Here is a 907911-nt window from a genome sequence, read left to right as displayed (position 1 = left end):
CCGCCGGTGGCGGAGACGGCGGTGAACACGTCCCCTTCCCGGGTGACAGCCGTCAGGGCCGGAGAAGATGCGACCAGGGCGGCCGCAGCGTCGATGCCGGTGACGACGGCGGTCCGGGACAGCAGGTGCCGGACCAGGGCAACGTGCTCCGCAGGTCCGTCCACGAGATCAGCCGCCCATTGCGCCCCGTCGGGCAGTGCCAGGTCCTCCGCGCCTTCCGCCTGGAGTGCCGCAGCCGTGGCAAGGAGCAGCGACGCCCGCCCGGCGTCGTCGTCCTTGAGCCGCTTCAGCACGGCTCCTGCCGCGTCCCTGTCCCGGACGAGCACGGCTTCGGACGCCTCCCCCAGGGCAGCGGCGATGGCCGGCTCGAACCCGGCCTGGATCGTGATCCCGGCGGCGAGGCTTTCCTGGACTCCGGGAAGCCCGGACTGCAGCACGTGCCTGGCGCCGTCCTTGCGGTCAAGGCCCAGCTTCAGGGCGTCGAGGCGCGCGGCGAGGGCGTCGCGCTTGCGCATGCCTTCGTTGACGGCGGCTTTGAGGTCTGCGATCTCCTGGAGGACGGCGTCCAGGACATCGCTGGCGGCTTCGTAATCGGCGTCGAGGGATTCCTCCCCCTCCTCCACACCGGCCACCTGGTTCTCCAGCGCCGTGAACTCCGCCTGGGCGCGGGCCCGTCGTTCCGTTCCGGCCGCGAGGGATTCGCGCAGCCGTCCCAGTTCCGCCTGCGCGGACTCCACCCGGGACCTGGCCGCCGCAACCTGGCCGGCAAGCCGCGCCAGGCCCTCCCGCCGGTCGGCAGCGGCGCGGAGCTGCGCGGTCAGCCGCTGGTCCTCGGCATGGGCGGCCCGCTCCGCTTCCGCCTTCGCGGCACTGGCCATGTCAAGGGCGCCCCGCCTGTCCTGGATGTCCTGTTCGAGTTCGGACAGCTCCTGCCGGACCCTTGCCGCCTGGCGCTCCAGCTGTTCCGGGTCCCGGCCGGACGTCGGCGCAGCCTCGTCGGAGCCGAGCAGGCGGCTCCGTTCGCCGGCCAACGAGCCCAGCGACCGCAGCCGTTCACGCGCGGTGGAGAGCCGGTACCAGGTGTCCCGGGCGGCATTGAGCCGTGGCGTGGCCTCGGCTGCCAGCTGCTCCAGCGCCGCCTGCTGCCTGCGCCCCGCGTCGAGTTCCTGCTCGACGGCGGTCCGGCGCGCCTTGAGTTCGGCCTCGTCCGCCACATCCTGCGCCAGGGCCTGCTGCAGCTGGACCAGGTCATCGGCCAGCAGGCGGGCGCGGGCATCCCGGACGTCGAACTGGACCCGCTGGGCGCGGCGGGCAACCTCCGCCTGCTTCCCCAGGGGGGTGAGCTGCCGGCGGATCTCCCCGGTGAGGTCGGTCAGGCGCTGCAGGTTGGCCTGCATGGCCTCCAGCTTCCGGACGGTGCGTTCCTTGCGCCGCCGGTGCTTGAGGATTCCCGCCGCCTCCTCGATGAAGCCGCGGCGGTCCTCGGGAGTGGCGTGCAGGACGCGGTCCAGCTGGCCCTGGCCCACGATGACGTGCATTTCCCGGCCCAGCCCCGAGTCCGAAAGCAGTTCCTGGATGTCCAGCAGCCGGCAACCGGCGCCGTTAATGGCATATTCGGAGCCGCCCGTCCGGAACAGTGTCCGGGAAATGGTCACTTCGCTGTACTCGATGGGGAGTGCGCCGTCAGTGTTGTCGATGGTCAGCGAGACGTGGGCGCGGCCCAGCGGCGGCCGCCCGGACGTCCCGGCAAAGATGACGTCCTCCATCTTGCCGCCGCGCAGCGTCTTGGCCCCCTGTTCGCCCATGACCCAGGCCAGGGCGTCCACCACGTTGGACTTGCCGGATCCATTGGGACCCACGACGGCGGTGACGCCGGGTTCGAAGTCGAAGGTGGTGGCAGACGCAAACGACTTGAACCCCCGGACGGTGAGGCTTTTGAGGTGCAAGGCTTTTCTGGTCTCCTGGAGCGGGTAGGGCACTTTGCTGGAACCGGCTCACTACAATCTACTGCGCAGGACCGGCAATTCCCCGCAGCAGCACCCGGGAACCGGCCGGGGCACGAGGAGTGGATATGCATGATCCGGCGGTACAAAGGCATAGTTAAGCTCTTGAGCCTGCATAGATGTGGGTACAGTCACCGCAGGAATGCGGGACGAAAACGAAGAGGGGCTTGAATTGGCAGGTAATGCAACCTTCCGCCACAGCAACACCGCGCTGCTTTCGGTCAGCAGCGTCGAAGCGCCCAGGATTGTGAGCTCCACGGACTTTGACCGCCGGCTGGCATCGACCCTGCAGCGCCTGAAGTTTCCGCCGCGGCTCCTGGAGCGGGTGGCGGGAATCACGCACCGGCGCTGGTGGGCTGCCGGAACATCGTTCGACGATGCTGCCGTGGAAGCCGGCGCCAAAGCCCTGGCCGAGGCCGGCATCGAAGCGTCCGACGTAGGCCTGCTGATCAACACGTCGGTGACACGGCGCAACCTGGAGCCCTCCGTGGCGGTCAAGATCCACCACAGCCTCAGCCTGCCGTCGTCGGCCATGAACTTTGACCTTGCCAACGCCTGCCTGGGATTCGTCAACGCCCTGACCCTGGCTGCCAACATGATCGACTCCGGCCAGATCAGGTACGCCGTCATTGTCAACGGCGAGGACGCCCAGCTGACCCAGGAAGCAACCCTGGCCCGCCTGCAGCGGCCCGAAACAACGCGGGATGACTTCAACCGGGAGTTCGCGACGCTGACCCTGGGATCAGGCGCTGCCGCGGCAGTCCTGGGCCCTGCCGACGAGCACCCGGGCGCGCACCGCGTAGTGGGCGGGGTGATGCGTGCCGGCACCGAGCACCACGAGTTGTGCGTGGGCGGCATCGACGGGATGAACACCGACACGAAAGGGCTGCTCGACGGCGGCCTGCAGCTGGTAGTCGACGCATGGCAGGAAGCCCAGCCCGAATGGGACTGGGCCGCCATGGACCGCTATGTCACCCACCAGGTCAGCAACGCCTACACCCACGCGATCATCGATGCCATCGACCTGGACCCGGACAAGGTGCCCATCACATTCCCGCACTGGGGCAACGTTGGGCCGGCCTCGCTGCCCATGACGCTTGCCGCCGAGGCGCAGTCGCTGGGAAGCGGCGACCGGGTCTTGTGCATGGGCGTCGGCTCCGGACTGAACACCGCAATGCTGGAAATCGTTTGGTGATCGCGGCCTGGCCGGGCGTCAACGCCGAGTGGTCCCGCGAGATCGATGTCCCCTCCACGTCAAGCGTTGACGCACCCGGGACGGTGCGGCGCTGGCACCTCCTGGACAACGGGGCCGAACTGTCCCGCCGCGGCCTGGCTCCGCTGGGAACGCTGCTGTGCGTGCACGGCAACCCCACATGGTCCTATCTGTGGCGGAGCCTGCTGGCTGCCGGGTCCGACCCTGAGCATCCGTGGCGCGTGGTGGCCGTGGACCAGTTGGACATGGGGTTTTCCGAACGGACGGGTACCTTCCGGCGCCTGGCGGACCGGATCAACGACCTGGGCGACCTGACCGAGGCCCTGTCCCTGGCCGGCCCGGTGGTCACCGTGGGCCACGACTGGGGCGGGGTGGCCAGCCTCGGCTGGGCGCTTGCCCATAGCGACCAACTGGCCGGCGTGGTCCTGACCAACACCGCCGTGCACCAGCCTGCCGGCTCCCCCCTTCCGCCGGCACTGCGCCTTGCCCTGCACCCGGCAGTGCACCGGTGGGGAACCACCACCTCCGACGCTTTCCTGCGGGTGACGCATTCGCTGGCACGCCCACCGCTGCCCGCTGACGTGCGGAGTGCCTTCATGGCCCCGTACCGCGGCGCCGCACGCCGCGCAGGGGTGGGCAACTTCGTCGCTGACATACCCGTCGACGGCTCGCACCCGAGCTTCGCTGCCCTCAACGGCGTGGCGGAAGGCCTGCGCCGCCTTAATGTGCCGGCCCTGATGCTCTGGGGCCCGCGCGATCCGATCTTCTCCGACCGCTACCTGAAGGACCTGCTCGCCCGCCTTCCGCATGCCGACGTGCACCGCTACGAGGGCGCGGGACACCTGGTGGCAGAGGACCGGGACATTGCCACTCCCGTCTTCGACTGGCTGGCCGGCCGCGTCACGCAGGGCGGGGACAGTCCTGCTGATAATGGCTCCATGCGAGCCGGCGATGGCTTCACGCCCCTGTGGGGTCTCCTGGGGGAGCTCGCCGCCGGACCATCCGCTGGGGCGGGGGCCGTCGTCGAAATGGCCCCGGACGGCACGGAGGCACGTTCGCTCACCTGGCGGCAGCTTGAGGAAAACGTGGGGCGCGTTGCCGCGGGGCTGCAGGGGGAGGGTGTCGGGCCCGGCACCAGGGTAAGCCTGATGGTTCCCCCCGGCGTGGACCTGACCGTCGCACTGTATGCCTGCCTTCGGCTGGGCGCCGTGGTGGTCGTGGCCGACGCCGGCCTGGGCACCAGGGGGCTGAGCCGGGCGGTCAAGGGAGCGACGCCCGATGTCCTGATCGGGATCGACAAGGCCCTTGCCGCTGCCCGGGTACTGGGCTGGGCGGCCCGGCGTATCAGCGTAAGGGACCTGCCGGCCGTGCAGCGCCGGGTGCTCGGCGTGGAGACCTCGCTCGCCGCCCTGGCCAGGACCAGCCCGGGGCAAGGCGGTGCCGCTCCCGCCTTCAGCCCGGCGGCGGACTCCCCCGCCGCCGTGCTTTTCACGTCCGGCTCCACCGGGCCCGCCAAGGGCGTCCAATACACCCACGGGCAGCTTGCCGCCATGCGGGACACGGTTGCCGGAACCTTCGGGATCGAGCCCGGCGACAAGCTGGTGGCCGGCTTCGCACCCTTCGCGCTGCTGGGACCTGCGCTGGGAACCGTGTCCGTGACGCCGGCCATGGATGTCACCGCCCCCCGCACCCTGACCGCGCACGCCCTCGCTGCTGCTGCAGCGGCCATTGACGCCACGGTGGTCTTCGCCTCCCCCGCGGCCCTGCGCAACGTCGTTGCGACCCAGGCCGGGCTCACCCAGGAGGGCGCTGCGGCGCTCAAGCGGGTCCACCTGCTGCTCTCCGCCGGCGCTCCCGTTCCCGAACCGCTCCTGGACGAGGTGCAGCGCCTGCTGCCGGCCGCCTCGCTGCATACCCCCTACGGCATGACCGAGGCCCTCCCCGTCACCGATATCAGCCTTGAACAGATCAAGGCCGCCGCGGCCGCCGCGGGTTCCGGGACGATGACGGGGGCCGGAAACGGCGTCTGCGTTGGCCGTCCGGTCCAGGGCGCCCGCATAGCCCTGATCCCGCTGGCGGCGGACGGTACCGCCCCGGCGACAGAACCGGTGACGGAAGCGGGTGTCACCGGGGAAATCCTGGTCAGCGCGCCGCACGTCAAGGGCGGCTATGACCGGCTTTGGCTGACTGACCAATTGAGCGCGGGCCCGGCCGGCTGGCACCGCACCGGCGATGTGGGCCATTTCGACGCCGACGGCCGCCTCTGGGTGGAGGGGCGCCTGGCACACATCATCACGGCGCCCGGCGCAGTGGTCACGCCGGTAGGGGCCGAACAGGCCATCGAAAGCCTGGACTGCGTCAGCATGGCAGCGGTTGTCGGGGTGGGGCCGGCCGGCACCCAGGCCATTGCCGCCGTCGTCGAAACCATGCCGCCGGCGCGTAAGGCGGGGCCGGCCGCCGCTGGACTCGCGGCACAGGTACGCCGTGCCGCACGTGCCGCAGGCGTCTCCGTGGCTGCAGTCCTGGTTGTCCCTGCGCAGCCCACCGACATCCGCCACAACGCGAAGATCGACAGGTCGCGGTTGGCGCGCTGGGCATCATCCGTCCTGGCCGGCGGCCGCCCGGGGAAGCCATGAGGGTACTGGTTACGGGTGCGAGCGGCCTGCTGGGGCGGCAGGTGGCGGGCCAGCTGGTACGCAAGGGCCACGAGGTCACTACCTTCCAGCGGCGTCCCTCGGGGGTCGACGGCGCGGCGGACCGGTGCGGTTCCCTCACCGATGATGCAGCAGTCGCGGAGGCAGTCCGGGGCGCGGACGCAGTCATCCACCTTGCCGCGAAAGTCTCCTTCACTGGCCGCGCCGAAGAGTTTGACCAAGTGAATGTAGAGGGAACGCGGCGCCTGCTCCTGGCGGCGCGCGATGCCGGGGTCCGGGACGTGGTCTTCGTTTCTTCGCCTTCGGTGGCCAACTCGGGCGCCGCCATTGCAGGTCTTGGCGCGGAGCCGGCCGACCCGGTGCATGCCCACGGCGACTATTCGCGCACCAAGGCGCAGGCTGAACTGCTGGCCCTGGCCGCCGACGCCCCGGACTTCCGGGTTGCCGCCGTGCGGCCGCACGTCGTCTGGGGGCCGGGCGACACCCAACTGGTGGAACGGGTCCTGACCCGGGCCGCCCGGAAGCGGCTGCCGCTGCTGGATGCGGGCGCCGCGCTGATCGACACCACCTACGTGGACAACGCGGCGGCAGCGATCGTTGCTGCCCTGGACCGCATCAGCTACATCCACGGCAGGGCCCTGGTGGTGACCAACGGCGAGCCCCGGCCGGTGGGCGAACTCATCGCCGGCATCTGCGCTGCCGGCGGCGTCGCTGCGCCGTCATGGTCAGTGCCGGGGAAGCTTGCCCGGATCGCGGGATCGGCAGTGGAAAGGGCTTGGCTCCGGCTCGGCAAACAGGACGAGCCCCCGATGACCAGGTTCCTTGCCGAACAGCTGTCCACCGCCCATTGGTTCGACCAGCGGGAGACCCATGAGCTTCTTGCCTGGACGCCGGCTGTCTCGATTGACGATGGCCTGGTACGGCTCGCGGAGTACTACGGGTCCCGCTGACACCCAGCCAGGTGGATGGTGGGACTACCAGCGGCCGTTGCGGGGCCGCGGCTGGCACACCGGGCAGGTATGGGAGGAACGGTTCATGAACTGGTCCCGGCGGATGGTGGAACTGATCCCCGCTGCGGCGCACCGCCTGCACGGCTCACCCTGGCGGCCGTAGGCGTTCAGGGACCGGTCAAAGTAGCCTGAAGCGCCGTTGACGTTGACGTACAGGGAGTCGAAGCTGGTCCCGCCGGCGGCCAGGGCATCGAGCATGACCTCGCGGGCACTGTCCAGGACGTGTTGGGCCTCGTTCCTGCGAAGGGTGTCGGTGGGCCTGGCAAAGTGCAGGCGGGCACGCCAGAGGGCTTCGTCAGCGTAGATGTTGCCAATGCCGGACACCAGCCCCTGGTCCAGCAACGCCCGTTTCAGGCCCGTCTTGCGCTTGCGCAGGCGCTGGTAGAAGAGGTCGAACGAAAAGGCAGGGTCCAGGGGGTCCCGCGCAATATGGGCGGCTTCCGCGGCGATGAGCGGAAGGGGGGACTCGGCGAGGCCGCCGGGGCCGCCGTCGTCGGTGGGTACCAAGGCGGTGACGAAGAGGCCCCCGAAGATCCGCTGGTCAACGAACCGCAACTGGGCCGGCATGCCGTCGCGGGGACTGAGGCGAAGCCTGACCTTGAGGTGCTTTTCGTCGGGGACGTCCGGATCCTGCATCAAGAGCTGGCCGCTCATCCCCAGGTGAGCCATCAGTGCAACGTCCGGCAGCGGTGCGGTTTCAGGGTTTTCCGGTGCAGCGGGCCCGTCCGTCAGCGGCATCCACAGGAATTTGCCGCGGCGCACGACGTCGGTGACGGTTGCGCCCTGGAGGTTGCCGATAAAATCCCCCGCGCCCAGGGCATGGCGGCGGATGGAGCGGGCATCAAGGACGTCAACAGCGCTGATGGTCCTGCCACGGACCCAGTTCACCAGGCCGCGGCGCACCACTTCGACCTCGGGCAGTTCAGGCACGGGACGCTACTTGGCGGTGACGGAACCAGCCGAAGTGCCGGCGGCATTCCGGGTTTCGGCGCCGGACAGCACCCGCCAGGCGTCCGCGGCCGCTTCCTGCTCCGCTTCCTTCTTGGAATGCCCGGAACCCTTGCCGTAGGCGTTTCCGCCGATGTTCAAAACAGCGGTGAAGGTGCGGGCGTGATCCGGGCCGGTCCCGTCCACCGCGTAGTGGATGCTGCCAAGCTGCCGGCTGGCCGCGAGTTCCTGGATGCTGGTCTTCCAGTCGGTGCCGGCGCCCAGGACAGCGGCGTCCTTCAGCAACGGTCCGATCAGCCGCATGACGAGTTGGCGCGCGGTCTCGATGTCGTTGGAGACATAGGTGGCCCCGATCAGGGCCTCCATGGTGTCCGCGAGGATGGACGCCTTGTTTTTCCCTTGGGTGAGCTTCTCGCCCTGGCCCAGGTAGATGTACTCGCCGATGCCCAGGCTACGGCCGATGCCGGCCAGGGCCCGGGTACTGACGACGGCGGACCGGCGCTTGGCGAGTTCGCCTTCGGGCAGGTCCGGGTTGTCCCGGTACAGGGCGTCGGTCACGGAGAACCCCAGGATGGAGTCGCCCAGGAATTCGAGCCGCTCGTTGGTGGGGATGCCGCCGTTCTCGTATGCGTACGAGCGGTGGGTAAGCGCAAGACGAAGCGTCCCGGCGTCAATAATGACACCGAGACGCTTCAGAAGCTCTTCAGTTGAAGACATCAGTCAGCCTGTTGGGGCCGATTAGACGTCAGCGACCTTGCGGCCCTTGTACTCAAGGAACAGCGCAGTGCCAGCAGAGTCGGTAACGACCTTTGCCTGGTGCGGCAGGCTGTAGGTGACCTGGCCGTTCTCAACGGTCTTCACCAGGTGGGGGGCGGTCGCCTTCCACTGCGAGCGGCGGGCGCGGGTATTCGAGCGAGACATTTTCCGCTTGGGAACAGCCACGGCTAACTCATTTCTCTCTAGACAAACACGTACAAATCAATTTTGCCGGTCAGGCTTAGCCATATCAGCTAGGGCAGCCCAGCGAGGATCCAGGACCTCGTGGTGGTGCCCCGGCTCGTCTTCCAGGCGAACTCCGCATTCGGAGCAAAGGCCCTGGCAGTCTTCCCGGCACACCGGCTGGAACGGCAGATTGGTGACAACCGCGTCCCGCAACACCGGTTCAAGATCGATTACATCGTGCTCGACTCGACGTTGCTCTTCATCTTCTTCTCCGTCCGAGAGCTCAGTGCCCTCGTAGAAGAAAAGTTCTTGCACATTGACCTCAAGGTCATACGCAAGGGGATCCAGGCATCGGCCGCACTCGCCGGTTACTTCGGCGAGGACAGTTCCTGATACCAGAATTCCTTCGTGTACGGCCTCCAGCCTCAGGTCGAGCTCGACATCCGAGCCTTCCTGAACACCAATGAGCGCCACACCAAGATCACCCGGTGCGGGTACATGTTCCGTCAGTGTCCGCATGCTTCCCGGGCTGCGCCCGAGGTCCTTGACGTCGAACGCCAGGGGCGAACCAGCATCTCTGTTAATGAGAACTCCTGTTGAACATATGACCGACGTACCATCTTAGCCTGAAGAGCCATGGTGACTCAAACCGGCAGCGGGCAGCGCCGAAGTACCGATCCAGCCTACCGCCTCGGCTGCTGATCCGGCGAAGGCTCGCCGGCAACGATGCGCCGGTGCACTGACCGGGGAACGTAGTCCGAGACGCTTCCGCCCAGGGACGCCACCTCCTTGATCAGGGTGGAGGACAAATGCAGGTAGCTGGCCTCGGCCGGGAGGAAGACTGTTTCCACGCCGCTCAACTGCCGGTTCATGGTGGCCATGGGGAGCTCGTAGTCAAAGTCCGACGACGACCGGAGCCCTTTGACGATGGCGGACACCCCCCGGTGGCGGCAGTATTCCGCGAGGAGTCCCGCGCCGACAGGCTCCACCACGATGCCCTTGAGCGAAGCCAACGTCTCGCGCGCCATGTCCAGCCGCTCCTCCAGGGTGAACATGTACTTCTTCGCATAGTTGGTGGAAATGGCCACAATGACCTCATCAAACAGGCCGGCAGCCCGGGCAATGACTTCGAGATGGCCGTTGTGGATGGGGTCGAAGGATCCGGGGCACACAGCGCGTCTCATGCTCCGAACCTACCGCATGGAAAGCCCGGGATACCATGACTGGATGCATCCAGCACGGGAACTTTCCACACCCCTGGCACCTGCTCCCTGGCAGCGCACCGCGCTCGGGGCAAACCTCCTGGCCGCGGACGGCGGACTGGGAGTGACCATCTTCGAAGAGATGACAACCCTGGCCGTCAGGACGGGCGCCATCAACCTGGGACAAGGCTTCCCCGATGAGGACGGGCCGGTTGAAATCAGGGAGGCGGCCCGGGCGGCCATAGCGTCCGGCGCCAACCAGTACGCGCCGGGCAAGGGCCTCCCCGAACTCCGCGAGGCGGTAGCCGCGCACCAGGAGCGCTTCTACGGCCTGGCTCCGGATCCGGCAACGGAAGTCATCATCACCACCGGGGCCACTGAAGGCATTGCCGCTGCCCTGCTGGCTTTTGCAGGACCGGGCGATGAGGTCCTGACGTTCGAGCCGTTCTACGACTCCTACGGTGCGGTCATCGGGCTTTCCGGGGCCACCCACACCACCGTTCCCCTGGCTGCCCCGGACTTCATGCCGGACGTGGCGGCATTGGAGGCGGCCTTCAGCGAGCGGACCAAGGTGGTGCTGCTGAACAACCCGCACAATCCCACCGGCGCTGTGTTTCCACCCGCGGTCCTGCAGCGGGTGGTGGACCTTGCAGGCCGGTACGGCAGCATCATCATCACCGATGAAGTGTATGAGCACCTCACCTTCGGCGTGGGCCACACGCCGGTGGCCACCCTTCCGGGCGCTGCCGGGCGGACCATCACCATCTCCTCTGCCGGCAAGACTTTTTCCCTCACCGGCTGGAAGATCGGCTGGCTCAGCGGGCCGGAGGAACTGGTGGCCGCCGTCCGCACGGTAAAGCAGTTCCTGACCTACAGTTCGGGTACGCCGTTCCAGGCAGCGATCGCAAAGGGTTTGGCCCTCCCCGATGATTTCTATACGGGCATCGCTTCTGCCTTGGAGCAGAAACGGGACATTCTCAGCGCCGGGCTCCGGGCCGCCGGCTTGGACGTCTTCACCCCGCAGGGCACCTACTTCGTCAACGTGGACACCGCACCGCTGGGCATCACCGATGCCCTGGACCTCGCCCGGCGGCTGCCGGTACTGGTGGGGGTCGCAGCCATTCCCGTTCCGGTCTTCTGCCATCCGGAAGGCGCCGAGCGGACGCGCAGCCTGCTCCGCTTTGCCTTCTGCAAGAAGACCAATGTCCTGGAGGAGGCCGCCGCGCGGTTGGCAACCCTGCGCGGCAGGCTCTGATGCCCACCCGCGGGGCCGCCAGCCGTTTCCTGCGCACCACCGGCCAGCATGCCACCATCGAGCCTGATGCCTTTACCGACGGCGGCTACGTGCTCAGCATCGGCGGAGCCGAACAGTCGCACGTCAACCTTGACCGGCCGGAAGACATCTTCTACGAATACCTGCGCCGGATCGGACACCTCGTGGATCTTGCTGCGCCGCCCGGACAACCAATCACGGCGCTCCACCTGGGAGCGGGCGCGTTGACGCTGGCGCGGTACATCCAGGCGACCCGTCCGGGCTCAGTGCAGTATGCAGTTGAGCTGGAGCGCGAACTGCTGGACTTCGTCCTGCGGCACCTTCCCATGCCCGAAGGAACAAACCTGACCACCATCATCGGCGACGCCCGCGAAGCGCTCGGTGCGCTGGACCCGGGCCTGGCGTTCGACGTCGTGATCCTGGACATCTTCTCCGGACCGGAGGCGCCGGCCCACATCGCCACGGACGGTTTCTACCGTGAAGCCAGGGACCGATTAAGCCCGGGCGGGCTCCTGATCGTCAATGTCGGGGACGAACCGGCGCTCACGCTTGTCAGGAGCCAGGTGGCCGCCATGCGCGCTGCCATGGCCGATGTTGCGGCGTTCGGGGAAGCCGGAATGTTCGACGGACGGTATCCGGGAAACGTCATCCTGGCAGGAACGCAGGACCCCTGGCCGGACTTGTGGACAACAGAGCTGGCCGCCCGCGGCCCCCACCCTGCCCGGGTCCTGTCCGGAGTGGACCTGGACCCCTTCTCGGCTTAGGCCCAAGGCCCTATCCCTCTGCCACGTCCGGCAGGTCGTCAGCGGAAATGGCATCGGGCACCGACGGCTCCGCGAACCACAGCCTGGTTTCCCCGTATTTCTTTTCGGCGAAACGCGTCATCCCTTCCGGCCACCCTGGTTCCGGGGAGCGTGAGGAGCGTTCCACCACCACCACGGCTCCGGACCCCAAATGGCCGGCGAGCTTCTGCAGCACGGCGGCGAGCGTGCCGTCCTCCAGCGGATACGGCGGGTCCAGGAACACGACGTCCCAGGCGGCCGCCGCCGCAGCGCGGTCAAGGAACGGCTCCACCTTGGAACGGTGAACCGTCACGGTCTTAGTGCCCAGCACCCCGTTGATGAGGTCCGCGTTGCGCTGGCACACGGCACTGGCTTTGGCGTCCGACTCGACGAGGTCCACCGACCGTGCACCCCGGCTGCCGCTTTCCACCCCCAGGGCACCGGAACCGGCGTAGAGATCCAGTACCCGGGCGCCGGCAAGCACGTCAAAGGCGTCCAGGCGGGAAAACAGCGCTTCCTTGACCCGGTCCGTCGTGGGCCTGGTCAACGATCCCGGGACCGCCGCCAGCGGCGTGCCGCCGGCCGCGCCGGCGATGATGCGCGTCACCGCACCCACCGCAGTTCGGCCGCGCCGGCCACGTCGTTGCTAACCGCGTTCAAGGAACGCCTCCTTCTCGGGGTTGAGATACTTCTCGATGGCCCCGGCGAGCTCGGGGTGGCCGGACAGCAGCGGGTCCCCGCCAACGATTGCCTGTGCGTCGTCCCTGGCCCGGGCTATCACGTCTTCATGTTCAAGGACCCGGAGCAGCTTCAGCGTGGACCGGCCGCCGGACTGGGAAGCACCAAGGATATCGCCCTCGCGCCGCAGCTTGAGGTCCTCCTGCGAGAGGACGAACCCGTCCGTCGTGGCAGCGACCGCGTCCAGCCGCCGCCTGCTGGGGTGGCCGGGTTCAAGGGCGGTTACCAACAGGCACGTTCCTGGCAGGCCGCCGCGGCCCACGCGGCCGCGAAGCTGGTGGAGCTGGGAGATTCCGAACCTGTCAGCGTCCAGGATGACCATCAGCGTGGCGTTGTGCACGTCGACCCCCACTTCGATCACGGTGGTGGAGACGAGCAGCTTGATGCGGTTGGCGGTGAACCCGGCCATGGTCTCCGTCTTCAAGTCGGGGTCCTGGCGTCCGTGCAGGGGAGCCAGCGGCACCCCTGCCAGCGAGGGCTCGCCCTGGAGATGGTCCACGACGGCGGTGACGGACGCGAGCTCCCGCGTCTCCTCTGTGTCCATGCCGGAAGGTGCGGCCTCGCCGGGGCTGAAGTCGCCGTCGTCGTCCGTTCCGATCTTGGGACAGACCACGTACACCTGGTGGCCGGCGTCGATCTCTTCCCGGGCACGTGCCCAGATCCGTGCCACCCAGCCGGGATTTTCCGCAAGGCCCACGAGGTGGGTGGTGATCGGTGCCCGGCCCTTGGGCAGTTCGTCGAGGGTGGAGGTCTCAAGGTCGCCAAACACGGTCATCGCTACCGTGCGGGGAATGGGCGTGGCGGTCATGACGAGCAGGTGCGGCGGTTTGCGGGCTTTGGCCCGCAGGGCATCGCGCTGTTCCACGCCAAAGCGGTGCTGTTCGTCCACCACGATCAAGCCGAGGTCATAGAAGGAGACGTTGTCGCTGAGCAGTGCGTGGGTGCCGATGATGATTCCTGCGGTCCCGGAGGCGGCGTCGAGCATTGCCTGCTTCCGTGCCGCCGTAGGCATGGACCCGGTGAGCAGCGTGACCTGGACGGAAGGCCCGTCGCCGGCGGCCAGGCCGCCCAGGAGTCCGTCGCTGGAAAGCGGACCGAGGGTTCGCCGGATGGAGTCGAAGTGCTGGGCGGCGAGTACTTCGGTGGGGGCAAGGAGCGCGGCCTGGCCGCCTGCGTCCACCACCTGGAGCATGGCACGCAACGCCACGACGGTTTTCCCGGAACCCACTTCACCCTGCAACAGCCGGTTCATGGGCGTGTCCTGCGCCAGTTCCGCGGCCAGGGTCTTGCCGACGGAGGCCTGGCCGGCCGTGAGCGTGAACGGCAGCGCGTGGTCGAATGCGGCCAGGATTCCGTCATTGACAGGACGCCGGGCGGTGGCTTCCTCCGCGGCAAGCTGGGCCCGGCGCCGAGCCAGCGCTGACTGCAGCACCAGTGCTTCCTGGTAACGGAAACGGTCGCGGGCACGCTTCCAGTCGCCGGCGGTTTCGGGAACGTGGATGAGGCGGTAGGCGTCTGCGACGGGCAGGAAGCCTTCCCTCGCGGCGACCTCCGGGGGAACCGGGTCCGGCAGCGAACCAAGGTCGGAAGTTTCGAGCAGCGTGGCGATCACCTTCTGGATCTTCCAGCTGGGCAGTTTGGCCGTGGCCGGATAGACCGGTATTGGCATGGCGGCAAGTTTCCCAGGGTCTTTTCCGGCGTCGCTGAACGGATCTTCGTCCAGGAGCTGGAAGTCGGGGTTGGTAAGGCCCAGCTTTCCCTTGAAACTGGTGACCCGGCCCGAAAACAAGGCACGGCGGCCCTGCAGGAGCTCGTTCTTCGCCTTGAACCCGTTGAAGAAGCTGATTTTCAGGGTGCCCGGAACCTTGCCGGTGTAATCCCGCCCGCCAACCAGCCGCAGGCCCTGCTTCCCGTCGTCGTCTGAGACGATGACGTCGGTGATGGTCCCGCGCCGCGCCTGCATCTGCCGGGTGCTGCTGGAGAGGACCCTGGCTATCAGGGTCACGTCCTCATCGAGCGGAAGCTCTGCGATGGGGGTCAACTCCCCGCGGCTCATGTAGCGGCGGGGGTAATAGTTCAGGAGGCCCTCTACGGTGGTGATGCCGAGGTGTTTCTCAATGACCGCCGCTGAGCGCTTCCCGATCCGCCGCTCCAGGGCAAGTTCCAGTTCAGCGCTCATGCCCGCCGGTGTTCACCGCGTCCGCACCCGGGTCCCGCGGCAGGGCCAGTTCGCTAATGCTGATCTGGGAAGGTTCGCCCAGGGACCGGATAATCCCCACCGCCGGGGCGGCGTCCGGCACGTGCACGTGCACCCGCCACCGGTAGTTGCCATCGGCGTCCGGCCCGTTGCCCACCTGGCTCATGATCACTGACTCGCCGATTTCGTCGAGACGCTGCCGCAGGGTGGCGGCATTCAATGGCGACAGGCTGATGGTGCACATGACTTCCACGCCGTCGTCGGCAGGCAAGGACGTATGGATGTGGGGATCAGAAACATCGTAGCCGTGGAGGCCATCGAGAAGCTCCCCCTGCAGCTCCTCCCCCATGACGGCGGAGCGGAGGCAGTCAAGGATCAGCAGCATTCCCACGCCGCCTGCATCCACCACGTGGGCAGACTGGAGCGCATCGAGCTGTTCTTCGGTGTGGATCACGGCGGCCAACGCCCCCTCCACCGCCGAGTCAAGGGCAAGGCCCAGGGCATGGTTGCTGTCGTCACCGTCCTGGCCGGCGTCCACGGCGGCGGCCGCACGTGCCGCCGCTTCCATGACGGAAAGCATGGTCCCGGGAACGGGATCGCTGAGGGCAGACCACGCCCGGATCTGCGCACGGTTCAGGGCCGCCGAGAGCAGGGTGGACGTCAACCGGGTATGGCCGGCCAGCGGCTCAGCTGCCGCACAGAGGAACACCGAGAACAAGGTCCCGGAATTTCCCCGCGCCTCCTCCATGGCAGCCTGGCCGGCCATCGAGAGGACTTCCCCGACGTCCACCGGGGCAGGCTGGCCAGGGTCCAGCACCAGCGAACGCGCCGCAGCGCGGACCGTGAGGTAGAGGTTTGTGCCGGTATCACCGTCAGCCACCGGAAAGATATTGATGGCGTTGAGCCGGTCGCTGTGGTTTCCCAGCGCAGTTTCAGCCTTGCCCAGCCACCTCTTCATGGCCAGCGCGTTGGCGGCAACCTTAGTGTGCAAAGTGATCCCATCCCCCGGTGTCCGCGGCCCGGCCAGCTATCAGGACACCCGGGCCTTCGTCGGTGCCGAGTGCATGTATCGAGCCTATCGCAGTGAATCCGGGTGGCAGCTGAACATCGGCAGGGAATGTGGCCAGCAGCCCGTGGTCCTCACCCCCGCCGAGCACCCATGGCGCCGCATCCGCTCCCAGCCGCGCCGCAGCGGGTCCCAGGAGTTCCGCCAACCGGGCCAGGCGTGCCGGGTCGAGGGCAACGGCGACACCGCTCGCGGCGGCGAGCCGCTTTCCGTCGCGCAGGAGTCCGTCCGATACATCCAGCATGGCTGTGGCCCCTGCCTCCCGGGCTGCAGGGCCTGCTTCCAACGGCGGCCGCGGGCGGCACTGCAGGTCGACGAAGGCATGCTCCGCGGGCGTCAGGGTATCCACCCCGATTCCCGACTCGAGGAGGGCAAGGCCTGCTGCCGCATGGCCCACCGTTCCCGCGAGCGCCAGGATGTCCCCCGGCCGGGCACCGGAACGGAGCACCGGCCGGGCGCCGTCGAGGGTTCCAAGGACAGCGGCGGTCACGGAAATTTCCCGGCCGCGGCCGAGGTCGCCGCCCGCCACGGAACAGTGGACTGCCCCGAGTTCCCGGATTCCGGCTGCCAGTCCGTCCGCCAGGTCCTCTACCCAGGCGACCGGGGTGTTTACGGGGAGCGTGAGGCTGACCACCATCGAGGTGGCCCGGGCGCCCATGGCATTGATGTCGCTGAGGTTTTGCGCTGCTGCCTTCCAGCCGACGTCGAACCCGGTGGTGCGGTAGCCGCTGGGCCACAGGAGCCGGAAATCCTGGTCCTGGACCTGGGTGTCGATGCTGATGACGGTTCGCCCGTCCGGTGCCGCGACAATGGCGGCGTCGTCCCCCGGCCCAAGCAGCGTGCTTGCAGTGTATCCGGCCTCCGTCCTGAGGCGCGGAAAGATCCGGGCCAGCAGATCGGCTTCGGAAAGCCCGGCCACGGTGGGCTGGTGGTCTATGCGGTTACGAAGGTCTTCAGGCACGCCACTACGCTACCGCGCCCGGCCGACATTCTGTCCGGACTTGGACGGCGGCGGCGATAGGCTGGAACCATGCACCATCCCCAGTTGCCCCTGTCCGCCCGCGCCGCCAGGATGGCGGTGGTTGGTGCAATTGCCGCCCTTTCCCTGGCATCCTGCTCCGGCGCAGTGGATGTCACCGCCGCAAAGGACGCCGCCAACCCGGCGTGCGCGCCCATGATGGTGGCCCTGCCCGATGCCATTGGCGATTCGAAGCTGCGGAAGACCAACAGCCAGGCCACTGCGGCCTGGGGCGATCCTTCGCTGGTCATCCTCCGCTGCGGCGTCAACGTGCCGGGGCCGACTACCGACCGGTGCGTCACCGTCAACGGGGTTGACTGGGTGATCAAGGAAGGCGATCCGGCATGGACGCTGACCACCTATGGCAGGGAACCGGCTACGGAAATCGTGATGGATCCGGACAAGATCAGCTCCGCGACAGTGCTCGCGGACCTGGCGGCCGCTGCCGGCAAAATTCCGTCAACGCGGAACTGCGTGGGCCAGGAGGATCTGCAGAACCTGCCCAAGAGCCAGTAGGGTTCCCTGGCCGAAGCGAAGCGAGGTTAGGGTGCCGGTGGGGATCAGCGGAGGCCGGTGTTGCGGTGCAGGGCCAGGTAGATCAGTTCGTCAATGAGGTCGGCGTACCCAAGGCCTGAAGCTGCCCACATCTGGGGGTACATGCTTTTGGGCGTGAAGCCGGGCATGGTGTTGATCTCGTTGATGATCAACTCGCCGTCCGGGGTGTAGAAGAAATCCACGCGGCTGAGGCCTTCGGCACCCACGGCATCAAATGCGGCTGCGGCCAGCTCCCGCACCCGGGCGATGGCCTCCGCGGGCATGTCGGCCGGGCAGCTGAGGGATGCTGCATCGTCCTCGACGTACTTGGCATTGAAGTCATAGAACTCGTGCGTACCTCCGGCCACGGAGATTTCGCCGGGCATCGATGTCCGCGGCGCGTCAGTACCCCGGCCTTCCAGGACCGCGCACTCGATTTCGCGTCCCACGATGCCGGCTTCGATCACCAGCTTCAGGTCGTGCCGCCGGGCTTCCTCGATGGCCGCATCCAGCTCCTCGAGGGAGTCGACTTTGGAGATTCCCATGGAGGAACCAGCGCGGGCCGGTTTGACGAAGACGGGGAAGCCCAGCCGGTCCACCTGTTTCCGGACAGCTTCGGGGTCCTTGCGCCACTGCCTGTCCGTCACGGCCACGTACGGCCCGACGTGCAGCCCGGCTGCTTCGAAGACCACCTTCATGTAGTGCTTGTCCATGCCGACGGCGGACGCCAGCACTCCGGCACCGACGTACCGGGTGTCGGACAGTTCGAGGAGTCCCTGGATGGTGCCGTCCTCGCCAAAGGGGCCATGCAGCAGCGGGAAGACCACATCCACGGCCCCCAGTTCCTGCGGAACCTGGTTGGGCGAGGCCACGATCAGCTGGTGCTCCCCGCCGATCTCGGCCAACGTAACCGTTTCCGGGGACGGAACGACTTCAGGAAGCGACGAGGCCGCGAGGGACCATTCGGCGGTTTCGGCGGGGGCGAGGACCCATTGGCCGGTCTTGGCGATTCCGATGGGAATGACCTCGTACTTGTCCTTGTTGATGGCACCCAGCACGCCTGCCGCGGTGACGCAGCTTACGGCGTGCTCGCTGGACCGGCCGCCGAAGAGCACGGCAACGCGCGGTTTCCTCGTGGCTGTTTGACCCGTGGTGGGTGTGTCTTGGGACATGGTCAGTAATCGCCTTCAGGTTTCAGTTCCCGGGACAGCAGAACCGGCCCAAGTTGGTCAACGGACAGCTTGCCTGCCAGTACCGCCACGACGGCGGCAGTGATAGGCATTTCGACGCCGAGCTTGCCGGCAAGTTCATGGACGGCCTGGCCGGATTTGATGCCTTCGGCGGTCTGGGTCATCTTTCGGCCCACTTCCTCGAGCGTCAGGCCCTCGCCCAACAGCCGCCCTGCGGTGTGGTTGCGGGACAGCGCGGAGGAGCACGTTGCCACGAGGTCGCCGAGGCCGGCAAGACCGGCCATGGTCTTGGCTTCGCCGCCCAGTGCAAGGGCCAGGCGGGATGTTTCGGCCAGGCCACGGGTAATGACGGAGGCTTTGGTGTTGTCCCCCATCTGCTTTCCCTCGCAGATACCCACGGCCAGGGCAATCACGTTCTTGACGATGCCGCCGATTTCAACGCCGACGACGTCCGCCGTGGTGTAGGGCCGGAAGTATGGGGCCGTGCAGGTCCTCGCCAGCCAGCCGGCCGTCGCGGAATCAGTGCACGCCACCACTGACGCCGTGGGCTCCTCGCGGGCAATTTCCATGGCCAGGTTGGGTCCGGAGACTACCGCGATGCGTTCCTGCGGCAGGCCCAGTTCCTGGCTGATGACTTCGCTCATCCGGGCGTCAGTTCCCAGCTCCAGGCCTTTCATGAGGGAGACGACGACGGCCCCGGGGGCGATCATGTCCTTCCATTCCCGAAGCTGCGGACGGAGGGACTGGGCCGGAACGGCGACCACCACAAGCTCAGCCCCGGCCAGCACCTCACGGACCTCGGTGGAGGCGGTGATGCTTTCCGGCAGGACGATGTCCTTGAGGTAGTCGCTGTTGCGGTGGCTGGTGTTGATCTCGTCCACTACTTCGGCGCGCCTGCCCCACAGCTTGATCGCACGCGGGGTGCCCGTGGCAATGGCGGCGTCGGCAAGGACCTTCGCGAACGTAGTCCCCCATGATCCCGCACCGAGGACGGCCACTGTGCGGGCCGCTCCCGGCTTTCCGTCAGCGGTCACTGGGCTTCGGTTCCCGCGCCCGGCTGCTGCCCGCGGTCCACGAACCGGCCGTGCTTGGACTGCTGCTGCTTGGAAGGGTCCCAGCGCTCGGCCGGCGGTTGTTCTCCGCGCAGGCCGGCGAGGAGGTCCGTGATGGCGTCCATGATGAGTTCGGTGGCCTCGCCGAGTGTGGCCTTGTCCAGGGGACGGCCCTTGAAGGCGCTCAGGTCCACGGGATCGCCCACGACCACCCGGGAACGCTTCCGCGGGAACAGGTGGAACCGCTTGCCGTACCTGGGGAAGACCTCGTGCGCACCCCAGTGGGCGATGGGAACCACAGGGATGCCACCCTCGAGGGCCAGCCGTGCCGCGCCGGTATGTCCCTTCATCGGCCACAGCCCGGGGTCGCGGGTCAGCGTGCCCTCCGGGTAAATGATGATTGCGCCGCCCTCAGCCACAATTTCCTGGGCCACCTGCAGCGACCGGTTCGCTCCCGCCGTCGAACGCTCCACCGGCACCTGCTTGGTGGCGCGCAGGAGCGGGCCCAGGCCGGGAACCTTGAACAGTGTTGCCTTGGCAAGGAAGTGGGGGGCCCGTTTCTGGTTGTAGAGCATGTGCCCCACCACCAGGGGATCGATTTCGGTGCAGTGGTTGGGCGCGGCAATGAAGCCGCCTGCGGGAAGTTTTTCCGTGCCTTCCCACGTTTTGGACATCATGAGGTTCATCAGGGGCCGGACGACGCCGGCGATGAACACAAATGTGGCCCTGCTCTTGGCAGATTCCTTCACGGTCCCGCTCTACTTCGTGGTGGTGATGTCGAAATCGGCACCGAGGCCGGCAAGCTTCTCGGTGAAGCGCTCGTAGCCGCGGTTGATGATGTCGATACCGGTGACACGCGAAGTGCCCGATGCGGCCAGTGCTGCGATCAGGTGGCTGAAGCCGCCGCGGAGGTCCGGGACGTCGATGTCGGTTCCCTTGAGCTGGGTGGGGCCGGAAATGACGGCCGAGTGGAGGAAGTTCCGCTGGCCAAACCGGCAGGGAACGCTGCCCAGGCATTCCCGGTGCACCTGGATGCTGGCGCCCATGCGGATGAGCGCATCCGTGAAACCGAAGCGGTTCTCGTACACGGTTTCGTGGACGATCGATACGCCTTCGGCCTGGGTCAGGGCCACCACCAGCGGCTGCTGCCAGTCGGTCATGAAGCCCGGGTGGACGTCCGTTTCGAGGACCAGCGGGTTCAGCTTTCCGCCCTTGTGGTAGAAGCGGATGCCGTCCTCGCCGATGTCCATTCCGCCGCCCACCTTGCGGTAGGTGTTCAGGAAGGTCATCATGTCGCGCTGGGAGGCGCCCTCGACGAAGATGTCGCCGCGGGTCACCAGCGCAGCGGACGCCCAGGATGCGGACTCGTTGCGGTCCGAGAGGGCCCGGTGGTTGTACCCGCCAAGGTCGCGGACGCCCTCGATGCGGATGGTGCGGTCGGTCTGGACGCTGATGATGGCGCCCATCTTCTGGAGCACAGCGATGAGATCGATGATTTCCGGTTCGGTGGCAGCACCGGAGAGTTCGGTGATGCCCTCGGCGCGGGTGGCGCTCAGCAGGACCTGTTCCGTGGCACCCACAGACGGGTACGGGAGGGAGATCTTGGCTCCATGCAGCCCTTTGGGGGCCGAAATGTGGATGCCGCCGGGGCGCTTCTCCACGACGGCGCCGAACTGCCGCAGGACATCGAGGTGGTAGTCGATGGGCCGGTCGCCGATCTTGCAGCCGCCCAGGTCCGGGATGAAGGCCTCGCCGATCGCATGGATCAAGGGCCCGCAGAGCAGGATGGGAATGCGGGAGTCGCCGGCGTGGGCGTCGATCGCGGTGCTCGGGGCGGTCTTGGCAGCCTTGGGGTCAAGGGTCAGGTCGCCGTTGACGGGGTCTTTCTCCACCGTCACGCCATGCAGCTGCAGGAGCGAGGTGACAACCTCCACGTCCTTGATTTCCGGAACGTTCCGCAACACCGAGGGTTCGTTGCCCAGCAGCGCCGCCACCATTGCCTTGGGGACAAGGTTCTTTGCCCCACGGACGCTGACGCGGCCTGTAAGCGGGACACCGCCGCGGATTGTCAGAACACTACTCATATACCGGTTTCCTCACGATCACTAGCCCCCAAAACCTTGCAAAGGCTCCAACCAAGCATAGGAGGTCGCGTTACCGAACCGAAATAAGGGGGCACCGGCGGCGGGGCGTGGCGCGGCCTTCGCCCGCTGCGCCCCGCCGCCGGGATGGTGGCCCAGGGGCTAGGAAAGCTTCGCCGGCAGGGTCTTGGGCTTGAACGCCTGGCGGGTCGCCTCGTACGCGGTGATGTCGGCCTCGTGCTGGAGCGTCAGCCCGATGTCGTCCAGGCCTTCCAGGAGCCGCCAGCGGGTGTAGTCGTCAATGTCGAACGGTGCCACGATGTTGCCGCACACCACGGTTTTGGACTCGAGATCCACCGTGACCTGGGTGCCCGGCGCGTTCTCGAGTTCCTTCCAGATGAGCTCGATGTCGTCCTGGGCCACCTGGGCGGCGAGCAGCCCCTGCTTGCCCGAGTTGCCGCGGAAAATGTCAGCAAAGCGGGACGACAGCACGGCCTTGAAGCCGTAGTCCTTCAACGCCCAGACGGCGTGCTCGCGGGAGGACCCGGTTCCGAAGTCCGGGCCGGCCACCAGGACCGAGCCCGCGCTGTACGGCTCCTGGTTCAGGATGAAGGAGGAGTCCTTCCGCCATGCCGAGAACAGGGCGTCCTCGAAGCCGGTCCGGGTGATGCGCTTGAGGTACACCGCGGGGATGATCTGGTCGGTGTCAACGTTGCTCTGGCGCAGCGGGACGCCAATGCCGGTGTGCTTGGTGAACTTTTCCATGGTGATGTCCTAGGCTGCGTCGATGCGGATGGCTGCGGGTTCGGGAGCCGGTTCAAGGTCCGACGGCGAGCTGAGCGTGCCGCGCACAGCCGTGGCGGCGGCTACCACCGGCGAGACCAGGTGCGTGCGTCCGCCCTTGCCCTGGCGTCCCTCGAAGTTGCGGTTGGAGGTGGAGGCGCACCGCTCCCCCGGCTCCAGCTGGTCCGGGTTCATGCCCAGGCACATGGAGCAGCCGGCGAAGCGCCATTCGGCGCCGAAGTCTTTGAAGACCTTGTCCAGGCCCTCGGCCTCGGCTTCGAGCCGGACGCGGGCCGAGCCGGGCACCACCAGCATGCGGACCTGCGGGTCCTTTTCGCGGCCGCGGATGATGTCCGCTGCGGCGCGCAGGTCCTCGATCCGGGAGTTGGTGCAGGAACCGAGGAACACGGTATCTACCCGGATGTCCTTCATCGGCGTGCCGGCCTGGAGCCCCATGTACTGCAGGGCGCGCTCGGCGGCGGCCTTGGCGTTTTCGTCACCGAAGTCCCCGGGCGACGGCACGGACCCGGACAGGGATACACCCTGGCCGGGGTTGGTGCCCCACGTGACGAACGGCTCCAGCGTGTTGGCGTCCAGGTCCACCTGCACGTCGAAGGTGGCGTCGTCGTCGGTACGCAGCGTGTTCCAGTACTCGACGGCGGCGTCCCAGTCCGCGCCTTCAGGCGCGTGGGGGCGGCCCTTCATGTACTCGTAAGTGGTCTGGTCGGGTGCCACCATGCCGGCCCGGGCGCCGGCCTCGATGGACATGTTGCAGATGGTCATCCGCGCTTCCATGGAGAGCGCCCGGATGGCGGAGCCACGGTATTCCAGGACGTAGCCCTGGCCGCCGCCGGTGCCGATCTTGGCGATCACGGCGAGGATAATGTCCTTGGCGCTCACACCCGGGCGCAGCGTGCCCTCGACGTTGATGGCCATGGTCTTGAACGGCTTGAGCGACAGCGTCTGGGTGGCCATGACATGCTCCACTTCGGAGGTGCCGATGCCCATGGCCAGCGCGCCGAAGGCGCCGTGGGTGGAGGTGTGCGAGTCGCCGCAGACAACGGTCATGCCGGGCTGGGTGAGGCCCAGCTGGGGACCCACCACGTGGACGATGCCCTGCTCGGCGTCGCCGAGGCTGTGCAGCCGGACGCCGAACTCGGCGCAGTTGTTGCGCAGGGTCTGGATCTGGGTGCGGCTGGTGAGATCGGCGATGGGCTTGTCGATGTCAAGCGTGGGGGTGTTGTGGTCTTCGGTGGCGATGGTCAGGTCAGGCCGGCGCAGCGTGCGCCCGGCCAGGCGCAGGCCTTCAAAAGCCTGCGGGGACGTGACCTCGTGGACCAGATGGAGGTCGATGTACAGAAGGTCTGGCTGGGCGTTGGCTCCATCGCCGTCACCTTTGCGCACCACGTGTGCGTCCCAGACTTTCTCGGCCAATGTCTTTGCCATGGCCATCTCCCTTCACTGCTGTTTGGCTGAATGATCCAACTGAATCAGGACGGCTCCGCGCTGCGCCAGCCGAAAGATTTGCATCTCAGATATTGAGACGGCAATATCATTACATGGACAATTCTAGTGGAGTCGGTGTCATTGATAAAGCGGCCCAGGTGCTTGATGCCCTTGAGGCCGGCCCCACCACGCTGGCGCAGCTGGTAGCCGCCACCGGCCTGGCCCGGCCGACTGTCCACCGCCTCGCTTTGGCGCTGGTGCACCACCGGCTGGTCAGCCGCGACATCCAGGGCCGGTTCGTGCTCGGCAGCAGGCTGGTGGAGCTTGCCTCCGCCGCCGGGGAAGACCGCCTGATCGCCTCGGCCGGGCCCGTACTCATGCAGCTGCGCGATGCCACCGGCGAAAGCGCCCAGATCTTCCGCAGGCAGGGTGACTGGCGCGTATGCGTCGCCTCCGCCGAGCGCCCCATCGGCCTGCGCGACACCATCCCGGTGGGCACGCAGCTGTCCATGAAGGCCGGCTCTGCCGCGCAGGTCCTGCTCGCCTGGGAGGACCACGACCGACTGCTTGAGGGCCTGCAGTCGGCCCGTTTCACGCCCACCGTCCTGGCAGGAGTACGACGCCGGGGCTGGGGACAGAGCCTGGGCGAGCGTGAGCCCGGGGTTGCCTCCGTTTCGGCACCGGTGCGGGGTCCGTCCGGCCGGGTGATCGCCGCCGTCTCCATTTCCGGCCCCATTGAGCGGCTGACCCGCCAGCCCGGGCGCCTCCACGCCGAAGTAGTTTGCAATGCAGGACGCATCCTCACCGAAGCGCTCCGCAAGAACAACGACTAGGACGTTCCACTCCCCCGGCCGCCCACGCCGCTAGGCTGGGCCCATGGGCAGCTATACAGTGTTCCTCCGCGGCATCAATGTGGGTGGAATCAATATCAAGATGGCGGACCTGCGGGACGCACTCAAGACCTGCGGTTTCACGGACGCAAAGACACTGCTGGCCAGTGGAAACGTGGTGCTCAGCAGCACCCTGGACGCGGCAGCCGTCAAGCAGGAGTGCGAAAAATGTCTCCGGGCCGCTTTCGGCTATGACGCGTGGGTTGTGGTCCTGGACGCCGCGCGGGTGGCCAAACTGGTGGATGCCTGTCCCTATCCGGAAGACGATAGGTCCACCCACACCTACATCACCCTGTCCTCGGACACCGCCGTCCTCGACGACCTGGAGGCGGCCGGGTCAGCCCTTGAAAGCCAGGTCCAGCAGCGGCTGGGGCCTGAGGCGCTTGCCTGGCTTGCACCGGTGGGCGGGACCCTGGACAGCCCCTTCAGCAAGGTCAGCGCGAAAACGAAGTTCAAGGCCGCAACCACCACCCGCAACCTGCGCACCCTGGTCAGGGTCCGGGACGCCGCGGCCGCCCTCACCGCCGGCTAGGTCCTGCAGGGCGGCAACGGCCTACGGCCGCGCGGCTTTCTTCAGCGCTTTGGTAAATGCCGCAAGCCTGGCAACCTCCGCCTCCACCGGCTCCACCACCAGCTCCTGCGCCGCCGCTGCAACGGCACTGTTGAGCCGTCGCCGTGCCCTGGCAGCCCTGGCCCGGGCAGCTCCGGCCGCAATGAAACGTCCGGTGACCGCCAGGAAGATTCCCAGCACCACGCCGAAAGCAATCATCAGGGTGGGCACCGGCCATCCCTCCACCCGCGGCACCTCCGGCACCGGCAGCTGAAGGTATCCCAGCCCGGCCAGGACGCCCAGCCAGCCCAGGCCAGCCAACAGGATCAGCAGCGCCAGCCACTGCACCACGTTGAACACACCCCACCACCAGGCCTTGCGGTTGGCACCCAGGTCCGTTCCGGCAATGGCCTGGTCCAGCGCATCGGGCAGGCGCTCCCGCCCGGTCCTCGCAGCCCCCCGGATGGCTGCCCGCCACGGGCCGGGTGCTCCGGCGCTGGCCGAGTCCGCGAACTCCCTGACCGCTGCGTCGGTGCGTGCCCGCTCCGGCGCACCCGCCGGCGGCAGTGATGTCCGGTTCAGGCCGGCAGGAGCGCTGCTGCGCAGGTTGAGCCGCCGCAGCGGGTCAACCCGGAACCGGGAAAGCCAGCGGGTTACCGGCCAGCCGGTACGGCGCACAGATTCAAGGCGGTACGACTGCCCCACGGCCCGCACCACGGCAGGCACGTTGGCCGCGATGGCCAGTTCGTCTGCGAGCCGCGCCTTGGCCGTAGACCGGGTCCCTGCAGCCTCACCGTCACCGGAAGCCAGCCCCAGGTCCCCCGCAGCTTTGCTGATGTCCGCTTCCAGCCGCCGGGACTGTGCCTGCCGCTGGACGGCCACCTTCCGGATCGCAGCGCGCACCTCTCCGATTCCTGCCCCGGTCAGGGCGGATGCAGGAAGCACCCGGACCTGTCCCAGCCCTTCGCCGGCAAGGATCGCGTGCAGCGAGTCAAGCACCGGCTGCACATCATGCGCCGGCAGCCGGTCCACCTGGTTCAGGACCACAAGTGTGACGGCCCCATGGGAGGCAAGGGGTGCCAGGAACCCGTTATGGACGGCCGCGTCGGCATACTTCTGCGGATCGAGCACCCAGACCAGGACGTCAACCATGCCCACCATGCGCTGCACGATCTTGCGGTTGGCGGCGCGGGTGGAGTCGAAGTCGGGGAGGTCAAGCAGGATCAGGCCGGTCCCTTCGTCGGCGAAGCCGTCCACGGGCGCGGCGTGGTGGCGGTGCCCCACCTCGAGCCAGTCGAGGAGGGCTTCGCTGCCTGTTGCTCCCCAGACCCCTGCCAACGGTTCCGACGTGGTGGGACGGCGGGCGGCCGCCGTCGCGATCTCGGCGCCGCTCACGGCGTTGAAGAGGGACGACTTGCCGCTTCCCGTGGCCCCAAAGAAACCAACCACCGTGTGGTCGCCGGAGAGGGAGCGGCGGGAACTTGCCCGTTCCAGGACATCGAACGCCTCCTGCAGCACCTGGTCCGGCAGCACGCCCTCCCCGAGTTCGCAGGCATCCTGGAGGCCCTGGAGCCGGCCGTCCAGCCGTGAGGACCCGCGGGCCGCGCCGTGCCGGCTCACGCGCGCTCCGCCAACCGCGCCAGCTCTCCGGCCTGCGCAGCCAGTGCCTGCGCCAGGGCCGGGTTGACGGCCGGCAGCCGCTGCAGGAACTTCTGCTGCTCATCCTTCAACAGCCCCTCGCAGCGCGTGGCCAGGTCCTTCCGGGCCTGGTCCGCCATCCGCCGCACGGCGTCTTCACCGAAAACGGCTTCCAGGAGGCGCTGGCCTAGGACGGCGGTGCCACCGGCCACGCCGATCTCGAGGCCGGTCAGTCCCGCGGTCATCGAAAACATGACGATCATCAGTGCGGCGCCAAGGCCGTTGATGCCGAACGACAACCAGCGGGCCTGGGTCCGCTTGCCCTGGCCTTCGGTGCGGATCAGCTCCATCAACGCTTCCTGCCAGGCCCGGATCTCCGCGGCGGCACGGTCGGCGAACCCGGGCTCCGTGCCGGACAGGTCGTCCGGCCCCAGCAACTGCCGGCCTGCCGGGTCCGAGCGCCACCTACGGTCGGTGTCCTCGGCAGCGTTGGCTGCCTCGTCGACGATGACCGCCTGCAGGCCGGTCTCGATGGCCGCTTCCACCCGCACCGCCGGCGCGGGTTCGCCACGGAAGAACGCTCCCAGGCGGTCCCTGAACCGGCCCACATTCTGCTCAAGGGTGCGGAAAAACTCGCCGGTGCCCACGAAGTCCTGCCAGCGGGCCAGGACCTCGCCCCGCAGCAATGCTCCGTCCCGGGTTGCGTCCAGGATGCGGGCGGCTGCATCCCCGTAGGCCGCCACGGCATCGGCTTCGAGCCGGGCGGCTGCGCGTTCCTGTTCACGCACGGACCCGGCGAGGTCCGTGATCCGCTGGGCCAGTGCCCGGACCGCCCCGCTCAGGGTCCGGCGTGCCACATCGGCGCGGCCAGCCGCATCAGACGCCAGCGAGGCCAGCCACTCCCGCAACTCATCCACGGCACCGGCGGGCAGCATGCCGTGGGCATCCAGGACAGTTTCGGCGATGATGAACAGGCGGCTTCCGGCCAGGCCTTCGCGGTCCAGCAGGCGCCGGAGGTCCTGGCTCACCTCGGCTTCGGCGCCCTGCGGCACCCGGTCCAGCACCACGGCCACCGTGATGTCCCGGGAAGCGGCGTCCAGGAGGAGCGTCCAGGGGACGGCGTCGGCGTAGCGGTTGGCGGTGGTGACGAAAACCCAGAGGTCCGCGGCCGCCAACAACTGTCCCGCGAGCAGGCGGTTGCGGTCCGAGATGGAGTCGACGTCGGGCGCATCGAGGAGGGCGATGCCGGCAGGCACCGCGGGATCCGCCACCAGCAACAGCGAGTCCGCGGCTCCGGACTGTTCCCCGGGCGGGCCTGCTGGTGGCGGACCGGCCGCCAGCATTCCCCTGATGCGGCCCAGTCCCGGCAATACGCGCTGGCCTTCAAACCAGGCTGCTTCGGCGGGGTTGTGCAGCAGGATGGGCTGGCGGGTGGTGGGGCGGATGGCGCCTGCGCGGGTAACGGGATGTCCCACGAGTCCGTTCACCAGGGTGGATTTGCCCGCCCCCGTGGAGCCGCCGACGACGGCAAGCAGGGGCGCGTCCAGGCTGCGGTACCGCGGAAGGATGTAGTCGTCCAGCTGGGCCCTTGCGGCTGACGCGTCGCGGCGGGCCTGGTCGGCGTCCGGGAGGGCCAGCGGAAGCGTGACACCGTCCAGCCCGGCGCGGATTTCCTCCAGGAGCATCACCGCGGCCAGGGCGTGCGGGGGTGGTTGGGAGGGACGGCCGTGCTCGTCATGGGAGGTCACAGCAACATCATGCCAGTTGAGGCGACGGGGAGGTCGGCCGCGGCGCGTCGGCGGAACGTGATGGGAGTCTGCGCGACAGGCTCATTTGCTGGGATGCCAAAATGGCCCCGGGCTGTTGCCCGGGACCATTTCCGATGGTGACCCCAGCGGGATTCGAACCCGCGTTACCGCCGTGAGAGGGCGGCGTACTAGGCCGCTATACGATGGGGCCGTGTACTTCCGGCAGCGTTTCCGCTGCTCAAGCTCAGTGAGTATTTCACACACCTTGCCGTGGTTTCAAATCGGAAAACCGAGTGGAAACCGCCTGTTCTGCGGCTGAAATCAGCTACCAAACAAGAGCTGGGATACCAGGACTCGAACCTAGAATGACGGTACCAGAAACCGTAGTGTTGCCAATTACACCATATCCCAATAGCACTTTCGGGCCGGTTTTCAGGGCTTTTTCCCTGCTCCGTGCGCCTCAGCACGAGAAATTACTTTACCCGAGACTTTCGGCTCGCACAAATCGGGCTCCGCGGCGCGTCCGGACCATTGCGTGGACCGATAGGAATAAACCCTTGCCCACCCTCCGGTCCTATGGTTACCCTCGAGTAAGTTACTCATCGGTAACAATCTCCCTGTCCCGCATGTTGGGTCACCCACGAGGAAAACGGGAACGCCCTACCAGCCACGGTTTCGCCCCCGGGCAGCGTCGTCCGGCGGAAAGTTAGGAAGTGTCAGCGTTGACAACCCGCACAGCAACCATTGCCGCAGCAAAACCCAGACCCCGGTCACAGTCCATCGCCATCATCGCGTTGTCCCTGTTGCTCGTCCTTTTCCTTGCGTTCTACACCTACCTCACCGGCCAGATCTCCAACGGCGCGGCCCAGCTCATGGACGGCGCCGGGCAGGCCGCAGCGGGAGCGTCGCAGCTCAAGGACGGTTCCGGCCAGCTGGCCGCCGGTGCCGGCGCCGCGAATAAAGGCGCCGTCCAGGTGAAGGACGGATCGGTCAAAGTCAAGGACGGCAGCACGGCATTGAACACCGGGGCCGCAGCCCTGCAGGCGGGCGCGGGGAAGATCTTTTCCGGGGTCCGCGACCAGCTCGCACCTGGGGTGGATAAGCTGCATGCCGGGACCACGAAGCTGCAAAACGACGTCCTGAACAAACTTGTTCCGGGTGTCTACCAGGTGGATGACGGCGCCCGGAAGCTCCAGGCAGGCGCCGTGGCCCTCTCAGCGGCACTGACTCCCACAGCTTCCGGAAACGCACCGAACAACCTTGCAGACGGCGCGGGGCAGCTGGCAGCGGGAACGGGCCAGCTCGCGGGCGGCGCCGGACAGCTCGACGCCGGTGCCACCAGCTTGACCGCGGGGACCGCCGCGCTGAAGAACGGCACAGCCCAGTTGAAGGGCTACCCCGGCGCGGGCAACGACCCCACCAAGGGCGACGGACTCGCCGCGCTCAGCCAGGGCCTGGACCAGCTTGAAGCGGCCGCGAACGGTCCCCAGGGCCTGGTGCCCCTGGCGGTGATCAAGGACCAGATCGCCAAGCTGGCCGACGGCGGGCGCCGTGCCTACGCGGGAGCGGGCCAGCTTGACACGGGGGCAGCAAAACTTAACGACGGCGCCGGGCAGCTTAAGGCCGGAACCGGCAGCCTGGCCGCCGGGGCCGGCCAGATAAACGACGGCGCGGGCCGCTTGAAGGCGGGCTTCGCGACCCTGGCGGAAAAGCTCAATGCAACGGACCCGCAGAACCCGGGCGTCGTACTGGGCACGTCCATGCTGGCGGAAGGCACGGCGAAGATCAGGGTGGGAATGGATGGTGTCCCCGGCAACCCGGACAGCCCGGGCCTGATTTACGCGGCGAACAACCTGCAGGACGGCACCACCAAACTCAGCGCGGGGATCAACGGCGGCGGCGACCCGGAGAACCCGGGCCTGCTGGCCGGAACCGAGGCGCTCTCGGACGGCACCGTTGCGCTAAGCCGCGGAACAGGTCAGCTGCAGGCGGGATCAGCCCAGCTCGCTGACGGAACCGGGCAGCTGGCCGACGGCAACGGCAAGCTTGATGACGGCTCGGGCAAGCTGGCCGACGGCGCGGGGAAACTGGCCGACGGCAATTCAAGGATCGCTGCCGGCACGCAGGAGCTGCACTCCAAAGTGGCTGCTGTCTCTCCGTCGTCGTGGCTGGACAACCCTGTGGTCGCGCTGCTGCTGGTGGCACTTCTGGTGGCCTCCGCCGTGGGGGCCTACCTGCTCCTCCGCAGGCGTTCCCTGCGGCCCGCCGCAGCAACCTGACGCAGCGGCCTGACGGAGGACGCGCCGACGGGCAACGACCGCGGTCCTGGGACAGGACCGCGGTCGTTGTGTACGGAGGCTACTGCAGCAGCTGGGCCAGGGAGGCGACGACGCCGCCGTCGAAATCCTCGACGACCTCGCCCCCTCGGTTGAGCCACACGCCCACCAGGCCGGCCGCCGTCGAGCCCTCGGCATCCAGCAGCCGGTTATCGCCCACGTACAATGTCTCCGAAGCGGGCGTGCCCAGCAGCCTGACCCCCTCCAGGTACATTGCCGGGTGTGGCTTGGCCACGCCAAGCGTGTCGGTACCAACCAGGTGGACGATCCGTTCCAGTCCGGCGCCGTCCAGTTTCGCCCGCTGGTAATCGTGGACGTTGTTGCTCACTGCCCCGTAGGGGACGCCCGCGCTGTCGAGGACATCCAGCAGGGGCAAAACGTCGGGAAACGCCTTGACGTACGCGGGTTGCTTCTCCACGTAGGCGCTGAGCCACCGGTGGGATTCCTCACCGTCGGCCAGTTCCACGCCGAAGTGCCCCAGGGCCGCCCTGCCCCGGAGCAGGCGCTGTTCGTTGAACGTCAGCTCACCTGCAAGGTACCGGTCGTAGTAATGCGTGGTTTCGTGGGTGAAGATCCGGCCGAACCGCTCCCACCCGGCCTGGTCCAGGCCGGGGAGGAGGTGTTCACTGACCTCGCGCAGGGCGGTGGTCATCGAATATTCGAGGTCCACCAGGGTGTCATCAATGTCGAACAGGACGCCGCGGACAGCGCCGAAGGGCGTCTGCAGCACGCCGGTGCGTGCTTGGCTGGGAGCGGCCATCAGCCGCGGAAGGCGCGGAGCCGGCGCAGGGAGGACTCCTTGCCCAGAATCACCATGGACTCAAACAGCGGCGGCGACACGCGGCGGCCGGAAACGGCCGTGCGGACCGGGCCGAACGCGAGGCGCGGCTTGATGCCCATGTTTTCCACGAGGGCCTCCTTGAGTGCGGCCTGGATGTTCTCCGCCGTCCAGTCTGCCACCGGTTCCAGCGCGTCAAGTGCGGCATCCAGCACCTCGGAGAGGTTCGCGGGGAGGCCCTTGCGTGCGTCGTCGGCAACGTCGACGGCGTCGTCCGCCTTGAACAGGAAAGCCAGCATCTCCGGCGCTTCCCCCAGCAGCGTGATGCGCTCCTGGACCAGGGGTGCCGCTTCGGTGAGGATCTCCTCCTCGCGGTCGGTGAGGATCTCCCCCACCAGGCCGGCTTCGCGCAGGTAGTGTGCCACGCGGTCGCGGAAGTCCTTGGGTTCAAGCATCCGGACGTGGGTGCCGTTGATGGCTTCGGCCTTCTTCAGGTCAAAGCGGGCAGGATTGCCCAGGACGTCATGGATGTCGAAATGCTCAACGAGCTGCTCCACCGTGAAGATGTCCTCGTCTGCGCTGAGGGACCAGCCCAGCAGGGACAGGTAGTTCAACAGCCCCTCCGGAATGAAGCCCCGCTCGCGGTGCAGGAACAGGCTGGACTCGGGGTCGCGCTTGGAAAGCTTCTTGTTGCCCTGGCCCATGACGTACGGCAGGTGGCCGAATTCCGGCATGTACTCGGCAACGCCGATGGCGTAGAGGGCCCGGTAGAGGGCGACCTGGCGCGGCGTGGAGCTGAGCAGGTCCTCCCCGCGGAGCACGTGCGTGATGCCCATCAGTGCGTCATCCACCGGGTTCACCAGGGTGTACAGCGGTGCGCCGTTGGCCCGCACGACGGCGAAGTCGGGGACGGATCCTGCCTTGAAGGTGATGTCGCCGCGGACCAGGTCGGTGAACGTGATGTCCTCGTCCGGCATGCGCAGGCGAAGCACAGCCTGCCGGCCCTCGGCCCGGTACTGTGCCAGCTGCTCCTCGGTCAGGTGCCGGTCGAATCCGTCATAGCCCAGCTTCGGGTCCCTGCCTGCGGCACGGTGGCGTGCCTCGATCTCCTCCGGGGTGGAGAAGGACTCGTAGATGAATCCGCCCTCGTGCAGACTCTTGATGACGTCCTGGTAGATGTCGCCGCGCTGGGACTGCCGGTACGGCTCATGCGGGCCGCCCACCTCCACGCCCTCGTCCCAGTCGATGCCCAGCCACTTCAGCGCGTCGAGCAGCTGGTGGTAGCTTTCCTCGCTGTCGCGTGCCGCGTCCGTGTCCTCGATCCGGAAGACCAGCGTGCCCTTGGTGTGGCGCGCGTAGGCCCAGTTGAACAGCGCCGTCCGGATCAGTCCCACGTGCGGGGTGCCCGTCGGCGACGGGCAGAAACGGACCCGGACGGGAGTTTCGGCGGTGACGGGCGGGATGGAGGCGGCAGGTGACGAAGAAGCGATACTCATAGTGGCTTCAACTTTACCCGCCCCGCCGGGCCCGGATTTCCGCCCTCGGGCAGGGTGCTAGCGGCGGACGATCGGGTTGGACAGCCGGCCGATGCCCTCGATTTCCACCTCGAAGCGGTCGCCCTCCTTGACCAGCCCCACGCCGGCCGGCGTGCCGGTCATGATCACGTCGCCGGGCAGCAGGGTGAAGGCCTGCGACACTACGGAGACCAGTTCCCGCACGCCACGGATCATCTGGCTGGTGCTGCCGTCCTGGCGCACCTCGCCGTTGAGCCGGCCCTGGATCTGCAGGTCCTCGGTGTCCAGGTCGGTCTCGATCCAGGGACCCAGCGGGGCGGAGGTGTCGAAGCCCTTGGCGCGGGTCCACTGCAGGTCGGTTTTCTGCACGTCACGGGCAGTGAGGTCGTTGCCGCAGGTGTAGCCGAAGATGACGTCGTCCACGCGGTCTTCCGGCACATCCTTGCAGATGCGGCCGATCACCACGCACAGCTCAGCTTCGAAGGAGACTTCCTCGGAGAACTCCGGCAGCACTACGGGATCATTGGGACCAACGACTGCGGTGTTCGGCTTCAGGAACAGCAACGGCTGGGCAGGTACCTCATTGCCGAGCTCATGGGCGTGCTCCACGAAGTTCCGGCCCACGCCGATCACCTTGCTGCGCGGAATGATGGGTGCAAGCAGCCGGACGTCCTCCAGCTTGTGGCGCACGGACGTGCGCTCCACACCGTTGAAGAAGGGGTCGCCGTGGATGACAGTGATTTCCTCACTGCCTGGCTCACCTTCCACAACGCCGTACAGGGGATCGGAATCGACGACAAACCTGGCAATACGCATGGCTCCTACCCTACCGTCCCCGCAGGGCGGGCCGCCCTTCGCTTCCGCCGCCGCGCAGGTAGGAAAGCTGCGCTGCCACGGACAGTTCGGCCGCACGCCGGACGGAAGGGCCGACGTCGGCATAGACGGCGTCAGCCACCTCCCCTATGGACGCGTCCCGGCCCAGCCGGTCAAGCACGGCACGGATCTGCGCCAGCCGCTCCTCCCGGTGCGCCCGATAGCCGCGGGCCGCAGACTCCAGGGACGCCAGCACCGGGCCGTGCGCAGGAAGTACCGTGGCAGGCCCCAAGGACTCCAGCAGGTCCAGGGAGGCGAGGTAATCGCCCAGCGTCCCGTCCGGATAATCCAGCACGGTGGTCCCCCGGCCAAGGATGGTGTCCCCCGTGAGCACCGACCCGTGCTGCCCGTCCGCCGGCAGGTGGAAACAGGCGGAGTCGGAGGTGTGGCCCGGCGTGGCTGCCACCAATATCTCCAGCCCTGCCGCCCGGATAACTTCCCCGGACGCCAGGGGTTCTCCCCCGCCATGGCAGTGGTTGGCATCCATTGCGCGGACTGGTGCGCCGGTGAGCCCGTGCAGGCGCGCGGACCCCGCGGTGTGGTCCGCATGCCGGTGGGTCACCAGGATCAGTTCGACGACGCCGGCACCGGCCAGTGCCTGCAGGTGCGGTTCATCGTCGGGTCCTGGGTCAACCACCACGACGGCGGAGGCGCCTTGCGTCCCCCTCAGGACATAGGAGTTGGTGCCGTCCAAACTCATGGGGCCCGGATTGGGGGCGAGGAAGAATTGCGTAAGCGCGCTGCTCCGCTGCAGGACCGGGCCGGGATGGAAAGTCACTGACCCATCCTTGCATCAACGGCTGGTCCTCCCCAGTCCCTCACATCCCCGGCAGCGGAATAGAACGGCACGAGCTTCGGGTTGGCACCAAGGACAGCACCACGATCTCCAGCAGGAAGCCGGACGCCACCCATGAGCACAGCATCACTGACAGACCTTCTCGCCCAGGCGGACGCCGACGGCCACGACCATTCGGCCACCGAAAAGGCCACGGGGCTGCTGCACATCCATAACCACGCCACGGGCAGCATCATCTGGTTCCCCACGTGGAAGAAGTTCCGGGAAACCCGGGACTGGACCGATGCCGTCAGCAGCGTCGCCGCGGAACTGGCCGATGCCTCCGCTCCCGCGGACCAGGCCGGCTCGGCGCTGCTGGCGGCGGATCTGGAGACGCTGCTGGAAGAGGCTTCCCGGTCCAGCGATGCCAGTGTGTTCGTGCAGGAGAACCTCACCAGCCACCTGACCCGGACCTGGGCCATTGGCGACGCCGTCGCCAATGCCAACGGGAAGGACCTGTTTAACGGCGGCACCACTCCCTCCGTGTACGCCGGCTACCCCTACGACGTCTACGCCCAGGACGGCGGCGTCTTCGCCACCACGCTCTGGAACGACCTCATCGACGCCCGGCGCAACAGGGCCTTGGCGGAAGAGGCGGCCCGGAAGGCACTCAAGCCCGTGTCCCGCAAAGCCATGAAGAACGCTGCGCGGAAAGCCGCGCGCCGCTGACATCCTGCCGCCGGCAGGAACACGAAACGGCGCCTGCCGGACCAAAGTCCGGCAGGCGCCGTCGTGCGTTGAAGCTTGAAACTAGGCCAGCCGGGTGAGCCAGCCGTGGGTATCCGGCTCTGCGCCGGTCTGGATGCCCAGGAGCTTTCCGCGGATGGCCATGGTGACCTCGCCGGCCCTGGCGTCCTCGGAACCGATGAACTCGGTGGCGTCCTTCAGGACCCCGATGGGGGTGATCACCGCGGCCGTGCCGCAGGCGAAGACCTCGGTGATGTCCCCGGAGGCCACGCCGTCGCGCCATTCGTCCAGGGTGATCTTCCGCTCAGCCACCTCGCGGCCCATGTCCTTGGCCACCTGGATCACTGACATCCGGGTAACGCCTTCGAGGATGGTGCCGGTGAGGGCGGGCGTGGCCAGGGAGCCGTCCTTCATGACGAAGAACACATTCATGCCGCCCAGCTCTTCCACGGCGTTGTCGTTGGCCTGGTCCAGGAACAGCACCTGCTTGCAGCCGTTGGCCTCCGCCTCCTGCTGGGCGATCAGCGAGGCCGCGTAGTTGCCGCCGCACTTGGCGTCGCCGGTGCCGCCGCGGCCTGCACGGGCGTATTGGCGCGAGATCCAGATGGAGACGGGCTTGAGCTCGCCGCCGAAGTAGTTGCCGGCCGGCGAGGCGATCACCCGGAAGGACACTTCACGGGCGGCCCGGACCCCCAGGAAGGCCTCGGTGGCGATCATGAAGGGCCGCAGGTACAGGGCTTCGCCGTCACCGGAGGGCACCCATTCCTTGTCCACGGCAACCAGTTCACGGATGGCGCCAAGGAAGTATTCGGCCGGCAGTTCGGGCAGGGCAAGGCGGCGGGCAGACTTGTTCAGCCGCGCCGCGTTGGCCTCGGGGCGGAAGGTCCAGACGGAGCCGTCGGCGTGCCGGTAGGCCTTGAGTCCTTCGAAGATCTCCTGGCCGTAGTGGAATACGGCAGCCGAAGGGTCGAGGACGATCGGGCCGTACGGTTCGATCCGGGCATCGTGCCAGCCGCCGTTGCCGTCCGCGTCCACGCTGTAGTCGACGATGGCGGTGTGGTCGGTGAAGTAGTTGCCGAATCCCGGGTTTGCCAGGATGGCTGCACGCTCTTCGGCGGACTTCGGGTTCTCCGAGGGCCGCCGGGTGAATTCGACGCCATGGGCGGTCTGAGTCATGGTTCCTCCACGATCGGCCGCCCCGGGGTTCAGCGCTGAACGGCGAGGCGGCATTTGGTGATTCGAGTCAAGCTTACGCCCGAAGCCGGGGCCCCCGGCGTGGGCTAGAGTCCCGCGGCGATGGCGTCGCCGACGGCGCTGGTGCTGCGGGCCGTGCCATCGCGCTTTTCGACGTCCGCAACCACAGCGGCTTCGATCCGGCGTGCGGCTTCTGCGTACCCCAAGTGGTCCAGCAGGAGTGCCGCGGAGAGGATGGCGGCGGTGGGGTCGGCCTTGCCCTGGCCGGCGATGTCCGGCGCCGAACCGTGGACCGGCTCGAACATGGACGGCGCAGTCCGGTCCATGTTGATGTTGCCGGAGGCCGCCAGGCCGATGCCGCCGGTGATGGCGGCAGCGAGGTCGGTGATGATGTCGCCGAACAGGTTGTCGGTGACGATGACGTCGAAGCGGGACGGGTCCGTGACCATGAAGATGGTGGCGGCATCCACGTGGAGGTAGTCGTGGGTGACCTCAGGGAATTCCTGGGCCACGGCTTCGACGGTGCGCTTCCACAGGTGCCCTGCGAAGACCAGGACGTTGTGCTTGTGCACCAGGGTGACGTGCTTGCGTTCCCGCAGGCTGGCACGGCGGAACGCGTCGCGGACCACGCGCTCCACGCCGTGGGCGGTGTTCAAGGAAACTTCCGTGGCTACCTCATGCGGGGTGCCCGCCCGGAGCGTGCCGCCGTTGCCCACGTACGGCCCTTCGGTTCCTTCGCGGACCACGATGAAGTCGATGGTGCCGGGGTTGGCCAAGGGGCTGCCGACGGTTCCGTAGAGCCGGGAAGGCCGCAGGTTGACGTAGTGGTCCAGGCTGAACCGGAGCTTGAGGAGCAGTTCGCGCTCGATGATGCCGGACGGAATGCGGGTATCGCCGGGGGCGGCACCCACCGCGCCGAAGAGGATGGCATCGCGTGTCCTAAGGTCTGCGAGGACCCCGTCCGGCAGGGTCTCGCCCGTGGCAAGCCAGTGCTCGGCGCCGAGTTCGTAGTGGGTCGGCTGGAGCTCCACGCCCTCCGCCGCCACAGCCTTTTCCAGGACTTTGAGGGCCTCGGCGATGACTTCGGGGCCGATGCCGTCGCCGGGAATAACTGCAAGATCGATGGAGGATTTGCTCATATTTTCAGGGTAGCCAAGTCATCCATATGGTGGGCAAACCGTCCCACATTTCGGACACCTTGTCCGGAGTCGCCGGTGGAACGCAGCAGGCGGAGCGAGATCAGCCCCAGGTATGAGGCACCCGCCACCGCAACAGCATAGAGTTCCGGGGTGGAATTACGGCACAAGGTTTATCACTGGCTCCGGGTTAACACTTTTCGGGTGGACCTGGTCTTCATGCTGGCGCTCCTGCTTTTCTGCGGCCCGGTATACCTCATGGCAGACCGCCCCTGGCACTTCGTGCTGTCCAGCGCCCTGGTGGTGCCGCTGGCATGGCGGCGCACCAGGCCGGTGCCTGCAGCCGGCGCCACTTTACTGGCATCCCTGGCGTTGTGGGCAACCGGGCTGGAGCCCCTGGCGGGATTGGTGGCTGTTCCGCTGATCATCTATGCCGTTGCCGCCTATGGTCCTGTCTGGGCCAGCCGGTCGGTCCTGGTCCTGGGCTTGCTGGGCGGGGTCCTGCTGACCAGTCGAAACCTCAGCAGCACAGCCCAGACCGGCGTGCTGGGCCTCACCATCAGCGCCGTGTACACAGTCTTGATCTGGATGCTGGTCCTGTTCAGCTGGACCCTGGGGGACCTGACACGCGTCCGCCGCCAGCAACTGCAGACCCTCGCGGACCGTGCCCGCCGGCTCGAAATCGAACAACAGCAGGAACGCTCGCTGGCCGCCGCCGATGAACGCGCCCACATCGCCCGTGAAATGCACGACATCGTGGCGCATTCCCTGTCCGTAATCATCACCCAGTCCGACGGTGCACGGTACGCCGCGGCGGCCAACCCGGCCGTGGCCACGAAAACGCTGGCCACCGTCGCTGCCACGGCACGGACATCGCTGGCGGAAATGCGCCGTTTGCTGGGCGTGTTGCGGCACGGCGATGAATCCACCACCCGCCCATTGCCCGGGCTTGCGGACCTTGATGACCTGTTCCAGGGGTTCCGCGCGGCCGGACTGCCGCTGGACATCGAACAGCTGGGATCGCCGCGGCGCACCCTGCCGGCGGGCGCCGAACTCACGGCGTACCGGGTCCTCCAGGAATCCCTGACCAACGTCCTCAAACATGCAGGCCCGCTGGCCCGGGCCCGGGTTTCGGTCCGGTGGCAGCAGCGGGGGCTCCAGATCGACGTGCACGACGACGGCCGGGGCGCATCTGCCGATCCCGCGGCAAGTGCCGGGGACGACGGAGGTAACGGGCTGCGGGGCATGCGGGAGCGCATCAACCTTTACGATGGTTCCTTGGTGGCCCGCCCGGCCGCTGGCGGGGGCTTTCAGGTTTCGGCCTTCCTCCCCTACACAGAGGCTTGAGCATGACTTTGACAGTAGAACGCGACGCTGCGTCCCCGATCCGGGTGGCGCTGGTCGATGACCAGCAACTCGTGCGCTCGGGATTGGGCATGCTGATCAATTCCCAGCCGGACCTTGACGTCGTGGCCGAGGCGGGCAACGGCCTCGAAGCACTCCAAGCCCTCGGCGCGGCAGCCGCCGACGTTGTCCTGATGGATGTGCGCATGCCGGGGATGGATGGCATTGAAGCCACCCGCCAGCTCATGGAACGCGCTGCTGCCGCTCCTGCCGGGTCCGCCAGGGCTGACCTTCGCGTTGTCGTCCTGACAACGTTCGACCTGGACGAGTATGCGCTGGCTGCCATCCAGGCCGGAGCCAGCGGCTTCCTGCTCAAGGACGCTCCGCCGGAGGAACTGCTGGACGCCATCCGGACGGTGCACCGCGGCGACGCCGTCATCGCGCCCTCCACCACCCGCCGGCTCCTGGACCACGTCGCGCCGCTGCTGCGCGCCCAGGGCAACGAACGCCCCGAAGACTACGCGGCCGTCGCACGGCTCACGGCCCGCGAGCGCGAAGTGTTCACCCTCATGGCACACGGGCGTTCCAATCCTGAGATCGCGGCAGGCCTGTTCGTCTCCGAAGCGACCGTCAAAACCCACGTGGGGCATATCCTGGCCAAACTGGGGGCGCGGGACCGGGTCCAGGCTGTCGTGATCGCCTACGAGACCGGCGTGGTCACCCCTGGAGGGTAGTTCCCGCAGCACCAAGGTCAGACCTGGGTATGAGCCTGCCGCCGGCAGGACCAGACCACCGGGCGATCCCCCGGCACGGTGGCCCGCCATAGCGTGGAACCATGACAACTTCCATGCATGCCCACCCTGCTTTGAACAGGGGAAACGCCGCTTCCTCCCCCGCCGTCCAGGCGCTGTCCCTCACCAGGAACTACGGCCGCGGCGCTACCCGGGTCAGCGCCCTGCGCGAGGTCAGCGTCAACTTCGACGCAGGCCGCTTCACCGCCATCATGGGACCCTCCGGCTCAGGCAAGTCGACCCTGATGCACTGCCTCGCCGGCCTGGATACCGCCGACTCCGGCCAGATCCTGGTGGGTGGGACGGACATCACGGCCTTGAATGACAAGCAGCTCACCACGCTTCGCCGCGACCGGATCGGTTTCGTCTTCCAGGCCTTCAACCTCGTGCCCACCCTGACCGCTGAACAAAACATCACCCTGCCGCTGGCACTGGCAAGCAAGGCCACCGATGCCGCCTGGTTCGACACGGTGGTTGCCACGCTTGGCCTCAGGGACAGGCTCCGGCACCGGCCGCACGAGCTTTCCGGCGGCCAGCAGCAGCGGGTGGCCGTGGCCCGGGCCCTGCTGACCCGGCCCGACGTCGTGTTCGGGGATGAACCCACCGGCAACCTTGATTCAACGGCTGGTGGCGAGGTCCTGGCACTGCTGCGCCGCAGCAGCCGGGAAATGGGCCAGACGATCATCATGGTCACCCACGATCCGGTGGCGGCCAGCTACGCCGACCGGGTGGTCCTGATGAGTGACGGCGGCCTGGTAGGCGAGATCGCCGAGCCCACAGCCGGGTCCGTCCTCGCTGCCCTCGGCAAGCTGGGAGGCTGAGCATGCTGCGCGTTGCCCTCTCGCAATTCCAGTCCCACAGCCGCCGGTTCATTGCCGTCGGCCTGGCAGTGATGCTGTCAGTGGCCTTCCTGTCCACCACCCTGATGGTTGGGGCCAGCACCCGGGCGTCGCTGGGCGCCAGCCTCGGCGAGGCCTACAGCAAGGCAGGCCTCGTCGCGCTCCCGGACACGGGGACCTTCGATGATGCCGCCCTGGCAGCGGTCCGTGCCGTGCCTGGCGTGACGGAGGCCTACGGCCGGCTGCAGGCCTACGCGGAGTTCACCGCCGGCGGCCAGGAGGTGTCCGCCCAGGCCCGGAACCTTGCGCCTGCGGCCCTGGAAACCGCCGCCGTGACCGACGGCGTCCTTCCGGAACGTGCTGACGGCGTCGCCGTGGACGGGGCCACGGCCGCCCGCTACGGGCTGCAGGTCGGCGACCCACTGCTCCTCAGGGGGCCGGACGGCGCCGTAACGGTGGCGATGACCGTCACCGGGATCCTGCGCGGCAGCAACGACCCCTTCGCCTCTGCCCTCCCCCAGGTCCTCGCGGGGACACCGGCCGTCAGCGCACTGGCAGCGGGGACACCGGGCCCGGGAGCCGGGACGGGCGATGCCGCCGGATACGGGAGCATCCAGCTCGCCCTGGCCCCGGGTGCGGACGCCGCCGAAGCCGGCCGGAACGTACTGGCAGCCCTTGCGGTCTCCGGCACCGGCGCCCAGGTCAAAACCGCGGACGAGCAGGTTACCGCCCAGGTGGCGATGATGACCGGAGGCCAGGACGAACTGACAATCATCCTGCTGGCTTTCGCGGGCGTGGCCCTGCTGGTCTCCGGCCTGGTGGTGTCCAACACCTTCGCGGTGCTGGTGGCGCAGCGCACCAGGGAACTGGCGCTGCTCAGGTGCCTGGGCGCGGGCCGGAGCCAGGTGCGCAGCTCGGTCCTGGCCGAAGCCCTGGTGGTGGGCCTGGTGTCGTCCGCGGCGGGCGTGCTCGCCGCGGTTGGCCTGATGGCAGCCCTGATCGGCTGGGCCGGGACGCAGCCGGACATGGCCTTCGCCACCATGGCCGTCCCGCCGTCGTCCGTCATCGCGGGGCTGGCAGTGGGTACTTTGCTGACCGTGGGCGCCGCCTTGGTTCCGGCGAAGGCGGCCACGGCCGTGGCTCCGCTTGCTGCACTCCGGCCGGCTGACGATGCCGGAATCGGGAACCGGCGCGGCCGCGTGCGGCTGGTCCTGGGCCTTGGCGCCCTGGCCCTCGGCGTCCCGCTGCTGGCGTTCGGCGCCGCGGCAGTGATGCTGGTGGTGGCTTTTGCCGGCGGCGTGCTGTCGTTCGTCGGAGTCCTGCTCTGCGCCACCCTGTTCGTGCCCCAACTGGTGGGCCTCTCGGGACGGCTGGCTGCCCCTGCAGGTGTACCCGGGAAGCTGGCAGCGCTCAATGCCGTCCGCAACCCGGCCCGGACCTCCGTCACTGCTGCCGCCCTGCTGATCGGCGTCACGCTCGTGTCCCTGATGATGACCGGGGCCGCCACGGCCCGCCAGGCATTTGACGACGCCCTCGCCGGGACTTACCCCGTGGATATGGCCCTTACCGGGGATGCACTGACAGACGCTGGGCGTGATGCAGCAGCACGGGTGGACGGCGTCGCAGCTGCAGCCCTGCTGCCGGCAGCAGGCATCATGCGCGCCGGGGACATGGAAGGTCCCGTCTACGCCCTTGACGCGGCGGAGGCCGGCCAGTTGCTCCGTGACACTACGATCACCCTGGAGCCGGGCAGGATCTACCTGCCGGAAGGCTCCCCGGCCGGCTCCGTTGAGGTCAACGGCACTGCCGGAACGGTCACTTTGGAAGCCGTGGTGCTGCGGACCCGCAACATCCCGGCCCTGGTGTCCACCGACACCGCCCGCCGGTTTGGCCCGCTGCGGGGAGTTTCCTCAGCAGACACCGCAGGAACCGATGTCACCGGACCGGCGGCAAGCGCCATCTGGCTGCGCCTTGCGGACGCTCCGGCCAACGGGCCGCTGTCCGCGGACCGGATCAGGGACATCCAGTCCGCTGTTGCCGGGGCAGCAGGCGTGTCTGTCGGAGCCGTCAGTGGTGCCGCCATAGAACGCGTCACCTTCAATGAAGTCATCGACGTACTGCTCCTGGTGGTGACCGGCCTGCTGGGGGTGGCGGTGCTGATCGCGCTGATCGGGGTGGCAAACACCCTGTCGCTGTCCGTGCTCGAACGGACCAGGGAGAACTCCCTGCTCCGGGCGCTGGGCCTTACCAAAGGCCAGTTGCGGGGGATGCTTGCCCTTGAAGCGGCCCTGGTGGCCGGCGTCGCGGCGCTTCTCGGCGCTGCGCTGGGAACCCTGTACGGGTGGCTGGGCGCCAGGTCTGCCCTCGGCAGCCTGGCCGAGGTCACGCCTTCCGTCCCCTGGCTGCAACTGCTGGGCGTGCTGGCGGTGGCCGTCGTCGCCGGCCTGCTCGCGTCGGTCATTCCTGCCCGGCGGGCGGCACGGCTGTCACCCGTCCAGGGGATCGCCGCCGCCTAGCGGCCTCGGCGCCCAAGGCTCCCGGAACGGAAAAGGGGCAGGTGCCGCGGAAACCCGCGGCACCTGCCCCTCTGCGCGCGCCGAAACCTCAGGCTTCGGCAGGTTCCTCGAACTTCGGGAAGACGGGGGCGGGGGCGGGCAGTGCGGTGCCGGGCACGATGGGGGTGGCGATTGCCGCGAACTGCCTGGACCCGCCGTCGGCCTGGCCCAGCGCGTCCAGCAGCTTGGCGGATGCGCCGGGCATGACCGGCTGCGCCAGGATGGCCACGATCCGCAGGACCTCCAGCGTCACGTAGAGCACGGTGTTCATGCGCTCGACGTCGGTCTTCCGCAGCACCCAGGGCGCCTGCTCGGCGAAGTAGGCGTTGGTGTGGTGCAGCACGCCCCAGATGGCCTCCAGGGCCCGGCTGAACTCCTGCTTGTCGAAGGCGGCGCGGGCGGCGTCCAGCAGGCCGTTGGCCTGGTCAAGGATGGCCTGGTCTGCAGCCGTGAACTCCCCGGGGGTGGGTACCGCGGCGTCACAGTTCTTCGCCACCATGGACAGGGACCGCTGGGCCAGGTTGCCGAAGTTGTTCGCGAGGTCCGCGTTCATCCGGCCCACGATGGCCTCGTGGTTGTAGCTGCCGTCGGCGCCGAACGGGACCTCGCGCAGGAAGAAGAACCGCACCTGGTCCAGGCCGTAGCGGGCCACGAAGTCCGCCGGCGCCACCACGTTGCCCAGGGACTTGGACATCTTGACCCCGTTGTTGTGCAGGAAGCCGTGGATCATCACGCGCTTGGGCAGTTCCAGCCCGGCACTCATCAGGAAGGCGGGCCAGTAGATGGCGTGGAACCGGGAGATGTCCTTGCCGATGATGTGGACGTCGGCGGGCCAGTACTTCCGGAACTTCTCCGAGTCCACATCCGGGTAGCCGACGCCGGTGAGGTAGTTGGTCAGCGCATCCACCCAGACATACATGACGTGCTTGTCGTTGCCGGGCACGGGAACGCCCCAGTCGAACGTGGTGCGGCTGATGGACAGGTCCTCCAGGCCGCGCTTGACGAAGCTGATGACCTCGTTGAACCGGTACTGGGGTGCACCGAACTCCGGGTGGGATTCATACAGTGCCAGCAGCTTGTCCTGGTAGGCGGAGAGCCGGAAGAAGTAGCTCTCCTCCGCCGTCCACGTCACTTCGGTGTCCGTCTCTTTCGAGTAGCGCACGCCGTCGTCCTTCACCACCGTCTCATCCTCGGCGTAGAAGGCCTCGTCCCGGACGGAGTACCAGCCCTCGTACTTGTCGAGGTAGATGTCGCCGTTGGCTTCCATCTTCTTCCAGATGGCCTGCGAGGCCGCGTAGTGGTCTTCGTCGGTGGTGCGGATGAAGCGGTCGTAGCTGATGCCCAGGTCGGAATGCGCAGCCTTGTAGACCTCTGCGTTCCGGTCCACCAGTTCCTTGGGCGTGATGCCTTCCTTCTCCGCGGTCTGGGCAATTTTCATGCCGTGCTCGTCGGTGCCGGTCAGGAACATCACGTCATAGCCGTCCAGCCGCTTGAAGCGCGCCATGGCGTCGGTGGCAATGTACTCGTAGGCGTGCCCGATGTGCGGTACGCCGTTGGGGTAGGTGATGGCCGTGGTGATGTAGAACGGCGTTTTCTCTGGAGCAGTCACGGTGCGGACGGTTACCTTCGGTGCGGGGTGGGCGGACTAGATCAGTTCTGTCAGGGTATCGCTCAGGCGGACCAGCTCGTGGTCGTGCGAGGCCACCAGGACGGCGATGCCGTCGGAGGTGGTGTCCTTCAGGATGCTGATGATGCGGTTGGCGGAGGCACGGTCCAGGGAAGCGGTGGGCTCATCCACCACCAGGACCCGGGTGCCGAGGATCAGGGCCCGGGCAATGGCCACGCGCTGCCGCTCACCGCCGGAGAGCTGTGCGGGACGGTGCCGCATGCGGCGGCCCAGGCCCACCAGGTCCAGCAGGTCCTTGGCCATGTCGCGGCGCTGGTCCACCTCGCCGTCGGGAACGGCAGGCAGGAGGACGTTCTCCAGGGCGCTCATGCCGTCGATCAGGGCACCGCCCTGGTCGACGTAACCGATCAGGGCACGACGGCGGTCGGCGATTTCGTCGTCGCCCATGCTTTCGAGCGAATCACCTTCCCAGAACACCCGGCCCGACGTCGGCAGGGTAAGTCCCGCCCCGACGGTCAGGATGCTGGTCTTGCCGGAGCCGCTTCGGCCGGCGACGCAGTGCATCTCACCGGCGTGCAGGGTCAGGTCGAAACCTTCCACCACGCTCACGGCCTCGGCGCCGCCCTTTCCGCCGCCGTAGCGGATGGTGATGTCGCGCATCTCCAGCGGGGTGGCGTGGTCAGCCGACTTGACGATGGTGTTGGCCCGGGTCTGCAGGGGGACCTCGTTGGAGCCGCTCCTGCGGCTCCGCTGGACGTTCGTCGGGTTTGTCATTGGACCACTTTCGTTGCAATCGGTATCCAGCAAATTACAGCCACCAGCCCGGCCACGGCAGCCCAGATGGCTGCATAGGGGGCCAGCAGCAGGCCGATGCCCAGGGCGCCCAGCACGCCCAGCGGCAGGGCCACGGTTCCCACCAGTGCGTTCTCGAACAACCGCACCTGGCGGAGCATGTCCGGGTTCCAGCCCATGGCCTGGAGGATGCCCAGGTACTGGCGTTTGGCGTTGAGCTCGAACCGGCCCGTCACCAGGGTCAGGACCAGCCCCACTGCCACGCCGGACAGTGCCAGCAGGATGCTTGGGAGCGTCACGCTGGCGGCGGCCAGGCCGCTCAATGCGCTGGCACCGGCGGCGCGGGGAATGTCGATCAGGAGGGCAATCAGGCCGCCCACTGCCGCGCCGAAGACACCGACCGCGACGGCGAGCGACAAGGTGTTGAACTTGTTGGTGCTCAGCTGCCGGTTGGCGAAGGTGAGCGGCGAATCGACGGGGATGAGGCGTTCGTCGTGCTGCGGTTCCTGGTCGATCACGTCGCGGTGGCGCAGCTGCCGGGCGGCGAACAGCGCTGCAGCACAGTAGAGCACCAGGACGGCGGCGCACACCAGTGCGGTGGCCAGACTCCAGCTCAGCAGGCTCAGCACGATGCCCGCGGCGGCAAGCAGCACGGCCCCGACGCCGAATTCCTCGAGTACCCAGCTTCGGATCCGGCGCTGGGTCCAGCCCATGGCCCGCAGGGTTCCGGCCTCACTGCGGCGTTTACGGATGTAGCTCACAGTCGAGGCGCCGGTGAGGAGTGCCGCCCCGCACAGCGTCAGGAACAGGAGGGTGATGTTGGTTCCCGAAAGTGCCCCCGCCACGGCCTCCGCGGCATTCTGGCGGACCCAGGACTGCTGGACCGTGCCGAGAGCCGATTCCTTTCCGGCGCCGTCCTTGGAGTAGCCGGGAACGAAGATGCTGGTGTCCTCACGGGCGGAACCCGCCACCACGGTGGCGTCAAGGCCCATGTCCCGGATCTGCGCGGCGAGCTTCTCCACCTCAGGCTGGGCGTCCTTCCAGCTGCCCGGCGCCTCGGCGCGGACGCGGACGGCATCGATGACGGCGGCGTTCTGCTTGTAGCCGCGCGCGGCGGCGAGTCCGTAGAAGTCCGTGATGGCACCGGCGGACTGGCTGGCCAGTCCGGTGGCGCTGAGCGACGGCTTCAGCTCCGCGGCTGGAACGTCCTTGCCGGAGGCGTCCTTCGTCAGGGTAAACGGGGTGGGATCGTAGCCGCCCAGCGGCAGCTTGTTGACGTCGCCGGAGGCGGCCTCCACCGCGGCGGGGTCGAACGTACCGTAGACCATGGGCAGCGGCTGCGCAGACTGCTGCTGGCCGGTGGGCAGGTTGTCGCGGTAGGACCGCTCGTCAACCGGATTGCGCTGGGTCTGGTCGACCGGCGCGCCGTTGGACGCCTTGTCGGGAAGTCGGTTGACGGTGACCCAATCCCCGGGAACTGCCGTCTTGTCCACGGCACCGTTGGACGCGGTGTCTCCGTCTGTGTACTTGGGGGCGCCGGCGAAATTGGTGCTCCACTTGGCCGGAGTGTACAGGCCCGGGTTGAAGTTGCCGGTGGCGCCCAGCAGCGAGGAGTGGTCGGTCGAACCCGGCCAGGACAACACGAAGGGGTCCTTGGAAACAAACGGCAGGTAATCCTTGCCCAGGGATTTCGAGACGGTGCCGACGTCCTTGACGACCTTGCCGGCGTCGTCAATTTCCTCGATCTTGACGTTGTACTTCAGGTCCAGCGAGGTGCCGGAGCGCACGATCAGCGGTACCGCCTGCGAACCGGTGGTCAGCTGGCCGTTGCGCTTGGCCTGCTGGTACTGGGTCATCAGGGGCGCCCAGTACTTGAGCTTAACGCCCAGGAAGTCGGGGCCTTCCTTGAGCTGGTCCATGCTGATGCCGCTCGTGAAGAGGCCTTCCAGGTAGCGGCCCACGGCGCCGGCGTCGCGGGCATCAGCCGGCGGCGCCTTCTCCAGCGGAGCCAGGAAGTCGCCGGCGGAACCGAGGAGCGCCCGCTCGGCGGCAGGGTCCACGGCCACGACGGATTCGGTGACCTCGGGGGCCATCGGGAGTGCCACGGAGAGGTTGAAGAGGTTGTGCTCGGACCCGCCGGCGGGCGCAGGGAACTTGATGCCCGTCTCCCCTGCCGGCGCGGCGATGCGGATGCTGCTGCCGCCGGCGGCCTTCTCCTCGACGAGCTTCGCCTTGCCCAGCGTGCCCTCGGCCGTGGTCTTGAACAGGGTTTGCTCGGAGTTCCCGTCGGAGCTCACGGCGCTGGCGGTGAGGCGGTACTTCTTGGCGGCATCGGTCAGGACGGACTCCGCTGCCGGCCACTTGTCCGGGGCGGTGGCGCCGGCGGCCTGGTCCGCCGTGGCGGTGCCGGCCAGTCCGGCGTTGTAGCCCAGGTAATCCATGGCGTCGAGGCGGGGCGTCTCCAGGTTCTGGGTGACGCGCGAGACCAGGCTGATGGGGGCAGCCACGGACGTGCCGGACAGCTTCCGGATGGAGTCCAGCTGGTCGAAGCCGATGCCGCCCGCGCCGTTGGCGATTTCGGGCTGCAGCAGCGCCCCGGAGGGCGCCTTGGCCTGGACCAGGATGTCGTAGAGCCCCCTCGAGTTTTCATCGACCGTCCGGTTGAGCGCAGCCTGTGACTGGCTTTGGACGACGACCGACAAGCACATGGCTGCGATCAAGATGGCCGCGGTCAACAGCAGCACCCTGCTTCTGATGAACCTCTGGACGGCGTTCATGGAACTCCCTGAAACCTGGATTGCGTGCGCGCACTTCCGTCCCCCGGGCAGGCGTGGGCAATGACGGACGGATGTGCAAAAGGTATTGGCCGGCCTGCCGGCTACGGTCCTGAATAAGGACCCAGCCATTGTAAGCAGACCGGCCAATCATACGTGGATCCGCCGGGTCATACCCCCGCGGAGGAGCGGCTACGGCGTTTCGGCCGGTGTGTCGCGCTAGTCTTCCAGGTCCACTTCCCGGACCATCTCGGCGCCGATACCTGCCTTGATGGCGTCCAGCACCTGCTGCGGAACGGAGCTGTCGATGGTCAGCAGGGCGAGGACCTTGCCGCCCTCATCGGAGCGCGCAACCTGCATGCCGGCGATGTTGATGTTGTTCATGCCCAGGATGTGGCCGATGGTTCCGATCACGCCCGGCCGGTCGGTGTAGGCAACCACCACGAGGTGCTCGCTGATGGGGATTTCCACCTCGAACCCGTTGATGCCCACCAGCTTCTCGATCTGCTTGGGGCCGGTCAGGGTGCCCGCCACGGAGATCTGGCTGCCGTCGCTGAGGGCGCCGCGCAGGGTCAGGACGTTGCGGTACGACTCAGTGTCGGGGGTGGTGATGAGGCGGACATTGATGCCGCGCTGCTCGGCGATGACGGGTGCGTTGACGTAGGAGACCTGCTCGGTCACCACATCGGCGAAGATGCCCTTCAGCGCGGCGAGTTCAAGCACCTTGACGTCGAGCGAGGAGATTTCGCCGGCAACTTCGACGTCGAACTGGGTCAGGGAGGCGTGGGTCAGGGCGGTGAAGATGCGGCCCAGCTTCTCGATCAGCGGGATGCCCGGGCGGACGTCGGGGGCGATGACGCCGCCGGCGACGTTGACGGCGTCCGGCACGAGCTCGCCGGCGAGGGCCAGGCGGACGGACTTGGCCACGGAGACGCCGGCCTTTTCCTGTGCTTCGTCCGTGGAGGCGCCCAGGTGGGGGGTGACCACGACGTTGTCGAGCTTGAAGAACGGCAGGTCGGTGCTGGGTTCCTTGGCGAAGACGTCCACGCCGGCGCCGGCGATTTCGCCGTCCTGCAGGGCCGTGAAGAGTGCTTCTTCATCAACGAGGCCACCACGGGCGACGTTGACCACGTAGGCGGTCGACTTCATCTTCTTGAACGCGTCCGCGCCCAGCATGCCCACGGTCTCGGGAGTCTTGGGCATGTGGATGGTGATGAAGTCGGACTGTGCCAGGAGTTCGTCCAGGGTGACCAGCTGCACGCCGAGCTGCGCGGCACGGGCGGAGGTGATGTAGGGATCGTAGGCAAGGATCTTGGTGTCGAAGCCCTTGAGGCGGGCTGCCACCAGGGCGCCGATGCGGCCCAGGCCGATGATGCCGATCTTCTTTTCGAACAGTTCGATGCCGGTGTACTTGGAGCGCTTCCATTCGCCGTCCTTGAGGGCGGCGCTGGCCTGCGGGATGTGGCGGGCCAGGCTGAGGATGTGGCCCACGGTGAGTTCGGCGGCGGACACGATGTTGGACGTGGGGGCGTTGACCACCATCACGCCTGCCTGGGTTGCGGCCTTGATGTCCACATTGTCCAGGCCCACCCCGGCGCGCGCGATGACCTTCAGGTTCTTGGCCGCGGCGATCGCTTCGGCGTCCACCTGGGTGGCGGAGCGGACCAGGATGGCGTCTACGTCGCTGATCGCCGAGAGCAGCTGGGAACGGTCTGCGCCGTCGGTCTGTCGGATTTCAAAGTCCGGGCCAAGGGCCTCGACGGTGGCGGGGGAAAGTTCTTCGGCGAGCAGTACTACGGGTTTTGACACGGCTGATCCTCTGCGTTGCAGTCCTGGGGATGGAAACAAGTCTAGGCGGACGGAAAGGCCGGGCTCACATTGTTAAGTGTGAACCCGGCCTCACCATTGGGTAAAAGCGGCGCGGCAGCCTTAGCGGGCCGCGGAGCCTTCCACGTAGTCCACGTCCTGCTGCTGCCAGGAGAACAGGGAGCGCAGCTCGCGGCCAACGGCCTCGATGGGGTGCTGCTCGGCCTTGGCGCGCAGTTCCTTGAACTCGACGGCGCCGTTGTCCTGGTCCTCGATGAAGCGCTTGGCAAACGCACCGGACTGGATGTCGGCCAGGACGGCCTTCATGTTTTCCTTCACCTCGGGGGTGATGACGCGCGGGCCGGAGACGTAGTCGCCGTATTCTGCCGTGTCGGAGACGCTCCAGCGCTGCTTGGCGATGCCGCCTTCCCACATGAGGTCGACGATGAGCTTGAGCTCGTGCAGTACCTCGAAGTAGGCGATCTGCGGCTGGTAGCCGGCTTCGGTGAGGGTCTCGAAACCGTACTGGACCAGCTGGGAAACACCGCCGCACAGTACGGCCTGCTCACCGAAGAGGTCCGTTTCGGTCTCTTCGGTGAAGGTGGTCTTGATGACGCCGGCGCGGGTGCCGCCGATGGCCTTGGCGTACGACTTGGCCAGCTCCCAGGCGTTGCCGGATGCGTCCTGCTCCACGGCGATGATGTCCGGGATGCCGCGGCCGGCTTCGAACTCGCGGCGCACGGTGTGGCCCGGAGCCTTCGGGGCGATCAGGATGACGTCGACGCCCTCCGGAGCCTGGATGTAGCCGAAGCGGATGTTGAAGCCGTGGGCGAAGGCCAGGGCCTTGCCGGGGGTCAGCTTGTCCTTGATGGAGTCGTTGTAAATGGCGCGCTGGTGCTGGTCCGGTGCCAGGATCATGATGACGTCGGCCCATTCGGCGGCGTCGGCGACGTTCTTGACCGTGAAGCCGGCGTCCTCGGCCTTGGCGGTCGACTTGGAGCCGTCCTTCAGCGCGATGACGACCTCGACGCCGGAATCGCGCAGGTTGAGCGCGTGGGCGTGGCCCTGGGAACCGTAGCCAACGATGGCAACCTTGCGGCCCTGGATGATCGACAGGTCGGCGTCATCGTCGTAAAACATTTCAGTCACTTGCGTAACTCCTCTTGAGTGGTTGTAGATAGTGGTCTTGCGGTGCTGCGGTTACGGGCGCGTGGTCCCGCCTGGAGGCAATGCCTAGGCGGAGCGGAGCGCCCGGTCACTCATGGAGCGGGATCCCCGTCCAACGGCCAGGGTGCCGGACTGCACAATTTCGCGGATGCCGAAGGGCTCCAGCACTGAAAGCAGGGCTGTGAGCTTTTCGGGATGGCCGGTGGCCTCGATGACGACGGAGTCGGTGGATACGTCGACCACTGAGGCGCGGAACAGGTCTGCGGCCTGGGTTACCTGCAGGCGTGTTGCGGCATCCGCACGTACCTTGACCAGGATGTGGTCGCGCTGTACGGAAGATTCGGGGGTGAGCTCAACGATCTTGATGACGTTCACCAGCTTGTTGAGCTGCTTGGTGACCTGTTCGATCAGGTCGCCGTCGGCGTCGACCACCACCGTCATGCGGGACACGCCCGGCACTTCGGTGGGGCCAACGGCCAGGGAGTTGATGTTGAAGGCGCGCCGGGCAAAGAGGCTGGCCACGCGGGTCAGGACGCCGGGCTTGTCCTCAACCAGGACGGAAAGTGTGTGGCGGGTCATGCTCAGTCTTCCTCTTCCCATTCCGGGGTCATGTTGCGGGCAACCTGGATCTGGTCGTTGCTCACGCCGGCGGGCACCATTGGCCACACCATGGAGTTGGGGCTCACCACGAAGTCGATGACCACGGGGCGGTCGTTGATTTCGAGGGCCTTCTGGATGGTGGCATCGATGTCTTCCTCCCGTTCAACCCGGAACGACGCGCAGCCATAGGCCTCCCCCAGCTTGACGAAATCCGGGATGCGGACCGTGTCATGGCCGGTATTGAGGTCGGTGTTGGAGTAGCGGCCCTCGTAGAAGAGGGTCTGCCACTGCCGCACCATGCCCAGCGAGGAGTTGTTGATAACAGCCACCTTGATGGGGATTTTATTGATGGCGCAGGTGGCCAGCTCCTGGTTGGTCATCTGGAAGCAGCCGTCACCGTCGATGGCCCAGACCACGCGGTCCGGGTTGCCCACCTTCGCGCCCATGGCCGCCGGGACGGCGTATCCCATGGTGCCGGCGCCGCCCGAGTTCAGCCAGGCGTGCGGGCGTTCGTACTTGATGAACTGGGCGGCCCACATCTGGTGCTGGCCGACGCCTGCCACGTACACTCCGTCGGGGCCGGTCAGCTCACCGATCCGCTTAATAACCTTCTGCGGTGCGATCAATCCGTCGTCCGGTTCCGTCCAGCCCAGCGGGTAGGTTTCCTTGAGGTTGTTCAGGAAAGCCCACCAGGTGGTGAGGTCCGGGGTTCCGGAAGCCTCGAACTGGCTGCGCACGGCCTCGGTCAGTTCCGGGATGATCTCCTTGACGGACCCAACGATGGGAACGTCAGCGGTGCGGTTCTTGGAAATTTCCGCAGGATCGATGTCGGCGTGGATGACCTTGGCGTTGGGCGCGAAGGTCTTCAGCACGCCGGTAACGCGGTCATCGAAGCGCGCGCCGAGCGTGATGAGCAGGTCGGACTGCTGCAGGGCCGTAACGGCGGAAACGCTGCCGTGCATGCCGGGCATTCCGACGTGCTGCGGGTGGGAGTCCGGGAACGCGCCCTTGGCCATCAGGGTGGTCACCACCGGCGCGCCGGTGGCTTCGGCGAGGGCGAGCAGCTCGGCCGAGGCGTGCGCCTTGACCACGCCGCCGCCCACGTACAGGACAGGCTTGGTGGAGGCAGCAATGAGTTTGGCCGCTTCGCGGACCTGCTTGTTGTGGCCGCGGGTCACCGGCCGGTAGCCCGGCAGGTCGATTTTCGGGGGCCAGGAGAAAGTCATCTGGCCCACCTGGGCATCCTTGGCAACGTCCACCAGCACGGGACCGGGGCGGCCGGTGGAGGCCAGGTGGAAGGCCTCTGCCATGACGTGCGGGATGTCGTTGGGGTCTGTTACCAGGAAGGAATGCTTGGTAATGGGCATCGTGATACCCACGATGTCGGCTTCCTGGAAGGCATCGGTGCCGATCACGCCGCTGGAAACCTGGCCGGTGATGGCCACCAGGGGCACGGAGTCCATGTGGGCATCCATGATGGCGGTAACGAGGTTGGTGGCCCCGGGGCCCGAGGTGGCGATGCAGACGCCAACCCGCCCGGTGACCATGGCGTAGCCTTGCGCGGCGTGGCCGGCTCCCTGTTCGTGACGGACCAGCACGTGGTTCATGGTGGAGGCCATCAGGGGGTCGTAGGTGGGCAGGATCGCGCCACCAGGCAAACCGAAAATGTCGTCGACGCCGAGTTCTTCGAGCGAGCGGACGATTGCTTGCGAGCCGGTCATCACCGTCGGGGGTACGACGTTGTTCGGCCCAAGGACAGGAGAGGCGGCAGCAAGGTCGGCGACGACGGCGGCGTGGTCAGCCGTCCGGTCGGCGCGTTCCGGAGCCTTGGAGGCTCCAGCGGACTTGGTGGCCATCAGCGAGGGGCTGATGGGCGATCCTTTGCTCATCGGACTCTTCCTTGTGGATCTTCTCTGGTTTTGGAACTGGTTTGGAACGGTGGGAATAAAAAAACCCCTCGGCCTGGCGGCTTGGTGAGGGGTTTGCGCGTGACTGTTTCGTTACCAGGGGCTAATGTGCCACGCGCTTGGTAAGGACGACGACGATGCCGGCGGTAACGAAAGTCATGCGTTCAGTTTTCCCTCTTGGCGAGACGGGTGTCAACGAGCGACCACCCCATCTCACCATGTGGACTTCATTGTCCACGGATTGACCCTACCCCAAACTTCCGGCGCGGACGCCGTCAGCCCGGGGGCCCCTCGGGTCAACCCTTATTAAGCCCTTCCGCCTCTGGCGGGGATCTTCCCCACGGGAGACCTCAGGAACTCGAGTCAGCCGGTCCAGGCGCCCTGGCTGGCGCTGTGGACCAGCTTGGCGTACTTGGCGAGCACACCCTTGGTGTACCTGGCCGGCAGCGGCTCCCAGCCCACCTTGCGGGCCTCGAGCTCGGCCTCATCCACCAGCAGGTCAAAGGTGCGCGCGGCGATGTCCACCCGGATCCTGTCGCCGTCCTGCACGAAGGCGATGGGGCCGCCGTCGACCGCTTCCGGTGCCACGTGGCCGATGCACAGGCCGGTGGTGCCGCCGGAGAAGCGGCCGTCGGTTAGGAGCAGGACGTCCTTGCCGAGTCCCGCGCCCTTGATGGCACCGGTGATGGCGAGCATTTCGCGCATGCCGGGCCCGCCCTTGGGACCTTCGTAGCGGATGACGACGACGTCGCCGGCCTTGATCCCGCCGTTGTCGAGGGCATCCAGGGCGCCCTGCTCCCGTTCGAAAACACGGGCGGTCCCCTCGAAGACGTCGGCGTCGAAGCCTGCACTCTTGACCACGGCGCCTTCCGGGGCAATGGAGCCGTGCAGGATGGTGATGCCGCCGGTTTTATGGATCGGGTTGTCCAGGGCGCGCAGGATCTTGCCGTCAACGTCCGGCGGGTTGATCGCATCGAGGTTTTCGGCGACGGTCTTGCCCGTGACGGTGAGGCAGTCGCCGTGCAGCAGGCCGGCGTCGAGCAGGGCCTTCATGATGACGGGCACGCCGCCGATCCTGTCGACGTCGGTCATGACGTAGCGGCCGAAGGGCTTGAGGTCGCCCAGGTGCGGGATCCTGTCGCCGATGCGGTTGAAGTCGTCGAGGCTCAGTTCGACCTCGGCTTCCCGCGCGATGGCCAGCAGGTGGAGGACGGCGTTGGTGGAGCCGCCGAACGCCATGGTGACGGCGATGGCATTTTCGAAGGCCTTCCTGGTCATGATGTCCCGGGCGGTGATGCCAAGGCGCAGCAGGTTGACCACAGCCTCACCGGACTTGCGGGCAAATTCATCACGACGGCGGTCTGCCGAGGGCGGGGCGGCCGAGCCGGGCAGGGACATGCCCAGGGCCTCGCCGATGCAGGCCATGGTGTTGGCCGTATACATCCCGCCGCAGGCGCCTTCGCCGGGGCAGATGGCCTTTTCGATGCGGGTGAGGTCCTCCATGCTCATCTTGCCGGCCGCGCAGGCGCCCACCGCTTCGAAAGCGTCAATGAGGGTGACTTCCTTTTCCGAGCCGTCCTCCAGCTTGACCCAGCCGGGCATGATGGACCCGGCGTAGAGGAACACGCTTGCAAGGTCAAGCCGCGCCGCTGCCATGAGCATGCCGGGCAAGGACTTGTCGCAGCCGGCCAGCAGGACGGAGCCGTCGATCCGCTCGGCCTGCATGACGGTCTCGACGGAGTCGGCGATGACTTCGCGGGATACCAGGGAGAAGTGCATGCCCTCGTGGCCCATGGAGATCCCGTCAGACACCGATATGGTGCCGAACTGCATCGGGAAGCCGCCTCCCGCGTGGACACCCTCCTTGGCGCCCTGGGCCAACCGGTTCAGCGAGAGGTTGCAGGGGGTGATCTCGTTCCAGGAACTGGCCACGCCCACCTGCGGTTTCACGAAGTCGTCATCACCCATCCCAACGGCCCGGAACATGCCGCGGGCGGGGGCCGCATGGATGCCATCGGTGACGACGCGGCTGCGGGGCTTGATGTCCGGTTTGTTCCCGGCTGTGGTCTGGGCGTCAGTCATAGGGGAAAGTCTAGGACCCGATCGGTGGCTGGAACGACCCTCCGGCGCCCCAAGGTTCGGAAACTCCTGAAATTCCCGCCAAATAACTGGACAGGCATCCCCATCAGTGGGTTTACGGCTGCCTCATGGCGCGCGGATGCCTCCCCGTCCTGTTTCCAGCGGGTCCTCCCCCATGCCCGCGGCATCTCTGGACAGCAGTGGCCACCCCACGTAGCGTCGGGGAAAGGACACCAATCCACCTGTATCGAAGGGCCTGCCATGGACATTGTTTTCTGGATCATCCTCATCGTCGTCATCGTCGCCGTCGTGTGGTGGCTGCTCAGACGCAACAAGTTCTCCACCGCTCCAGGAGGCCCGGCAGCCGGCGCAAAGACTGACGCTCCCCGTGCCGACGGAGCCCTGGAAGGGGGCAGCGCTGCAGCCTCCGCCGCTGCTGCGGGTACCACCGGCATCCCCACAGCGGCCGGGTTCGGCAAAGCCGCAGAGCCGGCCGCACCCGTTACTGCGGAAGAACCCGCGGAATCCTCCGCCTCGGCCGCGGCCGAGGCACCGGTTTCCGCCCCAACCCAGGATGTGACATCCAGCTCTGTCGCCCCGGAGGACTCCGGCATTTCCCGGACGGGCACTTCGGCCGGCACCGGAGCGCACGTTGACCGCCGGGATGGGGACCAACCCGCAGACCAGGCTGAATGGGAAACCCAGTGGTCCGAAGCCGGCAACGCGGGCTCCCGGTCCGGATCGTCAATTTCCGGTGCACCGGCCGCTGCGCAGCACGAACCGTCGGAGCCGGGCGCCGGAACTGAAGCGGTGTCCGGACAGGCCGCGGCAGGTGCCCGGCCGGTCCACCATAACGAGTACACGGCAGCACACGCCCCCACGCTTCCCGGCGCAGAAACGGCGGCCGTGGAGGGCGTGGAAGATGCCGGGACGGCCGAAACCCTGGACCGGACCCAGTCCTCCGCGCTGGTGGAAAACGGGGCGGACCACCACCAGCAGCCTTCCGGGCCGGGACAGGACTTCGCCCAGGCACAGGGCACAGTGGCCGTCGAACCTGGCGGACACCTGGCTGCCGATGAGCCTTACGGAGAAGGATCAGCCGCACCGGGCCCCGACGGAAGTGGACCGGCGGACTACACGGTCAAGGGCGACGCTACCGCGATGGTGTACTACGAAGAAGGACATCCGGACTATGAGCAGACCCGGGCGGAAGTCTGGTTTGAATCTGCCGCGCATGCGGAGGCCGCGGGCTTCCGCGCTCCACGGCGCAAACGGCTCTGAGAGGGTGAAGGCCTGCCGCATAGCGGCGGGCCTTTCCTGTCTGTCCGCGTGCCTTGTGCTGGCCGGCTGCACGGGCGCACCGCAGCCGCCCGCTCCGGGCACGGAGTCGGCGGCCGGCATGACAACCCCGGGAGCCGCCGTCGCCAGCCCGGCTCCCCCGGCCACGCAATCAGCCGCAACAAGTCCCGTCCCTGCCGCGCCCGTGGTTCAGGAACGGTTGGAACTGCAGTTGGACACGCCCTGGGCAGCGGTGTTCCTCCCGGACGGCACCGCCGTCATTTCCGAGCGCGGGACCGCCCTCCTGAAAACTGTCCGTGATGGCCGGGCCGCAACCCTCGGGAAAGTGCCTGGCGTGGCACCCGCAGGAGAGGGAGGCCTGCTGGGGCTTGCACTGTCCCCGCAGTTCGACGCCGACCACTACCTCTACGCCTACCTGACCACGCAGGATGACAACCGGGTGGTCCGGTTCACCGTCGATGCCGGCGCGGGCGGTTCCCTGTCAATGGGGCTCCCCCAAACCGTGTTTTCCGGAATTCCAAAAGCCGGCACCCACAACGGAGGAAGGATCCGGTTCGGCCCGGACGGTTTCCTCTACGTGGGCACCGGAGACGCGCAGCGACGCGAGCAGGCCCAGGACCCCACGGCCCTTGGCGGCAAGATCCTCCGACTCCGCGCTGACGGCAGCCCTGCGCCCGGCAACCCGTTCGGAAACGCGGTATACAGCCTGGGCCACCGAAATGTGCAGGGCCTGGCGTGGGACGATACAGGCAGGCTGTGGGCCAGCGAGTTCGGCCCGGATGTGGATGATGAGCTCAACCTGATCCTTCCGGGGGCCAACTACGGCTGGCCGGAAGTCACCGGGGCACCGCACCGCGCCGGGTTCCAGGACGCGAAAGTCGTCTGGCCCTCCACGCGCGATTCCTCGCCCAGCGGGCTGGAGATAACCGGCGGAATTGCCTACCTGGGTGCGCTCCGGGGCGAACGGCTTTGGGCTGTGCCGCTCCAGGCGGAGGAAGCCGGCACTCCTGTGGCCTATTTCACAGGAGAGTACGGCAGGATCAGGGACGTCATCCGGGCACCCGGCGGGAGCCTGTGGCTGCTCACGAACGGCGAAAACCCTGATTTCGCGCTGGTTTTGCGGCCCCTGCACTGAATCAGGAACCTTCGGAACGGCCGATTTCACTTGCACCGAAAGTTCGTGTAGAGTTTCATGTCGTTGCGGAGATCAACGGGAAAGAAAAAGCCCGGGGATGGAAGCAAAAAGATGCACCTCTAGCTCAATTGGCAGAGCAATTGACTCTTAATCAATGGGTTCCGGGTTCAAGTCCCGGGGGGTGCACCACTGGGAAAACAGCCTCCGGCTTTGTGGAAACACAAGCCGGGGGCTGTTTTGTTTTCTGCCCCATTATCGGAATTATCGGGCGCGGCGCACAAAAAAGCGCGGCGCCGGCTTTCGGGAAGCCAGGCCGCGCTTTTCTTACGCGGGCTGCCGCATGAACGATTACTTGGCAGCGTTGTCCATCAGGGCGCCGGCATTGCTGGGAGTCGTGGAGAACTGGCTGGCCAGTTCCCGGACTACTGCCTTCAGCTCCTGACGCAGCAGATCAGGGTCAATAGAGGAGGATGCGAGGACGGAGCGCTCCATCTCCACGGCCTGGGCAACGGCTTCCTTGCCCTGCTCGGTCAGGGAAACCACGTGGCTCCTGCGGTCCGAGGTGCTGCGGACCCGGGCGATGTGGCCGTGGGACTCAAGCCGGCTGAGGGTCTTCCCCATGGTCTGGGCCTGCACGCGCACGTACTGGGCAAGCTGGGCCTGGGTCATGGGCCCCTGCGCGGCAAGGACCTCGATGGCGATAACACCGGCATGGGTGAGGCCGATGGCGCCCAGTTTTTCGTTCCAGGAGTGCTCAACGAGTCGCGCAGCAGTGGACAGAAGGCGCCCTGTGGGCCAGTGATCCATATCAGGCATAGCAGCAAGTATAGCCAAATGCCGATTAGCACTCGCCCCACCTGCTTACTAGGCTGTTGTGTCCCGCCCGCAACAAGGAGAAAAACAATGGCTGAAAGACTCGTTACCGGCGACAAGGCCCCCGCTTTCACCCTGCAGGATTCCACCGGCAAGGACGTCAGCCTGGCTCCCCGCCCCGGCCGCTCCACCATCGTCTACTTCTACCCCGCGGCCTCCACCCCGGGCTGCACCAAGGAAGCCTGCGATTTCCGGGACAGCCTGTCATCCCTGCAGGCCGCCGGCTACGACGTCCTTGGCATCTCCCCCGACCCGGTCGAAAAACTGGCAAAGTTCGCCGCACATGAGTCGCTGACCTTCCCACTGCTCTCCGACGCTGACCACGCCGTGGCGGAGGCCTACGGCGCCTGGGGCGAAAAGAAAAACTACGGCAAGACCTACGAAGGCCTGATCCGCTCCACCATCGTGGTGGACCCGGACGGCAACGTGGCGCTGGCCCAATACAACGTCCGGGCCACCGGCCACGTGGCCAAACTCAGGCGGGACCTCAGCCTGGACTCCTGACCCGGCCACGGCCCGCCGGAGACCCCGCCCGACGCAACGCTACAATGGACTCTGGCATCCGCCGTCGAACGCTTCGCGTTCAGCCGGCAAGCCTTGCGCGAGTGGTGAAATTGGCAGACACGCAGGATTTAGGTTCCTGTGCCTTCGGGCGTGGGGGTTCAAGTCCCCCCTTGCGCACACTGGGAATCCCCCGGCTCCGGCCGGGGGATTCCTGCGTTAAAGGACGAACGTTGGCTGCCGCCCCATTCGTGCCCCGACTAGAAAAATCCATGGATCACCCATCCGCCGCGGCCCACCCGGCGAATAGCCATTGAGACACCAGCCAAGGGCAGGTGCTTACCCCCATAGTCAGACTGCAAGCCGCGGACACGCTCCAAGGGCAGCAGGCTCAACGATCCAAGGAGTACTGAAATGCAGACCTTCAAGCGCACCACTTTCACCGTCGCAGGCGTTGCAGCGGCCGCTCTGCTCAGCCTCACCGCCTGCGGCGGCTCCGGCAGCACTTCCGGGTCGTCGGCGTCCTCGGCGCCGATGTCATCCGCCCCCAGCTCCAGCATGGCGTCCCCGTCCAGCTCCAGCATGGCTTCGCCGTCCGCAGGTTCCTCGATGGGCGCCATGAACCCGGCAGCAAACCTGGTTGGCCCCGGCTGCGCCGCCTACGCCAAGCAGGTACCCACCGGCGCAGGCTCGGTAGAGGGCATGGCGCTGGATCCGGTGGCCGTGGCAGCCTCCAACAACCCCATCCTCACCACGCTCACCGCGGCGGTGTCCGGCAAGTTGAACCCCAAGGTGAACCTGGTTGACACGCTCAACGGTGGCGAATTCACCGTCTTCGCGCCCGTGGACGACGCCTTCAAGAAGATCGACCCCGCCACCATTGAAACCCTGAAGACAGACGACGCCCTGCTGAGCAAGATCCTCACCTACCACGTGGTTCCCGGCCAGATCACCCCTGACAAGATCGCCGGTACGCACGCCACGGTAGAGGGCGGCTCCGTCACGGTCACCGGCAGCGGCGACAACCTCAAGGTGGACAACGCCAACGTGGTCTGCGGTGGCGTCAAGACCAAGAATGCCACCGTCTACCTGGTCGACTCGGTCCTCATGCCCAAGTAGGCCCCACCAGACCCCCACACAGGGCCGGGCCCGCCACTTCAACCGGCGGGCCCGGCCCTGGCGCGTCACAGGCTGGCCTGGGGCCGGCCACGGGCGCCGTCCCCTAGACTGGATTCCGGCCCGCATGCGGCGGAGCCGGCAGCATCCAGAGGTGATAAACGAGTGCCCAGCAGTACATCGCGGCGGACGGTCATCAAGGCCGGCGCCGTCCTCATGGCGCTGGGCGTTACGTCGTGCACAGGGCTGCCGTCCCCCTCCCCCACCTCCGGCACTCCCAGTTCCCCGCCGGCTGAGCCGCAGGCCACCTTCAATTTCGGCACCGCGGCGCAGCCCCTGGGGCTGGACCCGGCCCTGTCCAACGATGTGGAGTCCCAGCGGATCACCCGGCAGATCCTCGAAGGCCTGGTGGGGGTTGACCAGACTACCGGCAAGCCCACTCCGCTGCTGGCGACGGAATGGAACGAATCCAACGAGGGCCGCACCTACACCTTCAAGCTCCGCACCGGGGTCACCTTCCAGGACGGCACCCCTTTCAACGCCGACGCCGTCTGCACCAACTTCAACCGTTGGTTCGCTTTCCCTGCCGAGCTGCGGAAGCAGGCACCGGGCAGCTCCTTCAAGGGCGTATTCAAGGCACACTCCGACGAGCCCGGGCTGTCGATCTTCAAGAGCTGCACCGCGTTGGCCCCGGACACGGTCCAGATCGACCTCACGCAGCGATTCACCGCCTTCCTGCCGGCGCTGACCCTTCCGGCCTTTGCCATGGCCTCCCCGGCAGCCCTCGCCTCCGGCAAAGCGGACGTCCTGGACCAGAACCGGGGCGGCCAGGCCATGTCAGCCTTCGCCACGAACCCCGTCGGCACCGGCCCCTTCTCCCTTGCCGCCTGGGGCACCGACAACGTCACCCTGGCCAGCAACCCGGCCTACTGGGGTGACCGCGGCCAGATCGCCACCATCAACTTCCTGGCCTACAACCACCCCCAGACCCGCCTGCAGGCACTGCTGGACGGCAAGATCGATGGCTACGACGCCGTGACCGTGGGGAACTTCGACCAGCTGGTCAAGCGCGGCAAGCAAATCGTGCAGCGCGACCCGTTCTCGGTGATGTACGTGGGCTTGAACCAGGACGTCCCGATCCTCCAGAACCAGAAGATCCGGCAGGCGGTGGAGCTTGCGATCGACAAGGAGACGTTGATCCGGAAGTTCTTTATCGACAACACCGCCAAGGCCACACAGTTTGTTCCGCCCAAGATCAGCGGGTTCAACAACGACGCACCTGAACTCGGGCACGATCCTGCCAAGGCAAAGGACTACCTGAAGGAGGGCGGCTACGCCGGGGAAGAACTGAAGTTCTATTACCCCCTCAACGTCACCCGCCCGTACCTGCCCACGCCCGAAAAGGTGTACGCCGAACTCAGCCGGCAGCTCACCGCCGTCGGCTTCAACATCAGGCCCGTGCCCGTTGACTGGTCCAACGGCTACCTCCAGAAGGTCCAGTCTGCCGGCGACCATGCCCTCCACATCCTTGGCTGGAACGGGTCCTATTCGGACGCGGACAACTTCGTCGGGCCACTCTTCGGGGAGAAGAACGGCGAGTTCGGGTACCAGGATCCCCAGGTCTTCTCGAAGATCAACCGGGCACGCGGGCTTCCTGAAGGGAAGGAGCGGGATGACCTTTATCACACCATCAACACCCAGATCGCCGCGACGGTGCCGGCTGTTCCCATCGCCTTCCCCATCTCCGCACTTGCACTCTCGGACCGCGTGCTCAGCTACCCGGCGTCGCCTGTCTTAAATGAAGTTTTCACGAAGGTGCAGCTAAAGCCTTGACGGCCCGGGCCAATTTCAGTAAGAGGGCCGGGCGGGGATATTCTGTGACAGCCAGAGCCGCTGCAATCGGAGACTGATCGTGACCTTCATTTCCAAGACCCCACACGCCGACGTTGTCCTGATAGGCGGCGGCATCATGAGCGCCACGCTGGGGGCATTCCTCAAGCAGTTGGAGCCGGACTGGACCATCTCCCTGTTCGAGCGGCTGGACCAGCCCGGCCTGGAAAGCTCGGACCCCTGGAACAACGCAGGAACGGGCCACGCCGCCCTCTGCGAACTGAACTACTCGCCCGCGGCCAAAGACGGCTCGGTCAGCCCCGCCAAGGCGCTGCTCATCAACGAACAGTTCCAGCTTTCCCGCCAGTTCTGGTCCCACCTGGTGGACAACAGCCTGATTGGTTCGCCCAAGGGCTTCATCAACACCGTCCCGCACATGAGCTTCGTGATCGGCGAAGACCACACCCGCTTCCTGAAGACCCGGTACGAGGCACTGAAGCCCCACCCGTTGTTCCGGAGCATGGAGTACTCAGAGGACCACGCCCAGATCGCCAAATGGGCACCGCTGATCGTCAAGGGCCGCGACCCCCAGCAGCGCATTGCGGCCACCCGCGCGGCCGAGGGCACCGACGTCGACTTCGGCGCACTGACCCGTGAACTGACCACGTACCTTGGTAACAACGGCGTCGAAATCAACTACGGCCACGACGTTACCGGGATCTCCCGCGCGTCCGACGGCGGCTGGGACCTGGCGCTGAAGTACCCCAAGTCGGGCGAGCACGGCAAGATCCACGCCAAATTCGTCTTTGTCGGCGCCGGCGGCGGCGCCCTGCACCTGCTTCAGGCCTCCGGCATCCCCGAAAGCAAGGGCTACGGCGGGTTTCCCGTCTCCGGCCAGTTCTTCCGCTGCACGGACGAGACCATCGCCGCCCAGCACAGCGCCAAGGTCTACGGCCAGGCCTCCGTGGGTGCGCCGCCCATGTCCGTTCCGCACCTGGATACCCGCTACGTCAACGGGAAGCGCTCGCTCCTGTTCGGCCCGTATGCAGGCTTCTCCACCAACTTCCTGAAGAACGGCTCGTACCTGGACCTGCCCCTGTCCATCCGCCCCGGCAACATCATTCCGATGCTCGCCGTTGCCAAGGACAACATGGACCTCACCGCCTACCTGGTCAAGGAAGTGGTCAAGCGCCACGACCAGAAGGTGGAGGCACTGCGCGAGTACTACCCGGAGGCAAAGGGCAGCGACTGGGAACTCATCACCGCCGGCCAGCGTGTACAGATCATCAAGAAAGACCCGCAAAAGGGCGGCATCCTCCAGTTCGGCACTGAAGTGATTGCCGGCCGCGACGGCTCCATCGGTGCGCTCCTGGGCGCTTCGCCGGGGGCGTCCACCGCTGTCCCCATCATGATCGAGCTGCTCCAGAAGACGTTCCCCAAGAACTTCAAGGGCTGGCAGTCCAAGCTCAAGGACATGATGCCCGGCTATGGGGTGAAGCTGGATGAGAATCCGGACCTCGCCGCGGAACTGGAACGGGCCACGGCCAAGTCCCTCCAGCTGGAGAGCGTTTCCGCCAGCCGCTGACCCTGCCGGGGCCAGCGGCTGGCACCCCCAGGGCATGTACCAGTCACTTAGACCCCAGGAGACCACCCATGTTCCGGTTGGCGCACCTTTCCCTGGCGAACCGGGCCCTGATCGCGCTGATCACCGTCTTCGCCTCGGTGTTCGGCGTGATCACCATGTCGTCGCTGAAGCAGGAGCTCATCCCTTCGATCGAGTTCCCGCAGATCACCGTGCTCAGTTCCATGCCGGGGGCATCCCCCGAAGTGGTGGACAAACAGGTCAGCGGCCCCCTGGAAAAGGCGCTGAACGGCGTGGAGGGGCTGGAATCCACCTCCTCCACGTCGCGGACCGGCGTCAGCCAAATCACCATGGTGTTCACCTACGGATCGAACCTGGACCGGGCCCGGAACCAGATCGACCGGGCCATCTCCAACGCCAAACGGACCCTGCCCAGCGACGTCCAGCCGCAGGCCATCGCCGGCAGCATCAGCGACTTCCCCATTGTTTTCCTCGCCGTCTCGTCGGACAAACCGCTCAGTGAACTGAACGCGGACCTGCAGCGCCTCAGCGTTCCCAGGCTGCAGAAGATCGACGGCGTCCGGAGCGCCGACGTCACGGGCGGCGCCTCCCAGCACATCGAGATCCTCCCCCGCACCGACGCCATGGCAGCGGCGGGGGTAGGCGTCACCGCCATCCGCGACGCCCTGTCCAACAACGGCGCCCTGGTTCCGGCCGGAACACTCCAGGACCAGGGCAAGACCCTCTCGCTGCAGATCGGCAGCCCGGTGGATTCACTCGACGCCATCAAGGCCCTGCCGCTGGCAGGAGCAAAGAACGCAGCGACCATCGGCTCCGTTGCCGACGTCTCCCTCAAGGACGATGAGCGCACCTCCATCACCCGGACCAACGGCGCCGAGACGCTCGCCGTCTCCGTGACCAAGAAACCCGAGGGCGACACGGTAGGGATCTCGCACGCGGTCCGGGACTCGCTGAACAACCTGGAGGCAGAGCTGGGATCGAACGCAAAGTTCACGCCCGTCTTCGACCAGGCCCCGTTCATCGAAAAGTCCATCAAGGACCTCACCACCGAAGGCCTCCTGGGACTGGGATTCGCCGTCGCCATCATCCTGCTCTTCCTGATGTCGGCACGGTCCACGCTGGTCACGGCGGTGTCCATCCCGTTGTCCCTGCTGATCACCTTTATCGGGCTGTCGGGCACAGGCTACTCCCTGAACATCCTGACGCTGGGCGCGCTGACCATCGCGATCGGCCGCGTGGTGGACGACTCAATCGTGGTCATTGAGAACATCAAGCGGCACCTCAGTTACGGCGAGGAAAAGTCGACGGCGATCCTCACCGCCATCAGGGAAGTTGCCGGGGCCATCACCGCCTCGACCCTGACCACGGTGGCGGTGTTCCTGCCCATCGCCTTCGTGGGCGAACTGGCAGGCGAACTGTTCCGGCCGTTCGCCCTGACGGTCACCATGGCGCTGCTGGCATCGCTGCTGGTCTCGCTGACCATCGTCCCGGTGCTGGCCTACTGGTTCCTGCGGAATCCCAAGGGCGTTTCCGCAGGTGCAGCTCCAGGCACACCGGAGGCGCGGCGCATCGCCGACGAGGCCACGGCGAGGGCCCACGACGCCGAGCAGCGCAGCCGCCTGCAGCGCGGCTACCTGCCCATCCTCCGGTCCACCCAGAAACACCCGGTCATCACCCTGGTGGCAGCGGTCCTGGTGCTCGGTGCCACCGGTGCCATGACGCCACTGCTGGCCACCAACCTCCTGGGGAACTCCGGGCAAAACAGCCTGACCGTGCGCCAGGTGCTTCCGGCGGGGACCAGCCTGGCTGACACCAGCGCGGCGGCCATCCGCCTCGAAGGCGTGCTGCGCGGCCTCGACGGCATCAAGGACGTCCAGGTGACGTCGGGCAACGCCCAGGCCGGCTTCGCCGCACTGACCTCCACCGGCTCCTCCAACTCGACATTCACCGTGGTGACTGACGAAAAGGCCAACCAGGAAAGGCTCCAGGACACCGTGCGGACCGAGCTTGCCAAGGTGCCTGATTCCGGAAAGATCTCCGTGGGAACCCAGCAGGGCGGCTTCGGAACCTCGTCCACCGTGGACATTACGCTGAAGGCTGCCACCAGCGCGGACCTGCAGTCGGCCAGCGACACCATGGTTGCCGCCATGACTGGGGTGCCCGGCACCAGCGAGGTGGCCAGCAACCTGGCCGCCAGCAACCCGGTGGTGCAGGTCAAGGTGGACCGGGCCAAGGCCGCGGCGGCCGGCCTGAACGAGGAGCAGGTGGCCGGCGTGCTGGCCTCCACGATCAGCCCCATCCCGGCAGGCACGGTCCGGATCGACACCAACGACTTCCCCGTCCGCATTGGCCAGGGCACCAAGTTCACCAGCATCGACGCCGTCCGGAATATCCCGCTTCCGGCGGCCGGCCGGCCGGTCACGCTGGGAAGCATCGCCGCCGTCGAGCAGGTGGACGTCCCCGTCTCCATTACCGCCAGCAACGGCGAGCGTACCGCCAAGGTGTCCATCACGCCGTCGGGCTCCAACCTGGGCGCCGTGAACACCGAAGTCCAAAAGCGCCTCGCTGACGTCCAGCTTCCGCCGGGGGTCACTGCCACTATCGGTGGTGCCACCACCCAGCAGGCCGAATCCTTCCGGCAACTTGGCCTGGCCCTGCTGGCGGCCATCGCCATCGTGTATGTGATCATGGTGGCCACCTTCAAGTCCCTCGTGCAGCCGTTGATCCTGCTGGTCTCGGTTCCGTTCGCGGCTACCGGTGCCGTGGCCCTGCTGCTGCTCACCGGGGTTCCGCTGGGACTGCCGTCACTGATCGGCATGCTGATGCTGGTGGGAATCGTGGTTACCAACGCGATCGTGCTGATCGACCTGATCAACCAGTACCGGCAGCCCCGCGACGGCCGGCCCGGCATGAACGTGGCGGATGCCATCACGAACGGCGCCCGGCAGCGCCTCCGGCCCATCCTCATGACGGCACTGGCAACGGTCTTCGCCCTGACCCCCATGGCACTGGGCCTCACGGGCGGCGGCGGGTTCATTTCCCAGCCGTTGGCGGTGGTGGTGATTGGCGGCCTGGTGTCTTCCACGGCCCTGACCCTGGTCCTGGTTCCCGTGCTCTACCGGCTGGTGGAAGGCCGGCGGGAAAAGAAGGCGCTTCTGCGGGACCTGCAGGCCCGCCCTGAGGGTGGACCCGGTTCGGACATCGACGCCGAGTTCAGGGACTGGACCACCGGCCAGGTCCCCAAGGTCAGCGGGCGCCGGGCGGCCCCCGGCGGTGCCGAATAGGGCCTGCGTTCCTGCGATGCCCGCACCAACCCGTGGTGCGGGCATCGCTGCGTCCGGGCACGTGTTCCCCACGGGGGAATAATCCCCGCGGCGGGGTGTTACAGAAGGCAATAGATGCAAATGCATCTAAATTGATCTACACTGGAACCAAGCCCAACAAGTCCAGGAACGGAAAGGCACGTCATGCAGATCGGTGTTTTCAGCGTCAGCGACATCACCACGGACCCCACCACAGGCCGTACCCCCACCGAGCACGAGCGCATCAAGGCCTCGGTTGCCATCGCCAAAAAAGTCGAGGAAATCGGCATGGATGTCTACGCGATCGGCGAGCACCACAACCGGCCGTTCTTTTCCTCCTCCCCCACCACCACGCTGGCCTACATCGCGGCGCAGACCGAACGCATCATCCTCTCCACGGCCACCACGCTGATCACCACCAATGACCCGGTGAAGATCGCCGAGGACTTCGCCATGCTCCAGCACCTGGCTGACGGCCGCGTCGACCTGGTCCTGGGCCGCGGCAACACCGCGCCGGTCTACCCGTGGTTCGGCAAGAACATCCAGGACGGCGTGGAGCTGGCCATCGAGAACTACAGCCTCCTGCGCAAGCTGTGGGACGAGGACACCGTGAACTGGTCCGGCAAGTTCCGCACACCGCTGCAGAACTTCACTTCCACCCCCCGTCCGCTGGACGGCGTGGCTCCCTTCGTCTGGCACGGTTCCATCCGCACGCCGCAGATCGCCGAGGTGGCCGCGTACTTTGGTGACGGCTTCTTCGCCAACAACATCTTCTGGCCCAAGGAGCACTACCAGCAGCTGATCGGCCTCTACCGGGAGCGGTACGAGCACTACGGCCACGGCAAGGCCGACCAGGCGATTGTGGGACTCGGCGGACAGTTCTTCATGCGCAAGAACTCCCAGGATGCGGTGAAGGAATTCCGCCCCTACTTTGACAACGCCCCGGTCTACGGCCATGGCCCGTCGCTGGAGGACTTCACCTCGCAGACACCGCTGACCGTGGGCAGCCCGCAGGAAGTCATCGAGAAGACCCTGGCCTTCCGCGAGTACTTCGGTGACTACCAGCGCCAGCTGTTCCTTATTGACCACGCCGGCCTGCCGCTCAAGACCGTCCTGGAGCAGCTGGACCTGTTCGGCGAGGAAGTGCTGCCGGTCCTCCGGAAGGAGTACGCAGCGCTGAAGCCTGCGCACGTTCCGGAACCGCCCACCCACGCAGGCCGCGTGGCCGCCCTGCTGGCGTCGCAGGATGCCGGCACTTCAACCCCGGTGGCGTAATGGCTGCCGGAGGACAGGAATCGCCGGTGCGGCTGGCGGCGGAGACCTGGGAGTCACTGTTCCGGGCGCAGGTAGCCGTCATGCGGAAGCTGCAGTCCGGGCCCGCATTCCGGAAGCTTGCGGTGAACGAGTACGACGTCCTGTTCACGCTTTCCCGCTGCCCGTCCGGCTGGCTGCGGCTCAACGAGCTCAACGATAACGTCCTGTTGAGCCAGTCCAGCCTGAGCCGGCTGGTGGAGCGGCTCGAGAAGCGCGGCCTCGTGGCCCGGATGCCGGCGCCGGAGGACGGCCGCGGCGTGCTGCTCAAGCTGACGGACGAGGGCCGCGAACTCCAGAAGGAAATTGGCCGCGAGCATGTCCGGGACATCTCGGCACTGGTGGGACCGGCACTGACGGCCGCCGAGCAGAGAGAGCTCATGCGGCTTACCGACAAGCTGCGGAACTCGCTGGGGAAGCGCTAGCCCAGCTGCACCAGCCGGGCGGGGTCCTCAGCCGGAAGGTCCCCGTCCACCACTGCGGTCACGCGCAGCTGGTTCAAGACCAGGCTTCCGCCCACCGTGGAAAGGAAAGCCGTGTCCGACGAATCACGGCCGGCAGTAATGCGCAGCATCGACTCCCGCGGGGCAAGCCCCGTGGGGTCGATGACGTGCCACGCACCCTCCACATGGGCTTCCGCCACGGCGTGGAAATCCATGGGACTCAGGCCGGGGGCGTAGACAGCCGCGAGGCGGGCCGGGATGTCCTTGGACCGCAGCAGGGCGATGGCCAGGTGCGCGAAGTCCCGGCAAACGCCCCGCCTGCTCAGGAGCGTCTCCACCGCGCCATCCGTGCCACGGGAGGAGCCGCTGATGTACCGCAGCTCGCCGTTGACCCAGTCACGGACGGCATGCACCAGGTCCGCCCCGTGGACTCCGCCGAATTCCGCATAGGCCGTCGGCAGCAGCCTGTCAGACTCTGCATACCGGCTGGGGCGTACATAGCGGATGCGGTCGGCCAGGTCCGCTTCTTCGGGCACGGCGCGGCCGGCCACCGTGGCCGAATATTCCACCGTGACTTCGGTGGGTTCGGCGAATTCCATGTAGTGGAACCGGCCCCCGTGGTGGTCCGATATCTCCTTGAGGGGAACCTCCGCTCCCCCCGCCGTCACGGACAGGGATTCCGCAAAGGATGAGTAGCCGCTGTTCCTCGCCACGGCGACGGCCATGGCCACCTTGGTGTTGGCGATGGTCCTGAAGGCGAGGCGGGCGGAAACAGAGCGTTCCATGAATCTCCGGGGGTGCTGGGGGGTGGAAGGCAAGTCGGGCGCCCCGTCACCTGGTGGGCCGCGGGCAGCGCGACTAGTTTTTGACCTTCAGCGACATTAGCATCCGCTGCACGTTGGCGAAGTCAGGGCTCCCGTTGACGTACTGGGCCGCCTGGCCCAGGGTATCGAACGCCTTTGCCGGGGCCACCTTTTCATCCGGAGCAAAGGCTTTGAGGGCCACGAGGTCCCCAAACGAGTAGTCGCCCTTCCCGGCCGGCCCACGCACCACGTTGCGCAGCTCGCACGCCTTCCCGTCGGTGCCACCCACCAGGTTGGTGATGCCGTAGGAACCGAAATAGCGGTAACCCTGGATCACCCGGAAGACCATGCGGGGCGGGATGGTTCCCTCCCCGTCCTGCGCGGCGAGGTCGAAGGGCACGCTGCTGATCACGGTGTACGGGTGCTGTGCGGCGTCCGGGCAGTCAACGGACGACGACGGCAGTCCCGTCCGGAGCGAAGCCATGAAGGTCCCGTCGGGCTTCTTCACGTCAACCTTCAGTCCGCCGGGAAGGACGCCTTCCTCCGTGGCCACGGACTGGGCGATCCAGTCCACCGGGAGGTCGAAGCTGACGGTTCCTGCGGGGTCGGAGAAGGTCTTCCAAGACGTTGCAGTGGGCACCGGCTGCGGCTCGCCGGAGGCGGTCGGAGACGGTGACGTGGCCCCGGCCGGCGGGGCTGTTCCGGACGTGGCTGTTCCGGATACCGGCACCGCAGAAGGGTCCGGCTGAGCCGTCCATCCTGGGCCGGCTGCCTGCGGCCCGGAACACGCTGCCAGCAGGACCGCTGCAGCCGCGAGGGAGATACCGGAAAGAACAGACTTCAGTGGCGCACCTGTCATGACGCCAGCCTAACGGCGCCTTTCCTCTCTTTCCCGCCTGCCGTGGCGGTGTTTCCGGCACCTGACGCCGTCCCCGGCCGGACCGTCCCCCTGCCGCCGGCCGCGGTGCGGGCGCAGGCGTGTCGCCGTCGGGCATTTGCCACTCCGGGCTGGGACTAGGCTGGAGGTTATGTCGCAAGAGCAGCACGGCGCAGCCGAAGAGAACCCCGCGGACATTTCGGCCCTGGACATCGTCGATTGGCGGCTGCGGACTTTTGCGCTTTACGACAACGTCCGCCGGATCTCCGCGGATAACCCGTCCGAGGCCCACTCTTACTGGCGCCACCAGCGGGACCTGATGTTCGCCACTCATCCGGCTTCGGCGCTGACCGCAGCGGACAAGGCCCGCTTTTCCGGCCTGAAGACCGCGGACTATGACCCCATCTACCGGTTCCACGTCCCGCTCACCAAGGAAGGCGCGGGCCGGGAGCTGAGCGTGGACACCGGGACCGACGGCGTGGTGAACCTCGTGCGGCTTGGCACCTTCGACCTTCCCGAGATGGGCCAGCTGGGGGTGTGGAAAATCCACGGATACGGGGGCGGAATCTTCGTTCCGTTCCGCGATGCCACGGCGGGCCAGCCGGGCGGCAGCTACGGGGCGGGGCGCTACCTGCTGGACACGATCAAGGGCGCATTCCAAGGGGTCCAGGGGTCCGGGCCGGATGCCATGTTCGTCCTGGACTTCAACTTCGCCTACAACCCCTCCTGCGCCTATAACGAGGCATGGGCCTGTCCGCTGCCCGGGCCATCCAACCGGCTTGCAGTGGACATCCCCGTGGGCGAGCTGTATTAATGCCGGCCGTTACTGGTAATACCGCGTGAGGGAAGGCCTGTCCGCTCCCGCCGTCACGGAAACAGCGTCCCGGCAATTTCCCGCCACCAAGCACTACCGTGGTGTGCTGCGCTTTCCGGTCATCCGGCAGTTGCTGCGTTTTTCCGGCGTCGGGGTCATCTGCACCGCGGCGTCCCTGGGGCTTTACGCGCTGCTGCGCCCGTGGCTCGGCGCCCAGCTGGCCAACGCCGTGGCACTGGTCCTGACGTCGCTGCTGAACACCGCACTGAACCGCCGGCTGACGTTCAAGATCACCGGCGAACAACGCCGTTTCCGCGACCACCTCAACGGCGTCGTGGTGATTGCCGTGGCCTTGGTGATTACCGGCAGCAGCCTCGGAGTGCTGCACTGGTTCAACCCGGACGCCAGCGTGGGTGACGAACTGGTTGCCACCACGCTCTCCGGTTTCCTGGCCACCGCGGTGCGCTTCAGCATGCTGCGGCACTGGATCTTCCGCCGGGCGCGGCACCGCTAGGGCACCGGACCTGGGGACTCCGGACGGCGGGAGGGCTACCGGCCCTGGCCGGCGCCCAGGTTCCTGATGCCGGCGACAGCCGCCTGGACGGCAGCTGCGGCGGCGTCGAGGTCCTCCCGCGTGACGGCAGCGTCGAAGCTGAAGCGGACCGCCGTCTGGGCCACCTCGGCCGGAACACCCATGGCTGTGAGCACGGCCGACGGCGCGTCTGAGCCGGCGGCGCATGCCGAGCCGCTGGAGCAGACCACGCCGCGGCGTTCGAGCTCCAAAAGCACCGATTCGCCGCTGGTTCCGGGGAAGCAAAACGAGGCCACTGACGGCAGCCGTTCGGACGGGTGCCCGGTGAGGACGGCGTCCGGCACTCCTGCCAGCACGGCAGCAATGAACCGGTCCCGCAGCGCGGCAACCCTTGCCTGCTCCCCTGCCTGGCGGTCCCGGGCAAGCGTAAGGGCGGTGGCCAGCCCCACCGCGCCGGCAACGTTTTCGGTCCCGGACCGGCGGCCCCGCTCCTGGCCGCCGCCATGGATGACCGGTTCCAGGCGCGTACGGCTCCGGACAAACAGCAGGCCGCAGCCCTTGGGCGCCCCCAGCTTGTGCCCCGAGATGCTCATCGCATCCACCCCCAGCGGGCGGGTGTCGAGCGGCAGCCAGCCGGCGGCCTGGACGGCGTCGGTGTGGAAAGGGATGCCGTGGGCGCGGGCCGCGTCGGCCAGAGCGGCGATGGGCTGGATGGTGCCGACCTCGTTGTTGGCGTACATGATGCTCACCAGCGCCGTTTCCGGGCGAAGCGCCCCGGCGAGTGCTTCGGGCGTCACCCGCCCGGTTGAATCCACGGGCACCACGTCAACGGAGAAGCCGTGGAAGCGTTCCAGGTACCGGGCGGATTCCTCCACTGCCGGGTGTTCGACGGCGCTGATCACCACCCGGTCCAGCAGCGGGTTTGCGGCCTGCCGGGCCAAGGCTACGCCTTTGACGGCGAGGTTGTCCGCTTCGGTTCCGCCGGAGGTGAACACCACTTCTCCGGGCCGGCAGCCAAGGACGTCTGCTACCGTCCTCCGCGCCTGTGCCAGGGCCCCAGCCGCAGCTTCACCGAGGGTGTGGTGGCTGGAGGGGTTGCCGAAGCCACCGGTGAGGTAGGGCCACATGGCGTCCAGCACTTCACGGCGGACCGGGGTGGTGGCGGCGGCGTCAAGGAAGATCATGGCAGGGTCACCGGGCGGCCAGTTCGACGTCAAGGCCCAGATCCAGCGCGGCCACGGAGTGGGTGAGTGCGCCCACGGAGATGACGTCCACACCGGTGGCCGCAATGGCCGCGACCGTTCCGGAGTTCACGTTCCCGCTTGCCTCCACCCGGGCCCGGCCGGCGACGAGGGCCACCCCGGCCTTGAGTTCGTCGATGCTGAAGTTGTCCAGCATGATGGTGTCCACGCCGGCTGCCAGCACGGGTTCGATCTGGTCCATGCGGTCCACTTCGACTTCGAAGTGGGTGGTGTGTCCCAGCTGCGCCTTGGCGGCCAGAAGGAGGGCCGTGAGCTTGGCCGGGTCCCCGCCTGTCATCACGGCGAGGTGGTTGTCCTTGGCCAGCACGGCATCGGAGAGGCTGTACCGGTGGTTTGCACCGCCGCCGCATCGGACTGCGAACCGTTCCAGGATGCGCAGGCCGGGGGTGGTCTTGCGCGTATCCGTGATGCGGGCCCGGGTACCTTCGGCGAGCCGCACGAATTCGGCGGTCTTCGTGGCGATGGCGGACATCCGCTGGACCAGGTTCAGCGCCACGCGTTCCGCCAGCAGCACCGAGCGGGCGGTGCCGGTGACCCGCGCGAGGTGCGTGCCGGCGTCGAACGTTTCCCCATCCGCCACCAGCAGATCCACCTGCGTAGCGGGGTCCACCAGCTGCATGGCGTCGCGGAAGACGGTGGCTCCGCTCAGGACGCCCGCCACGCGGGCGTTCAGGACGGCGGTGGCGCGGGCGCCGGCGGGGATGAGCAGCTGCGAGGTGATGTCGCCGGAAGGGGCGTCCTCGGCGAAGGCCCGCTCCAGGATGTCCCTGACGGGGGCGGGCGGCAGGGTCAGGTCCAACGCGGGGCGCAGGGGCTTTGCCTGGTCGATCACGGCGGGGTCAGTCATGGAGCAGGCTCGCTTTCGGGCGGTGGGAAGACAGGTGGGCAGTTTCGACGGGTTCATCGCTGCGGTAATGCGCCCCCAGGGATTCGGTCCGGTTCAGGGCGGCGCTGACCAGCAGCTGCGCGGCCAACAGGAGGTTCCGGTCCTCGCAGGCAACAGGGTCAGCAGCGCCTTCCAGATCAGGACGGACGACGGCGGCCCACCGGTCAAGAGTGGAAGCAGCCTCAGCCAACAATTCCCCGGACCGCAGGACCCCGGCGTGCGAGGTCATGAGGCGGCGAAGAGCGTCCCGGGAGAAGGCAGTATCCAGACCCCCATCTCCACCGAAGCTGGACAGCCGACTCCCGCGGGTTATGTCCAGTCCGTCCGTCGCGCCGTCAGGCGAGCCCCAAGCAGGAGTACCTAAGAGGAAGTCTTCAACAGCGCGGCGGCCGAAGACGAGCCCCTCAAGGAGGGAATTGCTGGCCAGCCGGTTAGCCCCTTGGACACCGGTGCACGCAACCTCGCCGGCCGCGTAGAGGCCGGGGACGCTGGTGCGGGCGTTGAGGTCCGTGGTTACCCCGCCCATCCAGTAGTGCGCAGCCGGGGCAACGGGGACCAGTTCGCGGGTCCAGTCGATGCCGGCGTCGAGGGTTTTGCGGGTGAGGGTGGGAAACCTCTGGTGAAGGAAACCCTTGCCACGGGCCCGCTCAAGGCCCCGGGCGTCGAGGTAGACGTGCCCGGTGGGATCACCCAGCTTGGCCAGGTGGAGGGCGATGCTGCGGGAGACCACGTCCCGTGGCGCCAGTTCGGCATCGGGATGGTAGGCCTGCATGAAGCGGCGTCCGCCGGAGTCCAGCAGGACGGCGCCTTCGCCGCGGACGGCTTCGGAGATCAGCAGTGGTCCGTCCAGCCGGGCCGGATGTGCTGTGGCGGAGCTGACCAGGCAGGTGGGGTGGAACTGGAAGAACTCAAGGTCTGCCACTGCCGCTCCGGCGCGGACGGCGAGCGCGAGTCCGTCGGCGGTGGCAACGGCGGGGTTGGTGGTCTGGGAAAACAGTTGGCCTGCTCCCCCGGTGGCGAGCAGGACGGCATCCGCGTCCAGCTGCGCTGGCCGGCCGTCCTGGAGGTACCTGACTCCGGCCACCTGCCCGTCCCGGGCCACCAGGGCGGTGACCAGGGTGTGCGTCAGGATGGTGAGCTTTCCCGCGTCCCTGCGGGAAAGGACGGCCTGGATCAGCGCGCCGGCGACGCGGGCACCCGTGGCGTCTCCTCCTGCGTGCAGGATCCGCGGGGCACTGTGGGCTGCTTCGAGCCCAAGGGCCGGGCCGCCGGCGTCGTACGTGGCCCCAGCCGTTCCCTCCCCGGCCTGCCCCCCATCGAAGGCAACGCCGTAGCGCTGCAGGCCGGCGATGTCCCGCCGCGCCTCCGTGCACATCAGCCGGACCGCGGCCTCGTTGCAGTGCCCGGCCCCGGCACGCAGGGTGTCGGCGATGTGCGCGTCAACGGTATCTCCCGGGGCAGGTTCGGCGAGGACGGCGGAGATGCCGCCCTGCGCGTACCAGGTGTTGCTCTGGTCCAGCGCGCCTTTGGTCAGCAGCACCACGTCCGCGCCGGCATCGGTGGCAAGCAGGGCAGCGTAAAGGCCCGCGATGCCGCTTCCGACGACGGCCAGCCGGCGCGTCATTACGGCCTCGCGGCGAGCATGCGCTCGAGCGCCGTCCTGGCGTTGGCCTGCACGTTGTGGTCCACAGTGATGCGGTTGACCACGCGGCCGGCCACCAGTTCCTCCAGGACCCAGGCGAGGTAGCCGGGGTGGATGCGGTACATGGTGGAGCAGGGGCAGATCACCGGGTCCAGGCAGAAGATGGTGTGCTGCGGGTACTCGGCGGCAAGCCGGTTGACCATATTGATTTCCGTACCGATGGCGAACGTGGTGGGCCCGGTGGCGGCGGCGATGGCCTTCTTGATGAAGTCGGTGGAGCCGGCGGAATCCGCTGCATCCACCACCTCCATGGGGCATTCGGGGTGCACGATGACCTGCACGCCGGGGAAGTCGGCCCGGGCCTTTTCGATCTGCGCCACGCTGAAGCGTTTGTGGACGGAGCAGAACCCGTGCCAGAGGATCACGCGGGAGTCCAGGAGCGCCTGCTGGTCATTGCCGCCCAGGTCCTTCCGCGGGTTCCACATGGGCATCTGGTCCAGGGACACGCCCAGGGCCTTGGCCGTGTTGCGTCCCAGGTGCTGGTCGGGGAAGAACAGGACCCGCTGGCCGCGCTGGAACGCCCACTCCAGGACCGTCCTGGCATTCGAGGAGGTGCAGACGATGCCGCCGTGTTCACCGCAGAACGCCTTCAGGGCTGCGGAGGAGTTCATGTAGGTGACGGGAATGACCGGGACCCGGCCCCCGGCGTCAGGCTCGGTGCCGAAGATCTCCTCGAGCTGTTCCCAGCACTCCTCCACGGAATCCGCGTCGGCCATGTCGGCCATGGAGCATCCGGCGGCCAGGTTCGGCAGGATGACTGCCTGCTCCGGGGTGGAAAGGATGTCAGCGGTTTCGGCCATGAAGTGGACGCCGCAGAAGATGATGGCTTCCGCTTCCGGCCTGGTGAGCGCGGCGTTCGCGAGCTGGAAGGAGTCCCCGACGAAGTCTGCGTACTGGATGACCTCGTCGCGCTGGTAGAAATGCCCGAGGATGACGGCGCGGTCGCCCAGGGTTGCCTTGGCCGCCTTGATCCGTTCGCCGAGTTCGGCGTCACTGGCCAGCTTGTACTCATCGGGCAGCTGGCCCTGGCGCGGGGTGGACGCCGGGGCGGGGTCCGCGCTGGAGGCGCCCGGGCCGTAGGCGGGAACACCGGCGAGTGCCTCGGCCAGGTCGTAGTCCCACGGGCCCTTGGCCAACGCCGGGCTGCAGGTGCCGCCTTTAGCGGCGGCGCCCTTCTCGGCCTGTTCGCGCGTGATCAGCTGGATTGCCGTGTTGACGCTGCTCATGGTGTGCTCCTGTTGTCTGGGTCAAGGCCGGGCCGGCCGGTGTAGCGGTAGAGGCGTGGCGGGCGGTGCTTGCCGCCCTGGAGGTATTCCCCGGTTTCTTCGATTTCCGGAGTCGATTTGAGCTGCCGGCGGAAGTTGGCCGGGTCCAGTTGCCGGTCCAGGACGGCTTCGTAGACTTCGCGGACCTGGGCCAGCGTGAAGTACTCGCCCAGCAGGTGGTAGGCCACCGAGCCGTAGGCCAGCTTGTTCCGCAGGCGTCCCAGGGCGTAGTCCACGATTGCGTTGTGGTCGAAGGCGAGCTCGCCCAGGCGGTCGGCCCGGAACCACCTCACGTTTTCGGATTCGTCGGCGAGCGCAGCTTCCGTGGGCTGGACCAGCGCCCAGTAGACGATCGACACCACCCGCTGGGTGGGTGAGCGGTGCAGGCCGCCGAAGGCATACAGCTGTTCCAGGTAGCGGGGCGCGAGGCCGGTGGTCTCCTGCAGGTTCCTGGCCGCGGCGCTTTGGAGCGACTCGTCGTGGCGGAGGGGTCCGCCGGGCAGGGCCCACAGTCCCTTAAAGGGCTCCCGGATGCGGCGTACCAGGGGAAGCCACAACGTGGGCCGGCCTGAGGACTCGCTGGGCCGGAGTGCGAAGATCACCGTGGAAATGGCCAGCGACGGCGGCGCCGCCTGGCGCTCGGAGACGTTCGCCGAACTGTAGTACACCCGGTTCACCGCCTTCCGTCACCGTCGACCGCCCCCCGGGCGCCCTCTTCGCTTAGTTATGGTCATCTTGACCAAAACTAATTCTAAGGCCGCGCACACCCGAAATGGAAATATTTCTGCGGCCTCCGCCTTGGTGCTACGGCCGGCGCGAAAGGAAACGGTTTTGCCGGCGTTCCACCCCCTTCCTTCCTGCCGTCGTTTCCGGGCACGTTCCGGAGGCGGTAAATTCAAAAGGTCCCACGAGGACCCCGGCCCTCCAGCGGGCCGCCCCACCCACCAGCCCCCAGAAGGTGCATTGCCCCCATGACGACGAAGTCTGGCCGGACCACGTCCGCCGCCATCCCCACGAACGCCGCAGCCGGCCACAGCATGAAGCCGCGCCAGCTCACCATGATGGGGCTGGGCAGCGCCATCGGCGCGGGGCTGTTCCTGGGGTCCGGCGCCGGTGTCCAGGCAGCTGGACCTGCGGTACTCGTCTCCTATCTCGTAGCCGGAACACTGATCATCCTGGTGATGTGGGCGCTGGGCGAGATGGCCGCTGCCAACCCGGCCAGCGGCGCTTTCTCGGTATACGCCGAGCGGGCCCTGGGCCGGACGGCGGGGGCCACCATCGGATGGCTGTGGTGGCTGCAGCTGGTGGTGGTCATTGCCGCTGAGGCCCTGGGCGCCGCGGGACTGCTGTTCTCCGTCTGGCCCGTGGTGCCGGTCTGGGCGCTGACACTGCTTTTCATGGTGGTCTTTACCGGCATCAATCTGGCCGGCGTCCGGAATTTCGGTGAGTTCGAGTTCTGGTTCGCCATCCTCAAAGTGGCCGTCATCGTCCTGTTCCTGGCCGTCGGCGCCGCCCTGCTCCTGGGCCTGCTGCCCGGCGTCGACTCCCCCGGCGCGGCAAACCTCACGGGCAACTTTGCCCCGCAGGGCCTTGGTGGTGTCGCGGCAGCCCTGTTCGTGGTGATTTTCGCATTCGGCGGCACGGAAATCGTCTCGGTGGCAGCAGCTGAAACCGAGGACCCCCAACGCAGCGTCGGCAAAGCCATCCGGACCGTGGTGTGGCGCATCCTGGTGTTCTACATTGGTTCCGTTTTCGTCATTGCCGCCGTCCTGCCGGCCACGTCCAAAGGCCTCGCTTCGCCCTTCGCCGGCGTCCTGGACGCTGCCAGGATCCCCGGCGCCTCGACCGCCATCACCCTCGTGGCCGTCGTCGCACTCCTCTCGGCCCTGAACGCGAACCTCTACGGCGCGTCGCGCATGGTGTATTCGCTCTCGCAACGGGGAGAGGCGCCCCGGGTCCTCACCCGGCTCAACAGTGCCGGCGTGCCGCTGCTCGCCGTTGCCGTCTCGGTGGCGTTCGGCTTCATCGCCACCGTCCTGGAGCTCCTGTTCCCGGGACGGATCCTGCCTGCCCTCTTCCAGCTGGTGGGATCCACGTGCCTGGTGGTGTGGGGCAGCGCGCTGGTCTCCCAGCTGATCCTGCGCCGGCAGGCGGACCGCGACGGCACACCGCTTCCCCTGCGGATGAAGGGCTTCCCCGGCCTGACCATCACGGGCCTGGTCCTGCTGGGACTCATTTTCGCCGTCGGCTTCAGCGCCGAGGACAGCCGCGTCCAGCTCTTCAGCACCTTCGCCCTGATCGCCGGCATCGCGCTGGCCTGTGCCGCCGGGGCCCGTTTGGCCGGCCGTAACCGGTTGGCCAACAGGTAGAGTGGCGGGTACCTTTCAAAGGAAGACGCACCGACGCGCCGGGCCCGCCCAGGCGCCGTACCTGATTGGGGAACTGACACGATGAGCGGCAGGCACACCGGACAGCAGCAGGGGCATACCGTTGAAGGGACCGACCCGCAGCTGTACGTCGCGGTCCATGAACCCGCCTCCGACGCCGGACTGCGGCCGGTCCTGCTGCTCCACGGCTTTTCCTCATCCTCCAAGCTCAACTGGGAGGACACCGGCTGGGTGTCGGCCCTGCTTGAGGCCGGTCGCAGGATCATCACCGTCGACCTGCCGGGCCACGGCCGCAGCGGCGCGCCGGAGGACCGCGATTCGTACTCCCCCAGCAAAATCAGGGCGGACCTGCTGCAGGCAGTTTTCGACGCCGGCGCGCGCCCCCTGCATGACGGTGATCCTTCCAGCGGGCTGGACGTGGTGGGTTATTCGCTGGGCTCCCGGCTCGCCTGGGAATTCGCCGCAACCCAGCCCGAGCTGGTGCACCGACTGGTGCTTGGCGGACCCAACGATTCGGATCCGCTCGCCGCGTTCGACCTCCGGGCCGCCCAGGACTACCTGGCAGACGGAACGCCCATCAGTGACGAGTCCACTGCCCAGCTGCTCAAAATGGCCCTGCTCCTGCCGAGCAACAACATCTTCGCGCTGCTGTCACTGGTGGAGGCCATCAAGGCTGAACCGTACGACCCCGCCGAAGCAGTCCCCCATGTTCCGATGCTGCTGGTGGTCGGCGACAAGGACGAGCGGGCCCACACCCTGCCCAGGCTTGCCGAACTGGCCCGCAGCGCCGGGTCCATGGCGGAGCAACTGGTCCTGCCCGGCCGGAACCATACCAATGCCATCACCAGCCGGGCATTCAAGCAGGCCGCCATTTCGTTCCTGGCGGTCTAGGCTTCACGGACGTCCCGGGCAGCCCGGATCGATTTGGGCCCAGGGTCAGAACTGCCCCGCACGCACCAGCAGCCCGGACCTCGCGGTCCGGGCTGCTGGTGTTGTGGGTCCGCGCCCGGCCAGGACGCGGACGGGACCGTGGGATCAGTGGTGGCTGCTGACGCCGAGCGGGCGGCCCTTCGTCTCCTTGGCCAGCACCACACCGACGGCGGAAATCACGCACAGGACCATGATGTAAATGCCGATCGAGCCGGTCCATTTGGTGGACTGGAGCAGGGATTCGGCGATGGTCGCTGCGAAAGCACCACCCAGGATGGCGCCGAAGGCGTATCCGATGGAGATGCCGGAGTACCGCACTTCGGCCGGGAACATCTCTGCGTACATGGCGGACATGGGTCCGTAGGACAGGCCCAGGCCGATCGTCAGGACGAACAGGGCGACGCCGTAGAGCATGATGTCCTTGGTATCGATCAGGGCAAACATCGGGATCATCCAGGCGAAGACGATGGCGTAGCCGATCAGGAACGTCTTGACTCGGCCAATGCGGTCGGACAGCCAGCCGCCCACCAGGGTGAAGATCAGCCAGCCGAAGGACGCCAGCGTGGTGGCCAGGAGGATCTGCGGCGTGGGCATCTTCAGGGTCTTGGTGGCGTAGGAGATGAAGAACGCAATCAGCAGGTAGCCTGCCGCATTGTTTCCGATGAAGATCAGCGTGGAGTACAGGACCGGAAGCTTGTGGTTCCTGACCAGCTCACCCAGCGGTGCCTTGCTCTCCTTCTTCCGCTGGGCCATCTCCTGGAACACCGGGCTTTCGGCAACGGCGCGGCGGATGAGGTAGCCCACCACGATCAGGACGATGGACAGCAGGAACGGCACACGCCAGCCCCAGGCCGCGAAGTCTTCCTTGGACATGCCGGTGTTGAGGAAGAACAGCAGGCCGGTGGCAAGGATCATGCCCACGGGCACGCCGATCTGCGGGTAGGCGCCGAAGAGTCCGCGGCGGTTGACCGGTGCGTGCTCGACGGCCATCAGGGCAGCGCCGCCCCATTCACCACCGGCCGAGAAGCCCTGGATAACCCGCAGCAGGATCAGCAGTACCGGGGCCCATGCACCGATCTGCGCGTACGTGGGCAGCATGCCGATGAGTGCAGTGGCCGCGCCCATCATCACCAGGGTGAAGACCAGCATTGCCTTCCGCCCCAGGCGGTCGCCCAGGTGCCCGGCGATGACTGCGCCGAGGGGGCGGAACAGGAAGCTGATGCCAATGAGGGCAAAGGAAAGGATCTGCGCCAGGCCCGGGTTGGACTCGTTCAGCGGTGCCAGGAACAGCGGTGACAGCAGCGTTGCGGTCAGCTGGGCAAAGATGAAGAAGTCGTACCATTCGATGGTGGTGCCGACGAGGGTTCCGGCGAGGACCTTGCGTTCCTCACGCCGGGTGCTGGGACCGGCGAGTGTATCCACCTTGGAAGGTGTGGTCATTGAAACTCCATTGTTTATCGGGCAGCAAGGCTGCCCGTACGCCTTCAGGATTACCGACAGAACGGTCAGTTAGTTAGTAGGGTACTACGGAAATTGTGATACGGGACACGGCGTGGTCGATTTTTGCGGTGAACGGCGAACCAGCGGTTCAGTTCGATATTTGAACTGAACGTTCCATAAAGGACACAGCAAACAGGTCCGCGCATCTAGAATGGACTCCATGACTCCCACCGCAGCCGCAGCCCCGGCAGGACCGGCGGTCCAGGCTTCGCCCTCCCAGACTCTCTCGCGCGGCATTCGCGCCCTCGAGATCATGGCAGCTGCGCCCGGTCCCATGACCATCGCGGAACTGGCCGACGCCATGCGCGTCCACCGTTCAGTGGCGTACCGGATCCTGCGAACTCTTGAAGACCATTCGCTGCTGGTGCGCGACGACGCCGGGCGGGTCCAGCCCGGGCCGGGCCTGGCCGTCCTGGCACGGGGAGTCTCACGCAACCTGCAGAGCGCCGCGTTGCCGGAGCTCACCCAGCTGGCAAACTCACTGGACATGACCGCGTTCATCGCGGTTTGGGACCACCACGACTGCATCACCCTCGTCACTGTCGAGCCCAGGCACTCGGGGGCAACCGTCGCGCAGCACCCCGGTACCCGCCACCCCATCAACGCCGGCGCACCCGGCATTGCCATCCAGTCTGCCCTTTCGGAGGAGGAGTGGGACAGGCTTTCGACAGGGACGCCCTACCGTCCGGAAGCGGCGGAGGCACGGCGGAAGGGCTACTCGGCCAGCCATGACGAAGTGATCGCCGGCGTCTCGTCGCTGGCAGCACCCATCCGCGTCCCCGGAGGGCGTCCGGCCGCACTGGCGGTGGTCTATATCCGGTCCGCCCATGATCCGGAAACCGTGGGCGCAGCCATCGCGGAGAGCGCGGCCAGGATCGAGCGCCAGCTGGCGTAACGGCGTGAAATGCTCCGCGGCCACCGCGCGGAACGGGTCAGGTCCGCCGGCGAAGGACGACGGCGGTTCCCGCGCCGAGCAGCGCCAGGGCCACCGCTGCGCACAGCGGGACAAGGAATGCGCCGGCTGCCCCGTGGAGTTGGGCCAGCTGTCCCCCTACGGAGGAGCCGACGGCGGTCCCGGCAACGATGCCGCTGGCCAGGGCAGTCATCACTGTGCCAAGCCTGCCGGCCGGTGCCACCTTCCCGCCAACGGCGAAAACGGTGACCATGACCGGTCCCACCGGGAGTCCAAGGACCAGCAGGACCAGCGCCATCATGGGCAGCGACGACGGTACCAGCAGCAGGACCGCCAGTCCCGCCATCAGGACGGCACAGGACACCCATCGCAGCCCCAGGCCTGCCCGGCGCGGCCAGTAAGCAACCGACAGGGCCGCCGCCGCGGAACTGAGGCCCATGACGGCATACAGCAGGCCCGCGATTTCAGGTCCGGCAAGCCCGGCGGAGAAGGCGCTCAACGCAGCCTGGGTGGATCCAAAAAAGGTGCCCATGCAGGCCATGGCGAGGACCGGCAGGGCCACGGCGGCCGGTAGCTTCGCCGCAGGCACGTGCTTGCCGCCTGCCGGGCCCCGGCGGGCCGGCACGGACCGGTGGGTGGGATGCACAGCGAAGACGGGCACTAGGGTGATGGTCATGGCCGCCGCCAAAACCAACGGAAGCCAGGGCGACACGAAGCTGGCCAGGATTCCCACCACCGCCGGCCCAAGGACAAAAGTCACCTCATCCGCGGTGCTCTCGTAGGACAGCGCCGTGTCAAGGTCGCGGGCGGCAGCATTTGGCGGCGCCGTTGGACCTCCCGCATTGGCAGTGAGCGCCATCCACCTGACCCGGGCCAGGGGCCCCACTTGGGGGCAGGTGGCACCGGCCGCGAAGGCGGCGGCGAGGACCGGCGGCGCGAACCCGTCCAGGACCGCAGCGCTGCCGGCGGCAAAGACCAGGGCAAGCACGGCCACTGTATTGAGAACTGCCGCCAGCAAAAGGACCGGCCGCTGTCCCTTCCGGTCGGCAAGGGATCCCAGCACCGGTGCCCCCAGGGCGGAGCCGATGCCCACAGCGCCCGCAGCCGTGCCCCCGGCGGCAAAGGAGCCGCTGGCGGACGTGACCAGGGTGAGGGTGCCCACGGCCAGCATGGCCAGCGGAAGCCGGGCAAAGAGGCCCAAAGGCAGGAAACCTGCACCGGCAAGTTGCGGAAGTCGCGAAAAGCGGCCGCGCTTGGGCGCTTCCGGCGCATCGGGGGTTTCCTGGCGTGGGGAGGCCTGGACAGGGACGGTACCGGTGGGTGGCGGGGTAATGTGTGGTGTCACTTCTGGGCTCGTTCAATACGTGCGCATCGTCCCTCCTCCCGATGCGCGCAACCCGGTAACACCGACAAGTATATCGGCCCCGGTCAGGGGACGGTCAGAGAAGTGCGTCCAGGCTTTCGGAGATCCGCAGCGTGGAGCCGTTCCGGTTCTTGACTACCTGCAGCTGGGTGCTGATCCGCTGCTTCATCTCGGCGACGTGGCTGACCAGTCCCACCACCCTACCGCCGTCGCGAAGCCCTTCAAGGGCATCCATGACCTGCTCCAGGGATTGGTCGTCCAGACTGCCGAAGCCCTCGTCAACGAACAGGGTTTCGATTTCCACGCCTCCGGATTCCTGCTGGACCACGTCTGCAAGGCCCAGGGCCAGCGAGAGCGAGGCCATGAAGGACTCGCCTCCGGACAGCGTGGAGGTGTCCCGGCGGAAGCCCGTCCACTGGTCCACCACTTCCAGGCCCAGCCCCGACTTTGCTCCACGGGCGGCCTTGGCATCTGTGTGCTGGAGCAGGTACCGGCCGTCGCTCATGGCCACCAGGCGTTCGGATGCGGCCAGGGCCACCTGTTCCAGCCGCGCGGCCAGGACATAACTGTTCAGGCTCATGCGGTACGTGTTCTCGCCCCGGCCGGCTGCGGCGTCGGCCAACCCGGCAAGCATCCGGGCCCGCTCCGCCGGCTCGCGTGACGAACCGGCCAGCGCTTCATAATCCGCTGCAATGGCCTTCAACGAATCCAGGCAGCGTGCGGCCAGGCCGGCGGCCAGGTCAGCCTCCCGCGCCCGGTCCCGGGCAGCCGCAGCGTCCAGGCGCAGCGAGGCCAGCCGTTCCTCGTCCGGGATGAAGCCGGCTGCCGCTTCCTCCTGCGCGAGCATGATGTCATCTGACTCGAACAGCCCGGCCACGCGGGCAGCTTCATCCTGGGCGGCACGGATGGCGGCCTCAACGGCTGCCAGGTCAGCGGCATCAAGGAGCTGGCTGCGGACCTCGTCAGCAGTGGCAAAACCGGCACCGGGCAGTGCCTGTTCCAAGGCGTCCTGCGCTTCGGCGGCCTGCAGCCGCGCGTGATCCAGGCGCACCTGCGCTTCGACCGCTTTATCCAGGACCGCCACCGCATCCTCAAGTTCCCGCAGCCGGGTGCCCAGGCTTCGGTGGTTGCCCCGGAGGCCTGAAAGAGCAGTGTCCAGTGCGGCAACCTGTTCGGCCAGATTGGCAAGGGCCGCGGTGGCCTGGGACATCTCGGCTTCCGTTTCGGACAGTGTGGCCCGGGCCTGGCTGAGGCTGTCATCCACAACCTCCAGCCGCTGCCGCCTGTCCTGCAGCTGCTCGGCCGCCTGCTCGGCATCCACTGCCGCAGCGAGTGCATCAGCTGCACCCGAGCGTGCAGCGTCCATCGGAGTGGTGCCGCCCTGGCCGGCGAGGACAGCCACTGCTTGCCCGGCCTCGGCCAGATCAGCGGCAACCCGGGCGTTGGCAGCCTCCGCGGCCTCGTACACGCCGTGGGCCTGTTCCTCCTCCTGGGCCAGGGACGGCCCTCCGGTTCCCGCATCTGCCGGCCCGGGGTGGTCTCCACTTCCGCAGACAGGGCACGGTTCCCCGGCAACCAGCCCGGCAGCCAGTTCGGATGCGGCGTTCGCCAGCCGCTCTTCCCGCAGGTCCAGCCAGCGGCGTTTGGCCTCCAGGAGCTTCTCCCGGGAATCGTCATGGCGGCTCTTGGCGAGATCCCTGCGCTGGGCCGCTTCCCCGTACCGGCTGACCACGTCCAGCAGCTCCGCCGCAGCGGCCGCCTCCTTGCGCCGCAAAGAGACCTCCACAGCGCGCGCTTCCAGCTGGTCCAGGCCCTCCAACAGCTGTTCCCGTTCGGCCACCAGGTGCTTGGCGCGCTGGCCCAGTGTCTCCGCGGCGAGCTCCAGCCCACCCAGCCGGCCGGTTAAGCCATGGTGCCGCTTCCGCAGCTCCTTGAGCCTTTCTTCGTCAGGCAGTCGTGCCTCGACGACGGCCAGCAGCGAACGCAGGCGGCCCAGTTCCTCCACAGCCCCGGGCAAGCTGTCCGAGCCATCCCGTGGGGAACCCAAGGTCGACTGTGGACTCCCTAATGTTCCGGCGCCGAGCTGGGCCAACTCGCCGCCGTCCCCGGCGGCGAGCCGCAGCAGGGTCACGGCCGATTCGGCGGCCGCGGCGGCGCCGCGGACCTTCCCGGCAGCAGCGTCGACCGCCAGCAGCTGCCCCTGGAGAACCTCTGCCTGCCGGTGCCTCACCAGCCGGGAAGAATGCTCCTCCTGCACTGCGGCCCCGTCCTCCACGGCCTTTTTCCGGGCGGCAGTTGCGGCGAGTTTCCGGTGCCGTTCGTGGCGCGCGGCCTCCGTTTCCGCCTCTGCGCGGCGGCCCTGGTTGACCTCCTCGGCGGCCGCAGCCTGCCCCGCGAGCTCGTTCCGGCGCAGGGCGGCAGCAGCCTGCAGCCAGGCCAGGCGGCGGGGAATATCGTCTGTTGGCGGCGCTCCCTCGCCGGGAAGGTTCAGGGGGGCGGCCTCGGTTTCGGCGCGCGAGGCAAGGAGGGCGAGTTGCCCTGACAGGACCGCCACGTCCTCCCTGGCGGCAGCAGCCTGCCGGGACAGCTCCTGTTCCAGGGCTTCAAACCTCTGGGTGCCGAAAAGCTTCTGCAACAGGTCCAGCCGGTCAGCAGCCTTTGAGCGCAGGAAAGCGGCGAAATCACCCTGCGGCAGCATCACCACCCGGGTGAACTGTTCACGGTCCATGCCCAGCAGGGCCATGATCTCCGCGCCCGCTTCATCGTTGCGGGCGGACTTCTCCACCCAGTCCCCACCCACGCGCTCCCGAAGCAGTGTCTTGGCCTGCTGGACCGTGAAGCCGTTCTTCCCGCGGGCGCTCGGCTTCTCCCAGGCCGGGGAGCGCGTCACCTCGAAGCGGCGGCCCTGCGCGGAGAACTCACACGTGACGGCGGGTTCCTGCCCGGGCTCCGCATGGTCGCTGCGCAACCGCTTCCCGTCCTGCCGGGCACCGGGTACAGACCCGTAGAGCGCAAAGCAGATGGCATCCAGGACGCTGGTCTTGCCGGCCCCGGTGGGCCCGTTCAGCAGGAACAGTCCGTGCGCGCTCAGGCGGTCAAAGTCGATGTCCTCGGTCCCGGCGAAGGGCCCAAACGCGGAAATCCGCAGCTTATGGATCCTCACCGCGACACCTCCGAGAGCCTGACGTTTTCCAGCGCGGCCGCGAGCGCAGCCCTTTCGGCGGGATCGGCGTCCCGTCCCCGCACGTGGTCCAGGAACCCGCAGCAGACGGCCAGGTCATCCGGTGCGCCGGCGAGCCTGCTGCTGTAGCTTGCCTCGGCAGGGGCAGCGGCGCCCTGCGGATCGAAGGCCAGGACCAGGGTATCCGGGAACCTGGCGCGCAGCCGTTCCATGGCGCGTGCGGGACGCTGGCCATCGGTTAGGGTGACCTGGCAATAGGCGGTTTCCGCCCATGCATGGGCGGGATCCGCCAGCAGCTCCTCCAGCGGTCCGCGGAGTACGGCGAGTGGGCGCGGCGCCTCCCAGAGGACTTCCGCCACCGACGCCACGCCTTCCGGACCAACATCCACCAGCCAGGCACCCTTTTGGTGGGCGGCCTCGGAGAAGGAATAAGCCAGTGGTGATCCGGAGTACCTGACGGACTCGGACAGCTTTTGCCGGCCGTGCAGGTGGCCCAGCGCGCTGTAGCTGAAACCGTCGAAGAGGTCCAGGGGAACAGCTCCCAGTCCGCCGATGCTGAGGTCACGCTCGCTGTCCGAACTGATGCCGCCGCTGGCGAAAGTGTGCGCCAGGACCACCGAGTGGACGGTGGCGGAGGCGGCGCGCCGGGCAATGTCCGCCCGGACCAGGCCTGTTGCGGCGCGGGTGACCTCGAAGTGGCTTGCCGTGTCCACGCCCAGTTGGTCGGCCACCATCCTGGGTTCGAGCCACGGGATGCCGTACAGCGCCAAGGTGGCGTCTTTGCCTGCAGAGTCCGTTCCCAGCGGGACCAGCAGCGGCTGGTCGAGGTCCTCCACCCTGGTGCGCAGGTGCACTCCCCCGCGTTCCAGCAGGCGGGACGCGAACCCCAGGCGGATGGCGGAATCGTGGTTGCCGCTGGTGAGGACCACCTGCGCGCCTGCGGCGGTGAGCCGGACCAGTGCGTCATCGAGGAGATGCACAACGTCCACGCCGGGAAGTGCGCGGTCGTAGACGTCGCCCGCGATCAGGACGATGTCCACGCTTTCCCGCTCAACCGCCGCCACCAACTGGTCCACGAAGGAGCGCTGGGCGTCGAGCATCCCAACGCCGTGGAAGGAACGGCCCAGGTGCCAGTCCGAGGTGTGAAGTAACCGCATGATCCTAAGTTATCGGCAGCCACTGACAGTGCAGAAAACGCCGCGGCAAAAGGCGCTCAGGACCTTTTTCCGTCGAAGAACTCCTGCACCTCGCTGACGCCGCGGGCTTTCTCCTCTCGGGCAGCCCCGGCAGGGACAGGCTCAGTCACGGCAGCCGCGTCAGCATCATCATCGTCGTCGTCAGCGTCGGTGCCCTCCCCGGCAGTCTCCACGTCCACAACGGGCGCAGGGGAACCGGTCACGTCACCGATCCGGAACACCAGCCCCGCGATGGCAGCACCAGCCAGCGGCGCCACCAGGAAGACCCACAACTGCTCCACAGCCCAACCGGAACTGAAGACGGCGGAAGCAACGGCACGGGCAGGGTTGAACGGCAGGTTTCCCACCGCCTGGCCCACCTGCAGCAGTGCCGCAAAGGACAGGCCGACGGCGACGGGCGCCACCGTGCGGGCACCCCCTTCACGGCCGGCGGCTCCCAGGAAAACAGCCACGATGATGGCGGCACCCAGCAGCTCGAGGAGGACGACGGCCGCGAGGGGGGCCTGGATGATGGAGTGCTCACCGAAGCCCGCGGCAACGGTGTCGAAAGCCGTGCGGCTGTCCGGGATGCTGGGCAGTGTGCGCAGGATGCCGAACAGGGCCAGGGCGCCCACCAGGGCTCCGACGAGCTGGGCGGCAGCGTAGGCGGCGGCCGCACCGGCCCGGATCCGGCCGGCCAGAAGGTGCCCCAGGGTGATGGCCGGGTTGAAGTGACCGCCGGAGATATGCCCGAAGGCCAGCATGGCGGCGGTGACGGCGAGGCCTGCCGCCAGGGCTGAGGGGACCGGGCTGGACTGCGGAATGCTGAACAGGGGCACGCCCAGGCCGGCCACTGCCAGGAAGAGGCTTCCAAACGCCTCGGCCGCCAGGCGGGGCAGCAGGCCGGTGGGCGCGGAAACAGTGCCGCCGGGCTGCAGTGCGTCGCGGGCTGGGACAGGGGTGCTCATGGTGGGGACCTTTGCTTGTTGGGGGTCTGGGTTCGGGCTGTTTTTGTGGTTCCGGTGCTGCTGCGGGCATCCGTGCCGGCGCGGGGCAACCCGAGCAGTATCCCAGCCGCGGCTGTGCGTTTGCTGGACAGCAGCTGTCCGGGTGGGGGTAGCCCCGCGTGGAGCGCAGGACCACGTGGCCAGGACGGTAAATTTACCCCATGAGCTTTGACCACGGTATCCCCGCACCAACCCTTCCATCCCGCATCCGCGGTTCCCTGCTGGGCGGAGCCCTGGGCGACGCGCTGGGGTACGCCGTGCAATCCGATTCCATTGCCGGGATACGGGAGCGGTTCGGGGCGCGGGGCCTCACCGGGTTCGAGGACCTGGCGGGCCCCGGGCATTTCTCTGATGACACGCAGCTGACCCTGTACACGGTGGATGGGCTGGTGGAGGCGCTGGAGTGGGCCAACTCCGGCGTGGGCGCGGACGTGAACGCCTGCGTTTGGCTGGCCTACCTGCGCTGGCTTGCCGCCCAGGGTGAGGATGCAGGACCCTCCGCGCCGGCACCCCAGCCGCGCTGGATCGACGGCAATGGGGTGCTCAGGCAGCGCAGGCGTCCCGACAAGGACTGCCTCAGCGGTCTGGCCACCGGTGAGATGGGAACCGCCATGCGCCCGGTGAACCCCGACGCCAGGGGCACCGGCACGGTGATGCGTTCGGCTCCGTTCGGGCTGGTTCCACACATCACGCCCGACGCCGTCTATAAGCTAAGTGCCAACGCCGCCGCCCTGACGCACGGGCATCCTGCCGCCCGGCAGGGTTCGGGCATCTTCAGCCTCCTGATCCACCGGTTGGTGTCCGGCGAGGCCCTGCGGGACGCCGCTGCCGGTGTTACCGCGCACGCCGGCACCGTTGTGAACGTTGCCCCGGAACTGCCGGAGCGCCTTGCGGCCGCCCTGCGGCTCGCGGAGAACGGACTCGTCGGCCCCGAGGAACTGCAACGCGAGCTCGGCGAGGGCCGGACAGCGGAGGAAGCACTCGCCGTCGCGCTGTATTCCGTCATCGCCACTGCCCCGGCCGACGGGGCGGACACGCAGCCCGTTGAGCATTTCCGCAACGCCATGCTGGTGGCCGTGAACCACAGCGGCGCCAGCGACACCACGGGGGCGCTCGCGGGAAACATCCTGGGGGCCCTTTACGGGGAGGCCTGCCTGCCCGCCACCTGGCTTGAAGCCCTGGAAGCGGCGGAGGTCATCCGCCGAATGGCCGATCAGTTGGTGAAGGTTACGACCGGCGAAGGCTGATGTTGTTGCAGGCCTCGCAGACGTCCTCCGGGATCACGCCACGGCGCTGCAAAAACCCGAAGATGGTGCACCCCAGGCAGAATCCCGCGAAGGCTTCAAGCGACGCAGCTATCACCAGGATGCCCAGGAGCGTCCAGGCTGCCGGCGCCGCACCGGCGGCGAAGAGGAGCAGGGCACCGGTGGACACTGCCGCACCGATTCCCTGGGCGAAACGCTTGGGCGGCCCGGCAACCAGCTTTACCTTTCCGAGCCGGGGCGTGATCACCTTGACCGAAAGCAGTGCCAGAGGTGAAATCCGCGGGCCGAAGAGCAGCCGCAGCCAGAATCCGATGGCGATCGCTGCCAGCCCCCAGCCTGAATTTGCCACAGCGGTGGCGACGGCGAGCAGCACCACGAGCGCTGCCGTGGTGCGGGCGGCGTACTCATTGACGGGGTTGGGGAATTCGAACAGGGAGGCCATCCCGCAAGGGTAGGAGGCAGCCGCAGGAGCAGCCAAGCTTTGTTGCGCCGCATGACCGCGGGCCCCGCCGCAGGATGGGTCAGGCGCCGGCGGCTGTGGCACCGGCCCAGGCTGCCCCGGCGCCGACAGGAAGTCCCCGGGCGTCTTCTGCACCGCCCACCATCTGCAGGAACTCGCCTTCGGACAGCACTTCAATGGCCTGGCCGCGCTCGTGGAGCTCCAGGACACGCCGGGCCTTGCCCGTGAGCCTGCCCGAACGCAGGTCCGAGGCCACGAACCCGTCCCCCACCACCAGGACGGTAGTCCGCGCGGTGACCCGGCTCTCGGTCCGCGCGCCGCACCTGGCCGAGCGAAGTTTGGCGTCCGGACGATTGATGGAGAGCTGCCCGGTGAACACCACGGTCTGGGCGTACAGCGGATGCCCGGGCTCGGCGTCCAGGTTGGGCTCCGGGTTCAGTCCTTCCTCCGGCCAGCCGGACTGGAACGGCCGGACCAGGGCCGCCCCGTTGCCGGAGTTCCCTGCCAGCGCCGTGAGGCTGGCCTTTGACAGGTCGCCGGTAGCGGGGTCGAAGGCCTCCTGCCGCGGCATGGCCAGGCCCAGGGACAGGTAGAGTTCGGCGATGCTGTTGGCACCGTTGCGGGCGGCGATGTCGATGAGGATCCCGGCGCAGGCACGGGCATCTTCCGCGGCGTCGTGGTGGTTAACCAGCGGAACACCTGCTTCCTCGGCGGCAAACGGGAGGGAGTTGGACACGAGCGAGTAGCAGCGCCGGGACAGCATGACGGTGCAGACGTAGTCGTAGGCCGGGCCTGGCAGGCCGGAGACTTCCAGCGCCGAGCGGATCACGCCAAGGTCGAAGGCAGCATTGTGCGCGACGATCACGTCATCGCCGATGAACGCCCCTATTTCGGGAAACAGCTCGCCAAAGCGCGGCGAGCCGGCAACATCAGCCGGTGTGATGCCGTGGATCCTGACGTTGTGGTGGTCGAAGATGTCGTATCCCGCCGGCGGACGCATCAGCCAGGAGGCTTCCGCGACGATCCTGCCGCCTCTTACCTTCGTCAGTCCCACGGAGCACGGGGAGCCCCGGAAGCCGTTGGCCGTTTCGAAGTCGATCGCCGTAAAGTCCAAACCCACGGCCCCTACCTTACCGCCGCGGACCGCCAGCCCCGGGGAGCCCATGCCCGTCAAGTACCCTTGAAAGGTGAACTTCCCTGTGATGAATGAGCTCGCTGTGTCCATGCTGGGCGGTGCGGGACCGGTCCAGCCAAAAATGGCGTCCTTCCTGCCCGATTGGCTGAACCCCCAGGTCTTCCTGGCCGATCCTGCGCTCGCCCCTTGGGTGGTGCTGCTGGTATGCGGAATCATCTTCGCCGAAACCGGCTTGTTGGTCGGTTTCTTCCTGCCGGGCGATTCCATGCTGTTCACCGCCGGCCTGCTGGTCGCCACCGGCACCATCAAGTTCAACATCTGGCTCCTGGCCCTGCTGATCGTGGTTTCCGCCATCATCGGCAACCAGACAGGCTACCTGATCGGTTCCAAAGCGGGCCCTGCGCTCTTCAACAAGCCCGACTCCAAACTGTTCAAACGCGAGAACGTCGAGAGCGCGCACGCGTTCTTTGAGAAGCACGGCGGCAAGGCGCTTATCCTGGCCCGTTTCGTTCCCATCATCCGGACCTTTGTCCCCGTGATCGTCGGCGTGGCGCAGATGAGCAAGCGCAAGTTCTTCATCTACAACGTCGTCGGCGCGGTGCTCTGGGGCGGCGGCGTGACCCTGCTCGGGTTCCTGCTGGGCGACACGGTGCCCTGGGTCCGGGACAACCTGGACATCATCTTCATCGCCATCGTGCTGGTCTCGGTGGTGCCGATCGGCATAGAAATCCTGCGCGGCATGTCAGCGAAGCGCCAGGCGCAGGCCTACGGCACAGACACCGTTGACGAATTCATCGAGGAGCACGAACCGGAGGCGGAGCAGAAGACTCCCCGCAACATCCAGGGCGAGCGGCCGGAGTAGCGGTCCGCCAACGTCCACCACCGCCAAAAAGGTGCGCACCCACGGGGGTGCGCACCTTTTTTGGAAAGCCGCCCTGCCGCAGGCTTTTAGCCTGCCGATTCAAGTGCCGCCACGATGGACGGCAGCAGTGCCCGGAAGGCTTTGCCGCGGTGGCTGATGGCGTTCTTTTCCTCGGCGGACAGCTCGGCGCAGCTGCGGTCATGGCCCGCCGGCTGCAGGACCGGATCGTAGCCAAAGCCGCCGGCGCCCCGCGGTTCACGGAGCAGGACGCCTTCCAGCTGCCCGTACTCCACCACCTCGCGCCCGGGCCCCTCCGCGTCCGCGGGCATGGCAAGGGCGGCGGCGCACACGAACGCGGCACCGCGGTGTTCGTCGGGAACGTCGGACAGCTGGTTCAGCAGCAGTTCGAGGTTGGCGGCGTCATCACCGTGGCGTCCCGCCCAGCGGGCGGAGAAAATGCCGGGGGCCCCACCCATGACGTCCACGGCCAGGCCGGAGTCGTCGGCGATGGCAACCAGTCCGGTGGCGCCGGCCACCGCGCGCGCCTTCAGCAGGGAGTTCTCGGCGAACGTCACGCCGCTCTCGACGACGTCCGGGGCACCCGCCGCGGCGGCGTCCACCACCTGGGTATCGACGTCGAGCCCCGGGACCTGTCCGCGCAGCAGTTCCCGGAGTTCGCGCAGCTTGCCCTTGTTGTGCGTTGCCAGCACCAGCCGGGGAGCCGCACCGCTCACAGGGTCTCCGCCAGGGTCTCGCGCTGGATGGCAGCCAGCTGGGCCGTGCCCAGGAGAGCCAGGTCCAGGAGCTGGTTCAGCTCGTCCCGGTCGAACGGGGCACCCTCAGCGGTCCCCTGCACTTCAACGAACTTGCCGGAGCCGGTGACCACAACGTTCATGTCGGTCTCGGCCCGCACGTCCTCCACGTAGGGCAGGTCCAGCATGGGAACCCCGTCGATGATGCCCACGGATACCGCCGCAATCGTGTCGATGAGCGGCTGGGCGTTCTTGGCGATGAGCTTGGTGTCGCGGGCGAACCGGATGGCGTCGGCAAGAGCCACGTAGGCGCCGGTGATGGCTGCGGTCCGGGTCCCGCCGTCGGCCTGGAGGACGTCGCAGTCCAACACGATGGTGTTCTCGCCCAGGGCCTTGGTGTCGATGATGGAGCGCAGCGAACGTCCGATCAGGCGTGAAATCTCGTGCGTGCGGCCCCCGATCTTTCCCTTCACGGATTCCCGGTCCGAACGGGTGTTGGTGGCGCGCGGCAGCATGGCGTACTCGGCCGTGACCCAGCCGCGGCCCTCGCCCTTGAGCCAGCGCGGCACACCGGCGGTCAGCGATGCCGTGCAGAGCACCCTGGTGTTGCCGAATTCGATCAGCGCCGATCCCTCAGCCTGGTTGGACCATCCGCGGGTGATGCTGATGGGCCGGAGCTGGTCGGGGGCACGGCCGTCGGCGCGCACTACGGGCACTGCTGTTGCTTCAGATGTCATGCCTTTAGCTTATCGAGTGCCCGCGCGGCAGGCAGGCGCCATGGACCCAGGCGCCGGGATCCGGCGTCGCTAGATGGTGTAGTGGACGCCCGCCACTGCGACCGCCACGTCGCCGGGAAACACCGGGCGGGCTTCGGCCATCACGGTGGTCTGGGACGTCCACACCGGGATGTGGGTCAGCAGCAGGCGCCGTGCACCGGCGGCCGCTGCCGCCTCGCCGGCACGCTTGCCCGTGAGGTGGACGTCGTTGATGCCGTCGTCGCGGCCCTCTTCGAAGGCCGCCTCGCACAGGAACAGGTCCGCGTCCTTGGCAGCTTCCTCCAGTCCGGCGCAGGAGTCAGTATCACCGGAATAAGTCAGGACACGGGACACCGGAACGCCGTCCCTGCCGGGCTCCACCACTTCCACACGGAGGGCGTAGGCCTCTTCGATGGGGTGGTTCACGGCGAACGGGGTGATGGTGAACGGCCCCACGGTCACGGGTTCGCGTTCTGTCCAGTTGGTGAAATCGAACTCTTCGTGCATACCGGGATCCAGGGGCAGGCCGTAGGCGGTGGCCATCCGGTCTGCCGTGGCGGCGGGGCCCCACACGGGGATCCTGCCCCGGCCCCAGCCACCGGGCTTCCAGCGGATGGCAACATGCAGCCCGCACAGGTCCATGCAGTGGTCAGGATGCAGGTGGGTGAGGAAGATCGCGTCGATGTCCTCCAGGTCGGTGTAGCGCTGGATGGCACCCAAGGCTCCGCTGCCGAGGTCCATCACCACCTTCCAGGTCCGCTCGCCGTCGGTGGCGGTCAAGAGGTAGCACGACGCCGGGGAGCCGGGTCCGGGGAATGAGCCCGTGCATCCCACGATGGTCAGCTTCACTGGGCGGACCCTCCACCGCGGCGCGCCCCGGCGAGCCCGCCGCCCACGAAGTTTGAGATCCTGGGGCGGTTGCGTGCGCTTTGCGCGGCGGCGATCATCTCCGGAGTAATGCGCGCCAGGCTCCCCGTGGGGTACTGCGCAGCCACGTGGTCCACGTGCCGGACTGAAAGGACTTCCGGGCCCAGGAACCGGCGGGCGAGCGCCTCGAACTGCCCGGCGTCACCGGTGGCTACGAAGTGGTGCTCGGGCGGGGCCTCCGAGGTGCGCTGCAGGTTGTGGGTGGCAAGGGCACGGTAGACGTCTTTGGCGGTCTCCTCGGCGCTGGAGACCAGGGTGACGTCGGCGCCCATGACGTACGAGATGACGCCGGTCAGCAGCGGGTAGTGGGTGCAGCCCAGCACCACGGTGTCCACCCCGGCGGCCTTCAGCGGCGCGAGGTATTCTTCGGCAACGGCGAGCAGGGCCGGGCCGGTGGTGATGCCGGCTTCCACGTAGCTGACGAACTCCGGGCACGCCACGGAGGTGATGTCCAGGTCGGGCGCTGCGGCGAAGGTGTCCTCGTAGGCGCGGGACCCGATGGTCGCGGACGTGCCGATAACGCCCACCTTTCCGGTGCGGGTGGCAGCGACGGCGCGGCGGACCGCGGGCTGGATCACCTCGATGACGGGGATGCCGTACTTGGCCGTGTACCGTTCACGGGCGTCCCGCAGGACAGCGGCCGACGCCGAGTTGCAGGCGATGGTGAGCAGCTTGACTCCGGAGTCCACGAGTTCGTCCATCACGCCCAGGGCGTTCGCACGCACCTCGGCGATGGGCAAGGGCCCATACGGGCCGTGGGCTGTGTCTCCCACGTAGAGGATCGATTCGTTGGGAAGCTGGTCGATGATGGAGCGGGCCACGGTGAGTCCCCCCACACCGGAGTCGAAGACACCGATGGGCCGGGCTTCCGGGGCGGCCGCCGGCACGTCGCTTGCGGCCGCGGGCTGTGTTTCCGCCGACGGTTCCGCGCTCGAGGCTGTTGTCATGGTTATTCGAGGATAGGTGGTCCCGGAAGCGTCAGTCATCATCTTGTGTCCAGCGACTCGTGTCTCCTGTGTCACAGGAACGGCCTCCCCCTGGCCGCCATGGCTCACCGGTGGGATTCCATGGACTGCAGCATGGCCTGGACCAGGGATTCCTGCAGCCAGGTGGTGAAGTTGTATACCAGCGCCAGGTAGCTCTCCACATCCTCGGCCTGGGACCAGTCCTGCATGCGGTGGACGTGCTCGGCGTCGGCCTCGTCCCTGATGTCCAGCCGCTCCGCCAGCACAAGGCGGACGTCGTTCAGCGCCATGGACCAGTGCTTTGCCCCTTCGGGCGTCAGCACGATCTCGTCTTTGTCCAGGTCCAGGGCCGCAGCGCGCAACGCACCGATCTTTGTTTCCCGCAGTGACCGCTCGGTGAGCTGGCGGAACTCAAGGGACGCGGCGCCGTCGTCCTTCGCCACGTTGGGCAGCAGCCGCCGGACGGCACGGTCGGTGGGCTCGGCCACGTCCATGTCCAGGCCAATGAGGGCTGCCAGCGGGTCCTGCCCGGTGCGGTCCTCCGGCTGGAGCATGGAGATGACGTCATCGATGAGGCTGCGCAGCAGGTCCCGTTCGGCAGGTTCCAGGAAACCGGTGATGCCCTTGAGCCCGTATTTGAATGCCTTAGCCACGTTTCCCCTTACCCTGGCCCGGACCGCCGGACTTGCCGGACTTGCCACCGGTTCCGCCGCTGGCTTTTTCCACGGTTGCCCAGAGCCCAAACCCGTGCATGGCCACGGCGTGGCGCTCCACCTGTTCCTTGCTGCCGGAGGCAACGATGGACCGGCCCTTCTTGTGGACCTCCATCATGAGCTTGTTGGCTTTGCTTTCCGAATAGCCAAAGTAGCTTTGGAAGATGTAGCTGACGTAGCTCATCAAATTGACGGGATCGTTCCAGATCACCAGGTTCCAGGGGATGTCCGGCGCGGTCAGGGAGTCGGTGGACTCTGCTGTGCCGGTCCGGATGCCCTCCTGTGTATCAGGGCCGGGCGCAACGCTTATGGTCATCTGTCCATTCTATGTGGGGGTTGGGGCCCACGACGGCGAGGGTCCCACGGCGAAGCGAAGCGAGACGCGGGAGCCGTCGGGTGGGCCCACGACGGCGAGGGTCCCACGGCGAAGCGAAGCGAGACGCGGGAGCCGTCGGGTGGGCCCACGACGGCGAGGGTCCCACGGCGAAGCGAAGCGAGACGCGGGAGCCGTCGGGTGGGCCCACGACGGCGAGGGTCCCACGGCGAAGCGAAGCGAGACGCGGGAGCCGTCGGGTGGGCCCACGACGGCGAGGGTCCCACGGCGAAGCGAAGCGAGACGCGGGAGCCGTCGGGTGGGCCCACGACGGCGAGGGTCCCACGGCGAAGCGAAGCGAGACGCGGGAGCCGTCGGGGACTAGAGTGACTTTCGTGAGCACCTCAGCCGGCTGGGACCATCCCCGCACGTCCTTTTACACCGACCACTACGAGCTGACCATGCTGCAGGCATCCCTCCATTCCGGGGCGGCCCACCGCAGGTCCGTGTTCGAGGCGTTTGCGCGGCGCCTGCCGGACGGCAGGCGCTACGGCATCGTGGCCGGCACCGGACGCCTGCTGGAAGGCATCGCGAATTTCCGTTTCGGCGAGGCGGAACTGGAGTTCCTGGAACGCACCAACGTGGTCAACCGGGAGACCCTGGAGTACCTGGCCAACTACAGGTTTTCCGGCGATATCTGGGGCTACGCCGAGGGCGACGCGTACTTCCCCAACTCCCCCATCCTGGTGGTGGAGGCCTCGTTCGCCGAAGCCTGCATGCTGGAGACCTACCTGCTGTCAGTGCTTAACCACGACACCGCCATCGCCTCCGCCGCCTCCCGGATGGTCACCGCTGCGGGCGGCCGCCCCTGTATCGAGATGGGCTCCCGGCGCACGCATGAAGAAGCGGCCACGGCCTCAGCGCGCGCGGCGATCATTGCCGGTTTTGACAGCACCTCCAACCTGGAGGCGGGCATCCGCTATGGTGTGAAGACGGTGGGCACCGCCGCCCATTCCTTCACGCTGCTGCACGATACCGAACGGGAGGCCTTCGAGGCCCAGATTGCCTCCCTGGGCGCAGGCACGTCCCTCCTGGTGGATACCTACGACGTCGAGAAGGCCGTCCGCACGGCGGTCGAGCTGGCAGGGCCCAGCCTGGGCGGCGTCCGGCTGGACTCAGGCGACCTGGTGGCGCAAGCACAGTGGGTGCGCCGGCTCCTGGACGACCTCGGCAACGAGCACACCAAGATCGTGGTGACCTCGGACCTGGACGAATACGCCATCGCGGCCCTGCAGTCCGCTCCCGTGGACTCCTACGGCGTGGGCACGTCGCTGGTCACAGGTTCCGGCGCCCCCACCGCCAGCATGGTCTACAAGCTGGTCAGCCGCGCCGACGACGAGGGCAACTTCGTCTCCGTGGCGAAGGCGGCCAAGAACAAAGCCAGCGTGGGCGGCCGCAAATATGCCCTCCGGAAGCTGGACGAACGCGGCCGGGCCACCGCCGAGGTGGTGGGCGTGGGACACCGGCCGGAGGACGACGGCAATGACCGTCCGCTGCTGCAGCAGTTCATGAAGAACGGCGAACTGCTCCCGGGCTGGACCGGCCACGAAGGTGTACTGCGCGCACGGCAGCGGCACGCAGACACCATGGCGGAGCTGCCCCCGGTGGTCAACCGCCTGCAGCGCGGCGAGGCCGCGATTCCCACCATTTACGAGGAGCACTGATGTCCCGCGCCCTGATCATCGTGGACGTGCAGAACGATTTCTGCGAGGGCGGTTCACTCGCCGTGCCCGGCGGTGCCGCGGTTGCCGGTGCCATCAGCGAATACCTGGACGCCCACCACACCGAATTCGACCACGTGGTGGCGACCCAGGACTGGCACATCGACCCGGGCAGCCACTTTTCCGACACGCCCGACTACCGGGACAGCTGGCCCCGGCACTGCGTGGCGGGCACCCGCGGCGCCGACCTCCACCCGGACCTGGACACCGAATACGTGGACGCCTACTTCCGGAAAGGCCAGTTCGCGGCCGCCTACTCGGGCTTCGAGGGCCTGCTGGCACCGGAGGACGCAGTTCCCACCGGCGAACGCCAGGCAGGCGGCCTGCCCGGCGCCGCGGCAGCACTGGAAACTGATGAGGACGCCATTGGCCTCGACGACTGGCTGCAAAGCCACGACGTGGAGGACGTGGTGGTGGTGGGCATCGCCACCGACTACTGCGTGAAGGCCACGGCCCTGGATGCCGTCCAGGCCGGCTACGGCGTCACCGTGGTGCGGTCGCTCACCGCCGGCATCGCCGAGGACTTGGAGGACGCCGTCGCCGAAATGGAGCTCGGCGGGGCGGACATCGCTTGATTCCTGCGAGTGCGGCCGCTACTTGCGGCCCACGAACCAGTCCTGGAGCTTGCGCAGCCGCGACTTCAGCTGCTCCTCGTTGGCCTGGGCCACCGGGGGTCCGCCGCAGACAGTGCGGAGCTTGGTGTGCACCACTCCGTGCGGGGTCCCGGTCCGGGCAGACCAGGCGGCCACATTCTTGGCCAGTTCGTTGCGCAGGTCCATCAGCATCCGGTGGTCAGGGACGGCCGGAACCTGCTGGGCTGCCGGGGCCTTCCGGTTCTTCCGGTTCAGCTGCTCGTGCTGGCGCTGGCGCAGCAGCGTCCCCACCTGCTCAGCGTCGAGGAGGCCCGGGATCCCCAGGAAGTCCAGCTCGTCGTCGGACCCAACTTCACCGCCCGTGCCGAACTCGCCGCCGTCGAACAACACGCGGTCAAAGGACGCCTGGGAGTCCAGCGCCTCGAACTTGCCCTTGGTCAGGCTGTCCGAGGCCTTGTCCTCACGGTTGGCCTCGGCCATCAGCGAGTCCTCGGGGTTGAAGAGGCCGTCGCCGTCTTCCTTCTCGGGCCGGTCCAGCGCGTGGTCCCGTTCCATCTCCATGGAGTTGGCCAGCGCCATCAGCTGCGGTACGGACGGCAGGAAGACCGACGCCGTTTCGCCCCTTTTGCGGGCACGCACGAAGCGCCCCACGGCCTGGGCAAAGAACAGCGGCGTGGATGTTGAGGTGGCGTAGACACCCACGGAAAGCCGGGGCACGTCAACGCCTTCGGACACCATGCGGACCGCAACCATCCAGCGCTTGTCGCCAGCCGAAAAGTCCTCAATCTTGCTGGATGCCTTGGCGTCGTCGGAGAGGATGACGGTGGGCGATTCGCCGGTGATTCTCTTCAGCTGCCCGGCATAGGCACGCGCGTCCTCGTGGTCCGTGGCGATGACCAGGCCACCGGCATCCGGTACGGTGCGCCGGACTTCGCTGAGCCGCTTGTCCGCACCGGCCAGGACGGCGGGAATCCACTCCCCCGCCGGGTTCAACGCAGTCCGCCACGCGTGGCTGGTGATGTCTTTGGTCACGGCGGCCTCACCCAGGGAGGCCGCCATTTCCTCACCCGCGCTGGTACGCCAGCGCATCTGGCCGGAGTAGGCCATGAACATCACGGGCCGCACCACGTGGTCCCGGAGGGCGTTGCCGTAGCCATAGGTGTAGTCGGCCTTGGAGCGCCGGATGCCGTCACGGTCCTCGGCGTACTCCACGAACGGGATGGGCGAGGTGTCCGATCGGAACGGCGTACCGGTCAGGGACAGCCGGCGCACCGCGGGGTCGAACGCCTCGCGCAGGCCATCGCCCCAGGACAGTGCCTCGCCGCCGTGGTGGATTTCATCCAGGATCACCAGGGTGCGGGCGGCCTCGGTCTTGGCACGGTGCAGCAGGGGTTTGCTGGCCACCTGGGCATAGGTGACGGCGACCCCGATGAAGCCGCGGCCGTGCTGGCCGTCGGAGTTCTTGAAGTTGGGGTCGATGGCGATCCCCACCTTGGCGGCCGCATCGGCCCACTGGCGCTTCAGGTGGTCCGTGGGTGCCACGATGGTCACCCGGTTAACGGCACCTGAATCGATCAGGGTGGAGGCGATCCGCAGCGCGAACGTCGTCTTGCCTGCACCCGGGGTTGCCACGGCGAGGAAGTCGCGGGGGCTGTTCTGCAGGTAGAGGTCAAGGGCTTCCTGCTGCCAGGCACGGAGTTTCGGGGCGGTTCCCCAGGCTGCACGTTCCGGGTATGCCGGAGGCAGGGTGGGGCCGCCAAAGAGCGTCTCCGTCACTACTTGTTGTTGCCCGAGTCTCCCGGACCCTTCCCGCCGTCGTTGCCCGGCCGGAGGCCCTCGTAGACTTCCTTGCATTCCGGGCAGACCGGGAACTTCTGCGGGTCCCTGCCCGGCGTCCAGACCTTGCCGCACAGGGCGATGACGGGTTCGCCGGTCATCGCGGACTCCATGATCTTTTCCTTGCGCACATAGTGGGCAAAGCGCTCCCGGTCGCCCGGTTCCACTTCCTGGCGCAGTTCCTCGCGCTCAATGGTGGCCGTGGACGTTCCAGCCCCGGAAAGCTCGCGCATCGGGTCGTTTTCGAGAGGGTCCGTCATGCTAGTCATGGCATCCATCTTAGCCTTTCCGCCGGCCGGGCGTTCGACGGCGGCACGCCCGCGCCGGGGTCCGGAACCGGCCGTCGTCGGACTTTTTAAAGCCGGCCGGTGCCCCGCAGGACAAGCTACAGACCCTGCCAGGCCGGCTTGTTCTCATACGTATGGCGGTAGAAATCAGCGAGTTTCAGCGCCGAGGCGGCCGCTTCGTCCAGCAGGATGGTGGCGTGCGGGTGGAATTGAAGCACCGAGGCGGGACAGATGGCGGCGACCGGCCCCTCGACCAAATCGCGGACGGCCTGGGCCTTTTGCGCGCCCGTGGCGAGGAGGATCACGTGGCGCGCCGCCATGATGGTGCCCAGTCCCTGGGTGATGACGTGGTGCGGCACCCCACCCAGGTTGTCGAAGAACCTGGCGTTGTCCCGGCGTGTCTGTTCGATCAGGCTCTTGATCCGGGTCCGTGACGCGAAGGACGAGCACGGTTCGTTGAAACCGATATGGCCGTCGGTGCCAACGCCCAGCAGCTGCAGGTCAATGCCGCCGGCAGCGGCCATGGCCTCTTCGTAGGCGGCGCAGGCAGCAGGGATGTCTGCGGCAGTCCCGTCAGGCACGTGGACGTTCTCCGGAGCGATGTTCACGCGGTTGGTGAACTCCCGGCGGACCACCTCGCGGTAGGACGCCGGGTGGCCGGCGGGGAGGCCGACATATTCATCCAGCGCGAACGCCGATGCCTGGCTGAAATCCAGGCCCTGCCCGTGCCGGGCCGCCAGTTCGTCATACACCGGCAGGGGCGAGGACCCGGTGGCCAGGCCAAGGACCGCGTCCGGCTTGCGGCGGACCAGCTGTTCGACGGCGTCGGCCGCGAGCCTTCCAATCTGCCGGCTGCCGCCGAGGATCACGACTTCCATGCTGTTCCTTTCCTGGAACTGTCAGCGGTTGACGGTTACCTGTGCCAGGAGCTCGGGCCCGCGGGCGTCAAGCCACCTGCCGCCAAGCCGGACACCGGACAGGAAAAGGACCAGGCCCAGCAGGGTTCCCACCGCCAGGTTGAGCCAGCCGAACAGGGCGTTTCCCGTGACTGCCTGTGCCACCAGCAGCGCCGCCTCCGGCAGGACCAGGACCATCAGCACCAGCATTCCCACGAACTGCACGGCCAAAGTCTGCCCCACATTGCCGGGGGGCTTCTTGAACGGGCTGTCGCCCGGCAAGGGGACGGTGACCGTGTACCGGGCCGACACCACCGAGGACAGCCCCAGGCCGGTAAAGAGGATCCCCAGGCTGAACCCCAACTGGCCGGGCAGCCCCGTCCAGTTGCGGGCAAAGGCGGCATACCCCACCGAGAACACCAGCACGACGGGCAGCGCGAAAGTCATGCACGCCAGTGCCCGGCCCAACCGGTCCGCCACCCCCCGGACGCCCGTGGCCAGGTGCAGTGCGAAGGCGGTGTTGTCATAGGAGACATCTGCGGAGATGGACCAGGCCAGGATGAAGGCGGCTACCGGGGCCAGGAACGCCAGGCTGCCGTAGCTGCCGGTCTGGGCCCCCTGGAACGCCAGCACCACCGGAAGCAGCGGGATGACCACCAGGGAGCCCGAGTACCGGGGGTCCCGGAACCAGTAAGTCAGGGACCTTGCCATGACGGCGCCGGCGGGGGTGGCCGGCAGCACGCCGAACAGACCAAGCCTGCCGCCCCTCCGCTTCCCGGCGCCGGCGTAGGGCGGGGTGACAAGTGCCCGCTCGAGCAGCAGCTTCCAGCACCAGGCCAGGGCCCCGAGGACGGCCACCGACACCACCAGCTTCACTGCGGCCTCGGCGGGCCGGCCCGACGCGATGTCGCCGGCCAGCGACCAGGGCGCCCCAAGCGGCGTCCAGGACAGGGCACGGGCGAAGTCCGGCAGGAACCCCGTGGACCCGGAGATGCCGCGGCCAACCCCCGCCACGATGGGACCCAGCAGGACCAGCGGAACCATGAACGCGAGGGCGCTGATGTCCTTGAAGCGCCTGGACGCGGCCAGGCTCGCTGTTGCCGTGGTGACCACCTTGGCCAGCACAATGCACGTCATGACGCCCAGGCACGCGCCGGCGAGGGCTGCGAGCGCCGGAAGCGCGCCGCGGGACCAGGTCACCACGGTGGCCAGTGACACCACCGTGGTGGCCAGGCCGGGGATGCCAATCAGTCCGCCGAGGGCCAGTCCGGCGAGCATCTGCTTCATGGGGATGGCGAAGGTGGTAAAGCGGGCCGGGTCGAGGGTCATGTCCGTGGCCGATGCCACCACCGGAACCACTGCCCAGCCCAGGACGGCGGCTGAGCCGCCCAGGACTACCGCGGTGTGTGCGGTGACCGGCCCGGCGGTGCGCAGCAGGACCAGGGCCATGACCAGCGTCGCCACCACCCCCAGCGCATAGAGTCCGGCGATGGCCATGCCCACCAGCTGCCAGGGGCTGCGACGGAGTCCGTTCCGGAGCAGCGTGAGCTTGAGCCTTAAAAGGTGCGCAACCATTCCAGCCCTTCCGTGTGGCTGTGGCCGCCGACCAGCTGTACGAAGCGGTCCTCGAGCGAGGCGCCGGCGCGCACCTCATCCACGGTGCCTGCTGCCAGCAGCCGGCCTTTGGCCACCACCGCGACGTGGTCGCACATCCGCTGGACCAGGTCCATCACGTGGCTGGATACGATGACCGTGCCGCCGGAGTCCACGTACCGGTCCAGGATGGAACGGATGTTCGCCGCAGAGACGGGGTCGACCGCTTCGAAGGGCTCGTCCAGGACCAGGAGGCGCGGGGCGTGGATCAGGGCGGAGGCCAGGGCAATTTTCTTGGTCATGCCCGCCGAGTAGTCCACCACCAGCGTGCCCGCATCCTGGCCGAGGTCCATGGCGGCCAACAGCTCCCCCACCCTCGCTGCCACGACGGCGTTATCCATGCCGCGCAGCAGGCCGGCATACGTAATCAGCTGCTCGCCCGTCAGCCGGTCGAAGAGCCGCACGCCGTCGGGCAGGATTCCCATGAGCCGCTTGGCTTCAAGGGGGTGCTGCCAGACGTCGACGCCGTGCACCACGGCAGTGCCGAAGTCCGGCCGCAACAGGCCGGTGGCCATGGACAGCGTGGTGGTCTTGCCCGCACCGTTGGGACCCACGATGCCAAAGAACGAACCGGCCGGGACGTCCAGGCTGATGCCGTCCACCGCGATCTTGCCGCCAAACCGCTTGGCCAGCCCGCGGATGGAAAGGGCCGGTACGGGGCCGGAAGACGGCGGCTGTTCAGGGATCGGGGCAGTCATGATGCCAGCCTAGCCCGCGGACCGGCGCAGCGGGGGTGGGAGACTATCGTCATGGACATCGCGTTGGGCCTGCTGGTGATCGTTGCGGTGGTGTGTGCCGGCAGTGCGGTGGGACGGAAGCTCAATCTCCCGGTTCCCCTGCTTTTGGTCCTGGCCGGGGTGGCGGGTTCGTTCCTGCCGTTCATTCCGCCGGTTGAACTCAATCCCGAACTGGTCCTGGTTGGCCTGCTGCCTCCGCTGCTCTACGCCGCCGCGTTCCGGACCTCGCTCTTTGACTTCACGTCGAACCGGCGCTCCATCGGGCTCCTGTCCGTGGGCTACGTCATTTTCGGCACCTTGGGGGTCGGGCTGGTGGTGTGGTGGCTGTTTCCGGAAATCCCGCTGCCCGCCGCCATTGCGCTGGGCGCGGTGGTGGCTCCCCCGGACGCCGTGGCGGCCACCGCAATCGCGCGGCGGGTGGGCATGCCCCGCAGGATCGTGAACATCCTTGAGGGCGAATCGTTGGTCAATGACGCAACGGCGCTGGTGTGCCTGCGGGCTGCCGTGGCCGCGATCGCCGGCTCCGTGTCCGCGCTGGACGTGGCCGGCGGCTTCGTGCTGGCGGCCGGCGGCGGGCTCGTGGTGGGCGTTGCCGCGGCCTACATCCTGACCGAAATCCGGAAACGGATCAGCAACGTGGCCATCAACACCTCAACATCGCTGATGGCCCCCTTCGTGGCCTTCCTCCCGGCCGAGGCCATCCACGCATCCGGCGTGCTCGCCGTCGTCGTCACCGGCCTGGTGATGGGCACCAAGGCGCCGTCCATGCCCAACGGCGCCGCGCGGCAAAGCGCCCGGAGCAACTGGGACACCGTCCAGTTCCTGCTGGAGAACGCCGTGTTCCTCCTGATCGGCCTGCAGGTGCGGACCATCGTCGACAGCGTCCAGGATGACTCGCTGGGGGCCGGCCGGGTGTGGCTCGGCTGCGCGGTGATCCTGCTGGCCGTGCTGGTGCTGCGCCCGCTCTGGGTGTTTCCCTCGACCTACCTCCCCCGCCTGATTCCCGCTGTGCAGCGGAAGGACCCCGCGCCGCCCTGGCAGTTTCCTGCCATCGTGTCCTGGGCAGGCATGCGCGGGGTGGTTACCCTTGCCGCCGTCCTGACGCTGCCCGGTGACCTGGAGCACCGGAATGTGCTGGTGCTGGCCGCCATGGTGGTGGTGGGCGGCACCCTGGTGCTGCAGGGCTTTACGTTGCCGGCCCTGGTGCGCGCCCTGGGTCTGCCCGGGCCGGACAGGCGCGAGGATGCGCTCAACCAGGCTTCCCTCATGCAGCTGGCCACCGCTGCGGGAATGGAGCGGCTGGAGCAGCTCCGGCGTGACAGCGATCCGCCCGAAGTGATGGACATGCTGCGGCGGCGGACCCAGGAGCGGGGACTGGCTGCCTGGGAGCGGCTGGGCCGGCCCGCGGCCGAGGCAGCGACCCCCAGCCAGCGCTACGCCCAGTTGCGGATGGCCATGCTGGAAGCCGAACGGGACAAGGTACTGGAGCTGCGGCGCGGCGGGGACTATGCCCACGAGGTCCTCAGCGAAGTCCTTGAACGGCTGGACGTTGAGGAATCCATGCTCGACGCTTCCCTCAATGAACTGGACTCAGCCGCCGCCGGGGGCGGCGAGGGGCTGTCCCAGCCGGGCGGAGCCTGCGACCACTTGACCGCAGCCATGCCCTCACCGCGTCCCGACAACCCGGCGTGTGCAGGCTGCGAGCGGGAGGGCACAACACCGGTGCATCTGCGCATGTGCCTGGCGTGCGGACACGTCGGCTGTTGTGACTCCTCCGCGGGACGGCACGCCAGCCGCCACTTCAAGGAAACCGGCCACCCCGTCATGCGCAGCATCGAACCCGGCGAAGAATGGCGCTGGTGCTACGTCGATGACCTGCTCGGCTGACAACACGGCTTCACAGCGCCTTCCGAATGCGGATCGGCCCCTTTGCCGTGGCAGGATCCACCACGGACCCTCCCTGCGTGATGTGGACCTGGCCCGCGTCAACCAGGCGCCGCGCGGCTTCCCGGGCCGGGTCCATGAGCCGCCGCCAGTCCTTGCCGCCCACGGCCCTGGCAGCATCGGACGGGCAGATGGTGGACGTTGCCGCCCGGGCGGCCAGCAGTTCGAGGATTTTCGCCTCCAACTGCCGGTCAACCGGGGTGTGCGGGTCGTTCCCGCCAGTGTGCGCCACGCCTAGGCTCCGTCCCAGAAGATCCGGCTCAGAACGTTCGCCGCGGGATGGCCCGCTCGTACTGGGGCGGCCAGGCCAAGTCGTGCCCCAGTTCGAACGCGGCCCGGAGCCACCAGTGCGGATCGCGGAGCGCGGCCCGGGCAATGAAGACGCCGTCGGCCTGCCCGGTGGCAATGGCATGCTCCGCCTGTCCGGGGGTGGTCACCAGGCCAACCGTGCCGGTGGCGATTCCTGCCTCCCGGCGGATGGCGGCGGAGAACCCGGTCTGGTAGCCCAGGCCCGGCTTGATCTGCTGGTGGGCCACCGCCCCGCCGCTGGAGACATCCACCAGGTCCACCCCGTGCGCTGCCGCCTCGCGGGCCAGCCGGACCGACGCAGCCGGGTCCACTCCGCCCGCCGCCCAGTCGGTGGCCGAGATCCGAAGCAGCAGCGGCATGGAATCTGGAATCACGGCGCGCACGGCATCGACAACGGCCAGCATCAGCCGGTTGCGGCCGGCCTCGTCCCCGCCCCATTCATCGTCGCGCTGGTTGATCAGGGGGCTCTGGAACTGGTGCAGGAGGTACCCGTGTGCCCCGTGGATCTCCATGGTGTCAAAGCCAGCGTTAACGGCCCGCTCCGCGGCGGCAGCAAAATCGGCGATGACGCCGTGGATCTGTTCCACAGTCATGGCGGCAGGAGCCGCGTAGCCCTCGAAGGATGTGGTGGAAGGCCCCACCGTGTCCCACCCGCCATCGGAGGCGGGTACGCTGCCGTGCTTGCCGGAAAACGGCCAGTAGGTGGAGGCCTTCCGGCCGGCGTGCGCCAACTGGACACCGATTTTGGTGCCGGCGTTACCGTTGCGGTGGACGAAGGAGATGATCCGCTGCCAGGCAGCTGCCTGCTCATCGCTGTACAGGCCCGCGTCGCGGGGGCTGATCCGGCCCTCGGCGTTCACCGCCGCGGCCTCCGTGAGGATCATCGCGGCGCCGCCCACGGCGAAGCCGCCCAGATGCACCAGGTGCCAGTCGTTGGGGACCCCTGGGGCGTCGTCGGGATCACAGCTGTACTGGCACATGGGCGAAACCCAACCCCGGTGCTGCAGCTCCAGGGACCTCAGCGCCAGCGGCTGGAACAGGGCCGGCACTAGAACAGCACCCGGGCCAGCGCCTGGCGTGCCTTGGCCACGCGTTCGTCGCCGGCGCCTACTACCTCGAAGAGTTCCAGCAGCCGGACGCGTGCAGTTTCACGCTCCGGGCCGAAGTTCCGGCCGATGAAGGACACCAGCCGGTTCAGCGCATCCTCCACATGGCCGCCGGCCACGTCCAGGTCCGCCACGCCAAGCTGCGCGCCCAGGTTGTCCGGCTCCTCCGCCGCCAGGGTACGCAGCGCTTCGCTGTCCTGGGCCGAGACGGACTGCAGCCGGTCCATCAGCTCCACCTGGGCCAGCCCTGCCTTGGCTTCATGGTCGGACGGCATTTCCTTGAGCGCCTGGCGGTAGGCTTCGGCGGCGCCCGCGTAGTTGCCGGCTTCGATGGCGTCGTAGGCTGCCTGGTGCAGCGGCGGCAGCGGTGCGGGCTCCTGGTCGGCGGGTCCGCCGGCGTCGAGGCTGCCGGTGACCCCGTTGGCGGCAGCCACCTTAAGGAGTTCGTCGAAGAGGCTGCGTACCTGCTGCTCCTCCACTGCCCCCTGGAACAGCGGCACGGGCTGCCCTTTGAGGACCGCGACCGCAGTGGGGACGGCCTGCACCTGGAAGGCCTGGGCAAGCTGCGGAAAGGCTTCGATGTCGGCTGCACCCAGGACCAGGCGGCCGCCGTAGCTGGCCACGACGCGGTCCAGGGTGTCCACCATTTTTCTGGACTCCGGCGAGTAGGGCGCCCACAGGGCGAAGACCACCGGAACCTGCGCGGACAGTTCCACCAGCTGCTGGAAATTGGCTTCGGTGACGTCGACCTTGAGTTCGGGTCCGCCTGCCGGTCCGCCCTGCTGGCCGTCCTGGGCTGGGGCCGCAGGCCCGGACGGCGCGTTTCCCTGGGCAGGCGGGCCGGCAGGGGCAGCGGGACGCTTCAGAGCGGAAAGGTCGACGGCGCCGCGCAGGTTAAGCAGGTTGGCAGCGGCAGGAGGGACTGGGCGGGAAGCTGGCGAACTCATGTTTCCCACTCTAGCCACTCCGGCCGCTGCCGGGGGTACTGCAGCCGGGCGCTACTTGAAGCTGGCGCCGACCAGGCCGCGGGTGGCGGCAACGAGCTTCATCGGGTCCGTCGATCCCGCCGGGGGAACGTACACGGCCATCGATTCGGCAAAGTTCAACACCATGCCGGTAGTGGTTTCCTTGCCGCCGGCCAGGGCTGCGGCGTCGTCACCGATGCTGAGCTTGTCGCCGGCAGCCTTCGGGGTGCCTTCGAAGCCGAAGTTGATCCGGCCCAGGACCAGCGCACCGCCGTCGGACGTCCGGAAGACCACGGTGCTCTCGGGGACCACCTTGTGGGTGAAGGAGAAGTTGCCGTTTTCGCCGGCCTTGACCACCTCTGCCTGGTAGGACAGGGTGTCGGCGATGTACGGGGAGGATTCGCCCTCTGTGAGCTTGTCCTTGAACGGCGAGTCCGCGGACGTGAGCCGGTCGGCGAGGCCTGACATGGCTTCCTCACCGCTGTAGAGCAGCCCGGACTTGTCCGAGGCGGCCAGGGTTTCGGTGCCCCCGCGGCTGATGTTGGGGAAGGTGGTGCCCGGTTGAAGGGGCGTGGTTTCCATGAGCTTGTAGTTCTCACGCGGAGACTGCTGGACCAGCGTCAGGATCTGCGGCACAACATTGCCGTCGCCCTGGGTCACGGCCAGCACCGAACGCGGCCAGTCACGGCCGCTGGTGACCACCGTCGTCAGAAGCTTGGTGGAGCGGACGGGCATGCGGGGCTCATAGGATGCCACCTGGGAGCGGATCTTGTAGTTCTGGGTGCGGACTTCCAGTTCCGGGCCGGCAACCCGGTCCGTGAGCTTGGCGGCGTCCTTGGCCGCGTCACCGGCGTCGGTGGCGCTGGAGACCTGCTCGAGGATCCGGCGGAACTGGGCGTCCAGCAGGACCGGTGAGCCGGATGCTTCCTTGGCCGGCGATGAGGCACTGCCCGAGGGCTGCGGGCTGGGGCTGGCCGCCTGGGCGGCGGCGCCGGATCCGGCCAGCACGGCTGCCGCCACACCAGCGGCCACCATGGTGACCCTGGAGGAAGAGGACGACGACGGGGCCTGGCCTTGGGCCTTCCGGGCCCGGGCACGGCGGGCGAAACCGGAGTCGCCGCCTTCGCCGTCCTTCCGGCGGGCAGAAAGCAGCGCCAGGACGATTCCGCCCAGGATCAGGATGCTGCCGATGACCATCAGCGGAACAGCCCACGGGGTGGACGTGTCATTGGGGAAGGTCATGGAGATGTTGGCCGGCGCCGGTTTGGTGCCGTCGGCCGCCAAGAGGAGGCTCCAGTCGCCGTCCGCGGGCGGCGTCCAGGTGTACTCCAGCTCGCCGCTGGCGTTTTCGCTCGATACCCAAAGGTCCGAGCCCGCGGGGTTGGGGGCAGTGCCTTCGCCGTCGGCGTGCTCAACCGAGAGGGACTTCCCGTCCTCGGAAACCCCGTTAATGGTGTTATGGGCTGTCTTGCCCACCCAGGCGTCGACGTCGTCCGGCCGGCCGGAGGCCAGCAGGAAGTTCCCGTCACCTTGGATGTTGATCTTGACCGTGCCGCCGTGCAGGGTGCGCAGCTTCTGGTCGATCACTGTCAGCGGCGCCGCGGCGGCGCCGGCCGGCGCGGAAGCCGTAAACGTCTCGGAGGGAGCCCAGATGGTTCTCTGGCCGATACCGGCCAAAAGTGTCAGGAGGCCGAGCAGCACAAGTGCGGCTGCAGTCTTTAAACGCAAGGGAAACACCTATCATCAGCGGGGGTTTACCTTCAATAGTAACCTTTCTGTTATCAGGGAGCCCTTTTAGGCCTGCGTCCGCCCGGCACCGCCGGTGCCCGGGAGGCGCCTTCGGCTCGCGGTGGCAAGCCTGCTGATAGTGTTTGCGATGATCATCACACCGGTCCGCGCAGGCGGTGCCACGCACGGAACAGGCCCCCAAAACCATTGACTGACAAGACGGACCCGTCCTCGGCTGCAGCCGGAAATCCAGGGGATCCCAGGGGCCCTGTCCCTGCCGCCGTTCCTCCGCTGGGCATGGCCGCACGCCGTGGTGGCTCAGCCGCTGCAGCCCTTGGCCACGTGGTCCGCAGGCTCCGGCAGCCGCTGCCCGGCGCGCAGCCCCGGCTGCGGTTTGAAATGCCGCCGGAATATACCGGACAGGTTCCGGAGGAGGACCACGACGGCGGCGAGGAGCCGCAGTTCGGCCATCCCGGACCCCGGATGTCACCCCAGCACCCGCTGTATATGGGGTTCATGGGTACCGTGGGCGTGGGCCTGGCGCTGTTGGTCTACTGGATCGGTTCCCACACGACGCAGCTGCTGCTGTGGATCGTTGCTGCGCTGTTCATAGCACTGGGCCTGGAGCCGGTGGTGGGCTGGCTCGAAGGCCGGAAGATCCCCCGGCCTGCCGGAATCCTGGTCTCGGTGGCGGTCCTGATGGGCGCCGTCGTCGGTTTCTTCGCCACCCTCATTCCCACCATCGTGGAACAGGTCTCCGAGATTGTGCGGCAGGCGCCGGACTGGGTACGCAACTTCATGGATTCCGACCTCTTCCGCAGCCTTGACGACCAGTTCGGCGTACGCGACCGCATCACCGAGGAACTGAACAAGTTCGTCAACGACCCCGCAGCGATGGGTGGTATTTTCGGCGGGGTGCTGGGCTTCGGTTCCACCGTGGCCAACAGCCTCTTCGGGGCCCTGATCGTCCTGGTGCTGAGCCTGTACTTCCTGGCCGCCCTGCCGGCCATGAAGAAGTGGGGCTACCGCCTGGCTCCGCGCTCCCGGCGGAAGCGGGTGGCCGCCCTGTCCGAGGAGATCACCCGGTCGGTGGGAAACTACGTGATCGGCCAGGCCTGCGTTGCCCTGCTCAACGCCACCTTCGCCTTCGTGGTGATGTCCATCGTGGGCATTCCATTCGCCCTGCTCCTGGCGTTCGTGGTCGTCCTCCTGGCTTTCATCCCTCTCGTCGGCGGGATGATCGCAGGCATCGTGGTGACCCTCGTGTCCCTCACCGAGGGCTGGCAGGTGGCGGCCATCTATGCTGTCTGCTACTTCGCCTACCTGCAGTTCGAGGCCTACTTCATCTCACCGCGCATCATGCAGAAGGCCGTGGCAGTCCCCGGCGCCGTGGCGGTCATTTCCGTTATCGCCGGCGGCAGCCTGCTGGGCGTGCTCGGCGCCCTGATCGCCATCCCCACCGCGGCCGCCGTGCTGCTGCTGGTCCGCGAGATCTACATCGTCCGGCAGGACCAGCACTAGGCCCGGGACGTCATGCGCCGGCGGTTGCCGCCGGTCCGTCCCATTCGTGCGGCAGTCCTGTTCCGCCGTGGCCCGGCACCACCTGGGCCACGATGTCGTTCAGGACCCGGGACGCGTACTTCTCCCCCACCCAGAGGTGCTTGGCCCCGGCCACACCCTCCACGCGGGCCTGCGGGACCAGGCGGAAGCGTTCGGCGGCTTCGGCCGGCTGGAGGAAATCGTCATGCTCGGGGACCAGGACGGTGAGGGGCTTGCCGGACTCCGCCCAGAGCTGCAGGTGCTTGTCCGTGGCGCGGTGCAGCGGGGGCGACAGCAGTATGGCGCCTTCGATCTGGCCGGCTACCGGCTCCACGGCACCGTACATCAGGGCCAGTTCGGTCCCAAAGGACCAACCCACCAGCCAGCGGTTGGGCAGGCCCCGTTCGACGGCGAAGCGGACGGCGGCCTCCACATCGTAGCGCTCCCCCACCCCTTCCTCGAAGGTGCCGGTGCTGGTGCCGCGGGGCGAGGCGGTGCCCCTGGTGTTGAAGCGCAGCACAGCGATGCCAGCCAGCGCCGGCAGCCGGTAGGAGGCCTTGCGGTACACATGGGAATCCATGAAGCCGCCGTGGGTGGGCAGGGGGTGGAGTGTGATCAGCGTGGCCCTGACCGGGCCCGATTCCGGCAGTGCCAGCTCCCCCACGAGCGTGTGGCCATCCTCCGTCTGCAGCTCGATGTTCTCGCGCCGGGCAGGCAGGACGGTGGAGGCACGGATGGGCGCGGGCCCTTGGGTTTGGGTGAACTGGTACGACGCCGGATCAAAAGTCATGCCTGCCAGCTTAGCGACAGCGGAGCCCGTCCAGCCCCGAGCGGGTCAGCGGTAGCGGTAGCTGCGCGTCATCCAGCAGTTGGTGTGCCAGTGCCGCCGTTCCGCCAGGCCGGCAGCCGCCCCAAAGAGGTGGTCGTCCTTCCACACCACCAGGTGCGCAACACCGGGCAGGACGGCCGTGGAGCATTCCGGGCAGATGTAGGTCTTCTCGGCGTTCTTGGCGGTCATGGTCCGGACCATCCACTCGCCGTCGGGGGCGCTTTCACGCCGGGCGATGCCGGCGCGTGCGCGTTCAAGGTCCAGCTCGGGAACGTCCGCACTCCCCTTCCGCCCTGCACCGCGGCCCGAAACGGGGCCCTTGCCGGAAGCAGGACGGCGGGGACGGTTGGAACGCGGCATATATCCATTCTGCCCCAGCGGATCCCCCGCCCACGCCGCGCCGCAGGTCCCCCGCCCGCCCCACCAGGCCGTCCGCCGTCGGGCACGGCCCGCCTGGTCCACGCGATAGTCTGTACGGCGTGCGACTCGTCATAGCCCATTGCTCCGTTGATTACGTTGGCCGGCTTAAGGCCCATCTCCCCCTTGCCACCCGGCTCCTGCTGGTGAAGGCGGACGGGTCCGTGCTGGTGCATTCCGACGGCGGCTCCTACAAGCCGCTGAACTGGATGAGCCCGCCGGCGACGCTGCGCGTCTCGTCCCCCGACGAAGTGGACCTGGAACTGGGCGTGGTGGAGCAGTGGACCGTGCAGTCCGCCAAGACCGACGATCGGCTGATCATCAACATCCACGAGAAGGTCAGCGAGTCCTCCCACGACCTCGGCGTTGACCCCGGGCTGATCAAGGACGGCGTGGAAGCGGACCTGCAGCGGCTGCTGGCCGAACAGATTGAAACGCTGGGCCAGGGCTACTCCCTGATCAGGCGCGAGTACTTTACGGCGATCGGCCCCGTGGACATCCTGGCCCGGGACGCAGACGGCGCCACCGTTGCCATCGAACTCAAGCGCCGCGGCGACATCGACGGCGTGGAGCAGCTGACCCGGTACCTGGAACTGCTCAACCGCGACCCCCTGCTGGCACCTGTCCGCGGAATCTTCGCCGCGCAGCAGATCAAGCCACAGGCAAAGGTCCTTGCCAACGACCGGGGGATCGACTGCATCACCCTGGACTATGACGCCATGCGCGGGGTGGACGACAGCGAATCCAGGCTCTTCTAGGAATTCACCTTTGTTGCTTTGGGCACCTAATTGGCGCTTGTATGAAGGTATCTTCCGTGTCACCTGCTTTTTACCCAAATTTTCTCCTTTTTACCGGCCGGGCCGTTGACCTGCGGGAACGGGCATGAAATTCTTGTCTCAGTCTTTGTGTAGGTGTTTTTCATGCTCGCAAGACATGTTGCGAGCGCGAAGCTCCTGCAACGCCGGATCCTTCCCGGAAAAGGCAAACCAGGATTCTTCTCGCGGAGTGACCAAGGCCGGCACGCGGTGTGTTGGTCTTAAAAAGTTCCACAATGAGGAGAAATAAATGGCACAGGGAACCGTCAAGTGGTTCAACGCTGAAAAGGGCTTCGGCTTCATCACCCCGGACGACTCCGATGGCGATGTCTTCGTTCACTACTCCGAGATCCAGACCGGCGGCTTCAAGACCCTCGACGAGAACCAGCGCGTTCAGTTCGAAATCGGCCAGGGCGCCAAGGGTCCCCAGGCTACCGGCGTGACGCTGGTCTAGCAGCCGCCGGCCGCACATTTGCGGCCGAAAGCTTCAACAAATGATCCCCGGGAAATTTCCCGGGGATCATTTGTTTGTCTGTAAATAGGCACAGCAAATGCAAATTAATCGCTTTGGGCCATAAGGCCTTCACGGCCGTGGAGCCGCTCAGGTAACCAGCTTGCGGACCAGCCGGGCGCCCTGCGCCAGGGAAAGCCCCGGCAGGTAGGCACGGGTCAGCGCCCTCCCGATCGCCGGCAGATGGAGTGGGTCCTGGTAGTACAGGTAGAGTGCCCGGTACTCAGGCTTGAACCGGGACTTGAACGCTGCCAGGGAACGGAAGCCGTAGACCGGCTCCAGCGCGTGGCCCACCAGGTCGAGGATCCGTACCAGGTTCTGCGCGCCCTCGTCGGTGGCGGTCCCGTCCTCCGTTCCGGCATCATCCCCTGTCCCCTCTGCCTCCGGCTCCCCGGCCCGGGTGTGCTGGGCCTCCGGACGGCTGGCAAGGGGCGAGCCGGACAGCGAAATCATGTCCACCGAATCGCGCAACTCCAGGACTGCGGAGGCGATCAGGAATTCCATCACTCCCGGGAAGCCCTCGCTGCCCCGGCGCATAACGTCCAGCGTCCTGCTGACCAGCCGGCCGCCGTCGTACACCGGAAGCCAACTGGTTACCCCGTGAACCGCACCGTTGCCGTCCACGGCGAGGCAGCAGAGCACTTCCTCGTCATCGAGTTCGTCCACTCCCCCGAGGGTGAACCCCATTTCCGGCACGGACTTGCTGGCTGCCCATTCTTCCGACACTTCGTTCAGCCGCGACCGCAGTGCCGCCGGCAGCGAATGGTAGGAGCCCCACACTGCATGCACGCCCAGTTTGGTGGCACGGTTCAGCGCCGTCCTGACGTTCTGCCACTCCTTGCCCTTGAACTCCAGTTCGTTCAGCGCCAGCCGGGTCTCCTGTGCCACCGCCACGCGCGAGAAGCCCCGTTCCTTGAGTGCCGGCCACAGCGTGTCGTCGCAGGAATACAGGGCCGGGACCAGCGCCTGGCTGCGGCAGTAATCCAGGAACCCCTCCGTGACCCGCTGTTCCGCCTTGCGGTCACCAAAGGCACCGCCCAGGGTCAGGGCCACCGTCCCGTGCTGCTGGAAGGCAACGGCCCCAGCACCGTCCGGGCTGAACCAGTACGTGTTGGGCTCCCACAACGCCATCCAGGACAGGGGGCCGCCGCCCTGGTGCAGCAGTTGGCGGGCACGGTCCTTGTCCTGCCGTCCGAAGTTCAGCCCGTGGTGCCGCCCGACGAGCACCCACCAGACGGCGATCAGCGCCACCAGCCAGAACACGGGACCGGAGTAGGCAAACAGGATGGCTTCGGCGCTGTCCCGCTCCGGGAACGCCCTGCGGAAGTGCTGCGGGATGGGCACCGGGACGTATTGCCGGGCCAACTCTGCGAAGAGGCCCAGCAGCCCGCCGTCGCGGGCCAGGCCGCCGGACCAGAACCAGGCAACGGTGTAGGAGCCCGCCAGGACGAGCCACGTTCCACAGACAACGGCCCCGAGGGTGCGGCGGGCGCCCGGGCGCGTCTGCACGCGGAACTGGCGGCGGTTCAGCCACAGGACCACCGCCAGCAGCAAGGGGACAACCACCAGGGGAAGCACATGGGCAAAGGCCGAAGCCAGCGGGGTCGCATGGGTCCCCTGGAGGCGCGAGGGAACGAGGGCGAAGAGGGCAAGGTAGACGGCTGCCAGGGCCGTGACCGCCAGCTGGATGGCCAGGGCTATGCTGAGCGCCAGGCGCCGTCCCCGCCGCATGCCGTCGGCGCAGATCAGCAACAGGATCACCGGCACCACGGCCAGGGCCAGTCCGAACGGCCCGGCAAACCCTGCCCTCCCCGTCTCCAGGCATGAAGCATCAACGGTGGCCCCGCAGTTGAAGACCAGTTGGCTGAGCGTGGGCATCGGACTGAGCACCACATCCCGCAGCAGCGCCAGCGGTCCGGTGGGCGCGCGCGTGATTCCCGTCAGGATGGGGCCCACTGCGAAGACTGCGACCGTGAGGGCCAGCAGGTTCCTGGTCTCGCGGCCGGTGGACCGGTGGCGGTGGAGCCGGCCCTGGTCGCCCTGGATCCACCAGCCCGCCAGGAGGCCCAGCAGGGCACCGATAAGGCCTATCACCGTTTCGGCGTGACCGACATAGAGGACCAACAGGATCGAGATGGACAGCACTGCGGTGCGGAGCCGGCGCTGCCACAGCAGCGTGATCCGGGCACTCGCCGCCAGGCCCGCCGTCAGTACCGGAGCGTAGGGTCCGATCAGGCTGTCATCGACCATCTTGTCCAGCCAGCCGTCGCCCACGTACACCGCCAGCTGCGTCACCAGGAGGAACACAGTCACGGCAACAAACTGGCCGCCGAAGAAGAGTCCGACGGCGGCGCGGCGGCCCAGCTTGCGCTCGGCGAGTCCGAGCAGCAGGACGATCATCAGTGACGCGCTGAGGTAGGCCAGCGGATTCGTGGCAAAGAAGAGGCTGGTGAACAGGGACCACCATTTGCCGTCCCGCAGGCCGGGTCCGCTGACGGAGGCGAGCCCCAGCAGCCGCTCCGGGGGACCGTCCAGGAAGCTCCCGGTCAAGGCAGCGGCGGCCAGGAAGGCGACCACCACGCCCAGCGTGAAGGGCATGGATTTCAGCGTGCCAAACACCTGCTGGACTGCCGGCCGGCCGACGGCGGACCACATCAGCACCATCGTGCGGTCCGGTTTCCTGGTGCTCACCACTGCAGGCCCCACTGGCTGCCGAGGAACTGCAGCGCGTCAGCAAAGCGCTTGGACGATGTGTCCCAGGAGTGGCCGGTATGTTCCACCTCGTGGGCCTGCACGGTGAAGCCCGCATTCCCGGCGGCTGCGGCCAGGGTGTGGAGGTTCCCCACGAACTCCGGATCGTTCTGGCCTGCAGTGAGGTACATGCCGCTGGACTCGAAGCGTTGGTGTTTCATGATCTCCAGAGGAGTCTGCTTGATGAATTCATCGGGGTTTCCGGGAAAGGCTGCGTCGATGGTCTTCTGCCGTTCCTTGGCAATGGCGGGTTCGGCTTCACTGGAAAATGCCAGCACGTCGGCGTAGATATCCGGATGCCGCGTCCCCATCTGGACAGCGCACGTGCCGCCGAAGGAAAACCCGCCCACGGCCCAGTGGCGGTGGTTGGTGTCCACCGCGAGGGTGGAACTGATCCAGCGTGGCACGTCCTGTGACAGGTACGTGTCCGCGTTGGCGATCCGGCTGTCCATGCACATGGTGTTGGCGGACTGTGATCCATTGGGGTCCGGGATGACCACCACCGGGGCCACTCCCCCGTGTGCGGCGGCGAAGGAATCCATGTGGCCGCGGAGGGCGCCCCCCGTAAGCCAGTCGGCAGGGCCGCCCGGCTGCCCGGCCACCAGGACCAATACCGGCAGCGCCGGCCGGTTGGCGGCAAAGTAGGCCGGCGGAAAGTAGATAAAAGCATCACGGGTCGTCATCCCGGAAGCCGGGCCGGGGATGGCGGTCTTCCGCAACTCGCCGCCCGCGGGCAAGTCCCCCTCCGGCTTCCAGCCTTGAAGCGGGGCACCGTCTGGTTCGCCCGCGTGCCGCATCAAATCCTGCTCGAGCACCGGGATGCGGGCCAGTGCCGTCCCCATCAGGTCACTGACCGTCCTGTTCAGGCCAAAATAGGCGTTGATCTGGATCGCTGAGAGAAGCACCACCAGGACTGCGGCCAGGAAACCTGTTCCGTAATGCAGCCAGCTGGTCCGCGGCATTCTCAGGATGCCCAGGATGACAGCGGAAACAGCCGGCACGAACCAAAGGAGAACGGGACCGGGAATGTCCTCCGGGAAGACGGTGAGCACGTTGATCATGACCCAGTGGACTGTTGCCACCAGCACGAACGCCGCGGCTACTGCACTGAAGACACGGATTGCCCAGGCCCTGGTGCGCATGGCGGCATCTTCGGAGGCGCGCCAGGGCGGCACCAGAAGGTAGGCTGCGCCGCCAACTCCCAATACCAGGACGGTTCCATAGAGTGGACCGTCCGTAAGCCGGATGTCTGAAAACCAGTCCACGTTGGCTAGCGCCAGGTCCCCACGCCGATGACCGGGCCTGCTTCCAGCCAGGACGAAAGACCCGTATAGGCGTCGAATTTCATGGCGAAGTGCAGGTCCTGCCCCTCGTAGCGGAGTTCGACGATCACCACGTCGGGCTGGACTTTGACAGCCTCGGCTTCGGTCGGTTTCCTGCGTCCCAGCAGCTCGAGGGAACTGCGCTTGAACGTGTATTTGGGCCGGACGCTGAGGGAGATGAGCCTGAACCACTCAAGGTCATTGTCCTGATAACGACAAACCCCCATCTGCCAGCTGTTCCCAGCTACGCAAATGGAGGCGTCCACCGTGCCGAGGGCACGCCGCAGGTTGAAGCGGCGCACCCCCGAAAGGCACAGTGCAAATATCAGCAATCCGAAAACGATTGCCAGTGCGATGAACGAAATACCCGGTGCGTCCATCAAGGTCGTGCTAGCGGATCCCAGCGGTAGCCGAGCCGCCCAGCTGGGCGTTGTCAGCAACGATCACCACGCGGTTGTTGTCAACGGAGAAGAACCCGCCGTCCACATCCACCGCAATACGGTCCCCGGATACCGGCTGGATTGCCAGTTCACCTTCGGCCAGGATCGCCAGCAGGGGCGAGTGGCCGGGCAGGATTCCGATTTCACCATCGCTGGTGCGGGCCTTGACCATCTTGGCCGCTCCGGACCACACGAAGTGGTCCGCTGCGACAATCTCAACCTCAAGCTCAGCCATATTACTTGGTCTGTTCCTGGATCTTGGCCCACTGGCGCTCAACGTCATCGAGGCCGCCGACGTTGAAGAACGCCTGCTCCGCGATGTGGTCCAGCTCGCCGTCGCAGATGGCTGCGAAGCCCTCCACGGTGTCCTTGATGGAAACCGTGGAGCCCTCGACGCCGGTGAACTGCTTGGCTGTGTAGGTGTTCTGCGACAGGAACTGCTGGATGCGGCGTGCACGCGACACCACGATCTTGTCTTCTTCGGAGAGTTCGTCGACACCGAGGATGGCGATGATGTCCTGGAGTTCCTTGTTCTTCTGCAGGATCTGCTTCACGCGGACAGCCGTGTTGTAGTGGTCCTTGCCGATGTACTGGGGATCCAGGATACGGGACGTGGACGTCAGGGGGTCCACGGCCGGGTACAGGCCACGGGAGGCGATTTCACGGGAAAGTTCCGTGGTCGCATCCAGGTGCGCGAAGGTGGTGGCCGGGGCCGGGTCGGTGTAGTCATCTGCGGGAACGTAGATGGCCTGCATCGAGGTGATGGAGTGGCCCTTGGTGGAGGTGATGCGCTCCTGCAGGAGGCCCATCTCATCGGCCAGGTTGGGCTGGTAGCCCACGGCCGAAGGCATGCGGCCCAGCAGGGTGGAAACCTCGGAACCTGCCTGGGTGAACCGGAAGATGTTGTCGATGAAGAGCAGCACGTCCTGGTTCTGCACATCGCGGAAGTACTCCGCCATGGTCAGCGCGGACAGGGCCACGCGGAGGCGCGTTCCCGGCGGCTCGTCCATCTGGCCGAACACAAGGGCGGTGTCCTTGAGGACGCCTGCCTCTTCCATTTCCACCCAGAGGTCGTTGCCCTCACGGGTACGCTCGCCAACACCGGCGAACACGGAAGTACCACCGAAGTTGCGGGCAACACGGGTGATCATTTCCTGGATCAGAACGGTCTTGCCCACGCCGGCGCCGCCGAAGAGGCCGATCTTTCCACCCTTGATGTAGGGGGTCAGGAGGTCGATGACCTTGATGCCGGTCTCGAGCATCTCGGTGGAGCCTTCGAGCGAAGCGAAGCTGGGGGCCTTGCGGTGGATGGGCCAGCGTTCGCTGACGTCCAGCTCAGACTCGGCAACGTCCAGGGGCTGGCCCAGCACGTTGAAGATGTGGCCCTTGACGCCGTCGCCTACGGGAACGGAGATCGGGGCACCGGTGTCAATGACGCCGGTCCCGCGGACCAGGCCGTCGGTCGCCTGCAGCGAGATGGCACGGATAAGGTTGTCGCCGAGGTGCAGCGCAACTTCGAAGGTGATGGTCTTGGTCTCACCGTTGAGAGTGATCTCGGTGGTGAGGGCATTGTAGATCGACGGGATTGCGTCAGCCGGGAATTCGACGTCGACAACCGGGCCGATTACGCGCGCAATACGGCCGGTTGCACCGGACGTTGCGGCTACGTGTTCGGTAGCAGTGGCAGTCATCTCTCTCACTTCATTCAGTAGATGGCGTGGGTTTAAGTCTATCTGTGGTGGTGCTGGTTACGCGGAACCGAGGGGCCGGAGGCTACGACGCGAGAGCGTCGGCACCTGCAACAATCTCAGAAAGCTCCTGCGTAATTTCGGCCTGGCGGGCCGTGTTGCGCAGGCGCGTGTACTTCTTGATCAGGTCCGTTGCGTTGTCGCCTGCGGACTTCATCGCCCGCTGGCGGGCGGCAAGCTCGGACGCCGCCGCCTGCAGCATGGCTGCGAAGATACGGGATTCGATGTAACGCGGGAGCAGGGCGTCAAGGACACGCTCAGTTTCCGGCTCGAACTCGTACAGCGGCAGGAGATCCGATTCGGAAGCAGCCTGTTCTTCCACTACTTCCAGCGGAAGCAGGCGGATGACCGTCGGCTCCTGTGTAACCATGGACTTGAAGCGGGTGTAGACAACATGGATTTCGTCCACGCCGCCCTCTTCGAAGTCGGTTGCGAAGTCTGCCAGCAGCGCTTCGCCGATTTCACGGGCGGTGGCGAACTCTGGAGCGTCGGTTCCTCCGGTCCAGACCCGCGAGTACTCGCGGTTCCGGAAATCGAAGTACGCCTGGGCCTTGCGGCCCACGAGGTAGGTTTTGACTTCCTTGCCTTCGTCGTGGAGCAGCTCGAAGAGACCTTCCGCCTGCTTGAGCACACTCGCGGAGTAGGAACCTGCCAGGCCACGGTCCGAGGTGATTACCAGGACGGCGGCACGGCGGATCTGCTCCGGCTCAGTGGTCAGCGGGTGGTCGATTTCGCTTTGGCTGGCGACAGCAGAAACGGCGCGCGTGATCGCGTTCGCGTAAGGCAGTGAAGCTGCTACGCGCGCACGGGCCTTCCCGATGCGCGAGGTAGCGATCAGTTCCATCGCTTTGAAGATCTTGCGCATCGACGTGGTCGAGCTGATCTTCTGGCGGTAGACCCGGATCTGGGCTCCCATACTTATCCTTTCCTAACATTCCGTAGCCGGGTGTGCCGGACCCTGGGGCCCGGCACACCCGGCGATGCGGAACTAGCGCTTCTGCTTGACGATCTTTTCCTGGTCGACTTCGCCCTCGGAGATAGCGTCATGCTCCTCGTGGCCGGCGCCTACCAGGTGGTTGTCACCCTCGCCGAAGAAGCCCTTCTTGAAGTCCACGATGGAGGACTTGAGGGCAGCAACGGTGTCGTCGTCCAGCACGTTGGTCTGGGCCAGCGTGGTCAGGATCGAGGACTTGTGGCGCAGGTGCTCCAGGAACTCAGCCTCGAAGCGGCTGATGTCCTCGACGGGAACGTCATCCAGGTAGCCGTTGGTGCCGGCCCAGATGGAGACGACCTGGTCCTCGACCGGGAACGGTGAGTACTGGCCCTGCTTGAGCAGTTCCATCAGGCGGGCGCCACGGGTCAGCTGCTGGCGGGATGCTGCGTCCAGGTCGGATGCGAACATCGCGAACGCCTGCATGTCGCGGTACTGGGCCAAGTCCAGCTTCAAAGTACCGGAGACCTTCTTCATGGACTTGACCTGGGCGGCACCGCCAACGCGGGACACCGAGACACCCACGTCAACAGCGGGGCGCTGGTTGGCATTGAAGAGGTCCGACTGCAGGAAGATCTGGCCATCGGTGATGGAGATGACGTTGGTCGGGATGTAGGCGGACACGTCGTTCGCCTTGGTCTCGATCAGCGGCAGGCCCGTCATGGAGCCGGCACCGAGCTCGTCGGAGAGCTTGGCACAACGCTCCAGCAGGCGGGAGTGCAGGTAGAAGACGTCGCCCGGGTAGGCTTCGCGTCCCGGTGGGCGGCGGAGCAGCAGCGACACGGCGCGGTATGCCTCGGCCTGCTTGGACAGGTCATCAAACACGATCAGGACGTGCTTGCCGCCGTACATCCAGTGCTGGCCGATAGCCGAGCCTGCATACGGTGCCAGGTACTTGAAGCCTGCGGGGTCGGACGCAGGAGAGGCCACGATGGTGGTGTACTCCAGCGCGCCGTTGTCCTCGAGGGTCTGGCGGATGGCGGCGATGGTGGACGCCTTCTGGCCAATGGCAACGTAGATGCAGCGCACCTGCTTGGTGACATCGCCTGAAGCCCAGTTGGCCTTCTGGTTGATGATGGTGTCGATCGCAATGGCCGACTTGCCGGTCTGGCGGTCGCCAATGATCAGCTGGCGCTGGCCGCGGCCGATCGGGATCATCGCGTCAATGGCCTTGAGGCCGGTCTGCATCGGCTCGTGCACCGACTTGCGCTGGGTCACGCCCGGAGCCTGCAGCTCCAGCGCGCGGGTGGTCTCCGCCTTGATCTCGCCAAGGTCGTCCATGGGCTGGCCCAAGGGGTCAACTACACGGCCAAGGAAGGCGTCGCCAACCGGAACGGACAAAACCTGACCGGTCCGGTGCACTTCCTGGCCTTCTTCGATGCCCTGGAAGTCACCGAGGATAATGACACCGATCTCGCGGACGTCAAGGTTCTGGGCCAGGCCCAGCGTGCCGTCTTCGAAGCGAAGAAGCTCATTCGCCATGACCGAGGGAAGGCCCTCAACACGGGCGATGCCGTCACCTGCGGTCGTTACACGGCCAACCTCTACGCGCTCTGCGTTTCCGGGTTCGTAGGACGCCGCGAACTCGTTCAACGCATTACGGACGTCGTCGGCGTTGATGGTCAATTCGGCCATCTGCAGTCCCTGCTCTCCTGTTTGTGATCACCGCAAACGGTGACCGGGGTTTCTATCAGTTTGGTTGTGCTTGTCCGGCTAGCCGGCCAGCTGGCGTTGCAGCTCACCCAGCCGGGTAAGGACGGAAGCGTCGAGCACTTCGTCACCCACCTGGACACGGATTCCGCCAATGAGCGCGGGGTCAACGTTGATGTTGACCTTCAATTCCCGCCCGTACAGTGCATTCAGGCCTGCCTGGAGGCGTTCCAGCTGCGTCTGCGACAACGGGCGGGTTACGCTGACCGTTGCAATCCAGCGCTGCTGCCGCTTGGCCGCCAGCTCGGCGAACCGCTCCACAAGCCTGGTGGGCTTGATACCGCGGGGCTGGCTGACTGCCTGGCTGATGAGGACTTTTGCTTCCTCGCTCACACCGGGTACCAGTTTCCCGGCAAGGGCAGCCTTCGCTGCGGCACTTGCCTGCGGTTCGGACAGAGCACGTTGTACCTCGTGGCTGGAGGCAACAGCCTGGTTGAAGGAAAACAGATCGTTTTCCAGCTCTTCCAGGCCAGTGATTCCGGAGGCAGAAACGGCCGACTTGTTTTCGGCAACGGAAATGACCACCGTTGCGGCAAGAGTCTCGAGTGCATCGCCGATGTCACGCGCCGATGCCCAGCGTGAGCTGGCCAGTCCGCCCGCGATCTCAGCAGCATCAGCGGAGACTTTTCCGCTAACCAGCTGCCTCACCAGCGCCGACTTTTCGTCACCGCTGCGGGAGGGGTCAGTCAGGGCACGGCGCAAGCCAGCCGAGCTGTCCACCATTCCCAGAATTCCGAAGAGTTCCTTTGCCAGCTGCAGCGACGCCGTAGGAAGCTTGGCTTCCAAAGCGGCAAGGGCTGTTGCCAGCGATTCGCTCGATACGCCTGCCATTACTTAGCTGCACCTGCGTTCTGGGACTCCAGATCTGCCAGGAAACGGTCCACGACCCGTGCTGCGCGTGCGTCGTCGTCGAGGGACTCGCCCACGATGCGGCCGGCAAGGGTGGTGGCCAGGGTGCCAACCTCGGAGCGCAGTGACACAACGGCCGCCTGGCGCTCGGATTCGATCTGTGCGTGGGCCTGCGCGGTGATGCGGGCAGACTCTGCGGCTGCCTTTTCCTTGAGATCCGCGAGGATCTGGGCACCTTCGGCGCGGGCTTCCTCACGGATGCGGTTGGCTTCGGTGCGGGCGTCGGTCAGCTGCTGCTTGTACTCTTCGAGTGCAGCAGACGCCTCAGCCTGGGCCTTTTCAGCCTTGGCGATGCCGCCTTCGATGGCCTCGGCACGCTCTGCGAAGGTCTTCTCGAACATCGGGACAACATACTTGACCACGATGAAGAAGAGGATGGCAAAGCCCACGAAGACAACCAGCATTTCCCAGCCATTGGGAACAAGGGGGTTGACGTCGCCTTCAGCGGCGGCTGAGATGATCAGCTGATGCATATTTCACCCGTCCTTATCTACTAGGTTCTGAATGTTCGCTGAAGTTCTGAAGGGTTTACTTGAGAACGAAAGCGAAGACCAGGCCCAGGATGGCGAGTGCTTCGGTCAGGGCCAGGCCGAGGAATGCGATCGGCTGCAGGACGCGCTGGGCTTCCGGCTGGCGCGCAACGCCGTTGATGTAGGCAGCGAACACGAGACCCACACCGATACCACCGCCGATAGCCGAGAGGCCATAGCCGATGAGGTTGAGGGAGCCGTTGATGGAGCCTTCCATTTTTTTTCCTTTCAAGATGCCACTCTGTGTGGCAGGTTGTTTGGGTTGCTTCATCCCCGCAAGGGGAAGACTGTGGTGTGCGGCCGGAGCGTGCTGCCCCGGCAGCGTGCCTAGTGGCTGTCGGCGTGCAGTGCACCTTCGATGTAGATCGCGGTCAGCAGCGTGAAGACATAAGCCTGCAGGACCATGATCAGGGCTTCAAGCATGTACATGGCGATGGCACCGGCAAGGACCAGGACCGAGGTGCCCTTCAGCAGGAAGTTCTCCTGCATGATCAGGTACTCGATGCCGGAACCGGCGATCATCACGATCAGGTGGCCGGCGAGCATGGTCGCGAACAGACGGAGGCTGTGCGTGACGGGCCGGACAACGAAGTTGGAGATGATTTCGATCGGGATAACGATTGGCAGGATGTACCACGGCACGCCCGAGGGAACGGTGGCCAGCTTGAAGTAGCGGATGCCGTTCTTCTTGACGCCGATGGCGATCCAGGTGATGTACACCAGGCCGGCCAGCACGTACGCTCCACCCACGTGCGAGAACGTGGGGAGCTGGAACACCGGAATGGCGCCGTAGATGTTGTTGACCAGGATGAAGAAGAACAGGCTGAACAGCAGGGGGACGTACTTGATGAAGTCCCGGCCGCCGATGATGTCCTTGGCGATGCCGTTGCGGACGAAGCCGTAGGCGGCTTCGCCGGCGAACTGGAGCTTGCCGGGTACCAGCTGCTGCTTGCGTGCTGCGAGCACGAAGAAGACGGCGATAAAGACGACAGAGAGGAGGACCAGCAGCATCTGCTTGGAGAATCCTTCTGCGGCACCCCACGGCAGGATTGCCGGCAAATGCATTTCGTTAATACCAGGAGGAGTGAACTCTCCTGAATCTTGGGCCGGGAGCGCAAGCGCGATCAACGCGTTTCCTCTCTGCAGTGTCCATCATTGGGCGTTGGGCGGGGTCCGGCAGCCTGACAGCCTGCTGTTCCCCCTGTGAAATTATTTGGCATTATCTTCTCCGTCCTGGGACGGTGCGCTGGGAGCATGGCGCCCATCAGCATTTTTGCGGGAACTGGTGAGGCCATGCATGTGGGAAAGGTAGAAACCTCCGACGGCTCCAAGCAGAGCGCCTGCGAGCACAATCCAGCGCGTTCCCCACAGATAATCCAGTCCCCACCCTATCAAACTCCAGACGATGATTCCGCCAATGATGTAGCTGAATACAGCCATTCCAGCGTTGTAGCCGCCATCGGTGGATGCGTCGGAAGAAACCTCTGCGGAGCCGTGTGGGCCGCGCTTGCCATGTGCGGCGCGTGCGGTTTTTTTCGGATCACGCATCGGATGCTCCCTTGTCTTCTGGATCGTTGTAGATCTGGAGGCGTGCCCTGCTGAAGCCATGGATCTCCGCGGCCTGCCACAAGACGACAGCCACAACGGCGCCGATGATGAACCACCGGCCATGAAGCCACTCCGGAGCACCTATAACGAACAGGACGACGGCAAAACCGACGACCTTGATGAAGTAGGTGGCTACGAACATCCCGATTGCACCGGAGGGGTTGCGGCGTCCCACGAAGTGCCCCACCAGCAGGCTGATGCCGAAGAAGAGCATCACCAGCAGGCCACCCAGGAAACTGGACACCGCCCCGGTTGCCCCATTGAGGATGCCGGCCGGAACTGCGCAGAGCACAAGCCCTGCCGTGGCGGCAATCGAGCTGCGCTTGAGCAGGTTCAGCCAGAGCGAACGGGTGGGACCGGACGTACCAACGGGTCCATTGCCGGAGGCAGATCCGGATTCGGCGTTGGAGGTCATGCGATCCCATCGTCGGCACCACATGGCAGATCGCCAGGAGGCAGTGGGTGGAGTGGCAACTTGGGCTGCCCCTAAATTCTACACGAGATAGAAATAATTCAGAACCGCCGTTACGCCGTGGTTTCGCTACTGCCGCGGGACAGGTAGGGCCAGGCGGTCACCAGTCCCATGACCAACGTGGCAAAGATGTCCACGGCAAGCACAATGTGCCAGGGGAAGACGGCGAACGCCAGGCCGCCGAAGGAGAGCACGGCGGTCCAGAGGTACATCAGGATCACGGCAGTGCGGTGCGAATAGCCGATGTCCAGCAGTTTGTGGTGCAGGTGTCCGCGGTCTGCGGACCAGGGCGACCGGCCGCGGGCCGTCCGGCGAACGACGGCCAGTCCAAGGTCCAGCAGCGGGAGGAACAGGACAGCGAAGGGAAGCAGAATGGGAATGACGGTGGAAATACCGTTGGCGCGGTCATAGAGCCCGGAGGTAATCTGCCCCGTCGACACAACGCCGGCCGACGCCATGAGGAGCCCGATCAGCATGGCACCGGAGTCGCCCATGAAGATCTTCGAGGGAAAGAAGTTGTGCGGCAGGAAGCCCAGGCACCCGCCCACGAGGACCGCGGTTATGAGGGTTGCCAGGTCCGAATAATCCAGCAGCACCGCGTTGCGGTGGACCCAGTATGCGGTGATGAAGAAAGCCGTGCCGCCAATGATGGCAACGCCCGCGGCCAGGCCGTCCAGCCCGTCGATGAAGTTGAAGGCGTTCATGGTGGTGACGATCAGCCCGGCGGTCAGCACTATCCGCAGCGTTCCGTCCTGGAGGTAGATTGGCTCCGGCACCCACGGGACGATGGTCATCTGGACGCCCCAGATCGCCACCGTGAGGCCCGCAGCACTTTGGCCGATCAGCTTCACCCACCAGCGGATGTCCAGCAGGTCGTCAGCCACACCGACCAGGACGATCACGGCCGCCCCTGCCAGCACGCCCCACGGCGAAAAGTTGTTCCGGTAAATGTCCTTGACGAAGAAGGACTGGCTGGCAACAACCAGCGCCACCATGACGCCCAGGAAAATGGCCAGGCCGCCCAGCCTGGACACGGGCGTTGAGTGCATGTCCCGGCTGCGGATGGGCAGGTGCAGCTCGAGCCTGTGCCCCACGACGCGGGCGCCCCACGTGGCCGCGTAGGAGACGATGGCGGCGGTGAGGCCCATGAGCAGGTACATGATCATGGGATGGCTACCGCTCCGGGAGTGGTGGTGCCAGAACCGCTCAGCTGCGGCGGCAGCCGGTTGGGGGTGGGAGGGCTCACGGGCCGGGAATCTGTTCGTCGATAAATGAAACTTCTCCGTCGCCGAGCGCGCAGCAGGCATTGCGCACAGACATACGCGCAGCGCCTTACAGGGCTGTATTACAGTGGACTCTAGTCAAAGATACTAGTGCCACCGGCACCATGGCTCCGCGCCACACGGGCGCACTACCGGCGGGGAACTCCCTGGCAGCCATGCTGAAAGGACCCCCATGACCCCCCGCATTGCGGTTGCCGCCGTGACGTTCGACCGGCCCAAGGAACTGTCCGTCCTGCTGGACGCGATCAACGCCCAGAGCCGTCACGTCGACACGATCTGCCTGGTGGACAGCGGCACCACCCCGGCCGCGGATGTGGCGGCGGCCCATCCCAACGTGGACTATGTCCGCTCTGAAGCCAACCTGGGCGGCGCCGGCGGGTTCGCGCTGGCCGCCCTCAAGGCAGTGGCCAGCGGTGCCCGCTGGATCTGGATGATGGACGACGACGCCGAGCCGGTAGATCCGGAATGCCTCGCCACGCTGCTTCGAGAGGCTGAAGCACGCGACCTGGAGGCCGTGGTCCCCTTGGTCACGGCGCCCGGCCACCCGGACCGGCTGTCCTTCTTCTTCCGCCTTGACGGCAAGGTCACGCACGACCGGGCGGAGGTGGAGAAACTCGGATTCCTGCCGGACGACGGGCACTTCTTCAACGGTGCACTGATCCGCTCGGACGTCTTCTTCAAGGTGGGCCTGCCGGACATGCGGCTCTTCATCCGCGGCGATGAAGTTGATTTCACCATCCGGCTGCGGAAGGCCGGGATCCGCTTCGGCACCGTCACCACCACCGCCATCACACACCCGCACGCCTTCGGGGAAACGCAGCATGTCTACGGCGCACGCTGGCACGTGATCGTCCCGGACTCCGCCTTCAAGCGCTTCTACTACTACCGGAACCGCGGCTACCTCATCCGCCGCTACTTCAGGGTGCGCTCCTTCGTGGCCGACGTGGGCGGCTACCTGGGCTACTTCCTGCAGCACCGGGACCTACCGGGCTTCCTGGGGTGGGCGCGGTCGTTCACCACCGGGCTGCGCGGCAAGGGCTTCGCCCCGCTCGAAGAGCAAAAGTTCTAGGAAAAGCCCGCCGGCGCTGCCTCCGGGGCCCGCTTACCTGTCCAGTCCGGACTTCCTGAGCCTGCGGCCAACCAGGAGCCACAGCAGGACCCAAGGCTCTCCCAGCACGCGGTACGCGACCCGGCGCGGATGCAGGAGCAGGCGCCATGCCCATTCCAGCCCCATGCGGCCCAGCCACCGCGGGGCCAGCTTCTGGACCCCCGCAAGCTGCTCGATGGCACCGCCCACTGCGCAGTACACAGCAGGGGGCATGTCAGCGAGCCGCCGCTGCATCACTTCCTCCTGGAGCGGCATGCCCAGTCCCAGCAGGACCAGCTGCGGTTGTTCACGGTGCAGCCAGGCAACGGCTGCGTCTTCCAGGCCAGGGCCCCATCCTTCACCGGGGAATCCGGACACGCGTGCGCCGGGAACGATGTCCTGGAGCCGGCTGACTGCCCCCGCATTCGCCTCAACGCCGGCGCCGATCACGGCAATCCGTTCCAGTCCCTGAACCTGGTCCAGGGACGGCAGCCAGTCGGTGGACCCCAGCCGGTAGTCCATGACGGGCCCGTCGGCGTTGCCGGTCCTCCCCCACAGCCACAGCACCGGTGCCCCGTCCAGGAGCACCACGTCGCTTTCCTCGTAGAGCCTGCGGAAGCCGTCGTCGGACAAGGCCAGCGTGACGCTGTGCAGGTTGTGGCCCAGGACCGTGCGGGTGGCTCCCTCCGCTATGAAGCTGCCCAGTTCCGCCACCAGCTCGGGGACCCGCAACGGAGTGGCATGCACGCCCAGGACCGGGACCTGCTGGCGCTCCAGCGTCATCACGGCTGCTGGTCCCCGGCAGGGGCGGTGGATTCGGTGTCCGGCGCCGTCACGGCGGACGAGCCGGCTTCCGACGCCGGGACGTCGCCGTCCTGCGCATCGCCTGCCGGCGCGGCGCCTGCATCTCCGGCAGGAGTAGGGTCCTCCCCCAGGCCAAGGACTCCGGGGACGTGCTCGCGGAGCTGGTCAAGGCTCACTGCTCCGTCGCGCACCACGCGCAGGACGGGTCCGGTGGCGTCCACGATGGTGGACGGGACGCCGGGATCGCCCTCCAGGGGACGCGGGCCACCTTCCAGGTACACCTCCACGGAATCGGCCAGCTGCTCGCGGGCAGCGGCGGCAGTCTGGGCCGGAGCCTGGCCGGTGCGGTTGGCTGAAGACACGGCGAGGGGGCCGGTCAAGGTCAGCAGTTCGAGGGCAACGTCGTCGGCGGGCATCCGCAGTGCCACGGTCCCCTTGGTTTCGCCCAGGTCCCAGTCGAGGGACGGCTGAGCGTGCAGGATCAGTGTCAGGCCACCGGGCCAGAAGGCCTCAGCCAGCTTGCGCGCTTCCGCGGACACCTCGGTGGCCAGGCCGTCCAGCGCGTTGATGCGCGGGATCAGGACGGGCGGCGGCATGGTGCGGCTCCGCCCTTTGGATACCAGCAGCATGGTCACGGCCTGCGGCGAGAACGCGTCCGCGCCGATCCCGTACACGGTGTCCGTAGGGAGCACGACGCACTTCTTTTCGCCGATGGCGCGCTGGGCGTCCTCGAGGCCGCGGGCGCGCTCGTCTTCAATGGTGCAGTCATAAGTTGTGGTCACTGGCCCATTCTTTCATTCCGTGTGGCCTGGTCCGCGAGGAAGGCGCTGGTGGCGCGGTCCTTGCCGTTGAGGTCCAGGTGCGTCGTGATGTCCGTCCAGGCTCCGGTCCTGGCAAGCATTGCGGCAATCCAGCCGGACTGCACTTCGGCGTGTTCCATAACGAAGTAACCCCCTGGCCGCAGCAGCCTGGCAGCGGACTTTGCCGCCGCCGTCGGAAGTTCCATGCCGTCCGCTCCCCCGCCATACAAGGCCTCGGGCGGATCGTGCAGCGCTACTTCGGGTTCGTTGGGGATGGCTTCCGCCGGGATGTATGGCGGGTTGGATACTACGACGTCGACGCTTCCGTTGAGTTCCTGAAAGGCGTCGCGCAGGTCCCCCAGGACAAGGTCCACGCCGAGCGGCACCAGGTTTTTCGCGGCCCAGGCGTGCGCAAAGGGGCTGAATTCGACCGCGTGCACCTCGGCACCGGGAACCTCCGAAGCGAGCGAACCCGCAATGGCGCCTGAGCCCGTACCGAGGTCCACGATCCGGGGAGCCTGCATCCCCTTGACGTGGTCGATGGCCAACTGCACCACCGATTCTGTCTCCGGACGCGGGATGAACACGCCAGGACCCACGGCCAGCTCCAGGTAGCGGAAATGCGCCACCCCGGTGATGTGCTGGAGCGGCACCCGCCCGGCCCGTTCGGCCACCAGCTCCGAATAGCCGACGGGAGCCGGCGTGTCGCCCAGCATCAGCGCGCGGAGCCGGCCGAGGCCCACGTTCAGCAGGTGGTCGGCCAGGAGCTCGGCGTCCACCCTGGGGCTGGGCACGCCGGCGTCGCGGAGGACGGCCGTGGCTGCGCTAACGGCCTCGGCGAGGGTCTGGCCCGCGTTCATACCGGGAGGACTAGTCGCCGATGGCGTCCAGGCGTGCCTGTTCGTCCATCTCGATCGCGGACTGGATCACCGGTTCCAGGTCGCCGTTCATGACCTGGTCAAGGTTGTACGCCTTGTAGCCGGTGCGGTGGTCCGCGATCCGGTTTTCCGGGTAGTTGTAGGTGCGGATCCGCTCGGAGCGGTCCATGGTGCGGATCTGCGACTTGCGCTGGGCCGAGTTCTCGGCGTCGATCTGCTCCTGCTGGTGGGCCAGGATGCGGGCGCGGAGCACGCGCATGCCGGCCTCGCGGTTCTGGAGCTGGGACTTCTCGTTCTGCATCGCGACGACGATGCCGGTGGGAAGGTGCGTGATGCGGACGGCCGAGTCCGTGGTGTTGACGGACTGGCCGCCGGGGCCGGAGGAACGGTAGACGTCGATTTTGAGGTCATTCTGGTTGATTTCGAGCTCTTCGGGCTCGTCCACTTCGGGCAGGACCAGCACGCCGGCCGCGGAGGTGTGGATGCGGCCCTGGGACTCAGTGACGGGCACGCGCTGGACGCGGTGCACACCGCCTTCGAACTTGAGCCGGGCGTACACGCCTTCGGCGGGGTCGTTGGAGTTGCCCTTGACGGCCACCTGGACGTCCTTGTACCCGCCCAGGTCCGACTCCGTGGCGGAGATGATTTCGGTCTTCCAGCCACGGGACTCCGCATAGCGGGTGTACATGCGCAGCAGATCGCCGGCGAACAGGGCAGCCTCGTCGCCGCCTTCGCCGCCCTTGACCTCGAGGATCACGTTGCGGGCGTCGTCGGGATCGCGGGGAATCAGCAGGCGCCGCAGCTTGGCCGCGGCAGTTTCCAGGGCAGCCTCCAATTCAGGGACCTCGGCAGCGAACTCGGGATCCTCGGACGCCATTTCCTTGGCCGCGGCAAGGTCATCCCGGATGCCTTCCCACTTGTGGTAAGCCTCAACAATGCCATTGAGCTGAGCCGACCGCCGCCCCAGCTTCCGGGCAAGCCGCTGGTCAGCATAAACAGCAGGATCCCCCAGCTGCGCCTGGATGGAGTCATGCTCATCAAGCAGGCCCTGTACGGACTCAAACATTTAAAACCTCTTTCGACTTGTACAAGTCTAGTGACAAACGGGACGTGGCCGCGGCGGTGAGTCCGCGCCCACGCACGGCAGGCGACCCTGCTGAGGAGGCGTTCGGTTTTGCCGCCCCGGGAGTGGCATCGGGCCTGCCGGAGCTGGGCGGCAAACGATCGAAGATCGTGAAGCCGCCCAGCGAAGGGGCGGGGGCGGCAAAACTGAACGACGAAGGCGGGGGCGGCAAAATCCGAACGACAAAGGCGGGGCCGGCAAAATGCGTCGGCCCCGCCTCTGGTGAAGCTACTTGTCGTTATCCGACTTAGCACCAAGCGTCGTCTTCTGGACCTGCATGAGGAACTCGACGTTGCTCTGGGTTTCCCGGATCTTGTTGGTGAGCAGCTCAAGGCTCTGCTGGGTTTCGAGTCCGGAGAGGACGCGGCGCAGCTTCCACATGATCTTGACTTCTTCGGGCGAGAGCAGGTTCTCTTCGCGGCGGGTGCCGGATGCGTTGACATCCACGGCCGGGAAGATGCGCTTGTCGGCCAGCTGGCGGGACAGGCGGAGTTCCATATTGCCGGTGCCCTTGAACTCTTCGAAGATGACCTCGTCCATCTTGGAACCAGTCTCGACGAGGGCGGTGGCCAGGATGGTGAGCGATCCGCCGTTTTCGATGTTGCGGGCGGCACCGAAGAAGCGCTTGGGCGGGTAGAGGGCTGCGGAGTCCACGCCACCGGACAGGATGCGGCCGGAGGCCGGTGCTGCCAGGTTGTAGGCGCGGCCCAGGCGGGTCATGGAGTCCAGCAGGACCACCACGTCCATGCCCATTTCCACCAGGCGCTTGGCGCGTTCGATGGAGAGTTCGGCCACGGTGGTGTGGTCGTCGGCGGGACGGTCGAAGGTGGAGGCGATGACCTCACCCTTGACGGTGCGCTGCATGTCCGTGACTTCTTCTGGCCGTTCGTCGACCAGCACCATCATGAGGTGGACCTCAGGGTTGTTGGTGGTGATGGCGTTGGCGATGGACTGCAGGATGAGCGTCTTGCCGGCCTTGGGCGGGGAGACGATCAGGCCGCGCTGGCCCTTTCCGATCGGGGCCACGAGGTCGATGACGCGGGGACCGATCTTCTTGGGGTCGGTCTCGAGGCGCAGGCGCTCCGACGGGTAGAGCGGAACCAGCTTGGCGAACTCGACGCGGTCCTTGAGTTCTTCGGGCGTCTTTCCGTTGACGGACGTAACGCGCACCAGGGCGTTGAATTTCTGGCGGTTGGACTGCTGGCTGCGGTCTTCGCCTTCGCGGGGTGCACGGATGGCACCCACCACGGCGTCGCCCTTGCGCAGGTTGTACTTCTTGACCTGGGCCAGGGAGACGTAGACGTCGTTGGGGCCGGGCAGGTAGCCGGAGGTGCGGATAAACGCGTAGTTCTCGAGAACGTCGAGGATGCCGGCAACCGGCAGCAGGACGTCGTCGTCGGTAACCTCAACGTCGTCCACGTCCGGTCCCTGGTTGCGGCCGCGGCGGCGGTCGTTGCGGTCGCGGAAGCGGTCGTTGCGGGAGTTGTCCCGGTCCTGGCCGCCGGAGCGGTCGTTGCGGTCATTCCGGTCGCGGCGGTTGCGGCGGTTGCGGCGGCTTCCGCCGTCGGAGTCGTCGTTGTCCCGGTTGTCCCGGCCGCCGTCGCGCTGGCCGGCGTCGCGGCTGCCGCTGTTGTCGCGGCCGCCGTCGGAATCGCGGGTGTTGTCGCGGCCGCGTGTCCGGCCGCCATCGCGGCGTTCGGTGCGCTGCCCGGCGTCCCCTGCTTCTGCGGGGGCTTCGGTGCGCTGTTCACCTGCACGCTGCTCGCCTGCACGCTGTTCCGTTGCCGGCTGTTCTGCCGGGGTTTCCACCGGCGCTTCCTGGATGGAGGCGGCAGCGGCTTCGCTGCGGCGGCGGTTGCGGGTGCGGGGCTGGCGGCGCTCGGGGGCGCCTTCGGATGCCTCGGTGCTTTCCGCGGGGGCGGCCGACGGCGCCTCAACGGCCGCGGTGGCAGGCGCCGCAGCGGTTTCCACGGCGGGAGCTTCGGCTGCCGGGGCTACCACGCCGTCGCTGACGGCGCGGCGGCTGCGGCCGCGTCCGCGGGCACGGGTGCCTTCAGCGGCGGGAGCTTCTGCGGTGGCTGCTTCCGGAGCGGCTGCAGCCGGAGCCACGGTGCTTTCCGAAGCCTTGTCCGCTGCCTTGGCAGGGGTCTTGACGGTCAGGTTGCCTGCGCGGTGGGCGGAGATGGCCGAGACCAGGTCCCCCTTGCGCATGCGGGAGCCGCCGGAGATACCGAGCTGGCTGGCGAGGGCCTGCAGCTGGGCGAGCTTAAGGCCGGCAAGGCCGCTGCTCTTGGCGGGTGCTGCCGATGATTCGGCAGCAGAAGTTGTGTGTTCCACAGCTGGCGACAGCTCAGTGGTTTCGGTCACGAAGGATCCTTCCCCCTCGACGGCGTCCAGACTGGGAGCTGGACGCGATGATTTGATCTGGGCTGCAGTTCAGATCTGCAGCCGGATTTCAGCCTTGCCGGTTGGATTTCGGCCAGCAGGGCCGGATACTGATTCACCTTGCGCTGCGCCCACGGCGCAACGCCTGACTGACGCTTCAGGGGCAGTTGGATGCTGCAGATTCCTGCGACAGACCAAGCAGGTGGCACCGGAATACATTCACAGTGGTAGATCAAACAGCAACTGAATGCAGGAGCAGATCAGATAGGCGGAATTACCGCCGGTGCACGTCCACCTTAGCACCTTCAACGTCCACTGCGAGCTTCAGCACGCGCCAGCCGATGTCCGGCGTGTTCTCCGCCGTAAAGGCTTCGATGAAGGCCACGGCGTCCGTGCCCTGCGCTTCCCCGTTGGCCAGCACCAGGACGGTGGGCCCTGCACCGGAAACCACTGCGGCATAGCCTGCCTTGCGGAGGGCGCCGATCAGTGCCGCACTGGGCCGCATGGCCTCCGCGCGGTAGCTCTGGTGCAGGTAGTCCTCGGTGCCCGGCACCAGGAATTCCGGCTTTTGCGTGAGCGCGTGGATCAGCAGCGCTGCCCTGCCGGAATTCATGGCGGCGGCGTGGTGTCCCACAGAGGCCGGGAGCAGGGCGCGGGCAGCTTCGGTGGAGAGTTCGAAATCGGGCACCGCCACGACGGGGATCACGGATCCGGCAACTGTGGCACTGGTGCTGCTGTACTGCTCACTGTCCTGCCATGACAGCGCCAGTCCGCCGAAAATCGCGGGTGCGACGTTGTCCGGGTGGCCTTCCATCTCGCTGGTGAGCTGGAGGATCCAGTCCTTTCCGCGGCGGCTTTCGGCCGGAACCATGGCATTGGCAGCCGAGACTGCGGCCACCACGGCTGATGCGGAGGAGCCCAGCCCACGGCCGTGCGGGTTGACGTTGCGGGCCGTCACCTTCAGGCCTCCGTGCCGGTAGCCAAGCCGCTCAAACGCTGCGTCCATGGCCCTGATTACCAGGTGGCTGGCATCCCGCGGAAGGGTGTCTGCGCCCTCGCCGCTGAGCTCGAAGACGAGTTCGTCCGTGTCCAGGCTTTCCACGGTCAGGGTGTCGTGCAGCGCCAGGGCCAGTCCCAGGCTGTCGTATCCGGGGCCCAGGTTGGCCGTCGTGGCCGGGACGCGGACGGTAACGCACTGGCCCGGCTCGATCAGTTGCAGTCCAACGGCGGCCTGCGAGGTGGTGTCCAAGGCTATTTTTCTTCCAGTCCCAGCTCAGCGGCCACAGTGACAACGTCATTCGGAACCTTGACCGGTTGGACGTCGTTGCCGTCTTCGGTGCGAAGGGCCCACTGCGGGTCCTTGAGGCCATGGCCGGTGACGGTAATGACGATGGTCTTTCCGCTGGGGACCTCGCCGGCGGCGTGCTTCTTGAGCAGGCCCGCCACGCCGGCCGCGGATCCGGGCTCTACGAAGACGCCCTCCTTGGCTGACAGCCAGCGGTGGGCGTTCAGGATCTCCTCGTCGGTGACGGCTTCGATGAGCCCACCGGATTCGTCACGGGCGCCTACGGCACCATCCCAGGACGCCGGGTTTCCGATGCGGATGGCGGTGGCGATGGTGTCTGGTTCCGTGATCGGGTGGCCTGCGACAAACGGGGCGGCACCGGCGGCCTGGAAGCCCCACATTGCTGGCGTCTTGGTGGATACAGCGGGAAGCGTGCCGGCGGTATCCGATTCGAAGGGAGCGCAGTACTCCTTGTAGCCCTTCCAGTAGGCCGTGATGTTGCCGGCGTTGCCCACGGGCAGAACGTGGATGTCCGGTGCATCACCCAGGGAATCGACCACTTCGAAGGCGCCGGTCTTCTGGCCCTGGATGCGGGCGGGGTTGACCGAGTTGACCAGGAAGACGGGGTAGGACTCCCCCAGCTTGCGGGCGATGTCCAGGCAGTTGTCGAAGTTGCCGTCCACCTGCAGCAAGGTGGCACCGTGCGCGATCGCCTGGCTGAGCTTGCCCATCGAGATCTTGCCCTCGGGCACCAGGACGGCGCATTTGAGGCCGGCGGCCGTGGCGTAGGCTGCGGCGGACGCGGAGGTGTTGCCGGTGGAAGCGCAGACCACGGCCTTGGCGCCGGAGGCCACCGCGGCAGTCATGGCCATGGTCATGCCCCGGTCCTTGAAGGAGCCGGTGGGGTTCATGCCCTCCACCTTCAGGTAGACCTCGGACCCGGTGAGTTCTGAGAGCTTCTGCGCGTGAACCAGCGGGGTGCCGCCCTCGCCCAGGGTGATCACCCTGGTGGACTCCGTCACGGGCAGACGGTCAGCGTATTCGCGGATGACGCCGCGCCATTGGTGAGCCACTTAGACTCCTTCTACCCGCAGAACGGATGTAACTGAATTGATGACGTCCAGGCCCTTTACGGCCTGGACGGTGGCTGCAAGGGCAGCCTCTGATGCGCGGTGGGTGACAATCCGCAGTTCGGCCGACTCCACGTTGGATTCCGCATCCCGGTGGATGGTCTGCCGCATGATTTCGATCGAGACACCGTGCTCGGCGAACAGCTGGGCAATCCGGGCCAGCACACCGGGCTGGTCTGCAACGTCCAGGCCGATGTAGTAGCTGGTAGTGGCCGCTTCGATGGGCAGCGCCGGGACGTGGCCGGTGGTGGTTTCCGTGCGCTGGGGTCCGCCCAGGACCAGGCGGCGGGCGGCCGACACGAGATCGCCCATAACGGCAGACGCCGTGGGGGTTCCGCCGGCGCCCTGGCCGTAGAACATCAGCTCTCCGGCGTTCTCGGCTTCGATGAACACGGCGTTGAAGGCACCACGGACCGCGGCCAGCGGGTGTTCGCGCGGAAGGAGGGTGGGGTGGACACGGACGGACACGCCTTCCTTGCCGTCAACGTCGGTCAGTTTCTCCGCGATGGCCAGCAGCTTGATGACGAAGCCGGCGTCTTTCGCCGCGGCGATGTCGGCAGCGCTGACGTTTGAGATTCCCTCGCAGTGGACGTTCTCCAGGGCGAAGCGGGTGTGGAAGGAGAGCGAGGCCAGGATCGCGGCCTTGGCGGCGGCGTCGTGGCCTTCGACGTCGGCCGTGGGATCGGCTTCCGCGTAGCCAAGGCGCTGGGCCTCGGCGAGGGCGTCCGCGAACTGGGCGCCGGTGGTGTCCATCTGGTCGAGGATGAAATTGGTGGTGCCGTTGACGATGCCCAGCACGCGGGTGATCCGGTCGCCCGAGAGGCTGTCGCGGATGGGGCGCAGGATCGGGATGGCTCCGGCGACGGCGGCCTCGTAGGACAGCTGGACGCCGGCTCGGTCCGCCTCTTCGTAGAGCGTGGGGCCATCCTGCGCCAGAAGTGCCTTGTTTCCGGTCACCACGCAGGCGCCGTTCTGCAGCGCGGAGAGGATCAGCGTGCGGGCGGGCTCGATGCCGCCCATCAACTCGATGACAAGGTCGGTGTCCTTGACCAGCGTTTCGGCGTCGGTGGTGAAAAGGTCCTGCGGCAGGTCCACGTCGCGGGGGGCGTTGACGTTGCGCACGGCGATGCCGCTGAGCTGCAGGCGGGCACCGGCGCGGGCAGCGAGGGCGTCCGCGTCCTCAATGAGGATCCGCGCAACCTGGGCTCCAACGTTGCCACAGCCCAGCAGGGCTACTTTCAGCGTTCGCATTTCCGTCATTCAGGCTCCCATGTCGCGGTTCAGCAGGTCTTCTTCGGTTTCCCCGCGGACAATCAGCCGGGAAGATCCGTCGCGCACCGCGACAACGCCCGGCCGGGCCAGATAGTTGTAGTTGCTCGAGAGGGCCCAGCAGTAGGCGCCGGTTCCCGGTACAGCAAGCAGATCACCGGCTGCCACGTCCTCGGGCAGATATACATCTCTAACAACTATGTCGCCGCTCTCGCAATGTTTGCCCACCACGCGGGACAGCTGCGGGGCGGCGCCGGACGTCCGCGAGGCCAGGACGGCCGAATAATCCGCGTCGTACAGCACCGGGCGGGCGTTGTCGCTCATGCCGCCGTCCACCGAAACATACCGGCGGGGATACGTAACGTTGTTGCCCGCGTCACCGTCGCCGGAGGTGCCGGGTACGTCCACGCGGACCGTCTTCAGCGTGCCCACTTCGTACAGCGTGAAGGTGGTGCTGCCCACGATGGCGCGTCCCGGTTCGATGGAGATGCGCGGCGCGTCGATGCCCAGCTCGGCGCAGGTGGAACGCACGACGGCGGCCATCGCGTTGGCGATCTCCGCGGCGGGGCGGGGGGTGTCCACCGGCGTGTAGGCGATCCCGTAGCCGCCGCCAAGGTCCAGTTCCGGCAGGGTGATGGAGTACTTTTCCTGCATGGCGGCCAGGAAGCGCAGCAGTTTCTCGGCGGCCAGCGCAAACCCGTCCGGCTCGAAGATCTGGGAGCCGATGTGGCAGTGCAGGCCCAGCAGCTCGATGCCAGGATGCGCTGATGCGGCTGCCACCGCTTCCTCGGCAGCGGAGATCCCGGCTTGATCGGTGGTATCGGCAGCCATCGAGAGGCCGAACTTCTGGTCCTCGTGGGCGGTGGCGATGAATTCGTGCGTGTGGGCATGCACGCCGGGGGTGAGCCGCAGCATGACCTTCGCCTGCTCCCCGCGCCCCTGCGCGATCGCGCCGACCCGCACGAGCTCATCAAGGCTGTCCACCACGATCCGCCCCAGGCCCATGTCAAGCGCCCGGTGGATCTCGCCGTCGGACTTGTTGTTGCCGTGCAGGGCGACGTCCGCGCCGGGAATTCCGGCCCGGTAGGCCACGGCGAGTTCGCCGCCCGAGGCCGTGTCCAGCCGCAGCCCTTCTTCCTCCACCCAGCGCACCACCGCGGTGCAGAGGAATGACTTGCCGGCGTAGTAGACATCCACTCCCCCGCAGATATCCGCGAAGGCGTCATTGAAGGCGTCGCTGAATGCCCTGGCGCGGGCACGGAAGTCGTTCTCGCTCATCACGAAAAGCGGGGTCCCGTATTGCCGCTGCAACTCGCTGACGGGGATGCCGCCGATGCTGAGTTCACCGTCCCCGTTGCGTGCTGCGTCGCCGGCCCACATCGGTTCGTGGAGGGCATTGAGGTCATCCGGAACGGTAAGCCATTCCGGGGCAAGCGGAGATCCCTGTGCTGCTGCGTGCGTCATGGGTCCTACATCCGTTCCGGCGCGGAAACGCCCAGGAGGTCAAGGCCGTTCGCCAGTACCTGGCTGGTGGCGTCATTCAGCCAGAGCCTGGTGCGGTTGAGGTCCGTGACGGGTTCTTCACCCATGGGCGCAATGCGGCAGGCGTCGTACCAGCGGTGGTAGGCCCCGGCGATGGCCTCGAGGTGGCGCGCCACCCGGTGCGGTTCGCGCAGTTCCGCGGCCTTGGCCACGATGGACGGGTAGCTGCCCAGGTAGGAGAGCAGCTCGTTTTCCGTGGCGTGGTCCAGGAGCGAGGCGTCGAAGCTGTCCTGGCCGTCCACCTGGCGTTCGACGCCGGCAGCCACCGCGTTGCGCGCGGCGCCGCGGGAACGGGCGTGGGCGTACTGGACGTAGAACACTGGGTTCTCGTTGCTGTGCTTCTTCAGCAGCTCCGGATCGAGCGTCAACGGCGAGTCGGCGGGGAACCGGGCCAGGGAGTAGCGGACGGCATCCTTGCCCAGCCACTCAATCAGGTCCTTGAGCTCGATGATGTTGCCCGCGCGCTTGGACAGCTTGGCTCCATTTACCGAAACCAGCTGGCCAATCAGCACCTCGATGTTGACTTCTGGATCATCCCCGGCCGCGGCCGAAATGGCCTTGAGCCGGTTGATGTAGCCGTGGTGGTCGGCGCCCAGGAGGTAGATCTTTTCCGTGAAGCCGCGGTCCTTCTTGGACAGGTAGTAGGCGGCGTCCGCGGCGAAGTAGGTGGGCTCGCCGTTGGCGCGGATCATCACGCGGTCCTTGTCGTCGCCAAAGTCCGTGGTCCGCAGCCAGACCGCACCGCCGTCGTCGAACACGTGGCCCTGCTCGCGAAGGCGCGCCACGGCGCTCTCGATCGCGCCGGCGTCGTGCAGTTCCTGCTCGGAGAAGAAGACGTCGAACTCGACGCCGAACTCTGCCAGGGTGGCCTTGATGTCCTTCATCTGGGCTTCATAGGCCGCGGCCCGGATGACGGGCAGGGCCGCAACTTCGGTGAGCTCGCGGATGTCGGGGTGGGCGGTGAGCACTTCGTGGCCAAGGTCCGCGATGTACTGCCCGGGGTAGCCGCCGTCGGGCACGGGAAGGCCGTGCAGCCGGTTGTAGACGGAGGTGGCGAAGGTGTTCATCTGCGAGCCGGCGTCGTTGATGTAGTACTCCGCAGTGACGTCGGCGCCGGAGGCGCGCAACACCCGGGCAATCGAGTCACCCAGGGCTGCCCAGCGGGTGTGTCCGATGTGCAGCGGCCCGGTGGGATTGGCGGACACGAACTCCATGTTGACCGTGCGGCCGGCGAGCGCCGTATTGGTGCCGTAGCTCCGGCCGGCCTCAACGATGACCTTGGCCAGGGCACCGGCTGCCGCGGCGTCAACGGTGATGTTCAGGAAACCCGGGCCGGCGATGTCCACGGCGGAAACACCATTGATGGACTTCAGCCGGGCACTGAGGATGGCAGCGAATTCACGCGGGTTGGTCCCTGCCGGCTTGGCGAGCTGGAGGGCGATGTTGGTGGCCCAGTCGCCGTGGTCCCTGTTCTTGGGTCGCTCCACGCGCACCTCAGCAGGAATTGCTGATTCCGCAAGGGCGATTTCGCCGGCGGCGACGGCGTCCTTGAGGCAGGCGGATATGGCGAGGGAAAGTTCTTCGGGAGTCACCCCCCTAGCCTACCGGGGGCCAGTGACAGCAAAGAATTTAACGCCGGCCGAAGCCCCGGGGTGAACCTTTCGGGCAGATCCGGCGTTATGCAGAGCGTAGCCACTGCCGCACGGCATGACCTCAGAGTGAAACGAGAGCCTTCATGAGACCCTCCACCCGCAAAAGCCCGTCCATATCCGCAGGCTCCCCGGCAGCGGGCGGCGCCCTCCGCCGGACCCTCTACGCCGGAATCGCCGGCTTGTCACTGGCCGGAACCGTGGCGGGCTGTGCACCCTCGGCGGCCGAGGCCCCGCCGGCCACCAACGGCGCCCCCGGAAACTCCTCCGCCGCGCCGTCGGGCGGCTCCACCGCCCTGGCCGGCAGCGGTGGCAGCTACAAGGACGGCACCTACAGCGCGGACGGCAACTACGTTTCCCCCAACGGCACGGAGACGGTCGGCGTGCAGTTGACCCTCGCCGCGGGAAGAGTCACCGATGTGCAGATCACCCAGCACCCGTCCAACCCGAATACCCGCAAGTTCCAGGGTGAGTTCGCCGGCGGCATCGCGGCGCAGGTGGTGGGCAAGAACCTCGACGAGCTCAACGTTTCCAAGGTTGCCGGCTCCTCCCTGACCAGCGGAGGCTTCAACCAGGCCGTGGGCAAGATCAAGTCGGAGGCGCAGTAGGCGGTGTCCGGCACGGACTGGGAGGGCTTTGCGTTCCAGGGGATCGGCACCGACTGGGAGATCTCCACACCCCTGCCCTTGACGGCGGCGTTGCGGGAGAGCCTCCTGGACCACATTGAAAGGTTCGACGCCGCGTGGTCCCGGTTCAGGGCCGACTCGCTGGTGGCGGCGATGGCCCGCGCACCGGGACGCTACCGGTTTCCCGACGAGGCCGCAGCGCTCGGCCCGCTGTATTCCACCTTGTACGGTTTGACCGACGGCGCCATGACGCCGCTGATCGGCAGCAGCCTGGAACGGCTGGGGTACGATCCCGCCTACTCGCTCCGGCCGGCAGGTCCGCCACTCCCGGCGCCCCCTTGGGAGTCGGTCCTCAGCTGGTCCGGGACCAGCCTGACGGCCAGTGAGCCGGTGGTGCTGGACATCGGCGCCGCCGGCAAGGGTTTGTTGGTGGACCTGCTGGCCGCCGAACTGGAGGGCGCCGGCACCGGATCCTTCATCATTGATGCCAGCGGCGACCTGCTGGTCCGCGGCCCGGACCCCGTCAGTGTTGCCCTCGAACACCCCTACAACCCGGCACAGGCCATCGGCGTCGTGGAGCTGGACGGGCGGGCCCTGTGTGCTTCCGCGGCCAACCGGCGGGCTTGGGGCGACGGACTGCACCACGTCCTGGACGGAACCACCGGGCAGCCGGTGCGGACCGCCGTCGCCGCCTGGGCGCTGGCGGAAACAGCCATGGTCGCCGATGCCCTCGCCACCGCCCTCTTCTTCGTTCCGGGCGCCCTGCTCGCGGACACGTTCGATTTTTCCTGGCTGACAGTCTTTTCCGACGGCAGTGCGACCTACTCAGCCGAATTCGAAGGGAAGCTGTTCTCATGAGTTCCGTGGACACACCCCAAACCGGCCCGGTTCCCTCCCTCAGCGGACGAATAGGGTCAGCCGTGGGCAGGTTCACCATGTACCGGCTTATCCTCCTGGTCCTGGCCGCCCTTGCCGCCTACAGCCTGCTCCTTGACGTGCTGGGCTGGCTGACGTTCGGCATCCCCGAAATGCTGGGACACCTGGCACTGTGCCTGGGACTGACCTGGGCCACCAACCGGGCGCTTGCGGCGCTCTTCCGGGTTAATCCCCACACCGAGTCCTCCCTGATCACAGGACTGCTGCTCTACTTCCTGTTCTGGCCCTCCCTGCAGCCGATGGACCTGGCGGGGGTGGCGCTGGCGTGCGTCCTGGCGTCGGCGTCGAAATACGCATTGGCGTGGCGCGGACGGCACATCTTCAATCCTGCCGCGGCCGGCGCCTTCGCCACCGGCCTGACCGGGCTGAACGTCGCCACCTGGTGGGCGGCCACTCCGGCCATGCTCTGGCTGCTGGTGCCGGGCGTGCTGCTGGTCCTGCACCGCACGCGCAAGCTGTTGATGGCAGCCGTGTTCACAATAGTCGCAACCGCCATCATCAACGTTGAGCTGCTTCGCTCCGGCATGACCGCCGGGATGGGCCTCTGGCAGGCCCTCGCGCAGCGTCCGGTGCTCTTCTTCGTGGGTTTCATGCTGACCGAGCCCCTCACACTGCCGCCGCGGCGACGCCAGCAGCTGGTCCTTGCCGGCGTGGTGGGAGTGCTCTTCGCGCTCCCGTGGAACCTGGGTCCTGTGGCGAACTCCCCCGAGGCGGCGCTGCTTGCGGGCAACCTGCTGGCCTTCCTGTCCGGCCAGCGCGGGGCCGTGAAGCTCCGGTTTGCTGGAAACCGCCCGCTGACGCCCACCACTGCCGAGTTCTCTTTCGAGGCCGCCAGGCCGGTGCGTTTCCTCCCCGGACAATACATGGAGCTGGACCTCCCGCACGCCAGGCCGGATGGGAAAGGCCGGCGCCGCGTGTTCAGCCTGACCGGTTCCCCTGGCGGGCGCCTGGTGTCCTTTGGCGTCCGCACGGCCGGTCCGGTGTCTGCGGCAAAGGAGGCGCTCCTGGCACTGCGGCCCGGCGACCCTGTGACGGCCACGGCGGTGGGCGGCGACTTTGTCCTGCCGCGGGATCCCCGCCGGCCGGTACTGCTCATCGCCGCAGGCATCGGCATCACGCCATTCGTGTCCCAACTGTCCTCCGGCGCCTTGCGGGAGCGGGATGCCATCCTCCTGCTCCTGGCCAGGAGCGCTGACGAAGTGCCCTACACAGACGAACTCCGGTCATCCGGCCTCCCGGTGATGGTGATGCTGGCAGACGGCTCCCGGCCGCCGTCGGGCCTGGCCTCAGCTTCACCCGGGGCGCGCGGCGAGCCCGGCGCTCCCGGCCGGCTGGATGGAAAGGCGCTTGCAGCGCTTGTCCCGGACATTGCCCGCCGGGAGGTCTACGTCTCCGGCTCCCCGGCAAGCGTCGCATCCCTGCGCCGGGCAGCGCGGCGCGCAGGTGCGCGCAGGGTCAGAACCGACTCTTTCGCCGGCTACTGAGGCCTGGCCGGCAGCCGCCGCGGACAAGACCCTGCGCCTGTTTTCCCTTGCGGGCCACCTTCCTGCTAAGCTCTAGGACGTCCCGCCGGGAACGGCAGGAATCCGGAAAATTGCCCTCGTAGCTCAGGGGATAGAGCGTCTGCCTCCGGAGCAGAAGGCCGTAGGTTCGAATCCTACCGAGGGCACATGGAAACCCCCGCCGCTTCTTGAAGCGGCGGGGGTTTTTCGTTCCCCGGGGTCCCCCCGCCCTGCGCCGATCACCCCCGGAACAGGGTCAGAAATTCAGTGCCGGCTCATCAAGGGTTGCCAGGGTCAGCACGGCTTCTTCAACCGTTGCGTGGTCCTCCAGCTCCCGCTCGATCCTGCGCAGGGCCACTGCCACCTCATGCTCCGGATGGTCCCCCTCCAGGTCCACGGCCGCCACGAGGTACAGCTTGCGCGGACCAACGAATTCCAGGTGCAGGTAGGTGAGCCGGGCGATGTCGCGGTGCTCCAGCACCCGCCGCGCCATGGAACGCTCAATATCGGGCGTGACGCCCTGGCCCACCAGGAAGCGCCGGTTCCGGTCGATCAGGACCACGGCGACGACGGCGAGCAACACGCCCACGGCGATCGAACCAATGGCGTCGGGCAGCGGCGACCCGGTGACCTGGTGCAGGAACACGCCCACGAACGCTATGACAAGGCCGATCAGCGCCGCGGCATCCTCGGCAAAGACGGCGCGCAGCGTGGGATCAGAGCTGATGAGGACCTGTTCGAGGGTGTGCCGTTCCAGTTCGTGCGCCGCTTTCCGGGTTTGGCGGAACGCCTGGACGAAGGAGATCCCTTCGAAGACGAAAGCCACCGCCAGGACGATGTAGGCCACCATGAAGTCGGCGGCCGGCTCAGGGGAAACTATTTCCTGGATGCCGTGCATGATGGACACCACCGCACCTGCCGTAAAGAGGCCGAACGCGGCGAACATCGACCAGACGTAGGCTTCGCGGCCGTATCCCATGGGATGCCCCTTGTCCCGGGGCCGGGCTGACCGCCGTTCCGCGAAAAACAGGAACACCTGGTTGCCCGTGTCCGCCCAGGAGTGCGCCGCCTCCGCCGCCATCGAAGCCGAGCCGGAGAGGACGGCCGCCACCGACTTTGCCGCCGCCACCAGCACATTCGCCACGAAGGCGATGATGACCGTCAGCAGGGTGGAACTGGACTTGGTTCGCTTTTCGGATTCAGCCATGCGCCTACCGTACCCAGCGCTGGCTGCTGCAGCCCGTTGCAGGCTGCCGAATTCCTGGCGGTGGCGTCCCTCCCAATGTCGGAGCCTGCTCGTAGGCTGGGTCCACCTAGATGAGGGGGTACGCCATGCACGTTCCGTTCTGTTCAATCGTTCCGCCGTACATGTTGCGGCGGCTGGCGCAGCAGGATGCGCCGGAGTTCTCTTCCGCGGCCAGCGCCGCCAGGAAAGCACTGGTCCACGTCGATTCGTTCCAGGCGGCCCGTTCACAGGCTGTTCCGGCCCTTCCGCCCGGACTGCGGCAGGACAAGGCGGGGCCGGTCAAGCGGGCCATCTACGATGCCGGCGGCGAGGAAACCCTCCCAGGCAATCCTGTCCGCAAGGAAGGCGGAGCCGCCACGGGAGATGCCGCAACTGACGAAGCCTATGACGGGCTCGGATCCACTCACCGGCTCTATGCCGACGCCTTCGGGCGGGATTCGGTGGACGGCCGCGGACTGAAGCTGGACGCCACGGTGCACTTTGGCAAGCTGTACGACAATGCCTTTTGGAACGGCAGCCAGATGGTCTTTGGCGACGGCGACGGAGATGTCTTCGAACGGTTCACCAAGTCCCTGAGCGTCATAGGGCACGAACTGGCCCACGGCGTCACCCAGTACTCGGCCGGGCTTGCCTACCGGAACCAGGCCGGCGCCCTGAACGAATCCATGTCCGACGTCTTTGGCGCGCTCGTTGAGCAGCACGTGGAGAACCAAACGGCAGCGCAGGCCAGCTGGCTGATCGGGGAAGGGCTCTTCACGCCGAAGGTCCAGGGACAGGCGCTGCGGTCCATGAAAGCGCCGGGGACCGCATACGACGACGACGTCCTGGGCAAGGACCCGCAGCCTGACTCCATGGACTCCTACGTCCGGACCAGCGCAGACAACGGCGGCGTCCACATCAACTCAGGCATCCCCAACCGCGCCTTCTACCTGGTGGCGGACGCGCTGGGCGGCTACGCGTGGGAGGCCCCGGGCCGCATCTGGTACGAGACCCTGACCAACGGTTCCCTGCCACCGTCGGCAACCTTCAGCGTTTTCGCCCGTGCCACGGTGAGTGCCGCCACGGACCTGTTCGGTTCCGGGTCCACGGAGCATGACGCCGTAGGGGCGGCGTGGGAAACTGTAAAGGTCAAACTTTAACCGTTGCCCCGGCGCCCCCTCCATCGGCTCCGGGTCCGGATGGAAGCCCAGGGGCCAGGCCATGAAGATCAAGGTGGAACGCACGGGCGGAATCGCGGCGATCACGCGGGTATGGACGGTGGACGCCCGGACGGACAGCGACCTCAGCCAGTGGCAGCCCCTCGTCGAGGCTTGCCCGTGGGATGCGGTTCCCAGCACCCCACGGGCAGCAGCGGCGGCCTTCGCGCCGCCCCAGCCGGACCGCTTCATCTACTCCATCACCGCAGGGCAGCGCCGGGCTGCCCTCCCCGAACAAGCCCTCACCGGACCCTGGCGCATCCTGGTTGACACCGCGCGGGCCGCCGCGGAGGAAGCCGGCGGACCGCTTCCCGGTGCTGGCAGCGGCCCTGCCTGAAGGCGGCCGGCGGCCCGGAGCCGAAGGAGGCGGTTCCCCACGGCAGTAGACTGTCTGCAGCCATGACTTTTCATATCTCCTATCCCGCTGAGCTGCCGGTTTCCGAGCGCCGCGAGGACCTGATGGCCGCCATCGCCGCCAACCAGGTGACCATCATCGCCGGCGAAACCGGCTCCGGAAAGACCACCCAGATCCCCAAGATGTGCCTGGAGCTGGGGCTGGGCGAGCATGGCCTTATTGGCCACACCCAGCCGCGCCGGCTGGCAGCGCGGACGGTAGCGGAGCGCATCGCGGAGGAGCTCGGCGTCGAGATCGGCCAGGAAGTAGGCTTCCAGGTCCGTTTCACGGGCGAGGTCAGCAAGGCGACCAAGGTCAAACTCATGACCGACGGCATCCTGCTCGCCGAGATCCAGCGGGACAAGCTGCTGCGGAAATACAGCACCATCATCATTGACGAGGCCCACGAACGCAGCCTCAACATCGACTTCATCCTGGGCTACCTCAAGCGGGTCCTCCCCCAGCGGCCCGACCTGAAGGTCATCATCACCTCGGCCACCATCGATCCCGAACGGTTCGCCAAACACTTCGGCACCCCGGAAGACCCGGCCCCCATTGTTGAGGTGTCCGGCCGGACCTACCCGGTGGAAATCCGCTACCGCCCCCTCTCGCAGCCGAAAGAGGACGAAGAAGACGCCTCGGACGATGAACTTGAAGAGGACCGGGATCCGCTGGACGCCGTCTGCGATGCCGTGGACGAGCTTGCCGCCGAAGCCCCGGGTGACATCCTGGTGTTCTTCTCGGGCGAGCGCGAAATCCGGGACGCCGCAGAAGCATTGCAGGCCCGCATCCAGTCCAACCGCAGGCTGGCAAACACCGAGATCCTTCCGCTCTTTGCGCGCTTGAGCCTGCAGGAGCAGCACAAGGTGTTCCATCCCGGCAGCAAGCGCCGGATCGTGCTGGCCACCAACGTGGCGGAGACGTCCCTGACGGTTCCCGGCATCAAGTACGTCATCGATACCGGCACCGCCCGCATTTCCCGGTATTCGCACCGCACCAAGGTCCAGCGCCTGCCCATCGAGCGCGTCTCGCAGGCATCGGCCAACCAGCGTTCGGGCCGCTGCGGCCGTGTTTCCGACGGCATCGCCATCCGCCTCTACTCCGAGGAAGACTTCGAATCACGGCCCCGGTTCACCGACCCTGAGATCCTGCGGACCAACCTCGCAGCCGTCATCCTCCAGATGACGGCCATGGGCGTGGCCAGGGGTCCCAAGGACGTCGAGGACTTTCCCTTCGTCGAACCGCCGGAAACCCGCGCCATCAACGACGGCGTCAACCTCCTTCGCGAGCTTGGCGCCCTGGCACCCCCTCGAGCCCACGGCACCGGCACCAAGCCTGAATCAGCCGCCGGCCGGGGCGGAACCACGGGCGGCGGCCTGACCGCCGTCGGGCAGAAACTTGCCCAGCTCCCCGTGGATCCCCGCCTGGGCCGCATGATCGTGGAAGCGGGAAAGAGGGGCTGTGTCCGCGAAGTCATGGTGCTGGCGGCCGCGCTCACCATCCAGGACCCGCGCGAACGGCCAACCGACAAGCAACAGCTGGCTGCGGAAAAGCACAACCGCTTCCGGGACGAAAACTCGGACTTCACCGGCTACCTCAATCTCTGGAACTACCTGCAGGAGAAGCAGCAGGAGCTGTCGTCATCGGCTTTCCGCCGGTTGTGCCGGGCCGAGTTCATCAACTACCTGCGCGCGCGGGAATGGCAGGACCTCTTCACCCAGCTGCGGCAGCTGGCCCGTCCGCTGGGGATCACGCTGGACAACAAGCGCCTGGCGGATCCCGTGGGCAACCACGACGGCATCCATATCAGCCTGCTCTCCGGACTCCTGAGCCACATCGGCATCCTGGACGAGCGCAAGCGCGAATATGCCGGCGCCCGCGGCAGCCGCTTCGCGATCTTCCCCGGATCGGCGCTGTTCAGGAAGTCCCCCACGTTTGTCATGGCAGCCGAGCTGGTGGAGACCAGCCGGCTTTGGGCCAGGGTGGCCGCCAAATTCGATCCGGTATGGGCCGAACAGGTAGCCCCGGACCTGGTGAAGCGCAGCTACAGCGAACCACACTGGTCCACCAAACAGGGCGCAGTCATGGCCTATGAAAAGGTCACCCTCTATGGCGTTCCGATCATCGCCCAGCGGCGGATCAATTACGGCCGGGTGGATCCGGTGGTTGCCCGTGAATTGTTCATCAGGCACGCCCTGGTGGAAGGGGATTGGCGCACCCACCACAAGTTTTTCCACCGCAACCGGGCGCTCCTGCACGAGGTGGAGGAACTTGAGGCCCGCATGCGCCGGCGGGACCTGCTGGTGGATGATGAGACGCTGTTCGAGTTCTACGACGCCAGGATCGGCCCCGATGTTGTCTCCGAACGGCACTTCGACAAGTGGTGGAAGGACGCCCGGCGGGAGGACCCGGACCTCCTGGATTACGACAAGTCGCTGCTGCTCAGTGACGACGCCGAGGACCTGGACGAGTCCGCCTACCCCAAGACGTGGCTGCACAAGGGCTTCGAGCTTCCACTGACATACGAATTCCACCCGGTGGCACCTGGGTCCGCGCCCGACCCTTCCGACGGCGTGACGGCCGAGGTGCCCGTCCTGTTCCTGAACCAGCTCGACGACGTCCCCTTCCGCTGGCTCATCCCGGGCCAGCGGGTGGAGCTGGTAACCGCCCTGATCAAGTCGCTGCCCAAGCAGGTCCGCAAGAACTTCGTCCCGGCGCCCGATGTTGCCCGGCAGGCCGTTGCCGCGCTCGAGTCCGATTTCGATCCCGCCACGGACGAACTGGAACCTTCGCTGGAACTGGCGTTGCGGCGGATCCGCGGAGCGGTCATCCCACCCGGCTCATGGAACTGGGACGCCGTTCCCCCGCACCTGCGCGTCAGTTTCAAGGTGGTGGACAGCAAGGGCAAGGTCTTGGGCGAAGGCAAGGACCTCGTCGGCCTCCAGGAGCAGCTGGCGCCCGCCACCCGCCGTGCCATCGCCGAGTCACTTGGTGCCACCCCCGCCTCCACCGTGCGGGGCGGCGGCAGCACTGCGCAGCGCCGCAACGGCAAGGCGTCCGACGCCGGGTCGCCGGCCGGTCAGCAGGGCACCGGAATGCCGGGCGGCGCGGGTTTCGTCGAGCAGGACGGCCTGACCGAATGGACCGTCGGCACCATTGAGCGCCAGGTGAGCAGCATGGTCAAGGGCCACACGGTCACCGGATATCCGGCGCTGGTGGACCAGGGAACGTCGGTGTCCCTGCGCGTGTTCCAGACGGCCGGGGAACAGCTCGACGCCATGCGCGGCGGTGTGATCAGGTTGCTGGCCCTGCGCGTTCCGGCACCGGACCGCTATGTCCTGGAGCACCTGAGCAATACCGAGAAACTCACTTTCAGCCAGAACCCGCACGGCTCGGTGGCAGCCCTGATCGCCGACTGCGCACTGGCGGCCATCGACAAGCTCACCCCTGCTGAACTCCCCTGGGACCGCAAGGCCTTCGATGCGCTGTATGAGGTGGTGCGCGCGGAACTGATCGACACGGTCTTCTCCGTCACCGCCGTCGTCGAGCGCATCCTGGCCAGCACCCGGCGGATCGAAAAGCAGCTCAAGGGCACCACGAGCCTCGCCCTGATCAGCGCGCTCAACGACATCAGGAGCCAGCTGGAGCAGCTCGTCTATCCAGGTTTTGTGGCACGCACGGGCTACGCCCAGCTCAGCCAGCTGCCGCGGTATCTTGCAGCGATCGAGAAGCGGCTGGAGCGCCTGCCCGGGAACGTCCAGCGCGATGCCCTGAACATGGCGGTGGTGCAGCGGCTCGAGGACGACTATGACGATGCCGTGTCCGCGCTGCTGCCCGGACGACGTGCCGGACAGGAGTTAACCCAGGTGCGCTGGATGCTTGAGGAGCTCCGGGTCAGCCTCTTCGCCGTCGAGCTGGGAACTGCCTACTCCGTGTCCGAGAAGCGGATCCGGACCGTGCTCAACAAGGCCTTGGCCCCAGCCTGAGCGGCGCCCCGTGTGCCCTGCTGGGTGCCCGGCCTGCAAGGGCCGGGCACCCAGCAGAAAGCCGCCGTCAGGCCGCCGGAACGGATTCGCCGTAACCGGCCGCCCGGAGCCCTTCGCGCAGCTTCTCGGCGTTGGCGTCCAGCACGGCGGGATCCGGGTTCTGGTCCGCTGAGCCGAAGTCGAAGTCGGCCATGCTCTGCGACGGCCACACGTGTACATGCAGGTGGTTGACTTCGTAGCCCGCCACGATCAGACCGGCACGCCTGGCGCCGAAGGTATCCACCTGGACCGCACCGATCCGCCGCGCCACTTCCATGACCCGGGCCAGGGTCTCCGGCGACGCGTCGGTCCAGCGGTCCACTTCTTCGGTGGGGACCACCAGGGTGTGGCCGTCGGCAAGCGGGCCGGTGGTGAGGAACGCCGCAACGTCGTCCTCGCGCCAGACGAACCGGCCGGGAATTTCGCCCTTCAGGATCTTCGTGAACAGCGTGCTCATGCGTCTGCCTCCTCGGCTGCTGCCTGCAGCGTGCTGGTGTCCAGCACGAACCGGTACTTGACGTCCCCAGCGACCATCCGGTCGTAGGCTTCATTCAGCTGGCCGGCGGCCACCACCTCGATGTCGGCAACCACGCGGTGCTCCGCGCAGAAGTCGAGCATTTCCTGGGTTTCGGCGATCCCGCCAATCAGTGATCCCGCGTAGGCGATGCGGCGCCGGATCAGTGCACCCGGATTGACCGGCGGCATGGCGTCGGAGGGCAGCCCCAGCTGGAAGAGTGCTCCGTCCACGCGCAAGGTGCGGAAGAAGGGGTTCAGGTCGTGAGGTGCCGCGACGGTGTCGATAATGAGATCGATGGTGCGGTTCGCGGCGGCCATGGCTGCCTCGTCCCGGGACAGGACAACATCGTCCGCCCCAAGTTCCAGGGCGGCCGCAACCTTCGATTCGGAGGTGGTGAACACCACCACTTTTGCCCCCATGGCCTTTGCCAGCTTGACGGCCATGTGGCCGAGCCCACCCAGCCCCACGACGCCCACGACGTCGCCTTCTTCGACGTCGAAATGCCGCAGCGGCGAGAAAGTGGTGACACCGGCGCACAGCAGCGGCGCGACGGCGGCAGGGTCCAGCGAGTCCGGGACACGAAGGACGTAGCGGCGGTCCACGACGATGGACGACGAATAGCCGCCCTGGGTGATGGCGTCGCCGTTGCGCCGGTCCTTTGCGCCGTAGGTGCCGGTCATGCCGTTTTCGCAGTACTGCTCAAGGCCGTCCAGGCAGCTCTCACATTCCCGGCAGGAGTCCACCATGCACCCAACGCCGACGCGGTCGCCCACGGCGAAGTCGGTGACGTTCGAACCGGTCCTGCTGACCGTTCCCACGATTTCGTGGCCGGGGACCAACGGGTAAGTCTGGCCGCCCCACTCTCCACGGGTGGCGTGGACGTCCGAATGGCAGAGCCCGCAGAACTCGATGGCGATCTCCACGTCGTCCGGCTTGGGGGCGCGCCGGGCGACTGTCAGCGGCACCAACCCGCTGTCGCCGGACACGGCGCCGTAGGCGGCAGCGCGAATGCCGGCTTCGGAGCCTGCGGGTGCGGGTGGGATGGGATTGGCTAGGGGCGGTGGTACCGGACGTCCTGGTGTCATAGTGCGACGCTACCCCCGGCTCCACCGGAGTTTCCACCCGGGCCCGGGCCGGTTCCCGGTTCCGGGCCCGTGGCCACCGGCAGCTCCGGGCGGTTTGACCACTCCGAGAAGGAGCCCGGGTAGAGGGCAGCGGAGAACCCGGCCAGTTCCAGCGCGGCCACCTCGTGCGCGGCCGTGACGCCGGAGCCGCAGTAGACAGCTGCCGGCCGGCTGTCCTGGACCCCCAGCGATTCGAACCTCCTCCGCAGCTCCGCCGCCGGCAGGAACCGCCCGGAACCATCCACGTTCGCAGCGGTCGGAGCGCTGACGGCTCCGGGGATGTGGCCGGCACGGGGGTCGACGGGTTCCACCTCGCCCCGGTACCGCTCCCCCGCCCTTGCGTCGAGCAACAGGCCGCCCTGCGGCCAGGTGGCGGCAGCACCGCCGTCGATTACGGGCATCTGCCCGCTGCCCAACTCCACGTCGCCGGGGACAGGATGGACCGGTCCCGCCTCAAGCGGCAAGCCTGCGGCACGCCAGGCGCCCAGGCCGCCGTCGAGCAGGTACACCTCCGCCAGCCCGGCGTCGCGCAGCATCCACCACACCCTTGCCGCCGCCATGTTGGCGCTGTCATCGTAGGCAACCACGACGTCACTATTCCGCAGGCCCCACCGGCGGGCCGACTCCTGGAAGCGCGCGCGGGACGGCAGCGGGTGGCGCCCCCGGTCCGGAACGGCCGGATCCGCAAGCTCCGTGGCCAGGTCAACGAACACGGCGCCCGGCAGGTGCCCGGCAAGATAGTGGTCGTGGCCATGCGGGTCGCCCAGCGCCCAGCGCACGTCCAGCAGCACCGTCCGGCGCCCGGCGGCGAGCCTGGCTTCAAGGCCGGGGACGTCAATCAGCGGATTCATGGAGCTCCTTCTGCAGGATCCGGGCCACCTGCCGGCGCAGGCAACGGTCCAACTCTAAACGGGCAAATCCGGCTGCGCGGGTAGGCTGGTGCGGTGAAGATCGAGGGCGGCACCGGCACGGGCAGCGGCGGAACAGACCGGGACTGGGCGGACCGGGCCATCCGCACCATCATGGCGGAGAACAACCGTTCCGCGGACACCCATCTCTACTCGGTGGCGCTGCCGGAGCATTGGGGCATCCAGCTGTACCTCAAGGACGAGTCCACGCACCGGTCCGGCAGCCTCAAGCACCGGCTGGCCAGGTCGCTGTTCCTGTTCGGCCTGGTCAACGGCTGGATCAGGGCGGACACCACCATCGTGGAAGCCTCCAGCGGAAGCACCGCCGTTTCGGAGGCGTACTTCGCCCAGCTGCTGGGCCTCCCGTTCATCGCCGTCATGGCGCGCACCACCAGCCCGGAGAAGATCGCCCTGATCGAACAGTTCGGCGGCTCGTGTTTGCTGGTGGAAAACGCCTCTGACGTGTACTCGGCGGCCGAAGACGTGGCAGCCACTTGCAACGGGCATTACATGGACCAGTTCACCTACGCCGAGCGGGCGACCGACTGGCGCGGCAACAACAATATCGCCGAATCGATTTTCGGCCAGCTGGACCTGGAGCCGCACCCGGTGCCTGAATGGATCGTGGTAGGCGCCGGCACCGGTGGAACGAGCGCCACAATCGGCAGGTACCTGCGCTACCACAGCCATCCCACCAGGCTGCTGGTGGTCGACCCGGAAAACTCCGCTTTCTACCCCGGCTGGCTGGGGGAATCAGCCGGAAAGCCCACTGGCCTGCCGTCCCGGATCGAAGGCATCGGCCGGGCGCGGATGGAGCCAAGTTTCATTCCCACCGTCATCGACAGGATGGTCCAGGTGCCGGACGCGGCGTCGGTGGCCGCGATGCGGCACCTGCGGTCCTATGCCGGACTGCACGCCGGGCCGTCTACCGGCACCAACCTCTGGGGTGTGTGGCAGACAATTTCCGGCATGCTCTCGGAGGGCCGCCGGGGAAGCATCGTGTCGTTGATGTGCGACGGCGGCGAACGCTACGCGGGCAACTACTGGAACCAGGACTGGCTGGCTTCCCAGGGGCTGGATCCGGCGCCGCATGAAGCAGTAATCAGCCGCTTCCTGGACACCGGGGACTGGACCGGCTAGACCTCCACGGACTCGCCTGGTGCAAGGTGCCGGTACTCCGTGCCGTACTTGGCCCCGATCCGCTTGACATGCCCCTCAACGATGCCCAAACCGGTGTCGTTGAGCAGCCCGTCATGGATCTGGAACGCCCGCGGCGCACGCACGCCGATCACAAAGTCCACTACCTCGGCGGCCTTGCTCCAGGGCGCGTGCAGCGGCACCAGGAGTGTCTGGACCTGGATTCCGTCCGGGATGACGAAGGAATCCCCTGGGTGGTAGAGATTCTGGTCCACCAGGAAACCGATATTGGCCACCATGGGAATTTGCGGGTGGATCAGGGCATGCTGGCCGCCGAAGCTGCGGATCTCGAAGCCCGCCGCCTGGAAGGACTGGCCGGGTTCCACGGTGTAAATGCGGTCCGCGGCGCCTGGAGCATCCTCGCGCAGTTGCTGTGCCACGCCCGCGGGAGCGTGGAGCTCGAGGTCCGGGTTGCCGTGCAGGGCTTCCACCACGGCCTTGGTGTCCAGATGGTCGGCGTGTTCGTGGGTTACCAGGACAGCCTGCGCTCCGGGCAGCGCCTCTGCGGTTTCGGAAAAGGTGCCTGGATCGAGGACCAGGACCCCGCCCTCCTTCTCGAGCCGGACACAGGCGTGGGTGTATTTGGTCAGCTTCATGGACGCCAGCCTAGGGTTCGTACCGGAACGCTGTCCATGAAGTTCAGGCTGGTAATCTTGATGTTTGCCCCCAAGGAAGCGAGTTCGTCCATGCCGATCGGCGTCAAGGCTGATTCCGCCGCCCCGTCCCCGGCGGGAGGCGGCAAGGAACAGCGGGTTACCAAGCAGCGCAAAGCCGTCAGTGCTGCCCTGGACCGCCTGGATGACTTTGTCAGCACGCAGGAGCTCTACCGGATCCTGCAGAACCAGGGCGTGTCGGTTTCACTCGCTACTGCGTACCGGATCCTGCAGTCCCTCGCTGATGAGGGCCTCGTTGACGTGCTGCGCAACGGCGACGGCGAGGCCGTGTACCGTCGCTGTGCGGTGACCGCACACCACCACCACCTGCTCTGCAGGAACTGTGGAAAAGCTGTTGAAGTCGAAGCCCCGGCCGTAGAGACCTGGGCTGTTCGCACAGCTGCCGAGCACGGATTCACCGAAGTGGACCACACCGTGGAAATTTTCGGGCTGTGCCCGGACTGCACCGTCCTTAAGGCTGCCGGGAAGCTGTAAGCACACGCCCGTTGAGGCCACGGGCCTCGCGCACGGACCCGATGGCACGGCACACCACATAAATCAGGAACGACAACGTGGTGACATAGGGGCTGATGGGAATCCGGCCGCCCAGGGCCAGCAGGATTCCACCCACCGTGGCGGACACTGCGAAGACCACGCTGAGGACCACCGCCACCGCCGGCGAGGAGGTGACCCGGAGCGCGGCGGCCGCGGGGGTGATGAGCAGGGCGAGCACCAGCAGGGCGCCAACCACCTGGATGGACAGGGCCACACTGACGCCCAGGATGATCATGAACACGATCGCCAGGCTGCGGACGGGCACTCCACGGGCCTCGGCGAGTTCGGGATCCACGCTGGCGAAGTTCAGCGGGCGCCAGATGGCCACCAGCACGAGCATGACGACGACGGCCGTCACGGCGAGTGCCTGCAGCTGGACGGTGTCCACGGAGACGATTTGGCCGGTCAGCAGGCCGAACTTGTTCGCGGCACGGCCCTGGTACAGGGACAGGAACAGGATTCCCAGGCCCAGCCCGAACGGCATGATGACCCCGATGATCGAGTTCTTGTCCCGTGCACGGACCCCCATCAGCCCCAGCAGGAGCGCCGCCGCCACCGACCCCACCAGCGAGCCAAAGACCACGTCCGCCCCGACCAGCAGGGCGAAGGCGGCTCCGGCGAAGGAGAGCTCGGAAATGCCGTGGACGGCGAAGGCAAGATCACGCTTCATGACGAAAGTGCCTACCAGTCCACCAAGGAGCCCCAGGATGGCCCCCGCCCAGATGGAGTTCTGGACCAGGACCAGCAGTTCGCCGTAGTTGTCGAAATTGAAGATGGCCCCCAGGATGCTGTCCGCGTCCATTACGCCACCTCCCCTGCCATCGTGTCCGCCTCCGCGTGGTGGTGATGGGTGGTGGCGTCGGGGAGGCCGACCACCACGATCCGGCCATTGGCGCGGATCACCTCCACATGGCTGCCGTAGAGATCCGACAGGACTTCGGTGGTCATGACCTCGTCTGGCGCCCCGACGCGGAACCGTCCCCCGGCCAAGTAGAGGACCCGGTCCACATATTCGATGATCGGATTGATTTCGTGGGTAACGAAAACGACGGCGCTGTTGTGTTCCCGGCTTTGCTTGCTGATCAGGGCGCTGACTGCCTGCTGGTGGTGCAGGTCAAGGGACAACAGCGGCTCGTCGCAAAGCAGGACCTGGGGATCGGTGGCCAGGGCCTGCGCCACTCGAAGCCGCTGCTGCTCGCCGCCGGAAAGCTGCCCAACCGGGACGTTGGCGTAGTCGGAGGCTCCCACAAGCTCAAGGAGCTGGTCCACCTGGCGGCTGGTCCTGGCCGACGAGAGCCGGATACCCCAGCGGTGGCCGTCCACTCCGAGTGCCACCAGGTCCCGGGCCCGCATGGGCGTGTCAGGTGCAAAGGATTTCTGCTGGGGAATGTAGCCGATCAGGCTGCTGCCGCGCTCCACGGGGTGCCCGCCCAGGGCCGCTTCGCCCGAGTGCAGCTTCTGCAGGCCCAGCAGGACCTTGAGGAAGCTGGTCTTGCCGCTGCCGTTGGGGCCGAGCACCGCGAAGAACTCACCTGGCCTGATGTCGAGGTCGAGGTCCTCCCAGAGCGTGCGCTGGCCGAACTTGAGGCACGCCCCTTTGAGGCTGACGACGGATTTCACCTGTTTGTCTCCAGAACCTTGCCGATGTTGTTCACATTGTCCGTCATCCACTGCAGGTAGGTCTTGCCTTCAGGCAGTGTCTCCGTGAAGTCCACGACGGGAACTCCGGCGTTCTCGGCTGCTTTCTTCAGCGCTTCAGTCTGGGGACCTTCCGTCTGGGCGTTGTAGGCGAGCAGGCGGACTCCTTTGGATCCCACCAGGTCCGTGGCTTCCTTCAGAACGGCGGGAGGAACGTCGGTGCCCTCCTCAATGGCCGCCGTGTACTGTCCGGGCGTCGCGTTGTCCAGCCCCGCGTCCGCCAGCATGTACAGCGGTACCGGCTCGGTGACTGCCACCGTGCCCCCGCCACGGGAGGCCTTCATGGCATCGAGCCGGCCGTGCAGGGCAGACAGAGAGGACTTGAAGGAGTCCGCGTTTGCGGTGAAGGTTGCGGCAGAGCCGGGATCCAGGGCTGCCAGCTTTCCGGCGATGCCGTCTGCGAGCCGCTCCATCGCAGGAAGGCTGTACCAGACGTGCTCGTTGAGGTCACCGTGGTCGTGGCCATCGTGCGAGCCGGCCGCGTCCGTGCCGGCCGGTTGCGGTGACGGGGCAGCGTCGCCGGGATGGGCAAGGCCGGACACGTCGACGGCGGTCAGCACCGAGGCGCTGTCAAGCTTGCTGCCCTCCACCAGGGTGTGGATGAAGTCGTCGTATCCCCCACCGTTCTCAATGACAAGCCTGGCCTTGGACACCGCCAGCCGGTCCTGGGCGGTTGCCTCGTAGGAGTGCGGATCCTGGCCCGCATTGTTAATGATGGCGGTCACCTTCACCTTGTCCCCGCCGATAGTCCGGGCGATGTCACCGTAGACGTTGGTGGACGCCACCACGGCGATCCCCTGTGCCGGGTCAGCGGTTTGCGAGGGCTGGGGACTGCAGGCACTGAGCAGGAGGCCAACACCCGCGAGGGCGGCAAGGAAAGAGCTGGCAGCGGCTGGACGGCGCACGGAAAACCTCAGTTCACGCAGGAAGGGGGACAACATTGCCAGCCTATACCTAAATGCGAATGATTCCTATTTAGGTTCGGTTGCCCGGGACCGCGAGGGGGGCACCCCTTGCCGGATGGCAGGGGGCACCTCCCGGGCCTCAGTTGCCGTTCGGCTGTCCCAGGCGGCGGATGCCGGTGGCCTGCGTTGCATCGCGGATTTCGCCGACCAGTTGCTCGATCACGTCCTCAAGGAACAGGACCCCGCGCGTGGTGCCGTCCGGCCCAATCACGCGCGCAAGGTGGGAACCCGTGCGCTGCATGACGGACATGGCCTTCTCGATCTCGTCGCCCAGCGCCAGGTTTGCCAGTGACCGGACCCGGCTTTCCGCGATGGGCAGCTCGTAGGCGGACTCCGGGATGGACAGCACGTCCTTGACATGGAGGTAGCCGTACAGCATGTCCTCATCATCCAGCATGGGGAACCGGGAGAAACCCGTACGGCTCACGGCCTTCTCGAACTCCACGGGCGTGGTGGAGGCGCCCAGCATGACCAGGTTCCCGATCGGGACCATGATGTCCTCCGCGGTGTGCTCCGAGAACTCGAGCGCTCCGGTAATGAGCCCGGCGTCGTCGTCCACGAGCCCGTGGCGGGTGGATTCCTGGACGATCGACTGGACCTCCTCCAGGGTGAACGAGGACGTGACTTCGTCCTTGGGTTCGATCCGCATCAGTTTGAGGATGTGGTTGGCTGACCAGTTCAGGACCGAGATCACGGGATGCACCAGCCGTGAGACGAACAGCAGCGGCGGCGCGAGGAAGAGTGCTGCCTTGTCCGCCACGGACACCGAGATGTTCTTGGGAACCATCTCGCCAAAGGTGACGTGCAGGAAAGTCACCAGCATCAGGGCCACGGCGAAGGCTGCAACATCAGCCGCTTCCGCCGGCAGGCCCACCGTTTCGATGGGGACGGCAAGCAGGTGGTGGATGGCCGGCTCGGCCACCAGCAGGATCAGCAGCGAACAGACCGTGATGCCCAGCTGTGCACAGGCCAGCATCAGGGACACATTTTCCATGGCGCGCAGGGTGGTCTGGGCGCGCTTCGAGCCGGTATCGGCCAGGGGTTCGATCTGGCTGCGGCGCGCGGACATGATGGCGAACTCGGCCGCCACGAAGAAGGCATTGCCCAGCAGGAGGACGCCCAGCCACAGTATTCCCGCCCAGTCACTCATGGCTTGCTCCCGTTGTCGGCATCCTGCGCAGCGGGTTCGCCGGCGGGATGGAAACAGATGCGGTCGATCCTGCGGCCGTCCATCCTGGTCACGCTGAGTGTGCCGCCGTTCACCGGGACAGTGTCGCCTACTGCCCCGATCCTGCCGAGTTTGCTCATGACGTAGCCGCCCACGGTTTCATAGGCAGCTTCGTCGGGAACGCTGAGGCCTGGAATCTGTTCGGACAATTCGTCGGGACGGAGAAGCCCCGGGAAGTACCAGTCGCCGGAGGCGCTTTGCAGGAGCCCCGGGCGGACTTTGTCGTGTTCGTCCGCCACTTCGCCGACAATTTCCTCCACCAGGTCCTCCAGGGTGGCGATGCCGGCGGTGCCCCCGTACTCGTCCAGCACGACGGCAAGCTGCAGGTTTCCCTCCCGGAGCTCGGCCAGCAGCGCGTCCAGATGGATGGTTTCGGGCACGCGGAGCACCTCTGTCATGATGGCGCCCGCTTCAAGGTTTTGCCGGCGGTCCCATGGAACGGCAACCGCCTTCTTGACGTGCACCAGGCCGCGGATGTCGTCGGCCGACTCACCGATGACGGGGAACCGCGAGTAGCCGGTCCTGCGCGCAGCATCCACGATGTCGGAGACGGGCTGGTCGGCGTCGATCGTCTCCAGCCGGATCCGGGGCGTCATGACGTCCGCAGCCGTCCGGGTGGAGAAGTTCAGCGTGCGGGCAATGAAGTTCGCCGTCCCGGCATCGAGCGTTCCCATGGCAGCGGACCTGCGGACCAGCGAGGCCAGCTCTGCCGGCGTCCGTGCCCCGGAAATCTCCTCTTTGGCTTCCAGGCCGAACACGTGCAGCACCTTGTTCGAGAATCCGTTGAGCACCAGGATCGCCGGCTTGAAGATGGTGGTGAAAACAAGCTGGGGTCCGGCCAGGGCACGGCCCACGGGAAACGCGAGGGCGATGGCCATGTTTTTCGGTACCAGCTCGCCCAGGAGCATGGACAGCAGGGTTGCCAGCACCATCGCCAGGATCAGGGACACGGATTCCACCGCGACGTCGGGAAGTCCGACGGCGACCAGCGGCGCACGGAGGAGCCGGCCAACCGAGGGTTCCATGACGTAGCCGGTGAGCAAAGTGGTCAGCGTGATGCCAAGCTGGCAGCTGGACAGCTGGGTTGACAGGGACTTGAGGCAGGTGAGCAAAGGCACCGCGCCCGTATCGCCGTCGTCAATGGCGCGCTGGACGGTGGCCTGGTCCAGGGCGATGAGGGAGAACTCGACGGCCACGAAGAATCCCGTACCGGCGATCAGCAGCAGGCCTGCTGCAAGAAGGAGCCACTCCATTCAGCATCCCGCCTGGGGCGGGGAGGAAAAGAGGGTGGAAAAACTGTTTCGTCCCGGCGGAGGATGATCGGCAGATACCGACGCTTGCTCCGTGCGGGTTGCGGCAAGCTGGGCCGTGGGCTGGTGATGGGCGCGTTGTCGGGGTTTGCCGGCTCTGGGGGCGGACTGCGCGGCGCTGCTCTTCAAGCTCCGCTGACAGCGCCCAGGCCGGCACCTAGATTTACTGTCCATAAGAATTTCAGTCTACAGGAGCAGCCCCCCGGCCGGACGCCCGGGAACGGGCCGGAGGCGCGCATTCCGCCCGCCTCGGAAACCCCTCTGCCGGCGGTCCTGCGCACCCCGCCGGCCGCCATATTTGGGCCCCGGTTCGTCACTTCATGATTTGAGTCACCCTTATTGGCAGTTAACACGGAATGCTCACTAGACTTGCAAAGGTCCGGGTTCAGCGGACAGAGACTGGTTCGAACGTAGTGCTGAAGCACCGGGGGGCCAAAGAGAAATCAAACTCATGGAAGAGGCGTATTTCAAGTGCCAGAGCAGCCAAGCCACCGTCTACCAGAGGAATTTGGCGGAAACGAGTGGCTCGTTGACGAACTGTACGAGCAGTACCAGCAGGACAAGAACGCCGTGGACGCCAAGTGGTGGCCGCTGTTTGAATCCTTCGACTCGGGCAACGGTTCTTCTTCCAATGGAAATTCCACGCATGCCGCCAACCCTCCCACCCGGGAACTCCCCGTCGTAAAGCAGGCTCCCGCCGCACCGGCATCGTCGCCGGCCGCGGCACCCGCTGCGCCGGCCGCCGCCGCTGCCCCGGCGCCTGCCGCACCGGCAGCAGCCCCCGCCCCCGTCAAGAAGGCCCCCGCCACGGAAGCGCGCGACGGCGGCAAGAAGACCGAGGCCGGCACCGGCTCGCAGCCCATTCCGGCGCAGCTGCCCAAGAACGTCAAGGCGCCCACCGCGCCCGAGGAAGACGTCGTCTCCGTCCTTCGTGGACCGGCAAAGGCGATCGCCACCAACATGGTCACCAGCCTGCAGGTGCCCACCGCCACCAGCGTCCGCGCCATCCCCGCCAAGCTGCTCATCGACAACCGTGTGGTCATCAACTCCAACCTGGCCCGTGCCCGCGGCGGCAAGGTTTCCTTCACGCACCTGATCGGCTACGCCGTCATCCGCGCCCTGTCCCAGTTCCCCTCCATGAACGTGTACTACGACGAGGTGGACGGCAAGCCCGTCGCGGTCCAGCCCGCCCACGTCAACTTCGGCATCGCCATCGACATGCCCAAGCCCGACGGAACCCGGCTGCTGATGGTCCCGAACATCAAGAAGGCCGAGACCCTCAACTTCGCCGAGTTCTGGCACACCTACGAGGACCTGATCAAGCGGGCACGCAACGGCAAGCTCACCGCCGAGGACCACCAGGGCACCACGGTGTCCCTGACCAACCCGGGCGGCATCGGCACCGTTCACTCGGTACCGCGCCTTTCCAAGGGCCAGGCTGCGATTATCGGCGTCGGCGCCCTCGACTACCCCGCAGAATTCCAGGGCGCCAGCGAAAAGATCATCGCCCAGAACGCCATCAGCAAGGTCCTGACGCTCACGTCGACCTACGACCACCGCGTCATCCAGGGTGCCGGCAGCGGCGAGTTCCTCAAGCTGGTCCACCAGCTGTTGCTGGGAGCGCAGAACTTCTACGACGAGATCTTCGAAGCCCTCCGGATTCCCTACGAGCCCGTCCGCTGGAGCCCCGACCTGCAGGTGGATCCCGCCGACGAGATCAACAAGGTGGCCCGGATCCAGCAGCTGATCCACTCGTTCCGCGTGCGCGGCCACCTCATGGCGGACACCGATCCGCTGGAGTACGTCCAGCGCAAGCACCCGGACCTCGACGTCCTCACCTACGGTCTTACCCTCTGGGACCTGGACCGCGAATGGCCCACCGGCGGGTTCGGCGGCAAGCCGATGCTGAAGTTCCGCGACATCCTTGGTGTCCTGCGTGATGCCTACTGCCGCACCACTGGCATCGAGTACATGCACATCCAGGAGCCTGCCGAGCGCAAGTGGTTCCAGGACCAGCTGGAGCACGCCTACTCCAAGCCCAGCCGCGAGGAACAGCTGCGGATCGTCTCCAAGCTGAACGCAGCGGAGGCCTTTGAGACCTTCCTGCAGACCAAGTTCGTGGGCCAGAAGCGCTTCTCCCTCGAAGGCGGCGAGTCCCTGATTCCGCTGCTGGACGCCATCCTGTCCGACGCAGCCGACGACGGCCTGGACGAGGTCGCGATCGGCATGGCCCACCGCGGCCGCCTCAACGTCCTGACGAACATCGCCGGCAAGACCTACGCCCAGGTGTTCCGCGAATTCGAGGGCACCCAGGATCCGCGCTCCGTGCAGGGCTCGGGCGACGTCAAGTACCACCTGGGCACCGAAGGCACCTTCACCTCGGACAACGGCAAGGAAACCAAGGTCTACCTCGCCGCCAACCCGTCACACCTTGAAGCAGTGGACTCCGTCCTCGAAGGCATTGTCCGCGCCAAGCAGGACCGGCTGGACCAGGGCGAATCGTTCCCGGTCCTGCCCATCATGGTCCACGGCGACGCCGCCTTCGCCGGCCAGGGCGTTGTGGCTGAAACCCTCAACCTGTCCCAGCTCCGCGGCTACCGCACGGGTGGAACCATCCACATCGTGGTCAACAACCAGGTCGGCTTCACCACCGCCCCGTCGTCGTCGCGGTCCTCCACGTACTCCACGGACGTGGCCAAGATGATCCAGGCGCCGGTCTTCCACGTGAACGGCGATGACCCCGAGGCTGTTGTCCGCATCGGACAGCTGGCCTACGAATTCCGGCAGCGCTTCCACAAGGACGTTGTCATCGACATGGTGTGCTACCGCCGCCGCGGCCACAACGAGGGCGACGACCCCTCGATGACCCAGCCGCTGATGTACAACCTGATCGAAGCCAAGCGCTCCGTCCGCAAGCTGTACACCGAGTCCCTCATCGGCCGCGGCGACATCACCGAGGAAGAAGCCGAGCAGCTGCTGCGCGACTACCAGGAACGGCTGGAGCGGGTCTTTGCCGAGACGCACGCTGCGCAGACGTCTCCGATCCCGATTGTCACCGCAGACTCCGCCGCTGTGTCCGATATCGAACGGCCCAAGGCCCAGCAGTCCGATTCCAGCGTCAGCGCTCCGGCCTCAACGGCCATCAGCGCCGAGACCCTGGCCCGGATCGGCAAGGCACACGTGGAGATTCCCGACGGTTTCACGGTCCACCCGAAGCTGAAGCAGCTGCTGGATAAGCGCGAACAGATGTCCCGCGAGGGCGGCATCGACTGGGGCTTCGGCGAGATCGCGGCCTTCGGTTCGCTGATCATGGAAGGCGTCCCCGTGCGCCTCGCCGGCCAGGACTCACGGCGCGGCACCTTCGTGCAGCGCCACGCCGTCTTCCACGACCGCGCCAACGGCAAGGAATGGCTGCCCCTGGGCAACCTTTCGGACGACCAGGCCAAGCTGTGGATCTACGACTCGCTGCTGTCCGAATACGCCGCCATGGGCTTCGAATACGGCTACTCCGTGGAACGCCCCGACGCCCTGGTCCTCTGGGAGGCCCAGTTCGGTGACTTCGTCAACGGCGCCCAGACCATCATTGACGAATTCATTTCGTCCGCCGAACAGAAGTGGGGACAGCGTTCCTCGCTGGTCCTGATGCTCCCCCATGGCTATGAAGGCCAGGGCCCGGACCACTCCTCGGCAAGGATCGAGCGGTTCCTGCAGCTGTGTGCCGAGGACAACATGATCGTGGCCAACCCGACCACGGCGGCCTCGCACTTCCACCTGCTGCGCCGCCAGGCGTACAGCCGTCCGCGCAAGCCGCTGATCATCTTCACGCCCAAGCAGCTCCTGCGCCTGAAGGCAGCCGCTTCCTCCGTGGAGGACTTCACCACCGGCACGTTCCGGCCCGTCATCGGTGACCATGAGCAGCTGCCGGCCACCGCCGTCGAACGCGTGCTCCTGGTCTCCGGCCGCCTGTACTACGATCTCCTGTCCACCCGGCAGAAGACCGGTGACAAGACCACTGCGATCGTCCGCGTGGAGCAGCTTTACCCGCTGCCGCACGCCGAGATCGAAGCGGAGCTTGCCAAGTACCCCAACGCCGAGGTGGTGTGGGCCCAGGATGAGCCCGCCAACCAGGGACCCTGGCCGTTCATGGGGCTGCACCTGCCCGAAGCCCTGGACCGGCGCGTGCGCCTGGTGTCGCGGCCGGCCTCGGCCTCCACGGCAGCCGGTTCCATGAAGCGGCACGCCGCAGAGCAGGATGTCCTGCTGAAGCAGGCATTTGCCCGGAAGTAGGCAGTAAGGCTGCCCGGCCGGAGTCGAAATACCAGACTCCGGCCGGGCAGTTCTGTTTAATGGACTGACAGCGCCTCCCCGAGCCTCCGCAAGGCGGCGGCAACGATGGCAGCGGCCGTATCGAAGTAACCCGTACCGAAGTAAAGAGGAACGCGTGGAAGACAGGAAGCTGCGGATCGCAGCTGTAGGAGACGAACTGCTGGCCGGACTGGGCGATCCCCGGGCCCTTGGCTGGCTGGGCCGCGTCCTGGCCCGCACTCCCCAGGACGGCATGCTCCTGGAAAGCTACGCCCTCCCCTGCCCGCAGGAAGGTACTGAAGGTTTGGCCGCACGGTGGCTGGACGAGGCCGGGAGGCGCTTCAGCCCGCAGGCGGAGAACCGGCTGGTGATCGGCCTCTCGGGGCGCGACATCGAGTTCGGCCTCTCCACCGCGAGGAGCCGCCTGAACCTGGCCAACATCCTGGACTCGGCTTCCCAGAACCGTATCGAGGTGTTCGTTGTGGGTCCTCCCCCAACACTCGACCCCGCGCAGAACCGGCGGCTGGATGAACTGAACACGGCCTTCGCGGATGTGACCACGCGCCGCAAGCACCTCTACGTCGACACCTTCTCCCCGCTGCTTAACCACGAACAGTGGCGCCAGGACCTGGCGGCAAACGGAGGCACGCCCGGCCAGGCCGGGTATGGGCTCATGGCCTGGCTGGTGCTGCACCGCGGCTGGTTCCAGTGGCTGGGGATGGACGCCCCCCAGTAGCCTTTCGGGACCTGTTTTTGACCCTTCCGCCCGGCGGCGTTACGTTGGAGGATCAACGCGATATATCGCTTTTTTGGAGGGGACCATGCCCGGAGGGAACTGGACCGTCACAGGCCCGCAGAGCATTGACGTCGACGCCGTGACGTCGCTGAAGCTGGGCCTGGTCAGGGGCAGCTTCACCATCACCGAACACGATGACCCATCGGTCCGTCTCCAATTCTCGGAGGTCCATGGCGACCCCGTAGCGGTGTCCCTGAACGGCGGGCGGCTGGAAGTGCGGCATCAACTTCACGGCGCCCAGGGCTGGTTCAAGAACCTCATGGAGACTGTCAACCACAACAGCGACAATGCCGCGGCCGTCACTGTGGCAATTCCCCGTGGAGTGGAGGTGGAGGCCGGGACTGTGAGCGGCAAGGGCCTGGCGTCCGGCATTTCTGCCCACGTCCGGCTCAACACCGTGTCCGGCGCGGTCACGGCCGAGGACACCTCCGGAGAACTTCAGGTCAATACCGTCAGCGGCCAGGTGTCAGTCAGGAACCACCGGGGCGTCCTGACCGCCAAGAGCATCTCCGGCGAGGTCACCGCCTCCGGCCATTTCACGCACGTGCGCACCAATACCGTCAGCGGGCACCTTGACTTCAACCTGCTCGGTTACACCCAGGATTTTGGCTCCAATTCCGTGTCCGGAGACCTGACCATAACCCTGCCTGCCGACGTGGGGATTGACATCGTGGCGAAGTCCGCAGGCGGAGCGGTCATCCTGGACGGCAGCCAATGCCTCCCCACCAACGGCAAAGTGGAGACCATTGCAGGCCCTGACATGCAACTGATGCTCGTCAGGACCAATTCGCTGTCCGGCAAAACCGCCATCATCCACGCTCCCGGCCCCGTTGGCGGCGAGGGGGACGCGGAACGCTGAGGCTGGGCCGCGCACCCCACCCTGCCCGGGCAGTCTCGATGAATAAGGCCGGACGGCCCGGCCGCAGGTCATCCGAAGTTTCCCGGTTCGCGGGCCGCCGGATCATGTGGGAGACTGGAGGGCAGCTCTTTTGAGTACAACATTAAGGAGGCCAGCTATGAGCAAGCGTGCACGCAAGCGTCGTGACCGTAAGCGTGGCGGCGCGAACCACGGGAAGCGCCCCAACACCTAGGCACATGCCAGGAACTACGGTTCAAGCGAAGGACCCCGCAAGCCAGTCGGCTTCCGGGGTCCTTTGCTGTTTGCGGCCCTGGCGGGCACGGGGCGCCGGTACTACGCCTCGACGGGACGGATGGCGTGTATCCGGTCCAGGATGGCGTTCTTCAGGTTGTCCGGAGCGGACTCCTTGCAGGAACGCTTGACCATGTTGCGGATGACGCATTCGAGGTCGTACTGCTCCGTGCATTCAGGGCAGTCATCGAGGTGGTTCTTGATTTCGGTAATATCTTCGCGGGTCAGTGCCCCGTCGAGGTACTCATAGATGCGTTGCATCCGGGTATCGTCGCAGTCGCCCAATCCCTGGCAGTCGCTCATTTCCTGTTCTCCTGTGCTTTGCTTCCTGCCGCATCCGACGCATCAGCGGCCGTTTTGAATCCCCGCTCGGCGGCGTATTCCGCGAGCATGTCCCGCAACATTCGGCGGCCGCGGTGGAGCCGGGACATCACGGTGCCGATGGGCGTATTCATGATGTCTGAGATTTCCTTGTAGGCGAAGCCCTCCACGTCAGCGAAGTAAACCGCCAGCCGGAACTCCTCCGGAATGTCCTGGAGCGCCCGCTTGACGTCCGAATCCGGAAGGTGGTCCAGTGCTTCTGCCTCAGCCGAACGTAGTCCGCTCGACGTGTGCGACTCCGCCCGGGCCAGCTGCCAGTCCTCTATGGTGTCCGAATTTGACTGCAGCGGCTCGCGCTGCCGCTTGCGGTACAGGTTTATGTACGTGTTGGTCAGGATCCGGTAGAGCCACGCCTTGAGGTTGGTGCCCGGCTTGTACTGGTGGAAGGCCGAGAAAGCCTTGGTGTAGGCCTCCTGGACCAGGTCCTCCGCGTCCGACGGGTTCCGCGCCATCCGCATCGCCGCAGAGTAGAGCTGGTCCACATACTGCATGGCGTCCCGCTCAAAGCGCAGGCGGCGCTGTTCCACGGTCTCCGCGGCAACGTCCAGCGTGCTGTCCTCGGCATCCGCTGCTGCGGCCGGTGGTTCGGTTGCTGCCTGCCCGGCAGGGAGCGGCGCTGCGCCTGCCCTGCCGTTCAATTCGCCGGGGGACGCCTCATACATGGCCGCGATGGCCGGATCCAGGGTACTCATTGCCTTCAAGTCTACTGTCAGGCGCCCCGCCGGGGGCATGCCGTACTCCGACGGCTCGGCGGCAAGCTTGTCCACTTCCACCGGTCCCGCCTGCCTGGTTCCGTCCAACACCTTCCGCAAGGCCAACTCCGCTCTGTATCGGGTGATTGATCGCCAGGGCCCACGTCGCGGACCCAGTCGACATAACCCCCTCCCGCGGGCAAATATTCCCCAAAAGTGCAAGACTAGGACCGACTCCGCCGCTTGCCGCGGCTCGTCCATCCAGGAGGAAATCCATGCCCTTTGTCCGCACCCTCGCCAGGCCCATGCTCGCCTCCAGTTTCATCCTTGCCGGACTGGACAAGCTCAAGAACTCCGACGACACCGCCCAGCAGCTCTCACCGCTGCTGCGCAAGGCTGCAGCCTCGCTTCCCTTCCAGACGAACGAGAAGACCCTGGCCCGCGTCATCGGCGGTACCCAGGTGGGCGCCGGCGTCCTGTTCGGCCTTGGCAAGTTTTCCCGGCTCTCGGCCGGCCTGCTCACCGTCGTTTCCCTCCTGAACACCTTCGTGGAATGGCGGAGCGCGGACATCAGCAGCAAGGAAGGGCGCGAGAACCGCAGGAACCAGCTGCTCAAGAACGTCTCCCTGAGCGGGGGTGCCCTGCTCGCCTCCGTGGACACGGCAGGCAAGCCCGGACTGGCCTGGCGCGCCGAGCACCTTGCCGCCGACGCGCGACGGAACGCCTCGCACCTGGCCGCCGACGCCCGCAGGACCACCACCAAGAAGCTGAACAAGGCGGACAAGGCTGTACGCCGCGCCGTCGAACACGCCGCGGGAGCCTAGGCACGAATGACCGCATCAGCTGCCACCCGGGAATCCGGAACACCTGTCCAGTACTGGGCCGCGCCTTTTGCGGCCCGGCCCGTCAATGCAACCGTGACGGTGCCCGGATCGAAGTCCCTGACCAACAGGTACCTGGTCCTGGCCGCCCTGGCGGACGGACCATCGCGCCTTCGGGCTCCCCTGCACTCCAGGGACTCCGCGCTGATGATCGATGCACTGAGGCAGCTCGGCGCCACCATCAGCGAAGTGCCCGGCGACGGCGCCTTTGGTCCTGACCTGGAAGTTGTTCCGATCCCGGCGTCAGCGGCGCCATCCACCACCAGGATCGACTGCGGGCTGGCCGGCACCGTCATGCGGTTCGTCCCACCACTTGCGGCGCTCCGCAGCGGAGCCAGCGTGTTCGACGGCGACCCGCACGCCCGGAAGCGTCCCATGGGAACCATCATCGAAGCCCTCAAAGCCTTGGGCGTCGCGGTTTCCGCCGAGGACGGGAGCACGCCGTCGTCCCTTCCCTTCGTGGTGGAAGGGACCGGCGCGGTCCGGGGCGGCCACCTGGTGATCGATGCCAGCGCGTCGTCGCAGTTCGTCTCCGCCCTCCTGCTGGTGGCAGCAAGGTTCGACGACGGCCTGCACCTTGAGCACGTCGGGAAACCGGTGCCAAGCCTGGACCACATCAACATGACGGTGGCTGTCCTCCGCGGCGCCGGCGTCTCCGTGGACGATTCGGTCCCCAACCACTGGGTGGTGGCCCCGGGACCCATCCAGGCCTTCGACCAAAGAATCGAACAGGACCTCTCCAACGCTGGGCCGTTCCTGGCAGCGGCCCTGGCATCGCGGGGCACCGTCCGCATCCCCAACTGGCCCACGGAAACGCAGCAGGTGGGCGACCTCTGGCGCGGCATCCTCACCCGGATGGGAGCCACGGTCACCCTGGAGGACGGACTCCTGACCGTCACCGGGGGCCCAGAAATCAAGGGCGGCGACTTCGCCGACACCAGTGAACTGGCTCCTACGGTCGCGGCACTCTGTGCCCTTGCCACGGGGCCTTCCCGGCTCAGCGGAATCGCCCACCTTCGCGGGCACGAAACTGACCGGCTCGCCGCGCTGGTCACCGAGATCAACCGGCTCGGCGGCGACGCCGAGGAAACCAGCGACGGCCTGGTCATCCGGCCAGCGCCGTTGCACGCCGGCGTCGTCCACAGCTACGCCGACCACCGCATGGCCACTGCCGGGGCAATCCTGGGCCTCTCGGTAAGCGGCGTCCAGGTGGAGGAGATCGCCACTACCGCCAAGACCATGCCCGACTTCCCGCAGCTGTGGGCCGGCATGCTGGCCCAGGCTGCTCCCGAGGTACCGCGGCCGGAAGAGCGTGGCAGTGGCGCGGAGCACTGACTCCTGGGACGAATCCGACGTCCGGATCCGCCCCAGCAAGAAAGGTTCCCGTCCCCGCACCAAAGACCGGCCCAGCCATGACGACGCCGTTACCGGGCGGATCATTACGGTTGACCGCGGCCGGTACACGGCAGTGGTGGGCGAGGACTCGGACAACGAGCGCATCGTCATCGCAGCGCGTGCCCGTGAACTCCGCCGGTCACCTGTCGTTGCGGGAGACTTCGTCTCGCTCGTGGGGGACGTGTCAGGCGCGCCGGACACGCTGGCCCGCCTGGTGAAAATCCAGGACCGCCACACCCTCCTGCGCCGGAGCGCCGACGATACCGACCCCGTGGAGCGGGCCGTGGTGGCCAACGCGGACCAGCTGGTCATCGTCGTGGCGGCTGCCAACCCGGAACCCCGCACCGGGTTCATCGACCGCGCCCTGGTGGCTGCCTACGACGCCGGGATCGAGCCGATCCTGCTGGTCACCAAGGCCGACGTCAAGGACCCCGCCGAGCTCCTCTCCAATTACACGCACCTGGACTTCCCGGTGATCATCAGCAAGACCGCCGACGCGCAGGCTTCCGGGATCGACGCACGCTCTGACGACGGCCTCTCCGCCCGGCTGGACAGCACTGCGGTTGCGGCCCTCCGCGCCCACCTCGACGGCAGGGTCACCGTGATGCTGGGGCACTCCGGCGTGGGCAAGTCAACCATGGTGAACGCGCTGACCGGTGCCGAGCGGGCCACCGGCGGCGTCAACGCCGTAACCGGACGTGGCCGCCACACGTCGTCGTCGGCCCTGGCCCTGCGCCTGGCTGACGCGCCGGCCGGAAGCTGGATCATTGACACCCCCGGTATCCGTTCCTTCGGACTGGCCCATGTGGACCCGGACCGGATCCTGCGCTCCTTCCCGGACCTCTCTCCCGGCATCGAAAACTGTGAACGCGGGTGCAAGCACACGGCAAACGCGGTGAACTGCGGCCTCGACGACTGGGTGGCAGGCGGGCACGCAGGTCCCACCGGCCCGGCACGCCTGGCGTCGCTCCGGCGGCTGCTCGGCACGGATCCGCGCATGGAAGCACAGGAAACCAAAGAGCTCGGCAGCGTCAACTGACGCGTTCTCCCGGCAGAAGCGTCCGCAGACGGTAGTTTGTAACCATGATCCAACCCGCTTCGAGCTACAACGATGACCTGCGCCTGGCCCATGTCCTGGCCGACTCCGTGGATGACCAGACCATGAGCCGCTTCAAGGCCCTGGACCTCCACGTTGAGACCAAGCCGGACCTGACGCCCGTCACCGACGCCGACAAGGCAGCCGAGGAAGCCATCCGCGGCCAGCTCTCCCGCTCCCGGCCCCGCGATGCCGTCCTGGGCGAGGAGTTCGGCAGCACCGGGCACGGTTCACGGCGCTGGATCATCGATCCCATTGACGGGACAAAGAACTTTGTCAGGGGCGTCCCGGTCTGGGCCACCCTGATCGCCCTGGTGGACGAAGGCGAACCCGTGGTGGGCGTGGTCAGCGCCCCGGCCCTCGGCAAGCGCTGGTGGGCGGCAAAGGGCATGGGCGCCTACATGGGCAGGTCCCTGGCGGCTGCCACCCGGCTGCGCGTCTCCAACGTGTCCAGCCTCTCCGACGCCTCCCTCTCCTACTCCAGCCTGAGCGGCTGGAAGGAACGCGGCAACCTCGACGATTTCCTCGGGCTGACCGAGGACGTCTGGCGGACCCGGGCATACGGCGATTTCTGGTCGTACTGCATGGTGGCAGAGGGCTCCGTGGACATCGCCTGCGAACCGGAACTCAACCTCTACGACATGGCTGCGCTGGTGCCGATCGTGGTCGAGGCCGGGGGCCGGTTCACCTCCCTCGAGGGCGAGGACGGACCGTTCGGCGGGAACGCGCTGGCCACCAACTCGATCCTGCACTCCGAGGTCCTGCACCGCCTCAACCCTTACCTGGACGATCTGCTGTAACTGCCGCGGTTTGCCCGCTTAGGCGAATATTGCGACGCCGGACACCTCCAGAAGGAGGTGTCCGGCGTCGTTTATTCGATATTGCGTAATAAAGCCCTTAACAATTGGCCCGGCTTCCAGCCTGGCCGCCCCATGTCCTACGCTTTTATGCAGGTCACGAGTGCCAGCGCAAAACCCCGGTTTGCTGGCCGGCAACCCTCCATTCGCGGCGGGGTGCCCCGGGTGACGACCAGGCCGGTCCGGAGTGGATGCGGCAAGCGCGGATTCCGTACGCCGGAGTCCTGTACACAAGTGAGGTCTCTGTGACAACTGCCACCGTCTCCCCCAAACCCGTCACCGAATCCGCCGTTGCTGCCGAACGCCGTGCCGCCGCCGGCCGCCCGCTCGCTGCAGTCACCGGGGCCGAAATCCAAGCACCACTGATAACCGGCGGCCACGTGCGGTACGCCAACCTTGATTACGGGGCATCGGCCCCTGCACTCTCCGTGGTGTCCGCCTACCTCAACGAGATCCTGCCCTACTACGCCAGCGTCCACCGCGGGGCCGGGTACGCCTCCCAGATCAGCACCTCCGTGTACGAGAACGCACGCAGCATCGTCCGGGACTTCGTGGGCGGCCGGCCGGACGATTCGGTCATCTTCACCCGGAACACCACCGATTCGCTGAACCTCCTGGCGGGCTGCCTGCCCCGGACGGACGGACGGACCGCCGGGGACGTCCTCTACCTGGACATCGAGCACCACGCCAACCTCCTGCCGTGGCAGGGCGTCCCGCACCGCAGCATCGTTGCCGCGGACACCATCGCCGGCACCCTTGAGGCCGTCCGCGCCGAACTCGAACAGGGCGGCGTCAGCCTCCTGGCCGTCACCGGCGCCTCCAACGTCACCGGCGAGATCCTCCCCATCCGGGCCCTGGCCGCGCTGGCCCACCAGCACGGCGCCCGGATCGTGGTGGACGCGGCCCAGCTCGCGCCGCACCGCCGGGTGGACATCAGCGCGGACGACGTCGACTACCTCGCCTTTTCCGGCCACAAGCTGTACGCGCCGTTCGGCGCGGGTGTCCTGGTAGGCCGGCCTGACTGGCTGGATTCCGGCGTCCCGCACCTCGCCGGCGGCGGGGCCGTCAAGGAAGCACGGCTCGACGGCGTCAGCTGGGCCACCGGCCCGGCCCGCCACGAAGGAGGCTCACCGAACGTCCTCGGCGCCGCCACCCTGGCACGCGCCACGCAGGTCATCGCCGAACTCGACCAGGACAGGTGGCATGCGCACGAGTCCGCGATCCGGTCCTTCCTGGTGGAGGGCCTCCAGGAAATCGACGGCGTCACCGTCCACCAGATCTTCAAGGACACCAATCCGGAAACGGACACCATCGGCGTGGTCAACTTCTCCGTCGAGGGCTACGACGCAGGGCTGGTGGCCGCCTACCTTTCCGCAGAGCACGGGGTGGGCCTGCGTGACGGACGTTTCTGCGCCCATCCCCTGCTGAAGCGCCTGGGCCTGCCGTCCGGCTCCCTCCGGGCGAGTTTCGGCGTGGGCTCGCGGCTGGAGGATGCTGAACGCCTCCTTGCCGGTATCCGGGCTTTGCGCAGCAACGGACTCGGGTGGGACTACGTGGTGGACGCGGGCCGCTGGGTGCCCGCCAACGACTTCCGCACCTACCCGCACTGGGCACCCAATACCCCCGGGACGGCCGGCGCGGCCCCCTGCCTCGACGACTAGCGGGGTAACGGCGGCTGCCTGCAGGCACCGGCCATGCGGTAAATTCGAAGGACATCCGCAGGCAGCACCGGAAGGAGGCCACGCGTGGTTCGGGGTGGCCCCAGGCTTGATCACGGCCGGCGCACGGAGCTCGGGCAGAGCTTCCAGGACGGCGGCCGCCACTACCAGCGCGTCCGCCCCGGCTATCCGGCGGAATCCGCACGGTGGCTGGTGCCTGCCGGGGCCCGTGACGCCCTGGACGTCGGGGCGGGTACCGGTAAATTCACCGCCTTGCTGCTGGCCATGGGACTGGATGTCACAGCCGTCGATCCTTCTGCGGACATGCTCGCCCAGCTGAAGGCCCACTGCCCGGCCGCCACGGCTGCGGCGGGGACGGCCGAGGCCACAGGCCTTCGGGACGCGGCCTTCGACGTGGTCACCGTTGCCCAGGCGTGGCACTGGTGCGATCCCCTCGCTGCGAGCACCGAACTGGCCCGCGTCCTGCGCCCGCACGGAACCCTGGGCCTGGTCTGGAACCAGCTGGACACCTCTGTCCCCTGGGTGCACCGGCTCTCCCGGATCATGCACGCCGGCGACGTCTACCGGCCCGGCCACAAGCCCGTCGTCGGGCCCGAATTCCACGGGCTTGAGGGGCATGTGACGCACTGGCAGGACCGGGTGACCACCAGTGACCTGATGGAGCTCACCAAATCGCGCAGCTACTACCTGCGGGCCGGTGAGGCGACGCGGGCGAAGGTCCTTGCCAACCTGGACTGGTACCTGCACGAACACCTGGCCCATGCTCCGGGGCAGGAACTCGACCTCCCCTACCTGACGCTGGCCTGGCGCGCCGCTAAGGCCTGACCCGGGGCCGCCCCTGCCGGACCGGCCAAACCGGTAGGCTTGGACCTGTGAAGACCAGCGCGCCCTCCTCCTCGATCGAGGACTACGTCAAGGTCATCTATTCATTCACTGAATGGCAGGACAAGCCCATCACGTCCTCCCAGCTGGCACAGCGGCTGGGCGTGGCGAATTCCTCTGTGTCGGAGATGGTCCGCAAGCTGAAGGACCAGGGGCTGGTGGACCACAAGCCCTACAGCGCAGTCACCCTGACCGATTCCGGCCTGCGCCTGGCCCTGTCAATGGTCCGGCGCCACCGGCTCATCGAGACCTACCTCGTCCAGCGTCTTGGCTACAGCTGGGACGAGGTCCACGATGAAGCCGAACAGCTGGAGCACGCGGTCTCGGATACGTTCATCGAACGCGTCGCCGCCAAACTCGGAAACCCGGAACGGGACCCGCACGGCGATCCCATTCCCACCGCGGACGGCCAGGTGCTGATGCCCAGCGCCCATCTCCTCGCCGGGCTGGACCAGGGGCACAGCGGAAAAATCACCCGTATCAGCGATGACAATCCTGAGCTCCTGCGGTATCTCGCCGCGCAGGACATCGATCTCGACGCCGAGGTTGAGGTGCTGGGTCGGCGCCCGTTCGGTGGTGCACTGATGGTGCGCATCGCCGGCCCCGGCGGCACCCGCGACTTCGACCTTGCGGATGAGATCGCCTCGGCGTTGTGGGTCTCCACCGAAACGCCCCACCCCGGCTGCATCCTGGGAAGCTGAATCACCGGGGCACGCCGATTTGGCCGCCTCCCGTATCGTGGAACGTGATGATCAGCAGACGCGACGCAGCAATAACCCTGGATGTTCCCCTTGAGATGGCGCAGCGCCATGGCCTGCCGAAGTGGATGTCTGAGGCCGAGCTCCGCAGCATCCTGGACAATCCCCCGCCCTGGCTGGTGCAGTCACGGGCCAACCGCACCGGCAAACGGCCCGTCTGGGTGCACCTTGAGTGCGCCGTGTGCGGGTACGAGGAGGCTGCCCGGCCCAAGAAGTGGTGGCCGGACTTCACCTACGTGGTGTGCGGGCACCACGCGCCGTCCGAGGTTCCCGCCGTGCGTCCCGGGTGCGTGCGCAGCGAGTACGACGGCGTAGGGACGCGTTTCGTAGGCATCGCTGACGTGGAAGCCCCCCAGGCCAGCCCCTAGCCTTTCGTACGTGCCTGCCCATGGTGCCGGCCCGCCGTCGGCCGTTATCCAGCTCCGTTGGCCGTCATTTCCTCCGGAACCGCCGTCAGGTGGCGTTCTGCGCCATCGCGCAGCACGGCAAGGTTGAGCGGCTGGCCGATGGCATCGGCGAACAGCAGGCGCTGCAGGCTTTCGGCGTTGCTGACCGGGCGGCCCCCGGCCGTGACGATGACGTCCCCTGCCGACAGGCCTGCCTTGTCTGCAGGCGACCCGGGCAGTACCTCTACGACGCGGAGCCCTTCACGCAGCCCGGTGCGGATCACGGCGCTGGATCCGAGCTGCATCGGGGTACTCACCAGGCCCAGGTACGCGCGGCGCACCCTTCCGTCTGACAACAGCGCGGAGATGATCCTGCGGGTGGTCGCGTTGATCGGAATTGCCAGTCCCAGGCCGGCTCCGGCCACTGCGGTGTTGATGCCCACGATCCTGGCGTGAGTATCCGCCAAGGCACCGCCGGAGTTGCCGGGGTTCAGTGCCGCATCGGTCTGGATGACGTCCTCGATGACCCGCCGGTTACCGCCCGACCAGACTGGAATGGCCCTGCCCAGCCCGCTGACCACCCCCGCGGTCACCGAACCGGCCAAGCCCAGCGGGTTGCCCACGGCCACCACCAGCTGCCCGACCCGGAGGGATTCCGCCGCGCCGAACACGGCGGGCCGGATTCGCGGCCGCGAACCGTGCACCACCGCAAGGTCGGACAAGGGGTCCGCGCCAACGAGTTCCAGCTCCATCCTGCTGCCGTCGCCGAAGACCGCGAAGCCGTGCCGGGTGCCGGCCACCACGTGGGAATTGGTGAGCAGGTAGCCGTCCTCGGTGAAGAGGACGGCCGAACCTGCTCCCACCCGGGCCCGGCCATTGCGGCGCTGCGCCGTCATCTCGATTGCTGCCACGTGGGGCGTCACGGCAGCTGCCACCCGCATCACTGTCTGCGAGTACGAGTCCAGGACATCGTCATTGTCCGCTGTTGTTGGTACCTGCGCCTGGTCCATGGCGCACCTCCGGCTTTGAGTGCCGCTTCCGGCTGTTCCGTGCCCTCTGGGGCCCTTACGGGAATCAACGGTGGACGGCCTGGATCCAGTCCCGTCGCGGCTACGCCTAGGGTGAACGCCCCAGCAGTGCACACCCGCGCTCCAGGCCCTAGGATCGGTACCATGGCTGATTCCGCTGGTGGGTCTCGAACAGAAGTGCTGAATCCCGATGAATGCTGGCGGTACCTTCGGTCCTCATACATCGGCCGGCTGGCAGTCATCAATGGTGACGTTCCCGAGATTTTTCCGGTCAACTTTTCCGTTGCCGGGGAATCGCTGGTGTTCCGTACCGCGCCCGGCACCAAGCTGCGCGCCCTGCTCAGCGGCGCAGTCGCGGCACTCGAGGTGGATGGACTGAACCCTTACGCCACGGAAGTCTGGAGCGTGGTGGCTAAGGGCAAGCCGGAAGAATTCGATGGGACCCGGATGACGCTCCCCGACTCCGATGCCGACCGCGAGCCGTGGGAGCCCGGGATCAAGGACCACCTGGTAGCTTTGATCCCCACGGAGCTCACCGGACGGCGGTTCGCCGTCAGGTCCCGGACACGGTGGTGGCCGCCGGTGGACTTCTCCGCAGACTGGCTGTAGCGGTGTCCGGATTCACGCCGTGATGATCACTTTGAGGGCCTTGGTTTCGGCAGCCCGGGAAAAGGTGTCGTAGGCGTCAAGGAACTGATCGAAACCAAAATGGTGCGTGGCGAATTTCTCCGCCCTGATCTTTCTCTGGGCCACCAGCTTGAGCAGCATGGGCGTCGTGTTGGTATTCACCAGCCCCATGCTGATGCTGATGTTTTGGATCCACAGGTTTTCCAGGTGCAGCTCCACGGGTTTTCCATGCACCCCGACGTTCGCCACCGAACCACCGGGCCGTACGATGTCGGTGCACATGCCAAATGTTGCCGGCACGCCAACAGCTTCAATGGCCACATCGACTCCCTGTCCCCCTGTCAGGGCCAGGACCTGTTCCTTCCAGTCACGGCTGCCTGACAGGACCGTGTCCGTGGCGCCAAACTCCTTTGCCTTCTCCAGGCGGTTGGCGTCCAGGTCGATGGCCACCACCGTAGCGGCGCCGTACAGCCCTGCTGTGGTGATCGCCGCCAGTCCCACCGGCCCGGCACCGACCACGGCCACGGTGTCGCCGGGCTTTACCCGGCCGTACTGGACGCCGATTTCGAATCCCGTGGGGAGGATATCGGAGAGCATGACGGCCTGTTCGTCGCTGACGCCGGCAGGCAGCAGGTGCAGGGAATTTTCGGCATAGGGCACCCGGACGTACTCCGCCTGGGTACCGTCAATGAGGTGCCCGAAGATCCATCCCGTGCCTTCCTGGCCCTCGCCGCCCAGGCAGTGCGAGTAGAGTCCGGCCTTGCAGTTGGCACAGTGGCCGCAGGATTTGATGCACGAGATGATGACACGGTCGTTCACGTTCAGCCCAGTCACGGAAGGCCCGGTTTCCACGATGGTTCCCACCCCCTCGTGGCCCAGGATCCGGCCTTTTTCGACGGCGGGCACGTCACCTTTGAGGATGTGCAGGTCCGTACCGCAGATGGTGGTGGTATCGATTTTGACAATGACGTCGCCGGGTTGCTGGATCCGGGGGTCCGGAACATCCGTCCATGACTTGTTGCCGGGTCCGCCGTAGACGAGGGCTTTCATGCGTTTCTCTTTACTGTGGGGGACGGCTTTTCGAGGGTTTGCCGGCCGGGGCGCTCGGATTGCTGAGGGATGGGTTGGGAGCCGGCGGCAGCTGCTGCCAGTGGATTCACGGCCTTCAGTTTGGCCAGATGCAGGCTGCCAAGCACCAGGAAGAGCCCCGAGAGCCCAAGTGCGGGAAGGAAGGCGGCCAGGCTTGGTTCTGCACCGAAGAGGGGTTTGACCAGTTCACCCACCGCCAGGGAGAAGATGAGGGTGAAGCCGAGGACGTACAGGGCCGGGAGAAGCAGCAGACCCGTACGGTGGTTCCGGTACGTGAGGAAGGCAAGGATCAGGAATCCGGGCATGATGAAACAAAGGTCCAGGATGAAGATCGAGTAAAGGGAATCGATTTGTTCGCCACTCCGCATGAGGGGCAGGAGCATGCCGATCCACAGGGGGTAGAAGATGAGCGGCTGAAGGATGGCGCCGGCTGCTGAAGCAATCCTGGGTGCACGAGAAAGGGAGACGGATGGCGCGTCGCGGGCCATAGTGGCCCCGGCGGTGACCAAGGCCCAGAATGACAGGGCGAAGACTGCCATGTAGAACAGGTACAGGCCGTTGTAGGTCCGCTCAATGACATAGATCCCGTAGGCGTAGAAGAGGTAGCCCAGGAGTCCCAGGGCCACGATCTGGAATTTGGCCCTCTGGGGCCTTGCCGCATACGACAGGTACAGCAATCCGAGCCCGGCCGCCACTGACAGCAGGTCCTGGGAGTAGGCGCCGGGGACCAGGCCGGGGGCCACCACGCGGTTGTAGATTCCAGGGCGCCAGACCCCGGTTGCCGCAGCAGCCAGCGCCAGCAGTCCGGCGACGGCCCACAGCACGCGGTTGAGGAACAAGTGCGTCAGCATGGCCACCTCCCGCAGGAAGATCAGGGTTTCCCGGGTGTTCCCACAGCGTCCCATTGGGCCGCCCCGGGCCCCAAGGGCCATTGGTCCTGCCCTTGACGCCGGGCCTTTGTGCCCTTTCCCGATGCCGAAGAGTTGCCTACGCTGTGCCCTATGACTGACAAATCAAACGTACCCGTGCCGGAAATCCTCGACCCTGAAGAGTGCTGGGACCTCCTGGGCCAAACCGGGGTGGGACGGCTCGCCGTCATCGCCGATGGCCACCCCGACGTGTTTCCCGTCAACTTCAAGGTTGATGGTGACACGCTGGTTTTCCGCACCGGGTCAGGAACCAAGCAGCAGGCCATCCAGTCGGATGCCACGGTGGCCCTGGAAGCAGACGCCGTCAGTTCGCAGTTCGGGCTTGCGTGGAGCGTCGTCGTTAAGGGCAAGGCTGCCGAGACAACACCCACTGGACCCGACCTGGATGACATCCGGCGCGCCTTGTTCCCCTGGCAGGGCGTGGGCCAGGAGTACTTCATCCGGATTACACCGGAGTCGGTGACGGGCAGGCGCTTCACGATGAACGCCCCGCTGCTGTGGCAGGCCCCGCTGGACGAGGCAACCCGCGCCGGTCTCGAGTAGGCGGCCCGGACCGGCAGGTGCGCAGGTTCCAGGCAGGAGATCCAGTGCGTGCATGGTGGGTAGGCGAGCCCGGTCCCATGTCCACCCGCCCGCTGGTCCAGGGGATCCGTGCAGTTCCCAGGCCTGCGGCCGACGAGATACTGGTGGACGTGACCGTCTGCGGTGTGTGCCGGACCGACCTCCATCTCGCCGAAGGTGACCTCTCCCCGCGGCGCCCCCACGTGGTGCCGGGGCATGAAGCTGTCGGAGTCGTGGTCGAAACCGGAGCGGATTGTTCCCGTTTCGCGGCAGGCGACAGGGTTGGCGTGGCTTGGCTGGGTGGCGTATGTGGCAGCTGTGCTTACTGCCGCCGCGGCGACGAGAATCTGTGCAGGTCACCGGTGTTCACGGGCTGGGACAGGGACGGGGGCTATGCCGAGCAACTGGTTGTCGCGGAGGATTTCGCCTACCCGGTGCCAGCTGGCTTCACTGACGAACAGGCCGCGCCGCTGCTGTGCTCGGGGATCATCGGATACCGGGCCCTGAAGCGTGCGGCCCTGCCCGTTGGCGGGCGCCTTGGCATCTACGGTTTTGGCAGCTCCGCGCACATCACCGCCCAGCTTGCCATCAAACAGGGTGCCTCCGTGTTTGTCATGACCCGGTCTGACAGTGCCCGGTCCCTCGCCCGGGAGTTGGGAGCCGACTATGCGGGGGACGCTTATGACGAGCCGCCGGTACCCCTCGATTCCGCGATTCTTTTCGCACCGGTGGGAGAACTTGTCCCGGCTGCGCTGCGCGCCCTGGACAGGGGTGGAACCCTCGCCATCGCCGGAATCCACCTGAGCGACATCCCGGCCCTCAATTACAGCAGGGAGCTCTTCTACGAACGTCAAGTGCGGAGCGTAACAGCCAATACCCGGGCTGACGGGCATGAGTTCCTGACTCTCGCAGCCAGGCTGTCCCTGGCCCTCACCACGACGACCTACCCGTTCGACGCAGCAGACAGGGCCCTCGACGACCTGGCCGCCGACAGGATAACCGGTTCAGCGGTCCTCCGGGTCCGGGCGGAACGGTAGGCTCTGCCCAACAGGTCCCCTGCCTCATCCTGCCTCATCCAAACAGGACAGCGGCCTCCTCGTACCGTGCTTCAGGGACCACCTTCAGTTCTCCCAACGCTTCCCCCAGGTCAACATTGACTATGTCCGTACCACGCAGCGACACCATGGTGCCCCATCTGCCGGCGGCTGCCGATTCGACAGCGGCCAGCCCCAGCCTGGTGGCAAGGACCCGGTCGAAGGCCGTAGGTTCGCCGCCACGCTGAATGTGGCCCAAAACGGTGGCGCGCGTTTCGATGCCGGTCCGTATCTGCAGTTCCCCTTCGAGCAGCAGGCCGATCCCTCCCAGCCGCGGCCGCCCAAAAGTATCCAGGCCACGGGGCGCGTAGGGTGCTTGGTGACCCTCGGGAGCGAAGGCCTCGGCCACCACCACAAGGGGAGCCCGGCCTCGGTCCCGTGCTGACAGTACCCACGAACATATTTGGTCCAGGGACACCGGATGTTCAGGTATCAGGATGGCGTGCGCGCCCGACGCCATGCCGGAATGCAGTGCTATCCAGCCGGCATTCCTGCCCATGACCTCTGCGACCATGCACCGGTGGTGCGATTCGCCAGTAGTCCGGAGGCGGTCGATGGCTTCGGTGGCAGTCTGGACCGCGGAATCAAAGCCGAAGGTGTAGTCCGTGGCACCGAGGTCATTATCGATGGTCTTTGGGACACCCACCACATTGATGCCCTGCCCGCACAATTCCCGGGCAGCGGCCAGTGTCCCCTCTCCCCCAATGGCAATCAGGCCGTCCAGTTCGTGGCGCCGGACGCAGGCGCGGACACCTTCGATCCCCTTCCCCACCAACGGATTGGTCCGGGACGTGCCCAGGATGGTTCCGCCCAGGCGGGAGATACCACGGACACTCGTCCGGGGCAAAGGAAAAACGTCCTGCTCCAGGACACCCCGCCACCCGTCCCGGAACCCGATGAATTCGTAGCCATGCGCCACGTCTCCGCCCAGCACCGCTCCCCGGATGACCGCGTTGACGCCGGGGCAGTCACCGCCGCTGGTGAGGATGCCCAGCCGCTTCACGGCACCACCACCCCCGCAGCGCGGGCAGGCAGCGGGAAGTGCCGGGTCTGCCCGGCGGGGAGGAACACGTCATTGCCATGGACCCGTACCTTGATGGGGCCGGCGTCACCTGGAGCGGAGGCGATACTCATATCCCCGCCCTTGAGATGAATGCGGAGGCGGTGCCCGCGGTAGAGGACCTCAAAAGCAACGGCCCGCAACCCGGTGGGGAGGTTGGGGGCAAACAAGATGGTGTCGCCGCTGAACCGCAGCCCCGCAAAACTGCGCTGCACTACGTCGATGGTTCCAGCCATCGCGCCCAAATGGATGCCCGCGCGCGTGGTGCCATGCTGGGTATCGTCGAGGTCGGCGTCGAGCGCTTCCCGGAAGCTGTCCCACGCCCGGTCCGCGTCCAGGCCGGCCAGGACCGATGCGTGCGCAACCCGGCTCAGCGTGGAGCCGTGGGCCGTCCGGGCAAGGTAATACTCGACGGTCCGGTTGAGCTGTTCGTGCGTGAACCCGTAGCCCAAGCGCTGCAGCACGGTGACCAGCCCATCGTGTCCCAGGAGGTACGGGAGCATCAGGACATCCGCCTGCTTCGCCAGTTTGTAATGGTTGGTGGCGTCGTCTTCTGCCTCGAGGATCAGGTCCAGCCGCTCAATGTCGCCATAGGTGTCCCGGTAATGGTCCCAGTCAAGTTCCTGCAGATCCCCGTAACCAGCAAACTGGCTGATGACACCGTCGCTGTGAAAGGGCACGTACATCAAGGTCCCCAAACGCTCCCACCCGGCCGCTTCCGCATCCGTGACGCCAAGGCGGTCCATCAGCCCCGCGCGCTCGCTGCCGTGCAGGAATGAGAGGATGCCTGCTGCCTGGGAGCAAACCCAGGCGGCCATGACGTTCGTGTACGCGTTGTCATCCAGGCCCGGTTTGTCACGGTACGGGTAGCCAGTATGGTATTCATCCGGTCCCACCACGCCCCGCACGTGGTACCTGCCGCCTGTCTCGTCGTACTCCGCCAGGGAGCAGAAGAAGCGGGCAACTTCAACCACCAGCTCAGCACCCTTCTGCAGAAGCCAGATCTTGTTCCCGGTGGTCTGGAAGTACTGCCATGCGTTGAAGGCGACGGCCAGGCCGGAGTGCACCTGCAGATGCGAATAGTCCCGGACCCATCTGCCGGACCTGTCGTTGTACAGCCATTTCGGGGTTTCCTCGCTCCCGTCGCTGCCGCTTTGCCAAGGAAACTTTGCTCCCTCCTGCCCGGCCAACGATGCTGCATGCCGGGCCGCGGGCAGCCTGCGCCACCGGTAGTCGAGTACCGAGCGGGCAATATCCGGAGTTCGTGAAGTCAGCACCGGAAGGACAAACAGCTCATCCCAAAAGACGTGGCCGCGGTAGCCCTCGCCATGGAGTCCGCGTGCCGTCACGCCGGCATCCAGTTCCGCCGTGTGGTGGGTCAAGGTCTGCAGCAGGTGGAAGATATGCAGGTTAAGGACCATGCGCACGGGCAGCGGGGCGTCAATCTCCACCAGGAAAGGTCGGAGCTCACGCCGCCAGGCCTCCTCGTGGGCGGCGAGCAGCACATCGAAATCCCCGGGCGCGCGCTCAAGCACTGAACGGGCACCCGTTTCGGGCGAGGAGATGGCACGGTCGCGGGAGGTCACCACCGCCACTGACTTGGTGATCCGCGCCGTGGTACCGGTTTCAAGGGAAACCGGCAGGGTCTGGAAATGGAAGGCTCCGATCGCGCCCCCGGTAATGTGTGCGGCGGCCGGCGAGACCTGCGTCCGGTAGGCCACGGCGATGCGGATGAGGCTTTGGGTGGTTTCAACCTCAACGACGGAGGTACCGTCAGGGCGCACCTCCGGGTCCGGGCGCTGCGGGGCCGTCTTGTCGGCCAGGTGGACATCGGAGCCCTGGGCACGCTCGGGGAGGTTCGCGTTGCGGACTCCGGCGTCAATTCCGCTGCGGACCTCCACCATGCCGCTCCAGCCCAAGGCCGTGATCGCCGTCTGAAGGACCAGCAGGTGAGGCTCGGCCATGGATGCAAATCGTGTCTGCACCACCTCCAGGCGCCGCCCGTCGGCACCTTCCAGCAACAGCCTTCGCTCCAGCACCGCTTTTTTGAGGTCCAGGACCCTGCGCTCGCGGACGACGTACAGCCCGCCCGCAGACCACCATTCCTGCCCGGCCAGGCGCAGGTCAAGCGGAAGGCAGTTGGGCGCGTTGACCATGTGTTCTTCCAACAGCATCTCGTCGGCGGACTTCGCCCTGACCCGGTTGTAAATGCCGGCGAGGTACATGCCTGCGTAGCTGTACGGACCGCCCTCGGGGGCCGCTCCACGAACGCCCAGGTAGCCGTTGCCCAGGGTGGTCAGGGCCTCCCGGTGTCCTTCGTGCCCGGCGTCAAAACCTTCAAACACAAGGTGCCAGGCATTGCCGATCACCTGGCCCAGGTCCAGCTCGCCCACATCGTTGAGGACAGTGTCCGCCCCCGCGGCTTCAAGCTGGCGGCGGTTCCCGGCCCGGTCGATTCCCACCACCAGGCCAAAACCGCCGCGCCGCCCGGCCTCGACACCAGCGGCCGAATCCTCAATCACCACGGCATGTGACGGACTGACGCCAAGCCTTGCTGCGGCAGCCAGGAAGACGTCAGGGGCAGGCTTTCCCTGCAGCCCAAGCGCTGCCGCCGTCGTCCCGTCCATGACGACGGTGAAGAGATCCTGGACGCCCGCTGCTTCCAGGACCGATGCCGCGTTTCGGCTCGAGGTGACAACGGCCATGGGCACTGCAGCCTCGGTGAGCCGGCGCAGCAGCTGCAGGGTCCCGGGGTAGCTTTGGACCCCGTCCCGCCGGAGGTGTTCCAGGAACAGCTCGTTCTTCCACCGGCCCAGGCCGAATCCTGTCCAGGCACCGGCTTCATCTGTTTCGTGCCCCTTCTCAAGAAGCACTCCCCTGGCTGCCAGAAACCGCACCACTCCTTCTTCGCGCGGCATGCCGTCGATATAGGTGAGGTAGTCGGCCCTGCTGAGCGGGGCACGGTCGGTGCCCGGCGGAATCCTGGGGTCGTGCAGGATCCGGGCGAACGCGTCCTTCCACGCTGCCTGATGCACCAGTGCCGTGTTGGTGACCACCCCGTCCAGGTCGAAAATGACGGCGTCAAACGGTGGCTTGGCAGCGGCAGCGGCGGTGGGCGACGCAATCATAGGACATTGCTACCAGCAAGCAGGACTTCAGCAAAGGGCCGATGGGCCCTCCACCCGCTAAGCCGTGTCCCTGGCCGCTGTCTCCCGTACGTGGTTCCACCACGTCAGCGGTGATGTGATGACGAAGCGCCGGCCTGTGACGGAGGTGGGGACGATGCGGACGAAGTGGTCCTTCTCTCCCGCCTGCCAGGGAAACAGCGTCAGGGCGGCTCCCGCCAGGAGTTCCTGGGTGGGCTCCAGGATGACGGCCTTGCCTTTGACCAGCACGCTCCAGGCTTTTGAGTCGTCGTGGCCGTCTGCTTCAAGCGCGACGGCGAGTGGTCCCCCGGCGGCCCGCAGCTTGGTTCCTTCCCCGGTGCGGAAGACAACTGAGTGCTGGTCCACTTTGTAATTTACGGGGAAAACTTCCGGGTATCCGTCCACCAGCACAGCCAGGTGGCCAACAGACACTCCATGCAGGAGGTCCCAGCACGTGGCGGCGTCCAGGACTTCAGTAGGCAGTTGTGCCGGGTCGTTGTGCATGCCTTGACGATAAGGGCGGGGGCGGCCGACCCGCTAGAGCCCTTAGGCCCTGCCGGTATTCCCGGTGCCGGCGGCCCGGTACCCGGGCAGCCGGGCAAAGAAAAACACCCCGGTCAGGAGACCGGGGTGTTTTTCTTTGATGATCCGACCCATCCGCAAAGGATGTCCCGATTCATCTCGGGGGTGGAGATGGGGGGAATTGAACCCCCGTCCGATGTCGTGTTGTCAGGGCTTCTCCGGGCGCAGTTTGCGTCGGATTTTCTCGGCCCCAGCCATGCTGCAAACAGCTGGCTGATCCGGGCCCAGTCACCTAAAAGTCCCGTTTACTCCGATGACGGGAGTAAACAGCAGTGGCTATCTAAATGACGCCAGGATCCGGGGCGATAGCAACCTCGGGCTGACGGACTGTCTTACTGCTTAGGCAGCAAGAGCGAAGTCAGTGCGCTTAGAATTGGCACTTATTGGTTTGCAGACAGCGTTTACGAGATAAATCTGCATCCTCGGCCCGCTTCACCTGTCGCGACTAACATCGTCGAAACCGATCATCCCCGTATTTTGTTACCAAACCGGCTGGCACGCCTGCCGGACTACCCATACTAACGCATACCCGCCCGAAATAATTCCTAGCGGCGCCGGTTGCGCTCCCGCATCTCGCGCTGCGCCTCACGGTTGTCCTGCTGCTCGCGCAGGGTCTGCCGCTTGTCGTACTCCCGCTTGCCCCGGGCAACCGCGATTTCCACCTTGGCCCGGCCGTCGACGAAGTAGAGCTGAAGTGGAACGACGGTGTACCCGGCCTCCTGGACTTTGCGGGAGATCTTGATGAGTTCCTCGCGGTGCAGCAGCAGCTTGCGCCGCCGCCTGGCGGCATGGTTGGTCCAGCTTCCCTGGTTGTATTCGGGGATATGGATCGCTTCCATCCACAGTTCGTCGTTATAAAAGGTGCAGAATCCGTCCACCATGGAGGCATGCCCCTCGCGCAGGGACTTCACTTCGGTGCCCATCAGCGCGATGCCGGCCTCGTACGTGTCCAGCACGTGGTAGTCATGCCGGGCCTTGCGGTTGGTGGCCACCACCTTACGGCCACTTTCTTTCGGCACGGGAAAACTCCTCAGGTTCAGGTTGGACGGTCCGGGCCAGTGGCGCCGGAGCTATACCAGTCTACGGCAGGCGGTTACTGCCTACAGCAGCCCCATGGGGTCGACGGCTCGGCCGTTGAGCCAAGTCTCGAAGTGGGCGTGGCAGCCCGTGGAGTTACCGGTACTGCCCGAGTATGCAATGAGTTGCCCCTGCGAGACCTTTTGGCCGTTCGAGACCACGATGCTGGAGTTGTGGTAGTAGATGGTGGTGAGGGTGTTGCCCTGCACCATGCCGTGATCGATCTTGACACGCCACCCACCGCCGTCGGCGGAGTTCCATCCTGAGCTGAAGACTTCCCCGGCTGCGGCCGCGTACACGGGCGTTCCGCAGGCTGCACCGAAGTCGATGCCGGTGTGCATGTACCCGCCCGTGCCGTAGAAGTCGATGGTTCCCGGCGGAGTGGTGCGGTAACCAAAGCCGGAGGTGATGGGGATGCTGCCGTCGAAGGGGTGGCGGAGGCCAAAGGCCGACGGCGAACCGGCGGCCGGCGGGACGTAAGGCTGGGCGGGCGGGGCGGGGCGGTTCGCTGCCGCGGCTGCGGCGGCGGCAGCAGCAGCGGCCGCTGCAGCCTGACGGCGCTGCTCCGCTTCCCATGCCTCGCGGGCCTTGCGGTCTCGTTCGGCAATTTCGTTGGCCACTTGGTTTTGGTTGGCCTGGACGCCCGCCAGTTGCGCCTGGATTCCGGGCTTGGCAGCCTGGAGTTCGGCGTCGAGGCGGGTGGTGTCGGCAATCAGCTGGTCCACCTGGGCCTTTTTGGCGGCCGCCTCGTCGCGTGCCGCCTTCTCGCGTTCAAGCGCGGCGTCGGCTTTGGCCTTGAGGTCCTTGATTTCCGCTTCCACGGCCTGGAGCCGGGCTTCCGAGTTCACGTTGGTGGCGTTCTGCTGGCTCAGCTTGTCCATGGCGGCGTTCTGGCTCCGCATGGCCTGGTCCGCCAAGTCCATGGTGTCGGTGAGGCTGCCCCCGCCGTTGGAACCGAAAAAGAGCGACAGGTTGGAGGGGACTCCGCCGGACTTGTAGGCCTGGGTCGCAATCTGGCCGATCAGCTTCTTGGTATCGGCAATTTTTTGCTTGTCGGTTTCCAGCTGCTGGGTGATCTTGGCTTTGTTTTGCTGGGCCATGTCGACACGTGCAGCCAGTGCTTCCGATTCTTTGACTGCGCTGGCAACGCGGCCCTGCGCGTCAAGCAGTGCTTGCTGTGCCCCCGGTAGCTGGCCCTGGTAGATCACAAGGTCGCCGGCGGCCTTTGCGATTCGGGAATCGACAAATTCAAGCGACGCCTGGACGCGGGCAGCTTCGGCCTCGAGCGCGGCTTTCCGGTCTTCGAGGTCGTCTGCGAAAGCCACGGGGGTGGCTACGGCCATGCCTGCGGACAGGATGACGGTGAGCAGGCCGCTCACAAGTCCCCAACGGCGGGCAGCGGACCGTCCCCGGCTTCGCTGGGCGCGGGGCGCGGTTTGAGCAGTAACGTTCATTGGCATTCCTTGGTCGGTGTGCACAGCCTAAACGCGCAAATATCTGCGAAGGGTCAAGAGGGACGAAATTCCTGCCAAGGATCCGCCAAGGACCAGCAGCGCCGGCGCGAGGATGAGGGTCTGGCCTGCCGAAATGAAGGCCGTATCAGGGTATTGGCGGGACATGTAGTCACCCAGGAAGAACTGCGCTACGGCCCACAGGGTGCCCGAGGCCAGGGCTGCGCCGATGACGGCCGCGATGACGCCTTCGAGGATGAATGGCAGCTGGATGACGGTTTTGGACGCCCCCACGAGCCTCATGATGCCGGTCTCCCGGCGCCGGCTGAAGGCGGAGAGCCTGATCGTCGTGGCGATGAGCAGGATCGCGCAGACGATCATGACTCCTGCGATGCCCACTGCCACCAGGGATGCCCCATTCATCACCGAGAAAAGACGTTCCAGCAGCTGCCGCTGGTCGATGACCGTCTCCACGCCGGGCTGGGAGGAGAACGTCTCGCTGATGATTTGGTACTTCTCCGGATCCTTCATGTTGATCCGGAAGGAAGCCGGCAGCTGGTCCGGGGTCACGGAATCCACGATGGGCGAATTGGAGAACTGGTCCTTGAAGTGCTTGTAGGCCTCATCCTTGGACTCGAACTGGAAGTCGTTGATGTACTGCGCCACAGCCGGGGATTCCAGGAGTGCGTTCAGGCCCTGCTGCTGTTCAGGGGTCACGGGTCCGGACGCGCACCCGGGCGCGGTCGACCCGTCGCTGCAGAGGAAGATGGCCACCTGGACCTTGTCGTACCAGTAGCCCTTCATCTGGTTGATCTGCATTTGCAGCATGCCCGCCGCGCCCACGAACGTCAGGGACACGAAGGTCACCAGGATGACCGATACCACCATGGACAGGTTACGGCGCAGGCCGCTGCCAATCTCGGAGAGAATGAATGCGAGCCTCACCGCTGGGCCTCGCCTTCAGCGCCGTTGCCCGGCAGGCCGGCGTCGGGAGCCTCCCTGCCGCTGGCGTCCTTCAGGCGCCGGGACTGTCCGACGACGGGAATCATCGAGGTGTACAGGGCCTTGGCTTCGTCGCGGATCACCACGCCGTTCTTGAGTTCGACCACGCGCTTGCGCATCTCGTTGACGATGTCGTCGTCGTGGGTGGCCATCACCACGGTGGTTCCGTTCTGGTTGATCTTGTCCAGTACGCCCATGATTCCCATGGACGTGGTGGGATCGAGGTTTCCCGTCGGCTCGTCTGCGAGGAGGATCCCGGGGCGGTTGACCACGGCACGCGCGATGGCAACGCGCTGCTGCTCACCGCCGGACAGCTCGTGCGGCATGCGGTGTTCCTTGCCTTCGAGCCCTACTGTCTTAAGGACCTCCGGGACGGTGTCGCGGATCACGCTGCGGCTCTTGCCGATGACCTGCATGGCGAACGCGACATTGGCGAACACGTTCTTCTGGGGAAGGAGGCGGAAGTCCTGGAAGACGACGCCGATTCCGCGGCGGAGGCGCGGAACCCGCCAACTGGAAATTTTGGCGACGTTTTGGCCGGCGACGTACACGGCACCGGAGGTGGCGCGGTCTTCCTTCAACACCAGCCGGAGGAAGGTGGACTTTCCGGAGCCCGAGGCGCCGACGAGGAAGGCGAATTCGCCACGGTCGATCTCAAGGTCGATGGAATCCAGTGCCGGTCGGGCTTTCTGGTCGTAAACCTTGGTGACATTTTCGAATCGGATCATGGCCCTAAGTACCCTGCAGGGCATGGCTCATCGGTCTGATGCAGCCCAGTTCTGCAGCCGGTGCACGGGTTTTTCGTTTGGGGAAAGTAGGGCCCCGGCCCCTCGACTATACGCAGGATCGGTGCCTGCCGGGCGGGCTTTCGGGGGCGTGTCGCCGCATCGTCCCGCAGCCCGCCGGGAGGGCATCCTACTTTTCGGCGTTACGGTTATCCGTCCGCCACCGGATTCCGGCGTCGATAAAGTCGTCGATTTCACCGTCGAACACTGCCGATGTGTTGCCCACTTCGTGTTCTGTGCGCAGGTCCTTGACCATCTGGTACGGATTCAGGACATAAGAGCGCATCTGGTCACCCCAGGACGCCTTGACGTCTCCGGCCAACGCCTTCTTCTCCGCGTCCTCCTGCTCCTTCTTCAGGAGCAGGAGCCTGGACTGCAGCACGCGCATGGCAGCGGCACGGTTCTGAAGCTGGGACTTCTCATTCTGCATCGAAACCACCGTTCCGGTGGGGATGTGCGTGAGGCGGACCGCCGAGTCAGTGGTGTTGACCGACTGGCCACCCGGACCGGATGAGCGGAAGACGTCAACCCTGATCTCGTTGTCCGGGATCTCGATGGAATCGGTCTGTTCAATCAGCGGGATGACTTCAACAGCCGCGAACGAGGTCTGGCGGCGGCCCTGGTTGTCGAACGGGCTGATCCGGACCAGGCGATGGGTCCCTGCTTCAACACTGAGGGTGCCGTAAGCGTAGGGCGCCTTGACCTCAAACGTGGCCGATTTCAGCCCGGCTTCCTCGGCGTATGAGGTGTCCATGACGGTGGTGGGGTAACCGTGCCGCTCGGCCCACCGGAGGTACATGCGCATCAGCATTTCGGCGAAATCTGCCGCGTCGACACCGCCCGCTCCCGCACGGATGGACACCACGGCTTCGCGCTCGTCATATTCTCCGGACAACAACGTGACCACTTCCAGGTCCTTGAGGGCCTTCTTAATGGATTCGAGTTCGGCGGCGGCCTCCCCCATCGAGGCGGCGTCGTCCTCGTCCTGGCCCAGTTCCACCAGGACTTCGAGATCGTCGATACGCGAGGCCAGGTTGGTGAGGCGTTCCAGCTCGGACTGTCGGTGGGAGAGACGGGAGGTGATCTTCTGCGCCGCTGCGGGGTCGTCCCACAGGTCCGGCTCCCCTGCCCGCTCGCTGAGTTCGGCGATGTCTTCACGGAGTGCATCCACGTCGGAGACGCGTTCGATGGACTCGTAGGTGGCGCGGAGGGCGCGGATTTCAGCAGAAAAATCAATATTGGCCATGGTGGTTTAACCCTACGCTATCGCCGAATCCTGCCCGTTCCGGTGTCCTAACGGGTCAACCGCGAGCGCGCGGTTGACGTTGCCTCGATGGCGATCCCGTCAGGAATGAGGAAGTTCACCACTGGCGGGTGGACGGCGGCCGTGAGGACAACGACGGCGGTGGAACCGTCCGGCGTACCCGTCGCCCCGGTGACCGCAAGGCTGGAGAAACGCTGCGAAGCGGGACTTCTTGCAACGAAGTCTGCCGCCACGTTCCGGACGCGTGCCGGGTAGAGGACAGCAGAGGGGCTGCCGCCTTGCGTTGAGACTTCGCCAAGGGTGTAACTGCCGGCAGCGGCAAGCGATGCACCGTCTGCCAGGGACAGCAGGCGTTTGTGCTCCAGGTAAACGGAGGAAATGCCGATGACCACCGTCGCCACCAGGAGCGCGAGGAGCACGTAGCCGAGGATCATGACCATCAGCTGGCCATCCTGGTCCGGTTCCCGGCGGTTCATCGGTAGCGGCCCACCAGCTGGGAAGAAGAGGCCTGGACCTCCGTGGCGGACAACCCCTTTGCAAACGGCATGAAGGGCAGGGGCACACTGAGACTGACGGTCACCGTTACCGTGCTGCCCGCGGCCTGGCAGTCGGCCGGGCTGCAGAGGGTGCTCAAGGTGGCCCGGTCCCCCTGGTGGCCGAAGTCGGAGAGTGCAAGTGCCACCGCCTGCTCCGCAGCAGCCTGGGCGCTCCCGGCATCGGGTTGGGCTACATAGACCTTGGCTGCCTGGTCCGCGGCGCCCACAACGGCGAAGGATCCCCCTTGGATTTGCCCGACAGTTATTACGAAATACACCAGCGGGACCATCAGCAGGAGTGCAAGGAACGTAAATTCGACCACCGCGCTTCCCTGTTCACGGCCCAGGCCAGGCTGACGACGTTCCGCCCTCCTCACAGGTTCCGGACCCTGGATGATGTCCCGGGGCTTCTCCTGGCAAAGTGCCTCTGCAAGGCGGCTCCTGAAGCTTGGCCCCTGCGATCTCCTGAAGCTGGCCGGTTCAGGGCTGGACCGGAGCATGCCCCTTCACCTCCAGCATGTCCCTCGGTCCGATCAGGCCAATAACAGGCGTTGGGGACCGGACCGTGACCTCCAGGGTACGCATGCCTTGGAACTGTACTTCCCTGGTACTGACCTGCTCAGCGAAGCCAGGATTGAGGGCCATGCTGATGAGGCCGCGTGTCCGTTCTTCAGCATCGTTGGCGTTGCGGTCTGCGAGTGTCCCGTATCTCGCCCCGGATGCGGCGGCGTCAATGAGTGTGTTTCTGACGTGCAGGACCAGTGTCAGTTGGAGTATCGCCAGGAAGAACATCGTCAGCAGCCCACCCACCAGGACAAAGTCCACAACGGCTGAACCCTGCTCGGCTGCCCGGGCCGCACCCTGCTGCTCCTGCGGCCCTGGGGCGGACCTGCTCATGGTTCAGTTTCCTACCTTGTCCATCGCCTGGTTGAACATGGCTTCCAGTGCGGGACCCGCAAGCGCCAGAAGGGCTGCCACCAACACCGCGGACATGAGGGTGATCATTACCCACCCTGGTACGTCCCCGCGTTCAGTGCTGTCGCCAAGGCTTACCGGGGGTTCCGGGCGGGCAACAGGTCCGCCGTCGAACTGACGGGCCTGTAGCCGGTGCGGACGAAGCGTCCGAATCATCCGAAGTTGCAGCATATCCGCGAGGCCAAGAAGCAGCATCCCGAAACGGATTCCCATGGTCTTCATTTTTGCGTCCTATTCTTTTCTCGTTGAGGGGGCCAGCTGTTGCTGGGCGTGGTCGTGGGGCTTGTCCGCTTCATCAGAATCCGAGGTTGATCGCCGCGAGACCGGGGAAGACGGCAAACACCACGGTCAGGGGAAGTACTCCGAATACGAGCGGCACCATCATGGCAATCTCCTTCTTGCCTGCAGCTTCCATGAGGTCGCGCTTCGCTGAATCGCGTACATCCTGCGCTTGGGCGCGGAGCACGTCTGCGAGGGGTGTTCCCCGTTCCACTGCCACGATGATTCCGTCGACGAACCTGACCAGCGGCGCCAGGTCGGTGCGGGCGGAGAACTCCTGCAAGGCCATGACCAGGGGTTTGCCGGCCCTTGTCTCAGCTAGGATTTTCGAGAATTCCTTGGACAGTTCACCCTTGGCGCTCCTGCAGACCCGGTCCAGAGCGCCGGTCGCGCTTTCCCCTGCTCCCACCGCCAGGGCCATCAGTTCGGCCAGGCTGGGAAATTCTGCCATCATCCGAGTTTCCCGCCGGCGGACCTGGACGCCCAGCCAGTAGTCACGCAGCACAAACCCCGCTGCGGCACTGCCGATGACCACGACAGCCGCGAGGAGGGGGCTGAACCTGCCCGCTGCCGCACCAACGAGGATGACCGTCAGCGACAAAACGAAGCCGCCGGCGGCCCACAGCAACTGCTCCGCGCGGAAGTCGATGGGCGCTTTGTTGATTCCCGCCTGCGCCAGGCGCCGGGCTGTGGCGCCCGGCGAGGGGTTGAGCCTTCCGAGCGCGGAGAACCAATCCCTGATTATGGGCCGGAGGATTCGTTCAAGCGGTCCAAACGGTGTCAGGTTCTGATCGCCGGCGCGGAGAAGCCGCGATTCCAGGTTCTGTGACTTCAGCTGGGGTTCAATGCGGTCAGCCAAGGTCATGGGGCGCATCGGAGGCGACCGAAAGATCACCAGCCATAATCCGAGGCCGAGCCCCAGTCCGCACATGACAGCCGCAGGGGAAAGGAAAATCACCGGAGCACCCTTTCATCCTGCGGCAAGGCGCCGATCCTCAACATGGCTGTGTAGCAAAGCAGCGAGACCACCAGGCCTCCGACCAGCACTGCGGCCCCCATCGGCGTGTTGTAGGCCTGGATTGCTTCCGGTCTGGTGGCGAGAAGGATCATCACGATCCACGGTGCGGCGACCGCGAGCCGGGCAGCATTAATAGTCCAGGATTGGCGTGCCTCGAGCTCACTGCGGGTCCGGGCGCTTTCCCGCAGGAACTCGGCCAATGTGCCCAAGAGCTTTCCGAGGTCGGAGCCGCCTACTTCCCGGGTGAGCCGCAACGCTTCGATAATGCGGTCAGCCACGGGGTCGGCCAGCCGCTGCTTCAGCTTGTTCAGGGACCCCTCGAATTGCCCTCCGGCCCGGTAGTCGGCTCCAAATTCGCGGAAGATAGGCCGCAGCTCCTCTGGCCCCTTCTCTCCGAGCTGGATTAGGGCTTCTGGCAGGGGCAGCCCCGCCCGGATCGCGGAACGGAGGTGATCCACGACGTCGGGCCACAGTTGCCGGAGCATCGCCGTCCGCTTCCTTGCGCGCCACCGCAGGATGGTGATGGGCAGCCACATGCCGAAAAGTCCAAAGCACCCGGCGATCGGCCAGGAACGGCTGACCACGTAAAAGACAAGCGCAACGAAGATTCCCAGCCCAAGACAAGTCCCCACCAGACTGCGCACGGATACTTTATCTACCCCTGCGGCGGCCAGGAGGTCAGCCAGGCGTCCCGGTTTACGCTGCCGATTTCCGCGGTCCGGCGTTTCCCAGCAGGACCACCAGATCAGGAAGAGCCCAACCCCGGCCACAGTTCCCACCAACGCCGGGATCATCGCGGGTCCAGCAGTGCGGCGACGTCGTAACCGGCCCTCGAGAATTTCTCGGCCGAAGGCATGGCGTTGGCACGTGGCTGCAGGACGCCGTTCTCCAAGCCAAACACCAAAGACGACTCGATGACGCCGTTCTCCACCCGGCGGCCCAGCGACAGGATCTGAGTGACTTGCCGGCGGCCGTCAGCATTCCTGCTGCAGTGAACTACAAGATCTATGCACGAAGCGACTGTCGGCACAACGAACGCACTTGAGATGTTCTCCCCCGCCAAGAGCGGAAGGGTGCAGATCTTAGTGACTGCGTCATGAGCCGAATTCGCGTGAACCGTACACATTCCAGGAAGCCCGGAGTTCAGGGCGATGAGCATGTCCAGGCTCTCGGCTTCGCGAACCTCCCCCACCACCAGCCGGTCCGGACGCATCCGCAGTGCTTCCTTCACCAGGCGGCGGAGTGGAATTTCTCCCTCACCTTCGAGGTTCGGTTGACGGCACTGAAGCCCCACCACGTCCCGGAGGGGAAACTGCAGTTCGAAGATTTCCTCGACGGTGATGACACGTTCGCGGCTTCCGATGCTGGCAGCCAAACAGTTCAGCATGGTGGTTTTGCCGGCCTGGGTTGCCCCCGATACCAGGATATTCAGGCCGCTGGACACAGCCGCGCCGAGAAAGCGTGCTGCCTGCGGCGTCAGCGTCCCCAACTCCACGAGATGTTCCAGGCGGCTGGCTTTGACTACGAACTTGCGGATGTTAACTGCCCAATGGCGGCGGGTTACATCCGGGATAACCACGTGCAGCCTTGAACCGTCAGGCAGGGCCGCATCGACGAAAGGTGAGGACATGTCAAGCCTCCTGCCGGAGCTCTTGAGCATACGTTCCACGAGGTCGCGCACCTGCTGCTCCGTGAGGCTCAGCGACGTCAACTCGGACTCGCCGTTGCGCGCGACATAAATTTCGTTGGGTGCGTTGAGCCAGATTTCCTCAATCGAAGGGTCATCCAGGAGTGGTTGCAGCACACCGAAGCCTGCAACGGCGTCGAAGAGGAACCGGCGGGCTGCGTCGAGAGGGCCAATGGGCGGCAAAGGCCCCATCAGTGCCCGTTCGTCATAGTCCGTTACTGCTGCTTCAACCAAGCGCCGGACCTCACCAGCCTGCCTTAGCGGGTCCAGCCCGCGGCGACGGATGAGTTCGCGGACTTCGTCCTCGACAATTCCCAGCGCGTCCATATGTTCCCCCATACAACTGCCGCCCCCGACGGAGGCAGTGCGACTTGGGCTACAGCCTAAGGAGCTTGCCCCTGCCGCAACAAGTCATTATGCGCGCATGTGGATATCTGAGGTACCTCAAGATTGTCACCGGAACGACTCAGGATTAAATCCAGATGACCACAGGATTCACATAAGTAACACCAGAATCACTGGTTCCGTCAGTAACACGGGTGCTATGGTGAGCGCGTTATTTATCGAAATAGCACTATCAGGTGCCTTCCTGGGGGAAATCACCTGAGCAGTATCCAAAGAGGCGCTCGGGGGAGCGCCACATTGTCTCCGGAGCCCATATGAAGCGGAACCTGTCTCAGTCCCGTCACCCAGTCATGAAGTCCCTCGGGACCGCCCTGTTGGCCGTCTCGTTGCTCGCCGGACCCGGCATGGCTGATGTAGCCACCGCAGCAGAAGTCAGCCCGGCGCCGACACCTTCTGCTACCTCCACTTCAGCTCCGGGCACCGCAGCATCACCGGCTCCGACGTCGGCCCCTTCGCCGGCATCCGCGCCATTGCCTTCAACCTCGCCCCTGCCTGCAACCTCACCGGGCCCCACTCCTTCGCCACAAACCATGGCTCAGGCGATCGGTCCCGGCGGAGCGGAGATGGGCCAGCGCTCCGCGAGGGTCACGGCATCGAACAGCTCTGACCCCGCCAGGAAGCTCAGCACCGAATCGTTGTCCACCCAAGGCACATGGATGCCCTCGTTTGGCGTTCAGGGACTTGACGTCAGCGGGCACCAAACGAGCGTTGACTGGCAGCAGCAATGGAACATGGGTGCCAGATTCGCCTACGTGAAGGCTTCAGAAGGCAACTACTTCACCAATGACCTCTTCGGCTCCCAGTACCAGGGCGCGCGAAGCGTCGGAATGATCCGGGGCGCCTACCACTTCGCCATTCCCAATTGGTCCTCGGGTGCGGACCAGGCGCGCTATTTCGTAAATAACGGAGGCGGCTGGTCGGCTGACGGGTACACAATGCCGCCCGTCCTGGATTTTGAGTTCAATCCATATGCAGGCAAGACGATCAACGGTTTCTACTTCGGCAATACCTGCTACGACATGTCCGGAAGCCAATTGGCTTCCTGGGTTCGGGACTTTGGCAACACCATGCTGTCCCTTACCGGCCGGCTGCCAGTTATCTACACCAATACGAGCTGGTGGAACCAGTGCCTCGGCACGCCGACAGACTTTGGCGACTACCCGCTGTGGGTAGCCGCATACCCCGGATCCCCCAGCGATGATGCCGGCGCGGTGCCGGCAGGCTGGAGCACCTACAGCATCTGGCAGTACAGCAGCACTGGCCCACTGGCTGGTGACTCGAATGTGTGGAACGGTGACTATGCATCGCTCCAGCGGTTTGCCGGAACCGGCACGCCCTCCGTCCAGGTCCCGTCCCAGGCCACCCAGCAGATAGCGGCATATGCAAAGGCTCATCCATCGCTGGGCAGTCAAACCACCGCCATCACATGCGGCTTGACCAGCGGCGGCTGCTACCAGGGCTTCCAGGGCGGGACCGTGATGTGGTCCCCGGCGTCCGGAGCCTTCGCCGTTTCCGCGGGGCCCGTTACCGGAGCGTGGCAGGCCCTCGGTGCCGAACGCAGCGCGGCAGGCTATCCGACCAGTGACCTGATCTGTGGACTGAAAAACGGCGGATGCTTCCAGAATTTCCAGGGCGGCAGCATCATGTCGTCGCCATCCACTGGTGCCGCCTTCGTTCCATTCGGCGCGATTCGCGATGCCTGGGCCGCGCAAGGCTACGAAAATGGCCCGTGGGGCTACCCCACGAGCAACGCGACATGCGGGCTGCGGTTTGGCGGATGCTTCCAGCTATTCCAAGCCGGGTCCGCGCTTTGGAGTCCGTCCAGCGGAGCACACTTGGTCAAATCGGGACCGGTCCTCGACGCATGGGCCAAGGACGGGTTTGAGAACGGCCTCCTAGGGTTCCCGACAACAGATGTAAGCTGCAGCGCGTCCGACTGCACGCAGCTGTTCAGCGGCGGAGTCATCGGGTCGACACCCACAGCTGGTGCATGGCCCATCTATATGGGCATCGGTGACACCTGGAAGGCAGCAAGGACAAAGGGAGAACCCATCGGATTCCCGCTTGCCAAGGAAGTCTGCGGACTACGAGGCGGCGGCTGCTATCAGCTGTTCCAGGGTGGAAGCATTCTGTTCTCACCCGCCTCCGGGGCGTACGCAATGACTGGCCGCATCCTTAACTACTGGGCGCAAACCGGCTTCGAAAACGGCCAACTGGGCTACCCGACAGGTCCGGCCAGCTGCGGCGCCGTTCAGACCGAATGCTGGCAGTCCTTCGAAAAGGGCACGGTCGCCTACTCCGCGGCGACACCGATCCAGACGGTCCCGGCTGGCCCCATGGCTCAGGCGTGGACGAACCTTGGTGCGGCAGGAGGGGCCCTAGGCTACCCTGCGTCCGCCCAGATCTGCGGCCTCAAGGACGGTGGATGCTTCCAGATGTTCGCCAAGGGTGCACTCATGTACTCCCCAGCTGCAGGCGCCCAACCCAGCCTCCTGGGACCCATCCGTGACTTCTGGCAGAAGCAAGGCTTTGAAAACGGCGCCCTCGGCTACCCCGCTTCAAATGTCATCTGTGGGCTGGTCGGTGCCGGGTGCTTCCAGAACTACCTGGGCGGGACTGTGATGTGGTCCAATGCCAGCGGGGCACATGCAATGTCGTTCGGTCCGGTCCGGGATGCCTGGATCGCTTCCGGTTTTGAGAACGGAATTCTTGGATATCCCACCAGCGAACAGGTGTGCGGTCTCCGGAACGGCGGCTGCTTCCAGAACTTCGTGAACGGAACAGTCATGTACTCCCCCGCCACCGGAGCTCAGACCATGTCATCGGCCCCCATCCGGGACAAGTGGGCCACCACGGGTTTCGAGGGCGGCTCACTTGGCTACCCCACCAGCGGCGCCATCTGCGGGTTGCGCAACGGTGGTTGCTTCCAAAACTTTGAGAAGGGAACCACAATGTGGTCCGCCGCCAGCGGCGCACAAGTGATGATGCCAGGGCCCATCCAGCAGACCTGGGCAGGACAAGGCTTCGAAAACGGTGCGCTGGCCTTCCCCACAAGCGGCCAAACGTGCACCGCCGACAGGTTGTCCTGCAGCCAGAACTTCCAGGGGGGTGCCATCAGCTGGACATCGGCCGGCGGAGCGAAGGTACGCCTCAACTGACACGTTGACAAAAAGGGGCGGGACCGCTTTCGCGGTCCCGCCCCTGCTTTCTTGCTCGTGATCAGCGGCCGTGTTCCAACAGGTCGATGAGGTACGAACCATAACCGCTCTTGACAAGAGGTTCGGCCCGCTCACGCAGTTCTTCATCTGTAAGGAACCCCAGGCGCCAGGCAATTTCCTCCGGGGCCCCAATCTTGAGTCCCTGCCGGTTCTCCGTGGTCCGAACGAAGTTTGACGCGTCGTTCAGGTCATTGAAAGTTCCTGTATCCAGCCAGGCCGTGCCCCGTGGAAGAATCTCAACCTGCAGTTTGCCGCGCTCCAAGTAAGTACGGTTGACGTCGGTGATCTCAAGCTCTCCCCTCGCGGATGGCTTGAGGTTCTTCGCAATATCCACGACGTCGTTGTCGTAGAAGTAGAGTCCCGGCACCGCGTAGTGGCTCTTCGGTTCGGACGGCTTCTCTTCCAGCGAAACGGCTTTACCGTTCTCGTCAAACTCCACGACGCCATAGGCCTTCGGGTCGGCCACCCAGTAGCCGAATACTGCCCCACCATCGATATTTTCAAATCGCCGCAACTGCGTTCCCATGCCGTGCCCGTAGAAGATATTGTCGCCTAGGACAAGGGCTACGCTGTCGTCGCCGATGTGCTCAGCACCGAGAACAAATGCCTGCGCTAGGCCATCAGGTGAAGGCTGCTGCTTGTAGGTGATGGAAACACCAAACCGGGAGCCGTCACCGAGGAGTCGCTCAAACTGCTCGGCATCATGGGGAGTGGTGATAATCAGGATGTCCCGGATGCCCGCGAGGATCAACGTGGAGAGCGGGTAGTAGATCATCGGCTTGTCGTACACCGGGACCAACTGCTTACTGACGCCCAAAGTGATGGGATGGAGCCTCGAGCCGGTACCGCCGGCGAGTATTATTCCGCGCATGCACCCATCTTTCCTTTAGCTAAGTGCAGCGGCAAATCCGGTAGTCTTGGGAATTATGCAGCGACTTCTTGTTACCGGCGGCGCCGGCTTCATTGGCTCAAACTTTGTCCACTACGTTATTGAGAACACGGAAGACCATGTCACTGTTCTGGACAAGTTGACCTACGCCGGCAACCTTGCATCGCTGCAGGGCCTTCCAGCAGACCGCTTCTCGTTCGTCCAAGGCGATATTGCCGACCCCGCCCTGGTGGACGGGCTCGTTGCCGAAGCAGATGTGGTGGTCCATTACGCAGCGGAATCGCACAACGACAATTCGCTGCACGACCCCCGGCCCTTCCTCGACACCAACATCATCGGTACCTACACCCTCATCGAAGCTGCACGGAAGCACAGCAAACGCTTCCACCACATCTCCACGGACGAGGTCTACGGCGATCTCGAACTCGACGATCCCGAGCGTTTCACGGAACAGACCCCTTACAACCCGTCCAGCCCGTACTCCTCCACCAAGGCCGGGTCCGACCTCCTGGTCCGCGCGTGGGTTCGCTCATTTGGGCTTCAGGCAACCATCAGCAACTGCTCCAATAACTACGGTCCCTACCAGCACGTGGAAAAGTTCATCCCACGGCAGATCACCAACGTGATCGACGGCATCCGGCCCAAGCTCTACGGCAAGGGGGAAAACGTCCGGGACTGGATTCACGCCAATGACCACTCCTCGGCCGTCCTCGCCATCATTGCTAAAGGCCGCATCGGGGAGACCTACCTGATTGGCGCCGACGGCGAGAAGAACAACAAGGACGTCGTTGAACTGATCCTCAAGCACATGGGCCAGGCCCCGGACGCCTACGACCATGTGGTGGACCGTGCTGGTCATGATCTGCGGTATGCCATCGATTCAACAAAGCTGCGCACCGAACTCGGTTGGGAACCCCGGTTCTCAAACTTTGAGACCGGCATCGAAGACACCATCGCCTGGTATAGGGACAACGAGGACTGGTGGCGCCCCCAGAAGGCCGCCACGGAGGCCAAGTACAAGGAACAGGGCCAGTAAGGCATGTCCATCGAGTTCTCTAAAAAGCTCGCCGTCCACGAAACGCCCATTCCCGGCGTCGTTCTCTACGACCTTCCTGTCCACGGCGACAACCGCGGCTGGTTCAAGGAAAACTGGCAACGGGAAAAGATGGTTGCACTCGGCCTGCCGGACTTCCGGCCCGTACAAAACAACATCTCCTTCAACGAGAAGGCGGGTACTACCCGGGGGATCCACGCAGAGCCCTGGGACAAGTTCATCTCGGTCGCCACGGGACGGATCTTCGGAGCATGGGTGGATCTGCGCCACGGACCCTCGTTTGGTGCCGTGTTCACCGCCGTGCTCGATCCAAGCCAGGCGATCTTTATTCCACGCGGCGTCGGCAATGCTTTCCAGACTCTTGAAGATTCGACGGCTTACACGTACCTCGTCAACGACCACTGGTCCGCAGACGCGCAAGGTCAGTACACGTTCCTGAACCTGGCGGACGAAACCGTCGCCATCGAATGGCCAATCCCGCTCTCCGACGCCGAATTATCCGAAAAAGACAAGGCCCACCCCCGCCTGGCCGACGTCGTGCCGATGCCACCGAAGAAGACCTTGGTGGTCGGGGCGAACGGGCAGTTGGGCAAAGCGCTGCGGAAACAGTACGACGGCGACCCTTCCGTCGAGTTCGCATCGCGCGGTGAGTTCGACCTTGGCAACCCGGATGCTTTCCTGGCCCGCAATTGGAAGAACTATTCCACCGTTGTGAACGCGGCTGCCTACACGGCCGTCGACGCTGCGGAGACCCCCGATGGCCGGGCGGCCGCCTGGGCAACCAATGTGACCGCGATGACGCAGCTTGCGAGAATCGCCATAGAGCATGACCTCACGCTCGTACACGTTTCCTCCGACTATGTCTTCGACGGAGCCAAGGAAGTCCATGCCGAGACGGAGGCATTCACCCCGCTGGGAGTCTACGGGCAGACAAAAGCAGCCGGCGACGCTGTCGTCAGCGTGGTTCCCCGGCACTACATCGTCCGCACGAGTTGGGTTATCGGGGAAGGCAACAACTTCGTTCGCACCATGGCCTCACTCGCGTCGCGTGGAGTAGAGCCTTCTGTAGTGAACGATCAGTACGGGCGCCTCAGTTTCACCGAAGATATCGCCGCTGGCATCCGGCATCTGCTGGAAACAGCGGCACCGTATGGCACGTACAACTTGAGCAACGACGGCGAGGCGCAGTCGTGGGCCGACATTGCGGCAGACGTCTACGAGCTGGCTGGCAAAAGCAGGTCCTCAGTGACCGGCGTAAGCACCAAGGAATACTTCGAGGGGAAGGATGCTGCGCCCCGACCGCTTAACAGTGTCCTTGACCTGTCCAAAATCAAGGCTGCCGGCTTCGACGCACCCGCAGCGGGGCTGCGTCTGACCGAGTACGTCAATTCGACCATGAGCGGATTTTCAGCATGACCGAAGCACGCCACGACACTCTTGTCATCATGCCGGCTTGGAATGAGTCGGAGGCGATCGGCAACACCATTGCGGAAGTCCTTGAGTTCGGACCGGCCTGCGATGTGTTGGTGGTGGATGATGGCTCCCGGGATGATACCGCCCGGGTTGCGCGCGCCGCCGGTGCCACGGTCGTTCAGTTACCGTTCAACATGGGCGTCGGCGGCGCCATGCGCACTGGATTCAAATACGCCAAGGCGCACGGATATAAGCAAGTCATCCAGGTGGACGCGGACGGTCAACACGACCCCCGGGACATCAAAGCGGTCCTGGACGGACTGCGTGACGCCGACATCGCCATTGGTGCCCGGTTTGCAGATGCCGGAAACTACACCGTGCGCGGTCCCCGGAAGTGGGCTATGAACGTCCTGGCCTGGACGATATCCCGGCTGGCGCGGACGAAGCTTACCGACGTGACCTCTGGTTTCCGCGCAGCGAATGCTAAGGCCATCCGCCAATACCTGGACCATTATCCCGCCGAGTACCTGGGCGACACGATTGATTCACTGGTCGTGGCAATACGTTCGGGCTGCACTGTCCGGCAGGTTGGCGTTTCAATGAGGGAGCGTCAGGGCGGCACCCCGAGCCATGACCCCATCAAAGCCGCTATCTACCTCGGCCGCTCAGGAATGGCGCTCTTGTTCGCGCTGACGCGCAAGAAATCCACACCTTCCACCAACTAGGATTCCACATGTCTCTCCTCATGGGCTCCATCGTCGTCGTGGCGATTCTCTTCTTCGTCTTCGAGATGCTGCGAAGGCAAAAGCTGCGCGAGAAGTACGCCGTTCTCTGGATTGTCATCGGCATAGGCACGCTGCTGTTGGCCGCTTTTCCCGCGCTGCTCGAGCAAGCAAGTGGCTTGCTCGGAATCCAGGTACCCGCGAACCTCCTCTTCATCACCACCCTGGTCCTCCTTGTCGGTGTATGCCTTCACCTGTCCCGTGAGCAGTCGCAGGCCGAGGATGAGGTGCGCATCCTTTGCGAAGAGGTGGCCTTGTTGAAGGTGGAGCTTTCGGCACTGCAGCAAAGCGTCGGGTCACGCCCGCGACAGGACGGAACCACCGGCCCCGCTGCGTAGCAGGAGCACTTCCGCGGGACTGGCCAAGTGGACCAAACAAAAAAGGGAGCGACCCCGCGGGGCGCTCCCTTTCCTATGCAATCGGTCAGCCGAAGATGTGCTTTGCCAGCCGTGGGAGGGAGTCCACCTTGCCCATGGCCACGGACTTGACCACCAAGGATGCAGCATTCAGCCGCGAGGTGGTGTGGAAGGACGCTGCACGGGCAGCGCGGTTCCAGCCAAGTTCCTTAAACCGGGCGGCCTGCCCCTCAAAGAAGCGCCGCTCCTCATCAAAGCGGCGGCCGTCCAGGGCACGCACGGAAGAATCCGACGCCGAGTGCCTCCGGTACAGGAAGGACAGCGTGGGGTCCACCACCAGGGAACCGCCTTCTGCCGCTATGTCCAGCAGCAGGGCCAGGTCCTGAACGACGTCCAGGCCGTCGGTGAAGCCGATCCGCACGATGGTCTCCGACCGCCAGGCCAGCGACGGAAAGTAAGCCCAGTCAGCACGTACCAGGCTGGTAGCCATCTGCTCACCCTTGAGCTCGATCCGCTCGCGGGTCTTCGGGGCGTAGGCCTTTTTGACGGCATCAGCCAGGGGGATGCAGGCTATGCCCTTTTCATCAATGACCTGGACGCCCGGCTGGACGACGCTGGCATGCGGGTAGGTCTCGAACGCATCCACGACGACGTCCAGATAGTTGGGCAGCATGACATCGTCTGCGCCCATGATGACCACATACGGTGACTCGACCATGGTCAGGGCCTTGCGGTAGTTGCCGTTGGCGCCGAGGTTTTTCTCGTTCTTGAGGTACGTAACGCGAGTGTCAGTGATGGTCGAGAACCAGCGTTCCGGTTCGGGGTCCGGGTAGCCGTCATCGATCACGATGAGCCGCCAGTCCTCGTTCTCCTGGTTCATCACGCTTCGGGCTGCGAGCTTCATCTGATCGACATCGCCGTAGTAGGGCAGCATTACGTCAACGGTCATGGACCTGGGATTCCTTCCGTGGGCTCCGCTCGAAGAACTCGGCGGCTTCCCCACGATTATAGTTGACGGGCCCTTGTCGGGCCCGCCAGGCACGGCTTGCTAGACTGCTTGGGGTCCTGCCCGCCCCGCTGGCACCGCCCGGAGTGAGGAGAATTACTTTTGGAGCCCACAACCACACGGCCGCGCATCAGTGTTTGCATGGCTGCCTACAACGGCGCCCGCCACATCAGCGAGCAAATCGAGTCGATCCTTCCCGAACTCGGCCCCCACGACGAAGTCATTGTCGTCAACGACTGTTCCACGGACAACACTGCTGCCATCGTCGCCGCTGTCCCGGACCGTCGGATCCGGCTGATCAATGCCGAACATAACCATGGCTATGTTTCAACGTTTGAAAAAGCACTCGGGGAGGCACAGGGAGAGTTCGTTTTCCTGTCGGACCAGGACGATGTATGGCTCCCGGGCAGGGTGGAACGCATGATTTCGGCCTTGGACGGCAAGAGCATGGTGGTGAGCAACTGCAGGCACTTCGACGGAAAACCTGGCTCATTCCACGAAATTCGTTTACGGGCCAAGGATTCCACCCACCACCTGCGCAACCTTCTGGGCATTGTGGTCGGTTACCGCCTCCACTGGGGTTGCGCGATGGCCGTCCGGCGGAACCTTTTGGCACAGGCACTGCCGTTCCCCCACTACATGAACGAATCCCATGACCAGTGGCTTGCCACCGTGGGCAACGTCAACCGCTCCATCGTCTACATGGAAGAAGACACCATCCTGCACAGACTTCACGGCGAGAACCTGACGCCCCACGGCATCCGCTCAGCCTCAAAAATAATTCGTGCACGAATGGCTTTCCTGCGCAACGTCTACGTTGCAGTACGGCGCTCGCGTCAGGCGAGGAAGGCGTGATGGTCCAGTCTGGCCCGGAGCCGACCAGCCCCCACCCCGATGTGTGTGGAGTCGTATCTGCATATAACCCCGGTGCAGAAAATGTTGCCAACGTAAAATGGCTGTTGGGCTTCGTCTCCCACGTCGTGGTTGTCGACGACGGCTCGCGCGACGATGTATCGCAGGCCTTGGCAGAGATGGAGCAGGCAGGTGCCGTTGTGCTGCGCCTCGGAACCAATTCCGGGATCGCCAAGGCCCTGAACACGGGAATCAAGGAAGCACTCGATCGCTGGAACCCGGAGTGGATTGTCACCATGGACCAGGACTCCAGGTTCACTGGAGACTACATCCGTGCCGCTCTCGCTACTGTCGCAGCGTCCAGTGACCCGCACAGCGTAGGCATGGTGTGCGCGGAGTCGCACAATCATATTCCCCTGCCCGTATGGGGCAGCCGGGATGAGCCCCAGATCTTCGACCCCATGACCAGCGGCACACTGGTGCGGGCACGCACGTTCGATGCAGTTGGCCTCTTCGACGAAGGGTTCTTCATCGATTGCGTGGATTCTGAATTCAATGCGCGACTCCGGGAACACGGCCTCCGTGCACTGGCAGGACGGGGCTGCAATCTTGAGCACAGCCTGGGCAGTGCACGGCCGATGAAGATTCTCGGCTGGCATGCGCACATTGGGGCCAAAAAGCTGTACATCTACTACCACGCACCGTTCCGGGTCTACTACATCACCCGGAACTCGCTGACACTCGCGCGCCGGTATGCATTGAAACAGCCGGTCTGGGTCCTGCGCAGAATATACATGGAAATCCAAAGCAACGTTGTGCGCTTCGGATTTGGTCCGAACAGGCGTAAGCACGCGGTAGCCGCGGCGGCCGGCATCCGCGACGCCCTTCATCAGCGGATGGGCAAGATAGACGACGCCCTCGCGGCCCGCCTACGCTAGTCGCCGGTTCCCTCATTCCCCTGCACTGCCCGGTCAACATCGAAAGAATATTCATGACCACTAACTCAGGATCAATCTTTGTCCTCTATCACCGCGGCTTGCGTACAGGAGGGCCAGAAGCCCTCCATCAGCTGGTCGATATGCTGCGTGAGCTCGGGCAGGACGCCTATCTGGTCCCCCATCCGCACACGGCAGGCAATGACCGCGTGGAGCAGTACGACATCTACGATGCGCCGGAGGCAGCTGAAATCGTCGACACCGCCGAAAACGTGGTGGTCTATCCGGAGACCTACGTCCATGAGATGTCCCACATCAAGCAGGCCCGGCGCATGTGCTGGTGGCTCAGTATCGATAACTCGCTGACCTTCATGGCCGAGCGCATGTGGTACCGGAATACGGCTGGCCTGTTTGAAAAGGCAAAGGAAGCCGCAGTTCCTTTCGCCCGTATGTGGAAGAACGGCGTGACGCCGGCAAAATTGCGCACCGATAAGGATGTCATCCACCTCGTGCAGTCCTCTTATGCGTGGGCCTTTGTAGCCACCAGATTGGACGTGGTGCCATCCTTGGTTTCCGACTACACCCCCACCGGGGAATTCCAGGCCACGGCCACCGCCGAGCGCAACCGCCAACTGGTTACCTACAATCCCGCCAAAGGCGGACACATCATCGACGCGGTGAAGGCGGCCAGCCCACCCAGCATTGAATGGCAGCCAATTGTCGGGATGACCCGCGACGAGGTAGTTGCGACCCTGCGGCAATGCGGCGTCTATTTGGACCTGGGGCACCACCCCGGTAAAGACCGCATGCCTCGGGAGGCAACGCTTTCCGGCGCCCTGACAATCGTGGCCCGTCGCGGGTCCGGCGCCTTCTACGCTGACGTTCCCATTCCCTGGGAACACAAAATCACGCCGGGAGACACCGAGGTTGCCACCGCTGCAGCCATGCTTCCGCAGCTCATCGCCAACTTCGAGCAGGAAGTGGCAAAACAAGACAGCTACCGGGAAACCATCCTCAACGAACGTGCCCGGTTCAAGCAGGAGGTTGAAGACGTCTTCGTTAACGGCCGTTTGGGCAAGGATGCCTATGACTATGCGTAGTCGCCGCATCGCGGCGGAGACCACAGCATGATCAAAAGGATCGCCGCCTTCGCCGGATTGCCGCTGCTCGCCTCGCTTGCGTCGTTCATCCTCTTGCCCATCATCGCCAGGGTCGGTGGAGCACCAGCCTGGAATTCCCTGGCCGTGGGCCAGGCCGTCGGGGCAATCGCGGCCATTGTCATCGGTCTTGGGTGGCCATTGACAGGTCCTGCCGCCGTCGCCTCGCAAAGCGACCCCATTACGCGGCGCCGGCTCTACGCCACTAGTTTCGTCACCCGATTCTTTGTCTTCGTCTGCGCCGTTCCCCTTATGGCAGCCGCCCTCTCATTCACGGGCGTGCGAGAGCAGTTCTGGGTCGCTTTCCTAATGGCCTGTGCCCAAGCGGCCGCAGGGCTCACCCCGGCCTGGTACTGCATAGCGACAGGGCACGCCGGCAGGATTGCTAAATACGACGTTATTCCCCGCATGGTCGCAACCCTGGGCGTTATCCCGCTCTTGTTCGCGACCGGTGAGATCTTCCTCTACCCCCTGGCACTTCTGCTGCTTGGCCTGGCGGGAACCTTGTGGTTCAACAAGGATCACGCTGAACGGACAGACTTCCACGGGCTGACTCCCCGCGCAGTAATTCGGGAAATCTGGGAGCTGAGGGGCGGGGCAGGCGTGACCGTCGCGGCAGGAGCGTACGCCTCTACTCCGGTCCTCGTGGTGCAGTTTGCTGCCTCCACTTCCGGGTTGGCTGCGTTCGTATCAGCGGAGAAGCTGTACCGCATTGGTCAACTCGCGACTGCCGCGTTGGGTAACAGCCTCCAAGGCTGGGTCAACGAGTTCGGCTCGGACCACAAGGAGCGGCGAAGGTTCTCTCTCCTGGCTTTGTCAGTCCTGGGCGCAGCAGGCTGGCTGATCCTGGCCCTCCTGGGCCCGTGGGCCAGCGCCACCATTTTTGGGTCAGCTTTGGCGGCTGACTTTTGGACCTGTTTCTGGTTCGGCCTGTCGTTCCTCCTCGTCTGTATAACAACTTCTACGGGAGCCCACTGGCTGGTACCTGCCAAACAGATGCGGGTGGTTTTCTCCAGCACTATTGCAGGAGCCATCGTCGGGCTCCCGGCCATGGTCATCCTGGCGCATCTGATGGGCGGCCCAGGCGGGGCGCTGGGGTTAGCGGTGGGAGAAATTGCGGTGACCCTCATACAGCTGCGCGCCATCATCCGGTTGATGCGGGAGCCGTCACCGAAGGACAGGACTGAGGAAATACCGTCGTGAACTGGCTGACCATCCTTCCGGCGTCGGCAGCGGCAATTCTGCTCCTTTATGTTCCCGGCGCCGCCATCGCATCCTGCCTCAAGTTCCGGTTGGGCGGGATCCTTGGCATCGCCCCCCTGCTCTCAACAGCAGCCGCCGGATTTGCCGGAGTCCTCGGCGGCCTGCTCCACGTGCCCTGGAGCATCCTGCCTTATCTCCTCGTCAGCGCGGTTCTCGCCGCCGGAGCATTGGTCCTGACCCGTGGCGTCCCTTGGCGACTGACAACCCCCCACTGGCGGAAGTACTTGCCCTTCGCTGCACTTGCCCTCGCGACGTTGCCCATGACGTGGCGGTTTATCCAACTGGTGGGATCTCCGGCCCACCCGTCGCAAGTCTTCGATAACGTCTTTCACCTCAATGCCATCCGCTTCATCCTCGACAGTGGAAACGCCTCGTCACTGACTCTGGCGTCGATACAGGGCGTGCAGGGCCTTGACGCGGTCTATCCCGCGGCGTGGCATTCTTTTGCTGCCCTCCTTGTGCAGCTTGCTTCAGTGGATATTCCTACTGCTGAGAACGTTCTGAACCTGGTCATTGTCGTGCTCCTCTGGCCTGCCTCCTGTCTGTTCCTCGTCGCCAAGACCATCTCGCGCAGGCCGGCGGCCCTCATCATCGCTGCAGTGATCGCCGGCACACAAGTTGCCTTCCCCTTCCTCATGATTGTCTGGGGCCCTTTGTTCCCCTACGCCATGGCCCTCAGCATGATGCCGGTTGTGATTGTCGAACTCGCAGCGCTGGTCCGCATCGGGCGGACGCGGACGGAACCACTTCTCAGCTGGGCAGCGGCGCTGGTGTTATCGCTGGCAGGTCTCGCATTTGCCCACACGAGTTCCATCAACATCACGGTGGCCCTTGGCCTTCCGATCCTCGCCATTTTGTGGTGGCGGATCATGCCGCGCCGGGAGATGCTGCGGGTGAACCCCGCCGGAGCCTGGCTGTTCCTTGCCGGGACCGTCGGGGTCCTCGCGGTTGCCGCGGTCCTGTGGTTGAAGTTGCGCCCTGCCCCCTATGACAACTGGGGACCAACCGTGAAGCCGGGCGCCGCCGTCGGGGAAATACTCACAGCCAGCACGATGCAATCAGCCATACCGGCCGTAGTGGTTTCCATCCTGTCGGTCTACGGTCTCCTCACCACCTTCAAGGTACGGAAGTGGCGCTGGATGGCTGCGTGCTACGCCGTACTCGGAGGGCTCTATATCGTTGCGGCGTCGTTCCCGAAAGGCAGCATCCGGGACATCCTGATCGGCACCTGGTACCAGGACACCTACCGCCTCGCGGCCCTCCTGCCGCTTCATGTGACCCCGCTTGCCGTCATCGGAGGTCTGCGTCTGTGGGATTCAACCCGTTCCTCCCGCCCAGGCACGCGGACGTGGCAGGTATGGGAAGCTTCCATCGACCGGACAGGCGCGAGCGGGAAAACAGTACTGTCGACAGCAGCTGTGGTGGTTTTCGCCCTCCTGGCTTCGTTCGCAGGCCCGCTGAGCCACTACATCAACGGCGCCTCGTCCGTTTACCGCTTCGACGCACAATCGGAGCTCCTGACACCGGATGAGCTTGCTTTAATACAGCGGCTCCCGTCCCGCGTCCCTTCCGATGCAGTCATAGCTGACAATCCGTGGAACGGGAGTTCACTCGCATATGCCTACACCGGCCGCCGCGTCCTGACAACTCACCTGTTTACAACGGACGACCCTGATACGGAACTGATTAATCAAAAGCTCGGAGAGGCCGCGGACAACCCTGCCGTCTGCGCGGCCCTGCGCAATAAAAACGTGCAGTACGTCCTGGATTTTGGGGCCCGTTACCTGATCGACCTGCCAGGGTCCGAAAAATACCCGGCGTTGACCAACCTTACGCCGGGAAACGGATTAACCCTGGTGGATTCGCAAGGCCAGGACGCACGGCTATACCGGATTTCCGGTTGTGAATGAGTGTGCCCTTCACCGGCGTGGCGACGGCCGTGCCCATACTTGCAGTGCTTGACCACTAGGCTGGATAGGTGATTCCCGTTTCTCGACGAACTAAAATCGGTGCCGCTGTTGTGCTGTCCGCACTCCTGCCCCTGTCTGCATGCGCAACCATGCCTCCGGGGACAATCGAGGGTGCCCTGACCGGAATTGGGAGCAATGCAGGCCAGGGAGCTGTCAGTGCGTGGGGCCTCGCGTGGGGAAGCACGGTGAAGGGAACCTACGTCAGCTACTCCCCCGACGGGTCTGCGGCAGGGCTTAAAGCATTCCAGGACGGGCAGGCCCAGTTCGCTGTTGGTTCCGCCCCGCTCGCGGAAACCGAGGCTTCCGCAGTCCGGGGAATGTGCACATCCGAGGGTGCCATGTCCATAGCTGCCGGTGTGCTGCCCGTGGGTGTGGCCGTCAAGCTCAAGGGCGTCAACGATCTAATCCTGGATGCGAAAACCCTGGCGCAGATCCTTCAGGGGGCCGTCACGCGCTGGAATGACCCTAAAATAGCGGCACTGAATCCGGAGACCACCCTCCCCGACGTGGCTATCACCGTTCTCGTACAGGAAGGGCCCTCGGATACTGTCCGCCCGGTTAATTCCTACCTCAGAGACGCGGGAACCGACTGGAACGCGCCCGCCGAGGACCGATGGCCGGGCAGTGTAAAAGGTCAGGTCCAGTCTCCCCCCTTGGATCTCGCGAACAAGCTGGACGACACCAACGGAGGCCTGTCGATCCTTGATGGAAGCATCATCGGGAACAGGTTCATCGCTGCCCAGCTTGTTTTCGATGGCAAGCCCCGGCGGCTCCAGGCATCCTCGGTGGTCGACGCTGTGTCCACCGGTAACGTTACCGCGTCATCAACCGCAGTCACCCAGGCACTCGATGGGCGCTCGGGATATGGCCTGGCCACCGTTATCTACCTGTACATGTGCAGGGAGTATACCGACGAAAATATGGGCCGGCTGGCCCGCTCGTTCGGTGAAAGCGCACTCAGCGAAGAAGCACAAAAGAACGCGAACGCATTCGCCTTCGTCATGTCGCCAAGCAAAAGGGCGGTGAACGAAGGGCGCGCCCTCGTCAATGCAATTGGAGACGGACAGTGAGTTTATTCCTAAGAAGTGTTCGCGCGCGTTCCCTTCCCCGGCCCCTTCCCACCTTCGCTCTCCTGACTGCCATCTTCTTCCTGCTGTTTGGGCTGTGGTCCCTGGCAACACCCTTGATGGGCGTCCCCGACGAACCGGCTCACACCATCAAGGCAGCAGCCGTGGTTCGGGGGCAGGTTCTGGTTGAGGACGGCACATCATTTGGCCACGGCGTCCACGTCCGCGTTCCCAACTACATCGCCAGTCTTCATGCCCAGAGCTGCTACAAGTTCAACAGGGCACAGGCAGCCGACTGCGCAGCGCCCATCTATGTGGACGATACGTTCACGAACATCGGCGTCACGTCAGCAGGCTCCTACAACCCGATGTACTACTGGATAGTAGGGCTTCCTACCTTGTTCATGTCCGGCGCACCCGCAATCTACGGCATGCGCCTGGTCAGCGCGCTCTTGTGCGCTGTGTTCTTCGCCGCTGGGTTCACTGCCTTGACGGAGCTGAGGCGGCCAAAGTACGCCGTCCTTGTCGCAGCCCTTGCCATGACGCCCATGGTCCTGTTCCTCGGCGGAGGAATCAACCCCAACTCATTGGAGATTGCGGCCACGATGGCTGCCTTCTCAGGTTTCGTCGTCGTTCTGGACAACCGAAGGGGCACAAGGCGCGTGCTGCCCGCCCTGGCCACCGTCGCGGCCGCGACGGTGGTGCTGGCCAATGCGCGGCAAATATCGCTGGTGTGGCTGCTGTGCGCCCTCGTCGTAGGGGTTTGCTCCTTCCGTCTCCGCAGGGTCGGGACCGTCTTCAGGGACCGGCGGGTCCTCACGGCGGTAGCACTGGCCGTTCCAGGGGCCCTGCTGGGACTGCTGTGGATGTACATCGCAGCGAACGGCCCCGCCAACGTCGGCGTTGCTCCTGAGGGCATTGCCAGTCCGCACCCCGACGCCCCCCTCTACAGGGGCTTCATGATCATGCTTGACCAGACCTACGACTTCTTCCCGCAATACATTGGGACCATGGGCTGGCTGGACACGCCGGTCCCCGAGCTGGTTGCCCTTGTCTGGGGCGGCCTCATGATTGCAGGCCTGGTGGTCCCCTTCTGCGTCCGCCCGCTGCGGAACTGGACAGGTTACTGGGTGGCGCTCGCCATGCTGTACCTGGTCCCCGCGCTCCTGCAAACCGCGTTGTGGCGCGGGATGGGATTCATCTGGCAGGGCCGCTACACGCTTCCCTTGGTGGTAGTCCTGTTCATCAGTGTCGGACTTGGCCTGCGCAAGCTGCGATTCCCCGGCGGGGCTCTGGCGTTGCGCATTTCCAGGGTCTTCTTTTGGCTCATCGTCGCGTGCCACACGCTCGCCTTTGTCTATGTTCTGCGCCGCTACGTCGTCGGCATCAGCGAGATAGCCAACTGGCAGACGCTGTTTTCGTCACCGCACTGGCAGCCGCCCCTGGGCTGGCTGCCCCTTACCATCCTGTACCTGCTCGTGACAGCGGTCGGAGCCCTGCTCCTCTTCCGGTACCTCCACCCGGGGAGCCCGCTGGTGAAGGGGCCCCTGTCCCTGGACGGCGGAGCCCGGTCGAATTCAGGCCCTGAGTCAGGTATAACGGAGGAAATCACCGGTCGGGAGCCTGCACCGTCCGGTACCGCTGCTGTGGCTGAAGCGCAGATGAGCTCCGGCGAGAGCCTGCGGCCGGGAAAATAAACTGACCCGGGCCATCTCTGCGGACATGGGGACTTTACTTACGGGGCATCCGTGTGCCGCCCGTTATCAATGGATTACCCTTCAAACTGCCTGCCCGGTATCGAACGGCGGGCAGGCAGTTTTCGGGCAGCCGCACTGAGTCTTGGTCAGCCGTCCTGCAGGCCTGTCTCCTACACGGCGATTTCGCCGGACAAAATTAGGCGCGCCGGCCAGCGGGGGTGGAAGCCAGCAGCGCACCACCCGCGTTTTCTTATGAGCGCGTCTCTTCCGGTGAACGGGTCTCTTCCGGTGTACGCCGGAAAATCCAGTGCCGGTACAGGAAGTAATTCCACGCCGTCGTAAGGATGGTGGCAGCTGTCTTGCCAATGACGTAGGTCCAGCCCACGGCGTCGAACCCAGTGACGATGAGGTCGCTGACCAGGATGTTGACGATCACCAGCAGGACGTACTTCAGCGCACTGATGCTGCCGCTGTTGTTGGCGCGGAACGTGAACAGGCGCTGCAGGAGGAAATTGAAAACCAGGCTCACGATAAACGCGATTGGAGTCGCTATCCAGAGCGGGACATCGAAAATTTCGTGGAGGATGGCCAACATCCCGAGATCCAGGGCAAACGAAACGCCGCCAACAAGCAGGAACCTGACCACCGGGTGCCGGTAGAGCCCCATGACCATCCCCGGAACAGCTGGAGCAGCTTCGACGGGGGTTTCCGGTGATGAAGACGTGCCTGACGGCGGTGTTGGCATCGGTGGGTGATCCTCTCATGGTTGCGGAGTGTTCAGCCTCTGCACATCCCGCCTCCAAGTATCCTTAAAGCTATCATGCCGTATTCCACTCGCCCCTTGCCCACGCCCAAAATCAGGACTGCCGGCCCGCGCCGCCGCACGCCGTCGCCAATCCAGGTCCTCATCATTGCCTGGCTGATATTAGGCTCCCTGGGCAGTGCTTGGAGTTTCGCGTCCCCGTTGATGTCCGTCCCTGACGAACCCGCGCATGCCATTAAGGCAGCAGCAGTGGCAAGAGGCCAGGTAAATGGAAACAGCACCGGTGTCCAAGGCGAGCCCCTAACCGTCAACGTGCCCAACTATATTGCCCAGCTTGGCAAGTACAGTTGTTTTGCCCAGAACTCAAGCATCACACCTGACTGCTCGCCGCTAATTGACGATGCCGACCGAGCATGGGTTCCTGCCAAAACTTCCGCAGGGAACTATAATCCGATCTACTACGGCATAGTGGGTATTGGGAGCCGCGGGTTGAGTGGTGAACCGGCACTCTACGCGATGCGCCTTATTAGCACGTGGATGACGGCTTTCTTTCTAGCGTCGATTTTTGCCTCAGCATCAGCGCTTGGTCATTTTCATCGCCCCATCGTCGCTGCGGCTGTTGCCCTGACACCCGCTGTTCTGTTCCTTACAGGATCTATTAACCCCAATGGGTTGGAAATCGCCACCACCGGGTCCGTATTTATGGGCCTATGTGCAATCCTCGAACAGGTCGCGGGGAGCCTGCGAATATCGAGTTCACTCCTGTTCACGTCAGCGCTGTCCGGCGCACTGCTGGCGAACACGCGGCCCCTGTCACTTCTTTGGTTAGCGCTAGCTGGCTTGGCAGCCGTTCTTTGTTACGGAGGGGCCAACGGCCTGCGTGCCCTCGCCCATAAAGGCGTTCAACTGGGTGTCGGGCTCGTGGCCCTATCCAGCCTGTTTGCGTTGTGGTGGGTCCTCTCACAAAATAGTTTCGAAAGCCTACTCGCTGGCACGTCGCCCATTCCAGCCGAGGAGGCAGCAGTAACCATGCTGGATCGGTCGCTTAATTTCGTGGTCGAGTACGTAGGTGTTCTTGGCTGGCTCGACACGCAACCTCCAGCGGGCGTAACTTTCACTTGGGTGCTCGGGTTCGGGGCCCTGCTGTTTCTCGCCTACACGGCGCGCCCCGTGCGCGGCCGCTGGGTCATGGCCCTGCTCACGGTCACGGTCATCGCCGTGCCCACCGCCCTCCAAGCCAGTTCGAGTGAAAAGCTCGGCTGGATCTGGCAGGGCCGCTACGCACTCGCCATGGTCGTGACCTTGATTCTGGCGGCCGGGGTGACCACGCGGTTCCGCCAGTTCCGGATCACACCCTGGTCCAAGTCCATGATCCGTTGGGGCCTGGTCCTGGGCGTCCTCGCCCACACGTACATCTTCCTGGAGGGACTGCGGCGCTACACCATCGGTATTCAGGACCACGTCAACTGGACCGAAATGTTTGATCCCCGTTGGCAGCCGCCGCTGACCTGGCAGGGACTCGCGGTCATTTACATCGCACTTCTGGCCGCCGGTGCCGTGTGCCTGTACCGTCTGCTCACCGTGAAACGTGCAGTGTTCAGCCTGCCCCTTGCAGAGTCAGTATCCGCTGTGGACCGGGCGTGAGCCTTATCTAGAAGGCCAAACGGCTGCCGGATGTGAATCCGGCAGCCGTTTCGTTGCTTAGGTGCAGCTACCCGTTCCCGTGGAAGGTTTTCCGCCACGCCTCCATCGATACCAGGTCCGCAAGCGCTGCGCGGTATTCAGCTGCAAGCGCGTCCCAGTTCTTATAGAGCGCCGCGTGCTGAACAGCGGACTGGCCCAGCATGGCTTTCAGCTTTTTTGGGTCACGTTTGTACCAGGAGGCGGCTGTTCCCTCGGCGTTGGATACTACGACGGAATCAAACTGCGCTGTACGGAACCATCTGTTGTCGACGTGGGCAAGGTAACCCTGCGGGCGTTCAAGCGAGTCCGCGGAAGGCTGCTTGAGCAACTGCCGGGCCACTGTCGTCAGGCCCCACTTGACCATGTCCTTCTTCGCAGGCATCTGGCTCTCTCCCCGGCCCGAAAGTCCTGCCCCAAGTGAAGGGGCCGGAAAATCGTCTATGTCTTCACGCAGCTGTGCATCGGGGAAGGAGTCCCGCAGCTTGTTGATGCTGGCCAGCTTGGTGGCGAGGGACGGATGCAGATGGGAGGGGCCGGTCAGCAGGTCCGACCTCGCCGTCAGCCGGTTCTGCACCGTGAAGTACTGGAGCGAGACGAGGTGCTTTACGTCTTCTTGAAAAGATTCCCGCAACACGGAGCCGCCCTTCGGTTGGGGGCTGTGAAGGAGGGCGGTTATCAGGCGGTTCCGATTGTGGAAATATGCCTGCCAGCCAACCAGGTCGTCTTTATCAATCCATGAGATGTGCCAGAGCGCCGCGCCGGGCAAGGATACGGTCCGGTAGCCGGCGGCCCGGGCACGCAGCCCGTATTCCGAGTCGTCCCATTTGATGAACAACGGCAGCGGAAGACCAATATCGCGTATGACGGAAGTGGGTATCAGGCACATCCACCAGCCGTTGTAGTCGACGTCGACGCGCCTGTGCAGCCACGGCGTCTGCCGGAGGTTCGCCACACTGAAGTCGTGCCGCATCTGCATGTCCTGGTGCGGCTGGCTGGGTGAAAACCGCCGGGAATCAATCGTTTCGCCCATTGAATACAGCGTGCTGCGACTGTACAGGTCGAACATGTGGCCGCCGACAATGGTGGGCTTCCGGCAGCGGCCGGAGAACGCCATCATGCGCAGGATGCTTTCCGGTTCCATCACAACATCATCGTCAAGGAGCAGAACGTAGTCGCTGCCGTTTTCAACAGCTTCATACATTCCGCGGGCGAACCCTCCCGAACCACCCAGGTTCGCCTGGTCGATCACTCGAAGCTTGGGGCCGATGCTGGCTGCAACTTCAGCGAAGCCGGGTTGGTCAGCCACCTTGACGGTGCCCTGGTCAACGATCAGTACTTCCCGGGCAACCTCAAGCGCTTCCGGGTGTTCCGCCAGGGCACGGACGTTGGCGAGGCAGAAGTCCGGCTTGTTCATTGTGGTGATCTGAATTGTCGCCGTTTCAAGGGGTCGTTCTGCGGGCGCCCCCTCCCAGCGGGCCTCACCCAGGATAAGGTCGCCCCGGCTTGAGGCCAGATCGAACCAATACCACCCACCATCACCAAAGGGTTTGATGGAAAGATTGAATTCTGTTCGCGATTCGCCGTCGACCCGTGTGCCATCCACGCGTTGAATGGTGCCGCGCGCGTTTGATTTGTAGACGGTGATGGACCCGTGGCCGGACGTCTCGACCACCAGGCGAACCTCGCGCAGGTGTGTCCACCTCCGCCAGTAGCTGGCGGGAAACGCGTTGAAATACGTTCCCAGCGAGATTTGCTCCCCTGAGCGCACGCGGATGGAGAACCGGGACAGCAGGTCGTCGAAGTGCACCTCCCGCTGGCTTGATCCCACGAGTTGCAGCTTGTCCTCTGCCCTTTTGGGATTCCGGGCCGACTCATCGCTTTCCCGGAAACGTATCCCTGTTGCCGGGCCGGGGTCCGCATAGAGCGACATGGTGTCGACTCCGGATTCCGGCGGGAATATCACCCGCTGGAGTGTCGCCCAGCCCGGCGAAACGCTCATGCGTCCACGCCTCCGCTTTCCAGCTTCACGCCGCTTTCGAAGTGCGGCTTGATCTTGTTGTCGAACATGCTCAAAGCAGCTCCGATGGCCATATGCATGTCCAGGTACTTGTACGTTCCCAGCCGGCCGCCGAAGAGGACGTCCTTCTCGGCTGCCGCAAGATCGCGGTATTTGAGCAGGCGCTCCCGGTCCGCGGAGGTGTTCACGGGGTAGTAGGGTTCGTCGCCTTTTTCCGCGAACCGCGAGAACTCGCGCATGATGACCGTCTTTTCGGTCTGGTAATCGCGCTCGGGGTGAAAGTGGCGGGGTTCGATGATGCGGGTGTAGGGGACGTCGTCGTCGTTGTAGTTCACAACGGACGTGCCCTGGAAGTCACCCACCTCCAGGACTTCTTCTTCGAAGTCGATGGTTCGCCAGGACAGGTCACCCTCGGCGTAGTCGAAGTAACGGTCAACCGGACCCGTGTAGACGACGGGGATGTTGCCCACCACTTTGTCCTTGCTGTATTCGTGGGACTCGTCGAAGAAGTCGGTGTTGAGCCGCACCTCGATGTTGGGGTGCTCCGCCATCTTCTCGATCCACGCGGTGTAGCCGTTTGTGGGCAGGCCCTCGTACTTGTCGTTGAAGTACCTGTTGTCGTAGTTGTACCGGACGGGAAGCCGGGAGATGATTCCGGCCGGCAGGTCCTTGGGATCCGTCTGCCACTGCTTGCCGGTGTAGTGCTTGATGAACGCCTCGTACAGCGGCCGGCCGATCAGCTGGATGCCCTTGTCGTTCAGGTTCTGGGGGTCGGTTCCTGCCAGTTCGCCGGCCTGCTCCTGGATGAGGTCCCTGGCCTGCCCGGGCGTGAGGTTGGCCCGGAAGAACTGGTTGATGGTGGCGAGGTTGATGGGCAGGGAATAGACCTCGCCCTTGTGGACGCCGTAAACCTTGTGCACGTAGTCGGTGAAGGTGGTGAACCTGTTGACGTATTCCCACACGCGTTCGTTGGAGGTGTGGAACAGGTGGGCGCCGTACCGGTGGATCTCAATCCCGGTCTGCTCTTCCTTTTCGCTGTACGCGTTGCCGCCGATGTGGTGGCGGCGGTCGATGACGACGACCTTCAGGCCGAGCTCAGTGGCGGCCTGTTCTGCGATTGTCAGGCCAAAAAAGCCGGACCCTACGATGACGAGGTCAGCGGTCACAAAATCTCCTGGTTCGAATGCGGGCAGCGCAAAGGCGTGCATTGTCTGCCTCTCCAGCCTACCCGAGGGACTGCAGGGCCCGTCGAATCAATGGGCGCGCTGTGACCCGGCGCACAAGCTCCATCAGGCGGGGCGCAGCACTCCCCCGCTCTCGAAGTATGCGTCCCCCGTTGCCGGGCAAATCCACCGGTCATCCTCGTGTTGAAGCGGTTTGCCTGCCTTTCCCACCCATCCGATCCTGCGTGCGGGAACACCCGCCACGAGGGCAAAGTCAGGCACGTCTTTGGTGACGACGGCGCCTGCCGCCACCATCGCCCAGGCGCCAATGGTCAGGGGTGCTACACAGACGGCCCGGGCGCCGATGGCGGCTCCCCGCCTGATGGTCACACCAACTTTGTCCCAGTCATCTTCTGTCTTCAATGCCCCTTCCGGGGTCACCGCACGGGGAAAGACATCATTAGTCAGCACTACTGCCGGGCCAATGAAAACCCCGGCTTCCAAGACTGCGGGTTCGTACACCAATGCGTAATTTTGTACCTTGCAGTTCTCCCCCAGGGTCACACCCGGGCCTATGTAGGCACCGCGGCCTATAACGCAGTTCTCCCCCAGCCGCGCCGCTTCCCTGACCTGGGCAAGATGCCACACCCTGCTGCCGCGGCCTATGTGCGCCCCATCGCCGATGTCCGCGCTGTCAGCAATCGTGTTCAAAGGGACTCCTTCGCTGCTGCCGGACCGCTGGCAAGGTCCAGGGTGTAGTGATCCTAACCGGCCGGTCCCCGTCAGCGGACCACTGAAACCACACGTTTATCCACATAGGCAACGAAGCGCCTGACGGTGGCTGCGTCCTGTGGCTAGCGTGTGGGTACATGCACGAAGGATCCCAACCCATGATGCTCAACTGCACGCTGGTTGATGGCCCCGGATCAGCGCGGGGTCAGGCACCCGTGGAACTGTCCATTAGCGCCCCGGCCGGCACGGCAGGCTCCGTAATCCATGAACACTTGGTCCGGAAATTCCGTGCGGGCATCGTGGCCGTCAAGGGAGAGGACCTGCGATCCCTGGTCCTCGGAGTGGCTCCCCTTGTAGAAGCAGCGGTCCTTGTCGACGGCGGTACCTCCCTGCCCGCCGGGCGCACCCGCCAGCGGCCGGCTCCCGGCACGGCGCCTCCCCTGGTGCTTGCCGTTGACAGCGGACCAGCAGCGGGCACGGTCGTTCCTTTACGGCGCGGCAACTACAGCATCGGCAGAAGCGGAACGCGGATAGCCATCCCGGATCCGGAACTGTCGCGTGAGCACGCACGGATCGTGGTCACAGACACCGACATCCTGTTGATAGACCTGGACAGTGCCAACGGCACCTACGTCGACGGCGAAAGGATCCGGACCAGGGTCATCTCCACGGAGTCGAGCATCAGGTGCGGGCAGTCAACCCTGTCGCTGGTTATTGCAGAGCCGCCTGGCCGGGCCTTGGCTGACGCCGGATCGTCCGTAACGGAGCCCATCGTCGTCCAGGGCCGTGCAAACGCCGGCAACCGGACAGCCCTGGTCCTGGCTGCGGTCCTCCCGCTGGCAATCGGGGTGCTGCTGGCCATATTCACTGGAATGTGGATGTTCCTCGCCTTTTCCGCGGCGTCCGTAGTGTCTGTCCTGGTTCCTGCTGTTTCCGGCAGGCGGGAGAAAAGGGAGTTCTCCCATGCCATGAAGGCGGCTGTTGCGGAAGACCGGGAACGCCGACGGCGGAGCGCCCCTCCCCTGTCCCTCGTCGCATTGGCCGCACAGCCGGCTGATGGGACGTCCGGCACGGGAGCACGCGGCGTGTGGTTGCGGCTGGGCCAGGCAGACCAGGCAGCCAATGTCAGGATCGAGGGGCAAGGTGCTGGTCGGGCGGCGCCGTCGGCGGGCATGGTTCCGGTCGTCCTCGACCCTGACTGTCAGTTCACCGCAGTGATCGGTCCCCGGTCCGCGACCGACGGCGCGATGCGGTCCGTCCTGATGCAACTGGCAGGGTACCCGGGTGCAGGAGCCACGCACGTTCTGGTCCATGGGAACCCGGAAAGCCTTCCCCTCGCCGCCCGGTACCTGCCCCGGGTGACCCTGGCCGCAACGCCACACGCGGCCATCGCTGTCGTGAACAAAGGGCATCCCCGCGGCTGCGAGCGCGGTGTCCTGCTGATCCAGGAAGACACCCCGGCAGAAGCCGCTAACCTCTCGGTACGGGAGGCGGCGATCCGGCGGGGATGGCAAGTGCTTCAGTTTCAGGCCCAGGACGGGGCTTCGCCATCTTCCAACGTCGTCCTCGCCGAACGCGACTCTGTCCTGGCCCAGGATCACCGCGAGACCACCTTCGTCCCCGATCTGGTCCCGGATACTGTGTTCTCTGATTTTTGCCGGCATATGGCGGTCGTACGGAGGCAGGACAACGACCGGCCGGGCAACATTCCCGCTGTCTGCGGCCTTGGCGACGTCCTGCCATTGACGCCCGATGCCACCGCTGACCGCTGGCAGTCAAGCCTCGATAAGGATGGACTGGCCATACCGCTGGGCATCTGCGCATCAGGAACCAAGACCATTGATCTGCAGTACGACGGGCCCCACCTGTTGGTGGCGGGCACCACCGGCTCTGGGAAGTCGGAGCTGCTCCGGAGCCTCACCCTGGCACTCGCCCTGAGCTATCCGCCCGAGCGGGTCAATTTCTTCTTCATCGATTTCAAGGGCGGTTCAGGACTCGGCCCGCTCAGTGGCCTCGTCCACTGCGTGGGACTCCAGACCGACCTGGCCAGCTCCGACATGGAACGAACGCTGACCTCGTTGCGCGCCGAACTGCGCCTCCGGGAGAAGTGCCTTGCCGACGCCAACGTCCCGGACATAACCACGTACCGTTCCACCAGTGCGTCGGAGGATTTTGCCCTCCCACACCTCGTCATCGTCATCGACGAGTTCAGGATGCTGGTTGATGACCTGCCGGAGGTGCTCCGTGAATTGCTGAGGATCGCGTCAATCGGGCGCTCCCTGGGCATTCACCTGATCATGGCAACCCAGCGGCCGCAGGGGGCGCTGACAGCCGATATCCGCGCAAACGTGACCACAAGCATCGCCCTTCGCGTGCAATCCGACATGGAGTCGGTGGACATTATCAATTGCAGGAGCGCGGCCCAGATCAGCGTTGACGCTCCCGGCCGCGCCTTCCTTGTCCGTGGAACGGAGGCCGCCGAGGAGTTTCAGGGGGCTTCGCTGGCTTCGGTGGCAGCGGACCAAGGTCCGGGTTTCGTTTCTGTCCGCCGGACGACGGACTTCCTGGCCTGCCAGGTGGCCGGCCCGGCCAACGCACCGGCTCCTGTGTCTACTCCCGTGCAGGCAGTGGAACCCCTGCTGGCATTGGTGCGGAACCTCTGCACCCACGAGGGCAAGAAGGCGCCAAGGAGGCCCGTTGCCCCCGCCCTGCCGGAGGACCTGGAAGAACCTGCTCCCCGCCCGTCACCAGCCTCTGGTGTCCCCGGCCTGTGGGCCCCGGAACACGCGGACGCGGCCTCCGGTGTTTGCCTCGGCCTTATGGATACGCCGGACAAGCAACGGTTGGAACCCCTGGTGTGGGATCCCGCCCACCACGGCCACGCAGCGTTTATCGGCAGCCCCGCGTCCGGCTCGCAGGCAGCCCAGGAACTCGCCGTCCACAAGCTGCTCACCAGGCCCCAGGAAGCCCATTTCTATGTCCTGGACGCAGCGGGAAGTTTCCTCGGGCTGGCTGGCACGGGCCGGATGGGCGCCCGGGCCGGACTGGACGATCTGCGGCGGGGGGTGCGGATTCTTGAGCGGTTGGCCGGTGAGCTGGGCCGGCGGAGGAGCCATCCAGCGCAGGGACAGGTACGTGTTGTCCTGGTCGTTTCGGGCTGGGGATCCTGGGTGTCGGCTTTCCGTTCGGGGCCGCTGGCCTGGGCTGAAGATTTGGTGCATGACCTTGTCCGTGACGGTGCCAAGGCAGGAATCACGGTTCTGCTCACCGGGGAGCGGGAACTTGTCACAGCCAGATTTTTCGGCGCCGTACCCAACCGTTTCTACTTCCCTGCCGGTTCCACCGAGGAAGGCCGCGCCATGTGGCCGCGAATTCCCTCGATGCCCGCCACCGAGGGACGGGCTGTTGCCTTCGGGCCGGTCTCAGGCGGCAGCCCTGCAATCTGTCAGATTTATCGGCGACGTGCCCCGGAGTGGCCGCTCGAAAATGGCCCGGAGTATCCGGGCCACCTGGTACCTCCCATCCGGGTTGAGCCTCTCCCTGCGCTGATCACGGTCCGGGAGGTCGAAGCGATGGCTCTGGCGGCAGTGGAACAGCCGCCAACAGTTCAGATCCCAGCAGGTCAGGACCCCTCCGCCAGCGACCGCGGGACGGGTAGCACTCCGGTCCATGCGGTGCAGCGCGATAAGTTGCTGGGGGTGGCCGGAGACGAGGTTGCCGCCGCGTTTGTCCGCGTCCCGGGTAACACGGTAGTGGCCGTTCTTGGCGGCCCGGGAAGCGGTAAGAGCAACACACTGCGGGCACTGCAGGCGCTTAATCCATCCCAACCCTGGCGCGCACATCAAGGGCCACCGCACTCCCCAGAAGAGTTTTGGGCCGGCATCCTCCGACAGGCCGAAGACAGGTTATTCCCGCGGGAAACAACGTGGTTGGTCGACGACGCCGACCAACTTGCGCCGCAGGCACTAAGGGATTTGGGTCAACTGCATTCCTTGGGGCATTCCCTGGTGGTTTCTGCTGCCTACAGTCCCATGCTCCTCCAGCGCGTCCCGCTGATGATGACCGCCCGGGCTTCCGGCATCGGCCTGTTGCTCGGCCCGCGTTCCATGGCCGATGGCGACCTCTTCGGTGTCCGGTTCGATGTCGAATCCAATTCCCCACCGGGGCGGGCTGTCTTGATCTCCGGCGGCCGCGCAGTCCCGTTCCAGGTGGCGTGGGCTGGGACGGATGAGTGATTGCGTTCGTTCGTTGGCCCCGATGCCGGCTGCTATGGCAATAACGGCATGTCCGCGATCAAAGCGTTGGCGGGGCGCTGCCTGTGCGGGACGCGTGGCTGACAACCTTATTGGTGAAAAGGAGGACGATGGCAATGACGGCAGGAACCAGCATCGCCAACCCTGCCGGGACCAGGCCACTGGTTAAGGTGGGCATGCCTATGGTGAGGACGAACAACTGGGCCACCAGCGCGGCGGCCCTGGTCCACCGGTAACCGCGGTAGAGGAACACTGCCACCGCGTAAAGCCAGGCCGAGAAGCCGAGCAGGAGGCCCAGGGTAAAGACAGCTCCCCAAAAGGACAGCACCGGGCTGCCGCTGAGAAGTTCGTAGGCATACCAGCCGGCCGCCGCGAGGAGGGCCGTCGCCTCGGCACCAGCAATGGCTGCCACCGCCGTCGCAGCCCCTGGGACAGGGCCGCTCCGCCAACCAGTCCCGCCGGGGCTGCCGGGCTCGCTGGAGGGGGACGGAGTACCTGCTGGGTTTACCGGGGGTCTTGACACACTGGCACCCTACCGGACATAGTCGGACACTGGTGAGGGCCGGAGCCGCCACTGTGATGCATCGCTCAGGTTTCATGGGATATCAGGCGTTATTACCCCTTGTTTACACAGCGTTAACATGACAGGCTTGATGCAGATGACCAAGGGGGCCCAGAGGGCCCTTTTCCTTTGTAGCCACTAGTGAATAATTTCACAAAGGCACTTCCCAGAAATGGAGCTACTGATCAGCATGGATTGGCGTAACCGCGCAGCGTGCCTCGACAAGGACCCGGAACTGTTCTTCCCCGTAGGGAACACAGGACCGGCCCTGCTGCAGATCGAGGAAGCCAAAAGCGTCTGCCGCCGGTGCCCCGTTGTCGACACCTGCCTGCAGTGGGCCCTCGAATCCGGCCAGGACGCCGGCGTCTGGGGCGGCATGAGCGAAGATGAGCGCCGTGCCCTCAAGCGCCGCGCTGCCCGCGCACGCCGCGCCTCCTAGAAACCCCGCACCGGCATAACATCGTCCGGAGCAACGAAACCGACGCACAGAGGCCCCGGAACCATCCAGAAATGGATCGTCCCGGGGCCTCTGTCAGTTCCACTCCCCCGTCGCGGCCAGGGCGGGAGCCCGCCCCGCCTGCGGGCCCCTACCTGCCGGCCAGGCTCAGCCGGATCTTGACCTCGGTGCCGCCGCCCTCACGGCGCTCCCACATAATCGTGCCGCCCAGCTCACTGGTAACGAGGGTCCGGACGATCTGCAGGCCAAGGCCCTCCACGTGCGGTGTCTGCGGGAGTCCCACACCGTCGTCGGCAATGGTCACCGTCAGCTCCTCACCGTCCTCCCCTTCGGATCGGTCGGCCACGAGCCACACGGTGCCGGCTCTTCCTTCCAGGCCATGCTCCACAGCATTGGTCACGAGTTCGTTGATGACCAGGGCCAGCGGAGTAGCAAGATCGCTTGGCAGTTCCCCGAAGCTGCCGGAGCGCTCAGTCCTGACCTGCTGCGAGGGGGAAGCCACTTCAGCGGACAGCCGGAACTGGCGCCCGATCAGTTCGTCGAAATCGACGCTCTGCGTCAGCCCCTGGGACAACGTCTCGTGGACCAAGGCAATGGTGGCCACCCGGCGCATCGCCTGCTCCAGGCCTTGCTTCGCTTCGTCGCTCACCATGCGCCGGGACTGCATCCGCAGCAACGCGGCCACGGTCTGCAGATTGTTCTTGACGCGGTGGTGGATTTCGCGGATGGTCGCATCCTTGGTCACCAACTCCATCTCACGCCGGCGCAGCTCTGAGACATCGCGGCAGAGGACCAAGGCACCGAACCGCTGCTGCTCGTCGCGGAGCGGAATGGCCCGCAGGGACAGGCTCACCCCCCTGGACTCAATCTCGCTGCGCCAGGGCATTCGGCCGGTAACGACAAGCGGCAGGGTCTCGTCGACCAGCCGGCGGTCCTTGAGCAGGCCAGCGGTGACTTCAGCGAGCGAACGGCCTTCCAGGGATTCCCCGTCACCTAAGCGGCGAAAGGCTGAAACGCCGTTCGGGCTCGCGTACTGCACCACGCCGTCGGCATCCAGCCTGATCAGCCCGTCCCCCACGCGGGGGGCGCCGCGGCGGGATCCTGTGGGCGAGGCAAAGTCAGGCCATAGACCCAGCGTGCCCATCCGCAGGAGATCGTAGGCGCACTGCCGGTAGGTCAATTCCAGCCGCGACGGCATCCGTGAACTGGAGAGGTCCATATGGGTGGTCACCACGGCCAGTGTCCTGCCGTTGCGCACCATGGGCACTGCCTCGACCCGCAGGGCCATCTCGCTGTTCCAGTTTGTCTCGCTGGAACGCTCGATGGATCTGCTGTTCCAGGCCTTGTCCACAAGCGGCTGCAGGTCCGAGCGGATGCCCTCACCAACGAAGTCGCTGTGGAATGCCGTGTGTGTGGTGGAAGGACGCACATGTGCCAGGGCAATGTAGCCAAGCTCCGGATGGGGGAACCAAAGCGCAAGGTCGGCGAACGCAAGGTCCGCGACCATCTGCCAGTCCCCCACCAGGAGGTGCAGCCACTCAGCATCGCCAGGCCCGAAATCAGCGTGTTCCCTGATGGGGTCCGTAAAGATTGCCACTGCACCTCCAGTTGCGGCGCCGAAAACCTAGCGCCGGACGATTGACCTCAAGAGCCTCAATGCTACCGACAGCGAGGCCATGTCGTCCGCCTCGAGCGCGTTCACCTCGTCGAACATGCTCTTTGCCCGGCCCAACTGCTCGGCGTTTTGTGCTTCCCAGTCCTTGAGCCGCGCGTCCGGCGACTCAGCCGTGGACGTGGCGTCCAGCACCGCCGTCGTCATATCCGACACCGTCGAGTACAGGTCATCGCGCAAGGCCGCCCGCGCCAATGCCTGCCACCGGTCCTGCCGTGGGAGGCTGCTGATCCGCTCAAGGAGTGAGTCCGCATGGAACCGGTTGAACACGGTGTAGTAGACCGCCGCAATGTCCTCCACCCGGTCCTTCCGGGAGCGGGCGATCTTGGCGATGTCCAACAGCACAAAGCTCTCGAACAGCTCGGCCCAGCGCAGCGCAAGGCCTTCGGGGAGTTCCCACTCCCGGCCCTTGGCCAGCCATGCCGCCACCCGCTCGCGGTCGTCCCCACGGAGGTAGTCCAACAGCCGGGCGCGCATGGGATCCATCAGCGGCTTGAACTCTGCCACAACCTCGGCGATGGGGCGAGAGACACTTTCCTGGCTCAGGAGCCAGCGGACTGCCCGGTCCAGGAGCCGCCGAATGTCCAGGTGCACAGTGCTCCAGTGCTCCGTTGGGAAGGAGGCCGGCAGGCTGTTGAGCTCCGCCACCATGGCGTCGAGCTCGTACACCTCGCGAAGCGCCACGAATGCCTTGGCAACCGCTACCTCGCTGGCGGACGTTTCCTCCATGACCCGGAATGCGAAGGTGATGCCGCCGAGGTTGATCATGTCGTTGGCCACCACCGTGGCGATGATTTCGCGCCGCAGCGGATGCGTGTCAAGCTCGGCGTCAAAACGCTCACGGAGCTGGTGCGGGAAGTAGGAACGCAGCGTGTCCCGGAACCAGGGGTCATCGGCAAGGTCGCTGTCCCTCAGGGCCGACGCCAGCTCGATCTTTGCGTAGGCCGCCAGCACCGACAGCTCCGGCGAGGTCAGTCCCTGGCCCTGCTGGAGCCGTTCCCGCAGGGTCTCCGTGGTGGGCAAGGCCTCCAGGTCGCGCTTCAGGTCGGCGCTTTTTTCCAGCCAGTCCATGAGCCGCTCGTAGCTTGGGCTCCATTCCGCCACGCGCGTCCGGTCGTTCAGGAGCAGGATGTTCTGGTCGATGTTGTCTTCGAGGACCAGGCGTCCCACTTCATCGGTCATGGCGGCAAGGAACTCTGCGCGTTCCGCGGCCGGCAGCTTGCCGGCCGCGACCATCCGGTCAACGAAGATCTTGATGTTGACCTCGTGGTCGGAGCAGTCCACGCCGGCGGAGTTGTCGATGGCGTCGGTATTGAGGATGACACCCTGCAGGGCTGCCTCAATCCGGCCGCGCTGGGTCATTCCCAGGTTCCCGCCTTCGCCCACTACCTTGACCCGCAGGTCGCGGCCATTGACCCGGATGGCATCGTTGGCTTTGTCGCCCACGGAAGCGTTGGACTCGGACGACGCCTTGACGTAGGTCCCGATTCCGCCGTTGTAGAGCAGGTCGGCCGGCGCCAGCAGGATGGCACGCAGGAGCTCGGGCGGGCTAAGCTCTGCGGTTTCCGCCGGGATCCCCAGTGCGGCCCGGACCTGCGGCGACACGGGAATGGACTTGGCCTGGCGGGCGAAGACACAGCCGCCTTCACTGATCAGCGACTTGTCGTAGTCGTCCCAGGAGGACCTGGGGAGGTTGAACAGCCTCTGCCGCTCCGCAAACGAGGATTCCTCGTCAGGATTGGGGTCCAGGAAGATGTGGCGATGGTCAAAGGCCGCCAACAGGCGGATGTGCCGGGAGAGCAGCATCCCGTTGCCGAACACGTCGCCGGACATGTCCCCCACGCCAACGACGGTGAAGGGTTCTCTCTGGGTGTCCAGGTCCAGCTCGCTGAAGTGGCGCTTCACCGATTCCCAGGCACCGCGGGCGGTGATGCCCATGGCCTTGTGGTCGTATCCCACGGAACCTCCGGAGGCAAAAGCGTCCCCCAGCCAGAAGCCGTACTCCGCCGACAGCCCGTTGGCGATGTCCGAGAAAGTAGCCGTGCCCTTGTCTGCCGCGACCACCAGGTAGGAGTCGTCGTCGTCATGCCGGACAACGTTCGACGGCGGCACAAGCCGCTCGCCGTCACCTTCAGTCAGGAGGTTGTCAGTGAGGTCCAGCAACCCGCGGATGAATGTCTTGTAGCTTTCCACGCCTTCCGCCATCCACGCCGCCCTGTCCGTGGAAGGGTCCGGGAGCTGCTTGGCGAAGAAGCCACCCTTGGCCCCCGTGGGCACGATGACGGCGTTTTTGACAGTCTGTGCCTTGACCAGGCCCAGGACCTCGGTGCGGAAGTCCTCCCGCCGGTCGGACCAGCGGAGCCCGCCGCGGGCCACCTTGCCGAACCGAAGGTGCACACCCTCGACCCGGGGTGCGTAAACCCAGATTTCGAACATGGGCCGGGGGAACGGCAGGCCTTCGATCCGGGCCGGATCGAGCTTGAAGCTCAGGTGCGGCTTGTCCTGGTAGAAGTTGGTCCTCAGGGTTGCCTCGATGAGGTTCACGAAGGTGCGCAGCACCCGGTCAGCATCAAGGGTGGCGACCTTTTCGATGGACGCTGCCAGTTCCTGCCGCACGGACGCCTGCGTCTCAGCGCGCTCAGTCTCACCGAGGGAGGGGTCGAAGCGGGCGGCGAAGAGCGCGGTCAGCCCCCTGGTGACATCGGGGTTGGCAAGGAGCGTGTCCGCCATGAAGCCGAAGGAGCTGCTGTTGCCCATTTGGCGCATGTAGCGGGCGTAGGCCCGCAGGACCGTGATCTGCCGCCAGTGCAGGCCTTCGCGCAGCACCAGGCGGTCGAAGTTGTCCGATTCCGCGGCACCGGTGACTGCCGCGCCGAAGGAGTCGGCAAGAAGGCCGCCAGTAGTCAGCGGATCGACTCCCGCCGGGTACTTCAGGCCCAGGTCGTAGAGGAAGAAGTCCCGGTGGTCTGCTGTTTCGATTTCAAAGGGCCGCTCGTCCAGGACCTCAAGGCCAAGGTTGTGGAAGAACGGCAGGATCTGGCTCAGGCTCTTGGGCTCCAGCATGTAGAGCTTGACCCGGGCATCCTCCTCAAGTGTTGCCCCTGCACCTTCGGGAAGGTACACGTGCACACCGGGACGGTCCTGCCTCTCGCCGGTGTTCCGCTCTGCAGCGGCCCCGTACTTTTCGAACCGCGCGATGTCTTCGAGGGCATCCTCGACTTCATAGTCCACCCGGTAGCTGGCCGGGAAGGCCTCGGCCCAGGTCGCCGCCAGCTCCTTGGCCTCGGCCGCGTCGCGGCCCTCGCGCAGGACCTCAGCAATGCCTTCACTCCACGACCTGGCCGCCCGGACCAGCCGCTTCTCCAGCTCGTCGCTGTTGACGTGGCTTACATCGGCATCCTTGGGCAGCCGGATCCGGAAGAACAGCCGCGCAAGTGCCGATTCAGTCATGCGGGCTTCATAGTCGATTGAGACTGCCTGGAAGGTTTCGCGCAGTTCCTGTTCGATGCGGAGCCTGACGTTGGTGGTGTACCTGTCCCGGGGAAGGTAGACCACGGCAGACATGAACCGGCCGTAGATATCGGGCCTCAGGAACAGCCGGGTGCGGCGTCGTTCCTGCAGTTTCTGGATTCCAAAGGCGGTCGCGGCGAGATCGGGGATTTCGATCTGAAAGAGTTCGTCGCGGGGGTACGTTTCCAGGATTCCCAGGAGGTCCTTGCCGGAATGCGAGTCAGGCGGGAAACCTGCGTTCTGCAGCACCGCGTCCACCTTTTCCCTGACGATGGGAATGTCGCGGACGGAACCCGCGTAGGCGCTGGTGGCGAAGAGCCCGATGAAGCGGCGTTCACCGTTGACGTTCCCCGCGGCGTCGAAGCTCTTGATGCCAATGTAATCAAGGTAGGCGGACCGGTGAACCGTGGACCGCGAGTTGGCCTTGGTGATCACGAGGGCGCGCTTCTCCCGGGCCTTCTTGCGGCCGGTGTCGGTGAGGTGCTGGATGTGTGGCGAATCCGCGGATGCCCGGAGCAGGCCGAGGCCGCTGTCCTCGCGCAGTTCGAGGACGTCTTCGCCGTCAACGTTGAGCAGGTCGTATTCGCGGTAGCCAAGGAACGTGAAGTTCCCGTCGTCGAGCCAGCGGAGCAGGTCCTTGGCCTGCCGCAGTTCGGCAATTTGGGCGGAGTTGGCCACCCGGTCCAGGCTCTCGGCGATCTCCAGCGCTTTTTGGCGCATCCTGGGCCAGTCCTCGACGGCCGCCCGGACGTCGTTCAGGACACGGGTCAGGCCCGCGAGCAGTGCGGCCTTGGCTTCGTCGGAGATGCGGTGGATTTCGACGGCGATCCAGGACTCCATGTGCGAGGCATTTTCACCCTGCGCAATGAGGTGGGAGAGGTTCGGCATCGCTGCCGTGTCACCACTTGAAATGCCCAGGTGCGTGGGAACCCTGTTGACCTTGACCAGTTCGCCGCGTTCCCGGTTCCTGGTGGCGACAAAGAGCGGATGGACTACCAGCCTGATGGCGGCATGCTGGCGGACAAGCTCGGCGTTGACGGAGTCGACAAGGAACGGCATGTCATCGGTGACAACAAAGACAACGCTGCTGTCTTCTTCGTCGACGATCGATACCTTTGCCTGCCCGGGCTGCCGGATGGATGCCGCCCGGCGATGCTCAGCGGCGCGCGCCTCCAGGACATTCCGGGGGTAGCTTCGGGCATCTTCCTCAGCCAGGTGCTGGTAGTAGTCCCCCATGAAGCCTTCAAAGCCTTCAATGGACAGGGGCTGGTCCTCCACACTGGATCCAGACGACATCAACAACGCCTCCATTAGAGATATTCGCTGCACCCTTGCAGCTCTTATGGCGAGCCTAGTCCTTTGCCCTTCGCCGTGGTGTGGAAGAAAATACAGATGATCTCGATTTTCGCTGGTCGGGTGCACAAACGAGATCGCGGATCGCGTGTCTCAGCGCCGAGTCCGGAGAAGCTTCAAGCAGTAAGGACCCCGCCAGGAGTGCGGCGTCTGCGGCGGCGGCATCGTAGGGCAGGAAAGCCTTGAGCTCCGATGCCGGGCCGTAGCGTTCCCAGGCGTCCCGCAACTGGCGTTCGGGCGCCCTCCCCACGGAGGACGCCCGCACCTTGTTCATCACGACAGTCGGCGACGCCTGCGGCACGGCGCCCTCCAGTTCCGCCAGGGCGCGCACCATCCGGGGTACGCCTACAGGATCGGCAGCGCCAATGGCGTACACGGAGTCGGCAAGCTCCAGCGGACGCAGGGTGGCCGCATTCCGCCGCGGCGCCATGGTGTCAAAGCTAAGTTCTTCATCGGCCTCGAGGCAGAAGCCGGTGTCCACCACCACAACCTCCGCGATCTGCCGGGCCCGTTCAAGGACGAGCGCCAAGGCAGTGGCCCTCAGTTCCGTCCAACGATCGGCCCGGGTTATGCCCGTCAGCACCCGGAACGTCCCGGACGCCGTGGCAACCGTGGCGGCCACCTTCCGGAGGGCGTCCGAGTCCAGCAGGCCCTGGTCTGCAAGCCGGCACGCCTGGGCAAGTCCGGCTGACTCGTCCAGAAGTCCCAGCACCGCGGCGACGCTGGCCCCGTAGGTATCGGCGTCGACCAGCAGGACGTCCCGGCCATCGGCAGCCATCTCCCCGGCAATGTTCACGGCGACTGTGGTCCGGCCGGGCGACCCGGCAGGACCCCATACAACGATCAACTCGCCGGAGGGTTGGCCCTCCGCGTCGGCATCGGGCTGCACTGGGTCCGCCGCCAGGGCCGCCCCGGTGTCAGCGGCCGCACTCAGGTTGGCGGGCCGGGCCGCACCGGTCAGCTGGGCGACGGCGTCGGCGATGCACTCCGAAAGCTCCGCGGCCTCCACGCTTGCCAGGGTCGGGGCCACACCAATCTTCCGGAGCCGGGCTGCCTCGTCGGCATCGCCCGTCAGTGCAATGACCGCCACGCCGACAGCCCCAAGGCGGTCGACGAGGGAAGCTGTCAGGCCCTCGGACCCCTCGGCAATGACGGCAGCCCGTGCCAGTCCGCTTTGACAGGCCGCAAGAAGCTCGGGAAGTTCCGTACACCTCCGAACTACCGTAACGGGTCCGTGGAGCCTTTCGAGGCCGCCCACCAGATCCTCCTGGCGCTGGCCTACGGTCACCACCGGGATACTCATCGGACGCCGCCCGGGTTCCACACAACGGATATTTTCGCGTCATTGGCCTGCGCACCCAGCAGCGCCGGCATCTGCTTATCCTCCACCAGGACCATCAGCACCGTCGTCTTGGACGAGCCGAGGGCAGTTGAGCCAGTGGTGACCTCAGCAATTTCGGCTCCGGGAAGGATGAGCTTCGGCTCGCTGAATCCGTTCTTGGCATCAGGTTGCGCCACCCAGACGTCAACCCTGGCGCCGGCAGTTGCCTGGGACGGCAAAGTCTGCGTGATGTTGAGGGCAACGGGCTTTCGGTCCAGCCGGTCCGCACCGCCAACGCTTGCTTTGGCGACCAACTGGTCCTTTCCAATCCGCTGCACGGCGACAACATCCTTTGGCAGGCCTTCTGCTGCGGTGATGTAGTGCTGTTCCGTATCACCCAGGCGCACTTTGGCGCGGACAACGTTCTCCGGAGTCAGCCGCTCCCCCACAGCAATGCCGTCCCTGGCAGCGAAGACCTCTGTGGTGCGGTCGGCACTCCCCACCAGGAAGGTAACGCCTGCGACAGACACCAGGACCAGAAGAACGCCCACCAGCAGCCGCGGATCCTTCCAGGATGGGCGCTTCAACCGTGGTGCAGTGGCGCTTGAATCTGGAACCATACCGCTCTCCCCCTAGGTATATGGACCTGCCGGTTCTGGCCGGACTCCTCATTGTTACCGCCAGGCCCGGGGAACAAAAGTCATTTACTCAAATAGTGACCATCTGTGGAAAACAGGCACAAATGATGCCAGATGATGGCAAAATGGATCCATGCCAAGGTTCCTCACGCTCGCGGATGTCGCTGAGCAGCTCCAGATCAACTCCCCCGCCGCTTATGCCTTGGTCCGCAGCGGTGAGTTGAAGGCCATCCAGGTGGGCGGCCGGGGTTATCTTGCCCAGTCACGGGGGTCGATGCCATTTCTGCCCGGAGCTGTTGGCCGGAGGGCTTGATTCCGGTGATTGATTTCTGTGCGGTTCGTGAGGATCGTAGGGCCCGGTTGGGTAGTCTTTGGGGCGTGATGTGCTGTGGCTGAGAAGCGGTTTCTGGCGTTGGCTGATGTTTCGGAGATTCTGAATATCTCCTCAGCCCAGGCGTATGCCCTGGTCCGGTCAGGCGAATTGCCTGCGATTCAGGTTGGGGGCCGGGGGCAGTGGCGGGTTGAGTCGCGCCTTTTAGAGGAATACATTTCACGGGGTTATGAGAAGACCGCCGAGTATGTCCGTGCGCAGTCTGCTGAGGGCCGGCCCGTGCCGGACGGTGTCTAGCCCCTTTCAGGTATTCGGGCCTCGAGCTTTGTGACGGGCACTGCCTCGTTACGTTGTTTCATCATGGTCCTGTTGATGGACTGCGCGGCGCGCAGCTGGTCGTTCAGGTCTTCGACCTGGGCTTCGAGTAGTGAGATCGCTGTGCGGGCCTTATCAGTGTTCTGGCGTTCTGTGCTGAGTTGGGTTTCCAGTTCGCTGATGTAGCTGGCCATCTGTTCCGGGGTTCTTCCGGCCAGGGCTTCGGCAAGGTTGGTGTTCACTGCGCGCTTGTAGTGATCGCGTTGCTGGGTGACGGTGGCGAGTCGTTCCTGGAGCCGCAGGAGTTCGGTCACGGCGCCTTTGGGTGTCATTCCTGTCTGTTCATGGCCCTGTGCCCAGGTCGCGCGCTGCTGCGCCGCTGCGCGGGTGACCGCGGTTTTCAGTTCCGGGGTGTTATAGATCAGCCAGCGGCTGACCCCCGCTGCCCGGGCAACTGAGGAGACGGTTAGCAGCTCGGAGCCGTTGATGAGCCGGGTGATTGCTCTCCGGACGAGGGCTTGTTTGGTTTTGCTTTCCTTTTTCTTGGCACCAATTAGCGCGGCGATGGCTGCCTGCCGTTTTTCGCTCATATTCGGTTTGTGGTTCGGACGGGTGTCAGTGGCAGCATGCGGCGTTCTCCGGTGGTTTCAAGGCGTGGCGCTGCGGGAGGGATTTGGTGCAGGAGCGTGACGGCGTCATCAATGGCGGCCTTGTCCTCGGGGGTCAGCCTGGATTTTTCCTTCAGCAGCGCGGTGCGCATTCGTTTGTAGGAGTTGATCTCTTCTTTGAGTGACTGGTGGATCCATGGTTCGGCGATGTCACCGGCCGCGGCGAGGTCTGCGGTGAGGGCGACGATGTGGGCGTCGATCTGGGGTAGATGGGAGAGGTTGGCCCGGTAGTACTGGCATCCGCCGCATTTGTTGCGGACGGGGCAGGATTGTCCGGCTGCTTTGACGTTGCTGGGCTCGGTGCAGAGGCCCAGCGGGGTCGCTACGGATTCCCGGACATAGGCTGCATAGTCTTTGGGTCCGTGGAGCAGCCCGCGGCGGTCGATCGTGGTGCTGTTGACGATCTCGATGGCCTGGCGCTGTCGTTCCCTGGTGATTTTGATGTATCCGGTGGAGGTCGTGAAGCTCTTGTGGTTCATCAGCTCCTGAATGACATCCGGCGGCGTGCTGTTGTCGCTGAGCCGTTGGGCATAGGTATGGCGCCAGTTATAGAGGCCCATCCGGGACCTGGTGAGGAAGTCGGCTGGTTTCGCGGGGTCGTCCCGGACGTCGGGCAGCTTCCGGATCCGGTCGATCCAGCGCCAGTAGTTGGTGTGAAATCCAGTGGGTGTGATGTGGGTGCGTGACTGGGGGCCGTAGGGCCGTGGCGAGGGAAACAGGTAGCTGGCGGCGTCGGGGTGGATGCCCTCGACGGTGCCAAGCGCGTTCTGCCAGGTCTGGATGATGCGGGCGGTGGAGCGGTGGATGGGAAGTTCCAGCCCGTACTCGGCGGTTTTGTGGCTGTTGTAGATGATGTAGGGCTGGCCGTCGTCGGTTTCCCGGAGGGCGTCGCGGGGCAGGGAGTAGATTTCCGTGGGCCGCCGGCCGAGGTCCCGCAGCAACTGGTAGATGGTCTGCAGCATCAGGTTGTGAAGGGCCCTGGTTCGACCGACCGGATTGGCAAAAGCTTCGTCCACGGCGAGCAGTTCCAGGTTTGCATCGAGAATCCTGATGATGTGTTCCGGGATTGCCTTCCCGGGGTTCCTGGCGCGCGCCGCAGTTGGGAGGGAATCGGCCGTGATGAACATGAACTTAGGGCTGACCCGGGCCAGGCTTTCAAGGTCCCCGCCGTTGCGGAGGATCCGCTGGAAGAGCTTGAAGTAGTCATATTTCACTGAGTCCGTACGGGGTTCACCGTCGGTGTCGGTGAGGTGGCGGTAGGCGTCCACGACTGCGTTCGCGTCTGTTCGGGTCAGGAGCTCGGGCCGGGCTCCGTGGGGGCGGCGTGCCAGGGCGTCCGAGACGACTTGGATGGTGCGTATGACGTCGCGGATCTGGTCGGCGGCGAGGTCGAAGTGCCGGGAGTAGTCTTTGGCGGCCTCGCGTAACCAGTCGACGCTGATGGGGCGGAAATCGAGGGTGCCCTTGGAGCAGAGCGTGCGCGTTGTCCGGTCCTTGCGCAGGCCAATGACGGCGGCGTCCCAGACGTCTTCGGAGCGCATGTCCCGGCCGGAATGGCGGTATCTCCACCGGGCGGTGAGCAGGCCTGCGTGCCGGAGGAACCCGATGACGCTCTTGTCGGGCCGTGTCCTGCCCTGTTCGGTGTCCAGCAGCCGGTGGATGGAACGGGCACGGGTTTCCATGGCAGTGCGGACGATCCGGCGCATTGTCTCCGGCAGAATCCGGAACGCGTTGCGGTCCCGTTCCTGCAGGACGAGCAGCAGTTCGGTTCGAAGGATCGGTGGCAGATCAATGAAGGAGAACTCATGGCGGGAGCGAAAATTGAGGGGGCGTTCGACAACGGTGAAGGCGTCGAGGTCGACTCCGAGCTTGGTGAGTTTGCGGAACATGGCGTGGTGCCAGAGGCAGAGGCCGGTCGCGCGCTGGTTGGATTCTTCCCTGCAGCACATGGCTGCGCAGGGCTTGCCGCGCCGATACATGATGGTGTCGGCAGCGGCGAAGTCCTCAATGCTCAGCCGGGGCTGTCCGTTGTCGGAGCTGTGGTGCCAGCGCGAGTAATGAAGGTTGCAGAGTCCCCTGACCATGCCCATGGCCTGGCAGCTCCGCCCGGCCGAGCCGACCATGCAGCGCGGAGCGTCCGACTCCGGAGCCCGGCGCCGGACCGGGGCCGGCTCGTCGCCAGGTTCTCCGATGATGCAGGAACGACAGAGACGGCCAGTGATGGCCGCGACGCGGGGGCAACCGGGTGTCGGGCAGGGGTAGACCCCCGTCAAAGGATTCTCCGGGTCTGCAGCGAACAGCCACAGCCTGGCGTCCCATTCCCCGGGCCGCCACCGGGGTTCGAGCATTGTCTCCAGAAAGCCCAGATAGGACTCAGCCTCAGGGACCGGCGATTCCCGGCGTAGGAACTCCGCGGAGGCTGTCACGGCCGATTCTCCTTGCCGAGCAGGGTCTCTTCAATCGCGCTGCGAAGCTCTTCCTGCGCGGGGTGCAGGTAGATGGACGTGGATGCCAGGGACCTGTGACCCAGCAACGCCATGATGACATCCGGGTCGACTTTGGCCCGCGCCCAGCCCGTGGCTGCGGTATGCCGGAATTGATGAGCTCTGACTGGCAATCCCGTGCTCTTCCCAACGGTCACGAGCATGCGGTGTAGCCCCGGGTATCCCAGAGCGGCCGGGTTCTTGGCCGTCATGGACAGGAACAAGGCGTCCGGCTGATTGCCTCCCAGGGATGCGTATCTTTGGGTCATGTAGGCGGCGTGAACTTCGCAAACATCGGCAGGCACGGGGACGTTCCGCTCATACGGTGACTTGGCCCAGGCCCCGTTCGGGTTGCTGCGCCTTTCAATATGGACGTGGGGCCCGGGAATCGTGCAGCCCAGGTGGCCGGAGTCAGGCAGCATGTGCATGTCCTCCAGCCGCAGGCCTAATACTTCGCCGGCCCGCAGCCCGCAACGCAGCATCAGCAACACCAGGAGCCTGTCCCGCGGCCTCTCGACCACCTCCAGGACGCGGCCGACCTGTGACGGGGTCAGGACCACGGGCCGCCGTTTGATCTCCCGGGCCTTCACCAGCCTGGCCGGCGCCGTCTTCCACTGCCCCTCAGGACCAAGGGAAGCAACGGCGTGGCGGCGGCCCTCCACCGTCGCCCGCAGCTGGTCGGTGGCCAAGCCGTGGACCACGGCAAAGCGCAAGAACACCATCACGGCCGTCACATGAGCATTGACCGTCTTCCCCGACAACCCGTCCCCACTCTTATCACGCAACCCTTCAAGACTGGCCTTGTAGGCGGCGAGCTGGTGGAAGCGAAGCCCTTCCCACGGAGTCCCCCTTTCAGCGCACCAAGAGAGAAACCTCGCCAGCCTCAGCTGATATGCCTTTTGGGTATTGATAGCACGGCCCGAGTGCGCCAACCACAACGCGTAACCCCGGCATTCCTCGCTCAGGACGAACCGGTCATCCACCACAGCCCAAACGATCTCGTCCTTCTCGACCGTCACTTCCACCGCTTGAAAAATCCGCACAATCGGAAGCTATCGAGGACGAATCAAGGCAAACAACAGTCAACATCCAACTAGAGGATTAACTGTCACCAAACAGTCAGGATGCAAAGAGTGGAACGCCGTGCGAATGGTGGGTCGGGCGACGGTGGGGCCATCCTTATTCACCCGAGCGGGACCGGTACTGGCTTGAACCGCACCGGCCCGCCGCATTCGGGACCGTCAGGGTACACCCCGGTCGGCTCTGTTTCTATCGGCAGCACGCGCGCAACACGGACACCTGAAGAGCCCGCCGCGTCCACAAGGACAGAGGTGACGCTGACGCCCGGTATCAGGTAAGGCGCAGACTGGGGCACCAGCCACCTGCCGTCAGGGTCCCTGGTTACCGAGGCCGGAGTGCAATCCTCACCGAAACATGCCGCAACTGACGTTGGCTCGTGTGCAAACACCAACTCCACGTCGCCCGTGTAGGCGTACCCGACCGCGGGGCAGATGGTGCTGACACCCCCCGGACAAATACAACCAGGGCCAAGACAACGGACAGGACCCCAAACACGATCAGAAGTAGCCCCCGGAGCTTCATTCCGTGAGCCTAACCCGGATGCTCGGATGAACCAGAATCCCCAAAGTTTCTGACGCACGCTACCGAGTCGGGCTGCAATAAGTGGTGGCTCATTGCGTCGAGATGACCCATGACAGCCCAGGCGCAGAATGCACGTTAAGGGATCCCTTGTCGGGCACCCGCGTCGGCGATAAGCTCCTCAGTCAAAACACTAAATCCATTCGATAGCAATACTGGTTTCCAGGGTTATCGTGAATAGGTGCCTCGTATCCTGCGCTTGCCTTTGCTGCCGCTTCTACTCGTGGCGACGTCTTCTCTTACCGCCTGCTACACGCCGTCGTGTTCGGCATCGCTTGAACCGAACATCCTCACGCTTGATTTCTCGGCGGTAGGACGGCACGCTGACGACTTGGAATTCGAGGTTGACTGTCCAGGTAAGACTGAGTGCTTTGAGAAATCTGCGGGGGTCCGATTTGACGCTGTCACCCAAAACGCCGTCGAGGTGTGGCCTGGGGTCAGCAGCGTCCGCGTCGTTGTGTATGAAAAGGGCGGGGAGTCAGCAATTCTCGAGAAGACTCTAGATCCAGTCCCGTGGGATCCACCCACTAAGCCCAACAGCTGCCCGGTAGCAGGCAAGGCGGTGCTGACGCTTTAGGACGTACGAGTCATTTCGCCTCACATGTAGGCATACGCGAGGAGCGGGGATAGACGCGTTCTTCCAGTTTCACGGAGCCGCACGGAAGAGGATCCTTCACCGCACGGTTGTGGGACTCCCAGGAAAACTGGGATGTTCAATAATCTAGGTTGGGGTTACGCTTCAGCACATGAACGAGCATGCGGTTCCCAATCCTGCCGGCGGGTACTTATTTGAGTTCAAGGGAAAACGCCCCCTTCGCGAGACGGCCCGCTGGGTATCTGGCGTCGGTTTGGTTTGCACGGGAGTTGCAATCGCGATCATAGGGAACGTCATCCATTCCTACTTATCCATGCCGCTTGGGATCGCGGTAGCAGTTCTCGGTGCCATCATGCTCGTCTTGCACGCAATGACAAAGAGTCGAACGAGGGCTGTGGCTGCTGCATCCGGCCCCTCTGGCAAGCGCCATGTGGAGAATGGAAACACCAGACGGGATTCGGTTGCAGCGGAACTTGCCCTTCTAGCAGACCTCTATTCGAGGGGCGCCCTTAGCGCAGAAGAATTTTCGGCAGCCAAACGTCGCGTACTCGATAGTTAAGTGTCCAGACTTTAAGGCCGTCCGCTCGAGGATGGGCTAAAGCTAGCTGCAAGTCCCTGCTTCGAGGGAGAGCATTACGTGGTGTGGTTGGTTTTCACCTGCAACCAGGACTTCTAGCGGTACGCAAGCAGTTGTCTTGCCTCCGAGCGTGAAGCCGCCGACCCAAAACACGCGTCCGGGCTGAGCTGCAGAGGAACATCCCTGGTAGGTGACCGAGGAGTAGCCGGAGGCGGGGCCGGCCTCGGTCAGAATGCCAGCCCAAGTCCGCGCGGAGGCGCCTATCGAGACGGTTACCCTGGTGTCGGCCGGGAGCTCGGTGCCCTGTTTAAAATGCGCTATGCCGTCGGCGTCGATGTAAGGGACGGAACCATGGTTGTAGCCATCTGCCAAACCGGGGTACACCAGCGGGCCGATGATTAAATCATTGGCAGGGTTCGGCGCTGGTGCTGTCGTGCTTGCAGGTCTGGCAGCTTCGCACCCGACTGACCCGATTTCATCGGGATGAAAGGCTCCTTTGCTGCTGGGCGATAGCGTGGACTTTCCGGTCGGCGCCCCCGTGCTGCCTTCAGTCGGTGATTCGGAGCAGCCCCACAACGTCAGCGTTGTGATGATGGCCGCGCAGAGGATTGCAGTTCTAAGACCGGTTTCTTTTTTCGCATGCATGAGGCCCCCAGACTTTTGCCGGTACTCTACGCGGCGAGAGCATAGAGAAACAGGGAGGTAATGAGGAGTGCGTGTAACCGATCCATTTACGTGCGTCGATGTAGGAACAAGCAAACTACTCCCATCCCTCTTCAGGGCACGACCCAGTTGGCCGCAGTCAGACTGCAGGGGACGACCACGCATCTGGCTTGAACTCCGCCGCAAAAATGTAGACTCCCGATGTGGGCGCGACAGACGATTTGAGGCATCTGCCGAAGGGCTGGGCCTGGACGAAGCCAGCGGAACTTGTGACTGACTGGCTTGGTGATCCGTTCCTGGCCAAGTCTGACGCTGCGGTTCTTCCTCCAGGATGCAAGGACAGCACGTGGATTCTTCACAACCAATACGTCTGCCCTGAGGGTGTAGAAGTCCCCGCGTACTGGAACGACGAGGAGCAGCCGGGACCAGGATTTGGGTTCGGCTCGCACCCACCGAGTGGCTGGCAGCGGTTGACTTGGGGGGAGCTCGCTGCTTACAAAGGCGTCCCTTTGAGGGGACCATCGTTTGATGGGCATGAAGTGCCCCCGTGCTTCCGATGGGAGGCAACTTTGGGACGCGAAGAAGTCATCAAGGGAAGCCCATTAAAAGCCTCAGCGCCGACAGAAGGATCTCTTGGCCGAGGGGACCTGGAAAATCTCCTCCCCGTACTCGCAGCACATACCGCATCTACGCGCGTACAGGGAGCCTTTTCGGAATGCGATCTTGGCGCTCGACTGGGGGATGGTACTCAGCTTGCGGTCACCTTCGATCTGGGGACCATGCTGCTTGCCATGCTTGGCGCAGCCGAGAGGCAGTTCACCCCGGAGTATTGGTGGCCTGAAGACCGGTCCTGGGTTGTCTGGACCGACTGGGACCTTGAGGGCACCAAGGTATTCGGCAGCCACGACCTCGTGCAAAGCCTCCGAGATCACCCCAACATCGAAACGCTCAACTGGTTCACTGATGGAGGCCGCCCGTAAGCCGGTCGACCATCGTGCCGCGGAAGCCAGCTGACGCGTTCCGCGCGGTTGCTGGCCTGGGCAATGTACGTAAGACCCGGACGATGAAATGCACGGTGATGGGGGGATTACTGCAACCATGCTTGGTTGGCTGGTATGGGGATCGGTTATGCCCGGGTCTCTGCGAATGACTAGGACCTGACCGCCCAACGAAACGCTCTCCTTGCCCTTGGTGTTGAAGAGAACCAGATCTTCGTCAATCACGGACTGGCGGGAGCGATTCGGGTGCGCCCCTGGGCTCCGTGGAGCGGCGGCATGCCGGTCAATACGCTTGTCGTGACCAAGCTGGAGCGTTTACAAGCTACCCTTACACCCACCCAAAAAGTGTTAGGAACGAGCCGCAGGATGGCCTGAACAAACAATTCATACACATGAGAAGAGGCAAGATAACCGCGGGCAGTGGCGTGTGGAAGAAAAGATGCTGGAGCAGTACATCGAGGAACGCTATGCCGAGGCCAGCCGCATGATCCAGGAGTCACGCTCCAAGTCGGTGTAACACCGCTACACTGAACCGGCCTTGGGTGCCCTGATCATCGCCAGGGCGGTGAAAGGAATGACTGACACCTGGCCCACGCTGTGGGTCCTCCGGGCCTCCCCCGGACTGACCACTGCCAGGTCGATGTAGTCCCCGCCAACCCGGTCGATAACCCCCGTCAGCCGTCCGGCCCCACCATCGATCGTCACAGTCACTTCCGCCCGGTCGCGCGCCAGCGCCCGGAGGGAATGCGCCAGTCCCAGCGCCCGGCGGACTGCTGAACTCTCCGGCCGGACATGCCTGCCGAGACCCACGTATCGCGCTGCAGCCGCATAGGGAACCAGCACCTGATGCCGGTCTTCATCCAGGACCAGGGCATCCGCCCCGACGTGGGTCAGTTCACCCGCCGCAGACTCGCCGCACAGCAGATGGACCCCGATCCTGCAGCCGAGAACTGCCCGCAGCCTGTCTTCGAGCCGCAGGCCAACCATCTCGGCCCGTGTCCGCTCACCGACCTCGGCGTCGAGCGCCAGCCGATCGGCCTCCGCGAGCTGGCTTTCCATGTCATTGAAGAGGGCATCCCAGCGCATCCCGCCAGCGTAGGATGCGCTGCGCCGCCAGTCAACGCGCATACTTTTCATTCCAACGTCTGGACAAACCTCGTCCAAGCGGTTCAAAATGAACCAAACAACATCTAATCGCATCAAACAGATCCAAAGGCGGAAAAATGAGTCGATTGAACTCCAGGGAGTGGCAGGATGCCGCCATGGTGATGGCCCTGCTGGTGCTCGGCTTCCTGCTCAGCGTCCTGGGATCAGGGCTGTTGGAACAATGGCGGGTTTCGGCAGCCGGCGCGCAGGAAGCATCCGTTGAATTCCTCCTGGCTGCGGCCGCGGCCGCTGCCGGTATGGGCTATTGCTGTGGTGGGTATTTTCGATGGGGTGTGCTGGAACTTCCCTCCTGCTGGAGCGGCTGGGGCGGCATAGGGCCGCGGCCGCCACCCGCAAGCTCTCTCCCGCCTTCATGCGAAGGGCACTGGTCGCCGCCCTCTCGATACAGCTGTTGGCAGGGGCCGCAGCGCAGGCCGCCACCACTGGGCCGGGGCCGGAGTGGACACCAACTTACGGGCAATCCTCCGCGGCTCCTTCCACTCATGCACCGGCCAACGGCGTTCCGGCCCCGGACCAGGATGGCCAGCCCGGGATCCCTTCCCCAGCTCAACAGGTCAGCACGGAGACCCCACGGACCATTTTGGAAAACGCGTCGCCCCAATGGCAGCCAACGGCCGGGACGCCCACCACCGCACTTACCCCAGGGTGGCAGCCCGCTTCCCCTGTCGTTGAACCTGGCCTGCTCGCCGCACCCCAAAGCAGGACCACGGCGGGGCCGAAGCTGGAGGGTCCTGGAACGGATACGCAGCCGGACCAAGTTACCGTTCTCGCCGGGGACACGCTGTGGTCCATCGTGGCCGCCCAGTTGGGGCCGGGGGCATCGGATGTGGACATAGCCCTTGAGTGGCCGCGGTGGTATGCAGCGAACCGGGCCGTTATTGGTGGCAGTCCGGACGTCCTGCTTCCGGGCCAGATTCTTCAGGCGCCTGCAGGACCCTAGCGTTCACCGCCCCCGTTGCGCCCGCCACGTGTCCGGCAGGACCGGGACGTCGCACCACTATGCCTTCACGCCGTATCTGCATGGCCTGCGGAGCCATCCAACGCCAATACAGCCGCTCAAACCGTCAGCTATCTGAAGCAAGGGGAAAACAATGACCGCAGTGACACCGGTACGGGCCGTCCGGGAGATGGCCGCCAACACCGTCAACGGCGGAACGGGCTTGGCCAAACCCCCGTCGGGGACAGGCACCGCGGCGCCCGCAGGCCCGCCCCCCGGTGCGAACGCCCCGTCACTGCGGCCAATCAACGAGGCAGCTGAAGTCAAGGCCATCACCAGGGGAACGGTCCAGGCGTCCATGGAAGTCCTTGCCGGGGTCCGGCCCATTCACCAGTTGGCTCGGCGCCTTGATCCGCGGTGCCTCGCATCGCTGCAGCACCGGGCCGCACTGATCAGGAGGGAACTTACAAGGACGGGAAATCCCGCGCTGGCCCGGCTCCACCGGAATTCCACTGTCCGCTCAGTGCGGGTGTGCGAGGTGGCCGAGGGGATCTACGAGGCAAGTGCCGTGGTGGTGGATGACGTCCGGGCACGTGCCGTTGCCGTCCGGCTTGAGCGCAGCAAGCAGGTTTGGCGGGTCGTTGAACTCGTTATCGGTTGACACTCCGAAGGCAGCACGGGACAGAAACGCTGTCCGACAACCAAACAGGGCAGAAGCCCTGAGGCCCCTGCCCTGTTGACCAACGCCGTCAATGGTTTTGCGACGCTGCCGCTACTTCTTCTTTTTCTTCGCGGGGCGCTTGGCCGCGTCCTGTGCAGCTGCCTTGGCAGGATTGCCGGATCGTCCGCTTCCTGCGCGGGTTTCCACCCGGGTCTGGGTACCGCCGCTCTCGCTGGGAGCCGTGTACTGGAGCTGTGCCGGCTTTTCGGGGGCCTCGAGGCCGGCTGCATGAACCTGCGGGTCCACGTGTTCAGTGTGGCCGCCGGCGGCGTCCGGAACCACAACATCCTGTGCCGGAGTCACTTCCACCTCGAGGTTGTACAGGAATCCGACGCTTTCCTCCCGGATGGCTTCCATCATGCTTTGGAACATGGCGAAACCTTCGCGCTGGTACTCCACCAGCGGATCACGCTGCGCCATGGCGCGCAGGCCAATGCCCTCCTTGAGGTAATCCATCTCGTAGAGGTGTTCCTGCCATTTGCGGCCAATGACGGACAGGACCACACGGCGTTCGAGCTCGCGCATGCTTTCGGAGCCGATGACCTCCTCGCGGGACTGGTACACCAGCCGGGCGTCGGAAAGGATTTCCTCCTTCAGCAGTTCCACCGTGACTCTGGACTTGCCGCCGGCTTCTTCGATGATGTCTTCCGCGGTAACGCTGACAGGGTAGAGCGTTTTGAGGTTCGTCCACAGCTGGTGGAAGTCCCAGTCGTCCCCGTTCCCTTCTGCGGTAGCGGCGTCGATCAGGGCCGTGATGGTGTCCTCAATGAAGAACTGCACCTTCTCGTGGAGGTCGTCGCCCTCAAGGATGCGGCGGCGGTCGCTGTAGATGGCTTCGCGCTGGCGGTTGAGGACGTCGTCGTATTTCAGGACGTTCTTTCGCTGCTCGGCGTTCCGGCCCTCCACTTGTCCCTGGGCGGAGGCGATGGCCCGCGACACGAGCTTCGATTCCAGCGCAACGTCGTCCGGCACGGAGCTGTTCATCAGCCGTTCCGCGGCGCCGGAGTTGAAGAGCCGCATGAGGTCATCGGTCAGCGACAGGTAGAAGCGGGACTCACCGGGGTCGCCCTGGCGGCCGGAGCGGCCGCGGAGCTGGTTGTCGATGCGGCGTGATTCGTGGCGCTCGGTGCCCAGGACGTAGAGGCCCCCGAGGTCCAGGACTTCCTCGTGTTCGTCTTTGACGGACTGCTTGGCTGCTTCGAGCGCTGCGGGCCACGCGGCCTCATACTCTTCGGAGTTCTCCTCCGGATCAAGCCCGCGCTTGGCAAGTTCGGCGACGGCTGTGAATTCGGCGTTGCCGCCCAGCATGATGTCCGTACCGCGGCCTGCCATGTTGGTGGCCACGGTAACAGCGCCCTTGCGTCCCGCCTGGGCGACGATGGCAGCTTCACGGGCGTGGTTCTTGGCGTTCAGAACCTCGTGGCGGATGCCTTCCTTGGCGAGCAGCTTGGACAGGTACTCGCTCTTCTCCACGCTGGTGGTGCCCACAAGGACAGGCTGGCCTTTTTCGTGGCGTTCGGCGATATCGCGCACCACGGCGTCGAACTTTACAACTTCGTTCTTGAAGACGAGGTCCGGCTGGTCGATCCGCTGCATGTCCCTGTTGGTGGGAATGGCAACGACGCCGAGCTTGTATGTGCTCATGAACTCGGCCGCCTCAGTCTCGGCGGTACCGGTCATGCCGGAAAGCTTGCCGTACATGCGGAAGTAGTTCTGCAGCGTCACGGTGGCGAGGGTCTGGTTTTCCGCCTTGATCTCGACGCCTTCCTTGGCCTCGATCGCCTGGTGCATGCCTTCGTTGTAGCGCCGGCCCGCCAGGATGCGGCCTGTGTGCTCGTCCACGATCAGCACTTCGCCGTCCAGGATGACGTAGTCCTTGTCGCGCTTGAACAGTTCCTTGGCCTTGATGGCGTTGTTCAGGAACCCAATCAGGGGCGTGTTTGCTGACTCGTACAGGTTGGAGATGCCCAGGTAGTCTTCGACCTTCTCGATGCCGGTCTCCAGCACGCCCACCGTGCGCTTCTTTTCGTCGACCTCGTAGTCCTTGTCCGCCTGCAGCCGGAGCACGACCTTGGCGAATTCGCTGTACCAGCGGTTGGTGTCCCCCTGCGCCGGGCCGGAGATGATCAACGGCGTACGTGCCTCGTCGATGAGGATGGAGTCAACTTCGTCCACGATGGCGAAGTTGTGGCCACGCTGGACCAGCTCGGTCCGGTCCCACGCCATATTGTCGCGCAGGTAGTCGAACCCGAACTCGTTGTTGGTCCCGTAGGTGATGTCGGCTGCATACTGCTGGCGGCGGACAGCCGGATCCTGGTTGGCGAGAATAACGCCGCTCGTCAGCCCAAGGAAGCGGTAGACACGGCCCATGAGCTCGGACTGGTATTCGGCGAGGTAGTCGTTGACCGTGACCACATGGACGCCCTTGCCGGTGAGGGCGTTCAGGTAGGCGGGAGCGGTCGCCACCAGGGTCTTGCCTTCACCGGTCTTCATTTCGGCAATATTGCCAAGGTGCAGGGCGGCACCACCCATCAGCTGGACGTCGAAGTGGCGCATGCCCAAGGTACGGGACGACGCTTCGCGTACAGCGGCGAACGCTTCCGGAAGCAGGTCATCAAGCTTTTCGCCATCCTGGTGGCGTGCCCGGAGGCGGTCCGTTTCTTCCCGCAGTTCCGCGTCGGTAAAGGTCTTGAATGAGTCTTCGAGGGCGTTAATGGAATCGGCATAGTTCCGCAGCTGCCGGAGTGTTTTCTTGTCACCCGTGCGGAGAATTTTTTCGATAAGTGATGCCACGTGAAGATGCTCCCAGTCTGATGCCGCCGAATTCTGGCGTGTTCAGTCTACGGGAGAGACACGCGGCCGGTGCCCCTTTTCCCTGAGAGCGGATACTCCCTAGAGCCGCGCCAGCCCGTGGGCCACGGCGGCGGCAAGGTCCCCTGCCGGCTCCACTTCGACGTCGGGCAGGCCAAGCCATTGGGCCATGAGGGCCAGCTCAGCCGCGAGTTCGACGGCGGTGTCCGGGGGTGCGTCCGGCTCGGCGAACGCGGACCTCACCAGAAGCCGCCCGGCTGCCCGGTCCGCTTTAAGGTCCACCCGTGCCACCATCCTGTCGCGCAGCAGGAAAGGGAGCACGTAGTAGCCGTAGCGCCGTTTGGGCTCCGGGGTGTAGATCTCGATCCGGTAATGGAACCCAAAGAGTTCGAACAGGCGCCGCCGCTCGAAGACCAGGGAATCGAACGGGCTCAGCAGTGCACGCCCGGTGGCCTGCCGCGGCAGCACGGAATCCACGTGCCTGAATACCTTCCGTTCCCAGCCGGCCACGGTGACGGGCTCCAGCCTGCCGTGCTCCACCAGATGCTGAACGGCCAGCGCCGTTGCCTTGACCGGAGTCCGGAAGTAGTCGGCGAAGCAGCGGACGCTGCCGATACCGTGTGCCTGGGCTGCCGCGTCGGTCAGGCGGCGGAGTGCGGCCACGGCATCACCGTCCGATGCCGCTGCCGCCAGGTGTGGGAGGACTTTGGAGGTCAGCGTGTACCGGCGTTCGAACTGGGCGGTCCTGGAAGCGGCCGATACCAGTCCTTCTTCGAAGAGGTGCTCCAGGACGCGCTTCACGGCGTTCCAGTTCCACCCCCAGTTCTCCGCCTGTCTATCTTCGACATGCCCGATCCGTGCCGTCAGTTCCGACGCCGTCATGGGTCGGGAGCTGGCGAGAACCGCCAGGATCCTGGCCGCCACGTCGTTGCGGAGCCCTGGGTCCATGCGGGAGGCGCCTACCCATGCCCGTTTCTGCCATAGAAGGAGGTCCCGGTAGTGCTCCGGCCGGATGAAGCTTGCTTCGTGGGCCCAATACTCGAGCATCCGCCGCGGTTGGCTGCCGGACATACGTTGCAGGATGTCCCGGTCGTAGTTGCCAAGACGTGAATAGAAGGGAAGGAAGTGGCTGCGGACCAGGACGTTGACGGAATCGATCTGGACGAGCTGGAGACGGGCAAAGGTGCGGCCCACCGTCCGTGCTGTCACGGGGCCGGTGGGCCGTCCTCTGTGGAGTCCCTGCGCTGCCAGTGCGATCCGCCGTGCCTGGTCCAGGCTCAGCGATGCCGGCAATTCAGTCCTCTCTGGTGGTTGATGCCGCCTTTAAGCGTTGGCGGGGGCGTCGTCCGAGCGGTAAGCGAGGACCTTTTCCTCAACCACCGTGTCCCCCGGTTCGCACTCGTGGTCCAGGGTGATGACGCCGTAGGTCCAGCCGCGGCGGCGGTATACGACCGATGGTGTGTTGGTGGCTTTGTCGACGAAGAGATAGAAGTCGTGGCCTACAAGCTCCATGTTGTCCACGGCGTCGTCAAGCGTCATGGAGGCAGCGGGAAAGACCTTGCGACGGATCAGCACCGGCGAATTCCCGGCCGGGATGTCGTTCTCGACATCGTAGGGGGACTTTTCCTCGGCTGCCTGCGAGGATTCGCTCCAGCGGTTGGCTTCAAGGTACAGCGGCTCGTGTGCGCTGGCGGGTTCGAGGGAAGCGGTGGCTTCACGGACAGCCTTGGGGGTGTGGCGGCCATGGTGGACCTTCTTGCGGTCCTTTGCGCGCCGGAGCCGCTCAAGCAACTTGTTGTAGGCGAGGTCAAAGGCGGCAAATTTGTCTGCGGCGCTCGCTTCGGCGCGGATTACAGGGCCCCTGCCCAGGACTGTCACCTCGACGGTCAACTGGTCGCCGGTCTGCCGGGCATTGGTCTCCTTGGAGACTTTCGTATCGACCCGCTGGATCTTGTCGCCAAGCGATTCGATCTTCGCGATCTTTTCCCCGGCGTACTCGCGGAACCGGTCTGAAACGGTCAGATTTCGTCCGCTGATCATAAACTCCATGGTGCCCTCCAAATGACTTCGGTGACACGACGGCGGCACTTCCTTGGGCCCAGCTGTCTGACAGTCGAGCCCCTCTCCGAGCCGCCATCGAAAGGTACATTCTGTTCTTGGTACCCACCACCGACGTTAGTTCATAGCCACCTGTTATTCATCCTTTCCCGGTTTATTTTTTTCTAAGTCATGGCTCCTCCCGTGCGGTATGGGGACCGGAGTGGCGGGGGCGGAGGCATCGGGCGGGCGTGTCGCCGCAAGCACCACAGCGCCCCTCACCTGGGCGCCGGCGACATGCAGGGCGCGGGCGGCTTCGCCAATGGTGGCACCGGTTGTCAGCACGTCATCGATGATGATGCAGGGACGGCCCAGGACCTTTTGGCGGTTGCCCGGACGGACCCGCATGGAACCTCTGACCCGTTGCGCACGGGCTCCCCTGCCCAGGCCTTTTTGGCCGCCCATCCGGCCGGGGAGCAGAAGGCCCGGTCCAGGCTTCTTGGCCAGGACATCCGCGACGTTGAGTCCAGGCAACTGCCGTGCCGCCTCTTTCAGGAGCAGGTGGACCGGGCTAAACCCCCGGTTGAGGTACGCGGCCGTGCCGGTAGGGACCGGAACCAGCAGCACCCCGCTGCCGTCCCGGGCTGCAGCCCTGACCGCCGCGGCAAGTGCCCGGCCCAGGCTCCTGCGAAGCTGGTGCTGGCCGTGCCGCTTGAAAGAAAGCAGGCCCTGTGCCAGTTCGTCCCGGTACACACCCGCGGCAACCACCGGAAGCATGATGGTCCCGTCGACGTCCACCAACGCGGGCGCACCGCTTTCAGCCCGGAAGGGGCTCCGGGCCAGCCGGCGGATGCGGCTGGCGCAGGATGCGCAGAGAGTGCGGTCCTCCGCACCGCAGCAGACGCAGTCAACCGGCACAGCCAGGGCCAGCAGATCCGCCGCTGCGCCGGACAACCAGTCCGTGAGCCGCAGGAGGACGGCCGCGTGCTCGTCCCTGTGCAAGGCAGGGAAAGGCGGTGGCGGGTGAAGGTCCGGGTCCATCCTCCGGGTACCCTCGGGGCCCGACCCCGTTGCGCCGCCTCCGCCTGATCTGCTGTTCATTCCTGAAGCATTCATCACGTGCGCCCGGTGGTCAGGGCCCCTGCGCAGCTATGTGGACAACTCCGCCGGCGGCTGAAGGCCAGCGGCGGAACGGGTCCGGCGGGGGCCGCGAGGGGATTTGAAACCGGCCTCAGCCAGGAAAAGCGGGATCGATCGGGCCCTTGATCTGTGGCGACCAACCGTTGCCGAGCCGCTGGAAGATGCCCTCTCCGGACTGGACGTAGATGTCGTCTGCACCGTTTCCGGCGCTGATGGCAACCAGCCCGGGCCAGGGCGCCAGCTGCTGCGGCTGCCCGGAGGTGAGCGAGAGAAGTTCCGGCGTGACGTTGGCCCCGGCTGCCCCCTTCATGACGACAACAGAGGTGCCATTCACCCACACCCCCTGGTCGGGATCGCCGGCAGTGGCCAGGGTGATCGGGGGTGTCAGTTCGCGCGGGGTGCCGTCGCCGGCGCGGATCACGCCCGTCACCTGCACCTTGGATTTCCCGTTCTGTTCAGAGATGACCAGGGCGCGCACGCCGTCGCGTGAGACGCGGAATTCCTTCACCGTCCGGCCGGCAAGCCACGACGGCGCCAGGGTCACCGACGGGACGGGCGCCCCCTCGGCCACGCCGGTGGGGTGGAACGCCACGACTTCGGTGGCGCCGGAGCCTCCCGGGCCGGCCGTCCACACCCAGTCGCTGACGCTGAAAGACGGCCTGCTGAGGGTGGTTCGGGTGGTCAGGGCACGCGCAGGTTGCCCCGGGCTGATGCTGTAAAGGGTGGTGCGGCCCTCGTTGAGGAAGGCTGCGGTCTGCGACACCGGAGATTCTGCGGGATAGCGCGGGTTGAGGGCCGAGACCGGCTGCATGTCAGGCAAGGGTGAAACCCGGTTGTTCTCATAACGCACCAATTCGTTGCCGCTGACGGCGATCTGGCGCGACGGAACGGTCCTGTCCAGCACCGGAGGAAGGACCGATCCGTTGTCCTCCACGCGAACCAGGTCCTGGTTGGCGCGCAGTTCAACATTGACCACATCCGGCTGGCTGCGGAAGGTCAGGGTCAGCTGCATCTGCATGCGCAGCCGGTCCTCCGCCGAGGTTTCCGTCAGTTCCTTGGCGGTCAGGTCCACCTGCGCGGCCCCGGAGACCACCGGGACGGACTCACGGGCCAGCTTGATGCCGGAAGGGAACGCGCTGGCGACGGCGCCGCGAAGGTAGGGCGCCGGACCGGACAGCAGCGCGCTGGTCATCGCTTTGACGGTCTTGTTCTTCAGGAACCAGCGGACGTCGGGGATGGCGTAGGTAAAGGTGGGGTCGTAGAAGTAGATGGGATACGCGCCGTAGATCACTTTGAACGTTTCCTCGGCGATGGCGGTCCCGTCAGGAATTGCGGAGATGCGCCACTCGCCGTCCACCTGGGTCACGGTCACGGGAATACGTTCCACTGTGCCCGGCGGCGATTGGGTGGCGATGCCGTCAGCGTCCACCGTGTAGGAGACATCCAGCTCATAATTGAAGACGTTTTCGGTGTCCGTGGGGACGACGCGCGCCTCGCGGTAGACGAGTGCGCGTTTGTCCGGTTTCCAGGACACGGCCGATGCCTGTGTCAGGTACTGTCGTGCCACCGCGTAGTCATCCTCGTAGCCGCTGCCGGCCCGGTAGAAGTAGTCGATGATGGTCTCGGGTGACGCGCCGGGCTGCGGCGCTGCGGGCAGGAAGACGGGTGCACTGACGTTGCCTGCACTGCTTTCGCTGCTCTTTCCGACCGGCCCGGAGGTGGGAATCCGTGCGCAACCCGCCAGGAGGACCATCAGCAGCGCAAGCAGCGCAGCGGGGTACCTGGCATGGCGCACCCCGGCCCTCATGGTGTCTCCTCGGGGGACTGGACCGGGGCAGGCGCGGCCGCACCTGCCTGCAACAGCAGCATGTTCTTGTAGTCCTGTTCCGCGGGGATGGTGCCCGGCGCTCCGGGTATGGTGGCGTCCTTCGGTTCCAGTTGGAGGGGCGACTCGGTAATCACACCGTCCTGGCGCAACGGCAAGGTCAGCCGGAAGTTGGCGCCGTCGCCCTTCCTCCCCCACGCCTGCAGCCAGCCGTGGTGCAGCTTGGTGTCCTCCATGGCAATGGAGAGCCCCAACCCGCTGCCTCCCGTCGTGCGCGCGCGGGCAGGATCGGCGCGCCAGAACCTGTCGAAGACCCTGGCGGCCTGGGCCTGGTCCATCCCGATGCCGTGGTCCCTGACGGCAACGCCTACGGCGGTGTCATTCACCGCAACGGTGACGGTCACCGGCCTGCCCTCACCGTGCTCCACGGCGTTCAGGATGAGGTTGCGCAGGATGCGGTCGATCCGCCGCGCGTCCATTTCCACGATGACGGCGTCTTTGGGTGCCGTAAAGAGGATTTCCGATCCGTACTCCGCGGCCACCGGGGCGGCGCCTTCGATGACGTGGGCAATGACTTGGGTGAGGTCTTCAGGTTCAGCATCGAGGACTGCGACGCCTGCATCGAACCGGCTGATTTCGAGCAGGTCCGAAAGGAGCGACTGGAACCGTTCCACCTGGTTGTAAAGCAGCTCGGCGGACCGTTTGTTGATCGGATCGAAGTCGTCACGGGCGTCATAGAGCACTTCCGCAGCCATCCGCACCGTGGTCAGGGGCGTCCTCAGCTCGTGCGAAACGTCCGACACAAAGCGCTGCTGCATCTGCGAGAGCGTAGCCAGCTGGGTGATCTGCTCCTGCAGGCTGGCCGCCATGTGGTTGAAAGAGGCACCAAGGCGGGCCACTTCGTCCTCGCCCTTGACCACCATGCGCTCCTGCAGTTGCCCGGCGGCGAGCTTTTCGGAAACCATGGCGGCGTGGCTTACGGGGCTGACCACGTTGCGTGTAACGTACCAGGCCACGGCGCCGATCAGCAGGACCAGTACCGCACCGCCGGCCCAGAGGACGCTTTGGATCTCATTCAGTGTTTGCTGCGCGGTGTTGAGGTCGTAGATAAGGTACAGCTCGTAGACGGTGCCGTTGAAGGTGACCTTGTTGCCAACGGCGATGCCCGGCCGGTCCTCGGTCCCCACCGGGATGACGGTGGAAGCCCAGTACTGGTCCTTGCCCGACTCCTGGACAGCCTTGCGCAGGTCCGGGGGAATGACGCTGACCGTCAATTGGTCGGACGCGCGGGACTCGACCCAGCGGTTGCGGGGCTTTGTCTGGTTTGGCATCGCCTCAAAAACGTAGCGGCGTTGGATGACCGAACCCCGGCCCTCCACGGCGCTGAGGGTGTCGGAGACCAGCGTGATGACGCTGGACTGGTCGGTGACCTGGGCGCCGTCGAACGTCTCCTGCACCTGCTTGACGTTGTAGCGTGTCTCCGACTCCGCTTGCGTCAGGCGCTCCTGGAAGAGGTTGTTGGCGATCTGGTTGGACAGGTATGCCCCGACGACGGCAAACGATGTGACGGCCAGCATCAGGGTGGTGAGGACGGTTCGGAACTGCAGCGACCGCCGCCAGCGCTGCTGCAGTGCCCGGCCCAGGTACCTTAGCCCCGGAAGGAACCGGCGGACACCGGTGCCGACCAGCCGTGCCACGCGCAGCGCCACGATGAGGGCGCGGCGCTGCCAGATCCGGGCGCGAAACGCCACGTGCCGAAGGCCGTGAGCCGGTGTGCTGCCGGGCCCAGGCACGTCATGCGGTTCGCCGGCCGGGGAAGTCCCGTCCTGGGCGGCGGGGTCAGACCCCTGCTTTGTAGCCGACACCACGCACCGTCAATACAACTTCCGGGGCCTCCGGGTCCTGTTCGATCTTGGACCGCAGGCGCTGGACATGGACGTTGACCAGGCGGGTATCGGCGGCGTGGCGGTAGCCCCACACCTGCTCCAGCAGCAGCTCCCGGGTGAAGACCTGCCATGGCTTGCGGGCCAGCGCCACCAGGAGGTCGAACTCCAGCGGGGTCAGGGAAATCCGCTCGCTGCCCCTGCTGACGGTGTGGCCGGCGACGTCGATGGTGATGTCCGCGATCTTCAGCGTTTCGGGGGCCTTCTGGTCGCCGGGGCGGAGGCGGGCGCGTACGCGTGCCACCAGTTCGGCGGGCTTGAACGGTTTCGGCACGTAGTCATCGGCACCGGATTCCAGCCCGCGAACGACGTCGGAGGTATCGGACTTGGCGGTCAGCATGACGATGGGGACATCGGACTCGCCGCGAATCTGCCGGCAGACCTCGATGCCGTCCATGCCGGGAAGCATGAGGTCGAGCAGGACAAGGTCGGGCCGCGATGACCGGAAAATATCGAGGGCCTGGGCGCCGTCAGCGCAAAAGACCGGCTCGAAGCCGTCATTACGGAGGACAATTCCAATCATCTCGGCCAGCGCTTCGTCATCATCTACCACCAGAATGCGTGCCTTCATAGCTATATATTCCCTTATCGGGATGGGTTTGTCGTGTTGAGCGGCCTCCCGGCATGGCGGGACACTAGGCCGCCCGACGCCGGAACTATAGTCTTGGGGTCATGCCCAGCACGGCCGGTGCGCACTTTCCGGTGCGCGGCCCGTGGGCAGGCGGACTGGTATGGGGGAGGAAATCAGTGTCACCACATGAGCCGGGTCACGGGAACCCGCCGGAAGAACGGGGCAAGGACCGCGGCGATGGCGACGGCGGCCCCACCGGCACAGGCGCTGGCATTCCTGGGCGGACCGCCCGGGATCAGCCGTGGGCGCCTCCGGCAGGACAGCCAGGCGATCCCCAGCAGCCAGGCTGGCCGGCACCGGCGTGGAACGGACCTGGAACGTGGCAGCAGCCCACGCAGCCGCAGCAGTGGCCGCAGAACCCGCCCTACCCGAGCGGGGAAACCTCACGCCCCGGAGCGCCCTATGCCGGGCAGCCCTACAACGGAGCACCCTATGGCGGCCAGCCCTACCCGGGCTCCCCCCATAACCAGCCGCCCCACTACGCCGGCCCTTTGGGAGCCGGCCCTTACGGGCAGGCCCGCTACGTGGCCCCGCCTAAACCAGGCATCATTCCCCTGCGTCCGCTGATGTTCGGGGAAATCCTGGATGGCTCGTTCCAGTCCCTCCGGCGCAACGCCAAGGCGATGCTCGGCGCGGGCCTCCTGGCCCAGTCACTGTCCGCCATCCTCGCCGCGGTGCTCACCGGAGTGCTCGCAACATCGTCCGGGACCATTGAATCCTGGGCGAAGACGGCCAGCAGGACCGACGTAGCGTCGTTAGGGATTGGGCTGATGGTGACCTTTGCCGTGCTGTCCATCCTTTCCGTGTTCATGTCCGTGGTCCTCCAGGGCGCCATGGTGGTCCCTGTGGCCCGGTCCGTCCTGAACCGTCCCACCGGCTTCCGGCGCATGCTGTCCCTGGTGCGTCCGCGGATCGGGGCGCTGGCCGGGCTTGCGGCGGTGCTGGTGGCGGCTGCGCTGGCCGCCATGGCGCTGTTCTTCGCCCTCATCGTCCTCCTGTTCTCCAACGTCCGGGGTGCGGCGGCCCTCCTGGTCATCCCGCTGATGTTCGGTTTCGCCGCCGTGTTCCTCTGGGTGGCGATCAAGCTCATGGTGGCACCTGCCGCCGTCGTCATCGAAGAATTGGGCGCCCTTGCCGGACTTCGCCGCTCGTGGGAACTGACCCGGACAAACTGGTGGCGGATCCTGGGCATCACCCTGGTGGTGGGAATCCTGGTCGCTGTCATCACCCAGGTGGTCCTGATCCCGGCAAGCCTGCTGCCCACGGTGCTGTCCGGGGTGGTCTCGCCCCATGGCGGCAGCGGCCAGGACGCAACGCTGACCGTTGCCGTCAGCATCATCACCGCGGTGGTCGGTGCGCTGGTGGGCGCGGTGGGCTACGCGTTCCAAACGTCCGTTATGGCGCTGCTCTACATGGACCTGCGCATGCGCAAGGACGGGTTGGATATCGCGCTGCTGCGCGACATGGAGACCGGCGCCGATCCTGACGGCATCCCCGGCCGGAAGGCCGTCGCTGCGAACCCGTACCCCGGATACGGAACGGCGCCGGGAGCATGGCCCGATGGCCGTTGAACCGCCGGTGCTGCCGGGTGCCGACGAGGCACAGCGGTGGGCAGCAGAAGAATTGGCCAAACCTGAATACCTGGACGCTGCCCCGTCCTGGCTGGACAGCCTGTGGCGGAACTTCCTGGACTGGCTGCAGTCCCTGGACGGCTCCCCAGGCGAGGCGGGTCCGGTGCCCAGCCCGGTCATTGCGCTGGTCATTGCCGCGATAATTGCGGCCGCGGTCATCCTTACCCGTCCCCGGCTGAACGCCCGGGTCCGGCAGGCCAGGGACGTCTTCGAAAGGGAAACCGTCCTGACCGCCGCGGACTACCGGAACCGCGCTGAAACCGCAGCCGCAGCCGGACAGTGGGGGGACGCCGTCGTCGACCGTTTCCGCGCGATGGTCCGCAGCGCCGAGAACCGGACCATTCTTGATCCTCAGCCTGGCAGGACCGCAGATGAGGCCGCGAACGCATTGTCCGTGCCGTTCGCCGGTGAAGCCGGGCGGCTTGCCCGGGCGGCGGCTACTTTTGACGGCATCCGTTTCGGGAGCCGCGCAGCGTGCAGCGCCGACTACCAGGACATGGTGGCCCTCGATGCCGCACTGGACGCCACGAAGCCCGCCATGGGCATGGTGCCGCTGCAATGAGCGGGCCAGCGACCACCGGCGCCGGGACCGCACAGGAAACACCGCAGTCCCCCGGCGCGCCAACGGTGGGCGGAAGCCTCCGGGCCGCAAGGTTCCTGGCCTGGCTGCGGCAGCACCGTGGCATGGCCGCAGCCGCGGTCGTGGTGGCAGGTGCGCTCGCCCTGATCATCGGCACGCAACTCGCCCCCAAAGGTGACACCCTCCCCCTCTCCGTCCACAACGCAGGGCCGGAGGGAGCCAGGGCGCTGGGCGAAATCCTGGGCCGGCACGGTGTTTCGGTCCGTACCCCCACCCGGTTCGACGCGGCGCTGCAGGACCTGCATTCAAGCTCCTCCCCCACACTCCTGCTCTACGACAGGTACGGCGTCCTGGACGCACAGCAGCTGGCCGGCCTGGTGTCGGCTGCCGGCCGCGTGGTGGTGGTGACCCCCAGGCTGGAGACCCTTGCCGCCCTTGACAGCGGCATCCACCAGGCCGGCGTCGTCCCGGATGCCTCTCCGGTCCTCAACCCCGGTTGCGCCTACCCTGACGCCGAGGCAGCGGGACAGGTGACAGGCGAGGGCGGATTTGTTTACGACGGCGGCACCACCTGTTACCGCGCGGCAGGCACCGCCGGGATGCTGGCCGTCAGCGCTGACGGACGGCTGGCCGTGCTGGGCAGCACGGCTGTCCTGGGGAACGACAAACTGGACGAGCTGGGAAACGCTGCGCTGGCGGTCCGGACGCTTGGCGCCTCGCGGGACCTCGTCTGGTACCTGCCTTCGATCGAAGACGCAACCGCGGACGGCTCCGGGAAAACCCTCGACGACCTCGCACCGGGTTGGGCCCGTTTCCTTGGCCCCTGGCTGCTGGTGGTGGCGCTCGCCGCCATCGTATGGCGGGGACGCAGGCATGGTCCGCTGGTGTTCGAGCCGTTGCCGGTGGTGGTCAAGGCTGTTGAGACGGCAGAGGGACGGGCACGGCTCTACCAGGACTCGCGTGCCGTCGAGCAGGCCCGGGACAACCTGCGGGCCGGCCTGCTGGTGCGGCTCGCCCGAAAACTGCGCCTTGGCCCGGGCGCCACTGCCGAGGAAACGATTGCGGCGGCGGCCCGGCTGCTTGGCAGGGATGCCGCCGGCGTCCGCATGTTGATTAACGAACGCCCCACAACTGAAGCCCGGCTGGTGGCCTGGTCCCAGGCCATGGACAAACTGGAGAAAGAGGTCATGACCCGATGAGCGAACAGAGCAGTGGCCCGGGAATCCTGAACCCCGTGGACCCCAACGTCCCGGCGGACGACGACGGCGCCCGGCAGGCGCTGCTGGCTGTCCGGCGCGAGGTGGCAAAGGCCGTGGTGGGTCAGGACGCCACAGTAACTGGCCTCCTGATTGCCCTGCTTTCGCAGGGCCATGTGCTGCTGGAGGGCGTACCGGGTGTTGCCAAGACCCTGCTGGTCCGGGCCCTTTCCTCCGCCTTGAGCCTGGATACCAAGCGGGTGCAGTTCACTCCGGACCTGATGCCGGGCGACGTCACCGGCTCGCTGGTTTACGACTCCCGCACGTCCGACTTCAGCTTCCGGGAGGGACCGGTCTTCACCAACCTCCTGCTGGCAGACGAGATCAACAGGACACCGCCAAAGACCCAGGCTTCGCTCTTGGAAGCCATGGAGGAACGGCAAGTCTCCGTGGACGGGCTGTCCAGGCGGTTGCCGGCGCCGTTCCTGGTGGCAGCAACGCAGAATCCGGTGGAATACGAGGGCACCTATCCCCTCCCCGAAGCACAGCTGGACCGGTTCCTGCTGAAACTCACCATGCCGCTGCCCGGGCGCGGTGAGGAGATCGAGGTGATCCGACGCCATGCCGCCGGATTCGATCCCCGGGACCTGGCAGCAGCAGGCGTCCGGGCGGTGGCGGGCGCCGAAGACCTGCAAGGGGCGCGGGAAGCAGTGGCCCGGGTAGCGGTGGAGCCGGAAATCATCGGCTACATCGTGGACCTGGTGCGTGCCACCAGGGCGGCCCCCTCCTTCCAGCTTGGCGTCTCACCGCGAGGCGCCACTGCCCTGCTCAACACCTCCAGGTCCTGGGCCTGGCTCTCGGGGCGTCCGTTCGTCACCCCGGACGACGTCAAGGCGCTGGCCCTGCCATGCCTGCGGCACCGGGTGGCTTTACAGCCCGAAGCCCAGATGGACGGAGTGAGGGTGGACGACGTCCTGGGCAGCATCCTGGCATCCGTCCCCGTTCCCCGCTGATGGCCATCTCGGGGCGCTTCGTGGCAGTGGTGCTGCTGGGCCTGGTGCCGGTGCTGCTGTTCCCGGGTTGGCCGACCATTCTCACCACGACCGCCGTGCTCGCTGCCATGCTGGGTACCGACCTGCTGTTTGCCGGGTCCTCCAAGCGGGTGGCCGCGGTACGTGCGGAACCCCAGAACGTTAGCCTCGGCAACGCGGTGGAGGCGGCCCTCACGCTCCGCAACGGAGGTTCCCGCCGGCTCCGGGGCTCGTTCAGGGACGGGTGGCAACCCTCCGCCGGGGCGCAGGACCCGGTCCAGGACATCGACGTCCCGGCCGGCGAAAGCCGACGGTTCGCTGTCAGGCTCCGGCCGGGCCGGCGCGGGGACCTCAAGGCACCCCACGTGACAATAAGGTCGTATGGTCCGCTTGGCCTGGCAGCCAGACAGCGGACCATCGATTGCCCCGGCTCGGTGCGGGTACTGCCGCCCTTCCATTCGCGCCGGCACCTGCCCTCCAAGCTGCGGAAGCTGCGCGAACTCGATGGAAAGGCCGCCGTCCAGATCCGCGGAGCCGGCACCGAGTTCGATTCCCTGCGGGACTACGTCCGCGGCGATGACGTGCGGTCCATCGACTGGCGCGCCACGGCACGGCGTTCCTCCGTGGTGGTCCGCACCTGGCGCCCGGAACGGGACCGGCGGGTTGTCATGGTCCTGGATACCTCCCGCACGTCCGCGGCGAGGATCGCCGACGAAACGCGGCTGGACACCGGGATCGAGGCTGCGCTCCTCCTGGGCGTCCTGGCCGAACGGGGCGGCGACCGGGTGGACTTCCTGGCCTTTGACCGCAGGACCCGGGCGCGGACCGGTTCCGCAGGCCAGGGCAACATCCTGGGCCGGCTGGTCCAGGCCATGGCGCCCCTTGAAGCCGAGTTGATCGAGATGGACTGGCCGGCGGTGCCGGCGCAGGTCCGCGCTGTCTCCGCGCACCGGTCCCTCGTGGTGCTGCTGACCTCACTGGACAGCGGAGCGCCCGAGGAAGGGCTGCTGCCCGTGGCGGAGCGGCTGGCCAGCGGGCACACAGTGGTGGTGGCTGCCGTCCGCGACCCGCAGCTGGGCACCATGCTCCGGGAACGCAGCGACGCCACCGGCGTGTTCCGGGCGGCTGCCGCCGAGCGCGCACTCCTGCAGCGCGCCGCGGTTACCGCGGAACTGCGCCGCTACGGCGTCGAGGTGGTGGACGCGGAGCCGCATGACCTGCCGTCCCACCTCGCTGACATGTATATCCGGCTCAAGGCTGCCGGTAGATTGTGAAACCGGAGGCAGACAGCGCCGCCGCAGGCCACAGGAGGTCCACGTCATGAGCGTCCCCATTTACCGGCAAGCCCTGGGCACGGACTTCCACCGGCTGCAGCCCGAGCTTCAGGAGTACTTCTCGCTGGCCCCGGGTTCCGGACAGTACGGGCTCGGGGAAGGAACGTTCGACGTCGTTGGGTGCCGCCAGCGGTGGCTGCGCCCATTGCTGGGGCTGGCCGGCCGCGAAGAAGCCTTTTTCCCCGAATATGGTGAGAACATCCCGTTCCGGATTGAAAACCACGCCCACCAGGATCCGTTCGGCCGCTCCAGCCTCACGGCGCGCCGGGAAATCCGGTTCCCGGGGCGCACCAGGCTTTTCCAGGACACGACAAGCGTCACCAACCGGGAAGGCAGCCCCCAGCTGGTGGACTACGTGGGACGCTACCGGCGGCTGGTTACGGACCTGAACCTGAGCGTCACTGCCGAAGGCAGGCTGCGTGGCGTCTCGGAGGCGTCGAGGCTGTTCGCAGGCCCGTTCCGGGTCCCGCTTCCGGCTGCACTGGACGCCAAGGCCTACGCCGAGCAGTGGTGGGATCCGGCCGAGGGCAGTAACGGGCGGCACCGCATCCAGGTAAAGGTCATCCAGCCGCAGATCGGCCTGGTCCTGGTATACGCCGGGGCCTTCGACTACCGCCTGCGCCCTTATGCCGGCGGCAGCTCCGCCCAAAGCTTCCTCCCCCGCTACGCCCAGCCGGACCGCTGGGAGAACAGGGTCTAGCTACCCCAGCGCCTGCTGGTTCAGGCCGTCCGCCACCTGGGTGAGCCTGTTCAGGACGGCAGTTGCTTCTGCGGGTGTCCTTGCGGCCAGCCCTGCCGACGGCGTCACCCGGACTGCGGGCAGCAGTGAGGGCGGCAGTCCCAGCTGCCGCCACGGCCGCCAGACTGCCTCCACGCAATCGGCAACCCTGGGCAGCGGACCGGCGGCGGCCACCTCCAGGGCGCCGGCCCAGAATTGCTTGCCGGCCTCCACCGCTCCGGCCACCTGTTCCCATTGGCGGTTGGTCAGGGCCTTCAGCGGCAACGCGACGCCGTCGGCCCCGGACGTGAGGGCCAGCTCGATCGGGGCTTCGATTTCAGGGAACGACACCACAACTCCAGCGGCGCCTGCCCCGCGCAGGGCGTCCATCACAATGCGCCAGGACTCACGTACTTCCGATGCTGCAACTGCACGGAGGGTACGGTAACCGCTCGCCGTCGGGATTGTGCCGGCCAGCACTGCGGCGATGGCAGGTTCGTCCACCTGCACCACCAGCCGGGCGCCGGGAACGGCTGCTGCCACACGGGTGAGGTAACCGCCAACTCCGGCTGCCAGCGAGGCTGCCAGATCCCGGCGGGCGCCGTGATCCAACAGCGCGCGTTCACCGTTGTGCAGGTACAGGCCGGCAGCAAGGCTCAGCGGTCCCACCAGCTGAACCTTCAGTTCATCCGGCGACACGTCTTCGGCGCCCGCGACGTCGGCCAGGACGTTCAGGTCGGTGGACAATGCCGATGCTGCCCGGCGCATGTCCTTGCCCGGGCGGTCCACGAGCCGCCAGCCATGCGGCTGGACATCCACAGCGAGTTCTTCCAGGAGGGAGGCTGTGCGGCCCAGGGCGTCTGAACCGACACCCCGGTCCGGCAGTTCGGCCAGGAAGGGAAGGTGCGGGCTGCCAAGCTCGCCCCGGATGATGCGGGTGGCTTCGAGCGGGTCGTCACCCGGCCACGTCCCCAGGGCGGTGGCGGTGACTTCCCTGGCTGTGGTTTCTTCCTGAAGGGGCGCGGCCGGAAGCCTGCTGCCCCCTGGTCCGTGCTGTTCCCGGCTCACGCCAGCGCGGAGGTCTGCGGCCGCTGGCCTGATGAGGCCTGGTGGTCCTCTGCGATCGCCTCGTGGTGGCGGATCACCTCACCGATGATGAAGTTGAGGAACTTCTCAGCGAAGGCCGGGTCAAGGTGGGCGTCCTCGGCAAGCCGGCGCAACCGGGCGATCTGGGCGGCTTCACGTCCGGGGTCACCGGCGGGGAGCCGGTGGGCCGCTTTCAGGAAACCCACCTTTTGCGTGGCCTTGAAGCGCTCCGCGAGAAGGTAGACCAAGGTGGCATCAATGTTGTCAATGCTGGAGCGGATGGACAGCAGTTCAGCCATCACCGATTCGTCCACGTGGCCTGCAAGCGAGCTGGCGGAGGGATCAAAATCGTCGGCGCCAGGAGAGCTGGGGGTGTGCTGCGTCATTGCTCCAGTCTATGGGAGCGGAGGGAGCCGCCGCGGGTGTGAAGCGCCGGTGCCGGCCGTCTGCCGGTACCGGCGCTTCATGCTGCGGCAATCCCGGGGTCAGATGCCCAGGAGTGCCCGGTGTTCCTCGCGCCGTTTTGCCTGTTCAGCCGGGTCGGGCACGGGCAGGGAGGCGATCAGCCGCCGCGTGTAGTCATGCTGCGGGTTGCCCATGACCTGGCTGCCGATCCCCTGTTCCACGAGCTTGCCCTTGTACAGGACGCCGACCCAGGAAGACAGGATGTCGACCACTGCCAGGTCGTGGCTGATGAACAGGCAGCCAAAACCAAACTCCTCCTGGATGTCCCTGAACAGCTCCAGGACCTTCGCTTGGACCGATACGTCCAGGGCCGACGTCGGCTCATCAGCGATCAACAGCCGCGGGTTCAGGCTCAGGGCACGCGCCAGCGAGGCCCGCTGCCGCTGGCCGCCGGAGAGTTCGTGCGGGTAGCGTCCCGCGTACGACGCCGGCAACTGGACCGATTCCAGCAGCTCACCGACGCGCTTGCGCGCCTGGGCCTCGCTCGGCCTGGTGTGGATGACCATAGGTTCGGCGATGCATTCCCCAATGGTCAGTTGCGGATTAAAGGAAGCTGCCGGGTCCTGGAAGACGAAACCGATGTCCTTGCGCAGCGGCTTGAAAGTGCGCTCCCGGAGATTCAGCATCTCGTAGCCGAGCACCTTGAGGCCTCCGCCGGTGGTCCGGTTGAGCCCGGCGATCGCCCGCCCGATGGTGGTCTTGCCGGACCCCGATTCGCCCACCAGGCCGAAAACCTCACCCCTGGACAGGGTGAAGCTGACGCCGTCCACGGCCTTGAAGGCCGGCGTCCCGAGCCGCCCGGGATACTCGATCACCAGGTTGTCAGCAGTCACCAGGACTTCCTCCTCCTGGTGGCGCCGCTCGGTAAGGCCTTCCGACGCCGAGTGCCGGCCAAGGTGCGGCACCGCGGCAAGGAGGTTCCGGGTGTAGTCCTGCTTTGGTTCAGCGAACAGGGTCTTCGCCGGGGCTTCCTCGACGATGTCGCCCTGGTACATCACCACCACACGGTCCGCCAGGTCCGCCACCACGCCCATGTTGTGCGTGATCAGCACGATGGAGGTACCGTACTTGTCCCGCAAGTCCCGGAGGAGTTCGAGGATTTCCGCCTGAACGGTGACATCCAGGGCGGTGGTCGGTTCATCGGCCACAATGAGCCCTGGGTTCAAAGCCAGGGCTGCGGCGATCACCACGCGCTGCTTTTGGCCGCCGGAGAACTGGTGCGGGTAGTAGTTGACTCGGTGCTCAGGGTCGGGGATCCCGACTTTGCCCAACGCTTCGATGGCACGGGCCTTGGCTTCCTTCGCGGCTACCCGCCCCCCGCCGTTGGCATTGGCGTGGGCGCGGATGCCCTCGGCGATCTGCCAGCCCACGGTGAACACGGGGTTCAGGGCGGTGGATGGTTCCTGGAACACCATGGCCACATCCCGGCCACGGATCTGGCGCAGCCGGCCGGGGCTGAGGCTGATGACGTTGGTGCCGTTGATCAGCACCGCACCGGAGCTCACTGCCGTTTCCGGCAGCAGGCCCAGGATGGTCTTGGCGGTGACCGTCTTCCCGGAACCGGACTCCCCCACGATGGCAAGGACCTCGCCCGCTTTGACGTCGAGGCTGACATCCTTGACGGCGTACACATCGCCGCCGTCCGTTGCGAACGTGACCTTCAGGTGATCGATATCGAGGACTGTCTTCCGGTCCGGATCCTGCCGGCCGGGCACGGGATCACTGCTGATGGTCATTGTGCTCTCACTTCCAGTTCAATTGCCGCCTGCGCGGCGGAGGGACCACCGTCATCCTTGCGGCCCGACCGCTTGCGGCCGCGGAGCCGCGGATCGTTGAGGTCGTTGATGCTCTCGCCCACCAAGGTCAGCCCGAGGACTGTCCAGACGATGGCCAGGCCCGGGAACAGCCCCGTCCACCAGATGCCGGACGTGGTGTCCGCGAGCGCCTTGTTCAGGTCGAAGCCCCATTCCGCCGCCGAGCTCGGTTCGATGCCGAATCCCAGGAAGCCGAGCCCGGCCAGGGTCAGGATGGCTTCGGAGGCGTTGAGGGTGAAGATCAGCGGAAGGGTCCGGGTGGCATTGCGGTAGATGTGGCGGGTCATGATGCGGATGTTCGATGCGCCCACCACCTTGGCGGATTCGACGAAGGGTTCAGCCTTGAGCCGGATGGTCTCGGCGCGGATCACCCTGAAGTACTGCGGGATGAAAACTACCGTGATGGAGATGGCGGCAGCCATGATGCCGCCGAACAGACTGGACTCCCCGCCGCTGATCACGATGGCCATGACGATGGCAACCAGCAGTGACGGGAAGGCATAGATCGCATCCGCCACGACCACCAGTATCCGGTCAAGCCAGCCCCCGATGTAACCGCTCAACAGGCCAAGGATGACACCGGCGAAAATGGAGAGCACAACAGCCACGATGATGACCAGGAGAGCCGTTTGGGTTCCCCAGATGACCCGGGAGAGGACGTCGTATCCGCCCACCGTGGTGCCCAGGAGGTGTTTGCCTCCAGGTGCCTGCTGGGTGGGGAAACTGCCGTCGGCGTCCGACAGTTGCGCAAAGCCGTAAGGCGCCAGCAGTGGGGCGGCCAACGCGGTAATGAGGAAGATGCCGGTGAGGACCAGGCCCACCACCAGCATGAAGCGTTGCAGGCCGACGCTCTTGTTGAAGTGCGAAACAACCGGCAGCCGCCGGAAGAGGGGTGCCCGCGGGTTGGCAACGGGTTCGAGAGTTGTAGTGGCAGACATTCTCAGTACCTCACGCGGGGGTCGATCAGCGCGGCGATAATGTCCACGATGAAGTTGGTGACGGCAACGATGACGGCCAGCAGCACCACAATGCCCTGGACGGCGACAAAATCGCGCGCCGTGAGGTAATTGGCCAGCTGGAAACCGAGGCCTTTCCATTCAAAGGTCTTCTCCGTCAGCACGGCTCCGCCAAGGAGGACGGCAATCTGCAGGCCCATGACCGTGATGATCGGGATCAAAGCCGGCTTATAGGCGTGCTTGGTGACCAGCCGGAACTCGCTGACGCCGCGTGAGCGGCCAGCTTCCACGTAGTCCTTGCCGAGCGTGCCGATGACGTTGGTCCGGACCAGCCGCAGAAAGACCCCGGCCGTCAGGAATCCCAGGGCTACCGCCGGGAGGACCGCATGGGACATGACGTCACTGAAGGCGGCCATGTTGCCGCTGCGCAGGGCATCCAGCCAGTAGATCCCGGTGGGGGCCTCCAGCGCGGTCAGCGACAGCTCTGTCCTGGTGCCCGCCCGGCCGGCGACCGGAAGCCAGCCCAGCCATACGGAAAACACGAGCTTGAGCAGCATGCCAGCGAAGAAGACGGGGGTGGCGTAGAACAGGATGGCCAGGACCCGGAGGACCGCGTCCGGCAGGTGGTCACGGCGGGAGGCCGCGATCAGGCCCAGGGGGACGCCAACCAGCAGCGCGACGATGAGGGAGTTGATGGCCAGCTCAAGTGTCGCCGAGCCGTAGGTGGTGAGCATCTCGGTGACCTTGCGGTTGTCCGAGAGGGTGGTGCCGAAGTTCCCGGTGACCAGCTGGCCCAGGTACTCAAAGTACTGCGCCAGCAGGGGCCGGTCGTAGCCGGCGGCATGGATTCGTTCCTGCAGTTGCTCCGGGGGAAGCCGGCCGCCCATGGCGGCCGTGATCGGGTCACCGGTGATCCGCATGAGGAAAAACACCATGGTGACGAGGATGAGGATAGTGGGGAAGATCAGCAGGAACCGGACCAGGATGTACTGGCCCAGCCCACCGCCTGACTGCTTTTTCTTGGGTGGAAGGAGAGCGTCGGCGTCACTGGGTGGCGCGTCAATCAAAGTTGTCATCGGTACCTGGATTCGTGGTGACCGGGAGCCAGCATTCCCCTCGGTGCTGGCTGGTGACGGGCGAAAGGCGGGACGCCGTTGCGGCGTCCCGCCTTTGGGCCGTCAGAGCCCGATGGGGGTGGAGTGCTTACTTGGACAGGACGCCAAGGCGGGTCTTGAAGGACGGGTCAAGCGTCTTCTCAACACCCTTGACGTCCTTCCCTGCCACCAGCAGCTGCGAGCCCTGGAGCAGCGGCAACGTCGAGAGGTCCTTGGCAACCGCCGTCTGGACATCACCGATCAGCTTCTGACGTTCAGTCTTGTCCGGGGTGGTGAGCTGCTTCTGCACGAGGTCCGTGACAGTGGGGTTCTCGTAGTGGTTCTTCAGGAAGTTGCCCGGGATGAAGAACGGCGTGAGGTAGTTGTCAGCATCCGAGTAGTCCGGGAACCAGCCCAGCTGGTACACGGGGTAGGCGTCAGCGGTCCGGGCCTTGGAGTACGTAACCCACTCAGTGGACTGCAGGTCAACGGCGAACAGCCCCGACTTCTCCAGCTGTTCCTTGACCATGGCGTATTCGTCACCGGACGACTTGCCGTAATGGTCCGGGTTGTACTGGAGCTTGATGTTCACGGGGCCGGTGACGCCGGCATCGGACAAGGCCTTCTTGGCCTTGTCCAGGCTGGGCTTGCCGCTGCCGTCGCCGTACAGGTCCTTCATCGGCTGGCTTGCGCCAGGCAGACCATCGGGGACCACGGAGTACGCCGGGACGTAGGTGCCCTTGTAGACCTGGTCGGAGATGGCCTGGCGGTCCACGATGTCAGCCATCGCCTGGCGTACGGCGAGGGCCTTCGCAGGGTTGGCTTCGGGAGTCTTGGCTCCGAAGGGCATCGTGTCAAAGTTGAAGACGATGTAGCGCAATTCGCCGCCCGGGCCCTTGTAGACCTTGACCTTGGAATCCTTGTCCAGGTCTGCCGCGTCCGTCGCTGTCAGGCTGCGTCCGGCAACGTCGATGTTTCCGCCCTGGACATCCAGCTTGAGGTTGTTGGAGTCGGCGTAGTACTTGATGACGGCACTGTCATTGGCCGGCTTGCCCAGCAACCCGCTGTAATCCGCGTTTGCCTTGAGGCTGACAAGTTCGTTCTTCTTGTACGAATCGATGGTGTAGGGTCCCGCGAAGGGCTTGGCAGCAACGATGTCTTCGTCGCTCATCACCTTGTCGGCCGGGAAGACTTCCTCATCGATGATGGGGCCAGTGTTCGTGCCCAGGACGCTCGGGAACACCTGGTCGTTGCCCGCCTTGAGGTTGAAGACCACGGTGGTGTCATCCTTGGCGTCAACGGACTTGAGGTTGGAGAGCAGTGACGCGGGCCCGTTGGGATCGTTGATCTTCAGTACCCGGTCGTAGGAGAACTTCACGTCCGAGGCAGTCAGCGCGTGGCCGTTGGCAAACTTCAGGTTGGGCTTGAGCTTCACCGTGAATTCGGTGGGCGCCGTGAACGACGCCGACTCCGCGATGTCCGGGCTGACCTCGGCAGAACCGGGCTTGGAGTTCATCAGGAACGGGTAGACCTGGTTCATGACCAGGAAGGAGCCTGCGTCGTAGGAACCGGCGGGGTCGAGGGTGACGACCTTGTCCGTCGTTCCGAAGGTGATGGCACCGCCGCCGCTGCCGCCGCTGGCCGTCCCCCCGCCGCCGCCGCCCGATGGCCCGGTGCAGGCTGTCAGGGCCAGGGCGGAGATGCCTGCCAGCGCGATGGCGCGGTGCAGGGCCGTTGTGCTCTTGATCATCTGTGAACTTCTTTCCGATGAGTACGCGCACGCCGCGGTCACAGGTTGATGGCCCCGGACGCCGGCGTGCAGTGCTGATTCCTAGATTGAATCAGAGAGTCAGCCCTCGGGACTGCCGTTTCTGTGAGTTCGAACACAATATTTTCTTAAAAGTTACCCGGCAGGGTCCGGCAGCCCCCGGCGGAGGAGGGTACCCGGGCATGACAAAGCGCCACCCCGGGAAAGCCGGAGTGGCGCTTTAGGGGCCTGGGCTAAAGCGTTGCCCGCTGCAGCGACCGTGCGGCGTCTATTGTCGCCTGGCCCAGCACGCGGCTGCCCTGGTACAGCACTACCGTCTGGCCCGGCGCCACGCCGCGCAGCGGGGTCACCAACCGGACCACCAGCTGGGCGCCGGCTTCGCCGGACGCGGCAGGCTCCATCCTGGCGGTGGCCGGGACGGGATCCCCGTGCGCCCGGACCTGCGCGTAGCAATCGAATTCGGCCCCTGTTTCTACCTCGCCGATGGGAAGGCCGGCCCAGGAGACCTTGATGCCGCGGATCTCGTCGATGGCCAGCAGGGCCTCCGGGCCCACCACCACCTTGTTTTCCTTGGGCCGGATTTCCAGGACGAAGCGGGGCTTTCCGTCAGCTGCCGGGGTTCCGAGCTTGAGCCCGCGCCGCTGGCCGACAGTGAAGGCGTTGGCCCCGGGGTGCTCCCCGACCTTGGCGCCGGTCTCATCCACGATGTCGCCGGAGGTCATCTCGATCTTTTCGGCAAGCCAGCCGGCGGTGTCGCCGTCGGGAATGAAACAGATATCGTGGCTGTCCGGCTTGTTGGCCACGGAGAGGCCCCGCCGCTCCGCCTCTGCCCGCACCTCGGCCTTTGACGGGGTGTCTGCCAGCGGGAACATGGAGTGCTTGAGCTGTTCATGTGTCAGCACCCCAAGGACGTAGCTCTGGTCCTTGGCCCAGTCCGCGGCGCGGTGCAGTTCCCGGTTGCCGTGGGCGTCTTCGATCACCTTGGCGTAGTGGCCGGTGCAGACGGCGTCGAACCCGAGGGCAATGGCCTTCTCCAGCAGGGCCGCGAACTTAATCCGTTCATTGCAGCGCATGCAGGGGTTGGGGGTCCGGCCGGCGGCGTATTCGTCAATGAAGTCCTGGACGACGTCTTCCTTGAAGCGCTCGGAGAAGTCCCACACGTAGTAGGGAATGCCCAGCACATCGCAGGCCCGCCACGCATCCCTGGAGTCCTCGATGGTGCAGCAGCCGCGGCTGCCCGTGCGCAGGGTGCCAGGCATCCGCGAAAGGGCCAGGTGGACGCCGACGACGTCGTGCCCGGCCTCTACTGCGCGGGCGGCGGCAACAGCGGAGTCCACTCCGCCGCTCATGGCTGCTAGTACTCGCATGCTGGCTTTCTGTCGGGGGATGCTTGCTGTCCGTGGCCGTGCTGGACGCATCGGCGGCGGAAACGATCTTCGCCTATCCATTCTACGGCGGCACGCAAATCAGCTGGTGGCGGGGTGCGCATCCACGGCCATCAGGCGCGGCGAAGGGCCTGCCGCGCCTGGGTCCCCGCGGTCTGGATTGAGGATTCGTGCCCGGCCATGCCGGCCTGGCGTGCCCGTGCGTACGCGTCCGGGAGCGCTGCAAGGAGGGCGTCGACGTCGGCCTGCGTGGAGGCGTGCCCGAGGCTGAACCGCTGGGCACCGCGGGCCGTCTCCTCGTCCAGGCCCATGGCCAGCAGCACATGCGAGGGGCGGGGCACCCCGGCAGTGCAGGCCGAACCCGTGGACGATTCGATGCCGGCCAGGTCTAGGAGGAACAGCAGCGAGTCCCCTTCGCAGCCCGGGAAGGTGAAGTGCGCATTGCCCGGAAGCCGGTGGTCGCCGTCGGCCCCGCGAAGAACGGCTTCCGGGACCCGCTCGCGGACACCGTCGATCAGCCGGTCACGCAGGGCAGCGATCCGCGCCGCTTCAGCGGGCAACGAAGCTGCAACGGACTCCGCAGCGGCAGCAAAAGCGGCAATGGAAGCGGTGTCGAGCGTGCCGGAGCGGACGTCCCGCTCCTGGCCGCCGCCATGCTGCACCGGTGTCAGTTTGACGGCCCGCCCCAGCAACAGCGCGCCAACCCCCACCGGACCGCCGATCTTATGCCCGGATATCGACATGGCGTCGAGTCCCGAATCCTTGAAGTGCACCGGCACCGAGCCGAACGCCTGGACCGCATCGGAGTGAACCGGCACGCCCGCAGCGTGCGCCAGTTCCACGATGCGCCCGATCGGCTGGACGGTGCCCACCTCGTTGTTGGCCCACATGACGGTCACCAGCGCCACGGTGCCGGGATCGCGGGAGAGCTCGGCTTCGAGGATCCCGAGGTCCACCACTCCCTCGCCGTCCACGGGCAGCCACACCACGTCGGCGCCTTCGTGGCGTTCCAGCCATTCAACGGTGTCCAGCACTGCATGGTGTTCGACGGCGGAGCAGAGGATGCGCCGGCGCTTCGGGTCTTCTGCCACCCGGGACCAGTACATGCCCTTCACGGCGAGGTTGTCCGCCTCGGTGCCTCCGGATGTGAAGATGACCTCTGAGGGATGGGCCCCTGCCGCCGCGGCAATGGCCTCCCGTGCGTCCTCGACGGCACGGCGCGCCCGGCGTCCGGATCCGTGCAACGACGAAGGATTGCCGGTCCGCGCCAGCTCACGCGTCAAGGCGGCGAGCGCGGCCCCCGAAAGGGGCGTCGTGGCGGCATGGTCGAGGTAGGCGGGCATTCTCAAATTCTATCGCGGCAGGCCGGTGTTCCTCCGGCGTGGAGCGGTCAGCTGCCGCCGGTAACCCGCGCGCAGCAGTGGCCCGGCACAGGGACAACACGCTCCTCGGGAGCGCCGCAGCCCACCGCTGCGCCGCGCAGGAAAGCACCGTTCATGTCGCATACCACTGCCGCATGGGCCCGCGACAGCCGGTGGAAGGGGCAGTTGGGCAGCAGGTATCCCCCCTCCCCGTCCGGCTCTGGTTGGTAGCCCGCTTCCGCCAGGAACTCCTCCAAGCCTGCGGAACCTGCCGCCAGTTCCCGGCCTTTCCGGAATGCGACGGCGCGTAACGCCTCCCCCACCGCCAGACCTTGTGACTGGGTGTCCTCGATTGCCGCAGCCATCAGCTCCCCGGCAAGGTCGTAGTTCCGGTCCGGCACGGAGGCTCCCACCTCACTTCCAACCGGCCGGTACATCTTGGCGGGGCGTCCCGACCCCGGTCCCGTCCTGCCCGCAGGCTTGTGGAATTCCACGGCCAACAGGCCGTCCTGGACCAGCCTGTCCAGATGGAAGGAAACGGTGCTGCGCGCCAGTCCTGCGGCTTCAGCCACTTCGTCGCGCCCCACGGGACGGGCAGATGCGGCGACCAGTTCGAAAAGCTGCAGCCTCTTGGCATCCGTCAGCGATGCAACTGCCGCGACCCGGTCCGCCCAAGGAAGTCGGTACATGGTGTCTCCAATTCCAAAGTCAAGATCTCTTGATTATAGACCGTTGAGTTTCTAAAATTAACATACCTACTTTTAGAAGGAGAGCATCATGAAATCAGCATCCGCAATGAGGGCCCAGCATGCCCCATCGACAGTGCCGCCGGCTCGGCAGGCGTTCCTGCTGCTGCGAACCGTGTTCACCGTGGCACCGATCCTTTTCGGCCTGGACAAGTTCACCAACATCCTCACGCACTGGACCATGTACCTGGCACCCCAGGCCACGGCCATCGTCCCGCTGCAGCCGCAGACCTTCATGTACATCGTGGGAGTGGTGGAAGTCATCGCAGGCGTGGCAGTGGCGGTGCGCCCCAAGTACGGCTCGGTGATCGTGGCCGCGTGGTTGGCAGGGATCATCGTCAACCTGCTCCTGCTGGGAAGTTTCTACGACGTTGCCCTGCGTGATTTCGGCTTGCTGGTCGGCGCCGTGGCCCTGAACCGGCTGTCAGTGGGGGCAGCCCGGACCGCTGCGTGATTCCGGCAGCATTGCCAGGCGAGCGGACACCGCAGCCCCATGGATCCGCCGGCAGCTGAGCCCTCCAGCCGCCGGCGGTTTCCTGTTTCAGGACCTGTCGTTACTCACGGGGCCGGAGGCACCAACGGCAGGTAGCGGACGACGTCCTGGCGGGCAGCCTCCAGGGTTGCCGCGTCCGGACAGGATACGGAGAGGTAGGCCGACGAACCGGCAGTACCAAAAAGCCGTGCCAGCACCTCCGTGGAACGTCCGCCGGGAACGGCCTGCTCCAGCGCCAGTACTTCCACGTTCCGGCCTGGAGCTTCGGGCGTGCCGCCCCACTTCAAGGTTGCCGTCTTGAGGTAAGAAGGCTGGATGGCCGCATCCAGGTACTGGAACAGGGCAACGGTGGATTCCCTGTCATCTCCACGGACCAGCGGGGCCTGGCCGGTGCTGGTCCGGGTGGCAACCACGCAGCCATCGGCCTTCGCGTATTCGCTGCCGCCAGCCACGTTGTCCTTCACCATCCGCCACCCTGGTGCGCCCTTGAGGTCATCGGAAATCCCCACGGCCGTCCCGGGAGCCAGGTCGCCGCCGGCAGCGAAAGGCATGTCACGCGCTGCCACCGCGGCGGCATCATGGCCCGGAGTGATGGTTGGAGTGGCCAGGACCGGGGTACTGGCCGGCGCCGGGGTGGCCGAGGGATCCCGGACGTCCACGCTGCACCCGCCCAGAAGCAAGGCTCCCACGCAGCCAATGGCAAGAGGCACTCCCCCGCGCCGTCCCCTGCCGGCCCGCTCCGCCGTCGTCGGCATGTCCATCTCCATTCCGTTACATCCCCTCCGGCCCGTGTCCGCACCACGCAGGCACGAGTCTAGACTCCGGCCTCCCGGGAACCGGCAGGCCCGGCCTGTTCGTTGTCACCGCAGGCGCACCGTCCATGCTGGCTAGACTGGGCGGGCACTCCGCTTTCCGGCCGGGAATCGGAAAGCCGGGCACCAAGAGAAGGAAGATTGCTTGACCGAGAGCAGCAGCTCCCATTACCAGGTCCTTCGGGTGGCCGTCACCGCCACCGAGAAAGAAATCAAGGTGGCCTACCGGCGCGCGGCCAGGACGGCGCACCCGGACCACGGCGGTGATGCCGCAACCTTCCGCCGGGTAACCGCCGCCTATGAGACCCTGATCGACCCGCAGCGCAGGAAGGCCTACGACCGTTCCTATGGCGCGGGCACGGCGCGTGAGGGTGCGTTCGACGCCGGCGCCCACTTTGACGCGCCGGCCGCCGGCAGCCGGGCGTCCGCCACGGTCCGCAGGCCCGACAACGGCCGGAACACGGCAGGGGACGCGCCCGTCTACGTTCCGCCCTACGAAGGAACCGACGTTCCCCTTATCCCCCTGGCGCAGGCCCGGCAGCAAGTGCACGGGATGCCCCGAAAGCGGGGAATCTTCGGCGCGGAGGCCCGTATCCAGCGGGAAATGCGCACCGTCCAGCTGCTGACCCGGCAGGTGCTTCCGGCCATCCCTGCGGCACGGCTGATCAACGGGCTGCAGTCACCGGCGGACAACAGCCACATCGACCATGCCGTCCTTGCCGGCTACCGGCTGGCCCTGGTCAACTCGATGCTCCTGCCCAAGGGCGCCTACGCCTGGGACGGCCGGACCCTCAACCACGGTGGCCGGGCGGTGGCACCCCCGCAGCTGGCCCGGGTGGTCTGGGCCATGCAGGACATTTTTCCCGAGCTCAACGTCACTGGCTGGACGGTAGTGCACAGCCCCGACGGCAACCTCCACGAACCGGTGATCGACCACCACCGCCGCCCCGCTGGAGCGCTGGAAACCGTCCAGATCGTCAACGCGGCGGGCATGGTGCGCGGGCTGAAGGAATTCCTGGCGTCCGGGCCGGCCCCCAATACCGTGAACATCCCGGTCCTGGCCAGGCTGCTGCGCGGCATGCACTGAGGCCGGGTGGCTAGGATGGGGAGGTGTTCCGCATCCTTTTCCATGAACCAGAAATCCCCGGCAATACCGGCAACGCCATCCGTCTTGCCGCCATTACCGGCGCCGAACTTCACTTGGTGGAACCCCTGGGCTTTGACTTCTCCGACGCCAAGCTGCGCCGCGCCGGCCTCGACTACCACGACCTCGCCGTCGTCACCGTCCACAAGAGCATCGAGGACGCGTGGGAGCACCTGCAGCCCGAACGCGTCTACGCGTTTACGTCGGACGGCACCACCAGCTACACGGAGGTCGCCTACCGTCCGGGCGATGTCCTCATGTTTGGCCGCGAATCTGTGGGCCTGCCGGCGGAGCTGAAAACGGATCCGCACGTGTCCGCCACGGTCCGCCTGCCCATGCTCCCGGCCCTGCGTTCCCTGAACCTCGCCAATGCCGCATCCATTGCGGTGTACGAGGCCTGGCGCCAGCAGGGCTTCGCCGGCGCCAAAATCTAGAATTCCGTCCAGGGCCGGAGTGCCGGGCGGCCCCGGAATGAAAAACTTTCCGGCCTGCCCATCCGGCCTGTCCGCGGCGCCGAATGACTTTTGAAGACATTCGAGCGGACCAAAGGAGCGGCAGGTGACTCTACTGAAGGCAGCTTCCAGGCCCGACCACCGCATCCGGCACGGCACTGCTGAGGATATGACGCCCCGGGACTTATGCTTGGACGTAATGGAAACTCCCAACGCGCCGAACTCCGAAGGCTCCGCCGCGGTGACTGACCCACCTGCAGACCTCAGCCAGCGCCTCTCTGCCCTTCTGGCAGGCACCGCCCGCGGAGACCAGGCGGCGTTCGCCGAGTTCTACCAGCTCACGTCCCGCAGGGTCTTCGGCATGGCCCGCCGCGTCCTGATCGATCCCGAGCTCAGTGAAGACACCACGCAGGAAGTCTTCCTTCAGGTCTGGCAGAACGCAGCAAAGTTCGATCCACAGGCGGGAAGCCCCCTGTCCTGGCTGATGACCATCGCCCACCGCCGGGCCGTGGACAAGGTCCGGTCGTCGCAGTCCGCCACGGACAGGGAAGCCAGGTACGGTGCCAGCACGCAGGAAATCGACCACGACACCGTGTCCGACGAAGTGGGCAGCCGGCTGGAGGCCGAAGCCGTGGTCCGCTGCCTGGGAACGCTGACCGAAACACAGCAGGAGTCCGTGCGCCTGGCCTACTACGGCGGCCTCACCTACCGGGAAGTCGCCGAACGGCTCAATGCCGCAGTTCCCACCATTAAGTCCCGCATCCGCGATGGACTGATCCGTTTGAAGACCTGTCTGGGGGTGAGTTGAGTTGAGTGGAATGGATGAAAACCCTGATGGCCGTTCGCGGGCCTTCGGGGACACCGTGGCCATGGACCTTGCGTCCGGGCATGCAGTGGACCTCGCTGAGCTCTACGCCCTCGATGCGGTGACGGAGCAGGAACGCGAGGCCATTGACAGCTACATCGCCACCGCCCCGGAGACCGAGCGCCGGGCCTTCCTTGAGCGCGTCCGGCAGTCCCGGGAGGCACTGGTCCGCACTTTCCGTGCCGAGGAGGAACCGCCGTCGGACCTCTTCCAGCGGATCATCGCCCAGCTTCCGGCCCAATCACCGGGCCAGGACGGACTCTCCGGCGGAGACGCGCAGGCGCCGGCCGTAGGCGCGGCCCCGGCTCCGCAGCAGCGGCCACTCGACGAACTGGCGCAGGCCCGCAAGCGCCGCGAGGAACGGCGGGGCCCGTCCGGCACGCGGCGCTGGCTGATTGGCGTGGCGGCGGCAGCAGCGATTGCCTTGGGCGGTGTGGGTGTCGGCTCATACCTGGCTGACCAGAACGATCCCGTTAACCAGGTGGCAAGGGCCAACGACCTCCGCGAAGCGTCCGTAAATGTGGCAGGCGGGGGCAAGGCCACCCTGCTGATCTCAGCGTCCGAGGACGCAGCCGTGGTCAAGATGAGCGGCGTGCCCGCTCCCCCGGCCGGCAAGGTCTACCAGATGTGGCTGATCCCCAAGGACGGCTCCGCGCCGGTCTCGCAGGGGTTGATGGATGAGCAGGCCCTGTCCAAGCCTGCCGTGGTCCAGGGCATCCACTCCGCGGCATCGCTGGGCATCACCGTTGAGCCCGCGGGCGGCTCCAAGGCCCCCACCCTTCCGACGGTCGCAGCGGCTCCGCTGGGCGCATAGCACCCTTTATCAACGCACCGTGCCCCGCTCCTTTGCACCAAAGGAGCGGGGCACTTTTTGCGTGGTTCAGAATCCCGCGATGGTACCGGGTCCGTTGATTGCCACCACGTGGAACGCCTCCGCGCTGCGCCCCTCGGGGAAGCCTGCCCTCACGGCGTTCAGGCGCATGCCCCGGCGGACGGTGGCCTCCATGGCCGCCACGTCCGGATGCTGGCTGACATGGACATGGATGGCGGCCAGCTTCGCGTCCACCTGGTCGGTGACGTCGACGAAGTAGTTCTCCCGTTCCCCGGGGCCGGCGTAGAGCCAGAGCCATGGCAGCTTGTACGCTTCCAGGCCTGCTTCTGCCAGTTCAGGGTAGGCAAAGGGATTCTCGAGGGCCGGGTACACCGCGCGGGTTACCGCCTCCCCCACCGCCAGGTGGTCGGGATGGCTTTTTTGGATCCGCTCCCAGTTCCGTTCCGGGTGCATGGCAAGGACGACGTCGGGACGGATTTCGCGGATCAGCCGCACTACCCCTTTCATCACCTCGTGCGACGGTTCGAGGTACCCGTCACGCTGGTGGAGGTAGTGGATGTCGGTGACGCCCACCAGTTCCGCGGCCCGCCGCTGCTCCGCGTCGCGCATGGCGATAATGTCCGCGCGGTGGGCCGGATCAAAGCCGCCGGCGTCGCCGTCGGTCATGATGCAGTAGCTCACCTGCACGCCGGCTGCGGTCCACGCGGCGACAGTACCCGCAGCGCCGAAGTCGATGTCGTCAGGATGGGCCGCGAAACAGAGCACCCGCCCAACCCGGTGGATGTCCGGGTTGAACGGGCTCTGTGCCTGCTCGTGGGAGGCTGTCAACGATTCAGCCTTTTCGCTTCTTGATCTCGGCGGCGGCCTGCGGGAGGACATCGAACACGTCGCCGATGATCCCGAAATCGGCGATCTCGAAGACCGGGGACTCGGCGTCCTTGTTGATGGCAACGATGACCTTGGAGGTCTGCATGCCGGCCTTCTGCTGGATGGCACCGGAGATGCCTGCCGAGATGTACAGCTGCGGAGAAACCGTCTTGCCGGTCTGTCCCACCTGGGCGTCGTGGCTGATCCAGCCGGCGTCCGTGGCCGCACGCGATGCACCCACCGCAGCTCCCAAGGCATCAGCCAGTTCCTCGACGGGACCGAAGTCGCCGTCCATGCCGCGTCCGCCGGCCACCACGATGCGGGCATCGGTGAGGTCCGGGCGGCCGCTGGCCACCTTCTGCTCGCGGGCAGTGATGCGGGCGGCAGCGGCTACCGCCGGTACCTCCACGGATACCGTTTCAGGCGTGGTGGGTGCGGGGGCGGGTTCCGGTACCACGTTGTTGGCCTTGAGGGTCAGCACGGAAACGGGCGTCGTGGCCCTGCAGGCGGTGGTGTAGGAGCCGGCCAGGACGGACTTGTGTGCGGTGCCGTCCGGATCCACGGCGACGACGTCGGTGATGACGCCGGCGTTCAGGCGGATGCCCAGCCGTGCCGCAATTTCCTTGCCTTCCGGTGAGTTGTCCAGGAGCACAATGCCGGCGCCGGTGCTTTCGGCAGCGGCGGCCAGGTAGGCGGCTTTGGGCGCCACCAGGAAGTCATCCAGGTTGTCAGTTGCCGGGCGCAGGATGGCCCCCACCCCGTACTCGCCGAATGTGGCGGCGGCGGCGTCGGACAGGTCTCCGTTGAGTGCCACGGTGCTCTCGCCCAGGGAACGGGCCAGGGTCAGCAGTTCGAGGCTGCTCTTCTTGAGCGAGGCGCCGGGGTTGTCGATGAATACAAGTACATTTGCCATGTCGGTGTCCCTCTTAGAGCAGCTTCTGGGCGGCCAGGAAGTCAACCAGCTTGATGCCGGCGTCGCCCTCGTCGGTGATGATGGTGCCGGCTGTCCTCGGCGGCCGCTCTTCGGCGCTGGTGACGGTGGTCCAGGACCCTGCAAAGCCAACCTGGGCGGGGTCCACACCGATGTCTGCGAGGGAGAGCGTGGTGATGCTCTTGCGCTTGGCGGCGATGATGCCCTTGAAGTTGGGGTACCGGGGTTCGTTGATCTGGTCCGTGACGGAGACGACGGCGGGCAGCGGCGCCTCTACCGTTTCGGACGTGGTGTCTGCATCGCGGCGGGCAACCAGCCGGCCGCCGTCGACCTCGAGCGTGGAAGCGAAGGTCACCTGGGGAAGCCCCAGCCGCTCGGCCAGCTGTGCCGGCACCAGGGAGGTCTCCCCGTCGGTGGAGGCCATGCCGGTGAGGACCAGGTCCACCCCGCCCAGGTGGCGGACGGCGGCGGCGAGCGCAAGCGAGGTGGCTGCGGCATCCGAGCCGGCCAGGGCGTCGTCCGTGAGGTGCACGCCCTCGGTGGCACCCATCTGCAGGGACTTCTTGACCGCGTTGACAGCTCCGGCAGGGCCCATGCTGAGGGCGATGACCTGGTTGCCCGCCTTGCTTCCGCCCCTTGCTTCGGCGAGCTGGAGTGCGGCCTCAAGCGCGTACTCGTCAAGCTCGGAAAGAATGCTTTCGTCGCGGTCCGCGGTGTTCCCCTCCCCGTTGAGGTGGCGGTCGAACTGGGCGTCCGGTACATGTTTGACCAGGACTACGATCTTCAATGTCTCTTCCACTGTTTCTGCAGCAGCCTTCCATGCTTGTGGACAGCCAGCCGGGTGGGACGTGGCCGCGATATGCCCGGCAGGCGGGTAAACCCTAGCTAACCATATCGGCGGCGTCCCGCGCCCCCTTCCGTTAACGCCTGTGTCAGGCAATTTGCCGGGGCAGCAGAACGACGGCGGCGCCCCCTTTGGTGGGGACCCCGCCGTCGTCATCGCTTGCGTTGGTGGTGTCCTGCCTTAGCTGGCGGCCGCACCCAGCGTGACATCGAAAGTCTGCTCGCTCCCGCCGCGCTGCACGGTGATCTTCACCTTGGATCCCGCCGGCTGTTCGCGGACGGCCGCGGTCAACTGGTTGGGTTCGCCGATGGTGAGGTCGTTGAACTTGGTGATCACGTCACCCGCCTTGATGCCGGCCTTCCCGGCCGGTGAGTTGGCGTCCACGGTGGCGACGTCGGCGCCCACCGAGAACTCGGAGTTTGCGCCGGAGGATGTCTTGGGCTTGACGCTGACACCCAGCTGGCCGTGGGAGGCCTTGCCCGTGTCAATGATCTCCTGGGCCACCCGCTTGGCGTTGTTGATGGGGATGCTGAACCCGACGCCAATATTGCCGCTTTGGGACGTTGATGTGCCGGACCCTGCGGAGGCGATGGCCACGTTGACGCCAATGATCTCGCCCTTGCTGTTTACCAGGGCGCCGCCGGAGTTCCCGGGGTTGATGGCCGCATCAGTCTGGATCACGTTGATGGCGATGGATCCCTGGCCGGCGCTTTGCTGGCTCTGGCCGCCGCCCGGAGGGGCGAACTGAAAGCCCTGGTCACCGCCCTGGCTGTTGTCGCCGCCCTGCGGGGCAGCCGACGAAGCGACGCTGATGGTGCGGTTCAGGGTGGAGACGATGCCGTCCGTGACCGTACCCGTCAGGCCGAGCGGGGAACCGATGGCGATGGCCGTATCACCCACGTTGAGCTTGGAGGAGTCCCCCAGTGTGGCAGGGGTGAGGCCTGAAGTGTCATCCACCTTTATCACGGCGAGGTCGGACAGCGGGTCGGTGCCCACCAGCTTCGCGGGCAGGACCTTCCCATCGCTGGTGCGGATTTCCAGGGTGGCGTTCGCGGTCTGGCCGTCGAGGGTCACGACGTGCGTGTTGGTCAGGATGTGTCCCTGGTCGTCCAGGACGATGCCCGAACCGGTACCCCCTGAGCCGCCGCTCGTGGCGCTGATGGTGACGACGCTCGGTGAGGCCTTCACGGCAGCTGCCGTAATAGCGTTCACGTCGTCCTTGTTGTTGACGATGACCGTGCCGGGCTGGTTGCTGCTGCCCACGGTTGAGGCGCTGGAGCCAGTGTGTCCGAACAGTTCACCGGAGCCCACCGTTGCCACGCCGCCACCTACGAGGCCTGCTGCGAGGATGCTTGCCACGAGGGTTCCTACGCCAAAGCTGGCCTTCCGGCGCGGCGCATCCTGGGGGTTGGGAGCCAGGCCTACGCGGCCGTTGGGCGCACCATGGCCCGTGCCGTGCATGGGCTGGCCGTACTGGTGCTGCTGCTGGCCGTACTGTCCGGACTGGCCGTAGAAAGGCTGCCGCTGCGGGTAGACGGGCCGCGGGGCTCCCGGGAGTTCCTGGGTATGGTTGCCGTTAGCTTCCGGCCGGTCCAGCCGTTCCGTGTTGTTCTGCGGCGCGGCGCTGTCCTGGGGTGCGGCGCTGTTTGGGCCGCCCGCCTGGCCGTACCGCTGGTCACCGGCGCCGTATCCGCGGTCCGGGCCCTCGCCGGCAGCGCCAGTGCTCCCATGCTGAGTGTTGGCCGGGCGGTTTCCGGGCTGCTGCGGGACCTGCTGCTGCCAAGGGCTTCGGCTGATCCCCTGGTTGTCCTCCGGGACCGGTCCTGGGGTTTGATTCTCAGTCATGGGACTTCCTTTCATCCTCGTCTGCCATTAACTATGACCCGTCCCGCTGGAACAAGCTCGGATGTTTGCTGAAAGCTTCCTGAACGCCAAGCGGACCCGCGCACCGTTTCGCTGGCGGCATATTCGGCCGCATGGACTGGCTGTGGGGTGCACCATAGAATCAAGATGAATTGCCACAGCGACCTGCGGCTTCACACCAAGCGTGGGGGCGCTGCTGGATTCGACGACTGATTCGTCCCGAATCGGTGTCAGGCGTGCTGAAGGGTTGCACATGCGGTCAAAGTTCAAACGTATCCTCGCCGTGATCGGCCTTGCCGGGCTGCTTGCGGTCCCCGCCGGTGCTGCCTGGGCCGAAGACCCGGTAACCATTTCCCCCGGAACCAACATCGTTGACAATGCCAACGTTTTGGGCAGCCGGAAGGGTGAGGTCCAGGATGCCATCCAGAAGCTGCTGAAGGACCACAAGTACAACCTTTACGTTGTCACCGTGAAGTCGTTCGAGAACCCTTCTGATCCCACCGCCTGGAGCCAGGCCGTGGCCACCTCCAAGGGCATGGGCAAGGCGGACGTCATCCTCGCCATCGCTACCGACCAGGGCAAGTACTACTTCTCCCCCAACTCGGCCAGCGCCATCTACTCCAAGCGCAGCAACATCACCCAGAATGCGGTGGTAGCCAACCTCGCCGGCGGCAAGAAGGACTACGCCCAGGCGGCCATTGACACCGCTGCCGCTGTAGGCGATGCCGCCGGCGGCGGAAGCGGCAGTGTCTCATCGGATGGCGGTGCCGGCGCCGGCATCCTGGTGGGGGCAGGCGTGGTGGTCGCCGGTGGCGGCGCCTACCTGTTTTACCGCAACCGCCGGAAGAAGGCCGCAGGGCAGGCGGCATCCAGCGGAAGCTACGGCCCGCAGGGCGCCGAGCTGGACCCGCTGGCATCGCTCAGCGTCGAGGAATTGCGCCGCAAGAGCGGTTCCCTGCTGATCGAAGCGGATGACGCCATCAAATCCAGCGAGCAGGAACTCGGCTTCGCGCAGGCGCAGTACGGGGATTCCGCCGTCGGAAACTTCACCAAGGCCCTGGACGAAGCTAAAGCCCACATGACGGAATCCTTCAAGCTGCAGCAGCAGCTCGACGACCACATTCCGGATACGGAGGAACAGCAACGGACCTGGCTGGGCGAGATCATCCGCCGCTCCGAGGCCGCCCTCGAATCCCTCCAGGAGCAGAAGGCCGATTTCGATTCCCTGCGCGAGCTGGAGAAGAACGCGCCCCAGGCCCTGGCAGCCGTCAACGCCGGGGCCCGCGAGGCCGACGGCAGGATCTCCAGCGCCGAAAACTCCCTGCAGGAAATGCGGGCCAAGTACGCGGACAGCGCGCTGGCCCAGGTCTCGGACAACATCGTGCAGGCCAAGGAACGGCTGGCCTTCGTGCAGAACGCTTCCGAAACCGCCCAGCAGAAGCTCAGTGAGGGGGAAGGAAGCCTGGCCGCCGTGGCCGTCCGCGCGGCCGAGGAAAGCCTGCACCAAACCAACGTCCTGCTGGAAGCGATCGCGAAAGTGGCCGCCAACCTTGATAAAGCACGGAACGGAATCGAAGCGGCCGTCGTGGACACATCCCAGGACCTGGCCCAGGCAAAGGCCATTATCCAGTCCGGCGCCCATCCTGAGCTGGCTGGTCCGGTAGCCGCGGTGGAGGCCGCCCTGGCGCAGGTGAAGTCCGAAATCCAGGGCGGACGGATCGACCCCATTGCCACCCTGCAGCGGGTTGAAACCGCCCACCAATCCTTGGACCAGGCCCTTACCGGAATCCGTGACCAGCAGGAACAGGCCCGGCGTGCGCAGGCATCCCTGCAGCAGACCATCATGTCGGCACAGGCCCAGATCAGCGCCACCTCCGACTACATCACGGCCCGGCGCGGCGGCGTGGGCACCGAGGCACGCACCCGGCTGGCTGAGTCCCAGCGGAACCTCGACTACGCGCTGTCCATCTCCCGCACCGATCCGGTGACGGCGCTCACCTACGCACAGCAGGCACATGCCCTGGCAGCGCAGGCCGCGCAACTGGCGCAGGCCGATGTGGACCACTTCGACGGGTACGCCAACCAGGGCTTCGGCCGCGGCGGCATGTTCGGCGGCGGAGGCGGCGGCGGACTGGGCGGCGCCATCCTGGGCGGCATCCTGATCAACTCCATCCTCAACGGGGGCCACGGAGGCTGGGGCGGCGGCGGTGGCGGCGGCTGGGGTGACGGCGGCGGCGGCGGTGGCGGCTGGGGCGGGGACTCAGGTGGATTCGGCGGCGGCGATTTCGGCGGCGGCGACTCCGGCAGTTTCTAGAGACTTCCGCCGGACACGCCGGAAGATCCCGGCTGGCGGACAGACGCAGGACACCACTGTGCACCGGTTCCAGTGGTCAACACAGAGCAGGACGAAAGGCAAACACCATGGTTAAACAGTCCATTTTCGGCCGGATCGCGCAGCTGGCAAAGGCGAACATCAACTCCTTGCTGGACAACGCCGAAGATCCGCAGAAGATGCTGGACCAGATGGTCCGCGACTACACCAACAACATCGCGGAAGCCGAGTCGGCCGTGGCGCAGACCATCGGCAACCTCCGGATGCTTGAAGACGATTACAACGAGGACGTCAAGAACGCCCACGATTGGGGAAACAAGGCACTTGCCGCCTCGCGCAAGGCAGACGAATTCCGTGCGGCCGGCGACGTAGCCGACGCCGAGAAGTTCGACAACCTGGCCAAGGTTGCGCTGCAGCGCCAGATGGCGGCCGAAAGCGAAGCCAAGGGTGCCGAGCCCAGCATTGCCTCCCAGCGGGAAGTGGTGGACAAGCTGAAGACCGGCCTTGAGCAGATGAAGAACAAGCTCAACCAGCTGACCAGCAAGCGCAACGAGCTCGTTGCCAGGTCCAAGACTGCAGCGGCGCAGTCCCAGGTCCATGACGCCATCAAGAGCATCGACATCATGGACCCCACCAGCGAGGTTGGCCGCTTCGAGGAAAAGATCCGCCGCGAAGAAGCCAAGGTCCGCGGACAGCAGGAGCTTGCAGCCTCCAGTTTGGACGCCCAGTTCAACCAACTCGAGGACCTGGGCGAGCAGACGGAAATCGAAGCCCGGCTGGCGGCCCTCAAGGCCGGAAACTCCAAGCCGGCTCTTGGCGCCGCGAGCCCCGCATCGACCGGATCCACCGTCGACGAAGCCGACTTCGACAAACTCTGAAGTCCGGAGCAGGGCTTCGGCGGAACGACGGCAATGGCCGGGACCGGGGTCCCGGCCATTGCTGCGTCCGCTGTGTGTAGCGTGGTGCCATGACTTCTTCCGATGGCACATCCCTGGTCTGGCTGCGCGATGACCTGCGACTGGACGACAACCCTGCAATGGCAGAGGCCGCCCGCCGGGGCGCACCACTGACGGTGGCCTACATCCTGGACGAGGAATCCGACGGCGTGCGGCCCCTTGGCGGGGCTGCGCGCTGGTGGCTGCACCACTCCCTGTCCGCACTGGCCGCAGATCTTGAAAGCAAGGGATCCCGGCTGGTCCTCCGGCGTGGTCGGGCCGCCGACGTTATCAAGGACCTTGCCGTCCGGACGCAGGCCAGCCACATCTTCTGGAACCGCCGCTACGGGCAACCCGAACGCACTATCGACGCCGGGCTCAAGGACTGGGCGGCCGGGAACGGGATCGAGGCCGCCAGTTACCAGGCGAACCTCCTCTTCGAGCCCTGGACGGTGAAGACAGGGGCGGGCGGGCCCTACAAGGTCTATTCGCCCTTCTGGCGGGCGTGCCTGGCATCCCAGGACATCCGTGACCCCCACGAGGCACCGGACGGGTTACCTGGTCCTGCGCCTGCAGGGAAAGGCCTGCCGGGCAGCGAGACTCTCAGCAGCTGGGAGCTCCTGCCATCTAAACCCGATTGGAGCGCCGGACTGGCCGCCACGTGGATACCCGGCGAAAAAGGGGCCCTGGACCGGCTTGAGGACTTCCTTGACGGTCCCATCGAGGAATACGGCACAGGCCGGAACCTGCCTGGAACCGAGGGCACCAGCCGGCTGTCACCGCATCTGCGCTTCGGTGAGGTGAGCCCGTTCCGCGTGTGGCGGGAGATCCGTCGCCGGCATCCACGCAAGGTGCCCTCGGACGTAGGTACTTACCGGGCCGAACTGGGCTGGCGGGAGTTCAACTGGCACCTGCTGTACCACAACCCCGACCTGGCCACCCGCAACTTCCGGCCCGCCTTCGACAACTTCCCGTGGGCCTCCCCCAACCGTCAGGAGCTCACCGCGTGGCAGCAGGGAAACACCGGCTACCCACTGGTGGACGCCGGCATGCGGCAACTCTGGCAGACAGGCTGGATGCACAACCGGGTGAGGATGGCCGCCGCTTCATTCCTGGTCAAAAACCTCCTGACCGACTGGAGGATCGGGGAGGAATGGTTCTGGGACACCCTGGTTGACGCCGACGCTGCGAACAACCCCGCCAACTGGCAGTGGGTGGCGGGCTCGGGCGCGGACGCCTCACCGTACTACCGGATCTTCAACCCGGTGACCCAAAGCAAGAAGTTCGACGCCGACGGCCGCTACCTGCGGGCCTTCATCCCCGAACTCCGGGAACTCAAAGGCAAGGAAATCCACGAACCATGGGCAGCAGACACCGACGGCTACCCCCAACCGCTCGTGGACCTGCCGGAATCCCGGGAACGGGCCCTGGACGCCTACCAGACGATCAAGAACGCCTGACCGCGCCGGATCCGCGTCAGCGGCTGACTTTGCCCATCAGGGAGGCGATGGGCCGCAGGAAGATCGGCCGCGCCAGGAACCAGGCTGCCACCATGACCGCCACGGACGCGGCAAAGACCCAGAACCCGAACCAGCCGTCGTCGTCGCTCCCCCCGTACATGTGGTTCAGGTTCCGCAGCGCACCCGTGGCAAGCACCAGGAAGACGTGGACCACGATGAACGCCACAAAGTAGACCATCACCGGGAAATGGACCGCGCGGGCCCACTCGATCGGGTAGGCCTTGTTCAGGGCCGGCGCCTTCTTGGGCCACGCCGACGACATCCGCAGCCCGGTGATGAACGCCAGTGGCGCGGCGATGAAGACGGTGGCGAAGTACGTAAGGAGCTGCAGCGCGTTGTAGTTGATCCACCCGTCCTCGGTGGGCCAGTCCAGCGACGCGTACTGCAGCGCGGCGGACACGGCATTGGGGAAGACATCCCAGCTGGTGGGGACAATGCGCATCCACTGGCCGCTGGCGAAGAGCAGGACCGCGAACACGAGCCCATTAAGGATCCAGAGCGCATCCAGGGTCAGGTGAAACCAGAGCTCAAGGCTGATCTTGGTAGGGGCGTTCCTGGTACGGATCAGGCCCTTGTTGTTCCGGGTCCAGTGACCGCTGGGGCGCGTGGTGGTCCGCACCTGCCACCCGGTACGGATGATCAGGAGCAGGAAGAACGCGTTAAGGAAGTGCTGCCACGCCAGCCATGCCGGGAAGCCCACGGGCGCGTCATCCGGCAGCTGGGACTGGCCCGGATAGTCTGCGAGGAAGGATGCCACGGCCGGCAGCCCCACGATCAGCCTGGCGACCAGGACCACCAGGACCAGTGCCACAAGGACGGCGGGAACCATCCAGTAAAGCCGGGACCGCTTACCCGTCGCGGAGCCGGGCTTCTTGGTGGGTGTGGCCATCGAACAACATACCTCTCAGGAATGACTGGGGGCTGCCCGCAGATCGCGGACCCTTCGAAAGAGAATACTAGGAACTGGCCGCTTCCAAGGAAAAGGAAAGGCCCCGGCCGGCATAACTGCCGGCCGGGGCCTTCATAAGTTGCGGGGACAGGATTTGAACCTGTGACCTCTGGGTTATGAGCCCAGCGAGCTACCGAACTGCTCCACCCCGCGTCGCTTGATCAAGACTACCCTACTTTGGCGGCGCCTCCGACCACAGGCCCGCCATCCACGTCCGGGAAATACCACTGCAGCGGGAAAGCAAAAGGCCCGGACATTGTTTCCAATATCCGGGCCTTTCCTCAGTTGCGGGGACAGGATTTGAACCTGTGACCTCTGGGTTATGAGCCCAGCGAGCTACCGAACTGCTCCACCCCGCGTCGCAGAATCTACTTTACCGGGAGGTGAACCGCAGGCCAAATCGTGGCGGCGTGACGTCCAACACGCCGCCACGGCACCCGGTCCTGCCGGACCGGATGCCGTGGGGCCGTCGTCGTACTACTGCCCTGCCGACGGGGACGGCGACGCAGAAGGCGACCCGGAAGGCGAAGGAGCCGGGCTGGCCGCAGGAGCGGTGGCCGGAATCTTCGCCTCGGCATCCATCGCCTTCTTCAGCGCAGCCGAAACCTTCTTCTGCGCGTCGCCGTAAGCGGCGAAGTCACCCGCAGCCAGCGCCGTCTGGCCTGCCTGGATAGCGGAGTTTGCCTCGTCCAACGCCGCCTTCAACTGGGCCTTGGCATCGGCCTCCGCGGGGGTTGCAGGGGCAGACGGGCCGGCCGGTGTTTGGCCGTTGTTGGCGGAGTCTCCCGCGGCTGCTCCCGAATCACCACCGAAGAGCTGCTTGAGGGCCGCGTCGAGGGTTGGCGCGAAGCCCACCTTGTCACCGAAGGCCACCAGTACGCGCTGCAAGGTGGGGTATGACGTCTCACCGGTCGACTTGAGGTAGACCGGCTGGACGTAGAGGATGCCGCCGCCCACCGGCAAGGTGAGCAGGTTGCCGTTCAGCACGTCGGACGCACCCTGCCGCAGCAGGTTGAGTGCCTGGGAGACGGTGGGGTCGGAGTTGAACTTGTTTTGCGCCTGTCCCGGACCGGGCACCTGTGTTTCCGGCGGGATCTGGAGCAGCCGCAGCTTTCCATAGCCGTCAGCCTTCACGCCGGCCTGGTTGCCGGCATCCGAATCCGCGGCGAGGAACCCGTACAGGACGTTGCGGGCATTGCCGTTCACGATCTGCGGGATGAAGGACGACGTCAGCTGGAATGCCGGCTTTTGCTGGTCCGGCATCTGCAGCGACATGTAGAACGGCGGCTGCTTGACGTCCGTCGACACGGTGGGGTCAGCCGGCGTGCTCCAGACGTCGTTGTTCTTGTAGAAGCTGGTGGGATCCGTGACGTGGTACTGCCCCAGGAGCTCCCGCTGGACCTTGAACAGGTCCTCCGGGTAGCGGACGTGGCTCATCAGTGCGCCAGACATCTCCGAGTATGGCTTCAGCGATGAGGGGAAGACCTTCTGCCACGCCTTGAGGACCGGGTCCGTGTCGTCCCAGGCATAAAGGGTGACCGAGCCGTCGTAGGCGTCCACGGTGGCCTTGACCGAGTTGCGGATGTAGTTCACCGTGCTGTTGGGCAGGGCCACGGCGCGGCCGGAGCTCGTCTGCGAATCGGCGGTGGCATCCGACAACTGCTTCTGCTGCGAGTAGGGGAAGTACTGGCTGGTGGTGTAGCCGTCCACGATCCACTTCACACGGCCGTCCACCAGCGCCGGGTAGGCGCCGCCGTCAACCGTCAGGTACGGGGCCACCTTCTGGACCCGCTCCCGGGGGCTGCGGTCGTAGAGGATCTGCGACTCCGGGTTCACGCCATCGGAGAGCAGCAGGTCCGAAGACTGGAACTTGATGGCGTAGAGGATCTTGTTGAAGAACGAGCCGACGTTCGGGCCGCCGTTGCCCTTGAACGTGTATTGGGTCTCACCCTCCCCTTCCTTGCCGGAGGGGCGGTCCTGCTCGCGCGGCGTGGCGCCGTCGGGCGCGCCCACGATTGAATACTCAGGAGACGACTCACCGAAGTAGATCCGCGGTTCGTAGGTGGTGTCGTTGCCCAGCACGCCGGTGGAGGGAATGCCGGACTGGAGGAATTCCGGCTTGCCGTCGACGGTGAACTTGTTGCCCTTGGCCGCCACCACCCCGTAGCCGTGGGTGTACACCACGTGCTGGTTCAGCCAGCCCTGCTGGTTGGTGGCCACGTTGGCGGGGTTCAGTTCCCGCACCGCGATCACGGTGTCCTGGATCTTTCCGTCCACCTCGTAGCGGTCCACGTTCAGGGCCTTGGGGAACTGGTAGTACGGGCGGTACTGTTCCAGCTGCGCGAACGCGTCGGAAATCAGGTTCGGGTCCAGGAGCCGGATGTTGGCCGTGGTCTGCGCGTCCGGCGCGAGGGCACCAGTGGTGGCGTTGTTGGTGGCGTCGTACCGGGTTTCCTGGATGGCGTCCAGGCCGTAGGCCTTGCGGGTGTTTTCGATGTTGCGCTGGATGTACTGGCTTTCCAGTGTCTGCTCAGAAGGCCGGACCTGGAACTGCTGGATCACCCACGGGTAGACACCGCCGGCCAGGATGGAGGTGATGATCAGCATGGCGGTACCGATCACCGGCAGGCGCCAGCGGCCAATGACGGCGGCAACGATAAAGAGGATGGCTACCAGGGCGGCCGCGACGGCGAGGATGGCCTTGGTGGGGATGACGGCGTTGACATCGGTGTAAAGGGCGCCGGCCCAGCGTCCGCCGTTGCTCTGCACGGACGAATAACGGTCCAGCCAGAAGTTGACGCCCAGGAGCACCAGGAACGCGGCTCCGGTAACAGCGATGTGGATCTGGGCCGCGCGGCTGGTGAACACGCCGCGCTCCATCAGCCGGATGCTGCCGTAGAGGTAGTGGGTGAGGATGCCGGCGATGCCTGCGATCACCACGACGCTGATCAGGAACCCGGTGACGAAGCCAAGGAAAGGCAGGGTCATCAGGTAGAAGCTGATGTCCATCTTGAACTGCGGATCGGTCTGCCCGAAGCCGACCTGGTTAAAGAAGAGCAGGACTTTCTGCCACTGGCTGGCGGCTGCGCTGCCCGCAAAGAGTCCGAAGAGGACCGGCAGGCCCACCATCACGATCCTGCGGACCGGCTCCAGCTGGGCCTGGTAGCGGTTGAGGTTGTCCCGGACCTCAGAGTCCGGGGCGTAGACGGGGCGGGCGTTGTAGGCGATGCGGATGGAGAAGAACACCGCCGCGAACATGATGGCGAAGCCGGCCACGAAGGTGGCGATCTTGGCGAGGTTTTCGGTGATGAAGACCTGGATGAAGCCCAGTTGCCGGTACCAGAGGACGTCGGTCCAGACGTTGGCGAAGAAAATGAAGCCCACTACCACCAGGGCGACGACGATGAGGGTGGGCGTCAGGGCTCCCCGTCGCGATGGGGGCCTTCCTGTGGACGTGGTGCTGGCGGGACGGGACAAACTGGGTACCTCATAGCTGGTCGTCGAGACATTCGAAGCGTGCGAGCGACGTACGGTACCGGTCAAACGGCTGGTTTCGTCCGTCATCAGTGCCACGAGTGGCGGTAAAGCTTAGTTCCTGTCGAAACTGTTTGGGCCCAGTCTATGCATGGCGCAGGCGGCCTATTTGCCCGTGCACGCCGGGAGGGCGGATGTGTCCTGCCCGCTCCCGGCAAGTTCCACGGCGTGCCGGGCCTCCCCGAGGTTCTCCACGCGCACCACTTGGAGGCCGCCCGGGATGTGGCCGGCGACCTCGTCGCAGTTGCCGGCGGGCGCCAGGAAGAGGGTGGCACCGGAGGACCGCGCGCCCCGCATCTTCTGCCCGATGCCGCCAATGGGGCCCACCGTTCCGTCCGGCGATATGGTGCCGGTGCCGGCGATGTGCTTGCCGCCGGTGAGGTCGCCCGGCGTCACCGTATCGATGATCCCCAGTGAAAACATCAGGCCGGCGCTGGGGCCGCCCACCTTGTCCAGCGAGATCTGCACCTGGAACGGGAAGCTGAACAAGTACTTCAGCATGACGCCGAGAATGAAGCGGCCCTGGCCATTGTCTTTGGGCGTCACCTCAAGGGCGACAGGCTGGCCGGCGCGTTCCACCGTCACCGCGGCCGGGGCTCCCTTCCCTGCAGCCAGTTCATCCTGGATGACGGCGAGCGAGGTGATGTCCTTGCCGTTGATGGACTTGAGGATGTCCCCCTGCTGGATCTTTCCCGCGGATGCGGAGTCCTTGGACAGCCCCGCGGCCTGCAGCTGCTGGCCGAAAGGAATCTTGAGTTCGTTCAGGGCGGAGGCCACGGCGTTCTCCTGGGACGTGGCCATGGCCACGGCGCTCTGCTCCTGGGCCTCCTCCTTGGTGGTTCCCGTGGGGTAGATCAGTTCCACCGGGTAGACGGCCTTGGAGCTGTCCAGCCATGCGGAGAAGGCGTTGAGGATGCTTACGGATCCGGTGGGTCCGCCGTCGACGTACACCGTTGTCAGGTCCAGGTTCCCGGCAGCGGGATACGTTTCGTGGCCGCTGACGTTGATCACGGGATGCCCCTGGCTTTGCCCCAGCGTGTTGTAGGTAGGCCCCGGCGATTCGATGACATACGGCACTGGAAGTGTGCCCACCGCTATTCCCAGCCCCAACGCCGCCAGCCCGGCAACCATCATCGTGGACAGCCGTCTGCGGGGGCGCCCGCCGTCGTCCTCCCCGGGACTGTGGCCTGCAACCGCCGTGCCGGCGCTGGAGAACGGGGAAAGGCCTGGAACGTGGTCCTCGGAGGGGTGGCCGCCACGGGTTGTAGTCACCCACCAACAGTACGCGGTGGAGGCACGCCGGGGTGCTTTGCCTAGAGCGAACGACGGCGGCGGGCGGCAGACAGCCGACCCCCACCGGGGTACCGTGAAGGTTGATCAACAGTCACACCATCGATCGGCGGGACCATGACCTCCAACCCACTCAATCCGTCCAACGGCGACGACACCCCCAAGGATCCGTTGACCGAAATGCTGCAGAACCTGATGGGCGGCAAGGGGATGGAAAACTTCGACCCCTCCGAGCTGGCCAAGGCTGCCGGCCTGCCGGACGACCCCAACCTGCTGGCCCAGATGTTCTCCCAGGTGCAGGCCATGATGAGCGCCCCATCAGAGGGCCCCGTGAACTGGACCCTGGCCCACGACAACGCCCGTCGCGTGGCCGCCGGAACCTCCGACCCGTCGGTTTCGGCGCAGCAGTCCCGGGACGTGGACGAGGCCCTTCGCCTTGCCGAACTGTGGCTGGACCCGGTCACCGACCTGCCCGCCACCGGCCTGATCGGCAAAGCCTGGTCGCGGGCGGAATGGGTGGAGGCTACCCTGGGCACCTGGAAGCGGTTGACCGAACCCGTGGCCAACAGCATCGCCAACGCCCTCTCTTCCGCCATGACGGAGCAGATGCCGGAGGAGATGAAGTCCATGATGGGCGGCGCCTCCTCCATGCTGCAGAACATGGGCGGCGCGATCTTCGGCATGCAGCTGGGCCAGGCCATAGGTGCCCTGTCCAAGGACGTAGTGAGCTCCACCGATATCGGTGTCCCGCTCGCCGACCTCGAGATGGCGCTGCTGCCGGCAAACGTTGCGGCCTTCGGCGAGGGCCTGTCCCTGCCGGAGAACGACATCCGCCTGTTCCTGGCTGTGCGGGAAGCAGCCCACGCGCGGCTCTTCGTGCAGGTTCCCTGGCTGCGCGGACACCTGCTGGGCGCCATCGAGGCTTACGCCCGCGGCATCCACATCGACACCTCGCGCATCGAGGAACTGGCCCGTGACCTTGATCCGAGCAACCCCGAGGGCATCCAGGAAGCCCTGTCCCAGGGTGTCTTCATGCCGCAACGGACCCCCGCGCAGGAACAGGCCCTGGAGAAGCTTGAGACGGCGCTGGCCCTGGTGGAGGGCTGGGTGGACGAACTGACTGCGGCGGCCACCGAGAACGTGCTGCCATCAGCCGGTGCGCTGCGGGAGACCGTACGGCGCCGCAGGGCAACCGGCGGTCCGGCGGAGCACGCCTTCGCTTCCCTGGTGGGGCTGGAGCTGCGGCCAAGGAGGCTGCGCGATGCCGCCACCTTATGGGCCACACTGAAGGACGAACGCGGCATCGAGGGCCGCGACGCCATTTGGCACCACCCCGACCTGCTGCCCACCGCCGAGGACCTGGACGATCCCAAGGGCTTCAGCTCACGCCGCAAGCTCGCCGAAGCCAGCGACAGCGAAGTCGACGACGCCCTGCAGAAACTGCTCAGTGGCGGGTTTGACGATACCTCCGCCGAAGAGCGCGGCGCCCCGGACACCGGGGACGCCGCCAAGGACACCGGGGACGCCGGCGGTAAGGACGACGACGGCGAAACCGGCCACCCCAAAAGCTGATGGGTAGTAGCAGATGAACGCCCCGGCGGGCCAGGACCTTCCTTGCCCGCCGGGGCGTTTAAGTCCGCTCGATGGTCCGGACTTGGACTAGTCGGCGTCGCCGCTGCCTGCCGAGCCGTCCCTGCCCAGCCCCCGGGCCGTGGCGAAGGAAACACCCTCAAGGAATGCTTTGGCCCGCCGGGTTTGCGGGTATGCCTCCAGCAGCTCCCAGAACGCCGCGTTGTGGGAGGCCACCAGGAGATGGGCCAGTTCGTGCAGCAGCACGTAGTCGATAACCCACTGCGGCATGGGCCGCAGTTTGTCCGACAGCCGGATAGTCCCGTCGGCGGGCGTAGCCGAGCCCCACCGGGAGTTCTGGTTGCTGACCCAGCGCACGGATGTGGGAACTGGCCGGCCGCCGAGGTACTGTGCCGACAGCCGAGCGGCGTGGGCGGCAAGAACATCGTCACCCGCGGGGCGGCGGCGCCCCGCTGCAGCGCGCCGCTCCCCCTGCTTGTGCAGCTTCGCCAGCATGCGCTGCACCCACTCCCGTTCCTGGGCTGCGGTAAAGCGAGCAGGTATGGCGACCACCGCCGTTCCGTCCTCCCAGAAGGCAGCCACCGTCCGCGTCCGGCGGGCAGAGCGCCGCACCTCGACGGGGGCGCCGTCGGGGGTGACCTGTGGTACTGGCTGCTGCGTGCCGCTGCCCGCCGATGTGCCCCGGCTCACAGGACGGAGCTTTCGACCAGGACCCGGAGGACGTCCTCGCCGTACTTTTCCAGCTTGGAGGGGCCGACGCCGGCAAGGGCTGCCAGTTCCTCCAGCGAGGCCGGCCGGGCCTCGGCAATCGCAGTAAGGGTGGCATCGGTGAACACGACGAACGCGGGGACGTCCGCGGACTGGGCGACGTCGCGGCGCCAGTTCCGCAGCGCGTCGAAGGTCTGTTCCTCGTAGCTGGGCGGACACGCGTTGCAGCGGCCCACTTTGCGCTCGGCCCCGGTGGCGAGCATGGTGCCGCACACCCGGCATACGGCAGGCGCGGCAGCCTTCCGGCGGGGCGGGGCACCCTTCCCGCGGACACTTGAACTGGCCACCGAGTCAGGCCGCAGTCCGTCCAGGAACCGGGACGGCTTCCGGTTGGCGCGGCCGCCGGGAGTCCTTGCTGTGCTCCAGGAGAGGTAGAGGTGTTCCCGGGCGCGGGTGATGCCGACATAGAGCAGTCGCCGTTCCTCATCCACGGATTCGGGTGAATCCGCAAAGGAGATGGGCATCAGGCCTTCGCTGAGCCCCACCAGGAAGACCGCATCCCATTCCAGGCCCTTGGCTGCGTGGAGGGACGCCAGGGTAACGCCCTGGACTGTCGGCGCATGCTGGGCCAGGGAGCGTTCCTGGAGCTCGTTGACGAAGTCCGCCAGGCCGAACTGGGGGCCGCGGTTTTGGACGAGTTCGTCGGCGAGCGCCACCAGCGCCGCCAGGGATTCCCACCGCTCGCGCAAGGCCCCGCCGCTGTGCGGAGCGGAATCCGTGTAGCCCAGGGAGGAGACGATGTCCCGCACCAGCTGGCCCAGGGGTTCCGGCGCGTCGGTTTCGGAAACAGCCCGGGTGGCTGCGCGGAGCTGGAGGATGGCGTCCCGGACCTCCTTGCGGGCGAAAAAGCGTTCGCCGCCCCGGAGCTGGTAGCCGATTCCTGCCGCAGCCAGCGCCTGTTCGTAGGCCTCGGACTGGCCGTTGGTCCGGAAAAGGACCGCTACTTCGCTCGCCGGCGTCCCGGCGTCGAGCAGCGCCTTGATCTTCTGGGCCACCGTGGCGGCCTCTGCCTCGTCATCCGTGCATTCGGTGAACTGGGGCACCGGGCCGGCGGGGCGCTGCGCCACGAGCTGAAGGGGGCGGCCCAGGCGGCGTCGGCGGCGGGGCCGCCACTGCGCCGTCCGGCCAGCAGGTCGTTGGCCAGTTTCACCACCTGCGGGGTGGACCGGTAGTCCCGGACGAGCTTGACCACGTTGGCCTGCGGATAACGGGCCTTGAAGTCCAGCAGGTGCCTGGGCGATGCGCCGGTGAAGGAGTAGATGGTCTGGCTGGCATCACCCACCACGCACAATTCGTCACGGCCGCCCAACCAGAGCTCCAGGAGCCGCTGCTGGAGCGGGGAAACGTCCTGGTACTCATCCACCACGAAGTGGCGGTACTGTTCCCGGACCGTGGCAGCCACCTTCTCGTCCTCCTGCAGGATGCCCACCGTGATCAGCAGGACGTCCTCGAAGTCGATCACGTTGCGGTCCGTCTTGACGTCCTCGTACGACTGGAAAACGCGGGCCACGGCAGTGAGGTCGAATCCACCGGGCGCGCCCCTCCCCTGGGCGTTTTCGAGGTAATTGGCCGGGGTCAACATCGAGACTTTGGCCCATTCGATCTCGGAGGCAAGATCCCGGATTGAAGCCCGGTCAGTGCTGAGCCGGAGCCGCCGGGCGGCCTCGGCAAGCAGCTGGGCCTTGTGGTCCAGCAAGTTCGGCAGGGTGCCGCCGACGGCCTGCGGCCAGAAGAACTGCAGCTGCCGCAGCGCCGCGGCGTGGAAAGTGCGGGCCTGCACGTTTCCCGCACCCAGATCCCGCAGGCGGCTGCGCATCTCCGCCGCCGCCCGGGCAGTAAACGTCACCGCGAGCAGGCGCTGCGGGCTGTACACACCGGAGTGCACGCCATAGGCAATGCGGTGGGTGATGGCACGGGTCTTTCCGGTCCCCGCGCCGGCCAGCACGCACAACGGGCCGCCCAGCGTACTGGCCACCTCACGCTGTTCGGCATCGAGCCCGCCAAGGATCCGGTCCTCCAGGGAGGCTGCTCCGTCAAAATGTTCTGTAGTCACTTCTGCTGCTTTATTTCTCGACTACCGCGTGCTGGAGTCTGGTGGATGAATAACTTAGGCGCCGGCCAGGTCCTGGATCCGGCCGCCGTACCAGTGCTCAATCAGGGAGCGGGCAATGGAGAGCCTGCTGGAAATCGTGATCTCGCCACTAAGCACCGCTTCCTGGAGCTCCTCGCGGCTGAACCAGCGGGCCCTGGTGACCTCCACGCCGTCGGGCGTTGCCTGGGCGTCCTCGGTGACGGCGGTAAATCCAAGCATAAGGGAGGCCGGGAACGGCCACGACTGGGAGCCGAGGTATTGGCAGCCGGTCACCCGGACACCAACCTCTTCGTGGATCTCGCGGACTACGGCTTCCTCCAGAGACTCCCCCGGCTCCACGAACCCGGCCAGCGTGGAGTAGTTCCGGGCATCCACGGGGCCGCCGCCGCCAAGGAGCAGCCGGCCGTCCGGGCCGACGACGGTGACGATGATGGCGGGATCAGTCCGGGGATAGTGCTCAGAATTGTCCGCCGGGCACCGGCGTACCCAGCCGCCGGCTTCAACATCGGTGGGCGTTCCGCAGCGGGGACAATGCGTATGGGCTGAGTGCCAGTTGGCAATCGCGCTGGCTTCAACGAACAAGGCTGTGGAAGTGGTGGTCAGGCCCCCGGCGACTTCCCGGAAGCCTGCCCAGGACGCATCCGCGGGAATGCCGGCGGTGCCGGGCTCCGGAGGTGCAGGCAGGACAAACAGCAGCAGTTCGGTCCCGGCCGGGATGTCCGCGGCAGGCAGTGCGGATCCCAGGTACACCACCAGTTCCGGAGCTGATCCTGCCTCTTGGAGCCGGTCCAGGAGCTCCCGGGCGTTGACCAGGACCAGGTTGCTCCCACGCACCAGGCCCTGCCGCCTTGAAAGTACTGCCGCCACCGCGTCTGTCCCGGCCAGCAGGTCATCGATCATCCCGGGCCTGATGCGTGCGGCGGACCCGCGGTCCACCAGTGCCGGCCTCACCGGGAGCAGGGTGTCCACGAGGTGGTTCGCCGGCAGCGGGGCCGGCACAGCCTGGTGGACGGGTAGGACGGACTCCGTGTGGCTCATGCTTCCACCGTACTGACTGCCACCGACATTTCACATTCAGGGCTGGGCTCGTTCGTACTGCGGGTACCCCCTAATTGCAGCTATCTGGAGACTCGCCGCGGCCAGACCGCCGTCTGGGACGGCGCGCAATCTACCGTGGAACGGTGAGAAGAAAACCGATTGAACTGGCGGCGATTGCAACCGCGGCAGTCCCTGGGCTGACCCCGACAGCTGTTAGCTCCGCGCCGGATGACCCCGCGGACTTCGATTCGGCCCTGCTCCTTGATTCGGAAGGCAAGCGCTGGCGGGTCCGGTCGCCGCGGCACGCCGAAGCCAGTGCACGGCTGGAAACGGAGTTCCTGGTGCTCCGTGCCTTTGCTCCTGCCGTCCGGGCGGAACTGCCGTTCCTGATGCCCACCGTCGCCGGCAGCGTCCGGCTGGGAAGCCTTACCACGTTCGTCTACTCACACCTGTCCGGGAGCACTCGCAGCGTCGAGGAGCTGACGTCCGGACCGGCCGGGCTCGCCCGCGAAATCGGCTCGGCGCTGGCCGCGGTCCACGACCTCCCCCGGTCCCTGGTCAGCAATGCCGACCTGCCCAGCTACACTCCCAACGAGTTCCGCCAACGGCGGCTGAACGAACTGGACCAGGCAGCAACCACGGGCAAGATTCCCGCCGCACTGCTGCGCCGCTGGGAACATGCCATGGAGGACGTGTCCCTCTGGCGGTTCAACCCGTGCGTGGTCCACGGCGACCTGCACGAAGACAACCTGCTGGTCGAATCGGGACGGGTTACCGCAGTAACCGGCTGGACAGACCTTCGCATCGGCGACCCGGCAGACGACTTCGCCTGGCTGGTGGCCTCCAACGAACAGGACTTCATTGACGCTGTCCTGAAGTCCTACACCACCAGCCGCCGCGACGTGCCGGACCAGCACTTGCTGCGCCGGGCCGCACTGTCTGCCGAGTTTGCCCTGGCACAATACCTGGTCAAAGGGCTGGCGGCCGGGGACCAGGACATGGTCCGCGAGGCCGAAGACATGCTGGAGAGCCTTGCCGGCGACATCGCCGAATTCGGGGGCCAGCCGATCAGCGTCGAACCGCTCCCGGCCAAGGACACGCCCGCCGGTACCACGGTGCCCGCACCGGCGCAGCCTGGAACCGGGGCAACCGCCCCCGCACCCCAGGGCGGCAGTTCTGCTGTCAGCCCCGCCGTGACCGTCATCCCGCTACCCGCCAAACCGGCAGCAGGGGACAAGCCCGGTCCGCAGACACTGCCTGCCATGGCGGCAGAGCCCGCCGTGCACGTGACGCCCATCCCCGTGGAGCCAGCCCCGGCGGAAGTTGCCGGCGGGGAATCCCGGCCTGGCGAAACCAAGGGTCCGGACGACACGTCCACGGCTGCCATCTCGGTCATCAACGCCAACCGGGGCTGACAGGACCGGGCGGCCCGCCCGGCCGCCATCAGGGGTTCCCCTGACGGCCGGGCCGGCTCAAGGTTTGGCAAGCGCAGCGGCGACGATTCCTTCCAGCTCGGCCGCCGTCCCAAGGTCGTGCGGCCGCACCACGGCGTTGTCGGCAACGTAGAAGAATGCGGCCCGCACTTCTTCCAGCGGAACATCCTTGAGGCGTGCCCACGCGAGCCGGTAGACCGCCAGCTGTACCGACCGGATCTTCAGCTGCGCGGCGGACGGCCGGCGTCCGGTCTTCCAGTCCACCAGGTCCCAGCACCCGTCGGCATCCTGGAACACAGCGTCAACCCGGCCACGCACCACCACTTCCCCCACCCGGGTTTCCACGGGGACCTCCACGAAGGCCGGTGACCGGTCAGCCCAGGGGGAAGCCTTGAAGGTGGCCACCATCTGGTCCAGGTCGTAGGCAGCGTCGATGTGGTCGTCCGATCCCGGCGCTTCGCCGAGGTCCAGCATCCCGGCCCGGCCGAAATATTCCTCTACCCAGGCGTGGAAAGCCGTGCCCTTCCGGGCCGACATGCCGGGTTCGCGTGGTACCGGACGGCGCAGCCTGCCCAGGACCGCTTGGGGGTCGTCCCCGAGATCAACCAGCGTGGAAGCTGAAATGTGGGTGGGCAGGTGCACGTCCTGGCCGCTTGACCTCCTTGCCCTGCGCTCCAGCAGCAGCGAAGCTTCGTGGGCCCAACCTCCCGCTGCCCCCGTAAGTCCGGGCAACCGACTGCCGTCCGTCCCTGGGCTGTTCCCCTCTGCTGCACCGCCGCCCCGATCGGTCTGGGTATCACCGGTGTCCAGTATTCCGAGCACCCGCTGGGCCGCAGCTTCCATGGCTGTCCTGCGCCCGCGGGCCAACCGAAGGCGCTCTCCGGTCCGCGGGTCCACGGGTCCCTCCAGGGGATCGTAGGGCCAGCGGGCTTCTTCAGTTTCCAGCGTCAGCGGGCTCTGGAGCGGCAAAGCAGCCTCGTCGAGCGACAGCTTGTGGACGACTGCGCTCGGTGGCCCGCCATCAGCCGGCTGCGTCAGCGCTTCCAGCTCTGCGAGGAACGGAGACATTTCCGCGCGTCCGGCCCGCGATCCCACCCACGCGGCACTGGAGACCCACAGGACATGCTTGGCCCTGGTGTAGGCAACGTAAGCCAACCGGCGTTCCTCCGATTCCCCGTGGGCCTGGACGCCGGCCTTGTATTCCTTCTCGGCATCCAGCCAGCCTTTCTGGTCCGGCTGGTCGAGGTCCCACTGCGGCAGGTCTGCGCGGTCACCGCGGAGGGGCCACGGAAGCGCGGCGGACCCGCTGCTCCAGCGCGAGTCCCGGTCGCTGGGAAACGCTCCCGCGTTCATGCCCGGGACAAACACAACGTCCCACTCGAGGCCTTTGGAAGCGTGCACCGTCAGCAACTGGACGGCTTCGCGGTTTACGTCGCTGGCCGGCGCTTCCAACCCGTTCTCTTCCGCCGACGCCGCCTCAAGCCAAGACAGGAAGGCGAGGATGTCCACCCGCTGCGAGGTGCGGAGGAACCCGGCGGCCGCATCCTGGAAAGCATCGAGGTTGCGGCGCGCCTGGTGGATGCTGATTCCGGGCCGGGCCGCCACTTCGATATCCAGCAGCATGGCCCGTTCCACCTCCCCCAGAAGCGTTGTGAGGTCGTCCCCCAGGTAGCCGCGGAGTTGCCTTAACTCGAGCGACAATTTCGCCAGCCTGCTGCGGGCCTCCATGCTGAGGGTGCGGCCATTGGATGAGGTCCACCCTTCCCGTGGCAGGAAATCAAGTGCCTCCACCAGGCTGGCGGCGTCGGTCAGGTCCCCTTCGAGGACCGGTTCCTCTGCCTCGCCGCCGTTGTCCTGGACGTCGGGCTCGAACCCCTGCGGGGCCCTTCCGCGGCTCCGTGCGAGCTGGCTCGACCAGTCGCGCAGGGCCATAAGGTCGGCCGGGCCGATGCGCCACCGGGCGCCTGCGATCAGCCGCATGAGGGCATCGGAGCGGCCCGGATCGGCAAGGACGCGCAGGGTGGCTACAAGGTCCACGATCTCCGGGGTGTCCAGAAGCCCCCCGAGGCCCACGATTTCGTAGGGAATGCCCCGGGCTTCGAACTGACGCCGGACCGGCTCCATCTGGGCGCGCCTGCGGCACAGTACGGCAAGCGCCGGCGGTTCGGCCGTGCCATCGGGATTCAGCTCGAAGTCAGTCAGCCGGTACCTCAGGACGTCGTCGGCCAGCGCAGCAGCTTCTTCGACATCGCTGGCGAAACGCCCCAGCACTACTGTTCCGTCCACTGCATGGGGACTCGGCCGCAGTGGAGGAACTTCGGCAGCGGGCGTCCTGCTTCCGGCTGGCCCGTTGGAGGCCGCCGCCCGGCCCAGGGACTGCGACATGACATTGGCTGCTGCAAGGATGGACCGGCCATTACGCCAGGCCGTGGTCAGGTACGAGGTTGGCGCGGGCGCCCAGCCGCCTTCTTCCTCTTCTTCCTCCGCCGCTCCGGTGCGCATCGGGAACTCGCGGACGAAATGGAACAACTGCCCTGCCGAAGCACCACGAAACCCGTAAATGGACTGATTGGGGTCTCCGACAGCCGTCACGGCGTGGCCGCCGCCGAACAGCCGGGAAAAGAGCACCAACTGGGCGTACGACGTGTCCTGGAATTCGTCAAGGAGAACCACCTTGTACCGTTGCCGCTCCATCTGGGCCGCCAGCGGCACGTCCTGCGCCACCTTGGCGGCAAGGGCAACCAGGTCGCCGAAATCCAGTGCCCCGCGCGCCCGTTTGGCCGCGGCGTAGCGGCCCACCATGTCGGCAACGCTTGCCCTGGTCCGCAACATCCCGCCAAGGTCCAATGCTGCCTTTGGCGTGCCCTTCTTCTTGTCGGCCAGGTAGGGCAGGGATTCGAACTCGGACAGGCGGGCCATCAGCCACGCCTCCACATCTTCGGGCTCCTGGAGGTGCTCTGCGCATTCCCCGGCCAGCTGGATCACGGCTTTCACCAGGGTGGATTTAGCGGCCCGGAAGTGCTGGTATTCGCCGTCGTACGCTTCAACCACTTCGCTGGCCAGCTGCCAGGCCTGCGCACCGCCGAGCAGAACAACGTCCCGCTCCACGCCAAGCCGCAGCCCATAGTCGGACACGACGCCACTGGCAAACGAATGGTAGGTGGACACCTTGGGCTCCAGGGCGTCGCTGCTGAGCAAGCCCTCCGGAAAGACCTCATGCGCGCTGTCCTTGGCAGCAATACGCTGCAGCGCCAGGAGCTTTGACCGGATCCGGCTGGCGAGTTCGCCGGCTGCCTTGCGGGTGAACGTCACGCCCAGGACTTCCTCGGGGGTGACCCAACCGTTGGCCACCAGCCACACCACCCGGTCCGCCATGGTGGCGGTTTTACCCGAGCCGGCGCCCGCAATGACCAGCCGTGGCGCCAAGGGGGACGAAATGATGGCGGATTGCTCGGGCGTGGGGGTGTTCTTCTCGCCAAGCAGCGCGGAGAGTTCCCCGGGGCTGAAACGCACGGCCGGAGCGGCGACCGCGACGGCGGCCGGCAGCCCGCTCATTCGGTCACCTGCCGTCCACGCACGCACAGCGGGCACACCTCGGGAAGCCGGCAGCCGTGGCCGCCGTGACTGCCTTTGGCGGGGTCATGGCGCGCGATGAATTCGCTTCCGCCCATGACGGCGGCAGCCTCCTTGACCATGTCCATGGCCCAGTTCTCCTCGGGGTTGAGTGGTTCCTGCTGCTGGATGGCCGGGCTCTTCGCCCCGGTCCCAAGCTGCGCCAGCACGGCGCCGCCGGACAGTCCCTGCCCGCCTCCGGAGGCGGCGTTGAACCCGCCGGCAAGGACAGCAGCCTGGTAGGCGCCCAGCTGCGGGTGGCGGGACAGTTCGTCCTTGCCGGGCTGCCGTTTTCCGGTCTTGAGGTCAACCACCACCAGGCGGCCTTCGCCATCGATTTCCAAGCGGTCCACCTGGCCGCGGAGTACCGCTTCCCGCGGTGCAGCGTCATCCACCGCCACGGCGCCGAGGGCCACTTCAAAGTCCTGTTCGACGCCCAGCAGGCTGCGGCCCTCACCCCTCATGGAGAGCACATAGTGCGCCAACTTCCGCACCATCACTTCGGCTCGCTGGAAGTCCAGGCGCCCCTCCCAGTTGTCCTTCATACCGAGCGCCGGCCACCGCCGCACCAGTTCGGCGACGTACTCGGATCCTGCCGCGTCCGGCATGTCCTGGGCGATTCCGTGCACCAGGGTCCCCAGGCTCCGGGCGAAGTCGGTGGCAGGCTCCCCTCCGGCTGCCTGGACGAACCAGTCCAACGGCGACTTCTGCACCGTCTCGACCTTTGACGGCGATACGGACACCGTGCCCCCGGGCGGGACCACCGCGTCGGCGGAGGTCAGCGGGACCAGGCCCCACCAGCTGTCCGGGTGCGCTCCGGCAACGGCTGGCTCGGCCGCGGCGAGATGGGCCAGGACCCTCGCCGCTTCCGCAGCCTGCGGCGTCCCGCCGTCGAGCTGGGCATGCTGCCGAAGCTCGGCAACCAGGGCCCGCAGCGTCATGGGCCGTTCCACCTGGGTGAAAGCCCGGCCGCCTTCGTCCGGTCCCAGCGGTGCAACGAAATCCAGGAATGACGACGGCTGGTGGTCCTCCGACGAGACCGCGGTGCAGACCAGCAGTTCGCGTGCCCTGGACACGGCCGTGGAGAAACTGCGCAACTCGTCATAGCGGATATCCCGCAGCCGGCTAAGGGGGTCGCGCTGGAGGGCGTACTCCGGACCGTGCTCCACGGCGTCCGCATACAGGGTGCTGCCGAGCAGCTCACCACGGAGCCTCGTGTTGGGCCACACCCCTTCCTGCAGGCCCGCAATGATCACCACGGGCCATTCCCGGCCCGCCGCACTGGCCGGCGTCATTAGCTCCACTGCGTCCTCGAGCTGGGCACGGGCGGCCAGGGTATCCATGGGAAGCTCCTGGTTGAGGAGGTACTCGAGGAACTGTTCGGGGCCGGCGCCGGGCATCTGGTCCACGTAGCGTTCGGCCGTATGGAACAGCGCCATCATGGCGTCAAGGTCGCGGTCAGCCCGTGCCCCGTGCGGACCCCCCAACAAGGCCGTCCGTGTCCAGGCCGCCGAAAGCCCTGTCGAGTCCCAGAGCGCCCACAGTACCGATTCTGCGTTGGCACCCGGCATTCCAGCCGCCTCCCGCCCCGCGTGGATCATCCGCGCCGTGCGCCGTGCAGCGCGCCCTTCGATCCCCAACGCGCCCAGCGCACCCGGCTCAAGCAGGGCCTGGACCAGCAGCGCATCACTGGCCCGGCCCCCGCCGCCCAGCAATTCCTCGCGCCGCAGTGATTGCCGGAGCCTGCGCAGTTCGATGGAGGTGGCGCCTCCGATCCGTGAGGTAAGAAGGGATACCGCCGCTTCGGGTGTCAGAAGCTCCGGGTCCAGGGCGATGGCGAAGGCGTCCAGGAGCGGGCGTACGGCTACTTCGTCGCGGACCGCCGATTCCGCCACGGGTACCCGGACGGGAATCCCCTGGCCGGACAAGTAGCGCTGCAGTTCGCTGACCTGGCCGCCATTGCGCACGATGACAGCCATGTCTGCCAAATCACGGTTGTGGTTTATGTGCTGGTCCAGGATCCGCTGGGCGACGTACCGCAGCTCATGCACCGGTGTAGGAACCAGGTGCGCCTCCACGCTGCCGGGGTGGCCGGCTTGTGCGGGCTCCGTGAGACGGCGCGCCAGCTGGCCCCCGGCACGTTGGGAGATGCGGCCAGCGACGTTGAGCCAGGCCTCCGCCACCGCGGGCGACAGTCCGTGCGCATACCCCAGCGGACGCTCGATGATGGTGTTCTGCGTGGCCAGCAGCCGGGGCAGTTCAGCCACAAGATCCGGCCGGGCTCCCCTGAATCCCTGGACCACCGTGTCCGGCGACGCCGTCACGTAGCAGTCCTTGCCTGCCGCAATATCGGCCAGCAACTCAAAGATGGCGGGGTTTGCTTCCTGGATATCGTCCACCAGGACCACCTGCAGCCTTGCGCGTTCGGCAGCGAGGAATTCCGGCGCGTCCTGGAAGATCTGCCGGGCGGCTGTGATGATTCCGGCGGGGTCGAAGGCCTCAGGCATCCGCAGGTCAAGAACGTCACGGTATTCGGCGTAGAGCGCTGCCGCGGCTTTCCAGTCCGGCCGGCCGCAGGCGTCCGCCAAGTTTGCAAGGTCCTCCGCCGTGCGGCCAGATTCGATAATGCGGTCAAAGAGTTGCCGCACCTCCTGGCGGAAGCCCCTGGTGTCGAGGGCGCCGTCCAGATCGCTGGGCCACGGCAGCTCCAGGCCCGGCAGCCTGTGGCCCTCGAGGAGTTCCTTGATGATGAGGTCCTGCTCCGGGCCCGACAGCAGGCGGGGCGGCCTGGGCAGGGATATGACGCCTTCAGCCTTGGCTCGGCGGATCAGGTCGAATGCGTACGAGGCCCAGGTCCTGGCCGGCGTAGTGCTCAGGCTCCGGTCCAGCCGGGCAGTAAAACTGTCCCGGAGGAAATCGGCAGCAAGGCGGGTGGGCGCGAGGATCAGCATGCGTTCGGGGTCGACGCCGTCGCGGAAGACCCGCTGGACAGCGGCTTCAACGAGCACTGTGGTCTTTCCCGTGCCCGGTGCACCCGGGACCAGGACCGGTCCGGATCCTTGGGTAACGTCGACCGCCGCCTGCTGGTCCGGTGTAAGCCGAAGCAACCCGGCGTGCATCCGGCGTGGCGGCAGGAGCCGAAGCGCGGGAGGGGCCGGCAGGGCGCCGCCGTCGGTGTGTCCAGGAGTGGAGAACCCAGGCTCCCGGCCAGCCTCCGGCTCCTGCCAGTGCGGGTCCCAGGGTCCGGTCAAAGGGATTGTTACGGTCACAAAACCATTCCATCATCAGGTACCGACAACCGGTGGAGCCGACGCTCCAGGTCCTCTGCAACTGCATCGATATTGTCAAAATCACTGTCGGTCGGTGCCCAGCGGGCGGCGGCCAGGTCCACCCGCCACCGCCCCTCTCCGGTACGGAGGAACGACTCGTGATCGCCCACCAGTGGAGTGCCTTCTTCGAGGTAGAGGAGCAGGGCCTCGGCCTCGTGTCCGGGGGGCGCATGGCCGCTGGCCTTCAGGACCCGCCACCACGGGGCGCCGCCGCCATGATGGCTCATCACGGACCCGACCTGGCGCGGGCCGCCCGAGCCAAGAAGCTCGGCCACGTCGCCGTAGGATACGGCCGTCCCTGCCGGCACCAGCCTCACGACGGCCAGGACAGCTTGGACGTACTCATTCCGCATTGATCCAATCTAGCCGCAGTGGCGCTCCACGGAATTGTCGGTGGGCCCCCTTAGCGTTGAAGCATGAGTTCCTGGAACAGCCTCCCCCGCGCCGCCTTCGATCTGGAAACCACGGGCCGTAATTCCCGCGCAGCGAGAATCGTTACGGCCTCGATCACCGTGGTGGACCACCAGGGCGAGGTCATTAAGGAGCATGAGTGGCTGGCCGATCCGGGGGTAGAGATTCCGGCAGAGGCAAGTGACGTCCACGGGATCACCACCGAACAGGCCAGGCGTGATGGGCGTCCCGCCCATGAGGTCACACGGGAGGTCGCTGCCGTGCTGCAGGGCCTGTTCGATTCCGGGACTCCGGTCATCGCTTTCAACGCCAGCTACGACTTCACGGTCCTTGCTGCCGAGTCCGCACGGTACGGGATTCCGCAGCTGTCCCGCTTCCCGGTCCTGGATCCGTTCATCATGAACAAGCAGGTTGACCGCTACCGGAAGGGCAAGCGGACATTGACTGCATTGTGCGAGGAGTACGGTGTGGTCCTGGACAATGCACACACCTCCGCGGCCGATGCCCTGGCTACCCTCAGGGTGCTGGACGCGATGGCGGGCAAGTTCCCCAAGCTGATGATGCCGGCAAGCCAACTGCACCAGCTGCAGGTGGACTGGGCGGTGAGCCAGGCGTCCGATTTCCAGGAGTACCTCCGCAAGACGAAGCCGGCCGCCGTCATTGAAGGAGACTGGCCGGTGCTCCCTCCCCAGGACGCCACCACAGGGGGCTTCTAGGTTAACCCCCGGCGCACTCCCTTTTTGGGAGGCATGTCACAGTCACGCCGGTTAACAAACGTCGGGATATTGCAGGTGGCATCCTTCGCCCGTGGGACCTAAGCACCCTTCAGCTGCGTGCCGCTGTGCCGATGAAGCGGAATTAAATTCGGCAGCTATGATCAGAGCCTCCGCATTGTTCATTCCACTTCCAGTATTTACCCGGGTGAGACAATAAAGTTTTGCGGTCACCCCTGCCCCGGACTGCTGGACCAGCGCCGGGCAGGTGCCAGGCGCCACAGCGCTGCCTTGCGGCCCGGTCGACGTATGCCTCATATGAAAGTGACAACCTGATGAAAATCAAAGCGATGAAGTGGCTCACTACCGCTCCCGTTGCACTGGCCCTCGCGGTTTCCCTCGCAGCCTGCGGTGGCGGATCTTCCCAGCCCAGCGGCACCCCTACCGATGCCCTGAAGGGCAGCGACCAGCAGACGCTGGACAAGTACACCACTGCGGACGTGACGCCGATCGACAAGATCGACAAGACCAAGCTCGGCCTCATCACCGAGGGCACCCTGCGCGTGGGCACCCTTTCGGACGCACCGCCCAACATCTTCATCGACCCCTCCGGCAAGTTCACCGGCTACGACAACGAACTGCTGCGCGCCATTGGCGACAAGCTGGGCCTCAAGGTCGAATTCGCCTCCACCGACTTCTCCGCGCTGCTCTCCCAGGTGGCCAACAAGCAGTTCGACGTCGGGTCCTCCTCGATCTCCACCACGGACAAGCGCCGTGAGACGGTCGGCTTCACGAACGGCTATGACTTCGGCTACATGGCTGTGGTCACCAAAAACGATTCCAAGGTCAAGGGCTTCGCCGACCTCAAGGACGGCGTGCGCATCGGCGTGGTTCAGGGCACCGTTCAGGACGACTACGTCACCAACACCCTCGGCCTCGAACCGGTCCGTTTCCCGGATTACAACACTGTCTATGCCAACGTGAAGTCCGGCCAGGTCGACGCCTGGGTGGCACCCTCGCAGCAGGCCACCGGCCAGGTCAAGGACGGCGATAACACCAAGATCGCCGAAAAGGTTGTTAACACCCAGAACTTCACCGCGTACGCAGTGAACAAGGACAACAAGCCGCTGATTGACGCCCTGAACGCGGGCCTGGATGCCGTCATTGCTGACGGTACGTGGACCAAGCTCACCGCCCAGTGGTACACGGACCGGCCCACCGCCAAGGAGCAGACCCCGCAGGGCTGGAAGCCGGGCAGCAAAGCCGTCCAGGTTCCCGCGAAGTAACCCGGGCGTTCCATGGATATCCTCAAACTGCTCTCCGATACCTTCCTTGACTGGAAGGCGATCGGCGCCGTCCTGCCCAAAATGTTCGCCGTCGGGCTTCCGAATACGCTCGTTTTGGCTGTTTCGTCCGGCGTCATCGGAACAGTACTTGGCATGCTGCTTGCCCTGATGGGGATTTCCCGGAACGCCGGGGCCCGCTGGGTGGCTCGCATCTACACGGATGTGCTCCGCGGGCTGCCGCCCATCCTCACCATCCTGGTGATTGGGCTCGGATTCGGGCCGATCGTCCGGCAATGGACCGGATCCACCAGCCCGTACCCGATGGCGATTGCCGCGCTGTCCCTGATGTCGGCCGCCTACATCGGCGAGATCTTCCGCTCCGGCATCCAGAGCGTGGACAAGGGCCAGCTCGAAGCAACCCGTGCCCTGGGGTTCGGCTACGGCCCGGCCATGCGCCTGGTAGTAGTACCCCAGGGCGTCCGGCGGGTGCTTCCGGCCCTGGTCAACCAGTTCATCGCCTTGATCAAGGAGTCCTCCCTGGTCTTCATGCTCGGGCTGCTGGCCAGCGAACGCGAGATCTTCCAGATCGGCAAGGACGCGGCGTCCACCAGCGGCAACTTGTCGCCCTACGTCGCTGCGGCGGTGTTCTACCTGGCATTGACCGTTCCGCTGACCCACTTCGTGAACTGGATCGACCGGCGCCTCCGCACCGGCCGGCCCGAAAAGAAAGAACCGGACGAGGCCGCAGCCGTCGTTGGAAAGGGAGCCCAGGCATGAGCGAGTTCGCATCCGGCACACTGAGCGCCAGGAACATCCACCTTTCCTTCGGCAGCAACCACGTGCTGCGGGGCATCGACCTGCACGTTCCCCAGGGCACTACCGCGTCGGTCATCGGCCCGTCAGGTTCGGGCAAGTCCACCCTGCTGCGGGTCATGAACCGGCTGATCGAACCCGACCAGGGGGACATCCTCTTGGACGGGCGTTCTGTCCTGAAGGACAACCCGGATGAACTCCGGCGCCGGATCGGGATGGTGTTCCAGCAGTTCAACCTGTTCCCGCACAAAACGGTGGTGGAAAACGTCTCCCTGGCCCTGCGGAAACTGCGCAAGCTCTCCAAGGAGGAAGCGCAGGCCGAGGCCCTGGAGCAGTTGGACCTTGTCGGGTTGAAGCACAAGGCTGATTCCCGGCCCGCCAACCTCTCCGGCGGCCAGCAGCAGCGCGTGGCCATCGCCCGTGCGCTGGCCATGAAGCCCGAGGTGATGTTCTTCGACGAGGCCACCTCTGCCTTGGACCCCGAGCTGGTCAAGGGCGTCCTGGCCTTGATGGCGGACCTCGCCAAGGGCGGCATGACCATGGTGGTGGTGACCCACGAAATGGGCTTCTCCCGCAACGTCTCCGATGCCGTGACATTCATGGACGCCGGTGTTGTGGTGGAGTCCGGGCCGCCCGAGCAGCTGTTCACCGAGCCAAAGACCGACCGGCTCAAGGGCTTCCTCTCGGATGTCCTGTAACGCCCACGGCATAAAGAAATCCCCGGCTGCAGCCTGCAGCCGGGGATTTCTTTTTGTCTTCCGCGAGATGGCGACGGCGGGACGCGCCTGTCGCCCGCGGCGGCGCTAGCCCTGGGCGGCTGCGGCCGCCTGGGCCGCGGCAGGCAGTGCGTCGTAAATCCGGTTCATGGCGTCGTCGTCGTGCGCGGCCGACAGGAACCAGGCCTCGAAGACGGACGGCGGCAGGTAGACCCCGGAGTCCAGCATCGAGTGGAAGAACGGCGCATAGCGGAAGGCTTCCTGTGCCTGGGCGTCCGCGTAGTTGTGGACGCCGTTGGCCGAGGTGCCGAAGGCTACCGAGAAGAGGTTCCCGGCGAACTGGATGGAGTGGTCCACCCCTGCGGCGTCCAGGGCGCTGGAGAGGGCCGAGGACAGTTCCAGCGAGCGGACGTCGATGAAGGAGTAGACGTCGCGGGTCGCATGGGTCAGTGTTGCCACGCCGGCAGCCATGGCCACCGGGTTTCCGGACAGGGTTCCGGCCTGGTATACCGGGCCGGTGGGCGCGAGGTAGTCCATGACGTCGGCGCGGCCGCCGAGGGCCGCCGTCGGCATCCCGCCGCCGATGACCTTGCCAAAGGTGAGCAGGTCAGGGGTCCATGGTTCCTCGGCATCCGGTGCACCGCCGGTAAGGCCCCAGTAGCCGGAGTAGCCGGTGCGGAATCCGGTCAGGACCTCGTCGACGATGAGGAGCGCGCCGTGCTCCCGCGTGATCTGCGAAAGTCCGTGGTTGAATCCCTCGCCGGGGGTGACGACGCCCATGTTCGCCGGCGCTGCTTCGGTGATGACGGCGGCAATATTGGGGCCGTGGACAGCGAAGGCTTCCTTGACGGCCGCGAGGTCATTGTAGGGCAGCACCAGCGTCTCCGCCGCGGTCGCTTCGGTGACACCGGCGGACCCGGGCAGGGCCAGGGTTGCCAGCCCGGAGCCGGCCGCGGCCAGGAGTCCGTCGAGGTGGCCGTGGTAGCAGCCGGCGAATTTGATGATCAGGTTGCGGCCGGTGAACCCGCGGGCCAGCCGGACAGCGGTCATGGTGGCTTCGGTTCCGGTGGACACCATCCGGAGGCGTTCGACGGCAGGGACGCGCTCCTGGACGATCTCCGCCAGGTTTGCCTCGTCCGGGGTGGACGCGCCAAAGGAGAGTCCCCGGTCGACGGCGGCATGCACGGCCTCCAGCACGGCCGGATGGGCGTGTCCGAGCAGGGCAGGTCCCCATGAGCAGACCAGGTCCACGTATTCCTTGCCGTCAGCATCCGTCAGGTACGGTCCCTTGGCGGAGACCATGAAGCGCGGGGTCCCGCCCACGGAGCCAAAAGCCCGCACCGGCGAGTTGACGCCGCCCGGCATCAGCTGGCGGGCGCGGTCGAAGAGTGCCTCATTGCGAGGATTGCTGGAAGTCATGGTTCCTATTCTCTCAGTAAGCGGGAAAGCTCAAGTTAGCCGCAAGGGCCCCCTTGGCAGGGTCAGCCGGCGAGCAGCTCGGCCACGCGGGGCGCCACCGCCGTGCCCATCAGTTCGATCGAGCGCATCATGGCCGTGTGCGGCAGAGGCCCGTTGCTGTATTTGAGGTCAAAACGGTCAACCCCCAGGTTCCGCTTCAGCCGGACAATTTTTTGGGCCACGGTTTCCGGTGATCCGACGTAGAGCGCGCCTTCTGTGGAACAGAGTGCATCGAACTCACCGCGGCCGGCCGGACCCCAGCCACGCTCGGCTCCAAGCCTGTTCCGGAGTGCCAGCCAGTGGGGATAGAGCTCTTCCCGTGCCTGTTCGTCCGTATCGGCAACATGGCCGGGCGAGTGGGTGGCCATCTGCTGCATCGGGTGCCCGTACTTGCCCATCGCTTTCCGGTAGAGGTCGGCAAGGGGCCGGAAGCCCCGCGGCTGGCCGCCGATAATGGCGAAGATGATCGGATACCCGTACTGGGCACACCGGAGGACAGATTCCGGTGTGCCGCCCACGCCGATCCAGGTGGGCAGCAGGTGGTGCTCCAGGGGCGGGTAGACGCTCAGGCCGGCGAGGGCCGGGCGGGTGCGGCCTTCCCAGTGCACAGGCTTCTGTGCGCGGACCTTGTCGAACAGTTCAAGTTTTTCCTCGAACAGGACTTCGTAGTCCGCCAGGTCCAGGCCGAACAGCGGGAAGGATTCGATAAAGGATCCGCGCCCCAGCATGACTTCCGCCCGGCCGTTGGAGATGGCGTCCACGGTGGCGAAGCGCTGGAACACCCTGATGGGATCGTCCGAGCTCAGCACCGTCACCGCAGAGCCCAGGCGGATGCGGGACGTGCGGGCGGCGGCAGCGGCAAGGAAGACCTCCGGCGCGGACACGGCGTAGTCCTTGCGGTGGTGCTCCCCCACGCCGAAGGCATGGAGGCCGACGGCGTCAGCCAGTTCAGCCTGTTCCAGCAGCTGGCGCAGGACCTGGGCATGCGGCTGCGGGCTGCCGTCGAGGGCCTCCCCCACGTCGCCGAAGGTGTTCAGGCCGAGGAGGATGCGGTCTTCCCCCACGGGTGCGGTGGGAGAGTCGGACGGGTCGGTCACCGGGTTTCCTTCAGCCAGCCGGCCAGTTCGGTGGCCCAGTAGGTGAGCACGGTGTGCGCTCCGGCCCGGCGGATGCCGAGCACGGATTCGGTGATGGCGGCGCGGCGGTCGATCCAGCCGTTGGCGGCAGCGGCCTCGATCATCGCGTACTCGCCGGAGATCTGGTAGGCGGACACGGGCACCGGGCTCATCGCGGCGACGTCGGCCACGATGTCCAGGTAGCTCATGGCCGGCTTGACCATGATGATGTCGGCACCTTCGTCCAGGTCCAGTTCCACCTCGCGCAGCGCTTCGGTGCGGTTCCCGGCATCCATCTGGTAGGTCCGCCGGTCACCCGTGAGCTGGGAGTCCACCGCTTCGCGGAAAGGACCGTAGAACGCGGAGGCGTACTTCGCGGCGTAGGCGATGACGGAAGTGTTGACGTGTCCGGCCTCATCCAGTGCTGCGCGGATGGCGGCGATCTGGCCGTCCATCATCCCGGAGGGGCCCAGCATGTGCGCGCCGGCCTCAGCTTGCGCCACTGCCATCCTGGCGTAGATCTCAACGGTGCGGTCGTTGTCCACGTAACCGTCGGCGTCGAGCACCCCGCAGTGGCCGTGGTCGGTGAATTCGTCCAGGCAGACGTCACTCATGATCACCAGGTCGTCGCCCACTTCGGCGCGGACGTCGCGGATGGCCTTGTTCAGCACGCCGTCCGGGTCAAGGGAAGCCGAGCCTTCAGGATCGCGTGTTTCAGGAATGCCGAAGAGCATGATTCCGCCCAGCCCAAGTTCAACGGCCTCGGCCGCGGCCCGTTTCAGCGTGTCGGTGGTGTGCTGGACCACGCCGGGCATGGACGTGATGGGGTTGGGCTCGGTGAGTCCTTCCCTGATGAAGGCCGGAAGGATGAGTTCGGCCGGTGAAAGGCGCGTTTCGGCGGTCATCCGGCGCATGGCGGGGGTGGTGCGCAGGCGGCGGGGGCGTTGGGTGGGGAAAGTCATGGGTCCTGTCCTTCGCATTGGTTGTGAAGCATTTGGGGAAGCGTGCCTGTCACCGTCAGGGCGGGCTGAGCGCCTTGGCCACGGCCGCTACCAGGCCCTCCGGCGTCGGCTCAGCCGCCACCGCCGCAACGTCGAGGTCCAGGGCGGCGGCCTGTTCCGCCGTCGACCGTCCTATGGCCACCAGCCGGCACCCGCCCAGAGGCCCCAGCGCGGCGATCCGGCGCACGGCGCTCGGGGAGGCCGCGATCACGGCGTGAAGGCGTCCGCCGGCGATGTCCGCGGCGGCGGTTTGCGGTGCCAGGAGGGAGTACGACGACGGCTGCGGACCGGCGTCGCCGTCCTCCGCCTGCATGGAAAGCCGCCGTTCCGCTGCCGCCGGATAGTCGACAGTGCGGTAGGCGGTCACGGCGGTAACAGTGCCGCCTGCGGCTGCCAGGCCTTCCGAGAGGGTGCCGGCGGCGATATCCGCCTGTGGCAGCAGGATCCTGCCTCCTCCCGGCCAGACGGCGAGCAGCCCGGCGGCCGACTGTTCTCCGGGCGGGGTCAGTGCCACGGTGAGGCCGCCGGTCTCAAGGAGCCGCCGCGTTGCGGGACCGACGGCGGCGATCCGCGTCCCTGGCGGTACCAGCTGGCCCAGGCGCAGGCCACGCTCTGCCGCTTTTTCCATCAGGACGTGGACGGTGGTGGCGCTGCTGACCACCAGCCAGTCAAAGGCGGCAGCTGCGAGCGCGTCACAGGCAACATCCAGCATGTGCTGGTCAGGCGCCCGTTCAAAGTCGATGAGCGGCAGCAGCACAGGTTCCGCGCCGGCTGCTGCCAGGGCCTCCACCAGGGCAGCCGAACGTTCAGGGCTGCGCGTCACCAGGACCCGGACGCCGCCAAGCGGAGTCCGGGGCGTGGTGCCGCTGGAAGGCTGCGTCATCGCCAGGTCAGGATGCCTGCAGGTCGGCGATGTCGGCGGCTCCCGCGGCAAGGAGCAGCTCAGCCAGTTCGATGCCCAGCAGGGTTGCTCCCACCTCCGTCAGACCGTCGGTGGCCCGCTTGTCCCGCACGGTGGCGGTGCCGTCCACGGCGCACACCACTGCTTCAAGGTGCAGCATGCTGCCCTTGCGGTAGGCGTAGGCCCCAACGGGCGCTGCGCAGCCCGCTTCGAGCCGGGCCAGCAGGGCGCGTTCGGCGGTGACGGCCAGGCGGGTGTCAGGATCATCCAGCGCGGCAAGGGCCTGGGCCAGGACTCCGCCCGGCCCCGGTTTCGCAGGAGCGTCCGCCGTTCGGCATTCGATGGCCAGAGATCCCTGACCCGCTGCGGGCAGCATCACGTCGGTTTCCAGGTATTCGGACACCACATCCAGCCGGCCGATCCTCTCCAGACCGGCAGCCGCAAGCACCACGGCATCCAGGTCGCAGGACTTTCCGGGCACCACCTGGTCGGTGGAGTTGCCGGGCAGCCCGGGAACCCGGCCCAGGCGGGTGTCCACGTTGCCGCGGATGTCCACGATGTCCAGGTCAGCGCGGGCGGCCCGCAACTGGGCTGCGCGCCGCGGCGAACCGGTGCCGATGCGGGCCCCGGCCGGCAGGTCTGCCAGCTTGAGTCCGTCGCGGGCGCACAGGACGTCGCGGACGTCCACGCGGCGCGGAGTGGCGGCAAGGCTGAGCCCTACCGCGGCCCCGGTAGGAAGGTCCTTGAGCGAGTGCACGGCAACGTCGCACTCGTCGCGCAGCAGTGCATCGCGCAGGGCAGCGACAAAGACGCCCGTGCCGCCCATCTGGGACAGCGACCCCGTCAGGACGTCACCGTCGGTGCGGACGTGCACCAGTTCCACCGGAAAACCGCCGACGGCGGCCAGCTGGTCCGCGGTCTGCTGGGTCTGGGTAAGCGCCAGTTTGCTGGCGCGTGTTCCGATCCGGACCGTCACAGCTGGGCCGTTTCCGCGGCACCGCCGGACGGGTACGGATCATGGCCGGTGCCCACAGTGGTGTCAGCCGCCGCGATGGTGGGCTTTTCGCCGCGAAAGTTGGCGCAGCATCCCGGCCGGCAGACGTCGTACCAGGGACCAAGATCCGTCAGGGCGGGGCGGTCGCTGATGTTGTTGGCCACCGTCCGCTCGCAGATGAGGTCCACCAGGCCGTTAACGAACTTACGGTGCGTACCGGGCGTGGGGACGCGGGTGGCGGCCAGGCCCAGGTTGGCGCAGGTTTCCATCGCTTCGGTATCCAGGTCCCAGACAACTTCCATGTGGTCGCTGACGAAGCCGAGCGGGACGATGACGATGCCCTTGACGCCCTGGCCGGCCAGTTCCCCGATGGCATCGTTGATGTCCGGTTCCAGCCACGGCACGTGCGGAGCGCCGGAGCGGGACTGGTACACCAGGGACCACGGTGCGGTCAGCCCGGATTCCTTCCCGACCCGCTCAATGACGGCGGCCGCGTTGGCGAGGTGCTGGGCCACGTAGGCGGAGCCTTCCTCGAACACGCGCGGCTCCCCCTCGGAGCGGCCCGCCGCCTCGGCGTCCCGGGTGGGGATGGAGTGGGTGGCGAACAGGATATGGATGGGCGCATCCGGGGTGCCCGCTTCGGCAAGCTTGGCGCGGACCGCGGCCAGGCCGGCGGCGGTTCCTTCGACGAACGGCTCCACGAAGCCCGGGTGGTCGAAGTACTGGCGGACCTTGTCCACTTCCAGTTTGCCGTCCAGGCCGGTTTCGGTCAGCGCCATGCCGATGTCCTCGCGGTACTGGCGGCAGCTGGAGTAGCAGGAGTAGGCACTGGTGGTGAGCATGAGCACCCGGCGGTGCCCGGCGTCGTACGCTTCCTGCAGGGTCTGCGGGATGTACGGTGCCCAGTTGCGGTTGCCCCACAGCACGGGCAGCTCGATGCCGCGGGCAGCCAGCTCGGCCTCCAGCGCTGCCTTCAGCTCGCGGTTCTGCTGGTTGATGGGGCTGATGCCGCCGTTGGCACGGTAGTGGTGCGAGACTTCCTCCAGCCGCTCGTCCGGGATTCCCCGGCCGCGGGTGACGTTGCGGAGGAACGGGATGACGTCATCCTGGCCTTCCGGTCCGCCGAAGGAGGCCAGCAGGACGGCGTCGTAGTTTTTGGGGGCCATGCGTCCGGCCTCGGTCACCGGGTTGATGGCGGTGGCTGCCTGCTGCTCGGGGCTCATGCGAGCACCTCGGCAACCTCGTCTGCGGAGATGCGGCGTCCGGTATAGAACGGCACTTCCTCCCGCACGTGGTTGCGCGCCTCGGTGGCGCGGAGGTGGCGCATCAGGTCCACGAGGTCCACCAGTTCCGGTGCTTCCAGGCCCAGGATCCACTCCCAGTCGCCCAGGGCGAAGGAGGAAACGGTGTTGGAAATGACCTGCGGGAAGTCCCGTCCCAGCAGTCCATGGTCGCGGAGCATCTTGCCGCGCTCGGCCTCCGGCAGGATGTACCACTCGTAGGACCGGACGAACGGGTACACGCACAGCCACTCGGCCGGTGCGACGCCGCGGGAGTAGGCGGGGGTGTGGTTCTTGGCGAATTCGGCTTCGCGGTGGACACCCATGGCAGACCAGACGATCTCCGTGCCGGCGAAGAGGGTGCTGCGGCGGATGTCGCGGATGGCCTGCTGCAGCGCCTCCGGCCTGGGTCCATGGAGCCACACCATGACGTCGGCGTCGGCGCGCATGGCCGAGACGTCGTAGCTGCCCCGGTGCGTGACACCGGCGGCGGCGAGACGCTCCAGCAGCGCTTCGAAGTCGGCGGCGGCATCCGCACTGCGGACCACTGACTCCGACCGCTTGAAGACCGTCCAGAGGGTAAAGAACTGCTCGGCTGATTCTTCGGTTTTAGTGACAGATTCGGCAGAAGTGTGGCTCATGGTTACAAGTTTGCCCCTTCCCTGCCCCCAAGGCGAAACCGAAGAGTTCTACAGCTCGTAGAAGTGATTAAAGTCACCTTCCGGAGCACGTCAGGCCAACGGACAGGCCGCCCTTAGGGGCGGCGCATGCGGAGGAATACCAGCCCTGCGGCGGCACCTACGCCAACCAGTCCGGCGCCCAGCCACACCATGGCATCGGGCACGCCGGGCAGCGGACCGGTGGAGGAAACTGCCTGTCCCGGTCCTTCCGGTGCTCCGGCGGCCTGCGGCGCCCGCGTGGGCTGGGACTGGCGCGCGTTGATGGACAGCGACGTTGGCAGGACGGGGCCCGGCGTGGAAACCGGGCCGGCGGCCGGCGCGTCGTCCCCCACACGGCCAGCCTCGCCGGTCCCGGTGGCGTCGGCCGCCGCGGCGCCGCCGGCGGACGCTCCACCGGACCCCGGCACCGTGGCCCGCGTCCCGGACAGCGGGACAGGACCTCCCCCGGCTGCTCCGGGCGCCGTTGCAGCGGACGTGGCAACGGCCTCCGGAGCGGAGCCGCCCGCCGCTGTCGAAGGACCGGTTCCAGGGGCAGCTGCCGGCCCGGACGCCGCGGGGGACCCGGACCTGCCGGGAGCCGGGGAAGCGGTGGCCGCGGCTGTGGTCTGTGGCCGGGGTGCCAGGGGCGTCCCGGAGTCCGTCGGAGCGGGCGAGGCAGTGGAGGTCGAGCCTGCGGACAGGGACGCGGCAATCGTCGGAAGCAGCGAAGCAGGCAACGGGAGCAGCGTCGAAGCGGTCCGGGGTGCCGGGGTTGCCGGGGCCGGGGCGCTCGGTTCGCCTGTGCCCTGCCCTCGATGCCAGGCTCCGCCTTGGGATGCCACGTCTTGCGGAGGCGGGACCGCGTCGTCCGCCAAGGACGCCTGGACGCCGGTGGAAAGAACCAGTACCGCTCCGACGGCCGCTGCTGCGGTGCCGCGCCGGAGTCCCCCATGGATACCGGTCCGGGACATTGAGAGCTCGGACCTGTGTTGAACCATAGTCATCGACCCTAACCAGAAGGCTTGGCCGATTGGAAACTGAACGGGACGCCGTACCGGGCGCGGCGCGGGTGCCGCGGGCCCGGCTCGGAGCGCTGACCAGCAGGAATGCTCAGGCGGCAGTGAGTTGGGCGATTTGCTCACGTGTGTCGGCCACCACAGCGGCCAGGCCGTTCCCGGCTACCCATCCGCCCACGACGGCCAGGCCGCCGGCAGCGCTGCAGGACCGCCGGATGTCCGCTGCCCGGGCACGGTGCCCGACGGCGGCGAACGGCAGGGCTCCGCGCCAGCGGACCACATCCCAGCCCCGTATGTCCTCCCCCGCGATGCGGACGCCCAACAGGGCGGAAGCGTCGCGCAAGGCGGCCGCGAACAGCTCATCATCCGATTGCGGGCCGGAGGCCTGCACGGACGCTCCGTCCACCCGGCCGTAGGAAAGGCGCACCACATGGCGCCCGGTCCCGGCAGCGGCAGCCAGCCAATCCCATTTTCCGGTGGCATGCGTGAGCGCCTTGGCATCGATCCCCGGCGTTTGCGGGGCCACCAGGATCCCCGTTCCACGCGGCCGCCCGTCAAGGTCCGGATTGTCCAGGACCAGTGTCACCAGCTTGACGTCCGGCCCGGAGGCAGGCTTTTTTCCAGAAATTGCAGGGACGGCATGTTCCAGCAGTTCGACGGCGGCCGGTCCCTCCACTGCCATGACCAGCAGTGCAGCACTGAAGGCCGCCCCGCCGGCGTCGACCCGCCAGCCGCCAGGAGCGCGGGAGACCGTCGTCGCGGCAGTGCCCGGCAAAAGGACCACACCACGGCGCAGAAGATCCGCCACCAAGGCATCCACCAGGGTGTGCATGCCGCCTTCGAGGCCGGCGACGGCGGACCCGGCTTTTGCGGGCTGGCCGGGCTGCTGCGGGTGCCCGGGTGTCCCCGCACGGCGCCGCTGCGCCGAGACCGCGGCAGCGAGGGAACCGTGTTGCCGCAATCCGGCACGGAGGCCGGGGGCCACCATGTCGACGTCGAGCAGGCCGGGATCGGCGGAGTGGACGCCGCCTACTACCGGGGAGACCAGGCGTTCCAGCACCCGCGACCCCATCCGGGCCCGGACCAGCGCGGCGACGCTGGTGACACCGGCCCCGGCGCCGACGGAGGCAGGCAGGAGGCGGTCCACGGAGGCGCGCAGCGAGCCGAGGACGCCCAGGGTGCGCCGCACCTCAGGGTCCCAAGGATTGGCGGGAATGCCCAGGACGCCGGTCCGGGGCAGCTCGCGGGGCCCATCCGGCAGCTGCACCCAGGCACCTCCGGGGCGCGGGGGAACGATCTTCCCGCCAAGGCCCAGTTCCGCGCAGAGCCGGGCGACGGCGTCGGACCTGGTGGCGAAGGACTCGGCGCCGCTGTCCAGGGTGAGCCCGGCCACCGTATGGCTGCCCACGCAGCCGCCCCACGCCGTCCCGGCTTCCAGGACGGTCACTTCATGTCCGGCTGCTGCGAGTTCCCGGGCGGAGAGCAGCCCGGAGATCCCGCCGCCCACCACCAGCGCCTTGCCGGGTGTTGCCGGGGAGCCGCGCACGGGTTACGCCGGAGAGATGGAGTGGATGAGCTCCACTACCCGAGTGAGGACGTCAGGGTCCGTCCCGGGCGGTACGCCGTGCCCCAGGTTCAGGACGTGGCCGGGTGCGGCGGAGCCGGCGGCGATGACCTCGCGGACGTGCGCTTCCAGGATGTCCCAGGGTGCTTCCAGCAGCGCAGGGTCGATGTTTCCCTGCAGGGGCACCGTCCCGCCGAGCCGGCGGTTTGCTTCATCCAGCGGGAGCCGGTAGTCAACGCCCACCACGTCCACTCCCACGTCCCGCATGGCCACGAGGAGTTCGGACGTGCCGGTGCCGAAGTGGATGAGCGGGGCACCCAGGTGGCGCACGTGGTCCAGGGCCCGGGCCGACGCCGGCGCAACGTACTTGGTGTAGTCGGCCAGTCCCAGCGAACCCGCCCAGGAGTCGAAAAGCTGGGCGGCGGAGGCCCCGGCCTCCAGCTGCGCCTGGAGGAACATGCCGGAGGCGTCGGCGGCCCAGTTGGCCAGCGCGGTCCACGTTTCCGCATCCGCGTGCATCATGGTCCGCGGGCCCAGGTGGTCGCGGGACGGCTTGCCTTCCACCATGTAGGCGGCCAGGGTGAACGGCGCCCCGGCGAAACCGATCAATGGTGTCTTGCCCAGTTCGGCCACCGTGAGGCGGACTGCTTCGCGGATGGGTTCCAGGGCTTCCCAGGTCAGCTGCGGCAGGGCGGCGACATCGGCGGCAGTGCGCACGGGCTTATCAAGGACCGGCCCCACCCCGGGAACAATGTCCACGCCCACGCCGGCAAGCTTCAAGGGGATGACAATGTCCGAAAAGAAGATCCCGGCGTCCACGTCATGCCGGCGGACGGGCTGGAGCGTGATCTCGGAGGCCAACTCCGGCCGGAGGCAGGAGTCCAGCATGGCGATTCCCTCGCGCACCCTAAGGTATTCGGGCAGCGAGCGGCCGGCCTGCCGCATGAACCACACGGGACGGCGGGACGGCTTGCCGCCGCGGTAGGCCGTGATCAGCGGAGAGTCTGCTGTTCGGCCGTCCATCAGGGGATGGTCTGCGGCGAGGGCGCCGGCAGCGGAGACGGCAGGGCTAGGAGTCATGCCTTTGATTGTGCCCAAAAAGAGCCGCAAAAGATAACGACAACCTGTCGCTGAAGCCCCGGAAAAGCGGGAGGTGGCGGGGATCACGCCCCACTGTGGCGACTATCCTTTCCGATGGTTGTTCTACCGGGTAACGAAAAAGCTATGATTGGTCTGCTGTGGTTCTTTTTTCATTGGTGGCTACACACGCCGACATCGATCTTGAAACCGTTGCTCAGTTGAGCAACGGTTCCTCCGGGATTGCCGCTTCCGCGCTCACTGAATCACCCGCCGTCGCCGGCGCGGTGGTCCTGGCCACGTGCAACCGTTATGAAATCTACGGCGAGGCCGCCAATCCGAACGATGTTGAAGCGGCCCGGGCCGCCCTCGTCTCGCGGATCAGCGAGGCCAGCGGACTGGCGGAGCCGCTCGTGTCCCGCTCCTTCAGCACCCGCACCGGGCCTGAGGTGACCCAGCACCTGTTTGCCGTCAGCGCGGGGCTGGACTCCGCCGTCGTCGGTGAGCGCGAGATCGCCGGGCAAGTTCGCCGCGCCCTCATTACCGCACAGCACGACGGTACTGCCAGTGCCGGACTCGTCCGGCTGTTCCAGGCCGCGTCCAAAACCGCCAAGGATGTGGGCGCGCAGACTGCCCTGGGTTCGCGGGGCCTGTCCATCGTTTCGGTGGCACTGGACCTGGCCACTGACCTTTCCGAAAACCCGGACTGGTCAACCAAGAAAGTTGTCCTGTTCGGAACCGGCGCGTACGCAGGCGCCACCATGGCCCTGCTGCGTGAGCGCGGCTGCACTGACATCTCTGTTTTCTCCTCCTCCGGCCGTGCCGAAGGGTTCGTTGCTTCCCGCGGAGGTGCCGCCCTGGACGTGGAGTCCCTGCGCCCGGCGGTGGCCGCTGCCGACGTCATGATCGGCTGCAGCGGTTCGGACACCCGGGTCGAGGCCGATGAACTGGCCCAGGTCCGCGCGGAGTCGCCGCAGCCCCTGATCGCCATCGACCTGGCGCTCACCCACGACTTCGATCCCGCCGTCGGCGAACTGGATGGCGTTGAACTGCTGACGCTGGAATCGGTGCGCCTGGCCGCCCCGCAGGAGCAGGCGGAATCCCTGACCCAGGCCAGCGGCATGGTCAAGGGCGCGGCAAAGGCCTTCGAGCAGGAGCGCGAAGCCCGCTCGGTGGACTCCGCCATCGTTGCCCTGCGGCGCCACACCATGAGTGTGCTGGACGCGGAGATGGAAAAGGTCCGTGCCCGGCACGGGTGCACCGCTGCCGCCGAAGAAGTCGAGTTCGCGCTGCGCCGCATGGTCAAGCAGTTGCTGCACGTCCCCACGGTCCGCGCCCGCGAACTCGCGGCGAACGGCCAGCAGGACGACTACGTGGCGGCCCTGGAGGCACTGTACGGCATCACCGTCGAGCAGCCCGCCGCCACCGCGCCGGCCGCCGAGTGCCCGGTGGACCACAAGGGCCGCGAAACCGCCTGAGTGCTTTCCCCGACGCCCCATCACCATTTGCCCCTAAATCGGAAACGCCCCATCACTTTCTTCAGGGAAGTGATGGGGCGTTTCTTAAAAAGCCGCTAAAGGTGATGGGGCGTCTGGGTCAGTAGACCGGCTTTTCGGGTTCCACCTCCCGCACCCAGGCCAGGATCCCGCCGTCGAGATGGCTGACCCGCTGATACCCGGCTGCCCGGGCGGCCGCCAGCACGCTGGCGGACCGTGTACCGGCCTTGCAGTGGAACACGATATCCCGGTCCTGCGGAAGTTCGTCCCAGGCCTCGCCGGCCAGGATACGTCCCTGCGGGATCAGTTTTGCCCCGTCGATCCGGACGATGTCGTACTCCCCCGATTCCCGGACGTCCACCAGTTCAAAGTCCTTGAGCCCGGCTTGGCGCGAGGCCAGCATGGTGGCCAGCTGGGTGGCCGTGACCGTGTGTTCGGTGTCCGACGGGGAGGCCGGGGCGATGCCGCAGAAGGCCTCGTAGTCGGTGAGTTCGGTGATGGGTTCGGCGGCCGGGTCCTTCGCTACCCGGATCTCGCGCCAGCTCCCGCCGAGGGCGTCAAAGAGGGCCACGCGGCCCAGCAAAGAGCGCCCGACGCCGGTAATCAGCTTCACGGCTTCGGTCACCATGAGCGATCCCACGGCGGCGCACAGCATGCCAAAGACCCCGCCCTCGCCACAGGACGGGACGGAACCGGCAGGCGGGGCCTCGGGGTACAGGTCCCGGTACGTGGGTCCATGCTTCTCCCAGAACACGCTGACCTGGCCGTCAAAGCGGAAGATGGAGCCCCACACATAGGGCTTGCCGAGGATGGCGGCGGCGTCGTTCACCAGGTAGCGGGTGGCGAAGTTGTCGGCACCGTCGAGAATGAGGTCGTAGCCGCTAAACAGTTCCAGGGCGTTGGACGAGTCCAGGCGCACGTTGTGCAGCCGGACGTCCACCAGCGGGTTCAGCCCGGCAATGGCGTCGCGCGCCGATTCGATCTTGGGACGGCCCACATCGCTGACGCCGTGGATCACCTGGCGCTGCAGGTTGCTCAGGTCCACGACGTCGTCGTCGATGATGCCGATGGTTCCCACCCCGGCCGCGGCGAGGTAGAGCAGCGCGGGTGCTCCCAATCCGCCGGCGCCGATCACCAGCACCTTGGCGTTCTTGAGCCGCCGCTGCCCGAGGGCGCCGATCTCGGGAATGATCAGGTGCCGGGAGTATCTTTCGACCTCGGCGGCCGTGAGGTCGGCGGCCGGTTCCACCAGCGGATCCAGGGAGGGTGACGCAACATTTGCGGTGAAAGACGAAGCCATACTTCAATGTATGCCCCGGGATACCGCCGGGTCATATTACCCCGCAGTAAAGTGAAGGGTAACTGCAATGGAAAGAAGGACAACTGTGGTCCCTGAAGCACGGGCAGACCGCCCGACCGCCGCCGAACCGCAAGCTCCCTCCCGCCCCGCAGGCCAGCGGTCCGCCCGGCTGCCCCGGGATGAGCGCCGCGCACAACTCCTTGCTGCGGCCCAGGAGGTGTTCGTAGCCAACGGTTACCACGGCGCTGCGATGGATGAGATCGCAGAAACCGCCCACGTGAGCAAACCGGTGCTGTACCAGCACTTTCCGTCGAAGCGCGAGCTCTACCTCGCGCTGCTGGAAAGCCACCTGGCCTCGCTCACCGAACTGATGCTGGGCGCCCTGAACTCCACCACAGACAACGATGAACGCGTCCAGGCAGTCATGCGCGCCTACTTCCACTTCATCGCCAATGACGACCAGGCCCACCGCCTGGTGTTCGAATCAGACCTGATCAACGACACCGATGTCAGCTCCAGGCTGGAAACCTTCAACCGGACCTTCGCCGACGCCATTGCCAGGGTCATTGCGGAGGACACCAAGCTCCCCCACCTGGAAGCCCAGCTGCTGGGCCGGGGCCTGGCGGGAATGGCGCAGGTCAGCGCCCGGTACTGGCTGGAAACGGACGGCAACCTGGACCTCGATGTGGCCAGCGACCTCATCTACCGTTTAGCTTGGCGCGGAATCTCTCGCTTCCCCAAAGAGTCCTAGACTACAAATAAGACAACACCTCGTAGAAACACGAGAACTTTCACAGGCTGGGAGGCCCCCTTGGAGATTAAGATCGGCGTTCAGAACGTTGGCCGCGAAATCGTGCTGGAATCAACCCAGGATGCGGAGACCGTGGCCAAGGTGGTTGGCGAAGCCATTAATGGGGGCAGCGAACTGCGCCTGAAGGATGACAAAGGACGCCTGATCATTGTTCCGGGCAACGCACTGGCTTACGTGGAAATCGGTGCCGAGGAGATCCGGCGCGTAGGTTTCGGGCAGTTCTAGTCCGGGCCTGCTGCAGGCCCTTCGTTCTTCAAGGAGATCCATGCTTTCGCTGACCATCGTGGTGCTGGCAACCGTCGCTGCGGGCTTCGTTGTCTGGGCCAATGACAAGCGGCACTCCAAATACGGCGCGGCCCTGCCTGCCGGTGTTGCCGTGGGTGTTGCGGCGCTGGCCTGGATCATCCTGATGACCGCGGGCTTCGGCTACCTTCCGGGAACCACGTGGCTTCCCTGGGTGCTGCCGATGGTTCTGGGCGTCGCCGCTGCCATCGCCGCTGTGGTCTACCTGGGCCGCACGCGCGCCCGCCGCGATACGGAACGCCTCACCGTCATCCTGCGGCGCTGACCGCCCGCAAGTTAGGACATGCGCGTGTGGCCACCACCCTGCAGGGTGGTGGCCACACGCGTATGTTCCGGGTTTCAGAGGAACTCCGCCCTGCCTTCCATCGCCGACGAGGCCAAGGCATGCTCCCGTCGCGGGATGCGCCCGGCTGCCCGGGCCATCCTGCCGGCGAGCACTGCATGCTTGAACGCCTCGCCCATGAGTGCAGGGTTCTGCGCCCGCGTCACCGCCGTGGCCAGCAGCACGGCGTCGCAGCCCAGCTCCATGGCCAGCGCCGCGTCCGATGCCGTGCCAATGCCGGCGTCCAGCACCACCGGCACCGAGGCACGGGACACGATGAGCTCGATATTGTGCGGGTTCAGGATTCCCAGGCCTGTCCCAATCGGGGCTCCGAGCGGCATGACGGCGGTGGCGCCAAGGTTCTCCAGCCGCAACGCCAGTACGGGGTCATCGTTGGTGTAGGCGAAGACCTTGAACCCCCGGTTAACCAGCTGCTCCGTGGCTTCCACCAGTTCGACAGCATCGGGCAGCAGGGTCTGCTCATCGGCAATGACTTCCAGCTTCACCCAGTCGGTCTCCAGGGCCTCCCGCGCAAGCTCCGCCGTAAGGACGGCATCCCTGGCCGTGAAGCAGCCTGCGGTGTTGGGCAGCACCCGGATCCCGTGGTCCACTAACAGCTGGAACAACGAGCCGGTCTCCGCAGTGGAGTACCGGCGCATGGCCACGGTGGTCAGGGCGGTGCCGGATGCCAGGAGTGCAGCGCCCAGGCCGTCCAGGCTGGGTGCCCCGCCGGTGCCCATGATCAGCCGGGATCCAAGGGCGACGCCGTCAATCACCAGGCCGTCGGCGGCCCCGGGATTCCCGGCCGGGTTGATGGTGCCTGTTTCGGTCATGGTGTCAGCCTCCCTGTACTGCTGTGACAAGTTCAATGTCGTCGCCCTCGGCGAGCGCCGTGGCGAACCATTGGCTCCGCGGCACCACCTGGGCATTATGGGCGACGGCGACCCCCAGCTTCCCGCCGTCGGTCGCCTGGCCGTTCGGTGCCAGCGGGCGTCCGGTGACCTGGCTGACGAGCGTGGTGATGGAGGTGCCGTCCGCCACCGTGTGGGTGTTTCCGTTCAGGGTGATGTTCACACTGTCTCCTTGGTGTGGTGGTTTGTGCGGGCGGCGGCCGGACGCGAGAACCGCTCCGGACTGAAGGGCGCCCAGCGCGGGTCGGCATGCCCGTCCAGCAACCCGGCGCAGATGGCTGCGGCAGCGGGAGTGAGCAGCACCCCGTGCCGGAAGAACCCGGTGGCGATGATGAGTCCGGGGACGTGCCCGGCCTTGTCGCCTGCAGATCCGGGGGCCGCCGGCACGCGGCCCAGCAGCGGCGCGTTGTCGGGGGTTCCGGGCCGGGCCCTTGCGGTGCACTCCAGCAGCTCCAGTTCGGCGACGGCGGGCACCAGCGCCTGGGCATCGCGCAGCAGCTGATAGACGCCCCCGGCGCTGACGGCATCGGACAGCGCGTCCTCGCGCTGGGTGGCTCCGATGACCACGGTCCCGTCCTGCCGGGGAACGATGTAGACGGGGACACCGTGCACCAGCCCGCGCACCGTGGACGTCACAAGGGGCTGGAGGTGCTGCGGAACGGCGAGGCGGAGGATGTCTCCGTGTACGGGGCGCAGGGGCAGGTCGAGGCCGTCGGGCAGGCCGCCCAGGTCCCCTGCCTGCAGCCCGTTGGCCACGATCGTTTCCGTTGCCAGGACGGTGCCGCCGCCAGCCAGGCTGGCGCCGACGACCCTTCCGCCCTCCCACAGCAGGCCGCCGGCCCGGTCCGGCACGGCGTACCCTTCCACCGCCCCTGCAACAGCCAGGCCAGGCTTCCCGCGGACGGCACCGGCGAGGGCCTGCCGCAGGGCAGCCAGCAGGCGGCGGGGATCGACCTGGTGGTCCGCAGGCGTGTCAAGGGCGCAGGCTATCGCGGGGCTGAGGAGTGGCTCGCGTTTGCGGGCGTCCCGCACGGTGAGTGGTTCCACGGCAAGTCCGTTGGCCTGCTGTACGGCGCGGAGGTCCATCAGCGCGCGGCGGTCCGCGGCGTCGGCACCCACGGCGAGTGTCGGCGTCGTCAGGTATCCGGAACCGGAGGTGGCTCCTGCGATGCCTGCGGCGAAACCGGGCCAGCGGGAGGAAGCGTCAAGCATCAGTTCCAGGAGGTCCTCCTCCTGGTAGTGCAGTTCGCTGACGGGGGCCAGCATTCCTGCGGCGGCCCAGCTGGCACCGCTTCCGGGCGCGTCATCGATCAGGGCCACGGAGCGGCCGGAGCGCTGCGCCTCCCAGGCGATGCCATGGCCCACCACTCCGCCGCCGATGACGGCGACGTCCGCGCGGACCGTGGAACGGGGGGCACTGGACGGCCCGGCACGATGGTCAACGGGGGTGCTCATAAGGTTCCTTCCCTACGCCGGCATTATCCGGATCAGGTCAAGCGGTCGGCTCTGACGCCCTCTCAGCCCGGCGCTTTGTGACAGCTGCCGCGGGCTCCCGCAGTACCAGGCCAGTTTAGAGGAACTAGGCTTGCAGGCATGAATGTGTCCGCTTCCTCCCTGCCCGCAGGCCCCCACGCTCCAGCAGCCCCGGCCGGCATAGCCGAAGTTGCCAACGCCGGCCACAACGACGCCCTGAAGGCGGCCCGCCTGTACCTGTGCACCGATGCACGCACTGCGCACGGCGACTTCGCGGAGTTTGTGGACGCCGCGTTTGCCGGCGGCGTGGACATCATCCAGCTGCGGGACAAGACCATCGAGGCCGCCGAGGAACTGGACCTCCTGGCGGCGTTGAAGGAGACCGCGGTACGCCATGGCCGGCTGTGGGCCGTCAATGACCGCGCCGATATTGCCGTGCTGTCCGGGGCGCCGGTGTTCCACATCGGCCAAAAGGACCTTCCGCTGGCTGCGGCGCGCACGCTGGTCAACGGCAACGCCGCCATCGGCCTCTCCAGCCACACCACGGGCCAGGTCGACGCCGCCCTCGCTGCGACCGGCGGCCCGTCCGGGCTGGACTACTTCTGCGTTGGGCCGGTATGGGCCACACCCACCAAACCCGGCAGGGCCGCCGTCGGGCCTGAACTGGTGAAGTACGCCGCCGATGCCTCCGGGCAGGCCGGGGATCCGGTGCCGTGGTTTGCCATCGGCGGCATCGACCACGGGAACGTCCGCGAGGTGGTGGCGGCCGGTGCACGCCGGATCGTGGTGGTCCGCGCCATCACCGAGGCCGCCGACCCCGCGGCAGCCGCTGCCTCGCTCCTCGGCGCGCTGGACGGCTGAGACTGCTTAATCCCGGGACTTGGCGCTACGCTGAATTTTGTGTCGCATCATCGGTTGGCCCCTAACGTCCGTGACCACAGGAACGCCTTGGAAGAGGCGCTGGGCCTGCTGCGGACCGAACTTGAGCTGCCCGGGCCGTACCCTGCCGACGCGGTGGAAGACGCCCGGGCCGCCGTCGCGGCGTTGAAGCTGCCGTCCTACGACCTGACCGCCGTCGAGTTCGTGACTATCGATCCGGCGTCCTCCACGGACCTGGACCAGGCAGTCTTCATCGAACCGGACGGCACCGGCTACCGCGTCATGTATGCCATCGCCGACGTCCCCGCATTCGTTGCACCGGGCGGGCCGCTGGACGCCGAGACCCGGCGCCGCGGACAGACGTTCTACGCTCCGGACGGCCGGATCCCGCTGCATCCGGAGGTGATCAGCGAGGGGGCCGGCAGCCTGCTGCCCGGCCAGGAGTGCTCGGCTTTCGTCTGGGACTTCACGCTCGACGGCGAAGCGTCCGTGATTACCGTCGGCGTCCGGCGGGCGCGGGTCCGCAGCCGCGACAAGCTCAGCTACAAAAGTGCCCAGGCCGCCCTCGACGCCGGGACCGCCCCACCCGTCCTCCGGCTGCTCCGCGAGGTGGGGCTGAAACGCGTGGCGCTGGAACGGGCACGGGAGGGCGCCAGCCTGAACATGCCCGAGCAGGAAATCGTCCAGCTGCCGGACGGCGGCTACCGGATTGACGCCGTCCCGCAGCTTCCCGTCGAGGACTGGAACGCGCAGATTTCGTTGATGACCGGAATGGCAGCCGCGCAGCTCATGCTTGAGGGCAAGGTGGGCATCCTGCGCACCATGCCCGCACCTGACGAACGGTCGCTGCGGCACTTCCGGCTGCAGACAGAGGTGCTGGGCAGGCCGTGGGACGGGCAGGTCAGCTACGGCGAATACCTGCGGTCGCTCGATCCCACCGACCCGCGCCAGCTGGCCATCATGCATTCGGCCGGGATGCTGTTCCGCGGCGCGTCCTACACCGCCTTTGACGGCACGGTCCCCGAAGACGGTATCCAGTCCGCCATCGGCGCCGCCTACGCCCACACCACGGCGCCGCTGCGCCGCTTGGTGGACCGGTTCGTGCTGGTCATCTGCGAGGCCCTGAGCAACGGCGGCGATGTTCCCGGCTGGGCGCGCGAAGCCCTGCCCCTGCTTCCGGGCATCATGGCAGGATCGGACCAGCTGGCGTCAAGGATGGAGCGCCTGGCCCTGGATACCGTGGAAGCGGCACTGCTGCTGAACCACATCGGGCAGGAATTCGATGCGATCGTCATCTCCGGATCCAAGCCGCAGAACGGGAACGGCAACGGGAATGGCAAGAATGGAAATGGGAACGGCAGTTCGGGGATTATCCAGATTGCCGAACCGGCGGTGACCGCTCGGTGCGCCGGGGAGCTGGAGTCCGGCACCAAGGTCCGGGTACGGCTGGTTTCCTCCGATATCACCACCCGGCAGATCCACTTCGAGCTCGTTTCCTGAACGGCAGGCGGCCCCCAGGCGGTCCGAAACCGTGTTTTTGTGCCCTTACGGCTAGACTGGAGGGGTAGAATTGGATGCCCGGTCGTTGATTTCCTTGATTTGAAACCAACAAGCCCGCCCCTACGCGATCTTGAGAAGTACCCGTTGGTCACCAGTGCCAGCATTAGATAGCCCGCGATCGGCTTCCACTGGAATCGCTTGCGCGCCTGAGCGTGCTCCGGAACGGCCAGCCCTGGCCGGCCCGTTGAGCAGGCAGCGCCATTGCCTAAATGAATAAGGAAACTCCCCTGTGAGTGAATTGCATACCCACCAGCTTCTGAGCGATGAGTCCGGCACGGAAACCATCGAGCCGGAAGAAACCATCGTCTCGGACGAAAAGCCGCACGAGATCGCGGAGAAGTCCTTCGCCGACTACAACGTCCGCGCCGACATCGTCGAATCGCTGGCTGACGCCGGCATCACCCACCCGTTCCCCATCCAGGCCATGACCCTGCCGGTGGCCCTGGCCGGACATGACATCATCGGACAGGCCAAGACCGGCACCGGCAAGACCCTCGGGTTCGGCATTCCCGCCCTGCAGCGCGTCATGGGCCAGGACGATCCCGGATACGCCACGCTGGCCGTCCCCGGAGCCCCGCAGGCGCTGGTGATCGTTCCGACCCGCGAGCTTGCCGTGCAGGTGGCCAGCGACCTTCAGACGGCCTCCCGCAAACGCAATGCAAGAATCACCACTATTTATGGTGGCCGCGCGTACGAGCCCCAGGTCGACGCCCTCAAGCAGGGTGTCGAGGTAGTGGTGGGCACCCCCGGACGACTAATCGACCTCTACAAGCAGAAGCACCTGAGCCTGAAGAACGTGAAGCTCGTGGTCCTCGACGAAGCCGACGAAATGCTGGACCTCGGCTTCCTGCCGGACGTTGAGACCCTCATCGCCGGCACGCCCGCAGTCCGCCAGACGCTCCTGTTCTCGGCCACCATGCCCGGCCCGGTCATCGCCATGGCGCGCCGCTACATGACCCAGCCCACCCACATCCGGGCAGCCGATCCGGAGGATGAGGGCCTGACCAAGCGGGACATCCGCCAGCTCATTTACCGGGCACACAGCATGGACAAGGCCGAAGTGGTGGCACGCATCCTGCAGGCCCGTGGCCGCGGACGGACCATCATCTTCACCAAGACCAAGCGCACCGCTGCCAAGGTTGCCGAGGAACTGGTGGACCGCGGGTTCGCTGCCGCCGCCATCCACGGCGACCTGGGCCAGGGCGCCCGCGAGCAGGCGCTGCGCGCGTTCCGCAACAACAAGGTCGATGTCCTGGTGGCCACGGACGTGGCTGCCCGCGGCATCGACGTCGATGACGTCACCCACGTGATCAACTACCAGTGCGTGGAAGACGAGAAGATCTACCTGCACCGTGTGGGCCGCACCGGCCGCGCCGGCAACAAGGGCACGGCCGTGACCTTTGTTGACTGGGACGACGTTCCCCGCTGGGCCCTGATCAACAAGGCCCTGGGCCTGAATGTGCCCGAACCCGTGGAAACCTATTCGTCCTCGCCGCACCTGTTCACCGATCTTGACATCCCCGAGGGCACCAAGGGCCGCCTGCCCCGCGACAAGCGCACCCTGGCCGGGGTTGACGCCGAAGTACTCGAAGACCTCGGCGAAACCGGCAAGAAGAACAGCCGCAGCAGCCGCGAAGCCGGCCGGTCACGCGACCGGGACGGACGGGCCCGTGGAAAGGCCGACGCCGGCAAGGGCGGCAGCCGCGAAGGCGGCCGCAGCAGTGACTCCGCTGGACGCTCAGGCGAGCGCCGTCGTCGTACCTCAACTCCGGAGACCACGCCTGCCGGCGAGGCCGCCGCACCCGCACCCGCACCCGCAGCCGACGGCGAAAAGCCGAACCGCGCCCGCCGCACCCGCACGCGCACCCGCCGCCGCAACGGCGAAGTGGTGGCCGGCGCGGACAACAGCAGCCGCCCCGGCGCCTCCGAGGCCTAACCGCCCTGATGAGTGACACTGTTTGGGCGCCGGACGGCGGCAGCCTGGTGGTGCACGCGGACAACGCGGCGTACCTGCCCACGCTGCCGGACGGCGCCTTCACGCTGATCTACGTGGATCCGCCCTTCAACACGGGCCGGCCGCAGCAGCGCCAGGAAACCCGGATGGTGCTCAACGCCGGGGGCGAGGGCGACCGCGTCGGTTTCAAGGGCCGCTCCTACGACACGATCAAGGGCGCCCTGCACCGCTACGATGACGCGTTCAGCGACTACTGGTCCTTCCTGGAACCCCGGCTGGTGGAGGCGTGGCGGCTACTGGCCGACGACGGCACCCTGTACCTGCACCTGGACTACCGCGAGGTGCACTATGCCAAGGTGATGCTGGACGCCATCTTCGGCAGGGAGTGCTTCCTGAACGAGATCATCTGGGCGTATGACTACGGCGCCCGGGCCAAGAACCGGTGGCCCACCAAGCATGACAACATCCTGGTGTACGTCAAGAACCCCGCGAAGTACCACTTCGACAGCGCCGAGGTGGACCGCGAACCATACATGGCGCCCGGCCTGGTAACCCCCGCCAAACGCGAACTGGGAAAGCTGCCCACCGACGTCTGGTGGCACACCATCGTCTCGCCCACCGGCAAGGAAAAGACCGGCTACCCGACGCAGAAACCCGAGGGCCTGGTCCGCCGCGTCGTCGCCGCGTCGTCGCGTCCCGGGGACTGGTGCCTGGACTTTTTCGCCGGCTCCGGCACCCTGGGGGCGGTTGCGGCCAAGCTCGGCCGGAAGTTCGTGTGCGTCGACCAGAACCAGCCGGCCATCGACATCATGGCCAAGCGGCTTGGTGCGCACGCCACGCTGACCTCGTTCCTGCCCGCCGGTTAGCGCGGACTGCGCCCTAAGGCCGGACGACGGCGGTTCCCGTGCCCTGTTCCTCGATCCGCGCCAGCATGTCCGGGGCCGTGAGGTTTTCGCCGAGCAGGTTGGGCTTGCCGGTGCCGTGGTAGTCAGAGGAACCGGTGATCAACAGGCCATGCCTGGCGGCGAGCCTGCGCAGGAAGTCCCGGCCCTCTTCCGGATTGTCCCGGTGGTCGATCTCCAGGCCGGCCAGGCCGGCGTCGATCATCTCCCGGTAGGTCCGCTCCCCTACGATCCGCCCCCGGGCGGAGGCCACGGGATGGGCAAACACCGGCACGCCGCCGGCGGCACGGACAAGGTCGACGGCGGTGGCCGGGTCCGGGGCGTAGTGCGGGATGAAGTAGCGGGACCGGGAGGTGAGGATCGAGGCGAACGCCTCGGAACGGTCCTCCACCACACCCGCGGCAACGAGGGCGTCGGCGATGTGCGGGCGGCCAAGGGTGGCGCCGGGCGCAACATGGTGGATTACGTCGTCCCAGGTGAGCGGGTAGTCCTCGGCGAGGATGGTGACCATCCTCTCGGCGCGGGTCAGGCGGGAGTCCTTGGCCTTGGTGATTTCCTCGAGGAGCCCGGGATGGGTGGGGTCGTGCAGGTAGCTCAGGAGGTGGACGCTGATGCCTTCCTCCGTCCGGCAGGAGACTTCCATGCCCGGTACCAGGGCCACCCCGCAGGTGGCTGCGGCCGCGGCGGCTTCCGCCCAGCCTGCCGTTGAATCGTGGTCCGTCAGGGCCACCACGTCCAGTCCCGCGCGGGCAGCAGAGGCCATGACATCGGCCGGGGTCTCGGTGCCGTCGGAGACGTTGGAGTGGGCATGCAGGTCAATCCTCACTTATCCAGCGTAGTGGACCGGGGACGGGAGACCGGGGAGGCCCGTTCGCATAGCCGGGACGCTGGTGAGACGATGGTGCCGTGAACGATGCCGAAAACACCCAAAACTCTGCTTCCCAGCCGCTGGAGGACCGCGTCAACAACCGCTCCCAGCGGCCCAGTTCCAACGCCTTCAAGGCCTTCATGGCCAGCAACTGGGCACCCTCCACCCAGGAGCTCCCCCAGCGCGATGCCGTCGCCCCTTACGCCGCAAACCGGCGCAAGGCCATCTCGGCCCAGTTCAAGGGCGAACGGCTGGTCATCCCCGCGGGGCCGCTCAAGGTCCGCTCCAACGACTGCGACTACCGCTTCCGCCCGCACTCCGGCTTCGCGCACCTGACGGGCCTCGGCCTGGACCACGAACCGGACGCAGTCCTGATCCTGGAACCGGTGGAAGAAGGAACGGGCGACGACGGCGCTAACCACCGCGCGACGCTGTACTTCCGGCCGCTGGCCGGCCGGGACACCGAACAGTTCTACGCGGACTCGCGCTCCGGTGAGTTCTGGATCGGGGCCCGCCCCACCCTCGAAGAATTCGAGGCCCGGCTTGGACTGGCCACCGCCCACATCGACCAGTTGGAAACGGCAATCACCAAGGACGTTGGCGCCCCGGAGATCGGCGGAATCTCCATCCGCCTGGTCCGCAAGGTTGACGAAAACATCGACGCACTGGTGGACACGGCCCGGTACAACACGGCCAAGGATCCCGAGAACCTGGACCTTGAAGTGCTCGATGCCCTGGACGAGAAGCTCAGCGAAGCCCTCTCCGAACTGCGCCTGCTCAAGGATGAGTGGGAAATCGAGCAGATGAAGATCGCCGTGTCCGCCACGGTCGAGGGATTCGAAGAGGTGGTCAAGGCCCTGCCCCGGGCCCTCACGCATGCCCGCGGCGAACGCGTGGTGGAGGGTGCCTTCTTCGCCCGTGCCCGTGAGGTGGGCAACGAACTGGGCTATGACACCATCGCCGCATCCGGCAACAACGCCACCGTGCTGCACTGGACCCGCAACACTGGGCGCATCCACGCCGGCGAACTGCTGCTCCTGGACGCCGGCGTCGAGGCGGACTCGCTCTACACGGCGGACATCACACGGACGCTTCCGGCCAGCGGGACCTTCAGCGGGATCCAGCGCAAGGTCTACCAGACGGTCCTTGACGCCGCCGACGCCGGATTCGCAGCCGCGCAGCCCGGGACCAAGTTCCGCGACATCCACACAGCGGCCACCACGGTCCTGGCAGAACGCCTCGCCGAATGGGGCATCCTGCCTGTCAGCGTGGAGGAGGCGATCAGCCCCGAGGGCCAGCAGCACCGCCGCTGGATGCCGCACGGCACCAGCCACCACCTGGGCCTCGACGTCCACGACTGCGCCCAGGCCAAGCGGGAACTCTACCTCGACGGCGTCCTCACCGAGGGCATGGTGTTCACCATCGAACCGGGCCTGTACTTCAAGAAGGAGGACCTGGCCATCCCGGAGGAATACCGCGGCATCGGTGTCAGGATCGAGGACGACATCCTCATGGCCGCCGACGGCCCCGTCAACCTCAGTGCCGCCCTTCCACGCAATGCGGAGGATGTGGAGGACTGGATGGCCGGGATCTACCGGACCGAAGAAGCCTAGGCAACACCCAGGCACGAAAGAGCGGGGCCGCCGGATTCAGTCCAGCGGCCCCGCTCTTTGTGTGCGTACCGGTTTCTCCCGTGCGGCGCGTGGACCCGTGGTCCCGGACGCACCGGACCGCGGTTACTGGCGGTCTTCGCCCCGGTGCTGGCCGCCCTGGGCACCATAGCCGGTATCAGTCGGATGGCCGCTACCGTCCTGCGCGTGGTCTCCTGCCGGGTGTTCAGCAGGGCGTTCCGCGGCGTCTTCCATCCCCGGCTGCCCCCCGGCCGGCCCCTGGGGAACGCGGACGCCGTACTGCGGGCGGCCGTCGGGCAGGTCCGGGTAGCGGACCGCGGAACGGACCGGCTGCTGGGCGGCGTGCTGCTGGCCGCCGTCGTAGTGCTGCGGGGGCTGCTGGCCGCTCTGCTGCTGGCTGCCGTCCTCCGGGTACCCGTGGCCTTCCTGCGCCGGTCCGCCCTGGGCTGACGGGCCGGAGGACCTCTGGCCGTAGGGATCGTTCCAGCCGGTGGGACGGGCCGGGCCCTGTCCCTGCTGCTGGTGGTGCTGCTGCTGGTATGGCTGGTTGTGGTAGTCGTGCTGCGTGTACGGGCCGTGGCCGGATGCTGCGTCGGAACGGGACATGGGCAGCTGCTGCAGGAGGCGCCGGGCCTCGTGGGCTGCCTCGGGGGCCACGATCACGTCATAGCTGGTGGCCACCACCTGGCTGGTGGAGGTGAAGTCCCGCTTGCCGCGCTGCATGGCGTAGGTGACGATGCCGAAGAGCATGAAGAACGCCGCGCCCATCAGCACCGAGGTCATGATGGAGAAGTACCCAGGCGACGGGGCGAAGAAGGAGAGCATGACGCCCACGAACAAGCCGAACCACATGCCGCTCAGGGCCCCGGAGAGCGCCACCCGCGGGTAGCTCAGGCGCCCCGTGACACGTTCCACCATCTTCAGTTCGTTGCCCACGATGGACACCATCTGGACCGGGAACTGCTGGTCCGCCAGGTAATCGACCGCCTTCTGGGCGTCGAGGTAGGACGTGTAGGAGCCAACGGTGTCGCCGGTGGGAACAGCCCGGGCATCATCGGGTCCGCTCGCGGCGCCGGGCTTGGGACCACCAAAAATGTTCGACATAAACCCATTCTTGCCCATGAAGGTGGGTGCCGCCTGTAAATTCAGCTAAAAGAGAGCAGACTCGGTAGCCTGTAGTGGTGAGCACAACACCTACCCGCGTCTTCGTGGCACGCCTTCTTGGCCTCGACGTCTTCGACCCGCTGGGCGACCGGCTGGGCCGGCTGCGCGATGTTGTTGTGCTGTCGCGGGGGACCCAGGGAGCCCCGCACGTGGTGGGCATCGTGGTGGAAGTGCCGGGAAAGAAGCGGGTCTTCGTGCCCATGACCCGCATTACCTCGATCGACCAGACCCAGGTTATCTGCACCGGCCTGGTGAACCTGCGCCGCTTTGAGCAGCGCGGGGCGGAAACCCTGGTGGTGGCCGAAATGTTCGACCGGCGGGTCACCCTCCGTGACGGCAGCGGCGACGCCACCATCGAGGACATCGCCATCGACCAGCACCGGTCCCGCGACTGGTTCGTCAGCAAGCTCTTTGTCCGGCGCGGACACTCCCTGTCGCCCTTGAGCCGGCTGCGCCGCAACGAAACGCTGATCATCGACTGGGCGGACGCCCAGCAGGGACCGCGCACCGAGCCACAGGCAGCCACCCAGTTCGTGGCCAACCACGAGGACCTCAAACCCGCCGACTTCGCCGAAGCCCTGCAGGAGATGAGCGACAAGCGCCGGTTCGAGGTGGCCAGCGAACTGCAGGACGAACGGCTGGCAGACGTCCTCCAGGAACTCCCGGAGGACGACCAGGTGGAGATCCTCTCCGCCCTGGATGTCCAGCGCGCCGCTGACGTCCTTGAGGAGATGGATCCCGACGACGCCGCCGACCTTCTCGGCGAACTCCCCTCCGCCCAGGCCGAGGAACTGCTCCAGCTCATGGAGCCCGAGGGCGCCGAGGACGTCCGCCGCCTCCTTGAGTACGACGAGGACACTGCCGGCGGCCTGATGACGCCGGTACCGGTCATCCTGCCCCCGGAAGCCACGGTTGCCGAGGCCCTCGCCCACGTCCGCCGGGAGGAGCTTTCCCCGGCCCTGGCGTCGTCGATCTTCATTGCCCGGCCGCCACTCGAAACGCCGACAGGCCGGTTCCTGGGCGTGGTGCACATCCAGCAACTGCTGCGCTTCCCGCCGTTCGAGGCACTGGGAAACCTGGTGGACAAGAATCTCGAACCGCTGTCGGACCAAGCCCACATCAGCGAAGTGGCCCGGACCTTGGCTACCTATAACCTGAACTCCCTCCCCGTGGTCAATGACGCCGGCCGGCTTGTGGGGGCGGTGACTGTTGATGACGTATTGGATCACTTGTTGCCGGACGACTGGCGCGCCCACGACGGCGAAGCCCCGATAAGAAAGCTCGGTGGCCGTATTGGCTGATAACAGCGCTCCGAAGAACCCCAACCAGCGGAACCTGGCCACTGCGGAATCAAAAGGCAGTCTCGATACGCCCCTAAGCGCGCGCCAGCGGATCCTGCCCAAGTTCAAGCCCGATCCAGACGCGTTCGGCCATGCCACCGAGGGCTTTGCCCGGTTCATGGGCACGCCGCAGTTCCTGGTCTACATGACCGTCTTCTGCATCTTCTGGTTGGGCTGGAACACCTGGGCGCCGGTGGAGTGGCAGTTCGATTCGCGGGACCTGGGTTTCACCCTGCTGACCCTGATGCTCTCGCTGCAGGCATCCTACGCCGCTCCCCTGCTGCTGCTTGCGCAGAACCGGCAGGATGACCGCGACCGCGTCTCGCTGCAGCAGGACCGCCAGCGGGCAGAGCGGAACCTGTCCGATACCGAGTACCTGACCCGGGAGCTGGCCTCCCTGCGGATCGCGCTGCGCGAGGTGGCCACCCGCGACTACGTCAGGGCCGAGCTGCGCTCACTCCTGGAGGACCTCCTTGAAGCACAAGAGGAACTGCGGACCCACGATGACACGGGCCCCGGTTCGCACGAATCCCCCCGTGACAAGGTGAAGGACAAACTCCGCGAACAGCGGGACCGGCAGCGCAACCCCCGCACCCAGCAGATCCCGCGGATCAAGCCCGGCCACTCCACACAGGACCGTTCATGAGCGAACCCATTCCCCGCACGGCGTTGGCTGGGGCAGTCAACGCCGCCCTTGCCACAGTGATCGACCCCGAACTCCGGCGCCCCATCACCGAACTGGGCATGGTGGATTCCGTCCAGGTGGCCGACGACGGCAAGGTCACCGTGGCAGTCCTGCTCACCATTGCGGGGTGCCCGCTGCGGGACACCATTACTGCCGATTCCCAGAAGGCCCTGTCGGCGGTGCCCGGCGTGACCGCCGTCGACGTCCAGCTCAAGGTGATGGACCAGGCCCAGCGTGACGCCCTCAAGGAAAAACTGCGTGGCCCGGGCGGCCAGCGCAGGATTCCCTTCAACGAGCCTGATTCCTTGACCAAGGTCTACGCGGTGGCCAGCGGCAAGGGCGGCGTGGGCAAGTCCTCGGTGACGGTCAACCTGGCCACCGCCCTGGCCGCCCGGGGCCTCCGGGTGGGAATCGTGGACGCTGACGTCTACGGTTTCTCCGTTCCAGCCCTTCTGGGAATCACGCAAAAACCCACCCAGGTGGACGACATGATCCTTCCCCCCGTTGCGTACGGGGTAAAGGTCATCTCCATCGGCATGTTCGTCACCGGCAACCAGCCGGTGGCATGGCGCGGACCCATGCTGCACCGCGCCTTGGAGCAGTTCCTCACGGACGTCTACTTCGGGGACCTGGACGCCCTCTTCCTGGACCTCCCGCCGGGTACCGGTGACATCGCCATCTCCGTGGCCCAACTGCTGCCCAAGGCCGAAATCCTGGTGGTCACCACGCCCCAGGCAGCCGCAGCCGACGTCGCCGAACGGGCCGGCGCCATCGCCACCCAGACGGGGCAGAAAATTGCCGGTGTCATCGAGAACATGTCCTACCTGGAGATGCCCGACGGCGGCCGGATGGAGCTCTTCGGAAGCGGCGGCGGGACGGTACTCACGGAACGGCTCAGCGCCACCGTGGGGGCGGACGTTCCGCTGCTGGGACAGATTCCCCTGGACATTCAATTGCGCGAGGGCGGGGATGCAGGGGTTCCGGTTGTCCTTGGCAGGCCCGGGACCGCGGCGGCTTCCGCCCTGGCCGGGATCGCCGGCCGGCTTGCCACAGCACCGCGAGGCCTTGCCGGGATGAAGCTGGGGCTGCAGCCCCGCTGACCTGCCTAGGTGGCTTCGGTATCGAACGGCGCGGCCTCGCCGGGGGCGAGCCTCTGCACTACCCTTTCCGGGCGCTTTGGTGAGGCATCAGCCGCGGCTGCGGCGCCGGCGACGGCAGCCACGGCGGCGGGAGCGCCCGCGCTGACCGGTTTGGTGTCGTCGTCGAGCAGTGCTTCCTTGATGATGCGGCGGGGATCGTACTGGCGGGGATCGTATTTCTTCCAGTCGACATCGTCGATGTCGATGCCCACTTCTTCCTTGATTTGTTCCCGGGCGCCGTTGGCCATCCGGCGGACTTCCTTGACCAGGTTGGCCAGCTTCTGCGTATATTCCGGCAGCCGCTTGGGGCCGATCACCAGCACACCGATGATCAGCAGAAGAATGAACTCCGGGCCGTTGATTCCAAACACTTTAGGAAGATTACCCTCTCCGGGCTGCGAGTGACGATTCCCATCCGGCGGACGGGTGAACAGTCCGTGTCATTGGGTGAACAGGGCCGCGATCTTGTTGATTCCGCGCTCCAGCCGTGCATCCAGGGGTTCCGCAGCCTGGCCGTCGGGCTGCTCCGGGACGGATGCCGCGACCCCCTCCATGGCGGAATCGGCAAGCCGTTCGAGGATCGGCATGGCGTCGCCGGCCTTGTCCGCGGGCAGGTCGGAGCGGTAGGTGATGGTCAGGCCTGCAGCCCGGTAGGTGGCGGACGCCGGGGACGTGGCCCACGCGTGCGCCGGACCTGCGCCCTGGCTGGCGGGGTGCTGTTCCGTGACCGTGGCGTGATGGGCGCCGTCAGTGAGCTGCAGTTCCACTGCAGGCTCCCCGTCAACCACCAGTGCCCGCGCGGCTTCCAGGTGGAATCCCATGGCCTGGAGGTCCGGACAAGCCCAACCCTCGGAACGGAGGGTGGCGAGCTGCGCGGCACTCAAAGTCCTGCCATCAGCGGGAGTTTGGGACGAAACGTGCGAGAAAGCAGCCTCGGGCCCGGCCTGTTCGCTGGCGGTGGGGTCCCCAGCTGCGGTGAACGCACCGACGGCCAGCACCCCGGCGGCCGCCATGGTTCCGCCCGCGGTCAGGGCCAGCGCCCGCGCTGCGAGGCGCGAGGTGCCGCCTTGGGGTACCGGCGCGGGCGGCTGGGCGGCCAGTTCGTGGGTGCGGGCCAGCAGGCGGGCGGTCAGGTCCTGGCTGGCGGGCGGGATGGGAGCATCGCGGAGGCGCTCCAAGTATTGCCGTTCCCGGCGCAGGGTGGCGGCACACTCCTGGCAGGCCTCGAGGTGGCTGCCGGTGCGCTGATGCCTGCCGCCAAAAGGAAACTGGGACCTCATATGCCGATCAGAGGATGCCGGCGATGCGCGGCATCGAAAGCTTGCGGCGGGACTGCTGCGGGCGTGGATCGCGGTGGGCCAGCTTCTCGCGGAGCATGGTCCTGCCACGGTGGATGCGGGACCTGACGGTGCCCAGCTTGACGCCCAGCGCCTCGGCTACCTCGTCGTAGGAGAGCCCCTCGAGGTCGCACAGGACCACGGCGGCACGGAAGTCCGGCGGCAGCTCTTCCAGGGCAGCCTGTACGTCCAGGTCCAGGTTGTTCAGCTCGAAGCTTTGCTCCGGTCCCGGCTCACGGCCGGGCAGGCGGGACTCCGCGTCCTCTGCCAGGGCGTCGAAACGGATGCGGGTCCTGCGCCGGGCCTGGTCAAGGAACAGGTTGGTGGTGATGCGGTGCAGCCACCCATCAAGGGTTCCGGGCTTGAAGTTCTCCAGCGAACGGAACACGCGGACAAAGACCTCCTGGGTGAGGTCCTCGGCGTCGTACTTGTTTCCGGTCAGGCGGTAGGCCAGCCGGTACACCTTCGCGGAGTGGTTGGTGACCACTTCTTCCCAGGTGGGACGGACCCACTCATCGTCGGGATTGTTTACTGCAGGGACAGGTGCCACTACTGAAGATGACATCGTCCACTCCCCTCGTGGAATGCTAACGCCCGGATACTGTTGACATCTCTGATTCGGCGCCGGTCACCTTTTGGATGAGCGGAAATCAATCATGTCAAACTTGGCTGGGAATTTCCTGATTACCTGCAAACTTCAGCGTTCGGCGCAACGGCTGCTTTCCGTCCCGGCAGGGCCGGACACAGTAGGCTTGGGGGGACATTCCCTTTACGCCCAGAAAGCGATTATTCATGAGCGCCGACAAGTCCAGCAGCTGGTCCTATGCAGAAGATCTGCCCGCTGAGGATGAGGTAATGCTTCGGGCGCGGGAACGTTCCTTTGAACTGGGGGTCAGCGCCATCAGCCCCGGAGTGGGCGCTGTCCTCACGGTATTGGCCGCTGCCTCGAAAGCCCAGACCGTCGTGGAGATCGGCACCGGCGCCGGCGTCTCGGGCGTCTGCCTGCTGCGCGGCCTCGGCGCACACGCCGTCCTGACCACCATCGATGTGGACGTGGAGCACCTGCGGGCTGCCCGCGAAGCGTTTGCGGAGGCCGGCAGCCCCGCCAACCGGACCCGGACCATTTCCGGCCGGGCGGGTGACGTCCTGCCACGGCTTACGGACGGCGCCTACGACCTTGTCTTCATCGATGCGGACAAGCCGGGCCTGCCAGGCTACGTGGAACAGGCCATCCGGCTGCTCAAGCGCTCAGGGTTGCTGGTGATCAACGATGCGCTGGACAAGGACAAGGTAGCCAACCCTGCCGGCCGCGAGCCCAACACGGTGACCCTGCGGCAGGTGGGCAAGGCAATCCGCGACGACGACAGGCTGGCATCCGCCATGCTCCCCACCGGCGACGGCCTGCTGGTCGCGGTTAAGAAGTAGTTGCTGCATAAAGGTCAGGGTGCGCAGCCCGCGGGCTGCGCACCCTGACCGGCACGACTATTCGGTAACGCCTACCAGGCATTCCTTGAGGTTGGCTGCTTCGGCAGCGTTCAATTCGACCACCAGGCGCCCGCCGCCTTCGAGCGGGACCCGCATGATCAGGCTTCGGCCCTCCTTGGTGACTTCCATTGGGCCGTCGCCGGTGCGTGGTTTCATAGCCGCCATGAGGAATTCCCCTCCATTTTGTCCCAGGACTAATCAGCCCGGGCGGGCTGCGTCCGCATGTCGATCAGGCCGCTGTGGCGGGGTGGTTGGCACCACCGCCAATGCTGCGCGTTTTCTGAATGCTTATGTCCTTGCTTACCTATCATTATCGCGGAATTACCCGCACGTAGCTAATCGATGGACATTTCCGTCAACGTGTCATTCCCGCCCTGACCTGCATTAAAGCCCGTTTTTGCTACGGCGGATAATCCCCTCCGCCGGGCAGTTGCGCCCAGGCCCACAACCATACGATCCAGACGATCTGCAGCAGCAGGAACATGGCCACCACCGTCCCCCGGTACGCCCTGGAACGGGACAGGAACACGGCGCCCAGGGCCAGCGGAAACAGTGGCAGCAGCATCCTGAAGGTGCTGGTCTGTGGGTGCAGGAACGCCAGCAGGTAGCCCATGTAGCAGGCGCACCAGAGCCGAAGTTCGACGCCGAGCCGCAGCACTGGCGGCAGATACAGCATCACTGCGAACAGCGCCACGAAGACCAGCGGGGCAACAACACCCAGGACGGGACCGAAAAGTTCGACGCCGGTGTCGAACCAGGGCTTGAACGGAACCAGGTCCTGGCCCCGCCACACGGTTTCCGTCTTGGTGTAGGCCTGAAGGTCGCCGGTCGCCAACCACGCTGCGGCCGGCCAGGCAAAAGCGGACAGCCCGGCGACGGCGGTCAGTCCAGCGAGTGCGGCGAGGTCCCGGACGGAATGTGCGTCGCCGGAAGCGTCCTGACGCCGCCCGCTCCGGACGTACGCGGCGGCATGGAAGACCAGGAGCAGCCCCACCATGGCTGCGAACGGAACACCGACAGGCCTGGACAGGCCCAGCAGGAACACCGCCGGAACAGCCCACAGGTACTGGCGCCGGACCACCAGCAGGAGGGCCCACGCGAGCAGCAGGAGGGACAGCGGCTCGGCGTAAGGGACCTGCAGCACGGCGGAAACGGGAAAGACCGAAAAAAACGCAACACCCCACATGGCCGGGGCGTGGGAGGCTTTCTGCCGGAACAGTGCGTAAACCACAAGGGCCGCCGCCCACCCGGCCAGCATGGCAACCAGGGTGAGCGCAGCAGCAGGCTCCATCCCGGTGAGTCGGCTGAGTCCGCCCGCCAGGGAAGGAAAGAGCGGGTAGAACGCCCAGGTGTTTTCCTGGACGTTGCCGGCTGCGTCCGTGGGAAGGATTGACGGGTAACCGCTGGCAATGACCTGTCCGTACCAGCGGGCATCCCAAATATTGATGAAGTTCCAGTAGTCCGGTTTTGGCGGGAACCACGGGTTGGGACCCTGATGGAGTGCTGCGGCCATGAAGATGCAGGCGGAGGCCAGCCGGGAGCCGCCGTACAGTGCGGTGACCTGGAGCCACCACGGCCAACGGCGGACGGCGGCGGCAGCCCGGTGGGCCACAGTACCGGCGGAGGCCAGCGGGTTGCGGCGGGCCACGGTGCTTACTGGCCGCCCTTGACCGGGGCAGCACCCTCCTGGGCTGCCCGGTTCCCATCCCCTTCCGCACCCGGCTCTTCCGGTGCCATGGCCGGGACCGGGGCGCCGTCGTCGGACGCCTCCCCTACGTGCCGTTCGCCTGCGTCCAGCCGCCCGCGCAGCGCCGCCAGTTCCGCATCCCGTGCGGCCAACTGGTCCCGCAGTTCGTCGAGGACCTGGTCCACCTGGTCCATCCGGTAGCCGCGCAGGCCCAGGGAGAACCGGAGCCGGGTCACATCCTCCGGAACGGCGCGCTCCGGCAGGAGCACCGGCGGAAGGTTTGCCGGCGGCTCGTCCAATCCGCTCAACAGGGCCGGCAGCGTCGTGGCGCCCGACTTGCGGGAGCGCCGTCCCAGGCCGGCCCAAAGAACAGCCGCGACCAGCACGACGGCGAGGAAAACCAGAAAGAAGCTCACGGTCCCATCGTGCCAGACCCGCGCGGCCAAGCAGCGCCGCGGCTACTCCGGCCGCTGTTCGCCGTTCAGCGACGGGGTCACGGCGCCGTGAAGGACCCGGTCCACAGCGTCTGCCGGGTCATCCACCAGCTGGATCAGGTCCAGGTCCTTTTCGGAGACCATTCCTTCAGCCACCAGGGTGCCCCTGATCCAGTCGATCATCGGTCCCCAGAAGTCGATGCCGAGGAGGACGATGGGGAAGGACGTGACCTTCCGCGTCTGGACGAGGACCATGGCCTCGAACAGTTCATCCAGCGTGCCCAGCCCACCGGGCAGGACGATGAACCCCTGCGCATATTTGACGAACATGGTTTTGCGGGCGAAGAAGTAGCGGAAGTTGATGCCCAGGTCCACCCACTGGTTCAGGCCCTGTTCGAACGGCAGCTCGATGCCCAGGCCCACCGACACCCCGTTGCCCTCCACCGTTCCCCGGTTGGCCGCCTCCATGGAACCCGGGCCGCCGCCGGTGATCACCGCAACCCCGGCCTCGGCGAGCTTGCGCCCCACCTGGACGCCCATTTCGTAGTAGAGGCTTCCCGGCTTGGTACGCGCCGAACCGAAGACGCTGACCGCTTTTCCAATGTCTGCAAGCGCACCGAAGCCTTCGACGAATTCGCTCTGGATCCGCAGGACCCGCCAGGGATCGGTGTGGACGAACTGCCCCGGGCCCTTCGTATCGAGCAGGTGCTGGTCCGACATGTCCACTGCCGCTTGCTTGCGCCGCAGCTCAAGGGGCCCCTTACGGCGCGGCTGGGAATTCTTGGCCGGATCTGCATTGATGCTCATTCCCCTAGGCTAACCTCCAACATGAGGTATCTCTTGAATCACGATCAGCAGGAACTTGGGGTGATTGGCGTCATAACCCACTGTTGTTCGCTAGATTCTTTCTATGACTACTCATGTGCCCGGCGATGCTCTCGTCTCCCTGAACGCCGTAAATAAGCATTACGGCCAGCTGCACGTTCTGAAGGACATCAACCTCCAGGTCCGCAAGGGCGAGGTTGTTGTGGTCATCGGGCCCTCCGGCTCCGGTAAGTCCACCCTCTGCCGGGCCATCAACCGCCTGGAGACCATCGAGGGCGGAACCATCAGCATCGACGGGAAAGTCCTCCCCGAGGAAGGCAAGGAACTCGCACAGCTCCGCGCCGACGTCGGAATGGTCTTCCAGTCGTTCAACCTGTTCGCGCACAAGACCATCCTTGAAAACGTCACCCTGGGGCCGATCAAGGTCAAAGGTGTTTCCAAGGCGGCAGCGGAAAAGGACGCCATGGCGCTCCTGGAACGCGTGGGCGTGGGCCACCAGGCTCCCAAGCTGCCGGCCCAGCTCTCGGGCGGCCAGCAGCAGCGCGTTGCGATCGCCCGTGCCTTGGCAATGAAGCCTAAGGTGATGCTGTTCGACGAGCCCACGTCAGCGCTGGACCCCGAAATGATCAACGAGGTCCTGGACGTCATGGTCCAGCTCGCCAAGGAAGGCATGACCATGATCGTGGTCACCCACGAGATGGGCTTCGCCCGCAAGGCGGCCGATCGCGTGGTCTTCATGGCGGACGGCCAGATCGTGGAGGACGCCACCCCGGAGGAGTTCTTCACCAACCCGAAGAGTGACCGGGCCAAGGACTTCCTGTCCAAGCTCCTCACCCACTGACTTACCGAACAACCACACTTCAGATCGCATCCAGGCCGGAAAACCCGCGGCCACCAATGAAAGGAATGTCATGAAGGCATTTATGTCCCGGCGAAAGTCCTTCGTCGTGGCGGCTACCGCTGCCCTCGCACTGTCGCTCAGCGCCTGCGGCGGTGGAGACTCAGGCGGCTCCAGCAACCCGAGCCCCGTTGAAAAGCCGTCGTTCGCTGCCGGAACCACCATGGCGAAGCTGTCCTCCGCCGGCACCATCAAGATCGGCACCAAGTTCGACCAGCCGCTGTTCGGCCAAGTGGGCCTGGACGGCAAGCCCGTAGGTTTCGACGTTGAAATGGGCAAGCTGATCGCCGCCAAGCTGGGTATCCCCGCAGACAAGATCGAATGGTCCGAGACCGTTTCCGCCAACCGCGAGCCCTTCATCGAGCAGGGCAAGGTTGACCTGGTCATCGCCACGTACACCATCAGCGACAAGCGCAAGCAGGTTGTGGACTTCGCCGGCCCGTACTACGAAGCCGGCCAGGCCCTCATGGTGAACAAGGACAACGACACCATCAAGAAGCCCGAGGACGTCAAGGGCAAGAAGGTCTGCTCCGTCACCGGTTCCACCCCGGCCGCCACGATCGTGGACAAGTACGGCGCCGAGCTCGTCCCGGCCGCCACCTACTCCGCCTGCCTGGAGCCGCTGCGCAACAAGCAGGTTGAAGCCGTGACCACTGACAACGTGATCCTCGCCGGCTTCGTTGACAAGGAGCCGGACGCCTTCAAGCTCGCTTCCGACGAGACCTTCACCAAGGAGCCTTACGGCATCGGCCTGAAGAAGGGCGACACCGAGTTCCGCAACTGGATCAACGACCAGCTCGAATCCTTCGAAAAAGACGGCTCCTACAAGAAGGCCTGGGAAGCCACTGCGGGTTCGGTCATTAAGACCGCCCCCAGCCTCCCGGCCATCAACCGTTACTAAGTAGCGTCCGCCGCGCCGCCGGGGCTGTTCAGCAGCCCCGGCGGCACCGCCTTTAATCCGTCCACGCTTACAGCCGAAGGATCTTATGGACGTCATCTTTGAAAACCTGCCCCTGTACTGGGAGGGTTTTCTTCGCACTCTTTTTCTCTCCGTTGTCTCCGGCATTTTCGCGTTGATCCTTGGCACCTTGCTTGCCGCGGCACGCGTCTCCCCGGTCGCAGCGCTTCGCGGTTTCAGCACCGTGTATGTGGAAGTCCTCCGCAACACGCCGCTGACCATCGCATTCTTCTTCGCAGCGGTGGTGCTCCCCCGGATCGGGGTCAAGTTCGAGCAGTTCGAGATCGCCGCAATCATTGCCCTCAGCACCTACACCGCCGCGTTCATCGCCGAAGCTGTCCGCTCGGGCGTCAACAGCGTGCCTGTGGGCCAGGCCGAGGCCGCACGCAGCATCGGCATGAAGTTCGGCCAGGTTCTCTCTCTCATCATCCTTCCCCAGGCACTGCGCACGGTGATCCCGCCGCTGATCAACATCCTGATCGCCCTGGTCAAAAACTCCTCGGTGGCCGGTGCCTTCTTCGTACTGGAACTGTTCGGTTACGGCCGCCAGCTGGCCAACGCCAACGGTGACGCCGTGATAACGGTCCTGCTGGGCACTGCGTTCTTCTATCTGCTCCTCACCGTTCCGCTGGGAATCCTCGCCAACACGGTGGAACGAAAGGTGGCGATTGCCCGATGAGTTCCGTTCTCTACGACGTCCCGGGTCCCAAGGCCCGCCGGGTCTCCCTCATTGCCTCCATCATTGGGGGCCTGCTGATTCTTGGCCTGCTGGCCTGGGTTGTCCTGACCCTTTCCCAGCAGGGCATCTTCGAAGCCCGCCGCTGGCAGATCTTCACCCGTGGCGATGTTTGGCGCCTCCTCGGCAACGGGCTGGGATCCACCCTCTCGGCAGCGGCACTTGCCGCAGTCATCGCGTTCCCGCTGGGCCTGCTGCTGTGCCTCCTGCGCATTTCTGACGCCGCCGCCATCCGGGTACCCATGCGGGTCATCCTGGAGTTCCTGCGCGGCATGCCCGTGGTCCTGATGATGCTCTTCATCCTCCTGGGCTTTGGCACCTCCGCGTTCGTCGCCGTGGTGGCCGGCCTGGTGCTGTACAACGCGGCGGTCTTTGCCGAAATCATCCGGGCCGGTATCCAGTCCCTCCCCAAAGGGCAGCGGGAAGCCGGCCTGGCCATCGGCCTGACCAGCTACAAGTCGCGCATGCTGATCGAACTGCCGCAGGCAATCCGCCGCATGATGCCCTCGCTCGTTGCGCAGATGGTAGTTCTGTTGAAGGACACCTCGCTAGGCTACATCGTGGCGTACGGCGAGCTGCTGCGGGCCGTCCAGGTCATGGCGGACTTCCTGGGTACCCAGTACCTGTTCCCCATCTTCTTTGTGGCGGCGGCCATCTACATTGCCATCAACATCTCGGTTTCACGGCTTGCCGTATGGATCGAGCGCCGCGGCTCCAAGAAGGCGGCCGGCGGCACGGCGAAGGCCGAACCCGATGTCCTGGAAGCTGCGGCTCCCTAGGCTTCGAAGCTGCAACGGAAAAGGTCCGGGATTCCCGTGGGGAGTTCCGGACCTTTTCCGTTAAGGACCGTCAGCCGGCGAGCCAGCTTTGCAGCGCGGCGAGGCATTTGCGGATGGCTTCGGCGGAAACGTGCTCGTTGTCCTTATGGGCCAGCAGGGCGTCGCCCGGGCCGAAGTTCACTGCCGGGATCCCCAGTTCGCTGAACCGCGCGACGTCGGTCCAGCCGTATTTGGGTTTGGGCTCCGCACCCACAGCGGCAACGAAGGATGCGGCAGCCGGGTGCTGCAGTCCGGGACGCGCACCGGCGGCGGCATCGGTGCGCACCACGTCGAAGCCTTCCAGGAGCTCCCGGACATGCGCTTCAGCCTGGTCGGGGGTTTTGTCCGGGGCGAACCGGTAGTTGATCTCCACCACGCAGCGGTCCGGAATGACATTGCCGGCCGTGCCGCCGTTGATTTTCACCGCATTGAGGCTTTCCCGGTAATCAAGCCCGTCAACGTTGATGGTACGTGGCTCATAGGCGGCGAGGCGCGCCAGGATGGGGGCGGCAGCGTGGATGGCGTTGCTGCCCATCCACGCCCGGGCAGAGTGGGCGGCCTCCCCTGCAGTACTGGCTTCGAACCGGCTGGTTCCGTTGCAGCCGCCTTCCACGGTGCCGTCCGTTGGCTCCAGCAGGATGGCAAAGTCCCCCTTCAGCAGGTCGCCGTGGTTCCGGACCAGGCGTCCCAGCCCGCTCTTTACCGCCTCAACTTCCTCATGGTCGTAGAACACGAAGGTGACGTCCCGTTTTGGCTGCGCGCCGCCGTCGAACATTCCCGCTGCCAGCGCCAGCTGGACCGCCACGCCGCCCTTCATGTCCGTGGCACCGCGCCCATAGAGGATCCCTTCACCCGGAACGCCTGACTCCCAGCTGGAGGGGACGGTGCCCCTGGAACCTTCCGTCAGGGGCAACGGAACCGTATCCAGGTGCCCGGCGAGGATGACCCGTTCGCTGTGGCCCAGATCCGTGCGGGCAATGATGGCATCGCCGTCCCGGACCACGGTCAGCTGGGGAATCTCCCGCAGAGCGGCTTCGACGGCGTCCGCGAGGCGCTTCTCGTTGCCCGACACGCTGTTGATATCCATCAGTGCCGCGGTCAGCAGCGCCACGTCCTGGTGCAGGTCAAGGGTGGACACGGAAGATTCGGGGGCGGTTTCAGCAGTCACGAAGCCAGTCTAGTTCGAACCGCCAGCCCCGCCCTCGATAGACTGGGGCACATGACTGAGACCGCTTCCTCTGCCGTGCCCGAAACCCTGACTCCCAACGCTGACGACCGTTCCGCCCATGGCTTTGGCGTGGCCACCGTCGCCACCGCCGGCGGCGCGGATACTGTCCTGGACGTCTGGTTTCCCGCACCCGCACTCGGTGTTGCCGCCGAGGACCTCCGCTCGGTGGAAGATGCCGACGACGCCCTGACTGCCATCGCGGAGAACGGCGCAGACCAGGACCGCGCCACCGAGCAGAAGGTGGTCTTCGTCCAGATCAACCTCGACGAAGCCCCTGCCGACACCGCAGACGCCTACCTCCGGCTGCACCTTCTCTCGCACCGCCTGGTTAGGCCCAACACCATCAACCTGGATGGCATCTTCGGCAAGCTCCCCAACGTCGTGTGGACCAACTTCGGTCCCGCCGCAGTCGAGGGCTTCGAACTGACCCGCGCCCGGCTGCGCCGCCGGGGCGCCGTCACCGTCTACGGCATCGACAAGTTCCCGCGCATGGTGGACTACGTGGTACCCAGCGGCGTCAGGATTGCCGACGCCGACAGGGTCCGCCTGGGTGCGCACCTCGCCGCCGGCACCACCGTCATGCACGAGGGCTTCGTAAACTTCAACGCCGGAACCCTGGGCACGTCCATGGTGGAGGGGCGCATTTCCGCGGGCGTCGTGACCGGGGACGGGAGCGACGTCGGCGGCGGCGCCTCCATCATGGGAACCCTGTCCGGCGGCGGCAAGGAAAAGATCACCATCGGCGAGCGGGTCCTGCTCGGGGCGAACTCCGGCGTCGGCATCAGCATCGGTGATGATTCCGTCGTCGAGGCTGGCCTCTACGTCACGGCAGGAACCCGGGTCCGCGTGCCGGGCCCCAAGGACGAGGTGGGCGAGGACACCACCAGGATCGTCAAGGCCGCCGAACTCTCCGGCGTCCCCAACCTCCTGTTCCGCCGCAACTCCACCACGGGCGCGGTGGAGGCACTCCCCCGCAAGGGCCAGACCGTGGAACTGAACGACGCCCTGCACGCCAACTAGTACTTTCGTGGCACCCATGTCCGTGGCACGCAGGCGCGGCCTGCGCCGCCTCGCGGTGCTGCTCCTCACCCTTGCGCTGGCTGCGGGAGGCATCTACACGGCGGTGTACTTCGTGCAGCGTTCCGAGACCCTCGTGTCGGAACGCTGCACTGCCACAGCCGGCGACCGGACGGGGGAACTGGCGCCGGACCAGGCGGCCAACGCCGCCCTGATCACAGCGGCAGCCGTCCGGCGGGGCCTCCCCGCGCGCGCCGCCACCATCGCCCTGGCCACTGCCATGCAGGAGTCCAAGCTGCGCAACATCGGTCACGGCGACCAGGCCGGCCCGGACTCGCGCGGACTCTTCCAGCAGCGGCCGTCCCAGGGCTGGGGCACCGAGGCCCAGATCATGGACCCCTACTACGCGGTCAACGCCTTCTATGACGCACTGGTGAAGATCCCGGGCTACGAGACGCTGGACATCACCGACGCTGCCCAGCAGGTCCAGCGGTCCGCCTACCCCAAGGCCTATGCCCAGCACGAAGAGATGGGCCGGGCGTTCGCTTCCGGACTGACCGGCCAGACCCCGGCGGGCGTACAGTGCACGCTTCGCTCCCCCACGGCCGGTGGCAACTCGGCCACTGTGGTGACTGACCTGGACCAGGCCTACGGCGGCGTCGATGCGCAGGTGGACGGCGACACCCTGGTGGTGGACGCCGGCGGGGCACTGGGGTGGTCGGTTGCCGCGTGGGCAGTTGCCAACGCCAAGGACCTGGCCGTGACCAGGGTGGAAGTAGCCGGCCGCACCTGGGACCGGCCAGGCGGCGACGGGTGGCAGGCGGCGGGTGTCCAGGACGGGCAGGTGCGCATTACGGTGCGGAAGGACGACGCCGGCACGTAAGGGCCGCCGTCGGCCCGCCGGCCGCGTGTCAGACCAGGATTTCCAGCACCGGCTGGACATAGCTGCGGAACAGCTCAGGCTGCCCCATCAGCTCGTGGCTCATGATCATCTTGTCCGGTTCCAGGTACCACGCCCGTTGTTCGTCCAGCGGCAACTCGATGATGGTCAGCGTGAAATCGCGTGAGTCCCGCCCCACCTCCATCAGCCTGTCGTCCACCATGTCCCCGATCAGCTGGTCAATTCCGCTGGCCACCCGCTCCGCTTCGAGCTCGGCATATTCACTCCTCCGCTCCCGTGCCCAGGTGAGGGCAGAGCCAAAGTGGGCCTGCAGGACCCGCTGGAGGGCCGGGGAGTTGCCGAAAGCTTCGAAATCAGGCGGCGAAAGTTCCGGGGAGGTGTGCGGGTGGGCCTTGAGCAGCTGCTCCCACCAGGCCTCCCACTCGGTCTTCAGTGCCCCGAGCCCGCCGACATCCGCGGTCAGGTGGCTGTGGTCCGCTGAACGGACTTTGGGTGATGCATGGGACAGCATGGGGCGCCCCGCTCCGTTCAGGCCGGCAGCGTCCCGGACGTAAAGAGCAATCATCATCGGTCCGGATGTGTCGGTGGTGATCTGCCACCCTGAACCGCCTGCGTGCTGCATCCAAAGTCCTTTCCTGGCCTCCCGGTCCCGGGCGCCATATTCCGGCCCGGCCTACCCGGCTCCCAGTCTATTCCCGCAGCCAGTTCGCGGTAGTGCCGGACGGGCTTTGGTCGCTCAGCGTGCCAGCCCGTCCAGATGGCGCTCGAGCACGTCGCGGCACATCTGCGCCGTCATCCAGGCAGGCTGCAGGAGCGCATGCATGCACAGCCCGTCCAGCGTGGCCAGCAGCCGCTCCGCCTCCAGGACGAGGTTCTCCTGCGGTTCATCGTCCGGGAGCAGGCTTGCCACCAATGCGCCCACGATGGCCGCCACTTCGCGGTGGCTGCGGTCCGCTTCCGCCACCAGGAAGGGCCGGATGCGTGCGGCGTTCTTGAAGGCCAGCCATGCGCATGCTTCCACCGCTGTCACCTCATCCAGCGGAAGCATTCCACCCAGAAGGGTTAAAACGGCCTCGCGCTGGCCAGGGCTGGCCTTGCCGGCTCCGAGCACGGCCGGCAGCAGGCCCTCGAGCCTGCCGACGACGCGGTCCACCACGGTGCCGAAGGCGAAGGCCAGGAGCTCCTCACTGCCCTCGAAGTAGTGCCGGACCGAGCCGACGGCCAGTCCGGCCTCGTCCGCCACCTCGCGCAGCGACGCCCGTTCGAGCCCGTCCACGGCGATGATGCGGAGAACCGCCTGCACTACGTCCTGCCGCCGGGCACCGGCGTCTACAATTTTGGGCACCATCCTTAGTAGCACACTTGTGCTTTTTCTGCCCGTCACGGCCCACCCGCCGTCCGCCACACAGCGGCGGGCCACGCTGCGGGTGGGATAGCGTTGAGGCATGAAAATCTTGGTCACAGGGGGCACCGGTTACATCGGTTCCCATACTGTTCTGTCCCTGCAGGAAGCCGGCCACGACGTGGTCGTCATCGACAACCTGGTCAATTCCAGCGAGGAGTCGCTGCGCCGCGTAGCCGAACTCAGCGGCAAGACCGCGGAGTTCCACAACGTTGACCTGGTGGACGAGGCCGCCGTCGAAAAAGTTTTCGCCGGGAGCGGCATTGAAGCCGTCATCCACTTCGCAGGCCTCAAGGCCGTGGGTGAATCAGTGCGGGAGCCGCTGAAGTACTACTACAACAACCTGGTGGGCACGCTGAACCTGGTCCGCGTCATGGACAGGCACAGCGTCCGGTCCATCGTCTTCAGCTCGTCGGCCACCGTCTACGGGGAACACAACCCCATTCCGTATGTGGAAAAGATGGAAATCGGCGCGAACAACCCTTACGGGCGCACCAAGGAACAGATCGAGGACATCCTCTCCGACCTCGGCGCCGCCGACCCCCGGTGGCACATAGCCCTGCTGCGCTACTTCAACCCGGTGGGCGCGCACCCCTCGGGCCGCATCGGCGAGGACCCGCAAGGCATTCCGAACAACCTTGTCCCGTTCATTGCCCAGGTGGCCGTGGGCCGGCGCGAGAAGCTTATGGTCTTCGGCGGCGACTACGACACCCCGGACGGCACCTGCCTGCGCGACTACATCCACGTGGTGGACCTGGCAGAGGGACACGTCGCGGCCTTGAACCACATCGCCGACCGCACCGGAGTGTTCCGCTGGAACCTCGGCTCCGGGAAGGGCTCCTCCGTCCTGGAAGTCCTGCGCTCCTTTGAGAAGGCCGTGGGCAAGCCCATCCCCTACGAGATCACCGGCCGCCGCGCGGGCGACCTTCCAGCCTTCTGGGCCGACGCCACGTCCGCGCTGGCGGACCTGAGCTGGTCCACCACCAAGACCGTGGACCAGATGTGCGAGGACCACTGGCGCTGGCAGAAGAACAATCCCCAGGGCTACGCCTCGTAGTCCCCTTGAATGTGGCACAACGCGAAGCGGCCGCCCACCTTGGAAAGGTGGGCGGCCGCCGTCGTTATTGACGTTGCTGTCCCTGGCTGACCGGGAATCAGCGTGCGGGGTAGTCGCGCTCCGGCTCGCCGATGTACAGCTGGCGCGGGCGGCCGATCTTGGTGTTCGGGTCGCTGATCATTTCGCGCCACTGGGCGATCCAGCCGGGCAGGCGGCCGATGGCGAACAGCACCGTGAACATCTTCTCGGGGAAGCCCATGGCCTTGTAGATCAGGCCGGTGTAGAAGTCCACGTTCGGGTAGAGCTTGCGCTGGATGAAGTAGTCGTCGCTGAGCGCTTTCTCTTCCAGGCGCATGGCGATGTCAAGCAGTTCGTCGTTGCCGCCGAGCTTGCTGAGGATCTCGTGGGCCGTTGCCTTGACGATCTTGGCACGCGGGTCGTAGTTCTTGTAGACGCGGTGCCCGAAGCCCATGAGGCGGACGCCGTCTTCCTTGTTCTTGACCTTCTCCATGTAGTCCTCGGGCTTGAGGCCCTCGGCCTGGATCTGGCGGAGCATCTTCAGGACAGCCTCGTTGGCGCCACCGTGGGCGGGACCGAAGAGGGCGTTGATTCCCGCGGAGACGGAGGCGAACAGGTTGGCGTTGGAGGAGCCCACCAGGCGGACCGTGGACGTGGAGCAGTTCTGCTCGTGGTCGGCGTGCAGGATCAGGAGCAGGTCCAGTGCCTTGACGATCACAGGGTCCGGCTCATACTGCTCGGCGGGCAGGCCGAAGCTTAGGCGCAGGAAGTTCTCCACCAGGTTCATGGAGTTGTCCGGGTACAGCATGGGCTGGCCGATGGACTTCTTGTGCGCGTAGGCGGCGATGACCGGCAGCTTTGCCATGAGGCGGATGGTGGAAACCTCCACCTGCTCGGCGTTGAACGGGTCCAGCGAGTCCTGGTAGAACGTGGACAGCGCGGACACTGCGGAGGACAGCACCGGCATGGGGTGCGCGTCGCGCGGGAAGCCGCCAAAGAAGCCCTTGAGCTCCTCGTGCAGAAGGGTGTGGCGCCGGATCTTCTGGTCGAACTCGTCCAGTTCCGTGGGAGTGGGCAGGTTCCCGTAGATCAGCAGGTAGGACACCTCGAGGAAGCTCGAGTGCTGCGCCAGCTGCTCGATGGGGTATCCGCGGTAACGCAGGATGCCGGCATCGCCGTCGATGTAGGTGATGGCGGAGGTGGTTGCTGCGGTGTTCATGAAGCCGGGGTCGAACGTGACGGCGCCGGTCTGCTTCAGCAGCTTGGAGACGTCGTAACCTTCGTTCCCTTCAACAACCTGGATGCGCGGGAGCTTCAGCTCGCCACCTGCGTGGAGCAGGGTCGCAGCATTGTTGGTCTCAGTCATGGAGTCCCCTTCATGAGGCGTCTTCGGCCTCTGTCGAAAGCTTGATCCAACATCAGGTGAGCCGTGCACTGAGCCTGAGGAGACAGGTTCCAACACCCGGGCTGCCTTCTTGTAGAAAGCCACCATTGATCGTCAACTTAAAAAGTACCGCTCCTTGGCGGGTGTCACTAATCCGCAGGCTTCCCATCCGGCCTAAAATGCACCGAATGTGGGGCGAGTCACACGATTATTACGGGGTCCCTGGGAGCCGGATCAGGCGAGCCGTGCAACAGCGGCATCGATCCGCTCGTCGGATCCGGTCAGGGCCACGCGGACATAGCCGTTGCCCGCGTCACCGTAGAAGACGCCCGGGCCAACCACGATGCCCCGTTCGGCCAGGCGGGCCACCGTGGCCCACGTGTCCTCTCCCGCCGTCGACCACAGGTACAGGCCGGCATCGGACTCCTTGATCTCCAGGCCGAAGTCCAGCAGCGCGGGCACCAGGCGTTCGCGCCGGCCCCGGTACAGGTCCTTCTGGGCCTCGACGTGGGTGTCATCGCCCAGCGCCACCCGCATGGCCTCCTGGACGGGGTAGGGAACGATCATCCCCGCGTGCTTGCGGCTGTTGACCAGGTTGGGCATCAGGTCCGGATCACCGGCAACGAAGGCTGCGCGGTAGCCCGCCAGGTTGGACTGCTTGCTCAGCGAGTACACGGCCAGCAGGCCCTGGTGCGAGCCGCCGGCAACGTGGGGATCAAGGATACTGGGGACGCGCCGGCCGCCGCGCTGGACGTCCCAGTCGCCCCAGCCGAGCTCTGCGTAGCATTCGTCCGATGCCACCACGGCTCCGATTTCACGGGCCTGGACCACCAGGGCCTTCAGGGACTCCGCATCGCGGACGCTGCCCGTCGGGTTGCCCGGGGAATTGACCCAGATGAGCCGCACGCGTGCACGCGTGGCGTCGTCAAGCTCGTCCAGGTTGTCCGTGGCCACCGAAGTGACCCCGGCCAGGGTGGCACCGATATCGTACGTGGGGTAGGCCACCTTGGGACGTACGACGACGTCTCCGGGCTTAAGGCCCAGCAGCAGCGGCAGCCACGCAACGAGTTCCTTGGAACCCACCGTAGGCATGATGTTTTTGGGGTCCAGGCCCGCCACTCCGCGCCGGCGTTCGAACCAGCCCGCGATGGCTTCCCGCAGCGCCGGCGTGCCATGGACAGTGGGATATCCCGGAGCGTTGGCGGCGGCCTTCAGTGCGTCCTGGACCAACTGCGGGGTGGGATCCACGGGCGTGCCGATGGAGAGGTTGACTGCCCCGCCCGGGTGTTCCGAGGCCTTGGCCACGTAGGGGGCCATAGCCTCCCACGGGTAGTCGGGCAGGTTCAGGCCAAACGAATTCACTGCTGCGGTCACGTTCCCGTCCGCGTCAGTGGTCTTGGTTCTGCGGCGGCAGGGCGGCGATCATCGGGTGGTCCTTGCCCGTGTTGCCGATCTTTGCCGCCCCGCCCGGGGAGCCGAGGTCGTCGAAGAATTCGACGTTGGCCTTGTAGTAGTCGGCCCATTCCTCGGGAGTGTCATCCTCGTAGTAGATGGCCTCCACCGGGCAAACCGGCTCGCAGGCGCCGCAGTCGACGCATTCGTCCGGATGGATGTACAGCGAACGCTCGCCTTCATAGATGCAGTCGACCGGGCACTCCTCAATGCATGCCTTGTCCTTAACATCCACACACGGCTGCGCGATTACGTACGTCACGTCCCTGGCCTCTCCACGTTGGGTTCCGGCTTGCCCGCCGGCTCTTGCATCCGGCAGCACGGCCGGACTCTTGACATCTGAGCCTATTATCTCCCAGCCCTTTCCCGCTAACCTAGCCGGCGGCCTAGTATGAACTGGTGAGTCTGCCAGCGTCCGCCCCCGTCCGCTTCCTGACCGCGGCCGGCCCCGGAACCCGGGTGGTGGTGCGCTACCGGATCGATGGCGGCCTGACGGATGCGCTGGGCCACCTGCTGGCTTGCGACGCCGGTTCCTGCACCGTCCGCACCCGCCGGGCCGACGTCGTCATTCCCCTGGAGCTCGTGGTGGCCGCGAAGGAAGTCCCGCCCGCTCCCCCGCGCCGCCCCGCGCGCCCCGCCTAGGCCTCGCTGCGCCGGGACTGTCCCTGCGCCATGACCCGGTCCTTCACCGCGCCCGGCGGTACGTGGCCAGGGCCAGCTCCACCATCCGGACGAACTCCGCGGGGTCGCGGACCAGCATCTCGAACGTCACCCGAAGGGTTGGGACACCCCCGATGACGGTGACATTCCAGCGCCGCCTGTCTTCCCGGTAGGCCTCCCGGCTGCTGTGGTGGGCATAGCCGTCCGCCTCAATCCCCAGCAGACCATCAACAAGGAGATCCAGGTGGCCCATTCCAGGAATGTGCACCTGCAACTCGACTGTAAGCCCCGCTTCTTCAAGCAGATACCGGGCGATGGTTTCGATGATGGAGCCGGACTGGGGTCGGATTCTGCCAACCAGGTTCAGCAGGGCCTTTTCACGGGCGGCCGGAAACCGCGCCCGCAGCTCCGCGAGTTGGATTTGGCCCTTCTTGACGGCGGACTCCGCGATAGTCAGGCCTTGAAGAGCCGGCAGACAGCGGAGAGACTGGCAGACGACGTCCAGAGGAGTCAACGGAAGGTCGCTGCGGTGTACCACACAGCCGACTATTGGCCTGCCATGGCGGGCGGCAAGATGCGGCCTATCCGGAACCTTGATCACCCATAACCCGGAAGCCACTGCGGCCGTGACGCAACCAGGTGCGGCGTGATGGCGCGCCGCATGGATAAGCACGGGGTCAGCATCCGAGCCAGCGCTTCAGAAACAGTTCGCATGTCTGAAGCCTGCGCCTGGCGGGGAGCATCCGCAGGTGGTGGAAACGGCTATGTGGAGAACGGACCCGGGCGCGGAAGCAGGCGCTCAGTGCGCCCACGCCGTTCCTGCGCATCGAGGCCTGGTTTGGCCGCGCCGCCCGGCTTAACGCAGAACGCCACCGGCAAATGCCGGTGGCGTTCTGCAGACCTGCGGAGTTACTAGGCCTTGGCGCGGGCGCGGTTGGCCTTGGCACGCTCGTTGGTGTCCAGGATGACCTTGCGGATGCGGATGGCTTCCGGGGTCACCTCGACGCACTCATCCTCGCGGGCGAATTCCAGCGACTCTTCAAGGGTGAGTTCGCGCGGCGGGGTCAGGTTCTCAAAGGTGTCGGAGGAAGCGGCACGCATGTTGGTGAGCTTCTTTTCCTTGGTGATGTTCACGTCCATGTCGTCGGCGCGGGAGTTCTCGCCCACGATCATGCCTTCGTAGACCTCGGAGGTGGGCTTCACGAAGAAGGAGCCGCGTTCCTGCAGGTTGATCATGGCGAACGGGGTAACCACACCGGCGCGGTCGGCAATCATGGAACCGTTGGTGCGGTACTCGATGGGGCCGGCCCACGGCTCGTAGCCTTCTGAGATGGAAGCTGCGATGCCTGCGCCGCGGGTGTCGGTCAGGAACCGGGTGCGGAAACCGATCAGGCCACGGGCCGGAACAATGAACTCCATGCGGCACCAGCCGGTGCCGTGGTTGGCCATGTTGGTCATCCGCCCCTTGCGGGCAGCCATGAGCTGGGTGACGGCGCCGAGGTACTCTTCCGGCACGTCGATGGTCATGTGCTCCATCGGCTCGTGGATCTTGCCGTCGATGGTCTTGGTGACAACCTGGGGCTTGCCGACGGTAAGTTCAAAGCCCTCGCGGCGCATCTGCTCGACCAGGATGGCCAGCGCGAGCTCGCCACGGCCCTGGACTTCCCAGGCGTCGGGACGCTCGGTCGGGAGGACCTTGATGGAGACGTTACCGATCAGTTCCTTGTCCAGCCGGTCCTTGACCTGGCGGGCGGTGACCTTGGCGCCCTTGACTTTGCCGGCCAGCGGGGAGGTGTTGATACCAATGGTCATGGAGATCGCGGGATCGTCCACGGTGATCAGCGGCAGCGGCTGGGGGTTCTCGACGTCGGTGAGGGTTTCACCGATGGTGATGTCCTCGATACCGGCGACGGCCACGATCTCGCCGGGCCCGGCGGACTCGGCCGGAACGCGCTCCAGTGCCTTGGTGGCGAGCAGTTCGGTGATCTTGACGGTCTTCAGCTCACCGTTCTGGCGGGCCCAGGCAACCTGCTGGCCCTTGCGGAGGGTGCCGTTGTAGATGCGGAGCAGCGCGAGGCGGCCCAGGAACGGGGAAGCGTCCAGGTTGGTGACGTGCGCCTGCAGGACGCCCTCGGGGTTGTACGTGGGCGCCGGGATGTGCTCGATGATGGTCTTGAAGAGCGGCTCGAGGTCCTCGTTGTCCGGTGCGGAGCCGTTGGCCGGCTGCTCGAGGGACGCGCGGCCAACCTTTGCGGCGGCGTACACAACGGGAACTTCCAGGACCTTGTCCAGGTCCAGGTCCGGCACTTCATCGGCGAGGTCGGAAGCCAGGCCCAGGAGCAGGTCCATGGACTCGTGGACAACTTCGTCAATGCGGGCGTCGGGGCGGTCGGTCTTGTTGACCAGGAGGATCACCGGGAGGTGCGCGGCCAGCGCCTTGCGCAGCACGAAGCGGGTCTGGGGCAGCGGGCCCTCGGAAGAGTCGACGAGGAGCACGACGCCGTCCACCATGGACAGGCCGCGCTCCACCTCGCCGCCGAAGTCGGCGTGGCCGGGGGTGTCGATGACGTTGATGGTGATGGTCTCGCCGTTGGAGGAGGGACCGTTGTAGGCCACCGTGGTGTTCTTGGCCAGGATGGTGATGCCCTTTTCGCGCTCCAGGTCGCCGGAGTCCATGACCCGGTCCTCGACGTGGTTGTGCTCGGCGAAGGAGTTGGTCTGCTTGAGCATGGCGTCGACCAGGGTGGTCTTGCCGTGGTCAACGTGGGCCACGATCGCGACGTTGCGGAGGTCACTGCGCGATGCAGTGGCTACCGCAGTGTTGGTGGTGGTTTCAGACATGCGTAAAGGCTCGATTCAGTGGAGTCAGCTGTTGTATCGCGACATTTCCAACTGGAACGCACGACGGACAAGGCCCTTGGCACAGGGCGCCTTCCTCTATTCTAGCCGCTGAGTTATTTGTTGGCCTAAATTCCGGCGGGACAGGCTGCCGCCGATTGAGCCAGTATCAGCCACGGCGCCGCAATGGGTGTGACCAAGTTCACTCCAGGATCCCGGTGCATGGCATGATGTCTGTGACACAGCCCATCCATTGAGCACGCCGGAGACAACGATGCCCCCTGCAAAGGCAAGCACCCTGCGTGGTTTCGCCTGGGCTGCCTGCGCCGCGGTCTCCGCGCTCGTGGCGGTATCGGGAATCATGGGCAACACCGGGGACAACGCTGTTCCCGGTACAGCCCTGTCACTGGCGGCCGCAGGCCAGGTATCCGGCGGCCGGGCCGGCAGCGCCGAACCTGCCGTGGCAGCCACGGCCCGCGTCCTGAATACAGGCAACGGACGGCTGGAAGCGGTTGTGCCCGACGTCGCCGGCACCGTCCTGCTGATCGGGGACTCGCAGGCGGAACCCGTTGACGGCTGGCCGCGCCTGGGCCTCGCTGCCGCCGGGTACAACGTGTACTTTTGCGGCCGCGGCGGCACGGGCTACGTCGCGGCCAACGGTGCCACGGGAAACTACATAGACGCCCTGCAGCGCGGAGACTGGCTTCTCCCCTCCGGCACTCCCGCATTGATTGTGGTCGAAGGTGGCGGCAACGATGCCGCCGGCGGGGCAAGCAACGCACAGATCGCCCGGAATGCCGAACGGCTGGTCACTGAACTCCGGACCCGCTATCCCGGCACACGGCTGGCGATGATCGGCACCTTGGCGCGTGGAGCGAACGACGGCGGCGGCCGCCGGAGCGAGGTTGACGCCGTGTTGGGTGCCGTGGCGGGAGCCAACGGACTGCCGTTCATCTCTGCAGGCGACTGGCTCACCAGGTACGGGCTGGCGAAAGACCTCGCCGATGCGGTGCACATGAACTCTGATGGCCGCCGCGCCCTTGGCGGAATCCTCGCAGCCAGGCTCCGGGAACTTGGACTTGGCCGCAATCCTTCGCCGGCCCAAGGAGCCCTCGCTGCCGTGCCCGAAGCGGGCAGCACGTTCCAGGACTGACAGCCGCAGCGTTTCCGTCTTCCGCGCACATGGGAGGAGCCGGGACCCGAAGGTCCCGGCTCCAGCCATTCCGAAGAAAGGCTCCAGCTATGCCACCTCGGGCGGAAGCATGAGCTTCGCACCGGGGATGGCGTTGAGCAGGGCCTTCGTGTATTCCTGCTGGGGCGACTCGAAAACATCGTCCGTGGATCCCGTTTCCACCAGGCGCCCCTTTTCCATGACGCACACATGGTCGGCAATTTGCCGCACCACTGCGAGGTCGTGGGTGATGAACAGGTAGGTCAGCCCAAGGTTGGCCTGGAGGTCGGCGAGCAGGTTCAGCACTTGCGCCTGAACCAGGACGTCGAGGGCGGAGACAGCCTCATCACAGATGATGACCTCGGGGTCCAGCGCCAGTGCCCGGGCAATGGCAACACGCTGCCGCTGCCCGCCTGACAGCTCGTTGGGATAGCGCTGCATGGCGGACTGTGGCAGTGCCACCTGGTCCAGCAGTGTCCGGACCTTCTTCTCCCGGCTGGCCTGGTCCCCGATCTTGTGGACCCGCAATGGCTCCTCGATGGTGCGGAAGATGTTGTACATCGGATCGAGCGAGCCGTACGGGTCCTGGAAAATCGGCTGGACCCGCCGGCGGAACTTGAACAGTTCGCCGGGCTTCAGGGCCGACGTGTCGACGCCGTCGAACAGGATCCTCCCGTCCGTCGGCTTTTCCAGCTGGAGCACCATCTTGGCCACTGTGGACTTGCCGGATCCGGACTCCCCCACGATCGCCGTCGTGGTGCCGCGCCGGACGTCGAAGCTCACGCCGTCGACGGCTGCGAAGTCCGTCGCCTTGCCCAGCCCCGAGCGGAGCTTGTAGACCTTCCGCAGGTCCTGGATCTGCAGGAAGGTCTCCGGCTTCACCGTTTCGGCGGCAGGTGCCAGCAGGTCCGACGTCTCCACGCCCTGTTCCTTGGCCACCTGGATGCGGCGGCTGGCAAGGGAAGGCGCGGACTCGACGAGCCGCTTGGTGTACGGGTGCTGGGGATTGCGCAACAGTTCCAGTGACGGGCCCGCCTCAACGACGCGGCCCTGGTACATGACCACGACCTTGTCGGCACGCTCGGCGGCCAGGCCAAGATCGTGGGTGATCAGCAGCACCGACGTGCCCAGGTCCTTGGTCATGGTCTCCAAGTGGTCCAGGATCTGCCGCTGGACAGTGACGTCGAGGGCCGACGTCGGCTCGTCCGCAATCAGCAGGCGCGGCTGGCAGGAGAGGCCAATGGCGATCAGTGCACGCTGGCGCATACCGCCGGAGAACTCGTGCGGGTACTGGCCGGCCCGGCGCTTCGCGTCCGGAAGTCCCGCCTGGGACAGCACCTTGGCGATATCGTCCGGACCGCTGGGCCGGCCGTTCGCCCGCAGTGTCTCCCGGACCTGGTACCCGATCTTCCACACGGGATTCAGGTTGGACATCGGGTCCTGCGGAACCATGCCGATGGTGTTGCCGCGCAGCTCGATCATGCGTTGCTCGCTCGCATGGGCGATGTCCTCGCCGTCGAGCAGGATCTGGCCGCCGGACACCTTGCCGTTGTTGGGCAGCAGGCCGATGGCGGCCAGGGCGGTGGTGGACTTGCCGGAGCCCGACTCGCCCACGATGGCTACGGTTTCGCCGGGCATGATGGTCAGGTGCGCATTACGCACTGCCTTGACCTCGCCGCTGCCGGTCTTGAAGGTGATGGCAAGGTCGCGGATCTCGAGCAGCGGCCTTACACCGGCGGCCCCGGATTCATCAATACGGACGTCTGCACTGGTCATCTTGTTATCTCTCATCGCTGACGGCTCTTCGGGTCCAGGGCGTCACGCACGGCGTCCCCGAGCATGATGAAGCTCAACACCGTAATGGACAGCGCCGCGGCCGGGTAGAGCATGATTTCCGGCCGGGTCCTGATCGATGCCTGCGCGCCGGCGATGTCATTGCCCCAGGACATGATGCTCTGGGGCAGACCGATACCCAGGAAGGACAGGGTGGCTTCGGCCACGATGAACACGCCCAGTTCCAGCGTCGCCAGGACGATGATCGGAGCCAAAGCGTTGGGCAGGACGTGGCGGATCAGTGCGCCGAACTTGGAGACCCCCAGCGCGCGGGCAGCGGTAACGAAGTCCGCGTTGCGTACTTCGATGACGGCTCCGCGGGTGATGCGGGCCATCTGCGGCCACGCAAGGAGCGAAATGACGAACACCACGGTCCACACGCTCTTGTTCTCCCGGAAAAGGGGCAGCTGCGTGATCACCAAGGCACCCAGGACCAGCGGCAGGGCGAAGAAGATGTCACCCAGGCGTGCGAGGACGGCGTCGACCCAGCCACCGTAGTAGCCGGCGAGGGCACCGAGTGTCACACCGATCACCAGCACGCAGAGGACGGAAAGCAGGCCTACGGAAAGCGAGGCCTGCGTGCCGTGGATAACCCTGGAGTAGACGTCGCAGCCCTGGAAAGTGAAGCCGAACGGGTGCCCGGCCGTGGGGGCGCCTTCGGAATTGGCCAGCTCACAGCCCTCGTTGGGGGGCGTCGATGTGAACAGGCCCGGGAACAGCGCAACCACAATCAGGGCAAGGATGAGCAGTGCCGAGATGATGAACAGCGGACGACGCCGGAGCTTGCGCCAGGCATCGGCCCACAGGCTGAGCGGGGCTTGGTCCGCCTTCACGGCGTCAGTCGCCTGCAGCGGGGTCTCATCAATGGGGGCCACGAAGTGGCTGTTATTACTGGTCATAGCGGATCCTCGGGTCAAGCCAGGCGTACAAAAGATCGACAAGCAGGTTGGCCACCACGAACACCAGCACCAGCACGCTGACGATGGAGACGATGGTGGGGCCTTCACTGCGGAGGACAGCCTGGTAGAGCTTGTTGCCGACTCCGGGAACGTTGAAGATGCCTTCAGTAACAATGGCACCGCCCATGAGGCCGCCAAGGTTGGCGCCCAGGTAGGTCACTACCGGGATCAGTGAGTTGCGCAGGATGTGCGCCACCACTACCCGCGGCCGGGAAAGGCCCTTGGCGGTGGCTGTCCGCACGTAGTCGGCGTTCATGTTCTCGCTGACCGATGCACGGGTCAGGCGAAGGACATAGGCGAAGGACACGAGTCCAAGGACCACCGCCGGCAACAGCAGGGTGACCCAGTTGGCGTTGGCGCCCACGGTGGGTTTTGCCCAGCCAAGCTGCACGCCGAACACGAGCTGGAAGACGAAGCCCAGGACGAAGGTGGGGACTGCGATGACCACCAGCGAGGCGACCAGGACAGTGGAGTCGAACCAGCCACCACGGCGCAGGCCGGCGAAGACGCCGAAGGCAACGCCGAAGATGGCCTGGATGGCCAGTGCCTCAAGGGCGAGCATCGCCGTCACCGGGAAGACGCGGGCGAGGCTGGCTGCAATCGGCTGCCCTGTGAAGTCATTGCCCAGGTTAAACGTGAAGAGGTTCTTGAGGAACAGTCCGTACTGGACCCAGAAAGGTTGGTCCAGGTTGTACTGGGTGCGCAGGGTGTCGATGACTGACTGCGGGGGCTGGCGGTCGCCGAACAGCGCCGCGATGGGATCGCCCGGCAAGGCGAACACCATGTAGTACACCAAGAGGGTAGTGCCGAGGAAAACAGGGATCACCTGGAGGAGTCGGCGCAGGATGAACCGGATCACAGGATCACCTGCCTTCCGGTAAAGGGGAAAACGCGTTCATGAATGCCTTCCTGCCGCTTGCAAGCCAATGGGGGCCCGGACGTGACCGGAACCCCCATCAGCCTTACGGCAAGTTAGATCTGGGACTACTTGGCGGTGATGCCGTAGTAGAGAATTTCACCGTTCCAGCCAGTTTCGGCCTTCGTGATGTTGTTGCTCCACACGATCGGACGTGCCTGGTCCCACAGCGGCAGGCCGGGGAGGTCCTGGAACAGGATCTCCTGCGCCTGGTTGAACTTGGCGTTTGCCTCGTCGGTGGTCTTGCTGGCAAGGCCTTCCTTGAGGAGCTTGTCGAACTCGGGGTTCGAGTACTTCTCGTAGTTCGACGGAGCGTCAGTGGCCCAAACCGGACCCAGGAAGTTGTAGAGCGACGGGTAGTCACCCTGCCAACCGGAGCGGGTCAGGCCCGGAAGCTGCTGGGACTTGCGCAGGTTCAGGACTTCGGCGAACTTGGCGAAGGGCTGGATTTCAGCCTGGATGCCGAGGTTGTTCTTGAAGCCGTTGGTCACGGCGTCGATCCATTCCTTGTTGCCGCCGTCGGTGTTGGAGGCAATCTGGAGCGGCTTGGAGTCGTCGTACGGCTTGATCTTGTTGGCCTGGTCCCACAGGTCCTTTGCCTTGGCGGCGTCGAACTTCAGGACTTCGCTGCCCTTGAGGCCTTCCTTGAAACCGTCGATGACCGGCGGCGCGAACGCCTTGGCCGGGGTACGGGTGCCGTTGAAGACCACCTTGGCGATTTCCTCGCGGTTGATGGCGTAGGACAGTGCCTGGCGGCGCAGCTTGCCGGCTTCACCCTGGAAGTTCGGGTTGTAACCCGGGATGTTCAGCGTGGAGTCGGTGGCAACGGCCTTGGTGGCGTTGCGGTCCGGGAAATCGTTGACGTAGGTCTTCAGGGCGTTGGACGGCAGGACGTCGGTGATGTCCAGGTTGTCCGACTGCAGGTCCGTGTAAGCGGGGCCCGGATCGGTGTAGAACTTGAACGTCACGCCACCGTTCTTGGCGGGGCGGGTGCCGTTGTAGTCGGCGTTCTTGACCAGGGAGATGGACTGGTCGTGGACCCAGGAGCCCTGCTTCTCGAACTTGTAGGGACCGTTGCCCACGGGGTTCTCACCGTAGGACTTGGGGTCCTTCAGTGCTGCGGAGGGCATGGGGTAGAAGGCGGAGTAACCGAGGCGCAGGGACCAGTCGGCCTCAGGCTGGGCGAGCTTGACCGTGATGGTCGAGTCATCTGTCGCCTTCAGGCCCGACATCGTGTCGGCGGTCGGCGCGGGAGTGGTGGTCTTCTTGCCGTCCGCACCTGTCGAGGACGTTACCGCGGATACTTCCGGGTAGCCCTCGATGGACTCAAAGAAGAAGCCGTTCTGCTGCAGGTTCTTCGAGTTGGCGGCGAAGTTCCAGGAGTCGACGAAGGTCTTGGCCGTGATGGCCTCACCGTTGGTGAACTTCTGGCCCTGCTTGACCTTGATGGTCCAGTTCTGCGCGTCGGGAGACTCGATGGATTCGGCCAGCGCATTGACTGCCTTGCCGTTCGCGTCGTAGCTGCGGAGACCTTCGAAGAGCAGGTTGACGACGCGGCCGCCATAAACCTCTCCGGTGTTTGCCGGCAGCAACGGGTTTTGTGGCTCGTTGCTGTAGGCGGTGATGACCTTGTTCGGATCGCCGGCTGCGTTGCTGGATCCGTCAGTGCCGCCGCCGCCGCCGGCGCCGCACCCGGTCAGGGCAAGCGCGGCGACCGCCACGATGCCCAGTGCTTTGGAAGTGCGCGTAAAACGCATTCCGCCTCCTATGAGTTGTGGGAGAGATGTATAGGGGAATCTTGTGCTTCCCCGCAGGCCGAAGCAGCTCACCGCTGTGACGGAACCTACACAATACGAGTTAGCCTAACCGCACGCAGTCCAGATATTGGTACTCCGTTGCCAAACCGTGACCGGGCAGTGCAATGCCCCCGTCAGGTGTGGATAGTTAGGCACGTCACATGCTACTCGGCGGTAGGCCGGACGGCGAATCGGCGCCGCGGGCGCCAAAGGAGCCCACGCCAGGCGCGCTTACTGGGACAGCCGCCAGTCCCACACGTTCCACCAGACGCCCAGCGGTCCAGGGCTCGTCTTCACTCCGGCCACCCTGGAGCTGAAGGCCGTGGTACCCAGGGTTTGGTAGAGCGGCAGCCCGTAGGCGTCCTCCCACACGTGCTTGTCGATCTCGGCCAGGAGCTCGTCCTGCTTACCGAGATCCGTCGTGGCGGCGAGTTGTTCCATGATCTTGTCCGCGTCGCCGTCGGAATATCCCGTGAAGTTGCTGCCTGCCCCGGTGCGGAAAATCTGTGGCACCCTGCTGACGCCTACCTCGGTCCCGATCCACCCTGAGAGGGCGGCCTCAAAGCCGCCCCGGCTCAACGCCGCGGGCCAGTCGGCGCTTGCCAGTCCGCCGTCGACCACCTTGAATCCCGCCAGCGCGGCTGAATCGCGGATCAAGCCGAATGCCCTGGCCCGGTTCGGGTTGTCGCGGTTGTAGAGGATGCGGATGCTGGGAGAGGCGCCCTTCAGGAGCTTCTTTGCCCCATCGATGTCCACCTTGGCGTAGTCGGCGGACCCGTTGTTCCTCACGGTGTCGTCGTACTTCGGCTGTCCGGGGAGGAACACCTGCGAATCCAGCGGCTTGGTGTCCTGGGTTCCCACCACCGCATCCACGATCGCCTGCCGCGGCACAGTCTTCAGGAAGGCCTCCCTGACATCCTTGTCGGAGAACGTCCCGGTGAAGTTCAAATCAAGGTGGTCATAGCCGGACTGCTTGTAGCGTTGAACGGTGATGCCCTGGCTGGAGAGTCCGCTGAGGAGGCTGTCCGTTGAGGCCGAAGGCTGGGGCGAGATGATGTCTGCCTGGCCGCTGCGCAGGGCGTCGACTGCTGCCGGCACGGCCCCTGTGAACCTGACGTTGATTTCATCGAGCCAGGGTTCGGCGCCCCACACGTAGTCCCGGTTCCGGACCAGTTTCATGGAGACACCCGGCACGATGTCGCGGACAATGTAGGGGCCGCTGGAGAGGTACAGCGCGGGGTCATCGGGAATGGATTTCGCGTCGAACCCGGTGTTCCAGAAGTCACTGACCTTCTTGAGGGCCGGGTTGGAGGCCGGCTTTTCCGGGTTGCCCCGCGGCGTGTCCTTGAGGAGATTGACCAGGTCTTTTTCGTCGTTGAGTCCACTTTTTGCAGCAACGACGTGGGCTGGGAGTCCGACGTCGAACGCCACTTCCCAGTCAGCGTAGGGCGCGGCGTACTCAATGGTGATGGACCGGCCGTCCGAACCGATGTCGGGGAACAGGGTGCCCGCCAGGCCCGTGGTGTCCGAGGCGACGGAAAAGTATTTGGTGCCCTTGCCGGCAACAGGATCGACGTCGTCGAAATACCCCGATCCTGCAGCCCAGGCCAGCAGGAGGTCTGCCGCGCCGATCGGGGCCCCGTCTGACCACTTCACGCCCTCGTTGACCGTGTACTTCACCTTGAGGGGCTGGTCCGAGACCTTCTCGAAGTGCCCGAACTTGTCATTGCGGACCACTTTGGAGCTGTCGTCCAGGTAGTAGAAGCCGGAGTGCGTGATGGCACCGATCTTGGAGTTGATGTCGGTATTGCCGCCGGCGCTGTAGGGGTTGAACGAGGAGAACGCATTGACTTCTGCCACGGTGACGCTGCCGCCGCGCTTCGCCTCCCCCACCACCACGGACGGGGCGCTGCCGCCAGAACAGCCGGACAGGACCAGGGCTGCCGCCAACGCCGCGGTGAGCAACTGCATCAGGCGCCTGACCGGCATGCCGCCTCCTTGTGGTTTTTCCCTCTCCGGAGGGGACTGGGGCCGCTGCGATCACGCCCTGCATACTCAGGATACTTGGTGCTGCGGCCCGGTACCCGGATCCGCACCCCCTCCGGATGCAGGAGGGGGCCCCTGCAACAACCTGTCCGCCCCGGGCCGGTTAAGCAGCCCGCAGGCCCTTCGCCGGTGGCCCTCCCGCACGCCGGGCTCCATCCGGTCAAGAAGGGAAACGATCATCCGCGAGCGCGGGTTCCGCTCGAAAACCGGCCGGTGGTCCTGGATGAAGGCCCAGTACAGCGCATCCCAGTCAGGCATCCACTCCCCCGGCGGCAGGTCGGACATTTTCCGCAAGTAGTTGCTGCCTGACACATAGGGCTTTGTGGTGATGTCCGCCCCTGCGGCGAATTGGCTCATGGCGTAGACGTTGGGCACCATCACCCAGTCGTAGGCATCGACGAACATTTCCATGAACCACTCGTAGACGTCGTCAGGATGGATCCGGAGCAGGGACATGGCGTTGCCCAGCACCATGAGCCGTTCGATGTGGTGCGCATACCCCGTGGCAAGTACGCGGGATATCACCAGGTCCACGGGCAGCAAGCCAGTAGTTGCATCCCACCAGCCGGGTCCCAGCTGGTTCCGGTGGTTGAGCAGGTTGGCAGTGCGCATCCGGCGGCCGCGCAGCCGGTACGTGGCGCGCATGTACTCCCGCCAGCCAATGACCTGGCGCACAAAGCCCTCAAGGGAGGCGAGCGGGGTATTTTCATCCGCACCGCCCAGAACCGCCTGCAGGATATCGCCCGGGTTCAGAAGGCCGATGTTGAGCCCGGGGGTCAGCAGGCCGTGGTTGACGAATGGATGCGCTGCGGAGATCGCATCTTCGTAGGGGCCGAAGCCCGCGAGGCGTTCTTCGACAAACTCCTGCAGGTGCCTTTGGGCCTCTTCCGCGGTGGTGGGCCAGGCGAAGAGGTGGGGGTCTCCAGGGGCATCCGGAAACTCCGTGGCGACCCAGGCGATGGCGGTTTCGACGTCCCCCGCGGCGTCGGAGCCGGCGTCCTTTCCCTGCCCGCTGCCCGGCGATGCCAGCGCATCCAGGTTGAACGTCCCCTCCTCCTGGAGCACGGGGTGCCCCCTGAACCTGCCGACAGTGGGTGGGGTATAGCCGCGGGGAAGCTTCCTGCGGTTGTCCGCGTCGAACGACCACTTTCCGCCGACCGGAGCGCCGTTGTCCACCAGGATGTCCAACCGCCGTCGCTGCCAGATGTAGAAGTCATGCATACGGGCCGGATTGTCCGCGAACCAGTCGTCCAACTGCGCCCGCGACGTCAGGAAATTCGGTGTCTCAAGCACGTCCTGGCTGCGCATCCTGTAACCGCCATCGTCAAGGCCGGCTTCCAGGTCCTTCGCGAGCCAGTCATCGACGACGTCAAACCAGGACACTCCCCGGGGGCGCCGCTGCCGGATAAGGTCCGCCAGCTGGACACGGGATATCCGCGCTGGGTCGCTGTAGAGGACAACCACGTCGTGCCCAAGTGCGCGCAGGCGGCGGGCAAAACCAGCCATCGACGCCCGGTGCAGGACCAGCTTGTGTGAATGGAACCGGTATTGGCGGAAGTAGAGGTCGTGCTCGATGAGCACAAAGACCGTGTCCGGGTCCATACCATCCCGCTGCTGCTCAAAGAGCTGATGGGGCAGGACGAGGCGCAGGAGCGGGCCGGCAGTCATACCGCAACCCTAAGGCAAGGTGCCGCAAGTGGACCGCGGCACCCTGCCTGATTGACGAAGCGGCGCTAGACGTTGAAGCGGAACTCCACCACGTCGCCGTCCGCCATGACGTATTCCTTGCCTTCGATCCGGACCTTGCCGCGGGACTTTGCCTCAGCCATGGATCCGGCGTCCACAAGGTCCTCGAAGGAGACGACTTCGGCCTTGATGAAGCCCCGCTGGAAGTCGGAGTGGATGACGCCGGCCGCCTGCGGTGCCGTGTCCCCCTGCCGGATGGTCCAGGCGCGCGCTTCCTTGGGGCCCGCGGTGAGGTAGGTCTGCAGGCCCAGGGTGTGGAATCCGACGCGTGCCAGCTGGTCCAGGCCTGATTCGTCCTGGCCGTTCATCTCGAGCATCTCGCGGGCTTCTTCCTCGTCCAGCTCCACGAGGTCGGCTTCGAGCTTGGCGTCGAGGAAGATGCAATCGGCCGGGGCCACCATGGCGCGCAGCTCTTCCTGCTTTTCCGGGCTGCCCAGGATACCTTCGTCGGCATTGAACACGTAGATGAAGGGCTTGGCAGTAAGCAGGCCCAGCTCCTTGAGGTGCTCCATCTCGAGCTTGTCGCTCTTGATGGAGGAATAGATGGTATCGCCCCGCTCAAGCACCGCCTGGGCGGCCTTGATGGCGGCGAGCTCTGCGGCTTCCCGCTTCTTGATCTTGACTTCTTTTTCGATCCGCGGAATGGCTTTTTCGATGGTCTGCAGATCGGCAAGGATCAGCTCGGTGTTGATGGTCTCCATGTCGGAGCGGGGATCCACCTTGCCGTCAACGTGGACCACATCGGGATCGTCGAAAACCCGGACAACCTCGGCAATGGCTTCAGCCTCGCGGATATTGGCCAGGAACTGGTTGCCCAGCCCCTCCCCCTCGGATGCGCCCTTCACGATGCCGGCGATGTCGACAAAGGAAACGGCGGCGGGCAGGACGCGCTGCGAGCCGAAGATCCCGGCGAGCTTCTGCAGCCTGGGGTCCGGGAGGTTCACGACGCCGACATTGGGTTCGATGGTGGCGAACGGGTAGTTCGCGGCCAGGACCTGGTTGCGGGTGAGCGCGTTGAAGAGGGTTGATTTGCCGACGTTGGGCAGTCCGACGATGCCAATAGTAAGAGCCACGAGCATTGATTCTACCCGCCGGACCCCGCGGGCCAGTACCCGGGGATGTCACTGCCCGTGATTGTCAGAGCCCCGTGCAACAGTGAAGCCATGGATGCTTTTGCCTTGATTCTGGCCCTCTTCATGCTGCTGCTGGGTGCGCTTGCCGGCGCTGCAGCCACTTATTTCTCATTGCGCCGGAACTCGCACGCGCTGGAGGCGGACTTTGACCAGGTCTCGTCCCGCCTTTCGGAGGTCACCGCGCAGCTGGCAGCGGCCGACGCCGAGCGGCGGCTTTTGGCGGCACAGAACCGCGAGCTGGGCGAGGCCAGGACACAGGATGGAAGTGTGCTGCGTGCCCTGGCGCCCGTGGCGGAGAAGCTGTCCGCCGTTCAGCAGCAGGTCGCATTGCTGGAGCGGGACCGGGTGGAGCAGTACGGCCAACTGGCCCAGCAGCTGCAGGAGGCCCGGCTTTCCGACGAGCAGCTCATTCGCTCCACCCATGCCCTGGAGTCGGCGCTGCGGTCCAACAGCGCCCGGGGCCAGTGGGGCGAGGTGCAGCTCCGGCGCGTGGTGGAGGCCGCCGGTATGCTGCGCCACGTCGACTTCGTGGAGCAGGTCCACAGTGCGGGCCACGACTCGGCGGTGCGGCCGGACCTGGTGGTGCAGCTGCCGGGCGACAAGCAGCTGGTGGTGGACGCCAAGGTTCCGTTGTCCTCCTACCTTGAGGCACAGGAGCTGGGCTCGGTGGACCCTCGCCTGGGCCCGGCTGGTCCGCAGTCGGCGAACGACGGCCGCAACAGGCAGGCCCTCCTGGCCGCACACGCCAAGGCCCTCAGGGCGCACGTGGACGCGCTCGGTACCAAAAAGTACTGGGACATCCCGGGGAACTCGCCGGAACTGGTGGTCTGCTTCATCCCGGCCGAGTCCATCCTGGCGGCGGCGCTGACTGCCGACGCCGGGCTCCTGGACCACGCACTGTCCCGCAATGTCGTCCTCGCCTCGCCGAGCACCCTGCTGGCCGTGCTGAAGTCCGTCGCCTTCACGTGGCGGCAGGACGTCCTGACGGACAGTGCGCGCGAACTCTTCGAACTCGCGCGGCAGCTGTACGACCGGATGGGCACGCTGGGCGAGAACGTCACCAAGCTCGGATCCTCGCTGAAGACGTCCGTGGACCGCTACAACGCCATGGTGGGGACGCTGGAAGCCAGGGTCCTGCCCACCGCGCGGAAACTCAACAGCCTGGAGGAAACAGGCCTGGTTGCACCCCCCTTGGTGGAGGTGCAGCCGCGGGCGCTGGTGGCACCCGAGCTGCAGGGCGACGGTGAAGCGGCCTGACACGGCCGCCGGATGCAGAATGGGCCGGGCAGCAAGATGCTGCCCGGCCCATTCCTCTGGAAATATGTTTTCGGTTCTAGCTGCGGGGCCGGCGTCCGCCCAGGGCACGGCTGACGTCACCGGCCTGCTTCAAGGTGGCCCGGAGCTCCTTGGGCAGCGAGAAGAGTAGGTCTTCCTCAGCCGTGACTACTTCCTCAACGGCGCCATATCCATAGTCGGCGAGCAACCGCAGCACGTCCTGCACCAGGACCTCGGGAACGGAGGCCCCGGAGGTAACTCCCACGGTGGCCACTCCTTCGAACCAGGCTTCGTCCACCTCGTTGGCGAAGTCCACCCGGTAGGACGCCTTGGCGCCGTATTCAAGCGCCACCTCCACCAGCCGGACGGAGTTGGATGAGTTGGCCGACCCCACCACGATCACCAGGTCGGCCTTCGGCGCGATCTTCTTGATGGCCACCTGGCGGTTGGTGGTGGCATAGCAGATGTCGTCGCTGGGCGGATCCTGCAGGGTGGGGAACCGTTCCTTGAGCAGCCGCACGGTTTCCATGGTCTCGTCCACACTCAGCGTGGTCTGCGAAAGCCAGATGACCTTCTCGGGGTCCCGGACAGTGACCTGGTCCACTTCGTGCGGGCCGTTGATGATCTGGATGTGCTCCGGCGCTTCCCCTGAGGTGCCTTCCACTTCCTCGTGGCCGTCGTGGCCGATCAGGAGGATATCGAAATCGTCCTTGGCGAAGCGGACGGCTTCCTTGTGCACCTTGGTAACCAGGGGGCAGGTGGCATCAATCGTGCGCAGGCCCCGGGTTTCGGCAGATTCGACGACTGCCGGGGAAACGCCGTGGGCGGAGAAGATCACCAGGGCGCCCTCGGGCACCTCATCGGTTTCGTCCACGAAGATGGCGCCCTTCTCCTCCAGCGAGCTGACCACGTGGACGTTGTGGACGATTTGCTTGCGGACGTATACGGGCGGACCGTAGTGTTCCAGCGCCTTCTCGACGGCGATCACGGCACGGTCAACACCGGCGCAGTAACCGCGCGGAGCAGCCAGCAGTACCTTCTTGGTGCCGTTCACGGGGGCCGCAGCTGCTACTTCCTCCGGGGAGCGGCGCCTGCGCGGAATGGATGGCATCGAAAGGGATACAGCCGAGGTGGTCATGCCTCCATGCTACCGGCTGGCCCCAACCCGTTTCCGGGATGCGAACCACGTCACAATGCCGGCTGCCACCAGGACGCCGCCGGTAACGGCCGCGGTTGTGATCCATGCCTGGAAGTCTGCACCGGCGGCGGCAAGGAACTCGTCGCGGAACATGTTGGCTATCGCGTTACCGGTGTCGGTGGCCTGGGCACGGGCCGAGCCCAGCTGCAAGCCAAGCCCCCACAGCCCTGCAACCGCCAGGCCGCCAACCCCTGAGGCCAGCAGCACGGTCCAGCGGCGGCGTGCCGCCACGAGCGCCAGCAGGAATGCCACGGCCGAGCCGATGGCCAGGACGTAGCCCATCGGCGCATAGGTGGCCAGCCGTTCGGTCCATTCCCGCTGCGCGGGTTGGCCCACATTAATCAGCGTCTGTTCCGGGGGGTTGAGGGGAAGCCTTGTGGCCCGGCTGATCTCCTCTGCGCCGAGGGCTACCAAGGGGGCGACGTCGAGGGTCAGCGACGAGGCCGACGCTCCGCCCTGCGACGCCGCGGCGGGGTCGGCGAAACTGAGGCGGTGGCTCCTGCGAAGGGTCTCCTCCCACGCTGCCGGATAGCCCGGAAGCTGGGTCAGGGACTCCGCCGCTTTCTCGAGCATCGGTTCCACCAGTCCCGAGAGGAAACCGGGAACTGACCCGGTATCGATCGTCCCCACCGCCGCCGTAGCCAGCTTCCGTTGGAATTCCGGGTCCTTGCCGAGCGGAGCAGCAAGACGGACAAATCCATCTTCCTGGACGATATTGCGGTCTGCCCAGATGGCGGGAACGGCAACGGCAGCCAGGAGGATGCCCAGCACGGTGGCCAGGGCAGAAACAAAAGTGCGCACAACAGGTCCTTCGGGGTTGGGGGACTCAACCCATCCTAGGCAGGGTGGCGGGGCTGTCCCTGTCAGCACCCGGTGCTAGACCTTACGGATAAGGTTGATTGACCGCCACCAACAGATAAAGGACCGCATGCCCGCAGCACCAGCCTCCCAACGGCGTCCGCATGTCTGACCAGGCCTCCCTTCCAGGCACTGCACCCACTACCCTGCCAGCCACCGCGGCGGAAACCAGTCCGGACAACCCGTGGCCGCTGCAGCTGCTCTCGCAGAAGCTGAAGGCCCACATCGACCGGACCCCGTCGGCGTGGGTCGAAGGGCAGGTCATTGAACTGAACCGGCGCGGCAGCAACGCCTACATCACGCTTCGCGATGTAGATGCCGAGGTGTCCCTTCCCGCTTCGGTCTGGACCAAAGTCCTGGAACGGCAGAACCTTCCCCTGGAGCGGGGTTCACGGGTCGTGGCGCTGCTGAAGCCGGAATTCTGGCTGAAAACCGGTCGGCTGAACATGCAGGTCAGGGATATCCGGCCGGTCGGCCTGGGTGACCTGCTGGCCCGCATTGAGCGGCTGCGCCAGGCCCTCGCGGCGGAGGGCCTGTTCGCCGACTCCCGCAAGAAGCGGCTGCCCCTGCTGCCTCACCGGATCGGCCTGATCACGGGACGGGACTCGGACGCCAAGAAGGACATCCTCCGCAACGCGGCACTGCGGTGGCCGGCCGTGGAGTTCGAGATCCGCGAGGTTGCCGTCCAGGGCAACACGGCCGTGGCCCAGGTGGTCCGCGCCCTGCGGGAACTGGATGCCCGGCCGGAGGTCGATGTGATCGTCATCGCGCGCGGCGGCGGGGCGCTCGAAGATCTCCTGCCCTTCAACAGCGAGGACCTCATCCGCGCGGTGGCCGCGGCCGAAACACCGGTGGTGAGCGCCATTGGCCACGAGGCGGACCGCCCCCTGCTGGACTACGTTGCCGACCTCCGCGCCTCAACCCCCACGGATGCGGCCAAGCGGATCGTTCCTGAGGTGTCCGAGGAGCTCGCCGGCGTGCGCCAGGCACGCGAACAGCTGCGGCGCTCCATGGACCGGATGATAGACCGGGAGTCGGACCGGCTGGCGGCACTGCATTCCCGGCCAGTCATGGCGGCGCCGGAGGGCATGGTCTCCGTCCGGGCGGAGGAAATCGAGCGCCTGCTGCGGCGTTCCTCCGCTGCCGTGAACTCCACGGTGGTGCGGGCAGCGGACCAGCTCCAGCACCTGAAGGCCCAGGTGCGCGCCCTCTCGCCGCAGAAAACCCTGGACCGGGGGTACGCCGTCGTCGAACTCGCCGGGAACCAGGCCGCCCGGATCGCCGAAGCCGGCCACGCCGTGGTGCGCAGGCCCGACGAAGCGCCGGCAGGCGCCGCCCTGTCCATCCGCGTCGCGGAGGGCCGCTTCGGCGCCACGTCCGACGGACCCGCGCAGCCCACCGGGGCACTGCACCCGGGAAACCCCGACCAGCACCAGGAAGTGGAAGAAAACGCATGACTGAACAGAAGCCCGAATCAGACGTCGCAGCCCTGAGCTACGAGGACGCCCGGGAGCAGCTCATCGCCGTGGTGGGCCGGCTTGAAGCGGGGGGCGCAAGCCTGGAGGAATCCCTGGCGCTGTGGGAGCGAGGCGAGGCATTGGCCGCGCGGTGCGAGGAGTGGCTCGAGGGAGCACGGAAGCGGCTGGCCGCTGCCCGCGACCAGCCGCTGTAAGCAGGCTGCAAAGCCGAACATACTGCCCGGGCCCAGGCCGTTGAGTCACGAACGGGCGACGAGTTCCTTTTCGATGTCAACGTCGAATTCAGCCTTGGGCCACTCCAGCCGAAAATCGGACAGCGCCGACATCACCAACTGCTGCACGGCGATACGGGCGAACCACTTCTTGTTGGCCGGCACCACATACCAGGGCGCAATGGCTGAGCTGGTCTCGTCGAAAGCAGCTTGGTAGGCAGCCATGTAGTCATCCCAAAAGGCGCGCTCCTTCAGGTCGCCGCTGCTGTATTTCCAGTGCTTGGCAGGGTTGTCCAGGCGGGCCAGCAGCCGGGACCTCTGCTCATCCTTGCTGATGTTGAGCATCACCTTGATGATCTTCGTGCCGGCGTCGGTTTGCCGGGCCTCGAATTCATTGATGGCCCGGTAGCGCCGGCTGATTTCTTCCGGGGTGGCCCAGTTATGGACGCGGTGGATGAGGACGTCCTCGTAGTGCGAGCGGTCGAAGATCCCCACCATGCCGGCTGCGGGGACTTCCTTCTCGATACGCCACAGGAAGTCGTAGGACTTCTCCTGCTCGGTAGGGGCCTTGAACGCCTTGAACTGGACACCCTGCGGGTCCATGGTGGCCATGACGTGGTTGACGATTCCACCTTTGCCCGCCGTGTCCATCGCCTGCAGGACCAGGAGGATCCGTTTCTTTCCGCCGGCCCGTGATTCGGCGAACAGCTGTTCCTGCATCTCGGAGAGCTTTCCGTCCAACTCAGCCAGCAACGCTTCACCGTCAGCCTTGTTGCCGCTGTAGCCCGGGGTGGCATCCGGGTCAACCGAGGCCAGGGAAAATCCCTTTCCAACGCGCAGCGTGTCAGAGGGATGCTGGTCGAAGCCAACGACGCGGGCCATGGGGTTCCTCTCCGCAGGGGATACACGGGCCCGGTGGCCCGTGAGCACAGGCTAGTTCCCTTGGTACCTGCTTAGGAAGTCCCCCATGCGCCCAATGGCTTCTTCGATGTCCTTCACGTTGGGCAGTGTCACCATGCGGAAGTGGTCCGGGCGCACCCAGTTGAAGGCCCGGCCGTGGGAGACCAGGATCTTCTGTTCCCTCAGGAGGTCGAGGACAAACTTCTCGTCATCCCTGATGTGGTAGACCTCCGGGTCAAGGCGCGGAAAGAGGTACAGGGCGCCTTTCGCCTGCTGAGTGCTGACGCCGGGAATGGCGTTGAGCATGTCGTAGGCCTTGTTGCGCTGCTCGAGCAGCCGGCCGCCCGGGAGGATGAGGTCGTTGATGCTCTGGTATCCGCCCAGTGCCGTCTGGATGGCGTGCTGGGCCGGGACATTGGCGCACAGGCGCATGTTGGCCAGCAGGTTGATGCCTTCAAGGTAGTCCGCGGCATCCTTCTTGGGTCCTGAAATGGCCATCCAGCCTGCCCGGTAGCCGCAGACCCGGTAGGCCTTGGACAACCCGCTGAAGGTCAGGCACAGGACGTCGTCGCCGGTCAGCCCGGCGAGGTTTACGTGGACAGCGTCCTCGTACAGGATCTTTTCGTAGATCTCGTCGGCAAAGATCACGAGGCCGTGCTTCTCGGCGAGGGCCACGATCCGTTTCAGGGTCTTTTCGGGGTAGACGGCGCCGGTGGGGTTGTTGGGGTTGATGACCACGATCCCCTTGGTGCGGGGCGTGATCTTCGCTTCCATGTCCTCCAGGTCGGGCTGCCAGCCGGACTCTTCATCGCAGAGGTAGTGCACCGGTTTGCCGCCGGCAAGCGCCACGGACGCCGTCCAGAGCGGGTAATCCGGTGTGGGGATGAGCACTTCGTCGCCTGAATCGAGCAGCGCCATCAGGGACATGGTGATCAGCTCGCTGACGCCGTTGCCCAGGTAGATGTCATCAACGTGGATGTTCTGGATGCCGCGGGTCTGGTAGTACTGCGAGACCGCGGTGCGGGCCGAGAAAATGCCGCGCGAGTCGCTGTAGCCCTGGGCGTGGGGCAGGTGGCGGATCATGTCCACCAGGATGGCGTCCGGCGCTTCGAATCCAAACGGTGCCGGGTTTCCGATGTTCAGCTTGAGGATCCGGTGGCCCTCCGCCTCCATCTGTTGGGCGGCTTCGAGGATCGGTCCACGGATGTCGTAAAGGACGTTATTGAGCTTCGTGGACTGCCTGAATTCTGCCATCCCTCAAATATGCCACAGGAAGGATGAATGGCCGTTGAGACATCCGCCACATGGCCGACGGCGGCTGCCGGACCTTCGAAAGTCCGGCAGCCACCGTCGTTGTCACCAGTGTGTTCCTGCCCGCCCGGGCAGGGAACGGGCCCCTACTGGACGATGCCCTTGTCCTTCAGCCAGGCGGCAGCTGCGGTCTTGGCGTCCTGCTTCTGGCTGCCGCTGACAGCCCGGTTGAGGTTGATCAGGTCATCGGTGGTAAGGATGCTGGACACAGAATTCAGTGCCTGCTTGGCCTTATCCGTCATCTTGGCCTTGTTGTACAGCGGCAGGACCTGCTGGGCGATGAAGTTGTTCTTGGGATCATCCAGCACCACGAGGTCGTTGTCCGCGATGGACGGAGTGGTGGTGTAGATGTCGGCCACCTGCACCTGGTCCTCCAGGAGGGCCTTGAGCGTCACCGGGCCGCCGCCGTCGCTGAAGGGCTCCAGCTTCTTGGGTTCGCAGTTGTAGTTCTTCTTCAGCCCGGGCAGTCCGTAGGCGCGCTCGGCGAAGGTTGCCGGGGCGCCGACGACAATCTGGCTGCAGACCTTGGCCAGGTCCTCAATGGACTTCAGCTGGTACTTCTCGGCCGTTGCCTTGGTGACCACCATGGCGTCCTTGTCTTCGGCCTTGGAAACGTCCAGGACGCCGAGGCCATCCGGCAGCTTGCCCGGCAGCGCCTTGGCGATGTCGCCGGCGGAGACTTCGGTGGCCTGCTTGTTGACGTAGAGCAGCAGGTTGCCGCTGTAATCCGGCACCACATCCACCGAACCGTCCTGGACAGCCTTGAAGTAGACCTCCCGGGAGCCGATGTTCGGCTTGGTGGTGGCGGTGATTCCGTTGGCGTTCAAGGCGCCGGCGTACAGCTCGGCGATGATCTGGCTTTCCGGGAAGTCGGCGGAGCCCACCACCAGGGAGGTGGCTCCCCCGGAAGCGCCCGCACTGGACGCGGGCGCGTTTTTCAGGGGATCGGACGATCCACCGCAGGCGGACAGCGCCACGGCCAGGCCAAGCCCGGCGGCAAGGCCGGTGAACGCCCGCCTGCCGAGGCGCTGGGGACGGCTATTTTTCATGACTTACCTCCTTGTACAACAGTCTCCGCAACAACGGGGTCTGTGAGATCAACCGCAGCCTCCTGGCTGCGGAAGGACAGCTTCGAGGCCCCTGGTGTCAGGGACAGCCTCTGGAACAGGGACAGGATGAGGTCTACGGCAATGGCCAGCACGGCGATGAGGAGGGAACCTCCCAGCATTTGCGGGAAATCGCTGAGGACAAGTCCGTCAAACAGATACCGACCCAGGCCGCCGAGGTTGATGTAGGCAACCACCGAGACGGTGGCTATCACCTGCAGCACGCCGGTCCGGAAGCCGCCGAACATGACGGTGACGGCGTTGGGCAGTTCCGCCCGGAACAGGACCTGCAGTTCGGTCATGCCCATGGCCCTGGCAGCATCCACAACGTTGCGGTCCACGCTGGAGATGCCCGCGTAGGTTCCGGCCAGGAGTGGCGGGACCGTGAGGATCACCAGGGCCCAGATGGGTGGCATCAGCCCGATGCCGGCCAGCAGCACGAACAGGATCAGCAGGCCCAGGGTGGGCAGGGCACGCAGGGCGCCCGCGAGCGCGACCACGGCCACCCGGCCCCTCCCTGTGTGGCCGACGAACATCCCGACGGGTACTGCAATGGCGGTAGCGATCAGCATGACCAGGCCGGTGTATTGCAGGTGCTCCCCCAGCCTGGCGGGTATGCCCATGCTCCCGGACCAGTGCAGCGGGTCTGCGAGCCAGGCGAAGGTATCGGCGAACACGTTGCTCATGCTGCTTCACCAACTGTGGAAGCAGCGCCATCGGCTTCGGGTGCTCCGGCGGGGACGCCCTGTGTCCCGTGGCCTTGTGTCCCGTGGCCCTGCGGCTTCCCTGCCCGCTCCCACGGGGTGAGGATGCGTTCCAGCAGGACCAGAACCGCGTCCATCAACAGCGCCAGGACCAGGATGGCGATGATGCCCACCACCACCTCGGTGACGAAGTCCCGCTGGAGACCGTCTGTGAAGAGCATGCCCAGGTTGCCGACACCCAGGAGGGCCGCAACGCTGACCAGCGAGATGTTGCTGACGGATACCACCCGGAGGCCGGCGAACATGACGGGGAGGGAGAGCGGGAGGTCCACCTGCAGGAACCGGGCCAGCGGTTTGAAGCCCATGGCCTGCGCAGCCTGGCTGATGTCCGCGTCCACGGAATCGAAGGCGTCCAGGGCCGCGCGCACCAGCAGCGCAACGGCATAGATGGTCAGGGCCACCACCACGTTGAGGGGATCCAGGATCCGGGTCCCGAGGATGGTGGGAAGGATGATGAACAGCGCCAGCGACGGAATCGTGTACAGCAGGGAGGAGGCCGTCAGCACCACGGAGCGAAGGGCATTGTTCCGCCGGGCCAACTGCGCAAGCGGGATGGAAATGATCAGCCCCAGGACCATGGGAACGAGTGCCAGCACCAAGTGCTGTCCGCCGCGCTCCAGGATCATGCCGGTGTTGGCCAGGAACCAATCCATCAGAGGGCAGCCTGCCGCACCTGGCGTGCTTCTTCGATCAGTGCCAGGACCTCGCCGCCGCGGACCACGCCCAGCACTACGCCGTCGGCATCCACGGCAACGCCAAGGCCGGACGGCGAGGAGAGGGCAGAGTCCAGGGCGCGGCGGAGGCTATCTCCGGGACGGAACAGGGAACCGCCGGGAACGAGTTCGGTTTCGGTCCCCGGCGCCGACCAGCCCAGCGGGCGCTTGTCCGCGTCCACCACCAGCTGCCAGCCGCCGGCAGCGCTGGAATCCGACTCATACCCTCCGGAAGCCCTGATGATTGTTGGCACCGGGTGGATGGCCACACCGTCGGACGGGGCAAAGCCGAGGTGGCGGAAGCCGCGGTCGCGCCCCACGAAGGACGCCACGAACTGGTTTGCCGGCGCCCGCAGGATTTCCTCCGGCGAGGCGTACTGGGCCAGCTTGCCGCCGGTGGCGAAGACGGCCACCTTGTCGCCGAGGATGGTGGCTTCGTCAATATCGTGGGTCACGAAGACGATGGTTTTGGCCAGGTCCTTTTGCAGCCGGAGCAGTTCCTGCTGGAGTTCGTCGCGGACCACGGGGTCCACCGCGCTGAACGGCTCGTCCATGAGGAGCACGGGCGGATCTGCGGCGAGTGCGCGGGCCACGCCGACGCGCTGCTGCTGGCCGCCGGAAAGCTGTGACGGGTAGCGCCCGCCCAGGGACGCCGCCAGGCCCACCACGTCCAGGAGTTCCCTGGCGCGCTTGCGGGCTTCCGCTTTTGAGACCCCGTTCAGCCGCGGGACGGTGGCAATGTTATCCAGGACGGAGCGGTGCGGCAGCAGTCCGGCCGACTGCATCACGTAGCCCATGGACCGCCGAAGTTCCGCAGCCGGTACGGACGTGACATCGCGGCCGTCCACGGTGATGGTCCCGGACGTGGGCTCCACCATCCGGTTAATCATCCTGAGCGATGTTGTTTTCCCGCAGCCGGATGGGCCAACGAAAACGGTGACGGACCCTTTGGCAATGGACATGGACAACCCGTCCACCGCCGGCTGGCCACCCGGATACTGCTTGGTAACGCTCTGGAACTCGATCATCGCCTGGTCCATGGTGCGGACTTACCTGTTCTCTTGGACGGGCTGTTCCCAGCACCGCGACACTGCCATAAGCACGCTGATAGTTACGGTAACCCAAACGGGGTCAGGCTTCAGCAGCTGGGGCCCTAATCCGCGCAAAGGAATCCCTACTGTAACCATTCGGTACCCCGGCAGGGATGGATGGGTTTCCCGGGATCCGGCCGTCCGGCGGCTCCTGCGGGGCGCCGCGGCCGGGCCTACAGTGGAGGCGTGACCAACTTGGAAGTTTCGCCCCAGCAGGAAGTTTGCCCGCCCGCCCCGGAAGGAGGGATGTCCGGCCCCTGCCTGCAGCTGTGGCCCGAACGCGAAGTACCCCTGGGCGGGGTCCGCGCCATGAACGTCAAGCGCACGCTGCCCCAGCGCGGCCTTCCCACGATCGGGGCCTGGTGCTTCCTGGACAGTTTCGGCCCGGACCGGACGGCGATGTCCGTCCTTCCCCACCCCCACATCGGGCTGCAGACGGTCACGTGGCCGCTGGCGGGGCATATCCGCCACCGGGACAGCGTGGGCAGCGACGTGGTGGTGCGTCCCGGGGAGCTGAACATCATGACAGCCGGTCGCGGCGTCTCGCACTCCGAGTTCGCTGTGCTTCCTGCCGACGGCGGGGAGTTGCCGGTGCAACGGGGCCTGCAGCTGTGGGTCGCACTTCCTGGCGGGGACCGGCACCGGGAACCGGAATTTGAGCAGCACCGCGAGCTGCCACGCGCCGCCGGACCGGGCTTTACGGTAACGGTCATGGTGGGCGAGTTTGCCGGGGTGGCCTCCCCCGCAACAGTGTTTTCGCCGATCGTCGGCGCGGACATTTCGTGCGAAGGGGAGGCGGCGCTGCCGTTGAACCCCGGCTTTGAGCACGGCATCCTGGTGCTCGACGGCGCCCTGGCGGTGGATGGGCAGGACCTGCCGGCGGGGCCGCTGGGCTACCTCGGCACCGGCCGCAGCGAATTGAGGGTGGCGGCACTGCCCGGTACGAGGTTCCTGCTGATTGGCGGTGAGCCGTTCGCCGAGGAACTGCTGATGTGGTGGAACTTTGTGGGCCGCACGCATGATGAAGTGGAAAAGGCGAGGGACGATTGGGAGGCGCAGGCCGGCCTGCCGGACGCTGAAACAGCAGCGGCCCGTTACGGCCTGGTCCCGGGACACGGACCGGATGCCGGGGCGGAAGCCGGACGCATCCCGGCTCCCCCGCTCCCTGGCGTCCGGCTGACGCCGAGGAAGCGTTCCGTGGGCTAAGCGGGTTCTGCCACCAACTGCAGCACTCCGAATACCGGTTCCTGATCCAGCACCCTGACGTCCGTGACCCCGGTTTCGGCGAGGTGCCGGCGGAAGGACTCCTGCAGGGGTGCCACATTCATGCCCAGCCCGCCGCCCAGGATCACCGGACCTTTGATCTTCAAGAGGCCCAGCACCTGGCCGGCCAAGGCAGCGAGGTCCTGCCCGGCCTGGTCCAACAACGTTGCGCTGTCCCGGTGCCCGGCAGCCGCGGCTTCCACGACGTGCCTGGCCTGCTGCGCCCAGAAGCGCCTCCCGGTGTCCGGTGAGTGGAACAAGGCGATGAGCTTGTTGGGATGGTCCAGCCCGCAGGACACCAGGAGTGCCTCCGTGAGCTGGTCGACTGGCAGCCCCTGGTTCATCCTGCGCAGGCTGTGCCGCACCGCTTCCCTGCCCAGCCAGTAGCCGCTGCCTTCATCCCCCAGCAGGTAGCCCCAGCCGCCGGCCCTGGCCTCACCGCCGTCGGCATTGCGTCCCCAGGCGGCCGAGCCGGTGCCCGCAATGACCGCCACGCCCGTGGTGGCGCGTCCCGCGGCCAGCAGGAGGCGGGAGTCATGGACAACGGTGACACGTGCTCCGGGGGCAAGGGGCTGGATCAGTGCGGCGAGGGCGGCGGCGTCCTCGTCGGTATCGATTCCGCCGGATCCCGCGTACACCCGGTCCACGGGTCCTCCGCCGATCCTGGCGAAAAGGTCCGCGAGGTTGCGTGCGGCCTGCTCCCGGCTGACATTCTGGACGTTCGAGCTTCCGGCCGATTCGTCGGCCACGGGGACACCGTCCTCGAAACGGATACCGTGCGTTTTGGTGCCGCCGATGTCCAGCCCGATCGTGATGCCGTGCAATGGACTGGCCGGGGAACCTGCCGCTTGGTCAAACGGAGCGGCAGGGGGCTTCTGGGTGTTTGTCACGTCACAAGGGTACTTGCCTCGTGCTGTTTGGTGCCCTGGCCCTGGGCCCCGGAAGCCAGCCCGCCGCCGTCGGGCGCTTTCTCCGCTCAGCGTCCTGCCCTGGTGACCAGCCCGGCCAGCAATCCGGCGCCCTGCCCCACCACCATCTCCCGGAAAAGCCGGGCAGGGACCGGTTCGCTCTCCGGTTTCCGGCGGCGCCAGCTCACGCCGACTTCCCGGAAGGCGAGCGGCGAGTCCAGCGGAAGTTCCACCCACCCCAGGTCCCCCGTTTCAGGACGCGGATTCCGGCCGGGGGGATCGCCGCCGGGCGGGAGGATACTGACGCCAAGGCCCGCGGAAACCAGCCCCCGGACGGTATGGGAATCCTGGCTTTCGAAGGCGATCCGCGGGCGGAAGCCGGCCTCGCGGAAAAGTGCATCCGTGAGGGAACGCAGCCCGTAGCCGGGCCCGAGCACCACGACGGGTTCCGTTCGGATGTCGGCCAGCCGGGCCATCCGCTGCCGGGCGAGCGGATGGGCGTGATGCACCACCAGGCGCAGCGGCTCGCGGTACAGGGGTGCGGAGTCCAGGTTCTTGCCCGGGGGCGCAACGGGTGCCGTGAGGGCGAGGTCCGCCTCCCCCGCTGACAACTCATCCAGGCAGGTGTCGCGGGCCCCCTGGCTGAGGCGGAATCCAGTCCCGGGATGCCGTGCCCGGAAGGCACTGATCAGCAGCGGCAGGGTGGCCTCGCCAAAGGTGTGCTGGAAAGACACCGATATTGTGCCCCTGATCACCTCGGATTCATTGCGCACCAGGTCCAGTCCGGCCTGGAACTCTGCGAGCGCCTGCTCGATGTAGGGCAGCAGTGTGCGGGCGGCAGGAGTCAGACGGACACCGCGTCCGTCCCTGACCAGGAGGTCGGTGCCGACGGCGGCGCTGGCCCTCGCCAGCGCCCGGCTCACCGTTGACTGGGGTACTCCGAGCAGTTCCGCCGTTTCCGTCACGTGCTCGGTCCGGCCCAGCTCTGCAAGCACCGGCAGCAGCGGGAGCAACTGCGCCAGTTGTTTCCGGTCCGGCTCCATCGGCAGTTCCTTCCAGGCAAAAACAATCAATATTTGCTATCACTTTGGCATAAAGCATGCATTGGAGGCATTCATCTACCGGGACTACGCTGGCTGGATGCCTCAGAACGCAAGCGCCGGAACTGATGCGTCGCCTCTCTGGACCGGCCACGCCAAGGGATCCAGGGCGTACGGGCGGATCCTTGCCGGCCTGTCCTGCGCGGGCGTGGCCACCTTTGCCCAGCTCTATTCCACCCAGGCGGTCCTCCCCCTCCTGGCCGCGGACCTGCGCATCACGGCCGCCGAGGCCGCCCTCACCATTTCGCTCGCCACCGTTGGCCTGGCTGCCACGGTGATCCCGTGGTCCTTCCTGGCGGACAGGATCGGCCGGGTCAAGGCGATGATGTGGGGTATCACCGCGGCCACCGTCCTGGGGCTGCTGGTGCCGATGGCCAGCAGCTTCCCCATGCTGCTGGCGCTGCGGCTCCTCGAGGGAATGGCCCTGGGCGGCATTCCCGCCATCGCCATTGCCTACCTCAACGAGGAAGTCAGCAAAGCCCACGCAGCCCTTGCCGCGGGAAGCTATGTTGCCGGCACCACACTGGGAGGACTGTCCGGGCGGCTGGTCGCGGGGCCGGTTGGGGAGATCTGGGGGTGGCGGTCGGCAGCCCTGGCCGTGTCCCTCCTGGCGACGGTTGCCGCCGTCGCCTTCCTTGTCCTGGTACCGCGGGCCCGGGGGTTCCTCCCGGCCCAGGCCTCCGGCTTCCGCAGTGCGGTCCGGACTCTCGGCGGACACTTGCGGAACGTCAGGCTGCTGGCCCTGTACGCGCAGGCCTTCCTGATGATGGGCGGATTCGTGGCCGTCTACAACTACCTGGGCTTCCGGTTGTCCGGTGCACCGTTTGGGCTTCCGGCCACGGTCATCAGCCTGATCTTCCTGGCCTACCTGTCCGGCACCTTCTCCTCCCGCTGGGCCGCGGGCATGACCACCAGGTACGGCCGCCGGAACGTGCTGCTGGCAGGACTGGCGCTTGCCCTGGCAGGACTTGCCCTGACCCTCACCCAGTCCCTGGTCCTGATCCTGGCCGGGCTTGTGGTGTTTACCGGCGGCTTCTTCGCCGCCCACAGCATCGGCTCCGGCTGGACGGGCGCCATCGCCAGGACCGGACGGGCGCAGGCGGCGTCTCTGTACAACCTTGCCTACTACCTCGGCTCCAGCCTGCTGGGCTGGGCCGGCGGCCTGGTCTTCCAGGCCTGGGGGTGGAACGCCCTTGCGGGAGCGGTCATGGTCCTGGCGTGCCTGACTGCGGCAACTGTCGCCGTCGTCCATCCCGGGACAGAGCACACCCTGACGCCGTAACCTGCCGGCGAATTAACCGGTTACGAGCAGCCCCCGGGGTGTCAGGATGTTCGGCAGGACGCGCTCCTGCTGCGCAGCTTGCGGCGATTCTGCGGTCTAGGATGAACTAGGACCGCTTGGAAGGAACCGCAGTGAGTACGAATGCAAGGAACACCAGGCCCGGGGCGCACCTGGAGCCGCTGGACGCCATCGACGAGCGTCTCCTCGCGGCCCTGGTGGCGGATGCCAGGATTTCGAACAAACAGCTCGCCGAGATGGTGGGAATCGCCCCCTCCACAGCCCTGATGCGCACCCGTGCCCTTTCGGAGCGTGGCATCGTCCAGGGTTACGAGGCGAAGCTGAGCCTGTCAGCCATCGGCAGGTCCGTGCAGGCACTGGTGGCTGTTCGGCTCCGCGCCCACGACCGCGACCAGATCGACCGCTTCACCGCCCGGGTGCCGCACCTGCCCGCAGTTCTTTCCACATTCCACACCTCAGGTTCGGTCGACTACCTGCTGCACATCGCCGTCGGGAGCACCGAAGACCTGCGGGACTGGGTCCTGGACAACCTGGCCACCGACCCCGTGGTGGGCCACACCGAAACCACCCTCGTCTTCGAACACATCCAGGGCAACCACGGACCACTTCCGGACTAGCACCCGGGGCGGCCGGGGCCGTTCAGGAAACCTTCCGCCGTGCCGATTGCACCAGCGTCACGGCTGCAAGTCCCAAGGCCGCCCCGCCGCAGAGCAGGACGAAGCCCTGCACGGCCGCTGCCATCCCAAACGCCGCGCTGGCCCAGCCCAGCCCCAGGACGGGGACTGCGCTTCCCAGGTAGGTGATCACATAGACGGTGCTGATGATCTGCGCATGGCGGGCCGGTTCCACGCGGGCCGCCACATCGTTAAAGACGGTCCGGAACGCCAGCCCCTGCCCCACCCCGGCGGCGACGGCGGCGCTGACCAGCATCATGGGACTGTGCCAGGCCCCTGCGGCACCCAGCAGCATGACAGAGACGCCCAGGACCGCCAGGCCAGCCGGTACCGTCCGCCGGCCGTGCACGGTCACCAACTGGCTAAGGGCCGACGCACCGAGCGGCAGGCCCGCGAGGACGCCGATCAGTGGCCGGGAGTCGGTGCCCAGGACCTGTGCGAAGTAACCCGGGGCCAGTGAGAGTGAGAAGCCGAACACGGCGAAGCTGAGGAAGCCGACGCCGGATGCCAGCCAAAAGGGGCCCCTCGCCTGCCGCGACACGGAGGGCCGGCGGGGCGCCAGGGCATGCAGCGGCCGGGACACCGCGGGAACCATGATGGCCGGGCGGGCACGGATCAGGTACAGCGGCACCAGCAGCCCGGCCATCAGCAGGGAATGGACGGCATAAGGTGCCGTGGTGGCTCCGGGAAGCAGCGACAGCAGGCCGCCGATCACGGGTCCCGCCGCCACTCCCCCGGACGAGGCCAGCAGCGTAAAGCGCGAAGCCCACTCTGGCCGGGACGGAAGCAACTCCCGCAGGGCGGCCGCGCTGGCTCCCGTGGCAAGCGCAACTGCCGCGCCCTGAAGTGCCCGGCCGGCGCACAGTGCGGCCAGCGAGTGGGCTTCGGCAAAGATCCAGCCGCCCGCCAGTCCCGTCAGCACGGCGACCAGGAGGGCCGCCCGGCGGCCGATGTGGTCCGACCAGTGCCCGGCCAGGAGCAGTGTTCCCACCAGCGCCAGGACGTAGCTGGCGAACGCTGCGGTCACCTCCAGGCTGGACAGTCCCAGGTTGGCCTGGAGCAGCGGATACAGCGGGGTGGCGAGGTTGGCGCCCACCAGGAGCATGAAGATCACCGCGCCGGAGATCACCAGCCGCGCAGTGGTGGAGGCATTCCAACCGCGGGGCATGGCTGTCGCCGGACGCATGCGCAATTCGCTGAAGACCGTCATTTGTGCCGCCTTAGGGGTTCGCCGCGGCGGGTGGTCCTTGTGGGAGCCCGGCGCGGATACAACTGTGTTGGTTCAAGAGTGCGGCAGTGCTGAGTAATTCATCCAATAACAGGTGGATAATTGAGCAAAATAGTCAACATGGGCATCCCTGGATGATGGAGAGTGACGTTCTTGAACAAATTGGACCCCACCGATTTGAGGATTCTGCTGGCGCTCATCAGGGATCCCCGGATCCAGATCGGAGAGCTCAGCGATTCCCTGGGCATCGCCCGCAACACGGCGCAGTCGCGTGTGCGGCGCCTCCTCCGCGCCGGCGTACTGCGGCCGGGCGGCCGCGAGGTTGACCTTGAGGCGGTGGGTTACGACGTCGTGGCGTTCGTGACCATCGAAGTTTCCCACCGCGAGCTCGACGGCGTCGTGGGGGCGCTGCGCCTCATTCCGCAGGTTCTGGAAGTCCACGAAATTTCCGGCCGCGGGGACGTCTGGTGCCGGGTGGTAGCCACCGATACCCACAACCTGCAGTCCTCCCTGCGGCAGGTCCTGAGGATCAAGGGGGTCATCCGGACAGAAACCGTCCTGGCCCTGCACACCCACATCCCGTACCGGACCGAACCCCTCATCAGCGGTCTCAGCAGTGCCGCCGCCCCGGCTAGGATTTCCTGAATGACCATCATCGATAACGCCGTCTACGTCAACGGCGTCCGCCACGCGGAGCCCGAAAGCCTTGAACAGACCTTCGAGACCCTCGCCAGGCACGGAGGTATGGCCTGGATCGGGCTGTACCGGCCCACCGCGGAAGAGATGACCGCCGTCGCCAACGAATTCGGCCTTCACGCCCTGGCAGTGGAGGACGCCGTGTCGGCCCACCAACGCCCCAAGCTTGAACGGTACGACGACAACCTCTTCACCGTCCTGCGGCCCGCAAGGTACCTGGACGTGGATGAGACGGTGGAGTTCGGCGAGCTGCACGTCTTCACCGGGAAGAACTTCGTCGTGACCGTCCGGCACGCGGAAACGGCTGGCGTGGCCCGGGTGCGGCAGCGGCTGGAGGCACGGCCGGACCTGCTCCAGCACGGGCCGGAAGCGGTTCTGTACGCCCTGCTGGACCGTGTGGTGGACGACTACGCTCCGGTGGTGGCCGGACTGGAAAACGATATTGACGAGATCGAGGACCAACTGTTCAGCGGCGATTCCTCGGTGTCGCGCCGGATTTACGAACTGGCGCGGGAAGTAATCCAGTTCCAGCGTGCCATCCATCCCCTGCCGGAGATGCTGGACCAGTTGAAGAAAGGCTTCGAGAAGTACGGGGTGGAAACCGAACTGCGGCACAACCTGCGCGACGTTGAGGACCACGTGGAGCGGGTGATCTCCCGGGCCGACTCGTTCCGGGACTTGCTGCAGAACGCCCTGACCCTGGACGGAACCCTGACCGCCAACCGGCAGAACGAGGCCAGCGCCGAGCAGAACGAACAGGTCAAGAAGATCTCATCCTGGGCAGCAATCCTGTTTGCGCCGTCCTTCGTCGCCGGCATCTATGGGATGAACTTCGACAACATGCCCGAACTCCACTGGGCCGCGGGCTATCCCTACGCCTTGATCCTCATGGTTGCGGCCGGGGCCCTCATGTACGGAATCTTCAAGAAGAAGGGCTGGATCTAGGGCCGGATGTCCCGGTGCCGGAACTTCCAGCCCGGGGTCTAGCCGGCGCCGCTCAGGCGGCCGCTCCGGCGCCCCGGACGCTCTTTGCCCGGGCCGGCCGGCCCGCGGCCAGCGCAACCCGGGCGTTGCCCGCGGCGTGGACGATGGCAGCTACAACCAGGAACGCAACCAGCACCTGTGCGGTGGAAACAAACACCGTCGCCCACCCGCCGTCGAGCGTTGGATCGAGGAAGTCGTAGACGTACCACCCGTCGAGACCCCCTCGGATCCAGGAGAACGCCAGGAAGGCCACGGGGTAGCCCAGCCACGCCAAGGGCCGCCACCACGTCCCGCGGACGGTCCTGGTGACCAGGAGCCAATCGAGCGCGGTCACCAGCGGAGCAAGGCGGTGGTGGACCATTTGGGGCCAGTACAGGTCCCAGCTCCACCAAGGCTCCCCCGGCGGAGCCACCAGCACAACGTAGATAATCCCCGTCATCACCAGGTACAGGACCAGAGCGCCGAAAAGGTGGTCCCACCACAGTGGCAGCCGGCTCCGTGGCCGGACACCCGAAAGCATCAAAACGAGCCCTAGGGCAAGGTTCCCCTGCACGGTGAACTCCGAGAACAGTTGGGCAACATCCACATCGTTACCGGGAAGGGTGGCGTCAAAGGTCTTCTGGACCAGCGCTGCGAGCACGAAAATCCCGACGGCGATGCGCACGGCCCGGATCCAGGGGCGGTCAGGGTGCAGGGCACGGTTGGCGGCAATGTTCCTGCGGACGGGCGGAAGAAACTCCCCGGGACCGGATGCGGATTCTCTGCGGCTCATGGGGAAAGCATGGTGCGGCCTGCCGCCGGCGGGCTAGGGTCTTTCGGCCGTCCGGGTCATCCGCGGGCCGGGCTGGGAGTTCTTAGTCCGGCAGGCGGATGTTGGTCAGGCGTTCGTTTTGCGCTTCAGCCAGCCCCAGACGCCGGTGGCGACGAACAGGACCAGCCCGATGATGGCGAGCCAGATGAGGCCTTTGACGACGAAGCCGACGATGGACAGGATGAGCCAGATGACCAGAAGGCCGATGATGATTCCCATGGACCCACTCTAGGCCGCCAAATTTCCCCTGCCCTCATCAGTAGCCGCGTTTTGCACTTCTGCGGCTGGATCGTGCCCCGCCAGCACGAGTACCACCGGACGAACCTTCCAGTGTTACTGACGGGCTTCTGGAAGTCATAGACCATCCCGAACAACAAGACCGGCCGCTGGACTGGGTGTTCGTCATTCGCGGGACAGCATTCATGGTCCTCCGGCTCACGGTCGCAGTCATTGGATGGCGATCCAGGTGGAGCGGTGGCCGCCATCGGGAAGTGCCTCGGACGCGGCCTCGGAACCGTCCTTAGGGCCTGCTAGTCCACCTCGAAGATCACGGATTCGACGGTAGCGCCAGCATCCTGAGGCGGTCATCCCTGGACCCTGATCTACGCCGGTGCCCGCACCGCGCGCCCCTACTGGTCAGGTGGAGGGAGCCTGCGTTCCTTTGGACGAAGCAAAATCAATCTCCGGAGGTTGAGGCGAGCAGTTCACGAAGCTGGCCGACCGGGTCAGGGACCTCGGGTCCGTGTGAGAAGAGCATCCTGGCGGGTTGCAACTCGGAGAGTCTCCGCAGTGAGACTTCGGCTTTTGCAGCATCCGCGGTGAACTGTGACGGCGCCCTGGCCATAGTCCCGGTAACAGTCCCGACTGCGTCACCGACAAAGAGAATCCGTTCCTCTTCATGCAGAAGGCTGATGTGGCCCTTCGTGTGTCCTGGCGTCTGCAGCACACGTAGGCCACGAACATTATCGCCTTCCGAAGCTGGGCGAAGCGGCGCCTTTGAAAGTATGTCCCCAATATCTGGTGCGCCGGCCCAGAAGGTGGCACGTTGGGCTTTCGAGGCCACCTGGTCCAAGCCGCCGACGTGGTCCGCGTGTGAATGGGTCAGAATGACGTCAGTGACGTCCGACCAAGTCGCACCAACCCGCCCCAGCGCTTGACCTGTTTCGGGAGCACCGCCCTCAGGCCCTGCATCGACCAATACCAGTCCGGTTGAGCCGCCTATATTGGGAGGGATGTCCGGCTGATAAGCACCTGCCGTTAGTCCCTGTTGGACTCCTGCCGGCTCAGGGTATCCCTTGAGGGCAGTTGCGCCGTGTCAGCCAGCCTGACAGACCAGGAGCACCCATGGCAGGAGACACTCCCTCATTGAGCACCGGCCACATGCGTGCAGGGATGAGTCCTTTGCAACGGGTTCTGGTGCTCGTTCTGTTGGCCGCGGTTGCGAACCTCTTCGCCGCCTTCGTCCTTGATGCCGCCACCGGGTGGGACAGCATGTACCGTCGGCTCGGCGGTGTCCTGGTGTTCACCGCCATGGCGGTTGCTGTTGCCGCCTTCACGCGATTCCCCTTCACGTGGAACGTCCGGTCCGGCCGGCTGCTGAGCCTGCCGGCGGTCCTGGCCGTACTCCCGGTATTCGCCAGTGTGCAGTCGGTCGAAACGACCGTCCTCACCGCCATTGTGATCCGAGAAGGAACTTCAGACCCGCAGGGCCTCTGCATGCTTTGAAGCCCGGCCAGCAGCATAATGGAAAACCGCTGAAAATTGTGGAGCTAAGGAGATTCGAACTCCTGACCTCTTCGATGCGAACGAAGCGCTCTACCAACTGAGCTATAGCCCCGGACGAATCCGCGTCCTGCAGGTTTGTTGCCTGCCGGTGCGGAACCGGTGTCCCTAGGCTACAAATTTTCGTAGCCCAACGCCAATTGACGCGCGGGAGCTGGGGCGGCGCCCCGCAACCCTATGCGCGGCGGCGCTGCAGGACGTCGTCGAGGTTGCTGAGGGCGCTTTGGGCTTTGGACAGCTGCTGCGCTTCCGTTGCGGCAGCTGCCTCAACGGCCGGAGCGGAGGTGGCGCCCTGTTTCAGCGAGGGCTTCCCCACTGCCTTTGGTGCTTCCGGGAGCTCCAGCGGCTTCGGTTCGGGACGCTCGGCCTTGGGAGCCTCAACATAGACGGGCTTGGGAACCTCTACGGGCTCCCATGGGGTGTTCAAGGGAACGGCAGGTGCGGACGCTCCTGCGCTGGTGTCGCCGGCCGCAATGGCGACGGCGAGGGCTGCTTCCCGCAGCTCCACAGCGGTAAGTGGCTTGGCCTTCGGCTCTCCTGCCTCGGCGTCGAAAAGCGGGCTGTCACGCCGTGTGGGGGCGCTTTCAATCTTCGGCGGGATTGCCTCGGCGGTGTCGGGACGGCGCGCCGGGGCGCTCATCGCGGAGCGGAAGGCGGCGTCCACCTTCGCCTTGCGGTCACGGACGGCGAGCCAGCGCAGCAGTGCCACGGACGCAACCGTCAGCAGGGTGCAGGTGAGCGGAAGGGCGGGCGAACCGATGCCGAAAAGGAGAATCACGCCGGAGATGAAGGCGGTGACGAGTGACAGCAGCCCCACGAGAGCCAACGATGTCCGGCCGTAGCGGATGCGGAATGGCGCCGCAGGTGGAGTACTTGCAGTGCCGGCAGCGGATGCGGCGCTCTGCCTGGGTTCCATGGCTTTCTCCTGCTGGGCGGCGACGTTTCGGACCAGGCCGGACTGGGGGTCCGGCCGCTCATCGGCGGGGGCGTCTGCGAGGAACTCGACGGCGGGCTGGAACTTTTGCCGGCGGTTCCGGAGGACGTAGGGGGCAACCCACACAATCCAGAGCGCGACGGCAACCACAAGGATCACTGAGCTGCTAAGGGGGAAGTCCACACTCAAAACCGTATGAGCATCATGCCTGCTCAGGCCGCATTAGCCGCGGTGTGTCGTGTCCGCATAGGCAAACCGTTGGATTTATGACCGGCGCGATGCCAGCCACGGGCCCAGCAGGCCCTCCGGGACCTCTTCCGAGGTGAGCGCAAACGACCTGTGGTCAGCCCATTTGCCGTTGATGTGCAGGAAACGGGGCCGGTAGCCCTCGTCCCTGAACCCCAGCTTCTCCACCACCCGCAGGCTCGGGCCGTTCTCGGGCCGGATGTTGATTTCCATCCGGTGCAGCCCGAGCGCCCGGAAGCAGTGGTCCGTTACCAGCGCCACGGATGTGGGGGCTATCCCGCGCCCGGCCCGGGACTGGTCCACCCAATAGCCCAACGTGGCCATCATTGCCGAACCCCAGACGATCGAAGACACTGTCAACTGGCCCACGATGGCCGGGCTCCGCAGACCCTGCCTCCACTCGGTGATGAGGAAGGGAAGCGCGGTGGCCTGGGCGGCCTGGATATTCAGGGACCGCACCATGTGCCGGTAGTCAGGAAGTCCGCCCTGCGGGTCCGGGTTGGAGGCCTCCCACGGGGCCAGCCACTCGCTGTTCCGGTATCGAACTTCGGTCCACTCTTTTTTGTCGCGGTACCGGATGGGCCGCAGGACCAGGTCGCCGCACTCGAGGGTGACCGGCCAGATGGTTCCAGTGCGCACGGCGCTACCGGGAAAGGCCGGCGGTGAAGCCCGGAAGCCATTCCCGCAGGCCCGGGCCCAGGTCCTCGCTGTCGATGGCCAGCTGGACGCAGGCCTTGAGGTAGCTCAGCTTGTCTCCGGTGTCGTAGCGGCGGCCGCGGAACACCACGCCGTACACTCCGTGCCCCTCGCCGTCACCGGTGGACAGTTCCTGGAGGGCATCGGTCAACTGGATTTCGCCGCCACGGCCGGGCTTCGTGTGCTCAAGGACTTCGAACACGGCGGGGTGCAGGACATAGCGTCCGATCAGTGCAAGGTTGGACGGCGCTTCCTCGGGCGAGGGCTTCTCCACCAACCGGTTGACCCGGACGTAGTCTCCGCCGTCGATCTCCTGGACGTCGGCGCAACCGTAGGCGCTGATCTGGGACGGTTCCACTTCGATGAGGGCGACGACGGACCCTCCGGTTTGGGCCTGCACGTCGATCATGGTGCTGAGGAGTTCGTCGCGGGCGTCGATGAGGTCATCGCCCAGCAGGACAGCGAAGGCTTCATTGCCCACATGCTGCTTTGCCCGGAGCACTGCGTGCCCCAGCCCGTGCGGATCGCCCTGCCGCACGTAGTGGATATCGCCCAGCTGGCTCGCTGCCTGGACGGACGCGAGCTTTTCGGTGTCGCCCTTTTCCCGGAGGGTCGATTCGAGGGATGGCACCCTGTCGAAGTGGTCCTCAAGGGCCCGCTTGTTGCGGCCGGTAATCATCAGCACGTCGCTGAGGCCCACGTGGACGGCTTCCTCCACGACGTACTGGATGGCAGGCTTGTCCACGACGGGAAGCATTTCCTTGGGCATAGCCTTGGTGGCAGGGAGGAACCTGGTGCCCAGGCCCGCTGCGGGAATGACGGCTTTGCGGACTCTGGGATTACTGGTGTTCACCGGACTAATCTAACGTCAGCGTCAAGTATTTCAGTAACTACCGGTGCGACGGGCCGGCACCCGGGCTGCAGGCTGCGGACCACGGGGCGACGCAGGGAGGACAACATGCTGCAGGAGTCGAACGCCATCAAGGACGGGATCCGGGCCAGTCATCGCCGCAGGCGGGCAGGCCTCGCGCCGGCCCAGCTTGAAGCAGCGGGCCTGGCTCTGGCCACCCACGGGGACGCGTGGGCCGGATCGGTAACGGAGGGCCGCCCTGGCATTGCGTGCGTCTACCTTGGCGTGGGCCAGGAGCCACCCACCCTGCCGCTGATCAACGCCCTGTACCGCAGCGGGCACAAGCTCCTGCTGCCGGTGTGCGAACCCGCACGGGAGCTGAGCTGGGTTTTCTGGACGCCGGACACCGGCTTCGAACGCAGCAGTTATGCCCCCATTTTGGAGCCTGCGGGGCACCGCCATGGCCCCGAAACCGCGGGCGATGCGTCGGTGCTTTTTATTCCGGCCACAGCGGTGGACCTTGCCGGCAACAGGATTGGCCAAGGCGGCGGTTACTACGACAAATTCCTGGGGCACCTGGCCACGGCCGGGAAGGAAATCCCTTTGTCCGCTGTTATCTACGACGATGAATTACTGCCCGCCGGCAGCATCCCGGCAGAGGAGTTCGACCGGCCCGTTCCGGCCGTTCTTTCGCCCTCCGGGCACCGGCCCCTGTTCGGGGCGGCCTGAGCACACGGCCGGCGGCGCAGTGATAGAATTAGCACTCAGGCCCTGCGACTGCTAATGGTTAACCATGTGGCAGCACGGGACCTCTCGTTTGCCCAAGAGGAGGAGCACCAGTGCCAACATATGCTTACGCCTGCAAGGACTGCGGCCACGCCTTCGACATCGTGCAGTCGTTTTCGGACAGCAGCCTGACATCCTGCCCTGAATGCCAGGGCACGTTGCGCAAGAAGTTCAATAGCGTTGGCGTGGTCTTCAAGGGCTCCGGCTTCTACCGCACGGACTCCCGCGATTCCAAGGGCAGCTCCGTCTCCCCCGCCCCGGCTTCGGCTCCGTCCGCACCCGCTGCCGCCCCCGCCGCGGCGGCACCGGCAGCTGCCGCGAGCTAACGGGCAAATTCTTTCGACGGCGGCCGGCGCGTTCCAGCGCCGGCCGCTTTTGTCCACATAGCCGCAGTCCCGGCTCCCGGGCGGTTGCGGCTACAGCTAGCGTGGGCGCATGCCCATATTCCCCCGCCGTGGCCGCACCGGCATCAGGTATCCAACGAACACTGGCGGCGTCGGCCGCAGCCCCGGGAAGCGTCCGCCTGCCGCCCGGCTCGCCGCCTGGCTGAACCGCAACCGCAGGCTTGCCGCTGCCCTGCTGCTGTCAGCAGCCGCCGCTGTCGCCGTCCAGCAGGTCACCCCCGCCCCGCTCTCCACAGCTACTGCGCTGGCCGCTGCCCGCGACCTGGCCGCGGGGACAGCGGTGACCGAAGCGGACGTGGCGCGGGTCCAGGTGCCGCCCGGCATGGTCGCCGATGGCTTCCTCCAGGATGAGGCCGCCGCCAAGGGCAAGCAGCTGGCCGCGCCGATGCGGAAGGGCCAACTTTTGTCCGATGCCCAGCTGGTGGGCCCTGGGCTCCTAGCAGGTACGCCGCCGGGGTCTGCCGCTGTGCCACTGCGAATGGCTGACCCTTCGTCCATCCAACTGGTCTCCCCCGGCCAGCTGATCAATGTGGTGCTCACATCAGCCAACGGGTTCGACCAGCAGGGTCCCTCCGAAGTATTGGCGTCCGCCGTCCCGGTACTGTGGACCTCCAACAAGGGCGGCCAGAGCGGACAATGGCTGGGTACCTCGGAGACGGATGGCCTCATCGTGGTGGCAGCCACGGCCGAACAATCATCCCGCCTGGCCGGAGCCTCCACCCAAGGCAGGCTGTTCTTTGTTTTGGTCGGCCCGCAGTGACTTGGTGGCGGTCAGCCCCAGTGCGGCGGCTTCTGTTCCTTCAGCCACGCGTCGTGGTCCTCCTCGCGGTCACCCCAGCTGCGGGCATCGTCCTCCGCGGCCTTGGTGGGGAGGACCGCCCCGGTACCACCCGGAGCCGTCCGGGACGTGGGGGTGGGAGCGGCCGGCCCCGCAGGGACTCCGCCATCAGCTGCTGTTTCCGGCTGCTTGTTCACGTTCTCGTCCTGGCGCATCTCTTCCTCGCGGCCGTTTTCCTCAGGCCTGCCGTCTGCAGGCTTCTTTTCCTCAGTCATGGGGTCCGCCTCCTGGCGTCCACCGCCGCCGTCCCGTGCTGCGCCGGAATCCCGGGACAGGTAGGAAGCTCCCGCGGCCGGCGCAGAATCAATTCCATTGAGCGCCTGGTCAACGTCGTCGTCAAGGAACCCCACGGACTGGCTGGCGCGGCCCGGAAGCACCATCTTTTCCAAGCCCAGGTAGCCGGCAATACGGTCCGCGCAGGACGAGGGGTCCGTGAAGACCTCGATGGTCCACAGCGGCATGTACCGCCAGCCGAGGCGTTCCAGCAGTTGCGGGCGCAGCCTGCTGCGCTCACGCACGCTCATGGTGCGGTACTGCGCAGTTCCGTCGGACTCGATCGCTACGGGTCGCGGAATGTCGGAATCATCCTGACCCATCGTGTTCAGGGGGTCCGCGGCCGCAACCACGTCAATGGCACCGTCGTATTGGTGCCAGACCCTGGCGCCACGGGCACGCAAACGGTCGCCCAGGTCCGCCACCAACGGGTCCGCGCCAAGTGCCTGTTCACTGGCGGCAGCACGGGACGCGGGGGTACCGAGGTCCGTGTTGCCGGAGATTTCCCGGTCCAAAAGCGCGTACAGGTCCACCGCGCCGTGGGTAAGCCGGGTGTGATCCAGGTCTTCGGGCCGGAAGCAGGTGAGCACGTGCAGGGAACGGCGGGCCCGGGTCATGGCCAGGGCGAACTTCTCCCGGCCGCCTTCAGCGGACAGCGGCCCAAAGTTGTGGAGCGCACGGCCGTGCGGGGTCCGCCCGAATCCGGGCGAGAAGATGACGTGGTCGCGGACCAGGCCCTGGGCTCGTTCCAGGTCCACCACGCGGAAGGACTCCGGGCCGGCGCCGAAGAACCCGGCCAGGCCCGGCTGGTTGGACAGCTGCAGCCTGATGGACTCGCCGATCCGGGCGGCGTGCCGCAGGCTGGCGGTGACGACCGCCAGGGAGGTCCGCGGACGCAGGCGGGCGTGTTCGAACACCAGCTCCACTACCCTGTTGACCTCCGCCACCACGGACTCCACGCCCTCGTGGTCAGCGCTGGGAAGGCCGGTGCCGTCCGGCAGGTATTCCACCAGCAGGGACCGGTCCAAGCCCGTGGCTGACTGGCCTTCGGGCAGACGGCGCAGGCCGCCGTCGTAAAAATTCTTGCTGAGCTGCAGGACCAGGTCCTCGTCCACTGCCCGGTACACCACGTTGAGCCGCCACACCGGCAGCACTGCAGAGAGGGCGGTGAATGCGCTCTCGACGCGGTGATGGGCGGGCTCTCCAGCGGCCAGCCGCTCCACCCCTACCGTGAACGTCCGCGGCGTGGCAATGCGGGGATCGCCGAACGCAATCACCTGCCGTGCCCGGGCAATGGAGGGCAGGACAGCCTGCAGCGAAGTGGCCTCGGCGTCAAGGATGACGACGGCGTCAAAGTGCTGTTCGGCCGGTAGCAGTCCGGTCATCAGGTAGGGGCTGACCGACCACACCGGAACCAGGGTGCCGATCAGCTCCGGTGCCTGGGCAGTCAGGGACGCCAGGGAAACCCTGCCGTCCTTGAGCAGGCTGCGCAGGAGGTCTGCCTGGCGCGGCTGGGCAGAGATGGCTGTGCGCCACCGTTCCGCGAGGTCCCACCGCAACCGGGCGGCGCCGCTGGCAATGTGCGCGTTGTCAGCCAGCCGGTACTCTGCCTCGAGCTGGCGGAGGGCATCGCCGTCGGACATTGCCAGGTAGTCGTCGCCGCTGATCATCGCCTCCAGGGCGGACTGCCACCAGGCCAGCTCCAGCTCCGCGGCGACGGATCGTTCCGGAACTTCCCGTTCGGCGAGGTCGGCGAGAAGTTCACCCAGCCCGTGTTCGCGCATGTTCTCGATGAGGAGCGTGCGTTCGGGCAGCGTCTTGAGCGTGTCGGTGTCCGCTACCAGGCGTTCCAGGCGCTCCATCAGCTGCGCGTAGGGAACGGTGGAAAGTGCCCCGCCGTCCTCCGTGTGCCGCAGTGCCTCGCCCAGCTGTGCCAGCTCCTGGTCAAGGGACCGGTACATGGCAATCATCTCGGCCAGGCCTGAGGGAACAGCGGGATGGCGCTGCGTGGTGGCGTAGGCCGCCCAGAGGGCACGCTGTTCCTGGACCAGCACCAGGGACGAGTGCAGGTCGGCGATGTGGACACCCGGACGGACGTACTCTTTGGCCACCCGGCGCAGCCTGGAACGCTGCATGGCGGTCAGTTCAATGCCGCGCTCGCGCCGCCAGGCGGACGGCGCCGTGGCGGAGATGAGGTCGGTCACCGGCCGGTCGAAGATGTCAGGGGTGAACTTGTCCAGGCTGCCGCGGACGGCCACCAGCAGTTCAAGCTGTTCGCCCCACTCGGCGAAGGATTCGCCCAGACGGATTTCGGCGTGCTCCGCAACGGCGTCCATGCGGTCGCGCAGGGCGGGAAGGCTCTTGGCCACGGAGCGGACCAGGTCCTGGGCTTCCTCGGTTTCCTTGCGGGTCAGCAGCCTGGCGCCGTGCCACGGGCTGGTGGTGGCGGCCTTGCTGAAGCTGCCCAGTTCGGCCGCGCGGCGGAGGCGGCCGGCCAGTTCTTCACGGTCCCGGATGCTGTCCAGGACGCTTCGCTTGAGCCGGACGGTGGTGGCCGGCGCAGGGTGGATGGAGGTGAGTTCGGCAAGCGACTGCATTGCCTGGTAGGGCGAGCAGCCCCACCGCTCGCGGACGTTGTGGAGCGATGCCACGTGGTCCATGAGGGCATGCCGGTGTTCGGTCAGGGTGGTGTGGAGGTTTCCAAGCTGCGGTTCCAACGACTTTTCGTTGCGGACGATTGCCCGGACCAGTTGGCCCTTCAGCTGTTGGGCCGTGACGTTTCCGGTCAGCTGGAACAGGATGGATTCCAGTCCCAGCGACTCCAGGTGTCCGGAGACCTCATTGAGGCTGGCGCGGCGGTCGCCCACCACCAGCACCGTCTTGCCGGCATCCACCAGCGCGCCGATGGTGTTAATGGCGGTCTGGGTCTGGCCGGTTCCCGGCGGGGTGCTGACCACCAGGGAGTCGCCCGCCCGGGCGGCGTCGACCACGTACTGCTGGTCCGTATCGGCGTCCAGCAGCAGCAGTTCGTCTTTGGGGTGCCGGTTGTCCAGGTGCGGGAAGCGGGACGGGTCCGGATCCTCAACATCTATCACTTCACCGCCGGCAGCGGTGGCCAGGGCGGAGACGATGGGGTTGGAATCGTTGATCCAGGGGTCGTCCAGGTTGCCGGACAGGTCGGCAAAGGTGGACACCAGCAGGTTGTGCTGGGTTTCGGCGCCGTGGATGGGCCGGATAAGGGTGGCCAGCCGGTCCAGGACGGGCTGGGGGTCGAACCGGGCGGTGCTGTAGGCCAGGCGGGTCACGGCATTTACGTCGAAAACGATCCCGTGGATGTTTTTCAGGTGCCGGACCAGGGCGGGATTGATCTGGGCCTGTTCGGTGAGCTGCAGTTCGAAGTCATCCTCTCCCGGCCGGACCGTGAGGGAGATGGCGGTCAGCATGACCGGAGCGGAGACGCGCTGGGGTTTGCCGCCGACGGCGGACGTCCACACTACGGTGCCTGCGGACAGGTACCCGGCGTCGATGCCGCGGTCGTTGGCGAGTTCGAAGATCTTGGACCGGATGTTGCGCGACGCCCTGGCGGCCACGACATACTGCTGCCGGTCACGGATCAGGGTGGACAGGCGGGTGCGGCGCCCGGCCATGAGCTGGGCGAGGCCTGAGGGGTGCGCCGAAGTGAGGTCGATGGAACCTTCCGGCGTCTTGGTGAAGCGCAGCATCGTGTCCGCGCCGGTGACGGGTTTGAGCCCGGAGAGCCATTTACGAAGCTCTTCAGAGCCTTCCGGGTGGCCTTGACCAACTGACACTTCTGCCTTCTTTTCTGCGTTTGCACGTGACGCCCTGGACCATACCGGCATAGATTCGAGAGTAGCCGCTCCGGCGCCGGACTTGAGAGACCGCAACACTGGGGCACGGGAAATTGCCGGGGAATTCGCTGGGAAAAGGCAGTGGCCGGCCTCCGCTGACGGAGGCCGGCCACTAGGACGCTATTCCCACTCGATGGTTCCCGGCGGCTTGCTGGTAACGTCCAGCACCACCCGGTTGACGCCGTCAACCTCGTTGGTTATCCGGTTGGAGATGCGGGCAAGCAGGTCGTACGGCAGGCGTGACCAGTCGGCGGTCATCGCGTCTTCGGAGGACACCGGACGGAGCACGATGGGGTGGCCGTAGGTGCGGCCGTCGCCCATGACGCCCACGCTGCGGACCTCCGCGAGCAGGACCACGGGCATCTGCCATACTTCGTTGTCCAGCCCGGCTGCGGTCAGTTCGGCGCGGGCGATGGCGTCGGCCTTGCGGAGCAGTTCCAGCCGCTCCTTGGTGATGTCGCCGACGATCCGGATGCCGAGGCCTGGGCCGGGGAACGGCTGGCGGCCGACGATTTCCTGCGGCAGGCCGAGCTGGGCGCCCACGGCACGGACCTCATCTTTGAACAGTGCGCGCAGCGGCTCAACGAGCTCGAACTGCAGGTCCTCGGGGAGGCCGCCCACATTGTGGTGGCTCTTGATGTTGGCTGCACCTTCGCCGCCGCCGGATTCGACGACGTCCGGGTAAAGCGTGCCCTGGACCAGGAACTTGATCTTCTCGCCGTGGGCTGCGGCCTCGGCGATGATGGCCAGTTCTGCTTCTTCGAAGGCGCGGATGAACTCCCGGCCAATGATCTTGCGCTTGGTCTCGGGATCGCTGACGCCGGCCAGCGCGGACAGGAAGCGTTCCTGTTCGTTGGCCACGTACAGCTTCACGCCGGTGGCGGCCACGAAGTCGCGCTCCACCTGTTCGGCTTCGCCTTCGCGCAGGAGGCCGTGGTCCACGAACACGCAAGTGAGCTGGTCGCCCACAGCGCGCTGCACCAGGGCTGCCGCCACGGCGGAATCGACGCCGCCGGAGAGGCCGCAAATGACACGGGCATCCCCGATCTGCCGGCGGATGCGCTCCACCTGTTCTTCGAGGATGTTGCCGGTGGTCCAGTTGGGTTCGATCTTGGCGCAGTTGAACAGGAAGTTCTCGAGCACCTGCTGGCCGTAGGCGGAGTGCTTGACCTCAGGGTGCCACTGCACACCGAAGAGGCCCTTTTCCTCGTTGGCGAAAGCGGCCACTTCCGCGCCCGCCGTCGTGGCCAGGACTTCGAAGCCTTCCGGCGCCCGGTGGACGGAGTCGCCGTGGCTCATCCAGGTCTTCTGGTGCTGGGGCATGCCCTCCAGCACGGAGCGCCCCTCGCCCAGGATGGTGGTTTCCGTGGATCCGTACTCCCGCAGCCCGGTCTTGTCCACCTTGCCGCCCAGGGCGTTGGCCATAGCCTGGAAGCCGTAGCAGATGCCAAAGACGGGAACACCCGCTTCGAAGAGGTCGGCACCCACGCTGGGGGCGCCGTCGGCATAGACGCTGGAAGGTCCGCCGGAAAGGATGATGGCGGCGGGATTCTTGGCCAGGAGCTGCTCGGTGGACCAGGTATGCGGAACCACTTCCGAATACACGTTCGCTTCCCTGACGCGGCGGGCAATCAGCTGCGCGTACTGGGCACCGTAATCAACAACCAGCACCGGCTTCTGGGAAGTCTGGGATGCAGTGGGAGTAGTCACCGTAATAGCCTACTTTGCGCCCTTGCACCGGCGCACCTTGAGAGGCCCGGCTGTGACGGAGCAGACGTCCGACGGCGGGTGGCCGGCGGGCGCGAGGCACGTTTCAGTAGCGCTGAGGTGCCTGCGGGTTGGCGGCCAGCTCGGCCTCCACCTCGGCGTGGAACTTCTTTTCGACGATGAAGGACAGGAACGGCACCACGCCGCCCAGTGCCAGCAGGACAAGTTTCAGGAACGGCCAGCGCATCAGGGACCAGAGCCGGAAGTTCGAGATCAGGTACACAACGTACATCCAGCCGTGGACGATCAGCACGGTGACGGAGACGTTCATGCCGTTGAGCACCCCCGCCGGTTCGGCGTCGGCAAACCCGAAGCCGAACGGCTGCCCGGTCACCGCGTTGGTCCCCCCGGCGAATAGGTACTGCCCGAAGCCGTAGCGTGCCACCAGTTCCGCACACAGCAGCAGGAGCATGGTGCCGGTGAGGTAGGCCATGACCTTGTAGAACTTCAGGGCCGACCGGATCTGGGCCTCGGTACCGCCGAAACGGCGTTTCTTCCCGGAGCTCTTGCCGGAGGCCTGCGATGAGGGGGTGGCCGGTTTCGGATCAATCATGGCTGTACCTTCTGCTGGTGCTGGTCAGGCTGCTGGTGCTGTTTGGCCTGCTGTGGAAGCTGGTGCTGTTCGTCGTGCCCGTCATCGTCGGCGTCGTCAAGGGCCTCCTCGAGGTCCCGGTGGTAGTCATCCTTGACCAGGCGCCACCAGATGAAAAGCGCGAAGCCGGCGAAGACAACCCACTCGATGGAGTAGAAGAGGTTGAGCCAGTTGATGTGCTGGGCGGGCGGCTGGGGTCCGATGTCCAATGGAAGGAGGTTCCCTGGCACCGCGGAGGCGCTCACATCCTGGCCGCCCACCACCTCTGCGGTGGCGGAGACGAAGCCGGGATAGCTGCTCACCTCCCAGTAGTTAATGAGTTCCGCCACGGAGACGGCGGAGGCCTCCCCCGCTTTGGGTGCTTTCCCGGCCACCGGCGCTTCGGACGGCAGCAGCCGCCCGGTCAGTTCAACAAGGCCCGACGGCGGTGCTGCCGCGTCCCCGGGTTCCGCGACCCACCCGCGTGCCACCGGGATCCAGGTCTGCGGTGAGGCGCCTGCACCGGCCAGGGCCGGGGCATCTTTGACGGCGAAGGCTGAAACGACCCAGTAGCCGGTCTTGCCGTCGTGGAGCCTGCCGGGAACCAGGACCTGCTTGTCCGGGCTGTACGTCCCCTGCGCGGTGACCATTTGGTCGGCTACGCTGCCGTGGAAGAATTCACCCGGCTGCAGGGTGGTGGTGAGTGGCTGTACCTGTTCAGTGGCGGGGTTGACCGGAACCTCGGGCTGGGTGGAGCGGCCGAACTGCCACTGGCTCAGCAGCACGAAGACCCCGGAGAGAGCGATCGCGAAGATAAAGCCTGCGATCCATCGGGGCTTAAGGGCTGTTTTCCACACGTCTTAACCGTACTTCGTACTTCTCTAGAACAACTAAACGCCAAGGGCGTCCGGGCTCGGAGGCGGGACCCGGGATGCGCCTAGTGATCGAAGAACACCAGGCTGGAGTTGATGAGCTCGGCGATTACTTCTGCGTCATAGGCACGCCGCAGCGACTCGCGGAATGATTCCTTGGAGAGTGACCGGGCCAGGGTGGCCAGGACTTCCAGATGGTCGGAGAACGAGCTGGCCGGGGTGGCGATCAGCAGGATGACCGTGGCGGGGCCGTCGGCGGCTCCGAAATCCAGCGCGTGGCCGTACTTGGCAATGCCGACGGCGATGGAGGTTTGCGATACGAACTCGCTGCGGGCATGCGGCAGCCCGATGCCGCCCGGGAGCCCCGTGGCCAGCTGATGCTCCCGGGCGTTGACGTTCTTCAGGAACCCGTCAAGATCCGAGATCCGCCCGGCGGCGTAGAGCCGCTCTGCCAGTTGGTTGGTGGCGTCGGTCTTGTCCTTCGCCTCCATTTCCAGGATCACCATATCGGCGGTGGTCAGGTGGGCGTCATACGGGTCCAGTGGTTCCGCCAAGGCGTATCCCTTCGGTCAGCAGTGGGGCGAACGGCCCCTCAACGCAAGGGCACGATGTCTTCCGCGCCCAGGCGGGCGGCGTCTGCGGATTCGTCGTCCGGCTGTTGCTGGCTGCGGCGTTCGGCCTCCACGCGGGCAAGGTAGTGGCGGACTTCGTTTTCACGCTGCGTGTCACTCCAGCCGAGGACGTCACCCATCAGTTTAGCGACAACGGGAGCGGCCGACACTCCGCGGTCCCAGGATTCGATGGAGATCCTGGTGCGGCGGGTGAGGACGTCCTGGACATGGCGGGCACCTTCGTGGCTTGCGGCGTAGACCGCCTCTGCCTGCAAGTAATCGTCGGCGCCGGGGAGTGGCTCCGCCAGCTCCGGGTTCTGCTCAATAATGGCCAGGACCTCAGGCGTCATGGAGCCGTACCGGTTGAGCAGGTGCTCGATCCGCGCCACGTGGACACCGGATTCCTCTGCGGTGCGGTTCCGGCGGTTCCAGGCCGCCCGGAAACCGCTGGCACCCAGCAACGGGATGGTCTCGGTGCAGCTCGGCGGGACCCGCTCATCCATGGTGCGGGTGGCCTCGTCGACGGCATCTTTGGCCATGACCCGGTAAGTGGTCCATTTTCCACCGGCAACCACCACCAGCCCGGGGACGGGGTGCGCCACGACGTGTTCGCGGGAGAGCTTGGCGGTGGAGTCGTTTTCGCCGGCCAGCAGTGGCCGCAGCCCCGCGTAGACTCCTTCGACGTCTTCCCTGGTCAGGGGCCGTTTCAGCACCTGGTTGACGTGTTCCAGGACGTAGTCGATGTCCTTGCTGGAAGCGGCAGGGTGGGCCTTGTCCAGGTGCCAGTCCGTGTCGGTGGTGCCGATGATCCAGTGCCGTCCCCACGGGATGACGAACAGGACCGATTTCTCGGTGCGCAGGATCAGGCCAACCGTGGACTGGAAGCGGTCGCGCGGCACCACAAGGTGGATACCCTTGGAGGCGCGGACCTTCAACTGGCCGCGGTCGGTGACCATGGCCTGGGTTTCGTCGGTCCATACGCCGGTGGCATTGATGACCTGTTTGGCGCGGATGCTGAACTGGCTCCCGTCTTCGCGGTTTTCCACCTTGGCACCGACCACCCGCTCGCCTTCGCGGAGGAAGTCCACCACTTTCATCTGGTTCACGGCATGGGCGCCGTAGTAGGCAGCAGTGCGGACCAGGTTGGCGCAGTATTTGGCGTCGTCCACCTGCCCGTCGTAGTACCGGATGGACCCCACGAAGGCGTCATCCTTCAGGCTGGGCGCGGCGCGCAGGGTGCCCCGCCTGCTCAGGTGCTTGTGGAACGGGACGCCGCGGCTGTGCCCACTGGAGATGGACATGGCGTCATAGAGGGCGATGCCGGCACCAACATAGGGCCGCTCGATGAAGGGTTTGGTCAGCGGATACAGGAACGGCACCGGCCGGGCCAGGTGGGGGGCAATCTCGGAGAGGAGCAGCCCGCGTTCCTGCAGGGCCTCCTTGACCAGGGCAAAGTCCAGCATTTCCAGGTAGCGCAAGCCACCGTGGATAAGTTTTGAAGACCGGGATGACGTCCCCGCAGCCCAGTCGCTTGCCTCGACGATGCCGACGCTCAACCCCCGGGTCACGGCGTCAAGGGCGGCTCCCGTGCCGACGATGCCGCCGCCCACAATCAGGATGTCGAGTTCCTGGCCGGGTTCCGTGGTGGCGCGCAGCCGCTGGATGGATGCTTCCCTGGCTTCGGGGCCAAGGACCCCGCCGTTTGCAGGAACACTCTTCATTGAACGCCTCCAGTGCCTCTAGTGCCGGTAGTAAACCCACACTACTTGCTCGTGGCGTGCTTGGGCAGGGCGGGCCAGCGCCCGCCCTGCCGCGGAGCCTTAGTTGCCGGCGTAAGGCGACACCACGACGTCGACCCGCTGGAATTCCTTCAGGTCGGAATATCCGGTGGTGGCCATGGAGCGCCGCAGGGCGCCAATGAGGTTGGACGTGCCGTTGGTGTGGTGGCCGGGCCCAAAGAGGACCTCCTGCAGCGGGCCGACGGTGCCCACGTTGGCGCGGTCTCCGCGGGGCAGTTCGGTGTGGTGCGCTTCCTGGCCCCAGTGCCATCCCTTGCCCGGTGCTTCTTCTGCCCGGGCCAAGGCACTCCCCAGCATGACGGCGTCGGCGCCCATGGCGATTGCCTTGACGATGTCGCCCGAGGTGCCCATCCCGCCGTCGGCAATGACGTGGACGTAGCGGCCGCCGGACTCGTCCATGTAGTCGCGGCGGGCGGCTGCGACGTCGGAGATGGCGGAGGCCATGGGTGAGTGGATGCCCAGGGCGCGGCGGGTGGTGGTGGTGGCGCCGCCGCCGAAGCCGACCAGGACGCCTGCGGCGCCGGTGCGCATGAGGTGCAGCGCCGGGGTGTAACCTGCTGCGCCGCCCACGATCACCGGGACGTCGAGTTCGTAGATGAACTGCTTGAGGTTCAGCGGCTCGTGGTCCTTGGAGACATGCTCGGCGGACACGGTGGTGCCGCGGATGACGAAGATATCGACGCCGGCCGCCAGGACGGTCTTGTAGTGTTCCTGGGTGCGCTGCGGGGTCAGGGACCCGGCAACGGTGACGCCGGCCTCGCGGATCTCAGCCAGGCGGGAGGTGATGAGCTCCGGCTGGATGGGGGCCTGGTAAAGCTCCTGCATGCGCCCGGTCACGGCGGGGCTGTTGGTTTCGTCCTCCAGCGCCGCAATTTCGTCCAGGACCGACTGCGGATCCTCGTACCGGGTCCAGAGGCCTTCCAGGTCCAGCACGCCAAGGCCGCCCAGCTTGCCGAGGGCGATTGCGGTGGCCGGGGACATGGCCGAGTCCATCGGCGCGGCGATCACCGGCATCTCGAACTGATAGGCGTCGATCTGCCAGGAGACGGAGACGTCCTTGGGGTCGCGGGTGCGACGGTTGGGGACGATTGCAATGTCATCCAGGGAGTAGGCACGACGCCCACGCTTGCCACGGCCGATCTCGATCTCATAAGTCACTGCTCTAGGTTATCCCAGCGGCTTCGGTGAACTGGCCCGGCTGTGTCCGTCCGGGTAGCGCTGCCGGTTGGAGCGTTGCCATCGAAGGCGGACCCGTCCTGGCCTCCCATTAGAGTGGCGTGATGGGCGCACGCTGGATTTTCGACGGGCACATCGCCGGGATTGGCACTGCCTCCGGGCTGCGCACCGTCGTGGGCATCTGGCAGGACTCCCCCTTTGGTTCATTTGCCGATGTCATGGTGCAGCAGCCTTCGGGGCACCGGATGCTGCTGGCTCCCTCACCCGAAGTGGCTGGCTTCATATCGGCCACATACAGCTTTGACGAGGTACAGGTCGGGGAGGTTCACGCCTCGCTCGCCGGACAGGTGTTGACGGTCGACGCCGGCCCGCTGGCCATCCGGGCTGCCACCGGACCGCGTACCCTTCTCGGAACAGCGCTGCGGGCAGTGCCCCGGCGCCTTGCGGTCCATCCCCGGTGGCTCGCCGCGGTCAATCCGCTCGCCGCCCTCGCGGCACCCGGCGCCCGCACGTACGGCACTGCCGGCAGCGGCAGGGCTGAGTTCTACGGGGTGACTGACCTGCACCACGTGACCTCCGCCGTCGTCAGCTGGGAAGGATCCGACGCCGGGGCGCTGGCTCCCATCCGGCCCGCCGTCACGTTCGGCTTCAGCAGCGTGCCGCCGCGGCCAAGCCTTGCCCGTGTCCGAACCACAGTTGTGGAGGCATGACGGGCAGCCGCGTCAGACTTCTTCAGGTTCATCGACCGTCAGCTGCGATTCGAACATCCTGAAGTAGCGGCCGCGCAGGGCAACCAACTCCTTGTGCGTGCCCTGCTCCACCACTTCCCCGTCCTCCAGCATGTACACGACGTCCGCCTTCTCGATGGTGGCGAGCCGGTGGCTGATAGCGATGATGGTGCTGCTGCGGTCCGCAAAGAGCCGGGTGAAGATGCGGTGCTCGGCGAGGGCGTCGATGGCGGAGGTGGGCTCGTCCATCACCATGAAGGAGGCGTCCCGGTAGAAGTTCCTGGCCATGGCAAGGCGCTGCCACTGGCCTCCCGAAAGGCCGCTCCCCTTCCGCCCCCGTGGATCCTCCATCCAGTTGCTGACGTGGTTGTCCAGGCCGTTGGGCAGCCTGTTGATGAATTCCAGGGCCTCCGCGTCCGAGGCCGCCCTGCGGATGCGTTCATTATCCCGGGCCGAGTCGACGTCCCCGAAGTAGATGTTCTCGGCCGCCGTGGCGAACTCATACTTGAGGAACTCCTGACTGAGCACGGCCAAGTGCCGGTGCCAGGAGGTGACGTCGACGGCGGCGAGGTCCACGCCGTCGAGCAGGACCTGGCCTGAGTCAGGCCGGTAGAGCCCGGCGAGGATGCGGATCAGCGTCGACTTCCCAGCCCCGTTCTCACCCACGATGGCGATGTGCTGGCCCCGCCGGATGGTGAGGCTGATGCCCCGGATGACTTCGATGTCGCTTCCGGTGTAGGTGAAGCGGATGTCCTTCAGCTCAATTTCCCGCGGGGCTTCCAGCAGCGGCGGGGCGTGCTCAGAGTGCACGGGCATCGCCATGAACAGCTCGTAGTCCTTCAGGTTCGCGAGGTCTTCGTCAATGGAGCTGAGCGAGGACACCAGGTTGTTGGCCGTGGACAACGCACGGCTGACGATCTGCTGTACGTAGAGGAACTGGCCCACCGGGGCTGCGCGGGCAATGATCTGCCCCACCACCCAAATCAAGGACACCACCTCGGCACCGTACTGCAGGGCGTCCGCAGCCAACTGCCTGGGAATGTACCGGCGCTGGTAGTCCAGCCGGCGACGCTCGTCCGCATCACGAAGGCGCGAGCGAAGGTCCATGAGGAAACTGACGATGCCGTAAAGCCGCATTTCGGCAATGTGCTGCGGCCGGAGGAGGTTGGTCTCGATCATGCGGCGCTGGCGGCGTGAATCTACCTGCGTGTTCCAGTGCGCGATCTGCTCCCTGGACAGCTTGAACTGCAGGTACACGCTGGGGACGATGGCCACCAGGACGATGACGGCGATCCACCAGCTGACCAGCAGCAGGGCGCCGATGGCCAGGATGACTGAGATCAACTGGGTGAAGATTGCTGCGATGCGGTCCAGGACGCGCGCATACGAATCCGAAAACCGTTTGGCACGGTCGTAGAGGTCCACTGTCTCCTTGTCGTCGTACCGCCAGAACTCGAGGGCAAGGAAGCGTTCGTACATCTGGTCACCGACGATGGCCCCCACCTTGAAGCTCATCAACTGCTGGATATACCGGTCGATGCTGTTGAAGGCGCCCCAAAAGAGACCCAGCGCGGCAGTGACGACGACGTAGACGATCGCAAGGCGCCCCGCCGTGCCATCGCCCGCGTAGGCTGCCGCCAACGCCGTGGTGGTGAGGGACGCGAAGTAGGTGGTGACCAGCGGCAGCACGGCCGAAATCAGCGAGCCAAGCACTTTCATGACCACCGCGCCCGGGGAGGCGCGGAAACTCACCCGGAGAACCTGGGCCACGGCCTTGGCATAGGGACGCAGCGCCAGCCGCTTTTGCGGGTCGCGTTTAGGGGCCAGTTCCGCCGGATGGCGCGGTTGGGACATGGAATCAGCCTAGCGCCGGACTGGACATGAAAAACGGCCGCTAGCCAGCGAGACGCAGCACGAGTGCTGCCTCCAGAATGCTTCTTTGCCCTGGCAGGCTTCCCGGTGGCCAGTGGGTTGGTTCTGAATCCTGCTGTTCCGGGTTGTAGAAGCGTCCGGTGGGTGATGTCCAGCCCGGTGGGTCCTTGCTCGTGGCCGGGCCGGGGGTCCATTGGCTGTGGTGCTTGAGCCGATGATGCTTACGGCAGAGCTGGGCCAGGTTGCTGGTTCCCGTGGTGCCGCCGTGTTCCCACGCTTGGAGGTGGTCTGTTTCGTTGTCGGGGGTCTTGTTGGTGCAGCCGGGGAACGTGCACTGGGCATCGCGCAGCCTGATCCAGCGTTTGATGGCCCCGGTGAGCCGGTAGTTTTTGCGGCCTATTTCCAGGGGTGCGCCGTCGCGCGGGTCGACCAGGACCCGGTAGAACGACTCCGCCCCACCGGCGACGAGTTTCCGGGCCATGGACGCCGGAATGGGGCCGAAACCATCCAGGGTTGCTGGTTCGTCGGTGGCTCCGAGGAGGGCGAACACGGGCACGGTGACCAGGACGTCGGCCCGCGGCGCCGGGACCTTCGCGATCCCGGTGACACCCTGCGTGCCCGGGGCGGTGCCGGTGGACCCCTCGCCCGCCATCTGGCCGGCGCCGAGGAGGAGGCTGGCGGCGATGTCGGGGCGGAGTTGGGTGAGGGTGCGGGGTTCGTTGGGGCCCTGGAGGCCGCGGGCGGTGGCGGTGGTCCGGTTCCAGATCGCGCACGCGGTGTCGCCGGGAAGGTAGAGGGAGACCCAGGCCATGCCGTCCCGGTCCGGGGTGTACTCCATCCGCCGGTCCGCCACCCCTTTTACATGGCGCTTTTGGATTGATTCCGGATGATGGCGCTCCCGCCACCCCCGGACCTTGGCCCGGAACCGGGACGGAACGAGTTCCCCGGGCAAGGCACCCCGGGCCGGGTTGGGAGTGTCGGGGTCGAAGAAGTGGTCCGCCAGCCCGGCAGCCCCGACAGCGTCAAAGCCCTCGGTCTCGTCCGCGACAATTCGCGAGTGCTGCCACGACATCACGCCCGCCGCCAAGGCGTTCATGACCAGCGGCAGGGAACAAATCCGCCGGGACTGCTCCACCAACGCCCCGGCACCGGCGGAGCTGATGGTGAGGACCCCGGCGATCTCCTCCACCACCGACATCTGCGCGTACGTGCGGTCCTGGACCGAGGCGTCCGGCGGGGTCATCGCCTCCTGGAACCCGACGGCGTCGGCAGCATCTCGTGCTTTCACCCCTGCAAGCTGCGCCTCCAGCCGGGACGTAAGCTCCAGCCGCTCCAGCCGGATCTCATAGCGCCGCTGCAGCACATCCACACCGGCACCCACACCCGCACCAAGACCGAAACCAACATCCAAACCGGCTGCCAGGGAAGCGTCCTCCCGCTTCAGCGCATCCAGGGCAGCAACAGAGGCACGAACACCCTCCAACACCACGCCAACACCACCGCCGATTCCCATACCCACATCATCCAGCGGGGGTCCGACATTCAAGGACGAGAAGGGCTCCGCGGAGGAAAAGAAGAGGAGGCAAGGTCAAAAACCTTGCCTCCTCTATTCAGTCCTGTGTCTAGCGCGAGCCGTAGTTCGGCGCCTCGACGGTCATCTGGATATCGTGCGGGTGCGATTCCTTCAGCCCGGCGGAGGTGATCCGTACGAATTTGCCCCGGACCTTCAGCTCGGGGACAGTGGGTGCGCCGGTGTAGAACATGGTCTGGCGCAGGCCGCCCACCAGCTGGTACGCCACGGAGGACAGCGGGCCACGGTACGCCACGCGGCCTTCGATGCCTTCAGGGATCAACTTGTCGTCACCGGAGACGTCAGCCTGGAAGTAGCGGTCCTTGGAGTAGGACGTGTTCTTGCCGCGCGACTGCATGGCGCCCAGGGAACCCATTCCACGGTAGGACTTGAACTGCTTGCCGTTGACGAAGATCAGGTCGCCAGGGGACTCGTCGCAGCCTGCCAGGAGCGAACCCAGCATCACGGTGTCGGCTCCGGCCACCAGGGCTTTGCCGATGTCGCCGGAGTACTGCAGGCCGCCGTCGGCGATCAGCGGAACGCCTGCCGGAATGGCAGCCTTGGCGGATTCGTAGATGGCCGTGATCTGCGGGACGCCGACACCGGCCACGACGCGGGTGGTGCAGATGGACCCGGGACCAACGCCCACCTTGATGCCGTCGGCACCGGCGTCGATCAGGGCCTGGGCGCCTTCGCGGGTGGCGGCCTGGCCGCCGATGATGTCCACGTGGGCGGCGACGGGGTCGGACTTCAGCCTGCGGATCATGTCCAGGACACCCTGGGAGTGGCCGTTCGCGGTGTCCACGAACAGGGCGTCGACGCCGGCGTCCACCAGGGTCATGGCGCGCTCCCAGCCGTCGCCGAAGAAGCCGATCGCGGCACCCACGCGGAGGCGGCCCTCATCGTCCTTGGTGGCAAGGGGGTACTGCTCGGCCTTGGTGAAGTCCTTGGTGGTGATCAGGCCCTTGAGCCGGCCCTGCTCGTCCACGAGCGGGAGCTTCTCGATCTTGTTGGTAGCCAGCTTGTGCGAGGCTTCCTCGCGGCTGATGCCTACATGCCCGGTGACCAGGGGCATCTTGGTCATGACGTCGCTGACCAGCCGCAGCGGGAAATCGGACTCCGGCACAAAGCGGGTGTCGCGGTTGGTGACGATGCCCAGCAGCCGGTTGTCCTCATCCACCACGGGAAGGCCGGACACGCGGTAGTGGGCGCAGAGATCATCGAGCTCGCGCAGCGTTGCCTCGGGCCGGATGGTCAGCGGGTTGGTGATCATCCCGGACTCGCTCCGCTTCACCCGGTCAACCTGGTCCGCCTGGTCGGCGATGGACAGGTTGCGGTGCACCACGCCCAGGCCGCCCTGGCGGGCCATGGCGATGGCCATCCGGGATTCCGTCACGGTGTCCATGGCGGCGGAGAGCAGCGGGGTCTGGACCGTGATCCGCTTGGAAATCCGCGAGGACGTGTCGGCCTCGGACGGAATGACGTCCGTGTGCCCCGGCAGGAGCAGGACGTCGTCGTAGGTCAGGCCGATAAAGCCAAAGGGATTGTGTTCGGGCTCGGTCATGAGTGCGCCTCTTACCTTGGTTGCTGGGTCACGGGTAGGGGTTGCAGCCGATGACCAGCCCGTGATTACGGAACTGGCCTGTGCAGACGATCCTGCGGGAGCACCGCGCAGGACGGCGTTCCGGGGGCAGAAAGTGTTGAGTAAATATTAGAACCTCGGCGCCGATCCCCCTATTCCACGCCGCCAATGTGAGCAACCCCACCCACGGTCCGGCAACCGTGACGGCTCAGCTCCAGCCGGTGGCAGCCAGCAGCCGCTGTTCGAACATGGGAATCATGGACTCGACATAAGTCCTGGTGAGGTGGTTGTCGTCCTTGTAGACGTACACATTCCCCACCACGGCCGGGCAGACGCCCCGTGCGCAGATGAAGTCGCTCATGTCCATCAGGTGAAGCCCCGGAAGCTTGCCGCGGTAGTTTTCCAGCGGCGACGGCTCCACCAGGGACTCGGCCAGAGGCGGGTTGCACGCGGGTGCGCCGGCACCGTTACGTTGGGCGCACTGCGGCATATTGAAGGTGAACCGGGGGTTGTCCCGGATGCCGACGATCTCGATTCCAGCGTCAGCGAACGGCTTCACACCATCGAGGTATCCCGGAACCTCAGTTTCGAACGGGGCGTCCTCGTGGGTCAGCGACGCCACGGTGAACACGGCGTCCGGCCGGTGTTCCAGGACGTAGGCGGAGCTGGCGCGGTTGTAGGCGTTGCATTCAGCGTTCCTGGCGTCCGATTCGGCTCCGAAGCGGCAGGCAGGCATCAGCAGGGTGACAATCTCCCAGCCACGGGCCGCTGCCACCGGCGCCAGGGCGGCGAGGTACTGCTGGGCGTGGGAGTCGCCCAGGACCACGATGCGCCGGGTGGCCGGTTCCTCCGGAAGCTCCTGCCGGCAGCCCTCCAGGATGGGGTCGGCCGTGGCGTTGGCACCGGTGCAGGGCGAGTCGATGCCGGCCCAATCGTTGTCCAGGGCCGTGGGCCCCGGGATGGTGCGGGCTCTCGGCGCGGGCGAGTCTTCGTTCTCCGGGGTGAGCGCCAGCGCCCCGGGCGTGAGCTCCCTCGGTTGTGCCGCCGTCGCACTTTCCTCAGCGGTGAGTGATGTCTGCCAGACCGCGACGGGCCCGGCCAGGACAGCGCCACAGGCAACAACGACGACGGCGGTCCGCCACGTTCGGAGCTTGGGCCAGTGCCAGTCCCGCAACGGCTTTTCCACGAAGCGCGTGGTCAGGACGGCGAGGACGATGGCGGCTCCAACGATGCCGAGGCCCTGCATGAGGTTCGGCGCTTCGACGCCGGTGGCCGCGAGCGCCAGCACCAGGACGGGCCAGTGCCACAGATAAAGGGCATAGGAGTTGTCGCCCAGGGCCACGGCGGCCCGGCTGCTGAGCAGGCGGTCAACGCCGAAACGGCTGCCGGTCTGCCCGGCGACGATGATCGCGGCGGCCGCAAGCGTAGGCCACAGTGCCACGTACCCCGGGAAGGACCGGTCAACGGTCAGCACCAGTCCGCAGGAAATCATCGCGGCCAGTCCGGCCCAGCCCAGGGCAATGCGCACCATGCGTCCGGGCCGCAGGTACGGCAGCGCCAGCGCCAGCAGGGAGCCCAGTGCAAACTCCCAGAGCCGGGTACGGGTGTCGAAGTAGGCGTAGGCCTGGTTGGTGGCTGTCTGGCCAACGGAGTAGGCCAGTGACACCGCGAAGACTGCACCGAAAACCACGGCCAGCAGGCCGCGGTACGTCAGCCCTTGCAGGCGGGATACCCTGCGCAGCCCGGCCAGAACGGCTGCCGTGGCGGCAAAGACCAGCGGCCACAGGATGAAGACCTGCCCTTGGATGGACAGGGACCAGAAGTGCTGCAGCGGGCTGGCACCGGCGTGGTCCTGCGCGTAATAGTCCACAGATAAGTCCGCCAGGAGCCAGTTCTGGCTGTACAGCAGGGACGCCCAGGCCTGGTCCAGTACCTGCGGCCAGCGGCCCTGCGGCAGGATCAGCCAGGTGCCGGCGAGCACGCCGAGGATCACCACGACGGCGGCTGGCAGCAGCCGCTTTAACAGGTGCAGCCAGTGCGCCGGCAGCTTGAAGGGTTTGCCTGACTCGGCTTTCCGGACGAACGACAACGTGAGCAGGAAGGCCGAGATGAGCAGGAAGATATCGACTCCGCCGGACACCCGGCCCAGCCACACGTGGTAGGCCACCACCATCAGGACAGCCAGCGCCCGGAGCCCCTGGACCTCCGGACGGAAAGTGGGCTTCCGCGGGCGTTCAGAGGGGCCGGATCCGGGTGCCTTCGGGGCTTCCGTTACGGACACTAGAACCCCTCACAACAGCCGCCAGCCAAAGCATCAAGCCTAGCCAACGCGCTGTCCAACAGCCAATCACGCCGCCGGTTCAGACTATGCTGGGCCCAGTCGTGGAAGGGAGCGGGCGTGGTTGTCCAGCTGCGGATTTGTGTGCCCGGGGAGCTGTCCGACGTGACCGTGCAGACCTGCCGCGACCAGCGTGGAACGGCAGAGGTCACTGTGGTCCGGGGCGCCTCCGTGGTGCCAGAGGGCGATGTCATTGAAGTCCTGGTCGCCCGGGAATCAGTGGAGGAACTTCTGGAGAAGCTCAACATCCTGAAGGTCCGCGATGTTGGGTCCATTTCCATGTCCACACCCGAATTCGTGCTGTCCCGGAACGCCGACCAGGCTGAGCGCGCCGCCCCGGGTGAGGGCGCAGACGCTGTGATCTGGGAGGACGTCACCCGGCAGACTGGCGAGGACTCCCGCTTGACCTGGAACTTCCTTGCCTTCCTGGTCCTGGCAACCCAACTCGCCGGAATCGGTATTGTGACCGACTCCCCCATTGCCATTGTGGGCGCCATGGCAGTGGGTCCTGAGTTCGGGCCACTGGCCGCCCTCGCGGTTTCGATCGCCACCCGAAAGTGGAGGCTTGGCCGCCGTGCCGCAGTAGCCCTGGCCGTGGGCTTCCCGGTTGCGATGCTGCTGGCCGCACTGACGGCGTGGCTGTCGATCCCGCTGGGCCTCTTTCCGCGCGATGCCCTGGACAAAGGCTCGGCAGTGGAGTTCATCTACCACCCGGGCCCGTATTCGTTGATCGTTGCCATCCTGGCCGGAATCGCCGGGATGCTGTCCATCATCGGCCGCCGCTCGGCCGCCCTGATCGGTGTCTTCATCTCCGTGACCACAGTGCCGGCGGCCGGATACGTGGCGGTAGCTTTGGTACTGGGCGAATACCCGAAGGCTGCAGGCTCCGCGCTCCAACTGCTGCTCAACCTTGTAGGCATCGTGGTGGCCGCCGTCGCCGTCCTGCTCTTCTACCGCATGATCTCCAAGCGCCTGCCGGATGGTGAGGCCCGGACCCTACGGCGCCAGGGCAGCAGAAGCCGCAACTGACGGACAACGGTTCCTTTCGACTACGAGCGCAGCAGGGAGCGGAGGGTCTGGATGGTGTCCGCCTCGGCCGGGGCCTTGTCCTCCCGGTAGCGCTTGACCCGGGCAAACCTCAGGGCGATCCCGCCCGGGTAGCGCGGCGACTGCTGCACGCCGTCAATGGCTATTTCGACGACGGTCTTCGGCTCAACCCATACGGTGCCAGCGGTGCGCCGCACCTCAATCTCCTGGAACCTCTCCGTCTGCCAGCGCAGCAGTTCATCCGTAAGGCCCTTGAACGTCTTGCCCACCATCACGTAGCCGCCGGGTTCGCCGAAGTCACCGCCGGGATCCAATGCCCCGAGGTGCAGGTTAGACAGCATCCCTGTCCGGCGTCCCGAGCCCCATTCGCAGGCAAGCACCACCAGGTCGTAGGTATGCACCGGCTTCACTTTCACCCAATTGGATCCGCGCCGGCCGGCGGCGTAGACCGAGTCGATCGCCTTCACCACCACGCCCTCATGGCCCGCGGCCAGCGCATCCTGCGAAACGCGCTCGGCGACGGCGGGGTCGGCGGTGACCTCCCCCGGGATCCGGTGTGCAGGGGCCACGCGGTCGAGGATGTCGATGCGGGTGGCCAGCGGTTCATCCAGCAGGTCACGGCCGTCGATGTGCAGCACGTCGAAGAACCAGGGGTGCAGCAGCGTCTCCCGGACTGCGTCTGCGCCAAAGCGCGACATGGTTTCCTGGAAGGGCCGCGGGGCGCCCTCTTCATCCAGGGCGAGGGTTTCGCCATCGAGGATGACGTCCTGTACCGGCAACCCGCGGACCAGGTCCACCACCTCGGGCAGGCGGTGCGTTACATCGGCAAGGTTGCGGGTGAAGATGCGCACGTCGCTGCCGGACCGGTGCACCTGGATGCGGGCGCCGTCGAGCTTATATTCCACCGAAGCCTCCCCGGTGGCTTCAAGGGCCGCGCCCGCGCTGCCGGCGGTGGCCGCGAGCATGGGCTGCACCGGCCGGCCCACCACCAGGCCGACGGCATCAAGTTCCGCGGCGGTGCCCATCAGTGCAAGTAGCGCCGTACCGCCGAGGTCGCCGGAGAGCATGGCCGCACGCCGCACTGCGTCGACGGGCCGGTCCGAGGCGCGTGCGACGGCGTCCGTCAGCACTCCTTCCAGGGCGCCGGTGCGCAGTTCCCCAAGCAGGACGCCGGCGATGAACGACTGCTCGGGTTCGGTGGCGGCAGCCATGAGCGTATTGAGGATGGCGGCCCGTTCTGCACCCGACCCGCTGCCTACTGTTGCCAGGAGCCGGTCCAGCGCGGTATCGAAATCCGACACGGTGAGGCGTGGCTCCGCTGCGGGTTCCGCCTTGGCCGCAGCCACGGCGCTCCAGCCAACCCCAACCCGGCCCTGGCGGGGTTTGGCACAGAGCAAGCCCACCGCCGTCGGAATCTCCGCCGGTTCCAGCCGGCGCAGCAGGTGGACCAGGGCGTCCACCTTTGCCAGCCGGGACCGGGTTGATGCGACGGCTTTAGTGGTTTCCACGAGCTCAAGGAGCAGCATGGCACCATCCTGCCACGGGCACTGCACCGGCACCCTGGATCGGAGTACTGGACAGCGTGCAGGCGCGGTCCACAATGTGCGCGTGGGGATCATCGTGGCAAACCTGTTCATCACCCTCGACGGCGTGTACCAGGCGCCGGGCGGCCGTGAAGAAGACCCTGAAGGCGAATTCGCGTTCGGCGGCTGGCAGGCGCCGGTGTCCGACGACGAGGCCGGCGCCTCGATAGCGGACGAGATCAGCCGGATGGATGCCCTCCTCCTCGGCCGGAAGACCTACGACATCTTTGCGTCCTACTGGCCCCACCAGTCCGGTGACATAGCCGATGCCCTCAACCGGGTCCCCAAGTTCGTTGTCTCCGGCACAATGGCGGACCCGGACTGGGCCGGCACCACTGTCCTGCCGGATGCCGCGGCCGCGGGCGGCCTACGGGACGGGTTTGGGCAGATCCATATGTTCGGCAGCGGGGTACTGATCCGGTCCCTCATGGCGGCCAATGTGCTGGACCGGCTCCATTTCTGGCTGTATCCGGTGGTCCTGGGCCAGGGAAAGCGCCTGTTCGGCACTGGAACGGTGCCCTCCACCTTCACGCTGGCCGAGCCGGCCCGCAGCTTCCCGAAAGGGGCGGTCTCGCTGGTGTACGAACGCGGAGGAGAAGTGGAGACGTCCGAGATGACCGCAACCTAACCTCGCTTCGCTCGGCCAGGGACCCTGGCGGCGTGGGCCCAGCAACCTAGCCTGGCATCCTGTGAAGGGCATGAAAAAGGCTGGCCCGGCAGATGCCGGACCAGCCTTTTCAGCGGAAAGCCGCTAAGGTGCAGCCCTAGTGGCTGTGGCCTGCGTGTTCGTCCTCTTCGGCCGGCTTCTCCACGACCAGGGTCTCGGTGGTGAGAACCAGGGCGGCGATGGAGGCCGCGTTGCGGAGGGCTGCACGGGTGACCTTGACGGGGTCGATGACGCCCGCGGCGATCAGGTCCTCGTACTCGCCGGACTTGGCGTTGAAGCCGTTGTTGGTCTCCAGGTCGGCAACCTTGGAGGTGACAACGTAGCCATCGAAGCCGGCGTTCTGGGCAATCCAGCGCAGCGGCTGCACCAGTGCGCGGCGGACGATGCCGACAGCTGCGGCGGCGTCGCCTTCGAGGGCCTTCACGGAAGCGTCCTCGTCCAGTGCCTTGAGGGCGTGGATGAGGGCGGTACCGCCACCGGCCACGATGCCTTCTTCGAGGGCAGCGCGGGTGGAGGACACGGCGTCCTCGATGCGGTGCTTCTTTTCCTTCAGCTCAACCTCGGTGGCAGCGCCAACCTTGATGACGCCGATGCCGCCGGCAAGCTTGGCCAGGCGTTCCTGGAGCTTCTCGCGGTCCCAGTCGGAGTCGGTGCGGGTCAGCTCGGCGCGCAGCTGGGCTACGCGTGCAGCCACGTCCTCGGCCGAACCGGCGCCGTCGACGATGGTGGTGTTGTCCTTGGTGACGGTGATGCGGCGGGCAGTACCCAGCACCTCCAGGCCTACGGAGTCCAGGCTCAGGCCCAGTTCCGGGGAGACAACCTGTGCACCGGTGAGGGTGGCGATGTCCTGCAGCATGGCCTTGCGGCGGTCGCCGAAGCCGGGAGCCTTGACGGCCACGACGTTCAGGGTGCCGCGGATGCGGTTGACGATCAGCGTGGACAGGGCCTCGCCCTCAACGTCCTCGGCGATAATAAACAGCGGCTTGGAGCTCTGCAGGGCCTTTTCGAGCAGCGGCAGGAATTCCTGGATCGAGGAGATCTTGCCCTGGTTGATCAGGATGAGTGCGTCCTCGAGGACTGCTTCCTGGCGCTCCGCGTCGGTGACGAAGTACGGGGACAGGTAGCCCTTGTCGAACTGCATGCCCTCGGTGAGGACCAGTTCGGTCTGGGTGGTGGAGGACTCTTCGATGGTGATGACGCCATCCTTGCCCACCTTGCCAAAGGCCTCGGCGAGGAGCTCACCGATCTCGTCGCTCTGCGCCGAGATGGCGGCAACGTTAGCCACCTGGGTGCCTTCGACCGGGCGGGCGTTTTCGAGCAGGCGGGCAGCCACGGCCTCAACCGCAACCTCGATGCCGCGCTTGATCTGGCCGGGGGCAGCGCCGGCTGCAACGTTGCGCAGGCCTTCCTTGACCAGCGCCTGGGCCAGGACCGTGGCGGTGGTGGTGCCGTCGCCGGCAACATCGTTGGTCTTGGTGGCTACTTCCTTGGCCAGCTGGGCGCCAAGGTTCTCGTAGGGATCGTCCAGTTCCACTTCGCGGGCGATGGTGACGCCGTCGTTCGTGATGGTGGGGGCGCCCCACTTCTTGTCCAGGACGACGTTGCGGCCGCGGGGGCCGAGCGTCACCTTGACGGTGTTCGCGAGCTTATCGATGCCGGCCTCAAGGGACCTGCGGGCAGCGTCGTTAAACGCAAGCTGCTTTGCCATGGTTTTGTCCTTTCAAAGACAGAAACCCCGCACTGCCGGCCAGCATGAGCATGGCCGGCAGCACGGGGATCCGAAGAGTTACTTGACGACGATTGCCAGGACGTCGCGGGCGGACAGCACGAGGTACTCGGTGCCGCCAGTCTTGACTTCAGTTCCGCCGTACTTGGAGTAGATGACGACGTCGCCAACTGCTACGTCAACGGGAACGCGGTTGCCATCTTCGAAGCGGCCGGGGCCAACTGCAACAACTTCGCCTTCCTGCGGCTTCTCCTGTGCGGAGTCCGGGATGACCAGGCCGGAAGCCGTGGTCTGCTCGGCTTCGAGCGGGCGGACAACAATACGATCCTCAAGAGGCTTAATAGAGACCGACACTCGGACCTCTCCTTTTCGTCAGCAAATTCGTGGACTGGAAAGCTTTCCGCCGTAGCTGGCAAACCGTCGTCGCGGTGCCGGCAGCAGCCTGGCTGGCAGCTCTTCATGTGTTAGCACCCTCCTAGGGAGAGTGCTAATGAAGACTCTATGTAAGGGTTAGCACTCGGTCAAGGTGAGTGCCAACGTTTCGTCATGGGCGTACACCCTTTGGCGCCCGACGGCGGTGGGCCGCCGGGGAGGGAAGGCACCCCATCCCGGCAGCCCGGGTGGTCGGTGCCCCGCGTCGTCACCGGCCCAGGTCGTCGAAGTCCACGTCCTCGCCGCCGTCGGTTTCGCCGTCGTCCTGGTTCCGTCCCCTGTACAGCACCCAGCCGGACACTGCCGCGGCGAGCAGCGCAGCAACGAGGAAGAAGATGCTCCCGGCCCGCGCGCCGTCGTACAGCCCGCGGATGTCCCTGGCCTCCGGGGTGTTGTCCTGGACGTTTTTGCCGCCTACCGAATAAACGGTCGCGTTGAACGTGTCCAACAGGAAGATGATCACCAGCAACGCGATGCAGACCACGGCCACCACGGCGGCGGCAATCAGGACGGGACGGGCGAACCTGGCCGGCCCGTGGTCCCCCGGTTCGTGGTCATCGGGCTCGCGGGGGGCTGCGCTCTCATCCATGGATTCAACAGTATCCGCATCCCGCCCATGCACTCCTCCACTAGGCTGGAACCCATGGCTCACGCTCCCCAGGACCAGATGGCACAGGACCAAATCGCACCGTTGCTGACCCCGGAGGGCTGGGAGTTGCTGGCGTCCCTGGGCCCATACCGCGATGAGGACTCGTTGGAGCTCAACGCTGCACTCCGGAAGGCAGGTCACCCTGCAGGACTCGTCTCGGCCGTCCTGACCCAATCGCGGCTGCGCACCAGGGCGGAGTCCAAGTTCGGCGAATTCGCCCGGCAGATGCTTTTCACGCAGGCTGGGTTGGAACAGGCCACGCGCCTGAGTGTCGCCGCCCACCACGCCCGGCGGTTCGCCGCCGCCGGGATCAGCCACGTGGCGGACCTTGGCTGCGGCCTGGGCGCGGACTCCCTGGCCCTGGCCTCCCTGGACCTCAACGTCACTGCCGTCGAAATGGACGAAACCACCGCGGCCTGCGCCACCGTGAACCTCATTCCCTTCCCCAACGCCACGGTGGTGCATGCCGACGCCTCGTCCGTCCCCCTGGACGGGATGGACGGCGTCTGGCTGGACCCGGCCCGGCGGGTCACCTCCAGCTCCGGCACCAAGCGGATCTGGGACCCTGAGGCATTCTCGCCGCCGTTGTCCTTCGTGGAGTCACTGGCTGCCCGGGGCAAGGCCGTGGGCGTGAAGATGGGCCCGGGCATGCCGCACGAGTCCGTGCCTGCGGGCTGCGAGGCGCAGTGGGTGTCGGTGGCCGGTGACGTCACGGAGGTGACCCTGTGGTTCAACGGCGTTCGCCGGCCCGGAGTCCGCCGCGCCGCGCTGGTCCTGGGGCCGCAGGCACCTGCGGAGTTGACCAGTGCCGAGGACTTCGGCGCGGGCCCTGCCGCGCCGGTGGGCCCCGTGGAGGGGTACCTGTATGAACCGGACGGCGCCGTGATCCGTGCCGGGCTGGTGGCGGACGTGGCGCTGCAGCTCGGCGGCCACCTGGTGGATGAACACATCGCCTACATCTGCGCGCCCAGGCTCCTGGCCACCCCGTTCGCCCGTGCCTTCAAGGTCCTGGAGGTCATGCCGTACAACGTCAAGTCGCTCAAGGCATGGGTAAAGCGGGAGGGCATCACCGTGCTGGACATCAAGAAGCGCGGCATGGCGGTCACTCCGGAAGAGCTGCGGAAGCAGCTGCTGCCCGGCGGAAAGAACGCGAAGAAGGGCGGTAGGACGGCCACCCTGGTCCTGACGCGCATCGGCGAGGACCGGGTGGCCATCGTGGTGGAACCTGCCTGACGCACGCCTTACTGGGCGCGCATGAAGTCCTCGGCCGCCCGCACTTGGTCCGGCGTGGGACGCACGCCCGTGTACAGGACGAACTGCTCCAGCGCCTGGATGGTGGCCACCTCGGCCCCCGTGATCACTGGTTTGCCGGCCACACGGGCGGCGCGGATCAGCGGTGTTTCGGCGGGCAGCGCCACCACGTCGAACACCAGGCGGGCTGCGTCGATGGCTTGGGCAGGGAAAGCCATTGTGTCAGCTTCCGCGCCGCCCGCCATGCCGATCGGGGTGACGTTGATGATCAGGTCAGCCGTCCCGCCGTCGAGCGCTGCACGCCACTGGAAGCCATACTGGTCCGCCAGCGCACGCCCGGCGGCCTCGTTCCGGGCGATGACGGTGACGTCCCGGAATCCTGCGTCCCGGAGGGCTGCAACGGTGGCCTTGGCCATGCCGCCGGCGCCCTGCACCAGCACCGAATAGTCGGTAGGGACTTCATTGGTGGCGAGGAGCTGTTCGATGGCGGTGTAGTCCGTGTTGTACGCCTTGAGATGCCCGTCCGTGTTCACGATGGTATTTACGGAGTCGATGGCCTTGGCGGAGGGGTCCATCTCGTCCACCAGCGCGATGACGTCTTCCTTGTAGGGCATGGAGATGGCACAGCCACGGATGCCCAGCCCGCGGACACCCGCGATGGCCTGTTCGAGGTTGGTGGGCGCGAACGCCTTGTAGATCCAGTTCAGGTCCAGCTGCCCGTAAAGGTGGTTGTGGAACCGGGTCCCGTTGTTGCTGGGACGGGCCGAGAGCGAGATGCAGAGGGTCATGTCTTTATTCAGAATGGGCACCAGACCATTAAAGCGTTCCTGCGGGCATGCGCGGCCAGGGGCTCAGGGGCAGCCGGTTCCGGCCGGGAAGGGCCCGACGGCGGCGGGCAGCTTTCCCGGGGCCGGGGCCTTCCCTGCCAGTACGGCGGCCAAGGCGTCGAAGGCGGCATCGGTTCGTCCGTACAGTGCCAGCTTCACCGGGGCGCTGGACCCCTGGAGTAGCCAGGGGGCGTCGAGGGACACGGCGATGTCCCCGCCCGCCGGTTTGCCGCCGAATCCGATGAGGTTGACCACCGGCCCTGATCCCACGGCAATCCCGGCGCGCGCGGCGGCGGCTTCAAAACGTTCCCGGTCCCCCGGTCCCCCGCCGGCCACCCGCACGGAGCCGGGAACCAAGGGTCCGCTGCAGGGGCCGGAGACAACCGTGACGGCCGATGCCGAGACCTGGGCCGACAGCGCTGCCCCGCTTCCTGCCGGAGCACCCGCGCCCGGGGTTCCGGCAGGCGGCGTGGTGCGGGCATGCCAGATCATCATGGTGGCCACGCGCTGCGCTGCCTCATCCAGGCGTGCGGCGGGAAGGGTCCCGGCGGCCAGGGCCTGGACGATGGCGGCGTGCGCCTGCTCCACGTCCGCAGGCATCAGCAGCAGGTCGGCGCCGGCGGCCAGTGCTTTCACTGCAGCGGCGCCGGCCGGGTACTGGTTCTCGACGGCGCCCATGTTGAGGGCATCGGTCACGGCCACGCCCTTGAAGCCCAAACCCCTGAGCGCCGCGTAGCTCGGTGCGGAGAGCGACGACGGCACACCGGGTTCCAGCGCGGGCACGGCAATGTGTCCGGTCATGACAATGGGCAGGCCCGCGGCGACGGCAGCCTCGAAGGGTTTCCAGTCCCGGCCCCGCAGCACGTCGAGGCCTGCCGGCTGGACGGGGAGGCTGAGGTGGGAATCCGCCGTTACCGAGCCGTGCCCGGGAAAGTGCTTGACGGTGGGGAGCACCCCTGCGTCCAGCATGCCTTGGGCGAATGCCGTTCCCTGGGCTGCCGCCGCAGCAGGGTCAGAGGACATGGAACGGGCGCCGATGGTCGGGTCTGCAGGGCCGACAGTCACATCAGTGTCCGGTGCGAAATCCAGGTCGAAGCCCAGCGGCACCAACTCGCTTGCCAGGCTCTTGCCGGCCTTGCGCGTCAGGTCAAGGTTGCCGGCGGCCCCGTAGCTCATGGGCGTGGGCCATTCGGTGAGGGGCTGCCCCAGGCGTGCCACCGCTCCGCCTTCCTGGTCTACGCTCATGATCCCCGGCCAACGCCGGCCGTCCGTGGCAACAGCCTGCTGCAACCGCTGGTTCACGGCACCCATTCCGGGCACGTCCACCTGGCCCCGTGGGTCGCGGGGCACGTTGTCCCCCATGATGATGGACCCTGCCAGGTGGAGGCGCTGGATGAGCGCCGCCTGCGCCTCCACCTGGTTGCCCTTGAAGAACGGGAGCAGGACCTGCCCGGCTTTCTGCTCGGGCGACATGGCCGCGACGGCCGCCGCCGCGGCGTCCTGGTCCCGCTGCTCCGGCCCCCACCCCAAGGGCCGGGAACCCGGATCAGGTGACGGGGAAGCCAAAGGGGGCGCCGGCGTCGTACTTGCTGATGCGGACGGGGACACCCCGGTGGGCGGCGCGGAGGACGACGGCGGGGCGGCGCCCGGGGAGGCCGAGCAGGATGCCAGCGCCAGTGCGGAAAGGGCGGCGAGGAGGGGGAAGGATTTGGCAGGACTATGACGCGGGGGGAACGGTGCCATCAGTACGATGCTACCCCTGCACTAGACTTGAACCACCCGTTCCCCTGCCGGCAGCAGCCTGTGAGCGGCTTCAGCCAGCGGCAAACCGGACAGTAAGGAAACGTGTGAAGATCGACTTCGCGTCATCGAGGCAGTCAACCCTCGGTGTTGAGTGGGAGCTTGCCCTGGTGGACGGAAAGACGGGCGAGCTCGCTTCCGTGGCCAACCAGGTGCTCCGCGGCGTGGCCTCCCGCCATCCCGAGCTCAACGAAGACGACGAACATCCGCACATCAAGCAGGAACTGCTGCTCAACACGGTGGAACTGGTCACCGGGATCTGCGAAACGGCCGCCGAGGCCAAGGAGGACCTCAACAGGTCCGTCGCTGCCGTGCGTGAAATCACCGATCCCATGGGCGTGGAGCTGTTTTGCGCCGGCAGCCACCCGTTCAGCCCCCCGCAGCTGCAGCCCGTGACGGACAAGGAGCGCTACGCCAAGCTCATCGACCGGACCCAGTGGTGGGGCCGGCAGATGGTCATCTACGGCGTCCACGTCCACGTGGGCCTGGACCGCCGGGACAAAGCCCTTCCGGTCCTGGACGGCCTGGTCAACTACTTCCCGCACTTCCAGGCGCTCTCCGCGTCCAGCCCGTTCTGGGGCGGCGAGGACACCGGATACGCCTCGCAGCGTGCTTTGATGTTCCAGCAGCTTCCCACCGCGGGCCTACCCTTCCAGTTCACGTCCTGGGCGGAGTACGAGTCCTATGTCCAGGACATGTTCACCACGGGCGTCATCGACACCATCTCGGAGATCCGGTGGGACATCCGGCCGGTGCCCGCCCTGGGCACCATCGAGATGCGGATCTGCGACGGCCTGGCCACCCTGGAGGAAGTAGGGGCCATCGCGGCGCTCACGCAGTGCCTGGTGGATGAGTTCTCCACCACCCTGGACAATGGCGGCACCATCCCCACCATGCCGCCGTGGCACGTCCAGGAGAACAAGTGGCGGGCTGCCCGGTACGGCCTGGACGCCATCATCATCCTTGACGCCGCGGGCAAGGAGCAGCTGGTCACCGACCACCTGCTGGAGACCCTGAACCGGCTTGAACCGGTCGCGGCCAAGCTGCGCTGCTCCGACGAACTGGCCGACGTCGAGAAGATCATCAGCCGCGGCGCCGGGTACCAGCGCCAGCGCCGGGTGGCTGCCGAGAACGGCGGGAACCTGCAGGCCGTGGTGCTGGACCTGGTCAAGCAGATGCGCAACGGCCCCACCGCCTGACCAACCCCCTTCCCGTTTCGCAGGGTTTGCCGGGTGTCAGGCGGGGAGCGAGACCGAGGTTACGGGCATCGAGGAGTCCGGGGCGAAGCCGATGCCGCTTGGGTCGGCGCCGGCCATCACCAGCTGCGCGCCGAGGGCGGCCACCATGGCGCCGTTGTCCGTGCACAGGTCCAGCGGCGGGACGTGCAGGCGGATACCGGCGGAGGCGCAGCGTTGCCCGGTCAGCTCCCGCAGGCGGGAGTTTGCCGCTACGCCGCCGCCCAGCAGGACATCCTTGATGCCGTGCTCCCGGCAAGCCAGAACCGCTTTGGAGGAGATCACGTCCACCACGGCTTCCTGGAACGCCGCGGCAATGTCGGCCACGGGAATCTCTTCGCCGCGGGCCTCGAACTGCTCTACGCACCGTGCCACGGCCGTCTTGAGTCCGCTGAAGGACCAGTCGTACCGGTGCGGGCCGGGTTCATCGGCCGTGCCCATATATTTCGGCTGGCTGAGGCCCCGGGGGAAGCGGATCGCCTTGGGATTGCCGGTGCGGGCCACCTTGTCGATGGCCGGTCCCCCGGGGTAGCCCAGCCCCAGGATGCGCGCCACCTTGTCGTACGCCTCGCCTGCGGCGTCGTCGATGGTGGAGCCCAGGAGCTGCACGTCGCTGGTGATGCTGTTGATCCGCAGGATTTCGGTGTGGCCGCCGGAAACCAGCAGGGCTCCGAGGTTCTCCGGCAGCTCCTGCCTGCGGCCGGTGGCACGGTCGTCCAGGAGTCCGACGCCAACGTGCGCCACCAGGTGGTTGATGGCGAACAGGGGTTTTCCGGTGGCCACGGCGAGCGCCTTGGCGGCGCACACGCCCACCATCAGCGCGCCGGCAAGCCCAGGTCCGGAGGTTACGGCGATGGCATCCACCTCGTCCAGGGTCACGCCGGCGTCGGCCAGGGCCTGTTCGAGGGTGGGAACGAAAGCATCCAGGTGGGCCCGGGAGGCAATCTCGGGGATGACTCCGCCGAAACGGACGTGCTCGTCCATGGAGGAAGAGACCGTATTCGTCAGGAGGGTGGTGCCACGCACGATGCCAACGCCGGTTTCGTCGCAGGACGATTCGATGCCCAGCACCAGGGGCTGCGTACGGTTCATGCCTGGCCTGCTTCCGTTGCTTCGTGTCTGTCAGTTTCAGGCGCGGCCAGCTGGAGCCGCATGATGAGGGCGTCCACGCCGTCGCGGTAATACCGGGGGCGGATGTGGATCTGTTCGAAGCCGAACCGCACATAGAGCTGTTGTGCCCGAGGGTTGTCGGCCCGGACCTCAAGAAGGACGTCAGCGGCGCCGCGGTGCCGGGCCTCGTCGATCAGCTGCGTGAGGAGCGTGCTGCCGATGCCGCGCCCCTCGTGCTCGGGGACGACGGCGATGGTCTGGACGTCAGCGATGGGCTCGATGCACATCAGCCCGGCGTAGCCCACGATGCCACCCGTGGTCTCCGCCACCAGGTAGCGCCGGGTCTCCGGCTGGGAAAGTTCGTCCAGGAACATCTGGACTGGCCACGCGTCAATGGGGAAGAGCTTGTGTTCCAGTGCGCCGACGGCGGGAATATCGTCCAGCGTCATGTCGCGGACGGTGACGTCAGCCGCGCGTGGGTCCGGGGTGGTGCTCACAATGCCCGCTTCCGTGGTCCGGGCACCTGGGCATCGGATTCGCGCAGGTACAGGGGGGTGGAGTCCAGCAGGGTGTGTCCCGACGCCAGCCGGGCCAGGGCGAACTGGCCGAGATAGAGGGCATCCGGCTGCTCCGCGGCGAAATCCGGATGGGCCCGGAGCACATCGGCGTAGAGTCCCGCGCCGGCGCCGAAAGCAGGCAGGTCCGGGAGGTCAGACGCGAACCCGACGTGGGGGCCGTCCTCCAACACGGGCAGCTGTCCGTCAGCCAAGCTGTACCGGGCCCAGTAGACCTCTTTGCGGCGGGCATCGGTCACCACCAGGAAATCGGCGACGGCGGCGGTGGACTCGGCAACTTCCAGGGCCATCGCGTCCAGGCTCACCAGTCCGTGCAGCGGCTTTCCCCATACAAAGGCCAAGGTGCGGGCGGTGGCGATGCCGGAGCGAAGACCGGTGAACGGACCAGGCCCAACCCCCACTGCCAGGGCGTCCACATCCTGCCCGGTCACGCCCGCGGACGCCAGCATGGCGTGGATTCCGGGGGCAAGCACCTCGGCATGGCTCCGGGTGTCCTCCGTGGCAAAGCTGGCCAGCACGCTTTCGGGGGCATCGTCGGTGACCAGCGCTGCGCTGGCCACGGCCGACGTGTCAATGGCGAGGATCAGCATGCCGCTCCCCCATCCGGTCCGGCCAGTGCGGGGAAGTCCGCCCAGCGGGGACCGTAGCCACGCACGACGATGGTCCGGGGCTCGTCGGTGTCTTCGGCGTCGAAGTCCAGGCTTCCTGGGGTGGCCGCCGGGGCGGCCCCGAGCCCGATGGCACGGTGCAGGTCGATTTCGAGCCGGCTTTCGCTCAGGTGCTCCACGCGCTCATGTCCCCACTCGACCACCGTCACCGATGAATCCATGGTGTTTTCGAGGTCGATGTCGTCAATCTCCGCCGCCGACCCCAAGCGGTAGGCGTCCACGTGCACCAGGTCCGGGCCGCCCGGGCGGGGGCCGTCCGGCAGGTTGGGGTGGATCCGGACCAGGACGAACGTCGGCGAGATGATGCCCGGGCGGACGCCCAGGCCTTCGCCCAGACCTTGGGTGAAGGTGGTTTTCCCGGCACCCAGCTCGCCGGACAGCACCAGCAGGTCCCCGGCCTGCAGCACCTCCGCCAAACGGGCGCCGAACGCGTGGGTCTGTTCCGCCGTCGTCGCCGTGAAGGTCTTTTCCCAGTTGGCGGTCAGTTCGTCCGGCGCGCTCATGCCGCTCCGGCCTTGCCGGGCGCGCCAGCCATGGCCTGGCCGCTGCCAGCGGATTCGTCCTCGTTGATGAAGCGGCGGGGTACGCGCGGACTGATCCTGGTCACCACCTCGTAGTTGATGGTCCCGGCGGCACGCGCCCATTCGTCAACGGTGGGTCCGCCGTCGGCACCGTTCCCGAACAGCTCCGCTTCCGCGCCCTGCAGCGACCCCGCGGATGCCTCCGGACCGAGGTCGATGACCATCTGGTCCATGGCGATCCGCCCCACCACGGGATAGGTCTTCCCGGCCACCCGGACTGGGCCGCCGGTGGCCACGCGCGGGACGCCGTCGGCATAGCCCAGTGGAATCAGCGCCAGGGTGCTCGCTTCCCGGGTGCGGTAGTGCAGGCCGTAGGAGACGCCCTGTCCCGCGGGCACCTCCTTGCACTGCGACACCAGTGTGCGCAGCGTCATGGCGGGCCGGAGGCCGAGCTCGGCGGAGGTCGTCCCGTCGAACGGTGATAGCCCGTAAATGCCCAGGCCCACGCGGACCATGTCGAAGTGGGTGTCCGGGCGGGAAAGGGTGGCGGGGGTGTTGGCCAGGTGCCGGACCTCGGGGTCCACGCCCGCGTCCTCGGCAATGGCAAGGGCCTCCCGGAATGCCGCCACTTGCTCATCGGTTTCGGGCCGCTCCGGCTCATCAGCCACGGCGAGGTGGGAGAAGATGCCCACCACGCGCAGCAGTCCCTGGTCCTGGTACTCCACGGCCTCCCCCACCAGGCGGTCCCAGGCTTCTGGGGTGGCGCCGTTGCGGCCAAGCCCCGTGTCCACCTTCAGGTGGATCCGGGCGGGGCGTTCCTGCTCACGGGCCGCAGCCACGATGCGTTCCAGCTCCCACCCGGAGCAGCCAATGTCGACGCCGGCAGCCACGGCGGCGCCAAAGTTGCTGTCGGCGGTATGCAGCCAGGCGAGCAGGGGCGCATCGATGCCGGCGGCGCGGAGCGCGAGGGCCTCGGAAATGTGCGCCACGCCCAGCCAGGACGCGCCTGCCTGCAGGGCTGCACGGGCCACCGGGACCGCGCCGTGCCCGTACGCATCGGCCTTGACGACGGCCATGACTTTCGCGGGGGAAGCGGCGGCGGCAAGCCGGCGGACGTTGTGCCGGATGGCCTCCAGGTCGATCACGGCGGACCGCTCATGGCGGGGGTCCGGCCCGGAGGCAGCGCTGAATTCACCGGTTCTTGCGGGGTAGGTCACCTAACTGATTCTAGTGCGGGCACTTCGCGCCGAATAATCGGGGTGTCCGGCGCTCCTCAGGCATCGGATAGGTGCGCGATGGTGGCGGCCGCCCGGCGCTGGGCGGCGAGGGGCACGTCCTCGATGATGTCCGCGAGGAATCCGAAGCGGCGCAGCCACTGGCTCATCTGCCGTTCCGGGCGGGCGTTGGCGCGCTTCCACCAGTCGGCGATGTCCCCCCAGCCAGGGGCGGCCAGCGATCCGCCAACCTCCTGCACAGCCAGCGAGGCGCACAGGTTGGCGAAACGCAGCCTGTCCCCCAGCGGCCAGCCGGCCAGGGTACCTACGATGAACGCCGCGTCGAAGCAGTCGCCGGCTCCGGTGGGATCGTGCGCCTTGACCGGAAGCGACGGGACCCATTCCTCTTCCCCGGTTTCCGAGTCCACGGCCATGGCGCCCTGCGCGCCCAGGGTGACCACCGCCACCGGGACGCGGTCCGCCAGTGCGTAGAGGGCACTCCACGGATTGTCCTTGCCGGTGAATGCCATGGCCTCGCGCTGGTTGGGCAGGAAGGCGTAGAAGTACTGCAGGTTTTCCAGCCGCACCGGCGCCCACTCCCCGCTGGGATCCCATCCGACGTCCCCGAACAGGCGAACTCCTGCGCCGTGGGCGGCCCGGGCCCACGGTTCAATTTCCATGCCGACCTCCGCGATGCCGGCGAGCGCCTGGGGCGGGCTTCCGATCAGCTCGGAGTTGGTCACCGGTGCAGAGTGGCCGTGGGTGACCATGGAGCGGTCCTGGTCCACGCAGAGTGAGACGGTGACTGGCGAGTGCCAGCCCGGGACGCGGCGGGAGAGGCTGAGGTCCACGTGTTCCTGGCTGGAGAGGATCTTCCAGTTGAAGTCACCGTAGCCGTCGTCCCCAAACGCCGCCGCCAGCCCGGTCCGCAGCCCCAGCCGCGCCGCGGCGATGGCCTGGTTGGCCACCCCGCCGGGACAGCTGCCCATGCCGTCGCTCCAGATTTCCGTGCCGGGTTCGGGCCCGTGCGGCAGGCCGGTGAAGATGATGTCCTGGAAGACGGTCCCGGCCAGCAGCAGGTCGAATCCAGGTTCCGCCGGCGAGCGGACAGCGGCCAGCGGATCGAAGCGGCGGGCTGGCATGGCGTCCATGAGCGCAGGATACGCCGTGGGGCAGGGGCTCCGGTAGGGGCTTAGGAAGCGGTCTGGACAGGGTGTCGGAGGCTGGTCCTAGACTGCATCCATGCGGCTTCTGATTGCCGGCGGCGGGGGTTTCCGGGTGCCGTTGATATACCGGGCGTTGGTGTCCGGGCCCTTTTCCGGGCTGGTCACGGAGTTGGTGCTGCACGACGTCGATCCCGCCCGCCTTGAGGCCGTCACCGCTGTGCTGCGCAGTATGCCCACAGGACAAGGTGCGCACCTTCCGGTGGATGCCACCACCGATCTTTCCGCGGCCCTCCCCGGATCCTCCATGGTGTTCGCCGCGATCCGGCCCGGTGGGACGGCAGGCCGCGTGGCAGATGAAAAGGTGGCGCAGGACCTCGGGCTGCTGGGCCAGGAAACCACCGGGGCGGGCGGGATCTCCTACGCTTTGCGGACCATCCCGCACATGGTGGACCTTGCCCGGCTGATGCGCGAGCGCTGCCCGGGCGCATGGCTGGTCAACTTCACCAATCCGGCCGGGATGGTCACCGAGGCGCTGCGCCCCGTCCTGGGGAACCGGGTCATTGGGATCTGCGACTCTGCGGGCGGCCTGGTGCAGCGCGCGGCGCGGGCTGCCGGTGTGCCCTTGCCGGCGGGACGGCTCGACGGCGTGGGGTACTACGGGCTGAACCACCTGGGCTGGTTGTACCGGCTGGAGTCCGGCGGAAGGGATTTGCTCCCAGGCCTTCTGGCGGACGCCGCGAGGCTGCAGTCCTTCGAGGAGGGCCGGCTGTTCCCGCAGCCGTTCCTTGCCGGGCTGGGCCTGCTCCCCAACGAGTACCTGTATTACTACTACCAGGGCGAGGCCGCCCGGCAGGCAATGCAGGCCATGGCGCGCACGCGCGGGCAGACGATCCACAGCCAGCAGCAGGAGCTGTATCCCCGGCTTGCCGCGGCCGGCCCGGACGCCTACCGGCTGTGGGAGGCAGCGCGCCGGTCCAGGGAAGAGGGATACCTGGCCGAAGCCCGGGGTGCCGGCGAGCGCCGGAGCGAGGAAGACCTCGCCGGCGGCGGCTACGAGCGTGTTGCCCTCGCCGCCATGCGCGCCCTCGCCGGCGGCGGAGGCACGCACCTGGTCCTCAACACTGTGAACGCCTTGCCGGCAGCCCCGGCACCCGGGCCCGCCGGCGCTACCCCGTCCCCGCCCCAACCTGCCATTCCCGGCCTGCCGGCGGACGCCGTCGTCGAGGTCCCCTGCACTGTCACCCACACCGGCGCCGTCCCGCTGCCCCAGCAAACCCCGGCGGAACCGCAGCTGGGCCTGCTCCGGCGGGTCAAGGAGGTGGAGCGGCTCGTTGTCGCGGCTGCGGGCGCCGGCAACAGGGAGGCGGCCGTCGAAGCCTTTGCCCGCCACCCGCTCGTGGATTCGGCGGACCTGGCCGTCAAGCTGATGGCCGGGTACGAGCGGGCGTTTCCGGATCTGGGGAAGATGTGGGAGGGCGGCGGGCGTTAGGGGAAGGAGTAATGTTTTATCGGATGTGCACTGAGCCGGCACCCCTGACACGCGCCGGCGGCCGGAAGGAGGTCCCGTGGCACTGATCCGCAGGGTCGCTTTGCTTTCCCTCCACACCTCCCCCATGGAACAGCCGGGCTCCGGTGATGCTGGCGGCATGAACGTCTACATCCGTGAGCTGGCCTCGGCGCTGGCCGAGGCAGGTGTGGAGGTGGAGATCTTCACGCGCGCCACCTCAGCCGACCAGCCCGCCGTCGAGCATCCCGACCCCGGGGTGTGCGTTCACAACGTCCTGGCCGGCCCGCCGCGGAAGATCCCCAAGGAGGAGCTGCCCGGGCTGCTCCACGCCATGGTCGCGGAAATCGAGCAGATCCGGCGCCGCCAGCCGCACGGCCGGTACGACGTCATCCACTCCCACTACTGGGTGTCCGGGATCGCCGGGCTGGAGCTGTCCGAGCTGTGGGGCGTGCCGCTGGTGCACACCATGCACACCATGGCCAAGGTCAAGAACCTGCTGCTGGAATCCGGTGAGCAGCCCGAGCCCCGGCGCCGCGAACTGGGCGAGCACCGCATCGTGGACGGCGCGGCCAGGCTCATCGCCAACACCAGCTCCGAGGCCGCCGAACTCGTCTCCCACTACGGCGCCACCTACGACCGCATCGACATCGCCCCGCCCGGCGTGGACCTCGCCACGTTCACTCCCGCCTTCCGGGCACGGTCCAGGGCCGGGCACGGCGTCAGCCCGGAGACGTTCCACTTGGTTTTCGCCGGCCGCATCCAGCGCCTGAAAGGCCCCCAGGTCCTGGTCAAGGCCGCGGCGCTGCTGCGCAAACGCCGCCCGGACATTGACCTGCGCGTCACCATCCTGGGCGCTTTGAGCGGCAACAAGGAGTTCAACCTCCGCTGCCTGGTGGCGGAGGCGGGAATGGACGACGTCGTCACGCAGCTTCCGCCGGTGAAGGCCCCCGAGCTGGCGTCCTGGTTCCGCGCGGCCGACGTTGTGGTGATGCCTTCCTTCAGCGAATCCTTCGGGCTCGTGGCACTCGAGGCCCAGGCCTGCGGCACGCCTGTGGTGGCCACCAGGGTAGGCGGCCTGTCCCGCGCCATCTTCCACGGCCGGACCGGGCTCCTGGTGGACGGCCACCACGCAGCCGACTGGGCCGACGCCCTGGAGGCCCTCTACGACGACCCCGCCACCCGTGAGGACCTGGGCCGGGCCGCTGCCATCCGGGCCCAGAACTCCGGCTGGCAGCGCACTGCCGCCATCACGCTGGAAAGCTACCATGCCGCCGTCGACAACTTCGTGGGCCGCCGCCTGGCCCCGGCGGTTCCCGCTTCCTGAAGCCCTTTTCCCTGGTGACGTCGGAACCGCGTGCCGTTGGGGCTGCGTGCTGTTAGCTTAGGGGCAGGTATCCGGCGCTGGCCGGTGCAGGAAAGGACAAGGATGTCTGCTCTCCCTTCTGATCTTGAGATAGCCCGCGCTGCGCGGATCCGGCCCATCGAGGAGATCGCGGCGGCCGCAGGAATCAACCGTGACGCACTGGAACAGTACGGCCGCTACAAGGGGAAGATCGACCCCACACGCCTCGACGCGCCCCCGCCGGCCGGGAAGGTGGTGCTGGTTTCGGCGATGTCTCCCACCCCGGCCGGCGAGGGAAAGTCCACCACCACCGTTGGCCTGGCAGACTCGCTGGCCCGGGCCGGCCACAAAGTCATGATCGCCCTGCGGGAACCGTCCCTGGGCCCCGTGCTGGGCATGAAGGGTGGCGCCACCGGCGGCGGCTACTCCCAGGTGCTGCCCATGGACGAGATCAACCTGCACTTCACGGGCGACTTCCACGCCATCACATCCGCCAACAACGCCCTGATGGCCTTGGTGGACAACCACATCTACCAGGGCAATGCGTTGAACATCGATCCGCGCAGGATGACCTTCAAGCGGGTGCTGGACATGAACGACCGCGCCCTGCGGGAGATAGTGATCGGCCTGGGTGGCCCCTCCCAGGGCGTGCCCCGGCAGGACGGCTTCGACATCACCGTGGCATCAGAGATCATGGCCGTCTTTTGCCTGGCGACGGACATCACCGACCTTCGCGAGCGCCTGGGCCGGATCACCTTCGGGTACACCTATGACCGGACACCTGTCACCGTAGCCGATTTGGGCGTCCAGGGCGCCCTGACCCTGCTGCTGAAGGAAGCCATCAAACCGAACCTCGTGCAGACCATTGCCGGTACCCCGGCGCTGGTGCACGGCGGCCCGTTCGCCAACATCGCGCACGGCTGCAATTCGCTCATTGCCACGCAGACCGCCCGGCGCCTGGCGGACATCGTGGTGACCGAGGCGGGATTCGGCGCCGACCTCGGGGCAGAGAAGTTCATGGACATCAAGGCCCGGATCGGCGGCCTGGCACCCTCCGCCGTCGTGGTGGTGGCAACCGTCCGCGCCTTGAAGATGCAGGGCGGCGTAGCCAAGGCCCGGCTGACCCAGCCGGACCTGGCGGCGCTGGAAGCAGGTGTGGTGAACCTCCAGCGACACATCCACAACGTGGAGAAGTTCGGCGTCACGCCCGTGGTTGCCATCAACCGGTTCTCGTCGGATTCCGCAGAGGAGCTCGACTGGCTGCTTGCCTGGTGCGCGGCCGAAGGTGTCCCGGCGGCCGTCGCAGATGTGTGGGGCCGGGGCGGCGGCGGGGACGGCGGTGATGAACTGGCTGCCCTGGTCGCCGGGGCAGTGGCCGGCCCCAACAGCTTCCGGCACCTCTACTCGCTGGGGCTGTCGGTCGAGGACAAGATCAGGACCATCGTCCAGGAAATCTATGGCGCCGACGGCGTGGACTTCTCCGTGCCCGCGTTGAAGCGGCTTGCCGACATTGAGCGGAACGGCTGGAGTTCGCTGCCCGTGTGCATGGCCAAGACCCAGTACTCGTTCACTGACGATGCCTCCCGGCTGGGCGCCCCCAAGGGGTTCACCATCCACGTCCGCGACCTGCTGCCCAAGACCGGTGCCGGGTTCATCGTGGCCCTCACCGGGGCCGTTATGACCATGCCGGGCCTCCCTGCCGTCCCGGCTGCGCTGCGCATGGACGTTGACGCGGACGGGAATCCAGTGGGCCTCACCTAACCCCACGCCCCATCACCTTCCGCCCCCAATTCACCAACGCCCGATCACCTCCCGCCCCCAATTCACCAACGCCCCATCACCTCCCGCCCCAACTCACCAACGCCCCATCACCTCCCGCCCCAACTCACCAACGCCCCATCACCTCCCGCCCCAACTCACCAACGCCCCATCACCTCCCGCCCCAACTCACCAACGCCCATCACCTCCCGCCCCAACTCACCAACGCCCGATCACCTCCCGCCCACTCACCAACGCCCGATCACCTCCCGCCCCAACTCACCAACTGGGGTTGCCCGCAAATCGTGGACAGTTGATCAGGCGGCTTGTGCCGGCTGAGGTTGTGCTGTGGAGAGCAGTAGCTCGTGCTCCACAGGAGTGTTGAAGCCCAGAGCTGAGTGCAATCGGACGCGGTTGTAGAACTCCTCGATCCAGCGCCCCGTGGCCATGATCGCGTCGTGCCTGGTTGCCCAGCGGCGGCGGTCGTAAAACTCGGTCTTGAGCGTGGACCAGAACGATTCTTGCATCGCGTTATCCCAGCACACGCCGGTTCTGCCAACGGATTGGAGAATGCCCAGCTTGTCGCAGACGTCGTTTAGTTGGGCGCAGGTGTACTGGGTGCCGCGGTCGGCATGGAACACGACACCGGCCGGGCCGCCGCCGCGCAGGACGTAAGCCATGCGCAGCGCGCGTTCCACCAGGCTGGCCGTCTGGACCGAGTCCATCGCCCAGCCGATCACCCGCCGGGAGCAGGCGTCCCTGACAGCACACAAATACACCCAGCCCTCGCCGGTGCGAAGGTAAGTGATGTCCGAGATCCAGACCGCGTCCAAGGTCCCGGTATCCCACTTCCTGGCCACCAGATCCGGAATGGAGTGCACCCGGACCTCCCCGACCGGAGGCACCGGACGGAAACGGCGCGGCGAGATACCTTCCAAGCCTTGCCGGCGCATGGACGCCGCAACGGTCTTCCGGTCAACAGCGGTCCCATTCCGGGCCAACTCCGCGCGGATCCGGGGCGCCCCATACGTCCCGCATGACTTCACATGCGCCTTTCGGACCTTCACATCCAGATCCGCCCGCTCCGCGGCGCGAACCGTGGCTTCTGAATGGACTCGTTGGCGCCAGGCATAGAACCCGGACCGGGACACCCGCAAGAGCCGGGCCATCCGCTGGACGGGATAGTTGGCCTTCTCGGCCTCCATCAGTTCGAAGCATTCCGATTCTGCTGCTTGGAGGCGAAGAAGGCTGCGGCTTTTCCCAAGAACTCGTTATCCATCCGCAACTGCGCATTTTCCCGGCGCAAACGCTCCAGCTCCGACTTCTCCGTCTCGGCCGCCGCGAACTCCTCCGGAGCCGCCAAACGCGCCCTCTCCTGAGCCACCCACCGGCCAAGCAACTGCTCACCCAGACCCAGTTCGCGGGCCACCGGCGCGACCGGCCTGCCCGTATCAATCACCAGACGCGCAGCCTCCCGCCGATACTCAGGAGTGAATTTACGTCGTGTCGTGCTCACAAGAACACCTTCCCGCAGAATCCCAGGATCCCGCTACTTCAGGTGTCCACCAACAGAGGCTAACCCCACAACGCCCGATCACCTCCCGCCCCAACTCACCAACGCCCGATCACCTCCCGCCCCAACTCACCAACGCCCGACCACCTTGAAACCATCCAGGTCTGTTCCTGTGGATAACTCCTGCAGGGGTCTGGCCTTCTACGCCAGAATGCCAGCATGCATAAGCGCGCTGATCTACCGTCGACCCTGGCCAGCTCTCCGTTCACATACGACTCGGCGGTGACTGCCGGTGTTTCAGCGAAGCGGCTGCGGAAGGATGACGTGGTCCACGTCAGCAGGCGGTTGTACCGCCCCTCGGCTTGGAGCTTCGAGTTGGAAGGCGCGGCACGGGTCCTCTCCGAAGTTTCGCCACGTGCGTGGGTTTCGCACGTCACAGCTGCGCGTTTGCACGGTCAACTGCTTCCCGCGTGGCTGTCGGATTCAACTGAACTGCATATGAGCAAACCGAAGCATTTGCCGCCGGTGCGCCGGAAAGGTGTGGTTGCCCATAAGGTCATTGCCAGTGCCGACGAAATCGAAACTGTCGACGGTATCCGCATCAGCACCCGTTCCCGAACCTGGCTCGACTTGGCCCGGCGGCTGTCGCTGGCTGAGCTGGTCTGCCTTGGAGACCAAATCATTCGCATCCCTCGAGCGGAGTTTGAAGCCAGGTCACAGCCCTTTGACACATTGGAGGGTCTCAGCGCTCTAGTCAGCCGGCACCCTAATCTTCAGGGGGTCGTGCGTGCCCGGGAAGCTTTGGAGCTTATGCGGGTCGGCGCTGATTCGGCACCGGAATCGATGCTGCGGCTGGCAATGCTTGACGCGAACCTGCCAGACCCTGACCTGCAGATCGCACTTCGACCGAATGATGCAGCTTCCCCTACTGCCGACCTGGGCTACCGTCACCGGCGCCTTGCAGTCCAGTACGACGGCGGTCACCATCTTCTTGAGGCTCAGCGATTGAGTGATCGACGGCGCGACAAAGCCTTCGAATCAGCTGGGTGGACGGTTCTGGTATTCACCAAGGACGATGCCACGGACGGTTTTCAACGAGCTGTGGCGGCAATCAAACGACACCTTTACACGGCGTGGATTGACCAATCCTACTCGGCCGGTTTTGCCGGAAGCGGGTAAAAAACAAAACTCCACCGCCGCCTCCAAAATCGCAGCCGCTGTGTTTACGCTCCTCAGGGGACGGGAAGTGATGGGGCGTCAAAAAAAGCCGGCAAAAAGTGATGGGGCGTCCCGAAAAGGCCGGCAGGAAGTGATGGGGCGTCCCGAAAAAGCCGGCAAAAAGTGATGGGGCATCCCGAAAAAGCCGGCAAAAAGTGATGGGGCATCCCGAAAAAGCCGGCAGGAAGTGATGGGGCGTCCCGAAAAAGCTGGCCAGAAGTGGTGGGGCGTATTAACGCAGGACGCTCCCCCACCCGGTGAGGGTGAGGGAGCGTCCGGGCACCGGGAAAGACGGTTTAGCGCTCCAGGTCGCCGCGGATGAAGGCCTCGACCTTCTCGCGGGCGAGGTCGTCGTTGAACTGCTCCGGCGGGGACTTCATGAAGTAGCTGGAGGCGGAGAGCAGCGGGCCGCCGATGCCGCGGTCCAGGCCGATCTTCGCGGCACGGATTGCATCGATGATCACGCCGGCGGAGTTGGGGGAATCCCAGACCTCCAGCTTGTACTCCAGGGATACCGGGGCGTCGCCGAAGTTCCGGCCTTCAAGGCGCACGAAGGCCCACTTGCGGTCATCGAGCCACTGGACGTAGTCGGACGGGCCGATGTGCACGTCCTTGGCAGCCAGCTCGGCTTCCACGTTGGAGGTCACGGCCTGGGTCTTGGAGATCTTCTTGGATTCCAGCCGGTCACGCTCCAGCATGTTCTTGAAGTCCATGTTGCCGCCGACGTTCAGCTGGTAGGTCCGGTCCAGGGTGACGCCCCGGTCCTCGAACAGCTTGGCCATCACGCGGTGGGTGATGGTGGCACCGATCTGGCTCTTGATGTCGTCGCCCACGATCGGGACACCAGCGGCGGTGAACTTGTCAGCCCACTCCTTGGTGCCGGCAATGAACACGGGCAGGGCGTTGACGAAGGCCACGCCGGCGTCGATCGCAGCCTGGGCGTAGAACTCGGCGGCCTGCTGGGAACCGACCGGGAGGTAGCAGACCAGGACGTCAGCCTTGGCGTCCTTCAGGGCCTGGACCACGTCGACGGGCTCTTCGGTGGACTGCTCGATGGTCTCGAGGTAGTACTTGCCCAGCCCGTCCAGGGTGTGGCCGCGCTGGACCGTTACGCCCGTCGGAGGGACGTCGGCGATCTTGATGGTGTTGTTCTCGCTGGCCAGGATGGCATCGGAAAGGTCAACGCCGACCTTCTTGCCGTCCACATCGAACGCGGCGACGAACTCAACGTCACCCACGTGGTACTGGCCAAACTCAACGTGCATCAGGCCCGGGATGGTTTCGGCCGGGTCGGCGTCCTTGTAGTAGTGGACGCCCTGCACCAGCGAGGCGGCGCAGTTGCCCACGCCAACGATTGCAACACGGATGGGATGTGAAGACACGGAACTCCTTTGGGGACAAACGTCAGCCGGCCTGGTTGGCCTCCGAGTAATGGACGACGGCGGCCGGCTGGCTTGGCGCCGCGCGGCGCCATTTCATACTACCCAACACAGCGGGACCGGCCGTTGTTCCGCCGGTCCCGCTGTGTAATGAAAACAGGTGTGCCTTAGGCGTCCTGTTTCCAGAGGTTGATATCGGATTCCACGGCAAACTCGTCAATCGCGTTCAGTTCATCGCCGGAGAAGTCGAGGTTGTTGATGGCGGACAGGGTGTCCTCCAGCTGCCGGACGCTTGAGGCGCCCACCAGGGCCGAGGTGACGGGTGAGCCCTTGGGCTGGTCCCGCAGGATCCAGGCGATGGCCATCTGGGCCAGGGACTGCCCGCGGCCCTCGGCGATCTTCCTCAGTCCGCGGACCCGGTCCAGTTTCTCCTCCGTGATCAGGCCCTGGTCCAGGGATTTCTGCTGCGCCGCCCGGGAGTCTTCCGGGATGCCGTGGAGGTAGCGGTCCGTGAGCATCCCCTGCGCCAGGGGCGAGAAGGCGATGGACCCGGCACCCACCTGGTCCAGCACCTCGTACAGGTTGGGCGAGCCGTCCTCGGTCCACCGGTTCAGCATGGAGTAGCTGGGCTGGTGGATAAGCAGCGGCGTCCCGAGTTCCTTGAGGATGCGGGCGGCCTCGAGGGTCTGTTCGGGGGTGTAGGAGGAAATTCCCGCGTACAAGGCCTTGCCGGAGCGGACAGCGTAGTCCAGGGCGCCCATGGTTTCCTCCATGGGCGTCTCGGGATCCGGCCGGTGGCTGTAGAAGATGTCCACGTAGTCCAGGCCCATCCGCTGCAGGGACTGGTCCAGGCTGGAGATCAGGTACTTGCGGGAACCCCATTCGCCGTAGGGGCCGGGCCACATGTAGTAGCCGGCCTTGGTGGAGATGACCAGTTCGTCGCGGTAGGGCTTGAAGTCGTCCCGCAGGTGGCGGCCGAAGTTGGTTTCGGCCGATCCGGCGGGCGGCCCGTAGTTGTTGGCGAGGTCGAAGTGGTTGACGCCTAGTTGTACTGAGTCAGGACGTTGGTTACATCGTGAATAGGTGAAGACCTCTTAGGTTGGTGGTTACCACACACAGCCAACGACTAAGAGGTCTTCATGTCCCACCGTAATGCCCGCCTGACGCCGAACGGTAGGCGGATCCTTATCGAGCGCGTCCTTGCAGGCCGTCCCGTGGCCCATGTGGCCAAAGAGATGGGTGTCTCGCGGACCTGCGCCCACCGCTGGATCAGCAGGTACAGGACGCACGGCTGGGCCGGTCTTGAGGACCGCAGCTCCCGCCCAAGGTCGTGCCCGCACGCGACCTCCGCGGAAGTTGTTGCCGATGTTCTGATCCAGCGCGTTGAACACCGCGAAGGGCCAGCGGGCCTGGCCTTGCGCTGCGGTACCAGCGCCCGGACGGTCTCCCGGATCCTGGCCCGCGCGGGTATGCCGAAGCTGTGGGACCTGGACCCGGTGACCGGGGAACGGATCCGGGCATCCCGTGCCACCGACCGCCGCTACGAACGCGACGCTCCAGGCGACATGATCCATATCGACGTCAAGAAACTAGGGCGGATTCCCGACGGCGGAGGTTGGCGGGCCGACCCCAATCAATCCGCCCGCAACCACTCCACAGGCCATAATCGGGTCGGTTTTGACTACATCCACGTCGCCGTCGATGACCACACCCGTCTGGCCTACGCCGAAGTCCTGCCCGACGAAAAAGGCCCCACCTGCGCCGGGTTCCTCACCCGGGCCGCAACCGCCATGGCAGCCAACGGCGCACCCGTGAAGCGGGTCATGACCGACAACGCGTTCGCCTACCGGTTATCGAAAGATTTCCAGGACGCACTGGCTGCACTGGGCGCCAAACACATCCTGATCAAACCCCGCCATCCCTGGCAGAACGGCAAAGCAGAACGCTTCAACCGCACCCTCCAAGAAGGCTGGGCCTACCGGCAACCCTTCACATCCAACCAAGCCCGGACCGACGCCCTGCAGCCATGGCTAGACTTTTACAACAACCACCGGCCCCACGGCAGCCTCGGAGGCAAAGCACCCATCAGCAGGTGCAACCAACCTACTGACTGAGTACACCTAGGTCGAAGGCACGGCGGAGGATGTCCCGCTGTTCCTCGAACCGCTTGTCGTCCCCGAAGTTGTGCCACAGGCCCAAGGAGATGGCCGGGAGCTTGAGCCCGCTGCGGCCCACCCGGCGGTAGGGCATGGTTTCATAGCGGTTGTCCGCTGCTGCGTAGGTCATGCGTTCTGTCCCTCCTGTTGGGTTGCGATGATCGCGGCACTCCAGGGCGCCATGGCCAGTGCCCCGCCGTCCAACCCGGTTCCGTCGTCGGTAGCCAGCAGGACGCTGCCGGAACCGTCCAGCCGGACCTTGGCGTCGGAGAAGTTCACCAGCACCTCGACGGAACCGCGCCGGAACCGCAGCCAGCGGGCGTCGTCGTCGAACGAAACGTCGGTGCCGCCGAAGCCAAGCCCGGCCAGGTCCGGATGGGATCGGCGCAGCGCCGTCAGGGACCGGTACAGCTCCAGGAGCCGCGCATGGTCACCCGTGGAAGCCTCGGCCCAGTCCAGCTTGGAGCGGCGGAAGGTTTCCGGGTCCTGGGGATCGGGCACGACGGCGGGATCCCACCCCATGCGCTCAAACTCCCTGATGCGCCCTTCCGCGGTGGCCTTGCCGAGCTCAGGTTCGGGGTGCGAGGTGAAGAACTGCCACGGCGTGGAGGCCCCGTATTCCTCGCCCATGAACAGCATGGGCGTGAACGGCGAGGTCAGCGTGAGCACCGCGGCCACGGCCAGCTGCCCATAGGACAGGGACTGGGAGAGCCTGTCCCCCGTGGCACGGTTGCCGATCTGGTCATGGTTCTGGTTGCAGACCACCAGCGCCGCCGGGTGCACCAGCGAGGCGTTGATGGGGCGTCCGTGGTGCCGGCCGCGGAAGCTGGAGTAGCTGCCGTCGTGCAGGAACCCGTCCTTGAGCACCTTGGCCAGCACGGCCAGGGAGTCGAAGTCGGAGTAATAGCCGGTGGTTTCGCCGCTGACGTTGACGTGCACCGCGTGGTGGAAGTCGTCGCTCCACTGGCCGGCCAGGCCGTACCCGTTGGCGTCCCGGGGGTAGATCAGGCGCGGGTTGTTGAGGTCCGATTCCGCGATGAGGGTCTTGGGCAGCCCGGTTTCGGCCGAAATGGCGTCGCCCAGGGCCCCTAGGTCCTCCAGGATGTGCACGGCCCGCTCGTCCCGCAGCGCGTGCACCGCGTCCAGGCGGAGGCCGTCCACGTGGTAGTCACGCAGCCACAGGGCGGCGTTGTCCAGGATGTATTCGCGCACCACGTCCGAGCCGGGGCCGTCCAGGTTTACGGAATCGCCCCAGGTGTTGGCGTCCCCCTGTTTGAGGTACGGGCCGAACTTGGGAAGGTAGTTGCCGCTGGGTCCCAGGTGGTTGTACACCACGTCCTGGATGACGCCGAGCCCTGCCGCGTGGGCGGCGTCGACGAACCGCTGGTAGGCGGCAGGTCCGCCGTAGCCCTCGTGCACGGCGTACCACTGGACACCGTCGTAGCCCCAGTTGTGCGTTCCGTTGAATCCGTTGACCGGCAGCAGTTCCACGAAGTCGATGCCCAGGTCCGCCAGGTAGCCCAGCTTGTCCACGGCGGCGTCCAGGGTTCCTTCGGGGGTGAAGGTGCCCACGTGGAGTTCGTAGATCACGGAGCCCTGCAGGTGCTTGCCGCGCCAGCCGGAGTCCTGCCACGGGTGTGCGGCGGGATCGTAGGTCCGGGACTGTTCGTGCACGCCGGCGGGGAGCCGGCGCGACCGCGGATCCGGGATGGGGGTGCTGTCCCCGTCCAGCAGGTAGCCGTAGTCGACGTCGGCGCCGGCCGGGGCGTCGGGCGCAGTCCACCAGCCTTCAGAGCCGGGCGCGGTCTCCTTTTTTTGCATCGGGTACTGCCGGCCGTCGGCCAGCAGTACTACCGATGCAGCTTCCGGCGCCCACACGTCGAAGCGCTCGGGTCCTGCGTTGACCAGGGTCATGCCTTTTCTCCATCCACGGGTACCAACAGGGCCACGGGGTAGGTACCCAGCACTTCGGACACCGAAACCGGCCCCGGACCGTGGCTGGTACCGGTGAGTTCGTCGCGCATGGCAGCGGAAAGCTCGACGGCGGTGTCCCGCCACCCACCGGCGGCTTTCAGGCCGGCGGGCAGCCGGGTGGCCAGGGTCACCGCGCCGGACGAGGCTGCCGAGGTGCCGCGGGAAAACGCGAGCAGGTGCGCTGCGGCCGGGCCGGTGGCGGCGAGCGGGGTGTAGCCCTGGAACAGCTCCGGCCGGTCCCGGCGAAGGCGCAGGGCCCGGGAGGTGACCAGCAGCTTGCTTGCCTCCGTGCCCGCGTCCGGCAACTCACCGTCGTCGAGCTTTGCCAGCTCTGCCTGCCGTGCGGCGAAGTCCACGGGCCGGCGGTTGTCCGGGTCGGTCAGCGACCGCTCCCAGAACTCGCTGCCCTGGTAGACGTCCGGCACGCCCGGCATGGTGAGCTGGACCAGCTTCGCGGACACCGAATTCGCGGCCGAGAAGGCGTCGATGCGGGCCACGAAGTCCCCCACGACCTTGGCCACCTTGGCGTCGTCGAAGACTGCGTCGACGGCGGCTTTTACCGCCGCTTCGAAGTCCTCGTTGGGATCGGTCCAGGTGGTGGAGTTGCCGGCCTCCCTGGCTGCCTTTTCCGCATAGCCTTGCAGCCGCTCCCGGCTTGCAGGCCATGCGCCGACGATCGCCTGCCACAGCAGGTTCTCGTACGGCCCGTCCGGAATCGGCGCCAGTCTGCGGAGCGCCTCCAGCGTTTCCGCCCACTCCTGCGGCAGTTCGGCGATGACCGAGATCCGGGCCCGGGCGTCCTCGCTGCGTTTGGTGTCGTGGGTGGACAGGGTGGTCATGGACAGCGGCAGTTCCTGTTGGCGCCGCTGCATGCGCTGGTGGAATTCCTCCGGTGCCACCGCGAACTCGGTGGGCTCGGCACCCACCTCGGTCAGGGTGCCCAAGCGGGTGTAGCGGTAGAACGCCGTGTCCTCCACGCCCTTGGCCATGACCATGCCGGAGGTCTGCTGAAAGCGGACGGCGATGGGGTTGGCGGGGTCCAGCAGCAGCGGCAGGAGGGTTCCCACCGCTACGTCCAGGTCCGGCCGGTGCGCCGCGGCGGACTCGCAGGCTTCCTTGAGGACGTCGGCTCCCACCGGCAGGTAGGACCGGTAGACCGGGAAGGACGCGATGATCTCCGCGATGGCGTCGGCTGCCTGGTCCACGGTGATCCCGTGGGACTCGGGGACCAGCCGGGCCAGGCGCAGCACCTCGGAGCGCAGGATGCCGTCGGCGATCATGCGCTTGGTGCCGCGGATCATCCCGGCGTAGTCGGCGGGCGCGGACGTTCCCCGCAAGGAAGCGTCCAGTGCATCCAGGGCCTGCTGCCCTGCGGGGTCCACGAAGACCCGGTCCACGTCCGCCAGTGCGTCGTAGCCGGTGGTCCCTTCGCAGGCGAAGTCCTGGGGCAGGACTTCGCCCGGTTCCAGGATCTTCTCCACCAGGACGTACGCGCCGCCGCTGAGGTCCTTGAGCCAGCGGAGGTAGCCGGCCGGGTCGGCCAGCCCGTCCGGGTGGTCCACGCGGAGCCCGTCCACCAGGCCGTCGGTGAACCAGCGGCCCACCTCGGCATGGGCCTTCTCGAAGACGGACGGCTCTTCCACCCGGATGCCGGCGAGGGTGGTGACCGCGAAGAAGCGCCGGTAGTTCAGCTCGGCATCGGCACGGCGCCAGTCCATGAGCTGGTAGTGCTGGCGGCTGTGGACGTCCTGCGGGGAGTCCCCTTCGGTGTACGTGCCCTCGGCCAGCGGGAACCGGTGGTCGTAGTAGCGGAGCTCGCCATCCTTGACCTCGAGCTTGTCCAGGTCGGCGTCCGAGCCGAGCATCGGCAGCCGGACCTTTCCGCCGCCCAGGTCCCAGTCGACGTCGAACGCTTCGGCGTACGGCGATTCGCGGCCTTCCTTGAGGAGGGACCACCACCACGGGTTCTGTACCGGGGTGGCAACGCCCACGTGGTTGGGCACGATGTCCACCAGCACGCCCATGCCGTGCTCGCGGGCAGCCCTGGAGAGGGCCAGCAGGCCTTCCGGACCGCCGCGGTCCGGGTCCACCGCGGAGGGGTCGGTCACGTCGTAGCCGTGGTCCGAGCCCTTCTCCGCGGTGAGGATGGGCGAGAGGTACACCCAGTCCACCCCGAGGTCCTTGAGGTACGGGACCTTTTCGGCGGCGTCGAAGAGGGTGAAGCTGCTGCGGATCTGCAAACGGTAGGTGGAGACCGGAGTCCTCATGCCTTGGCGTCCTCGTCGGTGCCCGTTGTCCTTGCCTCGCTCGCCTCCGCGGCCTTGGTCTGGGCCTCCACCATTTCCTCCTGGGCTTCCTCGTGCTCGGCCATGGAGGCCAGGGACGCGGCTGCGGAAGTGTCCACTTCAGCTTCGGGGCCGGAGTAGGCGCGCAGGACCACCATGGACTTCGCGTCCAGGGTCAGGGTGGCCCCGGCCTTGAGCGGCTCGTAGGCGTCGGCCTGGGCGGCGGTGTCGACCAGGACCTCCCAGTACTGCGAGTACTCGTCGGACGGAACGCAGAAGTCCACATCCTCGTCGTGGGCGTTGAAGGCCATGAGGAAGCTGTCATCAGTGATCCTGCGGCCGCGCGCGTCCTGTTCCTGGATGCCGTCACCGTTGTAGAACACGCCGATGGTCCGGCCAAAGCCGCTCCCCCAGTCCTCCGGCAGCATTTCGGTGCCATCGGTCTTGAGCCAGACAATGTCCGGCAGCTTCTCGCCTTCGCCACGGCGCACCGGGCGGCCGTCGAAGAAGCGGCTGCGGCGGAACGTGGGGTGGTCGTGGCGGAGCTTGTTCACGAAGGCCGTGAACTCCACCAGCGGCTGGTCCATGGCTTCCCAGTGCACCCAGCTGAGCTCGGAGTCCTGGCAGTACGTGTTGTTGTTGCCCTGCTGCGTGCGGCCCAGTTCGTCGCCGTGGAGCAGCATGGGCACACCCTGGGAGAGCAGCAGCGTGGCGATGAAGTTCCGCTGCTGCCGGGCACGGAGGGTCAGCACCTTCTCGTCGTCGGTGTCCCCCTCCACGCCGCAGTTCCAGGAACGGTTGTGGGATTCGCCGTCGTTGTTGCCTTCGCCGTTGGCCTCGTTGTGCTTCTCGTTGTAGGAGACCAGGTCCCGCATGGTGAAGCCGTCGTGGGCGGTGACGAAGTTGATGGAGGCCACCGGGCGCCGGGCGGAGCTCTCGTACAGGTCGGCGGAGCCGGTCAGGCGGGAAGCGAACTCGCCCAGGGTGGAGGGCTCACCGCGCCAGAAGTCACGGACGGTGTCGCGGTACTTGCCGTTCCATTCCGTCCACTGCGGCGGGAAGTTGCCCACCTGGTAGCCGCCGGGTCCAACGTCCCACGGCTCGGCGATCAGCTTCACCTGGGAAACTACCGGGTCCTGCTGGATGAGTTCGAAGAAGGTGGAGAGCTTGTCCACGTCGTAGAACTCGCGGGCCAGGGTGGAAGCGAGGTCGAAGCGGAAGCCGTCCACGTGCATCTCGGTAACCCAGTAGCGCAGGGAATCCATGAGCAGCTGCAGGGAGTGCGGGTGGCGCACGTTGAGCGAGTTGCCGGTGCCCGTGTAGTCCATGTAGTGCTTGAGGTCGTTGTCCACCAGCCGGTAGTAGGCCTGGTTGTCGATGCCCTTGAAGGACAGCGTGGGGCCCAGGTGGTTGCCTTCGGCCGTGTGGTTGTAGACGACGTCGAGGATCACTTCGATGCCGGCGCGGTGCAGGTCGCGGACCATGGCCTTGAATTCCTGGACCTGGTGCCCCACGTCGCCCGTGGAGCTGTAGGTGTTCTGCGGGGCGAAGAAACCGATGGTGTTGTAGCCCCAGTAGTTGTTGAGGCCCTTCTCTTCCAGGGTGCCGTCATTGACGAACTGGTGGACCGGCATGAGCTCGATGGCGGTGACGCCGAGCTTCTTCATGTGCTCGATCACGGCGGGGTGGGAAACGCCGGCGTAGGTGCCGCGCTGCTCCTCGGGGATCTCGGGGTGCAGTTCGGTGAGGCCCTTGACGTGGGCTTCGTAGATCACCGACTGGTGGTACGGGATCTTCAGCTGGCGGTCGCCGTCCCACTCGAAGAACGGGTTGATGACCACGCCGTGCATGGTGTGCGGCGCGGAATCGGCGTCGTTGCGGGAATCAGGGTCGCCGAATTCGTACGAGAACAGCGCGGGGTCCCAATCGATTTGGCCCTGGATGGCCTTTGCGTAGGGGTCCATGAGCAGCTTGTTCGGGTTGAACCGGTCACCGCTGGCGGGGTTGTACTGACCGTGCACCCGGTAGCCGTACTTCTGGCCGGGCTGGATGTGGGGCAGGTAGCAGTGCCACACGTAGCCGTCCACTTCGGTCAGCTCGATCTTGGTTTCGGTCAAGTCATCGGCCAGGAGGCAGAGCTCGACCCGCTCCGCCCGTTCGCTGAACAGGGCGAAATTGGTGCCGGTGCCGTCAAAGGTAGCTCCCAGCGGGTAGGCAGTTCCAGGCCAGACTTCCATCGTGCTCCTCATTATTTGGTCAGCAGCAGACGGCATTGGAACGCCCCTGCTGCTGGTGCGAACTAATGCCTACCGTAGTGGTTGGCTGTGACTATTACGTTTCCAGGCTCCATATTTACTAAGCATGCTGACTTTACCCCAAATTTCGGGTAGTGCTTCCGCAACACGTCCCGCGGTGATCGGGCCGCCGGACACGGACGCCGACGCCGCCGTCCCGGCCTGGCCGTGCAGGGCAGCACCCAGCGCTGCGATGGCGGCCCACCGCGCGCCGGCGCCGATGCCCAACGCACTGAAGCGCCCGGCGTCGTCCCCTGACTGGGCGAGCAGCGCACCGATGACGCCGGCCAGCACATCCCCGCTGCCGGCCGTGGCGAGCCAGGGCGTGCCGTCCGCCTGGCTGAAAATGGCGCCCTGCGGTGCAGCCACAAGCGTGGTGGCGCCTTTGAGCAGGACGGTAGCCCCGGTGCGCTCTGCCGCGCTGCGCACGGCTGCCAGCGTTCCGGCCTCCACCGCTTCACGGTCCTCAGGGCGGCCCAGCCGCTGGAACAACGATGCGAGTTCCCCGGCGTGCGGGGTCAGCACCACGTGCGGGGGCAGGACGGCGGGGAGCGCCGGCAGCGCCCCGGCGTCGGCCACCACCGGAAGGCCGGACGCGATCGCGTCCCGTGCCCGGGTCAGTTGATCATGGTCCTCCGGCCCCAGGCCGGAGCCCACCAGCCAGGCCTGGACGCGGTTTCCAGCCACGGTCCCGGTGCTGCAGACAACCTCGGGGCACGACTGGCGGACCAGGTCTGCCACCGACGGCGGCCCCAGGTACCTGACCATGCCAACTCCCGCGGCCAGGGCGCCGCGGCAGGCGAGCACCGCCGCGCCGGGGTAGTCCTCGGAGCCCGCCACCACGCCCAGCACGCCGCGGGAGTACTTCTGGGCCCGCCGGGACGGGCGGGGCAGGAGGCGCGCCATGTCAGCGTCCTCGAGCCGGCGCAGGGAGGGCTCCGGCAGGTGCTTCTCGATCCCGATGGGCACCACCAACACCCTGCCCGCGTGGTCCGCGCCGGGGTCGGCGAGCAGGCCGTTCTTCGCTCCGCCGAACGTGACCGTGAGGTCGGCCGGGAGGATGGGTGCGGCGGCCTCGCCGGTGTCCGCGTCCACGCCGCTGGGAAGGTCGCACGCCACCACAAAGCCGCGGCGGTGCGCGTCAGCGACAGCCTGGACGAGGGCTGCGGCGCTCCCCCGCAGGCCGCCCTTGGCGCCGGTTCCCAGCACGGCATCAATCACGACGTCGGCCCGGGCGGCTTCTTCTGCCAGGTCAGGAAGTCCAGCGTCCGTGAGCCGCTGCACCCTGCCGCCGGCGCGCTCAAGTGCGGCCAGGCCGGCCTGGTGGGCCGCGTCCCCGGTGAGGACCGCCGTCGTACGCATTCCCCGGGCGGCCAAAAAGGCGCCGGCGAACAGCCCGTCACCACCGTTGTTGCCCTTGCCTGCCAGCACCACCACGCGGGCGCCGTTCAGGCGGCTGCCGCGTGAACGAAGTTCATTGACGACGGCGTTGGCCAGGCCATGCGCGGCGCGCTGCATGAGCACGTCCCCCAGTCCGTCGGCGAGGAGTGGCTCCTCGGCGGCCCGGACCTGCGTTCCGGTGTAGGCGCTGATCATGCGGCGGGGGCCTGGTCAGCCTTCGGCCAGGACCGTGGCCGTGGCGATGCCGCCGTCGTGGCTGATGGACAGGTGCCAGCGCTTGACGCCCTTGGCCTCGGCCACCGCAAGGACCGTTCCCTTGACCTGGACGGTGGGCCCGTTGCTGTCCAGGCCGATCCAGCAGTCCTGCCAGTTCATGCCGGCGGGCGCACCGAGGACCTTGGCCACCGCTTCCTTGGCGGCGAACCGGGCGGCCAGGGACCGGGTGTTCAGTTCCCGTTCCGCGGGCACGAACAGGCGGTCCCGCAGACCCGGTGTCCGCTCCAACTGCCGCCCGAACCGCTCGATGTCTACTACGTCTACCCCGATGCCAACGATCATGGGTGCCATTCTACGGTGGCGGCTGCAGCGGGAAGGCTGGTGCGCGCCGGTCATTCGGGCTGTCCGCCATCAGCGGAAACGCGTGACTTTTGGGGCGATCTTGCGGAGCGCACGCCGGGAACCCGGGGCTCCGGGGCCGGGGCGGCGTAAAAGTTACGCAGATCCGCCCGGCCCCAGGTATCATCGTTTTTCCATTTGCTGGAGATAATGCCCTATGGACAAGTCGATAGGCTCCCAGGCGCCACGGAGGAGAAGACCTTGGCGAAGGGTTTTCAAAGGAGTCCTGATCGCACTCGCCGTCATCGCTGCTCCGTTTCTTGTGTTGCAGGCGTCGTACGTGTTAGGAACGGCCCGGATGGTGTCACTCGCCGACAGGCTCCATCCGTTGGCCGGGTGGGAACCCGATGGTGAAAACGTCAGCGGCGGCTTCTTCTGCGTCCCTGTCGCTGTGCCTTGCGACAGCATGTGGCGCCAGTACAGGACTCAGCAACCCCCTGCTCCCTCCGCCATCCGCCAACTAACCGTGGCGGCGGGGCTGGACGGGAAAGTGGACGGGGACTGTGAAACGTCTCCCCTTCCTCCGAATGTCACCGGAATGTACACAGCATGCAGCGCAGCCGATGAGTTGGACGGCTATGACGTTGAGGTTCGGGTGCTGAAGTTGGCGGAGAACGACCCGGAACGGATCATCCAGTTCCGGCTAGGCAGCATCAAAAACCGCTAGGCAAACAGAAACCCCGGGCCGTTCTGGCCCGGGGTCTGCGTTCCATTGGGTTTATTCGACCGTGACGCTCTTGGCGAGGTTGCGGGGCTGGTCCACGTCGTAGCCCTTGGCTGCGGCGAGTTCCGCGGCGAAGATCTGCAGCGGGACGGTGGTCAGCAGCGGCATCAGCAGCGTGGGGGTCTCGGGGACGTAGAAGACGTACTCGGCGTAGGCCTTCACGGCCTCGTCGCCTTCCTCGGCGATGACCAGGGTCCGGGCGCCCCGGGCACGGACTTCCTGGATGTTGGAGACCACCTTGGAGTGCAGCGAGTCACGCCCACGCGGGGACGGGACCACCACGAACACCGGCTGGCCTTCATCGATCAGGGCGATCGGGCCGTGCTTGAGCTCGCCGGCGGCGAACCCTTCGGCGTGGATGTACGCGATCTCCTTGAGCTTCAGCGCGCCCTCGAGGGCCACGGGGTAGCCCACGTGCCGGCCCAGGAACAGCACTGACTTCTCCTGCGCCATAGACCGGGCCAGTTCACGCAGCGGGCCGGCGTTGTCCAGGATGGTCTGGATCTTGGCGGGGATCTTGTTCAGGTCCGCCAGGACGTCCTTGATCTGGCCGGAGAAGATGTTCCCACGCAGCTGCGCCAGGTACAGGCCCAGCAGGTAGGCGGCCGTGATCTGGGCCAGGAACGCCTTGGTGGACGCCACCGCGATCTCCGGGCCGGCGTGCGTGTACAGCACGGCGTCGGACTCGCGCGGGATGGTGGAGCCGTTGGTGTTGCAGATCGAAATGGTCTTCGCGCCCTGTTCGCGGGCGTACCGGACGGCCATCAGGGTGTCCATGGTCTCGCCGGACTGGGAGATGGAGACCACCAGGGTGTTCTGGTCCAGGATCGGGTCCCGGTAACGGAACTCGTGTGCCAACTCCACTTCGGTGGGGATCCGGCACCAGTTCTCGATCGCGTACTTCGCCACCATGCCTGCATACGCGGCGGTGCCGCAGGCCAGGACGATGATCTTGTTGACCTGCTTCAGCAGCTCCGGGTCGATCCGCAACTCATCCAGGGTCAGCTTTCCCTTGATGTCCGAACGTCCCAGCAGGGTCTGCGCCACGGCGTCGGGCTGGTCATGGATTTCCTTCTCCATGAACGAGGAGAAGCCGCCCTTTTCCGCGGAGGCCGGGTCCCAGTCCACGTGGTATTCCTTGCCGGAGGCCGGGTTGCCGTAGAAATCGGTGATCTCCACTGAATCGGCGGTGATCGTGACGATCTGGTCCTGGCCCAGTTCCACCGCGCGGCGGGTGTAGTCGATGAACCCGGACACGTCCGAACCCAGGAAGTTCTCTCCCTCGCCCAGGCCCACCACCAGCGGTGAGTTGCGGCGGGCGGCTACGACGACGTCGGGCTGGTCCGCGTGCACGGCCAGCAGCGTGAAGGCGCCCTCCAGGCGCTGGCAGGCGAGCTCCATGGCCTTGGTCAGGCCGCCGTTGGCGGTGTCCCCGCCCAGCTTGTTCCGCAGGATGTCTGCCAGCAGCGCGGCAGCGACCTCGGTGTCCGTCTCGGACAGGAACGTCACGCCCTTTTCAAGCAGCTCCAGCTTGAGCTCGGCGAAGTTTTCGATGATGCCGTTGTGGATCACGGCGAGCTTGCCGCCATCGGCCAGGTGCGGGTGCGCGTTGCGGTCCGTCGGCCCACCGTGCGTAGCCCACCGTGTGTGGCCAATACCGGTCAGGGTCTCCGGCAACGGCCGGGCCTCCAGCTCGCCAATCAGGTTGCTCAGCTTCCCGGACTTCTTCCGCGACTCGATAGCGCCCTGGGACACCACAGCCACACCGGCAGAGTCATAACCGCGGTACTCCAGGCGGCGGAGCCCCTCAAGGACAACATCCAACGCACTGTGACCATTAACTGCACCGTCCACGGAACGGCCTACGTAACCCACGATTCCACACATAGGGACAAGACTATCGGGCGCGTGGCACTTGTTCTAAACCGGAGGACCGCGATGCAGCGCCCCCGTGACAGGTGCCGCCGCGCTGAACAGGGGCGTCATTTCGCGATGGGCCGGGCGGGGGGCAGAATCTTTAGCGTGACTTCGCAACGCAATGAAGCGAACGGGGAGGGTGCCTCGCCGTTCGTGGAGCTGGACCGCCATACCTGGTCCCGGCTCGCAGCCCAGATGGAACAGCCCCTCAACGAAGAGGACGTGCTGCGCCTTCGCGGGCTCGGCGACCCCTTGGACATCAAGGAGGTCAGTGACGTCTACCTGCCGCTGTCACGGCTCCTGCACCTGTATGTGGAGGCTGCCGGACAGCTGCACGCGGCCACCACCACCTTCCTTGGCGAGCAGACCCAGCGCACGCCCTTCGTGATCGGCGTGGCCGGCTCGGTCGCGGTGGGCAAGTCCACCATCGCCCGTGTGCTGCGGGAAATGCTGCGCCGCTGGCCGGGCACCCCCAACGTCGAGTTGATCACCACGGACGGTTTCCTCTACCCGCTGGCCGAGCTCAAGCGCCGGCAGCTGCTGGACCGGAAGGGCTTCCCGGAATCCTATGACCGGCGGGCGCTGCTGCGCTTCGTGAGCGAGATCAAGGGCGGTGCCGAGGAAGTCCGGGCGCCCTGGTATTCGCACGTCACGTACGACATCGTGCCCGGCAAGGAAGTGGTGGTCCGCCGCCCGGACGTGCTGATCGTCGAGGGCCTGAACGTCCTGGCTCCGGCCCGCCCCCGGCATGACGGCCGGCAGGGCCTGGCCCTGAGCGACTTCTTTGACTTTTCCATCTACGTGGACGCGAAGACCTCCTATATCGAGGAGTGGTACGTGGACCGGTTCCGGAAGCTGCGGAGCACCGCGTTCGCGCAGCCGGAGTCCTATTTCCACCGCTACGCCACGCTCTCCGACGATGAGGCAGAGAGCACCGCAAGGGACATCTGGAAGCGGATCAACGAGCCCAACCTGGAGGAGAACGTGCTGCCTACCCGCGGCCGGGCGCAGCTGGTGCTGACCAAAGACGCGGACCACTCCATCCGCCGCATGCTGCTCCGGAAGGTTTAGCACAGGTGTGCTACGAATGCGGGTCGCACAGCCGGCGCAGCTTCACGCGCTTCCTCGCTGCGGGGGCCGGGCTGACTGTCCTGTCCGCCTGCGCGCCTGAGGCACCCAAGGCGGCGTCGTCGTCGTCCGCTGCTCCGTCCCCGTCCCCCTCCCCTGCGGCCGCCACCGCGTCAGCGGGCCCGACGGCGGACGCGGCCACCGTGGGCCAGCCGCCTGAGGCGCCGTCCCCCACACCGTCGCCATCGGCAGCTTTGGCACGGCAGTTTTCGCTCGATGATCCGGCGAGCCCCTGGGTCATCGTGAACAAGCACCGGCCTTTGAAGCCGGCCGACTATGTGCCTGCCGACCTGGTGCGTCCCACCGTCGCCATTTCCGCCGCAGGTGAGGCGGCGCTGCTGAACAGCACCACGGCAGCAGCGGCCGAGGCGATGTTCGCGGCGGCCGCGCAGGACGGTGTGGCGATGGTCCTGGCCAGCGGCTACCGTTCGTACAGCACCCAGCTGACCACCTACAACGGGTACGTCGCGTCGCGCGGACAGGCCGACGCCGACACCGCCAGCGCGCGTCCCGGCCACTCGGAGCACCAGACCGGGTGGGCGTTCGACACTGGGGACGGCGGGGGCGCCTGCAGCTTCCAGCCGTGCTTTGCAGAGCAGCCTGCGGCCACGTGGGCGAAGGCGAACGGGCACCGGTTCGGATTCGTGGTGCGCTACCCGTGGATGCTGCACCCCATCACGGGGTACTACTACGAGCCCTGGCACCTGCGGTACGTAGGGGTTGAGGCGGCAACGGACATGCTGAACCGCGGCATCGGGACGCTGGAGGAATACTTCGGACTGGAAGCGGCACCGGGCTACTCCTGAACGTTCCGCACGCCAATCCGGTTCCCAAGACGCGATAAATATTTACCGCCGCGTTATCTGAAGCAGTACCTCCGTGGGCTAGCGTGGGTCCCATGCTGACAGGATTCAAGAATTTCATTATGAAGGGCAACGTCGTAGACCTTGCCGTCGCTGTTGTCATGGGTACTGCCTTCGGCGCGGTTGTAACCGCGCTGGTGAACAAGGTGCTCATGCCGTTCATTGCAGGGCTTGTGGGATCGCCGAACTTTGACAGCTTCGCCAAGGTGGACTTCAACGGCAACGCCGTGGAGTTTGGCGTCCTGCTAACCGCGATAGTCAACTTCCTGCTGATTGCCGCCGCCATCTACTTTGTGGTGGTCATGCCCATGAACCACATGATCGAGCGCCGCAACCGCCGTCTCGGCATCAACCAGGACGTCAAGGAAGAATCTGCCGAGGACCCGCAGATCGCCCTGCTGACCGAAATCCGTGACTCCCTCCAGAGCCGGAATATCTGACCCCGTATCCGCCCCACAACTGTGGCCCGTCTCCTGATGGAGGCGGGCCACAATTGGTTTGCAGATGTTAGCGGTTAGTTGGGTCCCGCGTTGTCGTGACTACCTGCGGGTCTTGCTCAGGATCGCGGCAATTTATGGGAAATTTACGCCATTAGGTCCCCTTGTCCTATTAGGCTCAGTGCACCGCAGCCTCATTGGGGAGGCCGCGGAACCGTGGCTGCAGATGTTGGGTCTGCAACTCTCTGGAAGGCTTTTGATGAAACTTCGCCAGCAGTCAACGTCAATTGACATTGAACGGGTAATTCTCGTCCCGATCATGGCGCTCTTGTTATTGTGGGCGGTCTCCGCACTGTTTTCGGGCTCGAAGGTCGCTTCGTCCTCTGCCCTCGTCACCGGGTTGCACGTCTCCTACCAAGTCCTGATGACCGTCTTCTATCTGATGGCGGTCTATTTCCTTTTGACCAGGAACTCTGCAAGCGCCCGGAGCGGGCGGATTGCTCCCACAGTCGCGGCCTACGTCGGGACCTTCCTGCCTTTCCTGCTCGCGTTTGCCGGCGGGACGGAAGTATCTGAAGGTCTGGCACTTTTTTCGGTGGCCCTCATGACCCTGGGAATGGTCTTTACTGTCTGGTCCCTGATGACGCTCGGCAAGAGTTTCGGCGTGGAGCCCCAGGTAAGAACGCTCGTACAGCACGGCCCCTACCGGCTGATCCGCAACCCTCTTTACGTCGGAGAGATGATCACCCTGATCGGGGCTGTGTGCTTCAGCCCCACTCTGCTGAAGATGGCAATCCTTGTGGCACTGGCAGCCGTTCAGGCATACCGGGCAATTCAGGAGGAACAGCTGCTGGCGGAAAACGTGCCCGAATATGCCGCATACAAGCTGCGGACCGCGCGGTTCGTGCCCGGCCTATTCTGACCCTGCTGATGGTCCCGGAAACCGCTTTTCAGGTCCCCCAGCGAAATGTGGCCCGCTTCCCTTTCGGGAGGCGGGCCACATTTCTTTGGCTTTTAGTTTGCGGCGAGCTCCAGTGCGAGTTCGGTCCGGACCACCTGTGCGAGGTGTTCGGCAATGGACTGGGCCGTCTCTTCGTCCGCCGCCTCCACCATCACACGGACCACCGGCTCGGTGCCGGAGGGGCGGAGCAGGACGCGTCCGGTGTCACCCAGAGCGGCTTCCGCTGCCGCCACGGCCTGGGCCAATACCTCGCTGCTGCCCACCCTGCTGCGGTCAACACCCTTGACGTTGATGAGTACCTGCGGGAGCTTGGTCATGACCGTGGCGAGCTCCTTGAGCGGCTTCCCGGTCAGGGCCACCTGTGCGGCGAGCTGCAGGCCGGTAAGGAGCCCATCGCCGGTAGTCGCGTGGTCGGAGAAGATCACGTGGCCGGACTGCTCGCCGCCCAGGTTGTAGCCGCCGTCGCGCATTCCTTCGAGGACGTACCGGTCCCCCACGGCTGTTTCCATAATGGTGATGCCGGCGTCACGAAGGGCGATCTTGAGGCCCAGGTTGCTCATGACGGTGGCCACGAGGACATCGTCCTTGAGCTTGCCGGCCTTCTTGAGCGCGACGGCGAGGATGGCCATAATCTGGTCGCCGTCCACCTCGTTGCCTTCATGGTCCACGGCCAGGCAGCGGTCAGCATCGCCGTCGTGGGCGATGCCCAGGTTGGCGCCGTACTTGATTACGGCGTCCTTGAGCGGGCCTAGGTGGGTTGAACCAACACCGTCGTTGATATTCAGTCCGTCAGGATCCGCACCGATGACGATGACGTGGGCGCCGGCGTCCTTGAAGAGCTGGGGCGAGCAGCCGCTGGCGGCACCGTTGGCGCAGTCCAGTACCACGGTGAGGCCGTCCAGGCGGTGCGGCAGGGTGCGGAGCAGGTGGACGATGTAGCGGTCTTCGGCATCCGAGAAGCGCTGGATGCGGCCGACGTCGGGGCCGGTGGGGCGGACGGCTTCCTTGCTCATCTGTGCCTCAATGGCGTCCTCCACCTCGTCGGGCAGCTTCTGGCCGCCCCGGGCGAAGAACTTGATGCCGTTGTCCGGCGCCGGGTTGTGGGAGGCGGAGATCATGACTCCGAAATCGGCGTCCAGGTCCGCGACGAGGTAGGCGGCGGCGGGGGTGGGCAGGACGCCGGCGTCATAGACGTCGATGCCCGAGCTGGAGAGGCCGGCTTCCACGGCTGCGGCGATGAATTCGCCGCTGGCGCGCGGGTCACGGGCCAGTACGGCGCGGGGCCGGGAGCCGTTGGAGTTGCGGTCGTGGCCGAGCACGACGGCGGCCGCCTGGGCCAGCTGCAGGGCCAGCTCTGCTGTCAGCAGGCCGTTGGCCAGCCCCCGGACACCATCAGTTCCAAATAATCTAGACACCGGTCAAGTCTAGAGGATGGGGTTGCCGCAGCTTTAAACGGCTGGCCAGCGGCTTTTTTCCCGCCCCGATTCGGGTGTCCAACGCGGACAGGGGCATGCAAGAGTCCCTAACGGCAAAAGCCCGCCCCACCAACCGGTGGGACGGGCTTTTGTGCAAGCGGATTTAGCGCTTGGAGTACTGCTGAGCCTTACGGGCCTTCTTGAGACCGGCCTTCTTACGCTCGATGACACGGGCGTCGCGGGACAGGTAACCGGCCTTCTTCAGCGTCGGGCGGTTGTTCTCGACGTCGATCTCGTTCAGCGAACGGGCGATGCCGAGGCGCAGGGCGCCGGCCTGGCCGGAGATGCCGCCGCCGTGAATGCGGGCGATAACGTCGTAGGCGCCTTCGAGATCAAGGATCTTGAAGGGCTCGTTGACGTCCTGCTGGTGCAGCTTGTTCGGGAAGTAGTTGTCCAGCGCACGGCCGTTGATGGTCCACTTGCCGGAGCCGGGCACGACGCGGACGCGTGCAACGGCTTCCTTGCGGCGGCCAACAGCTGCGCCGGCAACGGTCAGGGCCGGGCGCTCCTTCTTGGGAGCAGCTTCAGCAGCTGAGCTCTCAGAGGTGTAGCTGGTCAGGTTTTCCTCGGCTTCGACAGCCTCGGTGGTCTCTTCGTTCTGAGCCACGATTCTCCTTGTATAGATAAGTTGTTTGGTGGCCAGGACTACTGGGCGACCTGGGTGATTTCGAAAGTCTTGGGCTGCTGGGCGGCGTGCGGGTGCTCAGCACCGCGGTACACCTTCAGCTTGCCCAGCTGCTGGGCAGCGAGGGAGTTCTTGGGGAGCATGCCCTTGATGGCCTTCTCAACGGCGCGGACCGGGTTGGTTTCCAGCAGTTCCGCGTAGTTGACGGAGGTCAGACCGCCCGGGTAGCCGGAGTGGCGGTATGCGCGCTTCTGCTCCAGCTTGGCGCCGGTCAGGGCTACCTTCTCGGCGTTGATGATGATGACAAAGTCGCCCATGTCCATGTGGGATGCGAAAGTGGCCTTGTGCTTGCCGCGCAGCAGGATTGCGGTCTGGCTTGCAAGACGACCAAGGACAACGTCGGTGGCGTCAATGACGTGCCACTGGCGGTTGATATCGCCGGGCTTCGGGGTGTACGTACGCACGGTGTTTGCCTCGTTCTTGTTCTGGCGTTCTTGTTTAGGTGTCGCTAGCTCGCGCACCTACTGTCTGCGCGCTACCGGAACAGAGGTGAGGGCTCCATGTAACCAGTCATCCTGAAGTTCCGAATGTGCACGTTGAGTAGTTATCCTGCAACCGGATCCTCAAGCGGGCACGCACCATCGGAATAGGACACGCACAACGACTACCTAGATTAGCGCGTCAGGTGGTTCGGGGTCAAAATGAGGTAGCCGGAGGCCGCTGGGGCCGCGCCGGCCCAAACCAACGCAGGGGGATGCAGTGTTGTCAGCGGGGAACTGGGACCCTAATGCAGTGCTCTTGCTCGTTGGCGCCGCGCTTTTCGGAGCCGCCCTTTCCCCCATCGCCGAGCGACTGATCGCAAGGCTGCTTCCCAGGCTTGGAGAAGTGCCGCGCCCGCAGGCAAGAATTACGACGGCTGCAGTAACCGCCGTCGCGTGCGCCGCCTTTGCTGCGCGTTTCGGCAGCGCGCTGAGCCTGCTGGCCTTCCTTTTACTTGCTGTCCTGGGCGTCCAGCTGGCAAGGATCGACGTAGCACTCCACTTGCTGCCCAATCCCCTCGTGTTGATGCTGCTGGCCGGGGGCCTTCTATTGCTTTTGCTGCCGGGGATATTCGATAAGCAATCTGATGATTTCCTCCGCGCAGTCCTGGGAGCCGTCATCTTGTTTGCCGGCTACCTTGTTTTGGGACTTATCTCTCCGGGCAGCATTGGGATGGGCGATGTGAAGCTCGCAGCGCCCGTCGGCCTGTACCTGGGGTACCTAGGTTGGAGCCACGTACTGTACGGAGGGCTCGTCAGCTTCGTCTTGAATGGCATCGTCACGGTGTTTGTCCTCGGCAGGAAAGGCCGGAATAAAGCCACCGAAGTTGCCCACGGGCCCTCCATGCTGGGTGCCCTAATGGCCGTGACTTTGTTCATGGCCTAAGCCCAGATCGGTGCTCGTGCCAAACCAAATGGTCCGCCAAGCCATGACTCCAAGTAGTCATCGGGTGCGGCCATGCGGCGCCTGAGTACTTTGCCACATATTCAAGTACATTTTCTTATCGCACTCCTAAAAAACGAGTACCACTACGCCTTGTTGCCGATGATCCCCAGTGACAATCTCTTCTTAGCGAAACCCAGCCGCTAAAGAGCTTATGGGGGGGCAGCTGGAAATTCGTTGAAATCAAAAGTAATCCAATTTCACCGAATTAAGGAAAATACAATGACTTCTCTCATGGTCTCAATGACTGCTTTCATCGCAGGCGTCAAGGATCGCTTCAGCCGGGAAGAAAGGGGTGCCACGATGGTTGAGTATGGCATCATGGTCGCCCTCATCGCAGTGGTGGTCATCGTCGCCGTCGGACCTCTCGGCACCGCCATCCGAACACTGTTTGAAGGTGTCACGGCCGGATTGTAGCCCAACCTGAGTGTTGGCCGATCCGGACGTTGGCCTGGCTCATTTGCTAGTGCTGCGCGCGGGGTCCTGGAGGCACTCTATCCCTCCATAATTCACCCGCGCGGCTCTCCGAGGCCGCCAAAGCTCTATCCCTTGACGGATTCAGCGCCCAAGGCATGTTTGTTCTCGTCCATTTCTCCGGTTCACCATTTCACCGGAGGTACGAGGCCGCGCCCTGGGCGCTTTCGTCGTTGGTTAGCCCGCACTATACGGCGGGTTAGCATCCCCCAGCTCACCCTGAGACTTCGTGAGAAAATGCCAAAGTCCACGACGAAGACGTAAGCAAGGGCGTCGTGCCTGAAGCTGCTCGATCATTTGAACCAACCGATCTCCAGCATCCCCCCGAGCTCCCTCGCGGCCACATTCAGCGTCACTCTCGGCTCAATTTGGGGCGTCCTGAGCGCGCTTGGCCACCTTTTCGCGGGATCGGAACAGCCACTTCCCCCGCGGATTATGCCCATAAGTAGTGCCGCCGGTTCGGTGAGGCGGGCATAGGTGCCTTCCCTCATGCCTCTGAATTGCTGGCCAGAAGATCGACTCCCCTTCGACAAAGGAGTCGTTGTATCGAATTTTCAAAATCGATATCGACATCAACGCGACCGGCTGGGGTCCGGTGCGTCTGCGTCTGCGCGAACGAGGGGGCGCCACAGCTATCAGCAATCCGGCGAACGGCATCTGCACCAAGACCACTTGTGCCCACAGGCGTCGTACGCCCGTTGCGCTTAGCGATAAATACGCCTCCCACAAAGCTGTCCAGGGCATGCCCTGGACACGCGCCCGATCTCGCTATGGGGCCCCCTCATGACCGTCTCTCTCTGCGGTGCCCCTGCATGCTCTGGGGTTCCCTACGTCAAGTACTCGGGCGGGTGCATGCAGACGGCGCCTGAGTACCAGCACCCATTTTCGAGTACATATTTTTGCCCCTCCCCAAAAAAGTCGAGTACTACTACGCATTGTTGCTGTATACCCTCCAGTGACAATCTCTTATTAGCGAAGTCCAGCCGCTAAAGAGTTCACGGGGGCAGCTGGAGATTCGTTGAAATCAAATAATCCAATTTCACCGAATTAAAGGAAATAACAATGACTTCTCTCATGGTCTCAATGACTGCTTACATCGCCGGCGTCAAGGATCGTTTCACCCGCGAAGAGAAAGGAGCAACCATGGTTGAGTACGGCATCATGGTTGCCCTCATCGCCGTTGTGGTGATTGTTGCGGTTGGCCCACTCGGCACTGCAATCCAGCAGATGTTCGCAGGTGTCACTCCTCGCCTGGCACCTCCGGCTGCAGGCTAGGCCCCTGCTGGCTGGCTCCGCAAGTGGAAACTCGCTTCGGAGCCAGCCAGCTCATTTAACAGGCACCACTCCACATACCCGAACCGTATTTTGCCCTGGGAGACGGTCTTGAAACCGACACGGAAAGAACGAGGCGCAGTCGCCGTTGAGATGGCTTTACTATTGCCGCTTCTGTTGCTGATCTTGACGGGAACAATCGAATTTGGTCGCGTGCTCAACGTCCAAATCTCGATGACCCAAGCAGCGCGCGAGGGAGCGCGTTACGCCGCAATTCATTACAAGGAAGCCGGACTTGATGTAAGCGGCGCCAGCCTCGCCGCGGCACCGTCGCTGTCCGGTCTGCCGGTAACGGTCACAAGCAATGCGAGTAGTTGCGGCACCGATCGCAATGTCACCGTCACCACCACTGTCTCATTACGGTCACTGACGGGCTTCTTGGATGCCGGCTTCTTTGGCGCCCCAGGCATCTTTCCGATCAATCTCAATGGCGTAGGAGTGATGAGATGCGGCGGATAGCCAGCAAACAGACAAACGGCCAACGGGGCAAAAAGGCTGCAGAAGAAGAACGAGGTGCTGCTAGCGTCTTTGTGGCGATCTTCTTGGTCGTCCTTCTCGGCTTCGCTGCGCTGGCTGTGGATGTCGGCGCCATGTACGCCGAAAAGGCACAGCTGCAGAACGGCGCGGACTCGGCCGCACTTGCCATTGCAAATCAATGTGCGAAGGGAACGTGCGGCAATACGACAAACACTGCGGCAGAGTTTGCCAACAGCAACGCCAACGACGGCACAAGCGGTTCCACAGTAACTTTTCCGGAAACAACCACTGTGCGTGTTGTAGCCACCGCACGCGCTGCAGGTTCCACGACCGACGGATTTGGGCTCTTCTTCGCACGGGTAATGGGCATAGATAGTACCCAGATCGGCGCCGCCGCGGAGGCATCATGGGGCGCCGTATCTGAAGCTACAACCCTCCCCTGGACCATAAGTGACTGCGTCTTCAAGAAGAACCTCACTGCATCCCAGCTGGCGGAATTCAATTCCACTGGTACTTTCACCGGCGATCCAGTTCCAAACCACCTAACTCTTCGTTACGACGAAAACACCCCGGCGTACCCCGGATGTGCAGCGCAAAATGGCTATGCGCCGGGCGGTTTTGGGTGGCTTGATGCCGGCACTAATTGTTCTGCCACGATAGATGCGAACACCGCCATCGTCGGTAGTAAGCCGGGCATTTCATTGCCAAACGTTTGCTCCACCATGCCGGCAACCATAAAGGGCACAACCGTTCTCGTCCCTGTGTTCTCTTCTGCGGTATCGCTCAACAACGGCAACAACACCAAGTACACGATCGTTGGGTTTCTGGCTTTCCGAGTCACCGGCTACAAGTTCAGCGGCAGTGTAGAAGATCTCGACCCGCTTGCGCCGTCCTGCAATGGCAACTGCCGGGCACTGCAGGGATATTTTACCCGATTCGTATCCCTCGCCGAGGGCCTGACAACGAGCAACGTCCCTAATTACGGCGGCTCAGAGGTCTTCCTCAAGAACTAGCAGGGTATCCCGTTCAGACGAACAACCGTTCAAAGGAGTAACTACAGTGAAATCACGCCTACTGGGAGGCATTGCAGCGCTGGTGCTGGCAATCATTGGAACCGCCCTACTGGTCGTTTACGTTCAAGGCGCCGACAGCCGGGCAGCGCAAGGGCTGAATCCGGTCAAGGTGCTCGTGGTCAATGAATCCATACCTGCAGGAACAAAGGTGGAGGACCTGGCAGGCAAGTTGAAACTGGAGGATTTGCCTCAATCTGCTGTACCGGCAGCTGCCTTGGCAAGTCTTGAAGAACAGGGCGGCAAGGTTACAGCCTCAGCTCTTCAACCGGGCGAACAGCTCCTGGCTGCAAAACTGGTTAGCCCAAAAGAACTAGTTCCCGGTACCGTGCCTGTTCCCGACGGCATGGAAGAGGTTACCTTTCTGCTCGCACCCGAACGAATTCTTGGGGGCCGGCTCGAAGCCGGCGACCTGGTGACAGTCTTCAGCTCTTTCAAGACAGATGACAAAGGCAATACGGGACTGCTGTTCCACGATGTACTGGTCACTGCAGTCCAAAAAGCAGAGCCTGACAGCAGCAAGACTTCATCGAGCCCCTCCGATTCCGCAGTAGCAATGCCAAACGGATCGGCTTTCGTCACTGTCGCCCGGAGCGACGCCGAAGCGGCCAAGATGGTATTCAGCGCAGAGTTCGGAACGCTCTGGCTCTCGAAGCAGACAGACAAGACCAACAAGACTCAGCCTCCGGTAATGACCCAAGGCGGGCTGTACCAATGAGCCGCTTCGTAGCCATAACCGGGGTGCGGGACTTCGAGGCCCGGGTGCGGGAGGCGGTGTCAACTGCCCTCCATGGGGATCTGGAAACACTCAGCCCGGCCGTTCTGTCGGGAGGGCCCGAGGACGTGTTCCGGCAGCTGACGGGAGCGCCGCCTGAAGTTCTTATCCTGGGGCCAGGCGTCAGCGAAGAGGATGCACTGAAACTGGCGACCGTCTTTGACCTCCAGTATCCGGAGATCAGCCTGCTCCTGGTCGCTGAGCCCTCCCCCGAGCTGGTACTCCGGGCCATGCACTCAGGTATCCGGGACGTGTTGAAACCAGACATCGAGATGAACGACCTGCGGGTCCTGCTCGAACGGGCCTGCCTGGCATCTGCCAGCCGGCGGCGGGGAATGTCGTTGCCCACGGACCCGGGGCAGGAACGGGGCCGGGTCATCGCCGTCATGTCGCCGAAGGGCGGAGTTGGCAAGACGACAGTCGCCACCAACCTCGCGGTGGGATTGGGCAAAGTAGCGCCGATGAGCGTTGTCCTTGTCGATCTGGACCTCCAGTTCGGAGATGTTGCATCCGGCTTGTTGCTCGAGCCCGAGCACTCCATCACCGACGCCGTTCATGGCATTGCCTCCCAGGACTCCATGGTCCTCAAAGCATTCCTCACCGTTCACCCGGCCGGGATTTACGCGCTCTGCGCGCCCCGTACTCCGGCCGAAGCCGATTACATCACTGGCGAGCACGTTGGCCGGTTGCTCGAGCAACTGGCCAGTGAATTCAAATATGTGGTGGTGGATACCGCTCCGGGCCTGGGCGAGCACGTGCTCGCCACGTTGGAGCAGGCCACCGACGGGGTTTGGGTCTGCGGGATGGATGTTCCGAGTGTCCGCGGGTTGCGAAAGTGCTTCGGAGTACTGAAAGAGCTGCAACTGATGCCCCAGGGCCGGCACACCATCCTCAATTTCGCGGACCGCAAAAGCGGTCTGTCGGTCCAGGACGTGGAAGTCACCGTTGGCGTCCCTGTTGACGCTGTCATCCCACGCTCCCGGACGCTTCCTTTTTCAACGAACCGCGGCATACCGGTTCTCCAGGCATCTACGAGGGATGCGGCGGCCAAAGGGCTGAAGAAGCTCGTAGACCGGTTTGATCCCGAATGGGTATCCTCCCCACGCACCAAGCTGCACCGAAGGGTGGTTGTGTCATGAAACTCTCAGATAGGCTCGCTGGTTCTCAAGGCAATTCCGACGGCTCGAACACCACACCGCTCAACGGCCGTACGCGGTCTGAAATGTCGAAAACAGGCACTCAACCCGAAAGCACATCCTTTCCCCCGGTTGGTGCCCCGCCTGCAGGTTCGTCGTTGGGAGGCAATCTCGCTTCTCCGCCTGTTGATGCGCTTGCCGGGCTCAAACAAAGGGCTGCCCTGGCACTGTTTGATCGCCTCGGCACGCGCTTCGGCGACACATCGTCATCGGACGAGGAATTGCGGACCATAGCCGTCGATGAACTCTCGGCAGTCATCGACGACGAGCAGGTGCCACTATCGCCCGAAGAGCGCCGGAGGCTCATCCGCGAAATCGCAGACGAAGTGATGGGGTACGGTCCCCTGCAGAAGCTGCTGGAAGACCCGTCCGTAACGGAAATTATGGTCAACAAGTACGACCAGATCTACATCGAGCGAAATGGCCACTTGAGCCTGACCGGATCACAATTCAGCTCTGACGACCACCTCCGAAAAGTGATAGACCGCATCGTTTCCAGGGTGGGCCGGCGCATCGATGAATCATCGCCGCTGGTGGACGCCCGACTTGAAGACGGTTCGCGCGTCAACGCGATTATTCCTCCACTGGCGGTCAACGGGCCTTCGTTGACCATCAGGAAGTTCAGCCATATACCCCTCACAGTCCGGAACCTCATCGACTGGGGCTCATTGACCCCGGAGATGGCGGAATTGCTCAGTGCATGTGTCCAGGCCAGGTTGAACATCATAGTTTCCGGTGGAACGGGTACAGGCAAAACCACCCTGCTCAACGTACTGTCATCCTTCATCCCGGAAGATGACCGCATCGTCACCATCGAGGACGCAGTGGAGCTCCAGTTGCAGCAGGAGCACGTTGTCCGCCTGGAAAGCCGGCCGCCGAACATTGAAGGAAAAGGTGCTGTAGGGATCCGGGAACTCGTACGTAACTCCCTTCGCATGCGTCCCGACCGCATCATCGTGGGCGAGGTCCGGGGCGGCGAGTCATTGGACATGCTGCAGGCCATGAACACAGGCCACGACGGATCGCTCTCTACGGTCCACGCAAATTCACCCCGGGACGCCATTGCCCGTTTGGAAACCCTCGTGCTTATGGCCGGAATGGACCTGCCCCTGAGGGCTATCCGCGAACAGGTTTCGTCGGCAGTCGACCTCATCATCCAGGTCACTCGCCTTCGTGATGGCAGTCGCAGGGTCACGCACGTCACGGAAGTCCAAGGAATGGAAGGTGACATCGTCACCCTCCAGGACGCATTCCTCTTCGACTACTCAGCCGGAGTTGACCAGCACGGGAGGTTCCTGGGCAAGCCAATCCCCACGGGCATCCGCCCCAGGTTCCTTGACCGGTTCTCCGAACTCGGCATCAGTGTCTCCCCAGCTGTATTCGGGGCCGCAGTTCCGGCCGGCAGGAGGTAGGCCGATGGACTCTCCCTTGGTTTTCGCCGGTGCCATCAGTCTGTGCTTCGGCGCCCTGCTGGTCCTGGTGATAGTGGTCTTCAGGCCTCGGTACGCTGCGATTCCAATCCAACGTCGCAGGCCCGACGGACAGCCGGACCCGTCCACACTGACAAGATTCTCGGAATCAGCGGCCAACGCAATGGGTGGCCTGATCGGGAAATCCGGCGGCCCTTACAGCCGCGAACTTCTCTACAACGCCGGCGTGAAAATGACGCCTGCGGAATTCAGCGCCTTTGTGGCCGCGGTGACCGTAGCTGTTGGCCTGCTGTCCAGCCTCGCCACCAACCTCGGCTTCGGAATCCTATTGGCACTGGCGACGCCGTTTGTGGCCAGGTTGGTGCTCACAGTTCGACGGGACAAGCGGCGGAGTAAATTCGATAATCAACTGATAGGCACCATTCAAATGCTGATAGGCGGGTTGCGTGCCGGCCACAGCGTGATGCGGGCCATCGAAGCCGCAGCGAACGAGTCCGAGGCGCCCACATCAGAGGAATTGACCAGGATCGTCAACGAGACGCGAATCGGCAAAGATGCCCGGGAAGCTATCGACGACTCCGCGAGCCGGATGGACAGCGAAGACTTTCGGTGGATTGGGCAGGCTATCCAGATTAATCGCGAAGTCGGCGGTGACCTCGCGGAGGTCCTTGACCAAGTCGCCGGCACGATCAGGGAGCGCAGCGAAATCAAGGGCCACGTTCGGTCACTAAGCGCTGAAGGAAAAATGTCCGCGTACATTCTCATGGCATTGCCCGTAGGTGTCGCGTTCTTCGTGGGTATGGTCAATCCCGGCTACTTGGACGTCTTTGTCCAGAAACCGATCGGCTGGTTCATGTTGGGCCTCAGCGCATTAATGTTCATCATCGGCGGCTTCTGGATGAGTCGCATTATCAAGATCAAGTTCTAAGGATTGAACATGACTCCAATCGCTTGGATGATAATCGCCACGGTCATCCTTCCACTCACCTATTTCGTGTGGTCATGGGCCACATTGGACCGAAAAGGGACCCTCGCCATCCGGGGAAACCTTGCCCGCGGCTTCAACATTGGAGGGCGCGACGCTGGACAGCAGGCACCAATGCTTCTGGGCATATCAAGACGCCTTACACCGGGTAGTTACGAGTCGAAACTGGACCGCTGGCTCTCATTGGCCGGACGCCCAGCCTCTATGCCGCTTGAAAAGTTGATCGTCTCCAAACCCTTGCTGTCCCTCGCAGCTGCGCTCGCAGGAATCCTCCTACTCATCAATTCGTTTACTTCAACCAACCTCGCAGTGGCAATATTTGCGACCGTATTCTGCTACTTTGTCCCGGATCTGCTGATCTACAACAAGGCGATTAAACGTCAGGAAGAGATCGAACTGGAACTACCCAACACCCTGGACCAAATGCTGATTTCTGTGGAAGCCGGGCTCGGCTTTGAATCGGCAATGGCCCGGGCAGGCTCCTATGGCGGGGGGCCTCTGGCCCAGGAACTGGTACGCACGTTGCAGGACATTCAGGTTGGCCGACCGCGACAGGAAGCCTACGAAGCAATGGCGGCAAGGACCTCAGTGCCGGACCTAAGGGGCTTCGTCAGGGCCGTCGTTCAGGCCGATAAATATGGGATCGGTATCGCCAAAGTCTTACGTGCACAGGCCAAAGATGCGCGAGTTAAACGTCGGCAGCGGGCAGAAGAAAAAGCGATGAAACTCCCGGTAAAGGTCTTGTTCCCCTTGATTTTCTTCATCTTTCCAGTGCTGTTCATTGTTCTACTAGGCCCTGCTGCAGTAAGCATTATCGAAGCCTTCAGTCACACCTAGAAAAACTGTAACGCGCCTATCGGCGCCTCAAAGACCGGACCCCCTCGGCACCCAGAACCGAGGGGGTCCTTTTGGCGTCCGCGAGCCAGCCCCAGCACAGGGAAGACACAGCAAAAGCGCAGGAAACGTGCATTCCGAAAAGGGTTTCCTCAGGATGTTGCAAGATCCGGTCAATGTCGGATCAAGCGTTGCTACTTTCGTTGAAGCGCTGGTACTGGGCCAGCCAATCCGTCTCGCTCAGGAGTCAAAATGCTTTCTCTTTACACGAACCTCTCCGTCCGCCTTCGCAGCGAAAAGGGAGCCACCGCCGTTGAATACGGCATCATGGTCGCCCTCATTGCCGTCGTCATCATCGCCGCAGTAACGCTTCTCGGCGGCACGCTGAGCACCATGTTCGAACAGGTCAAGTGCCAGGTCGGCGGCGGCGCGTGGACGGCCACTGCTCAGACTGCCACAACTGCTGCCACTGGCACCTGCGCGGCCAAATAGGGTCGCGCAGAATTTACTTGCGCCGCAAAAGCAAGAACGCTTCAAGTGGCGGCGGCAATATGCCGTCGCCACTAGATGTTCTCAAGCACTCTTGGTCAACCGAAAGGTTTGGGTCATGCCCAGGGCATCCGAACGAGGCGCGGCCGCAGTCGAGTTCGCGATCGTGGTGCCGGTCCTAATAACGCTCCTATTGGGGATTATGGAATTCAGTCGCGTCTATAACGCTCAGGCTTCGCTTTCAGCCGCAGCCCGAGAGGCTGTCCGAGTTACGGCAATGGCTGATCGAACGGCTACGGCCCAGGCGGCTGCTCAAATAAACGCTAGAACGGCAGCCAAGAACACAGCCGTTTCTTTGCAACCAGGATTGCAGGACAGCGCCATCCAATTTGGCGCTGCGTGCCCTTCAACGATCCCTTCAGGAACAAGTCCGCAGACCACCGTCACCATTACGTACAGTCTGTCGACGCTTACGGGAATTGCCGGACCATTCACCCTGACCGCCAAAGGAGCCATGCTGTGCGGCGGCTAAATCAGCGAACCACCCAGGCCAGTCCTGAACAGGGGGCTGTAAGCGTGCTCGTCGCCATCTCCCTTGTCGTGCTCCTGGGCTTCGCGGCCATCGCAGTGGATGTCAGCATGCTGTACGCGGAGCGAACGCAGCTTCGAAATGGGGCGGATGCAGCCGCTCTCGCGATTGCCCAAAAATGTGCCAAGTATCCCAATGATCTGAACTGCTCGACGACCGCGCCCCTCGCTTCCAATCTCGCCAACCTCAATGCAAACGACGGTCTTAGCAATATCAAGTCCATAGCCTTCGGATCATCAAGTGGCCCCGTGACAGTAACAGTTGGTAGCCAAGAGTCGGGCCACGCACCTAACCAGGTTTCCCTATTTTTCGCCAATATTTTTGGGATGAAGACGGCTGAAGTCAACGCCACCTCGACAGCGGCATGGGGAACGCCGTCCAAGGGGCCAGCCATCCTGCCGTTGGCGATTGCCTACTGCAAAGTGGACATTCCCCAGGACGGAACGGCTGGCGCTGTGCAGGTACTCGATCAGTCAACTCCGGCATGCGATAAGAAACTTCCCGGCGGTTTCGGATGGATCACGACCACTGGGACGAGCTGCTCAGTCACAATGACTGCTGGCCAATCGAACAACTCAGGGATCTGGTTCGACAGTGACCCAGGGGCCAGCGCCCCGTCTAACTGCGGCATTTCCGATTTCAACCAGATGAACGACCAAACCGTTCTCCTGCCATTGTTCGATCTGGCGACAGGAACTGGTACCGCGGTCAAGTATTACGTGAAGGGCTTTGCGGCCTTCCACGTTACCGCCTATCACTTTTCGAACTTCAACTGGTCCACCGGCAGCAATCTCCAAAACAAAATGCTCCGAGGCTACTTCGTAAAGTTCGTGTCCTTGTCCCAAGCCTTCGAACTCGGCAGTGCCCCCAATTACGGGGCCTCGATCGTCCGTCTCACCCCATAGCCAGAAGTAAGACCCCAGGGAGCAGTCAGTGAAGTCTCGTATGTTGGCCGGTGTAGCAGCAGTAGTGCTGGCCATCATCGGAGCGGTTCTCATCGTCACCTACGCCCAGGGCGCCGACCAGCGCGCAATGAAGGATATGGATCCCACCGGGGTACTTGTGGTGGTTAAGGCCGTGCCGGCAGGTTCTTCCCTCGATGTTGTGAGGGCATCCGTAGCCGTGCAGCAGGTGCCGGCTACGGCCGTCTCAAAGACTGCCCTCAAAGACCTCGATGCCTCCGCCGGCAAGGTGGCCGCCGTGGACCTTGTCCCCGGAGAGCAGCTCCTAAAGGAACGTCTGGTTGACCCCGCTGATGCCAAGAGCAGCAGCGCCGCGAAGGTACCTACCGGGTTGCAGGAGGTCACGTTCGAGCTCGAAGCCAAGCGCGTAGTAGGCGGTCGCCTTGAGGCCGGAGACCACGTAGGCGTCGGCTTCAGCTTCGCGGGCGGCGCAGACAAGACCAAGCCAGGCGAAGGAACTACCCAACTCACCCTCCGCAAGGTCCTCGTAACCGCAGTTCAGCGGGCCCCCCAACCATCTGCGAAGCCAACAGATGGCACCAACCCCCAGGACACAACGCTCCCGCAGGGTTCATTCATGGTGACGGTGGCGGTCAACGACATCGACGCCACCAAGATCATCTACTCCTCGAACAACGGTGACCTCTGGCTCACCAAGGAACCCCTCGACGCGCAGGACAACGGCGGCTTCATCGCCAGGAAGGACAACGTGTACAAATGAGCCGCTTCGTCCTCCTCTCCCCCAACGGCGACTTCGACCAGAAGCTGCGCGCCGCCGTCGCCAACGGCCTGCGCGGCACCCTCCAGACCATCGCCAGCGACATCCTCCCCGCAGGTCCCGCGGAGCTGTTCGGCCTCCTCAACCAGGAACAGCCCGAGGTCCTCATCATCGGACCGGACGTTCCCTATGAAGAGGCGCTGCGGTTCGCCAAGGTATTCGACGTCCAGCTGCCTGGCCTCAGCCTGGTCCTGGTCAGCGACGTGGACCCCGACTACCTCCTCTACGCCATGCGCGCCGGCATCCGCGACATCCTCAGCCCGCAGGCCGACGCCGCGGAAATCAGGGTGCTGCTGGAGCGCGCCTGCCAGTCCTTCGCCACGCGCCACCGCGGCCCGGAGGCGCAGCAGACGGAGAGCGGCAGCGGCCTGGTCATCGGCGTCTTCTCCCCCAAGGGCGGCGTCGGCAAGACCACGCTGGCCACCAACATTGCCATCGGCCTTGGCCAGATCGCGCCCATGAGCGTGGTCATCGTGGACCTTGACCTGCAGTTCGGGGACGTCGCCTCCGGCCTCTACCTCAATCCGCAGCACACCGTCACTGACGCCGTCTCCCCTGCCGCCGCCCAGGACTCCCTGGTCCTGAAGGCGTTCCTCACGGTCCACCCGGCAGGCATCTACGCCCTCTGCGCCCCGCCCAACCCCGTGGACGCGGACCACATCACCCCGGAACAGATCGGCCATCTTCTGGAACAGCTGGCCCAGGAATTCCAGTACGTGGTCATCGACACCGCGCCCGGGATGCCCGAAATCGGCCTCGCCGCGATGGAACAGTGCACCGACGTGGTCTGGGTCAGCGCCATGGACATCCCCAGCCTCCGCGGCCTCCGCTCCGGCCTTGAGGTCCTGCGCCAACTGGACATCATGCCCGAATCCCGCCACGTGGTCCTGAACATGGCCGACGCGAAATCCGGCCTGAACGTCAGGGATGTCGAATCCACCATCGGCGCGCCCGTGGACGTCAGCGTCCCCCGCTCCCGCGCCGTGGCCCTGTCCACCAACCGCGGCATCCCCGTCCTTCAGGAATCCAAGAAGGACCCCGCCGTCAAGAGCCTCCGCCAGCTGGTGGAGCGCTTCAACCCGGCATGGCGCACGCAGGCCCAGCGGAAACTTCACCGAAGGGTGGTCATCTGATGAAACTCTCCGAACGCATCAACGCGGTCCAGTCACGCAACCAGGCGTCGGGCACCGCGCTGCTGGAGCCGCCCCGCCCGGCCCCCGCGCCTTCGCCTTCCCCCTCGGAAAGCACGGAGCGGCACCAGCCGGCGCACGCCGCCGTCGTGCATTCAACGCACGACGCCGGCACCTCCTTGGTGCCCACGGCACCCCGGGTGGATGTCTTCGCAGCCATGAAGGACAGGGCGGCCACCGCACTGTTCGAACGGATGGGGACGCGCTTCAACGACGCAGCCGTAAGTGAACGGGAACTGCGGAGCACCGCCAAGGAAGAACTCACCCGCATCGTCGACGCCGAGCAGGTGCCGCTGACCCCGGAGGAACGCACCCGCCTGGTCCAGGACGTTGCCGACGACGTGCTGGGCTACGGCCCGCTCCAGCGCCTCCTGGACGATCCCGCCGTCACCGAAATCATGGTCAACCGCATGGACCAGATCTATGTGGAACGCAAAGGCAAGCTGACGCTCACCGAGTCGCGCTTCAGCTCCGAGGAGCACCTGCGCAAGGTCATCGAACGGATCGTGTCCAAGGTAGGCCGCCGCATCGATGAGTCCTCCCCGCTGGTGGATGCCCGCCTGGAGGACGGTTCCCGTGTAAACGCGGTCATTCCGCCGCTGGCCGTCGGCGGCTCGTCGCTGACCATCCGAAAGTTCAGCAAAACCCCGCTGACCGTCCGCAACCTCATCGACTTCGGAACGCTCACGCCGGAAATGGCCGAGCTGCTGAACGCCTGCGTCAAGGCCAAGCTGAACATCATCGTCTCCGGCGGTACCGGCACGGGCAAGACCACACTGCTGAACGTCCTGTCCTCCTTCCTGCCGCACGACGAACGCATCGTCACCATCGAGGACGCCGTGGAACTGCAGATCCAGCAGGAACATGTGGTCCGGCTGGAAAGCCGCCCTCCGAACACCGAGGGGAAGGGCGAAGTCACCATCCGCGAGCTCCTCCGCAACTCCCTCCGTATGCGCCCGGACCGGATCGTGGTGGGCGAGGTCCGCGGCGGTGAATCGCTGGACATGCTCCAGGCCATGAACACCGGCCACGACGGCTCCCTCTCCACCGTGCACTCCAACTCGCCCCGCGATGCCGTGGCCCGCCTGGAAACCCTGGTGCTCATGGCCGGGATGGACCTGCCGCTGCGCGCCATCCGCGAACAGATCGCCTCCGCCGTGAACCTCATCGTCCAGATCTCCCGGCTCCGCGACGGCTCCCGCCGGATCACCCACGTCACGGAGGTCCAGGGCATGGAAGGGGACATCGTCACCCTCCAGGACGCCTTCATCTTTGACTACTCGGCAGGCGTTGACGCGCAGGGCCGGTTCCTGGGCCGGCCCGTAGCCACCGGCATCCGTCCCCGCTTCATCGACCGGTTCGAGGACCTGGGCATCCACGTGTCACCCGCGGTGTTTGCGACGCCGCTGGGTCCGGGCTCAAAGTAGGGACGGGCCCATGATCATCGCCATCGGTAGCGTTATCCTCCTCGCAGCCATCTGCCTGCTGGGCGTGGCCGTGCTCCTGCCAAGCGCACCCTCGGTGCCGCTGGACCGCCGTCGCCCGTTTGAACCCGAGCCGCCATCCTCGCTGACCCGCGTGGCCTTGTCCGCAGTCAGGTCCTTCGAACGCCTCCTCGCCGGCCGGAAGGTCAAGCTCTTTGCCCGGGCCGAACTGGAGAACGCAGGCCTGCGGCTCAGCCAGGCCGAGTTCTTCCTCCTGGTGGGGATCGGCGCCTGCGTCGGCATGCTGGTGGGCCTGGTCACTGTTGGCCCCGTCATGGGACTGCTGCTGGCCCTGCTGGCACCCTTCGTGGGCAAACTGGTCCTCGGGTTCCTGGCCGGCAAGCGCCGCACCGCCTTCGACAGCCAGCTGGGCGACACCCTGCAGCTGCTCTCCGGCGGCCTGCGCGCAGGGCACAGCATCCTGCGCGCCATCGACGCCGCGGCGACCGAGTCGCAGAAGCCCACCTCCGAGGAAATGCGGCGGGTGATCACCGAGACCAGCCTTGGCCGCGACCTGCTCGCCGCCCTCAACGACACCGCCGACCGGATGAAGAACGAGGACTTCGTGTGGATCTCGCAGGCCATCCAGATCAACCGCGAGGTGGGCGGCAATTTGGCCGAGGTGCTGGACCAGGTCAACGAAACCATCCGCGAGCGCGCAGAGATCAAGGGCCACATCAAGGCCTTGGCCGCGGAAGGCAAGTTCTCCGCCTACATCCTGATCGCCATGCCGTTCGGCATTGTGGCCATGCTGCTGGCCGTGAGCCCCAACTACATGAACGCGATGTTCACCCATCCGCTGGGCTGGGTGATGATCGGTGCCTCCTTTGTCCTGATGACCATCGGTGCGCTGTGGATGCGCAAGATTATCGACCTGAAGTTCTGAGGACCCCATGAACCTCATCGTCCTGCTGTCCGTCCTGCTGGTCTGCATCCCCCTGGGTGCCATGGCCTGGTCCGTCCTGACCGTGGACAAGCAGGGCCGCGTCGCGGTTACCGACCTCCTCTCCCGTGGCGCCCCGCCGGCCGCAGTTGCACCTGCATCCACGCCGGGCCTGCTGGAAGGCATCGGCCGGCGCCTCACGCCCCCGGCCTATGTGGCTTTCCTGGACCGGCTGCTGTCCCTCGCCGGCCGGCCCGCCTCAATGCCGCTGGGAAAGGTGCTGGGGTCCAAGCTCGCCCTCGGCCTGGCGGGCGTGGCGGTGGGCGGCTGGCTCGCGGGCATCGGAAGCAGCCCGTTGATGAAGCTCGCCGGCATCTTTGTCCTGGTCCTTGGCTACTTCATCCCGGACCTCCTCCTCTACAGCAAGGGCCAGGAGCGGCAGAAGGCCATGCAGCTTGAACTGGCCAACACGCTGGACCAGATGCTGATCTCCGTGGAGGCAGGGCTCGGCTTCGAGGGCGCCATGGCCCGCGCCGGCGAGAACGGCAAGGGCCCGCTGGCCGAGGAACTGGTCCGCACCCTCCAGGACATGCAGGTGGGACGCAGCCGCCGTGAGTCCTACATCGCCCTGGCGGAACGGACCAGCATCCCTGAGCTGCGCAGCTTCGTGCAGGCAGTGGTCCAGGCCGACACGTACGGCATCGCCATCAGCCGGGTCCTGCGTGTCCAGGCGAAGGTAATGCGCGTCAAGCGGCGCCAGCGGGCCGAGGAAAAAGCCATGAAGCTGCCGGTCATGATCCTTTTCCCGCTGTTGTTCTTCATCTTCCCGGTCCTCTTCATCGCCATCCTGGGACCGGCCGTGATCAATACGGTGATGACGTTCAGCGGACAATAATCGATACGCAGGGCGACGGCAAGGTTGCCTCAAGGTTTACACAGAATGATAAGAAATTGGACGCCGAGGGATTTCCAGGAAGTAGCCTTGAACAATGCAGAGTCAGGATCCCGGTTCCAGCGGAAAGAGCCCCGCTGTGGGCTCCCCGCTGGCCGGGGTCCCGTTGCCTGCCGCTCCCGGGCCGGCGGCACGCACGGCCCTCTCACTCGAAGCGGCTGCGCTCTTGCCTTTGATTGACGCAGCCGTGCTGGCCGAACTCGAGGACGAACTGGCCGGTTCAGGACTGGCCCAGCGTTTCGCCCGCGACTACGCCGCCATGTGGGACCTGCGCCTGGCGCGGCTGGGAACAGCCGTGGACACCCAGGACGAGGCCTCTGCCCTGGATGCCGTCATCAGCCTGAAGATCAGCTCTGCCATGGTGGGCGGTGTCCGGCTGGCCAGGCTCGCCGAAGTCCTCGAAGGCCTGATCCGGAAGGGCGACTTTCTCCAGGGCCAGGCCATGATGGCCGGGGTGGCCCAGGACGGAGCCCGGACGGTGTCCGAGCTCCAGTCGACCTACATCCTGGAAAACGGCTGACGCTCAGGCGTCATCGGGCCTGCGCGGTGCGAGCCGGTAGCCCACCCCGCGGACGGTCTGCAGCCAGCGCGGAGACAGCTGGTCCTCCTTGAGCTTGCGCCGCAGGTTTCCCACATGCACCTCCACGGCCCGCTCATCCGCCTCGCTGATGTACGTATCGTGGTCATAGAAGTCGCCCCGTACGGCGCGCACCAGGTCAGCCCTGGTGCACACGGCACCGCCGCCTTTGAGCAGGACGTGCAGCAGGTCGAATTCACTGCGGGTCAGTCCCAGCGGCTCACCCTTGACCTCCACCGTGCGTGTCCGGTGGTTCAGGAGGAGGCCGTTGTGCTGCAGCACCGCCGGGTCGGCGTGTGTGGCAGGGGCCGCGGCCTGTCCCCAGTGCGACGGGGACGGCTGCTCCCCCGCGACCTCGTGCCGGGGCCTGCGCATCATTGCCGCCACCCTGGCCCGGAGTTCCCGCGGCCTGAAGGGTTTGGCAATGTAGTCGTCCGCGCCGGCATTCAGGGCCGACAGGAGGTCCGGTTCTTCCGTCCGTCCCGTCAGCATCACCACGTACGCGTTACTGAAATTCCGGATTCGCCGCAAAACCTCGAAGCCGTCAATATCCGGCAGGCCAATGTCGAGCGTGACAACGTTGGCCTGCTTGCTGCGGACCACCTCAACCCCGGCCCGCCCATCAACAGCTGTATGCACTTCGAAGCCCGCTTGTGTCAGTACGCCTTCCAGGAGGTTCCGTACATCCGCGTCATCTTCGATTACTACAGCTACACCAAGATCGTCCATTGCTATCCCTGCGCCAGGCGGAGATGGCCCCCCATTGGCCCAGCGCCAATGCCATTCCCGCTCCAACCATTTATACGCTACTAGTAAGCCCTGCTGATCACAGCTGAATTCGCCCCGAAAATTGAAAAGTCAATTATTATGACAAGACATGTGCAGTATGGAGCGGAAAGGGTAAGTAGCGGGGTAGGGAAAGCAATTCAAAGACCCCGCGGGGCCTGCAATCCAGTTGTGAAGGGGTACGAGTCAGAAACATGGCTGAGCCATTGTTCCACCGCGGGCCCGGCCGCATCTTCCGCCGGCTGGGACCACGCGCCCAAGTGGCGCTGTGCCAGCTTCCCCTGACCGTGGTGGTGGCCGTTATCGCACTGATCACGCCCTCCGCGTGGCCATCCTTGTTGGGAAGTCCCTGGTACGGGGCCGGCGTGGCCCTGCACGGACTCCTGTTCCTGGCGTGCTTCCTGGTTCCCTGGGAACGCCTGCCGCACAGGCCGTACCTGCTGGTCCCCGTCCTGGACTTCCTGGCGATTGGCCTTATGCGCAACGGTGCGGCACCGCTCTTGCCGGGGCTGGCCGTCCTGGCGGTCTTCCCGGTCATCTGGCTCTCCGCATCCGGCATGCTGGCCCGCACCAGCTTGGTGCTCAGCTTCCTGGGGCCGTTCTTCATCATGGCTCCCACAGCGATTGGCCATCTTCCCGCCGTCACGGCATCAGACCTCACCACGGTGGTGCTCTTCCCCGTGATGATGCTCGCCGTTTCCCTGGCGATCCGCTTCGCGAGCGTGAACCTGCGCCTGCAGCAGCGCGAGCTGGCAGAGAAGGACCGTGAGCTCCGGGACCTGCTGGCGGCAAGCCGGGAACGGGAGAAGCTGCTTGAAACCGTCCTGGACGCCACGGACGTCGGAATTGCCGCCGTCGACCGTTCCGGCCACTTCCTGGTGTCCAACAGCCGCCAGCGCAACTTCCGCCGCGCCACGGGCGCTGACGACGCCATCCCGGGCCAGGGGCACCAGCTCATCTTCGGCCAGGACCGGCGGACGCTGCTTCCGCCTGACCGCCGGCCCATCAGCCGTGCCATGGCGGGGGAATCCTTCGCCGACTACCTGGTGTGGGCCGGTGAAGGCCCGGATCAGCGCGCGGTATCCACGGCGGCGCGTCCATTGGTCAGCGAGGACGGCAGGCTCACCGGAGCCGTTGTGGTCTACACCGACGTCACGGGCTGGGTGGAATCCCTGGCCGCCAACCAGGACCTTATCTCCAACGTCTCGCACGAGTTCAAAAACCCCCTGAACTCCATCATTGGCAACGTGGACCTGGTCCTGGAAGAGGCGGACAGCCTGCCACCGCACCTGGCCCAGCGGCTGCTGGTGGTCCAGCGGAATGCTGAGCGGCTCCTGGAGCTGGTGGCCGACCTCACCGCCACCACCGCCCTGAACGTCCACCCCAAGCGGACAGACCTCGCCAGCCTGGTGGAGACCAGCCTCAGTTCAGCCCTGGCCTCGGCGCAGCGGTCCCATGTGGAGATCGCAGCCGACGTCCCCTCACCGTTGTGGGCCTACGCGGACCCGCTGAGGATCGGGCAGGTGCTGGACAACCTGGTCTCGAACGCCATCAAGTACTCACCGGACGGTGGACGGATCAGCATCAGCGCAACGACGGATCCGCAGTGGGTGCGGCTGAGCGTCAGCGACACCGGGATGGGCATCTCCCACGACGACGCCGCCAAGGTCTTCAACCGCTTCTTCCGGACCGAATCGGCGCAAAAGGCGGCCATCCCGGGTGCAGGCCTGGGCCTCTCCATCACCCGGATGATCGTGGAGCGCCACGGCGGCAGCATCATGTGCGAGAGCGGGGAAGGCCAGGGCAGCACGTTCACGGTGACGCTCCCCGCAGAGGGTCCGCCGCCGTCGTTTTAGCAACGACCCGGATCAGTGCTCGCGGACCGCCCTGGTCTGTTCGGCGCGGGCCAGCATTTCGCTGTCCGAGGGGTAGGCCACTTCCTCCAGCACCAGCGGATGGGGAGCGGCGAGGACCGATTTGGCGTCCCGCTTCTGCAGCAGCAGACGCTCGTGCAGCCAGCCCGGTTCTTCAATGCCTTCCCCCACGTACAGCGCCGAGCCGATGAGGGCCCGCACCATGTTGTGGCAGAACGCGTCCGCCTGGACGGTGGCCACAATGACGCCGTCCTCGCCGCGCCGGAACTCAAAGCGTTGCAGTTCCCTGATGGTGGTGGCTCCTTCGCGGGGCTTGCAGAAAGACAGGAAATTCTGCAGGCCCAGCAGCTGTGATGCACCCTGGTTCAACAGGTCCACGTCCAGCGGGTTCTTGTGCCACAGCGTGAAGTACCGCTCCAGCGGGTCCCACAGGGCGGGCCCGTCGGCGATCCGGTAGCTGTAGCGCCGCCAGAGCGCGGAGAAGCGTGCGTCGAAGCCCGCGGGTGCCGGCGAGATTTTGTGGACCTCCACCGCCCCGTGCAGATCACCCAGGGACCGGTTCAGGGCACCGCGGAGGCGGCGCAGCATGGCGACGGCGGGATCAAGTTCGTGCCCGCGCGGCAGCCCCAGCCACTCGGCTTCGGTGAGGTCAAGGTGGACCACCTGGCCGCGGGCGTGCACGCCGGCGTCGGTCCGCCCGGCAACTGTGACCCGCACCTGGCGCCGGACCAGCAGCTCGATGGCTTCCTCCAGGACGCCCTGGACAGTCTGCAGGCCGGGCTGCAGCGCCCACCCGCTGAACGGGCCGCCGTCGTACGAAAGGTCAAGCCGGATACGCAAAAACCCGCCGCCCCCTGGAACGGGGGCCGCGGGTTTTTGGTGGTTCACAGACCTAAGTCTATGCGAAGAGAATCAGCGAATTACTTCGCGTCCTTCTCCTCAGCTGCGGGAGCCTCGGCAGCTTCCTCAGCGGCGGGTGCCTCTTCGGTCGCAGCTTCTTCGGCAGGAGCCTCAGCAGCTTCGGTCTCAACGACCTCGGCCTCGGGAGCTTCTTCTGCAGCGGGGGCAGCAGCAGCTTCCTTCTTGTCGGCGTCGCGCTTTGCAGCGGAAGTAGCCTCAGCAACTACGGCCTGCTTTGCGGAAACCGGCTCGAGGACCAGTTCGATGACAGCCATGGGAGCGTTGTCGCCCTGGCGGTTGCCGATCTTGGTGATGCGGGTGTAGCCGCCGTCGCGGTTCTCCACAGCCTGGGCGATGTCGGTGAACAGCTCGTGGACGACGCCCTTGTTGCTGATCAGGCCGAGCACGCGGCGGCGGGAAGCGAGGTCGCCACGCTTGGCGAAGGTCACCAGGCGCTCTGCGTACGGCTTCAGGCGCTTGGCCTTGGTCACCGTGGTGGTGATCCGCTTGTGCTCGAACAGGGATGAGGCCAGGTTCGCGAGCATGAGACGCTCGTGAGCCGGGCCGCCGCCGAGGCGCGGACCCTTAGTGGGGGTAGGCATAATTGTTTCTCCTCATGTGGAAGCCGTGGGCGGCACACCATGGTGCTGCCCGCCGGCCAAGGTCTGGTTTAGAGTTCGTCGTCGCCGAAAGCGGCGTCGTCCTCTTCGATTGCTGCGGCGCGTGCTGCGAGGTCAAAACCGGGAGGCGAGTCCTTGAGGGACAGGCCCAGTTCAACCAGCTTTGCCTTGACCTCGTCAATGGACTTGGCACCGAAGTTGCGGATGTCCATCAGGTCAGCCTCGGAGCGGGCAACGAGTTCACCCACGGTGTGGATGCCCTCACGCTTGAGGCAGTTGTAGGAACGGACGGTGAGGTCCAGATCCTCGATCGGCAGTGCCATGTCGGCTGCCAGGGCAGCGTCGGTGGGCGACGGGCCGATCTCGATACCTTCAGCTGCGGTGTTCAGCTCACGGGCCAGACCGAACAGTTCCACCAGGGTGGTGCCTGCGGAAGCAACGGCATCGCGCGGGGCGATGGCCTGCTTGGTCTCGACGTCGACAATCAGCTTGTCGAAGTCGGTGCGCTGCTCAACACGGGTTGCTTCCACGCGGAAAGTAACCTTCAGCACCGGCGAGTAGATGGAGTCAACCGGGATACGGCCGATCTCTGCGTCGCCGGACTTGTTCTGAGCTGCCGAAACGTAGCCGCGGCCGCGCTCGATGGTCAGTTCGAGTTCGAACTTGCCCTTCGAGTTCAGCGTGGCGATGTGCAGATCCGGGTTGTGGAATTCGACGCCGGCCGGCGGAGCGATGTCCGCGGCGGTGACGACTCCGGGGCCCTGCTTGCGCAGGTAAGCCACGACAGGCTCGTCGTGCTCGGAGGAAACCGAGAGGCTCTTGATGTTAAGGATGATCTCGGTGACATCTTCCTTGACACCCGGAACCGTGGTGAACTCGTGCAGCACACCATCGATCCGGATGCTGGTTACGGCAGCACCGGGGATGGAGGAGAGCAGGGTACGGCGGAGGGAGTTTCCGAGGGTGTAGCCGAAGCCCGGTTCCAGCGGTTCAATGATGAAACGCGAACGGTTTTCGGAGACGACCTCTTCGGAGAGGGTGGGGCGCTGTGCAATGAGCACTTAGGTTTCCTTTCGGCGAGCATCCGCTATATGACGCAACACAGGTGGTGGAAATTCGGTCTGAAGACTTAACGCGCTGGGCTTGCCCGGACCATCACTGGTCCGGGCAAGCTCCTGCTGCGGAAAAGAATTAGACGCGGCGGCGCTTCGGCGGGCGGCAGCCGTTGTGCGCTGCGGGGGTGACGTCCTGGATGGAGCCAACCTCAAGGCCTGCGGCCTGCAGCGAACGGATGGCGGTTTCGCGTCCGGAACCCGGTCCCTTGACGAAAACGTCTACCTTCCGCATGCCGTGCTCCTGCGCACGCTTGGCAGCGGCTTCGGCAGCCATCTGGGCAGCGAACGGAGTGGACTTGCGCGAGCCCTTGAAGCCAACCTCACCGGAGGAAGCCCAGGAAATAACAGCGCCGCTCGGATCCGTGATGGAAACGATGGTGTTGTTAAAGGTGCTCTTGATGTGCGCCTGGCCAAGCGCGATATTCTTCTTGTCCTTCTTACGCGGCTTGCGAACCGCGCCACGAGTCTTCGGGGGCATTTTTTCTCCTACAGAAAGTTATTGGGGAAAGTCCGTAAATCCCGGGCGGGAATTTTAACGGGCCTTCTTCTTGCCGGCGACGGTACGCTTCGGGCCCTTGCGGGTACGTGCGTTGGTCTTCGTACGCTGACCGCGTACGGGCAGGCCCTTGCGGTGGCGCAGGCCTTCGTAGCTGCCGATCTCAACCTTGCGGCGGATATCTGCTGCTACTTCGCGGCGAAGGTCACCCTCAACCTTGTAGTTGCCTTCAATGTAGTCACGCAGCTCAACCAGCTGGGCATCAGTCAGGTCCTTGACGCGGACGTCAGCGCTGATGCCAGTGGCAGCCAGGGTTTCGTGTGCACGGGTCTTGCCCACGCCGTAGATGTAAGTAAGCGCAATTTCCAGCCGCTTTTCGCGGGGAATGTCTACGCCAGCGAGACGAGCCATAGTGGCAGTACTCCTTGATAAACCGGAGGTCGTAGGCAGTACACCCGCACGTTCCGTGCGGCCCCAGCCTCCGACCGGGGGTTAGCTGTCCGGACTCTTTCGAGCTCAATGTTCCAGATCAGCTTGTGCTGCCTTTATTTACTTGCGTGGGTTAGCAACCCAGGATTTCCTTCAGGGAAGGAAATTAGCCCTGGCGCTGCTTGTGGCGCGGGTTCTCGCAGATCACCATGACCCGGCCATTACGGCGGATCACTTTGCACTTTTCGCAGATCTGCTTGACGCTCGGCTTGACCTTCATGGCATTCCTTTGCGTGTAGCAGTTTGGTCAACTGGAGCAACGGTCAGCTTGCACTGCCGCAGCCCAGCAATTTACTTGTAGCGGTAGACGATACGACCACGGGTGAGGTCGTACGGGCTCAGCTCCACCACTACGCGGTCCTCAGGGAGGATTCGGATGTAGTGCTGACGCATCTTTCCAGAGATGTGTGCCAGAACGATGTGCTTGTTGGTGAGCTCAACGCGAAACATCGCGTTAGGCAGCGCCTCGGTCACAACGCCTTCGATCTCAATGACCCCGTCCTTCTTGGCCATACCCTCCGCTAACTGTTGTTGCCGCAGCCCCGCCGGATAGCACCGGGCATGACCACGAACGTTTTTGTTGGATCGATTGCCGTCTCCAGGCCCAAAAGGGCGTGGCAGTCCACACAACCAACAAACAACACTACCCTGTTGGCCGGTAAAAGTTAAATCGGCCATAGTAGCCTACGCGGTGCGGTACGCACCATATTCACCGGCCGGGGTGGCCACGGGATCTGCTGCGGCCACGCCGTCAAGGATCGCCAAACGGACGACGTCGGCTGCCGCGCTCTGGAGCGCGACGAGGCTGACCTGCCGGGCAGCTTCGTCGGAGCGGTCGAGTGCGACGGCGCCGGTTGCCAGGCAAAAAACGGTGTCCCCGTCAGCCAGGGTATGGCTCGGATTCAAGGCCCGGGCAATCCCGGCATGGGAAGCAGCGGCCGTACGTTTACATTCGGCCCCATCAAGTACGGCATTGGTAGCCACGACGACAAGAGTGGTATTGAGCGGGGCACCGTGTGCGGGCTGCGCCGGCTGGGCGGTCGCGCCAAACGGGAGCCCAAGTGCGTTGACTATGGCCAGCGCGCCCACTACAACCCCGTTCTCCAGCGTGACGGACGCCGTGCCAACTCCCCCTTTGTACTGCCCCCTGCCGATAAGGGCCCCGGTTCCGGCACCGGTATTGCCGCGTCCGACGTCGTGCCCTTCCCCTTGTGCTGCTGCGGCGGCCGTTGCCGCGTAGCCCATCTCCGGCGTCGGCCGTGCGGAGAAGTTCCCGCCCCTGCCCAGGTCGAAGATGGCGGCGGCGGGGACAATGGGCACCACTCCCCCGGGGACGGCGAAGCCGCGGCCGTTTTCCTCGCACCAGCGCTGGGCACCGGTGGCAGAGGCCAGGCCATAGGCACTGCCGCCGGTGAGAACGACGGCGTCCACTGTGCGGACCAATGTAGTGGGATCGAGGGCGTCTGTTTCGTGGGTGGCCGGGCCGCCGCCCTGGACGTCAACCGAGCCCACCGTACCTGGGGGTGGCAGGACCACGGTGACGCCCGTCAGCCAGCCGTCGGTGTTCTTTTGGACGTGGCCCACGCGGATGCCCGGGACATCGGTAAGGGTTCCCATTCCCCTATTGTCCCCTCTGCTGGCGCGCCCCTGCCGCATCGGCAAACTTTATGCGAGACTGCAAACAACACAGGGTTAATGGGCAACGAAGCCTTTGTTAACTATTTGAGGAGAAGGGCTTTTTCAGGGGTTTCGCCCACCGACAATGTGGTGAAGTAATGGCTTGATTCCCCTTACCCGCGACCGGCCACGAGCTGGCTCCGAAACCCGTGAGAGATCCGCATGACACGTCAACTCTCCCCACGACCCTCCACCAGGCCCGCTGGCCCCGGTGCCAGCACCGCCAAAATACCCCACAGGCGGTGGAGCGCAAGGAACCGCCGCGATTTCTTTGTTTTCCTTGCCATGGCCTTGCCCAACCTGATACTGATCGCCGTCTTCACGTACCGGCCGTTGTTCAGCAACATGTACTACTCCACGCTGGACTGGACGCTGGGTTCCCCGTCCGCCACCGTGGTGGGCCTGGGCAACTACGTCACGTTCTTCACCAGCAACGATGCACCGAAGGTGCTGGGAACCACGGCGGTGTTCACCCTGGTCACGGTGGGCGGTTCCATGATTCTGGGACTGCTGGTGGCGCTGGCCCTGAACGCCAGGGTCCGCGGCACCACGTTCGCCCGGTCCGCGGTCTTTGCCCCCTACGTCCTCTCCGGCGTCGGTGTCGGCCTGGTGTGGTTGTTCATTTTCGACCCCGGCTATGGCGTCCTTGCCTGGCTGCTCCGCGGCATCGGCCAGCAGAGCCCGCAGTGGATCAACGATCCCCAGCTGTCCCTGGTCATGGTGATCCTGGTGTACGTCTGGAAGAACCTGGGCTACTGCGCGGTGGTGTACCTCGCCGGGCTGCAGTCCCTGCCGACCGAAGTCATGGAGGCGGCGTCCCTCGACGGCGCCAACGGGTTCCGGCGCTTCGTCAGCATCTCAATGCCGCTGCTGTCCCCCACCACGTTCTTCCTCCTGATCACCACTTTGCTCAGCTCGCTGCAGGCCTTCGACCTCATCAGGATCATGACGCCGCTGGGCACCGGCACCAGCACCCTGATCTACGAGGCCTACCTCCAGGCCTTCGGCGCCTACAACAGGGCCGGCTACTCGGCAGCCATTTCCGTGGTCCTGTTTGCCATCCTCCTGGTGATCACCGTGCTCCAGCTGCGGTTCGTGGAACGAAAGGTTCATTACTCGTGACGTCCCTCTCACCGGTGAGCCCGGACCCCACCGCCCCCGCCGTCTCCGCTCCAGACCCGGGCCTGCGTCCCGACCGGCCGTTCTCCCGCCGGAACCTGGTCCAGACCGTGGTGGGCGGCTACCTGCCCCTGATCATTGCCACCCTGGTGGTATTCCTGCCCCTGCTGTGGATGGTGCTCAGCTCCTTCAAGACGTCCGGCGAGATTGTCACCACCGACCTGAAAATCCTCCCGGAAAGCCTGAACCTGGAGAACTACCGGACCGCAATGACCACGGTCCCGTTCGGCCAGTTCTTCCTGAACAGCACCATCGTCACGCTGGCAGGGGCCACCATCAAAGTGATCCTGGCGATCCTGACAGCGTATGCCCTGGTCTTTGTCCGCTTCCCGTTCCGGAACTTCATCTTCCTGCTGATCCTGGTGGCCCTCATGGTGCCACCGCAGGTGTCCATCCTGCCCAACTTCATCCTCATCGCGGGGATCGGCGGCAAGAACACGCTGTGGGGGATCATCCTCCCCGGCCTGGGCACTGCGTTCGGTACCTTCCTGCTGCGGCAGCACTTCCGGACCCTGCCGGCGTCCATCCTGGAATCGGCCGAGATGGACGGGGCCGGGCACTGGCGCCGCCTCTGGCAGATCGTGGTCCCCGTGTCCGTTCCCTCCATCGCCACCGTAGCGCTGGTGACCATCGTGACCGAATGGAACGACTACATCTGGCCGCTCATCATCACGGACCGGCCGGAAACCATGACCCTGCCGGTGGGCCTGACCCTGCTGCAGAACAACGAAAGCAACGCAGCCGGCTGGGGCGTCCTCATGGCCGGCGCGGTCCTGGTCATCGTTCCCATCCTGATCGTCTTCGCGGCCCTGCAGCGCTACATCGTGGCGGGCCTCACCCAGGGCAGCGTGACCGGCTAAGCCGCCGGCCGCCGTCGTACTTCCCAACCTTTTAGTACCCCCCTTCCGCAGGCAACAACCGAAAGGAACTGTCATGACACTTCACCTGGACCGGAGGCACTTCCTGGGCCTGGCAGGGGCCACCGCCTCTGCCGCTGCCCTGGCCGCATGCGGCGGACCCTCGACAACCGGCGGTGGCCAAGCCACATCCCAGGCAGCCGACATCGACTTCAGCGGCGTGAAGCCGGCGGCAAAGATCGACTTCTGGTCCAGCCACCCGGGCCAGTCACAGGACGTTGAGAAGAGCCTGATTGAAAAGTTCCAGGCCAAAAACCCTGGCATCACCGTCAACCTGGTCACGGCAGGGGCCAACTACGAGGAAATTGCCCAGAAGTTCCAGACTGCGCAGGCCGCCAAGTCCGGCCTCCCCGGAGTGGTTGTCCTCTCCGACGTGTGGTGGTTCCGGTACTACACCAACGGGAGCATCATTCCCGTGGACAGCCTGACCAAGCAGCTGAACATGAAGATGGACGACTTCCAGCAGTCGCTGGTCAACGACTACAAATACGACGGCAAGCAGTGGGCGCTCCCCTACGGCCGGTCCACTCCGCTGTTCTACTACAACAAGGACCACTTCGCCGCAGCCGGGCTGCCGGACCGTGCACCCAAGACGTGGCAGGAATTCGCTGAGTGGGCCCCGAAGCTGAAGGCAAGCTCCGGCGCCCAGTACGCCTACATCTACCCAGCGCTTGCCGGGTACGCGGGCTGGACGCTGCAGAACATGCTCTGGGGCTGGGGCGGTGGCTGGTCCAAGGAATGGGACATCACCTGCGACTCCAGCGACTCCGTGGCCGCACTGCAGTGGGCCCAGGACTCGATCTACAAGGACAAGTGGGCAGGCGTCTCCTCCAAGGAAGCGGCGGACGACTTCTCCGCAGGGCTGACCTCGACCACCATTTCCTCCACCGGTTCGCTGCTGGGAATCCTGAAATCGGCAAAGTTCAACGTGGGCGTTGGCTTCCTGCCCGGCGGCCCGAAAGCGGAGACCAACGTCTGCCCCACGGGCGGCGCCGGCCTGGGCATCCCCAGCGGCATCACCAAGGAGGAACAGCTCGCTGCCGGCATGTTCCTGGACTTCGTCACCCAGCCGGAGAGCACCGCCGAGTTCTCTGCCGCCACCGGGTACATGCCCACCCGCAAGTCGGCTGACATGACGGCAGTCCTGGCCAAGACACCGCAGATCAAGACCGCCATGGACCAGCTCGCGGTGACCAAGGTCCAGGACAACGCCAGGGTGTTCCTGCCGGGCGCCGACCAGGAAATGGCGAAGTCCGCAGCGAAGATCCTCACGCAGCAGGGCGACGTCAAGTCCACCATGACGGACCTGAAGACTACGCTGCAGGGCATCTACGACAAGGACGTGAAGCCGAAGCTGAAGTCCTAGCGGAATTCGCTACGCCGAAACGCCGGTGACGCGCAAAATCCCTGCCGACCCCATTATTTCGGGGTCGGCAGGGATTTTCTGCGTCGTGGGGGAAAGCGCACGTCCCTTACGGGATCGGGACCGGCGTGACGCCTAGGGGCACCAGGTGCTCCGCACCGCCGTCGGGCGCGGAAAGAACCCAGATCCCCCTGTCGTGGACTGCCACGGAGTGCTCCCACTGGCAGGAGCGCTGGCCGTCCGTGGTCACAACGGTCCAATCATCCTCCAGGACCGCGGTCTCGATGCTGCCCCGCACCAGCATGGGCTCAATGGCCAGGCAAAGGCCGGCCTTGACCTTGGGTCCGCGGTGGCTGGTGCGGTAGTTCAGGACGTCCGGGGCCATGTGCATCTCGGAGCCGATGCCGTGCCCCACGTAATCCTCCAGGATGCCCAGCGGCTTGCCCGGGACCGAGGACACGTAATCGTCGATGGCCGCACCGACGTCACCGACGTGGCCCCGCTTGGCCAGCGCAGCGATCCCGTGCCACATGGCAGCCTGGGTCACATCGGAGAGCCTCTGGTCTTCAGGATCCGCAGTTCCCACGATCACGCTGCGGGCGGAATCCGAGTGCCACCCGTCGACGATCGCGCCGCCGTCGATGGAGATGATGTCGCCGTCCTGCAGCACGCGGCTGCCAGGAATTCCGTGCACCACTTCCTCGTTCACGGACGTGCAGATGGTGGCCGGGAAGCCGTGGTAGCCCAGGAAGTTGGACTTGGCACCTGCCTCGTTGAGGACGGCGGCGAAGACATCGTCAAGGTGCTTGGTGGTGACCCCGGGAACTGCGGCGGTGACGGCGGCGTCCAAGGCACGGCTGAGGACCAGTCCGGCCTCATGCATGGTACGCATTTGGGCGTTGTTCTTGATTTCGATGCGGGGCTGCCCGAAGGCCATGATGTGTCCTTTCAAATGGCTGAGGCTCCTCCCGGATGCCGGGAGGAGCCTCGATAAAACTTGGGCGCCTTGGGTCAGGCTGCCTGAGCGGCCTTGATGGCCTGCATTACGCGGTTGGTGACTTCGTCGATAGGACCGATCCCGTCAACCTTGGTGAGGATGCCGCGGTCTGCATACTTGGCCACTACGGCTTCGGTCTGCTCGTGGTACAGGTCCAGGCGGTGGCGGATGACGGCTTCGTTGTCGTCGCTCCGGCCCGTTTCCTTGGCACGCCCCAGGAGGCGGTGTACGAGTTCTTCGTCGTCGGCAGTCAGCTGCAGGACCACGTCGAGCTTCTCGTCGCCGTCGGCGAGGATCTCGTCAAGGTAGTCAACCTGCGCGGTGGTGCGCGGGTAGCCGTCCAGCAGGAAGCCGTTTTCGACGTCGGACTCGTTCAGCCGGTCGCGGACCATCTTGTTGGTCACGCTGTCCGGGACGAAGTCGCCGTTGTCCATGTACTTCTTGGCCTCAATACCGAGAGGGGTTTCACCCTTCACGTTGGCCCGGAAGATGTCGCCGGTGGAGATGGCCACAACGCCGAGGCGTTCTGAGATCCGCTCCGCCTGCGTTCCTTTTCCGGAACCGGGAGGTCCAATAATCAGCATTCTCGTCATCGCAAAAGCCCTTCGTAGTGACGTTGTTGTAGCTGCGCATCAATCTGCTTTACGGTCTCCAACCCAACGCCCACCATGATCAGGATCGAGGTGCCACCGAACGGGAAGTTCTGGTTTGCGTTGATCAGCACGAGCGCAACCAGCGGAATCAGTGCCACGAAGCCCAGATAGAGGGCGCCGGGCAGGGTGATCCGTGAGAGCACGTACTGCAGGTAGTCAGCGGTCGGCCTGCCGGCGCGGATACCTGGAATGAAGCCGCCGTACTTCTTCATGTTGTCTGAGACTTCTTCAGGGTTGAAGGTAATCGCGACATAGAAGTAGGTGAAGAACACGATCAGGAGGAAATAAACCGCCATGTAGATCGGGTGGTCTCCGCGGGTGAGGTTGTTGTTGATCCACTCAACCCACGCTGGCATGGACTCGCCGTTCCGGGGCTGGTTGAACTGCGCGATCAGCCCGGGAATGTAGAGCATGGAAGAAGCGAAGATCACCGGAATGACGCCGGCCATGTTCACTTTGATGGGAATGTAGGTGCTGGTGCCGCCCACGGTGCGCCGCCCGATCATCCGCTTGGCGTACTGCACCGGAATACGGCGCTGTGACTGCTCGACGAAGACCACCAGGGCCACCGTGAGGAGACCCACCACCAGGACCAGGAAGAAGGTTCCCGGTCCCTGCGAGGTCCAGATGGCACCCAGCGAAGTGGGGAACTGGGCGGCGATGGAAGTGAAGATGAGCAGCGACATGCCGTTGCCCACGCCCTTCTCCGTGACGAGCTCGCCCATCCACATGATCAGGCCGGTGCCGGCCGTGAGGGTGATGATGATCAGGATGGTGGTGATGATGCTGCTGTCAGGGATCACCGGCAGCTGGCAGCCGGGAAGCAGCTGCCCTGAGCGGGCCAGGGACACCAGGGTGGTGGCGTTGAGCAGGCCCAGAGCGATGGTGAGGTAGCGGGTGTACTGGGTCAGCTTGGACTGTCCCGAGGCGCCCTCTTCGTAAAGCTGCTGGAACCGGGGAATGACCACCCGGAGCAACTGGACGATGATGCTGGCCGTGATGTACGGCATGATGCCCAGGGCGAAGATGGACACCTGGAGCAACGCGCCGCCGCTGAAGAGGTTGACGAGCTGATACAGCCCGCCGGCGGTCTGACCGTTATGCAAGCATTGCTGGACATTCTGGTAGTTCACACCTGGCGAGGGAATGAAAGCACCCAAGCGGAAGATGGTGATGATTCCCAGCGTGAACAACAACTTGCGTCGCAGATCAGGCGTGCGAAAGGCCCGGCCAAATGCGCTAAGCAAGCGTCCTCCTGTGGTGTCAATAAGGGTGGGGTGGCGGAATTTGATAAATCCCGACATCCGAGTCTAACGGGTCTAGGACCCGACCGAACAATCCGGGCCGCCGCGCATGCGCCGGATGGCGGGAATTGTTCGCCGGGCGGATATGAAAAACTCCCGGTATCCGGGGCCGAAGCCCGCGGATACCGGGAGTTCAACAGCTGGCGCCGTCCCTTACAGGGCGGTGGTGCTTCCGCCTGCTGCGGCAATCTTTTCAGCGGCGCTGGCCGAGAATGCGTGGGCGGTGACATCAACCTTGACGGTGATGTCGCCGGTGCCCAGCACCTTGACGGGCTGGTTCTTGCGAACGGCACCCTTTTCGACCAGGTTCTCCACGGTGACTGCGCCACCTTCCGGGAACAGCTCGTTGAGCTTGTCCAGGTTTACAACCTGGAACTCAACCCGGAACGGGTTCTTGAAGCCGCGCAGCTTCGGCAGGCGCATGTGCAGCGGCAGCTGGCCGCCGGCAAAGCCAGCCTTCACCTGGTAGCGGGCAGCCGTACCCTTGGTACCGCGACCGGCGGTCTTGCCCTTGGATGCCTCACCACGACCAACACGGGTCTTGGCGGTCTTGGCACCCGGTGCGGGACGCAGGTGGTGAACCTTCAGGGCGCTCTGCTTCTCAGCAGCCTGCGCCTTATCAGCAGTGTTCTCTGCCATTTACTTCGCCTCCTCTACCTTTACCAGGTGCGGAACCGTGTTGAGCATTCCAACGGTCACGGCGTCGGCGGTGCGGACAACGGTGTGTCCAATCCGCTTCAGGCCGAGGGACCGCAGGGTATCGCGCTGGTTCTGCTTGCCGCCAATAGCGGACTTGATCTGAGTGATCTCCAACTGAGCGTCGGAGGGGACCAGGTTCTTAGCCAAGACTAAACACCTGCCTTCGGAGCCAGGAGGGCCTTCACCAGCGCAGCCGGAGCGATCTCGTCCAGCGGCAGGCCGCGGCGTGCAGCCACTGCTGCCGGCTCTTCGAGGCGCTTCAGAGCATCAACGGTCGCGTGAACGATGTTGATGGCGTTGGAGGAACCGAGCGACTTGGAGAGGATGTCGTGGATGCCCACGCACTCCAGTACTGCACGGACCGGACCACCGGCGATAACACCGGTACCGGCGGAAGCCGGACGCAGCATTACGACGCCGGCAGCGGCTTCACCCTGAACGCGGTGCGGGATGGTGTTGCCAACGCGGGGAACGCGGAAGAAGGACTTCTTGGCCTCTTCAACGCCCTTGGCGATAGCAGCGGGAACTTCCTTGGCCTTGCCGTAGCCCACGCCGACCATGCCGTTACCGTCACCAACGACGACCAGTGCGGTGAAGCTGAAGCGACGACCACCCTTGACGACCTTGGAAACGCGGTTGATGGTGACAACGCGCTCTACGAACTGGTTCTTTTCGGCTTCACGGCCACCGTCGCGGCCGCCACGGCCACCGCGGTCGCCGCGGCCCTGGCCACGGTCGCCACGCTCGCCGCGACGGGCGCCACCACGGCGGTCCTCGGCAGCGGGGGCAGTGGTCTCAGCAGCTGCGGCTTCGGGCGCCTTCTGATCTGCAGACACAGTGTCCTTTTCCTTGTTTGCTTCGGTCACAGTGACAGCCCACCTTCGCGTGCACCGTCAGCGACGGCGGCAATCCGGCCGTGGTACTTGTTACCACCACGGTCGAAGACAACAGCCTCGACGCCGGCAGCCTTGGCACGTTCGGCAACGAGCTCGCCAACGCGCTTGGCCTTGGCAGTCTTGTCACCGTCGAATGCACGAAGGTCGGCTTCCAGGGTGGACGCGCTTGCTACGGTCTGGCCAATGGTGTCGTCGACAACCTGGACAAATACGTGGCGTGCGGAACGGTTGACCACCAGACGGGGGCGGGCAGCCGTACCTGAAATGCGCTTGCGGATACGAAGCTGGCGGCGGCTGCGACCAGCAGCCTTGCTCTTGTTCGTACGCTTCTTGTTAATGGAGATGGCCATGGTTACTTACCAGCCTTTCCGACCTTGCGGCGGATGACTTCGCCTGCGTAACGGATGCCCTTGCCCTTGTAGGGGTCAGGCTTCCGCAGCTTGCGAATGTTGGCAGCGACCTCGCCGACCTGCTGCTTGTTGATACCTGAGACAGAGAGCTTGGTCGGTCCCTCTACTGCAAAGGTGATGCCGGCCGGAGCCGAAACGTTGACCGGGTGGCTGTAGCCCAGAGCGAACTCAAGGTCAGATCCCTTGGCCTGAACGCGGTAACCGGTACCGACGATTTCAAGCTTCTTCTCGTAGCCTGCGGTGACGCCCTGGATCATGTTGGCGATCAGGGTGCGGGTCAGGCCGTGGAGCGAACGGGAGGCGCGCTCGTCGTTCGGGCGGCTGACGGTCAGGGTGTTGTCATCCAGGGCAACCTCGATGGGGCTGGCCACAGTGTGGGTCAGCTCCCCCTTGGAACCCTTGACGCTGACGACAGAGCCGTCAACCTTGACCTCAACGCCGGCAGGAACGGTGATGGGGAGACGTCCAATACGTGACATTATTCTCTTCCTTTCCCGTTACCAGACGTACGCGAGGACTTCGCCGCCCACGCCCTTCTTGCCGGCCTGCTTGTCAGTCAGGAGGCCGGAAGAGGTGGACAGGATTGCGATACCCAAGCCACCGAGCACGTGGGGCAGGTTGGTGGACTTCGCGTAAACGCGGAGGCCCGGCTTGGAGATGCGGCGTACACCGGCGATGGAACGCTCGCGGTTCGGACCGAACTTGAGGTCCAGGGTCAGCTTCTTGCCAACCTCAGCGTCCTCTTCCTTCCAGCCGGCGATGAAACCTTCGGCCTTGAGGATGTCGGCAACGCGTGCCTTGAGCTTGCTGTAAGGCATAGACACGGAGTCGTGGTATGCCGAGTTTGCGTTACGCAGGCGCGTAAGCATATCTGCGACAGGATCTGTCATTGTCATGTGGGCTCATGCCCTTCCTCGTAACGGTTTCCGCCGTTCCATCCCCTGGGGAGCGGAGCGGCCGGACCTTTTACGTAGTTAATTAAGCTTCGGTTTTGAACGGGAAACCAAGCGCCTTAAGCAGCGCGCGGCCTTCGTCATCGGTCTTGGCGGTGGTGACAACCGTGATGTCCATACCGCGGACGCGGTCGATCTTGTCCTGGTCGATTTCGTGGAACATAACCTGCTCGGTCAGACCGAAGGTGTAGTTGCCGTTGCCATCGAACTGCTTGCCGCTCAGGCCGCGGAAGTCGCGGATACGGGGCAGTGCCAGGGTGACCAGGCGGTCCACGAATTCCCACATGCGGTCGCCACGCAGGGTTGCGTGTGCACCGATGGGCATGCCTTCGCGCAGCTTGAACTGTGCGATCGACTTGCGGGCCTTGGTAACCTGCGGCTTCTGGCCGGTGATCTGGGTGAGGTCGCGGACAGCGCCGTCGATCAGCTTGGAGTCCTTGGCGGCATCTCCAACACCCATGTTCACAACGACCTTCACCAGGCGGGGTACCTGGTTCACGTTCTCGTACTTGAATTCATCCTGGAGCGTTGCCTTGATGGATTCGGCGTACTTGGTCTTCAGACGAGGAACGATCTTCGTTGCCGGAGTCTCGAGAGTCTCAGTCATTAGATGTCCTTCCCGGAGCTCTTGGACACGCGGATACGGACGGTCTTCTTGACACCGTTCTTCTCCACAGTGTCGAGGCGGAAGCCCACGCGGGTCGGCTTCTTGGTCGACGGGTCAACCAGGGCCACGTTGGAAATGTGGATCGGGGCCTCTACGACCTCGATGCCGCCAGTCTTGGTGCCGCGCTGCGACTGTCCAACACGGGTGTGCTTGGTGACGCGGTTGATACCCTCAACCAGCACGCGGTTGGTGTCGGTGAAGACGCGCAGAACCTTGCCCTGCTTGCCGCGGTCGCCGCCACGCTCAGCCTTGGCGCCAGTGATGACCTGAACCAGGTCACCCTTCTTGATCTTTGCAGCCATGGACTAGAGCACCTCCGGAGCCAGAGAAACGATCTTCATGAACTTCTTGTCACGCAGTTCACGACCAACCGGTCCGAAGATACGGGTACCGCGGGGGTCACCGTCGTTCTTCAGGATCACAGCTGCGTTCTCGTCAAACTTGATGTAGGAACCATCCGCACGGCGGCGTTCCTTCTTGGTACGGACGATGACGGCCTTGACCACATCGCCCTTCTTTACGTTGCCGCCCGGGATTGCATCCTTGACGGTGGCGACGATGACGTCACCGATGCCTGCGTAGCGACGGCCGGATCCACCGAGAACGCGAATGGTAAGGATTTCCTTAGCACCCGTGTTGTCGGCGACCTTGAGTCGCGACTCCTGCTGAATCACTATTTACTCCTTGCGTCGCGCCGGTTCTCAGGCCGTGGTCTTGCTACGGAATGAGCCTTGCGGAACGGTTGATCGGGGTGTCTCTTGACCTGCCTGGATTTTGCCAGACCAGGCCTAAACGCCCGTGCCAGGAGCAGTTGCTCCCACCCGGTCCGGGAACGGATCCCGGGCGCACAGGGGCACTATGCTGTGGCACGCTTGTTTACGAGGTTGATGATGGCGCACGAAAGGCGCCATACAAACTCAATATCCTAGCACGTTTTCCGCCGGTCCCCATATCACCACCGTCGCCTGCCCCGCAAGACGGACGACGGCGCCGCGCGGGGCAGCCTTCCGGCCCACCCAGGTGCCACTCCCCCGCCAACCCAGGCGCCGGCGTCGTCCGGCAGTCCACAACGCCCCATCACTACCTGCAGGAAATCCTCCAACGCGCCATCACCTCCCGCTGGTGCGTTTCGGCAAGTGATGTGGCGTTTCCGAAAAGCGTGCAGGAACTGATGGGGCGTTTCGGGAAAAGGTGCAGGAAGCGATGGGGCGTCTGTGTGGGGCGGACGGCCACGCCCGCTGCCCGTTAAACGGGGATGCCCCCGCTCCCGGAAGGGAGCGGAGGCATCCAGCAAAGCAGCGGGTGCTACTTGGCCTTTTCGAGGATTTCCACGAGCCGCCAGTTCTTGGTGGCGGACAGCGGACGGGTCTCGGCGATGACTACGAGGTCGCCGATGCCGGCGGTGTTCTCTTCGTCGTGTGCCTTGACCTTGGAGGTGCGGCGGATGACCTTGCCGTACAGTGCGTGCTTCACGCGGTCTTCAACCTCGACAACGATGGTCTTTTCCATCTTGTCGGAGACCACGTAGCCGCGACGGGTCTTGCGGTAACCGCGCTCCCCAGCCTTGGCTGCGGTAGCAGTTTCGGTCACGTTCTGGTCCTTTTCACTCACTTGGCGTCCTCCTCGGTCTCAGCCTTTTCAGCCTTGTCGGCCTTCTTGGTTGAAGCCTTCTTGGACTTCTTTTCTTCCTTGGCTTCCACAACCGGCGCGGCAACCTCGGCACGAATGCCCAGCTCGCGTTCGCGGAGAACGGTGTAGATGCGTGCAATGTCCTTCTTTACTGCACGCAGGCGGCCGTGGTTTTCCAGCTGTCCGGTGGCGGACTGGAAACGCAGGTTGAACAGCTCTTCCTTGGCCTTGCGGAGTTCTTCAACGAGACGCTCGTTGTCGAAACCGTCCAGCTGTGCGGGAGCCAGATCCTTGGATCCTACTGCCATTTCTATTCACCACCCTCGCGACGCACAATGCGTGCCTTCAACGGCAGCTTGTGGATTGCCAGGCGCAGGGCCTCGCGAGCTACCTCTTCATTGACACCGGAGAGTTCGAAGAGAACCCGACCCGGCTTGACGTTGGCGACCCACCATTCCGGTGAACCCTTACCGGAACCCATGCGGGTTTCGGCGGGCTTCTTGGTCAGCGGACGGTCCGGGTAGATGTTGATCCAGACCTTACCGCCACGCTTGATGTGGCGGGTCATGGCGATACGAGCGGACTCGATCTGACGGTTGGTGACGTATGCCGGGCTCAGTGCCTGGATGCCGTACTCACCGAAGGAGACCTGGGTACCGCCCGTAGCAGCGCCGGAACGACCCGGGTGGTGCTGCTTACGGTGCTTTACTCGACGTGGGATAAGCATTTAAGCCTGTCCTCCTTCTGCAGCAGCGGGTGCTGCTTCAACTGCCGGTGCTTCGGCAGCAGGAGCTGCGTCAGCGGCCGGGCGGTCGTTACGACGGCGGCGGTCACCGCGGTCAGCGCCACCCGGACGGCCGGGACGGTCGCCACGGCTACCGCGGGACGGTGCAGCAGCGGCCTGTGCGGCCAGTTCCTTGGCGGTGACGTCACCCTTGTAGATCCAAACCTTCACACCGATGCGGCCGAAGGTGGTCTTGGCTTCGTAGAAGCCGTAGTCGATGTTCGCGCGGAGGGTGTGCAGGGGCACACGGCCTTCGCGGTAGAACTCCGAGCGGGACATTTCAGCGCCACCCAGGCGGCCCGAGCAGGCGATACGGATGCCCTTGGCACCTGCACGCTGTGCGGACTGCATGGCCTTCTTCATCGCACGGCGGAATGCCACGCGGGAAGTCAGCTGCTCTGCAACGCCCTGGGCCACGAGCTGGGCTTCCATTTCGGGGTTCTTGACCTCGAGGATGTTCAGCTGGACCTGCTTGCCGGTGAGCTTTTCGAGCTCGCCGCGGATGCGGTCTGCTTCTGCTCCACGGCGGCCGATGACGATACCCGGGCGGGCCGTGTGGATGTCCACGCGGACACGGTCACGGGTGCGCTCGATCTCGACCTTGGCGATGCCGGCGCGCTCCATGCCCGTGGACATGAGCTGGCGGATGCGGATGTCTTCGCGAACGAAGTCCTTGTACCGCTGTCCGGCCTTGGTGCTGTCAGCGAACCAGTGCGATACGTGATCGGTGGTGATGCCGAGTCGGAACCCGTGCGGGTTTACTTTCTGTCCCACTTAGCGAGCCTCCTCTTTCTCCGGGGTAGCGACTACCACGGTGATGTGGCTGGTGCGCTTCTTGATCTGAAATGCACGACCCTGGGCACGCGGCTGGAACCGCTTCATGGTCGGGCCTTCATCAACAAACGCTTCGCTGATGATGAGGTCGCCTTCGTCAAACGCCACGCCGTCGCGGTCCGCGAGGACCCGGGCGTTGGAGATTGCTGACTGAACTACCTTGAATACCGGCTCCGAAGCTGCCTGCGGGGCAAACTTCAGAATTGCCAGAGCCTCATTCGCTTGCAATCCACGAACAAGGTTGACGACGCGCCGGGCCTTCATAGGCGTTACGCGGATGTGGCGCGCAATTGCCTTGGCTTCCATTGCTTTCCTTCTCTCGTCTTTGACGTAAACGCAGGCGCCTAGCGGCGCTTGCCCTTACGGTCGTCCTTGACATGGCCGCGGAATGTCCGCGTGGGAGCGAATTCGCCGAGCTTGTGCCCGACCATCGACTCAGTGACAAACACCGGGATGTGCTTGCGTCCGTCGTGTACGGCGATCGTATGTCCGAGCATGTCGGGGATGATCATCGAACGGCGGGACCAGGTCTTGATGACGTTCTTGGTGCCCTTTTCGTTTTCCCTGGCTACCTTCACAAAGAGGTGCTGGTCAACGAAAGGACCTTTTTTCAGGCTGCGTGGCATGTGTCCAGGCTCCTATCGCTTGTTCTTGCCAGTACGACGGCGACGCACAATAAGCTTGTCGCTCTCTTTGTTGGGGCGGCGGGTGCGGCCTTCCCGCTTACCGTTCGGGTTGACGGGGTTACGTCCACCGGACGTCTTACCCTCACCACCACCGTGCGGGTGGTCAACCGGGTTCATGGCGACACCACGGACGGTCGGGCGAACGCCCTTCCACCGCATACGGCCGGCCTTGCCCCAGTTGATGTTCGACTGCTCGGCGTTGCCAACCTCGCCGACAGTTGCGCGGCAGCGCACGTCAACGTTGCGGATTTCGCCGGAAGGCAGACGCAGCTGGGCGAAGCGGCCTTCCTTGGCAACAAGCTGGATGGATGCGCCGGCGGAGCGGCCCATCTTGGCGCCGCCACCCGGGCGCAGTTCAACTGCGTGGATGACAGTACCCACCGGGATGTTGAGCAGCGGCAGGTTGTTACCGGGCTTGATGTCAGCACCGGCACCTGCCTCAACAACGTCACCCTGGGCGAGCTTGTTGGGGGCGATGATGTAACGCTTGGTGCCATCAACGTAGTGCAGGAGGGCGATGCGGGCCGTGCGGTTCGGATCGTACTCGATTTCGGCAACGCGGGCGTTGACGCCGTCCTTGTCGTGGCGACGGAAGTCGATCAGACGGTACTGGCGCTTGTGTCCACCACCCTTGTGACGGGTGGTGATCTTGCCGGAGTTGTTACGGCCGCCCTTCTTGGGCAGCGGACGTACCAACGACTTTTCCGGCGTCGACCGCGTAATTTCGGTGAAGTCCGCTACGCTCGAGCCACGACGGCCCGGGGTAGTCGGCTTGTACTTACGGATTCCCATAATTTATTTCCTCGTTAAAGTGGTCTCCGCTACGCGAGCGGACCGCCGAAGATGTCGATGGTGCCTTCTTTGAGGGTGACAATCGCACGCTTGGTGTTCTTGCGGGTACCCCATCCGAATTTGGTGCGCTTGCGCTTACCGGCACGGTTGATGGTGTTGATCGATTCGACCTTGACGGAGAAAATCTTCTCCACGGCCAGCTTGATCTCGGTCTTGTTCGAACGGGGGTCCACCAGGAAGGTGTACTTGCCCTCGTCGATCAGGCCGTAGCTCTTTTCCGACACGACGGGTGCAAGCACGACGTCGCGGGGATCCTTGATGGTGGCTGCACTCACTTGGCATCCTCCTCGTTCTTAGCTGCCTTGGCGGCAACGAATGCGTCGTAGGCAGCCTTGGTGAAGACAACGTCATCGGAGACGAGAACGTCGTAGGTGTTCAGCTGGTCTGCGTACAGAACGTGAACGCCGGCGAGGTTGCGCACGGACAGTGCGGCAACGTCGTTATCGCGCTCGATGACGACCAGCAGGTTCTTGCGGTCGGAAACACCGCGGAGCGTTGCCAGGGCGGTCTTGGCGGACGGCTTGGTGCCTTCAACCAGTTCTGCGACAACGTGGATGCGACCGTTGCGGGCCCGGTCAGAGAGTGCGCCGCGCAGTGCAGCAGCAATCATCTTCTTGGGGGTGCGCTGGCTGTAGTCACGCGGGGTGGGACCGTGGACAATGCCACCGCCGGTCATGTGGGGGGCACGGATGGAACCCTGACGGGCGCGGCCGGTGCCCTTCTGCTTGAACGGCTTGCGTCCTGCACCGGAAACTTCAGCGCGGGTCTTGGTCTTGTGGGTTCCCTGGCGGGCAGCAGCGAGCTGGGCAACGACAACCTGGTGCAGCAGCGGCACGTTGGTCTGAACGTCGAAGATCTCTGCAGGCAGGTCAACCTGGACAGTGTTAGCCATTGAACTAGGCTCCCTTCACGGCGGTGCGTACGAAGACGACCTGGCCGCGGGCACCGGGAACGGCACCCTTGATCAGGAGCAGCGACTTCTCGACGTCGACCGCGTGAACGGTGAGGTTCAGCGTGGTGTGACGAACGGCGCCCATGCGGCCGGCCATTCTCATGCCCTTGAAGACGCGGCTCGGGGTGGATGCGCCACCGATTGAACCGGGCTTACGGTGGTTCTTGTGGGCACCGTGGGAAGCTCCAACGCCGTGGAAGCCGTGACGCTTCATAACACCGGCGAAGCCCTTACCCTTGGTGGTCCCGACGACGTCGATCTTCTGGCCGGCTTCGAAGAGCTCTACGGAGAGCTCCTGGCCCAGCTCGTACTCGGCAGCATCTGCGGTACGAAGTTCGACGACGTGGCGGCGAGGCGTGACGCCTGCCTTTTCAAAGTGACCAGCCAGCGGCTTGGTGACCTTGCGGGGATCGATCTGGCCGTAGCCGATCTGAACGGCGACGTAGCCATCAACTTCTGCGTTGCGCAGCTGGGTGATGACGTTCGAGTCTGCCTGGACCACAGTGACGGGGATGAGCTTGTTGTTCTCGTCCCAGACCTGGGTCATGCCGAGCTTCGTGCCCAGCAGGCCCTTTACGTTACGGGTTGCGGTCATAGTCTCTCAGCACCTCCCTACAGCTTGATTTCGATGTTCACGTCAGCCGGCAGGTCGAGACGCATGAGCGAGTCGACAGCCTTCGGCGTGGGATCGATGATGTCGATAAGACGCTTGTGCGTGCGCATTTCAAAGTGCTCGCGGCTGTCCTTGTACTTGTGCGGAGAGCGGATAACGCAGTAAACGTTCTTCTCCGTGGGCAGCGGCACGGGGCCAACTACCGTTGCGCCTGCGCGCGTGACCGTCTCAACGATCTTCCGTGCTGAAACGTCAATGACCTCGTGGTCGTATGACTTCAGCCGGATGCGGATTTTTTGTCCCGCCATGTCGCCTGACTCTCTTTCAGTCTGTGCTTCCCCGGATTAGGGCTGCCCTGTTCACTTACTCGTTGTATGGCTGCCGAAGCATTTGAGGTCGTAACCACCATCCGCCGCACAAACTGAATCCGGATAAATCCGGGTTCCTCACCTTGCCGGCGTAACCGACCCCCGCGGTCGGGCGTGTCGCGCTGGGCGCGCATATGAATCCGCAGTTCCTTGGGGGTGGGTTATGTTTGGTCTTCAGCTTGGACCCTGCACCCGGCATTATCCGGATCGGGACACGAAGAAGCGCTTGAACAACTCATCTAGTATGCCGGAAAAGCCCGGCAGATGCGAATTGGCCTTCCGTTCGCCCCCTGAGATCCCATTGCAGTGGCATGAAACCGGCTGGATGATAGGTGCATGACCCTGGAAGGCACTGAATCGGTGACGCAACTGGCCGGGCGCGTGCCGCCGTCGTTCACCCTTGGCGTCGCCGCCGCGGCGTTCCAGATAGAAGGCGCGCTGACGGCAGGAGGCCGCGGGCCCTCGGGGTGGGACGCCTTCGCGGAGAAACCCGGCGCCATCATTGACGGCCACTCCCCCGCAGTGGCGTGCGACCACTACAACCGGCTGCCGGAAGATGTTGGACTGCTCAAGGAGCTGGGCGTTGACTCCTACCGGTTCTCACTGTCCTGGCCGCGCATCCAGCCTGATGGCCAGGGCAGCTTCAACGCTGAGGGCCTGGACTTTTACGACCGCCTGATCGACCAGCTCCTTGAGGCCGGCATCTCCCCCATGGCCACCCTGTACCACTGGGACACCCCCCTGCCGCTGGAACACCGCGGCGGCTGGCTGAACCGGGATACCGCTGAGCGGTACGGCGAGTACGCACGCGCCGCCGGTGAGCGGTTTGGCGATCGCGTTGACCAGTGGGTGACACTCAACGAGCCCGTGTCGGTCACCCTCAATGGATACGCGCTGGGAGTCCACGCGCCGGGACGCCGCCTGATGTTCGACGCCCTCCCCGCCATCCACCACCAACTCCTGGCGCATGGACTTGGCGTGCAGGCCCTGCGGGCAGCCGGCGTAGCGGGCGGCGTCGGCCTGACCAACCTGCACTCCCCCGTCAGGCCTGCCACCCGGAAGATCGGCGACCGGCTGGTGGCGCATATGTACGACCTGCTGATGAACAGGCTCTACGCCGATCCAGTCCTGCTGGGGCGCTACCCGTCCCTGCCCTTGTATGCGAGGCCGTGGCTGCGCTCCATTGGCAGGATTTCCGATGCCGACCTGAGGACCATCCACCAGCCGCTGGACTTCTACGGCCTCAATTACTATTTCCCGGTCAAAGTGGCCCTGGGGCCGGGCATCACCCCCTTACCTGCGGACATGCACCAGGAGTTGGCGAAGCTGCCCTTCCACGAGGCGGGTTACCCGGAGTACGGCAGCACCGGCTTCGGCTGGCCCGTCGCGCCGGAGCATCTGGGTGTCCTGCTGCAGGAGATGCGGGACCGGTACGGGCAATCCCTCCCGCCGGTATACATCACCGAAGGCGGCGCGAGCTTCCCGGAACCGGACCGCGTTACGGAGACCCTGGAGGACACGGACCGGGTGGCGTACCTCGCAACCCATCTGGGGGCAGCCCTGGAGGCCACCTCGCCCGGCGGCGTCGCAGAAGGCGTGGATCTGCGGGGCTACTATGTGTGGACGCTGATGGACAACTTCGAGTGGGCCGCCGGATACTCCCAGCGCTTTGGCCTGGTGCATGTGGATTTCGACTCGCTGGAGCGGACACCCAAGCGTTCCTTCTACTGGTACCAGGCGTTGTCCCGGGCCCGCGGCAGCCGGCAGGACCACACGGCCCGTCCCTAAAGGGTCACTGGCGCCCCAGCGCCGTCAGCACGATCAGTACGCAGTTCAGGCCCACGATCAGTGTGGCACTGGTCCAGCCTGCGATCCGGAGCGCCGCCGAGTCCGCATGGATGCCCATGACCTTGCGGCTCCCGGTGAGGCGGATCAGCGGGATGAGCGCGAACGGGATACCGAAACTCAGGAGGACCTGGCTGAGGACCAGGGCCAGGGTAGGTTCAATGCCGGCGCCCAGGACCAGCAGGGCCGGGATCAGGGTGACGGTGCGGCGGACAAGCAGCGGAATCCGCACTTTCAGCAGGCCGCCCATGATCGTGGCCCCGGCATAGCACCCTACCGAGGTGGACGCCAGGCCGGAGGCCAGGAGTCCCACGGCAAATACGACGCCGATAACCGGCCCCAGTGCCGACGTCACGGCCGCGTGCGCCCCGGCGATGGTGTCCGTCCCCTCCACTCCGCGGAGGCTCGTGGCGGCCAGCAGCAGCATGGCAATATTGACGATGCCGGCCAGCAGCAGCGCTCCGGCGACGTCCAGCCGGGTTGCCCTGATCAGCCGCGTCCTGATAACGGGATCTTCGGAGAAACCGTGACGGTCCCGCGCCAGGGCTGAGTGCAGGTAGATCGCGTGTGGCATGACAGTGGCCCCGAGCATGCTGGCGGCGAGCAGGACGGTGTCGGTCCCGCCAAACCGTGGCACGAGGCCGGCGAGGGCCCCGCCCGCGTCCGGCGGGGCAACGAACAGCCCTGATACGAAGCCAACGGCGATCAGGCCGAGCAGGGTCAGGATGGCGAGTTCGAAGGACTTCTGGCTCCGGTGCGATTGAAGTCCCAGCAGCAGCATGGACGCCAATCCAATGATCACTCCGCCCGTGAGCAGCGGAAGGCCGAACAGCAGGTTGAGGGCGACAGCTCCGCCAATGACCTCTGCCATGTCTGTAGCACCGGCAACGATCTCAGCCTGCACCCAAAAGGCACGCCGCTGCCCGGTTCCCAAGCGCTTGCCCAGGATCTCCGGCAGGCTCATGCCGGTGGCAAGGCCCAGCTTGGCGGACTGGTACTGGATCAGCACCGCCATGGCATTCGCAACTACCAGCACCCAGACAAGCAGGTAACCGAAGTTTGCCCCGGCCGTCAGGTTCGCCGCCACGTTCCCGGGATCAACGTATGCAATTGCCGCCACGAAGGCCGGACCGAGCAGCAGGAGGCGCGACCAGCCCTTGGTGGAAGCGGATTCAGCCGCCAATGTTGAAACAGCCATCACGTGTCCTCGTCGTCGGGGCGTCAATAGGACGAGGATACCGCGAATTTAGGTGTACCGAAAAGTAGGACTAAGGCATGCCTTCGAGATTGAGGTGCCCGCGGCACTACTGGTTCTTGTTTGCCCTGTTGATCCGCTTTGCCCGGTCGATTTCGTGCCGGAAGTTCCGCTTGACCCAAAACACCCCGGCCACGACGGCCACCGCGATGATGAGGAAGATAAGCCAGCCCATGATGGTCTCCTTTCAGTGCTGCAACAGTATCAGGGGGCCTTTAACGAAAAAGGACAGCCCCGCTGCTTCTGCAGCGGGGCTGTCCTTCAGTTCAGCAAGTACTACTTGATGATCTTGGTAACGCGTCCCGAACCAACGGTGCGGCCGCCTTCGCGGATAGCGAAGCCGAGGCCCTCTTCCATGGCGATGGGCTGGATGAGCGCAACGGTCATCTCAGTGTTGTCGCCAGGCATAACCATTTCCGTGCCCTCGGGCAGGGTGATAACGCCGGTTACGTCCGTGGTGCGGAAGTAGAACTGCGGGCGGTAGTTGGAGTAGAACGGGTTGTGACGTCCGCCTTCGTCCTTGGAGAGGATGTAGACGTTGGCCTCGAAGTCGGTGTGCGGGGTGATGGAACCCGGCTTGACGACAACCTGGCCACGCTCGACATCGTCGCGCTTCAGACCGCGGAGCAGCAGGCCACAGTTCTCGCCGGCCCATGCTTCGTCGAGCTGCTTGTGGAACATCTCGATACCGGTAACCGTGGTCTTCTGGACCGGGCGGATGCCGACGATCTCGACCTCGGAGTTGATGGCGAGGGTTCCACGCTCGGCGCGGCCCGTAACAACGGTGCCACGACCGGTGATGGTGAAGACGTCCTCGATCGGCATCAGGAACGGCTTGTCGCGGTCACGTACGGGGTCCGGAACGGACTCGTCGACGGCAGCCATCAGGTCCTCAACGGACTTGACCCACTCGGGGTCGCCTTCCAGTGCCTTCAGGCCTGAAACGCGGACAACCGGAGCGTTGTCGCCATCGAAGCCCTGCGAGCTCAGGAGCTCACGAACTTCCATTTCGACCAGGTCGAGCAGTTCTTCGTCGTCGACCATGTCAGCCTTGTTCAGGGCGACCAGCAGGTACGGAACACCAACCTGGCGGGCGAGCAGAACGTGCTCGCGGGTCTGAGCCATCGGGCCGTCGGTAGCGGCAACCACGAGGATTGCGCCGTCCATCTGGGCAGCACCGGTGATCATGTTCTTGATGTAGTCAGCGTGGCCGGGGGCGTCAACGTGTGCGTAGTGACGCTTCTCGGTCTGGTACTCCACGTGGGAGATGTTGATGGTAATACCGCGCTGACGCTCTTCGGGTGCAGAGTCGATCGACGCGAAGTCACGCTTCTCGTTGAGATCCGGGTACTTGTCGTACAGCACCTTGGAAATGGCGGCCGTCAGCGTCGTCTTACCGTGGTCAACGTGACCAATGGTGCCGATGTTGACGTGCGGCTTAGTCCGCTCGAACTTTGCCTTTGCCACAGGTTCCTCCTAGAACGTTTTCAAATAGCTTGCCCTCCAGCCGCGCTTATCGCGGTAGAACTCAGGCAAGTCTACTTGGGGGGCTTTGGATTGGTGAAATTGCAGATTCAGGAACTAATACTAATCCCCTGAGCCTGTTCGTGCAGGGGCCGGAACCAGCCGGACGAATCCGGCCGGCCGGCCGCCTGCACCGGCCGCACTGTCCAAGGACGGACAGCGCAACCGAGGTTTTCGCTGCGAGAGTCCGGAGGGACTATTCGCCGCGGGACTTCTGGATGATCTCGTCGGCAACTGCCTTCGGGACCTCGGCGTAGCTGTTGAACGTCATGGAGTAAACAGCACGGCCCTGGGTCTTGGAGCGCAGGTCACCGATGTAGCCGAACATGCCGGACAGCGGGACGTGCGCACGGATGACCTTGACGCCCTGTGCATCTTCCATGGACTGCATCTGGCCACGCCGTGAGTTGATGTCACCGATAACTTCACCCATGTATTCCTCAGGGGTGCGGACCTCGACATCCATCAGCGGTTCAAGCAGGACAGGGTTCGCCTTGCGTGCAGCTTCCTTGAAAGCCATACGTCCGGCGATCTTGAACGCCATTTCCGAGGAGTCAACATCGTGGTACGCGCCATCGATCAGCGTGGCCTTGATGCCGACAACCGGGTAGCCGGCCAGGACGCCGTCGTTCAGCGCATCCTGGATGCCCGCGTCAACAGACGGGATGTACTCGCGGGGAACGCGGCCACCGGTGACCTTGTTCTCGAACTCGTACAGCTCGCCTTCGGCGGTGTCCAGCGGCTCGATGGCGATCTGGATCTTTGCGAACTGACCCGAACCACCGGTCTGCTTCTTGTGCGTGTAGTCGTGGCGTTCGACGGCGCGCTTGATGGTTTCGCGGTAAGCAACCTGCGGCTTGCCAACGTTGGCTTCAACCTTGAACTCGCGGCGCATGCGGTCCACCAGGATGTCCAGGTGGAGCTCGCCCATGCCGGCGATGATGGTCTGGCCGGTGTCTTCGTTGAGGGACACCTGGAAGGTGGGGTCCTCAGCGGAGAGCTTCTGGATGGCCGTGGAGAGCTTCTCCTGGTCACCCTTGGTGTTCGGCTCGATGGCAACCGAGATCACGGGCTCCGGGAAGCTCATGGACTCGAGCACGATCTGGTTGTTGGCATCGCACAGGGTGTCACCGGTGGTGGTGTCCTTCAGGCCGATGGCTGCGTAGATGTGGCCGGCGGTAGCGCCCTCAACGGGCATTTCCTTGTTGGCGTGCATCTGGAACAGCTTGCCGATGCGCTCCTTCTTGCCCTTGGTGGAGTTGACCACCTGGGCGCCTGCTTCCACGTGACCGGAGTACACGCGGATGAAGGTGAGCTGGCCGAAGAAGGGGTGGGCCGCAATCTTGAACGCCAGGGCCGAGAACGGCTCTTCAGCGGAAGGCTTGCGGGTCAGTTCCTTCTCTTCGTCGCGAGGGTCGTGGCCGACCATCGGGGGAACGTCGAGCGGGTTCGGCAGGTAGTCAACGACCGCGTCCAGCATGGGCTGGACGCCGCGGTTCTTGAAGGCGGAGCCGCAGAAGATCGGGTAGAGCTCGGAAGCGATGGTCATCTTGCGGATGCCGGCCTTGAGTTCGTCGATGGAGATCTCTTCGCCCTCGAGGTACTTCTCCATGAGTTCCTCGGAAGACTCAGCGACGGTCTCAACGAGGTTCGCGCGGTATTCCTCAGCCTTTTCCTGGAGGTCTGCCGGGATCTCGCGGATCTCGTACTTGGCACCCATGGTCACGTCGCCCTTGGCGTCGCCCGGCCAAACCAGGGCACGCATGTAGAGCAGGTCGACGACGCCGATGAAGTCGTTCTCGGCACCGATGGGCAGTTGCATGACCAGCGGCTTCGCACCGAGGCGGCTGATGATGGTGTCCACGGTGAAGTAGAAGTCAGCACCGAGCTTGTCCATCTTGTTGACGAAGCAGATACGCGGAACGTTGTACTTGTCAGCCTGGCGCCACACGGTCTCGGACTGGGGCTCAACGCCTTCCTTGCCATCGAAGACGGCGACTGCACCGTCGAGGACGCGCAGGGAGCGCTCAACCTCAACCGTGAAGTCCACGTGGCCGGGGGTGTCGATGATGTTGATCTGGTTGTTTTCCCAGAAGCAGGTCACGGCGGCAGACGTGATGGTGATGCCGCGTTCCTTTTCCTGTTCCATCCAGTCAGTGGTCGAAGCGCCGTCGTGCGTTTCGCCGATCTTGTGGTTCACACCCGTGTAGAACAGGATGCGCTCGGTGGTGGTGGTCTTGCCGGCATCAATGTGGGCCATGATGCCGATGTTGCGGACCTTGCTAAGGTCGGTAAGCACGTCCTGTGCCACGGGGTCTCCTTTTGGGATGGACTACACGTTCGCCGCCGGCTCGGTTGAGCCGGCGGCGTCCGGGGAGTATTACCAGCGGTAGTGTGCGAAGGCCTTGTTGGACTCGGCCATCTTGTGGGTGTCTTCGCGACGCTTCACAGCGGCACCGAGACCGTTGGACGCATCCAGGATTTCGTTCTGGAGACGTTCGGTCATCGTCTTTTCACGGCGGGCCTTGGAGTAGCCAACCAGCCACCGCAGGGCGAGTGCGGTGGAGCGGCCCGGCTTGACCTCAACCGGAACCTGGTAGGTGGCGCCACCGACACGGCGGGAGCGGACCTCGAGGGACGGCTTGACGTTGTCCATGGCCTTCTTCAGGGCTGCAACGGGGTCGCCGCCGGACTTGGCGCGTGCGCCTTCGAGTGCACCGTAGACAATGCGCTCTGCCGTGGACTTCTTGCCGTCAACGAGCACCTTGTTGATGAGCTGGGTTACCAGCGGGGAACCGTAAACCGGATCCGAAACGAGCGGCCGCTTGGGGGCCGGACCCTTGCGAGGCATATTACTTCTTCTCCATCTTTGCGCCGTAGCGGCTGCGGGCCTGCTTACGGTTCTTCACACCCTGGGTATCGAGGGCGCCACGGACGATCTTGTAGCGGACACCCGGGAGGTCCTTCACGCGACCACCGCGAACGAGCACAATGGAGTGCTCCTGCAGGTTGTGGCCAACACCGGGGATGTAGGCGGTAACTTCCACGCCGCCGTTGAGGCGCACACGTGCCACCTTACGCAGAGCCGAGTTCGGCTTCTTCGGGGTGGTGGTGTAGACGCGGGTGCAAACACCGCGGCGCATGGGGCTGCCCTTAAGCGCGGGAGCCTTGGTCTTTGAGACCTTAGGCGTGCGGCCCTTACGGACCAGCTGGTTAATCGTAGGCACTCTCGTGTTCTCCGTTTTATCCGGAGTGGCTGTTTCCGGCCACTCTCTTGTTGCGTTGCCCCGCCGCCCGGGCCCTGAAGGGAATCTCCATGGCGGCGAAGGCGAAGCCTTAATAGTCGGATCGCACACCGGGATCGAAACGTACATTCCTGCAGTTCCCTAGGCATGCAAAAATGTGGCATACGTTGCACAAGAACCCTGCAAACCGGAAACGTCGCTCTGGTCCAGCTTTTCAGCTGATACCGGCGCACTCATCCACTGCCACAATAACAATTGGTAACAAGTCTAGCATGGACGGGCCCCATGCCTTAATCGGGCCTCCCACCATGGTTAAACGGGGATGGTCCCCCACCTTGCGGTGCGGGACCATCCCTTGGTCAGGCGTCAACCGTCAGTGGTTACCGGAAGTCGTTGCCCAGGTCGTAGTCGTCCAGCGGGATGGCGTGGAACTCGGGAGCTCCGTCACCACCCAGGGTGTCGTACGAGAAGTCACTGAACGCGCTGGGGCCGGTGAACAGGTTGGCCTTTGCTTCCTCAGTGGGCTCCACGGTGACCTCGGTGTAGCGCGGGAGACCCGTGCCGGCCGGGATCAGCTTACCGATGATGACGTTCTCCTTGAGGCCGAGCAGCGGATCGCTCTTGCCTTCCATGGCCGCCTGCGTCAGGACGCGGGTGGTCTCCTGGAAGGAAGCTGCGGACAGCCAGGACTCGGTGGCCAGCGACGCCTTGGTGATGCCCATGAGTTCAGGACGTCCGGAAGCCGGAGTCTTGCCCTCGGACACAACGCGGCGGTTGGCGTCTTCGAAGCGGCTGCGCTCGGCGAGTTCGCCGGGCAGCAGGTCCGATTCGCCGGACTCGATGACAGTGACGCGGCGCAGCATCTGGCGGACGATGACCTCGACGTGCTTGTCGTGGATACCGATGCCCTGGCTGCGGTACACGCCCTGCACTTCGTCCACGAGGAACTTCTGTGCCGCACGCGGACCCATGATGCGCAGGACCTGCTTGGGGTCCACCGGACCGTTGATCAGCTTCTGGCCAACGGCGACATGGTCGCCGTCTTCGATCAGCAGGCGTGAACGGCGGAGGACCGGGTAGGCGATCTCTTCCGTTCCGTCATCCGGAGTGATGACAAGGCGCATCTGGCGCTCGGACTCTTCAATGGTGATGCGGCCGGCTGCTTCAGCAATCGGCGCGACACCCTTCGGAGTACGGGCTTCGAAGAGCTCCTGGATACGGGGCAGACCCTGGGTGATGTCGTCGCCACCGCCGGCGGAAACAGCACCACCGGTGTGGAACGTACGCATGGTCAGCTGGGTACCGGGCTCACCGATGGACTGTGCGGCGATGATGCCAACGGCCTCGCCGATGTCCACGGTCTTGCCGGTGGCCAGCGAGCGGCCGTAGCACAGGGCGCAGGTGCCGACGCTGGACTCACAGGTGAGTACGGAGCGGACCTTGACCTCGGTGATGCCTGCCTTGAAGAGCTCAGCGATCACGACGTCGCCGCAGTCGGTGCCGGCGGCTGCGAGGACGTTGCCCTCGGAGTCGACGACGTCGACGGCCAGCGTACGTGCGTAGGCGCTGTTCTCGACGTTCTCGTCCAGGACCAGCTCACCGTTGGAATCGGCGACAGCGATGGGCGTGACCAGGCCGCGCTCGGTGCCGCAGTCCTCTTCACGGACGATGACGTCCTGCGAGACGTCCACCAGTCGACGGGTCAGGTAACCCGAGTTGGCGGTACGCAGTGCGGTATCGGCCAGGCCCTTACGGGCACCGTGCGTGGCGATGAAGTATTCCAGCACCGACAGGCCCTCGCGGTAGGAGGACTTGATGGGGCGCGGGATGATCTCACCCTTCGGGTTGGCCACCAGGCCACGGATACCCGCGATCTGGCGGACCTGCATCCAGTTACCACGTGCACCGGAGGACACCATGCGGTTGATGGTGTTCATCGGGGACAGGCTCTCACGCATCACGGTGGCGATGTCGTTGGTTGCCTTGTTCCAGATCTCGATCAGTTCCTGGCGGCGCTCGTCGTCGTCGATCAGGCCCTTGTCGTACTGGCCCTGGATCTTGGCGGCGCGTTCCTCGTACCCGGCAAGGATTTCCGGCTTGGCAGCAGGAACCTCGATGTCGGAGATGGCGACGGTGACGCCCGAACGGGTTGCCCAGTAGAAACCGGCATCCTTCAGGTTGTCCAGCGTTGCCGCGGTGACGACCTTGGGGTAGCGCTCGGCGAGGTCGTTGACGATCCGGGACAGTTCGCCCTTGTCGGCAACGGCTTCAACCCACGGGTAGTCCTCGGGCAGGGTCTGGTTGAACACAACCTGGCCCAGGGAGGTCTGGACGAGTGCCGGCTGACCGGGCTCCCAGCCTTCCGGGGCTTCCCAGCCGGCGTAGGGAACGAATCCTTCGAGCCGGATCTTGACCTGCGAGTTCAGGTGAAGCTCGCGTGCATCGAAGGCCATGATGGCTTCCGATACGGAGGAGAAGATCCTGCCTTCGCCGGCGGAACCCTTCCGCTTGGTGGTCAGGTGGTACAGGCCGATGATCATATCCTGCGAAGGCAGGGTGACCGGGCGTCCGTCAGAGGGCTTCAGGATGTTGTTCGAGGAAAGCATCAGGATGCGGGCCTCAGCCTGCGCCTCGGGGCTCAGCGGCAGGTGGACTGCCATCTGGTCGCCGTCGAAGTCGGCGTTGAACGCGCCACAAACCAGCGGGTGCAGCTGGATTGCCTTGCCTTCAACAAGCTGCGGCTCGAACGCCTGGATGCCCAGGCGGTGCAGGGTAGGTGCACGGTTGAGCAGCACCGGGTGTTCGGTGATGATCTCTTCGAGCACGTCCCAGACCTGCGGGCGGTAGCGCTCCACCATCCGCTTGGCCGACTTGATGTTCTGGGCGTGGTTGAGGTCAACCAGGCGCTTCATCACGAACGGCTTGAAGAGCTCCAGGGCCATCTGCTTGGGCAGGCCGCACTGGTGCAGCTTCAGCTGCGGGCCGACGACGATGACCGAACGGCCGGAGTAGTCGACGCGCTTGCCGAGGAGGTTCTGGCGGAAGCGGCCCTGCTTGCCCTTGAGCATGTCGCTCAGGGACTTCAGCGGACGGTTGCCCGGTCCGGTGACCGGGCGGCCGCGGCGGCCGTTGTCGAAGAGGCTGTCAACAGCTTCCTGAAGCATGCGCTTCTCGTTGTTGACGATGATCTCCGGAGCACCCAGGTCAAGCAGGCGCTTGAGGCGGTTGTTGCGGTTGATCACGCGGCGGTACAGGTCGTTGAGGTCGGAGGTCGCGAAGCGGCCACCGTCCAGCTGGACCATGGGGCGCAGTTCCGGCGGGATCACCGGGACGGCGTCGAGGACCATGCCCAGCGGGCTGTTGTTGGTGGTCAGGAATGCGTTGACCACCTTGAGCCGCTTCAGGGCGCGGGTCTTGCGCTGGCCCTTGCCGTTGGCGATGACGTCGCGCAGCAGGTCGGACTCGGCCTGCATGTCGAAGTTCTCGAGCCGCTTCTTGATGGCCTCGGCACCCATGGAGCCTTCGAAGTACATGCCGTAGCGGTCGCGCAGTTCGCGGTACAGGCCCTCGTCACCTTCGAGGTCGGCGACCTTCAGGTTCTTGAAGCGGTCCCAGACCTGCTCGAGGCGTTCGATGTCGGCATCGGCACGCTTGCGCACGTTGGCCATCTGGCGGTCGGCGGAGTCGCGGGCCTTCTTCTTGTCGGCAGCCTTGGCGCCTTCGCCCTCGAGGCGGGCAATTTCGCCTTCAAGGTCGCGGGCAATCGCGGCGATATCGGCGTCGCGGTTGTCGATCAGCTGCTTCTTCTCGATGTCGTGCTCAACCTGCAGGTTGGGCAGTTCCTCGTGGCGGGCAGCTTCGTCGACGCTGGTGATCATGTAGGCAGCGAAGTAGATGACCTTTTCGAGGTCCTTCGGTGCCAGGTCAAGGAGGTAGCCCAGGCGGGACGGAACACCCTTGAAGTACCAGATGTGCGTGACGGGGGCGGCCAGTTCGATGTGGCCCATGCGCTCACGGCGGACCTTGGCGCGGGTGACTTCGACGCCACAGCGCTCACAGATGATGCCCTTGAAGCGCACGCGCTTGTACTTGCCGCAGTAGCATTCCCAGTCGCGGGACGGGCCGAAGATCTTCTCGCAGAAGAGGCCGTCCTTCTCGGGCTTGAGCGTGCGGTAGTTGATGGTTTCCGGCTTCTTAACCTCGCCGTACGACCAGCCGCGGATGTCTTCCGCGGTGGCGAGGCCGATCTGCATGAGGCCGAAGGAGGATTCGCTGGACATATGGTCCCTGTTCTCTCTTGTTCTCTAAATTCTGAAGTCTTGGTGCGGGATGAGGGAGGGGGCGTACGACGGCGGGTGGTCACCCGCCGTCGTAAACCTCCTGCTAAACCTCTTCTACGGAGCTGGGCTCTGCGCGAGACAGATCGATGCCCAGTTCTTCCGCAGCCGTGAAGACTGCGTCATCAGAGTCACGCATTTCAATTGTGGTTCCGTCCGTGGAAAGGACTTCCACGTTCAGGCACAGCGACTGCATTTCCTTGATCAAGACCTTGAAGGATTCGGGAACGCCCGGCTCGGGGATGTTCTCGCCCTTGACGATCGCTTCGTAGACCTTCACGCGACCGTGGATGTCATCGGACTTGATCGTGAGGAGTTCCTGGAGCGTGTAGGCGGCGCCGTAAGCCTCGAGCGCCCACACTTCCATTTCACCGAAGCGCTGGCCACCGAACTGTGCCTTACCACCCAGGGGCTGCTGCGTGATCATGGAGTACGGGCCGGTGGAGCGTGCGTGGATCTTGTCGTCCACCAGGTGGTGGAGCTTCAGGATGTACATGTAGCCGACCGAGATCGGATCCGGGAACGGCTCGCCGGAGCGGCCGTCAAACAGGCGGGTCTTGCCCGAGGAGTTGATCAGGCGGTCACCGTCGCGGGTCACGTTGGTGGAATCAAGCAGGCCCGTGATTTCCTCTTCGCGGGCGCCGTCGAACACCGGCGTGGCAACGGTGGTGGGACCACTCTCACGCGGGAGGTTCGGCAGCTGCTTGACCCACTCGGGCTCGCCTTCGATCTTCCAGCCGGTCTTGGCAACCCAGCCGAGGTGCGTTTCGAGCACCTGGCCCACGTTCATACGGCCCGGAACACCCAGCGGGTTCAGGACGATGTCAACGGGGGTGCCGTCGGCAAGGAAGGGCATGTCCTCGATCGGAAGGATCTTGGAGATAACACCCTTGTTGCCGTGGCGGCCGGCGAGCTTGTCGCCGTCGGTGATCTTGCGCTTGGCGGCCACGTAGACGCGGACCAGCTGGTTCACGCCCGGGGGCAGCTCGTCGTCATTGTCGCGGTCGAAGACGCGCACGCCGATGACGGTACCGGACTCACCGTGGGGAACCTTCAGGGAGGTGTCGCGGACTTCGCGGGACTTCTCGCCGAAGATGGCGCGCAGCAGGCGCTCTTCCGGGGTCAGTTCGGTTTCACCCTTCGGGGTGACCTTTCCGACCAGGATGTCCCCTGCTTCAACCTCGGCACCGATGTGGATGATGCCGCGCTCGTCCAGGCCGGCCAGGACTTCCTCGGACACGTTGGGGATGTCACGGGTGATTTCCTCGGCACCAAGCTTGGTGTCGCGGGCATCGATCTCGTGCTCCTCGATGTGGATGGAGGAAAGGACGTCCTCGGCAACGATGCGCTGCGAGAGGATGATGGCGTCCTCGAAGTTGTGGCCTTCCCATGACATGAATGCCACGAGCAGGTTCTTGCCCAATGCGAGCTCGCCCTGGTCCGTTGCCGGGCCGTCGGCGATGATTCCGCCAACTTCCAGGCGCTGGCCTTCGTTGACCAGGACGCGGTGGTTGTAGCAGTTGCCCTGGTTGGAGCGGGCGAACTTGTTGATGCGGTAGTTGGTCTCGGTGCCGTCGTCGTTGAGCATGATGACGAGCTCGGCGGAAACCTCGGTGACCACACCGGCCTTCTTGGCGATGACAACGTCACCGGCGTCGACGGCGGCGGCGCGCTCCATGCCGGTGCCCACAACGGGGGCCTCGGAACGGACCAGCGGCACAGCCTGGCGCTGCATGTTGGCACCCATGAGTGCGCGGTTGGCGTCGTCGTGCTCCAGGAACGGGATCAGGGCCGTAGCCACGGACACCATCTGGCGCGGGGAAACGTCCATGAACTCGACGTCCTCGGCCGGAACCAGGACGGGCTCACCGCCACCACCGCGGGCACGGACCAGGACGGTCTCTTCGGCGAACTTCTTGTTCTCGTCGAGCGGGGCGTTGGCCTGGGCGATCAGGACCTCTGCCTCGTCGTCGGCGGTCAGGTACTGGACGTCGTCGGATACGACGCCGTCCTTGACCAGCCGGTACGGGGTCTCGATGAAACCGAACGGGTTGATGCGTCCGTAGGAAGCCAGCGAACCGATCAGGCCAATGTTCGGGCCTTCAGGGGTTTCGATGGGGCACATACGTCCGTAGTGGGACGGGTGCACGTCGCGGACTTCCATGCCGGCGCGGTCACGGGACAGGCCACCGGGGCCAAGTGCCGACAGGCGGCGCTTGTGGGTCAGGCCCGAGAGCGGGTTGTTCTGGTCCATGAACTGCGACAGCTGGGAGGTTCCGAAGAACTCCTTGATGGCCGCAACCACGGGGCGGATGTTGATCAGGGTCTGCGGCGTGATGGCCTCGACGTCCTGGGTGGTCATACGCTCGCGGACAACGCGCTCCATGCGGGACAGGCCGGTGCGGACCTGGTTCTCGATGAGCTCGCCGACGGCGCGGATGCGGCGGTTGCCGAAGTGGTCGATGTCGTCGATCTCGACGCGCAGGTCCACTTCCTGGCCATCGCGGGTGCCCTTGATGGTCTTCTCGCCGGCGTGCAGCGCGACGAGGAACTTGATCATGGCGACGATGTCTTCAACGTGCAGGACAGAGGCTTCCTTGTCACCAAGGGAGCGGTCGATGCCCAGCTTGCGGTTGATCTTGTAGCGGCCAACCTTGGCCAGATCGTAGCGCTTGGAGTTGAAGTACAGGTTGTCCAGCAGGGACTGGGCAGCCTCGACGGTGGGCGGCTCGCCCGGACGCAGCTTGCGGTAGATGTCCAGGAGGGCGTCTTCGCGGGTTTCGGTGGCGTCCTTCTCCAGGGTTGCCCGCATGGAGTCGTACTGGCCGAACTCTTCGAGGATCTGGCCTTCGGTCCAGCCCAGGGCCTTCAGCAGGACCGTGACGGACTGCTTGCGCTTTCGGTCGAGGCGGACACCGACCTGGTCGCGCTTGTCGATCTCGAGCTCGAACCATGCACCGCGGGACGGGATGATCTTGGCGGTGAAGATGTCCTTGTCGCTGGTCTTGTCGGCGGCGCGCTCGAAGTAGGCGCCCGGCGAACGGACCAGCTGGGAGACGACGACACGCTCGGTGCCGTTGACGACGAAGGTGCCCTTCTCGGTCATCAGCGGGAAGTCACCCATGAACACGGTCTGCTGCTTGATTTCGCCCGTGTTGTTGTTCATGAACTCGGCCTTGACGTACAGCGGAGCCGAGTACGTTGCGTCCCGGTCCTTGCACTCGGCCATGGTGTACTTGGGGTCAGCGAACTCCGGATCGGAGAAGCTCAGGGACATGGTGCCCTGGAAGTCCTCGATCGGGGAGATCTCTTCGAAGATGTCCGACAGGCCGGACGTGGTGGCGACGCTGAGATCGTTTTCTTCGACAGCCTTTGCCACGCGTGCCTGCCAGCGCTCATTGCCTACCAGCCAGTCAAAGCTGTCCGTCTGCAGGGCAAGCAGATTCGGAACGTCAAGGGGTTCGTGAATCTTTGCGAATGAGAGCCGGCGAGTGGCACCATCAGTGCTGTCGGCGGTGTTAGCGGTTTCGTTATTAGAGGTGCTCGAGGCGACCAAGAGGGATCCTTCCACAGACCTTCAGGCGTTTTCAGATCTCCCCCGCTGTGCACCCTGCGAAGTGACTCCGCAGCGCTACCATCCGGTTCCGCTATATGACCCGGGGCCTGGACTGACTATGCTGTAACCGTTGTTACGGCACGTTGATTGCCAGCTGCCAGGCAAAGCCCACCGCTATATGAAGGCTGAAGGTAAACAGGGAAGACGCAAATATCTACGATACGGCAAAACAACCTACGTGTCTACCCCACTTCCTGCCGGAATGCAAGCACCTTGTTCGCCGGCTCCGTACCGTGAGGTCCGAAACAGGCTAGAGGCGCAGCGTCACGCCCTCCGCCGTGCAGGTTCCGGCGTTCGCGAAGACGGCATCCCGTACGGCGTCCTCCGATTCCCGGGACGGCTTGCCCCCGGACTCCGCAGCCGATGAGTGGTCGATGGCCAGCAGGCCCAGCGAGGTGAAGAGTCCCTTCAGGTCCCCGGAAACGGTCTCCTTGGCGTCCTGGGCTTTCGTGTAGACGTCTTCGTAGCCCTGCGGGTCGGTGGGGGAAACCGCGGCATAGTCCGCCACCAACTTGTTGAAGAGTTCGCAGGCCGCCCTGGCTCCGCCGGCCGCTGAACTTCCCGAGCCTGTGGAGGCGGCAGGGCTGCTGCTCTCCGTGCTGTTATCCGGGTTCGACGCAGCCGTTGTGAAGCGGGTGGATTCCGCGGGCGCCGGCGTGGAGACCGAACAGCCCGCCAGGGCGCCACCGGTCAGGACCGCCACGGCCACGGCAACCGCCGTCAGTGGTTTCTTCACAATGTCGCTCCGTCCATCCCGGCTCCGGACCTGGCGTCCCCCTGCAAAGCCTCGCCGTCCACCCTACGCAGGCGCCCGCCGTCGTGCATAACCCCACGGATGGGGACATCTCCCCCGCCCTCCCGGCCGCATGGCCGGAATGCACATAGCGGCTTTGGCGTTTGAATAGTTGGGTGACCAGGCTCACGATAGCCTTGGTGGCTTAGATCAAAACCGGACGGAAAGTGGTAACCATGGGCAACTCTTCCGACAACAGCGACGTTGTCATCCTCGGGGCGGCACGGACGCCGCAGGGCCGGATCAACGGCCAGCTGTCCAGCCTCACGGCAGTGGATCTTGGTGCCCACGCCATCAAGGCCGCACTGGAACACAGCGGTGTCGACGCGGCCGCCGTGGAATCCGTCATCATGGGCCAGGTCCTGCAGGCAGGAGCCGGACAGAACCCCGCCCGGCAGAGCGCCATCGGCGCCGGCATCGGGTGGAACGTCCCCGCGGTGACCGTCAACAAGGTCTGCCTTTCCGGCCTGACCGCGGTGATCGATGCCGCCCGGATGATCCGAGCCGGCGAGGCCGCCGTGGTGGTTGCCGGCGGCCAGGAATCGATGAGCCGCGCACCGCACCTGCTTCCTGGTTCACGCCAGGGCTGGACGTACGGCTCCATCCAGGCGCTGGACGCAGCCGCCCATGACGGGCTGACCGATGCCTTCGACGGCCAGTCCATGGGACTGTCCACGGAAACACGGAACCTCACGCTGGGCATTGACCGCTTGTCGCAGGACAACGTCGCGGCCCAATCGCACCAGCGCGCTGCGCTTGCGGCGAAGAACGGAACGTTCGACGGCGAGATCGCACCCATCAGCGTCAAGCAGCGCAAGGGCGAGCCCCTGGTCGTGGACGCCGACGAAGGGGTCCGCCCCAACACCTCGGTCGAGTCGCTGGCGGGCCTGCGCGCCGCGTTCGTCACCGACGGCACCATCACCGCTGGCAATTCCTCTCCCCTGTCCGACGGCGCCGCTGCTTTGGTACTCACCTCCCGCGGCTATGCGGAGGAGCACGGGCTGGAATACCTGGCGGTGGTGGGGAAGCCTGGGCAGGTGGCCGGCCCTGACAATTCGTTGCATTCACAGCCCTCCAACGCCATCATGAACGCCCTGGGCAAGGCGGGGTGGAGCACCGCCGATCTTGACTTCATCGAGATCAACGAAGCCTTCGGTTCGGTGGCTGTGCAGTCCCTCAAGGACCTGGACTACCCGCTGGAGAAGTGCAATATCCATGGCGGCGCCATCGCCCTGGGGCATCCGATCGGGGCCTCGGGCGCACGGTTGGCGGCCCATGCCGCACATGAGCTGAAGCGGCGTGGCACCGGCAGGGCTGCGGTGTCCCTCTGCGGCGGGGGCGGGCAGGGCGAGGCCCTCCTGCTGTACCGCGACTGATGGCGGGCCCATCCGGAAGCGGAGCGGACGGCGCCGGACGGGAACGGTTCCTGGCCGACGCCGCTGCCCGTGGCCTGGAAGTGGACGTCGTGGAGCGGCCCGCAGCGAAGAGCCTTGAAGAGGCCGCGGGCATCCTGGGCATCACGCCGGCGGACATCGTCAAATCCCTGGTAGTGAAGCACAAGGACGGGACGTTCCTCTTTGCGCTGATCCCCGGTGACCGGCAGATTTCGTGGCCCAAGCTCCGCGCCCTGGTAGGCGTGAACAAGCTGTCCCTGCCGCCCGCAGGAACTGCGCTGGAGGCCACCGGCTACGAGCGGGGCACCATCACCCCGCTTGGCAGCACCACTGCCTGGCCTGTCTATGCCGACGCCACCATCGCCGGGCGGCGCATCTCCATGGGCGCCGGTGCGCACGGATACAGCGCGTTCGTCGACGCCGACGCTCTGACTGCCGCCCTGGAAGCCGTGGTGGCGGACATCAGCGATCCCGTCCATGCGGGACCTGGAATCGGTCGAGCTCGTTAACGCAGGAAACCCCGCCCACCGGAGTGGACGGGGTTTCCGAAGGAAAAGGCGCTGTTACTTGAGGGTAACGGTGGCGCCTGCAGCCTCGAGCTGCTCCTTGGCCTTCTCGGCAGCTTCCTTGTTGGCGCCTTCGAGAACAGCCTTGGGGGCGCTGTCAACCAGGTCCTTGGCTTCCTTGAGGCCGAGGGAGGTGATGGCGCGAACTTCCTTGATGACTGCGATCTTCTTGTCACCGGCAGATTCGAGGATGACGTCGAAGTCGGTCTTCTCTTCAACCTCTTCAGCGGCGCCGCCACCGGCGGGGCCGGCAACAGCTACAGCAGCAGCGGTAACTTCGAAGGTCTCTTCGAAGAGCTTGACGAACTCGGAGAGCTCGATGATGGTCAGTTCCTTGAAAGCTTCAATGAGCTCTTCGTTGCTGAGCTTCGCCATGGTAGGCGTCCTTCCTGTTGTGGTGACCGGGAGGCGCTGGGCCGGACGGACACCGGAGTCTGGTGGGGGTAAGAGAATTAGTTCTCTTCGGCAGCGGGAGCTTCGGCGGGAGCGTCAGCTTCAGCGGCGGGGGCTTCTTCAGCGGCGGGCGCTTCGGCAGCTGCCGGTGCACCGTTCTCTTCTTCAAGCTTGAGGCGCAGTGCGTCGATGATGCGTGCAGCTGCGGCGGCAGGTGCCTTGAGGACGCCTGCAACCTTGGCGAGCTGCAGCTCGCGGGACTCGAGGGCAGCCAGTGCGGCGACCTCGGTGGCGTCCAGCGCCTTGCCCTCGAAGTAACCGGTCTTGATGACCAGCTGCTTGTTGGCCTTGGCAAAATCCGTCAGGCTCTTGGCAGCGGCAACTGCGTCACCCTTGATGAACGCGATTGCAGTGGGGCCGGCAAGCTGGCCGTCGAATGCTTCGACGCCGGCTTCCTTGGCTGCAATGGCGGTCAGGGTGTTCTTGACGACCGCGAACTTGGTGTCCTGGCCGAGAGAAACACGCAGCTGCTTGAGCTGTGCAACGGTGAGCCCGCGGTATTCGGTCAGGACAGCGGCGTTCGATTCCTTGAAATCGTTAGTGATCTCAGCTACTGCTGAAACCTTGGTAGGCGTTGCCATAACCCTCCTTCCGGGGATAGTGCCGGTATTCGACGGTCCCCGCTCAAGAGAGCTAAAACTAAAAACGCCCCGCGCAGATGCACGGGGCTTGGCTCAACACGTTGCCGTGGAGCCTTGCTTCGTTCACCTGCGCCGGCCGCCCTGCGTTGAGGGTCCTTCGTCCGGAAAGCCACTGTGGTCCCCCGCGCACAACTGCAGAGTTGAGCCATGTTCAGGAGAGTGGATTTCCAACAACCGACGGTCTTTGGTACATCCAGCTTACGCGAGGCGCTGCCGGTCCGCCAAATCGGCCTCAGCTGGTGCTGGTGTGCAGGGTCGGGAGCTCCTTCTGCCAGATACCGGTGACGCCGGCTGTCTGGAATCCCAGTTGCTTGTTGACCGTGAGGAGGTACCGGTTCTCCGGGGCGTTCCAGGTGTAGATGATGCGGGCGTCCGGGAACTGTTCGCTGAGCCGCTCCATGTTGGCCACCTTGATCAGCAGCCCGAGCTTGTTGCCCCTGTGCTCCTGGAGGACCAGGGTATCGTCCTGGAACACCACGTCCGCCCGGTGCGCAAGGACAGTGATGGTGGTAAGGCCCACCAGGGCCCCCGTGGCGATGTGCTCGACGGCGGTGACCACCGTTCTCCTGCCTTGGGCGATGGCGACGTCCTCCGCCTCACGCAGGATTCCGCCGTCGAACACCATGTCCTGTTCAACCGGCATGTCCAGTGACGGGTCCACGTCGGCGCCCGCCTGGTTTTCCAGCGCGGCCACGGCCTCCAGCCAGCGGTCGGGGCAGCGGTCCGTCCAGTGGTGCAGCCGGTACCTGCCGTTGTTCGCTTCATCGGCCTCAGCCTGGAGGTCGGCCACCAGCTTGGTGTCCAGGGGCAGGAGGCAGGAACTGAACTGCTCGATGTGCTGCAGGGTGTAGCCGGTCTTCTGTGCGAACTCCACCTCGCGGCTCTCCAGGGGCACGAAGCCCTGCCCGGAGCCCGGCACCAGCTGGGCCCGTTCAAACTCATGCAGGGACGCCCCGGGATGGTTGGTATCCACCAGGATCATGGTGCGGCCCTCCCCCCGGGCCAGCTGTTCGGCAGCCTCCAGGAGCCGGCGGCCCACCCCCTGCCGCTGGAACTCGGGCAGGATGTCCAGGGTGAGCTCGGCAAGGTCCAGGTGGTCGGTCAGGGGCAGCGCAATATCAACCGTGCCCACGATCGCGCCGTCCACCCTGGCAACGAGGATCAACTGGCGCTCATACGGGTCCGCGAACTCAAGCAGTTTTTCCTCGGGACCGTACGCAAGATCGTCACTGCCCCACGTCTGCATGCGGACCTTGCGGCCCACTTCCACCGCGGCGAGGAAATCCGCAGCGTCCGGGGTGTCCAGGGAGTCGGGAATCCAGAGCTGCTCGATCTTCACGTCTATTGCCATTCTGGCATCATCCCAGCCGTTTCTGCCACTCACCTTCATAGCCGGCGGGCCTGAATCCAAGGGCGGTATTTATCGCCAGCATATGCTGGTTTTCGCTGGCATTCCATGTCAGGACGGAGCGCGCCTGCGGCCATTTTTCCCGGGCCCGCCGCAGGTTGGCCGCCTTGGTCAGCATCCCCAGCCGGTGGCCGCGATGCTCCGCCGCCACCAGGGTGTCCTGCTGGATCAGCGACTCCGGCACCTCCGGGCGCCAGGTCAGGACCGTATACGCCACCAGTTCGCCGCTTTGCCGGTGCAGGGCTGCGGCCACGGAGGTCTGCACACCGCTGCGGACCTGGGCCTCTTCATCGCGGCGCACGCGCTGGACGTCCCAGTCCTCCCGTTCCCAGTCCATGCCGGCGGTGGGCGCGTCCGTACTCATCCGCGCCCTCAATCCGGCATAACCTGCAACGAACTTGTCCGGACAGTGGTCGTCCCAGCCGGCCAGCACGTAGTCCCCGGAGTGGGCTGCGGCGTCCTCGGCCAGCTGTGACAACAGGTCCGTGGCGACTGGCAGCTCCAGCCTGCTGGAGCGTTCCACCTGTTCGAGCTGGTACCCGGAGGCCAGGGCGAAGGCGGTTGCAGGGTCATCCGCCGGCAGCTGGCCCGCCCCCGATTTGGCGGTGACCATGCGTGAACCTTGGAGCATTTTGTCCAAGGGAACTTCATGGAAGCCCTCCAGGGATGTCCTGCCGCGGGCGCGGGCCGCGGCTTCGGCATATTCCAGCAGTCGCCGCCCCGCTCCCCTGCGGCGCCGGCCGGGAGCCACCAGGACGTCGATCCCCGCCGTGGCCAGGTTCTCGCGCAGAGGCAGCGCCACGGAGCACAGCCCCACCGGCTCAGCGCCGGCCCGGGCAAGGAAAAGCAGCCGTTCCTCGTACTCGTTCCCGCGCCAATACTCCAGCGCTTCGTCCAGGGTGGGGCAGCGCTCCAGGCTTCCCCAAAGCTCGAGGGCGTGGGCCTCCTTCATGGCCTGGCATGCCAGGAAGTCCGCGGGCAGTCCAGTGCCGCGGCGGTCGGGTCCGCGTGGCGGGATGACGACGGCGGCAATTGCCCAGGAGGGGATCGACGGCGACAGTGGGGGGCCGGTTCGCTCAACGTGGTCCATGCAGCCAGCTTAGGCAGCACCGGCCCGCGTGGGAGCCGGCACAAAAAAGACCGTCCCGGCGCCTTGGCGCCGGGACGGTCTTTGGTTGCTCCGGAATCAATCCGGGGGCAGGAACTTCAGGAAGGACTATGCCTCGGTCAGAACCTTGGTGACGTTGGGGTCCACGGAGATGCCCGGGCCGAACGTGGTGGCAACGGTGGCCTTCTGGATGTAGCGGCCCTTTGCGGCGGACGGCTTGAGGCGAAGAACCTCTTCCAGTGCCGCTGCGTAGTTCTCGGCCAGCTTGATGGCGTCGAAGGAAACCTTGCCGATGATGAAGTGCAGGTTGGAGTGCTTGTCGACGCGGAAGTCGATCTTTCCACCCTTGATGTCGTTGACAGCCTTGGTGACGTCGGGGGTCACGGTGCCCGTCTTCGGGTTCGGCATCAGGTTACGCGGACCCAGGACCTTACCGAGGCGGCCAACCTTGCCCATGAGGTCAGGGGTGGCAACGGCGGCGTCGAAGTCGGTCCAGCCGGCGGCGATCTTTTCGATCAGGTCGTCGGAACCAACGAAGTCGGCGCCGGCTGCGATTGCTGCCTCGGCCTTGTCGCCCGTGGCGAAGACCAGGACGCGGGCCGTCTTACCGGTGCCGTGGGGCAGGTTGACGGTGCCGCGGACCATCTGGTCAGCCTTGCGGGGGTCAACGCCGAGGCGGAAGGCCACCTCAACCGTGGCGTCGAACTTGGACGGGTTGGTGTCCTTGGCCAGCGTTACTGCCTCGAACGGTGCGTAGTGCTTCTCCGCGTCGATCTTGGCGGCTGCTGCCTCATATGCTTTGCTGCGCTTTGCCATGCTGCTTATTTCTCCTTGTGCAGTTGTGGTCTGCGGACCGCGCTGGGCCCTGCCACAGTCGGTGGTCCGGTTCGTTATCCGGCCCGGATGCCCGACATTTCAATGTGTTTGGTGCCGGTGTCCCGGCGGTGCCGCCCGTCGTCGTCAATTACTTTGACGCTGGACAGCGGGAAGGGTGGTTAGCCCTCGACGGTGATGCCCATGGAGCGGGCGGTGCCGGCGATGATCTTGGCTGCGCCTTCGAGGCTGGTGGCGTTGAGGTCTTCCATCTTGGTGGAGGCGATCTCGTTGACCTGGGCCTGGGTCAGCTTGGCAACCTTGACGGTGTGCGGGGTGGATGAACCCTTGGCAACGCCTGCAGCCTTCTTGATGAGCTCTGCAGCCGGCGGGGTCTTGGTGATGAACGTGAAGGAACGGTCCTCGTAGACGGTGATTTCCACGGGGATGACGTTGCCGCGCTGGGCTTCCGTTGCAGCGTTGTACGCCTTGCAGAATTCCATGATGTTGACACCGTGCTGGCCAAGCGCAGGACCGATCGGCGGGGCCGGGTTGGCGGCACCTGCCTGGATCTGCAGCTTGATGAGGCCGGTGACCTTCTTCTTGGGAGCCAATGTAGGGTCCTTCTCTCAATAACGTCCTGGGGCACAGGAGCGTGCCTCAGGTTTGTGGCCGCCATGGCAAGGCGGCCGGCCGTTCCGGTGCCGCTAAGCGGGCGGCGCCGGGACGAATTCTAGGATTTTCAGATCTTGGTGACCTGGTTGAACGCCAGGGTGACCGGCGTTTCGCGCTCGAAGATGGAGACCAGCACCACGAGGGTCTGGGACTCGGGCTTGATCTCGGAGATCGTGGCGGGGAGGGTCTCGAACGGACCTTCCTTGACGATGACGGACTCGCCAACTTCGAAGTCCACGGCCACGGGTGCCTGGTTCTGCTTGTTGACCGGCTTGCCCTTCTCGGCCTGTTCCTCTTCGAAGACAGGGGCGAGCATGGAGAAGACCTCGTCCAGGCGCAGCGGAACCGGGTTGTGGGCGTTGCCCACGAAGCCGGTGACGCCGGGGGTGTGGCGGACGGCGCCCCAGGAGGCGTCCGTGAGGTCCATGCGGACCAGGACGTAGCCGGGGATGCGGACGCGGTTGATCACCTTGCGCTGGGCGTTCTTGATCTCCACGACTTCTTCCATGGGGACCTGGATCTCGAAGATGTAATCTTCCATGTCCAGGGTCTGGATGCGGGTTTCAAGGTTGGCCTTCACGCGGTTCTCGTAGCCGGCGTAGGAGTGGATGACGTACCAGTCACCCTCCTGGCGGCGCAGCTTGGCCTTGAACTCCTCTGCCGGGTCAGCGGCGGCGGTGGCTGCCGCGGCGGCGAGGGCGTCTGCAGGCTCATCTTCGCCGTCGGCTTCTGAAGCGTCGGCTTCGTCAGCAACTGCTGCGTCGGAGGCGGCGTCGTCGGATTCGGGCGCGGAGGACTCAACCTCGGACTCTTCACCGGCTTCTGCCGTGACGTCCGGGGATTCTTCCAGCCCCGTCTCGGTTACCTCGAGCTCCTGCTCAGACACTTGGTCTCCTGCTTCCTCATTGCCTAACATGCCTATTTAAATGGCTCAATTCCGCACGCCGGCGCTTCCTCCCGGTTACCCGGATGAAGCACGCAGCCTGCGGACCGTTCAGCCTTAGCTGTCCTTGGGGCCGGTGCCGCCGAAGATCCAGCTGACAGCGGTTCCGAAACCAATGTCCAGCAGGCTGACGATGACCATCATGATGGCCACGAACACCAGCACCACGAGCGTGTAGTTGATCAGTTCCTTGCGGGTGGGGGCAACAACCTTCTTCAGTTCGCCGATGATCTGGCGGACAAAGAGTGCAATGCGGGCGAAGAAGTTTGCCTTGGCTTCCTTCTTAACTGGGCGGCCCTTGGAGCTGCTGGCAGCTGTTTCGGTCACCTGGTCCTCGCTCATCTTTGCAATGGTGGATTACCCGGCCCTGATCAGAACCATGGTTGCTGCGCCTGCTCCGGGCTTTCACCCGGAGCAGCTTGCGCAGGGCAGACAGGACTCGAACCTGCAACCTGCGGTTTTGGAGACCGCTGCGCTACCAATTGCGCCACTACCCTATGGAGTGAATTGCACTCTTTGATGGCCAACCACCAGCTTGAACTGGGGCGCACGCCATCATCCGTGTTTCAACACCGGTGAACCAGTCTACGCAAGAACTTCGCGTAGGTAAAACCAGCCCGTTTTCCGGACCATCCGCTGCCCGGCCCGGATCCTGCTGCGCGGGGCAGTCATAAATCAAAACCGGCACCCCGGAGGGTCCGGTGAACAGCATAGAGTAGAACTCGTCGAATCCCACATTCCAGCCCCTGGGCTGCAAGCGAAGAACGGACCTGCCAATGCCTTTCGCCCGCGTTTCCCAACGCATCTCCGCAATTGCCGAATCCGCAACCCTGGCCGTCGATGCCAAGGCCAAGGCGCTGAAGGCAGCTGGCCGGCCGGTTATTGGCTTCGGTGCGGGCGAACCCGACTTCCCCACCCCGGACTACATTGTCCAGGCGGCCATCGAGGCGGCGTCCCAGCCCAGGTTCCACCGCTACTCCCCCGCAGGCGGGCTGCCCGAACTGAAGAAGGCCATCGCGGAGAAGACCCTGCGCGACTCGGGCTACTCCGTGGATCCTTCACAGGTGCTGGTCACCAACGGCGGCAAGCAGGCTGTCTACAACACCTTCGCCACGCTGGTGGACCCAGGCGACGAGGTCATCGTGCCCTCCCCGTTCTGGACCACCTACCCTGAAGCCATCCGGCTGGCCGGCGGCGTCCCCGTGGAAGTGTTTGCCGGGCCTGAACAGGACTACCTCGTGACCGTTGACCAGCTCGAAGCAGCCGTGACGGACCGGACCAAGGTCCTGCTGTTCGTCTCGCCGTCGAACCCCACGGGCGCTGTCTACTCCCCCGGGCAGGTGGCGGAGATCGGCAAGTGGGCCGCGGCAAAGGGACTCTGGGTGGTTACTGACGAAATCTACGAGCACCTGACGTACGACGGCGTACGTTTCACGTCCATCGCCACTGCTGCCCCCGAGCTGGGCGACAAGGTGGTCATCCTCAACGGTGTTGCCAAAACCTACGCCATGACCGGCTGGCGCGTGGGCTGGATGATCGGTCCCGCGGACGTCATCAAGGCGGCCACGAACCTGCAGTCGCACGCCACGTCCAACGTGTCCAACATCATGCAGATCGCTGCCCTCGCCGCCGTGTCCGGCCCCTTGACCGCAGTCGACGAGATGAAAGTGGCATTCGACCGTCGTCGGAAGGCCATCGTTGCAGGGCTGAATGCCATTGAAGGCGTGGAGTGCCCGACGCCGAAGGGCGCCTTTTACGTGTACGCGGACGTCCGTGCGCTGCTGGGCAAGGAGTTCCCCACCGCTTCCGGCACCGCTACGCCGCAGACGTCCGCGGAGCTGGCTGCGCTGATCCTCGACGAGGTTGAGGTGGCGGTGGTTCCGGGTGAGGCGTTTGGGCCCTCCGGCTTCCTGCGTCTCTCTTATGCCCTGGGCGACGACGACCTCGCCACGGGCGTCCAGCGCCTGCAGGACTTCCTCGGCAAGGCCCAGTAGTCGCCCCATCACCTTCCGCAGGAATAACCCAAACGCCCCATCACCAGGTGATGGGGCGTTTGGCTTAGAGACGCAGGAGCTGATGCGGCGTTTGGGTTAGAGACGCAGGATCTGATGGGGCGTTTGGGTTAGAGACGCAGGATCTGATGGGGCGTTTAGAGGAGGCGGCGCTCCGCGGCCCACTTGGTTAGTTCGTGCCGGCTGGAGAGCTGGAGCTTGCGCAGAACCGCCGAGACATGGGTTTCCACGGTCTTGATGCTGATGAAGAGCTCCTTGGCCACCTCCTTGTAGCTGTAGCCCCTGGCGATGAGCCGCATGACCTCAAGCTCGCGGGCTGAGAGCTTGTCGAGTTCGTCGTCGGCAATGTCCGCGGGAGCAGTGCCGAAGGCGTCCAGGACAAAACCGGCAAGCCGGGGTGAGAAGACCGCATCGCCGCCGGCTACCCGGAACACGGCGTCGGTGATCTCGGCGCCGGAAATGGTCTTGGTGACATAGCCCCGGGCGCCGGCGCGGATCACTGCGACCACATCCTCTGCGGCGTCGGACACACTCAGCGCCAGGAACCGGGTGCTGGACAGGAGCGCGGCGGATCCGGCGATGACTTCCCGGCCGCCGCCGCCCAGTCCGCCGGGGAGGTGGACGTCCAGGAGGACGACGTCGGGCCGCTGCTGGGCAATCACGGCGATGGCCTGCTCCACGGTGGCAGCCTCACCCACCACCTGGATGCTGGGGTCAAGGTCCGCTTTCAGGCCGGACCGGAAGATGGCGTGGTCATCCACGATGACCACCCGTGCGGAGTTGGCCGGCCGGGCGCTTCCGCCGCCGGCCCCCTGGGTCAGGTTCATGATTTTCCTTCCGCGTGTTCTGCTGCCGCCGGCAGCCGGAGCCGGACCTCCGTGCCGTCCCCCGTGCTGAGGATGGCAGCCGAGCCGCCGTGCCGTTTCATCCTGCCGATGATCGATTCCCGGATGCCCAGCCGGTCCGCCGGTACGTCCCCCAGCTCAAAGCCCGGGCCCCTGTCCTTGATGAAGATCTCGGCCAGCCCGTCCGATGCCTCAAGGTAGACCGAGACCGTCCCGCCACCACCATGGCGGGATGCATTGAGCATGGCTTCCCGGCTTGCCTGGACCAAGGCTTCGTACGCCTCGGTCATGGGGGCATCACCAACGGTGACCACCTCCACGGCGTTGCCAAGCAGGTCCTCCACCTCGCCGGCAACGGCCTTGATCCGGTCTGAAAGCTGCCCGCTTTCCCGGCCGGGGTCCTGGAAAAGCCAGCCGCGCAGCTCGCGTTCCTGGGCACGGGCCAGGCGGACGACGTCGTGCTCGTTGCCCGCCCGCCGCTGGATCAAGGCGAGGGTCTGAAGCACGGAGTCGTGGAGGTGGGCGGCAATTTCGGCACGTTCCGTCTCCCGGATCCGGCCGGCGCGTTCGGCCTCGAGGTCACGCCAAAACTTCAGCGCCCAGGGCAGCAGGACCAGCACCACCCCGCCCAGGACGGCCACCGAGGCAAGCAGCGCAAGCCACGTTTGCTCCCATGACCCCGAGCCGGAGACCATCACCAGGACCCCGGCCACCACCAGCGCCAGGCCTGCAGCGAGGCGGCCCCAGCCGCCGGCCTGGTCAGCCTTGGTCTTGTCCACCAGCCCTGCGCGACGGGTCTCATCCAGCTGCATCCATGCGATCGAGGCGCCGCCCAGGACCGCGGCCGCCGGGATCAGCGTTCCCAGTGATACGTCCACGCCCAGCAGCTGGGCGATCATGATGCCTGCGACGAGCAGGAGCCCGCAGCCCAGCAGGATTTCCTTGCCGTACCGCATGCCGTGCGCCCGGAACCAAGGGGCGCCCGGCGGCACTCCGGCGCCGTCCGGAACCGGACCGGGGGCACCTGCCGGGGATCCGGCGTCGGCAGCGGTCCCCTGGGCGGGCCGGCTCACCGCCGGGGCAATGGGCGACGCCGGGCGGCGGGCGTTGCGGCGCACGGCCTCGTCCGCGGTGGGCACCATGATCCAGAGCCATGCGTAGAAGACCAGGCCGGCACCGCCTGCGAAGCACGCCAGGACCATGCCCAGGCGGACGTTCCGCACCGGCCAGCCCAGGTGTGCAGCCAAGCCGGAGCACACCCCGGCGATGACACGGTCGCTGCTCCGCGCCAGGGGCGGCCGCACCGGAAGGGTTGTCATGGGTCAATCCAAACATGGATCAGGGTTGCCCGGACCGCATTCAGCCGCTTCCCGGGGACAGCTCAGGGACGGTTCAGGGTTTCCACCAGTAGAGGGCCGCCGGGCATGGACGGGAGGATCGAGGTATGAACTCGCAGACCCCCTCCCCCGACGACGAACACCCTGCCGAGCCCCTTCGCAAGGAGCAGCCCGGAACGGACAGCGGGCAGCCCACCGAGCCGCTGCCATCCTCCGGCCCGACGCCTCCTGACCCCGCCACAGGCCCGCCGGCGGAACCTTCACCCAACTATGCGTACCAGGGCAGCCCGGCACCCGCTCCGTCCACCGACTTCTTCGGCTGGATCCGCAGCAACGGCATCTACCGCGGCAATGACCGGTGGGTTGGCGGCGTCTGCAGCGGTATTGCGCACAGGCTGGGCGTTGACCCCATCATCATCCGCGGCGTCTTCATTGTCCTGACCCTCCTGGCAGGCATCGGAGTCCTGTTGTACGGCCTGGCCTGGGCCTTCCTCCCGGAACCGGACGGCAGGATCCATGTTCAGGAAGCCGGTGCGGGCCGCTGGTCCAGCGGCATGACAGGTTCCCTCATCGCCACCATCCTGGGCCTCACGGGCCTGGGCGGAGGCTTCTGGGGCTGGAGCCATAACGGCCTCAGCGGGCTGCTGTGGACCCTCTTCTGGGTTGGCGGCGCCATCTACCTGATCTACTACCTCTCCCAGCGCAACAAGGCCCACCCCACCATGGCCGGCCACGGCGGTGCCGCACCAGCCGGGACCTATCCGATGGGGAGTTCCGGCGCGGCCCACACCGCGACGTTCTCCGCCGGCACCGAAGCCGGACCGGCTGCGGCTGCGGCGCCGCCCTATGGCAGCAGCACCGCAGGCACGGCGGACACCAGCGCAACGGGCGGCCCTTACGGCCAGGGCGGCTACAGCCCGGCCGGAAGTGTGCCACCGGCTCCCGGCTCCGGCGGCGTTGGCGGCACGTCTCCCGGCGGTCCCGGCCGCGGAGCGCCCGGCGGCGGCAGCTACCCCAGCCCATGGGTTCCGCCGCGGCCGCCCAAGCCCCGGCCGTCCGGTCCCGGCGCCCCCGGCGTGGCCATCGCAACGGGTTCCGCCCTGGTGGTGGGCGGTGGGCTGAAGGCCCTCGACGCCGCGAACGTCATCAACCTGGGCGGCTCCGCCAACGCCATAGTGTGGGCCAGCGCGGCAGCGGTCCTGGGCCTGGGCATCCTGGTGGCGGGCTTCCGCGGCCGCACTTCCGGCATCCTGAGCCTCTTCGCCGTGGTTGCACTGGTCACCGGGGGCGTCTACAACACCCTGGACGATGGCCGGATGCGGTTCCAACAGGTGGACTGGAACCCCGCCAGCATCGAGGAAGCACGCGGTGGAATCGACATCACCGCCGGACGTGGAACCGTGGACCTCACGGGCCTGTCCCCAACCGCCCCCCTGACGTCCGACGTCGTGGTTCCCCTGGACATCACCGCAAGCAACGTGACCGTGGTGATTCCGCAGAACGTGCCGGTGGACATCAAGGCGGACATGACCATGGGCAACCTGAATGAGGGCGGAGGCCAGCGCGGCGGCACCACCACCCGCCAAAGCAGCTACAACACCGACCGGCCCGGCAACCACCTGGTGGTCCAGATCGACGGCACCTTCAGCAACGTCACGATCCAGGAAGGCAACTGACATGGACAACAGCAACATTCCGACGACGGCGGGCCACGACACCGCCGGACCGGCACCGGCAAGGGTGGGAACGGTGGTGTGGGGACTGATCGTCCTGGCGCTGGCCGCGCTGATCATCGTGGCCCAACTGGGGATCGTCGCCCTCAATGGCACCTACGTCCTGATCGGCCTCATGATCGGCGCCGGAGTGGCCCTGGTGGTGGGCGGCCTGCTCTCAGCCCGGAAACGTGACAACCAACCAACTACAGGGAAGTCTTGAACCATGGATAAGTTCTTCAGCATTGTCAGGGGCTTCGGCCTGAAGCGCGGGCCGCAGCGCTGGGTGGGTGGAGTACTCGGAGGAATCGCGGCGCAGCTCAACGTCGACGTTGCCTATGTCCGCATCGCTTTCCTCCTGTTGTGCCTGCTCCCCGGACCAGCCGTGGTCTTCTACCTCCTGGCCTGGATCATCATCCCGGACCAGCGCAATGAAATCCTGCTGCAGACCTTCCTGGACCGGCGGTCGCTCAACCGGCCCTGACCGCGCCTTAGGCCCCTGACCGTGGGTAGTCATAATCCACGGCGGGGGCCTTGCCGTGTCCCCGGCGGCCGGCCCCAATGTAACCGGTTTGTGTCGTACCCCACACACCCCACTACACTTCTAGGTGAGCTCAGCGTGGCGCTCTGCCTGTAAACCTTCTTCCCAGGATTTGAGCCGAACATGAAAATTGGAATCCTCACCAGCGGTGGCGACTGCCCCGGATTGAATGCCGTGATCCGCGGCGCGGTACTGAAGGGCATCGCCGTCCATGGCCAGGAATTCGTCGGATTCCGGGATGGCTGGCGGGGCGTGGTGGAGGGCGACATCATCGACATCCCCCGCACCATGGTCCGCGGCATCGCCAAGCAGGGCGGGACCATCCTGGGCACTTCCCGCACCAACCCGTTCGAAAACGGCGGCGGTCCCGAGGCCATCAAAGCCCACATGGACCGGCTTGGCATCGATGCCATCATCGCAATCGGCGGTGAGGGTACGTTGGCAGCGGCCAAGCGCCTGACCGACGCCGGACTCAAGATCGTGGGTGTCCCCAAGACCGTTGACAACGACCTTGACGCCACCGACTACACCTTCGGTTTCGACACCGCGGTACAGATCGCCACCGAGGCGATCGACCGGCTCCGCACCACGGGTGAATCCCACCACCGCTGCATGATTGCCGAGGTGATGGGCCGCCACGTGGGCTGGATTGCACTGCACGCCGGGATGGCAGCCGGGGCGCACGCCATCCTCATCCCGGAGCAGAAGGTCAGCATCGAGCAGGTCACCGAATGGGTCAAGGAAGCCCATGCCCGCGGCCGCGCACCCCTTGTGGTGGTGGCCGAGGGCTTCGTGCCCGAACACATGGAAAGCCCGCACTCGGAGCGTGGCCTGGACACCTTCGGCCGTCCGCGCCTGGGCGGCATCGCGGACCAGCTTGCGCCCGAACTTGAAGCACGGACCGGCATCGAAACCCGAGCCACCATCCTGGGGCACATCCAGCGCGGCGGTGTCCCCTCAGCCTTCGACCGGGTCCTTGCCACCCGGCTGGGCATGGCCGCCATTGACTCCGTGGTGGAAGGCTACTGGGGCACCATGGTGGCGCTGAAGGGCACCGACATCCAGCATGTCGCCTTCGAGGAGGCCCTGGGCCAGCTCAAGACCGTCCCGCAAAACCGCTACGACGAGGCCGCGGTCCTGTTCGGCTAAGCCACTGGGCCGCCCTAGGCTGGGACCATGACACTCGATCCCGGCTCAGCGGCCATCATCCAGCTGGCGTGGGCACGCCGGCTGGGCCTTGACGACGACGCATTCGGAGATGCCCTGGCATCCGGCGAACGGATTGTCCGCGCCGACGAATCCGCCCGGACCGTCGAGTTTGTGCGGCTGTTCGGCAGTTCCGTCCTGGTAGGACCACGGAGCATCATCGAGGCAGCGGCCGGCATCCCCGACGAGGAAATGGCCCAGCATGTCACCCTCCTGAAACTGACCAGGGAACAGGGTGGCCACGGGCTGGGCGCCGCGGCCCTGTTCTTTGCCGACGACCTGCCGCTGCAGCAACCGTCGGAGGAACTGACGGTCTCGCACGGGAATCCCGAGGCGATCGAACTGGAGGGCAGGTGCCCGCCGGATGACGTGAATGAAGTGGGCCTGTCCGACCTCGAGAACCGATACACCATCGTCCATGAACTGGACGGCAGGCGCGTGCCCCTGGCCTGCGGGGCCTACGGCGAGTGGGAGGGCCTGCTGGCCAACATGGGCGTCCTGGTGGACCCGGACTGGCGGCGCCGCGGCCTGGGAGCGCTGGCGGGGTCCATCGCTGCCCACGAGGCCCTGGCCGCCGGGCTTACCCTGCAGTGGCGCGCTGATGTCAGCAACACCGGCTGCCTGGCATTGGCCCGGAAGCTGGGCCTGTCAGCCGGCGGAATCCAGACCAGCGTCCACCTTCGCTGAGGCCGGGCTGCCCGCGGCGCCCCAGTCCTGGACCGGCTTGGGCTTGGCGAAGAACAGTGCCACCGCCGCCCCGGCGAGCACAACGCCGGCGGGCAGCAGGATCGACTGGGCCATCGCCGTCGAGAACCCTGCCTGCAGGAATCCGGGCAACGTACCGCCCATCGCCATCCCTTCACCGGCTGATGCCGCAGGGCCGCCGGACGGGAGTTCCGCGGCGAGCCGGGACTGGATCAGGACGGCAATAGCTGCGCTGCCCAGCACGGCCCCGAACTGCCGGGTGGTGTTGTAGACGCCGGAACCTGCGCCGGCCTGGCGCGGCGGCAGGTTCCGGGTGGCGGTGGTGCTTAACGGTGCCCAGATGCCGGCGTTGGCGAACCCCAGGACAGCGCTGGGGAGAAGGAACAGCAGGATGGGTGTGTCCGGCTGCATGAGCAGGCCGTTCCAGACAAGGGCGACAGCCATCAGCGTCAGGCCGCCGGCGGCAAGGTATTTGGGGTTGACCCGGTCCACGATCTTGCCCACCACGGGCGCCATGCCGCCCGAAATCAGCGCCATGGGCACCATCAGGAGTGCCGACTGGGTGGGCGTCAGGCCGCGGACCAGCTGGTAGTAGAAGATCAGCGGCAGGCTGAAGGACGTGACGGTGAACCCCACCATGGTGATGCCAAGGTTGGCGAGGGAGAAGTTCCGGTCCCGGAACAGGCCCAGCGGCAGGAGCGGTTCGCCCTTGTTGAAGCGCTGCCATGCCACGAAGGCGGCCAGGACTACCAGGCCGGCAATAATGAGTCCCCAGACGCTGATGGGCCCGGTGATGGTCCCCCAGTTGTACGTCTCGCCTTCCTGGATACCGAAGACCAGGAGGAAGAGTCCGACGGCGCTCAGCAGGACGCCGGGGATATCGAACCGGTGCGGGTGGGTGCTCAGTGCCGGGACGTTGCGCATGGCCAGGATGAAGCCCACGACGCCGATGGGCACGTTGATGAAGAAGATCCACTCCCAGCCCAGGCCGTCCACCAGGACACCGCCCAGGATGGGCCCCACCAGGGTGGCCATGCCGGCCGTGGCACCCCAGACGGCCATGGCGGAGCCACGGCGGTCCGGCGGAAAGATGCGGGTGATGACCGCCATGGTCTGGGGCGTCATGACTGCGGCGCCGAGCCCCTGCACCACGCGGGCCGTGATCAGGGTTTCCACATTTTGGGCCAGGCCACACCACAGCGAGGCCAGGGTGAACACCACCAGGCCCAGCAGGTACAGCTTCCGCGGCCCGAACCTGTCACCGAGGCGGCCCGTGATGAGCAGCGGGACGGCGTAAGCCAGCAGGTAGGCGCTGGTCACCCAGATCACCGAGTTGATATCGGCGTGCAGTCCCTCCATGATCCGGGGATTCGCTACCGAGACGATGGTGCTGTCGATCAGGATCATGAAGAACCCGATCACCAGGGACCACAGCGCCGGCCACGGCTTTTCTACGTTTTCCACTCGGTCATCCTTCTGGAGTTTTGTTTTGGTGCCCGGGCGGAAACCCGGGAAGATCAGCCCAGCAGGTCCAGGATCTCTTTGCGGGCAAACATTTGCGCTGCGGCCCTGGCCGACGGCGCACCGGCGTCCGGATCCGCTCCGGCGCCCAGCAGGACGCGGGCCACATCCGTGTAGCCCTTGAATGCCGCTCCGGCGAGGGGGGTCTGGCCCCGATCGTTGGCGGTGTTGGCGTCGGCGCCGTGCTGCAGCAGCAGCTGTACGGTTCCGGCATGGCCATGATACGCGGCGAGCATCAGCAGGGAGTCGCCGGCGGAGTTCGTCATGGTGGCGGGGACACCGGCCTCCAGGTAGGGACCAAGCAGCGCGGCGTCCCCTTCACGGGCAGCCTGGAAGAGCGTATGCGCCAAAGCCAGCGCATCGTCGTCGTGCCCCTCCGTTGACTTCGCCGCGGCGTGGACGGGCGTGGTGTTCCCGGTCATCAGCGCGGCCCCCTCAGGAATCCGGTTTGGCGCCCCACAACCTGGCCGGCGTCGGGGGCGACGATGAGCTCCTGGGAGGCCGCATACGGCTCATCGCCGTCCAGGACCGTCAGTATGTCATCCGGGGCCACTGAACGTTTTATGACTGCCAGGGCCACCGGACCCATCTCGTAGTGCTGCGCCACCGAGGTCACGGTCCCCACTTTCCGCTCCCCGGCCATGACGGGGCTGCCGGCGGCGGGCAGGGTGTGCTGCGATCCGTCCAGCTGGAGGAACACCAGCCGGCGCGGCGGGTGCCCGAGGTTGTGGACGCGGGCGATGGTTTCCTGGCCCTTGTAGCAGCCCTTGGCCAGGTGCACGGCCGTGCGCAGCAAGTCCAGTTCGTGCGGGATGGTCTTGTCATCCGTTTCGGCGCCGATCCGGGGCCGCCAGGCGGCCACGCGAAGGGCCTCAGCAGCGAGCACACCGGCCAGGGGCCGGCCGGCAAGGGCGTCCTCAAGGCCGCCGGCAGGGATGAGGTACTCGAACCAGGGACGTTCAAGGCCGGGGTGGTTCTCCTCGGAAACGGTGGCATAGGAGTACCCGCCCGCGGACACGTGTGGCCACGGGTCCTGCCAGGCGAGGTGCCCGGCCCATTCCGGCACGGCCCTGGTGCTGCCGGCCACGGCCCAGTCCGCGGAGACGTCGGCAATCTCCACCCGCAGCATGAACTTCATGCGGTTGAGGTACTCGGCCAGCGGGGCGGCCTCTGCTGCTTCGACGATCAGCCAGGTGGTTTCCCCGTCATCGACCACACGGGCATCGAAGTCGATCCGGCCTTGGACGCTGAGGAGCAGCAGTTCGCTGGACTCGCCCGGCTTCAGGGCTGCCACCTGCTGGGAAGACAGGGTGTTGAGCCAGCTGAGCCTGTCGGGCCCGGTGACGGTGACCACGCCGCGGTGGGAAAGGTCGACGACGGCAGTTCCGGCGGCAAGGGCGCGCTGCTCGCGCAGCGGCTCGCCGTAGTGGGCGGCGACTCCGGCGTCAGGACCGGTGGCCTCGACGGCACCGGGGCGCGACAACAAAGGGCTGGGCGTAGTCATATGAAGTAGAAGTCCTTGGAGGTCAGCGGTATTCCGGATTTTCGAAATCGAACCTTGTTCCGGCAGCCCATTCGCCGGGCAGGTTTCCGAACGCGGGGTAGCCCCCGGAGTCCTTGAGGGTCCGGGCCAGGTGCAGGAGGTTCCAGGTCATGAACGTCGTGTTCCGATTGGTGAAGTCGGTTTCCGGGCCGCCGGAGCCTTCATCGAGGTAGCTCGGGCCGGGCCCCACGGGTCCGATCCATCCGGCGTCGGCCTGCGGCGGGATGCTGAAGCCGATGTGCTGAAGGCTGTAGAGGACGTTCATGGCGCAATGCTTGATCCCGTCCTCGTTTCCGGTGATCAGGCAACCGCCGACCTTGGGATAGAACGCCCATTGGCCCTTGCTGTTGAGTTCGCCGGAGTGGGCGTAGAGGCGTTCGATCAGTTTCTTGGTCTGGGACGAGTTGTCCCCCAACCAGATGGGCCCGGCCACCACCACGATGTCGGCTTCCTTGACCGCGGGGTAAAGCTGGGGCCACTCGTCGGTGGCCCAGCCGTACTGGGTCATGTCGGGGTAGACGCCGCTGGCGATGTCATGGTCCACCGTCCGGATCACCGTGGTGCCCACGCCGTGTTTTTCCATGATCATGCGGCTGATCCGGATCAGCCCGTCCGTATTGGACGTCTGCGGCGACTTCTTCAGCGTGCCATTGAAGAAGACAGCTTTCAGGTCGCTGTAATCAGCCGGTTCTGCCTGGACGGTGCTTTCTCCCACGGTGCCGCTCCCCTCTTATGGGTCCGGAAGACCCTGTCTGGTCATGAGACCCGGTGCAGGAACGCGGAGGCGTGGGCCTCCAGCCCTTTTCCTGCGTCACCCCCGGTGGCAACGTCCCAGCGCCACAACAGGTTGCCGTCCACCAGGCCAAATATGCGGGTGGCGGCGCTGTAGTCCTTGGAGTGGCTGCCGCGCATCACCATGTCGGTGGTCAGCTGGATCTGCGGCCCTTTGATTTGGCCGTAGTACAGCTCCGTGATGCCGCCGGGGTGGGCGATGGATACGGAGATGTCGAAGCCGCCGTCCTTGTTGCGCAGCGCTTCGACCTCGTCGGCGCTTTTCAGCACCGGGACGATGTCTGCCGGCACCAGCCCGGGGCCGCCGTCGGCGTCAAGCTGCTTGCGCTCCAGCGCCCAGAAGCCGGTTTCGACGGTGAGCGGACGCAGGCGCGTCCCTTCGTCGTCGGTCAACCAGCTTTCGGCACGGTACTGCAGGTACGGCAGCCCGTTGTGGGTGAAGGAGACGTGCTGCAGGAAGTGTTCAGAATCCTCGTCGCCGCTGCCCAGCCGCCCCCGGCCCTCCCACTCACCGATGAGCCAGGACAGGGGGACGAGTTCGGGGGTCAGATCTGTAGGAATCTCAATGGGCATTGGTATTACCTCCAGCTACGGCCGGTCCCGGGAAAGGGGTGGCTACTGCTGGCCCTTGAAGAGGCGGTAGACCACGAAGCCGGCGAACCAGGCCATGGACAGGCTCGCGATGCCGAGCAGGACAAGGAAGAAGATTTCAAAAGCAAGTACGGACATGGTGCCATCCTAACCGTTAGTAGATGAGTAGTTTGTCTATGAAGTACGCAAGGGATCCAACAGCCGAGACCGGGGCCAGCCCCATGCCCAGGGCGGCCAGGATGTTCAGTGGCGCACCGCGCAGGGTGGCCAGCCGCCGGAAGCTCGCCAGCACCGCGCCCACAACCACGCCGAAGATGGCCGCCGGCAGGACGGCAATGTCCGACAGGACCAGCCCGGCCAGCGGACCGGCAAGGCCTGCAAGCACCACTCCGAGCGGGGCAACAATGCTGTCCGGCCAGCGGATGAGCCCGGCCAGCAGGGCCACAGCCGCGCTGATCGCCGCCACCAGGAGCATCTCGCGGACACCGTTGAAGCGGGAGCCGGCAATCCAGCCTGCTCCCAGGCAGGACAGCAGGACACCGGCGCAGCACCCCAGGGTGGATTCCAGCCGTTGCGCCTGTCCTGTTCCGCGGATGAGCTGCACCACGAACACGGCCATCATTCCCAAGGCCACGAAGCCGGGCGTCCAGTCCAGGTATCCGGGGGCAGGCACCAGGGCGGCGGCTATGGCCGCGCCTGCACCCGGCAGGGCGATAACTGCGGCGAGGGTCTTCTTGGCGGGAATGCGGAGGAAGTGCGGCCAGCCGATGCCCACCGCCACGGCGATCACGATGCCCACCACCACGAGTGCCTCCGGCGACGCGTAGACCCCGGCGATGATGGCGATGAGGCCGGCGATCCCGACGACGCCGACGGTCCAGGAGCCCAGTGAACGCGTGGGAGCCTGCAGTTCCGCCGTCATGCGTGGCCCGGCCTGTGCTTCGTCGGTGCACTCACTGCGCTGTTTTCCCATCCTGGCGGTCGGCCGGAAGGCAGGTCTGCCCCCTCATGGCAGGGCGGGTGCGCCCTGGTCCAATCCTGCCTTATGTGAACTGGATATGTCGCAAATCGTGCCTGTCCACGTCCTGAATCTGTGGCCAGGGAGGGGCTGCCGGGTATACTCAAAGCTCAGCTACGCTCCCTGCTGAGGTGGCTGGCCGGCGGCGTGCTGACGGTCCAAAACCTTCCGCAGGAGCCAGTACCGGCCGGTGAGAATCCGGTTCAGTCGCCCAATGATGCGCGGACAGCCCTTGGAGGAACAATGTCGCACATCCTGTTACTGACCAACAGCACCGGTTCTTCGGTGGACATCCTGCCTGCCCTCGAGCTGCTGAACCACAGGGTCCATATCCTCCCCGCCGAACCAACGGCCCTCCTGGAAACAGACCCCTGCGATATTGTCCTGCTGGACGCCCGCAAGGACCTGGTGGGTGCCCGTTCCCTCACCCAGCTCCTGAAGGCCACAGGCCTCAGCGCCCCGCTGGTGCTGATCCTGACCGAAGGTGGCATGGCGGCGGTGTCCTCCGCGTGGGCCGTTGACGACATCGTCCTCGATTCGGCGGGCCCCGCCGAGGTGGAGGCCCGTATCCGGCTGTCCGTTGCCCGGGCAGTGCCCGAGCAGGAAGACGCGCCCAGCGAAATCCGTGCCGCCGGCGTCGTCATTGATGAGGCAAGCTACACGGCCCGGGTCAACGGGGCGCCCCTGAACCTGACCTTCAAGGAGTTCGAACTCCTGAAGTACCTGGCGCAGCACCCTGGCCGCGTGTTCACCCGGCAGCAACTGCTGACGGAGGTGTGGGGCTACGACTACTACGGCGGCACGCGCACCGTGGACGTCCACGTCCGTCGCCTGCGGGCAAAGCTCGGAGCGGACCACGAGAACCTGATCAGCACCGTCCGGAACGTCGGCTACCGCCTCACGCTGGTCCGACAGCAGGAAGATGAACTCACGGAGGCCTGAGCCTGGGCTGCCGCCGGCGTATAGCCTTGGCTCATGACTCCAGCGCATCCGCAGAAGTGGCCCGTCCATGTCGTCCGGGGCGGAGTTGACCAGCAACTGCTGAAAGACTGCCGTGACCTTCTGGCCGCGGCTGAGGAATCGGACGGCAATCCTTCCATTTCCGAGCAAACCCTGGTGACCATGCGCGCCGGTGACTCGGCGGAGCACAGCCTCCTGACGCTGGCCCTCTACGCTCCCGACGAGGACTCCGATCCGGCGACCGGCCAGGACCTGGCGGGCTTCGCCGTCGTGGTTGAGGAGCCGGACGGCAGCGGCATCCTGGAAATCGCCGTCCATCCCTCCTACCGGAACCAGGGCGTGGCGGACCGGCTGGTGGGCGCGCTCAAGGAGGTCCGGGGCTTCAACGGGCTGAATGCCTGGTCGCATGGCAACCATGAAGCCGCTGCCGACCTTGCCGCCCGCCACGGTTACGCGCCGGTACGCGAGTTGTGGAAGATGAGGATGACGACGGCGGGCGCGGACCTGCCCGATGCCGGCCTGCCGGATGGGGTGGCCATCCGCACGTTCGTTCCGGGCAAGGATGAAGAGGCATGGCTGGCAGCCAACCGGGCAGCATTCGCCCACCACCCCGAGCAGGGAAGCCTCACCCGGGCCGACCTCGAGGCGCGCATGGCGGAGGACTGGTTCGACCCGTCCGGCTTCCTCCTCGCCGAGGACCGGGACGGCAGGCTGCTGGGGTACCACTGGACCAAGGTCCACCCACGCCACGGCACCCACCCGGCCATCGGCGAGGTCTACGTGGTGGGCGTGACACCTGACGCGCAGGGCATGGGACTGGGCAAGGCACTGACCATTGCCGGCATCAAGCACCTCCGCGACTCAGGACTGGCCGGTGTGATGCTCTACGTGGATGCGGACAACGCTCCGGCCGTCGCGTTGTACCGGCGGCTCGGTTTCAGCCGCTGGGACATGGACGTCATGTACGGCCCCGCCGCCGGGTAGCCGGGAGGCCGGAGCAATCCCTGGCACGGCGTAAAACAAAGGCCGTGGGGGCGGTGAATGCTTGTAAGGTTGAAATGGAGCCGCGCGGGGCGGAAGCGCAGGCACCGGAGCGCCAGCTAAAGGAGAAGCCATGAACCCGGAACCGTCCGGAACAGCCACGTCCCAGGATGTTGCGGTGCCTGTCCGGGCCCGCTTCGGCTCCTCCGAGGTACCGGCATCCAGGGCCACGCAGGACCGCATCGACATCCCCGAATTCGCACCGAACCTGCAGCCTGAGGGCGACATCCGGCCGGACCGGTTCCTGGACCGCGAACTGAGCTGGCTCGCCTTCAATTCCCGGGTGCTGGAACTGGCGGAAGACCCCACCCTCCACCTGCTGGAGCGGGTCAGCTTCCTGTCCATTTTTGCCTCCAACCTGGACGAATTCTTCATGGTCCGCGTGGCAGGCCTGAAGCGCCGCATCGCCACCGGGCTGGCCGTCCCCTCCCCTGCCGGGCTCAGCCCTGTCGAGGTGCTGGAGCGGATCAGCGAAGAAGCCCACCGGCTCCAGCAGCGCCATGCACAGGTTTTCGCCGAGCAGATCCGGCCCGCGCTGGCGTACGAGCACATCCACGTCATGCAGTGGGGGGAACTGGACGACGCCGCCCAGCAGCAGCTCAGCGTCATGTTCGCGGAAAAGGTCTTCCCCATCCTCACGCCGCTGGCCGTGGATCCCGCGCACCCGTTCCCTTACATCTCCGGGCTGTCGCTGAACCTCGCCGTGGTGGTCAGGAACCCCGTAAGCGACAAGGAGCTCTTCGCCCGCGTCAAGGTCCCGGACCAGCTGCCGCGGCTGATTTCCATTGACGGCCCCCGCGCCGGTGCGGTGCCGGGCCGTGTGGCACGGTTCATCGCACTGGAGGAAGTCATCGCCGTCCACCTGGACAAGCTCTTCCCCGGCATGGAGGTCCTGGAGCACCACACCTTCCGCGTCACCCGCAATGAAGACGTGGAGGTGGAGGAAGACGACGCCGAGAACCTCCTGCAGGCCCTGGAGAAGGAACTCCTCCGCCGCCGGTTCGGGCCGCCTGTCCGGCTGGAAGTCACCAATGACATCAACCCCAACATCCGGGCGCTGCTGATCCGTGAGCTGGGCGTAGAGGAGTCCGAGGTGTACTCGGTGCCGGCGCCGCTGGACATGCGGGGCCTGTCCGTCATAGCCGGCATCGATCGGGCGGACCTCCACTACCCCAAGCACGTCCCGCACACCTCCCGGTACCTGAACGAGTCCGAAACGTCCAAGGCCGCCAACGTGTTTGCTGCCATGCGGCGCCGGGACATCCTGCTGCACCACCCCTACGATTCGTTCTCAACCTCCGTGCAGGCGTTCCTGGAGCAGGCTGCGGCAGACCCGAAGGTCCAGGCCATCAAGCAGACCCTGTACCGGACCTCCGGGGACTCCCCCATTGTGGATGCCCTGATCGACGCCGCCGAGGCCGGCAAGCAGGTGCTGGCACTGGTGGAAATCAAGGCCAGGTTCGATGAGCAGGCCAACATCTCGTGGGCCCGCAAACTGGAGCAGGCCGGCGTCCATGTGGTGTACGGGATCGTGGGGCTGAAGACACACTGCAAGCTGTCCCTGGTGGTCCGGCAGGAAGTGGACGGCCTGCGCCGCTACTGCCACATCGGCACCGGCAACTACCACCCGCGCACCGCCCGGTACTACGAGGACCTGGGCCTGCTGACCGCCGACGAACAGGTGGGGCAGGATCTTTCCAAGCTGTTCAACCAGCTTTCCGGCTACGCGCCCAAGTCGACGTTCAAGCGCCTCCTGGTGGCACCCCGTTCCGTGCGTTCCGGCCTCATCGACCGCATCGAAACCGAGATCCGCAATGCCCGCGCCGGAATTCCCGGACACGTGCAGATCAAGGTGAACTCGATGGTGGACGAAGCCATTATCGACTCGCTGTACCGCGCGTCCCAGGCGGGCGTGAAGGTGGACGTGGTGGTCCGGGGCATCTGTTCGCTGCGGCCCGGCGTTCCCGGCCTCAGCGAGCACATCACGGTCCGCTCGATCCTGGGCCGGTTCCTGGAGCACTCACGGGTGTTCGCATTCGCCAACGGCGGGGACCCCGTGGTGTACATCGGCTCCGCGGACATGATGCACCGCAACCTCGACCGCCGGGTGGAGGCCCTGGTCCAGTTGGCCAGTGCGGACGACATCGCCTACGTCCTTGACCTCCTGCAGCGCTACATGGATCCGGAGACCTCCAGCTGGCATCTTGACAACCAGGGCCATTGGACCCGGCACCACCTCTCCGAGGACGGGAAGCCGCTCGAAGACGTCCAGTCCTGGCTGCTGGCGTCCCGGCCGCGGCAACGCAGCCTGAGCCGGCGATAAGGGCCGCCGCGTTGTCGAGCGATGCACTCGTAGCCGACCAGACAGACCACCCGGGCGAACCCATTGCCGTCACTGCGGCAGGAGCCATTCCCTGGCGTGCCGGCCGGGACGGCCTGGAAGTCCTGCTGATCCACCGTCCACGCTATGACGACTGGTCATGGCCCAAGGGGAAGATCGACGCCGGCGAGACCGTCCCGGAATGCGCCGTCCGTGAGGTGTGGGAGGAGATCGGCCTCAAGGCGCCCCTGGGCATCCCGCTGCCGCCCATCCATTACCACGTAGCCTCTGGACTGAAGGTTGTCCACTACTGGGCCGTAAAGGTCAACGGCGACAGCCTGGTTCCGGACGGCAAGGAGGTGGACAGCGTCATGTGGTGCGCCCCGGAAAAGGCGGGCCGCCTGCTGTCCAACCCGTCCGACGTCGTACCGCTCGAGTACTTGCAGGACGCGCACGGGCGCGGGGAGCTGGACACCTGGCCCCTGCTGGTGCTCCGCCATGCCAAAGCCAAACCACGCGCGTCCTGGAGCAAAGCCGAAGGTGAGCGTCCGCTGGCGGCAACCGGATCACGTCAGGCCCAGGCCGTGGGCCGGCTCCTGCAGGCATGGAAGCCGATGCGGGTTGTCAGCAGCCCCTGGCTGCGCTGCGTTGCCACCGTTGCCCCGTACGCGCGGGCCAGCGGGGCCAAGGTGAAGCTGGCGGAGGGCCTGACCGAGCACAAGCACCAGCGCAGCCCGAAGAAGACCGCTGCCGTCATCGAGTCCCTGGTGGACAAGCAACGGCCTGTGGTGGTCTGCACCCACAGGCCCGCCCTGCCGACCGTGCTGAAGCAACTGGCTGCCCACATGCCCTCCCACCTCGCCAAGCTGCTGCCGGCCCACGAGCCATACCTCTCGCCCGGCGAGCTGGTGGTGTGCCATGTGGCCAACGGCGGGAAGAAGCGGGTTGTAGCGGTGGAGCAGTTCAAGCCCTTTGACGACTAGCCTGGCTTCCCTGAGCCTCCAGGCTTTCAAAGTAGACTTGGGGCGTGAGCATCCCAACGCCTTATGAAGACCTCCTGCGCGATGTCCTGGCCACCGGCACCCATAAATCGGACCGCACGGGCACCGGAACCACCAGCGTTTTCGGGCGCCAAATCCGCTTCGACCTCTCCAAGAGCTTTCCGCTGATCACCACCAAGCGGGTCCACTTCAAGTCAGTGGCGGTGGAACTCCTGTGGTTCCTGCGCGGCGAGACCAACATCAAGTGGATGACGGACCAGGGCGTCACCATCTGGAATGAATGGGCCGACGAAGACGGCGACCTGGGCCCGGTCTACGGAGTCCAGTGGCGTTCCTGGCCCACCCCGGACGGCGGCCACATCGACCAGATCGCCGAACTCATCGAGAACCTGAAGTCGAATCCGGACTCCCGCCGGCACCTCGTGTCCGCCTGGAACGTCTCCGAGCTCAACGACATGGCGCTCCCGCCCTGCCACGCGTTCTTCCAGTTCTACGTGGCCAACGGCAGGCTCTCCTGCCAGCTCTACCAGCGCTCCGCTGACATGTTCCTGGGTGTGCCGTTCAACATCGCCTCCTACGCATTGCTCACCTGCATGGTCGCCCAGCAGGTAGGGCTCGAACCCGGCGAGTTTGTCTGGACCGGCGGGGACGTCCACATCTACGAGAACCACATGGACCAGGTCCTCAAGCAGCTGGAACGCGAGCCCTACGAGTATCCGCGGCTGTTGATCACCCGCAAGCCCGCGTCGATCTTCGACTACACGCTGGAGGACTTCGACGTGGTGGGCTACCAGCACCACCCCACCATCAAGGCGCCGATCGCTGTATGAGCACCGAAAACTTCACTGATCCCCAGTCCTTCACGGAGGAACTGGCCGCATCAATCACCGGCGTCGGGCTGGTGTGGGCCCAGACTTCCGACGGCGTCATCGGCAAGGACGGGGACATGCCCTGGAACCTGCCGGAGGACCTCAAGCACTTCACCCGGCTCACCACCGGCCACCCGGTCATCATGGGCCGCAAGACCTGGCTGTCCTTCCCGGACAAGTACCGGCCGCTGCCCGGACGCACCAACATCGTCATCACCCGGCAGAAAAGCTGGGCCGGCACGCCCGAGGCGGAGGGCGCCGTCGTGGTTCCTTCCCTGGATGACGCACTCCTTGAGTCGCAGTTCGTCGACGGCGGCGAAACAGTCTGGATCCTGGGCGGCGGTGACGTCTTCCGCCAGTCCACGGACCTCGCCAACGTCGCGGTGGTCACCACCATCGATGTGAAGGCCGACGGCGACACGTTCGCCCCGGAGCTCGGCACCAGTTGGGAGGCCACCGCCTCCGTCCCGCCGGACGGGTGGCTGACGGCCGCCAACGGCACACGCTACCGATTCACCAAGTGGTCACGGACCGAGGGCTAGGAACATGCTGAAGAAACCGGAAACCCTGTTCGTTTTGGGCTATATGCTGCTGCCCCTGCTGGCACTGCTGTCCGCTATCGTGGGGCTGACCATGATCCTGGGCGGCAACAAGATCGCCGGGGCCATCGTGCTGGTGGTGGTCACCCAGGTGTTCACTTTCGGGGCGTTCTTCGCCCTGCGTGCACGGAAGGCGGCGGTGCTGGAACAGTCCGACCAAGGCTAGCTCCAGCCAACTGGCGGGCTGGCATGGGGAGACCGCCCCATCGCGGCCGGGCTGCTCCTGCCCTAGGCTGGTGCACGCAGCACTCTGGGGGCTGTTGAACGAATATTGGGGGGAATCCTGGTGGCAGGAACTTTGTGGGGTGCCGACGTAGAGCAACTGCGGACCCTCGCGCAGCAGTTCAGCAAGACGGCGGACCTGCTGCAGCAGCAGTCGACCCAGCTGAGCAGTCAGATCAACAACAATCCAGCCTGGAAGGGCGCCGACGCACAGCGGTTCCGGTCTGACTGGAACAGCAACCACCGCACGCTCCTTCAACAAACCGTCGCCCGCTTGAAGCAGGAGTCCAAAGTCCTGCTCAGGAACGCGGACGAGCAGGAGAAGGCCAGCACCGGCTCCGGCGCCGGCGGAGGACCTGGCAACGGCTCTCCCGCCTGCAACAACGGTCCCCGCCCGCCAATCCCAGGTCAGGGCAGCAACGATCCGTGGGGCCCGGGCTGGCTCACGGATCCCAACTCCCCTTTCCGCAGCGGCTGGGACATTTACAACCTCACCAAAGCGTTGCCGAACCTCCGGGCAGGACTGTTCGATCTTCCCCATTTCATTAGCAAGGCAGACAATCTCGGTGAGTTCCTGTTCTCCAGGGACTTCCAGAACGTGGCAAAAGCATTCCAGAACACGAACATGTTGAGCCAGTATTTCAACACTTCCTCGGAACTGTTCGACGGCAGGTGGGATACGGCCTTGCGTCTCGCCGAAGGTGGCAAGGCCGCGGAGTTCTTCAAATTTGGTGGCAGGGCCCTGGGCGGAATCGGAGTGGGTCTTGACGTTTTGGACACCGTCAACAACGCAAAGGAGGGCGACACAGGGGCCGCCGTCTACTCTGGAATCAAGGCCGGCCTGGGAGTGGTAAGTTTTGCTCCCCCGCCTATCGGAACGGCGGCCATGGTCGCATCCGGAGCGTTGGCCATCTATGACAATGTGCCCATAGTCAAGGAAACAGTGAATGCCATCGGCGGGTCCATCGCTGACGGTGCCAAGGAAGTCTGGGAAGGCGCTGGGGACGCCGCCGAAAAAGTCGGCGACTTCTTTGGATTCTGAGCCCACAACGAGAGGTATGGACGATGACTGAGACAGCGACGGAAGCCGCCACCATCCCTGATGCGATCGGATATGGCTTTGCGGAAATGGTTACCCTTGCAAGCCTCCAGGGCGGGGACGCTGCGGTCCTCAGCGCTGAAGCACTGAGGGTGGACGGGTATTTGGACAATACGGACATGGTGAGCGCAGGCGCGTCGTCACTGGTGGCCCGAGGCTTGGCCAAAGCCGAAAATGACGGGCTCCTCTCAGTGTCAGGACCCACTGCCGCCGTGGCTGCCCTGCTCTCCTCCGCCCTCCGTCGCATTGAGATCTCGCTGCTGACGGCCGAAGGGGGCGACAGCGTGGTCTTCATGGAAAATGACGACATCCATCTGCTGTTCCAGCCCCGCGCCTACTTCACGTGGTGGGCAATGGCCCAGCGGCCGGACGTTACCGCCGCCGAAGCCAACCTCATGGTTATCAAGCAGCACCTGGACAGCAACCCAGGGGGCGGCGCCACTCTGCGCCGCCGCGAGGATCCCACCGGACAGACCCTGTACGTGAAGGATGGCGGCGACGGATCATGGACCACTGGTATCTCCACACCCAAACAGGCAGACATCGCTGAAACCAAAGGCGTGGACGACGCCGGCCTCCTTCACCAAATCCGCGCCATCCGTCAGGACTGACTGTGACCTTCGACCGCGACCGCGAGCGGCGCAACGACGCCGTTCACGCCGAACATAAGGCCGCGCTTGCACGGGGTGAAAAGCGGGTGCTGCGCACCACCAGCACCGGCGAACTGCACAGTTACCCCGCCGACGAAATTGGGTTTTCCCCAGGCCGTGGCCACGTACAGGTCCAAACCTGGTGGGGTATGGGGATCCTGACCGGCGTCATGGTGCTCTTGACCCTCCTTTCCCTGGTCATACTGCTCAGGCCCCTGCCGGACGGCGGCCAGCCGTTCTGGGGCGCCCTGGTCCTCACTGCATTCGGCATTTTTGGAGCCTGGTATACCTTCGGCATGGCGAGGAACGAGTACCGGGCCAAGAAACTGCGGAAGGAACGGCATGCACCGGAACCTGGAGCAGGACCCCTCAGTGAATGAACCGCATGGCGGCCACGAGGCGCCCGCCACCTCGGCGGGAAGGGCCCGGCGGGGCGTGACGTAACCGACTGCGTCCTTCCGGATGCGAAGTCTAAACTGGACCAATGACTACAGCAGCTACCCCTTCCGTCGGCCTGGTCGGATGGCGCGGCATGGTCGGTTCCGTCCTGATGCAGCGCATGCAGGACGAGGGCGACTTCGCCAACATCAACCCGGTGTTCTTCTCCACCTCCAACGCGGGAGGTGCCGCGCCGTCCTTCGCTGACGGCGCCGGCAAGCTCGAGAACGCGTTCGACCTCGACACCCTGGCGAAGCTGCCCATTATTGTCACCGCCCAGGGCGGGGACTACACCAAGCAGGTCCACGGCGAACTGCGCAGCCGCGGTTGGGACGGCCTCTGGATCGACGCCGCCTCCACCCTGCGCATGAACGACGACTCGATCATCGTGCTGGACCCGATCAACCGGGATGTCATCGACAAGGGCCTGGTCAACGGCACCAAAGACTTCATCGGTGGCAACTGCACCGTTTCCTGCATGCTCATGGGCCTGGGCGGGCTGTTCAAGAACGGCCTGGTCGAGTGGGGAACCTCCATGACCTACCAGGCTGCCTCCGGCGGCGGCGCCCGGCACATGCGCGAGCTGCTCAGCCAGTTCGGCACGCTTAACGCCGAGGTCAGCACGGAACTGGACGACCCGGCGTCGGCCATCCTGGACATCGACCGCAAGGTCCTGGCCCACCAGCGCACCGACATCGACGCCACCCAGTTCGGCGTTCCCCTGGCGGGCTCCCTGATCCCCTGGATCGACGCCGACCTGGGCAACGGGCAGTCCAAGGAAGAGTGGAAGGCCGGGGTGGAAACCAACAAGATCCTGGGCACCTCCGAGGAAAACCATGTGATCATGGACGGCCTCTGCGTCAGGATCGGCGCCATGCGCTCCCACTCCCAGGCCCTGACCCTGAAGCTCCGCGAGGACCTGTCCGTCGCCGAGATCGAGAAGCTGCTGGACGAGGACAACCAGTGGGCGAAGGTGGTTCCCAACACCAAGGAAGCCTCCATGGCGGACCTGACTCCGGTTGCCGCTTCCGGCACGCTGGACATCCCGGTGGGCCGCATCCGCAAGATGGAAATGGGCCCGCAGTACATCAGTGCCTTCACCGTGGGCGACCAGCTCCTCTGGGGCGCCGCCGAGCCGCTGCGCCGCATGCTCAACATCGCCACCGGCACACTGTAACTTGCCCCACGAGCGGCCCCTGCCCGCATAAACGCTGCTCCCCAGCGCCGTTTATGCGGGCAGGGGCCGTTTGTGTGTCCCGGGCTGGCCGAGGAACGCCACCAGCCGGGCACGGAGCTCCCCGGGCCGGTCCAAGTGATTCGAGTGCAGCCGGAAGACCCCGCCGCCATGTGGATTGTCGGTAGCCTGAGCGGCCCGTGCCCGCACAACCGTCGCTGCCCGGCACCGGTTATGCGGGGCAGGGCCGGTCAGGTGGCAAGGAACGCCGTGTAACGCCGGGCGGCCTTGGCCAGGGCTGCCTGCGCGGCGGGACCCAGCGGCCGGGCTTCATCGAAGAGTTCGGGCACGACGACGGCACCCGGCCCCGATCCCTGCAGCGCCCAGGTGCCAACCACCCTTCCCGCGGCAACCACCGTCTTCTTGAAGACACCGTTGCCGCCGGGCACGATCAGGTCGAAATGCTCCGGCGCCAGGACGACGCTGCGGTCGGTGTAGCCCAGGACAAACTCATCGAAACCGGGCAGCAGGTGGACCGACCGGGCCCCGGGCACACTGGAGCCCACCAAGGCCGCCACCTCCGGGGACAGCCAGTAGCTGGTCCCCTCAAACTCCAGCTCCACCAGCTCGCGGCGGACGTGCTCGAACGCCGTGCGCACCTCGGTCAACGGCAGCTGGGTCCACCAGGCGAAGTCACGGAGGGTGGCCGGCCCGTGGCTGCGGAAGTAGCGGAGCAGGAACTCAGCCAGGGCGGCTTCATGTTCCAGGCTCCGCGGTGCCGGGATCCATTCGTCGAACGCAGCGATCAACTGTTGGTTTCCTGCCAGGGGCCCCAGTACCAGCCAGCCGTGCCGGCAGAGCGAACCCAGGAGATGGATCCCGCGTTGGCCCTGTGTCGGCTGGCCTCCGTCGTCGAACACCTTGAACAGTGCCGCGCGGCTGATGGGGCCGTCCGCCAGGATGCGGTCCAGCGCCAGGTCGCGGGCCTTCTCCACGTCCGCCCATGCAATCTCCAGCTGCCGGTAGCGGCCGGCGATGCTCCTGGTGAGCCGTTCGGCCGTGAGGTCCAGCATCCAGCGCAGATCCTCCGGAGCCACGAGGTGCAACGTCCCGCGCATGGGCCAGGACCGGACAATTGCTCCGGAATTGATGGCGGCACGTACCTGGGAGAGCCCCGCCCCTGGCACCCGGACCCCGACCGCCCACAATGCCGCGGGCAGGTCCTGTGCCTGCATGGCGGTCATCCAGCGGACCAGTTCCGGCACAGAGGTAGCCTCCATCCCGGCGAGCCGCTGGGACGCCAAGCGGAGCCTGCCAACCATCCTGCCGTCACGCAGGGCACCAGATGCATCCATGCGCCCATCCTAGGCCGGGCGCGGCCCAGGGGGGACTAGAGTTCGAGGCCGATCAGCAGCGGCTCCGGGTGCAGCGAAATGCCGAAGTGGCGTTCGACGCCGGCCCGCACCTCCCGCGCGACAGCCACCATGTCGGCGGCGCTGGCGGAGCCACGGTTGGTGATGGCCAGGGTGTGCTTGGTGGACAGCGACGCGCGGCCTCCGGCCACGCCGCCGTCTTCCAGGCCGAAGCCCTTCCCGAAGCCTGCCTGGTCGATCAGCCATGCTGCGGAGAGCTTCACCATTCCGTCCTGCCCGGCAGGGTATCGCGGAGCGTTTTCCGGCAGTTTGTCCGCTACGTCAGCCGCCACAATGGGGTTGGTGAAGAACGACCCGGTGGAGTAAGTGTCCCGGTCCGCGGCGTCCCACACCATCCCCTTGGAGGCACGCAGGCGCAGGACTTCGCGGCGGACATCGTTGGCGTAGGCGCGCTGGCCCACTTCCACACCCAGGGCCCGGGCCAGCTCGGCATACCGGATGGGCGCGCTCATCCGGCCCAGCGGCAACTGGAATTCGACGGTGAGGACCACGTACCGGGGCGAGCCGTTGACGGTGGCCTGCTTCAGGATGGAGTCCCGGTAGCCGAACTTCAACTCCGAGTTGGTGAAGGTCTGCACGGCGTTCCGCTCGCGGTCCCAGGTACGCACGGCGGCGATGGTCTGGGAAACGTCGGCACCATAGGCACCCACGTTCTGGACCGGCGTGGCACCGGTCGAGCCGGGGATGCCGGACAACGCCTCGATACCGGACCAGGCGTGCAGCACCGCGTGCTCCACCAGCTTGTCCCAGTTGTGCCCTGCCTGCACCACCACTGCCACTCCCCCGCAGGAGTCCTCTGCGTTGACCGTGAACCCCTCGGAGGCGATCCTGATGACGGTCCCGGGGAACCCGTCGTCGGACACCAGGAGGTTGGACCCGCCGCTGACGATGAGGACCTGTTCGCCGGCGGCATCCGCCGAGCTGACCGCGTTGATGATTTCAGCCTCGGTGCGGGCCTCGACGTACTTGCCGGCAGGGCCTCCGACGGCGGAGGTGGTCAGGGCGGAAAGGAGGGTGGAAGTCACCCGTCAACAATACAAGGGAAAGCTAGTCAGCCTTCCGGGCCACCGGGGACAGCACGAAGCTCACCCCAAGCATCACCATCACGGCCAGCAGCGAATGCAGGATGCCCACATGCTCAGCCAGCAGCCCCAGCAGCGGAGGGCCGCACAAGAACGCGGCATAGCCGATGGTGGACACCACGGACACCCGGGCGGCAGCCTTTGCGGGGTCGTCGGCAGCGGCTGACATGCCCACCGGGAAGCCCAGCGAGGCGCCCAGGCCCCACAGCGCGAGTCCTCCATACGCAAGCCAGGGCACCGGTGCGAAGACGAAGACGCCCAGTCCCAGCACAGCCATGGCAGCGCACCACCGCATCACGGGGACCCTGCCAAATTTGTCCAGCAGCACCGTCCCGGCAAAGCGCCCGATGGTCATGAACGTGACAAAGAGGCCGTAACCGGCGGCCCCGGCAGCGTCGCTTTGCCCGTGGCCGTCGGCGAGTGCCAGCGCCACCCAGTCCCCTGCCGCGCCTTCGGCCAGGGCCAGGCCGAGGACCAGGACGCCCAGGAGCAAGGTCCGCCGGTCCCGCCACGCCTGGGCGATCTTCCGCTTGTTGTCCAGCGGCGCATCCGCCGTGCCCTCGGCGGTGATCACGGGGATGGGACCAGTGGTGGGGTCCCCGAAGGTGTCCGGGGAATAACTGCGCTCCCCTGCCACCGGGGTGATGTCTGCCCGGAACCAGGACGCCGCGGTCGCAACTGAAACTGCCACCACAGCCCCGGCCGCCGCAAGGTGCCAAAAGACGGGCAGGGACACCGCGGCGGCGAGGGCACCCAGGCCGGCGCCTGCCACCGTCCCCAGACTGAAGGCCCCGTGGAGCCGCGGCATAATGTGCCTGCCCACCGCGCGCTCCACCGCGGCACCTTCAACGTTGGATGCCGTGTTCCAGCTTCCGGTGCCCAGACCGATGATGGCCAGGCCAACGGCGGTCGCCACGGGACTTGCCAGCACGGTTGTGCCAAAACCCGCCGTCAGCAGGCCTGCACCCACCATGATGCTGCCGGTCCGGATGGTCCTCTTGGAGCCCAGCCGCAGCACGATCAGCCCGGAGGCGGAGACGGAGGCAAAGGACCCCAGGGTCATGCACAGCAGAATGACGCCGACGTTGCCCGGGGTGAGGTCCAGTGCGTCCCTGATGGCCGGCAGCCGGGACACCCAGGAGGCAAAGGCAAGGCCGCTGGCGCCATACGCCACCACGACGGCGTTACGCCAGGACGAGACCTGGGCGCCAGTCGCGGTGGTTCCTGCGGACGTGGTCAAAAGTTGCAGCTCAAGACAACTTGACGAGGGCCTGGGCCTTCATCAGGACCTTCTGCCCCGCGGAGACCACCGTGAGGTCAACGCGCGCGGTGCCGGCATCGGCGTCGAGCTTGCCGATGGCGCCGCTGACCTCGATGGTGGCCCCGGGCTGGTCGGTGCCGGTGGTGTCGGTGACCAGGACCGGCTTGGTGAAGCGGGTCTGGAAATCAACGACGGCGGCGGGGTCACCCGCCCAGTCGGTCACCAGCTGGACGGCCGAGCCCATGGTGAACATGCCGTGGGCGATGACCCCGGGCAGTTCCACGCCGGTGGCGAAGGCCTCGTTCCAGTGGATGGGGTTGAAGTCGCCGGAGGCGCCTGCGTACTTGACCAGGTCGGTGCGCGTGACCTCGATGGTGCGGCTGCCGATTTCCTGGCCGGAGCTGAGTTCGTTGAAGCTGGGGCTCATGGTTACTGTCCCTCTCCGCGGACCAGGATGGATGACATGGTAGTAGTGACGGGTTCGCGCGAGTCGCTGGAACCGAGGGCGAAGATCTCGGAGCGGGTGGTGATCATGGCACCGCCGCCCATGGCCCGGACACCGTCCACGTGCAGTTCGGCAACCAGCCGGTCACCGGCAACGATGGGCCGGTGGTGGGTGAAGCGCTGGTCGGCGTGGACCACGCGGGAGAAGTCGATGCCGGCCTCCGGGTCCTCGATGAGCTGGGCGTCGGCGCGCTGGGCGATGATGATGGCGAAGGTAGGTGGCGCCACCAGATCGGGGTGGCCCAGGGCCTTGGCTGCGTCCACGTCAAAATGGGCAGGATGGGTCGCCTTCACGGCGCGGGCGAACTCGCGGATCTTCTCGCGGCCGACGTCGTACACCTCTGCGGCAGGGTAACTGCGGCCCTGCAGGTCCGGATTGATAGTCATGGATTCCAGCCTATCGTTGCCACGCCCTTCAAAAAGGCCGTACCGCGCTGGTATGATGAATTAATTATTTCATCAATTCGCTGTCCGGGGCCCCACCCGGCGGCCATCGCGCACAGGAGCGCCACCCCGGATGCTGTCTTCCGCCCAAGCACCTCTCTATGAGATCAAAGCGAACCTCTTCAAAGGCCTGGCCCACCCTGCGAGGATTCGGATCCTTGAGCTGCTGGCCGCAGCACCGCAGGAGTCTGCGCCCGTGAGCTATCTCCTCGCAGAGACCGGGCTGGAGGCCTCCCACCTCTCCCAGCACCTGGCCACCCTGCGGAAGCACAAAGTCGTGACCTCCGTACGCAGCGCCAACGCGGTCACGTACCAACTCGCCCACCCGGGCGTATCGCAGCTGCTGGCCATCGCCCGGACGTTCCTCCTGGACAGCCTCGCCGATTCCAACGAACAGCTCCGATTGGCACGGCAGCTGCCGGCGGACCACCTGGCCGGCGGCCAAGCCTCGTGAGCGCGACCCCGGCCACTGCCGCAAGGAGCATCACCCGGTTCCTCCCGTCCCGGAAGGACTATGCCGGAGTTGCCGACACGTGGCGCACCGACCTGCTGGCAGGGATCACCGTAGGCATTGTGGCGTTGCCGCTGGCCCTCGCGTTCGGTGTCAGCTCCGGGGTGGGCGCCGAGGCGGGGCTCATTACGGCGATCGTGGCCGGACTGGTGGCCGCCGTCATGGGCGGGTCCCCGGTACAGGTATCCGGGCCCACGGGTGCCATGGTGGTGGTACTCGCCCCCGTGGTGGCGGTCCACGGCATCGGCAGCGTCGCACTCTTGTCCCTGATGGCAGGGCTGCTGGTCTGCGCCCTGGGATTCAGTGGCCTGGGCCGGGCCGTGGCCTTCATTCCGTGGCCGGTGGTCGAGGGCTTTACGCTGGGCATTGCCGCCATCATCTTCCTCCAGCAGATTCCGCTGGCCACCGGCACGTCCGGAACTCCGGGGCACAATACCCTTTTGGCCGCGGTAGAGGCGGCAGCGGGCGCAGCCTCCCCGACGGTCCTGTTCACGCTCGCGCTGGTGGCCGGAGTCGCCGTCGTGATGGTCCTGGTGCAGAAGCTGTTCCGCACCATCCCGGCCAGCCTGCTCGCCGTCCTCCTGGCAACCGCCGCCGCCGAATTCCTGCAGCTGGACGTCCCGCGGATCGGTCCGCTGCCGCATTCCCTGCCGGCGCCGGCCCTCCCGGCCCTGGACCCGGCCGCCCTGGGCAGCCTGGCGATGCCCGCCGTCGCCGTCGCCGTCCTGGCCGCCATTGAATCCCTGCTCTCGGCACGGGTGGCCGCCGGGATGGCAGGGCCGGACGGCAGGCCTACCGGCGCCTACAGCCCCGACCGCGAGCTGATGGGACAAGGCCTGGCGTCCATCGCGGCCGGCCTGTTCGGCGGAATGCCAGCCACCGGCGCGATTGCACGGACGGCGGTGAACGTGCGGTCCGGAGCCAGGACCCGGCTGGCCGCTACCGTGCACGCGGTGGTGCTGCTGGGCATCACGTACCTGGCGTCAGGAATGGTCAGCCGCATCCCGCTGGCGGCACTGGGCGGGGTCCTGATGGTCACAGCCGTGCGAATGGTCTCGCGGCGCACCGTCACCGCCATCCTCCGGTCCACCCGGGCAGATGCCGCCGTTTTCGTACTCACGGCCGTCATCACCGTGGCCTTCGACCTCATCGTTGCCATCCAGATTGGACTGGCCGCGGCGGCCCTCTTCGCCCTGCGGACCTTTGCCTCCCTGAGCGGTGTCCAGCGTGAGGAGATTCCGGGCCCACCGGCGGAAGGGGACGGCCACATCGCGCTCTTCCGGCTTGATGGGGCGATGTTCTTTGGCGCCGCCGAACGCATCCTCCAGGAGATCAGCCAGGTCAAGGATGTGCAGGTGGCCATCATCAGGCTGTCCCAGTTGCGGATGCTGGACGCCACCGGCGCCCACGCCCTGGTGGAGGTCATTTCCGCACTGGAGCTGCGCGGCATCACCGTCCTGCTCAAGGGTGTCCGGCCGGACCACCTTGACCTGGTGACAAACGTGGGCGTGATCCGTTCCCTGCGGCACCACAAGCACCTGTTCGAGGAGCTGCCGGATGCCGTGGAACACGCCCGCAGCCACGTCCTGCGGAACGCGGCGGCAGCTAGCGCCTGAGGTTCTTGCGGATCGCCTGGCCGCGGACCACGATGCCCACGACGTGGAGGACCAGGCCCAGCCCGATGAGGGGCAGGGATGCCATGGCCAGGGCCTGGTTGCCGTTGATGTTGCCCACGAGGTTAAGGATGATCCCGACGGCGATCAGTCCCATCGCGCTGAAAACCAGGACTTTGTAGCGGGTGGGCGCGGTGGCCCAAAATTCGTTCAGCACCGTCCAAGTCTACCGAGTCCCCGGGACGCCCCCCCGGCGGACAGGGGCTCCGCCGTCGGCCGCCGGGCTTGCCACAGGCGGACCATCCCAAAAGACCCCGTGGACCAGATAGCGGGTATCGGTCACGGGGTCTCCTGAAGTAGTGGTGGCGCTACAGCGCGGGCTGCACCCCAAAGGCTACCGCGAGCTTCATGATCTTCTCGGCGCGGCCCAGGCGGGGCAGGTCGGAACCGTCACGGATGACGCGGCCGTTGGCTTCGAAGTCGTTCATGAAGTCGGTGGCCCAGGCGACGTCCGACGGCGTGGGGCTGATGACCTCGTTGATCACGGGGGTTTGGTCGATGGCCAGGCACAGCTTGCCGGTCATGCCCATCATCACCGTGATGCCGGTCTGCTCGCGCAGGATGGGGTGGTTGGTGCCCACGGTGGGACCGTCGATGGGGCCGGGCAGGTTGCCCACGCGGCTGGCGACGACGAGCTTCGCCCGCGGGTACGCCATGGCCTCGGGGGTGGCGGCCATGCCCGTGTCGCGGCGGAAGTCACCCGAGCCGAACGCCAGGCGGAACGCGCCCTGGGCCTTGGCGATGTGGTTGGCTTCCTCGATGCCGAGCGCCGATTCCACCAGCGGGATGACGGGGGTCTTGCCGTCCATGCGGTGGTAGCTCTCGGTGACCTGGTCCGCGGATTCGGTCTTGGCGAGCATGACGCCGAGCAGCCCCGGGGTACCGCGCAGGCCGGCGAGGTCGTCGGCCCAGAACGGGCTGGTGGCGTCGTTGATCCGGACCCAGGCCTTGCCGCCTCCGGTCAGCCAGTCGATGACGTTGTTCCGGGCCTGGTCCTTCTGCGACGGGTCTACGGCATCTTCAATATCCAGGATGATCGAATCAGCCCGCGACACGGCCGACTGGTCGAAGAGCTCGGGCTTCATGGCATTGACCAGCAGCCAGGAGCGTGCGATCTCGGCGGGGATATTCCGTTCCGGCCTAACGGTTTCGGCGGCGATGGTAGACGTCATGCTTTCTACAGTATCCGGCCTGCAAGCGGCACGGCGAAGAAAACGGCCCGCTTGTGAGGATCAATACGAACTAAACGCGTTGTGACCGGATACGGAAGCGGCGGGCGCCCTGATGACCATGCATCACGGCGCCCGCCGCCACCGGCTGCGGAACGGTCAGGGGATGTTGCTGCCCCGTGCGGTGACCCAGAGCCGGTACCAGTCTGCGCGGGTGAGGGCATGGGCCACGCGGGCGGCGTCCGCGGAGGCCCGGATCCGGTCCGGATTAACCGTGCCGATGACCGGCGCGATGCCGGCCGGATGCTTCATCAGCCAGCCCAGGAGGATGGCCTCGCCGGATGTGCCGTAGGTCCCCGCCAATTCTGCGACGAGTTCCGCGGTGGCGGCCTCGGCCGACGTGGGGCTTTCCGGTTCAGCGCCGGTGTAGATGCCGCGCGCCAGCGATCCGTACGCCTGCAGGGTGACGTTGTTGCGGGTGCAGTATTCCAGCGTGCCGTGCGGAAAGCTGTAGTCCAGGTGTTCCGGATGGTTGACCAGGACCTGGCTTTCCAGCCACGCCCGCTTCAGCAGGCTCATCTCCAGCTGGTTGGCCACCACGGGAGTTTCCAGCCGGTCCTGCAGCACCTCGATCTGCGCAGCGGACATGTTGGACACACCCAGCTGCCGGACCTTGCCCTCGGACATGAGCTGGCCGACGGCGGCCGCCACCTCCGCCGGGTCTGCCAGCGGGTCCGGGCGGTGCAGCAGGAGGACGTCCACGTAGTCGCTCCGGAGCCGTTGAAGGCTGCCGTTGACCCGCTCCAGGATCGCCTCCCGGCTCAGGTCGTAGTGGGTTTGCAGGCCCCGCTCGTTCAGCCGGATGCCGCACTTGGTCTGCAGCCGGATCCGCTCGCGGAGGCCCGGAGTGGCGGCCAGGACCTCACCGAACACGGCCTCTGACTTGCCGTTCCGGTAGATGTCAGCATGGTCGAACAGGGTGATGCCCGCGTCCACGGCGGCCTGGACGGCAGCGTCGGCCTGCTCCACATGGTCAACTCCATGTGGCTCGTCAGACCAGCTGCCGCCCAGCCCCATGCATCCGTAAATGATTTCCTGCATCAGGCCCGCAGCCATGCGGTGGTGTTGCCCGGCAGCTTGCCGTCCTCCAGCGGGCCGCTGCTGACCAGGACCGTGCCGGCGGGAAGGTCGACGGCGGTGTTCCCGAAGTTGGTCACGGACTGCCACCCGTTGGGGCGCTTGAAGTGCAGGACGTCCGGGTTGTCGTTTTCCACCCACTCGAGGTCCTCGTCGGTCAGCAGTTCGCGGCGCAGCTTCAGTGCCTTGCGGTAGAGCTCCAGCGTGGAGCCCTCCGTCCCGTCCTGCGCCTCGACGGCATACTTGCTGAACCAGTCCGGCTGCGGCAGGTGGGACCCGCCGTCGCCGAAGCCGAAGGACGTGCCCTCCACCTTCCACGGCAGTGGGACACGGCACCCGTCACGGCCGATTTCCACGCCCTTGTTGCGGAAGAAGGACGGGTCCTGGCGCTCCGATTCGGGAATCTCGGCCACTTCCTGCAGGCCCAGTTCCTCACCCTGGTACAGGTACGCGGATCCGGGGACAGCCAGCATCAGCAAGGTGGCGGCGCGGGCACGGCGTTCACCCAGTTCGACGTCCAGCTGGTCCTTGGGGGCGCCGGCGAGCAGCCAGTCCTTGCCGTCCTGGCCCTTGGCACCGGCTTTTTCCTTGGCAACCTGGGGCAGGCCGTAGCGGGTGGCATGCCGGACGACGTCGTGGTTGGAGAACACCCAGGTGGAAGAGGCACCGGTGGCAGCGGCCTCGGCGAGGTTGCGGGTGATGATCTCCTTGTATTCGGCGGCGTCGAAGTCGGCCTGCAGGAGGTCGAAGTTGAACGCCTGGCCCAGGCCCTGGGGGCTGGCGTAGCGGGCGCGGCGGGTGGCGTGCACCCAGGCTTCGGCGACGGCGGTGCGCGGCGGGTTGTACTCGTTGAACACTTCGCGCCATTCGGCGTAGATCTCGTGCACTTCGTCCCGGTCCCAGAACGGGTGCGTGCCGTCGTCGAATCCGTCCACGCCGGTGTTGGCGGCGCTCAGTTCCAGTTTGGACAGGAGCGGCTCGGTGAGGTCCTTGGTGAGGGCGTGAGCCACGTCGACGCGGAAGCCGTCCACGCCACGGTCGGACCAGAAGCGCAGGGTCTTGAGGAAGTCGTCACGGATTTCGCGGTTGGACCAGTTCAGGTCCGGCTGCTCCTTGGCAAAGATGTGCATGTACCACTGGCCCGGGGTGCCGTCCGGCTCGGTGATGCGCTCCCAGGCCGGTCCGCCGAACACGGAGTCCCAGTCCGACGGCGGAAACTCGCCATTGGGGCCCTTGCCGTCACGGAAGATGTAGCGGTCGCGGGCCGGGGAACCCTTGGGCGCAGCGAGGGCCTCCTGGAACCACTTGTGGCGGTTGGAGGAGTGGTTGGGGACGATGTCCGCGATCAGCTTGATGCCGGCTTCGTGCAGCGCCTTGGCCATTTCATCGAAGTCGGCCAGGGTGCCCAGCTTGGGGTCCACGTCGCGGTAGTCATCAACGTCGTAGCCGCCGTCGGCGAGCGCCGAGGGGTAGAACGGGCTGAGCCATACGGCATCGATCCCCAGCGTCTTCAGGTAGGGGACCTTGGCGGTGATGCCCTTCAGGTCGCCGATGCCGTCGCCGTTCGAATCGGCGAAGCTGCGGGGGTAGATCTGGTAGACGGAGGCCTGGCGCCACCAGTTGGGATCGGCCAGACGGTCAGAGTCGGACAGGGTTGCCAGAGTGGCAGTGGTGGACAAGGACTGACCCTTTTCTTCAGTGCGGCTATATTTATATTGAATCTAAATTTACTTCCTCAAGTATTATCGGATGCTTTGGACAGGAAGGTCAACAGCATGCCTGAACCGGTTCCGGCCACCCCCCAGCTGCTGCGCCGCGTCAGTGCCGGCGCGGTCCTGGAGTTCATGCGCGCCTCGGAGGCCGTGACGGTCACCGACGTCATGGCCGCCACCGGACTGACACGGGCAACCACCATCGCCGTCTGCGAAGACCTGGTCCGGCGGGGCTGGATCCTGGAGCTGGAGAACCAGCGTGAATTCGGCGGATACCTGAAGGGCCGCCCCGCCCGGCGTTTCGAACTCAACGAGCGGGCCGGCGTGGTGCTGGGCATGGACATCGGGTATTCCAAGGTCACCGTGGTGGTGTCCGACCTGCGCGGCAGCACCCTGGGACGGTCCAGCCGCCCCTTCCAGGCCGGGGAGGTGGGTTCGCAGGAACGGATCGCCTTCATTGACGGCGTTGCCATGGCTGCCCTGCGCTCGGCCGGAACGGAACCGGAGCGGGTGCTGGCCGCCTGTGCCGGGGTTGCCGCGCCCGTGGACCGGCACGGCGAGGTGGTGGCCACGCAGGAGTTCTGGGGACTGTTCGACCTGGGGCTGCGGCCCGCGCTCAAGGCAGCCCGCGGGTGGACCGTCCTGCTGGAGAACGACGCGAACCTCGCCGCCCTCGGCGACCGGTGGCAGGGAGCGGCTGCCGGCGTCGACGACGTCGTGGTGATCCTCGCCAGTGAGCGGCTGGGTTCGGGCATCGTGGAGGGTGGACGGCTGGTCCACGGCACCCGTGGGAGTGCCGGCGAACTCGCCTACCTGAACCTGGTGGAAGGCGTGGGCGACACCTACGGCATCGCCCACCTGGCGCGAACCTGGGCCGCGGAAGCACTGGACACCGCTACTCCCACCGCCCTCCGGGCATTCCACCCCGGACGGGTGGAGGCCGAACAGGTCTTCGCCGCCGCCCGCCAGGGCGATGCAGTGGCGCTGGACATCCTCGACCGGCTCGCGGACAGGATGGCACGGGTGGTGGGCACCGTGGCCACCATGCTCAATCCGGAACTGGTGGTGCTTGGCGGCGGCGTTGCGGATTCCGCCCACGTGCTCCTGGCCCCGATCAGTGAGCGCCTTGCCGGGTACACAGCCACCCCCGCACGGGTGGCGGCATCGCCGCTGGGCGATGCCATTGTCACCGTGGGCGCGGTGCGCTGCGCCCTGGACTACGTGGAGAAGAACTCACTGGACCTGGTGCTCGCAGGGCGCGCCGCTCCGGCCTGAGGGGTTCCTACTCCGGCATGACCATGGTCCGCAGGTCCAGCTGCCTGAGCACCCGGTCGGCCACCTCGGGGTCCATGTCCGGCTCGTTGCGGGCTGCCACCACTTCCTGCCGGGCGGCGTCGAGCGCGATGGTCTGAACCGCGATGGCAAGCTCCCGTCCGCGCCGGCGCTTTTCCGCCAATGGTTCGTTCCGCAGGCTGCCGTCCGTCAGTTCTGCGCGCAGGCGCTGCATCCGTTCCTTGACCAGCGTCACCTTTTCCGGCGGCAGGTCCGTCATCAGGTCATGCTGCTTCAGGGCGGCAACGGCGGCCGCCTGGGCGCGGGCGGCAAGCAGCCGGACAGCGTCGCGTTCCGCTGTTCCATCCTGGGAGGCCTTCAGGACACGCATCAGCCAGGGCAGGGTAAGGCCCGGAAGGACCAGCGTGGCAAGCAGCACCGCGCAGGCAATGACGAGGAGGTAGTCCCGGCCCGGGAACGGCGTGCCGTCCGCCAGGGTCAGCGGCAGTGCCAGGGCCAGCGCCAGGGTGGCCAGGCCCCGCATGCCGCACCAGGTGAGGATCAGGACCTCTTTCAGGGACGTTGGCTGGAGGAGGTTCTTCCGTTTCCGGGCGCCCAGCGCCAGGACGCCCATCCACAGGAACCGGACCGCGAAAACCAGCACGCAGACCAGCGCGGACACTCCGATCATGCCGAAGATCCCGCTTCCTTCATCACGGATGACACGGCGGATCTCCAGGCCCACCAGGCCGAACGCGAGACCGGTCACCAGCAGCTCCACCACATCCCAGAAGGCATTGCGGGTGACGCGCTCCGCCGCGTCCTGGGGGCGGGCGTGGCGCTGCATTTCGAGGGCGGTGACCACCACGGCGATAACCCCGGAGGCGTGCACCTCCTCGGCCAGGATGTAGGCGGCGAAGGGGACCACCAGCGTCACCGCGCTGCGGGCCACCATGGAAGTGACCAGCCGGGTGACCAACGCGATCAGCCAGCCCATGGCCACGCCCACCAGGACGGCGAGCGCGGCGCCCAGCAGGAACTGGAGGACGACGTCGGGCCCTACCTTGGTGCCTCCCACGGCGGCGGCCACGGCCGCCTGGAAGATCACGATGGCGGCAGCGTCGTTGAAGAGCCCCTCGCTTTGGAGGACGGAGATGAGGCGGCGGGGCATGTGCACGCGGGCCGCCACCGAGTCCACCGCCACCGGATCCGGGGGCGCCACCATGGCGCCGAGCGCGATGGCGGCGGGTACTCCGATGCCGGGAACCATCAGCCACGCTGCGCCGGCCACCACGGCGGTACTGATCACCACCAGCGCCACGGCCAGCATGATCAGGGTCCGCCACCGGACGCGGAACACCGCCCAGGAACTCCGCTGGGCGGTGGCGAACAGCAGCGGCGGCAGGAAGATGGGCAGGATCAGCCCGGGTTCGATTTCCAGGTCGGGGAAGCCCGGAATGAACGTCAGCGCAGCCGCCAGGAGCAGCATCAGGACCGGGTAGGGCAACCGGAGCCTGTCCCCCAGGCCCACGGCCACCACGGTGGCCAGCAGCAGTCCGACAATGAGTGCGAGCTGGTCCATAAGCCCCGTCCCCGCAGCCGGCTACGCGCGCGGTTCCAGTGCAGCCGCGACGGGCAGGGTGCCGTCGCGGAATTCGATGGTCCGGCCGGCGGTTTGGGGCAGGTCCAGGACGGCGGCCGCCACGATGGCCGTGTTGGCGCGGGAGGTATCCCGGCCCCCAACGGGTGAGGGGTCGACGTCGATCAGTCCCGTTCCAGGCTTGTCCGTCAGGGCGCCCGGGCCAAGGATGGTCCAGTCCAGGCTGGTGCCGCGCAGGTACTCGTCCGCGGCCGCCTTGGCCTCGGCATACGCGAAGAAACTGTTGTCCTCGGGCACGCCGTGGTCCTTGCCTGCACCAAAGTAGGAAACCATGACGTACCGGTCCACGCCGGCCTGGGCCGCTGCGTCCATCGAACGGATGGCAGCATCCCGGTCCACCGCGTAGGTGCGCTCCGGGTTGCCGCCGCCGGCGCCGGCGGACCAGACCACGGCGTCGTGCCCGGCCAAGGCGCCGGCGATGGCCGCCGTCGTCGAATTCTCCACGTCGAGGACCAGCGGCGTGGCGCCGGTGCCGGTGACGTCGGCCGCGTGGTCCGGGTTGCGGATGAACGAGGTGACGGAGTGGCCCTCGCCGGTGAGGAGTGCGGACAGGAGGAGGGCCACTTTTCCGTGGCCGCCGATGATGGCGATGCGTGTCATGCACCCATTCTGCCCGCATCGTGGATAACTGCAGAAGCCATTTGCCCCTGAACAGGGCCTTTGGGCCCTGTTCGGGCTTTCCGGCCCCCACCTAGCTTGGGGGCATGGCTGCCGGACCCCATGCGGGGTTAGATGGACCCGCATCAGAAGCAATGTTGAAGCTGGGCCGTTTCTTCACGAGGTGGGACCAGACGGACGACGGCAGGGCGGTGTTCAGGGAGGGCGGCCGCAAAGGTGACATCTTCTACCGGGACCGCTGGAGCCACGACAAGGTGGTCCGCTCCACCCACGGGGTGAACTGCACCGGCTCCTGTTCCTGGAAGGTGTACGTCAAGGACGGCATCATCACCTGGGAATCCCAGCAGACCGATTACCCGTCGGTGGGCCCCGACAGTCCCGAATACGAACCAAGAGGCTGCCCCCGCGGGGCGGCCTTTTCCTGGTATACCTACTCCCCCACCCGGGTGCGGTTTCCGTACGCCCGGGGGGTCCTGGTGGAGATGTACCGGGAGGCCAAGGCGCGCCTGGGCGACCCGGTCCTCGCTTTCGCGGAGATCGCAGCGGACCCGGAGAAACGCCGCCGCTACCAGCAGGCCCGCGGCAAGGGCGGACTGGTGCGGGTGTCGTGGCAGGAAGCCATCGAGATCGCCGCCGCAGGGCACGTCAACACCATCAAGACGTATGGCCCTGACCGGTGCGCCGGTTTTTCGCCCATCCCGGCCATGTCCATGGTGTCCCACGCGGTGGGGACACGCTTCATCCAGCTCATCGGCGGGGTGATGACCTCCTTCTACGACTGGTACGCCGATCTGCCCGTCGCCAGCCCGCAGGTGTTCGGTGACCAGACCGACGTTCCCGAATCCGGGGACTGGTGGGATGCCCGGTACCTCGTGATGTGGGGCTCCAACGTTCCGGTGACCCGGACGCCTGACGCGCACTGGATGACAGAGGTCCGGTACCGCGGCACCAAGGTGGTCACCGTCAGCCCCGACTATGCGGACAACACGAAGTTCGCCGACGAATGGCTGCCGGCGCAGGCAGGAACGGACGCCGCCCTGGCCATGGCCATGGGGCACGTGCTGCTCAAGGAATTCTTCGTGGACAGGGACGTGCCGTTCTTCACCGACTACGTGAAGCAGTACACGGACCTGCCCTTCCTGGTAAGGCTGGAAAGGAACGACGGCGGCGCCCTGACGCCGTCGAAATTCCTCACCGCCCTTGACGTCCCCGGCGAGTCCGGGGCTGAGGATGCGGCGTTCCGCACCGTCCTGTTCGACCGGGCCGCCGGCCGCCCCGCCGTCCCCAACGGGTCGATGGGGTTCCGCTATTCCGGCAGCGGGGAAGGCAAGTGGAACCTGGACCTCGAGGGCATCGAACCTGCGTTGTCCCTCCGTGAAGTATCCGGGGAAAACGCCGAAATCCTGCTCCCCTGCTTCGAGGACGCCGGTGGCGAAGGCAGCATCCTGCGCAGGGGCGTCCCGGTAATGGAGGTGGGCGGCCATCTGGTAACCACCGTGTTCGACCTGATGCTGGCCCAATACGGCGTGGGCCGGGACGGCCTGCCCGGCGAGTGGGCGGCCGGCTACGACGACGCCGCCACCCCGTACACGCCGGCCTGGCAGGAGGAGATCACCAGCGTCCCCGCACAGGCCTGCATCCGGGTGGCACGCGAGTTCGCCCGCAACGCCGAGCAGTCCAGGGGCCGCTCCATGATCATCATGGGGGCAGGCATCTGCCAATGGTTCCACGGCGACACCACCTACCGGGCGGTGCTGGCACTGGTGATGCTCACCGGCTGCATGGGCCGCAACGGCGGCGGCTGGGCGCATTACGTGGGCCAGGAAAAGACCCGGCCCATCACCGGCTGGGTGTCACTGGCCAACGCCCTGGACTGGTCACGGCCGCCGCGGACCATGACGGGCACCAGCTACTGGTACATGCACACGGACCAGTGGCGGCAGGACGGATATTCCGCCGACGCCCTCAAGTCACCCCTGTCCACCGGCAAGCTGGACGGCATGCACACGGCGGACGCCATCGCCCAGTCCGCCCGGTTGGGCTGGATGCCGTTCTACCCGCAGTTCGACCGCAATCCCCTGGACGTGGCGGACGAGGCGGAGGCCGCCGTCGCCGCCGGGACAGCCGCGGACACACCCGCCTACATCGCCGAATCGTTGAAGAACCGCTCCCTCAACCCTGCCATCGAGGATGTGGATGCCCCGGCCAACTGGCCGCGGACCCTGGTGCTGTGGCGGTCCAACCTGTTCGGCTCCTCGGCCAAGGGCAACGAGTATTTCCTCCGCAACCTGCTGGGAACCCACAACAACGTCCTGGGCGGGGACAGCGCGGAGGAACTCAAACCCCGGGACGTGGCCTGGCACAGGCAAGCCCCGGAGGGAAAGCTGGACCTCCTGGTCTCCGCCGACTTCCGGATGACGTCCACCACGCTGCTGTCCGACGTCGTGTTCCCGGCCGCCACCTGGTACGAAAAGCATGACCTTTCCTCCACGGACATGCACCCCTTCGTGCACGCCTTCAGCCCCGCGATCGATCCCCCTTGGGAAACCAAAACGGACTTCGACACCTTCCACCTGCTGGCCCGGGAATTCTCCCGGCAGGCCAAGACCCACCTGGGCATCCGCCGCGACCTCGTGAGCATCCCGCTGCAGCACGACACCCCGGGCCAGCTCGCCCAGCCCGGCGGCCGGGTCCGTGACTGGCGGGACCCGGACATCCCTGCCGAGCCTGGGCAAAACATGCCCGTCTTCTCCGTGGTGGAGCGGGACTACACGGCCATCGCGGACAAGCTCGCCGCCGTCGGACCGCTGGCCGGCAAGCTGGGCTTCACCGTCAAGAACGTCACGTACAAAATGGCCGGACCGCTGGCCCGGCTCAGCCACGCCAACGGAGTGATGCTCGGCGGGGCTGCGGACGGCCAGCCGGCCATGGACACCGATGCGAAGATGGCAGAGGCAATCCTGGCATTCTCCGGCACCACCAATGGCGCCCTGTCCGTCCAGGGCTTCAAGGACCTCGAGGTCCGCACCGGACAGAAACTGGCGGACCTCGCGGAGGGTTCCGAGGAAAAGTTCATCACCTTCGCCCAGACCCAGGCTGGACCGGTCCCGGTGATCACGTCCCCCGAGTGGTCGGGCTCGGAGACCGGAGGCCGGCGGTACGCCCCGTTCACCATCAACATCGAACGGCTCAAACCCTTCCACACCCTCACCGGCAGGATGCATTTCTTCCTGGACCACGACTGGATGATCGACATCGGTGAAGCCCTTCCCATCTACCGGCCTCCGCTGGACATGCACCGGCTGTTCGGCGAACCCCGGCTCGGCTCCGACGGGGCCATGGAGGTGACGGTCCGGTACCTGACGCCGCATTCCAAGTGGTCCATCCACTCCGAATACCAGGACAACCTGCTGATGCTCTCCCTGTCCCGCGGCGGCCCAACGGTCTGGATGAGCCCCGCCGACGCCGACGCCATCAAGGTCCGGGACAACGACTGGGTGGAGTGCACCAACGTCAACGGCGTGCTGGTGGCCCGCGCGATCGTCAGCCACCGAATGCCGGCCGGCGTGGTCTATGTCCACCACGCCCAGGAGCGCACCATCGACGTCCCGAAATCGGAAGCGACCGGGCGCCGCGGCGGAATCCACAATTCGGTGACCCGGCTGCTGGTGAAACCCTCGCACCTGGCCGGCGGCTACGCGCAGCTGGCCTACGCGTTCAACTATCTTGGCCCCACCGGGAACCAGCGCGACATGGTGGCCACGGTGCGCCGCCGCTCGCAGGAGGTGCAGTACTGATGAGGGTGATGGCCCAGATGGGCATGGTGATGAACCTGGACAAATGCATCGGCTGCCACACGTGCTCGGTGACCTGCAAGCAGGCGTGGACCAACCGTGCCGGCATGGAATACGCGTGGTTCAACAATGTGGAGACCCGGCCCGGGCAGGGCTATCCGCGCCGGTATGAGGACCAGGAGCGCTGGTACGGCGGCTGGACCCTGAACCGGCGCGGCAAGCTGACGCTGAAAGCCGGCGGCAGGGTGAAGAAGCTCATCGGCATCTTCGCCAGCCCCGTCCAGCCCGAGCTGAAGGACTACTACGAGCCGTGGACCTACGACTACAAGACCCTGGTGGACGCTCCGTTGGGCGACGACTTCCCCGTGGCCCGGCCGAAGTCCCTGATCACCGGCAAAGACACCAAGATCACCTGGTCCGCCAACTGGGATGATGATCTGGGCGGCGCCACCGAGCACGGGAACCTGGACCCGATCGTGGCAAAGATCCGGCGTGAGTCCGAGGACAAGATCAAGTTCGCCTACGAGCAGACCTTCATGTTCTATCTCCCCCGGATCTGCGAGCACTGCCTCAACCCCTCCTGCATGGCGTCCTGCCCCTCGGGTGCTATCTACAAGCGGGTGGAGGACGGGATTGTGCTGGTGGACCAGGACCGGTGCCGCGGCTGGCGCCAGTGCGTCACGGGCTGCCCATACAAGAAGATCTATTTCAACCACAAGACCGGCAAGGCCGAGAAATGCACGTTCTGCTACCCCCGGGTGGAGGTCGGCCTGCCCACCGTGTGCTCCGAGACGTGCGTGGGCCGGCTGCGCTACCTGGGACTGTTTTTGTACGACGCCGATGCTGTCACCGCGGCAGCGTCGGTCACCGATCCGAGGGACCTCTACGACGCCCAGATGGACGTGTTGCTGGACCCCCACGATCCCCACGTCCAGGCGGAGGCCCGGGCACAGGGCATCCCCGAGGACTGGCTGGACGCCGCCCGCCGGTCCCCCGTCTACGCCCTGGCCAAGGTGTACAAGGTGGCCTTGCCCCTGCATCCGGAGTACCGCACCATGCCCATGGTCTGGTACGTCCCGCCACTCTCCCCCGTGGTGGACCTCCTCCGCGACCAGGGGCACGACGGCGAGGATCCCGGCAACCTGTTCGGCGCCATCGACGCCCTGCGGATCCCGGTGGAGTACCTCGCCGAGCTCTTCACTGCCGGGGATACGGAGCGGGTTACGGCCGTGCTGCGGAAGCTCGCGGCCATGCGGTCCTTCATGCGCGGCATCAGCATGGGTGGGGACCCGGACGAGGCCATCCCGGAGTCCGTGGGCATGGACGGGCAAAGCATGTATGACATGTACCGGCTGATGGCCATCGCCAAGTACAGCGAACGCTATGTCATTCCCACGGCGCACCTTGAGCAGGCGCACGACCTGGAGGAGCTGGGCTGCTCGCTGGATTTCGACGGCGGACCGGGCATGCAGGACTCGGCCCCGTTTGGCGAGGCGAGCGGGCGGCCCGTCCCGGTGGCAGTGGACACGTTCAACGCCTTGCGGGACCGGCAGAGCTCGGACACCATCGCCGAGGGGACGGGCCTGCGCGGGCGGGTGAACCTGCTGAACTGGGACGGCCGGGGCGCCCCGTCCGGACTCTTCCCGGACAAGCCCGCCCCGGACAGGGGCCCGGCACCGGACACCCTGGCCGGCGCCGAGGACGGGTCATGAAGCGGGCAAACATGGACCGGTCGACCGGGAACCGCCGCGACCAGGTGGTATACCTTGCCGCAGCCTGGTGCCTGTCCTATCCGGATGGGGAACTGGTGGAGCGGGTCCCCCTGGTCCGGGCGGCGCTGTCCGAATTCCCCGGCGCACTGCCCGGGTTCGCGCCCGTGCTGGACCTCCTGGAAGCGACCCCGCCCATGGACCTGCAGGCCCAGTACGTCCGCGAATTCGATCTCGGCAGGCGGCACGCCCTGCACCTGAGCTACTGGACGGACGGGGACACCCGGCGCCGCGGCGAAGTACTGGGCTACTTCAAGGAGGCCTACCGGCACAGCGGTGTCCTGGTGGACCTGGACGGGGAGCTCCCGGACTACCTGCCGATGGTGCTCGAGTTCGCCGCCAGGGTGGATGGAGCCGCCGGCCGCGACCTGCTGCAGCGCTACCGGGCCAGCCTTGAGATGCTCCGGCTCGGGCTGCTGCGGGACAACCTGCCGCACGCCCGGATCCTGGCGGCCATCTGTGCCACGCTGCCGGGAAAGTCACCCCAGGACGAGCAGGAAGTGATGCGCATGGCCGGATACGGTCCGCCGACCGAAAGCGTGGGACTGGATCCCTACGACCCGCGGCTGCTCCCCGTCAGGAGGTCCTGACCATGCCGGCACTCGGGGCGGCGCTGGAGGCGGAGCCAGGAGCCGTCGTCGTGCTTAGCACCTGGGACACCGTCCTGTGGGGCGTGCTGCCGTACGTCATGGCGGTGGTGCTGGTGGGCGGCCTGGTGTGGCGCTACCGGTACGACCAGTTCGGCTGGACCACCAGGTCCTCCCAGCTGTACGAATCCAGGCTCCTGCGGATCGCTTCCCCCCTGTTCCACTTCGGGCTTCTGGCCGTCATCGCCGGCCACTTCTTCGGGCTGGTCATTCCCATGGCCTGGACGGCAGCCGTGGGCATGAGCCAGGAGTTCTACCACTTCAATGCCTTGGCTGTGGGCGGCATTGCCGGGGTGGGAACCCTGGGCGGAATCGCGCTGCTGATCTACCGGCGGCGCACCACGGGGCCGGTGTTCATGGCCACCACCAAGAATGACAAGACCATGTACGTGGTGCTGACCGCCGCCATCGTCTTCGGCCTCTGGACCACGCTGGCCAGCGTCTTCGAGGGCGAACACGGGCACAACTACCGGGAAACCGTGGCGCCCTGGTTCCGGTCGCTGTTCATCTTCCAGCCTGACATCGCGGCGATGGCGGCCGCACCGTTCTCGTTCCACCTCCACACGCTGGTGGGAATGGCGCTGTTCGCCATCTGGCCGTTCACGAGGCTGGTGCACGCTTTTACCGCGCCCCTGCACTATCTGTTCCGCCCGTACATCGTCTACCGGTCGCGGGACAGGGAGACCAAGGGCCGCGGCTGGTCCGCCGTGGGCACGCCGGACAGGGACACCCGCAACCGCTGACCGGCGGTGCGTTTGGATGATGTGGTGAGGAGCTAGCAGTGGCCGGAACAACCTCTAAGCCAGCCACCGGCAGGGCGCTGAACCTGGCGTTGGCGACGGCGGCCTCCGTGGCGGGTTTCTGGGCGTGGAACTCGGTTGCCACGCTCGGTGCCTTCTACACGCAGAATTTGGAGCTGAAGCCTGCCACCACGGGCATCCTGGTGGCCATGCCGGTGTTCGTCGGTTCGCTGGGACGGATCGTCGTGGGCACCCTGACGGATAAGTATGGCGGACGGGCCATGTTCACCTTTGTCCTGCTGGCCGCCATCCCTCCCATCCTCCTGGTGTCCGTGGGCGGCCTCATCAGTTCCTTCGCCCTGGTGCTGGGCGCCGGGCTGCTGCTCGGCGTGGCCGGGACCGTGTTCGCCGTCGGGATACCGTTCGTCAGCGCCTGGTATGAGCCGGCCCGCAGGGGTTTCGCCACCGGTGTGTTCGGGGCGGGGATGGGCGGCACAGCCCTGGCGGCCTTCCTGAATCCCCGGCTGGTTGCCGGGATCGGGTACTTTCCCACGCACCTGCTGATCGCCGGCGTCCTGGCGGTGATGGCAGGGCTGGTCTGGTTCCTCATGAAGGAAGCGCCAGGGTGGGCCCCCAACCATGCGCCGGTGCTGCCCAAGCTCATGGACGCGGCCAGGACGGCGGTCACCTGGAAGATGTGCTTCCTGTACGCGGTGGTCTTCGGCGGTTTCGTTTCGTTCGCCACCTACCTGCCCACCTACCTCAGGGACGTGTACAGCTTTGATCCCGCCGGCGCCGGTGCCCGGACGGCCGGTTTTGCCCTGGCCGCGGTCCTGGCCCGGCCCGTCGGCGGGGTGCTGGCGGACAAGCTCGGCCCCAGGCCCGTGGTGCTCGTGGCGCTGGCCGCCGTCGCCGTCCTGGGCTGGGTGGTCAACCTCAGGCCCGACGGCGAGGTGCCCGCGGGTGCCACCTTCGTTGCCATGGCTGCGGCGCTGGGGTTGGGGACGGGCGGAGTGTTTGCCTGGGTTGGGGTCCTGTCACCGGCCGGAAAGGTGGGAAGCATCAGCGGCATTGTCAGTGCCGCGGGTGGCCTGGGCGGGTACTTTCCGCCGCTGGTGATGGGCGCGACCTACGACGCCGCGACGCGCAGCTATTCGATCGGGCTGCTCCTGCTGGTCGGCACGGCCCTGGTGGCCCTGGTGTTTACCCTGTTCGCGGTCCAGCGCAGGGCCGGGACGGCAGCGGTTCAGCGGGCGCGGTAGCGCAGGTACACCACCCCGTTGCCGAACCGGCGCTGGTCCACCAACTCCAGCTGCGCCTTGAGTCCGTCAGGCAGGAAGCGCAGGCCGCCGCCGACGGCCACCGGATTGATGAACAGCCGGCACTCATCCACCAGCCCGGCTTTGAGGGCGTGCGCCGCGAGGGTGGGGCCGCCGATGCTGATGTCGTGGTCGCTGCCCGATTTCAGGTCCCGCACCGTTTCCGGGAGGAATTGCCGCTCCAGGCGGGTTTTCGGGGTGCTGGGGGTGTCCAGCGTGGTTGAGTAGACCACCTTGTCCGCCCCCTGCCAGATGCGGGCGTAGTCCTGGATGACGGGCGGCTCATCCCGTGTGTCCATGGTTTCCCAGTTGGACATCACCTCATACATCCGGCGGCCCAGCAGGTAGGTGCCCACATCCCGCTCCAGGTCGTTGACGAAGGCGTGGATTTCCTCGTCCGGCATGGACCAGTTGAAGTTGCCGTCCGTGTCTGCGGTGTAGCCGTCGAGGGACATGATTGCGGAGTAGATCAGCTTCGCCATGGGCCCATTCTGCCGGGGGATTGACGCGGGGAACAGGGGCCTGCTCAGATCGCGGGCCGGTAGGGATTACAGCAGGTTCGCCGCCAGGGTCCGGGCGATGAAGGTGCCGTAGCGTTCGGCGGACCATTCCCGCTTGATCACCAACGTTTCGTAGAGTTCGGCGGCGGTGGAGGTGAACATGACGTCGGCAGCCTCGGCTTCGGTGAGGCCGGCCCTGAGAAGCCCCCTGCCCACCAGCTGCCGGGCATTGTGCAGCATCCGGCGGTAACGGGCCTCGTCCACGTCCCGCAGCAGTGCCGCCATGGAGGCGTTCCCGCTGGCCGCCGCGTCCCTGATCAGAAGGTAGACCGGGGCTCCAATGGGACTGATCTCCGTGGTGAACCGGCCGAACCGCTCCATCAGGCGTACGGGGTCCGACTCGGTTTTCTGGGCGAGATCGGACCTCTGCTCGGCCGGCGGTCCGCCGGCGCCGAGGAGGCTCTCCTCGTAGATGGCGCGGACCAGCCCCGCTTTGCTGCCAAAGTTCTTGTAGACCGACTCGGCGGAGACGCCGGCAGCGCGGGCAATCTGCGCAATCGTGGTCGCCCCGAAACCCTGGGTAAGGAAGAGCTCCCTGGCGTGCGTCCGGACGCTGTGCAGCGACTCCGCAGCGAGCTGCCGGCGCCGCCGTGCGTCATAACTTCGCCTTGCGGGGCGTTTCCCGGAGGCATTGACTGGGCTCTGCATGCGGTCTTAAACTCCAATCAATACAGCTAACTGTATTGAAATCAATCTAACAGGTCACAGCCTCGCCCGGCGAGGCACCAAGGAGCATTTCCATGGACACGCCAGACGGCGTGGACCGCCTCCCAGACGGCCCTGTGCGCCGAATGTTTTCCGCAACACAGCGGCGCGACCTCGATGCCATGCTGGCCGAGTTCGCAGACGATTACGTCAATATCACCCCCAACCACCCGGCCCGCAGCTTCACCGGAAGCGCACAGGTGCGGAAGAACTGGTCCGCACTGTTCGCAGGGATCCCCGACATGACCGTGACCGTGCTGGACTCGGCAACCGGCACCGGCGGCAAGGTCTGGGTCGAATGGGGATCGCGCGGCACCCGCCTGGACGGCAGCGCCGTCGAGCAGGCCGGCGTGGCAATCTTCAGCGTCCGCAGCGACCGGATTGCGGCGGTGAGGTTCTACCTGGAGCCTGTCGAAAAGGACACGGCGGACGTGGATGCCGCGGTCCAGGCCGTCACCGGAGCAGGCACGGAAGGAGCACGGCCATGATCCTCCTGGTCGGGGCAACGGGTGACCTGGGCGGCCGGGTGGCAAAACGGCTGCGCGCTTCCGGACAGGAGGTCCGCTGCCTGGTCCGGCGCCAAACGGACGATTCGCCACTCCGGGCGATCGGCGCGGAAGTGGTGCGCGGAGACCTCACCGAACCTGCCACGCTGCCGCCCGCGTGCGAGGGCGCGGACACAGTGATTGCCACGGCAACGGCGATAAGCCGCCGGTTCGCGGGGACCAGTTCCGCTACCATCCGGGACGTCGACGAAGTGGGAATGGGCCACCTTGTCGACGCCGCGGAAGCCGCCGGCGTGCAGCGCTTTGTCTACCTGTCCTTCCCGATCGGCAGCGCCAGCCTCCGGACCCCGCTGGAACAGGCCAAGCTCACCATTGAGCGCCGCCTGGCGAACTCACCCATGCGGACCGTAGTGGTACGTTCCGACGGACTGCAGGAAGTCCAGCTCAGCCCCGCCGCACGGTTCGACCTCGCGGCGGGAAAGGCAGGCGTCATCGGCAAGGGCGACAACCGCCGTCGGCTGGTGTCCACCGGGGACATTGCCGTTCTCCTCGCCGCCGTGGCACTGGAGCCCGATCCGCCGGCGCAGATCGACGTGGGCGGACCCGAGCCTCTGACCAAGAAGGAGATCATCGGCATCGCGGGGGAACTGGCGCACCGTCCCCTGAAGGTGCAGCGCATGCCCCGTCCTGTGGCGCGGATGGCCACGCTTATGTTGAAACGCAGGAACGACGCCATGGCTTCTGCACTGGGCGTCGGGTTGGCCTCGGATATTGAGGAGGCCACCTGGGATGACAAACCCTTGCGCCAGCGCGGGATCAACCCGAAGTCGGTCACCGAATTCCTGAAGGAGCAGTCGCAGGCGCTGGCCGGCCACTGACCCGCCAATCACGGTCGGCGCGACACCAGGAACTGCTGGGCCAGCGTCCAGAGGTTGGAGACCGTCCAGTAGACCAGGACGCCGATAGGGAAGAAGATCCCGCCCACACCGAAAACCAGCGGGAGCAGGTAGAGGAGAATCCGCTGCTGGCGCATCAACGGGCTATCCGTGTCCTGCCCCGCCAAGGTCCGTGCCGCCACGAGTTTCTGCGTGAGGAACTGGCAGGTGATCATCACCAGGATCATGGCGACGGCGAGGACGGCCACGGCGGCGGGGTCACCGCCCCCATGCAGGAGGGACGCCGAGAGGGGCGCCCCGAAAATGCCGGCGGACGCGAACTGGACCACCTGCCCGTGGTCCAGGGCTCCGATGCCTTCGCCCCGCGGCGAGGCGCCGGAGAGTCCGGACAGAACCTGGAAGAGGGCCAGGAAGAACGGCGCCTGGATCAGCAGCGGGAGGCAGGCAGAGAACGGGTTGGTGCCGTGCTTCTTGTACAGGGCCATCTGTTCCTGCGCCATGGCCTGCCGCGACACCGGGTCCGTCCGGCCCTTGAACCGCTCCTGGAGCTCCTGCAGCTCCGGCTGCAGGAGCCGCATCCGGCGCTGGGCCCGGACCTGCGCCAGGAACACGGGAATCAACACCGCCCGGATCACCAGCACCAGCCCGACGATGGACAACGTCCAGGTCCAGCCGTCCCCCGGCGGCATCCCCGCCGCACCCAGCCAGTCGTGGAACCCCGCCATGACGACCGAAACTATCCATCGGAACGGCTCCATGACCGCCGCAAAAACGTCCACCGAATCCCCCATCCGCAGTTGCTGCCAAGCTACTGCAAATGCGGGAAACAGGAAAACCCCCGGAATCTCAAGGATTCCGGGGGCCTGCCCGGTAGCGGTGGGGAGGCTCGATCTCCCGACCTCACGATTATGAGTCGTGCGCTCTAACCAACTGAGCTACACCGCCACGAATGAGAAAAACCTGCGTCAAGCCGGTCAAAACCGCCTTGACGCAGGCCCTCATTCAGAGCCCCCCACCGGAATCGATCCGGTGACCTCGTTCTTACCAAGAACGCGCTCTACCACTGAGCTAGGGGGGCAACGAGTAAAAACTCTACCCGAAGATTTCCGCACCAACAAATCGGCATTCAGGCCCTCCGCGCGCCTGGAATGGCACCCGTTGCCGGGACCTCCAAAGCGGCACTTTCCCCGGAATTCCGGGGCTGGCGGGGCCGTGAGGGCACAGCTGCCGACGCCGGGATGGACCTTTGAGAGGCCCCTTCCCTCTATGCCGGGACCGGAATGTGTCCAGCCCCACATCCTGGCTTCGGGTTAAATGCCGATGGGCCGGCTCGAAAGCCGGCCCATCGTCGTCGTCATTTGCTCAACGCGCGGAAGTGTTTACCACTTGCCCTTGCGGTTGAAGTCACGGTGTCCGCTGTCGCCGCCGCTGCGGGGCTTGCGGGAACCGTCGCCGTGGCCGCCGAAGCGGGAGTCCCCGGCCTGGCCGCGGTCGCTGAAGGAACGCTCGCTGTAGGAACGGCCGCCACGGTCAGCCGAGGACCGCTCGCCGTCGTTTTTGCGGAACTCCTTCTTGAAGCCGCCGTTGCCCTTGAAATTGCCGCCGCGGTTGCCCTGGTAGGCGCCGCGGTCGCCGGAGGGCTTGCGGCCGTTGTCCAGCTCGAGGTGGATCAGCTCGCCGCCGATCCGGGTGCGGGACAGCGCGCGCAGCTGTTCCTGGCTCAGGTCCGCGGGCAGCTCCACCAGGGAGTGGTCCGAGCGGATGTCGATGCCGCCGATCTGTGCGGAGGAGATGCCACCCTCGTTGGCGATGGCGCCCACGATCGAGCCGGGCATGACGCGCTGGCGGCGGCCCACTGCGATGCGGTAGGTGGCGTTGCCCTCGGTCAGCGCACGGGTCGGCCCACGTGAGCCGAAGCCGTCCTTGGAGCGTTCGCGCTTCTGGAATTCTGGAGCGGCGGGCAGTTCCTTGACCAGCAGCGGCTGGCCGCCCTGCGCCATGACGGCAAGGGCCGCAGCGATCTCCGCTGCCGGGACGTTGTGCTCTTCCTCGTAGGAGGCGATGAGGTCGCGGAACGCCGCGACGTCCTCGGAGGCGAGGGTCTCGGTGATGCGCTCGGCGAACTTGCCCAGGCGCAGCGTATTCACGGTCTCGGCCGTGGGCAGGTGCATCTGTTCCACCGGCTGGCGGGTGGCCTTTTCGATGGAACGCAGCAGGTACTTCTCCCGTGGCGTCATGAACAGGATCGCCTCGCCGGAACGGCCGGCACGGCCCGTGCGGCCGATGCGGTGCACATAGGACTCGGTGTCATGCGGGATGTCGTAGTTGATGACGTGGCTGATCCGCTCGACGTCAAGGCCACGGGCGGCGACGTCGGTGGCCACCAGGATGTCGATCCGGCCTTCCTTCAGCGCGTCAACGGTGCGCTCGCGCTGCTGCTGCGGGATGTCGCCGTTGATGGCGGCAGCCTGGAATCCGCGGGACTTCAGCTTGTCAGCCAGGTCCTCGGTGGCCATCTTGGTCCGCACGAAAGCGATGACGCCGTCGAAGTCTTCCACCTCAAGGATGCGGGTCAGCGCGTCCAGCTTCTGCGGGCCCATGATCTGTAGGTACCGCTGCCGGGTGTTGGCTCCGGTGGTGGTCTTGGACTTGACCTGGACCTCAGCCGGATTGTTGAGGTACTGCTTGGACATCCGGCGGATCTGGCCCGGCATGGTGGCCGAGAACAGCGCCACCTGGCGGTCCTCCGGGGTCTGCTGGAAGATCTGCTCCACGTCTTCGGCGAAGCCCATCCGCAGCATCTCGTCAGCCTCGTCCAGCACCAGGTACTGGAGTTCGGACAGGTCCAGGGAACCCTTGGAGATGTGGTCGATCACGCGGCCGGGGGTACCCACAACCACCTGGGCGCCGCGGCGAAGGCCCGCCAGCTGGGGCCCGTAGGCGGAGCCGCCGTAGACCGGCAGGACGGTGAAGTCGTCAATGTGCTTGGCGTAGGAGGTGAAGGCCTCGGCAACCTGCAGCGCCAGCTCGCGGGTGGGGGCCAGGACCAGGGCCTGGGTCTTGCGGGAGGGGCCGTTGAGGTCGTGGAGCTCGGCCAGGCGGGACAGTGCCGGTACTGCGAATGCTGCAGTCTTACCGGTGCCGGTCTGGGCCAGGCCCACCACGTCGCGGCCTTCAAGCAGCAGCGGGATGGTGGCGGCCTGGATGGGGGACGGCTTCTCGTACCCGACGTCCTGCAGGGCGGCCAGGACTCGGCCGTCGATGCCGAGGTCGGCGAACTTGACGGTGTTTTCGTCTTCGTCCGCGGCAGGGGCGGCCGTGGCAGGCGCCTCAGCAGCGGGAGCCTCAGCAGCAGGGGCTTCAGCGGCGGGAGCGGTTACGGGAGCCTCGGCGGCAGCCACGGGGGCGTCCTCGATAACAGCGGTGGTTTCGTTCTGGTTTTCGGGCATAGGGATTTATTCCTCATCCATAGGGGGCCAGGCGGCACTACCCGAGGTGAGCGGAGCCGCAGTACACGTGCCGATGGTGCCGGGCAAACGTTGACCGGCCGGTCACAGAAGTCCGGCGCTTTCGCAATCCCATGGCAGGACTTCGCGCTGCATCTCTTGGCTGCTATCCCAGCAGTCTGTACAGCGTTTTCTTTAGCCGGCTCTCCCTATGAAAATGCCCGCATCGCTTGCGCGGGCCCCAACACTTGCCAGTCCTGCCTCAAGAATTGGGCAGGAAAAAGGGATTTCCGGAGTGGGGGATGTTTCCAGTGTAGGGCACGGACGCCGCGGACCGGAAATTGAACGGCCGACGACGGCGGGTGAGCTTGCGCACACAGCCCGCCGCACAGCAGCGACGGCGGGCGGGTGTCACCGTCCCAGCCGCCGCAACAGCACCTCGAACTTGGTGTGGTATTCGTCCTGGAGCCGGATCTCGCCGTCGGCCTCTGCCCCGCGAAGGACCGCAATGAGGTCCGCGTCCGGCTCACTGAACCACTTGCCAATGGTGACCCCATGGCGCGGGACGAACGTGCGCTCGATGGTGTCGCCGGCCTGGATGCTGCCGGTGCGGAGGACACGCAGGTATGTTCCCACCCGTCCTTCGTCGGTGAAGCGCTTCACCCACTGGGGTTCCTTCATCCGCCGCTGGAAAGTGGCGCAGGGCGTGCGTGGAGACGTCACCTCAAGTTCGACGCCGGCGCCCACCGTCCAGCGCTCCCCGATGACCGCGTGGGTGGCCTCGATGCCGGAGATCCGCAGGTTCTCGCCGAAGAAGCCCGCGGGCAGCTCCCGCCCCAGGGCGTCGGCCCAGTAGTCGGCGTCGGCCTGTGAGTAGGCGTATACGGCCTGGTCCTCCCCGCCGTGGTGGGTTCTGTTGGCCTGGATATCGCCGCGCAGCCCCAGCTTGTGTACCTTGACCGGACCATTCACCGGGCGCTTGTCGATGGCCGTGACGCCCACGCTGCCCCCATCCCGCAGGAGCTGGTGGACGCGGCAGACGGCAAGGACAGAACCGGATTCCATGGGACCAGTCTAGGGATTTCCAGCACAGGGCCCCACGCGCCGGCAATGGGCAGGTCTCCCCCGCAGCCGCGGGTAATTCCGCTCGCAGGCTGTTCCTGCAGGGACTACGCTGATTCGAGACTTGCATTTGGGGGTGCAGTGCTGCGCCCAAACCGTGCGACCAATTGAGGGGGGACGCCGTGGACTCGGACCAGAAAGGCCCAAACGAGGAACCGGAAAACGGGCCGGCGGGCAACGGCAGCAGTGACACCGGCAGCACCGCCAAGCCACCGCCCTGGCAGGTACCCAAGCCGGACCTGCGTCCCGAACTCCTCAACGAACCCGTCACCCCCGTGGATCCGTTCGCGCGCGAGCGGGAAAAGCAGCTCAACCAGGCGGCAGCGCGCAAGAAGCGCTCCCAGCGGCGCACCGTGGTGGTGGGCCTGGGCGTGACCGCTCTGCTGGCCGGCACCATCACGGCGGTGGTTGCCAGCAACGAGGACGACCCCGACTACGCCCAGGTCTGCTTCAACGAAGAAACCGGCGAGCGCGTGGCGGACAACAGCTGTGACAGTTCCGCGGGCCGCGGTGGCGGCCTTTACGCCTGGTACTTCTACTCCCGCGGGGCCAGCGTTCCGGCAATCGGCCAGAACAGGTCCACCTCACCCGGCTACTCCCGTACCATCCCCAGCGGCGCCAAGGCGTCCACGGGCTACAGCAGCAAGGGCGGCACGGTCAGCCGCGGCGGGTTCGGTTCAAGCGCGAAGAGCGGCACAAGCGGCGGTGGAAAGGTCTCGGGGGGCTGATGTGAAGAGGCTGGCAAGCGAGCCCCGGCAGGGCTGGAAGCAGAAGATCGAAGAGCAGGGCCTGGTCTTTTCCTCCACCACCATGGATGACGGGCGCCGGATTGAATACTGGAACGAGTCGGCCTACTACGAGTTCACCATGGACGAGGTGGAAACCCTGGAGCTCGCCGCCGAGGAAATGCACCGGATGTGCCTGGAGGCCGCCAAGTTCCTTGCCACCGGGGCCATGGGCAGCATAGGCATCGGCCCGCAGGCCCTGGAACTGGCCGCCGAATCCCTGCAGGCCGGCGACGTGGACGTCTACGGCCGGTTCGACTTTATCTACGACGGCCAGGGCGGCCCGGCCAAGATGCTCGAATACAACGCGGACACGCCCACAGGCCTGATCGAAGCCGCCGTGGCCCAATGGTTCTGGCTGCAGGATGTCCATCCGGAGAAGGATCAATGGAACGGCATCCATGAGGCCTTGATCCGGCAGTGGAAGAAATTCCAGTACCGCACCGGGATGAGCACCTTGCACGTTGCCCATTCCGAGGTGGAGGAGTCCGGCGAGGACTGGATGACCGCCGCCTACATGCGCGACGTTGCCAGCCAGGCCGGGTGGACCACCATCGGCATCAATATGTCCGATATTGGATGGGACCCCAACCTGAACCGGTTCGTGGACCTGGACAACTTCATGATCAGCACCATCTTCAAGCTGTACCCCTGGGAGCTGATGATGAAGGAGGAGTTCGGCCCCCGGCTGCTGGAGCGCGCCCACAACCCGCGGTGGGTGGAACCGGCCTGGAAGATGCTGCTCTCCAACAAGGCCCTGCTCGCGGCTCTGTGGCACCTCTACCCCAACCACCCCAACCTGCTGCCGGCCTACCTCACTGACCCGGGGCCGCTGAAAGAGTGGGTGGCCAAGCCCCTTCACGGCCGGGAAGGCGACAACATCCGCATCCACGCTGAGGGCCTCACGCTGGAGCAGCCTGGCGGGTACGGCCGGGAGGGCTGGTGCTACCAGCAGTACCACCCGCTCCCTGACTTCGACGGCAACCGCCCCGTCCTGGGCCTGTGGGTGGTGGACGGTGAATCCGTGGGCTGCGGCATCCGGGAATCGGACGGGCCGGTGACGGACTATTTCTGCCGCTTTGTCCCCAACACCATTGACGCGCCGGCTCCGCTTTCCGCGGTGGCCGGCTCCACCAAGGCAGGAATCATCCTATGAGCACGGACATGACGACGGCGGGAAGCCACGGCGGCGGGGGTGGCACCCCCGTCCCGGGCAAGGGGCTGCGGGCAGGGATCCTGGACCTGGGCGACTCCGTGATGCTGGGGCTGGCCTCCACCGCCCCGGTGTACTCGCTGGCCGCCACCCTGGGCCTGATCGTTGCCGTCAACGGCAACTACACACCGCTGATCCTCCTGCTGGGCTTCGTTCCGGTCCTGTTCATTGCCTACGCCTTCAGGGAGCTGAACAGTGCCATCCCGGACTGTGGCACCACGTTCACCTGGTCCCGTCAGGCCTTCGGCCCCTGGGCCGGCTGGCTGGGCGGCTGGGGCGTGGCGCTGGCCGGGGTCGTGGTCCTGGCCAACCTGGCGCAGGTGGCAGGCCAGTACCTGTGGCTGTTGGTGGGTGACGGATCCCTGGCACAAAACAAACTGCTGGTCACCGGGACCGGCCTGCTCTTCATCGTGCTGATGACCCTGGTGAACTACCGCGGGATCCGGCTGGGTGAGCACGTCCAGCGGGTCCTGACGTACGTCCAGTACATTGCGCTGGGCATCTTTGCCCTGGCAATCGTCATGCGGATCGTGGGCGGGGCGCCGGAGGGCCAGGCCTTCGACTTCGAATGGTTCAACCCGGTGGGCGCTTTTGCCGAGCCCGGCGCCGTGGTGCACGGCGCCCTCCTTGCCCTGTTCATCTATTGGGGCTGGGACACCTGCCTGGCGGTCAACGAGGAAACCGAGGACCCGTCCACCACGCCGGGCCGTGGCGCGGTCATCTCCGCTTTCGTGCTGGTGGCCATCTACGTTTCGGTGGCGCTGCTGGTGATGATGTACGCCACCGTGGGGTCCGAGGGCATCGGTCTGGGCAACGAGGCCAACCAGGACGACGTGTTCCTGGCCATGAAGGATGTGGTGCTGGGGCCGTGGGGATGGCTGATCGTCGTTGCCGTGCTGGCATCGGTGCTGTCCTCCACGCAGACCACCATCCTGCCCACCGCCCGCGGCACCCTGTCCATGGGTGTGCACGGCGCGCTGCCGGCCAAATTCGCCGAGGTGCACCCGCGCAACCAGACCCCGGGTTTTTCCACCAAGGTGATGGGCGGGGCAGCCGCTGCCTACTACGTGGCCATGAGCTTCCTGAGCGAGAACCTGCTGGCCGACTCCATCAGCGCCATCAGCCTGTTCATCGCGTTCTACTACGCCCTCACCGGGTACGCCTGCTTCTGGTACTTCCGCGGAACGCTCCGGGACTCGGCCCGGAACCTCTGGTTCCGCGGCATACTTCCCCTGGCCGGGGCGCTGCTGCTGACCGCCGCGTTCTTCATCTCGGCAGTCCAGATGTGGGACCCGGCCTACGGCGACACCCGGATCTTCGGCGTCGGCGGCGCTTTCGTCAGCGGCGTGGTCCTGCTGGCCCTCGGCGTCGTCCTGGCCGCCGCCTGCCGGTTCCTGCCCGCCACCCGCGCTTACTTTGAGGAGAAGCTATGACCGCCGCATCATCGGACATCCTGGACCTCGATTCCCTTCTGTCGGCGGAGGAACTGGAGCTCCGGCAGAAGGTCCGTGACTTCACCCGGCAGCGGATCAAGCCGGATATAGCCCGCTGGTATGAGGAAGCCGTCTTTCCCCTGGAGCTGGCGACGGAACTGGGCGAACTCGGCGTCCTGGGCATGCACCTGGAGGGCTATGGCTGCCCGGGCCGGTCCGCCGTCGAGTACGGCCTCGCTGCGATGGAACTGGAGGCCGGCGACTCCGGCATCCGCACCTTCGTGTCCGTCCAGGGTTCGCTGGCCATGACCGCCATCCACACCTGGGGCTCCGAGGAGCAGAAGCAGGAGTGGCTGCCCCGGATGGCCGCCGGCGAGGTGATCGGCTGCTTCGCCCTGACAGAGCCAACGGCCGGCTCGGACCCCGCCTCCATGGCCACCTACGCCACAAAGGATGGCAGCGGGGACGACGCCGGCTGGGTGCTCAACGGCACCAAGCGCTGGATCGGGCTGGCCTCCGTGGCCGGCGTGATGGTGGTGTGGGCCATGACGGACGACGGCGTGCACGGCTTCCTGGTGCCGGCCGGAACCCCTGGCGTCACAGCCACGCCCATCCAACAGAAACTGTCCATGCGCGCCTCCATCCAGTGCGATGTGGTGTTCGACGGCGTCCGGCTGGGTCCGGAGGCCCTGCTGCCGGGTGCACGGGGGCTGCGCGGCCCGTTCACCTGCCTGAACGAGGCCAGGTACGGGATCGCCTGGGGTGCCATGGGCGCCGCCCGCGATTCCTACGAGGCGGCGCTGGAATATTCGCTGGGGCGGCTGCAGTTCGGCAAGCCGCTGGCAGGCTACCAGCTCACGCAGCAGAAGCTGGTGGACATGCTGGTGGAGATCCAGAAGGGCACCCTGCTGGCGCTGCACCTGGGCCGGCTCAAAGACGCGGGGACCATCCGGCCCGAGCAAATCTCGCTGGGCAAGCTGAACAACGTCCGCGAGGCCATCAGGATCGCCCGCGACGCCCGCTCCATCCTGGGCGGCAACGGCATCACCACGGACTACTCGCCGCTGCGGCACGCCGCGAACCTGGAATCGGTCCGGACTTATGAGGGTACCGACGAGGTGCACACCCTGGTCCTGGGCCGGCACATCACGGGCTTGGGCGCCTTCCACTGATCGCCTGCCCCAACTGGGGTGGTCAGGCGGAGAAACCGCCGTCGGCCTTGACCAGCTGCCCGGACACCCAGCGGCCGGCGGGTGAAAGCAGGAAGGCCACGGTTCCGGCAACATCCGCGGGGGTGCCCAAACGGCCGCCCGGCTGCTGCGCCGTGAGCTCTTCACGAACTTCCGGGGTCATCCAGCCGGTATCCACCGGGCCAGGGTTGATGACGTTCGCCGAAATCCCCTGCGGACCCAGCTCGCGGGCGGCAGCAATCACGATCCTGTCCAGCGCCCCCTTCGAGGCTCCGTAGGGAAGGTTGAACGCTGTGTGGTCGCTGGTCAGCGCAACGATCGCGCCGCCGTCGTCCGTTGCCTGCCGCGCGAACGCGGCAATGAGCTGCCAGCTGGCGCGGGTGTTGACCGCGAAATGCCGGTCGAAGGACTCCACGGTGGTGTCCAGCACGCCGGAGTCAACCGACTCCGCGTGGCTGAGCACCAGGCCCTGCAGCGGTCCGGACAGCTGAACGGCCTCGGCCATGAGCCGGTCCGGGACGCCGGGATCCTGGAGGTCGGCGGACAGGACGTGGACCTTGGCGCCAATGGCTTCCAGCTCCGCGGTCAGCCGGACCACGTCTTCGGGTTCGCTCCCCCACGGCATTCGGGCGTCGTACTCGGCCCAGTAGGACAGGACCAGGTCCCAGCCGTCCGCCGCAAGCCGGCGGGCAATTCCCGCGCCGATGCCGGCCAGCCGGCCCACACCGGTGACCAGGGCAATGGGGCGGGCAGGGGCCGGCGCGAGGGGTTCCATCCGACCAGCCTAGCGGCGCCGCGATTCAGGCCGCGGCGGGCGCCGCGTCCCGCGGGCTGTGGTGCCGGCGGATGGTCGCGCTGATGACCGCCGCGATGGTGCACATCGCGGCCGCGCCGAACCAGGCGTAGGCGTAGTGCCCGGTCGCGTCACGGAGGGCTCCGGCGGCAATGGCGGCGGCTGCCGCGCCAAGCTGGTGCGCTGCAAAGACCCAGCCGAAGACCACGCTGCCGTCAGCTCCGAACGTTTCGCGGCAGATGGCTGCAGTGGGTGGAACGGTGGCCACCCAGTCCAGCCCGTAGATCACCACGAACACGATCATGCTGGGCTGGACCTCGGCATTCAGCAGCAGCGGAAGCACCAGCAGGCCGATCCCGCGGAACTGGTAGTAGACAGCCAGCAGGACGCGGGGGTTGAACCGGTCCGTCAGCCAGCCCGAGGCGATGGTCCCGATGATGTCAAAGATCCCGACGACGGCCAGCAGTCCCGCGGCAGTGGTTTCGGGCATGCCGTGGTCGTGCGCGGAGGGGATGAAGTGCGTGCCGATCAGGCCGTTGGTGGTTGCGCCGCAGATGGCGAACCCCGCCGCGAGGGCCCAGAAGGTCCTGACCTTGCTGGCGCGCCGGAGCACCTGCAGCGCACGGACGGCAGCGTTGGTGCGGGGGCCGCTGTCCGGCACTGGTGCGGCTTCTTTCGCCTCGACGTCCACCGGCGCAGCTCCATACGGCAGCACCCCGACGTCGGCCGGCGAGTTTTTGAGGAACTTCAGCACCAGCGGGACCACGGCCAGGGCGCCGGCGGCGATCAGCAGCGATGCCTGCCGCCAGCCGGGGTCCTGGGCGAGCATGGCGATGAAGGGCAGGAAGACCAGCTGTCCGGCGGCGCTGCCGGCAGTGAGGATGCCAATCACCAGCCCGCGGCTTTTGGTGAACCACGTGTTGGCGATGGTGGCGGCGAAGACCAGGGCCATGGAGCCCGTACCGAGCCCGATCAGCAGGCCCCAGGTCAGCAGGATCTGCCAGGACTGGTTTACCAGGACGGTCAGGGCGCTGCCCATGCCGATCAGGACCAGGGCGGTGGCCGTCACCGCCCGGATGCCGAAGCGTTCCATCAGGGCGGCCGCGAACGGGGCGGTCAGGCCGAAGAGGACCAGGTTGATGCTGACCGCAGAGGACAGGACCGTGGTGGACCAGCCAAACTCCTGCTGGAGCGGGACCATGAGGACGCCGGGTGCAGCCCGGAAGCCTGCCGCGCCCACCAGCGCCATGAACGCGACGGCGGCGACGATCCAGGCAGGATGCAGGCGGCGGCGCGGACCCCGCGGGGTGTGCAGCGAGGCCGTGTCCGCTGTTTCCCCGGGCAGGGCGCTCATGCGGCCGTTCCGTTCCCTGCTGCGGTGGACAGCCGGATGGGCTGTTCGGACCGGGAGCGGCTGTGCCAGCTAGTGTTCGCCGCGGTGAGCCGTTCTCCGCATTCGGTGCAGGTATCCGCCGAGCTGGTGGCTTTGCCGCAGCCTGAATGGATGACATACAGGTGCGCCTGGTCGGAGGGTGCGGGCAGGTGCTTTTCCGCCCAGAGCGTGACCGCGTTCAGGACCGGCAGCGCGTCTTCGCCCTTGGGGGTGAGGACGTACTCCTGGCGGGTGCGGCCGCCGTCGTCGTAAGCCTTCTTCTCGAGCAGGCCCGATGCCACCAGGCCTGCCAGCCGTTTGGTGAGCACCGAGTCCGCCACCTCCAGCCGGCACTTCATGGCGTCGAAGCGCCCGTTGCCGAAGAAGACCTCGCGGAGGACCAGGATGGACCAGGGGTCACCCAGGATGTCCAACCCGCGGGCCATGCTGCAGTTGCGTCGGGACCAGTCGGATCGAAGAGGCATACCCGGAACGCTAGCTGACTTTCTTCAAGAAAGCCATACCTTTCGGGAGATGCCGCTTAAGGGCAGTCCCGCACGTGAACGTCGCCGTTAACTGGCATCTCGCGGGGGTGGATTACGGGATATTCGAGAAGGCCTGGTCCAGGTCCGCGATCAGGTCTTCCTTGTCCTCAATGCCGCAGGACAGGCGCAGCAGGTTCACGGGAACGGCCAGTTCCGTGCCCTTGACCGAAGCGTGGGTCATTTCGGACGGGTAGTTCATGAGCGACTCGATGCCGCCGAGGGACTCCGCCAGGGTGAACACGGAGGTGGACTCGGCCACCTTGCGGGCAGCTGCCTCACCGCCCTTGAACTGGACGGAGACCATGCCGCCGAACTTGCGCATCTGCTTTTTGGCGAGCTCGTGGCCCGGGTGGTCCGGCAGGCCCGGGTACAGGACAGCCTCCACCTCGGGGCGCTCCAGCAGCCACTCGGCCACGGCCTGCCCGTTCTCGCTGTGCCGGTCCATCCGCACGCCCAGGGTCTTCAGGCCGCGGGTGGTGAGGAACGCATCCATGGGGCCGGACACCGCACCGACGGCGAACTGCACGAAGCCGATCTTCTCCGCCAGCTCCGCGTCCTTGACCACGACGGCCCCACCCACGACGTCGGAGTGGCCGCCGATGTACTTGGTGGTGGAGTGGACCACCACGTCGGCACCGAGGGCGAGCGGGTTCTGGAGGTAGGGGGACGCGAAGGTGTTGTCGACCACCAGGAGGGCCCCGGCGTCGTGCGCGATGTCGGCGAGCGCCACAATGTCGGTGATCTTCATCAGCGGGTTGGACGGCGTTTCCACCCACACGAACCGGGTCTTGTGCGCGGCCACCGCATGGCGGACCCGGTCAAGGTTGGCCATGTCCACCGGAGTGTTGCCGATCCCCCAGTCCCCCAGCACCCGGCTGATGAGCCGGTAGGTGCCGCCGTAGGCGTCGTTGCCCAGCACAATGTGGTCGCCGGGGCGGGTGAGCGCGCGGATGAGGGCGTCCTCCGCGGCGAGCCCGGAACTGAAGCTGTAGGCGTGGGTGCCCAGTTCCAGCGCCGCAAGCTGTTCCTGCAGCGCGTCCCGCGTGGGGTTGCCGCCGCGCCCGTATTCGTAGCCGCTGCGCAGGCCGCCGATGCCGTCCTGGGCGTAGGTGGAACTGAAGTGCAGAGGCGGAACCACCGCGCCGGTGCGGGGCTCGAAGGCCTGGCCGGCGTGGACGGCGCGGGTGTTGAAACCTTGGTTTCCAGAGGCAGTCATAATGCTCCTTTTGGGTAGCGCAGATCAGTTGCTGAGGTAGGCCAGCAGGTCGTGCCGGGTGAGGATGCCCACGGGGGCGCCCACGAACGTGACCATCAGGGTGTCCGCGTCCGAGAGCAGTTCCCGGGCCGCGGAGATGGTTTCCAGTGAGCCGATCACGGGAAGCTTGGGTCCCATGTGTTCGGAGATCTTGTCCGTCAGCTTCGCTTCGCCGCGGAACAGCTTGGCGGTCAGGGTGCGCTCATCCACGGCGCCCAGGACCTCACCCATGACCACGGGCGGTTCCTGTGAGAGGACCGGGATGTGGCTGACGCCGAACTCGTTCATGATGTTGATGACGTCGCGCACCGACTCGTTGGGGTGGATGTGCACCAGGTCCGGCAGTTCGCCGTTCTTGGATTTGATGACCTCCCCCACGGAGGTTTCCTCGCCGCCGGAGAGGAATCCGTAGGAGCGCATCCACTGGTCGTTGAAGATCTTGGCCAGGTAGCCGCGTCCGGAGTCGGGCAGGATGACCACGACGACGGCGCTCTCCGGCAGGTCCTTGGCCGCCTGCAGTGCAGCTACCACGGCCATGCCGGAGGAACCGCCCACCAGCAGGCCCTCCTCCCGCGCCAGGCGCCGGGTCATGGCAAACGAGTCAGCATCGGAGACCGCGATGACGTCGTCAGGGATGGTCTTGTCGTAATTCGCCGGCCACATGTCCTCCCCGACGCCCTCCACGAAGTACGGACGCCCGGTGCCGCCTGAGTAGACAGAACCTTCCGGGTCCGCGCCGATGATCCGGACCACCCCGCCGTCGGACTCCGGCCTGTCAGCCGAAACCTCCTTGAGGTACCGGCCGGTCCCGGTGATGGTGCCGCCGGTACCGGCGCCGATGACGCAGTGCGTGACCTTGCCCTCGGTGTCCCGCCAGATCTCCGGGCCAGTGGTCTTGTAGTGGCTGCCGGGCGCGGCAGGGTTGGAGAACTGGTCCGGCTTGAAGGCGCCCGGGGTCTCGCGGGTGATCCGGTCCGAGACGCCGTAGTAGCTTTGCGGGCTGTCCGGTGGAACGGAGGTGGGCGTGACCACCACTTCGGCGCCGTAGGCCTGCAGCACGGCACGCTTGTCCTCGCCTACCTTGTCCGGGACCACGAAGACGCACTTGTAGCCCTTTTGCTGCGCCACCAGGGCCAGGCCAACGCCGGTGTTGCCGGACGTCGGCTCCACGATCGTGCCGCCCGGCTTCAGCTTGCCCTCGCGTTCGGCGTCCTCGATCATCTGCGCCGCGATGCGGTCCTTGATGGACCCGCCGGGATTCAGGTACTCCAGTTTGACCAGGACGGTGGCTTTGATCCCGTCGGTCACGTGGTTCAGTTTGATGAGCGGCGTATTGCCGATGAGGTCCAGGATGGACTGGGCGTACTTCATAGATACAAAGCTACCGCTTCCTGCAGGCCGTTCCCCGCTCGGGATGCGAGGATAGCCCGGTGATGCAGTTCGCATGGCTGAAAGCCACCCGCAGCTACCTGCTGCCCGGCGCAACCCTGGCGGCAGGCCTGGCCACCCTCGCCGTCGGTGCCCTCCCCCTCACGGCCTTCGGCGAACTGGCCGGACGCACCATTCCCATCCTGGCTTTCGTGCTGGCCATGTCCCTGGTGACCGAACTGGTGGACGAGGCAGGACTTTTCCGGGTGGTGACGGACCGCTTGGCCGCCCTGGGCAAGGGCCGCGTTTTCACCCTGTGGCTGCTGGTGGTGGCAGTGGCCACGGTGGCCACCGTGTTCCTGTCCCTGGACACCACCGCGGTGCTGGTGACACCCGTGGTTGTCCTCCTAGCCGTCCACGCCCGGATCCCTCCACTGCCGTTCGCGCTGACCAGCATCTGGCTGGCCAATACCGCTTCCCTGCTGCTGCCGGTGTCCAACCTGACCAACCTCCTGGCGCAGGACCGGTTGGGCCTGAGCCCGTGGCGCTTCGCGGGGCTGGTGTGGGCTCCGGCCCTGGTTGGCCTGCTGGTCCCGCTTGCCCTGCTGCGGCTGGCGTTCCGGCGGGACCTGCGCGGAACCTACGGTCCCCAGCCTGCCCGTCCTGTCCGCGACCGGACCCTGCTGAAAGCCGCGGGGATCACGCTGGTGGTCCTGCTGCCCGCGCTGGTGTCCGGACTGCCGGTCCAGTACCCGGCACTGGCCGCCGCCGCCGTCCTGGTGGCGGTCTTCCTCCGGCGCCGGCCCTCGGCCCTGCGGTGGTCCATGGTGCCCTGGCGGCCGCTGATGCTGACGGTTGGGCTGTTCATGCTGATGGAGGCCCTGCACGCGCACGGCCTCACCACCCTGCTGGCGGGGGTGGCCGGGACCGGGGACAGCCTGCCTGCCCTCCTGCAGCTGGCCGGCCTGGGCGCCGGGGCGGCGAACGCGGCCAACAACCTTCCCGCCTACCTGGCCCTGGAACCGGTGGCGGGGTCGCCCGCCAGGCTCGCCGCACTGCTGATCGGGGTCAACCTGGGACCGCTGGTGACGCCGTGGGCGTCGCTGGCCACCCTGCTGTGGCATGAGCGGCTCCGGGTATTGAACGTGCCCATCAGGTGGGGCGGGTTCGCAGCGGCGGGACTGGTGGCGTTGGTCCTGACTGTGCCGCTCGCGGTGCTGGCACTGTGGGCCGTGTCCGGGATGCCCTGAGCAAGGGCACGGCTTATCCCACGAACATCAGCCAGAGGATTACGGCAGGGAGGAACGCCTGGCCGATGCCGCTGATCCACAGCCGGGGTTCACTGATGATCAGCACGACGCCGAGGATGGCGTGGGCAATGGACATCATGGCCACGATGGTTCGGCCCACCGTGACCTGGCCGGCATTGGCGAGGACCACCCCGGATATCCCGAACAAACCCCAGACGATGTTGTAGAACCCCACGTTGATGGTCCAAAGGCGCACCGCTGAAGTATCTTCCGGCCTGATCAGGAAGATGGGATGGAGGCGCTGGTCCGTGTACCGGAAAGCTTCCAGCAGGCCCACAGTGATAAGGGTTATCCCGGTGATGACTGCAAGCACCTGGATGACCGTACTCAAGGGCGCGTCCTGCTGCCCGGGCGCGGGCGCATGCTATGCGCCGCCCTCGTTTCCGGGAAGGTTCTCCCACAGGCCCAACACATTGCCCTCGGGATCCTTGAAGTAGGCCGTGAAGCCCATGCCGGGAACTTCGTTCTTGGGTATCAGGACCGAACCGCCGGATTCCTCGACGGACTTCAGTGTTGAGTCGATATCCGGCACATCGATGGTGATGACCGGGCTGGTGATCTGTCCTTCGCGGGCCATCATCCCGCCGTTGATGGCCCCTGGCGTTGTTGACTGGCCGGCGTCGTCCATGTCCGTGGTGATGACCATGCTGTAATCCATGCCCGGCACCGGTTCGATCCGCCAGCCCAAGGCCTCCTGGTAGAACTTCCTTGCCCTCATCTGGTCGTCCGCGGGAATCTCGAAATGCACTACTCCGCCCATGGTTGCCCTCCGTGTCCTTCTGGTTCTCTGTCGATTCGGTGCCTGGTGCGCCAGACGCCGGGGTGCCACCCGCGGTGATCTTAATCCGGGGCCAGGAAGCGCAGAAGGGCCGATGGTCCCGCCACTGTCGGCGGTCCGTGGGACGATGGAAGACATGACGATCGCAGAGGCACCTCCCCGGCTGGCAGCCGCGGCGGACGTGTCCCTGCGGTGGTATCCGGATGGTCCCTACAGTCTTTCCCGGACCCTGGGGCCGCTCCTGCGCGGCAACAGCGATCCCTCCTTCTGCGTCCAGGGTGACGTGATCTGGAATGCGTTTACGACGCCGGAGGGCCCGGCGACCATCCGGCTCGCCTCCGCGGGCGGCGGCGCCGCAGGCACCCCGCTGGTGGACATCCAGGCGTGGGGGCCGGGCGCCGACGCAGCCGTGAAGGCGGCACCCCGGCTGCTGGGTGCCGACGACGACTGGCAGGGTTTCGACGAACCGGCCTTCCATTCGACACTGCCACGCATGGTGCAGGAGGCCCGCCGCCGCGCCCTGGCGGTCCGGCTGCCGGCAAGCGGGCGGATGGTGGACCAGCTGGTGCCGATCATCCTCGAACAAAAGGTGACGGTCATCGAGGCGCGGCGCGGCTACCGCTACCTGGTGCACCGCTACGGGACTCCGGCGCCGCGGGCCGGGATGTCCACGCCGGCCGGGCTGGTGGTGGCGCCGACGGCGGCGCAGTGGCTGCAGGTTCCCAGCTGGGAGTGGCACAAGGCAGGGGTGGGTCCCCAGCGTTCGGCCACTGTCATGCGTGCGCTGCGCTCCGCCGTCGCGCTTGAACGCCTGGCCGTGCTGCCTGCGCTGGTGGCGGGGGAAAAGATGCAGGTCATTCCGGGCATCGGAGCCTGGACGGCCGCCGAGGTGGTCCAGCGCACCCACGGCTGCCCGGACTCCATTTCGGTGGGTGACTACCATCTGGCGGCGTATGTGGGGGCGGCACTGACCGGACGCAGGACCGACGACGCCGGGATGCTCAAGCTGCTGGAGCCTTGGCGGGGACACCGGCAGCGCGTGGTCCGGATGATCCAGAGCACCGGCTTCCGCAAGCCCACCTTTGGCCCGCGGATGACCATCCAGGACCACCGGGGGCACTGAACAACGCGGCGCTTCCGGCCGGTTGAAACCGCTTGATTTCCGCGCCAGAGGGTACGGAGCCGGTATGGGGCGCCCCGCCGGGTGCCATCCCCGTCCGGTTGGACGGCACCAGGCTGGCAGGCACCGTCGACCGAAAGGATCCCATGAGCTCCGAACCAGGCAGCACCAATCCCAACCCCGAGGCTGTGCCCGGAACGTCCCAGGATCCCGCCGTCCTGGATCCGGACGCCCAGGATCCGGGCGCCGAGGAGAAGCTCAGGCTGCAGCTGGCCATCTTCGACGTGTCGCGGGACGCCGAAGGCAGGAGCCTGGAAGAGATCCGGGACATGCTGCTTTCAGCCTTTGCCGCCCGCGGCGTGGCCCCGCCTCCGGGCACCTGGGTGGAGTCCGTGGCGTCGTCGGCGTTTTACGGTGAGCCCTACATCATCGACTACCCCACGGCCATTGCCGCGGACAACCTGGAACCGGCCCCGAACCCGGAGGTCCGCGAGCGGCTCGCCGCCCGGCGGGAACTGCGCGAGGTGCAGCTCCCACCCGGAATCTTTCCCTCCCAGGAGGAGTGGGATATCCCGGCCAACGAGGTCACCGGCGCGGCCAGCACCCGCATGCTCTCCCCGGCGGGGTGGGAGGGCAGGGCGGTCCTGGCCGTGGCGGCGCTGGCAGCGGTGGCCGTCGCGGCAGTCGCGGCTATCCGGGCCGGCACCGGCCGCCGCCGCAGGGATGCCTAGAGCCCCAGCCGGGCCACCGCTTCCTCGCGCATCTGGACTTTGCGGATCTTCCCGGAGACCGTCATGGGGAAGCTCTCCCGGACCTCCACGTACCGGGGTATCTTGTAGTGCGCCAGACGCCCCCGGCAAAACTCTGCCAGGGAGGCGGCGTCAAGGGGCCCGGCACCCGGTTTGAGGATGATGCAGGCCATCAGCTCCTCACCGTACCGGGTGTCCGGGACCCCGATGACCTGGACGTCCTGGATGTCCGGGTGGGTGTAGAGGAATTCCTCGATCTCGCGGGGGTAGATATTCTCGCCGCCCCGGATCACCATGTCCTTGATCCGGCCTTCCACCACCACATAGCCGTCGTCGTCCATGCGGGCCAGGTCCCCGGTGTGCATCCAGCCCTCCGCGTCGATGGCTTCGGCGGTCTTGTCCGGCTGGTTCCAGTATCCGGCCATGACGGCGTAGCCGCGGGTGCAGAGTTCGCCGATCTGCCCGCGTTCCAGGTCTTCCCCGGTGGCAGGATCCACGATCTTGCTCTCCAGTTGCGGCATGGTGCGGCCCACGGTCTCGGTGCGCTGCTGCAGCGTGTCGCCCTGGCGCGTCATGGTGGACACCGGCGAGGTCTCCGTCATGCCGTAGCAGATGGCCACGTCCACCATGTTCATCTCCGCGATAACCCGGTTCATTACCTCGATGGGACACAGTGAGCCCGCCATGACCCCGGTGCGGAGCGTGGAGAGATCGTACGAACCGAAATCGGGGAGCGCGAGCTCGGCGATGAACATGGTGGGCACGCCGTACAGGGAAGTCCCCTCGAAGTCCTGGACGGCCTCGAGCGCGGCGGCGGGCGAGAAGCCACGGCCCGGAATGATGGTCGCGGCACCGTGGCTGAGCGCATTCAGGTTGCCGATCACCATCCCGAAGCAGTGGTAGAAGGGCACCGGGATGACCACGCGGTCACGCTCCGTGTAGCCCAGCAGTTCACCGATCGCGAAGCCGTTGTTCAGGATGTTGTGGTGGGTCAGCGTGGCGCCCTTGGGGAAGCCTGTGGTGCCGGAGGTGTACTGCAGGTTGATGGGATCGTGCGGGCTGAGTTCGGCCATGCGGGCCAACAGGCGCGAGTGCCCGACGGCGTCGGCACGCTTGAGCAGCTCGCCGTAGGTCAGCTCCGCATCGCCTTCCGGGCTGCCGGCCGTCAGCGCATCCAGGCCGTGGTCCGGAAGGAAGACGAGCTCCCGCAGGTCCGGGCAGGTGAGGAGGGCCTGGCGGCCCATGGCCACGTAATCGCTGTTGGTGTCCGACGGCGCCGTGACCAGCGTGCGCATGCCGTTCTGCTTGACCACGAATTCGAGTTCATGGCTGCGGTAGGCCGGGTTGACGTTGACCAGGATGGCGCCAATCTTGGCGGTGGCGTACTGCAGCAGCGTCCATTCGGCGCAGTTGGGGCTCCAGATGCCCACCCTCTCCCCCTTGGCGACGCCCAGGGCGAGGAGCGCGCGGGCCAGCCGGTCGACGTCGTCGTTCATCTTGGTATAGCTCCAGCGGCGGGCATCGCCGCCAGGCACCGGGGCGGCCTCGATCAGGGCGTCGTGGAGGGGAAACTGCGCGGCGACGCGCTCAAAGTTCGCGCCAATGGTTTCCTCCAGGAGCGGGACGTCAGTGTCCCCGGCTGTGTAAGCACGCATGATGGCACGCTACCAACAGGATCCCGGCAGGAGAAGCAGGCCGGCACCGCAACACTGCCGGTTCGTTCCCGGGCGCCCGGTATTGTGAAATCCATGAGTGCACCCATTGACCTGATAGCAACGTTCATCCCCAACGACGGCGAATTCCACCGCGTCAAGCTGGCCCTGGAAATCGCCATCGACGAGGTGGTGAAGGAGCCAGGCTGCATCCGGTACGAACTGACCGAAGCCACCGAGGAGAAGCTTGTCCTGACCGAGCAGTGGGCCTCCCAGGAGGACCTGGACAGGCACTCCAAGGGCATCGCGGTGCAGGACCTGAACGAATCGCTGAGCGCCCTGCTGGCCGAACCGGTCAAGGTGGAACGCGTCTAGCGCAACCGGTTAAACGCAGAATGCGGGACCTCCGGAGGTCCCGCATTCTGCGTTTAACCGGGTCTTAGAAGTCGGGGATCTGGGTGCCGTCCTGCGGTCCGCCCTGGCCGGCAGGCTTGCCCGCCGCGGCTGCCGCTTCCTCGCGCTGCTTGGCCACATGGGCGTGGACTTCTTCCATGTCCAGCGCCTTCACGGCGTCAACCACCTGTTCCAGCTGCTGGGCGTTCAGCGCACCCGGCTGGGAGAACACCAGCACTTTTTCGCGGAAGGCCATCAGTGTGGGGATGGAGGTAATGCCTGCCTCCGCCGCGAGCTGCTGCTCCGCTTCGGTGTCCACCTTGGTGAAGAGGACGTCCGGGTGCTTCTCGGAAACGGTGGAGTAGGTGGGCCCGAACTGCTTGCAGGGACCGCACCATTCTGCCCAGAAATCGACCAGGACAATGTCGTTTCCTTCGATCGTCGATGCGAACTGTTCACCTGTGATGTCAAGGGTAGCCATGTGTCTACGCTACGCGCCCGGGACTGCCCGTGTCGCGGATGTTCGCTCCCCGCGTCATCGGGAATACCGGGCGGACGACGCCGGCCGGCCGGGTCAGGCGGTGGCATCCCACAGGTGCGGGGCGGGGGTGCGGCTGCCGGGGAGGGCGCTGGAGGCGCGCCATTCGTGGATCCATTCGGGGAGGACCAGGTCCTCCGGCGGGGTGCCGAACTCCGCGAGGATGTCGTCCTGGCTGACCGGACCGCCCTTGGTGACCAGCCGGGTGGCGATGTAGGCACGGGCGTAAATCTCGCCGTCGGCCACCATCCTCTGCTCGAAGAAGATCGCCTTGGTGTCCAGCCCGATGATGCGGGTCTCGATGGCGTACTCCTGCCACAGCTGCAGCGACTTGCGGAAGGAGATGGTTTCCGCGGACACCACCGGGCTCCAGCCGCGGCGGCGCATCCGCTTCCAGACGCCGCTGCGCACCATGAGGTCGAACCGGCCCAGGTCCATCAGGGACAGGTACATGCCGTTGTTGACGTGCATGGCGATGTCGATGTCCGTCGGCAGGACGCGCAGGGGCAGGGACGCCGGGTCCCACACCGCTAACTGCGGACGGCGGCCGGAGCGGAAGAGCAGGAGGAGGGTTCTCAGGAGCAGGTGCATGTTCCCATGTTACCCGCGGGTAACATTTTCCGGCAGGGCCCCCGCCAGCAAGTATCCAGGCTCCTGGCGTCGAGTAGCAGTCCCGGTCCGGGCGAGTAGCGGGCCTTGAAAGTCGGGTAATCCCTACTGGTGCCCGGCCGTTGGCATGCTTCCTAGACTCGGGATTCCTAGGACCAAACATGCACTGGCAGGTCCGCCGGGTGGCTTCCGGCCGTTCCTGCCTTCACGCGGAGCTCCGCATCTTCTGGGTGTGCGGATGACTCCATACTGCGCCGCCATTGGCTCCGGCAGCCGCCGGAGCCGGCGGTGCACTGGCATCTCGATCCGTCCAATGTCCTGGCGCGCACCGCATCGCCACGGCTTGGACCGAAACCTGATGGGCAACCCATGAAACAGCCAACAATCCCCTCCCCCGACAACGCGAGCAGAAGCTTCGCCACCGACGAACCGCGGACCGACCTCACCACCGGCCGCCCGGCCATCAGCAACAAGCTATGGGCCGGCATGGCCACCGCGGCGGTGGTGGCCGCAGTGGGCGTCGGCGCACTTGCAGCACCACCGGTGTCCCTTGACGGGAGCACGACGGCGGCGGCCCAGGTGGCGGAGGCCGCCCCACCACCGCCCAGCGCCGAACCAAGTGACGCGGCCGGGCCCGGTGCCGCAGCAGTGCCCGCAGCCGCGGCACAGCCGGAAGCACCCGCGGCAGAGGCGCCCCCTGCCCCGCCAGTGGAACCTGTTGCCGCTCCGGTCCCGGCGCCTGAGCCGGCCCCCGCACCCGAACCTGCGGGTGACCCCAACCTGTACACGGTGGTCCCGGGAGACACCGTGGGCGCGATCGCGGCCGCCCATGGCGTGGACATGAATGCCATGCTGGCCGCCAACGGATTGGGTGCCTTCAGCATCATCTTCCCGGGCCAGACGCTTCTGTTGACGGGGCCGCCTGTCGCCGTCGCCGAGCCCGCACCTGCTCCGGCTCCCGCGGCCCCCGCCGCCGCCGCAGCACCGGCGGCTGCACCGGCACCCGCCCCGGCTCCCGTCGTCGTGCCGGCTGCTCCTGCCGTCCGGACCATCTATGTAGCGGGTTCGGGTGGCCAGTCCATGGTGGACGCGTGCATCGGGCCGATCCACTACACCCCCAATGATGGCTTCTCGCTGTTCATCACCGAGCACGATTTCTGCGGCGGGTGGGCCCGGTTCTCGGGCATCGGCGTGGGTGAGGCGGTAAGCATCCCGGGTTATGGAACGTACACGGTGACCGGGCGAGGCACGGTCCCGAATCCCGGAACCACCAACGACGTCATCGCGGTCTTCGGCGGCTTCCCCAGGGCCATCCTGCAGACCTGCATTCCGGGAACCAGCACGATGCTCCTGATCGCGCTGAACTGAAACCCCCGAATTCATAAGCTTGTCCGCGGATCCGAACCTTGAAGGCCCGGATCCGCGGACAAGGGCATCATGCGCTACACGGTGTGGCGTTCTGAGATGTGCTCCACCAGTTCACCCACGCGCTGTTCGGAGTAGTTGCGGGCAATATCGCCCTGGCTGATGATGCCCACCAGTTTGTGGTCCGAGATCACCGGGAGCCTGCGGATCCGGTGCTCCTCCATCATGCCGATGGCTTCATCGATGTTGGCATCGGCATCCACGCAGTATGGCTTGCCGGAGGCCAGGTCGCGGGCCATCATCTGTCCGGGGTCGCGGCCGGCGGCGACGCATTTGAGCACAATGTCGCGGTCGGTGATCATGCCCTTCAACTTGCCGTCGTCACCGCAGATGGGAAGCGCCCCGCAGTCGAGGTCCTTCATCATGCGGGCCGCGTCCACAAGGGACTCGTTTTCCCTGATACATCGCGCATCAGTGGTCATGAATTCACGTACGGCACTCACTGAATCCTCCTTCATCGATGGGAAATATCGACGCAGGGCATCGGGGGGGCACATGCGCCGATGCTGCCAGATTACGCCCGCACCACCATGGTGTCGACGGCGCAGCGACGCCCTGCCGGAAGGCTCCGCGGTGGATCCAGGGCAACGAAAAAGCCTCCGGAACCTGATGGTTCCGGAGGCTTTTCCTTGGGTGGCAGATGAGGGATTCGAACCCCCGTAGGCGTTGCCAGCTGATTTACAGTCAGCCCCCTTTGGCCGCTCGGGTAATCTGCCGAACTTCAAAAGAAGTACCCGCCGATGCAGTGTTCGGAAGGAACGTTTCCGGCCCTTTCCGCTTCAGTAACCGCGGGCAAGACAACTTTACAGAACTTCCGGCGAAGAATCGAATCGGGGGCGCCACCGCCGCAAAACCGGCAAAACGGCGCGGAATTCCAGCCCTCAGCCCTCCCCCAGGATCCGTCCTGCCAGCTTGGCTTCGAAGCTCAGGGCCTGCTCCTCAGTGATCTGGTTCAGCTGCACGGCCCGCTGCAGGTCTGCCCGCACGCCATCCATCCGGGACGAGGCGTCGGCCACGGGGCTGAAGACAATTGAAGCCGCCACGGCAGCGGCCGCCACCGAAGACGCCGCCGCTGCCACCGCCCCTGCTGCTGTCGTAGTGCGGGTAACGTATCGGGCGGCTTTGCGGTGCATGGTGTTCCCTTCAACTGCGGTCCATCTGCTCCAACTCTCGCCAGCCCGCCTTCGTTCCCCCGGTGCGTCCGCTGAGAGGGAACTGTGAATGGGCCGCCCCCACCGGCCCGGGCATCCGTATTAGGCTGGATGCCAGTGATCCAGGCCCTGTATCCGCGGGGCTCCCATCAACAAAGGAGAGTCATGGCAGGCGAGTCAACGTTCGACGTCGTAAGCAAAGTGGACAAGCAGGAAGTGGCCAACGCGCTCAACCAGTCCCAGAAGGAAATCGCCCAGCGCTATGACTTCAAGGGCGTTGGCGCCGAGATCGACTTCAGCGGCGAGAAGATCCTGATGAAGGCCAATTCGGAAGAGCGCGTGAAGGCCGTCCTGGACGTCTTCCAGTCCAAGCTGATCAAGCGCGGCATCTCACTGAAGTCCCTGGACGAGGGGGAACCCTACGCCTCGGGCAAGGAGTACCGTCTGGAGGCCTCCATCAAGGAAGGTATTGCCCAGGACCTGGCCAAGAAGATCAACAAGCTCATCCGCGACGAAGGGCCCAAGTCGGTCAAGTCGCAGATCCAGGGCGACGAACTGCGCGTGTCCTCCAAGTCCCGCGACGACCTGCAGGCCACCATGGCCCTGCTGAAGGACTTCGAGGAAGCCGACCTGCAGTTTGTGAACTTCCGCAGCTAGCCCTTCCCGCCGTCGTTCCCGACGCGCAACCAGTTGGACGACACGCAAAAAGGCTGGCGCACCCCGGATTCGGGGCGCGCCAGCCTTTTTGCGCGTCACAGGTGACCAGGCGCGTCGGCAGAGCAGGTGCGCGTCGCCACGCGGGGTCCGACGGCGGGTTCCCGGCTACAGCTGGCGGCCCGCCATCCGCTCCAGCCGGGCAATCCGGTCCCGCATGGGCGGGTGGGTGGCGAACAGCTTGTTCATGGCGCCGCCACGGAAGGGGTTGGCGATCATCAGGTGCGAGGCGTTGACCAGCCGCTGGTCCTGCGGCAGCGGGGCAATGCCGACGCCGCGCTCAATCTTGGCCAGGGCTGAGGCGAGCGCCAGCGGATCCCCCGTGAGCTGTGAACCGTCCTCGTCGGCGTCGTACTCCCTGGTTCGCGAGATGGCCATCTGGATCAGCGAGGCAGCAAAGGGCGCCAGCAGTGCCATGGCGATCATGGCCAGCGGGTTGGCGTTGCGCCGGTCACCGCCGCCGAAGAACAGGAGCATCTGCCCCACCGACGTGATGACGCCGGCGACGGCTGCGGCCACGGACGAGGTGAGGATGTCGCGGTTATACACGTGCATCAGCTCGTGGCCCAGGACGCCGCGGAGTTCGCGGGCATTGAGGAGCTGAAGGATGCCCTCGGTGCAGCAAACGGCGGCATTCTGCGGGTTGCGTCCGGTGGCGAAGGCGTTGGGGTTCATGGTGGGCGAGACGTAGATCCGCGGCATGGGCTGGTTGGCACGCGTGGAGAGCTCGCGGACAATCTGGTACAGTTGCGGCGCCTGGGCTTCGGTCACCGGGAAGGCCTGCATGGAGCGGATGGCGATCTTGTCGCTGTTCCAGTACCCGTAGAACGTGGTGCCGACGCCGACCAGGGCCATGATCCAGATGGGCGCCGAACTGCGGGTCCCTACACCGATCAGTCCGCCCAGGCCCAACAGCACCGCCCACAGCACGCCGAACAGTGCCGCGGTCTTCAGGCCATTGTGATGGTTGTGCACGTTTCCTCCTTGCTTAAGGAACGGCTTGCTAGGGCACCGGGTTCCGGGCATCGTACTTCCGGAAGCCGGGCTGCAGTTTCGCCGCCAGCCACGCCCCCGCGATGCACAGCACACCGCCAACCAACAGGACCCAGCCCTCATTCAGAAGCTTAGTCGCGCCGCCGGCCAGCAGGTCCCCGATCCGCGGGCCGCCGGCCACCACCACAATGAACACGCCCTGAAGGCGTCCGCGCAGGTGGTCGGGCGCCGCGGCCTGGAGGATGGTGTTGCGGAAGACGCTGCTGATGGAGTCGGCGATCCCGGCCAGGGCACAGCAGATGGCAGCCGGCAGCAACCAGAGCGTGGCGCCGGCGCCCGGCGCCCGGCCGGCCAACAGAACCACCAGCCCGAACGCGCCGATGGACGCGCCCCACCCCATCACGGAGATGACGACGGCGGTCCCCTGGCGGCGCACGCTGCCCAGCGGGCCGGAGAACAGGCCCGCCAGGAAGGCCCCGACGGCGGTGCAGGCCAGCAGGATGCCCACGGTGGCCTCGCCGCCGCCGATCATAAGGGCGGCAACGGCGGGCAGGAGGGCCCGCGGCTGGGCAAGGATCATGGCCACGAGGTCGATGATGAAGGTCATCCGGAGGTTGGGCCGCGTTCCCAGGAAGCGGAATCCTTCAATCACGGAACGGATTCCTACTTTGCTGCGGGTACCTGCCGGCGGCATCGGCGGCAGCCGGTAGACAGCCCACAGGACGAACGCGAAGCTGGCGAAGTCGATGGTGTAGGTCCAGCCGAACCCCAGCCACGCCACCAGGACGCCGGCCAGCAGCGGCCCGGCGGTCATGGCAAGGCCAAGCGACAGCATGCTCAGGGCGTTGGCGGCCGGCAGGAGTTCCTTGCGGATGAGCATGGGGATGATGGCGCTCCGCGCCGGCTGGTTGATGGCCTGGGCCCCGCTTTGCAGCGCCACCAGCAGGTACAGGACCCACACGTTGCCCAGCTGCACCCAGGCCTGCAGCGCGATCAGGCCGGTGGTCAGCCAGAGCACGGTGGTGGCCAGCAGGGCAATGCGCCTGCGGTCGTGGGCGTCGGCAATGGAGCCGCCCATGAGTCCACCGAAAACCAGGGGAACCAGCGCGAACATGCCGAGGAGGCCCACATAGAAGCTGTCCTGCGTCAGGCGGTATACCTCGAGGCTTACGGCCACCAGGGTGAGTTGGCTGCCGACGGCGGACACTGCCGATCCCAGCCACAGCCGGCGGAATGCGGGGCTTTCCCTGAGCGGCGTGACATCGGCAAGTAATTTCCCCACTCCGTAACAGTAATGGCCGACACGGCCAGGTTAGCCGCACCTTATTGTGAGTTGCTCAAAATAAGTGTTTCAATGGAGCCATGACGGAGCACTTTGACGGCCAGGACGCGTGGGCTGCAGCCCTGCGCGCCCACGGACGCAGGGTGACCAAGCAGCGGCTGGCTGTCCTGGCCGCCGTCGAACGCCACCCCCACTCACCTGCCGAAAGCATCCTTGCCGCCGCCCGGGCCGAGCTGCCCGAACTGACGGCCCAGTCCGTCTACGTTGTCCTCGGCGACCTGACGGACCTCCACATGCTGCGCCGGTTCGAGCCGCCGCACTCCCCCGCCCTGTATGAGACGCGCGTGGGGGACAACCACCACCACGCCATCTGCATCAGCTGCGGCCGCGTGGAGGATGTGGACTGCGCCGTCGGCCATGCCCCCTGCCTCACGCCGCACTGGAACCCGGACGCCAAGCCGATGACCATCCAGATCGCGGACGTCATGTACCAAGGCATCTGCCAGGAATGCCAGCAGGCCCAACAGCTTCCTCCCCACAGTCCCTCGCAAGAAAAAGAGAAATAGGAGAACAATGACTGCCGTTTCCACAACCCAGTCAGGTGCGCCGGTTACGTCCGACGCTCACTCGAAGTCAGTTGGTGCCGATGGTGCCATCATCCTGACCGACCACTACCTCGTCGAAAAGCTCGCCCAGTTCAACCGTGAGCGGGTTCCGGAGCGCGTAGTGCACGCCAAGGGCGGCGGCGCATTCGGCACGTTCAAGACCACCGAGGACATCTCCAAGTACACCAAGGCCGCGTTCCTGCAGCCCGGCGTCGAGACCGAGATGCTGATCCGCTTCTCCTCCGTCGCGGGCGAGAACGGTTCCCCGGACACCTGGCGCGACCCCCGCGGTTTCGCCGTAAAGTTCTACACCACCGAGGGCAACTACGACCTCGTGGGCAACAACACCCCCGTCTTCTTCATCCGCGACGGCATCAAGTTCCCGGACTTCATCCACTCCCAGAAGCGCCTCCCGGGCACGCACCTGCGCGACGCCGACATGCAGTGGGACTTCTGGACCCTGTCCCCCGAGTCCGCCCACCAGGTCACCTGGCTGATGGGTGACCGCGGCCTGCCCGCCTCCTGGCGCGAGATGCAGGGCTACGGCTCGCACACGTACCAGTGGATCAACGCCGAGGGCGAGCGCTTCTGGGTCAAGTACCACTTCAAGTCCAACCAGGGCGTGAACTCCATGAGCTCCGAGCAGGCCGAACAGCTCGCCGGCTCCGACGCCGATTTCTACATCCGTGACCTGTCCGAGAACATCTCCGCGGGCAACTTCCCGTCCTGGGACCTGCACGTGCAGGTCATGCCGTACGAGGACGCCAAGACCTACCGCTTCAACCCGTTCGACCTCACCAAGGTGTGGCCGCACGCGGACTACCCGCTGATCAAGGTGGGCACCATGGAGCTGAACAAGAACCCGGAGAACTACTTCGCGCAGATCGAGCAGGCCACCTTTGCGCCGTCGAACTTCGTGCCCGGCATCGCCGCCTCCCCGGACAAGATGCTGCAGGCCCGCATCTTCTCCTACGCGGACGCACACCGCTACCGGGTGGGCACCAACCACGCCCAGATCCCGGTGAACCAGCCCAAGAACCAGGTCAACAACTACAGCCAGGACGGGCAGGGCCGCTTCCTGTTCAACGCCCCCTCGGTTCCGGTCTACGCGCCGAACTCCGTGGGCGGCCCGGCTGCCGTGGAGCCGCAGAACCCGGCCGGCGGCTGGGAGAACGACGGCGAGCTCACCCTCTCCGCGCACACCCTGCACGCCGAGGACGGCGACTTTGTCCAGGCCGGCGCGCTGTACCGCGAGGTCTACGACGAGGCCGCCAAGGCCCGCTTCCTGGAGACCATCAGTGGAGCCGTGGGCGGCGTGCAGAGCCCCGGCATCAAGGAACGCGCCATCCAGTATTGGACCAACGTTGACGCAGAGCTCGGTGCCAAGCTGCGCGCCAACCTCGGCACCGTGGCTGCCCCGTCGGCGCCCACCTCGGATGCAGAGTCCGCCAACAAGATCGGCTGACCTGCCTGCCGGCTGAACTGAAAAACACCCCGCCACGGTCATCCGTGGCGGGGTGTTCTGCTGTCCGGTCCCGGTTGTGCACATACGGCAACGGGGGATCTGGCCGCTGGCGGCCGGCAGCCGTAGGCTCCGTAAATGAACACTTTCGCAGGTATTCCCCCGGAAGCCTTCCGCTTCTACGCGCAGCTGGAGGACAACAACAACCGCGACTGGTGGCTGGAACACAAGGCAACGTATGACGCCTCGGTCAAGGAGCCGCTCACCCTCCTGCTCTCCGAGCTGGAGCCCGAGTTCGGACCTGCCAAGCTCTTCCGACCCAACCGGGACATCCGTTTCTCGTTGGACAAGTCGCCGTACAAGACTGCCCAGGGAGCATTTGCCGCACGCCAGGAAGGCGTGGGTTTCTACCTCCAGATCAACGCAGATGGACTGTTGATAGGCGGCGGCTACCACTCCCACACGCCCGCCCAACTGGCACGGTTCCGCGCCGCCGCCGACGCCTCCGCCAGCGGCGCCGCCCTGCAGGGCATTGTGGATGCCGTGGCAGGGGCCGGCTTTGCCATCGAGGGTGAGAAGCTGAAAACCGTCCCGCGCGGTTTCGACAAGGACCATCCCCGCGCCGAACTGCTCAAGCACAAATCGCTGTCCGCGGGTGTCGAGGTGGGCCAGCCGGAATGGGTGTCAACACCGGCCGCGAGGGACCGGATCGCGGAACGGTGGCGGGAGCTGCGGCCGCTCGTGGAATGGGTTGGCCGGTACGCGGCGCCGTGACCGGAACGCTGCAACAGGGGTACGGGCCGGCAGGAAACCAGGAAGCGCCGGAAACGCAACTGCCCGCCCGGCGCAGGCCGGGCGGGCAGTTCAGCATCAGCCGGTGAGGCCGGCCGTCAGGTCCGGCTCAGCTCATCTTCGTCCGCCGGCTCCACCGGGGAACCGGGTGTTCCGGTAGCCAATGGGGTGCCGTTGACCGACGCGTTCGCCTCGGCGAAGCGCTCGTTGAGCCGTGAGTGGCGCTGGCCGTACGCGAAGTAGATGGCCAGGCCCAGCACCAGCCAGAAACCGAAGAAGATCCAGGTCTCCACGGCGAGGTTGGTCATCAGGTACAGGCACAGCACGGCAGACACGATGGGGACCACCTTGCCGAACGGGACGCGGAACGCGGGCTTCAGGTCCGGGCGCTTCTTGCGGAGCACCAGGATGCCCAGGCTGACCACGACGAACGCCGACAGGGTGCCGATGTTGATCATTTCCTCGAGCAGGTCAACGTTGGTCAGGCCCGCCACCAGCGCAACCGCCGCGCCGCAGATGATCTGGAGGCGGGCCGGCGTGGAACGCTTGTCACTGGTCTTGGAGAGGGCCCGGGGCAGCAGTCCGTCGCGGCTCATGGCCAGCACCACGCGGGACAGGCCCATGAGGAGCACCATGATCACGGTGGTCAGGCCCACGAGGGAGCCGAAGGCGATGACCTTGGCGGCCGAGGTGTCGCCCACGGCTTCGAAGGCGGTGGTAAGGGTGGGGCTCTTGGCTTCAGCCAGCTGGGTGTAGGACACCATGCCGGTCAGGGCCAGGGATACGAGGATGTAGAGCAGCGTGACCAGGGCCAGTCCGCCGAAGATGCCGCGGGGCAGGGTCTTCTGCGGGTTCTTCACTTCCTCGGCGGAGGTGGCCACCACGTCGAAGCCGATGAAGGCGAAGAACACCAGGGCGGCACCGGCGAAGATGCCCATGGTGCCGTACTGGGCGGGAGCGGCGCCGGTCAGGAAGCCGAAGAAGGACTGCTTCAGGACGTCCGCGGCGCCATTGCCGGCCGTGGGCTCAGCTGCAGGAACGAACGGCGTGTAGTTCTCGAACTTCACGTAGGTGAAGCCCACCACGATCACGAACAGCACCACGGCGATCTTGATCAGGGTGAAGATGTTGCCCACGCGGGCGGAAAGCTTGGTGCCCAGCACCAGCAGCACCGTGAAGATGGCCACGATCAGGAAAGCGCCCCAGTAGAGGTCCACCCCGCCCAGCGAGATGGCCGGCGGGACGTCCAGGCCAGTGAGCGCGAAGACCTTGCTGAGGTAGATGCCCCAGTATTTGGCGATCACGGCGGCGGCCGTGAACAGCTCGAGGATCAGGTTCCAGCCGATGATCCAGGCAAGGAGTTCACCCATGGTGGCGTAGGTAAAGACGTACGCGGAGCCGGCCACGGGGATGGCGGTGGCGAACTCGGCGTAGCACATGATGGCCAGCGCGCAGGTGACCGCGGCGATCGCGAAGGAGAGCGTCACGGCGGGACCTGCAAAGTTGGCAGCGGCTTTGGCGCCGACCGAGAAGATACCGGCGCCGACAGCAACGGCGACGCCCATGATCATGAGGTCCCAGGTGCTGAGGGAACGCTTGAGCTTGCGTCCGGGCTCATCGGCGTCGGCGATCGACTGCTCGATGGATTTTGTCCGCAGAAGGTTCATTAGGGGGTCACAATCCTGGTTTGTGAGGGAAACAGACCTATCAACGGTACTGTCCATCCACTGGACGGTCCCAATCGTCCCGAATAGTGAGACACCCTTAAGGCCGAACATTCTTCTGTGAACTGACTCGGGGCCCTCCGGTTGGAGAGCCCCGAGCGTTCTTGATCGAACTTCCTAGGATGGCCAGTCCATCAACGTTGACCGGATGAGGAAGCGTTTCCCCTCAGGCGCTTCAACGGAAAAGCCGCTGCCCCGGCCCGGTACGACGTCGACGGTGAGGTGGGTGTGGCTCCAGTAGTTGAACTGCTCCCGGGACATCCAGAATTTCAGCGGCCGGGGCTGCAGCCCATCCGCCAGGTCGAACAGCCCCAGGAGCACGTCGGAGTCACCCGTGATGAAATCCCCGGCCGGATAGCACATGGGCGAGGACCCGTCGCAGCAGCCGCCGGACTGGTGGAACATGAGCGGTCCATGCCTTTCCCACAGCATCCGGAGCAGGTCCACGGCGGCCGGCGTGAGCGCCACCCGGGAGAAGTCTTCCCCGGGCAGCGTCACGGCGGCAGCCAACCCTTCAGCGGGCATCAGAACCTCAGCACCACGCGGCCGTCGATCTTGGCGTGCTTCATCTCATCGAACACCGCGTTGACCTCGGACAACCCCCGGACGGAGACCGTGGGATGGATCTTTCCCCGGGCATAGAAGTCCAGGGCCTCCTCAAGGTCCTGCCGGGTGCCGACGATGGAACCGCGGACGGTCAGTCCCTTGAGCACAATCTCGAAGATCGGAGCCGGAAAGTCCCCTGGGGGCAATCCGTTGAACACGATGGTTCCGCCGCGCCGGGCCATGCCAATGGCCTGGCCGAACGCCGACGGGTGCACCGCCGTAACCAGCACTCCATGGCAGCCTCCTGTTTCCCGCTGGATCACTTCGGCCGGGTCCTCGTGCAGCGCGTTGACCGTAAGTTCGGCGCCGTGGGCCTTGGCAAGGGCCAGTTTGTCGTCGGCGATGTCCACGGCGGCGACACGAAGCCCCATGGCCACGGCGTACTGCACGGCAATATGCCCCAAGCCACCGATGCCCGAGATGGTGACCCACTGCCCCGGCCGGGTCTCGGTCATCTTCAGGCCCTTGTAGACGGTGACGCCGGCGCACAGCACCGGCGCCACCTCGACGGGGTCGGATCCCGCCGGTATGCGGGCCGCGAACCGGGAGTCCACCAGCATGTATTCGCCGAAGGAACCGTCCACGCTGTATCCGCCGTTCTGCTGCGCCTCGCAGAGCGTTTCCCACCCGGTGCGGCAGTACTGGCAGTCGCCACAGGCTGACCACAGCCAGGCGTTGCCCACCAGGTCACCAACCGCGAGGTCTGAAACCCCCTCGCCCAGGGCCACCACTTCGCCCACGCCCTCATGGCCGGGAACGAATGGAGGGGATGGTTTGACCGGCCAGTCGCCTTCCGCGGCGTGGAGGTCGGTGTGGCAGACGCCGGTGGTCAGGACCTTGACCAGCGCCTGTCCTGGCCCCGGCTCGGGAATGGCGATGTCCTTGACCTTGAGGTCGGTGCCGAATTCGGTTACTACTGCTGCTTGCATTGTCGTCGTCATTGGCGAAATCCCTGCTTCGTTGTAGTCGTTCAGTGGTACGGATCGGGCCTAGAAGAAGCCCAGCTTGTTTTCGTCGTAGCTCACCAGCAGGTTCTTGGTCTGCTGGTAGTGGTCCAGCATCATGGCGTGGTTCTCGCGCCCGATGCCCGAGGACTTGTAGCCGCCGAAGGCGGCACCTGCCGGGTAGGCGTGGTAGTTGTTGACCCAGACGCGGCCGGCCTGGATTTCGCGGCCGGCGCGGTAGGCAACGTTGCCGCTGCGGGACCAGACGCCGGCGCCCAGTCCGTATAGGGTGTCGTTGGCGATGCCCATGGCGTCGTTGTAGTCGCTGAACCGGGTGACGGCCACCACGGGGCCGAAGATCTCCTCCTGGAAGATCCGCATCCGGTTGTGGCCTTCGAACACAGTGGGCTGGACGTAGAATCCACCCGCGAGGTCGCCGGGGAGTTCGGCCCGCGCGCCGCCGGTGAGCACCTTGGCGCCTTCCTGCTTTCCGATGTCGATGTAGGAAAGGATCTTCTCCAGCTGGTCGTTGGAAGCCTGGGCGCCCACCTGCGTGTCGGTGTCCAGCGGGTTGCCCTGGATCATCTTTTCCACCCGTGCCACGGCATCGGCCATGAAGGAGTCGTAGATGTCTTCCTGGATCAGCGCCCGCGAGGGGCAGGTGCAGACTTCGCCCTGGTTGAAGGCGAACAGCGCAAAGCCCTCCTGGGCCTTGTCGTAGAAGGCGTCGTTTTCCTGGGCAACATCGTTGAAGAAGATGTTGGGGCTCTTGCCGCCCAGTTCCAGGGTGACGGGAATCAGGTTCTGGCTGGCGTATTGGCTGATCAGCCGCCCGGTGGTGGTTTCACCGGTGAAGGCGATCTTCCGGATCCGGGAACTGGATGCCAGCGGCTTGCCGGCCTCCACGCCGAAACCGTTGACCACGTTCACCACGCCGGCGGGCAGCAGGTCCCCGATCAGTTCCATCAGCACCAGGATGGACGACGGCGTCTGCTCCGCGGGCTTGAGCACCACGGTGTTGCCTGCGGCGAGCGCGGGCGCAAGCTTCCAGACGGCCATCAGGATGGGGAAGTTCCAGGGGATGATCTGGCCCACCACACCCAGGGGTTCGTGGAAGTGGTAGGCGGTGGTGTTGTCATCGAGCTGGGAGAGGCTGCCCTCCTGGGCCCGGACTGCTGAGGCGAAGTAGCGGAAGTGGTCCGCGGCAAGGGGCAGATCGGCGTTGAGGGTTTCCCGGACGGGCTTGCCGTTGTCCCAGGTTTCGGCGACGGCGAGCATCTCGAGGTTCTCGTCGATGCGGTCGGCGATCTTGTTCAGGATGGCGGCCCGTTCCGCCACGGAGGTCTTGCCCCAGGAGGGTGCGGCCTTGTGTGCCGCATCCAGGGCGAGCTCGACGTCCTCGGCGGTGCCGCGGGCCACCTGGCAGAACGCCTTGCCCGTCACCGGGGTGATGTTCTCGAAGTACTGGCCCTTCACCGGGGCCACCCATTCGCCGCCAATCCAGTTCTCGTAGCGGTCCTTGAAGGTGACCTTCGAACCGTCGGTTCCCGGCTGTGCGTAAACGGTCATGTGCTTAGCTCCTTTGCTGTGCAGAAGGCTGGCCCATAGGGGCGCTCGCCGATGATGCCAGCGTAGGAGCGGGGAGGTTGCAGCCAGGTTGCAACGATGCGACGCAGGTCACAACCGGGGGTGGACTTGTCCAGACCCGGTTTCGACAAGTTCCACCACACCGGCCGCCGTTCAGGCGTGCAGTTCGGCTTCCAGCCGTTCCAGGTCGGCCACCACGGCGGCCCGCTTGGGTGAGCGCGGCGGCAGGAGGCGGAGCGCGGCGCGGCGGATGACGACGTCGTCCCTGGCCTCCGGGAGCGCAGCGTACTTGAGCAGGGACTCGGCACTGCCGTCCGTGAGGACCGCCTCCCGGAGCAGGGACGACACCCTGGTCCGAAGGTCGAGAATGCCGGGCGCCTCCGAGCGCGGCAGCACCTCGCCGCGGTAGATCTCCAGGGCAATCCGGTGCGCACCGCGCTGCAGGCAGCTGAGCACCTGGCCGGTGTCCGGCACGAGGTCCAGGGGGAGCCGGTAAGGGCGTGAGCCTGGAACGGCGTCGGGGCTCAGCTGCTGGACGACCTTGCGCAGCCGGACCATCTCTGCCCGCAGCGTGATGGTGGAGCCATCCCCCGGGTAGAGCAGCGAAGAGAGTTCCTCGGCGCTGAGTCCTTTCGGATGGGCGCTCAGCAGGGCCAGGATCTCGCTGTGCCGCGCGGACAGGGAAACGGTCCTGCCGCCAAGGCTGAGGAGGGCCTGGTCGCGCCCCAGCAGCTGCAGGCTGTTGCGGTAGAGGCTGCCTTCCGTGGCACTGCCGCCGCGTCCGGCGGCAGCCGGGGACCGCCGTCGCACGGGCTTCCTGGCCAGCTCCGCCGCGTGCTGCAGGCGCTCCACCCGCAGCTGCGCCTGCGCGGCCGCCACCGTGGCCTCCACGAGCGACAACGTATGCGGCGCCACCGCGGTGGCCGTTCCGGTAATGTCCACCACGCCCAGCACGGCGCCGGAATCGGGGTCGTGGAAGGGGACGGCGGTGCAGCTCCAGGGATGGACTGTCCGCTGGTAATGCTCGGCGCCGGCGATCTGGATGCCCTTGCCCAGGGCCAGGGCCGTTCCCGGGGCACTGGTGCCAACACTGGCCTCGGACCAGTCCGCGCCGGGGACGAACATCATGCCTTCGGCGCGGCGCTGGAGCGTGGGGTCGCCGTCCACCCACAGGAGCCTGCCCACCTCGTCGCCCACCGCAACCAGGAGCCCGCTGTCATGGCTGGGCTGGACCAGCAATTTGTTGATGACCGGCATGATCGCGGCCAGGGGGTGCTGCCGGCGGTAGTCCTCCAGCTCGTCCCAGTCGAGGGCCAGCGGCGCGGCCGCATTGTCAGGGTTGGCCTTGAAGCCCGCCGAGCGCTGCCAAGACTCCCTGATGAGGTTGCGCAGCCCCGGGATCTCGGGGGTGGCGGCGCCGGGGTCCGATCCAAGGCGCTCATGGCCGGCCAGTGCGGCACGCTGGCGCGGTTCAGGGTGGAGCAGGTTCGTCATCGAACTCCCGTTCCGGAGTCTTGTCCGGCGAGGCACGGCTGGAAGGTGGCCCAGCCAGCATAGCCGGACAACACCCCTGTGTCACCGGCGCACCCGGACCAGTTCCTCCAGCGCATCCACCCCTGCAACTGCTCCGCCCGCGGCAGCGTAGCCGGCGGCGACGCGCCGCGCGCCAGGCGCCTTGCCCAGGGCCTGCTGGACGGCTGCCCGGAGCCGCTCCGGAGTAAGGTGTTTCCGGCTCAGCCGCACCCCGGCGTCGGCCGCTGCCACCCGCGCTGCCACCTCGTGCTGGTCGCGGCCAAACGGGACCACCACCACGGGTACTCCCTGTGCCAGCGCTTTCTGCGTGGCGCCCATCCCGCCGTGGGTGATGGCCACCGCTGCCCGCTCGAGGACAGGTCCATGCGGGACGAAATACTCCAGCCGCGCATTGGCCGGCAAAGGCCCGAAATGGTCCGTGCCGGCGGCTTTGGCGGCACCTGCCGAGCCGGTCCGGGCTGCCGGGAGGGTGGCGACGACGGTGAAGGGCTCCCCGGCAAGTCCGGCCAGGGCGGTCCGCACAATGGCTTCGTCCGCCTGGTACTCGGAGGACGTGGTCACCAGGACCACGGGGCCCTGGCCGTCCCGGAGCCAGGCCGGAGGTTCGGCCGGCGGTTCCCAGGCGAGGGCGCCGATCATCCGCACATCCGGGCCCCAGTCCGGATGCGGGTACTCGAACGGCTGCGACGTGGCCACGAGCATCAGCGGCGCGGTGCGGAACATCTCGTCCGCACCGCTGACGGGTGGAAGCTGGCCGGCGGACAGCTCCGCCCGCAGCGAGTTGATGTGCGGCAGCATCAGCTTTTCCACGGCGCCGATCACCAGGCGGCGGGCCAGTGCATCACGGGCCCTCCCCAGCGGGCCGGACATGGGCGCAAGCCCGGGTCCGAACGGCGGGGTTCCCCTCGACTGCAGCGGCGGGGTGTAAGGGCTGAAGGTGGCCCACGGCAGCCCCGAGGATTCGGCTTGGATGCGGGCTCCCCAGGCGTTGATGTCGATGAGCAGCAGGTCGGGGCGAACGTCAGCAATGGCCTGCTGCAGGTCCGGGGCGTCGAACCTGGCACGGGCCGTGAAGGTCTCCACGCTGGAAGCCAAGGCCGCCTTCGCGTTGTTGGAACGGTAGTCAGCGGCCTCGACCGCGAGTATCCGGTCATCTACCGGTCCGGCATGGAACCCCGCCTCCAGCAGCAGCGGGACCTGCCGGCGCAGGGTACGGACGTGGACATCATGGCCGCGGGCCTTCAGCTCCTGGAGCAGCGGGACCATCGGGAAAAGGTGGCCGATGGCGGGAGAGGTGTAGGCAAGGACGGTGGACATCAGGGCCTCCGGATGAAGGGTTCCAGCATTTCGAGCAGGCAGTGGGCCACCTGGTCGCGGCTGAGCCCGGCATCGAGGCGCAGCAGTTTCCAGGTGTAGACGTCGCAGAGGGCGACGAACTGGGCAAAGCGGCGCTTCCGCTCCACCCCGTCCGGCAGGAAGTCATCCGTCAGGAAGGGCGCGAAGACGCGTTCGCACCACTCCCGGTGGAACTGCCGCCCGCCTTCGGTGATCTCGGCGAGCACGGGGGAAGTTTCCTCCTCGGCCAGCATCTTCAGGGCCAGGGCGCCGGTGGTTTCGTAGTGCTCCAGGAGATTGTCGACGGCGGCGGGTACGTCGCCGGGAGGAGCGGCACCTCGCTGGCCGGCAACCTCCGCTGAAGCGGATTCCGCGGTGGCGTGGATCAGGCCCAGGCGGTCGCCGTAGCGGCGGATAACGGTCTGGACGGTCACCCCTGCGCGGGCCGCAACGGCGTTCAGCGTCACGTCGGCGATGGGCCCCTCCATGAAGAGGCCCAGCGTTGCCTGCAGGATCCGGCGCCCGGTTTCCTGCGCAGAGGTGGCACGCTTGGGGGAGCTGTAGGGACGGGTTCCCGCCCCGGCCGTATTCATGTTAATCAGATTAACTCGAATGCCCCGCCAGGGGTAGGGGTCAGCCGCGGGAGATGCGGATCATCTCCTCGCGCGGCACCACCTTGATGCGCTCGCGGACTACATGGTCCAGGCCGTCGGGCCCGGTCCAGGCGGCACCCAGTCCCGCCTCATGGGCGTCGAGCTTGTTCCACCCGTCCCAGGTGGTGTATTCGATGCCGCGTTCCTCAAGCAGGTCGATGATGGCCTGGGGGTCCGGGTTCTTGGCCGCCGGGAGGTTCAACCGGTCCTCCAGCAGGAAGCCGATGGTCTCCAGTGCGTCGCCCTTGGTGTGGCCGATCAGGCCCACGGGGCCGCGCTTGATCCAGCCGGTGGTGTAGATGCCCGGAACGGGGTTGCCTTCGGCATCGAGGACCCGGCCGCCTTCGTTCGGGATGACGCCCCGCTTGGCGTCATACTCCAGTTCGTCCAGGGCGGAGCCGTGGTAGCCGATGGCCCGGTAGACGGCCTGGACCGGGTACTCCACGTACTCCCCCGTGCCCTTGGCGTTGCCGGTCCCGTCCAGCTGCATGCGCTCGAACTTGATGCCGCCCACTTTGCCCGTGCCGTCGTCGAGCACTTCAACGGGGCTGTGCAGGAAGTGCAGGTGCAGCCTGCGGGAGGAAGGGTTGTCCGACTCCGCGTGCTCCTCCACCAGCCAGTTGGTAAGGGTGTTCACCATGGTCTTGACCTGGTTGTTGGTGCGGATGGCCTCGTCCGACGCGTCGTCGAATTCGAAATCCTCGGGGTAGAGGACAATGTCCACATCATCCATGTGGCTCAGTTCCCGCAGCTCCAGCGGGGTGAACTTGACCTGGGCGGGGCCGCGGCGGCCAAAGACGTGCACGTCCGTGACGGGGGACGCCTTCAGGCCCTGGTAGACGTTGTCCGGGATCTCCGTGGTGAGCAGTTCCTCGGGGTGCTTGACCAGCATGCGGGCCACGTCCAGGGCCACGTTGCCGTTGCCGATCACCGCGATTTCCTTCGCCTCCAGCGGCCACTCCCGCGGCACGTCCGGGTGGCCGTCGTACCAGGAGACGAAATCGGCGCCGCCGAAAGAACCGCGCAGATCGATGCCGGGAATGTCCAGGTCCGCGTCCTTGATGGCGCCGGTGGAGAAAATCACGGCGTCATAGAAGGCCCGGAAATCGTGCAGGGTGAGGTCCCGGCCGTAGGTCACGTTGCCCAGGAACCGGATGTCGCCGCGGTCCAGGACCTTGTGGAGGGCGTTCACGATGCCCTTGATCCGGGGATGGTCCGGTGCCACGCCGTACCTGATCAATCCGTAGGGCGCCGGGTAGGCCTCGAAGAGGTCGATGCTGACCTGGAAGTCGCCGTCCTTTACCCCGCTGGACTTGGTGAGGATGTCCGCAGCATAGACTCCTGCCGGTCCCGCGCCGACGATGGCGACGCGGAGGGGACGGTTGGCGGCGGTTTCGCTGTGATTGGACACCGGGAACCCTTCTGAACTGGTCCTGCTCATGTTTCATGAGGGTGCGCCGCATAGTGCAGCGCACAGTCCCCCATTCTAGTTGGCGGCAAGGGCCACCACCTTGCCTTCGCGGTACAGGAGGGCCCTGAGTTCTGATTCCGCCGAGTCCAGGCGCTTCGGATCGATGGTTTCACCGTCGTGGTAGTGGTCCACCACCCGCGGGTCCACGTAGCTTTTGCGCGCGATGGAGGGGGTGTTGCCCAGTGTTTCGGCGGCCTCGAACATCGCGCGGCTGATGGCCCTTTTCCGTTTGGCGGCAGTCCGCTGGACCCCGGTCCGTGCCAGGCTGGACGCAGCGGCCACCGTTCCGCGAAGGGTCCGGAAGTCCTTGGCGGTGAAGTCCGAGCCGGTCCGCTCCTTCACGTAGGCATTGATGTCCGCGCTGGTAACCGGCCGCCAGGTCCTGCCCTCTTTGTAGGCCAGGAGCCGGGCGTTCGGTCCCCGCCGTTTGAGCAGGCGCAGGAGGGCGGCGAGGTCGGCGTCGCGGATTTCCGATTCCCAGTCCTTGCCGCTCTTGGCCGGGAAACGCAGCAGGATCCGGTCCTTCCGCACCTGGACGTGGGCGCACAGGAGGGTGGCCAGGCCCCTGCTGCCGTTCTCGTTCGTGTAGCGTTCCGAGCCCACCCGCAGGGATCCGCTGTCCAGCATCCGGAACGCCCCTGCCAGGACGCGCTCACGGGAGAAGCCTTCACCACGCAGGTCCATGGTGACCAGCCGCCGGGCTGCGGGCAGCGATTCGGCCAACTGGAGGGACCGGTCAAATTTCACCCGGTCCTTACGCTCGCGCCACTCGGGATGATAGATGTACTGGCGCCGCCCCACGGCGTCCACTCCGGTCGCCTGGATGTGGCCGTTGTCAAAAGGGGCGATCCAGACGTCGGTCCAGGCCGGCGGGATGCCGATGCTTTCCAGGCGGTCCCGGACGGGACCCGGTGGAAGGGTGGAGCCATCCAGGTCCCGGTAACTGAAGCCCTTGCCGGCGGCAACCCTGCGGTAGCCGCGGCCCGAGGCGTTGCTGCGGCGGAGCCTCACGGCGCGGGCTCCCGGAAACGGACACGAGTCATGAAAGCAAGCCTACTGACTATTTTCCGGAATACACGCCCACCTGCTGGAATACCTGCCCGCGGGCTGCTGTTATGGACAGCGTGCCCATGCCAGAAGGAACCCCCGTAGCCACCTCCCCCACGTCACGCTCAACGGCAGGTGATGCGGTGCCCGCGGGCCCCAAGGCAGTCGCCAGGGATTCCACGGCGGGCCTGCTGTTCGGCATCGGCGCATACGTTTTGTGGGGGATGCTCCCGCTGTACTTCTACATCCTGATGCCGGCGGGCGCCGTCGAGATCGTGGCCAACCGCGTGGTGTGGTCCTTGCTGTTCTGCGCCCTGCTGATCACGGTGACCAGGTCGTGGGGTGTGCTCGCGGTGGCGCTACGGGACCGGCGGGTCTTTGGTTCCCTGGCGCTGGCGGCGTTCCTGATCGCCATCAACTGGCTGACCTACACCTATGGGGTCACAACGGGTCAGGCGGTGGAAACGTCGCTGGGGTATTTCATCAACCCGCTGGTTTCCGTGCTGCTGGGGGTGCTGGTCCTGAAGGAAAGGCTGCGGCCGCTGCAGTGGACCGCCGTCGGCGTCGGCTTCGTGGCGGTGGGCGTACTCACCTACTCCTACGGGAAACTGCCGTGGATCGCGCTGACCCTGGCGTTCAGCTTTGGCCTGTACGGCTTCGTCAAGAACCGGGTGGGATCGAGGGTGGACGCCATCACCAGCCTCAGCGTGGAGACCATGGTGCTCGCCCCGCTGGCCGCCGTCGCCATGGTTGTCCTGGCCGCAAGCGGCAGCTCCACGCTCACGTCCCAGGGGGCGGGGCACTTCTGGCTGCTGCTCGCATCCGGCGTGATCACCGCCGTCCCGCTGCTCTTCTTCGGCGCCTCGGCGCGGCGGTTGCCCATGACCACCATCGGACTGCTGCAGTATTTCGCCCCCGTCCTGCAGTTCCTGGTGGCGCTGCTGGTGTTCCGGGAGGCCATGACTGCTGAACGCTGGATCGGCTTCGGGGTGGTATGGCTGGCCCTGCTTCTGCTGACCGTGGACATGCTGCGGACCACGCGCAGGAATTCCCTGGCCCGCAAGGCAGCGCTCCGGCAGGCCGCCTGACCAACACTTAAGCCAAGGAGGGTGGGCCCGCAGTTGCGGGCCCACCCTCATTGGTTTTCGGGTAAAGCTGTGCCGGCTAGGCGTGGGCCTTGATGGCGGCGGCGAGGACTTCCAGGCCGTCTGCCAGCAGTTCATCGGTGATGACCAGCGGGGGCAGCAGGCGGATGACGTTGCCGTAGGTGCCGCAGGTGAGGATGATGACGCCTTCCTTCAGGCAGGCGGCGGCAACAGCCTTGGTCAGCTCCGGGTTCGGCTCCTTGGAACCGGCCTGGACAAGTTCGACGGCGAGCATGGCGCCACGGCCGCGGACATCGCCGATCACGCCGGTCCCGGCAGCGGCAAGCTCGGACTGCAGTTCCTGGAGGCGCGCCATGGCAACGGATTCGATGTGGCGGGCGCGGCCGTTCAGGTTGTACTCCTCCATGGAGCCGATGGACGCCAACGCAGCCGCGCAGGCCACGGGGTTGCCGCCGTAGGTGCCGCCCAGGCCACCGGGGTGCACGGCATCCAGCAGGTCGGCGCGGCCGGTAATGGCGGACAGCGGCATGCCGCCGGCGATGCCCTTGGCCATCGTCATGATGTCCGGGACAATGCCTTCGTGGTTGACGGCGAACCATTCACCCGTGCGGCAGAAGCCGGACTGGACCTCGTCGGCGATGAAGACGATGCCCTTCTCCTTGGCCCAGGCGGCCAGCGCCGGCAGGAAGCCCTCGGCCGGGACGATGAAGCCGCCCTCGCCCTGGATGGGTTCGATGATGATCGCGGCAACCTGGTCGCCGCCGATCTGCTTCTCGATCATGGTGATGGCGCGCTTGGCTGCCTCCGCACCGGTGATGGCGGGGTTTTCCTCGCGGTACGGGTAGCTCATGGGCATCCGGTAGACCTCGGGCGCGAACGGGCCGAAGTTGGTCTTGTACGGCATGGCCTTCGCGGTCAGCGCCATGGTCAGGTTGGTGCGGCCGTGGTAGGCGTGGTCGAAGGCGACGACGGCGTCCCGGCCGGTGGCCAGGCGGGCCACCTTGATGGCGTTTTCCACGGCCTCGGCGCCGGAGTTGAAGAGGACGGTGCGCTTTTCGTGGTCGCCCGGGGTGAGCCGGTTCAGCTGCTCGGCCACCGCCACGTAGCCTTCGTACGGGGTGACCATGAAGCAGGTATGGGTGAAGTGCTCCACGGCTTCCTTGACGGCACCGACGACGGCGGGATCGGACGCGCCCACGCTGGTCACCGCGATGCCGGAGCCCAGGTCGATGAAGGAGTTGCCGTCGACGTCGTGGATGATGCCGCCGTCGGCGTCGGCAACGTAGACCGGGACGCTGGAGGCGACGCCGGCAGCCACCACGGACTTGCGGCGCTCAGTCAGTGCCACGGACTTGGGGCCCGGGAAGTCGGCCTGGACGTTGCGCTTCTGCTCCAGGCGGAAGGTGATGTCTGATGCGGTGGTGGTCATGATGTTCTTTCTTACAGGTGGGAGCGGAATTAGGAGTCGAGGGCGGACATCACGTGCTTGATGCGCGTGTAGTCCTCCACGCCGTACATGGAGAGGTCCTTGCCGTAGCCGGACTGCTTGAAGCCGCCGTGAGGCATTTCGGCGGTAAGCAGGATGTGGGTGTTGATCCACACGGCACCGAAGTCCAGGTCACGGCTCAGCCGCATGGCAGTGCCGTGGTTGGTGGTCCAGACACTGGACGCCAGGGCATAGTCCACGTCGTTGGCCATGGCTACTGCCTCTTCTTCGGTGCTGAACTTCTGGACGGTAATGACGGGGCCGAAGGTTTCCTTCTGCACCACGTCGTCCGTCTGCTTGGCACCGGTGATGATGGTGGGTTCGAAGAAGTAGCCCTTCTCCCCCGCGCGGTGGCCGCCGGTTTCGATCCGACAGTTGGCCGGCAGGTTCTCCACCACGGAGGTCACGGCGTTGAAGTGGTTCACGTTGTTCAACGGGCCGAAGTAGTTCTCTTCGTCGTTCTGCGAGCCTGTGTGCAGGGTCCTGGTGTGCTCCACCATGGCGGCCACGACGTCGTCGTGCACTGAGTCCTGCACCAGGACGCGGGTAATGGCCGTGCAGTCCTGGCCGGCGTTGAAGAACGCGAACTCGGCGATGGCCGCGGCGCTCTTCTTGATGTCGGCGTCGGCGAACACGATGGCCGGGGCCTTGCCGCCAAGCTCCAGGTGGGCACGCTTGAGGCCCTTGGCGGCACCCGAGGCCACTGCGATTCCCGCGCGCACAGAGCCCGTAATGGACACCAGGCCGGGGACCTTGTGCTCCACCATCATGGCGCCGGTTTCGCCGGTGCCCAGCACCACGTTCAGGACACCCGCGGGCAGGATTTCACCCGCCAGGCGCGCCAGGACCAGCGTGGATTCGGGGGTGGTGTCGGAAGGCTTGAGGACCACGGTGTTGCCGGCCGCGAGCGCGGGACCGATCTTCCAGATGGCCATCAGGAAGGGGTAGTTCCACGGGGCCACCTGGGCCACCACGCCGATCGGTTCACGGCGGACATAGGATGTGTGCCCCTCGAAGTACTCCCCGGCGGACTTGCCTTCCAGGATCCTGGCGGCACCGGCGAAGAAGCGCAGCTGGTCGGCGCCGGCTGCCACTTCCTCGGACGCGATGAGCGACCGGACCTGGCCGGTGTTGCGGTGCTGGGCCTCGACGAGTTCGCCGCTGTTGGCCTCGATGGCGTCGGCGAGCTTGAGCAGCATCAGCTGCCGCTGTCCCGGGGTCACGTGCTTCCAGGTCCGGAAGGCGTCCTTGGCAGCGGCCATGGCCGCGTCAACGTCGGCCTGCACCGAAACGGGGGCCTGGGCCACCACTTCGCCGTTGGTGGGGTTGACCACGTCCAGCAGGTCGGTGCCGGCAGGGGTGACGAACTTCCCGTTGATGAAGTTCTGCAAGGTTTGGACCACGGTGTGCAACCTCTTTCGTAAGGGCCATCGGCGGCCGGACGGAACCCGGGACGGATGGATGGAACTGCCTCGAGCCTATGCCAGCGCCCTAGCGGGGTGAATAGCCACCTGCACACCCTTGTTTGGAGGGTTTAGTGCGGTTGCCCAGCTCACGTTTATCCTTGCTTCATGGCCATTTCCCTCGCTGCCCTGGTGGGCGTGTCCTCCCTGAAGCTGGCCAAGGCCGGAGTGGCGGAGACAACCTGGAACCAGGACATTAACTGGGTTGCCGTCACGGAACTGGAGGATCCGCAACGGTTCCTCAACGGCGGCGAGCTGGTGCTCACCACCGGGCTGCGCCTCCGTTCCGCTCCCGAGCAGCGCCGCTTTGTGCGGCAGGTGCAGCGGGCGGGCGCGGTGGGCATCGGGTTCGGCGTTGGGTTGTCGCATGAGACGGTGCCGCCGGCACTCCTGGCCGAGGCCAACCGCTGGGGCCTGCCCGTGGTGGAGGTGCCGTACGAGACGCCGTTCATCGCCATCACCAAGCTGGTGGCGGATGCCCAGTCGGCGGACCACTACGCCAAGCTGGAACGGCTGATCGCGGGGCACCAGGTGCTGGCCCGGGCGCTGCTGACCGGCGGAGGGCTGGCGGAACTGTTGAAGAACCTCGGCGGCATGCTGCGCACCGACATTGCGTTGACCCAGTTCACGGCCCAGCTGTACAACAGCAGCGCTGCCCACCCGTCGGCCGACACCTGGGCCAGCTATCCCGTGCCCACGGGACGGCGGGACGCCTGCACGCTGTGGGTGCGCCAGCCGTTCGAGGACACGGGCATCATTGGCTACGCGCAGAACCTGATCAGCGTGGAGCTGAACAACATGGTCAAGCAGCGCCAGGCCCAGCGCGCCCTGTGCGGGCAGGTGCTGGAGGACGTAATCCACGGAGCGCTGGAGACCAGCGAGGCGCAGCGCCGGCTCGCAGGCGTGGGCGTGAACAGCACCCGCAAGAACGTGGTGCTGCTGGCCGTGTCGGCCGCCCACGGGAAGGCCCTGGGGAGCACCTCGGTGCCGCAGGAGCTGGAGAAGGCGGTCGCCGCCGTCGTGGGCAAGGACCTGGTGCTGGTGGTCAATGACGACGGCGGGACGGCACCGTCGCTGGCACGGAGGCTCAGCGACCACCTCGCCGAAGCCGGCATCCATGCCACGATCGGCATCGGCGGGGCGTACACCAAGCCGAACGGCCTGCGCTGGAGCTACTTCGAAGCCCGGGATGCCGCCAGCCATGGATTGCCGGTCAACGAGCCGGAGCGGCTGAGCCTGACGTCGCTGCTGCTCGCCAGCGAGGATGTGCCGCTGGCGGACATGGCGCATGAATCCCTGAATCCCCTGCGTTCGTTCGACGCCGCACACGGGTCTGAGCTGATGGCCACGCTGGAAAGCTACCTGAACAACAACGGCTCGGTGGCTGCGGTGGCGGAGGAACTCACCTTGCACCGCAACACCGTCAGGTACAGGCTGGCGCAGATCACGGAGCTGACCGGCTACGACCCCGCGGTCACCGCGGACCGGGTGCAGCTCTGGCTGGCCCTGGCGGTGGCCCGGCTGTCGGCCCGGCAGGGCAAATAGGGCCGGGCCGGCCTTAGAGTACGCCGCGGCTGAACAGATCGCGCGATTTCTTCCAGGCCTTCCGGTACGCGGCCTGCGCCGCCGCCATCCGTTCCTCCTGCAGGCTGAGCAGCTCCGCATAGATGCCTGCCGTGGCGGGCTCGCCGTACTCCGCCGCGATGGCGGCCAGCAGGTCGCGGGCCACCACGGCGTCCTGGTGTTGTCCCAGGACCTTCTGCTGCCGGTGGGCGGCCTTGGCCACCTTGCCCGCACGCTTGCCGTGCACCAGTACTGCTGATTCAGCCACGTGGCGCAGCCGCTTGGCATCCTTGCGCACGCGGTGGAGCGCCAGTTCCTGCTCCCTTCCGCGCCGTGCACGCTTGGCCGCTTTGCGGGAGCGCTGCAGCCGCTTGGCGGCCTTGTCCACCGCCTTCGCGGCCGCCCGCCGTCCCGGCGCCACCGAATCGGCGCGCACGGGCGGGTTGTCACGGAACTCCTCAAGCGTGTCCAGGAGCCGGAAGTAGCGCTCCGTTCCGAGGGCTTCCTGCAGGAGGCGGTACGCGGCGTCGTAGTCCGCGTCCGTGCGCTGTTCCACCTTTGCCGTGGCCGTTTCCACGCCGTCCGCGGACTGCAGTGCACCCAGCTGCCCGCGGAGCTGCGCCCGCAGGACCTCGGCGTCGCGTGGCTGGCCCAGGAGCTGGCCCAGCCACTTCAGTTCGGTCCGCAGCTTGCGCACCGGCGCAGCCCGGAAGAGCTTCGCATAGGCTGCCAGGACCGAGCGGATGCGCCGGGTGGCGGAGCGCATGTTGTGGACCGCCTCCGGTTCCTCCAGCCGGACGGCACTGTCGCCCGCAAGGATCGCATCGACCTGCTGCGCCACGTAGACGGTGACGACGGCGGCCGCCGGGGCCCGCTTCCCGGCCAGCAGGGCGGGGGCGGTGGTGCCCGGGGTATCGGCGGCAGCGTCCCCGGCGGCACGCTTTCCCGCCTTGGTACCGGGGCCCAGGGCTCGCGCCAGCTTCGAAGCATGTCCGGCCGGCTTCGCTCCGGCAGCCAAGAGCAGTTCCTCAACGGGTCCGAAAAGGCCAGGCTTCCCGTGGACCAGTTCCAGCTCCCACTCGCGCCATTCCTGCCGCGTGTCGTTGCCGCGGCCCGCCAGCCGTTCAGCAGTGACGTGGTCGTCGGCGAGGTCGGCGAGGTGGACGCCGTCGTCCCCATACAGGGGGTAAGTGGTGCGCCGGGTGTCCAGCCTCACCACCGGCACCGGAACGGCGCCCCTGAGATACGCAAGAAGGTGGGTCAGCAGGGCGTCGGGGACGGCGTCGGGCCGGCCCAGGGGTGCGTGCAGCTCCGTCCGCTGCTGGGGCCCCTCGCCCGCTGCCTGGTCTCCGCGCGGCGGCAGCTTCAGGTGCCACCCGGCATCCTTCCCGCCGGTGCGGCGGCGGAGGGTGATCCTGCGTGCGGCCAAGGCATGGTTGGGGGTGTCGAAGTAGACAGCCTCCAGCAGGTCGGTGTGCGGCGCGCCGGTCCGGGCCACCCCGGCGGCCTGCCCCAGGTCCGGCACCACGGCGCCGGCATCGACGTCGTACTTCTTCTCAATCTCGAGTCCCCGGGAAGCTTCCACTGCCGTCCTTCCGCACTGCCCGGCCCGCGCCAGGCCCTCCGACCATCCGTTGGAAGTCTATTCCAGCCGGGGCATGACGGAGAGGTCGGCCACAAAAGGACAAACATCAAACGTCTAACCTTTAGGCTGGAAGGCATGCCAGGAATTCCCCCCGCGTCCCCACCCGCAGCAGCCCGGGCCGGCACGGTGCCGGCCGCCCCGGCCACCGGCAGCGCCCCTGCGAAGCCGCGTTCCGCCGTCGTCTTCGGTGTCATTGCGCTGGTCCTGATCGGCCTGAACCTTCGCGCCGGCATCACCGGGGCCTCCGCGCTCCTGCATGATCTCCAGGCGGTGCTTGGCTATGGGGCGCTGGTGGCGTCCATCATTCCCTCGATCCCCACCCTGTGTTTCGCCCTGGCCGGCGCCGCCACCTCCTGGCTGACCGGCAAGCTTGGCGTGGAGAAGGCCATCCTGCTGTCCCTGGCACTGCTGGCCGGCGGCCTCATGCTGCGCGGGATCCCTGCCACGGGCATGCTGGTGGCAGGGAGCGTGGTGGGGATGTCGGGCCTGGCCATCTGCAACGTGGCCATGCCGTCCTTCATCCGGGAGCACTTCGCGTCCCGTACGTCGTTGATGACCGCCGTCTACACGGTGACCATGACCACCGGCGGCACCCTGACATCGGTGGCGGTGGTCCCGCTGGCCCATGCGCTGGGGTCGCCGTCCGCCGCCGTGGGCGCCGTGGGCATCGCTGCCGTCGCTGCCTTCGTGGGCTTCCTGCCGGTGGCACTGCACGCCCACCGCAGCACCGTCCGGACCACCGCCGGCCATGTGTCCCCCTGGCCGCTGCTCCGCACCCGGAAGGGCCAGCTCCTCACTGCCATCTTCACCCTGCAGGCCCTGCTGGCCTACGCCCTCCTGAGCTGGTTCCCCTACATGCTCACCACGATGGGCCTGAGCGCATCGGACAGCGGGCTGATGTTCGGCCTCATGCAGCTGGTCTCCGTCCCGGCGGGCATGGTGCTGATTGCCATCGGAGCCAGGCCGCGGATGCTGCGTCCGGCGTTCTACCTGGCGAGCATCATCATGGCCGCCGGGATCGCGGCGCTGCTGTCCCTCCCCGTGGCATTAGCGGCCGTCCCGGCGGTCCTGATCGGTTTTGGGCTGGGCATCTTCCCGCTCGTCATGGTGATGATCAGCCGGAGCGGAACCAGCACCGCCGAAACCACCGCCCTGTCCACCTTGGCACAGTCTTCCGGCTACTTGCTGGCCACCGCCGGCCCGTTTGGCATGGGCCTCCTGCACAGCGCCACCGGGGGCTGGTCCCTGCCGCTGGTGCTGCTGCTGGTCCTGGCCTTGGCCCAGATCGTGGTGTCCCACCTCATCACGGGACCCGCGATGTCCAGGAACGCGGAAGGGAAATAATCCCATGACATTGAGCCCTTCGGTCCGTCCGCCGCTCGCCGCCGAGGTCACGGCCAAACTGCGCGGGATGGTCCACACCGGCGAGTGGCCGCTGAACCAGCGCATCCCGCCCGAGCCCGAGCTCATGGCCCGGCTGGGCGTTTCCCGCGGCACGCTCCGCGAAGCCATCAAGGCCCTGGCCCACAGCGGAATGCTGGAAGTACGCCGCGGCGACGGCACCTACGTGCGCGCCACGAGCGAGATGTCCGGGGCCGCGCGCCGCATGTACCAGGACCACACCGAACAGCACATCCTGGAGGTCCGGCTGGGCCTGGACACCCAGGCCGCCCGGCTGGCCGCCCGGAATGCAACGGACGACGACGTTGCCTCCCTCCGTGCCCTCCTCGCCATCAGGGACCAGGCCTGGACCTCCGGGGACTTCGAAGCCTGGGCAGACGCTGACTGGAGCTTCCATGAGGGCGTCGCCAGGGCCTCGGGCAATCCCCTGCTGCACGAGCTTTATGCGAGCTTCGGCGCCGTGTTCCACCAGGACCTGCTGAAGCAGCAGGCCCGGCCGGGCTTTAACGGGCTCCCCCGCGACGGCCACGAAACGCTGCTGGACGCCATCGCCCAGCGGGACGGGGACGCTGCCGTGGCCAGCGTGAACCGGAACCTTAACTCGTGCGCGGAGTGGCTGGCGGAGTAGCCGGACATGGGTGCGGCCCGGCACTGAGGTGCCGGGCCGCCGTCGTCCGCTGTGTGCTGACCGGTGGTGCTAGTCGCGGCGCAGGCCCGCAAGGACATTCTTGGGGCGCTGCATCTCGCCGTGCTTGGCACCCAGGATGATCACCAGGGCAGCGAAGCCGGGGATGGCCCACTGCAGGGCCTTGAGCTGCTGCTGGGCCGACTTCAGCTCGTCCGAGGCGGCACCGTGCGGCTCGGTGGCGCCTTCGGCACCCTCACCGGCCAGCTTCTCCACCTTCTTGCCCAGGACGCCCGAGTAGAGGGTCACCGCGGCACCCACCACCGTCACCGCCGTCTTGATCACGGTGTCCCGGGCCACACCCTCCTGCTTTGCGATGCGGCCCTTGTTTTCCCACGCAATGGCGAGATCGGCCACCAGGTGGGAGGCGAAGGCCGCGGTCTGGAACGGCGACCACTTCATCCAGCCGGCGCTGGAGAGCCGGGTGCGCTCGGCCGGGTCCTTGGCCTGGGCTGCCGCCCCGTTGAGCCCGATGGCACCCATCAGGGAGCCACCAAACCATGCTGCCGCCGTCAGGTCGTGAACTGAACGGGCAATGAGATTTCCTGCCATGATGTGCATTCCTAACGTTGTGGACTGATGCAGCTGCGCTGCGGACTTCACGTGCCTGTTCCATCGAGGTATGGTCCGCTCATGGTAAGCACACTTACTAATATTACGAAAGCCCGTCCCGGACAGTGCCGACCGCGTAATATCGTCGCCATGGGAAACACTGGGACATTGTTCGGCTGGGCCTTCGGGGACCCCGCCCGTGAGGGAGACGGCGGCTATGTGGACGGGCTGCAGCGGGAGGCGTTGGGGAATGCCCGCGAAACGGCGAAGGCCAAGGGTGTCGGCGTCGTAGCGGGTTCGGAGGTGTTCACCGTCCTTAGCGCGGACGATTCCCTGGTGGAGCTTGACAATGCACCCGGCCAGCTGGTGGTCCGCTGCACCGTGCACGTCGAAGGACCGGGAGCAGAGAAGCTGCGGGCCGAAGGGCCCATGAACGGCTAAGGCATGTCCGACGGCGAATCCACCCTCAGCCAGGCAGCGGACGCTGTCGAGGAAGCGTCCAACCACAGGGTCTTGGATGTCCTGGCCCGCACCGGGTTTGCCGTCATGGCGTTGCTTCATGTCATCCTCGGCGCCATTGCCATCGCCATCGCGTTCGGCCATCCGGGTGATGCCGAACCCACCGGCGCCATCGCGCGGCTTGCGGACAACCCTTGGGGGCCACTGGTCATGTGGGTCTGCGTGGCGGCCTGCCTGGGCCTTGCGTTGTGGCAGGCCAGCGAGGCAACCCTGCGGGCCAGGAGCCTGCCCCGCAGGCAACGGCTGGCCAAGCTTGTGTCATCGGGATTCCTGGCCATCGCCTACGGCAGCGTGGGTTTGACCTTCGCAGGTTTTGCCCTGGGGCAGCGCAGCGACTCGGGCGACAACACGCGCGACTTCAGTGCCAGCCTGATGGACACCCCTGCAGGGCCGTGGCTCCTTGTGGCGCTGGGCCTGACCATCCTGGGCATCGGCATCTACTTCATGGTCAAAGGGTTCCGGCGCGGCTTCAAGGAGGAGCTGTTCCACTTCGAGGGCACCAGGCGCGGCAGGCTGATCGACAGCCTGGGCGTCACCGGCCACGTGGCCAAGGGGGTGGCGCTGGACCTCACCGGGCTGCTGTTCATCATCGCCGCCGCAAAGCACCGGCCCGAGGAGTCCACCGGGCTGGACGGCAGCCTGAAGGCGCTGCAGGACCACCCGTTCGGGCCCACGCTGCTCGTGGCCATTGGTGCAGGATTTATCGCATATGGGATTTTCGCGCTGATCCGCGCCCGCTTTGGCCGCATGTAGTTCCGGGGTTTATGGGTAGGAAGGAAGTATGACCCAGCAGCTGCGCGTTGTCTCCGCCGCCACCGAAAGTGCCGGCCAGGCTTTCGCTGCCCTCTTCCGGCTCCTGAAGCTGGCCAGGCCTGGCCGGCCCATCCATCCCGAAGGACTGGGGCTGTCCGGAACTGTGGCCAGGACCGGAAACCCGGGCGGCCCCAGCGGCATCGGCTGGCTGGACTCGCCGGGTACCGACCAGGTGGTGGCCCGCTTTTCCCGGTCCGTGGGGCTGCCGCAGCGCCTGCCGGACATTTTGGGCCTGGCCCTCCGGGTGTCCCCGTCCGGCGATGCTGCTGCCGGCCCTGCTGATGTCCTGTTTGCCTCCACCGGCTGGGGTCTGCCTGGCCGGTACATCCTGATGCCGCGGCTTGATGTGGCAGGAGCCGCCATGACCACGCTGATGCCGTACCGGGGAAGCCGGGGCCCCGTCCTGCTGGGCCTGCGGACGCGGGGCCTTCCGCCGGGTTCGCTTGCGTCCGGGGAATGGGTGCTGGGGCTGCACTGGGCCACCCCGGGCGGCCGGTGGCAGGAATGCGGTGAAGTGCGGCTGCAGGCCGGTGCCAGCCCCACGGATATCCCGCTGCGTTTCGATCCCCTGGAGCACCAGCCGCCCGGCGCGCAGGCCTACGCATGGACCCGGCGCCTGCGGAAGCCGTCCTATCGGGCCGCCCGCCGGGCCGCACCTCCCGCCGTCGGTCGACCCACCGAGCCTGGACATCCCGCGGACCCCTCCGCAGGGGGCCAGGGAAGCACCACCGCAACCGGAAGGAACCCCATGTCCACCGTCTCGCAGCTGTTCAAGTCCCCCTCTGCCGACGTCTGGCGCGTCATCGCCGACGGCTGGCTGTACTCGGGCTGGGTGGTGGGTGCCTCCCGGATCAGGGATGTGGACGCCGAATGGCCCCGGGTTGGAGCCAACCTCCACCACTCGGTGGGCGCCTGGCCGCTTGTGATCGACGACAGCTCCCGCGTGACCGCCGTCGAGCCCGGCCGCTCGCTGGAACTCGTGGCGCGGGGCTGGCCCATGGGCGAGGCCAAAGTGGAAATCACGCTGGAGGACCGGGGCGCCCAATGCCTGGTGACCATTGCCGAAGATGCCATCCACGGGCCCGGCAAGCTCATGCCCAAGGTTCTGCGCGATCCCATCATTTCGGCCCGGAACCGGGAAAGCCTGCGCCGGCTGGAGCTCATGGCCATCGGCGGCGCCGGGAAATAGCCCGGCCGGGTTAAACGCCGGAACCGCGCGGCCCTTGGCCCCGCGGTTCCGTCAGCTGGGTCCTAGACCTGCGCGGCGACACCGTCACGGGAAATGGAAACCATATCCTCGCGCGGCACCACCTTGACGCGCTCACGCTTAACCTCCACGCCGTGCGATCCGCCGGCCTCGGTCGCCGCAGCGCCGAGGGCCAGCTCGTGGGCGTCCAGTGCCAGCCAGCCTTCCCAGCTGGTGAACTTCACGCCGCGGGCGTCGAGGAGTTCGGTGACGGCGTCCTCTGCGGGTGCCGCTGCAACAGGAAGGTTTTCGCGGTCTTCCAGCAGGTACGTAACCGTCTCCAGGGCGTCACCCTTGGTGTGGCCGATCAGGCCTACCGGTCCGCGCTTGATCCAGCCGGTGGCGTAGAGGCCCGGCACATGCTGGCCGGACGCATCCAGGACGCGGCCGCCGTCGTTCGTGACGACGCCCTTCTTGTGGTCGAACTCAACGTCCGGCAGCGCGGAACCGAAGTAGCCGATGGCGCGGTACACGGCCTGGACCGGGTAGTCCACGTACTCGCCGGTGCCGCGGGCGTTGCCCGTGCCGTCCAGCGCGGTCCGCTCGAACTTGATGCCTGCCACCTTGCCGGGAGTCTCGGCGTCGTCATAGATCTCCACCGGGCTGTGCAGGAAGTGCAGGTGCAGGCGGCGGGAAGCCTTGAGCTCGGAGAGGTCCTCGGGCTGCTCGGCGATCCAGTTGGTGAGCGTGCCCACCATGGTCTTGGTCTGGTTGTTGGTCTGGATCTGGCGGTCCGATTCCTCGTCGAACTCGAAGTCCTCCGCGTACAGGATGATGTCCACGTCCTTGGAGTGGGACAGCTCGCGCAGCTCCAGCGGGGTGAACTTGACCTGGGCCGGGCCACGGCGGCCGAAGACGTGCACGTCGGTGACGGGGGATGCCTTCAGTCCGGCGTAGACGTTGTCGGGGATTTCGGTGACCAGCAGGTCATCGGCGTGCTTGGACAGGACACGGGCCACGTCCAGGGCCACGTTGCCGTTGCCGATCACGGCGATTTCCTTGGCGTCCAGCGGCCATTCGCGCGGGACGTCCGGGTGGCCGTCGTACCAGGAGACGAAGTCGGCGCCGCCGAAGGAGCCTTCCAGTTCGACGCCGGGGATGTTCAGGTCCGCGTCCTTGATGGCGCCGGTGGCGAAGATGACGGCGTCGTAGTGCTTGCGGAGGTCCTCAATGGTGAGGTCCGTTCCATAGTCCACGTTGCCGAAGAAGCGGATGTCGCCGCGGTCAAGCACCTTGTGCAGGGCGTTGACGATGCCCTTGATGCGGGGGTGGTCCGGGGCCACGCCGTAGCGGATCAGGCCGTAGGGTGCCGGGTAGCGGTCAAAGAGGTCGATGCTGACGGTCAGCTCGCCGCTCTTGACGGCTTCGCTCTTGGTGAGGATGTCGGCGGCGTAGACACCGGCCGGGCCGGAGCCCACGACGGCGACGCGCAGCGGACGCGCAGCAGATCCTACGGTAGTGCTGGATGACACGGCTGTGTTCCTTTTCTTCTGCATCGGTTGCTCCGTACTTACCGACTTGAAGGCTCATAACGGCAAGTACGCAACAATCGATGGGTTTCAGGTGGTGAGGACGGTCTTGCGGGGGCTGTTCGGGGTGGTGGTGCTGTAGTCAGCGGTTTTGAAGTGCGACGGCGCGAACGGGCTCACGCGCACCACGTCACCGATGACAATCACGGCAGGATTTGCGACGCCGGCCGCCTGGGCCTGGTCGGCGATGGAACCGAGCGTGCCGATAGTGACGCGCTGGTCCGGCAAATAGCCGTTTTCCACGATACCAACCGGGGTGTCCTGCGGCAGGCCGGCTTCGCCCAGCGCGGACGCGGATTCCCGCAGTTGGCCCACGCCCATCAGCAGGACAATGGTGTGGTCTGCGCGGGCCGGAACCTCGGAGAGTTCCTCGTGGCCGGTGACCACGCTGAAGCCCTTGGCCAGGCCCCGGTGGGTGACGGGAATGCCTGCGGCTGCGGGAACGGAGATCGCGGACGTAACGCCGGAGACCACCTCGACCTCGACGCCGCGCTGCCTGCAGTACTCGGCTTCCTCGCCGCCGCGTCCCAGCACGTACGGGTCGCCGCCCTTGAGCCGCACCACCCGGTGGCCCTTGCGTGCTTCCTCCACGAGGATCCGGTTGATTTCCGCCTGCGGCACGGGGTGGTGGCCGGGGGTCTTGCCCACCTCGATGACGCGGACGTCCGGGGCGAGTTCCTTCAGGAGTTCGCGGGGGCCCAGGCGGTCGGCGACGACGACGTCGGCCTGGCCCAAGAGCCGGCGGCCACGGACGGTGATGAGGCCGGTATCGCCGGGGCCGCCACCGACGAGGGCGACGGAACCGCGGTGCGCTCGGCGGCGGCGCAGCGGCAGGTCCCCGGTTTCGAGGGCGGTGGCGACGGCGTCCCGTACCGCCATGGCACGGCGCGGGTCTCCCCCGGCGTTGACGGCGATTTTGACGTCGTCCACCACGGCGACGGCGGGGGTCCAGGCGGCGGAAGCTTCGTGGTTGGAGGCGTTGACGCACCAAACCCGCTGTGCCTCGGCGTCGGCCGATACCTGGGCGTCCACTTCGGGTGCGCCCGTGGCCGTCTGGACGAACCAGACGCCGTCCACGTCGCTGGAGCGGTAGGGCCGCGCTTCCCAGGTGACCAGGCCGGCGTCGGCCAACTCCTGCAGCGCGGGCGAGGCAACCGGGGCCACAACGGTGACCAGGGCACCGGCGTCGAGCAGGCCCTTGGCGCGGCGGGCAGCGACGGGGCCGCCGCCAACTACCAGCACGGGGCGGCCGAGCAGCCGCAGCGCCGTGGGGTAAATGTCCTGAATTGCCATGGATCAACGGTAGGGCGGCGTCACAGTGGCCCACAAAGGGTCAGCAACACCAGTTCACTTAAGGTAACGCTGCGTCACAAAGGATTTTTCAGGTGCGGCCGGCGAGGAATCGGCCGCGGTCCCGGATCAGCCGTTCCAGGTAGCGGGCCAGGATGAGGCGCTCGGCGACGCGGCCCAGGACTCCCAGCGGGGCGGTGAACTCCACCCTGTCCGTCATGTTGCTGCCTGTGGCCGTGGGCGCGAACTCATGGACGTGCACGAATGACGTGAACGGCCCCGTGACCTGTTCGTCGGTGAAGCTGCGGGGGAAGTCCAGGCGGGTGACCCTGCTGGTCATGGTGAGCGGGACTCCGAAGTGTTTTGCCCGCCATGTGACTTCCTGGCCTTCTCCGATCAGCCCCTCGGTGACGCCGCCGATGACCTGCTCCCCCGAGTCCTTTTGCGAGTCCAGGTGCAGGTCGATGCTGCGGGCCCGGTCAAAGAGCTGCTCCACGTAAAGCCGGGATTCGGTGCGGCACACGAAGCTGACGGTCATGGCGCCCAGTCTGCCATGCGCCGGGGAACGGCAGAGCCCGACGGCGGGAGGTCGCCGTCGGGCTCTGAGGGTGCGTTGGGAGGGGGTTGGGTCAGCGGGTGCTGCCGGCCAGCAGGCCCCGGCGGCGCAGGAGCCGCTTCTCGATGGGCCCGAATACCAGCAGCTCAATCAGGATGCCGACCGTGAGGATCAGCAGGATGGCGGCCATGACCACGCCCATGTCGGACAGGGTCCGGCCCTGGTCCAGCAGCGAGCCCAGGCCAAAGCCGATGGTGCCGCCCACCGCGATGATCTCTGCGGCCATGAGGGAGCGCCAGGAGAAGGCCCAGCCCTGCTTCAGGCCGCCGAGGTAGCCCGGCAGTGCGGCCGGAAGGACAATCTGCAGGGCCATCTGCAGCCGGGAGGCTCCGAGCACGGTCCCCACGCGCCGGTATTGCGGCGGGATCTGGTCCACGCCGGAGATGAGGCCGTTGATGATGGACGGGATGGCGCCCATGAACACCACGAAATACACGGTGGCGTCGGTGAGGCCGAACCAGATGATGGCTGCGGGAACCCACGCCACGGAGGGCAGCACCTGCAGTCCGGAGATGAGTGGCCCGAAAGCGCGCCGCAGCGGCGCCACCTGGGCCAGCAGCAAACCGACAGGAGTGGCAATGGCCACCGAGATAAGGAACCCGATCACGCCGCGCTGCAACGACGTCCAGACGGACTCCTGCAGCTTGCCGTCGCTCCAGAGAACGCCCAGCTGACCGAGGACATCCAGCGGCCCGGGCACCAGGTCGCGGCGCTTGACGCCCAGCGAGACGTAGAACTGCCAGGCCAGCACCAGGACCACCAGGGCAGCCACGGGCAGGAGGACGCGGCTCCAGTCGATCCGGTGCGTCCGGTCGGCGTCGGACTGCAGGGAATCAAGGCCGGACTCCAGCTCCCGGAGGTCCTCTTTGCCGGTGGAGGTGCGCGTCAAGGCGGCATGTACGTGCTCGCGGGTTTTGGTTTCGTCAGACTCAACCACCGGCGCGGAGCCGGACAGGAACTTACTTGGCATGGCGACGAATCTCCTCCCGCAGCCGGGCGGTGATGACCCCGGTCAGCTGGCCGGCGAGCCCGGCGTCGGTTCGGTGTTCCTCGGTGACGGCCCATTCCTGGACCACGCGGCCGGGGCGGGAGGACAGCAGCAGGACCCGCTGGCCCAGCCGGACGGCCTCGCGGACGTTGTGGGTGACGAAGACGATGGTGCGCCCGGTTTCCTTCCAAATCCGTTCCAGCTCATCGTGCAGCAGGTCGCGGGTGATGGCGTCCAGCGCGGCGAACGGCTCGTCCATGAGCAGCAGCTGCCGGTCCTGGGCCAGGGAGCGGGCCAGGGACACGCGCTGGCGCATGCCGCCGGAGAGCTCGTGCGGGCGCTTGTCCCCGGCGGAGCCCAGGTGCACCAGTTCGAGGAGTTCCTGGGCCTTGGTGCGGCGTTCGGCCTTGCCCACGCCACGCAGCTTCAGGGCCAGTTCGATGTTCTCCCGCGCGGTCAGCCAGGGAAACAGTGCGGCGTCCTGGAACATGAACGCGGCGCCGTCGCTGGGCACTTCCAGGGCGCCCGACGTCGGCGCTTCCAGTCCCGCGATGATGTTCAGGAGGGTGGATTTGCCGCAGCCGGAGGCACCAAGGAGGGCAACGAACTCGCCCTGCTTGATGTTGGCGTTGACGTCGTCCAGTACCGGGGTGCCGTTGCCGAAGCGCTTGCCCAGGTGTTCCAGTACGACTGGCATGGTGGCGTCCTTTGGTAGTGGGTGGGTCAGTCCTGGCCGAGGCCGGCCGCGGAAATCGTGCCGCCGCCGGTGACCTGGTTCAGCGCGCTGAGGTCGAACAGGCCGTTGATGTCAGCCTTCTTGGTGGTGCCGGCGTCGATGCCGTCCTGCAGCAGCTTGGGGTAGCTGCCGGCCAGCGGGTCGAGGGTGAAGGTGATGTTGGCGAGGGAGCGGTTCAGCACATCAGCCGGCAGAGCCGCCCCGGCGGATTCCTGCAGGGCCTCATTGATCAGCGCGGCCTTCTCGTCGGCCGGCGCCGCATTCAGCCACGCGACCGACTTGGCGTGCCCGGCCAGCAGCGCCCTGACGGTGTCCGGGTGGTCGGCGGCGAACTTCTGGTTCACGATCAGGACGGTCGTGGGGAACTCCCCCGGCTTTCCGGTGGCAGAGCCGTCCCACAGGTCCTTTTCGTCCACCAGCACCTTGGCTCCGGCCTGGAGCACCAAACGCGAGGCCCACGGCTCAGGCAGCCACGCGCCGTCGAGCTTTCCGTCCTGGAACAGCTTCAGGGTCTGGGCGTTGTCCGTGGGGTTGATGGCGACGTCGCCGCTGCCGTCCACGTTGGTCTTATAGCCCTGCTTGGCGAGCCAGGCACGCAGGGCCACGTCCTGGGTCCCGCCCAGCTGCGGCGTCGCCAGGGTCTTGCCCCGAAGGTCAGCCGCGGAGGTGATGCCGGGCTTGACCACCAATTGTGCGCCGCCCGCCGCGGCTCCTGCGATCACGCGCACCGACTGGCCTTGGCTCTTGGCGAAGGAGTTGATGGCGGGGTTCGGGCCGATGTAGGCGGCGTCGATGGCACCGGCGTTGAGGGCTTCGATGGCAGCCGGCCCGGCGTTGAAGGTCTCGGTGCTGAGCTTGGTGCCGCCCAGGGCATCCGCGAGGAATCCCTTCTTGACGCCCACCAGGGCGGGTGCGTGCGTGACGTTGCCGAAGTAACCCAGTTTCAGCTCTGCTGCCGGGGCGGGCTCCGCGGCTTGGGCCCCGGTGTTGCGCGAGATGTTGGAGGCAACAATGGCCCCGACAGCGATCAGCAGGACCAGCCCTATGGCCAGGGCAGCCTCGACGGCGCGCCTGCGCGTTGGGACCGCGCTTTCGCCTGCCACGATGCGGGTCATCCCGGGCTTGGAACTAGTCATTGTTTCACCATAGGGAGTGGCCCAGACCCGTTCAACGAAGCGGAAACGGGGGGTCACGCACGTTCATCCAGCGTCATATTCCGCCGCACTGCTGCCCGGTTTCGCAAAATCAGTTGCCCTTGACGTTGACCAACTGCCGCAGCGTGTGCCGCACTGTCACCAGATCCGCTGCGTCCTGCATGACCTGGTCGATCGGCTTGTACGCGGCTGGGATTTCGTCAATGAAGGCCTCCGAGGCGCGGAACTCAATGCCCCGCATGGCGCGCTTCAGCTCCTCCAGGGTGAAGGCGTTCCGGGCTGCGTTCCGGGAGTATTCACGCCCCGCCCCATGCGGGGAGGAGTTCAACGACGCCGGGTTGCCCCGGCCTTCCACAACATACGACGCCGTTCCCATGGATCCGGGGATCAGCCCGGGATCGCCGAGGGCGGCTTTGATGGCGCCCTTGCGGGACACCCACACGGACTTGCCGTAGTGCGTCTCCTGCTCGGTGAAGTTGTGGTGGCAGTTGATCCGTTCGCGTTCCTGGACCGGCCCGCCCACCCAACGGCTGAACTCCGCGGCCACGCGGTCCATCATTTCCTCCCGGTTCAGCAGGGCGAAGTGCTGGGCCCAGCGCAGCTCGGCGATGTACCGGTCGAACTGCGGGGTTCCCTCGTCCAGGTAGGCCAGGTCGGGGTCCGGCAGGTGCACCTGGTGCTTGCGGCTGATCTGCCGGGCCACCTGGATGTGGTGCTGGGCGATCCTGTTGCCGACGCCGCGCGAGCCCGAATGCAGGAACAGCCACACGCCGTCGTCCTCATCCGCGGAGATTTCGATGAAATGGTTCCCGGAGCCCAGGGACCCCAACTGCAATTCCCACCTGGCAACATACTGTGCCGGGTTGAAGCCTGCCTTCGTGGCCCGCTGCTTCAGGTCAGCAATCCGGGGCTCAGCCGTGGGCAGCACCTGCTTGTTGTTATGCCCGGCGGAGAGCGGTATGACCCGCTCGATGGCCTCGCGGAGGCTTTTGCGGTCCTTCGGCAGCTCCCGCACGGAGTACTGGGTGCGCACAGCAATCATCCCGCAGCCGATGTCAACGCCCACTGCTGCCGGGATGATGGTTCGCAGCGTGGGGATGACGGAGCCCACGGTGGCGCCCTTGCCCAGGTGCGCGTCCGGCATCAGCGCCAGGTGCGGGTAGATGAAGGGCAGGCTTGCGGTCATGACTGCCTGCTCGCGGGTCTTGTCGTCCAGGATGGATGCCCAGTTGAGCAGCTTTGGGCTGATGGTCTCCATGTCCGCCTCCCAGGCGCCGCCGCTAACGTGGTTGCAGGCTATTCCCGCACTCTACAGAGGAGACGCAACCATGGTGAACGTCCTGACCGAGATTGTCATCAACAGGCCGCGCGCAGAAGTGGCGGAGTATGCAGCCAACCCGGACAACGCGCCGAAGTGGTACGTGAACATCCATAGCTCGCAGCGGCTCAGTCCAGGATCGCTGGACACGGGATCCATGGTCGCCTTCACCGCGAAATTCCTGGGCAGGGAGCTCAAGTACACCTACGAGTTCGTTGAGTACGTCCCCGGCGAAAAGCTGGTGATGCGGACAGCCCAGGGCCCCTTTCCCATGCAGACCACCTACACCTGGACGGTCGACGACGGCGGCACGCGGATGTCGCTGCGCAACAGCGGGAGCCCCTCGGGTTTCTCCCGGCTGGCGGGGCTGGTCATGGAGCCAATGATCCGGCGGGAAAACCGGAAGGACCTCCAGAAGCTCAAGTCGATCCTGGAGGGTCGCGGTCAGATCCGCCTTTAACCACCAATTCGCCGGAAACCTGCGGGTTCGCCGTTTAGGAACGGCGAGCCAGCAGGTTTCCGGCGAATCGAAGAAGGACTAGATGCTGTAGCGCTCGTCCTCGTGGTCGCCAGGGTGGTCCTTGACCAGGCCGGCGGCCAGCGTGTTGCCGTCCAGCGGGTCGATCACCAGGAACGCGCCGGTGCGGCGGTGGTGCAGGTAGTTCTCCAGCGGCAGCGGGGCGGCGAGCCGGAGCTGCGCGTGCCCGATGTCGTTCAGTTCCAGGCTGGAGGCGCCTTCAAGCTTGAAGGTGGCCAGGTCCAGCTTGCCGGAGACGCTGCGGACCATCGCCTGCACCGTCCGGGTGCCGTGCTTGACCAGCACCTTCTGGCCTTCGCGGAGCGGCTTCGGGGACAGCCAGCACAGGGCGGCGTACAGGTCGGCGGAGGCCTCGCGGACGGTGCCGGCGGCCGCGATGGTGTCACCGCGTGCGACGTCGAACTCGTCCGCCAGCCGGATGGCCACCGACTGCGGGGCGGCGGCTTCCTGCAGGGAAGCCCCGGCAAAGTCGATGCCCACCACAGTGGTGGTCCGCGGCGACTGGCCCGGTGTCAGCACGGACACCTGGTCCCCCACCTTTACGGAGCCTTCGGTGATCTGGCCGGCGTAGGCGCGGTAGTCGCGGAAGGCCTCCACGTCCAGGCCGGCGGCGACGGCGTCGGGGGCCAGGGCGCCCTGCGGCCGGATGACCAGCTGCACCGGGAAGCGGAAGCTTTCAAGGTGGCTTTCCAGTTCATCGGCGGCGGGCAGGGTCTCCAGGACCTCAAGCAGGGCGGGACCGGTGTACCAGGGGGTCCGCTCGGAGCGGTCCACCACGTTGTCGCCGTCGAGGGCGGACACGGGGATGACCAGCAGGTCGGTGATTCCATCGGAACCCAGGCCCAGCTCGCGGCCCACCTGCTGCACGTCGGCTTCGATCCCGCGGAACACGGATTCGCTGAAGTCCACCAGGTCGATCTTGTTCACGGCCACGATCACGTGCGCCACGCGCAGCAGCTGCAGCACGGACAGGTGTCGGCGCGTCTGCTCCAGCACACCCTTGCGGGCGTCAATGAGCACGACGACGGCATCCGCAGTGGACGCGCCGGTCACCGTGTTCTTGGTGTACTGCACGTGCCCGGGGCAGTCGGCCAGGATGAAGCTGCGCTGGTCGGTGGCGAAGTAGCGGTAGGCCACGTCGATGGTGATGCCCTGTTCGCGCTCGGCGCGCAGGCCATCCGTCAGCAGGGCCAGGTCGATCCCGCCCTTGTCGCCGCCGAAGCCGCGGTCGGCCGAGGTGCGGGCGACGGCGTCGAGCTGGTCAGCCAGGATGGCCTTGGAATCGTGAAGGAGGCGGCCCACCAGAGTGGACTTGCCGTCGTCGACCGATCCTGCCGTGGCGAAGCGGAAGAGCGTGGTGGGCAGGGCCGTTTCCAGGTCTGCCGGGAGAACTGCTTCGGTGGTCATTAGAAGTACCCGTCCTTCTTGCGGTCTTCCATGGCGGCCTCGGAGATGCGGTCATCTGCGCGGGTGGCGCCACGTTCGGTCAGGGTGGAGGCGGCGACTTCCACCACGACGTCGGACACGGTGTAGGCGTTGGATTCCACAGCGCCGGTGCAGGACATGTCCCCCACTGTGCGGTAGCGGACGGTCTTGGTGATGACTTCCTCGCCGTCGCGGGGCTGGGACACTTCGCCCACCGCGCGCCACATGCCGTCGCGGGCGAAGACCTCGCGCTCGTGGGCGTAGTAGAGGCCCGGCAGCTCGATGTTCTCGCGTTCGATGTAGCGCCAGATGTCCAGCTCGGTCCAGTTGCTGATGGGGAAGGCCCGGACGTGCTGGCCCACGGTGTGGCGGCCGTTGTAGAGGTTCCACAACTCGGGGCGCTGGTTGCGCGGGTCCCACTGGCCGAACTCGTCGCGGAGGCTCAGGATGCGCTCCTTGGCGCGGGCCTTGTCCTCGTCGCGGCGGCCGCCGCCGAACACGGCGTCGAACTTGTTCTGCTGGATGGCGTCCAGCAGGGGGACGGTCTGCAGCGGGTTCCGGGTGCCGTCGGCGCGCTCGGCCAGCTCGCCGCGGTCGATGAACTCCTGGACGGAGCCCACCACCAGCTTCAGGCCCAGCCGCTCAACAGTGCGGTCGCGGAAGTCGATGACCTCGGGGAAGTTGTGGCCGGTGTCCACGTGCAGCACGGGGAACGGCACCTTGCCGGGCCAGAACGCCTTGGTGGCCAGGTGCAGCATCACCACGGAGTCCTTGCCGCCGGAGAACAGCAGCGCGGGCTTCTCGAACTCGGCAACAACCTCGCGGATGATGTGGATGGCCTCGGACTCCAGGGTGTCCAGGCTGGACAGGCGCGTGGATACGGCGGCGTCAGTCACCTGGGTCTCCTCGGTAAGTGAAGTGCTCATACGTGTAGTCCGCATTCTGTCTTGTCGGTTCCTGCCCAGCGGCCGGCGCGGGGGTCCTCGCCGGGTGCCACCTTGCGGGTGCAGGGCTGGCAGCCAATGGAGGGGTAGCCCTGGGAAAGCAGCGGGTTGACGGGCAGGAGGTTGTCGTCGGAGTACTGGACCAGCTGGTCGAATGTCCAGGCGGCCATGGGGTTGACCTTGACCAGGCCGTTCTTCTCATCCCAGCCGATCAGCGGCGTGTTGGTCCGGGTGGGGGCTTCGTCGCGGCGGACGCCGGTGAACCAGAGCTCGTAGCCGGCCAGGGTGCGCTGCAGCGGGGCCACCTTGCGGAGGGCGCAGCACTGGGCGGCGTCGCGGGCAAAGAGGTCCTTGCCCAGGAGCCGGTCCTGCTGCTCCACAGTGTTTTCGGGGAGCACGTCCACCACGTTGACGCGGAGGTTCGCGGCCACCTCGTCACGCGTGGCGTAGGTTTCCGGGAAGTGGTAGCCGGTTTCCAGGAAGAGGACGTCGACGCCGGGCATCTGGTCCGCCACCAGGGCGGGCAGGACGGCGTCGGCCATGGAGCAGGCGACGGCGACGGCGGGCAGTTCGAAGTTGCGCTCCACCCAGGCGATGACATCGCGGGCAGGGGCGTCCCAGCCGAGCTCAGCCGCGCCGGCTTCAGCGAGGGCCTTGAGCTCCTCGACGGGACGCTTGGCGGGTGCGGGTGCCAGGTGTTTTGCCATTACTGCAATGCCTCCTCGTCTGCTGCGTGGGCCCATTCGGCGAAGGTCTGGCCTTCGGCACGGTCGGCCACGAACCGGCGGACCACCCGCTCCACGTAGTCGGGCAGGTCGTCCACGTACACCTTCAGGCCGCGGACGGTGCGTCCCAGCCCTGCTTCCTCGCGGTCGTTGGAAGCCAGCCCGCCGCCCAGGTGGACCTGGAAACCCGGGGAGGGGTCGCCGTCGGGCGTTGGCAGCATCATGCCCTTCAGGCCGATGTCCGCCGTCTGGATGCGGGCGCAGGAGTTGGGGCAGCCGTTGATGTGCAGCGAAAGTGCCTGCGGCAGCTGGCCCGAGCCTGCGAGGTCGGCCAGGCGGCGCTCCAGCTCGGCCACGGCCGTGGCGGCGGTGTGCTTGGTCTCCACAATGGCCAGCTTGCAGTACTCGATGCCGGTGCAGGCGATGGTGCCGCGGCGGAACACGGACGGGCGGGCGGACAGGCCCAGGGCGTCCAACTCGGCGATGAGCGGCTCCACCTGGTCCTTGTCGACGTCCAGGACCACGAGCTTCTGGTGCGGGGTGGTGCGCAGCCGGTAGGAGCCGCGGGCCTCAAGGGTATCGGCGAGCTTGACCAGCGCCGAGCCTGACAGCCGGCCCGCCAGCGGCGTGGCGCCGATGAAGAACTTGCCGTCCTTCTGCTCGTGCACGCCCACGTGGTCGCCGGGGGTGGATGGCTTGGGAGCGGCGGGGCCGTCGGCCAGCTTGTAGCCGAGGTATTCGTCCTCGAGGATCTGGCGGAACTTCTCCGGACCCCAGTCGGCCAGCAGGAACTTCAGGCGCGCCTTGGTGCGCATGCGCCGGTAGCCGTAGTCCCGGAAGATGCTGGTGACGCCCAACCAGACGTCCGCGGCCTGGTCCGGCTGGACGAAGGCGCCCAGCCGCTTGCCCAGCATCGGGTTGGTGGACAGCGCGCCGCCCACCCAGAGGTCGTAACCGGCGCCGAATTCCGGGTGTTCAATACCCACGAACGCGCAGTCGTTGATCTCATGGACCACGTCCTGGCTGGGGTGGCCGGTGATGGCGGTCTTGTACTTGCGCGGCAGGTTGGACAGCAGCGGGTTGCCGATGAACCGCTCCCCCAGCTCGGCGATGAGCGGGGTGGGGTCGATGATCTCGTCCTTGGCGATGCCGGCCACGGGCGAGCCCAGGATGACGCGGGGCACGTCGCCGCAGGCCTCCGTGGTGGACAGGCCAACACCTTCCAGGCGGTTCCAGATCTCCGGGATGTCCTCCACCCGGATCCAGTGCAGCTGGATGTTCTGGCGGTCGGTGAGGTCGGCGGAGTCCCGGGCGAAGTCCACGGAGATCTGGCCGATGACGCGCAGCTGCTCGGTGGTGAGCGCACCGCCGTCGATCCTTACGCGGAGCATGAAGTATTTGTCTTCGAGCTCGTGCGGCTCCAGGGTGGCGGTCTTGCCGCCATCGATCCCCTGCTTGCGCTGGGTATACAGGCCCCACCAGCGGAAGCGGCCGTGAAGGTCCTGGCTGGGGATGGCGTCGAAGCCTTCCTTGGCATAGATGGACTCAATACGCTCGCGGACGTTCAGGCCGTCGTCTTCCTGCTTCCAGGTTTCGTTGGCATTCAGGGGCGTCTTGCCGTCCACTTTCCACTGCCCGTGCGGCTTCGCAGCGGGTCGGGACGGGCGGGCGGTGCGCTTGGTGGCAGCGGAGTCCGCGGACGCTCCGGCTAGAGCTGTATCAGTCATGCAACGACTGTAGGGCGCCCCCGAATAGCGTCACAAAGGCCCGGAAACGCTAAGTCACCTAGGGAAATATTTCGTCACGAAACGCCGGAGCACCTTGAAGAACCCACTTCGCTGTGCATCGGCGGAAGCCTCATTTGGCTCTTCACCCGGGGCCGCTGCGGGTGCCTCCCCGGGCGTTTCGCCCATCGTGGCGACGGCGGCGTCGTACCTGTCCAGCGCGATCTCCGCGAGCGTCGGGGACGGCAGCAGGGGTTCGGTCACGACGTCGGCACCTGCCTTGGCCAGCTGGTCGTGGAAGAAGCCCGGCGCCAGGAGGTAGGAGGCAATCACCACCCGGCCGCCGACGTCGACAGCCCCCGCGGAATCCCCCGCGCCGGCACCCCCGGCGAGTTCCTCGCGGAGCATCGCAACGGCGTCGGGCACTGAAGGCTGGGCCGAGGCACCATAGGCGGCCACCATCCGGTTGGACCGGAGCTGCCGCAGCTGGCCCAGCAGTTCCTCGACGCTGACCGCGGCATTGGGATTCGACGAGCCCGCGGCAGCCAGGACCACGACGTCATTGTCGGTGGTGCCGGCCTCGCGCAGCCGTTGGTCCAGCAGGGCGGCGAGGCGCGGGTCCGGCCCCAGCGGGGCCGCTGCGGCACTGCCGGGGCGGCTCTTGACCGCACGTGCAATGTCGACTTTCACGTGGTACCCGACGCTCAGCAACAGCGGCACCACCACCGCAGCCTTGCCCTCCGGCAGCCCCGCCACCACGTCCACCAAGTCGGGCTGCTGGACATCGACATAAGCCTCACGGACATCAAGGCCCGGCCGAAGCTCCGCGATGGCGGCACGCAGGGCGTTGACCTCTGCGGCCCCCTGTGTGTTGGACGTCCCATGGGCACACGCGATCATGATGGGGCTGTTCATACGGGCTAGCGTAACGTTGGAGCCGCCCTGTCCGCCCTCTTTGAAACAGCAGGACGCCGCATGACATTCGCCTTTGACAACTCCCCGGTATGGCTGGATCTGCTGGGCGTGTTCTTCTTTGCCGTTTCGGGCTCACTGCTGGCGGCACGGAAGCAGATCGACATCGTGGGGTCACTGCTGCTGGCCTCCCTGGTGGGCCTGGGCGGCGGCGTGATCCGCGACATCGTCCTGGGTATTGTTCCGGCTGCGTTCACCAACCCGGCGTACCTCGCGCCGCCGCTGCTGGCCATGGCATTGGTGTATTTCCTGTTCTCCAGCGTCCAGCGCTACACGTCGCTGCTGACGCTGTTCGACGCTGCCGGCCTGGCACTCTTCTGCATGACAGGAACGGTCAAGGCCCTCGCCACCGGCCTCAACCCGGTAGCTTCGGTTCTGCTCGGGGTGACGACGGCCGTGGGCGGCGGTTTGCTCCGCGACATCACCGCCAATGAGGTTCCGGAGCTTTTCAACCCCAAGGACATCTACGCGTTGCCTGCGTTTGTGGGTGCCTCATGCACTGCCGTGCTGTGGGTGCTGGGCGTGTTCAACGTCCTGACCGCCGCCGGCATCGCGGCATTGGTTTTCACGTTCCGCGTCCTGGCCTGGCGGCGCTCCTGGCAGGCGCCCCTGGCGGTTCGTGGGTGGCACCGCCGGCCAACCGATTCGGGGCTGTGACGTTGGTTTCCATGTCATTTGGGGAGCCCTTGGATTGGCTAGGATATGAGCATGACTGACATGTTCCTCGAGAAGTTCCGTGCGCTTGTTCCGAAGTACCTCGAGGATGAATGGCAGGAAGCCGACGGCCTGACTCCCGAGGAGCTGGACAAGGCCCTGGCCGACCACCAGTTTGAGATCCCCCTGGTCCTGCGGGAGTTCTACCTGGCCCTTGGCGGCTGTGAGGACCTGATGGAGGCCTACCACTACTTCTGGGACCCCGAAGAGCTCGAGGTCGACGACGAAGGCTTCCTCATGTTCCTCGAGGACGAAGAGGAAGCGTTCACCTGGGGCTTCCGCGTAGGCGACCTCAGCATCCCGGACCCCATCGTGTACCGCCGCAATAACGCCCGCGGCCAGTGGAAGTCCGAGGAAGGCACCTTCTCCGAGTTCGTCTTCGACATGTTCGAGTGGGCCTTCGAGGACGAAGAGGAAGAGTAAACCTCCCCGCCCCTGGGCTGGGCGCCCTCGCTGAATTTCCCCACCTTTGCAGGGTGTCGACGGCGAGTTCCCCGGTTCTGCCCGCGAGTCCCCGGCTTTGCGATTGAAAGCCGGGGAATTTCAGCGGATTACCCTGCCCCTAAGCACCTGCCAAACCTCGGCAACCACTTTTTCGGGGTTGTAGACGACGTCGGCGTATCCGTACCGCAGGACGGCATAGCCAGTGAGGATACTGGCGTTATTCCGCAAGCGGTCCTTCTTGACTTGCCGCGGCTCCAGGTGGCTGCGGCCGTCGATCTCCACGATCAGGAATCCCTCGAGGAGGAAATCCACGAGGCCGATCCCTGGCAAGTCGACCTGGGTCTGGGTGTAAATTCCTGCAGCACGAAAGAGGAGGCGGGCCACAACCTCAATGGCCGAGTCAGCCGTGCCGTCAACCAGATCCAGCACCTTCCGGGCAGCTCCGTTCCGGTTTCCGGGCAGGCGCTGGCGCAAGTAGGGCAACGTAGTCACGCCCTGCCGCACCGCACTCTCCACCATTACCGCCGCTTCGACCTCCGGCAGGCAGCGCAACTCGTGAATGAGTATGTCCGTGATGCTTGCGACGGGCTCCGCGGTTCTGTGCGGAACCAGCGATTCGCGGTGCACCACAGTGTTTTGTGGTCCGCCGTGCCGGCATAACAGGTGGACTTGATCCGGCTGGTGCAGCAACCAGAGCCCATGGCGGGTAGCGCCCGACGCGCAGGTCAGCAGTCCATTACCAAAGACTGCAGTTACAAGGTCGAAGGGTGCGCCCGGCAGGGCCAACACTCCATGCCGAAGACGGCAAACTTCACCTGAAGCGGCCGCATTGCGGATCTCCCGGTCTGAAAATCCAGCTCTCAGGATCGTTTGCGTGCGGGCCACAGAGCCGGCATTCTCCAAAAATCGGCGCAGGTCCATGCAGCCAGCACAGCGGATTGTCGCTTCCGCCAGAAGGCACGAGGCGGGCCATGTGCATAACGACCGCGGCCGGGATTCCCCGGGTTCGAGGAACCCACGGGGCGAGCCGCCGCAACATGCCGATGCTGGTCTACCTCCTCCGCTGAAACGCGGGCAGACTCAGTTGCAAAACTTTTTGACAGATGCAGTTACACAGGACTTGCGTACTGTGACAAACCTGTCATAAGCTATTCACGGATCCGCTAAACGCCTCCGGCGGGTCTGATGCGAACGGAGAGATAGCCCCGGTTCACAGCAGCTTCGGTTGTTGCGGACCGGGGCTATCCCGTTAAGCCCGGCTGCCACGGCCGGGCCGGCACACGAAGAAGCCCGGCACCTCGCAGCTGGATCATCCAGAGGTACCGGGCTCCTAACGAACAGTAATCAGCTGGCGCGGTCCACCACGGCCAGCGCGAAGTTGGACAGCGACTCCTTGACCACGCCCTCGGGCAGCGGAGCAAGGGCTTCGATGGCTTCCTTGGCCCACTGCCGTGCCACCACCCAGGACTCCGCGGTAACAGGGTGTTCCCGCAGCCCTGCAACGGCGGCGGCAAGGGCCTCGTCCGAGGACAGGTCGCCGTCAATCAGCTTCAGAAGGTCGACGGCGGACTGGTCACCATCAGTGGCAGCCTTGCGCAGGAGCAGCACCGGCAGGGTGGGTACCCCTTCGCGCAGGTCGGTTCCCGGGGACTTGCCGGACTTGACCTTGACGCCCGTCACGTCAATGACGTCATCCGCGAGCTGGAAGGCCACGCCGACCTTCTCGCCGTACTCCACCAGCACGTCCTCGTATGCCTCGTCGGCGCCGGAGAAAATGGCCCCGAACTGGCCGGACGCAGCCACCAGCGAGCCGGTCTTGTCCGCGATCACGGACAGGTAATGCTCCACCGGGTCCTCGTCGGGCCGCGGGCCAACGGTCTCGTGCAGCTGGCCCAGGCACAGCCGCTCGAACGTGCGGGCCTGGATGCCCAGCGCGCGGCCTCCGAGCTCGGACACCAGGATGGATGCCCGGGCGAAGATCAGGTCGCCGGTGAGGACTGCCACCGAGTTGCCCCAGACTTCGTGGGCCGTGGGAGCGCCGCGGCGGAAGGGGGCGGAATCCATGACGTCGTCGTGGTACAGAGTGGCCAGGTGCGTCAGCTCAACCACGACGGCGGCCTGGACCACGGCGGGCAGCGATGCGTCCCCGAGGTGGGCACAGAGCAGGGTCAGCAGGGGCCGGATCCGCTTGCCGCCGGCTTCCACCAGGTGCCGCGACGTCGCGTCGGCCAGCGGGTCTGAGTTGGCGATGGCTTCGCGGAGCTTCTTCTCCACCTTGGCGAGGTTGTTGGTGATGGCCGGGCCCAGCTCAGCGTCCCCCGCGATGGCCGCAAAGCCTGCAGGCAGCTGGAGGCCCGTGGCGATGGCGGTGGTGTTGAGGCTGGGTTCTGAGTCCGGCAGGCCGTGCCCGGCGTGCGTCCAGCTGTGGTCTGCGGAGTTGGTCACGGGTTAACCCTAACTTTTTGTTGCGGATACCGCTGGTTCGGAGCTGACGGGGTATTGGATGTGGCCGGAACCAGTGATTCCAGGACGCGGATCACCCGGTCCTCGAAGCCCTTCGCGGAGGGGTCCGTGAGGTTGGCAAGCAGCCGGACCACGAACCGCATCAGCACCGGAACAGGCATGCCGGTCCGGAGGGCAAGCTTCATGACGGCGGGCTTTCCGATCAGCGCGGCGAAGGCCCTGCCGAGGGTGAAGTGCGAGCCCCACTGGCCGCGCACGTAGTCCGCGTACCGCGAAAGGTGCGCATCGGCGTCGTACGTTCCGCCCGAAGCAGCCGTGCGTGAAGAGGCGTCGATGATGAACTCGGCGGCGAACCGGGCGGACTCCATGGCGTAGGAGATGCCCTCGCCGTTGAACGGGGACACCATGCCGCCGGCGTCGCCCAGGAGCAGGAGTCCCGGCGAGTAGTGCGGGGTGCGGTTGAAGCCCATGGGCAGGGCCGCGCCGCGGATTTCGCCTACCTTGTTCTCCGGGGTGAAGCCCCAGTCTGCAGGCATCCCGGCGGTCCATTCGCGCAGGACCTGCTTGTAGTCGAGCTTGCCGAATTCCTTGGAGGAGTTCAGGATGCCCAAGCCAACATTGGAGGTGCCGTCGCCGACGCCGAACACCCAGCCGTAGCCGGGCAGCAGCTTGCCGTCGCGGCCAGGAAGTTCCAGCCAGCCCTCCATCCAGTCATCATCGGTGCGCGGGGAGGTGAAATACGTGCGCACGGCGACGCCCAGCGGGCGGTCGTCGCGCTTTTGGATGCCCAGGGAGACGGCGGTGCGGGTGGAGTTTCCGTCGGCGGCGAGGACGACGTCGGCAGTAAACTCGCGCGTCTCCCCCGTCTTGCGCCCGGACTCGTCCAGGAGCCCTGCGCGGACACCGGTCACGCGGCCGTCCTCGGAGCGCAGTGCCTCGGTGACGCTGTGCCGCTCCAGCAGCCTTGCCCCCACGGACTCTGCATGCCGGGCCAGTTCCTCGTCAAAGCCAAGCCGGGTCCGGATCAGCCCGTACTGCGGGAAGTCGGACACCTCAGGCCAGGGCAGCTCGATGGTACGGCCGCCGGCGATCAGGCGCAGCCCCTTGTTCCGGCGCCAACCGTCGTTCTCCGGGTGCGGCAGGCCGAGCTTCTGGATCTCGCGGACGGCGCGGGGCGTCAGCCCGTCACCACAAACCTTCTCCCGCGGAAACGCCGTCTTTTCCAGGACCGTGACGTCAAGGCCGGCCTTGGCAAGGTAGTACGCGGCGGTGGATCCGGCCGGACCCGCGCCGACAATCAGTACCTTCACAGGTCAGCGGACGGTGTTGCGGCGCAGCTTGGCCACCGGGCCCTTGTGCGCGGCGATGGCGGCAGCAGCGCCGTCGGGCGAGGAATTGGCCGGCTTGAACGCGCGGTGCACCGCCACGATGCCGCCGGTGAGGTTGCGGTAGGTGACCTTTTCCCAGCCGCATTCCTGCAGCCATGCGGCCAGATGGTCCTGGTCCGGCCAGGCGCGGATGGATTCGGCAAGGTAGACGTAGGCGTCCGGGTTGGAGGCGACCTTGACGGCGATGGCCGGCAGGGCGCGCATCAGGTATTCGGTGTACATGGTGCGCCACAGCGGAACCACCGGCTGCGAGAACTCGGCGATGACCAGGCGGCCGCCGGGCTTGGTGACGCGCAGCATCTCGGCCAGCGCCTTCTTCGGTTCGTTCACGTTCCGCAGGCCGAAGGAGATGGTGGTGGCGTCGAAGGTGTTGTCGGCAAACGGCAGGTTGGTGGCGTCACCGGCAATGAAGTCGATGTCCGGGCGGCGGCGCTTGCCCACCTTGAGCATGCCCAGGGAGAAATCGCAGGCCACTACGTCTATTCCGGCGTCGGCATACGGTTCGCTGGAGGTACCGGTTCCGGCCGCGAGGTCCAGGACCCGCTGGCCCTTGGAGACTTCCATCGCGTCCACCACGATCTTCCGCCAGCGGCGGGTCTGTCCCATGGAGAGGACATCGTTGACGACGTCGTACTTCGGGGCGACGTCGTCAAACATCGTGGCTACTTCGTCCGGACGCTTATCCAAGGATGCTCGGTTCACCATGACATTGTCTCAAATGTTCCTGACGGTGCTGACCAGCCCCGCCGCGCTCCTCCGGAGGGTGTCCCGGCGCCGGGAAGGCCGCGGCTTACGCGGGAGTAGTGTTGTCTCATCATGACGAGCACGTTCCGCACCCTGACAGTCCCCCTGGATGGCAAAGCATTCCCCGGGGGACTGCCGTCGTTTCTGGTCAGGGACGATGTCCTGTGCTGGACCCGCCGGGAAGCCGGGCTGGCAGGCTTCGGCGAGACTGCGCGCTTCACTGCCACCGGGCCGGACCGGTTCCTTGAAGCGGACATCTGGTGGCGGCACCTGGTCCTGGAGGCCGAGGTGTCGGACGCCGTCGAGTTGCCAGGCACCGGACCCGTCGCTTTCGGCTCTTTCGCTTTCTCCAAGACCTCGGCCCACGAGTCCCGGCTGATCGTGCCGGAGATCGTGGTAGGCGTGCGGGACAACCAGGCATGGCTTACCCAGTTGACGTTCGACGGCGGCCCGCTCACCGAAGAGACAGCCCTCGCCACGCTGGACCGCTGGTTGGGCGGCAGTCCGTCCGCTGCGCCGGCGGCGGAAGGCACGACGCCGGCAGGAGACTCAGCCGGGGACGCTTCCGGCGGTGACGTGCCCGGCCAGGTGGGCGGCGCCGTCGTGCGCCCGCTCCCGCTGGCGGCCGGCGCAACGCTGCACACGGGTTCCCTTAGCGAGGAAGCCTGGATGGAGGCCGTGGCCGCCGGTGTTGCCGAAATCCGCACGGGCGCCCTGGAAAAGCTGGTGCTGGCCCGCGACGTCGTGGCAACTATTCCTTCCGGCGTACATGCCGCCGATGTACTGCGCGAGCTCGCCGCCAGGTACCGCGAATGCTGGACCTATGGCGTGGACGGCCTGGTGGGGGCCACACCCGAGATGCTGATCCAGGTGGAGGGACGCACCGCCCAGGCCCGCGTCCTGGCCGGCACCCTGGACCGCCGCGACGCGCACGGCGAGGACGGGCCGCCGATGGACTATGCCACACGCGTCCTGGCTGGTTCCGAAAAGCAACGGCATGAGCATGAGATCGCCATCCAGTCGCTGACCAGGCAGCTGGCGCCGTTCTCCGAGGCGATGAACGCCCACGACGAACCCTTCATCCTGGAACTGCCCAACGTGTGGCACCTGGCCTCCGACGTGAAGGCCGAGCTCACCGAGGTGGAAGGCCACGTGCCCACCTGCCTGGCCCTGATCAATGCGCTGCACCCCACCGCTGCTGTCTGCGGGACCCCCACGCTGGTTGCCGGGGAACTGATCCGCAAGCTGGAGCACCTGGACCGCGGGCCGTACGCCGGGCCGGTGGGCTGGCTGGATGCGGCCGGCAACGGCGAGTGGGGCATCGCCCTGCGCGGCGCGGTCATCGAGTCCCCCGAAACCGTGCGGCTGTATGCCGGCTGCGGGATCGTTGACGGCTCGCAGCCGGAGGCCGAACTGGCCGAGACGTGGGCCAAGTTCCGGCCGATGCTGGAGTCCCTGGGCATCGGCAGCTGACATTTTCCGCCCCCGAGCGGACAGGGAGTCTGGGATGACAGACGGCTCCTGCCCTGGAAGGCTTGATTTTGTCACCGCTACAGTTATCCAATAGTGAAACTTAGTTGCGTGTGACGTACCTCTCTTGTTGAGCGTTACACTATAAGCCGCGTTAGTACCTCATAGCCCCTGCAACAAAAGGTAAGAAATGCAGACTCCCCGTACCCTCCTGGGCACCTCCAAGCTGACCGCCGCCACTATGATCGCCATCAGCGCCCTGGCCCTCTCAGCATGCACCAACGCCTCGGAAACGGGTCCCTCCAGCGCGGCCACCTCCTCGGGCAGCGCCAGCGCCAGCTTTGATCCCGCCACCGTCAAGAAGGACGACGCCCTGGCCGCCATGGTCCCGGACGCCATCAAGTCCAAGGGCACCATCACGGTTGGCTCCGACACCAGCTACGCCCCGGCCGAATTCCTCGGTTCGGACGGCCAGACACCAGTCGGCTACGACGTGGACATCGCCAAGGCCATCGGCGCCACCCTCGGCCTCAAGGTCCAGGTCCAGACCGCGGAATTCACCGGCATCCTTCCGGCCCTCGGCCCCAAGTACGATCTGGGCATCTCCTCGTTCACCATCAACCCGGAGCGCCTGGGCGCCGTGAACATGGTCAGCTACTTCAACGCAGGGACCGCCTGGGCCGTGAAGAAGGGCAACCCCAGCAAGTTCTCCCTGGACGACGTGTGCGGCAAGTCCATCGGTGTGCAGACCGGCACCGTCCAGGAAGATCCGGACCTGGCCGACCGCAACAAGAAGTGCGTGGCTGACGGCAAGAAGCCCATTGACATCGTCACCCTGAAGAACCAGACCGATGTCACCACCCGCCTGGTGAACGGCAGCATCGATGCGATGGCTGCGGACTCCCCCATCATCGGCTACGCGCTGACCCAGACCAACGGCCAGCTGGAGAAGCTGGGCGACGTCTACGATTCCGCTCCGCAGGGCATCGCCGTGGCCAAGGCCGATACCGCCTGGGCAGAGGTCATCCAGAAGACCGTCACCAAGCTGATGCAAGACGGCTCCTACAAGAAGATCCTGGACGGCTGGGGCAACTCCGAAGGTGCCATCACCAAGTCCGAGGTCAACCCGGCGGTTAAGTCTTGAGTTTTCGCGTTACCGACGACAAGTCAGGTGTGCACATGGACGGCCAGCATAAGGACGACGCACCGGTACTGAACAAAGCGGTGCCGGTGCGGCACCCGGGCCGCTGGATCAGCGCTTTCATCATCCTGGCGCTGGTGGTTCTGTTCCTGCAGAGCCTGTTTACCAACCCCAACTTCCGCTGGGATGTGGTGGGCACCTACATCCTGGACGTCAAGGTGGTCCAGGGCGTGGGCTGGACGCTTCTGCTGACGGTCACTTCCATGGTCCTGGCCATCGTCCTGGCCATCCTGCTGGCGTTCATGCGCCAGTCCGACAATCCCGTGTTCCGCTGGTCCAGCTGGGTGTGGGTGTGGTTCTTCCGTGGAACACCCGTCTACACGCAGCTGGTGCTGTGGGGCCTGATTTCGGTTCTGTACCCCAAGATCAGCGCGGGCGTGCCGTTCGGACCCGAGCTCTTCAGCCTGGACACCGCGGCAGTCATCAACGCCACCGTGGCAGCCATCCTGGGCCTTGGCCTGAACGAATCGGCCTACCTCGCGGAAATTTTCCGCGCGGGCCTGAAGTCCGTTGACCGCGGGCAAATGGAGGCGGCCGAGGCATTGGGCATGGGCAAGACAAAGATCATGTGGCGGATCATCCTGCCGCAGGCCATGCGCGTCATTGTTCCGCCCACGGGCAACGAAACCATCGGCATGCTGAAGACCACCTCGCTGGTCCTGGCCGTGCCGTTCACCCTGGACCTCACCTTCGCCACCAACGCCCTGGCCAACCGGACCTACCTTCCGGTTCCGTTGCTGATCGTGGCCGCGATTTGGTACCTGGTGATCACCAGCATCCTGATGGTGGGCCAGCACTACATTGAGGCGTACTACGGCAAGGGCGTCGACAATCTCGCGCCGGCGGGCAAGCCGGTGGCCAAGTCGGCCCGCGTGGCCCTGAGCCAGGACGGCGGACGGTCGATGGAAACGGACTTCCCCGAGGAGAGTGCACGATGACCGTCACAGCAGAGAAGCCGCTGGTCAAGATCGAGGGCCTCCACAAGTACTACGGGCACCACCATGTTCTCCGGGGCATCGACATGACCGTCAACCAGGGCGAAGTATCGGTGGTGATCGGGCCCTCGGGTTCCGGCAAGTCCACCATGCTGCGCTGCGTGAACCTCCTTGAGAGCATCAGCGCCGGGCGGATTTCCGTAGGTGGCCAGCTGATTGGCTACCGTGAGGTCAACGGCAAGCTCCACGACCTCAAGACCAAGGAAATCGCCGCCCAGCGCCGCGAAATCGGCATGGTGTTCCAGCGGTTCAACCTGTTCCCGCACAAGACCGCGCTGCAGAACGTCATGGAAGCGCCGGTGCATGTCAAGGGCCAGTCCAAGGCTACCGCCCAGAAGCGTGCGCTTGAGCTGCTGGACCGGGTGGGGCTGGCGGACCGCTCAGGCCACTACCCGTCGCAGCTCTCGGGCGGCCAGCAGCAGCGCGTTGCCATCGCCCGGGCCCTGGCCATGGACCCGGAACTCATGTTGTTCGACGAGCCCACCTCGGCACTGGACCCGGAGCTGGTGGGCGATGTCCTGAACGTGATGAAGGACCTGGCCAAGTCCGGCATGACCATGATCGTGGTGACCCACGAGATCGGCTTCGCCCGCGAGGTGGGCGACACGCTGACCTTCATGGACGGCGGTGTGGTAGTGGAATCGGGCGATCCCCGCGAGATCATCGCCAACCCGCAGCACGCGCGCACCAAGGAGTTCCTGGGCCGCGTGCTCTGACCCCGTTCCACACTTCCGACGCTCAAAGGCCCTGTCGCTACCGGTATTCCGGCAGCGACAGGGCATTTCCGTGCCACAGCGGATTGTGCGCGTCGAAAGCTACTGCCCCGCCAGCACAGCCTCAACGGCGGCGGAGACTGCTTCCTTGATCCGGACGTGGAGCTCCCGCAGCGCCCGGCGGTCCGTGCGGACCTCCACGATGCTGCGCCCCTGTACTGGCCGGTCCAGCGCCTCGGCGAGTCCCGCCGTCGTACTCACCAGGGAATGCCCGACGCCGTACGCTGCGGCGAGTGCCGCGATGTCCACGGAGTGCGGGGTGCCGAAGAGGCGCTCTACGGCGTCTCCATAGAGGCCGCCCTCCTCCACTCCCCCGTGCTCGAGCAGGCTGAAGATGGCGCCGCCGGAATCGTTCAGGACCACGATCCGCAGGTCCGGCTGTTCTTCACCGGCGCCGAGGAGGAGCCCGCCCACGTCGTGCAGGAAGGTCACGTCGCCCAGCAGGACGGTGGTCTGCTGCCGTCCGCCGAGGGCGATGCCCGTGGCGGTGGAGATGGTGCCGTCGATGCCTGCCAGGCCCCGGTTGGCGTACACGGTGGCGGCCGGATCCGCGCCGGGAAGTCCGGCGAGGTCAACGTCGCGGATGCCGTTGGAGGAACCGAGCAGCAGCTGGCCGCGTGAGTGTTTCCAGACCAGCGCGGCCACGGACGGCCCGGTAGCGGCGGCCTCCGTTAAAACCACCCTGTCCAGCGCGTGCTGCGCGGCCGATCCAGCCAGGAGCCACGTGTCCAGCCAATCGGAGGCACCGCGGCCGGCGAACCCGGCGAGGTCCGTGAGGTTCTCCAGTGGGAGCTCGGTGCGCCGTCCCGGCTCGTACCAGGCCACCGGGACGGGCTGGTACAGGGCGGATTCGACGTCGGGACTGGCCAGCAGCGCCGCCACGGGGCGGGACAGCGTGGGCCGGCCGAACAGCACCACGCGCTCGATAGGCTGCGCGGAACCGGCCCGGAAATGTTCCAGCAGCAGCCGGTACGGGCCTACGGCGTTGGGCCCAAAGCGGGAGTTGGAGGAGGGCTCTGCGAGCAGCGGCAGGTTGTGGGCGCGGGCGAATGCTTCGGCAACCGGACCGGCGTCGTGCCCTGCGAGCACCACCGTTCGCCGCTCCGGCAGGGTGTCCGGGGCCGGCGGCAGGTTCATGACCAGCGGCTCGGATCCTACCCGATAACGCTGCCGCTCAACGGCCCCGGGGAGCCCCTCGTCAGGGGCGGGAACCAGCGGGTCGCGGAACGCGAGGTTGAGCTGGACCGGGCCCGGCGGAAAGTCCGGGAATGCGCCAGTTGCCGCTGAGAGTCCGGTCTGGATGGCCCGCTTGGGGTTGCTGCCGGCCCGAACGTCGGCGGCGAACCGGACGTGCTCGCCAAAGAGGTCCGGCTGCACGGTGGTCTGGTTGGCTCCGGTTCCGCGGAGCTCATCCGGCCGGTCTGCCGACAGGACAATCAGCGGGACGGCGGCGTGGTTGGCTTCCATCACGGCGGGCATCAGGTTTCCGACGGCGGTCCCGGACGTGGTGAGGACGGCCGCGGGTGAGCCGCTGGACAGGGCCAGGCCAAGTGCGGTGAAGCCTGCCGAGCGCTCATCGATCCGGACCAACAGGTCCACCCGGCCCGCGGCAGAGGCTTCGGCGAGGGCGTATGCCATGGGGGCCGACCGCGAACCCGGCGATACCACCACGTGCCGCACGCCGCCGTCGAGCAGGACGTCGACGGCGATCCTCGCCGCAGCGAGCGCGCTTAGCTCAGCGTCGGGGGCATCAGGGCTGCCCAGCCCAGGGGTGTCCGGGGCTGGTTCGTTCAACGAAGTCACCAAACCAGTCTGCCACCCTCCAACGCCCCATCACCTCCTGCCCCAATCCACCACACGCCCCATCACCTCCTGCCCCAATCCACCACACGCCCCATCACCTCCTGCCCCAATCCACCACACGCCCCATCACCTCCTGCCTTCATAGGCCCGAAAGGTGATGGGGCGTTGCCGAAAAGGGGGCGGGAGGTGATGGGGCGTTGCCGAAAAGGGGGCTAAAGGTGATGGGGCGTTGGGAGCGAGCGGAAGCTCACACGAGTTAGGTAAACTGCACCCAAGCAACAGACCCCAGCACCCGAAGGACGCCAATGAAGCGCAAGGCCACCGCCCTCGACGTCGCCAAGCTGGCAGGCGTTTCGCGCAGTGCCGTGTCGCTGGTACTGAACGGCCGCGGCGACGGAAACGTGGCGCTCGAAAGCCAGCAGCGGATCCGGGAGGCAGCGGCGGCGCTCAACTACTCCCCCAACAAAATCGCCCTGAGCCTGCGCAACCAGCAGTCGCGCATCATCGGAATCGTGTCCGACCAGGTGGTCACCAGCCCGTTCGACGGCAACATCATTGCCGGCGCGGATGCGGTGGCCCGGGAACATGGCTTCGTGACGGTGGTCATGGATACCGAACTGGACGAGTCCCGCGACGAGAGCGCCGTGGAAACCCTGCTGGACCGCCAGGTGGACGGCCTCATGTACGTGACCGTGGGGCTGCGGCCGTTGCACGTGCCCGCAAACATGGCGCGTGTCCCGTCGATCCTTGCCAACTGCTTCGATGACCGGCCGGAGGCAGGGCTTCCGGCCGTGATTCCTGACGAAGTGCGCGGCGGACGGGAAGCCGCGGAGCACGTAATGTCCTTGGGCCACCGGGACATCGCGTTCCTCGCCGGCGATTCCCTGACCCCCGCGGCGCCCCGCCGGATCGAGGGTTTCCGCGACGCCTTCAGCGGCGCGGGGATGCCTGTCACCCAGGACCGCGTCATCCAGGTGGGCTGGGACATCGACGCCGGCTTCCATGGCGCCATGAAGCTCCTCGAAGGGGTGGAACCGGCCGCCCGGCCCACCGCCATCCTGTGCGCCAACGACCGCCTGGCCATCGGAGTGGTGCTGGCCTGCTACCGCCTGGGCCTGAGCGTCCCGCAGGACGTGTCCGTGATGGGATACGACGACGAATTCCGCATCGCCAAGGCCATGGTTCCGGCGCTGAGCACCATGGCCCTGCCGCTCCGGGAAATGGGTGCGGCAGCCATGGCGTCGCTGCTCGCCGAGGTGGGGTCGGTGCCCGAAAGAACGTCCGACGACGGCGGCCCGGCTGCGGCCGCCGTCTCCGGCGCCGCGCGGGAGACGTTGGTCCCTTGCCGGCTGGTGGTCAGGGAGTCCACCGGCCCGGTCCCGGCCGGACGCTGAACGCGGCGCCGGCCGGGACCCACCTGACGGGTTCGGAGCGGGCTACGCGGGCCTGGCCAAGCTCCACACGTCCGCAGTTGCCCCAGCGGGAAGGCTCAGTTGCCACTCCTCACCCGCTGCCGGGTAGGCACGCAGTGTGGTGGCCACCGAGCCTGTACGGTACACCTCCACCAGGGAGGCGTCCACGAACACCCGCAGTTCCTCCCCTGCGTCGACGCTGCCGCTGAAGACCACCTGCCGGCTTCCGTTCCCCACCAGGAGCAGTTCCACCAGGCCCTCCCCGCCTGCCCTCACCACAGCCTCGGCGAAGGCCGGCAACGACACCGTCCCGGATGCCCGGCCGGTGCGCAGCCCTCCGCGGTAGGCACCCACTTCCGGGGCGGGGCTGACCGCAAGGGAACCGTCCACTATCGAAAGCTCGCGCGGGAAGGTCAGGACCCCCGCCCACCCGGCGGCGTCGATCTCTTCCTGGCTGCGGCCGCGGCGCCCGTCCCGCCCCGGACCTTCGTTGGCCCAGCCCCACAACAGGGCCCGGTTCTCCAGGGACACCACTTGCGGGGCGTAGAAGTCGCGGCCCAGGTCGGACTTTCCACCGGTCCGCGGCGTGAACACGGGCAGCCCTGTGGAAGGGTCTTCCGCCAGCGATCCGATCAGGTGGCCCACCCCGTTGGCGTGTTCGTGGGAGTCGCCGGCGAGCCAGAGCGAGAACATCATCAGCCAGGTGCCCCCGCCAGGGGCGCCGGTGTCGGGCACCTGCACCAGCTGCGGGCATTCCCAGATCTCCGCCGGGGTGAATGTGCCGGCCACCGGGTTCTCGGAGGTCAGCCAGATGCCCTGGTACTTCCAGTCGGACAAATCATCCACGGTATAGAGCAGCAGCGCGGCGTGCCCGTTGGCCAGTCCTGCGCCCTGCATCGCGTAGCGCCTGCCGTTGAAGCGGAAAATGAAGGGGTCCCGCACCGCGATGACCAATCCGTCGGCTGGCATGGTGGCGGCAACGTGGCCTGCCTGCTCCCAGCAGACAAGGTCCTCCGAGCCGCGGGCGATGACCACCTGGGAGTGGCCCCCGTCGCTGCGGACGCCGGAGTACGCAGCGGTGGGAACACCGTCGTCGTCCGTCACCACCCCTGTCCAGCAGCCGTACTCGTCCGGACCGCCGTCCTGCGGGCGGAGCGCCACCGGGTGCTCCTCCCAGCGGACCAGGTCCGCCGAGCTCACGTGTCCCCAGGCGATCCTGTGGTGCCGGGCCGAGTCCGGGTTGTACTGGAAGAACACGTGGTACCGGCCGTTGATGAAGCTGATGCCATTGGGATCGTTGATCCAGCCCTGCGCGGGGCGCGGGTGGAAGCGGGGGAAAGCGGGATCGGGGTGGGCGGCGGCTACGTCGTCGAAGGTGACGGTGCAGGGGTGGACGGCAGCGAGGTCCGGGGAGGTCATGGAACGGCCTTTCGGGCTTGAGGGAGGGAGGTTTACTTGCCGGTTCCGGCCGTGAGGCCGTCCTGCAGGGCGCGTTGGCCGAAGATAAAGACCACCAGCGCGGGAATCATGGACAGGACCACGCCTGCCAGGACCACCGAGATGCTTCCGGTGCCCAGGTTGCCCTGCAGTGAGACCAGGCCCAGCGGAAGGGTGAAGTTCTGTTCGGAAATGGTGAGGATCAGCGGGCGGAAGAACTCATTCCAGTGGAAGTTGAATGCCAGGATTCCCACGATCGCCATGCCGGGCATCGCAAGCGGCGCGTACACGGAACGGAATGTCCGCCACGGGCTGGCGCCGTCGATCGAGGCGGCTTCGGCTAGTTCGGCCGGCAGCCCCATGAAGTACTGGCGCATCAGGAACGTGCCGAACGCCGTCGGGATGGCCGGCAGGATCAGAGCGAGCAGGGTATCGGACAGGCCCATGCCGCGGATCAGCATGAAGACGGGGACGATCGTCACCTGTACGGGCACCATCATTGTGGCCAGCACGATCGAGAACAGCGCCCCGCGCCCGCGGAATTTCAGGTGCGCGAACGCGTAGCCGGCCAAGGCGGCGGAGACCATCTGGCCTACCGCGATCACGCCGGTGACCAGGGCGCTGTTGAGGACCAGCAGGAAAATATTCAGCTGCTTGAACACTTCCCCGTAGGAGGTGAAATCCGGGTTCCAGGGTATGAACGACGGCGGCAGCTTGAAGGATTCCGACGGCGACCGCAGCGACGTGGACAGGGTCCAGAGCACCGGACCGAGCGTCAGCGCGGCGGCGAGCAGCAGCAGGAGGATCCGGACCGCGAAGCTCCAATTGAACTTCTTCCGGTTGGGCGTGGTGACGGGGAGGCCTTCGGAGAGCCGGGGGGAATGTCCGGCAAGGCCGTGGTCAGTTGTGGTTGTCATGGCTGGCCTCACTGGTAGAAGACGAATCGTTTGCTGAGCCGGAACTGCGCGGCCGTGATGGCCATGATGATCAGCGTGAGCAGCACGCCGATGGCGGACGCCTGGCCGAATTCGAGCCGCTGGAAGGCTGATTCGAAAATCACCATGACGGCGGTGCGGGTGGAGTCACCGGGGCCGCCTCGGGTCAGGACGTAGGGCTGGTCGAAGACCTGCAGGGCGCTGATGATGGCCATGACCGACGCGACCAGGGTGGTGGGGCTCAGCAGCGGCAGCGTCACGTGGAGGTGCTTGCGCCAGCCGGTGGCGCCGTCAATCGCGGCTGCCTCGTATGTCTCGACCGGAATGGAGGCCAGTCCGCCGATGAACAGGAGGAAGCTGAAGCCGAAGTTCTGCCAGACGTACACCAGGATCACGACGGCGGCCGATCCGCCGGGGGTGGTCAGCCAGGGCACGGCGGGGATGCCCACCAGGGACAGGAACCAGTTGACCACGCCGAACTGTTCGTTGAAGAGGTACCGCATGAAGATGGACACCGAGGCGGCGGACAGGATCAGCGGGAAGAAGAACGCGGACCGGAAGAACACCCGCAGCCATGCCGGCATCTTCTCCTGCACCATGACCGCCAGTGCCAGGGCGAGTCCCAGCTGGAGTGCCACGGCCACCACCACGAACACGATGGTATTCAGGAAGGAAACCCGCACGGTGGGGTCCTGGACCACTTCCGAGAAGTTGTCGAAGCCCACGAAGGTTGGTGCCGAAATGATGTCCCAGCGGAAGAAGGCCAGGACAACCGAAGCCACGATGGGGATCAAAGTGAAGAGGCCCATGCCCAGGATGGTGGGTGCCAGGAAGATCCAGGCCAGCCAGCGCTGGTTGTGCCTGGCTGCGCTGCGGCCGCCGGTGGTGCTGCCACCGCCGGTGCCGCTGGTGCCGGACGTGCGGGCCGTCGTCGTACTTGCCCGGCCGGCCGCCCGCTTGGGCCGTTCCCGGGGCGGGGTGGTGGTGCTCATGACTGCCTCCTCAGGGCAAGTTCAAGGTCGCGCTGCATGGATGCGAGGGCCTGCTTGAGCTGCTGCTCGTCCCCGCTGACGGCAAGGGAAACGTTCTTCATCAGGGCCGTTTCGACGGCGGCCTGCTGGGGTGGGGCCGGGATGGGGCCCGTGGTGGGGAACCGGTCCAGGGTGTCGTAGAAGACCTTCCAGTGGGCGGGACCCTTGCCGGCGTACAGCTGCTCGTTGACTATGGAACGGCGCGCCGGAGTGGTGATCGGGTTGGGGAAGATCAGTTCCATGGCCTCGCGGCTGGAGCTGAACTTGATCCATTCCCAGGCGGCGTCCTTGTCCTTGGCGGTCTTCATGATCGCGTAGCCGGCGGTGCCGAACTGGTGGCGCTGGGTTTTCCAGCGCGGGAAGAACTGGACGTCAAAGTCGTTTGCGCCCATGCCGGCTTCGTGCAGTCCCTGCACCCAGTAGCCGCCGGCCGGCGTCGTCCCGATGCGGTTGGACGCGAACAGCCCGACGAGCGAACTGCCGCCGCCTTCTTCCGGCCGGACGCCCAGGCCGTCTTTGACCAGGCCCCGGAGGTAGTCGAAGGACTCAAACACGCGGTCGTCGTTGGCGTTCGGTTCCAGCCACTGGTACCCGCCGGAGCGGAGGCTCCGGGAGGGATCGTTGGCGTAGAAGCCGTCCCACAGCCAGTCGCCGCCCGCGGACCTGGTTTCCTTGAGGAAGCTGGTGTCGTTGGCGTAAAGCCACGGCACCACCCCGCCGAAGAGCCGGTTGGTCCAGTAGTAGGGCGTGAAGTCAGAGGTCCGGGCCTTGCGCATCGCGGCGAGGCTGTTGCGGAAATCCATGTGGGTCCAGTCGTCCGCGGGCCGGTCCAGGCCTGCCTGCGCGAAGGCGGCGGTGTTGTAGTACATGTTGGCCGCATTCCAGTCCATGGGGAGCTGGTACAGGCTGCCCTTGTACATGAAGGCTTCCACCAGGCTGGGGTGGACGTCCTCGAAGAACTCGCGCATGTCCACGGCGTCGCGGCGGATGTACTCGTCCAGCGGGTGGGCAAGCTTTTCGGCGAACAGCTGGGCGCCCTCGGTGGCCACGTACACCACGTCCGGCGGGGTTCCGGCGGCCACCATGGTGAGGATCTTGGTGAAGAAGTCCTTCCAGTCAACGGCCTGGATGGCCTGGACCTTGACCCGGATATCCGGGTGGAGGCGGGTGAATGCGTCGATGGCACGCTGGCGGGCGGCGGCGTCCGCGGCGGTGCCCATGATGGCGATGCTGAGGCTGTTGTCTCCGCGGCCCGGTATATCCGTTCCGGAGAGCCGCGGCCACGACGCCACAGTTGCTCCGATGATTCCCGCGCCGAGGGCACCCAAGGCAGTACGGCGGGTGATGTCCCGCAGCTGCCCGTCTATGGCTCCGGTCATATCCTTTTCCTTCCTAACACGTGTTAGGAACTGTAAATGACCGGCCTAACACGTGTCAAGCATCACATCGAGGGGGCATCGCACTGCCCTTCCCGTAAACCCGAAACGCCCCATCACCTCCTGCCCCTAAAGCCGAAACGCCCCATCACCTCCTGCCGCAGCGGGCCGAAAGGTGATGGGGCGTCCGGGAAAAAGCGCCGAAAGGTGATGGCGCGTCCGTGGTGGGCAGGCCGTTAGCCGCGGAACACCTGGACCACTGCGGGACGGGGCGCGCGCACCTGGCCGGGGGCCGGCGTCGTGCCTGCCGGGACGTAGTCCGGGAAGAAGGAGTGCGGCGCCTCGAAAGTGCCTTCCTCGCCCGGGTGCTGCACGGAAACGAACACGGTGCGCTCGTCGTCGTGGATGACCGGGCCGCAGGTTTCGGCGTCGCGGGGAACGGAAAGGAACTGCTCCACCCTGCCGCGCTCGGCGCCGTCCAGGGTGACCTTGAAGAGGCCGTCGTTGTAGCCGATGCCGGAGGGGGCGCCGTCGGTGGAAATCCAGAGGTTGCCCACGGAGTCGAAGGCCACGTTGTCCGGGCAGGAGATGGGCGAGACTTTGTCCGCCGGGTAGCCGGAGAAGTAGGTGACATCGCCCTGCGCCGGATCGCCGCAGACCATCAGGAGGGTCCAGTTGAACAGGGTGGAGGTCTGGTCACCGGTCTCGGTGATTTCCACGATGTGCCCGTCGCGGTTCTGCGTGCGCGGGTTGACCTCCGTGGCGCCTTCCTTGGTGCCGGTGCCGCGGTCCGAGTTGTTGGTGCAGACCACGTACACCTTGCCGGTGTGCAGGCTGGGCTGGACGTCCTCGCAGCGGTCCATCTTGGTGGGGCCCACCTTGTCCGCGGCCAGGCGGGTGTACACCAGGACCTCCTCGACGGACATGCCGGGGACTGCGGACTTGCCGCCGACCACCAGCGGCAGCCATTCGCCGGTGCCGTCGAATGCGCCGTCGGAGGGGACCACACCGGTGCCTGTAATTTCGGCGGCCGGCGAGTTTCCGGTGAACTTGGCGACGTAGAGGTCGCCTTCGGAGAGCAGGTTCATGTTGTTCCTGCGGTCGCCTTCGACGTACTTGCCCTTGGAGACAAACTTGTAGAGGTAGTCGAACTTCTCGTCGTCGCCCATGTAGGCAACTACATGGCCGGATTCGGCCACAATCACGTTGGCGCCCTCATGCTTGAAGCGGCCCATCGCGGAGCGCTTCTTCGGGGTGGAGGTGGGGTCGAACGGGTCGACTTCCACGATCCAGCCGAAGCGGTTGGCCTCGTTCTCGTAGCCGGCATTGCGGGTGTCGAAGCGGGGGTCGTCCAGTTCCCACGTGCGGGCGGTGGGCTTGGCGGTGAGGCCGTAACGCTTGTCGCTGGCCGACGTGCCGGCGGAGACGAAGTAGCCGTTGAAGTTTTCCTCGCCGGAAAGGATGGTGCCCCAGGGGGTGGTGCCGCCGGAGCAGTTGCCGAACGTGCCCTTAATGGCGCGGCCGGACGGATCGGCCACGGTCTTCACCAGCGACGAGCCGGCAACGGGGCCGGTCAGTTCGTAGGTGGTGTCCGAAAGGTAGCGGCGGTTCAGCGGGGCGCCCTTGACGTAGCTCCACGGCTTGGTGGTGTTCTTGCGCTCGAGTTCCACCACGGCCAGGCCGTGCGCGGCGCGGCCGATGGCTCGGGTTTCCACCGGGTCGTAGCCGGCCGGGACCATGATGTTTTCGTTGGTGTACTCGTGGTTGGTGAACAGCACTGCGCGGCGGCCCTTGCTGCCCGGGATTTCCACGATGTCCGTGTAGTCGTTGTTGTAGCCGAACTGGCGGGCCTGGGCAGCGGCGGTCTGGTTGTTCAGGTCGAACTCGGGGGAATCGTTGAACAGCGGGTCGCCCCAGCGGATGATCGGCTGCCAGGTGAAGCCCTCCGGCACGGTGAAGGCGTCAACCGCTTTGTCCACGGGCTTGATGGCGGTGAACTGCAGCTTGGAGTTGCCGAAGCCTTCCTTGGCGGCCTTGGACAGGCCCGCGGCGGAGGCAGGCTCGGCGGAGCTTACGGCGGAACCGAGGGCGACGGCGAGCGCTCCGGCGGCGCCAAGGCCCAGGGCGGCGCGGCGGGACATGGTGGCGGAGGCGATGTCGCGGAAGTAGCTGTTGGAGCTGGTGTTGCTGACGTCGCCGGCGCAGGCGTTGTCGCACTTGAGCGCACAGGTGACAGGGCTGCGCTTGCCCTTGGTATGGCCGAGCATGGGCAGCAGGGTGAACTTGCGGGCAGTTTCAGACATGGGGAACCTTTCGAAGGAATGTCCTTGGGGTGCCCGATCACCCTTCCAGCCGCTTCCTAAGGAAACCCATCCATTTGATGAAGCCAGGGTTAACCGCCCGTGACCTGCAGGAACGTTTCATCCGTCAATGCAGGTGGTACAGCCCCGTTCCGTGGGTTGGCTGAACATCCAACGGCTGCTTCCCGCTGGCGGTGGGGGGACTTAAAATTGGAGTGCTGGGCGGACGGCGCCATCAGAGGTTTGGCCGGACACGGCGCTGCAGGCGGCCCAAACACGTCACCCTGTCCAGAGCGGATGCCCCGGCATGAGCACGAACAGACCTGCTTGGCGGCGGGCGGTCTTCGCCGCCGTCCTCGCCGTGACCGGCTGCACCTACACCCCGGACGAGCCCGTCCCCTCCCCAAGCTCCCCCAACCCGTTCGGTTCCCTTGAAAACCAGGTGAAGCTGTTCATGAACGACGGCGCGGTGGCCACCGTCGTGCAGGTCAAATGGCCGGAAGGTGAGTGGTCCAAGGCCTTTGGCATGCGCGACCTTGAAACGAGGACCCCGGCACAGCCCACCGACCGTGTGCAGATCGCCAGCGTCACCAAAACGATGACGGCCGTGGCAGTACTCAAACTCGTGGACGACCACCTCATCGGCCTGGACGACCCCGTAAACGATGTTATCCCCGGCTTCACAGCACTCAAGCCTCCGGGCCCCATCACGGTGAGACAGCTGCTCAGCCACACGTCTGGCATGCCGGAGGCCAACGATGCGTTGCCGCGCGACGTCGACTTCCGCCCAAGTGTTTCCCGAACGATGACGATGGAGCGGGGTTTGCAGCTGGCCGGCACCCTCCCGTGGGATGGGTCCAGCGTCGGCTCCTTTAGGTACTCGAACACGAACTACCTCGCACTCGGCCTGCTGATCCAGGAACTGCGGCATAAGCCCTTCACCACCGTCATGCGTGAGGAGATCTTTGGTCCGCTTGGCTTGAAGAGCACCACCCTGGACCACCTCGACCCGCTCGAATCCGGGCTTCTCCACGGCTATGTGACCCTCCGGGGTGAGCGGATCGATACCACTGACAACATCTTCAGTGCCGGTTCGCCGGCCGTGGGCGCCGTGTCGACAGTGGAGGACATGAACCACTTCATGGCGGCCCTTTTCCAGGGCCGGGCAATCTCCGCCGCGTCGTTGGGCGCGATGACGGCGAAGACCGTCTTCTCGCCGTACGGGTTGGGCCTCTGGGAACACGCAGATGGCTGCTCGCCCCAGCCGCGCTACGCGGGCAGGGGGCTCTTCTGGGATTATCAGACTGTGGCGGTCAGCAGCAGCGACGGGCGCTACCAGGCCGCGATGACCGTCACCACCCCGCCGCTTCCGACAGAGCTGGAGGATGAGTCCACCCAGAACATGCGCGAACTCCTGGTCGGCCAAATCGAGTCAACCCTCAACGAGGCCCTCGACCGGCTGTGCGCGCCGGCCAAATGAGGAAACACCACTCCCCGATTGGTGGCCGTCTTCCTCAACCCACGGGATGCCCGTGCGAGCAGTGGTCCTCCCCCGGCAGGATCTCGTGCCCCTGGATGCAGGTCCGTTGCGGGGCAAGGGGCCGGTCATGGCTGCTGAGGAAGATACTGCTGGAGGCACGCTCGATGCCCTCGTCCTCCCGCCTCAGCCATTCCGCCAGGTGCAGCCGGTGATGCTCCCCGGAGTTTTCCCGCTTTTTCGATTCATCCGCCTGATGCCTGAAAGGTATCTTCACCATGGCACTCGCGACCTTAAGTAACGTCCCTGTTCGGTGCAGGGAGGAACCGGTGGAACCATGATAGGAGCCCCGCAACCCTCCGGCAATCACCCGCAGGACGCTCCCTGCAGCGACATCCACGTCCGGCTAACTGCCATTTGGGGCGTGAAAACGGCAGCTTACTCAGCAGTCGCTGGGGTGAGGAGGGCGTGGACACGGCGGAGCCGGTCCAGCCACCAGTCCCGCCGGTCCGCGGGAGCCGCAAACCTTTCCAGCAGCCCGGCGTCGGCGGCCACGTCGCGGAGGCGGATGGCGCCGTCGTCGGCCACCAGGGGATCCAGGGCGACGTCGGATTCAAAAAGCGACACGGTGCCCAGGCCGCAGGCGTAGGGCAGGTCGGGCAGCGCGGCGGCCAGCGCCAGCCCGGCGCGGATGCCAACGGAGGTGTCAAGGGCGGAGCTGACGACGGCGGGGAGTCCGGCCTGTGCCACGATGTCCAGGGCGCGCCGCACTCCCCCGAGCGGCGCCACCTTGACCACGATCAGGTCCGCCGCGCCCGCCCGTGCCACCCGGAGGGGATCGGTTTCCTTCCGGACGCTCTCATCCGCCGCGATCAGCACCGGCGTCCCGGCCTCCTGCAACCGCCTCCGGACTTCCGCAAGGCCCTCGATGGAAGGCACCGGCTGCTCGGCGTACTCCAGCCCAACGGGCGCCAGCCGGGTCAACGCCTCCACGGCGCCGGGCACGTCCCAGCCGCCATTGGCATCCACGCGGATGGCGGCGTCCGGCAAAGCGGCGCGCACGGCACGCAGCCGGGATACGTCGTCGTCCAGTGACTGCCCCCGCTCCGCCACCTTGACCTTGACGGCGTCCACCCGGCCGAACCGTGCCAGCACATCCGGTACCCGGTCCGCGGCGACGGCGGGCACCGTGGCGTTGACCGGCACCGACGTCCGCACCGGGTCCGGGAACCCCTGCCATCCCGCCTCGATGGCCGCGGCCAGCCAGCGCGAGGCCTCGGCGTCGCCGTACTCCGGGAAGGGGCAGAACTCGCCCCAGCCCACTGGACCGCGCAGCAGGAGGGATTCGCGTTGCATGATGCCGCGGAACTTCACCCTCATGGGCAGGGTGACCACGTGGGCGTCCGCAAGCAATCCGTCGAGGGGCGGAACTGGCCGGGGCGTGCCATGGGGGGAAGGCGGAAAACCGGGGTTGGGCATGCCGCTTACTGTACGCGGCGGGCCGCGTGGTTCAGATCCATTTGTTGTGCTTGAACGCCAGGTAAAGGACCAGGCCCATGGCCACCATCAGGCCCAGCGCATAAGGGTAGCCGTAGGTCCAGGCCAGTTCGGGCATGTTGGTGAAGTTCATGCCGTAAATGGATGCCACCAGGGTGGGAGCGAACAGGATGGCAGCCCAGGAGGAGATGCGTTTGACCTGTTCGTTCTGTTCAAAGCTGGACTCGGTCATGCGCTGCATTTCATCGTTCTGGCGCTGGGCCACCAGGGCGGCGTTGACGGCCAGGGCGTTCTGCAGCAGGGCGCGGAAGGAGGCAACGCGTTCGTTGAGCCGGATGACATGGTCCAGGACATCCCGGTAGTGGTCCCGGAGTTCTGTTGCCTGGTCGCGGTCCGGAGTTCCGGCCATCAGGGCCTGCAGGATCCCGGCGAGCGGGCTGGTGGCCCGCTGGAAGGTGATGACCTGGCGGGACAGCTCGTAGATCCTGCGGGACACGTCGGGATCGGCCCCGAAGAGGTCGTCCTCGATTTCGTCGATGTCGTTCTCCAGGCCGGCCACCACGGGCTCGTATTCGTCCACCACCTGGTCCAGGATTCCGTAGAGCACCGCGTCGGGGCCCAGGGCCAGGAACTCCGGCATGGCCTCCATGCGGCGGCGGACTTTGGCCAGGTCCGGGGACTCTGCGTGACGGACGGTGACAACGTACTCATCGCCCACGAAGACGTGGATTTCGCCGAAATCGACCTTCTCCACGTCGTCCCGGTACCTTGCGGGCCGCAGTACCAGGAACAAGCACTCGCCGTAGTGCTCCAGCTTGGCCCGCTGGTGGCCGGCGAGCGCGTCCTCGACGGCCAGGGCATTGAGGTCGAATTCCTCGCCTACGGACTGCAGTTCCTCAGGGTCGGGCCGGTAGAGGCCGATCCAGGCCATCCCCTCGCGCTGCCGGAGCAGGAAGTACGTCTCGTCGAGGTCTTCGGGGTCCTCGGTGCGGAGCCCGTTCACATATACCGCGTTGTCGATGATGGTCACGGCGCCGCCTCCCGCTCATGCTCCCAGTCGTCCAGCAGGGCCGGCATCCGTGAGTTGAGGAACCGGTAGAACCGCGCCATGTCCGCCACGCGTGCCCGTGCCGGGGATCCTTCCGGGAGCGTTTCGGCGGTGGCATCCGTCAGTGCCGCAAGCTTGTCGTAAACCGGGCTGTTCCGCATGGACACCACGTACCACTCGTCTTCATGCAGCGCGTACAGGTCGCGGCGGCTGCCCGGCTGCGAGATCCGGTGCACGAAGCCCACCGTCTGCAGGTAGCGCACGGCGCCGGAGACCGCCGCCGCACTGGCCCCCAGCCGTTCCGACAGTTCTGCCGCGGTAAGGCTGCCCTGTTCCGAGGACACCAGCGCCAACAGCGTCCGGGCGGGCATCTTGGGGAACCCCGCCGCGGCGAACGCGGCGGCCGTCCGTTCGGCCGCAGCGGCGGTGGCGTCCACACCAGGGGCACCCGCACCAGCGCCGCCCGTCAGCTCGTCCAGAGCGGCCACCTCGGCATCGGCGCTCATGCCGACCCCACCTCCCGCCGCCGCATCACCGCGACAGCCAGCGCCCCGGCCACCGCGGCAATGGCCAGCATCCACCACGCTCCGCTCCAATCAGTCGCGTCACCGCGCGGCACGGGCGTGTGGGTGAACGGGGACAGGTCGCGCAGGCTTTGGTCGATGCCCAGCATGCCGCCGAAAATACCCAGCATCACGCCCAGGGCCAGCAGCCCCCAACTGGCGGCGACGGTGGCGGCAGGCCACAGGACAAACACCAGGGCGGGCACCGCGAGGTATATCAGGGCCGCCGGCAGCTGGGCCACGGCGGTCTGCCAGAGGGCATCGGCCGGCATGGACCCGTCCCCGGTGCCGGTGAGCGTGGCCCACGCCCCGACCGCGGCGAGGCCTACCACCAGCACCACGGCGGCCGCGCCCAGCAGCAGGTACCCGGCAAGCCACCGGACCCGCCCCACCGGAGCGGACAGCAGCAGTTCGGCGGTCCCGGCTGCTTCCTCCTGCCGCAGCCTGATCACCGCCTGCAGTGCGCATGCTGCCGCAAGGACCCCGGCCATCATGAACAGCACGGAGACCATGAGCTGGGTCAGTGAGGTCCCCTGCGACTGGAGCATGGCCCGCAGCACCGCGGTGATGTTCGTGTCAGGGGTGTCGACGGCGGCAATCGCCTTCCCCAGCGACCCCGCCAGCAGCCCCAGGGCCAGGCCGCTGAGCCCCCACCCGATGATCGATCCTGACTGCAGGCGGAGGGCCAGGGCCGCCGGGCTCCGCAGCGAGGCCCGGGCGCCGGGCCGTCCCGGCCGCGTATCCCAGACACTCGCGCCGGCGTCGCGCGCGCCCAGGATCAGCCACGCCGCGGCGAGGCAGGCCACGCCGAGTGAAACGACCAGCAGCAGCGGCCAGGTGCGGTTCCCTGAGTAGGCGAAGGTCTGCTGGCCCCAGCCGATGGGTGAGAACCAGCTGGCCGCGCCTTCGGTCATGGTGGTCCCGTCCGCCCCCGGCGTTCCGGTGGCGTCGCCGATCCCGCGCACCACGTAGGCCAGGACCACCAGCGCGGCCGAGGCGCCGTTGGCCCCGCGTGAGGTCCCCATGAACTGGGCCACGAGCAGACCCATGCCCAGGAAGGCGAGGCCGACGGCGCCCGTTGCGGCTCCGGCGGTCAGGGAACCCTGTGGGTCCAGGCCCTGGGCGGCGAACCCGGCAAAGACCGCGAGGGCCACCAGGATGTTGGCCGTGGTGCCGTGGAGCAGGGTGGCGGTGTAGGGCAGCAGCCGGCCTGCCGGCGTGGCGGCGATGAGTTCGGCGGCGCCGGTCTCCTCGTCCGCCCGCGTGTGGCGCACGGCGAGGAAGGTACTCATCAGGCCGGCCAGCAGGGCAAGGAAGGCGTAGATCAGGAAGAACGTGAAGGCTCCCTGGTCCGCTCCGCGGGGAAGGCCGCGCAGCATCAGGATGGCGGGCGTGGCGATCGCCACTTGCAGGATCTCGGTGCGGCTGGCTGCATTGCCGTAGGTCTGGGTGACGGCTGCGGCCGCGAACAGCGCGAATGCCCCGATGGCCACCACCCAGCTGACCAGTTGCCAGCGGTCCCGGCGCAGCCGCTGGCCCCAGAGGACCAGGAGGACGCCCATGTCAGCCCCGCCCCCTCGCGCCGAGCAGGTGCCGACGGGAACCGTGCTGGTCTTCGCCGGAGGCGCCGGCGGGGGTGCCTTCGTCCGCGGGGGCGTCGCCGTAGTGCCGCAGGAACAGCTCTTCGAGCGACGGCGGAACGATCGTCAGGCCCTGTACGCCCAAGGCGCCCAGCGCGGGCAGTACCTCGGCGATCCGGTCCGAATCGGCGGTGAACCTGATCCGCCCGGCGTCGTATGCCAGGTCATGCACCGCACCCAGCCGGGCCAGGGCCTCAGCGTCCAGGCCGTCCGCGGCGAAGGAAACCTCTGACCTGGTGAGGTGCCGCAGGGAGTCCAGCGTGCCGCCGTCGACAATCCTGCCGGCACGGATGATGCTCACACGTTGGCAGAGCACCTCCACCTCGGAGAGGATGTGGCTGGACAGGAGCACGGTGGCACCACGTTCGACGGCGGCCAGCAGCTCCCGCCGGAACACTTCCTCCATGAGCGGGTCAAGGCCGCTGGTGGGCTCGTCCAGGAGGTAGAGCTCGGCTTCGGTCGCCAGTGCGGCGATCAGCGCGACTTTCTGCCGGTTGCCCTTGGAATACGCGCGTCCCTTCTTGGCCGGGTCGAAGTCGAAGACCTGGCACAGGCGGTCCTTCCGGCGGTGGTAGGCGGCAGCGTCGGTGGTGCCGCCGCGAAGCCGGGAGAGCAGGTCGATGGTTTCGCCGCCGGACAGGTTGGGCCAGAGCCGGACGTCACCGGGAACGTAGGCCAGGCGGCGGTGCAGTTCCACGGCCTGGGTCCACGGCTCAAGCCCCAGGACGATGGCGGACCCGGAGGTGGCCTTGGCCAGGCCCAGGAGGACGCGGAGCGTGGTGGATTTCCCGGCGCCGTTCGGGCCGAGGAAGCCGTGGATTTCCCCCCGTTGGACGTCCAGGTCCAATCCATCGAGGGCCCGGACCTGGCCGAAGTGTTTGTGCAGCTTCACTGTCTGGACAACGGTGTTCATGGTTCAAGTCTTCGAAGTTTTCACAACTTTGTGAAGGTACTAAAGTCCCAGCTATGAGCTCCGACAGTTCCCCGCCAGGCGCGCAGGCCACCCGCCAGGCAACGGCGCCACTCTACGCTGCGGGATTCGTCACGGCTTTCGGAGCCCACAGCATCGCAGCGGCTTTGGGCGCGGAGAGCGAAAACATCGGCCTGACCCTGCTTAACCTCGGCATCCTCCTGGCCCTCTACGACGTGGCCGAGGTCTTCCTGAAACCCGTGTTCGGCGCCCTGAGCGACCGCATTGGCGCCAAGCCCGTCATTGTCGGCGGGCTGTTCGCCTTCGCCGCGCTGTCCCTGATTGGCCTCGGCGCAGCTGACCCGCTGCTCCTTGCCCTCGCCCGGCTGGGACAAGGCGCGGCGGCCTCGGCGTTCTCCCCGTCGTCGTCCGCCATGGTGGCAAGGATGGCCCGCGGCGGAAAAGCCGGAACCTACTTTGGCCGGTACGGGTCCTGGAAGAGCCTGGGCTACATCATTGGGCCGCCGCTGGGCGCCGGGCTGATCCTGGCCGGCGGTTTCCCCTTGCTCTTCGGCGCCCTGTCCGCGCTGGCGGCGGCCACGGCCGTGTGGGTGCTGCTCTCGGTGCCGCATCTGGCACCCCTGCCGCGGAAGCGGTATACGGTGATGGACCTGGCGCGGCAGGTGGGCGAGCGCCGTTTCCTGGTCCCCACCCTGGTGCTTGCCGCGTCGACCGGGGCGCTCGGTGCCGCCGTCGGCTTCCTCCCCGCGCTGGCCACCCGCCACGGGCTTGATGCGTTCGCCGGAACGGCCGCGGTGAGCGTGGTGGCTCTGGGCTCGGTGCTGACGCAGCCGTGGATCGGAAGGCTGCGGGACCGGCACGCCGTCAGCGACAACAAGGGCACGACGACGGGCCTGCTCCTGGTTGCCGCGGGCATCGCTTTGGTGGCGACGACTCCGGGAGTGGTCACCATCTTCCTCGCGGCGGCGCTGATCGGGTGCGGGATCGGCGTGGCCACCCCGCTGGGGTTCGCGCACCTGGCGGACACCACGCCGCCGGAGCGGATGGGCCGGACCATGGGCTCGGCAGAGCTGGGGCGCGAACTCGGGGATGCCGGCGGACCCCTGCTGGTGGGGGCCATCGCCACGGCATCGGCCCTGCCGTTCGGGCTTGGCGCGCTGGCACTGCTGGTGGCTGCCGCTGCCATTCCCCGGCTGGACCCGGTCAGGCCTTCCGCCTGAGCGGCCTTCCAGCTTTTTGTGTCAGGGTTAATGGCGATGACTTCTTCACGGCAACTCTCCACCAGGACTCCGGCCCGGCCTGCCCCGGGCTCGGCGTTCCTGTTCGTGCTGTCCACTGTGGCGTGCGTCGCCGGGCTGCTTGCCACCTACTACTTCTTTGTCCAGACCACCACGGGCCAGTTCATTGATGAGTCCGCGCTGGTGGAAGCGGTACAGATCCACGGACCTGCCGGCAAGGCCGCCACCCAGTTCCTCGACTGGCTGCCCACCATTTCACTGGTGATGGCCGCCGTCGTGGTCCTGTTTGTCACCGTAATCCGGCGGCACTGGGTTGAAGCCGGGATTGCCGTGGCAGCGTGCATCGGGGCGAACGTTGCCACCCAGGTGCTCAAGGACCTGCTGCCGCCGCGCCCGGACAAGGGGGTACTGACTTTGGAGCTGAACTCGCTGCCCTCCGGCCACACCACCCTGGCCGCGTCCGCTGCGGCGGCGGTGTTCCTCATGGCCTCACCCCGCTGGCGCCCGATGGCCGGCTTCATTGGCGGCTCCTTCGCCATCGCGTCCGGGGTGTCCACGCTGATCAACCAGTGGCACCGGCCGGCCGACGTGGTGGCCGCGTTCCTGCTGGTGGGCGCCTTCATGATTCCGGCGGGCTGGCTGATCCTCCGGCGCGGGTCGTGGAACGAGTGGGACGGGTTCGGTGACCATATCGGCTCTGCGCGGATCTGGCTCACGCTGCCGGTGCTGATCGGACTGGCCTCAGCCGGTGTGGCGGTCTATTCGCTGATCCGGATCGCACCGAGCCCTTGGCAGGAATCCAGCACCACCAACTACTTCTGGGCCGGCATCTCCCTGATCGTGATCGCGGGCTACCTGGCCACCGTGGCCACAACGTCGCTGTTTGCGTTTGCCGCACGCCGGCGGGACGTCCACAGGCGGTAGCCGCTCAGCCCGCGGTTTCCCCGAAGTCCCGTCCTATGCTTTCCTCCATGGCTGCGGCAAGTTCAATCTCATCCAAGTATCGGGCGGCAGGCCGGCCCGTGGCCTTGGCCAGCCGGTCGAGCGTGGCCAGGTGCTGCCGGGCCAGCTCAATGGCCAACTCCTCCACGATGCTGGGGCCGTTCCGGACCACCAGGTCGCTGAGGTACGCACGGAGGCTGCCGGCGGGGCGGCCCTTCGTTTCGATGTCCGCAGCAACGAGCCTGGTCAGGGCAGCCGCGGCGAGTGCCGGTTTATCGCTGAACAGTTCCACGGTGTTCCCTCAGTAACGGTGGCAGGGAACGGACGACGCCCCCGCGAGTAGCTACAATGTAGCGTCTCCATGCCTGCCCCGTAAGGGTCCATAGTCCGGGTTTTCGGTGGTTGCGGCCTCCGCGCGGGCGGGCACACCGGCCCACGTTTCGTGCTCAGGAACGTTGTGCGTCACCGCTGAGCGCATCCCGACGTGGGAGTAGTCCCCCACCACCAGCCCGTCGCCAATCCCGGCGTTCATGCCCAGGTGCGCCGCCCGGCCAATCCGCGTGCCTTCCCCTACCGAGACGCGGGGATGCAGAGTGGCGAAGTCATCCACGCTGGCGCAGCATCCCACGGTGACGTGCGGCTTCAAGAGCACGTGCCGTCCGATGCGGGCCTGCGGGGAGATGGTGGCGTTCCGCATCACAATGCTGCCGGGGCCGATCCGGGAATCCCTGGGGACCCGCACATCCGGGTCCACCACGGTGGCGTACCGGTCCTCGTGCACGCCGAGGCGGGAAAGCCGGCCCACCAAGCCTTCCCTGTCGCGCCCGGAGGGAAGGCAGACGCTGAAAAACGCCTTAGTGAAGGCAGGCGCGTCAGCGAGCGCGCCCATCACCACCGTGCCTTCGATGGTGGTGCCCAGCAGTTCCGCGTCATCATCCAGGATCCCCAGGACGTCGTACTGCCCGCTGGTCCGGACCGCGGCCAGCACTTCCCGGGCCAGTCCGCCCATGCCCAGCAGCATCAACTCGCTCAATGTGCGCCTCTTCCAGTCCCTGCTCCGTTGCAGGAATGTCGTTCGGCCCGTTCACCAGCTGCTTGATACTTGGCTGTCCCCAAACCCTATGCCGGACTTGCGCGGCAGGAAAGGCCTCGGGGCGCAAATATCCAGGAGGGCCCCCTCCGTAGCACGGCCGGGCTTACCGCCGGGAAGTCTTGAGCCAACCTTGAGGATTTGCGGTCCCCGGGCTTGATGGGGGCGATGGATAGTTGCTGGTGCCTGGGCGGCGTTTTGAAGTGGGCGCCACCAGGCATTCCTGCTTTTCCGGCGCGCGGCGGCCGTCGATCAGGGCTCGAGCCGCCTGCGCAGGAGGCAGAATTCGTTCCCTTCGGGGTCCTGCAGGACGTGCCACTGCTCGTCGCCGGCCTGCCCCACGTCCGCCGGCCGTGCGCCGAGGGCCAGCAGCCGTTCCAGCTCGGCGTCCTGGTCCCGGTCCACGGGGTTGACGTCGATGTGCAGCGGAAGCCTCCCCACCCGCGGGTTGCTGCTGGGGCTCAGGATGATCGTGGGCTGCAGTCCGCCGAACCCGGCTTCCGGCCCGATCTCAATCGCCCCGTCCTCCCTGTCCAGCTCCACATAACCAAGGACTTCACTCCAGAACCGCGCGAGCAGTTCCGGGTTGGTGCAGTTCAGGACCAGTTCACTGATGCGGCATGACATAGTGCCAGTGTAAGGACCGTGTGGTGCTACGACGCGGATTTTCCTCCTCGACCCGGCTCTTCCCCGCCGCGGCCCACAGCCACCTTCGACCCGCTTCTCCTTCTTCGACTCGCGCATTCCCTTGCGCGGCCCACATTCCAGGAGCGTCGCGGACGACGTCGGTCGGAGAAGCATTTGCGCGTCGCCAGAATCCCGGGAACCAGCTCGGCGGGAGACGGTGCCACTGCATGGGGGGATGCAGCGGCACCTTCTTCCGCCGAGCTGGCAAGAGGAAAGCTCAGGCGCAATAAATCTTCTTGTTTCCCGTGCCGATCTCCAGGCCCACCTTCACATACGCGGTGGCCTGGGCACCGCCTGCGAATGCGGCCACAATCCTGACCGTCGCCGGGGTGGTGGTGACCTGGGTGAAAATCGTGGAGTCTCCGAAGAGCGATACGCTCCCGGAAGTACCGAACGGGCCGGCCAGGTCCGAACTTGCCCCGTAGACCCCGTTGGTTCCGGCTGCCGAGAAGGTGAGCTTCGTTGGAGGCTCGGAGAAACCCGAGTATGCCAGGGATACGTACTTGTTCGCGTTGTCTACGTTGCTGCACACGGGGGTGTTGAACACAGGTTGGGACCAGGTTCCGGATGCGGTGACGGTCATGGTCGCGGTCGCGCTTTGCTGCCAGAGTGCGGACGCGGAGGCGGCGCCGGCACCGAGCAGCACCGTAAGTACGAAGGCCCCGACGGCGAGCGCCGCGCCTGGAAGGGTCCGGAACCGTGCCATCTACGCAGCCTCCGCAGCCGGCTCATCGCCCTTTCGGGTCTTGCGGAGGGACGTGTATACCGTGATGGCTCCATAGCCGATCAGCGCCACCGCTGCGATCACCGTCCATGTGCCACGGTCTGAGTTCCCCAGGAAGTTCGCTACGAAACCCACGTACGGGACGGCGTAGAACAGCTTGCCTTTGACCTGGATGGCGCGGACAGGTTCTGCATCGTTGGCTCCGTTGTTGTCGCCCCTGGTGATCAGGGTCTTTTCGCCCTGCTGGGTTGAACCGAAGCCGACAATCCGGTGCGTTTCCACGTCCGGCCGGCCGGAATAGAGCTGGAAGGTGATGACGTCGCCGTACTTGAGTTCGTCGAACGGCGCGGGCTTCATCACCATGAACGTTCCCGGCGGGTACTTCTGGACCATGGACTTGGTGAGGATCGTGTAGGACTGTGAACCCGTCGCCACCGGCACCACAATCAGTACCAGGGCGGCGAACAGTGCCACCAGCATGGCGGCCATGCTCAGGAAGCGTCCGACGGCGGTCCAGGCGGCTTTGCGCCCGCGTGCCGGCTTTGGCGCGGCTGCCGGAGATTCGGGTTCGGTGTCTCCGCCGAGAAGGCGTTCGGTCAAGTCAGCAGCCACTGGGCACCCCGCAGAGTTGACGTGCGGTGAGTGGAAGGGAGATCGTCACTGCTTGTCCTTTCACTGTTGACGGGGTGCCGGAGGCGAGGCTGACCTGGAAGCAGAAGATGGTGGACGCGCCTTTGCCCACCGTGGGCGAGACGAGGCCGCTGGTGCCGATCTGCGCGTAGCCGGTGCTGGAGCTGCATTCCGTCGAGGAAACGGCGGTCTTCGCGCTCACGATGATGTAGGTGGCAAGGACTCCGCCGTTGAGGTTCGCCAGGCTCGGCGCCCCTACGGTGATGGCGGTGTTGAACTGGCCGCCGGCGTTGGTGTTGTTGGTGACCACCACGCCGCCGTAGACCGAGGTTCCCGGCCCTAAGGTCCCTGCCGGAGACAAGGTCAGGGTCGCCGAGGTCTTCCCGTCCGCGAGCGTCATGTTGGTCGTCGTGCCGGTGTTGACCGCCTGCAGCGTCGTATCGAATGACGCCGACGTGATGGTGCCCGGAGTTGCCGATGCCACGGCATTCCAGAGTGCGTAGGTTCCCTGCACGGTGAACAGGCCCAGGACCACTGCGAAGGCGACCAAAGCTGCCGTCTGCAGCCTGCGCTTCGTGCGCATGGTCCCCTCCTGGTTGTCGTCCTGTTGCCTGATCACCAAGCGGGTGGCCGTTCAGCCACCCGCCATCGTCCGACTAAGACAGGCCAGGCTGAGTAACCTGCTGCAGAGTAAACTTCACATCCGCGAAGTTGTACGTGTCCTTGACATTTTCAAGACCCGGCGTGGCCGATTTGAAGTTGAAGGTGATTGAGGCCGTGACGTTCTGGTCTGCGCCAGTCGGCTTCAAAGGGTTCGCTACGGTGGCTGCGCCAATCTTGAGTAGCGGGTCGGAAACGACAACGTTGTTGCCTGTAAAGCCTGAATTGGGTCCAACCCCTGCGGCCGTGATACTGGCTGCCATTTTGTCCCCCAGAAGAGTGACGGTGAGGTTCTGGGTAAAGGTCAAGTTGTCACCCGGAACTACCCTGTAGTTCTTGATGTCAATTTCTTTGCCCGCACCGTCAGTCCAGACGCCGGTTCCGGCCTTGGCAACATTCAGGTCACCGGCGATGATGCTGCCTGGAGCAGCCGAGGTCGATGCGTTCCAGTTGGCCAGGGTACCCCCGCCGCCCAGCAGCAATGCAGCGCCGACGGCGATAGCGGCAGTTCCCTTAACCAGAGTGCTGTTCTTCATGATGTCCCCTCAGACTTTGTGGTGTTCGTTCCTTTTGTCTAACTGGGGACCACTTTGCACGCCCAACCTCAGGAAGCGAGGGGGTAAAGAGTCAACAAATCCTCAAGGTATTTGAAAGTTCAACCGAGGCCTGACCTGCGCTTCTACCTCAAATGCCGCCCTTGGCGCCTCGCCTGCCGGGGCACCGCGGCAGCTACTGTTGCCGGCTCATTTCGGCGCCAAGAATGTCCAGTGCGTTGGCACGCATGGCACTGAACGCCTGGTCCGGCCGCAGACCTGCCACATCCCGCAGCCAGACGTAAGGTTCAATCCCGGCAACAGCCCTAAGCCGCACGGCCAGGGCGGCGGTGTCGATTCCGGATCCGTTGGATTCCAGCGGCGCCAGGGCGTCGCGGTACCAGCCCACGGCGCGGCCGCCGCGCAGGGCGGGCCGGGCAGCGCCGGGAGTCAGGGACAGCCGCAAGGACGCCCGCAGCTGCGGTTCCCAGGCGCGGATGAACTCGAAGTGCGCCTCCAGGGTGCGTTCCAGGCGGGCACGGATGTCCGACGGCGGATCCTCACCAAGCAGCGACCCCAGCCCGGTTTCGGGGAGGGCCGCGTGCAGGAGGGCCTCCTTGTCCGGGAAGTAGCGGTAGGCAGTGGTCCGGGATATACCGGCAATGGCGGCGACTTCCGCAACCGACGGATCCTGCCCGTCCTTCAGCAGGTCCCGGAGCGAAGACACCAGCTCTTCACGGGTGCGCGACTTCTGCCGGGTCCTTCCGGTCTCCAGATATTTTTCATTGTGGCGTACGGACACAAGACTTATGATACAGACGTACCGTTATGGTACGGATGTCCCATAAAAGACTCATCGAGGGGTTTCCCGTGGCCGATCCCATTGCAGTGAATCCGCAGCACTACCGGCTCGTCTTCGAAAACGACCGGGTCCGCGTCCTCGAGTACAGCGACGGCCCCGGAGACACCACCGGCACCCATTCCCACCCTGACAGCGTGATGGTGACGCTCAGTTCCTTCACCCGCCGCCTCCGTTCAGGAGACCGGGAAGCGGATGTGGACCTGCGGGCAGGGCAGGCCCGCTGGCTCGACGCGCAGGAACATTCCGGGACGAATACCGGCTCCACGCCTACACACTGCCTTTTTATCGAGCTGAAGGAGCCACGTCTGGAGAGCCCCGGCCGTGATAAGCCGGCCACCCAGGCCGCCCCCCTTGGCCCCGCCGATTCCTAGCTGCCGGACAGCCCCCCGGGCCGGCCCCCTGCCAGCAGCAGTCGGCACCACGCATCGGCCAGCCATTCGGCGAACTGCCCGGGCGCCCACCCGCGCTGGCCCACCAGCAGCACCCAGTACTCGGGACCGTTCATACTCCAGACAACATCGGCAAGTTCAGCGGCCGGGCGGTCCGTCCGCAGCTCGCCGGTGGCGGCAAGGTCCTCCACGAACTTAAGCATGTTGGCGGCCCGCCGTTCGGAGATCTCGGTCCAGAGCGCTGCGCAGTCCGGGTCATTGCCCGCGGCATCGCGAAGGGCCAGATAAACCGGCGCCAGGCGGGGCTGGATGCCGGCCAGCGCGTGCGCATAGATCGAAATTTTCCGGGCCGCCCCGCTCGCCTCCCGCAGGCGGATCACATAGTCCCGTTGTTCAGCGGGCACGGCCTGGCCGGTGCCCGAGATGGCCGTTTCCACCACTTCACGCATGAGGTCCGGCTTCCGCCCGATGGTGGCATAGATGGTGTCGACGGCCACTCCGGCCCGCCGCGCAATGCCCGCCACGGTGGTGGACCGGTACCCCTCCCCCACAAAGAGTTCGCGGGCGGCAACCAGCACGGCCTCGCGGGTGGCGGCCGCCTGCTCCTTCCGCCGGGGCGAGTGGTAGCGGCGCGCGGGGGCATTGACTTCACTCATTGCCGGGCCTAGCCTTATTTCATCCGAATACTATTCGGATGAATTGTAGCAGGAAGACCCGGACCGCAGCGCAGGGCACTGGCACAGCGCACCGCGTCGACGCAACGGAACAGGGGCGGAAGGGCAGGGCACCATGTCAGAGCACTTCGACACCGTAGTGATAGGCGGCGGCCAGGCAGGCCTGGCCATGGGCTACCACTTGTCCCGCGCCAGGCGTTCGTTCGTGATCCTCGATGAGAACCCACGGACCGGAGACAGCTGGCGCACCCGCTGGGACTCCCTCAGGCTCTTCACCCCTGCCCGCTACGACGCCCTTCCCGGCAGCCGCTATCCCGCCCCGCCCTGGTCCTACCCGTCGCGTGAAGAATTCGCCAACTACCTCAGCAGCTATGCGCAGACGTTCCACCTGCCCGTCAGGCACAATTGCAGGGTCACCCGCCTCAGCCACAACGGAAACAGTTTCACCATCGAAACTGACGGCCAAAACCTGGCGGCAGACAACGTGGTGGTCGCCCCCGGCTGGGACCGCAAGCCAAAGGTGCCGGCCTTCGCTGGCCAGCTCAGCCCGGATATCAGGCAGCTCACGGCGGGCACCTATAAGGGCCCAAGGGACCTGGCAGCAGGCCCCGTCCTGGTGGTCGGGGCAGGCAACTCCGGAGCCGACGTCGCGCTTGAACTCGCGTCCACCCACAAGGTTTATCTTTCGGGCCGGCACCCGGGCCAGATCCCCTGGCCGATCGACGCCGTGGCGGCCCGCCCGCTCACCCTCGCCGTCTTCTTCGCCTTCTCACACATCGTGAACCTCAACACGCCCGCCGGACGGAAAGCCCGGCCGCACATCCTCGCCCACAGCGGGCCGTTGGTCCGGGTGAAGGACCGTGACCTGGTGCGTGCCGGCGTCGAACGTGTCCCCAGGACGGAAGGCGCCATAGACGGCCGCCCACAGCTCGCGGACGGCAGAACGCTTGATATCACCAACGTCATTTGGTGCACAGGTTTCCGGCCGGACCTGGCGTGGATTGACCTGCCGGTGACCGGCCCGGACGGGGAGCCGGAGCAGGTCCGCGGCGTAGCCAAAACGCAGGGGCTGTATTTCCTGGGGGCCACCTTCCAGCAGTCGCTGGCGTCCTCGATGGTGAACGGCGTGGGCAGGGATGCGGCCTTCATCGCCCGGCACATCGCCGCAAGAGCGCCGCGGCCAGCAAATGCACTGGGCAACGCGGCCGGCACAGTCAGGCCGGAAGGTTCAGCTGCTCCACAATGATGCGGGCCGTAGCGGGGTCGCCAAGGATACGGAAATGCCCCGCCACCGGCAGCTCAATGTTGGTGGCCCCGGGCAGGACGCTCCCCTCCGGAATGTGTGGATCGAACGGCCCGTACAGGGAAGTGATGCGGCTGTTGACGGTCTGCTCGCGCGCCATCTGGAGGGTCAGGGCGTTCCGCGGCGAGAAGATCCGCAGGCTGGGAAGCAGCATGTAACGGGCGTAGCGCGAGCCGGAAAACGGCGAGCACACAGCGATCATCCGGTCGATCCGGTGTTCGGGATCCAGGGACAGCATGGTGTACTTGCCGATCAGGCCGCCCTTGCTGTGCGCCACCAGGATGGCATCGCGCAACCCCGCCTCCTCAAGGTGCTGCGCCACCAGCTTGGCGCCGTCCGGCACCTTCAGTTTGTTGCGCTGGAGCACCGTGACCACATGCACCGGGTGCCCGGCGTCGTGGATGGCCTGGATAAGCGGCATCATGAACTGCCAGTTTTCGTACACGCCGGGAATGATCACCACGGGTGCGCGGGTCCCGTTGCGGAAGGACGCCGGCTGCACGCGCGAGAAAAATCCGCGGACCTGCCAGACCGCGGCGTACACGTAGTCCTGCGCCCACCACACAGCCTTCTGCAGCGGACTGATGCGGGCAGCGGCGCCGGGATCACTCATGAGTCGAGAATAGCCGCGCCGCGCGCCCTACCCACCAACAGGCCGCGCCAACACGCCCTGTTGCCCTATCAGGTATAGCCGCCAAAGCCCCGGTTTAGGGACCATATCTGATGGAGCAACTAGTAGTTGCGGCGGTGCTTCAGGCGGGGAATCACGACGGCGAACACGGCCGCCGCCGCGAACCCCAGGACACCCGTGGCGGCGATGCCCGGGCCCAGGGAGGCAAGCGCGGTCACCCCGGAGAGGAGGACCGGCCCCCCGGTGGACCCGGCGTCGGCCATGAACCGCCAGAGGCCCAGGAACTGCCCGCGGCCGCGGTCCGGCGAGAAATCGGCACCGAGGGTCATTACCAGCCCGGAGCTGATGCCGTTGCCAAACCCGATCAGCAGCGCGGCCAGCAGCAACCCCACGAAGGACCCTGTCAGCGGGATCAGGAGCAGGGCGGTCCCCATAAGCAGCGTGGAGGGTACGGCCACCCACTGCCGGCCTTTGCGGTCCATGAGCTTTCCGGCCGGGTAGAACACCAGCATGTCGATAGCGCCGGACAGCCCGTAGATCAGGGAGGCGGAGGTGGCGTCCATGCCCAGATGGTCGGACCAGAGTGGGATTACCACCTGCCGGGAGGACCGCAGCGCGCTGAGCAGCAGGATGCCCACCCCCAGCGAAAGGAACACGCCCGCATGGGACACCGCAACGCTGCGGAGCGTGGGCTGGGGCCCGGCGTCCGCACCCGTGCGTACCTCCGGCGTCGTTAGGTCCGGGATGGTGAGGGACAGCAGGGCGGCGGCCGCCATGGCCACCACGCCCACCCAGTAGGCGCCGGCGATGCCGAAGAACTGCATCACCGCCGCCCCCGCAAACGGGCCGATGAACACCCCGATCCGGTTCACGCCGCCCAGCGTGGACAGCGCGCGGGCACGGAACGCCACGGGTACCGCCTCGGTGAGGTATTTTTGCCGCGCCAGGCCAAACACTGCTCCGGACATCCCGACGACGGTCATCGCCACGGCGAGCAGCCACAGCCCGTTCGGTGCCAGTGAGGACGTGGCGGCGGCCGCCAGGGCCAGGCCGGCGGCGACGGCGGCCCCCACGATGGACCAGCGTTCACCGAATCGCAGGGTCACCAGGGACGCGGGCAGGTTGAAGAACCAGGACCCCAGCCCGATCAATGTGACGATCAGCGCTGCCACCGCCACCGAGGCACCAAGGTCGCGGGCGGACAACGCCACCACCGGCAGGATGGCACCTTGCCCGATTCCGAAAAGCAAGGTGGGGCCGAAGGCGGCCACTGCAATGCTGCGCAGGTTGAAGGGCTCGGGGTCGTCCGGGGAAGTCATCAGATTTATCCTATGGCCGCCCGATCCGGACCTCCCGCATTGGCAGGGGTGCCAGGAGTTTCCGGGGCCGCCCTGATGGTCCTGCGGTTCGGCCGGCCCTCAGCGTGCCCGCGGCTCCAGCCCGGCAAGGGCGCGGAACAGGTTCACCAGTTCCACGACGGCACCGATGATCGAGCCCACGATTCCGAGGACCAGGAAGACACGCACCAGGATGGGCCAGCCGGACCAGGCAGTGCCGAAGTCGAAAGGGAAGACGTCCCAGAGACGCAGCATGGCGGCCACCCCGATGCCTATGACCACAAGGTTTCCCAGTGCCAGCAGCGCCCTGGAGCGGATCAGCACGCACACGAGGTTCACTACGATGCCGGCGATCAACGAGGCATTGATCAGGCCCAGGGCCCTTGCCATGTCCGCCGTCAGGAACGGCAGCACCTGCCACCCGGGCCAGATGTTGATCCCGTACAGCAGCAGGGCGTTGATGATCGCGGAGCCTATGTTGCCGCTGCGGCCAGCACTGGTCCTGTTTGCCATCGCCACCCTCCTCACCGGTTGCCTGGCTCCCCCCCCCGCCGCAGCGCCCCTAATCCGGCATCGGTTGCTTCGTACCGGTCGTTTTTACAGCGCTCAAAACGGCAGATACCCAGCAATCGATGCAGGGAGGGGGCTGCTGGGCGCCAGCGGACGTGCAACCAGAGTCGCGCAGGGCGTGCGACGGCGGGAAGTGCCGAAGGTCCCACGGGCGCCGGCGGGAGCCGGGCCGGGAGAATGCTGCCGGGGAATCAGTAGCCCGCCAGCAGTTCATCGGCCTTGCCGTCCGCCGCGGCGTTCACCAGTTCTTCTGCAACAAAACGCAGCTTGGTGTTGGTGTGCTGGCTCCTGGTGGCCAGGACCTGGAACGCCGCCGGCCCGTCCACACCCCGCAGCGCCATGACAACGCCCTTGGCCTGCTCGATCAGGGCCTTGTGTCCGTAGGCCCCCCCAATGGCCTCCTCTGCCGCATGCTGGGACTCGATCCGCAGGCTCTGGGTCACGTCCACCATGAACCCGCGGACGTACCCGACGTGGCCCGAAGGATCGGCAATGGCCTGGACTGCGGAAAAAACGCGCCGCTCCTTGCCGCGCACGTCAATGACCCGTTGGAGGAGCGCGCCTTGGCCGCCGCCGTCCAGCAACTTTTCCCAGAGGGCGCGGACAGGCTCCCGGTCCAGCGGATGCTTGTGGGCCATGAAGAGTTCCAGGGTGGGCACCACCTCTCCTGGCTTGAGGCCGTGGATGCCGAACACCCGCTTTTGGCGCGGCCGCCCCGTAAAAATGCGGGGGTCACAACTTGCCCGCGAAGGAGTAGCGTTCGCCTTATGGGGCGCCGATGATCTGCGCCCACAGCCAAGGGGAGGTCATTTCATGGGTGAAGTGTGGATCCGCACGCTGGGCAACGGGTTGGTCCGGGCAGACCGGGTCACGGAAATTTCATCCACCCGGGGGTCCCTTCACGAGGACAGCGGGTATTCATTGAAAGTCATCGTGGACGGCAAGGGCCACGTGCTGATCGACGACGGCGGTCTGGAGGGTTCGCTGCCCGAGCGGCTGGAATACGCCAGGCACATGGAAGACGCCCTGCTGCTGGCCATCGACGAGGCGCGCGAGAGCGACCCGTCCATGGTGATCTCATACGAGCCGGAACGCGAGCGCTGGTCCTCAGCACCGGTTTCGGTCTTAACGGGAAGGCTCCCCGAAGTCGTCTGACCTGGGGAGCCATCGCGCTGCACAGCATTTAGTCGCACTGCACAGCATTTAGTTGTGTGTCGGCTCCTCCACCAGGGCTGTGGCGATGCTGGCGGCGTCCTCCAGAGCGGCCAGGAAGCGCTCGGCGTCAAGGGCCGCCGCGCAGCCGGTGCCTGCTGCGGTGATGGCCTGCCGGTAGCGGTGGTCCACGGCATCGCCGCAGGCGAAGACGCCGGGCAGGTTGGTGCACGTAGTGGGCGCGTCCACCTTGATGTAGCCTTCGTCGTCCAGGTCCACCTGGCCGGCCACCAGGTCGGTGCGGGGCAGGTGGCCGATGGCCACGAAGATGCCGGTGGCGTCCTGGTGCCGGGTTTCGCCGGTACGGGTGTCCGTCAGGGTCACGCCGCTGACCTTGCCATCGCCGTGGATGGCCGTCACGGCGGAGTTCCAGGCGAAGCGGATCTTGGGATTGTCCTTGGCTCGCTGGGCCATGATCCGGGAGGCGCGGAGCTCACCCTTGCGGACCACGACGGTGACAGACTTTCCGAAGCGGGTCAGGAAGGTTGCTTCCTCCATGGCGGAGTCGCCACCGCCCACCACGATGATGTCCTGCTCGCGGAAGAAGAACCCGTCGCAGGTGGCGCACCAGGAGACGCCGTGGCCGCTGAACTTTTTCTCCTCAGGCAGGCCGAGTTCCTTGTAGGCGGAACCGGTGGCCAGGATGACGGCCTGGGCCTCGTACGTCTCCCCCGCTCCGGTGACCACGCGCTTGACCGGACCTTTCAGGTCGACGGACGTGGCGTCGTCGTACTCTATGCGCGCGCCGAACTTTTCCGCCTGCTGCTGCAGCCCGTCCATCAGCTCCGGGCCCTGGACGCCGCCGGGGAAGCCCGGGAAGTTCTCCACCTCGGTGGTGTTCATCAGGGCGCCGCCGGCGGTCACGGATCCTGCCAGCACCAGGGGGTTCAATCCGGCGCGGGCGGCGTAGATGGCGGCGGTGTAGCCGGAGGGGCCTGAGCCGATAATGATCAGCTGTTCTTTGCTCATTGCGTGTCCTTCGGGGGCGGTGCGGAAGAGGCGTGCCTTGATCTCATCACGGAATGGCACGGCAGGGCCAACGACGGCGTCGATGTAACAAACGTCACTGTGTTGCGCACATCACATTGGTTGCCTAATCTGGTTGAGGCTTAAGCAAATAGGTCATGCAAGAAGCTGCAGCGTCGCAGCCAATGCCGGGGAAGGCTTTACATCTTGAACTCTAAGCTGAACATCGTGGTCCGGGTCGATCTGGACCACAGCAAGGCCCAGGTGATTGCAACGGGGCATATCACCATCCACAGCGTCAACGCCCTCTACGTAGTTGCAAAGCGTGCCAACTCCCTTAGGGGAGGCCTGGACCTGGAGCTTGATATCTCTGGCGCCTGGGTGGATGCGGAGGCGCTGGAAATGCTCCACGCCTCGTCCGAAACGAGGCAGCTGCCCGCGAGGATCGACCCCGACCAGGCACCCTGCACCATCAGCGTGCTCGCTGGCCGCCGGCATCCGCGCACCGCGCCGGTACGGCTGGCTGCCTAAAACTCCCGGCCGCTCGCCGCGCCCACAATTCGGGCCAGAGCAGGCCGCCACCGCTTTTCTTCCGCTTCCAACAGCCCGAAGTGCAGCTGCATCTGAACATACGGATGGCTGCACTTCGGGCTGTCAGGAGCTTTCCGGACTTTGCCCGGGACCTACAGCAACCCGGTGCCGCCGGCGAGGACGTCCTGGAGTTCCGCCGCGCTCAGGCCGGCGGCCCTGCCCAGGGCTTCCCCTTCGGCACCTCGCTTCGAAGCGCTCCTGACGGCGTTCTCGAACAGCTCCTGGGCCGTGTCAAGTTCCCACTGAAGGCTCTCCACCCTGGCTGATGCCAGCCGGACGGATTCCAGCGGGTCACCGGCTGGCGCACTGTCCATGGTGTAGCCGCAGGTGCAGGACCATTCGGATGAGGCGAGCTCGAGGGGCGCCCACCCCAACGATGCGATGGGGACGGGTCCGGCGGTCATGGCCACGCCGCAGTGGAAAGGCGCGGCCGGCTCATCAAGGTCCACAGGCCCGCCAGGCTCCTCCGGCAGCGCGGGGGCTGCGGGCTCCCCCGGCTCCATCGGGGCCAGCTGGAGCTGGAAATCGTCATGGGCCTGGACAGGGATCGATTGTTCCGCTGCCTGAGGTTCAAGTACTGCAGTCATGCGATCCCGCCATCCGATAGTTATCAAACAATGTAGCTAGTCTAACTAGGATTACCGTCTTGTCTACCGGAGTCCGGCAACCGGGCTCGATTCCACGGCATCCACCGCTTCACGCATGCGCAGCAGGAAGTTCATGACGGCAGTGATTTCCTCCGGCGTGAGCGACTCGGCGGCCTCCAGCATGCGCTTGTGCAGCTGGTTGAGGTTGTGCCGCACCTCATCGTCGGCTCCCGGGGTGGGCCGAAGGATGACGGCACGCCGGTCGGAGGGGTGGGGTTCGCGGATCACGTGGCCGGCAGCGACCAGGCGGTCCACGAGGCCGGTCATCGACGCGGAGGTAATACCGAGGCGGGCAGCGAGCTGCGAGGGCCGAATGCCAACACCCGCCGCTTCCGCATCGATCAGGTACCGAAGTGCCAGGAGGTCGGTCTCCCCCATCGCGGCCGAGGAGCGGGTGCGCCGTCTCATGGCGCTCTCGGACGTCCGGAACTCCCGCAAAGCATTGATCACGTCGACGGCTCCGGGCCGGTCACCCCCGGCAGGTGGGTACCAGTAGCTTTCGCCTGCACCATGCGGGTTCATGCGAATTCCTTCGATATCCTACTTGCTTGGCCGTCTAACAAACCCATGGTAGCCCACTTGCCGCCCGCCCACCTCCCCGCAAAAGAAACGAACAGGTATCTCCGAGGGCTCCGGGGGAAAAGTAGAGTACCGGCTACTCGTGCCGCGCCCCGGCCCGGACCAATAGGTTTTTGTGCAATCCCCGGCAGCACGGCCTTGGGGTAATGGCAGATGGGGGTGCGGGGTGGCTGATGGCCCGGCGAACAATGAGGGGCCCGATCGGCAGGGGTTCCTGCTGGACCTGATGACCGGGGCTGACGACGAGGCGGCATCCCTGCAAAAGCTTGCGTACGCCTCCGCCCGCTGGCTCAGCAGCACGGCAGGAACCGGGGTTGAGTGTGCTGCGGTGCTGTACCGGCAGCGGGGCAGCACCGCCACAGCGGGAAGCACCACGGAGGCGGCAGCCGTTGCAGCCTCCGAAGACGAGTACTCGGACGGCCCGGCCGCGCTGGGCTCCACCCTGGCCGCGCCCACGGTGGTCAGCCAGGCAGGCTCACGCTGGCAGGCCTACCGGAGGCGCTTGCTGGAGCAGGGCTTTGGCGCAGCCCTGGTCCTGCCCCTGGAGCTGCATCCGGGGGTCTCGGCCGCCTTGGTGTTCCTGGGCCCGCCCAATCACGTATTCACCCCCAGGGTCACCAGTGAGGCGGCGTGGTTCGGCGGGGTGGCATCGCGCAGCCTGAAACTGGCCCTGGACGTCCACGGCGTGGTCCGCGCCGGCGACAACCTGAAGCAGGTCCTGGAGAGCCGCACCAGCATCGACGTTGCCTGCGGCGTGATCATGGCGCAGAACCGGTGCTCCTACGCGGAGGCGTTCAGCAGGCTGGCGGGAACGTCGAGGAACCGCAACCTCAAAGTACGCAGCGTGGCGGACAGCATCCTGAAGGCCATGCCCAGCGGCGCACCCCGAACGCGCTTCGAACCCCCGGCGATCGCGTAGCCGGCCGGCCGGGCTACGCCTGGTGCCGCGCCCGTGCCTTGATGAAGCCGGCGGCTACGAGTCCTGCACATCCGAGTGAAGCCAGCATGCCGCCGAGAGCCACGATGTAATCGGTGATGGTCATTGTCCTGCGCTCCTTCCGTACTGCGTGATGGGGCCAAGCTACGCGGCGAAACTCAGTGTTCCCTGAAGAATCGCCAGCAGGTTTGGTCAAGATCCGGTCACGGGGAATGCGGGGATCCACATACTTTTGGTCCTTGATCTTTCGTTTGCGGTGGCTTTCCGTATTATTCATGCATGTGGACTAAACAAAGCCAGAGCTTCTGCCCCACCTGCGGCAGGACCACCAATCACGTCACCCACTTCCAAAAGGACGACGCCGGTTCCCTGGTTGCGGACGTCCGCTGCATTGAGTGCCCGGAGGTCGCCGGAGCGGTTGCCTAGGAGGATTCGGTTCCCGGAGACTGCGGTCCAGGGCGTCCGGCATGGGGACGGACGACGACGAAGATCACCATGGCGGCAGCCTGCACAGCCGTGACGGTAACGGCGAGGGCAAGAGTTGAGTACTCGTAAAGCCACCCGATGAGGAAACTTCCCGCCAGCCACGCGAGGCCGTAGCACGCGGTGAACATCCCGTAGGCGCTCCCCCGGCGGGCAACCGGAGCCAGCCCGGCGACGCCGGCCCGCATGGTGCTTTCCTGGACGCCCATGGCCGCTCCCCACACCAGTACGCCGGCCACGGCCAGCGCCGTGTTGTTGCTGAAACCCAGCCACGGCACCGCAGCCGCCAGGACGGGAAGGACCAGCAGGACTCTCAACCCCACCCGGTCAAAGAGCCAGCCGGAAACCAGTGCGGCGACGGCGTCCACTCCCATGGCTGCCGCATAGAGGACAGGCACCACGGCGGGCGGCAGGAGCCCGGCAGCCACCAGATGGAATGAGAGCAGCCCGAACGTGGCGTAGCCGAACATGGTCAGGCTGCTGAATGCGGCATAGAGCCAGTACTGCCGGGGCATGGCGGCGGCTTTGCCGGACACGGCGCCGGCATCGCCGTGGACAGGGCCGCTTTCGCCGGGAACAGGACCGACGGCCCGGGCGTCGGCCGGCTCGAAGAGGCCAGGGTCAGGGACCCTCCGCCGCAGCCAGAAGAGGATCATCATGGCTACCAGTCCGGGGACAGCCAGCAACAGGAACCCCGGACCGTAGCTGCCCGAAAGGGCCAGTGCCGCCCCCACCAGCAGCGGCCCCAGCAATGCCCCCACCTGGTCCAGGGCCTCATGCAGCGCGAACGCCTTCCCCTGGCCCATCGCGGATCCTGCCTCTGCCAGCATGGTGTCCTTGGCGGGGCTCCGAACCGCCTTGCCCAGCCGCTCCGCCAGGACCAGGAGGCAGGCGATCCACAGCGCGTCCGTGAGTCCAAGCAGCGGAACGGAAACGGCCGTCAGGGCGTATCCGCCGATCGCCAGCGCCCACCGCAGCCCGGGATTGTCCGCAAGCCGGCCGAACACCAGGCGGAGGACCAGGGCGACTGCCTCGCCGGCGCCGGTGACAACGCTGACCAGGAGCGCTGACGCGCCCAGCGCGCCCAGGTACGGGCCGGTGACACTGCGGGCGCCCTCGTACACCATGTCCATCAGTGCGCTGATGATCCCGAAGGCCAGGATGAAGCGGATGGCGGTCAAGGGCGCCACGGGACCCCTCCCGGCGGCGCTAGCGCTGATGGGCATGCTCCCGGACCTGATTCGCGGTACGGCCGGCCAACGCACCGCTTGGCGTGGCCTCCTTCGGCCCGGCACTGCGGAAGCCGCGGCCCCGGCGGCTTCCGACGCGGCCAGGGGGAACAGTTCCTTCGGGGCGCGTCACGGCCAGGATCACCCCGATTCCGGCGAGGGAGGAGACCATGGCCGAGCCGCCGTAGGAGATGAACGGCAAGGGCACGCCAATCACCGGCAGCAGCCCGCTGACCATGGCGATGTTGATGACCGCCTGGCCCAGGATCCAGGTGATGATGCTGCACGCGACGGTCCTGGAGAACGTGTCCGTGGTGCGGGCGATGGTCTTGAACACGGCAATGGCCAGGATGGCGAACAGGCCCAGCACCAGCAGCGACCCGGCAAAGCCGAGTTCCTCGCCCAGGATGGAGAAGATGAAGTCGTTGTGGGCCTCCGGGATCCAGTTCCATTTCTGCCGGCTCTGGCCCAGTCCCACGCCGAACCAGCTGCCGGAGGCCAGCGCGTAGGCTCCGTGCTGCGCCTGGTAGCCCATGCCCTGGGCGTCCTCGTCGGAGCCCATGCCCAGCCAGGAGGAGATCCGCCCCATCCTGTTGCCGCTGGTGGCCGCAAGTATCAGGGCCGCCGCCACGCAGATGAGCCCGGCCACGGAAAACACCTTCATCCGCACGCCGCCATAGAACATGGTGGCGGCGAGGATCAGCATGATGATCATGGTGGTCCCCAGGTCATGCCCCAGCGCCACGACGCCCATGATCAGCGCTCCGGCCGGCGCCAGCGGGATGACCGCGTGTTTCCACTGCCCCAGCAGGGCCTGCTTCCGGTCCAGGATGCCGGCGCCCCACACGATCAGCGACAGTTTGGCGAACTCCGACGGCTGGGCGGTGAAGCCGCCCACGCTCAGCCAGTTCCGGTTGCCGTTCACGGACATGCCCAACGGCGTGAACACCAGCACCAGGGCGAACAGGGAACCGATCAGCAGCGGCCAGCCCAGCCACCGGATCCGCCGCACGGATGTGCGGGCCAGCGCCAGCATGATCACCACGCCGGCCACGGTCCACATGGCCTGCTTGAGCGGAAGGTCATACGGGTTGTTTCCTGCGGCCACGGATTCCACCGACGACGCCGATGCCACCTCCACGAGTCCGATCGCCGAGAGCGTGAGGACCACCGCCAGGATCAGCGGGCGGAGGCGTCCCGGGGAGTCGTCCTCCAGCCACACCGCCAGTTTGCCCAGCCCGCGGCGGCCAGGCCGGCCCGTTCCGCGCTGTTTTTGTCCTGTATCCATTTGTCCGTTCCTCAGCCTGCACACCCGGGCTTTCCCACGGCCGGGCCCATCTCCGGGGCGGGTCCCGCCGAGAAGAAAGAGTACGCCCCCGCGCCCCGGCCGGGGCGCCGGGACACCCGTCACCGCCACGGTTCTGGGCGAATTGCCAGCTTCGGCGTGTACCGTAGCGGAAACCTGTCCCCTCCCGAAGGTCATTTTTTCGTGTTCGGTTCCAAAAAATCCCGCGGCCCGGAACAGGACGCCGCCAACTCCCCCGCCTACCCCGGCCAGGGTGAGCTGTACGCCGCCAGTTCGCGCCGCCGTCGGCCTTTCCGCCGCGCTCCCCGCTGGGTCAAAGCCGTCACCGCCGTGGTGTCCGTGCTGCTCCTGGGCGTCCTGGCGTTCGGCGGCTACTGGGCGTGGCGCCTGCAGTCCAATATCAGCACCTCCGAGCTGACCGCCGGTGGCCAGCGGACCGAAGGTGCCGTCAATGACAGCACGGACCGGCTGCAGATCCTGGTCCTTGGTTCGGACACCCGGAGCGGAAACAACAGCCAGTACGGCACCGCGGACCAGTCCTCCGGCTACGGCCAGTCTGATGTGATGATGCTGCTGGACATCTCGGCGGACAACAAGCACGTCAACGTGGTCAGCTTCCCGCGCGACCTGATGGTGGACGTTCCGGCGTGCACGGATTCCAAGACCAACCAGGCATATCCCGAGCAGAAGAGCGCGATGATCAACAGCGCCATGGCCCAGGCCGGCATCGGCTGCGCGGTGGATACGGTGAACAAGCTCACGGGCCTGGAAGTGGACCACTTCATGATGGCGGACTTCAACGCGGTCAAGGAGCTCTCCAACGCCGTCGGCGGCGTGGAGGTCTGCGTCACCGCTGCCGTCAACGATCCCGATTCGCACCTGGACCTGCCGGCCGGCAAGTCGCAGGTGCAGGGCGACCAGGCGCTGGCGTTCCTGCGCACCCGGCACGCCTTCGCCAATGGTGGGGACCTGGGCCGCATCCAGGCGCAGCAGGCCTTCCTGGCCTCGCTGAGCCGCAAGCTCAAGTCCGAAGGAACCCTGGGCAACCCCCAGAAGACGCTGACCATCGCCGACACGATCACCAAAAACCTCACGGTGGATTCGGGATTGTCCTCCATCCCGTCGCTGCTCACCATCGCCAACCGGCTGAAGAACATCGATCCCGCCAACATCAACTTCATCACCACCCCCACGGTCCCGTCCCCGCAGGACCCCAACCGGCTGACCCTCGATGAACCGGCGGCGTCCAACTTCTTCGCCGCCCTCCGCAACAGCCCGGACCTGAGCCAGCCCGCCCCCGCGGCGCCCACGGAGGCGCCCGCAATCCCCGCGGCACCGGCCTACGACAAGTCGCTGCAGCCGATCTCCATCGCCAACGGCACCGGGGTGGCTGGCCGGAGCACCGCGATTGCCGGACTGCTCTCCGACGCCGGCTTCACCAAGGTGACCAAGCTGCAGGCCCAGGCGCAAAGCCAGACCATGGTGTACTACTCCGCCGGGTTCGAGGACGTGGCAGCCGATGTCGCGGCACTGTTCGGCCTGCCGGCCACGAGCGTCCAGCAGGTGGCGAACATCCAGGGCGTGCAACTGTACGCAGGCACGGACTTTGCCACCGGCACCAAGCCCGCCGCACCGCCGTCGTCCGCAGACTCCTCCGGCAGCGTGGTGGCACAGACCGGCAGCGACCAGACCTGCCAGTCGGCCAATCCGGCTGGCTACTAGCCCCACGCCCCTCGCGGGATGGCAGTTGACGGCAATCGCGGCTGCCGCCGGGACTGCCATCTCGCGGGCACAATCCAGCTTTGCCTGAATACAGGCACCGCTGTACTTTGGGAGCATGGAGACTCTGACTCATGCTCCCGTGCTGGCCCGCTTCGGTTATGCCGTTTCGGACCCCACCCGCGCGCGGGTGCTGCTGGCCCTTGCGGAAGCCCCGTCCTACCCGTCCGACCTGGCGGACAGCCTGGCCGTGTCCCGCCAAAGCATGTCCAACCACCTGACCTGCCTGCGCGGCTGTGGCCTGGTGGTTGCCGTGCCGGACGGGCGGCGGAGCCGGTACGAACTGGCGGACGCGCGGATCGGGCATGCCATCAAGGACCTGCTGAACGTTGTCCTGGCCGTTGACCCTGCGTGCTGCGCGCCTGACGGGGAGTGCCTGGCGTGACCGGGGCACTTACTGAACCCGGCACTGACCGCCGGCGCATGCTGAGCCGGCGGATCAGGCTCTTCGCAGCAGCCACCATCACCTACAACGTGGTCGAGGCCATCGTGGCACTCTGGGCCGGCGGCGCTGCGGATTCATCCGCGTTGATCGGCTTCGGCTTGGACTCGGTAATCGAGGTGGCCTCAGCGCTGGCGCTCTCGTGGCAGTTCTCCGCCAAGGATCCCGAACGCCGCGAACACCTGACCCTGCGGATCATCGCCATATCGTTTTTCGCACTGGCAGCGTTCGTCGCCGCGGACTCCCTCCGGTCCATGGCCGGGGGCGGCGAAGCGCAGCATTCCCTGCCGGGCATCATTATCGCGGCGCTGAGCCTGGCCATCATGCCCGTGCTCTCCTGGGCACAGCGCCGCGCCGGGCGGGAGCTCGGGTCCAGGACGGCCGTCGCTGACTCCAAGCAGACGCTCCTGTGCACGTACCTCTCCGCGGTGCTGTTGGCCGGGCTCGTCCTGAACAGCACCCTGGGCTGGTGGTGGGCAGACGCCGGAGCAGCGCTTGTCATCGCCGCCATCGCCGTCCGCGAGGGCATCAACGCCTGGCGCGGGGACGCCTGCTGCGCTGTGCCGCAGCGGGCGGATGCCGTTGGCGACCGGCAGGAGGGTTGTTGCGCGGACTGTTCGGCCTCCAGCCCGGAGCATGGATCAGAGGGCAGGCCGCAGCTGGGACTGCCGCCCATCAGGAAGAGCTGAACTCCGGACCGGTTGGACGGAGGGGGGTGTGGGCCTAGCCGACTGAGGCCGTCACGGGTTCCTTGGCTGGTTCCGGGATGGAACGGACGACGACGGGTTCCAGCTTTTGGTTCGCCCAGAGCCGGAGCGGCCGTTCCACCCAGCGGAACGATCCGTACGCCAGCAGCACCGTCAGCACGGCCGTCAGCGCGATGCGGAGGGGCAGCGCCGGGATCAGCGGCATCAGCAACAGGTAGACCGGCAGGTGCCAAAGGTACATCGCGTAGGACAGGTCGCGGCCCGGACGTGCCAGCCACGGATGGCTGAAGATGCGGGACAGGAACCCGGCCGGCTGGAGGACCAGCGAACCGATGAGCACAGCCGAAACCAGGGCGAGCGCCGTGGGTCCCACGGTCCAGAAGGTGTTGAACCAGGCTCCGGGGGCATCGGGTTCCTTCAGCAGGAACAGGGCCGCCACCAAGGTGGCTGCGGCCAGCGGAGCGCTCCAGCGGGCAGCCGATGCCAGGGCGCGGTGCAACGTGGAGCCCTCTCGGACCGCGGTGAACAGCAGGGCAAGGGCGCAGCCGATCAGCAGTTCGTCGGCCCGGGTGTCCGGTCCGTTGTAGATTCGGTCCAGGGGCTGGCCCGCATTGACCAGCAGGAAGCGGTTCAGCACGAAAGCGGCAGCCAGGCCCATGGTGGCGAAGGCTGCTGTGCGGACTTTCCAAAACCGGAGCATCCCCAGCAGGAGCAGCGGCCACACCAGGTAGAACTGTTCCTCGACGGCGAGGGTCCAGGTGGGACCCAGGGTTTCGCCGGCTATGGAGTCGCCGAACACGCCGAAGTGGGCCAGGTTCATCACATAGGCGGCGGCGGGAAGGACGAATCCCGCCTGGCCGCCCCAGCCGGAGGCGGGGAACAGAAGGCCCGCGGTGACAATCACTGCGCAGAGCGCCAGGAGCGCGGGCCAAAGCCGCGCCAGGCGCTTGGCGTAGAAGATGCCAAGGTGCAGCCGTCGGGTGGCGATCCACTCCTTCATGATCAGGAGTGTGATCACAAAGCCGCTTAGGGTGAAGAACACGTCCACGCCGATGGAGCCGCCCGGCATTGAGTCGGTGGCCGTGTGGAAGAAGAAGACGCCGGCCACGGCGATGATCCGGAGCCCATCCAGGGCATGCTTGCGCCCGGCCAGGAGCCCCGCGGGGGGTGCTGCCGGTCCGGCTGATACTGACAGATTTACGCTGCTTGACCTCAAAACCACTAAGCAAGCATATATAACGTTTCCATAACTGCGCTGACCCGCGGCTGGGCGGAAGCTGGGAGCGGGGCCCTTGTGGGGGCTGGCCGCCGCTCCTACATTGAAGACATGGTGGAACAGGACAAGGCAGAAGACCTGGAAGAGCTCGTGGACCTCATCGCCGGCATGGAGGACATCAAATCCGTGCTCGACGATCTCACCGGGTTTGCGGCAGCCACCATGACCAAAAGCACGGGACAGCCCATCGAGTGCGCTGTAACGCTCCACCGCCGCAAGCGCACTGCCACCATCGGCGGCAGCAGCGGCCGGGCGGTGGTGCTGGACCGGATTGAACAATCACTGGGAGACGGGCCATGCATCGAGGCCCTGGACACCGGCGTTCCGGTCCTGCTGGGAGACGTATCGGTGGACCAGCGGTGGCCCGAATACGGCAAGGCCCTTTCAGCCGCGGGCGTCGCCAGTTCCCTGGGTATCCCGATGAAGCTGGAGGACGACGGCGGCGCGGTCCTGGACTTCTTCGCTCCCGTGAGCGGGCTCTTCGATGAGCCGGCCGTGGCCGACGCCATGAGGTTCGGCGAGATGGCGGGCAAGGCGCTGCGGCTCGCGGTGCGGATCGCCTCGGCAGACCAGCGCGCAGAAAATTTGAAGGCGGCGATGGACACGAGGACGGTCATAGACGTTGCCTGCGGAATTATCATGGCCCAAAACAATTGCAGAAAAGACCAGGCTTTTGAGCTTCTCCGCAGCGCGTCAAGCACCCGGAATCGGAAGCTCAACGAGATTGCAGAAGCACTGGTCAGCGGCTTTTCCGGCCCAGTGTCCGTCAAGGCGCACTTCGACGACTGAAGGTTGCGGGATGCCCGGGAGCCAGCCACGCTGCTGGCCCCCGGAATGAACGACGGGATGTGGCCCACCCCCGAAAATTGGATACCCTGGGCCACATCCGCGTCAGCTTTGCGGACGGTTGCTTGCCCAAGAATGGTTTTCTCGATCCCGCACCGGATGGCGGGCGGCGATAGAAAGGGTTTCCCTAGGCGGCAACACTGAGGCCACCTGCCTGACCCGGACCTCAGCCTAACAAACCGTGCCTGCCGGCAATAGAGGGTGTTCCCGCAGATTTTGCTCAATTTCCCCCAATTAATGCATCCGTGGCGCGGGACGGACTTTGGGTCCTCACGGGCCTGCCGGGCCGAACCACTTGGGCAGGGCCTCGGTGAGCCCGTCCGCTGAGCCCTGCCCCACCCACGCGACGTAGCCGTCGGGCCGGACCAGGACTGCCGTGGGCGCAGCAACGGCCCCCAGCACGGGAAGCTGCCACGCGGCGTCGTACGTTGCGCGGGTGTGCACCACACGCCCGGCCCAGGAGCCGGGCTCCAGCGCCGGGCCGCCGACTTCCAGCAGCAGGGGCCGGGCACTGTGCAGCAGCGAATACACGGTGGCGGGCCCGGCCGCGGTGGCCAGGTCCAGGTCCGGCATCCGGCGGCCCAGGAGCGGGTGGCCCGGGCCAGGGTGGTAGGCGACGTCGAGTCCGGTGATAAGCGCCGCGATGGGCGTGCCGGCGCCATCGACGCTGAGCACCTCGCCGAGCAGGTCCCGCAGGGCTTCCTGCCGGGGATCGGCCTTCTGGAAGAGGGACTGTGCCATGGTGTACTTGAGGGCCCGCTCCCCCGCCGGGTGCCGCTCTGCGTGGTACGTGTCCAACAGATCCTCGCTGGAGACGCCGCGCACCACCTGCCCCAGTTTCCAGCCGAGGTTTACCGCGTCCTGCAGCCCCAGGCCGATGCCGAGCCCGCCCGTCGGTGAGTGGACATGGGCGGCATCCCCGGCCAGCAGCACCCTGCCCTTCCGGTACGCCCCCGCCTGCCGGGTGGCGTCGGTGAAGCGTGAGAGCCAGGTGGGGCTGTGCACGCCGAAATCGGTGCCGAAGACCTCTGACAGTGCCTCCCGCAGGTCTGCCAGGGTGGGCTCGGCGGCCGGCCCCAGGGAGGCTTCGGTGACCACCACCCGGACCATGCCGCCGCCCATCGGGTACAGCCCGTGGATGCCGCGCGCATCCACCTTCCCCTGCTGGCCCGGTTCCCCGGCCACCTTCACCTCGGCGATCAGGCTGCTCCGGGTAGCGTCCGGGCCCACCATGGGAATGCCGGCGGACCGCCGCACCACGCTGCGCCCGCCGTCGGTGCCCACAACGTAGCGGCCCCGCACGGGCCCGCCGCCGGCCAGCTGGACCTCCGCGCCGTCGTCGTCCGGCGATACTCCGGTGACCTCAACGCCGCGCCGGATCTCCACGCCCAGACCCTGCACCCACTCGAGCAGCAGCTGCTCGATGTGGTTCTGGAACAGCGCCAGCGTGTACGGGTGGCGGGTGGGCAGGCCGCCCAAATCCAGCTGGGTATTGCCGAAGGATGCAGTCTGGACCGTCTTGCCCGCGGCGAGGAACCGGTCCGCAATGCCGCGCTGGTCCAGCAGTTCGATGGTGCGCGAATGGATGCCCCCGCCGCGGGAACCGGCCAGTTCCTGGGACGCGCGCCGCTCCAGCACCACGGCGTCCACCCCCGCCAGCCGCAGTTCCCCCGCCAGCATCAGCCCCGTGGGCCCGCACCCTACAATCACTACGTCGTGCATGTTGCCCCCTGTCCACGTTTCCGACCGCCAGTATGCGGCACCCCCGGGGCCTTGCGGCAAGGCCCCCATAACGGGGTACGTTGGAAATGGAAAGAGACTGTTGTCGATTTCCGCTTCCGCCGTGCGTCGTATGGGTAGGAGCTTCTCCAATGGAGGGCCCTTGACCACAACAGAACGGGAGCACGACATGTCCAAATACCTGATCCTCATCTACCAGGACGAGGCAGTGGCCAGGCAGGCCGACGGCGAATCCATCAGCGCCAGCTACCAGGAGTTCCAGCAGCGGCGCGGCTCCTCGCTGCTCGGCGGAGCGGCCCTGCACCCATCCTCCACGGCCACGTCGCTGCGGCGGGACGGCTCAGGCGGCTTCACCGTGGCTGATGGCCCGTTCGTGGAGTCAAAGGAAACCTTGGGCGGCTATTACATGATCGAGGCAGCAGACCTCGATGAGGCCCTGGAGATCGCCCGGGAGGTACCCGCCGGCGTCGGGGTCGAGGTCTGGCCGGTGAGGGTGGCAAACTGATGCCGCAGGCCGCCAGCGCAGAGGTTGCTGCCGCCGTTGCGGATGCGCACCGCCGGGAGTGGGCGTTCGTGCTGGCGGCCACGGTGCGGGTTGCCGAAGACATCGACGCAGCCGAGGAAGCTGTGCAGGACGCCTACGCCAAGGCGCTGGCAACCTGGGGCGGCAACGGAATCCCGCAGAACCCGGGGGCATGGCTGACGGTGGCGGCCCGACGCCGGGCCCTGGACCTTCGCCGCCGCGCCGCCACGGCAGAGCGGGCGCTGCCCAAGCTTCTTGTCCCCGGGGAGAGCGGCGGCGCCGAGGAGACAGGAAGCGACGAAGGTGGCATTCCCGATGACAGGCTCCGGCTGATTTTCACCTGCTGCCACCCGGCCCTGGCGTTCGAGGCCCGGGTGGCACTGACGCTGCGGCTGCTCTGCGGGCTGTCCACTGCCGAGGTGGCGCGGGCGTTCCTGGTCCCGGAAGCCACCATGGCTGCCCGCATCACAAGGGTCAAGAATAAGATCGCGGCTGCGAACATCCCGTACCGGGTGCCCGCGGCATCGGAGCTGGATGATCGGCTGGACGGGGTGCTGGCGGTGGTCTACCTGGTGTACGCCACCGGGCACACGTCTCCGTCGGGAGCGGACTTAATGCGCCGCGACCTCGCCGAACGGGGGCTCGAGCTGGCCAGGATGCTGCACGTCCTGCTCCCCGGCAATACCGATGTTGCCGGCCTCCTGGCCCTAATCCTGCTCACCGAAGCCCGCACCGGCGCCCGGCTGGACGGACACCGGGACATTGTCCTGCTCGAAAACCAGGACCGGTCCAAGTGGGACCGGCAGGCGATCGAGGAAGGGCTGGCGCTGCTGCGGGAAGCACTGGCTGCACGGCCACCGGGCCGCTTCGCGCTCATGGCCGCCATCGCCGCCGTCCACGACGAAAGCGGCTCCTGGGCGGATACCGACTGGGACGAGATCCTGGGACTGTATGACCTGCTGATGGAAAGGTGGCCCTCCCCGGTGGTCCGGCTCAACCGCGCCATCGCCCTTGGCTTCGCCGCTGGCCCGGCAGAAGGTTTGGCGGAACTGGATGCATTGGGAGCCGAACCGCAGCTCGCCCGGTACCCCTATCTTGCGGCCGCTCGCGGCGATTTCCTGGTCAGGCTTGGCCGCGCAGGGGAAGCGCAGGTGGCGTTTGGCGAGGCCCTGATCCTGGCCGGCAATGAGGTGGAACAGCAGTTCCTTCGCAGCCGCCTTGCCGGACTTGCCAAGGGGCTGCCAGGGCAAAGGTAAAGCTCCTCCACCAGGGGCTTTACCTGTAATGCATCTGCGCGGCCCGCGCCGCTACGTCCTTTCCCAGATGGACACCCAGTCCACCAGGACATGCCCGTTGGTTTCGGGCAGTGGACAGTTCGGGGAGCAGGACTCGGTCTGCAGGATGTAGTGCATCGGCTTGGTCGGGACAAACCTTGTGGAGACGCCCAGCGATTTTCCGTCAAGGAAGAATTCGATGCCATCGGCGCGCCACTCCGTCGTGGCGATGTGCCAGTCCCCGTATGGCTGATTGGGCCGGAAGACGTCACTTCGGTGTTCACCGGCTTCCACACCGTGAACTGCAGCGTAGATGACCTTTGACAGGTCCCCTTCCGGGAAGTCGATCTCTCCGTCCTGGGGCCACTGCTTGCTGTCCGGCCACAGCAGCCACGCCAACTTGAAGCCCGGCAAGACATCGGCTTTGAAGCGAACGGAGTATCGCCCGTACACCAGGCTGTTGTAGGGCCGCTGGCTGGCGCCGTCGAGTTTGGGTGACGGCGCAGCACCCATTGCCACGCCGTCTTCCGAGTGGAGGAACATGTCCAGGACGCCGTCGTGGACACTCAGTACCTTCGACGGGAAGTACCCCGAGGTCCTTGCGCCCTTGGGCTGCTGCTGGGCGGCCGTGTCCGGTGTTCCGTCCGCGTAGTTCTCACTCCAGCGTGGGGCGTAGATAGGCCCGGGAAATGTCCCGAGACCAACATCTCCATCGGTGAAGTCCTCCGCGAAAACCTGTTTCCAGCCGGGAAGATCGGCGGTGGGCATGGCCTCTGAAGCAGCAGAAGGGTCTGCGAACCGGGGGGCGCCGGAGGCAACCGGAGGCTCTACGTCGTGGGAAACCTCGGGAGCGGCGGAGGGCGATGGCGCACCAGTCGTCGATGGATCCGCGGGGTCGGAGGCGCCGGACCCCGGCCCGGGCCCTGGGCCGGCAGGAACGTTGAGGTCCCCGCAGGCAACAGCCGTCAAAGCGATGACCATGACAAGGACAAGACTGCGGGCGTGATGCGCAAAAGTCGCCAATGGCCTGCCTCCGTCCAGTCAGAGTTATTGGATTCTACCGCTGGGTAATCCAGGCGGCGATCGGCTCCGCAACGGGTGTCTGCATTGCTGTCCTCCCCCTGGATCCCTAACTGACGGGGATAGCCATGCGTGGTACCCCGTCCCCTAGTCCGGTCCATCCTACGAACGGTCCCGGCGGCCGGTCATGAGTACCTTGTACTCAGGTTTCCGGCAACTGGCTCGGGCCGCACGGCAGGGGTACCTGTTTTTGGCCCGATCGACTGCGGCGGACGGCCGCGCGGTTAGAATCCGCGGGCAAAGGGAAGGCCCCTCCTAGGAGGGGCCATGAACGTAGTGGTCATTTGTCTTCTGGTATCGGTCAGCGGTGATGCGCAATCCCCCTTCCCGGACGCCCAGGCGCCCATCCGGACTATGACCCGACCCACTTTAATAACGTGCGGCCAGGGCGTAAAGACCCCGCGTTGACTCATTGAAAACCTCCGCGTTGCCGGATTCGTTGCCTCATTTGAAAACCTCCGCGTAGCGGCGTGGTTAAGGGTGATGGCAGCGGGTGCAGGTTATGCCCGTTTTCATGGAGCTAACGATGGCCCAGCGGCAAGCTGTGACGAAGAAGAAAGCCCTCGCCTACCGAGGTGCTGATCGTGCAGGAAAGTCCCGGATCCTGAACGAGTTGGTCGAGTTGACCGGATGGCACCGCGACTACGCCCGGGCCGCGTTGCGGGACGCACTGGTCCTGAAGATCGTCAAACCCAGACCGGGCAGGATACCGGTGTACGGCCCTGATCTGCTGGATCCTTTGATTAGGTGCTGGGCGGTGCTGCGGGCCCCTGCGGGCAAGCTTCTGGCCCCGATGCTGCCGGTTCTGGTGCCGCTGCTTCGCCGTGACAAAGAACTGGACATCACCGATGAGCAAGCCGCGTTACTGATGCGGATGAGCGCGGCGACCATCGACCGGAAACTCGCCGGCGCGCGGGCGAAGCTGACGCTGCGGGGACGGTCCCACACCAAACCCGGAACGTTACTCAAATCCCAGATCGCGGTCCGGACCTGGGCCGAATGGGACGACGCCGTGCCGGGTTTCGTCGAGATCGACCTGGTCGGCCACGAGGGCGGCAACAGCTTCGGAGAGTTCTGCTTCACGCTGACCGTGACGGACATTTGCACTGGATGGACGGTGAACAGGTCCGTGCGGAACAAGGCCGCCAAATGGGTCTTCGAAGCCCTTGAACACGTCACCTCAGTATTCCCGTTTCCGATTATCGGGATCGATTCGGACAACGGCTCGGAATTCATCAACGACCACCTGCTGGCCTACTGCCACGCCCGCCAGATCACCTTTACCCGCTCCCGGCCCGGGAACAAGAACGATGGCGCTCACGTGGAGCAAAAGAACTGGGCCCGGGTCCGGGAGCTGGTCGGCTACCTGCGCTACGACACCACCAGCGAACTGGAGAAACTCAATGAGATCTGGGAGCTGGACCGTGTCTTCACCAACTACCTCCTGCCCCAGCAGAAGCTGGTTTCCAAGCAGCGCTACGGCGCGAAGGTCAGCAAGAAACACGACACACCCGCCACACCCCACCAAAGAGCGATACGGCATCCGCGGATGCGTAAAAGCCCGGTCATACGCATGAACGCCGCCTTCAAACGCATCAAACCCGGAGCTCTCTCCCGCCAGATCCTGGCCCTCACAGCCGAACTGGAAACCCTGGCCCTGGCAAAGAAACCCGCACCGATCAGACCCGTTAACCGGGCCTGGAACCCCTAGACCTCCGGAGCTTCTTCACTGAGGCATCGATCACGCGAAAACGGAGGTTCTCATTTGAGGCAACGTATTAGTCCTCCCGGAGGTATTGCAATGAGGCAACAGGGACCCCACTTGGAAAAAATTTGGACGCCCGACGGCGGGGGCGGGCCCAGAGCGGACCAGTGGCCCTAGCGTCAATCTCACCTTTGTTCTATAACTAATAGAACAAAGGTTTGGAGGTGGGCGCATTGATCCTCAGCGTGGACTTGGGTGCCGACGTCCCGATCTACCAGCAAATCCGTGACCAGATCGTGGAGGCAATCGCCCACGGTTCTTTGACGGACGGGAGCGCGTTGCCGCCCACCCGCACGCTCGCCGCCGATTTCGGCATCAACTTCCATACTGTCAACAAGGCCTACGATCTCCTCCGGCAGGAAGGCTTGATCCGCCTTAGCCGCGGCACTGGTGCGGTGGTGACCGCGCCGGCGACGGACCAGCTCCCGGCTGACTGGACCGCCCGGGCCAGGACCCTCCTGGCCGAGGCCGTGGCCCGTGGACTTCCCGCAGATGAGGTACTTAGGACCTGCCGGACACTGCTCGATTCATTTGGCGCCACACAGCAGGAAGGCACGCCATGATTATTTCCGTGATTTTGGGCCTGGTGTTGTTGGGCCTGGTTCTGCTGCTGGCACTGGTACCTCCGTCGGTCACCAGCGGCACTGTTCCCTTCGGGGTCCGCATCCCCGCCCAGTATGCTGGCGATCCGGTGGTTGCGGCGCAGTCGCGCCTGTACCGGCGGCGGGTCCTGCTCTGCGGGGGCATCGTCGCGGTGGCCGGGGTGGCCAGCGTCGCGGTGACCGGGCAGCCGTTGCTGCTGCCGTTGTCGGTGCTGGTGCTGGTGGGTACCTGGTATGGCTGCTTCTTCCTGGCCCACCAGGAGATCCGCGCGGCGAAACTTGCCGGCGGCTGGTTCCAGGGCCTGCACCAGGGCATAGCGGTGGACACCGAGCTGCGGACCAATCCCCCACGGTTTCCCTGGCTCTGGCTGGCGCCCGCCGTGGCCGTCACCCTCGCCACGGCGGTTATCGGAATCATGATGTACCCGTCCATGCCGCAGAACCTCGCAGTGCACTATGGCGCCAACGGCGTGCCGAACAGGATTGAAGTGAAGTCGGTCGGCTCCGCATTTTCGCTGGTTTTCCTGCAACTGGGGCTGACGGCCTTACTGGGAGGCATCGCCGCGGCCGTAGTCCGCAGCAGGCCCGATCTTGACCCGGCCCGCCCCCTGGGGTCCTCGCGCTGGGCCCGGCACTACATGTCGCTGGGCGCCAAAGCGCTGCTCGGGCTGGTGGCCATGATCGACCTGGGGCTGATGGGTTCGTCGCTGTTGATGTGGACCGGGACCGTTTCCCGGTGGGCACCTCTGGTGATCGTAATCCCGGTATTGGCCTCGGTGGCGGCGACTATTGCCGTGTTGGCAAGGAACAACAGGGACCGCGGGAGCAATGGGGAAGACACCGGCCTCACCCACCGCGACGACGACAAGTTTTGGCGGGGCGGCGTGATCTATATCAACCGGGAGGATCCGGCACTGGTGGTTCCGCGCAGGTTCGGCATTGGGTGGACCCTGAACTTCGGCGACCCCAGGGCGGCGATGCTGCTGGCCGGCGTGGTGGCACTGATCGGCCTGGTGATCGCGCTCCGCTTCGCGAGCTGAGGGGCTTTTCGACACCCAAATTCGTTTTCGACGCGCAAAAAGGCTGGCGCGGCCCGAATGTCGGGAGCGCCAGCCTCTCTGTGGGTCCGTGGAGGTTTTCCGTGTCCAAAACGTCCGGCGGGGTTAGATGTCCGCCAGAAGGGACGTGGGGTTCTCGATGGCGTCGGCCACGAAGCGGAGGAAGCCTCCGGCCGTGCCGCCGTCGCAGACCCGGTGGTCGAAGGTCAGCGTGAGTTCGGTGACCTTGCGGACAGCCAGCCCGCCGTTGACCACCCACGGCTTGTCGATGATGCGGCCCACGCCGAGGATGCCCACCTCCGGGTGGTTGATGATTGCCGCCGAGCCGTCGACGCCGAACACGCCATAGTTGTTCACCGTGAACGTTCCGCCGCCCAACTCAGCCGGGGTCGCTTTGCCGTCGCGGGCCACCTGGGTGAGGCGGCGGATCTCCGCATCCAACTCCCGGGCGCTGAGCTTCTCGGCACCGCGGACCGAGGGCACCACCAGGCCGCGGTCGGTCTGCGCCGCGAAGCCCAGGTTGATCCCGTCGAAGGCCACGATCTCCTGCGACCCATCGTCGGCAGTCTCGATGCGGGTGTTCAGTTCCGGATACTTCTTCAACCCGGCAGTGACGAACCGGGCAATGAATGCGAGCAGGCCGGGGACCTCAGCACCGCTGGCTTTCAGCCCCTCGCGCAGCTCCATCAGCGCGGTGGCGTCCACGTCCACCCACACCGTGGCTTCCGGGATCTCGGAACGGCTGCGCGCCATGTTCGCGGCAACGGCCTTGCGGACGCCGCGGACGGGCGTGCGGGCGGAGACGGCGAGTCCGGTGCGGGCGTCCACGGGGTTGGCCGGGGTGGCCTCCCGGGGTCCGGCGGCCGACTGCGTTTCGACTGGTTTGGTCTCCTCAGGCTTGGCTGCTGGGGCTTCCGCCGGTGCAGTGGTCCGCAGGGCAGCCTCAACGTCGCGCCGCATGATCAGGCCGCTGTCGCCGGAGCCGGAGATTTCCCCGAGGTCCACGCCGTACTCCCGGGCCATGCGCCGGACCAGCGGCGAAATCACGGCACCAAGCTTGCCCGGCACGCGGGTGCGCAGGAGGCTGAGGTCGTCCTCGGTGGGCTTGGCCTGAGCAGGTTCAGCGAGCGCGACGGCGGCCTTCGGGGCACGGGTGCGCCGGGCAACGCCATGGCCACCAGGGGTCCCATAACCGATCAGGACATTCCCGGAGCCTGCCTTCTCCTCTTCCCGATAGGTCTCGGCTGCCGCCGCCGCGGATGATGCCGCCCCGGGAGTGGCATCTAAGGAACGGGACGAGGGACCCGATGCGAGCTTGCGAGCATTGGGAAGTCCGGGGCCGCTTCCAGAGCCGGACGGCATGCTGCTTGCAGCATGGCCGTCCGGCGAAGGGGCGGGGGCGGCATCGTTCGCGTCGGACACCGGAGCGGCCACGCCAGACGAAAGCGGCGTCACCGAGATCAGCGGCTTCCCCACATCCAGGGTCTCCCCCGGCTGGCCGTGCAGCTCGGCCACGATCCCGGCGTACGGGGAGGGTACCTCCACCGCGGACTTGGCGGTCTCCACCTCGGCGATGGGCTGGTCGACGGCGATCTCGTCACCAACGGAGACATGCCACGCCACCAGTTCGGCTTCGGTGAGGCCCTCGCCCAGGTCGGGCAGCAAAAACACGCGTGGTTCGCTCATGGTCAGTTCTCCCACTGCAGGTCGTCAACGGCGTCGAGGATGCGGTCCACGCCGGGCAGGTAGTACTTCTCGAGTTTGGGCGCCGGGTAGGGGACGTCGAACCCTGTCACGCGGCGGATAGGTGCGGCGAGGTAGTGGAAGCAGCGTTCCTGCACCCGGGCCACGATCTCAGAGGACACGGACGCGAAGCCGTGCGCCTCGGCGATCACCACGGCCCGGCCGGTCTTGCGGACGGACTCGCACACGGTCTCATCATCGAACGGCACAATCGTCCGCACGTCGATCACTTCCAGCGAGCGGCCCTCCAGCGCCGCGGCCTCGGCCGCGGCAAGGGCGGTGGGCACGGACGGGCCGTAGGCAATCAGCGTCGCGTCGGTGCCGGGACGCGCGACGGCGGCCCTCCCCTCGGAGGTGCGTCCCGTCGTCGTGCCTTCCGCGTGTTGGCGGCGCAGCTCGCCAAGGTCCACCGAGTCCTTGGTCCAGTACATCTTCTTGGGCTCCATGAAGATGACGGGGTCGTCGGAGTCGATGGCTTCGCGGAGCATCCGGTAGCCGTCCGCCACGGTGGCGGGGGTGTAGACCTTCAGGCCGGCGGTGTGGGCGTAGTAGGACTCGGAGGAATCGCAGTGGTGTTCCACTCCGCCGATGCCGCCGCCGTACGGGATGCGGATGACCATGGGCAGTTTCACGGCCCCCTTGGTGCGGTTGTGCATCTTGGCCACGTGGCTGACGATCTGCTCGAACGCCGGGTAGGCGAACGCGTCGAACTGCATCTCGATCACCGGGCGCATCCCGTTGATCGCCATGCCGACGGCCATGCCCACGATGCCGGATTCGGCCAGCGGGGTGTCGAAGCAGCGCTGCTCGCCGAACGTGGCGGTGAGGCCGTCGGTGATGCGGAAGACGCCGCCCAGCATGCCCACGTCCTCGCCGAAGACCAGGACGGAGGAGTCGGCGTGCATGGCGTCGGCCAGGGCCGTGTTCAGGGCCTTGGCCATGGTGACCGGCTGCGGGCCGGCGGCTTCGGCGGACGCTGCTGCGGAGGCTGCGGCGCGGGCGGTCGCGGCGGAAACGTTGCCGTTGGCCTCGGATGAGGTGGTGATGGTGGGGCTCACTTGCCGGCCTCCTTCGAATCGACAGCTGCGGCGTCGCGGGCCAACTCGTCGGCGAGCAGGGCGGACTGTTCCTTCAGCTGCGGAGTTTGTACAGAAAAGACGTGCCGGAACAGCTCCTGCGGGTCCACGGGTACGTCCTCGCCGAGGCCCTCGCGCAGCTGAGCGGCAACCGCCTCAGCGTGTTCACGGATGCGGGCCTCGCCGTCGTCATCCAGCAGCCCCCGGTCCGTGAGGTACGTGCGCATCCTGTTGACCGGGTCCTTGGCCCGCCACTCTGCAACCTCGCTGTTTTCCCGGTAGCGGGTGTCGTCGTCGGCGTTCGTGTGGGCTTGCATGCGGTACGTGTTCGCCTCGACCAGCAGCGGGCCGCAGCCTTCGCGGGCGAGCTTCACGGCACGGTCCAGGACGGCGAGCAGCGCCACGACGTCGTTGCCGTCCACGCGTTCGCCCGCCATGCCGTAGCCCACGGCCTTGTGCGCCAGCGACGGCGCCACGGACTGGTGCGCCAGCGGCACCGAGATGGCGTACTTGTTGTTCTGGACGAAGAAGATCACCGGCAGGTGGAAGACGGCGGCAAAGTTGAGGGCCTCGTGGAAGTCGCCTTCGCTGGTGGCGCCGTCGCCGCACATGGCCAGCACCACGGTGTCCTCGCCGCGGAGCTTGGCGGCGTGGGCCACCCCGACGGCGTGCAGCAGCTGGGTGGTCAGCGGGGTGCACTGGATGCCCACCTTGTACTTGAGGGGGTCGTAGCCGCCGTGCCAGTCGCCGCGGAAGATGGTCATCACCTGCACCGGGTCCACGCCGCGGGTCATGACGGCCACGGCGTCGCGGTAGGTGGGGAACATCCAGTCGCCTTCGGAGAGGCACAGGGCGGCGGCCACTTGGCAGGCTTCCTGGCCGTGGCTGGAGGGATAGACAGCCATGCGGCCCTGCCGGACCAAGGCGGAGTTCTGGTCGTTGACGCGGCGGCCGACGACGAGTTGTTCGTACGCTGCCAGCAGTTCCTTGTCGCCGGGCACGGGGTATTCGTGGCCGGGCTGGGTGCCCTGCTCACCTTCGGGCTTGAGCCTGCCGTCCGGATCCACCATCTGGATCTGGTGCCGGGCGGGGAGCATGTAGTCCTCCACCGTGATGCCGAACTTCTTCACAGCTTCCGTCAGCGCATTTTCGGGCGCTGCCGTGCTTGTGGTGTCCGGTGCGGTGTGGTCTGCGGAGATCGTCATTGGTCCGTCCTTCGGTAGCCACTATTCCCTCCCAGTATTGCCCTGAGGCCGGTTTCGTATCTACTGGATGGGCAAATCGTGGAGAAGCTGCTCTATAGGCCCTATTGTTGAAGACGATTTGTAACTGTGATGTGGATTACCGACAGGAGCCGTGGACAAAATGCCGGGCAAGGAAGCTGCTGAAGTTCCGTTGGACGAGATTGACCGTCGCATCATTGCCGAGCTGACCCGTGATGGCCGGATGTCCGTGACCCAGGTGGCGGAGAATGTGCACATCTCGCGGGCCCACGCCTACTCCCGGATTGCCCGGCTGACCGGCGACGGCGTGCTGACCCGTTTCACGGCGCTGGTTGATCCCATCAAGGCGGGCCTGAAGTCCTCCGCCTATGTGACCCTGAAGCTGAAGCAGGACTCGTGGCGCGAGCTCCGCGACCAACTGGGCGCCATCCCCGAGGTGCACCACATCGCCCTGGTGGGTGGCGACTTCGACGTGATCCTGCTGGTCCGCGCCGTGGACAACATCGACCTGCGCCGGGTCATCTTCGACCAGCTCCAGACCATGCCCGGCGTGCTCGACACGCAGACGTTCCTGGTGTTCGAGGACGTGGATACGCGGTAGGCAAGCTGACCCGATCCCTCCGCGACCGAGGCTCACTATCGACGCGCGACTGGGCCCCGTGACGCGCAGATTCATCTCCGACTCGCCAGCTACTTTTCGAGGCGCACATTTCTGATGCGCCAGGGAAGGTGCGCTTCACGTTCGCTTTTGCGCGTCGAAAACGAGTGTCCCGGATACGCAGGATTGGCTCAATGTGAGCGCTCCATAGCGCTGCTGGGGCAGTACCCGAAGACAGCGAACGTCGACTACTTGGTTTGGCCCTGTGCGCCGCGGGTTTTCGCCATCCGCGGAGAAGTGTCCAGCCCCAAAGAGCGCGGAGAACGCAGGTAGTGGCAGCGCTTACCGAGTACCCGGCTCCTTGAGGTTCCAGAAACTCGGGTACCGGTACCTGTTGTTGCGCCTGTTTCGCTCCGACAAACATTGGGTCATCGATCCACCGGAAGGCACCTGGATGGAGCCACCAATGGGGGAACGGGTTCTCAATCACACATTCAAGGAGCTTCTCCATGCGCAAGATGACCAAGAAGAACAAGATCGCCGCTGTTGCCTTGTCCGCGACGCTGCTGGCAGCCGGCGGCGGCGCCGCATACGCCTACTGGAGCACCACGGGCGGCGGTAGTGGATCCGCCGCCGCCTCAAAGGGCACCGACCCCGTAAGCATCTCGGTGACGTTCGACCAAGGTCTTGCCCCCGGCGGGTCTGAGGACATCCTCTACTCGGCAACCAACCCGAACTCCTCCAGCACCACTGTCACTTTGGACAAGGCCGTTGTGACTGCCACGGGGAACTGTGACACGTCCTGGATTACGGCTTCCGTCCCGTCGGGCACTATCACCATTGCAGCGGGCGCCACCGAAGCCTTGGGCAAGGGCACGCTCTCGTTTGCCGATACCGCTACCAACCAGGATTCCTGCAAGGGCGCCATCATCACGGTGACGGCCAACAGCAAGTAGCCAAGCGAGCGGGCCGGGGGCGGTGCGAATCCGCCCCCGGCTTGCCGTAATTTGCACCAAGGAAAGAGGGGCACAGGGTGCACGAGCAGGACGGACATCCGCGGCGTCGCAGGCGGACCGGCATCAAGGCAGCACTTGTCGCACTGATACTGCTGCTGGTGAGCGCGGGGGCGCTGGTCGCGGCGTCGAATAATCCAAAACCGGGCATCACGGTGCAGGTCTCCCCTGCAAGCCAGTCCGTCCAGCAAGGCCAGCAGGCCGCGTACACGGTCACCGTGACCTCCACTGGCGGCTTCAGCGGCACGGTCAATCTCACCGCCGCGGGACTGCCGGCAGGAGCAAACGGTACCTTCTCGCCGTCGTCCGTCACCCTCAACTCCGGCAGCACCGCAACGGCCACCCTGAACACCGCCACCGCAACAACCACGCCGGCGGGCACCAGCTCCATCACAATCACCGCAACCAGCGGCAAGGTCTCCGGCAGCGCGACGGCCGGCCTCACGGTGAACTACAAGATCTCCAGCTCGTTCTCGATGACTGCCTCCCCGGACTCCGTGAGCATCCCGCCAGGGGCAACCGCGGTCTACACGCTGCAGCTCAGCCGCACCAACCTCAGCGGACCCATCAACTTCAGCGTCCTGGGTGGCCTGCCGGCCGGAGCCACCGCATCGTTCTCGCCCAACCCGGCCAGCGGAGACTCCACCACCCTCCAGGTAGCCACCACGGGTGACTCCCCCAAAGGAACATCCAGCCTCTACCTGGTGGGCACCGGCAAGGACGCCTCCGGCAAGACGCAGTACGCCTACGCCAACATCCAGCTGGTCCTGGACTCCACCATCAAACAGTTCGGCATCTCCGGGAACGTCCCCGGTACCCTGTCCCCCGGCATGTCGGCCGGGCTGAACCTGCAGATCAGCAACCCCATCAACAAGCCGCTGTCGCTGACCAACCTGTCTGTCGCCGTCGCGGGTGTGACCCGGAGCGCGGCCGCGGTGGCAGCCAACCTGCCCTGCACGGCGGCCGACTTCGCCGTCACCCAGTACAGCGGCCCCTACCCGCTGGCAGTCCCGGCCACGGGCGCTTCGCTCCAGGGGCTCAACGTCGCCCAGACGGCGTGGCCCCGGGTGGGAATGCTGGACACGTCCACCAACCAGGACGGCTGCAAAGGCGCCACCCTCCAGCTCAGCTACTCAGGATCAGGACAGGGGAACTGAGATGACCACCACAAGAAGCCGGGGCCTCAAGGCAGCTGCCCTCGCCGGACTCCTCGTGAGTGCCGGGGCCGGAACGGCCTTTGCCTTCTGGAGCGGCACCGGGGCCGGGAGCGGATCGGCAGCTGCAGGCACCATGCAGGCCGTCACCGTGGACGCCCTCGTCGCCGGCGACAACCCCAAGGCAGCCCTCTACCCTGGCGGCAGCGCCGACGTCGTCCTCCGCCTGACCAACCCCAACCCGTACCCGGTCCAGGTCTACAGCGTCACCGGCAACGGGCTGGCCAGGGCGGATGCCGCGCACCCCGGATGCACCACCACCGGCGTCAGGTTCACTGGCACTGCCGCACCCCTCACCCCCGCAACCTACGTTGCCGCGAACTCGTCAGCACTCATCACCCTCGCCGGAGCGGCCACCATGGACACCACCTCACTCGCAGCCTGCCAGGGCGCAACCTTCAGCGTTCCAGTGACGGCGGAGGTCAGGAAATGAGCCTCGCCGTCCGCAACGCGTCCCTATTCCTCGGCCGCCGGCCGTCCCGCAGGCTGGCCTGGATCATCACAGCGGTCCTGCTCCTGCTCGGCTCGGGCACCGCCGCCTACGCGTTCTGGGCCGCCACCACCAGCAGCAGCAACGCGGCCGCCGCTGCCGACGCCCTGACGCCAGGCTCCAAACCCGCGGTCAGCGCCAACGGCGCCGCGCTCTCGGTCACCTGGGCCAACGGGACCACTGTCAACGGCCGTCCCGCCACCGGCTACACGGTGGCCCGCTACTCGGCAGCAACCGGCGGTACCGCCATCCCGGCTACCGGCGGCTGCGCCGGAACCGTCACCACCCTCACCTGCACGGAGCAGAATGTCCCGGGCGGCACCTGGTACTACACCGTCACTCCGGCCATCGCGCTCTGGACCGGCGCCGAGAGCCCGCGCAGCAACGGCGTCAGCAGCGACTCCATACCGCCCACTGCTTCAGCTTCCGTTTCGCCCTCCCCCAACGCGGCCGGCTGGAACAACACCAGCCCCGTCACCGTGACAGTCACGGCCGACGACGGCACGAACGGTTCCGGTGTCGCCTCCATTACGTACGCGGTCGACGGCGGCGCGCAGCAGACGGTGAGCGGCGCCGCCGCCACCATTCCGGTTGCCGGGGAGGGGACGCACACGGTGTCCTACTTCGCGACTGACAAGGTGGGTAACGCCGGAACGGCGCAGAACCAGGTGGTTAGTATCGATACCCTGGCGCCGGCGGCTCCTGCCTTTACCACCCCGCTTCCCAACGCCAACGTTGCCAACGCTTCCCGGGTAACCGTCGGCGGCACCGCTGAGGCAGGGGCCACGATCAACCTCACAGCCAGCGACGGTGCCGGGCACTCCGTTCCGGGGACGGCCGCCGCGTCCGGAAGCGGCGCGTGGTCCATCACCATGAACCTCAGCAGCCTGAACGAGGGAACCGTGACGTTCTCGGCAACGGCAACGGATGCCGCCGGCAACACGAGCGCAACCAGGACGGCCACGGGCATCAAGGACATTTCGGCCCCTGCTGCCGCTACGGCCCTGAAAGTCCCGACGTACGTCAATGCCACTACCGCCCCGTCCATCAACGTAGCGGGCAACGCGGAAGCCGGGGCGACCGTATCTGTTTCGGCCATGAGCCCAGGGTCCCCCGCCGCAGTTACGGGCACCACGGTTGCCAGCAACGGCACTTGGTCGCTGAACCTTGACCTCAGGTCCCTCAAAGATGACACCGTCACCTACACGGTCACGGTTATCGATGCAGCGGGCAACACCAGCGGACCAGCCACAACTTCTAGCCTTAAGGACACCGTTGCGCCAGTGCTGAAGCTCAATGCACTGCAAAACATCCTTGCAAGCAATGTGCCGAATTATCCGATCAGCGGCACCAGCGACTCCGGCTCAGCCGTAAGTGTGAATGTCACCGACGGCACGATCACCATTCCCGGGACCGCCTCCGGGGCGACTTGGAACACGGGTTCGCTGAACCTGACGAGCCTTAAGGACACGTCCACGACTGTTCCGACAGTTACCGTCACGGTTACGGCTTCCACCAGCGACGCGGCAGGCAACAGCACCGCCGTTTCTGCAACAGTCACCAAGGACACCGCGCGACCCACTGTCAAGAGCGTCACCCTGGCGAACGGCAGCGGAGGCGCCAAGCCGAATCAGGCGGATAAGGGCGACACCGTGACCATACAGTTCTCCGAAGCCTTGGATCCGGCCAAGTTCTGCTCAAGCGCCACCACCGCCACGACCTTCAACGGCACCGTCACGTTGATCGAGAACTCAACTAATGACGGGCTGAGCTTCGCGACCGGCGACTGCCTCGACTTCAACATAGGGACCATCGCCCTGGGCGCCAACTACGTCAGCGCAAATGCGACCTTCGGACCCAACGGCAATGGAGCGGGCGGCGCTTCGACCCTGACACTGGACGCAACCGGCAAGATTCTGACGATCAAGTTCGGCAACTCGGCAACTGGCAGCACACTGCAAAATGTCGGGATCACAAAGGCGTCGTACACACCCTCGGCAAATCTGACAGACCTCGCCGGAAACGCATTTGCATCGCCTGTCACCATCTTCACCGAAACTAACCAGTCCGGCTTCTGAGAAGTTATCCGGACGCCACATTAGGGTCGCCCTGCAGTCCACCCGGCTGCAGGGCGATCTGCGTTACGCAGCGCAGGTCATTTCCGCCGGCGGACCACCAGCACGATGTACAGGGCAACGCCCACGGCCACCAAGGCGCCGATGCTGATTCCTAGATTCCCAGTGTTGAACATGACCGGTTCCCTTCTTGCGGAGGATGTTGTTCACGTATGCCACATCAGCGATACGCATATCAGGTTGCGACCCGCAGGCTCCGCCGCGACACCCAAATAACCCGTGCGTCAGGGATTTTGCCGGTCGAAAACGGCATCCGGGTCACTTGCCCTTCGACGGCGTGGGCTGCGAAACGGTTCCGGGGGCGCTGACCAGGTTCTGCGGCGGGGCGTCAAAGTTGCCGTGGTCGTACAGGCCCACAACACCCTGCATGTACTGCGCCCACTGCGGACCGGCGATGAATGCCCCATCCACCGCCGGGTAGAACTTGCCGTTGACGGTGATGTTGCGGCCCAATCGGGTCGGGCCGCCGTTGAAGGGGTCGCCGAAGAAGGACGCCGTCGCCAGGCCCTTCGTATAGCCAACCACCCAGGTCTGGTTGTTGTACTCGTTGGTTCCGGTTTTGGCGGCATCCGGAACCCCCAGCTTTTGCGGGATCAGGAGGCCGGAGCCCTTGGTGAGGACGTCCTGGAGGACGTTGGTGACGGCCTTTGCAACGTCCGGTTTGAGGGCGCCGGCCTGGCAGGAGGACGTTTGGCCGCCGATCTTGTTGCCCTGGGAATCGTCCACCTCGGTGATGGACATCGGCGAGCAGTAGGTCCCGTTGGCGTCGAACGTGGCGAAGGCGTTGGCCATGGTCAGCGGCGCGACGTTCTGGCTTCCCAGGATGTTGCCCAGGGTTGAGAGGTCGATTTTTGCGCCGTTTCCGCTGCCCAGGTGCAGGCCGATGGCGTCGGCGGCACGCTGGACGTCGCAGAAATCGTTAAGACCTGCAAGTGAGGCGAACGTTGCCGTGTTGATCGACTGGTAGATGCCTTCCCGGACCGTCATGGGCCGGTACCAGTTGGGTTCATCGTTCTGCAGGTCCGAGGATTGCGGCACGGTGCTGTCGAACCAGCCCTGGACCGGCTGGCAGGTGGTCTTCCACGGGTAGTAGATGCCGTAGCGGCGCTTGGAAGCGTCCACAACCTGGTTGGTGGATTTACCCTCGCCCAGCCACGCGGCCAGGGTCACCGGCTTCATGGTTGATCCCGGCTGCATGCCTCCCACACCGCCCAGGCTGTTCCCGGCACTGTCAGAGCTGTCCACGTTGAAGTTGTAGTCGGAGACAAACCCGGCACCCTGGTCGGGCAGTTTCCGTGAATTCTGCGCCATGGACAGGACCTTGCCGGTGCCCGGTTCGATGGTCACCAGCGAGGCGCCCCACTTGTCCGGGTTTGCACCGGCGGTGGCATCCACCTGCGCCTGGGCCGGTCCCTGCAGGCGCGGATCCAGGGTGGTCTTGATGGTCAGGCCACCGGCCATGATCTTCTGGTCCCGCTCGTCCTGGGTGGTGCCATACGCCGGGTCGTTCTCGATCAGGTGCAGGACGTAGTCGCAGAAGTACTGGGCCTGGGCCGCGTAGGCGCAGCCCTGCTTCGGTGGATTGACCTTGAGCTGGATCGGAGTGTTAATAGCGTCGTCATGCTGCTGCTGGTCGATGTAGCCGTGCTGCAGCATGGCGTCGAGCACCAGGTCGCGGCGGCCTTTGGCCGCTTCCGGGTGCACCGTGGGGTCGTAGAGTGACGGGCCGTTGACCAGGCCGGCCAGCAGGGCGCCCTGGGGCAGGGTGAGGTCCTTGGCATCAACAGAGAAGAAGTACTGGCTCGCGGCCTGGATGCCGTACGCGTTGGCGTTGAAGCCGACGACGTTCAGGTATCCGGCGAGGATCTGGTCCTTGGAGTACTTCTCCTCCAGGCCGATGGCGAGCTTCATCTCCTTGATCTTCTGGTTCACGCCCTTTTGCCCGTTAAGCACCACTTGGGCATCCTTGCCCTGGGCGATGAGGTTCTCGTTGAGCATGTTCGTCACGTACTGCTGGGTCAGCGTGGACGCGCCCTGGTGTCCGCCGGCGGCGTCGACCGCCAGCGCCCGGAAGATGCCTTCGGGATCAATGCCGCCGTGCTGGTAGAACCGGTAGTCCTCGACCGCCACGATCGCGTTCTTGATGTTGGGTGACATCTGGTCGAGCGGGATCCGGGTCCGGTTCTCGTCGAAGAGCGTCGCGATCAGCGACCCGTCCGCCGCCAGGACACGCGTCATCTGTGCGGGCGGCGCGGAGAAGACATCATTGGGGAGGTCGGTGGTCAGGGCGGCGGAACCGCCTGCCACTGCCGTCTCGGTCAGCGCTGCGGCGGGTACCATCAACCCGGCCACCAGGGCGCCGCAAAGGGCGCTGACACCGATGAAACCCAGGAACCAGCCAAGCGTGATACCGGTGGCGCGGAACAGGTTCCTGCGCCGGGGCACGGCTGGGGAAGTTGGGGACGGGACTCGCTTGGGCATTCGTGTGTCCGGATCTTCTTCCTTGCCGGCAACCGTACGTTTTTACCCTACTCTTCAGAATTCGCGTCCCGCGGGCCTACCCCCGCAACCACGCGGGACTCCGGGATAACTCATGGCGTTTTCCCAGCAAAAGCCCCTCAGCCGGCGCTGGAGGTGGGCACCGGAACAGGCGTGGAGCCGTAACCGGAGTCAGGGGTGGGCGCCTGGGTCGGGTAGGCAACGGACGACGTCGGCTGCGGGCTTTCCGTGTATTGCCCGGTCGGTGCGGTGGCACCGGACGTCGGGGCTGGGTTGGGATCCCGGGCAGGCACCGTCCCCGGACCGGACGGTTCCACGACGGCCGCGGACGGCGTGGGGGCCGGGCTGGGATCAGCCGAAACAGAGGGTGGAGGCGTGGAAGCTGAAGTCACCGACGCACCTTTGACGATGGCCGTGATCTGCTCCTTGTATCCGTTGAGGGTGGCCTGGATATCGGAGAGCGGTACGTCGCGGATGTTTCTTCCGTATTCAGCGATCTGGGCCCACAGCGCTTCCAGCTGGTGCTTGCTGTCCCCGTCCAGCGGACCATCAAGGGTCAGGACCAGCTGGCTGGCCAGGGCGTAGGTGAGGCAATCCAGGCAGTTGTAGTTGGCCGCCGCGGAAAGGTTCTGCGGCACGATCACGTCCGTCTGCCCCACGACCAGCACCACTTGGAACCCCACGGCAACCGCCGCGCAGGCCGAACAGTTGGCATAGGCGTAGGCCTCATTGGTGGTGGTGACGGGTTGGCCGTCCTCGGCCCACACCAGCGCGAACGCCACGCTGTACTGGACGGAGCCGTCGGTGGTGTTGACGGCGAGCGCCTGGTTTCCGTCGCCCTCGGGAGCGGCCGGCCGGTCGAAAGGGAACACCCAGGAGGGTGCCGCAGCTGCGGGACCTGCGTCGGAACCGCCGCCGGCAGCAGGAGCGGCGGAGGCACCCGCCGGTACCAGCACCATGCTCAGCTGGGGGTTGTCCCGGGTCGGTTTGGCCGTGCCGGCAGGCCACAGCGCAACGGTTCGTCCCGCCGCGCCCTGGCGCAGCGCCGCGCCGTCGCGCGCTGGAAGGATCGTCCGGGTGGCATCACCCAGCGTCCCGCGCTCGTAGGCCTGCACCGGGCGGTACGTCCCGCCGTCGGGCCACCACGCCCAGGCGAGCCCACCAAGGAGGGCGGCCACGGCGCCCATGGCCACGATCCGCTGGGCAACCTTGCCGCGCGTCTTCTGCCACAGCCCGGTCACCAGCTGCCGCAGCAGCCGCACCACGATGTACACCACGCCCAGTACGGGCACAGCCACCACGATGATGGCCAGCGCGCGCACCGTCACGCCCAGGATGTCACCCGCGGACAGGCTCGCGGCCAGAGCTTCCTGCTGTTTGCCCACGCTGGCCCACCCGGTGGCCAGCAGCCGCGGCAGGGACAGGACCATCATCACCATGCTGAACAGCAGCACCGGCACGGTCACCAGGACCCAGATAGTGACCACAGCCCGCGCCCATGGTTTCAGCACCTTGCTTTCCGGGTTTCCCCACCGCCACGGAAGGATCCCCAGAAGGGTCGGCTTGATCCGCTGGAACAGGTCAGGCACCCCGGTGGCGTCGGCCAGGATGTGGTAGCCGTCGTATTTCACCAGCGGGATGAGCTGCCGGACCATCTGCAGGATCTGCGTGACCACCACCAGCAGGAGTGCGTCGAACCCGGTGGCCCACCACAAACCCATGATGGCCACCGCCACGATGGCATTGAAGTACAGTCCGCCCAGGTCGGTGCGGATCCTGCCGCCGCGGCCCAGCCGATAGGAATCCGTGACGTCCGTGAAGAACGCGGGCCACAGCAGGTACAGCCCCGCCCCCATGGCTCCCGGCGTCGCCCCGCCTTTGCGGGCGGCAGCGGCGTGGCCGAATTCGTGGAACCCGGCGGAGAGGATGGTGACTGCGAGGATCAGCAGCAGGAGGGCAGGCTGTTCGAAGGCCTCATGGGTGGCCGAGCCCAGGCCCTTCACCATGAGCACCCACCAGCATGCGGCCAGGAACGCGGCCGTCACGGCCACCACCAGCAGCGGGTGGAACAGCGCGGCGAACGGGGCGGTGATCCTGCGCGTGCGCTCGGGATCGGACACGATGTAGCGGAACCGCAGGCCCAGCAGCGGGTTGGATTTCCTGACCTCGGGCTGGCTGCCGTCGGCGAGCCGGAGCAGGCCCATCGGCAGCAGCTGGGAGTCCATCAGCGTGCGGACGTTGTCCGCGCTGACCAGGCGCCCGGAGCCGTCGCTGACGTGCCGGGCGATGGCGTCCAGGTCGCGCGTCCCGTCGGCCCCCTCCAGCACCAGGTACAGGAGCCGGGTCAGCTGGAGGGTCTGCCCGTCGCCGCGGCGCACCAAGGACGGCGGCTCCCGGTAGCCGGAGCCTTCGGCCGGCCCAAGCAGCTGCACGCCGTCGGCCAGCGCAGGAAGGTGGGCACCCGCCGTCGTGATGGTCCGGTCCGGCGGATCCTGGGAAAGGCCGGCGCTCGACGACGGCGGGCCCGCCTGGGCAGGCGGGCCGCCTTGGGTCTGGGTCATCTTGGCTTACTGCTGCAGGTCGGACTGCTGGCCGGCCGTGGCGTTGGCGGCGCCGTCGATGTGCTGCGAGATGGTGGCGCTCTGGTCCGAGATGGCGTACGCCTGGCTGTCGATGGAGCCGATGTTGGCGGCGACGGCCGCGTCGATGGGGGCGGCGACGTTGGCGTTCGCGGCGACGGCACCGTTGATGGGGGCGGCAATGGCAGCGTCCGCATCGAGGTTGACGTCAACGTTAAGCAGGTTGCCGTTCAAGGCGCCGGCGGCGTCCGTCAGGCCACCGGTGCTTGTGGGCGCAGGTGCCGTTCCGGTGGTCCCATCCGTGGTTCCGGCGGTGCCCGTGTCAGCTGCACCGTCGCCCTGGCCGATCACGCTGTCCTGGGTGGAATCAGCGTTCGCATCGGCAGTAATGCCCTGGTCAATCGCCGCGTCCTGGCTGGACAAAGCCTGCGCGTCGGAGCCGTAGGACAGGATGTTGGCTGACGCGGCGGCGTCAATCGGCGCGGCCACGTTTGCATTGGCGGCGACGGCCAGGTCGATCGGGGCTGCAGCATTGATCCCCAGGTCCAGGTCCGCGTTCAGGTCCAGTACGGATGCTACTTCCTTGTCCGGCAGTGCTGTGGCCTGTTCGGACATCAGTTCTTCGTCGGTGAGAGGACGCATTTCGTTGTCCATGCTTGTGAGACCTCCAGTGCGGCGCGGGTGCTCTGCCCCCAGCGGGCAGCCCGCGCCCACCAATAGTAAGCATGATTAGTAGTTTTGCGAAGCTATCGGCGGCAGGTAACTGCAGGTCAACGCTGCAAAGCGCGCGGAATCCCAAGTGGCGTGGTTGAATGGCGAATGTGCCCCCGGCACAGTGAGCCCCAACCGGACACCAGGAGGACAGCATGACTGGAATCAACTCGAAGTTCGACAAGGAATACATCGACAAGGGCATCGACGAACTCGCGAAAGCGCCGGTGGAGGCGCTGAAGGGACTGTCCGAAAGCGACGCCCAGAAGCTCAAGGAAGCCCTGAACATCAAGACGGTCAAGGATCTGGGCACCAACAAGTTCTTCACCTGGGCGCAATCGGTCGCCAAGCTCGCGGAGTAGCGCGCACCCGCAGTTCACAGCAAAGCCCTTGGCCCCGGCCAGGGGCTTTCCTGTGTTTTCGACGGCAGGCATTCCGGCGTCATCCACATAGCTGCCCTGCTGATTACCTGCCGCTGCCGGTCATTCCCTAGAGTGGAGGGTGGCAACAGCGGATGGAAAGGCGGCCACCGGCATGAATGCTCCGTTCCGTCTCCCCCGTGTGATTGCCTTTACCGTGGCCATGCTGACCCTGGCCGCGGCTGCACACGTAGTGGCCGGCGGTGTGCTGCCCCATCCGGCGATCATGGCCGGAATTGTGGCGCTGGTGCTGGCGCCGGTCACCATCCTCTCGAAAACCAAAATCAATGCCCCGGCGATGCTCGGGCTCCTGGCGTCCAGCCAACTGGGCCTGCACTGGGCCTTCGATGCGCTCTCGGCGGCGGCAGCCTTCACCCCGGCTGACGGCGCCCACGTCCACGGATCATTCCCTGCCTCCGCCGCCGGCGCCCTGATGCCCGGCCATGAGGCCGTGCCGGGAGCCTTGATGCTGGCCCTGCACGCCACGGCCACAGTGGCCACCGCCCTGGTCCTGGCCAGAGGCGAGGCGGCCGTGTGGGCCCTGGCGGCATGGCTGCGCCCCCTGGTCCGGATCCTGGCTTCCCTTGCCATCCCGGAGTGGCCGCGCCTTTCCGCGCCGGCCGCCGTCGTCATCCCCTTCCGGTGGCGGAACCTGCGGCTGCCCGCCCTCCGCGGACCGCCGGCCTTCCACGCCGCCAACTAGGCGGCTGCCGAATCCCGCGAAGCCCCCATGCCGAAAGCGGCCGGGGGGCCACCGCGTTGTCATTTTCTCCCGCGCCGCCGCACCTGCGGCCCCTTTGGCGCACCCTTTGGAAGGCTTTGCTGTGAACACCTCATTCCGCCGTACCCTCAAGACCCTTGCCGCCGCCGCTGCCGCCGCGGGCATCGTTGCCGCGGGCGCCACCGCCGCGTCCGCCCACGTCAGCGTGACCCCGGACGATACCGGCGCCAACGGCTATTCCCACCTCACGTTCAACGTCCCCAACGAGTCCCCGACGGCCAAGACCAGCAAGCTCGAGGTCACGCTGCCAACCGACACTCCCTTCACCTCCGTCTCCGTCAAGCCCGTGGAGGGATGGACCGCCCAGGTGGTCACCGGCGAGCTGCCCAAGCCCGTCACCGTGTCCGGCAGCACGGTCACCAAGGCGCCCATCTCCGTGGTCTGGACTGCCGACGAAGCCCACCAGCTGGGCCAAAACCAGTACCAGGCGTTCTCGCTGTCCGTGGGCCGGCTTCCCGCCGCGGGCACCAGGGTCACCCTGAAGGCAGCCCAGACCTACACGGACGGCAGCGTGGTGAAGTGGGACGAGGAGGGCGCCGAGGGGCAGCCGGAACCCAAGCATCGCGCCCCCTCCTTCGTCACAACGGCCGACGACGGGGCTGCCGCCGCCGCAGCGCCGGCGTCGCCCAGTGCCGAGGCAGTGACCCGGACGGCCCAGGAGTCCAGTGACGCAACGTCCGTGTGGGGCGTGGTGCTGGGGGCAGCAGGACTGGTGCTCGGTGGGACGGCACTGGGCGTGGCGGTTGCCGGCCGCCGTACCCGGACCGCCGGAAAGTAGGGCGATACATGAAAACATCGTCGACCCGCCACAGGACCGCCTGGCCGGCACGCATGCTGCTGCCGTTGGCCACCGCCGCGCTCCTGCTGGTCTTTTCCGCGCCGGCGCAGGCACATGATGCCCTGGAGTCCAGCAACCCGGCCAACGGGTCAACGGTCAGCGCAATGCCCGCCAAGGTCGAGCTGACGTTCGACCACACCCCCATCGCCATCAACTCGATTGTCCGCGTGGAGGACGCCACCGGAGCCGACCAGGCGGACGGGCCGGTGCAGATCGTTGACAACCAGGTCAGCCAGCCGGTCAAGCCGGGCGCCCCGCAGGGCAAGTACACGGTGGTCTGGCGGGTGGTCTCCTCGGACGGCCATCCCATCGAGGGGACGTTCACCTTCACCGCCGGCGGCCCGAATTCCGCGCCGCCGTCGGCGCCGGCGGCCAGCCCCGCGTCAGCCGACCCAGGGGTTCCGGGGCCGCTGGTGGTGGCGGGGACAGTTGGCGCCGTCCTGGTGACCGGCCTGGTGGTGGCCGGACTGCTGGTCAGGCGCCGGCTGCGGAACCCGGAGGACGAGGAGTAGGAATGGCCGGCCGCCGGCACGGCCCAACCCACAGTTGCGGCCGTGCCGGCGGCCCCTCGGCTTTTGGCGCAAGCAGCGTTAGGGTGGGCCTTGCCCGGCCCACAGCCCTACACACCAGGAGTCCCCATGCCCAAGCCCACCTTCGCCAACGGCGATCCCTGCTGGATCGACCTCATGACGTCCGATCCGGAAAAGTCCCGCGAGTTCTACACCGCACTGTTCGGCTGGACCTACGAGGAGGGCGACCAGGAGAAGTACGGCGGCTACATCACGGCGTTCGCCAACGGTGCGATGGTGGCCGGGATGATGAAGAACGACGCCGGCTCCGGGTACCCGGACGTGTGGACCACGTACCTGCGGGTGGAGGATATCCAGTCGACAGCGGACGCGGCCGTGGCGGCAGGCGGCCAGGTGTTGATGGGGCCCATGGAGGTCCCCGAGCAGGGACACATGGCGATGCTGGGGGACGCGGGCGGCGCCGCGATCGGCGCGTGGCAGTTCGGCGGCCATACCGGGTTCCGGTCCACGGGCGAACCCGGCACCCCCTATTGGCATGAACTCCACGCCCGCGAGTACGCGGCGTCGGTGAAGTTCTACCAGGACGTTTTCGGCTGGGACACGGACGTCATGAGTGACACCGAGGACTTCCGCTATACCACGCTGGGATCCGGGCGCGACTCACGGGCCGGAATCATGGACGCCTCCCATTTCCTGCCCGAAGGGGTGCCGGCCAACTGGCAGACCTACTTCGCCGTTGAAAACACCGACGCCGGGGTGGAGATCGCCACGTCCCTGGGCGGGCGGGTGGTCTATCCCGCCGAGGACACCCCGTTCGGCCGCATCGCAGCCCTCACGGACCCCACCGGTGCGCTGTTCCGGATCGCCCAGCGGTAGGTCCGGTTCCACGGCCCCGGCGACGCGCGCCGGGGCCGTTTTGGTGAGCGCCCGCTGGACCCTAGGATCGGAGTAAAACCGCAGGCCAACAGGGGGTCCGCCTTGCCCGAGCAAACGTCCGCACCAAAGGACGCCAAAAGCCGTGACATCATTCTCGGCCGGCTGAAGGACTGGGGATTGCCCATCGGCGTGGCAGTAATCGCCCTGGGCCTGGGCGCTGCCAGTATCACGGGTGGTTTGGCGGATCGTGACCGCAAATCCCAGGAGGCAGCGGCGGCCCAAAGCGCTGCGGCCGTCCCCGTGTGTGAGGTGGAGGACCGGGGCAGCCTGGTCCCGGCGTCGGGCGCTTTGTTTGGCGTGAACTTGAACCTGGAGGCCAAGCCGCTGTCCCGGTATGCCGCGGACCTGGGCCACAAACCCGCCGTCAGCGTCTCCTTCGCCGATTTTCCGTACACGGCCCAGGAACGGACCCACCTGCAGCAGGCCGCCGCCCAAATCCGGGCGGACGGGCACGTGATGCTCCTGACCCTCGAACCCAAGCAGGGCCTGGCCGCCGTCACCCCTGACGTCATCAGCGCCTTGGTGAAGGATCTCGCGTCGATCAACAGCCAGGGCGTCCCGGTCATTGTCCGCCTGGCCCACGAGATGAACGGGTCCTGGTATCCCTGGTCCCAGCAGCCGCTGGAGTACAGGGACATGTTCACCCGGGTCGCGGACGCCGTCCACCACAATGCCCCGGGCTCGGCCATGATGTGGGCGCCCAATTACGCGGGCGGCTATCCCTTCGCGGGCGGCCAGTTCGAGGCGCAGGCGGGCAGCGCTGACTTCGCGGCCCTGGACACCGACCACGACGGCGCCATCACCATGGCGGACGATCCTTACGCCCCGTATTACCCGGGTGACCAGGCGGTGGACTGGGTGGGCATGTCCCTGTACCACTGGGGCGCGAAGTACCCGTGGGGTGAGAACGAAGTCCCGGAGGCCGACAAGTTCGCCCAGCAGCTCACCGGGACCTACAACGGGGCCAACGGCGATGACAGCCTGCTCCCTGATTTCTACGGGGTGTACGGCAGAGACCACAGCAAGCCCGTTGCCATCCCGGAGACAGCTGCGCTTTACAACCCAACGGCCGGCGGCGCCGCAGAGATGGATATCAAGCGCGCCTGGTGGGAGCAGGTGTTCGGGCCCCAGACCCACGCCCAGTTCCCCAACCTGAAGATGGTCAACTGGTTCGAATGGGACAAGAACGAGGTCGAGGTCAACGGCAGGATCGACTGGACCGTCACCAACACCCCGGCCATCCGCGACGCATTCACCGCGGCCCTGCCGGACTGGCTGCAGTACGGCGCAGGGACCTCCTGCCGCCCAGCAACCTCCTAGCTCACAGCTGCGTCGCCGGAAGCACGGCTTCCCATTCCGCTCCACTGGGCGCCGGTTAGGTAAGGTTTGTCCATGATCCAGGCCGCGGCCGTGTCCGCGCTGACGTCCACCCACTGGCTGGGGATTCCCATCGCCGCCGCGGGTGCCGTCCTGCTCGCCCTGGGAACCCTGTTCCAGCACCGGGCCGTGGGAGACCAGCCGGCCGCCGCGGGACGCGCGGCCGGCAGCATGGGCGGCGGGCGGCTCCAGGCCCTGGTCCGCAAACCGGCGTGGCTGGCCGGGACGGCAATGCTGGGCGCTGCGATCCTCCTCCAGCTCACCAGCCTGCGGTTTTCGCCCCTCATCGTGGTGCAGCCCATTGGGGCAATCGCCCTGGTGGTCACCACCCTCGCCACCGCCCGGATGAACCGCAGGTCCCCCGGCCGGCGGGCCCTCACCGCCGTCGCCCTCTGCGTTTGCGGGGTGGGCGTGTTCGTGGCCGTGGCGGCGTTCTCCGCTGCGGACGTGGAAATCAGTGACCGGCACCTGGTGACCATCCTGATCGTCCTCGCCGTGGTCCTGGCCTGCGTCGCCGTGGCATATGCATTGTGGCGGCACCGCTCCGGCGCCGTGGTGTTCACCGCCGGCGCCGGGATCCTGTTCGGGTTCGTCGCCGCTTTGGCCAAGACCGTGATTGCCAGGCTCTTCCAGGGCGACTTCGAGTGGCTGTCCCTGACCTGTCTTGCGGGGCTGGTCATCGCGGCCCTGGCCGGCAGCTTCCTGGTCCAGAACGCCCACACCCGGGGAACGCCCGAACTCGTGGTGGCCGGACTGACCGTGATCGATCCGCTGGTGGCCGTGGCAATCGGCGTCACCATCCTGGGCGAGGCTGCCACCGCCCCGCCGCTGGCGATCGGCCTGTTCCTCCTGTCAGGAGGCACCGCGGTGGCCGGGGTCATCCTGCTGGCCACGGTCAAGGCACCGGCCCAACCAGGGGTCAAGCGGTAACACCGCCCAAGGCCTTATTCGTGCTCGCGGATGTATTCCTCGGGGCTGACGTCCTGGGGCTCAATCCCGCCGGCGTGCTCGGATTCGAAGATGGCGAACGCCAGGCCCAGCCGGTGCCGCAGTTCCAGGGAGGCGTGCTGCCGGAAGTCGGTCAGGCCTTCGCGTTCCTCTTCCGCCATATGGTCGCCGTTGGCTTCGTTGACCTTTGCCAGCGCCGCCCACCAGTCGGCTGTACCCGTCGGGTGCCGGTCCACGTCACTGATGGCGTCCCGGATCTCGTTGTGGTCGTGGATGGCGTCGGTGGTCTCGTCTTCGGCGGAGTCCTTTCCGCCGGCCCCCTTCCCCAGTTCCAGCAGCTCCGGGTAGAAGAGTTCCTCTTCCGCCTTGGCATGGACTTCCAGCAGGATGCGCATCCGTTTCCATACCGCGTCCAGGCTGGACGTTTCGCTGGCATGCATTTCATCGAGCAGGGCGAACAGGCGCCGCTGCTCGTGGTGGTCGTTCAAAATCACTTCAACGATGTCCATGGGGGTCCTCTCGGCAGGGGTGGCTACGCACTAATCCTTACCCTCACCGGACCGTCTTCCACCAGCACACCCTGCAAGCGAAGGATTCCCAGCGGATTCCCAGCAAATAACCACCGGGCAGGGCCAACCGGTGGGTACGGCTTCACTACGGCCGTGACACGAATCCAAAAGGAGACAAAAGACATGGAAGCGTTGCCCCTGGTGGTCCTGCTCCTGATTTTCGCCGGTGCCGCGGCGGTGATCTGGGTGGCGGGGATCCAGCTGTCCAAGCAGACGGACGTCCTCGATGACCGGCTGCATCTGGGGTCGGCGCTGGGCGGGCTGATCCTGCTGGCCATTGCCACCAACCTGCCGGAGATCGCCATCACGGTCAGCGCGGCCGCGGCCAACAACATCGGCGTGGCCGTGGGCAACATCCTGGGCGGCATCGCCATCCAAACAGTGGTGCTGGTGATCCTGGACGTGTTCGGAACCAAGGGCACGGAGCCACTCAGCTACAAGGCAGCATCCCTGACCCTGGTCATCGAGGCCGTCACGGTCGTCGCCGTCCTGGGCGTGGTGATCGCCGGCAGCCAAATGCCGGGCTCGCTCGTGGCCTTCCACCTGACCCCTGCCGCGGTGCTGATCGCCGTGATCTGGATCCTAGGATTGATCCTGGTCCAACGCTCCCAAAAGGGCCTGCCGTGGCACCAGCAGGGCGACGCCCCCGGCGGCCAGGACCAGCCCAAGGGGCACTCCAAGAAAAAGTCCACCGACCAGAACCGCCACATCAGCACGGGCAAGTCAGCCCTGATCTTCACCGTCGCAGCCCTGGCAACCCTGGGCGCCGGCGTCGTCCTGGAGCGCAGCGGGGACGCGATCGCCGGGCACATCGGCCTCTCCGGGGTCCTCTTCGGCGCCACCTTCCTGGCCCTGGCCACATCCCTGCCGGAAATCTCCACCGGCCTGGCATCGGTCAAGCAGGGCGACTACAAGCTGGCGTTCAGCGACATCTTCGGCGGCAACGCCTTCCTCCCCGTCCTGTTCCTGGTGGCCGTCCTCATCACCGGCAAACCGGTGCTGCCGCAGGCCCAGGCCACCGACATCTACCTCACTGCCCTGGCCATCCTCCTGACCCTCACCTACCTGCTTGGCCTACTCTTCCGCCCGAAAAAGAAGCGCCTGGGCATGGGGACGGACTCATTGGTGGTCCTGGTCCTGTACCTGGTGGGCGTGGCGGGCCTGTTCGCCGTCGCCACCATGTCCTGACCGCCGGATCCGGTACTCACGCCAGGTGATCCACACAATGAAGATGTCGAACGCGGTCAGGAGCACCATGCCCCAGGTGAACTCCACCGAGATCCGGTACGCCTGGTACGCGATGAACACCAGCAGGAAGGCGATCATCCAGGGGTAGGCCCACAGCTTCTCCCGCAGGACCGCCCACACCAGGACGATCTTCACCACCCCGTGCAGGAGGAGGTAGACGGCGCCAAACAACGACGCCGGCCCCGAAAGGTTGGCGGTGAGGTGCACCAGGGCATTGGCCACGAAGTCCCGCGGATCCTGGGCGAGTTCGTGCTGGGTGAGGAACCGGACCAGGTCGTTGATCTGCGCGGGCGTGACCAGCAGCAGGAGGACGCCGCCGATCAGTTCCAGGACCCCGTCCAGGCCCTTGAGGATGAGGGAGACGCGGAAGGTCCTGTCCAGCAGGGCCGTTCCCTGGCGCGTGTTTTCCATTGGATATTCCCTTCGCAGAACCCGTGCAGTGTATCCCCCGGACAACGCGCGGCATCCGACAAGCAGACCACGCGCCGGGCCGCCACGGCATCCAGCATTTCCCCAGCATCGGCTCCTATAGTGATCCCGTGCCGGTCCACGCCGTCCAGCGGGGAGGCACGCGCAAAATTGGAAGGACACACCGTGGTGAACCCATCAATCCCGTCTATGAAAACCCGCATCGGCGTCGGAGCCGCAGCCCTCCTGGCCGCCGGTGCCATGGCCGTTGCAGGCGTGGGTGCCGCGTCCGCCTCCCCCAGTCCAACAGCTACCGCCTCCGCCGCCGGCCAGGCCAAAGCGGCGAAAGGCGCCGGCGGCCTGCAGGCGTTCCTGGGCATCAACGCGGACAGCCCCCAGGCTGTTGGGGACCGTGCCGCGAAGGCAGCCGAAGCCCTGGTCAACCACCCGCAGCTCTTCGCCAAGCTGCCCGCCGCCCTCCAGGCCGACGTCACCACGCTCAAGGACGCCCCGGCGGCGGACCGGGTGAAGGACGCCTACAAGATCAAGACCACCGCCCTTTCCGGCGGCTACGGTCCCGAGGTCCAGAAGCGCGCCGAAGCGTTGGAGAAGACCGTCACCGGCGTGGCCGGCCTGCGGCAGGAGCTGCGGACCGCGTTCAGCTCGGGCAACCCGGGCGCCGGGCTCCAGCAGGTGGCCGACCAGCTCATCGCCCACCCCAAGCTGTTCGCCAAGCTCCCCGCGAACCTCCAGGCTGACCTGACCACGCTCAAGAACGCTGCCCCCGCGGACCTGGACGCCCAGGCGAACAAGATCAAGGACACGGCGCTGAACGGCGGCTACGGCGCCAGAGTGCAGAAGATGGCTGAGGCCCTGGCAAAGAAGGCGGCAACGCCCAGCACCTGACGCGCTGGCCAGCCGTCGGGACGCGTGCGACGGCGGCGCGGACGTTCCAGGGTCCGGCGGACGTGGGCAGTGGGCCGGGTTCGTTGTGGCACCGCCGCGGGGCAGGGATATGAGCGCATGATGTTCCCATGAGAAGGATCATCTGGTGCCTGGCAGCGGCCATCATCATCACGCTTGCCTTAGGGAGCGTGTACGTCGCGCTCCAGCAGATCGGCCGCCACATGGCCAACACGGCGCCGGCTGCCGCCGCCGCGGCGCGGCTTCAACAGCAGGGGCCTGATACGGCGGCGGGGCAGCGGCTGGAGCTGTCCCCTGACAGTGGCGTGTTCCTGATCGTTTACGGGGACACCAACAGCCCGCTCTCCTCTACCGTGGTCCTGCACGGGGCCATGCCCGTGGTACCGGAGGGGGTGCTCGACACGGCGCGGGCCTTGGGCAGCGACACGGTGACGTGGCAGCCGGAGCCTGGTTTGCGGATGGCGATCGTCGCCAGGCAGGCGGCAGGGAACGTTGTGGTGGCCGGCCAGTCGCTGGCACACTTCGAGGCCAGCGACCGCATGACCCAGATGTTCCTTGCAGCGGGGTGGCTGGGCAGCCTGCTGGTCCTGGCGGGGGCGTTCGGTGCGGCAGAGCTGGTGGAACGCAGGCAAGGCAAAGAACCGGGAAAGTAGGGGCTGGTTACCGCCTTTAGTGGCTTTTGGAGCCAGCGGTCAGGACGTTTGCGACGCCGCGGCGGACGGATCCAGGTCGGCGAGCGTGAGCGGGTGGACAGGTTGGTCCGGGAACGGGACGGTGCAGCTAACCGCCAGGTCCGGGCCAACATGCACGAGCTCCCCCGCCGCCAGGGGCCGCCAGCCGGGGTTGTGGTTCATCGGCTCGGTGGCGAAGAGGACGGACCGGGCACCGGAGAGTTCGGTGCTTCGGGTGTGGATCCGGTGGCTCCGCGCATCCAGCGGTGCCGCCGGGGCCGGCTCAGTCAAAGGGTCCCGTTCCAGCATGAACAGCGGGTGGGTTGCCGGGTAGCGGAGTGCCCAGAGATCGGTCGCGGTGGTCACGATCAGGTTCAGCGCCAGGACCGGAAGCTCCGCGGCGATCCAGCCCACCGCCCGCACAATGCCTTCGGCCACATCCCCGCCGGCCCGGCGGCTCTCGGCGGTGATGAGGGCGAAGAGCCGTTCGCTGTCGGTCTGGCCCTGCACCAACCCGGACACCCCAAAACCGGCAAGCCGCGCGTCGAGCCGGTCCAGCCCGTGGAACGCCCCGTTGTGCGCGAACAGCCGCCCGTCCTGCTCGAACGGATGCGTGTTCACCAGGGTGTGGGCCCCGGTGCTGGCATACCGGACGTGGGCCAGGAAGGTGGTGCTCCTCAGCTCCCGGGCCTCCCGGGCAAAGGCGTGGTCCTCCCATGCGGCGAGCGGCCGTTTGCTGACCCGCGCGCCGCCGTCGGCCGCAAACGTGCCGATCCCCGCGCCGTCGGGGTCCCGCCTGCTCTGCTCAGCCAGGCTGTCCGGGGCATCCAGGAGCCAGAAGGTGGCGCGGACGGGGCGGGACCCGGCGTGCAGCCCGAACAACCGGCACATGGCCCTCCTTCAGCGTCCCAGGGCCGCCAGCACTACCGCAACAGTTCCCACCGCCAAGAACGCCAATCCGACGTAGGACATCGCCCTTAGCCGGCGCCGGCGCAGCTCCCTGAGTGAGTAGCGCAGGTCGTAACTTCCCCTATATTTACCCATGGCCACAGATTAGGAATGCAACCTCAATGTTTCCTCAAGATGGAAACATGTGACTGCCAATTTCTATCCGATGAACAACTCCAGCTGGTCCGTGGTCCGCTGGCCGGCGTAGGTAATCCTGCGAAGGTACTTCGCAGCGAGCCCCGGCAACGCACCGGCCGGATCGGATCCGTTGTCCGCGCAGCGGAGGTCCTCTTCCAGTTCGAGGGCAACCCCGGCCAGCTGCATGGCCCCCACCATCTGCGCCGACGTCCGGAGACTCAGCACGGCTGCCATGGCGCCCTTGCCGTCACCGCTGGTCAGGGTGCTGCGGATCTTCTCGATTCTGGGCGGCATCTGATCGATGAAGTCCCGGACGAATACCTTCCAGATGCCGTCGTCATAATCCGTTTCGGCCCGCAACAGTGCCAGGACGGAGTCATCCAGCAGCGGCAGGTTCGGGCTGTCTTCCAGGCTCACGGCTCCCGCAGCGCCCCTTGCGCCAACGGTTTCCCTTCCATACACATGCTCCCCCTTGCAAGTACGTTTCCGAACCAAGTTCGACGCTACGCGCTGGGCTTAGGAGGGCACACGAGTAGGGGGTACTCAAGTTTCCGGGTGCAGGACGCTTAGTGGTGGAAGGCTTCCTTCTGCTGCTCGGCCGGCATGGGCCCGGCAAGGGCATCCAGGTACGCCACTTCCTTCTGGAGGTCGGCCAGGAAGCTGGCGGCGAGGTCGCGGGTGAACCCGTTCCGGACCACGATCCGCTGCACGGTGATGTCACTGAGGCCGTCCGGCAGCGGGTAGGCCGGGACCAGCCAGCCGTTCATGCGGAGGCGCTCGGAAAGGTGGTGCAGGTTCCAGTTCTTGGTGTGGCCGTCGGTGAGCTGCCAGGCGAAGACGGGGATGTCGGACCCGTCGCTCCAGAGGGTGAAGGCGTCCATGGCGCCGATCTCGTGGGAGAGGTAGAGGGCCACGTCGCGGCAGCTTGCCTGCACGGACCGGTAGCCGGCGAAGCCCAGCCGGAGGAACAGGTAGTACTGCAGCAGCACCTGGGCGCCGGGCCGGGAGAAGTTCAGGGCGAAGGTGGGCATGTCCCCGCCCAGGTAGCTGACGTGGAACACGAGGTCCTCGGGCAGTGCGTCAGCGTCCCGCCACACGACCCAGCCCAGGCCGGGGTACACCAGCCCGTACTTGTGCCCGGAGGTGTTGATGGAGGCCACCCTGGGGAGCCGGAAGTCCCAGACGAGCTCGGGCTGCAGGAACGGGGCCACCATGGCCCCGGACGCGCCGTCCACGTGGATGGGGATGTCCAGCCCGGTGTCCGCCTGGATGGCGTCCAGCGCGGCGGAGATCTGCTCCACGGCTTCGTAGGCGCCGGTGTAGGTGACGCCCATGATGGCCACCACGCCGATGGTGTTCTCATCCACGTAGCGTTCCAGGCCGTGGCCGTCCAGGGCGGGGTGCTCGGCGGACACGGGCACGTAGCGGGCTTCCACCTCAAAGTAGTTGCAGAACTTTTCCCAGCACACCTGCACGGCGGAGCTGAGGACGATGTTCGGTGAGTCGGTGGGCTTCTTGGCGGCACGACGGCGGTGTTGCCACCGGCGCTTGAGCGCCAGCCCGCCGAGCATGCACGCCTCGGAGGAACCCACGGTGGAGGTGCCGACGGCGGCGGCCGGGTCCGGGGCGTTCCACAGGTCCGCGAGCATGCGCCAGCACCGGGTTTCGATCAGCGCCGTCTGCGGGTACTCGTCCTTGTCGATCATGTTTTTGTCGAACGTTTCGGCGTACAGCTGGGAGGCTTCGCGCTCCATCCAGGTCCCCACGAACGTGGCCAGGTTCAGGCGGGCGTTGCCGTCCAGCATCACTTCGTCGTGGACCACCTGGTAGGCGGTGCCGGGCAGGGATTCGCCGTCCGGGATGGTGAAGCGCGGGAAGATGGTGGACTCCCCCGGCCGGCTGAACAGGGGGTTCAGCTCCACGCTCGATTCGGGTTCATGCCGTTCGCTCCGGTGTGACCTGGTCATGTCCGCTTCCTTCGCCCGTCGTCGCGGCAGGCAGGTGCCTGCCGCTGCACTTCCGCTGTTGCCAGCACTCCGTATTATTCATGCACCGGCTGGGAACGGCAGCAGAGGCTGCGGCGTGGGCGAGTCATCGGACGACGGCGGCATCGTCACCATTCGGAGGTCAGGGCTGGACGCTGACCGTGGGCGCCAAATCGGGATGCATCCGCATCCACTCAGGGTCCACAGGGTCCTTGTCCGGGTTGACCTTCAAGAGGCGCACCTGGCTGCCCACCGGCCCCCAGGCCTTCACGAGTTCACCGTGCGACAGGGCTGCGTAGGCCAGTGGGGCGTTTTCCTCGCCCAAAATCTCGCCGCCAACAAAGACTTCCATGCCGCGTCCCAGGAATACGTAGTCCACGTCCTTCCACCCGCCGGGGAGGTTCCTGGCCCGTGCCAGGGGGTCCCGATCCAGCTTGAAGTGCCAGATGGGACCGGACCAGCCGTCGGCATTCCAGCCCATTTTCACAAGGTCGTTCCAGGTGTTGTCGTCCGTGAGGACCCTTGTGTTCCGCGGCAAGTTGGCGTCCACGTAGGCGAGCGCCTCCCGGTACGGAACGTTTTGGTCCTCGGTGACCGCACGGACAGACTCTGCAGCCCAGGATGGCGTGATGACCAGCAGTGACGCCGCCACCATACCCGCCACGACGGTACGGCCAACGTACTGGATGGCCCGGTAGCGGGACGTGGCCGCCTGCCAGAGTTTCCAGGTCGCGAAGACGACGGCCAGGGCGAAGAACGGCAGCGGTGTGACGATGTACATCCCGGGGATATAGCCGCCCCGCAGCGCCACCGCAAAGTAGACCACCGGGACCAGGGCGATGCTTCGCGACTGCCGGAAGAACAGCGCCACCACACTCAGCAGCATGCCTCCGGTCACCAGGTACGGGTCGTGGGACAGCCACCCCTTGAGGATGTTGTTGGCACCGGAGCCTTGGGTGAACATGAAGCCGGCGCCCTCGCGCCCCTGGAGCTGCCACACGATGGCCTCCCAGAGCGATACGTGGCCCGGGCCCGGGAACAGCTCGTTCTTGACTGCCGCGAACAGCAGCCATCCGCTAACCATGAACGCGCCGGTCCCCAGGAATCCCACGAACGAAAAAGCCCGGGTGCGGGCCCACGACGATATGTAAAGGGCAACCAGGATGGCGGGCAGTGCCAGCGCGGCGGTTTCCTTGCTGAGGACTGCCATCCCAAATGCGGCTCCCGCTGCGACATGGTGGTGGAGCTTCGGCTTTCCCGTCACCAGCGCGAAGCAGGCAAGGAGCCACACCAGCGCAATGTTGTCCAGGAAGATCTGCCGCTCCAGGTTAAGGGTGAGCGGGGACAACGCCCAGACCAGTGGCGCGGCGAGCGCCAGGGGCTTGGGGACGCCAATGTTGCGGGCAACCCGGTAGATCATCGCTGCTGATGCGACGGCGACCAGGGTCATCATGCCCCGCCCTGCCGTCGCCGCCGGGATCCCGTCGCCTCCCCAGATCCACTGCAAAGGTTTGAGCAGGACCGCCAACTGTATCCACCCGACCGGAGGGTGGTCGTACCAGTACGTGTAGTGGGCGGTGGTCCCCTGCGTGGCGACCGCCCAGGCCTGGGCGAAGTAGGTGCCTTCGTCGTCGTTGTTGAACTCCGGGTATCCCTGGAGGTTGACGCCGTATAGCACGGCGACGATGCCGAGTACCAGGGCCAGCGGGACCATGCGCAGGAGTCGGACCCGCCGTCGAGCACGCACGGTGGCGGGCGCCCTAACCGGGCCTGCCGCCACCGGCACTGGAAGGGGACGTACGCTGTCCTCGGCGACCGCCGTCATGCTTTGGCCTCCCGCACCCGCGGGTTCAGGAACATGTCGCGGGAGACTCCCAAGTGGGCGCCGGTGTGCGGGGTCTTGTCCCAGCTGAAGTTCCGGCGCTGGTATTTGACGGCGGCAGCCATGGCACAGTACAGCAGAAGCGCCTGGTACATCGGCGTGGAAACGATGAGCAGCACGTAGTCGCGCAGTCCAATGTCGAAGTTCATGTCCCGTCCGAACTCGCGCAGCACCAGGACTTCGAACACCACGGTCAGCAGGAGGGGGATCAACGGCAAGTAGGTGAGCATGACGACGCCGGTGGGCAGCGAGTAGGCCACGGCCGTGACGAAGGCTATGGGCAGGAGGACGCCGGCGAGTGCGATGGCGTGCTGCTGGACGAGTGTCCACCAGCCGTTGAGCCGGCGCTGCAAGGTAGGGAGCTGCTTCCAGTCGCCTTTGGCGAGGACCTGCATGAAGCCGAGGCTCCAGCGCGTCCGCTGCCTGATGAAGGCTGGCACGGTGGTCGGCGCTTCTTCGATCGTTGTCAGTTCCGGATCGTAGACGCACACGATCCGTTTGCCCATGGCCGAGAGGCGCACGCCGATCTCACAGTCCTCGGCGAGGCAGTCAGCATCCCAGCCGCCGATCTGCTCCAGGAGGTGCCGCCAGACGAACACTGTGTTGCCGCCCAACGGGATAAATCCTGAGTTCGCGTGCCCGTGAAGGCGGGAACGGAACCAGATGCGGTACTCCAGGCAGTTACGGAGCGTGAACCACCTGCTGCGGAAGTTGACCAGGTGCACGGCTCCCTGGACGATGTCCGCGCTGGTCAGCTGGAAGGTGGCGTCGATATGGGACAGCAGTCCGGGGGCAGTCAGGGATTCAGCGTCGATGACGCCCACAATGTCCCCCGTACACAGCGCGAGGGCCGAGTTCAGCTGGCGGGGTTTGTTCTTGACGGGGTCGGTGTTGAGGGACACTTTGATGTTCCGGGGGTGGAGCGCGGCAAGCGTTCGAGCGTGCTGTACCGTGCCCGGGTCGTCATCGCCCACCGACATCACGATCTCGACCCACGGGTGGACCTGCGCCATCAACCCCTCGACTGTGGCACTCATAACGTCAAACGGTTCGTCGCGGCAGGGCACAATGATGGAGAAGGAGTGGCGGCCCTGCACGGACCCCGTGGAGACGTTGGTTGCCTGGAAGTTTTCGGGCGTCCTCCAGGCGTGGAGCATCCACCAAAGGGTTCCGGCGCAGATGGCAAACAGCAGGGCTGAACCGAGCAGGAGAAAGAAGATCAGGACGCCCACGCGGCGGCCCTGTTCGCGTGGCCACCGGCGGCCTGGTGGCGGCCAGCCCCGGCCGTGGCACTGCCGGCCATGAGGAAGCGAGAGCCACGCCGCCGCGGCCCAGTTGTGTCAAAGACCAAAATATCCCCCAGCGGATCACACCCAGCTGCCGCAACGGGCACTGGGTCCCAAAAGTCCTGCCGGCACCGTTGGCCGGCAGCAGGTTCAGGGTAGGCAGCGCTAACAGCGTCCCAACACCGAGGCGGGTACTTGTCTTTCGGGCGGGGCGCTACTTGGCATACTCAACCAGCGGGGCGGTGGCGGGGTCGTCTCGCCGCGGGCCGCAGGGCATGACTGTTGCGTCAACACTTAAAAAGTGTGCCGCCGCCTCAAATTTGGGGGATGATGAGGCGGCGGCACTGCATCCAAGGTACCCCCGGTGCGGGACGGGCCAGCCGGGATCGAGGCCCCAGGCCGGAAACCTTGACGATTTTTTTACGCCCGCCTTTCGCACGGCGCACACCCGCGCCCCTCCCGCCCGGAAATAGCTGACAGCATGCACAGCGGCTGCACAGCCCTGCCCTACACCGGCGACAGGAGCGGCCCCAATGCTTGTTGTATTCCCTCCACCTGGAGGACCAACAACGAAGGAGCCCCCCATGAAAACCACCATGAAGTCCACGCTGGCCGGCCTTGCCCTCGCAGCAGCAATCGGCGGCGGAGCCCTGGCAACCACGGCGTTGCCGGCGAATGCCGCCACCACCGACTCCAGCCAGTCGAGCAGCAGCGCGTCCGCGACGCAGGGCCAGCCCCGGGACGAGTCAAAGGGCGGGCACCAGGCCAACGGGATCACGGAAACGCTGCTGACCGGTGATACGGCGACGAAGGTTACCGACGCCGCGCTGGCCGCGAATCCGGGCGCCACTATCCAGCGGGTGGAGAACGACGCCGAGGGTGCTGTTTACGAGGCCCACATCATCAAGTCGGACGGCACTCGCGCCACCGTCTACCTGGATGCGTCCTTCACCGTGACCTCCACGGAGACCGGTGGCCCGGGCGGCGGCATGAAAGGCTGAGGACCCGAGCTGGAAAGAGTCCCAGCCGTGGCGCGTCCGGTGGTCACCGGGCGCGCTGCCGCGTGGACAAGTTCGGCTCAGTCCAAACTGGCGGAACGCCGGATGCTGACGATCCGGACGGCAACTCCTGCCATGACGAGAAAGACTCCGACGGCCATGAGGGTCCAGACTGGCACGGAGTCGGCATCGATGTTCTTGTAGCAAACAGCGGCCGCCCCGATACCGGCCTTCTGCAGGCCTATCAGTTCAGCCGCATGGCTCTCGCGCAGGAGCGGGCTGCCGCAGAGGGGACCCGATGGCTGCAGCCCGATGACGAAACCCAGGATGTACACGTCCAGCCCGGCAGCAACAATCCACATCCACATCCGCCGCCGCCACGGTCCTTTGTCGCGGACCCTGATGGTCTTGGCCGGGGAATCTTGCATCGCCATGGTTCGAGCATAATCCCAGCCGGCACCAGCTTTCCGCCCGGGAGCGCCCAAGACCGGCCCCTTCGCCACGAAGCGTGGCTATTGCCCGGAGCCGGAAGCGCCGTTGAGGTAGTGGTACCTGTCGTAACAGTCACGGGAGCAAAATTCCGCAGAGGGAGTGTGCGGAAGCACCTGGCCGCAAAACCTGCATTTTGGCTCAGGTCGAAAAATCCTAAACACGGTCTTCAGCATGGATGAAGGCTAGGCGCCTGTCCGGCAAATTTGACCAGTAACCGATACCTTATTTTTCAAGCCCGGATACCTGCCGGCCGGGCGGCGCTGTCGGTGTTCATGCAGGTCAGAGCGCATGGACCGGCTTCAGGTGCCCGGGCCTTGACCTACCTCCTCAGCCCTGCTGCCCGAACTTCTGCAGGCTGAGCGAGCGGCTCCTGATCCCCTCGATGTGGCTGTTCATCGCTGCCGTCGCCGCCGCAGGATCGCCGGCCTTGAAGGCATCGATGATGGCCTGGTGCTCCTGCACTGTGTGGTCGCCGCTCATGTCGTTGTGCACCATGAGCCGGAACCGCTGGATGTGGCCCTCGATGGAGCCGTAGGCGCGGAGCAGGAACTCGTTGTCGGTGGCCTCCACGATGCGCCGGTGGAAGTTCTCGTCCGCCTGCCAGTAGGCCCGGTAGCCCGCGAAGGTGTCGCCCCCATGGCGCGACGCCTCAAGGTCGCGGTGGAACTTTTCCAGGTCCGCCACCAGCTCCTCGGTTGCGTTGGTGCAGGCAATGCTGGTGCACGCGGGTTCCAGGATCTGCCGCGAGGTCAGCAGCGCCGCGACGTCGCTGGCTGTCGGTTCGGGGGCCACCTTGTAACCACGCAGGGCTTCGCGCCGGACCATGCCGGTGGTTTCCAGCCGCGCCAGGGCTTCCCGGACCGGCGTGGAGGACACCTTGAAGCGCTTGGCCAGACCGTCGATGCTCAGCGGCGAGCCCGTGGAGATCTTGTCATCCAGCAGCAGGGACAGGATGGCCTCGAACACCTGGTCAGCCAGCATGGGCCGGCCGGGGATGAGTACTTCTTCTTCAGGCGAAGCGGCGTTCATTTCGGAATCCTATGCGAAGTATCGGTCAACGAAGGCAGCGCCAGAGGCGCCTCGGTCACAAAACAATGACCGCTAAAAAGGGTGTTGGCGGAAAATCGTGCATGATGTACGGTACATGATACCGGACCGCGAAGTGATCTGTAACACAGCAGCTGTTGCCCTTCAACGGCTGGAGGACAAACGCCCCCAGCCCTCCTCCCCCAACTCCGAAGGCGTATAGATGATTCAGTTTCGATCGATGTTGGTGACCGCGGCCGCAGTATCCATGGCGAGCCTCCTTCTCTCCGGGTGCTCCAATCCCGAAATGTCCTCTTCCGCCCAGTCCGACTCCCCCAAACCCTCCAGCTCCGCGGAGGCCGTCAAGGTCGACGAAGCCGCCGCGGCAGCGCTCCCCAAGGACGCAAAGGACAAGGGAACGCTGACCGTCACCATGAGCCAGAGCTCCCCGCCCCTGCACTTCATGGCCGCGGACGGGACAACCATCCAGGGCATTGATCCCGAGATCGCCATGGCCCTGGGCCAGACGCTGGGCTTGAAGACGGAGGTCAAGAGCGGGCCGTTCGACGGCATCATCCCCGGCATTTCCGCCGGCAAGTTCGACATGGCCATCTCCCAGATGTCCCCCTCCACCGAACGCATGAAGGTCCTGGATTTCGTGGACTACTACCAGTCCGGCAGCGGCATCGGCGTGGCCCCGGGCAACCCGCAGAAGCTCACCATCGACACCCTCTGCGGCAAGCGCGTGGGCGTGCTGAAGGGCTCCTTCCAGGACCTCAAGCGGCTCCCGGCCCTCTCCAAGGCGTGCACGGACGCCGGCAACCCGGCCATCGAAGCCATGACCTACCCGGACATGCAGGCACCCAACCTGGCCCTGACCGCCGGCCGCATTGACGCCGTCTACATCGACGGACCCACCCTGGGCTACGCCATCAAGCAGGGCGGCCAGATCGAACTGCTCGGCGAAAAAGACGTCTCCCCCGTCAGCATCGGCTTCAAGAAGGGTGCGGGCATGGAGAAGGCCATCGAACTCGGCATGCAGTCGCTGGCAAAGAGCGGCAAGTACAAGGAAATCCTGGACAAGTGGGGTGTAGGCAGCGGTGCCATCTCTGACTTCGCCTTCAACAAAGCGCAGTAGCCCCATGGCCAACACCGCCACGGAACCAAACGCCAAAGCACCGGCCAGCGAAACACTGGACCGGCAGCTGCTGATGGGCCGTCCGCACCAGCGCCACGGCGGGCTGTGGCTCACTGCCGCGATCGTCCTGGCAGCGATCTTCCTGGTGGGCTACTCCCTCGTCACCAACCCGCGCTTCGAGTGGAACATCGTCTTCGGCTGGTTCACCTCGGAGCGGCTGTTCACGGGCCTGCTGCGCACGCTGGGACTGACGGCCATCTCCATGGCCGTGGGAATCGTCGTCGGCGTTCTGCTGGCGCTGGCCCGGCTGGCGCCCAACGCCATTGTGGCAGGGACCGCCGCGTTCCTGGTGTGGCTGTTCCGCGGGGTGCCGGTCTTTGTGCAGCTGCTCTTCTGGGGCTTCATCGCCGCCATCTACCCGCGCATTGCGGTGGGCATTCCGTTCGGGCCGGAGTTCTTCTCGGTGGATGCCAACGTGCTGATTACCCCGTTCATGGCGGCAATCCTGGGCCTGGGCCTGAATGAAGGCGCCTACATGTCGGAGATCGTCAGGGCCGGGCTCCTGAGCGTCAACCGCGGGCAGACGGAGGCGGCCACGGCCCTGGGCATGCGGCGGTTCGCCATCCTGTCCCGGGTTGTGCTGCCGCAGGCGATGAAGATCATCATCCCGCCCACCGGCAACCAGACCATTTCCATGCTGAAGACCACCTCCCTGGTGAGCGTCCTGGCCTTCCCGGAACTGCTGTACTCAGCGCAGCTGGTGTACAGCGCCAATTTCAAGACGATTCCGCTGCTCATCGCCGCCAGCATGTGGTACCTGCTGGTCACCAGCATCCTGAGCCTGGGGCAGTACTTCATCGAACGGCACTTCAACCGCGGCGGGATCACGCCGGGCCGCGGCATCAGGCGGCCGCGCAAGGCCAAACCGGTAAGCCCCGGCATCACCCCAAAGGAGGTCCAGCCATGAGCAACGTGATGATCGAGGCCCAGGGCGTCACCAAGAGCTTCGGGGACCTGGAAGTCCTCAAAGGCATCGACCTCACCGTCCCCAAGGGCAGCGTCACCTGCATCATCGGGCCGTCAGGTTCCGGCAAGTCCACGTTCCTGCGCTGCATCAACCAGCTGGAAACGCTCGACGGCGGGTACATCCTTGTGGAGGGACAGCCGGTTGGCGTGAAGGTCAGGAAAGGCCGGCTGCACGCGCAGAACAATGCCGAGGCGGCGAGGATGCGCGAGAACATCGGCATGGTGTTCCAGAGCTTCAACCTGTTCCCGCACATGACGGTGCTGGAGAACATCTGCGAGGCACCGGTCCGGGTGAAGAAGGAGAACCGGAAGGCCGTCCAGGACCGGGCACGGATCCTCCTGGAGCGGGTGGGCCTCTCCGAAAAGGTCCACGCGTACCCGACGTCGCTGTCCGGTGGCCAGCAGCAGCGCGTGGCCATCGCCAGGGCTCTGGCCATGGAGCCGCGGCTGATGCTGTTCGACGAGCCAACGTCCGCCCTGGATCCGGAGCTGGTGGGCGAGGTCCTGGACGTGATGCGCAAGCTCGCTGACGCCGGGATGACCATGATCGTGGTCACCCACGAGATCGGCTTCGCCCGGGAAGTGGGCGACCACCTGATCTTCATGGACGGCGGCGGCATCGTGGAGCAGGGCGACCCGCGGACGGTCCTGCGCGAACCCCGGCATGAACGCACCAAACAATTCCTGGCGAAAGTCATCTAGCCCAAAGCATTGGAGCAGGACCCTTGAGAAACAAATGGATTGTCAGCATCGATGACTACCGCAAGGCTTCCCGGAAACAGCTTCCGAAAATGATCTCGGACTACTTGGAGGGCGGTGCGCTGGACGAGACCACCATGCGCGCCAACGAGGACCGCTTTGATGCCCTGATGCTCCGCCAGCGGTCAATGGTGGACCTCCGGGGCCTGAGCACGTCCACCACGGTGCTGGGCCATGACCTGGCGATGCCGCTGATGGTGGCACCGATGGGAATGCTCACCATCTTTCACCCGGGCTCGGATCCTGCCGTCGCCAGGGCCGCGGTCAGGGCAGGGTCCATCTTCATCCACAGTGCCTGGGCCGGTTGCTCGCTGGAAGAGGTGGCCAGGGTGGCCCCCGACAACCTGTGGGCGCAGATCGCGTTCTGGAAAGACCCGGCGGAGACCGCCAGCTACATCAGCCGGGCGCGGGCGGTGGGCGTGGAGACGCTGGTGGTGGCGGGCGACGTCGGGTCCTCCAGCAAGCGCGAACGGGACCTTCACCACGGGTTGTCCATGCCGCCGCGCCCGCCGGTGGCGGACTACTTCAACGCCGCCACCCGCCCGGCCTGGCTGTGGCGGTGGCTCACCGGCCGGAAGATGACCTACGGGAACTACCAGATCAACGGCCGCGCGCTGCGCATGGACGAGATGAACAACTGGATGGCGTCCAACAAGAACCCGGGCGCCACCTGGGAGGACTTCGCCAGGCTCCGCTCCGAGTGGAAGGGCAACCTGGTGATCAAGGGCATCATGGACGCCGAGGACGCAGCCCGGGCGGTGGACGAGGGCGCGGACGGCATCTTCGTCTCCAACCACGGCGGCCGGCAGTTCGACTCCCAGCCGGCCACCATTGACGTGCTGCCGTCCATCGTTGACGCGGTGGGCGGCCGGGCGGAGATCTACCTGGACGGCGGCATCCGGCGCGGGCACGACATCGTCAAGGCAGTCGCGCTGGGCGCCAAGGCCGCGCTGGCCGGGCGCCCCTTCGCATACGCCCTCGCCACGGGCGGGGAGCCTGCAGTGGACCGGGTGTTCAGCATCCTGCAGGAGGAGTTCAAGGGCGCCATGGGGTTCGTGGGCAAGGCTTCCGTCGCGGACCTGGACAGCAGCATCTTTGCGGGGCAGGCACAGTCCGCGCCGGCTGACAGCATGCTCGTCTGAACGCCTTCACCGCTCAACAAAGATGCCCGCTTCGTTTCAATGAGGCGGGAAGTTCGGTGTCAGAGACCTCCTGCTGAGGCGTTCACATCGTAGTCATGTCTTCCACTCGTCTGAGCTGATGCACGTGTGAAAGCCCAAACGCCGCGATCCCGCATGTCGCGGCGCCCGGCCACGCGAAGGTGATCGTGATGGTTCCTAGGCCGCCGAATCCGAGGCTGGACGGAACTAGGAAGCAGCAGGAACTGGTGCCGTGCTGTTGCTGTTGCAGTTGTGAAAGTCTGCTGGGGCGGACCTCGAAAGCCGGCACGTCGAAGGTGCGCGCCCGTCAGTAAGGCAGCGGACCGGTCTTTTGCGTACGCTCCTGCTGTCCTCCTGGGGCGTGCTGGGTGGACACGGAGTACCGGTAGGCGCAGCATACCTGCTCTCGGCGCGGGAGACCGGCGCGGCCCGGGCCGTGGGCTGCCTGTAATTTCTGCCCCCCCGTACAACCTGGCGATGTACGGCACCAACGACGTGGTTCGACACGAAGCGGCCTTCCCTAATCTCGCAAGGGGGTGGCGGGCGCTGGACCGAACCATAAAAGCGATCACGCTCCGCGCGGCGATGCCGCCAATGTGCCATTCCCAGCGGCGCCGGCGCTGTTGGGGAGCCCGCTGTCCTGACCGGTGCTGGCGGTAACGGCCAGCATTATCGCGGTGGTGGCCTACAGCCCGTCGGTCCTTCGGGTCAAAGAGCGGCCGTTCCTCGATTCAGCCACGTCCACCACGCACTTCGTGAGCCCTGCGGCTCTGTGGCTGTTGCAGGCCAAGGCGCTATTCACCCGCGCTTTGACGTAACTGGGGGTTCTTACTGTGGGGCGTAGCCATCAGAGCTTGGAGCCGAATTTCAACGTGACGTCGGATCGCGCAATGTCGCTTATGCACCCACCCGACACTGCATTCTCTACCGGCTTGGATTTCTTTTGTAATCGGACACACTTCGCCATGCCTTTTGCTCGGTTCGGTAGCCCAGAACCCCGGCCAGCTCTGCGAGGTGGTTCGAGGTCTTGAGCTCCACGAAGTCCTGATGGCTTCGCGCTGCCACGACTACGTCCGTGAGCAGTCGCTCGCGTTGGCCTTGCGTCGGCTGAACCCCCTTGGTAGTAAACGTCGAACTCAACTTCTGAAGCAGAATGTTGTACTGATAGTAGTCACGCTGTTTTAGCTGTCGTCGGAGTAATTCGACTGCAGCCACGACTTGAGTGGGGTCCGAAAGCTGGTAAAGGACGTCGAACCTGAGCTGCAAGTCTGGATTCTGCCAACTAGCAACATCACTGGGCCCGTTAGTCAACAGCTTGCGAGCAACCTTGAACTCCCCAGCAGCCCTCATAGCCCTTGCTGCACTGCGCCAGGCGCCGCTGACAGCTCCGCCTAAATGAACTGCTATATCCATCAGCTGGTCCTTCGGCAGAGCTCCTCGTTCCAGTTCTTCGGCAACGCGACCGAAGAAATGACTGAGATCGAGCGTCTCTGAATCAATGGCAGCAGTCTTCAGTGGGCCTAGGAGTTGGAGATATTCCCTGTCCGCTAATATCTCACTGCTCAACGCATGGTGCCGGACGCGGCTTGCTCCAAAATTAAAGGCCGCAGCAGGTACATTTACCCATCTTGGATCCTCCCTGCCTTCCGGTCTCAACACCTCAACCATGCTGCTCACGAGTAATTCTTCAACAGCAGCTTCTACGTCAAGGTTTTCCTGGTTTCCGCTTCTACGCTGTACCGCATCCAGTGCTGCCAGAGGAACTACGCTGCGCCAACTACACAGCAAGAGGAAGGTTCGTTGCGCACGCACGCTCAGGCGCTCGAATGAGCGCTGAAACAGCGCGTCAAGGATATCGTCTCGCTTTGCGAGAACTCGTTCAACCTTGTGTATCTTCCGTTCTCGAGCGATGTCACCGAGTACGATTTTTACAACATAGGGATGACCAAAAGTCTCGCGATGAAGTGAGCGCGGGAAGGCTGGATTTGAGTTTACAATCGCAACGATCCCTAATCGACTTGCTGTAGTCTCAACTAATTCTTGAAACTCATCAAACTCCATCCCACCTATGTCGATTGGATACTGTCCTTTGAAGTCAGTAAAGCGTGTTGTTATGAGAAGCTTATTGGGGAGACGCAAGTTAGACTTTAGCGACGCAAATAGGGCTGCTGGCTCGAGTATGGTCTCAAAATTATCGAACACAAAAAGGGTTCTATCACCCAAATTACCCCGTAGTGCTGCCTTGAAGGCTTCCGCCGGCTCGCTAACGTCAAAGCCCATTTCCCTTACAAGCTGCGCGTAGGAGCTGGCGGCGTCCCCAAAACTTAAGACCTTAGGCTTCACAGGGACTGCTCCTTCGGCATCCATAAGGTCTACGTCCCGAGCGCTGAACCAAAGAATAAGATCAAAATCCCCCCGCTCCGCGACCGTGTGCAGAACTTGAAGGGCAGTTGATGTCTTACCGATGCCACCCGGACCACCAAGAGTGATGATAGGGTCCATCTCTGAGTTCAAGAGTTCATCAAGGAGCTCACGTTCAAGTTCAGTTCGTTCTACATAATCCGACTTTCGCGGGGGAAGATTTCCCCAAGTAGACCCCTGTAAATCCAATTGAGCGAGTCCCTCGGATTCGCTTTGTGAAAGTAAGCGGGGTTCGACGCTATATGCATGTCCATCGGACCGCTTATGAGCTCCAGTGACATAGGACAGGGCCTCGAATGTATGGTCTTTATCTTTGTAATGGCCATTTGCAAAAAATACGTCGGTCCCGGCAGGCAAGGCTTCAACGAGGTTAACGGGCAATGCCTTTTCTCCGTGCAGTACGAAAAGCCCAACTTTCGGAAGGACCGCCGGAAGATCATGTTCAACTTGAGAGAAAGACAGGTACCTTGGAGAACCAGCGTGTGTCTCATGGGCCAAGACCCAAGGTAAATTCAAGAGTCCTAACCTCTGTGAGAGTAGCCCTAAAGCATCTGCTAGAGGGGTGACGGCACCAGTAACCTGTCCTAGCACCTGTGCACCGTGATCATATTTGTTCCTGATGTTCGTGAACCGGGTAAAAAAGGAAATAATGGCTGACTTCTCGGTTCGGACAGAGCCGGTAGGTACTCCTAAGGACTGCTCCGCAGCCTCAAGCAGCCTCAAGACCTGCGCTTGCCACTCTTCAGATGCAATACTAAATCTCTGCGTCACCTGCGCCATCAGTGAACTCGCGTCTCTTCTGAAGGCAGTTTTCGCCGGACCGGTAACCAAACGCTGTAGCTCATACGACCATGCGCCAACACCACTGGCACGAACGAGGCTGTACTCAGCTTCGTAACGAAAATGATGGTCGTGCTCGTTATCGAGCAAGGCCAAGGCGTTGACCACGGCGACCTTCGTCAACATTTCACCGTAGCGAAGCAAGGCCTTGAAATAAGCTACGTCCCCGTCCACCGCTTCATTTGACACCCGTTCTTGCATCAGCTCGATAGGCGTACGCATTCCTTTAGGCTTGCACAGAATAAGGCTGTTGTCAGCGCTCCTCGGGCAGGAAATTATTTAGTTCACAAAGATTCGCATTGCTACCTGCTCACGCTTACTTCCGAAGCCACAAATGTTGATTTCGCCCGTTACACGATAACGAGGCGGATGCGCTCCGTCGTGAGCGGTTGCCTCGCCCTCCTGCCGGCACTGGTTGCCGCAGCGGACTAGCGGTATCCGTCCACAATCGCCGCCGCAATCTCCCGGTAGGCCCGCCGCGTCTCGGGCTTCAGCACGTCAAGGGTAACCAAATCACCGTCGGCCACACCACGGTCATGCGGGACGGCAATGAGCTCGCGGCAGATCCCCGACAGATGCTCCTCGATGGCGTCCTTGTCCACGCGGGAGGACACCTCGTCCTTGTCCGTGATGACCACAATGGCGTTGCGGGCCAGGTCCTCGTACCCGTGGCTGGCCAGCCAGTGCAGGGTGCTGCGGGCCCGCTTGGCGCCGGACACCGCGTAGCCGGCGGCGATCACCAGGTTGTCCGCGGACTGCAGGATCCCGCTCATCGCGTTGTGCGTCACGCCGGTACCGCAGTCGGTCAGCACCACGGAGTAGTAGCTGGAGATCAGCTTGCGGATTCGCAGGTACTCCTCGGCCGTCAGCGAGTCCGACACCTCCGGGTCCTGCTCCCCCGCGATCAGGTGCAGCCGACCGGCATGGTGCATGTACCGGGCCAGTGAGGTCAGCGAATCGATGGATTCGATGTTTTCCAGCAGGTCGGTGATGGTCCGCGGCGATGACTGCTGGTAGATGCCCTCACCCAGTGCGCGTTCCACCAGGTCGCCGGAGTCCGGGTTGGCGTCAATGGCGCAGGGCGCGTCGCCGCGGTATTCGGCCAGGGTCAGGCCAACGCCCACCGTGGTGGAAGTCTTGCCGATGCCGCCCTTCAGGCTCAGGACGGCGGTGTTGTAGCTGCCCTGGAGCTGGCGTGAAATGCGGCGGGCCAGTTCATCCTCCTGGCGCTGCTTGGGCCCGGGGCCCAGGTTCCACGCGCCTCCGGTCAGCTTGTACAGCGCTCCGCGGAAACCACCCACCGGGCGGGGTTTCTGCTCCTTGACGAACAGGCCGGGCGAGCTGATGAAGTCCGGCATGGGACTTTCGGCGATTTCGTCAGCCACGGTGGGCCGGCTCCGGCGGAAGGCCGGAGCGTCCGACGCCGGTGCGGCAGCTTCCGCAGCAGGTTCGCCGATGCGTCCGGCCAGTGGAGTGGCGGGCGGCACGGAAGCGATGGGGGGCGCAGAGGGTGCGGCTGCGGGAGGAGCTGGTTGCTTTGCGGGCTGTGCCGGGGCCGGGGCGCGGGACGGTTTCGTGGCGTCGGCCGCGGCAGCCGCTTCAGCCCAGGAGGACCGGCGCGTCACCGGCTTCCCGGCGTCGTTGGAACTGGTCATATCGGGCGTTACGGCTGGCATGGTTCCTGTCCAGGCATCCTGCACTGAGCCGTCGGCGCGACGAAGGTCGCGGCGTCGGCGCAGCTGCGGCTGCCCTGCATCATCTGCTGGGGCGCCTGCATTCTGATCCGCCGGATGTGGCATGTCTGTCCCCCCGGACGTTCTCGGCAAACGGTTGTGCGGCACTGGTTCAATCAGTAAGTCTAGGGGGTCCGGCAGGAGAGCTTGCCCAGTATCCGCCGGTCAGCGGTGGTGAATCAGAGCGGCGAAGACCACGGCCACAGTGAGCACCGAGAGGACTGCAAGGATGGCGTAGCCCACCCATTTGGGACGGCCTTTGTGGGGGTTGATGTCGACATACGGCATAGTCAGCGTTGATAACCTCTGGGTGCGGGTGCGGACCGGACGGGGATCCGGAGTGCGCGGCGCTTGAGCCGCAGCATTTGGTACAGGACGGCAAAGGGAACGAGCAGGGTGCCGAGCAGGCCGCTCAGGGCGATGGCATAGTCCGAAAAAGCCACAGAAGCCTCCATTGGTAAGTAGTCTTTCCGTCCCCCATCCCCACCACCCAACCATGAGTCAACAAAATTGACAAATAGCGTCAAAAACTCAAGGTTCCCTCAAGATCGCTGCTGCCGACTGAGTCTCGGGCGCGTTCACGCACGTAGCTGTCGCCGTCCACGCCAGGGCGCCGACTCGGCAATGAAGTGAGCACAGTCCCCGGCTGCTATGTGGACCGAACGCACGACGTCCCGCCAGGGACACCGGAGTTTGCCGCCCTGTATACGGACGACGGTTGCACCCACGTTGTGGCGAACGAACTACACGCCCCCTCATTACCCCCGGCTATCACTTTGGACACGGGCGACAACACAGGACAACATAGCCCCGAACATCCTGCCGATCGACACCCACGGCCTCAACATCATTTGCCCGATAGACACACTCTTCCAGATACAGTGCGTCCACATAACTGGTCCGACCTGACCAGGCACTTGTCACGGCATAGACGCAGAAACGAAAAACTCTGGCATCCATATCCGGGCAAAAGCACGCGACGCGGACACGACCCAAGATAAGCGGCGTGCCTAGCTCAACCACGGTGGACAATCACGTCGCGGCGGACCTGAACAACTGCGTCGAAGGCCGCCAGGAACCAATCGGAGACGTCGGGTACCGGCCTACTCGCTGGCGGCTAGCTGTTTTCCCTGCCGCCATCATGAACATCTCAGTTGCACCGATTTTCGCGCCTATCGGCACCGATCACGCATCGGCCGGCATTTCGCCCTCGTTGTCCTCTACTCTACGGCCGGTATTCGCGTCAGTGCGACGAGCCAGTAAACGTGGACTCCCGTGTCGATGTCCTAGTGACAGTTGTCAGGAGCAATAGCACATCGGGCCCGGCGAAGCCGGCGTAACGTAGCGATGACGTAGCGGTCAGAGGCGACGGACCGGCAAACGGTCCTTCGTCGCCCAACCGGGTAGACGTTTGTAAACAGACTTCGGCAGGGACTTCCCCCGGGGGGACGCTACCAACATCGCGTCAATGGGTAGACGCTGGCTCGCGATTAGCGGACTGGTGTACCGCAGGATCAGGTACCAAAAGTAAATGGCGAACATGTTCTCAATTCGAAGCATGATGCTTTCCGAGTTGAAGTAAATACAAGTGGCAATGATGAACGCGATTTCGACGTGCCTGCCAGCTTCGAAGAGGTTCATGACGGCCCGGAAGTACATGATGAAGAACAACACACAAAGGATCGCCCCGCCTCCGACCATCAGGTGAATCCACGAGTTGTCCACGATGGTCACAGCGCGGTCGAAGTACTTTACCGACGTGCTGAGGAAAAAATCGGAGAGCCCAACATTTTCGAAGAACCGCTGAAATAGTCTGGGGCGGAAGCTCCAAAGTATGTTCGCGCCTGAGTCCTGGTACACGCTCGCCAGGTAGAAAGCAAAAAACAGGAATGCGACGGGCAGCATCGCCGCCGCGAACCGGAAGAGCCACATGCGGCTAAGCAGCGGGACAACGAATAGCAGCAAGACGAAGGCGACGAACGCGTAATATCCGCCGCGGGCATCCGTCTGCTGGAAAAGGTATGACGCGGCTGCGGCGCTGCCAACAAGGACCCAAAGGCGTCCCCGCAAACGGTACTTGTAGGCGTAGGCAATGGTCATCACGCCGGCTCCGTAGACGAGATTGTAGAAGAACGGGACGCCGTTGGTGCCGTAAGTATGCCGACTGCGCGGTTCCAGGATGACGTCAGTGGTGACGTGTCCGGCAAGGAAGACGAACACCAGCGCCAGCGAGACCAAAGAGGCGAGCATCAAAATCTTCTCTAGCTTGCGCTCCTCCATAGCGAACATGGCGACCGCCAAGATGAACACGAAGATGTACGAGAGTTGGTCCATGTTCTGCCTTACAGCCAGCAAGACCAAGGAATAAAGGATCAGCAGAATGATCCCGGTGCTAACCCGGGCATTGCTGAAGATGATTCCGACGATGACCAACCCTAATGCGGCGATCCGAACGATGTTCTTTAGAGCCGAGTCGTCCGTCGTGACAGTTTGGATTAGCACCGCGTTAATAGCGATGGCGAAAAGGCAGAGGAAGATGACCGGCGTCATTCTGGGCCGGGTGTGTGACGACTGGTCCATCACTGAAGAGTGTCGGTGTGATGGTGAGCAGGTGTCCCGATTATAGACATTAGCGCATTGCCCCAACCACGCCACCGACGACGTTACCTGTAGTCAGCCTCATGAGGGTGACAACGGAAACGACAAAGATGTGGCTATACATCTTTTCTCCCATGTCCTCTAATGTACCGTCCAGACAACCTACGCCCTTACGAGGTCCGGGGGCGAGAAAACCTGTCGCGTTGCCACCCGCGCCCTACAACGGCATTAAGCGACGCCGATGCAGTCTCTGGTATCTAATCATCAGCGGACACGCATCGTCGTCATTCGCAAACCCTACTGCTAATCGCTCGTTTCACCGCGAGTCTCCTGCAGACGCCTGATAAACCATCTGGACTGCTCCGGCCCGTAAGGCAGCACTGGAATGGCTTTGGTCGCGTCGTTGGGGGTGTCGCGGATCGACTGGCGGGCCTGGCGGACGGCAGTGGTCATGGTGTTGGCCATTGTTTTGACGAACTGGTCGCCGCACGGCTCGCCGTGGCCGGGGACCAGGAATTCGTAACGGTGGCGCAAAGCGGAGATATGTCGGAGCGCGTCTGCCCATTCCTCAGGATATGAGTCCTCGAACGAAGGGTGGGCGCCCTGCTCCACAAGGTCACCAACGTACAGAGTGGTGGGCGTTCCCACGAGAAGATCACCATCGGTGTGTCCGCGGCCCAAGTAGAACAGGGTTGCAGTCAGACCGCCGAGGTCCACCAGGACGGGCTGGTCCCTGACAATTGCGGTGGGAACTACAACCTCCACGTCCTTACCGTTCCCGGCGGCCATTTCAGGTTCCAGCGTTCCAACGTGCCGGCGCTGCAAGTTACCACGCTGCTCAATCTCGGTGGCACAGTTTCGGTGCGCCCAGAATTCGGTGACGCCGGCTCGGGCAAAGACAGCGTTGCCGAAGAAGTGATCGTAGTGGGCGTGGGTGTTTACTACAACGAGAGGAAGGTCAGTCTTCTCCCTGACCGCATCCAAAATTTCGCGCCCCTGGCGGGGACCACACCCAGTGTCGATGACCATGGCTCGTTCGGAGCCGACGATCAAGCCCGTGTTCAGCAGGGATCCTTCAGTGATCAATACATAGTTGTCCGTGCCGACTTCGAGCGATTCCGACATTGTTTCTTCGTACCTCCGGGAAAGCGGTGTGCGTTCGTCCTGGTCCACGATTGTACCCACGCGAAGTCGTCAATCGGGTGACGAGCTCGCCGTGCGGCAGCACGCCGGAGACAACAAGTAGAAGTCGTGTTTCCTCTTGTAACGAGCAAAAAAGATCATCGTGCAATACGCACGGAGGACTTCAGGTCCTCGGGGACGTCAAACCCTTGCCGGGGACGGCCAACGCGACCATGGCATTGGGTAGGACCATCTTGATAGCGGCCCAAGTAGGGTAACCGTCCCCCTGTTGCCAATATTGACAGCCATGGCCGCGATGGCGACCGTTCCCGAGTATTCTTGATCCAATACTCCTCAACCGCATCGCTCCCGGCTCTGGAAGGCCGATTCGGCCTTGTCCGCATTTACTGCAGCTGAGTCCGGAAGGAATCGGACGGCCGTGACTCGGCTTGCGAGGTCGCAGCACCCAGGCAACAATTCCAGCCGAGAACTTGAGCGTCCTATGCAAGTCGCCAAGTAGTTGGTTGACTGCAGCATCCTGAGATCAGGCGGGTCACTACAAAGCGTCTACCATGTCAGAAGGCCTACGCTGCCCCGTCAATGGAGTGAGCCACCAGCTGAGGGCGGCTACAATGGTCCATATTCGCGTGCGCAAACCACCCACAGATGGATCGCAACGGCGGCATGAGTTATCGACACAGGGGGACCACGGTTTTGGATCTAAGCGCTCAGTTGCTCATCTTGCGTCGCGGTTGGGTTACCGTGGTCGCGCTCGCTCTAGCAGGACTCTTAGCCGGCGGCGCAGCCTCTGTGCTAACAAAGCCTACCTACACAGCCGAGACGCAATTGTTCGTAGCCATTCAAAGCTCCGGGACTGTTCAAGAACTCCAGCAGGGAAATACGTTTACGCAAGCTAGAGTTCAGTCCTATGTGAAAACCGTGGATTCACCCATAGTTTTGCAACCCGCTATCGATGCACTGGGCCTAGCAGTGTCCGCGGAAGAACTCGCTCCCCGAATTTCGGCAAAAACCGATCTGAATACGGTCCTCATTACGATTTCTGTCAACGATGGATCACCGGTGCAAGCAGCGGCCATCGCAGAAGCTGTCGCAAATAGCCTGGTCAAAGCAGTAGATTCGCTTGAAAAGCCGAAGACAGGCGGCTCCTCGCCTGTCAGCCTTTCAGTCATCAAGCCAGCAAAGGCTCCTGCAACACCGTCCGCTCCAAACACACGGTTGAATTTGCTGGCGGGTCTGATCTTGGGGCTCGCTCTCGGTATCGGAACAGCGATTCTTCGCGCTAATCTCGATAAACGCATTCGCGGCGAAGAGGACGTGCGACGTCTGTCCGATACGCCCGTCCTCGGCGCGATCTCCTTTGATCCCGAAGCTGCAGTGGCACCGCTGGTAACTAGCGGCGGTTCACAGCATCGACGCTCTGAAGCGTTCCGGCAACTTCGAACAAATCTTCAATTTGCAAATGTGGCTGGAAAAGCTAAGTCAGTACTGATCACTTCGTCGCTTCCTGGGGAGGGCAAAAGTACTACCGCCACCAATTTGGCCATCACACTTGCACAGGCGGGCCAGTCAGTTTGCCTGGTTGATGCCGACCTTCGACGTCCGATGGTCAACGAGTACCTCGGCTTGGACAGAAACGCCGGATTGACGACGGCTCTAGTTGGAGCTGCAGATGTCAGCGATTTACTTCAACCGTGGGGTGAGGACGGCCTCTACGCCCTAACGTCGGGTCAGATCCCACCAAACCCCAGCGAACTGCTCGGTTCGGCCGATATGCAGCTATTACTGGCTCGCCTCGAAGATAGCTTTGACAACGTCATCATTGACGCTCCACCACTTTTGCCCGTTACGGACGCAGCCGTGCTAGCCCAACTCGTCGGCGGCGTAGTCTTGGTTGTTGGAGCGCAGAAGCTTAAGCTCCATGATCTGGAAAAGTCTCTCGCAAGCCTTAGGCTTGTTGAGGCGAATCTACTCGGCGTGATCCTGAACCGCCTTCCAGTAAAGGCCCGCGGAGCTTATGACTACGAGTATTATTCTCATGAATCTAAGCCGCGACAGGGCCATGAAAGCACGAAGTCGAGGCGTGCTCGCCGGGCAACGACCCATGTCGATATTGCACAAGCAGATTTAGAACACCGACCCACTTCTCCCAATGGTCGACTAGTTGAGCACGATCATGAACCCGAAGAACGTTCTGCCACTAGATTTCCTTCCGATCGGTTCACTCGGAAGTATTAGTCAAAAAACGAAAATCCGTTCCGGAACCGTACGTCGGTACTATTTGAGGGTTCATTGGCCACTAGCCTTAGGAACTGGTAGAGGAGCAAATGAGCCCCACGAGCCTCTGTCAAATATCTTTAGGTGGCACCGCTGGTTTGGATAGCTGTTACCGTGCTTCGGGTATACGACACCTGCCCTTGACTTCTTCGATCAGGCCGGCGCAACGTCCGCTGCAATGCTTCACTCCGGTTCTGTAGAGCACTGGCCTGCTGGTGAAGGTCACCCGAGCGCTGGTACTGCGAAGGTCCGAGCTGCGACCGGCCTACCTTCTTCGAATAGACCCACAGGTCCCGCGCCAGGCACCCACTTCATTAGTAGTCTCCTGAAGCCGCACCACAAGCGGCCGTCCGCTCAGCCACGGCGGCGTCCGAGTGCTGCTGGAGAACCCGCGGATGCCGGCGACAGTATTGGCTGAGCGGGTTGGCTGGTCCAGATCGGCAGCCTGGTTCCGGGAGAACGTGGCCAGGATCCGGCCGGAATATGCCCCAGCTGATCCTGCAGACCGGGTTAGCTACGAGCCCGGGGACCAGGCGCAGTGCGACCTGTGGTTCCCTGAGGTCCGGATACCCGTTGGCGCCGGCAAAGCCAGGGTGCTGCCGGTACTGGTGATGGTCTCCTCCCATTCGAGGTTCATCATGGCCCGGATGATCCCGTCCCGGATGACCGGGGACCTGCTGGCCGGAATGTGGGAACTGCTCGGTGGATTGGGGGCTGTTCCGCGGCGGCTGATCTGGGACAACGAAACCGGCATCGGCCGCCGGAACAGCTACGCTGCCGGCGTTTCCCCGTTCGCCGGTGTCCTGGCCACCCGGGTCGTGCAGGTCAAACCCTACGACCCGGAAACCAAGGGCGTGGTCGAACGGGCCAACCAGTTCCTGGAGACGTCCTTCCTGCCGGGCCGAAGCTTCACCTCGCCGGAAGACTTCAACACCCAGCTCGGCCAGTGGCTGCCGAAGGCCAACACCCGGCTCGTCAGGCGGACCGGCGCCCGGCCCACGGAGCTGCTCGCAGCGGACAAAGCAGCCATGCTGGCGCTGCCGCCGGTTCCACCGGTGACGGGATTCGTCGCGCGCGTCCGTCTGCCGAGGGACTACTACGTCAGGATGGGATTAAATGATTACTCCGTTCACCCGCAGACCATCGGCCGGTTCGTCGACGTCACCGCCGACCTGACGACTGTCATGATCAGCCTGGACGGCAGATCCGTCGGCACCCACCCTCGGTCGTGGGGCTCCGGCCTGACCATCACCGACCCGGTCCACGTCGAGGCGGCAAGGGCACAGCGGAAGGCCTTCCAAACCCCACCGCCCGTGGGCGAAACAACCGGGCGGCGGGACCTGGCGGACTACGACCGCGCCTTCGGTGTGGTCCTCGATGACGGGCAGGTCGCCTGATGGCCAACGTCAAAGAAACGACTGGCCAGATCGAGTACTACTCCCGGGCGATGAAGGCACCCCGGATCCGGGAAGCAGCAACCCGGCTCGCGGACCAGGCCCGTGAAGGAGGCTGGAGCCATGAGGAATACCTTGCCGCTGTCCTGTCCCGGGAAGTCGCAGCCAGAGAAGCCTCCAGCGCCGAGCTCAGGGCCCGGGCAGCTGGTTTCCCGGCCCGGAAATCACTCGAGGACTTCAACTTCGATCACCAACCCGGCCTCAAACGTGACACCATCGCGCACCTGGCCACCGGCGCGTTCCTTACCGAAGCGTCCAACATCGTCCTGCTCGGACCGCCCGGCACCGGCAAAACCCACCTCGCCACCGGCCTGGGCTTACGAGCCACCCAGCTCGGTCACCGCGTCCTGTTCGCTACCGCCATCGACTGGGTCGCCCGGCTCCAGGCAGCCCACCAGAACGGCCGGCTGCCCCAAGAACTGGTCAGGCTACGCCGCTACGGACTGATCATCGTCGACGAAGTCGGCTACATCCCGTTCGAGCAGGACGCCGCGAACCTGTTCTTCCAACTGGTCTCATCGCGCTACGAACACGCCTCGCTGATCCTGACCTCAAATCTGCCCTTCGCCCGCTGGGGCGACCAGGTCGTCGCGTCAGCCATGATCGACCGCATCGTCCACCACGCCGAAGTCATCACCCTCAAGGGCTCCAGCTACCGGCTCAAACACACTCAGATCGACTCGCTACCCTCGACAAGACCGGAAAATATGGCAGAAGAACCAGCGTCAAAGTGGCTCACTTTTCAGCCCGCGAAATGGCTCAGTTTTCGACCATCGCTGACATTGTTCACGGTTCGACGACTTGGATCACTGGAATGAGCGTCATGCCATGGCCCGGACAGCACTTCTCAGGGGATAGCCGATTTGGAGTTGGCGGCATTTCAGTATCGGCAGGCGGTTCGGTTATTTCTCTCGATAGTAGTCTTGTTGGCCTCAACCTTGCCGATAGTGGCACCGCCAATAATCAGCACCTCGATCTCGTCCCATCACCTACAGATGGTGCGATAGAACCTATTGGCTCAGGCCGCGCCGCCACAATCATCAGCTTCTCCAGTACCTTGGCTGCGGCAGCGTCCTCGAAGGAACATGTGCGGATCAGGCCCCGGAGCTGTTCCTGACCTCCCAGACTGCCCGGAGGGTGCCAATGGTATCGTCCACCGCGAGTTCTTCCTTGAGTCGGAGTGCGGCCCGGCACCTGAGATCGTCGCCGCGCAGCAGCATGCAGTGAGCCCAAGCCTTGTCGAAAGCCCTGCAGCGACGAGCCCTTTACCTGCGAGAGAGATTCTGCAAAGTCTCAGTCGTGGCTCAAAAGCGTCGCGGAACAAGGAAGCCGTATCCTAAACCGCTTGCTGAACACTGCGGAGGGATCGATCGCGACCGACTTCACGGCCAGACGCCGCTCCAAGTGCCCGGTAAGGGCCCGTCACCGGCGCCCTCTTGATTGCCGTTATCAACGGTTTCCAAGCGCTGCCCGCAGTCAAGGTCCACTATCGTACTCAATCAGGACTCGAACCACGCCCTCGCTCCGGTTCCCGATCCTGGATCGATATGGAGAAGAACTGGTGTTCGTCAACGCCAAGCACCCGCGGGTTGTGTTTGTCCGCGCCGGGCAACCGCAGCTGACAGGCTTCATCCAGCACTGTCCGGACCATCCACCAAAAGACGGCGAAGCCCGTGACGGTCTCAGAGCTCGCCCTCCCGGAGCGGATCACCGCCCCCACGAGCTGGCCCCGGATTCTGCTTGTGGAGCGCAGACGGCGCGGCACCTGCGGCGGGGTAGGGAAAAGAGAGCCGATGGCAGTCCGGCGCTTCGTAATGCTAGTGATACAAAGACCACAGCCCGTCCACCGGCCCAGCGACAGGCACATCCCTCACCCGGTACAGGCGGCGCTCCTTTGGCCGGGACGACGCGGGTCCGCAGCTCAGGTAGCCCGACGGCTGGTTATTTTCAACAACGACTGCGGGCGGTGATAGCTACGGAGGTGGAAATGACCTTAAGCTCGGGCAGAGAAAAGAAGATACAGCGTCGGCCTCGACCCCGGTAGGCACGACCAAAGGCTCGTGGGCCCGGCTGAGATGAGTGCGAGACTCACTCATCCCAACCCGGCCTACGAGCCGCTTGTCTTCAACGAGACGAGCCTAATTCCCCACGAACCTTGAAGAGTGCCAAATACAGGTGTCAATTATTTCCCTGTGAAGTTCCTTGGGGACGACCTCAAGGCTGCGTTCCGGGATCCCATGAAACGTGAAGCCCTTACCTCCGCCATGGCCCTATAGGACTTCCCAGGTCAAGGGCATACCGCGGTCAACATCAGCAGTAAAGCTCCGTCCGAGGACCTCCCCGAGAAATTTCGGTTCCAACCCTCCAGAGGGCCGAATGCTTCGCACGTTATCGTGAGAGACAACATCGCCGGCCCTAACGCTCTTGACGACGGAAAGAGATCGTCGAAGCTTCTGGCTCTCGTTTTCACCGCTCGTGGGATCAAATGTTGGACGACCTAAGGAAGCCCAAGCCCTATTCGTCTCAACCACAAGTTGTTTGAGCTCATGTGGTTCGAGTGAGAAGTCAGCGTCCACACCACCATCTGTTCGGTCTAGGGTGACGTGCTTCTCTATCACGCAAGCACCAAGCGCGACAGCTGCGATAGCCGCTCCAATTCCAGGAGTATGGTCAGACAAACCTGCCCGGACACCAAACATGTCAGCGAGCACCGGGATACCCCGAAGGTTTGACTCACTGGGGTCGGCCGGGTAGGAAGAAGTACAACACAAAATGACAATGTCGTTGTTACCCGTCGCCCGAATTGTGCGAACGGCTAAGTCAAGGTCAGACAAACTGGCTGCACCATTTGAAAGGATTATTGGTTTTCCGGTTTCCGCAACTGCACGAAGAAGGTCAACATCACCGATCTCAAGAGAAGCAATTTTGTACATAGTAGCCCCCAGACTCTCTAAAAGCTCCACCGAGGAACGGTCGAAAGGGCTAGAGAAGGGAATCAGGCCCTTCTCTCGCGCGCGACTGAAGAGCGCTTCGTGCCATTCCCATGGGGTATGCGCCTCTGTGTAAAGATCGTATAGTTTCCTCCCGCCCCACAACGGGTGATCGTCCGAAATCCTAAAACGAGGATTGTCGCTGTTGATCGTAATGGTATCGGCAGTGTAGGTCTGGAACTTAACTGCTGAAGCTCCGGAGTCTGCCACCGCATCAATGATATCCAAGGCACGCTGCAGGTTACCGTTATGATTTCCGGATATCTCCGCGACTATCAATGGTGACGCTTCGTTACTTTCGTTGGTTATGGAACTCATCTCTACCTTCCTTCGTTATATGGGCGACTTAGAGGATCTACTTAGTCCGTAACTGATGCTTTGACTGCCCGCCTCAGCATCGAAGCGGACTGGAGGCCGGTGCCTGCGACGAGAGACTCGCGAAGACTGGAAAGGCGCAGCATGTGGGCGCCCCGAGAACCGCCATCGGATTGGAGAAACTCTATAAGTGATGCCGGATTTCCGCCTTTTTCTCTGAGAAATTCAAGATCACAAGGCAGTTGCCGCTCAGAATCAGCCACGATCCACGCCGGTAGCCCGACTGCGACCGCGTCTACGATCGCCGTGGAACTTACTCCCACCACCAAGTCGCCAGGCTCCAGGCTGTCCAGAAAGCCGGACTCACCTGCCTCTATCTCCGCATCCCCAATGACGGCCCCCCATTGGCCGTCCAGTGAATCCCTCGGGGCAGAAGGATGCAAGCGGAAAGAAACATCAAGGCCAGCTTTTCGAGCTGCGTGGCACACTTCCCTTAAGCAGTGGACTTCGCCGGTCGTTAGTCGCTCCATTGAATGTACGACTCGTAATCGCGCGGGTTTCCCAGCAGATATCGCGAAGGAGAGTTCAGGTCGCCCTACGACATGTACTTTGGTCTTCGTCTGCAATCGTCCGACCCACTCGGCCTGCGATCCGCCCCAGACAAAAACGCTTTGCGCCAAGAACGGGAGATATGTTTTGCCCGGCGTCCCGTGGACAAGCGTTGCCGTATGGCGCCCCAACATATTCGCATGCCATACAAGCGGCCGATTATAAGCATCTCGATCGAAGTCCGTGAGTAGCAAATGGTCGCGAGGGAATGCAGCAACAACTCGCTCCGCCAGGAGATATCGAATTGCCTGTAGCAGGAATAGCAACTCGAGATAAATCCGACTCTGCTTGACTTCGCCGCAAACTAACTGAGTCCGCCGCCTCAGCTTTACGGCTCGCCATATGTCGCCAAAGCTTACTAAGCCTGCTAACGAACGCACCGTCAAGCTTGGAAAGTCGATTAGCTGATCGCCAAGTTCAGAATCAGCGAGGCGGCGATCGGCCATCACCGCCGCCGGGCTTGCGAGAAGGGCTTTCCGGACGGCCAAGCCTAATTTACTTCCATGTTCAACCGGATTTGCCAGTGCAATCGTGATTGCATAAGAGGACGTTTGAAGTGAGCGCCGGCCGCCCAACGGGATTAAGAGCAAGAACAGAAAGCTGAAAAGCGCTCTAGGAAGTTGGTTCGAGTGCCGCACATGATCACCTTGTTTCAAAGATGCAGCTACCTCACAGGCCAGCACCCGTCCAAAATCCATCACCTTTTTTGAAGAGGTAGTCGCCGGAAGATGGCCAACCCAGTACCCAAAGTCGCCTGAGTAAGAGATCGCAGCCATGGCACGGAAGGCATACCAACATTGATTTTCTGCGGTTGGTGGACAAACGAGCTGTCACGCCTAGTCGCCTGCAAAAAAGCCGTCCCCCAGGTCGCATCTGGCTCAAGATAGGCGCCCTCAGCCCATTCGTTCCAAGCGTTAATGAAGACTAAGCCCCGCCCGCCCTCTCGCCTGTCCTCCTGAAGCCTGGCGTGCGCAAGCCATTCCCCGTATATGCTGGGACTGTGACCGACGTATATTGTCGCTTTTTTCCCTCGCCGAGCTGTATTGTCCCAACCCGGAGCAACCCCTCGATAACGAATGAAATTCGACTCTTTACGTTTCATGAACCGCGTTGCCATCCGCGTGTAAGACATGAGCCGACCTGCGAATTCTTTGTTGAGACCGCGTATCGGAAGCATGAGAGCGGAGCGTAATGTATTAGATCCCACTGGAGGAAACTCAGCGATCGCATCTACTCCGTAGGCGTCTGGAGTGATGCCAAACTTAGTCTCCGCGGCCACAACCCTAAGTTCTCCGAGCCCATTCGAACGAGCTAGGAACCGCCAACGGTCGATCATGCCTTGTGAGTCAGGAATATGATCTATCCTATGCACAATGAGGACCAACTCATCGTCCACTCGCAGGTATCTCTTGTCACAAAAATAAGGCAAGAAGGTAGCAAATATTTCATCGGCCGTTGTGTCAGAGTAGTTCTGGCCGATGAGAACCTCGCTCTCCTTACCATCCCACCTACGCGTCCAATTCTCGTTGGCCCATGAAATGCAAAACGGAAACTCCGGGCCGTTCTCAACATAGTTATCGAGGGGCCGTTCAAGAAGTCTGTGACCATCGAACCAGTAGAAATAGAAGCAAAAAGCATCCACGTCGTGGTCAGCCGCCATCTTCGCTTGGCGATGCATTACGGATACATCATTCAGGTCATACTGTCCAAGCTCCACGCTTTCACGAGGATGGTCGTGCATGTCGAATTGCGGCTCCGCCCTATCGACATTTACCCATTCCGTGAAGCCAGGACCCCACCATTCGTCATTCTCAGGGATTGCATGGAATTGCGGAAGATAATAGGCAACTGTAAGAGACTTGGCGGCAGACGAAGGTTCCGGCATGAAAAATACTCCGATGAATGAGACGAACTAGGATCAACAGTGCAAAGAGCTCCCCTCTTCGCTTCCTTTAGGCAATGCGTTGCGGAGTCACGTTGCAGAGAAGAGAGCAGGGACTAGAAATCTAGACGGGCGGTCCTATAAGTGAACTTTCTTACCGAACTTATGGTCCGTTCCCTGCCACTTACGGCGACGGTCAGGCGTCGGGGGCAACAGCAGGTGAGGGTAAACGGAGTAGAACCGCGATGCTGAAGCGATCTCTCTCAGCCACGGACGCAGTCTCAAACCCTTCGTCTCGCGCTTCCAAGCATGCGTCCATAGAACGTCAGACACGACGATGACCTCTTGCCCGCGCTCCCATGCATTGAGGCCGAAAGCATGGTCTTCGTAGTAGAGAAAATACCGCTCGTCCCATCCGCCAGCTGAACGAATCCTATTCGTTTCACCACAAACCGCAGCTCCCATTGCCCATGCAACAAAGGTTTGCCCTGGCACCGTACTCGGCAAATAATCGGGGAGCGAACTTCCCGGGAGTACTATGCCGCGGTGAGACAATTTGTCCCAAAGAAACGGGATTCCTCGGCCATTTGCCTGCGTCGTTCCATCAGGATTTACCAGCTGCGGACAAACTACAGCATCACGTTCAGAAGCGATACTTCCCAAGAGCTGAAGCGATGCGGCATCCAATGAGACATCGGGATTGATAAAAGCTACATATTTCGTTCGAGTGCGGCCTAAGCCGACATTGTTTGCACGGCTGAATCCCACATTCTGGGAGAGCCTGATAATCTCGGCCCCCAATGAGGCTGCAAAGTCGGCAGTGTCATCCGTGGAATTGTTATCAACAACAATCCATTTAGCTCCCTGAGTGTCAACCCCAGCCCACCAGTTCCGCAGTTCTTGCGCGTTGTTGTAAGTGACGGTGATGAGCGTCCAGTCAGCGTTGTTTCGCATAATTCGTTTCCTTCGGGATCATCGGAGCAAGAGCAGACGCAACGAGGAGGGCCGCTACCCGAAGCCTGGAACTGTTTCCATGCAACACTGCGCGAAGCGCCAGAATTAAAAAGCCACGCGAGCAGCGGTCATTCGCGAATGCACAAAGCACTGTGGATGAGGCAGCCGAAGTGGCGAACCTTTCGAGGGCGGCCCTGCACATTTGCACCCTCCAGCGCCAGCGGTGATTGACTAGATACTCTACCGAGGCGGTCAGGTTGCCGCTCGCCGTGAGCCGTTTCAGGCGAACAAGGAACCGAGCGCTTGTTTCTTCGCCAATAACGTTGGCACCGTGCTGAACGTAATCCTGGACAGTGTCTGGAATAAAGGTTATTCCCTTTTCGAGTACAGCGCACACGCCTAGCCAGTGATCATGGAAGGCTACGTCAGTCCGAGCGGGAAAGGGGAGTGCCTTCGCCAGAAGATCGGTGCGAAACACGGTGAGTGCCCCAGTGACAACGTTATCCAAGACCAAGTCAGCCAAACCCGTGAAGGAGCGGTCGGTGTACCCGGTAGTAATGCCCCGGTGTCCTAACTCGCCAACCTGTACTACACGAGCCTGTCCCACTACTAGGCTTGACGTACTCAAGTGAGGCACGAGCTTCTCTAACTTATCGGCATCCCATACATCGTCCTGGTCCGACAAGGCAACCCAGGCCGCCTCCCCCGGTATACCGGCCAGAAGCCGTTCGAAATTATGATAGAAGCCCACGCGATGCTCGTATTCATGAATCTTAAAACGCCTATCATCTTGCACAATATCGTTCAATAGTGAAAGGGCATCGTTATCCAGCCCATCGATGCCGATAATGCAGTTCCAGTCAGCCAGCGTCTGGCGCTGTATAGATTTGATTTGTCGCCGAAGCAGCTCGGGGTTCGGCTTGAAAATCGCCATACAAATTGTACCGGCCTCAGACGACACTAGCTGACCTCCAGCTCTCAAAGTAGTTCATAATTAAATTACGTCTGGCCAAAATAAGTATTAAGACAATAATTGCCGAAAGAGTGCCATAGACAACGGGAGCGTGAGCGAACAGAAACGAAGTAGTCAAAACAGCCGAGACTGTGAAGAACTCCGGCAGCACACCAAGCGCGGGAAGAACAATATCCACGCGCTTTCTACGCAGAACAATACTCGAAACCAATTGCGACAGCTGAAATATAGGTATTGCAAGCGAAAACAATCTGATATCGCCTGGTACCCCAAAAAGCACCGGAACAAATACCAGGGAAAGTGAAACAACTGCAGAAATTGGTGTAGTTATGGCAAGCGCACCAGTTCTACCAGAAATGAAGACCATGTGGATGTTCGCCAAATAACTCGTCATAAAAGGTGTTCCCAAAGCGGCTATAAGAGACGCCTGCAAGACGGGTGCTGACTGTGCCATTGGTCCTGCAACGAATGGAACAACAATTGGCGCAAGAACAGCAAACCCACAAACCATCGCTGCGGTAAGCAGCATTACGCTTCTATACGAGCCTGCTAGTATTTCGCCGCGCTCTTCGGGTCGCGCTCGATATACATAGGGTGCCCATGCGTTGTTTAGGGCGCCTAGCAACAGCATCGGCGCAGATCCGATAAGTAACGCAAGTTGCAATCCACCCGCAGCATCCAGGCCTACTAAGTGGGAGCTGGCGCTGACAACAGTCAGAGTCATGAAACTCACTGCAATCTGGTGAGGAACCGTCGGTAACCCAACACGGAGATTGGAAAGAAATTGGCCTTTGGCAAACATTGGCTTTTGAATTTTGAGGCAGACCAACATAGCTATTATTCCGACGGTCACATGCCCGCAGGCCAGCCCCGCTAAGTAGAGCGCCGGACCCGGACCAAATGCGAGCACAATTCCGACACCGAACAGGGGCCCTGTCAGTGAGGCGGAGATTCCGAGAGCGACAAACGTTCCCGCTCGTTGTTCGGCACGGAGGAATGACTGAGAGTTTTGAAGCAGAGCAAGTCCAAAACACGACGCGAGAGGGTACAAAAGGACTCCGTCGCCGGCACCGGGAAGAATAAGACGACCCCAGTGGGGCAAGAGGGCAGCGCAGAGAAGAAACAGAACGACGGAAGATGCTGCACCCTGAATAACCGTAGCTACTGCCCCGGGACGGCCAGAATCCTCGATAATGGCCTGTCTGGTAATCGAAGCGGCAAGTCCGAGCGTGAAAATGACGATGCCAAACTGAAAAAGCGAGATACCGATACCGATGACGCCGTAAGCCTCTGCGCCCAAAAGACGGGTGATTACCGGGGTGATAGCAAAATTCACCAGAACCGGTGCGATGGTGGCCGTCGCATAGAGTAGCGACTGACTCAAAAAACTCGTCTTCATTGCCGGGCCGCCACTGACAGAGATGGACCCTGAATTTCTACTACGCAGCAGGGACTGACCGGAGCGACTTGGGTGTCTCGGCAGACTCTGAACTGCATTTGACGTCCAGGTAGCGCTTGCGTCTCTCGATCTATCCGAGTGCGGGTCGTGAAATAATCAACTGTCACTTCGATATCCGAGCTGATAAGTAGCCCATCCCCATATGTGTCCCCCAGAAAACTGACTACAGAAGTCTTTGTCGAAATGTGCGGTACCCCGCTACATGCCTCCAGCAAGAGGGAGGACTGCGGCCGGGAGTCCTTGGCCCGTGACACTACAGTCTCGCCTACCCAACACCGTAGAGAATACCAAGACCACGAGGATCTGCCGAAACTGTAAGCAGCGCCGCGTGTAAGCAAGCATCGTATTCGTCACACGCCATCAACGATGCGCCGCGGGACTAGTGGACCCCCAGTGCGCCTCCTTACTCATGTACTCTTGCCGAGGAAGAAGACCGTCGCCCTTGGAGTGGCGGAGTAGAACATCAATGTGAGCACCCCGGTGATAGAACGCCATCAGACTATGGCCCGGGGTTCTCGGAGTGGGGGAAAGTTGAATACACTCGCTGGCTCGTCGGTTCTCATTACTGGCGGAACTGGATCGCTTGGGAAAGCACTCATCCGGGAACTGTTGGACAACCATTCCGTACGAAGGTTGGTTGTCTTTAGCCGTGACGAACTAAAGCAGTTGGAAGTCCGCCGGATGTTCGACGACGACCCCCGCCTCCGTTGGTTCATTGGCGACATACGGGACCGAAAACGTCTCGACAGGGCTCTTCACAACGTGGACTACGTAGTGCATGCCGCGGCTCTGAAGCAGGTTGATACCGCAGAATACAACCCGTTCGAGTACGTCGAAACGAATGTGCGTGGGTCGCAGAACGTAATCGACGCCTGCATTGACGCCGGCGTAAAAAAGGTTGTGGCATTGTCTACCGACAAAGCGTCGAGTCCGATTAACCTATACGGTGCGACCAAGCTCTGTGCCGACCGTATGTTCATCTCCGCGAATCACTACGCGGCTTCTTACCCAACCAGGTTCTCAGTTGTCCGGTACGGCAATGTAATGGGCTCGCGGGGTAGCATCGTCCCCATCTGGAAGCAGCTGGCAGCGGAAGGCCGGTCGTTGCCCATCACAGACTCCCGTATGACGCGTTTTTGGATCACGCTGCCGAAAGCAGTCGATTTCGTCCTCGACTCATTCGACATGATGACGGGTGGGGAGCTCTACGTCCCAAGGATTCCGTCCATGCGCGTCGTTGATCTGGCCGAAGCGATCGCCCCCGGCGCCGCCACCCACGAAATCGGAATTCGTCCTGGTGAAAAGCTTCACGAGGAGATGATTGCTCTTGACGACGCGAGGCGCACCTTGCTAATGGACACACGATACGTGGTGACACCTCATCTCAGCGGATGGGGATACACACCTCCCGCGGACGCCATGCAGATGCCGGATGGCTTTTCGTTCCAGTCGCACACCAACGACCAGTGGCTCGATGTAGACCAGTTGCGGGACCTTGTTACAGAGGAAGAAATGGCCGGCCGGTGATTCCTTACGGCCGCCAGTCCATCAGCAACCAGGACATTGAAGCAGTCGTTGCAGTTCTCAAGAGTGATTTTTTGACCACTGGTCCCGTGAGCGATGCCTTCGAAAAGGAGGTGGCACGAGTTGCTGGCGCTTCCCACGCCATATCCGTTACCTCGGGGACCGCCGCCTTGCATGTCGCTTATAATTCTCTGAATTTGAAAAAGGGCGATGAAATCGTCACGACTCCTTTGACATTCGTTGCAACTGCAGCGACGGCTGCGCTACAGGGCGCCCGGATTCGCTTCGCTGACGTCGACCCTGACACAGGCAACTTGGATCACGAAGCGGCTGCCTCGGAGGTAGGTGAACGCACACGGGCAGTGACGTCGGTGGATTATGCAGGCCAACCAACTGATATCGCTGCTTTCAGATCAAGCATCGCCTCACCACATGTCGCCCTTATACAGGATGCTGCCCATTCGATTGGATCACTCCATCATGACCAACCAGTGGGTTCCCAAGCAGACCTGACCACTTTTTCGTTCTTTCCCACGAAAAATATGACCACGGGTGAAGGCGGAGCTGTAGTCACAAATGACGCCGAACTGGCTACGAAATGCAAGCGGTTCAAGAACCACGGATTAGTCAGAGACCTTGACCTGCAAATAGAACCGGATACCGGCGCCTGGCATCAGGAAGTTCATAGCTTTGGGTTGAATTACCGGTTACCAGATGTACTTGCTGCCCTCGGCCTCAGTCAGCTGCAAAAACTTCAAGAATTCAAGGCAAAACGTCGATGGGTTTTTGAATTTTACTCAGAAGCCCTGTCGGAGGTTGACGGTATAGTGCTTCCCGTTAGGACGCCGCTAACGGATCCCATGTGGCACCTATATCCGCTCAGGGTTCCGGCATCGAAGCGCCGCGCTATTTTCGACGGCCTGCGGGCTCAGGGAATCGGCGTTCAAGTCAACTACATCCCAGCCTATTGGCATCCTGTCTTCCAAGACATGGGTTATAAACGTGGGCAATGTCCTAACGCTGAGCTGTTCTACCAGCAGGAGATTTCCCTGCCTATGCACGCTGAGCTCTCCGAGCAGCACCTGGAAAAAACGGTAAACGCTCTCAAGAAGGTTCTTGACCATGTCTAAGCGATTGGAGCGTTCTTGCCCCGCAAAGTAGTTGCCGTAGTGCAGGCCCGCATGTCGTCCTCTCGGCTCCCGGGTAAGGTCATGATGCGATTGGCCGATAGGCCAATTGTGGACTGGATTTTTCGTGCCGCTCTTTGTAGCGCCGAAATAGACGACCTTGTACTGGCAACCTCTCAAGACCCCTCCGACGATATCCTCGTCGATTACGCCAAAACTCGTGGAATCTCCGTCATCAGGGGATCCCTGAACGACGTTTTGGACAGATTCCTGCTCGCAGCCGAGCACACAAAAGCAGATGCGATCGTCCGGCTAACCGCCGACTGCCCGATGTTGGATCCTGCGCTAATAGACGCGGTGGTAAGCATGTGGCGCCACAACGATCACACGGACTATGTGGCTACAACTCTCTACCGCACGCTCCCGCGAGGACTTGACGTTGAGTGCGTGAAAGTGTCTGCCCTTCTCGAACTCAGGGAAAAGGCCACGGGATACCACCGTACGCATGTAACAAGCATGTTGTACGCTGCTGGGTCCGAATTCAGTAGACTCGGCTTGGTGACGAGTCCAGATCGTTCTCAGCTCCGGTTAACGGTGGATACTCCGCAAGATCTCGAGGCTTTAAGTGAAATCACTTCCCTTACTGGCGACAGGGTTGTGGGGTGGATGGAGATCTTAAACATATTGGGAGATAATCCCCGAATAGCCGCGATTAATAAAGACATCAGGCAGAAGGATGTTTCGGAGGGCTAGGATTTGAAGGTCCTTTTTAACTGCAATGTTTCCGCCAGTGGTGGTGCAGGACACCTCATAAGGTCTATTGCTATTGCAGAGCAAGCTAAAATTGCGGGTATAGACGTAGCTTTTGGCGGCCGTTTTAGCGGCGATTTCGCACATGCCGCTTTGTCCGCAAGGGGATTCCGCGTTCTGCCGCTTGATGATACCAATTCCGGGATTGCCAAAATGGCTAAACAAATTGGTGCCGATCTCGTTCACTGTGACGACTACACTGCTGGGCCACAGTTGCACGAAGTTTTACGAGAAATTGGTGTTCACCTTTCAAATGTAGAAGATGGTTCATTTGGAGCTCGACCTGCGGACATAGTTATCGATCCCACTCCTGGAGCCGAGAAACACTTCAGGGCAGGGCTCAGTTCCGCCAACCACCTGCGAGGAATAGCCTATCTCCCGCTACGCGCTAGTGTGCTCGATGCTGCCTTAGCCCGACGAAGCCGAAAGCTCCAAGATTCTTCAAACGATGAAGGTCGCTTCAAAATTCTCGTGATTCTCGGAGGAACAGACGCAGCTGGCGCGACAGAATATTTGGCTCAATTGTGGTGTTCTGCCGTTCCGGATTCGACGTGCTACGCAGTAGTTCCAACCATCCCTGTGAGATCGCAGGCACCCAAATCTGCGGACATCCGTTGGGTACTTCCTTCCGAGGACGTTGTTTCCCTGTTTTCGCACATTGACGCCGTGATCACTGCGTCAGGTACCACGGTCTGGGAACTAGCTGCTGTTGGCGTACCGGCTGCAGTCATCGTGCAGGCCGAGAACCAGCGCGAAAATTACAATCAATTAGCAATCTCTGATGCAATGATTGGCCTTGGGTCGGTATCGAATATGCGGCAAGACCCCGAATCTTTGCGCCTAAAATTCAAAGATCTCTTAGCCCGCGCAAGCTCAGATCGTGTCCCTGCATATGACGTGGATGTCGATGGTGCACGTCGAATCGTCGCAAGTTGGTGGGATGTAATGCTAAGCGAGGACGTTGTTCGAGTTCGTGAAGCACGCCCCAGCGATGCCAGCGTCTTGTTTGAATGGCGTAACGACGAATCTGTACGCAAGGTTTCGGGTGACACAAGGCCGCTGCAATGGGAGCGACATGTGGCATGGCTCAACTCCGTTCTTCATAATCCTGAGCGAATATTGCTGATTGCAGAGTCGGGGCCCGAACTTATAGGCACTGTTCGTGTGGATCGTGTTGAAGGCAACAAATCTGACTGGGAATTATCCATAGCCCTGAACCCTAGTTTCCGAGGACGAGGGTTGGGAGGCCAGATGCTCCGGACAGCGGAGACCCACCTTCGTCGCCAATTGCCCAACGACACCGTTCTTATCGCGCACGTCAGACCCGACAACACGCCATCAAACCGTCTATTCATGATGAATGATTACAAACGCGACGCCGGGGCGGATCCACTGGGTTACTTTCGGTGGTGCAAGCGCATAGTTTGATGTGAAATTTTCACACCGAGCATTAAACGTAAATTTTTTACCCGCAGTAACGCTCAATCAAGCCAGACCCCTACCGTCTGACTGTTACGCGGTCACGGAACGAGGGGGAATCGTGGAACACGTCGACCAGCCAGAGCCCTGGCGCCGCAGATATTCGCGGCGCCTGCAGATTGTTGACGCTTGCGTCGTAACATGGGCAGTGGCCGGAGCTTTCGTAATTCGCTTTGGACTAGTCGACTTAGCTTCACACCAGGGAGAATACATAGCACTCTCCGTCGGCATCACCGCTGCTTGGTGGCTGATGCTTGGACTGTGGGGCGCACGGGAGTCCACCATTCTCGGGGCGGGCTCGGAAGAATACAAGCGAGTTTTCGCTGCTTCCGCGTGGCTCTTCGGATTCGTTGCGATTTTTTCATACGCCCTACGAATCGATACGGCCCGGGGTTTTGTCGGCCTTGCTTTCCCCGTCGGCGCTCTTGGGCTGTTAATTGCACGGTGGCTTGTTCGGCAGCACCTTAGCGTAGAGCGCGCCCACGGCCGAAGTGCTTCTCGGGTTCTCCTGATTGGGAACCGATCCTCGACGGAACACCTGATACGTTCGTTGCGAAGTGTTCCTGCGGCCGGCTATATTCCAGTCGCGGCACATCTTCCTGGAGCCTCCGAAAATCAAATCTGGGACCTAGATATACCCATTGCTGGCGTTGACGCGGATGTCGATTCGATCATCCAGGTGATTTTGAAAACCAAAGTTGATGCAGTAGCAATCTCCGCTGGCGCACCACTCAATCCTCATGATCTGCGGCGTTTGGGCTGGGAACTAGCCTCCAAGGATATTGCAATGATTCTTGCACCAGCATTAACGGATATTGCTGGCCCCCGCATTCACACCCAACCGGTCGCCGGACTCCCCCTCATTCACGTGTCAACACCAAAGCTCACGGGCGGAAAAAGGGTCGCAAAGAGGGCGTTCGATTTAGTACTTTCAGGGCTTTTAGTCCTACTACTTTCTCCGGTGTTTGTCATCGTGTCGATTTTGGTCCGTCTAAGTTCTCCTGGACCATTGTTCTATAAACAGGAACGCATTGGGCTCCGTGGCTCTTCATTCAATATGTTGAAGTTCAGATCGATGACTGTTGATGCTGACAGAGAGTTAGACAAGTTACTCAAAGCTCAGGGTTCAGCAGATACTCCGCTATTCAAGGTCACGAATGATCCTCGGATCACTCCCATAGGCAGATTCTTGCGCAAATACTCTCTTGATGAACTTCCGCAGATATTCAATGTTCTGGGCGGGAGCATGAGCCTCGTCGGACCGCGTCCTCAGCGCGAAGCCGAGGTAGCACTGTACGATGATGCTGCTCATCGTCGCTTATACGTTAGTCCAGGGATGAGCGGCCTATGGCAGGTGAGTGGCCGGTCGAATCTCAGCTGGGAGGAGAGCATCAGGCTTGACCTGTACTACGTTGAAAATTGGTCCCTCATGGGCGACGTGGTCATACTATTCAAGACCATAAAGGCCGTTCTTCGAAGCTCAGGAGCGTACTGACTTGTTGATGCCCGACGTAAAAAATAGAAGGCATGGTATAGGGGCTCTTCAACATGGCTGAAGATGTTGACAGCTATCCCGACAACTCCTACCAGCAAATTCCCGCCCGGGCTTCGCGCCGAAAGAAACCATCAAACCGCCCGCGCATAATTGTTCTTTGGTGTTCAGTGCTTATACTCATTTTTGGAGTGACGGGGCTCTGGCTTGGCGCGAAGGCCATGACAGTACGGGAAAACCTCGAATCTGCCTCGAAACTCATCAGCACGGTAAAGCAAGAGGTAGCGACCGGCGATTCCGAACGGGCCGGCCAGACAGTGGAGTCGGTCCGCGCCAAAACTTCAGCTGCGAGAGCGGCTGTAGAGGATCCAATATGGACACTAGCCAGCACTGTCCCCCTGCTGGGCGCGAATCTCGGTGCGATTACAGAAGTCGCACGCTCCGCCGACGACGTAGCCACTTTGGGCATGCAGCCTTTAGTAAGGGTTTACGGTTCCCTGCACTGGGAAAGCCTGCTTCCCAGCAGAGTAGGGACAGATCTCGCACCACTGGAGTCAGCGTCGTCCAGTGTGGTGTCTGCCGCACGTGCAGTCCGTCTCTCCGAAAATAGACTTAGTAAAATTGACGCAACCGGATTGGTACCGCAGGTCGCACAGCCGCTAACGGATGTCAGGAATCAACTGCGCGAGGTGACGTCTGCTCTGGAGGCTGCCGCTGATGTTTCTCAAATTGCGCCGGACATGCTAGGGGCAAAAGGACCACGGAAGTATCTCCTCGTCATCCAAAACAACAGTGAAGCGCGTGCGTCTGGGGGTATCCCTGGGGCACTGGCAATCTTGGCGTTCGATAACGGAAAGCTCTCGCTTGGGACTCAGAGCAGCGCCGGGGAGGTCGGTACCATGAATCCGGTCCTGCCAGTGGACCCCCAGCAACAGCAAATCTACTCTGCTCGGATTGGAAAATACATGCAGGATGTGAACCTGACTCCTGACTTCCCTACGGCTGCTACTAGCGCCCAAAGCATGTGGGAGAGGAAGACAGGCCAGCATGTAGACGGCGTGATCTCAGTTGATCCAGTGCTGTTGAGTTACATTTTGAAAGCGACGGGACCTGTGGCGGTCAATGGCCCAGAGCTAGCCGCCGTCAAAGCACTCGGCATGCCAACGGAGTTGACGGAAGGTAATGTGGTGCCAACTCTCCTGAACTACGTTTACTCAAAAATCGAGCAGCCAAAACTCCAGGATGTGTACTTTGCAGGTGTCGCTAAGGAAGTATTTTCTGCTCTCTCCGAAGGGAAAGGCGAAGCGAAGGGGATTCTTGCCGGTCTTACTCAAGGCGCCGAGGAGGGACGTCTGCTGGTCTGGTCGAGTACCACTACCGAGCAATCCGTAATCGCGAAGTACCCGGTGAGCGGCTCAATTTCTGGGCCCAGTGTGCCCCCCGCTCAGTTTGGTGTCTACTTCAATGACGGCACTGGGGCCAAAATGGACTACTACGTGAAGCGCACCGTCCAGCTTGTCAAGGAGTGTCCGGCGGACGGTTACCAGCAGACGAAAGTTCGGGTTAGCAGCACTAATACGGCACCTGCTGACGCCGCCGTTTCCTTACCGGTGTATGTCACGGGTGGAGGCGCCTTTGGTGTCGCTCCCGGCACGGTACAGACAAACATCGTTGCCTATGGACCCGCTCAGGCCAATGTGGAATTTGCAACCGTCGACGGCCAGAAGACCCCATTCGCACCCTATCTTCATGCGAACCGACCCGTAGCTGTTGTTGCCCAGCAACTCGCCCCAGGCGAAACGAAAACACTGGAGTTCACCTTCGGGAAGATCGCCCAACACACAGAACCTGACTTGGCTGTCACACCCACCGTTCAGCATGTAAAGGACGTAATCCTTCCAACGGAAAGTGCCACCTGCGATCAAGGTCAGTGACGCTCGCATTAACACTATGTAAACCGATTGGATTGAGGTTGGTAACAGCGATCAAGGATGATATGTTCTATCTGGGATATCTATCCGTGGTTCTGCACATGGTCTCGTGCGGAGGGGTCATCTCCCCAAAATCGGGTATCAAAACTTAAACGTCTCCGGGGGGACACACATGAAGAAAACACTCGCCGCACTCGCACTTGCGGGCTCCATCGCACTCATCGGTTCCGCGCCTGCCATGGCCGCAACCTACCCGGCACTTCCGCCGCAGGCAGCTGTTTCCGACGGCACCGTTGGACCGGGTGAAACCTTCGTCTTCCGCGGCCAGGGCTTCCTCGCCGGCGAACGCCTCATCATCCGCGTCACGCCCGGCCAGGCTCCCGCCTCCAACGGCGCCAACATCGCCGGCAGCCGTGCAGTTGCGGCCCGTATCAATGTTGTAGCCGAGGCTCAGACCCTCACCGCCCAGGCTGACGCCCAGGGCGCCGTGGCGCTGCCCATCGCAATCAACGAACCGGGCACCTACTCCATCACGGCAACCGGGCAGACTTCTGGCGTCACAGTGGGTCCCGTCGTCGTAAAGGTCACGCCTGCAGCTTTGGTTGCCAACGGCAACTCGGCACTGGCGAACACCGGCAGCGGCCTGGCCAACACCGGCGCCGACTCCGGCCTGATCCTGTGGACCTTGGTGGGCGCAGGCGCACTGGCCGCCGGTGCGACCTCCGTTGTGGTGGTTCGCCGCCGCGCCAAGGCTGAGGTTTCCGCCTAGGCATAAGGCTTCTTAGCCCCAACGAAGGTGGGTGCATCTCCGGAAACGGAGATGCACCCACCTTTTGCTTTGGGGACGGTGCGGGTTCCCGCAACCTTGAGTTCAACAAACTCAATCACCAATGCTTTTGTGGTAACTATTAGGGCTATGGGGAGACATTGGCGCAAAGCACCGAGAGAGTACGACTTTTCCGTGCCACTCCCCAGGCCACAGGTGATGGCCTACGCCCTCCTGGTTCTCCTCGCGGCCTGCGCCCTGGGCACAGCCGCACTGGCCCTTCTGCGGACGTCCTGAGGCCCTTTTTGAAACACCTTCACAACCACCGGCTGTGGCAATTGATCCTCGCGGCCATGGTGGTGCCCCTGGCGCTGATCGCTTTCTGGCCAACCCCCGTGGATCAGCCCGTTGCAGGCCAACTCTCAGCCGTCCTGCAGTTTCTCCACCGGCATGGCGTGCCCAGCTGGTTCAATTACAAATTCGTCGAAGCGTCGGCCAACGTTGCCCTTTTCATGCCGGTTGGGTTTGTAGCTGCCCTCGCATTTCCGGCGAAACACTGGTGGCAAATTGGGGCGTTTGGACTGTTGATTTCCGGTTGCATTGAGCTGGGGCAGCTGCTGTTTCTTCACGACCGCTTTGCAAGCCCGTCAGATATCGTGACCAACACGTCAGGCGCTGTCATTGGCGCCCTGCTGGCCACACTGGCCACGAAAAAAGGGAGGCCCGCCGCCTTTCGGCAGCAGGCCTCCCAGAAGCGCTAAAGCGAGAACTTATCCGACGAAGCTCTTCATCCAGGTCTTCAGGTCCTCACCGAACTCCACGCGCTCGGACGCGAGGGTGATGACGGCCTTCAGGTAGCTCAGCTTGTCACCGGTGTCGTAACGGCGGCCCTTGAAGACCACTCCGTAGACGCCGGAACCATCGCCCTCGCCGGCAGCCAGGGTCTGCAGGGCGTCAGTCAGCTGGATCTCGTTGCCGCGGCCCGGCTCAGTCTTCTCCAGGACATCGAACACGCTGTGGTGCAGCACGTAACGGCCGATCACGGCCAGGTTGGACGGCGCCTCCCCCACAGCCGGCTTCTCCACCAGGCTGTTGACGCGGACGTAATCCTCGCCGTCCACAGGAGTGATGTCTGCGCAGCCGTAAGCGCTGATCTGCGAAGGATCAACCTCGATCAACGCAATTACGGAACCGCCGGTCTTCTGCTGCACCTCCATCATGGTGCTCAGCAGGTCCTCGGCCTCGTCAATGAGGTCGTCACCCAGGAGCACGGCAAACGGCTCGTCCCCCACGTGCTGCTGCGCGCAGAGTACAGCGTGGCCCAGGCCCTTGGCCTCGCCCTGGCGGACATAGTGGATGGGGCCCAGATTGGAGGCGTACTCCACCATGCCCAGCTTGTCCTTGTCCCCCTTGGCTTCAAGGGCGGCCTCCAGGCCGGGCTCGCGGTCGAAGTGGTCCTCCAAGGCGCGCTTGTTGCGGCCCGTGATCATCAGCAGGTCCGTGAGGCCTGCATCCACCGCTTCTTCCACCACATACTGGATGGCCGGGCGGTCAACCACCGGCAACATTTCCTTCGGCATTGCCTTGGTGGCGGGCAGGAAGCGTGTTCCCAATCCGGCAGCAGGAATGACGGCTTTGGTAATAGCTTTCCCCGTAGTCATAGCTGAACCTTAACAAATTTGATGGAGAGACGGGCAATCGAGGCAGAAGTCGACGGGCTCATTTACCGTGATGAACCCGAGAATTTCGGCTCGCGCTTCTCCTGGAACGCACGGAAACCCTCCGCATAATCCTCGGTCTTGCAGAGGCGTGCCTGCTCCTCGTTTTCCTCCTGCATGGCCTGCCACAGGCCCAGGCGCTGGTCGCGGATGTGCGCCACCAGCTCCTTCGAGGCAACGAACGCACCGGTTGCGCCGGCAGCAACGCGGCCAACAATCGCCCGCGTGGAGTCCAACAGATCAGAAGCAGGCATTGCACGGCTGAACATCCCCTGCGCCACCGCCTCCGCACCGGAGATCAGGTCCGCCGTGTAGATCAGGTCCAGCGTACGGTGCATGCCCAGCCGCTCCGTGAAGTACCAGTGCCCGCCCGAATCCAGCGTGGCCCCCAGCTTGGCGAACGGCGACCCGAACTTGGCGTTCTCCGCCACGTACACCACGTCCGTGGCCAGCAGCAGCCCCAGCCCCACGCCCAGGCAGGCGCCCTGCGCCGCAGCGAAGGTGGGGGCAGGGAAGGACGCCATCTTCTTCAGCAGCGGCTCCACCAGCCCGCCCAGGTACGCGGCGGCGTCGTCGTTCTCCGGGGTGACCCCGGCGATGTCCCGGCCCGCGCAGAAGGCCCGTCCCTCTCCCCTCAGCAGCAGCGCCCGCACCTCACCTCGCGAGGCGGCGGCAGCAGCGTCGTCGTACGCCTGTGCTAAATCCCGCAGCGCCTGCTCATCGAGCGAGTTCAGCTTGTGCGGCGCGTCCAGCACGACCTCGGCGATGCCGTTGCTGATGGAAAGGGAAATCATGGGGCTCCTTCTGGTGAAAACGGATTAGACGTCGAAGTCGACCGTGACTTCCTTGCTGGTGGGGTGGCTCTGGCAGGTCAGGACGTAGCCCTTGTCCAGCTCATCCTGCTCCAGCGCGTAGTTCTCGTCCATGGTCACGGTGCCGGTGACCACCTTGGCCCGGCAGGTGCCGCACACTCCGCCGGCGCACGCGAACGGTACGTCCGGGCGGACCCGCAGCGCCGCGTTCAGGATGGACTCGCGGGCGTGCGTGGGGCTGGCCACCTCGCCCTGCAGGCCGTCCAGCTTGAACGTGATCTTGTACGTTTCCTTGGACTCGTCCACTATGACGGGACGGCCGGCCTGGCCCTCCGGGCGGTCCGGCTTGCCGGACGTGAACAGCTCGAACCGGACGTTCTCCGGCTTCACCCCGCGCTCGGCCAGGGTGTCCCGGCACAGCTGCACCAGCTCGAACGGGCCGCACAGGAACCACTCGTCCACATCGTCCGCGTGCAGGGCGGTGCCCAGCAGCTGCTGCAGCTTCTCGGCGTCGATCCGGCCACTCAGCAGCGGCGCGATCCGCTGCTCCCGGCTCAGCACGTGGTGGATGGCCAGCCGCTGCGGGTACTTGTCCTTCAGGTCTGCCAGCTCCTCCAGGAACATCACGTCCATGGCGGCCTTGTTGGCGTAGATCAGGTCGAACCGGGTGTCCGGATTGGCGGCCAGCAGCGTCCGGGCGATGGCGATCACCGGGGTGATGCCGGATCCGGCGGCGATGGCCACGAAGTTCCCGGCCTCCCCGGCCAGGTCCTCCGGGTGGTTCATGGAGTTCATAACGTTCTGGTCCACGGCCACGCCGTCGCGGCCGTGCTTGGACACGAACGCGCCCATGGGGCTCATCACGTCCAGGGTGTCCCCGGCCTTCAGCTCGGCGTTGGCCCACGTGGAGAACAGCCCGCCCAGGTCCTTCTTGATGGCCACGCGGATCTCGCTGGTGCCGTCCGCGAAGCTGCGCGGCTCGGCGCAGATGGAGTAGCTGCGGCGGATTTCCTTCGGCTCGCCGCTCTCATCCGGCAGCGTGGTGCGCAGGGCCACGTACTGGCCGGGCAGGTAGTCGAACTTGCCGGCGAGCTCAGCCGGTACGTGGAAGGCGACCTCGATGGCGTCATCGGTGAGCCGGCGCACCTCCTTCACGGCCAGGGTGTGGAAGGACGGACGACGGCGGCCGGTCACCTCAGCCTCTTCGGCGGCGGTCTGGCGGACAACAGGCATGGGGGCTTCCTTACAGGACTTTGAAGTAGTCGAACGGTTCCTTGCAGTCCTGGCACACATAAAGGGCCTTGCAGGACGTGGAACCGAAGCGGGTGAGTTCCTTGGTGTTGAGGCTGTTGCACTGCGGGCACTTCACGGCCAGGCTCACCCGGATGGGGCCGGAATGGCCGCCGGCCCGGGAGTTGCCGCTGGGCGGGGCGATGCCGTACTCCTGCAGCTTCTGCTTGCCGGACTCGGTCATCCAGTCAGTGGTCCACGCCGGGGAGAGGACCAGGTCCACGTGCACGTCCTCGTAGCCCTCCTTGGCGAAGGCGGTGTAGAGGTCGTCCCGGATGGCGTCCATGGCCGGGCAGCCCGAGTACGTGGGCGTGATGGTGACGGTAACTTTGTTGTCCGTGACCTGCACGTCCCGCAGGATGCCCAGGTCCGCGATGGTGAGCACCGGGATCTCCGGGTCCACCACGGTTGCCGCAATGTCCCACGCATCCTGCTGCGGGGTGCGGGTGCGGGATTCGAAGTCCGAGATGTACACGGTCACCAGCTCGCTCCGGGATGCTCGCGGGCCAGGACCTGCATCTCCGCGAGGATGTAGCCCAGGTATTCCGAGTGCTTGCCCTGCCGGCCGCCGCCCGGGGCTGCGGGCACGTCCGGCACCTCCAGCTCGGCCTCGTCCAGGACCTCGGCGGTGAGGCGGTCAAAGTCTTCCCGCAGGCTGGAAGGCGCGACGGCGGCACCCGCCTGGGCGAGCCGTTCGGTCAGTTCGTCGTCGCGGAACAGTTCCGCAACGTACGGCCACATGGTGCGCAGGCCGTGGATCATCCTGGTGCGGGATTCGTCGGTGCCGCCGGCGAGGCGAAGGACCCACTGGGCGCTGTGGTCGCGGTGGTAGTCCACTTCCTTCACGGCCTTGGCGGCGACGGCGGCCAGGGTGGCGTCCGTGGATTCGGTGAGGCGGCGGTAGAGCTCGTACTGGTAGTAGCTCACCACGAACTGGCGGGCGATGGTGGCCGCGAAGTCCCCGTTGGGCTGCTCGAACAGCTGGACACTGCGGAACTCGTTCTCGCGGCGGAAGTAGGCCAGGTCATCCTCCGACTTGGGGGTGCCGTCCTCCTTGGGCATGCCGGCGCCGGCGTAAGTGAGGAAACTGCGGGCGTGGCCCAGCTGGTCCAGTGCGATGTTGCCGAGGGCGATGTCCTCCTCCAGCTCCGGTGCGCGGGAGATCCAGTGGCCCAGGCGCTGGGCGAGGATCAGGGCGTCGTCGCCCAGCCGGAGGGCGTACTCGGCGACATCTTCGCTGGGCTTCGCGAGGCCCGTCTTGACCTCGAGCGCGATGTCCTCCGGACGGAGGGCGTTGCCGGGGGTGATCCTTGTAGCGGATGCGCTGGCTTCGCTCACAGGTGCTTCACCCCCTCGCTCTTGGTGTAGTACGTGGCGTGCCGGTAGTCCTTGCCCTGGGGCGACTCGAAGAAGGAGCCCTTGGAATCGGGATCGCTGGCGGCGATGGCGTCGGCCGGGACAACCCAGATGGAGACGCCCTCGTTGCGGCGGGTGTAGAGGTCGCGTGCGTTCCGGAGGGCCATGGCGGCGTCCGGGGCGTGGAGGGACCCTGCGTGGACGTGGCTCAGGCCACGGCTGGACCGGACGAAGACCTCCCAGAGGCCCCAGGTGGAGCGGTCATGGTGGTCAGGGGCCGGGGAAACTTTGGGGGCTTCGCGGTTGATCTCGGTGGCCGAGCTGGCGGGGGTTTCCGGGTTGCCGTGGGGGCTCATGCTGCGTATTCCTTCGTCTTCTTTGACTGTTTTGCTGCGTAGGCGGCTGCTGCCTCGCGGACCCAGGCGCCGTCGTCGTGCGCTGACCTCCGGCGCTCAAGGCGCTGGGCGTTGCAGGGGCCGCGGCCGGCCAGGACCTCGTGGAACTCTTCCCAGTCCAGCGGCCCGTGCTCCCACTTCTTGGTGTCCTCGTTGAAGCGGATCTGGTCATCGGGGAGGGTGAGGCCCAGGACCTTGACCTGCTCCACCATCATGCCCACGAACCGGCTGCGGAGCTCATCATTACTGAACCGCTTGATGTTCCAGGCCATGGACTGCTTGGAGTTGGGGGAATCGTCATCCGGCGGGCCGAACATCATCAGGGCCGGCGCGTACCAGCGGTTCACGGCGTCCTGCGCCATCTGCTTCTGCTCGGGGGTGCCGTTGGAGAGTTCAAGGAGGATCTCGAAGCCCTGGCGCTGGTGGAAGGACTCTTCCTTGCAGACGCGCACCATGGCGCGGCCGTACGGGCCGTACGAGGCGCGGCACAGCGGGACCTGGTTGCAGATGGCTGCGCCGTCCACCAGCCAGCCGATGGCGCCCATGTCCGCCCAGGTGCGGGCCGGGTAGTTGAAGATGCTGGAGTAGCGGGCCTTGCCGGCGATGAGGTCGTCCATCATCTTGTCCCTGGACTGGCCCAGGGTTTCGGCGGCCGAGTAGAGGTAGAGGCCGTGGCCGGCCTCGTCCTGGACCTTGGCCATGAGGATGGCCTTGCGCTTCAGGCTGGGGGCGCGGGAGATCCAGTTGGCTTCCGGCTGCATGCCGATGATCTCGGAGTGCGCGTGCTGGGAGACCTGGCGCAGGAGGGTCTTGCGGTAGGCCGCCGGCATCCAGTCGCGGGGCTCGATCCGCGAGTCCTCCGCGATGATCCGGTCAAAGTGGGCCTGGCCTGCGGCGTCCTCTTCCGGGGTTAGCTCAGCCGGCACTGACTGCAAGTTCTGCGCTGCCATGGTTGCTCCTATGCAAAGACCTGTCGGGCGTCTCGGAATTATTTACCGACCGTTCGTTCAGGATATGCGGGAGCGCGCGCGGGCGTCAAGCGTGCCGCCCTCTTTTCGTATGCGCCGCCCGGCTGCCCTCCCAACGCCCCATCACGTCCTGCCACCTTTCCCCCAACGCCCCATCACGTCCTGCCACCTTTTCCCCAACGCCCCATCACGTCCTGCCACCTTTTTCCCAACGCCCCATCACGTCCTGCCACCTTTTCCCCAACGCCCCATCACGTCCTGCACATGGCGCGGGCCGTCGTCGTCCTCTGCGGGAGCGGCGCAGCCACGCGGAGCGCCGACGACGCGCCTTGCCATTCTCGACGCGCACTTTCCTTTGCGACCCTCGAAGATGCGGCGCGAGAAGGAATGTGCGCCGCGGAAGGGAATATGCGCGTCGCGGGCGGGGGCCGGGGGCACGTGGGAGGGGCCGTCGTCGTGCATCACCGCCGAATCCCCTCCCCGCGTGGGGGCGCCAGCACTATGTCAACTCTGGTCTGCCTCTGATCCCGGGCATACAATGACCACGCCTTATTTGGCCCTGACAGATATCACAGCGCGGGTGCGCCACCCCATATAGCGACAGACACCGTTGGAAGGTGGATCGTCATGAGACGGTTCCTGGCCCTGCTTATTGCCGTTGCTTTGACGGGCGTCGCCATGCCCGCCCTGGGCGCCAGCGCCGCCCGGGCCGCAGCCGGACCGTGCATCGGGGCACCTCCCGCCGACGGCACGTCCTACGCGGAAACCCGGCAATTCGTGGACGCCCAGTCCTGGTGGATGCCGGACGCCGACCAGGCCAACAACTCCGTCACCAACAACGGCCACGTCCACCTGGGGGCCTGCATTCCCGAGCGCGAGACCATCAGTTCCGGCAACTTCACCGTGAACGTGCGGGTGGTCCTCCACGACAACCCCGGCACGGCCGACTACGTCTCGATGGTGTTCCTCACGTCCAGCGGCGAAACCGCGGTCCAGAAGTGCTACCTGCGGGCCGCGGCGGCCGACTTCGCCTGCCCCGGCCCGTCCAGCGCGGGCGGCGGCGACTTTGTGTGCAGTGGAACCTGCGAGCGCTGGCTGACATTCTCGCGGCCCCTCTCGGCATTCAGCCATTCGGGCCTGCAGGAGGTGCACCTCCGCGCGTTCGTACCGGAGCCGAACGGCAACGAAATGCGGGCAAGCCTCAACTGGCAAACCGACATCCAGAACGGAAAGTCCCGGTCCGACGCCGCCCGGTACCCGTTCCTGCGCGGGAAGGGCTGGTACACCCACTCCGGGTACTGCGAGGCCTCGGTCCGCAGCGTCCCGATTCCCGACGCCCCGGTGTCCGGCGTCTGGACTCCCGCCGTAGGCCTGAGCACCCATCCCAACGGATCACTCCCGGCAACGCACTCCTTCATCTCGATCGACCCCGACTTCCACGCCGATCCGCCCAATCCCGGAACCGTGCTGTGGGATTCAGCCGGCCCCTACGGGCGGGGATCCTTCGGTTCGGCGCCCATCGCGATCGACACCAGGACCCTGGCCAACGGCGTGCACAAGCTGCACCTTCGCACGTCCTGCCGGGACAACAAGCTGGGGTCCACGAATTCCGGGGTGACGGTGGTTCCGTTCACGGTGGCCAACTGATCCCGGCTTTTTCGACGCGCGGCTGCAATTTCGACGCGCAGGTTCCTCTCCGCACCCCGTATATCCGGTTCGCCACGGAACCTGCGCCGCGGAGAGGAATATGCGCGTCGCCAGGACCAGGGCCGGAATTGGTGCCGTGGCCGCCCAGGGTGCGGGCCGTCGTCGTGCGTTCCTGCCGATTTCGACGCGCGGCTGCGGTTCCGACGCGCAGGTGCCGATTTCGACGCGCGGCTGCAGTTTCGACGCGCAGATTCCTCTGTGCACCCCGTATATTCGGTTCGCCACGGAACCTGCGCCGCGGAGGGGAATATGCGCGTCGCCAGCGCCAGGACCAGGCCGCAGTGCACACCGGCGGGGCACGTTTCTTAAGCCTTTCTTAGGAACTGTGCGGGACGATCGAAGCAGAGACCAGGACAGAACCCTGTCCACCGCCGGACCCCCGAAGGATTTTCGTGCACCAGCCCGCCCATGACCGCCATGAGACTGCAACGCCCCGCACCCGCGCTGCTGCCGGCACCCAGTTCCCCGCGCTCCCCCAGCCCCGCCACTGGGTGCTGCTGGGCGTGCTGCTGTGCGCCGCCGTCGTCGCCCTGGGCCTGACGGTGCAGCTGACGCCCGGCGAAACCACGGCCGAGCTGCACGTGGACCAGGACCTCAGCCAGCACCACGTGGCCGCGCTGACCGCCATAGCCATGGTGATCAACGTGCTGTTCGCTCCCGTGGCAGGCGTGTGCATCATCGCGGCGATCGCCCTGGTCCTCTGGCTGGTGCACCGCGACTTCCCGAAGGCGATCGCGTTCGGGCTCACGGCGTGCTCCGGCTGGGTGGCCAGCGAGGTCTTCAAGCTCATCATCGCCCGGCAGCGGCCCAACCCCGGCCTGCTCTACGACCCCCTGGCCCCGGAAACCGGCTCCAACAGCTTCCCCAGCGGCCACGTTTCCTTCGCCGTTGCCCTGGCCTTCGCGGTGTACTTCCTGAGCCGCGGCACCCGCTGGTCCAAGCCCGTGGCCGCAGCCGGCGCCGCCTTGCCCGTGATTGTTGCGTGGTCGCGGGTATATGTAGGGGTGCACTACCCCACCGATGTGATTGCCTCCTTCTTGGCGGCAGGCGCCGCGGTGGTCCTGCTCGCCGGACTCTGGAACCGTTTTGGCCCCCGGCTCCTGGACCGCCTGCCCGCAGCGCTTACCGCCCCTGCCAGCCGACACTAAGGACCCCCGTGCACACCATCCTCGCCGCCCACGCCATTTCCGGCGTCGCCACCGCCAGCGGTTCCCCGTCCCTGCTGGACCCGGCCAGCCTCCTGGAAGGGTTCGGACCGGCAGCGCTGGGCGTCATCGCCGTGATGGTCTTCATCGAATCCGGCGTCCTGTTCCCGTTCCTGCCCGGCGACTCGCTGCTGTTCACCGCCGGGCTCCTGCACCAGCAACTGAACCTCACCCTGCCCGTCCTGATCGGCGTGGTCACGGCCGCCGCGGTGGCCGGCGACCAGGTGGGCTTCCTCCTGGGCCGCAAATTCGGCCGCCGTTGGTTCAAGGACGACGCCAAGGTGCTCAAGACCGCCCACCTCACCGCCACCGAGAACTTCTTCCACCGGCACGGCGGCGCCGCGATCGTCCTGGCCCGCTTCGTACCCATCATCAGGACCTTCGCGCCGCTGACCGCCGGAACCGCCCGCTACGGACACAAGGCATTCACCCTGTGGAACATCGTGGGCGCGCTGGCATGGGCCACGTCCGTGACACTGCTGGGCACCTGGCTGGGACACTACGAGGTCATCGCCAGGAACATCGACGTGATCGCCATCCTCATGGTCCTGGTGTCCGTGGTGCCGTGGGGCATCGAGTACCTCAAGCACCGGCGCAGGAACCGCCGCGCCGCAGCGGAGCAGGCAACGGACGACGACGGCACGGACCCTGCAGCCGACGCCGCGTCATCGCTCGACACGGCAGCCAGCACCTCCGGCCGGGACGGCGGCACGACAGAATAGCCGCATGACACCTGCGGACCGGCTCTCCCTGCTGCTCGCCGAGGACGACCCCGCCCTGGGCCCGCTCATCACCGAACTGCTGGAACCGGACTACCGGGTCCGGCTGGCGGTCACCGGGCAGGAGGCCCTGCACCTGGGGCTCACGCAGCCCTGGGATGTGATGGTCATTGACCGCGGGCTGCCCATCCTGGACGGCCTGGGCGTCATCGCAGCGCTCCGGTCCAAGGGCATCGGCACGCCCATTTTGGTCCTCACGGCGCTGGGCGAAACCGACGAGAAGGTCCGCGGGCTGGACGCCGGAGCCAACGACTACATGGCCAAACCGTTCGACGCCGGTGAGCTGGCCGCGCGCCTGCGCGCCCTGACCCGGACCTTCAGTACCCCCGCGGGACCGGTGGGGATCGGCACCTGGGAGTTCGACCCGGCGTCGCGCTCTGTCCGCTCCCCCTACGGGGACCTGGTGACGCTGACCGCCAAGGAAGCCGAAGTCCTGGCGGCGCTCGCGGCCGAGCCCGGCAGGGTGTTCACCCGCGATGAACTGCTCGCCGCGCACTTCCAGTCCACGGACCAGCCCGGCGTGATCGACACCTACGTCCACCACCTGCGCCGGAAGATTTCCCGGACCGTGATCCGCACCGTCCACGGCGTGGGCTACCAGATCGGCGACCCGTCATGACCGCAGCCCCTTCCCCTGCCGATCCGGACAGGGAAACCCTCCGCCGCGCGTCGCTCAAGGTCGCCCTGCGGATCAGTGCCGGGGTGGCCATCCTGGTGCTGGTGCTGCTCGCCGCCGCCACCGTGTTCCTGATGAACAAGCTGGCGCACCCCTCGGTGCCCTCCTCCCCGGCTTACACGTACCTCGATTCGAGGGACCTGATCGAGGGGATGATCCTGGCCGGGCTGGCGGGAATTGTGCTGGCCGGCGTGGTGGGGTGGGTCAGCGCGCGAAGCGCCATCCGGCCCCTCGGCGAGGCCCTGGCCCGGCAGCGGCGCTTTGTCCAGGACGCCAGCCACGAACTCCGCACGCCCCTGGCCATCCTGGACACCCGCATCCAGCTGGCCCAGCGCAAAGCCGAGCCGGGGTCAGAATCCGCGCAGGCCCTGGCGCGGATCCGGGAGGACACCGCCACGCTGACGGGGATCGTCAACGAACTGCTCCTGGCCGCGACGGCGTCCGCACCTTCCGCCGGCGCGGAGCCTGCCGATGCTGCCTCTGCTGCCCGGTCCGTCAGCGAAAGCCTGCAGGATCTGGCCCGGCAGCAGGGTGTCTCCGTGGAGTTCTCCAGTGGCGGCCAGGCTTTGGTCCGGGTGGACCCCGGTTCGATGCGGCGGGCGGTCCTGGCACTCGCGGACAACGCGCTGGCCCACACTCCTTCCGGCGGCCGGGTGGCCATCAGTTGCTCTGTTGAAGGGTCCCGGGCGGTGATCCTGGTGGCGGATACCGGCTCCGGGATTACCGGCGTGGACCCGGGCCGGATTTTTGACCGGTTTGTCCGTGCCCCGGGACTGGACGGGGACGGGGGCCGCCGAAGCTTCGGCATTGGCCTGGCCCTGGTCCGCGACATCGCGACGGCGGCCGGCGGGACCGTGGAGGTGGCCCGCACCGGGCCCGGGGGAACCACCATGCGGCTGGCGCTCCCCCTGGCGCTCCCCCTGGCACCGGACTGACCGGGGCTGACCGCTGAGGTGCGGGCCGCCGTCGTGCGTGGGCCGCACTGCGTGGGCCGCGTGCCGCCGTCGTACGCTGCCGTTTTCGACGCGCACCTTCCCCTCCGCGGCCCACCCTCCTTAGCGACGCGCACCTTCCCCTCCGCAGCCCACATTCGAGTCGCGCGGAAGAATATGCGCGTCGGCGGGGAGTATCCGCGCCGCCATCATTGTCCGGCCGACATTTCCGACCCGCACCTTGCCCTCCGCGGCCCGCCCTCCTTATCGACGCGCACCACTGTTTTCGACGCGCACCTTCCCCTCAGCGGCCCACCCTCCCTAGCGACGCACCCCCGTTTTCGACGCGCACCTTCCCCTCCGCGGCCCACATTCGAGTCGCGCCATGGAATATGCGCGTCGGCGGGGAGTAAGCGAGTCGGGGGGGGTATCCGCATCGGTGCGAAGCGCGGGCGGATAACTCGGGTATTGACGGTCCACTTGTTTTTTGCAAGTATCAGCCTTATCCGCACCAACCCCTTGGAAAAGAGACCATGATGACCGCAATGTTCGTCAACCTGCCGGTGACCGACCTGGAGCGCGCCAAGGCGTTCTACACGGCGGTAGGGTTCACCATCAACCCCCTCTTCACGGACCACAACGCCGCCTGCGTGGTGGTGGAGGAAGAGCACAGTTACTTCATGCTCCTGGTCCGCGAGTACTTCCAGACCTTCAGCGAGCGTCCCATCGGCGACCCATCCGCCACGGTATCGGCCACCACCGCGATCTTCCTGGACAGCCGGGATGCAGTGGACTCCACCGTGGCCAGCGGACTCGCGGCCGGGGGCTCCGAAGCGCAGCCCGCATCCGATTACGGCTTCATGTACCAGCGCCAGCTCACGGACCCGGACGGCAACATCCTGGAATTCGGCTACATGGACCCGGCGGCCGCGCAACAGGGACCCGAAGCCTTCATCAACCAGCAGGCCTGAGGTCCATGGCCGCACGCGATTACGGGCAGTACTCCGGGATTACGCAGGCCATGGAGATCGTTGGCGAGCGGTGGGCCCTCCTGATTGTCCGCGACCTGCTGGTGGGGCCGCGCCGCTACGGGGAGCTCGCCGCCGGGCTCCCCCGCATCCCCACCAACATCCTGGCGGCGCGGCTCAAGGAGCTCCAGGCTGCCGGCGTCATCCGGCGGGCTCCCCGCTCCCGGGTGATCGTCTACGAACTGACGCCGTACGGCCGCGAGCTTGAACCCGTGATCCTCGCCCTGGGCGCCTGGGGTTTCAAGGCCATGGGCGATCCCCGCGAGGAGCAAATCATCACCCCCGATTCAATGACCATGGACCTGCGCACCACGTTCCGGCCGGACGTGGCCGCCACCCTGCCGGCCACCGCCTACGCGGCGCACTTCGGTTCCACCGAACTCCTGATCCGGGTGGATGGACCCAGCCTGGACGTCCGGCGTGGCGACGGCGCGGCCGACCTGGCGTTCGCCAGCGGACCGGGCATCCGGCGGCTTATCGCCGGCGAACTCGCCCCCGACCGCGCCATCGAGAGCGGCGTGGTCCAGGTGCTGCGCGGACAAGGGAACCTCCTGCGCCGCTTCGCGGACACGTTCCATCTGGCGGCCTGACCCGCTAGCCTGACCCGACACCCTTGACGCACCTACATGAACCGCCTCTGAATGGAGCACCGCGATGACCAAGACCCAGGAAACCGGCACCGTCGTCAGCGTTCTGTCGCCCGACGGCACCTCCCTCAGCGTGGAGCGGATGGGGATTGGACCCAGCCTGGTCCTGGTGGACGGAGCCTTCTGCGGCCGCAACTTCGGGCCCTCCCGCGCCCTGGCGAACGAACTGAAGGATGCCTTCACGGTGTACTTCTACGACCGGCGCGGGCGCGGGGACAGCGGCGAGACCCTGCCGTACGCTCCCGAGCGGGAAATCGAGGACCTCCAGGCCGTGCTGAACGAGGCCGGCGGGAATCCTTATGTCTACGGGATCTCTTCGGGCGCCGCGCTGGCCCTCGAGGCTGCCGCGGCGGGAGTTCCAATGCGCGGCCTGGCCACGTATGAGGCGCCCTACACCGGTGTCCAGGGCGCCGACGGGACACCGGGGAGCCACCGCGAGCACCTCGAGGCGCTGCTTCGGGACGGCAAGCGCGGCAACGCCGTGTCCTACTTCCTGGTCAAGATGGTGGGGGCGCCGGCGTTCCTCCCTTACATGCTGCGCCTCATGCCGGGGGTGTGGAAGAAGCAGACGGCGGCGGCGAACACCCTGCCCTACGAAACCCGGGTGACCAACAACTTCGTGGCCCCCGTCGATCGGCTCCGCACCATCACCGTGCCCACCCTGGTCATGGTGGGCGGCAAGGCCGCGGACCCCATGGCGCAGGGGCAACAGACCATCGCGGCCGCCGTTCCCGGCAGCGAGCACCGCGTCCTCGACGGCCAGACCCACCAGGTTTCCGCCGCCGCCATCGCCACCCAGCTCAGGGATTTCTTCCGCGGAGACTAGGCTGCCCCCGCTGGCTTGGAGTTGCCGACGGCGGGGCGCGGCTCTTACTGGCGCGCCCCGCCGTCGTGCTTTCCCTGGTTGGATCTGGAACTGCGGGCGCTGGCGACCGGAACCGTCAGGCCGCCCATCCACGCCCAACGGCTTCCAGGGCCTGCACGTACACCCCGGCCCAATCGGCTCCGGGCGGCCCAACCTGCGCCAACTCAAGGCTCACGAGGCCGTGGACCTGTCCCCAGATGGCTGCCGCGACCAGGTCCACGGGCGCCTCCCGCAGGGTCCCCGCGGACTGCGCAGAAGCGACCGCGTCCTTCAGGGGCTGCATGGCATCCATGGCCGCATCGGGGTCTGGCTGGCAATCGACGTACGCGGCCAAAGCGCCGCCGAACATCAGGCGGTAGAGGGCCGGGTGCTGGAGTGCCCAGGCCCGGTAGGCGTTCCCGAGCCCCTGGAGGCCGCCGCCGGCTGCTGCCCGCTGCGAATCGCCGAAGGACCGAAACCCGTCCTCCACCACTGCTGTCAGGAGCTGGGCTTTTCCGCCGAACAGTGAGTACACAGCCGTGGTGGACGTCCTTGCCGCGGCGGCCACGTCCCGCAGCGTCAGCCGCGCGGGACCACTGCGGTCCACCAACCCGGCGGTGACGTCCAACAGGTCCCGCCTCAGGGAATCGTTATGCACAACAGGTCTTGCCATGGACCCCATTGTTTCATAACCTTGTTTTGTAACGGTGTTATGAAACGATCGAGCGAGGGAGTTCCCATGGCGCAGAAGGTATTTCCGGGCCGGTACACCGCCGACCCCGCACGGGAATCCGTAACGGTCTTCCTGATCGGCATGCGGGCCAACCGGTGGTGGAAGATCGGAACCGTAGGCAGGGTCGGTGCCGCCATGGGGCGCATGCTCCAGCACCTGGCCGCTGTCCCCGAAGCGGGAATGCTCGGCTACCACCAGTGGGCGGGGCGCACCACCATGTTGGTCAGCTACTGGGAGAGTCCGGAGCACCTGCGGAAGTTTGCGGCGGACCGGGACGCCCCTCATCTTGAGCCTTGGCGCCGCTTCATGAAGGAACTTGCCGGGAGCGGAGACGTCGGCGTCTGGCACGAGACGTACCAGGTGCCGGCCACCGGCATCGAGGTCGTTTACAGCGGAATGCCGGTCTTTGGGCTCGCCAAAGCAACGACACATGTCCCAATCGGCGCAGGAACCAACACCGCCAAGCAGCGGATGGGCCGCGCCGGCGCCTAGGGGAGAAAGCAGCCGCTCCGGCTCGGGTTTTCGACGCGCGGATTCATCCTCGACGCGGGCGCTCCCTCCCGCGGCCCACATGTGGGGCGCGAAAAGGAGCGTGCGCGTCAGCGGGGCAAATGCGCGTCCCTGATGGGGGACGGTACGACTGGCCAACAGGGTAAGCCGCTTATCCACATAGCCCCGGGATGCCGTTCCGGTGATGCGTTCTGCACGCCACCGTTGATACATGACCGAACTCCCGCCGTTCCTGCTTTCGCGGGACCGCATTCTGCACGGGCTCAGCGCCAACGATCTGGCCAAGCGCGTGCGGTCCGGCACCCTCGTGCGGGTCCGGCACGGCGTGTATGTCGACGGACCAGCGTGGCGGGACCTGAAGCCTTGGCAGCAGTACCGCGTCAGGGTCCAGGCCGCCGCGGAAACGTTTGAGAAAACCACAATTTTCGCCAGGCACTCCTCAGCCAGCGTGTGGGACATCCCGTTCATCGGGCAGAACCACCCGGTTCAGGCCCTCACGTTGAAGAACGACGGCGGGAGGTCACGTGCCGGAGTCAGCCGCCACTTCGCTGCCCGGTCGGGCCTGAGGGCGTGCTGCGTGGAGGGGCTGCTGGTCACCGACCGCGTCCGGACTGTCCTGGACCTGGCCGCATTCAGCCCCTTTGCCGAAGCCATGGCACCGCTGGACCACGTGCTCCGGCCGGACCTGGCCCGTCAATTGCCTGCCCTGACCAAGGCTGAACTGGAGGCGGGCATCGGGAACATCTACTCCGCTGCGGCGGCGCGACGGATCCGGGCCGCCATCGCTTTTGCCGATCCCGCGTCGGCTTCGGCGGGCGAATCCTGGAGCCGCGCACTGATCCACGTGGCCGGCTTCGAACCACCACTCCTCCAGCAGAGCTTCACGGACGCCGCCGGGCTGGTGGGGTACTCGGATTTCTACTGGAAGGAGTCGCGGATCATTGGCGAGTTCGACGGTGAGGAGAAGTACGTCAAACCCGAGTTCCTCAAGGGCAGGACCACATCCGAGGCAGTCCTGGCTGAGAAGAAACGCGAAAACCGACTTCGTTCTTTGGGATTCCGCGTGGAGCGGTGGGACTGGGCGGAGCTCGCTGCGGCTGGAACGCTGGAACGGAAGCTCGCGGCGGCGGGGGTGGGCCGGCGTCGTACGCGTTCCGCTGTTCTCGACCCGCAAAATCCCTTGTGACGCACCATCTGCCGCGCGCGGCGCTTATGTGGGTAGCTTTCAGGAATTTGCGCGTCGGGACTGAACCCCAGCAGCGGTGTCCGGCAACCCGTTCGGTGAAGCCACCCTCTGGCCCGCCATGCGTCGGCCCCGCAGGCGGTGATCCGACCGAGCCGACTTCACCCCTCAGTGCGTGCAGGCCGCCGTCATAGGCCCAGACGTCTCACCGGTGGCGCTCCTACTGAAAAGCCATCACAGTAGAAGGCATGAATGCCGCAGAGGATGAGGACGTCACCGGAACCATCGAGCTCTCCGGCGGCTTGCTCCACCTGAAGTGGTCGCCCGGGGACGTGGTCACGGAGCGGGATGCCAGGGCGCTGATGCACCGGGCCCGGGCCCTCAGCGGGGGCCGCGCCCTTCCGATGCTGGTCGAAATGACAGGCTTGGAATGGATTGACCAGGGCGCCCTGAAGGCCTTCGCCGGCACCTGGCCGGTGAAGTGCGCGGCGGTGGTAGGCACATCCCCCGTAGACCAAACACTGGCCGACTTCTATACGGGACGGCACAAGCCGGTTCACCCAACCCGATACTTCACGTCGATGGACGAGGCACTCGCGTGGCTGAACGAGGATGCGCCGCTGGTGTGAGCGGAGGCCTCGGGGAATTTCTGCTTCCGCGGTTCCATTACGACGCGCAAAACCACCTCCGACGCGCAAATTCCCTAACGCGGCCGGAATTTGCGCAGCGGCAGGGAATACGCGCGTCGAAAACGAATGGGCGCAGCGCGGAAGCGGTTCAGGTCTCCTGCGCCGCCACGTCAGACGCCGGCACCTCAGGCGCTGCCCCCAAAGCACGCTGCGTGGCCGCCCAACTGGCGAGGACCTTCAGTGCGTCCTCTGACGGCGAGCCCGGCTCGGCCGTATAGATGTTGACGCGCAGCCCGGGATCCGCAGGGAGCTCCATCGCCTCATAGGTCAGGTCCAGGTCCCCCACGATGGAATGATGGAGCCGCTTCCGGCCGGTGCGGTGGTACTTCACGTCATGCCGGGCCCAGCGGACGCGGAACTCCTCGCTCCGGGTGGAGAGTTCGCCGATCAGGTCCGAGAGGTCCTTGTCGTACGGGTTCTTGCCCGCAGTGGACCGCAGCACGGCCACGATGTCGTCCGCGGCGCGCTCCCAGTCGGCGAAGAACTCCCTCGCCTTCGGGCTCAGGAAGGTGAACCTCGCGCTGTTGGGCGGGGTGCCGCCGTCGAGCATCATCTCCAGGTACAGGGCCCGGCCCAGCTCGTTGGAAGCCAGCACGTCGCCGCGGTCGTTTCGGACCCAGGCCGGCGCCGAGGTAATCGCATCGATCACCCGCTGCACGCTGGGCCGCACCGTCTGCGGGCTGCGCTTGCGCCGCACCCTCGGGGCAGCCGTGGACGCGCGCGCCAGGTCGAAAAGGTGGGCCGTCTCGGCGTCGTCCAACTGCAGGGCCCGTGCCAAAGCCTCCAGCACACTGTCCGAAGCTCCGGACAGGTTTCCCCGCTCCAGCCGGATGTAGTAATCAATGCTCATCCCGGCGAGCATGGCCACCTCCTCCCGGCGCAGGCCCTTCACGCGCCGGTTGCCGCCGTACGCGGGCAGCCCGGCTTCATCGGGTGTGAGCCTGGCCCGACGGGAGGCCAGGAACTTCCGCACGTCCTCGCTGTTCGTCATGGCACCCACGCTACGCCGGACGGATCCACCGAGGGAGGGACTGGCAAGCCCTCCCACAATCCCGCGTACCGAAATAGCGTGGAGGCATGGAACTCACGCTCAACAACGGAATCACACTGCCCGCACTCGGCCTGGGCGTCTTCCAAAGTCCCCCGGAAGAGACGACGGCGGCCGTCCAGACCGCGCTCGAGGTAGGCTACCGGCACATCGACACCGCCGCCGCCTACGGCAACGAGCGCGAGGTGGGCGAAGGCATCCGCCGCTCCGGGCTGCCGCGCGAAGAGGTCTTCATCGAGACAAAAGTCTGGGTCAGCGACTACGGCTACGACGAGGCGCTGCACGCCTGGGACAAGGCGGTGGGCAAGCTGGGCGTGGAGCAGCTGGACCTGCTCATCCTGCACCAGCCCGCCCCGGACCGGTTCGACAAGACCATCGCCGCGTACAAGGCCCTGGAAACCCTGCTCAAGGACGGGCGCGTGCGGGCCATCGGCGTCAGCAACTTCATGCCGCACCACTTCACCCAGCTGCTGGCGGAAACGGACGTTGTCCCCGCCGTCAACCAGATCGAACTGCACCCGTACTTCGCCCAGCGGAACGTCCAGGCGGCCGACGCCGAACACGGCATCCTCACCCAGGCGTGGTCACCCATCGGCGGGATCACGTTCTACCCCGGCTGGGGCGAGAACCGGAAGAACGTCATGCGGGACCCGGCGATTGCCGCCGTCGCGGACGCCCACGGCAAGACCCCCGCGCAGGTAATGCTCCGGTGGCACCTGCAGCAGGGCCGCTCCGCCATTCCCAAGTCCACCAACCCGGTGCGGATCGCGGAGAACTTCGACGTATTCGGCTTCGAGCTTTCCGCAGCTGAACTCGCCGCCATCGACGCCCTGGATACCGGTATCCGCAGCGGCCCGGACCCAGATGTGGCCCGGCCGGAGCGGTTCGCCATGGTCATCCCCGAAGCCTAAAGGAGAAAAAGCTATGGAATACCGCCCCCTTGGCCGCACCGGCGTGCAGGTCAGCCCCCTCTGCCTCGGCGCCATGATGTTCGGCCCGTGGGGCAATGACGACCGCGCCGACGCCACCCGCATCATCCACCGCGCCCTGGACGCCGGCATCAACTTCATCGACACCGCGGACGTCTACTCCGGCGGCGCCTCCGAGGAAATCGTTGGTGCGGCACTTGCCGGAAGACGCGACGACGTCTTCCTGGCCACCAAGTTCTTCATGCCCATGAACGAAAAGGACCCCAACCAGCGCGGCGGGTCACGCCGGTGGATCATGCGGGAGGTGGAGGACTCGCTGCGCCGGCTGAACACCGACCACATTGACCTCTACCAGGTGCACCGGCCCAGCCCGGACACCGACGTGGAGGAAACCCTCGGCGCCCTCACCGACCTGGTCCGCCAGGGCAAGGTGCGCTACATCGGCTCCTCGTCCTACTCCGGCTCCCAGATCGTCGAAGCCCAATGGGCGTCCCGCGAGCGCAATTTGGAGCGGTTCGTCACCGAGCAGCCGCCCTACTCCATCCTGACCCGCGGCATCGAGGAGGACGTGCTCCCCACGGTGCAGCGCCACGGGATGGGCACCCTCACTTACAGTCCGCTGGCGGGCGGCTGGCTCTCCGGACGGTGGCGGAAGGACTCCGCATCCAGGCCCACCTCGAGCGCCCGGCCCAGCGCCCGGTTCGACATGAGCCAGCCCGCCAACCAGCGCAAGCTGGACATCGTGGAGGAGCTTGCGCAGGTGGCCGAATGGGCCGGGGTGACGCTCATCGAGCTGGCCATCGCGTTCGTGATCAACCACCCCGGCGTCACCTCCGCCATCGTAGGCCCGCGCACCATGGAGCAGCTGGAGTCCTACCTCCCGGCCGCGGACACCGTCCTGGCCCCGGAGGTGCTGGACCGCATCGACCAGCTGGTGGCGCCCGGCGTCACGGTCAACCCCGACGACAACAGCTACGGCGCGCACGAACTGAGCGCACACGCACGACGGCGGCAGCGGGCTTAGGTGCCTGCCCCGGCTTACACCCCTACGAAAGGAAAACCCATGGCAACGTGGCTCATCACAGGCTGCTCCACCGGACTTGGCCGGGCACTCGCTGAAGCCGTGCTCGCGTCCGGGCACAACGCTGCGGTCACCGCCCGGAACGTTGACGCGGTGCAGGACATCACCGCCGGCTTCCCGGACAGCGCACTTCCCCTGGCCCTGGACGTCACGGACAAGGCGCAGATCGCCGCCGCGGTCAAGGCAGCCGAGGAAAAGTTCGGCAGCATCGACGTGCTGGTGAACAACGCCGGCTACGGCTACCGCGCCGCCGTGGAGGAAGCGGACGACGCCGACATCCGCCGCCTGTTCGACACCAACTTCTTCGGCGCCGTGGACATGATCAAGGCCGTGGTGCCGGGCATGCGCGCCAACAAGTCCGGGACCATCCTGAACATCTCCTCCATCGGCGCCCGCATCACCCCTCCCGGTTCCGGCTACTACTCGGCCACCAAGGCGGCGCTGGAGGGCATGTCCGGATCGCTGCGCAACGAACTGAAGCCACTGGGCATCAACGTCACGGCCATCGAGCCCGGGGGCTTCCGGACCGACTTCGCGGGCCGCTCTCTCACCCAGTCCGCGACGGCGATCGGGGACTACGCGGACACGGCGGGCAAGCGCCGCAAGGAAGTCGACACGGCCCACGGCAGCCAGCCCGGGGACCCGGACAAGGCAGCCAAGGCGATCCTCGCCGTCGTCGATTCCCCCAACCCGCCGGGCCTGCTGGTCCTGGGCACGGACGCCTTCGGCGCGTTCGGCATGGTGGCCGATGCCCAGCGCGCCGAGCTGGACCAGTGGCAGGAGCTGAGCACCAGCACCGACATCACGGACTAGCCCAATTCGAGTACCGGGTACTCATGACACGGCGCTTGCCCGGTGCGAAAGTGGATGCCTAACAATCACTTCGCAAGAGGAACCAGCATGGCAGCCAAACGACGTCGGTCACGCAGCGGAGGCGGCGGCGCCATCGGGTGCGCGCCCTTCTTCGTCCTCATCATCGTGGCGCTCATCATCCAGTACTGGTGGGTGCTGCTGATTGCGGCGGGGGTGGTTGCGCTGACGGTGGCACTTGTCCGCTCCGCCAACGCCCCGGCACGTCCGGTCCGCATGCCGCAGCCCCCGCCGCAACCCATGGTGCCCCCGCCCCCGCCCCGGGTGCCCAGCGGCGAGGAACTCACCGCCCAAATGCGGGCCCACAAGCGGATCAGCCGCGTGCGGGACATGCAGGAGTGGGACTACGAGTGGCTCCGGCTGGCCCATCCGGGGAAGAGCGTCCGCGAGGTCAACGAGATCGCAAACGCCCATTTTGCCCGCGGGCGTTCCATCGGCCTCGACGGCGGGGACCCGTCAGTTCCCTAGCCCGGCCGCGGCCCCGGGCCGTCCACGGGGCCACCGTCGAGCATTCCCGCCCGGTTACTCCTGCCGCACTCGGTGATTACGCCGTGCTCAGCTGCGTGTCCCCGCTCCCACGCGGGATGCGGCCGGAGTAACTGGGCCGGAGTGCACCGAACCCTTCCGCTCAGGCCGGAAGCGTGGTCAGGCTCAACTGGGCCCGGTGGTGGCGGTAGTGCTTGGGCGCCCACTCCAGGATGTCCCGGCGGCTCATCCAGGGCAGGAAGTACGGATCCCACCGCACGGGCATGGTCATGCCGCGGTCCAGTGCGCCGGTGCCGGCATGGTCGTACCAGTTCACAATGATCCGCGTGGTCCGGTCCATCATCCCCAACATGCCGGCCGGCTTCAGGACCTGGCCTCCGGCGGCGGATCCGGCCCAGTTCACCCAGTCATAGGGGCGGGCGCAGGAGTCCAGGAGGCGGCTCCAGTTCCGGGATGCCGGAGGCGGCAGGCGCGAGAACAGTCCCAGGAGCGGAATCCCCACGAGCGCAATGTTCTGGCCCAGGACCATGTGGAAGAGCAACTGCCGGTTGGTCCACCGCGTTCCGTTGGAGGGCAGGTCCAGCTCATCCGCCGGGGCGCCCACAACGATGCGCCGGAAGTCGGCCGCGATCCACAGCAGGTCTGCCTTGACCGGATCGCTGTCAGGTACCGCCATCGGACCCTGCCTTCCTTGGGTGTCAGCCGGTATTCTTTCAGGCATTGATGGATATCAATAGCATCGCAGGGCCGGCATGCCGCGACCCGTCGGGAACCGAAGGAGAAACAGCTTGAAGTTCCTCCAGGACGCGCCCCGGTTCCTGTTCTTCACGGGCAAGGGCGGCGTGGGCAAGACGTCCGTGGCCTGCGCTGCCGCGCTCACCCTTGCCAGGACAGGGAAGCAAGTCCTGCTGGTCAGCACCGACCCCGCGTCAAATATTGGCCAGGTGTTCGGCCAGGTGGTGGGCAACGCTGTCACCCCGATCCGCGGCGTGCCAGGTCTCCGGGCGTTGGAGATTGACCCGGAGCAAGCTGCCGAGGCCTACCGGGAGCGGATCATTGGCCCGGCCCGCGGGGTCCTTCCGGACGCGGAACTGGCGGGGATCGCGGAGAGCCTCTCCGGTTCGTGCACCACCGAGATCGCCTCCTTCGACGAGTTCACAAGCCTGCTTGCGAACGACGGCAGCTACGGCGAGTACCACCACATCGTTTTCGATACCGCGCCGACGGGCCACACCATCCGGCTGCTGCAGCTTCCGGGGTCGTGGACCGACTTCCTGGCTGCCGGGACGGGTGATCCCTCCTGCCTGGGCCCCCTCTCGGGCCTCGAGAAACACAAACAGGTCTACGCCGCAGCAGTCCGGGCCCTCACGGACCCGGCCCTGACGCGGCTGGTGCTGGTAAGCCGCGCGCAGGCGTCGTCGCTGGGCGAGATAGAACGGACCTACCTGGAGCTCAACCAGATAGGCATCGGCAATGGCTACGTGGTGATCAACGGCGTGCTGCCGGACGCCGCTGGGGATGAAGAGCTGGCCAAGGCGCTGCGCGCCCGGGAAGCCGCTGCCCTCCGCGCGGTCCCCGGCACAGTGGCCCGCCTTCCCCGCGACATCCTGGAGCTGAAGCCGGGGAACATGGTGGGGATTCCCGCGCTTGAATCCTTGTTCACCACAGCTTCGATCACCGAACTGCCGGCAACCGCAGCGCCCGCTCCTGGCGCAGGCGATGCCCCGCTTGCCGTGCTGGTGGACGAAGTGGAGCGCGACGGCGGCGGCCTGGTCATGTGCATGGGCAAGGGCGGAGTGGGCAAGACCACGGTTGCCGCGGCCATCGCCGCAGCCCTGGCCAGGCGCGGGCATGCCGTCCACCTCACCACCACCGATCCGGCTGCACACCTGGCCGAAACGCTCCACGGTTCCATCCCGGGCCTGACCGTCTCGCGCATCGATCCCGAAACCGCAATCCGCGAGTACCGGGCCCACGTCATGGAGACCAAAGGCCGGAACCTGGACGATGAAGGACGCGCCGCCCTGGCAGAGGACCTGATGTCCCCGTGCACGGACGAGGTTGCGGTGTTCCGGCAGTTCTCCAAGGTGGTCCAGGAGTCCCGCAGGCACTTCGTGGTGATCGACACCGCCCCTACCGGCCACACGCTGCTGCTCCTGGACGCCACGGGCTCGTACCACCGGGAGATCGCCCGCCAGGTGGGAGCCACCATGGGGTTTGTGACACCCCTTATGCGGCTGCAGGACCCGGCGCAGACCAAGGTGGTCCTGGTGACGCTGGCCGAAACCACCCCGGTGCTCGAGGCCAAGGAGCTGCAGGACGACCTGGAACGGGCCGGGATCCATCCGTGGGCCTGGGTCATCAACAGCTCGATCGCCGCTGCACACCCAATGTCACCGTTCCTGCAGGCGCGCGCGGCCGGCGAGCTTGAAGAGATTTCAAAGGTGTACGCGCTGGCCGACAGGGTGGCCCTCATTCCCCTGCTGCCAGAGGAGCCCGTTGGCGAAGAAAAACTGGCAGCCCTCACCGCCTACAGCTCCCAACCCGCATAACGGGCACCGGGCGGTTCTACAGGGTGGCCAGGAGGCCGGCCGCCTGCTCGATCGCACCGGGAACCAGCGAGTAGTACGCCCAGGTGCCGCGCTTTTCGCGGTGCAGCAACCCGGCGTCCACCAGGATCTTCAGATGGTGGGACACTGTGGGCTGGCTCAGGTCCAGCGGTTCGGTCAGGTCGCAGACACACGCTTCGCCGTCTCCGGCGCCCTTGACAATCGAGAGCAGCCTGAGCCTGTTCGGATCGGCCAGCGCCTTGAACACAAGGGCCGTGCGCTGGGCCTCCTCCACCTCGAGGGCTGCCCGGCCTGATGGCGCGCAGCATTCCTCGGCGATGGCGGGCTCAGCCAGTTGCAGGGAAGTCATGCGTCCATTATGCACAAGATTGACAATCATCGATATGGTTGCCGATACTTCATATCGACGAACATCAATGTTGTTTCAGCAGTCCCGCCCAGGCAGTACACCAGCGCCACAGGAGTTCCGTGAGCATCCAGACTGACCATACATCCCGCCTTGACCCTGCGGCTCCCATCGCGCGCAAACTCTCCACCCTGGACCGGTTCCTGCCTGTCTGGATCATTGCGGCCATGGCACTGGGGCTGCTGCTGGGAACCTTCGTCCCGGGCCTGAACACGGTTCTCGAGGCCGTCAAAATCGGCCAGGTGTCCCTGCCGATCGCCGTCGGGCTGCTGGTGATGATGTACCCCGTGCTTGCGAAGGTCCGCTACGACCAGGCGCACCGGGTGATCGGTGACCGCAAACTCATGATCACTTCCCTGGTGCTGAACTGGGTACTGGCCCCGGCGTTCATGTTCGCCCTGGCCTGGATCTTCATCCCTGACCTGCCCGAGTACCGCACCGGCCTGATCATCGTGGGCCTGGCCCGCTGCATCGCCATGGTGATGATCTGGAACGACCTCGCCTGCGGCGACCGGGAGGCCGCGGCCGTGCTGGTGGCCATCAACTCGGTCTTCCAGGTCATCGCGTTCGGCGCCCTGGGCTGGTTCTACCTCCAGCTCCTGCCGTCCTGGCTGGACCTGCCCACCACCAGCGCGGACTTCTCCTTCTGGTCCATCACCGCCTCCGTACTGGTGTTCCTGGGAATCCCCCTGATGGCCGGCTTCCTCACCCGGACGATCGGCGAAAAGGCCAAAGGCCGCGACTGGTACGAAGGAACCTTCCTGCCGAAGCTCGGACCGTGGGCGCTGTACGGGCTGCTCTTCACCATCACCCTGCTCTTCGCCCTGCAGGGCGGCACCATCACGTCCCGGCCGCTGGACGTGGCCCGGATCGCGCTGCCGCTGCTGGTCTACTTCGTGGCCGTTTTCGGCGCCGGCATGGCCGTTGGCAAGTGGCTGGGCCTCGGCTACGCCAGGACCGCCACCATGGCCTTCACCGCCGCAGGCAACAACTTCGAACTCGCCATCGCTGTGGCGATTGGCACCTTCGGCGTCACCTCCGGGCAGGCCCTGGCGGGCGTCGTCGGGCCCCTGATCGAAGTCCCCGCCCTCGTTGCCCTGGTATACGCGGCCCTCTGGGCCCGCACCCGCTATCTCACTACCAGCCAGCCTTCCGCCTAACCCCGAGAACCCCCAGGAGAAACCCCGTGACCACCGAAACCGCCAAAAAGCCCTCCGTCCTGTTCGTCTGCGTCCACAACGCCGGGCGGTCCCAGATGGCCGCCGCCTTCCTGACCACCCTGGCCAAGGGCGCCATCGAGGTCCGCTCCGCCGGTTCCCAGCCCGCCGACAAGGTCAACCCCGCCGCCGTCGAGGCCATGGCCGAACTCGGCATCGACATGTCCGCCGAGATCCCCAAGGTCCTCACCACCGAGGCAGTCAAGGAATCCGACGTCGTCATCACCATGGGCTGCGGCGACACCTGCCCGATCTTCCCGGGGAAGCGCTACGAGGACTGGGAACTCGAAGACCCCGCCGGCCAGGGCGTCGACGCCGTCCGCCCCATCCGCGATGAGATCAAGGGCCGCATCGAGGGCCTCATCGCCTCCCTCACCCCCGCCCAGTAACCAGTAACCCCCGGACCGTAGAAAGCAGAGAACCCTCGTGGCTGGTACCAACACCCTCCCCGTTGTGGTCATCGGCGCGGGCCCCATCGGCCTCGCCGCGGCGGCGCACCTGCTGGAACGCGGCCTGGAACCCCTCATCCTCGAAGCCGGCCAGGCCCCGGCCGCGGCGATCGGGCAGTGGCGGCACATCCGGCTCTTCTCCCCGTGGCAGTACAACACCGACGCCGCAGCCGTGCGCCTGCTGGCCGAAACAGGCTGGACTGCACCCGAGCCCGCGGCATTGCCCACCGGCGGGGACCTTATCGACCGGTACCTCACCCCGCTCGCCGCGCTGCCGGCCATCGCGTCCCGCCTCCACACCGGCGCCCGCGTCATCGCGGTGACCCGCCAGGGCATGGACAAAACACACAGCCGCAACCGCAACAGCACCCCCTTCCTGGTCCGGGTGGAACACGCCGACGGCGATGTCCGCGACTACCAGGCCGCCGCCGTCATCGACGCCTCCGGTACGTGGTCCACCCCCAACCCGCTCGGAACCTCGGGGCTGCCCGCCGTCGGTGAAGCCGCCGCCGCTGCCCATATCTCTTCCCCCCTGCCGGACGTGCTGGGCCGCGGGCGCGCAGGCTTTGCCGGGCGCACCGCCGTCGTGATCGGTTCCGGCCACTCCGCCGCCAACACCCTGATCAACCTCGCAGACCTTGCCACCCAGGAACCCGGCACCAGGATCGTCTGGGCCATCCGCGGCACGTCGGCGGCCAGGGTTTACGGCGGCGGCGACGCCGACGGGCTCGCCGCCCGCGGCTGGCTGGGCAGCCGGCTGCGTACCCTCGTCGAATCCGGCGGGGTGGAACTGCACACCGGCTTCGCTACCGCCTCCATCGAGGCAGCCGACGGCGGCCCGGTCACCCTGACCGCCACGGATGGCCGGACCCTCCAGGCCGATGTGGTGGTTCCGGCCACGGGGTTCCGGCCCGACCTGAAGATCCTCCAGGAGCTGCGGCTGGAACTGGACCCGGGCGTGGAGGCCCCGCGCAGACTCGGACCCCTGATCGACCCGGAATTCCACTCCTGCGGAACGGTGGAACCGCACGGTGCAGCAATGTTGTCCCACCCTGAACAGGACTTCTACGTCGTTGGGATGAAGTCATACGGGCGCGCGCCCACCTTCCTGCTGGCCACAGGCTACGAACAGGTCCGGTCCCTCGCGGCTGCCCTGGCTGGGGACCGGGAAGCAGCCGACACCGTGCAACTCGAGCTGCCGGAGACCGGGGTCTGTTCCTCGGACACCGGCACCAGCTGCGACGTCCCCGCTGCCGCTTCTGCCGGATTCGTGGCAGAAACTTCCGGAGGATGCTGCGGCACCCCCGAGCCGCTGCTCATCGGATTCCCCACTGGCCTGGCCCACGGCCGCCCCGGTGACAACTGACCACCCTCCTTAACGCCCCCCAAATGAGCGCTAAGGGGGACAACGTCCCAACCCGTTAGTGCCGGGTGGGCCCGGGCGCCCTGTCTGTGGCGCGCGTATTGGAAGGTCCCGGAATCCGGTCATCGGGGCCTTTGAGTTTCTTCGGTCGTTCCTGCAGGCGTTTTGCCGGGCGGGGACGGGCAACGGCCAAAGCATCGGCAAGCCGCATGGCGTCCAGGAGCAGCACCTTGTTGGACGGCGGTATCCTGCCCGCCTCGCTGGTGCAGATAACCAGCGCCGCGGTGACTTCCGCGATCAGGTCCGGGTCACGACTGCGCCGGTACTCCCGGGCGAGGTCTCCTGTCTCCTCAAGTTCCCCGGAGACGAATACCGCCACCTCGGTCCTGCGCGACATGTCGAATTTCATCAGCACCGATGAGACCATGTTTTTCACGGTCTTTTCGGCCAGAGACAATTCCTGGCCGATCTGTGCGTTGGCCAGCCCGCGGGCAACCCCCACAGCCACCTTCATTTCCTGTTTGGAAAGCATCCCCAGCCGGCCGTCGGGCCCATTCATCCCGTCGGCCTGGATGGGAGCCAGGATGCCGGTCTGGAAACGGCGGCTGAAGGCTGTGTACCCGTGCATGGCCCGCCGGATCAGCCTCAGCTGCTCCTCATTGTCGTCCTGCTGGGACAAACACCCCCAGGCACCGGCCAGAATCGCGCCAATAAGGACCGCTTCGTCAGTTTCACCCGTCATCAGCACGCACCGGATGGTGGGGTCAGCGGCTGCGATTGTCCGGCAGAGCCCCGCACCGGAGCCATCTGGAAGGTCATCGTCGATGATGGCCAGATCCGGACGTATCGCAGGGATCCGCCGCGCCGCCTGGCGGACAGAGCCCGATTCCCCGGCAACGTTGAACCCATTGGCCGACAACAGCCCCCGCAGACCCTGCCCAACCAGCTCTTCCCCAGTCACGACGTATACGCTCCCCAAGGAAGACGACGCCAAACCAGGTTGATAGCCAGTGGCCATACTCGTTCCGTTCACTCGCCCTTGAAACCCCAAAGGCGCTTGTTAGTCTCCTGCTTTGCCACTCTGGCCCACCGCGAAAAGGAGAACAGTTACCTGATACGGGTACCTGCGAAAGCGAACGAATGTGTCGACCCACTTACAGGCTAGCCCCATCAGCAGGGTCCCAACACCCTGCGCGGGCTGCAATGCAGGGTGCCGGGCACGGGGGCCCATTCCAATCCCGCAATAATCCCGCAGGTCGGCACAGTTCCTTGCAATCGGCCGGGATACGGGAAATAGGATGGCCCGTAGGCTTTACCGGACACGAAGGGCGCCCCATGATCGAGATCCTGAACCCCGCCGAAGTGGCCCGCGCACGCGTCACCGGCGCCCTGGTGGCGGACATCCTGCAGGCCATGAAGAGCCGCGCCACCGTGGGCACCAACCTCCTGGACATCGACCAGTGGACCAAGGAGATGATCACCGAGGCCGGGGCCGAATCCTGCTACGTGGACTACGCGCCGTCGTTCGGCCGCGGCCCGTTCGGCCACTACATCTGCACCGGCGTCAACGATGCCGTGCTGCACGGACTCCCCCACAACTATGACCTGGCCGACGGGGACCTGCTCACCCTGGACCTCGCCGTCGTCAAGGACGGGATTGCCGCCGACGCTGCCATCAGCTTCATCGTCGGTGAATCACGCCCGGCGGAGAGCGTTGCCATGATCGAAGCCACGGAACGGGCCCTGGCCGCGGGGATAGCCGCCGCCGGGCCGGCCGCCAAGATCGGCGACGTCGCCTATGCCATAGGCCGGGTCCTTACCGACGCCGGCTACCCCATCAACACCCAGTTCGGCGGCCACGGCATCGGCTCCACCATGCACCAGGACCCGCACGTCCCCAACATGGGCCGGCCCGGCCGCGGCTTCAAACTGAGGCCCGGGCTGCTGCTGGCGCTGGAGCCGTGGATCATGGCGGACACGGCGGAGCTGGTGACGGACGACGACGGCTGGACGCTGAGGAGCGCCACCGGCTGCCGGACGGCCCACACCGAGCACACCATCGCCATCACCGAGGACGGCGCCGAGATCCTGACGCTCCCCTCGCGGTGAGAAGCTACTCGGTCCCGGCCACGGCGCTGCGGCGTTCCAGCGTGTCCCTGCCCAGGGTACGGCTCAGCCCTTCACGAGCTGTGCAGGTTTGATCGCGCTGACCATGGCCGGGTAGTAGCCCTGTGTATATCCGTCGGCGGTGGGGTGGAAGTTGAACTGCGTGTACTGGCCGAGGTTGAACCAGGAGTCGAGGGAACCGATTTCGTGGCCGTTGAATTTGGGGGTGACGTCCACGAACTGCGCGCCGGCGCTCCGTGCCTTGCCCGCGAGGACGGCGTTGAGTTGGTCCGTGCCCTTGTCGAACACCGCTGCGGCCGCTGCGGACATGACACCGCCGCCTGCTATGACTGTGGTGGATTCCCCGGCCGTCGCAAAGAGCTGGGGGTACCCGAGCCAGGCGATTTTGGCATTTGCCGCGTACTCGCGAATTTTTGCGACCGTTCCAGCCACGTCGACGCCGTTTGCAAGCCGGACTCCATAGGCTACGGCCTCCTGGCAACCGACAGCCGTTGGTGACGGGTCTGCAGCGCACGCTCCGATGATCTGGCCGAAGTTGACGTCGTTGCCGCCGGCGGTGAGGGTCACCAGTCCTGTGGTGCTGTTGAGCGCACCATCACGGGACGCCTCAGCCGCCTGCTGGACGATGGTGGGAATACCCCCGGCTGGAACTCCGGCGGTGGAGTTTGGATCTCCCACAAGTGCGCCCGCACACGCATAGTCGCCGGTGAGGGCCACCGATTGCAGCTGGTCGAACAGCGTCACGTCGTCAGGGCCGCCGTGCAGGCAGGTCGGGCCGCCGTATTCGGGGCTGAGGTATCCCGGATTCACGAGGGCGGTTGGCGCAAAAGAGCCCCACCCGGCCGAGTAGGAGTCCCCAAGGTTGACATATTTGACGGGCTGCTGCGCGGCGAAGGCAGGAGCTGATGCGCCGGAGAGGATGAGGGCTGTGGCAGCGGCGAACGTGGCCGCACTGCGACGCCAAACTACGGGGAATTGCATTATGGGCTCCAAACTGTACTCGAGGACGCGGTCCCCATGACCTTAGGCGCGGGCGCACGATCAGGACAGGGTCCTATGGCCCCGGACAAGAAGTTGAAGGAGCCACATGGGATAAGGCAGTTACCGGGTCCCGGCCACGGCGCTGCGGCGTTCCAGCAGCAGCGTGTCCTGCCAGTGCCCCGCTTTGGGGCCGGTACTTATGCGCGCAATCCGCTCCCTGGTCCCCACCACCCGGAAGCCCAGCTTCCGGTGCAGCGCCAGGCTTGCCGTGTTCTCCGGGAAAATGCTGGACTGGATGGTCCAGATGCCCGCGGCCTCCGTCGACTCCACCAGGGCGCCCAGGAGCAGCCGGCCCACGCCCCGGCCCTGTGCCTGCGGCGCCACGTAGATGGAGTGCTCCACCAGGCCCCGGTACACCTCCCGGGACGAAACGCGGGACACCGCGGCCCAGCCCGAAACCCGCCCGGCATCCTCGGCGACCAGCCTGTGCTCGGGCAGCCGCACGGCGTCGAACGCTTCCCAGGTGGGCGGCTCACTCTCGAAAGTCGCCTCCCCTGTGGCAATGCCGGCGGCGTAGATGGCGTGTACGGCGTCCCAGCCCTCGGGGCACATGGGGCGGATGGTTACGGGGCTCTCCATGGGTCCCATTATGGTGCCGGCCCGCTCCGCCTTATCCCGCGAGATGGCCCGCGGCGGTGCGGCGGCCCGTAAATAATGCGTCAAAAAACGGCCGCCCGCGCCCCGGACGGGCCCCTCAGGACCTTTCATTAAGGCAGGAAAGTGTGTAGAGCCAGGGGGCGCAGGATGCGGTGGGATGAGTCGCCCGAGGACCGCGGCAGGGTGAAGTTCGCCGCGGCAGCCGAGGCCGTGGAGGGCTACGGCGGCCGGGGGTTGAACGGCCGCGCCCTGCAGCCTGCCAGCGGCTACCTGTTCCCCGACCAGGACGGCGAGGGCTGGTGGGTGGTCTTCCAGCCCTGGCCGTCAGCCGGCCCGGAGGCGCACCGGGTGCCCGGCGACGTCCTGGCCTGCAACGACTCCTACGGCGACATGGTGCACGTTGTGGTGCTGGCGTCCGGCGTCTGGGAGGACGACGCCGAGGCCGCCTTCCGCTCGCACCGCCCTTCCAGCCTGGCGGACGCAGCCCGGGTTGCCGCCTCGGTGGCGCACATCAGCCAGCCGCACATCAGCCGACGTGGACCCACGGCCGCTGGGTGACGTCCGGGACGGCCTCGCGGAGAACCTCCCTGGTGACCGGGGCGATCTCGCCCTCGCCCAGGAACAGGAACCGGACCAGGTTGGTGATGGGGTTCCCCTCCGTCCAGCGGAAGTAGATGTGCGGCATCAGGCCGGTGACGTCGCGGATGTGCAGCAGCACGGAGGCGATGGTGTTGGGAACCACCGGGCCGTGGACCTCCAGGATGTGGTACCCATGCCGGTTGATGCCGCGGACATGCAGTTCGGTTTCGAAGTCCGAGGAGTCGTCCACGATGACCTCAAGGAACAGGGCGTCCCCCGCCAACGGGAGGTGGCTGACCTCGATGGCTGACTCCAGCTTGTCCCGGTAGGCCTCCGGAGACAGCCGCAGCGGTTCGTGCGCGATGATCGCGATGGGCCCGTCCAGGGTGCTGGACATGAACTCCAGGGCCTGCTGGTCCAGGTGCACCCGGGTGGCATGCAGCTCGAAGGAGCGGCGGACCCGGGACAGCAGCGAGATGACGATGATGCCGAGGATGAAGATGGCGGCGATCCGGATGCCCTCGGGCCGTTCAAAGATGTTGGCCACCGTGGTGTAGGCGAACACCACCGAAATGGCGCCGAAGCCCACGGTGAGGTTCCGCTGCCCTTTCCTGCGGGCCGAGAGGGTCACAGCCACCGCGGCGGAGGTCATTAGCACCAGGACGCCGGTGGCGTACGCACCGCCCTGCGCATCGACGTCGGCATTGAAGATGAAGGTGATCAGGAAGCCGATCAGGGTGAACACCAGCACCAGCGGCCGCACGGCCTTGGCCCAGCCCGGGGCCATGCCGTAGCGCGGCAGGTAGCGGGGCACCAGGTTCAGCAGCCCAGCCATGGCGGATGCCCCGGCGAACCAGAGGATGGCGATGGTGCTGATGTCGTACACGCTGCCGAAGCCCACGCCCAGGTATTCGTGCGCCAGGTAGGCCAGGGCACGGCCGTTCGCCTGGCCGTCCGGCTGGAACTCCTGCTCCGGGATGAGCACCACGGTGATGAAGCTCGAGGTCAGCAGGAAGGCGCTCATGATCACGGCGGCGGTGGTGAGCATGCGCCGGGCTCCGCGGATGCGGCCGGCAGGATTGTCCTCGGTGTCGTTGTCCGCCCCCCGCACCTGGGGCATGACGGCGACGCCGGTCTCGAAGCCGGACAGGCCCAGCGCCAGTTTGGGGAACACCAGCAGGGCGATGGCCACCGCCATCAGCGGGTTGCCGTGCGATACCCACAAATTGGTCCACCAGTCGCCCATGGCCACCGGATGCGAGATGACCTGGCCCAGGGTCACCACCACCACGATGGCGTTCAGGCCCAGGTACAGGACCACCAGGACCACGGCGACGCCGATCGCTTCCTTGAAGCCCCGCAGGAACACGGCAGCCAGCAGGGCGAGCAGGACCAGGGTGATGGGAATGTTCTGCCCCTGCAGCCAGCCGGGGGCCACGGGGTTGTGGATCAGGTGCGCGGTGGCGTCGGCGGCCGAGAGCGTCATGGTGATCATGAAGTCGGTGGCCGCGAAGCCCAGCAGCACCAGGACCAGGAGCTTGCCGCCCCACCGCGGCAGCAGCCGTTCCAGCATGGCGATGGAACCTTCGCCGCGGGGGCTTTCACCGGCCACCCGCCGGTACACCGGCAGGGCGCCGAGCAGGGTCACGGCCACAAGCACCAGGGTGGCCAGGGGTGAGATGACACCGGCGGCCAGTGCGGCGATGGCCGGCTGGTAGCCCAGGGTGGAGAAGTAGTCCACACCGGTCAGGCACATGACCTGCCACCATGCATGCTTTTTCTCGTGCTGCGTGGGCACGCCGCCGGGGCCCTGGTGGGTACCCTTGCTGTCCTGCAGCCCGAACAGCAGCCAGTCCTTCAGCGCCTTCCTGCCGTGGGCATGGGGCGCGGAAGGATCCGCCGGGGGCCTGCTCAACGTGGTCATCTCTGCCTTTCCGCGCTGCCCTTTGCACCGCGACCACTGCGAAGCTAGCACCGGGCAAAACGGCGGATCGGCGAAAAGGACCTTTATTGACGAATCCTTTACGCGGGAATTTATGACGGCGGCACGCGGCTTTGGTGCCCACCGTTTAGGGGCGCGGGCAGGCCTGCCCGATCAGCAACTGCGCAAGGGCCAGGGCGCGCCTGCCGTACGTCCCGCCGTCGAGCACTGCCGCCGTGGCGTAGGCGCCGTTGAGGACGATGAGGAGCTCTTCGGCGAGCTGGTCCGGCGACTCCGCTCCGGCGTCGGCCGCCAGCGAGCTGAACCAGTCGCGCACCTGCTGCTTGTGGCCCACAGCTGCCATGTGGGCCGGGTGCTGGCCGAGCGGAAACTCGGTGCTCGTGTTAAGCATCGGGCAGCCGCGGTATGTTGGGCCGGCGCAGTCGGCAGCCAGCACCCCAAACACGGCAAGGAGCTTCTCCCGGGGATCGTGTTGCTCATCAGCGGCCTCCCGCATCCGCTCAAACCAGGCGTCGGCACGCCCCTGCACATACGCGGTGGCAAGGGCGTCCTTGGTGGGGAACTGCCGGTAGACGGTGGCGTTTCCAACCCCGCATTCCCTGACCACCGTATCCATGCCCACGGCCCGGATTCCCTGCTGGTAGAACAGCCGGGTGGCCACATCCAGGACATTGCGCCGGTTCTCCTCCGCCGTCCTTCGCACCATTCGGACCACACTCCCTCGAAATCTTCTGCACTCTGCTTGGCCTTAAGTTTGACAGACGGAACGTTCCGTCACAAACTAAATGAGAACGATCCGTCACAATCAGCCCCGTCCCCACGGACCCACCAAGGAGCACCAATGAACATCGCCGTCCTCGGCACCGGCATCGTCGGCCGGACCATCGCAGCCCGCCTGGCAGAGCTGGGCCACAACGTCACCATCGGCACCCGCGATCCGGAAGCCACCCTCGCGCGCACGGCCCCGGACGCCATGGGAACTCCCCCGTTCGCCGGCTGGGCCGCCGAAAACCCGGGCATCGCCGTCGCCGGTTTCGCCGACGCTGCGGCCGGCGCCGAACTCATCGTCAACGCAACCAACGGCAACGCGTCCCTGGACGTCCTGGCAGCGGCCGGCGCCGGGAACCTGGACGGCAAGGTAATCCTGGACATCGCCAACCCGCTCGATTTCAGCAAGGGCATGCCGCCCACCCTGTTCGTCAAGGACACCGACTCCCTCGGCGAACAGATCCAGCGCACCTTCCCTGCCTCGCGGGTGGTGAAGTCCCTCAATACGCTTAACGCCGACCTCATGGCACGCCCCACGCTCCTGGCCGACCCCGGCACGGTCTTCGTCTCCGGCAACGACTCGGACGCCAAGAACACCGTCACGGGCCTCCTTAAGGACTTCGGCCATGACGATGTCCTTGACCTCGGCGACATCTCCACCGCCCGCGGCACCGAAATGCTCCTGCCCGTTTGGCTGCGCCTCTGGGGCGCGCTGGGCACCCCGGCGTTCAACTTCAAGATCGTCCGGTAAGCCCGCTCCTGCCGGCCCTGGTACGGGTTACGGCTCGAAGCGGTAGCCCATCCCGGCCTCGGTGAGCAGGTGCCGGGGCCGGGCCGGGTCCTTCTCCAGCTTGCGGCGCAGCTGCCCCATGTAAACGCGCAGGTAGTGGGTCTCGTTGTCGTAGCCCGGGCCCCAGATCCTGGCCAGCATCTGCTGCTGGGTGATCAGCCGGCCGGGATTCCGCACCAGCAGTTCCAGGATGGCCCACTCGCGCGGGGTGAGCCGGACCGGTTCCCCTTCCCGGGTCACCTTCCGGTTGGCCAGGTCCACCTCGAAGTCCCCCACGTCGACGGCGGGCGGGTCCTCGGCAACCTCGGGCGCGCTGCTCCGGCGGCCGGCGACGCGCAGCCTTGCCAGGAGCTCGTCCAGCCCGAACGGCTTGGTCACGTAGTCGTCGGCGCCGGCGTCCAGGGCCCTGACCTTGTCCACGGACCCGTGCCGGGCGGAGAGCACGATGATGGGCATGCTGCTGGTGCGCCGGACGCGGGTGATCACGTCCACGCCGTTGATGTCCGGCAGGCCCAGGTCCAGCACCATGACATCCGGGTGCCCGCCTTCCGCGTGCCTGAGCGCGGACGCCCCGTCCAGGGCCGTAAGCACCCGGTACCCCTCCGCCTGCAGGTTCACCTGCAGGGCGCGCAGCAGCTGCGGTTCATCGTCAACGATCAGGACTGTCCTCATACGGTTGCGGTGCCTGCTTCCCGGCGGATGTTGGGGCTGTAGGGCCCGGTGGACAGCGGCAGCCGGACCACCATGGTCAGCCCTCCGCCCGGAGTCGGCTCGGGCACCAGCCGGCCGCCCATCGCCTCGGTAAAGCCCTTCGCCACGGCCAGGCCCAGCCCGATGCCCAGACCTTCCGGCGCATCGTCAAGCCGCTGGAACGGCCGGAACATCTCCACTACCGCGGCAGCGGGCACACCCTGCCCGTGATCGACGATACGCAGCTCACCAAAAGGCGTGCCGCCGTCGTCCGCTGCGTTGGCCGCTCCCGACACGCCCACGATCACCACGTCCGAGCCGGGCGCGTACTTGAGCGCGTTTTCCACGATGTTGGCGATGACCCGCTCCAGCATGCCCAGGTCTGCGTCCACGGCCGGCATGTTGGGTGCGAGGTCGATCCGGATGCGCTCCGTGGGGATGCCGCGCAGGGCGTCCTCGATGGCATCGCGCCACGTGACCGGGGCGGTGTGCGGTGCAGCCGATCCGCTGGAGATCCGGGACATGTCCAGGAGATTGGAGATGAGGGCGTCCAGGCGCTCGGTGTAGGAATCAATGGTGGCCAGCATCTCCTCCTGCACCTCCGCCGGGAGCCTGCTGTTCTGGCGGCGGAGCGCGGTGACCGCCAGCTTGATCCCTGCCAGCGGCGTGCGAAGGTCGTGGCTGACCGCGCTCAGGATTGCGGTGCGGACGCTGTTGCCCTCCGCCAGTTTCGTGGTGCTTTTCAGGGTGCGCTGCAGGGCGTGGTGTTGCCGGAGCAGCAGGAGGTGGGCTCCGTGGGCGGCCAGCAGGAGCCGGTCCCCTGCCGTCAGGGTGCGGCCGGACAGGACCAGGGCGGTCCGGGGATCGGCCAGTTCCACGTTGTCAGTGAGCGCGGTTGCCGCCTCCGGGGACGGTGGCGGCGCGTCCCCGGAAAACGCCTGCAGTTCCCACGTGTCCTGCCTGTCCCCGGTACGGGTGAAGAGGCCGGCGGCCCGGACCTGGAAGGTTTCGCGGGCCTTGTCCAGGAAACCGGCAACGGTATCGTCCGCGAGGAGTGCATCCCTGGCGAGGTCGGCGAGGGTGGTGGCCTCGGCACGGGCGCGGACGGCTTCCCGCGCCCGGCGTTCAGACAGGCCCACCACCAGGGACACGGCCACCGCGGCCCCGAGGAAGACCAGCAGGGCAAAGACGTTCTGCGGGTCGCTAATGTTGAACGTGCCCACCGGGTCCGTTTCGAAGTAGTTCAGCAGCAGCGATGCCAGGACGGCTGCGAGCACGGCCGGCCACAGCCCGCCGATGAACGCCACCGCCATCACCCCGGTCAGGTGCACCAGGGCGTGGGTGGCGAGGTTCAGGTCGCGGCTGAAGGACAGGAGGGTGGAGGCCAGCACGGGGAGGAGCACCGCGAGGATATAGCCAACCGTGGTGCGCGTGCGGCTGAGGGCTGCGGGGGTATGCCGCGGGAGTCCGCGGGCCGCGGGCGGATGGGAGACCAGATGCACGTCGATGTCGCCTGATTCCCGCACCACCCTTGACGCCACGCCCCTGCCCAGGACGCGGCTCCAGGGGCTTCCCGGTGCTGCCCCGAGGACGATCTGGGTTGCGTTGGCGCTCCGGGCGAATTCCAGCAGGGACTGCGCCGGGTCATCCCCGGACACCGTGTGGAAGGTGCCGCCGAGGTCAGTGATGAGCTGCCGCTGCGCCTCCACGGTTTGTTCCGACGCCTCCCGCCGTGCGGTGGTGCCTCGCACGTGGACGGCCAGGAGTTCGCTGCCGTTGACGCGGGACAGGATCCGGGCCGCCCGCCGGATGAGCACCTCGTCCCCGGGGGAGCCGGCAAGCCCCACCACCACCCGTTCGCGGGTGGGCCACGCGGCGGTGATGCCCTGGCTTTCCCGGTACGCCGCCAGGCCTTCCTCCACCCGGTCCGCGAGCCAGATCAGGGCCATTCCGCGCAGGGCCAGCAGGGTGCCGGGCCGGTACTCGTTGGCCAGGGCGGCATCGATCCTGTCCGCCGGAAAGATCCTGCCGTCCGCCACCCTCTGGCGCAGGAGCGCAGGTGGGATGTCCACAAGCTCAATGTGGTCCGCCCGCCGCACAATCCCATCCGGCACCGTTGCGTCCGGCGGATCGTCGATGATCGCGGCAACCAGGTCTCTGAGGGACCCCAGCTGCTGCACGCAAAGGGTGGACAGCACGTCGATGCCCGCCGCCAGCAGCTCCTCGATATCCTGCCATCTCTGCTGGTTCCTGCTGCCTGGGGCGTTGACGTGTGCGTACTCGTCCACGACGGCCACATCCGGCTTCCGTTCCAGCACGGCGTCCACGTCCAGGCCCGGCACCCCTGCTCCCGTCGTACCGCCCGAAAGGCGCGGCGCAACGGCGTCGAGCCCTTCTGCGAGCTGCCGCGTCTCCTCCCGGTCGTGGTCCGCTGCGATGCCGACCACGACGTCCCTGCCCCCGGCCAGCAGCCGGTGCGCTTCCCGCAACGCGGCGTATGTGGTGCCCGCGCCGGGCGCCGCGCCCAGAAAGATCCGAAGGGTTCCGCGTGACATACCCACAGTCTTATCCTGTCCGGTCACCTGGGCCAACTTTCGGCCTGCGGGAGCGGTGGTAGTGATGGGGCGTCACAGGAAAACCCGCCAAAGGTGATGGGGCGTCACAGGAAAACCCGCCAAAGGTGATGGGGCGTCTGGGCGGGGACGACGGCGGGCGCTCAGTAAGCTGGCAGGATGTCCGTGCTTGCCGCCCTGCTGCCCACCCTGGCGGCCATTGCCATCCTGGCGGCACTCACGGTGGGCATCCTGTGGGGCTCGCGGACGCCGTCGTACCTCTCCCCTGCCCTGGCCATCCTGCGCGGCGCGGCGCAGCTGGCCGTGATCAGCCTGGTGCTGGGCGGCGTGATCAGCAACCCGCTGTGGGTGGGGGCGGCCCTGCTGGTGATGTTCAGCGTGGCGGCCGTGACCGCGACGCGGCGCCTCACCTGGTCCTGGCGGCCCTTTGGCCTGGTGGCCGGAACCATGGCCGCCGGGATCCTGGTGACGGTCGCCGTCGTGTTCGGAACCGGCGCCATTGAATTCTCGCCCCGGTACGCGCTGGCGGTGGGCGGGATCGTGATTGGCAACTCCATGACCATCGCCACCCTTGCCGGAAGGCGGTTCTTCGAAGCGGTGGTGGAGCAGTGGGACCAGGTGGAAGGGTGGCTCGCGCTGGGTGCCACGCCACGGCAGGCAACCCTGGTCCAGGCCCGGCAGGCGGTGCACTCGGCGCTGATTCCCTCCACGGACCAGACCAAGACCACCGGCCTGGTGACCCTCCCGGGAGCCTTCGTCGGGGCGATCTTCGGCGGCGCCTCCCCGTTCGAGGCAGGCCGGTTCCAGGTGGTGGTGCTCGCCTCGATCATGGCAGCCGGGTCCATTACCGCCGTGGCCCTGATCCGTTCACTGGGCAACGTCAAGGTCCGCCCCGACCCGCTGTAGGCCACCGCTGGCGCGGCGCAAATCCATTTCCGCTGCGCAAAGGCATTCCCGCGGCGCCAAAACGCCGGCGCTACGGACATTCCGGTAGCGCCGGCGTTTTCGCGCGTCGAGAAGTAACGGGCGCGGCGGGAACCTGCGGGATTAGGCCTGCTTGACCAGGGCCGCTTCGAGGTTGATCTTCACCTTGTCGCTGACCAGCAGGCCGCCGGCTTCCAGCGCCGCGTTCCAGGTGAGCCCGAATTCCTTGCGGCTGATCTCGGTCTCGGCGGAGAAGCCGGCCCGGGTGGCCCCGAACGGGTCAACGGCCACGCCGGTGAATTCGACCTCCAGCTCCACAGGCTTGGTCACGCCCTTGATGGTCAGGTCGCCGGTCAGGGTGTAGTCCTCCCCGTCCCCTTCGATGGCGGTGCCGCGGAATGTCATCTCGGGATACTTCTCGACGTCGAAGAAGTCCGCGCCGCGCACGTGTGCGTCGCGGTTGGCGTCACCGGAGTCGAAGCTTGCGGTGGAGACCGTGGCGTGCACCGACGAGTCAGCCAGCGACTCGCCCACGCGTGCCTCGGCCTGGGCTTCAGTGAAGCGGCCGCGGACCTTGCTGATCCCGGCATGGCGGACGCTGAAGCCGATCTCGCTGTGCGACATGTCCAGGGTCCAGGTTCCCGGCGTGATGTCCTTGGGAAGGGTCATTGTCATTCTCCTTGCTCGTAGGGCCGCAGGCTCGGCTGCCCGCTAAAGGGCGCAAGACTGCGGATGCCCCTAATATTCCCCCTAAATCCCACAACGAGAACAGGGCCGAATGAACCGGAAGGGAACTTCGGGCGTATACATAAGCGTGGCTCTACGATTACTGACCGCCCTGGCGCTGTTCATCGATGCCGGCGTGCACCTGTTCCTGGCCCCGGGCTACCAGAACACGCAGCCGGGCACCGTCAGCCAGGGCACCTTGTTCCTGCTCGAAGCGGCGGCCGCGCTGGTGGCAGGCGTTTACGTCCTGGTCCGCGGCAGCAGGGCTGCCTATGGCGTGGCCCTGGTGGTGGCCCTCAGCGCGTTCGCCGCCGTCGTGCTGTACCGGTACGTTGACATCCCTGCCATCGGACCGATCCCGGCCATGTACGACCCCGTCTGGTTCTTCTCCAAATCCCTCAGCGCCGTTGCCGAGGGTGCCGGGGCCCTGCTTGCGCTTGCCGGCCTGGTCCGCGGCCGCCGCAGGGGAACGTCCGACGCCGGCGCAGGAGTCCGGTCCCGGCGCTTCCGGCGGTGACCACCACCCCGGCCGTTGTTAGCATGCGAGGGGAGGTGGGCGATGAGCGGGGCTGAGCGGGCGGTGCCGGACGCCTTCGGAGCCGTCTCGGGGTACGTGTTCTCGGCCCTGGTGCTGACGTCCGTGTCCCCGTCCGGACTGCTCCTCCAACTGGCCGGCCTGTGCGCGGGAGCAGTGGTGACGGGGGCCGCCGTCGGCTCGGTGCTGCGGCGGATCCCGCGCTTCTCGACGCCGGCGGACCGGGTGACCCTGCTGCGCGCCATCCTGGTGGCCCTGTGCGCGGTGCTGGCGGTTCCGCAGTTATTCACGGGCCGCCGCACCGACCTGTTCCTCCCCCTCCTGGGCGCCGCGGCGTTCCTCCTGGACGGGCTGGACGGCGTGGTGGCGCGGCGAACCGGAACCTCCTCAGCCGCCGGAGCACGGTTCGATTCCGCCACCGACGCCGCACTGGTGCTGGTGCTGTCCGTCGGAGCCGCTCCCGTGGCCGGCCCCTGGACGCCGGCCATCGGGGCCATGTATTACGCCTTCGTGGCCGCGGGCCTGCTCCGGCCGCAGCTTCGCGCGGTGCTGCCGGCCAGCGCGTCCCGCAAGGCCATCGGGGCATTCCAGCCGTTTGCGCTGCTCATTGCCCTGCTCCCGGGCGTCCCTGCCCTGGCCGCGGGCCTGGTTCCCGCGCTGGCCCTCGGTTTGCTCGCCGTGTCCTTTACCCGCGACGTGGTCCAGCTGGAGCGCCTGCACCGTGCCGGGCTGCGGGAAGTTCCCGCCGGAATTTCCTAGCCGGCCTGGGGCCGCTGCATCCGGTGCCGTCAGAGCAGGCCCGCGAGGGCGAAGCCGCCGGCCGCGGCGCCCACCGCGGCCACCGCGGTGCCCACGGCGTTGAGGAGTGCCAGCCCGGTGCGGCGGGACTGGACCAGGCGGACTGTTTCGAAGCTGGCCGTGCTGAAGGTGGTGTAGCCGCCCAGGAACCCCGTGCCGGCGATGGCCTGCAGCTCGGGTGGGGCCGCGTGCACGATCACGGCGCCGGCGAGGAGGCCCAGCAGGAACGATCCCGTGACGTTGATGGCGATAGTGCCAACCGGCAGCGCGGTCCTGATTTTGGTGCGCACCAGCCCGTCCACCACGAAGCGGGTGGCGGCTCCGAGGCCGCCCGCGAGTCCCAGCAGGATGATGGTCAGGGGGCTCACCGGCGTCCTTCCTTCGCGGCGGCCGGCCCCGGCCGGCGGGTGGTGCGGCCGTGCTGGGCTGCTGCGAGGCGGATGCCCGCGACGGTTGCCACCGCGCCGGCCACCACGGAGGCGCCGACGTAGAGGACGGCATCGGCACTGCGGCCGGTATTGACCAGGGTGGTGGCTTCCACGGCCAGGGTGCTGTAGGTGGTGAAGGCGCCCATGAACCCGGTGCCCACCAGCAGCCGGACCAGCCTCAGCCGGCCGGCGTCGGGCCCCCGGCGGACCAGTGCCTCCAGCAAGGCGCCGAGCAGGAACGCCCCGGCCAGGTTGATGGCCAGGGTGGGAAGCGGCCAGCCGCCGGGTGCGGGCAGGACGCCGCTTACCCCGTAGCGGGCCAGCGCGCCGAGGATTCCGCCGATGATGACCACCAGGACAAACCCGGGGTGCAGGTGGACCGGCCGGTGGACGCGCGCCCCGCCCAGGGTTCCGAGGTCGGCTGCGTCCTGCGTTTCGGTCCTGGGGACGGGCTGCTCCATCAGCGTCCCGCCTTCGGCTGGCGCCTGGAATGCGGGGCCAGCGGGACCACCAGGACGGGCCGGTGCTGGCGGTGGGTCAGGTGCACGGCAACGGATCCCACCAGCAGTTCCTCGAACCGCGCGCCGAGCCCGCGTTCCCGGGTGCCCACCACGATGACAGAGGCATCAGTGGATTCGGCCAGCCGTCCGAGTGCCCGGGCCGGGTCCCCCGCCAAGGTCACGAAGGACCAGTCGATCCCGCTGGCGCCCAAAGCTTCTTGGAGGTCACCGGCAATGGAGGCGCTGATCCCTTCGATGTCGTCATCGATCCCGTCGGGGTCGATGGGGCGGGCCTCCACCCTGCCGTCGGGCTCTTCCGCCAGGTACGTGGTGACGTCCACATAGGCACAGACAAGTTTCACGCCCAGGCTGAACGCCAGTTCGGCGGCACGGTGGGCGACTGCGAGCGGCTGGCCGGGCACCACGCCCATGAGCACCGGACCGCTGATCTTCCGGGGGACGTAGGGCACGGCACCGGCGGGGTCTTTGGGTTGCTCGGGCTCAGTCATGGGCTCTCCTGGTCGGGCCGGGGCAGGAAGACTGGGCCGGCTGCGGGCACGGGCCACCTACCTTCGGATCAGCAAAGGCAGGAACCATCAGCCAGGCGGCGGTTCGAAGACCGCGCACCTGCGCGGGCCTTCCGGCGGGATCCATCACCGTGAACAGAGACTACAGGTTCTTCCGCACCGCCCGCCACCACGGGCGGCCGGGTCTTACAGGGCAGCGGCGAGGGCGTCCGGCAGTTCGGTCAGGGCCGCGACGACGATGTCCGGCTCCTGGAAGTAGGAGGGGTACCGGGAGCCCGTCCGGTTGATCCAGGCGGTCCGCAGTCCGGCCTGGGCTGCCCCGTGGATGTCCCAGGGGTGGACGGCGACCAGCAGCATCCCGGAAGGGTCCGCTCCGGCGGAAGCTGCCGCATAGTGGTACGCGGCCTTGGCGGGCTTCCACGCGGCTGCGTCCGCCACGGAGAGCAGCAGCTCGAAGCTGTCCCGGATATCCGCGGCCACGAGCAGCTTGTCCGTGTTGGCGGCCGCGCCGTTGGTCAGGGTTACCAGCCGGTGCCCGGCCGCGGCCAGGGCGCGTACACCGTCGGGGATATCCGGGTGGAGGGAGAGGTCCTGCATTGCGGCCATGACGCGTTCGACGGCGGCGTCCAGGTCCCCGGAAACCCGTTCGGCTTCCAGCAGGGCGCGGAGGGCGTCGGCGCCAATGGCGGCGAAGGCCCGGTTGTCGCCGCTGGCGGCGAGGGCGAAACCGTCCCGCAGCAGCGTTGCGAACCAGAGCCTGGCCAGTTCCCGCCGCGCACCGGCCTGCTCAAAGGCGTCCGCGAGCGGTCCCATGTCCGAGAGTGTCTCGTTGACGTCAAAGACGATGACAAGCGGTTCCGGCATGGTCTCCCCTTTGCTACCCGTCCGCCTTGCCCAGGCTGGCCAGGGCCTTCCGAAGGCGCGTGCCGGCGTCGTCCGCCACGTCCTTGACGGCAGGCGCGCTGCTGAGCTGCACCATGGCTTGGGGATCGATGGCCTCCACCGTGGTTACATCCGCCGCGTTGTTCCGGCGCACCACCACGTTGCAGGGCAGCAGGGCGCCCATCTGCGGCTCGGCGGCCAGGGCGCGGCTGGCAAGGGAAGGATTGCAGGCGCCAAGGATGACGTAATCGCCGACGGCGTCCGCGGCCTCGGAGCCAAGCTTGGCTTCGAAGGTGGAACGGATATTGATTTCGGTCAGGATCCCGAACCCCTGGGCAGCGAGGGCTTCGCGGGTGCGCTCCAGCGCCTCCGCCCAGGGAAGGGAAACAGTGGTGGCCAGGGTGTAGGTCATGATGCTCCTTGGAATTGCCGGGCGGTCAGTTGTGGTGCGGGGCTGTTCAGGCGAGGGAGAGGAAGAGCTTCTCCAGGTCCTTCCGGTCCATGGTTTCGTCCTTCTGGACGATGCACTGCTCAAGACCCGTGGCGATGATGGCGAAGCCGGCACGGTCGAGGGCTTTGGAGACGGCCGCCAGCTGGGTGACGACGTCCTTGCAGTCGCGGCCTTCCTCGAGCATCCGGGTGACGGCGGCAAGCTGGCCCTGTGCCCGCTTAAGGCGGTTGATCACGGGCGTGAGTTCTGTTGGGTTCAGTTCCATAAAGGGGTCTCCATAGGTGGTGGGCTTGCGTCCAACTATATACCCCCATGGGTGTTTTGACTACCCCCGGGGGTATCTGCAATACTCGGTGGGGTATCCACCCGACCCCTTCCGAGAGGCCATCCATGACGTCCCCTTCCAAAGCAACAGCCGTTACCGCACTCGCCCCTGAGGCCCTGCAGTCCTGGATCAAGGAGCACCAGGACCTCGTGGTGATCGACGTGCGCTCCGCCGCTGAATTCGAATCCATGCACATCCGCGGCTCCTACAACGTGCCGCTTCCGCTGCTCTCCGAGCACACCGACGAACTCGCCGCCCGGCTGGGCAGCCGCGTAGTCCTGGTCTGCCAGTCCGGCGTCCGCGCCGAACAGGCCCGCCAGCGCATGGCCACTGTTGGCCTTGACACGGCCTACGTCCTCACCGGCGGGGTTCCCGGATTCGCGGCCGCGGGCGGCGATGTGGTCAAGGGCAAGGACCGCTGGGACCTGGAGCGCCAGGTCCGCCTGGCCGCCGGCTCCCTGGTGATGCTGGGCCTGGCCGGCGGCAAGTTCGTCTCCCCGAAGGTCCGCATGCTGGCCGGTGCCATCGGCACCGGGCTGACGTTCTCGGCCGCGACCAACACCTGCGCCATGGGCAAGGCCCTCTCGGCCATGCCCTGGAACAAGGCGGCCAAGGAGCCCACCCGCGAAAGCGCCATCCTGCAGTTCCCCGCGCAGCCGGCTGACGAGGGCGCAGCGGCATGATCCCGGCCCTGGGTCTGGGGCTCGTCGTCGGCGTCGTACTGGGCGTAGTTGGCGGCGGCGGGTCCATCATTGCCGTTCCGGCCCTGGTGTACGGCGTGGGCATGAGCCCCGCCCAGGCCATTCCCGCCTCCCTCCTGGTGGTGGGAATCTCCTCGCTGGCAGCCCTGCTCCCCCGGTTGCGGGAAGGCCTGAACTGGCCCGTGATCGCACTGGTGGGAGGTGCCGGCATCCCGGCAGCCTGGGCCGGTGCGGCCGTGGGCAAGCTGCTGGACCCGAACATCCTGATGCTGGCCTTCGCCGGGATCATGGTGGCCGCGGGCATCCGGATGCTCAGCAAGCCCCGCGAAAGCGAGGGGTCCTGCAGCACCGGGCCGAACCGGGCCTTCCGGTCCTGCGCCCCCAAAGCCGTGGGAGTGGGCCTGCTGGTCGGGTTCCTCACCGGACTCCTCGGCGTGGGCGGCGGCTTCCTCATCACCCCCGCGCTGACCATCTTCCTGGGACTGCGCATGAAGCAGGCCGTGGGAACGTCCCTGGCCATCATCGTGGTCAACTCGGCCGCAGGCTTTGGCGCACACGCCGCCGGCTACACCATCGACTGGGCCACCACCCTGGCGTTCGCCATCCCCGCGATCGTGGGATCGGTGGTTGCGGCCCGGTTTGCCCGCCACCTGCATGACAAGCACATCCGCATCTCTTTCGCGGTCCTCATCTTCGCCGTCGCGGCGTGGGTCACCGCCGGCACGGTCACCGCCTGACCCATCCATAGAGGAGAAACATCATGGGACTCATCGATTCCCTCAAGAAGGCCTTCAGCAAGCCCTACAAGACGATTTCCGTAGCGCAGGCCAAGGAACTCCTCGGTTCCGGGGCCACGCTCATCGACGTCAGGTCCGCCCAGGAATGGCGGACCGGCCGTGCGCCGCAGGCCAAGCACGTCCCCCTGGACCGGCTGCAGGCCAGCACTGCCGGGATCCAGAGGGCCCGGCCCGTCATTGCCGTCTGCGCCTCCGGCGTCCGCTCCGCCTCCGCGGCCCGGCTCCTCGCCGAAAAGGGATACGACGCCTACTCGGTGCGCGGCGGCATGGCCGCCTGGCGCCAGGCCGGCGAACCCGTCCGCTAGCAACACCCCCACCAGCTCCAGCCACACACCACTTCGAAGGAGAACCACCATGGCTGAAATCACCATCAACGAAACCGATCAGCGCCGCTCCACCGCCCGGATCCTCGACGTCCGCGAGGACTTCGAGGTCGCCGAGGGCATGATCCCCGGCGCCCTCCACATCCCCATGGGCCAGCTGCAGGCCCGCCTGGGCGAGCTCGACCCGGCCGTCCCCGTGATCGCCGTCTGCCGCAGCGGCAACCGCAGTGCCGCCGTCGCCGATGCCCTCAACGGCGCCGGATACAAAGCCGACACCATGGCCGGCGGCATGACCGCCTGGACCCGCGCCGGACTCCCCACCACCTAACCAGCAAACTCCGCCCGAAAGGACACGACAGATCATGGCAACCATCGACATCACCGAGCAATCCTTCGCCCAGACCCTGGAGGACAAGGACATCGTCTTCGTTGACTTCTGGGCAGCCTGGTGCGGCCCCTGCCGCATGTTCGCCCCCACGTACGGCGCCGCCGCCGAACGGCACCCGGACATCACTTTCGCCAAGGTGGACACCGAGGCCGAACAGGCGCTCGCCGCGGCAGCGAACATCACCTCAATCCCCACCCTGATGGCCTTCAAGGACAAGACGCTGGTCTTCTCCCAGCCCGGAGCGCTCAACGCCACCGGCCTGGAGGAAGTCATCCAGGCCGTGAAGAACCTGGACATGGACAAGCTCCGCGCCGAGGCCGGCCACCAGCACGCCTGAGAACCATGACGGACCCGTGGGCGTTCCGCACCGTTACGGCGGACCAGCTTGCCCTGGTGTGTCCCCAGGCCACGCTCCACCTGATGTGCGGCTCCGGGAAACGCAGCAGCCAGGCTGCACGCCTCCTCACGGACCGCGGACACACCGCGGTCAACGTGGCCGGCGGGATCACCGAGTGGTACCGGGCAGGCCACCCCGTCATCTACAACCACACCCCCACAGACCCTCCCCCACCCGCACAAAAGCACGCAGCACCAAGCCTCAAACGCCTGCTGCAAAGGCTCTTCCGCAGGACCTCCGCATAGGCCGCAGTGCACTTGCGGGATACCCCCGGGGTATCTATACTGAATTCAGAACAACTCCCAATCCCCTTTCAACTGAAGGAGAGCACCAGATGCTTATCGAGCGCATTTACGACGAAGACCTCGCCCAGGCCAGCTACCTGATCGGCTGCCAGGCCAAGGGCGAAGCGATCGTGGTGGACGGCCGCCGCGACATCGCCGTGTACCAGGACCTGGCCGCGAAGAACGGCATGAAGATCGTGGCCGTCACCGAGACCCACATCCACGCCGACTACCTCTCCGGCACCCGCGAACTGGCCGCGGCCACCGGCGCCAAGATCTACGTTTCCGGCGAGGGCGGCCCCGACTGGCAGTACGAGTTCGACGGCGAACGGCTTTACGACGGCGACACCATCACCCTGGGCAACATCGGCATCAAGGCGGTCCACACCCCCGGGCACACCCCGGAGCACCTGTCCTTCCTGGTGACCGACGGCGCGTTCAGCGACAAGCCCGGCTACCTGCTCTCCGGCGACTTCGTGTTCTCCGGCGACCTGGGCCGGCCGGACCTGCTGGACGAGGCAGCCGGCGGCGTGGACACCCGCTTCGAAGGCGCCAAGCAGCTCTTCGCCAGCCTCCGCGACAAGTTCCTCACCCTCCCGGACTACGTCCAGGTCCACCCCGCCCACGGCGCCGGCAGCGCCTGCGGCAAGGCCCTGGGCGCCATCCCCTCCTCGACGGTGGGCTACGAGCGCCTCTACGCCTGGTGGGGCCCCTACCTGGCCGCCAACGACGAGCAGGGCTTCATCAACGAGCTCCTCGACGGCCAGCCCGATGCACACGCCTACTTCGCCCGCATGAAGCGCGAAAACCGGGAAGGCCCGGCCGTCATGGGCGAGCGCACTCCCCTGCCCGAGCTGTCCACGGAGATCGTTGCCGCAGGCCTGGCAGAGGACACCCTGACCTTCATCGACACCCGCTCCAACGGCGAAGTCCACCAGGGCACCGTGGTCCGGTCCCTGAACGTACCGGCCGGCAAGTCCGTGGCCAGCTACGGCGCCTGGGTGGTCAACCCGGAGACCGACAAGAACCCGCTGGTGCTCCTGGCCAACGGCCAGGACCAGGCCCAGGACATGTGGGACCACCTGGTCCGCGTGGGCATCGACAACGTGGCCGGCTACCTCACCAGCATCGAGGGCCTGCCCACCTTCACCCCCAAGCTGATCCAGCCGGAGGAACTCGAAGGTTTCGACGCCGCCATGGTCCTGGACGTCCGCAACAAGACCGAGCACAAGGCCGGGCACGTCCCGGGTTCCTACCAGCTCAGCGGCGGCCGCCTCATGTGGCACCTCGACGAGCTGCCGGCCGGCGGCACCATCGTCTCCTACTGCCAGTCCGGCGTCCGGAACTCCGTAGCCGCCAGCGCCCTGCGCCGCGCCGGGTACGACGTCGTCGAACTCGATGGCAGCTACGCCGCCTGGAACGCTTGGCAGAACAGCGTCCCCGCCGTCTGACCAGGACACCCACAGACCGCCCGGGCAGGACCCCCCTCCTGCCCGGGCTCCGGTCCGGCGCGTCCCCCGCGCATGCGGGCCCGGCCCGGGCGTGCCCCCACACGCCCGGGCCACTTTCATGTCCCCCACCGATGACCCCGCATGGAATGGAACAGCTAATGCAAGGCAGGACACTTCCCGCAACCGGTTCGGCCGGGCCTGTACTTGGCCTGCGGCAGAACCTGGCCCAGTTCATGCTGCTCGTGGCTGTAAACGCACTGGTGGGCGGCACCCTGGGCCAGGAACGCACCGTCCTGCCCCTGCTGGCCACCCAGGAGTTCCACCTGGACCTCCATACAGGTGCACTGACGTACATCCTGGCCTTTGGCCTGTCCAAGGCCGCGATGAACTACTTCGCCGGCACCCTCTCGGACCGGTACGGCCGCAAGCCGGTCCTTGTCGCCGGCTGGCTGGCAGCGGTTCCGGTGCCGCTCATGCTCATCCTCGGCCCGTCCTGGGCCTGGATCGTGGCGGCCAACGTCCTGCTGGGCATCAGCCAGGGATTGACCTGGTCCACCGCGGTGATCATGAAGATGGACCTGGTGGGCCCCCGGCAACGCGGACTGGCCATGGGGTTCAACGAGGCCGCCGGCTACCTGGGGGTCGCCGCAACCGCGCTGGCCACCGGCTACCTGGCCACCGCCTATGGCCTCCGCCCCGCCCCGTTCCTGCTCGGTGCGGCCTATATCGCCCTCGGCCTGGGACTGACCGTCCTGGCCGTCAGGGAAACCCACCACCACGCCAAGACCGAGGCCGTCCAGCACACTGCCGCCTCCGGCAGCGCCCATGCCGGCCTCACCACCGGCCAAGTGTTCACCCTTACCAGTTTCAAAGACCGCTCCCTCTCGGCAGCAAGCCAGGCGGGCCTGGTCAACAACCTCAACGACGGCCTGGCCTGGGGCCTCTTCCCCGTCCTATTCGCCGGTGCCGGGCTGGACCTTGGCCAGATCGGCATCCTCGCCGCCGCCTACCCTGCCGCCTGGGGTGCCGCGCAACTGGCCACCGGCGCCGCGTCGGACCGTTGGGGCCGCAAATGGTTCATCACGGCCGGCATGCTGGTCCAGGCCGTGGCCCTGGGCATCACCGTGTCCGCCCACAGCTTCGGGCCTTGGCTCGCCGCCGCCGTCGTCCTGGGCCTGGGCACCGCCCTGGTCTACCCCACGCTGCTTGCCGCCATTGGGGACGTCGCCCACCCGGCCTGGCGGGCCCGCTCCGTGGGCGTCTACCGGTTGTGGCGCGACGGTGGCTTCGCCGTGGGTGCCCTCCTGTCAGGCGTCCTGGCAGATCTTTACGGCATCCCCGCAGCCATCGCCGCCGTCGCGGTGCTCACCGCCGCCTCCGGCGTCGTGGTGGCCGTCCGGATGCGCGGGAACGACCACGTCATGGGGTAGTACAGGTCGGCCGGGGCCAGGAACCGCCGGATCTCTTCCGCCATCCGCCCGGCCTGCGTCCAGTGCAGGTAATGGCCGCCCGGCAGGGGCAGCACCTGGTGCAGTGTGACGTTCTTGAGGAGTTCCTCCGCTGCAGCCGTTTTCGCGGCCGCCCTGCCGTCCCCTTCATCGGCGATGAAGGCCAGCACGGGCAGGTCCTCCGGGTAGGTGGCACCCCGAAGCGCCGCCGCGTTGTTGCCGATTCGCCCGGTTTCATCCGCCACCGCCGGATTGCCGAGGTTCCACAGCATCATGGTGCGCATCCGTTGCAGCTCTTCATCCGAATAGGCATGGCTGTCCGGATCGAAGATCCCCGGAGCCACCGCGGCAGCCACGCGGACCAGCCCCGTGGCGGCCAGGAGCTTCACCCAGTTGATGCCGGGCTCCGGTTCCGCCACCGGGTGGTCTCCGGGCTTGGGGATGGTGGCGTCAATGCCCACCACCGCGGCCACCTCCGGGCGGTACCGGTTGGCGTAGTCCAGCAGGTAAAACCCGGCGATGGAGTGGCCGGCAAGGACGTAAGGCTGGCGGAGCTGGAGCTTTGACAGGGCCTCGTGGAGTTCGTTGCTGATGTTCTCGTTGGTCCGGGCCTTGGCCTCCAGGTCGCTGTAGCCGTAACCGAAGCCTTCCACCACCAAGACGTCGAAGTCGTGCAGTTCGCGCATCAGCGGGGCAAAGTCGAGGCCCGGGGCGGCAGTTCCCAGGCCGCTGAGCAGGACGATGGGCGGACCCTGGCGGCCGGCCCCGCTCCCGTTCCGGACCACGTTCAACCACCCCCCGGCCACCGCTATTCGCTCCCCGTAGGAAGGGATGGTGGCCTTCTCCCGCGATTCGAGGGCCACATTGGCCAACGCAGAGGCCATCAGCAGCACCAGGACCACCAGTGCCGGGATGCCCAGGCGGCGAAGCCAGCGCCGCGGCCTCCGGGGCTTCATGGCAGCTCTATCCGTGCCCGGCCAAATACAGGACCAGGCCGCCTACCGTGGCCACCTCCGGGTAGTCCGCCTCCGGGATATCCACGCCCGTGGATTCCGCAATGACTTCCACCAGGCGGAGGAAATCCAGTGAGTCAAGCTCCAGGTCCTGGCGCAGGCGTGCACCGCTGTCCAGGTCTCCAGGCTCGACGTCGGGGGCGACCTTGCCGATCGCGGCCTCCACCGCCTGGCGTGCGTCCTGTTCGTTCACGGTTCCTCCTCGATTACGGATTCACAGGTCCCCGGGCTTCTGCAGCAGCTCGTCAATGCGGGCCAGGAACCGCCCGCCGCGCAGGCCGTCGCTCACCCGGTGGTCCGCTGACAACGTGGCAATGGCCGCGTGCCGGATACCCAGCATCCCGTTGTGCGCCCACGGCTGCTCCAGCACCTTGCCGAACCCCACCATGGCCACCTGCGGCGGATAGATCACGCCGTACACGCTCTCGACGCCGAGGTCCCCCAGGTTGGTCACGGTGATGGTGGGGTCGGCCATCTCCGCGCGCTGCAGCCGGCCGGCCCTCGCCCGGCCCACCAGGTCGCGCAGCTGGTCCATGAGCTGATCGAGCGTCAGCGTGTCGGCGTCGTGCAGGGCCGGGGCCACCAGCCCGCCGTGCCGCAACGCGACTGCCACGCCCAGGTGCACGCTGCTGCTGGCCTGGAAGGCGCCCCTGGTGAAGAACCCGTTCATGTCCGGCACCTCCCTGGCCGCGAGCGCGGTGGCCTTCAGCAGCAGGGCCGACGGCACCAGCCGGGACGAAACCGGGCGCTGCTGGTTCGCCGCCTGCATCCACGCCATGGCCGCCGCCAGGTCCAGGGTGGTGGAGAGGTAGTAGTGCGGGATTTCCTTCTTGGAGCGGGACATCAGGGCGCCGATCGCCTGGCGCAGGCTTTCGGCCTTGCCGCCGGTGTCCTTCCTGCCGGGGCGGGACGCCAGCTGCGGCTGGGGCGCGGGTGGCGCCGGGGCCGGTTCCGTCGCTGGAACGGCCGACGGCGGTGCTGCCGCCGGCTTGTCCGCGCGGGTGCCCTGGGGTGCCCGTTCCCTGGGCGGGACGGCGGCCAGCACGTCCTCCTCGGTCACGGCACCCCCGGGTCCTGTTCCTGGGATGCCCGCCAGGTCGACCCCGAGTTCCAGCGCCAGCCGCCGGGCCAGCGGAGAAGACCGAACCCGGTGGGCTGTGTCCTCCGCTGGCCCCGCCGGCGCTTCCGGGGCCACGGCGGGGGCAGGACCGGCGCTGGTGCCGGGTGCTGCCGCGGCGGCGCGTTCGACGTCGTCCCGTGTCACTTCACCCCCCGGGACCGCTTCCGCTGATGCGTCCGACGTCGACCCCCAGCGTGTGCGCCAGGTGCCGCACCGGCGGCGCGGCCTTGGGGGCTGGGGCGTCCGCTTGCGGGACGGGCGGGGTTGGGGCGGGCGGAAGTTCGGCGGGGGTGGCTGTGATCCGGGCAATGGGGGTGCCAACGTCCACGGTGTCGCCGAGGTCCACCAGGAACTCGGCTACTACGCCTTCCTCGAACGATTCGATATCCATGACTGTTTTGTCCGTGTCCACGGCCGCCACGATATCGCCCTTGTGGACGTAGTCCCCGGGTTTGACAAGCCACTCCACTACCTTGCCGTGCTCCATGTCCGCGCCCAGGGACGGCATCCGGAACTCAGCCATTGGCCCCCACGGCCCTTCGCGCGGCGGCCATGACCCGCTCCACGGACGGCAGCGCTGCCTGCTCCAGGTGCTTGGCGTACGGGACCGGCACCTCCAGGCTGCAGACCCGTTCCACGGGCGCGTCGAGGTCGAAGAAGGCCTGCTCACAGATCCGGGCCGCGATCTCCGCGGAGATGCTGCCGCTGCGCCAGCCTTCATCCACCACCACGGCCCGGTGCGTCCTGGCCACGCTGTCCACGATGGTGTGGGCATCGAGCGGGCGGAGGGTGCGGAGGTCGATGACGTCCGCGTCGATGTCCTCCCCGGCAAGCTGGTCCGCGGCCTCCAGCACCATGGGCAGCGTGCCGCCGTAGGTGACGAGGGTCAGGCCGTCCCCATGCCGGAGGACTGCTGCCTTGTCGATGTCCACGGCGCCGGCGTCGTCGTCGAGCTCCCCCGCAACGTTGTACAGCGAGCCGTGCTCGAAGATCAGCACCGGGTCCGGGTCCTGCAACGCGGTCCACAGCATCCCGCGGGCGTCCGCCAGGGTGGCCGGGGCAAGGATCCGCAGCCCGGGAATATGGGCGTACCAGCCCTCCAGGCTGTGGGAGTGCTGGGCCCCGAGCTGGCGGCCGGCGCCGGTGGTCATCCGGATCACGATGGGCACGTTGAACTGGCCGCCGGACATGTGCAGCAGCGTGGCGGCGTTGTTGATGATCTGGTCCAGTGCCAGCAGGCTGAAGTTGACGGTCATGATTTCGACGACGGGACGCATCCCGCCCAGCGCGGAGCCGATGCCCGCGCCGACGAACCCGGACTCGGACAGCGGCGTGTCGCGGATCCGCTCCGGCCCGAATTCCTCCAGGAGGCCCAGGCTCACGGCGAAGCTGCCGCCGTACCGGCCCACGTCCTCGCCCATGAGGAACACCCGGTCATCGCGCTGCATGGCGTCGCGGAGGGCCGCGCGCATGGCTTCCCGGTATGTGGTTTTCATCGTGCAGCCCCGCCTTTCCCCGTCGTCTCCCCATGGCCCGGACCCCCGCCGCTGCCCGCACTGCCGTCATCCGGCCGGTCGCTGTAGACAAACCGGCCGAGCTCGGAGACCGGCTCCAGCGTCCCGTTCTCGGCGAATCCGACGGCGGTACTGATCTCTGCGGCCACGTCCGCCTGCAAGTCGGTCCAGTCTTTCTCCGCCAGCTGTCCCGCCGCCTGCATGGCACCCTGCAGCAGGCTGATGGGGTCCCGTTCCATCCACTGGGCCACCTCGGATTTCTCCCGGTACAGCTCCGGATCGAACATCGAGTGGGCGCGGAACCGGTAGGTGCGCAGCTCGAGGAAGTGCGGGCCCCCGCCGGACCTCACCGCCTCCACCGCACGCCGGGCGGCTTCCTCAACGGCCAGCACGTCCATGCCGTCCACTGCCCAGGCGGGGATCTCGTACCCGGCTGCCTTGAGCGCGATGTCGGTCTGGGATTCGGAGCGGCCCAGCGCGGTTCCCATGGCGTAAAGGTTGTTTTCGCAGCAGAACAGCACCGGCAGCTGCCACAGGGCGGCCAGGTTCATGCTTTCGTGGAACTCTCCTTCAGCCACGGCCCCCTCGCCGAAGAAGCAGACGGTCACCCGCTGGCGGCCGGCCATCCGGTCCGCAAGGGCCAGGCCGACGGCGAGGGGCAGCCCGCCTGCCACGATCGCGTTTCCGCCATAGAAACGGGTGGCGGCATCGAAGAGGTGCATGGACCCGCCGCGGCCCCGGCAGCATCCTTCGGCGTGGCCGTACATTTCGGCGAGGATGGCACCGGCCGAGACACCGCGGAGGAGGGCGTGCCCGTGTTCGCGGTAGGTGGCCACCACTGCGTCCCCAGGCGCCAGGGTTTCCATCACTCCTGCGGCCACGGCCTCCTCGCCGATGTAGACGTGCAGGAAGCCGCGGATCTTGGCGGCACTGTACAGCTCAATGCATTTCTCCTCGAGCCGGCGTACCCGCAGCATCTGCCGCAGCAGGTGCAGTGCATGCTCCGCGTCCGCGACGCCCTGTTTTTTGAGGCTGGTCATGGCTGGTCCTTCTGCAGGACGGCGGGGCCCGCCGGCGATTCGAGCGTTGACGTATCGCCTTCCGGCAAGCCGAGTTCGCGGGATTTCAGGAGCCTGCGGAGGATCTTGCCGCTGCGCGTCTTGGGCAGGGAAGTGGTGAAGTCCAGCAACCTGGGTGCCACGGCGGCGCCCAGGCGTTTCCGTGCGAACCCGATGATCTCCAGCTGGAGCTCCTCGGTGGGCCGGTTGCCGGTTTTGAGTTCCACAAAGGCCTTGACCACCTCGCCGGCCACCGGGTCCGGTACGCCGATCACGCCGGCTTCTGCCACGGCAGGGTGCTCCATCAGGCAGCTTTCCACCTCGAACGGGCCGATCAGGTGGCCGGAGGACTTGATGACGTCGTCGCCGCGGCCCACGAACCAGAAGTAGCCGTCGCCGTCGCGCTTTGCCAGGTCGCCCGTGAGGTACCAGCCGCCGGCGAAGCAGCGCCGGTAGCGTGCGTCCTCGTTGAGGTAGCCGCGGAACATCGAGGGCCAGCCGGGGCGGAGCGCCAGCTCGCCCATGGCGTCCGGCTCGGTGACCAGGACCGCCTCGCCGTCCTTGACGATGGCCTTGCCGTCGGCGTCGCGGGCCACCAGGACGGCCTCGATGCCGGGCAGCGGGCGGCCCATTGAGCCGGGGCGGATGTCCATGGCGGCGTAGTTGGCGATCATGATTCCACCGGTTTCGGTCTGCCACCAGTTATCGTGCACCGGCAGGCCGAGTACGTCCCGCCCCCACACCACCGCCTCCGGGTTCAGCGGCTCCCCCACGCTGGCGATGAAGCGCAGCGCGGACAGGTCATGGCCGGACGCACGCTCCGCACCGGCTTTCATGAGCATCCGCAGGGCGGTTGGGGCCGTGTACCAGACCGTCACGCGCTGCTCCGCGAGGATCCTGTACCAGCGGTCTGCGTCCAGTTCCTCCTGGTCCACGATGGCGGTGACCCCGTGCACCAGTGGCGCGATGATGCCGTAGGACATGCCGGTCACCCAGCCCGGATCGGCGGTGCACCAATAGATGTCGTCCGGGTGCAGGTCCAGCGCGAAGCGGCCGGTGGCGTAGTGGGCTGCCACCGCGTCATGGACGTGGATGGCACCCTTCGGTGTGCCTGTGGTGCCGCTGGTGAAGTGCAGCAGGGCCATGTCCTCCGGCTGCGTGGCTGCGATCTCTCCGCTGGGGTCAGCCAGGGCCAGGAGTGCTGCCAGGTCCAGGGTCCCGGGTTCGGGACTGCCGCCGGCGTCCACCAGCAGCACGTGCCGGAGCTCCGGCAGGGTGTCCCGCACCGGTACCACCTTTTTGCGGTACAGCGCCTTGGTGGTCACCAGCACGCGCCCGGCCCCCAGGTGCAGCCGCTGCCGGACCGGTTCGGGACCGAAGGCGGAAAAGAGCGGGCAGAAGACGCTGCCGTTCTTGAACGTGCCCAGTACCGCGGTGTACAGGCCCGGGCTGCGTCCCAGCAGCGAAAAAACCCGCTCACCGCGCCCCACGTCCAGGTCCCTGAGGACTGCGGCGAACCTGGCGGATCCGTCCGCAAGGTCCCCGTAGCTCAGGGACCGGGTGCCGCCGTCGGCCATCACGAACCGCAGCGCCTCCTTGGCGCCGCGGCCCTCCGCCACGTGCCGGTCCACGGCCTCGTAGGCGATGTTGACGCCGCGGCCGCCGGGCAGCCCGGCCAGCGCCTGCCGCGCCTGTTCCCAGTTGAAGTCCCGCCGGGCGGCGTCGTAATCCGGCATGTTGGGCTGGACCCTGAGGGCGGCCACATCCTTGGCGATGGCGGCGATGACCGGTCTGCCGGCGGAAACGTTCATTCCCTGGCCTCCGGCACGGACCGGCCCACCGGCGAGGGCAGGAGGTAATGCCGGAACCAGTCCGCCGCCAGTGTGGCTGCCATGGCGAGGGTGCCGGGTTCCTCGAAGAGGTGCGAGGCGCCGGGGACGATCTCCAGCCGGGTGGGGGCCTGCATGCCCGCCATGGCCTGCCGGTTGAGGGCCAGAACCTGGGTATCGGCGCCGCCGACGATCAACAGGGTGGGGGCTTTGACCGCCGCAAGCCGCGGACCTGCCAGGTCCGGCCGGCCGCCGCGGGACACCACGGCGGCAACCTGGGCGCCGGGCTCGGTGGCAGCCCACAGGGCAGCACCCGCGCCGGTGCTGGCCCCGAAGTAGCCGATCCGGCCGGCGGATCCGTCATGCCGCGCCTCCAGCCAATGCGTGGCGGCGGAAAGACGGCGTGCCAGCAGGCTGATGTCGAACACGTTGGCCCGGTTGACCTCCTCCTCGGGGGTCAGCAGGTCCAGGAGCAGTGTCCCCAGGCCGGCGGCGTGCAGCACGGAGGCGACGAAGCGGTTCCGCGGGCTGTGCCTGCTGCTGCCGCTGCCGTGCGCGAACAGGACCGTGCCTTCGCAGCGGGCCGGCAGGTAGAGGCTGCCGCGCAGCACCACCATTCCGTCGGGTATTTCGACGTCGTCCTCCAGGCTGCCATCTCCCCCATACGCGCCATTGGGATGCTCCGGAGCAGCAGCGGCGTCCAGGAGCTGAACCACCTCGCCGTCCTCGGTGGGCGAAAAGTCACGGTAGTAGTACCCCACGGCCTGGAAGTCCTGGGGCGAGACCAGGCAGACGACGTCGTCCGGTTCCTTGAGCTCCACGATGGCGCGGGCGGGGGCAACCGGAACAGCGAGGATGACCTTTGCGGCACCGAGTTGCCGTGCCACCTGGCAGGCCGCCCTGGCAGTTGACCCGGTGGCGATTCCGTCGTCGACGATCACCGCCGTACGGCCGGCGAGGTCGAGGCGCCGTCGTCCCTGGCGGAACCGCGCCACCCGGCTTTCCAGCAGGGCGCGCTCACGGCGCTCCACCTGCTGCAGGTCCTCCTGGGAGACGCGGGCCATGGAGATGGTGCGCGGGTCCAGGACGCGGACGTTGCCCTCCCCGATGGCGCCCATGGCCACCTCCGGCTGGAAGGGAACCCCCAGTTTCCGCACCACAATCACGTCCAGCGGCGCCTCCAGGGCTTTGGCTACCTCAAAGGCAACAGGGACGCCGCCCCTGGGCAGGCCCAGCACCACCACATCCGGTCCCCGCAGGCCGGCGAGCCGTTTTCCCAGCCGCCGCCCGGCGTCGGACCTGTCATGGAATGACACCATCGCCGTCACCCGTCGTGTGTGGTTTGGTCTGTCCAAAGTTGCGCGCGGGCGGAGTCCGCCATGGCCTCCGGTGCTGCGGGAACGGCCACGGATCCCACTCCGCAGCGCAGCACCTCAGCCATGGCGGACTCCTCCTGCTAATGCGAGACGCGGTAGGTGTGGCGGAGGTCGGTGCTGGGCTTAATGGCCACCGCTGTTACCACCAGTGCCACTGCCCCTGCGATCCATGACGTCCAGGCCGCACCCATTGCGCCCGTGTATGTCCCGAGCCATGGCGAGAGGACCAGTCCTGCTGCGAGGACGGCCTGCACGTATTCCATGGCCGGAGTTCCCGGCATTGCCAGGTTGATGATTCCGCTGACCACCAGCAGGCCGCCGAAGGCGAGCATCAAGGTGGTGGACATGTTTTGCTGCCGCGTGAACAGGACCGCCACCGCGGTGAAGAGTCCGGCGGCGACTGCTACATAGTCCTGCCACCGATACCACTTTTTCACTGACTTTCCTTTCTGTTCGGGGCGGGACGCGTTGTGCGTTTCCGGCCCGCGGTCCCCAGCATCCCGCGTTTTAAGTCAACGCCTGCCGCTGTCCGGCTTGTAGGGCAGAAAGACCTACCCGGCCCTTGCACTCCCGGTACTCAGTGTTACTATTTACTAGTAGTCAGCGTTACTAGGTACTAAGGAACACCTCATGGGCAAACAGATGACCGAGATGCTCAAGGGAACGCTGGAAGGCGTGGTCCTTGCCCTCCTCGCCCTGCAGCCCGCGTACGGGTATGACATCACGGCGCGGCTGCGGGAACAGGGCTTTTCCGACATCGCCGAGGGCACGGTGTACGCGCTGCTGGTCCGGATCGAGCAGCGTGGCCTGGTGGACGTGGAAAAGGTCCCCTCCGAAAAGGGGCCGCCCCGCAAGGTGTACACCCTCAATGCGGCAGGCAGCACCTACCTGGACGAATTCTGGAGCACCTGGAGCTTCCTTGCCGAACGGATCGAACACCTCCACCACAACAACAACCAACCAACGGAACAAGGAGAATGACCATGGCCCAGGGATGGCTCGAAAAAGTCACCGGCCCGCTCGAGGACAAGAAGCGCTGGCGCGAATACAAAGCGCGCAAGGAGCAACTGCCCGGCAGCTACCGCACTGCCATCGACGCCCTCGAACGCTACTTCACGTATGCAGGCGCAATCGTCAAGGGCGATGTCCTCATGCAGATGCTGGAGGACCTTGCTGACCTGATCGAACAGGCCGCCGCCAACAGCACCCCCGTCCGCGACGTCGTGGGGGACGACCCCGTGGAATTCGCCGAAACTTTCATCCGCAACTATTCCGGCGGCCAGTGGATCCAGAAGGAGCGGCAGCGCCTGACGGACTCCATCAACCAGGCCGCCGCAGGCGACGCCTGATCCCGCCAAACGTCGAAAGGACCAGCCATGGCCACTGACCAGGCCCTGCAACCCGCCGTCCAGGTGCAGGGCATCGAGAAGTCGTTCAAGGACGTGCACGTGCTGCGGGGCGTGGACTTTGACGTCGCGCGGGGCAGCATCTTTGCGCTCCTCGGCTCCAACGGCGCCGGCAAAACCACCCTCATCCGGATCCTCTCAACGCTGTTGAGGGCGGATGCAGGCACCGCGTCCGTAGGCGGGTACGACGTCGGCGCAGAGCCGGCGGAGGTGCGCGGCTCCATCAGCCTCACGGGCCAGTTCGCCGCGGTGGACGAAGTCCTGACAGGCCGGGAGAACCTGGTCCTGGTGGCCACGCTCCGGCACCTGCCGGATGCCGGGGCCATCGCGGACCGGCTCCTCAGCAGGTTCTCGCTGGCTGAGGCCGCCGGCAGGAGGGCCTCCACCTACTCAGGAGGCATGCGGCGCCGGCTGGACATCGCCATGAGCCTGATCGGAAACCCTCCAGTCATCTTCCTCGATGAACCCACTACCGGCCTGGACCCGCAGGCACGGCTCGAGGTCTGGGACACCATCCGGCAACTCGCCGGCCAAGGCACCACGGTGTTGCTCACCACCCAGTACCTCGACGAGGCCGAACACCTCGCCGACCGGATCGCCATCCTGCACCATGGCACCATCATCCAGAACGGGACCCTGGCTGAGCTCAAGCGGCTCCTGCCGGCCGCCACGGTGGAATATGTCGAGAAGCAGCCCTCGCTGGAAGACGTCTTCCTGGCACTTGTAGGAGATGAATTGTGATGCATTCCCATGCCCTCAGCGACACCCGCATCCTGACCGGGCGCTCGCTCCGCCATATCCTTCGCAGCCCTGACACCATCATCACCACGGCTGTCACACCGGTGGCCATGATGCTGCTGTTCGTCTACGTCTTTGGCGGCGCCATCAACACCGGCACCGGCGGGCCTTACGTCAATTACCTGCTGCCCGGCATCCTGCTCATCACCATTTCGTCCGGCGTGGCCTACACCGCGTACCGGCTGTTCCTGGACCTCCAGGGCGGCATCTTTGAGCGGTTCAGGTCAATGCCGGTGGCCCGGTCCAGCGTGTTGTGGGCGCACGTTCTCACGTCGCTGGCCGCCAACTTCGGCGCACTGTCGATCGTGGTGGGCGTCGCCCTGCTGATGGGCTTCCGCACTGGAGCGTCCGTGGCCGCCTGGCTGGCCGTCGTCGGAATCCTTGCGCTGTTCACCCTGGCCCTGACCTGGATCGCCGTGATTGCGGGGCTGCTCGCAAAGACGGTGGACGGCGCCAGCGGCTTCAGCTACCCGTTGATCTTCCTGCCGTTCATCAGTTCGGCGTTCGTTCCCACCGGGTCGATGCCGGGCCCGGTGGCCTGGTTCGCGGAGAACCAGCCGGTGACCTCCATCGTGGACACCATCCGTGCCCTGTTTGCCCAGGAAGCGGTGGGAAGCGGCATCTGGACCGCCCTGGCCTGGCTTGCCGGGATACTCTTCGCAGCCAGCGCGGCCGCGGCGTTGGTCTACCGCCGAAAGACCGGCTGAGTCCTACCTTCGTCACTGCAAATTAAACAATATTCACTGCCAATTCACAGGCATCGCACGTAGGAAACGCAGTTCCGGTGTGCAAGAGTGTCGGCAACGCTGGGGCGTAGTTTCGAGACCACACATCAGGGGCCGCGCGTGAACCGAAGAACAGCCCGATTACCCGGCACCAGGCGGCCGGCTGCACTGCTGCCGGTGCTGGCCCTGCTGCTGTCCGCGCTCGTGGCATGCCAGTCGACGGTCCCTGCTCCGTCCCCCACGCCCTCCGGGTCGGCGACCGTATCACCCGCATCCGCAAGCCCAACACCTGCGCAGAATCCCACCCCGGGAACGGGTAGCACACAGCCGGCAGAGGCTGCCAAGCCCGCGAATGTGCCCCAACACATATTCATCATCAACCTGGAGAACAAGGGATACAGCAGTACGTGGAGTGGCAATTCGGCCGCACCTTACCTATCTGGAACGCTGCGGAAAAAAGGTGTGCTGCTGAAGAACTACTATGGGATAGCCCACGACTCCCTGGCCAACTACCTGGCCCAGATCTCCGGCCAGCGGCCCAATGACAGCACCGAGCACGACTGCCACACCTACACGGAGTTCAACGCCACAGGCACGGACGCGGAGGGCACGCTCCAGGGGGACGGTTGTGTCTACCCGGCGGATGCGCAGACCCTGGCCGGCCAACTGACCGCCCAAGGCAAGACCTGGAGGGGCTACATGGAGGACATGCCGTCGCCCTGTGAGCATCCGGTGCTGGGCGAGCTCGACAACCACATCAAGGCCACGCCGGACGACGGGTACTCCACGCACCACAACCCCTTTGTCTATTTCCGCTCCATCACTTCATCGCCGGATTGTGCCACGAACGTGGTCAACTTTTCCGGGTTCAAGGACGACCTGAAGTCCGTCGCGACGACCCCCAATCTTGCCTACATCACTCCCAACCTGTGCCATGACGGGCACGACGACACGTGCGCCGATGGCTCTCACGGCGGCCTGGAGGCGGCAGACAAGTGGCTTAAGCAGCAGGTCCCGGCCATCCTGTCATCGCCCGCCTACAAGCAGGACGGGATGTTGGTGATCACCTTCGACGAAGCCGACGGGGATTCCACCGGCCCCTCCGAGGGTGCCCCGGGGAGCCCTGCCGGAGGGGCCGCGGGCGGAAAGGTGGGGGCATTGGTCCTCTCCCCCTTCAGCACAGCAGGGACGTCGTCCGACCAGGCCTACAACCACTACAGCCTGCTGGCCACCATCGAGGACCTGTTCCACCTCCCGCGACTCGGACTCGCCGGCGATCCCGGGGTGAAAACCTTCGGCCACGACGCCTTCCGGAACGAGTCCTGAGATGGCACTGTTGGGGAGCGGACGACGCCGGACCCTGATGGCAGGTGCAGCGGCGGTGGTCTTGGTTATCCTGGCCGTCTTGATTCCCATGGCGTTGCGCGCCGGTCCACCTCCTGCGAACGCTCCTGCCCCCGTTACGCCGGCAGGGGCACCCGCCGCAACCCCGGGAAATGCTGCCCCGGGCGCCGACGGAATAGGCAAGATCAAACATGTAGTGATCATCACCCAGGAGAACAGGTCCTTCGACAGCTACTTCGGTACCTATCCAGGGGCTGACGGGATCCCCATGAAGGACGGCACACCCACGGTGTGCATTCCGGACCCGGCCAATGGCGGCTGCGCACGGCCCTTTTACAACTCGGCCGACAGCAATGCCGGCGGCCCGCACAGTCACAGCGATGCCGCCGCCGACATCGATGGGGGCGCAATGGACGGTTTCGTTGCCCAGGCCGAAAAGGGACTGTCCGGCTGCACCCCCGTCAACGCCAAATGCCAGTACAGCACCTCTCTGCCCACGGATGTGATGGGCTTCCACGACGGGCGGGACCTGCCCAATTACTGGGCGTACGCGCAGAACTTCACGCTACTGGACCACCTGTTCGCGTCCGCCGCTTCCTGGAGCCTACCGGCGCACCTGTATCTGGTGTCGGAGTGGTCAGCGAAATGCACCAAGGCAGGGGACCCGTCGTCATGCGTGAACGCCTTGCAGGATCCGGATCCCGAACCGGAGCCGCAAATCATCAAGGACACCCTGATCGGCAAATGCCAGGCCGAGATGGACCTGGACCCGTGCCGGGAGGCGTTGGAAGCTGCGGGCATCGACCCTGACCTCGCGGGGCAGATCGACCAACTCATCGGCACAAGCTGCAAGCCCACCGATTCGTACGCCACGTGTCAGGCCGCAGTAGATGCCGCTCGCGTGGGAGACGACCTAAAGAAGAAGCTGACGGAGGCCGCAAAGAAGCTGGAACTGCCGGACTACGCGTGGACGGACCTGACGTTCCTGCTGCACAAGCACCAGGTCCCTTGGGCCTATTACGTGTTCAACGGCACCGAACCGGACTGCCGAAACGACGCCGCCACCTGCGACCCCGTTAAGCAGGACGCCAAGACCCCCGGGTTATGGAATCCGCTGCTGTATTTCGACACCGTCAAGGAGGACGGCGAGCAGGGCAACATCAAGCCGCTGGGCGGTTTCTACGACGCGGCCAGGCAGGGGACGCTGCCGGCGGTTACGTGGGTGGCGCCCACGGACAAGGTAAGTGAACACCCTCCTGCCAAGACCAGTACAGGGCAAGCCTACGTGGCCGGGATCATCAACGCGGTGATGAGCGGACCGGACTGGGACAGCACCGCCATCTTCCTCAGCTGGGATGACTGGGGCGGCTTCTACGACCACGAAACTCCGCCCGTGGTGGACAGCAACGGCTATGGGCTGCGGGTCCCGGGCCTGATCATCAGCCCTTATGCAAGAAAGGGTTACATCGACCACCAGGTCCTCAGCCAGGACGCTTACTTCAAATTCATCGAGGACGATTTCCTGGGCGGCGAGCGGATCGACCCCGCCACCGACGGCCGGCCGGACGCGCGCCCCGGTGTCCGTGAGAACAACCCCCAGCTGGGCGACCTGACAAAGTCCTTTGACTTCACCCAGGCGCCGCTGCCCCCTCTCATTCTCCCCAACGCGACAACTTACTGACCGGTTTGCCCAGGCTTTCAGGCGTCTGGGACCGTGCAGTCCGCCGCATCCTCCACCACCCGCTCCAGGTCACCGGTACGGTGCAGCACCTCCATCTGCCGCACCGCACCGGTACCGTCCGCCAGCAGCCCGTCCAACAGGTCCTCCACCCGGTGCAGGTCGCCCATGTCCTCCAGCGCCCCGCGGACATGGTGCAGCAGCGAGTTCACGACGGCGAGCGCGGGCGCCGGGCGGTGCGTTAGGGGATCGAGCAGCTCACCCCGGAGGCCCCACCGGCTTGCCTTCCAGCCGGCCAGCCTGAGCAGCGCCGACGGGACAGCCACAGGTTCGATCCCTTCCCGCCACTCCCTGGCGGCGGTTTCCACCAGTCCGCGGGCAATTCCCGCCAGCAGCACGGTGTTCTCCGGGCGAAGGCAGACGTCGGCCACGCGGATTTCCACTGTGGGGTAGTGCCGCGACAAGCGGGCGTCGAAGTACACCATGCCCTCGTCCATGGCGACACCGGTGCTCACCATGTCATGCACCAGCTGGTGGTAGGCATCCGGGGAGCCCAGGAGTTCCAGCGGCCCGGCGGACGGCCAGCGGTTCCACACCTGCGAGCGGTAGCTGGCGTAGCCGGTGTCCTCGCCGTGCCAGAACGGCGAATTGGCGCTCAGCGCGACGAGCACCGGCAGCCAGTTGCGCATGCGGTCCAGCACGGCCACGGCCTCCTCCTGCGACTCGACCGAGACGTGGATGTGGCAGCCGCAGGTGAGCTGTTCCCTGGCGGTCAGCCCGTACTCCTCCATCATCGCGCGGAACCGCCGGAGCTGGACGGGATGGGGATCGGCAGGCAGCGGCGAGGTTCCCAGTGCCGCCACCCTGACGCCCACGTCCTCCGCCGCCTGGCGGGCGATGGCCCGGCCGGCCACGACGTCCTGCCCGAGCCGTGCCAGTGTGGCATGCGGGGGGCTGACCACCTCGATCATTTCCTGCTGGAACTCCGCTGTCAGGACGGGTCCCGACGCCGCCTCCAGCGGGCGGACGTAGAGGTCCAGGAGGGCCCCCGCCAGGGGTACGGCTTCCCCTGTTCCGGGGTCCACCAGGAGCAGCTCCTCCTCGATGCCGAACGTCCGGCTGCCTGCACCCGCCCCGCCGGTGCCCTCATTGCCATAGGTGTCCATCGCCGTCGTCCCCTGTCCCCTGCGCCGTTGCAAGATCCTTCCAGCAGTGGGCGCACCCATCAGCACCCCGTCTCCAGGCGCCGTTGGAAGGGAACATTATGATAAGCACCCTTATCAATAGGTGGGAAGAGCTGCCACGCCTGGGGCCCGCAGGGTTAGGGGATGCAAACCTTCATGGCGCCCCGGCGCGCATGGTGCTTTACTGCCAACATGTCCGAAACCCTCAAGCTCAGCCACAACGAACCCCATGACAGCAGCGTGGCCGCGCGCCTGAACTGGCTGCGCGCCGGCGTTCTTGGTGCCAACGACGGCATCGTCTCCGTCGCGGCTACCGTGGTGGGCGTCGCGGGAGTGACCAACGACCTCGCGCCCATCCTGGTGGCAGGTACCGCCGCCGTAGTAGGTGGAGCGGTATCCATGGCACTGGGCGAATACGTCTCCGTGAGCAGCCAAAGTGACAGCCAGCGCGCGCTGATCGAAAAGGAACGCCAGGAGCTCCGGGACGATCCCGAGGGCGAACTGGACGAACTGGCCCATATCTACCAGGCCAAGGGACTCAGCGAAGCCACCGCCCGGACCGTCGCCGAGGAACTGACCGCCAAGGACGCACTGAAGGCGCACCTTTCGGCCGAACTGAACATCGACGAAGAAGAAGTGGTCAGCCCCTGGCACGCCGCGTTCGCTTCCGCCATCGCCTTCACCGTCGGCGCCATCCTGCCCATGCTGGCCATCATCTTCCCGCCGGAAGCGGCCCGCATCCCGGTAACGTTCGTTGCCGTCATCCTGGCGCTGGCCCTGACCGGCACCATCAGCGCCAAAATCGGCGGAAGCTCCAAGCGCAAGGCAACCATCCGGCTGGTGGTGGGCGGCGCGTTGGCCATGGCCTTCACGTTCGCGGTGGGAAGCCTGCTGGGCACCACCGGCATCGCGTAGCAGCCTCCCGCCCAGCCCGCCAACTACCGCCCAGGAGCGTCCACGTGCTCGAAATTGCCGGCCTTCCCGCCCACATCCTGCTGATTCACGGCGTGGTGGTCCTCGCCCCGCTGGCCGGGGTCCTGGCGGTGGTGTTCGCGCTCCTTCGTCGCAGCAGGCGCTACCTGGCATGGCCGCTGGGCATCCTGGCGCTGCTGATGGTTCCGTTGACGGTGGTTACCGCGGAGGCCGGGGAGCAGCTGGAGAAGGCCCGGCCGGCGTCACAACTCATCCAGGACCACGCCCACCAGGGAAGCTTCCTCCGCTATGTTGCGGCGCTGTTCCTGGTGGTGGCAGCAGTGCAGATCGCCGCCGCATTCCCCTCGCTCCTTGGCCGCCTGCCCGCCTTCCGCGGCCTGGCCACACTCCTCGAATCCCGCTGGGTCCTTCCTGCCACGTCCGTCCTGGGCGTCCTGGCGGGCCTGTTCCTGGTGTACCAGAGCATCGCCACCGGCCATTCGGGAGCAGCGTCAGTCTGGGCCGCGACCCGCTAGCGGAGCCAGCGCGGCGAACCGGCCCTTTTCGGGGACCGGGACATCCTTTCCGGGCGCCCGAAAACCCCTTCACATCGCCATGCTCCGCGCGTAGGGTGGGGCTCACAACTGCCGGTCCCGGGGCCGGCGGCGGGCTCATACAGTCGGGCTTCTGGAGCATGCCGGAGGGACCACAGGTGGGAAAGAAACCGTTCCGAAACCACAGTATGCGGCACTTCGCAGCGCTGGCCGCAGGGATTCTGGCCCTGCCGGCGCTGGCTTCCTGCTCCGCGGAAGTCTCCCGCGGTTTCCTCCCCGGAGCCCGTGACACCACCAACAACACCCAGCTGATCACGGACCTGTGGGTCAACTCCTGGATCGCCGCGCTGGTGGTTGGCGTCATCACTTGGGGGCTGATGATCTGGGTGATCGTGGCGTACCGGCGCCGGAAGAACACCGTGGGGTTCCCGCCGCAGCTGAGCTACAACCTCCCCCTCGAAGTCTTCTACCTGGCCATTCCGCTGATTGTCATCGGCGTCCTGTTCGTCTTTACGGACAGGGAACAGCGTGCCATCGATGCGCGCTACCCCAACCCGGACGTGGTGATCGATGTCTTCGGCAAGCAGTGGTCCTGGGACTTCAACTACGTCAAGGAGCAGGTCCACGAGGACGCCGGACAGCAGGCCCACCTGAACGGGTCCTACGGCGCACCGGACCGGCTGCCCACGCTTTACCTCCCCGTAGGGAAGACGGTGGAACTGCACCTCCAGTCCCGCGACGTCCAGCATTCGTTCTGGGTGGTGGACTTCCTGCAGAAGCGCGACCTCTACCCGGGCCACGAACAGTACAACCCGTACATCAGCATCACCCCCAACCGCACCGGCGAGTACATGGGCAAGTGCGCCGAGCTCTGCGGCGAGTACCACTCCGAGATGCTTTTCAAAGTCAGGGTGGTGACCCAGCAGGAGTACGACAGCCACATCGCCGACCTGAAGGCGAAGGGCAACACCGGCAACCTGGGCGCCGACTATGACAGGGTCCCGCAATCGGCCCCTGCGCCGCAGCCAGCGGAAGCGACAGAGTAGTGAGGGCATGGATATGACCACCACAGGCCAACGAATGGGCGGCGCTCCGGGCGCCGGAGTCCTGCCGGCACCCGTGGTCCCGAAGTCCAAGGGGCGCATCGTGGTCAACTGGATCACCTCCACGGACCACAAGACCATCGGGTACATGTACCTGATCTCGTCCTTCGTGTTTTTCTGCGCAGGCGGGGTGATGGCGCTGCTGATCCGCGCCGAACTCTTCGAGCCCGGCATGCAGATCCTGCAGACCAAGGAACAGTACAACCAACTGTTCACCATGCACGGCACCATCATGCTGCTGATGTTCGCCACCCCGCTGTTCGCGGGGTTCGCCAACGTGATCATGCCGCTGCAGATTGGCGCCCCGGATGTGGCGTTCCCGCGCCTGAATGCGCTGGCCTTCTGGTTCTTCCTGTTCGGCTCCACCATCGCCGTGTCCGGCTTCATCACCCCGCAGGGCGCGGCATCCTTTGGCTGGTTCGCTTACGCGCCCCTGTCCAACACCACATTTACGCCGGGCATCGGCGGTGACCTCTGGGTCTTTGGCCTGGCGCTGTCCGGCTTCGGCACCATCCTGGGCTCGGTCAACTTCATTACCACCATCATCTGCATGCGCGCTCCCGGGCTCACCATGTGGCGGATGCCCATCTTCACGTGGAACACGCTGGTGACGGGCATCCTGGTGCTCATGGCGTTCCCGCCGCTGGCTGCGGCACTGTTCGCCCTCGGCGCGGACCGGAAGTTCGGTGCCCACATTTTCGATCCCGCCAACGGCGGCGCCATCCTGTGGCAGCACCTGTTCTGGTTCTTCGGCCACCCCGAGGTGTACATCATCGCGCTGCCGTTCTTCGGCATCGTCTCGGAGATCTTCCCGGTGTTCAGCCGCAAACCCCTCTTCGGCTACAAGGGCATCGTGTACGCCACCATTGCCATCGCAGCACTCTCGGTCACCGTGTGGGCCCACCACATGTACGTCACCGGGGCGATTTTCCTGCCGTTCTTCGCCTTCATGACCATGCTCATCGCGGTGCCCACCGGCGTGAAGTTCTTCAACTGGATCGGCACCATGTGGGGCGGATCGCTGACCTTCGAAACCCCCATGCTGTGGAGCCTCGGCTTCCTTGCCACGTTCCTGTTTGGCGGCCTCACCGGCATCATCCTGGCTTCACCGCCCATGGACTTCCACGTCTCGGACACCTACTTCGTGGTGGCGCACTTCCACTATGTGGTCTTCGGCACCGTGGTGTTTGCCATGTTCGCCGGCTTCTACTTCTGGTGGCCCAAATTCACCGGGAAGATGCTCAACGAGCGGCTCGGCAAGATCCACTTCTGGATGCTGTTCGTGGGCTTCCATGCCACGTTCCTGATCCAGCACTGGCTGGGCGTCCTGGGCATGCCGCGCCGGTATGCGGACTACATGCCGGAGGACAACTTCACCTTCATGAACCAGTTCTCCACCGTCGGGTCCTACCTGCTGGGCGCATCCCTGATCCCGTTCTTCTGGAACGTCTACATCACGTCGCGTTCCGCGAAGAAGGTCACCGTTGACGATCCCTGGGGCTTCGGGGCTTCACTGGAATGGGCCACCTCCTGCCCGCCCCCGCGGCACAACTTCACTTCGCTGCCGCGCATCCGGTCCGAGCGTCCCGCCCTTGACCTGCACCATCCCGAGCTGAGTATCCGGCTCCATCCTTCGGAGGACGCGCCGGCGGAAAGCGTCCTGGGGGCCGCGGATATCGGGGAGCAGGACGTCCGCGATCCCAACCCGGACAAGTAACCCGGCCTGGTTCCCGGCGCACCCCGCACTTTTCGAGGTGCACACCCGCGTCCCGGTAATTACGTCACGCCATAGTTTCGTAATTGATGTGAACCTCGTCACTTAAAGCGGTTTTCGGCTTGGAGCTTAGGTTTGCCTACCCTACAGTTTTCAGACATAGGCAACATTAGTGTTGCGCAATAGGACCCCGGTTCAAGCAGACTTTTTTCCCCACCGAAAGCAGCCTCAATGAAGATCCGCAACAGCGCGCTGGCAGGCATCGCACTCGCCGCCACCGCAGCTCTCGGCCTGACCGCCTGCGGCGGCGGCACCCCCGCAGGCAACGGCTCCTCCGCCTCCGGCGGCCCCGCCTCAGGCGAGATCACCGTCTACAACGCCCAGCACGAAAGCCTCACCCAGGAATGGGTTGACGCCTTCACCGCGGAAACCGGCATCAAGGTGACCCTCCGCCAGGGCGATGACACGGAAATGTCCAACCAGATCATCCAGGAAGGCCAGGCCTCCCCCGCTGACGTGTTCCTGACCGAGAACTCCCCCGCCATGACGCAGGTTGAGAACGCCGGCCTGTTCGCGGACGTCAACAAGGACACCCTGGACCAGGTCCCCGCCGAGTTCTCTCCGTCCACCGGGAAGTGGACGGGCATTGCGGCCCGCTCCACCGTGCTGGTGTACAACAAGACCAAGCTCACCGAGGACCAGCTGCCCAAGTCAATGCTGGACCTGGCCAAGCCGGAGTGGAAGGGCCGCTGGGCTGCCTCGCCCACCGGCGCCGACTTCCAGGCGATCGTCTCGGCCCTGCTGGAACTCAAGGGCGACTCCGCTACGGAGGACTGGCTGAAGGCCATGAAGGACAACTCCAAGGCCTACAAGGGCAACAGCACGGCCATGAAGGCTGTCAACGCCGGTGAAGTGGATGCGGCCCTCATCTACCACTACTACTACTACGGCGACCAGGCCAAGACCGGCGAGAACTCCAACAACGTCACGCCGTACTACTTCAAGAACCAGGACCCGGGTGCGTTCCTGTCCGTCTCCGGCGGCGGCGTGCTCAAGTCCTCCAAGAATGCTGCCGCTGCGCAGGCATTCCTGAAGTTCATCACGGGCAAGAAGGGGCAGGAAGTCCTGAAGAACGGTACGTCCTTCGAGTACGCCATCGGCTCCGACGTCCCCGCCAACGACAAGCTGGTTCCCATCAAGGACCTGCAGGCCCCCAAGGTTGACGCCGCAAAGCTCAACTCGCAGAAGGCCAGCGATCTGATGACGCAGGCCGGACTACTCTGATTCCGTGACCTCCGATCTATCGGCTCCGCCAAGGGCGGGCGCGACGACGGCGGGCAGGGGCAGCAGCCCCCGCCCGCCTTTGGGCGTTTCCGCGGTATCTGTCCTGGCGGTGCTGATCGCCCTCTTCTCCCTCGTCCCGCTGGGGTACGTGGTCTACATGACGGTGGCAACCGGGTGGGATACCGCCGTCGGCCTCATCCTGCGGCCCCGCGTGGGCGAACTGCTCATGAACACGCTGCTCCTCATGGCCGCCACCATCCCGCTGTGCCTGCTGCTTGGCGTGGCGGGGGCGTGGCTGGTGGAACGGACCAACCTCCGCGGCCGCCGGATCTGGGCGGTCCTGCTGGCCGCGCCGCTGGCCGTCCCTGCGTTCGTGAACAGCTACGCGTGGGTATCGGCCATCCCGTCGCTGGGCGGCCTGGGCTCGGGGATCCTGATCTCCACCCTGTCCTACTTCCCGCTGGTCTACATCCCGGCGGCCGCCACCCTCAGCCGGCTGGACCCGGCCATTGAACAGTCCGCGGCCGCGCTGGGGCTGGGCGCCTGGCGGGCCTTCTTCCGGGTGGTGCTCCCCCAGCTGCGGATCGCCCTGACGGGCGGCGCGCTGCTGGTGGGACTGCACCTGCTCGCCGAATACGGCGCATTCGCCATGATCCGCTTTGACACCTTCACCACCGCGATCATGACCCAGTACCGGTCCACGTTCAACGGGGCCGCCGGGAACATGCTGGCAAGCGTCCTGGTGTTCTTCTGCCTGCTCCTGCTGCTGGCGGAGGTCCGCAGCCGCGGCACCGCCCGGTACGCCAGGATCGGCTCCGGAGTGCAGGCCAAGGCGCTGCGTCTCCCGCTGCACGCCTACCAGGTCCCGGGCCAGGTCTTCCTGCTGGCGCTGACGGCGCTGGCGTTCGGCCTCCCCCTGTATTACGTGCTCAAGTGGATTGTGGCCGGCGGCGCCGAGGTGTGGACGGCCACCGAATTCCTTCCCGCGCTTTTTGCCACCTTCGGGTACGGGCTCGCCGGTGCCGCGGCCACCATCGTGGTCGCGTTCCCCATGGCATACCTGGCGGTCCGGAAGCCCGGCTGGTTCAGCAAGTCACTGGAACTGTCCAACTACGTCACCAGCTCCATGCCCGGCATCGTGGTGGCCCTGGCCTTCGTCACCGTCAGCATCCGCCTTGTGCCCGGGATCTACCAAACGGCCGGCGTGCTGGTGGCAGCCTACGTGCTCCTGTTCCTCCCACGTGCCCTGGTGAACCTTCGGGCCGGACTGGCGCAGGCCCCCAAGGAACTCGATGAGGCAGCCCAGGCGCTGGGCAAGCCCCCGCTGCTTGCGTTCATCCGCGTCACCCTGCGGCTCACGGCCCCGGCCGCGGCCGGCGGCGCGGCCCTGGTGTTCCTGGCCATTGCCAACGAACTCACGGCCACCTTGCTCCTCTCCCCGAACGGCACCAAGACACTGGCCACCGAGTTCTGGAGCAAGAGCAGCGAGATCGATTACGCCGGCGCGGCGCCCTATGCCCTGCTGATGATCCTGCTTTCCGCGCCCATGACCTATCTCCTCTTCCAACAGTCCAAGAAAGTAGCCGGACAGTGACAGCACCATCAACCCGCAGGCTGCCCGAGCCGCGGGTGGCACCTTCGGTGGCAGCCACCACCAACAGCCACCTGCAGATCACGGACGTCACCAAGAACTTCGGATCCCAGGCGGTCCTCAAGGGCGTCAACCTGTCTGTGGCCAAGGGCGGGACCACCGCGATCGTGGGTCCATCCGGTTCGGGCAAGACCACCCTCCTGCGCCTGATCGCCGGGTTCGAGCACCCGGACACCGGCACCATCTCGCTTAACGGCACCACCGTGGCCGGCGACGGCGCATGGCTTCCGGCGCATAAGCGGCAGATCGGGTATGTGGCGCAGGATGGTGCCCTCTTCCCGCACCTGAACGTTGGACAGAACATTGCCTTCGGCCTGAATCCGGCCAGGCTCGAGGGCGGACGCCGCGCCGTGAACGCCCGCGTGGCGGAGCTGCTGGAAATGGTGTCCCTGGACCCCTCCATGGCCAAGCGCCGGCCACACCAGCTTTCCGGTGGACAGCAGCAGCGCGTTGCCCTGGCCCGGGCCCTTGCACGCGAACCTGAGCTGATGCTCCTGGACGAGCCGTTCTCAGCCTTGGACGCCGGCCTGCGCGTGGCCACGCGCCGCGCCGTGGCCAAGGTCCTGACCGAGGCCGGCGTCACCACCATCCTGGTCACCCATGACCAGGCCGAGGCACTGTCCTTCGCGGACCAGGTGGCCGTGATGCGCGGCGGCAAGCTGGCACAGATCGGCAACCCCTTCGTGGTGTACACCCGGCCCGCGGACCGGGCCACCGCCGAGTTCCTGGGCGACGCCGTCATCCTGGACGCCTGGCTGGAAGGGACCCTGGCCACGTGCTCCCTGGGCGGCATCCCGGTGCGCAGGCCACCGGCGCAGGGCCGCGTGCAGCTGATGCTGCGGCCGGAACAGATCCGCATTGCCGAGGACGGTCCCATCCGCGGCGTGGTGGTGGACACCGACTACTTCGGGCCCGAAACCACCGTGCGGCTGAAGCTCAATGTACCCAAGGAAGTGGCGGAGCACGCCGACCACCGCTACCCGGGCGGCGGCGAAGTGATCACCATCCGGCACTGGAACGCCTCGATCGCCCGCCCCGGGATGGAGCTCTGCCTGCGCGTGGTGGGCGAGGCCGTGGCATTCCCGATGGAGGACTAGCCCCTCCAGCCACACAAGACACAGAAAAAACACCGGGCCGAAACACTCCGGCAACCTGTCCACGGCAAGCTGAGCTTACGGGGATTCAACAGCAGGAGGCAGCCCAATGGAGGCACAAGGTATAGGCACCGCCCAGCTCCGCATCGGCGACCAGATCGAGGCGTGGCACCGGGGCAGGCTTTTCCACAAAGGCCGGGTGACCGACGTCGTCCCTGCCCTCGAACTCTTCTGGATCCTGGACGCCCGGACCGGCGCGCGCAAGCTGCTGGACCCCGAGGCCCTGGAGATCCGCCACGTTGAACCGGCACCGGCCGTTCCACCGACCCAGGCGAAGCCGCTCGCGAGGGCCTGAGCCGGGGGTCCGGCCCTTCCGGCCGGACGGCCCCAGGACCCGCGGCCTAAGTGCGCTGCTGGTAGACGTCCGGGACGCCGTCGTTGTCAGAGTCGACTTTTTCGAGCTCTTCGGCCAGCCGGTACTGGCGGTTGCGGGTGCGCAGCACGGCGGTGGCCAGCAGCGCGGCGATCAGTGATGCAGCCAGGATTCCCACCTTGGCGTGGTCATCGTGCAGGCTGCCGTGCCCAAAGCTCAGCTCTGCCACCAGCAGCGAGACGGTGAAACCGATCCCCGCCAGCAGGGCCACACCGAACACATCGATCCACTTGAACGAGCTGTCCAGGCTTGCCCGGGTGGCCTTGGTCAGGATCCACGTGGTGGCCAGGATGCCGATCGGCTTGCCCAGAACCAGGCCCAGGATGATGCCCAGGGCCACGGGGTCTGCCAGGGCTGACCCCAGGCCAGCCCAGCCGCCAACGGCCACGCCCGCGGAAAAGAACGCAAAAATGGGGACGGCTACGCCGGCGGAAATGGGCCGGAACCGGTGCTCGAAGATTTCCGCGAGCCCTGGGCCGGCGTCGGGCCCGCCGGACGCCTGCGAGCGGATTACGGGGATCGCGAAGCCCAGGAGAACGCCGGCCACGGTGGCGTGGATGCCGGACGCGTGCACCAGGGCCCAGGTGGCGGCACCCAGTGGCAGCAGGATCAGCCAGGCGGCGGCCGCATGGCGGCCGAAGAAACGACGGTATGCCTGCGCGAGGAAGGCGTAGATGGCCAGCGGGATGAGCGCCAGCAGCAGCGGGGCCACCTGGATGTCGCTGGAGTAGAAGAACGCGATGATGGTGATGGCGATCAGGTCGTCCACCACGGCCAGCGTGAGCAGGAAGATCCGCAGGGCGCTGGGCAGGTGTGAGCCGATGATCGCCAGCACGGCAACGGCGAACGCAATGTCCGTGGCTGTGGGGATCGCCCAGCCGCGGAGCGTGCCAGGGCTGGAAAAATTGACGACGGCGTAAATCACCGCCGGGACAGCCACCCCTCCCACGGCGGCCGCCACGGGCACGATCGACTTGTTGAGCTGGCGCAGGTCACCGGCCACGAATTCCCGCTTGAGTTCCAGGCCCACCAGGAAGAAGAAGATGGCCAGCAGGCCGTCCGCCGCCCAGGCCCCCAGGCTGAGGTCAAGGTGCCACGGTTCGTAGCCCACCTTGAAGTCGCGGAGGGCAAAGTAGCTCTCCGACGCCGGCGAGTTGGCCCAGATCAGCGCGATGACGGCGGCTGCGACCAGGAGGGCCCCGCCCACGGTCTCCTTGCGGAGGATCTCGCCGATCCGCAGCGCCTCGGAGTAACTGCCGCGGGAAAAGACGGTGGAACCGGGAAAGGTGTTCCGGCGCGGGGTGGGCGGCGTGGAGTTCATGGGGCGTCCTTAAATCCGGGTTCGACAAATCCATGCCGACCAGACTTCCCGGCGCACCTGCTCCAATCCTACGGGCAACAGGCTTCAGCCCGCGCGGCGGCCCCCGGCGGAGTCCGGACGGCCATGCAGGTCGATGGCCCGCACGGCCCGGTCCAGATAGGTCCGTGCTTCCGGTGAATTGGCCAGCTGCACCAGCTCCGCAGCCACCGCCACGAGTTTGACGTTCCGGTGGCTGCTGGTGGTCACCAGCAGTTGGAAGGCGTCATCAGAGCCAATCTTGAGCTGGCCCATGAGGATCCCCCGCGCCCGGTCAATTACGGTGCGGGTTGCCGTAGCGCCGGCCACGGCCTCGCGGGCGGTTTGTTCGGTTTCACGCTGCAGCGTCCGGCTCAGATCCACCATCACGCCCTCGAGTGCCGTGACTGCACCGTCCGGGCCGAGGATAGCCTCGCCTGCTGTCAGCACCCGCCGGGTCCTGCCCTGGGCATCGACCAGCCGGTGGTACAGGCAGAAGAAGCCGCCGGTGTTGCAGACCTGCGCCACGATCTCCTCGCACCGGTCGCGGTCATCGGGATGCTTGTGGGCGAAGACCAGCTCCATGGTGGGGACAACTTCGCCGCGGCGGTATCCGTGCAGCCGGTAGGTACCGTCGGACCAGTGGAAGGTTGGACCTGCCGGCTCGATGTCCACCCTGAAGGTTCCAGCATCGCTTTCGCTGTCCCCGAGGGCACTCGAGTATGTGTACAGGCCGCTGAGCTCCGTCACAGGTCCACCTCCCGGCGTGCGCCGGCCCCCAGCGGGCCGGTTCTGTCCTCGCTCTTTCCAGTATGGCCGCCCCGGCGGAGGGAAGGTAGTGCGGGAGGCCCTATGGACGTCCTCCGGAAAATGCCCTAGCACACTTGACCACCATACCCCCAGGGGGTATGGTGTCGGTGTTGTCAGTGAAGTGGTATGTCCCGGCTGGTGCCCACCGGCCTTCACAGCCGTTCAACCCCAGCACCCCTTGATTCCCTCAACGGATTGGAACTGACATGAACACCGGGAACCGCCCCCAACTCCCCCTCGCTTCCGCCGCCTGCAGCTGCTGCGGCCCTGCCCAGGCCGCCCGGCCGGGCGCCGCCCTCCCTGAACCTTCCGCGCACGCCTCTCCCGCCGCCGTCGTACGGTCCGACGCCGATGCGGCACCGCAGCGCGACTTCTGAGCCGCGCAGCATCACAGGCACGCCCAAGATTTCGCAGCCCCGGACCAGGTCCGGGCGGCGACTGCCTCCCAGGAGGAAGAATGCAGGACAATCACCACATGCACCATCAAGGCAGTTCCCCGGAGCACCACCAGCCACCCAGCGGGACGCTTACCCAGGCACCGGCACACGGCGCAGGGCACGCACACCATAATGGCCAAGCTGCCCACGGCGACGACGACCACACCGTCCACACCCACGGCCAGCACGCCGGGCACAGCACCGCCATGTTCAAGAACAGGTTCTGGCTGACCCTGGCCCTCGCCGTCCCCGTGGTCTTTTTCAGCCCCATGATGGGCCATCTCCTGGGCTACATGCCGCCGGAATTCCCAGGCGCCGCCTGGATCCCGCCGGTGCTGGGGACGGTAATCTTCCTCTATGGTGGCCAGCCGTTCCTCAAGGGCGGCCTGCAGGAGCTCAAAGACCGTTCGCCGGGGATGATGCTGCTGATTGGCATGGCCATTTCCGTAGCCTTCGCCGCGTCCTGGGTCACCAGCCTGGGGATCGGCGGGTTCGAGCTCGACTTCTGGTGGGAGCTGGCGTTACTGGTGGCCATCATGCTGCTGGGCCACTGGATCGAGATGCGCGCCCTCGGGTCCGCGCAGGGCGCGCTGGATGCCTTGGCGGCCCTGCTGCCGGACGAGGCCGAACGCATTACGGACGCCGGCACCGAGACTGTCCCGGTGTCTGAGCTAAGCCCCGGGGACTTGGTCCTGGTCCGGCCCGGCGCCCGCATGCCGGCTGACGGCAGCGTGGTGGACGGGCAGGCCGAGTTCGACGAGTCCATGATCACCGGGGAGTCCAGGACCGTGGCCCGCGGCGCCGGGGACGCGGTGGTAGCCGGAACCGTGGCCACCGACAGCAGCGTCCGGGTCCGGGTAACGGCCGTTGGGGACCAGACCGCACTGGCCGGGATCCAGCGGCTGGTGGAGGAAGCGCAGGCCTCATCATCCCGCGCGCAGGCGCTGGCGGACCGCGCCGCGGCGTTCCTCTTCTACTTCGCCGCCGGCGCCGGCCTCCTGACCTTCATCGCGTGGACATTGCTCGGCAGCGTCCCGGACGCTGTCACGCGAACCGTCACCGTATTGGTCATCGCCTGCCCGCACGCCCTGGGGCTGGCCATCCCGCTGGTGATTGCCATCTCCACCGAACAGGCCGCCCGCGCCGGTGTACTGATCAAGAACCGGATGGCACTGGAGCGTATGCGCACCATCGACGTTGTCCTGTTCGACAAAACCGGCACCCTGACCACCGGCGAACCGGAACTGAAGGACGTTGCCGTTGCGGACGGCGCGGATCCCGACGCAGTGCTGGCACTGGCCGCCGCGGTGGAGTCAGACAGCGAACATCCGGTGGCGCGCGCCATCGTGCGGGCCGCCAGGGAACGGAATCTAACGCTCCCGGCTGCCACCGGCTTCACCGCACTGACGGGCCGCGGCGTAAGGGCCGGCGTGGACGGACGTACGGTGCACGTGGGCGGGCCGGCGCTGCTGCGCGAACTCGGCGTCGTCGAGCCTGACTCTTTGGCGGCCAGTACGCGCACGTGGATGGACCGGGGCGCCGCCGTGCTGCACGTGGTCGACGACGGCAGGGTCCTGGGTGCCGTCAGCATGGAGGATGCCGTGCGGCCGGAGTCGCGGCAGGCCGTGCAGGCCCTGCAGCGGCGCGGCGTCAAGGTGGCCATGGTTACCGGCGACGCCCACCAGGTGGCGCAGGCGGTGGCGGCCGACCTGGGCATCGACGAGGTCTTCGCCGAGGTCCTGCCGGCAGACAAGGACAAGAAAGTCGCCGAGCTGCAGGGCCGCGGGATGAAGGTGGCCATGGTAGGCGACGGCGTCAACGACTCCCCTGCCCTGGCACGGGCCGAGGTGGGCATCGCCATCGGCGCGGGAACCGACGTCGCCGTGGAGTCCGCCGGCGTGGTGCTGGCCGGGAACGATCCCCGGGCAGTCCTGTCCATGGTGGACCTGTCCCGCGCCAGCTACCGGAAAATGTGGCAGAACCTGGTGTGGGCCACCGGCTACAACATCCTGTCCGTGCCGCTGGCCGCCGGCGTCCTGGCCTTCGCCGGGGTGGTCCTCTCCCCCGCGGCGGGTGCCGTGCTGATGTCCGCGTCCACCGTGGTGGTGGCACTGAACGCCCAGCTCCTCCGGCGCCTGAAACTGAACCCGTCAGAGGTACGTTGATCACTGCACACCGAACGGAAGGAGGGACCGCCATGACCACCCGCGCCGTGCCGGCCCTCCTTCGCAGGGCATGGCTGTTCGCCGCTGCCCTGGCCGTCATCGCGGGACTGCTGGGCATGCATGTGCTGACCTCCGGGCACGCTTCGCCCGGGGCCATGTCCCAGGGCGGTGCTTCGCACAGCACTGCTTCGCCCAGCACTCCTTCGCATGGCAAATTGCCCAACGCAGCTGCTTCGCCCAGCGCTGCTCCGCAGCCTGCCCACGCGCCGGCCGCAGCTGCCGTGGACACACCGGACCTGGCATGGGCCGCCTATGGCGGCTCCTGCCCGGGGGTAAAGGAATCGGGGGCGCCCTGCGTCCCCTCCGCTCCCAGCGGTCCCCTTACCATTTCCCCGCCGCAGGCAACCCTGGCCGTCCTGCCGCTGCAGCCGGCCTATGGCAATCCCGGGCCCACCTACGGCTACCTGCCGCCGGGCCCCACGCCCTGCGAGCTGTCCATCAGCCGGACGTAAACCGGACTGCGCCACCCATCACGGCCCAGTTCCATTACTCGCTGAAGGACAACCATGAACCCCACTTTCAAGACCCTTTCCATCGCTGCCGCCCTGGCTGCCTCCCTCGGCCTCGCCGGGTGTGCCGCCAACGCCGGTGCGGGTAGCAGCATGCCCATGGACCACGGCAGCTCCGGCGCCATGTCCAGCACCATGCCGGGCGCCGGCAGCACGCCCAACGCCGGCGCCGACCACAACCAGGCGGACATCATGTTTGCCCAGATGATGATTCCTCACCACTCCCAGGCCGTGGAAATGAGCGACATCATCCTGGCCAAGGCAGGCATGCCGGCCGACGTCATCGCGCTTGCCACCAAGATCAAGGCGGCCCAGGCACCGGAGATCAAGCAGATGACCGGGTGGCTCACCGGCTGGAATTTGCCAACCATGATGAGTGACCATTCCGGGCACGGCATGGCAGGCATGGTGGACGACGACGGGATCAACAAGCTCAAGTCCGCTTCGGGTACCGAGGCTGCCCGGCTGTTCCTCCAGCAGATGATCGGCCATCACGAGGGCGCCATCGACATGTCCCAGCAGGAAATCAGCGCCGGCAAATTCCCGGACGCGGTCAAGCTGGGCCATGACATCGTGGCTGCCCAGCAGGCGGAAATCACCCAGATGAAGCAGCTGCTGGCCGCGCTGTAGCAGGCGGACCCGCGAATGCGCGCGGCGCGGCGGCGGCACCCCGGTTCGGGAGGCCGCCGCCGGGCAGCCGCGTGTTAAGTTGAAAGGCACGGGCCTGAGCGGGTCCGGCACCAGCTGGGAAAAGAGAACATCTCCTTGGACACTTCCACACCAGTACGGATCCTGACCGTCTGCACCGGGAACATCTGCCGGTCGCCGGTGGCCGAACGGCTGCTGCAGGCAGGATTGGACCAGGCCGTGCCGGGCGGCTTCCAGGTGTCCAGCGCCGGCACCCGGGCCCTGGTGGGCGAGCCGATGCAGCCTCTCTCCGCAGAGATCGTACGGACCTTCGGCGGGGACCCGGAAGGGTTCGCGGCGCGGCAGCTGACGCCGAAGATCCTGCGCGGCGTGGACCTGGTGCTCACCATGACTTCCGGCCACCGCGGAGAGGTCCTCCAGCTTGACGCTTCCCTGCTCAAGCGGACGTTCACCATCCGCGAGTTCGCGCGAATGCTCGATGTCCTCGATCAACGGGAGGACCGCCAGCGGAGGGCCGGCGCGGACAGCCAGCCCGCCGCCGTCGTACCTTCGCAGGACGCCGGTTCCGACGTCGAAGGCGGCCTCGCTGCCAACGCCGCCTTGTGGCGGGGGCTCCCGGCGCGAGCCGCCGGAGTACGGCACCTCTCGCTGCCGGCCGATTCCGCGGACAACGACATCGTGGACCCCTACCGCCGCGCTCCGGAGGTTTACCGGGAGATGGAGGACCAGCTGGCCCCTGCGATCGTCTCCATCCTGCGCCACGCACGGCTCAACTCTCCGGTCCATGGGGGCGCTGCCCGGTAGCTGAAGTGCGTTGCCGCAGTTCCGGGGAGCGGCAGGCCTGCCAGGTGACAGTTTGGATACTCCTGTAGCCAATAGGGCCCTTCGGGACGGACACTGATCCCACCAGTCACAATGAGGTGGAGGCGTCATGAGCGTTCCAGGCGGTCCTGATCCATCCGGCGCCGGAAATCCAGGCTCCCGGCAACCGGGCCCAAGCAGTTCCCCCCGGCCTGCCTGGATGCTTGCCCTGGGGCGGCGCCGCTGGATCGCCGCGCTGGTGGCGTTGGTGCTGGTGGTGGCCGCCGGCGTCGCGGTCTTCAGCCTGAACCGGGCAGGCCAGGAAGCGCAGCCGGCAGCCACCCAGACCCAGCCGCCCAGCCCGACGCCCACGCCCACGCCCTCTGAAACTCCTCCACCGGCCCCTGCCCCGCCGCCGCCACCTGCGCCCATTCCGGACCTGCCTGCGGTCCCAATGAACATCCTCGTCATCGGCAGCGATACCCGCGACACCCCCGCCCGCGACGCCGCGGCCCACACCGCCGCCACCGGCGAACCCCAGGACCAGCGGGCCGACACCCTTATGGTGGTCCACGTCCCTGCCGACCGGCGGAACCTCTACCTCATCTCGATCAACCGGGACAATTGGGTGGCCATCCCCGGATTCGGCAGCGCCAAGATCAACGCCGGGCTGCAGTATGGCGGCATCGACATGCAGACCGCCGCCGTGCAGCAACTGCTGGGCATCACCATCGACCACACCCTGATGCTTGACTTTGGCGGTTTCAAGCTCCTGGTGGACGGCCTGGGCGGCATCGACGTCAACGTGCCCATGGCCTTCCAGTCCAGCATCGAAACCCAGCACGTCTTCAGCGCGGGCGTGAACCACCTCGATGGCCAGGCCGCCCTGGAATTCTCCCGCGAGCGCTATGCCTTCTCCGACGGGGACTTCCAGCGGGTCCGCGACCAGCAGATCATGCTCCGGGCAATCCTGGCCCGGCTCACAGGGGGAGGTGCCCTGAACGACGTGACAGCGGTGCGGTCGCTGGTCGATTTCGCCTCCTGCTGCCTCACGGTGGACAGGGCCTTTGACCCCGTCCAGGCTGCGACCCTGGCGTACAGCCTGCGCAACCTGGACGTGAACGCCATCGGAACCATGACCCTTCCCACGTTGGGCTCCGGCTTTGTGGCCGGGCAGTCCGTGCTGTTTCCCGATTACGCCGGCATTGCGGCGGTGGGTGCGGCCTTGCGGGAAGGCCGGATCGGCGACTTCGCGAAGCCATAGTCCGGGCGGCGCGCTGCGGCATGGCCACGCAGCGACGCGCATACACGTTGCCGCGGCTGATATTCCTTTCCGCGGCCCACATCCCGGGGTCTCCAGGGAACCTGCGCGTCGCGGGTGAATTTGCGCGTCGTACACCCCGGGTTCACCCCATCGCCAGAATCCGTGTGCCCGCCCGGGAAACCCTGAGGACATGACTGAGACTTCCCAGGCCGGGGTTTCCCGCCGCACCATCGTCAAGAGTTCCGTCCTCGCCGCCGCACTGGCCTCCATCCCCGCCGCGAACGCAACGGCCGCCACCCAGTCTCCCGGCGGCGTAGCACTGGTCCGCAACAGGCTCACCCTGCCCAGCGGCATCGCCACCGGCGACGTCACCTCGGATTCCGCCGTCCTCTGGTCGCGTGCCTCGGGCGCCGGGCGCATGACGGCCGTGCTGCGCGCCGTGGACGACGCCGGCCAGGTGCTTAGCGGGCGGGGCGCTTTCGAGCGGGTCCTCCGCGGACCCCGCGCCACCCAGGCGTCCGACTTTACTGCCAAGATCCACGCGGGGAACCTGCCCTCCAACACCCGGTTCTCGCTGGAGATCAGTTTCGAGGACGACGGCGGCGCGGCGGGCGAGACGGTCCGCGGCGGGTTCCGCACGGCCCCGGACACGGGGACGGTCAACGGCAAGGGCCGCACCGGTGGGACGGGCAACGGAGGCGACGTCCCGGCGTCGTCCGCGCAAAGCTTTGTGTGGACGGGCGACACGGCCGGCCAGGGGTGGGGCATCAACGAGGAGATCGGCGGGATGCGCGGCTACCGGGCCATGCACCAGACCCGGCCGGACTTCTTTATCCACTCAGGCGACACCATCTACGCCGATGGCCCCATTGCGGAGACCGTCACTGAAAAGGACGGGCAGGTGTGGAAGAACCTGGTCACCGACGAGGTGTCCAAGGTGGCCGAGACCCTCACCGAATTCCGCGGCCGGCACCGTTACAACTCCATGGACGCCAACATGCGGGCCCTGTTCGCGGACGTCCCGGTGATCGCCCAGTGGGACGACCACGAGACGCACAACAACTGGTACCCCGGCCAGATCCTGGACGACTCCCGCTACACCGTGCGGGACGTCAACACCCTCGCCGCCCGCGGCCGGCAGGCCTGGCAGGAGAACATGCCCATCGCGGACAGTTCGGCCATTTGGCGCCCGGGAACATTCGACGACGCCGGCACTTACCAACCGGCGCGAATCTACCGGAAGATTTCCCGTGGCCCGCAGCTGGAGATCTTCTGCCTGGACATGCGCACCTACAAGTCCCCCAACACGGACGGCAAGGAACCCTACGCCACCGCCATTTTGGGCCAGGAGCAGGTGGACTGGCTGGTCAGCGAGGTCAGCAAGTCCAAGGCCACCTGGAAGGTGATCGCCAACGACCTGCCGCTGGGGGTGGTGGTGCCGGACGGCCCGGTGAATGAGGAGAGCGTGTCCAATCGCGACGCCGGCGCCCCCTTGGGCCGTGAGCTGGAAATCGCCGGGGTGCTCAGCGCGTTCAAACGCAACGGCGTCAAGAACACCGTCTGGCTCACCGCCGACGTCCACTACTGCGCCGCCCACCACTACTCCCCCGAGCGGGCGGCCTTCACCGACTTCGATCCGTTCTGGGAGTTCGTGGCCGGGCCCATCGCTGCGGGATCCTTCGGTCCGAACGCGATGGACGGCACCTTTGGTCCCGAAGTGGTGTTCTCCAAGACGGGACGCTTCGCCGGTGAGTCCCCGCGCGACGGCGAAAACCAGTTCTTCGGGCACGTCCAGCTGGGCGAGGACAACAGCTTCACCGTCAGCCTCCGCAACGCCAACGGCGCCACCGTATTCTCGAAAGTCCTGACCCCCGAGCGGTAGGCCGTCCGTTATTTTCCGCCGCCACGTGGGTACGCCGTGGGTAATGTTCCTGCATTTGGCACGGCGAGCGGACGGGGTGGTGTTGTGAAGGATGAGCGGGCGGCGGGTGCTGCGGCGGACGACGACGGCCTGACCCAGGCGGTCCAGGAGGCCGGGGCTGTGGAGCTGCTGTTGATCCGGCATGGGGAGAGCGAAGGCAACGTTGCGGCCACCGAGGCGCGGGAAGCCGGAGTGGAAGTCATCGAGGTTCCCGCCCGCGATGCGGACGTGAACCTGTCCGGGACGGGACGGGACCAGGCCAAAGCCCTGGGTACCGCCCTGGGCCGGACCGCTGCGGAGTTTCGGCCGGACGCCGTGGTGTCCTCCCCCTACGCTCGGGCCCGGCAGACGGCCGAGATCGCGGTGGAAACCGCCGGCTGGCCGGTGCAGGTGCGCACGGACGAGCGGCTGCGGGACCGTGAGCTGGGCATCCTGGACCGGCTCACCCGGCTGGGTGTGGAGAGCCGCTACCCGGAGGAATCCGAGCGGCGTGACTGGCTCGGCAAGCTGTACTACCGGCCGCCCGGAGGGGAATCCTGGGCCGACGTGGCGCTGCGGCTCCGGTCCGTCCTGGCGGAGTTGAACAACCTGGGCACCGGACACCGGGTGATGCTGGTGTGCCACGACGCCGTCATCATGCTGTTCCGGTACGTGCTGGAGGGGCTCAGTGAAGAAGAGTTGCTGGACCTGGCCGCCAGGGAGGCCATCCTCAACGCGTCCGTGACCCGGTTCGTCCGCCCGTCCGGCGCCGGCCCGTGGACACTGGAGAGCTTCAATGTCGCGGACCACTTGGCCGAGCAGGGCATCGCGGTCACCGAGCACGCAGGGGACACCAGTGTCCGGCCTCAGTGACTCCTCTCCCGTCCCCGTTACACCCTCGCTCCTGCGGGACTGGCGGTTGCCGGCACCGGGAGCTGACAAGTATTCCCGCGGCTCGGTGCTGGTGGTGGGCGGCGCCCGCTCCACCCCTGGCGCGGCACTGCTGGCGGGCGTTTCAGCGCTGCGTGCGGGAGCGGGGAAACTTACGCTGGCAGTGGCGGGGTCGGTGGCCGTGCAACTTGGGGTGGCGGTACCGGAATGTGGGGCCATTGCCATGCCGGAAACGTCCGGCGGCTCGGTCAAGGCCGAACTCGACGGCATCTCCTCCTACCTTGACCGGGCAGACACCGTGCTGGTCGGGCCCGGCCTGGACGACCCTGACCTGGCCGCCGAACTGCTGCAGGCCCTGCTGAGCCGCGAGGCAGGCCGTGGCGGGGACGGCACGTCCGGCGCTTCCGACGGCAGCCAAGGAGGCCCCGCCGTCGTCCTCGATGCCTACGCACTGGCCGCCTTGGTGCACCTGGAGGACCAGCTGGACCCTTGGCGCGGCCGGTTGATTCTCACACCCAATCCCACGGAAGCGGCCATCCTGCTGGGACGGGACGTGGCGGACCTCGAACGGGACGTCGCCGGCATCTCTGAACGGTTTGGTGCCGTGGTCAGCTGCCAGGGCCTGGTCAGCAAGCCAACGGGGCCCGATGCGGACGGCCCCGGCCTGTGGAAGATCACCACCGGGTACGGCGGTTTGGGAACGTCCGGCAGCGGCGACGTGCTGGCGGGGGCGATTGCCGGGCTCCGGGCGCGGGGCACGACCTGCGCACAGGCAGCCTGCTGGGGTACGCACCTGCACGCAGCCGCGGCGGACCGGCTGGCCAGCAGGATGGGTCCCCTGGGATTCCTGGCCCGCGAGCTGGCGGATGAACTGCCCGCGCTGATGCTGGAACTCAGCGTCTGAACGCCTAGCCGCAGCACGCCCGCAGCGGGAGTCCTGGGACATGGATGGCCCCCGGCCGAAACCGGGGGCCACCGTGGCGGGAGGGTAAGGCTTACGCTGCCGATGCGCTGTCTGGCGCTGTGGCGTGCACAGAATGGCGATTCGCCCCAAAAAGGCAGTCAACAGATGTGCCCGCCTCCCGGTCCTGTGGTGAAACTAAGCGGCGATTTCCTGCTTTGCCCCCTTCGTTTCGATCTCGATCTTGCGCGGCTTGGCCTTTTCGGCAACCGGGATCCGCAGCGTCAGGACGCCGGCGTCATAGCTGGCCTTGATGTGGTCAGTGTCCAGCGTGTCGCCGAGGATCAGTTGGCGGCTGAAGACGCCGCGCGGCCGTTCAGAGGCGACCAATTCGGTGTCCTTGCCCACGGGGTCCGGGCGTTCGGCCCGCACCGTCAGGACATTCCGTTCAACATCCAGGTCCACCGAGTCCACCGAGACACCGGGCAAATCAAAGGCCACGACGAATTCCTGGTCCTCTCGCCATGCATCCATCGGCATCGCCGCCGGGCGTGCAGCCGTGCCGAGGACCTGCTGGGCCAGCCTGTCCAGCTCGCGGAACGGATCGGTTCGCATCAACATGGCTTCCCTCCTCGTAAGAGATGGTCCAACATCATTCCCGTATCAGCCGATCTATGGTGGCTGATATAGATTTTTTAGCACTGGAGAACCAGGTCCGCAAGGGTTTCCAGCAGCGGATTCCGGAGAATTTTCCGGCCACCGCGGGCATGGAAAAGGGCCCTCCCAGCCGTGCACGGGCAGGCAGCGGAAGGGCCCTTTGAGGTTGGCGGTCAGTCCCGGGTGGGGTCCGGGCGGAGCGGCGCCGGGCCGGGATCCGGGACGGGAAGCGGTCCCGGAGGCGCCGGTGCGGGGAACGGATTCGGGGATGGCGGGCCGGGAGGGTGCGGCTGGGTAGGGTCCGGGGAGGTGGGCTCCGGGCCCGGTTCCGGCGGGAACGGCTCAGGTTCGTGCACTGGCGGGATGGTCATGAACTTCCCTTCTCACGCTGGGCGGATGTGCCTTGGACTGCCCAGCCTACGCTTGCGGTCCGCCTGCAACCACCCTCTCCTCCCCGGTTGCTCCATCAGCTTTGGTCCCTAAACGCCGGTTTTAGGAGCCATAGGTGATGGAGCATCACGACGGCGGGGGGTGCCAACGTGCGGATCCGTCAGTCCCGGACCGGGAGGATGAGACCCAGGGTCTTTCGCCCTCTTCCAGCCAAGGGCGTCTCCCCCGACAGCGAACGGCCCCCTGGCCCGCGGGGGTGGTGGATATATTGAATCCATGACCTCCACTTCCCTGCAGGATTCCGCCGGCACTGCGGTCCCGGCTCCCCCGGCCGCCAAAAAGATCCCCACCGAGCGCACCCACCACGGGGAGACCTTCGTGGACAACTACGAGTGGCTGCGGGACAAGGAATCGGCGGAGGTGGTGGAGCACCTGCGGGCCGAAAACGCCTACCAGGAAGCCGTCACGGCGCACCAGGAACCGCTCCGGGAGGCCATTTTCCAGGAGATCAAAGGCCGCACCCAGGAAACCGACCTGTCCGTCCCGCACCGCAAGGACGGCTGGTGGTACTTCAGCCGCTCGGCGGAGGGCAAGGAGTACGGCATCCACTGCCGGGTTAAGGCACAGGACTCCGGGGACAAGGTGGCCGACTGGACGCCTCCGGCTGTAGAGGCCGGGGTGGAGATCCCGGGTGAGGAGATCCTGCTGGACGGCAATGTGGAGGCCGAAGGCAAGCCGTTCTTCTCCGTGGGCGGTACAGCGGTCACCGTGGATGGCAACCTGTACGCCTACGCGGTGGACAATGCCGGCGACGAACGCTTCACGCTGCGGATCAAGGACCTGCGCACAGGCGAACTGCTGCCGGATGTCATTGAAAACATTTTCTACGGGGTGGCATTCTCCCCGGACGGCACCCGTCTCTTCTACACCGTGGTAGACGAGTCCTGGCGCCCCTACCAGGTGAAGGCGCACGTCCTTGGCACCCCTGTGTCGGAGGACCTGGTGGTGTACCAGGAGGACGACGCGGCCATGTGGCTGGGCTTCGAACTCTCCGCGGACCGGCGCCACCTGGTACTGGGGATCGGATGCTCGGAGTACAGCGAAACCAGGCTGCTGCGCTTCGACGATCCCGCCGGCGCCATCACCACGGTCATTTCCCGCAACGAGCGCGTCCTGTATGAGGCCGAACCCTTCCTGCTCGACGGGCAGGAACGCATCTTGCTCACGCACAACCGCGGTGCCATCAACTCCATGGTCTCCCTGGCGGACCCGGCCGAGCTGGAAAAGCCGCTGGCCGAACAGACCTGGCAGACCGTCGTCGGGCATTCCGACGACGTGCGCGTCAACGGCGCCGGCGTCACCGCCACGCACCTGGTGGTGTCCATCCGCAAGGACACCATCGAGCGGGTGCAGGTGATGGGACTGGCCGGCCTGGGCACGCCCGCCCAGCAGGAGCCCGTGGAACCGGCTTTCGATGAGGAGCTTTACACCGCCGGCGTGGGCGGCTCGGACTACGAATCCCCCGTCATCCGGCTGGGCTACACGTCCTACTTCACGCCGTCGCGCATCTACGATTTCGTCCTGCCCACCTCGGAGCAGCCGGCCGGCGAGCTGCTGCTGCGCAAGGAAAGCCCGGTCCTGGGCGGCTACGACGGCAGCGACTACGTGGCCACCAGGGAATGGGCCACCGCCGGCGACGGCACCCGCATCCCGCTGTCCGTCCTGCGGCACAAGGGCGTGAAGCGGGATTCGACGGCGGCCGGCCTGGTCTACGGGTACGGCTCCTATGAAATGAGCATGGACCCGGGCTTCGGCATCGCACGGTTGTCGCTGCTGGACCGCGGCATCGTGTTCGTGATCGCCCACATCCGCGGCGGCGGCGAGCTGGGCCGGCACTGGTACGAGGACGGCAAGAAGCTCACCAAGAAGAACACCTTCACCGACTTCGTGGACGCCACTGACTGGCTGGCAGGCTCCGGATGGGTGGACCCGGCCCGGATCGCAGCGCTTGGAGGCTCCGCGGGCGGGCTGCTGATGGGCGCCATTGCCAACATGGCACCCGAAAAGTACGCCGCCATTGTGGCGCAGGTGCCGTTCGTGGACCCGCTCACCAGCATCCTGGACCCGGACCTGCCGCTCTCCGCGCTGGAGTGGGAAGAGTGGGGCAACCCGATCACCGATCCCCAGGCCTACGCCTACATGAAGTCCTACTCCCCCTACGAGAACGTGCGGGAGGTGTCCTACCCCAGGATCGCCGCCGTGACGTCCTTCAACGACACCCGGGTCCTCTATGTTGAACCGGCCAAGTGGGTGCAGGAACTGCGGAACAAGACGACGGGGACCGCGCCCATCGTCATGAAGATCGAGATGGACGGTGGACACGGGGGCGCCTCCGGCCGGTACGTGCAGTGGCGGGAACGGGCCTGGGACTACGCATTCATCGCCGACGCCCTGGGCGCCACCGAGCTCCTCCCCGGCGCCGGCCTGAAACAGGACTGAAGGTACGACGGCGGGCGGGTCCCGCCGTCGTACGCTTCCTTTGCCGCGCCGCAGCAGGCAGCGCTTCAGGGCTGCAGGTGCTCCGCCAGCCACTCAGCGAGTGTTTCAAGGTAGGCGCGGACGGTGCGCCCCTGGGCGCGCTCTACCAGGGGATCGGCGATCTTGCCAAAGATGCCGCCCAGGCCGGAATCGGCATCGATCCGCTGGGTGACCCGGGTCCCGCCACCGGCCGGTTCAAGGGTGAACGTCACCGTGAAGTTCAGCTTCCCTTCAACGGAGCGGGACACCATCCGCCTTGGCGGGTCGAACTCCACCACCTCGACAGTCCAGTCGAAGCGCCAGCCCATCACTCAACGGATTCTTCTACTACTGGCATCGGATTCTCCTGGAACAGCACCTGCTGCCGACGCGGCTCGGCCGGCAGGTAGGCACAGCGCCAGCTTGGACCGCTGCCGCGCCACTGTCAATGCGCCAATAAGCTCACCATGCTTACCATTGGGGGGCACTTGTTTTCCGGCACGGATACAGAGGAGCAGGCATGTCATTGAGCAAGGGAACGCACGTGGAGTGGAACACTTCACAGGGCAAGACGCACGGCAGGATCGTCGAGAAGAAAACCAGCGACTTCGAGCTCGACGGCAACACCCACCGCGCCAGCGAGGATGAGCCGCAGTATGTGGTGGAATCGGACAAGACCGGCGCCCGGGCGGCGCACAAGGCATCCGCACTGACCGAGAAGAAGTAGTCCCGTGGCTGCCCAGCACGAGGTTGTGGTCATTGGCGGCGGCAACGCCGGCATCTCCCTGGCCGCCCGGCTGCGGCGCTACGGCGTCAAGGACGTCGCAGTGATCGAACCCCGGGACCACCACCTCTACCAGCCGCTTTTCTCGCACATCGCGGGCGGCCGGGCGCAGGCCGGAGAGGCCATCCGGCCACAGCAATCCGTCATCCCCAACGGCGTCACCTGGATCCGGGATGCCGCCGCCGGCGTGGATGCGGCGGGCAATACCGTCACGCTGGAATCGGGGGCCCGGGTGGCTTACGGGCAGCTGGTGGTATGCCCGGGGCTGCAGTACGACTGGGGCGCTGTGCCAGGGCTCGCCGAGGCCGTCCATTCGCCGAACGGCGCCTCCCACTATGAGTTTGAACTGGCTTCCAAAGCCTGGACGCTGCTGAGCGCCATGACCTCCGGGACCGCCGTGTTCACCATGCCGGCAGGCCCCATCAAGTGCGGCGGCGCCGCCCAGAAACCCATGTACCTGGCCTGCGACTACTGGCGGGAACAGGGGGTCCTGGACAACATCCGGGTGGTGATGGTTCAGCCCTACCCCACCGTGTTCGGGGTTCCGGAGGTGGACCGGGAACTGGACCGCAAGATCGCTGAGTACGGGATCGAACTACGGACCAACAGCGAACTGGTGGCGGTCAGCCCTTCCGGGCGCAGGGCCACCATCCGGGACCACGCCGCCCACACCACGGAGGACCTGGCGTACGACTTCATCAATGCCGTCCCGCCGCAGTCGGCCCCGAACTGGCTCAAGGCCACGGACCTGCCGGCTCCCGGTGACGCGGGCGGCTTCGTGGAAGTGGACCGGCAGACGCTGCGGCATCTCCGCTACCCCAACGTGTGGTCCCTGGGCGACGCCGCGGGCACCACCAACTCGAAGTCCGGCGGTGCGCTGCGCAAGCAGACCAAGGTGGTGGCCAAAAACTTGGTGGCCGCCAGGAAAGGAAAGCCTCTGCGCGCAAAGTATGATGGCTATTCGGTCTGTCCGTTCACCGTGTCACGGGACACTGTTGTGTTCGCCGAGTTCGATGACACGTACCGGCCCAAACCCACCATCCCCCGGATACCTACCTGGAACGAGAGCAGGCTGTCCTGGGTGGTGGACCGGGATCTCTTTCCCAAAATTTACTGGAACCTGATCCTCAAAGGCCGGGCGTAGCGGCTAACGGGCGGCGCCGATGCGCCATTCAGCGGCCAGGATGGCGTAAACCAGCTCGGTAGCCCACTGTCCCTTGTACCGCCATTTGTCGATATGCCGTGCCTCCAGCCGCATGCCCAGCCGGCTGCAGAGTGCGGCCGAGGCATGGTTGAGTTCATCCAGCCGTGCCTCGATCCGGTGCAGGCCAAGTTCTTCGAAGCCAAGGCTGAGCACGGCGTCGGCGGCCTCCGTGCCGTAGCCCTTGCCGCGGGCCGCCGGCGCCAAGGTCCATCCAACTTCGGCCTGGCCCTCGCCGGGGAGCCATTTCAGGACCACTTCACCCAGCAGGCCCGGTCTTTCGGCGGCTTCGATAGCCAGGGCCACCCAGTCGCCCTCCTTCTCGAAGACAAAGTTGGCGTACCTGCCCACCCGCTCCATGGACTGCGTATAGGTCTTGGCCGGCCCGGGCAGGAAGCGCGCGGTATCCGGCAGCGAGTGGTAGGCGTGGAAGGCGTCCAGGTCACCGCCGTTGAACCGGCGCAGGACCAGCCGTTCGGTGGTGATGGGCAGGCGGATCTCAGGCATGGATCGAGGTTACGCCACCGCCCCGCAAAGAACGACGACGGCCCCCACCCCGCGTGGCTGGAGGGCTCTTGCCCTGGCGAACCTCCGGGAGTACCGTTCGCGTACGGCTCGCTGGCGCCCGTGTTGTCGCATCTACCGTTCCCTTGGAAAGTAGGGGCAAGAGTGAAGTCCGCACAGCCCTGGGCAGCCCTCGTCGCCGTCGGCATTCTGCTGGGCGCCACTTCCTGCACGTACGAGGACTCCACGGAGGACCCCACCCGGGCAGCAACCACAACAGCTCCCAGCCCCAAAGTGCTGCGCATCGGCACCCAGGACGATGCAATCGGGCCCACCCGCGGCCAGATCGAAGAATTTGCCCGGCAGGTGCAGGCCCGTTCCCACCGGACCTTGGTGGTTGACCCGGTGTACCGGGCGGGAGGGGACTCGGACAAAGGCTGGGACCAGGTGGTTGCCCGACGGGTGATGGGCGGAGACCTGGAGATGGCCGTAGTGCCGGCCCGGACGTGGGACACGGAAGGCGTCCTGGACTTCCGGGCACTCTCCGCGCCCTTCCTGGTGACATCAAGCGCAATGATCAAGGAAGTAGTGAAACCGGAGCATGCCCGCGGGATGCTGGCCAGCCTCGAGAGTGCCGGGGTCACAGGCCTGGCGCTCTTTCCGGACGGCCCAAGGATGCTGTTCTCCTTCACCACACCCATCCTCACCCTCGCGGATGTCAAGGGCATGGTGGTCAGGGCGCCCCTGTCCGACACCACCTTCGCCATCCTCGCGGCCCTGGGTGCCATACCCGTGGACCTGGACGACCAGGAGTTCGGTGACGGCGTGGAGAGGGGAACGGTGGGGGGCGCCGAATCGTCCATGGCCTACGCCCAGGATTTGCCGACGGCACGGAACGCAATGGGCCGTGCCATCGCCACCGGAAACCTTGTGGTTCATTCGAAGATCAGCACCTTGGTGATCAATAACAAGGCCAGGGCCGCCCTCACCGGGGACGAACAGCGGATTCTCCAGGAGGCTGCCGATGCAACCAGGGAATGGGCCTCCGCCCTTCTCGCACCGCTTTCAGCGGAAGCCCGGAAGTACTGCGAGGGTGGCGGCAAGGTGGTCATGGCAACAGAGCAGGAGCTCGCAGCTTTCCGTGCGGCCTCAGCACCGGTCTACGGGGTCCTGGAACAGGACGCGGATACCCGGGAACTCATTGGACGGCTGCAGGATTTGGCCGCAAGGACTCCGGCAGACCCCGCGGTCAAACCCTGCGACTACGACACCTACTGAGGATCAGGCGGGGTCAGGAGGCAGCTGACCCGACGACGGCGGCGGTCGCCTCCGCGATGGCGCGCTCCTCGTCGGTGGGAACCACCAGGACGGGGATCGCCGAGCCCGGCGTGGATATGACGCGCGGTTCCTTAGACCGCTCAGCGTTCAGGCCGCCGTCGAGCTCGATGCCCAGGGCGCCGAGCCGGTCCGCCACATGCGCCCGGAACTGCCGGGAGTTCTCACCGATTCCGGCGGTGAACACCAGCGCCTTGGCCCCGCCGACGGCCACGTGGTAGCCGCCGATGTACTTGGCCAGCCGGTAGGACGCCACCGCGAGCGCCATGCTGGCCTTCTCGTCGCCGGACTCGGCGGCCTCCACCACGGAGCGCATGTCGTTGTTGCCGGCCAGGCCTTTCAGCCCGGATTCACGGTTCAGCATGGTGTCGATGTCCTCCGGCGTCCACCCGGCACGGCCCAGGAACACCAGGATGGACGGGTCCAGGTCGCCGGAGCGGGTGCCCATCACCAGGCCTTCGAGCGGAGTGAAACCCATGGAGGTGTCCACGGAGAGGCCGCCCCGGATGGCGGTGGCGGACGCGCCGTTGCCCAGGTGGGCGATGACGCCGTCGAACTCCTCGATGGGGACGTCCAGCAGCGCCGCGGCCCGGCGCGCAACATACTCGTGCGAGGTGCCGTGGAAGCCGTACCGGCGGATGCCGTGGTTGGTGTACAGCTCATCCGGGACGGCGTAGCGCCAGGCATGCTCGGGCAGGGTGCGGTGGAAGGCGGTGTCGAAGACGGCCACCTGCGGCATCTTGGGCCATTTCCTGGTGATGGCACGGATGCCCAGGACATTGGCGGGGTTGTGCAGCGGCGCCAGCGGGTTGAGGCGTTCGATCGCACGGGTGATTTCGTTGTCCACCAGCACGGGCTCGGCGAACCGCTCGCCGCCGTGGACCACCCGGTGCCCCACGGCGCCCAGTTCCCGGTCCCCCAGCTCCCGGTGGATCGCCGCGTCAACCTGTTCCAGGGCCTCGGCGTGGTCCCGCGGGCCTTCGACCTCACCGTCCCCGCCGCCGCCGTTGCCCATGCCGATCTTCTCGATCAGTCCCTCGGTGAGCACCGTCCCGGCCGCCACGTCACGGACCTGGTACTTCAACGACGACGAACCGGAGTTGATCACGAGCACGAGCATGCGGGGCCTCCTCAGCCTGGCGTCTGCAGTTCAACCCCACTATATGTGGCCGCGCTAACGGTCGGTCAGCAGCAGCGTGTTCCCGTCCGGGTCCTGGGCCGTGAAGAAGAGGCAGACGTCCGGGGAGCCCGTAATGGACCCCACCGGGACGCCTTGGCCCGCCAGCTCTGCGCGCTTGGCGTCCAGGTCATCGACTTTGAAGTTGCACGTCGCCCACGAAAGCCCCGGGTCAGCCTGGATGCCGCTGTCCGGGCCCATCAGCGTCACCGATGCGGTTCCGGTGCCAGTAAGGAGTGCCGAGAAATTGTTCGTGTCCGCGACGGCGAGTCCCAGCATGCGGCTGTACCAGTGGGCCGCCGCGTGAGGGTCGCGGACGGGGATGAAGGCGGTGGTGATGGCTGTACCGGGCATGCCAGTGATGGTAACGGATGGAGTGCACTCCTTCCTTGCGCATGCACCCCGGCTGTGCCTATGGTCGGCGGACAAGGCTGGCCCACGTCGAGAGGACTTTCCGAATGACGAACGAACCCACTTCGGGCGAAGAGAACGATCCCACCAACACCGGATCCAGCAGCACGGCGCCGCTTCAATCCGGCTCCGGGTCCGGCTCCAAGGACCCTACCGTCGTTGAGGGCGCCAACCCGGCGCTGGACGATACCGGAAACCTTAAGGCTGCGGAAACCGGTGAAGCGCCGGAAGCACCGGAGAACCCCGAAGACCTGGACCTCACGCCGCAGGGTCTCTCCGACGAACCCGCAAAGCAGGAGGACCCTGAGAGCCCCGCCAAGCCGGACAACAGCTAGGCGTTCGACGGCGGTACCGGGCTTTGTCGGAAAAGCCCGGTACCGCCGTCATGCGTTCCCTCCGCCTCCACCGAGATGAGCACGAGGCCAAGGTCACGGACCTTGGCAAGCAGCCCGTGAAGGGCCGCTTGGTCCGGGACCGTCCCGCTTAGGGAGGTGGTTCCCCCGTCGTCGTGCGTCACCGCCAGTCCTCCGAACCACACAGACCAGTTCCGGTCAAGGTGCCCTCCGACACGGATGCGGTACCGGCCGGGCATATCTTGTCGAGGGTCCGCGGTCACGGCATACCGACCTGGCCCAGTACCGCGGTTGGGGCCGGGGACTCGCCAGCGGGCTTCAGTCCGCGCCAGAGGGAGTAACCGAGGCCGATCATGGCCACACCGGTGGGAATGGCGAAGAGCCGCTCGTTGACCTGCGGCAGGAACGGTATGGCCAGGGTTGCCACCGAGGCTGCGGCCAGGAGTGCGGCGGCCCAGCGGGCCAGGACCCGGGCACGGAACAGTGCGATGCCGAACAAGAGGCCGCCACCCAGGAACGTGGCCGCACCGGCCAGGTTCAGCACCGTCATCAGGCCCACATCGCCGTGCACCGGCTCACCCAGGATCAGGGCAAAGACGTCATTCACGTAGCCGGGATTGGTCCGGGCCACCGTTGGAAGGACCACAAGTCCGATCAGTTCCATGCCGGTCATGATGAGGTAGCCCGCCGCAAATACAAGGTATCCCACCAGCCCCAGGACGCTTGCCCGTGAAGCCTGACGAAGGTAGATGCCCGTGATGCCGATCAGGGACAGCCAGGCCATGAGGATCTTGAGGGATTGGCGTACGGCGTACTCTGTGGTGACAGCGAACTCGGCGTCCAAGTGTGGGTGGTTGATCTGGACACCGATGAACAGTGCACCCGCGGCGGCGGCGCTGACGCCGGCCCAACGGGTGAGGCGGGTGGTGGTGATGGACATGTTGGGCTCCTGGGCCTTGGGGTTTCCGGGTTCCGGCTGCGGAGCGCTGCCGGATAAGTCCAAGATAGGAATCCGTTGGGTGAGCGGGCATCACCCGATGATGTGATCCGTGAGGGTGATCCGGGAGTCAGGCCAGGCCATGACGTCGCGCAAGGGCGACCGCCGACCGCCGGCTGGTCACGCCAAGCTTGGTGAAGATGTGCTTGGTGTGGGTACGGAGGGTGTTCTGCGAAATGAAGAGGACCCGGGCAATTTCCGGGCCGCTGAGCTCAGTGCCCAGGAGCCGGAGGACCTGAAGTTCGCGCTCACTCAGCGGATCAATGACGGCCGGCGGCTCCTCCCCCAAGCGTGCCGGCTCCTCCCCGGATGGGGCAGCCAAGCCGAGCAGGTGCCGGGCGGTTGCAACGGCGCCGTGGTGCGTCCCGTCACCCGACCGTACGGTCTCGCGCAGAAGTGCCTGCAGTGGTTCCCCTTCGTCGAGGAACAACCGCACGTAGGCCTCCGGCTCCGGTGACGCCGTGAGGGCCTCCCTTAGCGCCTCCTGCGCCTGCGCCCGCCGGCCCAACAAAGCAAGGGCCAAGGCCTGGAGCATCCTGATTTCCATCAGGCTGCCCGCCCGGCCTGATGCCGCGGCATTGGTGGCCAGCCGGTCCAGGAGGTCAGGTGCATCAAGAGCGGCAGCAGGATCGGCCGGCTGCTCGGCGATCATCAGGCGGACAAGGGTCAGTTGGTTTGTACTCCCCAAGGTAACCGAGGTCGTCATGCGCTGTGATCCCGAGCGCACGGGCCCAGGCACCGGCGGCGGCGAGGTTGCCTTGGCGTATCCAGAGGCGTGCCCTGACTGCGGGAACAGGGCGGACCTCCGGAAAGAAACCCGGCCGGTACAGCTGCTCTGCCCGGTCCAGGCAGCTGACAGCCCGTCCAGCGTCGCCCGCATCCTGCGCCAACAATCCAGCGGTCAGGAACCAGCGGTAGCGGCTTTCCGTCATCGGCCCGCGTTCGACGAACTCTGCGGCGGCATCAAGGTGGCTTTTTGCCGCGCCAGGTTCTCCGGCCTGCCGGCACATTTCGCTGAGAGCCACGTGCAGTTCGGCGCTGGCGCGCACCAGCGATTCCCCATGATCTGCGGCAGCCTGCAGCGCAACATTGCAGATCCGGCGCGCCTCACCGGGCCGGCCCGCCGTGAGCAGAATGTCCGCCAGTATCACGGTGCTGCCAAACCCGTCGAGAAGGTTGCCCCCGGCATGAAGGCTGGCTATAGCCTCCGTGAAGATCTGCCGCGCTTCATCAACCGTCCCGGCAGCCCAGGCAGCGAGTCCCAGGAAACCCGCCGCCGCACCGCGCGACAGGTGGTCCTCCGGGCGCCCGCGTTCAAGGGCCTCCCGCGCGTACGCCGCAGCTCCGGCCGTGTCTCCCCGGGCCAAGGCAAGTGCTGCGCGGTAGGTGGCGATTGTCGCCGGTAACGCCTGAAGCTCCAGGTTCTCCGGGTCCGGCGGCATGTCCGGATTCTCTGGACGGACGGCAGCCGCGGCCGCGAGCATTTCCTCGGCGTCGGCAAGACGCTGCTCCACGCCGCGCAGGTCGCCCTCCGCCATCAGCATCGCCCCATAAAAGACGATAAGCACCGGGCTTCGGCGGATGGAGCCGTCAGGGAGTTTCCGGAGCCACGCGAACAGCACCGTATCCTGGCGGTTGCGCCGGAGCAGCGGCACGGCTTGTTCCACGAGCAGGGCCGCGAACTCGTTGTCCTGGCCTGCGAGGGCGTGCCGGATGGCGTCGGCGGTGCCACCGTGGGACGCATGCCAGCGGCTGGCCCGCCGGTGGAGTACCGGAACGCGCCCGGGATCGTCCCTGAGCAGCCGGTTTCGAAGGACGTCGGCGAAAAGGTGGTGGTAGCGGTACCAATCCCGCCTGTCATCGAGGGGAATGACGAAGAGGTTTGCCCGCTCCAGGTCTGCCAGCATGCGGCCGCCGTCCTGCGTTCCAGCCACGGCATCGCACAGGGGACCCGTCAGACGGTCCAGGACTGCGGTGCGCTCCAGGAAGCTCCGGACGTTGTCCGTCTGGTGCCGCAGGACTTCGTCCACAAGGTAATCCACGACGTACCGGTCATCCCCTGCAAACCCCTCAATGAAACCAGCGGGGTCCGGCCGGTCCCGGATGGACAGTGCGGCAAGTTGCAGGGCGGCAATCCAGCCCTCCGTCCGCTGCTCCAGCGTTGACACCTGGGCGTCGGCCAGTCCGAGCCCGGCCGCGCCGTTGAGGTAAGCCGCAGCCTCGTCCCGGGTGAACCGCAGGTCTGCTGCCCGGATCTCCAGGAGCTCTCCCCGTGACCGCCAGCGTGAAAGGGGCAGGCCAGGGTCCGAGCGCGTGGACATCACCACGTGCACGTTGGGCGGACGGTGTTTGAGGAAGTAGGCAATACCGTCAGCGATGGCAGGGCTGTCCACTGCGTGGTAGTCATCCAGGACCAACCAGGTGTCATGGGCGGCTGCGGCGAGGTCATTGAGCAGCACGGTCAGGACAAGTTCGGTTGCCAATGGTGGGGACGCGACCAGCTCCTGCGCTGCGGCGCCGATACCGGGGAGTGCTTTCCGGAAGGCAGCTATGACATAAGCCCAGAATGTGGCCGGGTCGCTGTCCGCCGGTTCCAGCGAAAGCCAGGCGACGCTCCGCTGTTGCTCCGTGGTGTCTGCGAGCCAGTCAGCGAGGAGCGCGGTCTTCCCGAAGCCTGCCGGGGCGGAGACGAGCGTCAGTGCGGCGCCTTCGGTGTGGACCAGTTTTTCGAAAAGGCGTGGCCGGGCAACCAGGCCCCGCGGAGGGACCGGAACGTAAAGCTTCGTGGCCATCAGCGGCTGGTCCATGTGATCACCCTAGGCGACGCCCGCACCTGCCTAAGTGCCGGCGTCGTCCTTTTGCAGCGGGGTCATGGAGGCTGGTGCCTGCGCCTGGATGGCCGTGATGGCCACCGTGTTCACGATGTCCTCCACCGTGCAGCCCCGGGAGAGGTCGTTGACCGGTTTCCGCAGCCCCTGCAGGACCGGGCCCACCGCCACGGCCCCGGAGCTCTGCTGGACCGCCTTGTAGGTGTTGTTGCCGGTATTCAGGTCCGGGAAGATGAACACCGTCGCCTGGCCGGCCACGGAGGAGCCGGGCATCTTTGACGCGGCGATCGAGGCGTCCACGGCGGCGTCGTACTGGATGGGGCCTTCCACTGCCAGGTCCGGGCGGCGCTGGCGCACCAGTTCGGTGGCCTGCCGCACCTCGTCCACGGCTTCACCCGCGCCCGAGCCCCCGGTCGAGTACGAGAGCATGGCCACCCGCGGCTCCACCCCGAACTGGGCCGCGGTCTCGGCCGACGCCAGGGCGATGTCCGCCAGCTGCTCCACGTTGGGGTCCGGATTGACTGCGCAGTCGCCGTAGACCAGCACGCGGTCCGGCATCAGCATCAGGAAAACCGAGGACACAATCTTCACCCCCGGACGCGTCTTCACGAACTCCAGGGCCGGCCGGATGGTGTGCGCCGTGGTGTGGGCCGCACCGGACACCATCCCGTCCACCACGCCCAGCTGGACCATCATGGTGCCGAAGTAGCTGACGTCCTGCATGATCTCCAGCGCCTTGGGCAGGTCCACGCCCTTGTGCGCCCGCAGTTCCGCGTACTTCTCGGCGAACTTCGGCCGAAGGTCTGAAGTGGCGGGGTCGATGACCGTGATGCCGGACAGGTCGATGCCGTTGGCGGCTGCCAGCTCCCGGACGTCGGACTCCGGGCCCAGGAGCGTCAGGTCGCAGACGTCCCGGCGGTGCAGGATCTCGGCGGCCCGCAGGATCCTCACGTCGGTCCCCTCGGGCAGTACCACGTGGCGGCGCTGCGCCCGGGCCCGTTCGATAAGGTCGTGCAGGAACCGCAGCGGGGTCATCCGTTCCGCCCTGGGAAGGTGCAGCCGCTCCACCAGCTCGGCTTCGTCCACGCGGCGGGACCAGAGGCCCAGCGCGGAGGCCACCTTGCGCCGGTGCCCGGACCAGATTTCGCTGCGCACCTCCGACACCCGTCGGGCGGTCTGGTACGTGTCCTCGTCCGCGGCAAAAACAGGGAACGGTGCCTGCGCCAGGAGCGGGTAGATGTTGGCGTCCGGCGCCAGGCCGCCGGTGAGGATGAGCGCCGAGGCCACGGGAAATTCGGGCGAGAAGGACGAGGCCAGGCAGGCCACCATCACGTCCGCCCGGTCCCCCGGCACGATCACCAGGGCGCCCTCGTCCAGTACGTTCAGGAAGTTGCCCACGTTCATCGCGGCAACCTTGATGTCCCTGACGTCGCGTTCCATGTCCGGCGTTCCAGCAATTTGGCGGACGCCCAGCGCCGCGGCCACCTCACCGGTGGTGGGGCGGGCGATTTCCTCAAGCTCCGGCAGGATGTAAACGGGGCGGCCGGAAGCTCCGGGCTTCAGGGCTGCCGCGATGGCGTCCAGGTCTCCGGCGGCGGCCCGGTTGACCATGATGGCAAGCAGTGCGCACCGTTCGGCGGCGAGTTCCTTGCGGGCAACTTCGACGGCGGCAGCGGTCTCGGCGACGGTCCGCCCCTTGGCGCCCACCACCGCCACCACGGGCGTGGCGAGGTTGTTGGCCAGCCGCGCGTTGAGGTCGAATTCGACGGCGGAGTCCTGCCCTACCAGGTCCGTCCCCTCCACGATCACCACATCGCAGTGCCGGGCGATGTCCGCGAAAATCTCCACGCACCGGGCATCGATTTCCGCCCGGTTTCCTTCTGCGAGCAGGGTGCGGACCTCTTCGTGGGTCAGGCCGCCGCGGCAACGCTCGTCCTCCAGGGCAAACCGGGCCTTCATCAGCGCCACCATGGGGTCATCGGCAGCCAAGGGCCCGTGGACTACCGGCTTGAAGAAGCCGATCCTGTCCGCATGCCGGTGCAGGGTGTCGGCCAGGCCCAGGGCCACGAGGGACTTGCCCGACCCGGGGGTGGTTGCGCTGACATAGATGCCTGTGGCCATGGTCCGCCCTTTGCTCTTGGTGCCGGTCCCTCCAATCCTTGCACTTCCAGCCCGCGAGATGGCACTTGATGGTGGTCTCCACGCCCGGAAACTGCCGTGAGGTGCCATCTCGCGGAAGTCTGCAGCGGAAGGTGCGTGCCGCCGTCGTGCTTTCCGGCCCAGTTGCTTTCCTAGGCACCGTGCGGCGCGCCGCGGACGACGGCGTGTCCCCGGTTTGGTGCGGAAAACGGGCCGGGCAACAGGGCGGGAAGGCCCGCCCGCGGGGCGCCTCCCCTTGACACCTGACCCCCTCATGGGATTACCTAATGAACATTCGGTAAATAAAGCTGGAGGCAATGACGCATGGCTGAAACTACACTTTCCGGGGCTACCCACCCCATCCTGGAAAACGACTACGCCTCCGAGTGGATGGGAATCGAGGTCCTCGCCCTCAGCGACGGCCACGCCACCATCCGGATGACGCTCCGGCAGGAAATGCTCAACGGCTTCGGCATGGCCCACGGCGGAATGATCTTCGCCTTCGGCGACACTGCCTTCGCCCTGGCGTGCAACCCCATCCACCCTGCCCCCGGCGAGGAAAACACCATCACCGTTGCCTCCGGCGTCGACATTAATTTCCTCAAGCCCGCTTTCCGCGGCCAGGTGCTCACCGCCGTCGCGGACCGCCGCTCCAGCGCCGGCCGCAGCGGACTTTACGACATCCAAATCTTCGCCGCCGACGCCGGTGCGCCGGCTCCCGAAGGCCAGCCCAGTTCCAGCAGCCCGGGCGAGCTCATCGCCGAGTTCCGCGGACGCAGCCGCACCATCCCTAAGAAGTAGGAAAATCATGACCCTGCATGCCCCCGAAACCCCCGCCGCTGCCGGCATCGATCCTGGCCTGGACCGCGAGGAGACTATCTCCCGCGACGAGCTCGAGGCCCTCCAGCTCACCCGCCTCCAGCACACCGTGGCCTACGCCTATGAGCGCGTGCCGCTGTACAAGCGCAAGTTCGACGAAGCCGGGATCCACCCCGGCGAGCTGCGCGAACTCGAGGACCTTGGCAACTTCCCCTTCACCACCAAGGACGACCTGCGGGAGGAATACCCGTTCGGCATGTTCGCGGTGCCGCAGAACCAAGTAGCCCGGATCCATGCCAGTTCCGGCACCACCGGCCGGCCCACCGTTGTCGGCTACACCAAGCAGGACCTGGCCGACTGGGCCAAACTCGTTGCCCGCAGCTTCCGTGCCTCCGGCATCCGCCCCGGCATGAAGGTCCACAACGCCTATGGCTACGGCCTCTTCACCGGCGGCCTCGGCGCGCACGCGGGAGCCGAGGCCCTGGGCTGCACCGTCATCCCCATGTCCGGCGGCCAGACCGAGCGCCAGATCCAGCTGATCCAGGACTTCAAACCGGACGCCATCCTTGCCACGCCCACGTACCTGCTCACCATCGCCGACGCCATGGCACACATGGGCATCGACCCCGCCTCCACCTCACTGAAGTTCGCCGTCCTCGGCGCCGAGCCGTGGACCCAGGAGATGCGCCACGAACTCGAAGTGATGATGAACATCAAGGCGTGCGACATCTACGGCCTGTCCGAGGTCATGGGCCCGGGCGTGGCGGGCGAGGCCGTTGAAACCCAGGACGGCAGCCACATCTGGGAGGACCACTTCCGCCCCGAAATCATCGACGCCTTCAACCCGGCCCCGGGCAAGGAAAACGTCCTGCGCGACGGCGAGCACGGCGAGCTGGTCTTCACGTCGCTCACCAAGGAAGCGCTGCCCATCATCCGCTACCGGACCAAGGACCTCACCCGCCTGCTGCCCGGATCGGCGCGTCCGGCGCACCGCAGGATGGGCCGCATCACCGGCCGCAGCGACGACATGATCATCCTGCGCGGCGTGAACCTGTTCCCGTCCCAGATCGAGGAAATCGCCCTCCGCATCCCCGAGCTGAGCCCGCATTTCCAGCTCGAACTGACCCGCCCGGAAGGCCAGCGCATGGACCAGCTGACGGTCCGGATCGAGCGCCGGGACGCGGTCACCGTTGAGCAGAGCACGACGGCGGCGCGCACCTTGAAGGAACAGATCAAGATCCACGTGGGTTCTTCGTGCACCGTGAACGTGGTGGAACCCGGCTCGCTGGAGCGGTCCAACGGCAAGCTCCGCCGTATCTACGACATGCGGCCCAAGGCGTAGTGATACATGCTGCGGGGCGTGGCCGGCCGGGGAACCTCCCGGCCGGCCCGGGCTCCCGGACCGACCGACCGTTCGTGAGAAACTAGCCACTATGCCCAGCACCAGCCAGACCACCAGCCCCGCCGTCGGCGGCGCCGCCAAGCGCGGCCGTCCCGGATACGACCAGCAGTCCGTGCTGCGCATCGCCGTCGACGTTTTCAACCGCCATGGCTACGACGCCACGTCCATGGGGATCCTGGCGGACAACTTGGGCATCTCCAAGTCCGCGATCTACCACCACGTGCCGTCCAAGGGCGACCTGCTCAAGCTTGCCCTTGACCACGCGCTCGGCGGCCTTGAGTCCATCCTTGAGCAGCCGGAGGCCGCCTCAGGGGCCGCGGACTCCCGGCTGGAGTTTGTCCTCCGCCAAACGGTGGCGGTGCTGGTGGACCGCCTGCCCTTCGTCACGCTGCTGCTGCGGCTGCGCGGCAACACCGAAATCGAGCGGGACGCGCTGGAACGCCGCCGGACCTTCGACCACAAGGTGGCCGTGCTGATTTCGGCCGCCCGCGACGAGGGTTCGCTCCGCCAGGACATCGATCCCCGCACCGTCACGAGGCTCCTGTTCGGCATGATCAACTCGATCGTGGAATGGTACAAGCCGGGCGGGTCCCTCTCCCCGCAGCGCCTGGCCGACGACGTCATCTCCATGGCATTCGACGGCCTGCACGCAGACTTATAGGCCGCGCAGCCCCGGGACGCAGCAAAGTACTAAGCGTGCTTGGTATTTAGCGGCTCCCCGGCTACGGTGGTAGGAAACCAGTGATTCCAGGGAGGTAGGGAAGATGAGCACCCATAAAGAAGAGCCCGACGGAGGATTCATCATCCCGGATCCGTCAAAGCTCCGCGAAGACATCCCCGGCGACGCCGGCGACGAGGCCAACGCAATCCGCTTCAGCGAAGAGCAGGCCCTGATCGAGGAGCAGTCGCACGGAATCCGCCCCGACACCTACAGCGTCCCGCCGGGCGGCCCCACCATGGACGAGGCCCGCGGCAACATGGACCTCTCCGACCGCAGCGAAGACGGCCACGGCACCGGCCGCGAGGATGACAGCAGCGACGACGGCCTGCACGGCGGCGCCGAGAGCTAACGCCGGCATACAGTGCAACAGCAGGGGCACCCCGATCCGACCGGGGCGCCCCTGCTGTTTTTGTTTGTCAGCGTGCCGAATGCCTAGACCTGGTACTCCGGCCCGCTGCCCAGGTTCTGGTGGACGCAGAGGATATTGTGCTCGGTGTCCATGAACCATGCGCACTTCTCGGATGCCGTGGTGCAGATGTGGTTTTCCGTCTTCAGCGTGGGCAGGTCGTAGTCCTGGAACATGACGCCCCGCGCCTCCATGTCACGGACGGCAGCCTCGATGTCCGCCACCTCAAAACTCAGCGCCGTGTGGTCCGAATGCCTGCCGTCGGAGACCGGCATCAGCTGCAACAGCGGCCCGCCGTCGGTGCCGAGCAATTCGCTGCCATCGTCCGTCATTCCGCGGTGCGGGAGCCCCAGCTTTTCGGTATAGAAACTGCGGGCACGGGCTGCATCATCGACAGGAAGGATGGTTGTGGCTGCGTTCATTTTCAGGGTCATTGGGGCCACCTCCTACGGGCAGAATCATACGCCCGGCGGCCCCAAAAAGAACCGCGTCCAATTGCCCCATCACCTCCCGCCCACCAAACCCAAACGCCCCATCACTTTCTTCAAAGAAGTGATGGGGCGTGTGGGAAGAACCGACAGTAAGTGATGGGGCGTGTGGCTACTTTTCGACGAGGGTGAGGACGTCGTAGGTGGCCACGATCTCGTCATCCTGGTTGGTGAGCACGGCGTCCCAGGCCACTTCACCGTACTCGTCGGTCTCGCGCGGCGTGATCTTCTTGGCGGTGAGGGTCACGCGGATGGAATCGCCGGCGGCAACCGGCTTGGTGAAGCGTGCGTTCTCCAGGCCGTAGTTGGCCAGGACGGGGCCCGGCGCAGGCTCCACGAAGAGTCCTGCGGCCCAGCTCAGCAGCAGGTAGCCGTGCGCCACGATGCCCGGGAAGATCGGGTTGGCTGCCGCGGCCTCTTCGTTCGTGTGGGCGTAGAAGGTGTCCCCGGTGGAGTTGGCGAACGCCGTGATGTCCTCCAGGGTGACCTGCCGGAGGTCCGAGCGGACGGCGTCGCCGATCCGCAGGGTGGACAGGTGCTTCCGGAACGGGTGGGTTCCTTCGGTCTCCACGGTGAAGTTGCGGTCAGCCCCGGTGTGCCACACGCCGGTGACGGCGGTGAGCATGTTCGGGGAGCCCTGGATGGCGGTCCGCTGCATGTGGTGCAGCACGGACCGGATGCCGCCCAGTTCCTCGCCGCCGCCGGCGCGTCCCGGCCCGCCGTGGACCAGGTGGGGAACGGGTGAGCCGTGCCCCGTGGAGGAGCGGGCGTCCTCGCGGTTGAGCATCAGGACGCGGCCGTGGTGGGCTGCGATCCCGGTGACCAGTTGGCGGGCCGCCTCAGGATCGTTGGTGCACACCGAGGCCACCAGGGAACCGCCGCCGCGGGCGGCGAGGCGGACGGCGTCGGCCAGGTCCTTGTAGCCGATCACGGAGGACACCGGCCCGAAAGCCTCGAGCGAGTGGATTGCCTCGGCTTCCGGGTTGTCCCAGTTCAGGACCACTGGTGCCATGAAGGCCCCACCGTCCACTACCCCGGTTGTTCCATCGGCGGAGGTGACCGACGGCGAATCGAGCGTTCCGTACGCAAGCTTACCGCCGGCGTCGAGCATTGACTGCACGGCGGCACGGACATCCTGCAGCTGTTCCACGGACGCGAGGGCGCCCATGGTGACGCCTTCGCCGCGGGGGTCACCCAGGACCACGCGCTCGGCGATGCGCTTGCCGATGGCCGCGGACACGGCCGGCACCAGTTCCTGCGGAACGATGGCCCGGCGGATGGCGGTGCATTTCTGGCCCGCCTTGACCGTCATCTCGGTGACCACGGACTTGACGAAGGCATCGAATTCCGGGGTCCCCTCCACAGAGTCCGGGCCAAGGATGGCGGCGTTCAGGGAGTCGGTCTCCGAAGTGAACCGGACGCCGCCCTCCACAACGTTCTGGTGGGCCTTCAGGGACTTGGCCGTGGAGGCGGAACCGGTGAAGGCCACCAGGTCGCGGTAATCCAGCACGTCCAACAGGCCGCGGACCGACCCGGAGATGAGCTGCAGGGAGCCCTTGGGCAGGATGTTGGATTCCACGATGGCCTTGACCACGGCTGCGGCAACATATCCCGTTGGGGTGGCCGGCTTGACGATGGTGGGGACACCGGCGAGGAAGGCGGGGGCGAACTTTTCGAGCATGCCCCAGACCGGAAAGTTGAAGGCGTTGATCTGTACGGCGACGCCCGGGATGCGGGTGTAGATGTGTTCGCCGGCGAATGACCCGTCCTTGGAAAGGACTTCCATAGGGCCGTCCACCACCACCTGGGCGTTGGGCAGTTCGCGCCGGCCCTTGGAGCCGAAGGTAAACAGGACACCGATGCCGCCGTCGATGTCCACCATCGAGTCGATCTTGGTGGCACCGGTCTGGTAGGAGAAAGCGTAGAAGTGCTCGCGGCGCGCGTTGAGGTACTGCGCCAGCTCCTTGAGCTTGAGGGCGCGCTGGTGGAAGGTCAGCTGGCCCAGTCCGGCCTGGCCGGTGGTGCGGCCGTACTCCACGACGGCGCCGAGGTCCAGCCCCTCCGTGCTCACCTTGGCCAGGATCTCCCCCGTGCTCGCGTCCCGGACGGGGACCGCGGAAGCCGAGGAGCCGGCGTCGGGCGTCCACCAGGCGTCCATGACAAAACTGGGCACTGTCTCCACGGTGTCGACCGTGGCCTGGGGAGCTGTGGCTGTGGTGGTCATCGTTGACGGTCCTTCCAACAAGGGGGCAGGCAAACCGGCCGGTCATTACTGACCGTCCGTTCGGTAATATATTCACCATACATGACGTGCCGTGCTGCAGACTAGAAGGCCAGCACTGAATTGGCCGCCCCAAAGGAGAACCATGAACGCCCCTGCCCCGAAAGATGATGCCGGAAGCCAGCCCTCGGAGCACGAACTCTGGAAGATCACCCTCGGGGAGCTGGACGAGAAGATGGGCGTGAAGATCCTGGAAGAGTCCGTGGAGCGCGTGGTGGCCACCATGCCCGTGGCGGGGAACAGGCAGTCGTTCGGGCTGCTGCACGGCGGCGCTTCCCTGGCGGTGGGCGAGGCAGTCGGGTCCTGGGCCGCGGTGATCCATGCCAGCACCATGGGCAAGACTGCCGTGGGCGTGGATGTCTCCGCCACCCACCACCGCTCTGCGCGTGAGGGCCAGGTGACCATCACCGCCACGCCGATCCACCTGGGCGGCACACTCACCACCCACGAGGTGCTGATCACCAACGAGGCCGGCCAGCGGCTGTGCACGCTGCGCATCACCAACCTGCTGATGAAGCGCCACAAGTAGCGGCGGCTGCCCCAAGGAACCCTAGTCCAACTGCCTCCTCCTGCGGCGGACAATGACCGTCAGCAGGATCCCGATGACCAGCGCAGCGCCCGCACCAGCCGCCGCCGGCACCAATCCGGATGGTCCGGTATAGGCCAGTCCGCCGCTGCCGGCATCCCCGCTTCCGCCCGTGTTGGCAAGTCCGGCGGGAGGTGCGCTGGTGGCCGGGCCGGCTGCCGGCGGAGGTACGACGGCGGGAGTTTCAGCGGGCGCCACGGGTGACGGATCTGCGGGGGCAGGGACAGCCGGAGCAGGCACGGTTGCGGCGGAAGCGGGCGGAGCAGGCGTAGCTGGCGCGGGTGATGACGGGGCCGCTGCCGTTGGCGGCGCGGTCGGTGCCGGGCTGGCCGGAGGAACCGGCGGTGCGGCGGACGCGAATTCGAAGCTGTTCGCACCGGACCTGCTGTACCCGTTGACCGTTTCCGCGGTGAACCGCAGCGTGCCCGCATCCTGCGGAGCTGTGAAGGTCCACGTCCCGGCGGAGTCCACGGGCACCTCAAACGGATCCTTTCCCTGGAACGTGATGCGGACCGAGGATCCTGCCGCGACCGCAGATGCTGGAGCCGCCGGAACCTGGCCGCTGATCTGTTGGCCAGGCTGGTAGGCCTTCCCGGCAGCGGGGGCCGTGACGGCAGGCTTGTTGAGGAACAATTCCAGTTGGTAGCCGGGCAGCACCGCAAGGGCATCCTGCAGGGTAGCTGCGATGGCCCGGGTCTGGACGCCGTTCTCGCTCTCGGCACCGGTGTGGGTCCCAACGGCAAAGTTGCCGCTGATCCACGGGCCGCCGGAGTCCCCTCCCTTCGACTTGACCGTCGATGAATCAAAGGCGCGGACCGGCCGGAGATCGTTGTCGTAGTTGGGCGGAAGACTCTTTTCGCCCGGCATCATCCAGATGCCCACGGCATCGACCGTGCCGCATTTCCAGCCGGAGGTCCGGCCGGACCTGCAGACGTCCTGGCCTTGGAAGGGCGCCATGGTTCCGATGATTTTGACTGGGTCCGGTGCCGCCGGAGACGCCCAGGTGGTGGTTGCCGGCAGGGGGTTCACCGACGGTGCGATGTTTTGGATGACGGCGATATCAGTTCCGGCCACGGACCCGTCCGCCGCTGCCGCCGAGTTGCCGGGGCCGCCGAACTGGCTGAACCCAAAGGTGCCCAAGGGTGCCAGCGGAGGCAGCGGTTGGGGCGTGGCGGCACCGGGGCCGCTGGCGGGCGCCCACGAGGGGGGCTCCACGGCCGCCTGCCGTGCCAGTCCGTCAGCAGTGCAGTGGCCGGCAGTCAGGACCAAGGGCAGCCCCGCCGGGCTGAACGCGCTGAAACCGGCCGAGCAGATCGCGGTGTTGTCGGCGTAGTACCCCTGTCCGCCCAGGAGATCCCCCTCGGTTTTGACCGCGGCGCCCTTCTCCAGTTTTACGTTGGTGTACAGGGCAACAAACTGCGCCGGCGTCATCTTGCCGGTGCCGGTTGGGCCGCTGGTGGCCGGGGTGGCCTCCGGCTGGTTTGCCTGGGTTCCGGACTCAGGAGTATTGACGGACCCGGTACGGATGACGAAATGGCCGCCGGTGTAGGCGATTGCCTGGAGGCCCTGGGGTCCGACATCGCGGAGGTAGGCCCTGTACAGCTGGTCGATGTCGCCCGCGACGAGCACGGGTGCCGGCGGAGATGCCGGCGGCGTGTCCTGCAGGGCGGCGGCGGACGGGGCAGCCGGTGTTGACGCGGGCGTGGCCATGGGTGGAACCAGCACAAAGTCCGCGTGACCCGAGCGGTTCAGTTCATCCACTTTGGCCCGAAGCTCCGGCCCGTCACCCTGCACCTTGATCGTGCCGGCGTCCAGGCTGATGCCCACGAAGCCAGGCAGGGTCCGTAAGCCGGGCGCTGCCTCAGCGGCCCGGCGGCCGAGCTCGCCGGCAGCATTGAATTCGGCCATGCTAATGCCGAGATCACGCCGAAGCGCCTCAGCCACGCCAGCGCTGGAGGGCCCCGTCGTGTCCACGGGAACGTCCGGGGTGGCAGGCACGGGCTGCGCCACTGCGGGTCCGGCAGCCAACCCGAATGACAGCATCACGCCGGCCATGGTTCCTGCGACAAAGATCTTCTTCATGGGGCTCGCCGTTCCGCTCATCCACGCCCGCGTCGAGGCGCTCGGTGACTTCAACTGCCATCAACAAATATCAGCAGTCACTTCAGTAACTTGAGTCACAAGGTTATCTTCCGGAACGCGAGGTCGGAAACAGAATCAAGCTCCGCTTCCGGCAGTCCATGGGCCAGGAGGTAGCCGCGGGTGTCCAAATTGCGGACGAATTCCACCACTGCAAGCCCGCGCTGCTCCAGCAGGGGCCCAAGTTCCCCCTCTGTCAGGTATCGCTCCCGGCTGTGTGGCGGCCCATGCGTGCGGTAGCGCTCGTTGATGCCGCGGGCGGCCCGCCGGTAACCATCGGCGATTTCCTCATCGGAGTCACCCGCCAGGTCCTGGATCATGGCTGCCACCAGTCCGCTGCGGTCGCGCCCGGCGGCGCAGTGCAGCACGACGTCTCCCCTGGGTGCAGCAAGGGCCAGCGCCCGGAAGACGCCCACCAGTTTCTCCGGGAAGAGCCTGGCATTCTCGGGATAGTGGGCTGGATCGTTCAGGTAGGGTCCGGTGACGGATGCGAACCGCGGATCGCCCGACTCCTCTGTGGGCGCCTGGACCACGTCGAAGGCCGCCCAGGCGCTGGCCGGAACCACTGGATCCGAGTCCCGGCGCCGCCCCTCCGAGGGGTTCCGGAGATCCACCACGGTGCGGACGCCGTCGTCGAACGCCTGTTTCCAGCCCTTTTCGGTCAGCCACTCCCGCCGCCCCATCCGGTAGATTCCACCGGATATCCGCCACGCGTTGACGGCGCCATCCCAGCCCACCGGCCTGCCCTGTTCGCCCACCAGCACAGCTAACCACACGCGCCTGCATGAGGCCCCCAAAAGTCCTCTGCAGGAAGGGTAGAAAGCCCCCATGACGGCCCGTGGCTGGGGCAATACCCTGTCAACTACGCAGCTACGCCAGAAGATCCACGTTCAAAGGGGAACCAGATATAAGGCTCACCCACTAACCCCGGCGGGCCAGCCGGTGCTCAAGCCCGGCGCGGACCGCCGGCCATTCATGCTCCAGGATGGAGAACACCACGGTGTCGCGCAGGTTGCCGTCGCTGGTCCGTGAATGGCTGCGGAGCACGCCGTCCTGCTTGGCGCCCAGCCGTGCGATCGCGTCCCGCGACTGGTGGTTGAGCCAGTGCGTGCGGAACTCCACGGCCGGGCAGCCCAGCACTTCGAAGGCATGCCGGAGCAGCAGCAGCTTTGAGTCGGGATTGGTCCCTGTCCCCTGCACGGACGCCGCGTTCCAAGTGGAGCCGATCTCCACCCGGGGCGTGGCCGGGTCGATGTTCATGTAGGTGGTCATGCCGATAATGCGGCCCGGCCCGCCCGTGCCCGGATCAATGAGCCGGGTGGTGAAGGGCAGCATGGATCCCAGCTCCTGCAGGGCGAGCCGGCGCCGGATTTCCGCGGCCATGGCCTCCGGTTCCGGAACCGAGGTGTACCAGAGCTTCCAAAGCTCGCCGTCCCTGGCCGCTTCCAGCAGTCCGTCGTGGTGTTCCGTCGCCAGCGGCTCCAGGATTACATGCCGGCCGGTCAGGGTAAGGGGTTCAAGGAAAGTCACTGCACCAGCCTAGGACCAATCACCGGGGCCGGTTACGCTGGGAAAACCCAGACCGCGAGCAAGGCAAGGGAGTTAACGTGTCAGGAACCAATCCGGACCCGGAAGACGACAAGATCACCGGCCTGGAGCCCGGCGGTGGAGTGCCGCCGGGAGAAACCCCGCCGGGCGAAGGTTCCGTGGCGGGCACCCAGGAGCCCCGCCAGCCGGGCTCCGGCCGGGGTCAGCAGATCTTCTGGCTGGCGGCCATCGGAGCGGGCGTGCTGCTGTTCCTGCTGTACTTCATCGGCTACATCGTGGGCTTTTTTGACTAGGCCTTGCTCCGGCCGGCGGCCAGCCTAGCTGTATTGACCACAGACGTTAGTGACGCCCGGCGTGGTTTGGTGACATGAAGAAGACCTCCGGGTGGAGTGGGGCTTGTCTAGAGTCCTTTTTCCACACACGGAGGTCTTCGTGTCCCACCCTAATGCTTTCCTCACTCCTCGTGGCCGGTTACAGCTCGCGCAGTGTGTTGTTGATCAGTGCTGGAGCCTGCGCCGTGCCGCGGAGCGGTTTCAGGTTTCGGTCCCGACTGCTGAACGTTGGGCGAAGCGCTACCGCCAGGAGGGACCCGAAGGAATGGTGGACCGTTCGAGTCGGCCACATTCCTCGCCCCGCAGGACTGCTACGCGTACCGAACGGAGGATCATTGCCGTGCGTGTGAACCGCCGGTGGGGCCCTGCCAGGATCGGCTATCTGCTGGGTCTGCACCCCTCGACCGTCCACCGGGTACTGTCCCGCTACCGGCTGGCGAAACTAACCTGGCTCGATCGCGGCACAGGACGAGTGATCCGCCGTTATGAACACGACAGGCCGGGGGATTTGGTCCACGTGGACATCAAGAAGCTGGGCCGGATCCCCGATGGCGGCGGACATCGAGTCGTGGGCAGGACCGCTGGCTGGAAGAACAAGACCGGCACCAAGGCCAACCGCCGGCCCGGCTACCACTACCTCCACAATGCCGTGGATGACCACTCACGACTGGCTTACACCGAGATCCTCACTGACGAAACCAAGGAAACGGCAGCAGGCTTCTGGGTGCGGGCAAACGCCTGGTTCAAAGAACACGGAGTTACCGTCCAACGTGTTCTGACTGACAACGGGAACTGCTACCGGTCCCATGCTTTCGCCGAAGCGCTGGGTCCGAATATCAAACACAAACGCACCCGCCCCTACAGACCACAAACCAACGGCAAAGTCGAACGGTTCAACCGCACCATGCTTGAGGAATGGGCCTACATCCGCCCCTACCGCTCAGAAGCCGAGCGAGTTGCTGCTTTCCCCGACTGGCTCCATGCTTACAATCACCATCGAGCCCACACTGCACTCAAAGGTAAGACACCGGCCAGCCGCGTCATCAACCTCTCAGGTCAATACACCTAGCTGGGCCAGTCAAAGAACCCCTTGCCGGTTTTGCGGCCGAGTTCACCGCGCGCCACCTTGTCGCGCAGGATCTGCGGCGGCGCGAACCGCTCCCCCAGCGTCGAGTGCAGGTATTCGGCGATGCCCAGGCGGACGTCCAGGCCCACAATGTCAGTGGTTTTCAGCGGCCCGGTGGGGTGTTTGTAGCCCAGCACCATGGCGGCATCGATGTCTTCCGCCGATGCCACGCCCTCCTCCACCATCCGCATCGCTTCCAACGCAATGGCCACGCCAAGGCGGGAGGAGGCAAAGCCCGGAGCATCGTTGACGACGACGGCGGTCTTGCCGAGTGCCTCAACCCAGGTTTTGGCCGCGGCAGCAAGTTCGGGAGACGTACGTTCGCCCAGCACCACCTCGATAAGCGTGGATGCCGGTACCGGGTTGAAGAAATGCAGGCCAAGGAAGTTCGCAGGCCGCTTCAGTTCACGGGCCAATCCGTTGACGGACAGCGAAGAGGTGTTGGACGCGATGTAGCTGTCCTGCCCCAGCCGTTCCTCAATTCCCCTCAATGCCGTGACTTTGAGGTCCCAGTCTTCGGGGACGGCTTCGACCACCAGCTGGCGGTCTTTGAAAGCGTCGTAGTCGGTGCTGACGGTCAGCCGGGTCACCAGCTCTTCGAAGTTGGCATCCACTGCACCCCGTTCGATGCTCTTCAACGCTGCGGACTGCACGCGTTCCTGCGCGGCCTCGGCGGAAACGTCGTCGCGCTCCACCACCAGCACGTTGGCGCCCTTGATCAGGAAGGCGTGCGCGATGCCCGCGCCCATGCGGCCGCCACCCAGTACGCCAACGAAAGGGGGAAGGCCGGGGGCTACTGATGAATTACTCATGGTCTACTTTCCGTCGGCGGGGTTGGCGGAGGCGGCTGCCTTCTTCGCTGCATTGCGGTCCAGGAACGCCTGCATCCGGTCGAATTTGGCCTGGGACTCGAAGAGGATGCCCTGGGCCAGCTGGTCGATGAGCGGATGCGCTTCTGCGGGCGCGTGGAACACGGATTTGGTGATGCGGACGGCCAGCGGATCCTGCCGCCCGATCCTGTTGGCCAGGCTGTGCGCCGCGTCCAGGAGATCGGCGGGGTCGTGGATTTCCGTGATGAGGTTGGCGGCCTTGGCTTCGTCGGCGCCAAGGACCAGCCCCGCCAGCAGGATCTGCTTGGCCAGTGGCTCGCCAACGAGTTCCCGGAGCCGCCAGCTGGCGCCGGCGGCGGCGAGGATCCCCAGCCCCGTTTCCGGATTGCCGATCCGCACGTTGGGGGTGCCGATGCGGAAGTCTGCGGCGTAGGCAAGTTCCGCGCCGCCGCCCAGGCAGTAGCCGTCCAGTGCGGCGATGACCGGCATGGGCAGCTTGGCGATCCGCACGAAGATGGTGGAGTTGATGCCCTGCAGGGCGTCGTCGCGCCGGCGTTCGCGCAGCTGGGCAATATCGGCACCGGAGGCGAAGACCCCGTCCACGCCGGCGATGATCAGCACCTTGGGGTTTTGTTCCAGGGCCGCGCAGACGGTGTGGAGTTCGTCCACCATCTGCTGGTCGATCGCGTTCTTTACCTGGGGCCTGTTGAGCAGCACCACCACCCGGTCCTCGCGCTCCTCAACGAGGAGCGCGGAGAAGTTCCCGGCCGCGAGGTCCACCGGTGCCGCCATCAGATTTTCTCCAGCAGCATCGCAGTGCCCTGTCCCACGCCGACGCACATGGTGGCAAGCCCGAACTTCGCGTCCTCGCGTTCCATCCGCCCCAGCAGGGTGATGGCAATCCGCGACCCGCTGGAGCCGAGGGGGTGCCCCAGGGCGATCGCGCCGCCGTCCCGGTTCACGATCTCCGGTTCCAGCCCAAGCCGGCGGATGCAGGCCAGGGACTGCGTGGCAAAGGCTTCATTAAGCTCGACGGCGGACAGGTCGCCGACGCTCAGGCCGCTTCGCTTGAGCACCTTTTGGGTGGCAGGCACGGGGCCGATGCCCATGATCTCGGGCTCACAGCCGGCAGAGGCGCCGTCGATGATGCGGGCGCGCGGAATGAGGCCAAGCCGCTCAATGGCTGCTTCGGAGGCGATGATAATGGCGGAGGCGCCGTCGTTCAGGGACGAGGAGTTCCCGGCCGTCACCACGGACCCGCCGTGCGCCACGGGCTTAAGCTTCGCGAGAACGTCCATGCTGGTACCGGCGCGCGGGCCCTCGTCGGTGTCCACCACGGTCTCCGACTTGCGGGTCTTGACTGTGACGGGCACGATTTCGTCCTTGAACCGGCCCGCCTCGATGGCGTCCAGAGCGAGCTGGTGGGAACGGACGGCGAATGCGTCAGCGTCCTCACGGGAGATGCCGTCCACCCGGGCTACTTCCTCCGCCGTTTCCGGCATGGAGTAAGTCATCTTGCCGTCCCGGGACAGGCCGCCGTGCTGGAAGTGGGGATTGGTGAAACGCCAGCCGATGGAGGTGTCGAAGATCTGGCCCGGCTTGGCGAAAGCGCTGGTGGGCTTTTCCTGGACCCAGGGGGCGCGGCTCATGGACTCCACCCCGCCGGCGATCACAATGTCAGCTGCGCCGGCCTTGATCATGTGGCTGGCCTGGATGATGGCACTGAGGCCGGAAGCGCAGAGCCGGTTCACCGTGATTCCCGGAATATGCAGGGGCAGTCCGGCCAGCAGGGTGGCCATCCGGGCCACGTTGCGGTTTTCCTCGCCAGCGCCGTTGGCGTTGCCAAGGATGACTTCGTCAATGCTTTCCGGGTCCAGGCCGGCGCGTGCCACGGCTTCGCGGACCACGAGGGCCGCGAGGTCATCCGGCCGCACGGCGGACAACGCCCCTCCGTACCTGCCCACGGGCGTTCGGACGCCGCCAACAAGGAAAGCCTGTGGACCTGCGGTTGCAGCCATGGAAACACCCTTCACGCGATAAACAGCACTGTCATCGGCGGCCGGCACAGCAGAATGTTCCACTTACCGACCGTTCGTTCTGTAAATGGTACACGGCAGGGTCATGCTGCGCATCCGGTTACAGGACGGTCACCCCCAGGTGCGCGGCGATCAGGGGTGCCAGGAGGCCCAATTGGTACTCATCGATGACAAGCCCGGACATGCTGCCCAGGCCGCTGATTTTGCGGAATTCCGTGCCCCTGATGTCGAAGTCCTTCAATGTGGCTCCGGCCAGGTCCAGCGATCCGACGGTGCAGTCCTCCAGCTTCACCCTTGTTGCGGTGGCGGCCCCCAGGTCCAGTTCGTTGATGATGCAGCCGCTGATCAGCACGTCAGTAAGCTTGGCCCCGCGGAGGTTGAGGAAGTCCACCTTGCCGCCGTCGATCCGGACGGACTGCCAGCCGCTCTCATAGAGTTCAGCGGAGCCCAGGCGGGGATTGCGGAACTCAACCTCGCGCCAGGTGCTGCGGGCACCGCGGAACACGGGTGCATACAGCTCCCCCAGGATGCTGTCGCGGAACGAGGCACCCCGAAGCTGTGCCTCGTTGAAGGAAGCACCCTCAAAAAGGCATTCGGAAAAGACCGTTCCGCCAAGCTCCAACCCATCCCCGTCGATACGGCTGAACCGAACGTTGTCATGCCTGCCGGCATGCTGGATAGCGACTTCCGGCGAGTCCTCGAGGCCCGGCAACTCCACGGGGGAGAGCCTGGGTGCCGCAACTGCTGCCGGGCGCTTGCCACGCACTTTGTCCATATCCCCGAGCCTAGCCCCGGCCCCCGACAAGGAACACCGCGCGGGAGGGCTTGAAATAGTAAGCAGGCTTTGCTTATCGTGAAGGGGCACGGTTGATCGACGGAAACGAAAGGAGGCCGGAACCATGGGCCTCGGAGACAAGATCAGTAACGCGGCAGAGGACCTTGGCGGCAAGGCCAAGGAAGCTGCAGGCAACGCGACCGACAACGACCGCCTGAAGGCAGAAGGCCAGGCCGACCAGGTCAAGGCAGACGCCAAAAAGGTGGGCGAGAGCGTGAAGGACGAATTCAAGCGCGACTAGTCCTTGCTGGGGCAGCCGCAGCGAACGGCGTGCTGCCACAGCCCAAAACGGCGGCGGATCCACTGGATCTGCCGCCGTTTCGCTGTCACCGAACCATCGACTGCCGGGTACCTGTCGTTTTGAGGCCTGAAAACGACAGGTACGGAGCAATGGTTGGGGTTACCAACCGCTGCGGGTGGGTGTGTGCCCCTGCCGCGAGTCGTCCGGCATGGTCATTTCGGCCCGCAGCCCGAGGAGCCGGACAGGACGCCCCGGCTCGATCTTCGCCGCCAGGTCAAGGGCCTTGGCCAACACCTCGTCGGCATCGGTGGTCTCCGGGATTTTCCGGCCATACGTCTTGGTGGTGAACGGGGCGTAGCGCACCTTCAGGGTCAGGCCCACCACGGGCCGCCCCTCGGCAGCGACATCCTCCAGGACGTGCGCCGCCAACTCGCGGACGGCGTCGTCAATCTGTTGCGGCTCCGCCAGGTCCCGCTGGAAGGTTGTTTCACGGCTGTGCCCCCGCGCCACCCAGGGGGTGTCATCGACGGTCCGGGAACCGTCGCCCCGGCCAAGCTGTGCATACCAGGGCCCCATTTTTGGACCGAATTCGGGAACCAGGTCAGCGGGGTTGGCCGCTGCCAGTTCAGCAACGGTCTTGATGCCCAAGGTGGCGAGGCGGCGGGATACCGCCTTTCCCACACCCCACAGCTCAATCGTGGGCCGCTCCCCCATGACCTCCAGCCAGTTGTCCTCCGTGAGCCGGAAAACACCGGCGGGTTTACCGAAGGTGGTGGCGACCTTGGCACGGACCAAGGTGTCGCCGATGCCGACGCTGCAGTGCAGCCGGGTTTCCGCCAGGACTGCCTGCTGGAGTTGGCGGGCGAAGGCCTCCGGATCAGACGTTTCAAGGCCTACGAATGCCTCGTCCCAGCCAAGCACCTGGACCGTGGTTCCCGGCTGTGAACGGAGCACCGCCATGACCTTCCCGGACGCCTCAACATAGGCGTCATGGTCCACGGGCAGGATCACCGCGTCCGGCACTTTTCGCGCCGCGATCCGCAGCGGCGTGCCCGATCCCACGCCGTAGGCACGTGCTTCGTAGGACGCTGTGGACACCACAGCACGCTCGGCAGGATCGCCACGGCCGCCTACGATAACCGGCCGGCCCGCCAGCTCGGGGCGGCGCAGCACCTCGACGGCCGCGATGAACTGGTCCAGGTCCACATGCAGCACCCACGGTTCGCTCACAGGCCCCAGTCTGCCCCGGCGGACCGCCCGGCACCACCCCGGCCACCCGCCGTAGTAATTCCCGGGCGCAACCGGCGAGACATCCCCGGACCGGCCGGTTAGCCTTGGCCCATGACGAATGTAGACCTGAGTGCGGAGAGCGCCGCTGCCGGCGGCTCGCCCTCCCTGAACGGCTACCTCGCCGTACCTGCTGGACAGGGTCCTTTTCCCGGCGTCGTGATGATCCATGAAGCGTTCGGCCTGGATGACCAGACCCGGCGGCACGCGGACCGGCTGGCAAAGGCCGGATACCTTACCCTGGCCTTGGACCTGTACAGCGACGGCGGCCCGCGGCGGTGCCTGGTGGGAACCATGCGGGCCATGGCGGCCCGCGCCGGCAGGCCTTTCACCGACATCGCCACAGCCCGTACCTGGCTGGCGCAGTCCGAGCTGGGCAATGGCAGGACCGGGGTAATCGGATTCTGCATGGGCGGCGGCTTTGCCCTGCTCACCGCGCGCGACGGGTTCGATGCCGCCTCCGTCAACTACGGCCGGCTCCCGGGCAAGGAACAGCAGGACCTGGTGGAGGCACTGCGTGGCTCCTGCCCCATCGTGGCCAACTACGGCGGAGCGGACAGGTCCCTGAAGGGGGCCGCGGCGCGCCTCGAATCAGCCCTGGACCAGCTGGGCATCGAGCACAGCGTGAAGGAGTTTCCCGGCGCAGGCCATGCTTTCCTCAATGACGAAGAAATCGGACCAGTACTCCTCCGCCCGCTGATGCGGGTCATGGGCGTGGGGCCGGACCCGGCATCCGCCCCCGAGGCCTGGCGGCGCATCGAGGACCACTTCGCCAGGTACCTGAAGGACTGAGGCAGCCAGCCGGGTGGACCCATCCCGGCACCCTGTGGAAACGCCGACGGCGGGCCGCCCCTCCAAGGGGTCGGCCCGCCGTCGAACGCAGTCCGGAAAAACCTAGCTGAAGAGCTCGCTCTTGGGCTGGTTGTCCTTGACCTTCTGCCAGCCCAGCCAAAGGACCACGGCGAAGAACGGAATGGTGGCCAGCGTCCAGAGGCCCAGGTAGAAGACCTCGCCGTCCTTGCTGGTCATGGTGTCGAAGCCGATGAGCACGGTGATGACGAGCAGGGCGACGAGTCCGGCCCAGCTGGTCCAGGGCGAGCCCGGCATGGGCAGGCTGGAGACGTTGCCCTTTTTCTTCCGCAGCGCGATCTGGCTGGCGAAAATGGAACCCCAGGTGAAGATCACGCCGATGGAGGCGGTGTTCAGGGCGAGGTCGAATGCGTGGGAACCGCCCAGCCAGATGTTGAGGAGGATGCCCACCAGGTAGACGCCGCCGATGGCCAGGATCGCCGCGTAGGGCACGTGGCGGGTGGACATGCGGGTCAGCCACTGCGGGGCGTGGCCGTTGTTGGCCATGGTCCGGAAGATCCGGCCGATCGAGTACAGGCCTGAGTTGCACGAGGACAGTGCAGCGGTGATGACGATCATGTTCATGACATCGCCCATCCAGCCCAAGCCCATCTGGCCGAAGACGGTGACGAACGGGGAGGTGCCGGCATGGTACTGGTCCGAGGGAAGCAGCATGGCAAGCAAGGTCACGGAGCCGACGTAGAACACGACAATGCGGAGGACGACGGCGCGGATCGCCTTGGGAACTTCGCGTTCCGGGTTCTGCATCTCGCCCGCGGTGATGCCCACCAGCTCGATGGCGTTGTAGGCAAAGATCACGGCGTTCAGGACCAGGATCATCACCAGGGCGCCCTTGGGGAACATGCCGCCGTCGGCCGCGAAGAGGTTGTTCACCGATGCGTGGCCCCCGCCCACCTTGGCGTTGGTGACCACCATGAAGGTGCCCACGGCCAGGAAGATGACGATGGCGGCGACCTTCAGGACGGAAGCCCAGAATTCGAATTCACCGAAAGCCTTCACGCTGAACAGGTTCACGGCCACCAGCAGCACCAGCGCTGCGATGGCGGACAGTTCAACGGGGACGTTGGGGAAGAAGAACTGGAAGTACAGGCCGATCGCGATGAGCTCGGCGATGCCGGTCATGGCCCAGTTGATGAAGTACATCCACCCGGAGAGGAAGGCGCCCTTCTTGCCGAACATCTCGCCGGCGTAGCTGACGAACGAGCCGGAGGTCTGGCGGTACATGATGAGCTCGCCCAGGGCCCGCATGAGCAGGTAGGCGATGACGCCGGCGATGGCGTAGGAGAAGATCAGGGCCGGGCCGGTGGAGGCGAGGCGTCCGCCGGCGCCCATGAAGAGGCCGACGCCGATTGCGCCGCCCATGGCGATCATGGTGACGTGGCGTCGGCCAAGCGTCTTTTTGTATCCCTCGGCGCTGAGGGAGGGGTCGACGGCGGAGGATGGCGCCGCGCTGTTCTTTAGTTCTGTGGGGGTACTTTGAGGCACAACTGTTCCTTGTGGGTTGGGGGTTGGCCGCATCCGGTCTTCGTATGATCAAGCTCACAAAATTCGGCCTTTAGGCCTGGGGACCAGCAGATGTGAGGGTGAATCGGCCGAACTGCCGAAGCTTCACGCGGCCTGACCATCTTACAAGACGGTGTGGGGTGGTACGTGACGCGCACTACACGGCCGCCCCCGGCGATAGGCTTGGAGGCATGGCCACAGCCCACCGCTTACCGCCCGCCCCGCAGCCGCAGCTGTACCGATTTTCCCCGCTGGACCTGGCCACGCTGTGCCTCTACGTTGCCATCGCCGGCTTCTTCGCGGTGGCCGGCAACGTGCTCGCGCCCTTGCTTCGGCAGATCGCCCTATCCCCGGCAGCGGCGTCCTACGCCGTGAACCTGCTGTTTTATGCCTCGGTGGGAATACTGGCGCTCCTGGCTGCCCGCAGAGTGGTGGTCAGGGACCTCAAGGTCCTGGCAACCCGGCCATGGTTCACGCTGCTGATGGTGCCGGCAGCCGTCATCGCCATGATGATCCTCACCGCCGTGGTGGTGGCAGCCAACGGGCAGGTTGAAACCTCGGCCAACCAGGCAGGGCTGCAGGCACTGATGCAGCAGGTCCCGGCATGGCTCATGGTTCCGCTGCTGGTGGTGGTGGGCCCGTTCGTGGAGGAGTACATTTTCCGCCACCTCCTCATTGGGAAGATGTCCCGCCGCGTGAACATCTGGATCTGCTGCGCGCTTTCGGTGGCGCTTTTCGCGGCCCTCCATATCGTGGGCCAGGAGGCGGTGACCCTGACTGCGCTGCTCCCCTACCTGGCGATGGGCGCCACGCTGGTGTTCGTCTACGTGTGGACCGGGAAGAACGTGATGTTCTCCTACTTCGTCCATGCCGCCAAGAACCTGCTGGCCGTGGTCCTGGTGTACGCCATCCCGCCGGAGCTGATCAGCCAGATGCAGAACGTCCAGGCCTGAGCACCCGCACCGGACCTTCCCCAACGAGCCGGCCGCCCGTACCGTGGACGGATGGGACTGAACATCCAGATTGTTGTCGATTCCGCCAGCCCGCATGAGCTGGCCGACTGGTGGGCCGAAACCCTGCAGTGGGCGGTCGAACCCCAGGACGCCGGGTTCATCCGCTCCATGATCGAGCAGGGCTACGCCACCGAAAACCAGACTATGACGCACCGCGGGAACCTGGTGTGGAAGGACGGCGCCGCCATCCGGCCACCGGAAGAGATTGAGGCCAAGGATCCGCAGCGGCGCATCCTGTTCCAGACCGCACCCGAGGGAAAAACGGTGAAGAACCGGGTGCACTGGGACGTCCGGCTGGACGGCAGGGACAAGGACGACGTACGGCGCGAACTCGAGGCACGCGGGGCTTCCTTCCTTTGGTCGGCGCGGCAGGGCCCTCACTCCTGGCACACCATGGCGGACCCCGAGGGCAACGAGTTCTGCATCAGCTAAGCACGATTACTAGACTTGGACGGTGAGCAACCAGATCCCCGCCCCGGTGTCCGACGTCTTCGATCCCACGCGCTGGCGGGTGGTCTCCGGCTTCGAGGACTTCCAGGACATGACCTACCACCGGCAGGTGGAACGGGATTCCGGGGGCGGCTGGGTACGTGACCTGCCAACGGTCCGGATCGCATTCAACCGGCCCGAGGTCCGCAACGCGTTCCGGCCGGGGACCGTTGACGAGCTCTACCGAGCCATGGACCACGCCCGGATGACCCCCGACGTGGCCACCGTGCTCCTCACCGGCAACGGCCCCTCCCCCAAGGACGGCGGCCACTCCTTCTGCTCCGGCGGCGACCAGCGGATCCGGGGCCGGGACGGGTACCGGTACGCCGACGGCGAGACCCATGAAACCATCGACCCCGCCCGTGCCGGCAGGCTCCACATCCTTGAGGTCCAGCGGCTGATGCGCACCATGCCCAAGGTGGTCATCGCCGTCGTCAATGGCTGGGCGGCCGGCGGTGGCCACTCACTGCATGTCGTGTCAGACCTGACCATAGCGTCCCGGCAGCACGGCAAGTTCAAACAGACCGACGCCACGGTGGGAAGCTTTGACGCCGGCTACGGCTCAGCGCTCCTGGCCCGGCAGGTGGGCCAGAAGACGGCCCGCGAGATTTTCTTCCTGGCCCGCGAATATTCCGCGGAAGACATGGTCCGCATGGGCGCGGTCAATGAGGCCGTTGACCACGAACGCCTGGAGGAGGTGGCACTGGAGTACGCCGCGGACATCGCACGGCAGTCCCCGCAGGCCATCCGCATGCTGAAGTTCGCGTTCAACCTGGCCGACGACGGACTGGCGGGCCAGCAGGTGTTCGCCGGCGAAGCCACCCGGCTGGCCTACATGACGGACGAAGCCGTAGAGGGCAAGGAGGCCTTCCTGCAAAAACGCGACCCCGACTGGTCACGCTTCCCGCACTACTTCTAAGGCAGGACGGCAATGAACAGCGAAGCCTCACCCAGGACGGGCCACGGCGGTCCGCTCAACATCGAACCGGCCCTGAAGGCCCTCGCGGCCGCCCTCCATGGCGAGGGCCCCGCCGTCGAACTGTCCGTGGGCCCGGACGGCGGCCTGATCGTTGGGCACGTCGAGACCCCCGGCTGTGACGACGCCGTGGCCGTGGTCCGCACGTCCGGGTCCACCGGGGCACCCAAGGCAACCCTGCTGACCGTGGAGTCCCTGGCGGCCTCCTCGATGGCCACCGCGCTGCGGCTCAAGGGCGAGGGCCAGTGGCTGCTGGCCCTGCCCGTCCAGTTCGTTGCCGGCATCCAGGTGCTGGTGCGGTCCCTCTTTGCCGGCACCCGGCCCTGGGTCATGGACATGTCCAGCGGCTTCACCCCGGAGGCCTTCACCGCGGCCGCGCTGGAACTGACGGACAAGATCCGGTTCACGTCCCTGGTCCCCACGCAGCTCCAACGCCTCCTGGACCAGCCCTCCCCCGAGACGCTCGCCGTGCTGCGGCGCTTCAACGCGGTCCTGCTGGGTGGCGCGCCTGCGTCCCCGGCCCTGCTGGCCGCCGCCCGCGATGCCGGAGTCCGGGTGGTCACCACGTACGGATCCGCGGAAACGTCCGGCGGCTGCGTGTACGACGGCTACCCCCTGGAAGGCGTCTCCGTCCGGGTGGCTGAAGACGGCCGCATCCTGCTGGGCGGGGACACCGTGGCCGCCGGGTACATCGAAGCCCCTGATGAAGAGACCGGGACGTTCTTCGAAGAGGACGGCGTGCGCTGGTACCGCACCAGCGACCTCGGCTCGATCGACGACGACGGCCGGCTCACCGTGCTGGGCCGGGCCGACGACGTCATCATCACCGGCGGCGTCAAGGTTTCCGCCGGTCACGTGCAGGAGCGGCTGGAACAGGACGACGCCGTCGCGGCGGCGTTCGTGGCCGGGGTCCCCTCCGCCGAATGGGGCCAGGCGGTGGCGGCCTACGTGGCGCTGGCACCCGACCGTGGAGCCGCCGCTGAAGCCGGACCCGGGCAGGAGGCAGGGGATCCCGCCGTCGCCCTTCAACAGCGCTGGCAGCAGGAGCTGGGGGTGCTGGCGCCCAAAACGGTCCGCACCGCGCCGGCGCTGCGGATGTTGCCGAACGGAAAGCCGGACCGGCTCGCCATGACCGCCGAACTCAGCACCCAGCACGGGGGAAAGTAGAGTGGACCTGCACCACCGCGGCGGGTGCGCACGTTCCATCCAGCCGTCTTACCGAAACAACACGAGGTACTAACCGTGGCAACAGCCGCCCAATGGATCCAAGGCGCCCGACTCCGGACGCTGCCGGCAGCGATCGCGCCGGTGCTGATCGGCACTGCCGCAGCCTATGAGATGGGCTCGTTCCTCCTGCCCAACGCCATCCTCGCTGCGCTGGTGGCGCTCCTGCTGCAGGTGGGCGTGAACTTCGCCAACGACTACTCGGACGGCATCCGCGGTACCGATGACGACCGGGTAGGCCCCCTGCGGCTGGTGGGCTCCGGCGCCGCCAAGCCGGAACACGTCAAGTGGGCGGCGTTCGGAACGTTCACGCTGGCCATGGTGTTCGGCCTGGTCCTGGTGGTCCTCACCCAGGCCTGGTGGCTGATCCTGGTGGGCCTGGGCTGTGTCATGGCGGCGTGGGGCTACACGGGCGGCAAGAACCCTTACGGCTACATGGGGCTCGGCGACCTGTTCGTGTTCGTCTTCTTCGGCCTGGTGGCCACCCTGGGCACCACCTACACCCAGGCCGGGCACATCAGCCTTTCCGCGGTCATCGGGGCCATCGGTACCGGGCTGATCGCCACTGCACTGCTGATGGCCAACAACGTACGGGACATTCCCACGGACATGCAGGCGGGCAAAAAGACCCTGGCCGTGCGCCTCGGCGACAAGCACGCGCGCGAAAGCTACGTCCTGATGCTCGCCGTCGCGATCCTGCTGGTGGTGATCCTGGCACCGGGCCGGCCGTGGATCCTGATTGTGCTGCTGCTCATTCCGGCCTGCCTGATGCCGGCGTGGCTGATGATCAACGGCCGCAAGCGCAAGAGCCTGATCCCGGTGCTGAAGCAGACCGGCCTGATCAACCTCGGCTACAGCGTGCTGTTCTCACTGGGACTGATCCTCAGCCACGGGTTCTAGTTCTTCTTGCTGCTGCCCTTGGCGTTGTTGATGGTGATGTCCGGGTTGGCGTCCAGCAGGGCGTCCTCGGCGTTGGCGTCCTGGACCTCTCCGGCGGAGCGCAGCGGCTTGGCCTTCCCCGAGAACCGGTGCTGCAGGGCTGCGGAGGCGGCGTCGCGCTGCTTCTGGAAGAAGAGGTAGCTGATGGCGAAGGCAATGAGCGCGGCGCAGATGACGGCCATCAGCGCCCCGACCTGCAGGAGCATGAACAGGACGAACAGGGGCAGGAAGATCGCCAGGCGGATCAGGGAATATTTCAAAAAGGCCACTATTCAAGTTTAGCCGCCGCGGCCCGCGGCCCCTGCGCGTCCTGACGATAGACTTGATGGCATGCTCTTCCGTGTGGCTTTGGCCGTCGCAGTCCTCGTCATCTTTGTGTATGGCCTGGTGGACGTGATCCGCACTGAAGGCCGCCTGACCCGCGGGATTTCCAAACCCGCGTGGATCATCGTCCAAATTGTCCTGCCCGTCCTCGGTGCTCTCCTGTGGCTGCTGATCGGCCGGCCACGGGGCTCTGCGCAGCCGCGGCCCAGCTACCCGCACCCCACCGCTCCGGATGATGACCCGGAATTCCTCCGCAACCTTGAGGCACGCCGCCGCAGCCAGGCTGAGGCCGAACGCCTCAGGAAACTCCGCGACGACCTCGAATCCAAGGCCAAGGAGGACGGCGGGAAGCACCAGCACGGCACCGACGAACACGATGCCGACGGACTGAAATAGCGCTGATGGCGTCCCCAGCCGGCGGCGAAGAACGGCGCCTGTCCGCTCCCCCACCAAGGCCCGGCCTGTCCCACTCCGCCCCACCGCCCATCCCGGCCAGCCCCGCGTTGCCGCGGACCGTCCGTGCCGCCCGCTCGCTCTGGCTCTTCAGCTTTGCCGCCGGACTGGCCGTCCTGCTGGGGTCCTTGGCAGCCCGGGACTCGAACCTGCGGCGGCTTCGCGGGGTGGTGGCGGACATGGCCGCAGGCCGCGACGCCGATTCGGTTGGAACCGCGGCGGACATAGTGTTCTGGGGCAGCATCGTTGCCCTGCTCCTGGTGACGGTGCTTGAGGCTGCTGTCCTGGCCGCCGTGCTGGGCCGCAGGGCATGGGCACGCTGGACATTGATTCCGCTGCTGGCCAGCCATCTCCTTGTCCTTTTTCTGGCGTCCGCCTTCCTGGTCCCCGCCGGTGCCGCCGGCAGCTACGTCGTGATGCTTTGGGGCGCCGGAGTGGTCCTGGCCCTCGCAGGGCTGGTGCTCCTGTTCCTTCCCCCTGCCGGAACCTGGCTCAAGGGCGGGCGCGGCCGGGCCTGAGCGCGGGCCCCTAGGCTGACTGCGGCTGCCGGGCCGTGCCGGTTTCGCTGCCGGTGCAATCCGCCAGGACGCCCTCGCAGCTGCGGATCACCACCCTGCAGGCTTCCACGGCAGACCGCGCAGTCAAGGGATTTTCGGACACCCTGCGCCAGCGGGCCAGCACGCCGCGCGCCTCGGCGGCAAGCGCCTCCGGACCCGTGCCGGACGCCACGCCCAGCCGCTGGGATGCTTCGGCGCCCAGGCCCCCGATAAGCCGTTCGGCTTCCGCCGCAAGCTCCGGGGCCAATTCCACTCCCGACGTCCGCAGCGCGGCCAGCAACCGCAGCTCGCGGAATTCGTGCGCGTTGGCCTGCAGCCGCTCCAGGGACTCCGCCAGGCGTTCGGTCCCCGCCCGGGGCCGGCCGGCCAGCAGGCTTTCCACCGCTGCCAGCGCCGTCCTGGCCTTCAGTGCCTCTGCCCTCGCCAGGAACTGACGGTCCAGCAGCTCCAGCAACGGGTCCAGCCCGCTGCGCCTGGCCAGTTCGTGGGCCAGCGGGGTCGGGTCGCCAAACCCGTTGCGGACCAGGACCACAGCCAGCCGGATGCCAAAGAGTCCGTAGCGTTCCAGCAGTGACGCACGGGCCTCTTCCGTCAGTTCCCGCGGTTCCGCCGAGCGGCGGAACCTGTCGGCCGAAAGCATCATCCTCTCGCGGGCAGTTCGATCAACGGTGGCAAGGAGCCGGAGGGCCTCGAAGTCCGCC

843 protein-coding genes, 12 tRNA genes, 1 other RNA gene, 4 pseudogenes and 3 riboswitches (2 of these 863 cut by a window edge) are annotated in these 907911 nt (G+C 66.0%); of the genes and pseudogenes, 359 read left to right on the top strand and 501 right to left on the bottom strand.

Features of this window, described 5'->3' with window-relative positions:
* On the bottom strand, positions 1-1946 hold the 5' portion of the coding sequence (gene smc, locus NIBR502771_RS13180; protein ID WP_141160144.1) for a chromosome segregation protein SMC. The gene continues 1642 nt to the left of window position 1, outside the view; 1946 of the gene's 3588 nt are visible here — the first part of the coding sequence; its start codon is at positions 1944-1946; its stop codon lies off the left edge, out of view.
* 229 nt (positions 1947-2175) lie between these two features.
* Here smc and NIBR502771_RS13175 point away from each other — a divergent pair, with 229 nt between their 5' ends.
* From NIBR502771_RS13175 to NIBR502771_RS13165, 3 genes are read left to right on the top strand one after another with little or no spacing between them, the layout of a single operon-like run.
* Entirely contained in the window at positions 2176-3198 is a 1023-nt protein-coding gene (locus tag NIBR502771_RS13175) for a 3-oxoacyl-ACP synthase III (protein ID WP_246839664.1), read from the top strand.
* On the top strand, positions 3192-5852 hold the full coding sequence (locus NIBR502771_RS13170) for an alpha/beta fold hydrolase (protein ID WP_141160143.1): 2661 nt from the start codon (positions 3192-3194) through the stop codon (positions 5850-5852). The genes NIBR502771_RS13175 and NIBR502771_RS13170 overlap by 7 nt, the downstream gene beginning before the upstream one ends.
* Positions 5849-6820, top strand: a complete 972-nt coding sequence (locus NIBR502771_RS13165; protein WP_141160142.1) for an NAD(P)-dependent oxidoreductase — start codon at positions 5849-5851, stop codon at positions 6818-6820. The genes NIBR502771_RS13170 and NIBR502771_RS13165 overlap by 4 nt, the downstream gene beginning before the upstream one ends.
* 24 nt (positions 6821-6844) lie before the next feature.
* On the opposite strand, the gene mutM is transcribed toward NIBR502771_RS13165, so the two are convergent.
* The 5 genes from mutM to coaD all read right to left on the bottom strand — a co-directional run bounded on the left by mutM (position 6845) and on the right by coaD (position 9954).
* On the bottom strand, positions 6845-7810 hold the full coding sequence (mutM, locus tag NIBR502771_RS13160; RefSeq protein ID WP_141160141.1) for a bifunctional DNA-formamidopyrimidine glycosylase/DNA-(apurinic or apyrimidinic site) lyase: 966 nt from the start codon (positions 7808-7810) through the stop codon (positions 6845-6847).
* A 6-nt stretch (positions 7811-7816) separates the two neighbouring features.
* Positions 7817-8545: a ribonuclease III gene (rnc, locus tag NIBR502771_RS13155; protein WP_141160140.1), complete on the bottom strand. Its 729-nt coding sequence runs from the start codon at positions 8543-8545 to the stop codon at positions 7817-7819.
* 21 nt (positions 8546-8566) lie between these two features.
* Positions 8567-8770: a 50S ribosomal protein L32 gene (gene rpmF / locus NIBR502771_RS13150; RefSeq protein WP_009356569.1), complete on the bottom strand. Its 204-nt coding sequence runs from the start codon at positions 8768-8770 to the stop codon at positions 8567-8569.
* Between the two features lie 36 nt (positions 8771-8806).
* Positions 8807-9331, bottom strand: coding sequence for a DUF177 domain-containing protein (locus NIBR502771_RS13145; RefSeq protein WP_141161550.1), 525 nt, complete (start codon positions 9329-9331; stop codon positions 8807-8809).
* Positions 9332-9453: 122 nt separating this feature from the next.
* A complete protein-coding gene (gene coaD / locus NIBR502771_RS13140; RefSeq protein ID WP_141160139.1) occupies positions 9454-9954 on the bottom strand; it encodes a pantetheine-phosphate adenylyltransferase in 501 nt (166 codons plus the stop codon).
* Between the two features lie 43 nt (positions 9955-9997).
* On the opposite strand from coaD, the gene NIBR502771_RS13135 reads away from it, so the two are divergent.
* Together NIBR502771_RS13135 and NIBR502771_RS13130 are read left to right on the top strand one after the other, a co-directional pair.
* Positions 9998-11227: an aminotransferase class I/II-fold pyridoxal phosphate-dependent enzyme gene (locus NIBR502771_RS13135; protein WP_210411218.1), complete on the top strand. Its 1230-nt coding sequence runs from the start codon at positions 9998-10000 to the stop codon at positions 11225-11227.
* Entirely contained in the window at positions 11227-12009 is a 783-nt protein-coding gene (locus NIBR502771_RS13130; RefSeq protein ID WP_210411217.1) for a spermidine synthase, read from the top strand. Before NIBR502771_RS13135 ends, NIBR502771_RS13130 begins: the two co-directional genes overlap by 1 nt.
* Before the next feature lie 10 nt (positions 12010-12019).
* Here NIBR502771_RS13130 and rsmD read toward each other — a convergent pair whose 3' ends face one another.
* Genes rsmD through thiL form a run of 4 tightly spaced genes read right to left on the bottom strand, consistent with a single transcriptional unit; the run spans position 12020 to position 16989 of the window.
* The gene (gene rsmD / locus NIBR502771_RS13125) at positions 12020-12634 is read right to left on the bottom strand and encodes a 16S rRNA (guanine(966)-N(2))-methyltransferase RsmD (RefSeq protein WP_141160137.1); all 615 of its coding nucleotides are present in this window, start codon (positions 12632-12634) and stop codon (positions 12020-12022) included.
* A gap of 39 nt (positions 12635-12673) precedes the next feature.
* On the bottom strand, positions 12674-14944 hold the full coding sequence (locus NIBR502771_RS13120; RefSeq protein ID WP_141160136.1) for an ATP-dependent DNA helicase RecG: 2271 nt from the start codon (positions 14942-14944) through the stop codon (positions 12674-12676).
* On the bottom strand, positions 14934-15920 hold the full coding sequence (locus NIBR502771_RS13115) for a DAK2 domain-containing protein (RefSeq protein ID WP_141161548.1): 987 nt from the start codon (positions 15918-15920) through the stop codon (positions 14934-14936). The genes NIBR502771_RS13120 and NIBR502771_RS13115 overlap by 11 nt, the downstream gene beginning before the upstream one ends.
* 22 nt (positions 15921-15942) lie before the next feature.
* The gene (gene thiL / locus NIBR502771_RS13110) at positions 15943-16989 is read right to left on the bottom strand and encodes a thiamine-phosphate kinase (protein ID WP_141160135.1); all 1047 of its coding nucleotides are present in this window, start codon (positions 16987-16989) and stop codon (positions 15943-15945) included.
* A gap of 69 nt (positions 16990-17058) precedes the next feature.
* Between thiL and NIBR502771_RS13105 the strand changes: the two genes are divergently transcribed.
* Complete coding sequence (locus NIBR502771_RS13105) at positions 17059-17562, top strand: DUF3515 domain-containing protein (protein WP_141160134.1); 504 nt, start codon at positions 17059-17061, stop codon at positions 17560-17562.
* Positions 17563-17606: 44 nt separating this feature from the next.
* On the opposite strand, the gene NIBR502771_RS13100 is transcribed toward NIBR502771_RS13105, so the two are convergent.
* The 6 genes from NIBR502771_RS13100 to leuC all read right to left on the bottom strand — a co-directional run bounded on the left by NIBR502771_RS13100 (position 17607) and on the right by leuC (position 24132).
* On the bottom strand, positions 17607-18752 hold the full coding sequence (locus NIBR502771_RS13100) for a D-alanine--D-alanine ligase family protein (RefSeq protein ID WP_141160133.1): 1146 nt from the start codon (positions 18750-18752) through the stop codon (positions 17607-17609).
* Between the two features lie 2 nt (positions 18753-18754).
* A complete protein-coding gene (locus NIBR502771_RS13095; RefSeq protein WP_141160132.1) occupies positions 18755-19804 on the bottom strand; it encodes an NAD(P)H-dependent glycerol-3-phosphate dehydrogenase in 1050 nt (349 codons plus the stop codon).
* Positions 19801-20571: a 1-acyl-sn-glycerol-3-phosphate acyltransferase gene (locus NIBR502771_RS13090; protein WP_141160131.1), complete on the bottom strand. Its 771-nt coding sequence runs from the start codon at positions 20569-20571 to the stop codon at positions 19801-19803. The genes NIBR502771_RS13095 and NIBR502771_RS13090 overlap by 4 nt, the downstream gene beginning before the upstream one ends.
* 9 nt (positions 20572-20580) lie before the next feature.
* Positions 20581-21906 (bottom strand): UDP-N-acetylglucosamine 1-carboxyvinyltransferase, encoded by a 1326-nt coding sequence (gene murA / locus NIBR502771_RS13085; RefSeq protein WP_141160130.1) that lies wholly within the window; start codon positions 21904-21906, stop codon positions 20581-20583.
* Positions 21907-22065: 159 nt separating this feature from the next.
* Positions 22066-22668: a 3-isopropylmalate dehydratase small subunit gene (leuD, locus tag NIBR502771_RS13080; protein WP_141160129.1), complete on the bottom strand. Its 603-nt coding sequence runs from the start codon at positions 22666-22668 to the stop codon at positions 22066-22068.
* A gap of 9 nt (positions 22669-22677) precedes the next feature.
* The gene (gene leuC, locus NIBR502771_RS13075) at positions 22678-24132 is read right to left on the bottom strand and encodes a 3-isopropylmalate dehydratase large subunit (RefSeq protein ID WP_141160128.1); all 1455 of its coding nucleotides are present in this window, start codon (positions 24130-24132) and stop codon (positions 22678-22680) included.
* Positions 24133-24245: 113 nt separating this feature from the next.
* Between leuC and NIBR502771_RS13070 the strand changes: the two genes are divergently transcribed.
* Both NIBR502771_RS13070 and NIBR502771_RS13065 read left to right on the top strand, forming a co-directional pair.
* The gene (locus NIBR502771_RS13070; RefSeq protein ID WP_009356552.1) at positions 24246-24965 is read left to right on the top strand and encodes an IclR family transcriptional regulator; all 720 of its coding nucleotides are present in this window, start codon (positions 24246-24248) and stop codon (positions 24963-24965) included.
* Between the two features lie 43 nt (positions 24966-25008).
* Positions 25009-25554 (top strand): DUF1697 domain-containing protein, encoded by a 546-nt coding sequence (locus NIBR502771_RS13065; RefSeq protein WP_141160127.1) that lies wholly within the window; start codon positions 25009-25011, stop codon positions 25552-25554.
* Between the two features lie 21 nt (positions 25555-25575).
* Here the strand turns inward: NIBR502771_RS13065 and NIBR502771_RS13060 are convergent, their stop codons facing one another.
* The 4 genes from NIBR502771_RS13060 to NIBR502771_RS13045 all read right to left on the bottom strand — a co-directional run bounded on the left by NIBR502771_RS13060 (position 25576) and on the right by NIBR502771_RS13045 (position 29369).
* Positions 25576-27192 carry a GTPase gene (locus NIBR502771_RS13060; RefSeq protein ID WP_141160126.1) on the bottom strand — a complete coding sequence of 539 codons (1617 nt, stop codon included), beginning with the start codon at positions 27190-27192 and terminating at the stop codon, positions 25576-25578.
* On the bottom strand, positions 27189-28958 hold the full coding sequence (locus tag NIBR502771_RS13055; RefSeq protein ID WP_141160125.1) for a GTPase domain-containing protein: 1770 nt from the start codon (positions 28956-28958) through the stop codon (positions 27189-27191). Before NIBR502771_RS13055 ends, NIBR502771_RS13060 begins: the two co-directional genes overlap by 4 nt.
* A gap of 135 nt (positions 28959-29093) precedes the next feature.
* Positions 29094-29169 (bottom strand) — tRNA-Glu (locus NIBR502771_RS13050).
* A 128-nt stretch (positions 29170-29297) separates the two neighbouring features.
* Positions 29298-29369, bottom strand: a tRNA-Gln gene (locus NIBR502771_RS13045).
* Positions 29370-29680: 311 nt separating this feature from the next.
* Here NIBR502771_RS13045 and NIBR502771_RS13040 point away from each other — a divergent pair.
* Positions 29681-31237 (top strand): hypothetical protein, encoded by a 1557-nt coding sequence (locus NIBR502771_RS13040; RefSeq protein ID WP_141161547.1) that lies wholly within the window; start codon positions 29681-29683, stop codon positions 31235-31237.
* A gap of 79 nt (positions 31238-31316) precedes the next feature.
* Here NIBR502771_RS13040 and NIBR502771_RS13035 read toward each other — a convergent pair whose 3' ends face one another.
* Genes NIBR502771_RS13035 through NIBR502771_RS13020 form a run of 4 tightly spaced genes read right to left on the bottom strand, consistent with a single transcriptional unit; the run spans position 31317 to position 35237 of the window.
* Positions 31317-32054 carry an HAD family hydrolase gene (locus NIBR502771_RS13035; protein WP_141160124.1) on the bottom strand — a complete coding sequence of 246 codons (738 nt, stop codon included), beginning with the start codon at positions 32052-32054 and terminating at the stop codon, positions 31317-31319.
* Entirely contained in the window at positions 32054-33568 is a 1515-nt protein-coding gene (gltX, locus tag NIBR502771_RS13030) for a glutamate--tRNA ligase (protein WP_141160123.1), read from the bottom strand. The genes NIBR502771_RS13035 and gltX overlap by 1 nt, the downstream gene beginning before the upstream one ends.
* 57 nt (positions 33569-33625) lie before the next feature.
* Positions 33626-34402 (bottom strand): fumarylacetoacetate hydrolase family protein, encoded by a 777-nt coding sequence (locus NIBR502771_RS13025; protein WP_056335278.1) that lies wholly within the window; start codon positions 34400-34402, stop codon positions 33626-33628.
* A 10-nt stretch (positions 34403-34412) separates the two neighbouring features.
* Positions 34413-35237, bottom strand: a complete 825-nt coding sequence (locus NIBR502771_RS13020; RefSeq protein WP_141160122.1) for an MBL fold metallo-hydrolase — start codon at positions 35235-35237, stop codon at positions 34413-34415.
* Between the two features lie 132 nt (positions 35238-35369).
* On the opposite strand from NIBR502771_RS13020, the gene NIBR502771_RS13015 reads away from it, so the two are divergent.
* Positions 35370-35963: a hypothetical protein gene (locus tag NIBR502771_RS13015; RefSeq protein ID WP_141160121.1), complete on the top strand. Its 594-nt coding sequence runs from the start codon at positions 35370-35372 to the stop codon at positions 35961-35963.
* Positions 35964-36044: 81 nt separating this feature from the next.
* Here the strand turns inward: NIBR502771_RS13015 and NIBR502771_RS13010 are convergent, their stop codons facing one another.
* Positions 36045-37157: a branched-chain amino acid aminotransferase gene (locus NIBR502771_RS13010; RefSeq protein ID WP_141160120.1), complete on the bottom strand. Its 1113-nt coding sequence runs from the start codon at positions 37155-37157 to the stop codon at positions 36045-36047.
* A 104-nt stretch (positions 37158-37261) separates the two neighbouring features.
* Entirely contained in the window at positions 37262-38314 is a 1053-nt protein-coding gene (locus NIBR502771_RS13005) for a 3-isopropylmalate dehydrogenase (protein WP_141160119.1), read from the bottom strand.
* Between the two features lie 150 nt (positions 38315-38464).
* Here NIBR502771_RS13005 and NIBR502771_RS13000 point away from each other — a divergent pair, with 150 nt between their 5' ends.
* The 4 genes from NIBR502771_RS13000 (at position 38465) to NIBR502771_RS12985 (ending at position 43801) form a co-directional block, all read left to right on the top strand.
* On the top strand, positions 38465-39658 hold the full coding sequence (locus tag NIBR502771_RS13000) for a sensor histidine kinase (RefSeq protein ID WP_141160118.1): 1194 nt from the start codon (positions 38465-38467) through the stop codon (positions 39656-39658).
* A 2-nt stretch (positions 39659-39660) separates the two neighbouring features.
* On the top strand, positions 39661-40389 hold the full coding sequence (locus NIBR502771_RS12995) for a response regulator transcription factor (protein ID WP_210411216.1): 729 nt from the start codon (positions 39661-39663) through the stop codon (positions 40387-40389).
* Positions 40390-40490: 101 nt separating this feature from the next.
* Positions 40491-41267, top strand: coding sequence for an ABC transporter ATP-binding protein (locus NIBR502771_RS12990; protein WP_141160117.1), 777 nt, complete (start codon positions 40491-40493; stop codon positions 41265-41267).
* 2 nt (positions 41268-41269) lie between these two features.
* Positions 41270-43801 (top strand): FtsX-like permease family protein, encoded by a 2532-nt coding sequence (locus NIBR502771_RS12985; protein WP_141160116.1) that lies wholly within the window; start codon positions 41270-41272, stop codon positions 43799-43801.
* Positions 43802-43889: 88 nt separating this feature from the next.
* Here the strand turns inward: NIBR502771_RS12985 and metG are convergent, their stop codons facing one another.
* The 8 genes from metG to ilvD form a co-directional block, all read right to left on the bottom strand.
* Positions 43890-45449, bottom strand: a complete 1560-nt coding sequence (gene metG, locus NIBR502771_RS12980) for a methionine--tRNA ligase (RefSeq protein WP_141160115.1) — start codon at positions 45447-45449, stop codon at positions 43890-43892.
* A gap of 36 nt (positions 45450-45485) precedes the next feature.
* Positions 45486-46241 (bottom strand): ABC transporter ATP-binding protein, encoded by a 756-nt coding sequence (locus tag NIBR502771_RS12975; protein ID WP_141160114.1) that lies wholly within the window; start codon positions 46239-46241, stop codon positions 45486-45488.
* Entirely contained in the window at positions 46238-49036 is a 2799-nt protein-coding gene (locus NIBR502771_RS12970; protein ID WP_141160113.1) for an ABC transporter permease, read from the bottom strand. Before NIBR502771_RS12970 ends, NIBR502771_RS12975 begins: the two co-directional genes overlap by 4 nt.
* A 216-nt stretch (positions 49037-49252) precedes the next feature.
* Positions 49253-50842, bottom strand: coding sequence for a phosphoglycerate dehydrogenase (serA, locus tag NIBR502771_RS12965; protein WP_141160112.1), 1590 nt, complete (start codon positions 50840-50842; stop codon positions 49253-49255).
* Positions 50843-50962: 120 nt separating this feature from the next.
* Positions 50963-51988 carry a ketol-acid reductoisomerase gene (gene ilvC, locus NIBR502771_RS12960; RefSeq protein WP_141160111.1) on the bottom strand — a complete coding sequence of 342 codons (1026 nt, stop codon included), beginning with the start codon at positions 51986-51988 and terminating at the stop codon, positions 50963-50965.
* Positions 51989-52072: 84 nt separating this feature from the next.
* On the bottom strand, positions 52073-52585 hold the full coding sequence (gene ilvN, locus NIBR502771_RS12955) for an acetolactate synthase small subunit (RefSeq protein WP_141160110.1): 513 nt from the start codon (positions 52583-52585) through the stop codon (positions 52073-52075).
* 2 nt (positions 52586-52587) lie between these two features.
* Complete coding sequence (locus NIBR502771_RS12950) at positions 52588-54495, bottom strand: acetolactate synthase large subunit (protein ID WP_141160109.1); 1908 nt, start codon at positions 54493-54495, stop codon at positions 52588-52590.
* Between the two features lie 381 nt (positions 54496-54876).
* Positions 54877-56595 (bottom strand): dihydroxy-acid dehydratase, encoded by a 1719-nt coding sequence (gene ilvD / locus NIBR502771_RS12945; RefSeq protein ID WP_141160108.1) that lies wholly within the window; start codon positions 56593-56595, stop codon positions 54877-54879.
* Between the two features lie 258 nt (positions 56596-56853).
* On the opposite strand from ilvD, the gene NIBR502771_RS12940 reads away from it, so the two are divergent.
* The 3 genes from NIBR502771_RS12940 (at position 56854) to NIBR502771_RS12930 (ending at position 59215) form a co-directional block, all read left to right on the top strand.
* The gene (locus NIBR502771_RS12940; RefSeq protein ID WP_141160107.1) at positions 56854-57873 is read left to right on the top strand and encodes a hypothetical protein; all 1020 of its coding nucleotides are present in this window, start codon (positions 56854-56856) and stop codon (positions 57871-57873) included.
* A gap of 118 nt (positions 57874-57991) precedes the next feature.
* On the top strand, positions 57992-59026 hold the full coding sequence (locus tag NIBR502771_RS12935; protein ID WP_246839663.1) for a sorbosone dehydrogenase family protein: 1035 nt from the start codon (positions 57992-57994) through the stop codon (positions 59024-59026).
* 113 nt (positions 59027-59139) lie between these two features.
* A tRNA-Lys gene (locus NIBR502771_RS12930) sits at positions 59140-59215 on the top strand.
* A gap of 159 nt (positions 59216-59374) precedes the next feature.
* On the opposite strand, the gene NIBR502771_RS12925 is transcribed toward NIBR502771_RS12930, so the two are convergent.
* Positions 59375-59833: a MarR family winged helix-turn-helix transcriptional regulator gene (locus NIBR502771_RS12925; RefSeq protein WP_141161545.1), complete on the bottom strand. Its 459-nt coding sequence runs from the start codon at positions 59831-59833 to the stop codon at positions 59375-59377.
* 96 nt (positions 59834-59929) lie between these two features.
* Here NIBR502771_RS12925 and bcp point away from each other — a divergent pair, with 96 nt between their 5' ends.
* From bcp to NIBR502771_RS12885, 8 genes are all read left to right on the top strand, one after another.
* On the top strand, positions 59930-60403 hold the full coding sequence (gene bcp, locus NIBR502771_RS12920) for a thioredoxin-dependent thiol peroxidase (protein WP_141160105.1): 474 nt from the start codon (positions 59930-59932) through the stop codon (positions 60401-60403).
* Positions 60404-60498: 95 nt separating this feature from the next.
* Positions 60499-60580, top strand: a tRNA-Leu gene (locus tag NIBR502771_RS12915).
* Positions 60581-60814: 234 nt separating this feature from the next.
* Complete coding sequence (locus tag NIBR502771_RS12910; RefSeq protein ID WP_141160104.1) at positions 60815-61519, top strand: fasciclin domain-containing protein; 705 nt, start codon at positions 60815-60817, stop codon at positions 61517-61519.
* 162 nt (positions 61520-61681) lie between these two features.
* The gene (locus tag NIBR502771_RS12905) at positions 61682-63349 is read left to right on the top strand and encodes an ABC transporter substrate-binding protein (RefSeq protein ID WP_246839662.1); all 1668 of its coding nucleotides are present in this window, start codon (positions 61682-61684) and stop codon (positions 63347-63349) included.
* A 79-nt stretch (positions 63350-63428) separates the two neighbouring features.
* Positions 63429-64931 (top strand): malate:quinone oxidoreductase, encoded by a 1503-nt coding sequence (locus tag NIBR502771_RS12900; RefSeq protein WP_141160103.1) that lies wholly within the window; start codon positions 63429-63431, stop codon positions 64929-64931.
* Positions 64932-64999: 68 nt separating this feature from the next.
* Positions 65000-68233 carry an efflux RND transporter permease subunit gene (locus tag NIBR502771_RS12895; RefSeq protein WP_141160102.1) on the top strand — a complete coding sequence of 1078 codons (3234 nt, stop codon included), beginning with the start codon at positions 65000-65002 and terminating at the stop codon, positions 68231-68233.
* A gap of 183 nt (positions 68234-68416) precedes the next feature.
* Complete coding sequence (locus NIBR502771_RS12890; protein WP_141160101.1) at positions 68417-69526, top strand: LLM class flavin-dependent oxidoreductase; 1110 nt, start codon at positions 68417-68419, stop codon at positions 69524-69526.
* Complete coding sequence (locus tag NIBR502771_RS12885) at positions 69526-69987, top strand: MarR family winged helix-turn-helix transcriptional regulator (protein ID WP_141160100.1); 462 nt, start codon at positions 69526-69528, stop codon at positions 69985-69987. Before NIBR502771_RS12890 ends, NIBR502771_RS12885 begins: the two co-directional genes overlap by 1 nt.
* Here NIBR502771_RS12885 and NIBR502771_RS12880 read toward each other — a convergent pair.
* Both NIBR502771_RS12880 and NIBR502771_RS12875 read right to left on the bottom strand, forming a co-directional pair.
* On the bottom strand, positions 69984-70790 hold the full coding sequence (locus NIBR502771_RS12880) for a transglutaminase family protein (protein ID WP_141160099.1): 807 nt from the start codon (positions 70788-70790) through the stop codon (positions 69984-69986). The genes NIBR502771_RS12885 and NIBR502771_RS12880 overlap by 4 nt on opposite strands.
* Positions 70791-70863: 73 nt before the next feature.
* Positions 70864-71667: a hypothetical protein gene (locus NIBR502771_RS12875; protein WP_246839661.1), complete on the bottom strand. Its 804-nt coding sequence runs from the start codon at positions 71665-71667 to the stop codon at positions 70864-70866.
* Between the two features lie 169 nt (positions 71668-71836).
* Here NIBR502771_RS12875 and NIBR502771_RS12870 point away from each other — a divergent pair, with 169 nt between their 5' ends.
* The gene (locus NIBR502771_RS12870) at positions 71837-72499 is read left to right on the top strand and encodes a DUF1684 domain-containing protein (protein ID WP_141160098.1); all 663 of its coding nucleotides are present in this window, start codon (positions 71837-71839) and stop codon (positions 72497-72499) included.
* Between the two features lie 25 nt (positions 72500-72524).
* Positions 72525-73013, top strand: a complete 489-nt coding sequence (locus NIBR502771_RS12865; RefSeq protein WP_141160097.1) for a GtrA family protein — start codon at positions 72525-72527, stop codon at positions 73011-73013.
* Between the two features lie 35 nt (positions 73014-73048).
* Here NIBR502771_RS12865 and NIBR502771_RS12860 read toward each other — a convergent pair whose 3' ends face one another.
* Genes NIBR502771_RS12860 through NIBR502771_RS12840 form a run of 5 tightly spaced genes read right to left on the bottom strand, consistent with a single transcriptional unit; the run spans position 73049 to position 78814 of the window.
* Positions 73049-74215: a cysteine desulfurase family protein gene (locus tag NIBR502771_RS12860; RefSeq protein ID WP_141161542.1), complete on the bottom strand. Its 1167-nt coding sequence runs from the start codon at positions 74213-74215 to the stop codon at positions 73049-73051.
* Positions 74216-74222: 7 nt separating this feature from the next.
* Positions 74223-75140 (bottom strand): carboxylating nicotinate-nucleotide diphosphorylase, encoded by a 918-nt coding sequence (gene nadC, locus NIBR502771_RS12855; protein WP_141160096.1) that lies wholly within the window; start codon positions 75138-75140, stop codon positions 74223-74225.
* Complete coding sequence (nadB, locus tag NIBR502771_RS12850) at positions 75133-76803, bottom strand: L-aspartate oxidase (RefSeq protein ID WP_141160095.1); 1671 nt, start codon at positions 76801-76803, stop codon at positions 75133-75135. Before nadB ends, nadC begins: the two co-directional genes overlap by 8 nt.
* Entirely contained in the window at positions 76803-78107 is a 1305-nt protein-coding gene (gene nadA, locus NIBR502771_RS12845; RefSeq protein WP_141160094.1) for a quinolinate synthase NadA, read from the bottom strand. The genes nadB and nadA overlap by 1 nt, the downstream gene beginning before the upstream one ends.
* The gene (locus NIBR502771_RS12840) at positions 78104-78814 is read right to left on the bottom strand and encodes an NUDIX domain-containing protein (protein ID WP_370871392.1); all 711 of its coding nucleotides are present in this window, start codon (positions 78812-78814) and stop codon (positions 78104-78106) included. Before NIBR502771_RS12840 ends, nadA begins: the two co-directional genes overlap by 4 nt.
* A 303-nt stretch (positions 78815-79117) precedes the next feature.
* Between NIBR502771_RS12840 and NIBR502771_RS12835 the strand changes: the two genes are divergently transcribed.
* Both NIBR502771_RS12835 and NIBR502771_RS12830 read left to right on the top strand, forming a co-directional pair.
* Positions 79118-80515, top strand: coding sequence for an amino acid permease (locus tag NIBR502771_RS12835; RefSeq protein WP_141160092.1), 1398 nt, complete (start codon positions 79118-79120; stop codon positions 80513-80515).
* Positions 80516-80596: 81 nt separating this feature from the next.
* The gene (locus NIBR502771_RS12830; protein ID WP_141160091.1) at positions 80597-81424 is read left to right on the top strand and encodes an alpha/beta fold hydrolase; all 828 of its coding nucleotides are present in this window, start codon (positions 80597-80599) and stop codon (positions 81422-81424) included.
* A gap of 144 nt (positions 81425-81568) precedes the next feature.
* On the opposite strand, the gene NIBR502771_RS12825 is transcribed toward NIBR502771_RS12830, so the two are convergent.
* Positions 81569-82903: an MFS transporter gene (locus tag NIBR502771_RS12825; RefSeq protein ID WP_141160090.1), complete on the bottom strand. Its 1335-nt coding sequence runs from the start codon at positions 82901-82903 to the stop codon at positions 81569-81571.
* A 220-nt stretch (positions 82904-83123) separates the two neighbouring features.
* Between NIBR502771_RS12825 and NIBR502771_RS12820 the strand changes: the two genes are divergently transcribed.
* On the top strand, positions 83124-83858 hold the full coding sequence (locus tag NIBR502771_RS12820) for an IclR family transcriptional regulator (protein WP_141160089.1): 735 nt from the start codon (positions 83124-83126) through the stop codon (positions 83856-83858).
* 37 nt (positions 83859-83895) lie between these two features.
* On the opposite strand, the gene NIBR502771_RS12815 is transcribed toward NIBR502771_RS12820, so the two are convergent.
* From NIBR502771_RS12815 to NIBR502771_RS12800, 4 genes are all read right to left on the bottom strand, one after another.
* Positions 83896-85221, bottom strand: coding sequence for an MFS transporter (locus tag NIBR502771_RS12815; protein WP_371706598.1), 1326 nt, complete (start codon positions 85219-85221; stop codon positions 83896-83898).
* A gap of 94 nt (positions 85222-85315) precedes the next feature.
* Positions 85316-88402, bottom strand: a complete 3087-nt coding sequence (locus tag NIBR502771_RS12810; protein WP_141160088.1) for an AAA family ATPase — start codon at positions 88400-88402, stop codon at positions 85316-85318.
* Entirely contained in the window at positions 88399-89577 is a 1179-nt protein-coding gene (locus NIBR502771_RS12805) for an exonuclease SbcCD subunit D (RefSeq protein WP_141160087.1), read from the bottom strand. Before NIBR502771_RS12805 ends, NIBR502771_RS12810 begins: the two co-directional genes overlap by 4 nt.
* A 56-nt stretch (positions 89578-89633) precedes the next feature.
* Positions 89634-90563 (bottom strand): MIP/aquaporin family protein, encoded by a 930-nt coding sequence (locus NIBR502771_RS12800; protein WP_141160086.1) that lies wholly within the window; start codon positions 90561-90563, stop codon positions 89634-89636.
* A 200-nt stretch (positions 90564-90763) separates the two neighbouring features.
* Here NIBR502771_RS12800 and NIBR502771_RS12795 point away from each other — a divergent pair, with 200 nt between their 5' ends.
* Entirely contained in the window at positions 90764-91849 is a 1086-nt protein-coding gene (locus NIBR502771_RS12795; protein WP_141160085.1) for an ADP-ribosylglycohydrolase family protein, read from the top strand.
* Here NIBR502771_RS12795 and NIBR502771_RS12790 read toward each other — a convergent pair.
* Positions 91830-92309 carry a DUF4395 domain-containing protein gene (locus NIBR502771_RS12790; protein WP_141160084.1) on the bottom strand — a complete coding sequence of 160 codons (480 nt, stop codon included), beginning with the start codon at positions 92307-92309 and terminating at the stop codon, positions 91830-91832. The two genes, NIBR502771_RS12795 and NIBR502771_RS12790, sit on opposite strands and share 20 nt — an antisense overlap.
* A 79-nt stretch (positions 92310-92388) precedes the next feature.
* Positions 92389-93447, bottom strand: a complete 1059-nt coding sequence (locus tag NIBR502771_RS12785; protein ID WP_246839660.1) for an exonuclease domain-containing protein — start codon at positions 93445-93447, stop codon at positions 92389-92391.
* An 82-nt stretch (positions 93448-93529) separates the two neighbouring features.
* Between NIBR502771_RS12785 and NIBR502771_RS12780 the strand changes: the two genes are divergently transcribed.
* A complete protein-coding gene (locus tag NIBR502771_RS12780) occupies positions 93530-94324 on the top strand; it encodes a DedA family protein (RefSeq protein WP_141160083.1) in 795 nt (264 codons plus the stop codon).
* An 86-nt stretch (positions 94325-94410) separates the two neighbouring features.
* Here NIBR502771_RS12780 and rdgB read toward each other — a convergent pair whose 3' ends face one another.
* From rdgB to clpS, 6 genes are all read right to left on the bottom strand, one after another.
* Complete coding sequence (gene rdgB, locus NIBR502771_RS12775) at positions 94411-95058, bottom strand: RdgB/HAM1 family non-canonical purine NTP pyrophosphatase (RefSeq protein ID WP_141160082.1); 648 nt, start codon at positions 95056-95058, stop codon at positions 94411-94413.
* Entirely contained in the window at positions 95055-95813 is a 759-nt protein-coding gene (gene rph, locus NIBR502771_RS12770; protein WP_141160081.1) for a ribonuclease PH, read from the bottom strand. The genes rdgB and rph overlap by 4 nt, the downstream gene beginning before the upstream one ends.
* A gap of 69 nt (positions 95814-95882) precedes the next feature.
* Entirely contained in the window at positions 95883-96680 is a 798-nt protein-coding gene (locus NIBR502771_RS12765) for an MBL fold metallo-hydrolase (protein ID WP_141160080.1), read from the bottom strand.
* Positions 96677-97705, bottom strand: coding sequence for a glutamate racemase (gene murI / locus NIBR502771_RS12760; protein WP_141160079.1), 1029 nt, complete (start codon positions 97703-97705; stop codon positions 96677-96679). Before murI ends, NIBR502771_RS12765 begins: the two co-directional genes overlap by 4 nt.
* A 104-nt stretch (positions 97706-97809) precedes the next feature.
* The gene (locus tag NIBR502771_RS12755) at positions 97810-98376 is read right to left on the bottom strand and encodes a DUF2017 domain-containing protein (RefSeq protein ID WP_141160078.1); all 567 of its coding nucleotides are present in this window, start codon (positions 98374-98376) and stop codon (positions 97810-97812) included.
* Positions 98369-98752: an ATP-dependent Clp protease adapter ClpS gene (gene clpS, locus NIBR502771_RS12750; RefSeq protein ID WP_141160077.1), complete on the bottom strand. Its 384-nt coding sequence runs from the start codon at positions 98750-98752 to the stop codon at positions 98369-98371. The genes NIBR502771_RS12755 and clpS overlap by 8 nt, the downstream gene beginning before the upstream one ends.
* A 392-nt stretch (positions 98753-99144) precedes the next feature.
* On the opposite strand from clpS, the gene NIBR502771_RS12745 reads away from it, so the two are divergent.
* Positions 99145-100473, top strand: coding sequence for a nicotinate phosphoribosyltransferase (locus NIBR502771_RS12745; protein WP_141160076.1), 1329 nt, complete (start codon positions 99145-99147; stop codon positions 100471-100473).
* Complete coding sequence (locus tag NIBR502771_RS12740) at positions 100473-101105, top strand: isochorismatase family protein (RefSeq protein ID WP_141160075.1); 633 nt, start codon at positions 100473-100475, stop codon at positions 101103-101105. Before NIBR502771_RS12745 ends, NIBR502771_RS12740 begins: the two co-directional genes overlap by 1 nt.
* Before the next feature lie 18 nt (positions 101106-101123).
* On the opposite strand, the gene NIBR502771_RS12735 is transcribed toward NIBR502771_RS12740, so the two are convergent.
* From NIBR502771_RS12735 to NIBR502771_RS12715, 5 genes are all read right to left on the bottom strand, one after another.
* Entirely contained in the window at positions 101124-102899 is a 1776-nt protein-coding gene (locus NIBR502771_RS12735) for a DEAD/DEAH box helicase (RefSeq protein ID WP_141160074.1), read from the bottom strand.
* Positions 102899-103237 (bottom strand): DUF3039 domain-containing protein, encoded by a 339-nt coding sequence (locus tag NIBR502771_RS12730; protein WP_110541018.1) that lies wholly within the window; start codon positions 103235-103237, stop codon positions 102899-102901. Before NIBR502771_RS12730 ends, NIBR502771_RS12735 begins: the two co-directional genes overlap by 1 nt.
* Before the next feature lie 107 nt (positions 103238-103344).
* A complete protein-coding gene (gene nagB, locus NIBR502771_RS12725; RefSeq protein ID WP_141160073.1) occupies positions 103345-104124 on the bottom strand; it encodes a glucosamine-6-phosphate deaminase in 780 nt (259 codons plus the stop codon).
* 21 nt (positions 104125-104145) lie between these two features.
* Entirely contained in the window at positions 104146-105717 is a 1572-nt protein-coding gene (locus NIBR502771_RS12720) for a transporter (RefSeq protein WP_141160072.1), read from the bottom strand.
* On the bottom strand, positions 105699-106493 hold the full coding sequence (locus NIBR502771_RS12715; RefSeq protein WP_141160071.1) for an ABC transporter ATP-binding protein: 795 nt from the start codon (positions 106491-106493) through the stop codon (positions 105699-105701). Before NIBR502771_RS12715 ends, NIBR502771_RS12720 begins: the two co-directional genes overlap by 19 nt.
* Before the next feature lie 51 nt (positions 106494-106544).
* Here NIBR502771_RS12715 and NIBR502771_RS12710 point away from each other — a divergent pair, with 51 nt between their 5' ends.
* Positions 106545-108419: a Na+/H+ antiporter gene (locus NIBR502771_RS12710; RefSeq protein ID WP_141160070.1), complete on the top strand. Its 1875-nt coding sequence runs from the start codon at positions 106545-106547 to the stop codon at positions 108417-108419.
* Between the two features lie 10 nt (positions 108420-108429).
* Here NIBR502771_RS12710 and NIBR502771_RS12705 read toward each other — a convergent pair whose 3' ends face one another.
* From NIBR502771_RS12705 to NIBR502771_RS12690, 4 genes are read right to left on the bottom strand one after another with little or no spacing between them, the layout of a single operon-like run.
* On the bottom strand, positions 108430-108726 hold the full coding sequence (locus tag NIBR502771_RS12705; protein WP_168225791.1) for a DUF3253 domain-containing protein: 297 nt from the start codon (positions 108724-108726) through the stop codon (positions 108430-108432).
* 10 nt (positions 108727-108736) lie between these two features.
* A complete protein-coding gene (locus tag NIBR502771_RS12700) occupies positions 108737-109834 on the bottom strand; it encodes an NADH:flavin oxidoreductase/NADH oxidase (protein ID WP_141160068.1) in 1098 nt (365 codons plus the stop codon).
* The gene (locus NIBR502771_RS12695) at positions 109834-110838 is read right to left on the bottom strand and encodes a tetratricopeptide repeat protein (RefSeq protein WP_141160067.1); all 1005 of its coding nucleotides are present in this window, start codon (positions 110836-110838) and stop codon (positions 109834-109836) included. Before NIBR502771_RS12695 ends, NIBR502771_RS12700 begins: the two co-directional genes overlap by 1 nt.
* A 51-nt stretch (positions 110839-110889) precedes the next feature.
* Complete coding sequence (locus NIBR502771_RS12690; RefSeq protein WP_141161540.1) at positions 110890-112557, bottom strand: hypothetical protein; 1668 nt, start codon at positions 112555-112557, stop codon at positions 110890-110892.
* Positions 112558-112791: 234 nt separating this feature from the next.
* Here NIBR502771_RS12690 and NIBR502771_RS12685 point away from each other — a divergent pair, with 234 nt between their 5' ends.
* Positions 112792-114105, top strand: coding sequence for an AI-2E family transporter (locus NIBR502771_RS12685; RefSeq protein WP_141160066.1), 1314 nt, complete (start codon positions 112792-112794; stop codon positions 114103-114105).
* A gap of 10 nt (positions 114106-114115) precedes the next feature.
* Here NIBR502771_RS12685 and NIBR502771_RS12680 read toward each other — a convergent pair whose 3' ends face one another.
* Together NIBR502771_RS12680 and NIBR502771_RS12675 are read right to left on the bottom strand one after the other, a co-directional pair.
* Positions 114116-114913 (bottom strand): alpha/beta hydrolase, encoded by a 798-nt coding sequence (locus NIBR502771_RS12680; protein WP_141160065.1) that lies wholly within the window; start codon positions 114911-114913, stop codon positions 114116-114118.
* A 45-nt stretch (positions 114914-114958) separates the two neighbouring features.
* A complete protein-coding gene (locus tag NIBR502771_RS12675) occupies positions 114959-115312 on the bottom strand; it encodes an ATP/GTP-binding protein (RefSeq protein WP_141160064.1) in 354 nt (117 codons plus the stop codon).
* A 119-nt stretch (positions 115313-115431) separates the two neighbouring features.
* On the opposite strand from NIBR502771_RS12675, the gene nucS reads away from it, so the two are divergent.
* On the top strand, positions 115432-116127 hold the full coding sequence (gene nucS, locus NIBR502771_RS12670) for an endonuclease NucS (RefSeq protein ID WP_141160063.1): 696 nt from the start codon (positions 115432-115434) through the stop codon (positions 116125-116127).
* A gap of 307 nt (positions 116128-116434) precedes the next feature.
* Positions 116435-116638 (top strand): cold-shock protein, encoded by a 204-nt coding sequence (locus NIBR502771_RS12665; RefSeq protein WP_011692441.1) that lies wholly within the window; start codon positions 116435-116437, stop codon positions 116636-116638.
* Positions 116639-116785: 147 nt separating this feature from the next.
* Here NIBR502771_RS12665 and NIBR502771_RS12660 read toward each other — a convergent pair whose 3' ends face one another.
* From NIBR502771_RS12660 to NIBR502771_RS12595, 14 genes are all read right to left on the bottom strand, one after another.
* A complete protein-coding gene (locus NIBR502771_RS12660; RefSeq protein ID WP_141161539.1) occupies positions 116786-119359 on the bottom strand; it encodes a bifunctional lysylphosphatidylglycerol flippase/synthetase MprF in 2574 nt (857 codons plus the stop codon).
* Positions 119360-119382: 23 nt separating this feature from the next.
* Positions 119383-120711 (bottom strand): esterase family protein, encoded by a 1329-nt coding sequence (locus NIBR502771_RS12655; protein ID WP_141160062.1) that lies wholly within the window; start codon positions 120709-120711, stop codon positions 119383-119385.
* A gap of 5 nt (positions 120712-120716) precedes the next feature.
* Positions 120717-121148, bottom strand: a complete 432-nt coding sequence (locus tag NIBR502771_RS12650; protein ID WP_141160061.1) for a DUF2550 domain-containing protein — start codon at positions 121146-121148, stop codon at positions 120717-120719.
* Positions 121149-121158: 10 nt separating this feature from the next.
* Complete coding sequence (locus NIBR502771_RS12645; protein WP_018760117.1) at positions 121159-121443, bottom strand: F0F1 ATP synthase subunit epsilon; 285 nt, start codon at positions 121441-121443, stop codon at positions 121159-121161.
* 1 nt (position 121444) lies between these two features.
* Positions 121445-122899 carry a F0F1 ATP synthase subunit beta gene (gene atpD / locus NIBR502771_RS12640; protein ID WP_110541032.1) on the bottom strand — a complete coding sequence of 485 codons (1455 nt, stop codon included), beginning with the start codon at positions 122897-122899 and terminating at the stop codon, positions 121445-121447.
* 82 nt (positions 122900-122981) lie between these two features.
* Positions 122982-123872, bottom strand: coding sequence for a F0F1 ATP synthase subunit gamma (locus NIBR502771_RS12635; RefSeq protein ID WP_141160060.1), 891 nt, complete (start codon positions 123870-123872; stop codon positions 122982-122984).
* A 72-nt stretch (positions 123873-123944) separates the two neighbouring features.
* Positions 123945-125582, bottom strand: a complete 1638-nt coding sequence (gene atpA, locus NIBR502771_RS12630; RefSeq protein WP_141160059.1) for a F0F1 ATP synthase subunit alpha — start codon at positions 125580-125582, stop codon at positions 123945-123947.
* A 78-nt stretch (positions 125583-125660) separates the two neighbouring features.
* Positions 125661-126488, bottom strand: a complete 828-nt coding sequence (locus NIBR502771_RS12625) for a F0F1 ATP synthase subunit delta (RefSeq protein ID WP_141160058.1) — start codon at positions 126486-126488, stop codon at positions 125661-125663.
* Positions 126488-127039, bottom strand: coding sequence for a F0F1 ATP synthase subunit B (locus NIBR502771_RS12620; protein WP_141160057.1), 552 nt, complete (start codon positions 127037-127039; stop codon positions 126488-126490). Before NIBR502771_RS12620 ends, NIBR502771_RS12625 begins: the two co-directional genes overlap by 1 nt.
* Positions 127040-127094: 55 nt before the next feature.
* Positions 127095-127313 carry an ATP synthase F0 subunit C gene (atpE, locus tag NIBR502771_RS12615; RefSeq protein ID WP_003804776.1) on the bottom strand — a complete coding sequence of 73 codons (219 nt, stop codon included), beginning with the start codon at positions 127311-127313 and terminating at the stop codon, positions 127095-127097.
* A 110-nt stretch (positions 127314-127423) separates the two neighbouring features.
* On the bottom strand, positions 127424-128224 hold the full coding sequence (gene atpB / locus NIBR502771_RS12610; protein ID WP_141160056.1) for a F0F1 ATP synthase subunit A: 801 nt from the start codon (positions 128222-128224) through the stop codon (positions 127424-127426).
* An 81-nt stretch (positions 128225-128305) separates the two neighbouring features.
* Positions 128306-128644, bottom strand: coding sequence for an AtpZ/AtpI family protein (locus NIBR502771_RS12605; protein ID WP_141160055.1), 339 nt, complete (start codon positions 128642-128644; stop codon positions 128306-128308).
* Complete coding sequence (locus NIBR502771_RS12600) at positions 128637-129119, bottom strand: hypothetical protein (protein ID WP_141160054.1); 483 nt, start codon at positions 129117-129119, stop codon at positions 128637-128639. Before NIBR502771_RS12600 ends, NIBR502771_RS12605 begins: the two co-directional genes overlap by 8 nt.
* Before the next feature lie 110 nt (positions 129120-129229).
* Positions 129230-130342, bottom strand: coding sequence for an MraY family glycosyltransferase (locus NIBR502771_RS12595; protein WP_141160053.1), 1113 nt, complete (start codon positions 130340-130342; stop codon positions 129230-129232).
* Positions 130343-130631: 289 nt separating this feature from the next.
* Between NIBR502771_RS12595 and NIBR502771_RS12590 the strand changes: the two genes are divergently transcribed.
* Positions 130632-131528 carry a glycosyltransferase gene (locus NIBR502771_RS12590; RefSeq protein ID WP_141160052.1) on the top strand — a complete coding sequence of 299 codons (897 nt, stop codon included), beginning with the start codon at positions 130632-130634 and terminating at the stop codon, positions 131526-131528.
* A 33-nt stretch (positions 131529-131561) separates the two neighbouring features.
* On the opposite strand, the gene NIBR502771_RS12585 is transcribed toward NIBR502771_RS12590, so the two are convergent.
* The 10 genes from NIBR502771_RS12585 to argS form a co-directional block, all read right to left on the bottom strand.
* Entirely contained in the window at positions 131562-132329 is a 768-nt protein-coding gene (locus tag NIBR502771_RS12585; RefSeq protein ID WP_141160051.1) for a WecB/TagA/CpsF family glycosyltransferase, read from the bottom strand.
* Entirely contained in the window at positions 132329-133132 is an 804-nt protein-coding gene (locus NIBR502771_RS12580; RefSeq protein WP_141160050.1) for an L-threonylcarbamoyladenylate synthase, read from the bottom strand. The genes NIBR502771_RS12585 and NIBR502771_RS12580 overlap by 1 nt, the downstream gene beginning before the upstream one ends.
* Entirely contained in the window at positions 133129-134010 is an 882-nt protein-coding gene (gene prmC / locus NIBR502771_RS12575; protein ID WP_141160049.1) for a peptide chain release factor N(5)-glutamine methyltransferase, read from the bottom strand. The genes NIBR502771_RS12580 and prmC overlap by 4 nt, the downstream gene beginning before the upstream one ends.
* Before the next feature lie 10 nt (positions 134011-134020).
* Positions 134021-135094 (bottom strand): peptide chain release factor 1, encoded by a 1074-nt coding sequence (prfA, locus tag NIBR502771_RS12570; RefSeq protein WP_141160048.1) that lies wholly within the window; start codon positions 135092-135094, stop codon positions 134021-134023.
* 285 nt (positions 135095-135379) lie between these two features.
* On the bottom strand, positions 135380-137518 hold the full coding sequence (rho, locus tag NIBR502771_RS12565) for a transcription termination factor Rho (protein WP_141160047.1): 2139 nt from the start codon (positions 137516-137518) through the stop codon (positions 135380-135382).
* Positions 137519-137810: 292 nt separating this feature from the next.
* Complete coding sequence (gene thrB / locus NIBR502771_RS12560; RefSeq protein ID WP_141160046.1) at positions 137811-138785, bottom strand: homoserine kinase; 975 nt, start codon at positions 138783-138785, stop codon at positions 137811-137813.
* 2 nt (positions 138786-138787) lie between these two features.
* Positions 138788-139894, bottom strand: coding sequence for a threonine synthase (gene thrC / locus NIBR502771_RS12555; RefSeq protein ID WP_141160045.1), 1107 nt, complete (start codon positions 139892-139894; stop codon positions 138788-138790).
* Positions 139895-141211: a homoserine dehydrogenase gene (locus NIBR502771_RS12550; RefSeq protein WP_141160044.1), complete on the bottom strand. Its 1317-nt coding sequence runs from the start codon at positions 141209-141211 to the stop codon at positions 139895-139897. It lies immediately after the preceding gene.
* Positions 141212-142684 carry a diaminopimelate decarboxylase gene (gene lysA, locus NIBR502771_RS12545; RefSeq protein ID WP_141160043.1) on the bottom strand — a complete coding sequence of 491 codons (1473 nt, stop codon included), beginning with the start codon at positions 142682-142684 and terminating at the stop codon, positions 141212-141214.
* 5 nt (positions 142685-142689) lie between these two features.
* The gene (argS, locus tag NIBR502771_RS12540) at positions 142690-144354 is read right to left on the bottom strand and encodes an arginine--tRNA ligase (RefSeq protein WP_141160042.1); all 1665 of its coding nucleotides are present in this window, start codon (positions 144352-144354) and stop codon (positions 142690-142692) included.
* A 143-nt stretch (positions 144355-144497) separates the two neighbouring features.
* On the opposite strand from argS, the gene NIBR502771_RS12535 reads away from it, so the two are divergent.
* From NIBR502771_RS12535 to NIBR502771_RS12520, 4 genes are all read left to right on the top strand, one after another.
* Positions 144498-145019: a hypothetical protein gene (locus NIBR502771_RS12535; protein ID WP_246839659.1), complete on the top strand. Its 522-nt coding sequence runs from the start codon at positions 144498-144500 to the stop codon at positions 145017-145019.
* A gap of 3 nt (positions 145020-145022) precedes the next feature.
* On the top strand, positions 145023-145895 hold the full coding sequence (locus tag NIBR502771_RS12530) for an FAD:protein FMN transferase (RefSeq protein WP_141160041.1): 873 nt from the start codon (positions 145023-145025) through the stop codon (positions 145893-145895).
* On the top strand, positions 145892-147457 hold the full coding sequence (locus NIBR502771_RS12525) for a ferredoxin--NADP reductase (protein ID WP_141160040.1): 1566 nt from the start codon (positions 145892-145894) through the stop codon (positions 147455-147457). Before NIBR502771_RS12530 ends, NIBR502771_RS12525 begins: the two co-directional genes overlap by 4 nt.
* 112 nt (positions 147458-147569) lie before the next feature.
* Positions 147570-147642 (top strand) — tRNA-Arg (locus NIBR502771_RS12520).
* An 89-nt stretch (positions 147643-147731) separates the two neighbouring features.
* Here NIBR502771_RS12520 and NIBR502771_RS12515 read toward each other — a convergent pair.
* The gene (locus NIBR502771_RS12515; protein ID WP_141160039.1) at positions 147732-148682 is read right to left on the bottom strand and encodes a cation diffusion facilitator family transporter; all 951 of its coding nucleotides are present in this window, start codon (positions 148680-148682) and stop codon (positions 147732-147734) included.
* A gap of 125 nt (positions 148683-148807) precedes the next feature.
* Here NIBR502771_RS12515 and NIBR502771_RS12510 point away from each other — a divergent pair, with 125 nt between their 5' ends.
* The 3 genes from NIBR502771_RS12510 (at position 148808) to hrpA (ending at position 154297) form a co-directional block, all read left to right on the top strand.
* Positions 148808-149860: a M4 family metallopeptidase gene (locus NIBR502771_RS12510; RefSeq protein WP_141160038.1), complete on the top strand. Its 1053-nt coding sequence runs from the start codon at positions 148808-148810 to the stop codon at positions 149858-149860.
* 61 nt (positions 149861-149921) lie between these two features.
* Positions 149922-150254, top strand: a complete 333-nt coding sequence (locus NIBR502771_RS12505) for a protealysin inhibitor emfourin (RefSeq protein WP_141160037.1) — start codon at positions 149922-149924, stop codon at positions 150252-150254.
* Between the two features lie 62 nt (positions 150255-150316).
* Complete coding sequence (gene hrpA, locus NIBR502771_RS12500; RefSeq protein WP_141160036.1) at positions 150317-154297, top strand: ATP-dependent RNA helicase HrpA; 3981 nt, start codon at positions 150317-150319, stop codon at positions 154295-154297.
* A gap of 67 nt (positions 154298-154364) precedes the next feature.
* Here the strand turns inward: hrpA and NIBR502771_RS12495 are convergent, their stop codons facing one another.
* From NIBR502771_RS12495 to NIBR502771_RS12485, 3 genes are read right to left on the bottom strand one after another with little or no spacing between them, the layout of a single operon-like run.
* Positions 154365-154793: an HIT family protein gene (locus NIBR502771_RS12495; RefSeq protein WP_141160035.1), complete on the bottom strand. Its 429-nt coding sequence runs from the start codon at positions 154791-154793 to the stop codon at positions 154365-154367.
* Entirely contained in the window at positions 154790-155938 is a 1149-nt protein-coding gene (locus NIBR502771_RS12490; RefSeq protein WP_141160034.1) for an NAD(P)-dependent alcohol dehydrogenase, read from the bottom strand. The genes NIBR502771_RS12495 and NIBR502771_RS12490 overlap by 4 nt, the downstream gene beginning before the upstream one ends.
* Complete coding sequence (locus NIBR502771_RS12485) at positions 155935-156828, bottom strand: sulfurtransferase (protein ID WP_141160033.1); 894 nt, start codon at positions 156826-156828, stop codon at positions 155935-155937. The genes NIBR502771_RS12490 and NIBR502771_RS12485 overlap by 4 nt, the downstream gene beginning before the upstream one ends.
* A gap of 171 nt (positions 156829-156999) precedes the next feature.
* On the opposite strand from NIBR502771_RS12485, the gene NIBR502771_RS12480 reads away from it, so the two are divergent.
* Entirely contained in the window at positions 157000-158025 is a 1026-nt protein-coding gene (locus tag NIBR502771_RS12480; protein WP_141161537.1) for a PLP-dependent cysteine synthase family protein, read from the top strand.
* Here the strand turns inward: NIBR502771_RS12480 and NIBR502771_RS12475 are convergent.
* Positions 158022-158678 (bottom strand): MBL fold metallo-hydrolase, encoded by a 657-nt coding sequence (locus NIBR502771_RS12475; protein WP_141160032.1) that lies wholly within the window; start codon positions 158676-158678, stop codon positions 158022-158024. The genes NIBR502771_RS12480 and NIBR502771_RS12475 overlap by 4 nt on opposite strands.
* Before the next feature lie 90 nt (positions 158679-158768).
* On the opposite strand from NIBR502771_RS12475, the gene NIBR502771_RS12470 reads away from it, so the two are divergent.
* Positions 158769-159230 carry a Fur family transcriptional regulator gene (locus tag NIBR502771_RS12470; protein WP_141161536.1) on the top strand — a complete coding sequence of 154 codons (462 nt, stop codon included), beginning with the start codon at positions 158769-158771 and terminating at the stop codon, positions 159228-159230.
* Here NIBR502771_RS12470 and NIBR502771_RS12465 read toward each other — a convergent pair.
* The 5 genes from NIBR502771_RS12465 to NIBR502771_RS12445 form a co-directional block, all read right to left on the bottom strand.
* Positions 159208-160092 (bottom strand): metal ABC transporter permease, encoded by an 885-nt coding sequence (locus tag NIBR502771_RS12465; protein WP_141160031.1) that lies wholly within the window; start codon positions 160090-160092, stop codon positions 159208-159210. The genes NIBR502771_RS12470 and NIBR502771_RS12465 overlap by 23 nt on opposite strands.
* Complete coding sequence (locus NIBR502771_RS12460) at positions 160092-160910, bottom strand: metal ABC transporter ATP-binding protein (RefSeq protein ID WP_141160030.1); 819 nt, start codon at positions 160908-160910, stop codon at positions 160092-160094. Before NIBR502771_RS12460 ends, NIBR502771_RS12465 begins: the two co-directional genes overlap by 1 nt.
* Positions 160907-161929: a metal ABC transporter solute-binding protein, Zn/Mn family gene (locus NIBR502771_RS12455; RefSeq protein ID WP_141160029.1), complete on the bottom strand. Its 1023-nt coding sequence runs from the start codon at positions 161927-161929 to the stop codon at positions 160907-160909. Before NIBR502771_RS12455 ends, NIBR502771_RS12460 begins: the two co-directional genes overlap by 4 nt.
* Before the next feature lie 103 nt (positions 161930-162032).
* The gene (locus NIBR502771_RS12450; protein WP_141160028.1) at positions 162033-163103 is read right to left on the bottom strand and encodes a hemolysin family protein; all 1071 of its coding nucleotides are present in this window, start codon (positions 163101-163103) and stop codon (positions 162033-162035) included.
* Positions 163100-164434, bottom strand: a complete 1335-nt coding sequence (locus NIBR502771_RS12445; RefSeq protein ID WP_141160027.1) for a hemolysin family protein — start codon at positions 164432-164434, stop codon at positions 163100-163102. The genes NIBR502771_RS12450 and NIBR502771_RS12445 overlap by 4 nt, the downstream gene beginning before the upstream one ends.
* A 528-nt stretch (positions 164435-164962) precedes the next feature.
* Here NIBR502771_RS12445 and NIBR502771_RS12440 point away from each other — a divergent pair.
* The 4 genes from NIBR502771_RS12440 to NIBR502771_RS21235 all read left to right on the top strand — a co-directional run bounded on the left by NIBR502771_RS12440 (position 164963) and on the right by NIBR502771_RS21235 (position 170683).
* On the top strand, positions 164963-168778 hold the full coding sequence (locus tag NIBR502771_RS12440; RefSeq protein ID WP_141160026.1) for a multifunctional oxoglutarate decarboxylase/oxoglutarate dehydrogenase thiamine pyrophosphate-binding subunit/dihydrolipoyllysine-residue succinyltransferase subunit: 3816 nt from the start codon (positions 164963-164965) through the stop codon (positions 168776-168778).
* A gap of 154 nt (positions 168779-168932) precedes the next feature.
* Positions 168933-169532 carry a GDSL-type esterase/lipase family protein gene (locus NIBR502771_RS12435; protein ID WP_141160025.1) on the top strand — a complete coding sequence of 200 codons (600 nt, stop codon included), beginning with the start codon at positions 168933-168935 and terminating at the stop codon, positions 169530-169532.
* A gap of 85 nt (positions 169533-169617) precedes the next feature.
* Complete coding sequence (locus NIBR502771_RS12430; RefSeq protein ID WP_141160024.1) at positions 169618-170451, top strand: DUF4097 family beta strand repeat-containing protein; 834 nt, start codon at positions 169618-169620, stop codon at positions 170449-170451.
* A 157-nt stretch (positions 170452-170608) separates the two neighbouring features.
* On the top strand, positions 170609-170683 hold the full coding sequence (locus NIBR502771_RS21235; protein WP_369299106.1) for a 50S ribosomal protein bL37: 75 nt from the start codon (positions 170609-170611) through the stop codon (positions 170681-170683).
* A gap of 101 nt (positions 170684-170784) precedes the next feature.
* On the opposite strand, the gene rsrA is transcribed toward NIBR502771_RS21235, so the two are convergent.
* Together rsrA and NIBR502771_RS12420 are read right to left on the bottom strand one after the other, a co-directional pair.
* Complete coding sequence (rsrA, locus tag NIBR502771_RS12425) at positions 170785-171045, bottom strand: mycothiol system anti-sigma-R factor (protein ID WP_141160023.1); 261 nt, start codon at positions 171043-171045, stop codon at positions 170785-170787.
* On the bottom strand, positions 171042-171854 hold the full coding sequence (locus tag NIBR502771_RS12420) for a sigma-70 family RNA polymerase sigma factor (protein ID WP_141161535.1): 813 nt from the start codon (positions 171852-171854) through the stop codon (positions 171042-171044). The genes rsrA and NIBR502771_RS12420 overlap by 4 nt, the downstream gene beginning before the upstream one ends.
* 236 nt (positions 171855-172090) lie before the next feature.
* Here NIBR502771_RS12420 and NIBR502771_RS12415 point away from each other — a divergent pair, with 236 nt between their 5' ends.
* The 8 genes from NIBR502771_RS12415 to NIBR502771_RS12380 all read left to right on the top strand — a co-directional run bounded on the left by NIBR502771_RS12415 (position 172091) and on the right by NIBR502771_RS12380 (position 179731).
* Positions 172091-172639: a DoxX family protein gene (locus tag NIBR502771_RS12415; protein ID WP_141160022.1), complete on the top strand. Its 549-nt coding sequence runs from the start codon at positions 172091-172093 to the stop codon at positions 172637-172639.
* Positions 172640-172645: 6 nt separating this feature from the next.
* Positions 172646-174031: a 3-phosphoshikimate 1-carboxyvinyltransferase gene (aroA, locus tag NIBR502771_RS12410; protein ID WP_141160021.1), complete on the top strand. Its 1386-nt coding sequence runs from the start codon at positions 172646-172648 to the stop codon at positions 174029-174031.
* Complete coding sequence (gene rsgA / locus NIBR502771_RS12405) at positions 174015-175130, top strand: ribosome small subunit-dependent GTPase A (protein ID WP_141160020.1); 1116 nt, start codon at positions 174015-174017, stop codon at positions 175128-175130. The genes aroA and rsgA overlap by 17 nt, the downstream gene beginning before the upstream one ends.
* Positions 175131-175174: 44 nt before the next feature.
* Positions 175175-175987: a histidinol-phosphatase gene (gene hisN, locus NIBR502771_RS12400; RefSeq protein ID WP_141160019.1), complete on the top strand. Its 813-nt coding sequence runs from the start codon at positions 175175-175177 to the stop codon at positions 175985-175987.
* A gap of 152 nt (positions 175988-176139) precedes the next feature.
* A riboswitch (SAM riboswitch) is annotated at positions 176140-176253 on the top strand.
* A 36-nt stretch (positions 176254-176289) separates the two neighbouring features.
* A complete protein-coding gene (locus NIBR502771_RS12395; protein WP_141160018.1) occupies positions 176290-177705 on the top strand; it encodes an aminotransferase class V-fold PLP-dependent enzyme in 1416 nt (471 codons plus the stop codon).
* An 84-nt stretch (positions 177706-177789) separates the two neighbouring features.
* A complete protein-coding gene (locus tag NIBR502771_RS12390) occupies positions 177790-178548 on the top strand; it encodes a class I SAM-dependent methyltransferase (RefSeq protein WP_141160017.1) in 759 nt (252 codons plus the stop codon).
* A gap of 47 nt (positions 178549-178595) precedes the next feature.
* Positions 178596-179306, top strand: a complete 711-nt coding sequence (locus NIBR502771_RS12385) for a metal-dependent transcriptional regulator (RefSeq protein WP_141160016.1) — start codon at positions 178596-178598, stop codon at positions 179304-179306.
* Between the two features lie 47 nt (positions 179307-179353).
* Entirely contained in the window at positions 179354-179731 is a 378-nt protein-coding gene (locus NIBR502771_RS12380; protein WP_141160015.1) for a hypothetical protein, read from the top strand.
* Between the two features lie 44 nt (positions 179732-179775).
* On the opposite strand, the gene NIBR502771_RS12375 is transcribed toward NIBR502771_RS12380, so the two are convergent.
* Entirely contained in the window at positions 179776-180759 is a 984-nt protein-coding gene (locus NIBR502771_RS12375; protein WP_141160014.1) for a S1C family serine protease, read from the bottom strand.
* Between the two features lie 162 nt (positions 180760-180921).
* Between NIBR502771_RS12375 and NIBR502771_RS12370 the strand changes: the two genes are divergently transcribed.
* A complete protein-coding gene (locus NIBR502771_RS12370; RefSeq protein ID WP_141160013.1) occupies positions 180922-181386 on the top strand; it encodes a pyridoxamine 5'-phosphate oxidase family protein in 465 nt (154 codons plus the stop codon).
* A 12-nt stretch (positions 181387-181398) separates the two neighbouring features.
* Here the strand turns inward: NIBR502771_RS12370 and NIBR502771_RS12365 are convergent, their stop codons facing one another.
* The gene (locus NIBR502771_RS12365; protein ID WP_141160012.1) at positions 181399-182454 is read right to left on the bottom strand and encodes a zinc-dependent alcohol dehydrogenase family protein; all 1056 of its coding nucleotides are present in this window, start codon (positions 182452-182454) and stop codon (positions 181399-181401) included.
* Entirely contained in the window at positions 182451-183398 is a 948-nt protein-coding gene (locus NIBR502771_RS12360; RefSeq protein ID WP_210411214.1) for a hypothetical protein, read from the bottom strand. The genes NIBR502771_RS12365 and NIBR502771_RS12360 overlap by 4 nt, the downstream gene beginning before the upstream one ends.
* Before the next feature lie 96 nt (positions 183399-183494).
* Here NIBR502771_RS12360 and NIBR502771_RS12355 point away from each other — a divergent pair, with 96 nt between their 5' ends.
* Both NIBR502771_RS12355 and NIBR502771_RS12350 read left to right on the top strand, forming a co-directional pair.
* Positions 183495-183965, top strand: coding sequence for a pyridoxamine 5'-phosphate oxidase family protein (locus NIBR502771_RS12355; RefSeq protein WP_141160011.1), 471 nt, complete (start codon positions 183495-183497; stop codon positions 183963-183965).
* 77 nt (positions 183966-184042) lie between these two features.
* Entirely contained in the window at positions 184043-185020 is a 978-nt protein-coding gene (locus tag NIBR502771_RS12350) for a zinc-dependent alcohol dehydrogenase family protein (RefSeq protein ID WP_246839657.1), read from the top strand.
* Between the two features lie 34 nt (positions 185021-185054).
* Here NIBR502771_RS12350 and NIBR502771_RS12345 read toward each other — a convergent pair whose 3' ends face one another.
* The 16 genes from NIBR502771_RS12345 to NIBR502771_RS12270 form a co-directional block, all read right to left on the bottom strand.
* Positions 185055-186080: an ATP-dependent 6-phosphofructokinase gene (locus tag NIBR502771_RS12345; protein ID WP_141160009.1), complete on the bottom strand. Its 1026-nt coding sequence runs from the start codon at positions 186078-186080 to the stop codon at positions 185055-185057.
* A complete protein-coding gene (locus NIBR502771_RS12340; RefSeq protein WP_141160008.1) occupies positions 186077-189265 on the bottom strand; it encodes an HAD-IA family hydrolase in 3189 nt (1062 codons plus the stop codon). The genes NIBR502771_RS12345 and NIBR502771_RS12340 overlap by 4 nt, the downstream gene beginning before the upstream one ends.
* A 57-nt stretch (positions 189266-189322) precedes the next feature.
* Positions 189323-189787 carry a pyridoxamine 5'-phosphate oxidase family protein gene (locus NIBR502771_RS12335; protein WP_141160007.1) on the bottom strand — a complete coding sequence of 155 codons (465 nt, stop codon included), beginning with the start codon at positions 189785-189787 and terminating at the stop codon, positions 189323-189325.
* Between the two features lie 181 nt (positions 189788-189968).
* Positions 189969-190337: a transfer-messenger RNA gene (ssrA, locus tag NIBR502771_RS12330) on the bottom strand.
* Positions 190338-190410: 73 nt separating this feature from the next.
* Positions 190411-190884 carry an SsrA-binding protein SmpB gene (gene smpB, locus NIBR502771_RS12325; protein ID WP_141160006.1) on the bottom strand — a complete coding sequence of 158 codons (474 nt, stop codon included), beginning with the start codon at positions 190882-190884 and terminating at the stop codon, positions 190411-190413.
* An 81-nt stretch (positions 190885-190965) separates the two neighbouring features.
* Positions 190966-192396 (bottom strand): M23 family metallopeptidase, encoded by a 1431-nt coding sequence (locus NIBR502771_RS12320; protein WP_141160005.1) that lies wholly within the window; start codon positions 192394-192396, stop codon positions 190966-190968.
* 27 nt (positions 192397-192423) lie between these two features.
* Entirely contained in the window at positions 192424-193338 is a 915-nt protein-coding gene (gene ftsX / locus NIBR502771_RS12315; RefSeq protein WP_141160004.1) for a permease-like cell division protein FtsX, read from the bottom strand.
* On the bottom strand, positions 193335-194123 hold the full coding sequence (gene ftsE / locus NIBR502771_RS12310) for a cell division ATP-binding protein FtsE (protein WP_141160003.1): 789 nt from the start codon (positions 194121-194123) through the stop codon (positions 193335-193337). The genes ftsX and ftsE overlap by 4 nt, the downstream gene beginning before the upstream one ends.
* 187 nt (positions 194124-194310) lie before the next feature.
* Positions 194311-195426 carry a peptide chain release factor 2 gene (prfB, locus tag NIBR502771_RS12305; RefSeq protein ID WP_141160002.1) on the bottom strand — a complete coding sequence of 372 codons (1116 nt, stop codon included), beginning with the start codon at positions 195424-195426 and terminating at the stop codon, positions 194311-194313.
* Between the two features lie 47 nt (positions 195427-195473).
* Positions 195474-195920 carry a pilus assembly protein TadG-related protein gene (locus NIBR502771_RS12300; protein WP_141160001.1) on the bottom strand — a complete coding sequence of 149 codons (447 nt, stop codon included), beginning with the start codon at positions 195918-195920 and terminating at the stop codon, positions 195474-195476.
* On the bottom strand, positions 195917-196303 hold the full coding sequence (locus NIBR502771_RS12295; protein WP_141160000.1) for a hypothetical protein: 387 nt from the start codon (positions 196301-196303) through the stop codon (positions 195917-195919). The genes NIBR502771_RS12300 and NIBR502771_RS12295 overlap by 4 nt, the downstream gene beginning before the upstream one ends.
* Positions 196304-196460: 157 nt before the next feature.
* Complete coding sequence (locus NIBR502771_RS12290; RefSeq protein ID WP_141159999.1) at positions 196461-196877, bottom strand: TadE family protein; 417 nt, start codon at positions 196875-196877, stop codon at positions 196461-196463.
* A 3-nt stretch (positions 196878-196880) separates the two neighbouring features.
* The gene (locus tag NIBR502771_RS12285) at positions 196881-197177 is read right to left on the bottom strand and encodes a hypothetical protein (RefSeq protein ID WP_141159998.1); all 297 of its coding nucleotides are present in this window, start codon (positions 197175-197177) and stop codon (positions 196881-196883) included.
* Positions 197178-197250: 73 nt separating this feature from the next.
* Positions 197251-198165 (bottom strand): type II secretion system F family protein, encoded by a 915-nt coding sequence (locus NIBR502771_RS12280; RefSeq protein ID WP_141161534.1) that lies wholly within the window; start codon positions 198163-198165, stop codon positions 197251-197253.
* 23 nt (positions 198166-198188) lie between these two features.
* Positions 198189-199046: a type II secretion system F family protein gene (locus tag NIBR502771_RS12275; RefSeq protein ID WP_141159997.1), complete on the bottom strand. Its 858-nt coding sequence runs from the start codon at positions 199044-199046 to the stop codon at positions 198189-198191.
* Entirely contained in the window at positions 199043-200266 is a 1224-nt protein-coding gene (locus NIBR502771_RS12270) for a CpaF family protein (protein ID WP_141159996.1), read from the bottom strand. Before NIBR502771_RS12270 ends, NIBR502771_RS12275 begins: the two co-directional genes overlap by 4 nt.
* A gap of 608 nt (positions 200267-200874) precedes the next feature.
* On the opposite strand from NIBR502771_RS12270, the gene NIBR502771_RS12265 reads away from it, so the two are divergent.
* Complete coding sequence (locus tag NIBR502771_RS12265) at positions 200875-203502, top strand: GH25 family lysozyme (protein ID WP_371706597.1); 2628 nt, start codon at positions 200875-200877, stop codon at positions 203500-203502.
* Positions 203503-203563: 61 nt separating this feature from the next.
* Here NIBR502771_RS12265 and rfbA read toward each other — a convergent pair whose 3' ends face one another.
* Positions 203564-204433 (bottom strand): glucose-1-phosphate thymidylyltransferase RfbA, encoded by an 870-nt coding sequence (gene rfbA, locus NIBR502771_RS12260; protein WP_141159994.1) that lies wholly within the window; start codon positions 204431-204433, stop codon positions 203564-203566.
* Between the two features lie 55 nt (positions 204434-204488).
* On the opposite strand from rfbA, the gene rfbB reads away from it, so the two are divergent.
* Genes rfbB through NIBR502771_RS12240 form a run of 4 tightly spaced genes read left to right on the top strand, consistent with a single transcriptional unit; the run spans position 204489 to position 208038 of the window.
* A complete protein-coding gene (gene rfbB, locus NIBR502771_RS12255; RefSeq protein ID WP_141159993.1) occupies positions 204489-205487 on the top strand; it encodes a dTDP-glucose 4,6-dehydratase in 999 nt (332 codons plus the stop codon).
* 3 nt (positions 205488-205490) lie between these two features.
* Positions 205491-206921 carry a bifunctional dTDP-4-dehydrorhamnose 3,5-epimerase family protein/NAD(P)-dependent oxidoreductase gene (locus NIBR502771_RS12250; RefSeq protein ID WP_141159992.1) on the top strand — a complete coding sequence of 477 codons (1431 nt, stop codon included), beginning with the start codon at positions 205491-205493 and terminating at the stop codon, positions 206919-206921.
* Positions 206918-207643: a glycosyltransferase family 2 protein gene (locus NIBR502771_RS12245; protein ID WP_141159991.1), complete on the top strand. Its 726-nt coding sequence runs from the start codon at positions 206918-206920 to the stop codon at positions 207641-207643. Before NIBR502771_RS12250 ends, NIBR502771_RS12245 begins: the two co-directional genes overlap by 4 nt.
* Positions 207644-207651: 8 nt before the next feature.
* On the top strand, positions 207652-208038 hold the full coding sequence (locus NIBR502771_RS12240) for a DUF2304 domain-containing protein (RefSeq protein ID WP_141159990.1): 387 nt from the start codon (positions 207652-207654) through the stop codon (positions 208036-208038).
* Between the two features lie 85 nt (positions 208039-208123).
* On the opposite strand, the gene NIBR502771_RS12235 is transcribed toward NIBR502771_RS12240, so the two are convergent.
* Positions 208124-209005 (bottom strand): glycosyltransferase family 2 protein, encoded by an 882-nt coding sequence (locus tag NIBR502771_RS12235; protein ID WP_141159989.1) that lies wholly within the window; start codon positions 209003-209005, stop codon positions 208124-208126.
* Between the two features lie 198 nt (positions 209006-209203).
* Here NIBR502771_RS12235 and NIBR502771_RS12230 point away from each other — a divergent pair, with 198 nt between their 5' ends.
* The 7 genes from NIBR502771_RS12230 (at position 209204) to NIBR502771_RS12200 (ending at position 218003) form a co-directional block, all read left to right on the top strand.
* The gene (locus NIBR502771_RS12230) at positions 209204-209917 is read left to right on the top strand and encodes a glycosyltransferase (RefSeq protein ID WP_246839654.1); all 714 of its coding nucleotides are present in this window, start codon (positions 209204-209206) and stop codon (positions 209915-209917) included.
* Positions 209918-210021: 104 nt separating this feature from the next.
* A complete protein-coding gene (locus NIBR502771_RS12225) occupies positions 210022-210852 on the top strand; it encodes a glycosyltransferase (RefSeq protein WP_246839653.1) in 831 nt (276 codons plus the stop codon).
* Between the two features lie 53 nt (positions 210853-210905).
* Entirely contained in the window at positions 210906-211949 is a 1044-nt protein-coding gene (locus NIBR502771_RS12220; RefSeq protein WP_141159986.1) for a hypothetical protein, read from the top strand.
* Positions 211950-211976: 27 nt separating this feature from the next.
* On the top strand, positions 211977-213209 hold the full coding sequence (locus NIBR502771_RS12215) for a lipopolysaccharide biosynthesis protein (protein ID WP_141159985.1): 1233 nt from the start codon (positions 211977-211979) through the stop codon (positions 213207-213209).
* Positions 213206-215179, top strand: a complete 1974-nt coding sequence (locus NIBR502771_RS12210) for a DUF6541 family protein (protein WP_371706596.1) — start codon at positions 213206-213208, stop codon at positions 215177-215179. The genes NIBR502771_RS12215 and NIBR502771_RS12210 overlap by 4 nt, the downstream gene beginning before the upstream one ends.
* Positions 215180-215328: 149 nt before the next feature.
* Positions 215329-216309: a substrate-binding domain-containing protein gene (locus NIBR502771_RS12205; protein ID WP_141159983.1), complete on the top strand. Its 981-nt coding sequence runs from the start codon at positions 215329-215331 to the stop codon at positions 216307-216309.
* A complete protein-coding gene (locus NIBR502771_RS12200; RefSeq protein ID WP_141159982.1) occupies positions 216306-218003 on the top strand; it encodes a DUF2142 domain-containing protein in 1698 nt (565 codons plus the stop codon). Before NIBR502771_RS12205 ends, NIBR502771_RS12200 begins: the two co-directional genes overlap by 4 nt.
* 250 nt (positions 218004-218253) lie before the next feature.
* Here NIBR502771_RS12200 and NIBR502771_RS12195 read toward each other — a convergent pair whose 3' ends face one another.
* Positions 218254-218748, bottom strand: coding sequence for a GtrA family protein (locus NIBR502771_RS12195; RefSeq protein WP_246839652.1), 495 nt, complete (start codon positions 218746-218748; stop codon positions 218254-218256).
* Positions 218749-218823: 75 nt separating this feature from the next.
* Between NIBR502771_RS12195 and NIBR502771_RS12190 the strand changes: the two genes are divergently transcribed.
* A complete protein-coding gene (locus tag NIBR502771_RS12190) occupies positions 218824-220410 on the top strand; it encodes a DUF2142 domain-containing protein (protein ID WP_141159981.1) in 1587 nt (528 codons plus the stop codon).
* 67 nt (positions 220411-220477) lie between these two features.
* Here the strand turns inward: NIBR502771_RS12190 and NIBR502771_RS12185 are convergent, their stop codons facing one another.
* The 3 genes from NIBR502771_RS12185 to NIBR502771_RS12175 all read right to left on the bottom strand — a co-directional run bounded on the left by NIBR502771_RS12185 (position 220478) and on the right by NIBR502771_RS12175 (position 224340).
* On the bottom strand, positions 220478-222448 hold the full coding sequence (locus NIBR502771_RS12185) for a glycosyltransferase (protein WP_141159980.1): 1971 nt from the start codon (positions 222446-222448) through the stop codon (positions 220478-220480).
* A complete protein-coding gene (glf, locus tag NIBR502771_RS12180; protein WP_141159979.1) occupies positions 222445-223632 on the bottom strand; it encodes a UDP-galactopyranose mutase in 1188 nt (395 codons plus the stop codon). Before glf ends, NIBR502771_RS12185 begins: the two co-directional genes overlap by 4 nt.
* Positions 223633-223755: 123 nt before the next feature.
* A complete protein-coding gene (locus NIBR502771_RS12175; RefSeq protein ID WP_141159978.1) occupies positions 223756-224340 on the bottom strand; it encodes an acyltransferase in 585 nt (194 codons plus the stop codon).
* Between the two features lie 179 nt (positions 224341-224519).
* Here NIBR502771_RS12175 and NIBR502771_RS12170 point away from each other — a divergent pair, with 179 nt between their 5' ends.
* The gene (locus NIBR502771_RS12170) at positions 224520-228596 is read left to right on the top strand and encodes an FtsK/SpoIIIE domain-containing protein (protein WP_141159977.1); all 4077 of its coding nucleotides are present in this window, start codon (positions 224520-224522) and stop codon (positions 228594-228596) included.
* Between the two features lie 58 nt (positions 228597-228654).
* Here NIBR502771_RS12170 and NIBR502771_RS12165 read toward each other — a convergent pair whose 3' ends face one another.
* Positions 228655-229026: a hypothetical protein gene (locus tag NIBR502771_RS12165; protein ID WP_141159976.1), complete on the bottom strand. Its 372-nt coding sequence runs from the start codon at positions 229024-229026 to the stop codon at positions 228655-228657.
* Positions 229027-229366: 340 nt separating this feature from the next.
* Here NIBR502771_RS12165 and NIBR502771_RS12160 point away from each other — a divergent pair, with 340 nt between their 5' ends.
* Positions 229367-229615 (top strand): WhiB family transcriptional regulator, encoded by a 249-nt coding sequence (locus NIBR502771_RS12160; protein WP_003804966.1) that lies wholly within the window; start codon positions 229367-229369, stop codon positions 229613-229615.
* A gap of 148 nt (positions 229616-229763) precedes the next feature.
* Here the strand turns inward: NIBR502771_RS12160 and NIBR502771_RS12155 are convergent, their stop codons facing one another.
* The 4 genes from NIBR502771_RS12155 to NIBR502771_RS12140 are packed head-to-tail and all read right to left on the bottom strand — an operon-like array spanning position 229764 to position 238109.
* Positions 229764-231230 carry a sensor histidine kinase gene (locus NIBR502771_RS12155; RefSeq protein WP_141159975.1) on the bottom strand — a complete coding sequence of 489 codons (1467 nt, stop codon included), beginning with the start codon at positions 231228-231230 and terminating at the stop codon, positions 229764-229766.
* A gap of 27 nt (positions 231231-231257) precedes the next feature.
* A complete protein-coding gene (locus NIBR502771_RS12150) occupies positions 231258-236111 on the bottom strand; it encodes an NAD-glutamate dehydrogenase (protein ID WP_141159974.1) in 4854 nt (1617 codons plus the stop codon).
* Positions 236112-236166: 55 nt separating this feature from the next.
* Positions 236167-237471: a P-loop NTPase gene (locus NIBR502771_RS12145; RefSeq protein ID WP_141159973.1), complete on the bottom strand. Its 1305-nt coding sequence runs from the start codon at positions 237469-237471 to the stop codon at positions 236167-236169.
* Positions 237468-238109, bottom strand: a complete 642-nt coding sequence (locus tag NIBR502771_RS12140; protein WP_141159972.1) for a hypothetical protein — start codon at positions 238107-238109, stop codon at positions 237468-237470. Before NIBR502771_RS12140 ends, NIBR502771_RS12145 begins: the two co-directional genes overlap by 4 nt.
* A gap of 151 nt (positions 238110-238260) precedes the next feature.
* Here NIBR502771_RS12140 and NIBR502771_RS12135 point away from each other — a divergent pair, with 151 nt between their 5' ends.
* On the top strand, positions 238261-238440 hold the full coding sequence (locus tag NIBR502771_RS12135) for a helix-turn-helix domain-containing protein (RefSeq protein WP_246839651.1): 180 nt from the start codon (positions 238261-238263) through the stop codon (positions 238438-238440).
* A gap of 75 nt (positions 238441-238515) precedes the next feature.
* The gene (locus NIBR502771_RS12130) at positions 238516-238755 is read left to right on the top strand and encodes a helix-turn-helix domain-containing protein (protein WP_109045392.1); all 240 of its coding nucleotides are present in this window, start codon (positions 238516-238518) and stop codon (positions 238753-238755) included.
* On the opposite strand, the gene NIBR502771_RS12125 is transcribed toward NIBR502771_RS12130, so the two are convergent.
* The 3 genes from NIBR502771_RS12125 to NIBR502771_RS12115 form a co-directional block, all read right to left on the bottom strand.
* On the bottom strand, positions 238752-239363 hold the full coding sequence (locus NIBR502771_RS12125; protein ID WP_141159971.1) for a DUF6262 family protein: 612 nt from the start codon (positions 239361-239363) through the stop codon (positions 238752-238754). The two genes, NIBR502771_RS12130 and NIBR502771_RS12125, sit on opposite strands and share 4 nt — an antisense overlap.
* The gene (locus NIBR502771_RS12120) at positions 239360-241525 is read right to left on the bottom strand and encodes a tyrosine-type recombinase/integrase (protein WP_168225742.1); all 2166 of its coding nucleotides are present in this window, start codon (positions 241523-241525) and stop codon (positions 239360-239362) included. Before NIBR502771_RS12120 ends, NIBR502771_RS12125 begins: the two co-directional genes overlap by 4 nt.
* A gap of 338 nt (positions 241526-241863) precedes the next feature.
* On the bottom strand, positions 241864-242943 hold the full coding sequence (locus tag NIBR502771_RS12115; protein ID WP_141159970.1) for a tyrosine-type recombinase/integrase: 1080 nt from the start codon (positions 242941-242943) through the stop codon (positions 241864-241866).
* 1386 nt (positions 242944-244329) lie between these two features.
* Here NIBR502771_RS12115 and NIBR502771_RS21230 point away from each other — a divergent pair.
* On the top strand, positions 244330-244737 hold the full coding sequence (locus NIBR502771_RS21230; protein WP_109864389.1) for an SHOCT domain-containing protein: 408 nt from the start codon (positions 244330-244332) through the stop codon (positions 244735-244737).
* A 42-nt stretch (positions 244738-244779) separates the two neighbouring features.
* On the opposite strand, the gene NIBR502771_RS12105 is transcribed toward NIBR502771_RS21230, so the two are convergent.
* Positions 244780-245400 (bottom strand): hypothetical protein, encoded by a 621-nt coding sequence (locus NIBR502771_RS12105; RefSeq protein WP_133247130.1) that lies wholly within the window; start codon positions 245398-245400, stop codon positions 244780-244782.
* Positions 245401-246209: 809 nt separating this feature from the next.
* Here NIBR502771_RS12105 and NIBR502771_RS12100 point away from each other — a divergent pair.
* Complete coding sequence (locus NIBR502771_RS12100) at positions 246210-246398, top strand: hypothetical protein (protein WP_133247131.1); 189 nt, start codon at positions 246210-246212, stop codon at positions 246396-246398.
* A gap of 430 nt (positions 246399-246828) precedes the next feature.
* Positions 246829-246933 (top strand): annotated as a pseudogene (locus NIBR502771_RS12095) (DNA-binding protein); the annotation flags it as partial.
* Positions 246934-246938: 5 nt separating this feature from the next.
* Here NIBR502771_RS12095 and NIBR502771_RS12090 read toward each other — a convergent pair.
* The gene (locus NIBR502771_RS12090; RefSeq protein ID WP_371706595.1) at positions 246939-247544 is read right to left on the bottom strand and encodes a hypothetical protein; all 606 of its coding nucleotides are present in this window, start codon (positions 247542-247544) and stop codon (positions 246939-246941) included.
* Positions 247545-248674: 1130 nt separating this feature from the next.
* Here NIBR502771_RS12090 and NIBR502771_RS12085 point away from each other — a divergent pair.
* Complete coding sequence (locus tag NIBR502771_RS12085) at positions 248675-249181, top strand: Rv3235 family protein (RefSeq protein WP_141159969.1); 507 nt, start codon at positions 248675-248677, stop codon at positions 249179-249181.
* Between the two features lie 111 nt (positions 249182-249292).
* On the opposite strand, the gene secA is transcribed toward NIBR502771_RS12085, so the two are convergent.
* From secA to mtrA, 7 genes are all read right to left on the bottom strand, one after another.
* Positions 249293-252034: a preprotein translocase subunit SecA gene (gene secA, locus NIBR502771_RS12080; RefSeq protein ID WP_141159968.1), complete on the bottom strand. Its 2742-nt coding sequence runs from the start codon at positions 252032-252034 to the stop codon at positions 249293-249295.
* 99 nt (positions 252035-252133) lie between these two features.
* Positions 252134-253345: a winged helix-turn-helix domain-containing protein gene (locus NIBR502771_RS12075; protein ID WP_141159967.1), complete on the bottom strand. Its 1212-nt coding sequence runs from the start codon at positions 253343-253345 to the stop codon at positions 252134-252136.
* A gap of 30 nt (positions 253346-253375) precedes the next feature.
* Positions 253376-254101 (bottom strand): ribosome hibernation-promoting factor, HPF/YfiA family, encoded by a 726-nt coding sequence (gene hpf / locus NIBR502771_RS12070; RefSeq protein WP_141159966.1) that lies wholly within the window; start codon positions 254099-254101, stop codon positions 253376-253378.
* A 144-nt stretch (positions 254102-254245) separates the two neighbouring features.
* Entirely contained in the window at positions 254246-255190 is a 945-nt protein-coding gene (locus NIBR502771_RS12065; RefSeq protein ID WP_141159965.1) for a ComF family protein, read from the bottom strand.
* 130 nt (positions 255191-255320) lie between these two features.
* The gene (locus tag NIBR502771_RS12060) at positions 255321-257036 is read right to left on the bottom strand and encodes an LpqB family beta-propeller domain-containing protein (protein WP_141159964.1); all 1716 of its coding nucleotides are present in this window, start codon (positions 257034-257036) and stop codon (positions 255321-255323) included.
* Complete coding sequence (gene mtrB / locus NIBR502771_RS12055; protein WP_246839650.1) at positions 257033-258805, bottom strand: MtrAB system histidine kinase MtrB; 1773 nt, start codon at positions 258803-258805, stop codon at positions 257033-257035. Before mtrB ends, NIBR502771_RS12060 begins: the two co-directional genes overlap by 4 nt.
* 88 nt (positions 258806-258893) lie before the next feature.
* Positions 258894-259568, bottom strand: a complete 675-nt coding sequence (gene mtrA / locus NIBR502771_RS12050) for an MtrAB system response regulator MtrA (protein ID WP_141159962.1) — start codon at positions 259566-259568, stop codon at positions 258894-258896.
* A 176-nt stretch (positions 259569-259744) separates the two neighbouring features.
* Between mtrA and NIBR502771_RS12045 the strand changes: the two genes are divergently transcribed.
* Genes NIBR502771_RS12045 through NIBR502771_RS12020 form a run of 6 tightly spaced genes read left to right on the top strand, consistent with a single transcriptional unit; the run spans position 259745 to position 266100 of the window.
* A complete protein-coding gene (locus tag NIBR502771_RS12045) occupies positions 259745-261199 on the top strand; it encodes a hypothetical protein (RefSeq protein WP_246839649.1) in 1455 nt (484 codons plus the stop codon).
* Positions 261189-261821, top strand: a complete 633-nt coding sequence (locus NIBR502771_RS12040; RefSeq protein ID WP_141159961.1) for a DUF4129 domain-containing protein — start codon at positions 261189-261191, stop codon at positions 261819-261821. Before NIBR502771_RS12045 ends, NIBR502771_RS12040 begins: the two co-directional genes overlap by 11 nt.
* Entirely contained in the window at positions 261818-263038 is a 1221-nt protein-coding gene (locus tag NIBR502771_RS12035; protein ID WP_141159960.1) for a DUF4350 domain-containing protein, read from the top strand. The genes NIBR502771_RS12040 and NIBR502771_RS12035 overlap by 4 nt, the downstream gene beginning before the upstream one ends.
* Positions 263035-264048: a MoxR family ATPase gene (locus NIBR502771_RS12030; RefSeq protein WP_141159959.1), complete on the top strand. Its 1014-nt coding sequence runs from the start codon at positions 263035-263037 to the stop codon at positions 264046-264048. The genes NIBR502771_RS12035 and NIBR502771_RS12030 overlap by 4 nt, the downstream gene beginning before the upstream one ends.
* Positions 264048-265340 carry a DUF58 domain-containing protein gene (locus tag NIBR502771_RS12025; RefSeq protein WP_141159958.1) on the top strand — a complete coding sequence of 431 codons (1293 nt, stop codon included), beginning with the start codon at positions 264048-264050 and terminating at the stop codon, positions 265338-265340. Before NIBR502771_RS12030 ends, NIBR502771_RS12025 begins: the two co-directional genes overlap by 1 nt.
* 46 nt (positions 265341-265386) lie before the next feature.
* On the top strand, positions 265387-266100 hold the full coding sequence (locus NIBR502771_RS12020; RefSeq protein WP_141159957.1) for a DUF4166 domain-containing protein: 714 nt from the start codon (positions 265387-265389) through the stop codon (positions 266098-266100).
* On the opposite strand, the gene NIBR502771_RS12015 is transcribed toward NIBR502771_RS12020, so the two are convergent.
* The 9 genes from NIBR502771_RS12015 to NIBR502771_RS11975 all read right to left on the bottom strand — a co-directional run bounded on the left by NIBR502771_RS12015 (position 266101) and on the right by NIBR502771_RS11975 (position 276736).
* A complete protein-coding gene (locus tag NIBR502771_RS12015) occupies positions 266101-267093 on the bottom strand; it encodes a hypothetical protein (RefSeq protein ID WP_141161530.1) in 993 nt (330 codons plus the stop codon).
* Positions 267094-267182: 89 nt separating this feature from the next.
* On the bottom strand, positions 267183-267590 hold the full coding sequence (locus tag NIBR502771_RS12010) for a chorismate mutase (RefSeq protein ID WP_141159956.1): 408 nt from the start codon (positions 267588-267590) through the stop codon (positions 267183-267185).
* Between the two features lie 99 nt (positions 267591-267689).
* Positions 267690-269405 (bottom strand): ABC transporter ATP-binding protein, encoded by a 1716-nt coding sequence (locus tag NIBR502771_RS12005; RefSeq protein WP_141159955.1) that lies wholly within the window; start codon positions 269403-269405, stop codon positions 267690-267692.
* The gene (locus NIBR502771_RS12000; RefSeq protein ID WP_141159954.1) at positions 269402-270421 is read right to left on the bottom strand and encodes an ABC transporter permease; all 1020 of its coding nucleotides are present in this window, start codon (positions 270419-270421) and stop codon (positions 269402-269404) included. The genes NIBR502771_RS12005 and NIBR502771_RS12000 overlap by 4 nt, the downstream gene beginning before the upstream one ends.
* 2 nt (positions 270422-270423) lie before the next feature.
* Positions 270424-271515 (bottom strand): ABC transporter permease, encoded by a 1092-nt coding sequence (locus NIBR502771_RS11995; protein ID WP_141159953.1) that lies wholly within the window; start codon positions 271513-271515, stop codon positions 270424-270426.
* Between the two features lie 127 nt (positions 271516-271642).
* Complete coding sequence (locus NIBR502771_RS11990) at positions 271643-273283, bottom strand: ABC transporter substrate-binding protein (RefSeq protein WP_141159952.1); 1641 nt, start codon at positions 273281-273283, stop codon at positions 271643-271645.
* Between the two features lie 251 nt (positions 273284-273534).
* Positions 273535-274650, bottom strand: a complete 1116-nt coding sequence (gene mnmA, locus NIBR502771_RS11985; protein ID WP_246839903.1) for a tRNA 2-thiouridine(34) synthase MnmA — start codon at positions 274648-274650, stop codon at positions 273535-273537.
* 149 nt (positions 274651-274799) lie between these two features.
* Entirely contained in the window at positions 274800-276029 is a 1230-nt protein-coding gene (locus NIBR502771_RS11980) for a cysteine desulfurase family protein (RefSeq protein ID WP_141159950.1), read from the bottom strand.
* A gap of 47 nt (positions 276030-276076) precedes the next feature.
* Positions 276077-276736: a metalloregulator ArsR/SmtB family transcription factor gene (locus tag NIBR502771_RS11975; protein WP_141159949.1), complete on the bottom strand. Its 660-nt coding sequence runs from the start codon at positions 276734-276736 to the stop codon at positions 276077-276079.
* Positions 276737-276824: 88 nt separating this feature from the next.
* Between NIBR502771_RS11975 and NIBR502771_RS11970 the strand changes: the two genes are divergently transcribed.
* Entirely contained in the window at positions 276825-277247 is a 423-nt protein-coding gene (locus NIBR502771_RS11970) for a hypothetical protein (RefSeq protein ID WP_141159948.1), read from the top strand.
* 104 nt (positions 277248-277351) lie between these two features.
* Here NIBR502771_RS11970 and NIBR502771_RS11965 read toward each other — a convergent pair whose 3' ends face one another.
* On the bottom strand, positions 277352-278053 hold the full coding sequence (locus NIBR502771_RS11965; protein ID WP_371706594.1) for a hypothetical protein: 702 nt from the start codon (positions 278051-278053) through the stop codon (positions 277352-277354).
* 190 nt (positions 278054-278243) lie between these two features.
* Between NIBR502771_RS11965 and NIBR502771_RS11960 the strand changes: the two genes are divergently transcribed.
* The 4 genes from NIBR502771_RS11960 to NIBR502771_RS11945 all read left to right on the top strand — a co-directional run bounded on the left by NIBR502771_RS11960 (position 278244) and on the right by NIBR502771_RS11945 (position 281373).
* A complete protein-coding gene (locus NIBR502771_RS11960) occupies positions 278244-279185 on the top strand; it encodes a J domain-containing protein (protein WP_141159947.1) in 942 nt (313 codons plus the stop codon).
* 23 nt (positions 279186-279208) lie between these two features.
* Positions 279209-279676, top strand: coding sequence for a tRNA (cytidine(34)-2'-O)-methyltransferase (locus tag NIBR502771_RS11955; RefSeq protein ID WP_141159946.1), 468 nt, complete (start codon positions 279209-279211; stop codon positions 279674-279676).
* 217 nt (positions 279677-279893) lie between these two features.
* Positions 279894-280502 carry a sigma-70 family RNA polymerase sigma factor gene (locus NIBR502771_RS11950; RefSeq protein WP_141159945.1) on the top strand — a complete coding sequence of 203 codons (609 nt, stop codon included), beginning with the start codon at positions 279894-279896 and terminating at the stop codon, positions 280500-280502.
* 10 nt (positions 280503-280512) lie between these two features.
* On the top strand, positions 280513-281373 hold the full coding sequence (locus NIBR502771_RS11945; RefSeq protein WP_141159944.1) for an anti-sigma factor domain-containing protein: 861 nt from the start codon (positions 280513-280515) through the stop codon (positions 281371-281373).
* 66 nt (positions 281374-281439) lie between these two features.
* Here NIBR502771_RS11945 and NIBR502771_RS11940 read toward each other — a convergent pair whose 3' ends face one another.
* The 4 genes from NIBR502771_RS11940 to NIBR502771_RS11925 form a co-directional block, all read right to left on the bottom strand.
* Positions 281440-282219 carry a PIG-L deacetylase family protein gene (locus tag NIBR502771_RS11940; protein WP_141159943.1) on the bottom strand — a complete coding sequence of 260 codons (780 nt, stop codon included), beginning with the start codon at positions 282217-282219 and terminating at the stop codon, positions 281440-281442.
* Between the two features lie 4 nt (positions 282220-282223).
* Positions 282224-283171 (bottom strand): electron transfer flavoprotein subunit alpha/FixB family protein, encoded by a 948-nt coding sequence (locus tag NIBR502771_RS11935; RefSeq protein WP_141159942.1) that lies wholly within the window; start codon positions 283169-283171, stop codon positions 282224-282226.
* 13 nt (positions 283172-283184) lie between these two features.
* Positions 283185-283976: an electron transfer flavoprotein subunit beta/FixA family protein gene (locus tag NIBR502771_RS11930; RefSeq protein ID WP_141159941.1), complete on the bottom strand. Its 792-nt coding sequence runs from the start codon at positions 283974-283976 to the stop codon at positions 283185-283187.
* A gap of 237 nt (positions 283977-284213) precedes the next feature.
* A complete protein-coding gene (locus tag NIBR502771_RS11925) occupies positions 284214-285878 on the bottom strand; it encodes a S1C family serine protease (RefSeq protein ID WP_141159940.1) in 1665 nt (554 codons plus the stop codon).
* Between the two features lie 271 nt (positions 285879-286149).
* Here NIBR502771_RS11925 and NIBR502771_RS11920 point away from each other — a divergent pair, with 271 nt between their 5' ends.
* The 3 genes from NIBR502771_RS11920 (at position 286150) to NIBR502771_RS11910 (ending at position 290623) form a co-directional block, all read left to right on the top strand.
* On the top strand, positions 286150-288210 hold the full coding sequence (locus tag NIBR502771_RS11920; RefSeq protein WP_141159939.1) for a TPM domain-containing protein: 2061 nt from the start codon (positions 286150-286152) through the stop codon (positions 288208-288210).
* Positions 288211-288317: 107 nt separating this feature from the next.
* Positions 288318-289106, top strand: a complete 789-nt coding sequence (locus NIBR502771_RS11915) for a PspA/IM30 family protein (protein WP_141159938.1) — start codon at positions 288318-288320, stop codon at positions 289104-289106.
* Positions 289107-289195: 89 nt separating this feature from the next.
* A complete protein-coding gene (locus tag NIBR502771_RS11910; RefSeq protein ID WP_141159937.1) occupies positions 289196-290623 on the top strand; it encodes a deoxyribodipyrimidine photo-lyase in 1428 nt (475 codons plus the stop codon).
* 16 nt (positions 290624-290639) lie between these two features.
* Here NIBR502771_RS11910 and NIBR502771_RS11905 read toward each other — a convergent pair whose 3' ends face one another.
* The 5 genes from NIBR502771_RS11905 to NIBR502771_RS11885 form a co-directional block, all read right to left on the bottom strand.
* Positions 290640-291572 (bottom strand): cytochrome b/b6 domain-containing protein, encoded by a 933-nt coding sequence (locus tag NIBR502771_RS11905; RefSeq protein WP_141159936.1) that lies wholly within the window; start codon positions 291570-291572, stop codon positions 290640-290642.
* Between the two features lie 139 nt (positions 291573-291711).
* Positions 291712-291785, bottom strand: a tRNA-Met gene (locus tag NIBR502771_RS11900).
* Between the two features lie 132 nt (positions 291786-291917).
* A tRNA-Met gene (locus NIBR502771_RS11895) sits at positions 291918-291991 on the bottom strand.
* A gap of 118 nt (positions 291992-292109) precedes the next feature.
* The gene (locus NIBR502771_RS11890; protein WP_210411408.1) at positions 292110-295109 is read right to left on the bottom strand and encodes a UPF0182 family protein; all 3000 of its coding nucleotides are present in this window, start codon (positions 295107-295109) and stop codon (positions 292110-292112) included.
* A 162-nt stretch (positions 295110-295271) separates the two neighbouring features.
* Positions 295272-296438, bottom strand: coding sequence for a PDZ domain-containing protein (locus NIBR502771_RS11885; RefSeq protein ID WP_371706593.1), 1167 nt, complete (start codon positions 296436-296438; stop codon positions 295272-295274).
* Positions 296439-296573: 135 nt separating this feature from the next.
* On the opposite strand from NIBR502771_RS11885, the gene NIBR502771_RS11880 reads away from it, so the two are divergent.
* On the top strand, positions 296574-298028 hold the full coding sequence (locus NIBR502771_RS11880) for a zinc-dependent metalloprotease (RefSeq protein ID WP_141159935.1): 1455 nt from the start codon (positions 296574-296576) through the stop codon (positions 298026-298028).
* An 87-nt stretch (positions 298029-298115) separates the two neighbouring features.
* On the opposite strand, the gene NIBR502771_RS11875 is transcribed toward NIBR502771_RS11880, so the two are convergent.
* The 3 genes and pseudogenes from NIBR502771_RS11875 to nudC all read right to left on the bottom strand — a co-directional run bounded on the left by NIBR502771_RS11875 (position 298116) and on the right by nudC (position 301944).
* Positions 298116-298736, bottom strand: a complete 621-nt coding sequence (locus NIBR502771_RS11875; protein ID WP_141159934.1) for a M48 family metallopeptidase — start codon at positions 298734-298736, stop codon at positions 298116-298118.
* A pseudogene (locus NIBR502771_RS11870) lies at positions 298733-300867 on the bottom strand (UvrD-helicase domain-containing protein). The gene NIBR502771_RS11875 and the pseudogene NIBR502771_RS11870 overlap by 4 nt, the downstream one beginning before the upstream one ends.
* Before the next feature lie 54 nt (positions 300868-300921).
* Positions 300922-301944, bottom strand: coding sequence for an NAD(+) diphosphatase (gene nudC / locus NIBR502771_RS11865; protein WP_141159933.1), 1023 nt, complete (start codon positions 301942-301944; stop codon positions 300922-300924).
* A gap of 143 nt (positions 301945-302087) precedes the next feature.
* Here nudC and NIBR502771_RS11860 point away from each other — a divergent pair, with 143 nt between their 5' ends.
* Positions 302088-303359 (top strand): macrolide 2'-phosphotransferase, encoded by a 1272-nt coding sequence (locus tag NIBR502771_RS11860; RefSeq protein ID WP_141159932.1) that lies wholly within the window; start codon positions 302088-302090, stop codon positions 303357-303359.
* 57 nt (positions 303360-303416) lie between these two features.
* On the opposite strand, the gene NIBR502771_RS11855 is transcribed toward NIBR502771_RS11860, so the two are convergent.
* From NIBR502771_RS11855 to NIBR502771_RS11845, 3 genes are read right to left on the bottom strand one after another with little or no spacing between them, the layout of a single operon-like run.
* Positions 303417-306932 carry a UvrD-helicase domain-containing protein gene (locus NIBR502771_RS11855; RefSeq protein ID WP_141159931.1) on the bottom strand — a complete coding sequence of 1172 codons (3516 nt, stop codon included), beginning with the start codon at positions 306930-306932 and terminating at the stop codon, positions 303417-303419.
* A complete protein-coding gene (locus NIBR502771_RS11850; protein WP_371706592.1) occupies positions 306929-310258 on the bottom strand; it encodes an ATP-dependent helicase in 3330 nt (1109 codons plus the stop codon). The genes NIBR502771_RS11855 and NIBR502771_RS11850 overlap by 4 nt, the downstream gene beginning before the upstream one ends.
* Positions 310255-310671, bottom strand: a complete 417-nt coding sequence (locus NIBR502771_RS11845) for an MGMT family protein (protein ID WP_141159930.1) — start codon at positions 310669-310671, stop codon at positions 310255-310257. The genes NIBR502771_RS11850 and NIBR502771_RS11845 overlap by 4 nt, the downstream gene beginning before the upstream one ends.
* A gap of 63 nt (positions 310672-310734) precedes the next feature.
* Between NIBR502771_RS11845 and NIBR502771_RS11840 the strand changes: the two genes are divergently transcribed.
* From NIBR502771_RS11840 to NIBR502771_RS11825, 4 genes are all read left to right on the top strand, one after another.
* Complete coding sequence (locus NIBR502771_RS11840; RefSeq protein WP_141159929.1) at positions 310735-311445, top strand: 3'-5' exonuclease; 711 nt, start codon at positions 310735-310737, stop codon at positions 311443-311445.
* 332 nt (positions 311446-311777) lie between these two features.
* Positions 311778-312728, top strand: coding sequence for an ABC transporter substrate-binding protein (locus NIBR502771_RS11835; protein ID WP_141159928.1), 951 nt, complete (start codon positions 311778-311780; stop codon positions 312726-312728).
* A 12-nt stretch (positions 312729-312740) separates the two neighbouring features.
* Positions 312741-313505, top strand: a complete 765-nt coding sequence (locus NIBR502771_RS11830; protein WP_141159927.1) for an amino acid ABC transporter permease — start codon at positions 312741-312743, stop codon at positions 313503-313505.
* Positions 313502-314239 carry an amino acid ABC transporter ATP-binding protein gene (locus NIBR502771_RS11825; protein WP_141159926.1) on the top strand — a complete coding sequence of 246 codons (738 nt, stop codon included), beginning with the start codon at positions 313502-313504 and terminating at the stop codon, positions 314237-314239. The genes NIBR502771_RS11830 and NIBR502771_RS11825 overlap by 4 nt, the downstream gene beginning before the upstream one ends.
* Before the next feature lie 105 nt (positions 314240-314344).
* Here the strand turns inward: NIBR502771_RS11825 and hemL are convergent, their stop codons facing one another.
* The 10 genes from hemL to hemE all read right to left on the bottom strand — a co-directional run bounded on the left by hemL (position 314345) and on the right by hemE (position 325325).
* Positions 314345-315676, bottom strand: a complete 1332-nt coding sequence (gene hemL, locus NIBR502771_RS11820) for a glutamate-1-semialdehyde 2,1-aminomutase (protein ID WP_141159925.1) — start codon at positions 315674-315676, stop codon at positions 314345-314347.
* A gap of 62 nt (positions 315677-315738) precedes the next feature.
* Positions 315739-316812, bottom strand: coding sequence for an LLM class flavin-dependent oxidoreductase (locus NIBR502771_RS11815; RefSeq protein ID WP_141159924.1), 1074 nt, complete (start codon positions 316810-316812; stop codon positions 315739-315741).
* Positions 316809-317792: a porphobilinogen synthase gene (gene hemB, locus NIBR502771_RS11810; RefSeq protein WP_141159923.1), complete on the bottom strand. Its 984-nt coding sequence runs from the start codon at positions 317790-317792 to the stop codon at positions 316809-316811. The genes NIBR502771_RS11815 and hemB overlap by 4 nt, the downstream gene beginning before the upstream one ends.
* A 55-nt stretch (positions 317793-317847) precedes the next feature.
* Positions 317848-318714, bottom strand: coding sequence for a uroporphyrinogen-III synthase (locus NIBR502771_RS11805; RefSeq protein WP_141159922.1), 867 nt, complete (start codon positions 318712-318714; stop codon positions 317848-317850).
* A gap of 7 nt (positions 318715-318721) precedes the next feature.
* Entirely contained in the window at positions 318722-319708 is a 987-nt protein-coding gene (gene hemC / locus NIBR502771_RS11800) for a hydroxymethylbilane synthase (protein WP_141159921.1), read from the bottom strand.
* Positions 319705-320949: a ferrochelatase gene (locus tag NIBR502771_RS11795; RefSeq protein ID WP_141159920.1), complete on the bottom strand. Its 1245-nt coding sequence runs from the start codon at positions 320947-320949 to the stop codon at positions 319705-319707. Before NIBR502771_RS11795 ends, hemC begins: the two co-directional genes overlap by 4 nt.
* Positions 320946-321647 carry a hydrogen peroxide-dependent heme synthase gene (gene hemQ, locus NIBR502771_RS11790; RefSeq protein ID WP_141159919.1) on the bottom strand — a complete coding sequence of 234 codons (702 nt, stop codon included), beginning with the start codon at positions 321645-321647 and terminating at the stop codon, positions 320946-320948. Before hemQ ends, NIBR502771_RS11795 begins: the two co-directional genes overlap by 4 nt.
* Positions 321648-321760: 113 nt before the next feature.
* Positions 321761-322663: a hypothetical protein gene (locus NIBR502771_RS11785; protein ID WP_141159918.1), complete on the bottom strand. Its 903-nt coding sequence runs from the start codon at positions 322661-322663 to the stop codon at positions 321761-321763.
* A 112-nt stretch (positions 322664-322775) separates the two neighbouring features.
* Positions 322776-324227, bottom strand: coding sequence for a protoporphyrinogen oxidase (hemG, locus tag NIBR502771_RS11780; protein WP_141159917.1), 1452 nt, complete (start codon positions 324225-324227; stop codon positions 322776-322778).
* A 3-nt stretch (positions 324228-324230) separates the two neighbouring features.
* Positions 324231-325325, bottom strand: a complete 1095-nt coding sequence (gene hemE, locus NIBR502771_RS11775; protein WP_141159916.1) for a uroporphyrinogen decarboxylase — start codon at positions 325323-325325, stop codon at positions 324231-324233.
* A 158-nt stretch (positions 325326-325483) separates the two neighbouring features.
* Here hemE and NIBR502771_RS11770 point away from each other — a divergent pair, with 158 nt between their 5' ends.
* Entirely contained in the window at positions 325484-326800 is a 1317-nt protein-coding gene (locus NIBR502771_RS11770; protein WP_141159915.1) for a glutamyl-tRNA reductase, read from the top strand.
* 118 nt (positions 326801-326918) lie between these two features.
* On the opposite strand, the gene moeB is transcribed toward NIBR502771_RS11770, so the two are convergent.
* Positions 326919-328118, bottom strand: a complete 1200-nt coding sequence (gene moeB, locus NIBR502771_RS11765) for a molybdopterin-synthase adenylyltransferase MoeB (protein WP_141159914.1) — start codon at positions 328116-328118, stop codon at positions 326919-326921.
* Between the two features lie 85 nt (positions 328119-328203).
* Here moeB and NIBR502771_RS11760 point away from each other — a divergent pair, with 85 nt between their 5' ends.
* The 3 genes from NIBR502771_RS11760 to NIBR502771_RS11750 are packed head-to-tail and all read left to right on the top strand — an operon-like array spanning position 328204 to position 329497.
* Complete coding sequence (locus tag NIBR502771_RS11760) at positions 328204-328869, top strand: TetR/AcrR family transcriptional regulator (protein WP_141159913.1); 666 nt, start codon at positions 328204-328206, stop codon at positions 328867-328869.
* Between the two features lie 60 nt (positions 328870-328929).
* On the top strand, positions 328930-329154 hold the full coding sequence (locus tag NIBR502771_RS11755) for a DUF3107 domain-containing protein (RefSeq protein ID WP_141159912.1): 225 nt from the start codon (positions 328930-328932) through the stop codon (positions 329152-329154).
* A 40-nt stretch (positions 329155-329194) separates the two neighbouring features.
* Positions 329195-329497, top strand: coding sequence for a hypothetical protein (locus tag NIBR502771_RS11750; RefSeq protein ID WP_141159911.1), 303 nt, complete (start codon positions 329195-329197; stop codon positions 329495-329497).
* A gap of 74 nt (positions 329498-329571) precedes the next feature.
* Here NIBR502771_RS11750 and NIBR502771_RS11745 read toward each other — a convergent pair whose 3' ends face one another.
* The 3 genes from NIBR502771_RS11745 to thiO all read right to left on the bottom strand — a co-directional run bounded on the left by NIBR502771_RS11745 (position 329572) and on the right by thiO (position 331920).
* Positions 329572-330387, bottom strand: a complete 816-nt coding sequence (locus NIBR502771_RS11745; RefSeq protein WP_141159910.1) for a thiazole synthase — start codon at positions 330385-330387, stop codon at positions 329572-329574.
* A 4-nt stretch (positions 330388-330391) separates the two neighbouring features.
* Positions 330392-330628 carry a sulfur carrier protein ThiS gene (gene thiS / locus NIBR502771_RS11740; RefSeq protein ID WP_141159909.1) on the bottom strand — a complete coding sequence of 79 codons (237 nt, stop codon included), beginning with the start codon at positions 330626-330628 and terminating at the stop codon, positions 330392-330394.
* A complete protein-coding gene (gene thiO, locus NIBR502771_RS11735; protein WP_141159908.1) occupies positions 330625-331920 on the bottom strand; it encodes a glycine oxidase ThiO in 1296 nt (431 codons plus the stop codon). The genes thiS and thiO overlap by 4 nt, the downstream gene beginning before the upstream one ends.
* A riboswitch (TPP riboswitch) is annotated at positions 331913-332031 on the bottom strand. (Overlaps the previous gene by 8 nt.)
* Before the next feature lie 27 nt (positions 332032-332058).
* Between thiO and thiE the strand changes: the two genes are divergently transcribed.
* From thiE to NIBR502771_RS11715, 4 genes are all read left to right on the top strand, one after another.
* Positions 332059-332799, top strand: a complete 741-nt coding sequence (gene thiE / locus NIBR502771_RS11730; RefSeq protein WP_141159907.1) for a thiamine phosphate synthase — start codon at positions 332059-332061, stop codon at positions 332797-332799.
* Between the two features lie 39 nt (positions 332800-332838).
* A complete protein-coding gene (locus NIBR502771_RS11725) occupies positions 332839-334317 on the top strand; it encodes an RNB domain-containing ribonuclease (protein WP_141159906.1) in 1479 nt (492 codons plus the stop codon).
* Between the two features lie 289 nt (positions 334318-334606).
* Positions 334607-336313 carry a DEAD/DEAH box helicase gene (locus tag NIBR502771_RS11720; RefSeq protein ID WP_141159905.1) on the top strand — a complete coding sequence of 569 codons (1707 nt, stop codon included), beginning with the start codon at positions 334607-334609 and terminating at the stop codon, positions 336311-336313.
* 8 nt (positions 336314-336321) lie between these two features.
* Complete coding sequence (locus tag NIBR502771_RS11715; RefSeq protein ID WP_141159904.1) at positions 336322-337197, top strand: site-specific DNA-methyltransferase; 876 nt, start codon at positions 336322-336324, stop codon at positions 337195-337197.
* A gap of 13 nt (positions 337198-337210) precedes the next feature.
* On the opposite strand, the gene NIBR502771_RS11710 is transcribed toward NIBR502771_RS11715, so the two are convergent.
* Positions 337211-338059: a PHP domain-containing protein gene (locus NIBR502771_RS11710; RefSeq protein WP_141159903.1), complete on the bottom strand. Its 849-nt coding sequence runs from the start codon at positions 338057-338059 to the stop codon at positions 337211-337213.
* Between the two features lie 80 nt (positions 338060-338139).
* Here NIBR502771_RS11710 and NIBR502771_RS11705 point away from each other — a divergent pair, with 80 nt between their 5' ends.
* Entirely contained in the window at positions 338140-339714 is a 1575-nt protein-coding gene (locus tag NIBR502771_RS11705; RefSeq protein ID WP_141159902.1) for an aminopeptidase P family protein, read from the top strand.
* 123 nt (positions 339715-339837) lie between these two features.
* Here the strand turns inward: NIBR502771_RS11705 and NIBR502771_RS11700 are convergent, their stop codons facing one another.
* On the bottom strand, positions 339838-340836 hold the full coding sequence (locus NIBR502771_RS11700; protein WP_141159901.1) for a general stress protein: 999 nt from the start codon (positions 340834-340836) through the stop codon (positions 339838-339840).
* A 77-nt stretch (positions 340837-340913) separates the two neighbouring features.
* On the opposite strand from NIBR502771_RS11700, the gene NIBR502771_RS11695 reads away from it, so the two are divergent.
* From NIBR502771_RS11695 to NIBR502771_RS11685, 3 genes are read left to right on the top strand one after another with little or no spacing between them, the layout of a single operon-like run.
* Positions 340914-342197, top strand: a complete 1284-nt coding sequence (locus tag NIBR502771_RS11695) for a magnesium transporter MgtE N-terminal domain-containing protein (protein WP_141159900.1) — start codon at positions 340914-340916, stop codon at positions 342195-342197.
* Positions 342181-342882 (top strand): DUF1003 domain-containing protein, encoded by a 702-nt coding sequence (locus tag NIBR502771_RS11690; protein ID WP_141159899.1) that lies wholly within the window; start codon positions 342181-342183, stop codon positions 342880-342882. Before NIBR502771_RS11695 ends, NIBR502771_RS11690 begins: the two co-directional genes overlap by 17 nt.
* Entirely contained in the window at positions 342879-344021 is a 1143-nt protein-coding gene (locus tag NIBR502771_RS11685; RefSeq protein ID WP_141159898.1) for an Mrp/NBP35 family ATP-binding protein, read from the top strand. The genes NIBR502771_RS11690 and NIBR502771_RS11685 overlap by 4 nt, the downstream gene beginning before the upstream one ends.
* 5 nt (positions 344022-344026) lie before the next feature.
* On the opposite strand, the gene NIBR502771_RS11680 is transcribed toward NIBR502771_RS11685, so the two are convergent.
* The 3 genes from NIBR502771_RS11680 to sigE form a co-directional block, all read right to left on the bottom strand.
* The gene (locus NIBR502771_RS11680) at positions 344027-344431 is read right to left on the bottom strand and encodes a Sec-independent protein translocase TatB (RefSeq protein ID WP_141159897.1); all 405 of its coding nucleotides are present in this window, start codon (positions 344429-344431) and stop codon (positions 344027-344029) included.
* Between the two features lie 69 nt (positions 344432-344500).
* Positions 344501-345340, bottom strand: a complete 840-nt coding sequence (locus tag NIBR502771_RS11675; RefSeq protein ID WP_141159896.1) for an anti-sigma factor — start codon at positions 345338-345340, stop codon at positions 344501-344503.
* A 7-nt stretch (positions 345341-345347) separates the two neighbouring features.
* A complete protein-coding gene (gene sigE, locus NIBR502771_RS11670) occupies positions 345348-345962 on the bottom strand; it encodes an RNA polymerase sigma factor SigE (protein ID WP_141159895.1) in 615 nt (204 codons plus the stop codon).
* 227 nt (positions 345963-346189) lie between these two features.
* Between sigE and NIBR502771_RS11665 the strand changes: the two genes are divergently transcribed.
* Positions 346190-346822 (top strand): O-methyltransferase, encoded by a 633-nt coding sequence (locus NIBR502771_RS11665; protein ID WP_141159894.1) that lies wholly within the window; start codon positions 346190-346192, stop codon positions 346820-346822.
* Positions 346823-346879: 57 nt separating this feature from the next.
* Here the strand turns inward: NIBR502771_RS11665 and NIBR502771_RS11660 are convergent, their stop codons facing one another.
* The 4 genes from NIBR502771_RS11660 to NIBR502771_RS11645 form a co-directional block, all read right to left on the bottom strand.
* Positions 346880-347047, bottom strand: coding sequence for a DUF3117 domain-containing protein (locus NIBR502771_RS11660; protein ID WP_009357720.1), 168 nt, complete (start codon positions 347045-347047; stop codon positions 346880-346882).
* 235 nt (positions 347048-347282) lie between these two features.
* Complete coding sequence (locus NIBR502771_RS11655; RefSeq protein WP_141159893.1) at positions 347283-348530, bottom strand: hypothetical protein; 1248 nt, start codon at positions 348528-348530, stop codon at positions 347283-347285.
* A gap of 5 nt (positions 348531-348535) precedes the next feature.
* Positions 348536-348985 (bottom strand): DivIVA domain-containing protein, encoded by a 450-nt coding sequence (locus NIBR502771_RS11650; RefSeq protein ID WP_141159892.1) that lies wholly within the window; start codon positions 348983-348985, stop codon positions 348536-348538.
* 42 nt (positions 348986-349027) lie between these two features.
* Entirely contained in the window at positions 349028-349810 is a 783-nt protein-coding gene (locus NIBR502771_RS11645) for a TIGR00730 family Rossman fold protein (RefSeq protein WP_141159891.1), read from the bottom strand.
* Between the two features lie 103 nt (positions 349811-349913).
* Between NIBR502771_RS11645 and NIBR502771_RS11640 the strand changes: the two genes are divergently transcribed.
* From NIBR502771_RS11640 to NIBR502771_RS11625, 4 genes are all read left to right on the top strand, one after another.
* On the top strand, positions 349914-350669 hold the full coding sequence (locus NIBR502771_RS11640) for an amino acid ABC transporter ATP-binding protein (protein ID WP_026265670.1): 756 nt from the start codon (positions 349914-349916) through the stop codon (positions 350667-350669).
* A gap of 70 nt (positions 350670-350739) precedes the next feature.
* Positions 350740-351627 (top strand): glutamate ABC transporter substrate-binding protein, encoded by an 888-nt coding sequence (locus NIBR502771_RS11635; RefSeq protein ID WP_141159890.1) that lies wholly within the window; start codon positions 350740-350742, stop codon positions 351625-351627.
* Between the two features lie 85 nt (positions 351628-351712).
* The gene (locus NIBR502771_RS11630) at positions 351713-352363 is read left to right on the top strand and encodes an amino acid ABC transporter permease (RefSeq protein WP_018768597.1); all 651 of its coding nucleotides are present in this window, start codon (positions 351713-351715) and stop codon (positions 352361-352363) included.
* Positions 352360-353199 (top strand): amino acid ABC transporter permease, encoded by an 840-nt coding sequence (locus NIBR502771_RS11625; RefSeq protein ID WP_141159889.1) that lies wholly within the window; start codon positions 352360-352362, stop codon positions 353197-353199. The genes NIBR502771_RS11630 and NIBR502771_RS11625 overlap by 4 nt, the downstream gene beginning before the upstream one ends.
* A gap of 70 nt (positions 353200-353269) precedes the next feature.
* Here NIBR502771_RS11625 and dapE read toward each other — a convergent pair whose 3' ends face one another.
* Positions 353270-354406 (bottom strand): succinyl-diaminopimelate desuccinylase, encoded by a 1137-nt coding sequence (gene dapE / locus NIBR502771_RS11620; protein ID WP_141159888.1) that lies wholly within the window; start codon positions 354404-354406, stop codon positions 353270-353272.
* Positions 354407-354457: 51 nt separating this feature from the next.
* Between dapE and dapD the strand changes: the two genes are divergently transcribed.
* A complete protein-coding gene (dapD, locus tag NIBR502771_RS11615; RefSeq protein WP_141159887.1) occupies positions 354458-355486 on the top strand; it encodes a 2,3,4,5-tetrahydropyridine-2,6-dicarboxylate N-succinyltransferase in 1029 nt (342 codons plus the stop codon).
* A 16-nt stretch (positions 355487-355502) separates the two neighbouring features.
* Positions 355503-356366: a hypothetical protein gene (locus tag NIBR502771_RS11610; protein WP_141161525.1), complete on the top strand. Its 864-nt coding sequence runs from the start codon at positions 355503-355505 to the stop codon at positions 356364-356366.
* A 28-nt stretch (positions 356367-356394) separates the two neighbouring features.
* Here NIBR502771_RS11610 and NIBR502771_RS11605 read toward each other — a convergent pair whose 3' ends face one another.
* Together NIBR502771_RS11605 and NIBR502771_RS11600 are read right to left on the bottom strand one after the other, a co-directional pair.
* The gene (locus NIBR502771_RS11605; protein WP_141159886.1) at positions 356395-357006 is read right to left on the bottom strand and encodes a hypothetical protein; all 612 of its coding nucleotides are present in this window, start codon (positions 357004-357006) and stop codon (positions 356395-356397) included.
* A 114-nt stretch (positions 357007-357120) separates the two neighbouring features.
* On the bottom strand, positions 357121-357729 hold the full coding sequence (locus NIBR502771_RS11600) for a TetR/AcrR family transcriptional regulator (RefSeq protein ID WP_168223154.1): 609 nt from the start codon (positions 357727-357729) through the stop codon (positions 357121-357123).
* A 100-nt stretch (positions 357730-357829) separates the two neighbouring features.
* Between NIBR502771_RS11600 and galE the strand changes: the two genes are divergently transcribed.
* Entirely contained in the window at positions 357830-358843 is a 1014-nt protein-coding gene (gene galE, locus NIBR502771_RS11595) for a UDP-glucose 4-epimerase GalE (RefSeq protein WP_141159884.1), read from the top strand.
* 97 nt (positions 358844-358940) lie between these two features.
* Here the strand turns inward: galE and NIBR502771_RS11590 are convergent, their stop codons facing one another.
* The 3 genes from NIBR502771_RS11590 to fdxA form a co-directional block, all read right to left on the bottom strand.
* Positions 358941-360227 carry a citrate synthase gene (locus NIBR502771_RS11590; protein WP_141159883.1) on the bottom strand — a complete coding sequence of 429 codons (1287 nt, stop codon included), beginning with the start codon at positions 360225-360227 and terminating at the stop codon, positions 358941-358943.
* A gap of 252 nt (positions 360228-360479) precedes the next feature.
* Positions 360480-361619 carry a succinyldiaminopimelate transaminase gene (gene dapC, locus NIBR502771_RS11585; protein WP_141159882.1) on the bottom strand — a complete coding sequence of 380 codons (1140 nt, stop codon included), beginning with the start codon at positions 361617-361619 and terminating at the stop codon, positions 360480-360482.
* Positions 361620-361632: 13 nt separating this feature from the next.
* Positions 361633-361959 carry a ferredoxin gene (fdxA, locus tag NIBR502771_RS11580; protein ID WP_013601705.1) on the bottom strand — a complete coding sequence of 109 codons (327 nt, stop codon included), beginning with the start codon at positions 361957-361959 and terminating at the stop codon, positions 361633-361635.
* 137 nt (positions 361960-362096) lie between these two features.
* On the opposite strand from fdxA, the gene NIBR502771_RS11575 reads away from it, so the two are divergent.
* Positions 362097-362339 carry a hypothetical protein gene (locus tag NIBR502771_RS11575; protein WP_141159881.1) on the top strand — a complete coding sequence of 81 codons (243 nt, stop codon included), beginning with the start codon at positions 362097-362099 and terminating at the stop codon, positions 362337-362339.
* Between the two features lie 43 nt (positions 362340-362382).
* On the opposite strand, the gene NIBR502771_RS11570 is transcribed toward NIBR502771_RS11575, so the two are convergent.
* Both NIBR502771_RS11570 and typA read right to left on the bottom strand, forming a co-directional pair.
* A complete protein-coding gene (locus NIBR502771_RS11570) occupies positions 362383-362895 on the bottom strand; it encodes a hypothetical protein (RefSeq protein WP_141159880.1) in 513 nt (170 codons plus the stop codon).
* 374 nt (positions 362896-363269) lie between these two features.
* Positions 363270-365198, bottom strand: a complete 1929-nt coding sequence (gene typA, locus NIBR502771_RS11565; RefSeq protein ID WP_141159879.1) for a translational GTPase TypA — start codon at positions 365196-365198, stop codon at positions 363270-363272.
* Positions 365199-365469: 271 nt separating this feature from the next.
* Here typA and NIBR502771_RS11560 point away from each other — a divergent pair, with 271 nt between their 5' ends.
* The gene (locus NIBR502771_RS11560; protein WP_141159878.1) at positions 365470-366348 is read left to right on the top strand and encodes an SGNH/GDSL hydrolase family protein; all 879 of its coding nucleotides are present in this window, start codon (positions 365470-365472) and stop codon (positions 366346-366348) included.
* An 87-nt stretch (positions 366349-366435) separates the two neighbouring features.
* Here NIBR502771_RS11560 and NIBR502771_RS11555 read toward each other — a convergent pair whose 3' ends face one another.
* The 7 genes from NIBR502771_RS11555 to ychF form a co-directional block, all read right to left on the bottom strand.
* The gene (locus NIBR502771_RS11555; RefSeq protein WP_141159877.1) at positions 366436-368142 is read right to left on the bottom strand and encodes an ABC transporter ATP-binding protein; all 1707 of its coding nucleotides are present in this window, start codon (positions 368140-368142) and stop codon (positions 366436-366438) included.
* An 11-nt stretch (positions 368143-368153) separates the two neighbouring features.
* The gene (locus tag NIBR502771_RS11550; RefSeq protein WP_141159876.1) at positions 368154-369098 is read right to left on the bottom strand and encodes an ABC transporter permease; all 945 of its coding nucleotides are present in this window, start codon (positions 369096-369098) and stop codon (positions 368154-368156) included.
* Positions 369088-370017, bottom strand: a complete 930-nt coding sequence (locus tag NIBR502771_RS11545) for an ABC transporter permease (RefSeq protein WP_141159875.1) — start codon at positions 370015-370017, stop codon at positions 369088-369090. The genes NIBR502771_RS11550 and NIBR502771_RS11545 overlap by 11 nt, the downstream gene beginning before the upstream one ends.
* Before the next feature lie 125 nt (positions 370018-370142).
* Positions 370143-371831: an ABC transporter substrate-binding protein gene (locus tag NIBR502771_RS11540; RefSeq protein ID WP_141159874.1), complete on the bottom strand. Its 1689-nt coding sequence runs from the start codon at positions 371829-371831 to the stop codon at positions 370143-370145.
* Positions 371832-372101: 270 nt separating this feature from the next.
* A complete protein-coding gene (locus NIBR502771_RS11535) occupies positions 372102-373859 on the bottom strand; it encodes an ABC transporter family substrate-binding protein (RefSeq protein WP_141159873.1) in 1758 nt (585 codons plus the stop codon).
* Between the two features lie 66 nt (positions 373860-373925).
* Complete coding sequence (locus NIBR502771_RS11530; protein WP_141159872.1) at positions 373926-375584, bottom strand: cryptochrome/photolyase family protein; 1659 nt, start codon at positions 375582-375584, stop codon at positions 373926-373928.
* A gap of 65 nt (positions 375585-375649) precedes the next feature.
* Entirely contained in the window at positions 375650-376735 is a 1086-nt protein-coding gene (gene ychF / locus NIBR502771_RS11525; RefSeq protein WP_141159871.1) for a redox-regulated ATPase YchF, read from the bottom strand.
* A gap of 90 nt (positions 376736-376825) precedes the next feature.
* Here ychF and NIBR502771_RS11520 point away from each other — a divergent pair, with 90 nt between their 5' ends.
* Positions 376826-378052, top strand: a complete 1227-nt coding sequence (locus NIBR502771_RS11520) for a DNA recombination protein RmuC (RefSeq protein ID WP_141159870.1) — start codon at positions 376826-376828, stop codon at positions 378050-378052.
* Between the two features lie 76 nt (positions 378053-378128).
* On the opposite strand, the gene NIBR502771_RS11515 is transcribed toward NIBR502771_RS11520, so the two are convergent.
* Both NIBR502771_RS11515 and NIBR502771_RS11510 read right to left on the bottom strand, forming a co-directional pair.
* The gene (locus NIBR502771_RS11515; protein WP_141159869.1) at positions 378129-379208 is read right to left on the bottom strand and encodes a 4-hydroxy-3-methylbut-2-enyl diphosphate reductase; all 1080 of its coding nucleotides are present in this window, start codon (positions 379206-379208) and stop codon (positions 378129-378131) included.
* 9 nt (positions 379209-379217) lie between these two features.
* On the bottom strand, positions 379218-380069 hold the full coding sequence (locus tag NIBR502771_RS11510; protein WP_141159868.1) for a hypothetical protein: 852 nt from the start codon (positions 380067-380069) through the stop codon (positions 379218-379220).
* Positions 380070-380230: 161 nt separating this feature from the next.
* Between NIBR502771_RS11510 and xseA the strand changes: the two genes are divergently transcribed.
* Both xseA and NIBR502771_RS11500 read left to right on the top strand, forming a co-directional pair.
* Positions 380231-381583: an exodeoxyribonuclease VII large subunit gene (xseA, locus tag NIBR502771_RS11505; protein ID WP_141159867.1), complete on the top strand. Its 1353-nt coding sequence runs from the start codon at positions 380231-380233 to the stop codon at positions 381581-381583.
* Positions 381580-381798 (top strand): exodeoxyribonuclease VII small subunit, encoded by a 219-nt coding sequence (locus NIBR502771_RS11500; protein ID WP_141159866.1) that lies wholly within the window; start codon positions 381580-381582, stop codon positions 381796-381798. The genes xseA and NIBR502771_RS11500 overlap by 4 nt, the downstream gene beginning before the upstream one ends.
* Positions 381799-381843: 45 nt before the next feature.
* On the opposite strand, the gene NIBR502771_RS11495 is transcribed toward NIBR502771_RS11500, so the two are convergent.
* The 6 genes from NIBR502771_RS11495 to NIBR502771_RS11470 form a co-directional block, all read right to left on the bottom strand.
* Positions 381844-382698 carry a polyphosphate kinase 2 family protein gene (locus NIBR502771_RS11495; RefSeq protein ID WP_141159865.1) on the bottom strand — a complete coding sequence of 285 codons (855 nt, stop codon included), beginning with the start codon at positions 382696-382698 and terminating at the stop codon, positions 381844-381846.
* Positions 382699-382749: 51 nt separating this feature from the next.
* Entirely contained in the window at positions 382750-383970 is a 1221-nt protein-coding gene (locus tag NIBR502771_RS11490; RefSeq protein ID WP_141159864.1) for a pyridoxal phosphate-dependent aminotransferase, read from the bottom strand.
* 143 nt (positions 383971-384113) lie between these two features.
* On the bottom strand, positions 384114-385076 hold the full coding sequence (locus NIBR502771_RS11485) for an ABC transporter substrate-binding protein (protein WP_141159863.1): 963 nt from the start codon (positions 385074-385076) through the stop codon (positions 384114-384116).
* Complete coding sequence (locus NIBR502771_RS11480; RefSeq protein WP_141159862.1) at positions 385073-385819, bottom strand: ABC transporter permease; 747 nt, start codon at positions 385817-385819, stop codon at positions 385073-385075. Before NIBR502771_RS11480 ends, NIBR502771_RS11485 begins: the two co-directional genes overlap by 4 nt.
* Positions 385816-386550 (bottom strand): ABC transporter permease, encoded by a 735-nt coding sequence (locus tag NIBR502771_RS11475; protein WP_141159861.1) that lies wholly within the window; start codon positions 386548-386550, stop codon positions 385816-385818. Before NIBR502771_RS11475 ends, NIBR502771_RS11480 begins: the two co-directional genes overlap by 4 nt.
* Positions 386550-387650 carry an ABC transporter ATP-binding protein gene (locus NIBR502771_RS11470; protein WP_141159860.1) on the bottom strand — a complete coding sequence of 367 codons (1101 nt, stop codon included), beginning with the start codon at positions 387648-387650 and terminating at the stop codon, positions 386550-386552. Before NIBR502771_RS11470 ends, NIBR502771_RS11475 begins: the two co-directional genes overlap by 1 nt.
* 237 nt (positions 387651-387887) lie before the next feature.
* On the opposite strand from NIBR502771_RS11470, the gene NIBR502771_RS11465 reads away from it, so the two are divergent.
* Positions 387888-388907 carry a pirin family protein gene (locus tag NIBR502771_RS11465; RefSeq protein ID WP_141159859.1) on the top strand — a complete coding sequence of 340 codons (1020 nt, stop codon included), beginning with the start codon at positions 387888-387890 and terminating at the stop codon, positions 388905-388907.
* Here the strand turns inward: NIBR502771_RS11465 and NIBR502771_RS11460 are convergent.
* Entirely contained in the window at positions 388904-389854 is a 951-nt protein-coding gene (locus NIBR502771_RS11460) for an N-acetylglucosamine kinase (protein WP_141159858.1), read from the bottom strand. The two genes, NIBR502771_RS11465 and NIBR502771_RS11460, sit on opposite strands and share 4 nt — an antisense overlap.
* A gap of 86 nt (positions 389855-389940) precedes the next feature.
* Positions 389941-390915, bottom strand: coding sequence for a LysR family transcriptional regulator (locus NIBR502771_RS11455; protein WP_141159857.1), 975 nt, complete (start codon positions 390913-390915; stop codon positions 389941-389943).
* 97 nt (positions 390916-391012) lie between these two features.
* On the opposite strand from NIBR502771_RS11455, the gene NIBR502771_RS11450 reads away from it, so the two are divergent.
* Both NIBR502771_RS11450 and NIBR502771_RS11445 read left to right on the top strand, forming a co-directional pair.
* Positions 391013-392254: an MFS transporter gene (locus tag NIBR502771_RS11450; protein WP_141159856.1), complete on the top strand. Its 1242-nt coding sequence runs from the start codon at positions 391013-391015 to the stop codon at positions 392252-392254.
* 131 nt (positions 392255-392385) lie between these two features.
* Positions 392386-392889 (top strand): Lrp/AsnC family transcriptional regulator, encoded by a 504-nt coding sequence (locus NIBR502771_RS11445; RefSeq protein WP_026265760.1) that lies wholly within the window; start codon positions 392386-392388, stop codon positions 392887-392889.
* A gap of 22 nt (positions 392890-392911) precedes the next feature.
* Here the strand turns inward: NIBR502771_RS11445 and NIBR502771_RS11440 are convergent, their stop codons facing one another.
* Positions 392912-394156 (bottom strand): MFS transporter, encoded by a 1245-nt coding sequence (locus tag NIBR502771_RS11440; protein WP_141159855.1) that lies wholly within the window; start codon positions 394154-394156, stop codon positions 392912-392914.
* A gap of 171 nt (positions 394157-394327) precedes the next feature.
* Between NIBR502771_RS11440 and NIBR502771_RS11435 the strand changes: the two genes are divergently transcribed.
* Both NIBR502771_RS11435 and corA (NIBR502771_RS11430) read left to right on the top strand, forming a co-directional pair.
* Positions 394328-394819, top strand: coding sequence for an Lrp/AsnC family transcriptional regulator (locus NIBR502771_RS11435; RefSeq protein ID WP_210411212.1), 492 nt, complete (start codon positions 394328-394330; stop codon positions 394817-394819).
* On the top strand, positions 394820-395815 hold the full coding sequence (gene corA / locus NIBR502771_RS11430; protein WP_141159853.1) for a magnesium/cobalt transporter CorA: 996 nt from the start codon (positions 394820-394822) through the stop codon (positions 395813-395815).
* Between the two features lie 52 nt (positions 395816-395867).
* Here corA (NIBR502771_RS11430) and NIBR502771_RS11425 read toward each other — a convergent pair whose 3' ends face one another.
* The 3 genes from NIBR502771_RS11425 to NIBR502771_RS21225 form a co-directional block, all read right to left on the bottom strand.
* Positions 395868-396626 carry a Pr6Pr family membrane protein gene (locus NIBR502771_RS11425; protein WP_141159852.1) on the bottom strand — a complete coding sequence of 253 codons (759 nt, stop codon included), beginning with the start codon at positions 396624-396626 and terminating at the stop codon, positions 395868-395870.
* Positions 396627-396731: 105 nt separating this feature from the next.
* The gene (locus NIBR502771_RS11420) at positions 396732-396884 is read right to left on the bottom strand and encodes an LPXTG cell wall anchor domain-containing protein (RefSeq protein WP_141159851.1); all 153 of its coding nucleotides are present in this window, start codon (positions 396882-396884) and stop codon (positions 396732-396734) included.
* A 457-nt stretch (positions 396885-397341) separates the two neighbouring features.
* Complete coding sequence (locus tag NIBR502771_RS21225; RefSeq protein WP_168225741.1) at positions 397342-397863, bottom strand: MBL fold metallo-hydrolase; 522 nt, start codon at positions 397861-397863, stop codon at positions 397342-397344.
* A 146-nt stretch (positions 397864-398009) separates the two neighbouring features.
* On the opposite strand from NIBR502771_RS21225, the gene NIBR502771_RS11410 reads away from it, so the two are divergent.
* Complete coding sequence (locus NIBR502771_RS11410; RefSeq protein WP_141159850.1) at positions 398010-398390, top strand: hypothetical protein; 381 nt, start codon at positions 398010-398012, stop codon at positions 398388-398390.
* A gap of 39 nt (positions 398391-398429) precedes the next feature.
* Here the strand turns inward: NIBR502771_RS11410 and NIBR502771_RS11405 are convergent.
* The 4 genes from NIBR502771_RS11405 to galU (NIBR502771_RS11390) form a co-directional block, all read right to left on the bottom strand.
* A tRNA-Ala gene (locus tag NIBR502771_RS11405) sits at positions 398430-398502 on the bottom strand.
* Positions 398503-398622: 120 nt separating this feature from the next.
* Entirely contained in the window at positions 398623-399564 is a 942-nt protein-coding gene (locus NIBR502771_RS11400; RefSeq protein WP_246839648.1) for a hypothetical protein, read from the bottom strand.
* Between the two features lie 81 nt (positions 399565-399645).
* Positions 399646-400266, bottom strand: coding sequence for a GNAT family N-acetyltransferase (locus tag NIBR502771_RS11395; protein WP_141159849.1), 621 nt, complete (start codon positions 400264-400266; stop codon positions 399646-399648).
* Between the two features lie 4 nt (positions 400267-400270).
* Entirely contained in the window at positions 400271-401176 is a 906-nt protein-coding gene (gene galU, locus NIBR502771_RS11390; RefSeq protein WP_141159848.1) for a UTP--glucose-1-phosphate uridylyltransferase GalU, read from the bottom strand.
* A 105-nt stretch (positions 401177-401281) separates the two neighbouring features.
* Between galU (NIBR502771_RS11390) and NIBR502771_RS11385 the strand changes: the two genes are divergently transcribed.
* The 3 genes from NIBR502771_RS11385 to NIBR502771_RS11375 all read left to right on the top strand — a co-directional run bounded on the left by NIBR502771_RS11385 (position 401282) and on the right by NIBR502771_RS11375 (position 403123).
* Positions 401282-401902, top strand: coding sequence for a 5-formyltetrahydrofolate cyclo-ligase (locus NIBR502771_RS11385; protein ID WP_141159847.1), 621 nt, complete (start codon positions 401282-401284; stop codon positions 401900-401902).
* 110 nt (positions 401903-402012) lie between these two features.
* Complete coding sequence (locus NIBR502771_RS11380; RefSeq protein WP_141159846.1) at positions 402013-402285, top strand: FmdB family zinc ribbon protein; 273 nt, start codon at positions 402013-402015, stop codon at positions 402283-402285.
* A 109-nt stretch (positions 402286-402394) separates the two neighbouring features.
* The gene (locus tag NIBR502771_RS11375) at positions 402395-403123 is read left to right on the top strand and encodes an RcpC/CpaB family pilus assembly protein (RefSeq protein ID WP_141159845.1); all 729 of its coding nucleotides are present in this window, start codon (positions 402395-402397) and stop codon (positions 403121-403123) included.
* An 11-nt stretch (positions 403124-403134) separates the two neighbouring features.
* On the opposite strand, the gene NIBR502771_RS11370 is transcribed toward NIBR502771_RS11375, so the two are convergent.
* The 7 genes from NIBR502771_RS11370 to NIBR502771_RS11340 all read right to left on the bottom strand — a co-directional run bounded on the left by NIBR502771_RS11370 (position 403135) and on the right by NIBR502771_RS11340 (position 414121).
* A complete protein-coding gene (locus NIBR502771_RS11370) occupies positions 403135-407334 on the bottom strand; it encodes a DUF4011 domain-containing protein (protein WP_141159844.1) in 4200 nt (1399 codons plus the stop codon).
* A 129-nt stretch (positions 407335-407463) separates the two neighbouring features.
* Positions 407464-409053 (bottom strand): glutamine-hydrolyzing GMP synthase, encoded by a 1590-nt coding sequence (guaA, locus tag NIBR502771_RS11365; protein WP_141159843.1) that lies wholly within the window; start codon positions 409051-409053, stop codon positions 407464-407466.
* Positions 409054-409156: 103 nt separating this feature from the next.
* Entirely contained in the window at positions 409157-409663 is a 507-nt protein-coding gene (locus tag NIBR502771_RS11360; protein WP_141159842.1) for a DUF3817 domain-containing protein, read from the bottom strand.
* On the bottom strand, positions 409660-410538 hold the full coding sequence (locus NIBR502771_RS11355; RefSeq protein ID WP_141159841.1) for an SURF1 family protein: 879 nt from the start codon (positions 410536-410538) through the stop codon (positions 409660-409662). Before NIBR502771_RS11355 ends, NIBR502771_RS11360 begins: the two co-directional genes overlap by 4 nt.
* 80 nt (positions 410539-410618) lie before the next feature.
* Positions 410619-411107 (bottom strand): PTS sugar transporter subunit IIA, encoded by a 489-nt coding sequence (locus NIBR502771_RS11350; RefSeq protein ID WP_141159840.1) that lies wholly within the window; start codon positions 411105-411107, stop codon positions 410619-410621.
* 38 nt (positions 411108-411145) lie between these two features.
* A complete protein-coding gene (locus tag NIBR502771_RS11345; RefSeq protein WP_141159839.1) occupies positions 411146-412885 on the bottom strand; it encodes a glycerol-3-phosphate dehydrogenase/oxidase in 1740 nt (579 codons plus the stop codon).
* 99 nt (positions 412886-412984) lie between these two features.
* The gene (locus tag NIBR502771_RS11340; RefSeq protein ID WP_141159838.1) at positions 412985-414121 is read right to left on the bottom strand and encodes a GuaB3 family IMP dehydrogenase-related protein; all 1137 of its coding nucleotides are present in this window, start codon (positions 414119-414121) and stop codon (positions 412985-412987) included.
* Between the two features lie 122 nt (positions 414122-414243).
* Here NIBR502771_RS11340 and NIBR502771_RS11335 point away from each other — a divergent pair, with 122 nt between their 5' ends.
* Positions 414244-414849 carry a hypothetical protein gene (locus NIBR502771_RS11335; RefSeq protein WP_141159837.1) on the top strand — a complete coding sequence of 202 codons (606 nt, stop codon included), beginning with the start codon at positions 414244-414246 and terminating at the stop codon, positions 414847-414849.
* Positions 414850-414861: 12 nt separating this feature from the next.
* On the opposite strand, the gene NIBR502771_RS11330 is transcribed toward NIBR502771_RS11335, so the two are convergent.
* From NIBR502771_RS11330 to NIBR502771_RS11315, 4 genes are all read right to left on the bottom strand, one after another.
* Positions 414862-416721, bottom strand: a complete 1860-nt coding sequence (locus NIBR502771_RS11330) for an ABC transporter ATP-binding protein (RefSeq protein WP_141159836.1) — start codon at positions 416719-416721, stop codon at positions 414862-414864.
* A gap of 40 nt (positions 416722-416761) precedes the next feature.
* Positions 416762-418252, bottom strand: a complete 1491-nt coding sequence (locus tag NIBR502771_RS11325; RefSeq protein WP_141159835.1) for an HNH endonuclease signature motif containing protein — start codon at positions 418250-418252, stop codon at positions 416762-416764.
* A gap of 109 nt (positions 418253-418361) precedes the next feature.
* The gene (gene guaB / locus NIBR502771_RS11320; RefSeq protein WP_141159834.1) at positions 418362-419873 is read right to left on the bottom strand and encodes an IMP dehydrogenase; all 1512 of its coding nucleotides are present in this window, start codon (positions 419871-419873) and stop codon (positions 418362-418364) included.
* 226 nt (positions 419874-420099) lie between these two features.
* Positions 420100-422172 carry an acyltransferase family protein gene (locus tag NIBR502771_RS11315; RefSeq protein WP_141159833.1) on the bottom strand — a complete coding sequence of 691 codons (2073 nt, stop codon included), beginning with the start codon at positions 422170-422172 and terminating at the stop codon, positions 420100-420102.
* Positions 422173-422289: 117 nt separating this feature from the next.
* On the opposite strand from NIBR502771_RS11315, the gene NIBR502771_RS11310 reads away from it, so the two are divergent.
* The gene (locus NIBR502771_RS11310) at positions 422290-423258 is read left to right on the top strand and encodes a DUF389 domain-containing protein (protein ID WP_141159832.1); all 969 of its coding nucleotides are present in this window, start codon (positions 422290-422292) and stop codon (positions 423256-423258) included.
* 20 nt (positions 423259-423278) lie between these two features.
* Here NIBR502771_RS11310 and NIBR502771_RS11305 read toward each other — a convergent pair whose 3' ends face one another.
* Positions 423279-424802: an ATP-dependent DNA ligase gene (locus NIBR502771_RS11305; protein ID WP_141159831.1), complete on the bottom strand. Its 1524-nt coding sequence runs from the start codon at positions 424800-424802 to the stop codon at positions 423279-423281.
* 82 nt (positions 424803-424884) lie between these two features.
* Between NIBR502771_RS11305 and NIBR502771_RS11300 the strand changes: the two genes are divergently transcribed.
* The gene (locus tag NIBR502771_RS11300; RefSeq protein ID WP_141159830.1) at positions 424885-425487 is read left to right on the top strand and encodes a dihydrofolate reductase family protein; all 603 of its coding nucleotides are present in this window, start codon (positions 424885-424887) and stop codon (positions 425485-425487) included.
* A gap of 136 nt (positions 425488-425623) precedes the next feature.
* Here the strand turns inward: NIBR502771_RS11300 and groL are convergent, their stop codons facing one another.
* From groL to NIBR502771_RS11285, 3 genes are all read right to left on the bottom strand, one after another.
* Positions 425624-427234 carry a chaperonin GroEL gene (gene groL / locus NIBR502771_RS11295; RefSeq protein ID WP_141159829.1) on the bottom strand — a complete coding sequence of 537 codons (1611 nt, stop codon included), beginning with the start codon at positions 427232-427234 and terminating at the stop codon, positions 425624-425626.
* A gap of 78 nt (positions 427235-427312) precedes the next feature.
* Positions 427313-427606 carry a co-chaperone GroES gene (gene groES / locus NIBR502771_RS11290; protein WP_003805290.1) on the bottom strand — a complete coding sequence of 98 codons (294 nt, stop codon included), beginning with the start codon at positions 427604-427606 and terminating at the stop codon, positions 427313-427315.
* 286 nt (positions 427607-427892) lie between these two features.
* Positions 427893-428273, bottom strand: a complete 381-nt coding sequence (locus NIBR502771_RS11285) for a hypothetical protein (RefSeq protein ID WP_210411211.1) — start codon at positions 428271-428273, stop codon at positions 427893-427895.
* A gap of 54 nt (positions 428274-428327) precedes the next feature.
* Between NIBR502771_RS11285 and NIBR502771_RS11280 the strand changes: the two genes are divergently transcribed.
* Positions 428328-429566, top strand: coding sequence for a class I SAM-dependent methyltransferase (locus NIBR502771_RS11280; RefSeq protein ID WP_141159828.1), 1239 nt, complete (start codon positions 428328-428330; stop codon positions 429564-429566).
* A gap of 8 nt (positions 429567-429574) precedes the next feature.
* Here NIBR502771_RS11280 and NIBR502771_RS11275 read toward each other — a convergent pair whose 3' ends face one another.
* On the bottom strand, positions 429575-430372 hold the full coding sequence (locus tag NIBR502771_RS11275) for a shikimate 5-dehydrogenase (protein ID WP_141161521.1): 798 nt from the start codon (positions 430370-430372) through the stop codon (positions 429575-429577).
* A gap of 63 nt (positions 430373-430435) precedes the next feature.
* The gene (locus NIBR502771_RS11270) at positions 430436-431884 is read right to left on the bottom strand and encodes a glycoside hydrolase family 3 N-terminal domain-containing protein (protein WP_141159827.1); all 1449 of its coding nucleotides are present in this window, start codon (positions 431882-431884) and stop codon (positions 430436-430438) included.
* A 374-nt stretch (positions 431885-432258) separates the two neighbouring features.
* Between NIBR502771_RS11270 and NIBR502771_RS11260 the strand changes: the two genes are divergently transcribed.
* Entirely contained in the window at positions 432259-433410 is a 1152-nt protein-coding gene (locus NIBR502771_RS11260; protein WP_141159825.1) for a glutamate--cysteine ligase, read from the top strand.
* Positions 433411-433446: 36 nt separating this feature from the next.
* On the opposite strand, the gene tsaD is transcribed toward NIBR502771_RS11260, so the two are convergent.
* The 6 genes from tsaD to NIBR502771_RS11230 are packed head-to-tail and all read right to left on the bottom strand — an operon-like array spanning position 433447 to position 438685.
* Positions 433447-434538 (bottom strand): tRNA (adenosine(37)-N6)-threonylcarbamoyltransferase complex transferase subunit TsaD, encoded by a 1092-nt coding sequence (tsaD, locus tag NIBR502771_RS11255; RefSeq protein ID WP_141159824.1) that lies wholly within the window; start codon positions 434536-434538, stop codon positions 433447-433449.
* Complete coding sequence (rimI, locus tag NIBR502771_RS11250) at positions 434535-435005, bottom strand: ribosomal protein S18-alanine N-acetyltransferase (protein WP_141161520.1); 471 nt, start codon at positions 435003-435005, stop codon at positions 434535-434537. Before rimI ends, tsaD begins: the two co-directional genes overlap by 4 nt.
* Before the next feature lie 44 nt (positions 435006-435049).
* Positions 435050-435721 carry a tRNA (adenosine(37)-N6)-threonylcarbamoyltransferase complex dimerization subunit type 1 TsaB gene (gene tsaB / locus NIBR502771_RS11245; protein ID WP_141159823.1) on the bottom strand — a complete coding sequence of 224 codons (672 nt, stop codon included), beginning with the start codon at positions 435719-435721 and terminating at the stop codon, positions 435050-435052.
* The gene (gene tsaE / locus NIBR502771_RS11240; RefSeq protein ID WP_141159822.1) at positions 435715-436302 is read right to left on the bottom strand and encodes a tRNA (adenosine(37)-N6)-threonylcarbamoyltransferase complex ATPase subunit type 1 TsaE; all 588 of its coding nucleotides are present in this window, start codon (positions 436300-436302) and stop codon (positions 435715-435717) included. The genes tsaB and tsaE overlap by 7 nt, the downstream gene beginning before the upstream one ends.
* Entirely contained in the window at positions 436299-437537 is a 1239-nt protein-coding gene (gene alr / locus NIBR502771_RS11235; RefSeq protein ID WP_141159821.1) for an alanine racemase, read from the bottom strand. The genes tsaE and alr overlap by 4 nt, the downstream gene beginning before the upstream one ends.
* Before the next feature lie 56 nt (positions 437538-437593).
* A complete protein-coding gene (locus NIBR502771_RS11230) occupies positions 437594-438685 on the bottom strand; it encodes a carbohydrate kinase family protein (RefSeq protein ID WP_141159820.1) in 1092 nt (363 codons plus the stop codon).
* 91 nt (positions 438686-438776) lie between these two features.
* Here NIBR502771_RS11230 and NIBR502771_RS11225 point away from each other — a divergent pair, with 91 nt between their 5' ends.
* The 3 genes from NIBR502771_RS11225 (at position 438777) to NIBR502771_RS11215 (ending at position 443310) form a co-directional block, all read left to right on the top strand.
* Positions 438777-440189 (top strand): 6-phospho-beta-glucosidase, encoded by a 1413-nt coding sequence (locus NIBR502771_RS11225; protein ID WP_141159819.1) that lies wholly within the window; start codon positions 438777-438779, stop codon positions 440187-440189.
* A 76-nt stretch (positions 440190-440265) separates the two neighbouring features.
* Complete coding sequence (mshA, locus tag NIBR502771_RS11220) at positions 440266-441531, top strand: D-inositol-3-phosphate glycosyltransferase (protein WP_141159818.1); 1266 nt, start codon at positions 440266-440268, stop codon at positions 441529-441531.
* A gap of 102 nt (positions 441532-441633) precedes the next feature.
* Entirely contained in the window at positions 441634-443310 is a 1677-nt protein-coding gene (locus NIBR502771_RS11215) for a formate--tetrahydrofolate ligase (RefSeq protein WP_141159817.1), read from the top strand.
* A gap of 314 nt (positions 443311-443624) precedes the next feature.
* On the opposite strand, the gene NIBR502771_RS11210 is transcribed toward NIBR502771_RS11215, so the two are convergent.
* Positions 443625-444823, bottom strand: a protein-coding gene (locus tag NIBR502771_RS11210) for an IS3 family transposase (protein ID WP_246839647.1) whose coding sequence is annotated in 2 segments (ribosomal slippage) — positions 443625-444556 and positions 444556-444823 — 1200 coding nt in all. Because the reading frame shifts where the segments join, the coding sequence is not laid out codon by codon here.
* Between the two features lie 216 nt (positions 444824-445039).
* Here NIBR502771_RS11210 and NIBR502771_RS11205 point away from each other — a divergent pair.
* Positions 445040-445999 (top strand): DUF559 domain-containing protein, encoded by a 960-nt coding sequence (locus tag NIBR502771_RS11205; RefSeq protein WP_141159815.1) that lies wholly within the window; start codon positions 445040-445042, stop codon positions 445997-445999.
* 335 nt (positions 446000-446334) lie between these two features.
* Here NIBR502771_RS11205 and NIBR502771_RS11200 read toward each other — a convergent pair whose 3' ends face one another.
* Both NIBR502771_RS11200 and NIBR502771_RS11195 read right to left on the bottom strand, forming a co-directional pair.
* The gene (locus tag NIBR502771_RS11200; RefSeq protein ID WP_141159814.1) at positions 446335-447420 is read right to left on the bottom strand and encodes an inositol-3-phosphate synthase; all 1086 of its coding nucleotides are present in this window, start codon (positions 447418-447420) and stop codon (positions 446335-446337) included.
* A gap of 164 nt (positions 447421-447584) precedes the next feature.
* A pseudogene (locus NIBR502771_RS11195) lies at positions 447585-448463 on the bottom strand (aldo/keto reductase); the annotation flags it as partial.
* A gap of 93 nt (positions 448464-448556) precedes the next feature.
* On the opposite strand from NIBR502771_RS11195, the gene NIBR502771_RS11190 reads away from it, so the two are divergent.
* Entirely contained in the window at positions 448557-449531 is a 975-nt protein-coding gene (locus NIBR502771_RS11190) for an IS481 family transposase (RefSeq protein ID WP_141159813.1), read from the top strand.
* 1 nt (position 449532) lies between these two features.
* Here NIBR502771_RS11190 and NIBR502771_RS11185 read toward each other — a convergent pair.
* From NIBR502771_RS11185 to glmS, 7 genes and pseudogenes are all read right to left on the bottom strand, one after another.
* Positions 449533-449703, bottom strand: a pseudogene (locus tag NIBR502771_RS11185) (aldo/keto reductase); the annotation flags it as partial.
* The gene (gene treZ / locus NIBR502771_RS11180) at positions 449700-451487 is read right to left on the bottom strand and encodes a malto-oligosyltrehalose trehalohydrolase (protein WP_141159812.1); all 1788 of its coding nucleotides are present in this window, start codon (positions 451485-451487) and stop codon (positions 449700-449702) included. The pseudogene NIBR502771_RS11185 and the gene treZ, both read right to left, overlap by 4 nt.
* A complete protein-coding gene (gene treY / locus NIBR502771_RS11175; protein WP_141159811.1) occupies positions 451484-453814 on the bottom strand; it encodes a malto-oligosyltrehalose synthase in 2331 nt (776 codons plus the stop codon). Before treY ends, treZ begins: the two co-directional genes overlap by 4 nt.
* Complete coding sequence (gene glgX / locus NIBR502771_RS11170; protein WP_141159810.1) at positions 453811-456069, bottom strand: glycogen debranching protein GlgX; 2259 nt, start codon at positions 456067-456069, stop codon at positions 453811-453813. Before glgX ends, treY begins: the two co-directional genes overlap by 4 nt.
* 69 nt (positions 456070-456138) lie before the next feature.
* The gene (locus NIBR502771_RS11165; protein ID WP_141159809.1) at positions 456139-457722 is read right to left on the bottom strand and encodes an NAD(P)H-hydrate dehydratase; all 1584 of its coding nucleotides are present in this window, start codon (positions 457720-457722) and stop codon (positions 456139-456141) included.
* A 15-nt stretch (positions 457723-457737) separates the two neighbouring features.
* Positions 457738-458085, bottom strand: coding sequence for a holo-ACP synthase (locus tag NIBR502771_RS11160; protein ID WP_141159808.1), 348 nt, complete (start codon positions 458083-458085; stop codon positions 457738-457740).
* 775 nt (positions 458086-458860) lie between these two features.
* A complete protein-coding gene (gene glmS / locus NIBR502771_RS11155; protein ID WP_141159807.1) occupies positions 458861-460753 on the bottom strand; it encodes a glutamine--fructose-6-phosphate transaminase (isomerizing) in 1893 nt (630 codons plus the stop codon).
* A gap of 105 nt (positions 460754-460858) precedes the next feature.
* On the opposite strand from glmS, the gene coaA reads away from it, so the two are divergent.
* The 4 genes from coaA (at position 460859) to NIBR502771_RS11135 (ending at position 464133) form a co-directional block, all read left to right on the top strand.
* Entirely contained in the window at positions 460859-461854 is a 996-nt protein-coding gene (gene coaA, locus NIBR502771_RS11150) for a type I pantothenate kinase (RefSeq protein WP_210411210.1), read from the top strand.
* 5 nt (positions 461855-461859) lie between these two features.
* Complete coding sequence (locus tag NIBR502771_RS11145; RefSeq protein ID WP_141159805.1) at positions 461860-462717, top strand: D-alanyl-D-alanine carboxypeptidase family protein; 858 nt, start codon at positions 461860-461862, stop codon at positions 462715-462717.
* A gap of 92 nt (positions 462718-462809) precedes the next feature.
* Positions 462810-463214 carry a large conductance mechanosensitive channel protein MscL gene (mscL, locus tag NIBR502771_RS11140; RefSeq protein ID WP_141159804.1) on the top strand — a complete coding sequence of 135 codons (405 nt, stop codon included), beginning with the start codon at positions 462810-462812 and terminating at the stop codon, positions 463212-463214.
* 256 nt (positions 463215-463470) lie between these two features.
* Complete coding sequence (locus NIBR502771_RS11135; RefSeq protein ID WP_168225740.1) at positions 463471-464133, top strand: isoprenylcysteine carboxylmethyltransferase family protein; 663 nt, start codon at positions 463471-463473, stop codon at positions 464131-464133.
* Between the two features lie 92 nt (positions 464134-464225).
* Here NIBR502771_RS11135 and glmM read toward each other — a convergent pair whose 3' ends face one another.
* The 3 genes from glmM to rplM form a co-directional block, all read right to left on the bottom strand.
* A complete protein-coding gene (gene glmM / locus NIBR502771_RS11130; RefSeq protein ID WP_141159802.1) occupies positions 464226-465587 on the bottom strand; it encodes a phosphoglucosamine mutase in 1362 nt (453 codons plus the stop codon).
* A gap of 163 nt (positions 465588-465750) precedes the next feature.
* The gene (gene rpsI / locus NIBR502771_RS11125; protein WP_141159801.1) at positions 465751-466254 is read right to left on the bottom strand and encodes a 30S ribosomal protein S9; all 504 of its coding nucleotides are present in this window, start codon (positions 466252-466254) and stop codon (positions 465751-465753) included.
* Between the two features lie 38 nt (positions 466255-466292).
* On the bottom strand, positions 466293-466736 hold the full coding sequence (gene rplM, locus NIBR502771_RS11120; protein ID WP_043454696.1) for a 50S ribosomal protein L13: 444 nt from the start codon (positions 466734-466736) through the stop codon (positions 466293-466295).
* Positions 466737-467157: 421 nt separating this feature from the next.
* Between rplM and NIBR502771_RS11115 the strand changes: the two genes are divergently transcribed.
* The 19 genes from NIBR502771_RS11115 (at position 467158) to NIBR502771_RS11025 (ending at position 484174) form a co-directional block, all read left to right on the top strand.
* Entirely contained in the window at positions 467158-467697 is a 540-nt protein-coding gene (locus NIBR502771_RS11115; RefSeq protein WP_371706591.1) for a prepilin peptidase, read from the top strand.
* Positions 467698-467976: 279 nt separating this feature from the next.
* Entirely contained in the window at positions 467977-468171 is a 195-nt protein-coding gene (locus NIBR502771_RS11110; protein WP_246839646.1) for a Flp family type IVb pilin, read from the top strand.
* 1119 nt (positions 468172-469290) lie between these two features.
* On the top strand, positions 469291-469503 hold the full coding sequence (locus NIBR502771_RS11105; RefSeq protein ID WP_246839645.1) for a Flp family type IVb pilin: 213 nt from the start codon (positions 469291-469293) through the stop codon (positions 469501-469503).
* Positions 469504-469611: 108 nt separating this feature from the next.
* Positions 469612-470019, top strand: a complete 408-nt coding sequence (locus NIBR502771_RS11100) for a TadE/TadG family type IV pilus assembly protein (RefSeq protein ID WP_141159799.1) — start codon at positions 469612-469614, stop codon at positions 470017-470019.
* Positions 470007-471050: a TadE/TadG family type IV pilus assembly protein gene (locus tag NIBR502771_RS11095; protein WP_141159798.1), complete on the top strand. Its 1044-nt coding sequence runs from the start codon at positions 470007-470009 to the stop codon at positions 471048-471050. The genes NIBR502771_RS11100 and NIBR502771_RS11095 overlap by 13 nt, the downstream gene beginning before the upstream one ends.
* A gap of 46 nt (positions 471051-471096) precedes the next feature.
* Positions 471097-471825 (top strand): Flp pilus assembly protein CpaB, encoded by a 729-nt coding sequence (locus tag NIBR502771_RS11090; protein ID WP_141159797.1) that lies wholly within the window; start codon positions 471097-471099, stop codon positions 471823-471825.
* Positions 471822-473021 (top strand): AAA family ATPase, encoded by a 1200-nt coding sequence (locus tag NIBR502771_RS11085; RefSeq protein WP_141159796.1) that lies wholly within the window; start codon positions 471822-471824, stop codon positions 473019-473021. The genes NIBR502771_RS11090 and NIBR502771_RS11085 overlap by 4 nt, the downstream gene beginning before the upstream one ends.
* A complete protein-coding gene (locus NIBR502771_RS11080) occupies positions 473018-474490 on the top strand; it encodes a CpaF family protein (protein WP_141159795.1) in 1473 nt (490 codons plus the stop codon). Before NIBR502771_RS11085 ends, NIBR502771_RS11080 begins: the two co-directional genes overlap by 4 nt.
* Before the next feature lie 4 nt (positions 474491-474494).
* The gene (locus tag NIBR502771_RS11075; protein WP_141159794.1) at positions 474495-475436 is read left to right on the top strand and encodes a type II secretion system F family protein; all 942 of its coding nucleotides are present in this window, start codon (positions 474495-474497) and stop codon (positions 475434-475436) included.
* A 9-nt stretch (positions 475437-475445) separates the two neighbouring features.
* Entirely contained in the window at positions 475446-476330 is an 885-nt protein-coding gene (locus NIBR502771_RS11070) for a type II secretion system F family protein (RefSeq protein ID WP_141159793.1), read from the top strand.
* A gap of 249 nt (positions 476331-476579) precedes the next feature.
* Positions 476580-476819, top strand: coding sequence for a Flp family type IVb pilin (locus NIBR502771_RS11065; protein ID WP_141159792.1), 240 nt, complete (start codon positions 476580-476582; stop codon positions 476817-476819).
* A gap of 115 nt (positions 476820-476934) precedes the next feature.
* Positions 476935-477348, top strand: coding sequence for a TadE/TadG family type IV pilus assembly protein (locus tag NIBR502771_RS11060; RefSeq protein ID WP_141159791.1), 414 nt, complete (start codon positions 476935-476937; stop codon positions 477346-477348).
* A 44-nt stretch (positions 477349-477392) separates the two neighbouring features.
* Positions 477393-478310: a pilus assembly protein TadG-related protein gene (locus tag NIBR502771_RS11055; RefSeq protein ID WP_246839644.1), complete on the top strand. Its 918-nt coding sequence runs from the start codon at positions 477393-477395 to the stop codon at positions 478308-478310.
* A gap of 28 nt (positions 478311-478338) precedes the next feature.
* The gene (locus tag NIBR502771_RS11050; protein ID WP_246839643.1) at positions 478339-479088 is read left to right on the top strand and encodes a Flp pilus assembly protein CpaB; all 750 of its coding nucleotides are present in this window, start codon (positions 478339-478341) and stop codon (positions 479086-479088) included.
* Entirely contained in the window at positions 479085-480278 is a 1194-nt protein-coding gene (locus NIBR502771_RS11045) for an AAA family ATPase (RefSeq protein ID WP_141159789.1), read from the top strand. The genes NIBR502771_RS11050 and NIBR502771_RS11045 overlap by 4 nt, the downstream gene beginning before the upstream one ends.
* Entirely contained in the window at positions 480278-481762 is a 1485-nt protein-coding gene (locus NIBR502771_RS11040) for a CpaF family protein (RefSeq protein WP_141159788.1), read from the top strand. Before NIBR502771_RS11045 ends, NIBR502771_RS11040 begins: the two co-directional genes overlap by 1 nt.
* A 10-nt stretch (positions 481763-481772) precedes the next feature.
* The gene (locus tag NIBR502771_RS11035) at positions 481773-482705 is read left to right on the top strand and encodes a type II secretion system F family protein (RefSeq protein ID WP_141159787.1); all 933 of its coding nucleotides are present in this window, start codon (positions 481773-481775) and stop codon (positions 482703-482705) included.
* Between the two features lie 7 nt (positions 482706-482712).
* Positions 482713-483597: a type II secretion system F family protein gene (locus tag NIBR502771_RS11030; protein WP_141159786.1), complete on the top strand. Its 885-nt coding sequence runs from the start codon at positions 482713-482715 to the stop codon at positions 483595-483597.
* 94 nt (positions 483598-483691) lie between these two features.
* On the top strand, positions 483692-484174 hold the full coding sequence (locus tag NIBR502771_RS11025) for an Hpt domain-containing protein (protein WP_141159785.1): 483 nt from the start codon (positions 483692-483694) through the stop codon (positions 484172-484174).
* A gap of 3 nt (positions 484175-484177) precedes the next feature.
* Here the strand turns inward: NIBR502771_RS11025 and NIBR502771_RS11020 are convergent, their stop codons facing one another.
* Positions 484178-484960 carry a response regulator transcription factor gene (locus NIBR502771_RS11020; protein ID WP_141159784.1) on the bottom strand — a complete coding sequence of 261 codons (783 nt, stop codon included), beginning with the start codon at positions 484958-484960 and terminating at the stop codon, positions 484178-484180.
* A gap of 251 nt (positions 484961-485211) precedes the next feature.
* Between NIBR502771_RS11020 and NIBR502771_RS11015 the strand changes: the two genes are divergently transcribed.
* Positions 485212-486873: a cell wall metabolism sensor histidine kinase WalK gene (locus tag NIBR502771_RS11015; protein WP_141159783.1), complete on the top strand. Its 1662-nt coding sequence runs from the start codon at positions 485212-485214 to the stop codon at positions 486871-486873.
* A gap of 12 nt (positions 486874-486885) precedes the next feature.
* Here the strand turns inward: NIBR502771_RS11015 and truA are convergent, their stop codons facing one another.
* From truA to NIBR502771_RS10975, 8 genes are all read right to left on the bottom strand, one after another.
* The gene (truA, locus tag NIBR502771_RS11010) at positions 486886-487779 is read right to left on the bottom strand and encodes a tRNA pseudouridine(38-40) synthase TruA (RefSeq protein ID WP_141159782.1); all 894 of its coding nucleotides are present in this window, start codon (positions 487777-487779) and stop codon (positions 486886-486888) included.
* A gap of 32 nt (positions 487780-487811) precedes the next feature.
* Positions 487812-488393, bottom strand: a complete 582-nt coding sequence (rplQ, locus tag NIBR502771_RS11005; RefSeq protein ID WP_141159781.1) for a 50S ribosomal protein L17 — start codon at positions 488391-488393, stop codon at positions 487812-487814.
* A 68-nt stretch (positions 488394-488461) separates the two neighbouring features.
* Positions 488462-489472 (bottom strand): DNA-directed RNA polymerase subunit alpha, encoded by a 1011-nt coding sequence (locus tag NIBR502771_RS11000; RefSeq protein ID WP_013601812.1) that lies wholly within the window; start codon positions 489470-489472, stop codon positions 488462-488464.
* A 130-nt stretch (positions 489473-489602) separates the two neighbouring features.
* A complete protein-coding gene (gene rpsK, locus NIBR502771_RS10995) occupies positions 489603-490004 on the bottom strand; it encodes a 30S ribosomal protein S11 (RefSeq protein WP_018760435.1) in 402 nt (133 codons plus the stop codon).
* 54 nt (positions 490005-490058) lie between these two features.
* Entirely contained in the window at positions 490059-490433 is a 375-nt protein-coding gene (gene rpsM, locus NIBR502771_RS10990; RefSeq protein WP_003803743.1) for a 30S ribosomal protein S13, read from the bottom strand.
* Between the two features lie 184 nt (positions 490434-490617).
* Positions 490618-490731, bottom strand: coding sequence for a 50S ribosomal protein L36 (gene rpmJ / locus NIBR502771_RS10985; protein WP_009358722.1), 114 nt, complete (start codon positions 490729-490731; stop codon positions 490618-490620).
* A 71-nt stretch (positions 490732-490802) separates the two neighbouring features.
* The gene (gene infA / locus NIBR502771_RS10980; RefSeq protein WP_009358723.1) at positions 490803-491024 is read right to left on the bottom strand and encodes a translation initiation factor IF-1; all 222 of its coding nucleotides are present in this window, start codon (positions 491022-491024) and stop codon (positions 490803-490805) included.
* Positions 491025-491195: 171 nt separating this feature from the next.
* The gene (locus tag NIBR502771_RS10975; RefSeq protein WP_141159780.1) at positions 491196-492128 is read right to left on the bottom strand and encodes a P1 family peptidase; all 933 of its coding nucleotides are present in this window, start codon (positions 492126-492128) and stop codon (positions 491196-491198) included.
* Positions 492129-492350: 222 nt separating this feature from the next.
* Between NIBR502771_RS10975 and NIBR502771_RS10970 the strand changes: the two genes are divergently transcribed.
* From NIBR502771_RS10970 to NIBR502771_RS10960, 3 genes are all read left to right on the top strand, one after another.
* On the top strand, positions 492351-493310 hold the full coding sequence (locus tag NIBR502771_RS10970; RefSeq protein WP_210411208.1) for a carbohydrate ABC transporter permease: 960 nt from the start codon (positions 492351-492353) through the stop codon (positions 493308-493310).
* Complete coding sequence (locus tag NIBR502771_RS10965) at positions 493307-494227, top strand: carbohydrate ABC transporter permease (RefSeq protein WP_141159778.1); 921 nt, start codon at positions 493307-493309, stop codon at positions 494225-494227. The genes NIBR502771_RS10970 and NIBR502771_RS10965 overlap by 4 nt, the downstream gene beginning before the upstream one ends.
* Positions 494228-494300: 73 nt before the next feature.
* Positions 494301-495650 (top strand): ABC transporter substrate-binding protein, encoded by a 1350-nt coding sequence (locus NIBR502771_RS10960; RefSeq protein WP_141159777.1) that lies wholly within the window; start codon positions 494301-494303, stop codon positions 495648-495650.
* A 106-nt stretch (positions 495651-495756) separates the two neighbouring features.
* Here the strand turns inward: NIBR502771_RS10960 and map (NIBR502771_RS10955) are convergent, their stop codons facing one another.
* From map (NIBR502771_RS10955) to rpsJ, 23 genes are all read right to left on the bottom strand, one after another.
* Positions 495757-496584, bottom strand: coding sequence for a type I methionyl aminopeptidase (gene map, locus NIBR502771_RS10955; RefSeq protein ID WP_141159776.1), 828 nt, complete (start codon positions 496582-496584; stop codon positions 495757-495759).
* A 74-nt stretch (positions 496585-496658) separates the two neighbouring features.
* Positions 496659-497228, bottom strand: coding sequence for an adenylate kinase (locus NIBR502771_RS10950; protein ID WP_210411207.1), 570 nt, complete (start codon positions 497226-497228; stop codon positions 496659-496661).
* 5 nt (positions 497229-497233) lie between these two features.
* Complete coding sequence (gene secY, locus NIBR502771_RS10945) at positions 497234-498544, bottom strand: preprotein translocase subunit SecY (protein ID WP_141159774.1); 1311 nt, start codon at positions 498542-498544, stop codon at positions 497234-497236.
* A 210-nt stretch (positions 498545-498754) separates the two neighbouring features.
* Positions 498755-499240 (bottom strand): 50S ribosomal protein L15, encoded by a 486-nt coding sequence (rplO, locus tag NIBR502771_RS10940; RefSeq protein WP_141159773.1) that lies wholly within the window; start codon positions 499238-499240, stop codon positions 498755-498757.
* Positions 499241-499447, bottom strand: coding sequence for a 50S ribosomal protein L30 (gene rpmD, locus NIBR502771_RS10935; RefSeq protein ID WP_009358731.1), 207 nt, complete (start codon positions 499445-499447; stop codon positions 499241-499243).
* Between the two features lie 2 nt (positions 499448-499449).
* Entirely contained in the window at positions 499450-500166 is a 717-nt protein-coding gene (gene rpsE, locus NIBR502771_RS10930; protein WP_141159772.1) for a 30S ribosomal protein S5, read from the bottom strand.
* Entirely contained in the window at positions 500163-500546 is a 384-nt protein-coding gene (rplR, locus tag NIBR502771_RS10925) for a 50S ribosomal protein L18 (RefSeq protein WP_141159771.1), read from the bottom strand. Before rplR ends, rpsE begins: the two co-directional genes overlap by 4 nt.
* A gap of 2 nt (positions 500547-500548) precedes the next feature.
* Positions 500549-501085 (bottom strand): 50S ribosomal protein L6, encoded by a 537-nt coding sequence (gene rplF / locus NIBR502771_RS10920; RefSeq protein WP_141159770.1) that lies wholly within the window; start codon positions 501083-501085, stop codon positions 500549-500551.
* An 18-nt stretch (positions 501086-501103) separates the two neighbouring features.
* Complete coding sequence (gene rpsH, locus NIBR502771_RS10915) at positions 501104-501502, bottom strand: 30S ribosomal protein S8 (protein ID WP_015937843.1); 399 nt, start codon at positions 501500-501502, stop codon at positions 501104-501106.
* Between the two features lie 82 nt (positions 501503-501584).
* Positions 501585-502166 (bottom strand): 50S ribosomal protein L5, encoded by a 582-nt coding sequence (gene rplE, locus NIBR502771_RS10910; protein ID WP_018769138.1) that lies wholly within the window; start codon positions 502164-502166, stop codon positions 501585-501587.
* The gene (rplX, locus tag NIBR502771_RS10905) at positions 502166-502528 is read right to left on the bottom strand and encodes a 50S ribosomal protein L24 (RefSeq protein ID WP_015937845.1); all 363 of its coding nucleotides are present in this window, start codon (positions 502526-502528) and stop codon (positions 502166-502168) included. Before rplX ends, rplE begins: the two co-directional genes overlap by 1 nt.
* Before the next feature lie 3 nt (positions 502529-502531).
* The gene (gene rplN / locus NIBR502771_RS10900) at positions 502532-502900 is read right to left on the bottom strand and encodes a 50S ribosomal protein L14 (protein ID WP_003803789.1); all 369 of its coding nucleotides are present in this window, start codon (positions 502898-502900) and stop codon (positions 502532-502534) included.
* A gap of 631 nt (positions 502901-503531) precedes the next feature.
* Positions 503532-503837, bottom strand: coding sequence for a 30S ribosomal protein S17 (gene rpsQ, locus NIBR502771_RS10895; protein ID WP_141159769.1), 306 nt, complete (start codon positions 503835-503837; stop codon positions 503532-503534).
* The gene (gene rpmC, locus NIBR502771_RS21155; RefSeq protein ID WP_018769136.1) at positions 503834-504163 is read right to left on the bottom strand and encodes a 50S ribosomal protein L29; all 330 of its coding nucleotides are present in this window, start codon (positions 504161-504163) and stop codon (positions 503834-503836) included. Before rpmC ends, rpsQ begins: the two co-directional genes overlap by 4 nt.
* Before the next feature lie 2 nt (positions 504164-504165).
* Complete coding sequence (rplP, locus tag NIBR502771_RS10885) at positions 504166-504582, bottom strand: 50S ribosomal protein L16 (protein WP_043454603.1); 417 nt, start codon at positions 504580-504582, stop codon at positions 504166-504168.
* Positions 504583-505413 (bottom strand): 30S ribosomal protein S3, encoded by an 831-nt coding sequence (gene rpsC, locus NIBR502771_RS10880; protein WP_141159768.1) that lies wholly within the window; start codon positions 505411-505413, stop codon positions 504583-504585. It abuts the gene before it with no gap.
* Positions 505414-505779, bottom strand: a complete 366-nt coding sequence (gene rplV, locus NIBR502771_RS10875; RefSeq protein WP_009358304.1) for a 50S ribosomal protein L22 — start codon at positions 505777-505779, stop codon at positions 505414-505416. It lies immediately after the preceding gene.
* Positions 505780-505817: 38 nt separating this feature from the next.
* Positions 505818-506099: a 30S ribosomal protein S19 gene (rpsS, locus tag NIBR502771_RS10870; RefSeq protein ID WP_003803803.1), complete on the bottom strand. Its 282-nt coding sequence runs from the start codon at positions 506097-506099 to the stop codon at positions 505818-505820.
* Positions 506100-506111: 12 nt separating this feature from the next.
* Positions 506112-506951, bottom strand: coding sequence for a 50S ribosomal protein L2 (gene rplB, locus NIBR502771_RS10865; protein WP_141159767.1), 840 nt, complete (start codon positions 506949-506951; stop codon positions 506112-506114).
* A gap of 29 nt (positions 506952-506980) precedes the next feature.
* Positions 506981-507286, bottom strand: coding sequence for a 50S ribosomal protein L23 (rplW, locus tag NIBR502771_RS10860; RefSeq protein WP_011692807.1), 306 nt, complete (start codon positions 507284-507286; stop codon positions 506981-506983).
* Positions 507283-507903: a 50S ribosomal protein L4 gene (gene rplD, locus NIBR502771_RS10855; protein WP_141159766.1), complete on the bottom strand. Its 621-nt coding sequence runs from the start codon at positions 507901-507903 to the stop codon at positions 507283-507285. The genes rplW and rplD overlap by 4 nt, the downstream gene beginning before the upstream one ends.
* Positions 507904-507907: 4 nt before the next feature.
* On the bottom strand, positions 507908-508558 hold the full coding sequence (gene rplC / locus NIBR502771_RS10850) for a 50S ribosomal protein L3 (protein ID WP_141159765.1): 651 nt from the start codon (positions 508556-508558) through the stop codon (positions 507908-507910).
* A 17-nt stretch (positions 508559-508575) separates the two neighbouring features.
* Positions 508576-508884 (bottom strand): 30S ribosomal protein S10, encoded by a 309-nt coding sequence (gene rpsJ / locus NIBR502771_RS10845; protein WP_003803825.1) that lies wholly within the window; start codon positions 508882-508884, stop codon positions 508576-508578.
* A 396-nt stretch (positions 508885-509280) separates the two neighbouring features.
* Here rpsJ and NIBR502771_RS10840 point away from each other — a divergent pair, with 396 nt between their 5' ends.
* Complete coding sequence (locus NIBR502771_RS10840; RefSeq protein ID WP_141159764.1) at positions 509281-510732, top strand: GH1 family beta-glucosidase; 1452 nt, start codon at positions 509281-509283, stop codon at positions 510730-510732.
* Positions 510733-510736: 4 nt separating this feature from the next.
* On the opposite strand, the gene NIBR502771_RS10835 is transcribed toward NIBR502771_RS10840, so the two are convergent.
* The 9 genes from NIBR502771_RS10835 to NIBR502771_RS10800 all read right to left on the bottom strand — a co-directional run bounded on the left by NIBR502771_RS10835 (position 510737) and on the right by NIBR502771_RS10800 (position 525502).
* Positions 510737-511987, bottom strand: a complete 1251-nt coding sequence (locus NIBR502771_RS10835; RefSeq protein WP_141159763.1) for an Nramp family divalent metal transporter — start codon at positions 511985-511987, stop codon at positions 510737-510739.
* A 106-nt stretch (positions 511988-512093) separates the two neighbouring features.
* Entirely contained in the window at positions 512094-512219 is a 126-nt protein-coding gene (locus tag NIBR502771_RS21125; protein WP_256371453.1) for a hypothetical protein, read from the bottom strand.
* A 101-nt stretch (positions 512220-512320) separates the two neighbouring features.
* Positions 512321-513511 carry an elongation factor Tu gene (gene tuf, locus NIBR502771_RS10830; protein ID WP_141159762.1) on the bottom strand — a complete coding sequence of 397 codons (1191 nt, stop codon included), beginning with the start codon at positions 513509-513511 and terminating at the stop codon, positions 512321-512323.
* A gap of 253 nt (positions 513512-513764) precedes the next feature.
* Positions 513765-515879, bottom strand: coding sequence for an elongation factor G (gene fusA, locus NIBR502771_RS10825; RefSeq protein WP_141159761.1), 2115 nt, complete (start codon positions 515877-515879; stop codon positions 513765-513767).
* Positions 515880-515948: 69 nt separating this feature from the next.
* On the bottom strand, positions 515949-516419 hold the full coding sequence (gene rpsG / locus NIBR502771_RS10820) for a 30S ribosomal protein S7 (protein ID WP_003803829.1): 471 nt from the start codon (positions 516417-516419) through the stop codon (positions 515949-515951).
* Position 516420: 1 nt separating this feature from the next.
* Positions 516421-516795: a 30S ribosomal protein S12 gene (gene rpsL, locus NIBR502771_RS10815; RefSeq protein ID WP_009358312.1), complete on the bottom strand. Its 375-nt coding sequence runs from the start codon at positions 516793-516795 to the stop codon at positions 516421-516423.
* Between the two features lie 398 nt (positions 516796-517193).
* Positions 517194-521093, bottom strand: a complete 3900-nt coding sequence (locus tag NIBR502771_RS10810) for a DNA-directed RNA polymerase subunit beta' (protein ID WP_141159760.1) — start codon at positions 521091-521093, stop codon at positions 517194-517196.
* Positions 521094-521196: 103 nt separating this feature from the next.
* Entirely contained in the window at positions 521197-524706 is a 3510-nt protein-coding gene (gene rpoB / locus NIBR502771_RS10805; protein WP_141159759.1) for a DNA-directed RNA polymerase subunit beta, read from the bottom strand.
* Between the two features lie 310 nt (positions 524707-525016).
* Positions 525017-525502, bottom strand: a complete 486-nt coding sequence (locus NIBR502771_RS10800) for a hypothetical protein (RefSeq protein WP_246839642.1) — start codon at positions 525500-525502, stop codon at positions 525017-525019.
* Positions 525503-525735: 233 nt separating this feature from the next.
* On the opposite strand from NIBR502771_RS10800, the gene NIBR502771_RS10795 reads away from it, so the two are divergent.
* Both NIBR502771_RS10795 and NIBR502771_RS10790 read left to right on the top strand, forming a co-directional pair.
* Positions 525736-526935, top strand: coding sequence for an acetyl-CoA C-acetyltransferase (locus NIBR502771_RS10795; protein ID WP_141159758.1), 1200 nt, complete (start codon positions 525736-525738; stop codon positions 526933-526935).
* The gene (locus NIBR502771_RS10790; RefSeq protein ID WP_141159757.1) at positions 526935-527462 is read left to right on the top strand and encodes an aminoacyl-tRNA deacylase; all 528 of its coding nucleotides are present in this window, start codon (positions 526935-526937) and stop codon (positions 527460-527462) included. The genes NIBR502771_RS10795 and NIBR502771_RS10790 overlap by 1 nt, the downstream gene beginning before the upstream one ends.
* A gap of 54 nt (positions 527463-527516) precedes the next feature.
* Here the strand turns inward: NIBR502771_RS10790 and rplL are convergent, their stop codons facing one another.
* The 9 genes from rplL to NIBR502771_RS10745 form a co-directional block, all read right to left on the bottom strand.
* On the bottom strand, positions 527517-527894 hold the full coding sequence (rplL, locus tag NIBR502771_RS10785; protein ID WP_018760467.1) for a 50S ribosomal protein L7/L12: 378 nt from the start codon (positions 527892-527894) through the stop codon (positions 527517-527519).
* A 77-nt stretch (positions 527895-527971) separates the two neighbouring features.
* On the bottom strand, positions 527972-528553 hold the full coding sequence (rplJ, locus tag NIBR502771_RS10780; protein ID WP_141159756.1) for a 50S ribosomal protein L10: 582 nt from the start codon (positions 528551-528553) through the stop codon (positions 527972-527974).
* Between the two features lie 292 nt (positions 528554-528845).
* A complete protein-coding gene (locus tag NIBR502771_RS10775) occupies positions 528846-529964 on the bottom strand; it encodes a GNAT family N-acetyltransferase (RefSeq protein ID WP_141159755.1) in 1119 nt (372 codons plus the stop codon).
* A gap of 7 nt (positions 529965-529971) precedes the next feature.
* Complete coding sequence (locus NIBR502771_RS10770) at positions 529972-531111, bottom strand: GNAT family N-acetyltransferase (protein ID WP_141159754.1); 1140 nt, start codon at positions 531109-531111, stop codon at positions 529972-529974.
* Positions 531112-531237: 126 nt separating this feature from the next.
* The gene (gene rplA / locus NIBR502771_RS10765) at positions 531238-531945 is read right to left on the bottom strand and encodes a 50S ribosomal protein L1 (protein WP_018760471.1); all 708 of its coding nucleotides are present in this window, start codon (positions 531943-531945) and stop codon (positions 531238-531240) included.
* 179 nt (positions 531946-532124) lie between these two features.
* Complete coding sequence (gene rplK / locus NIBR502771_RS10760) at positions 532125-532556, bottom strand: 50S ribosomal protein L11 (protein WP_018760472.1); 432 nt, start codon at positions 532554-532556, stop codon at positions 532125-532127.
* 128 nt (positions 532557-532684) lie between these two features.
* On the bottom strand, positions 532685-533503 hold the full coding sequence (gene nusG / locus NIBR502771_RS10755) for a transcription termination/antitermination protein NusG (RefSeq protein ID WP_141159753.1): 819 nt from the start codon (positions 533501-533503) through the stop codon (positions 532685-532687).
* Positions 533504-533617: 114 nt separating this feature from the next.
* Positions 533618-533902: a preprotein translocase subunit SecE gene (secE, locus tag NIBR502771_RS10750; protein ID WP_141159752.1), complete on the bottom strand. Its 285-nt coding sequence runs from the start codon at positions 533900-533902 to the stop codon at positions 533618-533620.
* Positions 533903-533984: 82 nt separating this feature from the next.
* Positions 533985-534057, bottom strand: a tRNA-Trp gene (locus NIBR502771_RS10745).
* Positions 534058-534336: 279 nt separating this feature from the next.
* Here NIBR502771_RS10745 and NIBR502771_RS10740 point away from each other — a divergent pair.
* Positions 534337-535554 (top strand): pyridoxal phosphate-dependent aminotransferase, encoded by a 1218-nt coding sequence (locus NIBR502771_RS10740; protein ID WP_141159751.1) that lies wholly within the window; start codon positions 534337-534339, stop codon positions 535552-535554.
* Between the two features lie 155 nt (positions 535555-535709).
* Here NIBR502771_RS10740 and NIBR502771_RS10735 read toward each other — a convergent pair whose 3' ends face one another.
* Both NIBR502771_RS10735 and NIBR502771_RS10730 read right to left on the bottom strand, forming a co-directional pair.
* Entirely contained in the window at positions 535710-536399 is a 690-nt protein-coding gene (locus NIBR502771_RS10735) for a response regulator transcription factor (RefSeq protein WP_141182134.1), read from the bottom strand.
* Positions 536396-537736: an ATP-binding protein gene (locus tag NIBR502771_RS10730; protein ID WP_141159750.1), complete on the bottom strand. Its 1341-nt coding sequence runs from the start codon at positions 537734-537736 to the stop codon at positions 536396-536398. The genes NIBR502771_RS10735 and NIBR502771_RS10730 overlap by 4 nt, the downstream gene beginning before the upstream one ends.
* Positions 537737-537861: 125 nt before the next feature.
* Here NIBR502771_RS10730 and NIBR502771_RS10725 point away from each other — a divergent pair, with 125 nt between their 5' ends.
* The 5 genes from NIBR502771_RS10725 to NIBR502771_RS10705 all read left to right on the top strand — a co-directional run bounded on the left by NIBR502771_RS10725 (position 537862) and on the right by NIBR502771_RS10705 (position 541900).
* Entirely contained in the window at positions 537862-539430 is a 1569-nt protein-coding gene (locus NIBR502771_RS10725) for a PspC domain-containing protein (RefSeq protein WP_141159749.1), read from the top strand.
* Between the two features lies 1 nt (position 539431).
* On the top strand, positions 539432-539689 hold the full coding sequence (locus NIBR502771_RS10720; RefSeq protein ID WP_141159748.1) for a hypothetical protein: 258 nt from the start codon (positions 539432-539434) through the stop codon (positions 539687-539689).
* 3 nt (positions 539690-539692) lie between these two features.
* Positions 539693-539950, top strand: a complete 258-nt coding sequence (locus NIBR502771_RS10715; RefSeq protein ID WP_141159747.1) for a PspC domain-containing protein — start codon at positions 539693-539695, stop codon at positions 539948-539950.
* A gap of 180 nt (positions 539951-540130) precedes the next feature.
* Positions 540131-541156 carry an ATP-dependent 6-phosphofructokinase gene (locus tag NIBR502771_RS10710; RefSeq protein ID WP_141159746.1) on the top strand — a complete coding sequence of 342 codons (1026 nt, stop codon included), beginning with the start codon at positions 540131-540133 and terminating at the stop codon, positions 541154-541156.
* Positions 541157-541183: 27 nt separating this feature from the next.
* Complete coding sequence (locus NIBR502771_RS10705; RefSeq protein ID WP_141159745.1) at positions 541184-541900, top strand: GNAT family N-acetyltransferase; 717 nt, start codon at positions 541184-541186, stop codon at positions 541898-541900.
* Here the strand turns inward: NIBR502771_RS10705 and NIBR502771_RS10700 are convergent.
* The 6 genes from NIBR502771_RS10700 to NIBR502771_RS10675 form a co-directional block, all read right to left on the bottom strand.
* Entirely contained in the window at positions 541862-543382 is a 1521-nt protein-coding gene (locus tag NIBR502771_RS10700; protein WP_141159744.1) for a DHA2 family efflux MFS transporter permease subunit, read from the bottom strand. The two genes, NIBR502771_RS10705 and NIBR502771_RS10700, sit on opposite strands and share 39 nt — an antisense overlap.
* Positions 543383-543435: 53 nt before the next feature.
* Complete coding sequence (locus tag NIBR502771_RS10695; protein ID WP_141159743.1) at positions 543436-543861, bottom strand: ankyrin repeat domain-containing protein; 426 nt, start codon at positions 543859-543861, stop codon at positions 543436-543438.
* The gene (locus NIBR502771_RS10690) at positions 543861-544943 is read right to left on the bottom strand and encodes a folate-binding protein YgfZ (RefSeq protein ID WP_168225739.1); all 1083 of its coding nucleotides are present in this window, start codon (positions 544941-544943) and stop codon (positions 543861-543863) included. The genes NIBR502771_RS10695 and NIBR502771_RS10690 overlap by 1 nt, the downstream gene beginning before the upstream one ends.
* 22 nt (positions 544944-544965) lie before the next feature.
* Positions 544966-545697 (bottom strand): flavodoxin family protein, encoded by a 732-nt coding sequence (locus tag NIBR502771_RS10685; RefSeq protein ID WP_141159742.1) that lies wholly within the window; start codon positions 545695-545697, stop codon positions 544966-544968.
* Positions 545698-545738: 41 nt separating this feature from the next.
* Complete coding sequence (locus NIBR502771_RS10680) at positions 545739-546347, bottom strand: FABP family protein (RefSeq protein ID WP_141159741.1); 609 nt, start codon at positions 546345-546347, stop codon at positions 545739-545741.
* A gap of 172 nt (positions 546348-546519) precedes the next feature.
* Entirely contained in the window at positions 546520-547287 is a 768-nt protein-coding gene (locus NIBR502771_RS10675; protein ID WP_141159740.1) for a permease, read from the bottom strand.
* Positions 547288-547626: 339 nt separating this feature from the next.
* On the opposite strand from NIBR502771_RS10675, the gene NIBR502771_RS10670 reads away from it, so the two are divergent.
* The 11 genes from NIBR502771_RS10670 (at position 547627) to asd (ending at position 557759) form a co-directional block, all read left to right on the top strand.
* Positions 547627-548325, top strand: coding sequence for a response regulator transcription factor (locus tag NIBR502771_RS10670; RefSeq protein WP_133345752.1), 699 nt, complete (start codon positions 547627-547629; stop codon positions 548323-548325).
* 33 nt (positions 548326-548358) lie between these two features.
* On the top strand, positions 548359-549327 hold the full coding sequence (mshD, locus tag NIBR502771_RS10665; RefSeq protein ID WP_141159739.1) for a mycothiol synthase: 969 nt from the start codon (positions 548359-548361) through the stop codon (positions 549325-549327).
* A gap of 130 nt (positions 549328-549457) precedes the next feature.
* On the top strand, positions 549458-551707 hold the full coding sequence (locus tag NIBR502771_RS10660) for an RNA degradosome polyphosphate kinase (RefSeq protein WP_141159738.1): 2250 nt from the start codon (positions 549458-549460) through the stop codon (positions 551705-551707).
* A gap of 11 nt (positions 551708-551718) precedes the next feature.
* A complete protein-coding gene (locus tag NIBR502771_RS10655; RefSeq protein ID WP_141159737.1) occupies positions 551719-552687 on the top strand; it encodes an NUDIX domain-containing protein in 969 nt (322 codons plus the stop codon).
* 44 nt (positions 552688-552731) lie between these two features.
* Complete coding sequence (locus NIBR502771_RS10650) at positions 552732-553535, top strand: thymidylate synthase (RefSeq protein ID WP_141159736.1); 804 nt, start codon at positions 552732-552734, stop codon at positions 553533-553535.
* Positions 553532-554116: a dihydrofolate reductase gene (locus tag NIBR502771_RS10645; RefSeq protein ID WP_141159735.1), complete on the top strand. Its 585-nt coding sequence runs from the start codon at positions 553532-553534 to the stop codon at positions 554114-554116. Before NIBR502771_RS10650 ends, NIBR502771_RS10645 begins: the two co-directional genes overlap by 4 nt.
* Before the next feature lie 4 nt (positions 554117-554120).
* Positions 554121-554339, top strand: a complete 219-nt coding sequence (locus NIBR502771_RS10640) for an NF038396 family protein (RefSeq protein ID WP_141159734.1) — start codon at positions 554121-554123, stop codon at positions 554337-554339.
* A gap of 120 nt (positions 554340-554459) precedes the next feature.
* Entirely contained in the window at positions 554460-555437 is a 978-nt protein-coding gene (locus NIBR502771_RS10635; RefSeq protein WP_246839641.1) for a hypothetical protein, read from the top strand.
* A 23-nt stretch (positions 555438-555460) separates the two neighbouring features.
* A complete protein-coding gene (locus tag NIBR502771_RS10630) occupies positions 555461-556105 on the top strand; it encodes a hypothetical protein (RefSeq protein WP_141159733.1) in 645 nt (214 codons plus the stop codon).
* A gap of 2 nt (positions 556106-556107) precedes the next feature.
* Positions 556108-556524, top strand: a complete 417-nt coding sequence (locus NIBR502771_RS10625; protein ID WP_141159732.1) for a hypothetical protein — start codon at positions 556108-556110, stop codon at positions 556522-556524.
* Between the two features lie 104 nt (positions 556525-556628).
* Positions 556629-557759: an aspartate-semialdehyde dehydrogenase gene (asd, locus tag NIBR502771_RS10620; RefSeq protein WP_141159731.1), complete on the top strand. Its 1131-nt coding sequence runs from the start codon at positions 556629-556631 to the stop codon at positions 557757-557759.
* Between the two features lie 248 nt (positions 557760-558007).
* On the opposite strand, the gene NIBR502771_RS10615 is transcribed toward asd, so the two are convergent.
* The 5 genes from NIBR502771_RS10615 to NIBR502771_RS10595 are packed head-to-tail and all read right to left on the bottom strand — an operon-like array spanning position 558008 to position 562423.
* Positions 558008-559111, bottom strand: coding sequence for a winged helix DNA-binding domain-containing protein (locus NIBR502771_RS10615; RefSeq protein WP_141159730.1), 1104 nt, complete (start codon positions 559109-559111; stop codon positions 558008-558010).
* A 35-nt stretch (positions 559112-559146) separates the two neighbouring features.
* Positions 559147-560214 carry a UDP-N-acetylmuramate dehydrogenase gene (locus NIBR502771_RS10610; protein ID WP_141159729.1) on the bottom strand — a complete coding sequence of 356 codons (1068 nt, stop codon included), beginning with the start codon at positions 560212-560214 and terminating at the stop codon, positions 559147-559149.
* Between the two features lie 22 nt (positions 560215-560236).
* Positions 560237-561511 (bottom strand): sugar MFS transporter, encoded by a 1275-nt coding sequence (locus tag NIBR502771_RS10605; RefSeq protein ID WP_141159728.1) that lies wholly within the window; start codon positions 561509-561511, stop codon positions 560237-560239.
* A gap of 10 nt (positions 561512-561521) precedes the next feature.
* Positions 561522-561959: a MaoC family dehydratase gene (locus tag NIBR502771_RS10600; protein WP_141159727.1), complete on the bottom strand. Its 438-nt coding sequence runs from the start codon at positions 561957-561959 to the stop codon at positions 561522-561524.
* A 2-nt stretch (positions 561960-561961) separates the two neighbouring features.
* Positions 561962-562423, bottom strand: coding sequence for a MaoC family dehydratase N-terminal domain-containing protein (locus NIBR502771_RS10595; protein WP_141159726.1), 462 nt, complete (start codon positions 562421-562423; stop codon positions 561962-561964).
* 130 nt (positions 562424-562553) lie between these two features.
* Between NIBR502771_RS10595 and NIBR502771_RS10590 the strand changes: the two genes are divergently transcribed.
* Both NIBR502771_RS10590 and NIBR502771_RS10585 read left to right on the top strand, forming a co-directional pair.
* The gene (locus NIBR502771_RS10590; RefSeq protein ID WP_141159725.1) at positions 562554-562934 is read left to right on the top strand and encodes a metalloregulator ArsR/SmtB family transcription factor; all 381 of its coding nucleotides are present in this window, start codon (positions 562554-562556) and stop codon (positions 562932-562934) included.
* Positions 562931-564607 (top strand): SulP family inorganic anion transporter, encoded by a 1677-nt coding sequence (locus NIBR502771_RS10585; RefSeq protein WP_141159724.1) that lies wholly within the window; start codon positions 562931-562933, stop codon positions 564605-564607. Before NIBR502771_RS10590 ends, NIBR502771_RS10585 begins: the two co-directional genes overlap by 4 nt.
* Here the strand turns inward: NIBR502771_RS10585 and NIBR502771_RS10580 are convergent.
* The 4 genes from NIBR502771_RS10580 to NIBR502771_RS10565 form a co-directional block, all read right to left on the bottom strand.
* Positions 564597-564821, bottom strand: coding sequence for a DUF3188 domain-containing protein (locus NIBR502771_RS10580; protein ID WP_141159723.1), 225 nt, complete (start codon positions 564819-564821; stop codon positions 564597-564599). The two genes, NIBR502771_RS10585 and NIBR502771_RS10580, sit on opposite strands and share 11 nt — an antisense overlap.
* Before the next feature lie 151 nt (positions 564822-564972).
* Positions 564973-565836, bottom strand: coding sequence for a CoA ester lyase (locus NIBR502771_RS10575; protein WP_141159722.1), 864 nt, complete (start codon positions 565834-565836; stop codon positions 564973-564975).
* Positions 565837-565992: 156 nt separating this feature from the next.
* Positions 565993-566934, bottom strand: a complete 942-nt coding sequence (locus NIBR502771_RS10570) for an aldo/keto reductase family oxidoreductase (RefSeq protein WP_141161512.1) — start codon at positions 566932-566934, stop codon at positions 565993-565995.
* The gene (locus NIBR502771_RS10565; RefSeq protein WP_141159721.1) at positions 566934-568649 is read right to left on the bottom strand and encodes a glycoside hydrolase family 13 protein; all 1716 of its coding nucleotides are present in this window, start codon (positions 568647-568649) and stop codon (positions 566934-566936) included. The genes NIBR502771_RS10570 and NIBR502771_RS10565 overlap by 1 nt, the downstream gene beginning before the upstream one ends.
* 96 nt (positions 568650-568745) lie before the next feature.
* Between NIBR502771_RS10565 and NIBR502771_RS10560 the strand changes: the two genes are divergently transcribed.
* The gene (locus tag NIBR502771_RS10560; RefSeq protein ID WP_141159720.1) at positions 568746-569957 is read left to right on the top strand and encodes an ROK family protein; all 1212 of its coding nucleotides are present in this window, start codon (positions 568746-568748) and stop codon (positions 569955-569957) included.
* Positions 569958-569964: 7 nt separating this feature from the next.
* On the opposite strand, the gene NIBR502771_RS10555 is transcribed toward NIBR502771_RS10560, so the two are convergent.
* Complete coding sequence (locus tag NIBR502771_RS10555; protein ID WP_141159719.1) at positions 569965-571536, bottom strand: Na+/H+ antiporter; 1572 nt, start codon at positions 571534-571536, stop codon at positions 569965-569967.
* A gap of 21 nt (positions 571537-571557) precedes the next feature.
* The gene (locus NIBR502771_RS10550) at positions 571558-572214 is read right to left on the bottom strand and encodes an SDR family oxidoreductase (RefSeq protein ID WP_141159718.1); all 657 of its coding nucleotides are present in this window, start codon (positions 572212-572214) and stop codon (positions 571558-571560) included.
* A gap of 104 nt (positions 572215-572318) precedes the next feature.
* Between NIBR502771_RS10550 and NIBR502771_RS10545 the strand changes: the two genes are divergently transcribed.
* The 5 genes from NIBR502771_RS10545 to NIBR502771_RS10525 are packed head-to-tail and all read left to right on the top strand — an operon-like array spanning position 572319 to position 580444.
* The gene (locus tag NIBR502771_RS10545) at positions 572319-576029 is read left to right on the top strand and encodes a nitrate reductase subunit alpha (protein WP_141159717.1); all 3711 of its coding nucleotides are present in this window, start codon (positions 572319-572321) and stop codon (positions 576027-576029) included.
* Positions 576029-577738, top strand: a complete 1710-nt coding sequence (gene narH, locus NIBR502771_RS10540; RefSeq protein ID WP_141159716.1) for a nitrate reductase subunit beta — start codon at positions 576029-576031, stop codon at positions 577736-577738. Before NIBR502771_RS10545 ends, narH begins: the two co-directional genes overlap by 1 nt.
* Complete coding sequence (gene narJ / locus NIBR502771_RS10535; RefSeq protein WP_246839640.1) at positions 577735-578385, top strand: nitrate reductase molybdenum cofactor assembly chaperone; 651 nt, start codon at positions 577735-577737, stop codon at positions 578383-578385. Before narH ends, narJ begins: the two co-directional genes overlap by 4 nt.
* Positions 578386-578387: 2 nt before the next feature.
* The gene (narI, locus tag NIBR502771_RS10530) at positions 578388-579185 is read left to right on the top strand and encodes a respiratory nitrate reductase subunit gamma (protein ID WP_141159715.1); all 798 of its coding nucleotides are present in this window, start codon (positions 578388-578390) and stop codon (positions 579183-579185) included.
* A gap of 38 nt (positions 579186-579223) precedes the next feature.
* Positions 579224-580444, top strand: coding sequence for a nitrate/nitrite transporter (locus tag NIBR502771_RS10525; protein ID WP_141159714.1), 1221 nt, complete (start codon positions 579224-579226; stop codon positions 580442-580444).
* Here NIBR502771_RS10525 and NIBR502771_RS10520 read toward each other — a convergent pair.
* Entirely contained in the window at positions 580429-580983 is a 555-nt protein-coding gene (locus tag NIBR502771_RS10520; RefSeq protein WP_141159713.1) for a dihydrofolate reductase family protein, read from the bottom strand. The genes NIBR502771_RS10525 and NIBR502771_RS10520 overlap by 16 nt on opposite strands.
* 66 nt (positions 580984-581049) lie before the next feature.
* A complete protein-coding gene (locus NIBR502771_RS10515) occupies positions 581050-581709 on the bottom strand; it encodes a TetR/AcrR family transcriptional regulator (protein WP_141159712.1) in 660 nt (219 codons plus the stop codon).
* A gap of 92 nt (positions 581710-581801) precedes the next feature.
* Between NIBR502771_RS10515 and NIBR502771_RS10510 the strand changes: the two genes are divergently transcribed.
* Together NIBR502771_RS10510 and NIBR502771_RS10505 are read left to right on the top strand one after the other, a co-directional pair.
* Positions 581802-582254: a nuclear transport factor 2 family protein gene (locus NIBR502771_RS10510; protein WP_141159711.1), complete on the top strand. Its 453-nt coding sequence runs from the start codon at positions 581802-581804 to the stop codon at positions 582252-582254.
* Positions 582251-583150: an SDR family oxidoreductase gene (locus NIBR502771_RS10505; protein ID WP_141159710.1), complete on the top strand. Its 900-nt coding sequence runs from the start codon at positions 582251-582253 to the stop codon at positions 583148-583150. The genes NIBR502771_RS10510 and NIBR502771_RS10505 overlap by 4 nt, the downstream gene beginning before the upstream one ends.
* Positions 583151-583158: 8 nt before the next feature.
* On the opposite strand, the gene yidC is transcribed toward NIBR502771_RS10505, so the two are convergent.
* From yidC to NIBR502771_RS10480, 5 genes are all read right to left on the bottom strand, one after another.
* Entirely contained in the window at positions 583159-583959 is an 801-nt protein-coding gene (yidC, locus tag NIBR502771_RS10500; RefSeq protein ID WP_141159709.1) for a membrane protein insertase YidC, read from the bottom strand.
* 80 nt (positions 583960-584039) lie between these two features.
* A tRNA-Met gene (locus NIBR502771_RS10495) sits at positions 584040-584113 on the bottom strand.
* A gap of 61 nt (positions 584114-584174) precedes the next feature.
* Positions 584175-584246, bottom strand: a tRNA-Thr gene (locus NIBR502771_RS10490).
* Between the two features lie 301 nt (positions 584247-584547).
* A complete protein-coding gene (locus NIBR502771_RS10485; protein ID WP_141159708.1) occupies positions 584548-586617 on the bottom strand; it encodes a DEAD/DEAH box helicase in 2070 nt (689 codons plus the stop codon).
* Between the two features lie 408 nt (positions 586618-587025).
* Entirely contained in the window at positions 587026-587679 is a 654-nt protein-coding gene (locus NIBR502771_RS10480) for an MOSC domain-containing protein (RefSeq protein WP_141159707.1), read from the bottom strand.
* Positions 587680-587858: 179 nt separating this feature from the next.
* Between NIBR502771_RS10480 and NIBR502771_RS10475 the strand changes: the two genes are divergently transcribed.
* The 4 genes from NIBR502771_RS10475 to NIBR502771_RS10460 are packed head-to-tail and all read left to right on the top strand — an operon-like array spanning position 587859 to position 592339.
* Positions 587859-588464 (top strand): Tat pathway signal protein, encoded by a 606-nt coding sequence (locus NIBR502771_RS10475; RefSeq protein ID WP_141159706.1) that lies wholly within the window; start codon positions 587859-587861, stop codon positions 588462-588464.
* A 1-nt stretch (position 588465) separates the two neighbouring features.
* Positions 588466-589677: a glutathionylspermidine synthase family protein gene (locus NIBR502771_RS10470; RefSeq protein WP_141159705.1), complete on the top strand. Its 1212-nt coding sequence runs from the start codon at positions 588466-588468 to the stop codon at positions 589675-589677.
* Entirely contained in the window at positions 589674-591167 is a 1494-nt protein-coding gene (locus NIBR502771_RS10465; RefSeq protein WP_141159704.1) for an APC family permease, read from the top strand. The genes NIBR502771_RS10470 and NIBR502771_RS10465 overlap by 4 nt, the downstream gene beginning before the upstream one ends.
* Positions 591164-592339 (top strand): acyl-CoA dehydrogenase family protein, encoded by a 1176-nt coding sequence (locus NIBR502771_RS10460; RefSeq protein WP_141159703.1) that lies wholly within the window; start codon positions 591164-591166, stop codon positions 592337-592339. Before NIBR502771_RS10465 ends, NIBR502771_RS10460 begins: the two co-directional genes overlap by 4 nt.
* Before the next feature lie 22 nt (positions 592340-592361).
* Here the strand turns inward: NIBR502771_RS10460 and NIBR502771_RS10455 are convergent, their stop codons facing one another.
* The 5 genes from NIBR502771_RS10455 to NIBR502771_RS10435 form a co-directional block, all read right to left on the bottom strand.
* Positions 592362-593132, bottom strand: coding sequence for an SDR family oxidoreductase (locus NIBR502771_RS10455; RefSeq protein WP_141159702.1), 771 nt, complete (start codon positions 593130-593132; stop codon positions 592362-592364).
* Positions 593133-593157: 25 nt separating this feature from the next.
* On the bottom strand, positions 593158-594504 hold the full coding sequence (locus NIBR502771_RS10450) for an MFS transporter (protein WP_141159701.1): 1347 nt from the start codon (positions 594502-594504) through the stop codon (positions 593158-593160).
* Positions 594501-595007 (bottom strand): helix-turn-helix domain-containing protein, encoded by a 507-nt coding sequence (locus NIBR502771_RS10445; RefSeq protein WP_141159700.1) that lies wholly within the window; start codon positions 595005-595007, stop codon positions 594501-594503. The genes NIBR502771_RS10450 and NIBR502771_RS10445 overlap by 4 nt, the downstream gene beginning before the upstream one ends.
* A gap of 112 nt (positions 595008-595119) precedes the next feature.
* Complete coding sequence (locus NIBR502771_RS10440; RefSeq protein WP_141159699.1) at positions 595120-596283, bottom strand: cystathionine gamma-synthase; 1164 nt, start codon at positions 596281-596283, stop codon at positions 595120-595122.
* A gap of 24 nt (positions 596284-596307) precedes the next feature.
* Entirely contained in the window at positions 596308-597693 is a 1386-nt protein-coding gene (locus tag NIBR502771_RS10435; protein WP_141159698.1) for a cystathionine beta-synthase, read from the bottom strand.
* 62 nt (positions 597694-597755) lie between these two features.
* Here NIBR502771_RS10435 and NIBR502771_RS10430 point away from each other — a divergent pair, with 62 nt between their 5' ends.
* Positions 597756-598940, top strand: coding sequence for an SLC13 family permease (locus tag NIBR502771_RS10430; RefSeq protein ID WP_141161510.1), 1185 nt, complete (start codon positions 597756-597758; stop codon positions 598938-598940).
* Positions 598941-598953: 13 nt separating this feature from the next.
* Here NIBR502771_RS10430 and NIBR502771_RS10425 read toward each other — a convergent pair whose 3' ends face one another.
* The gene (locus NIBR502771_RS10425; protein ID WP_141159697.1) at positions 598954-599331 is read right to left on the bottom strand and encodes a DUF1304 family protein; all 378 of its coding nucleotides are present in this window, start codon (positions 599329-599331) and stop codon (positions 598954-598956) included.
* Positions 599332-599364: 33 nt separating this feature from the next.
* Entirely contained in the window at positions 599365-599760 is a 396-nt protein-coding gene (locus tag NIBR502771_RS10420) for a VOC family protein (RefSeq protein WP_141159696.1), read from the bottom strand.
* Positions 599761-599914: 154 nt separating this feature from the next.
* Between NIBR502771_RS10420 and NIBR502771_RS10415 the strand changes: the two genes are divergently transcribed.
* Both NIBR502771_RS10415 and NIBR502771_RS10410 read left to right on the top strand, forming a co-directional pair.
* Positions 599915-600901: a DNA-3-methyladenine glycosylase gene (locus NIBR502771_RS10415; RefSeq protein ID WP_141159695.1), complete on the top strand. Its 987-nt coding sequence runs from the start codon at positions 599915-599917 to the stop codon at positions 600899-600901.
* A gap of 143 nt (positions 600902-601044) precedes the next feature.
* Complete coding sequence (locus tag NIBR502771_RS10410) at positions 601045-601629, top strand: hypothetical protein (RefSeq protein ID WP_141159694.1); 585 nt, start codon at positions 601045-601047, stop codon at positions 601627-601629.
* Here the strand turns inward: NIBR502771_RS10410 and NIBR502771_RS10405 are convergent.
* A complete protein-coding gene (locus NIBR502771_RS10405; RefSeq protein ID WP_141159693.1) occupies positions 601626-603302 on the bottom strand; it encodes an AMP-binding protein in 1677 nt (558 codons plus the stop codon). The two genes, NIBR502771_RS10410 and NIBR502771_RS10405, sit on opposite strands and share 4 nt — an antisense overlap.
* Positions 603303-603395: 93 nt before the next feature.
* On the opposite strand from NIBR502771_RS10405, the gene NIBR502771_RS10400 reads away from it, so the two are divergent.
* Positions 603396-603674 (top strand): putative quinol monooxygenase, encoded by a 279-nt coding sequence (locus tag NIBR502771_RS10400; protein ID WP_141159692.1) that lies wholly within the window; start codon positions 603396-603398, stop codon positions 603672-603674.
* Between the two features lie 64 nt (positions 603675-603738).
* Here the strand turns inward: NIBR502771_RS10400 and NIBR502771_RS10395 are convergent, their stop codons facing one another.
* Both NIBR502771_RS10395 and NIBR502771_RS10390 read right to left on the bottom strand, forming a co-directional pair.
* The gene (locus NIBR502771_RS10395) at positions 603739-604173 is read right to left on the bottom strand and encodes a co-chaperone YbbN (RefSeq protein ID WP_141159691.1); all 435 of its coding nucleotides are present in this window, start codon (positions 604171-604173) and stop codon (positions 603739-603741) included.
* Between the two features lie 93 nt (positions 604174-604266).
* A complete protein-coding gene (locus NIBR502771_RS10390; protein ID WP_141159690.1) occupies positions 604267-604821 on the bottom strand; it encodes an acyl-CoA thioesterase in 555 nt (184 codons plus the stop codon).
* A 387-nt stretch (positions 604822-605208) separates the two neighbouring features.
* Between NIBR502771_RS10390 and NIBR502771_RS10385 the strand changes: the two genes are divergently transcribed.
* On the top strand, positions 605209-606207 hold the full coding sequence (locus NIBR502771_RS10385; RefSeq protein WP_141159689.1) for a LysM domain-containing protein: 999 nt from the start codon (positions 605209-605211) through the stop codon (positions 606205-606207).
* A 74-nt stretch (positions 606208-606281) separates the two neighbouring features.
* On the opposite strand, the gene NIBR502771_RS10380 is transcribed toward NIBR502771_RS10385, so the two are convergent.
* The 3 genes from NIBR502771_RS10380 to NIBR502771_RS10370 all read right to left on the bottom strand — a co-directional run bounded on the left by NIBR502771_RS10380 (position 606282) and on the right by NIBR502771_RS10370 (position 607397).
* On the bottom strand, positions 606282-606707 hold the full coding sequence (locus NIBR502771_RS10380) for a CBS domain-containing protein (RefSeq protein WP_141159688.1): 426 nt from the start codon (positions 606705-606707) through the stop codon (positions 606282-606284).
* A 191-nt stretch (positions 606708-606898) separates the two neighbouring features.
* A tRNA-Tyr gene (locus NIBR502771_RS10375) sits at positions 606899-606980 on the bottom strand.
* A 165-nt stretch (positions 606981-607145) separates the two neighbouring features.
* Entirely contained in the window at positions 607146-607397 is a 252-nt protein-coding gene (locus NIBR502771_RS10370; RefSeq protein WP_141159687.1) for a hypothetical protein, read from the bottom strand.
* Positions 607398-607580: 183 nt separating this feature from the next.
* On the opposite strand from NIBR502771_RS10370, the gene NIBR502771_RS10365 reads away from it, so the two are divergent.
* Complete coding sequence (locus NIBR502771_RS10365; protein WP_141159686.1) at positions 607581-608072, top strand: YajQ family cyclic di-GMP-binding protein; 492 nt, start codon at positions 607581-607583, stop codon at positions 608070-608072.
* Positions 608073-608237: 165 nt separating this feature from the next.
* Here NIBR502771_RS10365 and htpX read toward each other — a convergent pair whose 3' ends face one another.
* Together htpX and NIBR502771_RS10355 are read right to left on the bottom strand one after the other, a co-directional pair.
* On the bottom strand, positions 608238-609104 hold the full coding sequence (htpX, locus tag NIBR502771_RS10360; protein WP_141159685.1) for a zinc metalloprotease HtpX: 867 nt from the start codon (positions 609102-609104) through the stop codon (positions 608238-608240).
* Between the two features lie 28 nt (positions 609105-609132).
* Positions 609133-610404, bottom strand: a complete 1272-nt coding sequence (locus NIBR502771_RS10355; RefSeq protein ID WP_141159684.1) for an MFS transporter — start codon at positions 610402-610404, stop codon at positions 609133-609135.
* 80 nt (positions 610405-610484) lie between these two features.
* Between NIBR502771_RS10355 and NIBR502771_RS10350 the strand changes: the two genes are divergently transcribed.
* From NIBR502771_RS10350 to NIBR502771_RS10340, 3 genes are all read left to right on the top strand, one after another.
* Complete coding sequence (locus NIBR502771_RS10350) at positions 610485-610970, top strand: Fur family transcriptional regulator (protein WP_141159683.1); 486 nt, start codon at positions 610485-610487, stop codon at positions 610968-610970.
* Between the two features lie 7 nt (positions 610971-610977).
* Positions 610978-612474 (top strand): catalase, encoded by a 1497-nt coding sequence (locus NIBR502771_RS10345; protein ID WP_141159682.1) that lies wholly within the window; start codon positions 610978-610980, stop codon positions 612472-612474.
* A 135-nt stretch (positions 612475-612609) separates the two neighbouring features.
* A complete protein-coding gene (locus NIBR502771_RS10340) occupies positions 612610-613245 on the top strand; it encodes a DUF2461 domain-containing protein (protein WP_141159681.1) in 636 nt (211 codons plus the stop codon).
* Positions 613246-613361: 116 nt separating this feature from the next.
* Here NIBR502771_RS10340 and NIBR502771_RS10335 read toward each other — a convergent pair whose 3' ends face one another.
* The 9 genes from NIBR502771_RS10335 to NIBR502771_RS10295 all read right to left on the bottom strand — a co-directional run bounded on the left by NIBR502771_RS10335 (position 613362) and on the right by NIBR502771_RS10295 (position 624127).
* Positions 613362-614930 carry an APC family permease gene (locus NIBR502771_RS10335; RefSeq protein ID WP_141159680.1) on the bottom strand — a complete coding sequence of 523 codons (1569 nt, stop codon included), beginning with the start codon at positions 614928-614930 and terminating at the stop codon, positions 613362-613364.
* Between the two features lie 174 nt (positions 614931-615104).
* Positions 615105-615512, bottom strand: a complete 408-nt coding sequence (locus NIBR502771_RS10330; protein ID WP_141159679.1) for a DUF779 domain-containing protein — start codon at positions 615510-615512, stop codon at positions 615105-615107.
* Positions 615512-616534, bottom strand: a complete 1023-nt coding sequence (gene adhP / locus NIBR502771_RS10325) for an alcohol dehydrogenase AdhP (RefSeq protein ID WP_210411381.1) — start codon at positions 616532-616534, stop codon at positions 615512-615514. Before adhP ends, NIBR502771_RS10330 begins: the two co-directional genes overlap by 1 nt.
* A gap of 48 nt (positions 616535-616582) precedes the next feature.
* A complete protein-coding gene (locus tag NIBR502771_RS10320) occupies positions 616583-618106 on the bottom strand; it encodes an aldehyde dehydrogenase family protein (RefSeq protein ID WP_141159678.1) in 1524 nt (507 codons plus the stop codon).
* Between the two features lie 171 nt (positions 618107-618277).
* Positions 618278-619618 carry a GAF domain-containing protein gene (locus tag NIBR502771_RS10315; RefSeq protein ID WP_141159677.1) on the bottom strand — a complete coding sequence of 447 codons (1341 nt, stop codon included), beginning with the start codon at positions 619616-619618 and terminating at the stop codon, positions 618278-618280.
* A gap of 81 nt (positions 619619-619699) precedes the next feature.
* The gene (locus tag NIBR502771_RS10310; RefSeq protein WP_141159676.1) at positions 619700-620974 is read right to left on the bottom strand and encodes a glycosyltransferase; all 1275 of its coding nucleotides are present in this window, start codon (positions 620972-620974) and stop codon (positions 619700-619702) included.
* The gene (locus tag NIBR502771_RS10305; protein WP_141159675.1) at positions 620974-621585 is read right to left on the bottom strand and encodes a TetR/AcrR family transcriptional regulator; all 612 of its coding nucleotides are present in this window, start codon (positions 621583-621585) and stop codon (positions 620974-620976) included. Before NIBR502771_RS10305 ends, NIBR502771_RS10310 begins: the two co-directional genes overlap by 1 nt.
* Positions 621586-621625: 40 nt before the next feature.
* Positions 621626-623086, bottom strand: a complete 1461-nt coding sequence (locus NIBR502771_RS10300) for an FAD-dependent oxidoreductase (protein WP_371706644.1) — start codon at positions 623084-623086, stop codon at positions 621626-621628.
* Between the two features lie 45 nt (positions 623087-623131).
* Positions 623132-624127, bottom strand: a complete 996-nt coding sequence (locus NIBR502771_RS10295) for a DNA topoisomerase IB (protein ID WP_141159673.1) — start codon at positions 624125-624127, stop codon at positions 623132-623134.
* A gap of 119 nt (positions 624128-624246) precedes the next feature.
* Here NIBR502771_RS10295 and rarD point away from each other — a divergent pair, with 119 nt between their 5' ends.
* Positions 624247-625251, top strand: coding sequence for an EamA family transporter RarD (rarD, locus tag NIBR502771_RS10290; protein ID WP_141159672.1), 1005 nt, complete (start codon positions 624247-624249; stop codon positions 625249-625251).
* 76 nt (positions 625252-625327) lie between these two features.
* Here the strand turns inward: rarD and gabT are convergent, their stop codons facing one another.
* Entirely contained in the window at positions 625328-626698 is a 1371-nt protein-coding gene (gene gabT / locus NIBR502771_RS10285; protein WP_141159671.1) for a 4-aminobutyrate--2-oxoglutarate transaminase, read from the bottom strand.
* 29 nt (positions 626699-626727) lie between these two features.
* Complete coding sequence (locus NIBR502771_RS10280) at positions 626728-628158, bottom strand: aminobutyraldehyde dehydrogenase (RefSeq protein WP_141159670.1); 1431 nt, start codon at positions 628156-628158, stop codon at positions 626728-626730.
* Between the two features lie 168 nt (positions 628159-628326).
* On the opposite strand from NIBR502771_RS10280, the gene NIBR502771_RS10275 reads away from it, so the two are divergent.
* A complete protein-coding gene (locus tag NIBR502771_RS10275; protein WP_141159669.1) occupies positions 628327-629763 on the top strand; it encodes a PucR family transcriptional regulator in 1437 nt (478 codons plus the stop codon).
* A gap of 13 nt (positions 629764-629776) precedes the next feature.
* Here NIBR502771_RS10275 and NIBR502771_RS10270 read toward each other — a convergent pair whose 3' ends face one another.
* Positions 629777-631366, bottom strand: a complete 1590-nt coding sequence (locus NIBR502771_RS10270) for a CYTH and CHAD domain-containing protein (protein WP_141159668.1) — start codon at positions 631364-631366, stop codon at positions 629777-629779.
* Between the two features lie 135 nt (positions 631367-631501).
* Here NIBR502771_RS10270 and NIBR502771_RS10265 point away from each other — a divergent pair, with 135 nt between their 5' ends.
* Positions 631502-632770: a CynX/NimT family MFS transporter gene (locus tag NIBR502771_RS10265; protein ID WP_141159667.1), complete on the top strand. Its 1269-nt coding sequence runs from the start codon at positions 631502-631504 to the stop codon at positions 632768-632770.
* Positions 632771-632774: 4 nt separating this feature from the next.
* Positions 632775-633455 (top strand): FadR/GntR family transcriptional regulator, encoded by a 681-nt coding sequence (locus NIBR502771_RS10260; protein WP_141159666.1) that lies wholly within the window; start codon positions 632775-632777, stop codon positions 633453-633455.
* 69 nt (positions 633456-633524) lie between these two features.
* Here the strand turns inward: NIBR502771_RS10260 and NIBR502771_RS10255 are convergent, their stop codons facing one another.
* Positions 633525-634064 carry a hypothetical protein gene (locus tag NIBR502771_RS10255; RefSeq protein ID WP_141159665.1) on the bottom strand — a complete coding sequence of 180 codons (540 nt, stop codon included), beginning with the start codon at positions 634062-634064 and terminating at the stop codon, positions 633525-633527.
* 150 nt (positions 634065-634214) lie between these two features.
* Between NIBR502771_RS10255 and NIBR502771_RS10250 the strand changes: the two genes are divergently transcribed.
* Genes NIBR502771_RS10250 through NIBR502771_RS20965 form a run of 3 tightly spaced genes read left to right on the top strand, consistent with a single transcriptional unit; the run spans position 634215 to position 636585 of the window.
* Positions 634215-634505 (top strand): hypothetical protein, encoded by a 291-nt coding sequence (locus tag NIBR502771_RS10250; RefSeq protein ID WP_141159664.1) that lies wholly within the window; start codon positions 634215-634217, stop codon positions 634503-634505.
* 3 nt (positions 634506-634508) lie between these two features.
* Positions 634509-635336, top strand: coding sequence for a DUF1206 domain-containing protein (locus tag NIBR502771_RS10245; RefSeq protein ID WP_141159663.1), 828 nt, complete (start codon positions 634509-634511; stop codon positions 635334-635336).
* Between the two features lie 28 nt (positions 635337-635364).
* On the top strand, positions 635365-636585 hold the full coding sequence (locus NIBR502771_RS20965; RefSeq protein WP_246839873.1) for an SRPBCC domain-containing protein: 1221 nt from the start codon (positions 635365-635367) through the stop codon (positions 636583-636585).
* Between the two features lie 62 nt (positions 636586-636647).
* Here NIBR502771_RS20965 and NIBR502771_RS10230 read toward each other — a convergent pair whose 3' ends face one another.
* The 7 genes from NIBR502771_RS10230 to NIBR502771_RS10200 all read right to left on the bottom strand — a co-directional run bounded on the left by NIBR502771_RS10230 (position 636648) and on the right by NIBR502771_RS10200 (position 644213).
* Positions 636648-638114: an FAD-dependent oxidoreductase gene (locus NIBR502771_RS10230; protein WP_141159662.1), complete on the bottom strand. Its 1467-nt coding sequence runs from the start codon at positions 638112-638114 to the stop codon at positions 636648-636650.
* Between the two features lie 87 nt (positions 638115-638201).
* A complete protein-coding gene (gene cobA / locus NIBR502771_RS10225; RefSeq protein WP_141159661.1) occupies positions 638202-639464 on the bottom strand; it encodes a uroporphyrinogen-III C-methyltransferase in 1263 nt (420 codons plus the stop codon).
* 88 nt (positions 639465-639552) lie between these two features.
* Positions 639553-639999 carry an SRPBCC family protein gene (locus NIBR502771_RS10220; protein WP_141159660.1) on the bottom strand — a complete coding sequence of 149 codons (447 nt, stop codon included), beginning with the start codon at positions 639997-639999 and terminating at the stop codon, positions 639553-639555.
* A 91-nt stretch (positions 640000-640090) separates the two neighbouring features.
* Positions 640091-641047 (bottom strand): ABC transporter permease, encoded by a 957-nt coding sequence (locus NIBR502771_RS10215; RefSeq protein ID WP_141159659.1) that lies wholly within the window; start codon positions 641045-641047, stop codon positions 640091-640093.
* Positions 641037-641762 (bottom strand): ABC transporter ATP-binding protein, encoded by a 726-nt coding sequence (locus NIBR502771_RS10210; RefSeq protein WP_141159658.1) that lies wholly within the window; start codon positions 641760-641762, stop codon positions 641037-641039. Before NIBR502771_RS10210 ends, NIBR502771_RS10215 begins: the two co-directional genes overlap by 11 nt.
* 26 nt (positions 641763-641788) lie before the next feature.
* Positions 641789-642916, bottom strand: coding sequence for an ABC transporter substrate-binding protein (locus NIBR502771_RS10205; protein WP_141161507.1), 1128 nt, complete (start codon positions 642914-642916; stop codon positions 641789-641791).
* 130 nt (positions 642917-643046) lie between these two features.
* Positions 643047-644213, bottom strand: coding sequence for an RtcB family protein (locus NIBR502771_RS10200; RefSeq protein WP_141159657.1), 1167 nt, complete (start codon positions 644211-644213; stop codon positions 643047-643049).
* A gap of 70 nt (positions 644214-644283) precedes the next feature.
* On the opposite strand from NIBR502771_RS10200, the gene NIBR502771_RS10195 reads away from it, so the two are divergent.
* The gene (locus NIBR502771_RS10195) at positions 644284-644733 is read left to right on the top strand and encodes an SRPBCC family protein (protein ID WP_141159656.1); all 450 of its coding nucleotides are present in this window, start codon (positions 644284-644286) and stop codon (positions 644731-644733) included.
* A 78-nt stretch (positions 644734-644811) separates the two neighbouring features.
* On the opposite strand, the gene NIBR502771_RS10190 is transcribed toward NIBR502771_RS10195, so the two are convergent.
* Genes NIBR502771_RS10190 through NIBR502771_RS10170 form a run of 5 tightly spaced genes read right to left on the bottom strand, consistent with a single transcriptional unit; the run spans position 644812 to position 650544 of the window.
* Complete coding sequence (locus NIBR502771_RS10190; RefSeq protein WP_141159655.1) at positions 644812-646218, bottom strand: sulfate adenylyltransferase subunit 1; 1407 nt, start codon at positions 646216-646218, stop codon at positions 644812-644814.
* Positions 646218-647162 (bottom strand): sulfate adenylyltransferase subunit CysD, encoded by a 945-nt coding sequence (gene cysD / locus NIBR502771_RS10185; protein WP_018769004.1) that lies wholly within the window; start codon positions 647160-647162, stop codon positions 646218-646220. Before cysD ends, NIBR502771_RS10190 begins: the two co-directional genes overlap by 1 nt.
* Positions 647159-647887, bottom strand: a complete 729-nt coding sequence (locus tag NIBR502771_RS10180; protein ID WP_018769003.1) for a phosphoadenylyl-sulfate reductase — start codon at positions 647885-647887, stop codon at positions 647159-647161. Before NIBR502771_RS10180 ends, cysD begins: the two co-directional genes overlap by 4 nt.
* Positions 647887-649632 carry a nitrite/sulfite reductase gene (locus tag NIBR502771_RS10175; protein ID WP_141159654.1) on the bottom strand — a complete coding sequence of 582 codons (1746 nt, stop codon included), beginning with the start codon at positions 649630-649632 and terminating at the stop codon, positions 647887-647889. Before NIBR502771_RS10175 ends, NIBR502771_RS10180 begins: the two co-directional genes overlap by 1 nt.
* Before the next feature lie 54 nt (positions 649633-649686).
* Positions 649687-650544 carry a sirohydrochlorin chelatase gene (locus NIBR502771_RS10170; protein ID WP_141159653.1) on the bottom strand — a complete coding sequence of 286 codons (858 nt, stop codon included), beginning with the start codon at positions 650542-650544 and terminating at the stop codon, positions 649687-649689.
* A 60-nt stretch (positions 650545-650604) separates the two neighbouring features.
* Here NIBR502771_RS10170 and NIBR502771_RS10165 point away from each other — a divergent pair, with 60 nt between their 5' ends.
* Together NIBR502771_RS10165 and NIBR502771_RS10160 are read left to right on the top strand one after the other, a co-directional pair.
* Positions 650605-651258 carry a trimeric intracellular cation channel family protein gene (locus NIBR502771_RS10165; protein ID WP_141159652.1) on the top strand — a complete coding sequence of 218 codons (654 nt, stop codon included), beginning with the start codon at positions 650605-650607 and terminating at the stop codon, positions 651256-651258.
* A 51-nt stretch (positions 651259-651309) separates the two neighbouring features.
* Complete coding sequence (locus NIBR502771_RS10160) at positions 651310-651738, top strand: hypothetical protein (protein ID WP_141159651.1); 429 nt, start codon at positions 651310-651312, stop codon at positions 651736-651738.
* 120 nt (positions 651739-651858) lie between these two features.
* On the opposite strand, the gene NIBR502771_RS10155 is transcribed toward NIBR502771_RS10160, so the two are convergent.
* From NIBR502771_RS10155 to NIBR502771_RS10140, 4 genes are all read right to left on the bottom strand, one after another.
* Positions 651859-652680 carry a type IV toxin-antitoxin system AbiEi family antitoxin domain-containing protein gene (locus NIBR502771_RS10155; RefSeq protein ID WP_141159650.1) on the bottom strand — a complete coding sequence of 274 codons (822 nt, stop codon included), beginning with the start codon at positions 652678-652680 and terminating at the stop codon, positions 651859-651861.
* A 423-nt stretch (positions 652681-653103) separates the two neighbouring features.
* Entirely contained in the window at positions 653104-654204 is a 1101-nt protein-coding gene (locus NIBR502771_RS10150; RefSeq protein WP_141159649.1) for a polyprenyl synthetase family protein, read from the bottom strand.
* Complete coding sequence (locus NIBR502771_RS10145) at positions 654201-655532, bottom strand: geranylgeranyl reductase family protein (protein ID WP_141159648.1); 1332 nt, start codon at positions 655530-655532, stop codon at positions 654201-654203. Before NIBR502771_RS10145 ends, NIBR502771_RS10150 begins: the two co-directional genes overlap by 4 nt.
* 3 nt (positions 655533-655535) lie before the next feature.
* A complete protein-coding gene (locus tag NIBR502771_RS10140) occupies positions 655536-656312 on the bottom strand; it encodes a demethylmenaquinone methyltransferase (RefSeq protein WP_246839898.1) in 777 nt (258 codons plus the stop codon).
* A 114-nt stretch (positions 656313-656426) separates the two neighbouring features.
* On the opposite strand from NIBR502771_RS10140, the gene NIBR502771_RS10135 reads away from it, so the two are divergent.
* The 4 genes from NIBR502771_RS10135 to NIBR502771_RS10120 all read left to right on the top strand — a co-directional run bounded on the left by NIBR502771_RS10135 (position 656427) and on the right by NIBR502771_RS10120 (position 660736).
* Entirely contained in the window at positions 656427-657827 is a 1401-nt protein-coding gene (locus tag NIBR502771_RS10135; RefSeq protein WP_141159646.1) for an isochorismate synthase MenF, read from the top strand.
* Between the two features lie 187 nt (positions 657828-658014).
* On the top strand, positions 658015-658968 hold the full coding sequence (locus NIBR502771_RS10130) for an ABC transporter substrate-binding protein (RefSeq protein WP_141159645.1): 954 nt from the start codon (positions 658015-658017) through the stop codon (positions 658966-658968).
* 35 nt (positions 658969-659003) lie between these two features.
* On the top strand, positions 659004-659963 hold the full coding sequence (locus NIBR502771_RS10125) for an amino acid ABC transporter permease (protein ID WP_141159644.1): 960 nt from the start codon (positions 659004-659006) through the stop codon (positions 659961-659963).
* On the top strand, positions 659960-660736 hold the full coding sequence (locus NIBR502771_RS10120) for an amino acid ABC transporter ATP-binding protein (RefSeq protein WP_141159643.1): 777 nt from the start codon (positions 659960-659962) through the stop codon (positions 660734-660736). Before NIBR502771_RS10125 ends, NIBR502771_RS10120 begins: the two co-directional genes overlap by 4 nt.
* 99 nt (positions 660737-660835) lie before the next feature.
* On the opposite strand, the gene menD is transcribed toward NIBR502771_RS10120, so the two are convergent.
* Entirely contained in the window at positions 660836-662587 is a 1752-nt protein-coding gene (gene menD, locus NIBR502771_RS10115) for a 2-succinyl-5-enolpyruvyl-6-hydroxy-3-cyclohexene-1-carboxylic-acid synthase (RefSeq protein WP_246839897.1), read from the bottom strand.
* A 314-nt stretch (positions 662588-662901) separates the two neighbouring features.
* On the opposite strand from menD, the gene NIBR502771_RS10110 reads away from it, so the two are divergent.
* Positions 662902-663990, top strand: a complete 1089-nt coding sequence (locus NIBR502771_RS10110) for a LacI family DNA-binding transcriptional regulator (RefSeq protein WP_141159641.1) — start codon at positions 662902-662904, stop codon at positions 663988-663990.
* 42 nt (positions 663991-664032) lie between these two features.
* Here the strand turns inward: NIBR502771_RS10110 and NIBR502771_RS10105 are convergent, their stop codons facing one another.
* From NIBR502771_RS10105 to NIBR502771_RS10085, 5 genes are all read right to left on the bottom strand, one after another.
* Positions 664033-665427 (bottom strand): glycoside hydrolase family 32 protein, encoded by a 1395-nt coding sequence (locus tag NIBR502771_RS10105; RefSeq protein WP_141159640.1) that lies wholly within the window; start codon positions 665425-665427, stop codon positions 664033-664035.
* A gap of 32 nt (positions 665428-665459) precedes the next feature.
* Positions 665460-666362, bottom strand: a complete 903-nt coding sequence (locus tag NIBR502771_RS10100; protein ID WP_141159639.1) for a carbohydrate ABC transporter permease — start codon at positions 666360-666362, stop codon at positions 665460-665462.
* A gap of 8 nt (positions 666363-666370) precedes the next feature.
* Complete coding sequence (locus NIBR502771_RS10095) at positions 666371-667372, bottom strand: carbohydrate ABC transporter permease (RefSeq protein ID WP_141159638.1); 1002 nt, start codon at positions 667370-667372, stop codon at positions 666371-666373.
* Positions 667369-668790: an extracellular solute-binding protein gene (locus tag NIBR502771_RS10090; RefSeq protein WP_141159637.1), complete on the bottom strand. Its 1422-nt coding sequence runs from the start codon at positions 668788-668790 to the stop codon at positions 667369-667371. The genes NIBR502771_RS10095 and NIBR502771_RS10090 overlap by 4 nt, the downstream gene beginning before the upstream one ends.
* A gap of 233 nt (positions 668791-669023) precedes the next feature.
* Positions 669024-671090: a PhoX family phosphatase gene (locus NIBR502771_RS10085; protein WP_141159636.1), complete on the bottom strand. Its 2067-nt coding sequence runs from the start codon at positions 671088-671090 to the stop codon at positions 669024-669026.
* A gap of 304 nt (positions 671091-671394) precedes the next feature.
* Here NIBR502771_RS10085 and NIBR502771_RS10080 point away from each other — a divergent pair, with 304 nt between their 5' ends.
* Entirely contained in the window at positions 671395-672567 is a 1173-nt protein-coding gene (locus NIBR502771_RS10080; RefSeq protein WP_141159635.1) for a serine hydrolase, read from the top strand.
* A gap of 34 nt (positions 672568-672601) precedes the next feature.
* Here NIBR502771_RS10080 and NIBR502771_RS10075 read toward each other — a convergent pair whose 3' ends face one another.
* The 6 genes from NIBR502771_RS10075 to NIBR502771_RS10050 all read right to left on the bottom strand — a co-directional run bounded on the left by NIBR502771_RS10075 (position 672602) and on the right by NIBR502771_RS10050 (position 678225).
* A complete protein-coding gene (locus NIBR502771_RS10075) occupies positions 672602-672844 on the bottom strand; it encodes a hypothetical protein (RefSeq protein ID WP_018768635.1) in 243 nt (80 codons plus the stop codon).
* Positions 672845-673002: 158 nt separating this feature from the next.
* Entirely contained in the window at positions 673003-674043 is a 1041-nt protein-coding gene (locus NIBR502771_RS10070; RefSeq protein WP_141159634.1) for an o-succinylbenzoate synthase, read from the bottom strand.
* 31 nt (positions 674044-674074) lie between these two features.
* Positions 674075-675091, bottom strand: a complete 1017-nt coding sequence (corA, locus tag NIBR502771_RS10065) for a magnesium/cobalt transporter CorA (RefSeq protein WP_141159633.1) — start codon at positions 675089-675091, stop codon at positions 674075-674077.
* The gene (locus tag NIBR502771_RS10060) at positions 675088-675615 is read right to left on the bottom strand and encodes a GbsR/MarR family transcriptional regulator (protein ID WP_246839872.1); all 528 of its coding nucleotides are present in this window, start codon (positions 675613-675615) and stop codon (positions 675088-675090) included. Before NIBR502771_RS10060 ends, corA (NIBR502771_RS10065) begins: the two co-directional genes overlap by 4 nt.
* Positions 675612-677234 (bottom strand): ABC transporter permease, encoded by a 1623-nt coding sequence (locus tag NIBR502771_RS10055; protein WP_246839871.1) that lies wholly within the window; start codon positions 677232-677234, stop codon positions 675612-675614. Before NIBR502771_RS10055 ends, NIBR502771_RS10060 begins: the two co-directional genes overlap by 4 nt.
* A 1-nt stretch (position 677235) precedes the next feature.
* Positions 677236-678225, bottom strand: coding sequence for an ABC transporter ATP-binding protein (locus tag NIBR502771_RS10050; RefSeq protein ID WP_141159632.1), 990 nt, complete (start codon positions 678223-678225; stop codon positions 677236-677238).
* A gap of 53 nt (positions 678226-678278) precedes the next feature.
* On the opposite strand from NIBR502771_RS10050, the gene NIBR502771_RS10045 reads away from it, so the two are divergent.
* Together NIBR502771_RS10045 and NIBR502771_RS10040 are read left to right on the top strand one after the other, a co-directional pair.
* Entirely contained in the window at positions 678279-679463 is a 1185-nt protein-coding gene (locus NIBR502771_RS10045) for an MFS transporter (RefSeq protein WP_141159631.1), read from the top strand.
* Positions 679464-679499: 36 nt separating this feature from the next.
* Complete coding sequence (locus NIBR502771_RS10040; RefSeq protein WP_141159630.1) at positions 679500-680405, top strand: phosphatase PAP2 family protein; 906 nt, start codon at positions 679500-679502, stop codon at positions 680403-680405.
* 4 nt (positions 680406-680409) lie between these two features.
* Here the strand turns inward: NIBR502771_RS10040 and NIBR502771_RS10035 are convergent, their stop codons facing one another.
* The 8 genes from NIBR502771_RS10035 to NIBR502771_RS10000 form a co-directional block, all read right to left on the bottom strand.
* Positions 680410-680715, bottom strand: coding sequence for a hypothetical protein (locus NIBR502771_RS10035; RefSeq protein WP_141159629.1), 306 nt, complete (start codon positions 680713-680715; stop codon positions 680410-680412).
* Positions 680716-680766: 51 nt separating this feature from the next.
* Positions 680767-681456, bottom strand: coding sequence for an acetyltransferase (locus tag NIBR502771_RS10030; protein WP_141159628.1), 690 nt, complete (start codon positions 681454-681456; stop codon positions 680767-680769).
* A gap of 309 nt (positions 681457-681765) precedes the next feature.
* Positions 681766-682140 (bottom strand): VOC family protein, encoded by a 375-nt coding sequence (locus NIBR502771_RS10025; protein WP_141159627.1) that lies wholly within the window; start codon positions 682138-682140, stop codon positions 681766-681768.
* Positions 682141-682417: 277 nt separating this feature from the next.
* Positions 682418-682906: a hypothetical protein gene (locus NIBR502771_RS10020; protein ID WP_141159626.1), complete on the bottom strand. Its 489-nt coding sequence runs from the start codon at positions 682904-682906 to the stop codon at positions 682418-682420.
* Entirely contained in the window at positions 682907-683536 is a 630-nt protein-coding gene (locus tag NIBR502771_RS10015; protein WP_141159625.1) for a signal peptidase I, read from the bottom strand.
* Positions 683526-684137 (bottom strand): hypothetical protein, encoded by a 612-nt coding sequence (locus NIBR502771_RS10010; protein ID WP_141159624.1) that lies wholly within the window; start codon positions 684135-684137, stop codon positions 683526-683528. Before NIBR502771_RS10010 ends, NIBR502771_RS10015 begins: the two co-directional genes overlap by 11 nt.
* A 73-nt stretch (positions 684138-684210) precedes the next feature.
* Positions 684211-684750 carry an alternate-type signal peptide domain-containing protein gene (locus NIBR502771_RS10005; RefSeq protein WP_141159623.1) on the bottom strand — a complete coding sequence of 180 codons (540 nt, stop codon included), beginning with the start codon at positions 684748-684750 and terminating at the stop codon, positions 684211-684213.
* Positions 684751-684943: 193 nt separating this feature from the next.
* The gene (locus tag NIBR502771_RS10000; protein ID WP_210411379.1) at positions 684944-685549 is read right to left on the bottom strand and encodes a TetR/AcrR family transcriptional regulator; all 606 of its coding nucleotides are present in this window, start codon (positions 685547-685549) and stop codon (positions 684944-684946) included.
* Positions 685550-685617: 68 nt separating this feature from the next.
* On the opposite strand from NIBR502771_RS10000, the gene NIBR502771_RS09995 reads away from it, so the two are divergent.
* Positions 685618-685980 (top strand): cytoplasmic protein, encoded by a 363-nt coding sequence (locus NIBR502771_RS09995; protein WP_210411377.1) that lies wholly within the window; start codon positions 685618-685620, stop codon positions 685978-685980.
* Here the strand turns inward: NIBR502771_RS09995 and NIBR502771_RS09990 are convergent.
* Complete coding sequence (locus NIBR502771_RS09990) at positions 685977-686654, bottom strand: TetR/AcrR family transcriptional regulator (RefSeq protein ID WP_141159621.1); 678 nt, start codon at positions 686652-686654, stop codon at positions 685977-685979. The two genes, NIBR502771_RS09995 and NIBR502771_RS09990, sit on opposite strands and share 4 nt — an antisense overlap.
* A gap of 133 nt (positions 686655-686787) precedes the next feature.
* On the opposite strand from NIBR502771_RS09990, the gene NIBR502771_RS09985 reads away from it, so the two are divergent.
* On the top strand, positions 686788-687918 hold the full coding sequence (locus NIBR502771_RS09985) for an NAD(P)/FAD-dependent oxidoreductase (protein WP_141159620.1): 1131 nt from the start codon (positions 686788-686790) through the stop codon (positions 687916-687918).
* On the opposite strand, the gene NIBR502771_RS09980 is transcribed toward NIBR502771_RS09985, so the two are convergent.
* From NIBR502771_RS09980 to NIBR502771_RS09965, 4 genes are all read right to left on the bottom strand, one after another.
* Positions 687887-688588: a triacylglycerol lipase gene (locus tag NIBR502771_RS09980; protein ID WP_141159619.1), complete on the bottom strand. Its 702-nt coding sequence runs from the start codon at positions 688586-688588 to the stop codon at positions 687887-687889. The two genes, NIBR502771_RS09985 and NIBR502771_RS09980, sit on opposite strands and share 32 nt — an antisense overlap.
* A gap of 119 nt (positions 688589-688707) precedes the next feature.
* Entirely contained in the window at positions 688708-689925 is a 1218-nt protein-coding gene (locus NIBR502771_RS09975; RefSeq protein WP_141159618.1) for an MFS transporter, read from the bottom strand.
* Positions 689926-690024: 99 nt separating this feature from the next.
* A complete protein-coding gene (locus tag NIBR502771_RS09970; RefSeq protein WP_141159617.1) occupies positions 690025-690456 on the bottom strand; it encodes a hypothetical protein in 432 nt (143 codons plus the stop codon).
* Between the two features lie 248 nt (positions 690457-690704).
* On the bottom strand, positions 690705-691172 hold the full coding sequence (locus tag NIBR502771_RS09965; protein WP_246839870.1) for an ANTAR domain-containing protein: 468 nt from the start codon (positions 691170-691172) through the stop codon (positions 690705-690707).
* A 154-nt stretch (positions 691173-691326) separates the two neighbouring features.
* On the opposite strand from NIBR502771_RS09965, the gene NIBR502771_RS09960 reads away from it, so the two are divergent.
* The gene (locus tag NIBR502771_RS09960; RefSeq protein ID WP_141159616.1) at positions 691327-691668 is read left to right on the top strand and encodes a hypothetical protein; all 342 of its coding nucleotides are present in this window, start codon (positions 691327-691329) and stop codon (positions 691666-691668) included.
* A gap of 48 nt (positions 691669-691716) precedes the next feature.
* On the opposite strand, the gene trxB is transcribed toward NIBR502771_RS09960, so the two are convergent.
* Positions 691717-692694 carry a thioredoxin-disulfide reductase gene (trxB, locus tag NIBR502771_RS09955; RefSeq protein WP_141159615.1) on the bottom strand — a complete coding sequence of 326 codons (978 nt, stop codon included), beginning with the start codon at positions 692692-692694 and terminating at the stop codon, positions 691717-691719.
* 204 nt (positions 692695-692898) lie between these two features.
* On the opposite strand from trxB, the gene NIBR502771_RS09950 reads away from it, so the two are divergent.
* Positions 692899-693222, top strand: coding sequence for a hypothetical protein (locus NIBR502771_RS09950; protein ID WP_141159614.1), 324 nt, complete (start codon positions 692899-692901; stop codon positions 693220-693222).
* 152 nt (positions 693223-693374) lie between these two features.
* Here NIBR502771_RS09950 and NIBR502771_RS20960 read toward each other — a convergent pair whose 3' ends face one another.
* A complete protein-coding gene (locus NIBR502771_RS20960) occupies positions 693375-693869 on the bottom strand; it encodes a hypothetical protein (RefSeq protein ID WP_246839869.1) in 495 nt (164 codons plus the stop codon).
* 63 nt (positions 693870-693932) lie between these two features.
* Positions 693933-694451 (bottom strand): MarR family winged helix-turn-helix transcriptional regulator, encoded by a 519-nt coding sequence (locus NIBR502771_RS09940; protein WP_141159613.1) that lies wholly within the window; start codon positions 694449-694451, stop codon positions 693933-693935.
* A gap of 223 nt (positions 694452-694674) precedes the next feature.
* Here NIBR502771_RS09940 and NIBR502771_RS09935 point away from each other — a divergent pair, with 223 nt between their 5' ends.
* Both NIBR502771_RS09935 and NIBR502771_RS20725 read left to right on the top strand, forming a co-directional pair.
* A complete protein-coding gene (locus NIBR502771_RS09935; RefSeq protein ID WP_141159612.1) occupies positions 694675-695427 on the top strand; it encodes an ANTAR domain-containing protein in 753 nt (250 codons plus the stop codon).
* Positions 695428-695724: 297 nt separating this feature from the next.
* Complete coding sequence (locus NIBR502771_RS20725; protein WP_168223169.1) at positions 695725-695871, top strand: hypothetical protein; 147 nt, start codon at positions 695725-695727, stop codon at positions 695869-695871.
* Here NIBR502771_RS20725 and NIBR502771_RS09930 read toward each other — a convergent pair.
* Entirely contained in the window at positions 695868-697118 is a 1251-nt protein-coding gene (locus NIBR502771_RS09930) for an MFS transporter (RefSeq protein ID WP_246839868.1), read from the bottom strand. The two genes, NIBR502771_RS20725 and NIBR502771_RS09930, sit on opposite strands and share 4 nt — an antisense overlap.
* 19 nt (positions 697119-697137) lie before the next feature.
* Positions 697138-698445, bottom strand: coding sequence for a putative lipid II flippase FtsW (gene ftsW, locus NIBR502771_RS09925; RefSeq protein ID WP_141159611.1), 1308 nt, complete (start codon positions 698443-698445; stop codon positions 697138-697140).
* Positions 698446-698646: 201 nt separating this feature from the next.
* On the opposite strand from ftsW, the gene NIBR502771_RS09920 reads away from it, so the two are divergent.
* The 3 genes from NIBR502771_RS09920 to NIBR502771_RS09910 all read left to right on the top strand — a co-directional run bounded on the left by NIBR502771_RS09920 (position 698647) and on the right by NIBR502771_RS09910 (position 701373).
* Positions 698647-700185 (top strand): LCP family protein, encoded by a 1539-nt coding sequence (locus NIBR502771_RS09920; RefSeq protein WP_141159610.1) that lies wholly within the window; start codon positions 698647-698649, stop codon positions 700183-700185.
* Between the two features lie 115 nt (positions 700186-700300).
* Positions 700301-700627, top strand: a complete 327-nt coding sequence (locus NIBR502771_RS09915) for a helix-turn-helix transcriptional regulator (RefSeq protein ID WP_141159609.1) — start codon at positions 700301-700303, stop codon at positions 700625-700627.
* Positions 700624-701373 carry a cation transporter gene (locus tag NIBR502771_RS09910; RefSeq protein WP_371706643.1) on the top strand — a complete coding sequence of 250 codons (750 nt, stop codon included), beginning with the start codon at positions 700624-700626 and terminating at the stop codon, positions 701371-701373. Before NIBR502771_RS09915 ends, NIBR502771_RS09910 begins: the two co-directional genes overlap by 4 nt.
* A 34-nt stretch (positions 701374-701407) precedes the next feature.
* Here NIBR502771_RS09910 and NIBR502771_RS09905 read toward each other — a convergent pair whose 3' ends face one another.
* Complete coding sequence (locus tag NIBR502771_RS09905; protein WP_246839867.1) at positions 701408-702613, bottom strand: acyltransferase; 1206 nt, start codon at positions 702611-702613, stop codon at positions 701408-701410.
* 105 nt (positions 702614-702718) lie between these two features.
* Between NIBR502771_RS09905 and NIBR502771_RS09900 the strand changes: the two genes are divergently transcribed.
* Positions 702719-703456 (top strand): GAF and ANTAR domain-containing protein, encoded by a 738-nt coding sequence (locus NIBR502771_RS09900; protein WP_141159608.1) that lies wholly within the window; start codon positions 702719-702721, stop codon positions 703454-703456.
* Positions 703457-703783: 327 nt separating this feature from the next.
* Here the strand turns inward: NIBR502771_RS09900 and NIBR502771_RS09895 are convergent, their stop codons facing one another.
* Complete coding sequence (locus NIBR502771_RS09895; RefSeq protein WP_141159607.1) at positions 703784-705235, bottom strand: FAD-dependent monooxygenase; 1452 nt, start codon at positions 705233-705235, stop codon at positions 703784-703786.
* A gap of 160 nt (positions 705236-705395) precedes the next feature.
* Here NIBR502771_RS09895 and NIBR502771_RS09890 point away from each other — a divergent pair, with 160 nt between their 5' ends.
* Complete coding sequence (locus tag NIBR502771_RS09890; protein WP_246839866.1) at positions 705396-705758, top strand: YciI family protein; 363 nt, start codon at positions 705396-705398, stop codon at positions 705756-705758.
* Positions 705758-707032, top strand: a complete 1275-nt coding sequence (locus tag NIBR502771_RS09885; RefSeq protein ID WP_141159606.1) for an RNA polymerase sigma factor — start codon at positions 705758-705760, stop codon at positions 707030-707032. Before NIBR502771_RS09890 ends, NIBR502771_RS09885 begins: the two co-directional genes overlap by 1 nt.
* 51 nt (positions 707033-707083) lie before the next feature.
* Here NIBR502771_RS09885 and NIBR502771_RS09880 read toward each other — a convergent pair whose 3' ends face one another.
* The gene (locus NIBR502771_RS09880; protein WP_246839865.1) at positions 707084-708031 is read right to left on the bottom strand and encodes a glycoside hydrolase family 16 protein; all 948 of its coding nucleotides are present in this window, start codon (positions 708029-708031) and stop codon (positions 707084-707086) included.
* A gap of 625 nt (positions 708032-708656) precedes the next feature.
* Here NIBR502771_RS09880 and NIBR502771_RS09875 point away from each other — a divergent pair.
* The 3 genes from NIBR502771_RS09875 (at position 708657) to NIBR502771_RS09865 (ending at position 711537) form a co-directional block, all read left to right on the top strand.
* Positions 708657-709841 (top strand): DDE-type integrase/transposase/recombinase, encoded by a 1185-nt coding sequence (locus NIBR502771_RS09875; protein WP_141157960.1) that lies wholly within the window; start codon positions 708657-708659, stop codon positions 709839-709841.
* A gap of 218 nt (positions 709842-710059) precedes the next feature.
* Entirely contained in the window at positions 710060-710458 is a 399-nt protein-coding gene (locus NIBR502771_RS09870; protein WP_210411375.1) for a GntR family transcriptional regulator, read from the top strand.
* Complete coding sequence (locus NIBR502771_RS09865; protein WP_141159605.1) at positions 710455-711537, top strand: DUF1648 domain-containing protein; 1083 nt, start codon at positions 710455-710457, stop codon at positions 711535-711537. Before NIBR502771_RS09870 ends, NIBR502771_RS09865 begins: the two co-directional genes overlap by 4 nt.
* A 123-nt stretch (positions 711538-711660) precedes the next feature.
* Here the strand turns inward: NIBR502771_RS09865 and NIBR502771_RS09860 are convergent, their stop codons facing one another.
* The 3 genes from NIBR502771_RS09860 to pdhA (NIBR502771_RS09850) are packed head-to-tail and all read right to left on the bottom strand — an operon-like array spanning position 711661 to position 715579.
* On the bottom strand, positions 711661-713241 hold the full coding sequence (locus NIBR502771_RS09860) for a dihydrolipoamide acetyltransferase family protein (protein ID WP_141159604.1): 1581 nt from the start codon (positions 713239-713241) through the stop codon (positions 711661-711663).
* A gap of 2 nt (positions 713242-713243) precedes the next feature.
* Positions 713244-714356 carry an alpha-ketoacid dehydrogenase subunit beta gene (locus NIBR502771_RS09855; RefSeq protein ID WP_141159603.1) on the bottom strand — a complete coding sequence of 371 codons (1113 nt, stop codon included), beginning with the start codon at positions 714354-714356 and terminating at the stop codon, positions 713244-713246.
* Entirely contained in the window at positions 714353-715579 is a 1227-nt protein-coding gene (gene pdhA, locus NIBR502771_RS09850; RefSeq protein WP_141159602.1) for a pyruvate dehydrogenase (acetyl-transferring) E1 component subunit alpha, read from the bottom strand. The genes NIBR502771_RS09855 and pdhA (NIBR502771_RS09850) overlap by 4 nt, the downstream gene beginning before the upstream one ends.
* Before the next feature lie 160 nt (positions 715580-715739).
* Between pdhA (NIBR502771_RS09850) and NIBR502771_RS09845 the strand changes: the two genes are divergently transcribed.
* The 5 genes from NIBR502771_RS09845 to NIBR502771_RS09825 all read left to right on the top strand — a co-directional run bounded on the left by NIBR502771_RS09845 (position 715740) and on the right by NIBR502771_RS09825 (position 720990).
* Entirely contained in the window at positions 715740-716198 is a 459-nt protein-coding gene (locus NIBR502771_RS09845) for an Lrp/AsnC family transcriptional regulator (protein WP_141161497.1), read from the top strand.
* 506 nt (positions 716199-716704) lie between these two features.
* Positions 716705-717151, top strand: coding sequence for a hypothetical protein (locus NIBR502771_RS09840; protein WP_141159601.1), 447 nt, complete (start codon positions 716705-716707; stop codon positions 717149-717151).
* A gap of 77 nt (positions 717152-717228) precedes the next feature.
* Positions 717229-718365 (top strand): hypothetical protein, encoded by a 1137-nt coding sequence (locus NIBR502771_RS09835; RefSeq protein ID WP_141159600.1) that lies wholly within the window; start codon positions 717229-717231, stop codon positions 718363-718365.
* A 1-nt stretch (position 718366) separates the two neighbouring features.
* Positions 718367-718855 carry a hypothetical protein gene (locus NIBR502771_RS09830; RefSeq protein ID WP_141159599.1) on the top strand — a complete coding sequence of 163 codons (489 nt, stop codon included), beginning with the start codon at positions 718367-718369 and terminating at the stop codon, positions 718853-718855.
* Positions 718852-720990, top strand: a complete 2139-nt coding sequence (locus NIBR502771_RS09825; RefSeq protein ID WP_141159598.1) for an OmpL47-type beta-barrel domain-containing protein — start codon at positions 718852-718854, stop codon at positions 720988-720990. Before NIBR502771_RS09830 ends, NIBR502771_RS09825 begins: the two co-directional genes overlap by 4 nt.
* A 315-nt stretch (positions 720991-721305) precedes the next feature.
* Here the strand turns inward: NIBR502771_RS09825 and NIBR502771_RS09820 are convergent, their stop codons facing one another.
* From NIBR502771_RS09820 to NIBR502771_RS09810, 3 genes are all read right to left on the bottom strand, one after another.
* Entirely contained in the window at positions 721306-723528 is a 2223-nt protein-coding gene (locus NIBR502771_RS09820) for a transglycosylase domain-containing protein (protein WP_141159597.1), read from the bottom strand.
* A 137-nt stretch (positions 723529-723665) separates the two neighbouring features.
* Positions 723666-726107 (bottom strand): hypothetical protein, encoded by a 2442-nt coding sequence (locus NIBR502771_RS09815; protein WP_141159596.1) that lies wholly within the window; start codon positions 726105-726107, stop codon positions 723666-723668.
* A 6-nt stretch (positions 726108-726113) separates the two neighbouring features.
* Positions 726114-726779 (bottom strand): peptidoglycan-binding protein, encoded by a 666-nt coding sequence (locus NIBR502771_RS09810; protein ID WP_141159595.1) that lies wholly within the window; start codon positions 726777-726779, stop codon positions 726114-726116.
* Between the two features lie 212 nt (positions 726780-726991).
* Here NIBR502771_RS09810 and NIBR502771_RS09805 point away from each other — a divergent pair, with 212 nt between their 5' ends.
* The 7 genes from NIBR502771_RS09805 (at position 726992) to NIBR502771_RS09775 (ending at position 732647) form a co-directional block, all read left to right on the top strand.
* Positions 726992-727198 carry a hypothetical protein gene (locus tag NIBR502771_RS09805; protein ID WP_141159594.1) on the top strand — a complete coding sequence of 69 codons (207 nt, stop codon included), beginning with the start codon at positions 726992-726994 and terminating at the stop codon, positions 727196-727198.
* A 172-nt stretch (positions 727199-727370) separates the two neighbouring features.
* On the top strand, positions 727371-727958 hold the full coding sequence (locus NIBR502771_RS09800) for a hypothetical protein (RefSeq protein WP_141159593.1): 588 nt from the start codon (positions 727371-727373) through the stop codon (positions 727956-727958).
* A gap of 121 nt (positions 727959-728079) precedes the next feature.
* On the top strand, positions 728080-728814 hold the full coding sequence (locus NIBR502771_RS09795; protein ID WP_141159592.1) for a YcnI family protein: 735 nt from the start codon (positions 728080-728082) through the stop codon (positions 728812-728814).
* An 8-nt stretch (positions 728815-728822) separates the two neighbouring features.
* Complete coding sequence (locus tag NIBR502771_RS09790; RefSeq protein WP_246839864.1) at positions 728823-729386, top strand: copper resistance CopC family protein; 564 nt, start codon at positions 728823-728825, stop codon at positions 729384-729386.
* Between the two features lie 126 nt (positions 729387-729512).
* Complete coding sequence (locus NIBR502771_RS09785; protein ID WP_141159591.1) at positions 729513-730280, top strand: VOC family protein; 768 nt, start codon at positions 729513-729515, stop codon at positions 730278-730280.
* 102 nt (positions 730281-730382) lie between these two features.
* Positions 730383-731660 carry a glycoside hydrolase family 26 protein gene (locus NIBR502771_RS09780; protein ID WP_246839863.1) on the top strand — a complete coding sequence of 426 codons (1278 nt, stop codon included), beginning with the start codon at positions 730383-730385 and terminating at the stop codon, positions 731658-731660.
* Between the two features lie 72 nt (positions 731661-731732).
* The gene (locus NIBR502771_RS09775) at positions 731733-732647 is read left to right on the top strand and encodes a DMT family transporter (RefSeq protein ID WP_141159590.1); all 915 of its coding nucleotides are present in this window, start codon (positions 731733-731735) and stop codon (positions 732645-732647) included.
* Positions 732648-732661: 14 nt separating this feature from the next.
* On the opposite strand, the gene NIBR502771_RS09770 is transcribed toward NIBR502771_RS09775, so the two are convergent.
* Entirely contained in the window at positions 732662-733174 is a 513-nt protein-coding gene (locus NIBR502771_RS09770) for a hemerythrin domain-containing protein (RefSeq protein WP_141159589.1), read from the bottom strand.
* A 153-nt stretch (positions 733175-733327) separates the two neighbouring features.
* On the opposite strand from NIBR502771_RS09770, the gene NIBR502771_RS09765 reads away from it, so the two are divergent.
* Entirely contained in the window at positions 733328-734422 is a 1095-nt protein-coding gene (locus tag NIBR502771_RS09765; RefSeq protein ID WP_246839862.1) for a sodium:calcium antiporter, read from the top strand.
* Here the strand turns inward: NIBR502771_RS09765 and NIBR502771_RS09760 are convergent.
* Positions 734354-734893: a DUF2127 domain-containing protein gene (locus tag NIBR502771_RS09760; protein ID WP_141159587.1), complete on the bottom strand. Its 540-nt coding sequence runs from the start codon at positions 734891-734893 to the stop codon at positions 734354-734356. The two genes, NIBR502771_RS09765 and NIBR502771_RS09760, sit on opposite strands and share 69 nt — an antisense overlap.
* Positions 734894-735100: 207 nt before the next feature.
* On the opposite strand from NIBR502771_RS09760, the gene NIBR502771_RS09755 reads away from it, so the two are divergent.
* On the top strand, positions 735101-735796 hold the full coding sequence (locus NIBR502771_RS09755; RefSeq protein ID WP_141159586.1) for a hypothetical protein: 696 nt from the start codon (positions 735101-735103) through the stop codon (positions 735794-735796).
* Positions 735797-735924: 128 nt separating this feature from the next.
* The gene (locus tag NIBR502771_RS09750) at positions 735925-736467 is read left to right on the top strand and encodes a hypothetical protein (RefSeq protein ID WP_141159585.1); all 543 of its coding nucleotides are present in this window, start codon (positions 735925-735927) and stop codon (positions 736465-736467) included.
* A gap of 39 nt (positions 736468-736506) precedes the next feature.
* On the opposite strand, the gene NIBR502771_RS09745 is transcribed toward NIBR502771_RS09750, so the two are convergent.
* The 5 genes from NIBR502771_RS09745 to NIBR502771_RS09725 all read right to left on the bottom strand — a co-directional run bounded on the left by NIBR502771_RS09745 (position 736507) and on the right by NIBR502771_RS09725 (position 742670).
* Positions 736507-737376: a class II glutamine amidotransferase gene (locus tag NIBR502771_RS09745; protein WP_141159584.1), complete on the bottom strand. Its 870-nt coding sequence runs from the start codon at positions 737374-737376 to the stop codon at positions 736507-736509.
* 216 nt (positions 737377-737592) lie between these two features.
* Positions 737593-737988, bottom strand: a complete 396-nt coding sequence (locus NIBR502771_RS09740; protein WP_141159583.1) for an Hpt domain-containing protein — start codon at positions 737986-737988, stop codon at positions 737593-737595.
* A 149-nt stretch (positions 737989-738137) separates the two neighbouring features.
* The gene (locus NIBR502771_RS09735) at positions 738138-739538 is read right to left on the bottom strand and encodes a glutamate decarboxylase (protein ID WP_141159582.1); all 1401 of its coding nucleotides are present in this window, start codon (positions 739536-739538) and stop codon (positions 738138-738140) included.
* Between the two features lie 160 nt (positions 739539-739698).
* Positions 739699-741381, bottom strand: a complete 1683-nt coding sequence (locus NIBR502771_RS09730; protein ID WP_141159581.1) for a glycosyltransferase family 39 protein — start codon at positions 741379-741381, stop codon at positions 739699-739701.
* Positions 741378-742670, bottom strand: coding sequence for a glycosyltransferase family 2 protein (locus NIBR502771_RS09725; protein WP_246839861.1), 1293 nt, complete (start codon positions 742668-742670; stop codon positions 741378-741380). The genes NIBR502771_RS09730 and NIBR502771_RS09725 overlap by 4 nt, the downstream gene beginning before the upstream one ends.
* Positions 742671-743308: 638 nt before the next feature.
* Here NIBR502771_RS09725 and NIBR502771_RS09720 point away from each other — a divergent pair.
* Positions 743309-743725 (top strand): hypothetical protein, encoded by a 417-nt coding sequence (locus NIBR502771_RS09720; protein ID WP_141159580.1) that lies wholly within the window; start codon positions 743309-743311, stop codon positions 743723-743725.
* A gap of 77 nt (positions 743726-743802) precedes the next feature.
* Here the strand turns inward: NIBR502771_RS09720 and NIBR502771_RS09715 are convergent, their stop codons facing one another.
* Complete coding sequence (locus tag NIBR502771_RS09715; protein ID WP_141159579.1) at positions 743803-744156, bottom strand: hypothetical protein; 354 nt, start codon at positions 744154-744156, stop codon at positions 743803-743805.
* 385 nt (positions 744157-744541) lie between these two features.
* Entirely contained in the window at positions 744542-745243 is a 702-nt protein-coding gene (locus NIBR502771_RS09710) for a GntR family transcriptional regulator (RefSeq protein ID WP_141159578.1), read from the bottom strand.
* A 304-nt stretch (positions 745244-745547) separates the two neighbouring features.
* Between NIBR502771_RS09710 and NIBR502771_RS09705 the strand changes: the two genes are divergently transcribed.
* Genes NIBR502771_RS09705 through NIBR502771_RS09690 form a run of 4 tightly spaced genes read left to right on the top strand, consistent with a single transcriptional unit; the run spans position 745548 to position 749305 of the window.
* Positions 745548-746378, top strand: a complete 831-nt coding sequence (locus NIBR502771_RS09705; RefSeq protein WP_168225737.1) for an ABC transporter substrate-binding protein — start codon at positions 745548-745550, stop codon at positions 746376-746378.
* A gap of 4 nt (positions 746379-746382) precedes the next feature.
* The gene (locus NIBR502771_RS09700; protein WP_141159576.1) at positions 746383-747345 is read left to right on the top strand and encodes an amino acid ABC transporter permease; all 963 of its coding nucleotides are present in this window, start codon (positions 746383-746385) and stop codon (positions 747343-747345) included.
* On the top strand, positions 747342-748106 hold the full coding sequence (locus NIBR502771_RS09695; protein ID WP_141159575.1) for an amino acid ABC transporter ATP-binding protein: 765 nt from the start codon (positions 747342-747344) through the stop codon (positions 748104-748106). Before NIBR502771_RS09700 ends, NIBR502771_RS09695 begins: the two co-directional genes overlap by 4 nt.
* Before the next feature lie 23 nt (positions 748107-748129).
* Positions 748130-749305 carry an alpha-hydroxy acid oxidase gene (locus tag NIBR502771_RS09690; RefSeq protein WP_141159574.1) on the top strand — a complete coding sequence of 392 codons (1176 nt, stop codon included), beginning with the start codon at positions 748130-748132 and terminating at the stop codon, positions 749303-749305.
* A gap of 942 nt (positions 749306-750247) precedes the next feature.
* Here NIBR502771_RS09690 and NIBR502771_RS09680 read toward each other — a convergent pair.
* From NIBR502771_RS09680 to NIBR502771_RS09665, 6 genes are all read right to left on the bottom strand, one after another.
* A complete protein-coding gene (locus NIBR502771_RS09680) occupies positions 750248-752806 on the bottom strand; it encodes a hypothetical protein (protein ID WP_141159573.1) in 2559 nt (852 codons plus the stop codon).
* Between the two features lie 206 nt (positions 752807-753012).
* A complete protein-coding gene (locus NIBR502771_RS09675; protein WP_246839860.1) occupies positions 753013-754260 on the bottom strand; it encodes a MinD/ParA family protein in 1248 nt (415 codons plus the stop codon).
* Between the two features lie 222 nt (positions 754261-754482).
* Positions 754483-754605, bottom strand: coding sequence for a hypothetical protein (locus tag NIBR502771_RS21120; RefSeq protein ID WP_256371470.1), 123 nt, complete (start codon positions 754603-754605; stop codon positions 754483-754485).
* A 2-nt stretch (positions 754606-754607) separates the two neighbouring features.
* A complete protein-coding gene (locus NIBR502771_RS20720) occupies positions 754608-754760 on the bottom strand; it encodes a hypothetical protein (protein WP_168225736.1) in 153 nt (50 codons plus the stop codon).
* 916 nt (positions 754761-755676) lie between these two features.
* Positions 755677-756897 carry a hypothetical protein gene (locus NIBR502771_RS09670; protein WP_141159571.1) on the bottom strand — a complete coding sequence of 407 codons (1221 nt, stop codon included), beginning with the start codon at positions 756895-756897 and terminating at the stop codon, positions 755677-755679.
* Positions 756898-757218: 321 nt separating this feature from the next.
* Positions 757219-758040: an MBL fold metallo-hydrolase gene (locus NIBR502771_RS09665; RefSeq protein WP_141159570.1), complete on the bottom strand. Its 822-nt coding sequence runs from the start codon at positions 758038-758040 to the stop codon at positions 757219-757221.
* Positions 758041-758721: 681 nt separating this feature from the next.
* Here NIBR502771_RS09665 and NIBR502771_RS09660 point away from each other — a divergent pair.
* The 3 genes from NIBR502771_RS09660 to istB all read left to right on the top strand — a co-directional run bounded on the left by NIBR502771_RS09660 (position 758722) and on the right by istB (position 762604).
* Complete coding sequence (locus NIBR502771_RS09660) at positions 758722-760293, top strand: polysaccharide biosynthesis tyrosine autokinase (RefSeq protein WP_246839896.1); 1572 nt, start codon at positions 758722-758724, stop codon at positions 760291-760293.
* Positions 760294-760727: 434 nt separating this feature from the next.
* A complete protein-coding gene (locus NIBR502771_RS09655; protein WP_141159569.1) occupies positions 760728-761729 on the top strand; it encodes a DDE-type integrase/transposase/recombinase in 1002 nt (333 codons plus the stop codon).
* A complete protein-coding gene (istB, locus tag NIBR502771_RS09650; RefSeq protein WP_305775683.1) occupies positions 761729-762604 on the top strand; it encodes an IS21-like element helper ATPase IstB in 876 nt (291 codons plus the stop codon). Before NIBR502771_RS09655 ends, istB begins: the two co-directional genes overlap by 1 nt.
* A 1452-nt stretch (positions 762605-764056) precedes the next feature.
* Here istB and pseI read toward each other — a convergent pair.
* The 6 genes from pseI to NIBR502771_RS09625 form a co-directional block, all read right to left on the bottom strand.
* On the bottom strand, positions 764057-765094 hold the full coding sequence (pseI, locus tag NIBR502771_RS09645) for a pseudaminic acid synthase (RefSeq protein ID WP_141159568.1): 1038 nt from the start codon (positions 765092-765094) through the stop codon (positions 764057-764059).
* A gap of 41 nt (positions 765095-765135) precedes the next feature.
* Entirely contained in the window at positions 765136-766476 is a 1341-nt protein-coding gene (locus tag NIBR502771_RS20715) for a hypothetical protein (RefSeq protein WP_168225735.1), read from the bottom strand.
* Positions 766398-767585, bottom strand: a complete 1188-nt coding sequence (locus NIBR502771_RS09640) for a glycoside hydrolase family 99-like domain-containing protein (RefSeq protein WP_141159567.1) — start codon at positions 767583-767585, stop codon at positions 766398-766400. Before NIBR502771_RS09640 ends, NIBR502771_RS20715 begins: the two co-directional genes overlap by 79 nt.
* Before the next feature lie 135 nt (positions 767586-767720).
* Positions 767721-768536 carry a glycosyltransferase gene (locus NIBR502771_RS09635; RefSeq protein ID WP_141159566.1) on the bottom strand — a complete coding sequence of 272 codons (816 nt, stop codon included), beginning with the start codon at positions 768534-768536 and terminating at the stop codon, positions 767721-767723.
* The gene (locus tag NIBR502771_RS09630) at positions 768520-769470 is read right to left on the bottom strand and encodes a glycosyltransferase (RefSeq protein WP_141159565.1); all 951 of its coding nucleotides are present in this window, start codon (positions 769468-769470) and stop codon (positions 768520-768522) included. The genes NIBR502771_RS09635 and NIBR502771_RS09630 overlap by 17 nt, the downstream gene beginning before the upstream one ends.
* 16 nt (positions 769471-769486) lie before the next feature.
* Positions 769487-770908 (bottom strand): lipopolysaccharide biosynthesis protein, encoded by a 1422-nt coding sequence (locus tag NIBR502771_RS09625; protein WP_141159564.1) that lies wholly within the window; start codon positions 770906-770908, stop codon positions 769487-769489.
* A 561-nt stretch (positions 770909-771469) separates the two neighbouring features.
* Here NIBR502771_RS09625 and pseB point away from each other — a divergent pair.
* The 8 genes from pseB to NIBR502771_RS09585 all read left to right on the top strand — a co-directional run bounded on the left by pseB (position 771470) and on the right by NIBR502771_RS09585 (position 780858).
* A complete protein-coding gene (pseB, locus tag NIBR502771_RS09620; protein ID WP_246839895.1) occupies positions 771470-772495 on the top strand; it encodes a UDP-N-acetylglucosamine 4,6-dehydratase (inverting) in 1026 nt (341 codons plus the stop codon).
* On the top strand, positions 772492-773622 hold the full coding sequence (locus NIBR502771_RS09615; protein WP_141159562.1) for a DegT/DnrJ/EryC1/StrS aminotransferase family protein: 1131 nt from the start codon (positions 772492-772494) through the stop codon (positions 773620-773622). Before pseB ends, NIBR502771_RS09615 begins: the two co-directional genes overlap by 4 nt.
* A gap of 51 nt (positions 773623-773673) precedes the next feature.
* Positions 773674-774372, top strand: a complete 699-nt coding sequence (locus tag NIBR502771_RS09610) for a cytidylyltransferase domain-containing protein (protein ID WP_371706653.1) — start codon at positions 773674-773676, stop codon at positions 774370-774372.
* Positions 774373-774375: 3 nt separating this feature from the next.
* Positions 774376-775857 (top strand): bifunctional UDP-2,4-diacetamido-2,4,6-trideoxy-beta-L-altropyranose hydrolase/GNAT family N-acetyltransferase, encoded by a 1482-nt coding sequence (locus NIBR502771_RS09605; RefSeq protein WP_141159560.1) that lies wholly within the window; start codon positions 774376-774378, stop codon positions 775855-775857.
* Positions 775858-775969: 112 nt separating this feature from the next.
* Positions 775970-777403, top strand: coding sequence for a sugar transferase (locus NIBR502771_RS09600; RefSeq protein ID WP_141159559.1), 1434 nt, complete (start codon positions 775970-775972; stop codon positions 777401-777403).
* Positions 777404-777456: 53 nt separating this feature from the next.
* Positions 777457-779334, top strand: coding sequence for a DUF4012 domain-containing protein (locus NIBR502771_RS09595; RefSeq protein WP_246839859.1), 1878 nt, complete (start codon positions 777457-777459; stop codon positions 779332-779334).
* 169 nt (positions 779335-779503) lie between these two features.
* Entirely contained in the window at positions 779504-780100 is a 597-nt protein-coding gene (locus NIBR502771_RS09590; RefSeq protein WP_141159558.1) for an LPXTG cell wall anchor domain-containing protein, read from the top strand.
* A gap of 350 nt (positions 780101-780450) precedes the next feature.
* Positions 780451-780858, top strand: coding sequence for a VanZ family protein (locus tag NIBR502771_RS09585; protein ID WP_168225734.1), 408 nt, complete (start codon positions 780451-780453; stop codon positions 780856-780858).
* A gap of 9 nt (positions 780859-780867) precedes the next feature.
* Here the strand turns inward: NIBR502771_RS09585 and galU (NIBR502771_RS09580) are convergent, their stop codons facing one another.
* The 7 genes from galU (NIBR502771_RS09580) to paaA form a co-directional block, all read right to left on the bottom strand.
* The gene (gene galU, locus NIBR502771_RS09580) at positions 780868-781758 is read right to left on the bottom strand and encodes a UTP--glucose-1-phosphate uridylyltransferase GalU (RefSeq protein ID WP_141159556.1); all 891 of its coding nucleotides are present in this window, start codon (positions 781756-781758) and stop codon (positions 780868-780870) included.
* Between the two features lie 62 nt (positions 781759-781820).
* Positions 781821-782609, bottom strand: coding sequence for an enoyl-CoA hydratase/isomerase family protein (locus NIBR502771_RS09575; protein WP_141159555.1), 789 nt, complete (start codon positions 782607-782609; stop codon positions 781821-781823).
* 24 nt (positions 782610-782633) lie between these two features.
* Positions 782634-783860 carry a 1,2-phenylacetyl-CoA epoxidase subunit PaaE gene (gene paaE / locus NIBR502771_RS09570; RefSeq protein ID WP_141159554.1) on the bottom strand — a complete coding sequence of 409 codons (1227 nt, stop codon included), beginning with the start codon at positions 783858-783860 and terminating at the stop codon, positions 782634-782636.
* Positions 783861-783870: 10 nt separating this feature from the next.
* Positions 783871-784392 carry a 1,2-phenylacetyl-CoA epoxidase subunit PaaD gene (paaD, locus tag NIBR502771_RS09565; protein WP_141161491.1) on the bottom strand — a complete coding sequence of 174 codons (522 nt, stop codon included), beginning with the start codon at positions 784390-784392 and terminating at the stop codon, positions 783871-783873.
* A 2-nt stretch (positions 784393-784394) separates the two neighbouring features.
* Complete coding sequence (gene paaC / locus NIBR502771_RS09560) at positions 784395-785255, bottom strand: 1,2-phenylacetyl-CoA epoxidase subunit PaaC (RefSeq protein ID WP_141159553.1); 861 nt, start codon at positions 785253-785255, stop codon at positions 784395-784397.
* Positions 785252-785629: a 1,2-phenylacetyl-CoA epoxidase subunit PaaB gene (gene paaB / locus NIBR502771_RS09555; protein ID WP_141159552.1), complete on the bottom strand. Its 378-nt coding sequence runs from the start codon at positions 785627-785629 to the stop codon at positions 785252-785254. Before paaB ends, paaC begins: the two co-directional genes overlap by 4 nt.
* Positions 785626-786618, bottom strand: a complete 993-nt coding sequence (gene paaA / locus NIBR502771_RS09550; RefSeq protein WP_141159551.1) for a 1,2-phenylacetyl-CoA epoxidase subunit PaaA — start codon at positions 786616-786618, stop codon at positions 785626-785628. Before paaA ends, paaB begins: the two co-directional genes overlap by 4 nt.
* 645 nt (positions 786619-787263) lie before the next feature.
* On the opposite strand from paaA, the gene NIBR502771_RS09545 reads away from it, so the two are divergent.
* The 8 genes from NIBR502771_RS09545 to NIBR502771_RS09510 all read left to right on the top strand — a co-directional run bounded on the left by NIBR502771_RS09545 (position 787264) and on the right by NIBR502771_RS09510 (position 794436).
* Positions 787264-788283, top strand: coding sequence for a hypothetical protein (locus NIBR502771_RS09545; RefSeq protein ID WP_141159550.1), 1020 nt, complete (start codon positions 787264-787266; stop codon positions 788281-788283).
* 452 nt (positions 788284-788735) lie between these two features.
* Positions 788736-789491 carry a phosphatase PAP2 family protein gene (locus NIBR502771_RS09540; RefSeq protein WP_246839858.1) on the top strand — a complete coding sequence of 252 codons (756 nt, stop codon included), beginning with the start codon at positions 788736-788738 and terminating at the stop codon, positions 789489-789491.
* An 8-nt stretch (positions 789492-789499) separates the two neighbouring features.
* Positions 789500-790270: a DedA family protein gene (locus NIBR502771_RS09535; RefSeq protein ID WP_246839857.1), complete on the top strand. Its 771-nt coding sequence runs from the start codon at positions 789500-789502 to the stop codon at positions 790268-790270.
* Between the two features lie 4 nt (positions 790271-790274).
* Positions 790275-790946, top strand: coding sequence for a response regulator transcription factor (locus NIBR502771_RS09530; protein WP_141159549.1), 672 nt, complete (start codon positions 790275-790277; stop codon positions 790944-790946).
* Entirely contained in the window at positions 790943-791938 is a 996-nt protein-coding gene (locus NIBR502771_RS09525; RefSeq protein ID WP_141159548.1) for a HAMP domain-containing sensor histidine kinase, read from the top strand. Before NIBR502771_RS09530 ends, NIBR502771_RS09525 begins: the two co-directional genes overlap by 4 nt.
* Before the next feature lie 533 nt (positions 791939-792471).
* Positions 792472-792906, top strand: a complete 435-nt coding sequence (locus tag NIBR502771_RS09520) for a VOC family protein (RefSeq protein WP_141159547.1) — start codon at positions 792472-792474, stop codon at positions 792904-792906.
* 5 nt (positions 792907-792911) lie between these two features.
* Complete coding sequence (locus tag NIBR502771_RS09515; protein WP_141159546.1) at positions 792912-793553, top strand: helix-turn-helix domain-containing protein; 642 nt, start codon at positions 792912-792914, stop codon at positions 793551-793553.
* Positions 793554-793617: 64 nt separating this feature from the next.
* Positions 793618-794436 (top strand): alpha/beta fold hydrolase, encoded by an 819-nt coding sequence (locus tag NIBR502771_RS09510; RefSeq protein WP_141159545.1) that lies wholly within the window; start codon positions 793618-793620, stop codon positions 794434-794436.
* A 115-nt stretch (positions 794437-794551) separates the two neighbouring features.
* On the opposite strand, the gene NIBR502771_RS09505 is transcribed toward NIBR502771_RS09510, so the two are convergent.
* A complete protein-coding gene (locus NIBR502771_RS09505) occupies positions 794552-795127 on the bottom strand; it encodes a TetR/AcrR family transcriptional regulator (protein ID WP_246839856.1) in 576 nt (191 codons plus the stop codon).
* 66 nt (positions 795128-795193) lie between these two features.
* Here NIBR502771_RS09505 and NIBR502771_RS09500 point away from each other — a divergent pair, with 66 nt between their 5' ends.
* From NIBR502771_RS09500 to NIBR502771_RS09490, 3 genes are all read left to right on the top strand, one after another.
* Positions 795194-795679 (top strand): DUF4188 domain-containing protein, encoded by a 486-nt coding sequence (locus NIBR502771_RS09500; RefSeq protein ID WP_141159544.1) that lies wholly within the window; start codon positions 795194-795196, stop codon positions 795677-795679.
* A 229-nt stretch (positions 795680-795908) separates the two neighbouring features.
* A complete protein-coding gene (locus NIBR502771_RS09495; RefSeq protein ID WP_141159543.1) occupies positions 795909-796883 on the top strand; it encodes a type IV toxin-antitoxin system AbiEi family antitoxin domain-containing protein in 975 nt (324 codons plus the stop codon).
* 245 nt (positions 796884-797128) lie between these two features.
* Complete coding sequence (locus tag NIBR502771_RS09490) at positions 797129-797509, top strand: STAS/SEC14 domain-containing protein (RefSeq protein ID WP_141159542.1); 381 nt, start codon at positions 797129-797131, stop codon at positions 797507-797509.
* A gap of 148 nt (positions 797510-797657) precedes the next feature.
* Here the strand turns inward: NIBR502771_RS09490 and NIBR502771_RS09485 are convergent, their stop codons facing one another.
* The gene (locus tag NIBR502771_RS09485) at positions 797658-798560 is read right to left on the bottom strand and encodes a helix-turn-helix domain-containing protein (RefSeq protein ID WP_141159541.1); all 903 of its coding nucleotides are present in this window, start codon (positions 798558-798560) and stop codon (positions 797658-797660) included.
* Between the two features lie 86 nt (positions 798561-798646).
* On the opposite strand from NIBR502771_RS09485, the gene NIBR502771_RS09480 reads away from it, so the two are divergent.
* From NIBR502771_RS09480 to NIBR502771_RS09465, 4 genes are all read left to right on the top strand, one after another.
* Positions 798647-799528, top strand: coding sequence for an aldo/keto reductase (locus tag NIBR502771_RS09480; RefSeq protein ID WP_141159540.1), 882 nt, complete (start codon positions 798647-798649; stop codon positions 799526-799528).
* A gap of 13 nt (positions 799529-799541) precedes the next feature.
* On the top strand, positions 799542-800570 hold the full coding sequence (locus tag NIBR502771_RS09475; protein WP_141159539.1) for an aldo/keto reductase: 1029 nt from the start codon (positions 799542-799544) through the stop codon (positions 800568-800570).
* A 39-nt stretch (positions 800571-800609) separates the two neighbouring features.
* On the top strand, positions 800610-801440 hold the full coding sequence (locus tag NIBR502771_RS09470; RefSeq protein ID WP_141159538.1) for an oxidoreductase: 831 nt from the start codon (positions 800610-800612) through the stop codon (positions 801438-801440).
* Between the two features lie 87 nt (positions 801441-801527).
* Positions 801528-801965 (top strand): hypothetical protein, encoded by a 438-nt coding sequence (locus NIBR502771_RS09465; RefSeq protein ID WP_141159537.1) that lies wholly within the window; start codon positions 801528-801530, stop codon positions 801963-801965.
* A gap of 160 nt (positions 801966-802125) precedes the next feature.
* Here NIBR502771_RS09465 and NIBR502771_RS09460 read toward each other — a convergent pair whose 3' ends face one another.
* Entirely contained in the window at positions 802126-802659 is a 534-nt protein-coding gene (locus NIBR502771_RS09460) for a DinB family protein (protein ID WP_168225732.1), read from the bottom strand.
* A gap of 112 nt (positions 802660-802771) precedes the next feature.
* Here NIBR502771_RS09460 and arsA point away from each other — a divergent pair, with 112 nt between their 5' ends.
* Positions 802772-804535 (top strand): arsenical pump-driving ATPase, encoded by a 1764-nt coding sequence (gene arsA, locus NIBR502771_RS09455; RefSeq protein WP_141159535.1) that lies wholly within the window; start codon positions 802772-802774, stop codon positions 804533-804535.
* A gap of 16 nt (positions 804536-804551) precedes the next feature.
* Here the strand turns inward: arsA and NIBR502771_RS09450 are convergent, their stop codons facing one another.
* Positions 804552-804902 (bottom strand): helix-turn-helix transcriptional regulator, encoded by a 351-nt coding sequence (locus NIBR502771_RS09450; protein ID WP_141159534.1) that lies wholly within the window; start codon positions 804900-804902, stop codon positions 804552-804554.
* 224 nt (positions 804903-805126) lie between these two features.
* On the opposite strand from NIBR502771_RS09450, the gene arsB reads away from it, so the two are divergent.
* From arsB to NIBR502771_RS09435, 3 genes are read left to right on the top strand one after another with little or no spacing between them, the layout of a single operon-like run.
* A complete protein-coding gene (arsB, locus tag NIBR502771_RS09445) occupies positions 805127-806119 on the top strand; it encodes an ACR3 family arsenite efflux transporter (protein WP_246839893.1) in 993 nt (330 codons plus the stop codon).
* A 26-nt stretch (positions 806120-806145) separates the two neighbouring features.
* Positions 806146-806565 (top strand): arsenate reductase ArsC, encoded by a 420-nt coding sequence (locus tag NIBR502771_RS09440; protein WP_141159533.1) that lies wholly within the window; start codon positions 806146-806148, stop codon positions 806563-806565.
* A gap of 37 nt (positions 806566-806602) precedes the next feature.
* A complete protein-coding gene (locus tag NIBR502771_RS09435) occupies positions 806603-807991 on the top strand; it encodes an FAD-dependent oxidoreductase (RefSeq protein ID WP_141159532.1) in 1389 nt (462 codons plus the stop codon).
* A gap of 55 nt (positions 807992-808046) precedes the next feature.
* On the opposite strand, the gene NIBR502771_RS09430 is transcribed toward NIBR502771_RS09435, so the two are convergent.
* Positions 808047-808949 (bottom strand): response regulator transcription factor, encoded by a 903-nt coding sequence (locus NIBR502771_RS09430; RefSeq protein ID WP_246839855.1) that lies wholly within the window; start codon positions 808947-808949, stop codon positions 808047-808049.
* A gap of 374 nt (positions 808950-809323) precedes the next feature.
* Here NIBR502771_RS09430 and map (NIBR502771_RS09425) point away from each other — a divergent pair, with 374 nt between their 5' ends.
* The gene (map, locus tag NIBR502771_RS09425) at positions 809324-810097 is read left to right on the top strand and encodes a type I methionyl aminopeptidase (RefSeq protein WP_141159530.1); all 774 of its coding nucleotides are present in this window, start codon (positions 809324-809326) and stop codon (positions 810095-810097) included.
* Between the two features lie 63 nt (positions 810098-810160).
* Here map (NIBR502771_RS09425) and NIBR502771_RS09420 read toward each other — a convergent pair whose 3' ends face one another.
* Together NIBR502771_RS09420 and NIBR502771_RS09415 are read right to left on the bottom strand one after the other, a co-directional pair.
* A complete protein-coding gene (locus NIBR502771_RS09420) occupies positions 810161-811096 on the bottom strand; it encodes an SGNH/GDSL hydrolase family protein (RefSeq protein ID WP_141159529.1) in 936 nt (311 codons plus the stop codon).
* A 120-nt stretch (positions 811097-811216) separates the two neighbouring features.
* On the bottom strand, positions 811217-811735 hold the full coding sequence (locus tag NIBR502771_RS09415; RefSeq protein WP_141159528.1) for a GNAT family N-acetyltransferase: 519 nt from the start codon (positions 811733-811735) through the stop codon (positions 811217-811219).
* A gap of 165 nt (positions 811736-811900) precedes the next feature.
* Here NIBR502771_RS09415 and NIBR502771_RS09410 point away from each other — a divergent pair, with 165 nt between their 5' ends.
* Positions 811901-812311: a hypothetical protein gene (locus NIBR502771_RS09410; protein WP_141159527.1), complete on the top strand. Its 411-nt coding sequence runs from the start codon at positions 811901-811903 to the stop codon at positions 812309-812311.
* Here NIBR502771_RS09410 and NIBR502771_RS09405 read toward each other — a convergent pair.
* Both NIBR502771_RS09405 and NIBR502771_RS09400 read right to left on the bottom strand, forming a co-directional pair.
* Entirely contained in the window at positions 812280-814256 is a 1977-nt protein-coding gene (locus NIBR502771_RS09405; RefSeq protein WP_141159526.1) for an amino acid transporter, read from the bottom strand. The two genes, NIBR502771_RS09410 and NIBR502771_RS09405, sit on opposite strands and share 32 nt — an antisense overlap.
* 145 nt (positions 814257-814401) lie before the next feature.
* Positions 814402-814980 (bottom strand): TetR/AcrR family transcriptional regulator, encoded by a 579-nt coding sequence (locus tag NIBR502771_RS09400; protein ID WP_141159525.1) that lies wholly within the window; start codon positions 814978-814980, stop codon positions 814402-814404.
* Positions 814981-815115: 135 nt separating this feature from the next.
* On the opposite strand from NIBR502771_RS09400, the gene NIBR502771_RS09395 reads away from it, so the two are divergent.
* Positions 815116-815793, top strand: a complete 678-nt coding sequence (locus tag NIBR502771_RS09395) for an NADPH-dependent F420 reductase (RefSeq protein ID WP_141159524.1) — start codon at positions 815116-815118, stop codon at positions 815791-815793.
* Positions 815794-815820: 27 nt separating this feature from the next.
* Here NIBR502771_RS09395 and NIBR502771_RS09390 read toward each other — a convergent pair whose 3' ends face one another.
* Positions 815821-816504, bottom strand: a complete 684-nt coding sequence (locus tag NIBR502771_RS09390) for a response regulator (RefSeq protein ID WP_141159523.1) — start codon at positions 816502-816504, stop codon at positions 815821-815823.
* Positions 816501-819077 carry a DUF4118 domain-containing protein gene (locus NIBR502771_RS09385; RefSeq protein WP_141159522.1) on the bottom strand — a complete coding sequence of 859 codons (2577 nt, stop codon included), beginning with the start codon at positions 819075-819077 and terminating at the stop codon, positions 816501-816503. Before NIBR502771_RS09385 ends, NIBR502771_RS09390 begins: the two co-directional genes overlap by 4 nt.
* Positions 819078-819254: 177 nt before the next feature.
* On the opposite strand from NIBR502771_RS09385, the gene NIBR502771_RS09380 reads away from it, so the two are divergent.
* Complete coding sequence (locus NIBR502771_RS09380) at positions 819255-820001, top strand: ABC transporter permease (protein WP_141159521.1); 747 nt, start codon at positions 819255-819257, stop codon at positions 819999-820001.
* Positions 820002-820142: 141 nt separating this feature from the next.
* On the opposite strand, the gene NIBR502771_RS09375 is transcribed toward NIBR502771_RS09380, so the two are convergent.
* The gene (locus tag NIBR502771_RS09375; protein ID WP_141159520.1) at positions 820143-820688 is read right to left on the bottom strand and encodes a YceI family protein; all 546 of its coding nucleotides are present in this window, start codon (positions 820686-820688) and stop codon (positions 820143-820145) included.
* 145 nt (positions 820689-820833) lie between these two features.
* Between NIBR502771_RS09375 and NIBR502771_RS09370 the strand changes: the two genes are divergently transcribed.
* Entirely contained in the window at positions 820834-821262 is a 429-nt protein-coding gene (locus NIBR502771_RS09370; RefSeq protein WP_246839854.1) for a hypothetical protein, read from the top strand.
* Between the two features lie 42 nt (positions 821263-821304).
* Positions 821305-822039 carry a CDP-alcohol phosphatidyltransferase family protein gene (locus NIBR502771_RS09365; protein ID WP_141159519.1) on the top strand — a complete coding sequence of 245 codons (735 nt, stop codon included), beginning with the start codon at positions 821305-821307 and terminating at the stop codon, positions 822037-822039.
* 29 nt (positions 822040-822068) lie between these two features.
* Here the strand turns inward: NIBR502771_RS09365 and crcB are convergent, their stop codons facing one another.
* The 6 genes from crcB to NIBR502771_RS09335 form a co-directional block, all read right to left on the bottom strand.
* Positions 822069-822446: a fluoride efflux transporter CrcB gene (gene crcB, locus NIBR502771_RS09360; RefSeq protein ID WP_246839853.1), complete on the bottom strand. Its 378-nt coding sequence runs from the start codon at positions 822444-822446 to the stop codon at positions 822069-822071.
* Positions 822443-822967: a CrcB family protein gene (locus tag NIBR502771_RS09355; RefSeq protein WP_141159518.1), complete on the bottom strand. Its 525-nt coding sequence runs from the start codon at positions 822965-822967 to the stop codon at positions 822443-822445. The genes crcB and NIBR502771_RS09355 overlap by 4 nt, the downstream gene beginning before the upstream one ends.
* Positions 822967-823515: a universal stress protein gene (locus tag NIBR502771_RS09350; protein WP_141159517.1), complete on the bottom strand. Its 549-nt coding sequence runs from the start codon at positions 823513-823515 to the stop codon at positions 822967-822969. The genes NIBR502771_RS09355 and NIBR502771_RS09350 overlap by 1 nt, the downstream gene beginning before the upstream one ends.
* A 71-nt stretch (positions 823516-823586) precedes the next feature.
* Positions 823587-823673: riboswitch (Fluoride riboswitch) on the bottom strand.
* Positions 823674-823719: 46 nt separating this feature from the next.
* The gene (locus tag NIBR502771_RS09345; protein ID WP_141159516.1) at positions 823720-824397 is read right to left on the bottom strand and encodes a haloacid dehalogenase type II; all 678 of its coding nucleotides are present in this window, start codon (positions 824395-824397) and stop codon (positions 823720-823722) included.
* 13 nt (positions 824398-824410) lie between these two features.
* Positions 824411-824827, bottom strand: a complete 417-nt coding sequence (locus NIBR502771_RS09340; protein WP_141159515.1) for a DUF302 domain-containing protein — start codon at positions 824825-824827, stop codon at positions 824411-824413.
* A gap of 46 nt (positions 824828-824873) precedes the next feature.
* Entirely contained in the window at positions 824874-825131 is a 258-nt protein-coding gene (locus NIBR502771_RS09335) for a metal-sensitive transcriptional regulator (RefSeq protein WP_043452296.1), read from the bottom strand.
* A gap of 125 nt (positions 825132-825256) precedes the next feature.
* Between NIBR502771_RS09335 and NIBR502771_RS09330 the strand changes: the two genes are divergently transcribed.
* From NIBR502771_RS09330 to NIBR502771_RS09295, 8 genes are all read left to right on the top strand, one after another.
* Positions 825257-825874: a rhodanese-like domain-containing protein gene (locus NIBR502771_RS09330; RefSeq protein ID WP_141159514.1), complete on the top strand. Its 618-nt coding sequence runs from the start codon at positions 825257-825259 to the stop codon at positions 825872-825874.
* On the top strand, positions 825871-826629 hold the full coding sequence (locus NIBR502771_RS09325) for a sulfite exporter TauE/SafE family protein (RefSeq protein ID WP_141159513.1): 759 nt from the start codon (positions 825871-825873) through the stop codon (positions 826627-826629). The genes NIBR502771_RS09330 and NIBR502771_RS09325 overlap by 4 nt, the downstream gene beginning before the upstream one ends.
* 23 nt (positions 826630-826652) lie before the next feature.
* The gene (locus NIBR502771_RS09320; RefSeq protein ID WP_141159512.1) at positions 826653-826994 is read left to right on the top strand and encodes a rhodanese-like domain-containing protein; all 342 of its coding nucleotides are present in this window, start codon (positions 826653-826655) and stop codon (positions 826992-826994) included.
* Positions 826995-827043: 49 nt separating this feature from the next.
* Complete coding sequence (locus tag NIBR502771_RS09315) at positions 827044-827340, top strand: rhodanese-like domain-containing protein (RefSeq protein ID WP_141159511.1); 297 nt, start codon at positions 827044-827046, stop codon at positions 827338-827340.
* A gap of 34 nt (positions 827341-827374) precedes the next feature.
* A complete protein-coding gene (trxA, locus tag NIBR502771_RS09310; protein ID WP_141159510.1) occupies positions 827375-827737 on the top strand; it encodes a thioredoxin in 363 nt (120 codons plus the stop codon).
* A 5-nt stretch (positions 827738-827742) separates the two neighbouring features.
* Positions 827743-828042, top strand: coding sequence for a rhodanese-like domain-containing protein (locus NIBR502771_RS09305; RefSeq protein ID WP_246839852.1), 300 nt, complete (start codon positions 827743-827745; stop codon positions 828040-828042).
* 89 nt (positions 828043-828131) lie between these two features.
* Positions 828132-829532, top strand: coding sequence for a rhodanese-like domain-containing protein (locus NIBR502771_RS09300; protein WP_141159509.1), 1401 nt, complete (start codon positions 828132-828134; stop codon positions 829530-829532).
* A 158-nt stretch (positions 829533-829690) separates the two neighbouring features.
* Complete coding sequence (locus NIBR502771_RS09295) at positions 829691-830962, top strand: MFS transporter (RefSeq protein WP_141159508.1); 1272 nt, start codon at positions 829691-829693, stop codon at positions 830960-830962.
* On the opposite strand, the gene NIBR502771_RS09290 is transcribed toward NIBR502771_RS09295, so the two are convergent.
* The 9 genes from NIBR502771_RS09290 to NIBR502771_RS09255 form a co-directional block, all read right to left on the bottom strand.
* Entirely contained in the window at positions 830860-831936 is a 1077-nt protein-coding gene (locus NIBR502771_RS09290) for an alpha/beta fold hydrolase (RefSeq protein WP_141159507.1), read from the bottom strand. The genes NIBR502771_RS09295 and NIBR502771_RS09290 overlap by 103 nt on opposite strands.
* Before the next feature lie 7 nt (positions 831937-831943).
* On the bottom strand, positions 831944-832186 hold the full coding sequence (locus NIBR502771_RS09285; protein ID WP_141159506.1) for an acyl carrier protein: 243 nt from the start codon (positions 832184-832186) through the stop codon (positions 831944-831946).
* A 21-nt stretch (positions 832187-832207) separates the two neighbouring features.
* Complete coding sequence (locus NIBR502771_RS09280; RefSeq protein WP_246839851.1) at positions 832208-833257, bottom strand: 2-oxo acid dehydrogenase subunit E2; 1050 nt, start codon at positions 833255-833257, stop codon at positions 832208-832210.
* A 1-nt stretch (position 833258) separates the two neighbouring features.
* Entirely contained in the window at positions 833259-833636 is a 378-nt protein-coding gene (locus NIBR502771_RS20955; RefSeq protein ID WP_246839850.1) for a biotin/lipoyl-containing protein, read from the bottom strand.
* Positions 833629-834609: an alpha-ketoacid dehydrogenase subunit beta gene (locus tag NIBR502771_RS09275; protein ID WP_141159505.1), complete on the bottom strand. Its 981-nt coding sequence runs from the start codon at positions 834607-834609 to the stop codon at positions 833629-833631. Before NIBR502771_RS09275 ends, NIBR502771_RS20955 begins: the two co-directional genes overlap by 8 nt.
* A complete protein-coding gene (gene pdhA, locus NIBR502771_RS09270; RefSeq protein WP_141159504.1) occupies positions 834606-835667 on the bottom strand; it encodes a pyruvate dehydrogenase (acetyl-transferring) E1 component subunit alpha in 1062 nt (353 codons plus the stop codon). Before pdhA (NIBR502771_RS09270) ends, NIBR502771_RS09275 begins: the two co-directional genes overlap by 4 nt.
* Positions 835664-837496, bottom strand: coding sequence for an acetate--CoA ligase (gene acsA / locus NIBR502771_RS09265; RefSeq protein WP_141159503.1), 1833 nt, complete (start codon positions 837494-837496; stop codon positions 835664-835666). Before acsA ends, pdhA (NIBR502771_RS09270) begins: the two co-directional genes overlap by 4 nt.
* Positions 837493-838833, bottom strand: a complete 1341-nt coding sequence (locus tag NIBR502771_RS09260; RefSeq protein WP_141161484.1) for a phosphoribosyltransferase family protein — start codon at positions 838831-838833, stop codon at positions 837493-837495. The genes acsA and NIBR502771_RS09260 overlap by 4 nt, the downstream gene beginning before the upstream one ends.
* Before the next feature lie 137 nt (positions 838834-838970).
* On the bottom strand, positions 838971-839327 hold the full coding sequence (locus NIBR502771_RS09255) for an SPW repeat protein (protein ID WP_141159502.1): 357 nt from the start codon (positions 839325-839327) through the stop codon (positions 838971-838973).
* 193 nt (positions 839328-839520) lie between these two features.
* Between NIBR502771_RS09255 and NIBR502771_RS09250 the strand changes: the two genes are divergently transcribed.
* The 6 genes from NIBR502771_RS09250 to NIBR502771_RS09225 all read left to right on the top strand — a co-directional run bounded on the left by NIBR502771_RS09250 (position 839521) and on the right by NIBR502771_RS09225 (position 844844).
* Positions 839521-839871: a PadR family transcriptional regulator gene (locus NIBR502771_RS09250; RefSeq protein WP_141159501.1), complete on the top strand. Its 351-nt coding sequence runs from the start codon at positions 839521-839523 to the stop codon at positions 839869-839871.
* A 2-nt stretch (positions 839872-839873) separates the two neighbouring features.
* Positions 839874-840239, top strand: a complete 366-nt coding sequence (locus NIBR502771_RS09245; protein ID WP_168225731.1) for a DUF1048 domain-containing protein — start codon at positions 839874-839876, stop codon at positions 840237-840239.
* Between the two features lie 27 nt (positions 840240-840266).
* A complete protein-coding gene (locus NIBR502771_RS09240) occupies positions 840267-841037 on the top strand; it encodes an ABC transporter ATP-binding protein (RefSeq protein WP_141159499.1) in 771 nt (256 codons plus the stop codon).
* Positions 841037-841801, top strand: coding sequence for an ABC transporter permease (locus NIBR502771_RS09235; RefSeq protein WP_141159498.1), 765 nt, complete (start codon positions 841037-841039; stop codon positions 841799-841801). Before NIBR502771_RS09240 ends, NIBR502771_RS09235 begins: the two co-directional genes overlap by 1 nt.
* Before the next feature lie 372 nt (positions 841802-842173).
* Entirely contained in the window at positions 842174-843145 is a 972-nt protein-coding gene (locus tag NIBR502771_RS09230) for an alkaline phosphatase family protein (protein WP_246839849.1), read from the top strand.
* Position 843146: 1 nt separating this feature from the next.
* Positions 843147-844844, top strand: a complete 1698-nt coding sequence (locus NIBR502771_RS09225) for an alkaline phosphatase family protein (protein ID WP_141159497.1) — start codon at positions 843147-843149, stop codon at positions 844842-844844.
* Between the two features lie 17 nt (positions 844845-844861).
* On the opposite strand, the gene NIBR502771_RS09220 is transcribed toward NIBR502771_RS09225, so the two are convergent.
* Complete coding sequence (locus NIBR502771_RS09220; RefSeq protein WP_141159496.1) at positions 844862-846007, bottom strand: glutamate--cysteine ligase; 1146 nt, start codon at positions 846005-846007, stop codon at positions 844862-844864.
* A 210-nt stretch (positions 846008-846217) separates the two neighbouring features.
* Between NIBR502771_RS09220 and NIBR502771_RS09215 the strand changes: the two genes are divergently transcribed.
* The 8 genes from NIBR502771_RS09215 to NIBR502771_RS09180 all read left to right on the top strand — a co-directional run bounded on the left by NIBR502771_RS09215 (position 846218) and on the right by NIBR502771_RS09180 (position 854692).
* Entirely contained in the window at positions 846218-846940 is a 723-nt protein-coding gene (locus NIBR502771_RS09215; RefSeq protein ID WP_141159495.1) for a VIT family protein, read from the top strand.
* Between the two features lie 44 nt (positions 846941-846984).
* Positions 846985-847473 carry a hypothetical protein gene (locus NIBR502771_RS09210; protein ID WP_141159494.1) on the top strand — a complete coding sequence of 163 codons (489 nt, stop codon included), beginning with the start codon at positions 846985-846987 and terminating at the stop codon, positions 847471-847473.
* A gap of 206 nt (positions 847474-847679) precedes the next feature.
* Entirely contained in the window at positions 847680-848537 is an 858-nt protein-coding gene (locus NIBR502771_RS09205; protein ID WP_141159493.1) for a cytochrome c oxidase subunit II, read from the top strand.
* Positions 848538-848550: 13 nt separating this feature from the next.
* The gene (gene ctaD / locus NIBR502771_RS09200) at positions 848551-850311 is read left to right on the top strand and encodes a cytochrome c oxidase subunit I (RefSeq protein ID WP_210411374.1); all 1761 of its coding nucleotides are present in this window, start codon (positions 848551-848553) and stop codon (positions 850309-850311) included.
* A 228-nt stretch (positions 850312-850539) separates the two neighbouring features.
* Positions 850540-851592: an iron ABC transporter substrate-binding protein gene (locus NIBR502771_RS09195; protein ID WP_141159492.1), complete on the top strand. Its 1053-nt coding sequence runs from the start codon at positions 850540-850542 to the stop codon at positions 851590-851592.
* A 4-nt stretch (positions 851593-851596) separates the two neighbouring features.
* Entirely contained in the window at positions 851597-853186 is a 1590-nt protein-coding gene (locus NIBR502771_RS09190) for an iron ABC transporter permease (RefSeq protein ID WP_210411372.1), read from the top strand.
* Entirely contained in the window at positions 853183-854340 is a 1158-nt protein-coding gene (locus NIBR502771_RS09185) for an ABC transporter ATP-binding protein (RefSeq protein ID WP_210411370.1), read from the top strand. Before NIBR502771_RS09190 ends, NIBR502771_RS09185 begins: the two co-directional genes overlap by 4 nt.
* Before the next feature lie 106 nt (positions 854341-854446).
* Positions 854447-854692 (top strand): hypothetical protein, encoded by a 246-nt coding sequence (locus NIBR502771_RS09180; RefSeq protein ID WP_141159491.1) that lies wholly within the window; start codon positions 854447-854449, stop codon positions 854690-854692.
* 46 nt (positions 854693-854738) lie between these two features.
* Here the strand turns inward: NIBR502771_RS09180 and nhaA are convergent, their stop codons facing one another.
* Complete coding sequence (nhaA, locus tag NIBR502771_RS09175; RefSeq protein WP_141159490.1) at positions 854739-856091, bottom strand: Na+/H+ antiporter NhaA; 1353 nt, start codon at positions 856089-856091, stop codon at positions 854739-854741.
* 84 nt (positions 856092-856175) lie between these two features.
* Positions 856176-856856 (bottom strand): PAS and ANTAR domain-containing protein, encoded by a 681-nt coding sequence (locus NIBR502771_RS09170; protein ID WP_141159489.1) that lies wholly within the window; start codon positions 856854-856856, stop codon positions 856176-856178.
* 266 nt (positions 856857-857122) lie between these two features.
* Between NIBR502771_RS09170 and NIBR502771_RS20710 the strand changes: the two genes are divergently transcribed.
* The 9 genes from NIBR502771_RS20710 (at position 857123) to NIBR502771_RS09130 (ending at position 866495) form a co-directional block, all read left to right on the top strand.
* Positions 857123-857293 carry a hypothetical protein gene (locus tag NIBR502771_RS20710; RefSeq protein WP_168225730.1) on the top strand — a complete coding sequence of 57 codons (171 nt, stop codon included), beginning with the start codon at positions 857123-857125 and terminating at the stop codon, positions 857291-857293.
* A gap of 80 nt (positions 857294-857373) precedes the next feature.
* On the top strand, positions 857374-859518 hold the full coding sequence (locus NIBR502771_RS09165) for a heavy metal translocating P-type ATPase (protein WP_141159488.1): 2145 nt from the start codon (positions 857374-857376) through the stop codon (positions 859516-859518).
* Between the two features lie 32 nt (positions 859519-859550).
* Entirely contained in the window at positions 859551-860030 is a 480-nt protein-coding gene (locus NIBR502771_RS09160) for a hypothetical protein (RefSeq protein WP_141159487.1), read from the top strand.
* 54 nt (positions 860031-860084) lie between these two features.
* Positions 860085-860717, top strand: coding sequence for a DUF305 domain-containing protein (locus tag NIBR502771_RS09155; RefSeq protein ID WP_141159486.1), 633 nt, complete (start codon positions 860085-860087; stop codon positions 860715-860717).
* Positions 860718-860852: 135 nt separating this feature from the next.
* Positions 860853-861539, top strand: coding sequence for a low molecular weight phosphatase family protein (locus NIBR502771_RS09150; RefSeq protein ID WP_141159485.1), 687 nt, complete (start codon positions 860853-860855; stop codon positions 861537-861539).
* A 217-nt stretch (positions 861540-861756) separates the two neighbouring features.
* A complete protein-coding gene (locus tag NIBR502771_RS09145) occupies positions 861757-862800 on the top strand; it encodes an LCP family protein (protein WP_246839848.1) in 1044 nt (347 codons plus the stop codon).
* A gap of 190 nt (positions 862801-862990) precedes the next feature.
* The gene (locus tag NIBR502771_RS09140) at positions 862991-864682 is read left to right on the top strand and encodes an alkaline phosphatase (protein WP_141159483.1); all 1692 of its coding nucleotides are present in this window, start codon (positions 862991-862993) and stop codon (positions 864680-864682) included.
* Positions 864683-864766: 84 nt separating this feature from the next.
* Positions 864767-865573: a histidine phosphatase family protein gene (locus tag NIBR502771_RS09135; RefSeq protein WP_141159482.1), complete on the top strand. Its 807-nt coding sequence runs from the start codon at positions 864767-864769 to the stop codon at positions 865571-865573.
* Entirely contained in the window at positions 865557-866495 is a 939-nt protein-coding gene (locus tag NIBR502771_RS09130; protein ID WP_246839847.1) for an NAD(P)H-hydrate dehydratase, read from the top strand. The genes NIBR502771_RS09135 and NIBR502771_RS09130 overlap by 17 nt, the downstream gene beginning before the upstream one ends.
* A 195-nt stretch (positions 866496-866690) precedes the next feature.
* On the opposite strand, the gene NIBR502771_RS09125 is transcribed toward NIBR502771_RS09130, so the two are convergent.
* On the bottom strand, positions 866691-867113 hold the full coding sequence (locus NIBR502771_RS09125) for an Hsp20/alpha crystallin family protein (protein ID WP_141159480.1): 423 nt from the start codon (positions 867111-867113) through the stop codon (positions 866691-866693).
* Positions 867114-867815: 702 nt separating this feature from the next.
* Here NIBR502771_RS09125 and NIBR502771_RS09115 point away from each other — a divergent pair.
* Positions 867816-870038 (top strand): S9 family peptidase, encoded by a 2223-nt coding sequence (locus tag NIBR502771_RS09115; RefSeq protein ID WP_141159478.1) that lies wholly within the window; start codon positions 867816-867818, stop codon positions 870036-870038.
* A 65-nt stretch (positions 870039-870103) separates the two neighbouring features.
* On the opposite strand, the gene NIBR502771_RS09110 is transcribed toward NIBR502771_RS09115, so the two are convergent.
* A complete protein-coding gene (locus NIBR502771_RS09110) occupies positions 870104-870385 on the bottom strand; it encodes an SRPBCC family protein (RefSeq protein ID WP_141159477.1) in 282 nt (93 codons plus the stop codon).
* Positions 870386-870576: 191 nt separating this feature from the next.
* On the opposite strand from NIBR502771_RS09110, the gene NIBR502771_RS09105 reads away from it, so the two are divergent.
* Both NIBR502771_RS09105 and NIBR502771_RS09100 read left to right on the top strand, forming a co-directional pair.
* Complete coding sequence (locus NIBR502771_RS09105) at positions 870577-870783, top strand: DUF2945 domain-containing protein (protein ID WP_043452340.1); 207 nt, start codon at positions 870577-870579, stop codon at positions 870781-870783.
* 4 nt (positions 870784-870787) lie between these two features.
* On the top strand, positions 870788-871984 hold the full coding sequence (locus tag NIBR502771_RS09100) for an NAD(P)/FAD-dependent oxidoreductase (RefSeq protein ID WP_141159476.1): 1197 nt from the start codon (positions 870788-870790) through the stop codon (positions 871982-871984).
* 3 nt (positions 871985-871987) lie between these two features.
* Here NIBR502771_RS09100 and NIBR502771_RS09095 read toward each other — a convergent pair whose 3' ends face one another.
* The gene (locus tag NIBR502771_RS09095; protein ID WP_141159475.1) at positions 871988-872548 is read right to left on the bottom strand and encodes a GNAT family N-acetyltransferase; all 561 of its coding nucleotides are present in this window, start codon (positions 872546-872548) and stop codon (positions 871988-871990) included.
* Positions 872549-872710: 162 nt separating this feature from the next.
* Here NIBR502771_RS09095 and NIBR502771_RS09090 point away from each other — a divergent pair, with 162 nt between their 5' ends.
* Complete coding sequence (locus NIBR502771_RS09090; RefSeq protein WP_168225729.1) at positions 872711-873823, top strand: TRAP transporter substrate-binding protein; 1113 nt, start codon at positions 872711-872713, stop codon at positions 873821-873823.
* Between the two features lie 13 nt (positions 873824-873836).
* Here NIBR502771_RS09090 and NIBR502771_RS09085 read toward each other — a convergent pair whose 3' ends face one another.
* Positions 873837-875000: an acetate kinase gene (locus NIBR502771_RS09085; RefSeq protein ID WP_141159474.1), complete on the bottom strand. Its 1164-nt coding sequence runs from the start codon at positions 874998-875000 to the stop codon at positions 873837-873839.
* A 54-nt stretch (positions 875001-875054) separates the two neighbouring features.
* Complete coding sequence (locus NIBR502771_RS09080; RefSeq protein WP_141159473.1) at positions 875055-875411, bottom strand: VOC family protein; 357 nt, start codon at positions 875409-875411, stop codon at positions 875055-875057.
* Between the two features lie 104 nt (positions 875412-875515).
* Here NIBR502771_RS09080 and NIBR502771_RS09075 point away from each other — a divergent pair, with 104 nt between their 5' ends.
* Entirely contained in the window at positions 875516-875803 is a 288-nt protein-coding gene (locus tag NIBR502771_RS09075) for a hypothetical protein (protein WP_141159472.1), read from the top strand.
* Here NIBR502771_RS09075 and NIBR502771_RS20840 read toward each other — a convergent pair.
* From NIBR502771_RS20840 to pta, 5 genes are all read right to left on the bottom strand, one after another.
* Positions 875800-875985, bottom strand: coding sequence for a hypothetical protein (locus NIBR502771_RS20840; protein WP_210411369.1), 186 nt, complete (start codon positions 875983-875985; stop codon positions 875800-875802). The two genes, NIBR502771_RS09075 and NIBR502771_RS20840, sit on opposite strands and share 4 nt — an antisense overlap.
* A gap of 95 nt (positions 875986-876080) precedes the next feature.
* Positions 876081-876761, bottom strand: a complete 681-nt coding sequence (locus NIBR502771_RS09065) for a hypothetical protein (RefSeq protein ID WP_141159471.1) — start codon at positions 876759-876761, stop codon at positions 876081-876083.
* 127 nt (positions 876762-876888) lie between these two features.
* Positions 876889-877470, bottom strand: coding sequence for a response regulator transcription factor (locus tag NIBR502771_RS21115; RefSeq protein ID WP_168225728.1), 582 nt, complete (start codon positions 877468-877470; stop codon positions 876889-876891).
* Complete coding sequence (locus tag NIBR502771_RS21110) at positions 877430-879625, bottom strand: helix-turn-helix transcriptional regulator (protein WP_168225727.1); 2196 nt, start codon at positions 879623-879625, stop codon at positions 877430-877432. The genes NIBR502771_RS21115 and NIBR502771_RS21110 overlap by 41 nt, the downstream gene beginning before the upstream one ends.
* Positions 879626-879655: 30 nt before the next feature.
* Positions 879656-881767: a phosphate acetyltransferase gene (gene pta / locus NIBR502771_RS09055; protein ID WP_141159469.1), complete on the bottom strand. Its 2112-nt coding sequence runs from the start codon at positions 881765-881767 to the stop codon at positions 879656-879658.
* Between the two features lie 342 nt (positions 881768-882109).
* Between pta and NIBR502771_RS09050 the strand changes: the two genes are divergently transcribed.
* From NIBR502771_RS09050 to NIBR502771_RS09035, 4 genes are all read left to right on the top strand, one after another.
* Positions 882110-882586 carry a hotdog fold thioesterase gene (locus tag NIBR502771_RS09050; RefSeq protein WP_141159468.1) on the top strand — a complete coding sequence of 159 codons (477 nt, stop codon included), beginning with the start codon at positions 882110-882112 and terminating at the stop codon, positions 882584-882586.
* Between the two features lie 7 nt (positions 882587-882593).
* Positions 882594-883946, top strand: a complete 1353-nt coding sequence (gene paaK / locus NIBR502771_RS09045) for a phenylacetate--CoA ligase PaaK (protein WP_141159467.1) — start codon at positions 882594-882596, stop codon at positions 883944-883946.
* Positions 883947-884037: 91 nt separating this feature from the next.
* A complete protein-coding gene (locus NIBR502771_RS09040; RefSeq protein ID WP_141159466.1) occupies positions 884038-884667 on the top strand; it encodes a TetR/AcrR family transcriptional regulator in 630 nt (209 codons plus the stop codon).
* A 103-nt stretch (positions 884668-884770) separates the two neighbouring features.
* The gene (locus NIBR502771_RS09035; protein WP_141159465.1) at positions 884771-885076 is read left to right on the top strand and encodes a hypothetical protein; all 306 of its coding nucleotides are present in this window, start codon (positions 884771-884773) and stop codon (positions 885074-885076) included.
* A gap of 83 nt (positions 885077-885159) precedes the next feature.
* Here NIBR502771_RS09035 and NIBR502771_RS09030 read toward each other — a convergent pair whose 3' ends face one another.
* Both NIBR502771_RS09030 and paaZ read right to left on the bottom strand, forming a co-directional pair.
* On the bottom strand, positions 885160-885567 hold the full coding sequence (locus tag NIBR502771_RS09030; RefSeq protein WP_141159464.1) for a VOC family protein: 408 nt from the start codon (positions 885565-885567) through the stop codon (positions 885160-885162).
* A gap of 166 nt (positions 885568-885733) precedes the next feature.
* On the bottom strand, positions 885734-887845 hold the full coding sequence (paaZ, locus tag NIBR502771_RS09025; RefSeq protein WP_141159463.1) for a phenylacetic acid degradation bifunctional protein PaaZ: 2112 nt from the start codon (positions 887843-887845) through the stop codon (positions 885734-885736).
* A 142-nt stretch (positions 887846-887987) separates the two neighbouring features.
* Here paaZ and NIBR502771_RS09020 point away from each other — a divergent pair, with 142 nt between their 5' ends.
* Positions 887988-888431 (top strand): PaaI family thioesterase, encoded by a 444-nt coding sequence (locus tag NIBR502771_RS09020; protein WP_141159462.1) that lies wholly within the window; start codon positions 887988-887990, stop codon positions 888429-888431.
* Between the two features lie 21 nt (positions 888432-888452).
* Here NIBR502771_RS09020 and NIBR502771_RS09015 read toward each other — a convergent pair whose 3' ends face one another.
* The 3 genes from NIBR502771_RS09015 to NIBR502771_RS09005 all read right to left on the bottom strand — a co-directional run bounded on the left by NIBR502771_RS09015 (position 888453) and on the right by NIBR502771_RS09005 (position 892157).
* Positions 888453-890570 carry a S1 family peptidase gene (locus tag NIBR502771_RS09015; protein ID WP_246839846.1) on the bottom strand — a complete coding sequence of 706 codons (2118 nt, stop codon included), beginning with the start codon at positions 890568-890570 and terminating at the stop codon, positions 888453-888455.
* Positions 890571-890665: 95 nt separating this feature from the next.
* Positions 890666-891364, bottom strand: coding sequence for a tyrosine-protein phosphatase (locus NIBR502771_RS09010; protein ID WP_246839891.1), 699 nt, complete (start codon positions 891362-891364; stop codon positions 890666-890668).
* Between the two features lie 184 nt (positions 891365-891548).
* Complete coding sequence (locus NIBR502771_RS09005) at positions 891549-892157, bottom strand: GNAT family N-acetyltransferase (RefSeq protein ID WP_141159460.1); 609 nt, start codon at positions 892155-892157, stop codon at positions 891549-891551.
* A gap of 77 nt (positions 892158-892234) precedes the next feature.
* Between NIBR502771_RS09005 and NIBR502771_RS09000 the strand changes: the two genes are divergently transcribed.
* Both NIBR502771_RS09000 and NIBR502771_RS08995 read left to right on the top strand, forming a co-directional pair.
* Entirely contained in the window at positions 892235-892468 is a 234-nt protein-coding gene (locus tag NIBR502771_RS09000; RefSeq protein ID WP_141159459.1) for a DUF6480 family protein, read from the top strand.
* Between the two features lie 139 nt (positions 892469-892607).
* On the top strand, positions 892608-893576 hold the full coding sequence (locus NIBR502771_RS08995; RefSeq protein WP_141159458.1) for an IS481 family transposase: 969 nt from the start codon (positions 892608-892610) through the stop codon (positions 893574-893576).
* Here the strand turns inward: NIBR502771_RS08995 and NIBR502771_RS08990 are convergent.
* The 4 genes from NIBR502771_RS08990 to NIBR502771_RS08975 form a co-directional block, all read right to left on the bottom strand.
* The gene (locus NIBR502771_RS08990) at positions 893573-894445 is read right to left on the bottom strand and encodes a 3-hydroxyacyl-CoA dehydrogenase family protein (protein WP_141159457.1); all 873 of its coding nucleotides are present in this window, start codon (positions 894443-894445) and stop codon (positions 893573-893575) included. The two genes, NIBR502771_RS08995 and NIBR502771_RS08990, sit on opposite strands and share 4 nt — an antisense overlap.
* A gap of 3 nt (positions 894446-894448) precedes the next feature.
* Positions 894449-895255, bottom strand: coding sequence for an enoyl-CoA hydratase/isomerase family protein (locus NIBR502771_RS08985; protein ID WP_141159456.1), 807 nt, complete (start codon positions 895253-895255; stop codon positions 894449-894451).
* Positions 895255-896481 carry a thiolase family protein gene (locus NIBR502771_RS08980; protein ID WP_141159455.1) on the bottom strand — a complete coding sequence of 409 codons (1227 nt, stop codon included), beginning with the start codon at positions 896479-896481 and terminating at the stop codon, positions 895255-895257. Before NIBR502771_RS08980 ends, NIBR502771_RS08985 begins: the two co-directional genes overlap by 1 nt.
* 118 nt (positions 896482-896599) lie before the next feature.
* Positions 896600-897274, bottom strand: a complete 675-nt coding sequence (locus tag NIBR502771_RS08975) for a pentapeptide repeat-containing protein (protein WP_141159454.1) — start codon at positions 897272-897274, stop codon at positions 896600-896602.
* Between the two features lie 124 nt (positions 897275-897398).
* Between NIBR502771_RS08975 and NIBR502771_RS08970 the strand changes: the two genes are divergently transcribed.
* Positions 897399-897575, top strand: coding sequence for a CsbD family protein (locus NIBR502771_RS08970; protein ID WP_043452369.1), 177 nt, complete (start codon positions 897399-897401; stop codon positions 897573-897575).
* Positions 897576-897734: 159 nt separating this feature from the next.
* Here the strand turns inward: NIBR502771_RS08970 and NIBR502771_RS08965 are convergent, their stop codons facing one another.
* Entirely contained in the window at positions 897735-898790 is a 1056-nt protein-coding gene (locus NIBR502771_RS08965) for a DNA polymerase IV (RefSeq protein WP_141161477.1), read from the bottom strand.
* Between the two features lie 126 nt (positions 898791-898916).
* Here NIBR502771_RS08965 and NIBR502771_RS08960 point away from each other — a divergent pair, with 126 nt between their 5' ends.
* Positions 898917-899654 (top strand): dienelactone hydrolase family protein, encoded by a 738-nt coding sequence (locus NIBR502771_RS08960; RefSeq protein WP_141159453.1) that lies wholly within the window; start codon positions 898917-898919, stop codon positions 899652-899654.
* 102 nt (positions 899655-899756) lie between these two features.
* Here NIBR502771_RS08960 and NIBR502771_RS08955 read toward each other — a convergent pair whose 3' ends face one another.
* Positions 899757-901217, bottom strand: a complete 1461-nt coding sequence (locus NIBR502771_RS08955; RefSeq protein WP_141159452.1) for an amino acid permease — start codon at positions 901215-901217, stop codon at positions 899757-899759.
* Positions 901218-901426: 209 nt separating this feature from the next.
* Here NIBR502771_RS08955 and NIBR502771_RS08950 point away from each other — a divergent pair, with 209 nt between their 5' ends.
* From NIBR502771_RS08950 to NIBR502771_RS08930, 5 genes are all read left to right on the top strand, one after another.
* The gene (locus tag NIBR502771_RS08950; RefSeq protein ID WP_141159451.1) at positions 901427-902188 is read left to right on the top strand and encodes a CPBP family intramembrane glutamic endopeptidase; all 762 of its coding nucleotides are present in this window, start codon (positions 901427-901429) and stop codon (positions 902186-902188) included.
* A gap of 51 nt (positions 902189-902239) precedes the next feature.
* On the top strand, positions 902240-902680 hold the full coding sequence (locus NIBR502771_RS08945) for a VOC family protein (RefSeq protein WP_141159450.1): 441 nt from the start codon (positions 902240-902242) through the stop codon (positions 902678-902680).
* A 22-nt stretch (positions 902681-902702) separates the two neighbouring features.
* Positions 902703-903656 carry a 1,4-dihydroxy-2-naphthoyl-CoA synthase gene (locus NIBR502771_RS08940; RefSeq protein ID WP_141159449.1) on the top strand — a complete coding sequence of 318 codons (954 nt, stop codon included), beginning with the start codon at positions 902703-902705 and terminating at the stop codon, positions 903654-903656.
* 12 nt (positions 903657-903668) lie between these two features.
* On the top strand, positions 903669-904880 hold the full coding sequence (locus NIBR502771_RS08935) for an AMP-binding protein (protein ID WP_141159448.1): 1212 nt from the start codon (positions 903669-903671) through the stop codon (positions 904878-904880).
* Positions 904881-904955: 75 nt separating this feature from the next.
* Positions 904956-905837 (top strand): 1,4-dihydroxy-2-naphthoate polyprenyltransferase, encoded by an 882-nt coding sequence (locus tag NIBR502771_RS08930; RefSeq protein WP_141159447.1) that lies wholly within the window; start codon positions 904956-904958, stop codon positions 905835-905837.
* Here the strand turns inward: NIBR502771_RS08930 and NIBR502771_RS08925 are convergent.
* Positions 905834-906145, bottom strand: coding sequence for a DUF4229 domain-containing protein (locus tag NIBR502771_RS08925; RefSeq protein WP_210411367.1), 312 nt, complete (start codon positions 906143-906145; stop codon positions 905834-905836). The genes NIBR502771_RS08930 and NIBR502771_RS08925 overlap by 4 nt on opposite strands.
* Positions 906146-906206: 61 nt before the next feature.
* Here NIBR502771_RS08925 and NIBR502771_RS08920 point away from each other — a divergent pair, with 61 nt between their 5' ends.
* Both NIBR502771_RS08920 and NIBR502771_RS08915 read left to right on the top strand, forming a co-directional pair.
* A complete protein-coding gene (locus NIBR502771_RS08920; RefSeq protein WP_141159445.1) occupies positions 906207-906596 on the top strand; it encodes a PLD nuclease N-terminal domain-containing protein in 390 nt (129 codons plus the stop codon).
* Between the two features lie 5 nt (positions 906597-906601).
* Positions 906602-907171: a hypothetical protein gene (locus NIBR502771_RS08915; RefSeq protein WP_246839845.1), complete on the top strand. Its 570-nt coding sequence runs from the start codon at positions 906602-906604 to the stop codon at positions 907169-907171.
* A 10-nt stretch (positions 907172-907181) separates the two neighbouring features.
* Here NIBR502771_RS08915 and NIBR502771_RS08910 read toward each other — a convergent pair whose 3' ends face one another.
* Positions 907182-907911: the final stretch of a dynamin family protein gene (locus NIBR502771_RS08910; RefSeq protein WP_141159444.1), read on the bottom strand. 776 nt of this gene lie beyond the right edge of the window; the window shows 730 of its 1506 coding nt (coding positions 777-1506); the start codon falls outside the window, past its right edge — the gene reads right to left on this strand; its stop codon occupies positions 907182-907184.

Source organism: Pseudarthrobacter sp. NIBRBAC000502771 (genome assembly GCF_006517215.1).
GTDB classification, from domain to species: Bacteria; Actinomycetota; Actinomycetes; order Actinomycetales; family Micrococcaceae; genus Arthrobacter; species Arthrobacter niigatensis.
This window is presented reverse-complemented; position numbering and strand designations above follow the sequence as displayed.

Bases quoted from the DNA above. Each gene is read 5' to 3' on its own strand.
- NIBR502771_RS12010 (WP_141159956.1), bottom strand. From the start codon at position 267,590: ATGACGCAGCACACCCCCAGCTCTCCTGGCGCCGACGATTTTGATCCC.
- lysA (WP_141160043.1), bottom strand. From the start codon at position 142,684: ATGACGCACGCAGCAGCACAGGGATCTCCGCTTGCCCCGGAATGGCTT.
- NIBR502771_RS10350 (WP_141159683.1), top strand. From the start codon at position 610,485: ATGACGGAGCACTTTGACGGCCAGGACGCGTGGGCTGCAGCCCTGCGC.
- NIBR502771_RS12935 (WP_246839663.1), top strand. From the start codon at position 57,992: ATGACAACCCCGGGAGCCGCCGTCGCCAGCCCGGCTCCCCCGGCCACG.
- NIBR502771_RS12005 (WP_141159955.1), bottom strand. From the start codon at position 269,405: ATGACCATCAGCAGTGATCCCGTGCCCGGCCGGCAGGATCCGGACCGG.
- NIBR502771_RS09400 (WP_141159525.1), bottom strand. From the start codon at position 814,980: ATGGTGCGAAGGACGGCGGAGGAGAACCGGCGCAATGTCCTGGATGTG.
- NIBR502771_RS11750 (WP_141159911.1), top strand. From the start codon at position 329,195: ATGCTTTCGCTGACCATCGTGGTGCTGGCAACCGTCGCTGCGGGCTTC.
- NIBR502771_RS10595 (WP_141159726.1), bottom strand. From the start codon at position 562,423: ATGACTATCAATCCGGACCTGCAGGGCCGCAGTTACCCTGCCGCAGAG.
- NIBR502771_RS09545 (WP_141159550.1), top strand. From the start codon at position 787,264: ATGAGACGGTTCCTGGCCCTGCTTATTGCCGTTGCTTTGACGGGCGTC.
- NIBR502771_RS09325 (WP_141159513.1), top strand. From the start codon at position 825,871: ATGATCCCGGCCCTGGGTCTGGGGCTCGTCGTCGGCGTCGTACTGGGC.
- NIBR502771_RS11825 (WP_141159926.1), top strand. From the start codon at position 313,502: ATGAGCGAGTTCGCATCCGGCACACTGAGCGCCAGGAACATCCACCTT.
- NIBR502771_RS12695 (WP_141160067.1), bottom strand. From the start codon at position 110,838: ATGAGTTCGCCAGCTTCCCGCCCAGTCCCTCCTGCCGCTGCCAACCTG.
- NIBR502771_RS10430 (WP_141161510.1), top strand. From the start codon at position 597,756: ATGCAGTTCGCATGGCTGAAAGCCACCCGCAGCTACCTGCTGCCCGGC.
- prfB (WP_141160002.1), bottom strand. From the start codon at position 195,426: ATGGCCAATATTGATTTTTCTGCTGAAATCCGCGCCCTCCGCGCCACC.
- NIBR502771_RS11270 (WP_141159827.1), bottom strand. From the start codon at position 431,884: ATGTCGCCCGAGCAGAAAGCCGGGCAGGTCCTGCTCCCGTTCTTCAAG.
- NIBR502771_RS09365 (WP_141159519.1), top strand. From the start codon at position 821,305: ATGAGCGGGGCTGAGCGGGCGGTGCCGGACGCCTTCGGAGCCGTCTCG.
- NIBR502771_RS10275 (WP_141159669.1), top strand. From the start codon at position 628,327: ATGGCCATTTCCCTCGCTGCCCTGGTGGGCGTGTCCTCCCTGAAGCTG.
- rph (WP_141160081.1), bottom strand. From the start codon at position 95,813: ATGACATCTGAAGCAACAGCAGTGCCCGTAGTGCGCGCCGACGGCCGT.
- NIBR502771_RS09345 (WP_141159516.1), bottom strand. From the start codon at position 824,397: ATGCCGGAACCGCTTGTCATCGTCTTTGACGTCAACGAGACACTCTCG.
- NIBR502771_RS12350 (WP_246839657.1), top strand. From the start codon at position 184,043: ATGTCCACCCGCCCGCTGGTCCAGGGGATCCGTGCAGTTCCCAGGCCT.
- NIBR502771_RS11030 (WP_141159786.1), top strand. From the start codon at position 482,713: ATGAACCTCATCGTCCTGCTGTCCGTCCTGCTGGTCTGCATCCCCCTG.
- NIBR502771_RS09800 (WP_141159593.1), top strand. From the start codon at position 727,371: ATGAATGCTCCGTTCCGTCTCCCCCGTGTGATTGCCTTTACCGTGGCC.
- NIBR502771_RS12140 (WP_141159972.1), bottom strand. From the start codon at position 238,109: ATGGTTCCAGATTCAAGCGCCACTGCACCACGGTTGAAGCGCCCATCC.
- NIBR502771_RS10025 (WP_141159627.1), bottom strand. From the start codon at position 682,140: ATGTCATGCCGCATCAGTGAACTGGTCCTGAACTGCACCAACCCGGAA.
- NIBR502771_RS09015 (WP_246839846.1), bottom strand. From the start codon at position 890,570: ATGAAGAAGATCTTTGTCGCAGGAACCATGGCCGGCGTGATGCTGTCA.
- NIBR502771_RS09225 (WP_141159497.1), top strand. From the start codon at position 843,147: ATGGCACTGTTGGGGAGCGGACGACGCCGGACCCTGATGGCAGGTGCA.
- NIBR502771_RS11230 (WP_141159820.1), bottom strand. From the start codon at position 438,685: ATGGACGCCATGCCAGCCCGCCGCTTCGATCCGCTGGCCGCTGTCCGC.
- NIBR502771_RS12340 (WP_141160008.1), bottom strand. From the start codon at position 189,265: ATGATTGCGTCGCCCACCGCCGCTGCCGCTGCCAAGCCACCGTTTGAC.
- atpD (WP_110541032.1), bottom strand. From the start codon at position 122,899: ATGACTGCCACTGCTACCGAACACGTAGCCGCAACGTCCGGTGCAACC.
- NIBR502771_RS09990 (WP_141159621.1), bottom strand. From the start codon at position 686,654: ATGAGTGAAGTCAATGCCCCCGCGCGCCGCTACCACTCGCCCCGGCGG.
- NIBR502771_RS09290 (WP_141159507.1), bottom strand. From the start codon at position 831,936: ATGAAGCCCCGGAGGCCGCGGCGCTGGCTTCGCCGCCTGGGCATCCCG.
- NIBR502771_RS08975 (WP_141159454.1), bottom strand. From the start codon at position 897,274: ATGGACAAAGTGCGTGGCAAGCGCCCGGCAGCAGTTGCGGCACCCAGG.
- NIBR502771_RS10100 (WP_141159639.1), bottom strand. From the start codon at position 666,362: ATGACAACCACAACTGACCACGGCCTTGCCGGACATTCCCCCCGGCTC.
- NIBR502771_RS12605 (WP_141160055.1), bottom strand. From the start codon at position 128,644: ATGCGTGATCCGAAAAAAACCGCACGCGCCGCACATGGCAAGCGCGGC.
- NIBR502771_RS12205 (WP_141159983.1), top strand. From the start codon at position 215,329: ATGCCTCCGGGGACAATCGAGGGTGCCCTGACCGGAATTGGGAGCAAT.
- NIBR502771_RS10070 (WP_141159634.1), bottom strand. From the start codon at position 674,043: ATGCCCAACCCCGGTTTTCCGCCTTCCCCCCATGGCACGCCCCGGCCA.
- pseB (WP_246839895.1), top strand. From the start codon at position 771,470: ATGGCCCGGGGTTCTCGGAGTGGGGGAAAGTTGAATACACTCGCTGGC.
- NIBR502771_RS09035 (WP_141159465.1), top strand. From the start codon at position 884,771: ATGAGCACCCATAAAGAAGAGCCCGACGGAGGATTCATCATCCCGGAT.
- adhP (WP_210411381.1), bottom strand. From the start codon at position 616,534: ATGACGACGACAATGCAAGCAGCAGTAGTAACCGAATTCGGCACCGAC.
- NIBR502771_RS11945 (WP_141159944.1), top strand. From the start codon at position 280,513: ATGGATGAAAACCCTGATGGCCGTTCGCGGGCCTTCGGGGACACCGTG.
- NIBR502771_RS11440 (WP_141159855.1), bottom strand. From the start codon at position 394,156: ATGACGGTCTTCAGCGAATTGCGCATGCGTCCGGCGACAGCCATGCCC.
- NIBR502771_RS09975 (WP_141159618.1), bottom strand. From the start codon at position 689,925: ATGACTTCCCCGGACGACCCCGAGCCCTTCAACCTGCGCAGCATTGCA.
- NIBR502771_RS10335 (WP_141159680.1), bottom strand. From the start codon at position 614,930: ATGAACCTTCTGCGGACAAAATCCATCGAGCAGTCGATCGCCGACGCC.
- NIBR502771_RS10345 (WP_141159682.1), top strand. From the start codon at position 610,978: ATGACTGCCGTTTCCACAACCCAGTCAGGTGCGCCGGTTACGTCCGAC.
- NIBR502771_RS11830 (WP_141159927.1), top strand. From the start codon at position 312,741: ATGGATATCCTCAAACTGCTCTCCGATACCTTCCTTGACTGGAAGGCG.
- NIBR502771_RS12290 (WP_141159999.1), bottom strand. From the start codon at position 196,877: ATGAGCAGGTCCGCCCCAGGGCCGCAGGAGCAGCAGGGTGCGGCCCGG.
- NIBR502771_RS12020 (WP_141159957.1), top strand. From the start codon at position 265,387: ATGAGCGTCCCCATTTACCGGCAAGCCCTGGGCACGGACTTCCACCGG.
- NIBR502771_RS11215 (WP_141159817.1), top strand. From the start codon at position 441,634: ATGTCTGCTCTCCCTTCTGATCTTGAGATAGCCCGCGCTGCGCGGATC.
- NIBR502771_RS10255 (WP_141159665.1), bottom strand. From the start codon at position 634,064: ATGGCAGGAAATCTCATTGCCCGTTCAGTTCACGACCTGACGGCGGCA.
- NIBR502771_RS10730 (WP_141159750.1), bottom strand. From the start codon at position 537,736: ATGACAACCCTTCCGGTGCGGCCGCCCCTGGCGCGGAGCAGCGACCGT.
- NIBR502771_RS09155 (WP_141159486.1), top strand. From the start codon at position 860,085: ATGAACCCCACTTTCAAGACCCTTTCCATCGCTGCCGCCCTGGCTGCC.
- NIBR502771_RS10405 (WP_141159693.1), bottom strand. From the start codon at position 603,302: ATGCGTGCTTACACAGCCGGGGACACTGACGTCCCGCTCCTGGAGGAA.
- gabT (WP_141159671.1), bottom strand. From the start codon at position 626,698: ATGACCACCACCGCATCAGACATCACCTTCCGCCTGGAGCAGAAGCGC.
- NIBR502771_RS11495 (WP_141159865.1), bottom strand. From the start codon at position 382,698: ATGGCCCGCGTCGTTGGCTTCGACCAGCATCCCTCTGACACGCTGCGC.
- NIBR502771_RS12375 (WP_141160014.1), bottom strand. From the start codon at position 180,759: ATGGACCAGGCGCAGGTACCAACAACAGCGGACAATGACGATGTCCTG.
- rfbA (WP_141159994.1), bottom strand. From the start codon at position 204,433: ATGCGCGGAATAATACTCGCCGGCGGTACCGGCTCGAGGCTCCATCCC.
- NIBR502771_RS09245 (WP_168225731.1), top strand. From the start codon at position 839,874: ATGGCCCAGGGATGGCTCGAAAAAGTCACCGGCCCGCTCGAGGACAAG.
- NIBR502771_RS11410 (WP_141159850.1), top strand. From the start codon at position 398,010: ATGGCAGGAGACACTCCCTCATTGAGCACCGGCCACATGCGTGCAGGG.
- NIBR502771_RS10170 (WP_141159653.1), bottom strand. From the start codon at position 650,544: ATGAACAGCCCCATCATGATCGCGTGTGCCCATGGGACGTCCAACACA.
- rplJ (WP_141159756.1), bottom strand. From the start codon at position 528,553: ATGGCAACGCCTACCAAGGTTTCAGCAGTAGCTGAGATCACTAACGAT.
- NIBR502771_RS12795 (WP_141160085.1), top strand. From the start codon at position 90,764: ATGAGCTTTGACCACGGTATCCCCGCACCAACCCTTCCATCCCGCATC.
- rplE (WP_018769138.1), bottom strand. From the start codon at position 502,166: ATGACTGAGACTCTCGAGACTCCGGCAACGAAGATCGTTCCTCGTCTG.
- paaB (WP_141159552.1), bottom strand. From the start codon at position 785,629: ATGAGCCCCCACGGCAACCCGGAAACCCCCGCCAGCTCGGCCACCGAG.
- NIBR502771_RS09260 (WP_141161484.1), bottom strand. From the start codon at position 838,833: ATGGTGTCATTCCATGACAGGTCCGACGCCGGGCGGCGGCTGGGAAAA.
- mscL (WP_141159804.1), top strand. From the start codon at position 462,810: ATGCTGACAGGATTCAAGAATTTCATTATGAAGGGCAACGTCGTAGAC.
- NIBR502771_RS09125 (WP_141159480.1), bottom strand. From the start codon at position 867,113: ATGTTGATGCGAACCGATCCGTTCCGCGAGCTGGACAGGCTGGCCCAG.
- NIBR502771_RS09860 (WP_141159604.1), bottom strand. From the start codon at position 713,241: ATGAGCGAACCACGCGTGTTTTTGCTGCCCGACCTGGGCGAGGGCCTC.
- NIBR502771_RS10300 (WP_371706644.1), bottom strand. From the start codon at position 623,086: ATGAGCAGGACCAGTTCAGAAGGGTTCCCGGTGTCCAATCACAGCGAA.
- NIBR502771_RS12715 (WP_141160071.1), bottom strand. From the start codon at position 106,493: ATGACTGCCCCGATCCCTGAACAGCCGCCGTCTTCCGGCCCCGTACCG.
- NIBR502771_RS10110 (WP_141159641.1), top strand. From the start codon at position 662,902: ATGAAGCGCAAGGCCACCGCCCTCGACGTCGCCAAGCTGGCAGGCGTT.
- NIBR502771_RS09495 (WP_141159543.1), top strand. From the start codon at position 795,909: ATGACCGAACTCCCGCCGTTCCTGCTTTCGCGGGACCGCATTCTGCAC.
- murI (WP_141160079.1), bottom strand. From the start codon at position 97,705: ATGACAACAGCCTCGAGCGCGGAACCGTCGGCGGAAACACAGCCCGCG.
- NIBR502771_RS10040 (WP_141159630.1), top strand. From the start codon at position 679,500: ATGACTTCTTCACGGCAACTCTCCACCAGGACTCCGGCCCGGCCTGCC.
- NIBR502771_RS09775 (WP_141159590.1), top strand. From the start codon at position 731,733: ATGATCCAGGCCGCGGCCGTGTCCGCGCTGACGTCCACCCACTGGCTG.
- NIBR502771_RS11515 (WP_141159869.1), bottom strand. From the start codon at position 379,208: ATGACCACCTCGGCTGTATCCCTTTCGATGCCATCCATTCCGCGCAGG.
- NIBR502771_RS09845 (WP_141161497.1), top strand. From the start codon at position 715,740: ATGCCGGGCAAGGAAGCTGCTGAAGTTCCGTTGGACGAGATTGACCGT.
- NIBR502771_RS10160 (WP_141159651.1), top strand. From the start codon at position 651,310: ATGACTGACATGTTCCTCGAGAAGTTCCGTGCGCTTGTTCCGAAGTAC.
- NIBR502771_RS10125 (WP_141159644.1), top strand. From the start codon at position 659,004: ATGGACGGCCAGCATAAGGACGACGCACCGGTACTGAACAAAGCGGTG.
- rpsK (WP_018760435.1), bottom strand. From the start codon at position 490,004: ATGCCCCCGAAGACTCGTGGCGCGGTTCGCAAGCCGCGTAAGAAGGAC.
- NIBR502771_RS10970 (WP_210411208.1), top strand. From the start codon at position 492,351: ATGACACGTCAACTCTCCCCACGACCCTCCACCAGGCCCGCTGGCCCC.
- NIBR502771_RS08935 (WP_141159448.1), top strand. From the start codon at position 903,669: ATGAACAGCGAAGCCTCACCCAGGACGGGCCACGGCGGTCCGCTCAAC.
- rsrA (WP_141160023.1), bottom strand. From the start codon at position 171,045: ATGAGCGACTGCCAGGGATTGGGCGACTGCGACGATACCCGGATGCAA.
- NIBR502771_RS12195 (WP_246839652.1), bottom strand. From the start codon at position 218,748: ATGCCAACACCGCCGTCAGGCACGTCTTCATCACCGGAAACCCCCGTC.
- NIBR502771_RS12240 (WP_141159990.1), top strand. From the start codon at position 207,652: ATGTCTCTCCTCATGGGCTCCATCGTCGTCGTGGCGATTCTCTTCTTC.
- NIBR502771_RS13070 (WP_009356552.1), top strand. From the start codon at position 24,246: ATGGACAATTCTAGTGGAGTCGGTGTCATTGATAAAGCGGCCCAGGTG.
- NIBR502771_RS11190 (WP_141159813.1), top strand. From the start codon at position 448,557: ATGTCCCACCGTAATGCCCGCCTGACGCCGAACGGTAGGCGGATCCTT.
- NIBR502771_RS10555 (WP_141159719.1), bottom strand. From the start codon at position 571,536: ATGGACCAGCTCGCACTCATTGTCGGACTGCTGCTGGCCACCGTGGTG.
- NIBR502771_RS13120 (WP_141160136.1), bottom strand. From the start codon at position 14,944: ATGAGCGCTGAACTGGAACTTGCCCTGGAGCGGCGGATCGGGAAGCGC.
- NIBR502771_RS12895 (WP_141160102.1), top strand. From the start codon at position 65,000: ATGTTCCGGTTGGCGCACCTTTCCCTGGCGAACCGGGCCCTGATCGCG.
- NIBR502771_RS09695 (WP_141159575.1), top strand. From the start codon at position 747,342: ATGAGCAACGTGATGATCGAGGCCCAGGGCGTCACCAAGAGCTTCGGG.
- NIBR502771_RS10560 (WP_141159720.1), top strand. From the start codon at position 568,746: ATGCCTGAACCGGTTCCGGCCACCCCCCAGCTGCTGCGCCGCGTCAGT.
- NIBR502771_RS11225 (WP_141159819.1), top strand. From the start codon at position 438,777: ATGCGGCTTCTGATTGCCGGCGGCGGGGGTTTCCGGGTGCCGTTGATA.
- NIBR502771_RS12485 (WP_141160033.1), bottom strand. From the start codon at position 156,828: ATGAATCCGCTGATTGACGTCCCCGGCCTTGAAGCCAGGCTCGCCGCC.
- NIBR502771_RS09115 (WP_141159478.1), top strand. From the start codon at position 867,816: ATGACCTCCACTTCCCTGCAGGATTCCGCCGGCACTGCGGTCCCGGCT.
- NIBR502771_RS09755 (WP_141159586.1), top strand. From the start codon at position 735,101: ATGAAAACCCGCATCGGCGTCGGAGCCGCAGCCCTCCTGGCCGCCGGT.
- NIBR502771_RS11715 (WP_141159904.1), top strand. From the start codon at position 336,322: ATGAGTGACACTGTTTGGGCGCCGGACGGCGGCAGCCTGGTGGTGCAC.
- tsaD (WP_141159824.1), bottom strand. From the start codon at position 434,538: ATGAACCGTACGCAGCCCCTGGTGCTGGGCATCGAATCGTCCTGCGAC.
- rplX (WP_015937845.1), bottom strand. From the start codon at position 502,528: ATGGCTGCAAAGATCAAGAAGGGTGACCTGGTTCAGGTCATCACTGGC.
- NIBR502771_RS10265 (WP_141159667.1), top strand. From the start codon at position 631,502: ATGCCAGGAATTCCCCCCGCGTCCCCACCCGCAGCAGCCCGGGCCGGC.
- rimI (WP_141161520.1), bottom strand. From the start codon at position 435,005: ATGACGCTGGACGATATTCCCGCCGTCGGCGCACTGGAACACAAGCTC.
- NIBR502771_RS10505 (WP_141159710.1), top strand. From the start codon at position 582,251: ATGATCCTCCTGGTCGGGGCAACGGGTGACCTGGGCGGCCGGGTGGCA.
- paaE (WP_141159554.1), bottom strand. From the start codon at position 783,860: ATGCCTGTTGTCCGCCAGACCGCCGCCGAAGAGGCTGAGGTGACCGGC.
- NIBR502771_RS09490 (WP_141159542.1), top strand. From the start codon at position 797,129: ATGAATGCCGCAGAGGATGAGGACGTCACCGGAACCATCGAGCTCTCC.
- NIBR502771_RS10105 (WP_141159640.1), bottom strand. From the start codon at position 665,427: ATGACCTCCCCGGACCTCGCTGCCGTCCACCCCTGCACCGTCACCTTC.
- NIBR502771_RS12590 (WP_141160052.1), top strand. From the start codon at position 130,632: ATGACCCCCCGCATTGCGGTTGCCGCCGTGACGTTCGACCGGCCCAAG.
- hemL (WP_141159925.1), bottom strand. From the start codon at position 315,676: ATGACTTCCAGCAATCCTCGCAATGAGGCACTCTTCGACCGCGCCCGC.
- NIBR502771_RS12060 (WP_141159964.1), bottom strand. From the start codon at position 257,036: ATGAGGGCCGGGGTGCGCCATGCCAGGTACCCCGCTGCGCTGCTTGCG.
- bcp (WP_141160105.1), top strand. From the start codon at position 59,930: ATGGCTGAAAGACTCGTTACCGGCGACAAGGCCCCCGCTTTCACCCTG.
- NIBR502771_RS10090 (WP_141159637.1), bottom strand. From the start codon at position 668,790: ATGACCGGAGCCATAGACGGGCAGCTGCGGGACATCACCCGCCGTACT.
- NIBR502771_RS13135 (WP_210411218.1), top strand. From the start codon at position 9,998: ATGCATCCAGCACGGGAACTTTCCACACCCCTGGCACCTGCTCCCTGG.
- NIBR502771_RS10690 (WP_168225739.1), bottom strand. From the start codon at position 544,943: ATGACTACGCCCAGCCCTTTGTTGTCGCGCCCCGGTGCCGTCGAGGCC.
- NIBR502771_RS12985 (WP_141160116.1), top strand. From the start codon at position 41,270: ATGCTGCGCGTTGCCCTCTCGCAATTCCAGTCCCACAGCCGCCGGTTC.
- NIBR502771_RS11335 (WP_141159837.1), top strand. From the start codon at position 414,244: ATGGGCGCACGCTGGATTTTCGACGGGCACATCGCCGGGATTGGCACT.
- asd (WP_141159731.1), top strand. From the start codon at position 556,629: ATGACTACAGCAGCTACCCCTTCCGTCGGCCTGGTCGGATGGCGCGGC.
- NIBR502771_RS09830 (WP_141159599.1), top strand. From the start codon at position 718,367: ATGACCACCACAAGAAGCCGGGGCCTCAAGGCAGCTGCCCTCGCCGGA.
- NIBR502771_RS12450 (WP_141160028.1), bottom strand. From the start codon at position 163,103: ATGAGTGACTGGGCGGGAATACTGTGGCTGGGCGTCCTCCTGCTGGGC.
- NIBR502771_RS10340 (WP_141159681.1), top strand. From the start codon at position 612,610: ATGAACACTTTCGCAGGTATTCCCCCGGAAGCCTTCCGCTTCTACGCG.
- NIBR502771_RS12675 (WP_141160064.1), bottom strand. From the start codon at position 115,312: ATGCCGCGTTCCAACCGTCCCCGCCGTCCTGCTTCCGGCAAGGGCCCC.
- pdhA (WP_141159602.1), bottom strand. From the start codon at position 715,579: ATGACGATCTCCGCAGACCACACCGCACCGGACACCACAAGCACGGCA.
- NIBR502771_RS11165 (WP_141159809.1), bottom strand. From the start codon at position 457,722: ATGATCAGCGCCTACACCGGAACGCAGGTCCGGGCCGCCGAGGAGCCA.
- NIBR502771_RS12190 (WP_141159981.1), top strand. From the start codon at position 218,824: ATGCCGTATTCCACTCGCCCCTTGCCCACGCCCAAAATCAGGACTGCC.
- NIBR502771_RS10975 (WP_141159780.1), bottom strand. From the start codon at position 492,128: ATGGGAACCCTTACCGATGTCCCGGGCATCCGCGTGGGCCACGTCCAA.
- NIBR502771_RS11660 (WP_009357720.1), bottom strand. From the start codon at position 347,047: ATGGCGGCTATGAAACCACGCACCGGCGACGGCCCAATGGAAGTCACC.
- NIBR502771_RS12995 (WP_210411216.1), top strand. From the start codon at position 39,661: ATGACTTTGACAGTAGAACGCGACGCTGCGTCCCCGATCCGGGTGGCG.
- NIBR502771_RS10725 (WP_141159749.1), top strand. From the start codon at position 537,862: ATGAACTCGCAGACCCCCTCCCCCGACGACGAACACCCTGCCGAGCCC.
- NIBR502771_RS09340 (WP_141159515.1), bottom strand. From the start codon at position 824,827: ATGACCTACACCCTGGCCACCACTGTTTCCCTTCCCTGGGCGGAGGCG.
- NIBR502771_RS10220 (WP_141159660.1), bottom strand. From the start codon at position 639,999: ATGACCGTCAGCTTCGTGTGCCGCACCGAATCCCGGCTTTACGTGGAG.
- NIBR502771_RS13115 (WP_141161548.1), bottom strand. From the start codon at position 15,920: ATGAAGAGGTGGCTGGGCAAGGCTGAAACTGCGCTGGGAAACCACAGC.
- NIBR502771_RS10085 (WP_141159636.1), bottom strand. From the start codon at position 671,090: ATGTCTGAAACTGCCCGCAAGTTCACCCTGCTGCCCATGCTCGGCCAT.
- NIBR502771_RS12710 (WP_141160070.1), top strand. From the start codon at position 106,545: ATGGACATCGCGTTGGGCCTGCTGGTGATCGTTGCGGTGGTGTGTGCC.
- NIBR502771_RS09745 (WP_141159584.1), bottom strand. From the start codon at position 737,376: ATGTGCCGGTTGTTCGGGCTGCACGCCGGGTCCCGCCCCGTCCGCGCC.
- NIBR502771_RS09420 (WP_141159529.1), bottom strand. From the start codon at position 811,096: ATGCAATTCCCCGTAGTTTGGCGTCGCAGTGCGGCCACGTTCGCCGCT.
- NIBR502771_RS11160 (WP_141159808.1), bottom strand. From the start codon at position 458,085: ATGATCGTTGGCATCGGGGTAGACGTAGTAGACATCGAGCGGTTCGGG.
- NIBR502771_RS09095 (WP_141159475.1), bottom strand. From the start codon at position 872,548: ATGCCTGAGATCCGCCTGCCCATCACCACCGAACGGCTGGTCCTGCGC.
- rplL (WP_018760467.1), bottom strand. From the start codon at position 527,894: ATGGCGAAGCTCAGCAACGAAGAGCTCATTGAAGCTTTCAAGGAACTG.
- NIBR502771_RS11920 (WP_141159939.1), top strand. From the start codon at position 286,150: ATGCGGTCAAAGTTCAAACGTATCCTCGCCGTGATCGGCCTTGCCGGG.
- paaK (WP_141159467.1), top strand. From the start codon at position 882,594: ATGACCCTGCATGCCCCCGAAACCCCCGCCGCTGCCGGCATCGATCCT.
- NIBR502771_RS10615 (WP_141159730.1), bottom strand. From the start codon at position 559,111: ATGGATGCATCTGGTGCCCTGCGTGACGGCAGGATGGTTGGCAGGCTC.
- NIBR502771_RS11075 (WP_141159794.1), top strand. From the start codon at position 474,495: ATGGACTCTCCCTTGGTTTTCGCCGGTGCCATCAGTCTGTGCTTCGGC.
- NIBR502771_RS11520 (WP_141159870.1), top strand. From the start codon at position 376,826: ATGGATGCTTTTGCCTTGATTCTGGCCCTCTTCATGCTGCTGCTGGGT.
- nudC (WP_141159933.1), bottom strand. From the start codon at position 301,944: ATGAGCCACACGGAGTCCGTCCTACCCGTCCACCAGGCTGTGCCGGCC.
- NIBR502771_RS12860 (WP_141161542.1), bottom strand. From the start codon at position 74,215: ATGATCTTCCTTGACGCCGCCGCCACCACCCCGGTCCGCCGTGAAGTG.
- sigE (WP_141159895.1), bottom strand. From the start codon at position 345,962: ATGTCATCTTCAGTAGTGGCACCTGTCCCTGCAGTAAACAATCCCGAC.
- ftsE (WP_141160003.1), bottom strand. From the start codon at position 194,123: ATGATCCGATTCGAAAATGTCACCAAGGTTTACGACCAGAAAGCCCGA.
- NIBR502771_RS09680 (WP_141159573.1), bottom strand. From the start codon at position 752,806: ATGCGTACGCCTATCGAGCTGATGCAAGAACGGGTGTCAAATGAAGCG.
- NIBR502771_RS11905 (WP_141159936.1), bottom strand. From the start codon at position 291,572: ATGGCCACACCCACCAAGAAGCCCGGCTCCGCGACGGGTAAGCGGTCC.
- NIBR502771_RS11110 (WP_246839646.1), top strand. From the start codon at position 467,977: ATGACTTCTCTCATGGTCTCAATGACTGCTTTCATCGCAGGCGTCAAG.
- NIBR502771_RS13025 (WP_056335278.1), bottom strand. From the start codon at position 34,402: ATGCGTATTGCCAGGTTTGTCGTCGATTCCGATCCCCTGTACGGCGTT.
- NIBR502771_RS10045 (WP_141159631.1), top strand. From the start codon at position 678,279: ATGAGCTCCGACAGTTCCCCGCCAGGCGCGCAGGCCACCCGCCAGGCA.
- gltX (WP_141160123.1), bottom strand. From the start codon at position 33,568: ATGAGTATCGCTTCTTCGTCACCTGCCGCCTCCATCCCGCCCGTCACC.
- narJ (WP_246839640.1), top strand. From the start codon at position 577,735: ATGAAGCGGGCAAACATGGACCGGTCGACCGGGAACCGCCGCGACCAG.
- NIBR502771_RS12065 (WP_141159965.1), bottom strand. From the start codon at position 255,190: ATGAACAGCAGATCAGGCGGAGGCGGCGCAACGGGGTCGGGCCCCGAG.
- NIBR502771_RS10460 (WP_141159703.1), top strand. From the start codon at position 591,164: ATGACCGCCGCATCATCGGACATCCTGGACCTCGATTCCCTTCTGTCG.
- NIBR502771_RS12885 (WP_141160100.1), top strand. From the start codon at position 69,526: ATGGCTGCCGGAGGACAGGAATCGCCGGTGCGGCTGGCGGCGGAGACC.
- NIBR502771_RS10715 (WP_141159747.1), top strand. From the start codon at position 539,693: ATGGATAAGTTCTTCAGCATTGTCAGGGGCTTCGGCCTGAAGCGCGGG.
- acsA (WP_141159503.1), bottom strand. From the start codon at position 837,496: ATGAACGTTTCCGCCGGCAGACCGGTCATCGCCGCCATCGCCAAGGAT.
- NIBR502771_RS10095 (WP_141159638.1), bottom strand. From the start codon at position 667,372: ATGAGCACCACCACCCCGCCCCGGGAACGGCCCAAGCGGGCGGCCGGC.
- NIBR502771_RS10740 (WP_141159751.1), top strand. From the start codon at position 534,337: ATGCCTTTCGCCCGCGTTTCCCAACGCATCTCCGCAATTGCCGAATCC.
- paaZ (WP_141159463.1), bottom strand. From the start codon at position 887,845: ATGACCACCACAGCCACAGCTCCCCAGGCCACGGTCGACACCGTGGAG.
- NIBR502771_RS10445 (WP_141159700.1), bottom strand. From the start codon at position 595,007: ATGCCTCTTCGATCCGACTGGTCCCGACGCAACTGCAGCATGGCCCGC.
- aroA (WP_141160021.1), top strand. From the start codon at position 172,646: ATGACCGCATCAGCTGCCACCCGGGAATCCGGAACACCTGTCCAGTAC.
- NIBR502771_RS12835 (WP_141160092.1), top strand. From the start codon at position 79,118: ATGACGACGAAGTCTGGCCGGACCACGTCCGCCGCCATCCCCACGAAC.
- NIBR502771_RS10305 (WP_141159675.1), bottom strand. From the start codon at position 621,585: ATGAATACGGCCGGGGCGGGAACCCGTCCCTACAGCTCCCCCAAGCGT.
- NIBR502771_RS13015 (WP_141160121.1), top strand. From the start codon at position 35,370: ATGAGCACAGCATCACTGACAGACCTTCTCGCCCAGGCGGACGCCGAC.
- NIBR502771_RS12250 (WP_141159992.1), top strand. From the start codon at position 205,491: ATGTCCATCGAGTTCTCTAAAAAGCTCGCCGTCCACGAAACGCCCATT.
- NIBR502771_RS11635 (WP_141159890.1), top strand. From the start codon at position 350,740: ATGAAGGCATTTATGTCCCGGCGAAAGTCCTTCGTCGTGGCGGCTACC.
- NIBR502771_RS09215 (WP_141159495.1), top strand. From the start codon at position 846,218: ATGTCCGAAACCCTCAAGCTCAGCCACAACGAACCCCATGACAGCAGC.
- NIBR502771_RS09720 (WP_141159580.1), top strand. From the start codon at position 743,309: ATGAAAACCACCATGAAGTCCACGCTGGCCGGCCTTGCCCTCGCAGCA.
- NIBR502771_RS11035 (WP_141159787.1), top strand. From the start codon at position 481,773: ATGATCATCGCCATCGGTAGCGTTATCCTCCTCGCAGCCATCTGCCTG.
- NIBR502771_RS11095 (WP_141159798.1), top strand. From the start codon at position 470,007: ATGCGGCGGATAGCCAGCAAACAGACAAACGGCCAACGGGGCAAAAAG.
- NIBR502771_RS10320 (WP_141159678.1), bottom strand. From the start codon at position 618,106: ATGACCGTTTACGCACAGCCGGGAACCGACGGTTCGAAGGTCACCTTC.
- secE (WP_141159752.1), bottom strand. From the start codon at position 533,902: ATGAGCGAGGACCAGGTGACCGAAACAGCTGCCAGCAGCTCCAAGGGC.
- NIBR502771_RS09750 (WP_141159585.1), top strand. From the start codon at position 735,925: ATGAGAAGGATCATCTGGTGCCTGGCAGCGGCCATCATCATCACGCTT.
- NIBR502771_RS11015 (WP_141159783.1), top strand. From the start codon at position 485,212: ATGGCTGAGCCATTGTTCCACCGCGGGCCCGGCCGCATCTTCCGCCGG.
- NIBR502771_RS13065 (WP_141160127.1), top strand. From the start codon at position 25,009: ATGGGCAGCTATACAGTGTTCCTCCGCGGCATCAATGTGGGTGGAATC.
- NIBR502771_RS10210 (WP_141159658.1), bottom strand. From the start codon at position 641,762: ATGCCAGTCGTACTGGAACACCTGGGCAAGCGCTTCGGCAACGGCACC.
- NIBR502771_RS12285 (WP_141159998.1), bottom strand. From the start codon at position 197,177: ATGAAGACCATGGGAATCCGTTTCGGGATGCTGCTTCTTGGCCTCGCG.
- NIBR502771_RS12970 (WP_141160113.1), bottom strand. From the start codon at position 49,036: ATGAACGCCGTCCAGAGGTTCATCAGAAGCAGGGTGCTGCTGTTGACC.
- NIBR502771_RS13105 (WP_141160134.1), top strand. From the start codon at position 17,059: ATGCACCATCCCCAGTTGCCCCTGTCCGCCCGCGCCGCCAGGATGGCG.
- NIBR502771_RS11285 (WP_210411211.1), bottom strand. From the start codon at position 428,273: ATGGATGAGAGCGCAGCCCCCCGCGAGCCCGATGACCACGAACCGGGG.
- trxA (WP_141159510.1), top strand. From the start codon at position 827,375: ATGGCAACCATCGACATCACCGAGCAATCCTTCGCCCAGACCCTGGAG.
- NIBR502771_RS12950 (WP_141160109.1), bottom strand. From the start codon at position 54,495: ATGAGCAAAGGATCGCCCATCAGCCCCTCGCTGATGGCCACCAAGTCC.
- NIBR502771_RS09670 (WP_141159571.1), bottom strand. From the start codon at position 756,897: ATGGACCAGTCGTCACACACCCGGCCCAGAATGACGCCGGTCATCTTC.
- NIBR502771_RS11080 (WP_141159795.1), top strand. From the start codon at position 473,018: ATGAAACTCTCAGATAGGCTCGCTGGTTCTCAAGGCAATTCCGACGGC.
- NIBR502771_RS12365 (WP_141160012.1), bottom strand. From the start codon at position 182,454: ATGAAAGCCCTCGTCTACGGCGGACCCGGCAACAAGTCATGGACGGAT.
- NIBR502771_RS10645 (WP_141159735.1), top strand. From the start codon at position 553,532: ATGAGCACCGAAAACTTCACTGATCCCCAGTCCTTCACGGAGGAACTG.
- NIBR502771_RS09595 (WP_246839859.1), top strand. From the start codon at position 777,457: ATGGCTGAAGATGTTGACAGCTATCCCGACAACTCCTACCAGCAAATT.
- NIBR502771_RS10450 (WP_141159701.1), bottom strand. From the start codon at position 594,504: ATGAGCGCCCTGCCCGGGGAAACAGCGGACACGGCCTCGCTGCACACC.
- NIBR502771_RS10630 (WP_141159733.1), top strand. From the start codon at position 555,461: ATGACTGAGACAGCGACGGAAGCCGCCACCATCCCTGATGCGATCGGA.
- infA (WP_009358723.1), bottom strand. From the start codon at position 491,024: ATGGCCAAGAAGGACGGGGTCATTGAGATCGAAGGCGTTGTGACCGAG.
- NIBR502771_RS10520 (WP_141159713.1), bottom strand. From the start codon at position 580,983: ATGGCGAAGCTGATCTACTCCGCAATCATGTCCCTCGACGGCTACACC.
- NIBR502771_RS08990 (WP_141159457.1), bottom strand. From the start codon at position 894,445: ATGAGTAATTCATCAGTAGCCCCCGGCCTTCCCCCTTTCGTTGGCGTA.
- NIBR502771_RS12595 (WP_141160053.1), bottom strand. From the start codon at position 130,342: ATGATCATGTACCTGCTCATGGGCCTCACCGCCGCCATCGTCTCCTAC.
- NIBR502771_RS12475 (WP_141160032.1), bottom strand. From the start codon at position 158,678: ATGAAGCTGACCAAATACACCCACGCCTGTGTCCGGCTCGAGAAGGAG.
- pseI (WP_141159568.1), bottom strand. From the start codon at position 765,094: ATGAGTTCCATAACCAACGAAAGTAACGAAGCGTCACCATTGATAGTC.
- rpsJ (WP_003803825.1), bottom strand. From the start codon at position 508,884: ATGGCGGGACAAAAAATCCGCATCCGGCTGAAGTCATACGACCACGAG.
- NIBR502771_RS12990 (WP_141160117.1), top strand. From the start codon at position 40,491: ATGACAACTTCCATGCATGCCCACCCTGCTTTGAACAGGGGAAACGCC.
- NIBR502771_RS08960 (WP_141159453.1), top strand. From the start codon at position 898,917: ATGACGAATGTAGACCTGAGTGCGGAGAGCGCCGCTGCCGGCGGCTCG.
- NIBR502771_RS11605 (WP_141159886.1), bottom strand. From the start codon at position 357,006: ATGCAGCACGCAGGCGGTTCAGGGTGGCAGATCACCACCGACACATCC.
- map (WP_141159530.1), top strand. From the start codon at position 809,324: ATGATCGAGATCCTGAACCCCGCCGAAGTGGCCCGCGCACGCGTCACC.
- NIBR502771_RS12975 (WP_141160114.1), bottom strand. From the start codon at position 46,241: ATGACAAACCCGACGAACGTCCAGCGGAGCCGCAGGAGCGGCTCCAAC.
- NIBR502771_RS11450 (WP_141159856.1), top strand. From the start codon at position 391,013: ATGCCTCAGAACGCAAGCGCCGGAACTGATGCGTCGCCTCTCTGGACC.
- NIBR502771_RS11880 (WP_141159935.1), top strand. From the start codon at position 296,574: ATGACCTCCAACCCACTCAATCCGTCCAACGGCGACGACACCCCCAAG.
- NIBR502771_RS10195 (WP_141159656.1), top strand. From the start codon at position 644,284: ATGGTGAACGTCCTGACCGAGATTGTCATCAACAGGCCGCGCGCAGAA.
- rpsG (WP_003803829.1), bottom strand. From the start codon at position 516,419: ATGCCTCGCAAGGGTCCGGCCCCCAAGCGGCCGCTCGTTTCGGATCCG.
- NIBR502771_RS12150 (WP_141159974.1), bottom strand. From the start codon at position 236,111: ATGTCGTCTGGATCCAGTGTGGAGGACCAGCCCCTGTCCATTGAAGGC.
- NIBR502771_RS12245 (WP_141159991.1), top strand. From the start codon at position 206,918: ATGACCGAAGCACGCCACGACACTCTTGTCATCATGCCGGCTTGGAAT.
- NIBR502771_RS09470 (WP_141159538.1), top strand. From the start codon at position 800,610: ATGGCAACGTGGCTCATCACAGGCTGCTCCACCGGACTTGGCCGGGCA.
- NIBR502771_RS09705 (WP_168225737.1), top strand. From the start codon at position 745,548: ATGTCCTCTTCCGCCCAGTCCGACTCCCCCAAACCCTCCAGCTCCGCG.
- NIBR502771_RS11965 (WP_371706594.1), bottom strand. From the start codon at position 278,053: ATGGAGATGGACATGCCGACGACGGCGGAGCGGGCCGGCAGGGGACGG.
- pta (WP_141159469.1), bottom strand. From the start codon at position 881,767: ATGGCCACAGGCATCTATGTCAGCGCAACCACCCCCGGGTCGGGCAAG.
- NIBR502771_RS21230 (WP_109864389.1), top strand. From the start codon at position 244,330: ATGAACGAGCATGCGGTTCCCAATCCTGCCGGCGGGTACTTATTTGAG.
- NIBR502771_RS09315 (WP_141159511.1), top strand. From the start codon at position 827,044: ATGGCTGAAATCACCATCAACGAAACCGATCAGCGCCGCTCCACCGCC.
- ilvN (WP_141160110.1), bottom strand. From the start codon at position 52,585: ATGACCCGCCACACACTTTCCGTCCTGGTTGAGGACAAGCCCGGCGTC.
- NIBR502771_RS11470 (WP_141159860.1), bottom strand. From the start codon at position 387,650: ATGGACCAGGCGATGATCGAGTTCCAGAGCGTTACCAAGCAGTATCCG.
- NIBR502771_RS10510 (WP_141159711.1), top strand. From the start codon at position 581,802: ATGGACACGCCAGACGGCGTGGACCGCCTCCCAGACGGCCCTGTGCGC.
- NIBR502771_RS09020 (WP_141159462.1), top strand. From the start codon at position 887,988: ATGAACGCCCCTGCCCCGAAAGATGATGCCGGAAGCCAGCCCTCGGAG.
- NIBR502771_RS11625 (WP_141159889.1), top strand. From the start codon at position 352,360: ATGAGTTCCGTTCTCTACGACGTCCCGGGTCCCAAGGCCCGCCGGGTC.
- rpmC (WP_018769136.1), bottom strand. From the start codon at position 504,163: ATGGCAGTAGGATCCAAGGATCTGGCTCCCGCACAGCTGGACGGTTTC.
- nagB (WP_141160073.1), bottom strand. From the start codon at position 104,124: ATGGAAGTCGTGATCCTCGGCGGCAGCCGGCAGATTGGAAGGCTCGCG.
- NIBR502771_RS12535 (WP_246839659.1), top strand. From the start codon at position 144,498: ATGAGACCCTCCACCCGCAAAAGCCCGTCCATATCCGCAGGCTCCCCG.
- istB (WP_305775683.1), top strand. From the start codon at position 761,729: ATGGCCAACGTCAAAGAAACGACTGGCCAGATCGAGTACTACTCCCGG.
- NIBR502771_RS09385 (WP_141159522.1), bottom strand. From the start codon at position 819,077: ATGTCACGCGGAACCCTTCGGATCTTTCTGGGCGCGGCGCCCGGCGCG.
- NIBR502771_RS08915 (WP_246839845.1), top strand. From the start codon at position 906,602: ATGGCGTCCCCAGCCGGCGGCGAAGAACGGCGCCTGTCCGCTCCCCCA.
- rpsM (WP_003803743.1), bottom strand. From the start codon at position 490,433: ATGGCTCGTCTCGCTGGCGTAGACATTCCCCGCGAAAAGCGGCTGGAA.
- NIBR502771_RS10515 (WP_141159712.1), bottom strand. From the start codon at position 581,709: ATGCAGAGCCCAGTCAATGCCTCCGGGAAACGCCCCGCAAGGCGAAGT.
- NIBR502771_RS10250 (WP_141159664.1), top strand. From the start codon at position 634,215: ATGGGAAACACTGGGACATTGTTCGGCTGGGCCTTCGGGGACCCCGCC.
- NIBR502771_RS09770 (WP_141159589.1), bottom strand. From the start codon at position 733,174: ATGGACATCGTTGAAGTGATTTTGAACGACCACCACGAGCAGCGGCGC.
- NIBR502771_RS10365 (WP_141159686.1), top strand. From the start codon at position 607,581: ATGGCAGGCGAGTCAACGTTCGACGTCGTAAGCAAAGTGGACAAGCAG.
- NIBR502771_RS11855 (WP_141159931.1), bottom strand. From the start codon at position 306,932: ATGAGCGGGCTGCCGGCCGCCGTCGCGGTCGCCGCTCCGGCCGTGCGT.
- NIBR502771_RS12625 (WP_141160058.1), bottom strand. From the start codon at position 126,488: ATGGCAGGCGTATCGAGCGAATCGCTGGCAACAGCCCTTGCCGCTTTG.
- hemE (WP_141159916.1), bottom strand. From the start codon at position 325,325: ATGACTCCTAGCCCTGCCGTCTCCGCTGCCGGCGCCCTCGCCGCAGAC.
- cobA (WP_141159661.1), bottom strand. From the start codon at position 639,464: ATGGCAATTCAGGACATTTACCCCACGGCGCTGCGGCTGCTCGGCCGC.
- NIBR502771_RS12800 (WP_141160086.1), bottom strand. From the start codon at position 90,563: ATGAGCACCCCTGTCCCAGCCCGCGACGCACTGCAGCCCGGCGGCACT.
- NIBR502771_RS11280 (WP_141159828.1), top strand. From the start codon at position 428,328: ATGGCTCACGCTCCCCAGGACCAGATGGCACAGGACCAAATCGCACCG.
- NIBR502771_RS12665 (WP_011692441.1), top strand. From the start codon at position 116,435: ATGGCACAGGGAACCGTCAAGTGGTTCAACGCTGAAAAGGGCTTCGGC.
- NIBR502771_RS12925 (WP_141161545.1), bottom strand. From the start codon at position 59,833: ATGGATCACTGGCCCACAGGGCGCCTTCTGTCCACTGCTGCGCGACTC.
- NIBR502771_RS09785 (WP_141159591.1), top strand. From the start codon at position 729,513: ATGCCCAAGCCCACCTTCGCCAACGGCGATCCCTGCTGGATCGACCTC.
- NIBR502771_RS09525 (WP_141159548.1), top strand. From the start codon at position 790,943: ATGACCGCAGCCCCTTCCCCTGCCGATCCGGACAGGGAAACCCTCCGC.
- NIBR502771_RS11045 (WP_141159789.1), top strand. From the start codon at position 479,085: ATGAGCCGCTTCGTCCTCCTCTCCCCCAACGGCGACTTCGACCAGAAG.
- NIBR502771_RS11305 (WP_141159831.1), bottom strand. From the start codon at position 424,802: ATGCTGCTCCTTGAGCTCGTGGAAACCACTAAAGCCGTCGCATCAACC.
- NIBR502771_RS09640 (WP_141159567.1), bottom strand. From the start codon at position 767,585: ATGCCGGAACCTTCGTCTGCCGCCAAGTCTCTTACAGTTGCCTATTAT.
- xseA (WP_141159867.1), top strand. From the start codon at position 380,231: ATGTCTGACCAGGCCTCCCTTCCAGGCACTGCACCCACTACCCTGCCA.
- prmC (WP_141160049.1), bottom strand. From the start codon at position 134,010: ATGAACGCGGGCCAGACCCTCGCCGAGGCCGTTAGCGCAGCCACGGCC.
- tsaE (WP_141159822.1), bottom strand. From the start codon at position 436,302: ATGAGCGCGCCGGACGAACTGACCGCCAACTGGGAAAAGACCTTCACG.
- NIBR502771_RS11485 (WP_141159863.1), bottom strand. From the start codon at position 385,076: ATGAAAAATAGCCGTCCCCAGCGCCTCGGCAGGCGGGCGTTCACCGGC.
- NIBR502771_RS10410 (WP_141159694.1), top strand. From the start codon at position 601,045: ATGAGCTCCGAACCAGGCAGCACCAATCCCAACCCCGAGGCTGTGCCC.
- NIBR502771_RS12730 (WP_110541018.1), bottom strand. From the start codon at position 103,237: ATGGATGCCATGACTAGCATGACGGACCCTCTCGAAAACGACCCGATG.
- NIBR502771_RS11845 (WP_141159930.1), bottom strand. From the start codon at position 310,671: ATGCGGAATGAGTACGTCCAAGCTGTCCTGGCCGTCGTGAGGCTGGTG.
- NIBR502771_RS09475 (WP_141159539.1), top strand. From the start codon at position 799,542: ATGGAATACCGCCCCCTTGGCCGCACCGGCGTGCAGGTCAGCCCCCTC.
- NIBR502771_RS10660 (WP_141159738.1), top strand. From the start codon at position 549,458: ATGAACCCGGAACCGTCCGGAACAGCCACGTCCCAGGATGTTGCGGTG.
- NIBR502771_RS12680 (WP_141160065.1), bottom strand. From the start codon at position 114,913: ATGACTTTTGATCCGGCGTCGTACCAGTTCACCCAAACCCAAGGGCCC.
- NIBR502771_RS11685 (WP_141159898.1), top strand. From the start codon at position 342,879: ATGAGCGAACCCATTCCCCGCACGGCGTTGGCTGGGGCAGTCAACGCC.
- NIBR502771_RS10020 (WP_141159626.1), bottom strand. From the start codon at position 682,906: ATGGCACGGTTCCGGACCCTTCCAGGCGCGGCGCTCGCCGTCGGGGCC.
- NIBR502771_RS09160 (WP_141159487.1), top strand. From the start codon at position 859,551: ATGACCACCCGCGCCGTGCCGGCCCTCCTTCGCAGGGCATGGCTGTTC.
- hrpA (WP_141160036.1), top strand. From the start codon at position 150,317: ATGACTTTTCATATCTCCTATCCCGCTGAGCTGCCGGTTTCCGAGCGC.
- NIBR502771_RS09730 (WP_141159581.1), bottom strand. From the start codon at position 741,381: ATGACGGCGGTCGCCGAGGACAGCGTACGTCCCCTTCCAGTGCCGGTG.
- NIBR502771_RS09300 (WP_141159509.1), top strand. From the start codon at position 828,132: ATGCTTATCGAGCGCATTTACGACGAAGACCTCGCCCAGGCCAGCTAC.
- NIBR502771_RS12135 (WP_246839651.1), top strand. From the start codon at position 238,261: ATGCCAAGGTTCCTCACGCTCGCGGATGTCGCTGAGCAGCTCCAGATC.
- NIBR502771_RS09080 (WP_141159473.1), bottom strand. From the start codon at position 875,411: ATGCCCGGTACAGCCATCACCACCGCCTTCATCCCCGTCCGCGACCCT.
- NIBR502771_RS11385 (WP_141159847.1), top strand. From the start codon at position 401,282: ATGCTGCAGGAGTCGAACGCCATCAAGGACGGGATCCGGGCCAGTCAT.
- NIBR502771_RS09960 (WP_141159616.1), top strand. From the start codon at position 691,327: ATGGGTGAAGTGTGGATCCGCACGCTGGGCAACGGGTTGGTCCGGGCA.
- NIBR502771_RS21115 (WP_168225728.1), bottom strand. From the start codon at position 877,470: ATGATCGCCGAGCAGCCGGCCGATCCTGCTGCCGCTCTTGATGCACCT.
- NIBR502771_RS12600 (WP_141160054.1), bottom strand. From the start codon at position 129,119: ATGACCTCCAACGCCGAATCCGGATCTGCCTCCGGCAATGGACCCGTT.
- NIBR502771_RS12370 (WP_141160013.1), top strand. From the start codon at position 180,922: ATGGCTGATTCCGCTGGTGGGTCTCGAACAGAAGTGCTGAATCCCGAT.
- NIBR502771_RS10770 (WP_141159754.1), bottom strand. From the start codon at position 531,111: ATGGACCACGTTGAGCGAACCGGCCCCCCACTGTCGCCGTCGATCCCC.
- NIBR502771_RS12470 (WP_141161536.1), top strand. From the start codon at position 158,769: ATGCCGATCGGCGTCAAGGCTGATTCCGCCGCCCCGTCCCCGGCGGGA.
- rpsH (WP_015937843.1), bottom strand. From the start codon at position 501,502: ATGACAATGACAGATCCTGTCGCAGATATGCTTACGCGCCTGCGTAAC.
- NIBR502771_RS11915 (WP_141159938.1), top strand. From the start codon at position 288,318: ATGGTTAAACAGTCCATTTTCGGCCGGATCGCGCAGCTGGCAAAGGCG.
- NIBR502771_RS09105 (WP_043452340.1), top strand. From the start codon at position 870,577: ATGTCATTGAGCAAGGGAACGCACGTGGAGTGGAACACTTCACAGGGC.
- NIBR502771_RS12120 (WP_168225742.1), bottom strand. From the start codon at position 241,525: ATGGTCAGGGGACTCTGCAACCTTCATTACTCGCGCTGGCACCACAGC.
- NIBR502771_RS11360 (WP_141159842.1), bottom strand. From the start codon at position 409,663: ATGATTGATCCGAAACCGGCCACCCCCTCATCGCAGGCCTCCGGCAAG.
- NIBR502771_RS10485 (WP_141159708.1), bottom strand. From the start codon at position 586,617: ATGCCCGAAAACCAGAACGAAACCACCGCTGTTATCGAGGACGCCCCC.
- rplP (WP_043454603.1), bottom strand. From the start codon at position 504,582: ATGCTTATCCCACGTCGAGTAAAGCACCGTAAGCAGCACCACCCGGGT.
- NIBR502771_RS09630 (WP_141159565.1), bottom strand. From the start codon at position 769,470: ATGGCGATTTTCAAGCCGAACCCCGAGCTGCTTCGGCGACAAATCAAA.
- hisN (WP_141160019.1), top strand. From the start codon at position 175,175: ATGATCCAACCCGCTTCGAGCTACAACGATGACCTGCGCCTGGCCCAT.
- NIBR502771_RS12805 (WP_141160087.1), bottom strand. From the start codon at position 89,577: ATGCGGTTACTTCACACCTCGGACTGGCACCTGGGCCGTTCCTTCCAC.
- NIBR502771_RS12550 (WP_141160044.1), bottom strand. From the start codon at position 141,211: ATGACGGAAATGCGAACGCTGAAAGTAGCCCTGCTGGGCTGTGGCAAC.
- NIBR502771_RS11630 (WP_018768597.1), top strand. From the start codon at position 351,713: ATGGACGTCATCTTTGAAAACCTGCCCCTGTACTGGGAGGGTTTTCTT.
- NIBR502771_RS09660 (WP_246839896.1), top strand. From the start codon at position 758,722: ATGAGTTATCGACACAGGGGGACCACGGTTTTGGATCTAAGCGCTCAG.
- NIBR502771_RS09530 (WP_141159549.1), top strand. From the start codon at position 790,275: ATGACACCTGCGGACCGGCTCTCCCTGCTGCTCGCCGAGGACGACCCC.
- galU (WP_141159556.1), bottom strand. From the start codon at position 781,758: ATGACTACGGGGAAAGCTATTACCAAAGCCGTCATTCCTGCTGCCGGA.
- NIBR502771_RS12000 (WP_141159954.1), bottom strand. From the start codon at position 270,421: ATGTCTGCCACTACAACTCTCGAACCCGTTGCCAACCCGCGGGCACCC.
- NIBR502771_RS09760 (WP_141159587.1), bottom strand. From the start codon at position 734,893: ATGGAAAACACGCGCCAGGGAACGGCCCTGCTGGACAGGACCTTCCGC.
- NIBR502771_RS11795 (WP_141159920.1), bottom strand. From the start codon at position 320,949: ATGAGCCCCGAGCAGCAGGCAGCCACCGCCATCAACCCGGTGACCGAG.
- leuD (WP_141160129.1), bottom strand. From the start codon at position 22,668: ATGGAAAAGTTCACCAAGCACACCGGCATTGGCGTCCCGCTGCGCCAG.
- NIBR502771_RS10310 (WP_141159676.1), bottom strand. From the start codon at position 620,974: ATGTCCACCGTCCTTGCCTACACCTCTCCCGCCATCGGCCACCTTTTC.
- corA (WP_141159853.1), top strand. From the start codon at position 394,820: ATGACCATCATCGATAACGCCGTCTACGTCAACGGCGTCCGCCACGCG.
- NIBR502771_RS12645 (WP_018760117.1), bottom strand. From the start codon at position 121,443: ATGGCTGAGCTTGAGGTTGAGATTGTCGCAGCGGACCACTTCGTGTGG.
- NIBR502771_RS10390 (WP_141159690.1), bottom strand. From the start codon at position 604,821: ATGCACCTGCTCCTGAGAACCCTCCTCCTGCTCTTCCGCTCCGGCCGC.
- nhaA (WP_141159490.1), bottom strand. From the start codon at position 856,091: ATGAACTCCACGCCGCCCACCCCGCGCCGGAACACCTTTCCCGGTTCC.
- NIBR502771_RS12275 (WP_141159997.1), bottom strand. From the start codon at position 199,046: ATGATCCCGGCGTTGGTGGGAACTGTGGCCGGGGTTGGGCTCTTCCTG.
- NIBR502771_RS09195 (WP_141159492.1), top strand. From the start codon at position 850,540: ATGAAGATCCGCAACAGCGCGCTGGCAGGCATCGCACTCGCCGCCACC.
- NIBR502771_RS11935 (WP_141159942.1), bottom strand. From the start codon at position 283,171: ATGGCAAATGTACTTGTATTCATCGACAACCCCGGCGCCTCGCTCAAG.
- NIBR502771_RS12940 (WP_141160107.1), top strand. From the start codon at position 56,854: ATGGACATTGTTTTCTGGATCATCCTCATCGTCGTCATCGTCGCCGTC.
- NIBR502771_RS09815 (WP_141159596.1), bottom strand. From the start codon at position 726,107: ATGACCCAGACCCAAGGCGGCCCGCCTGCCCAGGCGGGCCCGCCGTCG.
- NIBR502771_RS10790 (WP_141159757.1), top strand. From the start codon at position 526,935: ATGGCGGGCCCATCCGGAAGCGGAGCGGACGGCGCCGGACGGGAACGG.
- NIBR502771_RS09880 (WP_246839865.1), bottom strand. From the start codon at position 708,031: ATGGTCATCGCTTTGACGGCTGTTGCCTGCGGGGACCTCAACGTTCCT.
- thiO (WP_141159908.1), bottom strand. From the start codon at position 331,920: ATGAGCACCCCCGTTGACCATCGTGCCGGGCCGTCCAGTGCCCCCCGT.
- NIBR502771_RS11950 (WP_141159945.1), top strand. From the start codon at position 279,894: ATGGAAACTCCCAACGCGCCGAACTCCGAAGGCTCCGCCGCGGTGACT.
- NIBR502771_RS12780 (WP_141160083.1), top strand. From the start codon at position 93,530: ATGAATGAGCTCGCTGTGTCCATGCTGGGCGGTGCGGGACCGGTCCAG.
- NIBR502771_RS12380 (WP_141160015.1), top strand. From the start codon at position 179,354: ATGATCAGCAGACGCGACGCAGCAATAACCCTGGATGTTCCCCTTGAG.
- NIBR502771_RS10670 (WP_133345752.1), top strand. From the start codon at position 547,627: ATGTCGCACATCCTGTTACTGACCAACAGCACCGGTTCTTCGGTGGAC.
- NIBR502771_RS09460 (WP_168225732.1), bottom strand. From the start codon at position 802,659: ATGGCGGTACCTGACAGCGATCCGGTCAAGGCAGACCTGCTGTGGATC.
- NIBR502771_RS12105 (WP_133247130.1), bottom strand. From the start codon at position 245,400: ATGCATGCGAAAAAAGAAACCGGTCTTAGAACTGCAATCCTCTGCGCG.
- NIBR502771_RS12420 (WP_141161535.1), bottom strand. From the start codon at position 171,854: ATGCCCCCGGCGGGGCGCCTGACAGTAGACTTGAAGGCAATGAGTACC.
- NIBR502771_RS09330 (WP_141159514.1), top strand. From the start codon at position 825,257: ATGACGTCCCCTTCCAAAGCAACAGCCGTTACCGCACTCGCCCCTGAG.
- NIBR502771_RS11135 (WP_168225740.1), top strand. From the start codon at position 463,471: ATGAAACTTCGCCAGCAGTCAACGTCAATTGACATTGAACGGGTAATT.
- NIBR502771_RS12270 (WP_141159996.1), bottom strand. From the start codon at position 200,266: ATGGACGCGCTGGGAATTGTCGAGGACGAAGTCCGCGAACTCATCCGT.
- NIBR502771_RS10435 (WP_141159698.1), bottom strand. From the start codon at position 597,693: ATGAAGTACGCCCAGTCCATCCTGGACCTCATCGGCAATACGCCGCTC.
- NIBR502771_RS09575 (WP_141159555.1), bottom strand. From the start codon at position 782,609: ATGATTTCCCTTTCCATCAGCAACGGCATCGCCGAGGTCGTGCTGGAC.
- mshD (WP_141159739.1), top strand. From the start codon at position 548,359: ATGACTCCAGCGCATCCGCAGAAGTGGCCCGTCCATGTCGTCCGGGGC.
- NIBR502771_RS09140 (WP_141159483.1), top strand. From the start codon at position 862,991: ATGACTGAGACTTCCCAGGCCGGGGTTTCCCGCCGCACCATCGTCAAG.
- NIBR502771_RS09415 (WP_141159528.1), bottom strand. From the start codon at position 811,735: ATGGAGAGCCCCGTAACCATCCGCCCCATGTGCCCCGAGGGCTGGGAC.
- NIBR502771_RS12030 (WP_141159959.1), top strand. From the start codon at position 263,035: ATGAGCGAACAGAGCAGTGGCCCGGGAATCCTGAACCCCGTGGACCCC.
- NIBR502771_RS09805 (WP_141159594.1), top strand. From the start codon at position 726,992: ATGACTGGAATCAACTCGAAGTTCGACAAGGAATACATCGACAAGGGC.
- hpf (WP_141159966.1), bottom strand. From the start codon at position 254,101: ATGGAGTTTATGATCAGCGGACGAAATCTGACCGTTTCAGACCGGTTC.
- NIBR502771_RS10420 (WP_141159696.1), bottom strand. From the start codon at position 599,760: ATGGGCGGAGTAGTGCATTTCGAGATTCCCGCGGACGACCAGATGAGG.
- NIBR502771_RS11425 (WP_141159852.1), bottom strand. From the start codon at position 396,626: ATGAGCCGCAGAGAATCCGCATCCGGTCCCGGGGAGTTTCTTCCGCCC.
- NIBR502771_RS13130 (WP_210411217.1), top strand. From the start codon at position 11,227: ATGCCCACCCGCGGGGCCGCCAGCCGTTTCCTGCGCACCACCGGCCAG.
- NIBR502771_RS12100 (WP_133247131.1), top strand. From the start codon at position 246,210: ATGCTTGGCGCAGCCGAGAGGCAGTTCACCCCGGAGTATTGGTGGCCT.
- NIBR502771_RS10200 (WP_141159657.1), bottom strand. From the start codon at position 644,213: ATGGAGACCATCAGCCCAAAGCTGCTCAACTGGGCATCCATCCTGGAC.
- NIBR502771_RS09390 (WP_141159523.1), bottom strand. From the start codon at position 816,504: ATGAGGACAGTCCTGATCGTTGACGATGAACCGCAGCTGCTGCGCGCC.
- NIBR502771_RS12455 (WP_141160029.1), bottom strand. From the start codon at position 161,929: ATGTTGTCCCCCTTCCTGCGTGAACTGAGGTTTTCCGTGCGCCGTCCA.
- NIBR502771_RS21125 (WP_256371453.1), bottom strand. From the start codon at position 512,219: ATGGGCTGGCTTATCTTCCTCATCATCGCGGTGGCCGTCGTGGCCGGG.
- NIBR502771_RS09220 (WP_141159496.1), bottom strand. From the start codon at position 846,007: ATGGACACCTATGGCAATGAGGGCACCGGCGGGGCGGGTGCAGGCAGC.
- NIBR502771_RS09820 (WP_141159597.1), bottom strand. From the start codon at position 723,528: ATGCCCAAGCGAGTCCCGTCCCCAACTTCCCCAGCCGTGCCCCGGCGC.
- NIBR502771_RS12505 (WP_141160037.1), top strand. From the start codon at position 149,922: ATGAAGATCAAGGTGGAACGCACGGGCGGAATCGCGGCGATCACGCGG.
- NIBR502771_RS12650 (WP_141160061.1), bottom strand. From the start codon at position 121,148: ATGGACGCACCGGGTATTTCGTTCATCGCACTGGCAATCGTTTTCGGA.
- NIBR502771_RS10600 (WP_141159727.1), bottom strand. From the start codon at position 561,959: ATGAGCCCCAGCTTCAACGAACTCAGCTCCGGCCAGGAAATCGGCAGC.
- ctaD (WP_210411374.1), top strand. From the start codon at position 848,551: ATGACCACCACAGGCCAACGAATGGGCGGCGCTCCGGGCGCCGGAGTC.
- NIBR502771_RS09335 (WP_043452296.1), bottom strand. From the start codon at position 825,131: ATGGAACTGAACCCAACAGAACTCACGCCCGTGATCAACCGCCTTAAG.
- NIBR502771_RS09145 (WP_246839848.1), top strand. From the start codon at position 861,757: ATGCTTGCCCTGGGGCGGCGCCGCTGGATCGCCGCGCTGGTGGCGTTG.
- NIBR502771_RS12185 (WP_141159980.1), bottom strand. From the start codon at position 222,448: ATGAGCGTTTCGCCGGGCTGGGCGACACTCCAGCGGGTGATATTCCCG.
- NIBR502771_RS11025 (WP_141159785.1), top strand. From the start codon at position 483,692: ATGCAGAGTCAGGATCCCGGTTCCAGCGGAAAGAGCCCCGCTGTGGGC.
- NIBR502771_RS12230 (WP_246839654.1), top strand. From the start codon at position 209,204: ATGGCTGCCTACAACGGCGCCCGCCACATCAGCGAGCAAATCGAGTCG.
- NIBR502771_RS11560 (WP_141159878.1), top strand. From the start codon at position 365,470: ATGCCCCCTGCAAAGGCAAGCACCCTGCGTGGTTTCGCCTGGGCTGCC.
- NIBR502771_RS10215 (WP_141159659.1), bottom strand. From the start codon at position 641,047: ATGCCAAGTAAGTTCCTGTCCGGCTCCGCGCCGGTGGTTGAGTCTGAC.
- hemQ (WP_141159919.1), bottom strand. From the start codon at position 321,647: ATGAGCCACACTTCTGCCGAATCTGTCACTAAAACCGAAGAATCAGCC.
- NIBR502771_RS12820 (WP_141160089.1), top strand. From the start codon at position 83,124: ATGACTCCCACCGCAGCCGCAGCCCCGGCAGGACCGGCGGTCCAGGCT.
- NIBR502771_RS11785 (WP_141159918.1), bottom strand. From the start codon at position 322,663: ATGGTTCAACACAGGTCCGAGCTCTCAATGTCCCGGACCGGTATCCAT.
- NIBR502771_RS12090 (WP_371706595.1), bottom strand. From the start codon at position 247,544: ATGCGCGTTGACTGGCGGCGCAGCGCATCCTACGCTGGCGGGATGCGC.
- NIBR502771_RS10165 (WP_141159652.1), top strand. From the start codon at position 650,605: ATGACATTCGCCTTTGACAACTCCCCGGTATGGCTGGATCTGCTGGGC.
- NIBR502771_RS10720 (WP_141159748.1), top strand. From the start codon at position 539,432: ATGGACAACAGCAACATTCCGACGACGGCGGGCCACGACACCGCCGGA.
- NIBR502771_RS13005 (WP_141160119.1), bottom strand. From the start codon at position 38,314: ATGAGCAAATCCTCCATCGATCTTGCAGTTATTCCCGGCGACGGCATC.
- NIBR502771_RS09450 (WP_141159534.1), bottom strand. From the start codon at position 804,902: ATGACTTCCCTGCAACTGGCTGAGCCCGCCATCGCCGAGGAATGCTGC.
- NIBR502771_RS10455 (WP_141159702.1), bottom strand. From the start codon at position 593,132: ATGGAACCCCTCGCGCCGGCCCCTGCCCGCCCCATTGCCCTGGTCACC.
- ftsW (WP_141159611.1), bottom strand. From the start codon at position 698,445: ATGGATACAGGACAAAAACAGCGCGGAACGGGCCGGCCTGGCCGCCGC.
- NIBR502771_RS11645 (WP_141159891.1), bottom strand. From the start codon at position 349,810: ATGAGCATCAATGCAGATCCGGCCAAGAATTCCCAGCCGCGCCGTAAG.
- NIBR502771_RS09885 (WP_141159606.1), top strand. From the start codon at position 705,758: ATGCCGCAGGCCGCCAGCGCAGAGGTTGCTGCCGCCGTTGCGGATGCG.
- NIBR502771_RS12025 (WP_141159958.1), top strand. From the start codon at position 264,048: ATGGCCATCTCGGGGCGCTTCGTGGCAGTGGTGCTGCTGGGCCTGGTG.
- trxB (WP_141159615.1), bottom strand. From the start codon at position 692,694: ATGAGCAAAGAACAGCTGATCATTATCGGCTCAGGCCCCTCCGGCTAC.
- nadC (WP_141160096.1), bottom strand. From the start codon at position 75,140: ATGACTGACCCCGCCGTGATCGACCAGGCAAAGCCCCTGCGCCCCGCG.
- NIBR502771_RS09735 (WP_141159582.1), bottom strand. From the start codon at position 739,538: ATGACCAGGTCACACCGGAGCGAACGGCATGAACCCGAATCGAGCGTG.
- NIBR502771_RS10550 (WP_141159718.1), bottom strand. From the start codon at position 572,214: ATGACACGCATCGCCATCATCGGCGGCCACGGAAAAGTGGCCCTCCTC.
- NIBR502771_RS09350 (WP_141159517.1), bottom strand. From the start codon at position 823,515: ATGACTGAGCCCGAGCAACCCAAAGACCCCGCCGGTGCCGTGCCCTAC.
- yidC (WP_141159709.1), bottom strand. From the start codon at position 583,959: ATGGGGGATTCGGTGGACGTTTTTGCGGCGGTCATGGAGCCGTTCCGA.
- NIBR502771_RS09065 (WP_141159471.1), bottom strand. From the start codon at position 876,761: ATGTCCATCACCACCACCCGCCTCACCCGTTGGGCCGGCGTCAGCGCC.
- NIBR502771_RS12235 (WP_141159989.1), bottom strand. From the start codon at position 209,005: ATGACCGTTGACGTAATGCTGCCCTACTACGGCGATGTCGATCAGATG.
- paaA (WP_141159551.1), bottom strand. From the start codon at position 786,618: ATGGCAGCGCAGAACTTGCAGTCAGTGCCGGCTGAGCTAACCCCGGAA.
- rplO (WP_141159773.1), bottom strand. From the start codon at position 499,240: ATGGCAGAGAACACTGCTGATAAGGCGCAGGCTGCTGAGAAGCAGAGC.
- NIBR502771_RS09275 (WP_141159505.1), bottom strand. From the start codon at position 834,609: ATGAAAACCACATACCGGGAAGCCATGCGCGCGGCCCTCCGCGACGCC.
- nadB (WP_141160095.1), bottom strand. From the start codon at position 76,803: ATGACGCGCCGGCTGGCCGTCGTCGGAAGCGGCATCGCGGGCCTTTAC.
- NIBR502771_RS10330 (WP_141159679.1), bottom strand. From the start codon at position 615,512: ATGCCCGCTGAAGGGTTGGCTGCCGCCGTGACGCTGCCCGGGGAAGAC.
- rpsS (WP_003803803.1), bottom strand. From the start codon at position 506,099: ATGCCACGCAGCCTGAAAAAAGGTCCTTTCGTTGACCAGCACCTCTTT.
- NIBR502771_RS20960 (WP_246839869.1), bottom strand. From the start codon at position 693,869: ATGACTGCAGTACTTGAACCTCAGGCAGCGGAACAATCGATCCCTGTC.
- NIBR502771_RS09810 (WP_141159595.1), bottom strand. From the start codon at position 726,779: ATGGACAACGAAATGCGTCCTCTCACCGACGAAGAACTGATGTCCGAA.
- NIBR502771_RS11455 (WP_141159857.1), bottom strand. From the start codon at position 390,915: ATGGAGCCGGACCGGAAACAACTGGCGCAGTTGCTCCCGCTGCTGCCG.
- NIBR502771_RS09625 (WP_141159564.1), bottom strand. From the start codon at position 770,908: ATGAAGACGAGTTTTTTGAGTCAGTCGCTACTCTATGCGACGGCCACC.
- NIBR502771_RS12525 (WP_141160040.1), top strand. From the start codon at position 145,892: ATGAGTTCCGTGGACACACCCCAAACCGGCCCGGTTCCCTCCCTCAGC.
- NIBR502771_RS09485 (WP_141159541.1), bottom strand. From the start codon at position 798,560: ATGACGAACAGCGAGGACGTGCGGAAGTTCCTGGCCTCCCGTCGGGCC.
- NIBR502771_RS12515 (WP_141160039.1), bottom strand. From the start codon at position 148,682: ATGGCTGAATCCGAAAAGCGAACCAAGTCCAGTTCCACCCTGCTGACG.
- NIBR502771_RS08920 (WP_141159445.1), top strand. From the start codon at position 906,207: ATGCTCTTCCGTGTGGCTTTGGCCGTCGCAGTCCTCGTCATCTTTGTG.
- NIBR502771_RS09900 (WP_141159608.1), top strand. From the start codon at position 702,719: ATGGTGGAACAGGACAAGGCAGAAGACCTGGAAGAGCTCGTGGACCTC.
- NIBR502771_RS09790 (WP_246839864.1), top strand. From the start codon at position 728,823: ATGAAAACATCGTCGACCCGCCACAGGACCGCCTGGCCGGCACGCATG.
- NIBR502771_RS09970 (WP_141159617.1), bottom strand. From the start codon at position 690,456: ATGGCAAACAGGACCAGTGCTGGCCGCAGCGGCAACATAGGCTCCGCG.
- NIBR502771_RS12465 (WP_141160031.1), bottom strand. From the start codon at position 160,092: ATGGACGCGGACAGCATCCTGGGGGCCATCTTCAATTTCGACAACTAC.
- rpmJ (WP_009358722.1), bottom strand. From the start codon at position 490,731: ATGAAGGTCAAGCCGAGCGTCAAGCAGATCTGCGAAAAGTGCAAAGTG.
- NIBR502771_RS11020 (WP_141159784.1), bottom strand. From the start codon at position 484,960: ATGGACGATCTTGGTGTAGCTGTAGTAATCGAAGATGACGCGGATGTA.
- NIBR502771_RS09665 (WP_141159570.1), bottom strand. From the start codon at position 758,040: ATGTCGGAATCGCTCGAAGTCGGCACGGACAACTATGTATTGATCACT.
- NIBR502771_RS10680 (WP_141159741.1), bottom strand. From the start codon at position 546,347: ATGCCCATTGAGATTCCTACAGATCTGACCCCCGAACTCGTCCCCCTG.
- NIBR502771_RS11275 (WP_141161521.1), bottom strand. From the start codon at position 430,372: ATGACCCTCTGCATCTCGCTCTCGGCCCGTCCCAGCAACAACGGGACC.
- NIBR502771_RS11925 (WP_141159940.1), bottom strand. From the start codon at position 285,878: ATGACTGAGAATCAAACCCCAGGACCGGTCCCGGAGGACAACCAGGGG.
- dapD (WP_141159887.1), top strand. From the start codon at position 354,458: ATGACTGAGACCGCTTCCTCTGCCGTGCCCGAAACCCTGACTCCCAAC.
- NIBR502771_RS10120 (WP_141159643.1), top strand. From the start codon at position 659,960: ATGACCGTCACAGCAGAGAAGCCGCTGGTCAAGATCGAGGGCCTCCAC.
- NIBR502771_RS20710 (WP_168225730.1), top strand. From the start codon at position 857,123: ATGAACACCGGGAACCGCCCCCAACTCCCCCTCGCTTCCGCCGCCTGC.
- NIBR502771_RS11085 (WP_141159796.1), top strand. From the start codon at position 471,822: ATGAGCCGCTTCGTAGCCATAACCGGGGTGCGGGACTTCGAGGCCCGG.
- NIBR502771_RS11370 (WP_141159844.1), bottom strand. From the start codon at position 407,334: ATGCCGGTATGGTCCAGGGCGTCACGTGCAAACGCAGAAAAGAAGGCA.
- NIBR502771_RS09825 (WP_141159598.1), top strand. From the start codon at position 718,852: ATGAGCCTCGCCGTCCGCAACGCGTCCCTATTCCTCGGCCGCCGGCCG.
- NIBR502771_RS10060 (WP_246839872.1), bottom strand. From the start codon at position 675,615: ATGAGCGCCGATGCCGAGGTGGCCGCTCTGGACGAGCTGACGGGCGGC.
- NIBR502771_RS11420 (WP_141159851.1), bottom strand. From the start codon at position 396,884: ATGGGAATCATCATCGGCCTTCTGGTCATCTGGCTCATCCTGTCCATC.
- NIBR502771_RS12790 (WP_141160084.1), bottom strand. From the start codon at position 92,309: ATGGCCTCCCTGTTCGAATTCCCCAACCCCGTCAATGAGTACGCCGCC.
- NIBR502771_RS12825 (WP_141160090.1), bottom strand. From the start codon at position 82,903: ATGACCACACCTTCCAAGGTGGATACACTCGCCGGTCCCAGCACCCGG.
- NIBR502771_RS09410 (WP_141159527.1), top strand. From the start codon at position 811,901: ATGCGGTGGGATGAGTCGCCCGAGGACCGCGGCAGGGTGAAGTTCGCC.
- NIBR502771_RS12215 (WP_141159985.1), top strand. From the start codon at position 211,977: ATGATCAAAAGGATCGCCGCCTTCGCCGGATTGCCGCTGCTCGCCTCG.
- NIBR502771_RS12145 (WP_141159973.1), bottom strand. From the start codon at position 237,471: ATGAGTATCCCGGTGGTGACCGTAGGCCAGCGCCAGGAGGATCTGGTG.
- cysD (WP_018769004.1), bottom strand. From the start codon at position 647,162: ATGAGCACTTCACTTACCGAGGAGACCCAGGTGACTGACGCCGCCGTA.
- NIBR502771_RS11550 (WP_141159876.1), bottom strand. From the start codon at position 369,098: ATGACCAGTAATAACAGCCACTTCGTGGCCCCCATTGATGAGACCCCG.
- NIBR502771_RS11640 (WP_026265670.1), top strand. From the start codon at position 349,914: ATGACTACTCATGTGCCCGGCGATGCTCTCGTCTCCCTGAACGCCGTA.
- NIBR502771_RS10010 (WP_141159624.1), bottom strand. From the start codon at position 684,137: ATGCGCACGAAGCGCAGGCTGCAGACGGCAGCTTTGGTCGCCTTCGCA.
- NIBR502771_RS09700 (WP_141159576.1), top strand. From the start codon at position 746,383: ATGGCCAACACCGCCACGGAACCAAACGCCAAAGCACCGGCCAGCGAA.
- NIBR502771_RS12360 (WP_210411214.1), bottom strand. From the start codon at position 183,398: ATGGGACGCTGTGGGAACACCCGGGAAACCCTGATCTTCCTGCGGGAG.
- thiE (WP_141159907.1), top strand. From the start codon at position 332,059: ATGAATGTGTCCGCTTCCTCCCTGCCCGCAGGCCCCCACGCTCCAGCA.
- rplQ (WP_141159781.1), bottom strand. From the start codon at position 488,393: ATGCCTACCCCCACTAAGGGTCCGCGCCTCGGCGGCGGCCCGGCTCAC.
- NIBR502771_RS10590 (WP_141159725.1), top strand. From the start codon at position 562,554: ATGCTGTCTTCCGCCCAAGCACCTCTCTATGAGATCAAAGCGAACCTC.
- NIBR502771_RS09655 (WP_141159569.1), top strand. From the start codon at position 760,728: ATGCCGGCGACAGTATTGGCTGAGCGGGTTGGCTGGTCCAGATCGGCA.
- NIBR502771_RS12445 (WP_141160027.1), bottom strand. From the start codon at position 164,434: ATGGAGTGGCTCCTTCTTGCAGCAGGCCTGCTGCTGATCGCCGGTACG.
- NIBR502771_RS09250 (WP_141159501.1), top strand. From the start codon at position 839,521: ATGGGCAAACAGATGACCGAGATGCTCAAGGGAACGCTGGAAGGCGTG.
- glmS (WP_141159807.1), bottom strand. From the start codon at position 460,753: ATGTGTGGAATCGTGGGTTACGTAGGCCGTTCCGTGGACGGTGCAGTT.
- arsB (WP_246839893.1), top strand. From the start codon at position 805,127: ATGGCACTGGGGCTGCTGCTGGGAACCTTCGTCCCGGGCCTGAACACG.
- prfA (WP_141160048.1), bottom strand. From the start codon at position 135,094: ATGTTTGAGTCCGTACAGGGCCTGCTTGATGAGCATGACTCCATCCAG.
- NIBR502771_RS10775 (WP_141159755.1), bottom strand. From the start codon at position 529,964: ATGGCAATAGACGTGAAGATCGAGCAGCTCTGGATTCCCGACTCCCTG.
- NIBR502771_RS12355 (WP_141160011.1), top strand. From the start codon at position 183,495: ATGACTGACAAATCAAACGTACCCGTGCCGGAAATCCTCGACCCTGAA.
- NIBR502771_RS11590 (WP_141159883.1), bottom strand. From the start codon at position 360,227: ATGACTGAGACCAACAATGCTGCGACCCTGCTCCACGCAGGTGGCGAG.
- NIBR502771_RS11070 (WP_141159793.1), top strand. From the start codon at position 475,446: ATGACTCCAATCGCTTGGATGATAATCGCCACGGTCATCCTTCCACTC.
- NIBR502771_RS09305 (WP_246839852.1), top strand. From the start codon at position 827,743: ATGACGGACCCGTGGGCGTTCCGCACCGTTACGGCGGACCAGCTTGCC.
- NIBR502771_RS10705 (WP_141159745.1), top strand. From the start codon at position 541,184: ATGACACTCGATCCCGGCTCAGCGGCCATCATCCAGCTGGCGTGGGCA.
- NIBR502771_RS12880 (WP_141160099.1), bottom strand. From the start codon at position 70,790: ATGGAACGCTCTGTTTCCGCCCGCCTCGCCTTCAGGACCATCGCCAAC.
- NIBR502771_RS20955 (WP_246839850.1), bottom strand. From the start codon at position 833,636: ATGGCTGAGTTCCGGATGCCGTCCCTGGGCGCGGACATGGAGCACGGC.
- NIBR502771_RS11375 (WP_141159845.1), top strand. From the start codon at position 402,395: ATGCCCATATTCCCCCGCCGTGGCCGCACCGGCATCAGGTATCCAACG.
- NIBR502771_RS10155 (WP_141159650.1), bottom strand. From the start codon at position 652,680: ATGGACCTGCGCCGATTTTTGGAGAATGCCGGCTCTGTGGCCCGCACG.
- NIBR502771_RS11610 (WP_141161525.1), top strand. From the start codon at position 355,503: ATGTCCGTGGCACGCAGGCGCGGCCTGCGCCGCCTCGCGGTGCTGCTC.
- atpE (WP_003804776.1), bottom strand. From the start codon at position 127,313: ATGGAAGGCTCCATCAACGGCTCCCTCAACCTCATCGGCTATGGCCTC.
- coaD (WP_141160139.1), bottom strand. From the start codon at position 9,954: ATGAGACGCGCTGTGTGCCCCGGATCCTTCGACCCCATCCACAACGGC.
- NIBR502771_RS11805 (WP_141159922.1), bottom strand. From the start codon at position 318,714: ATGACGCAGCCTTCCAGCGGCACCACGCCCCGGACTCCGCTTGGCGGC.
- NIBR502771_RS09865 (WP_141159605.1), top strand. From the start codon at position 710,455: ATGATTATTTCCGTGATTTTGGGCCTGGTGTTGTTGGGCCTGGTTCTG.
- NIBR502771_RS09465 (WP_141159537.1), top strand. From the start codon at position 801,528: ATGGCAGCCAAACGACGTCGGTCACGCAGCGGAGGCGGCGGCGCCATC.
- groL (WP_141159829.1), bottom strand. From the start codon at position 427,234: ATGGCAAAGCAGCTTGCGTTTAACGACGCTGCCCGCAGGTCCCTTGAG.
- NIBR502771_RS12510 (WP_141160038.1), top strand. From the start codon at position 148,808: ATGCACGTTCCGTTCTGTTCAATCGTTCCGCCGTACATGTTGCGGCGG.
- NIBR502771_RS10135 (WP_141159646.1), top strand. From the start codon at position 656,427: ATGACGAGCACGTTCCGCACCCTGACAGTCCCCCTGGATGGCAAAGCA.
- rplA (WP_018760471.1), bottom strand. From the start codon at position 531,945: ATGGCAAAGCGCAGCAAAGCATATGAGGCAGCAGCCGCCAAGATCGAC.
- NIBR502771_RS08985 (WP_141159456.1), bottom strand. From the start codon at position 895,255: ATGGCGGCACCGGTGGACCTCGCGGCCGGGAACTTCTCCGCGCTCCTC.
- NIBR502771_RS10415 (WP_141159695.1), top strand. From the start codon at position 599,915: ATGACGATCGCAGAGGCACCTCCCCGGCTGGCAGCCGCGGCGGACGTG.
- NIBR502771_RS10795 (WP_141159758.1), top strand. From the start codon at position 525,736: ATGGGCAACTCTTCCGACAACAGCGACGTTGTCATCCTCGGGGCGGCA.
- NIBR502771_RS09235 (WP_141159498.1), top strand. From the start codon at position 841,037: ATGCATTCCCATGCCCTCAGCGACACCCGCATCCTGACCGGGCGCTCG.
- rnc (WP_141160140.1), bottom strand. From the start codon at position 8,545: ATGTCTTCAACTGAAGAGCTTCTGAAGCGTCTCGGTGTCATTATTGAC.
- NIBR502771_RS20965 (WP_246839873.1), top strand. From the start codon at position 635,365: ATGACCCAGCAGCTGCGCGTTGTCTCCGCCGCCACCGAAAGTGCCGGC.
- narH (WP_141159716.1), top strand. From the start codon at position 576,029: ATGAGGGTGATGGCCCAGATGGGCATGGTGATGAACCTGGACAAATGC.
- NIBR502771_RS11910 (WP_141159937.1), top strand. From the start codon at position 289,196: ATGACTTCTTCCGATGGCACATCCCTGGTCTGGCTGCGCGATGACCTG.
- NIBR502771_RS09085 (WP_141159474.1), bottom strand. From the start codon at position 875,000: ATGCTCGTGCTCGTGATCAACTCCGGTTCGTCGTCGTTGAAGTACCAG.
- NIBR502771_RS10005 (WP_141159623.1), bottom strand. From the start codon at position 684,750: ATGAAGAACAGCACTCTGGTTAAGGGAACTGCCGCTATCGCCGTCGGC.
- rarD (WP_141159672.1), top strand. From the start codon at position 624,247: ATGCCAGAAGGAACCCCCGTAGCCACCTCCCCCACGTCACGCTCAACG.
- NIBR502771_RS10440 (WP_141159699.1), bottom strand. From the start codon at position 596,283: ATGACTGCCTCTGGAAACCAAGGTTTCAACACCCGCGCCGTCCACGCC.
- NIBR502771_RS09320 (WP_141159512.1), top strand. From the start codon at position 826,653: ATGGGACTCATCGATTCCCTCAAGAAGGCCTTCAGCAAGCCCTACAAG.
- NIBR502771_RS09375 (WP_141159520.1), bottom strand. From the start codon at position 820,688: ATGACCCTTCCCAAGGACATCACGCCGGGAACCTGGACCCTGGACATG.
- NIBR502771_RS10080 (WP_141159635.1), top strand. From the start codon at position 671,395: ATGAGCACGAACAGACCTGCTTGGCGGCGGGCGGTCTTCGCCGCCGTC.
- rplR (WP_141159771.1), bottom strand. From the start codon at position 500,546: ATGGCCATCTCCATTAACAAGAAGCGTACGAACAAGAGCAAGGCTGCT.
- NIBR502771_RS20715 (WP_168225735.1), bottom strand. From the start codon at position 766,476: ATGGCTGCGATCTCTTACTCAGGCGACTTTGGGTACTGGGTTGGCCAT.
- NIBR502771_RS09405 (WP_141159526.1), bottom strand. From the start codon at position 814,256: ATGACCACGTTGAGCAGGCCCCCGGCGGATCCTTCCGCGCCCCATGCC.
- NIBR502771_RS09500 (WP_141159544.1), top strand. From the start codon at position 795,194: ATGGCGCAGAAGGTATTTCCGGGCCGGTACACCGCCGACCCCGCACGG.
- NIBR502771_RS09040 (WP_141159466.1), top strand. From the start codon at position 884,038: ATGCCCAGCACCAGCCAGACCACCAGCCCCGCCGTCGGCGGCGCCGCC.
- moeB (WP_141159914.1), bottom strand. From the start codon at position 328,118: ATGGCTTCGTCTTTCACCGCAAATGTTGCGTCACCCTCCCTGGATCCG.
- NIBR502771_RS09875 (WP_141157960.1), top strand. From the start codon at position 708,657: ATGGCCCAGCGGCAAGCTGTGACGAAGAAGAAAGCCCTCGCCTACCGA.
- NIBR502771_RS10055 (WP_246839871.1), bottom strand. From the start codon at position 677,234: ATGGGCGTCCTCCTGGTCCTCTGGGGCCAGCGGCTGCGCCGGGACCGC.
- NIBR502771_RS11530 (WP_141159872.1), bottom strand. From the start codon at position 375,584: ATGACTGCCGGCCCGCTCCTGCGCCTCGTCCTGCCCCATCAGCTCTTT.
- rfbB (WP_141159993.1), top strand. From the start codon at position 204,489: ATGCAGCGACTTCTTGTTACCGGCGGCGCCGGCTTCATTGGCTCAAAC.
- NIBR502771_RS12280 (WP_141161534.1), bottom strand. From the start codon at position 198,165: ATGTGCGGACTGGGGCTCGGCCTCGGATTATGGCTGGTGATCTTTCGG.
- NIBR502771_RS10050 (WP_141159632.1), bottom strand. From the start codon at position 678,225: ATGAACACCGTTGTCCAGACAGTGAAGCTGCACAAACACTTCGGCCAG.
- NIBR502771_RS09510 (WP_141159545.1), top strand. From the start codon at position 793,618: ATGACCAAGACCCAGGAAACCGGCACCGTCGTCAGCGTTCTGTCGCCC.
- NIBR502771_RS13100 (WP_141160133.1), bottom strand. From the start codon at position 18,752: ATGTCCCAAGACACACCCACCACGGGTCAAACAGCCACGAGGAAACCG.
- NIBR502771_RS09715 (WP_141159579.1), bottom strand. From the start codon at position 744,156: ATGGCGATGCAAGATTCCCCGGCCAAGACCATCAGGGTCCGCGACAAA.
- map (WP_141159776.1), bottom strand. From the start codon at position 496,584: ATGGCCTTCGGGCAGCCCCGCATCGAAATCAAGAACAACGCCCAAATG.
- NIBR502771_RS10570 (WP_141161512.1), bottom strand. From the start codon at position 566,934: ATGCAGGAAATCATTTACGGATGCATGGGGCTGGGCGGCAGCTGGTCT.
- rplC (WP_141159765.1), bottom strand. From the start codon at position 508,558: ATGACCGCAACCCGTAACGTAAAGGGCCTGCTGGGCACGAAGCTCGGC.
- galE (WP_141159884.1), top strand. From the start codon at position 357,830: ATGAAAATCTTGGTCACAGGGGGCACCGGTTACATCGGTTCCCATACT.
- rplV (WP_009358304.1), bottom strand. From the start codon at position 505,779: ATGGAAGCCAAGGCAATTGCGCGCCACATCCGCGTAACGCCTATGAAG.
- NIBR502771_RS10575 (WP_141159722.1), bottom strand. From the start codon at position 565,836: ATGACGTCTACCATCGCCGCCGAAACCGTTAGGCCGGAACGGAATATC.
- NIBR502771_RS11535 (WP_141159873.1), bottom strand. From the start codon at position 373,859: ATGCCGGTCAGGCGCCTGATGCAGTTGCTCACCGCGGCGTTGGCGGCA.
- NIBR502771_RS11475 (WP_141159861.1), bottom strand. From the start codon at position 386,550: ATGGATTGGTTCCTGGCCAACACCGGCATGATCCTGGAGCGCGGCGGA.
- NIBR502771_RS12220 (WP_141159986.1), top strand. From the start codon at position 210,906: ATGACCACTAACTCAGGATCAATCTTTGTCCTCTATCACCGCGGCTTG.
- NIBR502771_RS11065 (WP_141159792.1), top strand. From the start codon at position 476,580: ATGCTTTCTCTTTACACGAACCTCTCCGTCCGCCTTCGCAGCGAAAAG.
- NIBR502771_RS11345 (WP_141159839.1), bottom strand. From the start codon at position 412,885: ATGAAGAGTGTTCCTGCAAACGGCGGGGTCCTTGGCCCCGAAGCCAGG.
- NIBR502771_RS10465 (WP_141159704.1), top strand. From the start codon at position 589,674: ATGAGCACGGACATGACGACGGCGGGAAGCCACGGCGGCGGGGGTGGC.
- NIBR502771_RS10315 (WP_141159677.1), bottom strand. From the start codon at position 619,618: ATGACGAACCTGCTCCACCCTGAACCGCGCCAGCGTGCCGCACTGGCC.
- clpS (WP_141160077.1), bottom strand. From the start codon at position 98,752: ATGACCATAAGCGTTGCGCCCGGCCCTGATACACAGGAGGGCATCCGG.
- NIBR502771_RS10400 (WP_141159692.1), top strand. From the start codon at position 603,396: ATGAGTGCACCCATTGACCTGATAGCAACGTTCATCCCCAACGACGGC.
- NIBR502771_RS08945 (WP_141159450.1), top strand. From the start codon at position 902,240: ATGGGACTGAACATCCAGATTGTTGTCGATTCCGCCAGCCCGCATGAG.
- NIBR502771_RS12125 (WP_141159971.1), bottom strand. From the start codon at position 239,363: ATGAGCGAAAAACGGCAGGCAGCCATCGCCGCGCTAATTGGTGCCAAG.
- NIBR502771_RS09520 (WP_141159547.1), top strand. From the start codon at position 792,472: ATGACCGCAATGTTCGTCAACCTGCCGGTGACCGACCTGGAGCGCGCC.
- NIBR502771_RS12415 (WP_141160022.1), top strand. From the start codon at position 172,091: ATGCCCTTTGTCCGCACCCTCGCCAGGCCCATGCTCGCCTCCAGTTTC.
- NIBR502771_RS09980 (WP_141159619.1), bottom strand. From the start codon at position 688,588: ATGAGTGATCCCGGCGCCGCTGCCCGCATCAGTCCGCTGCAGAAGGCT.
- NIBR502771_RS12430 (WP_141160024.1), top strand. From the start codon at position 169,618: ATGCCCGGAGGGAACTGGACCGTCACAGGCCCGCAGAGCATTGACGTC.
- NIBR502771_RS12085 (WP_141159969.1), top strand. From the start codon at position 248,675: ATGACCGCAGTGACACCGGTACGGGCCGTCCGGGAGATGGCCGCCAAC.
- NIBR502771_RS10480 (WP_141159707.1), bottom strand. From the start codon at position 587,679: ATGGAATCCGGTTCTGTCCTTGCCGTCTGCCGCGTCCACCAGCTCCTG.
- NIBR502771_RS11060 (WP_141159791.1), top strand. From the start codon at position 476,935: ATGCCCAGGGCATCCGAACGAGGCGCGGCCGCAGTCGAGTTCGCGATC.
- NIBR502771_RS11840 (WP_141159929.1), top strand. From the start codon at position 310,735: ATGAGTTCCTGGAACAGCCTCCCCCGCGCCGCCTTCGATCTGGAAACC.
- NIBR502771_RS21120 (WP_256371470.1), bottom strand. From the start codon at position 754,605: ATGCCGTATGTCGACATCAACCCCCACAAAGGCCGTCCCAAATGGGTG.
- atpA (WP_141160059.1), bottom strand. From the start codon at position 125,582: ATGGCCGAATTGACCATCAACGCCGACGACGTCCGTAATGCGTTGAAC.
- tsaB (WP_141159823.1), bottom strand. From the start codon at position 435,721: ATGCTGATCCTCGCCATTGACACGTCGGCCGTGGCCAGCGCAGCGCTG.
- treZ (WP_141159812.1), bottom strand. From the start codon at position 451,487: ATGACCCTGGTCAACGCAGGACCCGAGCGCTTCGACGTGTGGGCGCCG.
- NIBR502771_RS12495 (WP_141160035.1), bottom strand. From the start codon at position 154,793: ATGAGCACGCTGTTCACGAAGATCCTGAAGGGCGAAATTCCCGGCCGG.
- NIBR502771_RS10640 (WP_141159734.1), top strand. From the start codon at position 554,121: ATGCTGAAGAAACCGGAAACCCTGTTCGTTTTGGGCTATATGCTGCTG.
- NIBR502771_RS09840 (WP_141159601.1), top strand. From the start codon at position 716,705: ATGCGCAAGATGACCAAGAAGAACAAGATCGCCGCTGTTGCCTTGTCC.
- NIBR502771_RS09585 (WP_168225734.1), top strand. From the start codon at position 780,451: ATGGTGGTGCCCCTGGCGCTGATCGCTTTCTGGCCAACCCCCGTGGAT.
- NIBR502771_RS11970 (WP_141159948.1), top strand. From the start codon at position 276,825: ATGAAATCAGCATCCGCAATGAGGGCCCAGCATGCCCCATCGACAGTG.
- NIBR502771_RS10180 (WP_018769003.1), bottom strand. From the start codon at position 647,887: ATGGCAAAACACCTGGCACCCGCACCCGCCAAGCGTCCCGTCGAGGAG.
- NIBR502771_RS12875 (WP_246839661.1), bottom strand. From the start codon at position 71,667: ATGACAGGTGCGCCACTGAAGTCTGTTCTTTCCGGTATCTCCCTCGCG.
- NIBR502771_RS08950 (WP_141159451.1), top strand. From the start codon at position 901,427: ATGGCCACAGCCCACCGCTTACCGCCCGCCCCGCAGCCGCAGCTGTAC.
- NIBR502771_RS11980 (WP_141159950.1), bottom strand. From the start codon at position 276,029: ATGCCCGCCTACCTCGACCATGCCGCCACGACGCCCCTTTCGGGGGCC.
- NIBR502771_RS21110 (WP_168225727.1), bottom strand. From the start codon at position 879,625: ATGGACCAGCCGCTGATGGCCACGAAGCTTTACGTTCCGGTCCCTCCG.
- mtrA (WP_141159962.1), bottom strand. From the start codon at position 259,568: ATGAAGGCACGCATTCTGGTGGTAGATGATGACGAAGCGCTGGCCGAG.
- NIBR502771_RS10190 (WP_141159655.1), bottom strand. From the start codon at position 646,218: ATGACCACCGAAGCAGTTCTCCCGGCAGACCTGGAAACGGCCCTGCCC.
- NIBR502771_RS10370 (WP_141159687.1), bottom strand. From the start codon at position 607,397: ATGCACCGCAAAGCCGCCCGATACGTTACCCGCACTACGACAGCAGCA.
- NIBR502771_RS09515 (WP_141159546.1), top strand. From the start codon at position 792,912: ATGGCCGCACGCGATTACGGGCAGTACTCCGGGATTACGCAGGCCATG.
- NIBR502771_RS11990 (WP_141159952.1), bottom strand. From the start codon at position 273,283: ATGATCAAGAGCACAACGGCCCTGCACCGCGCCATCGCGCTGGCAGGC.
- NIBR502771_RS11675 (WP_141159896.1), bottom strand. From the start codon at position 345,340: ATGAGGTCCCAGTTTCCTTTTGGCGGCAGGCATCAGCGCACCGGCAGC.
- NIBR502771_RS10840 (WP_141159764.1), top strand. From the start codon at position 509,281: ATGACCCTGGAAGGCACTGAATCGGTGACGCAACTGGCCGGGCGCGTG.
- NIBR502771_RS10735 (WP_141182134.1), bottom strand. From the start codon at position 536,399: ATGAACCTGACCCAGGGGGCCGGCGGCGGAAGCGCCCGGCCGGCCAAC.
- NIBR502771_RS12890 (WP_141160101.1), top strand. From the start codon at position 68,417: ATGCAGATCGGTGTTTTCAGCGTCAGCGACATCACCACGGACCCCACC.
- NIBR502771_RS11040 (WP_141159788.1), top strand. From the start codon at position 480,278: ATGAAACTCTCCGAACGCATCAACGCGGTCCAGTCACGCAACCAGGCG.
- NIBR502771_RS10075 (WP_018768635.1), bottom strand. From the start codon at position 672,844: ATGGTGAAGATACCTTTCAGGCATCAGGCGGATGAATCGAAAAAGCGG.
- NIBR502771_RS12830 (WP_141160091.1), top strand. From the start codon at position 80,597: ATGAGCGGCAGGCACACCGGACAGCAGCAGGGGCATACCGTTGAAGGG.
- NIBR502771_RS12740 (WP_141160075.1), top strand. From the start codon at position 100,473: ATGTCCCGCGCCCTGATCATCGTGGACGTGCAGAACGATTTCTGCGAG.
- NIBR502771_RS09610 (WP_371706653.1), top strand. From the start codon at position 773,674: ATGTCGTCCTCTCGGCTCCCGGGTAAGGTCATGATGCGATTGGCCGAT.
- nadA (WP_141160094.1), bottom strand. From the start codon at position 78,107: ATGAGCAGCGTCAACACGGCAATCCAGCTGATCACGCGCGAACAGGCC.
- NIBR502771_RS10385 (WP_141159689.1), top strand. From the start codon at position 605,209: ATGAAACAGCCAACAATCCCCTCCCCCGACAACGCGAGCAGAAGCTTC.
- NIBR502771_RS11500 (WP_141159866.1), top strand. From the start codon at position 381,580: ATGACTGAACAGAAGCCCGAATCAGACGTCGCAGCCCTGAGCTACGAG.
- NIBR502771_RS11205 (WP_141159815.1), top strand. From the start codon at position 445,040: ATGCATAAGCGCGCTGATCTACCGTCGACCCTGGCCAGCTCTCCGTTC.
- NIBR502771_RS09240 (WP_141159499.1), top strand. From the start codon at position 840,267: ATGGCCACTGACCAGGCCCTGCAACCCGCCGTCCAGGTGCAGGGCATC.
- NIBR502771_RS11325 (WP_141159835.1), bottom strand. From the start codon at position 418,252: ATGGGAATCGGCGGTGGTGTTGGCGTGGTGTTGGAGGGTGTTCGTGCC.
- treY (WP_141159811.1), bottom strand. From the start codon at position 453,814: ATGAGGACTCCGGTCTCCACCTACCGTTTGCAGATCCGCAGCAGCTTC.
- rplD (WP_141159766.1), bottom strand. From the start codon at position 507,903: ATGGCTAACACTGTCCAGGTTGACCTGCCTGCAGAGATCTTCGACGTT.
- NIBR502771_RS09030 (WP_141159464.1), bottom strand. From the start codon at position 885,567: ATGACCCTGAAAATGAACGCAGCCACAACCATCCTTCCTGTCGATGAT.
- NIBR502771_RS08970 (WP_043452369.1), top strand. From the start codon at position 897,399: ATGGGCCTCGGAGACAAGATCAGTAACGCGGCAGAGGACCTTGGCGGC.
- NIBR502771_RS11745 (WP_141159910.1), bottom strand. From the start codon at position 330,387: ATGACCGAAACAGGCACCATCAACCCGGCCGGGAATCCCGGGGCCGCC.
- NIBR502771_RS09675 (WP_246839860.1), bottom strand. From the start codon at position 754,260: ATGCCAGCCGTAACGCCCGATATGACCAGTTCCAACGACGCCGGGAAG.
- NIBR502771_RS09590 (WP_141159558.1), top strand. From the start codon at position 779,504: ATGAAGAAAACACTCGCCGCACTCGCACTTGCGGGCTCCATCGCACTC.
- NIBR502771_RS10260 (WP_141159666.1), top strand. From the start codon at position 632,775: ATGACATTGAGCCCTTCGGTCCGTCCGCCGCTCGCCGCCGAGGTCACG.
- NIBR502771_RS12160 (WP_003804966.1), top strand. From the start codon at position 229,367: ATGGATTGGCGTAACCGCGCAGCGTGCCTCGACAAGGACCCGGAACTG.
- NIBR502771_RS09915 (WP_141159609.1), top strand. From the start codon at position 700,301: ATGGAGACTCTGACTCATGCTCCCGTGCTGGCCCGCTTCGGTTATGCC.
- pdhA (WP_141159504.1), bottom strand. From the start codon at position 835,667: ATGACCAGCCTCAAAAAACAGGGCGTCGCGGACGCGGAGCATGCACTG.
- NIBR502771_RS10810 (WP_141159760.1), bottom strand. From the start codon at position 521,093: ATGTCCAGCGAATCCTCCTTCGGCCTCATGCAGATCGGCCTCGCCACC.
- NIBR502771_RS12660 (WP_141161539.1), bottom strand. From the start codon at position 119,359: ATGGTGCTGATGTGGTCCGCCGTCGGCCGGCCGGCAGTCCAGCAGGTG.
- glgX (WP_141159810.1), bottom strand. From the start codon at position 456,069: ATGGAAGTCTGGCCTGGAACTGCCTACCCGCTGGGAGCTACCTTTGAC.
- ilvD (WP_141160108.1), bottom strand. From the start codon at position 56,595: ATGACTGACGCCCAGACCACAGCCGGGAACAAACCGGACATCAAGCCC.
- NIBR502771_RS11665 (WP_141159894.1), top strand. From the start codon at position 346,190: ATGAGCGCCGACAAGTCCAGCAGCTGGTCCTATGCAGAAGATCTGCCC.
- NIBR502771_RS12040 (WP_141159961.1), top strand. From the start codon at position 261,189: ATGGCCGTTGAACCGCCGGTGCTGCCGGGTGCCGACGAGGCACAGCGG.
- NIBR502771_RS09355 (WP_141159518.1), bottom strand. From the start codon at position 822,967: ATGGAGCAGCCCGTCCCCAGGACCGAAACGCAGGACGCAGCCGACCTC.
- NIBR502771_RS12870 (WP_141160098.1), top strand. From the start codon at position 71,837: ATGTCGCAAGAGCAGCACGGCGCAGCCGAAGAGAACCCCGCGGACATT.
- NIBR502771_RS11540 (WP_141159874.1), bottom strand. From the start codon at position 371,831: ATGCGTTTTACGCGCACTTCCAAAGCACTGGGCATCGTGGCGGTCGCC.
- NIBR502771_RS12585 (WP_141160051.1), bottom strand. From the start codon at position 132,329: ATGACGCTGGAGCGCCAGCAGGTCCCGGTCCTGGGCGTGCATGCCACT.
- NIBR502771_RS12300 (WP_141160001.1), bottom strand. From the start codon at position 195,920: ATGAACCGCCGGGAACCGGACCAGGATGGCCAGCTGATGGTCATGATC.
- NIBR502771_RS09895 (WP_141159607.1), bottom strand. From the start codon at position 705,235: ATGCACGACGTAGTGATTGTAGGGTGCGGGCCCACGGGGCTGATGCTG.
- NIBR502771_RS10395 (WP_141159691.1), bottom strand. From the start codon at position 604,173: ATGGCTACCCTTGACATCACAGGTGAACAGTTCGCATCGACGATCGAA.
- NIBR502771_RS10710 (WP_141159746.1), top strand. From the start codon at position 540,131: ATGAAAATTGGAATCCTCACCAGCGGTGGCGACTGCCCCGGATTGAAT.
- NIBR502771_RS09480 (WP_141159540.1), top strand. From the start codon at position 798,647: ATGGAACTCACGCTCAACAACGGAATCACACTGCCCGCACTCGGCCTG.
- rplB (WP_141159767.1), bottom strand. From the start codon at position 506,951: ATGGGAATCCGTAAGTACAAGCCGACTACCCCGGGCCGTCGTGGCTCG.
- NIBR502771_RS10130 (WP_141159645.1), top strand. From the start codon at position 658,015: ATGCAGACTCCCCGTACCCTCCTGGGCACCTCCAAGCTGACCGCCGCC.
- NIBR502771_RS11480 (WP_141159862.1), bottom strand. From the start codon at position 385,819: ATGAGCAACGTGTTCGCCGATACCTTCGCCTGGCTCGCAGACCCGCTG.
- NIBR502771_RS10175 (WP_141159654.1), bottom strand. From the start codon at position 649,632: ATGACTGATACAGCTCTAGCCGGAGCGTCCGCGGACTCCGCTGCCACC.
- NIBR502771_RS12635 (WP_141160060.1), bottom strand. From the start codon at position 123,872: ATGGGAGCCCAGATCCGGGTCTACCGCCAGAAGATCAGCTCGACCACG.
- NIBR502771_RS12335 (WP_141160007.1), bottom strand. From the start codon at position 189,787: ATGCACAACGACCCGGCACAACTGCCTACTGAAGTCCTGGACGCCGCC.
- murA (WP_141160130.1), bottom strand. From the start codon at position 21,906: ATGAGTAGTGTTCTGACAATCCGCGGCGGTGTCCCGCTTACAGGCCGC.
- NIBR502771_RS10205 (WP_141161507.1), bottom strand. From the start codon at position 642,916: ATGACCCGCATCGTGGCAGGCGAAAGCGCGGTCCCAACGCGCAGGCGC.
- NIBR502771_RS10245 (WP_141159663.1), top strand. From the start codon at position 634,509: ATGTCCGACGGCGAATCCACCCTCAGCCAGGCAGCGGACGCTGTCGAG.
- NIBR502771_RS10960 (WP_141159777.1), top strand. From the start codon at position 494,301: ATGACACTTCACCTGGACCGGAGGCACTTCCTGGGCCTGGCAGGGGCC.
- NIBR502771_RS09395 (WP_141159524.1), top strand. From the start codon at position 815,116: ATGAACATCGCCGTCCTCGGCACCGGCATCGTCGGCCGGACCATCGCA.
- NIBR502771_RS09165 (WP_141159488.1), top strand. From the start codon at position 857,374: ATGCAGGACAATCACCACATGCACCATCAAGGCAGTTCCCCGGAGCAC.
- NIBR502771_RS10950 (WP_210411207.1), bottom strand. From the start codon at position 497,228: ATGCTGATTATTGGACCTCCCGGTTCCGGAAAAGGAACGCAGGCGGAG.
- NIBR502771_RS12170 (WP_141159977.1), top strand. From the start codon at position 224,520: ATGATGCTCAACTGCACGCTGGTTGATGGCCCCGGATCAGCGCGGGGT.
- NIBR502771_RS12265 (WP_371706597.1), top strand. From the start codon at position 200,875: ATGGCTCAGGCGATCGGTCCCGGCGGAGCGGAGATGGGCCAGCGCTCC.
- NIBR502771_RS10545 (WP_141159717.1), top strand. From the start codon at position 572,319: ATGGCTGCCGGACCCCATGCGGGGTTAGATGGACCCGCATCAGAAGCA.
- NIBR502771_RS09110 (WP_141159477.1), bottom strand. From the start codon at position 870,385: ATGGGCTGGCGCTTCGACTGGACTGTCGAGGTGGTGGAGTTCGACCCG.
- NIBR502771_RS09075 (WP_141159472.1), top strand. From the start codon at position 875,516: ATGACGAACGAACCCACTTCGGGCGAAGAGAACGATCCCACCAACACC.
- NIBR502771_RS11330 (WP_141159836.1), bottom strand. From the start codon at position 416,721: ATGTCCCAACCGCGCCATCCGGCGGAACTGGCCCCTAAACGCGACCCG.
- NIBR502771_RS13010 (WP_141160120.1), bottom strand. From the start codon at position 37,157: ATGACTCAGACCGCCCATGGCGTCGAATTCACCCGGCGGCCCTCGGAG.
- NIBR502771_RS09205 (WP_141159493.1), top strand. From the start codon at position 847,680: ATGCGGCACTTCGCAGCGCTGGCCGCAGGGATTCTGGCCCTGCCGGCG.
- NIBR502771_RS10695 (WP_141159743.1), bottom strand. From the start codon at position 543,861: ATGACCGGGAACACCACGCCCGTCCACGCCGCGGCGAAGTCAACGGAG.
- NIBR502771_RS09295 (WP_141159508.1), top strand. From the start codon at position 829,691: ATGCAAGGCAGGACACTTCCCGCAACCGGTTCGGCCGGGCCTGTACTT.
- NIBR502771_RS11700 (WP_141159901.1), bottom strand. From the start codon at position 340,836: ATGTCGAACATTTTTGGTGGTCCCAAGCCCGGCGCCGCGAGCGGACCC.
- NIBR502771_RS10835 (WP_141159763.1), bottom strand. From the start codon at position 511,987: ATGGCTGTTTCAACATTGGCGGCTGAATCCGCTTCCACCAAGGGCTGG.
- NIBR502771_RS12720 (WP_141160072.1), bottom strand. From the start codon at position 105,717: ATGGTTGCGCACCTTTTAAGGCTCAAGCTCACGCTGCTCCGGAACGGA.
- NIBR502771_RS12490 (WP_141160034.1), bottom strand. From the start codon at position 155,938: ATGACACCAGGACGTCCGGTACCACCGCCCCTAGCCAATCCCATCCCA.
- NIBR502771_RS20725 (WP_168223169.1), top strand. From the start codon at position 695,725: ATGTGGACTAAACAAAGCCAGAGCTTCTGCCCCACCTGCGGCAGGACC.
- NIBR502771_RS12035 (WP_141159960.1), top strand. From the start codon at position 261,818: ATGAGCGGGCCAGCGACCACCGGCGCCGGGACCGCACAGGAAACACCG.
- NIBR502771_RS09380 (WP_141159521.1), top strand. From the start codon at position 819,255: ATGTCCGTGCTTGCCGCCCTGCTGCCCACCCTGGCGGCCATTGCCATC.
- NIBR502771_RS08980 (WP_141159455.1), bottom strand. From the start codon at position 896,481: ATGGCTGCAACCGCAGGTCCACAGGCTTTCCTTGTTGGCGGCGTCCGA.
- NIBR502771_RS12910 (WP_141160104.1), top strand. From the start codon at position 60,815: ATGCAGACCTTCAAGCGCACCACTTTCACCGTCGCAGGCGTTGCAGCG.
- NIBR502771_RS11975 (WP_141159949.1), bottom strand. From the start codon at position 276,736: ATGTACCGACTTCCTTGGGCGGACCGGGTCGCGGCAGTTGCATCGCTG.
- NIBR502771_RS09710 (WP_141159578.1), bottom strand. From the start codon at position 745,243: ATGAACGCCGCTTCGCCTGAAGAAGAAGTACTCATCCCCGGCCGGCCC.
- typA (WP_141159879.1), bottom strand. From the start codon at position 365,198: ATGTCTGAAACCACCACCAACACTGCGGTAGCCACTGCATCGCGCAGT.
- hemB (WP_141159923.1), bottom strand. From the start codon at position 317,792: ATGACTTTCCCCACCCAACGCCCCCGCCGCCTGCGCACCACCCCCGCC.
- NIBR502771_RS11555 (WP_141159877.1), bottom strand. From the start codon at position 368,142: ATGACCAGTGCAGACGTCCGTATTGATGAATCCGGGGCCGCCGGTGTA.
- NIBR502771_RS09050 (WP_141159468.1), top strand. From the start codon at position 882,110: ATGGCTGAAACTACACTTTCCGGGGCTACCCACCCCATCCTGGAAAAC.
- NIBR502771_RS09505 (WP_246839856.1), bottom strand. From the start codon at position 795,127: ATGGCAAGACCTGTTGTGCATAACGATTCCCTGAGGCGGGACCTGTTG.
- NIBR502771_RS13035 (WP_141160124.1), bottom strand. From the start codon at position 32,054: ATGGCCGCTCCCAGCCAAGCACGCACCGGCGTGCTGCAGACGCCCTTC.
- guaB (WP_141159834.1), bottom strand. From the start codon at position 419,873: ATGACCGAGCCCGAACACAATCCCTTTGGCTTTATCGGCCTGACCTAC.
- rplF (WP_141159770.1), bottom strand. From the start codon at position 501,085: ATGTCACGTATTGGACGTCTCCCCATCACCGTTCCTGCCGGCGTTGAG.
- NIBR502771_RS09635 (WP_141159566.1), bottom strand. From the start codon at position 768,536: ATGCGAAACAACGCTGACTGGACGCTCATCACCGTCACTTACAACAAC.
- NIBR502771_RS11835 (WP_141159928.1), top strand. From the start codon at position 311,778: ATGAAAATCAAAGCGATGAAGTGGCTCACTACCGCTCCCGTTGCACTG.
- mnmA (WP_246839903.1), bottom strand. From the start codon at position 274,650: ATGAGCGGCGGAGTGGACTCCGCTGTTGCCGCCGCCCGCGCAGTAGAG.
- NIBR502771_RS09985 (WP_141159620.1), top strand. From the start codon at position 686,788: ATGTCAGAGCACTTCGACACCGTAGTGATAGGCGGCGGCCAGGCAGGC.
- NIBR502771_RS12620 (WP_141160057.1), bottom strand. From the start codon at position 127,039: ATGCATCAGCTGATCATCTCAGCCGCCGCTGAAGGCGACGTCAACCCC.
- narI (WP_141159715.1), top strand. From the start codon at position 578,388: ATGCCGGCACTCGGGGCGGCGCTGGAGGCGGAGCCAGGAGCCGTCGTC.
- NIBR502771_RS11995 (WP_141159953.1), bottom strand. From the start codon at position 271,515: ATGACAACTTTGATTGACGCGCCACCCAGTGACGCCGACGCTCTCCTT.
- leuC (WP_141160128.1), bottom strand. From the start codon at position 24,132: ATGGCAAAGACATTGGCCGAGAAAGTCTGGGACGCACACGTGGTGCGC.
- NIBR502771_RS12320 (WP_141160005.1), bottom strand. From the start codon at position 192,396: ATGAACGTTACTGCTCAAACCGCGCCCCGCGCCCAGCGAAGCCGGGGA.
- coaA (WP_210411210.1), top strand. From the start codon at position 460,859: ATGGGCCGGGCGGGGGGCAGAATCTTTAGCGTGACTTCGCAACGCAAT.
- NIBR502771_RS12480 (WP_141161537.1), top strand. From the start codon at position 157,000: ATGGCGGAGAACAACCGTTCCGCGGACACCCATCTCTACTCGGTGGCG.
- NIBR502771_RS11105 (WP_246839645.1), top strand. From the start codon at position 469,291: ATGACTTCTCTCATGGTCTCAATGACTGCTTACATCGCCGGCGTCAAG.
- NIBR502771_RS10675 (WP_141159740.1), bottom strand. From the start codon at position 547,287: ATGACGGCGGAACTGCAGGCTCCCACGCGTTCACTGGGCTCCTGGACC.
- NIBR502771_RS09180 (WP_141159491.1), top strand. From the start codon at position 854,447: ATGGAGGCACAAGGTATAGGCACCGCCCAGCTCCGCATCGGCGACCAG.
- NIBR502771_RS13165 (WP_141160142.1), top strand. From the start codon at position 5,849: ATGAGGGTACTGGTTACGGGTGCGAGCGGCCTGCTGGGGCGGCAGGTG.
- NIBR502771_RS09940 (WP_141159613.1), bottom strand. From the start codon at position 694,451: ATGAACCCGCATGGTGCAGGCGAAAGCTACTGGTACCCACCTGCCGGG.
- NIBR502771_RS11490 (WP_141159864.1), bottom strand. From the start codon at position 383,970: ATGGCAGAATTCAGGCAGTCCACGAAGCTCAATAACGTCCTTTACGAC.